Source organism: Zhihengliuella flava (genome assembly GCF_015751895.1).
GTDB classification, from domain to species: domain Bacteria; phylum Actinomycetota; class Actinomycetes; order Actinomycetales; family Micrococcaceae; genus Zhihengliuella; species Zhihengliuella flava.
The window spans coordinates 1373837-2283787 of the sequence record NZ_JADOTZ010000001.1; the positions used below are offsets into that span (position 1 = coordinate 1373837).

General features: G+C 67.4%; 808 protein-coding genes, 17 tRNA genes, 6 rRNA genes, 1 other RNA gene, 4 pseudogenes and 11 riboswitches (2 of these 847 only partly in view). Of the genes and pseudogenes, 471 read left to right on the forward strand and 365 right to left on the reverse strand.

Annotated elements, in window-relative coordinates; all coding sequences use genetic code 11:
- Positions 1-429, reverse strand: the 5' portion of a protein-coding gene (locus IW252_RS06345; RefSeq protein WP_196835789.1) for a hypothetical protein. 42 nt of this gene lie to the left of the window's left edge; only the first 429 of its 471 coding nucleotides appear in the window; the start codon lies at positions 427-429; its stop codon lies beyond the left edge, outside the window.
- A gap of 173 nt (positions 430-602) precedes the next feature.
- Between IW252_RS06345 and IW252_RS06350 the strand changes: the two genes are divergently transcribed.
- Positions 603-1067, forward strand: a complete 465-nt coding sequence (locus IW252_RS06350) for a PaaI family thioesterase (protein ID WP_331271464.1) — start codon at positions 603-605, stop codon at positions 1065-1067.
- Between the two features lie 18 nt (positions 1068-1085).
- Here the strand turns inward: IW252_RS06350 and IW252_RS06355 are convergent, their stop codons facing one another.
- The 7 genes from IW252_RS06355 to galT all read right to left on the reverse strand — a co-directional run bounded on the left by IW252_RS06355 (position 1086) and on the right by galT (position 7807).
- Positions 1086-2306, reverse strand: coding sequence for an NAD(P)/FAD-dependent oxidoreductase (locus tag IW252_RS06355; protein ID WP_196835790.1), 1221 nt, complete (start codon positions 2304-2306; stop codon positions 1086-1088).
- Positions 2307-2335: 29 nt separating this feature from the next.
- On the reverse strand, positions 2336-2668 hold the full coding sequence (locus IW252_RS06360) for a bifunctional 3-phenylpropionate/cinnamic acid dioxygenase ferredoxin subunit (RefSeq protein WP_196835791.1): 333 nt from the start codon (positions 2666-2668) through the stop codon (positions 2336-2338).
- A 197-nt stretch (positions 2669-2865) separates the two neighbouring features.
- Complete coding sequence (locus IW252_RS06365; RefSeq protein ID WP_196835792.1) at positions 2866-3699, reverse strand: dioxygenase family protein; 834 nt, start codon at positions 3697-3699, stop codon at positions 2866-2868.
- Positions 3700-3786: 87 nt separating this feature from the next.
- Positions 3787-4545 (reverse strand): peptidyl-tRNA hydrolase, encoded by a 759-nt coding sequence (locus IW252_RS13650; RefSeq protein WP_196835793.1) that lies wholly within the window; start codon positions 4543-4545, stop codon positions 3787-3789.
- Positions 4546-4590: 45 nt separating this feature from the next.
- Positions 4591-5355, reverse strand: a complete 765-nt coding sequence (locus IW252_RS06375; protein ID WP_196835794.1) for a SurA N-terminal domain-containing protein — start codon at positions 5353-5355, stop codon at positions 4591-4593.
- Positions 5356-5455: 100 nt separating this feature from the next.
- Positions 5456-6664, reverse strand: a complete 1209-nt coding sequence (galK, locus tag IW252_RS06380; protein WP_196835795.1) for a galactokinase — start codon at positions 6662-6664, stop codon at positions 5456-5458.
- Positions 6665-7807, reverse strand: coding sequence for a galactose-1-phosphate uridylyltransferase (gene galT / locus IW252_RS06385; protein WP_196835796.1), 1143 nt, complete (start codon positions 7805-7807; stop codon positions 6665-6667).
- Between the two features lie 180 nt (positions 7808-7987).
- On the opposite strand from galT, the gene IW252_RS06390 reads away from it, so the two are divergent.
- Together IW252_RS06390 and galE are read left to right on the forward strand one after the other, a co-directional pair.
- Positions 7988-8791: a DeoR/GlpR family DNA-binding transcription regulator gene (locus tag IW252_RS06390; RefSeq protein ID WP_196835797.1), complete on the forward strand. Its 804-nt coding sequence runs from the start codon at positions 7988-7990 to the stop codon at positions 8789-8791.
- 80 nt (positions 8792-8871) lie between these two features.
- Positions 8872-9885, forward strand: a complete 1014-nt coding sequence (galE, locus tag IW252_RS06395) for a UDP-glucose 4-epimerase GalE (RefSeq protein ID WP_196835798.1) — start codon at positions 8872-8874, stop codon at positions 9883-9885.
- 460 nt (positions 9886-10345) lie between these two features.
- On the opposite strand, the gene madM is transcribed toward galE, so the two are convergent.
- Genes madM through IW252_RS06410 form a run of 3 tightly spaced genes read right to left on the reverse strand, consistent with a single transcriptional unit; the run spans position 10346 to position 14289 of the window.
- Entirely contained in the window at positions 10346-11110 is a 765-nt protein-coding gene (gene madM, locus IW252_RS06400; RefSeq protein ID WP_196835799.1) for a malonate transporter subunit MadM, read from the reverse strand.
- A 3-nt stretch (positions 11111-11113) separates the two neighbouring features.
- Positions 11114-11515, reverse strand: coding sequence for a malonate transporter subunit MadL (madL, locus tag IW252_RS06405; RefSeq protein WP_196835800.1), 402 nt, complete (start codon positions 11513-11515; stop codon positions 11114-11116).
- Positions 11516-11541: 26 nt separating this feature from the next.
- On the reverse strand, positions 11542-14289 hold the full coding sequence (locus IW252_RS06410) for an AMP-binding protein (RefSeq protein WP_231365934.1): 2748 nt from the start codon (positions 14287-14289) through the stop codon (positions 11542-11544).
- Positions 14290-14418: 129 nt separating this feature from the next.
- On the opposite strand from IW252_RS06410, the gene IW252_RS06415 reads away from it, so the two are divergent.
- Positions 14419-15084 carry a GntR family transcriptional regulator gene (locus tag IW252_RS06415; protein ID WP_196835802.1) on the forward strand — a complete coding sequence of 222 codons (666 nt, stop codon included), beginning with the start codon at positions 14419-14421 and terminating at the stop codon, positions 15082-15084.
- A gap of 25 nt (positions 15085-15109) precedes the next feature.
- On the opposite strand, the gene IW252_RS06420 is transcribed toward IW252_RS06415, so the two are convergent.
- Positions 15110-15922 carry a maleylpyruvate isomerase family mycothiol-dependent enzyme gene (locus tag IW252_RS06420; RefSeq protein ID WP_196835803.1) on the reverse strand — a complete coding sequence of 271 codons (813 nt, stop codon included), beginning with the start codon at positions 15920-15922 and terminating at the stop codon, positions 15110-15112.
- Positions 15923-16117: 195 nt separating this feature from the next.
- On the opposite strand from IW252_RS06420, the gene IW252_RS06425 reads away from it, so the two are divergent.
- Together IW252_RS06425 and IW252_RS06430 are read left to right on the forward strand one after the other, a co-directional pair.
- The gene (locus tag IW252_RS06425) at positions 16118-17275 is read left to right on the forward strand and encodes an acyl-CoA dehydrogenase family protein (RefSeq protein WP_196835804.1); all 1158 of its coding nucleotides are present in this window, start codon (positions 16118-16120) and stop codon (positions 17273-17275) included.
- Positions 17276-17326: 51 nt separating this feature from the next.
- Complete coding sequence (locus IW252_RS06430; protein WP_196835805.1) at positions 17327-18109, forward strand: SDR family NAD(P)-dependent oxidoreductase; 783 nt, start codon at positions 17327-17329, stop codon at positions 18107-18109.
- 20 nt (positions 18110-18129) lie between these two features.
- Here IW252_RS06430 and IW252_RS06435 read toward each other — a convergent pair whose 3' ends face one another.
- The 4 genes from IW252_RS06435 to IW252_RS06450 form a co-directional block, all read right to left on the reverse strand.
- Entirely contained in the window at positions 18130-19080 is a 951-nt protein-coding gene (locus IW252_RS06435; RefSeq protein ID WP_196835806.1) for a F510_1955 family glycosylhydrolase, read from the reverse strand.
- A 94-nt stretch (positions 19081-19174) separates the two neighbouring features.
- Positions 19175-19624: a hypothetical protein gene (locus IW252_RS06440; protein ID WP_196835807.1), complete on the reverse strand. Its 450-nt coding sequence runs from the start codon at positions 19622-19624 to the stop codon at positions 19175-19177.
- Positions 19625-19677: 53 nt separating this feature from the next.
- A complete protein-coding gene (locus IW252_RS06445) occupies positions 19678-21201 on the reverse strand; it encodes an MDR family MFS transporter (RefSeq protein WP_196835808.1) in 1524 nt (507 codons plus the stop codon).
- Entirely contained in the window at positions 21198-21875 is a 678-nt protein-coding gene (locus IW252_RS06450) for a TetR/AcrR family transcriptional regulator (RefSeq protein ID WP_331271465.1), read from the reverse strand. The genes IW252_RS06445 and IW252_RS06450 overlap by 4 nt, the downstream gene beginning before the upstream one ends.
- Before the next feature lie 123 nt (positions 21876-21998).
- Between IW252_RS06450 and IW252_RS06455 the strand changes: the two genes are divergently transcribed.
- The 8 genes from IW252_RS06455 (at position 21999) to IW252_RS06490 (ending at position 28862) form a co-directional block, all read left to right on the forward strand.
- On the forward strand, positions 21999-22586 hold the full coding sequence (locus tag IW252_RS06455) for a DUF805 domain-containing protein (protein WP_196835809.1): 588 nt from the start codon (positions 21999-22001) through the stop codon (positions 22584-22586).
- Between the two features lie 27 nt (positions 22587-22613).
- The gene (locus IW252_RS06460) at positions 22614-23459 is read left to right on the forward strand and encodes a fumarylacetoacetate hydrolase family protein (protein ID WP_196835810.1); all 846 of its coding nucleotides are present in this window, start codon (positions 22614-22616) and stop codon (positions 23457-23459) included.
- A gap of 125 nt (positions 23460-23584) precedes the next feature.
- Positions 23585-24400 carry an HAD-IIA family hydrolase gene (locus tag IW252_RS06465; protein ID WP_196835811.1) on the forward strand — a complete coding sequence of 272 codons (816 nt, stop codon included), beginning with the start codon at positions 23585-23587 and terminating at the stop codon, positions 24398-24400.
- 87 nt (positions 24401-24487) lie between these two features.
- Positions 24488-25114, forward strand: coding sequence for a hypothetical protein (locus IW252_RS06470; RefSeq protein ID WP_196835812.1), 627 nt, complete (start codon positions 24488-24490; stop codon positions 25112-25114).
- A 126-nt stretch (positions 25115-25240) separates the two neighbouring features.
- Positions 25241-25999: a YcnI family copper-binding membrane protein gene (locus IW252_RS06475; RefSeq protein WP_196835813.1), complete on the forward strand. Its 759-nt coding sequence runs from the start codon at positions 25241-25243 to the stop codon at positions 25997-25999.
- The gene (locus IW252_RS06480; protein WP_196835814.1) at positions 25996-27363 is read left to right on the forward strand and encodes a PepSY-associated TM helix domain-containing protein; all 1368 of its coding nucleotides are present in this window, start codon (positions 25996-25998) and stop codon (positions 27361-27363) included. The genes IW252_RS06475 and IW252_RS06480 overlap by 4 nt, the downstream gene beginning before the upstream one ends.
- Positions 27364-27459: 96 nt before the next feature.
- Positions 27460-28113 carry a potassium channel family protein gene (locus IW252_RS06485; protein WP_196835815.1) on the forward strand — a complete coding sequence of 218 codons (654 nt, stop codon included), beginning with the start codon at positions 27460-27462 and terminating at the stop codon, positions 28111-28113.
- 101 nt (positions 28114-28214) lie between these two features.
- On the forward strand, positions 28215-28862 hold the full coding sequence (locus tag IW252_RS06490) for an SDR family oxidoreductase (RefSeq protein WP_196835816.1): 648 nt from the start codon (positions 28215-28217) through the stop codon (positions 28860-28862).
- Between the two features lie 73 nt (positions 28863-28935).
- Here IW252_RS06490 and IW252_RS06495 read toward each other — a convergent pair whose 3' ends face one another.
- From IW252_RS06495 to betT, 9 genes are all read right to left on the reverse strand, one after another.
- Positions 28936-30165, reverse strand: coding sequence for an MFS transporter (locus tag IW252_RS06495; RefSeq protein ID WP_331271466.1), 1230 nt, complete (start codon positions 30163-30165; stop codon positions 28936-28938).
- Between the two features lie 2 nt (positions 30166-30167).
- Positions 30168-31013, reverse strand: a complete 846-nt coding sequence (locus tag IW252_RS06500; RefSeq protein WP_196835817.1) for an HpcH/HpaI aldolase/citrate lyase family protein — start codon at positions 31011-31013, stop codon at positions 30168-30170.
- A 147-nt stretch (positions 31014-31160) separates the two neighbouring features.
- Positions 31161-32339 carry an NAD(P)-dependent malic enzyme gene (locus IW252_RS06505; RefSeq protein WP_196835818.1) on the reverse strand — a complete coding sequence of 393 codons (1179 nt, stop codon included), beginning with the start codon at positions 32337-32339 and terminating at the stop codon, positions 31161-31163.
- A gap of 216 nt (positions 32340-32555) precedes the next feature.
- The gene (locus IW252_RS06510) at positions 32556-33191 is read right to left on the reverse strand and encodes a TetR/AcrR family transcriptional regulator (RefSeq protein WP_196835819.1); all 636 of its coding nucleotides are present in this window, start codon (positions 33189-33191) and stop codon (positions 32556-32558) included.
- Positions 33188-35377: a YhgE/Pip domain-containing protein gene (locus IW252_RS06515; RefSeq protein WP_196835820.1), complete on the reverse strand. Its 2190-nt coding sequence runs from the start codon at positions 35375-35377 to the stop codon at positions 33188-33190. The genes IW252_RS06510 and IW252_RS06515 overlap by 4 nt, the downstream gene beginning before the upstream one ends.
- On the reverse strand, positions 35374-36027 hold the full coding sequence (locus IW252_RS06520) for an ABC transporter ATP-binding protein (RefSeq protein ID WP_196835821.1): 654 nt from the start codon (positions 36025-36027) through the stop codon (positions 35374-35376). The genes IW252_RS06515 and IW252_RS06520 overlap by 4 nt, the downstream gene beginning before the upstream one ends.
- 144 nt (positions 36028-36171) lie before the next feature.
- Positions 36172-37740, reverse strand: a complete 1569-nt coding sequence (locus tag IW252_RS06525; protein WP_196835822.1) for a GMC family oxidoreductase — start codon at positions 37738-37740, stop codon at positions 36172-36174.
- A gap of 10 nt (positions 37741-37750) precedes the next feature.
- Positions 37751-39247: an aldehyde dehydrogenase family protein gene (locus IW252_RS06530; protein WP_196835823.1), complete on the reverse strand. Its 1497-nt coding sequence runs from the start codon at positions 39245-39247 to the stop codon at positions 37751-37753.
- A 5-nt stretch (positions 39248-39252) separates the two neighbouring features.
- Complete coding sequence (gene betT / locus IW252_RS06535; protein ID WP_196835824.1) at positions 39253-41370, reverse strand: choline BCCT transporter BetT; 2118 nt, start codon at positions 41368-41370, stop codon at positions 39253-39255.
- A 188-nt stretch (positions 41371-41558) separates the two neighbouring features.
- Here betT and IW252_RS06540 point away from each other — a divergent pair, with 188 nt between their 5' ends.
- The 6 genes from IW252_RS06540 to IW252_RS06565 all read left to right on the forward strand — a co-directional run bounded on the left by IW252_RS06540 (position 41559) and on the right by IW252_RS06565 (position 47718).
- Positions 41559-41975: a helix-turn-helix domain-containing protein gene (locus tag IW252_RS06540; RefSeq protein WP_196835825.1), complete on the forward strand. Its 417-nt coding sequence runs from the start codon at positions 41559-41561 to the stop codon at positions 41973-41975.
- Between the two features lie 311 nt (positions 41976-42286).
- Positions 42287-43312, forward strand: a complete 1026-nt coding sequence (locus IW252_RS06545) for a siderophore ABC transporter substrate-binding protein (RefSeq protein WP_196835826.1) — start codon at positions 42287-42289, stop codon at positions 43310-43312.
- A 33-nt stretch (positions 43313-43345) separates the two neighbouring features.
- Positions 43346-44362, forward strand: a complete 1017-nt coding sequence (locus IW252_RS06550) for an ABC transporter permease (RefSeq protein WP_196835827.1) — start codon at positions 43346-43348, stop codon at positions 44360-44362.
- Positions 44352-45446: an iron chelate uptake ABC transporter family permease subunit gene (locus IW252_RS06555; RefSeq protein WP_331271467.1), complete on the forward strand. Its 1095-nt coding sequence runs from the start codon at positions 44352-44354 to the stop codon at positions 45444-45446. The genes IW252_RS06550 and IW252_RS06555 overlap by 11 nt, the downstream gene beginning before the upstream one ends.
- Positions 45443-46201: an iron ABC transporter ATP-binding protein gene (locus tag IW252_RS06560; RefSeq protein ID WP_196835828.1), complete on the forward strand. Its 759-nt coding sequence runs from the start codon at positions 45443-45445 to the stop codon at positions 46199-46201. The genes IW252_RS06555 and IW252_RS06560 overlap by 4 nt, the downstream gene beginning before the upstream one ends.
- Before the next feature lie 74 nt (positions 46202-46275).
- A complete protein-coding gene (locus tag IW252_RS06565) occupies positions 46276-47718 on the forward strand; it encodes a mycothione reductase (protein ID WP_196835829.1) in 1443 nt (480 codons plus the stop codon).
- Position 47719: 1 nt separating this feature from the next.
- On the opposite strand, the gene IW252_RS06570 is transcribed toward IW252_RS06565, so the two are convergent.
- Positions 47720-48628 carry an NUDIX hydrolase gene (locus IW252_RS06570; protein WP_196835830.1) on the reverse strand — a complete coding sequence of 303 codons (909 nt, stop codon included), beginning with the start codon at positions 48626-48628 and terminating at the stop codon, positions 47720-47722.
- A gap of 81 nt (positions 48629-48709) precedes the next feature.
- Between IW252_RS06570 and IW252_RS06575 the strand changes: the two genes are divergently transcribed.
- Positions 48710-49312: an NAD(P)-dependent oxidoreductase gene (locus IW252_RS06575; protein WP_196835831.1), complete on the forward strand. Its 603-nt coding sequence runs from the start codon at positions 48710-48712 to the stop codon at positions 49310-49312.
- A 141-nt stretch (positions 49313-49453) separates the two neighbouring features.
- Positions 49454-49912, forward strand: coding sequence for an SRPBCC domain-containing protein (locus IW252_RS06580; RefSeq protein WP_196835832.1), 459 nt, complete (start codon positions 49454-49456; stop codon positions 49910-49912).
- Positions 49913-49945: 33 nt separating this feature from the next.
- Here the strand turns inward: IW252_RS06580 and IW252_RS06585 are convergent, their stop codons facing one another.
- Positions 49946-50749, reverse strand: a complete 804-nt coding sequence (locus IW252_RS06585; RefSeq protein ID WP_196835833.1) for a Gmad2 immunoglobulin-like domain-containing protein — start codon at positions 50747-50749, stop codon at positions 49946-49948.
- A 341-nt stretch (positions 50750-51090) separates the two neighbouring features.
- Here IW252_RS06585 and IW252_RS06590 point away from each other — a divergent pair, with 341 nt between their 5' ends.
- The 3 genes from IW252_RS06590 to IW252_RS06600 all read left to right on the forward strand — a co-directional run bounded on the left by IW252_RS06590 (position 51091) and on the right by IW252_RS06600 (position 53102).
- Entirely contained in the window at positions 51091-51513 is a 423-nt protein-coding gene (locus IW252_RS06590) for a hypothetical protein (protein WP_196835834.1), read from the forward strand.
- Between the two features lie 193 nt (positions 51514-51706).
- Positions 51707-52102 (forward strand): ArsR/SmtB family transcription factor, encoded by a 396-nt coding sequence (locus tag IW252_RS06595; protein WP_196835835.1) that lies wholly within the window; start codon positions 51707-51709, stop codon positions 52100-52102.
- Between the two features lie 4 nt (positions 52103-52106).
- Positions 52107-53102: an SRPBCC family protein gene (locus IW252_RS06600; protein WP_196835836.1), complete on the forward strand. Its 996-nt coding sequence runs from the start codon at positions 52107-52109 to the stop codon at positions 53100-53102.
- Positions 53103-53243: 141 nt separating this feature from the next.
- On the opposite strand, the gene IW252_RS06605 is transcribed toward IW252_RS06600, so the two are convergent.
- Positions 53244-53564, reverse strand: coding sequence for a hypothetical protein (locus IW252_RS06605; protein WP_196835837.1), 321 nt, complete (start codon positions 53562-53564; stop codon positions 53244-53246).
- Between the two features lie 422 nt (positions 53565-53986).
- Between IW252_RS06605 and IW252_RS06610 the strand changes: the two genes are divergently transcribed.
- The gene (locus IW252_RS06610) at positions 53987-56086 is read left to right on the forward strand and encodes a S9 family peptidase (RefSeq protein WP_196835838.1); all 2100 of its coding nucleotides are present in this window, start codon (positions 53987-53989) and stop codon (positions 56084-56086) included.
- Positions 56087-56090: 4 nt separating this feature from the next.
- On the opposite strand, the gene IW252_RS06615 is transcribed toward IW252_RS06610, so the two are convergent.
- Positions 56091-57101, reverse strand: coding sequence for a LacI family DNA-binding transcriptional regulator (locus IW252_RS06615; protein ID WP_196835839.1), 1011 nt, complete (start codon positions 57099-57101; stop codon positions 56091-56093).
- Between the two features lie 128 nt (positions 57102-57229).
- Here IW252_RS06615 and IW252_RS06620 point away from each other — a divergent pair, with 128 nt between their 5' ends.
- Genes IW252_RS06620 through IW252_RS06640 form a run of 5 tightly spaced genes read left to right on the forward strand, consistent with a single transcriptional unit; the run spans position 57230 to position 62833 of the window.
- Positions 57230-57787 carry a TRAP transporter small permease gene (locus tag IW252_RS06620; protein ID WP_196835840.1) on the forward strand — a complete coding sequence of 186 codons (558 nt, stop codon included), beginning with the start codon at positions 57230-57232 and terminating at the stop codon, positions 57785-57787.
- Positions 57784-59058 (forward strand): TRAP transporter large permease, encoded by a 1275-nt coding sequence (locus tag IW252_RS06625; protein WP_196835841.1) that lies wholly within the window; start codon positions 57784-57786, stop codon positions 59056-59058. Before IW252_RS06620 ends, IW252_RS06625 begins: the two co-directional genes overlap by 4 nt.
- 53 nt (positions 59059-59111) lie before the next feature.
- Positions 59112-60107 (forward strand): TRAP transporter substrate-binding protein DctP, encoded by a 996-nt coding sequence (gene dctP / locus IW252_RS06630; protein ID WP_196835842.1) that lies wholly within the window; start codon positions 59112-59114, stop codon positions 60105-60107.
- Positions 60104-60973 carry a shikimate dehydrogenase gene (locus IW252_RS06635; protein WP_196835843.1) on the forward strand — a complete coding sequence of 290 codons (870 nt, stop codon included), beginning with the start codon at positions 60104-60106 and terminating at the stop codon, positions 60971-60973. The genes dctP and IW252_RS06635 overlap by 4 nt, the downstream gene beginning before the upstream one ends.
- Positions 60974-61021: 48 nt before the next feature.
- Positions 61022-62833 (forward strand): sugar phosphate isomerase/epimerase and 4-hydroxyphenylpyruvate domain-containing protein, encoded by a 1812-nt coding sequence (locus tag IW252_RS06640; RefSeq protein ID WP_196835844.1) that lies wholly within the window; start codon positions 61022-61024, stop codon positions 62831-62833.
- An 85-nt stretch (positions 62834-62918) separates the two neighbouring features.
- Here the strand turns inward: IW252_RS06640 and IW252_RS06645 are convergent, their stop codons facing one another.
- The 4 genes from IW252_RS06645 to IW252_RS06660 all read right to left on the reverse strand — a co-directional run bounded on the left by IW252_RS06645 (position 62919) and on the right by IW252_RS06660 (position 67930).
- Complete coding sequence (locus IW252_RS06645; protein WP_408065760.1) at positions 62919-64445, reverse strand: dihydrolipoamide acetyltransferase family protein; 1527 nt, start codon at positions 64443-64445, stop codon at positions 62919-62921.
- Positions 64446-64457: 12 nt separating this feature from the next.
- Complete coding sequence (locus IW252_RS06650; protein WP_196835845.1) at positions 64458-65432, reverse strand: alpha-ketoacid dehydrogenase subunit beta; 975 nt, start codon at positions 65430-65432, stop codon at positions 64458-64460.
- Positions 65429-66580 carry a pyruvate dehydrogenase (acetyl-transferring) E1 component subunit alpha gene (pdhA, locus tag IW252_RS06655; protein WP_196835846.1) on the reverse strand — a complete coding sequence of 384 codons (1152 nt, stop codon included), beginning with the start codon at positions 66578-66580 and terminating at the stop codon, positions 65429-65431. The genes IW252_RS06650 and pdhA overlap by 4 nt, the downstream gene beginning before the upstream one ends.
- A 162-nt stretch (positions 66581-66742) precedes the next feature.
- Positions 66743-67930, reverse strand: coding sequence for a histidinol-phosphate transaminase (locus tag IW252_RS06660; protein WP_196835847.1), 1188 nt, complete (start codon positions 67928-67930; stop codon positions 66743-66745).
- 236 nt (positions 67931-68166) lie between these two features.
- Between IW252_RS06660 and IW252_RS06665 the strand changes: the two genes are divergently transcribed.
- Genes IW252_RS06665 through IW252_RS06680 form a run of 4 tightly spaced genes read left to right on the forward strand, consistent with a single transcriptional unit; the run spans position 68167 to position 73846 of the window.
- Positions 68167-69561 carry an MFS transporter gene (locus tag IW252_RS06665; protein WP_196835848.1) on the forward strand — a complete coding sequence of 465 codons (1395 nt, stop codon included), beginning with the start codon at positions 68167-68169 and terminating at the stop codon, positions 69559-69561.
- Between the two features lie 11 nt (positions 69562-69572).
- Complete coding sequence (locus IW252_RS06670) at positions 69573-71867, forward strand: molybdopterin oxidoreductase family protein (RefSeq protein WP_196835849.1); 2295 nt, start codon at positions 69573-69575, stop codon at positions 71865-71867.
- On the forward strand, positions 71864-73402 hold the full coding sequence (locus tag IW252_RS06675; RefSeq protein WP_196835850.1) for an FAD-dependent oxidoreductase: 1539 nt from the start codon (positions 71864-71866) through the stop codon (positions 73400-73402). Before IW252_RS06670 ends, IW252_RS06675 begins: the two co-directional genes overlap by 4 nt.
- Positions 73403-73435: 33 nt before the next feature.
- The gene (locus tag IW252_RS06680) at positions 73436-73846 is read left to right on the forward strand and encodes a phage holin family protein (protein WP_196835851.1); all 411 of its coding nucleotides are present in this window, start codon (positions 73436-73438) and stop codon (positions 73844-73846) included.
- Here IW252_RS06680 and IW252_RS06685 read toward each other — a convergent pair.
- Both IW252_RS06685 and IW252_RS06690 read right to left on the reverse strand, forming a co-directional pair.
- Positions 73843-75516: an alpha/beta hydrolase family protein gene (locus tag IW252_RS06685; RefSeq protein ID WP_196835852.1), complete on the reverse strand. Its 1674-nt coding sequence runs from the start codon at positions 75514-75516 to the stop codon at positions 73843-73845. The two genes, IW252_RS06680 and IW252_RS06685, sit on opposite strands and share 4 nt — an antisense overlap.
- Positions 75513-75812, reverse strand: coding sequence for a hypothetical protein (locus IW252_RS06690; protein WP_196835853.1), 300 nt, complete (start codon positions 75810-75812; stop codon positions 75513-75515). Before IW252_RS06690 ends, IW252_RS06685 begins: the two co-directional genes overlap by 4 nt.
- A gap of 182 nt (positions 75813-75994) precedes the next feature.
- On the opposite strand from IW252_RS06690, the gene purB reads away from it, so the two are divergent.
- Positions 75995-77401 (forward strand): adenylosuccinate lyase, encoded by a 1407-nt coding sequence (gene purB, locus IW252_RS06695; protein WP_196835854.1) that lies wholly within the window; start codon positions 75995-75997, stop codon positions 77399-77401.
- Between the two features lie 290 nt (positions 77402-77691).
- On the opposite strand, the gene IW252_RS06700 is transcribed toward purB, so the two are convergent.
- From IW252_RS06700 to IW252_RS06710, 3 genes are all read right to left on the reverse strand, one after another.
- Entirely contained in the window at positions 77692-78075 is a 384-nt protein-coding gene (locus IW252_RS06700; protein ID WP_196835855.1) for a hypothetical protein, read from the reverse strand.
- A gap of 178 nt (positions 78076-78253) precedes the next feature.
- Complete coding sequence (locus IW252_RS06705; protein WP_196835856.1) at positions 78254-79243, reverse strand: aldo/keto reductase; 990 nt, start codon at positions 79241-79243, stop codon at positions 78254-78256.
- 60 nt (positions 79244-79303) lie between these two features.
- The gene (locus IW252_RS06710; protein ID WP_196835857.1) at positions 79304-80116 is read right to left on the reverse strand and encodes a CPBP family intramembrane glutamic endopeptidase; all 813 of its coding nucleotides are present in this window, start codon (positions 80114-80116) and stop codon (positions 79304-79306) included.
- A gap of 85 nt (positions 80117-80201) precedes the next feature.
- On the opposite strand from IW252_RS06710, the gene IW252_RS06715 reads away from it, so the two are divergent.
- Complete coding sequence (locus IW252_RS06715; protein ID WP_196835858.1) at positions 80202-80648, forward strand: SRPBCC family protein; 447 nt, start codon at positions 80202-80204, stop codon at positions 80646-80648.
- A gap of 12 nt (positions 80649-80660) precedes the next feature.
- Here the strand turns inward: IW252_RS06715 and IW252_RS06720 are convergent, their stop codons facing one another.
- Positions 80661-81686: an ornithine cyclodeaminase gene (locus IW252_RS06720; RefSeq protein ID WP_196835859.1), complete on the reverse strand. Its 1026-nt coding sequence runs from the start codon at positions 81684-81686 to the stop codon at positions 80661-80663.
- Positions 81687-81876: 190 nt separating this feature from the next.
- Between IW252_RS06720 and IW252_RS06725 the strand changes: the two genes are divergently transcribed.
- Positions 81877-83088, forward strand: coding sequence for a metallophosphoesterase family protein (locus IW252_RS06725; RefSeq protein ID WP_196835860.1), 1212 nt, complete (start codon positions 81877-81879; stop codon positions 83086-83088).
- 61 nt (positions 83089-83149) lie between these two features.
- On the opposite strand, the gene IW252_RS06730 is transcribed toward IW252_RS06725, so the two are convergent.
- The 3 genes from IW252_RS06730 to IW252_RS06740 all read right to left on the reverse strand — a co-directional run bounded on the left by IW252_RS06730 (position 83150) and on the right by IW252_RS06740 (position 86705).
- Positions 83150-83650, reverse strand: a complete 501-nt coding sequence (locus IW252_RS06730) for a hypothetical protein (protein ID WP_196835861.1) — start codon at positions 83648-83650, stop codon at positions 83150-83152.
- A gap of 117 nt (positions 83651-83767) precedes the next feature.
- Entirely contained in the window at positions 83768-84922 is a 1155-nt protein-coding gene (locus tag IW252_RS06735; protein WP_196837152.1) for an aminotransferase class I/II-fold pyridoxal phosphate-dependent enzyme, read from the reverse strand.
- 418 nt (positions 84923-85340) lie between these two features.
- A complete protein-coding gene (locus tag IW252_RS06740) occupies positions 85341-86705 on the reverse strand; it encodes a cryptochrome/photolyase family protein (protein ID WP_196835862.1) in 1365 nt (454 codons plus the stop codon).
- Between the two features lie 74 nt (positions 86706-86779).
- Here IW252_RS06740 and IW252_RS06745 point away from each other — a divergent pair, with 74 nt between their 5' ends.
- The 3 genes from IW252_RS06745 (at position 86780) to IW252_RS06755 (ending at position 89018) form a co-directional block, all read left to right on the forward strand.
- The gene (locus tag IW252_RS06745; RefSeq protein ID WP_196835863.1) at positions 86780-88150 is read left to right on the forward strand and encodes a TIGR01777 family oxidoreductase; all 1371 of its coding nucleotides are present in this window, start codon (positions 86780-86782) and stop codon (positions 88148-88150) included.
- A 9-nt stretch (positions 88151-88159) separates the two neighbouring features.
- Positions 88160-88402, forward strand: a complete 243-nt coding sequence (locus IW252_RS06750) for a PLDc N-terminal domain-containing protein (RefSeq protein ID WP_196835864.1) — start codon at positions 88160-88162, stop codon at positions 88400-88402.
- 112 nt (positions 88403-88514) lie between these two features.
- A complete protein-coding gene (locus IW252_RS06755; protein ID WP_196835865.1) occupies positions 88515-89018 on the forward strand; it encodes a septum formation family protein in 504 nt (167 codons plus the stop codon).
- Between the two features lie 19 nt (positions 89019-89037).
- Here IW252_RS06755 and rlmN read toward each other — a convergent pair whose 3' ends face one another.
- Positions 89038-90255 (reverse strand): 23S rRNA (adenine(2503)-C(2))-methyltransferase RlmN, encoded by a 1218-nt coding sequence (gene rlmN, locus IW252_RS06760; RefSeq protein WP_196835866.1) that lies wholly within the window; start codon positions 90253-90255, stop codon positions 89038-89040.
- A gap of 109 nt (positions 90256-90364) precedes the next feature.
- Between rlmN and IW252_RS06765 the strand changes: the two genes are divergently transcribed.
- Positions 90365-91009, forward strand: coding sequence for a dihydrofolate reductase family protein (locus IW252_RS06765; RefSeq protein ID WP_196835867.1), 645 nt, complete (start codon positions 90365-90367; stop codon positions 91007-91009).
- Positions 91010-91091: 82 nt separating this feature from the next.
- Here IW252_RS06765 and IW252_RS06770 read toward each other — a convergent pair whose 3' ends face one another.
- From IW252_RS06770 to IW252_RS06790, 5 genes are all read right to left on the reverse strand, one after another.
- On the reverse strand, positions 91092-91484 hold the full coding sequence (locus IW252_RS06770; protein WP_196835868.1) for a hypothetical protein: 393 nt from the start codon (positions 91482-91484) through the stop codon (positions 91092-91094).
- Positions 91485-91577: 93 nt separating this feature from the next.
- Positions 91578-92084, reverse strand: coding sequence for an SRPBCC family protein (locus IW252_RS06775; protein WP_196835869.1), 507 nt, complete (start codon positions 92082-92084; stop codon positions 91578-91580).
- Between the two features lie 51 nt (positions 92085-92135).
- On the reverse strand, positions 92136-93137 hold the full coding sequence (locus tag IW252_RS06780) for a sugar phosphate isomerase/epimerase family protein (protein ID WP_196835870.1): 1002 nt from the start codon (positions 93135-93137) through the stop codon (positions 92136-92138).
- A 52-nt stretch (positions 93138-93189) separates the two neighbouring features.
- Positions 93190-94338: a Gfo/Idh/MocA family protein gene (locus IW252_RS06785; RefSeq protein WP_196835871.1), complete on the reverse strand. Its 1149-nt coding sequence runs from the start codon at positions 94336-94338 to the stop codon at positions 93190-93192.
- 85 nt (positions 94339-94423) lie between these two features.
- Positions 94424-95467, reverse strand: coding sequence for a substrate-binding domain-containing protein (locus tag IW252_RS06790; RefSeq protein ID WP_196835872.1), 1044 nt, complete (start codon positions 95465-95467; stop codon positions 94424-94426).
- Positions 95468-95620: 153 nt separating this feature from the next.
- On the opposite strand from IW252_RS06790, the gene IW252_RS06795 reads away from it, so the two are divergent.
- The 4 genes from IW252_RS06795 to IW252_RS06810 all read left to right on the forward strand — a co-directional run bounded on the left by IW252_RS06795 (position 95621) and on the right by IW252_RS06810 (position 100617).
- Positions 95621-97141 carry a sugar ABC transporter ATP-binding protein gene (locus IW252_RS06795; protein ID WP_196835873.1) on the forward strand — a complete coding sequence of 507 codons (1521 nt, stop codon included), beginning with the start codon at positions 95621-95623 and terminating at the stop codon, positions 97139-97141.
- Positions 97138-98190 (forward strand): ABC transporter permease, encoded by a 1053-nt coding sequence (locus IW252_RS06800; RefSeq protein ID WP_196835874.1) that lies wholly within the window; start codon positions 97138-97140, stop codon positions 98188-98190. The genes IW252_RS06795 and IW252_RS06800 overlap by 4 nt, the downstream gene beginning before the upstream one ends.
- A 6-nt stretch (positions 98191-98196) precedes the next feature.
- Positions 98197-99315 carry a polyprenyl synthetase family protein gene (locus tag IW252_RS06805; protein ID WP_231365935.1) on the forward strand — a complete coding sequence of 373 codons (1119 nt, stop codon included), beginning with the start codon at positions 98197-98199 and terminating at the stop codon, positions 99313-99315.
- Positions 99316-99390: 75 nt separating this feature from the next.
- Positions 99391-100617, forward strand: a complete 1227-nt coding sequence (locus IW252_RS06810; protein WP_196835875.1) for an ROK family transcriptional regulator — start codon at positions 99391-99393, stop codon at positions 100615-100617.
- 128 nt (positions 100618-100745) lie between these two features.
- Here IW252_RS06810 and IW252_RS06815 read toward each other — a convergent pair whose 3' ends face one another.
- From IW252_RS06815 to IW252_RS06845, 7 genes are all read right to left on the reverse strand, one after another.
- Positions 100746-102911, reverse strand: a complete 2166-nt coding sequence (locus IW252_RS06815; protein ID WP_196835876.1) for a PQQ-dependent sugar dehydrogenase — start codon at positions 102909-102911, stop codon at positions 100746-100748.
- 220 nt (positions 102912-103131) lie between these two features.
- Entirely contained in the window at positions 103132-104559 is a 1428-nt protein-coding gene (locus IW252_RS06820; protein WP_196835877.1) for an alkaline phosphatase family protein, read from the reverse strand.
- Between the two features lie 34 nt (positions 104560-104593).
- On the reverse strand, positions 104594-105733 hold the full coding sequence (gene eboE, locus IW252_RS06825; RefSeq protein WP_196835878.1) for a metabolite traffic protein EboE: 1140 nt from the start codon (positions 105731-105733) through the stop codon (positions 104594-104596).
- Positions 105733-106611, reverse strand: a complete 879-nt coding sequence (locus IW252_RS06830) for a TatD family hydrolase (RefSeq protein WP_196835879.1) — start codon at positions 106609-106611, stop codon at positions 105733-105735. Before IW252_RS06830 ends, eboE begins: the two co-directional genes overlap by 1 nt.
- 10 nt (positions 106612-106621) lie before the next feature.
- Positions 106622-108127: an EboA domain-containing protein gene (locus tag IW252_RS06835; RefSeq protein ID WP_196835880.1), complete on the reverse strand. Its 1506-nt coding sequence runs from the start codon at positions 108125-108127 to the stop codon at positions 106622-106624.
- Complete coding sequence (locus tag IW252_RS06840; RefSeq protein ID WP_331271469.1) at positions 108124-109023, reverse strand: SCO3242 family prenyltransferase; 900 nt, start codon at positions 109021-109023, stop codon at positions 108124-108126. The genes IW252_RS06835 and IW252_RS06840 overlap by 4 nt, the downstream gene beginning before the upstream one ends.
- On the reverse strand, positions 109017-110282 hold the full coding sequence (locus IW252_RS06845; RefSeq protein WP_331271470.1) for an inositol-3-phosphate synthase: 1266 nt from the start codon (positions 110280-110282) through the stop codon (positions 109017-109019). The genes IW252_RS06840 and IW252_RS06845 overlap by 7 nt, the downstream gene beginning before the upstream one ends.
- A 308-nt stretch (positions 110283-110590) precedes the next feature.
- Here IW252_RS06845 and IW252_RS06850 point away from each other — a divergent pair, with 308 nt between their 5' ends.
- Positions 110591-111799, forward strand: a complete 1209-nt coding sequence (locus IW252_RS06850) for an ROK family transcriptional regulator (RefSeq protein WP_196835881.1) — start codon at positions 110591-110593, stop codon at positions 111797-111799.
- A gap of 147 nt (positions 111800-111946) precedes the next feature.
- Positions 111947-112879 (forward strand): sugar phosphate isomerase/epimerase family protein, encoded by a 933-nt coding sequence (locus IW252_RS06855; protein ID WP_196835882.1) that lies wholly within the window; start codon positions 111947-111949, stop codon positions 112877-112879.
- A 170-nt stretch (positions 112880-113049) separates the two neighbouring features.
- Here the strand turns inward: IW252_RS06855 and IW252_RS06860 are convergent, their stop codons facing one another.
- The 5 genes from IW252_RS06860 to IW252_RS06880 form a co-directional block, all read right to left on the reverse strand.
- Positions 113050-114237 carry a Gfo/Idh/MocA family oxidoreductase gene (locus IW252_RS06860; protein WP_196835883.1) on the reverse strand — a complete coding sequence of 396 codons (1188 nt, stop codon included), beginning with the start codon at positions 114235-114237 and terminating at the stop codon, positions 113050-113052.
- 1 nt (position 114238) lies between these two features.
- Complete coding sequence (locus IW252_RS06865) at positions 114239-115102, reverse strand: sulfurtransferase (RefSeq protein ID WP_196835884.1); 864 nt, start codon at positions 115100-115102, stop codon at positions 114239-114241.
- A gap of 120 nt (positions 115103-115222) precedes the next feature.
- Positions 115223-115738 carry an isopentenyl-diphosphate Delta-isomerase gene (gene idi / locus IW252_RS06870; RefSeq protein WP_331271471.1) on the reverse strand — a complete coding sequence of 172 codons (516 nt, stop codon included), beginning with the start codon at positions 115736-115738 and terminating at the stop codon, positions 115223-115225.
- Positions 115735-117195 (reverse strand): SDR family oxidoreductase, encoded by a 1461-nt coding sequence (locus IW252_RS06875; RefSeq protein ID WP_196835886.1) that lies wholly within the window; start codon positions 117193-117195, stop codon positions 115735-115737. Before IW252_RS06875 ends, idi begins: the two co-directional genes overlap by 4 nt.
- A complete protein-coding gene (locus IW252_RS06880; RefSeq protein ID WP_231365937.1) occupies positions 117192-118001 on the reverse strand; it encodes a tryptophan-rich sensory protein in 810 nt (269 codons plus the stop codon). The genes IW252_RS06875 and IW252_RS06880 overlap by 4 nt, the downstream gene beginning before the upstream one ends.
- 143 nt (positions 118002-118144) lie before the next feature.
- On the opposite strand from IW252_RS06880, the gene IW252_RS06885 reads away from it, so the two are divergent.
- The 7 genes from IW252_RS06885 to IW252_RS06915 are packed head-to-tail and all read left to right on the forward strand — an operon-like array spanning position 118145 to position 123805.
- On the forward strand, positions 118145-119230 hold the full coding sequence (locus IW252_RS06885) for a polyprenyl synthetase family protein (RefSeq protein ID WP_196835887.1): 1086 nt from the start codon (positions 118145-118147) through the stop codon (positions 119228-119230).
- Positions 119231-120109, forward strand: a complete 879-nt coding sequence (locus tag IW252_RS06890) for a phytoene/squalene synthase family protein (protein WP_196835888.1) — start codon at positions 119231-119233, stop codon at positions 120107-120109.
- Entirely contained in the window at positions 120102-121676 is a 1575-nt protein-coding gene (gene crtI, locus IW252_RS06895) for a phytoene desaturase family protein (RefSeq protein WP_196835889.1), read from the forward strand. The genes IW252_RS06890 and crtI overlap by 8 nt, the downstream gene beginning before the upstream one ends.
- Entirely contained in the window at positions 121673-121990 is a 318-nt protein-coding gene (locus IW252_RS06900) for a lycopene cyclase domain-containing protein (protein ID WP_196835890.1), read from the forward strand. The genes crtI and IW252_RS06900 overlap by 4 nt, the downstream gene beginning before the upstream one ends.
- Positions 121987-122313, forward strand: coding sequence for a lycopene cyclase domain-containing protein (locus IW252_RS06905; RefSeq protein WP_196835891.1), 327 nt, complete (start codon positions 121987-121989; stop codon positions 122311-122313). The genes IW252_RS06900 and IW252_RS06905 overlap by 4 nt, the downstream gene beginning before the upstream one ends.
- Complete coding sequence (locus IW252_RS06910) at positions 122310-123182, forward strand: prenyltransferase (RefSeq protein ID WP_331271472.1); 873 nt, start codon at positions 122310-122312, stop codon at positions 123180-123182. The genes IW252_RS06905 and IW252_RS06910 overlap by 4 nt, the downstream gene beginning before the upstream one ends.
- Before the next feature lie 38 nt (positions 123183-123220).
- Positions 123221-123805, forward strand: coding sequence for a MarR family winged helix-turn-helix transcriptional regulator (locus IW252_RS06915; protein ID WP_196835893.1), 585 nt, complete (start codon positions 123221-123223; stop codon positions 123803-123805).
- Here IW252_RS06915 and IW252_RS06920 read toward each other — a convergent pair.
- On the reverse strand, positions 123802-124707 hold the full coding sequence (locus IW252_RS06920) for a carbohydrate kinase family protein (protein WP_196835894.1): 906 nt from the start codon (positions 124705-124707) through the stop codon (positions 123802-123804). The genes IW252_RS06915 and IW252_RS06920 overlap by 4 nt on opposite strands.
- Before the next feature lie 131 nt (positions 124708-124838).
- Here IW252_RS06920 and IW252_RS06925 point away from each other — a divergent pair, with 131 nt between their 5' ends.
- The 3 genes from IW252_RS06925 to IW252_RS06935 all read left to right on the forward strand — a co-directional run bounded on the left by IW252_RS06925 (position 124839) and on the right by IW252_RS06935 (position 128250).
- A complete protein-coding gene (locus tag IW252_RS06925) occupies positions 124839-126110 on the forward strand; it encodes an FAD-dependent oxidoreductase (RefSeq protein ID WP_196835895.1) in 1272 nt (423 codons plus the stop codon).
- A 6-nt stretch (positions 126111-126116) separates the two neighbouring features.
- The gene (locus IW252_RS06930; RefSeq protein WP_331271473.1) at positions 126117-127298 is read left to right on the forward strand and encodes an MFS transporter; all 1182 of its coding nucleotides are present in this window, start codon (positions 126117-126119) and stop codon (positions 127296-127298) included.
- Positions 127299-127488: 190 nt separating this feature from the next.
- Positions 127489-128250: a VOC family protein gene (locus IW252_RS06935; protein WP_196835896.1), complete on the forward strand. Its 762-nt coding sequence runs from the start codon at positions 127489-127491 to the stop codon at positions 128248-128250.
- A 44-nt stretch (positions 128251-128294) separates the two neighbouring features.
- On the opposite strand, the gene IW252_RS06940 is transcribed toward IW252_RS06935, so the two are convergent.
- The 3 genes from IW252_RS06940 to IW252_RS06950 all read right to left on the reverse strand — a co-directional run bounded on the left by IW252_RS06940 (position 128295) and on the right by IW252_RS06950 (position 131810).
- Complete coding sequence (locus IW252_RS06940) at positions 128295-128711, reverse strand: DUF779 domain-containing protein (protein WP_196835897.1); 417 nt, start codon at positions 128709-128711, stop codon at positions 128295-128297.
- A gap of 74 nt (positions 128712-128785) precedes the next feature.
- Complete coding sequence (gene adh, locus IW252_RS06945) at positions 128786-130309, reverse strand: aldehyde dehydrogenase (protein ID WP_196835898.1); 1524 nt, start codon at positions 130307-130309, stop codon at positions 128786-128788.
- 142 nt (positions 130310-130451) lie between these two features.
- Entirely contained in the window at positions 130452-131810 is a 1359-nt protein-coding gene (locus IW252_RS06950) for a GAF domain-containing protein (protein ID WP_196835899.1), read from the reverse strand.
- 83 nt (positions 131811-131893) lie between these two features.
- On the opposite strand from IW252_RS06950, the gene IW252_RS06955 reads away from it, so the two are divergent.
- Positions 131894-132313: a VOC family protein gene (locus IW252_RS06955; RefSeq protein WP_196835900.1), complete on the forward strand. Its 420-nt coding sequence runs from the start codon at positions 131894-131896 to the stop codon at positions 132311-132313.
- Between the two features lie 17 nt (positions 132314-132330).
- On the opposite strand, the gene IW252_RS06960 is transcribed toward IW252_RS06955, so the two are convergent.
- The gene (locus IW252_RS06960; protein ID WP_196835901.1) at positions 132331-133497 is read right to left on the reverse strand and encodes a lipid II:glycine glycyltransferase FemX; all 1167 of its coding nucleotides are present in this window, start codon (positions 133495-133497) and stop codon (positions 132331-132333) included.
- A gap of 84 nt (positions 133498-133581) precedes the next feature.
- Between IW252_RS06960 and IW252_RS06965 the strand changes: the two genes are divergently transcribed.
- The 3 genes from IW252_RS06965 to IW252_RS06975 are packed head-to-tail and all read left to right on the forward strand — an operon-like array spanning position 133582 to position 136477.
- Complete coding sequence (locus tag IW252_RS06965; protein ID WP_196835902.1) at positions 133582-133896, forward strand: metal-sensitive transcriptional regulator; 315 nt, start codon at positions 133582-133584, stop codon at positions 133894-133896.
- A 16-nt stretch (positions 133897-133912) separates the two neighbouring features.
- Positions 133913-134140, forward strand: a complete 228-nt coding sequence (locus IW252_RS06970) for a heavy-metal-associated domain-containing protein (RefSeq protein ID WP_196835903.1) — start codon at positions 133913-133915, stop codon at positions 134138-134140.
- A gap of 30 nt (positions 134141-134170) precedes the next feature.
- Positions 134171-136477, forward strand: a complete 2307-nt coding sequence (locus IW252_RS06975) for a heavy metal translocating P-type ATPase (protein ID WP_196835904.1) — start codon at positions 134171-134173, stop codon at positions 136475-136477.
- Here IW252_RS06975 and IW252_RS06980 read toward each other — a convergent pair.
- Positions 136457-137539, reverse strand: a complete 1083-nt coding sequence (locus IW252_RS06980; protein WP_196835905.1) for an EamA family transporter — start codon at positions 137537-137539, stop codon at positions 136457-136459. The genes IW252_RS06975 and IW252_RS06980 overlap by 21 nt on opposite strands.
- A 127-nt stretch (positions 137540-137666) precedes the next feature.
- Here IW252_RS06980 and IW252_RS06985 point away from each other — a divergent pair, with 127 nt between their 5' ends.
- Positions 137667-138209 carry a CGNR zinc finger domain-containing protein gene (locus IW252_RS06985; protein ID WP_196835906.1) on the forward strand — a complete coding sequence of 181 codons (543 nt, stop codon included), beginning with the start codon at positions 137667-137669 and terminating at the stop codon, positions 138207-138209.
- A 15-nt stretch (positions 138210-138224) separates the two neighbouring features.
- On the opposite strand, the gene IW252_RS06990 is transcribed toward IW252_RS06985, so the two are convergent.
- Positions 138225-138533 (reverse strand): hypothetical protein, encoded by a 309-nt coding sequence (locus IW252_RS06990; RefSeq protein ID WP_331271474.1) that lies wholly within the window; start codon positions 138531-138533, stop codon positions 138225-138227.
- 77 nt (positions 138534-138610) lie between these two features.
- Positions 138611-139948 (reverse strand): MATE family efflux transporter, encoded by a 1338-nt coding sequence (locus IW252_RS06995; RefSeq protein WP_196835907.1) that lies wholly within the window; start codon positions 139946-139948, stop codon positions 138611-138613.
- 173 nt (positions 139949-140121) lie between these two features.
- Here IW252_RS06995 and IW252_RS07000 point away from each other — a divergent pair, with 173 nt between their 5' ends.
- The 10 genes and pseudogenes from IW252_RS07000 to IW252_RS07040 all read left to right on the forward strand — a co-directional run bounded on the left by IW252_RS07000 (position 140122) and on the right by IW252_RS07040 (position 153191).
- The gene (locus tag IW252_RS07000; protein ID WP_196835908.1) at positions 140122-140880 is read left to right on the forward strand and encodes a LamB/YcsF family protein; all 759 of its coding nucleotides are present in this window, start codon (positions 140122-140124) and stop codon (positions 140878-140880) included.
- A pseudogene (locus tag IW252_RS13525) lies at positions 140880-142496 on the forward strand (5-oxoprolinase subunit B/C family protein); the annotation flags it as partial. The gene IW252_RS07000 and the pseudogene IW252_RS13525, both read left to right, overlap by 1 nt.
- A 153-nt stretch (positions 142497-142649) precedes the next feature.
- On the forward strand, positions 142650-144392 hold the full coding sequence (locus IW252_RS13530) for an acetyl/propionyl/methylcrotonyl-CoA carboxylase subunit alpha (protein ID WP_231366319.1): 1743 nt from the start codon (positions 142650-142652) through the stop codon (positions 144390-144392).
- A gap of 9 nt (positions 144393-144401) precedes the next feature.
- Positions 144402-145103 carry a GntR family transcriptional regulator gene (locus IW252_RS07010; RefSeq protein WP_196835910.1) on the forward strand — a complete coding sequence of 234 codons (702 nt, stop codon included), beginning with the start codon at positions 144402-144404 and terminating at the stop codon, positions 145101-145103.
- Positions 145104-145214: 111 nt separating this feature from the next.
- Positions 145215-146360: an ROK family protein gene (locus IW252_RS07015; RefSeq protein ID WP_196835911.1), complete on the forward strand. Its 1146-nt coding sequence runs from the start codon at positions 145215-145217 to the stop codon at positions 146358-146360.
- A gap of 83 nt (positions 146361-146443) precedes the next feature.
- The gene (locus IW252_RS07020) at positions 146444-147805 is read left to right on the forward strand and encodes an extracellular solute-binding protein (RefSeq protein ID WP_196835912.1); all 1362 of its coding nucleotides are present in this window, start codon (positions 146444-146446) and stop codon (positions 147803-147805) included.
- Positions 147806-147905: 100 nt separating this feature from the next.
- Complete coding sequence (locus tag IW252_RS07025; RefSeq protein ID WP_196835913.1) at positions 147906-148880, forward strand: carbohydrate ABC transporter permease; 975 nt, start codon at positions 147906-147908, stop codon at positions 148878-148880.
- A 2-nt stretch (positions 148881-148882) separates the two neighbouring features.
- Positions 148883-149722, forward strand: a complete 840-nt coding sequence (locus IW252_RS07030) for a carbohydrate ABC transporter permease (RefSeq protein WP_196835914.1) — start codon at positions 148883-148885, stop codon at positions 149720-149722.
- A gap of 47 nt (positions 149723-149769) precedes the next feature.
- Positions 149770-151167: a glycoside hydrolase family 3 protein gene (locus tag IW252_RS07035; RefSeq protein ID WP_331271475.1), complete on the forward strand. Its 1398-nt coding sequence runs from the start codon at positions 149770-149772 to the stop codon at positions 151165-151167.
- A gap of 164 nt (positions 151168-151331) precedes the next feature.
- Positions 151332-153191 carry a choice-of-anchor A family protein gene (locus IW252_RS07040; protein WP_196837159.1) on the forward strand — a complete coding sequence of 620 codons (1860 nt, stop codon included), beginning with the start codon at positions 151332-151334 and terminating at the stop codon, positions 153189-153191.
- 89 nt (positions 153192-153280) lie between these two features.
- Here IW252_RS07040 and IW252_RS07045 read toward each other — a convergent pair whose 3' ends face one another.
- The 4 genes from IW252_RS07045 to IW252_RS07060 form a co-directional block, all read right to left on the reverse strand.
- Positions 153281-154498 carry an NRAMP family divalent metal transporter gene (locus IW252_RS07045; RefSeq protein WP_231365938.1) on the reverse strand — a complete coding sequence of 406 codons (1218 nt, stop codon included), beginning with the start codon at positions 154496-154498 and terminating at the stop codon, positions 153281-153283.
- A gap of 161 nt (positions 154499-154659) precedes the next feature.
- Entirely contained in the window at positions 154660-155430 is a 771-nt protein-coding gene (locus IW252_RS07050) for a CPBP family intramembrane glutamic endopeptidase (protein ID WP_196835916.1), read from the reverse strand.
- Positions 155431-155453: 23 nt separating this feature from the next.
- Positions 155454-157460 carry an ABC transporter ATP-binding protein gene (locus tag IW252_RS07055; RefSeq protein ID WP_196835917.1) on the reverse strand — a complete coding sequence of 669 codons (2007 nt, stop codon included), beginning with the start codon at positions 157458-157460 and terminating at the stop codon, positions 155454-155456.
- Positions 157460-159208 (reverse strand): ABC transporter ATP-binding protein, encoded by a 1749-nt coding sequence (locus IW252_RS07060; RefSeq protein ID WP_196835918.1) that lies wholly within the window; start codon positions 159206-159208, stop codon positions 157460-157462. The genes IW252_RS07055 and IW252_RS07060 overlap by 1 nt, the downstream gene beginning before the upstream one ends.
- A 182-nt stretch (positions 159209-159390) precedes the next feature.
- Between IW252_RS07060 and IW252_RS07065 the strand changes: the two genes are divergently transcribed.
- Entirely contained in the window at positions 159391-159864 is a 474-nt protein-coding gene (locus IW252_RS07065; RefSeq protein ID WP_196837161.1) for a peroxiredoxin, read from the forward strand.
- 98 nt (positions 159865-159962) lie between these two features.
- On the opposite strand, the gene allB is transcribed toward IW252_RS07065, so the two are convergent.
- The 5 genes from allB to IW252_RS07090 all read right to left on the reverse strand — a co-directional run bounded on the left by allB (position 159963) and on the right by IW252_RS07090 (position 166204).
- Positions 159963-161294, reverse strand: coding sequence for an allantoinase AllB (allB, locus tag IW252_RS07070; protein ID WP_196837162.1), 1332 nt, complete (start codon positions 161292-161294; stop codon positions 159963-159965).
- A 146-nt stretch (positions 161295-161440) separates the two neighbouring features.
- Positions 161441-162601, reverse strand: coding sequence for a glycerate kinase (locus IW252_RS07075; protein WP_196835919.1), 1161 nt, complete (start codon positions 162599-162601; stop codon positions 161441-161443).
- An 8-nt stretch (positions 162602-162609) separates the two neighbouring features.
- Positions 162610-164424, reverse strand: a complete 1815-nt coding sequence (gene gcl, locus IW252_RS07080; RefSeq protein ID WP_196835920.1) for a glyoxylate carboligase — start codon at positions 164422-164424, stop codon at positions 162610-162612.
- Between the two features lie 37 nt (positions 164425-164461).
- The gene (locus IW252_RS07085) at positions 164462-165382 is read right to left on the reverse strand and encodes a 2-hydroxy-3-oxopropionate reductase (RefSeq protein ID WP_196835921.1); all 921 of its coding nucleotides are present in this window, start codon (positions 165380-165382) and stop codon (positions 164462-164464) included.
- Positions 165383-165412: 30 nt separating this feature from the next.
- A complete protein-coding gene (locus tag IW252_RS07090) occupies positions 165413-166204 on the reverse strand; it encodes a hydroxypyruvate isomerase family protein (protein WP_196837163.1) in 792 nt (263 codons plus the stop codon).
- Between the two features lie 247 nt (positions 166205-166451).
- Between IW252_RS07090 and IW252_RS07095 the strand changes: the two genes are divergently transcribed.
- Both IW252_RS07095 and IW252_RS07100 read left to right on the forward strand, forming a co-directional pair.
- On the forward strand, positions 166452-168023 hold the full coding sequence (locus IW252_RS07095) for an NCS1 family nucleobase:cation symporter-1 (RefSeq protein WP_408065761.1): 1572 nt from the start codon (positions 166452-166454) through the stop codon (positions 168021-168023).
- Positions 168024-168031: 8 nt separating this feature from the next.
- On the forward strand, positions 168032-168763 hold the full coding sequence (locus IW252_RS07100) for an aspartate/glutamate racemase family protein (protein WP_196835922.1): 732 nt from the start codon (positions 168032-168034) through the stop codon (positions 168761-168763).
- A 77-nt stretch (positions 168764-168840) separates the two neighbouring features.
- Here IW252_RS07100 and IW252_RS07105 read toward each other — a convergent pair whose 3' ends face one another.
- From IW252_RS07105 to IW252_RS07120, 4 genes are read right to left on the reverse strand one after another with little or no spacing between them, the layout of a single operon-like run.
- The gene (locus tag IW252_RS07105) at positions 168841-169680 is read right to left on the reverse strand and encodes a bifunctional allantoicase/(S)-ureidoglycine aminohydrolase (protein WP_196835923.1); all 840 of its coding nucleotides are present in this window, start codon (positions 169678-169680) and stop codon (positions 168841-168843) included.
- The gene (locus IW252_RS07110) at positions 169673-170971 is read right to left on the reverse strand and encodes a DUF6986 family protein (protein ID WP_196835924.1); all 1299 of its coding nucleotides are present in this window, start codon (positions 170969-170971) and stop codon (positions 169673-169675) included. The genes IW252_RS07105 and IW252_RS07110 overlap by 8 nt, the downstream gene beginning before the upstream one ends.
- Positions 170968-172593: a malate synthase A gene (gene aceB / locus IW252_RS07115; RefSeq protein ID WP_196835925.1), complete on the reverse strand. Its 1626-nt coding sequence runs from the start codon at positions 172591-172593 to the stop codon at positions 170968-170970. The genes IW252_RS07110 and aceB (IW252_RS07115) overlap by 4 nt, the downstream gene beginning before the upstream one ends.
- 28 nt (positions 172594-172621) lie before the next feature.
- Positions 172622-174031 carry an NAD-dependent malic enzyme gene (locus IW252_RS07120; protein ID WP_196835926.1) on the reverse strand — a complete coding sequence of 470 codons (1410 nt, stop codon included), beginning with the start codon at positions 174029-174031 and terminating at the stop codon, positions 172622-172624.
- Positions 174032-174264: 233 nt separating this feature from the next.
- On the opposite strand from IW252_RS07120, the gene IW252_RS07125 reads away from it, so the two are divergent.
- Entirely contained in the window at positions 174265-175026 is a 762-nt protein-coding gene (locus tag IW252_RS07125) for an IclR family transcriptional regulator (protein WP_196835927.1), read from the forward strand.
- 110 nt (positions 175027-175136) lie between these two features.
- Here IW252_RS07125 and IW252_RS07130 read toward each other — a convergent pair whose 3' ends face one another.
- The 4 genes from IW252_RS07130 to uraD all read right to left on the reverse strand — a co-directional run bounded on the left by IW252_RS07130 (position 175137) and on the right by uraD (position 178702).
- Positions 175137-176732, reverse strand: a complete 1596-nt coding sequence (locus tag IW252_RS07130) for a nucleobase:cation symporter-2 family protein (RefSeq protein WP_196835928.1) — start codon at positions 176730-176732, stop codon at positions 175137-175139.
- Between the two features lie 101 nt (positions 176733-176833).
- Positions 176834-177760 carry a factor-independent urate hydroxylase gene (gene pucL, locus IW252_RS07135; protein WP_196835929.1) on the reverse strand — a complete coding sequence of 309 codons (927 nt, stop codon included), beginning with the start codon at positions 177758-177760 and terminating at the stop codon, positions 176834-176836.
- Positions 177761-177762: 2 nt separating this feature from the next.
- Complete coding sequence (gene uraH / locus IW252_RS07140; RefSeq protein WP_196835930.1) at positions 177763-178119, reverse strand: hydroxyisourate hydrolase; 357 nt, start codon at positions 178117-178119, stop codon at positions 177763-177765.
- Positions 178120-178180: 61 nt separating this feature from the next.
- Positions 178181-178702 carry a 2-oxo-4-hydroxy-4-carboxy-5-ureidoimidazoline decarboxylase gene (gene uraD, locus IW252_RS07145; RefSeq protein ID WP_196835931.1) on the reverse strand — a complete coding sequence of 174 codons (522 nt, stop codon included), beginning with the start codon at positions 178700-178702 and terminating at the stop codon, positions 178181-178183.
- Positions 178703-179083: 381 nt separating this feature from the next.
- Between uraD and IW252_RS07150 the strand changes: the two genes are divergently transcribed.
- Positions 179084-179320 (forward strand): hypothetical protein, encoded by a 237-nt coding sequence (locus IW252_RS07150; RefSeq protein ID WP_196835932.1) that lies wholly within the window; start codon positions 179084-179086, stop codon positions 179318-179320.
- Positions 179321-179450: 130 nt separating this feature from the next.
- Here the strand turns inward: IW252_RS07150 and aceE are convergent, their stop codons facing one another.
- Positions 179451-182156 (reverse strand): pyruvate dehydrogenase (acetyl-transferring), homodimeric type, encoded by a 2706-nt coding sequence (gene aceE, locus IW252_RS07155; protein ID WP_196835933.1) that lies wholly within the window; start codon positions 182154-182156, stop codon positions 179451-179453.
- 149 nt (positions 182157-182305) lie between these two features.
- On the opposite strand from aceE, the gene IW252_RS07160 reads away from it, so the two are divergent.
- Genes IW252_RS07160 through epsC form a run of 6 tightly spaced genes read left to right on the forward strand, consistent with a single transcriptional unit; the run spans position 182306 to position 187058 of the window.
- A complete protein-coding gene (locus IW252_RS07160; RefSeq protein ID WP_196835934.1) occupies positions 182306-183061 on the forward strand; it encodes an SDR family oxidoreductase in 756 nt (251 codons plus the stop codon).
- Positions 183062-183115: 54 nt separating this feature from the next.
- Complete coding sequence (locus IW252_RS07165) at positions 183116-184279, forward strand: WD40/YVTN/BNR-like repeat-containing protein (RefSeq protein WP_196835935.1); 1164 nt, start codon at positions 183116-183118, stop codon at positions 184277-184279.
- Positions 184279-184566: a MoaD/ThiS family protein gene (locus tag IW252_RS07170; protein WP_196835936.1), complete on the forward strand. Its 288-nt coding sequence runs from the start codon at positions 184279-184281 to the stop codon at positions 184564-184566. Before IW252_RS07165 ends, IW252_RS07170 begins: the two co-directional genes overlap by 1 nt.
- Positions 184567-184624: 58 nt before the next feature.
- Complete coding sequence (kynU, locus tag IW252_RS07175) at positions 184625-185917, forward strand: kynureninase (RefSeq protein WP_231365939.1); 1293 nt, start codon at positions 184625-184627, stop codon at positions 185915-185917.
- A gap of 32 nt (positions 185918-185949) precedes the next feature.
- The gene (locus IW252_RS07180) at positions 185950-186468 is read left to right on the forward strand and encodes a GyrI-like domain-containing protein (RefSeq protein WP_196835937.1); all 519 of its coding nucleotides are present in this window, start codon (positions 185950-185952) and stop codon (positions 186466-186468) included.
- Complete coding sequence (epsC, locus tag IW252_RS07185; protein WP_408065762.1) at positions 186465-187058, forward strand: serine O-acetyltransferase EpsC; 594 nt, start codon at positions 186465-186467, stop codon at positions 187056-187058. Before IW252_RS07180 ends, epsC begins: the two co-directional genes overlap by 4 nt.
- Positions 187059-187076: 18 nt before the next feature.
- Here epsC and IW252_RS07190 read toward each other — a convergent pair whose 3' ends face one another.
- Positions 187077-187298, reverse strand: coding sequence for a hypothetical protein (locus tag IW252_RS07190; protein ID WP_231365941.1), 222 nt, complete (start codon positions 187296-187298; stop codon positions 187077-187079).
- Positions 187299-187323: 25 nt separating this feature from the next.
- Here IW252_RS07190 and IW252_RS07195 point away from each other — a divergent pair, with 25 nt between their 5' ends.
- Positions 187324-187857 carry a CGNR zinc finger domain-containing protein gene (locus IW252_RS07195; RefSeq protein ID WP_196835938.1) on the forward strand — a complete coding sequence of 178 codons (534 nt, stop codon included), beginning with the start codon at positions 187324-187326 and terminating at the stop codon, positions 187855-187857.
- Between the two features lie 21 nt (positions 187858-187878).
- Here IW252_RS07195 and IW252_RS07200 read toward each other — a convergent pair whose 3' ends face one another.
- Complete coding sequence (locus tag IW252_RS07200) at positions 187879-188673, reverse strand: HAD family hydrolase (protein ID WP_331271476.1); 795 nt, start codon at positions 188671-188673, stop codon at positions 187879-187881.
- A complete protein-coding gene (gene dnaB, locus IW252_RS07205; RefSeq protein WP_196835939.1) occupies positions 188673-190040 on the reverse strand; it encodes a replicative DNA helicase in 1368 nt (455 codons plus the stop codon). The genes IW252_RS07200 and dnaB overlap by 1 nt, the downstream gene beginning before the upstream one ends.
- Positions 190041-190540: 500 nt before the next feature.
- Between dnaB and IW252_RS07210 the strand changes: the two genes are divergently transcribed.
- Both IW252_RS07210 and IW252_RS07215 read left to right on the forward strand, forming a co-directional pair.
- Positions 190541-190897, forward strand: coding sequence for a hypothetical protein (locus IW252_RS07210; protein ID WP_196835940.1), 357 nt, complete (start codon positions 190541-190543; stop codon positions 190895-190897).
- Positions 190891-191364, forward strand: coding sequence for a DUF1801 domain-containing protein (locus IW252_RS07215; RefSeq protein WP_331271477.1), 474 nt, complete (start codon positions 190891-190893; stop codon positions 191362-191364). The genes IW252_RS07210 and IW252_RS07215 overlap by 7 nt, the downstream gene beginning before the upstream one ends.
- A gap of 20 nt (positions 191365-191384) precedes the next feature.
- Here the strand turns inward: IW252_RS07215 and IW252_RS07220 are convergent, their stop codons facing one another.
- From IW252_RS07220 to IW252_RS07290, 15 genes are all read right to left on the reverse strand, one after another.
- A complete protein-coding gene (locus IW252_RS07220; protein WP_196835941.1) occupies positions 191385-191909 on the reverse strand; it encodes a flavin reductase family protein in 525 nt (174 codons plus the stop codon).
- A gap of 14 nt (positions 191910-191923) precedes the next feature.
- Positions 191924-192039: riboswitch (SAM riboswitch) on the reverse strand.
- A 190-nt stretch (positions 192040-192229) separates the two neighbouring features.
- On the reverse strand, positions 192230-192691 hold the full coding sequence (gene rplI, locus IW252_RS07225) for a 50S ribosomal protein L9 (protein ID WP_196835942.1): 462 nt from the start codon (positions 192689-192691) through the stop codon (positions 192230-192232).
- Positions 192692-192709: 18 nt separating this feature from the next.
- Positions 192710-192949, reverse strand: coding sequence for a 30S ribosomal protein S18 (gene rpsR / locus IW252_RS07230; protein WP_102158601.1), 240 nt, complete (start codon positions 192947-192949; stop codon positions 192710-192712).
- Between the two features lie 63 nt (positions 192950-193012).
- Entirely contained in the window at positions 193013-193606 is a 594-nt protein-coding gene (locus IW252_RS07235) for a single-stranded DNA-binding protein (RefSeq protein WP_196835943.1), read from the reverse strand.
- Positions 193607-193662: 56 nt separating this feature from the next.
- Entirely contained in the window at positions 193663-193968 is a 306-nt protein-coding gene (gene rpsF / locus IW252_RS07240; protein ID WP_196835944.1) for a 30S ribosomal protein S6, read from the reverse strand.
- A gap of 227 nt (positions 193969-194195) precedes the next feature.
- Positions 194196-194900, reverse strand: coding sequence for a transglycosylase family protein (locus IW252_RS07245; protein WP_196835945.1), 705 nt, complete (start codon positions 194898-194900; stop codon positions 194196-194198).
- Between the two features lie 291 nt (positions 194901-195191).
- Entirely contained in the window at positions 195192-196505 is a 1314-nt protein-coding gene (locus tag IW252_RS07250; RefSeq protein ID WP_231365942.1) for a M18 family aminopeptidase, read from the reverse strand.
- Positions 196506-196571: 66 nt separating this feature from the next.
- Complete coding sequence (locus tag IW252_RS07255) at positions 196572-196733, reverse strand: hypothetical protein (protein WP_196835946.1); 162 nt, start codon at positions 196731-196733, stop codon at positions 196572-196574.
- Complete coding sequence (locus IW252_RS07260; protein WP_196835947.1) at positions 196733-197437, reverse strand: response regulator; 705 nt, start codon at positions 197435-197437, stop codon at positions 196733-196735. Before IW252_RS07260 ends, IW252_RS07255 begins: the two co-directional genes overlap by 1 nt.
- Positions 197434-198786 carry a sensor histidine kinase gene (locus tag IW252_RS07265; RefSeq protein WP_196835948.1) on the reverse strand — a complete coding sequence of 451 codons (1353 nt, stop codon included), beginning with the start codon at positions 198784-198786 and terminating at the stop codon, positions 197434-197436. The genes IW252_RS07260 and IW252_RS07265 overlap by 4 nt, the downstream gene beginning before the upstream one ends.
- Positions 198787-198846: 60 nt before the next feature.
- Positions 198847-199713: an ABC transporter permease gene (locus IW252_RS07270; RefSeq protein WP_196835949.1), complete on the reverse strand. Its 867-nt coding sequence runs from the start codon at positions 199711-199713 to the stop codon at positions 198847-198849.
- On the reverse strand, positions 199710-200618 hold the full coding sequence (locus IW252_RS07275; RefSeq protein WP_196835950.1) for an ABC transporter ATP-binding protein: 909 nt from the start codon (positions 200616-200618) through the stop codon (positions 199710-199712). Before IW252_RS07275 ends, IW252_RS07270 begins: the two co-directional genes overlap by 4 nt.
- Before the next feature lie 104 nt (positions 200619-200722).
- A complete protein-coding gene (locus tag IW252_RS07280) occupies positions 200723-202240 on the reverse strand; it encodes a phytoene desaturase family protein (RefSeq protein ID WP_196835951.1) in 1518 nt (505 codons plus the stop codon).
- Positions 202129-203631, reverse strand: coding sequence for a glycosyltransferase family 87 protein (locus tag IW252_RS07285; RefSeq protein WP_196835952.1), 1503 nt, complete (start codon positions 203629-203631; stop codon positions 202129-202131). The genes IW252_RS07280 and IW252_RS07285 overlap by 112 nt, the downstream gene beginning before the upstream one ends.
- 9 nt (positions 203632-203640) lie before the next feature.
- On the reverse strand, positions 203641-204609 hold the full coding sequence (locus IW252_RS07290) for an ROK family protein (protein WP_196835953.1): 969 nt from the start codon (positions 204607-204609) through the stop codon (positions 203641-203643).
- Between the two features lie 138 nt (positions 204610-204747).
- On the opposite strand from IW252_RS07290, the gene IW252_RS07295 reads away from it, so the two are divergent.
- Positions 204748-205845 (forward strand): inositol-3-phosphate synthase, encoded by a 1098-nt coding sequence (locus tag IW252_RS07295; RefSeq protein ID WP_196835954.1) that lies wholly within the window; start codon positions 204748-204750, stop codon positions 205843-205845.
- A gap of 123 nt (positions 205846-205968) precedes the next feature.
- On the opposite strand, the gene IW252_RS07300 is transcribed toward IW252_RS07295, so the two are convergent.
- Entirely contained in the window at positions 205969-207627 is a 1659-nt protein-coding gene (locus IW252_RS07300; RefSeq protein WP_196835955.1) for a formate--tetrahydrofolate ligase, read from the reverse strand.
- Positions 207628-207782: 155 nt separating this feature from the next.
- On the opposite strand from IW252_RS07300, the gene IW252_RS07305 reads away from it, so the two are divergent.
- Positions 207783-208262, forward strand: coding sequence for a DUF2306 domain-containing protein (locus IW252_RS07305; protein ID WP_196835956.1), 480 nt, complete (start codon positions 207783-207785; stop codon positions 208260-208262).
- A 13-nt stretch (positions 208263-208275) separates the two neighbouring features.
- On the opposite strand, the gene IW252_RS13655 is transcribed toward IW252_RS07305, so the two are convergent.
- Positions 208276-208410 carry a hypothetical protein gene (locus IW252_RS13655; protein WP_269211940.1) on the reverse strand — a complete coding sequence of 45 codons (135 nt, stop codon included), beginning with the start codon at positions 208408-208410 and terminating at the stop codon, positions 208276-208278.
- Positions 208410-208580 carry a hypothetical protein gene (locus IW252_RS07310; RefSeq protein ID WP_196835957.1) on the reverse strand — a complete coding sequence of 57 codons (171 nt, stop codon included), beginning with the start codon at positions 208578-208580 and terminating at the stop codon, positions 208410-208412. Before IW252_RS07310 ends, IW252_RS13655 begins: the two co-directional genes overlap by 1 nt.
- 332 nt (positions 208581-208912) lie before the next feature.
- Between IW252_RS07310 and IW252_RS07315 the strand changes: the two genes are divergently transcribed.
- Positions 208913-210196 carry a DUF418 domain-containing protein gene (locus IW252_RS07315; protein WP_196835958.1) on the forward strand — a complete coding sequence of 428 codons (1284 nt, stop codon included), beginning with the start codon at positions 208913-208915 and terminating at the stop codon, positions 210194-210196.
- A 22-nt stretch (positions 210197-210218) separates the two neighbouring features.
- Here IW252_RS07315 and IW252_RS07320 read toward each other — a convergent pair whose 3' ends face one another.
- Together IW252_RS07320 and IW252_RS07325 are read right to left on the reverse strand one after the other, a co-directional pair.
- Complete coding sequence (locus tag IW252_RS07320; protein ID WP_331271478.1) at positions 210219-210824, reverse strand: histidine phosphatase family protein; 606 nt, start codon at positions 210822-210824, stop codon at positions 210219-210221.
- Positions 210821-212308 carry a CCA tRNA nucleotidyltransferase gene (locus IW252_RS07325; RefSeq protein ID WP_196835959.1) on the reverse strand — a complete coding sequence of 496 codons (1488 nt, stop codon included), beginning with the start codon at positions 212306-212308 and terminating at the stop codon, positions 210821-210823. Before IW252_RS07325 ends, IW252_RS07320 begins: the two co-directional genes overlap by 4 nt.
- Positions 212309-212452: 144 nt before the next feature.
- Here IW252_RS07325 and IW252_RS07330 point away from each other — a divergent pair, with 144 nt between their 5' ends.
- The 5 genes from IW252_RS07330 to trxA all read left to right on the forward strand — a co-directional run bounded on the left by IW252_RS07330 (position 212453) and on the right by trxA (position 217815).
- On the forward strand, positions 212453-212989 hold the full coding sequence (locus tag IW252_RS07330) for an NUDIX domain-containing protein (protein WP_196835960.1): 537 nt from the start codon (positions 212453-212455) through the stop codon (positions 212987-212989).
- Entirely contained in the window at positions 212979-214664 is a 1686-nt protein-coding gene (murJ, locus tag IW252_RS07335; RefSeq protein WP_196835961.1) for a murein biosynthesis integral membrane protein MurJ, read from the forward strand. Before IW252_RS07330 ends, murJ begins: the two co-directional genes overlap by 11 nt.
- Positions 214665-214764: 100 nt before the next feature.
- Positions 214765-216360 carry a hypothetical protein gene (locus tag IW252_RS07340; RefSeq protein ID WP_196835962.1) on the forward strand — a complete coding sequence of 532 codons (1596 nt, stop codon included), beginning with the start codon at positions 214765-214767 and terminating at the stop codon, positions 216358-216360.
- Positions 216361-216466: 106 nt separating this feature from the next.
- Positions 216467-217456 (forward strand): thioredoxin-disulfide reductase, encoded by a 990-nt coding sequence (trxB, locus tag IW252_RS07345; protein WP_196835963.1) that lies wholly within the window; start codon positions 216467-216469, stop codon positions 217454-217456.
- A 35-nt stretch (positions 217457-217491) separates the two neighbouring features.
- Positions 217492-217815 (forward strand): thioredoxin, encoded by a 324-nt coding sequence (gene trxA / locus IW252_RS07350; RefSeq protein ID WP_196835964.1) that lies wholly within the window; start codon positions 217492-217494, stop codon positions 217813-217815.
- 56 nt (positions 217816-217871) lie between these two features.
- Here trxA and IW252_RS07355 read toward each other — a convergent pair whose 3' ends face one another.
- From IW252_RS07355 to rpmH, 9 genes are all read right to left on the reverse strand, one after another.
- Positions 217872-218096, reverse strand: a complete 225-nt coding sequence (locus IW252_RS07355) for a hypothetical protein (protein WP_196835965.1) — start codon at positions 218094-218096, stop codon at positions 217872-217874.
- A gap of 99 nt (positions 218097-218195) precedes the next feature.
- Positions 218196-219584, reverse strand: coding sequence for a ParB/RepB/Spo0J family partition protein (locus IW252_RS07360; RefSeq protein ID WP_196835966.1), 1389 nt, complete (start codon positions 219582-219584; stop codon positions 218196-218198).
- Between the two features lie 2343 nt (positions 219585-221927).
- Positions 221928-223046, reverse strand: coding sequence for a ParA family protein (locus tag IW252_RS07365; RefSeq protein WP_408065763.1), 1119 nt, complete (start codon positions 223044-223046; stop codon positions 221928-221930).
- 58 nt (positions 223047-223104) lie between these two features.
- A complete protein-coding gene (rsmG, locus tag IW252_RS07370; protein WP_196837172.1) occupies positions 223105-223734 on the reverse strand; it encodes a 16S rRNA (guanine(527)-N(7))-methyltransferase RsmG in 630 nt (209 codons plus the stop codon).
- 107 nt (positions 223735-223841) lie between these two features.
- The gene (locus IW252_RS07375) at positions 223842-224357 is read right to left on the reverse strand and encodes a Jag family protein (protein WP_196835968.1); all 516 of its coding nucleotides are present in this window, start codon (positions 224355-224357) and stop codon (positions 223842-223844) included.
- A 2-nt stretch (positions 224358-224359) separates the two neighbouring features.
- The gene (gene yidC / locus IW252_RS07380) at positions 224360-225328 is read right to left on the reverse strand and encodes a membrane protein insertase YidC (RefSeq protein WP_196835969.1); all 969 of its coding nucleotides are present in this window, start codon (positions 225326-225328) and stop codon (positions 224360-224362) included.
- A complete protein-coding gene (yidD, locus tag IW252_RS07385; RefSeq protein ID WP_196835970.1) occupies positions 225328-225711 on the reverse strand; it encodes a membrane protein insertion efficiency factor YidD in 384 nt (127 codons plus the stop codon). Before yidD ends, yidC begins: the two co-directional genes overlap by 1 nt.
- 19 nt (positions 225712-225730) lie before the next feature.
- Complete coding sequence (gene rnpA / locus IW252_RS07390; RefSeq protein WP_196835971.1) at positions 225731-226120, reverse strand: ribonuclease P protein component; 390 nt, start codon at positions 226118-226120, stop codon at positions 225731-225733.
- Positions 226121-226182: 62 nt separating this feature from the next.
- Positions 226183-226320, reverse strand: a complete 138-nt coding sequence (rpmH, locus tag IW252_RS07395; RefSeq protein ID WP_196835972.1) for a 50S ribosomal protein L34 — start codon at positions 226318-226320, stop codon at positions 226183-226185.
- A 566-nt stretch (positions 226321-226886) separates the two neighbouring features.
- On the opposite strand from rpmH, the gene dnaA reads away from it, so the two are divergent.
- The 10 genes from dnaA (at position 226887) to IW252_RS07440 (ending at position 237905) form a co-directional block, all read left to right on the forward strand.
- On the forward strand, positions 226887-228422 hold the full coding sequence (gene dnaA, locus IW252_RS07400) for a chromosomal replication initiator protein DnaA (protein ID WP_196835973.1): 1536 nt from the start codon (positions 226887-226889) through the stop codon (positions 228420-228422).
- Between the two features lie 400 nt (positions 228423-228822).
- Positions 228823-229947, forward strand: a complete 1125-nt coding sequence (gene dnaN / locus IW252_RS07405) for a DNA polymerase III subunit beta (protein ID WP_196835974.1) — start codon at positions 228823-228825, stop codon at positions 229945-229947.
- 15 nt (positions 229948-229962) lie between these two features.
- Complete coding sequence (gene recF, locus IW252_RS07410; protein ID WP_196835975.1) at positions 229963-231198, forward strand: DNA replication/repair protein RecF; 1236 nt, start codon at positions 229963-229965, stop codon at positions 231196-231198.
- Positions 231195-231773: a DUF721 domain-containing protein gene (locus IW252_RS07415; protein WP_196835976.1), complete on the forward strand. Its 579-nt coding sequence runs from the start codon at positions 231195-231197 to the stop codon at positions 231771-231773. The genes recF and IW252_RS07415 overlap by 4 nt, the downstream gene beginning before the upstream one ends.
- 233 nt (positions 231774-232006) lie before the next feature.
- Complete coding sequence (gene gyrB, locus IW252_RS07420; protein WP_408065764.1) at positions 232007-234109, forward strand: DNA topoisomerase (ATP-hydrolyzing) subunit B; 2103 nt, start codon at positions 232007-232009, stop codon at positions 234107-234109.
- A 67-nt stretch (positions 234110-234176) separates the two neighbouring features.
- Positions 234177-236852, forward strand: coding sequence for a DNA gyrase subunit A (gene gyrA / locus IW252_RS07425; RefSeq protein ID WP_408065765.1), 2676 nt, complete (start codon positions 234177-234179; stop codon positions 236850-236852).
- The gene (locus IW252_RS07430) at positions 236849-237490 is read left to right on the forward strand and encodes a DUF3566 domain-containing protein (RefSeq protein ID WP_196835977.1); all 642 of its coding nucleotides are present in this window, start codon (positions 236849-236851) and stop codon (positions 237488-237490) included. The genes gyrA and IW252_RS07430 overlap by 4 nt, the downstream gene beginning before the upstream one ends.
- A gap of 118 nt (positions 237491-237608) precedes the next feature.
- Positions 237609-237682 (forward strand) — tRNA-Ile (locus IW252_RS07435).
- 26 nt (positions 237683-237708) lie between these two features.
- Positions 237709-237825: a DLW-39 family protein gene (locus IW252_RS13535; protein ID WP_231365944.1), complete on the forward strand. Its 117-nt coding sequence runs from the start codon at positions 237709-237711 to the stop codon at positions 237823-237825.
- Between the two features lie 7 nt (positions 237826-237832).
- Positions 237833-237905, forward strand: a tRNA-Ala gene (locus tag IW252_RS07440).
- 146 nt (positions 237906-238051) lie between these two features.
- Here IW252_RS07440 and IW252_RS07445 read toward each other — a convergent pair.
- Positions 238052-238810 carry a hypothetical protein gene (locus IW252_RS07445; RefSeq protein WP_196835978.1) on the reverse strand — a complete coding sequence of 253 codons (759 nt, stop codon included), beginning with the start codon at positions 238808-238810 and terminating at the stop codon, positions 238052-238054.
- Between the two features lie 174 nt (positions 238811-238984).
- Here IW252_RS07445 and IW252_RS07450 point away from each other — a divergent pair, with 174 nt between their 5' ends.
- The 3 genes from IW252_RS07450 (at position 238985) to IW252_RS07460 (ending at position 242245) form a co-directional block, all read left to right on the forward strand.
- Positions 238985-239530 carry a peptidylprolyl isomerase gene (locus IW252_RS07450; RefSeq protein WP_196835979.1) on the forward strand — a complete coding sequence of 182 codons (546 nt, stop codon included), beginning with the start codon at positions 238985-238987 and terminating at the stop codon, positions 239528-239530.
- Positions 239531-239626: 96 nt separating this feature from the next.
- Positions 239627-240562: a rhomboid family intramembrane serine protease gene (locus IW252_RS07455; protein ID WP_196835980.1), complete on the forward strand. Its 936-nt coding sequence runs from the start codon at positions 239627-239629 to the stop codon at positions 240560-240562.
- A 666-nt stretch (positions 240563-241228) separates the two neighbouring features.
- Positions 241229-242245 (forward strand): GNAT family N-acetyltransferase, encoded by a 1017-nt coding sequence (locus IW252_RS07460; protein WP_196835981.1) that lies wholly within the window; start codon positions 241229-241231, stop codon positions 242243-242245.
- Here IW252_RS07460 and IW252_RS07465 read toward each other — a convergent pair.
- On the reverse strand, positions 242232-242831 hold the full coding sequence (locus IW252_RS07465; RefSeq protein WP_196837175.1) for a LysE/ArgO family amino acid transporter: 600 nt from the start codon (positions 242829-242831) through the stop codon (positions 242232-242234). The two genes, IW252_RS07460 and IW252_RS07465, sit on opposite strands and share 14 nt — an antisense overlap.
- Positions 242832-242937: 106 nt before the next feature.
- Between IW252_RS07465 and IW252_RS07470 the strand changes: the two genes are divergently transcribed.
- Entirely contained in the window at positions 242938-243876 is a 939-nt protein-coding gene (locus IW252_RS07470; protein WP_196835982.1) for an ArgP/LysG family DNA-binding transcriptional regulator, read from the forward strand.
- On the opposite strand, the gene IW252_RS07475 is transcribed toward IW252_RS07470, so the two are convergent.
- Entirely contained in the window at positions 243873-244376 is a 504-nt protein-coding gene (locus IW252_RS07475) for a DUF3817 domain-containing protein (RefSeq protein WP_231365946.1), read from the reverse strand. The two genes, IW252_RS07470 and IW252_RS07475, sit on opposite strands and share 4 nt — an antisense overlap.
- 24 nt (positions 244377-244400) lie before the next feature.
- Positions 244401-244466: riboswitch (guanidine-III (ykkC-III) riboswitch) on the forward strand.
- An 11-nt stretch (positions 244467-244477) separates the two neighbouring features.
- Between IW252_RS07475 and IW252_RS07480 the strand changes: the two genes are divergently transcribed.
- Entirely contained in the window at positions 244478-244795 is a 318-nt protein-coding gene (locus IW252_RS07480; RefSeq protein WP_196835983.1) for a DMT family transporter, read from the forward strand.
- Here IW252_RS07480 and IW252_RS07485 read toward each other — a convergent pair.
- Complete coding sequence (locus IW252_RS07485) at positions 244792-245040, reverse strand: cell division protein CrgA (RefSeq protein WP_196835984.1); 249 nt, start codon at positions 245038-245040, stop codon at positions 244792-244794. The genes IW252_RS07480 and IW252_RS07485 overlap by 4 nt on opposite strands.
- A 90-nt stretch (positions 245041-245130) precedes the next feature.
- Between IW252_RS07485 and IW252_RS07490 the strand changes: the two genes are divergently transcribed.
- Genes IW252_RS07490 through IW252_RS07500 form a run of 3 tightly spaced genes read left to right on the forward strand, consistent with a single transcriptional unit; the run spans position 245131 to position 246725 of the window.
- The gene (locus IW252_RS07490; RefSeq protein WP_196835985.1) at positions 245131-245886 is read left to right on the forward strand and encodes a class E sortase; all 756 of its coding nucleotides are present in this window, start codon (positions 245131-245133) and stop codon (positions 245884-245886) included.
- 9 nt (positions 245887-245895) lie between these two features.
- Entirely contained in the window at positions 245896-246066 is a 171-nt protein-coding gene (locus IW252_RS07495) for a hypothetical protein (RefSeq protein ID WP_196835986.1), read from the forward strand.
- Complete coding sequence (locus tag IW252_RS07500; RefSeq protein ID WP_196835987.1) at positions 246063-246725, forward strand: anthranilate synthase component II; 663 nt, start codon at positions 246063-246065, stop codon at positions 246723-246725. The genes IW252_RS07495 and IW252_RS07500 overlap by 4 nt, the downstream gene beginning before the upstream one ends.
- Before the next feature lie 6 nt (positions 246726-246731).
- Here IW252_RS07500 and pknB read toward each other — a convergent pair whose 3' ends face one another.
- The 7 genes from pknB to IW252_RS07535 are packed head-to-tail and all read right to left on the reverse strand — an operon-like array spanning position 246732 to position 256081.
- Complete coding sequence (gene pknB / locus IW252_RS07505) at positions 246732-248747, reverse strand: Stk1 family PASTA domain-containing Ser/Thr kinase (protein ID WP_196835988.1); 2016 nt, start codon at positions 248745-248747, stop codon at positions 246732-246734.
- Positions 248748-250565: a protein kinase domain-containing protein gene (locus tag IW252_RS07510; protein WP_196835989.1), complete on the reverse strand. Its 1818-nt coding sequence runs from the start codon at positions 250563-250565 to the stop codon at positions 248748-248750.
- Positions 250562-252025 carry a peptidoglycan D,D-transpeptidase FtsI family protein gene (locus IW252_RS07515; RefSeq protein ID WP_196835990.1) on the reverse strand — a complete coding sequence of 488 codons (1464 nt, stop codon included), beginning with the start codon at positions 252023-252025 and terminating at the stop codon, positions 250562-250564. The genes IW252_RS07510 and IW252_RS07515 overlap by 4 nt, the downstream gene beginning before the upstream one ends.
- On the reverse strand, positions 252022-253389 hold the full coding sequence (locus IW252_RS07520; RefSeq protein ID WP_196835991.1) for an FtsW/RodA/SpoVE family cell cycle protein: 1368 nt from the start codon (positions 253387-253389) through the stop codon (positions 252022-252024). Before IW252_RS07520 ends, IW252_RS07515 begins: the two co-directional genes overlap by 4 nt.
- On the reverse strand, positions 253382-254842 hold the full coding sequence (locus IW252_RS07525; protein WP_196835992.1) for a PP2C family protein-serine/threonine phosphatase: 1461 nt from the start codon (positions 254840-254842) through the stop codon (positions 253382-253384). The genes IW252_RS07520 and IW252_RS07525 overlap by 8 nt, the downstream gene beginning before the upstream one ends.
- 1 nt (position 254843) lies before the next feature.
- On the reverse strand, positions 254844-255317 hold the full coding sequence (locus IW252_RS07530) for an FHA domain-containing protein FhaB/FipA (RefSeq protein ID WP_196835993.1): 474 nt from the start codon (positions 255315-255317) through the stop codon (positions 254844-254846).
- Positions 255314-256081, reverse strand: coding sequence for an FhaA domain-containing protein (locus tag IW252_RS07535; protein ID WP_196835994.1), 768 nt, complete (start codon positions 256079-256081; stop codon positions 255314-255316). The genes IW252_RS07530 and IW252_RS07535 overlap by 4 nt, the downstream gene beginning before the upstream one ends.
- Positions 256082-256324: 243 nt before the next feature.
- On the opposite strand from IW252_RS07535, the gene IW252_RS07540 reads away from it, so the two are divergent.
- Positions 256325-256408, forward strand: a tRNA-Leu gene (locus IW252_RS07540).
- 147 nt (positions 256409-256555) lie between these two features.
- On the opposite strand, the gene IW252_RS07545 is transcribed toward IW252_RS07540, so the two are convergent.
- The 5 genes from IW252_RS07545 to IW252_RS07565 all read right to left on the reverse strand — a co-directional run bounded on the left by IW252_RS07545 (position 256556) and on the right by IW252_RS07565 (position 264430).
- Positions 256556-256891 carry a hypothetical protein gene (locus IW252_RS07545; protein WP_196835995.1) on the reverse strand — a complete coding sequence of 112 codons (336 nt, stop codon included), beginning with the start codon at positions 256889-256891 and terminating at the stop codon, positions 256556-256558.
- A gap of 159 nt (positions 256892-257050) precedes the next feature.
- Positions 257051-257398, reverse strand: coding sequence for a hypothetical protein (locus IW252_RS07550; protein ID WP_196835996.1), 348 nt, complete (start codon positions 257396-257398; stop codon positions 257051-257053).
- Positions 257399-257459: 61 nt separating this feature from the next.
- Positions 257460-258071: a hypothetical protein gene (locus tag IW252_RS07555; RefSeq protein ID WP_196835997.1), complete on the reverse strand. Its 612-nt coding sequence runs from the start codon at positions 258069-258071 to the stop codon at positions 257460-257462.
- 29 nt (positions 258072-258100) lie between these two features.
- Positions 258101-258217, reverse strand: a riboswitch (SAM riboswitch).
- Between the two features lie 47 nt (positions 258218-258264).
- On the reverse strand, positions 258265-258987 hold the full coding sequence (locus tag IW252_RS07560; RefSeq protein WP_196835998.1) for a hypothetical protein: 723 nt from the start codon (positions 258985-258987) through the stop codon (positions 258265-258267).
- A gap of 40 nt (positions 258988-259027) precedes the next feature.
- Positions 259028-264430, reverse strand: coding sequence for a DUF4011 domain-containing protein (locus IW252_RS07565; RefSeq protein ID WP_196835999.1), 5403 nt, complete (start codon positions 264428-264430; stop codon positions 259028-259030).
- Positions 264431-265091: 661 nt separating this feature from the next.
- On the opposite strand from IW252_RS07565, the gene IW252_RS07570 reads away from it, so the two are divergent.
- From IW252_RS07570 to IW252_RS07590, 5 genes are all read left to right on the forward strand, one after another.
- A complete protein-coding gene (locus IW252_RS07570) occupies positions 265092-265790 on the forward strand; it encodes a dienelactone hydrolase family protein (RefSeq protein ID WP_331271479.1) in 699 nt (232 codons plus the stop codon).
- Between the two features lie 14 nt (positions 265791-265804).
- On the forward strand, positions 265805-266236 hold the full coding sequence (locus IW252_RS07575; RefSeq protein ID WP_196836001.1) for a universal stress protein: 432 nt from the start codon (positions 265805-265807) through the stop codon (positions 266234-266236).
- A gap of 169 nt (positions 266237-266405) precedes the next feature.
- Entirely contained in the window at positions 266406-267740 is a 1335-nt protein-coding gene (gene gdhA, locus IW252_RS07580; protein ID WP_231366334.1) for an NADP-specific glutamate dehydrogenase, read from the forward strand.
- Positions 267741-267759: 19 nt separating this feature from the next.
- Positions 267760-268617: a LysR family transcriptional regulator substrate-binding protein gene (locus IW252_RS07585; RefSeq protein ID WP_331271480.1), complete on the forward strand. Its 858-nt coding sequence runs from the start codon at positions 267760-267762 to the stop codon at positions 268615-268617.
- Between the two features lie 106 nt (positions 268618-268723).
- Positions 268724-268915 (forward strand): hypothetical protein, encoded by a 192-nt coding sequence (locus tag IW252_RS07590; protein ID WP_196836003.1) that lies wholly within the window; start codon positions 268724-268726, stop codon positions 268913-268915.
- Between the two features lie 212 nt (positions 268916-269127).
- On the opposite strand, the gene IW252_RS07595 is transcribed toward IW252_RS07590, so the two are convergent.
- Complete coding sequence (locus tag IW252_RS07595) at positions 269128-270528, reverse strand: GntP family permease (protein WP_196836004.1); 1401 nt, start codon at positions 270526-270528, stop codon at positions 269128-269130.
- Positions 270529-270546: 18 nt separating this feature from the next.
- Positions 270547-271083, reverse strand: a complete 537-nt coding sequence (locus tag IW252_RS07600; protein WP_196836005.1) for a gluconokinase — start codon at positions 271081-271083, stop codon at positions 270547-270549.
- A gap of 179 nt (positions 271084-271262) precedes the next feature.
- On the opposite strand from IW252_RS07600, the gene IW252_RS07605 reads away from it, so the two are divergent.
- The 8 genes from IW252_RS07605 to IW252_RS07640 all read left to right on the forward strand — a co-directional run bounded on the left by IW252_RS07605 (position 271263) and on the right by IW252_RS07640 (position 278262).
- Positions 271263-271976, forward strand: a complete 714-nt coding sequence (locus tag IW252_RS07605) for a FadR/GntR family transcriptional regulator (protein WP_196836006.1) — start codon at positions 271263-271265, stop codon at positions 271974-271976.
- 12 nt (positions 271977-271988) lie between these two features.
- Positions 271989-272474: a hypothetical protein gene (locus tag IW252_RS07610; protein WP_196836007.1), complete on the forward strand. Its 486-nt coding sequence runs from the start codon at positions 271989-271991 to the stop codon at positions 272472-272474.
- Between the two features lie 55 nt (positions 272475-272529).
- A complete protein-coding gene (locus tag IW252_RS07615) occupies positions 272530-273792 on the forward strand; it encodes a carboxylate--amine ligase (protein WP_196836008.1) in 1263 nt (420 codons plus the stop codon).
- A 110-nt stretch (positions 273793-273902) separates the two neighbouring features.
- On the forward strand, positions 273903-274790 hold the full coding sequence (locus tag IW252_RS07620) for an enoyl-CoA hydratase/isomerase family protein (protein ID WP_331271481.1): 888 nt from the start codon (positions 273903-273905) through the stop codon (positions 274788-274790).
- A 3-nt stretch (positions 274791-274793) separates the two neighbouring features.
- On the forward strand, positions 274794-275621 hold the full coding sequence (locus tag IW252_RS07625; protein WP_196836009.1) for an alpha/beta hydrolase family protein: 828 nt from the start codon (positions 274794-274796) through the stop codon (positions 275619-275621).
- Between the two features lie 51 nt (positions 275622-275672).
- Positions 275673-276584 (forward strand): carbohydrate kinase family protein, encoded by a 912-nt coding sequence (locus tag IW252_RS07630; RefSeq protein ID WP_331271482.1) that lies wholly within the window; start codon positions 275673-275675, stop codon positions 276582-276584.
- Positions 276584-277462 (forward strand): HAD family hydrolase, encoded by an 879-nt coding sequence (locus IW252_RS07635; protein WP_331271483.1) that lies wholly within the window; start codon positions 276584-276586, stop codon positions 277460-277462. The genes IW252_RS07630 and IW252_RS07635 overlap by 1 nt, the downstream gene beginning before the upstream one ends.
- Positions 277459-278262 (forward strand): glycerophosphodiester phosphodiesterase family protein, encoded by an 804-nt coding sequence (locus IW252_RS07640; protein WP_196836010.1) that lies wholly within the window; start codon positions 277459-277461, stop codon positions 278260-278262. The genes IW252_RS07635 and IW252_RS07640 overlap by 4 nt, the downstream gene beginning before the upstream one ends.
- Before the next feature lie 82 nt (positions 278263-278344).
- On the opposite strand, the gene IW252_RS13540 is transcribed toward IW252_RS07640, so the two are convergent.
- Both IW252_RS13540 and IW252_RS07650 read right to left on the reverse strand, forming a co-directional pair.
- Positions 278345-279346: a phosphotransferase gene (locus IW252_RS13540; protein ID WP_196836011.1), complete on the reverse strand. Its 1002-nt coding sequence runs from the start codon at positions 279344-279346 to the stop codon at positions 278345-278347.
- Between the two features lie 19 nt (positions 279347-279365).
- Positions 279366-280043, reverse strand: a complete 678-nt coding sequence (locus IW252_RS07650) for an EAL domain-containing protein (RefSeq protein WP_196836012.1) — start codon at positions 280041-280043, stop codon at positions 279366-279368.
- A gap of 179 nt (positions 280044-280222) precedes the next feature.
- Between IW252_RS07650 and IW252_RS07655 the strand changes: the two genes are divergently transcribed.
- Positions 280223-281230, forward strand: a complete 1008-nt coding sequence (locus IW252_RS07655) for a GGDEF domain-containing protein (RefSeq protein ID WP_196836013.1) — start codon at positions 280223-280225, stop codon at positions 281228-281230.
- Here IW252_RS07655 and IW252_RS07660 read toward each other — a convergent pair.
- From IW252_RS07660 to IW252_RS07675, 4 genes are all read right to left on the reverse strand, one after another.
- Entirely contained in the window at positions 281227-281442 is a 216-nt protein-coding gene (locus tag IW252_RS07660) for a hypothetical protein (RefSeq protein WP_231365951.1), read from the reverse strand. The two genes, IW252_RS07655 and IW252_RS07660, sit on opposite strands and share 4 nt — an antisense overlap.
- Positions 281439-282896 (reverse strand): glycosyltransferase family 2 protein, encoded by a 1458-nt coding sequence (locus IW252_RS07665; RefSeq protein WP_331271484.1) that lies wholly within the window; start codon positions 282894-282896, stop codon positions 281439-281441. Before IW252_RS07665 ends, IW252_RS07660 begins: the two co-directional genes overlap by 4 nt.
- Positions 282897-283011: 115 nt before the next feature.
- Complete coding sequence (locus IW252_RS07670; protein ID WP_196836014.1) at positions 283012-284334, reverse strand: uracil-xanthine permease family protein; 1323 nt, start codon at positions 284332-284334, stop codon at positions 283012-283014.
- A gap of 168 nt (positions 284335-284502) precedes the next feature.
- Complete coding sequence (locus tag IW252_RS07675) at positions 284503-285015, reverse strand: DUF4282 domain-containing protein (protein ID WP_196836015.1); 513 nt, start codon at positions 285013-285015, stop codon at positions 284503-284505.
- Positions 285016-285312: 297 nt separating this feature from the next.
- Here IW252_RS07675 and IW252_RS07680 point away from each other — a divergent pair, with 297 nt between their 5' ends.
- Positions 285313-286380, forward strand: a complete 1068-nt coding sequence (locus IW252_RS07680; RefSeq protein WP_196836016.1) for an MBL fold metallo-hydrolase — start codon at positions 285313-285315, stop codon at positions 286378-286380.
- A complete protein-coding gene (locus IW252_RS07685; RefSeq protein ID WP_196836017.1) occupies positions 286377-287714 on the forward strand; it encodes an MFS transporter in 1338 nt (445 codons plus the stop codon). The genes IW252_RS07680 and IW252_RS07685 overlap by 4 nt, the downstream gene beginning before the upstream one ends.
- A gap of 18 nt (positions 287715-287732) precedes the next feature.
- On the opposite strand, the gene IW252_RS07690 is transcribed toward IW252_RS07685, so the two are convergent.
- From IW252_RS07690 to IW252_RS07700, 3 genes are all read right to left on the reverse strand, one after another.
- Complete coding sequence (locus IW252_RS07690; RefSeq protein WP_196836018.1) at positions 287733-288665, reverse strand: LysR family transcriptional regulator; 933 nt, start codon at positions 288663-288665, stop codon at positions 287733-287735.
- Positions 288662-290194 (reverse strand): bifunctional hydroxymethylpyrimidine kinase/phosphomethylpyrimidine kinase, encoded by a 1533-nt coding sequence (gene thiD, locus IW252_RS07695; RefSeq protein ID WP_231365953.1) that lies wholly within the window; start codon positions 290192-290194, stop codon positions 288662-288664. Before thiD ends, IW252_RS07690 begins: the two co-directional genes overlap by 4 nt.
- A riboswitch (TPP riboswitch) is annotated at positions 290187-290283 on the reverse strand. It overlaps the preceding gene by 8 nt.
- A 38-nt stretch (positions 290284-290321) precedes the next feature.
- A complete protein-coding gene (locus IW252_RS07700) occupies positions 290322-290969 on the reverse strand; it encodes a GyrI-like domain-containing protein (protein ID WP_331271485.1) in 648 nt (215 codons plus the stop codon).
- 128 nt (positions 290970-291097) lie between these two features.
- Here IW252_RS07700 and IW252_RS07705 point away from each other — a divergent pair, with 128 nt between their 5' ends.
- From IW252_RS07705 to IW252_RS07725, 5 genes are all read left to right on the forward strand, one after another.
- A complete protein-coding gene (locus IW252_RS07705) occupies positions 291098-293008 on the forward strand; it encodes an HNH endonuclease signature motif containing protein (RefSeq protein ID WP_196836019.1) in 1911 nt (636 codons plus the stop codon).
- 60 nt (positions 293009-293068) lie between these two features.
- Positions 293069-293755, forward strand: a complete 687-nt coding sequence (locus tag IW252_RS07710; RefSeq protein WP_196836020.1) for an SDR family oxidoreductase — start codon at positions 293069-293071, stop codon at positions 293753-293755.
- 3 nt (positions 293756-293758) lie between these two features.
- A complete protein-coding gene (locus tag IW252_RS07715) occupies positions 293759-294808 on the forward strand; it encodes a CobW family GTP-binding protein (protein ID WP_196836021.1) in 1050 nt (349 codons plus the stop codon).
- Between the two features lie 49 nt (positions 294809-294857).
- A complete protein-coding gene (locus IW252_RS07720) occupies positions 294858-296363 on the forward strand; it encodes an aldehyde dehydrogenase family protein (protein ID WP_196836022.1) in 1506 nt (501 codons plus the stop codon).
- Between the two features lie 87 nt (positions 296364-296450).
- Positions 296451-297002 (forward strand): NAD(P)H-dependent oxidoreductase, encoded by a 552-nt coding sequence (locus tag IW252_RS07725; protein WP_196836023.1) that lies wholly within the window; start codon positions 296451-296453, stop codon positions 297000-297002.
- 94 nt (positions 297003-297096) lie between these two features.
- Here IW252_RS07725 and pgm read toward each other — a convergent pair whose 3' ends face one another.
- From pgm to IW252_RS07745, 4 genes are all read right to left on the reverse strand, one after another.
- On the reverse strand, positions 297097-298752 hold the full coding sequence (pgm, locus tag IW252_RS07730) for a phosphoglucomutase (alpha-D-glucose-1,6-bisphosphate-dependent) (protein ID WP_196836024.1): 1656 nt from the start codon (positions 298750-298752) through the stop codon (positions 297097-297099).
- 74 nt (positions 298753-298826) lie between these two features.
- A complete protein-coding gene (locus IW252_RS07735; protein ID WP_196836025.1) occupies positions 298827-300074 on the reverse strand; it encodes an MFS transporter in 1248 nt (415 codons plus the stop codon).
- Entirely contained in the window at positions 300071-301417 is a 1347-nt protein-coding gene (locus IW252_RS07740) for a DUF2254 domain-containing protein (RefSeq protein WP_196836026.1), read from the reverse strand. The genes IW252_RS07735 and IW252_RS07740 overlap by 4 nt, the downstream gene beginning before the upstream one ends.
- Positions 301418-301461: 44 nt before the next feature.
- On the reverse strand, positions 301462-302217 hold the full coding sequence (locus IW252_RS07745; protein ID WP_196836027.1) for an HNH endonuclease family protein: 756 nt from the start codon (positions 302215-302217) through the stop codon (positions 301462-301464).
- Between the two features lie 128 nt (positions 302218-302345).
- On the opposite strand from IW252_RS07745, the gene IW252_RS07750 reads away from it, so the two are divergent.
- Positions 302346-302819: a hypothetical protein gene (locus IW252_RS07750; RefSeq protein ID WP_196836028.1), complete on the forward strand. Its 474-nt coding sequence runs from the start codon at positions 302346-302348 to the stop codon at positions 302817-302819.
- An 87-nt stretch (positions 302820-302906) separates the two neighbouring features.
- Here IW252_RS07750 and IW252_RS07755 read toward each other — a convergent pair whose 3' ends face one another.
- The 3 genes from IW252_RS07755 to IW252_RS07765 all read right to left on the reverse strand — a co-directional run bounded on the left by IW252_RS07755 (position 302907) and on the right by IW252_RS07765 (position 305450).
- Positions 302907-304388: a peptide MFS transporter gene (locus IW252_RS07755; protein ID WP_196836029.1), complete on the reverse strand. Its 1482-nt coding sequence runs from the start codon at positions 304386-304388 to the stop codon at positions 302907-302909.
- A 141-nt stretch (positions 304389-304529) separates the two neighbouring features.
- A complete protein-coding gene (locus IW252_RS07760) occupies positions 304530-305129 on the reverse strand; it encodes a hypothetical protein (RefSeq protein ID WP_196836030.1) in 600 nt (199 codons plus the stop codon).
- A gap of 84 nt (positions 305130-305213) precedes the next feature.
- Complete coding sequence (locus IW252_RS07765; RefSeq protein WP_231366346.1) at positions 305214-305450, reverse strand: metal-sensitive transcriptional regulator; 237 nt, start codon at positions 305448-305450, stop codon at positions 305214-305216.
- Positions 305451-305630: 180 nt separating this feature from the next.
- On the opposite strand from IW252_RS07765, the gene IW252_RS07770 reads away from it, so the two are divergent.
- Genes IW252_RS07770 through IW252_RS07780 form a run of 3 tightly spaced genes read left to right on the forward strand, consistent with a single transcriptional unit; the run spans position 305631 to position 308519 of the window.
- Positions 305631-307022 (forward strand): MBL fold metallo-hydrolase, encoded by a 1392-nt coding sequence (locus tag IW252_RS07770; RefSeq protein WP_196836032.1) that lies wholly within the window; start codon positions 305631-305633, stop codon positions 307020-307022.
- Between the two features lie 43 nt (positions 307023-307065).
- A complete protein-coding gene (locus IW252_RS07775) occupies positions 307066-307647 on the forward strand; it encodes a rhodanese-like domain-containing protein (RefSeq protein WP_196836033.1) in 582 nt (193 codons plus the stop codon).
- Positions 307648-307649: 2 nt separating this feature from the next.
- Positions 307650-308519: a sulfite exporter TauE/SafE family protein gene (locus IW252_RS07780; RefSeq protein WP_196836034.1), complete on the forward strand. Its 870-nt coding sequence runs from the start codon at positions 307650-307652 to the stop codon at positions 308517-308519.
- 30 nt (positions 308520-308549) lie between these two features.
- Here the strand turns inward: IW252_RS07780 and IW252_RS07785 are convergent, their stop codons facing one another.
- Positions 308550-310022, reverse strand: a complete 1473-nt coding sequence (locus tag IW252_RS07785) for an amidase (RefSeq protein WP_196836035.1) — start codon at positions 310020-310022, stop codon at positions 308550-308552.
- Positions 310023-310195: 173 nt separating this feature from the next.
- On the opposite strand from IW252_RS07785, the gene IW252_RS07790 reads away from it, so the two are divergent.
- Both IW252_RS07790 and pheA read left to right on the forward strand, forming a co-directional pair.
- Positions 310196-310522: a rhodanese-like domain-containing protein gene (locus IW252_RS07790; protein ID WP_196836036.1), complete on the forward strand. Its 327-nt coding sequence runs from the start codon at positions 310196-310198 to the stop codon at positions 310520-310522.
- Positions 310519-311451: a prephenate dehydratase gene (gene pheA / locus IW252_RS07795; protein WP_196836037.1), complete on the forward strand. Its 933-nt coding sequence runs from the start codon at positions 310519-310521 to the stop codon at positions 311449-311451. The genes IW252_RS07790 and pheA overlap by 4 nt, the downstream gene beginning before the upstream one ends.
- Before the next feature lie 12 nt (positions 311452-311463).
- On the opposite strand, the gene IW252_RS07800 is transcribed toward pheA, so the two are convergent.
- Positions 311464-312510, reverse strand: coding sequence for a diacylglycerol/lipid kinase family protein (locus IW252_RS07800; protein WP_196836038.1), 1047 nt, complete (start codon positions 312508-312510; stop codon positions 311464-311466).
- Positions 312511-312548: 38 nt separating this feature from the next.
- Between IW252_RS07800 and serS the strand changes: the two genes are divergently transcribed.
- Positions 312549-313835: a serine--tRNA ligase gene (serS, locus tag IW252_RS07805; protein WP_196836039.1), complete on the forward strand. Its 1287-nt coding sequence runs from the start codon at positions 312549-312551 to the stop codon at positions 313833-313835.
- A 95-nt stretch (positions 313836-313930) separates the two neighbouring features.
- Positions 313931-314746, forward strand: a complete 816-nt coding sequence (locus IW252_RS07810; RefSeq protein ID WP_231365954.1) for an HAD family hydrolase — start codon at positions 313931-313933, stop codon at positions 314744-314746.
- Here the strand turns inward: IW252_RS07810 and IW252_RS07815 are convergent.
- The gene (locus tag IW252_RS07815; protein ID WP_196836040.1) at positions 314743-315534 is read right to left on the reverse strand and encodes a MerR family transcriptional regulator; all 792 of its coding nucleotides are present in this window, start codon (positions 315532-315534) and stop codon (positions 314743-314745) included. The genes IW252_RS07810 and IW252_RS07815 overlap by 4 nt on opposite strands.
- A 151-nt stretch (positions 315535-315685) precedes the next feature.
- On the opposite strand from IW252_RS07815, the gene IW252_RS07820 reads away from it, so the two are divergent.
- Complete coding sequence (locus tag IW252_RS07820) at positions 315686-317254, forward strand: arylsulfotransferase family protein (RefSeq protein WP_196836041.1); 1569 nt, start codon at positions 315686-315688, stop codon at positions 317252-317254.
- A gap of 23 nt (positions 317255-317277) precedes the next feature.
- Here IW252_RS07820 and IW252_RS07825 read toward each other — a convergent pair whose 3' ends face one another.
- Positions 317278-317871, reverse strand: coding sequence for a hypothetical protein (locus IW252_RS07825; protein ID WP_196836042.1), 594 nt, complete (start codon positions 317869-317871; stop codon positions 317278-317280).
- Positions 317872-317960: 89 nt separating this feature from the next.
- Here IW252_RS07825 and IW252_RS07830 point away from each other — a divergent pair, with 89 nt between their 5' ends.
- Positions 317961-318293 (forward strand): ArsR/SmtB family transcription factor, encoded by a 333-nt coding sequence (locus IW252_RS07830; RefSeq protein WP_196836043.1) that lies wholly within the window; start codon positions 317961-317963, stop codon positions 318291-318293.
- A complete protein-coding gene (locus IW252_RS07835; protein ID WP_196836044.1) occupies positions 318290-318976 on the forward strand; it encodes a cation diffusion facilitator family transporter in 687 nt (228 codons plus the stop codon). The genes IW252_RS07830 and IW252_RS07835 overlap by 4 nt, the downstream gene beginning before the upstream one ends.
- Before the next feature lie 6 nt (positions 318977-318982).
- Here the strand turns inward: IW252_RS07835 and yczE (IW252_RS07840) are convergent, their stop codons facing one another.
- The gene (yczE, locus tag IW252_RS07840; RefSeq protein WP_196836045.1) at positions 318983-319675 is read right to left on the reverse strand and encodes a membrane protein YczE; all 693 of its coding nucleotides are present in this window, start codon (positions 319673-319675) and stop codon (positions 318983-318985) included.
- A 60-nt stretch (positions 319676-319735) separates the two neighbouring features.
- Between yczE (IW252_RS07840) and yczR the strand changes: the two genes are divergently transcribed.
- Positions 319736-321217 carry a MocR-like transcription factor YczR gene (gene yczR, locus IW252_RS07845; protein WP_196836046.1) on the forward strand — a complete coding sequence of 494 codons (1482 nt, stop codon included), beginning with the start codon at positions 319736-319738 and terminating at the stop codon, positions 321215-321217.
- On the opposite strand, the gene yczE (IW252_RS07850) is transcribed toward yczR, so the two are convergent.
- Together yczE (IW252_RS07850) and IW252_RS07855 are read right to left on the reverse strand one after the other, a co-directional pair.
- Complete coding sequence (gene yczE, locus IW252_RS07850; protein WP_331271486.1) at positions 321198-321854, reverse strand: membrane protein YczE; 657 nt, start codon at positions 321852-321854, stop codon at positions 321198-321200. The genes yczR and yczE (IW252_RS07850) overlap by 20 nt on opposite strands.
- A gap of 139 nt (positions 321855-321993) precedes the next feature.
- A complete protein-coding gene (locus IW252_RS07855) occupies positions 321994-322473 on the reverse strand; it encodes an inorganic diphosphatase (protein ID WP_196836047.1) in 480 nt (159 codons plus the stop codon).
- Positions 322474-322620: 147 nt separating this feature from the next.
- On the opposite strand from IW252_RS07855, the gene dacB reads away from it, so the two are divergent.
- The 6 genes from dacB (at position 322621) to IW252_RS07885 (ending at position 327608) form a co-directional block, all read left to right on the forward strand.
- Positions 322621-323976 carry a D-alanyl-D-alanine carboxypeptidase/D-alanyl-D-alanine endopeptidase gene (gene dacB / locus IW252_RS07860; protein ID WP_196836048.1) on the forward strand — a complete coding sequence of 452 codons (1356 nt, stop codon included), beginning with the start codon at positions 322621-322623 and terminating at the stop codon, positions 323974-323976.
- 36 nt (positions 323977-324012) lie between these two features.
- Positions 324013-325086 carry a zinc-dependent metalloprotease gene (locus IW252_RS07865; RefSeq protein WP_196836049.1) on the forward strand — a complete coding sequence of 358 codons (1074 nt, stop codon included), beginning with the start codon at positions 324013-324015 and terminating at the stop codon, positions 325084-325086.
- Positions 325087-326181 (forward strand): tRNA lysidine(34) synthetase TilS, encoded by a 1095-nt coding sequence (gene tilS / locus IW252_RS07870; protein ID WP_196836050.1) that lies wholly within the window; start codon positions 325087-325089, stop codon positions 326179-326181.
- Positions 326182-326279: 98 nt separating this feature from the next.
- Positions 326280-326831, forward strand: coding sequence for a hypoxanthine phosphoribosyltransferase (gene hpt, locus IW252_RS07875; protein ID WP_196836051.1), 552 nt, complete (start codon positions 326280-326282; stop codon positions 326829-326831).
- Positions 326832-326889: 58 nt separating this feature from the next.
- The gene (locus tag IW252_RS07880; protein ID WP_196836052.1) at positions 326890-327387 is read left to right on the forward strand and encodes a DUF2975 domain-containing protein; all 498 of its coding nucleotides are present in this window, start codon (positions 326890-326892) and stop codon (positions 327385-327387) included.
- Positions 327387-327608 (forward strand): helix-turn-helix domain-containing protein, encoded by a 222-nt coding sequence (locus tag IW252_RS07885; protein ID WP_196836053.1) that lies wholly within the window; start codon positions 327387-327389, stop codon positions 327606-327608. The genes IW252_RS07880 and IW252_RS07885 overlap by 1 nt, the downstream gene beginning before the upstream one ends.
- Before the next feature lie 57 nt (positions 327609-327665).
- Here the strand turns inward: IW252_RS07885 and IW252_RS07890 are convergent, their stop codons facing one another.
- On the reverse strand, positions 327666-328706 hold the full coding sequence (locus IW252_RS07890; RefSeq protein ID WP_196836054.1) for an NAD(P)-dependent alcohol dehydrogenase: 1041 nt from the start codon (positions 328704-328706) through the stop codon (positions 327666-327668).
- 210 nt (positions 328707-328916) lie between these two features.
- On the opposite strand from IW252_RS07890, the gene IW252_RS07895 reads away from it, so the two are divergent.
- On the forward strand, positions 328917-330284 hold the full coding sequence (locus IW252_RS07895) for a pectate lyase family protein (protein WP_196836055.1): 1368 nt from the start codon (positions 328917-328919) through the stop codon (positions 330282-330284).
- Complete coding sequence (locus IW252_RS07900) at positions 330284-332191, forward strand: pectinesterase family protein (protein WP_196836056.1); 1908 nt, start codon at positions 330284-330286, stop codon at positions 332189-332191. Before IW252_RS07895 ends, IW252_RS07900 begins: the two co-directional genes overlap by 1 nt.
- A gap of 239 nt (positions 332192-332430) precedes the next feature.
- Here IW252_RS07900 and IW252_RS07905 read toward each other — a convergent pair whose 3' ends face one another.
- Genes IW252_RS07905 through IW252_RS07915 form a run of 3 tightly spaced genes read right to left on the reverse strand, consistent with a single transcriptional unit; the run spans position 332431 to position 336193 of the window.
- Positions 332431-334113: a thiamine pyrophosphate-binding protein gene (locus IW252_RS07905; protein ID WP_196836057.1), complete on the reverse strand. Its 1683-nt coding sequence runs from the start codon at positions 334111-334113 to the stop codon at positions 332431-332433.
- Positions 334110-335096, reverse strand: coding sequence for an NAD(P)-dependent oxidoreductase (locus IW252_RS07910; RefSeq protein ID WP_196836058.1), 987 nt, complete (start codon positions 335094-335096; stop codon positions 334110-334112). The genes IW252_RS07905 and IW252_RS07910 overlap by 4 nt, the downstream gene beginning before the upstream one ends.
- Entirely contained in the window at positions 335093-336193 is a 1101-nt protein-coding gene (locus tag IW252_RS07915) for an isocitrate/isopropylmalate dehydrogenase family protein (protein WP_196836059.1), read from the reverse strand. The genes IW252_RS07910 and IW252_RS07915 overlap by 4 nt, the downstream gene beginning before the upstream one ends.
- Before the next feature lie 252 nt (positions 336194-336445).
- Here IW252_RS07915 and IW252_RS07920 point away from each other — a divergent pair, with 252 nt between their 5' ends.
- From IW252_RS07920 to IW252_RS07940, 5 genes are all read left to right on the forward strand, one after another.
- Positions 336446-337660, forward strand: a complete 1215-nt coding sequence (locus tag IW252_RS07920; protein WP_196836060.1) for a CaiB/BaiF CoA transferase family protein — start codon at positions 336446-336448, stop codon at positions 337658-337660.
- A gap of 8 nt (positions 337661-337668) precedes the next feature.
- The gene (locus tag IW252_RS07925) at positions 337669-338526 is read left to right on the forward strand and encodes a hydroxymethylglutaryl-CoA lyase (protein WP_331271487.1); all 858 of its coding nucleotides are present in this window, start codon (positions 337669-337671) and stop codon (positions 338524-338526) included.
- Between the two features lie 194 nt (positions 338527-338720).
- The gene (locus tag IW252_RS07930; protein ID WP_331271488.1) at positions 338721-339983 is read left to right on the forward strand and encodes a 2-hydroxycarboxylate transporter family protein; all 1263 of its coding nucleotides are present in this window, start codon (positions 338721-338723) and stop codon (positions 339981-339983) included.
- Positions 339984-340044: 61 nt separating this feature from the next.
- The gene (locus IW252_RS13800; RefSeq protein ID WP_196836063.1) at positions 340045-340692 is read left to right on the forward strand and encodes an IclR family transcriptional regulator domain-containing protein; all 648 of its coding nucleotides are present in this window, start codon (positions 340045-340047) and stop codon (positions 340690-340692) included.
- Positions 340693-340902: 210 nt separating this feature from the next.
- Positions 340903-341325: an acyl-CoA thioesterase gene (locus IW252_RS07940; RefSeq protein WP_196836064.1), complete on the forward strand. Its 423-nt coding sequence runs from the start codon at positions 340903-340905 to the stop codon at positions 341323-341325.
- Positions 341326-341403: 78 nt separating this feature from the next.
- On the opposite strand, the gene IW252_RS07945 is transcribed toward IW252_RS07940, so the two are convergent.
- Positions 341404-343092 (reverse strand): MDR family MFS transporter, encoded by a 1689-nt coding sequence (locus tag IW252_RS07945; RefSeq protein ID WP_196836065.1) that lies wholly within the window; start codon positions 343090-343092, stop codon positions 341404-341406.
- A gap of 1 nt (position 343093) precedes the next feature.
- A complete protein-coding gene (locus IW252_RS07950; RefSeq protein WP_196836066.1) occupies positions 343094-343759 on the reverse strand; it encodes a TetR/AcrR family transcriptional regulator in 666 nt (221 codons plus the stop codon).
- Between the two features lie 255 nt (positions 343760-344014).
- Between IW252_RS07950 and ftsH the strand changes: the two genes are divergently transcribed.
- The 14 genes from ftsH to IW252_RS08020 all read left to right on the forward strand — a co-directional run bounded on the left by ftsH (position 344015) and on the right by IW252_RS08020 (position 361480).
- Positions 344015-346078: an ATP-dependent zinc metalloprotease FtsH gene (ftsH, locus tag IW252_RS07955; RefSeq protein ID WP_196836067.1), complete on the forward strand. Its 2064-nt coding sequence runs from the start codon at positions 344015-344017 to the stop codon at positions 346076-346078.
- Between the two features lie 117 nt (positions 346079-346195).
- Positions 346196-346798: a GTP cyclohydrolase I FolE gene (folE, locus tag IW252_RS07960; protein WP_408065766.1), complete on the forward strand. Its 603-nt coding sequence runs from the start codon at positions 346196-346198 to the stop codon at positions 346796-346798.
- Between the two features lie 21 nt (positions 346799-346819).
- A complete protein-coding gene (gene folP, locus IW252_RS07965) occupies positions 346820-347749 on the forward strand; it encodes a dihydropteroate synthase (RefSeq protein WP_231365956.1) in 930 nt (309 codons plus the stop codon).
- 1 nt (position 347750) lies between these two features.
- On the forward strand, positions 347751-348125 hold the full coding sequence (folB, locus tag IW252_RS07970) for a dihydroneopterin aldolase (protein ID WP_331271489.1): 375 nt from the start codon (positions 347751-347753) through the stop codon (positions 348123-348125).
- On the forward strand, positions 348122-348661 hold the full coding sequence (folK, locus tag IW252_RS07975; RefSeq protein ID WP_196836069.1) for a 2-amino-4-hydroxy-6-hydroxymethyldihydropteridine diphosphokinase: 540 nt from the start codon (positions 348122-348124) through the stop codon (positions 348659-348661). Before folB ends, folK begins: the two co-directional genes overlap by 4 nt.
- Positions 348662-348664: 3 nt before the next feature.
- Entirely contained in the window at positions 348665-349252 is a 588-nt protein-coding gene (locus tag IW252_RS07980) for a DUF3180 domain-containing protein (protein WP_196836070.1), read from the forward strand.
- A gap of 13 nt (positions 349253-349265) precedes the next feature.
- The gene (locus IW252_RS07985) at positions 349266-349778 is read left to right on the forward strand and encodes a PH domain-containing protein (RefSeq protein WP_408065784.1); all 513 of its coding nucleotides are present in this window, start codon (positions 349266-349268) and stop codon (positions 349776-349778) included.
- Complete coding sequence (locus IW252_RS07990; protein WP_196836072.1) at positions 349775-351400, forward strand: PH domain-containing protein; 1626 nt, start codon at positions 349775-349777, stop codon at positions 351398-351400. The genes IW252_RS07985 and IW252_RS07990 overlap by 4 nt, the downstream gene beginning before the upstream one ends.
- Positions 351393-352265: a Rossmann-like and DUF2520 domain-containing protein gene (locus IW252_RS07995; protein WP_196836073.1), complete on the forward strand. Its 873-nt coding sequence runs from the start codon at positions 351393-351395 to the stop codon at positions 352263-352265. The genes IW252_RS07990 and IW252_RS07995 overlap by 8 nt, the downstream gene beginning before the upstream one ends.
- Positions 352266-352311: 46 nt before the next feature.
- Positions 352312-353247 (forward strand): pantoate--beta-alanine ligase, encoded by a 936-nt coding sequence (gene panC / locus IW252_RS08000; RefSeq protein ID WP_196837189.1) that lies wholly within the window; start codon positions 352312-352314, stop codon positions 353245-353247.
- A gap of 576 nt (positions 353248-353823) precedes the next feature.
- Positions 353824-355346 (forward strand): 16S ribosomal RNA (locus IW252_RS08005).
- Positions 355347-355853: 507 nt separating this feature from the next.
- A 23S ribosomal RNA gene (locus IW252_RS08010) occupies positions 355854-358983 on the forward strand.
- 231 nt (positions 358984-359214) lie between these two features.
- Positions 359215-359331, forward strand: a 5S ribosomal RNA gene (rrf, locus tag IW252_RS08015).
- Together the 16S, 23S and 5S rRNA genes form the textbook arrangement of a ribosomal RNA operon.
- A gap of 169 nt (positions 359332-359500) precedes the next feature.
- The gene (locus tag IW252_RS08020; RefSeq protein ID WP_196836074.1) at positions 359501-361480 is read left to right on the forward strand and encodes a M13 family metallopeptidase; all 1980 of its coding nucleotides are present in this window, start codon (positions 359501-359503) and stop codon (positions 361478-361480) included.
- On the opposite strand, the gene IW252_RS08025 is transcribed toward IW252_RS08020, so the two are convergent.
- Positions 361467-362417 carry an alpha/beta hydrolase gene (locus IW252_RS08025; protein ID WP_196836075.1) on the reverse strand — a complete coding sequence of 317 codons (951 nt, stop codon included), beginning with the start codon at positions 362415-362417 and terminating at the stop codon, positions 361467-361469. The two genes, IW252_RS08020 and IW252_RS08025, sit on opposite strands and share 14 nt — an antisense overlap.
- Positions 362418-362431: 14 nt before the next feature.
- Between IW252_RS08025 and lysS the strand changes: the two genes are divergently transcribed.
- The 6 genes from lysS to IW252_RS08055 all read left to right on the forward strand — a co-directional run bounded on the left by lysS (position 362432) and on the right by IW252_RS08055 (position 368229).
- Complete coding sequence (gene lysS / locus IW252_RS08030; RefSeq protein WP_196836076.1) at positions 362432-364003, forward strand: lysine--tRNA ligase; 1572 nt, start codon at positions 362432-362434, stop codon at positions 364001-364003.
- 2 nt (positions 364004-364005) lie between these two features.
- A complete protein-coding gene (locus IW252_RS08035; RefSeq protein ID WP_196836077.1) occupies positions 364006-364203 on the forward strand; it encodes a hypothetical protein in 198 nt (65 codons plus the stop codon).
- A 99-nt stretch (positions 364204-364302) separates the two neighbouring features.
- Entirely contained in the window at positions 364303-364626 is a 324-nt protein-coding gene (locus IW252_RS08040) for a histone-like nucleoid-structuring protein Lsr2 (protein WP_196836078.1), read from the forward strand.
- Between the two features lie 154 nt (positions 364627-364780).
- A complete protein-coding gene (locus tag IW252_RS08045; protein ID WP_196836079.1) occupies positions 364781-367330 on the forward strand; it encodes an ATP-dependent Clp protease ATP-binding subunit in 2550 nt (849 codons plus the stop codon).
- A 92-nt stretch (positions 367331-367422) separates the two neighbouring features.
- On the forward strand, positions 367423-367929 hold the full coding sequence (locus IW252_RS08050; protein WP_196836080.1) for an amino-acid N-acetyltransferase: 507 nt from the start codon (positions 367423-367425) through the stop codon (positions 367927-367929).
- Positions 367930-368049: 120 nt separating this feature from the next.
- Complete coding sequence (locus IW252_RS08055) at positions 368050-368229, forward strand: hypothetical protein (RefSeq protein ID WP_196836081.1); 180 nt, start codon at positions 368050-368052, stop codon at positions 368227-368229.
- A 69-nt stretch (positions 368230-368298) separates the two neighbouring features.
- On the opposite strand, the gene IW252_RS08060 is transcribed toward IW252_RS08055, so the two are convergent.
- The 3 genes from IW252_RS08060 to IW252_RS08070 all read right to left on the reverse strand — a co-directional run bounded on the left by IW252_RS08060 (position 368299) and on the right by IW252_RS08070 (position 371165).
- Entirely contained in the window at positions 368299-368694 is a 396-nt protein-coding gene (locus tag IW252_RS08060) for an arsenate reductase ArsC (RefSeq protein ID WP_196836082.1), read from the reverse strand.
- An 11-nt stretch (positions 368695-368705) separates the two neighbouring features.
- Positions 368706-369797, reverse strand: a complete 1092-nt coding sequence (gene arsB / locus IW252_RS08065) for an ACR3 family arsenite efflux transporter (protein WP_196836083.1) — start codon at positions 369795-369797, stop codon at positions 368706-368708.
- Positions 369798-369881: 84 nt separating this feature from the next.
- A complete protein-coding gene (locus tag IW252_RS08070) occupies positions 369882-371165 on the reverse strand; it encodes an FAD-dependent oxidoreductase (RefSeq protein WP_196836084.1) in 1284 nt (427 codons plus the stop codon).
- Between the two features lie 108 nt (positions 371166-371273).
- On the opposite strand from IW252_RS08070, the gene IW252_RS08075 reads away from it, so the two are divergent.
- Both IW252_RS08075 and IW252_RS08080 read left to right on the forward strand, forming a co-directional pair.
- On the forward strand, positions 371274-371654 hold the full coding sequence (locus IW252_RS08075) for an ArsR/SmtB family transcription factor (RefSeq protein WP_196837190.1): 381 nt from the start codon (positions 371274-371276) through the stop codon (positions 371652-371654).
- Complete coding sequence (locus tag IW252_RS08080) at positions 371651-372064, forward strand: arsenate-mycothiol transferase ArsC (RefSeq protein WP_196836085.1); 414 nt, start codon at positions 371651-371653, stop codon at positions 372062-372064. The genes IW252_RS08075 and IW252_RS08080 overlap by 4 nt, the downstream gene beginning before the upstream one ends.
- Here the strand turns inward: IW252_RS08080 and IW252_RS08085 are convergent.
- The 4 genes from IW252_RS08085 to IW252_RS08100 form a co-directional block, all read right to left on the reverse strand.
- Positions 372061-372642 (reverse strand): hypothetical protein, encoded by a 582-nt coding sequence (locus IW252_RS08085; RefSeq protein ID WP_196836086.1) that lies wholly within the window; start codon positions 372640-372642, stop codon positions 372061-372063. The two genes, IW252_RS08080 and IW252_RS08085, sit on opposite strands and share 4 nt — an antisense overlap.
- Positions 372643-372718: 76 nt before the next feature.
- On the reverse strand, positions 372719-373939 hold the full coding sequence (locus IW252_RS08090) for an amidohydrolase (RefSeq protein ID WP_196837191.1): 1221 nt from the start codon (positions 373937-373939) through the stop codon (positions 372719-372721).
- A 22-nt stretch (positions 373940-373961) separates the two neighbouring features.
- Positions 373962-374654, reverse strand: a complete 693-nt coding sequence (locus IW252_RS08095) for a hypothetical protein (protein WP_196836087.1) — start codon at positions 374652-374654, stop codon at positions 373962-373964.
- Between the two features lie 26 nt (positions 374655-374680).
- Entirely contained in the window at positions 374681-375436 is a 756-nt protein-coding gene (locus tag IW252_RS08100; protein WP_196836088.1) for a DUF5058 family protein, read from the reverse strand.
- Between the two features lie 227 nt (positions 375437-375663).
- Here IW252_RS08100 and IW252_RS08105 point away from each other — a divergent pair, with 227 nt between their 5' ends.
- Positions 375664-377145, forward strand: coding sequence for an amidase (locus IW252_RS08105; RefSeq protein ID WP_408065767.1), 1482 nt, complete (start codon positions 375664-375666; stop codon positions 377143-377145).
- Here the strand turns inward: IW252_RS08105 and IW252_RS08110 are convergent.
- Both IW252_RS08110 and IW252_RS08115 read right to left on the reverse strand, forming a co-directional pair.
- Positions 377074-378033 (reverse strand): Lrp/AsnC family transcriptional regulator, encoded by a 960-nt coding sequence (locus IW252_RS08110; protein ID WP_196836090.1) that lies wholly within the window; start codon positions 378031-378033, stop codon positions 377074-377076. The genes IW252_RS08105 and IW252_RS08110 overlap by 72 nt on opposite strands.
- Before the next feature lie 84 nt (positions 378034-378117).
- Positions 378118-378999 carry an HhH-GPD family protein gene (locus IW252_RS08115; RefSeq protein WP_196837192.1) on the reverse strand — a complete coding sequence of 294 codons (882 nt, stop codon included), beginning with the start codon at positions 378997-378999 and terminating at the stop codon, positions 378118-378120.
- Positions 379000-379071: 72 nt separating this feature from the next.
- Between IW252_RS08115 and IW252_RS08120 the strand changes: the two genes are divergently transcribed.
- From IW252_RS08120 to IW252_RS08130, 3 genes are all read left to right on the forward strand, one after another.
- Positions 379072-379707, forward strand: a complete 636-nt coding sequence (locus IW252_RS08120) for a hypothetical protein (protein ID WP_196836091.1) — start codon at positions 379072-379074, stop codon at positions 379705-379707.
- 66 nt (positions 379708-379773) lie between these two features.
- Positions 379774-380067, forward strand: a complete 294-nt coding sequence (locus IW252_RS08125) for an ArsR/SmtB family transcription factor (protein WP_196836092.1) — start codon at positions 379774-379776, stop codon at positions 380065-380067.
- Positions 380064-380459, forward strand: a complete 396-nt coding sequence (locus IW252_RS08130) for a VOC family protein (protein WP_196836093.1) — start codon at positions 380064-380066, stop codon at positions 380457-380459. The genes IW252_RS08125 and IW252_RS08130 overlap by 4 nt, the downstream gene beginning before the upstream one ends.
- A gap of 13 nt (positions 380460-380472) precedes the next feature.
- On the opposite strand, the gene disA is transcribed toward IW252_RS08130, so the two are convergent.
- Both disA and radA read right to left on the reverse strand, forming a co-directional pair.
- The gene (gene disA / locus IW252_RS08135) at positions 380473-381549 is read right to left on the reverse strand and encodes a DNA integrity scanning diadenylate cyclase DisA (RefSeq protein ID WP_196836094.1); all 1077 of its coding nucleotides are present in this window, start codon (positions 381547-381549) and stop codon (positions 380473-380475) included.
- Between the two features lie 83 nt (positions 381550-381632).
- On the reverse strand, positions 381633-383015 hold the full coding sequence (radA, locus tag IW252_RS08140; protein ID WP_196836095.1) for a DNA repair protein RadA: 1383 nt from the start codon (positions 383013-383015) through the stop codon (positions 381633-381635).
- A 132-nt stretch (positions 383016-383147) separates the two neighbouring features.
- Between radA and IW252_RS08145 the strand changes: the two genes are divergently transcribed.
- Together IW252_RS08145 and IW252_RS08150 are read left to right on the forward strand one after the other, a co-directional pair.
- On the forward strand, positions 383148-383792 hold the full coding sequence (locus tag IW252_RS08145) for a DUF6318 family protein (protein WP_196836096.1): 645 nt from the start codon (positions 383148-383150) through the stop codon (positions 383790-383792).
- 350 nt (positions 383793-384142) lie between these two features.
- Entirely contained in the window at positions 384143-384871 is a 729-nt protein-coding gene (locus tag IW252_RS08150; RefSeq protein WP_196836097.1) for a hypothetical protein, read from the forward strand.
- Here the strand turns inward: IW252_RS08150 and IW252_RS08155 are convergent, their stop codons facing one another.
- Positions 384872-385999, reverse strand: a complete 1128-nt coding sequence (locus IW252_RS08155; RefSeq protein WP_196836098.1) for an FUSC family protein — start codon at positions 385997-385999, stop codon at positions 384872-384874. It abuts the gene before it with no gap.
- 167 nt (positions 386000-386166) lie between these two features.
- On the opposite strand from IW252_RS08155, the gene pstS reads away from it, so the two are divergent.
- The 4 genes from pstS (at position 386167) to pstB (ending at position 390288) form a co-directional block, all read left to right on the forward strand.
- Complete coding sequence (gene pstS / locus IW252_RS08160; protein WP_196836099.1) at positions 386167-387279, forward strand: phosphate ABC transporter substrate-binding protein PstS; 1113 nt, start codon at positions 386167-386169, stop codon at positions 387277-387279.
- Positions 387280-387404: 125 nt separating this feature from the next.
- Positions 387405-388355, forward strand: a complete 951-nt coding sequence (gene pstC / locus IW252_RS08165) for a phosphate ABC transporter permease subunit PstC (RefSeq protein ID WP_331271491.1) — start codon at positions 387405-387407, stop codon at positions 388353-388355.
- A gap of 8 nt (positions 388356-388363) precedes the next feature.
- On the forward strand, positions 388364-389479 hold the full coding sequence (pstA, locus tag IW252_RS08170; RefSeq protein ID WP_196837194.1) for a phosphate ABC transporter permease PstA: 1116 nt from the start codon (positions 388364-388366) through the stop codon (positions 389477-389479).
- A 29-nt stretch (positions 389480-389508) separates the two neighbouring features.
- Positions 389509-390288 carry a phosphate ABC transporter ATP-binding protein PstB gene (gene pstB / locus IW252_RS08175; RefSeq protein WP_196836100.1) on the forward strand — a complete coding sequence of 260 codons (780 nt, stop codon included), beginning with the start codon at positions 389509-389511 and terminating at the stop codon, positions 390286-390288.
- A 141-nt stretch (positions 390289-390429) separates the two neighbouring features.
- Here pstB and IW252_RS08180 read toward each other — a convergent pair whose 3' ends face one another.
- The 3 genes from IW252_RS08180 to IW252_RS08190 all read right to left on the reverse strand — a co-directional run bounded on the left by IW252_RS08180 (position 390430) and on the right by IW252_RS08190 (position 393013).
- A complete protein-coding gene (locus tag IW252_RS08180; protein WP_196836101.1) occupies positions 390430-391452 on the reverse strand; it encodes an inorganic phosphate transporter in 1023 nt (340 codons plus the stop codon).
- A gap of 4 nt (positions 391453-391456) precedes the next feature.
- A complete protein-coding gene (locus IW252_RS08185; RefSeq protein ID WP_196836102.1) occupies positions 391457-392074 on the reverse strand; it encodes a DUF47 domain-containing protein in 618 nt (205 codons plus the stop codon).
- Positions 392075-392353: 279 nt separating this feature from the next.
- Positions 392354-393013: a hypothetical protein gene (locus IW252_RS08190; protein ID WP_196836103.1), complete on the reverse strand. Its 660-nt coding sequence runs from the start codon at positions 393011-393013 to the stop codon at positions 392354-392356.
- 126 nt (positions 393014-393139) lie between these two features.
- Here IW252_RS08190 and IW252_RS08195 point away from each other — a divergent pair.
- The 3 genes from IW252_RS08195 to chrA all read left to right on the forward strand — a co-directional run bounded on the left by IW252_RS08195 (position 393140) and on the right by chrA (position 395165).
- Positions 393140-393212, forward strand: a tRNA-Lys gene (locus IW252_RS08195).
- A 107-nt stretch (positions 393213-393319) separates the two neighbouring features.
- Entirely contained in the window at positions 393320-393865 is a 546-nt protein-coding gene (locus IW252_RS08200) for a DUF421 domain-containing protein (protein WP_196836104.1), read from the forward strand.
- A gap of 85 nt (positions 393866-393950) precedes the next feature.
- Positions 393951-395165 (forward strand): chromate efflux transporter, encoded by a 1215-nt coding sequence (gene chrA, locus IW252_RS08205; RefSeq protein WP_196836105.1) that lies wholly within the window; start codon positions 393951-393953, stop codon positions 395163-395165.
- Positions 395166-395180: 15 nt separating this feature from the next.
- Here chrA and IW252_RS08210 read toward each other — a convergent pair whose 3' ends face one another.
- Positions 395181-395552 (reverse strand): iron chaperone, encoded by a 372-nt coding sequence (locus IW252_RS08210; RefSeq protein ID WP_196836106.1) that lies wholly within the window; start codon positions 395550-395552, stop codon positions 395181-395183.
- 150 nt (positions 395553-395702) lie between these two features.
- Between IW252_RS08210 and IW252_RS08215 the strand changes: the two genes are divergently transcribed.
- The 12 genes from IW252_RS08215 to IW252_RS08270 all read left to right on the forward strand — a co-directional run bounded on the left by IW252_RS08215 (position 395703) and on the right by IW252_RS08270 (position 407633).
- On the forward strand, positions 395703-396698 hold the full coding sequence (locus IW252_RS08215; protein WP_196836107.1) for an ATP-binding cassette domain-containing protein: 996 nt from the start codon (positions 395703-395705) through the stop codon (positions 396696-396698).
- Positions 396695-397525 carry an ABC transporter permease gene (locus IW252_RS08220; RefSeq protein ID WP_196836108.1) on the forward strand — a complete coding sequence of 277 codons (831 nt, stop codon included), beginning with the start codon at positions 396695-396697 and terminating at the stop codon, positions 397523-397525. The genes IW252_RS08215 and IW252_RS08220 overlap by 4 nt, the downstream gene beginning before the upstream one ends.
- 17 nt (positions 397526-397542) lie before the next feature.
- Complete coding sequence (locus IW252_RS08225; protein ID WP_196836109.1) at positions 397543-397992, forward strand: VOC family protein; 450 nt, start codon at positions 397543-397545, stop codon at positions 397990-397992.
- A gap of 51 nt (positions 397993-398043) precedes the next feature.
- Positions 398044-399216 carry an MFS transporter gene (locus tag IW252_RS08230; RefSeq protein WP_196836110.1) on the forward strand — a complete coding sequence of 391 codons (1173 nt, stop codon included), beginning with the start codon at positions 398044-398046 and terminating at the stop codon, positions 399214-399216.
- Positions 399217-399540: 324 nt separating this feature from the next.
- A complete protein-coding gene (locus tag IW252_RS08235) occupies positions 399541-400851 on the forward strand; it encodes an endonuclease/exonuclease/phosphatase family protein (RefSeq protein WP_196836111.1) in 1311 nt (436 codons plus the stop codon).
- A gap of 86 nt (positions 400852-400937) precedes the next feature.
- The gene (locus IW252_RS08240; RefSeq protein WP_196836112.1) at positions 400938-401729 is read left to right on the forward strand and encodes a hypothetical protein; all 792 of its coding nucleotides are present in this window, start codon (positions 400938-400940) and stop codon (positions 401727-401729) included.
- A 110-nt stretch (positions 401730-401839) separates the two neighbouring features.
- The gene (locus IW252_RS08245; protein ID WP_196836113.1) at positions 401840-402703 is read left to right on the forward strand and encodes a glycerophosphodiester phosphodiesterase; all 864 of its coding nucleotides are present in this window, start codon (positions 401840-401842) and stop codon (positions 402701-402703) included.
- Complete coding sequence (locus IW252_RS08250; RefSeq protein ID WP_196836114.1) at positions 402694-403407, forward strand: AzlC family ABC transporter permease; 714 nt, start codon at positions 402694-402696, stop codon at positions 403405-403407. Before IW252_RS08245 ends, IW252_RS08250 begins: the two co-directional genes overlap by 10 nt.
- Complete coding sequence (locus IW252_RS08255) at positions 403404-403724, forward strand: AzlD domain-containing protein (RefSeq protein WP_196836115.1); 321 nt, start codon at positions 403404-403406, stop codon at positions 403722-403724. Before IW252_RS08250 ends, IW252_RS08255 begins: the two co-directional genes overlap by 4 nt.
- A gap of 160 nt (positions 403725-403884) precedes the next feature.
- The gene (locus IW252_RS08260) at positions 403885-405579 is read left to right on the forward strand and encodes an ABC transporter substrate-binding protein (RefSeq protein WP_196836116.1); all 1695 of its coding nucleotides are present in this window, start codon (positions 403885-403887) and stop codon (positions 405577-405579) included.
- A gap of 93 nt (positions 405580-405672) precedes the next feature.
- A complete protein-coding gene (locus IW252_RS08265; RefSeq protein WP_196836117.1) occupies positions 405673-406677 on the forward strand; it encodes an ABC transporter permease in 1005 nt (334 codons plus the stop codon).
- The gene (locus tag IW252_RS08270) at positions 406674-407633 is read left to right on the forward strand and encodes an ABC transporter permease (RefSeq protein ID WP_196836118.1); all 960 of its coding nucleotides are present in this window, start codon (positions 406674-406676) and stop codon (positions 407631-407633) included. Before IW252_RS08265 ends, IW252_RS08270 begins: the two co-directional genes overlap by 4 nt.
- 22 nt (positions 407634-407655) lie before the next feature.
- On the opposite strand, the gene IW252_RS08275 is transcribed toward IW252_RS08270, so the two are convergent.
- The 6 genes from IW252_RS08275 to IW252_RS08300 form a co-directional block, all read right to left on the reverse strand.
- Entirely contained in the window at positions 407656-408453 is a 798-nt protein-coding gene (locus IW252_RS08275; protein ID WP_196836119.1) for a DUF4097 family beta strand repeat-containing protein, read from the reverse strand.
- A 115-nt stretch (positions 408454-408568) separates the two neighbouring features.
- On the reverse strand, positions 408569-410263 hold the full coding sequence (locus IW252_RS08280) for a dipeptide ABC transporter ATP-binding protein (protein ID WP_196836120.1): 1695 nt from the start codon (positions 410261-410263) through the stop codon (positions 408569-408571).
- Positions 410264-410395: 132 nt separating this feature from the next.
- On the reverse strand, positions 410396-412573 hold the full coding sequence (gene katG / locus IW252_RS08285; protein WP_196836121.1) for a catalase/peroxidase HPI: 2178 nt from the start codon (positions 412571-412573) through the stop codon (positions 410396-410398).
- Between the two features lie 21 nt (positions 412574-412594).
- Complete coding sequence (locus IW252_RS08290; protein WP_196836122.1) at positions 412595-413029, reverse strand: Fur family transcriptional regulator; 435 nt, start codon at positions 413027-413029, stop codon at positions 412595-412597.
- A gap of 82 nt (positions 413030-413111) precedes the next feature.
- Complete coding sequence (locus tag IW252_RS08295) at positions 413112-413639, reverse strand: AAA family ATPase (RefSeq protein ID WP_196836123.1); 528 nt, start codon at positions 413637-413639, stop codon at positions 413112-413114.
- Between the two features lie 97 nt (positions 413640-413736).
- Positions 413737-415164: an amino acid permease gene (locus IW252_RS08300; RefSeq protein WP_231365959.1), complete on the reverse strand. Its 1428-nt coding sequence runs from the start codon at positions 415162-415164 to the stop codon at positions 413737-413739.
- Between the two features lie 158 nt (positions 415165-415322).
- Between IW252_RS08300 and IW252_RS08305 the strand changes: the two genes are divergently transcribed.
- The 3 genes from IW252_RS08305 to IW252_RS08315 are packed head-to-tail and all read left to right on the forward strand — an operon-like array spanning position 415323 to position 417031.
- Entirely contained in the window at positions 415323-415640 is a 318-nt protein-coding gene (locus IW252_RS08305) for a thiamine-binding protein (protein ID WP_196836124.1), read from the forward strand.
- A 17-nt stretch (positions 415641-415657) separates the two neighbouring features.
- Positions 415658-416194, forward strand: coding sequence for a GNAT family N-acetyltransferase (locus IW252_RS08310; RefSeq protein WP_331271492.1), 537 nt, complete (start codon positions 415658-415660; stop codon positions 416192-416194).
- Positions 416195-416203: 9 nt separating this feature from the next.
- Positions 416204-417031, forward strand: a complete 828-nt coding sequence (locus IW252_RS08315; protein WP_196836126.1) for a spermidine synthase — start codon at positions 416204-416206, stop codon at positions 417029-417031.
- A 57-nt stretch (positions 417032-417088) separates the two neighbouring features.
- Here the strand turns inward: IW252_RS08315 and IW252_RS08320 are convergent, their stop codons facing one another.
- The gene (locus IW252_RS08320) at positions 417089-417955 is read right to left on the reverse strand and encodes an endonuclease domain-containing protein (RefSeq protein ID WP_196836127.1); all 867 of its coding nucleotides are present in this window, start codon (positions 417953-417955) and stop codon (positions 417089-417091) included.
- A 243-nt stretch (positions 417956-418198) separates the two neighbouring features.
- Between IW252_RS08320 and IW252_RS08325 the strand changes: the two genes are divergently transcribed.
- The gene (locus IW252_RS08325) at positions 418199-418768 is read left to right on the forward strand and encodes a type 1 glutamine amidotransferase domain-containing protein (protein WP_196836128.1); all 570 of its coding nucleotides are present in this window, start codon (positions 418199-418201) and stop codon (positions 418766-418768) included.
- 133 nt (positions 418769-418901) lie between these two features.
- Here IW252_RS08325 and IW252_RS08330 read toward each other — a convergent pair whose 3' ends face one another.
- Entirely contained in the window at positions 418902-420329 is a 1428-nt protein-coding gene (locus tag IW252_RS08330; protein ID WP_196836129.1) for an NCS2 family permease, read from the reverse strand.
- A 99-nt stretch (positions 420330-420428) separates the two neighbouring features.
- Here IW252_RS08330 and IW252_RS08335 point away from each other — a divergent pair, with 99 nt between their 5' ends.
- From IW252_RS08335 to IW252_RS08350, 4 genes are all read left to right on the forward strand, one after another.
- On the forward strand, positions 420429-421409 hold the full coding sequence (locus IW252_RS08335) for a universal stress protein (protein ID WP_196836130.1): 981 nt from the start codon (positions 420429-420431) through the stop codon (positions 421407-421409).
- A gap of 148 nt (positions 421410-421557) precedes the next feature.
- Positions 421558-422694, forward strand: coding sequence for a type III polyketide synthase (locus IW252_RS08340; RefSeq protein WP_196836131.1), 1137 nt, complete (start codon positions 421558-421560; stop codon positions 422692-422694).
- Complete coding sequence (locus IW252_RS08345) at positions 422695-423381, forward strand: class I SAM-dependent methyltransferase (protein WP_196836132.1); 687 nt, start codon at positions 422695-422697, stop codon at positions 423379-423381. It abuts the gene before it with no gap.
- Positions 423374-424555 (forward strand): FAD-dependent oxidoreductase, encoded by a 1182-nt coding sequence (locus IW252_RS08350; protein ID WP_331271493.1) that lies wholly within the window; start codon positions 423374-423376, stop codon positions 424553-424555. The genes IW252_RS08345 and IW252_RS08350 overlap by 8 nt, the downstream gene beginning before the upstream one ends.
- A 4-nt stretch (positions 424556-424559) precedes the next feature.
- Here IW252_RS08350 and IW252_RS08355 read toward each other — a convergent pair whose 3' ends face one another.
- The 5 genes from IW252_RS08355 to IW252_RS08375 all read right to left on the reverse strand — a co-directional run bounded on the left by IW252_RS08355 (position 424560) and on the right by IW252_RS08375 (position 430186).
- Positions 424560-425657: an NAD(P)/FAD-dependent oxidoreductase gene (locus IW252_RS08355; protein ID WP_196836133.1), complete on the reverse strand. Its 1098-nt coding sequence runs from the start codon at positions 425655-425657 to the stop codon at positions 424560-424562.
- Between the two features lie 48 nt (positions 425658-425705).
- Positions 425706-426959 (reverse strand): arginine deiminase, encoded by a 1254-nt coding sequence (locus IW252_RS08360; protein ID WP_196836134.1) that lies wholly within the window; start codon positions 426957-426959, stop codon positions 425706-425708.
- An 82-nt stretch (positions 426960-427041) separates the two neighbouring features.
- Entirely contained in the window at positions 427042-428643 is a 1602-nt protein-coding gene (locus IW252_RS08365) for a C40 family peptidase (protein WP_196836135.1), read from the reverse strand.
- A gap of 241 nt (positions 428644-428884) precedes the next feature.
- Entirely contained in the window at positions 428885-429814 is a 930-nt protein-coding gene (locus IW252_RS08370) for a cation diffusion facilitator family transporter (protein ID WP_196836136.1), read from the reverse strand.
- Positions 429815-430186 carry a metallopeptidase family protein gene (locus IW252_RS08375; RefSeq protein WP_196836137.1) on the reverse strand — a complete coding sequence of 124 codons (372 nt, stop codon included), beginning with the start codon at positions 430184-430186 and terminating at the stop codon, positions 429815-429817.
- A 112-nt stretch (positions 430187-430298) separates the two neighbouring features.
- Here IW252_RS08375 and IW252_RS08380 point away from each other — a divergent pair.
- The 14 genes and pseudogenes from IW252_RS08380 (at position 430299) to IW252_RS08445 (ending at position 445742) form a co-directional block, all read left to right on the forward strand.
- Positions 430299-430371, forward strand: a tRNA-Glu gene (locus IW252_RS08380).
- Positions 430372-430468: 97 nt separating this feature from the next.
- Positions 430469-430542 (forward strand) — tRNA-Asp (locus IW252_RS08385).
- A gap of 51 nt (positions 430543-430593) precedes the next feature.
- Positions 430594-430669: transfer RNA gene (locus IW252_RS08390), tRNA-Phe, on the forward strand.
- 146 nt (positions 430670-430815) lie between these two features.
- Positions 430816-431325, forward strand: a complete 510-nt coding sequence (locus IW252_RS08395) for an Asp23/Gls24 family envelope stress response protein (protein WP_196836138.1) — start codon at positions 430816-430818, stop codon at positions 431323-431325.
- A complete protein-coding gene (locus IW252_RS08400; RefSeq protein ID WP_231365960.1) occupies positions 431322-431525 on the forward strand; it encodes a hypothetical protein in 204 nt (67 codons plus the stop codon). The genes IW252_RS08395 and IW252_RS08400 overlap by 4 nt, the downstream gene beginning before the upstream one ends.
- A complete protein-coding gene (locus IW252_RS08405; RefSeq protein WP_196836139.1) occupies positions 431522-431878 on the forward strand; it encodes a hypothetical protein in 357 nt (118 codons plus the stop codon). The genes IW252_RS08400 and IW252_RS08405 overlap by 4 nt, the downstream gene beginning before the upstream one ends.
- Positions 431875-432471, forward strand: a complete 597-nt coding sequence (locus tag IW252_RS08410) for a hypothetical protein (protein WP_196836140.1) — start codon at positions 431875-431877, stop codon at positions 432469-432471. The genes IW252_RS08405 and IW252_RS08410 overlap by 4 nt, the downstream gene beginning before the upstream one ends.
- Before the next feature lie 10 nt (positions 432472-432481).
- Positions 432482-433177, forward strand: a complete 696-nt coding sequence (locus IW252_RS08415) for a protein-tyrosine phosphatase family protein (RefSeq protein WP_196836141.1) — start codon at positions 432482-432484, stop codon at positions 433175-433177.
- A gap of 348 nt (positions 433178-433525) precedes the next feature.
- The gene (locus IW252_RS08420) at positions 433526-433861 is read left to right on the forward strand and encodes a hypothetical protein (RefSeq protein ID WP_196836142.1); all 336 of its coding nucleotides are present in this window, start codon (positions 433526-433528) and stop codon (positions 433859-433861) included.
- Positions 433862-435490: 1629 nt separating this feature from the next.
- Positions 435491-439024, forward strand: a complete 3534-nt coding sequence (locus IW252_RS08425) for an Ig-like domain-containing protein (protein WP_196836143.1) — start codon at positions 435491-435493, stop codon at positions 439022-439024.
- Between the two features lie 304 nt (positions 439025-439328).
- A pseudogene (locus IW252_RS08430) lies at positions 439329-439910 on the forward strand (IS30 family transposase); the annotation flags it as partial.
- 549 nt (positions 439911-440459) lie between these two features.
- Positions 440460-443099, forward strand: a complete 2640-nt coding sequence (locus tag IW252_RS13720; protein ID WP_196836145.1) for a SpaA isopeptide-forming pilin-related protein — start codon at positions 440460-440462, stop codon at positions 443097-443099.
- Positions 443100-443200: 101 nt separating this feature from the next.
- Positions 443201-444652: a SpaH/EbpB family LPXTG-anchored major pilin gene (locus IW252_RS08440; protein ID WP_196836146.1), complete on the forward strand. Its 1452-nt coding sequence runs from the start codon at positions 443201-443203 to the stop codon at positions 444650-444652.
- Between the two features lie 160 nt (positions 444653-444812).
- Positions 444813-445742 (forward strand): class C sortase, encoded by a 930-nt coding sequence (locus IW252_RS08445; RefSeq protein WP_196836147.1) that lies wholly within the window; start codon positions 444813-444815, stop codon positions 445740-445742.
- Here IW252_RS08445 and IW252_RS08450 read toward each other — a convergent pair.
- From IW252_RS08450 to IW252_RS08460, 3 genes are read right to left on the reverse strand one after another with little or no spacing between them, the layout of a single operon-like run.
- Entirely contained in the window at positions 445739-447511 is a 1773-nt protein-coding gene (locus IW252_RS08450; RefSeq protein WP_196836148.1) for a glycoside hydrolase family 13 protein, read from the reverse strand. The two genes, IW252_RS08445 and IW252_RS08450, sit on opposite strands and share 4 nt — an antisense overlap.
- A 55-nt stretch (positions 447512-447566) precedes the next feature.
- A complete protein-coding gene (locus IW252_RS08455) occupies positions 447567-448427 on the reverse strand; it encodes a hypothetical protein (protein ID WP_196836149.1) in 861 nt (286 codons plus the stop codon).
- A gap of 18 nt (positions 448428-448445) precedes the next feature.
- On the reverse strand, positions 448446-449249 hold the full coding sequence (locus IW252_RS08460) for an exodeoxyribonuclease III (protein WP_196836150.1): 804 nt from the start codon (positions 449247-449249) through the stop codon (positions 448446-448448).
- A gap of 120 nt (positions 449250-449369) precedes the next feature.
- Here IW252_RS08460 and IW252_RS08465 point away from each other — a divergent pair, with 120 nt between their 5' ends.
- From IW252_RS08465 to IW252_RS08475, 3 genes are read left to right on the forward strand one after another with little or no spacing between them, the layout of a single operon-like run.
- Positions 449370-449798, forward strand: coding sequence for a GntR family transcriptional regulator (locus tag IW252_RS08465; RefSeq protein ID WP_408065768.1), 429 nt, complete (start codon positions 449370-449372; stop codon positions 449796-449798).
- Positions 449795-450751, forward strand: a complete 957-nt coding sequence (locus tag IW252_RS08470; protein ID WP_196836152.1) for an ATP-binding cassette domain-containing protein — start codon at positions 449795-449797, stop codon at positions 450749-450751. The genes IW252_RS08465 and IW252_RS08470 overlap by 4 nt, the downstream gene beginning before the upstream one ends.
- The gene (locus IW252_RS08475) at positions 450748-451530 is read left to right on the forward strand and encodes a hypothetical protein (RefSeq protein WP_196836153.1); all 783 of its coding nucleotides are present in this window, start codon (positions 450748-450750) and stop codon (positions 451528-451530) included. The genes IW252_RS08470 and IW252_RS08475 overlap by 4 nt, the downstream gene beginning before the upstream one ends.
- 80 nt (positions 451531-451610) lie before the next feature.
- Here the strand turns inward: IW252_RS08475 and nadE are convergent, their stop codons facing one another.
- Together nadE and IW252_RS08485 are read right to left on the reverse strand one after the other, a co-directional pair.
- Positions 451611-452432 carry an ammonia-dependent NAD(+) synthetase gene (nadE, locus tag IW252_RS08480; RefSeq protein ID WP_196836154.1) on the reverse strand — a complete coding sequence of 274 codons (822 nt, stop codon included), beginning with the start codon at positions 452430-452432 and terminating at the stop codon, positions 451611-451613.
- A 77-nt stretch (positions 452433-452509) separates the two neighbouring features.
- On the reverse strand, positions 452510-452971 hold the full coding sequence (locus IW252_RS08485) for a MarR family winged helix-turn-helix transcriptional regulator (RefSeq protein WP_196836155.1): 462 nt from the start codon (positions 452969-452971) through the stop codon (positions 452510-452512).
- 130 nt (positions 452972-453101) lie between these two features.
- On the opposite strand from IW252_RS08485, the gene pyrE reads away from it, so the two are divergent.
- The 3 genes from pyrE (at position 453102) to IW252_RS08500 (ending at position 454597) form a co-directional block, all read left to right on the forward strand.
- Positions 453102-453662 (forward strand): orotate phosphoribosyltransferase, encoded by a 561-nt coding sequence (gene pyrE, locus IW252_RS08490; protein ID WP_196836156.1) that lies wholly within the window; start codon positions 453102-453104, stop codon positions 453660-453662.
- 23 nt (positions 453663-453685) lie between these two features.
- Positions 453686-454207, forward strand: coding sequence for a GNAT family N-acetyltransferase (locus IW252_RS08495; protein ID WP_196836157.1), 522 nt, complete (start codon positions 453686-453688; stop codon positions 454205-454207).
- Positions 454208-454333: 126 nt separating this feature from the next.
- Positions 454334-454597 (forward strand): hypothetical protein, encoded by a 264-nt coding sequence (locus IW252_RS08500; protein ID WP_196836158.1) that lies wholly within the window; start codon positions 454334-454336, stop codon positions 454595-454597.
- 6 nt (positions 454598-454603) lie between these two features.
- Here the strand turns inward: IW252_RS08500 and IW252_RS08505 are convergent, their stop codons facing one another.
- Both IW252_RS08505 and IW252_RS08510 read right to left on the reverse strand, forming a co-directional pair.
- The gene (locus tag IW252_RS08505; protein ID WP_331271494.1) at positions 454604-455314 is read right to left on the reverse strand and encodes an EamA family transporter; all 711 of its coding nucleotides are present in this window, start codon (positions 455312-455314) and stop codon (positions 454604-454606) included.
- Positions 455315-455542: 228 nt separating this feature from the next.
- The gene (locus tag IW252_RS08510) at positions 455543-456583 is read right to left on the reverse strand and encodes a magnesium and cobalt transport protein CorA (RefSeq protein ID WP_196836159.1); all 1041 of its coding nucleotides are present in this window, start codon (positions 456581-456583) and stop codon (positions 455543-455545) included.
- A gap of 219 nt (positions 456584-456802) precedes the next feature.
- Between IW252_RS08510 and IW252_RS08515 the strand changes: the two genes are divergently transcribed.
- The 3 genes from IW252_RS08515 to IW252_RS08525 are packed head-to-tail and all read left to right on the forward strand — an operon-like array spanning position 456803 to position 458206.
- Positions 456803-457078, forward strand: coding sequence for a DUF7218 family protein (locus tag IW252_RS08515; protein ID WP_196836160.1), 276 nt, complete (start codon positions 456803-456805; stop codon positions 457076-457078).
- Positions 457079-457122: 44 nt separating this feature from the next.
- Positions 457123-457314, forward strand: a complete 192-nt coding sequence (locus tag IW252_RS08520) for a hypothetical protein (RefSeq protein ID WP_196836161.1) — start codon at positions 457123-457125, stop codon at positions 457312-457314.
- Positions 457304-458206: a glucose 1-dehydrogenase gene (locus IW252_RS08525; RefSeq protein ID WP_269211941.1), complete on the forward strand. Its 903-nt coding sequence runs from the start codon at positions 457304-457306 to the stop codon at positions 458204-458206. The genes IW252_RS08520 and IW252_RS08525 overlap by 11 nt, the downstream gene beginning before the upstream one ends.
- Before the next feature lie 70 nt (positions 458207-458276).
- Here the strand turns inward: IW252_RS08525 and IW252_RS08530 are convergent, their stop codons facing one another.
- Entirely contained in the window at positions 458277-459440 is a 1164-nt protein-coding gene (locus IW252_RS08530) for an ROK family transcriptional regulator (protein WP_196836162.1), read from the reverse strand.
- 132 nt (positions 459441-459572) lie between these two features.
- Between IW252_RS08530 and xylA the strand changes: the two genes are divergently transcribed.
- Together xylA and xylB are read left to right on the forward strand one after the other, a co-directional pair.
- Positions 459573-460769, forward strand: coding sequence for a xylose isomerase (gene xylA / locus IW252_RS08535; RefSeq protein WP_196836163.1), 1197 nt, complete (start codon positions 459573-459575; stop codon positions 460767-460769).
- Between the two features lie 152 nt (positions 460770-460921).
- Positions 460922-462304 carry a xylulokinase gene (gene xylB / locus IW252_RS08540; protein WP_196836164.1) on the forward strand — a complete coding sequence of 461 codons (1383 nt, stop codon included), beginning with the start codon at positions 460922-460924 and terminating at the stop codon, positions 462302-462304.
- 133 nt (positions 462305-462437) lie between these two features.
- On the opposite strand, the gene ykgO is transcribed toward xylB, so the two are convergent.
- Entirely contained in the window at positions 462438-462560 is a 123-nt protein-coding gene (ykgO, locus tag IW252_RS08545) for a type B 50S ribosomal protein L36 (RefSeq protein WP_196836165.1), read from the reverse strand.
- An 84-nt stretch (positions 462561-462644) separates the two neighbouring features.
- Between ykgO and IW252_RS08550 the strand changes: the two genes are divergently transcribed.
- Positions 462645-463676: a GTP-binding protein gene (locus IW252_RS08550; protein WP_196836166.1), complete on the forward strand. Its 1032-nt coding sequence runs from the start codon at positions 462645-462647 to the stop codon at positions 463674-463676.
- 268 nt (positions 463677-463944) lie between these two features.
- Here the strand turns inward: IW252_RS08550 and IW252_RS08555 are convergent, their stop codons facing one another.
- From IW252_RS08555 to IW252_RS08570, 4 genes are read right to left on the reverse strand one after another with little or no spacing between them, the layout of a single operon-like run.
- Positions 463945-466320 (reverse strand): glycoside hydrolase family 3 N-terminal domain-containing protein, encoded by a 2376-nt coding sequence (locus IW252_RS08555; protein WP_196836167.1) that lies wholly within the window; start codon positions 466318-466320, stop codon positions 463945-463947.
- Between the two features lie 27 nt (positions 466321-466347).
- Positions 466348-467184: a carbohydrate ABC transporter permease gene (locus IW252_RS08560; RefSeq protein ID WP_196836168.1), complete on the reverse strand. Its 837-nt coding sequence runs from the start codon at positions 467182-467184 to the stop codon at positions 466348-466350.
- Positions 467184-468098, reverse strand: a complete 915-nt coding sequence (locus IW252_RS08565; protein ID WP_196836169.1) for a carbohydrate ABC transporter permease — start codon at positions 468096-468098, stop codon at positions 467184-467186. The genes IW252_RS08560 and IW252_RS08565 overlap by 1 nt, the downstream gene beginning before the upstream one ends.
- A 10-nt stretch (positions 468099-468108) precedes the next feature.
- A complete protein-coding gene (locus IW252_RS08570) occupies positions 468109-469455 on the reverse strand; it encodes an extracellular solute-binding protein (RefSeq protein WP_196836170.1) in 1347 nt (448 codons plus the stop codon).
- Between the two features lie 184 nt (positions 469456-469639).
- On the opposite strand from IW252_RS08570, the gene IW252_RS08575 reads away from it, so the two are divergent.
- Positions 469640-470668: a LacI family DNA-binding transcriptional regulator gene (locus tag IW252_RS08575; protein ID WP_196836171.1), complete on the forward strand. Its 1029-nt coding sequence runs from the start codon at positions 469640-469642 to the stop codon at positions 470666-470668.
- A 3-nt stretch (positions 470669-470671) separates the two neighbouring features.
- Here the strand turns inward: IW252_RS08575 and IW252_RS08580 are convergent, their stop codons facing one another.
- Together IW252_RS08580 and IW252_RS08585 are read right to left on the reverse strand one after the other, a co-directional pair.
- Complete coding sequence (locus tag IW252_RS08580) at positions 470672-472528, reverse strand: gamma-glutamyltransferase family protein (protein WP_231365961.1); 1857 nt, start codon at positions 472526-472528, stop codon at positions 470672-470674.
- Positions 472529-472597: 69 nt separating this feature from the next.
- Complete coding sequence (locus IW252_RS08585; RefSeq protein ID WP_196836172.1) at positions 472598-472972, reverse strand: MerR family transcriptional regulator; 375 nt, start codon at positions 472970-472972, stop codon at positions 472598-472600.
- Between the two features lie 188 nt (positions 472973-473160).
- Between IW252_RS08585 and IW252_RS08590 the strand changes: the two genes are divergently transcribed.
- Both IW252_RS08590 and IW252_RS08595 read left to right on the forward strand, forming a co-directional pair.
- Positions 473161-474702 (forward strand): SulP family inorganic anion transporter, encoded by a 1542-nt coding sequence (locus IW252_RS08590; protein WP_196836173.1) that lies wholly within the window; start codon positions 473161-473163, stop codon positions 474700-474702.
- A gap of 46 nt (positions 474703-474748) precedes the next feature.
- Complete coding sequence (locus tag IW252_RS08595; RefSeq protein ID WP_196836174.1) at positions 474749-475174, forward strand: hypothetical protein; 426 nt, start codon at positions 474749-474751, stop codon at positions 475172-475174.
- Positions 475175-475250: 76 nt separating this feature from the next.
- Here the strand turns inward: IW252_RS08595 and nhaA are convergent, their stop codons facing one another.
- Positions 475251-476600: a Na+/H+ antiporter NhaA gene (nhaA, locus tag IW252_RS08600; protein ID WP_196836175.1), complete on the reverse strand. Its 1350-nt coding sequence runs from the start codon at positions 476598-476600 to the stop codon at positions 475251-475253.
- Between the two features lie 112 nt (positions 476601-476712).
- Between nhaA and IW252_RS08605 the strand changes: the two genes are divergently transcribed.
- The 9 genes from IW252_RS08605 (at position 476713) to IW252_RS08645 (ending at position 484088) form a co-directional block, all read left to right on the forward strand.
- Positions 476713-477393 (forward strand): TrmH family RNA methyltransferase, encoded by a 681-nt coding sequence (locus tag IW252_RS08605; RefSeq protein ID WP_196836176.1) that lies wholly within the window; start codon positions 476713-476715, stop codon positions 477391-477393.
- Positions 477394-477517: 124 nt separating this feature from the next.
- On the forward strand, positions 477518-478540 hold the full coding sequence (fbaA, locus tag IW252_RS08610; protein WP_196836177.1) for a class II fructose-bisphosphate aldolase: 1023 nt from the start codon (positions 477518-477520) through the stop codon (positions 478538-478540).
- Entirely contained in the window at positions 478541-478957 is a 417-nt protein-coding gene (locus IW252_RS08615; protein ID WP_196836178.1) for a DUF3151 domain-containing protein, read from the forward strand.
- Positions 478958-479142: 185 nt separating this feature from the next.
- Positions 479143-479481 (forward strand): DUF6507 family protein, encoded by a 339-nt coding sequence (locus tag IW252_RS08620; protein ID WP_196836179.1) that lies wholly within the window; start codon positions 479143-479145, stop codon positions 479479-479481.
- A gap of 18 nt (positions 479482-479499) precedes the next feature.
- Entirely contained in the window at positions 479500-480924 is a 1425-nt protein-coding gene (locus IW252_RS08625; protein ID WP_196836180.1) for a hypothetical protein, read from the forward strand.
- On the forward strand, positions 480924-481352 hold the full coding sequence (locus tag IW252_RS08630; protein WP_196836181.1) for a hypothetical protein: 429 nt from the start codon (positions 480924-480926) through the stop codon (positions 481350-481352). Before IW252_RS08625 ends, IW252_RS08630 begins: the two co-directional genes overlap by 1 nt.
- 27 nt (positions 481353-481379) lie before the next feature.
- On the forward strand, positions 481380-482789 hold the full coding sequence (locus tag IW252_RS08635; protein WP_196836182.1) for a hypothetical protein: 1410 nt from the start codon (positions 481380-481382) through the stop codon (positions 482787-482789).
- 142 nt (positions 482790-482931) lie between these two features.
- Positions 482932-483381 (forward strand): hypothetical protein, encoded by a 450-nt coding sequence (locus IW252_RS08640; RefSeq protein WP_231365962.1) that lies wholly within the window; start codon positions 482932-482934, stop codon positions 483379-483381.
- Between the two features lie 83 nt (positions 483382-483464).
- Entirely contained in the window at positions 483465-484088 is a 624-nt protein-coding gene (locus IW252_RS08645; RefSeq protein WP_196836184.1) for a thymidine kinase, read from the forward strand.
- 33 nt (positions 484089-484121) lie between these two features.
- Here the strand turns inward: IW252_RS08645 and IW252_RS08650 are convergent, their stop codons facing one another.
- Entirely contained in the window at positions 484122-484709 is a 588-nt protein-coding gene (locus IW252_RS08650) for a TetR/AcrR family transcriptional regulator C-terminal domain-containing protein (protein WP_196836185.1), read from the reverse strand.
- Positions 484710-484866: 157 nt separating this feature from the next.
- On the opposite strand from IW252_RS08650, the gene IW252_RS08655 reads away from it, so the two are divergent.
- The 6 genes from IW252_RS08655 (at position 484867) to IW252_RS08680 (ending at position 495762) form a co-directional block, all read left to right on the forward strand.
- Entirely contained in the window at positions 484867-491034 is a 6168-nt protein-coding gene (locus tag IW252_RS08655) for an Ig-like domain-containing protein (RefSeq protein ID WP_196836186.1), read from the forward strand.
- 227 nt (positions 491035-491261) lie between these two features.
- Positions 491262-492551: an adenylosuccinate synthase gene (locus IW252_RS08660; RefSeq protein ID WP_196836187.1), complete on the forward strand. Its 1290-nt coding sequence runs from the start codon at positions 491262-491264 to the stop codon at positions 492549-492551.
- A 233-nt stretch (positions 492552-492784) separates the two neighbouring features.
- Positions 492785-493297 carry a GNAT family N-acetyltransferase gene (locus IW252_RS08665; RefSeq protein ID WP_331271495.1) on the forward strand — a complete coding sequence of 171 codons (513 nt, stop codon included), beginning with the start codon at positions 492785-492787 and terminating at the stop codon, positions 493295-493297.
- A 90-nt stretch (positions 493298-493387) separates the two neighbouring features.
- Positions 493388-494167, forward strand: coding sequence for a carbon-nitrogen hydrolase family protein (locus IW252_RS08670; RefSeq protein WP_196836188.1), 780 nt, complete (start codon positions 493388-493390; stop codon positions 494165-494167).
- Between the two features lie 243 nt (positions 494168-494410).
- Entirely contained in the window at positions 494411-494959 is a 549-nt protein-coding gene (locus IW252_RS08675) for an RNA polymerase sigma factor (protein WP_196836189.1), read from the forward strand.
- Positions 494956-495762: a hypothetical protein gene (locus tag IW252_RS08680; RefSeq protein WP_196836190.1), complete on the forward strand. Its 807-nt coding sequence runs from the start codon at positions 494956-494958 to the stop codon at positions 495760-495762. Before IW252_RS08675 ends, IW252_RS08680 begins: the two co-directional genes overlap by 4 nt.
- Before the next feature lie 51 nt (positions 495763-495813).
- Here IW252_RS08680 and IW252_RS08685 read toward each other — a convergent pair whose 3' ends face one another.
- From IW252_RS08685 to IW252_RS08715, 7 genes are all read right to left on the reverse strand, one after another.
- A complete protein-coding gene (locus IW252_RS08685) occupies positions 495814-497268 on the reverse strand; it encodes a CotH kinase family protein (RefSeq protein WP_196836191.1) in 1455 nt (484 codons plus the stop codon).
- Entirely contained in the window at positions 497265-498056 is a 792-nt protein-coding gene (locus tag IW252_RS08690; protein ID WP_196836192.1) for a polyphosphate polymerase domain-containing protein, read from the reverse strand. Before IW252_RS08690 ends, IW252_RS08685 begins: the two co-directional genes overlap by 4 nt.
- Complete coding sequence (locus IW252_RS08695) at positions 498053-498652, reverse strand: DUF4956 domain-containing protein (RefSeq protein WP_331271496.1); 600 nt, start codon at positions 498650-498652, stop codon at positions 498053-498055. Before IW252_RS08695 ends, IW252_RS08690 begins: the two co-directional genes overlap by 4 nt.
- Positions 498653-498835: 183 nt before the next feature.
- The gene (locus IW252_RS08700; RefSeq protein WP_196836193.1) at positions 498836-499330 is read right to left on the reverse strand and encodes a CoA-binding protein; all 495 of its coding nucleotides are present in this window, start codon (positions 499328-499330) and stop codon (positions 498836-498838) included.
- Positions 499327-500721: an O-acetylhomoserine aminocarboxypropyltransferase/cysteine synthase family protein gene (locus tag IW252_RS08705; RefSeq protein WP_196836194.1), complete on the reverse strand. Its 1395-nt coding sequence runs from the start codon at positions 500719-500721 to the stop codon at positions 499327-499329. Before IW252_RS08705 ends, IW252_RS08700 begins: the two co-directional genes overlap by 4 nt.
- Positions 500722-501912 (reverse strand): dimethylsulfone monooxygenase SfnG, encoded by a 1191-nt coding sequence (sfnG, locus tag IW252_RS08710; protein ID WP_196836195.1) that lies wholly within the window; start codon positions 501910-501912, stop codon positions 500722-500724.
- Between the two features lie 123 nt (positions 501913-502035).
- A riboswitch (SAM riboswitch) is annotated at positions 502036-502130 on the reverse strand.
- 76 nt (positions 502131-502206) lie between these two features.
- Positions 502207-502956 carry a ZIP family metal transporter gene (locus IW252_RS08715; RefSeq protein WP_196836196.1) on the reverse strand — a complete coding sequence of 250 codons (750 nt, stop codon included), beginning with the start codon at positions 502954-502956 and terminating at the stop codon, positions 502207-502209.
- Positions 502957-503039: 83 nt separating this feature from the next.
- On the opposite strand from IW252_RS08715, the gene IW252_RS08720 reads away from it, so the two are divergent.
- From IW252_RS08720 to IW252_RS08730, 3 genes are read left to right on the forward strand one after another with little or no spacing between them, the layout of a single operon-like run.
- Positions 503040-504158: a DNA glycosylase AlkZ-like family protein gene (locus IW252_RS08720; protein ID WP_196836197.1), complete on the forward strand. Its 1119-nt coding sequence runs from the start codon at positions 503040-503042 to the stop codon at positions 504156-504158.
- A complete protein-coding gene (locus tag IW252_RS08725; RefSeq protein ID WP_196836198.1) occupies positions 504155-504661 on the forward strand; it encodes a DUF2087 domain-containing protein in 507 nt (168 codons plus the stop codon). The genes IW252_RS08720 and IW252_RS08725 overlap by 4 nt, the downstream gene beginning before the upstream one ends.
- Before the next feature lie 44 nt (positions 504662-504705).
- Positions 504706-505257, forward strand: a complete 552-nt coding sequence (locus tag IW252_RS08730) for a histidine phosphatase family protein (RefSeq protein WP_196836199.1) — start codon at positions 504706-504708, stop codon at positions 505255-505257.
- Positions 505258-505329: 72 nt separating this feature from the next.
- Here the strand turns inward: IW252_RS08730 and IW252_RS08735 are convergent, their stop codons facing one another.
- Positions 505330-505755, reverse strand: coding sequence for a LapA family protein (locus IW252_RS08735; RefSeq protein WP_196836200.1), 426 nt, complete (start codon positions 505753-505755; stop codon positions 505330-505332).
- A gap of 199 nt (positions 505756-505954) precedes the next feature.
- On the opposite strand from IW252_RS08735, the gene IW252_RS08740 reads away from it, so the two are divergent.
- The 4 genes from IW252_RS08740 to IW252_RS08755 are packed head-to-tail and all read left to right on the forward strand — an operon-like array spanning position 505955 to position 508278.
- Positions 505955-506482 (forward strand): RNA polymerase sigma factor, encoded by a 528-nt coding sequence (locus IW252_RS08740; protein ID WP_331271497.1) that lies wholly within the window; start codon positions 505955-505957, stop codon positions 506480-506482.
- Positions 506479-507132 (forward strand): methylated-DNA--[protein]-cysteine S-methyltransferase, encoded by a 654-nt coding sequence (locus tag IW252_RS08745; protein ID WP_196836202.1) that lies wholly within the window; start codon positions 506479-506481, stop codon positions 507130-507132. Before IW252_RS08740 ends, IW252_RS08745 begins: the two co-directional genes overlap by 4 nt.
- Positions 507129-507821, forward strand: a complete 693-nt coding sequence (locus IW252_RS08750) for an alpha-ketoglutarate-dependent dioxygenase AlkB family protein (protein WP_196836203.1) — start codon at positions 507129-507131, stop codon at positions 507819-507821. Before IW252_RS08745 ends, IW252_RS08750 begins: the two co-directional genes overlap by 4 nt.
- A gap of 43 nt (positions 507822-507864) precedes the next feature.
- Positions 507865-508278, forward strand: a complete 414-nt coding sequence (locus tag IW252_RS08755; RefSeq protein WP_196836204.1) for a hypothetical protein — start codon at positions 507865-507867, stop codon at positions 508276-508278.
- Here IW252_RS08755 and IW252_RS08760 read toward each other — a convergent pair.
- Positions 508275-509633, reverse strand: a complete 1359-nt coding sequence (locus IW252_RS08760; protein WP_196836205.1) for a M23 family metallopeptidase — start codon at positions 509631-509633, stop codon at positions 508275-508277. The two genes, IW252_RS08755 and IW252_RS08760, sit on opposite strands and share 4 nt — an antisense overlap.
- A gap of 169 nt (positions 509634-509802) precedes the next feature.
- A complete protein-coding gene (gene acs / locus IW252_RS08765) occupies positions 509803-511872 on the reverse strand; it encodes an acetate--CoA ligase (RefSeq protein WP_196836206.1) in 2070 nt (689 codons plus the stop codon).
- A gap of 3 nt (positions 511873-511875) precedes the next feature.
- Positions 511876-511980: riboswitch (SAM riboswitch) on the reverse strand.
- 126 nt (positions 511981-512106) lie between these two features.
- Here acs and IW252_RS08770 point away from each other — a divergent pair.
- Both IW252_RS08770 and IW252_RS08775 read left to right on the forward strand, forming a co-directional pair.
- The gene (locus IW252_RS08770; RefSeq protein ID WP_196836207.1) at positions 512107-512742 is read left to right on the forward strand and encodes a hypothetical protein; all 636 of its coding nucleotides are present in this window, start codon (positions 512107-512109) and stop codon (positions 512740-512742) included.
- Positions 512743-512791: 49 nt separating this feature from the next.
- A complete protein-coding gene (locus IW252_RS08775; protein WP_196836208.1) occupies positions 512792-513391 on the forward strand; it encodes a hypothetical protein in 600 nt (199 codons plus the stop codon).
- Here the strand turns inward: IW252_RS08775 and IW252_RS08780 are convergent.
- The 3 genes from IW252_RS08780 to IW252_RS08790 form a co-directional block, all read right to left on the reverse strand.
- The gene (locus tag IW252_RS08780; protein ID WP_196836209.1) at positions 513388-514302 is read right to left on the reverse strand and encodes an ABC transporter permease; all 915 of its coding nucleotides are present in this window, start codon (positions 514300-514302) and stop codon (positions 513388-513390) included. The genes IW252_RS08775 and IW252_RS08780 overlap by 4 nt on opposite strands.
- Positions 514299-515315, reverse strand: a complete 1017-nt coding sequence (locus IW252_RS08785; protein WP_196836210.1) for an aliphatic sulfonate ABC transporter substrate-binding protein — start codon at positions 515313-515315, stop codon at positions 514299-514301. Before IW252_RS08785 ends, IW252_RS08780 begins: the two co-directional genes overlap by 4 nt.
- Positions 515316-515496: 181 nt before the next feature.
- A complete protein-coding gene (locus tag IW252_RS08790; protein WP_196836211.1) occupies positions 515497-516324 on the reverse strand; it encodes an ABC transporter ATP-binding protein in 828 nt (275 codons plus the stop codon).
- 5 nt (positions 516325-516329) lie between these two features.
- Positions 516330-516422: riboswitch (SAM riboswitch) on the reverse strand.
- 283 nt (positions 516423-516705) lie between these two features.
- Here IW252_RS08790 and IW252_RS08795 point away from each other — a divergent pair.
- The 12 genes from IW252_RS08795 to IW252_RS08850 all read left to right on the forward strand — a co-directional run bounded on the left by IW252_RS08795 (position 516706) and on the right by IW252_RS08850 (position 530747).
- Positions 516706-517689, forward strand: a complete 984-nt coding sequence (locus tag IW252_RS08795) for a LacI family DNA-binding transcriptional regulator (protein WP_196836212.1) — start codon at positions 516706-516708, stop codon at positions 517687-517689.
- A 134-nt stretch (positions 517690-517823) separates the two neighbouring features.
- Positions 517824-519128 carry an ABC transporter substrate-binding protein gene (locus IW252_RS08800; protein ID WP_196836213.1) on the forward strand — a complete coding sequence of 435 codons (1305 nt, stop codon included), beginning with the start codon at positions 517824-517826 and terminating at the stop codon, positions 519126-519128.
- A gap of 60 nt (positions 519129-519188) precedes the next feature.
- Positions 519189-520301 carry a carbohydrate ABC transporter permease gene (locus tag IW252_RS08805; RefSeq protein WP_196836214.1) on the forward strand — a complete coding sequence of 371 codons (1113 nt, stop codon included), beginning with the start codon at positions 519189-519191 and terminating at the stop codon, positions 520299-520301.
- Positions 520298-521155: a carbohydrate ABC transporter permease gene (locus tag IW252_RS08810; protein ID WP_196836215.1), complete on the forward strand. Its 858-nt coding sequence runs from the start codon at positions 520298-520300 to the stop codon at positions 521153-521155. Before IW252_RS08805 ends, IW252_RS08810 begins: the two co-directional genes overlap by 4 nt.
- Positions 521155-522804: an alpha-amylase family glycosyl hydrolase gene (locus IW252_RS08815; RefSeq protein WP_196836216.1), complete on the forward strand. Its 1650-nt coding sequence runs from the start codon at positions 521155-521157 to the stop codon at positions 522802-522804. The genes IW252_RS08810 and IW252_RS08815 overlap by 1 nt, the downstream gene beginning before the upstream one ends.
- A gap of 159 nt (positions 522805-522963) precedes the next feature.
- Positions 522964-523065: riboswitch (SAM riboswitch) on the forward strand.
- On the forward strand, positions 523059-524414 hold the full coding sequence (locus IW252_RS08820; RefSeq protein WP_196836217.1) for an acyl-CoA dehydrogenase family protein: 1356 nt from the start codon (positions 523059-523061) through the stop codon (positions 524412-524414). Its footprint overlaps the riboswitch before it by 7 nt.
- A gap of 136 nt (positions 524415-524550) precedes the next feature.
- A riboswitch (SAM riboswitch) is annotated at positions 524551-524643 on the forward strand.
- 5 nt (positions 524644-524648) lie between these two features.
- A complete protein-coding gene (locus IW252_RS08825) occupies positions 524649-525482 on the forward strand; it encodes a methionine ABC transporter ATP-binding protein (protein WP_196836218.1) in 834 nt (277 codons plus the stop codon).
- Positions 525475-526161 carry a methionine ABC transporter permease gene (locus tag IW252_RS08830; RefSeq protein ID WP_196836219.1) on the forward strand — a complete coding sequence of 229 codons (687 nt, stop codon included), beginning with the start codon at positions 525475-525477 and terminating at the stop codon, positions 526159-526161. Before IW252_RS08825 ends, IW252_RS08830 begins: the two co-directional genes overlap by 8 nt.
- 8 nt (positions 526162-526169) lie before the next feature.
- Complete coding sequence (locus IW252_RS08835; RefSeq protein ID WP_231365963.1) at positions 526170-527579, forward strand: LLM class flavin-dependent oxidoreductase; 1410 nt, start codon at positions 526170-526172, stop codon at positions 527577-527579.
- Positions 527576-528835: an acyl-CoA dehydrogenase family protein gene (locus tag IW252_RS08840; protein ID WP_196836220.1), complete on the forward strand. Its 1260-nt coding sequence runs from the start codon at positions 527576-527578 to the stop codon at positions 528833-528835. Before IW252_RS08835 ends, IW252_RS08840 begins: the two co-directional genes overlap by 4 nt.
- A gap of 34 nt (positions 528836-528869) precedes the next feature.
- Complete coding sequence (locus tag IW252_RS08845) at positions 528870-529769, forward strand: MetQ/NlpA family ABC transporter substrate-binding protein (protein ID WP_231365964.1); 900 nt, start codon at positions 528870-528872, stop codon at positions 529767-529769.
- A gap of 66 nt (positions 529770-529835) precedes the next feature.
- Positions 529836-530747, forward strand: coding sequence for a MetQ/NlpA family ABC transporter substrate-binding protein (locus IW252_RS08850; RefSeq protein ID WP_196836221.1), 912 nt, complete (start codon positions 529836-529838; stop codon positions 530745-530747).
- Between the two features lie 96 nt (positions 530748-530843).
- Here the strand turns inward: IW252_RS08850 and IW252_RS08855 are convergent, their stop codons facing one another.
- The 4 genes from IW252_RS08855 to IW252_RS08870 form a co-directional block, all read right to left on the reverse strand.
- Entirely contained in the window at positions 530844-532997 is a 2154-nt protein-coding gene (locus IW252_RS08855; protein ID WP_196836222.1) for an alpha-galactosidase, read from the reverse strand.
- 95 nt (positions 532998-533092) lie between these two features.
- Positions 533093-534421, reverse strand: a complete 1329-nt coding sequence (locus IW252_RS08860) for an ABC transporter substrate-binding protein (protein WP_196836223.1) — start codon at positions 534419-534421, stop codon at positions 533093-533095.
- A 66-nt stretch (positions 534422-534487) separates the two neighbouring features.
- Positions 534488-535408 carry a carbohydrate ABC transporter permease gene (locus IW252_RS08865; protein ID WP_196836224.1) on the reverse strand — a complete coding sequence of 307 codons (921 nt, stop codon included), beginning with the start codon at positions 535406-535408 and terminating at the stop codon, positions 534488-534490.
- Positions 535409-535417: 9 nt separating this feature from the next.
- Positions 535418-536374, reverse strand: coding sequence for a carbohydrate ABC transporter permease (locus IW252_RS08870; protein WP_196836225.1), 957 nt, complete (start codon positions 536372-536374; stop codon positions 535418-535420).
- 157 nt (positions 536375-536531) lie between these two features.
- Here IW252_RS08870 and IW252_RS08875 point away from each other — a divergent pair, with 157 nt between their 5' ends.
- The 4 genes from IW252_RS08875 to IW252_RS08890 all read left to right on the forward strand — a co-directional run bounded on the left by IW252_RS08875 (position 536532) and on the right by IW252_RS08890 (position 540820).
- Entirely contained in the window at positions 536532-537755 is a 1224-nt protein-coding gene (locus tag IW252_RS08875) for a Gfo/Idh/MocA family protein (protein ID WP_196836226.1), read from the forward strand.
- Positions 537756-537767: 12 nt separating this feature from the next.
- Positions 537768-538790, forward strand: coding sequence for a LacI family DNA-binding transcriptional regulator (locus tag IW252_RS08880; RefSeq protein ID WP_196836227.1), 1023 nt, complete (start codon positions 537768-537770; stop codon positions 538788-538790).
- 4 nt (positions 538791-538794) lie between these two features.
- The gene (locus tag IW252_RS08885; RefSeq protein ID WP_196836228.1) at positions 538795-539115 is read left to right on the forward strand and encodes a CHY zinc finger protein; all 321 of its coding nucleotides are present in this window, start codon (positions 538795-538797) and stop codon (positions 539113-539115) included.
- A gap of 121 nt (positions 539116-539236) precedes the next feature.
- The gene (locus IW252_RS08890; RefSeq protein ID WP_196836229.1) at positions 539237-540820 is read left to right on the forward strand and encodes a mannitol dehydrogenase family protein; all 1584 of its coding nucleotides are present in this window, start codon (positions 539237-539239) and stop codon (positions 540818-540820) included.
- Here the strand turns inward: IW252_RS08890 and IW252_RS08895 are convergent.
- Positions 540817-541758, reverse strand: a complete 942-nt coding sequence (locus IW252_RS08895; protein ID WP_196836230.1) for a sugar-binding transcriptional regulator — start codon at positions 541756-541758, stop codon at positions 540817-540819. The two genes, IW252_RS08890 and IW252_RS08895, sit on opposite strands and share 4 nt — an antisense overlap.
- 106 nt (positions 541759-541864) lie before the next feature.
- Here IW252_RS08895 and IW252_RS08900 point away from each other — a divergent pair, with 106 nt between their 5' ends.
- The 10 genes from IW252_RS08900 (at position 541865) to IW252_RS08945 (ending at position 552127) form a co-directional block, all read left to right on the forward strand.
- Positions 541865-543361, forward strand: coding sequence for an ABC transporter substrate-binding protein (locus IW252_RS08900; RefSeq protein WP_231365965.1), 1497 nt, complete (start codon positions 541865-541867; stop codon positions 543359-543361).
- A 3-nt stretch (positions 543362-543364) separates the two neighbouring features.
- On the forward strand, positions 543365-544330 hold the full coding sequence (locus tag IW252_RS08905; RefSeq protein ID WP_196836231.1) for a carbohydrate ABC transporter permease: 966 nt from the start codon (positions 543365-543367) through the stop codon (positions 544328-544330).
- A gap of 3 nt (positions 544331-544333) precedes the next feature.
- A complete protein-coding gene (locus IW252_RS08910; RefSeq protein WP_196836232.1) occupies positions 544334-545224 on the forward strand; it encodes a carbohydrate ABC transporter permease in 891 nt (296 codons plus the stop codon).
- Positions 545225-545261: 37 nt separating this feature from the next.
- Complete coding sequence (locus IW252_RS08915; RefSeq protein ID WP_196836233.1) at positions 545262-546332, forward strand: LacI family DNA-binding transcriptional regulator; 1071 nt, start codon at positions 545262-545264, stop codon at positions 546330-546332.
- A 105-nt stretch (positions 546333-546437) separates the two neighbouring features.
- Positions 546438-547766 (forward strand): extracellular solute-binding protein, encoded by a 1329-nt coding sequence (locus tag IW252_RS08920; RefSeq protein ID WP_196836234.1) that lies wholly within the window; start codon positions 546438-546440, stop codon positions 547764-547766.
- Positions 547763-548707, forward strand: coding sequence for a carbohydrate ABC transporter permease (locus tag IW252_RS08925; protein ID WP_196836235.1), 945 nt, complete (start codon positions 547763-547765; stop codon positions 548705-548707). Before IW252_RS08920 ends, IW252_RS08925 begins: the two co-directional genes overlap by 4 nt.
- A complete protein-coding gene (locus IW252_RS08930) occupies positions 548704-549636 on the forward strand; it encodes a carbohydrate ABC transporter permease (protein ID WP_408065769.1) in 933 nt (310 codons plus the stop codon). Before IW252_RS08925 ends, IW252_RS08930 begins: the two co-directional genes overlap by 4 nt.
- A 42-nt stretch (positions 549637-549678) precedes the next feature.
- Positions 549679-551214: an arabinosylfuranosidase ArfA gene (gene arfA, locus IW252_RS08935; protein WP_196836236.1), complete on the forward strand. Its 1536-nt coding sequence runs from the start codon at positions 549679-549681 to the stop codon at positions 551212-551214.
- Between the two features lie 32 nt (positions 551215-551246).
- Positions 551247-551669: a CoA-binding protein gene (locus IW252_RS08940; RefSeq protein WP_196836237.1), complete on the forward strand. Its 423-nt coding sequence runs from the start codon at positions 551247-551249 to the stop codon at positions 551667-551669.
- Entirely contained in the window at positions 551666-552127 is a 462-nt protein-coding gene (locus IW252_RS08945) for an MmcQ/YjbR family DNA-binding protein (RefSeq protein WP_331271498.1), read from the forward strand. The genes IW252_RS08940 and IW252_RS08945 overlap by 4 nt, the downstream gene beginning before the upstream one ends.
- Here IW252_RS08945 and IW252_RS08950 read toward each other — a convergent pair.
- Positions 552124-552597 (reverse strand): hypothetical protein, encoded by a 474-nt coding sequence (locus IW252_RS08950; protein ID WP_196836238.1) that lies wholly within the window; start codon positions 552595-552597, stop codon positions 552124-552126. The genes IW252_RS08945 and IW252_RS08950 overlap by 4 nt on opposite strands.
- Positions 552598-552752: 155 nt before the next feature.
- On the opposite strand from IW252_RS08950, the gene IW252_RS08955 reads away from it, so the two are divergent.
- The gene (locus IW252_RS08955) at positions 552753-553073 is read left to right on the forward strand and encodes a putative quinol monooxygenase (protein WP_196836239.1); all 321 of its coding nucleotides are present in this window, start codon (positions 552753-552755) and stop codon (positions 553071-553073) included.
- Positions 553074-553094: 21 nt separating this feature from the next.
- Here the strand turns inward: IW252_RS08955 and IW252_RS08960 are convergent, their stop codons facing one another.
- On the reverse strand, positions 553095-554069 hold the full coding sequence (locus IW252_RS08960; protein WP_231365966.1) for a hypothetical protein: 975 nt from the start codon (positions 554067-554069) through the stop codon (positions 553095-553097).
- A gap of 218 nt (positions 554070-554287) precedes the next feature.
- On the opposite strand from IW252_RS08960, the gene IW252_RS13565 reads away from it, so the two are divergent.
- From IW252_RS13565 to IW252_RS08975, 3 genes and pseudogenes are all read left to right on the forward strand, one after another.
- Entirely contained in the window at positions 554288-554968 is a 681-nt protein-coding gene (locus IW252_RS13565) for a TetR family transcriptional regulator (RefSeq protein WP_196836241.1), read from the forward strand.
- Positions 554965-555934: pseudogene (locus IW252_RS08970) on the forward strand (ABC transporter ATP-binding protein). The gene IW252_RS13565 and the pseudogene IW252_RS08970 overlap by 4 nt, the downstream one beginning before the upstream one ends.
- Positions 555931-557622, forward strand: a complete 1692-nt coding sequence (locus IW252_RS08975) for an ABC transporter permease (protein ID WP_196836242.1) — start codon at positions 555931-555933, stop codon at positions 557620-557622. The pseudogene IW252_RS08970 and the gene IW252_RS08975 overlap by 4 nt, the downstream one beginning before the upstream one ends.
- A gap of 337 nt (positions 557623-557959) precedes the next feature.
- Here the strand turns inward: IW252_RS08975 and IW252_RS08980 are convergent, their stop codons facing one another.
- The gene (locus IW252_RS08980; protein WP_196836243.1) at positions 557960-559015 is read right to left on the reverse strand and encodes an alpha/beta hydrolase; all 1056 of its coding nucleotides are present in this window, start codon (positions 559013-559015) and stop codon (positions 557960-557962) included.
- 220 nt (positions 559016-559235) lie between these two features.
- Between IW252_RS08980 and IW252_RS08985 the strand changes: the two genes are divergently transcribed.
- From IW252_RS08985 to IW252_RS09020, 8 genes are all read left to right on the forward strand, one after another.
- Entirely contained in the window at positions 559236-559922 is a 687-nt protein-coding gene (locus tag IW252_RS08985) for a GntR family transcriptional regulator (RefSeq protein ID WP_196836244.1), read from the forward strand.
- A 228-nt stretch (positions 559923-560150) separates the two neighbouring features.
- Positions 560151-561158 (forward strand): sugar phosphate isomerase/epimerase family protein, encoded by a 1008-nt coding sequence (locus IW252_RS08990; RefSeq protein WP_196836245.1) that lies wholly within the window; start codon positions 560151-560153, stop codon positions 561156-561158.
- Complete coding sequence (locus tag IW252_RS08995) at positions 561155-562900, forward strand: dihydroxyacetone kinase family protein (protein WP_196836246.1); 1746 nt, start codon at positions 561155-561157, stop codon at positions 562898-562900. The genes IW252_RS08990 and IW252_RS08995 overlap by 4 nt, the downstream gene beginning before the upstream one ends.
- Positions 562897-563361 (forward strand): ribose-5-phosphate isomerase, encoded by a 465-nt coding sequence (locus IW252_RS09000; RefSeq protein ID WP_196836247.1) that lies wholly within the window; start codon positions 562897-562899, stop codon positions 563359-563361. Before IW252_RS08995 ends, IW252_RS09000 begins: the two co-directional genes overlap by 4 nt.
- A gap of 38 nt (positions 563362-563399) precedes the next feature.
- Complete coding sequence (locus IW252_RS09005; RefSeq protein WP_196836248.1) at positions 563400-564359, forward strand: 3-hydroxyacyl-CoA dehydrogenase family protein; 960 nt, start codon at positions 563400-563402, stop codon at positions 564357-564359.
- On the forward strand, positions 564352-565206 hold the full coding sequence (locus IW252_RS09010; RefSeq protein ID WP_196836249.1) for a triose-phosphate isomerase family protein: 855 nt from the start codon (positions 564352-564354) through the stop codon (positions 565204-565206). Before IW252_RS09005 ends, IW252_RS09010 begins: the two co-directional genes overlap by 8 nt.
- 77 nt (positions 565207-565283) lie before the next feature.
- The gene (locus tag IW252_RS09015) at positions 565284-566723 is read left to right on the forward strand and encodes a GntP family permease (protein ID WP_196836250.1); all 1440 of its coding nucleotides are present in this window, start codon (positions 565284-565286) and stop codon (positions 566721-566723) included.
- A 153-nt stretch (positions 566724-566876) separates the two neighbouring features.
- Positions 566877-567632: a hypothetical protein gene (locus IW252_RS09020; RefSeq protein ID WP_196836251.1), complete on the forward strand. Its 756-nt coding sequence runs from the start codon at positions 566877-566879 to the stop codon at positions 567630-567632.
- Between the two features lie 108 nt (positions 567633-567740).
- Here the strand turns inward: IW252_RS09020 and IW252_RS09025 are convergent, their stop codons facing one another.
- From IW252_RS09025 to IW252_RS09050, 6 genes are all read right to left on the reverse strand, one after another.
- Complete coding sequence (locus IW252_RS09025) at positions 567741-569366, reverse strand: glycoside hydrolase family 32 protein (protein WP_196836252.1); 1626 nt, start codon at positions 569364-569366, stop codon at positions 567741-567743.
- A gap of 76 nt (positions 569367-569442) precedes the next feature.
- Positions 569443-570951 carry a glycoside hydrolase family 32 protein gene (locus tag IW252_RS09030; RefSeq protein WP_196836253.1) on the reverse strand — a complete coding sequence of 503 codons (1509 nt, stop codon included), beginning with the start codon at positions 570949-570951 and terminating at the stop codon, positions 569443-569445.
- Positions 570948-571913, reverse strand: coding sequence for an ABC transporter ATP-binding protein (locus IW252_RS09035; RefSeq protein ID WP_196836254.1), 966 nt, complete (start codon positions 571911-571913; stop codon positions 570948-570950). Before IW252_RS09035 ends, IW252_RS09030 begins: the two co-directional genes overlap by 4 nt.
- Positions 571910-572830, reverse strand: a complete 921-nt coding sequence (locus IW252_RS09040; protein WP_196836255.1) for an ABC transporter ATP-binding protein — start codon at positions 572828-572830, stop codon at positions 571910-571912. The genes IW252_RS09035 and IW252_RS09040 overlap by 4 nt, the downstream gene beginning before the upstream one ends.
- A complete protein-coding gene (locus tag IW252_RS09045) occupies positions 572827-573765 on the reverse strand; it encodes an ABC transporter permease (protein WP_196836256.1) in 939 nt (312 codons plus the stop codon). The genes IW252_RS09040 and IW252_RS09045 overlap by 4 nt, the downstream gene beginning before the upstream one ends.
- Positions 573766-573778: 13 nt before the next feature.
- Positions 573779-574756 carry an ABC transporter permease gene (locus IW252_RS09050; protein ID WP_196836257.1) on the reverse strand — a complete coding sequence of 326 codons (978 nt, stop codon included), beginning with the start codon at positions 574754-574756 and terminating at the stop codon, positions 573779-573781.
- Between IW252_RS09050 and IW252_RS09055 the strand changes: the two genes are divergently transcribed.
- Positions 574755-574955: a hypothetical protein gene (locus tag IW252_RS09055; protein ID WP_196836258.1), complete on the forward strand. Its 201-nt coding sequence runs from the start codon at positions 574755-574757 to the stop codon at positions 574953-574955. The genes IW252_RS09050 and IW252_RS09055 overlap by 2 nt on opposite strands.
- On the opposite strand, the gene IW252_RS09060 is transcribed toward IW252_RS09055, so the two are convergent.
- The gene (locus IW252_RS09060) at positions 574886-576550 is read right to left on the reverse strand and encodes an ABC transporter substrate-binding protein (protein ID WP_196836259.1); all 1665 of its coding nucleotides are present in this window, start codon (positions 576548-576550) and stop codon (positions 574886-574888) included. The two genes, IW252_RS09055 and IW252_RS09060, sit on opposite strands and share 70 nt — an antisense overlap.
- A 47-nt stretch (positions 576551-576597) precedes the next feature.
- Positions 576598-577632, reverse strand: coding sequence for a LacI family DNA-binding transcriptional regulator (locus IW252_RS09065; protein ID WP_331271499.1), 1035 nt, complete (start codon positions 577630-577632; stop codon positions 576598-576600).
- A gap of 297 nt (positions 577633-577929) precedes the next feature.
- Between IW252_RS09065 and IW252_RS09070 the strand changes: the two genes are divergently transcribed.
- Genes IW252_RS09070 through IW252_RS09080 form a run of 3 tightly spaced genes read left to right on the forward strand, consistent with a single transcriptional unit; the run spans position 577930 to position 582085 of the window.
- Entirely contained in the window at positions 577930-578940 is a 1011-nt protein-coding gene (locus IW252_RS09070) for a pyridoxal-phosphate dependent enzyme (protein WP_196836260.1), read from the forward strand.
- A complete protein-coding gene (locus IW252_RS09075) occupies positions 578937-580616 on the forward strand; it encodes an FAD/NAD(P)-binding protein (protein ID WP_196836261.1) in 1680 nt (559 codons plus the stop codon). Before IW252_RS09070 ends, IW252_RS09075 begins: the two co-directional genes overlap by 4 nt.
- Positions 580613-582085: an alanine racemase gene (locus IW252_RS09080; protein WP_196836262.1), complete on the forward strand. Its 1473-nt coding sequence runs from the start codon at positions 580613-580615 to the stop codon at positions 582083-582085. The genes IW252_RS09075 and IW252_RS09080 overlap by 4 nt, the downstream gene beginning before the upstream one ends.
- A gap of 31 nt (positions 582086-582116) precedes the next feature.
- On the opposite strand, the gene IW252_RS09085 is transcribed toward IW252_RS09080, so the two are convergent.
- The 5 genes from IW252_RS09085 to IW252_RS09105 form a co-directional block, all read right to left on the reverse strand.
- Complete coding sequence (locus IW252_RS09085; RefSeq protein WP_196836263.1) at positions 582117-582971, reverse strand: NAD-dependent epimerase/dehydratase family protein; 855 nt, start codon at positions 582969-582971, stop codon at positions 582117-582119.
- Positions 582972-583021: 50 nt separating this feature from the next.
- A complete protein-coding gene (locus IW252_RS09090) occupies positions 583022-586423 on the reverse strand; it encodes an ATP-binding protein (RefSeq protein ID WP_196836264.1) in 3402 nt (1133 codons plus the stop codon).
- The gene (locus IW252_RS09095; protein ID WP_196836265.1) at positions 586420-587055 is read right to left on the reverse strand and encodes a DUF4194 domain-containing protein; all 636 of its coding nucleotides are present in this window, start codon (positions 587053-587055) and stop codon (positions 586420-586422) included. Before IW252_RS09095 ends, IW252_RS09090 begins: the two co-directional genes overlap by 4 nt.
- On the reverse strand, positions 587052-588569 hold the full coding sequence (locus IW252_RS09100; RefSeq protein ID WP_196836266.1) for a DUF3375 domain-containing protein: 1518 nt from the start codon (positions 588567-588569) through the stop codon (positions 587052-587054). Before IW252_RS09100 ends, IW252_RS09095 begins: the two co-directional genes overlap by 4 nt.
- A gap of 91 nt (positions 588570-588660) precedes the next feature.
- Complete coding sequence (locus IW252_RS09105) at positions 588661-589506, reverse strand: DUF1206 domain-containing protein (protein WP_196836267.1); 846 nt, start codon at positions 589504-589506, stop codon at positions 588661-588663.
- 191 nt (positions 589507-589697) lie between these two features.
- Between IW252_RS09105 and IW252_RS09110 the strand changes: the two genes are divergently transcribed.
- The 3 genes from IW252_RS09110 (at position 589698) to IW252_RS09120 (ending at position 591863) form a co-directional block, all read left to right on the forward strand.
- Positions 589698-590321, forward strand: a complete 624-nt coding sequence (locus IW252_RS09110) for an SRPBCC family protein (protein ID WP_196836268.1) — start codon at positions 589698-589700, stop codon at positions 590319-590321.
- A 17-nt stretch (positions 590322-590338) separates the two neighbouring features.
- Positions 590339-591451 carry a hypothetical protein gene (locus IW252_RS09115; RefSeq protein ID WP_196836269.1) on the forward strand — a complete coding sequence of 371 codons (1113 nt, stop codon included), beginning with the start codon at positions 590339-590341 and terminating at the stop codon, positions 591449-591451.
- Between the two features lie 109 nt (positions 591452-591560).
- The gene (locus tag IW252_RS09120) at positions 591561-591863 is read left to right on the forward strand and encodes a hypothetical protein (protein ID WP_196836270.1); all 303 of its coding nucleotides are present in this window, start codon (positions 591561-591563) and stop codon (positions 591861-591863) included.
- Between the two features lie 109 nt (positions 591864-591972).
- Here the strand turns inward: IW252_RS09120 and IW252_RS09125 are convergent, their stop codons facing one another.
- From IW252_RS09125 to IW252_RS09135, 3 genes are all read right to left on the reverse strand, one after another.
- The gene (locus IW252_RS09125) at positions 591973-592110 is read right to left on the reverse strand and encodes a hypothetical protein (RefSeq protein ID WP_196836271.1); all 138 of its coding nucleotides are present in this window, start codon (positions 592108-592110) and stop codon (positions 591973-591975) included.
- A gap of 191 nt (positions 592111-592301) precedes the next feature.
- Positions 592302-592499, reverse strand: coding sequence for a CsbD family protein (locus IW252_RS09130; RefSeq protein ID WP_196836272.1), 198 nt, complete (start codon positions 592497-592499; stop codon positions 592302-592304).
- A gap of 52 nt (positions 592500-592551) precedes the next feature.
- Positions 592552-593067, reverse strand: a complete 516-nt coding sequence (locus IW252_RS09135) for a Dps family protein (protein ID WP_196836273.1) — start codon at positions 593065-593067, stop codon at positions 592552-592554.
- 167 nt (positions 593068-593234) lie between these two features.
- Between IW252_RS09135 and IW252_RS09140 the strand changes: the two genes are divergently transcribed.
- The gene (locus IW252_RS09140) at positions 593235-593732 is read left to right on the forward strand and encodes a DUF6328 family protein (protein WP_196836274.1); all 498 of its coding nucleotides are present in this window, start codon (positions 593235-593237) and stop codon (positions 593730-593732) included.
- On the opposite strand, the gene IW252_RS09145 is transcribed toward IW252_RS09140, so the two are convergent.
- The 4 genes from IW252_RS09145 to purS form a co-directional block, all read right to left on the reverse strand.
- Positions 593725-594579, reverse strand: coding sequence for an aldo/keto reductase (locus tag IW252_RS09145; protein ID WP_196836275.1), 855 nt, complete (start codon positions 594577-594579; stop codon positions 593725-593727). The two genes, IW252_RS09140 and IW252_RS09145, sit on opposite strands and share 8 nt — an antisense overlap.
- 345 nt (positions 594580-594924) lie before the next feature.
- Positions 594925-597243, reverse strand: coding sequence for a phosphoribosylformylglycinamidine synthase subunit PurL (gene purL, locus IW252_RS09150; RefSeq protein ID WP_196836276.1), 2319 nt, complete (start codon positions 597241-597243; stop codon positions 594925-594927).
- Positions 597240-597989 carry a phosphoribosylformylglycinamidine synthase subunit PurQ gene (gene purQ / locus IW252_RS09155; protein ID WP_196836277.1) on the reverse strand — a complete coding sequence of 250 codons (750 nt, stop codon included), beginning with the start codon at positions 597987-597989 and terminating at the stop codon, positions 597240-597242. Before purQ ends, purL begins: the two co-directional genes overlap by 4 nt.
- Positions 597990-597991: 2 nt before the next feature.
- Entirely contained in the window at positions 597992-598243 is a 252-nt protein-coding gene (purS, locus tag IW252_RS09160) for a phosphoribosylformylglycinamidine synthase subunit PurS (protein ID WP_196836278.1), read from the reverse strand.
- 189 nt (positions 598244-598432) lie between these two features.
- Here purS and IW252_RS09165 point away from each other — a divergent pair, with 189 nt between their 5' ends.
- Positions 598433-598861 carry a YchJ family protein gene (locus IW252_RS09165; protein ID WP_196836279.1) on the forward strand — a complete coding sequence of 143 codons (429 nt, stop codon included), beginning with the start codon at positions 598433-598435 and terminating at the stop codon, positions 598859-598861.
- 211 nt (positions 598862-599072) lie between these two features.
- Here IW252_RS09165 and IW252_RS09170 read toward each other — a convergent pair whose 3' ends face one another.
- Positions 599073-599951, reverse strand: a complete 879-nt coding sequence (locus tag IW252_RS09170; protein WP_196836280.1) for an AraC family transcriptional regulator — start codon at positions 599949-599951, stop codon at positions 599073-599075.
- Positions 599952-600057: 106 nt separating this feature from the next.
- Between IW252_RS09170 and IW252_RS09175 the strand changes: the two genes are divergently transcribed.
- The 5 genes from IW252_RS09175 to IW252_RS09195 all read left to right on the forward strand — a co-directional run bounded on the left by IW252_RS09175 (position 600058) and on the right by IW252_RS09195 (position 607882).
- The gene (locus IW252_RS09175; protein WP_196836281.1) at positions 600058-603438 is read left to right on the forward strand and encodes a DUF5107 domain-containing protein; all 3381 of its coding nucleotides are present in this window, start codon (positions 600058-600060) and stop codon (positions 603436-603438) included.
- On the forward strand, positions 603435-604715 hold the full coding sequence (locus IW252_RS09180) for a cellulase-like family protein (RefSeq protein ID WP_196836282.1): 1281 nt from the start codon (positions 603435-603437) through the stop codon (positions 604713-604715). The genes IW252_RS09175 and IW252_RS09180 overlap by 4 nt, the downstream gene beginning before the upstream one ends.
- Positions 604716-604761: 46 nt before the next feature.
- A complete protein-coding gene (locus IW252_RS09185) occupies positions 604762-606075 on the forward strand; it encodes an ABC transporter substrate-binding protein (RefSeq protein ID WP_196836283.1) in 1314 nt (437 codons plus the stop codon).
- Between the two features lie 254 nt (positions 606076-606329).
- Positions 606330-607013, forward strand: a complete 684-nt coding sequence (locus IW252_RS09190) for a carbohydrate ABC transporter permease (protein ID WP_231365968.1) — start codon at positions 606330-606332, stop codon at positions 607011-607013.
- A gap of 83 nt (positions 607014-607096) precedes the next feature.
- Positions 607097-607882 (forward strand): carbohydrate ABC transporter permease, encoded by a 786-nt coding sequence (locus IW252_RS09195; RefSeq protein WP_231365969.1) that lies wholly within the window; start codon positions 607097-607099, stop codon positions 607880-607882.
- Between the two features lie 59 nt (positions 607883-607941).
- On the opposite strand, the gene IW252_RS09200 is transcribed toward IW252_RS09195, so the two are convergent.
- From IW252_RS09200 to IW252_RS09220, 5 genes are all read right to left on the reverse strand, one after another.
- The gene (locus IW252_RS09200) at positions 607942-608991 is read right to left on the reverse strand and encodes an ArsA family ATPase (protein ID WP_196836286.1); all 1050 of its coding nucleotides are present in this window, start codon (positions 608989-608991) and stop codon (positions 607942-607944) included.
- Positions 608992-609014: 23 nt separating this feature from the next.
- Positions 609015-609269 (reverse strand): cory-CC-star protein, encoded by a 255-nt coding sequence (locus tag IW252_RS09205; RefSeq protein WP_196836287.1) that lies wholly within the window; start codon positions 609267-609269, stop codon positions 609015-609017.
- A gap of 88 nt (positions 609270-609357) precedes the next feature.
- The gene (locus IW252_RS09210) at positions 609358-611079 is read right to left on the reverse strand and encodes a carbon starvation CstA family protein (RefSeq protein ID WP_196836288.1); all 1722 of its coding nucleotides are present in this window, start codon (positions 611077-611079) and stop codon (positions 609358-609360) included.
- Between the two features lie 235 nt (positions 611080-611314).
- Positions 611315-612187 carry a 3-methyladenine DNA glycosylase gene (locus IW252_RS09215; RefSeq protein WP_196836289.1) on the reverse strand — a complete coding sequence of 291 codons (873 nt, stop codon included), beginning with the start codon at positions 612185-612187 and terminating at the stop codon, positions 611315-611317.
- A 207-nt stretch (positions 612188-612394) separates the two neighbouring features.
- On the reverse strand, positions 612395-613681 hold the full coding sequence (locus IW252_RS09220) for an aspartate kinase (RefSeq protein ID WP_196836290.1): 1287 nt from the start codon (positions 613679-613681) through the stop codon (positions 612395-612397).
- Positions 613682-613953: 272 nt separating this feature from the next.
- Between IW252_RS09220 and IW252_RS09225 the strand changes: the two genes are divergently transcribed.
- The 3 genes from IW252_RS09225 (at position 613954) to IW252_RS09235 (ending at position 616845) form a co-directional block, all read left to right on the forward strand.
- Positions 613954-614976, forward strand: a complete 1023-nt coding sequence (locus IW252_RS09225; RefSeq protein WP_196837208.1) for an ABC transporter ATP-binding protein — start codon at positions 613954-613956, stop codon at positions 614974-614976.
- A complete protein-coding gene (locus IW252_RS09230; RefSeq protein ID WP_196836291.1) occupies positions 614973-616157 on the forward strand; it encodes an ABC transporter permease in 1185 nt (394 codons plus the stop codon). The genes IW252_RS09225 and IW252_RS09230 overlap by 4 nt, the downstream gene beginning before the upstream one ends.
- 79 nt (positions 616158-616236) lie before the next feature.
- Positions 616237-616845, forward strand: a complete 609-nt coding sequence (locus tag IW252_RS09235) for a DinB family protein (RefSeq protein ID WP_231365971.1) — start codon at positions 616237-616239, stop codon at positions 616843-616845.
- Positions 616846-616869: 24 nt separating this feature from the next.
- On the opposite strand, the gene recR is transcribed toward IW252_RS09235, so the two are convergent.
- Together recR and IW252_RS09245 are read right to left on the reverse strand one after the other, a co-directional pair.
- Entirely contained in the window at positions 616870-617469 is a 600-nt protein-coding gene (gene recR, locus IW252_RS09240; protein WP_196836292.1) for a recombination mediator RecR, read from the reverse strand.
- 52 nt (positions 617470-617521) lie between these two features.
- A complete protein-coding gene (locus IW252_RS09245) occupies positions 617522-621259 on the reverse strand; it encodes a DNA polymerase III subunit gamma and tau (RefSeq protein WP_196836293.1) in 3738 nt (1245 codons plus the stop codon).
- A 197-nt stretch (positions 621260-621456) separates the two neighbouring features.
- On the opposite strand from IW252_RS09245, the gene IW252_RS13725 reads away from it, so the two are divergent.
- Complete coding sequence (locus IW252_RS13725) at positions 621457-622137, forward strand: GIY-YIG nuclease family protein (RefSeq protein WP_196836294.1); 681 nt, start codon at positions 621457-621459, stop codon at positions 622135-622137.
- Between the two features lie 66 nt (positions 622138-622203).
- Here IW252_RS13725 and gluQRS read toward each other — a convergent pair whose 3' ends face one another.
- On the reverse strand, positions 622204-623139 hold the full coding sequence (gene gluQRS / locus IW252_RS09255; protein WP_196836295.1) for a tRNA glutamyl-Q(34) synthetase GluQRS: 936 nt from the start codon (positions 623137-623139) through the stop codon (positions 622204-622206).
- A gap of 58 nt (positions 623140-623197) precedes the next feature.
- Positions 623198-623294: signal recognition particle sRNA small type (gene ffs, locus IW252_RS09260), an RNA gene on the reverse strand.
- Positions 623295-623462: 168 nt separating this feature from the next.
- Here ffs and IW252_RS09265 point away from each other — a divergent pair.
- The 3 genes from IW252_RS09265 to glmS all read left to right on the forward strand — a co-directional run bounded on the left by IW252_RS09265 (position 623463) and on the right by glmS (position 626170).
- Positions 623463-623547, forward strand: a tRNA-Ser gene (locus IW252_RS09265).
- Positions 623548-623669: 122 nt separating this feature from the next.
- The gene (locus tag IW252_RS09270; protein WP_196836296.1) at positions 623670-624227 is read left to right on the forward strand and encodes a hypothetical protein; all 558 of its coding nucleotides are present in this window, start codon (positions 623670-623672) and stop codon (positions 624225-624227) included.
- A gap of 68 nt (positions 624228-624295) precedes the next feature.
- Entirely contained in the window at positions 624296-626170 is a 1875-nt protein-coding gene (glmS, locus tag IW252_RS09275) for a glutamine--fructose-6-phosphate transaminase (isomerizing) (protein WP_196836297.1), read from the forward strand.
- A 119-nt stretch (positions 626171-626289) separates the two neighbouring features.
- Here the strand turns inward: glmS and IW252_RS09280 are convergent, their stop codons facing one another.
- Positions 626290-627324 carry an isopenicillin N synthase family dioxygenase gene (locus tag IW252_RS09280; protein ID WP_196836298.1) on the reverse strand — a complete coding sequence of 345 codons (1035 nt, stop codon included), beginning with the start codon at positions 627322-627324 and terminating at the stop codon, positions 626290-626292.
- A gap of 247 nt (positions 627325-627571) precedes the next feature.
- Here IW252_RS09280 and IW252_RS09285 point away from each other — a divergent pair, with 247 nt between their 5' ends.
- Together IW252_RS09285 and IW252_RS09290 are read left to right on the forward strand one after the other, a co-directional pair.
- Positions 627572-628207 carry a LytR C-terminal domain-containing protein gene (locus IW252_RS09285; RefSeq protein WP_196836299.1) on the forward strand — a complete coding sequence of 212 codons (636 nt, stop codon included), beginning with the start codon at positions 627572-627574 and terminating at the stop codon, positions 628205-628207.
- A 156-nt stretch (positions 628208-628363) separates the two neighbouring features.
- Positions 628364-629800, forward strand: a complete 1437-nt coding sequence (locus IW252_RS09290; protein ID WP_196836300.1) for a sugar porter family MFS transporter — start codon at positions 628364-628366, stop codon at positions 629798-629800.
- A gap of 81 nt (positions 629801-629881) precedes the next feature.
- Here the strand turns inward: IW252_RS09290 and IW252_RS09295 are convergent, their stop codons facing one another.
- Both IW252_RS09295 and IW252_RS09300 read right to left on the reverse strand, forming a co-directional pair.
- Entirely contained in the window at positions 629882-630619 is a 738-nt protein-coding gene (locus IW252_RS09295; RefSeq protein WP_231365974.1) for a DsbA family oxidoreductase, read from the reverse strand.
- A complete protein-coding gene (locus IW252_RS09300; protein WP_196836301.1) occupies positions 630616-631839 on the reverse strand; it encodes an MFS transporter in 1224 nt (407 codons plus the stop codon). The genes IW252_RS09295 and IW252_RS09300 overlap by 4 nt, the downstream gene beginning before the upstream one ends.
- 266 nt (positions 631840-632105) lie before the next feature.
- Here IW252_RS09300 and IW252_RS09305 point away from each other — a divergent pair, with 266 nt between their 5' ends.
- Positions 632106-634160, forward strand: a complete 2055-nt coding sequence (locus tag IW252_RS09305) for a S1 family peptidase (protein ID WP_196836302.1) — start codon at positions 632106-632108, stop codon at positions 634158-634160.
- Positions 634161-634376: 216 nt separating this feature from the next.
- On the opposite strand, the gene aceB (IW252_RS09310) is transcribed toward IW252_RS09305, so the two are convergent.
- Together aceB (IW252_RS09310) and aceA are read right to left on the reverse strand one after the other, a co-directional pair.
- Entirely contained in the window at positions 634377-636014 is a 1638-nt protein-coding gene (gene aceB, locus IW252_RS09310; RefSeq protein WP_196836303.1) for a malate synthase A, read from the reverse strand.
- 100 nt (positions 636015-636114) lie between these two features.
- On the reverse strand, positions 636115-637419 hold the full coding sequence (gene aceA, locus IW252_RS09315) for an isocitrate lyase (protein WP_196836304.1): 1305 nt from the start codon (positions 637417-637419) through the stop codon (positions 636115-636117).
- Positions 637420-637628: 209 nt separating this feature from the next.
- On the opposite strand from aceA, the gene IW252_RS09320 reads away from it, so the two are divergent.
- Positions 637629-639050, forward strand: a complete 1422-nt coding sequence (locus IW252_RS09320; protein WP_408065786.1) for a helix-turn-helix domain-containing protein — start codon at positions 637629-637631, stop codon at positions 639048-639050.
- Here IW252_RS09320 and IW252_RS09325 read toward each other — a convergent pair.
- Positions 639047-641149, reverse strand: coding sequence for a catalase (locus IW252_RS09325; protein WP_196836306.1), 2103 nt, complete (start codon positions 641147-641149; stop codon positions 639047-639049). The two genes, IW252_RS09320 and IW252_RS09325, sit on opposite strands and share 4 nt — an antisense overlap.
- Positions 641150-641348: 199 nt before the next feature.
- Here IW252_RS09325 and IW252_RS09330 point away from each other — a divergent pair, with 199 nt between their 5' ends.
- Positions 641349-642164 (forward strand): hypothetical protein, encoded by an 816-nt coding sequence (locus IW252_RS09330; protein WP_196836307.1) that lies wholly within the window; start codon positions 641349-641351, stop codon positions 642162-642164.
- 32 nt (positions 642165-642196) lie between these two features.
- On the opposite strand, the gene IW252_RS09335 is transcribed toward IW252_RS09330, so the two are convergent.
- Positions 642197-643174 (reverse strand): LysR substrate-binding domain-containing protein, encoded by a 978-nt coding sequence (locus tag IW252_RS09335; RefSeq protein WP_196836308.1) that lies wholly within the window; start codon positions 643172-643174, stop codon positions 642197-642199.
- A 227-nt stretch (positions 643175-643401) separates the two neighbouring features.
- Between IW252_RS09335 and IW252_RS09340 the strand changes: the two genes are divergently transcribed.
- On the forward strand, positions 643402-644730 hold the full coding sequence (locus IW252_RS09340) for an MFS transporter (RefSeq protein ID WP_196837211.1): 1329 nt from the start codon (positions 643402-643404) through the stop codon (positions 644728-644730).
- 169 nt (positions 644731-644899) lie between these two features.
- Positions 644900-645124, forward strand: coding sequence for a PLDc N-terminal domain-containing protein (locus IW252_RS09345; protein ID WP_231365976.1), 225 nt, complete (start codon positions 644900-644902; stop codon positions 645122-645124).
- 8 nt (positions 645125-645132) lie between these two features.
- Here IW252_RS09345 and IW252_RS09350 read toward each other — a convergent pair whose 3' ends face one another.
- On the reverse strand, positions 645133-646134 hold the full coding sequence (locus tag IW252_RS09350; protein WP_331271501.1) for a LacI family DNA-binding transcriptional regulator: 1002 nt from the start codon (positions 646132-646134) through the stop codon (positions 645133-645135).
- A 206-nt stretch (positions 646135-646340) separates the two neighbouring features.
- Here IW252_RS09350 and rhaI point away from each other — a divergent pair, with 206 nt between their 5' ends.
- The 4 genes from rhaI to IW252_RS09370 are packed head-to-tail and all read left to right on the forward strand — an operon-like array spanning position 646341 to position 652039.
- Positions 646341-647507 (forward strand): L-rhamnose isomerase, encoded by a 1167-nt coding sequence (gene rhaI, locus IW252_RS09355; RefSeq protein WP_196836311.1) that lies wholly within the window; start codon positions 646341-646343, stop codon positions 647505-647507.
- A 5-nt stretch (positions 647508-647512) separates the two neighbouring features.
- On the forward strand, positions 647513-648430 hold the full coding sequence (locus IW252_RS09360; RefSeq protein WP_196836312.1) for an alpha/beta hydrolase: 918 nt from the start codon (positions 647513-647515) through the stop codon (positions 648428-648430).
- Positions 648431-648476: 46 nt separating this feature from the next.
- Positions 648477-650519 (forward strand): bifunctional aldolase/short-chain dehydrogenase, encoded by a 2043-nt coding sequence (locus IW252_RS09365; protein ID WP_196836313.1) that lies wholly within the window; start codon positions 648477-648479, stop codon positions 650517-650519.
- Positions 650520-650572: 53 nt separating this feature from the next.
- Complete coding sequence (locus IW252_RS09370; RefSeq protein WP_196837212.1) at positions 650573-652039, forward strand: rhamnulokinase; 1467 nt, start codon at positions 650573-650575, stop codon at positions 652037-652039.
- Positions 652040-652143: 104 nt separating this feature from the next.
- Here IW252_RS09370 and IW252_RS09375 read toward each other — a convergent pair whose 3' ends face one another.
- Complete coding sequence (locus IW252_RS09375) at positions 652144-652893, reverse strand: IclR family transcriptional regulator (RefSeq protein WP_196836314.1); 750 nt, start codon at positions 652891-652893, stop codon at positions 652144-652146.
- 174 nt (positions 652894-653067) lie between these two features.
- On the opposite strand from IW252_RS09375, the gene IW252_RS13730 reads away from it, so the two are divergent.
- Genes IW252_RS13730 through IW252_RS09390 form a run of 3 tightly spaced genes read left to right on the forward strand, consistent with a single transcriptional unit; the run spans position 653068 to position 656021 of the window.
- The gene (locus tag IW252_RS13730) at positions 653068-654435 is read left to right on the forward strand and encodes an RraA family protein (protein ID WP_196836315.1); all 1368 of its coding nucleotides are present in this window, start codon (positions 653068-653070) and stop codon (positions 654433-654435) included.
- Positions 654420-655769: a TRAP transporter large permease subunit gene (locus IW252_RS09385; RefSeq protein ID WP_196836316.1), complete on the forward strand. Its 1350-nt coding sequence runs from the start codon at positions 654420-654422 to the stop codon at positions 655767-655769. The genes IW252_RS13730 and IW252_RS09385 overlap by 16 nt, the downstream gene beginning before the upstream one ends.
- A gap of 9 nt (positions 655770-655778) precedes the next feature.
- Positions 655779-656021 (forward strand): hypothetical protein, encoded by a 243-nt coding sequence (locus IW252_RS09390; protein ID WP_196836317.1) that lies wholly within the window; start codon positions 655779-655781, stop codon positions 656019-656021.
- Between the two features lie 313 nt (positions 656022-656334).
- Here IW252_RS09390 and IW252_RS09395 read toward each other — a convergent pair whose 3' ends face one another.
- The 7 genes from IW252_RS09395 to IW252_RS09425 form a co-directional block, all read right to left on the reverse strand.
- Complete coding sequence (locus IW252_RS09395) at positions 656335-657663, reverse strand: MFS transporter (RefSeq protein ID WP_196836318.1); 1329 nt, start codon at positions 657661-657663, stop codon at positions 656335-656337.
- 55 nt (positions 657664-657718) lie between these two features.
- Positions 657719-658081: an L-rhamnose mutarotase gene (locus IW252_RS09400; protein ID WP_196836319.1), complete on the reverse strand. Its 363-nt coding sequence runs from the start codon at positions 658079-658081 to the stop codon at positions 657719-657721.
- Positions 658082-658452: 371 nt separating this feature from the next.
- Positions 658453-659265 carry an endonuclease domain-containing protein gene (locus IW252_RS09405; protein WP_196836320.1) on the reverse strand — a complete coding sequence of 271 codons (813 nt, stop codon included), beginning with the start codon at positions 659263-659265 and terminating at the stop codon, positions 658453-658455.
- Between the two features lie 157 nt (positions 659266-659422).
- Positions 659423-660085 (reverse strand): LutC/YkgG family protein, encoded by a 663-nt coding sequence (locus tag IW252_RS09410; protein WP_231365977.1) that lies wholly within the window; start codon positions 660083-660085, stop codon positions 659423-659425.
- A complete protein-coding gene (locus IW252_RS09415) occupies positions 660082-661566 on the reverse strand; it encodes a LutB/LldF family L-lactate oxidation iron-sulfur protein (protein ID WP_196836321.1) in 1485 nt (494 codons plus the stop codon). The genes IW252_RS09410 and IW252_RS09415 overlap by 4 nt, the downstream gene beginning before the upstream one ends.
- The gene (locus tag IW252_RS09420; RefSeq protein ID WP_196836322.1) at positions 661563-662363 is read right to left on the reverse strand and encodes a (Fe-S)-binding protein; all 801 of its coding nucleotides are present in this window, start codon (positions 662361-662363) and stop codon (positions 661563-661565) included. Before IW252_RS09420 ends, IW252_RS09415 begins: the two co-directional genes overlap by 4 nt.
- A 154-nt stretch (positions 662364-662517) precedes the next feature.
- Positions 662518-663642 carry a glycoside hydrolase family 26 protein gene (locus IW252_RS09425; RefSeq protein ID WP_196836323.1) on the reverse strand — a complete coding sequence of 375 codons (1125 nt, stop codon included), beginning with the start codon at positions 663640-663642 and terminating at the stop codon, positions 662518-662520.
- A gap of 105 nt (positions 663643-663747) precedes the next feature.
- Between IW252_RS09425 and IW252_RS09430 the strand changes: the two genes are divergently transcribed.
- The 3 genes from IW252_RS09430 to IW252_RS09440 all read left to right on the forward strand — a co-directional run bounded on the left by IW252_RS09430 (position 663748) and on the right by IW252_RS09440 (position 666055).
- Complete coding sequence (locus IW252_RS09430) at positions 663748-664476, forward strand: FadR/GntR family transcriptional regulator (protein WP_196836324.1); 729 nt, start codon at positions 663748-663750, stop codon at positions 664474-664476.
- A 113-nt stretch (positions 664477-664589) separates the two neighbouring features.
- Complete coding sequence (locus IW252_RS09435) at positions 664590-665675, forward strand: hypothetical protein (RefSeq protein ID WP_196836325.1); 1086 nt, start codon at positions 664590-664592, stop codon at positions 665673-665675.
- Positions 665672-666055 (forward strand): GntR family transcriptional regulator, encoded by a 384-nt coding sequence (locus IW252_RS09440; protein ID WP_196836326.1) that lies wholly within the window; start codon positions 665672-665674, stop codon positions 666053-666055. Before IW252_RS09435 ends, IW252_RS09440 begins: the two co-directional genes overlap by 4 nt.
- Here the strand turns inward: IW252_RS09440 and IW252_RS09445 are convergent.
- From IW252_RS09445 to IW252_RS09475, 7 genes are read right to left on the reverse strand one after another with little or no spacing between them, the layout of a single operon-like run.
- The gene (locus IW252_RS09445) at positions 666052-666567 is read right to left on the reverse strand and encodes an HtaA domain-containing protein (RefSeq protein WP_196836327.1); all 516 of its coding nucleotides are present in this window, start codon (positions 666565-666567) and stop codon (positions 666052-666054) included. The two genes, IW252_RS09440 and IW252_RS09445, sit on opposite strands and share 4 nt — an antisense overlap.
- A gap of 8 nt (positions 666568-666575) precedes the next feature.
- Entirely contained in the window at positions 666576-667436 is an 861-nt protein-coding gene (locus tag IW252_RS09450) for an EamA family transporter (protein WP_331271502.1), read from the reverse strand.
- Between the two features lie 18 nt (positions 667437-667454).
- Positions 667455-668078: a TetR/AcrR family transcriptional regulator gene (locus tag IW252_RS09455; protein ID WP_196836328.1), complete on the reverse strand. Its 624-nt coding sequence runs from the start codon at positions 668076-668078 to the stop codon at positions 667455-667457.
- Positions 668078-668875, reverse strand: coding sequence for a tyrosine-protein phosphatase (locus IW252_RS09460; protein ID WP_196836329.1), 798 nt, complete (start codon positions 668873-668875; stop codon positions 668078-668080). Before IW252_RS09460 ends, IW252_RS09455 begins: the two co-directional genes overlap by 1 nt.
- The gene (gene phnE, locus IW252_RS09465) at positions 668875-669714 is read right to left on the reverse strand and encodes a phosphonate ABC transporter, permease protein PhnE (protein ID WP_331271503.1); all 840 of its coding nucleotides are present in this window, start codon (positions 669712-669714) and stop codon (positions 668875-668877) included. Before phnE ends, IW252_RS09460 begins: the two co-directional genes overlap by 1 nt.
- The gene (gene phnC / locus IW252_RS09470) at positions 669704-670552 is read right to left on the reverse strand and encodes a phosphonate ABC transporter ATP-binding protein (protein ID WP_196836330.1); all 849 of its coding nucleotides are present in this window, start codon (positions 670550-670552) and stop codon (positions 669704-669706) included. The genes phnE and phnC overlap by 11 nt, the downstream gene beginning before the upstream one ends.
- Entirely contained in the window at positions 670552-671442 is an 891-nt protein-coding gene (locus IW252_RS09475; protein WP_196836331.1) for a phosphate/phosphite/phosphonate ABC transporter substrate-binding protein, read from the reverse strand. Before IW252_RS09475 ends, phnC begins: the two co-directional genes overlap by 1 nt.
- Before the next feature lie 236 nt (positions 671443-671678).
- Between IW252_RS09475 and IW252_RS09480 the strand changes: the two genes are divergently transcribed.
- Entirely contained in the window at positions 671679-672350 is a 672-nt protein-coding gene (locus tag IW252_RS09480) for an NAD(P)-binding oxidoreductase (RefSeq protein WP_196836332.1), read from the forward strand.
- A 342-nt stretch (positions 672351-672692) separates the two neighbouring features.
- Positions 672693-673853 carry a M14 family zinc carboxypeptidase gene (locus IW252_RS09485; protein WP_196836333.1) on the forward strand — a complete coding sequence of 387 codons (1161 nt, stop codon included), beginning with the start codon at positions 672693-672695 and terminating at the stop codon, positions 673851-673853.
- On the opposite strand, the gene IW252_RS09490 is transcribed toward IW252_RS09485, so the two are convergent.
- The gene (locus tag IW252_RS09490; RefSeq protein WP_196836334.1) at positions 673850-674548 is read right to left on the reverse strand and encodes a dTMP kinase; all 699 of its coding nucleotides are present in this window, start codon (positions 674546-674548) and stop codon (positions 673850-673852) included. The two genes, IW252_RS09485 and IW252_RS09490, sit on opposite strands and share 4 nt — an antisense overlap.
- 169 nt (positions 674549-674717) lie before the next feature.
- Between IW252_RS09490 and IW252_RS09495 the strand changes: the two genes are divergently transcribed.
- Positions 674718-675188 (forward strand): SRPBCC family protein, encoded by a 471-nt coding sequence (locus IW252_RS09495; protein WP_196836335.1) that lies wholly within the window; start codon positions 674718-674720, stop codon positions 675186-675188.
- Here the strand turns inward: IW252_RS09495 and IW252_RS09500 are convergent.
- Positions 675185-676171: an ADP-ribosylglycohydrolase family protein gene (locus tag IW252_RS09500; protein WP_231365978.1), complete on the reverse strand. Its 987-nt coding sequence runs from the start codon at positions 676169-676171 to the stop codon at positions 675185-675187. The genes IW252_RS09495 and IW252_RS09500 overlap by 4 nt on opposite strands.
- 125 nt (positions 676172-676296) lie before the next feature.
- Between IW252_RS09500 and IW252_RS09505 the strand changes: the two genes are divergently transcribed.
- Positions 676297-676779 (forward strand): GNAT family N-acetyltransferase, encoded by a 483-nt coding sequence (locus tag IW252_RS09505; RefSeq protein ID WP_196836336.1) that lies wholly within the window; start codon positions 676297-676299, stop codon positions 676777-676779.
- Positions 676780-676798: 19 nt separating this feature from the next.
- Here IW252_RS09505 and IW252_RS09510 read toward each other — a convergent pair whose 3' ends face one another.
- A complete protein-coding gene (locus tag IW252_RS09510) occupies positions 676799-678466 on the reverse strand; it encodes a thiamine pyrophosphate-binding protein (protein WP_231365980.1) in 1668 nt (555 codons plus the stop codon).
- A 98-nt stretch (positions 678467-678564) separates the two neighbouring features.
- Here IW252_RS09510 and IW252_RS09515 point away from each other — a divergent pair, with 98 nt between their 5' ends.
- Positions 678565-679005: a hypothetical protein gene (locus tag IW252_RS09515; RefSeq protein ID WP_196836337.1), complete on the forward strand. Its 441-nt coding sequence runs from the start codon at positions 678565-678567 to the stop codon at positions 679003-679005.
- Here IW252_RS09515 and IW252_RS09520 read toward each other — a convergent pair.
- The 5 genes from IW252_RS09520 to IW252_RS09540 all read right to left on the reverse strand — a co-directional run bounded on the left by IW252_RS09520 (position 679002) and on the right by IW252_RS09540 (position 684089).
- Positions 679002-679625: a TetR/AcrR family transcriptional regulator gene (locus IW252_RS09520; protein WP_196836338.1), complete on the reverse strand. Its 624-nt coding sequence runs from the start codon at positions 679623-679625 to the stop codon at positions 679002-679004. The genes IW252_RS09515 and IW252_RS09520 overlap by 4 nt on opposite strands.
- Before the next feature lie 92 nt (positions 679626-679717).
- Positions 679718-680701 (reverse strand): intradiol ring-cleavage dioxygenase, encoded by a 984-nt coding sequence (locus IW252_RS09525; RefSeq protein ID WP_196836339.1) that lies wholly within the window; start codon positions 680699-680701, stop codon positions 679718-679720.
- A 193-nt stretch (positions 680702-680894) separates the two neighbouring features.
- Positions 680895-682433, reverse strand: coding sequence for a tripartite tricarboxylate transporter permease (locus IW252_RS09530; protein WP_196836340.1), 1539 nt, complete (start codon positions 682431-682433; stop codon positions 680895-680897).
- A gap of 1 nt (position 682434) precedes the next feature.
- Positions 682435-683109, reverse strand: a complete 675-nt coding sequence (locus IW252_RS09535) for a tripartite tricarboxylate transporter TctB family protein (RefSeq protein WP_196836341.1) — start codon at positions 683107-683109, stop codon at positions 682435-682437.
- Positions 683106-684089, reverse strand: coding sequence for a Bug family tripartite tricarboxylate transporter substrate binding protein (locus tag IW252_RS09540; protein WP_196836342.1), 984 nt, complete (start codon positions 684087-684089; stop codon positions 683106-683108). Before IW252_RS09540 ends, IW252_RS09535 begins: the two co-directional genes overlap by 4 nt.
- 159 nt (positions 684090-684248) lie before the next feature.
- Between IW252_RS09540 and IW252_RS09545 the strand changes: the two genes are divergently transcribed.
- The 3 genes from IW252_RS09545 (at position 684249) to IW252_RS09555 (ending at position 688465) form a co-directional block, all read left to right on the forward strand.
- Positions 684249-685952, forward strand: coding sequence for an ATP-binding protein (locus IW252_RS09545; protein ID WP_196836343.1), 1704 nt, complete (start codon positions 684249-684251; stop codon positions 685950-685952).
- Positions 685949-686641, forward strand: a complete 693-nt coding sequence (locus IW252_RS09550; RefSeq protein ID WP_196836344.1) for a response regulator — start codon at positions 685949-685951, stop codon at positions 686639-686641. Before IW252_RS09545 ends, IW252_RS09550 begins: the two co-directional genes overlap by 4 nt.
- Before the next feature lie 147 nt (positions 686642-686788).
- On the forward strand, positions 686789-688465 hold the full coding sequence (locus IW252_RS09555) for a ribonuclease J (RefSeq protein ID WP_196836345.1): 1677 nt from the start codon (positions 686789-686791) through the stop codon (positions 688463-688465).
- A 78-nt stretch (positions 688466-688543) separates the two neighbouring features.
- Here IW252_RS09555 and IW252_RS09560 read toward each other — a convergent pair whose 3' ends face one another.
- Positions 688544-689836, reverse strand: a complete 1293-nt coding sequence (locus IW252_RS09560) for an aspartate aminotransferase family protein (RefSeq protein ID WP_196836346.1) — start codon at positions 689834-689836, stop codon at positions 688544-688546.
- Positions 689833-690453, reverse strand: a complete 621-nt coding sequence (locus IW252_RS09565; RefSeq protein WP_196836347.1) for a TetR/AcrR family transcriptional regulator — start codon at positions 690451-690453, stop codon at positions 689833-689835. Before IW252_RS09565 ends, IW252_RS09560 begins: the two co-directional genes overlap by 4 nt.
- A 137-nt stretch (positions 690454-690590) precedes the next feature.
- Here IW252_RS09565 and IW252_RS09570 point away from each other — a divergent pair, with 137 nt between their 5' ends.
- The 5 genes from IW252_RS09570 to IW252_RS09590 all read left to right on the forward strand — a co-directional run bounded on the left by IW252_RS09570 (position 690591) and on the right by IW252_RS09590 (position 695418).
- The gene (locus IW252_RS09570) at positions 690591-691589 is read left to right on the forward strand and encodes a phosphotransferase enzyme family protein (RefSeq protein WP_196836348.1); all 999 of its coding nucleotides are present in this window, start codon (positions 690591-690593) and stop codon (positions 691587-691589) included.
- A 161-nt stretch (positions 691590-691750) separates the two neighbouring features.
- On the forward strand, positions 691751-692770 hold the full coding sequence (locus IW252_RS09575) for an iron-siderophore ABC transporter substrate-binding protein (RefSeq protein ID WP_196836349.1): 1020 nt from the start codon (positions 691751-691753) through the stop codon (positions 692768-692770).
- Positions 692771-692826: 56 nt separating this feature from the next.
- A complete protein-coding gene (locus IW252_RS09580) occupies positions 692827-693807 on the forward strand; it encodes a FecCD family ABC transporter permease (RefSeq protein WP_331271504.1) in 981 nt (326 codons plus the stop codon).
- Positions 693804-694805, forward strand: a complete 1002-nt coding sequence (locus IW252_RS09585; protein ID WP_331271505.1) for a FecCD family ABC transporter permease — start codon at positions 693804-693806, stop codon at positions 694803-694805. Before IW252_RS09580 ends, IW252_RS09585 begins: the two co-directional genes overlap by 4 nt.
- A gap of 31 nt (positions 694806-694836) precedes the next feature.
- Positions 694837-695418 (forward strand): TetR/AcrR family transcriptional regulator, encoded by a 582-nt coding sequence (locus IW252_RS09590; protein WP_196836350.1) that lies wholly within the window; start codon positions 694837-694839, stop codon positions 695416-695418.
- Here the strand turns inward: IW252_RS09590 and IW252_RS09595 are convergent.
- Positions 695357-695821: a hypothetical protein gene (locus IW252_RS09595; protein ID WP_196836351.1), complete on the reverse strand. Its 465-nt coding sequence runs from the start codon at positions 695819-695821 to the stop codon at positions 695357-695359. The genes IW252_RS09590 and IW252_RS09595 overlap by 62 nt on opposite strands.
- A 4-nt stretch (positions 695822-695825) precedes the next feature.
- Entirely contained in the window at positions 695826-697769 is a 1944-nt protein-coding gene (locus IW252_RS09600; RefSeq protein WP_196836352.1) for a primary-amine oxidase, read from the reverse strand.
- Between the two features lie 163 nt (positions 697770-697932).
- Here IW252_RS09600 and IW252_RS09605 point away from each other — a divergent pair, with 163 nt between their 5' ends.
- The 9 genes from IW252_RS09605 (at position 697933) to IW252_RS09645 (ending at position 707073) form a co-directional block, all read left to right on the forward strand.
- Positions 697933-698523: a TetR/AcrR family transcriptional regulator gene (locus IW252_RS09605; RefSeq protein ID WP_196836353.1), complete on the forward strand. Its 591-nt coding sequence runs from the start codon at positions 697933-697935 to the stop codon at positions 698521-698523.
- A gap of 95 nt (positions 698524-698618) precedes the next feature.
- A complete protein-coding gene (locus IW252_RS09610) occupies positions 698619-699551 on the forward strand; it encodes an AraC-like ligand-binding domain-containing protein (protein ID WP_196836354.1) in 933 nt (310 codons plus the stop codon).
- A 117-nt stretch (positions 699552-699668) separates the two neighbouring features.
- Positions 699669-701123 (forward strand): APC family permease, encoded by a 1455-nt coding sequence (locus IW252_RS09615; RefSeq protein ID WP_196836355.1) that lies wholly within the window; start codon positions 699669-699671, stop codon positions 701121-701123.
- Between the two features lie 106 nt (positions 701124-701229).
- Positions 701230-702648, forward strand: a complete 1419-nt coding sequence (locus IW252_RS09620) for an aldehyde dehydrogenase family protein (protein ID WP_196836356.1) — start codon at positions 701230-701232, stop codon at positions 702646-702648.
- A gap of 85 nt (positions 702649-702733) precedes the next feature.
- Positions 702734-703162 carry an acyl-CoA thioesterase gene (locus IW252_RS09625; RefSeq protein WP_196836357.1) on the forward strand — a complete coding sequence of 143 codons (429 nt, stop codon included), beginning with the start codon at positions 702734-702736 and terminating at the stop codon, positions 703160-703162.
- A gap of 109 nt (positions 703163-703271) precedes the next feature.
- Positions 703272-703904 (forward strand): TetR/AcrR family transcriptional regulator, encoded by a 633-nt coding sequence (locus tag IW252_RS09630; protein WP_231365981.1) that lies wholly within the window; start codon positions 703272-703274, stop codon positions 703902-703904.
- Between the two features lie 82 nt (positions 703905-703986).
- Complete coding sequence (locus tag IW252_RS09635; protein WP_196836358.1) at positions 703987-705297, forward strand: APC family permease; 1311 nt, start codon at positions 703987-703989, stop codon at positions 705295-705297.
- Positions 705298-705322: 25 nt separating this feature from the next.
- Positions 705323-705727, forward strand: a complete 405-nt coding sequence (locus tag IW252_RS09640; protein WP_196836359.1) for a LexA family protein — start codon at positions 705323-705325, stop codon at positions 705725-705727.
- Positions 705724-707073 (forward strand): Y-family DNA polymerase, encoded by a 1350-nt coding sequence (locus IW252_RS09645; RefSeq protein ID WP_196836360.1) that lies wholly within the window; start codon positions 705724-705726, stop codon positions 707071-707073. Before IW252_RS09640 ends, IW252_RS09645 begins: the two co-directional genes overlap by 4 nt.
- Before the next feature lie 79 nt (positions 707074-707152).
- On the opposite strand, the gene IW252_RS09650 is transcribed toward IW252_RS09645, so the two are convergent.
- From IW252_RS09650 to IW252_RS09660, 3 genes are all read right to left on the reverse strand, one after another.
- On the reverse strand, positions 707153-710455 hold the full coding sequence (locus IW252_RS09650; protein ID WP_196836361.1) for a S8 family serine peptidase: 3303 nt from the start codon (positions 710453-710455) through the stop codon (positions 707153-707155).
- A 148-nt stretch (positions 710456-710603) separates the two neighbouring features.
- The gene (locus tag IW252_RS09655) at positions 710604-711434 is read right to left on the reverse strand and encodes a hydroxymethylpyrimidine/phosphomethylpyrimidine kinase (RefSeq protein WP_408065770.1); all 831 of its coding nucleotides are present in this window, start codon (positions 711432-711434) and stop codon (positions 710604-710606) included.
- A 1-nt stretch (position 711435) separates the two neighbouring features.
- Entirely contained in the window at positions 711436-712101 is a 666-nt protein-coding gene (locus tag IW252_RS09660) for a TetR/AcrR family transcriptional regulator (RefSeq protein ID WP_196836363.1), read from the reverse strand.
- A gap of 260 nt (positions 712102-712361) precedes the next feature.
- Here IW252_RS09660 and IW252_RS09665 point away from each other — a divergent pair, with 260 nt between their 5' ends.
- A complete protein-coding gene (locus IW252_RS09665; protein ID WP_196836364.1) occupies positions 712362-713039 on the forward strand; it encodes a queuosine precursor transporter in 678 nt (225 codons plus the stop codon).
- Positions 713040-713273: 234 nt separating this feature from the next.
- Here the strand turns inward: IW252_RS09665 and IW252_RS09670 are convergent, their stop codons facing one another.
- A complete protein-coding gene (locus tag IW252_RS09670; protein ID WP_196836365.1) occupies positions 713274-715946 on the reverse strand; it encodes a phosphoenolpyruvate carboxylase in 2673 nt (890 codons plus the stop codon).
- Positions 715947-716079: 133 nt separating this feature from the next.
- Positions 716080-717447 carry a tRNA guanosine(34) transglycosylase Tgt gene (gene tgt, locus IW252_RS09675; protein ID WP_196836366.1) on the reverse strand — a complete coding sequence of 456 codons (1368 nt, stop codon included), beginning with the start codon at positions 717445-717447 and terminating at the stop codon, positions 716080-716082.
- 125 nt (positions 717448-717572) lie between these two features.
- Between tgt and IW252_RS09680 the strand changes: the two genes are divergently transcribed.
- On the forward strand, positions 717573-718640 hold the full coding sequence (locus IW252_RS09680) for an FUSC family protein (protein WP_231365982.1): 1068 nt from the start codon (positions 717573-717575) through the stop codon (positions 718638-718640).
- Between the two features lie 131 nt (positions 718641-718771).
- Here the strand turns inward: IW252_RS09680 and IW252_RS09685 are convergent, their stop codons facing one another.
- From IW252_RS09685 to IW252_RS09695, 3 genes are read right to left on the reverse strand one after another with little or no spacing between them, the layout of a single operon-like run.
- Positions 718772-718957 carry a hypothetical protein gene (locus tag IW252_RS09685; protein WP_196836367.1) on the reverse strand — a complete coding sequence of 62 codons (186 nt, stop codon included), beginning with the start codon at positions 718955-718957 and terminating at the stop codon, positions 718772-718774.
- Positions 718939-719847, reverse strand: a complete 909-nt coding sequence (locus IW252_RS09690) for a DUF6707 family protein (RefSeq protein WP_196836368.1) — start codon at positions 719845-719847, stop codon at positions 718939-718941. The genes IW252_RS09685 and IW252_RS09690 overlap by 19 nt, the downstream gene beginning before the upstream one ends.
- 30 nt (positions 719848-719877) lie before the next feature.
- Positions 719878-720417 carry an NUDIX hydrolase family protein gene (locus IW252_RS09695; RefSeq protein WP_196836369.1) on the reverse strand — a complete coding sequence of 180 codons (540 nt, stop codon included), beginning with the start codon at positions 720415-720417 and terminating at the stop codon, positions 719878-719880.
- Positions 720418-720722: 305 nt separating this feature from the next.
- On the opposite strand from IW252_RS09695, the gene IW252_RS09700 reads away from it, so the two are divergent.
- The 4 genes from IW252_RS09700 to IW252_RS09715 all read left to right on the forward strand — a co-directional run bounded on the left by IW252_RS09700 (position 720723) and on the right by IW252_RS09715 (position 725940).
- Positions 720723-722243 carry an MDR family MFS transporter gene (locus tag IW252_RS09700; protein WP_196836370.1) on the forward strand — a complete coding sequence of 507 codons (1521 nt, stop codon included), beginning with the start codon at positions 720723-720725 and terminating at the stop codon, positions 722241-722243.
- 187 nt (positions 722244-722430) lie between these two features.
- Positions 722431-723120 carry a helix-turn-helix transcriptional regulator gene (locus IW252_RS09705; RefSeq protein ID WP_196836371.1) on the forward strand — a complete coding sequence of 230 codons (690 nt, stop codon included), beginning with the start codon at positions 722431-722433 and terminating at the stop codon, positions 723118-723120.
- Positions 723121-723214: 94 nt separating this feature from the next.
- Positions 723215-724660: an MFS transporter gene (locus IW252_RS09710; RefSeq protein ID WP_196836372.1), complete on the forward strand. Its 1446-nt coding sequence runs from the start codon at positions 723215-723217 to the stop codon at positions 724658-724660.
- Complete coding sequence (locus IW252_RS09715) at positions 724657-725940, forward strand: amidase family protein (protein ID WP_196836373.1); 1284 nt, start codon at positions 724657-724659, stop codon at positions 725938-725940. Before IW252_RS09710 ends, IW252_RS09715 begins: the two co-directional genes overlap by 4 nt.
- 51 nt (positions 725941-725991) lie before the next feature.
- Here the strand turns inward: IW252_RS09715 and IW252_RS09720 are convergent, their stop codons facing one another.
- The 8 genes from IW252_RS09720 to IW252_RS09755 form a co-directional block, all read right to left on the reverse strand.
- A complete protein-coding gene (locus IW252_RS09720) occupies positions 725992-727074 on the reverse strand; it encodes an NADH:flavin oxidoreductase/NADH oxidase (RefSeq protein WP_331271507.1) in 1083 nt (360 codons plus the stop codon).
- Between the two features lie 87 nt (positions 727075-727161).
- Positions 727162-727971, reverse strand: coding sequence for a DUF1684 domain-containing protein (locus tag IW252_RS09725; protein ID WP_196836375.1), 810 nt, complete (start codon positions 727969-727971; stop codon positions 727162-727164).
- 34 nt (positions 727972-728005) lie between these two features.
- On the reverse strand, positions 728006-728602 hold the full coding sequence (locus IW252_RS09730; RefSeq protein ID WP_196836376.1) for a DedA family protein: 597 nt from the start codon (positions 728600-728602) through the stop codon (positions 728006-728008).
- Positions 728599-729597: a pseudouridine synthase gene (locus IW252_RS09735; protein ID WP_196836377.1), complete on the reverse strand. Its 999-nt coding sequence runs from the start codon at positions 729595-729597 to the stop codon at positions 728599-728601. The genes IW252_RS09730 and IW252_RS09735 overlap by 4 nt, the downstream gene beginning before the upstream one ends.
- Before the next feature lie 18 nt (positions 729598-729615).
- The gene (locus IW252_RS09740) at positions 729616-730446 is read right to left on the reverse strand and encodes an Fpg/Nei family DNA glycosylase (RefSeq protein WP_196836378.1); all 831 of its coding nucleotides are present in this window, start codon (positions 730444-730446) and stop codon (positions 729616-729618) included.
- Positions 730439-735280: an ATP-dependent helicase gene (locus IW252_RS09745; protein WP_196836379.1), complete on the reverse strand. Its 4842-nt coding sequence runs from the start codon at positions 735278-735280 to the stop codon at positions 730439-730441. Before IW252_RS09745 ends, IW252_RS09740 begins: the two co-directional genes overlap by 8 nt.
- Positions 735281-735461: 181 nt before the next feature.
- On the reverse strand, positions 735462-735920 hold the full coding sequence (rlmH, locus tag IW252_RS09750; RefSeq protein WP_196836380.1) for a 23S rRNA (pseudouridine(1915)-N(3))-methyltransferase RlmH: 459 nt from the start codon (positions 735918-735920) through the stop codon (positions 735462-735464).
- 140 nt (positions 735921-736060) lie between these two features.
- Entirely contained in the window at positions 736061-738007 is a 1947-nt protein-coding gene (locus tag IW252_RS09755) for a BCCT family transporter (RefSeq protein ID WP_196836381.1), read from the reverse strand.
- A 461-nt stretch (positions 738008-738468) separates the two neighbouring features.
- Between IW252_RS09755 and IW252_RS09760 the strand changes: the two genes are divergently transcribed.
- The 3 genes from IW252_RS09760 (at position 738469) to IW252_RS09770 (ending at position 741826) form a co-directional block, all read left to right on the forward strand.
- On the forward strand, positions 738469-739767 hold the full coding sequence (locus IW252_RS09760; protein WP_196837222.1) for an ABC transporter substrate-binding protein: 1299 nt from the start codon (positions 738469-738471) through the stop codon (positions 739765-739767).
- Positions 739768-739892: 125 nt separating this feature from the next.
- Entirely contained in the window at positions 739893-740867 is a 975-nt protein-coding gene (locus IW252_RS09765; RefSeq protein WP_196836382.1) for a carbohydrate ABC transporter permease, read from the forward strand.
- Positions 740864-741826: a carbohydrate ABC transporter permease gene (locus IW252_RS09770; RefSeq protein ID WP_196836383.1), complete on the forward strand. Its 963-nt coding sequence runs from the start codon at positions 740864-740866 to the stop codon at positions 741824-741826. The genes IW252_RS09765 and IW252_RS09770 overlap by 4 nt, the downstream gene beginning before the upstream one ends.
- Positions 741827-741945: 119 nt before the next feature.
- Here IW252_RS09770 and IW252_RS09775 read toward each other — a convergent pair whose 3' ends face one another.
- The 3 genes from IW252_RS09775 to tadA form a co-directional block, all read right to left on the reverse strand.
- The gene (locus IW252_RS09775) at positions 741946-743460 is read right to left on the reverse strand and encodes an S-layer homology domain-containing protein (protein ID WP_196836384.1); all 1515 of its coding nucleotides are present in this window, start codon (positions 743458-743460) and stop codon (positions 741946-741948) included.
- Between the two features lie 286 nt (positions 743461-743746).
- A tRNA-Ser gene (locus tag IW252_RS09780) sits at positions 743747-743837 on the reverse strand.
- Positions 743838-743935: 98 nt separating this feature from the next.
- A complete protein-coding gene (tadA, locus tag IW252_RS09785; RefSeq protein ID WP_331271508.1) occupies positions 743936-744418 on the reverse strand; it encodes a tRNA adenosine(34) deaminase TadA in 483 nt (160 codons plus the stop codon).
- Positions 744419-744477: 59 nt separating this feature from the next.
- On the opposite strand from tadA, the gene upp reads away from it, so the two are divergent.
- On the forward strand, positions 744478-745116 hold the full coding sequence (gene upp / locus IW252_RS09790; RefSeq protein WP_196836385.1) for a uracil phosphoribosyltransferase: 639 nt from the start codon (positions 744478-744480) through the stop codon (positions 745114-745116).
- A 49-nt stretch (positions 745117-745165) separates the two neighbouring features.
- Here upp and IW252_RS09795 read toward each other — a convergent pair whose 3' ends face one another.
- Both IW252_RS09795 and IW252_RS09800 read right to left on the reverse strand, forming a co-directional pair.
- The gene (locus tag IW252_RS09795; protein ID WP_196836386.1) at positions 745166-746617 is read right to left on the reverse strand and encodes a sensor histidine kinase; all 1452 of its coding nucleotides are present in this window, start codon (positions 746615-746617) and stop codon (positions 745166-745168) included.
- Positions 746614-747354 carry a response regulator transcription factor gene (locus IW252_RS09800; RefSeq protein WP_196836387.1) on the reverse strand — a complete coding sequence of 247 codons (741 nt, stop codon included), beginning with the start codon at positions 747352-747354 and terminating at the stop codon, positions 746614-746616. The genes IW252_RS09795 and IW252_RS09800 overlap by 4 nt, the downstream gene beginning before the upstream one ends.
- Before the next feature lie 478 nt (positions 747355-747832).
- Here IW252_RS09800 and IW252_RS09805 point away from each other — a divergent pair, with 478 nt between their 5' ends.
- A complete protein-coding gene (locus tag IW252_RS09805; RefSeq protein ID WP_196836388.1) occupies positions 747833-748651 on the forward strand; it encodes a winged helix-turn-helix domain-containing protein in 819 nt (272 codons plus the stop codon).
- Between the two features lie 129 nt (positions 748652-748780).
- Complete coding sequence (locus IW252_RS09810) at positions 748781-749305, forward strand: SixA phosphatase family protein (RefSeq protein WP_196836389.1); 525 nt, start codon at positions 748781-748783, stop codon at positions 749303-749305.
- Positions 749306-749396: 91 nt separating this feature from the next.
- Here IW252_RS09810 and IW252_RS09815 read toward each other — a convergent pair.
- Positions 749397-749470 (reverse strand) — tRNA-Arg (locus tag IW252_RS09815).
- Between the two features lie 311 nt (positions 749471-749781).
- Between IW252_RS09815 and IW252_RS09820 the strand changes: the two genes are divergently transcribed.
- From IW252_RS09820 to IW252_RS09830, 3 genes are all read left to right on the forward strand, one after another.
- Positions 749782-751629: a phosphoenolpyruvate carboxykinase (GTP) gene (locus IW252_RS09820; RefSeq protein WP_196836390.1), complete on the forward strand. Its 1848-nt coding sequence runs from the start codon at positions 749782-749784 to the stop codon at positions 751627-751629.
- Positions 751630-751731: 102 nt separating this feature from the next.
- Positions 751732-752259: a PadR family transcriptional regulator gene (locus IW252_RS09825; RefSeq protein ID WP_196836391.1), complete on the forward strand. Its 528-nt coding sequence runs from the start codon at positions 751732-751734 to the stop codon at positions 752257-752259.
- Positions 752256-753077: an alpha/beta fold hydrolase gene (locus IW252_RS09830; protein ID WP_196836392.1), complete on the forward strand. Its 822-nt coding sequence runs from the start codon at positions 752256-752258 to the stop codon at positions 753075-753077. The genes IW252_RS09825 and IW252_RS09830 overlap by 4 nt, the downstream gene beginning before the upstream one ends.
- 6 nt (positions 753078-753083) lie before the next feature.
- On the opposite strand, the gene IW252_RS09835 is transcribed toward IW252_RS09830, so the two are convergent.
- The 4 genes from IW252_RS09835 to IW252_RS09850 all read right to left on the reverse strand — a co-directional run bounded on the left by IW252_RS09835 (position 753084) and on the right by IW252_RS09850 (position 756758).
- Positions 753084-754259, reverse strand: coding sequence for a globin domain-containing protein (locus IW252_RS09835; RefSeq protein WP_196836393.1), 1176 nt, complete (start codon positions 754257-754259; stop codon positions 753084-753086).
- Between the two features lie 87 nt (positions 754260-754346).
- Positions 754347-754802 carry an RrF2 family transcriptional regulator gene (locus IW252_RS09840; protein WP_196836394.1) on the reverse strand — a complete coding sequence of 152 codons (456 nt, stop codon included), beginning with the start codon at positions 754800-754802 and terminating at the stop codon, positions 754347-754349.
- A gap of 58 nt (positions 754803-754860) precedes the next feature.
- Positions 754861-755337 (reverse strand): hypothetical protein, encoded by a 477-nt coding sequence (locus IW252_RS09845; RefSeq protein ID WP_196836395.1) that lies wholly within the window; start codon positions 755335-755337, stop codon positions 754861-754863.
- Complete coding sequence (locus IW252_RS09850; protein WP_196837286.1) at positions 755334-756758, reverse strand: phosphomannomutase/phosphoglucomutase; 1425 nt, start codon at positions 756756-756758, stop codon at positions 755334-755336. The genes IW252_RS09845 and IW252_RS09850 overlap by 4 nt, the downstream gene beginning before the upstream one ends.
- 152 nt (positions 756759-756910) lie before the next feature.
- Here IW252_RS09850 and IW252_RS09855 point away from each other — a divergent pair, with 152 nt between their 5' ends.
- Both IW252_RS09855 and IW252_RS09860 read left to right on the forward strand, forming a co-directional pair.
- On the forward strand, positions 756911-759046 hold the full coding sequence (locus IW252_RS09855; protein WP_231365983.1) for a RecQ family ATP-dependent DNA helicase: 2136 nt from the start codon (positions 756911-756913) through the stop codon (positions 759044-759046).
- Positions 759047-759087: 41 nt separating this feature from the next.
- Positions 759088-760062 carry a hypothetical protein gene (locus IW252_RS09860; RefSeq protein WP_196836396.1) on the forward strand — a complete coding sequence of 325 codons (975 nt, stop codon included), beginning with the start codon at positions 759088-759090 and terminating at the stop codon, positions 760060-760062.
- Between the two features lie 74 nt (positions 760063-760136).
- On the opposite strand, the gene IW252_RS09865 is transcribed toward IW252_RS09860, so the two are convergent.
- Positions 760137-760228 (reverse strand) — tRNA-Ser (locus tag IW252_RS09865).
- A gap of 68 nt (positions 760229-760296) precedes the next feature.
- Complete coding sequence (locus IW252_RS09870) at positions 760297-762408, reverse strand: prolyl oligopeptidase family serine peptidase (protein WP_196836397.1); 2112 nt, start codon at positions 762406-762408, stop codon at positions 760297-760299.
- 87 nt (positions 762409-762495) lie between these two features.
- On the opposite strand from IW252_RS09870, the gene IW252_RS09875 reads away from it, so the two are divergent.
- On the forward strand, positions 762496-764550 hold the full coding sequence (locus IW252_RS09875) for an FAD/NAD(P)-binding protein (protein ID WP_196836398.1): 2055 nt from the start codon (positions 762496-762498) through the stop codon (positions 764548-764550).
- A 16-nt stretch (positions 764551-764566) separates the two neighbouring features.
- Here IW252_RS09875 and IW252_RS09880 read toward each other — a convergent pair whose 3' ends face one another.
- Together IW252_RS09880 and IW252_RS09885 are read right to left on the reverse strand one after the other, a co-directional pair.
- Entirely contained in the window at positions 764567-767437 is a 2871-nt protein-coding gene (locus IW252_RS09880; RefSeq protein WP_196836399.1) for an ExeM/NucH family extracellular endonuclease, read from the reverse strand.
- A 263-nt stretch (positions 767438-767700) separates the two neighbouring features.
- Positions 767701-767788, reverse strand: a tRNA-Ser gene (locus IW252_RS09885).
- Between the two features lie 106 nt (positions 767789-767894).
- Here IW252_RS09885 and IW252_RS09890 point away from each other — a divergent pair.
- The 3 genes from IW252_RS09890 (at position 767895) to IW252_RS09900 (ending at position 770416) form a co-directional block, all read left to right on the forward strand.
- The gene (locus tag IW252_RS09890; RefSeq protein ID WP_196836400.1) at positions 767895-768893 is read left to right on the forward strand and encodes an NAD(P)H-quinone oxidoreductase; all 999 of its coding nucleotides are present in this window, start codon (positions 767895-767897) and stop codon (positions 768891-768893) included.
- Between the two features lie 39 nt (positions 768894-768932).
- Positions 768933-769430: a hypothetical protein gene (locus IW252_RS09895; protein WP_196836401.1), complete on the forward strand. Its 498-nt coding sequence runs from the start codon at positions 768933-768935 to the stop codon at positions 769428-769430.
- A gap of 137 nt (positions 769431-769567) precedes the next feature.
- Positions 769568-770416, forward strand: a complete 849-nt coding sequence (locus tag IW252_RS09900; RefSeq protein WP_196836402.1) for an aldo/keto reductase — start codon at positions 769568-769570, stop codon at positions 770414-770416.
- Positions 770417-771371: 955 nt separating this feature from the next.
- Here IW252_RS09900 and IW252_RS09905 read toward each other — a convergent pair.
- The 4 genes from IW252_RS09905 to tmk form a co-directional block, all read right to left on the reverse strand.
- A tRNA-Thr gene (locus tag IW252_RS09905) sits at positions 771372-771444 on the reverse strand.
- A 73-nt stretch (positions 771445-771517) separates the two neighbouring features.
- Positions 771518-773014 (reverse strand): alpha/beta hydrolase, encoded by a 1497-nt coding sequence (locus IW252_RS09910; RefSeq protein WP_196836403.1) that lies wholly within the window; start codon positions 773012-773014, stop codon positions 771518-771520.
- Positions 773015-773019: 5 nt separating this feature from the next.
- Positions 773020-774189, reverse strand: a complete 1170-nt coding sequence (locus IW252_RS09915; RefSeq protein ID WP_196836404.1) for a DNA polymerase III subunit delta' — start codon at positions 774187-774189, stop codon at positions 773020-773022.
- Positions 774186-774872, reverse strand: a complete 687-nt coding sequence (gene tmk, locus IW252_RS09920) for a dTMP kinase (RefSeq protein ID WP_196836405.1) — start codon at positions 774870-774872, stop codon at positions 774186-774188. Before tmk ends, IW252_RS09915 begins: the two co-directional genes overlap by 4 nt.
- An 81-nt stretch (positions 774873-774953) precedes the next feature.
- On the opposite strand from tmk, the gene IW252_RS09925 reads away from it, so the two are divergent.
- The 3 genes from IW252_RS09925 to IW252_RS09935 are packed head-to-tail and all read left to right on the forward strand — an operon-like array spanning position 774954 to position 777301.
- Positions 774954-776177 carry a trans-sulfuration enzyme family protein gene (locus tag IW252_RS09925; RefSeq protein ID WP_196836406.1) on the forward strand — a complete coding sequence of 408 codons (1224 nt, stop codon included), beginning with the start codon at positions 774954-774956 and terminating at the stop codon, positions 776175-776177.
- A 9-nt stretch (positions 776178-776186) separates the two neighbouring features.
- Positions 776187-776498 carry a DUF2516 family protein gene (locus IW252_RS09930; RefSeq protein ID WP_196836407.1) on the forward strand — a complete coding sequence of 104 codons (312 nt, stop codon included), beginning with the start codon at positions 776187-776189 and terminating at the stop codon, positions 776496-776498.
- 56 nt (positions 776499-776554) lie between these two features.
- Positions 776555-777301: a phosphoglyceromutase gene (locus tag IW252_RS09935; protein WP_196836408.1), complete on the forward strand. Its 747-nt coding sequence runs from the start codon at positions 776555-776557 to the stop codon at positions 777299-777301.
- 76 nt (positions 777302-777377) lie between these two features.
- Here the strand turns inward: IW252_RS09935 and phoU are convergent, their stop codons facing one another.
- A complete protein-coding gene (gene phoU / locus IW252_RS09940) occupies positions 777378-778031 on the reverse strand; it encodes a phosphate signaling complex protein PhoU (protein WP_196836409.1) in 654 nt (217 codons plus the stop codon).
- A gap of 178 nt (positions 778032-778209) precedes the next feature.
- Here phoU and IW252_RS09945 point away from each other — a divergent pair, with 178 nt between their 5' ends.
- Both IW252_RS09945 and IW252_RS09950 read left to right on the forward strand, forming a co-directional pair.
- Entirely contained in the window at positions 778210-779409 is a 1200-nt protein-coding gene (locus IW252_RS09945; RefSeq protein ID WP_196836410.1) for a sensor histidine kinase, read from the forward strand.
- Positions 779406-780086 carry a response regulator transcription factor gene (locus tag IW252_RS09950; protein ID WP_196836411.1) on the forward strand — a complete coding sequence of 227 codons (681 nt, stop codon included), beginning with the start codon at positions 779406-779408 and terminating at the stop codon, positions 780084-780086. Before IW252_RS09945 ends, IW252_RS09950 begins: the two co-directional genes overlap by 4 nt.
- A gap of 63 nt (positions 780087-780149) precedes the next feature.
- Here IW252_RS09950 and IW252_RS09955 read toward each other — a convergent pair whose 3' ends face one another.
- Positions 780150-780689: a hypothetical protein gene (locus tag IW252_RS09955; protein ID WP_196836412.1), complete on the reverse strand. Its 540-nt coding sequence runs from the start codon at positions 780687-780689 to the stop codon at positions 780150-780152.
- Positions 780690-781004: 315 nt separating this feature from the next.
- On the opposite strand from IW252_RS09955, the gene IW252_RS09960 reads away from it, so the two are divergent.
- From IW252_RS09960 to thiC, 15 genes and pseudogenes are all read left to right on the forward strand, one after another.
- Positions 781005-781487, forward strand: coding sequence for a CarD family transcriptional regulator (locus tag IW252_RS09960; RefSeq protein ID WP_196836413.1), 483 nt, complete (start codon positions 781005-781007; stop codon positions 781485-781487).
- Between the two features lie 165 nt (positions 781488-781652).
- Positions 781653-782396 carry a 2-C-methyl-D-erythritol 4-phosphate cytidylyltransferase gene (gene ispD / locus IW252_RS09965; protein WP_331271509.1) on the forward strand — a complete coding sequence of 248 codons (744 nt, stop codon included), beginning with the start codon at positions 781653-781655 and terminating at the stop codon, positions 782394-782396.
- Entirely contained in the window at positions 782393-782890 is a 498-nt protein-coding gene (gene ispF / locus IW252_RS09970) for a 2-C-methyl-D-erythritol 2,4-cyclodiphosphate synthase (protein WP_196836414.1), read from the forward strand. Before ispD ends, ispF begins: the two co-directional genes overlap by 4 nt.
- Before the next feature lie 51 nt (positions 782891-782941).
- Positions 782942-784381, forward strand: coding sequence for a cysteine--tRNA ligase (gene cysS, locus IW252_RS09975; RefSeq protein ID WP_196836415.1), 1440 nt, complete (start codon positions 782942-782944; stop codon positions 784379-784381).
- A gap of 101 nt (positions 784382-784482) precedes the next feature.
- Entirely contained in the window at positions 784483-785454 is a 972-nt protein-coding gene (gene rlmB / locus IW252_RS09980; RefSeq protein WP_196836416.1) for a 23S rRNA (guanosine(2251)-2'-O)-methyltransferase RlmB, read from the forward strand.
- Positions 785455-785506: 52 nt separating this feature from the next.
- Positions 785507-787621 (forward strand): glycogen debranching protein GlgX, encoded by a 2115-nt coding sequence (glgX, locus tag IW252_RS09985; RefSeq protein ID WP_196836417.1) that lies wholly within the window; start codon positions 785507-785509, stop codon positions 787619-787621.
- A gap of 71 nt (positions 787622-787692) precedes the next feature.
- Positions 787693-789783, forward strand: a complete 2091-nt coding sequence (locus IW252_RS09990) for an alpha-1,4-glucan--maltose-1-phosphate maltosyltransferase (RefSeq protein WP_196836418.1) — start codon at positions 787693-787695, stop codon at positions 789781-789783.
- Between the two features lie 29 nt (positions 789784-789812).
- Positions 789813-792029: pseudogene (glgB, locus tag IW252_RS09995) on the forward strand (1,4-alpha-glucan branching protein GlgB); the annotation flags it as partial.
- Positions 792030-792497: 468 nt separating this feature from the next.
- Positions 792498-794020: ribosomal RNA gene (locus IW252_RS10000) — 16S ribosomal RNA — on the forward strand.
- 507 nt (positions 794021-794527) lie between these two features.
- A 23S ribosomal RNA gene (locus IW252_RS10005) occupies positions 794528-797657 on the forward strand.
- A gap of 231 nt (positions 797658-797888) precedes the next feature.
- A 5S ribosomal RNA gene (gene rrf / locus IW252_RS10010) occupies positions 797889-798005 on the forward strand.
- Positions 798006-798117: 112 nt separating this feature from the next.
- A complete protein-coding gene (locus IW252_RS10015) occupies positions 798118-798609 on the forward strand; it encodes an SRPBCC family protein (protein ID WP_196836420.1) in 492 nt (163 codons plus the stop codon).
- Entirely contained in the window at positions 798606-800003 is a 1398-nt protein-coding gene (locus tag IW252_RS10020; protein ID WP_231365985.1) for an FAD-binding oxidoreductase, read from the forward strand. The genes IW252_RS10015 and IW252_RS10020 overlap by 4 nt, the downstream gene beginning before the upstream one ends.
- A 97-nt stretch (positions 800004-800100) precedes the next feature.
- A tRNA-Pro gene (locus tag IW252_RS10025) sits at positions 800101-800177 on the forward strand.
- Between the two features lie 176 nt (positions 800178-800353).
- On the forward strand, positions 800354-802030 hold the full coding sequence (gene thiC, locus IW252_RS10030; RefSeq protein ID WP_196836421.1) for a phosphomethylpyrimidine synthase ThiC: 1677 nt from the start codon (positions 800354-800356) through the stop codon (positions 802028-802030).
- A 98-nt stretch (positions 802031-802128) separates the two neighbouring features.
- Here thiC and IW252_RS10035 read toward each other — a convergent pair whose 3' ends face one another.
- Together IW252_RS10035 and IW252_RS10040 are read right to left on the reverse strand one after the other, a co-directional pair.
- Positions 802129-803154 (reverse strand): LacI family DNA-binding transcriptional regulator, encoded by a 1026-nt coding sequence (locus IW252_RS10035; protein WP_196836422.1) that lies wholly within the window; start codon positions 803152-803154, stop codon positions 802129-802131.
- 3 nt (positions 803155-803157) lie between these two features.
- On the reverse strand, positions 803158-804891 hold the full coding sequence (locus IW252_RS10040) for a glycoside hydrolase family 13 protein (RefSeq protein ID WP_196836423.1): 1734 nt from the start codon (positions 804889-804891) through the stop codon (positions 803158-803160).
- A gap of 182 nt (positions 804892-805073) precedes the next feature.
- Between IW252_RS10040 and IW252_RS10045 the strand changes: the two genes are divergently transcribed.
- From IW252_RS10045 to IW252_RS10060, 4 genes are read left to right on the forward strand one after another with little or no spacing between them, the layout of a single operon-like run.
- The gene (locus IW252_RS10045) at positions 805074-806351 is read left to right on the forward strand and encodes a sugar ABC transporter substrate-binding protein (protein WP_196836424.1); all 1278 of its coding nucleotides are present in this window, start codon (positions 805074-805076) and stop codon (positions 806349-806351) included.
- 9 nt (positions 806352-806360) lie between these two features.
- The gene (locus tag IW252_RS10050; protein ID WP_408065771.1) at positions 806361-807986 is read left to right on the forward strand and encodes an ABC transporter permease subunit; all 1626 of its coding nucleotides are present in this window, start codon (positions 806361-806363) and stop codon (positions 807984-807986) included.
- 56 nt (positions 807987-808042) lie between these two features.
- On the forward strand, positions 808043-808900 hold the full coding sequence (locus IW252_RS10055; protein WP_231366402.1) for a sugar ABC transporter permease: 858 nt from the start codon (positions 808043-808045) through the stop codon (positions 808898-808900).
- Positions 808901-808928: 28 nt separating this feature from the next.
- Positions 808929-810851, forward strand: coding sequence for a glycoside hydrolase family 13 protein (locus tag IW252_RS10060; protein WP_196836426.1), 1923 nt, complete (start codon positions 808929-808931; stop codon positions 810849-810851).
- Positions 810852-811014: 163 nt separating this feature from the next.
- Here IW252_RS10060 and IW252_RS10065 read toward each other — a convergent pair whose 3' ends face one another.
- The 3 genes from IW252_RS10065 to IW252_RS10075 are packed head-to-tail and all read right to left on the reverse strand — an operon-like array spanning position 811015 to position 814428.
- Positions 811015-812034 carry an ABC transporter ATP-binding protein gene (locus IW252_RS10065; protein WP_196836427.1) on the reverse strand — a complete coding sequence of 340 codons (1020 nt, stop codon included), beginning with the start codon at positions 812032-812034 and terminating at the stop codon, positions 811015-811017.
- A gap of 57 nt (positions 812035-812091) precedes the next feature.
- Positions 812092-812871 carry a trehalose-phosphatase gene (gene otsB / locus IW252_RS10070; protein WP_196836428.1) on the reverse strand — a complete coding sequence of 260 codons (780 nt, stop codon included), beginning with the start codon at positions 812869-812871 and terminating at the stop codon, positions 812092-812094.
- Positions 812872-812910: 39 nt separating this feature from the next.
- Positions 812911-814428, reverse strand: coding sequence for an alpha,alpha-trehalose-phosphate synthase (UDP-forming) (locus IW252_RS10075; protein ID WP_196836429.1), 1518 nt, complete (start codon positions 814426-814428; stop codon positions 812911-812913).
- Between the two features lie 110 nt (positions 814429-814538).
- Here IW252_RS10075 and IW252_RS10080 point away from each other — a divergent pair, with 110 nt between their 5' ends.
- The 3 genes from IW252_RS10080 to IW252_RS10090 all read left to right on the forward strand — a co-directional run bounded on the left by IW252_RS10080 (position 814539) and on the right by IW252_RS10090 (position 815709).
- Positions 814539-815402 (forward strand): DsbA family protein, encoded by an 864-nt coding sequence (locus IW252_RS10080; protein WP_196836430.1) that lies wholly within the window; start codon positions 814539-814541, stop codon positions 815400-815402.
- A 68-nt stretch (positions 815403-815470) separates the two neighbouring features.
- Positions 815471-815544, forward strand: a tRNA-Thr gene (locus tag IW252_RS10085).
- 88 nt (positions 815545-815632) lie between these two features.
- Positions 815633-815709 (forward strand) — tRNA-Val (locus tag IW252_RS10090).
- A 60-nt stretch (positions 815710-815769) separates the two neighbouring features.
- Here IW252_RS10090 and IW252_RS10095 read toward each other — a convergent pair.
- Positions 815770-816804 (reverse strand): LLM class flavin-dependent oxidoreductase, encoded by a 1035-nt coding sequence (locus tag IW252_RS10095; RefSeq protein WP_196836431.1) that lies wholly within the window; start codon positions 816802-816804, stop codon positions 815770-815772.
- A gap of 130 nt (positions 816805-816934) precedes the next feature.
- Between IW252_RS10095 and IW252_RS13735 the strand changes: the two genes are divergently transcribed.
- A complete protein-coding gene (locus tag IW252_RS13735) occupies positions 816935-818974 on the forward strand; it encodes a threonine/serine exporter family protein (RefSeq protein WP_331271511.1) in 2040 nt (679 codons plus the stop codon).
- A gap of 29 nt (positions 818975-819003) precedes the next feature.
- Here the strand turns inward: IW252_RS13735 and IW252_RS10105 are convergent, their stop codons facing one another.
- On the reverse strand, positions 819004-819726 hold the full coding sequence (locus IW252_RS10105) for a uracil-DNA glycosylase (protein ID WP_231365987.1): 723 nt from the start codon (positions 819724-819726) through the stop codon (positions 819004-819006).
- Positions 819727-819810: 84 nt separating this feature from the next.
- On the opposite strand from IW252_RS10105, the gene IW252_RS10110 reads away from it, so the two are divergent.
- The 4 genes from IW252_RS10110 to groL all read left to right on the forward strand — a co-directional run bounded on the left by IW252_RS10110 (position 819811) and on the right by groL (position 824050).
- Positions 819811-820119, forward strand: a complete 309-nt coding sequence (locus IW252_RS10110) for a DUF3263 domain-containing protein (protein WP_196836432.1) — start codon at positions 819811-819813, stop codon at positions 820117-820119.
- On the forward strand, positions 820112-820777 hold the full coding sequence (locus IW252_RS10115) for a LytR C-terminal domain-containing protein (RefSeq protein WP_196836433.1): 666 nt from the start codon (positions 820112-820114) through the stop codon (positions 820775-820777). Before IW252_RS10110 ends, IW252_RS10115 begins: the two co-directional genes overlap by 8 nt.
- A gap of 99 nt (positions 820778-820876) precedes the next feature.
- Positions 820877-822130 (forward strand): FAD-binding protein, encoded by a 1254-nt coding sequence (locus IW252_RS10120; protein ID WP_196836434.1) that lies wholly within the window; start codon positions 820877-820879, stop codon positions 822128-822130.
- A 279-nt stretch (positions 822131-822409) separates the two neighbouring features.
- Entirely contained in the window at positions 822410-824050 is a 1641-nt protein-coding gene (groL, locus tag IW252_RS10125; RefSeq protein WP_196836435.1) for a chaperonin GroEL, read from the forward strand.
- A 71-nt stretch (positions 824051-824121) separates the two neighbouring features.
- On the opposite strand, the gene IW252_RS10130 is transcribed toward groL, so the two are convergent.
- The 5 genes from IW252_RS10130 to IW252_RS10150 form a co-directional block, all read right to left on the reverse strand.
- Positions 824122-825036 (reverse strand): DUF4031 domain-containing protein, encoded by a 915-nt coding sequence (locus tag IW252_RS10130; RefSeq protein ID WP_196836436.1) that lies wholly within the window; start codon positions 825034-825036, stop codon positions 824122-824124.
- 37 nt (positions 825037-825073) lie between these two features.
- Positions 825074-825364 (reverse strand): WXG100 family type VII secretion target, encoded by a 291-nt coding sequence (locus IW252_RS10135; protein ID WP_196836437.1) that lies wholly within the window; start codon positions 825362-825364, stop codon positions 825074-825076.
- 137 nt (positions 825365-825501) lie between these two features.
- Positions 825502-827046, reverse strand: coding sequence for a sensor histidine kinase (locus tag IW252_RS10140; protein WP_196836438.1), 1545 nt, complete (start codon positions 827044-827046; stop codon positions 825502-825504).
- Between the two features lie 25 nt (positions 827047-827071).
- On the reverse strand, positions 827072-827782 hold the full coding sequence (locus IW252_RS10145; RefSeq protein ID WP_196836439.1) for a response regulator transcription factor: 711 nt from the start codon (positions 827780-827782) through the stop codon (positions 827072-827074).
- 87 nt (positions 827783-827869) lie between these two features.
- Positions 827870-828097: a hypothetical protein gene (locus IW252_RS10150; RefSeq protein WP_196836440.1), complete on the reverse strand. Its 228-nt coding sequence runs from the start codon at positions 828095-828097 to the stop codon at positions 827870-827872.
- Between the two features lie 199 nt (positions 828098-828296).
- Between IW252_RS10150 and IW252_RS10155 the strand changes: the two genes are divergently transcribed.
- Both IW252_RS10155 and IW252_RS10160 read left to right on the forward strand, forming a co-directional pair.
- Positions 828297-828680 carry a cold-shock protein gene (locus IW252_RS10155; RefSeq protein WP_196836441.1) on the forward strand — a complete coding sequence of 128 codons (384 nt, stop codon included), beginning with the start codon at positions 828297-828299 and terminating at the stop codon, positions 828678-828680.
- A gap of 3 nt (positions 828681-828683) precedes the next feature.
- Positions 828684-829292, forward strand: a complete 609-nt coding sequence (locus tag IW252_RS10160; protein WP_196836442.1) for a DUF3027 domain-containing protein — start codon at positions 828684-828686, stop codon at positions 829290-829292.
- On the opposite strand, the gene serC is transcribed toward IW252_RS10160, so the two are convergent.
- Positions 829289-830410, reverse strand: coding sequence for a phosphoserine transaminase (gene serC / locus IW252_RS10165; RefSeq protein ID WP_196836443.1), 1122 nt, complete (start codon positions 830408-830410; stop codon positions 829289-829291). The genes IW252_RS10160 and serC overlap by 4 nt on opposite strands.
- 202 nt (positions 830411-830612) lie before the next feature.
- Here serC and IW252_RS10170 point away from each other — a divergent pair, with 202 nt between their 5' ends.
- From IW252_RS10170 to IW252_RS10210, 9 genes are all read left to right on the forward strand, one after another.
- A complete protein-coding gene (locus IW252_RS10170) occupies positions 830613-831308 on the forward strand; it encodes a metal-dependent transcriptional regulator (protein WP_196836444.1) in 696 nt (231 codons plus the stop codon).
- 104 nt (positions 831309-831412) lie between these two features.
- Positions 831413-831630, forward strand: a riboswitch (cyclic di-AMP (ydaO/yuaA leader).
- Between the two features lies 1 nt (position 831631).
- A complete protein-coding gene (locus IW252_RS10175) occupies positions 831632-832588 on the forward strand; it encodes a M23 family metallopeptidase (RefSeq protein WP_231365989.1) in 957 nt (318 codons plus the stop codon).
- A gap of 148 nt (positions 832589-832736) precedes the next feature.
- A riboswitch (cyclic di-AMP (ydaO/yuaA leader) is annotated at positions 832737-832895 on the forward strand.
- A 3-nt stretch (positions 832896-832898) separates the two neighbouring features.
- Positions 832899-833738: a C40 family peptidase gene (locus IW252_RS10180; RefSeq protein WP_196836445.1), complete on the forward strand. Its 840-nt coding sequence runs from the start codon at positions 832899-832901 to the stop codon at positions 833736-833738.
- Positions 833739-834088: 350 nt separating this feature from the next.
- The gene (locus IW252_RS10185; protein ID WP_196836446.1) at positions 834089-834586 is read left to right on the forward strand and encodes an HNH endonuclease; all 498 of its coding nucleotides are present in this window, start codon (positions 834089-834091) and stop codon (positions 834584-834586) included.
- Entirely contained in the window at positions 834553-835569 is a 1017-nt protein-coding gene (locus tag IW252_RS10190; RefSeq protein WP_196836447.1) for an NTP transferase domain-containing protein, read from the forward strand. The genes IW252_RS10185 and IW252_RS10190 overlap by 34 nt, the downstream gene beginning before the upstream one ends.
- A 2-nt stretch (positions 835570-835571) precedes the next feature.
- Positions 835572-836822, forward strand: coding sequence for a molybdopterin molybdotransferase MoeA (locus tag IW252_RS10195; protein ID WP_196836448.1), 1251 nt, complete (start codon positions 835572-835574; stop codon positions 836820-836822).
- 1 nt (position 836823) lies between these two features.
- Complete coding sequence (fdhD, locus tag IW252_RS10200) at positions 836824-837726, forward strand: formate dehydrogenase accessory sulfurtransferase FdhD (RefSeq protein ID WP_196836449.1); 903 nt, start codon at positions 836824-836826, stop codon at positions 837724-837726.
- Positions 837704-840001 carry an FdhF/YdeP family oxidoreductase gene (locus IW252_RS10205; protein ID WP_196836450.1) on the forward strand — a complete coding sequence of 766 codons (2298 nt, stop codon included), beginning with the start codon at positions 837704-837706 and terminating at the stop codon, positions 839999-840001. Before fdhD ends, IW252_RS10205 begins: the two co-directional genes overlap by 23 nt.
- A gap of 9 nt (positions 840002-840010) precedes the next feature.
- Positions 840011-841861: an ABC transporter ATP-binding protein gene (locus IW252_RS10210; protein WP_196836451.1), complete on the forward strand. Its 1851-nt coding sequence runs from the start codon at positions 840011-840013 to the stop codon at positions 841859-841861.
- On the opposite strand, the gene IW252_RS10215 is transcribed toward IW252_RS10210, so the two are convergent.
- Positions 841858-842295, reverse strand: a complete 438-nt coding sequence (locus IW252_RS10215; protein WP_196836452.1) for an NUDIX hydrolase — start codon at positions 842293-842295, stop codon at positions 841858-841860. The two genes, IW252_RS10210 and IW252_RS10215, sit on opposite strands and share 4 nt — an antisense overlap.
- Positions 842296-842551: 256 nt before the next feature.
- On the opposite strand from IW252_RS10215, the gene IW252_RS10220 reads away from it, so the two are divergent.
- Complete coding sequence (locus IW252_RS10220) at positions 842552-843733, forward strand: ROK family transcriptional regulator (protein ID WP_331271512.1); 1182 nt, start codon at positions 842552-842554, stop codon at positions 843731-843733.
- Positions 843734-843822: 89 nt separating this feature from the next.
- On the opposite strand, the gene IW252_RS10225 is transcribed toward IW252_RS10220, so the two are convergent.
- Positions 843823-843899 (reverse strand) — tRNA-Arg (locus tag IW252_RS10225).
- A gap of 83 nt (positions 843900-843982) precedes the next feature.
- Here IW252_RS10225 and pcrA point away from each other — a divergent pair.
- The 6 genes from pcrA to IW252_RS10255 all read left to right on the forward strand — a co-directional run bounded on the left by pcrA (position 843983) and on the right by IW252_RS10255 (position 851634).
- Entirely contained in the window at positions 843983-846412 is a 2430-nt protein-coding gene (gene pcrA / locus IW252_RS10230; protein ID WP_196836454.1) for a DNA helicase PcrA, read from the forward strand.
- A gap of 203 nt (positions 846413-846615) precedes the next feature.
- Positions 846616-847782, forward strand: coding sequence for an ADP-forming succinate--CoA ligase subunit beta (gene sucC, locus IW252_RS10235; protein WP_196836455.1), 1167 nt, complete (start codon positions 846616-846618; stop codon positions 847780-847782).
- 18 nt (positions 847783-847800) lie between these two features.
- Entirely contained in the window at positions 847801-848736 is a 936-nt protein-coding gene (gene sucD / locus IW252_RS10240; RefSeq protein WP_196836456.1) for a succinate--CoA ligase subunit alpha, read from the forward strand.
- 112 nt (positions 848737-848848) lie between these two features.
- Positions 848849-849925 carry a zinc-dependent alcohol dehydrogenase family protein gene (locus tag IW252_RS10245; RefSeq protein WP_196836457.1) on the forward strand — a complete coding sequence of 359 codons (1077 nt, stop codon included), beginning with the start codon at positions 848849-848851 and terminating at the stop codon, positions 849923-849925.
- Between the two features lie 682 nt (positions 849926-850607).
- Positions 850608-850751, forward strand: coding sequence for a hypothetical protein (locus IW252_RS10250; RefSeq protein WP_196836458.1), 144 nt, complete (start codon positions 850608-850610; stop codon positions 850749-850751).
- Between the two features lie 187 nt (positions 850752-850938).
- Positions 850939-851634 (forward strand): hypothetical protein, encoded by a 696-nt coding sequence (locus IW252_RS10255; RefSeq protein WP_196836459.1) that lies wholly within the window; start codon positions 850939-850941, stop codon positions 851632-851634.
- A gap of 81 nt (positions 851635-851715) precedes the next feature.
- On the opposite strand, the gene IW252_RS10260 is transcribed toward IW252_RS10255, so the two are convergent.
- Both IW252_RS10260 and IW252_RS10265 read right to left on the reverse strand, forming a co-directional pair.
- A complete protein-coding gene (locus IW252_RS10260; RefSeq protein ID WP_196836460.1) occupies positions 851716-855156 on the reverse strand; it encodes a DEAD/DEAH box helicase in 3441 nt (1146 codons plus the stop codon).
- Between the two features lie 96 nt (positions 855157-855252).
- Positions 855253-856290: a LacI family DNA-binding transcriptional regulator gene (locus IW252_RS10265; RefSeq protein ID WP_196836461.1), complete on the reverse strand. Its 1038-nt coding sequence runs from the start codon at positions 856288-856290 to the stop codon at positions 855253-855255.
- A gap of 132 nt (positions 856291-856422) precedes the next feature.
- On the opposite strand from IW252_RS10265, the gene IW252_RS10270 reads away from it, so the two are divergent.
- The 8 genes from IW252_RS10270 (at position 856423) to IW252_RS10305 (ending at position 866286) form a co-directional block, all read left to right on the forward strand.
- Positions 856423-857877 (forward strand): sugar porter family MFS transporter, encoded by a 1455-nt coding sequence (locus IW252_RS10270; protein WP_196836462.1) that lies wholly within the window; start codon positions 856423-856425, stop codon positions 857875-857877.
- Between the two features lie 136 nt (positions 857878-858013).
- Positions 858014-859006, forward strand: a complete 993-nt coding sequence (gene iolC, locus IW252_RS10275) for a 5-dehydro-2-deoxygluconokinase (protein WP_196836463.1) — start codon at positions 858014-858016, stop codon at positions 859004-859006.
- On the forward strand, positions 859003-859941 hold the full coding sequence (locus IW252_RS10280) for a Cgl0159 family (beta/alpha)8-fold protein (RefSeq protein WP_196836464.1): 939 nt from the start codon (positions 859003-859005) through the stop codon (positions 859939-859941). The genes iolC and IW252_RS10280 overlap by 4 nt, the downstream gene beginning before the upstream one ends.
- A gap of 11 nt (positions 859942-859952) precedes the next feature.
- Positions 859953-861899, forward strand: a complete 1947-nt coding sequence (gene iolD, locus IW252_RS10285; RefSeq protein ID WP_196837231.1) for a 3D-(3,5/4)-trihydroxycyclohexane-1,2-dione acylhydrolase (decyclizing) — start codon at positions 859953-859955, stop codon at positions 861897-861899.
- A 12-nt stretch (positions 861900-861911) separates the two neighbouring features.
- Positions 861912-862823, forward strand: a complete 912-nt coding sequence (locus tag IW252_RS10290; protein ID WP_196836465.1) for a sugar phosphate isomerase/epimerase family protein — start codon at positions 861912-861914, stop codon at positions 862821-862823.
- Positions 862824-862867: 44 nt separating this feature from the next.
- The gene (locus tag IW252_RS10295) at positions 862868-863881 is read left to right on the forward strand and encodes a Gfo/Idh/MocA family oxidoreductase (protein WP_196836466.1); all 1014 of its coding nucleotides are present in this window, start codon (positions 862868-862870) and stop codon (positions 863879-863881) included.
- Positions 863878-864753, forward strand: a complete 876-nt coding sequence (locus tag IW252_RS10300; RefSeq protein WP_196836467.1) for a sugar phosphate isomerase/epimerase family protein — start codon at positions 863878-863880, stop codon at positions 864751-864753. Before IW252_RS10295 ends, IW252_RS10300 begins: the two co-directional genes overlap by 4 nt.
- A 27-nt stretch (positions 864754-864780) precedes the next feature.
- Complete coding sequence (locus IW252_RS10305; RefSeq protein WP_196836468.1) at positions 864781-866286, forward strand: CoA-acylating methylmalonate-semialdehyde dehydrogenase; 1506 nt, start codon at positions 864781-864783, stop codon at positions 866284-866286.
- 137 nt (positions 866287-866423) lie between these two features.
- Here IW252_RS10305 and iolB read toward each other — a convergent pair whose 3' ends face one another.
- Complete coding sequence (gene iolB, locus IW252_RS10310) at positions 866424-867329, reverse strand: 5-deoxy-glucuronate isomerase (RefSeq protein WP_196836469.1); 906 nt, start codon at positions 867327-867329, stop codon at positions 866424-866426.
- 25 nt (positions 867330-867354) lie between these two features.
- Complete coding sequence (locus IW252_RS10315; RefSeq protein ID WP_196836470.1) at positions 867355-868089, reverse strand: GntR family transcriptional regulator; 735 nt, start codon at positions 868087-868089, stop codon at positions 867355-867357.
- Positions 868090-868285: 196 nt separating this feature from the next.
- Between IW252_RS10315 and IW252_RS10320 the strand changes: the two genes are divergently transcribed.
- A complete protein-coding gene (locus IW252_RS10320) occupies positions 868286-869395 on the forward strand; it encodes a Gfo/Idh/MocA family protein (RefSeq protein WP_196836471.1) in 1110 nt (369 codons plus the stop codon).
- Here the strand turns inward: IW252_RS10320 and IW252_RS10325 are convergent.
- Positions 869392-870522: a VIT1/CCC1 transporter family protein gene (locus IW252_RS10325; protein ID WP_196836472.1), complete on the reverse strand. Its 1131-nt coding sequence runs from the start codon at positions 870520-870522 to the stop codon at positions 869392-869394. The genes IW252_RS10320 and IW252_RS10325 overlap by 4 nt on opposite strands.
- A gap of 108 nt (positions 870523-870630) precedes the next feature.
- Between IW252_RS10325 and IW252_RS10330 the strand changes: the two genes are divergently transcribed.
- Together IW252_RS10330 and IW252_RS10335 are read left to right on the forward strand one after the other, a co-directional pair.
- Positions 870631-871446 carry a DUF4190 domain-containing protein gene (locus tag IW252_RS10330; protein ID WP_196836473.1) on the forward strand — a complete coding sequence of 272 codons (816 nt, stop codon included), beginning with the start codon at positions 870631-870633 and terminating at the stop codon, positions 871444-871446.
- A gap of 101 nt (positions 871447-871547) precedes the next feature.
- The gene (locus IW252_RS10335; protein WP_196836474.1) at positions 871548-871766 is read left to right on the forward strand and encodes a hypothetical protein; all 219 of its coding nucleotides are present in this window, start codon (positions 871548-871550) and stop codon (positions 871764-871766) included.
- A 26-nt stretch (positions 871767-871792) separates the two neighbouring features.
- Here IW252_RS10335 and IW252_RS10340 read toward each other — a convergent pair whose 3' ends face one another.
- The gene (locus tag IW252_RS10340; protein WP_331271513.1) at positions 871793-872701 is read right to left on the reverse strand and encodes an inositol monophosphatase family protein; all 909 of its coding nucleotides are present in this window, start codon (positions 872699-872701) and stop codon (positions 871793-871795) included.
- A 125-nt stretch (positions 872702-872826) separates the two neighbouring features.
- On the opposite strand from IW252_RS10340, the gene IW252_RS10345 reads away from it, so the two are divergent.
- The 3 genes from IW252_RS10345 (at position 872827) to IW252_RS10355 (ending at position 875439) form a co-directional block, all read left to right on the forward strand.
- The gene (locus tag IW252_RS10345; protein ID WP_196836475.1) at positions 872827-873921 is read left to right on the forward strand and encodes an App1 family protein; all 1095 of its coding nucleotides are present in this window, start codon (positions 872827-872829) and stop codon (positions 873919-873921) included.
- A gap of 106 nt (positions 873922-874027) precedes the next feature.
- Complete coding sequence (locus IW252_RS10350; protein ID WP_196836476.1) at positions 874028-874492, forward strand: acyl-CoA thioesterase; 465 nt, start codon at positions 874028-874030, stop codon at positions 874490-874492.
- Between the two features lie 92 nt (positions 874493-874584).
- Positions 874585-875439 (forward strand): siderophore-interacting protein, encoded by an 855-nt coding sequence (locus IW252_RS10355; RefSeq protein ID WP_196836477.1) that lies wholly within the window; start codon positions 874585-874587, stop codon positions 875437-875439.
- A gap of 10 nt (positions 875440-875449) precedes the next feature.
- Here the strand turns inward: IW252_RS10355 and IW252_RS10360 are convergent, their stop codons facing one another.
- Positions 875450-876421 (reverse strand): aldo/keto reductase, encoded by a 972-nt coding sequence (locus IW252_RS10360; protein ID WP_231365990.1) that lies wholly within the window; start codon positions 876419-876421, stop codon positions 875450-875452.
- 103 nt (positions 876422-876524) lie between these two features.
- Positions 876525-880142 (reverse strand): TM0106 family RecB-like putative nuclease, encoded by a 3618-nt coding sequence (locus tag IW252_RS10365; RefSeq protein WP_196836479.1) that lies wholly within the window; start codon positions 880140-880142, stop codon positions 876525-876527.
- Between the two features lie 203 nt (positions 880143-880345).
- Between IW252_RS10365 and IW252_RS10370 the strand changes: the two genes are divergently transcribed.
- From IW252_RS10370 to IW252_RS10395, 6 genes are all read left to right on the forward strand, one after another.
- On the forward strand, positions 880346-881623 hold the full coding sequence (locus IW252_RS10370; RefSeq protein WP_196836480.1) for an ABC transporter substrate-binding protein: 1278 nt from the start codon (positions 880346-880348) through the stop codon (positions 881621-881623).
- A gap of 61 nt (positions 881624-881684) precedes the next feature.
- Positions 881685-882572, forward strand: a complete 888-nt coding sequence (locus tag IW252_RS10375) for a carbohydrate ABC transporter permease (protein WP_196836481.1) — start codon at positions 881685-881687, stop codon at positions 882570-882572.
- The gene (locus tag IW252_RS10380; protein WP_231365991.1) at positions 882572-883510 is read left to right on the forward strand and encodes a carbohydrate ABC transporter permease; all 939 of its coding nucleotides are present in this window, start codon (positions 882572-882574) and stop codon (positions 883508-883510) included. Before IW252_RS10375 ends, IW252_RS10380 begins: the two co-directional genes overlap by 1 nt.
- Before the next feature lie 27 nt (positions 883511-883537).
- Positions 883538-884875, forward strand: coding sequence for a NosD domain-containing protein (locus IW252_RS10385; RefSeq protein ID WP_196836482.1), 1338 nt, complete (start codon positions 883538-883540; stop codon positions 884873-884875).
- Positions 884876-884991: 116 nt separating this feature from the next.
- Positions 884992-886050, forward strand: a complete 1059-nt coding sequence (locus IW252_RS10390) for a LacI family DNA-binding transcriptional regulator (RefSeq protein ID WP_196837234.1) — start codon at positions 884992-884994, stop codon at positions 886048-886050.
- A 74-nt stretch (positions 886051-886124) separates the two neighbouring features.
- Positions 886125-887666: a glycoside hydrolase family 32 protein gene (locus IW252_RS10395; protein WP_196836483.1), complete on the forward strand. Its 1542-nt coding sequence runs from the start codon at positions 886125-886127 to the stop codon at positions 887664-887666.
- 30 nt (positions 887667-887696) lie between these two features.
- Here the strand turns inward: IW252_RS10395 and IW252_RS10400 are convergent, their stop codons facing one another.
- The gene (locus IW252_RS10400; protein ID WP_196836484.1) at positions 887697-887999 is read right to left on the reverse strand and encodes a hypothetical protein; all 303 of its coding nucleotides are present in this window, start codon (positions 887997-887999) and stop codon (positions 887697-887699) included.
- Between the two features lie 535 nt (positions 888000-888534).
- Between IW252_RS10400 and IW252_RS10405 the strand changes: the two genes are divergently transcribed.
- Both IW252_RS10405 and IW252_RS10410 read left to right on the forward strand, forming a co-directional pair.
- Positions 888535-889386: an MBL fold metallo-hydrolase gene (locus IW252_RS10405; RefSeq protein WP_196836485.1), complete on the forward strand. Its 852-nt coding sequence runs from the start codon at positions 888535-888537 to the stop codon at positions 889384-889386.
- Between the two features lie 3 nt (positions 889387-889389).
- Positions 889390-890601 carry an MFS transporter gene (locus IW252_RS10410; protein WP_196836486.1) on the forward strand — a complete coding sequence of 404 codons (1212 nt, stop codon included), beginning with the start codon at positions 889390-889392 and terminating at the stop codon, positions 890599-890601.
- Here IW252_RS10410 and IW252_RS10415 read toward each other — a convergent pair.
- Positions 890577-891476, reverse strand: a complete 900-nt coding sequence (locus IW252_RS10415) for a phosphatase PAP2 family protein (RefSeq protein WP_196836487.1) — start codon at positions 891474-891476, stop codon at positions 890577-890579. The genes IW252_RS10410 and IW252_RS10415 overlap by 25 nt on opposite strands.
- Positions 891477-891536: 60 nt before the next feature.
- Between IW252_RS10415 and IW252_RS10420 the strand changes: the two genes are divergently transcribed.
- The 8 genes from IW252_RS10420 to IW252_RS10455 all read left to right on the forward strand — a co-directional run bounded on the left by IW252_RS10420 (position 891537) and on the right by IW252_RS10455 (position 901567).
- The gene (locus tag IW252_RS10420; RefSeq protein ID WP_196836488.1) at positions 891537-892535 is read left to right on the forward strand and encodes an o-succinylbenzoate synthase; all 999 of its coding nucleotides are present in this window, start codon (positions 891537-891539) and stop codon (positions 892533-892535) included.
- A gap of 99 nt (positions 892536-892634) precedes the next feature.
- A complete protein-coding gene (locus IW252_RS10425) occupies positions 892635-894758 on the forward strand; it encodes a PhoX family protein (protein ID WP_196836489.1) in 2124 nt (707 codons plus the stop codon).
- 128 nt (positions 894759-894886) lie between these two features.
- On the forward strand, positions 894887-896605 hold the full coding sequence (gene menD, locus IW252_RS10430; protein ID WP_331271514.1) for a 2-succinyl-5-enolpyruvyl-6-hydroxy-3-cyclohexene-1-carboxylic-acid synthase: 1719 nt from the start codon (positions 894887-894889) through the stop codon (positions 896603-896605).
- Between the two features lie 162 nt (positions 896606-896767).
- Complete coding sequence (locus IW252_RS10435) at positions 896768-897664, forward strand: siderophore-interacting protein (protein WP_196836491.1); 897 nt, start codon at positions 896768-896770, stop codon at positions 897662-897664.
- A gap of 56 nt (positions 897665-897720) precedes the next feature.
- The gene (locus IW252_RS10440; protein WP_196836492.1) at positions 897721-898659 is read left to right on the forward strand and encodes an ABC transporter substrate-binding protein; all 939 of its coding nucleotides are present in this window, start codon (positions 897721-897723) and stop codon (positions 898657-898659) included.
- A 36-nt stretch (positions 898660-898695) separates the two neighbouring features.
- Positions 898696-899727: a FecCD family ABC transporter permease gene (locus IW252_RS10445; RefSeq protein WP_196836493.1), complete on the forward strand. Its 1032-nt coding sequence runs from the start codon at positions 898696-898698 to the stop codon at positions 899725-899727.
- A complete protein-coding gene (locus IW252_RS10450) occupies positions 899724-900773 on the forward strand; it encodes a FecCD family ABC transporter permease (protein WP_196836494.1) in 1050 nt (349 codons plus the stop codon). The genes IW252_RS10445 and IW252_RS10450 overlap by 4 nt, the downstream gene beginning before the upstream one ends.
- Positions 900770-901567, forward strand: a complete 798-nt coding sequence (locus IW252_RS10455; protein WP_196836495.1) for an ABC transporter ATP-binding protein — start codon at positions 900770-900772, stop codon at positions 901565-901567. The genes IW252_RS10450 and IW252_RS10455 overlap by 4 nt, the downstream gene beginning before the upstream one ends.
- 3 nt (positions 901568-901570) lie before the next feature.
- Here IW252_RS10455 and IW252_RS10460 read toward each other — a convergent pair whose 3' ends face one another.
- The 4 genes from IW252_RS10460 to IW252_RS10475 form a co-directional block, all read right to left on the reverse strand.
- The gene (locus IW252_RS10460) at positions 901571-902350 is read right to left on the reverse strand and encodes an amino acid ABC transporter ATP-binding protein (RefSeq protein WP_196836496.1); all 780 of its coding nucleotides are present in this window, start codon (positions 902348-902350) and stop codon (positions 901571-901573) included.
- Positions 902351-902360: 10 nt separating this feature from the next.
- A complete protein-coding gene (locus tag IW252_RS10465) occupies positions 902361-903155 on the reverse strand; it encodes an amino acid ABC transporter permease (protein WP_196836497.1) in 795 nt (264 codons plus the stop codon).
- A gap of 106 nt (positions 903156-903261) precedes the next feature.
- On the reverse strand, positions 903262-904056 hold the full coding sequence (locus tag IW252_RS10470; RefSeq protein ID WP_196836498.1) for an ABC transporter substrate-binding protein: 795 nt from the start codon (positions 904054-904056) through the stop codon (positions 903262-903264).
- A 173-nt stretch (positions 904057-904229) separates the two neighbouring features.
- Positions 904230-905567 carry an isochorismate synthase gene (locus IW252_RS10475; RefSeq protein ID WP_196836499.1) on the reverse strand — a complete coding sequence of 446 codons (1338 nt, stop codon included), beginning with the start codon at positions 905565-905567 and terminating at the stop codon, positions 904230-904232.
- Positions 905568-905702: 135 nt separating this feature from the next.
- Here IW252_RS10475 and IW252_RS10480 point away from each other — a divergent pair, with 135 nt between their 5' ends.
- The 3 genes from IW252_RS10480 (at position 905703) to IW252_RS10490 (ending at position 908146) form a co-directional block, all read left to right on the forward strand.
- Positions 905703-906527 (forward strand): demethylmenaquinone methyltransferase, encoded by an 825-nt coding sequence (locus IW252_RS10480; protein ID WP_196836500.1) that lies wholly within the window; start codon positions 905703-905705, stop codon positions 906525-906527.
- Positions 906528-906649: 122 nt separating this feature from the next.
- Positions 906650-907747 (forward strand): polyprenyl synthetase family protein, encoded by a 1098-nt coding sequence (locus IW252_RS10485; protein WP_196836501.1) that lies wholly within the window; start codon positions 906650-906652, stop codon positions 907745-907747.
- Positions 907748-908146 carry a nuclear transport factor 2-like protein gene (locus tag IW252_RS10490; RefSeq protein WP_196836502.1) on the forward strand — a complete coding sequence of 133 codons (399 nt, stop codon included), beginning with the start codon at positions 907748-907750 and terminating at the stop codon, positions 908144-908146.
- On the opposite strand, the gene IW252_RS10495 is transcribed toward IW252_RS10490, so the two are convergent.
- Together IW252_RS10495 and IW252_RS10500 are read right to left on the reverse strand one after the other, a co-directional pair.
- Positions 908143-908637 (reverse strand): HIT family protein, encoded by a 495-nt coding sequence (locus IW252_RS10495; protein WP_231365992.1) that lies wholly within the window; start codon positions 908635-908637, stop codon positions 908143-908145. The two genes, IW252_RS10490 and IW252_RS10495, sit on opposite strands and share 4 nt — an antisense overlap.
- Before the next feature lie 13 nt (positions 908638-908650).
- Positions 908651-909085 (reverse strand): hypothetical protein, encoded by a 435-nt coding sequence (locus IW252_RS10500; RefSeq protein WP_196836503.1) that lies wholly within the window; start codon positions 909083-909085, stop codon positions 908651-908653.
- Between the two features lie 253 nt (positions 909086-909338).
- On the opposite strand from IW252_RS10500, the gene IW252_RS10505 reads away from it, so the two are divergent.
- Positions 909339-909951, forward strand: the 5' portion of a protein-coding gene (locus IW252_RS10505) for a sodium-dependent transporter (protein ID WP_196836504.1). The gene runs 989 nt beyond the window's last position; 613 of the gene's 1602 nt are visible here — the first part of the coding sequence; the start codon lies at positions 909339-909341; its stop codon lies beyond the right edge, outside the window.

The following is a 909951-nucleotide window of genomic DNA, read 5'->3' on the forward strand; positions in this document are numbered from 1 at the left end:
GTCCGTTCCCTGCTGACACTCCTCGGGGTATCCGTCGACTCGCTCCACGGGGATCTGCCCGCCCCCGTAGAGGACGTAGTCCCCCGCTGCCACGGGATCCACGTCGAGGTCCGGCCGGGGCGTGAGGGTGGCCGGGTCCGCGGACACGCCGAGGGTCGAGTCCGCCCACCCGACGGCGTACACGCCGGCGGGCTCGGCGCCGTCGTCGGCACGAAGCCGCCAGCACCGCCCGTCATAGAGCAAGGTCCCGTAGCGGGCCATGTCCGTGAAACCGACATTCTGCGCGCCCGTGGACTCCAGGAGCACCAGCTCCACGCCGGCGTCCCGCAACACCGAGGCGGTGAACCAGGCCGGCTCACCGGCGCAGCCCGTGAGACTTCCCGCCGCGAGCAGGGCGGTGGCGGTCAGGGCGGCGCGTCGTCGTTCCATAGCCCCACTGTGCCGCACCTCGGCACCGCAGACCAGCACGGGCTGGCCTCAATGCTCTACCCGGGCGGCGAAGGCCTCCGGTAGGCTCGCCCTCAGCGCGCGACGGGCGCCCCAGGGCGCTTGGCCGCCACCGCGCGCCGTGTCCACCACCAACGACTCCCCCGGAGGCACCCGTGAGTATCTGGCATGACCCGCCCACCCCCGCCGAGCTGAACCGGATGCACGCGGGCACGCTCAACGAACAGCTGGGCATCGAGATTCTGGAGCTGACGGACACCGCGATCAGCGGGCGCATGCCAGTGGATCGGCGGACCACCCAGCCGGCGGGCGTGCTGCACGGCGGGGCGTCCGTGGCCTTCGCCGAGTCCTTGGCCTCCTGGGGCGGCTACCTCACCGTGGACCGGGAACAGTTCCACGTGGTGGGGCAGGAAATCAACGCCAACCACGTGCGGCCGGCTCCGGCGGGCGAGGAGGTCTATGGGGTGGCGACGCCGCTGGCGCGGGGGCGCCGCAGCCAGGTGTGGGATATTCGCATCACGAATGCGGAGGGGAAGCTGATCTGCGTCTCCCGGTGCACGCTCGCCATCATCGACGCGCGGCCGGCGCCCACGGAGACCGGCGGCGCCGTCAGCGCGTAGGGATCGCCGCGGCGCCGCCTAGCGGGCCAGCCTTTTGACGGGTACCTCGGGGTCCGCCAGGAGATCCGGGTCCACGGGGATCCCACGGTCGATGATGCGGCGTGCGGCGCGAATCGTGAGGCCGCCGTCGATCGCCGCCGCGCCCGCCATGCCGCCGTCCGGGGCCAACCGGAACGCGGCCGCCACCGCGCCGTCGGCGTCGCGCCGCAACACGGTTGAGCCGGGACCGGACAGGTCCCCCACGGCCTCGAGGTGAACCCCGTAGCGGTCGGACCAGAACCAGCTGGCCCCGTGCCGCGGCGGCTCCTGCCCAAGCAGTGCCGCGGCCGCGGTGGTTCCGGCGTGCATGGCGTGCTCCCAGTGCTCCGCGCGGCGCAGCAGGCGGCCGTCCGCCGTGCGGGTGCGGGCGACGTCGCCCACCGCGTAGACCCGCGGGTGACTGGTGCGCTGCGCGGCATTCACCAGGACGCCGTCGTCGACGTCGAGCCCGGCGGCCTCGGCGAGTTCGGTCCGCGGGACGATCCCGATGCCCACGAGGACGACGTCGGCGTCGAGACTGCCCGCCTCGCCCAGGTCGATGCGGTGCCCGGCCGCGTGGGCCGTGATGGCGGTGGGCACGCCGGTGAGGGTGGTGACGCCGCGTTCGGCGTGCATGGCGTGGAGGCGGCGGGCGAGGTCGGGGCCGACGGCGGGGGCCAGCGGGGTCTCGATCGGATCGATCAGGCTCACCTGAGCCCCCAGCGCGAGCGCGGAGGAAGCCACTTCGGCGCCGATGAGGCCCGCGCCGATGATGGCGAGGCGGGCCCCCTCGCGTTGGTGCAGGGCGGCGCGGAGGCGGTCCGCGTCCTGCCGCGTGCGCAGCTGCCAGACCGATTCCAGATCTCCGCCGGGGATCGGGAGGCGCCGGGCCGCACCGCCGGTTGCCAGCACCACGGCGTCAGCGGAGAGATGCCGGCCGTCGGAGAGCACCACGGTGCCGGCGTCCGGCTGGATCCTCGCGGCGCTGGCCGTGACGACGTCGACCTGGTGCTCGGCGAACCACGCGGGCGCGGCGAAGCGAAGGTCCTCGGCGGAGGCCTCGCCGAGCAGGTAGCGCTTGCTTAAGGGCGGGCGATCGTAGGGTAAGCCGTCCGTGTCGACGATGCTCACGGACCCTTCGAAGCCCCGGGCGCGCAGCTCCTGGGCGACCGTGAACCCGGACAGACCGCCGCCGACGATCGTGACGGACGTCAGGCTCATGCTGTTCTCCTCGCTGCTGCGCGGCGGGCTCAGCCGGCCGCGGGGTAGAGCAGGACTTCGCCGTCGACCACTTCCACTTTGTGGGTGCGGGCGGCCACGGTGGCGGGCAGGCACAGGGCCTCGCCCGACTTGAGGCAGAACTTCGCCGAATGGACGGGGCACTCGACTTCGGTGCCCTCGATCCAGCCGTCGGACAGTGGCGCCGTCTCATGCGTGCACGTGTCGTCGAGCGCGTAGAAATTTCCGTCTTCGGCGTGGAACACGGCGATGTCGTCCTCGGTCCCGGCGTCCTCCGAGTCAACGACCTCGGCCTCGCCCTCCGGGATGTCCTCCACCTTGCCGACGATGATGGGCTCGCTCACGGTCATTCCTTCTTTCGCTCGCAGTGGTCGTCTCGAATCAGGAAGCGCACTCCCCGCCCGTTCAGGCTATCGGTTACCGGCACCCGAACAGGAGCCGGACGACGTCGCCGCGGCCAGCAACCCGCTGCCGCCACGGTCACCCCCGGCGCGACGGCCGTGTTCTCAGGGACCCCGCGAGCGATGCGCCGGATCATTCCCTACGGCGCGGTGAGCGTCCAGCTGCGTTTGGACATGCCGAACCAGAAGCCGTCGATTTCGCTGGTGGTGTTGATCCCCGAGGCCTCAGCCGCGGCGCCGAGGGCAATGTAGAGCGGCGCCCAGTGCTCTGTTCTGGGGTGCGCCTCGGCGGCTGCGGGGGCCTTGTTCATGAAGTCGAGGATGGCGTCGACGTCCCCGCTGGCCATGGCCTCCGCCGCCCACGCGTCGAATTCCGCCGACGCGGCCGGCGGCGCCTGACTCGGGCCGGCAGCGGGATTGAACCACCGCAGGTTGTGCGTGGTGAATCCGGAACCGACGATGAGGGTGCCGCGATCCCGCAGCGGTGCCAGCGACTGCCCCAGCCGGAACAGCCCCTCCGGGTCCAGCGTCGGCATGGACATCTGCAGCACGGGAATGTCCGCGTCCGGGAACATTTCTTTGAGCGGCACGTAGGCACCGTGATCGAGGCCTCGCTCCTCGCGAGCCACGTGGTGGCCGTGCTGGGTGGCCAGCCGCTCCACCTCATCCGCCAAGTCCGGCGCCAGGGGGGCCTCGTAGCGGACGTCGTAGTAGTGCTCTGGAAAGCCCCAGAAGTCGTAGTACAGCTCCTGCTGGGTCCGCGTGGCGCTCAGTGTCACCGGCGCGTTCTCCCAGTGCGCCGAGATCATCAGAATGTCCCGCGGCTTCGCGAGGCGGGAGGACCAGTCCGCGAGCTCCCCCGTCCACTGCGCGTCGTCGGCCAGCGGCGGGGCGCCGTGGGACAGAAACAGCACGGGCGGGGCCTGATCCGACGGCGCAGCGGCTGTAGCGTCCGGAGAAGAATTGTTGTTCATGACCCCAACATAGCCTCATTTAGTTGAAGCTTCAAGCAAATGAGGCGGAAAGTGACCCGTCGCTCGTCGCCTGCCGTCCAGCTCGGCCTAGAGGACGAAGGCCGTGGTGGAGCCGGGGGTGATTTCCGTGCGGCCGGCGTCCCGGATCAGCGGTCCGGTGGCCTGGCGGGACAACCGCGTGAACTCGTCGGCCGCCGCGAACCGGACGTAGGTGGGCTGCTCGGCGGCGAGCCACGCATCGACGCGTTCGATGTCCTTGGGGATCGCCCGGAGGAGCCACGCGAACAGCGCGTGGGCCGATTGGGCCGCGGCCTTGCCCGTGGACATCCCTAGATCGTCGTTGACGATCAGGACGACGGCGTCACCCGGCACCTCGCCATCGGCGTCGCCCCGCTGGGCATCGGGCTGAGCTTCGGCCGCCTCCAGCTCGGCCTCGCCGGGGCCCCGCGCGGCCAGCCATTCGGCGCGCTCGGCCGGCGTCCGAGGCAGGGCCGTGCCGGAAACCTGCAGCTTGGCGAGCTTCTTGGGGGCGGTACCCTGGGGCAGCGGGGCGAAGGCCACCGCGCGCCCCTTCCCGCACTCGCCCTCCACGCCGCCGAGCTCGTCGGCGAAAGCGGCGAGGATCTTGGGGTAGGTCCGCGCGTCGGCCCGGCGGACCGACTTGCCGAAGTGCCCGGCGGCCCACGCCCGCCATTCCGGCAAATCCGGTGCGGCGAGGTAGGCGTTGACGCTCGCCAGCGCGACGGCGGCGAGCCCCTCGGCCTCAAGGGCCGGGGACTCCTTGTCCACCAGCAGGACAATCTGCTGCATCAACTCGGCGGGCTGGCTGGGTTCACGTGCTTCCACCCGCCCAGTTTCTCACCTCTTCGGTGACCGCCGGGGCTGCCGCGGCTAGAGCTTGACCTCGACCTCGCCGTCGGAGCGCAGCTGGTCAACGAGCTGCTGCGTGGCCTCGTTCTCCTTCTGCTGGACTACCTGCTGCTCGAGCTGGTCCTTGACCTCCTCGAACTCGGGCACGGCTGCGGCGGACTCGCCCGACTGCTCGGTCATCTGCTCCTGCATGGCCTTCTGCTGTTCGTACGCCTCCTGCAGTTCCTCGTCGGAGGCGCTGATCTCGCCGACTTCCTGCTCGATCACGGCTTCCACCTCCACCTGCTGCTTGAGCTGAGCATCCACCGACTCGCGGTCCGTGCCCTGCTCCTCGAGGGCCTTCAGGAACTCATCCTCGCCCATCTGATTGGACTCCGCCGCGGCCGTGAGCGCTTCGTCAATCTGCTCCTGTGTGGCCACGAGGTCCAGTTCGGCGGCCCGCTGCACCAGCAGCTCCGTTCCCACCAGCGACTCGGCCACGTCCTTCTTCAGCTGGTCCTGGTCCGGGTCTTGGCCGGACATCTGGGACTGCATGGCGGCCTGCTGGAACTGGATCTCGTACACCTGGGTGAACTCGTCCTTGGTGATTTCCTCACCGTTGACGGTGGCCACGACGTCCGGGATCCCGCTGAGATCCGCCGACGGTGCGGCTGCCTGCTGCCCTTGGCTCTCGGCCGCGGAGCTCGACGACGCCGCGCCCTGATCTGCCTCGCCGCCACAGGCGGCCACGAGGGACACCGATCCGGCGAGCGCGATCGCCGCGAGGGCCTTCTTCATCTTGGGCATGCTCTCTACCTTCCACAGACTGCAGTTCGACTCACGACACTAACGACGGCGGCTGAGCGCGAACTGAGCGCTCAACCGGAGTCCGCTGCACGGCGTCCCCCTAGCCCGCGAGCCTCCGCGCACCGACCGAGGGGCGGATCGGGAAGATCGAGGGCGCGGTGAAGCCCCGCTGGGCGAAGGCCTGCTCGACGGCGGCGGTCACCTCTGCGCACGCCCCGGCCGGCACCAGCGCGATGGCGGTCCCGCCGAACCCGCCGCCCGTCATGCGTGCGCCGTGAGCGCCCGCGCGCACCGCCGAGGCCACGGCCACATCCATCTCGGGGCAGGAATTGCCGAAGTCATCCCGCATGGAGGCGTGGCTGGCGGTCAGCAGCCGCCCGACCTCCGCCCACTCCACGCGCTCGGCCTCGAGCTCGGCGACCGTGTCGAGGACCCGCTGATTTTCCGTGACAATGTGCTTCACGCGCGCAAAAACCTCCGGGGCCAGGCGCCCCTGCGCGGCCTCCAGCTCGCCCACGGAGACATCGCGCAGGGCCTGAACCCCCAACCCGGCCGCCCCGGCCTCGCAGGCCGCACGCAGTTGTCCGTAGCCGCCCGATTCATGCGCATGGCTGACCTTGGTGTCGATGGCCAGGATCTCTAGGCCTGCCTCCTCCAGCGCCAAGGGAACCGGCCGCGAGGCGCGGCTGCGGCAATCCAGGAACAACGCCGCACCGCTCTGCCCCAACAGGGAAGCGGACTGGTCCAGGATGCCGGTGGGCGCGCCGACGTACTCATTCTCGGCGCGCTGGGCGATGAGCACCAGCGTCTCTCGGGAGACCTCGAGCCCGGCGAGCTCGGCGAGCGCCGTGACGACGGCGCATTCGATCGCCGCCGAGGAGGAGAGCCCAGCGCCGATGGGCACGTCCGAATCCAGCACGACGTCGTACCCCTCGCCGGCGGCCAAGAGCGAGGCGTGACCAGCCGACTCGGCCCACGCGTTCAGCGCCCAGACGGCACCGGCCACGTAGCGGGACCAGCCGGGCACCTCGCCCGCGTGCGCGGGGCTCAACCGGGCCGGGTCAATCTCCACGGCGCGGACGCCGGCCACCTCCTGCCGCCCAGCAATCCGCAGCGCGGCGGTGCGGGTGCGCCGCACGGCCACGCGGGCGCTGTGGGCGATCGCGAACGGCAAGACGAAGCCGTCGTTGTAGTCCGTGTGTTCGCCGATCAGATTGGCCCGCCCGGGGGCGGCCCAGAGGCCATCCGGGTCCGCACCAAAGGCCTCGCGGAACGCGTTCGTCAGGGCGGCGGTTGACTCGTGATTCATCTAGGCCTCCGAATAGCTTTCATCGCCGGCGGCGGCGATCTCGATGCCCATGGCCTCGCGCAGCGCGTGCGCCGCGGCCTCCGGCATGACGTCTCCGATGAAGGCCCCCATGGCGGCCTCGGACCCGGCGAGGTACTTGAGCTTGTGCTCCGCCCGGCGCGGGCTGGTCAGCTGCAGGTGCAGGCGGTAGTCGGCGCGGCCGTCGTCGTCCGCGCCAGCCGGCGCCTGATACCACGCGGCAATGTAGGGCGTGTCCGTGGTGTAGAGGTTGTCCATCCCCCGCAGCAGGCGGTGATAGATCTCCGCGAGCTCGGCGCGTTCCGGCTCCGTCAGCTCCGTAAAATCAGCGACGTGCCGGTGCGGGACCAAGTGCACTTCCACGGGCATCCGCGCGGCGAAGGGCACAAACAGGGTGAAGTGTTCGCCCTGATGCACCACGCGCTCGCCCGCCCGCTCAAACTCCAGAATGTCCTCAAACAGGTTGCGCCCGGTCTGCTCCCGATGGGTGCGCAGGCGCCGCAGTTGGGCGGCCACGCGCGCCGGCACGTAGGGGTAGGCGTAGATCTGCCCGTGGGGGTGATGCAGGGTGACACCGATGTCCGCGCCGCGGTTCTCGAACGGGAAGACCTGCACGATCCCATCCATCGCTGTGAGTGCGGCGGTGCGGTGCGCCCAGGCTTCGACGACGGTGCGCACACGCTCGGTGCTCATGCCGGAGAGGGAACTGGTGTGGTCCGCGCCGAACGTCACCACCTCACAGCGCCCGTGGGCCGGGTCCACGCTGCCGAGGTGGGTGCCGAGCTGCTGCGCCTGCTGGTCCGGGCCGAAGGACGGGAAGCGGTTTTCAAAGACCACGACGTCGTATTGTTCGGCCGGGATCTCGGACGGGTTCTCCTCCGACGTGGGGCAGAGCGGGCACTGGTCAGCCGGGGGCAGGTGCGTGCGGCTCTGGCGGTGCGCGGCGAAAGCAATCCACTCGCCCAACAACGGGTCGAAGCGCAGCTCGGAGGACGGCGGGCGCTCCGGCAGCTCCCGCTCATCGACGGCGGGGACGGGGCCCGTGGCGCCGCCGTCAAAGAAATAGAGCAGCTCGCGGCCGTCGGCCATGGTGGCCTCGGCGGGCTGATAACCGGAAGGGCACATCAGAACTCCTGGTGCTGGTGGGTCACGCTCACGGGCGGCGCCGGCTGAAATAATCACAGCCGAACACTTTCAATCAAAAACTTACACGGCTAAGGTTGACACATCGAGCGCGACCGCACAAGAGTTGACTCAGCGAATGCGGCCCACCATCGCGACGACGAGGCACCGCAAGGAGGCTCCATGACGGAGATCTTGCCGCAGCAGCGGCGCAAGCTGATAGAGCACACCATCGAACAGTATGGGCAGGCCCGGGTGGCGGAGCTGGCTGCCGAGCTCGACGTCTCGGAAATGACCGTCCGGCGGGACCTGACCTACCTTGAACACCTCGGCGTGCTGGTCAAGGTCCACGGCGGGGCCATGCGCCGCGGCGCGCCGACGAGCGCCGAGCCCGGATTCACCACCAAGTCGGCCCTGCAAACGGAGGAAAAGGACGCCATCGCCGCGGCCGCAGCCGCGCTGATCACGCCCGGATCCTCGGTGGCCCTCTCCGCGGGCACCACCACCTTCGCGCTCGCCCACCACCTCACCGCCGTCGAGAACCTGACTGTCCTCACCAATTCCCCGCGCATCGCCGAGGTGTTCTGGGCCGCCGATTCCCCCGGCCGTACGGTGATCCTCACCGGGGGTGAGCGCACGCCGTCGGACGCCTTGGTGGGGCCGATCGCGCTGGAATCGGTCCGTGGGCTCAACGTGGATGCCTTTTTCCTTGGCGCCCACGGCATCAGCGCCGAGCGCGGGCTTACCACGCCCAATGGCCTCGAGGCCCAACTCTCCCGCGCCCTGCTCGCCGCGGCCGCCCGCACCGTCGTCGTCGCGGACCACACCAAATGGGGCCTCACCGGCCTCCACAGCATCGCGGAGCTGAACCGCGTGGACACCGTCGTGACGGATGCGGCGCTCCCGGCTGCCGCCCGCGCCGAGTTGGAAGGTCAGGACGTCTCCGTGGTGATTGCACCCGAGCCGTCGACTCCCCACGTAGGTTAGAACCGGAGGGTGCTCCCGCGCCCTCCCCCACACACCAGTCCCTCCCGCCCGTCCTATCCACCCTTTGAGAGGTATCTGACATGCGCATTCTCGTCACCGGCGGCGCCGGTTACATCGGCTCCCACACCACCCTGGCCCTGCTCGAGGCGGGCCACGAGGTGGTGGTCGTCGACAACCTGGCGAACGCCTCGGCGGAGTCGCTCCACCGCGTGAGCGAGCTGGCGGGCCGCCGGGCCGTGTTGGAGCGCGTGGACCTGACCGATGAGGCAGGGCTGGAGGACACGTTCAGCGAGCACCGCCCGGAGGCGGTCATCCACTTCGGGGGCCTGAAAGCCGTGGGAGAGTCCGCCCGCATCCCGCTGGATTACTACTACAACAACACCGCTGGCACCGTCGCGCTGTTGCGCGTCATGGCGCGCTTTGGCGTGAAGTCCATGGTGTTCTCCTCCTCGGCGACGGTGTATGGGGACCGCAACCCATACCCATACACGGAGGACATGGAGATCGGCGCCATGAACCCGTATGGCCGCACCAAGGAGCAGATCGAGGACATCCTCACGGACATCGGCGCCGCCGACGATGCCTGGCGGATTGGCCTGCTGCGCTACTTCAACCCGGTGGGCGCGCACGAGTCGGGGCGCATCGGCGAGGATCCGCAGGGGATCCCGAATAACCTCATGCCGTTCATCGCCCAGGTGGCCGTGGGCCGGCGGGAGAAGCTGCAGATTTTCGGCGACGACTATGACACCCAGGACGGCACGTGCTTGCGGGACTACATTCACGTGGTGGATCTCGCCGAGGGGCACCTCGCCGCGCTGGAGTACGTCACCGAACATCCCGGCGTGCACCGCTGGAACCTCGGCGGCGGCGCCGGTACGTCTGTGCTGGAGATGCTGCGGGCGTTCGAGGCGGCCTGTGGGAAGACCCTGCCGTACGAGTTTGCCCCGCGCCGCGCTGGCGACCTGCCCGCGTTCTGGGCGGACGCATCCAAGGCCAAGGAGGAGCTGGGCTGGCAGGCCTCCCGGACCATCGAGACGATGTGCGCGGACCACTGGCGCTGGCAGTCTGCCAACCCGAACGGCTACGCGGCCTAGAGACGGCTCTGGCGGAGAACGCCCCCAAGCACTTCGCTCCCCGCCAGATGTGATCGACGCCACGCGCCAAATCCAGTGCTTGTATCTTCAACCAAAACACCCGCGTTTGCCAAATGCGTTGCGTAGCGGCGTCCCCGGGGTGCTCACTGCGGCAGGTGCTGACGGGCTGGGACGAAGGCATGGCACGCACGATGCCCCAGCCCGCCAGCGGCTGTGAGATGGGAAGCCCAGCCACAAGAGTCCGGGCTTCCCGCTGCGTCCGCGTGACCGGTGAGGATCCCCCAACGAACCGGCGGTGGGCCGCAGCGCAACCGGGAAGCGGTTGCAGCATTTACGCTACGCCGAGCCGCCCACACAATAGGTTGAGAGGCCCGAAGATCCTCGGAAAGCTTTCCTGACTAGGAGGTACCCGCGAGCGCCCAACTCCCAAGAACGTTGGGAGCTCGCTGGGAGTTGCGCGTCAGCCGCCCGTGATGGCGCGGACGGCGAAGAACAGCACGGACGGGCAGAGCAGGCAGCCCACGCCCGTGTAGAACGTCGCCGTCATGGCGCCGTAGGGCACCAGCCGCTTGTCGGTCGCCGCCAAGCCGCCGGCCACGCCGGAGGTGGTGCCCATGACGCCGCCAAAGACCATCGCCGACTTGGGATTGTTGAGCCCGATCGCCTTGGCCATGAAGGGCGTGCCGATCATGACCACCACGGCTTTGACCAGGCCAGCAGCGACGGAGAGCGCAATCACCTCGGAGGTCGCGCCCACCGCCGTGCCCGTCACGGGCCCCACGATGTAGGTGGCGGCGCCGGCCCCGATCGTCGTCACGGACACCGCGTCGGTGTAGCCAAACAGCATGGCGACGGCGGCGCCCACCACGAAGGAGGCCACCACACCCACCACCACGGACAACCCGCCCGCCAGCCCGGCCCGCCGAATCTCGTCCAAATTCACACCGTAGGCGGTCGCGACGATCGCGAAGTCGCGCAGCATGGACCCGCCCATGACGGCGAGGCCGGAGAACAGGGCCACGTCGGCGAGGCCGTCTTCGCCTCCGGTGGTCACGCCGCCGACGTAGGAGAGCACCAGCCCCAGCAGAATCGCGATGGCGGATCCGTGCAGCCGGCCGTTGGTCAGCGTCTTGGACAGCCAGCCGGCGAAGAGCGTCAGCGCCCCGACTAGGGCAAAGGCCACAAGCAGGCCATTCTTCTCGAAGAGTTCCAGCACCAGTTCCATCGCCTAGACCACCTGCTTCTCTTCTTCATCGACCGGCGGCAGCGGTTCGGCGGGCGCCCCGATGCGGGACAGGACCGGGACCAGGACAGCGCCAGCCACGAGCGCGGCCAGCCCGGCGATGATGGCCATGGGGCCGCTGCTCACCGCCCCGGCGACGTTCTGCGTGGAGGCCATGGCCACCACGATGGGGATGTACATGGCGCTCCAGAACAAGACGCCCTGCTCCGAGGCCTCGGGGAAGTGCCCCTTTTTCCGCAGGCGGTCCGTGACGATGATCAGCATGATCATCGCGAACCCCACGCCGCCGACGTTGGATTCGACGCCCAGCGCCACACCCAAGAGATCGCCGACGAGCTTGCCGGCCAACAGACTGGCCGCGAGCGCGGCCACACCATAAAGAACCATGACTTCTCCTGTCTGGAACGCCGGGACTAGGCGGAAACGCCCGTGAAGAGTTCGGCGTACGTGGCGCGGAGCTGGGCCTTTTGCACCTTGCCCATGACGTTGCGCGGCAGCGCGTCCACCACGCGCACGGCCCGCGGTTGCTTGAACCGGGCCAGGTCACCGGAGATGCTGGCCACGATGGCCTCGCCGTCCAGCTCCTGCCCGGGCTGCGGCACCAGCACCGCCACCACCGTCTCCCCAAAATCCGGGTGGGGCACGCCGACGACGGCGGACTCCAGGACGCCGTCGCACGCGTCCAAAAGCACCTCGATCTCCTTGGGATAGACGTTGAATCCGCCGGAAATGATGAGGTCCTTGTCTCGGCCCACGATGCTCACGTAGCCGGAGGAGTCGATCCGGGCCATGTCCCCGGTGATGAAGAACCCGTCCTCGCGGAACTCCGCGGCCGTCTTCTCCGGCATGCGCCAGTACCCGGCGAAAACGTTGGGGCCACGGACCTCCAGCAGGCCCACCTCGCCGTCCGGCAACGTCTGCCCCGTCTCCCGGTCCGTCACGCGCAGCTCGACGCCGGGCAGCGGCAGGCCGACGGTGCCCGGCTTGCGGTCCCCCGAGTACGGATTGGACGCGTTCATTCCCGTCTCCGTCATGCCGTAGCGCTCCAGGATGGCGTGTCCGGTGCGTTCCGCAAACGCCTCGTGATCACTGGCCAGCAGCGGCGCCGATCCGGAGACGAAGAGGCGCATCGAGGAGCACGCCTCAGCCGTGAGCCGCTCGTTGGCCAGTAGACGGGTGTAGAAGGTCGGCACGCCCATCAAGACGGTGGCGTGCTCGAAGCGGTTCAGGATCTTCTCCGCGTCGAACTTGGTGAGAAAGTCCATCGAAGCGCCGGCCACCAGCGTCATGTTCGCCGCCACGAACAGGCCGTGGATGTGGAAGATCGGCAGCGCGTGAATGAGCCGGTCTGCGCTGGTGTAGCGCCATTCGTCCAGCAGCGCGGCGCAGTTGGAGGCGAGGTTGCCGTGCGTGAGCATGGCGCCCTTGGACCGCCCCGTGGTGCCGGAGGTGTAGAGGATGGAGGCCAGGTCGTCGGGGCCCACGGTGGCGGTTTCGGTCCGCTCCTCGGCAGCGTCGAGTAGCGAGCCGGCGCCGTCGGCGGACAGCGTCTCTAGGGTCAAGGCCTCCGAGGCGCGATGGGCGTGATCGTCCGCCGCGCCCGGCGAGCAGACGAACACCCGCGGCTCGGCGTCGCCGACGAAGTAGTCGATCTCGCTGCCCGTGTAGGCCGTGTTCAGCGGCAGGAACACCGCGCCGAGCTGCAGCGTGGCGAGGTACAGCGCCACGGCCTCCGGCGACTTCTCCACCTGCACCGCCACGCGGTCCCCGCGCAGGACGCCATCCGCGGCCAGCTGGCTGGCGATCCGCCGCGCCGTGGACAGGGTGTCCCCGTAGCTGCGCGTGGAGCCGTCCTCGAGGTGGAAGAGCACGCGCTCCGGGTCCTGGCTGGCGTGCTGAACGAACGCCTCGTAAATGCTCGTGAAGTCTTGGTTCATGGTGGAGTTTCCTCTCTCTAAAGCGTCGTGTTGCGGGGCGCTGACGCCCGGGTAGCGGTAGTTGATCATCACGCCGAAGGACTGCTCCCACGCCGCGGACGAGTGGTTGGCGGCCCAGTTCAGCCGCCAGGCGGTGGCGCCGTTGCCCAAATGGAAGCGCGCCACGGGATCCACCGGGCGCCCGGCGTCGTTCACCTCGACGGTGAGATAGCGTTCGACGGCGGCCAGCAGCGCCGGGCGGACGTCGCCGTCGAGCGCCGCGGGTCTCGCGGCCTCGCGCACCGCCTCCCAGAGCGTGGCCAGCTCGTGGTCACGGCCCGCCTGATCCTCGAGCCACCGGCGGAAGCCGGGGATCGGCGAGAGGGTCACGAAGTGGCGCACGTGCGGCAGCTCGCTGGAGATCTGCTCCACGACCTGCTTGATGAGGTGGGCGCCGAAGTGGACCCCCGCGAGGCCGTCGAGCGCGTTGTTAATGGAGTAGAGCGCAGCGGTGTCCGCCGCGGCCGGGTCGAGGACCGCCGTGCGGGCCGTTCCGCCATCGGCGGCTGCGAGCAGGGGCTCGATCCGGTCCGGGGCGCCGGCCACCAGCGCCACCTCCACAAACACCAGCGGGACATCCCCGGTGGCGGGGTGGAAGAACGCGTAAACGCGGCGGTCCGCCGGGTCGATCCGGCGGCGCAGCTCCTCGCGGCTGACCATGGGATGCACGCGCTCGTAGTGCAGCAGGTGGGCCTGGACCTGCTCCGGGGAGCCCGTCTCCACCTCCACCATGCGCAGGAATCCGCGGTTGAACCACGAGGAGAGCAGGTGGTGCAGGTCGTGATCCAGCGGCCGCAGCTGCGGGTGGCGCCGCAGCAGGGTCCGCACGTCGGCGCGCATCCGCACCAGCCCCAGCGTGCCCAGCGGGGCGTAGTTCATCCGGCGCAGCAATTGCTGCCGGGCCGGCTCGACGACGTCGAACAGCCGCGAGGTCTCCTCCGCCGCCGTGCCGTCCGCCGAGGCCGTCTCCCAGCGCTGGTAGGCCTCGCGCACCCGGTCCGGGTCGACGTCGTAGTGCTCCACGAGGGCCGTGAAGAAGGTGAGCCGAGCGGCGTCGTCGAGCTCGGCGTAGGCCTCGAGCGCGCGAGCAGCCACGGGGGCCAGCGCGGCCTCGCCACTGCCCGACATCAGGTCCTGACAGTCCGCGAGCAGCCGCTCAAGCGGGCCGTGGGGGTGCTGCACCATGCCGTTCTCCCTCGTCGTCAACGTGATACACATCATGTTCGCTGATATATATAAGGGACACCGTACAGCAGAAACGTGACCCACACCACAGTCCTGTGGTGCGGCTATCCTGATTCCCGGAGGTACCACGTGAGCAGAGTCCCGGAATCCCAGCGCGTGCGGGATGCCCTTGAGAACGCGATCGTCGACGGGCGACACCGGCCCGGCGATCGCCTCGACCCCGCCCAGATTGAGCAGGAATTTGGGTGCTCGCGGACCCCGGTCCGGGAGGCCCTACAGGCGCTCGAGCGTTCCGGGCTGGTGCGGATTCGCCCTAAGCAGGGCACGTACGTCACCGAGCTGGGGCTGCCGGAGCTCGCGGAGCGGTTTGAGGTGATGGCCGAGCTGGAGGGCATGGCCGCCCGGCTGTGCGCGCGGCGGATCGACGCCGCGGGGCTGTCCGGGCTCGACGCCGCGCTGCGCGAGTGCGAGGACCACGTGGCCACCGGGGACGCGGACGAGTACTACTACGCCAATGCCCGCTTCCACGGGATCATCTACGATTCCAGCGGGAACGAATATCTGGGCACCCAGGCCCACGCACTTAAGCGCGCCCTGCAGCCCTATCGGCGACTCCAGCTGCGGGTGCCGGACCGCATGCGCCGCTCCCTCGCCGAGCACCGCCAGATCGCCGACGCGATCCGCGCCGGGGACGCCGAATCCGCGGAGAACGCGGCGCGGGACCACGTGCTGGTTCAGGTCACGGAGTTCAGCCAGCTGGTCCGCACCTGGAAGGAACTGAGCGCCGGCACCTAGAGGTGCGCCACCACCCTCGGCGGCCTCACAGCCAGCGCGGGGCCGGCCCGGCCGAGCCGGCGTTCCAGCCAGCACCGTCGAACGTCAGCGCCTGCGTGCTCGGCGAGCGCCCGGTGGCCCAGGCCGTCAGCTCGGGCAGCGGCCCCGTCACCACGGTGACATCGCTCGCGGCCGCAAACGCGTCCGCTGCGCCTCGTGTGGCGGAGCCATCGGGCCCAGCCGACGCGGGCAGCAGGCGCAGGGCCCGCGACTCCTCACGGTCCGCCCACGCAGCCTGGACGTTGGCGAGCAGGCGCTCGAGGACCGGCTCTGGCAGATCCCCGGCCCCGGTCCCGTTGTTCAGGTCCACGGCATGGAGCCAGAGTTCGCGGGCACGCATCCAGAGGGTGGTGCGGGCCGTGATCTCGGCGCCGTGGCGAGTGCGGACCGAGGCGTTCCACGCGGCGTCGTCGAGGCGCTGCCAGTGCTCCTCGAGCTGGCGCTGGGCGTCCTCGTTCAGGAAGTGGAGCGAGCCCGGCTCCATCGCGGAGCCCGCCTCGATCTCCGCGTCCCGCGCCTCGGCGGACGCGTACATGGGCGTCTCCACGCCGGTCTCCGCCCACGTGGCCAGCCGAGCCAGCGCGTAGGCGTTGTAGCCGACGTGCGCCACCACGTGCGCCCGCGTCCACCCTGGCAACAGCGAGTCGCCGGCCAGCTGCGAGTCCCGCAGCTCGTTCACGCGGGCCGTGAAGAAGCTGGCGGCGCGGTGGGCCCCGGCCAGCTCCTCGAGGATCCCGGGGTCGGCGGTGCGGTAGTGCTCTGCGAGCCGCTCAGCGGACGGCGGGTGGACATCGCTCATGAGTAGGGCTCCTTCGCAGCGGCGGGTGATGCCCAGCATGGCACACGCACGCCCAGCGGCGAAGGGCCGCGGGGGCACCACACTGACGTTAATGAGTGCTAACGTTTGACTGTAACCTGCATCACACCGGCGTGAGCGGCCATCCCGCCCGCTGGCAGACCGCGCGGCCCCACCACGGCCGGGCACGGGAGGGACATGGACTTCGCACTCACGGCGGATCAGGAACGGTTCGCGGCGTCGGCCCGCGAGGTCGCCGCGCTCATCGCCCCGGACTACGCCGCCCGCGAGCGCGACGGGCGGATCGATCCCGAGTTGGCCGCAGAAATCGGCGCGCGCGGGCTGATCGCCCCGGAGCTGCCCACCGAGCTCGGCGGCCAGGACGCCGGTCACCTCACCTCGGGCCTGGTCACCGAGGAAATCGCCCGCGGCGACTTCAACGTGGCCTACCTCCAGATCATCGGCTCCCTCGCCGGGCACATCCTCTCCCGTCACGCGCACGACGCCGCCGCCCGCCGCTGGGTGCCCGCCATCACCGCCGGCACGGCCCGGGTGGGCATCGGCCTCTCCGAGCCCACCGCGGGTTCCGACGCCGGTAATCCCGCCCTGTGCGCGCACCGCGAGCGTGGCGGCTGGGTGCTCACCGGCACCAAGTCCATGTCCTTTGCGCTGGACGCGGCGGCCGCCGTCGTCTTCGCCCGAACGGACCCGGACGCCGGGCGCGGGCGCGGCATCACGGCCTTCCTGCTGGACCTCGCGGAGCTGGAGGAGGCGGGCACCGCGCGGCGCGAGCGTATTGATGATCTGGGCACGCGCGCCGTGGGCCGCGGCCTGGTCCACCTAAAGAACGCCTGGGTCCCCGAGGACGCCGTCGTCGGCGCCGAGGGTCAGGGGTTCATCCAGGTCATGCAGGGGTTCGACTTCTCCCGCGCGCTCATCGGCCTGCAGTGCCTGGCCCCCGCCTCGGCCTCCGTCGCGGAGACGTGGCAGTACACGCGCGGCCGCTTGGCCTTCGACCAGCCGCTCTCCTCCTTCGAGGGAGTCGCGTTCCCCATCGCGGAGGCGGAAACCACCATCGAGGCCGCCCGGCTGCTCTGCTTGCGCACGCTCTGGCTCAAGGACCAGGGCCAGCCGCACACGGCCGAGGCCGCCATGTGCAAGTGGCTGGCCCCCAAGACGGCGTATGAGGCGATCAACGATTGCCTCCTGCTCCACGGCCAGCTGGGCTACACCCGCACGCTGCCGTTTGAGCAGCGGCTGCGGGACGTGCTCGGCCTGCAAATCGGCGACGGCACCGCGCAGATCATGAAGATGATCATCGCCCGGCACCGGGTGGGCCGCGAGTTCGCCCCCTAGGCCCGCCCGCATCATCCACCCCTCGCCCCACCACCGCAGAGAGGACCGCACATGAGCCACTCAGAACCCACCAGCCGCGTCGCCATCGTCACGGGGGCCGGCAGCGGGATCGGCCGCGGCGTCGCCGAGGCCCTCGCCCGCACCGGCGCCAGCGTCGTCGTTCTCGACATCAATGAACAGGCCGGGTACGACGCCGCCGCGCACCTGCCGCGCGTCGGCGCGGCCCGGCACACGGCCCACGCCACCGACGTGGCGGACCAGACGTCCGTGGACGCCGCCGTCGATGCCATCCTCAAGGACTACGGGCGCATCGACGTGCTGGTCAACAACGCCGGCTGGGACAAGGTCGGCCCGTTCCTCGACACGGACCCGGACCTGTGGGAGCGGATCATCGGGATCAGCCTGTACGGGACGCTGAACCTCTGCCACGCGGTGACCCCCGTCATGATCGGCCAGCGGGAAGAGGAGCCGCACTTCAGCGGCCGGATCGTGAACGTCGCCTCGGACGCCGGGCGCGTGGGATCCACCGGTGAGGCGGTGTACTCGGCGGCGAAAGGCGGGGTGATTGCCTTTACCAAGACGCTCGCCCGGGAGGTGGCCCGCCACCAGATCACCGCGAACTGCGTCTGCCCGGGGCCGGCGGACACGCCCCTGTTCGACTCGATCAGCGCGGACAGCCCCAAGCTCCGGGAGGCGCTCATCAAGGCGATCCCCCTGCGCCGCTTGGCCCAACCGGAGGACCTAGCCGGCGCCGTCGCCTACTTTGCCTCGCCGGAGGCCGGGTACGTGACGGGCCAGACGCTCTCGGTCAGCGGTGGGCTGACGATGGCCTGAGCTGGCCCGTCACGCCGCGATTAGCTGAATCTCGCACCGCCGTCGTCAGAGTGCACGACGGCGGTGCCCACGGCAGCCCACACATGCAGTTGGCCCTCGCGCACCTGGGCAGCGACGGCGGACGGGGCGGATCCGGCCAAGCCGCGCTCCTCCCAGCTGGCCCCGGCGTCCTCACTGACGTGGACGGAGCCGTCGGGCGCGATTCCCACGGCCGTGTCCGCGTCGGCGAAGGTCACGAACTGCAGCACCTCATCCGGCTGGCTGGCGGCCGCGGCCCACGTCTGGCCAGCGTCCTCGGAGACCCACAGCCCATCCGGCGTCGTGGCCAGCACGGTCGGCCCGGCCGGGTGCCCGGCCAGCGCGAAGGCATCTGGGCCGTCCACCGCCTCCCACTCGACGCCGTCTTGGGTGCGGGCCAAGTTCCCGTCAAACCCCACGACGGCGCCATCCGTGGTGGTCAGGGCGTGAAAATCGGATTCGCCGGCACGGGAGAGCGGCTCCCACGTCGCGCCGTCGTCCGTGGACCTCATGAGGCCCACCGGGTTCGGCAACTCACTCCCGGCGCCCGGGTGACCGGACGCGTAGAGCGCCTCATCGCTGGCGGCGAAGCCCATGAGGTCGATCTGCGGGCCGCGCGGGGTGGGGCCGCCCCCGCCGGGCAGCGTCCCATCCGACCTCATTCCCTCCAGGCCCGCGACGAAGAGGCCGTGATGGGTGGCGATCAGCAGGCGATCCCCGTCCGGGTGGATGCCGTGGATGTGCCCGACGTCGGCGGGGCCGTGGGTGCTGTCCGCCTCGGACTGGCTCGGCGGGGCCGGCTGGACCGACGCGGAGGTGGCGGGCGCGCTGGTGGCGGCCTGGCCCGCGCCGGGGCTCCCGGCGGCGCACGAGGACAGCAACAGGGCAGAGAGCGCGGCGGGAAGCACGGCGCGGGTGGAACGGGACAGTGATGGCAGGGTCAATGAAGGCATGGTGGTACTCCTTGAAGTCGAGGTGGCGTGCGAAAGCGCCCGCTGACCGCGGCGCATAGAACGGCGGGGCGGTGCGGGGCGAAGGGACACGCTTCTACGTTCGACTGATCCCCAAGGCCACGAGCGAGGGCGGACGCGGCGGGGCGGGAGTGAGCACCCGGACGGCTCCCGCCCGGAGGCTGCGCAGCGGCGGGGAGAGCACTGGCCTGCGGCGCAGCAGGGAAAGCGCGCCGAGGGTGGCGACGGCAGCCATCACGCAAGCGATCGCGGCCGCGGCGGTTTGGTCCGCGCAGCGCTCGGCGCAGCCCTGAGCGGCAGTGGCCACGACGCCGTCGTGCGCCCGCGCCGCCTCCCCCTGGGGCGGGGCGGCGAGGTGCTGGGCTGCACCCTGCTGCCCGACGCCCGCGTGAGCGCCGACTGCGGAGCGGCCGGCATCGTGGGAGCCAGCAGGCAGCGATTCGCCGCTCGCGTGCGGCAGGCAAGCGATGAGCACGGCGGCCACAAGGCACGCCAAGAGCACGAGGCGGCGCGGCAGCTGCGGCATCGTGACCTCCAAAGAGCGGACTCCGGCCGAGTCTAGCGCCGCCTCCTGTGCGGTTAGCGCTCCAGCTTGGTGGCCAGCTCCTTCTCCTGCAGGAAGCACAGGAGAACGAAGGCCACGATGGACAGCGGAGCAATCCACATGAACAGCGGCATGAGCGCGTGGTTATAGGCCTCGACGATCAGCGTGTGCAGCGGCTCCGGCAGGCTCGTCACCAGCTCCGGGGTCAGGGAACTGCCCGTGGCGCCGGCGGACGCGGCCTCCGGTGGCAGCTTGCTGGCTAGCTCCGACGTCAGCCGGCTCGCGAAGAGGGAGCCAACAATCGCCGAGCCGAGGGTGGCGCCCACCTGGCGGAAGTAGTTCACCGACGCGGTGGCGGTGCCCACGAACCGCAGCGCGAAGGAGTTCTGCGCCACGAGCGTCAGGTTCTGCATCGTGGAGCCGAGGCCCAGGCCCATGACGCCGAGGAAGAGGCAGACCATGACGATGGGAGTGTCGGCGTGCACCGTGGACAGGCCGGCCAGTCCGGCGCCGATGACGAGGGACCCGACCACCATGTAGCGCTTGTAACGTCCCGTGGCCGAGACCCGGCGGCCAACGATGATGGAGGTGCAGAGCATCACGCCCATCATCGGGATCATCAGCAGGCCCGCCTCCGCGGCGCCAAATCCCGTGACCATCTGCAGGTAGGTGGGCATGTAGCCCAGCGCGCCAAACATCATGATGCCCACGGCGAGGCCCGCCACGGTGACGAGGTTGAAGTTGCGGTTGCGGAACAGCATGAGCGGGATGACCGGTTCCGCCGCACGGGACTCCACCCAGATGAACAGGGCCACGCTCACCACGGCGATGCCGATCAGCCAGAGGATCACGGGATCGCTCCACGCGTACGTGCCGCCGCCCCAGGTCGCGATGAGGACGATGGCCGTGGTGGCCGCCGCCAGCAGCGCCATACCCGCGTAGTCAATCCGGCCGCGCCCCTCCGCCGGAGGCTTCGGCAGGTGAATGAGCACGGCGGCGGCGACGATCGCCACGAGGCCGATGGGCACATTGATCCAGAAGGCCCACCGCCATCCGGGGCCTTCCGTGAGCCACCCGCCGAGGAGCGGACCGGCCACGGAGGACACCGCAAACACGCCGCCCATGATGCCCATGTACTTGCCGCGCTCGCGGGCAGGGACCACGTCGGCGATGATGGCCTGGGAGAGAATGATCAGCCCGCCGCCTCCGATGCCCTGCACGGCGCGGGCGGCAATCAGCAGGTTCATGTCCTGCGCGAGCGCGCCCATGACGGAACCTCCCACGAACACCGCGATCGCTCCGATCAGCAGGTGCTTGCGCCCGTACATATCGCCGAGCTTGCCGTAGATCGGCATCATCACGGTGGAGGCCAGGATGAAGGCCGTGATCACCCAGGCCATGTGCTCGACGCCGTTGAGCTCGCCCACCATGGTGGGCAGCGCCGTGGCGAGCACCGTCTGGTTCAGCGAGGCCAAGAGCATGGCGACGACGAGCGCGGCGAAGATCATGCCGAGGTGTTTTTTGCCGCCGTGGGTCTGCGGCTCTGCGGTGGTGGTCATACTCTCAACTCCGGTTCGGTGGCGGCGAGGCCGCGGAAAAGTGTCATGGCGTGCTGCAGGTGCGCTTCGAGCTCCTGGACGTCGTTCACGTCGGACGCGCTGTCTTGGAAGCTGGCGATGGCAAAGCGCGTGATGGCCCCGGCCAAGAGCAGCAGTGCCCGGGAAGTTTCGGTGACCGGCGGGCCCTCGTCGTCGTGCCGGCCCACCGCGGCGACGGAGTGATCCGCCGAGGCCGCCCCGTCGACGCGCACCAGCTCATCGGCGACGCTGCGCTCCACTCCGGAGACGTGCTGGATCATCCGCTCGCGCAGCGCCGGGTGCGCCTGAATGATGGCGCGGCGCCGGGCGAACGTCCCGCTGATCGCCGAGGCGGCGAGCGAGGTGGCCAATAGCCGTACCGTCCGGGTCAACAAGTCCTCAGTGGACGTGCGGAAATGGGCGATGGCTTCCTCCGTCACCTCGGGCACCCGCATGCCCAGGATCGCGTCCTCTTTCGAGGCGAAGTAGTTGAAAAAGGTGCGCCGGGAGATCCCCGCCGCCTCGGCGACGGCCTCCACGGTCACGGCGGCCGGGCCGTGCTCGGCGGCCATCCCGTGGGCCGCGTCGTGGATCGCCCGCTCCGTCTGGCGGCGATTCAGTTCGCGACGCGTCGGCTCAGATTCGTTGCTTTGCACAACCAATAATTTATTGCACTCATGCAAGATTGCACAAGTGCAAAGTTGGGTGAGATCCAACACGGCGTCGCACACGGCCCGCAGCACTCCCCAGCGGGGCACCCTCCGGCCTAGGCTCAGAGCATGAGCTACCCACCCTTTACTTCGGCCTCGCGGCAGGAGCCGCCGAAGCACCTGCCCCTCTACGGCGCCTCGCTGACGCAAGCCGTGGCCCGGTTCTTCACCAAGTACGCCGTCTTCTCCGGCCGCGCGAGCCGCAGCGAATACTGGTGGGTCCAGCTCGCCTCCGCGCTCCTCGGACTCGCCCTGTCCGTGGTCTTCACCGTGGTCGCGCTCGGCGTCGGGGCCGGGGTGGGCCTCACCTCCAGCGCGCTGGGCGCCTACCCGGACGAGGGCACGGCCGCCGGAACCCTCATCGGCGGGGCCACGGCCGGCGTCGTCGTCCTCCTGTACGTTGGCCTGCTCGCCATCGGACTCGCGCTGCTCATCCCGTCGATAGCCGTATGCGTTCGCCGGCTGCACGACGCCGGATTCTCCGGTTGGTGGTACCTGCTCAACCTGATCCCCGGCGGCTCGATCGCCGTGCTGATCTTCACGATCATGCCCTCCGTGGCCGAGGGCGCGCGGTTCGACGATCCGCCCTTCGGCTACCCGCACCCGTTCAACGCCCCGTACCTGTACTCGGGGTACACGCCGCCGCCCTCCCCCTGAGACCGCCGGGTGTGTTGAGATGGTGCCATGAAATTTGCCACCCTGCGCCGGCCGGGCTCGTCCGCCACCTTCGCCGCGGTCATCACCGACGACGGCGCCCACGAAGTTCAGGGGTACGACGACGTGGCGGGCCTGCTCGCCGCCGACGCCGAGACGCGCCGTTTGGCGTGCGGTGCGGCGCTGGAGGCGAAGCCGGCCCCGGCCGCACCGGGCGACTTCGCCCCCGTCATCCCGCACCCGTCCAAGATCTTCTGCGTCGGCCTCAACTACCGCAATCACGCGGCGGAAACGGGCAACGAGCTCCCGCAGTACCCCACCCTCTTCACCAAGTTTGCCGACACCCTCTGCGGCGCCGGTGACTCGATCGAGATTCCGGCCGAGGAACACCGGATCGACTGGGAAGGCGAGCTGGCCGTCGTCATCGGCGAGGGCGGGCGCCGGATCCCGGCCTCCGACGCCGCGGCCGCGATCGCCGGGTACGCGGTGGCCAACGACGTGTCGATGCGCGGCTGGCAGGGCCGGACCTCGGAGTGGACGCAGGGAAAGTGCTGGGAGGCCTCCACCCCGCTGGGACCCTACCTGGTCACCGCGGACGCGTTCACGCCCGGCGGCTCCTTGCGCACTCGGGTCAACGGCGAGGTGGTTCAGCAGGACTCAACGGGAGACCTCATCTTCACCCCGGAGGAGCTCGTGGCCTACTGCTCCACGCTCGTCACGCTCCGCCCGGGCGACTTGATCCTCACGGGCACCCCGGCCGGCGTCGCGCTGGGCCGTAAGGACCCGGAGACCGGTCGCCGCCCCTGGCTGGCGGCCGGCGACGTGCTGGAAACGGAGATCGAGGGCCTCGGCACCCAGCGCAACGTCTTCACCTAAAGCTCCGCGCACCCGCGCCCCACCACTAGCGCAGGGTACTGTGAGGCCCCAGAGACTGCTACGCCACCGCCCCGGCCCGCGGCCGGAACGGCGGCAGGAAACCATGACTCGCGAGAGGACCCGCCATGACCGCGAAGACCCCGGATTGGACCGAGCGCTCCGTCGGCAACATCGACTGCTGGCTGACCGACATGGACGGCGTCCTGGTCCACGAGAATCAGGCGATCGACGGCGCGGCCGAGCTGATCGACGGCTGGCGCAGCCGCGGCCAGCGCTTCTTGGTGCTGACCAACAATTCGATCTACACGCCGCGGGATCTGCGCGCCCGGCTGGCCTCTTCCGGCCTCGATATCCCGGAGGAGAACATCTGGACGTCGGCTCTGGCCACGGCGGAGTTCCTGCGCCGGCAGTCTCCGGGCGGGCGGGCCTACGTCATCGGCGAGGCGGGCCTGACCACGGCGCTGCACGACGCGGGCTTCATCATGACGGACCGGGACCCGGACTTTGTGGTGCTGGGCGAGACCCGCACCTACTCCTTTGAGGCGATCACCCGCGCCATCCGGCTGATCGAGTCGGGGGCGCGCTTTATCTCCACCAACCCGGACGCGACCGGCCCCTCCGCCGAGGGCCTGCTGCCCGCGACCGGCGCGATCGCCGCCCTCATCACCTCGGCCACCAACAAGCAGCCCTACGTGGTGGGCAAGCCGAACCCCATGATGTTCCGCTCGGCCCTGAACCGGATCGACGCGCATTCGGAGACCACGGCGATGATCGGCGACCGCATGGACACGGACATCATCGCCGGCATGGAGGCCGGACTGCTCACCGTCCTGGTGCACTCCGGGATCACGCAGCAGAACGACGTCGCCGCGTTCCCGTTCCGCCCGGACCTCACCTATCCGTCGGTGAAGGAACTCGGCGCCGAGCTCTCCGCGTTGTAGCCCCGGGCTTCGACTCCGACTTCTACCGGCAGTAGAATGACGGCGACGCGGATTCACGGCACAGGTTTACGGCATAACGGAGGCAGCATGAGGCAACGGCGGGCCCGCTGGCACCGCGCCGTCGCCGCGGCCGCGCTCAGCACGGTGGCCACCGCGTGCGCCCACCAATTGGGCGGCGGCGAGTTCCCCCACGTCTGGTTGCTGGCCGCGTCCTTCGCCCTAGCCATCCCGCTGTGCTGGGCCCTCGGCGGGCGCCGCGCCACCGGCCTCACCGTGGCCATGGCCGTCACCGCCGCGGAGATCGTGCAGCACGTCATCTACTCCCTGCAGGCCGCCCAAGCGATTCACGCGCACGGGCACCTCATGCTGTTCATGCACCTCGTCGCCGGCGCCGGCACGTTCGCGTGGCTGCGCGCCACGGAGCACACGCAGCGGCGCATTCTGGACGCCTTGATCATTGGCGCCGGGGTGCGCCTGAGCACGAGCTGGCATGCCGTGCGCCGAGCGGTCTCGGCCGCACGCGTGCTCCTCGCCCGCTGCTGCGAGGCCCTGCTCACCGGCAGCCACGCCGCCGGGCTGCGGGCCGCTGCCAATGCCCTGCACTCCGGCTCGCTGGCCCATCGCCGCGCCGCCCACGGCACCACCGCCGAGCACCTCAACCGGCTCGTCCTGAGCGCCCCCGTCATCCGCCGCGGCCCGCCCGCGTTCTCCTAAACTCACCCCACCCACCGAGCCGCCGCGCCACCGCTCCGGCTCCTTGGCGCGCCCTGACACCGACCGCTCGATTCCCGGGCACTCCGGCGCGCCCAAAACACCCCTGAGATTCTTCCAAGGAGAACCATGAGCACCATCTTTTCTCAGCCGGCCCACCGCCGCCCCGCCCGCGCCGCACGCTCAGGCGCTGCCGCCGTCGTTCTGGCCGCCAGCGCCGCCCTGGTGGCGGCCCCCGCGGCGAGCGCGCACGTAGAACTCGAGGCCACCACGACGGCGGCCGGCGCCTACCCCACCCTGACCTTCGCCATCGGCCACGGCTGCGAGGGCTCCCCCACGGAGTCCGTGACCATCGATTTCCCGGAGGAGATCGGCAGCGTCAAGCCGACGGCCAAGCCCGGCTGGGACGTGGAGGTCGCCACGGAGGGCGAGCGGCACAGCGTCACCTACACGGCCGACGAGCCGCTGCCGGACGAGCTGCGGGACACCGTCTCCGTGGCGGCGCTGCTGCCGCTGGACGGCGAGGCCGGAGACGTGCTGACCTTCGACGTCACGCAGACCTGCACCGAGGGCGAGAACCTCTGGAATGAAACCAGCGAGGACGGCGCGGAGCCGGAGTACCCGGCACCGCAGCTGACCCTGACCGCCGCCGAGGAGGGCGGCTCGCACGGCAGCCACGGCACCACGGAGAACGCTGACGGCGACGCGGCCGGCGCCGAGGAGGGCGGCGAGCACGCCGACCACGGTGGCGAGGCCAGCGCGGCGGAAACCTCCAGCGCGGATAAGCAGGCCCGGATGATTGCCACGGGCGGGCTCGTGGTCGGCGTCCTCGGCGTCGCCCTCGCCACGGTGGCGCTGCGGCGCCAGCAGCGCGGGTCCGGGCGGTGAGGTCCTGGATCGGCCCGCTGGCGCGGCGCCTGCACTTCTACGCGGGGCTCTTCATCGGCCCCTTCATCCTCATCGCCGCACTGACCGGCGCCACGTACGCGGTCATGCCCACGGTGGAGAAGGCCCTGTACACCACAGAGCTCTCCGCCCCCGCATACCAGGAGGCGGGGACGGTGCAGCCGCTGTCCCAGCAGATCGGCGTCGCCGACGAGGTGATGGCGGGCCGCGAGGGGTACGCCCTCGCGGCGGTGCGGCCGGCCCCTGAGCTCGGCACCACCACGCGGATCATGTACAGCCACCCGGATCTGGAGGCCAGCGAATCCCACGCCGTGTTCGTCGACCCGGTCTCCCTAGAGGTGCGCGGTCAGGAAACGGTCTACGGCACCAGCGGCGCCCTGCCCGCCCGCACCGCGATCTCCCAGTTCCACCGGCACTTGGGGCTCGGCGAACCCGGGCGCCTGTATAGCGAGCTCGCCGCCAGCTGGCTGTGGATCGTGGCCCTCGGCGGCCTCGCCCTGTGGATTCTGGGCCGCGCCAGTCGGAGGAAGAAGCGGGCGTCGCGCCCGCGGGGCCACCGCGCGTCCCGCCTGCACGCCTCACTCGGCGTGTGGGCCCTCCTCGGCGCGTTGTTCCTCTCCGCCACCGGGCTGACGTGGTCCGCTCACGCCGGGGCCAACGTCACGGACCTGCGGGCGGCGCTGGGGTGGACGACGCCGTCGGTCTCCACCGGCCTGCCCGCCGCGGAGGCAGCCGACCCCTCAAGCGGCGGGTCCGTCGACTCCGGAGGCGAAGCACTCACGACGGCGGACACGTTCGACGCCGTGTGGGCCGCGGGCCGGGACGTCAACATCGACACGGACCTCGTGGAGATCAAGCCCGCCGCCGAGGCGGGGAGCGCGTGGACGGTCACGGAAATCCAGCGGCACTATCCGACGAAGGTGGACTCGGTAGCGGTCGATCCGCGCACCCTCGAGGTCGTGGATCAGGTGGACTTCGCGGACTACTCCGTCCCGGCCAAGCTGGCCCGGTGGGGCGTGGACCTGCACATGGGCACCCTGTTCGGCCTCGCCAATGAGGTGGTGCTGGCCGGCCTGGCCCTGTCCTTCGTGGCGCTCGTCATCCTGGGGTACGCCCTCTGGATCAAGCGGGGCGCCTCCGGTCCGGGGCGCGCGCCGCGGGCTGGAGCGCTCACGCGGGCACCGTGGTGGGGGCTCGTCCTCGTCCTCGGCGCCGCGGCCGGCATCGGCGTTTTCCTGCCCCTGTTCGGGCTGAGCTTGGCGGCATTCGTCGTCGTCGACGGCGTGCTGGCGTGGGCGCCGTGGCGCCGCGATCGGAGGCCAACGCCCAGCGCTGAGCTGACCTAACCGGGCAGCGGCACCCTCCGGGCGCGGCGGGGCGCCGGGCCACAATCCGGCCCCGCGCCCCGCTCTGTGCGCCCGCGAGTCGCTAGGCTGGAGCCGATGGACGCCACGAACGCCGCTACACCTGCCACCGTCTCGCGGGTCGCCCGCTGGGAGCGGGCCACCGAGGCGCCCCTGATCGTGCTCTCGCTCGCCTTCCTCATCGCCTACGCCTGGCCGGTGCTGGACCCCGAGCTGCCGCGCGGAACGCAGGTGCTGTTGCGCACGGTGAATCAGGTGGTGTGGGGCGTCTTCGCCCTCGACTTCCTCCTCCGCGTGCTGCTCGCTCGGCGGCGGCTGCGCTACATCGGCAGGCACTGGTACGACGTGGCCATGATTGCCATCCCGATCTTCCGGCCCCTGCGCCTGCTGCGGGTCTTCCGCCTGCTCAGCTCCGTTGGGCTGGTCAACCGGACCAGCATCTACGTCGCCTCCACCGCGCTCGTGTGCATTTTCTTGGGCGCCCTCGCCGTCCTCGACGCCGAACAGAGCGCGCCCGGCGCCAACATCACCGAGTTCGGCGACGCACTCTGGTGGGCGATTGTCACCAGCGCGACCGTGGGTTACGGCGACTTCTACCCCGTCACCGGCGCCGGGCGTGCCATCGCCGTCGTCCTCATGCTCAGCGGGATCGCCCTGCTGGGCTCGATCACCGCCGGCGTCGCCTCCTGGGCCGTGACCAGCGTGGAGCACCAGGACACGGACGCGGACTGATCCGCCCCTCGGGGCCCGGCCGCGGCGCCGTGCCGGGAACAATGCTGCAAGGGCACGCGTTGTCCGAAAGGTAAGCGCGACTACCACCGAAGGAGCAGCATATGAAGATCGCCCTCATCGGAGGACACGGCAAGGTGGCCCTGCGGGCCGCACCGGAGCTGGTCAACCGCGGACATCAGGTGACGTCCTTCTACCGCAACCCGGAGCACACGGGAGACGTGAACGCCACGGGTGCCACCGCCGTCGTGCTGGACATCGCCTCGGCGAGCCAGCAGGAGCTGGCGGACGCCTTCGAGGGACACGACGCCGTGGTGTTCTCCGCGGGCGCCGGCGGCGGGTCCGCCGAGCGCACGTACGCGGTGGACCGCGACGCCGCCATCCGCACCATGGACGCGGCGGAGCAGGCGGGCGTGAAGCGCTACGTCATGGTGTCCTTCGCGACTGCGGATGAGAAGTACTTGGTCCCCGAGGACGATTCGTTCTACCCGTACATGGCCTCCAAGATCGCCGCGGACCGCCACCTGCGGGAGTCGAATCTGGACTGGACCATTCTGGGCCCCGGCCGCCTCACGCTGGAGGAGCCGAGCGGGGAGATCGAGGTGCTGGACGAGCCGGGCGAGAACACCGACACCTCGCGCGGGAACGTGGCCCTGACCATTGTGCAGGCGCTGCTCAACGACTCCACGATCGGCCGCACCATCAACTACCGAGACGGCTCCACCCCGCTGGTGGAGGTCTTCGCCTCCTAGGACCCCTTCGGTCGAGAACCCCTTCGGTGCGGCGCCCGCTCGGGCGCCGCACCGCTGGTTCGCCGGGCCCGCGCTAGCCGTTGAGGCGGCGCCGCCGGCGCACCAGCAAGTAGCCCGCCAACCCGGCACAGGCCGCGTAGGCCACGGCGACGGCAATCCAACCGGCCGCGAATCCGCCGGGCGAGCCCAGCAGGGCGCCCATGATCAGCGGGCCCAAAGTGAACCCGGCGAACATCCCCGCGGAGACGCGCCCGCTCGCCGAGGCCATGGACCCGGCCGGGATGCTCCGCAGCAGCGCCGCCATCAACACCACCGAGACGCCCAAGGCGCTCGCACCGTGCAGTGCCACGGCGAGCCACAAGAGGGCCGCCGCGCCCGTCACGTGCGCGGCGAAGAACGCTCCGGCACCGGCCAGCGCCGTCAGCGCCAAGACGAGCAACAGCGCCGGGGCCGCCACCCCACGCCCCATGACGCGGCCCCAGCCGATGCGCGCGGTCACGCCGATCGCCCCGGCCACCGCGGCCGTGGCGCCACCGGCCACCAGGGAGAAGCCCAGCTCCCGCACCGCGAACAGGGGCACGTAGACGTTGGTGGCCTGGACGACGAGCCCGTTGAGGAACCCGAACGCCGCGAGCGCCCACACCACAAACCCGGCCGACGGCGTCGTGCCCGCAGCGGCGGGCGTCGCGGCTGGGGCGGGGGCCAGCTCCGGCGCCGGCGCCGGCGCCGGCGCCAGGATGGCGGTGCGGCCGAGGCTCCGCACGGCCAGTGCGGCGAGGACGACGGCGAGGCCCACGCCCAGCGCGGAGGCACCGCGCCAGCCCCACAACACCGCGACGGCGGGAAAGGCCAGCGAGGCGATGAGCTGGGCCGCCTGCACCCCGGACTGCTTGATGCCGGTCCAGCCGATGCGCTGGCGGGCGGGGACACGCTCGATCAGGATCCGGTTCGTGACGCCGTTCGGAAAGGACTGGGCAAACCCGGTCAGGCCTGCGGCGATCAGCAAAGCCGTCAATCCTTGTGCGAGCGACGCGACCGCGAGGGCCGCCGCGGCGAGCCCAAAGATCGCGAGCATCAGCGTGCGGTCAGGCTGCCGGTCCGCGAACCGCCCCAGCAGCGCGTTACCGAGGGTGGCGCACCCAAAACACGTGGTGGCCAGCAGGCCGAACTGCGCCTCGGTCAGCCCGAGGTCGGACATCACCAGGTCGCTGGTGGCGCTCAGCCCATAAATGAGCAGCGTGCCGATGCCCACGGAGCCGATTAAGGCCGCGAGCAGCCCCGGACCGGCGGCCCGTGCGGGCACGGCTAGGCGTTCCAGAGGCCGTAGGACTCCGCGAGGTCGGCAATTTTCTGGGCACGGGCCAGGCGGGGCAGGTAGGAGCCGTCGCCGATGGCGCCGCCGGCCGCGTGGGCGTCCAGCAGGTCCTTGGCCCAGTGGAGCTCGTCCTCGCTCGGCGAGAGGGCCTTGTTCACGTCCTCCACCTGCGTGGCGGTGAGCGCCAGCTTGCCCGTCATGCCCATCTTGGCCGTGATTTCGCCGTCGGCGTGCACCTGCTCCGGGCCGGCCGTCGCCGCGGAGGGGCCATCGATGGGGCCGGGCAGCCGGCCCACGCGGGACGCGACCACCAGCTTGCCGCGGGCGTAGGCCAGGCCCATCGGGTCATCGGAGACGCCGGTGTCCTTGCGGAAGTCGTTGGTGCCAAACGCCAGGCGGAAGGTGCCCGGGGCGGAGGCGATCGCCGTCGCGTTTTCGATGCCCACGGCGGACTCGATCAGCGCGAGCACCGGCGTGCCCGCCTGCAAGCGCATGGCGGTGTAGGCGACCTGCTCCGGCTTCTCGCTCATGGCCAGCATGACGCCGCGCAGGCCCTTGGTCTTGGACAGGGCCGCGAGGTCCTCGGCCCAGAAGTCGGTGTAGATGGCGTTGACGCGCACCCAGGCCGTCATGCCGTTGTTGAGGGCGTCCACCACGTGCTCGCGCGCGGCGTCCTTCGCATCGTCCGGCACCGCAGCTTCCATATCGAAGATCACGGAGTCCGCCTCGGACGCGAGGGCCGGCGCGAACTGCTCGGGTTTGGCCGCGTTCACCAGCAACCAAGAGCGGGACAACTTAGCGGGCAACGCTGCCGCGCGACGATTACGCAAGGACATGCCCCCAGCCTATCGGCCCACGGCTCGTGCGCTCTATTTTCGGCCATATTCGTCATTGGTTTCGCCGCGCACGCGCGGATCGCCCGCCATCCGGAAAGACGGCGGGCGATCCATGACGACGCCGGCGGGCCGGCCGGCGTCGTCCTGCTAGCCCTGCGCCGGCTGGGAGGCGAGCGCCACGGCGTGGGCCACCGCCGGGCCGACGCGCGGGTCCAGCGGGGACGGCACAATGTAGTCCGGGCTCAACTTGTCTTGGGCCAGCTCGGCGATGGCCTCGGCCGCGGCCAGCTTCATCTCCGCGGTGATCCGGCGCGCACCGGCGTCGAGCGCCCCGCGGAAGATGCCCGGGAACGCCAGCACATTGTTGATCTGGTTCGGGAAGTCGGAACGCCCGGTGGCCACCACGGCGGCGTGCCGCGCCGCGACGTCCGGCATCACCTCGGGGTCCGGGTTGGACAGCGCGAAGATGATGGCCTCCTCCTTCATCCGCGCCACGTCCTCCTCGCAGATTTTCGAGGACGAGACCCCGACGAGCGCGTCCGCATCCTCCAGCGCGTCGGCAATGCCGCCCACCACGTGGGTGGTATTGGTCTTCGCCGCGTACTCCGCCTTGATCGGCGTGAGGTCCGTGCGGTCGCGGTGAATGATGCCGCGCGAATCCGTCAGGATGACGTCACCGATCCCGCGCGCGAGCAGGATGTCGGCGATCGCGATGCCGGCCGAGCCCGCGCCGGCCACCACCACCCGCATGTCCTTAAACTGACGCCCGGTCAGCGTGGCCGCGTTGGTGAGGGCGGCTAGGACGACGACGGCGGTGCCGTGCTGGTCGTCGTGCATCACCGGGCAGTCCAGCGCCTCGATGACCTTCTGCTCCAGCTCGAAGCAGCGCGGTGCCGCGATGTCCTCTAGGTTCACGGCGCCGAAGCTGGGGCGCAGGCGCACCAGCGTCTCGACGATCTCATCCACGTCCGTCGTGTCGAGGACCAGCGGGATGGAGTTCAGCCCACCGAACTCGCGGAATAGCGCGGACTTCCCCTCCATGACGGGGAGCGAGGCGGCGGCCCCAATGTTGCCGAGGCCCAGCACCGCGGTGCCGTCAGAGACGACGGCGACGAGGCGGGAGGCCCACGTGTGGGTGGCGTGCTTGCCGGGATCGTCGGCGATGGCCCGGGACACTTGGGCCACGCCGGGCGTATAGGCGATCGACAGGGCGCGCTTGGAATCCAGCGGCATCGTGGTTTCAACGGAGAGCTTGCCGCCCTCGTGACTGGCGAAAACTTCCTGGTCGGTAATCTGCGTCGACTCAGTGGTGGCGGAAACGGTCATGAGAGTGCTCCTCAAACAAGCAGGCAAGAAAGGGCTGATCAGGCGCACCCTGAAAGCATGCGGGTGCCCTGGCAAGGCTGCGCTGCGTCTCGAGGTCATCGGCGACGTCAGTGGCGCAGTGGTCAGTACTTTCTTTAGACCGTGCCTCTACCGTACGTGGTGAGGGCCACAGACTTCCACCCCGGATGACGCGCCGTGGCCCGGCGCCACCGGGCGTCAGCGGCTAGCAGGGGCGGCATCGAGGCTGCCCAGAATCGTCCGCACGCACGCCTCGACGCTGTGCTCCGCCGCGAACACCTGCCGGTCCCGAGCTAGCAGGAGCGTGGAGCCAAAGATCGCGGATGCGGTGACGTCCACGGTCTCCGCGATGTGGGGGCCGTGGACCGCGCCGCGCTCGGCGAACACCGCCGCCACCGACTCGCGCACCACGCCCAGCACGTCGGCGCGCATCGTCACCAGGACCTCGCGCCAGTCGCTCGGTTCCCGCCACATCTCGCTGATCCACAGCTGGGCGAAGGCCGGGTAGTCTTCGACGAAGAGCAGTGCGGCGCGCACCATGGCCGCCATCCTCTCGCGCGCCGAGTCCGACGCCGGCCCGGCGGCCGCGTGGAGGCGGTCCAGCAGGATGTCCGTGCCGAAGCGCAGCAACTGCCCGATGAGGTCCGATTTGGAGCCGAAGTTGTAGTAGACGCTGCCCTTGGAGACTCCGGCGGCCGCGGCGATCTCATCCACCGTCACCGCGTGGTGGCCCCGCTGACCGATCAGTGCCAGCGAGGCCTCGAAGATCTTCAGCCGGGTCGCGTTGGTGCGGGCGGGGCGGCGGACGACGCCGTCGTGCTGTGCCGCGCTCATGCCGCCAGCTCCGGTTGGAAGGTCTTCAGCGTCCAGTACTTGTGCCGGCGCACGGCCAGGGTGCTCAGCGCTAGCCCCAGCGCGGTGTATGCGGCAAGGGCGGCCACCACCGGGCCCAGCACGCTCAAGTCCGCCCCGTACAGCAAGTGCCTCATCCCGGTGACGATGAAGCCGAGCGGCAACACCTCATGGGCCGCATGGAGCGGTTCCGGCGTGGTCTCCCACGGGAACGTGCCCCCGGCGGAGACCAGCTGCAGCACCAGCAGAATGAGCACCACCATCTTCCCCGGGGTGCCTAAGAACGCCACGATCCCTTGGATGAGGGCCGTGAAGGCGCAGGAGGAGCCGAGCAGCAGCGCCCACGTCAACCACGGGTGGGCGGCCTGCAGCCCCAGCCCGAACACCACCACGGCGTAGAGGACGGTGGCCTGCAGCAGGGAGATTACGAGGAACGGTAACCAACCGCCGATGGCGATCTTCCAGTTGGCCGCGTTGGAGGCCAACGCCCGGCGGGTGATGGGGCGCATGAGCTGGACCAGCATGAAGGCGCCGATCCAGACGGCGAGCGCGAGGAAGAAGGGGGCCAGCTGGTGCCCGTAGTTGGTGGCGGCGGTTTGGCTGGTGGTGCTGATGGAGACGGGATCGCCGATGACGGTGGAGACGCGCTCCTTCTCCGCCGCGTCCGGGTTGGGCACCTCCCCCGCGCCGTCGCCGAGGCGCTGCGCCAGCTCGGCCGCGCCGTCGTCCGTTTGGTGCGCCCCGTCCGCGAGCGTGCCCGCGCCGGCCGCGAGCTCTTGGGCGCCGCCCGAGAGCTCGTCCGCTCCCGCGGCGAGCTGCCCGGCGCCGTCGTCCAACTGCTCCGCGCCGTCCACCGCGGCACGCTGGCCGTCGGTCAGCGTCGAGGCGCCGGTGGCGAGCTGAGCAGCCCCGTCGGCGACCTGAGCGCCGCCGTTTGCGGCCGAGGTGATGCCCTCCTTCAGCGCCGGGACGGAGTCGGCGAGCTGCCGCGTACCGTCCGCCACCTGCCGCGAGCCGTCGGCGAGCCGGGCCACGTCCTGCCGGGCGGCGTCCAGGTCCGCCCGGGTCTGCTCGATCTGGTGCGCGGCCGACGAGTCCGCCGCCTGCTCCTCCAGCGCGTCGGCCAGCTGCTCGCGCTGCTCCGCGGTGATCACGCCGCGGTCCACGAGGTCCTGCGCGGCGGCGTCGACGCGCGCCGTGGCGTCCTGTTCCACCTCCTCGACGGCGTCGGCCGCGGCCTGGACCTTGGCGTTGAGCTGCTCGTTGCCGTCCGCGACCTGCGCGGCGCCGTCGGCGAGCTGCTCCGCCTGCGCGGGGAGCTCGGCGGTGCGGTCCTGCAGGGTGGTGAGTCCCGTGGAGAGTTCGGTGGCGCCGGCGGTCAGGTCCTCGGCGCCCGTGGAGAGCCGATCCGCGCCGTCGAGCAGTTGTTCTTGCCCGGCCACGAGGTCCGTCGTGCCGCCGGCCAGCGTGTGGGCGCCGGTAGCCAGCTCGGCCGCGCCGTCGGTCACCTGCCCGGCCCCGCCGGCGAGGTCATCGGCCCCGTCCGCCACGCGGCTGGTTCCCCCGTGCAGCTCGCCCGCGCCATCGGACGCCTGCGTCAGCTGCGTGTGGATGCGGCCGAATCCGGTGAGGAACTGGTTCGCCGTCTCTTGGCCGACCTGGGCGGCCACCGAATTGTGGACCTCCCCCGCGAGCTTGTCGGCGATGGTGCCGACCATCGCATTATTGGCATCGTTGGTGGTCAGCTCCAGGATGGCCTGTTCGGCGGCGTCGAAATCTTCCGGGGAGGCGAGGGACGCGGAGAAGTCCTCGGGAATGGTCAAAGCGAAGGCGTAGTCCCCGGCGGCCACGCCGTCCTCCGCCGCTTGCCGCGAGTCCACGACGACCCAGCCGAACGTGCCGTCCTGCAGCAGCGACTCGGTGACGTCGTCGCCCACCTCGAGCCGCTCGGCCTCGCCGCCCTCCTCGGCACTCTGCTCCGCTCCCGCGTCGAGGTTCACCAGCGCGGCCTTGACGTTGTTGAGGTGGCCGTAGGGATCCCAGTTGGCGTAGAGGTACAGCGCCCCGTACAGCAGGGGCACCAGCGTCAGGGCCACGATTGCGATCTTCGCCAACCGGCCGTTGGTCATGCGGAGCAGTTCGGAGCGGGCCAGTTGCAACGCGGTCATGCCGCCGCCTCCGCCCGGGGGTTCAGGCTCAGGTTGTCCGTTTCGGCGACGGCCGTGCGGCCGGAAAACTCCTCAGGAATACGCTGCACGACGGCGACGACGGCCGGGTGCCGCCGGCCGCCGGCGACGTCGGCCAGGATGCGCAGCCACGCCGCGTCGGGCAGGCCGTGGCGGTCCGGGGAATCAAAGACGAGCACCCGCACCGCGGAGTCCTGCAGGCTCAGGGACGCCAGAAGGTGTAGCCGATCCTCAGCCGCGAGGGCGTCCACCCAGGCGCGGGAGAGGTGTTCGAGGCGGTGCGCGCGAAGCCACCGGTCAGCGGAGACCGTTCGCCAGAAGGGCCCGGGTTGGAGCGCCAGATCCTCCGCCACGAGGTCCTTGACGCGCAGATGCTGCTCCGGCTCGTTGATCTGCGGGGAATCCACCAGCGCGCTGACCCGGCGCACCGCGCGGGGACCGGCCTCGGCTTCCCACGCAATGGTCCCGGCGTCCGGCTTCATGCGGGCGCTCAGGCCGAGCGCGAGGGCGGTCCGGGCGTCTTGAGTCCCGGCGGAAACCACCGTCAGCTCCGCCGCGGGAGCGGTCAGGGACGTCGGGCGCAGCAACGGCGCGTGGTGGCCGTGGAACGACAGGGAGTCAGCGAGAAGCACACCCACAGGTTATTCAAACTGACCGGTCAGTTCAATTAGTGGTGGCTGTGACGTTGCAGACCCTGAGACGTGACGCAGGGCGCCGACTCCCCCTCGTCGGGGTCAGCCGGCGCCCTGTGCGTATCGTCGCCCGCGGCTCGCCCTCTAGCCGCGGATGAGGTCAGCGCAGCGTTCGCCGATCATCATGGTGGTGATGTTCGGGTTCACGGTGACCAACTCCGGCATCACGGAAGCGTCAGCCACGCGCAAGCCCTTGACACCCTTGACGCGCAGCTCAGGGTCGAGCGGCGACATGGCGTCGTCAGCTGCGCCCATCCGGACCGTGCCAGCTGGGTGGTACACGGTGTTGTGGGTGCGCTTGATGTACTCCTGGATCTGCTCGTCCGTCTGTGCGTCGTGACCCGGGTAGAGCTCTTCACCGGCCCAAGCGGCCATCGGCTCTTGGGCGACGATCTCACGGGCCTTCCGGATGCCGGCGACCATGACGCGCATGTCATGCCCCTCGGGATCCGTGAAGTAGCGCGGGTCCACCATCGGCTTGTCCCGGAAGTCGCGGGACCGCAGGCGCACGGTGCCCCGGGACTTGGCGTGCGTGACGTTTGGCGTGAGGCAGAACCCGTTCTCCGTGGTCGGGTAGCCCTGACGCAGCGTGTGCATGTCGAACGGCACCGATCCGTAGTGCATCATCAGGTCCGGACGATCCAGCCCGTCCTGTGTCGGCGTAAAGATCCCGATCTCCCACCACTGCGTGGAATCCTCCACCATGGGCTGCTTGGCTTCCCACTGGATGACGCCCTCCGGATGGTCCTGCAGGTGCTCGCCCACGCCCGGGGAATCCACGCGGACCTCGATCCCATGCTCGCGCAAGTGCTGGGCCGGCCCAATCCCGGACAGCATAAGCAGTTTCGGCGAGTCGATCGCCCCGGCGGAGACGATGACCTCCCGCCGGGCCGTCAATTCGTGGGTGCGAGCGAAGGCATTGTCGACGACAGAAACACCGGTGCACGTCTCGCCGTCGAACAGCAACTCCTTGGCGCGCAACCCCGTGAGCAGGTGGAAGTTGTCCCGCTCCATGATGGGGTGAATATAGGAGACCGAGCTCGAGGAGCGCGTGCCATCGGCTTTCCGATTGATCTGGAAAAAGTTGGCACCGTTGATCACGGTCTCGTCGTTGTTGAACTTCGCCCGCGGGATGCCGGCCTGCTCGGCCGCATCCAACAGCGCCACACCGCACGGATCGTTCGCCGGGACGTTCATCAGGTGGACGGGTCCGGAATCGCCGTGGTGCGGCGCGTCCGGACCGGCGTCCTCGTTGGTCTCCAAGCGCTTGAGCAATGGGTACAGCGTCTCCGCGTTCCAGCCGGTGGCCCCGAACTTGGCCTCCCACTCGTTCAGGTCCTCACGCGGGGCCCAAAAAGCGATGCAGGAGTTGTGGCTCGAGCAGCCGCCCATCACCCGCGCGCGGGCGTGACGCATGAACGAGTTGCCATTCTCCTGCGGCTCGATGGGGTAATCCCAGTCGTACCCGGACTCCAGCAGCTCCATCCAGCGGTTCAATTGAAGGATTTCAGGCAGCTCACGGTCATCCGGACCCGCCTCGACGAGGGCCACCTCGACTGAGGGGTCCTCACTCAAGCGCGCCGCAACGGCTGCCCCAGCGGACCCACCACCGACCACGACGTAGTCGAACTCAGACTTGTTCATCTCACTCATCGTCTCTTCCTTACTTCTGATGGTCGGCAAACCAGCCGGTCACCGCCGGCGCAGTGTTCTGGTAAATGTGCTTGGCCTCCTGGTACTCGGACAGGCCCATCGGACCCAACTCCCTGCCCACACCAGACTGGCCGAATCCGCCCCACTCCGCCTGCGGCAGGTACGGGTGGAAGTCGTTGATCCAGATGGTGCCGTGGCGTAGTCGTCCGGCCACCCGTTGCGCGCGGCCCGCATCCTGCGTCCAGACGGCGCCAGCGAGACCGTAGTTGGTGTCGTTCGCGATCGCCACGGCCTCGTCCTCGTCGGTGAACGTTTCCACGGTCACGGTCGGACCGAAGGCTTCGTCCCTCACGACGGACATGCCGCGCTGTACCTGATCGATCACGGTCGGCAGGTAGTAGACGCCCCGGGACAGGCCCTCGCCGTCCTCATCCGTGGCAAAGCGGCCGCCGCAGCGCACGCGGGCGCCCTCGGCAATGCCGGCCTGAACGTAGGCGTGCACCTTGTCCCGGTGTGCCCCGGAGATCAGCGGTCCGGTCTCGGCCGCATCGTCGTACGGACCACCAATGCGAATCTGCTCCGCCCGACGCACGAGCTCGTTCACGAAGCGCTCCGCGATGGACTCTTCCACCACCAAGCGCGCGCCGGCCGAGCACACCTGGCCGGAGTGCACGAAGGCGGCGTTGAGCGCGTTGTCCACCGCGGCATCGAAGTCGGCGTCCGCGAAGACGACGTTCGGATTCTTGCCACCCAGTTCCAAGGCGACCTTCTTGACCGTCCCGGCCGCCGCCGCGGCAATGACCTTGCCCGTAGCAAGGCCACCGGTGAAGGAGACGAGGTCGACGTCGTCGTGCTCAGACAACGGTGCGCCGGCCTCCGGGCCGGTGCCCGTCACCAGATTGGCGACGCCGGCCGGCAGCCCAAGCTCCGCGAAGACGTCCATCATCAAGATGGACGTGGACGGCGTCAGCTCGGACGGCTTCAGGACAAACGAGCATCCGGCGGCGATGGCCGGGGCCATCTTCCACGCGGCCTGCAGCAGCGGGTAGTTCCACGGCGTGATCATGCCGCACACACCCACGGGCTCGTAGACGATCCGGCTCACCACGGAGGGGTCCCCGGCATCGACCACGCGGCCGGACTGCTGGCCGGCCAGGCGGCCGAAGTACTCAAAGCAGGCCGCGATGTCATCCATATCAATCTGCGATTCGACGAAGCGCTTGCCGGTATCGCCGGATTCCGCGCGGGCAAACTCATCCTGGCGCTCTCGCAGGCGCTCGGCGACCTTGAGCAGGAAGGACCCGCGCTCGGGAGCGGGGACAGCAGCCCACACGCCGGCGTCGAAGGCCGTCCGTGCCGCGGCAATGGCGCGCTCGGTGTCCTCACGCGAGGCCTCAGAAACGACGGCGTAGTCGCTCCCGTCGGCCGGGCAGGTAATGGTGCGGGTGGCCCCGGAGGCCGCGGGCACCCACTGACCGTTGATGTACAGGGTGGCGGTGTTGGCCATGGCCTTCAACCTTCCTTTGTCGGTGTGGAGTCGTCATCTTCGTGACCGGACCAACCGGTGATGTTGGCCTGATCGGTGACCGCGCTGGCTGGCAGCGCGCCCGTGGAGGTGTGCAAGAACTCCAGATGAATCTCGTAGTGGTCCAGCACATCGGCGATGATCTGCTCGTGGCTCAGCCCCGAGAGGTCATAGCCATAACTGCCCTCGAGCGAGAAGACCTCGAGCCGGTAGTAGCGGTCATTGGAACTGGTAGCCCGGGCGTAGGACGGCGTCTCGTGTTGCACCGGATAGACCTGATACTTGAAGTCACGCTCCCCGTCGAAGCGGACGAACAAATCCACGGTGTCGATCCCGTACCCGTCGAGACGCTGCGTGTTGAGCGTGGCCGTGACTCCCTGACGTTCCAGCTCAGTGCGGACCTCCTCGAGCGCCGGGCTCACGGTCTCTGTCATAAAGCGTTGCGTGGCACGGGCGCTCGGGTAATTCATGGCTCGGGAAAGCCGCTGGCGCCACCCGCGGCGCTGCTCACCGGCCGCGTTGGCACGTGAGGAGAGGACGGATGGGAGCCCCTGCTGGTAGGAGTCGGCGAGTGCGGACTCCACTCGGAGCGCCTTGTACAGCCCCAACATGATGAAGACCAGCACGATGGAGAACGGCAAGCCCATGATCACGGTGGCCGCTTGGAGAATGGGCACACCGCCGACCAACAGCATGGCCAAGGTCAGTGCGCCCGTGGCGAAGGCCCAGAAGATGCGCAACCAGTTGGCGCCATCGGCATCGGGGCTGGGCAGGCGGGACGTGAAATTACTCATCACGAGCGCGCCCGAGTCCGCGCTGGTGACGTAGAACAGCATGCCCGTGAACGTCGCGATCGCGGCGCTGAGCGTCACCCCCGGATACTGGTCCAGCAGGTTATAGAACCCTTGCTCGGGAGTGTTGATGGCGACCTCCGCGAAGGCGGCATTGCCGCTGCGCACCAGATCCAGCGCGCTGTTGCCGAAGATAGAGATCCAGAGCGCGATGAACGCGAAGGGAACCACCAGCACACCCGTGACGAACTGCCGGATGGTGCGGCCGCGGGAAATCCGGGCCAAGAACAGGCCCACGAACGGCGCCCACGCAATCCACCACGCCCAGAAGAAGAGTGTCCACGCGTTGAGCCAATCGTCCGGGCGGTCATACGCGAAAGTATCGAGCGCCATCGACGGCAGGCGGGAGATCATGTCGCCGATGTTGTTGACGATGCCGTCCGCCAGATAGGCCGTTTTGCCCGCAATAAACACGTAGATCATCAGAGCGATGGCCAGCAGGACATTGAGTTCCGCGAGACGGCGGATCCCCTTGTCCACGCCAGAGACAACGGACGCGGTAGCCATGATCACCGCGATCGCAATGAGCGCGATCTGCATGGCGTTGTTCTGCGGCAGCCCGAACATGAAGTGCAGTCCGTAGTTGAGTTGGGCTACGCCGATTCCCAGCGACGTCGCAATGCCGAAGATCGTGCCCAACATGGCCGCGATGTCGACGGCGTCCCCCGCGGCGCCGTGAATCCGCTTGCCAATGATGGGATACAGAGCCGCCCGGATAGACAGCGGCATGTTGTGACGGAAGGCGAAATAGCCCATGGCCAAGCCCATGAGGGCGTAGAGCCCCCAGCCCAGAATGCCGTAGTGGAAGAGCGTCCACACCATGGCCTGACGCGCGGATTCGACCGTCTCACCTTCCCCTACCGGAGGCGCCATGTACTGCGTCACCGGCTCGGCCACCGAGTAGAACATCAAGTCCACGCCGATGCCCGCGGCGAAAAGCATCGCGGTCCAGGTAAACAAGTTGAAGTGGGGGCGCGAATGGTCCGGCCCCAGCCGCACCTTGCCCACCTTGGAAGCGGCGATGAAGATGACAAAGCCCAGGACCACGGCCACGAGCAGGGTGTAGTACCACCCGAACGTCTTGCCGACCCACGCAACCGCTTCCCAGATGATGGTGCCAGCACTGTCCGGCGCGATGATGGCCCACAAGGTGATGGCGATAATGCCTAGGGCGGAGCCAATGAAGACTGGTTTGTTGACGACTGCTTGACGTCTCGGCGGCGTCGTCTGTTCCGCCGGTATTCCGGTGCTCATAGCGCTACTTTCGGTGTGAGTGATCGTCCTCTACGTACGTACTTGCTCTCCTCGAGTGCTGACTCGAGTGGACCCCCGCCTGCCATGGCCAACATAGCGCTTGCCGAGGTGCGCCGAACAGGCCTATAGCATGCCGCGTGAGGTGACGGGATGCACGCGGCGAGGTGGTTAAGCTCATAATGAGTGGTATGAAACGCGAACCCGGTGCCACGGCCCTCACGCGCGCCACGAGCCACCCGGCCTTGGCGGAGGACGACGCCGCCGCCCTGGCCGCCGCACTCGGCTCCAGTGACGATTTCACCGTCTTTGTAGATGGAACCTCCGTGCGCTTGCCGGCCGACGGCGCGGCGGCGGTCCTCGACGTACTGCGCCGCCTTGCCGCGGGCGATTCGGTCACCGTGACCACCGCCGAAGCGTGGCTGAACACGTCCCAAGCGGCGCGCATGGCCGGGGTCTCCAACACGTACATGCGGAATCTGACCGATTCCGGGGCCATCGGCGTGCACTACCGGGGCACGCACCGGCGGATCCGTCCGGAGGACGTCCAGGCGTGGGTTGACGCCCGCGCCGCCGCCGCACACGATGCCGAAGAAGCGGACGGCTAACCTCCTCCTCCGCACGGCAGTCACACAGCAGGGCGATCTGAGCCGTCTTGTTGCATCGTTACGCGCCATCTCCGCGGCCGCCATCGCGGCTCCAACGCGCACGCCCGCCCGTCATTCCGGGCTCAATGCCGCCACACCCAGCCCCGGAGAACTGACACCGAATTCACAGCGGAGCTAAAGTTAGGCTAACCTTCAAACGTCTGATCAGATTTGCGTAATTATTTATGACCTAATGCCGGGCCAACGTGTGTCCCGGCAGTGTCCGACCGAGTCCGCGCCTGATAGCGCGTGCTCAACCAGCAGGAGTCACTTTGAATAAGATCCGTCCACTCGGCACCCTCGCGCTGCTTGCGGCCTCCGGCCTCGTCCTGTCCGGCTGCGCGGGCACCGCCGATGGTGCCGACAACGCCGATGCCAGCGCGGAAGCCACCGCAGAAACCGTCGAGCTCACCTTCGAATACAACACGGCGGGCGCCGAAGAAGAGCCGGTCTACGAAGAGACGACGGTTGAGGTGCCGAAGAACCCGGAGAACGTGGTCATCTTCGACATGGCCTCCCTTGACACCTGGGGCGCGCTCGGCGGCGAAGTGGCCGGCGCTCCGCTGGAGTCCGTTCCGGAGTATCTGGAAGACGTCCTGGCCGAGGACGCCATCAACGCTGGCTCCCTCTTCGAGGCCGACCTGCTGGAAATCGAAGCCTCCGATCCGGACCTGATCATCGTGGCCGGGCGTTCTGCCGCGCTCTACCAGGACCTCAGCGAAATCGCCCCCACCGTTGACCTCTCCTCGCAGGGCTCCTTCGAGGACACCCTGGAGCGCAACGTCAACTTCATCGGCGAAGTGCTCGGCGCCGAGGACGAGGCTCAGGCCGCGCTCGACGAGCTCTCGGCCGGCATCGAGGAAGCCCGGGCCGTCACCGCGGACATTGGCACCGGCCTGAGCGTCATGGTCTCCGGCGACAGCGTGAGCGCCCTCAAGCCCGCCAACGGCGACTTCTCCGGCCGCAACCTCCGCGGCGGGCTGGTCTACGACGTCTTCGGCGTGGAGCCGGTCCTCGACGACATCGAGGAAGCCACCCACGGCGAGCCGGTCTCCTTCGAGTTCCTGCTGGAGCATGACCCGGACTACCTGTTCGTGACGGACCGCAACGCCGCCACCGACGCCGAGGGCGAGCAGGCCGCCGAGGTGGTCCTCGACAACGAGATCGTCCACCAGACCACGGCATGGCAGAACGATCAGGTGGTCTACCTCGATCCGACCGCTTGGTACATCGTCTTCGGCGGCATCGAAACCACGCAGATCATGATCGACGACATCCTCTCGATCACCGCCGAGTAGTCAGGCCGTGTTTCCCACTATGCAGCGCTTCTCATGGCTGTAGCCGCACCGGCGCCCAGCAGCACCCCCACCCGCTCGCGTGATGCACGCACGTGGGTGGGGGTGCTCTTCGGCGTCAGCCTCGTTGTCCTCGCCGCCGTGAGCCTCTTCATCGGCGCCTCCAGCGACGCCTCGCTCACGGGCGTGATCGCGGGCGACGACGGCTCGCTCTTCCTGCTGGCCGCGAGCCGCCTGCCCCGCACCGTGGCGCTCATCCTCGCCGGCGCCGCCCTCGGCATCGCCGGCCTCATCATGCAGATGCTGGTCCGGAACAAGTTTGTTGAACCCTCCACCACCGGCGTGACCGAGTTCGCCGGGTTGGGCATGCTGACCGCCATGGTGTTCTGGCCGGGCATGGCCCTGCCACTGCGGATGACGCTCGTGGCGCTCTTCGCCCTCGCCGGCACGTGGTTTTTCCTGCGCATCATCCGGTTCGTCCCGGTGCGCCAGCTGGTCCTCGTCCCGCTCGTGGGAATCATGCTCGGCGGCGTCGTCGGCGCGGTCACCACGTTCTTCGCCTACCGCCTGGACCTCCTCCAGTCCCTCGGCCAGTGGTCCCAGGGGTCCTTCGCGAACGTCATGCGCGGCCGCTACGAATTCCTGTGGATCGCTGCGCTGATGGTGGTCATCGCGTGGATCGCCGCGGACCGCTTCAGCGTGATCGGCCTCGGCGAGGAGTTCGCCACCAATCTGGGCCTGAACTACCGCCGCGTGGTCGCGATCGGGATGGTCATCATCGCCGTCATCACCGCCTGCGTGCTGGTCACCGCCGGCGTCCTCCCCTTCCTGGGGCTGGTGGTGCCCAACATTGTCAGCCTCATCATCGGGGACAACGTCCGGCGCGCCATCCCCTGGGTGGCCGGGCTGGGCTCCGTGTTCGTCCTAGCGTGCGACATCGTGGCCCGCGTCATCCGGTTCCCGTACGAGATCCCGCTGTCCGTCGTCGTCGGCATCGTCGGCGCCGGCCTGTTCCTCTGGCTCCTGTTGCGTAGGAGGGCCCGTGCTCACTGATACCTCCGCCACCGGCGGGACCGCCACCCGGCCGGACGACGACGACGCCGCCTCCCAGCGCCCGGCGCCCACCGCCACGCTCGGCGCGCCCGAGCCGTCCCGCGCTCCGCTGCTCCAACGCGTCCGCGCCCTCTGGGCACGGCCCGGCGCCCGGCTGACGCTCTTGGGCGCGGCCGCCGTCGTCCTCGCCCTGTTTTATCTCTTCTACGACGTGCCCGGCTCGCTGCTGTTCGCCGCCAAAATTCGCGGGCTGTCCATCGCCGCCATGGTGGTGGTGGCCGTGGCCGTCGGGGCCTCGACCGTGGTGTTTCACACCATCACGCAGAACCGCATTCTCACCCCGTCGATCATGGGATTCGATTCCTTTTACGGGCTGATCACCACACTCATGGTCTTCGCCTTCGGCGCCACGGGATTCCTCCGGGCGGACAGCATGGTCATGTGGGTGATCCAGGTGGCGGTCATGGTGGCGTTCAGCGTCCTGCTGTTCACCTGGCTGTTCGCCGGCAAGCGGCGCTCCATCCACCTCATGCTGCTGGTGGGCATCGTGCTGGGCACCTTCTTCCGCAGCTTCACCGAGTGGATGCAGCGCATGCTGGACCCCCTGGACTTTCAGGTGGTCACGGATGCGATGTTCGCCTCCCTCACCCGCCCCGACCCCACGCTGCTTGCGTTCACCGCGCTCCTGGTGGCCGCAGGCTGCGCGGTGCTCATCCCGCTGCTGGCCAAGCTGGACGTGCTCACGCTCGGCGAGCCCATGGCCGTGGGCCTCGGCGTGAATCACCGGCGCGTGGTCATGACGCTCTTCCTCGTGGTGTCCCTCATGGTGGCCGCGTCCACCGCTCTGGTGGGACCCATCCTGTTCTTCGGGCTGATCGTCGCGAACCTCGCCTACTCCTATGCCGGCACCTTCCGGCACGCGTGGACACTCCCGACGGCGGCGCTCCTCGGCGTGGTGTGCCTCCTAGGTGGCCAACTCGTCGTCGAACAGCTCCTCGGGTTTGAGGGCACGCTCTCCACGGTGATCGAGTTCGCCGGCGGGCTGTTCTTCCTCTTCCTGGTTCTACGAAAGGGGGCGCGATGATCGCGCTCAACGGCGCGTCCAAGCGCTACAACGGCACCACGGTGCTCGACGACGTCTCGATCGAGTTCGGCGGGGAGGGCATCACGGCGCTGATCGGCCCCAACGGAGCCGGCAAGTCCACCCTCTTCGGGATCATCGGCCGGCTCATCCAGCCGGACGCGGGCTCGGTGACGATCGACGGGATGGACGTCAAAACGGCGCCGGCCAGGGACCTAGCGCGCAGTATTGCCGTGTTGCGCCAAGACAACCACATCGCCGCCCGCCTCACCGTGCAGGACTTGGTGGAGTTCGGCCGATTCCCGCATTCGCAGGGGCGCCTCACCGTGACGGACCGGGACGCGATCGAGCAGGCCATCGCCTACCTGGAGCTCGAGCCCTTCCGGCATCGGTTCCTCGACGAGCTCTCCGGCGGTCAGCGCCAGCGCGCGTTCATCGCGATGGTGGTGGCGCAGGACACCAAGTACGTCCTGTTGGACGAGCCGCTGAACAACCTGGACCTGCGCCACATGACGGACATCATGAAGCTGATCCGCCGGCTGGCGGATGACTTGGGCAAGCGCGTCGTCGTCGTGCTGCATGACATCAATTTCGCGGCCCACTACAGCGACAGGATTGTGGCGATGCGTGAGGGGGCGATCATCGCCGATGCGCCCGCAGCGCAGATCATGGACCCGTCCGTGCTGCGTGAGGTGTACTCAACGGACGTGGACGTGCGGGAGATCGACGGGCGGCGCGTGGCCCTCTACTACGCCTAACCGTCCAGCGCCGCGGCGCCCGGCGGGGGCGGCGGTAGGCTGGTGGCGGCCACCTACGCCTGACGGGGAGAAACATGCAGCACTATGACCTGATCATCATCGGCACCGGCTCCGGAAACTCCATCCTGGACGAGCGGTTCCGCGGCCTGAAAGTGGCCATGATCGAGCGCGGCGCGTTCGGCGGCACGTGCCTGAACGCCGGCTGCATCCCCACCAAAATGCTGGTCTACACGGCGGACGTGGCCAGCACCCCCGCCCACTCCAGCCGCCTCGGCGTGGACGAAACGCTGGACGGCGTCCGCTGGGCCGAGATTCGGGACCGCATTTTTGCGGACCGCATTGACCTGATCGCCGCTGGCGGCCGCGACTACCGGATCAACCACGAGGACAACTCCCACGTGGACGTGTACTTGGGCACCGCGCGCTTCACGGGCGAGCGCCAGGTGGAGATCACGCCGAACGACGGCGGCGCGGTCACCGCGATCTCGGCGGACCAGGTGGTCATCGCCGCCGGCTCCCGCCCCTCCATCCCGGACATCGAGGGCCTCGCCGACGCCGACTACCTGACCAGTGACACGGTGATGCGTCTGGAGGAGCTGCCCGCGTCCATGACCATCCTCGGCAGCGGCTTCGTGGCGGCCGAGTTTGCGCACGTGTTCTCCTCGCTGGGCGTGGCCGTCACGCTGATCGCGCGCTCGGCGGCGCTGCTGCGCGCGGAAGACGCGGACATTTCCGAGCGCTTCACGGAGCTCGCCCTCGGCAGCTTCGACGAGGGCGGCACCCAGTCGGGCGCCGGGTGGGACGTCCGGCTGAACACCTCCACCCGGCGGGTGGAGCAGTACGACGGCGGCATTCGCCTCCACGTGGACACCCCCGCCGGGCCGGGGACCATCGAGTCCGAAGTCCTCTTGGTCGCGACGGGCCGAACGCCCAACACGGACCAGCTGAACGTGGCCGCCGCGGGGCTCGAGACCACGGAGTCCGGGCTGCTGGCGGTGGATGAGTACCAGCGCGCGGTGGCCGGCGGCGACGTCGTCCCCGGCGTGTGGGCGCTCGGCGACATCTGCTCGCCGTACCAGCTCAAGCACGTGGCCAATCACGAGCAGCGCGTGGTGCAGCACAACGTGATCAACCCGGAGCAGCTGATCGCCTCCGACCACCGGTTTGTGCCGCACGCGGTGTTTAGCGCACCGCAGATCGCGTCCGTGGGCCTGACGGAAGCCCAGGCGCTGGAGCGGGGGCTGGACATCGACGTGGCGCGGCAGGATTACGGCGGGATCGCCTACGGCTGGGCCATGGAGGATTCCACCGGATTCGCCAAGCTCATCGCGGACCGCTCCACGGGGCTGCTGGTGGGCGCGCACATCATTGGGCCGCAGGCCTCGGCGCTCATTCAGCCGCTCATTCAGGCCATGAGCTTTGACCAGCCGGTGGCCAGCTTGGCCCGCGGCCAATACTGGATCCACCCGGCGCTGCCAGAACTGATCGAGAACGCGCTGCTGCAGCTGGACGTGTGATTCACCGGCGCGTGAGCGTCCACGGCAGCCCGGTGATGTCCAGGCGGTGGGCGCCCGCGGCCTGCTCCCCCGCTTGGCGCACCGGGTGCAGCGGGTGGGGCGCGTGCCCGGCCTCGGCTAGGTCGTCCCGCCACTGCGCGTCCCCGTGCCAGAGCACGAACTTCCGCTCGCCCTCGCTCAGCAACTGGCTCCGGTACTCCACAAACGCCGTCCCCGCGTCAGGGTCATCGAGGACGACGCCGCCGCCCCCGTGCGCGGCGGACTCGCCGGCCGCTCGGCTCGCCAAGGCGCCGCGGGCGGCCGCGGTCACCTGCTCGACGGTGTCGCCGGCCTCGGCGAGCCAATTCAGCGTGGCCCAGATCGGCGGGACCAACCGCTTCTCCCCCGCCCCGTGCCGCGCCAGCGCGTCGGCGGGCGTGAGCCACTCCCACGCACTGTGTTCGCCATCGCTGAGGCGGACCTGATCCGAGGAGCGCGCGCCACCCGGCTGAATGGCATCCTCCTGGCCAGCGCCTCCCTCGCCCTCCAGGGGCGCTAGGTAGTACCAGGCGCGCATGCGCTTCGGCGAGTCCGCCGGCGGCACCCAACAGGTCATCGGCAGGAGGCTGGCCGCGTCAATGCGCAGCCCCGTCTCCTCCTCCGTCTCCCGCACGGCCGCTCGCCGAGTCGCCGCCACCAACGCACGGGGCACCTCCGCGACCGGGACATCGGTGGCCCACGCGGCGGCGTCGTACTCCGCGGGCGTGCCCGCATCCTCCGGGTCCACGTATCCTCCCGGGAACACCCAGGCGCCGGCGAAGGAGCCGCGCATGAGGCGTTCGAGCAGCAGGACCTCCACGCCGGCGGCACCGTCCCGGACCAGAACCGCGACGGCGGCGTTTCCGGCGAACTCAGTGGGCGGGTTGGTCATCTTTGACTCCTCGGGAATGGTGGGGCGGGGCGCGCGGTTACCGTATCCACATACTGCCACTGACCAAGGATGGGATTCATCATGAAGATTGCTGTGTACGGTGCCACGGGCATGGTTGGCCGCGAGGTTGTTGCCGAGGCGCTGCGGCGCGGACACGAGGTCACGGCGGTGTCCCGCCAGGGCACGCCCGTCGACGGCGCCGCATCCGCCACCGCCGAGTTGACCGATCTCGCCACGTACCGCGAGCTCGCCTCCGCACACGACGTGGTGGTGCTCTCCGTCCCGACACCGCGCGATGGCAGCGATCACGCGCCCATCATCGAGGCGCACGAGCAGATTGCGGAGACCCTGGTGCCGGCGCGCGTGTTCGTGGTCGGTGGCGCGGGTGCGCTGGAGGTCGACGGCGTGCAGCTGCGCAATACGGAGGGCTTCCCGCCGGAGTACAAGCTGGAGGCGGACAGCTTCGCGGAGATCCTGAACTTCTACCAGGACTCCTCCGGCGTGAACTGGACCATGCTGGCTCCGGCGCCGATGATCGCACCGGGCGAGCGCACGGGTGAATACCAGGTGGGCGTGAACGCGCCGGTAGGCGACTCGGTGTCCACGCAAGACTTCGCCGTCGCCGTGCTGGACGAGCTGGAGACCCCGCAGAACGAGAATCGCCGCTTCACGGTCGCCAACTAGCGGACCCGCGTTCATTTCGCCCCGTTCTTCGTCGGGCGGCCCCCGGAAGTGCACGGGACGGCCTCCTGAACCATGTGAAGAACGGGGCGACATGAGGCCCACCCCTAGCCGGGCGGCTCCCGCGGGTCTAGCATGGCCGCCATGCGGATCGACACCGCCTCTCGCCTCATCGCCGCCGACGCCCGCGCGGTGCTCGCCGCGTTCACGGACGCGGACGCCTTCGTCGCGTGGCTACCGCCCGCTGGCATGACGGGCCGGCTGGAACGCTTCGATCCGCGCGCCGGCGGGAGCTTCAGCATGGTGCTGACCTACGACGAGCCGCCGGCCGGTGGGGGAAAATCTGGGGCCGACACGGATACCTCGCAGGCGCAGATCACGGAGCTCAGCCCGGAGCGGATCGTCTGGCAGATCCGGTTTCCATCCGAGGACCAGGTCGCCGCGCCGGCCATGACCATGGAGTGGACCCTCGCCGGGGAGGCCCGCGGGACCCTCGTGACGGTCGCCGCGCGGGACGTGCCCGCCTTCATCTCGCCAGCGGACCATGCCGAAGGTCTCGCCTCGTCGTTGGCGAACTTGGCCGCCGTCGTCGAGCGCGGCTGAGAACCGCGGGGTCAGCCGGGGCCGTCGGTGCCCCTAACCGCCGAACAGCACCGGCACCGCGGCCACTTGCTCGAGGCTGCCGTCCCGCGCGCTATAGGTCAGGAACAGCACGGCCCCCTGACCGGACCCCGGTTCCGTGAAATCGATGTCACCGGCGAACGGCCCGAGGTCCGGCCCGCCGCTGCCGGTCACCGGTTGCTGACCGAGGACCTCGCCCGCGGCATCGCGGACTTGGACCACCACGTTGCCCTCGAACGCGCGCGCCTGGCCGCTAACCGCGACGGGCGAAGACACGTTGGACCCGGCCTCCGGCGCCGTCACCTGGATGTCGGCGGTCACCGAGCCGAGCACGTACCACGCGCCGTCGGAGAGCTGCCGCACCAGAACGGTGGTGCTGAGCCGGCCGCCCGCCGCGGTGACCTCGAACTCGCCGGAGCGGGTATCGCCCTGCCTGAAGTCGGAGATCCTCGGCGCGCTGAATCCGGCGTAGTCCGTGGCGAACGCCTGCGCCGCCGCCTCCGGTGCGGCAAAGTCGCTCCGGCCCGGCGCCGGGAAGACGACGCTGGCGGCCTCGGCCGCCGGTAGCGAGGCTGAGGGCCCCGGGGCATCGGCGCTTCCGCTGGCCGGCGCGCTCGTGGTGGCCGCACCGGAGCTCGACTTCGGGCTGCTCGGTTCGGAACTGCTCGGTTCGGAACTGCTGGGAGCGATGCTGGCTGTAGCCGTGGTCGCCAAGGAGCTGCTCGATCCCCCGCCGGGTGCACCGGCAGCGCAACCGCTGAGCAGCACGGCACCGGCCGCCACCGCGGCCACACGCGTGAAGCTACTTCCCGTTGTCATACCTCAAGCGAAGCACCACCCGGTGCGTGGCGTAAGGCCTCGCAGGCCTCAATTCGGCCGCACCTCGGACACGTTCAGGTCACGGGCCCGCCCTACCGCTGGTTCAGCCGCGCATTCTGCCCCGTTCTGGCTGGGGATTTGCCGGGACGTTCACGTAATTTCGGGGCAGAAGCGATGTATAACGGGGCGAAATGGCGGCACCGGCCGCCTCAGCCCGCCCGGCCCCGCTCTGAAGTCACAGCCTCGCGCTATGACCCCCACAGCCACCCCATAGAACGCGCCTGCATGCTGGATCACGAAGGCAATCCCCACCTTCATCCCTCAAGAGAAAGGACCGTGTCATGGACACGATCACCCCCGAGACCACCCGCCCCCGCCGCCTGAGCGGCAAGGTCATTGGCGCTTCGACCGCCGTGGCCGTCGCCGGCCTACTGGGCCTAGGCGTCGTCTCCGCCAACGCGGCTGAGACCGACGCACCGGCCGAATCGTCCACCTCGTCCCAGGCCCCGGCGGAGGACACTGAGACCGGCACCGGGTCCGGCACCGAATCGGGCACGCCGAACGACGCCGGCACGGCGCCGACCGAGCAGGGCGCACCGGGCGAGGGCGGGCCGGCTACCGGCGAGCGCGGCGCGGGTGGCGAGGGTCAACCCGGCGGAGCCGGGTGCGAAGACGCCGAGGACTCTGCCACCGGCGCGCAGCCGGAGGACACCACCGAGCAGCAGGGCTCCACCGGGGAGACGTCCTTCGTCGCCACCACCTAAGCCCGCGATTCCGCGGTGAGCCCGGCCCAGGCCACCGCGGGACGCGCCCAGCGCACCGCCGTCATTCCCCTTCCTCCGACGGCGGTGCGTGCGTTTAACGATGCCGAAAATGTGCCGCCGCTCCCTCTTGCGCTGAACCCGCCAGCGCCGTAATCTACAACCAAGTGGTTGAATAATCCGGAGGGAGGCAGCCATGAATCCGCGGAGTACGCAGCCACGTGAACACGCCCAGGGGGCACAGCAGAACGCTGCGCCCGCCGATGACCTCACGGAGGAGCAGGTCAATCGGATCTTTCGCGCTCTCGCCGATGCCACGCGCCGGGACATCGTCCGGCGCACCCTCACGCGGGAAGCCACCATCTCCCAACTGGCGGGTGACTACGACATGTCTTTCGCCGCCGTCCAGAAACACGTCACGGCGCTGGTTGCCGCAGAACTGATCATCAAGGAAGCCCGGGGGCGCGAACGCGTGATCCGGGGCAACCCTCAGCGCATCGCACGGGTCCGCGAGCTCCTCGGCGAGTTTGAACAGATCTGGCGCGGCCGGATGGACCGCATGGATGCGCTCTTTGCAGAAGAAAGGCCCTAGCGCCATGCCACTGACAGGATTCACCACCAACGCAGAAGAGCTCACGCTCACCATCACTGCCGAATTCCCGGTGCCGGTGAAGCGCCTCTGGGACGCCTACATGGACCCGCGCCAGTTGGAAAAGTTCTGGGGTCCACCCACGTACCCCGCCACGTTTACGCGCCACGACGCCTTTCCGGGCGGGCTAAGCACGTACGTGATGACCGGGCCGGAGGGGGACACGCACGGCGGGTACTGGGAATGGCTGACGCTCGACGCGCCCCACTCCTTCTCCTACCTGGACGGATTCCTCACCCCGGACGGCCAGCGCAACACGGATTTGCCGACCACGCGGAACACATTCACCTTTGAGGCCACTGCCAGCGGCTCCCGGCTGAGGGAGGTCTCCCACTTCAACTCGGCAGAGGAGCTGGAACAACTCGTCGCCATGGGCATGGAGGAAGGTACGCGCGAGGCCATGGGCCAGATCGACGACGTCGTGGCCGACCTGAAGTCCTTCGCCGCCGAGCGCGGCACGCAGCCGCAGCTGATCGGCGACACGCAGCTGCGCGTCTCCCGCATCATCCGGGGCAGCGCCGAGCAGGTGTGGCGCGCACACGTGGAGGCGGACCTGATGACCCGCTGGATGCTGGGGCCGGACGGCTGGACCATGCCGGTGTGCGAGCCGGCCGCAGAGGTCGGCGACACGTACCGCTACGAGTGGGAGAACGACGACGCCACGCAGCGGTTCGGCTTCACCGGGGAGGTGCTGGAGGCGGAGGCTCCGTACCGCCTAGTCACCACGGAGCGCATGCTCTCCCTCGCGGGGATGCCGGAGGGGTCGGATTCGTCCGCGACCACGCAGAATGAGATGACGCTGACGCCGGTCGAGTCGGGCACGCTGCTCACCACGCTTATCACCTACCCGGACGCCAAGACCCGCGAGGAAGTCCTGGCCACGGGCATGGTGGACGGGATGGAGCTCAGCTACGCCCGGCTCGAGTCGGCGGTGCTCCCCTAACCGGCAGCACCCGCGCAGGCACCCAACCCCTGCGAGTTTCCCCGTATTTGCGCGACTTACGGCACGAGCCGGCTGCATCACCCCTTGTCAGCCGGCACCAGCCGATCGGCCGCAGCCCCAAATACGGGGAAACTCGTGCGCTCAGGCCCGCGGCAGGAGTGACAGCCCCAACTGTTGCACCCCGACCACGTGCTCAACGGCGCCGCCTGCGTCACCCTCGAACCTCAACGGCCCCGCAAAGCAGACCGGCAGCGCCGGGTACTGCTCGCGGGCCCGCAAGAAATCTGCGGCCAGCGCTCCGCTGATGTCCAGCACGTACGCCCGCTGGCTGTCGACGTCATCGGTCGCCTCCGCGATCACGCGCACGGCGAGGAGGTCGGCCCGCGGCACTCCCGGGGCTGAGACCACAGCGCCTCCTGTCCGCACCTCTTGCACCATGCCGCGGTCAGAAACGTAGGCCATCACGCACTCCCCTCGGCCCCGCGAGCACCGTCACTGGGATCCCAAACTCCTGGGCATGTACGTACGCGCGACCAGCCGCATCCTGACGTACCGGGCCGGCGAACATCACGGCGACGCCAGCTAGCGAACCCACCATCGGTTCCACCGCGTCCACAGATTCAGGCGGAACGAGGAGCGTGTAGCGGCAACCCTGCACCTCAACATCCACGTGCGCCAGCGCAGCGCCGTCACGCAGATCGGCTCTGAGAATCTCGCCGCAAGCATGCACATAATCCACGGCCGAACCACCCTCCTGCATGCCATCTGCGCCCGGTCTACGCCCCATCTGCGCCCCGATGCACCACATCTCAGCCCGCGTCAGCAGCGCATCACATGAGACGTTTTCGGTAAACCCTAGCTCCACCCGCCCGCACCGTGGCAGGATGTGTCCCGTGGCACATACTCAACAATCGTTTCAGAAGTCCAGCGGCCCCGACGTCTTCGCCGACCTCGACGCGTTCATCGAACTCCCCCGCCTCGGCGGGCTGACACTCAACGACGCCGGCACGCGCCTGGTCACCACCGTCAGCACCCTCAACGAGGAGCGCACCCAGTACGTCAGCGCGCTCTGGGAACTCGATCCGGCCGGCGAGGCCCCCGCCCGCCAGCTCACGCCGGGCTCGGACCGCGGCGGCCACGGCGAATCCGCCCCCACCTTCGCGCCCAACGGGGACCTCTTCTTCACCGCCAAGCGGGACGGGACGGAGTACGACGACGTCGCCGCCCTGTGGCGCCTGCCCGCCGGTGGCGGCGAAGCCCAGCTGGTGGCCGAGCACCCCGGCGGGGTGGCCGCCGCACGCCCGGTGAGCACCGGCGTCGTCCTCAAGGCCGAGGCGACGCCGCGCGCGGCGGACCCGGCCGGCGATGCGGCCGCCCGGAAGGAGCGCAAGGACAAGAAGGTTTCCGCGATCCTGCATGACGGCTACCCGGTCCGGTTCTGGGATCACGACCTCGGCCCGGCCGCACCGCGCCTCTACGCGCTAGATGCAGAGAGCACCGGCTCCGACGACGGCGGCGCCACGCTCCGCGAGCTCGGCACCGGCACGCACGGCCACTTGATCGAGACGGGCTTCCGCGTGGCGCGGGACGGCTCCTTCCTGATCACCGAGTGGAACACCCCGGAGGGTCGCGGCAGCCAGCGCACGGACCTGGTGCGGATCGACGTCGCCACCGGCGAGCAGCAGGTGCTCTGCGCCGCCGATGACTCTTACGAATACTCCATCCACGCCATCAGCGATGACGGCGCGGCGGCCGTCATCACGCGCTGGATCCGCTCCACCCCGGAGACGCCGTCCCGCCAGGAGCTGCGCCTGCTGGATCTGGCCAGCGGCGAGCATCGGCTGATCGCGGCCGGCTGGGACCGCTACCCGAGCTCGGTGACGTGGCTGCCGGACGGCAGCGGCCTCCTCGTGACCGCGGACGAGGACGGCCGTGCGCCCCTCTTCCACCTCGACCTCGCGAGCGATGCGACGACCCGCCTGACCGGCGACGGCGCGTTCACGGACGTCGTCGTCACCCGGGACGGCACCACCGCCTACGCCCTGCGCTCCAGCTACGAGTTCCCCGCCGAGCCCGTGCGGATCGACCTCACCGGCGCGGCGGGCTCGGACGACGACGGCGCCACCGTCACCCGATTGGCCTCACCGGCCGCTCGGCCCGAGTTGCCGGGACGGCTGACCGAGGTGGAGACCACCGCCGAGGACGGCACGCGCGTGCGCGGGTGGCTGGCGCTGCCGGAGGGCGCCTCCGCGGACGCCCCGGCGCCGCTGCTGCTGTGGATCCACGGCGGCCCGGTGGCCTCGTGGAACGCGTGGAGCTGGCGCTGGACCCCGTGGCTCCTGGTGGCCCGGGGCTACGCGGTGCTGCTGCCGGACCCGGCGCTGTCCACCGGATACGGCCAGAGCTTCATTGACCGCGGGTGGAGCCGCTGGGGCGCCGAGCCCTACACGGACCTGATGTCCATCACGGACGCCGTCGTGGAGCGGGAGGATATCGATCAGACGCGCACGGCCGCGATGGGCGGCTCCTTCGGCGGCTACATGTCCAACTGGGTGGCCGGGCACACGGACCGCTTCAAGGCGATCGTGACGCACGCTAGCCTCTGGGCGCTGGACGGGTTCGGCCCCACGACCGACGCCTCGTTCTTCTGGGCCCGGGAGATGAGCGAGGAGATGGAGACCACGTACTCGCCCCACCGGTACGTGGAGCAGATCACGACGCCGATGCTCGTCATCCACGGGGACAAGGACTACCGGGTGCCCATCGGCGAAGGGCTGCGCCTGTGGTGGGAGCTGCTCTCCAAGTCAGGGTTGCCGCAGGAGGCGGACGGGAGCACGGCGCACCGGTTCCTGTACTTCCCGGATGAGAACCACTGGATCCTGACGCCGCAGCACGCCAAGCTCTGGTATCAGGTGATCTTCGGGTTCCTCGCGGAGAACGTGCTGGAGGAGCCGGCGCCGGAGCTTCCCGAGCTGCTCGGGTAGCCGGCTAGGCGGGCGCGAGGCCGGAAGACTCCCGCAGGATGAGCTCCGTGGGCAGCATGATGCGGCCCTCCGGCAGGTCCGCCACGGCACCGCGGCGGTCCGGCTGCTCCGCGATGGAGCGCAGCAGCAGGTCCACGCCGCGGGCGCCAACCTCGGCCAGCGGGCCGTCGAGGGTGGTCAGGGGGACGGAGACGAGCTCGGCCGCGAAGTTGTTGTCGAAGCCGATCACACTCACCTCGTCCGGGACGGACACCTCACGGGAGGCCAGCCGCTTCATGATGCCGAAGGCCAGCATGTCGTTATGAGCCACCAGCGCCGTCGGCCGGGAGCGGAGCGCCGCGTCAGCCGCGACTCCCCCGGCCGCGACCGTCGGCGCGTAGGGGCCGATCCGGTGCGCCGTCAGCCCATGACTCTTGGCCCCATCGCGCAGAGTGGCCCAGCGCAGGGAGCCCACCCAAGACCCGGGCGGACCCGCGCAAAACGTGAACTCGCGATGCCCCAGCGAGGCCAGATGCTCCAGAATCTGGCGGCAGCCGTGGGCCATATCCAAGCGGACGCTGGTGAGGCCCTGCACGTCGCGATTGAGCAGCACCACCTTGTGTTGGCGCCCGATGGCCTGCAACTCCTGATCAGGCAAGCGGCTTGAGGCCAGGACAAAGCCGTCCACCTTGGAGGCCAGCCCGCGAATCTCCGCGAGTTCGATTTGGGGAGACTCCTCCGCGTTGACCACCACGAGCGTGAATCCCGAGGACTTGGCCCGCAGCTCCGCGCCGCGAATGATCTTGATGAAGTGCGGATTGGTGATGTCCGCCAGCACCATGGCGATGGTTTTACGCGGTTCCGCCCGGAGGGCCCGCGGCTCTGCCCGGCGCTCGTAGCCGACGGCGTCCGCCGCCTCGTTGACGCGGCGCCGCATCGTCTCACTGACGCGCTGCGGGTTGTTCAGCGCGCGCGAGACCGTCGACGGCGCGACGCCGGCGCTCTGGGCGACGTGGTAAATAGTCACTTTGGCCATGCTCCACTCCACCATATGTGGCAACTTTTGGCAACTAATTGCCGCCCCATTTCCCGCTTGCTAGCTTCGTGGAGATCAACGTGAGGGGAGCCACACTGCGGCTTCACCCAACCCAGGAAGGATGCGTCATGGCATCACGTACTCGAGCAGGTGACGGCCCACTGCGGCGGCTCGTTGCGGTGCTCACGCGGGTAGAGATCGGCATCGCCGCCGCACTCACCGCCGTCATTTTCCTCGCCGTTCTGGTTCAAGCCATCCAGCGTTACCTGCCCCTGCCCGGGTTTGCCTGGACCGGAGAGCTCTCCCAGTTCTCGCTGGTCTGGCTGACCTTTTTGGCGGCCGGAGTGCTGGTCACCCGGGACGGGCACATCGCCCTCCAGGTCATCGATAACCTCAAGTCAGAGCGCGCCGTGCGCACCATACACATCGCCGCGCACATCATTGTTGCCATTGTTGCCATCTTGTTCGCGTGGCAGTGCACCTCGCTCATTTCGACGTCGTCCATCCTGACCTCGCCGTCGATGGGGATGAGCATGTCCCTGCACTACGTCCTGCCGCTCGTCGGCTTCATCAGCACCGCCCTGCGCTCCATCGCCGCCGCCATCGTCGTCGGCCGCGAGGGAGTGGCGGCCGCCCACCAGAGCAACGAGCTCACCGTCAAGGTCAACCGGGAGGCACAATCGTGACCGTCGTCCTGATGCTGCTGGCCATCGCAGCACTGCTCTTATTGCGGGTCCCCGTCGCCTTCGCGTTCCTCGGCCCCGGACTCGTCTATCTCCTCGCCACCGGCCACTCCGCCGGCCTCGCCATGCGGCTCGTGGCAGAGTCCACCGCGAGCTTTCCCCTCTTGGCCATTCCCCTGTTCATCCTGCTGGGCAGCCTCGCCGCGTACGCCGGCATCGCGGACCGGCTCTTCGACTTCGCCCTGGCCCTCATGGGCAAGGTGCGTGGCGGCCTCGGCTATGTCAGCATCGGCGTGAGCCTCGGCTTCTCGTGGATGAGCGGCTCCGCCGTCGCCGACGCGGCCGCATTGGGCAAGATCCAGGTGCCGCAAATGGTCAAGAACGGCTACTCGCAGCGCTTCAGCCTCGGCGTCGTCGGATCCTCCGCCCTGATCGCCCCGGTCATGCCCCCGAGCATCCCGGCCGTGATCTTCGCCGGACTGGGCGCCATCTCCACCGGCGCGCTCTTCGCGGCCTCCGTCCTGCCCGCCGTGCTCATGGCCGCCGGGCTGGCCCTCGTCGTCTTCATCTGGGTCCGCCGGCAGCCGGACATCCAGGACATCGGCTTCTCCTGGGCGCGGGTTGCCGAGACCGGCAAGGCCGTCCTCGCCCCGCTCTTCGCCCCCATCCTCATCCTCGGCGGCATCCTCGGCGGGTTCTTCACGCCCACCGAGGCCGCGGCCGTGGGCTCGCTCTACATGCTGGTCCTCGGGATGGCCTACGGCAAGATCAAGCTGCGGGACCTGCCGAAGATCTTCACCGACACGGTGATGACGACGGCGGCCATCATGCTCATCGTGGCCTCCGCCGCGCTCGTCGGCTACGCGTTCGCGTCCGAGCGGGTCCCGCAGGCCCTCGCCTCCGGGATGCTCGAGCTGACGACCGACCCGACGTTGTTCCTCATCCTCGTGGCCCTGCTGATGCTGATCCTCGGCACGGTCGTCGACGCCGTCGCCGTGCTCGTGCTGACCGTCCCGATGCTGATGCCGATCGCGGTGGAGCTGGGCATCGATCCGATCGTTCTCGGCGTCCTGATGATCCTGTCCCTCATGATCGGCCTGCTGACCCCGCCCGTGGGCACCGTCCTGTACGTCATGAGCTCCACCCTCAAGGTCCCGGTCGGCGAAGTCTTCCGCGGCTCGGCCCCCTTCATCATCCCGATGCTGGCCATTTGCGCCCTGATCATCGCCTTCCCCGACCTCATCCTGTGGCTGCCGGGCCAGCTCGGCCTGTAGGCAACCACCCCTCACCTCAGACCCGCTGAGCGGGTCCCACCCAAGGACACCAGATGAAAACTCCACGCATAGCCCTCGCCACCGCGGCGCTGCTCCCGATCGGGTTGTTGACCGCGTGTGGGAGTGGGAACGACGACGGCACGCACGAGCTGACCTTGGCTCATTCCTACACCCAGGACCAACCGGCACACACCTGCGGCGCCATGACCATCAAGGAGGAGGTGGAACGGGCCGACGTCGGGCTAACCGTGGAGATCTACGACTCCAGCCAGCTCGGCGGCGACGCGGACCGCATCGCCTCCGTCCTCTCCGGTGACATCGACATCGACCTGCAGGGCGCCTCCGCGCTGGCGACGGTCTACGAGCCCATCGGCGTCGTCGATGCCGCGTACGCGTTTGAGGACGGGGCCCACGTCTCCGAGTTCTTCCGCTCCACGTCCTCGGACGCCCTCAAGGCGGGCTTCAAGGAGCGCTCCGGCATCAACGTCCTCGGCGCCTGGTCCGTGGGGCCCCGGCACTTCACCGCCAATACGCCCATCCGCACGCCGGAGGACCTGGAGGGGTTGCGCATCCGCTTCCCCGGCTCGCTGCAGTTCCTCATGAACGCCAAGGCACTCGGTGCGAATGCCACCGAGGTGGCGTATGAGGAGGTGTACCTGAGCATGCAGCAGGGGCTCGTGGACGGCGGGGAGAACACGCTCTCCAACATCGCGGCCACCAACATGGATGAGGTGCAGGACTACGTGAGCCTGTCCGAGCACCAGGAAAACTCCAACCTGCTGGTCATGGGCGACGTCTTCGACGAGCTCAGCTCCGAGCAGCGGGATACCCTCCTCGAGGCCGTGCGCACCGCGGAGGACGCCATGATCGAGTGTGTGGCCACCACGGACGCCGAATTGGTGGAGGAGTTCGACGCGCAGGAAGGGTTCGAGGTGGTCGACGACGTCGACATCGACGCCTTCCGCGAACGCTCGGACGAGTGGTTCCGGCAGAACCTGACGGGTGACTCCCTCACGGCGTACGAATCGATTAAGGACTCCCGCCCATGACCGCAGCACCCACCGCCGCGCGAGGGAGCCTCAAGGTCGCCCTCATCGGGGACGGGATTGGCCCGTCATTGACGCCACCGATGCACGAGGCCGAGGGCCGCGCGCTCGGCCTCGACTACACCTACGAGCGGGTCGACCTCGCCGGGCAGGACGACGTCGACCTGGCCCAAGTGCTCGCCCATCTGGAGGCGCGCGGGTTCGCCGCCGCCAACGTCACCCACCCCTACAAGCAAGCCGTCCTGGCGCACGTCGACGAGCTCAGCGACGAGGTTCAGCGGATTGGCTCCGCGAATCTGGTCCTGCTGGGCCCCACCCGGCGGGCGCACAACACCGACTGCACCGGATTCGGCTCCGGCCTCGCCACCTTCCTGCAGGGCCGGGCCGCGGGCCGGGTCCTGCAGGTCGGGGCCGGCGGGGCCGGCCTCGCCACCGCCTACGCCATGCTCGGCATGGGGTTCGACGAGATCGTGGTGCACGATCGCGACGCCGCCTCGGCGCGCCGGCTCGTCGAGCGCTTCGCCGACGTCGGCGGGCCCACGCGCCTGAGCGCCGCGGACGGTGAGTTGGCGGACCTCGTGGCCCGGGCCGACGGCGTCGTCCACGTCACGCCGATGGGTATGGCCGAGCACCCCGGGACCGCCTTCGCTCCCGAGGGCATGGCCCCCGGGGCGTGGCTGGCCGAGGTGGTGTATCGGCCCCTCGAAACGGAACTGGTGCGGCGGGCGCGCGGCGCCGGGCTGCGCGTGCTCGACGGCGGGTTGATGGCCGTCGGCCAGGCCGCGGACAGCATGGCCCACATCACCCACCTCGCGCCGGATCGGGACCGCATGCTCGCCCACTTCCAGCAGCTCATCACCACCGACTAACCGCCTGACGTGCCCCACCCCGGCACCACCACCCACGGGAGAACCACCATGCGCACCTCCATCGCCACCGTCTGCCTCAGCGGCAGCCTCGAAGAGAAAATGAGCGCCTGCGCGCGCGCCGGATTCCAAGGCATCGAGGTGTTCGAGCCGGATCTGGTCTCCTCAGACCTCACCCCGGAGGAGATCCGGGCCCGCGCCGAGCGCCTCGGGATCAGCCTGGACCTGTACCAGCCGTTCCGGGACTTCGAGGGCGTGACCGACGAGCTGCTGCAGGCCAACCTGCGCCGGGCCAAGGCCCGCTTCGAGGTCATGGCGCGGCTGGGGATCGACACGATTCTGGTGTGCTCCAACGTCGCCACCGCCACGATCGACTCGGACGAGGTCTCCGCGGACCAGCTGCGGCAACTCGGCGACCTCGCGGCGCAGTACAACATCCGGGTGGCCTTCGAGGCCCTCGCCTGGGGCCGGTACATCAGCGATTACCGGCGGGCCTGGCGGATCGTCCAGCTGGCCGATCACCCGCAGGTCGGCACGTGTCTGGATAGCTTTCACATCCTCTCCCGCGGTCACGACCCGGCCGGGATCGAGGAGATCGACGGGGAGAAGATCTTCTTCCTCCAGCTGGCCGACGCGCCGGAGATGTCCATGGACGTCCTGTCCTGGTCCCGGCACCACCGCCTGTTCCCGGGCGAGGGCGAGTTCGACCTGCCGAAGTTCTTCGCCCACGTGCTGCGCACCGGCTACACGGGACCCGTGTCCCTCGAGGTCTTCAATGACACCTTTCGGCAGACGGCGTCCGGGACGACGGCGGTGCAAGCGCACCGCTCGCTGTTCACGTTGGCCGATGAGACGGTCCGCCGGTTCCCGGACACGGCGCGGACCTCCACGATCGCCCGGCAGCAGACGCCGACGGGGCTGGACTTCATCGAGATTCAGGCGGAAGACACCCGGGACGTGGAGATCGCGCTCGAGCAGTTGGGCTTCGATTTCCGGGGTCAGCACCGGACCAAGCGCGTGCGGCTCTTCAGTGCCGGGTCCGCCCGGATCGTTCTGAACGAGCAGTACGCCCGCGGCGTCGAACCGGCGATCTCCGGGCTCGGCCTGCTCTATGAGGACGTGGAGACCGCCGAACAGCGGATCGAGGACCTGAGCGTCCCCCGGGTGCCGCGCCCCATGCTGGCCGGCGAGCAGCGGCTCCCGGCCTTCGCGACCCCGCACGGGCCCCAGCTCTTCCTCGCGGCCGCACCGGAGGCGGGCACCGAACCCGGCTGGGTCGAAGAATTCGAGCACGGTTTCGAGCCGGCGACCGCGCCGCACATTCACACGTTTGACCACGTGAATCTGGTGAGCTCGTGGGAAACGCACGACGAAACGGTTCACTTCTACGGCGGGGTCCTGGGGCTGGACAAGGGCGCCGCCACGGAAGTCGCGAGCCCCCATGGCCTGGTGCGCAGCCGCGTGGTGCGCAATCACTCCGGCACGGTCCGCCTGCCCTTCAACGTGTTGCCCCCGGTGCACCAGCGGAAAACCGAACACATCGCCCTGACTTCGGACAACGTGCTCGTGGTGGCCCATCAGGCGCGCCAGCGCGGCATGGAGTTTCTGCCGGTTCCCGCGAACTACTACGACGATCTGCGGGCGCGGTTCGATCTGGATGAGGAGTACGTGGACCTGCTCCAGAGCCACCAGGTCCTCTACGACCGGGACAGCCACGGCGAGTTCATGCACTTCTACACGCGGCGGATTGGCGGGGTGTTCTTCGAGGTCGTTCAGCGCTTCAGCGAGTACGACGGGTATGGGGCGGACAACGCGCCCGTGCGCCTCGCCGCCCAGTCGCGGCTCGACGACGCCGGCCGGTAGCGCTCAAGGGGGTGCCGACCGGTCGCCCCGGAGGCGCCGTACCCGACGGCGACCGCAGCCTCACCGCCGCGGCCGCCGTCGGGCACTACTCGAGCAGCAGCGCGGGCTCCTCCATGATGGCCGCGACGTCCGCCATGAACCGGGCCGAGAGGTCCCCGTCCACCACGCGGTGATCGAACGAGCCGCCCAGCGTGGTGATCCACCGCGGAATCACCTCGCCGGAGACCACCCACGGCTTCTGCTTGATCGTGCCGAACGCCACGATCGCGACCTCGCCCGGGTTGATGATCGGCGTGCCCGTATCGATCCCGAGCGCACCGATGTTGGTCACCGTGAGCGTGCCGTCCTTCATGTCAGCGGGGGACGTCTTGCCGGCCCGCGCGGTGGTGGCCAGCCCGTTGAGCGCCACCGCGAGCTCCTTCAGGCTGAGGTCCTGCGCGTCCTTGATGTTCGGCACCAACAGCCCGCGCGGGGTGGCCGCCGCGATCCCGAGGTTCATGTAGTGCTTGACCTGAATCTCCGCGCCGGTGGCCGTTTGTACCCAGGAGGCGTTGACGTTCGGGTTGCGCGCGGCCGCCCAGATCACTGCCTTCGCCAGGATCAACAGCGGGGAGACCTTCACGCCGGCAAACTCCTCCGACGCCTTGAGCCGCTGCACGAACTCCATGGTGCGGGTGGCGTCCACGTCCACAAAGATGGACACGTGCGGGGCGCTGAAGGCCGAGTCCACCATGGCCTTGGCGGTCGCCTTGCGCACTCCCTTCACCGGCTGACGCTCGATCCGCTCCGGCCGGCCCGTCTCCTGCCAGAAGGTGGGCGCCGCCGCCTGCTCGGCCTCGCGCTGCGCCTGGTAGGACAGCAGGTCCTCGCGCGTGATCTCGCCGTGCCCGCCCGTCGGCGTCACCTTGGCCAGATCAATGCCCAGCTCCTTGGCAAACTTGCGCACCGGGGGCTTGGCGAGGACCCGCTCCAGCAAGCCGCTGACGGCCGCTCCGGAGGCGGCCATGCGGGACTGCACGACGGCGGATGCCGGCCCCGAGGCCGTCGCCAGGCGGGCGCGAGCGCCCTTGAGCCCCTCACGCACCGAGGCCGACGGCGTCGGGCGGTTCACCCGGCGACGCCGGCGCGCCGGGTCGGCCTTCGGGCCGGAGCCCACCAGCGGCCCGGGGGCCTCGCCGTGCGTCTCAGCCTCAGCCGAGGACCCCGCGGGTGAGGCCGCGCGCGCCGGCGCCGCGGCGTCGTCGTCCTCGGTCTCCGCGGGAGACTCGACCACCTCGCCCAGCACCGACTCGGCGGCCGGATCCCGCGGCAGGGGGCGGGCGGGCTGTTCCTCGGCCTCGGCCGGGGCCTCCGCCGGGGCGCCACCGGACGAGCTGCCGGACTCGTCGATGGTGATGAGCGGCTTGCCCACCTCCAGCGTCTCGCCCTCGGCGGCGTGGAGCTCGGTGACCGTTCCCGCGAACGGGCAGGGCAGCTCGACGAGGCTCTTGGCGGTCTCGATCTCCACGAAGACCTGATTCACGGTCACGGTGTCGCCGGCGGCGACCTTCCAGGAGACGATCTCCGCCTCCGTCAGGCCCTCGCCCACGTCCGGAAGATTGAAGGTACTCATCTGCAGTCGTCCTTAGTAGGTGAAGAGGCGGTCGAGGGCCTCGAGCAGCTTGTCGATATCCGGCAGGTAGTCTTCCTCCACCTTGGCCACCGGGTACGGCATGTGGAACCCGCCGACGCGGAGGACGGGCGCCTCGAGGGAGAGGAACGCGCGCTCGGAGACCCGGGAAGCGATCTCCCCGCCGATGCCGCCGAACGTCGGCGCCTCGTGGGTGACGATCAGGCGGCCCGTCTTCTCGACGGACGCCACCACGGTGTCAAAGTCGATGGGGCTGATGGAGCGCAGGTCCACCACCTCAATGCTGTACCCGTCCTCCTCCGCGGCGTCGGCCGCGGCGAGCGCCACCGGAACCATGGGTCCGAAGGCCACGATGGTGGCTTGGTGGCCCTCGCGGACCACCTGCGCCTGGAACGGGTCCCCCGCCGGGCGCTCCGTGTCCACCTCGCCCTTGAGCCAGTAGCGGCGCTTGGGCTCGAAGACGATCACCGGGTCGTCGCACTCAATGGCCTGCTGGGTCATCCAGTAGGCGTCCTGGGCATTGGACGGGGTGATGATGCGCAGGCCGGCCGTGTGCGCAAAGAGCGCCTCCGGGGACTCGGAGTGGTGCTCCACGGACCCGATGCCGCCGCCGTAGGGAATGCGGATGACCACGGGGACCGTCAGGCGGCCCTCGGACCGGGCGCGCATCTTGGCCAGCTGCGTGGTGATCTGGTTATAGCCGGGGAAGACGAAGCCGTCGAACTGGATCTCGGCCACGGGCCGGTAGCCGCGCAGCGCCATCCCGATGCAGGTGCCGATGATGCCGGATTCCGCGAGCGGGGAGTCGATCACGCGGTCGGCGCCGAAGTCGGCCTGCAGGCCGTCGGTGATGCGGTAGACGCCGCCCAGCCGGCCGATGTCCTCGCCGATGAGCAGGGACTTCGGGTTCTCCTCGAGGCTGCGGCGCAGCCCGGCGTTGATGGCCTTGGCGATGGTCATCGTGGTCATCGGGCGCCTCCGGTCTGGTTATCGGCGAAGCCGGCTTCGTACTGGCGGAACCACTCGGATTCCTCGCGGATCAGCGGGTGCGCCTCGGCGTAGACGTTGTTGAAGGAATCGGCCAAGACGGGGTCCGGGAAGGTGAACGCCTTCGCGCGAACGCCGGCGGCCATCTCATCCGCGTCGGCAGCCACCTGCTCGAAGAAGGCGTCGTCCGCCTGCCCGCTCTGGCGCAGGTAGGTCTCGAGCCGCGTCAGCGGGTCCTTGGGCGCCCAGGACTCCTCCTCCGTGCTCAGCCGGTACTTGGTGGGGTCATCGGCCGTCGTGTGGGCGCTCATGCGGTAGGTCACGGCTTCGATCAGCACGGGGCCGCGGCCGCTGCGGGCCTTGTCGAGGGCGTAACGCGTGGCGGCCAAACAGGCCAGGACGTCGTTGCCGTCCACCCGCAGCCCCTCGAATCCGTAGCCGGCGGCACGGGAGGCCAGCGGGACCTTGGACTGCACCTCGAACGGCACGGAGATGGCCCACTGGTTGTTCTGGCAGAAGAAGACGATCGGCGCGTCGAAGCTCGCGGCGAAGACCATGGACTCGTGGACGTCGCCCTCCGAGGACGCTCCGTCACCGAAGTAGGCCACGACGGCGTCGCCGTCGGCTGCGCGGCGTTCGGCGTCCCAGCCGCGCTGGTCCTGGTTGATCCCCATGGCGTAGCCGGTGGCGTGCAGCGTCTGTGCCGCGAGGACCATCGTGTACATGTGGAAGTTGTTTTCCCGCGGGTCCCACCCGCCGTTGGAGACGCCGCGGAAGATGCGCAGCATCTCAGCAAAGTCCACCTGGCGGGTCCACGCGACGCCGTGCTCTCGGTAGGTCGGGAAGATGTAGTCGCCCGCGCGCGTGGCGAGGCCGGAGCCGATTTGCGCGGCTTCTTGGCCGCGGCACGGAACCCAGAGCGCCAGCTGTCCCTGCCGCTGCAAGGCGGTGGCCTCGACGTCGAACCGGCGCGTCAACGCCATGTCCCGGTACATCCCGCGGAGCGCCTCGGCGTCCACGTCCTCCACATACGCAGCCAAGCGCGCGTGCTCGGTTCGCTGGCCGTTCTCATCGAGCAGCTGCAGGAGCTGCTCCTCGCCGGCCACTGCGGCCTCGGCGCTCGTCGCCATACGGTGTCCCTTCGCCTGGGGGTAACTACTGGTTGCAACGCGTGAAGTTGACGTGGTGTTCCCACGAAATATGCCGCACACGGAATGCATTCCGCGTGCGGCATATGTGCGGAAGTCCGGTACTAGCCTACTGGCCCCGGGCGGACTTGCGCTGAATTGGTCCTACTTTGAAAGAACCGGCTTGTTTGGATAGTTCCTACAAATCTCCAACAGGCGGTCGTTGGCCTCGACCTCGCCGATGCTGACGCGCACACCCTCGCCGGCAAAGGCGCGCACGGACAGCGCGTGGCGGCCAGCATAGGTGGCGAAGTCCACCGCGTGCTCACCGAGTGCCAGCCAGACGAAGTTCGATTGCGTTTCCGGCAGCTCCCACCCGAGCTCGCGGAGCCCGGCGGCGACCCGCTCGCGCTCTTGGACCAACGATTCGACGCGGGCCGCCACGTCCGCCTCGTGAGTGAGCGAGGCGATGGCCGCCTGCTCCGCCAGCGTGGACACGGCAAAGGGCGTGGCGATCACGCGCAGGTGCTCGGTGATCTGCGGGCGGCTGATGGAGTAGCCCACGCGCAGGTTCGCCAGGCCGTGGGCCTTGGAGAAGGTGCGGAGTACGGCGACATTCGGGTACTTGCGATACATCTCGATGCCGTTGACGGCCGCGTCATCGCGGATGAATTCGGTGTAGGCCTCATCGATGACCACCAGCACGTTCTGCGGGATGGATTCGATGAAGCGCTCCACCTCCTCGGTCCGAAGGATGGGGCCGGTCGGGTTGTTGGGGGTGCACAGCAGCACGACGGTGGTGCGCTCGTTCACCGCGGCCGCCATCGCGTCCAAGTCGTGCCGGCCATCGGCCAAAACGGGCACCTCAACGGCGCGGGCCCCCGCGGTTCCCACGACGATGGGGTAGGCCTCGAAGGAGCGCCACGCATAGACGACCTCGTCCATGGTGCCGTCCTCGTTCTGCCCCGCGTAGGTGTTGAGGATCTGCGTCAGGGCGCCGAGCGAGCCGGCCCCGGTCACGATGTCCTCCGCCGGGACCTCAAGCTTGTCGGCGAGCGCGTTGCGCAGGTTGGTGGAGAGCGGGTCCGGATAGCGGAAGATCCCAACCTGTTCGCGGATCGCGTCCAGCACGGCGGGGACCGGTGGCAGCGGGTTCTCGTTAGAGGAGAGCTTGTAGGAGGTCAGGCCCTCGATCGGCGCCGGCGGCTTGCCAGCGGCGTACTTCGGAAGCCGGTCCAGCACGGGGCGGGGCTGGACTGCGTTGGCCTGCAACGGGGTGTGCTGCAGGTGCGTGGCGACCTCGGGATGATGCTCGCCCGCGTCGGTGGAGGCGGGGCTCGTGAAATCAGTCATGCCCCTAGCGTATCGCCGCATGACGCCTTGTGACACATTTCACAAGCTTGCGGCCGCGCATGACGGTCCGGCCCGTGACGCGCGTCATGACAAGCCACACGGCGACTTCTCACGACGAGGCAGCGGGGACGTGAGGCTAGTTTGAAACAAGCGCAACACGACGAAACGCCTCATGAAATCTGCGCTCGGCATGGTGGAGGCCATCGACCACGCACCGCCAACTCGCGGAGGACACCATGAGCACCACTGATCGCACGGCAGCACCGCCCACCACCGCCGAACGCGCCCCGGCCGCGCTGGAGACGCGCCCGGGCCGCTGGGTGGATCACTGGGACGCCGAGAACCTGCACTTTTGGGAGTCAGTGGGCCGGCGCACCGCCAACACCAACCTCAAGTGGTCCATCTTCTGCGAGTTCCTCGGGTTCGTCGTGTGGCAGCTGTGGTCCATCACCGCCGTCTTTCTCCCCCAAGCCGGATTTGACCTGACCACGGGCCAGCTCTTCTGGCTGATCTCCATGCCGTCCCTCGTCGGCGCCACCCTGCGCATCCCCTACACGTTCATGGTCGCCAAGTTCGGCGGTCGCAACTGGACCATCGTCTCGGCGCTCCTGTTGCTCATCCCCGCCGTCGGCCTCGCCCTCGCGGTGAGCGATCCGACGACGCCCTTCGGCGTCCTCCTGCTGCTGGCCGCCACCGCCGGATTCGGCGGCGGCAACTTCGCCTCCTCGATGGCCAACATCACCTACTTTTACCCGGCCCGCGAGAAGGGCTGGGCGCTGGGGCTGAACGCGGCCGGTGGGAACATTGGTGCCGCCGTCGCCCAGCTGGTGGTGCCGATCGCCGTGACGGCGTTCGCCGGTACCGCCCTGAACCTGCCGATGGCCGGCTGGATCTGGGTTCCCTTCATCCTCTTGGCCGCCTACGGCGCCAAGAAGCACATGCACAACCTCTCCCACGCCAAGGGCGACCTCTCCGGCGCCGTCGCCGCGCTCAAGGAGAAGCACCTCTGGGTCATTGCCTTCCTCTACATCGGCACGTTCGGCTCCTTCATTGGGTTCTCGGCGGTGTTCCCCAAGCTCATCGCGGATACCTTCCCCGCTTTCTCCTCCTTCACCGTGTTCGGCGCCGCCCTCTCCCTCTCCTTCCTGGGGCCGCTCGTGGGATCGCTGACCCGCCCGTTGGGCGGCAAGCTCGCGGACCGCCGCGGCGGTGCCCCCATCACCGTGGCCGCCTTCGCCGCCATGGCGCTGATTACCGTCGCCGTGATCTCGACGCTCAGCCTGCAAAACTTCTGGCTCTTCTTGGGCCTGTTCCTGTTGCTCTTCACCGCCAGCGGGATCGCCAACGGCTCCACCTACAAGATGATCCCCACCGTCTTCGCGCTGCGGTCCGTGGAACGGAACGACGGCGTCTCGGCCGAGCGCAAGGCCTCCGCCGCCTTGGGACTCGTCTCCGCGATCGGCGCCTACGGAGGCTTCTTGATCCCGCAGGCCCTGGGCCTCTCCGCCACCACCACGGGCGCCTACACGGCCGCCTTCATCGGGTTCGTCTCCGCCTACGTGCTCATGATGGCCGTGACGTGGTTCTGCTACCTCCGGCCGGGCACCGTCTTCGCCCGCCACGGCGTCTAGGAGGCCGTCCCGTGACCGAGACCGCGACCCACTGCCCCTACTGCGCCCTGCAGTGCGCCATGACGGTGACCGCGCGCCCCGCCGGGGCGTCGGTGGACGGCCGCGCCTTCCCCACCAACGCGGGCCGGCTCTGCCGCAAGGGTTTTTCCTCGGCTGAGCTGCTGTCCTCGCGCCAGCGGATCACCGTGCCCCTGGTGCGCGGGGCGGACGGGGATTTCGTCGAGGCCGGCTGGGACGAGGTGCTGGACAGGATTGCGGACACGGTGCGGGCCACCCGCGCGGAGCACGGCCCGGACGCTCTGGCGGTCTTCGGCGCGGGCGGGCTCACCAATGAAAAGGCCTACCAACTGGGCAAGTTTGCCCGCCTGGCGCTGGGCACGCGGCTGATCGACTACAACGGACGCTTCTGCATGTCCTCCGCCGCAGCCGCCGGGAACCGCAGCTTCGGCCTAGACCGCGGCCTGCCGTTCCCGCTGACGGACCTGCAGGAGGCCTCGGCCATCCTATTGTTGGGTTCCAACGTGGCGGACACCATGCCGCCGTTCGTCCAGCATCTCGAGGCGGCGCGCTCGGCCGGCGGGCTGATGGTGGTGGATCCGCGGCTCTCGGCCACCGCGGCGCTCACCGGGGAGGGAGCCGGAGTCCACCTGCAACCGGCCCCGGGCACGGACCTCGAACTGCTGCTGGGGCTCGCCCACGTGGTCCTCGCCGACGGCCTGGCTGATGAGGAATACCTCGACTCGCGGACTACCGGGCTGGCGGCGCTGCGCCGCACCCTCGCCCCGTGGTGGCCGGAGCGCACCGAACAGGTCACCGCCGTGCCCGCCGCGCAGATTCGCCGCGTGGCCCACCACCTCGGGCGGGCCGCCGCGGCCGCTCGCGCCGCCGTCGAGCGCGGGGAGCAGCCCGCCAAAGTCTTCGTGCTCACCGGGCGCGGGGTGGAGCAGCACGTCAGCGGGACGGATACGACGACGGCGGCCATCAACCTAGCGCTCCTGTTGGGATTGCCCGGGACGCTCGCGGGCGGCTTCGGCACGCTGACCGGGCAGGGCAACGGCCAGGGCGGACGCGAGCACGGCCAGAAGTCAGATCAGCTGCCCGGGTACCGCAAGATCGACGACCCGGCCGCCCGCGCGCACGTTGCCGAGGTGTGGGGCGTGGCGGAGTCGGCGATTCCGGGCCCCGGCGTCCCGGCGGCCCAGCTCCTCTACAGTTTGGGTGGATCTCAGGGCGGGGCGCTGCCGGACGGCCGCCCGGGCCCGCGCGTGCTGTTCGTGCACGGCTCCAACGTGGCCGTCTCCGCCCCGGACGCCGGCCGGGTGATCGCCGGGCTGCGCCGGCTAGACCTCCTCGTGGTGGCGGACTTTTTCCTGTCCGAGACCGCGGCGGAAGCAGACATCGTCCTGCCGGTCCTGCAGTGGGCAGAGGAAGAAGGCACCCTCACCAGCCTCGAGGGGCGCCTGTTGCGCCGCCGTCGGGCGCTGACCCCGCCGGCCGGGGCGCGCGACGAACTCTGGATCATGGCCGAACTGGCCCGCCGCTTGGGGGCGAGTGGCACCTACTCCACCGACGCCCGCGAGGTGTTCGACGAACTCCGCGCCGCCTCCACCGGCGGCCTCGCCGACTACTCAGGGATCGACTACGCCGACCTGGACTCCGGCCGCGCGGTCTACTGGCCGTGCCCGCAGACCGGCATCGGGACCAGTGCCGGGCCCGATGCCGGTGATCAGCCGGCCGCCGGCGAGGGGCCGCTGGGCACACCGAGGCTCTTCCTGACCCGGTTCGCTCACCCGGACGGCAAAGCCAAGCTGGTCCCCGTACGCCCGGGCCCGCCGCCCGCGGCGGACGCGGCCGGACTGCGCCGCCGGGGCACGGAAGGCTCACGCACAGCCGGGGACCCCGCCGCACTGGACGTCACCGTCATCACGGGCCGGCTCCTCGAGCACTACCAGTCCGGCGCCCAGACCCGCCGCACCGACTCCCTCGCCTCAGCGGCGCCAGAAGCGCGGGCCGAGCTGCACCCCGCCACCGCCGCCCAGCTCGGCGTGGAGGACGGCGGGTGGGTGGAGCTGTCCAACCGGCAGGGCCGCGTCGTCGTCCGCGCCCAGTGCAGCACCGGAATGCGCCTCGACACCGTCTTCCTGCCGTTCCACTTCCCCGAGGCAGGCAGCGTCAACCGGCTCACCACGGGGGCCACCGATCCCGTCAGTTCCATGCCGGCCTTCAAGAACGTGCGGGCCACCATCCGGGCGGCGGCCGGTCCGCGGGAGCGCCGGAACCAACACGCGAGCGGAGTGAGCAGATGAGCGCAGAGCAGATCGTGGTGATCGGATTCGGGCCGGTCGCGGCACGGCTGGTGGAGGACCTGCTGCCGGCCGTGCGCGCCCACGAGATCGAGCTGACCGTGCTCGGCGCCGAAACGCACGCGGCCTACAACCGCGTCATGGTGGGCGAGCTGGGCGGAGGGCGCACCACGCTCGAGGCCATCACGCTGGCCGATCCGGAGGAGCTCACCGCGGCTGGGGTGCACCTGCGCCTCGGCACCACCGTGCAGCGGGTGAACCGCTCTCGCCGGACCGTGCTGCTCGATTCCGGCGAGGAGCTGGCGTACGACCGGCTGGTGTTCGCCACCGGTGCCCGCCCCGTGTTGCCCACCCTGCGTGGGCTGAACTTTGCCCCGCACGTGGAGCCGGAGCTGATGGCCGGGGTGGCGGCCCTGCGGGACGTGGACGACGCCGCCGCGCTGCGCCGCGTTCTGGACGCGCGCGGCCGGGTGGTCATCCTGGGCGGCGGCGTCCTGGGCGTGGAAGCTGCCCTTCTGGCCCACGAGCAAGGCGGCGACGCCGTCTTGGTGCATCACGGCCCCTACCCGTTGGGGCGGTCCGTGGATGCGGACGCCGGCCGCCTGTTGGCCGCCCGGCTGCGTGCCGCCGGGATTGAGCTGATCTCCTCGGCCACCGCTGTGGGTCTTCGCGAGGAAGCCGGAGCGTTCGCGGGGCTGGAGCTCGATGACGGGACGATCGTTGCCGGGGATCTCTTGGTGCTCTCCGTCGGGGTGCGCCCCCGCGACGAGCTCGCGGCCGGCTGCGGCCTAACCACGAACGGCGGGATCCACGTGAACCGCCGGCTCTGCGCGGATACCGAGGACCGCGTGTTCGCCATCGGCGACTGCGCCGCCGTCGACGGTGAGCGCCCGTCCGGGCTCATCGGTCCGGGATGGAATCAAGCCAGCTGGCTGGCCGAGTACCTCGCCGCGCACCCGGTGCGCAATCCGTTCATCGAGGGCCCGGCCGACGCGTCGGCGAGCGCGGAGGTGGCCGCGGTGACGGAACTGCCGAGCGAGCCGCCCGGGGCCATTCTGCTCAAGGCCCGCGGCCTAAACCTCGCCGCGGGCGGCCGGGTCGACGCAGGGCTGTGGGACGAACCGGGGCTGCGCGTGAGCATCTGGGCTGATCCGGACGCGGGGGCCTACGTCAAGCTCGTCACCGAGGGCGGCGTCTTGACCGGATTCGTCGCGATCGGGATGCCCAAGACGGCGGCGGAGCTGGTGATGCTCTACGAGCGCGGCCGCGAGTTGCCCGCTGACCGCACGACGCTGTTTCGCTTGGATGATCCGGGGATGGCGGTGGCCGCGGAGCCGGCACCGGATGACGTGCTGTGCCGCTGTTCGGGGGCCACGCACGGCGACGTCGCCGCGGCTCGCGACGCGGGCTGCTCCAGCGTGGAGGCGGTGGGCGCGTCGTGCCGCGCCGGCACCGGGTGCGGCGGATGTCGGGAAAAAATCGAGGCCATCCTCGCCGCGGCGCCGGAGCCCTCCCCCGAGCGCCTCGTGCCTGCATAGGCGTCTCATAGCGGGACGTGCCAAACTATGCCCATGATGGGATTCATTGTTCGCGTGATCGTCAACGCGCTCGCCTTGGCCGCCGCTGCTTGGTTGCTGCCCGGCATCACCGTTTCCGCTGCGTCCACCGAGGCCGCCACGGGCAACGGCACCGTCGGTGTGATGCTCGGCTACCTGCTGATCGGATTGGTGTTTGGCCTCGTCAACGCCGTGGTGAAGCCTATTATCGGCTTCCTCTCCCTGCCGATCACGTGCCTGACCCTGGGCTTGTTTGCCATCATCATCAACGCCGCCATGCTGGCCCTGACGGCGTGGTTGACCACCTACATGCCGGTGCAGTTCACGATCGATACGTTCTTCTGGGACGCGGTGCTGGGCGCGATCATCGTTGCGATCGTCTCCGCGTTGCTGGGCTGGTTGGTCCCGGACCGCCGCCGCGTCTAGCGCCTCCGCTGGTCTGCGGGACCCGGGGCACCTCCCGTGGGCCGGCGCGACTCGTCGCTGGGCCATTGCTCAGGGCGGGCTCCCGTCACGCTGGCGCGTGCTCGTTCCGCCGCCCGCCCGAAGGTGGGTGACTGATAGATCTCCGGAATTCTCCGCTGGAGGCTGACCTGCTTCGCCGACGAGGCGCCCACGGGTGTCAGCAACGCCGTGAGTTCGGCGTCCACCGCGGCCAACGCCGGGTTGTTCTGCTCGAGTGCCTCCTGCACCACGTGCCGATAGTTCTCCGAACCGTGCGCTGGGCCCATGATCCCGTCGAAGGCCCACCGGTTGACCTCCGGGGCGTAGGCGTCGCTGAGGACCACCATATGCTCCTCGGAGGCTTGGACATCGGCGCCGTCGAGTCCCGTGATGGGATCATCGACGTGCTCGAAGTGCACGGACTTCACCTGCTCGGTGAGGCCCAGCTCAGCCACCGGCGCCCCCTGCGTGATGACGTACTCCACCGGGTAGAGGTCCCGCACCCCGGAATTGTTCGCCACGTTGACCGCATGCATCCCCCCTTGGCTGTGACCGCTGAGGACCAGCCGGTCCCCGGGGTGCGCGCCGACGCGCTCCAGCGCCTCGAGCGTGGCTTCGACCTGCGTGCGGCTCTGCTCCGTGGTGGCCTCCACCGCGCCCGTTAAGTCGGAGAAGTTCTTGCTGTGCCAGGCCTCGCCGGCCCCCTGGGTCCCCGGGAACGTCACCACGTGCACGGTGCCGGTGGCCGTCTCCGTTGACCGAATGGTGATGGCCGAATCCTGCTGCAGGTGCGCCCCCTCCTGCACCACGCCCCACAGCCCGGGGGCGAAGCCGGCAGTGTCCTGACTCCGCACCCCCACCACGTCGATGGGCTGGCCGAGGGCCTTGCTCAGTTGGGCCCAGACAGCGTGAAGGACCGGAACGAGCCTCTGGTAGACGGAGTCCTCGGCAAGGCCCCCATGTTCCTCATCCCGCAGCCAGTTCGCCAGTTGCCCCACCGAATTGGGGATGCGCTCGGCCCACGGAGTGTCTGGATCGGCCTCCTCGAGACTTTCTTCCGCGGTGATCCGCCCGGCGTCGACTGGCGCCTCATCAAGCTTCTTCTGGAGCTTGGCGGTCATCTTCTGGCGAAAGGTGTCCCCTGCCCCGGCCGCTCCAGCGCGCCCCTTGAAGAAGAACCCTGCGACCATATCCACCAACGCCGCCAGCGCTTGGGGCGCTTGATTGATGAAGTCCTGCGTCAACTGCGCGGACGGGTAGAAGCCCGGGCCGTCCAAGAGGTAGTTGGAGAGCACCACGAGCGGCTGCCCACTGAACAGCGGATCCGCCCGTTTGGCCTCCAGCTCGGCCTCCTCATACACCCACGCGGCGGTTCGCGTAGCGCCGGCGAGGGTCTGCACCTCGGCGGTAAGATTCCACGCCGTCACGTTGGCGAAGCTGAGGGCTACCGGCCCCTCGGAAAAGTAGTGCTGCTCCAACGGCGGCACGCTCAGCAGCGCAATCTCCGCGCTGCGCACGTGATGCCGGGCCCGTTCTAGGTGATCGGCGGCGGAGTCCAGCCGGACGATCGCCTCGTCGATGTCAGCGGCCGGGTAGTGCACCGTGAAGGCCGCATCCACCGGCTCTCCGTGCCCTCGAATCACGGTGGTCATAGCATCCCCATCCGGGCGCCGATGTGCTCGACCCCGTGGGGGCTCGGCTGTTCATAGAACGGATTCTCAGCCGCCCGTTGGCGTCCGGCGAGCGCTGCCGCGTGCGCCCGTTCGGCGTCATCGAGCAAGGCGTAGGTGCGCATCAACGCGTGCTGGAGGGCCCCTTGGAACGCAGCCCCGGCCGTGGATCTCCAGTCCACGCGGAGGCGTGCCAGGTGCAGCTGATCGCGCGCCTGGCGCACGCCCTCCACTGCCTGCCCGGTCTGCGTCACCAACTCATCCCAGCCGTTCCCCACGCCGCTGCCCTCTCCTGCCCACTCAGAGCCCTGCCTGTCCACCGCCGGGCGAGCCCGGCACGTAGCCAGCGTAGAAAGTCAGGAGCGCCGGCGAGCCCTGTGAGCCGATGACTGTGGGTAACTTCCGCGCGGCAACGGCTGTGGATAGCAAGTGGGCGCGCCGCGCGTGAAAGAATGGGCCCATGGCTGAATCTGCGCGCTTTTCACTGGCATCCGAACCCCTGGCACTCGGTGCGCTCGACGGTCGCTACCGTGCCGCCGTCGCACCCCTTGTCGACTACCTCTCCGAAGCGGCCCTGAACCGGGACCGCGTGCACGTAGAGGTGGAGTGGCTCATCCACCTGACCCAGCACTCGGTGCTGCCGGGCACGAGCCCGCTCACGGCCGAGCAGACGGCGGGCCTGCGCAAGATCGTCACGGACTTCAATGGCGACGCCGTGGCCGAGTTGGCCGAGATCGAGGCCGTGACCGTGCATGACGTCAAGGCCGTCGAGTACTTCATCGGCCGCCGGTTGGAGGGCCTCTCCCTGGCCCACCTGACCTCGATGGTGCACTTCGGCTGCACCAGCGAGGACATCAACAACCTCTCCTACGCCGTGGGCATCAAGGGCGCCGTCGAGGACGTGTGGCTGCCCGCCGCCAGCCAGCTGGTGGAGCAGATCGGCCGGATGGCGGAGGAGACCCGCGAGGTCCCGATGCTCTCCCGTACCCACGGCCAGCCGGCCACGCCGACGACGCTCGGCAAGGAGCTCGCCGTCTCCGCGTGGCGCCTGCAGCGCCAGCTGGACCGCATCGCGAAGACCGACTTCCTGGGCAAGATCAACGGTGCCACCGGCACCTACGCCGCCCACTACGCCTCCGTGCCCACCGCCGACTGGCAGGAGGTCTCCCGCACGTTCGTCGAGGGCCTCGGCCTGACGTGGAACCCGCTGACCACGCAGATTGAATCCCACGACTGGCAGGCCGAGCTCTACGCGGACATGGCCCGCTTCAATCGGATCCTGCACAACATCTGCACGGACATCTGGAGCTACATCTCCATCGGCTACTTCGCGCAGATCCCGGTGGCCGGCGCCACCGGCTCCTCCACCATGCCGCACAAGGTGAACCCGATCCGCTTCGAGAACGCCGAAGCCAACCTGGAGATCTCCAACGGCCTGCTGGATACGCTCGCCGCCACGCTGGTCACCTCCCGCTGGCAGCGCGACCTCACCGACTCGTCCAGCCAGCGCAACATCGGCACCGCGTTCGGCCACTCCCTGCTGGCCATCTCCAACGTGGCCAAGGGTCTGGAGCGCCTCGACGTCGCCGAGGAGGTGCTCGCCGCCGACCTCGACACCAACTGGGAGGTGCTCGGCGAGGCCATCCAGATGGTGATGCGTGCCGAGGCTGTCGCCGGCGTTGAGGGTATGGAGAACCCGTACGAGCGCCTCAAGGACCTCACGCGCGGCCACCGCGTGGATGCGGCCCGCATGAAGGAGTTCGTGCAGTCGCTCGGCCTCTCCGCCGACGCGGAGGCGCGGCTGCTGGAGCTCACGCCGGGTACCTACCACGGCATCGCTCCGGCCCTGGTGGACCACCTGAAGTAAGGGGCCACAGTCCCGGCCTTGCGGCCGTCGTCGTACTCATTGTGGAGTACGACGGCGGCCGCTGGCCTATCCAGGGCGCTTGGCGGCACTGGCCGTTGTGTACATTCCAGCCCAACCTCGCCGCGGAGGCGTGAAGCGGTTTCGCATAACCCCCAGTCAGTCAGGGGTGGCGTGAAATTGGCTCCGCTTGCAGCAGGTGAAGTTGGGCTGGAATGTACGCGGAAGCGGCCTGAACGATCAGCGTCGTGGAGCTTCCGCACGCGGCGCTCATGCTGGTGAGCGGACGGCCTTTAGCTCGCCGCAGCCGAGGCCGGCGGCTCCGTGGTGGCCGCGGGTTTGGACGGCGCGCGCGGCGGCATGGCCGACCACACGCCTCCGGCGACCAGAAGCCCCATGAGGCTGGCGTGAACGAGGCCTCGGGCTCCATCGAATCCGCTGAATAATGGCAGCAAGAGAATCATCAGGAGCGTCGTGATGATCATGCGGCGCGGGACGCGACCTCCCGGCCACTTGTGTGACCACGGCCGGGCCTGCACGCCGATCAGGACGAGCAATGCGACTGACGCTCCGCCAATGACCCACGACCACGTGCCGAGCACCTGCTGACCCAACACCGCGAAGACCATTCCGCCATAAGTCAGCGCGGCCAGAGCTCGCCACATCTGGTGCAACATGCTTCCCCCCCCCCCGGTTGCCACAGTCATTCGGACTCATGGTTGCGCATTCATTCGGAGCATTCAAGGGGTTCCTGACGATCCACCCGCGCACTCGGCACCCGCCGCGCCCACACGCGGCGACGCCGTCGTCCTGGAATCCAGTACGACGGCGTCAGGTGGGCTCCCAGCGTGAGGCTTACCAGCGCGGGTGGATGGCCTCGCGCAGGCGCGCGTCGTAGAGCTCGCGCACGACGGCGTCGAAGCCGTCCGGCAGAGTGAGCGAACCGGCGGCCGCGTTGGCGCGGGCCTGTTCGGCGTTGCGGGCGCCCGGGATGATCGAGGAGATCTCGGGGCGGGAGGCGAGCCACGCGAGGGCGACCTGCGCTGGCGTCGCGTCCGGTGCGGCCTGGCGGGCCAGCTCCGTGAACTCGCCGGCCGCCTGCACACCCGTGGCGTAATCGACGCCGGAGAAGGTCTCGCCGACGTCGAACGCCTCGCCGTGGCGATTGAAGTTGCGGTGGTCGTTCTCCGCGAACTGTGTGTCCAGCGTGTAGCGGCCGGAGAGTAGGCCGGAGGCGAGTGGGACGCGGGCGATGATGCCGACGCCGGCCTCCGCGGCGACGGGGAGGACTTCCTCGACCGGCTTGAGACGGAACGCGTTGACGATGATCTGCACGGTGGCCACGTTCGGCCGCTTGATCGCGGTGAGCGCTTCCTCGACCGTCTCCACGGAGACCCCGTAGTTGGCGATGCGCCCCTCCTGGACCATCGTGTCCAAGACCTCGTAGACGGCGTCGTCCGCGTAGACCGAGGTGGGCGGGCAGTGCAGCTGGACAAGGTCCAGGGTGTCCACGCCGAGGTTCTCACGGGAGCGGTCATTCCACGCGCGGAAGGCGTCCAGATGGTAGTTCTCGTGCAGCTGCTCCACGCGGCGGCCCATCTTGGTAGCCACCGTGACGCCGGAGTTCGGGTTGGCCGCCAGCCAGCGGCCGATCGTGGCCTCGCTCCGGCCGTCGCCGTACACGTCGGCGGTGTCGAAGAACCGCACGCCGGACTCGTACGCGGCGTCCAGCACGGACAGGGCGGCCGAGTCCTCAACGTCGCCCCAGTCTCCACCGAGCTGCCAGGTGCCGAGGCCGATCACCGAGACGTCGCGGCCAGTGCGTCCAAGAGTTCGTTTCATCATGTTCCAAACCTACAGGCGCTGAGGCCACCGTGCAGCCCGTCTCACACCGCGGCCGCCTCCTCAGTACAGGAAGATCGGCAGCCACTCCCGATTGTGCGCGTGCACCAGCGCCAAAAACAGCACGAAGTCAAAGATCAGGTGCACGGACACCACGTACGTCAGGGATTTGGTGAGCTTGAACGTGTACCCCTGCAGCAGGGCGAACGGAAACGTCAGCAGCGGCCCCCAAGACTGGTAGCCGATCTCCCACAAAAAGGACGTGAAGATGACGGCCTGCAGCAGGTTGGCCTGCCACGTCGGGAAGTGCCGGCGCAGCAGCGTGAACGTGGTGCAGATGAAGAACAGCTCATCCCAGATGCCCACCGCGTTCACGCCGAGGAACAGCCGCCAGAAAATCGTGGGATCGGACGCATCCGGCCAGTTCGCATAGACGCCCGTGTTGACCAAGTAGGTGGGCAGAATCAGGTAACCGAGCGCCACCACCAGCAGCAGGTAGAGCTTGCCGGCCAGCGGCCACGGCCTGCCGGTGCGGACAGGAAAACGAATCACCCGCTCCCGGAACACGTACCGGTGCATCAGCCAGGGGACGGCCACCGCGAGCGTTAGCGCGGTACCCATCGCGACCATGTGCCCCAGGCTGAGGTCCGCGTGCAGCGGCACGGAGCTGACGATCACCAGGCCCGCGGCGATCAGCAGCAGGTCCCGCGCCAACGCCCGGTCCACCACGAGCGCCACGATCAGCGCCACCACCAGCGTGCCGTACCCGCCGACGTCGTGCCCCACCCCAAACAACAACACCGCCGAGGCGCACAACAGTGCGGCGGGCAGCAGCTTCACGCTCACCACGGGTGGGGCGGTTGCGGGCGGGTTCATGCCACCAGCATGCCACCCCTCCACGTGCCGCGCAGGTAGCTTCCGCCCGGGGAACGACGACGGCGCGTGCTGGCATACTGGCCGCATGGCCGTTGAGTTTCGCTGCACCACGCGCACCAGCCTGCCGGCCGCCGCGCTCTTTGACCGCTCGCGCAGCGTCGAGGCGCACACGGCCTCCATGGAGGGTTCGCGGGAGCGAGCCGTCGCCGGCACGACGTCGGGCTTGTTGGGTCCCGGGGATCAGGTGACGTGGCGGGCCTGGCACTTTGGCGTGCCGCTGCGGATGACCAGCCGCATCACCGCCTTCGACGCACCCCACGCGTTCGTGGACGAGCAGGTCCGCGGCCCGTTCCGCTCCTTCCGGCACGAGCACTGGTTCCATGAAGACGCGCACGGGACCACGATGGTGGACCGGGTCCGCTTCGAGGCGCCGTTGGGGGTGCTCGGCCGGTTGGCGGAGAAGGTCGTGCTGGCCCGCTACCTTCGGACGCTGATCGAGCAGCGCAACGAGCACCTCATCTCCGGGCCCTAACCGCCCGCGGCGTCACCCGATGGGTTTGAGCGCGTTGATCATCCCGAACAGGTCCTTGGGGTCCTCCGGGTCCGCCACGAGGTGAAGCTCTTGGGCGAACTCGGTGCCCTCCACCGCCTCATACACGTACCGCAGCGCGGCGAAGTCGGCGATGGCGAACCCCACCGAGTCGAACACCGTCACCTGCTCGGGCGTGGTGCGCCCCGGCGCCTCGCCGGCGAGCACTCGCCACAACTCGGTGACGGGCGTTTCCGGGGCGTTCTGAATCTCCCCCTCATGCCGGGTCTGTGGCTCGAACTCCACGAAGACCTCGCCGACGCTCAAGATCGCCGGGTCCAGTTCCGTCTTGCCCGGGCAGTCCCCGCCGATGGCGTTCACGTGCATGCCGGGTACGACGTCGCCGCGCTGCAGGACGGTGGCGTTGCGTTTGTCCGCGGTACAGGTCGTGACGACGTCGGCGCCGGCGGCGGCCTCCGCGGCAGTGGCCGCGGCGACCACCGTGAAACCCAACGGTTCCAGATTCCGGGCGAGCTTCGCCGTCGCCCGCGCGTCCACGTCGAAGACGCGCAACGAGTCGATGCCCACCGCCGCGCGGAGGGCGAGCGCCTGAAACTCTGCTTGGCTGCCGGCGCCGATCAGCGCCATGACCCGCGAGTCCGGGCGGGCCAGCAGGCGGGCGGCGAGCGCGCTGGTCGCGGCCGTGCGCAAGGCGGTCAGCAAGGTCATTTCCGAGATGAAGATGGGATAGCCGTTGTGCACCTCCGCGAGCACGCCAAACGCGGTCACGGTTTGAAAGCCCCGGGCCGGATTGGACGGGTGGCCGTTGACGTACTTGAAGCCATACCGCTGGAAGTCCGTGGTGGGCATCAGCTCGATTACGCCGAACGGGGTGTGGCTGGCCACCCGCGGCGTCTTCTCAAACTCCTGCCACCGGGAAAAATCCTCACGCACCGCCTCCGTGAGGCCGGTGAGCGTGTTTTCGACGCCAGCCGCGGCCAGCCATCGAACCATGCTGGGGACATCCACAAATCGCGTCATGCTCGCCTCCTGTGCCGATGGACTCAGGGTAGGCCCGCCGCCTCAGCCAGCGCTAGGCCCATTCACGTGTATCGACACAACCCCACGTCAGGCGCACGTTCACCGCGATGTGGGTTACTCAAACGTCAGGTGTCCCTCGAGTGCCGTCACGGCCACCGGGCCGTCACGTGCGGCACCTACGGTCTGTGACATGACCCAACACCACACCCCTGAAACACAGCCTCAACCCTCCGCCGGCGTGGGACGCCGCGGCGTCCTCGCAGGCGCCGGCGTCGCGACGGTCGCGGGATTGTTCTCCGCCGCCGCGTCCGCCGCCCCGGCCCATGCCTCTGGCCAGCCGAAGCCGAACAAGTCCATGCCCGTGCGCTTCGGCGCCGATGGCAAGCTCCGGATCGTCCAGTTCAACGACACTCAGGACACGCACCTGACGGACCGCCGCACGATCGAACTGATCGAAAAGACTCTCGACTCGGAGAAGCCCGGCTTGGTGGTCCTCAACGGCGACGTCATCAACGGCACCCCCTCCACGGACACCGAGGTCAAGCAGGCCTACAACAACGTGCTGGCACCGATCGAGGAGCGCGGCATCAAGTTCGCGCTCACCTTCGGCAATCACGACGAAGACTCGCTGAGCCACAACACGTCCATGACGGAGCCCGCCATTGTGGACTGGCTCCACAGCTCCTACGAGCACAACATCAACCCGGAGATCGACGCGGACCTCATGGGCCACTCCAACGGCCAGGTCCTCCTGCAGTCCTCCGCCTCCAAGCAGCCGGCCTTCGGCGTGTGGCTCTTCGACTCCAACCGCTACGCGCCCAGCACCATCGGCGGCCAGAGCCGGAAGAGCTTGATGAACTACGACTGGATCCACGGCAATCAGGTGCAGTGGTACCGGGAAACCTCCGCGGCCACCGAAAAGCACTATGGCCGCAAGATCCCCTCCCTGGCCTTCTTCCACATCCCGCTCTGGGAGCACCACCACATGTGGTTCGGCTCCCAGTTCGGATCCGACGAATCCACCCACGCTGCAGCCGCCGAACTCCACAGCATTGTGGGCGAGAAGAACGAGGGCGTGTACGTGGGCGCGTTCAACTCGGGGCTGTACGCCGCCATGCAGGAGCGCGGCGACGTCCGCGGCGTCTACGTGGGTCACGACCACGTCAACACGTACAGCGGCAACTACTTCGGCATTGAGCTCGGCTACGGCCCGGGCACCGGCTTCGGCACTTACGGGTTCTCGGGCGCGGAGCAGCACCGCCTGCGCGGTGCGCGCGTGTTCGAGCTCGATGAGAACGCCGAGGGCGTCTACACGGGCACCCGCACGGTCTTTGCCGCGGACCTCGGGATCGACACGTCGCCGGGCCACCAGCGCATCAGCGAACCGGCACCACTGCCGTAACCCTCACGAGCGCGCGGCGCCCGGTGGCATCCGCCGCCGGGCGCCGTCGTCGTCACCGCCCTCAGGCCTGCGGCGCAGACCGCGGGGCGGTGAGGCGCCGGGCCACGCCCGCAAGGATGACGACGCCGGCCGCCACCGCGATCACGAGGGGCAACACCCGCAGCTGCGTGGGGACCGCGAGGACGAAGGCCGCGACGGCCACCGCGGCCGAGGCGCCGAGAGCCATCCAGAGGTCCTTGAGCGTGAACGCCCAGATCAACAGGCCCACCGCGAAGTACCACGTGTGGGTCGCGTCCACGCTGATTTCCACGAAGGAAACCACCAGCGCGATGATCAGCTGCAAGACGGCCACGCCGGAAAGATCCTTGCGCGCCCTGGTGATGAGGAAGGCGGCCCCCGCGGTCACCAGGTTCACGGCGAGCTGGACGACCGTCAGGGAAACGCCGAGCGCGGCCAGCGGCAGCAGGTTGGAGAACGCGGCGGCGGTTAGCGCCCACGTCAGGGCCATGCCCGCGCCAAAGACCCAGAGCAGGCGGGCGGCGTAGCGTGCATCCGTCATCATGACCTTCAATGTACCGGCCAGCCCATTCTCGCCGCCGAGGCACCCCGGGAATCAACCGAATGTCGTTGAATTCACGAGCCCGGGCGGGTCAGAAAGGGGCTGGTCGGTACGCGCGCGTCAGCCGCGGTGAGCCGCCTGAAAACGCAGGATGCGGTCCACCGCCTCCCGCACCGCGTCCTCCCCGGCCGCAAAGCTGAGCCGCACCGCCGTGGTGCCGTCCTCATCAAAGTCCACCCCGGGCGTCAGCGCCACGCCCTCGGCCTCCAGCAGCGCCGCGCAATAGGCGCCGGAATCGGGCCACGCGCCCAACTGTTCGCCCAAGTCAGCGTACAAATAGAAGGCACCATCGGCCGGTGCCGCGGCACCCCACCCGAGCTCCGGCAACCGCTCGAGCAGCGCGGCGCGCGTCGCGGAGAACTGGGCCACGGACTGCTCGCCCGCAGCGTAGGACTCCTCCGAGAACGCGGCCACGGCTGCCCTCTGCGCCGGCGCCGGCGGGCACAGCGCCACGTTGGAGGCCAGCGCATCTACCGCGCCCAGCAGGCTGTCCGGCACCAGGGACCAACCGAGCCGCCAGCCGGTCATGCCCCAGTACTTGGAGAAGCTGGAGATCACGATGCTCTCCTGATCCAGCTCCCATGCGCACACCCCGCGTGGGTCCGCGGCGTCAGGACCCGGGTAGGTGATGCCGTGATAAATCTCGTCGCTGACCAGGCGCGCGTCGTGCTCGCGGCACCAGTCGGCGAGCGCCCCCAGCTCGGCTCGGTTGACCATGGTGCCGGTGGGGTTCGCCGGAGACGCCAACACGACGCCGGCCAGCGGCCCATGCGTCGCGGCCGCGGCGTCCAGCAGCTCGGGCGTGGGCTGGTAGCGGGTCTGCGGCCCACACGGAATTTCGATGACCTCGATCCCCAAGGCCTTGAGGATGTTGCGGTAGGCCGGGTAGCCGGGACGCGCTAGGACCACGCGGTCCCCCGGGTTGAAGGCCGTCAGGAAGAGGAGCGTGAACGCGCCCGAGGATCCGGTGGTCACCGCCACGTTGCGCGGCGCGACGTCGAGCCCGTACCAGCGCCGATAGTGCCCGGCGATGGCCTGACGCAGCTCAGCAATGCCGAGAGCGGGCGTGTAGGTCAGCGGCGTACCGGAGGCGTGCAGCGCGGCCGCGGCCTCGGAGACCGGGGCGGGCGCGCCACCGGAGGGTTCGCCCGCGCACAGGGAGATGACGTCCCGTCCCGCCGCGCGGAGCTCGGCCACCCGGGCGAGGACTTCCATGACTTTGAATCCGGGGACCTGAGAACGGCTGGACGGGGGCTGCGGCACGGGTGCTCCAAGGGTGGGCGCTGTTCGGGGCGGCGTACGACGCCGGCGCGGGAGCCGCCGTCGTGCCTCACCTCAGAATTTCACACCCCGCCGCTCCCGCCCAGCGGGAGCGCGGAGCGGCCTCTTATGCCGCGGATTCCAGCGCGAAGAAGATGAAGGAGATGCAACGGCGCCGGCCGGCAACGTCGCCCGCGAGCTCGACCATGGCGGGCCGCTCATAGTAGGCGTTGAGAATGCTCGCTTCGTTCTCGGCGGCACGCCTCGGCGCAGACCCGGCAGTGCTCGTGGTGCTCGGCGTCGATTCGTGTGAACCCCGTGGGGCGCCGTCCCTCCCACCGCACGGGTCCGCCACAGACCGTCAGCGGCGGGCTCAGCCCCGCTCGTTGCTCGCGCCCTTGACCTCCTCGTACGCGTCGAGGGCCTGCTGGCGGGACGCGCGCAGGTCCACGAGAGGCTCCGGCAGCAGCTCATCGCCGCTGACGTACTCCGGCGCCCAGCGGCCCACGTACTGGTGCTGGGGGTCAAACTTCTTGGCTTGGGTCTCGGGATTGAAGATCCGGAAGTACGGGGCGGCGTCCGCACCGGAGCCGGCCACCCACTGCCAATTGAACGGGTTGCTGGCCTCGTCCGCGTCCACCAGCGTGTCCCAGAACCACTCCTCGCCGTGCCGCCAGTCGATCATCAGGTTTTTCACGAGGTAGGACGCCACGACCATCCGCACCCGGTTGTGCATGGTCCCGGTCTCCCAGAGCTCGCGCATGCCGGCATCCACGAGGGCCACGCCCGTCCGTCCCTGCTGCCAGAACCGTAGGTGGTCCTCGTTCAACTCCGGCCAAGGGAACGCGTCGAACCGTGCGTTGAGGTTCTCCCGCGCCAGCGCCGGGAAGTGGTAAAGCGTGTGCCAAGCGAATTCACGCCACCCGATCTCGGAGAGGAACCCGCCCACGTCGCGGCCGGAGGAGACGGCCTCGTGCCACACGGTGTACGGGCTGATTTCGCCGAAGCGCAGGTGCGGGGACAGTAGGGAGGTGGTGCCGGCGGCGGGCTCGTCCCGCGCGCGGTCGTACTCGTCCACGTCCTGCTCGAGGAAGTCCCGGAGCCGCCGCCGCGCGGCCAGTTCGCCGGGCTCCCAGGCCTCGCGCAGCCCACCGGCCCAGTCCGGGGCGGTGGGCGTCAGGCCCCACGCGTCGAGGTCGTCAGAGGCGGGCGGCGACGCCGGGCCGGGCACCTCGCGCGGTTCCGGCAGTGGGGCACGGGGCGGCGGCTCCGCGAGGCACGCCTTCCAGAAGGGAGTGAACACCTTGTAGTGGCCGCCCTGCCCCGTGGTGATGGTCCATGGCTCAAAGAGGAGACTGCCCGCGAAGGAATGGGCCTCGATCCCGGCCTGGCGCAGCGTGTCCTTGACGCTGGAGTCGACCTCGCGTTCGGCCCCGCCGTAGCGCCGGTTCCAGAAGACGGCGTCCGCACCGGCCGCGTCGGCGACCTCGGGTACGACGTCGGCGGCCGGCCCGCGTCGCAGCACCAGCGTCCCGCCGCGGTCCTGCACGCGGTCGGCCAGGGCCTCAAGCGAGTGGTGCAGCCACCAGCGTGCCGCGCCGCCGAGCGAGCGCACGCCCGCGGACTCCTCATCGAGGACGTACAGGCAGATCACCGGCCCCTCCTTCTCGAGGGCCGCCCGCAGGGCGGGGTGGTCCGCCAATCGCAGATCGTCACGGAACCAAACGAGTGTGGTCATGGGCTCATCCTACGGGCCATGACTCTGGCGGCAGGGGTGCTTGCGTTCGGTCAGGCAACGGGAGAACCTAAGTCATGACTATCACTCACTCCAGCGTGGTCGATGCCCCCGTCGAGGACGTGTTTGCCTGGTTCTCCCGCCCCGGAGCGTTCACCCGGTTGGCCCCGCCGTGGCAGCCGGCCACCGTCATGGCGGAGGCCGAATCCCTGCGCGACGGCGTCGCACACATCGCCCTTCCGGCGGGCCAGCGCTGGGTGGGCCAGCATCAGCCATCCGGGTACGTGGAGGGGCGCCGGTTCGTTGACGAGTCCGCCGCGCTGAGCCTGCGCTCCGCGGTCACCGGGCGGGTGCCGTGGCGTCATACGCACGAGTTCGAGCCCGTCGGTGACGCCCAAACGCGCGTGACGGACCGGATTGAAACGCCCGTTCCGGCCCGGGCGCTGGCCAGCATGCTGTCGTATCGCCACCGCCAGCTGGCGGATGACCTCGCTGCACATCGCCGTGCGGCCGAGGCCGGGCTGGAGCCCCTGACGGTGGCGGTGAGCGGCTCCTCCGGGCTGGTGGGCTCGGCCCTGACCGCGTTCCTGACGACGGGCGGCCACCGCGTCATTCGGCTGGTCCGCGGCGAGCCGTCCGGGCCCGACGAGCGCCGCTGGGACCCCACCGACCCGGCGCCGGGGATGGTGGAGGGGTGCGACGCCGTCGTGCACCTCGCTGGGGCGTCGATTGCCGGGCGCTTTACGCCCGAGCACAAGCGCGCGATCCGGGAAAGCCGCATCGAACCGACCCGCCGGCTCGCGGAGGCGGCCGCGGCCAGCGGCGTGCGGGCGTTCGTGAGCGCCTCGGCGATCGGCTACTACGGCGCGGACCGGGGTGAAGAGCTACTCACGGAGCACTCCGGGCCGCCGGCGACGGCGGACGTCCTCTCCAGCGTGGTCAGCGACTGGGAGGCCGCCGCCCACGACTGGGCGGGCGAGTCGGGGATGCGCGTGGTGACCGTCCGGACCGGGATTGTGCAGTCCGCCGCAGGGGGCACGCTGGCCCTGTTGCGCCCGCTCTTCTCCGCCGGGCTCGGCGGTCGGTTGGGCAGCGGCCAGCAGTGGATGGCGTGGATTGCGCTGGATGATCTGGTGGACGTCTACCACCGGGCGCTGTGGGACGAGGAGCTCTCCGGCCCGGTCAATGCGGTGGCCCCGGAGGCGGTGCGGAACGCCGAGTACACGCGCGTCCTCGCACGCGTGCTCAAGCGCCCCGCCGTGGTGCCGGTGCCGCGCGTGGGCCCGGCCGTCCTGCTCGGCGGGGAGGGCGCGGACAACCTAGCGTTGGCGAATCAGCACGTGAGTCCGCGCGCGCTGCGCGGCGCCGACCACCCGTTCCGCTACCCCACCCTCGAGCCGGCCCTGCGGCACGTACTCGGGAAGGTGCGCGCGGGCGCCGGCGGATAGACTGAGCCCATGCTGTCCGCCGCCGCGCCCGCCCTGCCCACCACGTTCGAATGGGTCATTTCCGCGGCGCTACTCGCGTGGCTGGTGGCGGTGGTGATCGCCTTGGTGCGCCTCGAGAAGACCAAGGGCCGTCGCGAGCCCATGGGACAGCTCGGCTGGGCCGTGGCGATCCTGTGCCTGCCCGTCATCGGGGCCGTCTGCTGGTTCATTTCCGACGCCGCCGCGTCCAAGGTAGACGACGACGCCGCGTAAGAGCCCGTCACGAACGGCAGGGCCGTAGCCCAATAACCCTTACCGCCTTTAGAATCACCACAAGGACGGTCCGCAGGGGGTGCGGACCGCCAGGGCGCAAGGTGGGACACACATGAAATATGGGGCGACGGGCGGCACGGCCGCGGCGATCCTCGTGCTGGCCGCGGTGTCCGGATGTAGCGATCCTGCGGTGGAGCGCGGGGACGATGGCCAGGTGATCGGCCGCACCAGCGCGCACGTTTTCGAGGTCCGGAAGGGCGACTGCGTCGACGACCCGCAGGTCATCAGCGCCCAGCAGACAGAGCTCACGGACATCACGCTGGTGCACTGCTCCGAGCCGCACACGGCGGAGGTCTACGTCGACCTTGAGCTCGACGGCAGCGGCGCCCCCGACGAGGACGCTTTCTCCGAATTGTTTGACGAGCACTGTGTCGAGGAATTTTCCGAGTACGTGGGGGCGGAGCCGACGCACCGCGCCGTGGCGGACCTCGGCATCACCGCGTTCTATCCGACGGACGAGTCCTGGCAGCGCGGGGACCGCCTCTTCCAGTGCCTCATCGTGGGCTCCGAGGGCTTTCCTCTGGTGGGCAGCGCGCGGGATCTGATCGACGGGTAACGAGCAGCCCGCGCTGCGCTTATTCGGCCGCGGCGAGCTGGCCGCAGGCGCCGTCGATCTCCTTGCCGCGAGTATCCCGCAGGGTGGTGGGAACACCGGCGTCGTTCAGGATGTCGAGGAACTCCTGCATGACCTCCGGCTCCGACGACGTCCAGATGGACCCGGGCGTCGGGTTGAGCGGAATGGGATTGACGTGCACCCAACCGCGGCCGCGGGCATTGAGCTTCTTCGCCAGCAGGGCCGCGCGCCACGGGTGGTCGTTCATGTCCTTGATGAGCGCGTATTCGATGGACACGCGGCGGCCCGTCTTTTGGTAGTAGTTGTAGGCCGCATCGATGGCCGCGTCCGCCTTCCAGCGGGAGTTCACCGGGATCAGGTCATCACGCAGCTCGTCATCCGGCGCGTGCAGGGACAGGGCGAAGGTGATCGGAATGTCCTCCTCGGCGAGCTTGTTGATCGCCGGGACCAGACCCACCGTGGAGACGGTGATGCCGCGGGCGCTCATGCCCAGCCCTTCCGGCGCCTCGTCGATCATCCGGTGGACCGCGTTCATGACGCGCTTGTAGTTCGCCAGGGGCTCGCCCATCCCCATGAAGACAATGTTGGTGACCCGCTCGGCGTCGTGCACGCCCTTGCGGCCGGTGCCCTTCAGCCCACCCTCCGCGATGACGCGGTTGGCTTGGACAATCTGGTCCAGAATTTCCGCGGTGGACATGTTGCGGGTGAGGCCGTTTTGGCCGGTGGCGCAGAACGGGCAGTTCATGCCGCAGCCACACTGGCTGGACACGCACAGGGTCACGCGCCCCGGGTAGCGCATCAGCACCGACTCCACGAGCGATCCGTCGAAGAGTCGCCACAGGAACTTGATGGTGTCCCCGTTGTCCGTGACGAGGCGCTTAACCTCGGTGAGCAGCGTGGGGAACATGGCCTCGGCCAGCTCCTGCCGCTGGGCTGCGGGCAAGTCCGTCATCTGCTCCGGGTCCGTGGTGTAGTGCTGGAAGTAGTGCACGGAGAGCTGCTTGGCGCGGAAGGCCTGCAGTCCCATCTCCTTCAGCTTCGCCGAGCGCTCGGCCAGCGTCATGTCCGCCAGGTGCTGGGGCGGCTGGCTAACGCGCGGCTTCTGCGCAAACTGCAGCTGCGGGCGGCCGTCCGGGCCCATCGGCTGCTTCCACCCTTCGGCGGTGGGGCGCACCTGAGGGCGGTTCAGTCCGGCTGAGGAAGGGGTCTGCTTAGTCATCACCGTCCAGTCTCCCATGCACGCGCGGCAGTGGCCACGTGTTTTCAGTGACAACGGCCAAGGCCGGGAGTAGATTCCGAATCACCGAACCCCACGGAAGGAGCCAGCAATGTCACCGCTAGTGCGCGTTCAAAACTTCATGCTCTCGCAGGACGGCTTCGGCGCCGGCGAGGGCCAAAGCCTCGAGCGACCGTTCGGTCACGCGAATCCAGCCGACCTGGCCTTCTGGGCCGGCGCCACGGCGCACTGGCCCAACCGCACCGATCCCGGAGGCACCTACGGCTTAGACGACTACTTCACGCGCGACTTCCACAACAACATCGGTGCCGAGATCATGGGCCGCAACAAGTTCAGTCCACACCGCGGGCCGTGGGAGAACGAGGACTGGAAGGGCTGGTGGGGCGACAACCCGCCGTTCCACACACCCGTGTTCGTCCTGACGCACTATCCGCGCCCGTCATTCACGCTCTCCGACACTACGTTCCATTTCCGGGACGCCGCCCCGCAGGAGGTACTGGAGGAGGCGTTCGAGGCCGCCAACGGGAAGGACGTGCGCGTCGGCGGCGGGGTCGCGACCGTTCGTGCATTCTTGGCGGCAGACTTGATCGACACGATGCACGTGGCGGTCGCCCCGTTGTACCTCGAACGCGGCGAGCAGCTCTGGCACAGCTCCGAGGACCTCACGGACCGCTTCCACCTCGAGGTCGTCCCGAGCCCTAGCGGCGTGACGCACCACCTCTTCTGGCGCAAGTAGCCTTCACCACTGCCCTTGTCCACGATTACTGCTGCCATCGGGTGGGCTTCAGGAGTGATCGCCGGATAGAGCAGGAGGTTCGTCAGCCGAGCGCTGCGACGTCAACACCCGGCTGCGGATCACCATCCCAGTCGGAGTCTTGGAGAGGCTCCGCCCAGACAGCGTCCGGAAATTCTTCGCGGATCAGCCGGGTCTCTTCAGACAGGAACTCCGGATAGACACGGCAAGGCTCCAAAACGTCAACCACGATCGCGCGGCTGAGATTGTCCTCAAAGCTCGCCGGAGGCTCCCCCGGATCTTCAAGAAGCGGATCGAAAAAGCGGAGCAGCAAATGTCCGTGGAGATTTCGGTGCACCAGAACGGAACGGCCCGTAGGGGTCCAACGCAGCGCCACAAACTCTGCTGCAAGCAGCACGTTGGGGTGGAGGGCCGCGAAGGCCTCCGCAACGGTGGATTCCGTCAGCATCCTGTTCATCCGGGCCTCTCCCTGGCACTCGTGGGTCATCGCCGCTGCCGGATTCAGGTGGCGTTTCAGCCTTAATCCCTTATTGAGGCAGTTCTCGGGGCCCTAGGACTCGGCGATGCGCTGCAGTGCCGCCAGCGTGGCCGGGATCCCCGCGAGCGCCTGCTGGGTGCGGGCCTCGATGGCCGCCGGGGCCTTCTCGCCAAAGCGTTCGGCAAAGTAGGCCAGTCCGGCGTCAGTGAACTCCCACGATTCGGTCAGGAGCGTGATCCCGGGCTGCCCGGCTGGCTCCATGCGGTAGCCCCAGCGTACGTAGCCGTCGCCGACTTCCCAGGCGAACTCGCGTCCCGGCTCGGCTGCCACCACGCGCGAGCGCGTTTCCCACGTCCGTTCCGGCAGCACGTTGCGCCCCGTGAACCGGGCCCCCACGCGGGGTCCGTCCGGGCCGGGCTCATCGCCGTCGTCCCACCAGCAGGTCTGGCAGACGGGCGACCATTCGCCCGTGCGCGTTACGTCGGACACCAAGACGTAGAGCTGCTCGGGGGTGGCCGCGACGCGGACGGATTCCTCGTGTGCGCGCGGCTCGGCGGGCAGGTCACCGGTGTGTTCCATGCCGCCGAGCCTAGCCAGCGCGTCAATCCCCCGGCAAGGCGCGCCCGCCGCTCAGTTTTGCTTGAAGGCGGCGTCGAAGGACGTTTGAGAGGCCGGGAAATCCAGCCTCTTCAACGCGGCGAGTGACTCCGGCGCGCCATGGAGGCGATCCATGCCGGCGTCCTCCCACTCGACGGAAATCGGGCCGTCGTAGCCAATGGCGGCCAGCGCCCGGAACGCGTCCTCCCACGGCACGTCGCCGCGGCCGGCGGAGACGAAGTCCCATCCGCGCCGCGGATCCCCCCACGGCAGGTGCGAGCCGAGCTGGCCGTTGCGTCCGTTGCCCATCCGCATCCGGGTGTCCTTGCAGTCGACGTGGTAGATGCGGTCCGCGAAGTCGGAGATGAACGCCACCGGGTCAATGCCCTGCCACATCATGTGGCTGGGGTCCCAGTTCAGGCCGAACGCCGGGCGGTGGCCGATCGCCTCCAACGTTTTGACCGTGGACCAGTAGTCGTAGGCAATCTCCGACGGATGGACCTCGTGCGCAAACCGCACCCCACACTCGTCGAACACATCCAGGATGGGGTTCCAGCGGTCCGCGAAGTCTTGGTAGCCGGCGTCGATGACCTCGCCCGGCACGGGCGGGAACATGGCCACGTACTGCCAGATGGAGGACCCGGTGAATCCGACGACGGTGTCCACCCCCAGCCGCTGCGCCAGCCGGGCCGTGTTCTTCACGTCCTCGGCGGCACGCTGCCGGACGCCCTCCGGATCCCCGTCGCCCCAGATCTGGTCCCCAACGATCGCCTGGTGGCGGAAGTCGATCGGGTCATCGCACACGGCCTGACCCTTCAGGTGATTGGAGATGGTCCAGACCTTCAGACCGTAGCGTTCCAGAATGCCGAGGCGCTCGGCGATGTACTCGTCGTCGTCCCAGCGGGAGGCGTCCAGGTGCTCCCCGGACACCGCGATCTCCAGCCCGTCGTACCCCCAGCCGGAGGCCAGTCGCGCCACCTCCTCGAGCGGCAGGTCGCCCCACTGGCCAGTGAACAAGGTGAAATTACGTGCCATGCGTCTACTCCTGATCGTGTCTGTCTCTGCTGCCGTGCTGGGTGGGTAGGCCTTAGTCCGTGGCGACCCAGGCGTTGTTGTTCTGATCGCTGCGGACCACGCCGTCGAGGACCCGCTGCACGTGGTGGCCGTCCGCGAAGGACGGCAGCGGCTGGCGCCCCGCGGCGACGGCCTCGACGAAGTCCTTAGCCTGGTGAACGAATCCGTGCTCGTAGCCGAGGGCGTGCCCCGTGGGCCACCACGCGGAGAGGTACGGGTGTTCCGGCTCCGTCACCATGATGTTGGCAAAGCCCTGCCGATCCCCCGGCGCCGTCGCGTCATAGAAGCCCAGCGAGTTGTAGTTCTCGAGGTCAAAGGAGATGGCCCCCGTTGACCCGGAGACCTCGATGCGCAGCGAGTTCTTGCGCCCCGTGGCCATGCGGGTCGCCTCGAATGAGCCGACGGCGCCGCCGTCGAACCGCGCCGTGAACAGCGCGGCGTCGTCGACCGAGACCTCGCCCCGCTCGCTGCCGCCGGCCGCCAGCGGCCGCTGATCGACGAAGGTGTTGAGCATCCCGCTGACGCCGGTAACCTTCTGGCCCGTGATGAATTGGGACAGGTCGACGGCGTGCGCGCCCAGGTCGCCGAGCGCGCCGGTCCCGGCGTGCTCCTTCTGGAGCCGCCACGTGAGCGGCGCGTCGGCGTCCCGCAACCAATCCTGCAGGTAGGCGGCCCGGACTTGACGGACCTGACCGATGGCGCCGGACAGCACGAGTTCACGCGCAAAGGCCGCCGCGGGCACCCGGCGGTACGTGAAGCCGATCATGGCCTGCGCCTTCCCGCTCGCGCGCTCCGCCGCGGCGGCCATAGCGGCCGCCTCCTCGAGCGTGTTGGCCAGCGGCTTCTCGCACAAGACATGCTTGCCCGCTTCGAGGGCGGCAATCGCGATCTCCGCATGCGAGTTGCCGGGGGTCACGATGTCGACGACGTCGATATCGTCCCGCTGGATCGCCTCCCGCCAGTCGGTGGCGGTTTCAGCCCACCCCCACGTCTCCGCGGCCGCCTCGACGCCGGCAGCGTTGCGGCCGACGAGCAGGCTCATCTGCGGATTGGCAGGGAGGTCGAAGAACCTCGGCGCAACGCGCCATCCCTGCGAGTGGGCGGCACCCATGAAACCATGCCCGATCAGGGCGATCCTCAGGGACGGTACTTGGTTGGGCATATTTCCTCCTGCGTCGGGAAGCATTGGGTTGGCGTGAGAGCCTCACGGCGGGGCGGCCTGGTGGGGCCGCCCCGCGCGGGGATGGTTAGGAGCTGAACGCCGTCGGCAGGTACTCGTCGACGTTCTCCTCGGTGACCACCGGGGCGTTAAGGACAATCCGCTTCGGGACCTCAACCTCCACCAGGTCGCTCATCGCCTTGTTCTGGGCGATGAGCCGGGCCAGGCGGACACCATCGGCGGCCTGCGTGGACGGGTAGAGGACCGTCGCTTCCAGGACGGACTCGCCGGACTTGATCAGTTCCATGGCGTTGGCCGAACCGGCGCCGCCCACCATGAAGAACTCGTCGCGGTCCGCGCTGTCGATCGCCGCCAGGACTCCGTGGCCCTGATCGTCGTCGTGGTTCCAGATCGCGTCGATCTCCGGCGCGGCGGAGAGCAGCTGGGAGGCCGCCTCCTCACCACCGGCCACGGTGAAGTCCGCGGCAACGCGGTTGTCCACGTCCAGGCCGCACGTCTCGAGCGCATCGGCGAAGCCCTCGCTGCGGTCCGTGGTCAGGGGCAGCGAATCGATGCCGGCGATTTCCGCGACGACGGCGTCCGGCTGATCGCCCAGGCGCTCGCAAATGTATTGGCCGGCGCTCTGACCCATGCCGTAGTTGTCGCCGAGGATCGTGGTCCGGGCCGCGGCGGGGCTGGAGAATTCGCGGTCCACGTTGACGACGGGGATCCCCGCCTCCATGGCCTTAGTGGCGACGGACGTCAGGGCCGTTCCGTCGGTGGGCAGCAGAACAATGGCGTCGACGCCGTCGTTAATGAACTGCTCCACTTGGCTGATCTGCAGGTTGGCGTCGTTGGTGCCCTCCGCAACGCGGAGTTCGACGTCGTCGTACGCGTCCCCCTCGGAAATGGCTGCCGAGTTGATGGCTCCGAGCCATCCGTGGTCCGCCGCGGGGCCGGAGAAGCCGATGACGACGTTCTCACCCGTCTCCGCGTTGCCGTCCACGGTGGCGTTGGTGGGCTGCGCGCTGCCCTCTCCACCGTCTGACGAGCAGCCGGTGACCAGCGCGCCGACGGCCAGAATGGCGCCGGTGGTGACGAGCATCTTCCGTCCAGAACGAACTGCAAGCATGTCTTTCTCCTCTGCGTGAGTAGGTGCGCCGCTGAGGATGCAGACCGAATTGTTCCGGACACCCATCAACGTGACTCCAGTCACAATAACAGAAGATTGGGGAAAATCGACGACCTTCTACCGATGGCCGACATAATGTGTTAGGTTCCTCACATGTCGAATGCTGATCACACACGTCCCTTACTCGAGGTGCGGGGCATTTCCAAGCGGTTCGCGGCCGTCCAGGCCCTCAAGGGCGTAGACCTAGAAGTCCTCCCCGGCGAGGTCCACTGCGTCATGGGCCAGAACGGCGCCGGCAAGTCAACGCTCATCAAGACGCTCGCCGGCGTTCACCGCCCCGACGAGGGGGAAATCCTCTGGGAGGGAACACCCGTCGAGCTCCAGCACCCCATGGCGGCCCTGGACCTCGGCATCGCCACCATGTACCAGGAGCTCGACGTCGTCGACGGCCTGAGCATCGCCGAGAACATTTTCTTGGGGCACGAACAGGCCACGCGCGGGATCCTGCACGTGAAGAAGGCTCACGCGATCACCCGCTCCTTGCTGGAGCGGCTCGGCCACGGCAACCTCTCCCCCGCGCGGGAGGTCGGCACGCTCTCGGCCGCCAATAAGCAGATCGTCAGCATGGCCCGGGCCCTGTCCCGAGACACGAAGCTGATCATCATGGATGAGCCGAGCGCCATCTTGGACTCGGGAGAGGTGGAGAACCTCTTCCGCGTGGTGCGGGACCTCACCAGCCAGGGCATCGCGGTGGTCTACATCTCCCACCGCCTGGAGGAAATTCGGCAGATCGGCGACCGCATCTCCGTGATCAAGGACGGCCGCAGTACTGCCAGCGGGCTCGACGTCGAGGAGACCTCCAAACAGGAACTCATCCGGCTGATGACGGGCCGCGACGTCGCCAACGTGTTCCCGGAGCGCACGCCGATCCCCGAGGACGCCCCCGTGGTGCTTGACGTCGATGGACTCGAGCTCGAGGGCCACTTTGAGAAGCTGAGCTTCACCGTCCGCGCGGGCGAGATCCTGGGCCTCGCCGGGCTCGTGGGCTCCCAGCGTTCGGAGATCGTCGAAACCATCTATGGCGCCCGCAAGGCGAGCGCCGGCCACGTGCGGGTCAACGGCAAGAAGCTCACCCCCGGCGCGGTCAACTCGGCGGTCGCCGCCGGGATCGGCCTCTCTCCCGAGGAACGCAAAAGCCAGGGGCTCATCCTCGAGGAGCCGATCTACAAGAACGTCACGCTTTCCACCTTTGCCCGCTTCGCCCGCACCGGAGTGCTCAACGAGAACGCCGAACGTCAGGCGGCGCGAGAGCAGATCGACGCACTGGAACTGCGTCCGGCGGACCCGGAGCGCCCGGCCCGCACCCTGTCCGGCGGCAATCAGCAGAAGATTCTCTTGGCCCGTTGGCTGGTCCACGGCACGTCCGTGCTGCTGCTGGACGAGCCAACCCGCGGCGTGGACGTGGGTGCCCGCGCGGAAATTTACGCACTGATCCGCCAGCTGGCCGATTCCGGTACCGCCATCATCGTGATCTCCAGCGAGATCGAAGAGGTCCTCGGCCTCGCGGACAACGTCCTGGTGGTCGACGACGGAACCATTCTCACTCAAACCGAAGCAACCGCAATCAGCGAGCACGGCGTGCTCGACCTCATCATGAAGGGAAGTGCCGCGTGAGCGAGCAAAACACCCCGGCGGCCACGCAGCCGGCCGCCCAGAACTCCGGCGGCGGATTCCTCCAGAACCTCCTCCACGGCCCCGCCGCCCGCAGCCTCGGACTCGTGGTGGCCCTCGCCCTCCTCTTTGTCATCGGCATCATCACCAGCGGCGACCGCTTCCTCTCGGCGGACAACCTCATGGTGATCCTCCGGTACGCGTCCATCATCGGCGTGGTCAGCATTGGCGTCACGTTCGTCATTACCGCCGGAGGCATCGACCTCTCTGTCGGCTCGCTGATGGGCCTAACCTCGGTGGTCGCGAGCCTCGCCGTCGTTCAATCCGCGGCCACCAACTCCACGTGGCTGCTCATGGTCGCCGTCGGCGTCTTAGTGGGCATGCTCGCCGGATTCGTCAACGGCCTCATCATCGCCTACGGCAACGTGGTGGCCTTCATCGCCACCGTCGCCATGCTGGTGGCGGCGCGCGGCCTTGCCGAGATCATCTCGGAACGCCGGACCCTGCTGGTGACCAACACCGATTTCACGGGCTTTATGCGGGACGACTTCCTCGGCGTCCCCGTGCTGGTGTGGATCTTCGCGGTGGTCGCCGCGGCGGGGTGGTTCCTGCTGAACCGCACCACGTTCGGCCGCCGCACCGTGGCGATCGGCGGCAACCTCGAAGCGTCGCGGCTGGCCGGCATCAAGGTCAAGCGCCACCTCGTCTCCCTCTACGTGCTGGCCGGGCTGACCGCGGGCATTGCCGGCGTGATGATGATGGGCCGCACCACCTCCGGCACGTCCACTCACGGCCTGCTCTACGAGTTGGACGCCATCGCGGCCGTCGTCGTCGGCGGCACCCTCTTGGCCGGCGGGCGGGGCACCATCATGGGCACCGTGCTGGGTGTGTTGATCTTCAGCACGCTGACCAACGTGTTCACGCAGAACAACCTGGACACCTCCGTCCAGTCGCTGATCAAGGGCGCCATCATCGTGGTGGCCGTGATGCTGCAGCAACGCCTGGCCGCCCGCAAGGAGCGCAAGGCGAAGAAGCAACCGATCAAGGTGTAGCGCCTCATGGAACCGTGGACGACGGCGCCCGCCGGGCCCTCCTCGGCACCGGAGATGCCCTCGCCAGGAGGAAACCCGGTGGGCCGCGTCGAGGAGGTGCTGGCGCAGTTCTTCATGGACGGCAAGCTCCGCGCCGCCGCCACGGATCCGGCCTACCTGACGCTCTGGGAGGCCCTCGAGCAGGCGGTGGCCGGCGGAAAACGCTCGCGCCCGCAGCTGGTGTTGGCCGCCTATCAGCACTTGGCCCGCCCGGCGGAGCGCGCTGCGGAGAACGCGGTCCTCCTCGCCGCCTCCTTCGAACTGCTCCATAGCGCCTTCGTGGTGCACGACGACGTGATCGACCGGGACACCGTCCGCCGCGGAGTCCCCAACGTCTCCGGCCGCTACCGCCAGCGCGCCCTCAGGGATGGTGCGGATGCGGATACGGCGGCCCATGCCGGCGACTCGGCCGGGCTCCTCGCCGGAGACCTCGCCCTGTCCGGGGCCTACCGCCTCCTGCGGCGCGTCCGCACGGCGCCGGAGCGGCGGGAGCGCCTGCACGACATCCTGGATGAGGCGATCTTCGCCTCCATCGGCGGCGAACTGCTCGACGTCGAACTCAGCCGTTCGCCCGTCATGCCGACGCCGGAGCGCATGTGCCGCACCGCGCGGTGCAAAACGTCCGTTTACTCGTTCGAGGCGCCGTTGGAGGCCGGCGCCGTCTTGGCCGGTGCAGACTCATCGGTGGTGGCCGCGCTGACCTCCAGTGGCCGCCACGCCGGCATCGCGTATCAGGTGGTGGACGACGTCCTCGGCGTTTTCGGCCACCACAGCCGAACCGGCAAGGCCGACTGGGGCGACCTGCGGGAGGGAAAACGAACGGTCCTGCTGGCCTACGCCGCCACGCGGCCCGAATGGCAGCACATCGCCCACCTCATCGGCTCACCTCACCTGACGGCTGCCGAGGCGGAGCACATCCGCCGAGTCCTCACGGACTGCGGCGCCCGCGATCACGCCATCAGTGTGGCCGAGGACAACGCGCGCCGCGCCCTGGACTTTTTGGAGCACGACGGCGTCCCGTCGCCCCTGCGCGCCGAGCTCACCGCGCTACTCCAAGGCGTCATGGACCGCGTCCGCCCCGAGTGATCTGCCACCCCGTTACGATGGGGTGGACACGAGTGCGGCAGTCCGCACGGGCACAGGGGATCCGGGATGGTAGTAATGGCATCAAACAGCCGTGGAACGCGTCCGGACGGCCCGGCGCTCGGGAGCAATCGGGACTCCACGCGGCAACACAACCTCTCTACGGTGCTGCGTTTGGTCCACCTCCACGGCGGGATCTCCCGCGCCCAACTGACCCGGGCGACGGGGCTGAATCGCTCCACGATCGCCGCACTGGTCACCGAGCTCGTGGCCTTGGGGCTGGCCGTCGAGAAAGAGCCCGAGCACACGCAGCAGCATGGACGGCCCAGCATCATGCTGCGCCCGGGCCCCGGAGCGCTCGCGCTGGCCGTCAACCCGGATGTTGACGCCGTCGGCGTCGCCCTCGTCAGCCTCGGCGGCCGGATCGTGAATCCGGTGCGTTTTCACACCGTGCGCGCGCCGTCCACGGCGGAAGTCGTCAACATCGTCTCTGCGGTCTATTCCGGGATGGCCGCCTCGCTCCCGGCGGAGCAGCGAGTCCTCGGCGTGGGAGTGGCCGTCCCCGGGCTCGTGGACCCGGCGGACGGGCGAGTGATTGAGGCACCGCAGCTGGACTGGCGAGAGCAACCACTCGCGGAGCAGCTGCGCGAGGCCCTCGGGCTGCCGGTCTTCGCAGCGAACGACGCCGTCGTCGCCGCCCGCGCGCAGGCCGCCTTTGGTGCGGGACGGGACGTGGAGGACTTCGTGTACCTGTTTGGCGGAGCCAGCGGCATCGGCGGTGGCCTGGTCAGCGGCGGGCGCCTGCTGCACGGCTCCACAGGCTTCGCCGGTCAGCTCGGCCACACCCTCGTTCGGACCGACGGCGCCGCCTGTTCCTGCGGGGCCAATGGCTGCCTCGAGGCAGAAGTGGCCCGGGAACAACTGCTCGACGCGGCCGGGCTCCCCGCCGATCAAGCGGAGGATCTCGAGGAGCGCGTGCTGGAGCTGATCGACGCGGGCGGCGACGCGGCACAGCGCCTCCGCGCCGTCGTCGATCATCAGGCCAGCCTGCTGGCGGTGGCCCTGCGCACCCTGGTGCATCACCTCAATCCCTCGCTGATCATCCTCGGCGGGTTCCTGCGCGTGCTGGCCCGAGTCAACCCCAGCGCCCTCGAGGATGCGGTGCGCGTCGGCGGGGCCCGCGGCGCCCGCGAGGAGGTGCGCATCGAGCTCGCGCCCCTGGGCGCGGATCCGGTGCTGACCGGCGCCGCCGAGCTGGCCTTTGAGCCGCTGCTGTCCGACCCGGCGGGCTTCGCCCACGCCTAGCGAACTCCGCACCTGCCCACACGCACGAACGCGGGCCCCCACCCCACGTGCTGGGGCGGGGACCCGCGTCCTCCGATGTACTGCTCACCGAGGGTGAATCCGCTGGGGCGGACCCACCCCGCGAGGTGTTAGCTGGTGGCTTCCAGCACGACCTCGGCGGTCCCGGTCAGCGGGTCCGAGTTGGCGTCACCGGCATCGGTGTACTCGGCGTTGAAGACGGCCGAGAGATCGTCCACTGCCGGGTCATGGCCTTCCGGAACCGTTGTGACGAAGGAACCGGTGCAGCCGTTGGTGGTGGTCTGCGGGTGACCGTGCGTGTGGTGACCGAGGATGTAGGTCACCTCGACGCGGGAGCAGTCCACGGGCTGGTCATCCGTCACCGTCACCTCGTAGGAGACGACGTCGCCGAACTGGAAGTCCTGGCCCGGAACGGGCGAGACGAACTCGATGACCGGCTGCTGGTTGCCCACCTCGACCTCGACTTCAGCCGAGGAATGGCGTCCGCGGTGCTTGCCGCCGAAGTCGGTGACCGTCAGGGTGGCGACGTAGTTGCCGTTTTCCTCGTAGGTGTAGGTGGGATTCGGGTCAGTCGAGTCGACCGTCCCATCCGAGTCGAAGTCCCAGGCGTAGCGGAGCTTGTCCCCGTCGGGATCCACGGTGTCGGCGCTCGAGAACTCAACCGTCAGCGGCGAGGGCCCTGCGGCGGGCGCGCCACTGGCCGCGGCGATCGGCGTGTGGTTGCCGCCTTCGCCGATGTAGTCGATGCGGGCCACCTGGGCTTCCTCGTTCTCACCGAAGTAGCCGTTGCCGTATTCCAGCACGTACAGCGCGCCGTTGGGTCCGAACTCCATATCGATCGGGTTCTCGGTGACGAGCGAATCGACGACGTTCTCGATGGACGTCAGCTCGCCGTCCTCTAGGGTCATCGCCTTGATGTAGTCACGGGTCCACTCGTAGAAGAGTGCCTTGCCGTCGTAGTATTCCGGCCACGCAACCGGGGCCCGGCCGCGGGTGTTCTTCACGTCGAACTCGTAGGCGGGTCCGGCCATGGGGCCAATGCCACCCACGCCGAGCTCGGGGAACTCTTCGGAGAGCTCGTAGTTGTACCAAACATCAGACTCGGCCACTGGGGGCAGCTCGGTCAGGCCGGTGTTGTTCGGGGACTCATTGACCGGAGCCGCACAGTCGAATGGGTCGCCGGACTCGCCCGTGGCGAAGTCGTAATCGATGTACGGCTTGTCCTCGGTGGCGCAATACGGCCAGCCGTAGTTCGCCGGTTCTTCAACGACGAGCCACCGGCCCGTGCCGCCCGGACCCCGCTCCGGGTCCGCCTCGCGGGCGTCCGGCGAGTAGTCGCCGACGTAGAGCGCCCCCGTGTCCTGGTCCACGTCAATGCGGAAGGGGTTCCGCAGGCCCATCGCATAAATCTCCGGGCGGGCGCCGTCCGTGCCCGGCTCAAAGAGGTTGCCCTCCGGGATGGTGTATCCGCCGCCGTCCTGCGGCGTGATGCGCAAGACCTTGCCCCGCAAATCGTTGGTGTTGGCCGAGGTGCGCTGGGCGTCATAGCCCGGGTTGGACTCAGGCCGCTCGTCAATGGGGGAATACCCTCCCGAGACGAACGGGTTGGTGTCATCACCCGTGGAGAGGTAGAGGTTGCCTGCCGCGTCGAAGACGATGTCTCCGCCGACGTGGCAGCACAGTCCGCGGGTGGCCTCGACGTCAATGATGTGCTGCTCGCTGGCGAGGTCAATGTTCTCGCCGTCGAACTGGAACCGGGAGAGGCGGCTCACGCCGTCGAAGGGGGCGAAATCCTCTGCCGTGCCGGAGACCGGAGCGTCGCCCTCGTTGACGTCCGGCGTCGCCGGGTCATCGACTGGGGTGTCCATAGGCGGCGCGTAGTACAGGTAGACCCAGTTGTTTCCGGCCGTGCCGAAGTCGGGATCCAAGGCGATGCTCTGCAGCCCCTCCTCGTCATGCCGATACACGTCCACCTGGGCCGCGAGCGAGTTGACGCCCGTCTCAGCGTTGTTGAGCCAAATATCGCCACCACGGGTGGTGTGCAGGACGTCTCCGTTGGGCAGGACGGCGAGGTCCATCGGCTCGCCCGGGGTGTCGTTGAGGGTCACCTTCTGGAAGGCGGAATCGGCGGGCGCGGAGGGCGCCGGCACCTCCGGCCGGGCTTGCGCCGGAGCGGCCGCTAGCGCCGAAACCAAGACGGCCGCTGTCGCCAGCGAGGCGCCCACAGCGCGTCCACGGCGGGCGCGAGAGGCGCGCACTTCTCGTGTGGAATTCATTGTCAACTTCCTGATCGCGGGGATTCGGATTGACCGGATGGGGTCATTGACGACGTTAGTGATTCGGGTCACAAATTACTAGTGGTTTCACAGAACAAAATAAGAAAAATCGCCGTCATGGCAAACGCCGCGACCGATCCGAAGGCGCAATAATCCGAGGCTACAAGCCATGCTTGAGCCGTCAACTTATTTTGTTGTTTGAAACGCTAATATGGCTCCGCTAAGCGGTCGCGTTCGCCTGAAGCTCCGCCGACTCCAGCCCTTGGGCTTGCAGCACGAGGCCTTTGACGGCCGCCGCCGGGACGTGGCGCCCGGAGGTCACCAGCTCCTCAACCCCGCGGGGAATCCGTGGCTCGGAGGACAGGAGGAGCGGCGTGCCCTCGGCCGACTCGGGAAGCCGCCCGTGGGTCCCCCGGACACACCGGGGGTCCAGCGGCACCGTGCTCATCGCGTAGCGCAGGCCGGCCTTCTTCTTGACCAGATTCAGGCCCGCCTTCGCCTTGGCCAGCCGATCCGCCGGATCGAAGAACAGCTCCGCCGGGTCGTAACCGGGCTTGCGGTGGATATCGACGCCGCGGGCGTACTCGGGCGCGCGGTCGTCGTCCAGCCAGAAGTAGTAGGTAAACCACGCGCCGGGCTCGGCCACGACCACCAGTTCGCCGGAGCGTTCGTGGTCTAGGCCGTAGCGCGCTTGAGCGGCCCGATCCAACACCTCGTCGACTCCGTCGAGGCCACGCAACAGGTCCGCGACGCGGCCACAATCCGCCTCATCCGCCACGTAGACGTGCGCCACTTGGTGGTCCGCGACCGCGAAGGCGCGGGAGGTCCAGGGGTCCAGTTGCTCACGCCCGGCCTGGACGTAGACCTCCAGGAGGCCCTCCCGGCGCAGCGCCCGGTTAATGTCCACGGGCCGGTTGGCCTCCTCGATGCCGTACTCGGACACCACCATGACCGTATATCCGCGATCCTCGGCCTCGTCGAGTAGTGGTGCGAGGACGCCGTCGAGTTCCGCGGCCGCCCGGTCCGCCTCGGCCGACCGCGGACCGAACCGTTGCAGGTCGTAATCCAAGTGGGGAACGTACGCCGTGAGCAATTGCGGCGCGCGCGTGCGCAGCACGTGACGGGTGGAATTGACGATCCATTGGCTCGACCCCAGCGCCGCCGTCGGACCCCAGTACTGAAACAACGGGAACTCCCCATAGGCCCCCACGAGCTCATCGTGGAGCGCCGGCGGGCGCATGTAGGCATCCGGGGATTTGCGCCCGTCGGCATGGTAAATGGGCCGCGGAGTCACGGTGAGGTCCGTGTTCATGCCCATCGCATACCACCAGCAGATGTTGGCCGAGGTGTACCCCGAATCTTGTTTTCGGGCGGCCTCGACGATGGTCTCGCCGCCGACCAGCCGGTTGTGCTGACGCCACAAGAACACCTCGCCCAGATCCCGGAAGTACCACCCGTTGCCCACCACGCCGTGCTGGGCCGGAGACAGCCCGGTCAGCATCGTGGATTGCACCGAGCAGGTCACCGCCGGCAGCACGGTTTTCAGGGGCGCGGACCAGCCCTGCCCGGCCAGCCGGGCCAGCCGAGGCATGGACCGCAGGGCACGGGAAGTCAGGCCGACGACGTTGAGCAAGAGGATGGGTTTCACGATTCTCCTGGGCAGCAGTGGGGTCAACGGGTATTCACGAAAGGGGCGCCGAGGCCGCGGGCGCGGCACGCAGCAGGTGGCGGCGGGCCCAGTCCAGCTCGGCGGCAATGCCATCGATCAGCCCGACGCCGGCGTCGGGCAAGACGCTCCACGTGTAGGTCTCCACGTCGAGGTGGACCTCGGGTCCGTAGGGCAGGCGGGCCACCTCGGCGACGGTTTGCCGGAGGTCCTCGACGGTGGTGTCCAGAGGCACGGCCGGCCGGTGGTGGAGCGGAATATGGAAGTGCACCCGCCACGGCCCCTGCCCGGGGAGCTCGGCAAGGGCGGCATCGAGATCATCGGCCGACCGCACGCCGTCGGCAGATAATTCACGCACTTGGTGCAGATAGCGCGGCTCCACGAAGCCGGCCAGCGCGCTGCGCGCTGCCGGCACGGACGGATCGTCCACGTGCAGCGCCGCGGACGCCTGAACCTTCACCACCCGCAGCCCGGCCGCATCAATCTCCGCGATCGCTGCGGCCGGATCGGCAAAGGACACCGCGAGGTGGCAGGCATCCACGCACACGCCCACGTAGTTCGGATCGATCCCCCGGCTCAGCCGGTCCCCGAGCCAGCCGGCCACGTCGGAGATCGTGTCCAACACGCAGCCCGGCTCGGGCTCGACGGCGACGCGGATCGTCCGTCCGGTGCTCTGCCGCAACTGCTCCAACCGTGTGCTGAGCTCCGCGAACGCCGCCGTGGCGACGTCGTCGTCCTGCTCGGTCCACGGGTGCCGCCACGCCAACGGCAGGGTCGAGATGGAGCCGTCCGCCCCGGCGGGTAACAAGTCCGCGAGGATCGCGGCACAATCGAGGGTGTAGTCGAGCCGTGCCCGGTCCGCCCACGTCGGCCGGTAGACGGCGTGCTTGACGACGTCGTCGTGAAATCCCCCGTATGGAAAGGCGTTGAGCGTGTGCAGCACGAGGCCCTCGGCCTCCAGCACCGCGCGCAGCGCCGCGCGGTCGTCCGCGCTGGCCGCCAAGTGGCGGGCCAAGCCGGCGGGAAGCCACAGCCCCACGCCCAGCGCCTCGAGCCCGGCGGCGCGCCGGATCGAGCCGGCGTAGTCGCGCATCTGGCGGATGACACCCTCGAGGTCCTCGGCGGGGTGAACGTTGGTGCAATAGGAGAGCAGCATCAGACGCGCGCCCCGCGCAGGACGGAATTGCCCTCGAACCCGGCGGACGGATCCGGGAACCCCGATTCGTCGAAGCCCGCCACGGGCTCGAGGATCAGCTGCCCGCTCTGGCCATAAAAGTTCACGGGATTCTGCCAGAGCACGTGGTCCACGTCCTCGGCGGAGAACCCGGCCTCCAGCATCGCTTCCGCGGTGCGGCGCGTCTTCAGGGGGTCGGAGCGCCCCCAGTCCGCCGCCGAGTTCACCAGGACGCGCTCCGTGCCGTATCGCTGGAGCAAGGCGACCATCCGGGACTCGTCCATTTTGGTGTCCGGGTAGATGGAGAACCCCATCCACGCGCCGGCGTCCTTGACCAGCTCAATATTGGTCTCGTTGAGGTGATCAACCAAGACGGCCTCCGGAGCAATTCCGGATTCGCGCACCACGTCGAGGGTGCGGCGGGTGCCGGCCAACTTTTCCCGGTGCGGGGTGTGGACCAACGCCGGCAGGGCGTACTCGCGGGCCAACTGTAGCTGCCGCGCGAACGCGTCATCCTCGGCCGGGGTCATCGAGTCATAGCCGATTTCCCCGACGGCTACGACGCCTTCCTTCACGAGGTACCGCGGCAGCTCCTCAAGGACCGGAACGCAGCGCGGATCGTTTGCTTCCTTCGGGTTTAAAGCGATCGTGGCGTGATGGCGGATGCCAAATTGGGCGGCCCGGAAACGCTCCCACCCGAGGAGGGAGTCAAAGTAGTCCAGGAACGACTCGACGCTGGTGCGGGGCTGACCCAGCCAGAACGCCGGCTCGACGAGGGCGCGCACGCCGGCGGCATACATCGCCTCGTAGTCATTGGTGGTGCGGCTGGTCATGTGAATGTGGGGGTCGAAAATGCGCATGGAGTCCTTCTTAGATGTGGCTGGTGTGGCTAGATTCGAGCGTGAGGAGCGCCAGATCCGCGGGGACCGGACGGGAGGCGGCGCGCCGCTCGGCGGCGAAGTCGGCGGCCATCCGCGCCAATTCCGGATCGCGGCGGTGCTCCAGGTCCGTCACGGCGTCAAGGCTCACGCCCATGAAGACGAGCTTCAGGACGGCGTGACGCCACGCGTGCTGGTCCAGATGAGCCGCCGCAAACGGGCCCACCGCGGCGGCCACCAGCGAGGTTTCGTTGGTGCGCAGCGCGTCGGCCGTGGCCTCAAGCCCCACGCGGACGACGGCGTCGTTCAGAACCGCGGCCTCCCGCGCCATGGCGCCCAGGCCGCGCAGCACGCCCCGCCGCTCGGCGGAATCGCCTCGGCGGTAGAGGTCGGCCACCGCCTCGGCGAGCGCGGGGGCAGGAAGCGCGGCTTCCGTGCCGGGGCCCGCGAGTTGTGCGATGAGCTGGCCGCGAGCGACGTCGGCCGCCGTCCCCCACACAATGCCCGTCGGATCGGCCGCAGGATTCACCGGCGCTCGGCCCACGTGGCGGCCCGCCATCGCGAAGACGACGGGCAGGCGGGACGGATCGGCGAGCACCGCCGTCGTGGACTCCTGCACCCAGTCCGCCTGCCGGCGCTGCGCCTGCGCCTGCGCCCAGGCCTCACGCAGCGCGGCCATGCTGCGCTGAACGAGGCCCGGGCCGTCGTGCGAGTGGCGGGGCAGTTCCACGGCCGCTACGCCCCGATAGTCCAACTCGGCGAGCGTGGACAGGGCCTCGACCAGATCCACCGCACCGTCGCCGAAGGGTAGGTGCTCGTGAGTGTGCGGTGGCATGTCGTCGAGCTGGACGTTGGTCAGCAGGTCGCCCGCCTGTAGCAGCGCCCCGCGCACCCCCTCGGGCTCCACGACGACGCAATGCCCAATGTCCACGGTGACGCCCAGCGCTGACGGTGCACCAAGCGCGCGGTGCAGGTCCAGCGCGTCGGCCACCGTCTCCACGAGCATCCCCGGCTCCGGCTCGATCGAGAGCTTGACCCCCTGCGCCTCGGCATACTCCAGAAGCTCGCGGACCCGAGCGGTCAGCCGTTCCCAGCCAGTCTCCGGCGTGGCCTCCGGCGGAAGAACCCCGGAGAAGAAGGACACGCACTCGGCATCGAGGGCGGCGCTGACGTCCACCGCGCGGCGCAGGAAATCCAGCCGCGGCACTGCCTCCGGGTCCACGAGGGCCGGGGCGTGCTTGCGCCGCGGGTCCAGCAGGAATCGGGTGCCCGTCTCGATGACGACGCGCATGCCATGCCCCTGCAGGTGGGACCTTAGCTGGGCGATCTGGGTTAGCGCGTCGGGCGCCAACGGGTCGAGGTGCGGATGGCCAAGGGTCAGTGCCACCGCGTCGTACCCTTGCTCGGCCATCAGTTCTAAGGCCACCGGGAGCGGGTGATCGGTCAACCCATTGGTTCCGTACCCCAGCGCGAAGGGCAGCGGGGAGCTCGTGGTCATGATTCGCTCACCTTTCGTCCGGAGGTGCGGGTGCGCAGGAGCCGTCCGGCCACGTCGACGGCGCCGATCACCGCCGCCGCGTGCCAGCTGCCGTGGCGCAGGGCGAGCGCGGCTTGCAGCGGGAGCATCGATCGGATGCCGTTTTTGGTGGCCTCGAGCGCGTTGGCCGCCGTGGGGCGCTCGGCGGCGCGCCACTGCGGTCTCCCGCACCGCGCGGCATAGACGGCTGCGGCTGCCACAACGGGCAGGACCCTGCCGGGGTTGGCCGGCCCCGCCGCGTGCAGCGCGCCGGAGACCACCGCCGTCGTCACCGCCGCCGTGGTGGCGACGGCGGCCGACGCCGTGCCGCGCTCCGTACCGTTCACCTCGCCGCGGGAGAGGGCCGTGACGGCCACCGTGTGGCTGCCCATGACGACGGCGGCCGGCAGGGCGGCCCGGGCCCGCTCCGCCCCCGCGCCCATCAAGACGTCGAGCCCGCGGCAGACACCCATGGCGGCAGCGCCCGTCACGGCGTTGCGCTTGGCCACTAGGTCATAGGTCCAGATGGACGCCGCGAGCGGTAGTGCGACCGCCCCCGAGCCGCGCCCTCCGCCAGCGAGGCTGAGCGCGAGTCCCAGCCCAGTCAGTCCCGCGGCGGTACCGAGGGCAGCACGCGAGGTGATGCGGCCGGAGGGGATCGGGCGCTCGGGCCGCTCCACGGCGTCGAGCTCGCGGTCCGCGTAGTCGTTGAGCGCCATGCCCGCGGCGTAGAGGCACGCGCTGGCGACCGGTAGGGCGAGACGCCGGCCCCACAGTGGCTGACCGGCGGCGGCTCCCCCGGCGAGCGTGTCACCGAGCACGGTGAGCACGGCAGGGGCCCGGACCAGCTCGAGGTAGTCGTGCGCGCGGATCACCACGTGGCCACGCGATCCTGAGCGCCGGCGGCGGTCACCCGCTCCCCCGTGGCGTGCGCCCACGCGGCCAGTTGCTGGCTCTGCTCCGCAAAGGCGAACTCATCACTGCCCCACGGATCCTTGAAGAAGAATCCCAGCTCGCCAATCGGCCCGGAGGCACCGGCAGCGTCGGCCAGCGCCATGAGGCGGGCGAGGTCCAAGATCATCGGGGCGGCCAGCATCGAATCGAAGGCACTCCACGTGGTTTGCAGCGTCAGGCGGGAACCGAGGAAGCCCTCCACGTTGATGTGGTCCCACGCGACTTTGGTTTCACCGAGGTCGGGCACGTTGTCGATGTGCAGTGGCGTTGCGGCGCCGCTGGCGAGGGATTCGAGGCCGCGGTTTTTGGAGAGCAGCTTGCCGGAGACCGCGTCCGGATCGGACAGGGTGGCCCCGTCCCCGCCGCCGAGCAGGTTGGCGCCGGCCCACGACAGCACGCGCAGCCCGCGCGCGGCGAGCCCGGGCGCGATCACCGAGCGCAGCCACGTCTGTCCCGTCTTGCCGTCTTGGCCTGCCGTGGGGATCCCCCGCTGCCGGGCGAGTTCGCGCAACGCCGGGATGGTGAGTGCGGGCGAGGGCGTGAAGCAGACATAGGGTGCCCCCGCGAGAATCGCGGCGTAGGCTCCCAGCGAGCTGGGCGGCAAAGTCGCCTGGGCGGGGTCCTCGAGCGCCGCGAGCAGCAGCTCAGGGTCATCGAATTCTGGCCGGGGGGCCACGGGAGCCTCGGTGGAGGAAACGTCCATGACCACTACGCGGTCCAGACGATGCTCCCGCGTGAAGTCCTCAATGTCGCGAGCCAAGCGGCGGGCCACGGCGGCCTGCGAGGAGCCGCCGGACTCCGGGTGGTAGCCGGGCCGTACCCGCGCGTCCGCCTCGTCGAGATCACCGCGCACCGCTTCCATCAGATGCAACGGCAGCATGCCGGCTCCCACCAGATACTCCGCGCGCTTGGCGAGAGAGACGTCGCTAATGTCATGACCGCCGATGACCAGCTCGGAGAATTCCGGCAGCGGAACGGCGTCGAACACCCTCTGATCGGTCACGCAGCCCGTGGCCGGGGCGAATCCGCCGGAGATCGCGGCCAGCCCCGTGGCCGCGGTCGTGGCCACCGATCCGCGCGCGCCGATGAGCCATAGCCCGACGCGGCCCACGCGCGTCGGCTTCTCGGCGCTGGCGTCGGCCCCCGGCGCATTCTCGGTACTCCGGCCTGCTGATGTGACCACGTCATTGTCCTTTCACCTGCGGTAGTCCGTACGCCTCGGCTGTGAGGCGGTGCGCTCGCGGCGCTGGCCTGCGCACCGCGCACCAGCGTCAATGAGACGTTGATCACAGAACGTAGCACGGCTAATGACGACTAACAACGAATGTTGGACACCTTTCGATGTATCAGTGCCGTCTCCGATCAGCCTTCGGTCGAATGGTGAATGGTGAAAATTCCTTGCCTTCATCCGGGCGTCTGCCAGCTGGCCCTAGGGGAAAGACGGCGGCACATCACGGAGCATTTCGTCGATACATATGCTGTAATGAGTCGATGAATGACATAAGCACCTTCGGCGGGCTGGGCAGCTCCGGCGCCAGCGAACTCTTTCAGATCCTCCGCGACGGCCGCCCCCGCACTCGCACCGAGCTCGCGGAGCAGATGGGCTTGGCCCGCTCCACGGTGACGCTCCGGATTGAGGCCCTGATGGAACTCGGCCTCGTGGGCTTCGTGGAGGAAACGGCCGCCACCGGCGGGCGCCCCTCCTCGCGCATCGCCCTGCGGGCTGGCAGCAAGGTGGTCCTCGGGGTGGACATCGGCGCCTCCCACCTACGCGTGGCCGTGACCGATCTCGCGGGGCACCGGCTGCAGGAGAGCACGCGCTCCATCGAGGTCTCCCAGGGCCCCGAGGCCGTGCTTGAGGCCGTCGTCGAGCTCTCCACCGCCCTCCTCGATGAATCCGGCCGCCACCGTGAGGACCTGCTAGCCATCGGCATCGGCGTCCCCGGGCCGGTGGAGCACCGCACCGGCCGGCCCATCAACCCGCCGATCATGCCGGGGTGGAACGGATTCGACGTTCCTGGCTACCTGCAGGATCACTTCCACGCCCCAGTCCTCGTCGATAACGACGTCAACATCATGGCCCTCGGCGAGCGGAATGCCGCATGGTCCGACGTCGATGACCTCCTGTTCGTCAAGGTGGCCACCGGCATTGGCTCCGGCATCGTCTCCAGCGGAATGTTGCAGCGGGGCGCCGACGGCGTCGCGGGGGACATCGGCCATATTCGCGTCCTCAGCGGCGATGGCGTTCCCTGCCACTGCGGCAATCGCGACTGCCTCGAGGCCGTCGCCTCCGGGCCGGCCGTCGCCACCAAGCTGCGGGAGCTGGGGCTTGAGGCGCGAACAAGCGAGGACGTCGTTCGGCTCGTTCAGGCCGGCAATACGGACGCGATTCACGCCGTGCGCCAGGCGGGCCGGGACGTCGGCGAGGTGCTCTCCGCCTGCATCAGCCTGATGAACCCGTCCGTCATTGTGGTGGGCGGGTCCATGACCATGACCGGCGAGCACTTCATTGCCGGCATCCGGGAGGTCGTGTACTCCCGAACCATCCCGCTGGCCACCCAGCACCTCCGCATTGTGCAGTCCGGCTCGGGGCTGGACGCCGGCGTGCTGGGCGCGAGTATGCTCGCGATCCACCATGCCATGTCCCCGGAGCGCATCGACGCTATGGTGAGCGCCCTGCCCTCCGGCTCCAAGGCATAGAGTCGGCGGCCTTCTGGCGAAATGTGCCCGAGTTTTGCTTGACAGGCAACAAAACCGAGGATTAGCGTGATTCACGTCACATGAACAGACGTTGCTCCGGCGATCGCGCCGGGCCGACGTGTCGCTCTTGCCAGGAAGGCAATCACTATGTGTTTCGGATTCAACGCCCCCGCCGCCCTCAATCGCTCGCTGGAAGAAAAGGGGGTTGGCCGCCGCAACTTCCTGCGCGGAGCTGCCGCCGTAGGTGCCGGCATCGGCCTCGCGGGCCTCGGCGGGACGGCCGCCCTGGCCTCGCCGGCCGGCCGCCGCCCCGTGCCCCCAGGGCTGATCAGCATCCAGCTGTACACCTTGCGTTCGATCATGCAGGGCGACGGCGTCGACGCCACGCTGGCCTCGCTGGCGGACTACGGCTACACCAAGGTGGAGCTGGCGGGTCTCTACGGCCGCACGGCGGAGCAGATGCGCGCCACCCTGGACTCGCTGGGCATCACGCCGTCGTCGAGCCACGACGGCATCAGCGGTTCCGCTGCCGCGCTGGAGACCAAGCTGGCCAACGCCGTAACCCTCGGCCAGACGCACATCAACGTCCCCTACCTGAACTCCAGCAACGGCGACGACTGGCGCCGCTGGGCTGACCAGATGAACGAAGAGGCCGCGGCCGCCAACGCGGTGGGCCTCAAGTACGGTTACCACAACCATGCGCACGAGTTCACCACCGATCTCGGCGGCGGGCTGAGCCCATGGGACATCTTCGTGGAGCGCTTGGACCCGAAGCTCGTGCACTTTGAGATCGACCTCTACTGGGCCGTGACCGGCGGCGTCGGCGTCGGCGCCGCGGACCCCGTGCAGTTCGCCATCGAGACCATTCAGCAGGCCCCGCAGAAGACCTTGCAGTATCACGTCAAGGATCGGGACGCCTCCGGCGATTTCGCCGATCTGGGCACCGGGCAGATCGACTTCGCGCGCATCTTCAACGCGCACCGGGTCAAGGAGTTCATCGTGGAGAACGACCGCCCGGATGTCACCCCGCTACAGACCGCCGAGGTGGGCTACAACTACCTGCGCTCCCTGCGCTTCTAGGGTCGCGGACCACCGGCACTGCGCGCCGCCACGGCTCGCTGAGGGCGCCCCTCCCACGCGGAGGGGCGCCTTGTGCGTGCTGCCGGACCTCCCGCTCCGGCTCGATGCGCACACGCTCTCCATTTCGCCGCCCGAGACAACAAAAGGGGTCGTTCGGCCCTAAGGTGGGCTCAGCACGACGGCGGCGTGACCGCCCAACGCTGCTCAGCCGCCCGCACGCTCTGGCCGGTCTCCGCGGCCTCACGCACCAGCAACTGCAGGTACTGGTCCTGCGCGCCCTCGGCGAAGGAATACGGCGCTGGGCCACCGGAGAGCACATGCTCGGCCATCTGCGCGAGCTGCTCGGCGATGGAGAGTTCCTCGTCCGCCAGCCGCGCCGGCCGGAAGCGGCTCGCGGACGCCCACTCACCGTCCAACCGGTAGCCGCGCAGGAACAGGCCCTCGTGGCTGCCCGCGCCACCGGCGGCCATCCGTTCCAGCCGGGAGAGCACCGGTTGCCCGTCCGGCGCCACGGTCCGCACGGCGTCGTCCCGCACTTCGCCGGCCTCGCCCCGAAGCACCAGCGACGGCGAGCGCACCCACGAGCGGTACTGGACGTCGTCGAACTCATAGACACCGAGCCGGCTGCCGGCGTCGCCACCACCCGGAAACTCCAACCACGCCATGGCGTGGATTGTCTCCACCGGCGTCTGCTCCGCCGGATCGTCATACCGGCTGGGGCTGGGCGCCACGCGGCGCGCGTCCCGGCGCGCCGTGATCACCGGCGGCTCGAACCCGACGGCTAGGGCGCGGCGCAGGACGGAGATCCCGTGGTAGTCATGCGCGAGGTTCACGTGCGCGTCGGTCACCCGCCCCAGCCGGCCGCTGGCCGCGACCGCTAGCTGCGCCGCCACCAGCGGTTCCAGGTGATACTGCTCCGCCACGTGCACGCACGCGCCGATGGCCACGCGGTCGGCGAGCGCGCTCAGCACGGCGACGTTCGCCGCCGCCGGCGTCTCCGTCAGCACGGGAACGACGGCGTCGGCCGCTTGCCCGATGATGCTTACCGAGGCGCTCGGCGGCAGGGTGTCCACCACGAAGTCGCAGCCGGCAGCCAGCAGTTCACCGGCCGTCTCAACGGCCCGGAACCCGTGGCCGCTCAGTAGTTCGCGGTCCGCGGCGTTCCGCGCGGCGACGCCGACGCACTCGAACCAGGCGGGCAGGGCATCCATGACCCGCAGGAAGGCGCGCGCCCGGAAGCCGGATCCCACGACGCCGACGCGGGCCGGGCGGTCTGGCACCCACGCCGCGGCCTCGTCGCCGGCCGCCGCACCAGCCCGGGGCCGCCGCGGCACGGGCGTGGTGAAGAGGCTGCTCACGTCAGGCGCCGGTTTCGATCGGCCGCACGCCCTTCGGATCTGGCCGTCCCCAGTCGGCCCACGACCCGTCGTAGACGCGGACCCGTGGCTCGCCGGCTAGCTCAGCCGCCAGCGCCAGCACGCAGGCGGTCACGCCGGAGCCGCAACTGGTGATGAGTTCCCGTTGCCCCAGGATGACCCCCGGGGCGACGCGTTCAAAAGCCTGGCGCAGTTCCGGAACGGAGATCATCTTGCCGTCCCGCAGGAGCGAGGCAAAGGGCAGGTTCGCGGACCCGGCCACGTGCCCGGCGCGTAGGCCAGGCCGCGGCTCGGCGGCCTCGCCAGCGAAGCGTTCGCTGCTGCGCGCGTCCACCACCGCGGCGCCGCCCTCACCTGCCAGCTGCGCTGCCACAACCTCCGCGTCGACGAACGCGTCGGCATCGAGCGAGACGACGACGTCGCCGGCCGCGCCGTCGTAGTCCGCGCGACCGGGTTCGACGGCCTGGCCGGCAGCCTCCCAGGCCGGCAGGCCGCCGTCGAGCACGGCGACCCGTTCAAGCCCGGCGGCGCGCAGCATCCACCAGGCCCGCGGGGCGGAGTAGATGCCGGCCGCGTCATAAACCACCACGGTGCTGGAGCTGTTGATCCCGATCGCGCGGAGCCGCTCCTGCAGAAATGCCGCAGGCGGCATTGAGTGCGGTAGGTCGGAGTCCGGGTCCGAGAACTCGCCGTCGATGTCGAACCTGCGCGCGCCCGGGATGTGCCGGTCCTCGGCGAGGTGCGGGGCGATCGACGCGTCGAGCACCACCACGTGGGCGGCGTTGCACGCCAGCCAATCAACGCCGACGAGCGGACCGGGCGTCAGGGTTACCGGTTCAGTAGACATGCAGTGATGCTAACGCGGCGGTGTTTCGCTGAGCTTAACGATGCGCCTGTGGCGGGTCGGGCCGAGGGCGCCGCGGGTGCACAGGGCCGGTGGGTTCTCTCTCAGTCCCCGATACCCCGCTCAGCCCCAGACGCCCTGCTCTACCTGGAGCACCAGCCACGGGCTGAACGCGAACGGCGTCGCCAGCACGGCCCGCTTCGCCGAGGCTGGCTCCACCCAGGCCCACTCGCAGACCTCGTCCTCGCGCGGGACCGGGTCCGCCGCCGTCGTCGCCCGGAACACCGGGCAGACCTCGTTCTCCACGATCCCGCCGGCGTCCCGCGCCCAGTAGGTGAAGTCCGGCAAGACGGGTTCGACGCCGGCGACCAGCAGGCCCAGCTCATGCTGAGCGCGCCGCTCCAGCGCGGCCTCCGGTGCCTCGCCGGGCCCCGGATGGCCGCAGAACGCGTTGGTCCAGACCCCCGGCCACGCCACCTTGCTCAGGGCGCGCCGGGTGAGCAGCACCCGCCCGGCGGCGTCGTACACGTGACAGGAGAACGCCAGGTGCAGCGGCGTGTCCTCGGTGTGGACGTCCGCCTTGGGACACGTCCCGGCAGGCGCGCCGTCGTCGTCCAGCAGGACCACCAGTTCCGTCACCCTTGCGCCTCCTTCTCCGCACGCTCGGCCATGCGCCGGCTCATGCCCGGGAAGATCGTCCCATGGAACGGCACCATGGCCCACCAGTAGAGCCGGCCGGAGAGACCGCGCGGGAAGAACACCGCGCGTTGGCGGCAGACGCTGCCGTCGCCGTCGGCTTCCACCACAAATTCCAGCCACGCCTGGCCCGGAACGAGCATATCGGCGCGCAGGCGCAGAAGCCTGCCCTCCTCGATCTGCTCGACCCGCCAAAAGTCCACGACGTCGCCTGGCCGCAAGCCCGTCCGGCTGCGCCGGCCGCGGGAGAGACCAGCACCGCCGATCAACTTGTCGAAGAGGCCGCGCAACCGCCACGCGACCGGCAGCGAATACCAGCCCGCGTCGCCACCCACCGCGACGACGACGTTCCAGAGCTGCTCGGGCGAGGCCGACGAGCGGACCTCTTGGCGATCCACAAACACCGTCCGGCCGGCCCACTCGGGGTCCGAGGGCAGCGGCTCCGCGGGCTGTTCCACGGCATGCGCCGTGGCCCAGGAGGTCTCCACCGTGTCGAGATCCAATCGCTCAAGGGCGAGGTCCACCGAACGCCGGTATCCGGTCAGGCCGCCTTCCGGGGCGTCGATGATCTGATCGATGCGCTGCTCGCCCATCACGCAGTCGTGCTGCAGCGATTCCACCAGCGGGATGGCGAGCGCGCGCGGGATGGGGGTGACCAGGTTGACCCATTGGGCCGCGAGCCACGGCGTGAGCACCGGCAGCGCGATGATCCGAGGGCGCCGCAGGCCCGCCGCGTCGGCGTAGATCCGCATCATGTCCCGGTACGTGAGGACGTCCGGGCCGCCGATGTCATAGGTGCCGGCCCGGGCCGGGTCCACGTCCGCCACGGAGAGCAGGTAGTGCAGCGCGTCCCGCACGGCGATCGGCTGGATGCGGTTGCGCACCCACCGCGGGGCCGGCATGACGGGCAGCACGTCCGTCAGGTGCCGAATCATCTCGAAGCTGGCCGACCCGGAACCGATCACCAGCCCGGCCTGCAGTTCGAAGAGCGGCACCCCCGAGCTCTTGAGAATGCGCCCCACCTCCTGCCGGGAGGCGAGGTGCCGGCTGAGCGGCCCCTCCGGGTGCAAACCGGCGAGGTAGACGATGCGGGAGACCGAGGCGTCACGCGCGGCGACGGCCGTGGTGAGCGCGCACTCGCGCTCCTTGCGCTCGAAGTCGCCCGGGCCACCCATGGAATGGACCAGATAGTAGAGCGTCTCAGCCCCGGCGCAGAGGTCTGCCGCGGCGTCGGCGTCCTCCAGGCCGCCCTCGACGATGCGGACGTCGTCGGCCCACGGGTAGCCCGCGAGGCGCCCGGCGTCCCGGGTCAGCACCGTGACCTCGTGCCCCATCTCGATCAGGCGCGGCACGAGGCGCCCGCCAATGTAGCCGGAGGCCCCGGCGACCGCGACCCTCATGACGCCGCTCCCGCGGTGCGTGCGGCCCGCAGTCGGACGGTCAGCGTCGCCGCCAAGATCACGAGGGCTGCCAAGGATGCTGCGACGCCAATAACGGTCGCGGTGTCAGCCCCGCTGAGTCGTCCGACGGCGATCCACGCCAGGCCCCAGCACATCGCGGCGGCCGGAGCGATCCGGCCTTGGCCGCGCACCGCGAGCACCGTGCCGACGACGGCGACGACCGCCAGGATGACGCTGGCGGCCGCGGCCACCGGCCACCCCCACTCCCCGGCGCCGAGCGAACCGAGCCAGGACGCAGTATTGGCCACGACGGCGACCGCCACCCACCCGAGGTAGAGACCGAAGGTCCCGTCCACGAGGACGGTCTCCCACCCGTCGCGGGGCCGCTGGGAACGCAGCGTCCGGAACAGCACGCACAGGACGGCGAGGAGCGCCACAATGACCACCAGGCTGAGTCCGATCCAGCCAGCCTGAGCCACCCAGAGCCACAGCGCATTGAGCACCATCGAGGCGATGGCCCACCCGCGCACCGCCCGCTGCCGGGGCTCGTGGCGCCGAGAGGGCAAGAATTGCAGGATGGCGTAGCCGAACAGGCCGACGTAGATCACGCTCCAGATGGAGAAGGCCGTCGTGGCCGGCGCCAGCGGCGTGGCGTCGGCGGCGTACCACCCGCTCGCCGCTTCCGCGACGGAATCCCCGCCACCCGCTCCGGCCCCGAAAGCCGCCACGATGGTGGTGACGATCGCGGCGACCACGGTGGCCGCTGGGGCCCACACGCCCCCTGAGGAGCTTTGCTGCTGTTTCACCGGTTCCCTCCGATTCGGCTGGTATCAGGTCTGGACAACGCGACCTCTCTGGGTAAGTATGTATCTAGCTTTATTAGCAATCAACCGATGGAAGCAAAAATGTCACCCTTTTCTGCCAGCACGGCACGGCGCTCATGATTCCCGTGCGAGAGAACCGGACCGGCGCGCGGTCCACGGAGGCGGAGCACGCGGACTTCCTCGCCGGCGTGGAGGAGGAGATCACGGCCTTCGTCGCGCACACCAGCACCCGGTGCACGCCGCGGGTCGAGTCGATGGCAGATTTTGCGACGCACCTCGCGGCCGCGTGCGCCGGAGGCAAGCGTCTGCGGCCCGTTCTCGTGGAGACGGCGTACCGGGGGTTCGATGGCGCGGAGGGCCGGGCGCCGGTGCTACTCGGCGCAGCGTTCGAGCTCCTCCACAGTGCCCTCCTGATTCACGACGACGTCATCGACCGGGACTCGCTGCGGCGCGGACAGCAGAACATCCGCGGCGCCTACCGGTACCAGCACTCCCTGCAGGGTGCGGACGAGGCCACGGCCACCCACACCGGAGATGCCGCGGCGATCGTGGCCGGCGACGTGCTGCTCGCCGGCGCGGTTCGACTCGCCGGTCGGGCCGCGGCGCTGAGCCCGCAGCCCGATCTGGTGAGCGACTGCTTCGAGGACGCCGTGATCGCTTCCGCCGCCGGGGAGCTCGAGGACGTGCTGCTCGCCGCGCGGCCGGCGGGCTCCGCCTGCCCGCCGCAACGGGTCCTCGACATGGAGTCACTGAAGACGGCAGCGTACTCCTTCGATGCCCCGTTGCGCTCGGGCGCCCTGCTCGCCGGGGCCTCCTCCGTCGACGCTCACAGCCTGGGCACCGTGGGCCGCCGCTTCGGCGTCGCCTACCAAGTGATCGATGACCTGCTCGGCACCTTCGGGGACAGTGCCCGCACCGGGAAACCCTCCGACTCTGACCTGTTGGAGGGCAAAATGACGGTACTCACCGCGTTTGGCACGAGCCAAGACGCCAGCCTGGCGCCGCTCCTCGAAGACGTGCGGCACGGGCGCGTCCAGCCGGCCGCCGCTCGCGACGCGCTGCGCGAGCTGGGCGCAGACCGCCACGCCTACGCCCTGGCCGCCGACCTCGTCGAAGAGGGCGTCCAGCTCGCCGAGTCCCTGCTGCCTCCCGGCCCGCTGCGCCGCTCCGTCATCTCCATTGGCCAGCGCATGGTGGAGCGTGAGGCGTAAGTGGACATTCTGGGAACGTACACGCGCGCCGCCGTGCGCAGCTCGGGTCACATCATTGAGGCCTATTCGACGTCGTTCGGGTGGGCCTGCCGCACCCTGCCGCCGGCCACGCGGCGGGATATTGCCGCGATCTACGCGCTGGTGCGCGTCGCGGACGAAACGGTCGACGGCGCCGCCGCCCGGGCCGGGTTGGAACCGGCGGCCGTTCAGGAGGAGCTGGACCGGCTCGAGGCGGAAACCGTGCGGGCCATCGCCACCGGTTTTAGCACCAACATGGTGGTCCACTCGTTTGCCGCCACGGCCCGCCAGCACGGCATCGGCGCGGACCTGACCGGCCCCTTCTTTGCGTCGATGCGCGCTGACGTCACCGCCGAGGGCGCCGCCGCGCAGGACCTGCAAACTTACATCTACGGCTCTGCCGAGGTGGTCGGCCTGATGTGCCTGCGGGTGTTCTCCTCGCTTCCGCGCACGGACCGGGACCGCCCGGAGGTCCTGCAAGAGGGCGCCCGCCGGCTGGGCGCCGCGTTCCAGAAGGTCAATTTCCTGCGGGACTTGGGAGCGGACCGGGATCAGTTAGGGCGCGTCTATCTCCCGGGCACCTCCCCCGCGGAGTTCACCGACGAGGTCAAGCGCGAGGCCCTCGCCGACATCCGTGCCGATCTCGACGCCGCCGCGGCCACGTTGGAACTGCTGGACCCGTCCGCGCGCCGCGCCGTCGCCCTCGCCTATGCCCTGTTCTGCGAGCTCGCGGACCGGCTCGAGCGCACGCCCGCGGCGACCCTCGCCCACACCCGTGTCCGCGTGCCCAATAGTCGCAAAGCCGTCATCGCCGCCCGGGTCCTGACCCGCCCGGCGCGAGGCACGGTGCACCATGACTGAGCGCGCCGTCGTCATCGGAGGCGGATTCTCCGGCCTTGCCACAGCCGGCCTGTTGGCCCGCGACGGGCATCGGGTCACTGTGCTGGAGCAGCAGCAGAGGCTCGGCGGCCGCTCCGGCCGGTGGCACGCTGACGGATTCCGGTTCGACACCGGCCCGTCCTGGTACCTCATGCCGGAGGTGATCGACCGCTGGTTCCGCCTGATGGGCACCAGCGCGGCCGAGGAATTAGAACTGGCCCGGCTGGACCCCGCCTACCGGGTGTGGTTTGGCCCGGACAGCGAGGCGGTAGACGTCCGGTCAGGACGCGAGCACGCGCTGGAACTGTTCGAACGGCTCGAGCCGGGCTCCGGGCCGCGCGCGGCGCAGTACCTCGACTCGGCCGCCCATACGTACGAGCTCGCCAAGCGGCGCTTCCTGTACGACGGGTTCGACTCCGCCCGCGGCCTCCTGTCCCCCGACGTGCTGCGCGAGCTGCCGCGGCTCACCCGGCTGCTCGGTTCCTCCCTGCACGGGGAGATCGCGCGGCACTTCCGGGATCCGCGCGTGCAACAGATCCTCGGCTATCCGGCCGTGTTCCTCGGCACGACCCCGTACCGCGCTCCGGCGCTGTACCACCTCATGAGCCATCTGGACCTCAACGACGGCGTGCTCTACCCGCAGGGTGGATTCGCCGCGCTCGTCGACGCCATGGAGCGCGTCGCCCGCGGCGCCGGGGTGGAGATCGAAACCGGCGTCCGGGCCACGGCCATCCATACCGCCGGACGGACGGGCGCCCGCCAGCGGCGCCGGGTGAGCGGGGTGGACTATCGCGATGCGCACGGCGCACTCCGGCACGCGCCGGCCGCGGCCGTCGTCGCGGCCGCTGACCTCCATCACGTCCAGCGCACGCTGCTCGCCCCCGCGGACCGGGATTTCTCCGAGCGCCAGCTGCGGCGCACCGACCCCGGTCCCGGCGCCGTGCTGCTGTGTGCTGGGATCGAGGGCGAGTTGCCCCAACTGGCGCACCACAACCTCCTCTTCACGGGCGATTGGCGGGACAATTTCGGACGCATTTCCGCCGGCCGGCCCCTCGCGGAGGAGACCTCCATCTACGTCAGCCGCACCAGCGCCACGGATCCGACGGCGGCACCGGCCGGCCACGAGAACCTCTTCGTGCTGGTGCCGGCCCCGGCGCTGTCACGCACAGGCCGCGGCGGCCGCAGCGGGGACCAGCCGGTGGAGGCCGTGGCCCATCGCGCACTGGAACAGTTAGGCCGCTGGACCAGCACGGGGGATCTCAGCGAGCGGGTACGAGTGCGGCGGACGTGGGGCCCGGGGGACTTCTCCGCCCAGTTCAACGCCTTCCGCGGCAGCGCGCTGGGCCCGGCCCACATCCTGACGCAGAGCGCTTTCTTCCGGCCGGCGAACCGCAGCCGCCGCGTCGCCGGCCTGTTCTTCGCGGGAGCCTCCGTGCGCCCCGGGATCGGCGTGCCCATGTGCATGATCAGCGCGGAGATCGTCCGCCAAGCTGTCCGCGGGGAAGCAGCCCTTCCCGCCGTCGAGGCGTCGCAGGCGGTGACCCCGTGACCTATCTGCTGATCTTGGTAGCGCTGATCGGATGTATGGCCCTCCTCGACGCCCGCTTTCGCCTAGTGATCTGGGATCGGCCGCTTCGCGGCGTGCTAGCGCTGGCGCTCGGCACGGCCTTCTTCCTGCTCTGGGACCTGCAGGCCATCCACCACGGGATCTTCCTACACCGCGCCTCGCCCCTGATGACCGGCGTGATGCTCAGCGATCAGCTGCCACTCGAGGAGCTGTTTTTCCTGATCTTCCTCTGCTATCAGACCCTGATCCTCTTTACCGGTACCCAGCGCCTGCTCGACCAGAGGAGGACCACATGACCTACCACGAGCTCAACGCCGTCTTCCTCACCGTCGCCGCGGTGGTGGCTGCCCTCGCCGTCGTCAGAGTGTTGGTCGCCGGCGCGGGCCGACGCGCGCGGGTGGCCGGCGCGGCGGCCGTCACGGCCGTGGTGCTGCTAGCCCTGACGGCCATCTTCGACAACCTCATGATCGCCGCGGGCCTCTTCAGCTACGCCCCCCACACCCTGAGCGGGCTCCATGTGGGCCTGGCACCCATCGAGGACTTCGCGTACCCCGTCGCCGCCGCTCTGGTGCTTCCGGGACTGTGGATCCTGCTCGGCGGACGGAGACAGCGGCCGTGAAAGAACTCCTCTCCACCTCCCGCCCGCTCTCCTGGGTCAACACGGCCTACCCCTTCGCCGCCGCCTACCTCCTCGCCGGAGGCGGCATTGACTGGCTGCTGTTCCTCGGCACGTTCTTCTTCCTCGTGCCCTACAACCTGGCGATGTATGGCATCAACGACGTCTTCGACTACGAATCGGACCTGCTGAACCCGCGCAAGGGCGGCGTGGAGGGCGCCGTCGTTCCCCGGGAGAGGCACCGCCGGATCCTGTGGGCCGCGGCGGTCAGCACCGTTCCGCTGGCGGTGATCCTCCTCGCCGCGGGTGGGCTCGCCGCCGCCGTGGCGCTCGTGATCTCCCTGGCCGCCGTCGTGGCCTACAGTGCGCCTAAGCTTCGCTTCAAGGAGCGGCCCGTGCTGGACTCCATCACCTCCAGCACGCACTTCGTCTCCCCCGCGGTGTACGGCTGGCTCCTCGCCGAGGCCCCGATGAGCAGCGGCGCCTGGGCCGCGTTCGCCGCGTTCTTCTGCTGGGGCATGGCCAGTCATGCGTTCGGCGCGGTTCAAGACATCGTGCCGGACCGTGCCGCGCACCTCGGCTCCATCGCGACGGTTCTGGGCGCTCGGCCCACCGTCGCGGTCGCGACCGGGCTCTACGCGGCCGCCGGGTTGCTGTGCCTGGCCCTGCCTCTGCCCGGGGCACTGGCTGGCCTGCTGAGCCTGCCCTACCTCGTGAACTCCGGGCGATTCCTCCGGGTCACGGACGCTACCTCGGAGCGCACCCGCCGCGGCTGGCGCGTCTTTCTCTGGCTCAACTACGTCACGGGGTTCCTGTTCACGCTGCTGCTGATCATCGATGCGCTGGGCCTCTGGGGCCCGAACGGCGGCTAGAATCTATGCCGAGTAATTCAGGGAAGAGAAGTCACGTCATGGCCACCGAACCGTCCGATGCGATGTTTAGCCTCGCCGGCAGCGACCCCCGGCAGGAGCTGATCAGCCGCGGGGACGTGGACCCCGCTGACCTAGAGCAGATTGACCGCCTCATGCGCGCCATGGGTGCCTTACGGGCGACCGAACGGAAAATCGCCGCAGCCTCCCAGCGCCACATGCACCTGAAGGAAACGGACATGCGGGCGCTGCATTTCCTGATCACGTGCGCCAATACGGACACGCACTGCACGCCCAGCATGCTCGCGCGCCATCTAGGCATCAGTACGGCGGCGACCACCAAGCTTCTGGACCGGCTCGAATCCGCCGAGCACCTCAGCCGCGCCGCTCACCCCACGGACCGGCGCGCCGTCACGCTGCACGTCAATCCGGAGACGGCGCGGGATGCCCGCGCTTCTGTGGGCCGGCACCACGCCGCCCGGTTCGCGCCCGCCGCCCGGCTCTCCACGCAGGAGCGGGAAACCGTCATCCGTTTCCTCGAGGAGACGGCCCACGCCATGAACGCCAGTCTCGAGGCGGCCAGCGGCGGCGCCACGGGGGACATTCCCCCGCGGAACACGGCTTAGACCTCGGACTCCCAGGGCGGGTTGGCGCCCGCCCGGCCCACCGTCACCGCGGCAATGTGTGCCGCGCGCTCGAGGATCCCGCGCAGGGTCGCGGGGCCAACACCGGCGAGCCGGTCCCGAACCGTCTCCCCGCCGGTGCCCCGCGAGATGCCGTCCAGCAGGGCGGCCATATAGGAATCGCCGGCGCCGACGGTGTCCACCACCTCGACCTCCGCGGCCGGAACGTCAATCTCCGTGCCGTCGTGGTGCAGCGCGATCACGCCGTCGCCGCCGCGGGTAACCACCACAAACTGGCACGTCTGCGCCCATTCGGCCGCCACCGTCGCGACGTCCTCTCCCGGCCGCAGCCACGCCAAGTCCTCTTCGCTGACCTTGGTGATGTCCGCGAGTTCCACCAAGCGTTCCACGCGCGGGCGCACCTCGGCGGGCTCGCCCATCAGCGAGGGCCGCAGGTTCGGGTCGTAGGAGATCACCGCGCCACCGGCCTTCGCCGCGGCCAACGCGGCCTCCGTCGCCGCATAGGCGTCGGCGTCGACGGCGGCGATGGACCCGGTATGGACATAGGGAAAATCGCCGACCCCCTCCAGCTGGGGCAGCTGGTAGTTGACCTCAAACTCATAGGTGGCGCCGCCGTCGTCGTCCAACGTGGCCACGGCCACGCTGGTGGAGTCCGCGCCGCGCGAGGCGTCCGTCACGCTCACGTGGGACTCCGCGAGGTGCTCGGCAATCGCCTGCCCCCGGTCATCGTCACCGATCCACGTGGCCAAGGTGACGTCTTGGCCGAGGCGGCCGAGACCCAGCGCCACGTTGGCGGGCGAGCCACCCGGGTGTTCCTCCACGGCGCCATCGGCGGTGTGAACGACGTCGATCAATGCTTCGCCAATGACGAGGAACTTCGGCATGCGTGGCCTCCAAGAAGGTCGTGGTCTGAGGACTTAGGCTAACCGCTCCGCGTGCCAGCGGTCACACCGGGATGTCACAGAAAGTACACGACCCCTTGTCAGCGTTGCGGTCCGGGACTACGTTCAGCCGCATGGATGATCGGGAGAGAACGGGGCCAACTCGGGCGCTGACCTGCGATTGCGTGATTGCCGGCGGCGGGCCGGCCGGAATGATCGCCGGGCTTCTGCTGGCGCGGTCCGGCGTGCGGGTGACGGTGCTGGAGAAACACCACGACTTCCTGCGCGACTTCCGCGGGGACACCGTGCACCCCAGCACCTTGGGGCTGCTCGATGAGCTGGGCCTGATGGAGCAGTTTGGCGCCCTCGGCGCCACCCGAGTCGAGGAGGTCCAGGCGCCCGTCGCGGGCGGCGGCAGCGTGCGGATGGCCGACTTTCGGCGCTTGCCCGTCAAGCACCCGTACATCGCGATGATCCCGCAGTGGGACTTCCTCGACGTCCTCGCGACCGCCGGCGAGGCCGAGCCGAACTTCACGCTGCTCATGGGCGCCGAGGTGACCGGCCTGCGCTGGGAGGGCGAGCAGGTGGTGGGGGTCACCGCGGTGCACGACGGCGCCGCGCTGGACGTGGCGGCCCGGCTCACCCTGGCGGCGGACGGCCGCTGGTCCACCCTGCGCGCCGCATCGTCCCTGCCCATAATGGATCACCCCGTCGACGCGGACGTGTGGTGGTTTCGGCTGCCCACGCGAGAGAACCCGGGCGTCTCCGCCGAATCCTTGCTACCGCGCAGCATCGCCGGCCAGCTCTACATCGGCATCCCCCGCCGCGACTACCTGCAGGTGGCGCGCGTCATCCCCAAGGGGGCGGACGGCCGGATGCGGGCGCAGGGGATCGAACAGATCCGGGCGGATGCCGCCTCCGCATTCCCGGAGCTCGAACGGGCCGCGAGCCACCTAGAGCTCGAGGACCTCAAGCTGCTGGACGTGCGCGTCAACCGGCTGCGCCAGTGGCACCGGCCGGGGCTGCTCTGCATCGGGGACGCCGCGCACGCCATGTCGCCCATCGGCGGGGTGGGGATTAACCTCGCGGTTCAGGACGGCGTGGCCGCCGCCCGCATTCTGGCCGAGCCCCTCCGCCGCGGCACCATCGGAGACCGTCACGTCGCCGCCGCCCAACGGCGTCGCACCCTGCCGACGCGCGCGACGCAGCTGCTCCAACGCGGGCTGCACCGCGGCGTGTCCCGGCTCTTGCGCGGCAACGCGCAGCTGCAGATCCCGGTCCCGGTGGCACGGCTCGTCTCCGCCGTCCCCGCGCTGGCCGCGGTGCCCGCGTTCGCCGTCGGAGTGGGCGTGCGTCCGGAGCACGCCCCGGCGGCGGCCCGGCGACCGCCGGGGATGACACAATGACCCACTGTGACTGACTCGCTCTCTCCGCCGCCGGTCTGGCGCGCGCCCGGAATGCCCGCCCTCTTGCTGGTGACGTTCTTCGGGTTCGCCGGGTTCGCCGCGCTCATGCCGACGGCGCCGCTTTGGGCGCTGGAGGTGGGCGCTGGGTCCGCCGGCGCGGGCATGGTCAACGGCATCCTCATGCTCTGCACGGTGGCGTCCCAGCCCTTCGTGCCGTGGGCCCTGCGGCGGTTCGGGTGGGCGCGCACCCTCGGCGTGGGACTGGCTCTGCTCGGTGTACCCACACTGTTCTTTGGGCTCGCGGGCTCGCTGGGGACCGTCCTGACCCTCTCCGGGGTGCGTGGGCTTGGATTCTCCATCCTGACCGTCGCCGGCTCCATGGCCGTGGCCGAACTGGTCGAGCCTGGCCGCCGCGGCAAGGCGGTCGGCGCCTACGGGCTGGCCATCTCCGTTCCGCAGTTGACCCTGCTGCCGAGCACGCCGTGGCTGGCCGAGCACATGGGTTTCTGGCTGGTGTTTGTGCTCGGGGCCCTCCCGGTGGCGGCTATCCCGCCCGCGCTCGCGCTGGCCAGGCACCTGCACCAGCCGGACGATTCAGACCGCGTGCCGGAGCAGGCACTCTCCTGGCGGGGCATGCTCCCGCTGGCGCGACCCATGGCGCTGCTGTTGGCCGTCACACTGGCCTCCGGCGCGTTCATCACGTTCACCCCGCAAATGAGTTCCGACGCGGCGGCCACCACGGCGGGCCTGCTGCTGTTGACGTCCACCGCGGCGCTGGCCCGGTGGCGGTTTGGCCATTGGGCGGACGTGCACGGCGCGCACGTGTTCCTGTGGCCGTTGGTGTGCGTGACCATCGTGGGGCTGCTGCTGGGCGCTTGGGCCGTGATTGACCCGCAGGACACCTCCGTGGTGGCGCTCTTGGTCGGCATGGCGCTGCTCGGCATCAGCTACGGCGGCCTACAGAATCTGACCCTGCTCGAGTCCTTCAGCGCGGTGCGGCCGCGGGACTACGGGGTGGCGAGCGCGGCGTGGAACATCGGGTTTGACGCGGGCACGGGCCTCGGTTCGGTGCTGGTCGGCGCGCTGGCCGCGGGGTATTCCTTCCCCGTGGCGCTGGTGGTGTGCGCGGCCTTCTCCGTGCTCACCCTGCCGCTGGCGCTCATGCGCCAGCGCGGGCCGAGCGCCTAGCCGCGCGCGGCCGAGTGCGCCATTCCGCCCCGTTCTCCAGCCGATTCCGCGCCGGCATGCCCGGAGTTTCGGGAGTTCACCCGGCAAGAACGGGGCCAAGTGGGCGGGGCGGCGACCCAAACCCCTACCCGTGCCACCGAATTCGGGTCATGATGGGCACAGCAGAGCGCACCGATCGAGAGGAACAGCGATGAGCGCGGGAAACCCCGTCTGGATCGACATCAACTTCCCGGATCCCGCCGCGGGCGAGGAGTTCTACACCTCCCTGTTCGGGTGGACGTTCGAGGACCAGGGCCCGACGATGGGCGACTACCGCATGATCCACGCGCCCGGCGGCCACGTGATCGCCGGCGCCTCCCCCGGCATCCCGCAGGATGCCTCGGTCCCCACTGAGTGGATGGTCCACCTTGGTGTGGATGATCTTGAGGCGGCCCTGACCAGGGTCTCCGCGGCCGGCGGGAAGACCTTGTCCGAGCCCATGCCCGTGGGAGAGCTGGGCACGGTGGCCGTGGTCTCCACCCCGTCGGGCGCCGCGCTGGGCCTCTGGCAGGCGGCGTCCTTCACCGGATTCACCCTTCCGCAGACCCACGGCACGCCCGTCTGGTTTGAGCACATGTCCACGGATTTCGACGCCGACTTGGCGTTTTACGCCGCCGTATTCGGGTGGGAGAACGCGCTGATGGAGGGCGGCTTCGGCTACGCCACCAACTGGCCGGCGGAGACCGCGACCGCCGGGCTTTGCGACGCCGCGAACATCTTGCCCGCAGGCACCCAGCCCTTCTGGCGCATCTACTTTCAGGTCAAGGACACCGAGGAGTCCATGCACCGGGTGACGGATCTCGGCGGCACCGTACTGGACGGCCCCATGGATTCACCGTTCGGCCGGTTGTGCACGGTGGCGGACCCGTACGGGCACGCGTTCCAAATCATCTCCCGTCCGGCCGAGGACTGAGGTACCACCGCTCACCCCGCACCGAAGCGCCGAAGCGCCATCCGCTACTCCAGCAGCTCGCTGCGGATCAGGAACCGCTTGCCCTCGGGGGCTTCCACCGAGAACCCGGACCCGCGCCCCTGCACCACATCCACGGTGAGGTGCGTGTGCTTCCAGTAGGCGAACTGCTCGGCGGACATCCAGAAGTCCAGCTCCCCGAGCGCCTCGCCCTCACGGCCTGTGAGGTCAAAAGTTCCCAAGAGGACGTCCGCGGCACCGGTCTTAAAGTCCCCGGCCGGAAAGCACATGGGGGACGAGCCGTCGCAACAGCCGCCGGACTGGTGAAACATCAGGGGACCGTGAACGTCCCACAACTGGCGCAGCAAGTCCACCGCGGCCGCGCTCAGCGCCACGCGGGAGCGGCTCTCCCCGTCCAACCGAGGCCGCGATTCGACGCGCCCGGCGCCCGCCTCAAACGTCATCGGTACTCCTTTCCGCTGCCCTGGCCCCACGACGCCCGTCGCCGTGGGGCCAGCGCATGCACACCTCCGTCGGCTTAGAAGAAGCCGAGCTTGCTCTCCGCGTAGCTGACCAGCAAGTTCTTGGTCTGCTGGTAGTGCTCCAGCATCATCAAGTGCGTCTCCCGCCCGATGCCGGAGGACTTGTAGCCGCCGAACGCCGCGTGCGCCGGGTAGGAGTGATAGTTGTTCACCCAGACGCGCCCGGCCTGGATCTCCCGGCCCGCCCGGTACGCGGTGTTGCCGTTGCGGGACCAGACGCCGGCGCCCAACCCGTACAGGGTGTCGTTGGCGATCCGCAGGGCGTCGTCGTACCCGGAGAACTTCGCGACCGAGACCACGGGGCCGAAGATCTCTTCTTGGAAGATCCTCATGGAGTTGTTGCCCGCAAAAATCGTCGGCTGCACGTAGTAGCCACCGCTGAGCTCGCCGCCCAAGTCCGCCCGGCCGCCGCCGGTGAGGACCGTGGCCCCCTCCTGCTGACCGATGTCCAGGTAGGACAGGATCTTCTCCAACTGATCGTTGGAGGCCTGGGCGCCCATCATGGTGTCCGTATCCAACGGGTTGCCCTGCTTGATGGCCTGGGTGCGGGCCACGACGTCGTCCATGAACCGGTCATAGATCGATTCCTGCACCAGCGCGCGGGACGGGCACGTGCACACCTCGCCCTGATTGAGGGCGAACATGGTGAAGCCCTCCTGCGCCTTGTCATAGAACGCGTCGTCCGCCGCGGCGATGTCCTCGAAGAAGATGTTGGGGCTCTTACCGCCGAGCTCCAGCGTGACCGGAATCAGGTTCTCGGAGGCGTACTGCATGATCAGCCGGCCCGTGGTGGTCTCCCCGGTAAAGGCGATCTTGCGGATCCGCTTGTTGGCCGCGAGCGGCTTTCCGGCCTCCAGGCCGAACCCGTTGACGATGTTCAGTACGCCGGCGGGCAACAGGTCTCCGATGAGCTCCGTGAGCACCAGGATGGACGCCGGGGTCTGCTCGGCCGGCTTGAGCACCACGGCATTGCCCGCCGCCAGCGCTGGCGCCAGCTTCCAGACGGCCATGAGGATCGGGAAGTTCCAGGGGATGATCTGTCCGACGACGCCGAGCGGCTCGTGGTAGTGGTATGCCGTCGTATCGTCATCGATCTGGGACAGGCGGCCCTCCTGAGCGCGGATGGCCCCGGCGTAGTACCGGAAATGATCGATGGCCAGCGGCAGGTCCGCGTTCAGGGTCTCGCGGACGGCCTTGCCGTTGTCCCACGTTTCGGCGACCGCGAGCATCTCCAGGTTTTCCTCCATGCGGTCCGCGATGCGGTGCAGGATGAGAGCGCGCTCGGCCGCGCTGGTTTTGCCCCATGCGCTGGCTGCGGCGTGCGCGGCGTCGAGGGCGGCCTCGATGTCGTCGGCGGTGCCGCGGCCGACCTCACAGAACACCTGCCCGGTGACCGGCGTGACGTTCTCGAAGTACTGGCCTTTGACCGGTGCGGTCCATTCACCGCCGATGTAGTGCTCGTAGCGCGGCTTGAAGGTCAGCAGCGATCCGTCGGTTCCGGGGTTGGCGTAGACAGTCATGCGAGTCTCCTTTGTCAGGCAGTGCGTCTGCGGCAGGGTCTGGCCTGCGCGGCCCGCCGGATGCCCCGGCCGGGCCTGCTCACGCTGCCGACGCTACGCTCGCGCAGGTTGCACGCACGTTGCACGGGTGCCGCGGCGGCTCTTAGGCCTCCAGCGCTTCGAGGTGGGAGACGACGACGGCGCGGCGCGGCGAACGCGGCGGCAGCACGGCCAGCGCGGTGCGCCAGGCGGCGACGTCGTCGTGCGCCTCGGATAGCGCGAGGTAACTCATGAGGACCTCCGGGCCTGCGTCGGAGAGCATGGCCTCGCGCAGGGCGCCGGAGACTTCGGCGCGGATCGCCTCGATGCCCGGCGCCGTGGAGGCGGGCAGCAGCGGCCCCCGGTACAGCTCGAGGGCGGCGCGGTAGCGGCCGCGGCCAACGAGCTCCAGCACGCGGCGCGCGTCGGACGCGGGGGCCGGGTCCAGCCGGTACGGGCGCGAGGCGAGGGCGGCTGCGGTCCCGGCGAGCGTGTGGCGCAACCGGGAGATCTCCGCGCGCAGCGTGACGGGGCGGGCGAACTCGCCCCAGAGCGCCAGGGCCAAGGCTTCTGCGCTCAGCCCCGCGGCCGAGGCCCGCGGACCGCCGGGCGCACTCTGGTGCCAGGCCAGCAGGGCGAGGATCTCCGCGTGCCGGCCCGTGAAGCGGTCCGTCCCGCGCTCGGTGATGAGTTCGACGCCGTCGCGCCCCCACGTGCCCACGGTGAGCGCCGTTTCCTGCGCGGGCCGGGTCTGGGGCCGGGGTCCGCTGCCCGAGGCAACGCCGCGGACGGGCTGGCGGGCCGTGGCATAGGCGGCGAGCTTGAGCTCGGCCTCGGCGGCGGCCACGGCCGCCTGAACGAGGGAGAGCGAGTGCGCGGCGACGGCGTCGTCCCCTCCGGTCAGGTCAATGACGCCCAGCACGTTCCCGGTGGGGCCGTGGATCGGCACGGCGGTACAGCTGACGCGGTGGGCGAGTCGGCTGTAGTGCTCGGCTCCGCTGACCTGCACCCCGGCCCCGGTGGCCAGCGCGGTCCCGGGAGCGGAGGTGCCCACGGAGCGTTCGGACCAGTCAGCGCCGGGGACGAACGCCATGGACTCGGCGCTAGCCAGCGCGGCGCGGTCCCCGTCCACCCAGAGGAGGCGGCCGTGTTGGTCGCCCATCGCGACGATGAGCCCGGTGTCCCGGGCCGGTTCGATGAGCAGGCGGGTGATCACCGGGCGGATGGCCGCCAGCGGGTGGTCCCGGCGGTAGGCGTCCAGTTCGGCGGAGGCGAAACTGAGGACCGGCTCGATCGCCCCGGGGGCCAGAAAACCTCGGGAACGCCGCCACGACTCCCGCACGACGGGACGCAGCAGGTCAAAGGCGGTTCCGGGGCCGCCGTCGTCAGCGCCGCCCGGGCCCGGCGCGCAGGCCAGCGCGTGCGCGGCGAGCGCGTGGCGCTGCAGCGCGGGCTCCGCCGGGCAAATGAGCACGATGAGCACCCCCACAGTTCATGTGTCGAGAGTCACAAAATTCCTGCTGGTAAGTCTAGGCAAGCCGCACCGCCGGTGCCATAGTGAGCACCATGAGCCGCATGATTTTCGTCAATCTACCCACCAACGATCTAGCCGCCGCGGATGCCTTCTACGCGGCGCTCGGGTTCACCAAGAACGAGCAGTTCTCCGACGAGAACGCCTCCAGCTGGGTCATCGCGGAGAACATCAGCGCCATGATCCTCAAGCGAGAGTACTTCTCCACCTTCCTGCCCGGCGAGGATGCTCCGCACGTCCCCGGCGCCAGCGGCAACCGCGAGGTGCTCAACGCCCTGTCCTGCGACACGGCGGAGGAGGTGGACGCGTTCGTGGAACGCGCCGTCACCGGTGGCGGCAGCGTCTACCGCCCGGCGGACGAGCCCTTCCCCGGGATGCGCCAGGCCGCCGTCGCGGACCCGGACGGGCACGTGTGGGAAGTGGCCTGGATGGACCCCTCGGCCATGCCGGGATAGGCCCGGAGCCGGCCGCCCTAGTGGCGGTCCCGCGCGTTCATGTAGAGCTCGAACGCCTTGGCGAGCGGCTTGTTCAGGCGGTAGTCCCATTCACCGAGGGTCTGGACCACGTCACAGCCCAGCGTCGTCTTGAACAGGGTGAGTCCTGCCAAGTGGTGGTCACGGCTGAGCGTCGGCGAGACGCCGCCGTGGTCCAAGTAGGCGCAGCCCGCAGCCAGCGAGTCTTCGATCATGCGGTGGATGAGCGCCTTCGGGGCGAACAGTTTGCGCTCCGCGGAGGAGGAGGCGCCGTAGACGTACCACGCGCCCTCGCCCGATTGCACGCGAATCGCCGCGGCGAGATCACGGCCCTCATGCACCGCGAAGTAGACGGTGCACGTGCCGGGGATTCGCGCATTCAGCTCGGTCCACATGGTGGTGAAGTACGACGCCGGCCGGGGGGTGAACCCGTCCCGTTCGGCGGTCTCCCGGTACAGGGCGTGGAATCGCTCGACATCCCCCACGGCACCCACCTGCACCTCCAGCGGGCCGGAGGCGGCCTTGCGGGTTTCGCGGCGGGCGTTCTGATTCATGCCGGCTAGGACGCCGTCGACGTCGAGCTGCTCCCCGCCGGTGTCCCGGAGCGGGATGCGCGCCTGGAACTCCGGCTGGCCAGCGGCAAAGTCCTCGCTGACCTCCGGCTTGGTCCAGCCCGCGGCGCGCAATTGCGCGGCCACCAGCGCGGCATGCCCGTCGCCCGCCAGCGGCTCGAGGCCGGTGACGAATTCCGGGGTCGGCGCGGCGTCGTCCTTCTTCTTCCCAGAGAGTGCCTTGCGCACCTCGGCGGCCCGCCACTTCGCCTGCACCCCCGGCACGCCCATGCGGACCAGGAACGCGCCCCCGCGCGCCAGGTGCGCCAGCAGGGGTTCGGTGACCTGCGCCGTCGTATACGCCGCCCAGTCCAGCACCGGGCCCTCGGGGACGTACGCCAAGGTGCGGCGCAGTACGGGCAACGGGCGGTGCAGCACCTGCGCCGAGCCCACCAGCGCGTCCCCGGAGAAGAAGCCGAGGTATTCGGGGCGCCACTCGCGCTTGACGGCGGCCCACTCCGGCCGCTGCAGGAAACTGGCCGCCGGCCGGCTCGCGATGAATCCGCGGTGTTCGTCGGCAGTGATGGGACGGACCGAGAGCTGGGTATCTGACACGCAGCCAGCATAACGCGCACGCCTCGCCGCTATACCCCTAGGGGGTACTTGACACCTATACCCACTGGGGGTATCTTCGTGGCCATGGAGACACCACAGGAAACCGCCCACGGCTACTCGGCGAACAAGGACGCGCTGCTGAAGCGCTTGCGCCGCATCGAGGGGCAGATTCGCGGGATCGCCCGCATGGTGGAGGAGGACACGTACTGCATCGATGTCCTCACGCAGGTCTCCGCGGTGAATGCCGCACTCCACAAGGTTTCGCTCAACCTCGTCGAGGACCACATCGGCCACTGCGTGGTCGGCGCGGCCGAGGAGTCGCAGCGAACGGGCGATCCCAGCATCGTCGATCACAAAGTCAAAGAAGCATCGGCCGCCATTGGCCGGCTGCTGCGCTAAGCCGAAGGAGCACACCATGTCCAACACCCTCACCGTCAGCATTTCCGGAATGACCTGCGGCCACTGCGTCTCCTCCGTGAAGGAGGAGATCGGCGCCATCGCGGGCGTTGACTCCGTGGACGTTGACCTCAACGCCGGCGGCGTCTCGACCGCCACGATTACCTCCGTCAGCCCGTTGTCAGAGGCCACGGTCTCCGAGGCCGTCGCCGAGGCCGGCTACACGCTGGTCAGCAACAACGGCTAACCCCCCTCCCCCGCCTGCCCCAGGAGCGTCATGACTCAGACCCCGCACACCCGCACCGTTGACCTCGCGATCGACGGGATGACCTGCGCGTCCTGCGTGGGGCGCGTGGAACGCAAGCTCGGCAAGCTGGACGGCGTGGAGGCCAGGGTGAACCTGCCGCTGGAATCCGCCAGCGTCAAGGTCCCCGAGCACGTGAGCGACGCGGACCTGATCAGCACCGTGGAGCAGGCGGGCTACCGCGCCCGCGTCAAGCAGCCCGCTCACGGCGGGCACGGCTCCCACGGTGGGCACGGGGAAGAGGATCACGACGGCGGTCACCTCCATCACGACGTCCCCGCGGACGTGCTGCGCCCGCGCCTGATCGTGGCCGCCCTCCTCACGGTGCCCCTGTTCGTGATCTCCATGTTCCCGGCTGCACAGTTCCCGCACTGGGGCTGGGTGGCCCTGGGCCTCGCCGCACCGGTGACGCTCTATTCAGGGTGGCCGTTCCACAAAGCAGCCGCGGTCAACGCCCGCCACGGCGCCTCCACCATGGACACCCTGGTCTCCCTCGGCGTGCTGGCGGCGTTCCTCTTCTCCACGTGGCAACTCATCGCCAACCCGCAGCTGACCGCACACGCGGGCGGGGACATGGCCTCTATGGCCGAACACCAGCTCTACTTTGAGACGGCGGGGGTGGTGACCACGTTCTTGCTGCTCGGCCGATGGCTGGAAGCTCGGGCCAAGGCGCGCGCCGGGAACGCCCTGAAGTCGCTGCTTTCTCTGGGCGCCAAGGACGCCGTCGTGCTCCGGGACGGCACGGAAACGCGCATCAGCGCCGACTCCCTCTCCCCCGGGGACCTGATCGTGGTCCGTCCGGGCGAGAAGATCGCCACGGACGGGGTCGTCACCGAGGGAGCTTCCGCCGTCGACACGTCCGTGATCACCGGCGAGTCCGTCCCGGTCGAGGTCGGGGTCGGGGACACCGTTACTGGCGCTTCCATCAATACCTCGGGCCGGCTGATCGTCGAGGCCACGCGCGTGGGCCGCGACACCACGCTGGCGCAGATGGGCCGCCTCGTCTCCGAGGCGCAGACGGGCAAGGCGCCGATCGCCCGCCTGGCGGACCGGATTTCTGCCGTGTTCGTGCCGATCGTGTTGGTCATCGCGGTCCTGACCTTTGTGCTGTGGCTGGCCGTGGGCGGCTCGCTGGAGTCCGCATTCACCGCCGCCGTGACGGTCCTCGTCATCGCCTGCCCGTGCGCGCTGGGCCTTGCTACCCCCGTCGGCCTCCTCGCCGGGACGGGCCGCGGCGCCCAGCTGGGCCTGCTGATTCGCGGTCCCGAGGTTCTGGAGGACACCCGCCGCGTGGACACCGTGGTCCTCGACAAGACCGGCACCGTCACGGCCGGCGAGCTGCGCGTGACCGGCGTCGAACCGTTCGAGCCGGCTGACCCAGCGAACACGCCGCTGGCCGCCGAAGATCTGCACCGCATCGCCGCCGCCGTCGAGGCCGGGTCCGAGCATCCGATCGCCACGGCGATCGTCGCCGCCGCCCCGGACGGCGAGCCGCTCACGGCGAGCCAGTTCGCCACCGCCGCCGGTGGGGGCGTCAGCGCCGACGTCGTGCTCCCTGGCTCCGCCGACCCGGCCCGGGTGTACGTGGGTCAGGCCCGCTGGCTGGCCGAACAGGGGCTGGAACTGAGCCCGGCCCAGCAGGATCGACTCGCGTCCGCGCAAGCGGAAGGCACGACGGCGGTGCTCGTCGGGGTCTCCGACGCGTCGGGATCGCGGATGGCCGGGATTCTGTCCTTGCGGGACACCGTCAAGCCCGGCTCGGCGGACGCGATCGCCCGCCTGCGGCGGGACGGGCTGCGCCCCGTGCTGTTGACGGGGGACAACGAGGACGTGGCAGCACTGGTGGCCCGCGAGGTCGGCATCGACCCGGCGGACGTGTTCGCCTCGGTACTGCCGGACGGCAAGGTCGCCGCGGTCAAGGCCCTGCAGGCCGAAGGCCGCACCGTGGCCATGGTGGGTGACGGCGTCAACGACGCCCCGGCGCTGGCCACCGCGGATTTGGGGATCGCCATGGGCTCGGGGACCGACGTGGCCATCGAGGCCGCGGACATCACGGTGATGGGCAACGAGCTGGGCCAGGTGGTCACGTCGATCGAGCTCTCCCGCAAGACCCTCGGCGTGATCAAGACCAACCTGTTCTGGGCGTTTGCCTACAACACCCTCGGCATCCCGGTGGCGGCGCTCGGCCTGCTCAACCCGATGTTGGCGGGAGCGGCCATGGCGGCCAGCAGCGTCCTCGTGGTGGCGAATTCGCTGCGGCTACTGCGGTTCGGCCGGTAGCGCCGGCTCGGCCCGGCGGGCCATGAGCCGGCGGGCGTTCCGGATCTCGTCAGTGCGAACCAGCACGACGCCGGCGACGATCCCGACGCCGCCGAGCAACTGGATGGGGGCCGGCATCTCCCCCAGCAGCAACCAGGCCCAGACGACGGCGAAGACCACCTCGGTCAGGCCGATGAAGGACGCCATCGTGGCGCCGAGCGCGCGGGCGGCCAGAATGCCGGAGAGGTAGGCGAGCACGGCGGCGATGATCACCAGGCCACCGAGGGCTCCCCACCACGGCGCCTCGAACCCCGCGAAGGTCACCCGGCCGAAGCTCGCGTGCATCGGCAGAATACCGAGGGCGCCGAGGCCAAACATGAGGCTGGCTCCCACGGCGAGCCCAAAGGTGGTGAGCACCAGCGGATGCAGGGTGTCGTTCTGCTGGGCGCTGATGACGAAGAACACGGCCAGCCCCACGGCGGCGGCGAGCCCCCACAGGACGCCCACCGGATCGATTCCCGTCGCGCCGGTGAGGTCGAGGACGAGGATGAGGCCGGCGATGGCCGTCAGCGCTCCGAGGATGGTCAGCAGCCGCGGGCTGCGCCGCGTGACGGCCCACGTCCCGAGAACAATGAGGATCGGGGCCAAGTATTCCAGCAGGAGCGCCACGGAGACCTCTAAGTACTGGACGGCTTGGAAGTAGGAGAACTGGCAGATCGCCACCCCAAAGAGGCCGAACAGGCCGATGGGCTTCCAGTTCTCGGCCACACTGCGCCACCGGCCACGCAACACCCAGAGCGTGGGCACCAAGAGAAGGACGGCGGCGCCGAGCATCCGGGCGCCCACCGTGGCCCCGCTGGACCACCCCGCTTCCAGCAGGGGCTTGGCCAGCGAACCGCTGGTGGCGAAGACCATGGCGCTGAACAGGGCTAGGCCGTACCCGACGGCGGACCCGCGTGCCGCACGGCTAGGCGGTACGCTCTCGCTGCCCGCCGCGGGGCGGGTCGGCGCCGCGCGTTCCGGGCCCGCTGCGGCGTGAACGACGCCGTGTTCACCGCGCCCGACCAACCGCGCCTCGCCCATCTGACCTCACCCTCATCGCCAATGTCATGACCGTCATGACTTTTACTCCTGACAGCGATCATACGCGGTGACATAGACTGAGGGAAAGCACTTGAGACCCTCCATAACAAGGAATGACACGAGCAACATGCAGTTTGCCCCTGACACCCTGGTGGCCTTACGCTCCGCCGTGAACCTGCTGAATACCGGTCAGGCGCCAGTGGACCAGCTCACCACTATCGCGGACCTCGAGCAGTTCCTCGATCAGGAGCAGTACTCCGGATTCCGCGCGGGGACGGAGGGCGAGCTGCGTCAGGTGCGCCACCTACGCAGCACGTTTAGAGCCTTCTGGGACTCGGCCGAAGATGAAGCGGTGGAGTTGGTCAATCAGACCCTGCGTAATGTCCGGGCGCTGCCGCAGCTGGTCAAGCACGACGGCTGGGACTATCACCTCCACGCGACGCCGGAGAACGCCCCGCTCGTCGATCGCATGGCGGCGGAGATCGCGCTCGCGGTGATGGACGTCATCCGCGCGGGCGAATTGGACCGCCTCCGGGTGTGCGCGGCCGAGGATTGCCACGCCGTGCTGGTCGATACCTCCCGGAACCGCTCCAAGCGGTTCTGCGACACGGGCAACTGCGCTAACCGGTCCCACGTGCGCGCCTACCGCCAGCGCCAGTCCGCGCGCTAGGCGGTCGCCAAGCGCCTAGAGGCCGTGGCCGCCCCGCCGATCCCGCTGCGAATCCGGGTTCTTCGAGGAGCGGTTGACGCCGGATCCCTGTCCCAAGTCCGACGGGTTGTCCTTGGACGCCATGATGAGCAGCGAGGTCAGCAACAGGGAGCCAATGAAGGCGATGCCGAAGAAGGTCAGGCCCAGATCAATGCGCAGTTCGTTGTCGCTCCCGCCGGTGGCAGAGATCGTCGCCACAGCACCCGCAATAACGCCCATGATCAACGAAAAGATCAACGGCGCCTTGATGCTCTGCTGCCACGACTTCTTGGGCTGGTTCGCCACGGGGTTGCCTCCTGCGCTGGGTTCTGGCCGCATCTAGTCTACCGGCCGTAGAAGAACGCCGGTACACGCCGGCGGGCTCAGCCGAGCCGCATCCATGCGTCGTTGCGCACACGGAACACCAGCGTGGCCGCCCGGGCGCATAAGTAGCCGACGCCGAAGGCCAGCCAGAGCGGAAGAATCGACGCGCCCGGCAGCTCGGCCCACCCCGCGACCGCCAACAGGGGCGCGTAGAGCACCAACGCGACGAGCCCGGCGAGCGCGAGGTAGCGGGCGTCGCCGGCGCCGATCAGCACGCCGTCGAGCACAAACACCAGCCCGCACACCGGCTGGGAGGCCGCGAGCACCCACAGGCCGATGCTCGCGGCGGCCGCCACGGCGTCGTCGGACGTGAACAGCCGCGGCAGCCAAGGGGCGCAGACGGCCAGCGCAGCGCCGGTGATGACCCCGAAACCCAGGCCCCAGCGGGTCATGGTGCGGGTCAGCTGGTGGGCCCGGTCGGCGCGGGAGGCGCCCAGTTCCTTGCCGATCAACGCCTGCGCGGCGATCGCCAGCGCATCGAGCGCGAAGGCGAGGAACGTGAAGAGCGTGAACACCAACTGGTGCGCGGCCAGCGTGACCGCGCCCTGACTGGTCGCCACCCAGACCGTGGCGAGGATGGCCGCGCGCAGGCTGAGGGTCCGCAGCATGAGCCACGATCCCACCTGGGCCATGGCGACGACGCCGCGCGGGCTCGGCGCGAGCGGCACGCCGGCGGCCCGGGCCCGCGGAACCAACAGCACCAGATAGATCAGGGCCATGATCCACTGCACGATGGAGGTGCCGATCGCGCTACCGGCCACGGAGAGACCGGCCCCGTAGACCAGAACGTAATTCAGCGCGATGTTGGCGCCAAAGCCGCCGGCCGCCACATACAGCGGCGTCTTCGTGTCCTGCAGCCCGCGCAGCACGCCCGTGGCGGCGAGGACCAGCAGCATGGCGGGCAGCCCCGGCATCGAGAAGCGCACGTAGTCGGTTCCGAACGCGGCAACCTCCGCCGTGCCGCCCATCGCGGCCACGAGGCCCGGGGCGGCGAACCAGCCGGCCACGGCCAGGACGAGGCCGAGCACCAGGGCGAGGGCGACGCCGTCGCGCCCGGCAGCCAGCGCCTCACCGAGGCGCCCCGCACCCAGGTGCCGGGCGACGGCGGGCGTGGTGGAGTACGCGAGGAAGATCAGCAGGCCCACGCCCGTGGTCACGATCGTGGTGCCGAGTCCGATGCCGGCGAGTTCGGCGACGCCCAGGTGACCGATGATGGCCGTATCCGCCGCGAGGAACAGCGGCTCGGCGATGAGGGCGCCCAGCGCGGGGACGGCCAGCGTCAGGATGGACCGGCCGATGCGGTGGTCAGCTGCCGGCTCGCGCTGCCGCACTACCATTCACCCACCACCTGTTCCGACACTCGATGGTCCGCACTGGCTAACAGCCCACCTGGCCGCGCAGACAGGGCCACCTTATCCCGACGCCACCGACCCGGAGCGCAAAATTGTTGAACAATATTCGTCAATAGGGCATCCTGAAGGGAAACACGCCACGAGACGGAGGTCACTTTATGCCGGTCATCGACCTGAATTCGGACGTCGGAGAATCGTTCGGCAACTGGTCCATGGGGGACGACGCCGCGATTTTCGAGTCCGTCTCCAGCGCCAACGTGGCCTGCGGCTTCCACGCCGGAGACCCCTCCACGATGGCCCAGACCGCCCGCTCCGCCGCGGCCGCCGGCGTCACTATCGGCGCGCACGTCGCGTACCGGGACCTGGCCGGGTTCGGCCGCCGATTCCTTGACTGCACCCCGACCGAACTCGCGGACGACATCCTCTACCAGCTCGGCGCCCTGCAGGCGATGGCGGCGGCCGCCGGCAAGCGCATCCACTACGTTAAGCCGCACGGCGCGCTATACAACACCATCGTGACCCACGAGCCGCACGCGCAGGCCGTCGTTGACGCCGTCCGCGCCCTCGGCGGCGACCTGCCCATCCTCGGGCTGCCCGGCTCGGCCGTGCACGCCCGTGCCGCGGCCGCCGGGCTGCGCACGGTCACGGAGGCCTTCGCGGACCGGAATTACACCCCCGAGGGCACGCTGGTGTCGCGGCGGGAGCCGGAGGCCGTCATCCACGATCCGGAGGCGGTCACCGCCAACATGGTCCGCCTGGCCACGGAGGGCACCATCACGGCGATCGACGGCACCGTGATCCGCACAGACGCCGAGAGCATCTGCGTCCACTCGGACACCCCCGGCGCGGTCGCCATGGCCGCCGCCGTGCGCCGCGGGCTCGAGGAAGCGGGCGTGAACATCCGGAGCTTCGCGTGATGTTTCCCAGCCTCCGCCGGTTTGGGCCGACCGCGCTCTTACTGGAGCTGACGGACCTCGACCAGGTCCTCGCCCTCGCCGCGCACCTGCAGGCCCACCCGCTGCCCGGCGTCGTCGAGGCCGTGCCCGCGGCCCGCACCATCCTGCTGCGCTGCGCCTCGGCGCGGGACGCCGATGCCGCGGCCGAGCTCTGTGCCGCCGGGTTTGACGTGGCCGGGCTGGACGCCGCGCCGGAGACCGGCCGCACGGTGGAGATCGAGGTGGTGTACGACGCCGCCGACCTCGCCGACGTGGCCCGGCTCACCGGGCTCTCGGAGGACGGGGTGGTCAACGCGCACACGGGGTCCGTGTGGACGGGCGCCTTCGGTGGGTTTGCCCCGGGCTTCACGTACTTGGCCGGCGGCGACGCGCGCCTGAACGTGCCCCGGCGGGAGTCTCCCCGCACCGCCGTGCCCGCCGGGTCCGTGGCCTTGGCCGGCGAGTTCTCCGCCGTCTACCCCCGGACGAGCCCCGGCGGGTGGCAACTGATCGGTCGCACCGACGCCGCGCTGTGGGACCTGAACCGCGAGTCCCCGGCCCTGATCGCCCCGCTGGATACGGTCCGATTCACGGCCGTGCGCGAGCGCGTCACCGCGACCGAGCGTTCCGTTCCCGCCGAGCAGGCCGAACAGCCCCACAAGGCCGAACAGGCCGACGGCGGCAAGGAGAACCCCGCGACCAGCGGCCTGACGGTCCTCGACGCCGGCCTACAGTCGCTCCTCCAAGACGGGGGCCGGCCGGGCCAGTCAAACCTCGGCGTGCCCTCCTCCGGCGCCGCGGATGCCGTGTCGGCGCAGCTGGCCAATCGCCTCGTCGGCAACCCAACCGGCGAGGCCGTGGTGGAGATCCTGCTGGCCACCGCTACCGTCCGCGCCGAGGGGGACCAGGTCTTGGCCCTCGCGGGGGCCGAGGCCCACGGCGTCATCACGCCGGCGCCACAGGACGAGCGCCGCCGCGAGCGCACCGTCGCCACCGGCCGCCCGTTCGCTTTGCTCGATGGGGAGACGCTGGCGCTCTCCCCCGCCGGCGAGGGACTACGCGCCTACCTAGGGCTGCGCGGCGGCATCGACGCGGAGCCCACCCTCGGCAGCCGCGCCACGGACACGCTCTCCGGGCTGGGGCCCGCACCGCTGGCCGCCGGCACGCGGCTGGGGCGCCGCCTGCGCGGCGGACTCGGCCCGGTCTGGCCGGAGGCTCCCGCTCCGGACGCGGCACGGGACGACGACGGCGCCACCGTTGTGCGCGTCCACCCCGGCCCCCGCGACGACTGGTTTGACGACGGGCTGGCGGCCCTCACCGCCCACGCCTGGCGCATTGGCCAGGACTCGAACCGGGTCGGGATCCGCTTAGAGCTGCCCGATGCGGATGCAGAGCAGCACGCACCACGCCCGCTGCGCCGCAGCCGCGAGGGCGAGCTCGCAAGCGAAGGCATGGTGGCCGGGGCCCTGCAGGTCCCGCCCTCCGGCCTGCCCGTGCTCTTCGTCGCGGACCACCCCGTCACCGGCGGATATCCCGTGATCGCCACCGTAGTGCCCCAAGACCTGCCCCTGGCGGCCCAACTACCGCCGGGCGCCACGGTCCGCTTCGCCGTCGTGCCCCACGCGGCCGACTCCCCGACCCACACCACCGCCGCACCGGCCGCCACGCCCCACGCCGCGGCCGCCCACCCCGAACCCGCCGGAGGTCATCGCATGAGCCCTGCACCCACACCGACGCACCAGCCGCAGCCGCTGCGCAAGGTCCTCATCGCCAACCGCGGAGAGATTGCGGTGCGCATCGCCCGCGCTTGCGCGGACGCGTCCCTCGCGTCCGTGGCTGTGTACTCGGACCCGGATGCGGACGCGCTCCACGTGCGCGCCGCGGACGAGGCCTACCCGCTCGGCGGACGCACCAGCGCGGAAACCTACCTCGATCAGGAGAAGATCCTCGCCGTCGCCCGCGAGTCCGGCGCGGACGCCGTGCACCCCGGCTACGGATTCCTCTCCGAGAACGCGGAGTTTGCCGAGGCCGTCATCGCCGCCGGCCTCGCGTGGGTGGGCCCGGCCCCGCAGACCATCCGTGACCTAGGGGACAAGATCAAGGCCCGGGAGATCGCCGTCGCCGCCGGCGCCCCGCTGGTCCCCGGCAGCGATGGCCCCGTGGATTCGGCGGAGGCGGCCCGCGCCTTCGCCGAGGAGCACGGCCTACCGGTGATCATCAAGGCGGCCCACGGCGGCGGCGGGCGCGGCATGCGCATCGCCCGCCAACTCGGCGAGGTCGAGGACGCCTTTGCCGCCGCGGTGCGCGAGGCGGAGGGGGCCTTTGGCCGCGGCGAGTGCTTTGTGGAGCGGTTCCTCGACACGCCGCGCCACGTGGAGGCCCAGGTGCTGGCGGACACCCACGGCAACGTCGTCGTGGTCGGCACCCGCGACTGCTCGCTGCAGCGCCGGAACCAGAAGCTGGTGGAGGAGGCGCCCGCGCCGTTCCTCACCGCGGACCAGCGCGCCCGGATTCACGACGCCGCCCGGCAGATCTGCCGCTCGGCCGGCTACGTCGGCGCCGGGACCGTGGAGTTCATGGTGGCCCCGGACGGATTGATTTCCTTCCTCGAGGTCAACACCCGCTTGCAGGTGGAGCACCCCATCACGGAAGAGACCACGGGCGTGGATCTGGTGGCCGAGCAGCTGCGCATTGCCGCCGGCGAGCCGCTGAGCCTCACCGAGGATCCGGCCCCGCGGGGCCACGCCTTCGAGTTCCGCATCAACGCCGAGGATCCGGCGCGCGGCTTCCTGCCCACCCCGGGCGACGTGACCCGCTTCGAGGCCCCCACCGGCGCGGGGGTTCGCGTGGACACGGGCGTGCGCTCCGGATCCACGGTGCCGGACGTGTATGACTCCATGATGGCCAAGCTGATCGTTTCCGGGGCCACCCGTCAGCAAGCGCTGCGCCGGGCACGCCAGGCGCTGGCGGACTTCCGGATCGAGGGCGTGGCGACGGTGCTGCCGTTCCACCGCGCGGTGGTGCAGGAGGAGGCCTTCGCCGGCACGGAGGAGTTCGGCGTGTACACCACGTGGATTGAGGACGAGTTCTCCGCCGCCCTGGCCCCCTCGGACGATGTGGCCTTGCCCGCCCGCTCCGGCGAGCGCGAATCCATCACCGTGGAAATCGACGGCCGCGCCCACCAAGTCGGCGTGCCGGCGGACCTGCTCGCCGCGTTGCGCGCCGGCAGTGGCGCCGTCGCCACCGCCGACTCCGGGGAGGACGACGGCGCCGCTGAGGCGAACGTGGTGACCTCGCCGGTCAATGGTGGCTTCGTGAAGTGGTCGGTCGACGACGGCGCGACAGTCTCTGCCGGAGACGCGGTGGCCGTTGTGGAGGCGATGAAAACGGAATCGCCGGTGTCCGCGCCGTGCGACGGCGTCTTCACGCGGGCCGACCTGCACCCGGGGGATCAGCTCAGCCGCGGGCAGGAGCTCGGCCGGATCGCGGGATAGGTTGGTTCTATGCCAACCTCTACCGCACCGCGCTTCACGTTCCCGGATCACGTCGCCCCGCACGCGCACTCGGGCCCGTGGGCGGCGGCCGCGCTGCGGTCCTCGATCGCCGATGGTCAACTGCGTCCGGGCACCAAGTTGTCCGAGCAGCAGTTGGCCGACGCGCTGGGGGTGTCCCGCAATACACTCCGGGAAGCCTTCACTATCCTCGCGGCGGAACTGATCGTCACCCGCGTGCCTAATCGGGGCGTCTTTGTCACCTCCCCCGGCGCCGAGCAGGTCCGTGAGATCTACCGGGTGCGGCGGCTGTTGGAACCGGCCGCGGTGCTCTGGGGCACGGCGATTGACGTTCCCGCTCTCGAGGAGATTGTGGCGGCGGCCCAAGCCGCACGGGCCGCGGCGGATGTGGACGCCATGGCGCAGGCCAACCAGCAGTTTCACGAGCAGCTCATTCGCGGCACGGAAAGCACGCAAGTGCAGCGCCTCATGCGTCAGGTGCTGGCCCAGATGCGCCTCGTGTTCCACGCTATGGCGCAGGCCCCGGATTTCCATTCGCACTATGTGGAGGCCAACGCCCAGCTCGTTGAGCTGCTGCGGGGGGATCGCCGGCCGGAGGCCGCCGAGCTGCTGCGCGGCTACCTCGATCAGGCGGAGGCCGAACTCTTGGCCCACCTCGCGGCCGATGCCGCGGCCGTCGCGCAGGCGGACTAGGCACCCTGCGCGGGCGGCGCCGCGGACCCGCCGCGGCGCCCCAGATCACGAGTTGAAAAAAGTCTGGGAAAAGCCTTGTAGTTTGATTGTTAGTATAGTGTACTAACGTTCATGGATGCTTCACGGGGCCCCTTCCGGGCCACCAACTCGGTGACCCTGCCGTCCCACGGCCGGGCCCACAACCTCTCCGTCGTACTGCAGACCCTCTACTCGGAGGGCGCCATGAGCCGCGCGGATCTGTCCCGCGTCTTGGGGCTGACCCGCGTGACCGTCTCCGACCTCGTCTCCGAACTCCTCGGCCGCAATCACGTCGTCGAACTCGGACAATCGGACAAGGTCCGCCCCGGCAAGCCGGCCACCCTCGTTGACGTCAACCGTCGCGGCCTGCAAATCATCGGCCTCGACCTCGCGGAAAACTCCGTCCTGCGCGGCGCCGTTCTGGACCTCGACGGCAACATCCTGCACCGCACCGAAACCGTCCTGTCCAACGAGCGCGGCGAGGACGTCACCCAGCTGGTCCTCGCCCTGGTGCGGGACACCATCGCCGCGGCCACGGCCCCGCTGCTGGGCATCGGGGCCGGTAGCCCCGGCGTGGTCGACGCCGACGGCCGGGTCCTCACCGCACCCAACCTCGCGTGGACCGACGTGCCGCTGCGCGACCTGCTGGAGAGCGAATCCGGCTTGCCGGCCCTCGTCGCCAACGACGCCGATGCGGCCGTGTTGGCCGAGTACACCTTCGGGGCCGGAGCCGATGACATGATCCTCGTCAAGGTCGGCCGCGGCGTCGGCTCGGGACTCATGGTCAATGGTCAGCGGGCGCGCGGGGTGCACTCCGCCGCCGGCGAGATCGGGCACGTCGTCGTCGGGACCGACGGCGGCCTCGACTGCACGTGCGGTAAAACCGGATGCCTCGAAACCTGGCTCTCCGTCCCCTCCCTCGAGCGCGGATTGACGGCCGCCGCCGACGCGGCCGAGCCCCAAGCCGCCGCCAACGCCGTCCTCGAAACGGCCGGCGAGCGCCTTGCCGTCGCCCTCGCCCCCATCGCCGGGGCGTTGGACCTCGCCGAGGTCGTGTTGAGCGGGCCCACCCACCTGCTCGACGGCGTGCTCCGCGCCAGCGTCGAACGCACCCTCACCGCGCGCATGCTGCCCCAACGTCCACCCCAGCTGACCATCCGGCTCGCCAAGGAGCCCCAGGACGTCGTCCTGCGCGGCACCGCCGTCATGGTCCTGTGGAACCAACTCGGGGTCTCCTAATGGCCCCCGCCCCGCCCGGCACCGGCCGGCCCACCAACCAACAACAACGCACCACCAACCATCACGCTCCGAAAGGATCTGCCATGAAGAAGCACCTCGGGTTGGCGGCGGTCACCGCCACCGCCGCCCTCGTCCTGACCGCTTGCGGCGGCAGCTCACCCGCCTCCACCGACTCCTCGGAGTCGATGGACCCGGCCGCCAACGCTGACAAGAGCATCACGCTCTGGCTCGCCGGCGGCGACACCCCCGATGAGTTGCGCACCTACCTGCAGGACACGTTCACCGAGAAGACGGGCGCCACCCTGAAGATCGAGGAACAGGGCTGGGGGGACCTGGTCACCAAAATGACCACGGCACTGCCGGACGAGAACAACACCCCGGACGTCGTCGAAATGGGGAACACCCAGTCGCCGACCTTCACCAACATCGGCGCCTTCTCCGATATCTCGGACATGTACGAGGAGCTCGGCGGATCCAAGCTGATCCCGTCCTTCGTGGAAGCCGGCGCGGTCGACGGCGCCAACTTCACGCTCCCCTACTACGCCGGTTCCCGCTACATGTTCCAGCGCACCGACGTGTGGGAGGAGGCTGGCGTCGAGACGCCGACGACGCTCGAAGAGTTCAACGACGCCGTCAAGACGATCACGTCGGAAAACCCCCGCGACATCAACAACTTCTCCGGGTTCTTCCTCGGCGGCCAGGACTGGCGCAACGGCATTTCCTGGATCTTCGCCAACGGCGGCGACTTGGCCAAGAAGGAGGGCGACACCTGGGTCTCCACGCTGTCCGACCCGAACACGGTGAAGGGCTTGGAGCAGCTGCAGGACCTGTACCAGAACGCCTCCAAGGCTCCGTCCGACGCCAAGGACGCCACCCCCTGGCTCTACATCAATGACACGGACCAGATCCTGGACGAGGAGGGCAACGCGACGGGCGACACCTCGCTGGCCGCGGCCACCATCATGGCCCCGGGCTGGGCCCACTGGTCCATCGGCGACCTCGTGGAGCAGGACGGCGAGAGCGTGCGCGAGTGGAACGATGAGAAGTTCTCCGCCTTCGTGCTTCCGGGCACCGACGGCGATCCGGCCCCCGTGCTGGCCGGCGGTTCCAACATCGGCATCTCGGCCGCCTCCCAGAATCAGGAGCTCTCCCGCGAGCTGCTGCGCATCATCTTCTCCGAGGAGTACCAGACGATGCTCGGCGAGAACGGCCTCGGACCGGCCAACTCGGACTACAACGATTCGCTCGGTGACGATCAGTTCGCTCAGGCCGCCGTCGCTTCCGCCTCGAACTCCAAGCTGACCCCCGCCGCTCCAGGCTGGGCGGCCGTGGAGTCCTCGATGATCCTCGAGGAGTTCTTCGGAAAGATCCGCGACGCCGATGACCTCACGGCCCTGGCCGAGGAGTACGACGCGAAGATCGACCCGATGCTCAACATCGACTAAGTAGCACGCCGCCGCGGCTGGGGCGGGAAACCGCCCCAGCCGCTCATGGCTCTCCCCCGACGGGGACCCCGTCTCTGCTGATGAAAGGCCAGTCCGTTCCATGTCCATTCATGCTCCGGCCCCCGAGGGGCACGCAGTTCGCCAGGATCCGCCCGGCGAAGCCCCGGAGAGCGCACCGGCACGCGAGCCACGGCGGCGTCGTTCCCGCGTTCCCGCGCTGCTGATTCTGCCGACGCTGCTCATCCTCATCGCCGCGCTGGGCTACCCCATCGGGTGGCAGCTGGTCACCAGCATGCAGAAGTTCGGGCTGACCCAGCAGTTCGGTGCCCCGCCGGAATTTGTGGGCTTCGCTAACTACGCGGCCCTGCTGACGGACACCAACTTCTGGGTGGTCCTCGGCCGCTCCCTGCTCTTCTGCTTCTTGGCCGCCAGCCTGACCGTGGTGATCGGCTTCCTGCTGGCCGTGCTGATGAAGCAGGTCGGCACCGTCGCCCGCCTCATCCTGCAGATCTCCATGCTGCTGGCCTGGTCCATGCCGATCGTCGCCGCGATGACCGTCTGGGTCTGGCTGGTGGACTGGCGCCGCGGCGTCCTGAACTGGCTGCTCACGCGCGTCGGGTTCGACGCCGAGGGGCACAATTGGCTGGCCGAGCCCGTCACGTTCTTCGCCATCGCGTTGATCATCGTCGTCTGGATGTCCGTGCCGTTCGTGGCCCTGAGCATCTACGCCGGCCTGTCCCAGATTTCGGATGAGGTCATGGAGGCCGCTGAGATGGACGGCGCCGCAGGCTTCCAACGCATCCGCTACATCATCATGCCGCTCGTGGCGCCCGTGCTGTCCATCGTGATGCTGCTGCAGATCATCTGGGATCTTCGGGTCTTCACCCAGATCAAGCTCCTCCAAGACGCAGGCGGCGTGGCCAACGAGACCAACCTGCTGGGCACCTACATCTACCAAATGGGCGTCGGGGCCGGAGACTTCGGCACGGCCAGCGCCGTCTCGGTCCTCATGCTCGTCATCACGGTGGCGATCAGCTGGTACTACGTCCGCTCGCTGATGAAGGAAGAGAACTAACCATGCGCCTCTCCTCGCTCTCCCGCCCCCTGTGGACCGCCGTGGCGATCGTCATCGCTCTGGCCTGGGCCTTCCCCGTGTACTGGATGTTCAACTCGTCCTTCCTCCCCAACACGGTGCTGCAGTCCACCACCCCCACGTTCCTACCTTTCGGCGGCTCGCTGGATAACTTCAAGGCCGTCTTCGCGGATGGCACGTTCCTCCAGGCGCTCGGGATCTCCCTGACCGTCACGCTGACCACCGTCGTCGTCTGCCTGATCGTGGCGTTCCTCAGCGCGCTGGCCATCTCCCGATTCAAGTTCAAGGGCCGCCGCTCCTTCATCCTGGCGATGCTGCTCATCCAGATGCTCCCGGCCGAAGGCATGTTTATTGCCCAGTACAAGATGATGAGCTCGGTGGGCCTGCTCAATAACGTCCTCGGGCTCAGCGTGCTCTACATCGCCGCCGTCGTGCCCTTCACCATCTGGATGCTGCGCGGATTCGTCGCCGGCGTGCCCGCGGAGCTGGAGGAGGCGGGCATGGTGGACGGGCTCTCCCGCACCCAGGCTTTCATGCGCATCACCCTGCCGCTGCTGGCACCGGGGTTTGTGGCCTCCGGCGTGTACGCGTTCCTGCAGGCCTGGAACGAGTTCACGGTGGCGCTGGTCATCATGACCGAGGACCAGATGAAGACTTTGCCGCTGTGGCTGCGCGGGTTCGTGCAGGCCTCCGCGACGCGTGAGACCGACTGGGGCATGGTCATGGCCGCCTCCATGATGGTGGCCGTGCCGGTGATCATCTTCTTCATGATCGTCCAGTCGAAGATGTCCAGCGGCCTGGTCAGCGGGGCGGTGAAGGGCTAATGGCCTCGACGACTCACACGAACACCACCACGGAACGGGAACCCCACGTGACGAACACTGACTCCCTGTACCGGTTGGCCGCCGGCACCCTCATGCCCGGATTTCAGGGGACGACGGCGCCCGCATGGGTCCTGTCTGCGCTCGACGAGGGCTTGGCCTCCGTCTGCATCTATGGGCCCAACATCGCCTCCCCGGCGCAGGTCACCGAGCTCATGGGCGCGCTGCGCGCGGCCGCGCCACAGGCCTTGTTCACGCTCGATGAGGAGGGTGGAGACGTCACGCGCCTGCACTACCTCACGGGGTCTAACCAGCCCGGAAACGCTGTGCTGGGGCGGTTGAACGATCCCGCCACGACCGCCAGCTCCGCGGCGGCCATCGCCGCCGAGCTGCGGGAGCTCGGGTTCAACCTCAACCTCGCCCCGGACGCGGACGTGAACTCCACGGATACCAACCCCGTCATTGGGGTCCGGAGCTTTGGCGCGGACGCCGAGCTTGTAGCCCGTCACACGGTGAGCTGGGTCGCGGGGCTGCAGGATGCCGGGGTGGCGGCCTGCGCCAAACACTTCCCCGGGCACGGAGACACCAGCACGGACTCGCACCACACTCTGCCCACCATTGACGTGGACCGGCAGACGCTGACTACCCGGGAGCTGGTGCCGTTCGCCGCCGCCATTGACGGCGGCATCGCCAGCATCATGACCAGCCACATCATGGTCCCCTCGGTGGATTCGGAGCACCCGGCCACGTTTTCCCGCGCCATCCTCCACGACCTGCTGCGGGCCGAGATGGGGTTTGAGGGGGCCATCATTACCGATGCGCTCGACATGGCTGGCGCCAGCGCGGAGACCGGCATCGAGGTGGCCGCAGTCCGTGCCCTCGCGGCGGGGGCGGACTTGCTCTGCCTCGGCTCCGAAACCACGCAGGAGCGTTACGCAGGGATTGTGGAGGCCATTGTCCGTAGCGTGCGGGACGGGCACTTGAGCCTCGAACGCCTCCAGGACGCCGCGCGCCGCACCGCTGAGCTCGCCGCTGCCTACAGCCCGTCCGCCAACTGGCCAGAGGCGACTGAGGCCCCGGGTCCGGCCATCGCTGCGGCGTTTGACGTCTCCGCATCGGCCCGTCGCTGGATCGAATTGCCGCAGGCCGCAGAGTTCGTCACGTTTGACTCCGCCACCAACCTTGCGGTGGGCCACGTGCCGTGGGGTCCCGCGGCGGTGCAGGCCCACACGGACATCGGCAACATCTCCGCGGATTCCAAGCTCGCGCTCATCGGGCGCGGCATCGATGAGCATCACGGCATCTGGAAAGCCGCCGCAGACTTGCGGCGGTCCGGCCGGGAGGTCATCGTCGTCGATTGTGGTTGGCCACGCATGAAAGTCGATCTGGTGACGTTCGGCGCCTCGCGTGCCGTCGCTGCTGCGCTCGTAGATTTTTTGACTCGCTAAACCATCTAGTCACAGGGCTGATCCGGCCCGTTGTTGCGCCGCCTCGCGCCGCATTTCGGGTGCCCGCTGTTGGCTGGCGTGCAGAAAATTCATAGAATAGACCAAATTTGTGCCAGAGGCCTCCGGGCCGCCTTTGGCATGCCCTTTTCACCCTGAAGGAACACATGCAGATCAGAAAAACGCTCGGCGGCGCCCTGACCGCCGTCCTCGCCATGGGCTCACTCGCCGCCCTCGCCACCCCCAGCTACGCCGCGCCGACGTATGACATCGAGCAGTGCATGCCCAGCAGCGGCCTGGGGACCGTGGCCTCCAACGGCACCGTCACGCCGCTACCGAAGGACAACAACGTCAGCGTCTACGCTGGCGGAAACTTCAGCCGCATCGAGGGCGCCGAGCTCGAGGGCCAGCTGGTGGTCGACGGCGATGCCGACCTGGGCAGCGGCGCGTACTCGATGGGCCGCGTCGGCGTCGGCTCGGGCATGATGCCCACGGCCGGCTCCGATGTGTTGCGCATCGGCGGGGACCTGTCCTTCCCGGGGCCGGGCACCGTTGAGGTCTCTCTGATCGACGAGCAGGACACCCTGCTCGAGTCCCACGTCGCCGTCGGCGGCGCGGTCACCGGCGCCGGGACCATCGCCGTGCCGGGCGCGGGAAGCTCCATCGACGAGGGCCTGGGCCGGGAGGCGGCACTCGGCGAGCCGAGCTTCGCCGATTGGCCGAGCAACGACTTCGCCGTGTTGACCTCGTTCATCGACCAGAACGTCAATCACGTCGACAACGTAGCCGGCACCGCCACCAGCGAGTTCGGCACGCTCAGCCTCAACGGAGATGCGTCCGCGGCCCGCCACACGTTCACCGTAGATGCCGCAGACTTGAACGGCTTCTCGCTGCAGGTCGGCGAGAACATTGACCCGACCGAGCCGATCATCATCACCGTCGAAGATGCTGCCGCGACCCTGAGCATTCAGGGACTCTTCGATTCCACAATGCAGGCGATCGACCCAACTTCGGCCCGTTTTGGCCAGTTGGCTTCGCAGATCCTGTGGGTGTTCCCCAACGCCACGGACGTTGAACTCGGCGGCGCGCAGTTGCCGGGTAGCGTCGTCGTTCCGACGGCGGGCTCCACTACCAGCATGACGGCTGCGGGCACCAACGGTCGCGTATGGGTGGCCGGCGATTTGATCCAGAACCGCGCCGGTTCTGAATTCCACAACTTCCCGTTCATCGGCAACCCGGACTCGACGTGCAATGAGCCGCCGACGTCCCCGGTGGTGACCACCGAGGTCGCACCCGTGACCCCCGACGTCACCCAAGCCCAGTGCATCGACGGCGAAGCCACCGAACCCACCATCACCCTCCCCACCACCGAGGGCATCACCTACACCATCACCGGCACCGTCGAAGCCGGCAACACCGTCACCATCACCGCCACCAGCGATGAAAACACCACCCTCACCGAGGCCGACGGCTGGACCCTGAACAACGACGGCACCGCCACCCTCGAAATCACCCTCGAGAACCCCGACTGCACCGAGCCCACCACCGAGGTCGCACCCGTGACCCCCGACGTCACCCAAGCCCAGTGCATCGACGGCGAAGCCACCGAACCCACCATCACCCTCCCCACCACCGAGGGCATCACCTACACCATCACCGGCACCGTCGAAGCCGGCAACACCGTCACCATCACCGCCACCAGCGATGAAAACACCACCCTCACCGAGGCCGACGGCTGGACCCTGAACAACGACGGCACCGCCACCCTCGAAATCACCCTCGAGAACCCCGACTGCACCGACGAGGCGCTGCCGACGGAGACCCCGGATCCCACGCCCACCCCGGTCGAGCCCACGGATCCGGACACCCCGGATGCTCAGGTTGATGAGGACGGGCAGGCGGGCGGCTCGTCGGATTCGGACGAGCTAGCCAAGACGGGTGTGACGCAGGCACCCATGATCGCCCTCGGCCTCGCCTTGCTGCTGGCCGGTGGCGTCCTGCTGGCCGTCCGCCGCAAGCGGGCCTAGCGGTCGAGCGATAACAGGGGAGGGGCCCGGCGGTCATCCGCCGGGCCCCTCCCCTGTTGCGTGCCGCGCTGTGGCGGCTCTTGACTCGGCTAGGCCCAGAGCGCGGCCAGGCCGGAGAGCGAGTTCCACCCGAGGAAGAGCGTCAGGAGCCACGTGATCGCTCCCAGTACCAGCAGCCACATGGGGTACGCGTAGCCCTGCAGCAGGTCGCGGCGGCGCCACGCCACCCAGAGAAGGACGCCGAAGCCGACCGGCAGGATGAGGCCGTTGAAGGCGCCAGCAAAAATAAGCAGCGTTTGCGGCGCCTGGCCGAGGAGCAGGAAGGCGGCCAAACACACGGCGATGAAGCCGATGGTGAGCCAATTGCGCGTGCGTACTGCCGTCGTCGTGCGCGTGATGAAGGAGACCGACGTGTAGGCGGCGCCGATGACGGAGGTGAGCGCGGCCGCCCAGAGGATGACGCCGAAGAGCCGCATGCCGATCTCGCCGGCGGCTGCGCCGAAGGCCTCGGCCGCCATGTTGTCGCTGGTCAGCGCAACGCCACCGGCAACGACGCCGAAGATGGCCAGGAAGAGCAGCACGCGCATGACGCCGGTGACGATGATGCTGAGGACCGAGCTGCGGGTGACTTCCTTGACGTGCTCGACGCCGGACGTGCCGGAATCCAACATCCGGTGGGCGCCGGCGTAGGTGATGTAGCCGCCGACTGTGCCGCCGATCAGCGTGGTGATGGTGAGGAAATCGACCTCGGCGGGCATCACGGTGTTCTTCAGCGCCTCACCGACCGGGGGTGCGGCGACGATGGCCACGTACAGCATCAGCAAAATCATCATGGCACCGAGCAGCACGACGATGCGGTCGAGCGCCATCCCGGCGCGCTTGGACACGAAGATCAGAATCGCGATGACGGCGGAGATGGCGCCGCCGATCTGTGGATCCCATCCCAGCATGGCGTTCATGCCGAGGCTCGCGCCGGCGATATTGCCGATGTTGAAGACCATGCCGCCGATGAAGACCAGCGCGGCGAGGAACCAGCCGATGCCGGGCAGGACCTTGTTGCCCAGCTCTTGGGCGCGCATCCCGGAGACGCCGATGACGCGCCAGACATTCAGCTGGACGGCAATGTCGACCAGGATCGAGACGACGATCGCGAAGGCGAAGGCGGCGCCGAGCTGCACCGTAAACACGGTGGTTTGGGTGATGAAGCCGGGCCCGATGGCGCTGGTAGCCATCAGGAACATGGCCCCTAGCAGCGCTGTACGGCGGGCCGAGGCGCTGAGTTGGGGCTTCTCGGGGGCGGCGGACATAGGAAACCTTCCGGTGCGGGTGCGAGAGTCGGCACGGTGTTCGCCCTCACGTGAGGGGCGTCACGGCGCAGGTATTGAGAGGACTCTACTGGTTGTTCAACAATCGGCGCAATAATTTGTTGAACAATGTCGCCCGCAAGGCGGCGTCCGGCCCGCCGCGCCTACATCTCCAGCAGCGGACCCAACGAGTACGCCAGCGACAGGGAAACGGCGTTGTTGAACGCATGGAGCACGTACACATACCCCAGGGACTTGCCCGTGAACACGTAGGCCAGAGACATGGTCACACCGAGCACGATGTACGGAACCGCGGCCACCAGATCGAAGCTCATGGTGCCAATGAAGTGCAGGGCAGCGAATGCCACCACGGAGATCAGCACGCAGATCCACACCGGAACCTTGCGGCTCATTTTGCCGATCAGCAGATGCCGGAAGATGTACTCCTCCACTAGCGGCCCCATGATCGCTACCGTGAAGAACATCGTCAGGAACGGCACATCCTGGGTCATGGATTCAATGGCCAGCTGATTCTCGCTCTTGGTCGGGTCCGCGCCCGAGGCGACCAGCAGACCGGTGGTCGTCATGATGGACGCGAACCAGAGGCCGGGAATCAACCCGAACTTCAACCACGGGTGGTAGGAAAATGTCCCGAAGGTGCGAAACAGGTGGGGCGCGACGACGATCATGACCGCCGTGAACAGCAGGACGTAGGAGAGCAGGTTCACGGAGAACAGGGCCCGGCTCTCCGTCCCAAAGAACTCCACATACCCGGGCACGAGCACCAGCAAGCCCATCAAGCCCAGTCCCATCAGCAGGACATACAACACCAGCACGGCCCCGTCGGCGCGGCGGAACGCGCCGGCCTCATACACCGGCTGTTTCCGCTTCGGCGGGAGCTGGTACGGCGTGGGCGGCAGAGGGGGCTGATCCATAGAAGTCACCCTATCGGCCCAACCTATACGGCAGGAATCGAGCCGGTGACCGCATCCGGGTCCTCCGCGGGGCCCGCGAACTGGCTCTGATAAAGCCGGTAGTAGGCCCCCTCCGCGGCGATGAGCGCCTCATGATTTCCCTGTTCCACGATGCGCCCGGCCTCCATGACCAGAATCGTGTCCGCGTCCCGAATGGTCGAGAGCCGGTGGGCGATCACAAAGCTGGTCCGGTCCGTGCGCAGCGCCTTCATGGCCTGCTGCACCAACACCTCAGTGCGGGTATCGACGGAGGACGTGGCCTCGTCCAAGATCAACAAGGACGGGTCCGCCAAAAACGCCCGCGCAATCGTGATGAGCTGGCGCTCACCGGCGGAAACGTTGGTGCCCTCATCATCAATCACCGTGTCGTAGCCGTCCGGCAGCGCCCGGACAAAACGATCCACATAGGTCGCCTCCGCCGCGGCGTAGACCTCCTCATCGGTGGCGTCCAGACGCCCGTAGCGGATGTTCTCCCGGATCGACCCCTTGAAGAGCCACGCGTCCTGCAGCACCATGCCCGCCGTCGAACGGAGCTCGGCCCGGGACAAGCGCGTGATATCGACGCCGTCGAGCGTAATGGCCCCGCCGTCGAGCTCGTAGAACCGCATCACGAGGTTGACCAGAGTCGTCTTACCCGCCCCGGTCGGGCCGACGATCGCCACGGTGTGGCCCGGGTCCGCCTCGAGAGAGAGGTCCTCGATGAGCGGACGGTCGGGGGTGTAGGAGAAGGACACGTGACGGAACTGCACGTGGCCGTCGGCGCGTTCCGGCAGGTGCTCCGAAGCGTCTTCCTCGTCCTGCTCCTCGGCGTCCAGCAGCTCGAACGTCCGCTCCGCGGACGCGACGCCGGACTGCAGCATCTGCGCCATGCCGGCTATTTGCCCCAGTGGCTGCGTGAACTCTCGCGAGTACTGGATGAAGGCGGTGGCGTCGCCGAGGGTCATCTGACCCGAGGCCACGCGCAGCCCACCCATGACGGCGATGCCCACGTAGGCCAGGTAGGAGATGAACTGCATCACCGGGAAAATAGACCCGGAGAGGAACTGTGCACCGAAGGAGGCGCGGAAGAGGTCCTCATTCTTCTCGTCAAAGTTCTTCAGCGCGACGTCCTCACGCCCGAACACCTTCATCAGGTCATGGCCGGAAAAGGACTCCTCGATGTGGCCATTGAGGGTTCCGGTGGCTTTCCACTGGTGTTTGAACTTCTTCTGCGAGCGCACGCCGATCAACCCGGCCGCCACTGCGGACAGCGGTAGCGCGATGAGGGCAATCAGCGCGAGCTGCCAGGAGACCACGAACATCATGATGACGATGCCGATGACGGTCAGCAGCGCTTGGAGCAACTGAGCGAACGCCTGCTGTAGCGCGTTTTGGATATTGTCGACGTCGTTGGTCACCCGGGAGAGCACATCGCCGCGCTGGCGGGTGTCAAAGTAATTCAGCGGCAGCCGGTTGAGCTTGGTTTCGACGTCGCGCCGCAGCGTGTAGACCACGCGCATGACCAGCTTGTTGAGGATGAAACCCTGGGCCCACATGAACGTATTCGCAACGAAGTACATGGCGAGCACGATCGCGATGATGACGGCCAGCTTCTGGAAATCGATCCCGGTTCCGGGCACGAGTTCCATCGTGGCGATCATCTGCGCTTGATCCGTCTGCCCCTCGGCCTGGAGCCCGGCGATGATCTGCTCCTGCGTCACCCCGGCCGGCATCTGCCCGCCGATGTAGCCGGCAAAAATGACATCCATGGCCTGACCCAAGACCTTGGGCGCCACCACGTTGAGCACCACGGCGATGCCGATAAACAGCAGCACCACGGACAGCAAGGCCTTCTCCGGGGCTAGCAGGCCCATCAATCGCTTGGCGGAGGGCCAAAAGTCCTTGGCCTTGCGCGGAGGGGCCATCTCCCCGAACCCGTCGTCCATGGAGACGTTCAGGTCCTCGTCCGTCAGCTCGACGTCGTCGCCGCGCTTCTGCTTCTGCTCGGCCATCAGGCGCTCTCCTCTGCGGACATCTGGGACTCGACGATCTCTTGGTACGTCGCATTCGTTTCCAACAACTCGGCGTGCGTGCCCCGGCCGACGATCGCCCCGTCGTCGAGCACCAGGATCTGGTCCGCCTCGGTAATGGTGGCCACACGCTGTGCCACCATCAGCACCGTCGCCTCCGAGACCTCGCGCCGCAGGGCCTGGCGCAGCCGGGCGTCGGTCGTGACGTCGAGGGCTGAGAAGGAGTCGTCAAAGAGGTAGACGGACGGGCGGGAGGCCAGCGCACGCGCGATGCACAGCCGCTGCCGCTGCCCGCCGGAGACGTTGGTTCCACCCTGGGAGATCGGCATCTCGAGGCCGCCGTCAGCCGCACGCACAAAGTCCTCCGCTTGGGCAATCCGCAGGGCCTCCCACAGCTCATCGTCACTGGCGTCCGGCGCACCGTAGCGCAGATTGGAGGCCACGGTTCCGGAGAACAGGTAGGGCCTCTGCGGGACCGCGGCCACGGCGGCAGCGAGCGCCTGCCGGTCCAGTTCCCGCACGTCGACGCCGTCGATCCGCACGCTGCCGGCTTGGGCGTCATACAGCCGAGGCACCAAGTTCAGGAGGGTCGATTTTCCGGCGCCCGTGGACCCGATGATCGCCGTCGTTTGTCCGGGCTCGGCGGTGAAGGTGACGTCCTTCAGGACGGGCTCCTCCGCCCCGGGATATCCAAAGGTCACCCCGGCGAACTCGACCTTCCCGGTGACGACGCCGTCGCCCTGCGTGGGCAGCGCGGCGCCGCCGGCCGGGTCCGTGAGGGAGGGTTCGACGTCGAGGACCTCGCCGATGCGTTCCGCGCACACCATGGCTCGCGGCACCATCATGGCCATGAACGTGCCCATCATGACGGCCATGAGGATCTGCAGCAGGTACTGCAGGAACGCGGTCAGGGCGCCGGGTTGGATGTCGCCGGCCTCGACCCGATGCCCGCCGAACCACAACACCGCCGCCGTGGCGAGGTGCAGGATCAGGCTGATCAGCGGGAACATGAGCACAAAGTACTGACCGACTTTGACGCCCGTCTCCGTCAGCCGCTCATTGGCCTCGTCAAACCGCTGCGTCTCATAGGGCTCGCGGACGAACGCGCGGACCACGCGGATGCCCGTGATCTGTTCCCGCAGCACCCCGTTAATCCCGTCGATGCGGTCCTGCATCGTCCGGAACAACGGCATCAGCTTCACCACGAGGAAGCCGACGACCACGAGCAGAATGGGCACGGAGACCCACACCAGCCACGACAGGCCCGGATCCTCCTGGAGCGCCATGATCACCCCACCGATGCACATGATGGGGGCGTTGATCATGAAATTCAGCCCCATGAGCACCAGCATTTGCACCTGCTGCACGTCGTTGGTGCCGCGGGTGATGAGGGTCGGCGCGCCGAACTGGTTGACCTCCCGCGCAGAGAAGCGCGCCACGGAATGGAACACGCCCCGGCGCAGGTCCCGGCCGATAGCCATGGCCGTCTTGGCACCGAAGTAGACGGCGCCCACCGCCGTGATCACCTGCAGACCAGCGACGCCGAGCATGACGGCCCCGGTGGACCAGATGTAGTCGATGTCCCCGGTCACCACGCCGGTGTCGATGATGTCCGCATTGAGGCTGGGTAGATAGAGCGTGGCCATCGTGGTCGCCAGCTGCAGGGCGAACACGGCAAAAATCCACCGCTTATAGGGCTTCGAGTACTGCGCGATGAGTCGCAGGAGCATGGGGAGTCAGTCTTTCTACACGACGCCCCGGGCTGCTTGGTGTGGTGGGGCAACTGTGTACTTTAGCCCCGCGGTGCGTCGCCGGCATCCACCCCAAGGATGAACTGCCCTGTACTTAGGATCACATTATTCGTATCATGAAACTGCAATATCGCATCATGAAAATCTATCGAGGAGGATCGATGGCAGATACGCCGCACCTCACCCCGGGCGACGCCGCCCCAGACTTCGCACTGCGGGCCACGGGCGGCACCACCGTGGCGCTGGCCGACTACGCGGGCCGCCGCGTCGTCGTCTACTTCTACCCCCGCGCCGCCACGCCCGGCTGCACAACGGAGGCCTGCGACTTCCGCGACAGCCTCTCGGCCCTCGCGGCCGCCGGGTACGACGTCGTCGGGGTCTCCCCCGACCCCGTGGCGGACCTCGAGGCGTTCGCCGCAGACCAGTCGCTCACGTTCCCACTGCTGTCCGATCCCGACTCCGCCGTCGCCCGCGCATACGGCGCCTACGGGGCCAAGGAACTCGGCGGCCAGCAGATCACGGGCGTCCTGCGCAGCACCGTGGTACTGGACGAAGATCACCGGGTGCAGCACGCGCAGTACCGCGTAGACGCCCAGGGGCACGTCGCCCAATTGCGCCGCACGTTAGGCGCCTGACCGCCCCCGGGCGAGGGCACCCAACGGAGCGGGGGCGCATCCTGTGTGGTCACAGGTGGCGCCCCCGCTCTCTGCCCGAGTCACCGGAAACGGCCCGGCTAGGCCTCCCCGCGGCGGAGCAGGCGCCCGCGCGGCGTCTGGAAGTCCACTTGGCCGCCGCGCACCCACGTGCCACTGACCTCACCGGCCAGCTCACGCCCGTCGTACGGAGAGATCTGGTTGCGGTGGTGCAGGCGCGTGACATCGATGGTCTGCGTGGCCTCGGGCGAGAACACGGCGAAGTCGGCGTCCGCTCCCACCTCGATCTTGCCTTTGCGCTCGAGCCCGGCGAACTGGGCCGGGTGGGAGGACATCCACTCGAGAACGCGCTCCAGGGTGATCCCGCGCTTCTTCGCTTCGGTCCAGATCAGGGACAGGCCCAACTGCAGGGAGGCCACGCCGCCCCACGCGGTGCCGAAGTCACCGGTCTGCACGTGCTTGAGGTCCACGGTGGACGGGGAGTGGTCGGAGACGATGAAGTCGATCGTCCCGTCCTCCAGGCCCTGCCACAGCAGCTCCCGGTTGGCCTCCTCACGAATCGGCGGGCAGCACTTGAACGCGGTGCCTCCAGCCGGGATCTCCTCCGCGAGCAGCGTCAGGTAGTGCGGGCAGGTCTCCACCGTCAGGCGGACGCCGTCGCGCTTGGCCTCCGCGATCATCGGCAGCGCATCGGAGGAGGAGAGGTGCAGGATGTGGGCGCGAGCCCCGGTGCGGCGTGCCCGCTCAATCACCTCGGCGATCGCGATGTTCTCCGCCGAGCGCGGGCGCGAGGCGAGGAAACGGTCGTACTCACGGCCCTCGGCGGGCGGGGCGCCGTCGATCGTGGAGGCGTCCTCAGCGTGAACAATCATCATCGAGCCGATCTCCGCCAGCTCGGCCAGATCCCGTTCCATCTCATCGGGTGACAGCGGAGGGAACTCGTCCACCCCGGAGTGCAGCAGGAAGCACTTGAAGCCGAAGACGCCCTCCTCATGCAGGCGGCGTAGCTCCGCGGTGTTGCCCGGAACGGCCCCGCCCCAGAAGCCCACGTCGATGTGGGCCTGAGGTCCGGCCACCGCCCGCTTCTCCTCCAGCGCCGGCACGTCCACGGTGGGCGGAATGGAGTTCAACGGCATGTCGATCAGCGTGGTGACGCCACCGGCCGCGGCGGCTCGGGTGGCCGAATCGAAGCCCTCCCACTCGGTGCGTCCCGGCTCGTTCACGTGCACGTGAGTGTCCACGAGGCCGGGAATCAGGACCTGCTCGGCCCCCACATCGAGCGTCTCGGCCCCGGGCAGCTGGGCGCCGGCGGGTTCGACGGCGGCAAAGCGCCCGTCGCGGATGCCCACCTCACCGGCCACGGTGCCGTGCGGTGTCACGATCCTCTCGGCCCGAATCACCAGATCAAACATGGTCTGGCCCGCTGCGGCGGGCGGCGCTGCGGCGCCGGTCTCGATGCTCAAGGCTGTCTCCTTTGTTTCGCGGCCCCGTGGGGCCTGTGATCTATCATGCGAGTTCGCGCGAGCGCGCTCAATCTGAACCGGCTCCGCGGGACGGATTAGGGGTGCAATGCGGGCAGGGGCTCGCGGTCACCGGCGGCGATCTGCGCGCCGATCCTCCGGCCGAGCTCCCGCAGCAGCGGGGCCGGATTGGCCAAGCACGCGGCGACGTCCGGCTCCACGTCCGTGAGGGCCAGCGCAGCGGTGATACCGGCCGCCGTCAGTGCCTGCGCGTCGAGATCGCGCCGCCCGCACACGGCATAGACGGGCAGACCCCGCGCGGCCGCGGCGGCCGCGACGCCAGCGGGGGCCTTGCCCTCCAGCGTCTGGGCGTCGAGGCGCCCCTCGCCGGTGATGACGACGTCGGCCGCGGCGAGCGCCGCGTCGAACCCGGTCAGCTCCATGACCACCTCGATCCCGCGGCGACGCGTGGCGGACAAGAGCGCCAGGGCGGCGAAACCGACGCCGCCCGCACTGCCCGCCCCCGGAGCCTTAGCTGCGGCCGCCGGCTCCGGTCCGGCCACCCGCTCCAACACGTCGACCAGGCGCGCCAGCCCGGATTCGAGCACGCGCACATCCTCGGGGCTCGCGCCCTTCTGAGGACCGAACACGGCGGCCGCGCCGCGCGCGCCGAGCAGCGGGTTATCCACGTCGCTGGCGAGGACGACCTCCGTCCCCTCCAACCGCGGGTCGAGCCCGGAGACGTCAACGCACGCTAAATCGTTGAGCGCGGCGCCGCCGTCGGGCAGTACACGGCCACGGGCGTCCAGCAGGCGTACGCCGAGGGCGCTCAGCAGACCCGCTCCGCCGTCCGTACAAGCGCTGCCGCCGACGCCGAGAATGATGCGGCGGGCGCCGGCATCGAGCGCAGCGCCGATGAGCTCGCCCGTCCCCCGGCTGGTCGCCGCCCCGGCGTCCCGCGCCTTGGCGGGCACCAGGTCCAGCCCCGAGGCGGCGGCCAGCTCCACGACGGCGGTATGTCCCGACACCGCGAAGCTGGCCTCCACCGTGGCGGAAAGTGGCCCGGTGACGGCGCGACTCACCGCGCGGTATCCGGCGCTGAGCGCAGCCGCCACGGTTCCCTCACCGCCGTCGGCCACCGGAACAGCGGTGGTCCGCGCCTGCGGCAGGCTCTCCTGCAGGCCGGAGGCCACCGCGGCGGCGACGTCGGCCGCGGCGAGGGTGCCCTTGAACTTGTCCGGGGCGATGAGCACGTCCACGGCAGGCCTCAGACGCCCGCGCCGACGGGTTCGGCCGTCGCATCCTGGGCCGCGGCCAGCGGGACCAACGCGGTCGGGGCGTCCTCGGCCGAACCGGCCAATTCCTCGAACTCGTTGACGGCGTCCAAGCTGGCGCCCATGGAAATGTTGGTGACGCGCTCCAGAATGACCTCAACCACCACGGGCACCTGATGCTCCTCCGCCAGTCGGCCAGCCTCCGCGAAGCCCTCGGCCAGCCGGGCCGGGTCCTCAACGCGGACGGCCTTGCAGCCTAGGCCCTCGGCAACCTTCACGTGATCGACGCCGTAGCCATTGGTCTCCGGGGAGTTGATGTTCTCGAACGCCAGAGACACGTGGTAATCCATCTCAAACGCGCGCTGGGACTGGCGGATGAGCCCCAGGTAGGAGTTGTTGACCACCACGTGGATGTACGGCAGCTTGAACTGCGCGCCGACGGCCAGCTCCTCGATCATGAACTGGAAATCGTAGTCACCAGACAAGGCGACCACGCGCTGGTTTGGCTTGCCGCGGACCACGCCCAGGGCGGCGGGTCCGGTCCACCCCAAGGGTCCGGCCTGGCCGGCGTTGATCCACTGACGCGGGCCAAACACGTGCAGCATCTGCGCCCCGGCGATCTGGGACAGGCCGATGGTGGAGACATACGTGGTGTCCTGGCCGAAGGCGGCGTTCATCTCTTGGTAGACGCGCTGCGGCTTGATCGGGATGTTCTCGAAGTTCGTCTTACGGTGCCCGGTGCCCTTGCGGGCCGTGCACTCGTCCGCCCACGCGCCGTACTGCGGCAGCGTCCCGTCGGCCTTGCGCTGCTTGGCGGCGGCCAGCAGTTGCTCCAGGGCGGCCCCGGCATCGGAAACGATCCCCAGATCCGGGCTGAAGACGCGCCCGATCTGCGTCGGCTCAATGTCTACGTGCACAAAGGTGCGGCCCCGCCGGTAGGTCTCCAAATCGCCGGTATGGCGGTTGGCCCAGCGGTTGCCGATCCCGAGGACAAAGTCAGAGGCCAGGAACGTGTCATTGCCATACTTGGTGTGCGTCTGAATGCCCACCATGCCGGCCTGCAGGCGGTGATCGTCGGCGATGGCGCCCCATCCCATGAGGGTCGGGGAGACGGGGAGGTTCAGCTCTTCGGCCAGCTCCACCAGCAGCTCGGACGCGTTGGCATTGATCACGCCGCCGCCAGCGATCAGCAGCGGGCGTTTCGCCTGGACCAGCAGGTCGAGGATCTTCTCCGCCTGGGCGCGCGTGGCCTGCGGGCGCAGGGGCGGCAGCGGCTCGTAGGCGTCGATGTCGAACTCGATCTCGGCCAACTGCACGTTCAGCGGCAGGTCCAGCAGCACCGGCCCTGGCCGGGAGGAGCGCATGACCTGGAAGGCCTTCGCGAACGTGCCGGGGACCAACCCTGGTTCCAGGATGGTGGAGGCGAACTTCGTCACGGGCTTGGCGATCGACTCGATGTCCACCGCTTGGAAGTCCTCCTTGTGCAGCACGGAGGTGGGCGCCTGCCCGGTGATGCACAGCATGGGGATCGAGTCGGCGATCGCCGCGTAGAGCCCGGTGATCATGTCCGTCCCGGCCGGCCCGGACGTGCCGATGCAGACGCCGATCCCGCCGGTGGCCCGGGAGTAGCCGTCCGCTGCGTGGGAGGCACCCTCGACGTGACGGTGCAGGGTGTGGCGGATGCCGCCGTGGGCCTTCATGGCCGAATACAGAGGGTTGATCGCGGCGCCAGGCAGCCCGAAGGCCTCGGTGGCGCCCTCCTTTTCCAGAATCAGGGTGATGGCGTCTACTGCGCGCATGCGGGTCATGGTGTGCTCCTTGCTACGGGGTGGACCGGCCGGCCCATCAGGCGGTGGTCGGCGTCGGTTCGGTGCTGGCGTCTGCCGCGAGGGTGCCGCCGCTGCGCTGCACGCCGCGGAACAGGCCGGAGTGGTCCAGTCCGCCGTCGCCCGTGGCGACGGTGGAGGCCACCAGTTGCGCCACTAGTGACCCGAGGGGCAGGACGACGCCGGCCTCGCGGGCCGCGGAGGTCACGATTCCCATGTCCTTGTGATGCAGGGCCAAGCGGAATCCCGGAGTAAAGTCTCGGTCCAGAATCTTCTGCCCCTTCTGGTCGAGGACCTTGGAACCGGCGAGCCCGCCGCCGAGGACGGACAGGGCGGCGGCGGTGTCCACGCCGTACGCCTCGAGGAAAGCCACGCCCTCGGAGAGGGCCTGGATGTTCGCGGCCACGATCAGCTGGTTGGCCGCTTTCACGGTCTGCCCGGAGCCGGCTGGGCCCACGTGGACGATCGTCTTGCCGACGCCGGCGAAGACCTCGGCGGCGGCGTCAAAGTCCTCCCGCTCGCCGCCGACCATAATGGACAACACGCCGTCCACGGCCCCGGCCTCGCCACCAGACACCGGGGCGTCGAGCGGCCGCAGGCCCGCGGCGCGGGCCTCTTCGGCCAAGCGCACGGCCACGTCGGGGCGGATCGTGGAGTTGTCGATCCACAGCGCACCCTCCTTGGCGTTCGCAAAGACCCCGTTCTCCCCCGTGACCACGGCCTCCACGTCTGGGGAGTCCGGGACCATGGTGATGACGACGTCGGCGTCGGCGACGGCCTCACGGATGTTCGCGGCGGCGCGTCCGCCGGCTTGCTCCAGCTCGGCGGCCTTGCCCGGGCTGCGGTTGTAGCCGGTGACGGCGAAGCCCGCGGAGACCAGGTTCTTGGCCATGGGCAGCCCCATGATGCCGAGTCCGATGAAGGCGATGTTCTTGCTCATGTGATGCTCCTAAAGAAATCGAGGGGTAGCTCAGGCGGGCTGGCGGATGAGCCAGCCGAAGGCGTCGTCGTGGGCGGCCTTGTACTCCAGGCCAATGGGGCCGGAGTAGCCCAGCTCGCGGCTGCGGGTCACCCACTCCCCCAGCGGTAGCTCGCCGGTGCCGGGTGCGCCGCGGCCCGGGTTATCGGCGATCTGAATGTGACCAAACTGGTGAGCATGCTGCTCAATCACGGCGGCCACGTCTTCACCGTTGACGGCCAGGTGGTAGAAGTCCGCGAGCAGTTGGACGTTGTCCACCCCGGCCGCGCGCGTGGCGGAGATGATCTCCAGCGCGTGCTGCGCCGTCTTGACCGGGTAGGCCTCGGTGCCGGAGACCGGCTCGAGAAGGACCGTGCCGCCGATGCGGCCGACGCCGCGAGCCGCGGCGACGAGGTTGTCCAGCCCGAGCGCGTCCTGAGCGGCGGGGTCCTGACCGTCCTGACGGTTTCCGTACAGCGCGTTAAAGTGGCGGCACCCCGTGGCCTCGCCGATGCCGGCGACCACGTCGACGTTGTCCCGGAACTCAACGTCGCGGCCGATCCAGGACACGAGTCCCCGGTCCCCGCCCGGCATGTCTCCAGCCAGGAAGTTCAGCCCGGTCAGCCGCACCCCGGCATCGTCCAGGGCTCCGATGAAGCGGTCGACGTCGACGTCGGCGGGGACCGCCTCCGCGAAGGGCCACCAAAACTCCACCTGGTCGAATCCCGCGGCCTTCGCGGCGGCGGGGCGCTCCAAGAGCGGAAGCTCCGTCAGCAGAATCGAGCAGTTCACGGTGTAGGACATCGCACCCTCCTTGAGAGATTTCCATATCATGGAAGCAAGTTATTGCTTTATGAGAACTTTAGAAGTGGTCCGCATCACCTGTCAAGCACTTTGCCTTCTCGCATGACGACCGAAACTTGTCGCGATGCGAAAAACTCTTGACACCTCCTCTGTGATGCGGATTACTTAACACCGCCACATCTGGAATCTTCATTCCATAATGCGAAAACTTTCCTGCCGCATCGCGGCCTGATCAGAAGGGCTTGCTATGACTGCCCAGAACCACACGATGCCCCCGGCCGCTGGCAGCGACGCCACCGGCATGGCATCGACCGCGGACCCCGCCGGCGTCGACGCCGAGAGCCCCACCGGCGCCCCACGGGAGAACAACCCGCTGGGACTCAGCCCCGGCCTGTACAACCAAGACTTGGCCCCCACCCGCCGGCGCGGCCGGACGTGGAACGCCTACAGCATCTTCACGCTGTGGGCTAATGACGTGCACAGTCTGGGCAACTACGGGTTCGCCATTGGGCTCTTCGCCCTAGGACTCGGCGGCTGGCAAATCCTGCTGGCCCTCGGGCTCGGCGGCGCCCTCCTGTTCTTGCTGCTCAATCTCTCCGGGTTCATGGGGGAGAAAACGGGCGTCCCGTTCCCCGTCATGAGCCGCATCTCCTTCGGCATTCACGGAGCGCAGATCCCCGCGCTCATCCGCGGCGCCGTCGCCATCGCCTGGTTCGGCATCCAGACCTACCTCGCCTCCGTGGTGCTGCGCATCATGATCGTCGCCGTCGTCCCTGCGGCCGCGCGGTTCGATGAGAGCAACTACTGGGGGCTCTCCGCCCTCGGCTGGATGTCCTTCCTCGTCCTGTGGGCCCTGCAGCTGGTGATTGTGAGCTACGGGATGGAGATGATCCGCAAGTACGAGGCGTTTGCCGGACCGGTCATCTTGGTCACCATGGCCGCGCTAGCGATCTGGATGTTCACCGAGGCCCAGGGATCCATCGCCTGGTCCACGCCAGAGTCCAAGACCGGCCTCGACATGTGGCTGGCGATCTTCGGCGGCGCCACCCTGTGGGTGTCGATCTACGGAACCTTCGTCCTGAACTTCTGTGATTTCACCCGTGGCGCCAGCTCCAAGGGCGCGATCGTTCGCGGCAACTTCTACGGCATCCCCATCAATATGCTGCTCTTCGGCGCCATCGTGGTGGTCTTGGCTGGCGCACAGTTCAAGATCAACGGGACCGTCATCGAGTCGCCTGCGGACATCGTGCAGACCGTCCCGAACACCTTCCTCCTGGTCTTGGCCTGCCTGGCGTTGCTCATCCTGACCATCGCCGTGAACCTCATGGCCAACTTCGTAGCCCCGATCTACGCGCTGTCCAACCTCTTCCCCAAGACGTTGAACTTCCGCCGCGCGGGCCTCGTCTCCGGTCTCTTGGGCCTGCTGATCCTGCCGTGGAATCTCTACAACTCCCCGATCGTCATTACGTACTTCCTCGGCGGTCTGGGCGCGCTGCTCGGCCCTTTGTTCGGCATCATCATGGCCGACTACTGGCTGCTGCGCCGGGCGCGCGTCAACGTCCCGGACCTCTACCGTGACCGCCCGCAGACCGAGTACTACTACCGCCGCGGCGTGAACCCCCGCGCCGTGGCCGCGCTGATCCCCACGGCCCTGACGGCCATGGTGCTCGCGTTCGTGCCCGCCTTCGCCGCCCTCTCCGCGTTCTCTTGGATCATCGGCTCCGTGCTCGGCGCGGTCGTTTACCTCTCCATCGCGGACCGGCGCACCCCCATCACCGACGTCTCCGGCGAGCCCATCGCCGTCGCCAGCACCCACTAAGGAGTCCCATGCGCCTACTCGTCGTCAACGTCAACACCACGGCCTCCATGACGGAGGCGATCGCCGCGTCGGCCCGCGCCGTCGCGTCCGCTGATACGGAGATCATTGGCCTCACCCCGCGCTTCGGCGCGGACTCGTGCGAGGGGAATTTTGAGTCCTATCTCGCCGCCTTGGGCGTCTTGGACGCCGTGGCGAGTTATCAGGAGCCGTACGACGCCGTCATTCAGGCCGGCTACGGCGAGCACGGCCGGGAGGGCCTCCAGGAAGTGCTGGACGTCCCCGTCGTCGATATCACCGAGGCCGCCGCCTCCACGGCCATGTACCTCGGCCACAAGTATTCGGTGGTCACCACCCTGGACCGCACCGTTCCACTCATTGAGGACCGCCTGAAACTCGCCGGCCTCGATGCCCGGTGCGCCTCGGTGCGCGCCTCGGGATTGGGCGTGTTGGAGCTTGAGTCGGACCCTCAGCGCGCCGTCGAGGCCATTGTGGCCCAGTCCCGCGAGGCCGTGGAGCGGGACCACGCGGAAGTGATCTGCCTCGGTTGCGGCGGAATGGCCGAGTTGGAGGAGGCCGTCTCCGCCGCCACCGGCGTGCCCATCGTCGACGGCGTGCGCGCCGCGGTGACGGTGGCCGAGTCGCTGGTGCGGTTGGGCCTGTCCACCTCGAAGTCCCGCACGTACGCGCCGCCGCGCCCCAAGCAGATCACCGGGTGGCCGCTGCCGACGTCGGGCCGCTAAACCGCGGCAAGAAACACGAGGAGGGCCCGTGACCGAATGATTCGGTCACGGGCCCTCCCGCTGCGTCGCCGGCCCTCTTACAGAGCGATCTGCCGGTTCACGTCCTTGTAGAGCAAGTAGCGGAACCGCGACGGCCCGCCCGCGTAACAAGCCTGCGGACAGAAGGCCCGCAGGGACATGTAGTCACCGGCCTCCACCTCCACCCAGTCGTCGTTCAACCGGTACACCGCCTTGCCCTCCAAGACGTACAGGCCGTGCTCCATGACGTGCGTCTCCGCGAAGGGGATGGAGGCGCCCGGATCGAACGTCACCACGTTCACGTGCATGTCAAAGGCCAGATCCTCCGGATCGAGCATCCGCGTGGTCCGCCACGCGCCGTTGGTATCCGGCATCGGCGTCGGCTCAATGTCCTGCTCGTTGCCGACGACGACGCGCGGCGTGTGTCCGCTCAGCGGCTCGTACCGCTTGCGGATCCACTGGAATTGGGTGGGCTCCACACCGTTGTTCGCGGCGGTCCACGCCGCCCCCGCCGGCAGGTAAGCGAAGCCGCCCGGGGCGAGCACGTGCTCGGCCCCGTCAACGGCGATCGTCAACTCGCCCGCGAGGACGAACACAAAGCCCTCGACCTCGGCCTGCGGCTCGGGCCGCTTGGACCCTCCGCCGGGCGCGACCTCCACGATCGACTGCGCGAACGTGGTGGCGCCGGAGGCCACCGGGCGGTTCAGGACCCAGGCCCGCGCGCCCTCCCATTCGGGGAAAACGGACGTGACGATGTCCCGGAGCACGCCCCGCGGGATCACCGTGTAGGCCTCGGTCACCACCGCCCGGTCACTGAGCAAGTTGGTCTGCGGGGGCAATCCGCCCGTCGCCCCCTGATAGACGGGGGCGGTTGTACGTTCGGTCACGAGCTCAGACATGGGTTCCCTCTTCTACGGTGATCGGTCGGTTGAGTGCGATCGAGTCCAGGGTCGCCGCGTCCACGCCGGCCTCCCGCTCGATCTCCTCAGTGGTCAGGGCGCCACAGGCGCGGCCGCGGCGAATGAAGTTGGCCAGGGCCCGGGCAGTGGCCGGCTCGTCCATGACGGACGATTCAATGCGGTGCACGTAGTTGCGCAGGCGGGCCGCCGCCGCGGCGAACCCGTCCCGGTAGAACGCGTACGTCGCGAGGAACCGCGTGGGCAGCTGCGCCGCGTGCAGGTCCCAGCCTTGATAGATCCCCCGCTCGAGGTGGCGGCGGACCAGGCGGGCGTGCAGCTGCCATGCCTGCTGGACGTGCTCCGGATCGCCGACGGGCAGGATGTTGGTCGATCCGTCGGAAAGGTGCACACCGGTCCCGGCGACGGCCACCTGCATGACGTTCTTGGCGTAGTCGGCCGCCGGGTGCTCCATGGACTGGTACGCGGCGGCAATCCCCAGGGAGGCCGAATAGTCGTACGTGCCGTAATGCAGGCTGCTCACGCGACCGCGCCCGGCGTGCAGCAGGCGGGCGCTCGGCACCGTCCCGTCATCGGCGAGAATCAGCTGGGGCGTCTCCATCTGAACCTCGAACGTCAGCGTTCCCGGCGCCAAGCCGTGTGCCTGTTCCAGGTGTTCGACGACGTCGACCATCACTTGAACCTGATCCACGGAGGTGACCTTGGGCAGGGTCAGCACCAGCGACTCCGGCAGCGGCCCAGCCTCGAGCAGGGTGCTCAGGAACAGGTCCAGCGTGCGCAGGCCACGGCGCCGGGTCGGCGCCTCGAGGGACTTGAACCGGATGCCGATGAACGGCGGCGCGGTCCCGGCCGCCACGTCCTGGGCGACGGCGCGGGCCGCCGCGACGACGGCCTCGTCCTCGGCCCGGTCCCCGCGGTCGCCAAATCCGTCCTCGAAATCGATCCGCAGGTCCTCGATGGGCTCGTCGCCGAGCTTGCGAGCCACGAGGTCCGCTAGCGCGCCGGCCGCGGCCGCCTCGCCGGAGCTGCCCAGTACGGTGCGCCGCGCCAGCTCGGCCAGCCCCCCGGCCTCGTCGGCGGCGGCTAGGCCTGCACGGCCCCAGTCGGCCGCGATCGACACCCTGTAGCGATCCCCTGGGATGTATACGGTGTGCACGGGCTGGCGCCGGCCATCATCCCCCGGGTATCCCGACGCCAGGAGCTCGTCCGCCGCGGCGAGGCGTTGATCGTACCCGGCCAGCATCGCGTCGCTCACCACGGGAGAGCGGCTCATGCGAGCACCGCCTTGCCGGTGAGCTGGCGGTAGGCCGGCAGGGTCAAAAAGTCCTCGAAGTCCTCGTCCCGGCCGGAGACCAGCCGGCCGATCAGATCGGCCGCCGGCTGGTAGTACGCCGTGAAGCGCTCCTCATCCTGAACCTCGGCCCGCAACCGCTGCGTCTCCTCCTCGAGGATCCCGGCCACCAGCTCGGCCGTGATGGTGCGGCCGGTATCCGCGGCCACCACCTCGTTACGGATTTGCTGCCACACCTGGGACCGGGAGATCTCTGCGGTCGCCGCATCCTCCATCAGGTTGTGGATAGCGACGGCACCGTTGCCGGAGAGCCAGACGGCGGTGTAGGCCACGGCCACGTAGAGGTTGGCGCGCAGGCCCGCCTCGGTGACGGACCCGGGCGCGGAGGCGACGTCGAGCAGCTGCTCGGCCGTCACGGTGACGTCGTCCCGCTGACGGACCACCTGGTTCGGCTCGCTGCCCAGCTCGGCGTCGAACACCTCACGGCAGACGGGCACGAGGTCGGGGTGCGCCACCCACGAACCGTCAAAGCCGTCCTGGGCCTCACGGGTCTTGTCCGCGCGCACCTTGTCGATCGCGGCGGCGGTCACGTCCGGCTCGCGCCGGTTCGGAATGAAGGCGGCCATGCCGCCCATCGCAAACGCGCCACGCTTATGGCACGTGGCCACCAGCAGGTCCGTGTAGGCGCGCATCATCGGCGCCGTCATGGCGACGTCGGCACGGTCCGGCATCACGAACTCGGCACCGGCCTCGCGGAAGTACTTGATGATGCTGAAGAGGTAGTCCCACCGGCCAGCGTTGAGGCCGGAGGCGTGATCGCGCAGTTCATAGAGGATCTCGTCCATCTGGAAGGCGGCCGGGATGGTCTCGATGAGCACGGTGGCCCGGATGGTGCCGTGCTCCAGCCCCAACTCCGCCTCGGCGAAGGTGAAGACCTCGTCCCACAGACGGGCCTCGAGGTGGGACTCAAGCTTGGGCAGGTAGTAGTACGGACCCTGCTTGGTCTCGGCGAGGTGGCGGGCGTTGTGGAAGAAGTGCAGGCCAAAGTCCACGAGCGCGCCCACGGCATCCTCGCCATCCACCCGCACGTGGGCTTCCGGCAGGTGCCAGCCGCGGGGGCGCATGACGACGACGGCGCGCTCCGCCTCCGGCACCAGGGTGTACGTCTTGCCCTGGGGGGAGGTGAAGGAGAGGGTTCCACGCGCGGCGTCGGTGAGGTTCTTCAGGGCGTCGACGACGTTATGCCAGCTGGGGGTGGAGGCGTCTTCGAGGTCGGCCAACCACACCTTGGCCCCGGAGTTCAGGGCGTTGATCGCCATCTTGACGGGGCTGGCCGGGCCGGTGATTTCCACGCGGCGGTCCCGCAACGCGGCGGGGGCCTCGGCGACCGTCCAGTCGCCCTCACGCACGGAGGCGGTCTGCGGCAGGAAGTCCAGCGTCCCGCTGGCCGCGGCCTGGGCGCGCGCCTCGACGCGTGCGTCCAGCAGGTCCCTCCGGGTTGCCGCGAAGCGCTGGTGCAGCTTCTCGACGAAGGCCAAGGCGTCCGGGGTCAGAATGGAGTCGCCGCCGGCGACGGTCGGGGCGGGGTAGGCGGTGATAGTCATAATCGGTGCTCCTTCGGCGTCGGTTCGGTTAGCTGACGGGGGCCGCGGCGGGGGTCTGTGCGGGGGCGACCGCGACGATCGCGGCGGCGACGTCGCTGGCGATCTTCGGATCGAAAACGCTCGGGATGATGAAGCCCGGGTTCAGCTCCGCGTCGCTCACCCGGGAGGCGATCGCCTCGGCGGCGGCCACCAGCATCTCGTCGGTGATCTCGGCGGTCTGCGCGTCCAGCAGGCCACGGAACACACCGGGGAACGCGAGGACGTTGTTGATCTGGTTCGGGAAGTCGGAGCGGCCCGTGGCGACGACGGCGGCGTGCCGGCCGGCCGCCACCGGATCCACCTCCGGGTCCGGGTTGGCCATCGCGAAAACGATGGCCTGCTCGGCCATCGACGCGATGTGCTCTTCCTGGAGCAGGTCCGGTCCGGAAACGCCGATGAAGACATCGGCCCCGACGACGGCCTCCTGCAAGGTGCCGCTGAAGCCCTCGGGGTTGGTGTTCTCGGCGATCCACACGCGGTGGGCGTCGCTGTACTCTTCGCCCTTGACGATCGCGCCGGAGCGGCCGCAGGCGATGATGTTCCGCGCCCCGCTGGCGGCCAACAGGCCGATGATGGCGTGGCCGGCGGCGCCCACGCCGGAGACCACAATCCGCACCTGGTCGATCGTCTTGCCCACCACCTTGAGGGCGTTGACCAGCGCGGCCAGCGTCACGATCGCGGTGCCGTGCTGATCGTCGTGGAACACCGGAATGTCCAGTTCCTCGCGGAGCCGGCGCTCGATCTCGAAACAGCGCGGCGCGGCGATGTCCTCGAGGTTCACGCCGCCGTAGACGGGGGCGATCGCCTTGACGACGCGAATGATCTCCTCGGTGTCCTGGGTGTCGAGGCACACGGGCCAGGCGTCGACGTCGGCGAACTGCTTGAAGAGGGCGGCTTTGCCCTCCATGACCGGCAGCGAGGCCTCCGGGCCGATGTTGCCGAGGCCGAGGACGGCGGACCCGTCGGAGACCACAGCGATCGTGTTGCGCTTGACCGTCAGGCGCCGCGCGTCGTCCTTATTCGCGGCGATGGTCTGGCACACACGGGCGACGCCGGGCGTGTAGGCCCGGGACAGATCATCACGGTTGCGCAGCGCCACCTTGGGGTTGATCTCCAGCTTGCCGCCGAGGTGCATGAGGTAGGTGCGGTCGCTGACCTTGCGCACGCTCACGCCGTCGAGGTCATCGAGCGCGCCGCGGATCTGCTCGGCGTGGTCGGTGTTGGTGGTGTTGCAGCTGACGTCCACGATGACGGTCTCGTGACCGGATTCGACGACGTCCAGTGCCGTGACGGAACCGCCCGCCGCGCCGACGGCGGCGGCCAGTTCGCTGGTGGCCGTGATCGTCGCGGGGGCCTCCACGCGGATCGTCAGCGAATATCCGGGGCTCGGTGCTCCCATGGTCCTACCTCCTCATCTCGGCGGCGGCGCCGCACGGGCGGCCGCTCCACCGTAGTGACTCGTTTGTTTCCGTATAGTGGATATTATGATCTGTATTATGGAATTTCAAGGGTTACCGCCAAAGATTCACTCTCAGTATTCCGGAGGGCGGAAAAACTGGGTCTCGATGCGATAGCCTGACCACGGGCTGATCCGCCCTATACACCGTCCGCGACCCCCTCGCGAGGAGCCCCATGACCACCAAGACCGGATCCGGCGTTCAGTCGGTAGAACGCGCCTTTGATCTGCTGGAGCTCATTGCCCGCGCTGGAGGCGAGTGCACGCTCAGCGAGCTCGCCGAGCAGACGCCGCTGCCCCTGCCCACCATCCACCGGCTGTTGCGCACCCTCGTCGGCATCGGACACGTCCGCCAGCTACCCAACCGGCGCTATGCCCTCGGCCCCCGCCTCATCCGGCTCGGGGAGGTGGCCAACCGCCAGCTGGGTGCCCTAGCCGCCCCGGTCCTGCGTTCTCTCGTGGACGAGTTGGGCGAGTCGGCCAACCTCGCGGTGCTCGACGGCGACATGGTCACCTACACCGGTCAGGTCCCCTCGCCGCACAGCATGCGCATGAACACGGAAGTGGGCCGCCGGGCCAATCTCCACTCCTCCGGAGTGGGCAAGGCCATCCTGGCCGTGCTCGACGACGAACGCATCACCCGCTTGGTCCTGCAGGCCGGCATGCCGGCGGCCACCCAGCACTCCATCACCACCCTGCCGGAGCTCATGGCTGAGATCGAGCGGATTCGCGCTCAAGGGCACGCGGTGGACGAACAGGAGCAGGAACTGGGCGTGCGCTGCTTCGCGATGGCCGTCCCCGGCGCTCCGACGCCGATGGCGCTGTCCATCTCGGGGCCGGTCTCTCGCGTGGACGAGGCCTTCGCCACGCAGGCCGTTGCCGCGCTGGAGCGGGCCACCCGCACCATCTCCGAGGCGCTCACCGGCGCTGCCCTCTAAGCCCGCACCCGTCCGGCCACGCCTCGCCGGAGCGGTTCCGCACCGACGCACCACGGCCTCGGCCCCGACGCCCTCTGGGACGTCGGGGCCGAGGCCGCTTCATGCCGCCGTCAGGTCCGCGGGGCCGCGCCCGGCTCCCGGACCCCCTCGGCCGCCTCGAGCACTTCCTGCTTTTCGACGCCGTCCGGTAGCTCGGGCTCCACCCCCGCCTGATCGCAGGCCTTCAGGTGCTCGGCTAGGGCCACGGTGAACTGTTCGGAGGTCACCACGGGGACCTCCTCGCCCTTCGCGTCGATGAGTTTTCCGGCCTCAAAGTGATCGCCCTCGCGCAGACTCCGGATTTCCTCCGTCTTCACCATGCGCGGCGGCGCCGCGTGGAACACGGAACCGCCCTTGGTATTGCCCAGCTTGATCTCGTTGAACACGATGTTCAGGACAATCGCCATGATGGCGGCGGAGCTAATGCCGGAGTGGAAGATCGTCCCCATCCACGTGGGGAAGTTGTCGTAGAAGCCCTCCGCCACCACGGGGATCATGCCGAACGCGATGGAGGCGGCCACAATGATCAGGTTCTGGCTGCTGAATTGCACCTTGGAGAGCGTCCGGATCCCGGAGGCCGCAACCGTCCCAAAGAGCACCATGCCGGCACCACCCAGAACGGGTAGCGGAATGGCCGCCACGACGCGGCCGAGAATCGGCAGCAGGCCCAGCACCAGCAGGATGCCGCCGCCGGCCGTGACCACGAAGCGACTCTTGACGCCCGTGATCGCCACCAGTCCCACGTTCTGGGCGAAGGCGCTCTGGGTGAAGGTGTTGAAGATCGGCGCCGCGATCGAGGAGATCATGTCCGCGCGCAGCCCGTCCGCGATGCGCTTCGAGTCCACCCGGGTCTTGGCGATCTCGCCGATGGCCAGGATGTCCGCCGTCGTTTCCGTGAGGATGACCAGCACCACGATGACCATGGAGATGATCGCACCCACCTCGAAGACGGGCGCGCCGAACGCGAAGGGCTGCGGCAGCTCGAAGATATGGCCCTCGCCCACCTCGGAGAAGTCCGCGATCCCCAGCGCCCACGAAACCAGGGTGCCGATGACAATAGCCAGCAGCACGGAAAGCCGGGAGATGGCCGCGTTGCCCACCTTGCTCAGCAGAAGCACGATCACCAGCGTCATCGCGGCCAGCCCGATGTTCTGCAGGCTCCCGTAGTCGGCCGCCGACTCATCGCCGCCCATGGACCAATTCGCGGCCACCGGCGTCAGGGACATGCCAATCATGGTGATGACCACGCCGGTGACCACGGGCGGGAAAAAGCGAATGACCCGGGCGAAGAACGGGGCGATCGCAAACCCGATTACCGCCGCAACCAAGACGGCCCCGAAAACGGCTTGAATGCCGCCATCACCCTGCGCGATGGCGACGAGGGTGGCCACGGAGGCGAAGGACGTCCCCTGCACCAACGGCAGCTGTGCCCCGAAGAAGGGCACGCCCACGGTCTGCAGGATCGTGGCTACGCCGCCGACGAAGAGGCAGCAGGAAACCAGCAGGGCCACCTGCGTGCTGTCCAGCCCCGCTGCGCCGCCGATGATCAGTGGTGGGGCGATAATGCCGCCATACATTGTGAGAACATGTTGTAATCCGTAGGCGAACGTGCGCCCCAACGGCAGTCGTTCGTCCTCCGGACGTTTCGATGTGCTTGCAGCTGCCATAGCTGGTCTCCTTGTGCATAGTCCGGAGCGGATGGCCGGGCCCGGTGTTTGCGGCACCGGACCCGGCCTCGCCCTGCTCCGGATCCTGGTGGGGTGGGGGCTTAGCAGAATCCGGAGGAGTTCTCCCAGATCGGGTGCGTGTCAGCGACGCCGTCGCGCTTGATGGCGGCCTCAATGAGCCCGTACGGGCGGTCGGCGGCGAAGAACACCTCGTTCGGGTTATCGAGGGAGAAGCTCTCCAGATCCACCAAGAAGTGGTGATTGTTCGGCAGGCTCATCCGGATCTCATCAATCTCCGGGTGCGCCTCCAGCACGGCGCGTCCCATCTCAAACATGCTCTGCTGTAGCGCGAGGGAGTGGGTATTGGCGAAGGCGCCCAACAGCAGCTCCCGCACTGAGGCGTAGATGTCGTCGAACTGAATGTCGCCCGCGTTGACCGCGTCCGTGTTGTAGCGCCACTTGGCGGTCAGGTCCGTGGCCAGAATCCGGTCCGTGGTTTCCTTCAGCGTGGTGAATCGGTCCCGCGGGAAGCCATGGAACTCGCTGCCGGTGGACTTCAGGACGGTCACGCCCTCGATGCCGGCGATGATGTTCTTCCGCCCGTCGGCGATCTCCAGCACCGCGGTGCGGACCTCGGACTTGTTGCGGGAGAACGCGTGGTCGTGATCCTGGATCCGGTCCCAGAAGTATTGCTCGGCCGCCCAGCGGCCTCCGCTGACCCAGTCGAACTCGCCCGTAAAGTGCTCGCCGAGGCGGGTCAGGAAACGCTCCATGGTGCCGACGCCGTCGCGGGCGAAGCCATACACCGTGTTCTTCTGGGTGTCGGTCGCCACCACCTTGCTGTTGTCGCCCTCGGTATGAGCGCTTTCGAAGTCCCCGTGCAGCTGCGAGCTCACGTTGAGGTCCTCGATCTGGTGGCGCGCGGTGTCGCGGGTGATCTTCACCAGGCGGACTTCGGCCTTGCCGTACTGATTCTTGCCGAGCACAATCTTCGTGCCGGTCGCTGTCTCCGGTGCTGTCATGGTCATGGTTAGCTCCCTCGGTAGCTGGAATAGGCGAATGGGCTGATCAAGAGCGGTACGTGGTAGTGCTGTTCGACGTCGGCGACGACGAAGCTGAGCACCACCTCGGGGAAGAAGGTTTCCGTGCCCGACGTCCCGAAGTAGGCACCGGTGTCAAAGGTGATCCGGTAGGTTCCTGCTTCTACGCTGGCCGGTCCAAGCTGACTGATCCGGCCATCGCCGTCCGTCGTGCCTGAAGCGACCTCCTGCCAACCGGAAGCGCTCCTGCGCTCCAGCGTGGCCCTGACACCGGAGGCAGGCCTCCCGGTCCCGGTGTCGAGTACATGGGTGGTGATGTGGCTGCGATCGCCATCGGTGTGACTCATGTGAGTCCTCCTCTGCGCTGAGGTGTGGATCCTCTCCACACGGGAGAGGGGCTGGGAAGGTCTAAGAAGAGGTGCGGGCGCTGGCAGCCGGTGCCGGCTCCAGCAGGCTCGTCAGCCGCAACAGCCCGATCTCGCAGAGCTGCTCCCCCGTTTCCCGTTCCTCCGCGGCCGGGGTGTTATCCAGGCGACGGTTGAGCTCGGCGAGGATCTCTTGGGGGCTCCGGCCGGCGGCACGGATGAGGAAGACGCGGCCGAACCGTTGCTCGTAGGCCACGTTCCCGGCGCCGATCCGGCGGGCGACGTCGGAGTCCGGATCGACGCCGGACTGCTCATGGCGGCTGAACGTGGCCTCCGCGGAAGCACCATCGGCGCGCTCTCCGATGCGCGGATGGTGCGCCAAGGCTTGCTGGATTTCTGCGGAGGTCAACGGCAGGACGCTCCGGGAGGCCGCTCCGAGGTCTTCAAGGTGTGCCACGGGGCGGGCGGAGGCGATCGCGTCGATCCAGCGATCGACGTCGAGGCAAGGGCGCAGGGTGTCGCGCAGCGCCGTGGCGTCGTGCGCGTTGAAGTCATCAAGTCTCATGCGGGGTTCAGCTTTCGTCGTACCGACAGCTCCGCCTCAGTGCTGAACACCCTTAACCATTGGCCGTGACCAACTTGACTCGATGTTTCTGTATGACGGAACTTTCATTTCATTAACACCATGTAACGCAGCTCACATGGTCGCTGTCAAGAGTCTCGGCCCAAGAATTTTTGTCCCGCCGCACGTGGGCTCGAGCCGCCAGCACGCGGGGGCCGCCCCGATCGCATGCCACCAGAGGCTTGTGCAATCCCTCGGCCTCGGTGATACTGGAATTCCGCAATTCAATAAAACGCTTCCACATTACGGAATGACTGACACCGCAGAGCACGTCCGCTCAGATCGCCCCCCATGGGCGCGGACGGTCACCGCACAGGAGGAACCATGACCCAGGATCAGCGTCTCGATCAGGCCGCACACACCGTACGGCACGGCTCCGCGCCGGCCGAGGAGACCGCGCTCGACGCGACACACCGCCCGAGCGTGAGCCAGGAGCCGGACGCGACGAGCACCGGCGTCGACTCCTCGTTCTATGCCGGGGGCCTCGATCCGGATTTCGTGTTGCCCACCCCGGCGGACGCGTCCTGGTGGAGCCGCCTGCGGCACCGGTTGGCCGGCTAGGCCCGGCCTCCTCGCCGCACCACAGCGCGCGCTTCCAGCGCGGCAGCGCCGATCATCATTCAAGGCATGCGGGGGCTGGCCTCACGGCCGGCCCCCGCTTGCGTGCGCCCCGCGTCGGGGCCCGCGCCGCCTAGTGTTCGCCCTCAGCAGCTGGCATCTGGTCCAGCCCGTAGCGGACGAAGGCCTGGCGGGGAACGTCGGGGGCGACGTCGCCCCGATCGGCCAGCAGCTGGAGCGCGCGCACTACCACGCTCTCGGCGTCGATCGTGAAGAACCTGCGCGCGGCCGGGCGGGTGTCCGAGAACCCGAACCCGTCCGCGCCGAGGGTGGCCCACTGGTTCGGCACAAACTGCCGCACCTGGTCCGGGACCTGGGTCATGTAGTCCGTGACCGCCACGACGGGCCCTTCGGCACCGGCCAGCTGCCGGGTGATGAAGGGGACGGGCGGCTCTGCTGACTCCGCCCCCATAAAGCGCTCACGCTCGGCAGCCAGGCCATCGCGGCGCAATTCAGTCCAGCTGGTCACGGACCACACATCGGCCGTGACACCCCACTCTTCAGCCAGGAGCTGCTGCGCCCGCAGCGCCCACGGAACGGCCACGCCGGAGGCGAGCAGCTGCGTCGTCGGGCCCTGCCCCGCGCCGGCACTGACCCGATGGATACCGCCAAGGATGCCGGCGACGTCGACATCCTCGGGCTCAGCCGGCTGCGCGTACGGCTCGTTGTAGACGGTCAGGTAATACATGACGTTGGGGTCCTCGTGCTCCCCCGAATACATGCGTTCCAACCCGGCGCGGACCAGATGCCCGATCTCATACCCGAACGCGGGGTCATAGGTCAGCACGGCCGGATTGGTGGCCGCCAAGAGGGGCGAGTGCCCATCCGCGTGCTGCAGCCCCTCCCCCGTGAGCGTGGTGCGCCCCGCCGTGGCACCAATGATGAATCCCCGCGTCATCTGATCCGCTGCGGCCCAGAAGGAGTCCCCGGTCCGCTGAAAACCAAACATCGAGTAGAACACGTAGAAGGGCACCAGCGGCTCGCCGTGCGTGGCGTACGCGGTCCCGGCCGCCGTGAAGGCCGCCACCGCGCCGGCCTCGTTGATGCCCGGATGAATCAACTGGCCCGCGGCGGACTCCTTGTAGGCCAGCACTAGGTCCCGGTCCACGGAGAGGTACTCCTGCCCCGATGGGTTGTAGATCTTGGCCGAGGGGAAGAACGCGTCCATGCCGAACGTGCGGGATTCGTCGGGAACGATGGGCACGATCCGGTGCCCAAAGTTCTTGTCCCGCATCAGGTCCTTGAGCAAGCGCACGAAGGCCATGGTGGTGGCGGCCTGCTGCTTGCCGGAGCCCCGCCGGGCGGCGGCGTACGACGACGGCTCGGGCAGTGCGACGGCGGCGCGGCGGCCGCGCCGCTCCGGGAGGTACCCACCCAAGTCCCTGCGTCGTTCCTGCAAATACGCCAGTTCCGGGGCGTCGGCGCCCGGGTGATAGTACGGCGGGCGGGCCGGATCTGCTTCGAGCTCCTCATCGCTGATGGGGATGCGCAGGTAGTCGCGGAAGGATTTGAGGTCCTCCAACGTCAATTTCTTCATCTGGTGGGTAGCGTTGCGGGCCTCGAAGTGCGGGCCGAGGCCGTAGCCCTTGACCGTCTTGGCGAGGATCACCGTCGGCTTGCCGGTGAATTCCGTGGCCGCACGGTAGGCCGCATAGACCTTGTGGTAATCGTGGCCGCCGCGCTTGAGGTTCCAAATCTCGTCGTCGCTCATGCCCGCCACCATTTCCTTGGTGGCCGGCGTGCTCCCAAAGAAGTGCTCGCGAACGAACGCCCCGGACTCTGCCTTGTACGTCTGATAATCGCCATCCCGCGTGCGGTTCATCAGGTCCACGAGGTCGTCCGCATGCTCGCCGGCGAGGAGCGGATCCCACTCGCGCCCCCACACCACCTTGATGACGTTCCACCCGGCACCGCGGAAGAAGGCCTCGAGCTCCTGCATGATCTTGCCGTTGCCGCGCACGGGCCCGTCGAGCCGCTGCAGGTTGCAGTTGATGACGAAGTTCAGGTTGTCCAGCTTCTCGTTGGCGGCCAATTGCAGCAGGCCGCGGGATTCCGGTTCATCCATCTCCCCATCGCCCAAGAAGGCCCAAACCTGCTGATCGGAGGGTTCCTTGAGCCCGCGGTTCTCGAGGTACCGGTTGGATTGGGCCTGGTAGATCGCGTTCATCGGCCCGATTCCCATCGACACCGTAGGGAATTCCCAGAACTCCGGCAGGTTGCGCGGGTGTGGATAGGACGGCAACGCGTGACCGAGGCGGGACTTTTCCTGACGGAAGCCGTCCAAGTCCTCTTCGCTCAGCCGACCTTCGAGGAAGGCTCGGGCATACATGCCGGGGGAAGCATGACCCTGAAAGAACACCTGATCGCCGCCACAGGGGTGATCCTTGCCGCGGAAGAAGTGGTTGAACCCCACCTCGTAGAGGGTGGCCGCTCCCGCATACGTGGAAATGTGGCCGCCCACCCCAATGCCGGGGCGCTGCGCCCGGTGCACCATGATCGCCGCGTTCCAGCGCATCCACGCCCGGTAGCGGCGCTCGGTGGCCTCGTCGCCCGGGAACCGCGGCTCCTGGTCGGCCGGGATGGTGTTGACGTAGTCGGAGGTGATGGCGGACTCCACAGCGACCTGCTGCTGGCGAGCGCGCTCCAGCAGGCGCTGCATGATGGTGCCGGCGTGGTTGGCGCCGCCCGCGGCCAGCATGGAGTCGAACGATTCGATCCACTCGGCCTGCTCTTCGGCGTCCGGATCGAGTGCGAACCCGGGTTCATCGATGATGGTCATGATCTTCCCTTCGAGGTCGGCAGCGGTGGCCGCCGCGTCACAGTACTATCGCAATGCGGAATTTCTTTTTCGCATAATAGTATTAAAGTGAATGGCGTCACGTCGCGGATGTCAATCCGTGCCATCCCACGTCCGCCCCAGGAGGTCCCATGAGCCCCACCGCGCCCCGCACCGCCGTCGTCACCGGGGCCGGATCCGGCATCGGCGCCGCCGCCGCGCGGCGGCTCCTCGCGTCCGGCTGGAACGTGGTGCTCGCCGGACGCCGCGCCGACCCCCTGGAGCACACGGCGGCCGCTCACCCGGCCGCGCTCACCGTGCCCACCGATGTCACGAACGCCGGCGACGTCACCGCGCTGTTCGACGCCGCGCAGGAACGCTTCGGACGGATCGACCTGCTGGTCAACAACGCCGGAACGTTCGGCCCGGCCGCCGACGTCGGCGAGCTCGCCCTGGCCGAGTGGGACGCCGTCGTCGCCGTCAATGTCACGGGCGCCGTCCTATGCGCCGGAGAGGCGTTCCGCAGGATGCGCGCCCAGCGCCCCACGGGCGGCCGCATCATCAACAACGGTTCCATCTCCGCCCAAACACCCCGCCCACGCTCAGCGGCCTACACCACGACTAAGCACGCGATCGCGGGCCTGACCAAGTCGATCGAGTTGGACGGCCGGCCGCACGGGATCACCTGCACGCAACTGGATATCGGCAACGCGGCCACCGCCATGATGACGGACCTCGGCACGGCCACCGGCGCGCTGCAGGCCGACGGCACGCGACGCGCCGAGCCCAGCTTCGACCTCGAGGAAGCGGCCCGCGCCATCGAATACCTCGCTGACTTGCCGGCGAGCGCCAGCGTGAACCAGCTGACCCTCACGGCGGCCGGCATGCCCTTCATTGGCCGCGGCTAAAACCGGGCCCATCCACCCCTTGCCACCGGTGGTCAGCGGTGCTGAACTGTGACCATGAGCACAGCAACGGCACCCGCCGAGACCATGACACTGCTGGCGATCGGAACCAAGAAGGGCCTATGGCTCGCCTCCAGCGAGGACCGCGTGAACTGGACCCTCTCCGAACCGCACTTCCTCGTCCTCGAGGCCTCCTCCGTCGCCATCGATACCCGGTCCGGAACCCCGCGCGTGCTCGCGGGTCTGCTGGACTGGCACTGGGGGCCCACCGTGGTGACCTCTGACGATTTGGGTGCCACGTGGAGCGACCCCGAGCACGGTGCCATCACCTTTCCCGAGGACACTGGCGCGGCGCTCGAACGCGTCTGGCACCTGCGCCCGGACGCTGACGCGCGCCCCGGCGTCGTGTGGGCGGGGGCCGAACCGCACTCGTTGTGGAAGTCCGACGACGGCGGCTCATCCTTCCAGCTGAACCGCGGCCTGTGGGATCACCCGCAGCGCCAGCAGTGGCAGCCCGGCGGAGGCGGCCCGTGCCTGCACACGGTGGACCCGGACCCCTCCAGCGATCAGATTCATGTGGCCGCCTCGGCGGCGGGCGTCTACCGATCGGACGACGCCGGCGCCTCGTGGGAGCCGGCCAACCGCGGCATCGCGGCCGGCTTTCTGCCCGGTGAGGAACCGGAATTCGGGCAATGCGTGCACCGGATCGCCCGGGATGCGGAGAATCCTCGGCGCCTTTACGCACAGAACCACGGTGGCGTCTACCGCTCGGACAACGCGGGCGAGCACTGGGAGTCCATCGCCGAGGGGCTACCCGGAGACTTCGGCTTCACGTTTATGGTGCACCCGCGCAAGGGCGGCACCGCATGGATTGTGCCGATGGCCGCGGACATCGACCGCATTCCCGCGGGCGCCCGCGTCTCCGTGTACAAGACGGAGGACGCCGGGGACACGTGGACTGAGCACCACGACGGGCTGCCGGATACGGACTTCAATACCATCCTCCGCGACGCGCACGGCGTGGATGACCACCCCGATTCCACCGGCGTGTACTTCGGCACGCGCGGCGGCGAGGTGTTCGCTAGCGCGGACGAGGGGCTGACGTTCAACCGCGTGGCCCACCGCCTGCCGGACGTGCTCAGCGTGCGCGCCGCCGTCGTGCCCAAGGCCGACCTGCCGCTGCGTTCGGAAAAGTACGTGCCGCAGTTCCCGGAGGAGTAATGCGGGACGTGGTGGTGGACGTGCCCAACGTGCTCGCCGCGTCCGTGGACGGGGCCCGCGAGCTGCGGGTCGAGGTCGCGGACGGGGCGAGCGTGGGCGATGTCCTAGACGTGCTGGCGGAGCGCTTCCCGCGGTTCGGGCGGAAGGTGCGCAATGAGCTCGGCGAGGTGCGCCGGTACGCCAACGTGTTCGTCGGCCAGGACAACATCCGGGACCTCGAGGGCCAGGCCACGGTGGTGCCAGCCGGCGAGCGCATCATGATCGTGCAATCGGTCGCGGGCGGGTAAGTCGCGACGGCGCATAGACTGGCGGGGCACACCCACGCACTGAACGACCCCGAGGACAATGATGCCCCACCTTCTGCAGCCCGCCAGCGCCCGCGTCACCCGCGAGGACTGCGTGGCGGCCGATGCGGCGAACCCGCTCGCCACCTTCCGTGACCGTTTCGCGTTGCCGGAGAACACCATCTATCTGGACGGGAACTCCCTCGGCGCGCGGCCCAAGGGCTCCGCTGAGCGGGCGGCCGCCGTCGTCGAGCAGGAGTGGGGTGAGGGCCTCATCCGCTCGTGGAACACGGCCGGGTGGTTCGACCTACCGCGCACGCTCGGAGACAAAATCGCCCGGCTCATCGGCAGCGGCGAGAACGAGTGTGTGGTTACGGACACCACCACCCTCAACCTCTTCAAGGCGCTCGCCTCGGCCCTGCGCATCCAGCAGCAGGAGCGCCCGGGCCGCCGCGTCATCCTCACCGAGCGGGACAACTTCCCCACGGACATCTACATTGCCGAAGGCCTCGCGGACTTCCTCAACAGCGTCGGCGGCGACTATGAGGTCCGGCTGATCGACGAAGAGCTGACGCTGGAGGAGGCACTGGACGACGACGTCGCCGTCGTCGCGTTGTCCCACGTCAACTACCGCACCGGCGCCATGTGGGACATGGCGGCCGTGACGGCCAGCGCGCACGACGCCGGCGCTCTGGCGATCTGGGACCTGGCCCACTCTGCGGGCGCCGTGGAGGTGGATCTGCGCGGCGCGGATGCCGACTACGCCGTGGGGTGCACGTACAAGTACCTCAACGGTGGCCCGGGCGCCCCGGCCTTCATCTGGGTGCACGAACGCCACCAAGCGCGCTTCTGGCAGCCGCTGTCCGGGTGGTGGTCCCACACCTCCCCGTTTGCCATGGCTGACGCCTACGCCCCGGCGAATGACATCCGTCGCTTCATGTGCGGCACGCAGCCGGTCACGTCTCTGGCGATGGTGGAGAACGGCGTGGATCTCGCCCTCGAGGCGGACATGGCTACGGTCCGCGCGGTCTCCTTGGAGCTCACAGACCTGTTCATCCGGCTGGTGCGCGAGCGCTGCGGGGACCACCCGCTGACACTCATCACCCCCGAAGAGCATGGTCGCCGCGGCAGCCACGCCAGCTTCCGCCATCCGGAGGGCTACGCGGTGATGAGCGCGCTGATCGCCCGCGGTGTCATCGGAGACTATCGAGAGCCGGAGGTGCTGCGTTTCGGCGTCACCCCGCTTTATGTGGGGTTTGCGGACGTGTACGACGCCGTGGAGGAGCTGCGGGACGTCCTTGACACACGCGCGTGGGACGCCGCAGAGTTCACAGTACGCAACGCCGTCACCTAATCGCCGGCGCCACATCCATCCGGGAGGCTGTCATGATCCGCTCCGAACCACACGCCGAACCGGTCATCGTCCAGGTCTCGGCCGCCCGCACCGCCGTCGTCCGGGGCACCGACGTGCCGTTCGCTGAGCTGACGGCGTTTTACGATGCCGCCTTCGCGGCGCTGGGCGAGGTGCTGAACGCCGAGGGCCTCTCACCCGTGGGCCCGGCGTTCGCGTTGATGACGCGCGAGCCGTCGGAGTCCATGGACTTCGAGGTGGGCTTCGCGATCGACCATCCCCTGGAGGGCTCCCGCACCTCGGCCGCTGGCACCGTCGTCGAGCCGTCCGTCCTCCCCGAGGGCACCACCGCCGTGGCCTCTCACCTTGGTGCCTACGACGCCTTGGGCGATGCGTGGGGCGGGCTGATGACGTGGATCGGCGAGCACGGATACTCCCCACAACTGCCGTTCTGGGAGGTCTACGTCACGGAGCCGTCGCCGGAGGCGGACCCGGAGTCGATGCGTACCGATCTGTTTGTGCCGGTGGTCAACGAGACAGGCAACACCGCGTGAGTCTGCGTCACATGCTGCGGGAGGATCTGCTCGCCGCCCGTGCGCAGGATCCTGCGGCCCGGAATAACGTGGAGGTGGCGCTCGCTTATTCGGGCGTGCACGCCATCTGGGCCTACCGCATAGCGCATGAGATGTGGGTACGGCCCCCGTTCCGGCCGGCGGCGCGCGTGCTGAGCCAGCTGGCCCGGTTCTTCACCGGCGTGGAGATCCACCCGGGAGCGCGGATTGGCCGGCGCCCGTTCATTGATCACGGCTCGGAGATCGTCATCGGCGAAACCACGGTCATGGGAGACGACGTCATGATGTATCAGGGCGCCACCGTGGGCGGGCGCACCCTGCAGGTGCCGTTTGATCGCGGCGCCCGCCGCCACGCGATCATCGGCAACCGCGTCATGCTCGGCGCAGGCTGCCGCATCATTGGCCCCATCTCGATTGGTGACGATTCCGCCATCGGCGCCAACGCCGTCGTCGTGCGGGACGTACCGGCCGATTCGATCGCGATTGGCATGCCGGCCGTGCACCGCCACAAGGACAGCGACTACCCTCTGGATCCGCGCACGGACCTCATCGATCCGGCCGTGCTGCTCTAGTGACCGCCCGCAGACCCGTCAACACAACTCGCGGCTGAGCGCTGACGGGGGCACGCACGGCGCCTCCTGCAGGTCCACCCGCCGAGCGGCGCATTCGCCGCACACGACGTAGACCACCAGGCCCGCGGACGTTCGGTGACTCGACTCCACGCGCCACCCGTGCTCATGCTCGAGCACCGGGGCGAGGAGCGGGGCTGGGAGCGGAGCGGAGCGGTCTATGGCCTGGTCTCGACTGTTCATAGGAACACCATGATGTAATGCCCTTATGCATCTCAACCCTTACGGAGAGTATGCGGTGCTGCTCGCCGCGTCACTGGCTAATGAGTGGCCCGCGGATCGCGCCGGCATCGAGGAACGGACCCGCCAGTTTGGCATGACCATGGCCTTTCCCGTGGCGCCCGGCGATCATGAGGCCACCCGCGGCGTGATTGACGCCTGGCTCGAGGTCGTCGACGCCGCGGATGACCCAACCCGGGCGCGGCTCCTCAATGCGCAGCTGGCGGCGGCGACGGCGTATCCGCGGCTCACCGATCACGACGGCGAGGGCTGGCACCTGCACTACCGCGACCAGAACCAGGCCCTGCCCCACGTGCTCCGCGCCGTCATCGGCGTCGGCACGGCCCTGCACCTCACCACGCGCGGCATGCACCGCTTGGCCCGGTGCGCCGCGGGGCCGGCCGCGTCGGATGAGTGCACCAACGTCGTCGTGGACGTCACCCGCAACGGCCGGCAACGGTACTGTTCGGTGCGCTGCGCCAATCGCGCAGCCGTCCGCCGGCACCGGGCGCACCAGCGCTAACGTGAGCCCCGGCCCCGTGGATCAGCCGAGCAGGCCGTCAAGGACGCGGACGACGCCGGCGCTGGCGTTGGTGCCGGCCGTGTTCCGCGCCGCCGCGAGCACGTCCGGGTGGGCGTTGTCCATCGCGTAGGCGTGCTCAGCACGCGCGAGCATGCCGAGGTCATTGAGGTAGTCGCCAAACGCCACCGTCTCCGCGGGCGTGACCCCCAGCTCTGCCTGCAGGTGGGCCAGCGCGTGGCCCTTGTCCACGTCGGGGCGCATGATGTCCGCCCACTTCGGCCCGGACACCACCAGCCGGTGCCCCGCAGCAATGCCGGTCAACTCGTCCTCGAGGCGAGCGGCATCCTCCTCGAGATCGCACACCGCAATCTTCAGGAAATCGTCCTGGACCGCCAGCAGGTCCTCCACCGGCTCGAGTGCCGCGTAGTAGTGCCGTGCCTGCTCCCGGAAGTGCGCATCCTGCCGCTCGATGTAGGCGGACCGCTTGCCGCACAGCACCACGCCCAGATTCTCGCGCGCAGCCACCTCCCGCAAGGCCGCCAGCATGTCCCGCACGGCCGCCGCCTCGAGGGTGCGGGAAAACAGCTCGGTGCCGTCGTGGGTGAGTAGCGCCCCATTCTCAGCAATGATGTGCAGGGGACCGCGCCCGGCGAAGTCCCGACTCAAGGCGGCGTGCTGCCGGCCCGAGGCCGGCACAAACGTGATGCCCTGAGCACGCATACGCTCCAGGAGGGGCCAAAACGCGGCCGGCACCGTGCCGTCGTCGTGCAGCAACGTGCCGTCCATGTCGGTGACGACCAGCCTGATGCCCGCCACTACATGCCGCCTTCGGAAGCCATGTTGGAAAAGCGCGAGTAGTGGCCCTGGAAGGCGACCACGATCGTCTTGGTGGGGCCGTTACGGTGCTTGGCCACGATCACGTCCGCCTCGCCGGCCCGAGGGGACTCCTTGTCATAGATGTCTTCACGGTGGAGCAGGATGACCATGTCGGCGTCCTGCTCAATCGAACCGGACTCACGCAGGTCAGACACCATGGGCTTCTTGTCTGTGCGCTGCTCGGAGCCACGGTTCAGCTGCGAGAGCGCGATCACCGGGACCTCCAGCTCCTTGGCGAGGAGCTTGAGCGCACGCGAGAACTCGGAGACCTCCTGCTGGCGAGATTCGACGCGCTTGCCCGAGCTCATCAGCTGCAGGTAGTCGAGCACCACGAGCTTGAGGTCATTCTTTTGCTTCAGCCGACGGCACTTGGCCCGGATCTCCATCAGGGACATATTCGGCGAATCATCAATGTACAGCGGGGCGTCGTTGAGCCGCCCCATGGTGGTGGCAATTTTGCCCCACTGCTCATCCTTCACCGTGCCCTTACGCAGATCTTGCAGGCCAATCGAGGCCTCCGCGGAGAGCAAGCGCATCGCGATTTCATTCCGCCCCATTTCGAGGGAGAAGAAGACGGTGGTCATGTTGTTCTTGATGGCCGCCGAGCGGGCGAAGTCCAGCGCGAACGTGGACTTGCCGACCGCCGGACGCGCGGCAATCACGACCATCTGGCCGCCCTGCAAGCCCTGGGTCAGCTCGTCGAGCTCATAGAATCCGGTGGGTACGCCGATGATGCCCTCGCCGCGGCTGCCGGCGGACTCGATCTCATCGACGGTGCCCTCGATGATGTCCCGCAGCGGGACGTAGTCCTCGCCGCCGCGGCGCTCCGCGACGGTCATGACCTCCGCCTGCGCGGTGTTGACGATGTCCTCCACCTCGCCGTCTTGCGAGTAGCCGAGCTGGACGATCTTGGTGCCGGCATCGACGAGGCGGCGCAGCACCGCGCGCTCGGCGACGATCTCCGCATAGAAGCCCGCGTTGGCCGCCGTCGGGACGGACTGAATCAGGGTGTGCAAATACGCGGGGCCGCCGACGCGGGAAATGTCTCCGCGCTTGGTCAGCAAGTCCGCGACGGTGACCGCGTCCGCGGGTTCTCCACGGCCGTAGAGGTCAATGATGGCCTCATAGACCAGCTCATGGGACGGGCGATAGAAGTCCGGGCCGCGCAGGACTTCCACGCAATCGGCGATGGCGTCTTTGGAGAGCATCATGCCGCCGAGCACCGACTGCTCGGCGACGATGTCCTGCGGCGGGGTCCGCCCAGCGTCCGCGGAGTGCTCCTCGATCTCGCTGTGGGTCAGTGTCACCAAAGGTCCTTTCGCCGGCGCCGACGTTTGCCTCAATGATCCACCCGGCAGGGCACAAAATAGGTACGCGTTCGCGCGCGAGGCTGCTTGAACTGTAGGCCCCCTCAGCCCCCACGCCAAGGGAGTTATCCACAGGGGCTGTGGGTAAACGCGCCCAACCTGTGCACAGCGTGGGGACGACCCTGTGGACAGCGGATTATTTTCTCTCCTAAATACATTCTGACTAGTACTTTCATGTGTGTACAGGTGTGGATTCACACATTTTTGTCCCCAACCTTCAGCCTTCACTGAGGGTTGAAGGCCCGGAGAGGACACCCGGGTGTTGAAAACCAGCCCCACTTATCCACAGCTTGGCCCGGGTTACCCACAGACACGCCCGAACCCCGCGCACATGCTCCTCAAGGGTGATGCGCTCCGGGGACAAGCGCCGTAGATTAGTCACTAGGCACCGCGCGGATCGGCTCGGTGCGGCTTCGTCACGCGGGACTAGGAGGCACCAAGTGTTCGGTATTTCGGTCACGGAGGCACTGATCTTCCTCCTCGTCGTCGCGGCGATTGTCGCCGGACTGTGGTGGATCTTTAGCTCCCGGCCCCACTCCGGGCTCAGCGAAGAGGAACAGTACATTCAGCAGCTGAATCGCCAAGTCGAGGAGCAGCGGCGGCAGGACGAGCAGCGCGCGGAGCAGATTCGTCAAGAGAGCCAGCAGCGCTTGCCGCACTCGTCCTCCGCGACTCCCTCCGCGACACCGCAGGACCCCACCTCACCGCCGGCGGAGAACGGAATTCCGCAGGACCCCACGGCACCGCCCCTCGGCGAACCCATCGTCAAGCGCCTCACGGGGTCTCCCCGGTGGTGAAGCGCGCAGCGGCACCGGTCATGCAGCCGACCGACGTCGACCCCCGCGAGTTCATCGCGTCCGTCGAGAACGCGCGGCGCCGCGAGGACGCCTCCGTGCTCGTGGAGCTCCTGGAGGAGATCAGCGGCCACCCCGCTCAGATGTGGGGGCCGTCCATCATCGGATTCGGCAGCTATCACTACCGCTACGCGTCAGGCCACGAAGGCGACGCCCCGGCCCTCGGGTTCTCCCCGCGCAAGGCTCACCTCGTGATCTACGCGATTAACGACACGGAAGAATCCGCTGCAGCCCTTGCGGACCTCGGAAAGTACAAGCGCAGTACGGCCTGCCTTTACGTGAACAAGCTGGCGGACATCGACCCCGACGCGCTGCGCCGGTACCTCGTGGAGAGCTACCGTCACGTCATGGACGCGATGCACCGCCCGGACCCTGATAGCGGAACCACGGAGCGCGCCCGACGCGACTGACCGGCCGCGGGGCCACTGATTTAGTGGGCGAACGCCGGCTCGGCCAGGGTGGTAAAGCCCGAGTTGTGGAACAACAAGGGCCGCGCCTGGCTGGGGTGTGTGGAGTGCCCGTGCACCCGCAAGAGCACCACGTAGTGATCCCCCGCCTCGATCTGCTGCTCAACGCTGGTCTCCAACCAGAGGGAGGCGTCGCGGAGGAACAGGGACCCGGCGTCGTTGGTCTCGAGGGCGAGCCCAGCAAAGCGATCCCCGTCCCGCGAGGCGATCTGCTGGCAGACCCCCTGATGCTCGCTCGCGAGGATGGACACGCCAATTCGGCTGGCTTCGCTGACGATCGGCCAGGTCCGCGACGTCTTTTGGACGGCGAACATCACCAGTGGCGGGTCTAGGGACACCCCCACGGTGAAGGAGGAGGCCACGATCCCCTGCGGTCGGCCGTCGATCACGGCACAGAGCGCGGCAATACCGGAGGGGTGCTGGGCAAAAGCGTGCCGAAGGGCCAGCGGGGAAAGATCATCGGAAAGAACGGACGCGTGCGCAGTCATGCTCACCACCTGTCGTGCGGTACTTGCCCGACCGGTTTTCCGGTGGGCCGAATCGTCACCTGGAGCACCCCACTACCGAGGAGAGGGTTGCCGTTCAACGAGCCAGGGCTTTACGTTGAATCTCTTGATTCAGTCCCCACGTTACGGTCCGTGGCGCACCGTGGCCAAGGCGGGCCGCAATATTTCGCAAGGTTGCCACCGCCCCAGGGGCCACCAACGCCGAGGGGCGCGCCGTCGTCGTCCGTTAAACGCGTGAGGCCCCACCCACTCGGGGCGGGGCCTCACGGCCGAAGTCCGGGAGCGGCTATCGCCGCGGCCAGTTACTTCTTCTTGGCAGCCGGGACGACCTGCAGCGCGATGGTTGCGGAAACGTCCTCGTGCAGACGCACGGTGGCCTCGTAGTTGCCGGTGGCCTTGATGTGCTCCGGCAGCTCGACCATGCGCTTGTCGATGGAGCCGAGCCCCGCGGCCTCAACGGCCTGCGCGACGTCGGCGCCCTTGACGGTGCCGAACAGACGACCGGAGTCGCCCGTCTTCACCTGCACCTTGACCGGCTTGGAAGCCAGCTTGGCGGCAACCGCCTTGGCCTCTTCCAGCGAGGCAACGGCGCGGGCAGCGCGGGCGGCCTTGATGGACTCGACCTGCTTCTCGCCACCCTTGCTCCAGGTCACGGCGAAGCCGCGCGGCAGAAGGTAGTTACGTGCGTAACCGTTCTTCACCTCGACGATGTCGCCAGCGGTACCGAGACCGGTCACTTCGTGGGTCAGAATGAGCTTAGCCATAGTTGTTGTCCCCTTCCCTTAGCCGCGGCCAGCGCCGGAGTAAGGCAGCAGGGCCACCTCACGGGCGTTCTTGATGGCCTGCGCAATCTTGCGCTGCTCCTGCACGGACACGCCGGTCACGCGACGAGCACGGATCTTGCCGCGATCAGAGATGAACTTACGCAGCAGGGCGACGTCCTTGTAGTCGATGACAGTGATGTCAGCGGCCTTCAAGGGGTTGGACTTTGGTTTGGGCTTGCGAATATCAGCCTTAGCCATCGTGGAGCTCCTTAGTGTGTGGAGCCCGCAGAGTGTTCTGCGGGATGGTGAATAGAAATAGGTTTAGAAAGGCGGTTCGTCGTTCCCAGCGCCCCAACCGCCACCGTTGTTACCACCGGTGGAGGGAGTGGACCAGGGATCGTCGGCCGGGGCGCCCCAGCCGCCACCGGCGTTGCCGCCGGACTGCTGCTGCGGTGCGGCGTTGCCGCCGCCAAAACCGGCATTTCCGCCGCCGAAGCCGCCTGCGGGAGCACCGCCGCCGAAGCCACCCTGATTGCCTCCACCGCCATTGCGCTGGGTGCGGGTGACCTTAGCGGAGGCGTAACGCAGGGAGGGGCCGATCTCGTCGACATCCAGCTCCATGACGGTGCGCCGTTCGCCTTCCTTGGTGTCGAACGAACGCGACTTGAGCCGACCTTGGGCCACAACACGCATGCCCTTGGTCAGCGTCTCGGCGACATTCTCGGCAGCGTCGCGCCACACCGAGGAGCGCAGGAACAGCGTTTCGCCGTCCTTCCACTCGTTGGTCTGGCGGTCGAACGTCCGCGGGGTGGAAGCGATGGTGAAGTTGGCCACCGCAGCGCCCGACGGGGTGAAACGCAATTCCGGGTCACCGGTGAGATTACCGATGACCGTAATGACTGTCTCGCCTGCCATGACTGTCTCCTGACGTGTCGGTTCGTTCGATTACTCGAGCAATTCCCGCAGGGGAATTACTTGGCGGAAACCTTCTGATCCTCCGGGCGGATGATCTTGGTGCGCAGGATCGTCTCATTCAGAGACAGCTGGCGATCAAGCTCGGCAGAGGTTGCCGGGGTGGCGGTGAAGTTGACCACGGCGTAGATCGCCTCGGACTTCTTCTGGATCTCGTAGGCCAGACGACGGCGGCCCCAGATGTCAACGTTTTCGATGGTCCCGCCATCGTTGCGGACAACGTCCAGGAACTTGCCGAGCGTCGGCTCGACGGTACGCTCGTCGACCTCTGGGTCGATCAGCACCATGAGTTCGTAAGCACGCATGTGAACCCACCTCCTTTGGGCTAAACGGTCACGGTCTCTCCGTAACAGGAGGTTCTTTGCGTTGGTTGCCGGCCCACCCGCTTTTCGGGCAGGGGTGTAGACAACCTCATCTATCCTACCCGATAGCACGCCCGGGCCCTGACGGACCCGGGCGTGCTCTCCAACACGAGGAAATGAGGGGCGGACGACGGCGCAACGGCCGCCGCCCGCCGGACGTCTCGGCGCTCTTAGGCGACTGGCAGGTTCAGCTCCTGGCCCACGAGGATCAGGTTCGGATCGTCGATCGCCTCCTGGTTCACTGCGTAGATTGCGCGCCAGTCATCGATGCCGTGCTCTTCGGCGATGACGGCCAGAGTGTCACCGGAGGCCACCGTGTGGTCTTCACCGGAATCCTCGGCGGCGACGGCGGCAACGTCCTGACCGATGCCCTGTGAGCCGGCCTGCGGGGCTGGCTCAGCCGGGGCCTGCTGCGCGGGCTCCTCCGCCACTGGCGCTTCGGCCTGCGTTTCGGCTGGGGCGGCCTGCGCCTCAACCTCGGTGGTGGTCTCGGTTTCGGGGGCCGGCTCAGCGTCGGCGGTGCCGGAGAGGCCAAGCTCCGCGGAGCAGGCCGGCCAGGCGCCCCAGCCCTGCGTGGCCAGCACGTTCTCCGCGATGGCGATCTGCTGGGACTTCGAGGCGTCGGCCGGGTTGCCGGAGCCGCCGAAGGCCTCCCACGTGCTCATGCTGAACTGCAGGCCGCCGTAGTAGCCGTTGCCGGTGTTGATGGACCAATCGCCACCCGACTCACACTCGGCGAGCGCCTCCCAGGTGGAGGTCGAGGCGGCGTTGGCCGGGGCTGCGGCCAGGGAGGCCGCGCCCGCGATCGCGACGACGGCGGCCGAACCGGCCAGCCCGCGGCGCATGTACTTCTTCGTGTCCTGCTGCTTGGTCATGAGATCTCCTGAAGTCGTGGTCACTAGCGCGATCACGACAGGTTGTTACCAAATCGTGACTTAATCACGGTAAGGCAACGCCCGGGGAGCCGGGCAAGCCAGATCGTCCGTTCACAGCGATTCCTGAGCACTTCGGCAGGCCCGGCATAGCCCACGCATAGGCCACACAAGCCGCGCGAGGAGCCCCAAATCGCCGTCGATTCGGCGCAAGCAGATGGTCGGATGCAGCGATGCGGCAGCATGAGTTGTCCGGGCCGCACAGGTGGTCCAGTTGCTGCGAATCTGAGCGGGTTAGCTCGCGAACAACCGCACGCCCACCCTGGCCAGCCGCCACGGGTCCGCCACGCCGCACATCTCCCGCGCGGAATGCATCGACAGGAGCGGAATGCCGACGTCGAGCGTGCGGATACCCAGGCGGGTGGCGGTCAGCGGGCCGATCGTGGAGCCGCACGGCATCATGTTGTTGGAGACGAACTCTTGGTACGGCACCTCCGCCTCGGCGCAGAGCCGGGACCACAGGGCCGCGCCCACGCCGTCGGTGGCGTAGCGCTGATTCGCGTTGATCTTCAGCAGCGGGCCAGCGCCGAGCAGCGGCTGGTTGGCCGGGTCATGCCGCTCCGGGTAGTTCGGATGAATCGAGTGGCCCGCGTCCGCGGAAACGCACACCGAGTCCGCGTAGGCGCGGTAGCGATCCGAATCGCTGGCCCCGAACGCGTTGCCGATCCGCTCGAGGACCTCTTGCAGGAACGGCCCCGAGGCCCCGGAACGGGATCCGGAACCGATCTCCTCGTGATCGAACGCCGTCAGCATGGCGATGTGCTCGCCCCCGCCGGCGCGGGCATGCTCCACCAGCGCCACCACGGAGGCGTGCATCGAGGAGAGGTTATCCAGGCGGCCGGAGGCGAAGAACGCGCCGTCCTGCCCGAACTCGGCCGCCGGCTGAGCGTCCGCCACCACGACGTCGTACCCACCGATCTGTGCCGCCTCCACGCCAGCGGCGTCGGCCAGCACGCCCAGCAGGTCCTCTTGGCTCGGCACGCCGGTCCCCCACACCGGGTTCATGTGGCGCTGCTTATCCAGGGTCAGGCCATCGTTGACCTGCCGGTCGAGGTGGATGGCCAACTGCGGAAAGCGCAACAGCGGATCGGTACGGGTCAGCACCTCGGTGCCGTCAGTCAGCACCAGCCGCCCGGCCAACAGCAGCTCGCGGTCCAGCCACGAGTTCAGCAGCGGGCCGCCATAGACCTCGACGCCGGCCTGCAGCCACCCGTGCGCACCAATGGTCGGCTTGGGCTTGAGTTTGAACGACGGCGAATCGGTGTGCGAGCCCAGCAGGTGAAAGCCCGTGCGCGGGCCCGCCCCCTCCGGGACCACCCACGCGATGATCGCGCCGTCGCGCACCACGTAGTAGCCACCCGGTTCACGACCGAACTCGTCCACCTCGTCGAGCCCGGTAAAGCCGGCCTCGCTCAGCCGGCGCGCCGCCTCGGCGGCCGCGTGGTAACTCGACGGCGACGCGGCCACAAACGCCCCCAAGTCGCGGGCGTGCTCGCGCGCTGCATCGCTAATGTCCCGTGCGGCACTCAGGGTGCTCTGCTCTGCCAAGGTGACCTCCGTCGTCGTGCTCGTTCATGTTTTCAACGCTTGCTTCAGTTTCCTCAGGACACGATGTTAGCCCTGCCGGTACCTCGCGTACCCCATCAGGAGCAGGCCGGCCACGACGGCGCCCCACCCCAGCACCGGCCACCCGGGCACCGCAAGGATGAAGGCTCCCGCCACTAACAGCAGGACCGCGAGCATGAACCAGGGGCTGCGCAGGAACTCGATGTTCATTAGTAGTCCAGCCCCTGCGTGGGGACCACCAGGCCGGTCTCGTACGCGTAGACGACGGCCTGCACGCGGTCCCGCAGGTGCAACTTGGTCAGGATGCGGCGCACGTGAGTCTTGACCGTGGCCTCGGAGAGGAAGAACTTGTGCGCAATTTCCGCATTGGACAGCCCCTCGGCCAGCACGGTCAACACCTCCCGCTCGCGCGCCGTGAGGTCCTGCAACAACGGATCCTCCGGCGGAGCCTCCGCGGGCTCGGGAGCCTGGGCCGACGCACCGGCTCCCGGCGCCACCCGCACGTACGTTTCCAGCAGCCGCTGGGTCACGCGCGGCGCCACGACGGCGTCACCGCTGGCCACCACCCGGACGGCCTGGACCAGTTCGGCCGGCGCCACGTCCTTCAGCAGGAAGGCGGACGCGCCGGCTCGCAACCCGTCGAAGGCGTACTCGTCCACATCAAAGGTGGTGAGAATAATGACGCGGGTCTCTGGATGCTCGGCGACGATCCGCCGGGTCGCCTCGATGCCGTCCAGCCGGGGCATCCGAACGTCCATCAGCACGACGTCGGGTGCGTGCTCGGCCACGGCGGCGATCGCCTCGAGCCCGTCCGAGGCCTCGGCGACCACCTCCAGGCCCTCCTCGGCCTCCAGAATCAGCGAGAATCCGACGCGCAGCAGCGGCTGGTCGTCCACCAATAACACGCGCGTCATGACTCCCGCGCCCCTCTCGTTTCTTCGGTTCCCGGCTCCTGACGCGGCCGTCCGCCGCGTGGATCGGCGCCGCCTGGCTCGGGGCAAGTCTCCGCATTCACGGCCAGGCGCGCGTCCACCGTCCAGCCACCCTGCTCCCCCGGACCGGCCGTCACGTCTCCATCGTAGATCGCCACCCGTTCGGCAATGCCGCGCAAGCCTGCGCCGGCACCCACTTGCGGGCGGGCCTCACCGGAGCGTCCGTCGTCGTGCACCCTCACCCGAACCGCGTCGGCGGTCACGGTGCATTCCACCGTCACCGCCGTCACGTCACGCCCATAGCGCAACACGTTGGTGAGGGATTCCTGAATGATCCGGTACACGGTCAACCGCAGGCCGGGATCCTCCGGCAATGGATGCCCGGAATGGGTGTAGCTCAGGGGCAGGCCCGCGGCCCGAAACCCTTCCAGGAGCTCGGGAATGGACGAATGGGCCGGTTGTGGATGCAGCGGTGCCCCGGAGTCATCCCGCAAGACGCCGATGACCCGGCGCATGTCCCGCAGCGCCGTCCGGCCGGTCGCTGAGAGCTCACCGAGGACCCCGCGGGCGCGGTCGGGGCTCTTCTCCATCACGACGCCGGCCCCGTCGGAGAGGGCAATCATCACGGACAGGGAGTGCGCGACGACGTCGTGCATTTCCCGGGCAATGCGGTTCCGTTCCGCCGTTTGGGCCAGGCGGGAGACGCGCAGGCCCCAGTTGGCCAACTCCGCCTGGTGCAGGCGATTGGCGCGCACGACGGCGCCGATGCCCGTCGCGAGCAGGTTCGCGGCCAGCAGGAGCACCGCAACGCCGATCAGAATGGGGGCCTCACTGCGGCCGATGACAATCCCGTCGTGCGGCTCATGGGGCGTGCCCTGCAGGTGCGGGATGACCCAGAGGGCCATCATGAGGACCTGGCCGGCGCTGATCAGGACGGCCAGAGCGATCATGCGGCGGGCGGCATACTTGGTGCCGGCCGTATACAGCGCAAACCACAGGCCGATGCTGATCACCCCGTGGAACGGGTCCACCACCATGAACACCAAGGTCGTGGCGGCGATGAAGGACAGCACTGCGAACGGGGCCCGGCGCCGGAACCAGAGGGCGATCCCGACGCAGCCGACCACGGCGAGTGGCCAGAGCGCGTGGCCGGGGGCCGCGGCGATCAGGCCCAGCGCGGTGACACACAGATAGAGGGCGACGACGAGCGCGTCGCCCACAGCGGGGCGGCGGTGGAGCAGACGGCGCACGGGGCCGCGGCGGCGCTCGGCCAGCTCGGCGAAGCTGACGCGTACCGATTCGGCGGTGCCCGTAGCCGGTCTGTTCTCCATAGTGTGAGCCTAAGGCGTCCGCCAGGGTAGCCGTTCGTTTCTACCCCGGCGGACGCGGTCTTAGAGGTCGCGCCAGCGCAGGACTGCGCCAGCGGCGACGAGCGGTGCCACCACCCAGGCGCCCAGCGTGAGCCAGGCCTGCCACACGGGCAGGGGCTCGGCCACGCCCATGGCCGCGGCGTCTTCTGCACTGAGGGCCGAGCTGGAGATCGCCGAGTAGGCGGCATCCGGCAAGTAGGCGGCCAGCGTGCTGAAGAAGTCGTTACCGATCATCATGAAGGCGATCGGCAGCACGAACAGCAGCGCCGCCAAGATCACGATGCCCCCGGCAGCATTGCGCAGCAGCATCCCTAACGCTAGCCCGATCAGGGCCGTTGCTACTAAATAGGCTACCGAAGCCCACAAGTCCTGTTGCGCAGCGGCGCCCAACAGGTCCAGCTCCATCGAGTAGTGTCCGGCGATCGGGGCGACGACGGCGGCGGACGCGGCGAACGCGATCAGCGCCGTGAGCGCGGAAACCACGCCGAGCACCACCACTTTGGCGAAGAACACGCTGAGTCGGCGTGGGACGGCGGTGAAGGTGGTGCGGGACATGCCGGTGCTGAACTCGGTGCTGCCCACCACCACGCCGAGGGCGCCGGTGATCAGCTGCGCGAACGCGACGCCCGAGTAGATGTGCGTCGTGGCGGAGATCTCCGGGGCACCGGCTTGGTCCACCATGTCCGCCATGAAGGCGCCGGACGCCCAGGCGGTCAGGGCCGCGAGGCCCACGGACAGGAGAATCACGCACAGCAGCAGCACGAGCGGTGCGGGAACGGTGAACAGCTTGATGACCTCGGAGCGGATGACGCGCAGCAGCGAGGTGGGGTGGGCCACGCCGCGGGCCGCGGCGCGATCCCGGCGGGGTGCTTCGGCGGTGGCGATCATTTCATCCCTCCGGAAACGTATTCAACCTCGGACTGGGTCAGCTCCATGTAGGCGTCCTCGAGGGACGTGTTCTGCGGGGTCAGCTCGTAGAGCAGAATCCGGTTCTCCAGCGCGGCGGCGGCGATCGCTCGCGGGTCGAGCCCGGTGACCTCCACCGTGTTCGGCGCGGTGGCCGTCGTCGTGACGCCCTCGGCGGCGATGACGCGCATGAGGGATTCGACGTCGTCCGTGCGCACGAGGGTGCGCTGCCCACCGCCGGCGAGGAACTCGTCGATGCCCGTATCCGCCAGGATGCGGCCGCGGCCGATGACGATCAGGTGGTGGGCGGTCTGCGCCATCTCGCTCATCAGGTGGGAGGAGAGGAAAACCGTCCGGCCCTCGGCAGCGAGGTGCCGGGCCAAATTGCGCACCCACAGCACGCCTTCGGGATCCAGCCCGTTGACGGGTTCGTCCAAGATGAGTGTCTGCGGGTCACCGAGCAGCGCGGCGGCGATGCCGAGGCGCTGGCCCATGCCGAGGGAGAACCCGCCGACCCGCTTGCGGGCCACTTGGGCCAGGCCGGTGAGTTCGATGACCTCGTCGACGCGCGTCGCGGCGACCGAATGGGTGGCGGCGATGGCCCGGAGGTGATTGCGGGCGCTGCGGGACTTGTGCACCCCCTTGGCCTCCAGCAGGGCCGCGGCCACAGCCAGCGGGGCAGGATGCTGACGCAAAGGTCGTCCCGCGACGGTGGCGGTGCCACTGGTAGGCCGGTCGAGGCCCATAATCATGCGCATCGTCGTCGATTTGCCGGCCCCGTTGGGCCCCAGGAAACCGGTAACCCGGCCCGGGTGCACGGTGAAGCTGACGTTGTCGACGGCGCGCTTGGAACCATAGTCCTTGGTGAGTGCGCTGACCTCGATCATGCCTCCAGCCTAGGGCGGGGCGCTGCCGGCGTCGCCGCTCTCCCGGATGATCTCTGGTCGCGCGCCTCTCAGCCCTAGGGATGAGGTTAGGCGCCCGGTGGGCGCTACGCGGCGTCCGCTAGGGCGCGCACGGCGGCCAGGTGGCCGGCCATGCCGTGGACGGCGGGGCCGGGCCACGCGGACGACGACGCGAGGTACGCGCCGCCGGCCGATGAACCGGAGGCGGTGCGCCGTAGCCGGTACGCCATGCCGCCCACGCCCGTCAGCCCTCCGGAGATGTCCCCGCCGATCAGGGCCGGATTACCCCTGACAAGTTCCCGGGGTGAGCGCACCCAAGCGCGGGTCACGGTGTCCGCGAAGCCCGGCGCCTGCCGCTCGATCTGGCGGGTGACGGCGCCGATCACGGCGTCCTCTCCACCGAGGTCCGTCAGGCCGGCTCCCGCGGGCACGTGCACGTACGCCCAGAGCACGTGGGTCCCGGCCGGCGCCCGCGTGGCGTCGAACTGGCTGGGCTGGCTGAGCAGGACGTAGGGGTTCGCCGGGTCGAAGCGGCGGGCGGCGGCTCGTTCGCTACGGCGCAGCGCGGCGGCGGGCCCGCCGAGGTGGACGGTTCCGGCGCGGGCCAGGCGGGGGTCGGCCCAGGGGATCGGCGCGTCGGTCGTCAGGTGCACGACGGCGCTGCCGGGACCGCGGGCCGGTGCCGGCGCACCGGCGAGCGCCTCGGGAGCCGCCGCCCACAGCACCACGGGCTCGGAAAGCTCGTGGGGATCGGTCACCTCCCGCCCCAGCTCGTACCAGCCGTCACCACAGAGGTCCTCGATCTGTGCCGCGAGCGCGGCGATGATGGCCCCGGATCCGCCCACCGGCACGGGCCACCCGTGGTGGGCCAGCGCGCTGAGGAACAGCCCCGCCACGGTCGCTGCGGGCGAGTATGAGCCACCGGGAATATGAGCCCGCACGCCCTCCAACGCGGCGGATACCTCTAACGGCATATGTGGCTGGTACGCAGCGGCCAGGGACCGCGCCAGCCGCAGCGCCGTCGTTCGCTCCTGCCACAGACAGGCGCCACGGGTGGCCAGCGGGTCGCCGAGGAAGAGCCGCCCGAGAGCGGGACCCTCAGCGGCCAGCGGACCCACGACGCGCGCATAGGCTCGAGCGGCCGCGGACTGGCGGCCGAGCGACTCGAGCGTGCGCTCGTAGTCCCGAAAAATCAGGACGGACGCGGCACCGCCGGACGGTCCGGCACCCAACGGGTGCGCGTAGGAAATCTCCGGGGTGACGAAGTCCACCGCGTCGGTGAGGCCCACTTGGCCGAAAAAGGGGGACACGGCCGCCGTGGGGTGCACCGCGGAGCCCAGATCGTGCAGGGCGCCGTCGACGCGCTGGGTCGCGCTGGCCCCGCCGAGGTGTGCGGCCGCCTCGTAGACGCGCACGCGCCACCCGGCGCGGGCGAGCGTCAGGGCGGCGGCCAGCCCATTGGGACCGGAACCGACGACGGCGGCGTCGGCCGTCACGACGCGTCCGCCGCCGGCGTCGTCACCTGACCCGCACCAGCTGGCCGGCGAGCGCTGGACCCCTGCCACCGGCGCGGCAGCACCCGTGCGCGCGCCGCGGCGATCCACGCCGCGTCCTCGGCGCCGGCGAACGGCCCACCGGTGGGATCGTCCTGACCGACCCGGCGGACGGGGTCCGCGGACGGCACCCACAGGCTATGGACCACGCGGCCCATGAGGTACAGCAGCGCGGCCATGTGCCCGAACACCGCCAAGACGTACGCGGCGGGGCCCACCGCGTGCTGCGCCTCCAGCCCTGCCGTGAGCTGATACAGGTACGCCCAGATGGCAAAGAAGTGCAGGGCCTCGATGAACTGCCACACCAGAAAATCCCGCCATCGCGGCCACGCCAGCGCCGCCAGCGGGATGAGCCACACCACGAACTGCGGCGAGTACACCTTGTTGCACAGGACGAACGAGGCGACGATCAGGAACACCAGTTGGACCATCCGGGGGCGCTGCGGGGCCACGACGCCCAGCAGCGCGATCACCACGCAACAGCCCAGGAACGCCAAGAACCCGGCCGAATTAATGGTCTCGGCGCTCATAGCCGGCGCACCGGTGGCGGAGGCAATGGTGTTCCAGGCGTGCCACACCGAGGACCAACCAGCCTCCCGCTCGCGGGTGAAGGTCCAGAACACCTTCCAGCCCTCAAAACTGATGAGCATGGCCGGAAGGTTCACGGCCAACCACGTGCCGGCCGCCGCGGCCGCGGTGATCCAGAAAACGCGTAGCTTGCCCGAGCGCACGGCCAGCACCAGCACCGCACCGAGGAACAGGACGGGGAAGAGCTTGGTGGCGGTCCCGAGCCCCACCATCACGCCAGCGAGGATCAGCCGGTGACGGGAAAAAGCCAACACGGCGCCGGAGAGCGCGGCGACGGCCCACAGGTCCCAGTTGATGGTGGAGGCCAGGATCATGCCCGGCGCCAGCGCCACCATGGCCGCGTCCCACGGGCGGCGCCCGGCCGAACGTGCCGTCATGATCACCACGGCGATCCACAGGGCCGCGATGAACAGCACGTTCAGGTCGAAGTAGGCCAGCGCCCGGTCGTACTCCCCCGGGACGATGGGCAACGAGGTCACGGAAGCGACGAAGGACATGAGCACGGGGTACTCGAAGTTCGCGTCCGCGGCGAACGGGGCGAAGGGATTCTCGGCGAATCCGCGGGCATGGAAGAGCGGCGGCAGGTCCGAATAACAGGCCCACATGTAGGCGTTGCTTCCGCTCCAGCCACCCACCCGGCACGCGTTCTTCGCGGCGACGGCCGCGAGCGCGCCGACAAGGGTCATGAGGATCAGCACGCGCTCGATCGTGAAGAAACCCGTCGGGGTGACGCCGGGCTCGGTGCGGCGTCCCAGTGGGCCGCCGATCACCTCGGTGAAGCGCCGCAGCAGCGGGTCATTGCGGGTCGGAACCGTCACCCTGCCCTGACCCTGGGATTCGCGGCGCTCCGTCATGCCTTCACCCTAGCCGCGCACGCTGCGGCGAGCGAGGTCGGCAGCGCCGATCAATCCGGCATCGGCCCCGAGCTGCGCCCGCACCACGGACGCATACGGCCGGTAGCCCCGACCGCTGAGGCTCGCCCGGTAGCGGGCATCAGCGGTGGCGATCAGCTCGTCCGACGCCGCGCCAAGGCCGCCGCCGATGACGAACGTCCCGGGGTCCAAGACGGCCGCCAAGTTGGCCAGGCCGAGCCCCAGCCAGCCACCCATCTCCACGATGAGGTCCCGGCAGGCCGGGTCCCCCGCGGCGGCGAGGCGAGTGACGAGTGCCCCGGTGACCTGCTCCGGGTCATCGCCGACGGCCTCGCGCAGCGCATAGGCCACCGGAGACTTCGCCGCCACCAGGGTGCGGCCTTCCCGGCCCAGGGCATTGCCGGAGGCATACTGCTCCCAGCAGCCCCGGTTACCGCACGCGCAACGGTGCCCCTCGGGGACGATGGTTTGGTGGCCAAACTCCCCGGCCACGCCGAACCGGCCGCGCCGCAGCTCACCGTTAATGACGATTGCCCCGCCGATGCCGGTCCCCAGGGTCAGCAACACCAAGTGGCTCTCGCCGCGCGCGGCGCCGAACCGGTGCTCGGCAATCGCGGCCGCGTCGGCGTCGTTGGTCAAGATCACGGGCCGATCGAGCGTGCGTTCGAGGCGCTCCTGCAGCGGCTCGTTGCGCCAGGCCAGGTGCGGGCTGAACAGGACTTCCGTGCCTTCGGCGTTCATCCAGCCGGCCGCTCCCACACCAACGGGCGCGTCGGCGGCGTCGTGGCCCACCTCAGCCACGACGGCGGCGACGGCGGCCTCCACGGCGGCCGGATCGTGCCGCGGCGTCTGATGCTTTGCGGCGGCCACGATGCGCCCCTGAGCGTCCACAAGCCCTGCGGCGATCTTCGTGCCGCCGATGTCGATGCCGATGGCAAACTCTGGTGACGTACCGCTCATGGGAATCACTCTAGCCCGGGCGGGAATACGCAGCCGACCATGTCACTTAGACTCTAAGGAGTTTTGCCGCGCGCCCGCCGGGTGGGCGGCCGCTTCGATGTGAAGTCGAAGCGGGAGTCTGATGTTCTAGGAGTCACGTTGTCAGGTAACCCCATTCGGGTCGCAATCGTCGGTGTCGGGAACTGCGCCACGTCGCTGGTTCAAGGCGTCGAGTACTACAAAGACGCCGCGGCAGACGCCTCCGTGCCCGGCCTGATGCACGTCCAGTTCGGTGATTACCACGTGAACGACGTCCAGTTTGTGGCGGCCTTCGACGTCGACGAAAAGAAGGTGGGTCAGGATCTCTCCGACGCGATCCTCGCCTCGGAGAACAACACCATCAAGATCGCTGAAGTCCCCGCCACGGGCGTGACCGTCCAGCGCGGCCCCACCCTGGACGGATTGGGCAAGTACTACAGCGAGACCATCACGGAGTCCGCTGCGGAGCCGGTCGACGTCGTGCAGGCCCTGAAGGACGCCGAGGTCGACGTCCTGGTCTGCTACCTTCCGGTTGGTTCGGAAGAGGCGGCGCTGTTCTACGCGCAGGCCGCGATCGACGCCGGTGTGGCGTTCGTGAATGCGCTGCCCGTGTTCATCGCCGGCACCAAGGAGTGGGCGGACAAGTTCACCGCGGCCGGCGTCCCGATCGTCGGCGACGACATCAAGAGCCAGATCGGCGCCACCATCACCCACCGCGTGATGGCCAAGCTGTTCGAGGACCGCGGCGTCACCCTGGACCGCACCTACCAGCTGAACGTCGGCGGCAACATGGACTTCAAGAACATGCTGGAGCGCGAGCGCCTCGAGTCCAAGAAGGTCTCCAAGACCCAGGCCGTCACGTCCAACCTGAAGGGCGAGCTGGCCGACAAGCTGGACGACCGCAATGTCCACATCGGCCCGTCCGACTTCGTGTCCTGGCTGGATGACCGCAAGTGGGCGTTCGTGCGCCTCGAGGGCCGCAACTTCGGCGACGCCCCGGTCTCGCTGGAGTACAAGCTGGAGGTGTGGGATTCGCCCAACTCGGCCGGCGTCATCATCGACGCGGTGCGCGCGGCGAAGATCGCGAAGGACCGCGGCATCGGCGGCCCGATCCTCTCCGCCTCGAGCTACTTCATGAAGTCCCCGCCCGAGCAGTACGACGACGACACCGCGCACGCGGCCGTCGAGGCCTTCATCCGCGGCGACGTCGAGCGCTAAACAACACCGGGCGCTCAACGACACGGAGCGCTCAGCCGCTCCCCCACCGCGCCGGAGGCCGGAGTCCCCACAGGGGGCTCCGGCCTCCGTGGTCTCCGCGGGCGACTGGCCCTGACCGCCCGCTTAGAACAACCCGGTCACCGTGCCGTCGTCGTGCACGCCCATGTGCTCGGCCGCCGGCCGGGCGGGCAGCCCGGGCATCGTCATGACGGTGCCGGTGAGCGCCACGATGAAACCGGCACCGGTTTTGGGCACCAGCTCACGCACCCGCACGGTGAAGCCGCTTGGCGCGCCGAGCAGCGTGGGGTCATCACTGAACGAGTACTGCGTCTTCGCCACGCACACCGGCAGCTTCTCCCATCCGTGCTCGCGCAGGCGCTCAAGCTGGCGTCGGGCCTCGGCCGAGAACTCCACGCCCGCACCGCCGTAGACCCGCCGCACCAGCGCGTCCAGCTGCTCTTCGACGTCGGCTCCCTCCGGGTAGACGGGCGTGTACGACGGCGCCGCGTCCAGTAGTTCTGTCACGTGCCGGGCTAAGGCGGCACCACCGGCGGCACCCTCGGCGTGGACGGTGGTCACGGCGCACCTCACGCCCTGAGAGGCGCAATAGTCCTCGACGACAGCGAGTTCCTCCTCCGTGTCCGTACCGAACCGGTTCAAGGCCACCACCGGCTGGTAGCCGTAGCGGCGCACGTTCTCAAGGTGCCGGGCGAGGTTCGTCAGCCCGGTGCGCACCGCACCCGGATCGTCAGCACCGACGGCGTCCACCGCGATCCCGCCGTGCATTTTCAGCGCCCGCACTGTCGCGACGACCACCACTGCAGCGGGGGCGCAGTCGCCGGCGCGGGCCTTGATGTCCAAGAACTTCTCGGCGCCGAGGTCCGCACCGAAGCCCGCTTCCGTGACCACGACGTCGGCGAGACGCCGGGCTGTGGTGGTGGCGACGAGCGAGTTGCAGCCGTGGGCGATGTTGCCGAACGGTCCCCCATGCACCAGCGCCGGCGTGCCGGCCAGGGTCTGGACGAGGTTAGGTTTGAAGGCTTCCTGCAGCAGTACGGCCATGGCTCCGTCCGCCCCGAGGTCGCCGGCAGTGATGGCCCGCCCGTCACGGGCAAAGCCGATCGTCATCCGCGCCAAGCGCGCCGCCAGGTCGGCCCGATCGACGGCGAGGCACAGAATCGCCATGACCTCGCTGGCCGCAGTGATGTCGAACCCCGTGGACCGGCCGTCCCCACTCTCCAACCGGATTCGCCGCAGCGCGCGGTCATTGACGTCCAGCACGCGCCGCAGGGAGATGCTCTCCGGGTCCACGTCGAGCGCGTTGCCGTGGTGCAGGTGGTTGTCCACCATGGCCGCCAGCAGATTGTGCGCGCTGGTGATGGCGTGGAAGTCGCCCGTGAAATGCAGGTTGATGCTGATCATCGGCACCACTTGAGCGTGCCCGCCACCGGTGGCGCCGCCCTTCATGCCGAAGACCGGGCCGAGGGACGGCTCGCGCAGCGCGATCATAGTCCGGTGCCCGGCGGCGGCCAGCGCGTCGCCGAGCCCCACGGTCACCGTGGATTTTCCCTCGCCGGCCGGCGTCGGGGACATGGCGGTGACGAGGACGACGGCGCCGGGTGGGGCCTCGCGGCTGACCCGATCCACGTCGATCTTGGCCTGATAGCGTCCGTACGGTTCCAGAGCGTCAGCCGCAAGGCCTGCGTCGGCGGCAATCTGAACGATGGGCTGTAGCGCGGTCGCGGCGGCGATGCTCGCGTCATCGAGAGCTTCAGTGTTCACAGCGCTGACGCTACCAATCCTCCGCGCCGAGCGGCAGAGCCTCCCAGCGAACCGGATGGGCCCGAGCGGGGACACGCGGAGACTTCACGCCACGTTCTTCCATCCGTTAACGGGTGGGCGTAGATTTTTCTCACCAAAGCCAGAGGGGAGCGTGCGTGGAGACCGTCAGTGGCGGCATCGTCGTGGTACACGCCGTGGCGGCATTATTCGTCTTGGTACTGGGCCCGGTGCAGTTCATTCGCCGGCCCAAGGACCGGGTGCACCGCTACCTGGGCCGTGCGTGGCTCGGCGCCATGGTGGTGACGTGCGTGAGCAGTTTCGGCATCATGCCCGGCGGATTCAGCTGGCTGCATGGGCTCAGCCTCTTCACGTTGGCCTCTGTCAGCACGGGCTGGGTGATGGCCCGCAAGAAGCAGTGGAGCACTCACGCGGGGTGCATGATCGGCGCGTACGTGGGGACGGCCATCGCGTTTGTCTTCGCGGCGGCCGTCCCCACGCGCACCATTCAGGTCACGCTCGCCAGCGCGCCAGGCCTCGTGGTGGCGATCGTCGGGGGCGTCGTGACCCTGGCGGCGGGGGCGTTCCTTGCCGTGCGGCAGGTGGTGGAACGCTCCGCCGTGCAGGCGGACGACTAAGGGTGCGCCCGGATTAGCGGACGCGGAAGTACATTTCCCGTGGAACGTTGGCATCACGGCGTTGCATGGCCTGGAGCCGGATGGCCTCACGGTTGTACTGGGACTGGGTGATCTGCTGAGAACCCTTTTTGGGGTGTTTGCGGCTCATTAGAGCTTCACCTCCTCTCGCTCCAACAGCGCATCGACAGCGTCAATGCGGGGGCGCTTGGTGGTCCGGGGCGCAATCGCGTCGGGACCGGTGAAGTAGAACTCCGCGCCGTCGCCAGCGGTTTGGGCGACGAGGAGTCGGGTGGACTGGGGCGAGTACTTCGCGGACATCGCTGCTCTTCCTGATGGTGTGCCTGGGATACTGAGCCCCCGGCCGAGCAGCGGTGCGGTTCTTCGCTAGCTGAGGCTGCTCCGGAGGCGGGTGGGTGCAAACGCACGGCGAATACGGAACGGATTGCCCGTGCCCGTCAAAGTGCCGGTCCGCGTAAAAATTGCGTTGTTCACGTATCCCACCTCCAATCTTCGTTGGCCCCCGCGGTCTCCCACGCTGGCTCAGCCTGCAATGTCCTGATTCAGGAAGGCCAGTTGGCTTTCCCCAATCACATGCTTGACATTACACGCTCACGGCGCATCGTGCCACCCATCCACCAAGACTTTTTCTCTTGAGTGTCAAGATCATCCTTGAGGACGACTCCGAGGGGCCCGCCGCCACATACTCTGGCGCCATGCCCACGCCCTCCACGCCGCCTCCTCAGCCCCTTGGACTCCACCACGATCAGCAGCCGGCAGCACCCCGGACGCGCCTGCAGGACCTCGACGCCCTGCGCGCCTTCGCCCTCCTCGGCATTTTTCTGGTCAACGTGCAGCTCTTCGTCGAACCGGCCGCCCTCACCGGGGCGGCGCCGGTGTACGACGACGCCGCGAGTGATCTAGTCAACGCCGTCGTCGGGGCCCTGTTTGCCGGCAAGTTCTACATCCTCTTCTCGTTCCTCTTCGGCTACAGCTTCACGCTCCTGTGGGACGCCAGCGCCCGGCGCGGCGTCGCCGTCGTCCCCGTCGCCCTGCGCCGCTTCCTGGGGCTCTTCGTCCTGGGCCTGGCCCACGGGCTGCTCCTGTTCACCGGGGACATCCTGCTCACCTATGCCCTGGCCGGGCTCATCCTGTTGGCCGCGCGGCACGCCTCCATCTCCGCCGCGCGCACCGCGGCGATCACCATCACGGCCATCATGGGCGTGGGCCTCCTAGGGCTCGCCGCCCTGCTCGGCGCGGTCGAACAGTTCGGTGGCCTCTCGGCCGAGGAGCTCAGCGGCGCCGGCTTCGGCCCGGCACCAGAGCTGTTGCGCACCGACTACGCCAGCTACCTCGCCGGCGCGTATCCGCTCACCCTGCCCAACCTGCTGTTGGTTCAGGGGCCAGTGGCGCTCGCGATGTTCTTCTTGGGCCTCGCCGCGGCCAAGGCCCGCTGGATCGAGACGACGACGGCGCCCCGGTTGCGCCGCATGCTCCTGATCGGGTTGGCCGTCGGGTTGCCAGGCGGCGTGGCCTCCGGCTGGTTGCAGGTCTATGCCGGGACCACCTCCGGCGAACTCTTGGCCTTTGCGCTGGCCACGCTCACGGGGCCGTTCCTCACCGCGGCCTACGTGGCCGGGCTCCTGCTGGCCTTCCGGACCGGCCCCGGCGCGAGACTGCGCGCGGCGATGGCACCAGCCGGCCGGATGGCCCTGACCAACTATGTGGCGCAATCGGCCGTCATGGCCTTGGTCTTTACCAGCTACGGCGCCGGGCTCAGCGGCAGCGTGCACCCGGGCACCGCCGTCGTCTTGTGCCTGGCCGTTTGGGCCGCGCAGTTGGGCCTGAGCGCCCTGTGGATGCGACGCTTTGCCCGCGGACCCCTCGAGGGCCTGCACCGGGCGCTGACGTACTGGCGCGCTCCCCGCTGGACCTAAGCGGGCGGACGGCGAGGGACGGCTAGAGGCCCCATCCCAGCACGGCCGGCGTCGTCTTGTCCCAGCCCAGCCGTGCGGCCTTGGCCGTGCCGAGCAGAAAGTGCCGGCCCGTCTGCGGCGGGAGCCCCAACCAGCGGGCCACCATCACGCGGCTGAAATGGCCGTGGGAGAAGAGGATCGCGTGTTCGTGGTCGGCCAGCTCGGTGCGGACGCGCTCAATGATCCGGTCCGCCCGGGCGGCCACCTGCGCCAGTTCCTCGCCGCCCGGGACCCCGTCATCCCAGATCCGGTAGTCCGGGTTCTGGGCGCGGATGTCCTGGCTCGGCACGCCCTCGTACTCGCCGTAGTCCCACTCGTGGGCGTGCGGGACGCGTTCGGCCTGGGCGAAGCCCGCCAGCTCCGCCGTCCGCCACGCGCGCTGCAACGGGCTGGACATGACGAGGGAAAATTCGACGCCGGCCGCGGCCAACGTGTCTCCGGCCGCGCGGGCCTGCTCCTCCCCCTCGGGCAGCAGCGGGATGTCCGTCAGGCCGGTGTACTGGCCGGAGCGGGACCATTCGGTCTCGCCGTGGCGCACCAGCCACAAGGTGGGGCGGCCGCTTTGGGGCCCGCTCTTGTCGTGGCTCACTGGGCTTCCTCCGTCGTCGTCGAGCCGTCCGCGGCGGCCGCGGTCTCCGAGCTGCGGCTCTCCGGCTGCTGCTCCCACCACGCGCGCAGGGCGGCGACGGCGGCGTCGTGCTCCATGGGGCCGTGGTCGAGCCGCAACTCGAGGAGGTGTTGATAGGCCCGCCCCACCACGGGGCCCGGGCGGATACCCAGCAGGTCCATGATTGCGCGCCCATCCAAGTCCGGGCGGACGGCGGCGAGCTCTTCCTGCTCGGCGAGCTCGGCGATGCGCCGCTCCAAGTCGTCGTAGGCGTGCGCCAGCCGCTCGGCCTTGCGCCGGTTCCGCGTCGTAACGTCGGAACGCGTCAACCGGTGCAGGCGCTCCAGCAGGTCGCCGGCGTCGTTCACGTACCGCCGCACGGCCGAATCGCTCCATCCGGCGTCCCCGTACCCGTAGAACCGCATGTGCAGCTCCACGAGGCGCGCAACCGCCTTGGTGGTGTCGTTATCGAACCGGAGCGCCCGCATGCGCTTCTTCACCAGCTTGGAGCCCACCACGTCGTGGTGCCGGAAGGACACCGCACCGGAGGGCTCGAACCGCCGCGTGGCTGGCTTGCCGACGTCGTGCATCAGCGCCGCGAAGCGGAGCACAAAGTCCGGGCCGGGCACCGGGCCGTCGGGTCCCGTCTCCAGCTCCGTGGCCTGCTGGAGCACCTGGAGGCTGTGCTGGTAGACGTCCTTGTGGCGGTGGTGTTCATCCGTTTCCAGCCGCAGCGCGGAGACCTCCGGCAGCACCTGGTCCGCCAGACCCGTCTCCACCAAGAGATCCACGCCCGCACGCGGGTCCGCCCCGCAGATCAACTTCACCGTCTCATCCCGCACGCGCTCCGCGGAGATGATGGTGATCCGCTCCGCCATATCCGTCATGGCGGCGCGCACGTCGTCGTGCACCCCCATGCCCAGCTGGGAGGCGAACCGAGCCGCGCGCATCATGCGCAGCGGATCATCGGAAAACGACGACGACGGCGCGCCCGGCGTGCGGATCACCCCGGCGCTCAGGTCCGCGTGACCGCCGAACGGGTCCACGAGCTCCAGCTGAGGCAGGCGCAGGGCCATGGCGTTCATCGAAAAGTCGCGGCGGTAGAGATCATCCTCGAGCGTTTCCCCGAACGCGACGACGGGCTTGCGGGAGGCCGGGTCGTAGGACTCGGCCCGGTAGGTGGTGATCTCGATCGTGTCCGCGCCGACGCGGATGGCGATCGTGCCAAAATCGCGGCCCACCTCCCAGATGGCGTCGGCGTAACCGGTCACCACCTCGAGGGTCTGCTCCGGCGTGGCGCTGGTCGTGAAATCCAGGTCCGGGGAGATCCGGCCCAGAAAGAGGTCACGGACGGGCCCGCCCACCAAGGACAACTCAAAACCCGAGGCGGTGAAGCGCTCCGCCAGATCAAAAACGACGGAGGGCAGGCGCTGGCGCAGGGCCTCGGGTGCGGGAAGCTGGTGCATAGTCCCTTAATGGTGGCAGATTTTCCGTTCCCGCGATGACGGGGTGCGGGGGCAGTGGCTCTGGCACCGCCGTGTCGCCGTTCATGGCGGCCGACGTGGGCGGTAGCGCATTGACTCGACAAAAAGATCGCTAGAGTGGTCTCCATGGCCCATCCCGTTCCGAGTGCTCCCAAGCGCACCCCATTGACTGCGTCAATGGCCCATGCGCAGGCGCAGCAGCAGGGCCAGCACACCCTCCCCACGGTGGAGGAGGTCTCCTCCGGCGGCGTCGTCGTGGACGTCACCCAGCCGGGCCTGCCTGTTGCGATCATCGCCCGCTACAACCGGGGCGGGCGGCTCGAGTGGTGTCTGCCCAAGGGGCACCCAGAGGGCACGGAGTCCAATCGCGAGGCCGCGGTGCGTGAGGTCGAAGAGGAAACGGGCATCGCCGGGGAGGTCCTGGCCCCGCTGGGCAGCATCGACTACTGGTTCACCGTCTCCACGTACCGGGTGCATAAAACGGTGCACCACTTCCTGTTGCGCGCCACCGGTGGTCGCCTGACCATTGAGAACGATCCGGACCATGAGGCCGTGGACGTCGCGTGGGTCCCGCTGAAGGATCTAGGCCGGCGCCTCTCCTTCCCGAACGAGCGGCGCATCGCCGAGCTGGCCCGCGAGGTCCTGCCGCAGCATGTCGACTGAGGCCACCGCCGAGCCGGCGAAGCAGTCCAACTCCCGCGCGTACGCGCTCATGGCGAGCGGCACCACGGTCTCCCGCGCGCTCGGGTTTGTCCGCACCGCCCTGCTCGCCGTCGCGATCGGCTCCGTCACGCCCATCGCGGATATTTTCGAGAAGGCCAACGTCATCCCGACGATCATCTTCATGCTGATCGCCGGCGGCGTGTTCAACGTGGTGTTGGTCCCCCAGCTCATCAAGGCCTCCAAGAACGCGGATCGCGGTTCCGCATACACCTCTAAACTCATCACCCTCACGGTGGTCACGATGTTCGCGGCCACGGTTCTGCTCACGCTGCTGGCGGGACCGATCATCAGGATGCTGACCGTCGGGTGGTCTGACGCCATGCTGACACTGGCGACGTCGTTCGCCTATTGGTGCCTGCCCCAGGTGTTCTTCTATGGCGTGTACTCGGTGGTGGGCCAGGTGCTCAACGCACACGGGAAGTTCGGGTGGTTCATGTGGGCGCCCGCGCTGAACAACGTGGTGCAGATCGCCGTGATTGGCACCTACATCGGCCTCTTCGGCGCCTTCCGTGCGGGCACGGACCAGCTCGCCACGTGGACCACTCAGCAAACCATCCTGCTCGCGGGCGGCTCGACGCTGGGCATCGCCGTGCAGGCGCTCATGTTGTTCGCGCCGCTGCACACCACGGGCCTGAAAATCCGCCCGAACTTCCATTTCCGCGGCATGGGCCTGACGCACATCGGCCGGATCGCCTCGTGGACGCTGGCCTCCATGATGGTCGGCAACCTCGCCTCGCTGCTGTACTCACGCATCGCCTCGGAAGCCACCGCGGCGCGTGAGCAGGCGCCGCCCGGGGTGATCGTGGCGGGCGAATACGCGCTCAATACCTCGCAGCTGATTACGGTGCTGCCGCACTCGATCTTCGCACTGTCCCTCGCCACGGTCCTCTTCAACGAGCTCACCCGGGCCTTCCACGACCACCGCGTCCAGGACGTGCCTGCGCTGCTCTCCAAGGGATTGCGGACGACGGCGGTACCCATCGTCTTCGCGTCCGTCGCCATCGTCGTCCTCGCCGGCCCGCTCGGCCGCCTGTTCGGCGGCACGTCGGCCGACGGCGCCGCGGCCGGTGCCGCGATCGGTCAGCTCCTGCTCCTCACGGCGCTCGGCTTGCCGTTCAAGTCCGCCCACTTCTTCCTCATCCGCGTGTTCTTCGCGCAAGAGGACACCCGCACACCCATGCTCATCCAGACGTCCATCGCCGTGCTCGGCGTCGTGGCCGCCTTCACCATGAGCGCGTTCATCCCGCCGACGCATATCGTCCTCGGCATCGCGCTGCTCTACGGCGTGACCAACGTCCTCAGTGCCGTGATCGCCCACGTCCTCGTGGTGCGCCGGCACGGCCCCTACGGGGTCGGCGTCGTGGTGGACACCTACATCCGGCTGGGCTGGTTCGCGGTGCTGGCAGGCGCCGTGGGCGCCGTCGTCCTGTGGTGCTTCGGCGAGTTTGCGTTTGCCGGGATCGGTGAAGCCTTCCTCACCCTCGCGGTGTGCGGCCTCGTCATGGTCTCCGTGTACCTCCTGCTGGTGCGTTCGGCGCGGATGGAGGAGCTGACCGAGTTCCTCGGCCCCCTCGCCCGCCGCATCCCCGATCTCTCCCGGATCACCCGCCGATAAGGCCGGATGGCGCGGCCCGGCTAGCACATGGCCGGTAGCATGTACTCCAACAGCCCCGCCCGGGGTGTCCTGTACCCGAGAATCAACTGGGGAGTTAAACGTGTCGCAACCCATCGACGTCGGTGCCGTGCTCGGCGGCCGGTACAAGGTGACCGGTAGCGTGCTCACCTCGGATGAGGGCGATCTGGTCCTTGCCGGCATGGATCAGGTCCTGAACCGGACGGTCAGCATCTTGGTCGCCACCGCAGAGAACTCCGCGCAGCTCACCTCGAGCGCCCGGGAGATCGCGCGCGGGGAGCGGGCCAGCAACGTGCAGGTCCTCGATCTGGGCACGTCCGGGGACTCCACGTACCTCATCACGAACACGGCGGCCCCGGTGGACCTGCTGGATCTCCTCGTGCAGTCTGAGGGCCCCTATGTTGAGCCGTTCTACACGGACACGTTGGGCTCGGAAATCTTTGGCGAGTCGCGTTCCAAGGAACCGCAGCGCTACGAGGACGACGACGAGTACTACGCCGAGCTCGAGGAACACGAGCACCGCAATCCTCTCGCTGGACGCTTCAACAGCCTCCGTTCGCGGTTCTCGCGTGGCGGCGCTGCGGGCGCGGGTGCAGCTGCCGCCCACCACGCGGAAGGCGACTCCGAGGCCACAGGACAGCAGCCGGTCGCCGATTCCCCCCACACCGAGGAGAACGACGCCGTCTCCCCCACACCGACCGCCGCCGCACCGCAGGCGCCTAGGCCCGAAGCCCAAGCGCCCGCCCCGCGCGTCGAGGACTACGATGCGCCTGAGGATGCTCCGCAAGCGCGTCATGGCCGGTCCGCCGCTGGCGCTGGGGCGGCTGGAGCCGCCGCCGGTGCTGCCGCCGCAAGTGCCGCAGGTGCCGGTGGTGCCGCCAGTTCCGGCGCCGGAGACTCCCGCCCACCATCCACCTTCCCCGCCGCTGCCCGCGATTATCAAGATGAAGAAGCGGCGACGGCGACGAGCGCTTTTGCTTATGAGGATGCCGACGAGGAGGAGGGCGGCAATAAGTTCACCCGCCTCATCGTGGGAGCTGTCCTGGGCATTGTGCTCATCGTGGCCGTGGTGTTCGCGTTTAATATGCTCGGCAGCGTCGGCGGTGATGATGCCCCGCAGGCTGGTGGCGATTCCACCACGTCAGCAGAAGAATCGGCGTCATCTTCCGCAAGTAGTGAGGGCTCTGCCGCCCCATCGGAATCCAGTGACCAGCTTCCGGCACCGGCCGTTGCCGGCATTCAGCGCATCGTCCCGGGCAATCAGGAATTGAATGCGGACACGGACAATACGCTCGGCGACGCCGTGGACGGTAACGAGGCCACGATCTACGCCACGTACTCGTATGCTCAGCCGGCCTTCGGTGGGTTCGCCTCCAACATGATTCTGGCGGTAGAACTGGAAGAGGCCTCCCAAATCAACCAGATCGAGTTGACCGGGTTGAATGGGTCCGGTGGATCCTACGAGGTCGCTATTGGCGATTCGAATGATTTCGGTTCCGCGCAGGTGGTCACCCAAGGATCCTTCACTGGACCCACGGTCAGCGTTCCGGTGACGGAAGAATCGAAGACGTCGGGCACCCATGTTTTCGTCAACGTGACCGAGCTGCCCCGCCTGGCCAACCCCTACAACGATTCGCGCCCCTATGGCCTGCAGATCGCCGAGATCAAGGTGTCCTAGCGAGCACCGCGGGAATAGGTCTAGCGGCACGGCCGTTGATCCAGAGACAATACTCAAGTCCACTCGAGCGCCCTGGCGCCACCATCGATAGAGAGGTTCACCGCGCGTGGCCACTGAAGCAGCAGATTCGATCCGCGACGTCATCATCGTCGGTTCCGGTCCGGCCGGATACACGGCGGCGATTTACACGGCTCGGGCCAACCTGAACCCATTGGTCATCGCAGGATCGGTGACGGCCGGCGGCGATCTCATGAACACCACCGAGGTGGAGAACTTCCCCGGCTTCCCCGAGGGAGTCCAGGGGCCGGAGCTCATGGAGCACATGCGCGCGCAGGCGGACCGCTTTGGCGCTGAGATCCAGTACGAAGACGTCGAGTCCGTCGAGTTGAACGGGGACCTCAAGACGGTCACGTTGGCCAGTGGCGCCGTCTACCGCGCCCGGGCCGTCATCCTTTCCACGGGATCGGCCTACCGCGAGCTGGGCCTACCGGGCGAGAAAGAACTCTCCGGCCACGGGGTGTCGTGGTGCGCAACCTGTGACGGTTTCTTCTTCCGGGATCAGGAAATCGCCGTCGTCGGCGGCGGTGATTCGGCGATGGAGGAGGCGCTCTTCCTCACCAAGTTTGCTTCGAAGGTCACCGTCATTCACCGGCGCGACTCCCTCCGCGCCTCGCAAACCATGGCGGACCGCGCGTTGGCAGAGCCGAAGATCGAATTCGTCTGGAACAGTGCGGTCGATGGATTCGAGGGTGAAGACAAGCTGACAGGAATCAAGGTCCGGAACCTGCTCGACGATTCGGTGACCTCACTGCCTGTGACCGGCTTGTTCGTGGCGATCGGGTCCGACCCGCGCGTGGACCTCGTCAAGGACCAGTTGGAGCTGACGGCGGACGGAAACGTGGCCGTGCAGGGGCGCACGTCGAAGACCAGCATCGCTGGCGTGTTCGCCGCGGGCGACGTCATTGACCCCACCTACCGTCAGGCCATCACTGCTGCAGGCTCCGGTTGTGTTGCCGCCATCGACGTCGAGCACTACCTCGGTTCCCTCACGCCGGCTGCGGAGGCGGCTCAGCCCGCCGAGTCGGCCATCGTCTAAGATTCGCTGTTAACCGTCATCGAAAGGATTCACTCATGAGCAATGCAAAGGACGTCACGGACGCCTCGTTCCAGGCTGACGTACTGGAAAACAGCAAGCCCGTCATCGTGGATTTCTGGGCAGAGTGGTGCGGCCCGTGCCGCATGCTCTCTCCGATCCTGGATCAGATCGCCGAGGAGCACGCCGAGAAGGTTGACGTCGTCAAGGTGAACGTCGACGAGAACCAGGGCATCGCCGCGAAGTACGGCATCACCTCGATTCCAGCCGTCTTCGTTTTCAAGGATGGCGAGCACGTGGCCAGCTCCATTGGCGCCAAGCCCAAGCAGGTCATCGAGCAGGAGTTCGCCGAGTACCTCTAGGCACCGCCCGACTCGGCGGGAGAGCCTCGGCCGCCATCCAGCGCCGGGTCCACCCCTTACATCAGGTGAAGGGAATGGGCCCGGCGCTTTTTTGTGAGGCTGCCTGGCATATCTGCTTGGATAGCCAGGATTGCAACCCTGAAAGTTATCCAAACAGGCATATTCTCAAAGGCTCTTTGCTCAGTTTCCACAGACAAAGAACTTTCCCACAGGCGAACCTGTTCATAACTATGGTTCACATCGGCAAAGAGTTCGGCCTGAGGATCTTCTGGAAACGCCACGAAGGCAACACTCAGTCAGTGCTACCGATGAATCAGGGCGGTGGGTGTTTCACGTGAAACACCCACCGCCCTGAACTCTGCCTCGCTCCAGTCTGTCAGCTATGACGTGGCGTCAGGGGCAATCAGGCCCATGATTCGGTTGAGGTCGTCGACGCTAGCGAACTCGATGGCGACCTTGCCCTTCTTGGCGCCCAGAGAGATCTTGACGTTGGTATCCAGACGGTCGGACAACGAGTTGGCTAGGTAGTCCAGTCGCTCGTGACGTGCTGTGCTCTTCGGCTTCGCCTCGCGACGCTTCTTCTCGACCCCTTCGTTCATAGCCACGGCTTCCTCCGTGGCGCGAACGGACAGGCCCTCCGCGACAATCCGCTGAGCCAAACGCTCTATCTCGGCAGGATCGGACAGGGCGAGCAGGGCACGAGCATGCCCCTGACTGAGCACGCCCGCTGCTACCCGCCGTTGCACCAAGGGCGGAAGCTTCATGAGACGTATCGTGTTGGAGATTTGCGGGCGGGACCGCCCAATCTTGGCGGAGAGCTCATCTTGAGTGCACCCGAACTCATCAAGCAATTGTTGATAGGCCGCAGCTTCCTCCAGTGGATTCAGTTGGGACCGGTGCAGGTTCTCGAGCAGAGCGTCACGAAGCAAGTCCTCATCCGTGGTTTGCCGAACGATCGCCGGGATCGTCTCGAGTCCAGCTGCTTGCGTTGCTCTCCACCGACGCTCACCCATGACCAGCTCATAGGTCGCATCTTCTTGTTCCGTCGAGGGACGGACGACGATCGGCTGCAGCAGGCCGATCTCACGCACCGAGTGGACCAGCTCAGCCATCTCGTCCTCATCGAAGACCTGACGAGGCTGTTTTCTGTTGGGATGGATGTCCGTGACGGCAATTTCGGCGAAGCTAGCGCCCGGTACTGGTACCAAATCGCCCTGCACGGACTCCGACGACGGGCTGGGGTCTACCTGTCCTGCAGCTTCAAGGGGCTCCGATGGCGTCGACGCACTGCGGCTGCGCGCCTGTCCGATCACGTCCGGCATCTGCGGACGTTTGGTTGTCCGTGAGGTCTTGGACCGTGCCTGGCTCGACGCAGCGCGTGCCGGCTGCTCGTGATCATCATCGGCGGCTCGCCCGGGAGTGAAGAACATATCAACGGGACGCGACTTGCTCGTCGAGGCACCAGTCGCTGAGCCACCACTGGAGCGGGACGAGCTGGACTTCGACTTCGAACCCGGGGCGTTGCGGCTTCCCGCACCCTTGGTTGCGGATTCGCCCTGAGCGCCCTCAGGAGCCTTGTCTGCGCCTCCAGAAGCCTTTCGCGCTGCCGTGCTGCTACGCTGCCGCGTAGAAGCGCCTGAAGCCTTCTGAGTGGCTTTGGGGGCGTCTTGATCGGGCGCCTCTTCTATGGCGGTATCCGTCTCACCAGCAGGCGAACTCGAGATCAAGGCTCCTAGCCCGCGGCCCAGTCCTCGACGCTTTTCAGCCATGTTTTTCCTCTCGAATAGCATCGCAGACCTCACAGCCTGCCGCACTTGATGGCTGCTATCTTACTCGGCGAATTCAGGTGCAGCCTGCATACTCGGCGGTGGCGCGTACAGCGTTTCACGTGAAACACGTCGTCCGAGAGCACGGCCCGCACGTACGAGCAGCACCTCCCTAGACCACTTCTCAGCCCCATCACCTCACCGGATGCTCGCCCCAGCACCGGCTCGTCCGCCTCAAGGCGGCACACGACTGCGTGCCTCACTGAGGCCGCAGCACGCGCGGTCTTCGTCAGGCCAACGTGAAACGGAGAGTCCTTGCGGATACCGGCGTCGAGTCACGTTTCACGTGAAACCAACGTGCTTCCACGCCTCGTTCTGCCGTGGTGCGTGGGCGAACACGTCTCCCTGTCAGTGCTTCCGCTCCCCTCGTGTCAACAGCGTAGGATTCGTCACCATGGCTTCAGGGATCACCTGTTAGATCACGCATCATGACCGCGTCGTGGAGCCGTGCGGAGACTTCCATATCTGCCAACGCATCGCTGATGAATGCTGTGACAGGCCACGAATGGCTGGCAAGCGTCAGGATCGTGTTTCACGTGAAACTCAGTTGCCGCTCTCGTCCGGCATTGAGGTGCGACCGACGTGTCAGCGGGTGGCAGTAGACAAGCCCTGGGTCCCTTGCCTCCGTGCCGCATTGAGATGCTCTCAAACTTGGACTCTCAAAACTGCCTCGCAAACTCCCCCCTCGCCCGGTCATGCCGCCGGCTGAGCAACGACCCAGGAAGCGAGCAGCTCTTGATGTTTTGGTCGGGCTCAGACCAACCTGCTGATCAAGTCTTCTCCTAAATAGTCCGAAAGCAACATCGCGATGCACTCGCCTTAGATAGGAGCACATCCGATCTTTATGCTGGGATGCATCGCCACCAGTGCAACACGCTCTCCGAGGCATTCACACTTAAGGGAAGGCACGTCCGGCACGAGCAACCGGGGCCGCTCGCCTAGATACCCCCTCATCCGCGATCTAGGAGCGAAGTCACCAAACTAAACAGCCGGACATAGTTGAATGCTGCGCTTTACGATGCAGACGCTCTTCTTCGCGAGATCGGCGGGCCATCATTATCCCCTCTCCCGTTCCCGTCGCGGGAAGACACGGGTAGGCCCAAGCAGTCAAGCCGTTCCACCCCAGTGTTCGGCCCCGTCAATCGCTACCAATCATGATGCCGGAGAACCGCATGCGTGACGTCAGCCGGCCCTTACTCACCTAGCTCAATGGCTCCCGATACGGGCAACGGCCACGTGCTGGTCCGCGTTTCACGTGAAACACGATCACCGGTGCGTAGCACCCGATCATGAGCTCGAGAGGATCAGGTCATCATGAGCCGATACGGTAGATCTCGGCACCACAATGCACTCCCCCTGCGCTGGAGCCGCACTCGTGGTGGGAGGATCAGGTTGTCAGATCTGTCCGCTGTCGTTGAACGAGCATGCAGACCACCATGCATGCGGGGCTAGGACAGCTCGCGAGCACCTTTCCAATGAAGAGTGATCGAAGCCCGCCGCGCGTCTTCAAGGTCTCCATCACGTTGTGCAGGCGGGCTTCAGGTCCGGCTTTGCCCTGCCACACTACCCATATACCGGACTTACCCAAATCACTAATGTTCCCGTGTCCCCTGACAGAAGTATCGCCACGAACCGTGTTTCTTCCTCCGCACGCATCATGTTTCACGTGAAACGCACACCGCTGCGGAAGGTCGAAGGGCACAGCATAGACGCTGCATCATCGCTTCAGACGCTCGCTTCGACGTAGCTCGCGACGTTGCTGGCCAAACAGAGGTCACTGCCTGGCCACCGTAGATCCTGGATTCTCCCGCAGCCTCCACGGGCCTCAGATGCAGTTGCGCCTGAGCGTTGTCTTCGCAAACGTTTTATGGCCTTGACTCAGGCCAGAAAGGGCGCCGCTGAGCTGGACTCAGCGTCCACGCGACCTCCGCCAATGGCGTACTCAACCGTTGACATGCAGCTAGCTTCAACCCGCGTCGCGCCAGGCAGGTAGATCGAGAGCTCGTTCCACGTGAAACATCGCCCTACCCAGTCGCGACGGCACGGATGGACTGCACTCCCCTAGCCACCAGACGGCGTGCTAGTCCGCTGGGCTATACCAGATCGCCGCAGAGGCCTGTTGAACTGGGGACAGCGTATATGCACGTCACATCATGATGCCTGAGGGAACGCTTCTCGACTCATAGTGCCTCCCCCGCCCAACGCGTGCACGTTTCACGTGAAACCTCGTGAGGTGCAGCCACATCGCGACGAGCCGATGCCAAAACGGTGAGCAGCAGGCCAGCGCTAGCTCTGGCTGACCCCACGGTCCGCAATTTCCGTCGCCGCTTCCATATAGGACAACGCACCCGAGGAACTGCGATCATAAGTGATCACGGACTGTTGGTAGCTGGGCGCCTCGGAAATCCGCACGCTGCGCGGAATAACCGCTTCAAGGACTTCATTCGGGAAGTGATTGCGGACTTCTTGGGCCACCTGGGCGGCGAGATTGGTCCGACCGTCATACATGGTCAACAAAATGGTGGAGACCACCAGTTCATCGTTGAGGTGTTTCTGAATCATCTCAATGTTCTTGAGCAGCTGACTCAGCCCCTCTAGCGCGTAGTATTCGCACTGGATGGGGATCAACACCTCACGTGCAGCCACAAACGCATTGACGGTGAGCAAGCCGAGGCTGGGCGGGCAGTCAATGAAAACATAGTCCAGGCGCTCGAGGCCGTTCTGTTCACGGTACTTGCCATACTGCTCCAAGGCCCTGCGCAGTCGCTGTTCACGGGCGACCAAGGACACGAGCTCGATTTCGGCCCCTGCGAGGTCGATCGTGGCCGGAGCAACCACCAAGTGGTCTAGATCAGGACAGGGCGCGACGACGTCCTGGAGGGGCAGGTCGTTGATCAGCACGTCATAGATGCTGTCCACTTCGGAGTGGTGTTCAATGCCCAGGGCCGTAGAGGCGTTGCCCTGGGGGTCGATGTCCACCACCAAAACGTTGAGGCCGGCCTGAGCCAACGCTGCAGCGACGTTGACCGTCGTCGTCGTTTTGCCGACGCCGCCCTTCTGATTGCTGATGGTGAAGAATCGCGTCCGGTCAGGCTTGGGAAGCTCGCGACCTTTGAGACGCTCGCGCCGCTTGTTCTCATTGACCAGCTGGCTCGCCAGCGGGGTGCTTTCGTCCATGCTGTCCATCATGTTCGGAACCCGTGCCTTTAGTTGTTGATCTACCGATCCAGCCTCACGCAACCCGGTATGTGCTGCCGATGTTTCATGTGAAACATTCCCGATTCCATCGGAAACAACTGAATCAGGGTGATTCTTAGGGTGATCTCTCCCTGAACCGACGGTCTCGTCTAACCCGGCTCCCCTGAGGGACGTGAACGACGGAATCCGTCCGCCATGTTCTTTCACTCCGGGTGACTCCCCTCGATGCAGTCAGTGGAAAGCTTCACTGGTACAGACTATCGGTTCACGCCTGCCCGACTGCGATACGCACAACCGTGGTCGGTTCCTCGAGAACATCAGCCCCAGCCGTCAGGACCTCCGTCTCTTTCGCCCCCAGTTTCTTGAGCACCTTCCTGGCCTTCTCGATCTCTTCCGCTGCGCTGCGTCCCTTAAGGGCCAACAGTTCTCCCCGGCCTTGCAATAACGGGATCGTCAGGTTCGCGAGCTTGTTCAGCGCAGACACCGCACGGGCCGTCACAACATCAACATCGACCTCATTAAAGAACTGCTCGGACCTCCCGCGCAGGACGCGTACGTTCGTCAGCTCGAGATCCTCGATTACTTCGTTGAGCCAGATGCACCGACGCTCAAGGGGCTCAATCAACGTCACCGCCACGTCCGGACGAGCGATCGCAAAGGTGAGCCCTGGAAGCCCGGCACCACTGCCGACATCGGCCACTGTGGCCTCACGATCAATGAGATCCGTGACGACGGCGCAGTTCAGTACGTGCCGACTCCACAGTCGAGGAACCTCCCGGGGTCCGAGAAGCCCCCTCTCAATGCCAGTGGTCGCCAGGTGTTCCACGTAGCGCTCAGCGAGCGCCAAGCGCTCACCGAACACCTGCTCGGCCGCTGCGCGTTCCACCGCGGTCATCGCGTACTCCTCCACTGCTGCCCCTTCCGGCTGCCGGGCCGTCCAGCGCCCGGATGATGAACCGAAAACGGGCGGCCTCACGGACCGCCCGTTCCTTCGGATGAAGATTACTCTGCTGGCATGACGACGACGTGCCGCTTGGCGCCCTCGCCCTCAGACTCACTGTGCAGTCCACGGTCAGCTACGACGTCGTGTACTTGCTTGCGCTCGTAGGCGCTCATGGGCTGCAACGCAACGCTGTCTCCACTGTCCTTAACCTTCGCGATGGCCTGCTCAGCCATCCGCTCCAGTTCTGCGGTGCGCCCCTGCCGGTAACCGAGAATGTCCAGCATAAGCCGGGACCGGTTGCCCGTCTGCGTCAACACAGCCAGCCGCGTCAGCTCCTGCAGAGCTTCCAAGCCCGCTCCATCACGGCCGATCAGCTCGCGCAGAGCTGACTCGTCGCCCTCCTCCTGGACAATGGAAAGGTGCGTGCGCCCACCACGGACTTCGATGTCGATGTCACCATCGATGTCTGCAATGTCCAGCAATTCTTCGAGGTAGTCGGCGGCGATGTCGCCCTCTTCCTCGGCGCGTGACCCGGCTGCCTGCTCAACCGCGGCGTTGTCCTGTGCGTGAGTCATGGCTACTTCTTCCTGCGATTCTTCCGTGCCGGCTGCTGACGCTGGCCCTTCGGCTGCTCCGGCACAGCCGCCTCGTCCTCCTCAGAGGGCTTCTTGTGCTTCTCGTGAATGGGCGGCAGGCCCTTCGCGGCGCGGCGGGCGTTGAGCTCCTTCTCCGCTTCGGAGCCCGGCGTCGGGTTGCGGCGAATGATGTAGTACTGCTGGCCCAACGTCCACAGGTTGGTCGCGGTCCAGTAGATGAGAACACCCAGCGGGAAGTTGATGCCGCCGATACCGAACACGAGCGGAAGAATGTAGAGCATCATCTTCTGCTGCTGCATGAAGGGGCCCTCGAGGGCTTCCTTGGTCATGTTCTTCGTCATGATCTGCTTCTGCGTGATGAACTGCGAAGCGACCATGGCCAGAATCATGATGATCGAGATGATGATGACGCTGACATTGGGCGAACCCGAATTGAACGTGCCGAGGAAGGTTTCCGACAGTCCCGCGCCGAAGATCGACGAGTCGGCAAAGTGGTGCGTCTGCTCCACGGTCAGCGCACCAACTCGCTCGTTCGCCTCGGAGGCGCCGCGCGCACCGTTCAGCGAGTGGAACAGGGCGAAGAAGAACGGCATCTGAATGAGCAGCGGCAGGCAGGAGGACAGCGGGTTCGTCTTGTGCCGCTTGAACAGTTCCCGCTGCTCGGCGAGCATCGCCTGCTGGGAGACCTGATCCTTCTTGCCCTTGTACTTCGCCTGCAGTTTGCGCAGGTCAGGCTGTAGCGCCTGCATGGCTCGCTGGGCCTTGATCTGCTTGACGAATACTGGGATCAGCGCGGCGCGGATGATCAACACCAACACCACAATCGACAAGGTCCAGTTCCAGCCAGACGTTGCATCGAACCCGATCGCCGTCAGCATTTGATGGCAGATCCGCAGCACCCAAGTGACCACCATCTGGAATGGCCACAAGATTGTGTCGAAGAATCCCATTACTCGTTAGCTCCTTGTGCCGCGTCAGCGGCGCGCTCGTCATCATCCGGCGGAATCGGCGGATGGTTCAACACCATAATCTTGGGCACTTTGCCCTCCGGCCAAATCCGTCCGCCCGGCGGTACATGGTCAATCCCGCCATGGCTCATCGGATTGCATCGCAGGATGCGCCACGTCGAGTACGCGACCCCTTTGACGGCGCCGTGGACGGTCACCGCTTCGAGGGCATACGCCGAACAGCTGGGAAAGTACTTGCACACGTCGCCATAGAGCGGCGAGATCAGCTTCCGGTACAGCTTGAGGAAGCCAATCAACAGGTTGCGGGGAATGTCCACGATGAAACGGACGACGCCGCCACCTGGCAGCTCCGGCTGCGTGCCCACCGCGCCTCGTGCTACGGGATTAGCCACCGGAGGACCCCGATGTCACCGCGACGCTTCGAGCCTGCTTCTTGCGAGCCGCAGCGGTTGCTGCGCCCACTGCTGAGGCAACCTCTGCCTCCAGCACCGTAAACGGAGCCGCCGCCGACGCAGGCAAGGCGCGGACGACGACGTCGTACTCCCGCGGGTACTTCCGCAGCAATTGGGCGCTGATGGCGCGCAACCGCCGCTTGACCAAATTGCGGTGTACGGCATTGCCGACGGCCTTGGAGACGATGAAGCCGAACCGGCTGGGCTGGTCTTGGCGAAAGTGTGCATATAGCACGACGTTCCGGCGCCCCATCCGGGCGCCGGAACGTACGGTGCTTTGGAAGTCCTGAGACGAACGCACCCGGTGAGCTTGAGGCAACATGGCGATCAGCCTGCTGTTCCAGCTAGAAAATCGGGGCGACGGTCACAGGACGGCTGCCCGATTTAGGCAGACAGTGCGCTGCGGCCCTTGTTGCGGCGGGCAGCCATGATGGCGCGGCCGGCGCGGGTACGCATACGAAGACGGAAGCCGTGCTTCTTGGCACGACGGCGGTTATTCGGCTGAAAAGTCCGCTTGCTCACAGTAGTAACTCCAAGACGATCAGGTGATGCGCCTTAACCCGTTGCTACAGGGGGAAGAACAGGCTGACGCTCTTATATTCGCGTCCCGTTCCCTAGATCATCGCCGCCGACCAGCCAGCAGATCGCGGCAGTCAGGGCACAAGAATCCAGTAGAAACGGAAGCACAGGACTAAATAACGATAGGCGTGATGGAGGACCCCCGTCAAATGAGACCGGCAGTGTCCTCTAGCACATCAGCTGCGGGAAGTGGTGGAACCAGTAGTTGATCCCATCGTAGGTGCCCTCTGACTGGGAAGTCCACATCATGTGAACTGAAAATCCACAGGTGTGGAGGGGTGCGGCCCGTTGTTGCGTCGCCTCCAGTCCTCCGAGACGAGTTGTCCCCAGTCATGACGGGGGATCTGGGGAATCTGTGGATTGCGGCACGCGAGGCGCAGAGTCAGCGCGAGTTATCCACTACCTGTGAATAAAACTGTGGATATCGGCTACAGTTGATCTCCCTGACGTCGGCGCGTCCGACCTCAGGGACGAATCATGAGCCGCCACGCGAAGGGACCGACCGCACCGTGACCACGGACGCAGACTCCAATCTCACTTCCCAGTGGCGCGAGGTGGTGGATCTCATCAAGCAAAACACCGAGGTCACCCCCAGGAATCGAGCCTTCATTGAGCTCGCCAAGCCCCAAGGCCTGATCGGAACCACTCTGCTGGTGGCCGTCCCCAATGACCTGACCCGGGACATGCTGCAGACCAAGCTGAAGGACCCTCTGAGCGTGGCCCTGCGCGCGGTGTTTCAAGCGGAGATCGGGACGGCGTTCAGCGTCGATGCCTCGATGGAGTTGCAGCCAGAGGCACCGAGTGAGCCCGCCGAAGCTGAGGACGTCGATCCGCTCGGTCCGCCGGAGACCCCGGAGGAGGCTGTGGTCGCCGAGGCCCCCGCAATCTCCAAAGCGGCCGATCAGCACGAGGTGCTGCAGAGCGTTGCCCGAGCCCGGCAGGATAAGGAGCATGGCCCCCGCAACAAGCCGATCCCTGTTCCGACGCCGCCGTCGAACTCACAGGAGATTGGCCGGCTCAACCCGAAGTACATCTTCGAAACGTTCGTGATTGGCGCCTCTAACCGGTTCGCGCATGCGGCGGCCGCCGCAGTGGCCGAGGGGCCAGCCAAGGCCTACAACCCGCTGTTCATCTATGGTGAGTCCGGCCTCGGCAAGACGCACCTGCTGCACGCCATTGGCCACTACGCTCGGCACCTGTTCAACGGCATCCGGGTGCGCTACGTCAACTCGGAAGAGTTCACGAACGACTTCATCAATTCCATTCGCGACGATGAAGGAACGAGCTTCAAGCAGACCTACCGCAACGTGGACATCCTGCTCATTGATGACATCCAGTTCCTGGCGAACAAGGACGCGACGCAGGAAGAGTTCTTCCATACCTTCAATGCGCTCTACAACGACAACAAGCAGGTCGTCATCACCTCCGACCTACCGCCCAAGCAATTGGCCGGGTTCGAAAGCCGGATGCGTTCGCGCTTTGAGTGGGGCTTGATCACGGACATTCAGCCGCCTGAGCTGGAAACGCGCATCGCCATTCTGCGGAAGAAGGCGGAGGCCGAGGGTCTGCGCGCGCCCGATGACGTGATGGAGTACATCGCCTCGAAGATCTCCACCAACATCCGCGAGCTCGAGGGCGCCCTCATTCGCGTCACCGCTTTCGCCTCACTCAACAATCAGCCGGTGGATATGGCGTTGGCCGAATCCGTCCTGAAGGATCTCATCACCGACGAGGACGCCCAGGAGATCACCTCGCAGGCGATCATCGCCCAGACGGCGGAGTACTTCGGCCTCTCCATCGAAGAGCTCAACAGCAAGTCCAGGACGCGCACCCTGGTCACGGCACGGCAGATTGCCATGTACCTCCTGCGCGAGCTGACGGACCTGTCCTTGCCCAAGATCGGCGCGGAACTCGGCGGACGTGACCACACCACGGTCATCCATGCTGATCGGAAGATTCGCGATCTCATGGCCGAGCGCCGTTCGGTGTTCAACCAGGTCACCGAGCTGACCAATCGCATCAAACAACAGCAACGCAAGGGCTGACGGCGCCCAATAATCACACCTGTGGATAACTCTGTGGATTGTTAAGTGGACGGTCGCGCAAACCTGCGCATAAGTCCCAGGGGTCCTGTGGAGGCCTTAAACGACGCGGATTTTTGCCCACAACCTGTCCCCCACCCTCACCGGAGGCGACCCACATCTTGTCAACACCCGACTTCGGCGTGGGCGAACGGATGGACCTAGTTATCCACAGAATCCACACGGGTTGTTAACACTACGAACCCCTTAATCAAAGCTCCCAGATAACAAGTTCCCCCACGCCATCCATCCACCCTCAGGCTTCCCCCAGATCATCCCGAGGCGATATCGCAGACCCCGGCGTTCGGGCTAAGCTTGCAGTCGAAGACTTGTCATTACCTTGCTGTGAAAGGCGGATCGCTACGTGAAGTTCAGTGTTGAAAGAGACGTGCTGGCGGAAGCTGTCTCCTGGACTGCCCGTTCGCTCTCCCAACGTCCGCCCTCTCCCGTCCTCGCTGGCATCCTCATCACGGCAGAATCCGGCACCGTCACCTTGGCGGGATTCGACTACGAGATTTCTGCTCGTCTCGAAATTCCAGCGGACGTCGCTGAGGAAGGCACCATCCTGGTTTCCGGCAAGCTTCTTGCGGAGATCACACGAAGCCTTCCCCAAGCCCAAGTCACTCTCGAGACTGAGGGTTCTAAGGTCCAGGTCGCTTGCGGCCGAAGCCGTTTTAACCTCTCCACGATGCCAGTAACTGAGTACCCGGACCTACCGAACCTGCCCGACGTCGCCGGCGTCGTTGATGGCGAGGCCTTCGCCCAGGCTGTTTCGCAAGTGATTGTGGCCGCCTCCAAGGACGACACTTTGCCTGTCCTGACCGGCGTCAAAATGGAGATCGAGGATGACCTGATCACGTTCTTGGCTACGGACCGTTACCGCCTCGCTATGCGTGAAGTCTCGTGGCGTCCGCATACCCCGGGGATCTCCACCTCGGCACTCGTGAAAGCCAAGACCCTCAGTGAAGTCGCCAAAACTCTGGCTGGATCTGGGGATCTGAACATCGCCCTCAGCGACGGCAGCGACCTGATCGGATTCCAGAGCGGAAATCGCCGCACCACCTCACTGCTTGTCGATGGCGACTACCCCAAGATTCGCTCCCTCTTCCCGGACAACACGCCAATTCATGCCACCGTCGCGACGCAATCGCTCATCGAGGTCGTTCGGCGTGTGTCTGTCGTTGCTGAGCGGAACACGCCGGTACGTCTTGCCTTTACCGATGGCCAGCTGACCCTCGATGCGGGCACAGGCGAGGACGCCAAAGCGGAGGAGAGCATTGAGGCGCACCTCGATGGGGAGGACATCACGGTTGCCTTCAATCCCGCGTACCTCAGCGAGGGCCTCAACGCCTTCAACAGCGAATTCGTCCGCTTCTCCTTCACCTCAGCCCCGAAGCCGGCCATGCTGACAGCTCAGGATTCACTCGAAGGCTCCGACTCGGACGCGTACCGCTATCTGGTGATGCCCGTCCGCCTGCCCAACAGCTAATTCTGCGATCCGAGCGTGTACATTTCCCACCTCTCGCTCACAGACTTCCGGAGTTACGCCCAAGCAGACCTCGAGCTCTCCCCCGGAACCACCATTTTGGTGGGGTCAAACGGAGTCGGCAAAACCAACGTTGCCGAGGCCATGGGCTACTTGGCTACCCTGTCCTCCCACCGGGTAACCTCCGACAGCGCGCTGCTGCGCTTTGGCACCGAGCGCGCCTTGGTGCGGGCACAGGTCGTGCGGGGAAACCAAGTCACCTCGCTTGAGCTCGAAATCACGCGCGGGAAGAACAATCGGGTCCGCATCAATCGCGCCCATCCAGTCCGCGCTCGCGATGTGCTGGGGATCGTCAAAACCGTTTTGTTTGCCCCCGAAGACTTGGCGCTCGTGAAGTCGGATCCGTCTTTTCGGCGGCGGTTCCTCGATGACCTGCTCGTGATTTTGCAGCCACATCAGGCCGCCACCCGCAGCGACTATGAGCGGGTGCTGCGTCAACGCAATGCCTTGCTCAAATCGGCGCGATCCGCGGGCAAACTGACCGCAACGCATGAGGCGACGTTGGACGTGTGGGATCAACACCTCGCCCAGGCTGGAGCGCGCGTGCTGCGTGGGCGGTTCGATGTGCTACACGCCCTGCGGGAACCTCTAGCCTCCGCTTATGCGTCCTTGACTGACGGCAGCAAGATCGCTTCCGCGCATTATCGTTCGACGGTGGTGGGCGAGGTGGATGAGGACGGCGAATCCTCCGCAGACACGCAGGAACCGAACGGTCTTCTCGACGTGTCCACCCAAGACCTTGAAGAACGAATTCGTACCGCGCTGGCCGCCAAGCGCAAACAGGAAGTCGAACGCGGAATGACCCTGGTGGGCCCCCACCGTGATGAGTTGGCCCTCGAGCTCGGAGGCGTTCCAGCCAAGGGCTATGCCTCCCACGGCGAGACGTGGTCTCTGGCCCTCGCGCTGCGCTTGGCCTCGTACCAAGCCATGCTCGACGACGATCCGACGGAGGGTGCAGGGCCCATCTTGATCCTCGACGATGTGTTTGCCGAACTCGATGCAGAGCGCCGCGCCCGACTAGCCCACGTGGTGACTCACGCAGAACAAGTGCTTGTCACGGCCGCCGTGGACGAGGACGTTCCCGATGAGCTCAAGGGGCATGTTCTGCGCGTCACGCCGGGGCAGATTCAGCCTGTTTCCTCGGCTTCCTCCGCGGAAGCGCCAGCCCAGGGCACGGGCGACGAGCCAGCATGAATCGAGATCGCGACGAGGTGCAGGCGCTGACGCCACATCAGGCGAGCGCAGATCCCGAGTTCGACGCCGCTCACGCCATGCTCAACCGCATGAGGCTCATTGCGGAGTCCCGCGGCGAGGCACGAATCGACGCGAAGCGGGCCGCGGCGATCGCGGACCGGCAGGCCGCGGCTCGCGCACAGCGAGCCCAACGGACGGAATCGGCGATGTACGACAACGGGCGAGATCCGCTCGGCATCGGTGCCGTGATGGACCGCCTCGTGCGCAACCGCGGGTGGACGTCCCCGGTGGCCGTGGGATCGGTGTTGACCGAATGGGATGCGCTGGTCGGACCGCAGGTCGCGGCCCATTGCCGCCCGGAGAGCTTTGAGGCCAGCACCGTCGTTGTGCGCTGTGATTCGAGCAGCTGGGCGACGCAACTGCGCCTCCTGAGCCACAATCTGCTGAAGACCTTTGACGAGAAGCTGGGTCACGGCGTCGTGACGTCCATCCAGGTTCTGGGCCCGCAGGCGCCGTCGTGGCGCAGAGGCCGCCGGACCGTCCAAGGACGCGGCCCGCGAGACACATACGGGTAGCAGCATGCACCACGTCATTACATGTTGGCATTGGCATAAAAACGCTGCGCCGTCTCTGAGGGCCGCACCGAGGCCAACATAGACACCCTCATTCGACGGGTATCGGGCGTTTCTGGGCCGGTTTTTTCGCCTCTAGCGGCCTATTCGTGGTGCAGAGCACCCATGAATAGGCCGCGACGCGGTAGAATTGTGGCACGCGAGCTTTCCGATGCTATGAGGAGTCTGCAGCACCTGTGGATACAGAGAACACCGAACCCCAAGGACCAGCCGAGGCGCCCGTGGCTGCGGAGAGCGAATCAGCTGAGGCGCCTAACAGGGTCACCAACGAATACGGTGCCAGCGAGATCACGGTCCTCGAGGGCCTGGAGGCCGTCCGAAAGCGCCCCGGCATGTATATCGGGTCCACTGGCGCGCGCGGACTGCACCACTTGGTGTACGAGGTCGTTGACAACTCGGTCGATGAGGCGCTGGCGGGGTACTGCGATCACATCAACGTCACGTTGACGGCAGACGGCGGCGTTCGAGTGGCGGACAACGGGCGCGGTATTCCGGTGGATCTTCATCCCACCGAGGGCAAGCCCACCGTCGAGGTCGTCATGACTATTCTCCACGCGGGCGGCAAGTTCGGTGGGGGCGGCTATGCGGTGTCCGGCGGCCTGCACGGCGTCGGTATTTCCGTCGTGAATGCGCTCTCGACGCGCGTGCTCACCGAGGTGCGTCGCCAGGGCTACGTCTGGAGCATGGAGTTTGGCGGCGGTGGCGTGCCGCAGAACGAGCTCACTCAGGGCGAGGCAACTGAGGAAACGGGCACCACCCAAACGTTCTATCCGGACCCGGAAATTTTCGACACGGTCGATTTCGATTTCGAGACGCTGCGCGCACGCTTCCAGCAGATGGCCTTCCTTAATAAGGGCCTGCGCATCACGCTGACCGACGAGCGCCGGCTTGACGACTCGAACGACGACGTCACGGATCCAGAGAACGACGGCGCCGCGGCCTCCGACGAGGCGGCCCAGGACGAAGAACCGAAGCACCGCGTCGTCGATTACCTCTACAAAGACGGTCTCCTCGACTACGTCAAACACCTGAACACCTCCAAGAAGGTGGAACTGGTGCACCCGGACGTGATCGCCTTCGAATCGGAGGACACCGAGCGCCAGATCTCCGTCGAGATCGCCATGCAGTGGACCAGCGCGTACTCAGAGTCGGTCCACACGTACGCGAACACCATCAATACCCACGAGGGCGGCACCCACGAAGAGGGCTTCCGTGCCGCGATGACCTCGCTCATCAACCGCTACGCGCGGGAGAAAAACCTCCTGAAGGAGAAGGATGACAACCTCACGGGCGACGACATCCGCGAGGGCCTGACCGCCGTCATCTCCGTGAAGCTCGGCGAGCCGCAGTTCGAGGGCCAGACCAAGACGAAGCTCGGCAACTCGGTCGCCAAGGGCTTCGTGCAAGGCGTGGTTCATGAGGAGCTCGGCGACTGGTTGGAGCGCAATCCGCACATTGCCCGGGACATCGTCCGCAAGGCGTTGATGGCGTCTCAGGCCCGGCTCGCTGCCCGCAAGGCTCGAGACAATGCCCGCCGAAAGTCCCCTTTGGAGACGTTCGGCATGCCGGGCAAGCTCTCGGACTGCTCCTCGAAGAATCCGGCCGAGTGCGAGGTCTACCTGGTGGAGGGCGACTCCGCGGGTGGTTCCGCCAAGCGTGGCCGCGATCCGCGGACCCAGGCCATCCTGCCCCTGCGCGGCAAGATCCTCAACGTGGAGCGGGCGCGTCTCGACAAGGCGCTGGGCAACGCCGAGGTGCAGTCCATGATCACCGCGTTCGGAACGGGGATCGGCGAAGAGTTCGACATGGCGAAGCTGCGCTACCACAAGATTGTGCTGATGGCCGATGCCGACGTGGACGGCCAGCACATCACCACGCTGATGCTCACTTTGCTGTTCCGCTACATGCGCCCGCTGATCGAGCACGGATACGTGTTCCTCGCGATGCCGCCGCTATACCGGATCAAGTGGTCTAACGCCGCACACGACTACGTGTTTACCGATGCCGAACGTGACGCGAAGCTCCGTGAGGGCCTGGCCGCCAACCGGCGCCTGCCCAAGGACAACGGGATTCAGCGCTACAAGGGCCTGGGCGAGATGGACTACTCCGAGTTGTGGGATACCACGATGGACCCGGCCCGCAGGACGCTGCAGCAGGTCACGATGGAGGACGCGGCCGCAGCGGATCAGATTTTCTCCGTGTTGATGGGAGAAGACGTCGAATCCCGCCGCAATTTCATCCAGCAGAACGCCAAGGATGTGCGCTTCCTGGATATCTGATCAGGCATATACACCAGTCAGATTTCCATTCCTGCGCGGATGCAGACTTAGTTAGAGGAAGAACTCGATGAGCGACGAGACCCCAGAGAACCAGCCCGGCACCGCGGGCGAGAGCGCCGCGGAGGACGCGGCGGAGCAGCCCATGCAGGCGCCAGCCCCGGTGACCACGGAGGAGCTGGACCGGATTGAGCCGGTGGATCTGCAGACGGAAATGCAGCGGTCCTACTTGGACTACGCCATGGCCGTCATCGTTGGCCGTGCGCTACCGGACGTGCGTGACGGCCTCAAGCCGGTGCACCGCCGGGTGCTGTACGCCATGTACGACGGCGGATATCGCCCGGAGCGGGCCTACAACAAGTGTGCCCGCGTGGTGGGCGAGGTCATGGGCCAGTACCACCCGCACGGTGACTCGGCGATCTACGATGCGCTGGTTCGCCTCATCCAGGACTGGGTCATGCGCTACCCGCTGGCTCTGGGGCAGGGGAACTTCGGCTCCCCCGGCAACGACGGTGCGGCCGCCCAGCGTTATACCGAGACCAAGATGGCCCCGTTGGCCATGGAGATGGTCCGTGATATCGACGAAGAGACCGTCGATATGCAGGACAACTACGACGGCAAGAATCAGGAACCGACGATCCTGCCGGCTCGCTTCCCGAACCTGCTGGTCAACGGTTCCTCCGGCATCGCCGTGGGTATGGCCACCAACATCCCGCCGCACAACTTGCGCGAGGTGGCGGACGGCGTTCAGTGGTACCTGCAGAACCCTGAGGCCCCCAAGGAGGAACTCCTCGAGGAACTCATTAAGCGTGTGAAGGGACCCGACTTCCCCACCGGCGCGACCATCCTGGGACACCGGGGCATCGAGGACGCCTACCGCACTGGCCGCGGGTCGATCACGATGCGCGCCGTGGTTAACGTCGAGGAGATTCAGGGACGCACGTGCCTGGTCATCACCGAGTTGCCCTATCAGGCCAACCCGGACAACTTGGCGATCAAGATTGCCGACCTCGTCAAGGACGGCAAGATCCAGGGCATTGCTGACATGCGGGACGAGACCTCTGGCCGGACCGGCCAGCGCCTCGTGATCGTGCTCAAGCGCGACGCCGTCGCCAAGGTGGTGCTGAACAATCTCTATAAGCACACCGACCTCCAGACCAACTTCTCGGCGAATATGCTGGCGATCGTCGATGGCGTCCCGCGGACGCTCTCCCTCGACGCGTTCATCCGGCACTGGGTGGCCCACCAGATCGAGGTCATCGTCCGCCGGACGAAGTACCGGCTGCGCAAGGCCGAGGAGCGCGCGCACATTCTGCGCGGCCTGCTCAAGGCCCTCGACGTCCTCGACGACGTCATTGCCCTGATCCGCCGCTCCCCCACCGTCGAAGACGCGCGGGACGGCCTCAAGGAGCTCCTCAGCATCGATGACCTGCAGGCGCAGGCCATTCTCGAGATGCAGCTGCGCCGCCTGGCTGCGTTGGAACGGCAGAAAATCCAGGACGAGCACGCCGAGCTGGAGACGAAGATCGCGGACTACAACGCGATTCTTGCGGACCCGGTGCGGCAGCGGTCCATCATCTCCGAGGAACTCGGCGAGATCGTTGAGAAGTACGGCGATGAGCGCCGGACCAAGATCCTCATGGGCTTCGACGGTGACATGTCGATGGAGGACCTCATTCCCGAGGAAGAGGTCGTCGTCACGATCACCCGGGGCGGCTACGTCAAGCGCACCCGCATTGATCAGTACCGCTCGCAAAATCGCGGCGGCAAGGGCATCAAGGGCGCCGCGCTGCGCGGGGACGACGTCGTCGAGCACTTCTTCGTGACCACGACCCACAACTGGCTGCTGTTCTTCACCAACCATGGACGCGTCTACCGGGCGAAGGGCTACGAGCTCGCCGAGGCCGGCCGCGACGCCAAGGGGCAGCACGTGGCCAACCTCATGGCCTTCCAGCCGGAGGAAACGATCGCCCAGGTCATGGAGCTCAAGTCCTACGAGCAGGCGCCGTACCTTGTGCTTGCCACGCGGAACGGCTTGGTGAAGAAGACGCGCCTCGCTGACTACGACACGAACCGCTCTAACGGCCTGATCGCGGTGAATCTGCGTGAGGATGACGAGCTGGTTGCTGCTCGCCTCGTCAGCGAGTCGGACGACCTGATGTTGGTGTCCCGCAACGGCCAGTCCTTGCGCTTCACCGCCACCAACGAGGCGCTGCGGCCGATGGGACGCAATACCTCCGGCGTGACGGGCATGAAGTTTAAGGATGAAGACGTCCTGCTCAACGCGGACGTCGTGACCGACGACTCGTACTCGCTGGTGATCACCGACGGCGGTTTTGCCAAGCGCACCAAGATGGACGAATACCGCGTCCAGGGGCGTGGCGGTTATGGCATCAAGGTGGCCAAACTGGCAGAACAGCGCGGTGGACTCGCCGGCGCGCTCGTCGTGGGCGAGGACGACGAAGTGCTCGTGGTGATGGAGTCCGGCAAGGTGGTCCGGTCCCGCGTGGAACAGGTTCCTGCCAAGGGCCGCGACACCATGGGCGTCATCTTCGCGAAGCCGGATAAGAAGGACCGCATCATCGCCGTGGCTCGGAATTCTGAGCGGGGGCTCTCAGCTGACGCTGATGAGGATGCAGTACCGTTGGACTCTGAGACTGAAAACGACACGGATGTTCCCGTGTCCGACGCCGACGCTCCGGCGGAACCGGGCGAGGCAACTGAGAACGACGGAGGTAATGCGTGAGCACCCCCAATAGCCCGCGTCCTAGCACGCGCCCGGCCAGCCAGTCAGGCAGCTCGGCCGGTCAGGGGCAGCGCCCGGTGACGGGTAACCGCCCCGCGTCCTCGGCTCGGCCGGCCCCCAGTAAGCCCCGCACCGGCTCTAGCTCGGCTCCGTCGCAGAAGTCGGCATCCCAGAAGCCGGCCGGGCAGAAGGCCGCGTCGTCGGCACCGGCCCAAGGCTCGGCTCGCCCCTCGGCGGGACAACAGCAGAAACTCGTGCGCCCGGCGCCGAAGGCGAAGGTGCGCAAGGCCCGGCTGCTGGTGAGCAAGGTGGACCCGTGGTCGGTCCTCAAGCTGTCCTTCCTGTTGTCCGTGGCGCTCGGCATCGTGACGGTGGTGGCCGCCGTCGTACTGTGGACGGTTCTGGACCTGACCGGCGTCTTCGACAGCGTGAATAACCTGTTGCAGGACATGGCCGGCTCCGGCAGTGGGTTCAACTTGGCGGAAATCGCCTCGCTGGGTCAGGTGGCGGCTTTTGCCACCATCGTCGCGGTCGTGAACGTCGTGCTCATCACCGCGCTGTCCACGCTGGCTGGCGTGCTGTACAACATTTCCTCGTCGCTGGTCGGCGGGATCGGCGTCACGCTGACGGACGATTAGCGCTAACGCCGCCGGGTCGGGAGGGCCCGGACGTGGTATTGGGCACGTTCGGGCCGCCCCGATTTGTTCGGTGGCGAAAGGTTGTTGTAGAGTCTTATCTCGGTCCATGAGGCCAAGGGGGCGTATAGCTCAGGCGGTTAGAGCGCTTCGCTGATAACGAAGAGGTCCCAGGTTCAAGTCCTGGTACGCCCACGGAATCCCCTACATCAGGAGGAACAATGCGGAAACTGCTCGCAGTCGCCGCCGCCGTTCTCTCCATCGTGGCTTACAAGAAGTGGCGGGAAACCGAACAAGAAAAGGCAGTCTGGCAGCAAGCCACTGATCGAGTAGACTGACCCATACGGGGGCATGGCGCAATTGGTAGCGCATCTGCTTTGCAAGCAGAGGGTTAGGGGTTCGAGTCCCCTTGCCTCCACCGTAATGAAAAGCCCCGGGAGTTTCCCGGGGCTTTTCGTGTTTTCCGATCCAGCTGCGGCCGCTCCTTGAATCGCGGTCCATTAAAACGACGGCGCCCGGTCACCGCATGAGGTGACCGGGCGCCGTCGATTCGCGCTGAGGGACTTACTCGCCCTTCACCGCGGCGGCGGCTTCCTCAGTGGTCGCCTCGGTGTCGTTCTTCTCGGCCGACACCGGTGCAGGTTCCACCGGGGTCGGCGTCTTCCACGGATCCTCGACTGGCTTGGAGGCCTTCCACGCGGCCACTCCAGCGGCAACGGCCGCAGCGACGACGGCGAACACGAGCAGGCCCTTTTTGCCGCCCTTCTTGTTGGCCTTCTCCGCCTTCTTCAGCTCCTTGGCGGCCTGCTTGGTGGCCTCGGCGGCTGCCTTCTGAGCCTTCTTGAGGGCCTTCTTGTTCTTCTTGGAGACCTTGACGACCGGGGCAACGGCCTCGGGGATGCGCAGATCCTCGAGACGGTGCGCGGTGTAGTCCGCGGCCTCACCAAGCTTGGCGCTGGCGGTCGGCAGATACTCGTTGACGACGCGATCCCGTGCGGAATGCAGTGCCGGGGTGGTGCGGTCCAAGGTGGCCTGGATCTTCGGCGACGCGTCGTCGACGAATTTCGAGAACTTGGGGCCGAACTTGGCGATCTCTTCCTGCAGCTTCGGCGTGTACTTCGCGACGCCATCAGATACTTCGGTGGCGGCGCGCTGGAGGCCGGCCTGAACCTTCGGGGACACGACCTCGATTCCCTTTTCGACGCGCGGCGCGGCCCATTCCTTGGCCGCGTCCACCCGGGGGCCCGCCCAATCACGAGCCTGATCGACCGATGCGCTGACCGAATCGCCCAGCTCGCGCGCTACACGTTCTGACTTCTTCACAGGTGTCCTCCCGTAGATATCTAGCCTCTCCCGGCCCAGCCTACGCTGTCGGGGTGGGCCAGAGAACGATTTCTCAGCGTTCTCACGTGTAATTCTGGGGATTTTTCACTGTGCGCGTAGGACAGGAGGGGATTATTCGGCCCGCTGGGCCCTGCTCCATGGAAGAATGAAGCTATGACTGCTATTCCCACGCATAAGGCGACCATCCACACGAGCCTCGGCGACATCGAGGTCAACCTGTTCGGGAACCATGCGCCGAAGACCGTGCAGAACTTCGTCGGCTTGGCCACGGGTGAGATCGAGTGGACTCACCCGGAATCCGGCGAGAAGAAGACCGGCACCCCGTTGTACAACGGCACCATTTTCCACCGCATCATCTCCGACTTCATGATCCAGGGCGGCGACCCGCTCGGCATGGGCGTCGGCGGCCCGGGCTACCAGTTCGACGATGAGATCAGCCCGGACCTGAACTTCAACGAGCCCTACAAGCTGGCTATGGCCAACGCTGGCATCCAGATGGGCCGCGGCACCAACGGCTCCCAGTTCTTCATCACCTCGGTGCCGACCACGTGGCTGCAGGGCAAGCACACCATCTTCGGCGATGTGACGGATGAGTCCTCCCGCGCCGTCGTCGATCAGCTCAACAAGGTGGCCACCGATGGGCGCGACAAGCCCAAGGAAGACGTGGTGATTTCCAGCATCGACGTCGTCGAGCTCTAAGAACCCGTTGTTGGGCCCGCCGCGGCCCACCATCAGCTGGTGAGCCGGCCCTGCCCCTTGTGCGGCAGGGCCGCTCGTCGTTAAAGAGGAGAGAGAATGGCCTACGGTTCCGTCCCCGATCAGCAGGTCCCGGTGTGTCCCCGGCACCCTGAGCGTCCCAGCTACGTCCGGTGCCAACGGTGTGGTCAGCCCACGTGCGGCGAATGTCAGCGCCCAGCCGCCGTCGGTGTGCAGTGCGTGGCCTGCGTGCAGCAGGCCGCCAAGAGCGCGCCGCAGGTGCGCACCGCCCTGGGCGGGAAAGCTCGCGGCGAGAAGCCGGTGGTCACCTACGCCATCATCGGGCTCTGCGCGGTGGTTTTTGGTGCCCAGTACGTGGTGCCAGGCCTGACAGAGCGCCTGCTCTTCGCGGGGGTGTACACGTCCCCGCAGATTGCCGGCTTGTTCCCGGACATCGGCCTCGAGCCGTGGCGCATGGTGACCAGCACGTTCCTGCATTCGCAGGGTTTCATCATGCACATCGCCTTCAACATGTATGCGCTGTTCATCATCGGGCGGGTCTTGGAGCCCGCACTGGGGCGACTACGTTTTGCCGCCGTGTACTTAATCTCCGGGTTCGGTGGTTCCGTGGCCGTGCTGCTGCTGGATTACCCCATGCAGGGTGTCGTGGGCGCCTCCGGCGCCGTGTTTGGCCTCTTCGGCGCGTTGTTGGTGATCACGCGGGCGCGGGGTGGAAACTTCATGCCCATCCTCATCTTGATCGGCATCAACCTCGTGATTGGCTTCATTCCGGGCTTCAACGTCTCCTGGCAGGCTCACCTTGGTGGCGTCCTGACCGGCGCCGCCTTGGCGGCTGTCATGGTGTATGCGCCGCGGATGGTGGAGCAGAACCAAGTGCACGACGCCGGCTCGGCCCGTCAGCGTCACGCCCGGCGATCCGCTGCACAGGCCGTGGGCACGCTCGTGGTGGTGGCTGTCTTGGTCGCCTTGACCATGTGGGGAGCGTCAACGGTTCCGGCACGCCTGCTCTCGTGAGTCAGCAGCCGGTGTGAACCGGCGTGAGGCGACGCCGTGGTTTCCACAGCGCTTGTCCACACTGTTAATAACTTACAACCGTGTGATTCGGTCACTCTCTTTCACACTTCACATCCCGCCGATCGGCATCCTGATGCGGATCGGCGGGATTTTTGTTGGTCTGCCAGTCGCATATTCACACACCTATCCCCAACTGTGGATAACTCTCCGTGCACAGGTGGGGAGAGGTGTGGAGGGAGATTCGAACATGTGGAAGCCCGTGGATAACCACAGCTATCCACACAGCCTGTGGATAACCCGCGTTTCGGGCTCACATCCCTATGATTGCAAGGATCTTGGCCGGTTGAACCGTCAATATGCTCTTCGGGTGTCACAGGGCACACTGCTCTTTTCCACAGCAGTTCTCCACACTGTCGAAAACTTACAGGGGTGTGATTCGATTTCTCCACATCGCCTGCATCCCCGGAATTCCGGGCAATCGAACACAGTTACCAACAGAGTTCTCCCCAGTTGTGGATAACTCTCGTGCACATTGTGTGTACAGGTCGTCACAGCGACGGCCGCCGGCGCTGTGGAGGAGCGCTGCTCTTGTGCGCGGAAGGGAAGTCGGGTAACTTCACGGATATGATTGGTAAAAGCCAATCAGTGATCTGATGGAAGTAGCTCATGTATTCCTCTCGCCCCTTGGTGTTGGCCGATGTTCCCGCGTGGACCGCGCTGTTCAACCTCGTGAGCCAGCACGACGATTTCGGTGAGGTCACCACCGAGGCGGAAATCGCCGACGGGTTTACCCTGCCGGGGTTCACCGCCGCGGAGGACACCCGCGGCTGGTGGGATGGTGATCAGCTCATCGCAGTCACCGAGGTGTCCGTGCGCCAGCTGCTGGGCGAGGACGCCATTGCTCGTTCCTTCGTCGACGGACTCGTTCACCCCGCCTACCGTGGGCGTGGGCTGGGCACTGACATCATGCGGTGGGGAATCGACCGTGCGCGCGCACTCGCCGCGCAGCGCCACCCGGGCGCTCAGGTGCAGATCGACACGTGGAACATGGTGGAGCAGCAGGAATTTGCCGAGCTCGCGGCCGCCTGGGGGCTCTCCCCCGCCCGCTATTTCAGCGAGATGCGCCTTGCCGTGGCCTCCTGGACGGCACCGGAGCCCACGGCCGAGCAGCGCCGCATCCTCGAGGCCACCGCCAGCTACTCCCCTGAGCTGCTCGAGACCACCTACCGCGCCCATCAGGACGCGTTCCGGGATCATTGGAACTTCACGCCCGGCACCTTGGAGCGCTGGAAGCACTTCATCGATGGCAGCACCTACCAGCCGGTCTTCGCGCGCCTGGCCATGTCGGCCCAGCATCCGGACGATCCGGTGGACGCCTACGTGCATTGCACGCGCAACAGCGAGGAGGAACTCTACGTGGCGCTCGTCGGAACCCGACGCCGCGCCCGCGGGCGTGGGCTCGCCACGGCGCTGCTGACCGACGTCGTGCGCCAGGCCCAGCAGACTCCAGGCATCACGGAAGTCTCCCTCGGTGTCGATGCCGCCAGCCCCACGGGCGCGGACGGGCTCTATGAACGCATCGGTTTCACGGTGGTGCGCCGTTCGGTGGAGTATTCGATGCGCGTCCCCGCGCTTCAGACTCCAGCCGCCACGGGAGCTGCCGGAGGCCTCACAGAGGCCTGATCAGCAGCAGCGTGGCGAGGGTGAACATCATCGCGGCCACCACCGCGTCGAGCACCCGCCAGGCCGCGGGACGGGCAAAGAGTGGTTGAAGCAGCCGCGCCCCGGCGCCGAGCGCGGTAAACCATGCGACGCTGGCGATCATGGCTCCCCCGCCGAAGGCCCACCGGGCGGCGTCCCCATGCTGGGAGGCCTGAGCGGTGGCCACGGAGCCCAAGAGCACGATGGTCTCGAGGTAGACCTGCGGGTTGAGCCACGTCAGCCCCAACACGGTCAGGGCGGCGGCCGTGGCACCGCTGCCGCGCGTGGTGGGTTCCTCCGCCGCGGTGAGGGCGGCGGGGCGCACGGCGCGCTTGAGCGCGAGCGCGCCAAAGACAAGCAGGCAGGCGGCCCCACCGAATCGGGCGATTTGGAGGATCCATTCGGTCCCCGCGATCAAGGTACCGAATCCGGCGACACCGACGGCGATGAGCACCACATCGGAGAGGGCGCAGATGCAGACCACCAGCGCGACGTGCTGGCGCCGGATTCCCTGGCGGAGCACAAAGGCGTTTTGCGCACCGATGGACACGATGAGGGAGAGCCCCATGGCGAGGCCGGAGAGGGCGGAGAGGAGAAGGGTCACCCGAATAACCTAAACAGGGGACAGGCTGTAGTACAGCTAAAGTTCCTACAGGTGCATTAGCCTTGCTTATGTGGACTTTCCCGTCGAACCCCTGCGCGCCTTCGCGGCCGTCATCGACGCCGGCACGTTTGACGCCGCTGCGCGCCGCCTCGGCATCACGCCCTCCGCCGTGAGCCAGCGGATTCGCGCCCTCGAGCGGCAGGCAGGCACCGTCGTCGTCCGCCGTTCTCACCCCGCCGAGCCCACCGAGGCCGGGCACGTGCTGTTACGCCTCGCGCGGCAGGTGGAGCTGGTGGCTCAGGACGCGCAGGCGTCCCTCGCGGCTCTCGGGGAGTCAGGCTCCGGGCACGACGGCGGCCCGGCGGCACCTGCGCGATCCCACCTCACCGTCGTGGTGCCAGCGGACTCGCTGGCTGGGTGGTTTGCCCCCGTGCTGGCGGCCGCGGCCGACGAGGAGTCGCTCACGCTGGAAATCCTGCGGGATGACGAGAACGCCTCCGCCGAGCACCTGCGCGCCGGGCGGGCGATGGGCGCGGTCACCACGCAGGCGGCGCCGGTGCAGGGATGTGCGGTCGTGGAACTCGGCTCGCTCTCCTATGCGGCCGTAGCCAATAGAGACTTTGCCGAGCGGTGGTTTGGCGGCTCCGCGGAGTGCGACCCGGCCGGGTTCGCGCGGGCGCCCGTGATGCACTTCGACCGGACGGACCCGCTCCAGTCCCAGCTGATTGAGCGGCTGACCCCTGGTGCGCGCCCACCAGCGCACTACGTGCCGGATTCTATGCAGTTCGCCGCAGCGATCGGCGCCGGGCTCGGTTGGGGACTGCTACCGCGCTGGCAGGTGGAGCACCTGCGGGCCACGGGCGACGACGTCGTTCCCTTGGGCGGTCACACCGCCGCCGTGAAACTGTATTGGCAGCGTTGGCGGCTGGATTCGCCCGGGTTGACGTGGCTGACGGACACGGTGCGCTACGCAGCGTCCACGTCCCTCGGCTCCGCCCGGCACGGCTAGCCGACGGGCGGGCCGAGGAGCAGCGCCACGACGGTCAGTACCGCGACGGCCACGACGCCCAGGGCCAGAGCCGCCAAGGGGCGGGCCAAGCACCAGGCCTGCAGGCGTTCGACGACGTTGCGCGGGGCCTCGGCGTCCTCACCGGTCAGCCGCCAGCGCGTCGAGAGGCGGCCGGTGCGCCACGCCCACTTCTCAAACGGGAGCGTGGCAAAGGGCACGACGGCGGCGACGAGGGAGAGTGCGCCGGTGCCGAAGCCCCAGCGCTCGTTCACCCAGACGAAGACGCTCGCCAGGCTGTAGGCGATGAAGGCGACGCCGTGCACCAGGCCAAAAATGGACACCAGCACGTCGGTCACGCCGGAGTACTTGAAGATCATGCCGGTGATCAGCAGGGCCCAGGTGATGACCTCGGCGAGGGCCACCGCGGCGTAGAGCCGGTGGGGTGCCCAGCGTGCCTGCTGCGGGGCGGGACGTGGTGATGATTCTCTCTTCATCGTCATGCTCAGTGGTGCTACCTTAGAGGTGGGTGGTCAAGTTCTGCCGACCCCCGGACGAGGGAGCCGTACCCGGAGCGCGACAAGACGGCCGTCGAAAGGAAATCATGGCTTGGGTCATCTTGATTATCTCTGGGGTTTTTGAAGCGATTTGGGCCGTGGCCCTTGGCAAGTCTGAAGGCTTCACCAAACTGGTGCCGTCCCTCGTCTTCGTGGGCGGACTGATCATTTCCATGATCGGCCTCGCGTGGGCCATGCGTGACATCCCGACCGGCACGGCCTACGCCGTGTGGGTGGGCATCGGTGCCTCCCTCGCGGTGACGTACGGCATGGTGTTCGGCGCCGAGTCGATCAGCTGGATGAAGGTTCTCCTGCTCACCGGACTCCTTGGCTGCATTGTGGGCCTGAAGCTCGTCGAGAGCTAATGCCACCGGGTGGTCATGAAGAATCCGACCATCGCGATGCCAAAACCGATGACGATGTTCCACCCGCCGATATTCATGATCGGGAACATCGCCTGGGTGATGTAGTAGGTCACCACCCAGAGCAAGCCGAGGATCATGGTGCCAAACATGATGATCTTGTACCAGAGCGGCAACGGCTTGCGCTCGGTCGACGCCGCCGGATCCACTTGGCGGCGAGCTTGGCGGCGCGTCTTCGATTCGGGCACGGCAACTCCTGCACTCGGGTTCGCTACTTGGATAGTCTGAGGACACCATACTAGCGAACCAACCGGTTCACTCAGGCCCTAGGAGACGCCATGGCAGCTCGGTCAGCACGCGCCGCCGTCGGGGTGATCGGCGAGTTGCTCATCACCGCGGGAGTCTTGGTGTTGCTGTTCGTCGCGTGGGAGCTCTGGTGGACCAACATTGAAGCGGATGCCCGGCAAGACGACGCGGCCTCCAACCTCATCCAAGAGTTCGCTGCCCCAGACGTCGGCGCACCGGGGGAGGGCCCCGAGCGTTCGACGGCGGATCAGGCCGAGCAAGACCGCGCGGACTACGGTGAGCCTCCGATTGCCTCCGTGGACAGCACGACCTTTGCCCTGCTCTACGTCCCGCGCTTTGGCGAGGACTACGTCCGCCCGGTGAGCTCCGGCGTCGGACTGGAGGTGCTCAATACCGTGGGGATCGGGCACTACCCCCAAACCCAACGTCCGGGGGAGGCGGGCAACTTTGCCCTCGCCGGGCACCGGCAAACGCACGGCCAGGTGTTCTACTCGATTGACCGGCTCACCGACGGGGACCGGCTCTATGTGCAGACCGCCGAAGGGTTCTACCAGTATCGGTATCGCTCCACGGAGATCGTCACCCCTGCCACGGGGGAGGTCCTGGCCCCGGTGCCGCACCAGCCCGGGGTGCAACCGACCGAGTCCCTCCTGACGCTCACCAGCTGCCATCCGCTCTACACCACGCGCGAACGAATCATCGCCTACGCCGTGTTGGAGTCCTTCCGGCCGCTCGAGGCCGGACCACAAGACGCCATTCGCGCTGCCTACCGCTCCGTGGCTCAGTAAGGGGAGACCATGTATGCCTGGATTTTTCGGCACCTGCCCGGACCGCTGTGGGTCCGGCTCGTCATTTCCCTCCTCGCCCTCGCGGGGATCATACTGTTGCTGATGATGTTCGTGTTCCCGTGGGTCAGCGATCAGCTGGGTCTCTGGACGGAATCGACGATTGGTTTGGTGACGCGATGACCGCCCGCATCCTGGTGATCGACAATTACGACTCGTTTGTGTACACGCTGGTGGGCTACCTGCAGGAGCTGGGGGCGGAGACCACGGTGGTACGCAACGACGACGTCACGCTCGCCGAAGCGATCGAACTCGCCGAGGCGCGGGACGGCGTCTTGGTGTCACCGGGCCCGGGCGATCCGGCCGGGGCCGGCGTGTGCCTCGAGCTGATCCGGTGGTGCGGAGAGTCGTCCAAGCCGATGCTGGGCGTCTGCCTCGGGGAGCAGGCCCTCGCCGAGGCGTACGGCGGGACGGTCACGCACGCCGAGGAATTGATGCACGGCAAGACGTCCCTGGTCGAGCACGATGGCACCGGCGTCTTCGCTGGCCTGTCGAGCCCCGTGACGGCGACGCGGTATCACTCGCTGGCCGCCGTGCGGCACACGATCCCGGACGCGCTGCGCGTGAACGCGTGGACGGCACCCAACCACTTAGCGCCCGAGGGCACGATCATGGGCTTGAGCCACCGCACGGCGCCGCTGTGGGGCGTTCAGTTCCACCCGGAGTCCGTGCTCACGGAGGGCGGCTATCAGATGCTGGGCAACTGGCTCGAGTTCGTGGGCGTGCCCGGTGCGGCCCGGGCGGCCGCGCAGCTCAGCCCGCTGATCAGCTCGGAGGCCTGACCGCCGCTACGGGCGCCGGGACCCGCCCGAGTTCCCGTTCCCCGCGGAATTGCCCGGGGATTCTGACTCCGGGGGCGTCGATGAGCTGGGCTCTTCCGACTCCGCCGGGGCCGATTCGCTCGGTTCGGGTTCAGGTTCCGGTTCTGGTTCGGGCTCCGGCGGCTCAACGGCGATCGTCACGTCCACCGAGCCGCCCTGCTCAAGATCCTCGCCCGGTGCCGGCGAGGTCGCAATGATTTCGCCGGGCTCCACGACGGAGTTCACCTCTTCGGAGACGGTCCCGAGGCGCAGCCCGTAGGCGGGGTCCTCCAGCACCGACTCCGCCTCGTCGAGCGTCAGTCCGTCCGCGATCAGGTCCGGAACGCTCACGTGACCGGTGGACAGCGTGAGCTCGACGCTGGTGCCGGCCGTCACGCTCTCCTCCATGGCCGGATTGGTGGAGATCACGCGGTCCTCCGGCACGCTCGGATGATTGGCCGGTTCCGGATTAATCTCCACCTCCAACCCCAGCTCGGCCAGGCGTGCGCGCGCCGTCGCCTCCGTTTCCCCCTCTAAATTGGGGATGGTGACGGAGGAGGGCCCCTTAGACATCACGAGCACCACGGAGGAGTCCAGCCGCACCCGCTCACCGTCGCCCGGGCGCGTGCCGATGGCATAGCCGGCCTCGACGTCGTCGCTGAACTCTTCCTCGATCCCGGAGATCCGCAGTTGCTCGGCGTAGAGGGTGTTTTGCGCGTCGGTTTCGGTCATGCCTTCAACCACCGGGACGTCCACGCGGGCGTTCTCGGCCTGGACGCGCTGGGACCAATCCCAGACAAACCATGCGCCACCGGCCAGGACCAGGACCGTCACGAGCGTGAACACGGTGATCCACGCACGACGACGGCGCCGCTCGTAGCTGCTTCGCTCACGGTTCTCGGCGCGGGTCAGCGTCTGCGGGAGGGCGTCGGTCTGCGGGGAGGCGTCCGGTTCGGCCTCATGCGCTGAGGCGGCGGAGAGCGGCGTCGTCGGCAGATGTGCGGGTAACGCGGACGTCTGCGCCTCGGAAACGCTCAGGGCTTCGGTGGCTGCCTCGGCGTCGTGCTCGGACGCGTCGTCGGTGGAACCCACCGCGGCGGCTGCTGCGGCCCCGGCGCCCGCTGCTGCGGCTCCCGCCACGTAGGGCACGCCGTTGCGCGCCTCGCGCAGGGCGTGGGCAAAATCGGCGGCGGTCTGGAAGCGGTCCTCACGGTTCTTGGCCAGCGCGGTGGCCACCACGGAGTCCATGGCGGCCGGGACGTCGTCGTTCAATTCGCTGGGGGCGGCGGCGTCTTCGCCGACGTGCTGATAGGCCACGGACACCGCCGAGTCGCCGACGAAGGGCGGCCGGTGGACCAGGAGCTCGAACAGGAGGCAGCCCGCCGAGTACAGGTCGCTGCGCACGTCCACGTGCTCTCCCCGGGCCTGCTCGGGGGAGAGGTACTGGGCCGTGCCCACCACGGCCTGCGTTTGCGTCATCGTGGCGGCCGAGTCGGCGAGGGCGCGGGCAATCCCAAAGTCCATGACCTTGACGCTGCCGTCGGTCGTGACCATGACGTTGGCCGGCTTGATGTCGCGGTGAACGATCGACTTGCCGTGGCTGTAGGACAGCGCGGAGAGCAGGCCCAGCGTGTAGTCAATGGCGCGGTCCACGTCGACCTCGTCAGCCGCCAGCAGGTCGCGGAGCGTGCGGCCGTCCACGAATTCCATAATGATGAACGGCACCTTCAAGCCGTGGGCGGCCGCGGCGTCCGGACCAAAATCCTCTTCGCCCGTGTCATAGACGGAGACGATCGCGGGGTGGTTCAGGCCTGCGACGGCCTTGGCCTCCCGGCGGAAGCGGCTCTGGAACATCGGGTCCCGCGCGAGGTCGCGGCGCAGGAGCTTAATGGCGACCTCGCGCCCCAGCCGGATGTCCCGGCCGCGGTGCACGTCCGCCATGCCGCCGCGCCCAATGAGCTCGCCGACTTCGTAGCGATTGTCGAGGATGTCAGGGGTGGACATTTAGCTGGACGGGGACTCAGTGGTGGTGGATTCCGGGGCGCCCGCCGGGTCCGGCGAGTCCGTCGGCTGGGTGTCTCCCGTCTGACCGCCGCGCGGTGACTCACTCTCCTGCGGGCCTGAGGAGATCGTGTAGGTGACGTCCGACCCTGGCTCGACCGTTGTCCCTCCCTCTGGATTCACGGAGACGACTGTTCCAGCTGGTTGATCGGAAGCGACTTCACCAAGGTTCTTGGGGTTGAGACCTAATTCGGTGATCGCCGTGATCGCTTCATCTTCGGCTTGCCCAACGAGATCATCCGGGACTTGGACAACAGCTGAAAGATAGGTGACAGTGATAACTGTCGAAAGCTCCTGCTCTCCAGTTGGTGAGATTGCGGAAACCGTGCCATCAGTCTCGCCCGTATCAAGTACGCGCCGATCTTCTCGGGTGGTCACATTGGTGAATCCCATGTCGGACAAGCGAGTTAAGACCGTGTCAAGGGGGTCGCCTAGGAGTTCGTTCTCCCGGATCACGGCCGTCTCCGGCTCCGGTTCCTCCGTCTCTGTTTCCTCCGGCGTGGGGCTGGGAGTTTCAGACTCGCTGGGGGAGGCCGACGCCGAGGTGCTAGACGCCGGAGCCGACGTCGATGGATCCGCCTCGGAATCGTTGCCCGTCAGCAGGGGAAAGAGCCACGCGCCGAGGAGCGCGAAGACCACGAGGACCAGCAGAGCCACCAGCGGCCAGGTCCAGGGGCTCCGGCGGCCGCGCGCCAGCGGCTTGGAGCCGTCGTCGTCCTCCGGAGTCCAGTCCTCACGCGCGCCGACGACGGCCGCGAAGTCCCGTTGGTCCTTCTCTGCACCCACCACGGGCATCGAGGAGGTCGACGGCGCCGCGTCAGCCGCCGGCTGGGCCAATGTGTGGGCCTGCGTCGGCGCCTCGCCGGGGGTGATAGCCTGCGTGGCCGCCGTGCCCGTCGAGAAGAGCAGCATGCCGGGTACCGCCGCCTCCGCCTGGCGCGGCTGACCGGCACGCAGGGCCTCCGCGGCCTCGGCGAGCTTGGTGGCATTGGCCGGGCGGTCCGCTGGGTCCTTGGCGAGCATCGACATCAGCAGGGCGCGGATATTCGGGTCGATGGTGTCCGGCAACGGTGGCGGCGCGTCGTTCACCTGCGCGAGCGCGATGGCGATCTGCGATTCGCCGGAGAACGGGCGGCGCCCGGCCAAGCACTCGTAGCCGATGACGCCGAGCGAGTACACGTCCGACGAGCCGGTGGCCTGCTGACCCGTGGCCTGCTCGGGGGAGAGGTACTGGGCCGTGCCCATGACCTGGCCCGTGGCGGTGAGCGGCACCTGGTCGGCGAGGCGGGCAATGCCGAAGTCGGTGATCTTCACGCGGCCGTCCGGCATGATGAGGATGTTGCCGGGCTTGACGTCCCGGTGCACCAAGCCCAGCTCGTGGGCGGCCGCCAGTGCGCGGGCGGTCTGCGCGATGATGGAGAGCATCCGGTCCGGGTTCAGGACCCGTTCCCGCTCGATGATCGCCGAGAGCGGCCGTCCGGGAACCAGCTCCATGACCAAATAGGCGGAGCCCTCTTCCTCGCCGTAGTCGAACACCGAAGCGACGCCGTTGTGGTTCAGCAGCGCGGTGTGCCGCGCCTCCGCGCGGAAGCGCTTCAGGAAGCCCGGATCGCCCGTGTATTCCTCCTTGAGGATCTTGATGGCGACGACGCGGCCGAGGACCTGGTCCTGCGCTTTCCAGACCTCGCCCATACCGCCGATCGCAATCCGATCGGTCAGCCGGAACCGACCGCCTAAGGTGATACCCGTTGTAGGCCTCACTGATTGAACACCGCCTCTAGGATCTTCTTCATGTTCGGACTGGTCAGCGTGTGGCCGGTCTCGTAGTCAATTTTTTCCGCCACGATCGTGATCGCGTACTGCGGGTCGTCCGCCGGAGCAAACCCGGTGATCCACGAGTTCACCAGTTCCTCGCCGGTCTCCTCGTCCTCGATCCCGGTCTGCGCGGTGCCGGTCTTCGCCGCCACATCGAGCCCGGGGACGTCCGCCGCGGACGCCGTGCCGCCGTCGAGCGGGGCCCGCATCAGCTCGGTCACGTCGTTGGCGACCTCCGGCGATGTCACCGTGCTGAATTCCTCGGGTTGCGGATCCTCGAGGACCTGCAGGTCCGGCGCGATGATCTGGTCGATCAGGTTGGGCTGCATGATCACGCCGTCGTTCGCGATGCCCATGGCCACCATGTTCATCTGGAGCGGGGTGGCCTTGACATCAAACTGGCCGATCGCGGCTTGGGACAACTGGGCGTCGTTCATATCGCTCGGGAACACGGACGTCGCCGTGCGCAGCGGGATGCTCACGGGCTGGCCGAAGCCGAAGCGTTCCGCCGTCTCCTGCATCTGGTCCGCCCCCACCTTCTGCGCCATCTCGGCGAAGGGGGTGTTGCAGCTCTGGGCCACAATGAACTCCAGCGTGGCCGTCTCCCGCTGTGAGCAGATGCCTTGGCCGAAGTTGCTCATCGTGGCCGTCGAGCCGGGGAGCGTGATCTCTTGCGGGTTGTCGTACTCACCCTCGAGGTCGTACTCGCCCGATTCCAGCCCCGCGACCAAGTCGATGATCTTGAACGTGGAACCCGGCGCGGCCAGGTGGCCGAGCGCGGGGTTGGTGTAGGGGCTCAGGCCGGCTTGTGCCGTGAGTTCCTCCATGTTGGTGGCCGCCTGCTGCGTGTTGTGCACGGCCAGCAGGTTGGTGTCATACGACGGCTTGGAGACCATGGCCTTGATATCACCGGTCTTGACCTCGGTAACGATGGCGCTCATCTGCACGCCGTCGGGCAGGATGTCGTAGATCTCCCGCTGAAGTTCGCCGTCAATGGTCAGCTCCACGGAGGCGCCCTCATTGCTGGAGCCGGAGAACAGGTTCATCATGCGGTTGAAGAACTGGCTATCGCCCTGACCGGTGAGCCAGTCGTTGAGGGAGGACTCGAGGTGCGTGGAGCCGTGCGCCAGCGAATAGAAGCCCGTCAGGTGGGAGTACAGCTCCGGGTCGTGATAAACGCGCTGATACTCAAAACTGCCGTCCGATTCCACGGATTCGGCGACGGGGTTGCCGTTGACCAGAATCGCCCCGCGGGCCAAGTCAAAGTCTTGGTAGAGCTGACGCCGGTTCAGCGGGTTCGAGTTGAGCTCGTCCGCCGCCACAAATTGGATGTAGGACAAGGAGCCCATGATCGCCAAGAAGAAGACCATGACGGCGATCCAGACGTTGCGAATGGCCTGGTTCATGCGCTCGCTCCCTTCGTCAGAACGGCCTCGTTGACGGCTTCGGTGCTGGGGACCGGCTTGCGGGCGTTGTTCGAGACCAGCAACAGCAGCGCGATGATGATCCAGTTGGATAGCAGGGAGGAACCGCCGGCGGCGACAAACGGCATGGTCAGGCCCGTGAGGGGGATGAGCCGGGTAATGCCGCCGACCACCACAAAGCACTGCAGGCCGATGGTGAAGGACAGTCCCGAGGCCAGCAGCTTGCCGAACGCGTCCCGCGTGCCGAGGGCGGCGCGGATGCCGCGGCTGACCAGCAGCACGTACAGCATGACGATGGCGATCACGCCGATCAGTCCCAAGGCCTCACCGAGGGCCGCCATGATCATGTCCGAGTTGGCATAGGGGATCAGGTCGGGGCGTCCGCCCTCAAAGCCGGTGCCGAAGAGCCCGCCGTTGGCGAGGCCGAACATCCCCTGCACGATCTGGTGGGAACCGTAGGGTGCGTTGATGACATCCGGGTCAAAGGCGTTGATCCAGGCGTTGATGCGTGCGGAGACGTGGCCCATGAATTGGGCCGCGGCCACGCCGGCGACGGCGACCAGCAGTAGGCCGATGATGATCCACGAGATGCGGGCCGTGGCCACGTAGATCATGGCCATAAACAGCCCGAAGAAGAGGATGGCCGAACCGAGGTCGCGCTGCAGCACGAGGATGCCGATGCTCAACCCCCAGGCAATCATCATGGGCGCCATATCCCGCAGGCGCGGCAGCTGCAGCGGACCGATCTTGCGTCCGGCCAACAGGATCAAATCGCGATTGCTCGAAAGGTAGCCCGCAAAGAAGATCGCCAGGGTGATCTTGGCGAGCTCGCCGGGCTGGAAGGACATGCCGGCCAGCCGCACCCAGATGCGGGCACCGTTGATTTCCACGCCGAGCCCCGGGATCAGCGGCATGATCATGAGGAGTCCGGTGACCACGAGGGAGATGAAGGTGGCCCGGCGGAGGATCCTGTGATCCCGCACGGCCCAAATCACGGCGATGGCGGCAGCGATGGCCACTCCGGTCCAGAGCAGCTGCCGCGTCGCGGCATCCGTCCCCTCGATGATGTCGAGCCGGTGGATCATCGCCACACCTATGCCGTTGAGGGCAACGACGCAGGGAAGGATGATCGGATCGGCATATTTCGCCCAGATGCGCAGCACGATGTGCATGCCGAAGGCCAAGACGCACAGGATGGCGCCCTGCTTGGCGAACTCGGGGGAGAGGCCCTCGGGATTACTCAGCCCGGCCAAATAGCCGGCGCCGATGGCCACCGCGAGGGCCAAGATCAGGAGCCACAGCTCCGTATTGCGCCGCGAGACCGGTGCGGTGCGGATCTCACTCATCGGCGGCCTCCAGACAGTAGGACGGCACATCTGACGGGCTCGGCGAGGCGGAAGCCTCATTCTGGCCGGACTCGTTCGAATCGTTCTCGTCGGCGGGCTCCGGGCAGTTCTGCTGGGCCGTGTTAAGCAACTCGGACACCATGGCTTGCGCGTGCGCCAAATCCCGCGCCGGCAGGGAAGACTTCAGTCGCTGCTGGGTGTAGGCGGGCAGCGCGTCCAAGGGGACCTCGGTCACGGAGTCCAGGCTGGAGAGCTTGAGCGGCCCCAGATCCTGGGAGACCCCGTTGAAGATCGCCACACGGCCGTCGTAATTGCCCACGTAGTACTGCGTCTGCGTCCAGAGGTAACCAATCCACAGGACGGCGGCCAGAATGAGGCCCATCAGCGTCAGGAAGGCGGGGACGACCCAGCGCCGCTTGGGCGCATAGTGCTCCTCGGCGCGCTGTTCGAGGACCTCGGCCTCCTGCTTGGGCGTCTTGTGCATCAGCAGCGCGGCGGCGCGGCGCTGGGCCGAACGTGTGGTCACCATCGGGATGTGGCCGGTCTGCGTGGCGAGGAGGGCGGAGCCCACCAGCACGTGCGGCCGGTTCTTCATCTCGTGCCGGATGATCGCGGCACTGGCCTCAACGTCGTCGGAACCAGCGATTCGCTGGAGCATGCCCGTGTCCGGCGAGGATTCCTCGGCGTCCAGCTCCTCATACATCAGCGGGGACGTCTGCGTCGGCTGGTCCTCCGTGTCCACCACCTCGACGACGACGACGGTCACGTTGTCTGGCGAACCGCCGTCGAGCGTCGTTTTGACTAAGTCATCCGCTGTTTCTTGCAGATCCTTGGTGTTGCGGACGATCTGCTCAATCACCGGGTCGGAGACGACGGCGTTCAGGCCGTCAGAGCACAGCACCCAGCGTTCTCCCGCGCTCACCGGGAATTGGTGAATATCCAGTTCGGGGCTGGCATCAGAGTCGCCGAGCACGCGCAGCAGCACGTTCTTGTGGGGGTGGCTCTCCGCCTCCGTGGGGGAGAGGCGTCCTTCCTCCACGAGGCGCTGGACGAAAGTGTGATCCCGGCTCATTTGCGTGAACCGGCCATCCTTGAGGCGGTAGGCGCGCGAGTCCCCGATATGCGCGTACTGGAAGGTGTCATCCGTCAGCAACAGGGCCGTGACGGTGGTTCCCATCCCGGAGAGCTTGGGGTTGGCGCTGACCAGCTCGTTGAGAATCGAGTTCGCGGTCTGAATTTCGTCCGGAAGGACCGTCTCGACGTCCTCGGTGGTCTCCTGATCCAAGTGGACCAGATCCAGGACGGTCGACGCCGAAGCGACGTCACCGCCGACGTGACCACCCATGCCATCGGCGACCACGGCCAAGTACCGGCCGGCGTAGGCGGAGTCCTGGTTATTGGACCGCACCGTGCCGACGTCAGAGGCCGCGGCGAAGCGGAGGGTGAGCGCCATCCTAGGCCCTCAACTCCATCACGGTCTTGCCGATTCGAATCTGCTGGCCAATGTCCACCGGCTGGGCGCGGGTGAGCTGGTTTTCTCCCAGGAAGGTGCCGTTGGTGGAGCCCAGATCCTCAATGAACCAGCGGCTTCCCTGCGGGAAGAGGCGCGCGTGCCGCGCGGATGCATAGTCGTCGACGAGGACCAGCGTGGCCTCTTGCGCGCGGCCGAGCAGGATGGGGCTGGCGGCGAGCTCAACGGTCTCACCTGCCTGGGGCCCTTCGACGAGTTCCAAGAGGTGCGGGTGTTGCTTGGGGGCGGGGGCCGGTGCTGTGGGCTCCGCGGACTCCGTCGTCGCGGGTGCGGCGGGCACGGTCGCCCGCTTGCCGACCAGAAGGTCTCGGCGCAGCGCCCCGACGATGCTCAGGATGAGGATCCACAGCAGAATGAGGAAGCCAAGGCGCATGGCAGTGAGCGCGAGTTCGGTCATGACCGACCTCCAGTGCGTTGGGGCAACATGCGGAACGTGATGCGGGTGCGGCCCATGGTGATGACCGAACCATCGAAGAGCTCCGCGCGGCCATCCACTTTGGAGCCGTTCACGTAGCTGCCGTTGGTCGATCCAAGGTCTACAGCCCACACCTTGCCTGCTTCGGAGCGGATCTCCAAGTGTTGGCGGGACACGCCCGTGTCATCGACGGGGATGTCCGTCTCCGAGGACCGGCCCAGCACGATCGAGTCCGAGTTCATGCCGTACCGCTTGTGGCCGATCTGCAGCACCGGCTGGAGCCGCGGTTCCGGTTCCCGCGCCGGCTGGGGGGATGGCTGCGGAGCGCGCGGCGCCGTCGTTCCCGCCTCAGCGGAGCTGGGCCCCGACTCGGGGCGGCGCACAATCTTGGCCTGTACGGCCAAGTCGCCGGCGCGGACGGCCTCGTCCTGTTCGAACGTCACCGCGACCTTGCCCGTGAGCGTGTAGTGCTGGCTGCGGGCGTGGTCGATTGCCACATCGCACAGCTCTTCGGCCAAGGCCGTGCCGAATTCTTGAATCTTCTCAAAGTCCGCTGCCGCGAGGCGCACGGTGAAATGATTGGGCGCGGTGGTGCGGCCCTCGCTGACGGTGAGCGTGCCGCGGTCCATCTGGTTGCGGACCTTGCTGGCAATCTCAACGGGCTGTACGCCCGCGCTGGAGGAACCGCGGAAGACGCTGGTGACCAGCTTTTCCAGGCCCCGTTCGACGTTGTCGACCAGACCCATGGCGTTGCTCCTTCCTACCGTTCCAAACCGACTGATTGCGTTTCGATACTACTTGCCCAAGATTGGATGCGTCCTGACCCGTGGCGGACTCACCTCAGATCGCAACGAATTTGGAATGCTTCCGGTTCCCCTCAGCGGGTGAATCGCCTCACGCGGGGCGGTGCCGATTAGGTGAGGGTGCCAAAGTATGGATAAGATAGTTCTCGCTGTTCGGCGCGGGCGCGTCGGATGACAACTACATATGCGCGAGTGGCGGAATTGGCAGACGCGCTGGCTTCAGGTGCCAGTGATCGCAAGATCGTGGGGGTTCAAGTCCCCCCTCGCGCACGCGAATGAAATGGCCCCTGACCTGGGATTTTATATCTCAGGCCAGGGGCCGTTTTTGTCAGAAGTGCTAGAAAAAGTGCTAAGACGGGACGGCGGTTGGCCGGACCCTGGATGAAAGCGATGCGGAAGCGGATAGAGCGGACAGCGTCACGCACTGCGAGCTGACCGCGTCTCCTCTGCCATTAGCTGCCGGGCGAGGTCATGGATGGCGCTTGCCTTGTAGACGATCCCCAAGTCGATTAGATCGCTGACCACGGGAATCCCGGAAGCCGCCGACGCAAGCATAACCGGCACTTGTCGTTGGTGGACGGCGGCGACGATGCCTAGGAGCATCGGAGGCTTCGCGGGGCCGCCGATCGTGATGTTCCCGTACTTGTCAGGTGCAGACGGTCTTGGGACGAGGAACACCGGGCTCCCGCTCGACCCAGGGAAGACGGAGGCATCGATGAGAAAAGTCGGTGTGTTCTCGTAATCGACGTTCATTCAGAAGAACAGTGTGGTACCTCAGGACAGTGGTGGCAGTTCATGTGTTCAGTCCTGTCGGTCGGGTTCCTGGGGTGCAATTCCGGCTTGGAGGGACCTTTGAGGATCGCGTCGAGAGTATCGGCACCGGTTCAGACGTGCTGGCTCCGCGGTGCTGACTCAGTGGTGATGATTGGCGTAGTCCTCCCACCCAGGGTCTGCGTCCTCGTAGTAGCCCCTCTCATGTTCAAACTCATCCGCCTCGACCAGCGACCCCAGCTCAGCCTCTTCGCCGGCGTCCCTGCTCCTGCTGATCAGTGCGCCGGCCCCGATGCCAACTGCGAGCTCCAGCCCGATGCCTGGGTGATGGTGGTTGACGTGGTCCTCCCAATTCGGGTCTGGGTTCGCGCCTGATCTCTGCTGCGACGACCTTCCGGCGTCGTGCACCTGCGGCGGCGGCTTCTTGCGCAGCATCTTTGCGACGATGAGGATCAAGATGCCGGTGCCGATAATTGCCAGTGCTTCCATGAGGTCCTCCGTGCTCGGTGAGCGGTGATCCGAGTATCCCTCGGACCACCGACATCCACCGTCAGCCGTGCCTCACGTCGGCATCCGTGAATGTGTTCGCGCCCAGAGCCTCTTTGTGCCGCCGGTACTCGCGAGGCGTCAGTCCGCGGGCTACGAGCTCCCGAGCGCGCTCGGGATAGCCGAAGACTTCGGGCAGTCCGCCGGCCTGCAGCTTCTGCATCGCCTCGTGGCGCACCTGCGAGCCGGGGTGCACGAAGCCGTGTGGCTCGTACTGGAACAGGTTCCAGCACCACGCGGTCGCCTCGCATCGTGTGTGCCCCGCCCAGCGGCCCTCTACGACCACCTGATCGGCGTCAGGCGCAGAGAGCGCCTCCTCGATCCTCATCCAGCCGAGCCTGCGCCGCTCCTCGGCGTCCGCCTCACGCTGGCGCTCCGTTTTCTGCTCGGCATCCGCGACGGCTCGCTCGACCAGTGCTTTGAGCTGTGCAGCGGTGAGCGTGACGCCCTCAAGGTTACCGGCGAAGCCGACAGGTGGATGGGCCGCCAGCACCGCGAGCGCGGCCTGCTCGACTTCCAACTCATGCCGGGTAGTCACCGGAATGCGGTGGTAGCTCAGGTCGAGCTCGCCCCACCAGCCGTCGCGGCGGGGGTTAACGTACTTGATGTCGGACATGGTGGATGCCCCTCTCCGGGGCAGAGCCCCATCGAATCTTGCATCACGAGATCTCGTGAGCCCGTTCTTCCCCTGGGACACCCGGGAATCGATGGATTCGGGTTGTCGCGTGACCAGCCAGGTACTTTGCGTCACGACTCTTGAACGTGGTGACGACTATACTTGAAGGCGCTGACGCCGCCCGCCCACTAGGCTACGGATCACCGTCTGATTCCCGAGCCGACCGATCAGGAGCTGTGCCATGGCCGATACCGACGCCGAGAGGTTCCTCAATGCCTTCTCCGAAATCGAGGATCAGCTCGCCCGGCAGTAGAGGCGTCGGCAGTAGAGGCGTCGTGAGAGGCATGACGATTGGGTGCCGTTCGACGAGCTGCTCTCGGGCTCCGACACTCTGCTCCAGCGGCAGAAGGACGTGCTCCGCCAGTATGCGAAGCTGCGGAACGCGATCGCGCACAGCAAGCGCATGGGCGGGAAGCCCATCGCGGACCCGCACATGGACACCGTGCTCAGCATCGAGAAGATCCGCGACAACCTCCTGAGGCCGCCGAAGCTGGTCGATGCCCTCGAGGGCTACGGACGCCCCCAGGTACTCGAGCTCGACGACGGCATCGGCGTGTTCCTCTCTCTGGTCGTCGAGCAGAGCTTCTCTCAGGCGCCGGTGCGCACTGACGACGGCTACCGCCTCATTACCACCAACGCCGTCGCCAGGCACTTCGCGCCCAGCATCATCGAGCACGGCCTTGTCGAGACCGCCACCATCAGGGCGGTGCTCGGCTTCGCCGAGACTGGCGACCGCCTCGAGACCCTCACCCCCGGCGCCACCGTGCTGGAGGCGATCAATCTTTTCTCCGGCGAAGCCAGCACCCGCGTCGAGCCACCTTCCGCGCTGCTGGTGCTCGACGCGACGAAAGAGCACCTGCCACAGGTGCTCTGCTCACGCTCCGACCTCTCGCAGCTCAGGGTGCCGTCGAGAGCCTGCCGTCCTGGTCCACCACCCGGCCACTCTCGACAGCTCGGTCGATCGCCTGGTTCAGGCGCGCATCGAGGATCGAGCCGTTCCTGTTCCAGCCGTAGAGCCTCGCAATTTGCACCGCGACCTCCGAGCGGGAGGCCCCGCCGACGTCTTGGACGAGGAGCTCGACGGCCCTCGCGAACTCGTCGACATGAACCTGCTCCGGCTTGCGTTGATTGCCGTTGCTCCGGACCTTCGTGACCGGTCGGCCCGGGACGTCGATAAAGTCGCCGTCGCGCACAACATCGGCCATCTCGATCGCCAGGTCGATGTTCTCCTTCATCCTCTGGGAGATTCTGCCGATGTGCCACCAGTCCCTGATCCGCTCGAACACCAGCGCCATGTGGATTGGGCCTTCAGCCCTCGCGAGGTTGTGCAGTGGCTCGACCAGGTACACGTGACTCCCGGGCTCGCCCGCGTCGGCCCAGAGCGGAAGGTCCTGCTCCGCCGCCTCCTTGTAGCGCACGACCCAGTCGTGGGACGCCTCCGACTGCGCGGGCACCGTTTCGACGTCGGGGCGCACGAGCTCGGGACGGCTCCGCCTCATCGCCGAGGTCCTGCCGGCGATGGCGTCCTCGATTGCGGCCCGGAGGCGCTGCTCCTCCGAGGCCTTGTCGCGGTACCAGGACGTGCCCCAGATCCGGTGCAGGGTCCAGCCCAGCCCTTCGAGCACCTGATCGCGCAGGCGGTCGCGGTCGCGCGCGGTGGGCGACGAGTGGTACTGGTACCCGTCGCACTCGACCCCGATTGCGAACACGCCGGACTTCGCGGGGTGCCGAACTGCGAGGTCGATGCGGAAGCCCGCGGCGCCCACCTGGGGCTCCACCTTGTAGCCCCACGACTCGATCGTGCGGATCACCGACTCCTCGAAGGGCGATTCCGGCATGAGCCCCGTCGCCGAGGACTGTGTCCCGAGCACCTCGATGCCGCGCTTCGCGAAGTCCAGGTACGCCCGAAGGGCCTCGACGTTCTCGTTCTGGGAGGCGGGGATGTCGTGCGCCTCCATCGAGGAGACTACCTCGATGCGCTGTCTCGCCCGCGTGACGCCGACGTTCAGTCGCCGCCAGCCCTTCTCCTTGTTGAGCACGCCGAAGTTCGTCGAGACCTTCCCCGCCTCGTCGGGGCCGTAGCCGACCGAGAACAGGATCACGTCGCGCTCATCGCCCTGCACCGACTCGAGCGAGCGGACGAAGAAGCCGTCGAGTCGGTCGCTCGTGTCGAAGTGCTCATCGAGGTCGCGGTGCGACGCCCGGAGCTCGTCGACGGCCGCTGTCACGGCCGAGGCCTGCGCCACGGAGAACGTGACCACGCCGAGCGAGGCCCCTGGTCTGGTCCGATAGTGGTGGATCACCCGCTGGGCGACGACCTTCGCCTCGCGCGGGTTGTCCGCACCGCCGCCTCGGCGATACATGCCGTCGGCCAGGAAGAACTCGACGCCGACGTCCGGGCCGTCCTCCTGCGCCGATGGGTAGGTGATGAGCTTCCCCTCGTAGAAGCGGTAGTTCGAGAACGCGATCAGGGCCTCGTGGCGCGACCTGTAGTGCCAGCGCAGCCCGAGGTTCTGGAACGCGCCCGCCGACTTCGCCAGCTCCAGGATCGACTGGAAGTCCTGCACGTCGGAGTCGAGCTCCACGTCCTCGTCGACCTCGGTCGCGCGCTCGAAGAACGACGTCGGAGGCAGCTGCTTGTCGTCGCCCGCGAGGATGAACGCTCGACCGCGATAGATGCAGTTGATCGAGTCCCCGGGGGTCACCTGCGAAGCCTCGTCGAAGATCACCACGTCGAACTTCATGTCGGACGGCAAGTACTGCGACACGGCGAGCGGAGACATCATGAAGACCGGCTTGATCGCTTGTACGGCGCTCCTCGCCTGGGAGATCAGCGACTTCACCGACATGTGTCTGCGCTGCTTCATCCCCTCCCGGCGGAGCAGGGCAGGCTCTCCCAGAGACGTGTTCGACGGGCGGCGTGCATTCGCCGCCTTGACGATGTCCCCGGTGGCGGCAGCGATGACCTCGAGATCCAGCGCCTTGAACTCGTCAACGAGCGCGCCCCTGTCGGTCGCGAGGAGCGGATGCAGCCGTTCGTCTTCCCTGATCTGCGCGTCGGCCCACGCCCTGAGGAGCGCCCGCTCCACGACCCGGGGCACGTCCGATGCCGCGATCCGCATCTCGATGCAGAACTCGATGGTCGAGTCGAGGTCGTGGGTCCTCAGGTACTCGCGGATCGCCGTGAAGTCGAACCACTCCTGTTGGCCGACGGTGTCGGAGCCGAGCTCCTCCATGAATCCCGCGGCGCCGTCGAACTCGGCGAACTCCTCGAGCAGCTCCTCCCTGCGCGAGGGCGCGAACGCCGCGATCACGGCGTCCCGCTCGGCCTCCCACTTCGCGAGCGCGCCCGTCAGGGCCGGCATCGGGACCGACGAGTTCAGTGCTGCCCGCTGATCGGGCGTCAGCGCGCCGGCCGGAGCCGCGCTCCGGACCCGCTTCGCCCACGCGATCGCAGCGTCAATCCGAGCGAGGTCCGTCGCGGATCCCTGGAACAGCGTGCCGAATCGAGCCTCGTACTCGCCCCTGGAGGCGTCCAGGCCCGCCGCGGCCCTGCGCGCGTCCTCGCACGACCGGAGGATCGTCGTCGACTCCTGGACCGTGTGGTCGCGGCCCGTCACCGCGTTCACCGCATCGACCATCGAGAGGGCGTCGGCGATCGGCCCCTGGTGGGCCTCGATCCAGTCCAGCGAGGCCTGCAGCGACTCCATGAGCAGCTCCTGCCTGCCCGCGAGCGCCGGGGCAGGCGCGAGGGAAGTTCGCCAAGCGCCGAGCGCCGCGGCGGCCGTCGCGGCCATCTGCTGGTGGGCGGGCTCGGGGATCCCGGCCGTGAAGTACCCCACGGTCTGGGGCTGCACTGCGCCCCCTGACAGCGCGATCACCTCGTCGGCGACCACGAACGCCCGGTCGAGGCCTTCCCAGTCCGTGGCGCGGCCCTGCCAGTGCCTCCCGAGCGCCTGCGAGTGCACGACGCCAACGCTCTCGAACGCGTCGCTCGCCTCTGACCACGCGATCGCGTCGGAGAGCCTCGAGATGCCCGACTTCACCTGGGAGGCGTCTGCGAGGAGCGTTGCCACGGCCTTCTTGTCGGTCCGGTACGCTCCCGAGAGCTTCCGGAGCCCGGTGTGCAGGTTGCTGAACCTGTCCTGTAGCTCGCGCAGCGGGGCACCGAGCGCTTCGGCCCTGTACAGCGACTGCGCGCGCTCCTCGGCCTTGTCGAACTCCATCGCCTTCAGGCGGATCTCCGCAGCGGCGCTCCTCGCGGCCTGGAGGCCGGCCGGCGTCAGCCAGGTCGGCTCCAGCGCGGCTCCGGAGGCTCGGAGTTCGATCATGCGCACCACGCGGTCCGCGTCCGAGAACGAGGCCGGCTCGGGGAGGCCAGCCGCCTGCGCGAGGCCTCGCAGCGACGCCGAGGCGGAGGCCAGGCCGGCCGCGTGGTGCGCCATGTACGCGCCGGCGGCGCGCAACTGCTCCGCGTTCTGAGGCCCCAGTACGATGGCGCCCGCCGCACTCGACTGGACGACGTCGACGGAGCCGCCCGACGGGAACGATGTAAATGGCATCCCGCTGATCGCCTCCACCGCGGTCGCCTTCGCCCTGTAGTCGTCGACCAGCGCTCCCAGCTCGGCCCGGCTGGCCTCGATCGGCGCGAGGTCGGGCTCGGCCAGCCATCGCTCGTCGGCCGAGGCCGGTCGCTCCGAGTGCTGCAGGCCGAGCAGCTCGATCAGCCGCTCCACCCTGTCCGCGCGGTCGAGGTCGAATGCTCGCAGCAGCGGAGCATTGACCTGCATCGCGCCCCGGAGCTCCTGCATCGCGCGATCCGCGGCCCACAGGCGGGCCTCGAGCGAGGTCTCGTCGACGACGTCCCTCCACAGGAACGACTTTCCCTGGGCCGCGGGCCTCCAGTTCCGCTCCAGCCTGCGGAGCGCGTCGTGGATGTCGGAGAGCCCTACCTGGTCGAGGCCCAGGGGCGAGCGCTCCGGGATCGGAGCCGCCGGGACGTCGACGAGGCCCGCAAGGAGCCCGAGGACGTCGTGCAGCGAGAGCTCGAGCGGCGAACGGTTCTCGTTCATCGCAGACGCGTAGCTGTTCAGCCGCTTGCGCTTGTCGACCAGCGAGGCCCTCGAAGGCGCCGACATCCCGCCCGGCGGCTGCGCCACGTTCTCCAGCGTCTGGAGCAGCTCGACCGCGACCTCGCGCCTGTTCACCTTGTGCGAGTGCAGCTCCAGCAGATAGCTGCCGAGGCCCGCGTCCCTCAGCCTGTTCCGCACGACGTCGAGTGCTGCGATCTTCTCCGACACGAACAGCACGGACTTGCCGGAGTGCATCAGCGCGCCGATCATGTTCGCGATCGTCTGCGACTTGCCCGTGCCCGGAGGGCCGTCCATGACGAAGCTGCGCCCTGCCAGCGCGGCGGCCACCGCCGCGCGCTGCGAGGAGTCCGCGTCGAGCACGAACGGCGTCTTCTCCGGCGGAGCGGCCTCGTCGATGTCCGCCGGGTCGATGGGGTCGAACTGGAACTCGTCGGTCTGGCTCGTCGGGTCGCCGTTCGCCAGCGCCTGCACGACCGGGTGGTCAGAGATCGTCTCCTCGTTGTCCAGCAGGTCCTTGTACATCGCCTGCTTGGTGAAGGAGAAGGTCGCGAGGTGCGCCTCGGGACGGATCTCCCACCCCTTGAGGTCAGGAGCCGCCGACAGCCGCTGCCTGAACAGTTCGAGGATCTCCGACACCCGCATGTCCTCAATTTCCTCGAGAACCGGCCAGGACACCCCGAACTCTGCCAGCCTGAGCGGCAGCGCCGAGTTGAGCACGGGGTCGTCCTCGCTCCCCACGAGCTTCGGCGTTGCCCTCGGCCCCTCGGGGAGGAGCTCGACTGGCACCAGGTACAGGGGGCTCGCCATGTCCGAGCCGTCGACGTCCTTCCAGCGGAGCATGCCGAACGCCACGTAGAGCACCGAGAGCCCTCGGTCGAGGAACTCCTGGTTCGCCTTGCGCATCAGCGTGCGCGCGATCGTGCCGATGTCGCTGTCGGGTTTCGGAACGTGGAGCGAGTCGCGCCCGAGCGGCGGCCTGACCAGGCGCTCCTCGCCGTCCTCGGCCACCTCGAGCTGGTCGCCCTGCAGGACGAGCGGCTTCCCCGAGCTGAGGAGGCCCTGCAGCTCGTCGAGGCCCGGTGCGTCGAAGGTGAGCGACGACCGCTTCGGCGGATTGAACCTGATCAGCCTGCTCCGGCGGTCGAGCCCGACAAGGCTCTCTCGCCACACCTTCAGCGCATCCAGCGTCGCTCGTTTCCCCGTCACTGATCACCCTCGAATCCCGTGTTGTCATATGCTCCCCCGGGCATGCCTGGGTACATACATACCCATCACTCTAGTAGAGACTCAAGGTGTGTTTCGAAGCTAGATGGCTTGTCGAGGGGATAGATCAGCCTTACTGGGTGTCCCGGTGAGATCACTCCGAATCACCGAGGAGTTCCACCCCTGCTTCGCCGTACCAAGGACAGAAGGCATAGCGCCACGAAAAGTGCTAACGAAAGTGCTAAGCAACCTGTAGCTCGGCGTATCGCGGTGGATTTATCCACAGGTCAAACGCTCTAGATCGTTGATTTTATGCGGCAAGACGCTAGACCGAGATTCGCGACGCGAGGAGGTCGAGGTCAGTTCAAGTCCCCCCTCGCGCACCACTGATTGAGGCGGCTTCCCGGTTGGGAGGCCGCCTCAGGTGTTTAACGGCCGCGGTGTCCTCTCCCGGAGCGCGCATGAAACGGGCCACAATCCCTATATTTATGCGGCCCGCGGTGACTAGGATTGATGTGTGCCAGCGGCGCAAAGGATCAAATGTTTGCGCCGCCCTGATCGACAGCGTCGTTGAAGCTACCGTAACGCAGCTCACATGCTTAGACTGTTGCGAACAGTCGCCGAGCTGTGCCGAGAACCATCGACCCGAGCAGGAAGGAGTGCCGTGGCGGAGCAAACCCCGCACCAGAACGTGACCTTCGAATCGGCCGGCCGTGAGGCCCACGGATACCTCGCCGTTCCCGAGGACGGAACCGGACCCGGTGTGATCGTGATCCAAGAATGGTGGGGCCTGACGGACCACATTCGGGACATTGCCGATCGCCTCGCCGCCCTGGGATTCGTGGCCCTGGCTCCTGACCTGTTTGGCGGCCGCGTCACGCACGACGCCGACGAGGCCGGTCAGATGATGTCCGAGTTGCCCGCGGAGGAAGGTGCCCGCCTGTTGGCCGGCGCCACCGATTACCTGCTCTCCCGGGAGGATGTCACCAGCCGCACCGTGGGCGCGATTGGTTTCTGCATGGGTGGCGGCTTTGTGCTGGCCCTCGCTGCCCAACAAGGGGACAAGGTCTCCGCCGCCGTCCCGTTTTACGGGGTGGGTCAGGGCGTTCCCGACGAGTACAGCGAGCTCACCGCCGCCGTCCAGGGCCACTACGCGCTGCAGGATTCGATGTACCCCGCCGATCAGGCGCGGGCCCAGGAGGAGCAGATCCGCCGCGAGTCCGGCGCCGACGTCGTGTTCCACTTTTACGACGCGGACCACGCCTTCCACAACGACGAGAACACCGCGGGCAATTACGCCCCTGAACAAGCCAAGCTGGCGTGGGATCGAGCCACCTCGTTCCTCCGCGCACACGTCAAGTAAACAAGGAGAAGCACATGTCCGGAACTGTCATTGTTGGTGTCGACGGCAGCACCACGTCCTTCAAGGCCGCGAGCCGGGCCGCCACCGTGGCTGCTGGCCTCGGCGCCACCCTGACCGTCGTGACCGCCTACGCCAAGGACAGCACCGAGGTCGTGGAGATCGGTAACGACACCTGGGTCCTCGATTCCGCCGAGCAGGCCGACAAGCTGACCAATCAGGTGGCTTTCAAGCTCCGCGAGGTTGTCCCGGGCGCCACGATTGTCACCAAGGCCGTCAAGGGCAAGCCGACCGAGGCGCTGGTCACGGCCGCCGAGGAAGAGGAAGCGCAGCTGATCGTCGTCGGTAACGTCGGCATGAAGGGCCTGGGCCGCGTGCTCGGCTCCGTGGCTACCTCCGTGGCGCACAACGCCCCGTGCGACGTCTACGTGGTCAAGACGGACCAGTAAGTCCGCCCCGCCTCATACTCACGACGCCGCCGCTCACCCCTCCGGGTGGGCGGCGGCGTCGTTGTCATGTGGGCCGTCGAATGTGACGCGAATGCGCCGATCACAGGGTGACGAACCTAAAGTGGACCGGTATTCCAAAACTTGTTGCCTAGGCGAAGGGATTGATTCGATGGTGCTGGAGGGCTTGCGACAGGAAGTGCTGGATCGTAATCCGGGCGAGGTGGAGTTTCACCAGGCTGTCACGGAGGTGTTCGGCGCGCTCGAACCCGTGGTGCAGCGGCATCCGGAGTACGTCGAGGCCGGCATCCTGCGCCGCATGTGCGAGCCCGAGCGCCAGATCATCTTCCGCGTACCGTGGGTGGACGACGCCGGGCGGGCCCAGGTCAACCGCGGCTTCCGGGTGGAATTCAACTCGGCGCTGGGGCCCTACAAGGGCGGATTGCGTTTCCATCCCACCGTCTACCTCGGCATCGTGAAGTTCCTCGGTTTCGAGCAGATCTTTAAGAACGCGCTGACCGGCATGCCCATCGGTGGCGGCAAGGGTGGCTCAGACTTCAACCCCGCGGGACGCTCCGAGGGCGAAGTCATGCGGTTCTGCCAGTCCTTCATGACGGAGCTGTACCGTCACATCGGCGAGAACACGGATGTTCCCGCAGGCGACGTCGGTGTGGGCGGGCGGGAAATCGGGTTCCTCTTCGGCCAATACAAGCGCATCACCAACCGGTTCGAATCCGGAGTCCTCACGGGCAAGGGCGTCAGCTGGGGCGGATCCCTGGTCCGCCCGGAGGCCACGGGGTACGGCACCGTGATGTTTGCTGACCGCATGCTTCAGACGCGCGGGGCCGCCATGGACGGTCAGCGGGTGCTGGTCTCCGGTTCCGGCAACGTGGCGCTCAACGCCATCGAGAAGGCGCACGCCTTGGGTGCCACGGCGATCACGGCCTCCGATTCTTCGGGCTACGTGGTCGATGAGGACGGGATCGATCTGGATCTGCTGCGGGAGGTGAAGGAGCACCGCCGCGGCCGCATCGAGGAGTATGCCCGGCTGCGCGGCGGCCGCTCCCGCTTTGTGTCCGAGGGCAGCGTGTGGTCCGTGCCGGGAACGGTGGCCCTGCCCTCCGCGACGCAAAACGAGCTCGGTGCCGAGGATGCTCAGCGTCTGATCGCGAACGGCGTCACCGCCGTCGCCGAGGGTGCCAACATGCCGTGTACCCAGGACGCCGTGGAACTCTTGGCCGATGCGGGAGTGCTCTTTGGGCCGGCGAAGGCCGCTAACGCCGGCGGCGTGGCGACCTCCGCGTTGGAGATGCAACAGAATGCCAGCCGGGATTCGTGGAGCTTCGACTTCACGCACGACCGCCTCGAGCAGATCATGGCGGACATTCACGACCGTTGCCTCGAGACGGCGGACGAGTATGGTGCCCCGGGGAACTACGTGGCCGGGGCCAACATCGCCGGATTCGTCAAGGTAGCTGACGCGATGCTTGCCCAAGGCCTCGTCTGACGTGAACTAGTCTGTGTGCGTGGCTGAAGACGAACAGCAGGCGCCCGCCGACCTGCGCATCGCGTACGTTCCGGGCGTGACGCCCGGCAAGTGGTTGGACCGGTGGGCCGAGCGTCTCACCGAGCGATTGGACGCGGTCCTGTACGACAGCGGAGATCCGGTGCCGCTATTGGCGTTGCCCCAGGAGGATCCGCAGTACGCGGACCTGGTGTTCGTCCGGTTCCCGGAGGGGCAATCGCCGGCGTCGGACACCCTGCACTGCATCCCGCTCTACACCGAGCTGCCGGTGGTGTGCGCGTCCAGCGAGCACATCGTGGCGGCGTACGACGACGAGGTGCCGTTCGCGGAGATCGCCGAGGAGTCCTTCCTCGACCTCGCCGACTACCCTCCGGAGGCCGGCAGGGCGAAGATGGCGATCGAGGTCGTGGCCACCGGGGCCGCGCTGGCCGTGGTGCCGATGTCCGTGGCGCGCCTGTACCACCGCAAAGACGTGGAATACCGCGTGGTGACTGACCTGCCGTCGTCGTACGGTGGGCCCACCCAGGTGGGGTTGGCCTGGCTGCGGCCGGACCTGCGGGACGCGGAGCTGGAGGCCGCGCTCGCCGATCCGGAGTCGCCGGAGAGCAAGCGGGCGGCGCTGATCGAGGAGTTCGTGGGAATTGTGCGCGGACGGAAGGCGACGTCCTCGCGGCAGCCCTCCGTGCGCGAACGCGAGCAGGCCGAGGCGGCGAAGGCCCAAAAGCGCCGGCAGAGCGCCGACAAGGCGGGCGCGGCGAAGCGCGGCGGCAAGCCGGCGAGCAAGGGTGGCACCAAGCCCGGCTCGAAGGGGCGTGGCGCACCCAAACGGGGCGGGCCGAAGCGGGGCAAGCGCCGCTAGCGCAACCAGTGGACGAAAAATGGCGGTGTTTTGCTGTGCACCCCACTCTTTCGTCCAATGATCGCTTCGCGGTAGGTTGCTGAGGCGGTAATGGGAAGGGGATCCGATGAAATCGTGGCCGCGCTGGCTCAAGGTGCTTCAGCTGGTGGTCTTCGTAGGACTGCTAGCTACGCAGATTCCGCTCGCGCTGGGCGGACAGTGGTTTAGCTGGATCGTTGCTGGTCTCGCCGTCGCCGGGATCGTGGTGGTGGCGGTCAACTGGTCCGCCCCGAAAACCGTGGAGACCCGCGGGACGTAACGGCGCCGTCGTCGTTCTGGGTGAACAGATCCCACCGCGGTCCACCCATGTTGATGACGCCAACAGATCACCCATACTGACCAGGGCGCGGCCACAGTCGGCCGTGGCTTCCCTTAAACACACCTGGGGCGGTGCCTTCACAGGCACCGCCCCAGCGTCGTGTTGACCGCACCGGGCCGATATCAGGCCCAATATCAGGGCCAACAGCTTGGTTAGCCGATCGAGGCCAGCAGGAAGATCACGGCCGCGAGGGCGAACGCCATGATGGCGATCAGCGACTCGAGGACCGTCCAGGTCTTCAGGGTGGTCTTGACGTCCATGTCGAAGAAGCGGCCCACCAGCCAGAAGCCGGAGTCGTTCACGTGGGACGCGATGACCGAGCCTGCAGCCACCGCGATCACCATGGAGGCCAGCTGCAGCTCGTTGAAGTCCGCGGCGAGGACGGCGGAGCTGAGCAGGCCGGCCGTCGTCGTCAGCGCCACCGTGGCGGAGCCCTGGGCGACGCGGATGATCGTCGAGATCAGGAAGCCCGCCAAGATCAGCGGGATGCCGAGGCCCGTGAGGGATTCCTCCAGCGCGTCACCGATGCCGGAGGTGCGCAGCACGCCACCGAACATGCCACCGGCGCCCGTGATCAGGATGACCGAAGCCACCGGGCCGAGCGCGCCCTCGAGCGTGGACTCGACGGCGGACTTTTCCATGCCGCGGCGGGTGCCGATGGTCAGCACGGCCACCAGAAGCGTGATGAGCAGGGCCACCGGGGTAGAGCCCAGCGCCAGCAGGAACTGGAACCAGCCGGCGTCTGCAGCGGACTCGGACAGGACGCCAGCCGAGGCCAGCGTGCTCAGGCCGGTGTTCAGGAAGATCAACACCAACGGCAAGAGGAGCAGGGAAACCACGGTGCCGAACTTCGGCGGGTTGGCCTCGTGCTGCTCGTCGGCCTGACCCAGGATGTTGGGGATCGGCAGATCCCACTTCTTGCCGGCCCACTTGCCGAACAGGTAGCACGTGACGTACCACGTGGGCAGGGCGATGAGCAGGCCGATCAGCAGGACGTAGCCAACGTTGGCCTCAAAGAAGGTCGCGGCGGCCACAGGTCCCGGGTGCGGCGGCACGAACACGTGCATGACGGAGAACGCACCGGCCGTCGGCAGGCCGTACAGCAGCACGGAACCGCCCAAGCGGCGGGCCACGGCGAAGACCACGGGCAGCATGACTACCAGGCCGGCGTCGAAGAAGATCGGGAAACCGAACAGCAGGGAGGCGACGCCGAGCGCGAACGGCGCCCGCTTCTCGCCAAACGTGCGGATCAGGGTGTCGGCGAGGACCTTGGCGCCGCCGGAGGTCTCCACGAGGCGACCCAGCATGGCGCCGAGGCCCACCAACAGGGCCACTCCGGCCAGGGTGGAGCCGAAGCCGTCCGTCAGGGTACTCACCACGGATCCGGCCGGGATGCCGGTGGCGAAGGCGGTCAGGAGGCTGACCAGGATGAGCGCCACGAACGCGTGGACGCGCAGTTTGATGATGAGGAAGAGCAGCAGCAGGATGGCCGCGGCGGCGATGCCGAGCAACGGTCCTGCACCCAAGGTTTGGGTCCATCCGTCAATAGTCATGAGAATCTCCGTTGATTGTTATGCAGGTGAGGGGGCGGAACGGGTCTGGAGCACGGCCAGCGCGGACTCAAGGAGGTCCTCCACCGTGCCGTCGTTGATGATCTCGGCGCCGGGCTCGTCTTCCCCGAGCGGCTCGAGCGTGCTGAGCTGGCTGGGCAGCAGGCTGGCTGGCATGAAGTGTCCGCTGCGCTGAGCGATGCGCTCCGTTAGCAGGTCCTCGGACCCGTTGACGTGGAGGAAGACGACGTCGCCGCTCGCCTCACGCAGCAGGTCACGGTAGCTGCGCTTCAGGGCGGAGCAGGTGACGATGGTTCCCTCGGTGGTGTGCTCACTCATCCAGTCGCGGATCTGGCGCAACCACGGCCACCGGTCCTCGTCCGTGAGAGGCGTCCCGGAGGTCATCTTGTCGATGTTCTCCTGAGGGTGGAATTCATCGGCTTCGGCGGCCGGCCAGCCCAGCCGGTCGGCCAAGAGTTCCGCCAGGGTGGTTTTGCCGGAGCTGGCGACTCCCATGACCACAACGTGCGTTGCGGTCGAGGTGCTGGTGGATGTCATAGCAAAGTTCTCCCGTGGACGTCATTGGCCGGCGTGTGGTGCGCGACTCATACAGCAGTTCCGCAAAGGTATCATCTTTTTGTGTGAAAGGTAACACTTTACTAGTCAGGTGTGAGGAGCCCACGGGCGTCACACCGAGCGAATGCGGGGAGGCGCCCCCGGGTCGATAGGATCGAGCCATGCTGAACGACGACGTGGCAGACCTGCTGCAGAACCCCATTCTGGAGGAGCTGGGCCAGCAGATCGTGGATGGCGTGATTGCCCCCGGGGATCGCCTGACCCTCGACTCGCTGCAAGCGCGCTTCGGCGTCTCCCGCACCGTCATGCGCGACTGCATGCGCGTGCTGGAGTCCCTGCGGATGGTGATTTCCCGCCGCCGCGTCGGCCTCGTGGTGCAGCCACCGGAGAGCTGGAACAAGTTCGACCGCCGCGTCATCCGGTGGCGACTGTCCGGGCCGGGGCGCGAGGATCAGTTTGCCGAGCTCACGGAGCTACGCATCGCCGTTGAGCCGCTATCCGCCGCGCGCGCGGCGGCCCGGGCCACCGCCGTCGCCCGTGACCGCCTCCAGGAGCTGGCCGGCGAACTGCGCCGGCTCGGCGAGGCGGGCGAACTCGAGGAGTTCCTGGCCGCCGATATTGAGTTCCATCAGCTGCTGCTGCGTTCGAGCGGGAACTCGATGTTCGCGCAGCTCGACGGCGTGATCGCCGAGGTCCTGACCGGCCGCACGCATCAGGGCCTCATGCCGTTCCACCCGCGCCCGGAGGCGCTCGCCGAGCACGAGGCGGTGGCGGACGCCGTCGCGCGCCGCGATTCCCACGCGGCCGAGCGGCACATGCAGGTCCTCGTGGATGAGGTCCGCCGCGCCCTCGACTCGCCCAACCCGGCGCAGTAGTAGATTCAAGGCATGGCTCCAGCAGAAGGCACTCCGGAGGGGATCGGGTGGGCTTCCTACGCCTCCACGAACGATCCGCGGGAGAACACGGATTACCGGGACCACGTTCTTGCGAACGGTTTCAGCCGGGCACCGAGGGCAGAAGACCGTGAGATGGCATTGAACATTGCACACGATCGTCTGCAGGGCTCCGGTCAACTTCTTCCCGAGTCTCCAGAGGAGCAAGTCAAGGTGCTGGTCGATCACTATCGGCAGCACCGCCCACCGATGCCCGGTGAATCTGAAGTAGCGCTGGTACTCGGCGTGGTTCTGGCCGACTGTGCCGTGGAGCGCGCGCTTGGGGTGCACTGGATCATGGGTTCGCGTGGATGGCCGGTTCTCGCTGATGAACACGGGCGAGAACACTTTGATCCACTGTGTGCCGCTTACGATTCCGTTTACCTCGACGGCGAGCATCCCCTCGTCCTGCTCGATCTGGCTTTCCCTCCCGCCGACTGAGCGACAGCCTTCCGAAGTGCACGGTCCGTCCGCCGTTCGCGGATAGATTGGGTGCATGCGCGTTCCCGATTCTCAGCCGTTTGTCCCCGTCATTCTTGGCGGCGACATCGGCACCTACTCCCTCGCCCGCGAATTCCACGAGGCCTACGGCGCCGTCAGCGTCGCCGTCCCCGCCGGCAGCAACGGGGTGCTGGAGCATTCGGTCGCCGTCGACGTCCGTCCCGCCGGCAGTATGGAGGAAAACGACGTCGTCGCGCACCTGCAGTGTCTGGCCGCCGAGCTGGGTGACCGGCCGCTGCTGCTCTTCGGCTCGCTGGACCTGCACGTCACCCTGATCGCGGGGCACCGGGACGAGTTGGAACCCGCCTACACGATCCCGTACCCGGACCTCGCCACCATCGAATCCGCGGCACTCAAGGAAAACTTCTACGCGCTGTGCGCCGAACTCGGCATCCCGCACCCGCGTACCGCTATGTACCGGGCCGGTTCCGGCGAGATCCCCGCTGACCTGCCCTTTCCGCTCATCGCCAAGCCCTCGGACAGCTCCGGGTGGGTCGCCGCGAAGTTCGCCGGCAAACAGAAGGTTCACACGGTGAACAACGCCGCCGAGCTCACGGACCTGCTCGGCCGCATCGACAACAGCGGCTACACCGGCAACATCGTTCTCCAGGAGCTCATCGAGGGCGGCGACTCCAACATGCGCCTGGCCACGTTCTACGTGGACCGCACCGGTGCCGCCCGCTACGCCGCATACGGTGAGGTGGTGGTGGAGGAGCACGCTCCGATCGTCCTCGGGAACTCGGCGGCGATCGTCACCGGCGTCCCGGATGCCGCCGCGGAGACCTTCATCGAGCAGGGCCGCGCGCTGATTCAGCGCCTCGGCTGGCACGGGTTCGCCATGTTTGATGCCAAGTTGGACCCGCGCGACGGCGTCGTGAAGTTCTTTGAACTCAACCCGCGGCTGGGCCGCAACCATTACTACCTGACAGCGGCCGCCGTGACGCAGGGGTGGGATTGGGCCAATCCGGCCCGGGCCTACGTCCGCGAGTGGCTGGGCGCCCGCTTCGAAGCCACGAGCCTGCCCGCAGGCCTCAGCGTCTCCCGATCCGAGGTGCTCTACTCGGTCCTACCCAGCGCGCTGCTGCGCCAGCATCTGGTGGGGGAGGTGGGCCAGCGTGCTGCTGCGCTGCTCAAGGCCCGGGCCAGTGTGAACCCACTGGCGTACCGGGGCGAGAGGCACCCGCGCCGCTGGTTCTATGTGGTGGCAGCGCTGGCTAACCAGTTCCGGAAGTTCCGGCAGTATCCACCCCGGCGTTGAGCCCCGGCTATGGGCTGGGCCTTCCATCTGGCAAGCTGGCAGTGAGCACAACGTTGTGAGTCGAGCCACAGCGGAGTCTGTGAGCATCCGAGCGAAGGGGGTTGGCGCCCGTGAGTGAATCCATCAGTGAGGCCGCCCGGCGGTATGAGTCCCTGCGCGTTGAGCACCGGGGGGACGCGCTGTGGGTGACGATCGACCGCCCGAAAGCCATGAACGCGCTCGCCCAGGCTGTGGTGGCCGAGCTGGCGGACCTCACCGAGCGTCTCGCCGCCGCGCTTCCTGCCCTTGACCGGGCCGCATCCGGCCGGCCGGCCGCTGATCGGTCCATGGGTGCCCAGCCCGAGGGCGAGTGGGTGTGCCGGGCCGTCGTCATCACCGGCGGCGGTGAGAAGGCGTTCGTGGCCGGCGCTGACATTCGTGAAATGTCCGCGATGACCGCCGACGAGGCCCACGACTACTCCCGCTCCATGCAAGCCGTCACCGAGCGGCTCGAGGCACTGCCCGTGCCCGTGATCGCCGCCGTCAACGGGTTCGCTCTGGGGGGTGGGTGCGAGCTCGCGCTCGCGTGCGACTTCATCTACGCCAGCGCCAACGCGTCCTTCGGTCAGCCCGAGGTCTCCCTCGGCCTCGTCCCCGGTTTCGGCGGCTCCGTCCGCCTGCAGCAGCGGGTCAGCCCGGCCATGGCGCGGGAGCTCATCCTCACCGGCCGCCGCATCCGCGCTGAGGAGGCGCTGCGCATCGGCCTCGCCAATCGTGTGGTGGACGACGTCGCCGCGCTCGCCGAGGCCGTGGACGCCACTGTCGCCGAGATCGCCGCCCAGGCCCCGACCGCCGTCGCCAATGCCAAGGCGACCATGAACGCCGTCGCACCCTTGCCCGTCTCTGACGGGCTGGCCACCGAGGCTGAAAGTTTCCGATCCGCCTTCACGACCGAGGATTCGCGTGTGGGACGGGATGCATTCCTAGCCAAAGAATCCGCACACTTCCCCGGGAGGTAAGCGATGTCCACCGCGCAGCAGAACATTCCTGAAACCGCATATACGCTGAATCACTACGGCGACCTGCCGAGCCAGTTCGTGGAGGTCGTCCTGCCGGACGGGCACGCCCGCGGCGTCGTCGTCGTGATCCATGGCGGCTATTGGCGGGCCAAGTACGACGCCGAGTTGGGGCTCCCGCTCGCCGCGGATCTGGCACGGCACGGCTGGGCCGCCGTGAACCTGGAGTACCGCCGCACCGAATCCGAGGACCCGGAGGATGAGGGCGGCTGGACCGCCACGTTCGATGATGTTGCGGCGGGCATTGATCACATCAAAAAAATTCTCCCAGAGGCATATTTTGAACTGCCGATCTTTGGGTTGGGACACTCGGCCGGCGGCACCCTTGCCGTCTGGGCCGCGCACCGAGGCAACTTCGCCTCCGGCTCCGTCGGCGCGGACCCCGTCGTCCACCTCGACGGCGTCGTGAGTCAAGCCGGCGTGCTGGACCTGCACATGGCGCACGAGCTGGAGCTGAGTCACGGCGCCGCCGAGCTGCTCATGGGTTCCACGCCCCAGGAGCGGCCCGAGGACTGGCGGCACGCGGACCCGGCGCGGCTGGCCCCGGCGCCTGTCGACGTCGTCGTCCTCCACCCGGAGCACGACGACTCCGTTCCCGTCTCCCTCGCCCACTCCTATTGCGAGGCGGAGGCCGCCGCCGGCGCCTCGCCACGTTTCCGCATGATCCCGGGAGATCACCTGTCCGTGGTGGACGTGGAGTCCAAGGCGTGGGGGACCTGCCTCAAGGAGCTGGAGCGGCTGGAGGAGGCGTTTCACGCGAAACAGGGCCGGTGATCCGCCGCGATTCTGTATATTTGAGGCGCAGTCAATCAAAGGGATGGCAACGTGCTGACAGTCATGGGTGAGGGGCTTGTCGATGTGCTCTCAGGTGGCATTAGCGCGCCGAAAACCTACGTCGGTGGCAGCCCGCTCAACGTCTCCGTCGCGCTGGCCCGCTTGGGCCACCCCGTGACCTTTGTCAGCCGCTACGGCGACGACGGCCCGGGCAACAAGATCCGCGACTACCTCACCGCCAACTCCGTGCGGGAGGCCCTCGGCCCCGACGAGCTTCCCACCAGCACGGCGCGCGGCACCCTCGATCCGGCCGGCACCGCCACCTACGATTTCGACTTCTCTTGGAAGCTCCCGGAGATCAGCGCCTTCGAATCGGCGCTGAAGGACGCGCAATTGGTGCACACCGGGTCCATCGCGTGCGTCGTCGAACCCGGCGCCACCACGGTGCTGCGCGCCGTGGAAACCGCCCACCCGCACGCCACCATCACCTATGACCCGAACATCCGGCCCACCTTCGTCAGCAATCACGCTGAGGCCGTGGCGCAGGCCGAGCGGTTCGTGAAACTCTCCGACGTCGTACGCACGTCCGACAACGATCTTGACTGGCTCTACCCTCGCCGCAGCGTGGCCGATTCGGCGCGGGCGTGGCGTGAGATGGGGCCGGCCGTGGTGACCGTGACGCACGGGTCGCGTGGCGCCTCCGGCTTTGTGGCTGCCGGCGAGGTCACGGTGCCCTCCCGCGTGGTGGAGGTGGCGGACAACGTCGGCTCCGGAGACACCTTCATGGCCGCGCTCATCTCCGGGATCGCGGACCGCGAGCTGATCGGCGCGTCCAAGCGGGAGCAGCTGCGGCAGCTGACCACCGAGGCGCTGGAGCAGATCGTCGACTTCGCGGTGCGGGCCGCGGCCGTGACCGTCTCCCGCTCTGGAGCCAACCCGCCCTTCCGGCACGAGGTCCGGTAGTGGCCGCACGGGGGGCGGCAGCGACGCCGCCGGAGCAGATCCGGCTGATCGCCAGTGACATCGACGGGACCATTCTGCACCCGGACAACTCGATCAGCGCACGCACCGTCGCCGCGTTTCATGCCGCGCGCGCGGCCGGGATCGAGATCGTGTTTGTGACCGGCCGGCCCTTCCGCTGGCTCACCCCCGTACAGCAGGCCTTTGGCCACCTCGGCACCGTGATTTGCTCCAATGGCGCGCTGGTCTATGACCTCGAGGCCGAGCGCATTCTGGAGTCCCGCACCCTCGATGCCGCCACAGTGGAAGAGGTCCGCGCCCGCGTCCTCGCCGTCGAGCCCGAAACCCGGTTCGCCGCCGAGACGGCGGGCGGACTCTATCTGGAACCGGGGTTCGTCGACCCGGCGGAAACGGCGCTGTTGGACGGCGTGGTGCCCGCCGAGCTGCCCCTCGACCGGCTGGAGTCCGAGGGCACGGTGAAGCTGCTGGCCAAACTCAACACGACGACGTCGGACGCGTTCCGCGCCGCGGTGTATCCGCGGGTACAGGAGCTCGTCTCCGTCACCCACTCAGCGCCGGGGGTGGCCCTGCTGGAGATGTCCCGCCGCGACGTGAACAAGGCGGTGGCGTTGGAGCGCTACGCGGCGGGCCTCGGCGTGGGGCGCCGCGAGGTGGTGGCGTTTGGAGACATGCCCAATGACTTGGAGATGCTGTCCTGGGCCGGTTGGGGTTGCGCCATGGGCTCCGGGCACCGGCTCGCGAAGGAGGCGGCCGCGGCCGTGACCGGCACGCTGGAGGACGACGGCGTGGCAGAAATGATCGAACATCTTCTCGCCGCCACGGCTGGCGAGCGGACCGTGCGGGAAGCGAGGACCCCATGACAGGCCAGAAGGCGACGCAGAAGATCAAGGCCTACGCGCACCGGGGCTACTCGCCGAGCGGAGCAGAGAACACGCTCGCGGCTTTCGGCGCCGCCGTCTTGCACGGGTTTCGGCACGTGGAGACGGACGTGCGGACCACGGCCGACGGCGTCTTGGTGGTCTTTCACGACGAGCATGTGGATCGGCTGACCGAGGGCTTCGGCCGGGTCAGCGAACTGACGTACGAGCAGATCGCGACCCTACGCGTGGCCAAGCAGGGGAAGATCCCCACGTTCGGTGAGTTGCTGGCCGAGTTCGACGACCTGAACATCAACGTGGACCTCAAGGATGACGCGGCCGTGCCACTGGTGGCTGAGGCCTTGGCGGAGCATCAGGCACACCACCGCGTGGTGGTGGCGTCCTTCTCCGACCAGCGGCGCCGTCGTTTCACCCGGTACGTGGCGCAGCGCGGCATGCCGGCGGTCCGCGTGACCGGCGGCGCGAGCCTCATCGCCGCCTTCACCGCGCTGGGATGGATCAGCGCGGGCCCCTTCCAGCCGTGGAAACTCCTGCTGCCGCAGTTGCGTCGACTGCACGCGTTGCAGGTGCCGGTGCGGCAGGGTCCCCTGCCGGTGATCACCCGCGGGTTCGTGCGTCGCGCCCACGCCGCCGGCCTCGAGGTCCACGCCTGGGTCATCAACGACCCCCGGCGCATGCATCAACTGCTGGACCGCGGCGTGGACGCCATCATGACGGACGACGCCGAGACGCTCACCCGGGTGTACTTGGCCCGCGGCATCTGGCCGCCGGCCACGCGCTAGATCGTTCCGCTGCGTCTTCCCGGGCGCGTCCGTGGCGTTCGTCCGGCCGCTGATGACCCCGGGCCCGCCGCGGGAGGCGAGGCTAGCCCTCTAGGACGGGGATGGCGAGTTCGGCGAGGGGGCGCAGGGCCAGCTCGGCGTGCCGGACGAGGTCCTCCTCATCCGCTCCGCTGAGCACGCGCATGGCCATGGCGTGCTGCTGCAGTTTCCCGGCGCGCAGGGCGGGTTCCACATACTCCCAGAGTTCCTCCACGGTGCCGTACTCGGACCATTGCTCTAAGTAGGTGGAGATCACGCTGCGGATGCGGGAGTCGCTGGTGGTGGTGCCCAGTTCCTCGCACATGACCCGGACCGGCGTCGCGAGAGACGCAAACGGGTGCGCCCAGTAGGCGTCGCCGAGGTCCATGAACCGCAGCGGCTCGTCCGGGCTGGAGGGGACAAAGGCATTTCCCCGGTGCAGGTCGTTGTGCTCTAGGGAGAGGGGGACCGGCCCGGCGGCGAGGAACTCGCACATGCCCTTGACCTCGCCCAGATGCCGGTCGAGGTATTCGGCGTCGCGGGCCGGCAGGTGCAGCGGGTGCTCGGCGGGCATCGAGGCGTGAAGCATCAACTGCTCGTCGATGTAGTGCGGCAGCCACGCCGGGTCGAGGTGCAAGAGCCCCGCATCGAACAGCGTGTCCCCAAAGGTGGCCAACTCCTGCTGTACCGCGGCAAAATCCCGCAGCATGCGTGCCCAGAGCTTGTAGTCCGTGGTGGGCAGCTCCGTGAGCGTGCGGCCGTAATCCGGGGTGATCATCCAGCCGCGGCGTGGCTCGATGGCCAGGGGCATGATGAGCTGATCGGGAACGAGGTTGGCCGCAGTCGCGGTCACCGAGACTTCCGCGTGCTGGCCCGGGTTGTTGGCCTTGAAAAAGAGCGTGCCGTGATCGGTGGGGACGGCGAGTTGCGTGGAAAAAATAGCGTCCGTGGTTTGCTGTGGCTCGCCGGTCTGCGTCAGGTCATACGCCTGAAGAACGACGTCGATCCATGCGTCGGCGTCGCTGCGCCACGCCGCGCTCTGCCATTCCCGATTCCAATCAGCCACCGTCCCAGCCTAGTCGCGATCAGCGCCACGGCGTGGCGGGCCGGCCGTAGCGGAAGCCCTGGGCCAGAGTGATGCCCGCCGAGCGGACAAACTCTTCCTCGTCCTCCGTCTCGATGCCTTCCGCCACGGTTTGGGCACCGACGGCGGCGGCCTCTGCGATGAACGCTTCGATCTCCGCGGCGCACGGGGAGGAGGGCACTTGCCCGGCGATCAGGGAGCGGTCCAGTTTGACGTACTCGGGGCGCAGCGAGCGGACGCGCTCCACCGTGGAACACCCCGTGCCGGCGTCGTCTATCAGCAACAGGCATCCCAAGTGATCGGCGTACTCGCGGGACCGGTACGTTTCGTCGTCCGCGGAGGCCTCGCTTAGTTCGATGCCCCAGTGCAGGCGGTCCGGCAAATCGATGCCGTCGTGGGCCATGCGCCGCATCGTGGCACCGGAGGCATTGACGGTCAAAAACATGCCATCGGGAACGAGAGGGGAGACGTCCACTGTGCGCGCAATCAGCGAGAGTTCGAGGTCCGTAAGCCGGCCCTCAGCGCGCGCTTCGCCCAGCCATGCCAAGGGCGAGCGCCCATCCGCGAAGCGCGCCAACGCCTCATAACCCACGACCCGATTCAGGCGTAGGTTCATGATGGGTTGGAAGACGATCGTGGCCGGAATCGTGGCCTGAGCGCCGTCAAAGTGACGTGTCACTCGTTAAGTTTAGCCGCGTCACCGCCGCTCTGACAGGTGGAATCATTGCACGCCAGCGTGTTTAATGAGCCTCGCGTCATGAACGGGAGAATCTCGTCTCTAGGGGAATGGGGGCGGGCAGCATGTCACGTGCCCCGATCACCGGAAAGAACTACGTCCATGAGTGTCGGGGAACACGTATGAAGAGATCGAGCACACCGTTCTGGGGGCACTTCACCCTGGGCCAGCTTCCGTATCCAGCGGTCACCAGCGCGCTCGCAGCGGCTCTGTGCCTCAACGCCGTGTTGCGCCTGCTGTTGTCCGACCAGCCGGTGGACTTGTTGGCCCAGATCTTGACCCTGACCCGGTTGACCGTGGGCGTCGGCCTGCTGGTGTGGATCGCGCTCGATGCGGATCGGTTTCCCCGGTGGGTGGGCTTTGCGTCCGTCGTCTCTATCGCCGTCGTCTTGGTCGGCCGCGTGGCCATGGATCCGGACAATGGTGCTTCGATCGCCGCGCTGTACGAGTTCCCTTACGCAGCGTTCTACCTCGTGTGGTTCTACCGTCCGGTGCTGGCCCGCGTGGTGATCTACTGCACGGTCGGAGCCACGCTGGGGGTCGCCATCGTCCCCTCCCTCCTGCGCGGTGACCCGATTCCCGTGACCCACAGCCTGCTGACGTTCGTCATTTTCACCACGTGCGCCACCGCCGTGAGCCACTACATGCTCTCCCACCAGCGCCGCCGCGTGGAGCGTGACCCGGTGACCGGTGTGCTCAATCGCCACGGGGTCTATCGGGCCGGCAAGTTCCTCTCCCACGAATCCTCCGCCTCTCAGGGCCGGTACTGCGTGGTGATGATCGATGCGGATAAGTTCAAGGAAATCAATGACACGGCCGGTCACCAAGCTGGCGATCAGGCGCTGCGCGAGCTGGCGGATCACCTGGTGTCCTTGACCCGTGACATCGATGTGATTGGACGCATTGGCGGCGATGAGTTTGTGGTCATCCTGCCGTATGTGACGGAGGAGGCGGCGCCCGCGCTCCTTGACCGCGTGCGCTCGACGTCGCCCGTGGCGTTCAGCTACGGGTACGCCAACCGTCATGAGCACGAGACGTTTGAGGACGCGCTGGGCCGCGCGGATGAGCAGATGTATGAGCAGAAGCGGGCCCGCGCGGCGGGCCGTGGCCCCAGTACTCGCGACGCCTAAATCGGGTCGTCCGGGTAGATGGACCGCGTTTCGCTGCGGCGGTCTCGCCCGCCGCGGCGGGACCAGCGGGGCGCCGGGAACATCTTGAACAGGGACAGGCACACGTAGATCACGGTGTTCAGCGCCACGAATGCGGCCAGCACGGAGAACCAGTGCGTGTGCAGGATGGCCTCGGGCAACAGCAGGCCCATCAGCACGGGTGCGGTGTTCATGCCTGACCTCCGGCGACTCGATTGCGGCGCGGCCCCTGCTCGTGGTGGGACCACGTCGCTTCTTTAGCGAACGTCATGTCGAGAACGCCCTTGACGAAGATGATGTTGCAGTACAAGTCATAGAGGAGCTCCGGAATGACGAACACCGCCAAGAGCCGCGCCTTCCAGCCGCCGGACCAGACCGTGATGACGCGCTCCAGCATGAAGATGATGCCGACCGTGATCCAGAACGTGAACCAGATCCACTCGGTGAGGGCCAGCATCATGATGATGATGAGCACAAAGTAGGCCGTCAGCGCGATCACGGAGTAGGAAATTCCGATCTGCTGGGACCAGTAGCGCGCCGTCGTCGACGTCAGGCCGTACTGTCCCAGGTTTTCCAACGCGCCGCGTTGCCACCGCAGGCGCTGTTTCCACAGCGCCCGCCACGTGGGCATGATTTCGGTGACCACTCCGCACTCGTTAGGGGACGTGGTGAGGCCGCCGAGGGTCTTGATGGCCAGCGTGATCTCGTTGTCCTCGGTCAGCGCCACCGTGTCATACACCTCGCCGTGGTGGCCGGGCAGGAGGCCGCCACGCGACGCCGCGACCTCGCGCAGGGCGGTGGCGCGGAAGACGCTGGCGGTGCCGGTGAGCACGAAGACGCGGCCGCGGCGGCGCTTGATCTCCCGCGAGTAGCGGGCGAACTCATTGCGCTGGAACTGGCCCAACAGGCCGTTGCCCGGTTCGCCGCGGAACAGTCCTCCGACGGCCATGAGCGCGCGGTCACTGGTGAAGCGCTGGCGCGCTGTGGCGAGGAAGCGAGTATCGGCAAAGCGGGTATCGGCATCCATGATCAGCAGCGTGTCGTTGGCGCCGAGCGTCGGCAGGATGCCGGCGAGAGCCTGGTTGAGGCCGCCGCCCTTCTTGTGCACGTTGTCTTTCGTTTCAAAGACTTCGACGCCGGCCGCTCGGGCGATCGGCACCGTCTCATCCGTGCAGTTGTCCGCGACCACAATGATGCGGTCGGGAGCCGCAGTCTGCTGGCGGAGGGATTCGAGGGTGGCGCCCAGATTTTGCGCCTCGTTGTGGGCGGGGATGAGCGCCGTGATCGTGACCTCTCCAGCGAACTCGCCGCGCGTGGCCTCCATGATGCGCCGCGGCGCCAAGGGGCGCTTGAGGACCTCCGGGGCGGTGCGCCGATGCCGCGCGGCCACGCGGGCCTCGTGGATGACGACGGCGGCGGCCGCAAGGCACGCGATCACCGCGGAGAGCACGATCAGTCCGAGTGTCGGCGCGCTGGGATCGTACAGGATGTCAATCCCGAAGAGGCTGCCCGCCCGCGGCTCCCAGTCCGGGTGCGGGTCCTCCCACAAGATGATGCCCAGAACCGCCAGCGCGAGGACGGTGCTGGTGGCCATGACCACCACACCGGCCAAACGCGCGCTGCGGGATACCTTGCTTTGCTGAACCACTGACGTGTCCTCCCCTGGCTGACCGTGGTGTGGGGCGGGACGTGTCCCGCCCAGCGCGCCCCACCCAGTGCCGGGCCGAGCGCCACTGTCGATTAAAGCAGCCGCGCGGCCCGCTTTATCCGAGCTTGCTCGTTTCCGCCGCTTCAGTGTCTTCGCTCGTCACCGGCTCCGTGCCCCGGGCGCGCGCGATGAGGGTCATCGCGTGGAAAATCACGAGCGTGGCGATCGTGCCGACGGCGATGCCGCCGAGCTGCACATCGCCGATCATGAGGGCGCTGGACCCCATGGCGATGGCGATAATCAGGCCCGCGCCGGCGGTCATGAGGTTGATCGGGTTGGAAAAGTCCACGCGATTCTGGACCCACAGGCGGGCGCCAATCATGCCGATCATGCCGTAGAGGATGATCCCCGCGCCGCCCGTGACACCGGCCGGAATGGTGTTGATGACGGCGCCGACCTTGGGGGAGAAGGCGAGCAGGATGGCGACTGCGCCGGCCACCCAGTAGGCGGCGGTGGAGTACACGCGGGACGAGGCCATGACGCCAATATTTTCCGCGTACGTCGTCGTACCCGACCCGCCTCCTGCGCCCGCGAGCACCGTCGCGGCGCCGTCGGCCATGAGCGCGCGGCCGTAGACGCCGTCGAGGTCGCGGCGGGTCATCAGGCCCACCGTCTTGACGTGGCCGATGTTCTCGGCGATGAGCACGAACACCACCGGCAGAAACACCAGCATGACGTCCAGATGGAAGGCTGGGGCCGTGAAGGTCGGCGCACCGACCCAGCTGGCCTCGCCGACGGGGGAGTAGTCCACTTCTCCCTGCACGAGAGCGACGACGTAGCCCACCACGATGCCCACCAGGATGGACAGCCGGCCCAGCAATCCCTTGAACAGCACCGCGGAGACGACGATGGCACCGACGGTCGCGAAGGTCGTCACTGGCACTTCCTGCATGGGTGTCAGCGTGGTGCCAGCCAGGTTCAAGCCGATGAGCGCCACGATGGTGCCCATGACGGCCGGTGGCATGAGCCGGTGAATCCACTCGGTCCCGGCCCTTTGGACGATGACGCCGACCACAAAGAGGGCCACGCCCGTGATGAGAATGCCGCCGAGTGCGCCGGCCATGCCGTGTTGGCTGGTGGCGGCGCCCACGGGCGCGAGGAAGGCGAAGGATGAGCCCAGGTAGCTGGGCACGCGCCCGGCCGTGATGATGAGGAATAGCAGCGTGCCGAGGCCGGAAAAGAGCAGGGTGGTGGTAGCCGGGAAGCCCGTGATCGCGGGTACCAGTACCGTGGCGCCGAACATGGCCATCACGTGTTGGACGCCGATGCCGGCCGTGTGGGCCCAGCTCAGCCGTTCATCGGGTGCGACGACGGTGCCCGGGCGAATGGTCTTGCCGTCGCCGTGCAGGCGCCAGCCGAAGCCAAAGCGGTTGCTCATGGTGGCCTTCCAAAAGGGGGTGCGAGGGGCGGCTCCGGGGTGCGCCGCGTGGCGGCGGGAACGCGCCGGGCCGGTTAGATTCTAGCGCGCCCGAACACGGCAGCGGGCCCCACGCTTTCACAGCGTGGGGCCCGCCTCAGGGTGCCGCGAGCGGTGAACTGCGCGAACCTAGCGGCGCAGTTCGCCGCGCAAGTTCTCCACCTCAACCTTGGTGGCGGCGGTGTTCTGCGAGGTGCGGACCATGGCGATGTAGAACTCCAGGGTCACGCGGGCCAGGATCAGGTAGAGCAGAATCGGGACCCAGCCCAGCAATAGGACGGCGAATCCGGCCCAGACGTCCGTGGCGAATCCGGCGATGATGAAGAAGATCCACGACATCACGAGGACCACCATGATCATCACGTAGATGAGCTTGGCGAAGGAGATCGTGACGAAGCTGGTGAAGCTCAGGTCGAAGAGGGCGCCGAAGAATCCCTTGGCGTCAGGCGATGTGACGCCGTGCGGTCCGCCCGGAGAGGGCTGCTGGTGCGGCTGGGATCCGGGAGGCGGGCCCTGCGGCGGCTGGCCGTACGGACCCGGCTGTCCTTGCGGCTGCTGCGGGGCGGGGCCGCCCTGCGGCTGTTGTCCGTAGGGGCCCGGCTGGCCTTGCGGCGGCTGTGGCGGCTGATTCTGATCTGACATGGTCGTCTCCCCTGCGTTGACGTGAATCGGAACTGCCCCGTTCCATGCCTCAATGTATAGAACACCGCGGGTCGACAACAGCTGTGGCGCTCATTTTTTGCCTGTATTTCATGTGGCTCAGGGCCGGCCTGGCGGTGCGTCGGCACGCGCTGCATGGCGCGCCCGGCGGTCGGGGAGGCGCCTATATAAAGAAAAACCTGCTTTATATCCAGAAAAAAACAGTTTTACACGTGTTGTGGCGTGGGTAACGATTTTAAGCAACGCATCACTTGTTCGCTGTTGAATTGGAGAGTCCTCATGCACCAAGACGCCAGACCGCACGTGGTCACGCTCGGCACGGCCGGCGGCCCGCGCTGGTGGACGGGAGAGAATGCCGGTCAACGCGCTGGCATCGCCACCGCCGTCGTCGTCGGGAGCGCCGTCTACCTCGTCGATGCGGGAACGGGCGTGGGCAACCAGCTCATGAAGGCGGGTTACGACGTCGGCGACTTACGCGGGATCTTCCTGACCCACTTGCACTCGGATCACACCATTGATCTGGCCAGCTTGGCCGTCTTCGGCCTGTTCTCGGTGGCAGAAGACCAGGAGCCGATCCGCATCATTGGCCCCGGCAACCGCGGCGCCTTGCCGCCGGCCTCGCCGCGCGCCCAGACGCCACCGGAGCCGCTGAACCCCGCGTCCCCGACGCCCGGGACGGCGGAAATGTTCGAGCGGCTGATGCACGCTCACGCGACGGACCTGAACGACCGCATCATCGATGCATTGCGCCCGTCACCAATGGATCGCTTCATCGCATCGGATATCGAGATTCCCGCTGCGTCGGGCTATCACCCGAATGAGAACCCGACGCCGGCGAACCTCGAACCCTTCGAGGTGTATCGGGATGAGAACGTCACGGTGACGGCCACGCTCGTGGAGCACCCGCCGATCGCTCCGGCCTTCGCCTTCCGGTTCGACACGGCCGAGGGCTCGGTGACGATCTCCGGGGACACGGCCCCGTGCGAGAACCTGGTGCGGCTCGCCCGCGGCACCGACGTGCTGCTGCACGAGGCCATCGACTTCGACTGGGTCGAGCGCAGCTATGGAGGGATCAACACCGAGGCCGCCCGGGCGTCCATGGATCACCACCGCAAGTCCCACACATCCCCGGCGCAGGCCATCGCGCTCGCCGAGCGGGCCGAGGCCGGCACGCTGGCGCTGCATCACCTCGTGCCGGGCACCACTCCGCTCGAGGTCTGGCTGTCCCACGGGGCCGGCTTCTCCGGCACCTACCTCGTTCCTCATGACCTCGACACCATCTACTTCGGTTCCTCGCGCAACGAGGCGCGGGACCTCACCACCACAGAAATGGCAGCTACACGATGAGTTCAACCACCACGGCATCGCCAGAGTTGAAGGTGCCTAGCCTCAACTCGCCAGAAATGCGGCGAATCCTCGCGTCTTCCTTCATTGGCAGCGCGATCGAGTTCTACGACTTCATTCTCTACGCGACGGCCGCCTCGCTGGTTTTTGGGCAGGTCTACTTCACCGATCTTGATCCGGCGGTGGCGATCTTCGCCTCCTTTGCCACCCTGGCCGTGGGCTACTTGGCCCGACCGCTCGGCGGAATCGTGTTCGGCCACTTTGGCGACAAGCTGGGCCGCAAGGGCGTCCTGATCACCTCCATGCTGATGATGGGCATTGCGACGACGTTGATCGGGCTCCTGCCGACCACCGCGCAGATCGGCATGGCGGCACCGGTGATTCTCATTCTGCTGCGCCTCATTCAGGGCCTCGCGGTCGGCGGCGAATGGGGTGGCGCCATGCTGATGGCGCTCGAGCACGCCCCCAAGGAGCGCCGCGGATTCGCCGCGAGCTTCGCCAACATGGGCGGGCCGGCCGGTGCCGTGCTGGCCACGCTGGCCGTTTCCGCCTTCTCCGTGCTGCCGTCCGAGCAGTTCCTCTCCTGGGGCTGGCGCATTCCTTTCCTGCTCAGCATCGTCCTCATTGGCGTGGGCCTGCTGATCCGCCTTAAGGTGGCCGAATCTCCTCTCTTCTTGGCCCTCGAGGACAAGGCCGAGGAAAAGAAGCTGCCGCTGTCCGAGGTGCTGACGCGCTACCCGAAGTCCGTGGTGCTGGGCACCCTGGTGGGGATGAGCTCCTACACGGTGCAGGGTGTGATGACCGTTTGGGCGATCTCCTACGTCGTGGACAGCGCGGGCATGGACCGGACTTCCGTGCTCCTCATCAAGGCCTTGGGCGCCACGTTGACCGTCATCGGCGTGTGGATCGCGGCGCGGTATTCGGACCGCATTGGCCGCCGCCCGGTCATGATGATCGGGATCGTGGCGGGAGCCGTCTTGGCGCTGCCCATCATGTGGGGCCTCGAGCTAGGTGAAGTGTGGATCTTCATGATCGCCCTGTTCCTCGCGAATGGATTGATCCAGGCGTTCATCTTCGGCCCCTTCGGTGCCTTCACCGCGGAACTGTTCCCGACGCGGATTCGGTACACCGGAGCGTCGCTGGTCTACCAGCTGTCCTCGACGATCGGCGCCGGTTTCACGCCGATGATCGTCAGCGCCCTCGTCATCGCGGCCGGTGGCAAGCTCTGGCTGGCCGGCGTCGTCTGGATCGGCACGTTCTTGGTGGCCGCGGTGGCGATGCGCGGCATCCGCGAGGGTAAGGATCAGGACCTGAACGCGGCAGATATGCGGCAGTAGAGCCCTCCGCGGCGCCGGTCACCTCGGGGTGGCCGGCGCCGCGTTGCGTTCCTTCTCGGCCCCGGTGGCCACGCAGAAATCGATAAACGCCGAGAGGCGATGACTCTGGCGGTGCGCCGGCGAGGTGGCCACGCAGATGTCGCTGTGGCCCACCTCTCCCTCGATCTCCACCACGGCGAGGGGCAGCCCGTCGTAGCTCACATTCACTGGTGGGCGTTGGACCAAGACGGTGTAGCCGAGCCCGCGAGCCACCATCCCGCGTACCGCCTCGAAGCTGCTGGATTTCCACTTCACCTGCGGATCGAGGCCGGACATGCGCAGGTTCACCAGCTGGTTGTCGCGAACCGTCGGGAGGTCGAGCTGCACAAAGTCTTCCTCGGCCAAATCGCTCAGCTTCACGCTGCCGCGGTTGGCTAGGGGGTGCTCTGCCGCCACCAGCACGTAGGGGCGGCCCGTCATGATCTGCGTTGATTCGACGTCTGGCAAGAGGTGGCGGGTGTGCGTGAGCACGGCGTCGATGTACCCGTCCAGCATCCGCTTCTGCAGCGCGGCGCCGTCTCCTTCAATGATCTCGACGTCCAGCCCGGGGTGGGGGCGGATGAAGCGCTCGCCGATCACGGGAAGCCAGAAGGCGGACAGGCTGGTGTAGCACCCAATGACGAGCGGGCCACTCAGCTCGTTCTGCCGCTCGCTCGCCGACGTTTGGACATCCTCGGCATGGCGGATCAGTGACCGGGCATCCTGCAGGAACCGCTGGCCCATCGCTGTCAGCACCACCCCGCGTGCGCGATGACGCACCACCAGTTGAGCGCCGACCTCCCGCTCCAGCTCGGAGAGGGCTTGCGAGATCGCGGCTTGGGAGATGTGACAGGTCACCGCCGCTCCGGAGAGCGAGCCCGCGTCGGCAATCGCAATGAAGTACTGCAGCTGCTTCAGGGTGTATCTGATCACACGCCCAGCTTAAGCTCCGCGGCCGCAGTTCGCCGTTGGGCGAAGAACGCCATTTCCTGCCGAGCGGACTCCAAGAAGGCGTCGAGCATGGCCTCGCGTTCGTCCTCCGTGGCTTGCCGGGCCGCGCGCTGGGTGATGTCGATGGCCCGGCGTGTGGCGGCGTCGAACTCGGGGGAGGAGTACATCCCTAACCAGTCCGCGTACGGGTGGTCGGGGTGATGCGCTGCGGCCAAGCGTGTGCCGATGTCCTGATAGAGCCAATAGCAGGGCAGCACGGCGGCGGCGATCTGGGCGTAGGAGCCGGTGGCCGTGGCCGCCAGCAGGTGGTTGAGGTAGGACCGGGTCTCGGGAGAGATGGCGTCGGCGGTCGGGTTGCCGCCGTCTGCCAGCCGGCTCTGATGGAGCTCCATCTCGACGGCGAGGCACTCGTGGGCGCTGTTGGCCCAGAATTCCTGCTCGTCAAGGGTCGGTGCCAGCTGCGCGGCCCGGGCCAGGGCCTTGGAATACGTGGTGAGGTAGATCGAGTCTTGGGCCAGGTAGTGCTCAAAGTCGGCCCGGTCCAGCGTTCCATCGGCGAGCTGCCGGACAAACCACACGTCGTCAATGTCCGCCCGCAGCTGGCCGATGAGCTCCCACCAGTGGTCCAGCTCGGCGCGCGGGTCCGGTAGGGACTCGCCGGACCAGAGCTGCCCCAGGTGATGGACCGGCCCGCGCCCACCGCCGACCGTGAGGTCATCCGCAGCGCGCAGCGCACCGGTCAGCCAGCGCTTGGCGAGCTGCAGCGCGCCGGCCCAGTCGCCGTGGCGGGCATACAGCGTGGCGAGCGCCGAGGAGAAGGAGCATCCCGTCCCATGCGTATTCGCGGTTTCGACGCGCTCGCCGGACAGTTCAAGCACGACGCCGTCCGGGCCCACCAGAGCATCCGGGCACCCGCCCGCGCCATCTCCTTCGGGCAGGTGTCCACCCTTGGCGAGCACTAGCGTGCCGTGTTCCGCGGCGAGGCGACGGGCTTGATCCAGCGCGGCGTCCCACGTGGTGGCGGTGTCCTCGCCCAGCAGGACGGCCAGCTCCGGCAGGTTGGGGGTGATCACGGCCGCAACGGGCAGTAGCGTCCGGAGGGCGGCGACAGCGTCGTCTTCGGTGAGGCGATCGCCGCTAGAGGCCACCATGACGGGATCGAGGACGACGGCGGGGCACGGATTGGCGCGCAGCCAGGCCGAGACGGCGGCGATGGTGGCCGCGTCCGGCAGCATGCCGATCTTCACGGCGTCGATGCGCACATCGGCTGTCAGGGCGTCGAGCTGGTGAGTGAGGAACTCGGCCGGCGGTGTGTGCACCGCTAAGACGCCACGGGTGTTTTGCGCGGTCAGCGCGGTGAGCGCGGCCATCCCGTAGCCGCCGCACGCGGCGATCGATTTGAGGTCGGCCTGAATGCCGGCGCCGCCGGACGGATCGGAGCCGGCGATGGACAGAATATTGGGGGTTCCGGCGCGTTGGCGCGCGGGAACGGTAGGCGTCATGGAATCCATGAAGCGACATCCCTCCGCTAGTACGAACTAGATCAGGTGTGTGCGGGTGTTCTCTCAGCCCCTCGCGGGGGGCACCCCGTGCCACTCGGTGGCTCTACCCTATGCGCTGGCGTGCCTGCGGTCACATTCAGTGCTGGTGTGTGACCGGTTGGCGCAAGATGGTGCGGAGCCGTTCTGGAGGGACCCGGCGGGGATCGGAGAGGTAAACCTCGTGGTGGCGCCCCGTCATGCGCAGGCCCTGGTCCGGGATGAATTCGTGGTGCAGGCGCGCCAATGTGGCCGCTTCGTCGTCGTACGGGCCCACGTGGAGCGTTTGCACGCAGTCTCCTTCCGTGAGGGTCTCCAGCCTGATCTCGCCCATGCGCTCCAGCGCGGCTTGGACCATCCCCCGTTTCGCGGCGGCGCGCGTCCGGGCGCGCGCCGCGGCCGCGTTCACGAGGTCGTGATCTATCCACTCTGGCACCATGAGCAGCAGGGTCCACTTCCACGCGGACTTGTCCCGTGCAGTGGTAAAGGAGTCCATGCTGTCCGCCCACCACAGGCCCTCTAGGGGAGGGACCACGTAATCCCGTCCCAACTCCTCTTTGCTGGCAAATTTCACGGCGTAGCCGGTCGGGTACAGTGCGGCCAGCGATGCCGCGTACAGCGGCGAGGTGTTGGGGTCCCCATGGCCGTCCAGCATGAGGTACCGCATCGCGGGAACCTCGAGGCGTTCAAACCTCCCGCGGGGCGCCCGGTAGGCGTCGATGGTCTTCTTGAAATCGATCTTGGTCACGAGGTCAGTCTTCACCGGGCGCAGGGTGCTCGCAATGGCAACATCTCCCGCGTGTGGATAAGTACTGATCTTCGATTTTATCCACACAAGACCTTTAGGAATTCGAAAGTATGTTCTAAACTTAAGGCATGCACCAAGATTCGATGCCGCGGTTTCAGCTGGGCAGTCATGTGGTGGGCGTCGCCCCCGTGGCCGCCTCGGCTCCGGCCGAGGGCACCGCTGATCGTCCGGCGGGCATCGCGGCCGTCCGGACCATAGCGTCGGGTGCGTCGGGGCGTGAGGTGGTGGAGTTCGCTGAGCGGCTCCGTTCGTTTGCTGAGGCCCTGTTTTATGTCGGTGTGATGCGCCTTGGCGAGGCGACGGAGGCCGCGCTTGCTCCCCACTTGGCAGACGTGGCTGCGTCCTCGCCGGGGATGGCGGCCTCGGTCAGCGCAGGGTCCTTGCCAACGCACGCCGCGCAGGAGGTCCTTGCCCAAGAGGTGGCTTCACTTCGGGGTATCGCACGCATGACGGCCGCACACGAGGTTCACCGGGCCCGTGCGGCGGTACTCGATGCGCCCGAGTTGTTGGAAGTCCTCGCGCGAGGCGAGGCCGGCGTCCGGCATATTCAGGAAATCGTGGATCTGAGCTTGCGAATCGAACCCACGGACGTTCCAGCTCCCGAAACAAAGGACCCGGCCGCCGATGAAGCGCATGAGCGGGCGCTTCGCCAAGCGGATCGTGAATGCAGTGAGCGCCGTCGACGCTTCGGCCGTGACACGCTGCGGGCGTGCTCGGGGAAGACGCCGGGCCAGGTGCGCCGGCAGGGGCGGCGGCGCCTCGAGCAGGACCTTCCGGCGGCTTTCGAGTCCCGGCACCAGAACGCGCGGGCCGGCCGCTCCGTGGGAGTTCACGAGGCCGAGGACGGCATGTCCTACCTGACCGCCTACCTCCCCACCACCGCGGCCGAGGCCATCGAGCGCCGGCTCACGGAGTACGCGCGGGCCATCAAGCACCCGGCCGCGGAGAACTTGGACCGGCCGGTGGATCTCTTCGCTGCGCACAGCGCATCCGCGTGGGCCGGTGCCCGGGATGAGTCGCGCACTCTGGCGCAGATCCGCGCCGATGCACTCGTCGACATGCTCCTCTCCGGACCCGAGGCCGCGGGCCTGGCGAACGTGAAACCCCATATCACCGTCACCGTTCCGGCACCCTTGCTGCTCGGCCTGGGTGTCAGCCTGCCAGGCGAAGGGCGTGCGGGTGAGGCACCGTCGGAGAACTTTTCAGGGGGCGGAGTTTCGGCAGCTGCGGGGATGGACCCCGAGGCGTTGGGGGTCATCGCCGGACTCTTCACGGCGTCCGGCACAGCGGAAGCGGAACGGTTCGGCTCAGTCAGCCTGACCGATCTGCGGGCCCTCCTTCCGCAGGCCAGCTCGTGGACGCGCATCATCACGGACCCGTGGACCGGTGCCGTGACCCACTGCGAGCCGCGGGTCTACCAGCCTCCCGCCGCGCTCAGACGCGCGATTGCGTTGCGGGATAGAACTTGCCGGATCCCCGGCTGTAGCCGGCGGGCCAGCGATTGCGAGCCGGACCACGTCATCGAATACCAGCACGGCGGGCACACGCGCCTCGATAATCTGGTGAGCCTCTGCAAGCGCTGCCACCGGCTGAAGTCGTGGGGCCTCTTGACCCTCGAACTGTCCGAGGACGGCGTGTTGGACGTCGAAACGTTCTGGGGAACGCGGCGGATGACTCTGCCCGATGCGCCGTGGGATGTGGGCACACACCGACGGAAAGACCCTCGGCACCTGATCCGCGCCAGAACGGTGCAGGTCCCCGGCCTCCAAGACGGCCATCTTCCGGGCGCCGATCTGCTCCTGCATGGACCCGGCATTCTGGACGGACCGCCGCACTGGCTTGCCCCTCCCCAGCGCCGAACGTTGAGCGGACAGCTAGCCCCGGGTGGCCAGCCCAGCCCGGGCGAGGAGCAGGGCGACCAGCTCGCGCTCCAGCGGCTGGAACGCGGCCTTCGCGGCGAGCTCGGACCGCCCTTCTGACCTCGGCCGGAAGGTCCGCGGGGGCACGCTCGCCGTCCGTCCGCGTAGTAAGTTGGCGGCATGACTGCTGCAGCCTCACGCCCCGTCGCCCTCATCACCGGAGCCAGCCGTGGCATCGGCGCCGCCATCGCCCGTGAACTCGCGGAAACCCACCACCTGCTGATCGGTGGGCGGGACGAAGCGGCCGTCAACGCCGTCGTCGACTCGCTGCCGTCCGCCGAAGCGTGGATCTGCGAATTGACCGGCGAACTCGCGCCGCTGCCCGAGAAGCTTGACGTCCTCGTCCACTCGGCTGGGCTGGAGTCGTTCGGACGGCTGGATGAACTCGACCTGGAGCACTGGCGCAAGGTGTTTGAGCTCAATGTCTTCGCTGTGGCCGAGCTGACGCGCCAGGCCCTGCCCGCCCTGCGTCAGGCCAAGGGCCTGGTCATCGCCATCAACTCCGGCGCGGGCCACTCGGCCGGACCGGGATTCTCCGTCTACGCCGGCAGCAAGTTCGCCCTCCGCGCCCTCACCGACTCCCTGCGCGAGGAAGAGCGGGATCACGGTGTCCGCGTCTCGAGCGTTCACCCTGGCCGTGTGAACACCGCGATGCAGGAACGACTCGTCGCCGCGTACGGGCAGGAGTACAACACCGACTACTACCTGGCCCCGGAAGACATCGCCGCCACGGTCCGCACGGTCGTCGACATGCCCGCACGCGGCGCCGTCGAAGAAGTCTCCGTCCGACCCACTCTCCGCAAGTAGGCCATGGGCCCAGTTCCCGTCATCGTGCTCACCGGCTACCTAGGTGCCGGCAAAACCACGTTCCTGAACCAGCTGCTGCGCCATCCGGGCGCTCGGATCGGCGTGATCGTCAACGATTTCGGCGACATCAACGTCGACGCCGGGTTGGTCTCCGGGCAGGTTGACCGCGCGGCCTCGATCGCCGGTGGCTGCCTCTGCTGCATCGAGGACGTCAGTGAACTCGACGGCGCGCTCGAACAACTCTCTGCGCCCCGGCTAGCCCTCGACGCCATCATCGTCGAGGCCAGCGGCCTGGCGGACCCGGTGGCGTTGGCCCAGATCATTCGCGATCACGCGCCCGCCCGCACCCGGCTGGCCGCCCTCGTGGACGTCGTGGACGCGGTCGAGCACTTTCGCACGGTGGACGACGGCGGCCTGCCGCCCCTGCGCTACCAAGTGGCCTCCCTCGTGGTGGTCAACAAACTGGACCGGGTCCCGGAGAAGGAGCGGGACGGCGTCGTCGCCCGGGTGCGCGAGCGGGTCCGCGAACGCAACGGACGCGCCGAGGTGATCGGCGCCGTCGGAGGCCGCATTGACCCGGCCCTACTCTTCGACGTCGCGCAGCCCGACGAGGACCCCGACCAGCTTCCGCTGCGCCAACTGCTGCTCGACGCGGCCTCCTCCGCCGCGCACGGCACGGCCGGCGACCACGTGCACGCCCACTCAGCGAGCGTGGCTACCACGGGGCCGGTGGACCCGGACCGGGTCCTCACCTTCTTGGAGCGGCCCATCGCCGGCGCGTACCGCCTCAAGGGGCACTTTGCTGTGCTGGACGGGACGAAACGGCGCGGATTTACCGCCCACGCCGTCGGTGGCTACCTTCACCTCACCGAGGGGCGGGCGCCCGCCGAGAACGTCCTCGTCGCCATCGGCGTGGACCTGGATCCGCAAGCCGAGACCGCCTTGCGCAGCGCCCTCGCACCGACCGATTCGCGGGGCGAATCCACGCCCGAGCGCGCGGCCGCGCTGATGCGGCTGGAACGCAGGGTGCGGCTGAGCACCAAGTTCGTCTGAGCGCGTAAGACTGCTAGCCGCGTGCCCCCTGTCGGGTTAGCGTGGGGCTATGGCACGCCGAACTCGCCGAAACACGTCCACCACTACCGCACCCGACGACGCCGCAGGCCACGTGCCGAGCGTGCGCGAATCCTACGCGCGCCTCCGGGACGCGCGGCAGGGGCGCCTGATGCACTCGCGCCGCATGCGCGCCGCGCAACTCAAGGGCCTGGGCCGGCTGCTGGCCGAGGGCGAGAAGGACTTGCTCGACGCGCTCGCCGACGACTTGGGCAAGCCGCACGTTGAGGCCCGCCTGACCGAGCTGGATCTGGTCAAGCACGAGGTCGAGTACGCGCTGCACCACCTCGCTGACTGGATGGAACCCCAGCACGCGAAGGTGCCGATCATGCTGCAGCCCGCCGGCGCGAAGACGGAAGCCCAGCCCAAAGGCGCCATGCTCATCATGGGGGCGTGGAACTACCCCGTGCAGGTGCTCCTCGGCCCCCTCGTGGGTGCCCTCGCCGCCGGCAACGTCGCCGCGTTGAAGCCCTCCGAGTTAGCGCCGGCAACGTCCCGCGCCATCGCGCGGCTGGTGCCGCGCTATCTAGACCCCCGCGCGGTGCAGGTGCTAGAGGGCGACGCCGAGGTGGCCGCCGAACTGCTGGATCTGGAGTGGGACCACATCTGCTTCACGGGCAGCGAGCGCGTCGGCAAGATCGTCGCGGCCGCCGCAGCCCAGCACCTGACCCCGGTCACCCTCGAGCTGGGAGGCAAGAGCCCCGCCGTCGTTCTGGATGGAAATCTGCACGCCGCCGCCCGCCGCATCGCCCACGGCAAGTCGCTCAATGCGGGGCAGACGTGCACGGCCCCGGACTACGTGTTGGCCGTCGGCCAGGGCATGGAGAAGCTGCCGGAGATCATTCACCGGGCGTTCGTGCGGTTCTTCGGGCGGGACGCGCAAAAGAGCCGGGACTACGGACGCATTGTGAACCGCAAGGCGTTCAACCGGCTGGTGTCTTTCATTGAGGATGCGGAGATTGACCGTTCGGTGAAGGTGATCGGCGGTCATTATGATGCCGCGGACCTGTACATCGAGCCGACGATTCTGGTGGGTGTGAGCCCCGATGCGCCGATCATGCAGGAGGAGATCTTCGGTCCGATCCTCCCGGTGCTGGCCGTGGACAGCCTGGATGAGGCCATGCAGTTCATCGGCGATCGCCCCAGTCCGCTGGCGGCCTACCTGTTTAGCGAACGTCCGCGCCCGCACGCGGCCTTTGAGCAGCAGGTGCGCGCGGGCGCGATCGCCTTCAACGTCTGCAATCTCCACGCCGCCGTCAGCACGCTGCCGTTTGGTGGCGTGGGCGCCTCCGGCGTGGGGAGCTATCACGGCAAGTTTGGGTTCGACGAGTTCAGCCAACTACGGCCCGTCTTCTCCAAAACGGCGCTGGTGGACACGCTCAAGATCGCCTACCCGCCCTACCGTAAGGGCAAGGAAAAGGTGGTCCGCAACGTGAATCTGGGGTTCAACTCCCGCAAGCGGGTGGACGTGAAACCGGGAGACAAGCCGGGACTGTGAGCCAACTCACCCCTTTGCGCGGAATGTTCCATGCATTGGCATGAGTTCTACTGCATGAAACTGAAATCACTTCCGAAGGAGGCCCCCATGGCCCGTGTCCTGACCCTCGTTGGTTCTCTGCGGACCGGCTCGACCAACCGCCAGCTCGCCGACGCCGCAGCCGCCGGCGCACCGGAAGGCGTAGATATCAACCTCTACGCCGGGCTGGAGGAGCTGCCGTTCTACAACGAGGAGATCGACGTCGAGGGCCAGGTCCCGGCCGCCGCCGCTAAGCTCCGCGAGGCCGCCGCGGCGTCCGATGCCGTCCTGCTGGTTTCCCCGGAGTACAACGGCACCATGCCGGCCGTGCTGAAGAACGCCATTGACTGGCTGTCCCGTCCGTACGGTGCCAGCCCAATCGCCGGCAAGCCGGCCGCCGTGATCGGTACGGCGTTCGGCCAGTACGGCGGCGTGTGGGCGCAGGATGAGGCCCGCAAGGCCGTGGGCATCGCCGGTGCCACCGTGCTGGAGGACGTCAAGCTGTCGATCCCGGGCTCGCTGACCCGCTTCGCCGAGGTGCACCCGAAGGACGACGCCGAGGTTGCCGGTCAGGTCGCCGACGTCATCGCCGCCATCAAGGCTGCCGCCGAGAAGAACTAAGTTCGCTCGAGCTTGACGCACGCAAGGGCCGCGGAATCCACACCGGATTCCGCGGCCCTTGCGCTATTTCAGCGCGTCGGGGCGACTGTGCCGATCAGGAGATGACCGAGTCCACCAGCGCCTTCGCCTCGTCCTGCACCTGCGCCAGGTGCTCGTCACCGGAGAAAGATTCCGCGTAAATCTTGTACACGTCCTCCGTGCCGGACGGCCGCGCCGCGAACCACGCGTTCTCCGTGGTGACCTTCAGCCCGCCGATCGCCGCGCCGTTGCCCGGCGCCTCGGTCAGCTTGGCGGTGATCTGCTCGCCGGCCAGGGAGGATGCCGTCACGTCCGCCGCGGACAGTTTCTTCAGCGCGTCCTTCTGCGCCCGGGTGGCCGGGGCATCGATGCGGGCGTACGACGGCGCCCCGAACTCCGCGGTCAGGCCGCGGTAGTGGTCGCTCGGCGAGGAACCCGTGGCGGCCTGAATCTCCGAGGCCAGCAGGCACATCAGGATCCCGTCCTTGTCCGTGCTCCACGGCGTGCCGTCGAATCGCACAAAGGAGGCCCCCGCCGACTCCTCGCCGCCGAACACCCCCGTGCCGTCCAGTAGCCCGGGGACAAACCACTTGAAGCCCACGGGAACTTCCACCAGTGGCCGCCCCAACGACGCCGCCACGCGGTCAATCATCGACGAGCTCACCAGGGTCTTGCCGACGCCGGCTTCCTGGGACCAATCCGGCCGGTTGCGGTACAAGTAGTCGATCGCCACGGCGAGGAAGTGGTTGGGGTTCATGAGCCCGGCGTCCGGAGTGACGATGCCGTGGCGGTCTGCATCGGCGTCGTTCCCCGTCGCGATATCGAAGGCGGCGGAGCCGCCGGCGAGGCTTTCGATGAGCGAGGCCATGGCGTACGGGGAGGAGCAGTCCATGCGGATCTTCTCGTCCCAGTCCAGCGTCATGAACGGCCAGGCGGGATCCACGGCGTCGTTCACCACGGTGAGGTTCAGGCCATGCGTCTCGCCGATGGCTCCCCAATAGTCCACGGACGCCCCGCCCATGGGGTCCGCGCCAATCCGCACCCCCTCGGAGCGAATCAGATCCATGTCCAACACGGCGCCGAGAGATTCCACGTAGCGGGCGAGGAAGTCGTAGGTGCCCGTCGTCGCCGCGTCCTTGGCCTCGGCCAAAGGCAGGCGGCGGACACCGGCCAGCGCGTTGGCGAGATACTCGTTGGCCTGCTGCGCGATCCACCCGGTGGCATCCGAGTCCGCGGGGCCGCCGTGCGGTGGGTTGTACTTGAAACCGCCGTCAGCGGGCGGGTTGTGGCTGGGGGTGATGACGATGCCGTCCGCGTGCAGCGCTGGCTGGGTGCGCCCGCGATTGTGGGTGAGGATCGCGTGGCTCAGCGCTGGGGTCGGTGTGAAGCGGCCCCGGGCGTCGATGCGCACCTCCACGCCGTTGGCGGCCAACACCTCCAACGCCGTGTCCTGCGCCGGCCCGGAGAGCGCGTGCGTGTCCTGGCCCAAGAACAGTGGACCGCCGATGCCTTGGCGATTGCGGTAATCCACGATCGCCTGCGTGATGGCCGCGATGTGGTGCTCGTTGAAGGAGCCCTTGAGGGAGGAACCGCGATGACCGCTCGTGCCGAACGCTACCTGCTGGTCCGGGTTCGCGGCGTCGGGAACGACGTCGAAGTACGCCCCCAGCACCGCGTCGACGTCGATCAGATCCTGTGCTTCAGCGGGCTGTCCCGCGCGATTGCCAACCATGAACCCAGCTTGGCACGCCCGAGCGCCCGACGGGCGGAAAAGGCGGAACGTGTCAGGAGCGGCGCGCCCACTGTTCACCCACGGCGGGACCGCGAACGGGCCCACCACAGCACGGGGAGGAAGGCGAGCGCCAGCACCCCAGAGCCCAGGGACAGGGCGGCGAAGGACGACGTCGCCATCACCACTCCGGAGGCCGCCCCGCCGCCGGCGCCGGCGAGGGAAATCAGCACGTCGATCGATCCCTGCACCCGCGGCCGATTCTCCGGCTCCGTGCCATCCACCACCAGGGCGGTTCCGGAGATCAGGCCAAAGTTCCAGCCCAGCCCGAGCAGGATCAACGCCACGATCATCCAGCCCAATGAATCCGCTGGGGCGAGCGCGGCGGCCGCCCCGGCGGCAAGCAGCGTGGCGCCCGCGGCGATCGCTACGGGCGTGCGGCCCACCCGGTCCACCAGCTGTCCCGTGACGAGGGAGGGCAGGTACATGGCGGCGATGTGCGCGCCGATCACCAGCCCCACGTCGGACAATCCGTGCCCGTGAGCGCGCAGGTGCAGCGGCGTCATGGTCATCACGGCCACCATCGCGATTTGGATCAGCACCATGACCGCGGCGCCCACGTAGGCCGCCGGGCGCACGCCGTTGCTTGAGGGGGAGGTGCGCGCGGGGGTGGCCTCGGCGTCGTCCGCCTCCTCGAGCGCGCGGGCCACCAGCAGGGGGTCCGGGCGGAGGAAGGCCCACAGCACGCCACCCGCGGCGAGGTAGGCCGCGCCGGAGAGGAGGAACGGCCCCGTCAGGGCGGGCAGGCCGAGCGCCAGCGCGACGCGACCCATCGGTTCGACGAGGTTGGGGCCGGCCACGGCGCCGATGGTGGTGGCGACCATGGCCACGCTCACGGCGCGGCCGCGGCGGGTCGGATCGGCGAGGTCCGATCCGGCGTAGCGCGCCTGCAAGTTGGTGGCGGTGCCCGCACCGTAGATGGCGAACGCGATGAAGAGCAGGACGAGGTTCTCCGTCACCGCAGCGGCGACGACACCGAAGCCACCAAGGCCTCCGGCTGCGAAGCCCGCGGCGAGGCCGGTCCGGCGCCCCGCGCGCTGGGTCAGGCGGCCCACCACGTAGGCCGTGACCGCGGCGCCGAGCGTGAACATGGCGGCCGGAAGCCCGGCCGCCCCGCGGTACCCGAACAGCTCTTGAACCAACAGCGCGCCGACGGTCACGCCGGCCGCGAGGCCCGCACCGCCCAAAATCTGACTGAGGACGACGACGCCGAGCGTGCGGCGCTGGATGCGGGCGCGGTCGGCGCGCTGCACGGTGCCGGTCACCCGCCGAAATCTGTGGCGAGCTGGCTGTGGCCGGTCTTGGCAGCGGCGGCGGCCTCGGCGATCACGTGCCGCAGCCGATCCGCGTCCCGCGGGGAGAACGTCTCCAACGGGATCAGCGTCGCGAAATCCTCCACCAGCGCGGCGATCTCCTGCGAGTACCGCCCCGCCGTGTCACACAGTGCGGCCTCCCGCAGCAGGGAGAAGGCCCGTTCCACGATGACGTACTGCTCCCGCCCGAACGTGAGCGCCTCCCGCAGAATGAGGGTAGCCAGATCCGTGAAGGACGGCTGGGGCAGCAGCACGCGGAGGGTTCCGCTCGAGTCCAGCTCCACGGTGTCCCGGATGTCCATGGTGGCCACGTGAGTCAGCACCGCGCCGAGGTAGTTCAGGCAGTGCATGGACGTGGTCGGATCGTTGACGCCGGGGGAGAGCGCCCTGGTGCTCATGTCCACCATCTGCTGCAGGGGAAAGCGCGGGTCCTTCACCGTGGTGCGCTCGGTGCCGGTCACCACGGCGGAGTTCAGGCACGTGGCCGCCTCGGCCGCTTCCTCCGCGCTGAGCCGCTGGCCCGAGGAGGCGTGGCGGACGGTGGCCACCGTCTCATGCATCGTCACGAAGTCGCCCGCGCTGACGGTTAGGGCAATGGTCCAATCCCGCCGGGTGGCGAGGTCCAGCAGTGGATCCACGTCCACGTCCCGCACAAAACCGCTGGCGAACGCGGGGATGGATACCGCCGGGTTGGTGCCGACGCTGGGCCGGCCCGGCCGGGTGTTGCGGTAGGCGCGGCGCAGCGCGTCGCGGGCCTCGGCGGCGACGTCGTCCACAATCGATTCGACCCGGATGATCCGGGTCAGGTGGGTCAAGAAGACCACCAACAGGACCACGACGGCGATGGCGAGCAGGTACGCGAAGCTCACGCTCATCCCCGGGACAAAACCGCCGTTTTCCTCCGTGGCATCCCGCACGGCGGGCAGCACGGTGAGGCAGTATGCGAAGGTCCCTAAGAACACCGCCAGTGTGGCGTGGACAATCGAGTCCCCCGTGAAGGTCCGCAGGAGCCGGGGCGAGTATTGGGAGGCGGCGAGCTGCAGGGTCACGAGCGTCATCGAGAACGTCAGCGTGGTCACGGTCACCACGGAGCCGGCGATCGTGGTCAGGATGGAGCGCGCTGCGGCCGGGCTGCCACCGAACGCCCAGGAGGCGAAGGCCTCCCGCGCCTGCGGGAGCAGCGTGTCCGTCGCCGGGAGGGCGAGCCCGATGATCACGCCGAGCGCAATGCCGAGCACCGGGAGCGGCCAGAGTTCGTGCCTGATGGTGTCTACCGTGCGCTGGATCCGTTGCATGGGCCCCTCTCCTTGTGCCTAGCTGGCAGTGTAGTCGCCGTCGTTCAGCTGATGGCTAAGGCCTTGGCGTCCGGGCAGCGGCTGGTCACCACCTCCGCGACCGCCCGGTGCTCCGCGGCCGTCATCCACAAGTCGTACTTCGCCTTCACGGCGGTTTGCCGTGCCACGTAATCACACCAGAAGCCGCCGTTCGGGGGCAGCCACGTGGCGGCGTCGGAATCGCCCTTGGCGGCATTGGTGCCGCCGTCGACGGCGAGGAGGTTCAGCGGATCGTTCGCGAACAGCTCCCGCTCCTGATCGCTGAGCTGCTGGGCGCCCTTCTGCCACGCGTCGGAAAGTGCCACGAGATGGTCAATCTGCACCTCGGAGCTGCTGCCCGGGCCGCGTTGAAACTCGATCACAGTGCCCGTAAACGCGTCGTCGAGCGTGCCGGTCAGCACCACACAATCCTGCGTGCCGTCCTTGAACGTGACCTCCGTCAGGTCCCGGCGGAGCATGTCATTGCGGGCGTCGCACCCGTTGCGATCCGGGTCCAGCCAACCGGAACCGAACTCGTCCCGCTCGTAGCCCGTCTTCGGGGCGCGGCCCTTGACCTCAATCGTGGCGAGTTGGTCAAGCAGCGCCGTGTCGGTCTCGGCGAACCCGTCATTGGCGTCGCTGTCCGTGGCGACCGCCGGTTCATCCAGCGCCTCGAGGGCCGAGTGCAGCGCCTCCTCAACGACGGAGCAACCGGTGGTGCTGAGGACGACGGCGGCGCAGGCGAGGGCGGTCAATAAGCGAGGGGTGCGGCGTTCGTTCACGGAGATTCACCTTAGGCCCTGCACCCCACAAAATGACGATCGCCACCCCTGGCCGGTCTGGGATCTTGACCCGACCGCGACGGGAGAACAGGATCATAGGTATGAAAAGAGATCCTCGGAAACCCGCAATGCGCGGCACAGTACTGGCAGTGCTGGCCGTCGTCGCGATGGCGGGCGCCACGGGGTGGGCCATGTCGGTGAGCGGGCACTCGTCTTACGAACAGGACATTGTGTCCGCGGCCGAACGGGCCGGAGGGAGCCATTTTGCCTTGCCAGGCCAAGGCGCGGGCGCTTCGATTGCTTGGAATGAGGGTGTCCTCGTGTGCCCCTATGCGCAGATAGGGAATCTTCCTCAGCGCTTTATCGAAGCTGCCGAGAAGTTGGATGTTGAGGCGCATGAGGGGCGTTCCTGGCTCCTGCTGGCCGACGGCCAGAACGTCAGGACTGTGAGTATCGACCGCCTCGCCGTAGACATGTGTGGTGGCTTGTCAGGCGACTTGGTTGAGGGATCCTTCCCCTTTACGCGGGACACGCGATGGATTGCCGAACAGCAACTCGCCGAGCAGCAAGCACGGGTGTTGTCTCCGGTGGCGTCAGCCTGACACACGACGGCGCCGCACCGGTTCGCGCGGAACTGGTGCGGCGCCGTCGTGGTCCCAGCAGTGGCTGGGTGCCGGTGGTGCGGGTGGTTACTTCACGCCGGCCATGAGCTTCTTGATGCCCGGGGTGGCGGCCGCGAGGGCCAGGCCGAGCAGGATCGACGTGCCGCCCAGAGCCACGAAGTACGGGATCTCGTTGCCCTCGGTGTAGAAGCCAGCCAAGATTCCGGCGAGCGTGGTACCCAGCGAGATCGAGAGGTAGAACAGCGCGATCATCTGCGTGGTGAACGCCACCGGGGCGAGCTTGGTGGTCACGGAGAGGCCGATGGGGCTGAGCAGCAGCTCCGCCCACGTGCACAGCAGCAAGATGCCGACCAGCGCCAGCAGCGGCGTCTGCTCCAGCGATTCCAGCGGGATGAACACCAAGTAGGCAATGCCGATGATGGTCAGGGCCGCGCCAAACTTCAGCGGGGTGGCCGGCTGGCGGTCCCCGAGCTTGGTCCAGAACGCCGCGAAGACGGCCGCGAAGATGATGATGAACACCGGGTTGATGGACTGCACCCAGCTGGCGGGCATATCCCACCCGAAGAGGTTGCGGTCGAGCCGCTGCTCAGAGTAAACGGCGATGAACGTGAACTGCTGCTGGAACAGTGCCCAGAAGGCGGCCGAGGCGATGTAGAGCGGGATGAACGCGGTGACGCGCTTGCGCTCGGTCCCATCCACCTTCTTGGAGGTCAGGATGACCGCAAAGTAGATGATGGAGGCCACGACGGCGGCAATGGCCATCGAAGTGGCCAGATTGTCCGGATTCACGAGCCCTGTGGCCAGCACGGTGATCAGCACGGCGAGGCCAGCGATGGTGCCCCACGCGTACTTCGTGCGGGCCGCGCGGGGTAGCGGGTTGGCTACGTGGTGCGACTCGGCGGGCAGGTTCTTGCGGCCAGCGGCATAGATGGCCAGGCCGACCGCCATGCCCACGGCGGCGGCGCCGAATCCGTAGTGGAAGCCGAGGCGCTCGTGGAGCAGCCCGGTGAGCAGAGGGCCCAACAGGCCGCCGATGTTCACGCCCATGTAGAAAATGGAGAAGCCAGCATCACGGCGCGGATCCTTGCGCGCGTAGAGCGAGCCGACGAGGGCGCCCGAGGCGGCCTTCACGCCGCCGGAGCCGAGCGCGACCAAGATCAGGCCGACCGCCAGGCCGACGGTGCCGGGGAGCAGGGCGAGGGCGATGTGTCCGGCCATGACAACGATGGCGGAGCCGAACAGCGTGCGTTCGGAGCCGAAGAGACGGTCAGCCATCCACGCGGTGACGATGGTGGAGAGGTAGACGCCACCGCCGTAGGCACCCACCAGGCTGAGCGCGAGGCCCTGATCCAGGCCGAGGCCCCCTTGCGTGACCTCGAAGTACATGTAGTAGGCCAGAATGGCCTGCATTCCGTAGAAGGAGAAGCGCTCCCACAGCTCAACCGTGAAGAGGTTGAACAGCATCCGGGGGTGACCGAAGAAGGTCTTCTCCGCTCCCGCGGCCGCTGGGTCGCCGGCCGGGGTGGGCTGTTGTTGTGTAGTGGTCATTCACACAATGAAACGCCAATATGCAAATTTCTGCATACTTTCGTGATGAGACTCACGGTGTCGCCATGCGTGGATTTGGGGCTCGGGGAGGTAAAGGGGCCGCCCCGTTGAGCCCGCCATGGTGCGGCGCCGGCGGTGGGTTTATAGCGGCGGCGTGGTCACCTCGCCGTCGACCCTGGCCCGGAGTCGGGGGCTCACCTCGAACGTGAAAGGGAGGTCCCGCAGGGCGTCCGCGGTCACGTCCACACCCCGCGTCCGGGCCTCCAGGGCAAAGTCCGAGTAGGCCAAGTTGTCGCTAGGTCGATCGGCGGTTGTGACGCCCTCGGGAACTTCGTCCGGCCCGAGGCAGTCGCGCGCCTCTTGTTCGAGCTTGGCCATCGTCATCAGACTGCGTAGCGTCGGGCGAGCCTCTTCGCCCCGCGGAGGTGTCGATTGGTTCGCTGGATGCGTCGCCCAGAAGGTCGACGTGTTGAATCCGCGCTGGCTCACGAGGGCGGCCCGCCCGTCGGCGAACCTGCAAAACACCGCGATACCCACGCTCAGCGAATCCTCGGCTGAGGCATGTAATGCGCGCCCCTCGGTGTCGCCGAGGCGCGTCGGTTCACCAAGGTCGCACCATGCTCCCCAGCTGATCGCGGTGCCGCTGGTTGTGGGCTGCTGCTCGATCCATTTGGGCAGGCGGAGCTGTTGCGCGTCGGGAGCGGGGGCCCAGGCGTAGCCGGTCGGGGCGTGGGCACCCATGGCGAGCCTTGGTGTTGGGCTCGTGTCTTGCTGCGGTTCTCGGTCCATTCAACCCCCTTCGGACTCGCGGCGTCTCCCCTGGTGCTAGGCCAGCGACAGGAAGAGCTTCTCCATGTCCGCGCGGTCCGCGGTGGGGTCCTCGCTCTTCAGGCATTCCTCGAGGCCGGTGGCGATGATGGAAAAGCCCGCCCGGTCGATGGCCTTCGAGGCCGCGGACAACTGGGTGACGACGTCTCGGCAGTCGCCGCCTTCCTCCAGCATACGAATGACTGCACCCAGCTGGCCTTGGGCCCGCTTGAGGCGGTTGATGGCCGGCTTCATGGTCTCGGCTTCTAGTTCCACGTGATGTCCTCCCGCTTTCTTCTGCGCCCATTCTATACCCCCTGGGGTTTTAGCTCATCCAGGTCGGCGGGTTGCCGGCATACCCCAAGGGGTATTACTGTGGATCTCGAAGGAATACCCCCTAGGGTATGCAAACAATGTGTCGAGGAAAGGAAGAGCATGCTGCTGGAACGGATTTACGACGAGGACTTGGCGCAGGCCAGCTACTTCATCGGCTGTCAGGCGAAGGGCGAGGCCGTGGTGGTCGACGCGCGGCGGGACATCCAGACCTACGTTGAGCTGGCGGCCCGTCACGGCATGAACATCACGGCCGTGACCGAAACCCACATCCACGCCGACTACCTCTCCGGCACCCGGGAACTGGCGGCAGCAACCGGTGCGCAGATCTATGTCTCCGGCGAGGGCGGAGCCGACTGGCAGTACGGGTTTGAGGCCACCCGGCTGATGGATCAGGACACCATCACGCTGGGGAACATCACCGTGCGCGCCCTCCACACCCCGGGCCACACCCCAGAGCATTTGGCGCTCGCGGTGACGGACGGTGCGTTCAGCGACGAGCCCGGCTTCCTGCTCTCCGGGGACTTTGTCTTCGCGGGCGATCTGGGCCGCCCGGACCTGTTGGACGAGTCCGCTGGCGGCGAGGACACCCGCTTCGAGGGTGCCCAGCAGCTCTTCGCCTCGTTGAAGAACACGTTCCTCGCCCTGCCGGACTGGGTGCAGGTCTATCCCGGCCACGGCGCCGGCAGCGCGTGCGGCAAGGCCCTGGGCTCACTGCCCTCGACCACCGTGGGCTACGAGCGCCACTTTGCGTGGTGGGGCCCCTACCTCGCGGCCGACGACGAGGCCGGGTTCGTGCGGGAACTGCTGGACGGTCAGCCGGATGCCCACGCCTATTTCTCCCGGATGAAGCGGGAGAACCGTCAGGGGCCAGCCGTGCTGGGGGAGCGGCACCCGCTGCCCGAAATCTCCCCGGATTCACTGGCCAAGGATCTGGCCGCGGACGCCGTGGGCGTCGTGGACACGCGCCCACACCAGGCAGTGCATCAGGGGACGGTCCCGGGTGCCCTGAACATCCCCGCCGGGAACAAAATGGCGAGCTTCGGCGCGTGGGCCGTGGATCCGGAGACGGACAGCCGGCCTCTGGTGCTCCTGGCGGACGGGCCGGAGTCCGCGATGGGCATGTGGGATCACCTCGTCCGCGTAGGGATCGATCGCGTGGCCGGGTTCGTCACCACGTTCGACGGGCTGCCCACCGAGGTACCAGCCCTCGTGGCGCCGGAGGACCTCGATGACCTGGAAGCGGCCCTGCTCCTCGACGTCCGCAACAAGACGGAGCACGCCGCCGGGCACATTCCCGGTTCCACACAGCTCAGCGCGGGCCGCGTGCTGTGGCACACCGATCAGCTGCCCGACGACGGCACGATCGTGACGTATTGCCAGTCCGGCGTCCGCAACTCTGTGGCCGCCGCCGCGCTGCGCCGCGCGGGGTACGACGTCGTCGAACTCGACGGCAGTTACGCCGCCTGGGACGCCTGGCGTCAGCAGCGCTGAGCTTCACCCCTTCCACGACCGACCCCACAGAGAGAGATCGCGTATGACCACTGAACACCGAACCATCAGCGCCGCAGAGCTCAAGGAACACCACGACGCCGGCACCCCCCTCCGTGTGCTCGACGTCAGGTCCGCCGCGGAGTTCGAGTCCGAGCACATCGACGGCTCGGTCAACGTGCCGTTGCCCCTCCTGCGGCAGCACGCCGCGGAGGTCGCGAAGGCCCTGTCCGGACCGGTGGTGTTGGCCTGCCAGTCGGGCGTTCGCGCCACCGAAGCGCAGGCCAACCTGGCCCAGGCCGGGCTACCGGCGGCCCGCGTGCTCACGGGGGGCGTCCCCGGATATCGCAACGTTTCCGGCGCGGTGGTCCGCGGCGCCCAGCGCTGGGCCCTAGAGCGTCAGGTCCGGATGGTTGCGGGGTCCCTCGTGGTCATCGGCCTCGCCGGAGGCCGCTTCGTGGCTCCCCAGCTGCGCGCGGTCGCGGGGGCCATTGGCGCCGGGCTGACCTTCTCGGCCGCCACCAATACCTGTGCGATGGGATCGGCCCTGTCCAAGCTGCCGTGGAACGCCTCCGCCGAGGAGCCCACGCTGTCCTCGGTGCTCACCCAGCTCACGGCTCAGGGCTAGTCATGACGGTGCTGACGCTCGTCGGCCTGGGGCTGTCCGTACTGATCGGGGTGTCGCTCGGCCTCTTGGGTGGCGGCGGTTCCATCCTTACCGTGCCGATCCTTACTTACGTGGTGGGGCTCGAGCCGCGTGAGGCCGTGGCCGCCTCACTGTTCGTCGTTGGCGTGACCTCGGCGGTGAGCGTGGTCAGCCATGCCCGACGGCGCCGCGTCCAGTGGCGCACCGGCGTCACCTTTGGTGCGGCGGGCATGGCCGGGGCCTACGTCGGCGGCCTGTTGGGCGGACGCATCCCGGGCGTCGTGCTGATGATCGCCTTTGCGCTCATGATGGTGGCCACCTCGCTGGCGATGATCCGCGGACGCAAGAAGCCGCCGGAGCCCGGCCCCACGGGCGGCCGGAGACGCTGGGGCAAGGTGATCGCAGAGGGCGCCGTCGTCGGGCTCGTGACCGGGCTCGTCGGTGCGGGCGGAGGATTCCTCGTGGTGCCCGCGCTCGTGCTGCTGGGCGGACTGTCCATGCCCGTCGCGGTCGGCACCTCACTTGTGGTGATCGCTATGAAGTCCGTTGCGGGCCTCGCGGGATACCTCACGAGTGTCTCCCTCGACTGGGTGCTCGTGGCAGGGGTGACCGCCGCGGCTGTCGCCGGGTCGTTCCTTGGCGCCCGCCTGGCCGGGCGCATCCCCGAGGCGGTGCTCCGCCGGGGGTTTGGGTACTTCGTCTTGGCGATGGGCGTTCTGGTGCTTGTTCAAGAGCTTCCGGCACCCGCGAACCTGGTGGTCGCCGCCGTGGCGGGACTGCTGGGGGTGGGCGCGGCTGTGTGCTGGTTCGCGGTCCCCTCCTGCCCGTTGCGCCGCCAGCCCGCGGGGGCCTAAGGCAGAGCCCGCTCGAGGCGCCGGACGCTCCTAGGGCGCCAGGTATTGTTCCAGCTGACCGGCCACGGCGAGCAGCTGCGCCTCGGAGCCAGCCCGGCCAATGAGCTGAACGCCCATCGAGAGCCCCTCACCCGTGCGCAGGGTGGGGAGTACGAGGGCCGGCAGCTGGCTGACGTTCACCATGGACGTGTAGGGGGTGTATTGGCACTGCAGCCGGTAGTCCGTCGCCCCATCGTGCGGCCGGCCATCGCCCAGGCCGGTGAAGTAGCCGACGGGTGGCGGTGTGCGCGCCATCGCTGGCGTCAGCACGACGTCGTACTCACCCCACGCGGCGCGGAAGCCTCGCGCCACATCGAGCAGAACGTTGGCCGCCGCGTGGGTCTGGGCTGCGGACCGCTTCAGCGCCGCGGCGCGGAAGTCCCGGGCCAAGACCCCGAGCCGCTGTTCGGCGCCCTCGGCCAGGGGCGCGTCCGCCAGGCCGGACGTCCAGGTGGTGTAGAAGGCGTCCGCGTAGCGTCCGTCGTACCTCAGGCCCGCCTCCTCCACGTGGTGACCGGCCTGCCCGAGGGCCGTCACGCCGGCGTCGAGGGCCGCCCGTGCCTCGGTGGACAGAGACACCTCATACGTCCCCTCGAACGGGCTCGCCGTGGAGAGTCCGATGCGGAGCGGCCGCCCCGGGCCTCGGGAGAGCGCGGCGGCCTCGAACCGTCCGGCGCCATCGGCGGCGGTGGTACCCATCATCACGTCAAACAGCGCTCCGGCGTCCGCGGCGTCGCGGGTGATCGGCCCGGACACGGGCAGCCGGGGGGCGTTGGTGGCGGTCACGAGGAAGTCTCCGGCACGGGTGTCCGCCCACCGATCCACCGCTCGGGCGGCCCGGCGGTCCGCGGGAACGACGCCGTAGCCCGGTTTCAGTCCCACCAGTCCACACGCTGAGGCGGGGATCCGGACGCTGCCGCCGGCGTCGGATCCGACGACCCCGGGCAGCATGCCCGCGGCGACCGCCGCCGCGCTACCGCCGCTGGAGCCGCCGGACGTCAGGGCCGGGTTCAGGGGGTTCCGAGAGGGCGGTTCGATGAGATTCTCTGAATAGCAGGAGAGCCCGAACTCCGGGACCGTCGTCTTGCCCAAGCTCACTGCGCCGTGGGCGTGCACTTGATCCACGATCGCGGAGTTGCTGGTGGCCACGGCGGGCTCGAGCGCGGCCGTGCCGCGTGCCGTGGGCGTCCCGGCGACGTCCCAGAGGTCCTTCCACGCCACGGGAACGCCGTGCAGGGCGCCGAGGCTGCGGCGTCGTGCCTCCGGTGCCGTGCGCGCATACGCGCGGTCCAGGGCGGCGGCCGTCCGCATCGCCGCATCCGCGGAGACGTGGACGAAGGCGCCGAGGCTGCGGTTCGTCTCGGCTACGACGTCGAGCGCGGCGGCAGTGACCTCGCGCGCGGACAGTTCGCCGGAGAGCAGGGCCTCACGCACGGAGCGGACCGTGTATTCCTCAAACTGCATAGGTGCTCCCTCGGGGTCGTGGCGCGGTGCGAGCCGCCGGCGGGGCCGCGTCGGGCGCGGGGGTCGGCTGGCTCCTCTGCGAGCGTAAACCTTCGGCGGGTGCGGGCGCACGCACTATAGGCTGGGGGCGCTGCCAGCCCGCCGCGCGGGAGACGACGATTCAGGAGTGTCAGATGAGCCAGTTTGAGACCGTTCAGGTGACCGAGGTGCCCCAGGGTGCCAAGATCCTCGATGTGCGCGAAGGCTACGAGTGGGAGGCCGGCCATGCCACGGAGGCCACCCATATCCCGATGAACGAGGTCCCCGAGCGCCTCGACGATCTGGACCCGGACGAGGACACGTACGTGATTTGCCGGACCGGCGGGCGGTCGGCGCAGGTGGCGGCCTTCTTGACCGGCAACGGTTACACGGCCTTCAACGTGGCCGGCGGCTCCGACGCGTGGCTGGAGGCCGGGCTGCCGATGACCAGCGAGAACGGCGAGGAGCCCACCGTCCGATGATCTACACGTACCTGGGCCCGGCGGGGACCTTCACCGAGTCCGCTCTGCTTCAGATCCCGGGAGCCGCCGACGCCGAGCGCGTGCCGGCGACGAGCGTCAACGATGCGCTGGAGCGCGTGCGCGATGGAGCCGCCGACGCGGCCATGGTGCCGATCGAGAACTCCGTCGAGGGCGGGGTCTCCGCCACGTTGGATGCGATCGCCACGGGCGGCGCGCTGCAGATCGTTGCCGAGGCCCTGGTACCCATCACGTTCGATTTGGTGGTGCGGGAAGGCATCGAGTCTCCCGCGCAGATTCGCATCGTGGCGACGCACGGGCACGCGTGGGCGCAGTGCCGCGGGTGGTCGGAGCTGAATATGCCGGAAGCGGAATTCATTCCGGCGGCGTCGACGGCCGCGGGGGCGCTGGCCGTTCTGGACCCGGAGTCCGGCGTCGACGCCGGTATCTGCTCGCCGCTGGTGGCCCAGGAGCAGCCAGTGACCGTGCTGCGCCGCGGCGTCGAGGACAATACCGGCGCGGTCACGCGCTTCGTCCTCGTGCGCCGTCCCGGGTCGCTGCCGGCGCCGAGCGGGCGGGACAAGACCACCGTCGTGATCCCCTTGCCGGAGGACCGCCCGGGTGGCCTGATGGAAATCTTGGAGCAGTTCGCTGCCCGCGGCGTGAACCTTTCCCGGATCGAGTCGCGCCCCACCGGGGCGGGGCTGGGCAACTACTTCTTCTCCGTCGACACCCACGGGCACATTGATGAGGCCCGCATGGCGGACGCGCTGGCCGGCCTCCACCGGATCAGCCCGGACCTGCGGTTCCTCGGCTCGTACCCGGCCGCGGGTGAGGCGCTGATCGACGTCCCCTCGCCGGCCCGGCACAACACGGACGAGGCGTTCGCCGCCGCGCACGAGTGGATCGAGTCCCTCCGCCGCGGCGGATAGGCCTGGGCCGTCCTAGCAGCGCACGGTCAGCGCGTCAGGCAGGACCTCGACCTCGATCTGGGTGACGGAGCCGTCCGTGTCCCCGTCGAGCTGGGCGGCGATGGGCTCGTCAACACTGAGGCGAACGCGCTGGCACTGGGAGAAACCGATGATGGGGTCCCGGCGGCTGGTGTGGCGCACCATGCCCTTGAGCATGATCCAGCCCCACCCCATGAGGGAGCGCGGGCTCATCACCACCACGTCGAGGGTGCCGTCATCGATCCGTGCGTTGGGCGCTAGCTGCACGCCACCCTGGAGCCGGCCGCAGTTGGCGATCATGACGGACCGCGCCCGCACCTCCTGCTCCGGGCCGTCATCCAGCTGCATCCGCACCGTGCGGCGCGCCCCGCGCATCTGACGGAACCCGGCCTCGGCGTAGGCCAGGGCGCCGATCCGGGCCTTCAGGTCCGAATCGGTGGCGTCCATCATCTCCGCGTCGAACCCGATGCCCGCGATGACCGCGAACTCCTTGGTTTCGGTGCTGCCGTCCTGCCGGCTCAGGCGCACGCGCGCGGCATCGATGCGGCGCACGGAACCGAACAGCGCGCTGGCCAGCCACGCGTCGTCGTCGTCCACGTTGATCTCCAGGTTGCGGGCCAGCAGGTTGCCCGTGCCCAGCGGCAACAAGGCCAGGATCTCCTCGCGGCCCGTCATCACCTCCGCGACGGCGCGCACCGTGCCGTCGCCACCGCCGGCGATCACGGTGGTGCAGCCGTCCTCGAGCGCGGCCCGCGCCATGGCGTATCCCGGATCCTCGGGCGTGGTCCGATAGACCCGTGGCGCCTCCCGCCCCGAATGGGCGCAGGCCCGGTTCAGACGTTCCAAGGCCAACGCCGCCGTCTTCTTGGACGGGTTGATGACCACGCCGATGCGTTCGGTGGCCTGCGGTTCGCCCTCCGCCGGGGCCGCGGCTTCCATGTCCCGCAGACGGGATTTCAGGGCGCGCACGGAGAGGAGGGCGACGACGGCGACGATGACCGCCACACCCACCAATAACAAGGCAAGGATCTCCAGCTGCATAATGCACTCAGACTAGCGGGGTTCGATACGCTGTAGGGGTGATCGACGTAAAAGAACTCGTAGAGAATCCTGACCTGTTCCGTGCCTCGCAACGTGCCCGCGGTGCGGACGAGTCCTTGGTGGAGAGGATCATCGCCGCGGACACCTCCCGGCGCGACTCCATCGCCGCCTTTGAGTCTCTGCGCGCCGAGCAGAAGGCGTTCGGCAAGAAGGTCGCCCAGGCCCAGGGTGATGAGAAGCAGGCGCTCTTGGCCGAGGTCAAGGAGCTGGCCGCGCAGGTCAAGGCCGCCGAGGCCGCCGCAGACGACGCGCAGACGGAGCTGACTACCCTGCAGCGCGCCTTCCCAAACCTCATTGCCGACGGCGTCCCCTCCGGCGGCGAGGACGACTTCACGGTCCTCAAGCACGTCGGCGAGCCGCGCGACTTCGCGGCCGAGGGGTTCGAGCCGCGGGATCACCTGGCGATCGGCGAGCTCATTGGCGCCATTGACATGGAGCGCGGCGCCAAGGTTTCCGGATCGCGCTTTTACTTCCTCAAGGGCGCCGGCGCCCGGCTCGAGCTGGCCCTGATGAACATGGCCCTCGATCTGGCCCTGAAGAACGGCTTCACGCCCATGATGACGCCGACCTTGGTCCGCCCGGAGACCATGCAGGGCACCGGTTTCGATGTGGAGCACGATGACGAGATCTACCGCCTCGAGCGGGACGACCTCTACCTGACGGGTACGTCCGAGGTGGCGTTGGCGGGCTACCACGCGGACGAGATCATCGACCTCTCCGCCGGGCCCACCCGCTACGCCGGTTGGTCCTCCTGCTACCGGCGCGAGGCCGGTTCCGCGGGCAAGGACACCCGCGGCATCATTCGCGTGCACCAGTTCAACAAGCTGGAGATGTTCATCTACACGTCCGTGGACAACGCGGAAGCGGAGCACCAGAACATGCTGGCGTGGGAGGAGCAGATGCTCGCCGCCGTCGAACTGCCGTACCGTGTTATTGACACGGCGGCCGGAGACCTGGGCATGAGCGCCGCCCGCAAGTTTGACTGCGAGGCCTGGGTGCCGACGCAGGGCAAGTACCGCGAGCTGACGTCGACGTCGAACTGCACCACGTTCCAGGCCCGGCGCCTGAACATCCGCGAACGCCAGGTGGGGCCGGACGGCAAGCCAGGGAAGACGCGCGCCGTCGCCACGCTCAACGGCACGCTGGCCACCACCCGCTGGATCGTGGCCATTCTGGAACAGCACCAGAACGCGGACGGATCCGTCACCGTGCCGGCCGCCCTCCGCCCGTACCTCGGCGGCCTGGACGTCCTGCCCGTTCTCTGAACCGCAGGTAAGGCGCCGGTGAACTGTGACGGAGCGTGCGCCCCGGCCGCGAGCCGCGAATCGCGGCCGGGGCGCAGCAGTGGTTGACTGGTGCCATGAGCACCAAGATGATCGGTCTGGACGTTGACGGAACCCTGGTAAACCACCAGGGCCACATGTCTCAGGTGGTCCGCGAGGCCGCCCGCGGAATCGTCGATGCGGGCCACACCGTGGTGATTTCCACGGGCCGGTCCCTCGGCGCCACCCTCCCGATCGTTGAGTTGCTCGGGGTGGAGCGCGGCTACGCGGTCTGCTCCAACGGCGGCGTGACCCTGCGGATCGACACCGCGTTGCCGGACGGGTATGAGGTGATCGACCGGAGGACGTTCGACCCGGCCCCGGCCCTGCGCGCCATCCGCGAATCCCTGCCCACGGCGAAGTACGCGCTGGAGGATGACCAGGGAAATTTCCTCTCCACCGAGCGCTTCCAGGACGCCAGCTTCGGCGTCGAGGCCCAGGGCGTGAGCGTGCACGAGATGATGCGCGCCACCGCCACGCGCCTCGTGGTGTTCTCCACGGATTCCACGGCGGAGGAGTTCGGCCAGGCCGTGCGCAGCATCGGGCTCGAGGGCGTGACCTATTCCGTCGGGTGGACCGCCTGGCTGGACATCGCCGCTCAGGGCGTGAACAAGTCCACCGCGCTCGAGGCGCTGCGTCAGAAGCTGGGCGTCGCCCCCGAGGACACGATCGCCGCGGGCGACGGCCGCAACGACATCGAGATGTTGGAGTGGGCGCACCGCGGCATCGCCATGGGGCAGGCCCCGGAGGAGGTCAAGGCCGCCGCCGACGAGGTGACCGCCCCCGTGGAAGAGGACGGTCTGGCGCTGGTCCTCAATGGCCTGATCGACGACGACGCCCCGGCCCTGCGCTAGCGCCCGGCCCACTCCCGCAGCGCGGCCCGGACGAACTCCGCGCCCTCGGCGCCGCCGTAGTTCGCGGCGAACCGCGGGTCCGCGACGTACATGTCGGCCAGCCCCAGAATGTAGCCCGTGTCCGGTTCGCCTCCGGCTCCCGGTGTCCCCGGGATGCCGGAGAGCCACGCGACGTGGCGGGCCGCCAGCTCTTGGGCTGCCGCGGAGGCCGGGTCCGTGCCCGCTGCCGCGGCAGCCGCCCAGTCCGCTCCGAGCTGGCGCGTGGTCTCCTGCCACGCGGCCTGCTCCTCGCGGCCCATGGACCGCCACCAGCGGTCAGAGTCCTGATAGGCCTGAGCGCCCCAGCGCTCCGTGACCTCGTCCTTGTGTTGCGTGTGGTCGAACCCGTCAAACATGTTCTCTGCCACGAGCTCACCACCTCCTTCCAGTGTTGTCAGTGTGTGTTCCACGGCCGCCAACTGCCGCTGCAAGCGCTCCTGCTGGCGGCGTAGCTCGGCCGCGTGCAGGCGCAGAGCGGCCGCTGATGCCGCGCGCCCTCGCGGTGACGACGCCGTCGCTGGTCCTTCGGCGGCGAGGACGTCCTGAATCTGCCGCACCGGCAACCCGAGTTGCCGCAGGAGCAGGATGCGCTGCAGGCGGAGCAGCGCGTCGTCGTCGTAGTACCGGTACCCGGTGTGTCCCACGCGCGACGGCGGCAGGAGGCCGACGTCGTCGTAATGCCGCAGGGTGCGGCTGGTGGTCCCGGCGAGCCGGGCCACCTCGGCAATGGGGTATTCGCGGTGCGTCATGCCTTCAGCGTAGAAGTTGACGCAGCGTCAAGGTCAAGGGGCCGGTAGGAAAGCTGGGAGATCCCTGTGTGTCCGGCGTCGCGCATTGTTGGCCCGGGCGCGCGGTGCCAAGGTTGAAATTATGTCGAACCCGTCTAAAAATCGATCGTCCGTGGCGTCTCGAGCCCTCGCCGGCTCCGCGATCGCCGTGCTCATGGGGGCCGTGGCCGGATGCGGAGCCACGGAAACGCCAGAGGAGGACAAGCAAGCTGTCCCGCACCACAGCTACGTCTCGCGGCCGGACCTCGCGCCGCCTGTGGTCGACGTGCGGGAGGATTCGGACGAGGCCTCGGACGGGTACACCTTCCTGACCCCGAATTTCGACACGGAACAGCCCAGCGATGGCGCCCTGATCCTGGACGCGGCGGGCGAGCCGGTGTGGATGGAGACCGCCGAGGACGATGACCTCGACGACGATATTTTTGACCTGCGCGTGCAGGAGTATCAGGGCGAACCGGTGCTGACCTACTTCCTCGGCAGCAGCCGCGAGGGGCGCGGCAACGGCGAGATCGTCATGCTGGACGAGTCCTACGAAGAGGTGGCCCGCGTGACCACCACGGCAGACGTCGGGGCCGGGAACGCCGACTTCCACGACACGGTGATTACCGAGGAGGGGACCATGCTGCTGGGCGCCTACGTGCCCAAGCAGCATGACCTGAGCGAGGTGGGCGGCCCCACCGACGGCTGGGTGGAAGACGCGGTCATTCAGGAGATCGACATTGAGACCGGCGAGGTCCTCTTCGAGTGGAGCGCCATCGAACACATCCCGCTGAGCGAGACGATGTTCGACTACGGGGACGAGGCGAAGAGCGCCGAGGAGGATGCCGAGGAGAACGAGGACGCCCCCGCGTTCCCGTCCGAGGAGTACCCGTACGACTACTTCCACATCAACTCCATCACGGAGGACGACGACGGCAACCTGCTGGTCTCCGCCCGCCACACCCACACCGTGTACAAGCTGAACCGGGACACCGGCGAGGTGGAATGGAAGCTCGGCGGAGCGGACAGCGACTTCGAGATGGGCGAGGGCGCCACGTTCTCGTGGCAGCATGACGCCAAGCGCTCCCCGGACGGGACGATCACCCTGCTCGACAACCACTCCCACGATCCGGGGGCCAAGGAATCCTCCCGTGGGCTGCGGCTGGAGGTGGATGAAGAGGCGATGACCGCTTCAGTTCACACTGAATACTTGCCGCCGGAGGAGCGCGTGGGCTTCGCCATGGCCAACCTGCAGGAGCTTGAGGACGGCACCGTCCACATCGGCTGGGGCATGGCTCCCCTGTTCTCCGAATACACCAACGAGGGTGAGCTGTTGCGGGACGTCTGCCACGGCTCGGACTGCTACGGCGAGGACTATAAGGGCAACGGAACCAGCTACCGCTCCTACACCTTCGAGTGGGAGGGCCGCCCGGCGACCTCGCCGGACGTCGTCGTGCAGGACGACGACGGGGCGCGCACGGCGTACGTCTCCTGGAACGGTGCCACCGAGGTGGCGCAGTGGCGGCTCGTCACCGGCGAGGACGAGGCCAGTGCCACTGCGGGCGAGGTCGTGGACCGCGAGTCCTTCGAGACCAGCCTGACGGTCCCGGACGAGGCCCAGTACGTGGCGGTCGAGGCGCTCGATGAGAACGGCGAGGTCCTCGGGACCGGCGTGGCCGAGGAAGCGGCGGCTCAGCAGTAGCCGCCGCGTGGCCGCGGGTCCGGCTAGCCCGCGGCGAGGGTCAGCAGGCGCGCCGCGGCCGGGAGCGCGGCCGCCTGGTCCTCAATGCGGGAGCGCGCAATGGCCTTGGATACGGCCTGGGCCGTGATCCCCAGCGCGGCGGCGATGTCCTTTTGTTGCCCGCGCACCCCGTGGGTGAAGAGGTCGACGACGGCCCATTCGGCCTCCGTCCGGTGGGCCACGAGGTGGCCGATCAGGCGGAGGACCGCTTGGGCTTCCTCGGCCTGATCGGCGGCGTTTCCGGCGACGGCGAGCGGCACCCGGTCCCCGGCCTTCTGTGCGGCGGTGACCGCGCGGCGGGCGTGAACGATGGCCGGGCCGCGCACGTCGTCGAGCTCGTCGGGCAGGGGCTCGTGCAGGCTGCCCGCGCCGATGCCGATGTTCCAGCGCTGCTGCCGGAGCGCCAGGAGTGCGGCGGTGATGGCGTGGGCCGGGTCGGAGACGATGCCGATGGCCTCATCCCCGACCGAGCGGTGGAACGCCAGCGCCGTCGGCACGTCGCGCAGGGCGCGGATCAGCTCGTCCACCCGGTCGCCCGCAGTCCTAGTGTCCCGCTGGTTGATCGTCACAACGTACATGCGCCTCAGTATGCCACCGGGGTGTCGCCGGATTCGGGGACCGGTGGGGAGCGATTTCAACAGTACATAGTTTTGTGTACTGTTGTCGGGTGGAGACCTTGACCGAAACGCATGCCCGCGCCGTGGCTCGCCTCGGCTACGCCCTGTCTGACCCGGGCCGGGCGCGCATTCTGGTGCGGCTGCGCGCTGGCGCGGCCACGCCGTCGGACCTGGTGGCGCTGCTCGGGGCCAGCAAGCAGGCCGTGTCCAACCACCTCGCGTGCCTGCGCGGGTGCGGGCTCGTCGAGGCCGAGCGGCAGGGGCGCAGCCAGCTATACCGGCTGACGTGGGACGGCCTCGCCCAGGCGATCGACGCACTGGCCGCGCTCACCCTGCAGGTTGACCCCCAGTGCTGCGGCCCCGACGGGTGCCGATGCCCATGAGACGGACACCCACGGCTGCTGCGCTGAGTCCCGAACGACGCCGCACGCTGATCCGGCGCATCCGCTGGATCGTCGCCGGAACCATCACCTACAACGTCATCGAGGCGATCGTCGCGCTCAGTGCCGGTGCCGCCGCGTCCTCCAGCGCGCTGCTGGGCTTCGGGCTCGATTCCATCGTGGAGGTGCTTTCCGCGGCCGCCGTCGCGTGGCAGTTCGCGGCCGCGGATCCCCAGCGACGGCAAAAGCCAGCCCTGCGGCTCATTGCGATCTCCTTCTTCGGCCTCGCCGGCGTCGTCGTTCTGGATGCGGTCCGCGCGTTCGCCGGTGGGGGCGAGGCCCAGCCGTCTGGCATCGGCATCGCCTTGGCCGCGGCGAGCCTCGCCGTGATGCCGCTACTGTCCTGGTTCGAGCGGCGGACGGGGCGCGAGCTCGGGTCCGCCTCCGCCGTCGCGGACTCCAAGCAGACGCTGATCTGTTCCTATCTCTCCGCCGCGCTGCTGATCGGCCTCCTGCTCAACGCGGTGCTCGGCTGGGCGTGGGCCGATCCCGTCGCGGCGCTGGCGATCGCCGGGTTTGCGGTGCGGGAAGGGCTGGAAGCCTGGCGCGGCGAGGCCTGCGCCCAGCCGGTCAGCCAGCTCGTCTCCACGGAGGAGCCGGCGGGCGGCTGCGGCTGCGGGCACTAGGCGTGCCTACCGCGCGGGCTCGACGGCGGGCAGTGGGCCCGTCTCCGGGCGCGCCGGGCTCAGGTCCACCACCGTCCAGCGTAGGAAGAATTGGGTCAGCGGGCCGATGAGGAGCGCATAGGCCACGGTGCCGACGCCGAAGATCCCGCCGAGCGTCCAGCCGATCGCCAGCACGCTGACCTCCACCACCGTGCGCACCAGCCGCATGCTGAGGCCCGTGCGCAGGTGCACGCCGGTCATGAGGCCATCGCGCGGTCCGGGGCCAAATTGGGCGCCGATGTAGAGGGCGCCGCCGAGCCCGTTGATCACGAGCGCCGCCGCGATCGCGGTCACCTGCCATGCGAGTGACTCGATCGGTGGAAGGAGCCACAGCGTGGCGTCCGCGGCGACCCCGATCCAGACGGCGTTGACGATGGTCCCCAGCCCGGGCCATTGCTTCAGGGGGATCCAGAGCAGCAGGACCAGGAGGCCGACCAGGATGATGATGGTGCCGATGCTCAGGGGCAGGCGCGTGCTGAGGCCGTAGTGCAGCACGTCCCACGGTGCCTGCCCCAGGCCGGCGCGGACGAAGACGGCCATGGCGACGCCGAACAGCGTGAGCCCCACCATCAGGTTGGTCAGCCGCAGGGCGAGTCGCCCGGCGCGGAGCTGCTGGAGGGGAGTGAGTGGGAGGAGCTGGGGGTGCGATGTCTGGGCCATGCCTCCACTCTGCGGCTTATTGGCCCTTGAAAAAATAGCCAATTCGAGCAGAATGGCTCTATGAGCACCGTCACGCCCAGCCGCCGGCTGGGCAGCCATCGCCTAGCGGCCATGCTGGGTTCTCCGGATGCCTCGCGGCCCGCGTATGCCTGGCTCGCCGACTCGATCCGCCAGCTCATCGCCAACGGCCGGCTGCTCCACGGCACGGCCTTGCCCAGCGAACGCCAGCTGGTCACCGCCCTCGGGCTCAGCCGTACCACCGTCTCCCGCGCCTACGCCGAGCTGCGCGACCGCGGCTACGCCAGCGCCCACGTCGGCGCCGGCACCATCGCTCAGGTTCCGGGCGGCCCCGTCGCCGGGGGCGGGGAGCCGCTGCCGTTGGGCGGATTCGGGCCGCACGGCGGCAGTCGGGGCGGGTCCGACGACGAGGGCACGCCGACCGCCGTCGACCTCACGTGCGCCGCGCCGTCGGCCCCCGTGGGGCTGGCCGAGGTCTACCAGGAGGCGCTCGATGAGCTTCCGGCCTACATCGGCGGGATGGGCTATTTTCCCCTCGGAGTGCCCGCCCTGCGGGAGGCCATTGCCGCCGATTACGCGGCGCGCGGCGTGCCCACCGATCCCGAGCAGATCGTGGTCACCGCCGGTGCGCTCGCCGGCGTGGCCGCGGCCGCCCGGCTCCTGCTGCGCCCCGGCGGCGTCGCGCTCGCCGAAAGCCCCACCTACCCCAACAGCGTCACCTCCTTGCGTCACCACGGGGTCCGGGTTGCCGCGGTCCCCATCACGGCGGAGGGGACCGACGTCGAGGCGGTCACCGGTGCCCTGCGCTCCAGCGGCGCCCGGGCCATGCTCTGCCTGCCGGACTTTCACAACCCCGTGGGGACGCTGGCGTCGAACGAGACCCGCGAGCGCTGGGTCGCCGCCTTGCGGGCCGCCGGAGCCACCGGAATCGTGGACGAGACCTGCGCCAAGCTGTGGCTGGACGAGGAGCCGGACGTGCTCCCGCTGGCCGCGTTCTCCCGTGACGTGGTGACCGTCGGCAGTGCGAGCAAGTCCCACTGGGGTGGTTTGCGGCTGGGGTGGATTCGGGCCCCGCACGCGCTGATCGGCGCGTTGGCGCGGGTGCGCATGAACCTCGACCTCGGGGCGCCCGTGCTGGACCAGCTGGTGCTCGCCCGGCTCATGCAGCGCTCCTCGTCGCTGGCACCGCACACGCGCCGGCAACTGCGCTCCACGCGGGATTTCGTTATCGAGCAGGCCGCAGACTTGCTGGCGGACTGGCGCGTCCGGCGTCCGGCCGGCGGGCTCTCGCTCTGGTTCGAACTGCCGGAGCCGGCCTCCACGCGACTCACGGCGGCGGCCGCGCGGCGCGGCGTCCTCCTAGCTCCAGGGTCCACGTTCGCGGTGGCCGATCACGGGCTCGAGCATTGGATGCGGATCCCGTTTGCCCAGTCGCAGCAGGAGCTGGAATGGGCGCTGCCACGGCTGGCCGAGGCGTGGGACGAGGTGCGCGGCCGTGCGCCGCTTACCGGCGTCCGCGGCTGATATCCACCACGCACCAGCGGAAGAAGAACTGCGTCAGGGGGCCGATCGACAGCGCGAACACCGCGGTGCCGACGCCCACCACGCCCCCGAGCAGCCAGCCGACGCCCAGGGCGGACAGCTCCATCAGGGTGCGGATCAGACGCACGCTGAGGCCTGTCTTGAAATGCAGACCGGTCATCAGGCCGTCGCGTGGGCCGCCGCCGTATTGGGCGCCGATGTACAGGGCGGTGCCGAGGGCCATGAGCACGGTGGCCACCGCCATGAGCGCGATCTTCACCGCCAGCGGGTCCGGGGTGGGCAGCCACCGGATGACGAGGTCTGCGACCGGCCCGACGGCGAACGTGTTGACCACGGTGCCGAGCCCGGGCCACTGCTTCATGGGAATCCACAGCAGCAGGATGACCAGGCCCACCAGCACAATGACCGTGCCAAAGCTGAGGCCGAGCCGGTTACTGAGGCCCTGATGCAGGACGTCCCAGGGGGAGACACCGAGCCCGGCTTGAACGAAGAGGCCCACTCCGGACCCCAGCAGCGCAATCCCACCCACCAAGTGCAGTAGCCGGCGGGCCGTCCGGGGCGCGCGGAGCTGCTGTAGCGGGGTCATCGGGATCAGGCGTGGGCGCGAGGAATCGGACACCCGCACTATTAAACGCTCCCCGCGGCCCAGAGACCATTTCGCTGCGTCACACCGTCGCCCCGCGAGAGTGGGCTGGTCTGTACACGCCGCGGGGCGGCGACCCGAAGGTCACCGCCCCGCGCAAGAAGGTCGTGAGCGACTAGCCCTTAAAGCGCTCGATCGAGGCGGCCAGCTCCGCCTCGGCAGCCTCGCGGCCCTGCCATCCCTCGGCCTTGACCCACTTGCCGGGCTCCAGGTCCTTGTAGCGGGTGAAGAAGTGCTCAATCTCCTTCAGCAGCCACTCGTCCACGTCCTCGAGCTCCTTGATGTGGTCGAAGCGCTTGTCGTCCGCCACGCACAGCAGCTTCGCGTCGCCGCCGCCGTCGTCCGTCATGTTGAACACGCCGATCGGGCGGGCCTCGACGACGACGCCCGGGATCAGGTCCACGCCCGGGATCCACACCATCGCGTCCAGCGGATCGCCGTCCTCACCCAGGGTGTTGTCGAAGTAGCCGTAGTGGGTGGGGTACTGCATCGGGGTGAACAGCACGCGGTCCAGGCGCAGGCGGTGGGTCTCGTGGTCGATCTCGTACTTGACGCGGGATCCGGTGGGGATCTCGATCGTGACGTCGTGGCTCAAGATGTCTCCTCAGATGAGCTGGTGCCCCGCCGGCCTGCGGGCGGGCCGATGCGTCGGGGGCTAAGGTTTACAGTGCTGCAGCCAGCGTATACGGCGAGGGCGCACGCAACACAGATTTTGCTGGTCCAGTTGCCATCGGGGGTGCCTATGCGACGCGGTTTTGAGGCCGTCACCGCGGTCCTGCTCACCGTCATGATGGCCGCCCTCGTGATCGTCGCCGCGCTGCCGCTGACGCCCGCCCTGTTGACCCGCACGGTCCCGCTGCAGCCCCAAACGGAACTGCCGTCGGTCGCCTCGCCGCCAGCGGAGCAGAGCTCCGCGGGCTCGACGCCGGAGGGGCCGGCTCGTGAGGCGGTCGCCGCGGCGCTCGGGGAGCGTTTCGCGCAGCCTGCCGCTGCGGCGGGGCAGCTCGCCGGAACCGTCGTCGACGTCGCCTCGGGGCAGACGTTGTTTGCCGCCGACGCGGACGAGCCGGGCGTGCCCGCCTCCTCGTTGAAGACCCTGACCGCGGCGGCGTCGCTGTCCGTCCTCGGCGAGGACGCGCGCCGGAGCACCAGCGTGCACTGGGAGGGCCAGGACGTGGTGCTGGTGGGTGACGGTGACGTGCTGCTGACCCAGGCCAAGCTCGAGGAACTCGCCGCCGAGGCGGCCGAGCGGATCACCGCCCAGTCCGGCGCGGGGGAGCTCAACGTGGTGCTGGATGACACGCTCTTCGCCGGCAGCACGTTGAGTCCGCACTGGGATGAATCGCTCATGGCCGGGCAGCATATTGCCCCCGTCATGCCCCTGGCCCTCTACGCCGGGCACACCTCCGCGGACGCTGCCACCCGGGCCGCGGATCCCGGGATGAGCGCCGCCCTCGCGTTCCACCGGGCCCTGGGCGCGCAACTGGAGGGGACCGGCGCGTCCCTCAGTGCCGACGTGGTGCGCGGCACGGCCCCCGAGGGCGCGGCGGAAATCGCCGCGGTGGACTCGGCGACCACGGGTGAGATGGTGCGGGTCATGACGGAGGATTCGGAAAATTACGTCGCGGAGGCGCTGGGCCGGCTGGTCGCGCTGGAATCCGGGCATGCGGCCAGCTTCGGTGGGGTCTCCCAGGCGCTGACGGCCACCGCGGAGCGCATGGGCGTGGACACCGCGGGGATGCGCATCGTGGACGCGTCCGGGCTGGCCGCGGCGAATCATGTCACGCCCGCGCAGTTGGCCGGCGTGATGACCGCCTCGGCCGTCTCCGCGAGCGGCGGGCTGCGCGAGCTGCCGTACGTGCTGCCCGTCGCCGGGGCCACCGGCACGCTGTCCGCGCGCCTCGATGGCGACGCGACCCGCGGCAAGGTGCGGGCCAAGACGGGCACGCTGACCGGTGTCGTCACCCTCACCGGGTACGTGACGACTCAGGACGGGGCGCTGCTGGCCTTTTCCTTCTTCGCCCGGGACGTCCCGGGGGCGCTGGGGCCGGCACGGGATGCGCTCGACGACGCGGCGACGGCGCTCGCAGGGCTGTAAGCCCCGCGAGGCAACCGTTCGTGATTCGATAGGCGCATGGACACTTCGCAGGCACCCGCCCCGCAAGCCAAGCTCATCGACTTTGGGCTCGCCGCCAAGACCGGCGCGGCGCTCAGCACGCCCGGCCCCAAGCTCACCCCCGCCGAAGCGGCCGCGGTCGTCGCGGACTTGCGCGCGCACGCGGACGCCGCCGTCGCGCACGTCCACCAGATTTCTCAGCTCGACGCCGCCGCCGACCTGCGCGATTCCGAGGTGCTCGTGGTGGACCGGGCCAGCTGGGCCCGGGCCAACGTGCTCAGTTTCCAAGCCATGATCGACGCCCCCTTACGTGCCGCGGCCGCCAAGCACGGCGACAAGCTCACCGGGGTGACCACGGAGGTGGGCTCGCGCGTCACGGCCACGGAAATGGGCGCCATCCTGTCCTTCCTCTCCTCCAAGGTGCTCGGTCAGTATGACCCGTTCGCGCCGCTGGTCCGCCCGGAGCTTCCGGAGGCCGGTCGCCTGCTGCTCGTGGCCCCGAACATCGTGGAGGTGGAGCGGGAACTGGGCGTGGAACCGGCGGACTTCCGCCTGTGGGTGTGCCTGCACGAGCAGACCCACCGGGTGCAGTTCGCCGCCGCCCCGTGGCTGCGGGATCACCTGTTGGAGCAGATCGATCAGCTGGTCACCGGCATGCTGGACACGGCGGAATCTTTCAGCGACCGGCTGCAGCAGGTCTTGAGCGAAAAGCAGTCGCTCGCCAGCATTCTGCGCTCGCCGGCGGACCAAGAGCGCATGAGCCACCTGACGGCCGTGATGAGCCTGTTGGAGGGCCACGCCAACGTGGTCATGGACGGGGTGGATTCCTCGATCGTCCCCACCGTGAAGACCATCCGCCGTCGCTTCGCCGCCCGTGGCAAGGACCGCGGTCCGCTGGAGAAGTGGCTGCGCAAGGTGCTGGGGCTGGACGCCAAGATGCGCCAGTACGCGGACGGCCAGCGCTTCGTCAACGCCGTGGTGAAGCAGGCGGGACTGGAGGCGTTCAACCGCGTGTGGGAGCGCGCCGAGCACCTCCCCACTGAGCACGAGCTGCACCATCCCGACGCGTGGGTGCAGCGCATGAGCGCCTAGATGGGCGGGCATCTGCCGCCCTGCGTCGCGTCCGCCCGCCGCGGAGTCCTCGCCGCGCTCGCCGGCTGGAGCGCGGACGGGTGCCCGGGCAGTGGTGTAGAGGACGACGACGCCAGCGCTGGCGCGGCACCGCACGTTCTCCTCGCCGTGAGCGGGGGAGCGGATTCGCTGGCGCTCGCGGCGGCGGCCGCGTTCTTAGCGTCCACGGCGCAGGTGGAAGCCTGCGCCCTCATCGTCGATCACGGCCTGCAAGCTGGTAGCGCCGAAGCCGCTGCGACCGCCGCCGAGCAGGTCCGCGGGCTCGGGCTGAGCGCCCGTGTGGTGGAGGCGCAGATCGCCGATCCCGGCACCGAGGAGCAGGCCCGCGAGGCCCGCTACGCGGCGCTGGAGGCGGCGGCCCGGCGCTGGGAAGAGGAGTCGTCCCGACCCGTGGCGATCCTCACCGGGCACACCCTCTCCGACCAGGCTGAGCAGGTCCTCTTGGGACTGGCGCGGGGGTCCGGAACTCGCGCGCTCGCCGGGATCCCTGCGGCGCGCGGGCGCATCCTGCGGCCGTTCCTCGGCGGGGCGCCGGGGACCGAGGACGGTGTGTGGCGCGCGGACACCGAAGCGATCTGCGCCCACGCGGGCCTGACCCCGTGGCAGGACCCGACCAACGCGGAGCGGGTCGCGGCCCGCAATCGCATCCGCCTCGACGTGCTGCCCTACCTCGAATCGACCCTCGGCCCCGGGGTCGACGCCGCGCTGGCGCGGACGGCCCGGCTGGCCGCCGCGGATGCCGACTATCTCGACGCGGAGGCGAGCCGCGCCTACGGCGAGCTCGTTCTGACCGGGACCGACGCCGTCGTCCTCCGCCTGGAGGGCGTGCGCGCGCTGGCCGCACCGCTGAGGCGGCGGGTGCTCCGGCAGGCCGCACTCGCCGCGGGCGGGCTCTCGCCCACCTACGAGCGGACGGTGGCGCTGGAAAGGCTCTGCGCGGCCGGGGGATCGGCCGGGCCGGTGCAGTTGGCGGGGCACGTGGAGGCCTTCCGGGTGCGCGATGGTGCGGCGTATGGGCACCGCGCCCCGGTGCTGGTGCTGCGGGCGGCGCGCTGATTCATTGCGCGGTAACCTTGGTGGTGTAGCCGCATCCGGCGCCCGTGGTGCCGAGAGAAGACTCGTCCAAGACCCCAGAGATTTCAGGAGCCCCTTTCGTGGATTCGAACGACGTGAGTGCCGACCTGGCACACGTGCTCTACACCAAGGATCAGATTCAGGACAAGATCGCCGAGATGGCCGCCGCGATCGACAAGGACTACGAGGGCCGGGACATTCTGGTGGTGGGCGTGCTCAAGGGCGCCGTGATGGTCATGGCGGACCTCTCCCGGGCGCTGCACTCGCACGTGACCATGGACTGGATGGCCGTTTCCTCCTACGGCTCCGGAACCACCAGCTCCGGGGTGGTCCGCATCCTCAAGGACCTGGATACGGATCTCATGGGCAAGCACGTCCTCATCGTCGAGGACATCATCGATTCCGGCCTGACCCTGTCCTGGCTGAAGTCCAACCTCGAGTCCCGCGGCCCGGCCTCGGTGGAGATCTGCACGCTGCTGCGCAAGCCGGAGGCGGCCAAGGTGGAGATTGATGTGAAGTATGTGGGCTTCGATTGCCCCAACGAGTTCGTGGTGGGTTACGGCCTGGACTTCGCCGAGAAGTACCGCAACCTGGACTTCATCGGCACCTTGGCGCCGCACGTCTACAACTAGCGGGCGCGGGGGCGGCGCGGCGCGCAACACGCAGGGACCTATTGATTTTCGATAGGTTATGAGCGATCATCGATACATGATTCCTCGCTTGGTGACGCCGCTGCGCGTCCTGCTCGTCCTCCTCTTTGCCGGCATCCTCGCGGTCCAGGCGCTTATGGTGGCCACGGTGATCTACGAGGCCACGGAGGGCGGCGACGCGGCCCTGCCGATCCCCGCCCTCGTGCTGCTGGGTGGCGCGTGCCTGCAATTCATCATCTACTGCGTGTGGCGGCTGGTGGGCCTCGTCAAGGCCGGCAGCATCTTCTCCGCCACCGCCTTCCGCTGGGTGGCCGGCATCCTCTGGGCCTACGGCGCGGCGCTGGCCTTGTGGGTGCTCTTCACCGGCGTCGTCGGCTTCTTGGCTCGCTTCACGGACGCGGACATCCCGCCCGGGATCGTCCTGATCCTCATGGTGATCGCGCTCGCGGGCGTGGTTCTCTTCCTCCTCATTGCGGTGATGCGGGCCCTGCTACAGCAGGCCGTGGAGCTGCGCACCGAGATGGAAGGGGTCATCTAATGCCGATCGTTGTGCGGCTCGACGTCGAGCTGGCCCAGCGCAAGCTGGCCGTCGGGGACTTCGCCGAGCGCGTGGGCCTCAGCCCCGCCAACGTGGCCGTGCTCAAGAACGGCCGGGCCAAGGCCATTCGATTCAGCACCTTGGAGGCGATCTGCCGGGAGCTCGACTGCCAGCCCGGCGACCTGCTGGAGTGGGTGCCGGACGGGCAGGAGCCCGATTAACGACGACGGCGCCGCACCGGGCACTGGGCCGGTGCGGCGCCGTCGTCGGACCCTGCGCTACAGCGTGGCCGTGTCGATCACGAAGCGGTAGCGCACGTCGCTGCTCAACACGCGCTCGTAGGCCTCATTGATCTGCTCGGCGGAGATGAGCTCCGTCTCCGGGGAGATGTCGTGCTCGGCGCAGAAATCGAGCATTTCTTGTGTCTCGGCGATGGACCCAATGTTGGACCCGGCAAACGTGCGCCCGCCGATGATCAGGGAAAACACGGAGACCGGCAGGGGCTGCGGCGGGGCGCCGACGTTGATCAGGGAACCCTCGGGAGCCAGTGCGGCGAGGTAGGCATCCATGTCCAGGGGCGCGCTCACCGTGTTGATGATCAGGTCGAAGGATCCGCGGAGGGACTCGAGCGCGCCGTCCTCGCCGGTGGCCACATGGCGCGTGGCGCCAAAGGCCAGCGCGTCCTCCTGCTTGGACGCGGTGCGGGAAATGGTGGTGACCTCGGCGCCCATGGCGACCGCGATCTTCACGGCCATGTGGCCGAGTCCGCCCAGTCCGACCACGGCGACCTTGGTGCCGGGTCCGGCCTGCCAGCGACGCAAGGGGGAGTAGGTGGTGATGCCCGCGCACAGCAGCGGTGCGGCGGATTCGTAGGGCAGGGCCTCGGGGACCGTGAGGACGAAGTCCTCGTCGACGACCACGTGCGTGGAGTAGCCGCCCTGGGTGATGCTCCCGTCCCGGTCCACGGAGCCGTAGGTCTGCGTGTTGCCGTTCAGGCAGTAGTGCTCGTTTCCCGCCTGGCACTGCTCGCACTCGCGGCAAGAGTTGACCATGCAGCCGACGCCCACGCGGTCCCCGACGGCGTGGCGCGTGACCTCGGGGCCGACCTCGACGACTTCACCGACGATCTCATGCCCCACCACCTGCGGAAAGGTCAGTGGCCCCCACTCCTCGCGGAGGGTGTGGATGTCGCTGTGGCAGATGCCGGCGTAGCGGATGGCGATGTTCACGTCGCGCGGGCCCACCGCGCGCCGGGTGATGGACAAGGGGGTCAGTGGGTCGGTCGCCGAGGTGGCGCCAAAGGCTTTAACGGTAGTCATGATGGCTCCATCGTTCTCCCGCTGGCCCGCGCGGTCAAGTGCTGTCAGCACAATCCTTCCGGGACTCACGCTGTGCCAACCGGGCATGACCCCTCTCCATGGGAATGCGCTTGCTGATAGCTTCCGAAAGGTCGACCGGACGTGATGGGGGTCACAGCGTTGTGAGGCCGGGGCGGCACAGAACTGCATTCCACGGGAGGAAAAGTGAACATGCGCACCACCACGAGCCTTCGCGTTCGGGGCGCGGCAGCAGAGACGCTGTCCGCCGCCCTCATCGCCGGCACCGCTCTCGCCGCGAGCGCCGCACCGAGCGGCCAAGCGAACCCTCGCGCCCAAACCCAACAGACGGCGCTGGAGCGGCAGGTCTTGCCGGACGGCGACGGGTGGGGCTCGGCCGGCACCGGCACCACGGGCGGCGCGGAGGCCGCCAGCGAACACGTGTACGACGTCGAATCCCGCGCCGAACTCCTCGCGGCGTTCGAGGACGCCGGCGACGCCCCCAAGATCATCCGGGTCTACGGCGTCATCGACGGCAACGAGGGCCCGGACGGTGTTCCCCAGTCCTGTGACGCCTACGCGGCCGGCACCGGCTACGATTTCGAGGCCTACCTTGAGGAGTATGCGCCGGAGACCTGGGGGTGGGACGAGGAACCCTACGGCGCGCTAGAGGACGCCCGCGACGCGGCGGCCGGGAACCAGCAGGCCTGGATTCGCTGGGACATCCCCTCCAACACCACCCTCGTCGGTGCGGACTCCGAAGCGGGCATCACCGGTGCCGCCCTCCGGGTCAACCAGCAGGAAAACGTCATCATCCGGAACCTGACCATCAGCGATTCGCGCGACTGCTTCCCCGCGTGGGATCCCACGGACGGTGACTTGGGGAACTGGAACAGCGAGTACGACTTGCTGCAGATCATCAATGGTTCCGAGAACGTCTGGCTGGATCACAACACGTTCACGGACGCCCCGAACTTCGACGACGAACTGCCCGAATACTTCGGGCGGACCTACCAGACGCACGACGGCGCGGTGGATGTCACCAACGGCTCCACCTACGTGACGATGTCCTACAACCGGTTCGAGGATCACGACAAGCTGATGTTGATCGGCTCCACGGACTCGCCTGACCGCGGGGATCCCGGCAAGCTGAAGGTCACCATCCATCACAACGTCTTCAAGGACATCGGCCAGCGGGCCCCGCGGGTGCGCTACGGCCAGGTGGACGTCTACAACAACCACTTCATCGCCACCGACGGCGCGCACGTGCCGTACAGCTATCTGTTCGGCGTCGGCGCCGAGTCCCATCTGCATGCGTCCCACAACGCGATCACGGGTGACATCGCCGCCGAATCGGTGTTGAAGAACTGGCGCGGCGAGGTGGTCACGGCAACGCACAACACGCTTAATGGCCACCAGGTGGACCTGCTGGCCGCCCACAATGCGGCGGTCGACGCCGAGACCCAGCTCGCCGCGGACGCATCCTGGACGCCGCAGTTGCGCGGTAAAGTCCACGCGCCGCAGGCCATTCCGGCGTTGCTCTCTCGTGGCACCGGTCCCGTCCTCACGGCGGGGGAGTGATGAGGGAGATTTCGACGCTTTCCCGGCGCGCCGTCCTGCGCACACTGGGTCTCGCAGCCGGCGCCGCAGCGGGCTCGGCGGCGCTAGCGTCCGCGGGTGCCAGCGCACACGCCACGGGGGCGACGTCGTCGTTTTCCGTCACTCCAACCACCGCGGGTGGTGCAGCGCGCGGGCCGGTGGTGTTCGTCGTCGGTGACTCGACGGCGAGTGCCTACGAGCACGGGCTGCGCCCACGCACCGGCTGGGGCCAAGCGCTGGCCCTGCTCACCGGCACGAAGGCCTCGGTGTTCGATTACGCCTGGTCCGGTGCGTCTTCGAAGAGCTTCGCGGATGCGGGCAAGCTGGAGACGGTGCGGCAGATGATGCGCCCGGGCGACTACCTGCTCATTTCATTCGGGCACAACGATGAGAAGACCTCGGACCCCGACCGTGGCACGGACCCGGACACGACGTTTAAGGAGTATCTGAGCCGGTACCTCGAGGCGGCGCGCTCGGCCGGGGCGCACCCGGTGTTGGTCACGCCCGTGGAGCGTCGCCGGTTCGATGCGGCGGGGATCGCGCAGACCTCGCACGGCGAATATCCGCGGGCCATGCGTGAGCTGGCCGAGTCCACGGGGACGCCGTTGGTGGACCTGACCGAGCTGTCGCTGCAGCTGTGGCAACAGCTCGGTCCGGAGGGGACCCTGTCCCATTTCCTGCACCTCGAGCCGGGAGCGCACCCGCAGTACCCGGAGGGGCGGGAGGACAACACGCATTTCCACGCCGTGGGCGCGCTCGCCGTGGCTCGGTTGGTGGCGCGGGATCTTGTGGCTCAAGGCGTGACCCCCGGCAGCTGGTTCACGCGCCTCGAGCGGGAGATCGATCCGCTGACCGAGACGTATTGGCCGCCCGAGCGGCCTGTGGATGCGGCGCGGATCATCGACGTCGGGCCCGGCGGGGACTTTACGTCCGTGCAGGCGGCCGTCGACTCGGTGGCCTCGCGCAGCGGCCAGCGGACCGTCATTCGGATTGCTCCCGGAGAATACCGGGAGGTCGTGCGAGTGCCCTCTGACAAGGAACGCGTCACGTTCTTGGGGCTCGGCGAACGGCCGGAGGACACGGTGTTGGTCTATGACAACGCCTCCGGGACGCCGCACCCTGAGGGCGGGACGTACGGGACCACGGGCAGCACGTCCATTCGGGTTGACGCCGCGTACTTTCACGCGGAAAACCTCACCTTCGCGAATGATTTCGATGAGGCCGCGCACCCGGAGATCACCAGCCGGCAGGCGGTGGCGCTGCGGCTGGCCGGGGACTATTCGGTGCTGCGCAACGTCCGCTGCCTCGGCCATCAGGACACGCTCTACGTCAATTCCCCGTCCACGGGCGTGCAGGCGCGGTTCCTGTTCGAGTCCTGCTTCGTGGAGGGGGACGTGGACTTCATCTTCGGCCGCGGCACCGCCGTCTTCGACGCGTGCCGGATCGTGTCCTTGGACCGCGGTGAGGCCAACAATGGCTATGTCACGGCCAGTAGCGTGGATCAGTCCATCAAGCACGGTTATCTGTTCGACGGGTGCGAGTTCGCCTCGACGGCGGCGCGCCGGACCGTGCATCTGGGCAGGCCGTGGCACCCGGGCGGGGACCCCAACGCGATCGCCCAAGTCCTCGTGAGGGACTCGCGGCTGGGGGACCACATCATGGCCTCCCCGTGGACGGACATGAGCGGGTTCTCCTGGACGGAGGCCCGGTTCGCCGAGCATCACAACCGGGGTCCGGGTTCGTTCCACTCGGAAGACCGTCCGCAGATGTCGGTCGCGGAGGCGGCTGAGTTCACGCGGGAGGCTTACCTCGCGGGTGACGATGGCTGGGCGCCGCAGCTGGCCGGCACGTCAGCGGACAGCGTGGCCCTGCTCAGCTACGCCGAGTAGTTGGCTGAGGGGGCGCGGCGGCCGGCATCGGTTGCCGCGCCCCGCCGCGGCGGCGCCCCGCTCGTCCGCCGCTGGCTGCCTCGTCCCCGTGCAACCCTCACGGGGCCACATTCAGTTGGCCCCGTTCTCGGCGGCCGGGGGCCCGGAATCCGTGGCCTCACGGTGCTGAAACAGACGCAGAACGGGGCGGAATGACGCTGCTCCGGCGTCCTACTCCACACCCGCCCACTGCGGCCTGTTTAGCGCATGGTTTTGTCAATGATCTCGGTAAGGAACGGTGCAACGACGGTGCGGCTGATGCGCAGATCAACGACGAGCGTTCCACGCGCACCCTCGCTCACCCAAGTCCGCACGGTCTCCAGGTCGTCCATGGTTTTCACCACCGCGGCCTCGGCGCCGTGCCCACGGGCTATTCCGGCAAAGTCGACCTCATCGATTTCCATGACCGCCTCGTCGAATCCGCGGGAGCCGTACTGGTGAATTTCCGCGCCATAGCAAGCGTCATTGAACACTAGGACCACGGCGCTCGCGGCCTGACGAATGACCGTGTCTAGGTCGGAAATTCCCATCAGTCCCCCGCCGTCCCCCGTCACTAAGACGGTTGTCACGTCCGGGCGGGCCCGTAGTGCGCCCGGCGCTGCCGGAAAACCCAGTCCGATGGCCTGAAAGTGCGTGCCGACGAGGAGAAGCGAATCGGGCTCGGGAACATCGAAGTAGCCGTTGGCCCACCCAATAAAGTGCCCACCGTCGGAGACGATTTGCCGCCTCTGCGGCAGGATGGTGTTGAGGGCCACCATGGCGCTGCGCGGATCGAGGCGGCCATCTGCAGCGATACCGCTGCCGGGATCGCGGTCGAGACTGAGTTGGGACTGCTGCGCGGCGGGCGCTTCCCCTGCCCAGCGCTTTGTTGGCACCGGGTGGTCGGCGAGGGCGGTCAGCACGTCCCGCGTCACAGCGCGGCTATCACCGCTGAGGTGGAGGTCCACCCGCGGCGCCGTCGGCAGGTCCTCTATGTCGATTTGGACGACGACGGCGTCTGAGGCGAACTGGTCACCGAAGGACGTGGTGAATTGGTTCAGTGCAGCGCCAGCCGCAAGGACTACGTCAGCGCGGTGGATCAGTGCGGATGACGCTTCGGAAGCAAAACCGCCGCACACACCGAGGTCCCATTCTCGCCCAGCGAAGGTCCCGCGAGCGGGGGCTGTGCTAGCAGTCAGCGCGCCAAGGCGGTCGGCCAAGTCGCCCAGTTCGGCGGCGGCATGTCGCGCCCCACGGCCGGCCAAGATCAGGGGGCGTTTGGCCTGCGCGAGGATCTGTACGGCGCGGCTCAGCTCGGGTAGGTTGCGGGCCTCTGTGGAGTGCTCGGGCCTAACACGCTGCGTTGCGTCGGCGAATTTCTGGTCAGGGGCCGCGTCCTGCGCGGGCGCACCGGCGACGTCGTGGGGGATGAAGAGCGCTACCGGACGGCGCTGTGATGTCGCGAGCGCGAAGGCCCGCAGAGTGTCGGCGCGCGGCGTCGCGGCGTTCACCGTGAGAGTGAGGGCGCCGGTGGCCTCGGCTAGGGCCTTCTGGTCAAGATCCCACGGACGACGCCCGGAAGCTGGGGCGTCGCCCACCACAAAGACCAGTGGAATGCGTGCTAGCGCGGCTTCAGCGAGTGCCGTGAGTGTATTCGTAAACCCGGGCCCATACGTTGTTGTGGCCACCGCGATCCGCCGCGTGGCGCGGTGGTAGGCATCTGCTGACGCTACGGTAGCCTGCTCGTGCCGCACGGCGGTGACGCGGACGTCAGTTGCTCGGGCTAACGCATCCGTGAAATAGGCATTGCCGTTGCCCATGAGAGCAAAGACGTCGCTGGCCTGGGTTGCCACAACCTGGGCGACGGCCGCGGAGACGGTGCCCTCTGATGGTGCGGGGTTCATGAGGCCTCCTCCAACACCCGGGCGTTCGTGGTCACGACTCCGCGCGGGGTTTCGCCTTGAGCGACCGCCTGAATGTTCTCCCACACGGTGGCGATCCGACGCTGGACGTTTTCCCACCCGACTCCGGCCATGTGCGGAGTGCAGACGACTTGTTCGAGGTCGAGCAATGGGCTCTTCAGGTCCAACGGTTCGCGATCGTAGACATCTAAGCCGGCTCCGGCGATTCGGCCTTCCTGCAGGGCACGGATGAGAGCCGATTCGTCGATCACCTCGCCTCGCCCGACGTTGACGAGAACAGCGCTGGATTTCATGAGGCCAAGTTCGGTCTCGCCGATGAGCTGGCCGGACCGATCATTGAGTGGCAGGTTGACGCAGACGACGTCGGAGTTCTCCATGAGTTCATCCAGGGGAACCGCGCGGGCATCGAGCAGCTCGGAAACCGTCAGCGGAATCTCCGCGTCGTCGTAGAAGATCACGTTGGCCCCAAACCCGTGCCGCACGATTCGCCCGACCCAACGTCCAATGTTGCCGAGCCCGACGATGCCAACGGTCTTGCCGTAGAGCTCTGAGTAAGACGTCTCATCAAGGTCTTGGCGCCACTTGCCTTCGCGTAGCAACTGCGTCGAGGCAGGAATCCGGCGCAGGACGGTCAGCATCAGTGTCAGCGCGTGTTCGGCAACGGAAATCGAGTGAGTCTTCATCTGCGCCACCGGAACGCCGAGATCGTTGAGGGTCTCCAGGGGAAGCTGCCCGTATCCCGAGCTCATGTATTGGATGAACTGCACGTTGGGCGCGGCGCGGAACACCTCTTCCGGTACCTCGACGCCGGAGATGATGAAGTCTGCGTCGGCGGCCTCTTGGCACAAACGCGAAACGTCAGTCTCCGGGGGCATTACTGCGACGGCGAACCCTTCGGGAGTCGCCTCAACCAGCCGATCAATGTAGTCATTGAGCGGATTGACGAAGAGGACCTTGTACGTCATTTGAGACCTTCCGACGTGGCCGCGTCTGAGGCGGGCAGATTGCTGATGATGGCCTCGACCACTTCGCGCGTGGGGGCGGAACCACCCAGGTCGCGAGGGCGTGGACCGGACGCGAGCGTGGTTCGCACGGCGGTCTGGATGTGCTCGGCCACGATCGTGCAGCGCTGGTCATCCCGGCGCTCGCCGAGCCAGGTGAGCATCATGGCAGCGGAGAGAATCATGGCGATTGGGTTCGCGACGTCTTGTCCCGCAATGTCCGGCGCGCTCCCGTGCGACGGCTGAAACACCCCGTGGGTCAGGCTCACGTCCGCGGAGGGGGCAACGCCCAGTCCGCCCACGAGCCCCGCGGCGATCTCTGAGACGATGTCGCCAAAGATGTTTTCTGAGACGACGACGTCGAACCTGCTCGGGTCCATGACCATGTGCATGGAGCCGGCGTCAATGTAGTACTTAGCGCTGCCAATGTCCGTGTTTCGCGCCGCGACCTCGTCGAAGACCTTCTCCAGCAACACGTTGCTGCGCAGGGCATTGGACTTGTGCAGCAGGGTGACGTGCCCCGGTGTGCCACGTTCACGGCGGGCGCGCGCTTGGGCGAAGGCCACGTCGAAAAGCTTTTCGCTCGTGGCCCTCGTAATGGTCATGCGATCGCTGGCCGTTTCATCACTGGGTTCGTGCTTGTCGTTGAGGCCGGCAAACATCCCTTCGGTCGTTTCGCGGATCACCAGCATGTCAATGGAGTCCGCTTTGACCGGACTGGTGACGCCTTCGTAGAGGCGTACCGGGCGGAGACTCGCGAAAAGACCGTAGTGGGCGCGCATTTCTACCTGAGCCCCGAGCTCGAGGCCTTCGGGGGTACGGACATCCGGCAAGCCCATCGCGCCGAATAGGACGGCGTCGGACGTACCGATCTCATCCATGTCGGCCGGAGTGATCTTGCGCCCCGTCCGTCGGTAGAGGTCAGCGCTGAAGTCGTGAAAGGTGTAGTCGAGCTCGAGCCCGTAGTGGTTCTGGCATGCGTCCAGCACAGTTGTGGCCGCATTGATGACCTCGGGGCCGATCCCGTCTCCCGGAATCACCGAGATGTTGTAGCGGGTCATGGTTTTCCTGTCTCTCGTGTCGCCGGGGGACCGCATCGACACTGATGCGCCGCGACTTGTCCCACTGGGTGGGATCTTTGATCTATTGAGTAGGAAGACGCTAGCAGCGTGTGATGCAGGTCGCAAGCACGCCGCCACGATGCGGAGTCTCCGAATCGAGAATTGAAGTCTGTTGCGTAGCTCACATCTGCCTGCTACCTTCTCTGCGCTGAATGATAAAGAGTTCCCACTGGATGGGAGATTGGAGGAGGGATGTCGAAGCACAGTACGTCCGGTCTACCCCTCGAAGGAGTCCGCGTTCTTGAACTAGGAAACTTCATCGCCGCCCCGTTTGCCGGGCGCGTGTTCGCCGATTTCGGGGCAGAAGTCATCAAGATTGAAAAGCCGGGGACGGGCGATGAGCTGCGCGATTGGCGCAAGGCGCGCGGCGGCACGTCAATGCTCTTTAGGACCATGGCACGGAATAAGAAGTCCGTGGTGTTGGACCTCCGAACGGAAGAAGGTCAAGAGGCCGTTCGGCAGTTGACCGCCGAGTGTGACGTGCTGATCGAGAACTTCCGTCCTGGCGTCCTCGAAGGGTGGGGGCTGGGGCCGGATGAGCTACAAGCCATCAATCCGGATCTCGTCTTTGTTCGGATTTCGGGGTATGGGCAAACGGGCCCGTACCGTGACCGCGCAGGATTCGGAAGCTCGGCGGAAGCCTTCGGCGGGCTTCGCTACATCACCGGAGAGCCAGACCGGCCAGCGGCGCGGTCCGCGGCCAGCTTGGCTGATACGGTCGCGGGCCTCTACGGCGTCATCGGAGCCCTCATCATCATGCTGCAACGCAGCCGCGGAGGACAAAGCGATGCAGCTCCCCTCGTCGATGTGGCGCTGTACGAAGGTGTCTTTAGCCTCTTGGAATCCCTGGTCCCGGATTACGACGCCTACGGCATGGTGCGTCAGCGCACCGGGGGCCACCTCCCAGGCGTGGTGCCCACCGGGTCCTATCCCACCGGCGATGGCCTTGAAGTCGTGATTGGCGGCAATTCGGCCTCCGTCTTCAAACGGCTCATGCGCGCGGTCGGTCGTGAGGACTTGGCGGACGACGTTGCGCTGGAATCCACGGAGGCGCGCAGTGCGAGAGAAGAGGAGCTTAACGGCCTCATTTCAGCGTGGACTCAAGCACGTCCGCTCGGAGAGGCGCTGCACGCATTGAATGCGGCCGGCGTACCAGCTGGCCCGGTCTATGACGCGCCGTCGATTGCGGAGGACGAGCACTTTCTGGCGCGCGGAATGGTCCAAAAGCACCAAGTCGTCATCGAGGATGAGCCGGAGGACGTCCGTTTCCCCGGCGTCGTGCCTGTCCTGCCCGGCCGCGAGGGCATCGTGCGCTGGGTCGGACCGGACTTGGGAGCCCACACGGAGGAAGTGCTGTCTCGGTTGGCGGTTTCCGGCACCAATAGCTCGGCAGGTCGGTCCGCATGAACATTCACGTGACCGATGTTTTCCTACGCGATGGACTCCAAGATGAAGACGTCATCGTCTCCGTTGCTGACCGCGTGCACACGGGCGAGTTGCTCGCCGCCGCAGGAGTGGGGCGATTCGAGGTGGGGTCGCTGGTAAACCCCCAACGCGTGCCGCAGATGAGAGGCACCGAAGAGGTGCTGGCTCGATTGCAGCAGACGACGGCGTCGGAGCTCACGGTGCTGGCGTTGAATGCGCGCGGAGTACGCCGAGCTGCGGAGGCCGGCGCGACCGATGTCCAGATCGTCGCCTCGGCCAGCCAAGCTCACAGTGCAGCCAACGCTGGCCGCAGCACCGAAGTGGCCATGGAAGAACTGGCAGCCGAGGTGGCGCGTCATCCTGAGTTGAGGTTTCATGCGGGGATCTCCACTGCTTTTACCTGCCCCATCGAAGGCCCGATTGAGCCGGAGCGCGTCATCGGCTTGGTACGCGGGTTCTTGACCATGGGAGTGCACAGTATTGGCTTGGCGGACACGGTGGGAACCACCAACCCAGCCCAGATCGGCGCAAGCCTCGAGGCGGTGCAGGCTGCGGAGCCTGACGTGACGTATTCCTTGCACCTACATAACGCGCACGGCCAGGCCCTACGCAGTGTCGACGTGGCGATCGCCGCGGGGGTGACGCGATTCGACGCCGCCCTCGCAGGGTTCGGCGGGTGCCCCTTCGCCCCCGGGGCCGCCGGAAATCTAGCCACGGAAGCACTCGTTCGTCATCTCCATGCTTCCGGGCATCAGACGGGGATCAATGAGGAACTCCTAGCCGAGGCGGCCGATCAAGCGCGAGCCATTGTTCGGATGTCTCCCCCTCATGCGACGCACGCGTCCTAGAGCGGCCTTGCCGCGACGCACCTACGATTCAACAACGAGAAGAAAAGAGGACGACGATGTCTTCATCACCAACCCACAAGACTGATGAGCTGGCTCAAGAGTCAGGTTCGGGAGTCTCACGACCAGTAACCGGCACTTCGGATGATCGACCAGGGGTGCACTTTCCCGCGGCCCTCGGTACGAAGATCAGCAGCGTGCCCGCTCCCATCTACCTTGTCCTGACGGCCGTTGTGCTGATTGCCGCCGTGACGGGCAACCTACCGACTTCCATGGTGAGCGGATTTACGCTGACGATCCTGCTCGGGGGACTGTTCATCTGGCTGGGCAATCTGATTCCCAAGGTACGGGACTTTGGCCTTCCGACCATCCTGTGCACCTTCGGTCCGGCCACGCTGATCTACTTCGGGCTCATGCCGCAGCCTCTGATCGACGTCGCCACGATTTTTGTTGCGGAGCAAGGCTTCCTCGACTTTTTCATCGTCGCGATCATTGCCGGTTCCCTCCTCGGCATGCCGCGGCAGCTCCTCATGAAGGCTGGTCCGCGATTCGCGGCGCCCCTGCTGGGCTGCATCGCCGTGACCTTCCTCGTGGTGGGGGCTCTTTCTGCGCTGTTCGGTCAAGGATTCATCGAGGGCATCCTCTTCGTCGCTGCACCGGCTATGGCGGGTGGATTGGGCCTGGGTGCGCTGCCCATGTCGGAGATGTATGCGGCACAGACCGGCACTGATTCCGGTGCGTTCATGGGCGATCTCATGTCCGTGGTGGTCATCGCCAACATCTTCTGCATTCTGATCGCTGGAATCTACAACGCTCTCAGCAAAGCGCGCCGGCAATTGTTCGTTGGTTTCAACGGCTACGGACAGCTGATGCGTGTTAAGGGCACCGCCGCCGAGCTGAGCCTGCCCGAGAAGCGGAAGGCCTCGTCATTCATCGCTTTGGGGCAGGGCCTACTGATCGCTGGTGGACTCTTCGTGCTCGGGGAACTGCTCGGTGCTTATCTCACCTTCATGCACCCCTATGCGTGGACGATCGTCGCCGCTGCTCTCGTCAAGATCTTTTCTCTGCTTCCGCAAGAACTGGAGAACTCCACGGCTGACTGGGGAGATATGGTCAACGCCGTCCTCGTGCCAGCGCTGTTGGTGGGTGTTTCGATCTCCTACATCAGCATTGAGGAGGTTCTCGCGTCGCTGACCAACCCCCTCTTTATCGTCCTTACGGCAGCAAGCGTGGTGTTGGCGACGGTCTCTTCCGGCCTCATCGGTTGGCTCCTTAAGTTCAACTTCGTCGAGGTGTCGATAACCCCTGGTCTGGTGATGGCGGATACCGGCGGTAGTGGTGACGTAGCCGTGCTCAGCGCTGCCGATCGTCTGCACTTGATGCCGTTTGCGGCCCTCTCCACCCGTCTCGGCGGTGCGGTGGTCCTCTTTGTCACGTCCTTCCTCGTTCAATTCCTTTGAATCGCGCGAGCGCAGGCTTGACGAGGCACGATGTAAGTCGGGCACGTTCTATCGTGGAACTATGACCACTGACAACGGGACCGCCTCAAACCGCACCCTAGAGCGCGCAGCGGCCATCCTTGATGCTGTCGGCTCGTCGGCGATATCGGCTAGCGAGGTGGCCCGCAGAACGGGGCTATCCGTCTCGACGGCCCACCGACTCGGTCTTCAGATGGTTGAGTATGGGTTTCTTCAGCGAACGACTGAGGGGGCTTTTCGCCTCGGCCATCGGTTAGTCCGGTCCACGTTGGAGAAGGCGGCTGCTCCTATCTTGGAGCGCTTGCGTGACGAGACCGGAGAAACGGCACAACTCTGGGTTCGGCGTGGGACGGAGCGTATCTGCATCGTCAATTTTGAGAGTCGACACGAACTGCGCGCCACGAATCCATCCGGTTCTCGATTGCCGCTGCCCGCCGGTTCCGCGGGGCGGCTCTTAGCCGGTACGGATGATGCGTTGGAGGAGATCGAACGCTCGGGCTGGGTTGAATCCGTCGGCTCGAGGACGCCCGGCTTGGGCTCGGTCAGCGTCGGCGTTTACGCCGCCGATCAGTTGGTCGGCGCCATCTGTCTTGCGATGCCATTAGCCCGAACGGCGCAGTCTCCTGGGCGGGATTATGGCCGTCACGTGGTGTCCGCAGCTGAGCAGCTTGAGGGTGAGCTGGTGAGCTGAGCCCTCTAAGGTCGGCGTTCACTTGGCCCCGTTCTCGGCGGCCGCGGACCCGGAATCCGTGGCCTCACGGTGCTGAAACAGCCGCAGAACGGGGCAGTATGACGCGGCTCCCACGTGTGACCCTCCACGCGAAGCCTGCCGGAGCGGCCGCACCGCCGCTAAGGTGACAGGGGGCGCCGAGCCGGGCGCCGGGAGCACAAGGAGATGAACATGGCTGCCAATGGGGACATCACGTTCCATACCCGCAAGTGGGTCCGCCCGGAGGACCTCAACGCCAACGGGACGCTCTTCGGCGGGTCCCTGCTGCGCTGGATCGATGAGGAAGCAGCGATCTACGCCATCATTCAGCTGGGTAACGGGCACGCGGTGACCAAGTACATGTCGGAAATCAACTTTGTCAGCTCCGCCAAACAGGGGGATCTGATCGAGATGGGCCTGACCGCCACGCACTTCGGCCGGACGTCCCTGACCATGCGCGCCGAGGTGCGCAACATGTTCACCCGCCAGTCCATCCTGACGATCGAGAAGCTGGTGTTCGTCAACCTCGGTGAGGACGGCCAGCCAGCGCCGCACGGCTATACGGATATCACGTATACGCGAGACCGGGTTCCGCGGCAGCACTTGAGCACGTAAGCGCGGTCACCACAGGTCACGCAGCAGAGGCCCCCGCCACCCAGACTGGGTGACGGGGGCCTCTGGCGTTGAGCTCGGCTAGGTCCGGCTTGAGGTGGACGCCTCCTCCTCGCGCTGGTCCTCGGTGCCGGCACTGTTGGCCGCTGCCGGCGCGTGCCCGACGCTCAGGCGTTCGGCCTCGAGCCGATCCGCGTCCGGTCCGCCAACCGCCTCGCCGCGGGCGACCATCCCGGCCACCTCGGAGAGCGGGATCTGCTTGAGCAGCAAGGAGAGGATGAAGGCGATCGCCAAGAACGGGATGAGGTACCAGAACACGGGCGCCAAGGAGTCGGCGTAGGCGGTGACGATTCCGTCCCGCACGGCTTCCGGCAATTGGTTCATAGTCTGCGGGTCCAGCGTGCTCGCCGCGTTGCCGGCTTCCGCGGCGCTCGCCCCGGAACTGGCGAAGACCTCTGTGAGTTCCGTGGAGAGGCGGTTGGTGAACATGGCGCCAAAGATGGCGACGCCGAGCGAGGCCCCCACTTCACGGAAGTAGTTGTTGGTGCTGGTCGCGGTACCCACCATGGCTGCGGGGACCGCGTTCTGGACCACCAAGACCACCACCTGCATGATCAGGCCCAAGCCTGCGCCGAGCAGGAACAGGTAGGAGCAGATCTGCCACAGCGGCGTCTCGGCGGAGAGGGTGGTCATCAGCAGCATCGAGGCGATCGTGACCACGGTTCCCGCGATCGGGAACATCTTGTAGCGGCCGAGCTTGGAGACCATGATGCCGGAGGCGATCGAGGTGCCCATCATGCCCACCATCATCGGCAGCATGAGCAGCCCGGACTCGGCGGCTGACGTGCCGGAGGACATCTGCAGGAACGTCGGCATGAACGCCAGGGCGGAGAACATGCCCAGCCCCAACGTGAAGCCGATCGCCGTCGCGTTGATGAAGATCGGGTTGCGGAACAGGGACAGCGGAATGATCGGATCCTCGGCGCGCGCCTCGGTCACCACGAAGGCGGTGGCAGCGATCACCAGGCCGGCGCCCCACATCCACGTCTCCGGGGCGGACCAGCCGTGGTCGGCGTTGCCGCCGAACTCGGAGAAGAAGATGAGGCACGTCGTGGCGATGGACAGGAAGACGACGCCGCCAATGTCGATGCGGCGCGTGGCGCGCTTGCTCGGCAGCGTGAGCGCGAACCAGGCGATCGCGAAGGCGGCGATGCCGATCGGGATGTTGATGTAGAACGCCCATTCCCACGTGAGGTGGTCCACGAAGAAGCCGCCGAGCAGCGGGCCGGCCACCGCGGAGAGGCCGAAGATGCCGCCGATGGGGCCCATGTACTTCCCGCGCTCCGAGGCGGGGACGATGTCGGCGATGATGGCCTGGGAGAGGATCATCAGGCCGCCGCCGCCGAGGCCCTGCATGGCGCGGAACACCACGAACGTCCAGAAGTCACCGGCGAGGGCGCAACCGATCGAGGCCACCGTGAAGAGCGCGATGGCGATGAGGAACAGGTTCCGCCGCCCCAACACGTCGCCAAACTTGCCGTAAATCGGCATGACGATCGTGGTCGCCAGGAGGTACGCGGTGGTGATCCAGGCCTGGTGTTCGACGCCGCCCAGTTGGCCGACGATCGTGGGCATGGCGGTGGAAACGATCGTTTGATCGAGGCTGGCCAGCATCATGCCGGCAATCAGCGCGGAGAAGATGATCCAGATGCGGCGTTGAGTCAGCAGCAGGGGCTGGCCGTCGCTACCGGCGCGAGGGGTTCGGGCCATGTCAGTCCTTTGAACGTGGTGAGGCGGGGGCGAAGAGGCGTTCCGCGTGCGCGAAGTTGGCCTCCAAGATGTGGGCGAAGCGGGCGCGGGTGGCCTCCTCCGTGAGCTCGGAGGACGACGACGGCGGGTCCGCGTGCTCTTCGGAGACAAACTCGTGCAGCGAGGTCATGAGCAGATGGCCGCTGAAGCCTGCCGCAGCGAGCGCGAACGGGTCGGTGTCGGGGAGCGACTCGCGGCGCGCGATGAGCGCGGCCAGGTCACGGCGTCGTTGTTCGTTGATCTGCATCATTCGGCGCATGAGCGCGGTCTCCGAGTGCAGGAGTTCCATGAAGATGGCGACGTCGTGGCCGAAGCGCTGGTGGGAGGGGAAGCGGCGGAGGAACAGGTCCTTCAGGGCCGCCGGCAGGGGGTCCGCGGAGTCGACGAAGGCGGAGTCCGTGGCTAGGGGGAGATCCTCTGAGCCGACGCCCAGGACGGCGTCCTCCTTGGTCTGGAAATAGTTAAAGAAGGTACGCCGGGAGACGTCGGCCGCCTCGGCGAGCTCTTCCACCGTGAAACCACTCAGCCCGTGTTCGGCGGTCAGGCGGCGGGCGTGGTCCACGAGCGCGGTGTGGGTGGCTTGCCGGCGGCGCTCACGCGCCCCCTGCGAACTTGCACTTTCACTCATGCAGTGCATTTTTGCACTGAAATGGGTGAGGTGCAATTTAAGTGGTACCGTTCACGCCGAACGCCCGGCGGGCTCCCCGGCTACGCCCAGAGGGAACTTTTGGCGCTCGCCGTGCGTCAAACACTAGGTGAGTGCAAAGCTAGAGGGTGTTGCACTGTCGCCGGCGCCACGCGCCGCGCTGCGAGTTGATCCGTGACCGGCCGTGAGCCGGGCGCGCGAAGTCCGATCAGGAGGGACGGGGACGGGACCCCGAACATGAACGTCAAGAAGATCTTTAACAGCTGGGTCATCTGGGTGCTCATCGGCGCTGCCGCGCTGATCATCTTCCTGCCCACGCTGACCGGGGGGAGCGCCTCCCAGGTCAACACGAGTGTCGGGTTGGAGCTGCTGGAGGAGGACAAGGCCGTCGAGGCCAAGATCTTCGACGGCGAGCAGCGCGTGGACCTGACGCTGGCCAATAACTTTGAGCACGAAGGCGAAGACCTCGGTAAAAACGTCTCCTTCTACTATTCGACGGCGCGCGCCGAAGACGTCATCGACGCCATGAATCAGGCGGACCTCGACGACTTCACGGACCAGCCCGTGCAGAACAACTGGTTCGTCTCGATGCTGGGATTCCTGATCCCGTTCATCCTCATCGCCCTCCTGTTCTGGTTCCTCATGTCCCGCGCGTCCGGCGGCGGTGGCAAGGTCATGCAGTTCGGCAAGTCCAAGGCCAAGCAGATCAACAAGGAAACTTCCGAGGTCCGCTTCGCCGACGTCGCTGGCGCTGACGAGGCCGTGGAAGAACTCCACGAGATCAAGGAGTTCCTGCAAGATCCCGCGAAGTTCCAGGCCGTCGGAGCGAAGATCCCCAAGGGCGTTCTGCTCTATGGCCCTCCCGGAACCGGTAAGACCCTCCTGGCCAAGGCGGTCGCCGGCGAGGCCGGAGTCCCGTTCTTCTCCGTCTCCGGCTCGGACTTCGTCGAGATGTTCGTCGGTGTCGGCGCTTCCCGTGTGCGCGACATGTTCGAGCAGGCCAAGAACAACTCGCCGGCCATCATCTTCGTCGATGAGATCGACGCCGTGGGCCGGCACCGCGGTGCCGGCGTGGGCGGCGGCAATGACGAGCGCGAGCAGACGCTGAACCAGCTCCTCGTGGAGATGGATGGCTTCGATGTGAACACCAACGTCATCCTCATCGCCGCGACCAACCGCCCGGACGTGCTGGACCCGGCGCTGCTGCGCCCGGGCCGCTTCGACCGCCAGGTCCCGGTGGAGGCCCCCGATCTGGCGGGACGCCACCAGATCCTGAAGGTCCACGCCCGCGGCAAGCCGATGGTGGAAGACATTGACCTGCATGCCGTGGCCAAGAAGACCCCGGGCTACACGGGTGCGGACCTCGCGAACGTCCTGAACGAGGCCGCCCTGCTGACGGCCCGCTCCAACGCGCAGCTGATCGATGATCGCGCCCTCGACGAGGCGATCGACCGCGTCATGGCTGGCCCGCAGAAGCGCACCCGGCTGATGAAGGAGCACGAGCGCAAGGTCACCGCCTACCACGAGGGCGGTCACGCGCTCGTCGCGGCGGCACTGAACCACTCCGCGCCCGTCACGAAGATCACCATTCTGCCGCGTGGCCGGGCCCTCGGCTACACCATGGTGGTCCCGGAAGAGGACAAGTACTCCATCACCCGCAACGAGCTGCTGGATCAGCTTGCCTACGCGATGGGCGGCCGCGTCGCCGAGGAGATCATCTTCCATGATCCGTCGACGGGCGCGTCCAACGACATTGAGAAGGCCACGGGCACGGCCCGCAAGATGGTCACCCAGTACGGCATGAGCAGCCGCGTGGGCACCGTGAAGCTCGGCTCCGGCGGGGGCGAGCCGTTCCTCGGCCGCGACGGCGGGCAGGGCCGGGACTACTCGGAGGACATGGCCCACGTCGTCGACGAGGAGGTCCGCGCGCTGCTGGACGCCGCGCATGAGGAGGCCTACCGGATCCTCAGCACCAACCGCGAGGTGCTGGACCGCCTGGCGGTCGAGCTGCTGGAGCGGGAGACGCTGAACCAGCGGGAAATCGCGGAGATCTTCCACGACCTCACCAAGCTAGATCGCCGCGAGATCTGGCTGCTCAACGATGACCGCCCGGTCGGCGAGTTCGGGCCCGTTATGTCCCGCAAGGAGCTCCGCGAGGCCGCCGAGAAGGGCACCGAGGGTCGCGAAGACGAGCCGCACTCCGGCGGCGGCGTCACGGACATCCCGGGCGTCAATGACCCGGTGGATAACAATCCACCGCGGCCTGGAACCAGTTCCACGCAGGACGACGGCGGCCAGTAGCGGCCGGCGTCGTACCCCCTGTCACCGCGGGCAGCGGTGTGAGCGAGCGGCTCGCCGGATGACGGCGAGCCGCTCGCCGCGTATCCAGTGCGAGGCGGGTTCGTTAGGATCGAGGGTGTGACTGACGACGTGGAACAGAATCAGGCCGCGGTGGCCGCAGTGGACCAGCCGCGCATCCAGGCCGCCGTGCGGGAAATCCTCGAGGCGATCGGCGAGGACCCGGACCGGGATGGGCTGCAGGACACGCCGGCGCGCGTCGCGAAGGCCTACGCTGAGTTCTTCTCCGGCCTGCACCAGGATCCGGAGGACATTCTCGGGACAACGTTTGACATCGACCACAACGAGCTGGTGTTGGTCAAGGACATCCCGTTTTACTCGACCTGCGAGCATCACCTGGTGCCCTTCCACGGCGCGGCCCACGTGGGCTACATCCCCGGCGATCACGGCCACGTGACCGGACTGAGCAAGCTGGCCCGGCTCGTGGAGCTGTACGCCCGCCGGCCGCAGGTGCAGGAACGGCTCACCACGCAAATTGCCGAGGCGCTCGTGAAGCACCTCGAGCCACACGGTGTGATCGTCGTGATCGAGTGCGAGCACATGTGCATGTCCATGCGCGGCGTGCAAAAGCCGGGCGCCCGCACCGTGACGTCGGCCGTGCGCGGCCAGCTGCGTGAAACGGCCACGCGGGCCGAGGCCATGAGCCTCATTCTGGGAAAGTAACCACCTAACGGTAGGAGCATCATGAACCTCGCAGCCGCCCCGGGAACCGGGCCCGCCACCAGCCCACTACCCGTTGTGAAGCGATCACGGGTTAAGACCTTTGCCGACCTGCCCACAGGACGCACGCTGGTGATGGGTGTCCTCAACGTCACCGAGGATTCGTTTAGCGACGGCGGGCAGTTCTTGGACACGGAGGACGCGATCAAGCACGGGCTGCGCCTGATGTACTCCGGTGCGGACATCATTGACGTCGGCGGGGAGTCCACGCGTCCCGGAGCGGCGTTCATCGACCCCGAGCTGGAACAACAGCGCGTCCTGCCCGTGGTGGAGGCCCTCGTCAAGGCTGGCGCCGTCGTCTCCGTTGACACCATGCACGTGAGCACGGCCCGCGCCGCCGTCGCGGCCGGTGCGCACCTCATCAATGACGTCTCCGGGCTGACCCACGAGGCGGACATGCCCGCGCTCGTCGCGGAGCTGGGCGTGCCGTACGTGCTGATGCACCGCCGCGGAGACCAGCAAAACATGAACGATTACGCGCAGTATGAGGACGTGGTGGCTGAGGTTCTCTCCGAGCTGGAGGCGCTGCGCACCACGTTCCTCGACGCCGGCGTCCGGCCGGAGCAGCTCATCATCGATCCGGGACTAGGCTTCGCCAAGGAGGCCCCGCACAACTGGACGCTCCTGCACCGGCTCGCCGAGTTCAAGGCGCTGGGGCACCCGGTCCTCATCGGCACCTCCCGGAAGCGCTTCTTGGGCTCGCTCCTCTCCAGCGGTGGCCAGCCGGCCGCCGCCCAGGACCGCGACGCCGCCACGGCCGCCACCAGCGCGCTGGCCGCCGCCGCTGGCGTCTGGGCGGTGCGGGTGCACGACGTCGCCTCGAGCCACGACGCCGTCAAGGTCGCCACCGCGTGGGGTCATGGCGGTGCCGGCGAACTGCGGCAGGGCGAGTAACGTGACGGACCGGATCGCGCTCACGGGGATCACGGCCACCGGCTACCACGGGGTCTTCGAGGAAGAGAAGCGGCACGGGCAGCCGTTCGTCGTTGATCTCATCCTGCACACGGATATTTCCGCCGCCGCGGCGGCGGATGACCTGACGCTCACCTCCGACTACGGTGCGGTGGCCAGCGTGGTGCACGAGCAGATCCAGGCCGGCCCGTATGACTTGATTGAGACATTGACGGAGCGCATTGCGTCTCGCGTGCTGGCCGAGTTTGCGTTGATCCGCGCCGTGGACGTCACCGTGCACAAGCCGAAGGCGCCGATTCCCGTGCCGTTTGGCGATGTGTCCATCACCATTCACCGCGACCGAGGGGAGCGCACATGAATCAGGAACCGCAGACGAGCTCGCAGGATCAGGTCACGGTGGTCTTGGCGCTCGGCAGTAACCTCGGCGAGCGGGAAGACACCCTGGCGATGGCAGTGGGCGACCTGATCGATCACCCTCAGGTCCGCCTGTCACAGGTTTCTGAGGTGGTGCAAACCAAGCCCGTGGGCGGACCGGACGGGCAGCCGGACTTCCTCAACATGGTGGTTGAGGTGCGTACGGACCTGACCCCGCATGAGCTGCTGGCCCACTGCCAGGCGGTGGAGAACAAGCACCACCGCACCCGCGAGGTCCGCTGGGGCCCGCGCACGCTGGATGTGGATGTCATCACCTACGGCGACGCCGTCGTCGACACCGAGGATCTGACGATTCCTCACCCGCGCGCCGCCGAGCGAGCGTTCGTCCTGACCCCGTGGGCGTGGATGGACCCGGAGGCGATTCTGGCGGGGCAGTCCGTTGCGGAGCTCGCCGCCCGCGCCGCGGATGCCGACGGGCTGAGCTTGTACGATCCCGATGCAAACGAAGTGGGCGACTAGCTCGTGAGCCAGCTCCGCCCGAAGATCCTGGCGATCCTCGCCCTCGCGCTGGCGGTCCTCGGCGTCGTTGCCGATCGCCTCACGCAGACCAATGGCCTCGCCGCTCCCGTGTTGCATTCAACGAGCCTCATCACGCTGGGGGCCGTCACCGTCGTCGTCTTCCTGCTGGGCTTGCGGGTGCGCGCCTATCAGCGCCAGCGGGAGCAGTGGCGCGAACAAGAACGACGCCGCCGCGCGTCCGGCGCGCGCGAGGGCCACGCAGCGTCCCTCGCCGGGGAGCCGGTCGAGATTAGCCCGGTGCTCGCGGCCCGGACGCTGGTGCTGGCCCAAGCCATTGCCTACGCCGGGGCCGTGATCTTCGGCTGGCACGCCGGTGTGGCCATCGACCTGCTGCTTGCGGCCGGCCCCGGCTCGAATTCCGTCACGCTGTCGCTGATGATGATGGGTGCATCCGTTGTCATGACTGTGGTGGGATGGGTCGTGGAACTGTTCTGCCGCGTTCCGCCGGACGATCAGGCGGGTGCGGGCAGCGAGGCAACAACAGAGGGGGAGGCCGATGGAAACGGACCGGGCTACGCAGCCGAGCGCTGATGAGGGCCGGGTCATTGACGCCCGCCACATCGACCCGGAGGGCGTCACGTGGAGCCGCGTGGACGAGAAGTATGTGACCGTCCGCGCCCTCGGCGTGGCCATCTCCGGCCTGATCTGGCTGGCGATTACCGCGGTGCCCCTCGTCCTGGCCCTGACCGGCGTCTGGGGCGGTTACCCGCGCTGGCTGGCGTGGACGCTGCCGGGCGTGGCCTTGATCTGGACCCTGATTGACCTGCTCATCACGCGCCGCCGCGTCCGCGCGATCGGTTACGCGGAGCGGGAGAACGATTTGCTGGTCCGCCAGGGCATCCTCTTCCGCAAGGTCCTCGTGGTCCCCTACGGCCGCATGCAGTACGTCGACGTGCAGATGGGTCCGGTGGACCGCGCCTTCGGGCTGTGCAAGGTCCAGCTGCACACGGCGGCGGCGAGCGTCACCGCCACCATTCCCGGGGTGAAGGCAGCGGAGGGCGCGCGTCTGCGCGAGCAGCTCTCGGACCGCGGTGAGGCAAGGCTGGCCGGGCTGTGAGCGAGGCGCAGCCGCAGTTCGAGGACGCCCAGCCCGGGGACTTCCGCTCGGCGGAGGAAGCCCCGTGGCATCGCGTGCACCCGATTTCGCCGATGGTGCGCGGCTGGATCGTCATCGTCGCGATCGTCTATGGCGTGGGCCAGAACTGGATCCAGAACATCATTCCGGGCTTCGGTGACGACGAGCCGTCAGGCGGCGAAGATCAGTTCGTCGACTTCATGCTGGATTCGCTCTTTTGGTTCGTCGCGGGCGCCGTGGTGGTGCTGCTGCTGATTCTGGGCGGGTTCTTCCTCTCGTGGAAAATGACCCGGTATCAGCTCACCGAGAGCCATGTGAATATTCATTCGGGCATCATTTTCCGGCAGCAGCGGCAGGCGCGCATTGACCGTGTCCAGGCGATCGACATCGTCCAGCCGCTGCTGGCACGTCTTTTCGGGCTGGCCGAGCTGAAGTTCGAGGTAGCGGACGGCGGCTCCACTGCGATGAAGCTGTCCTTCCTCAAGCTGGACCAAGCGCGCCAGCTGCGCGAGGACATCTTGGCCCGGGCCGCCGGCACCCGGACCCCAGCGGCGCCGAGCGCCGCCACGCAGGGAAGCGACGGCGTCGTCCCCCCGCAGCCCGGGCAGCAGGGGGTCGCGGCCCCGCAGCCGGAGCATGTCCTGGTGCGCGTGCCGGCCGGCCGGCTCATCGCGTCAATCGTCCTCTCGGGCGCCGTGTGGACGCTCGTGATCCTCGTCATCGGTGCCGTCATCCTGCAGATCGCCACCGACGGCGCCTTCTTGGTGGTGTACGCGCTGCCGGGCCTGTTCGGTTTTGTGCCGTGGATCTGGGGCCTGTTCAACACCGGCTACAACTTCTCCGCCGCCGTCAGCCCGGACGGCCTGCGCCTGTCCTACGGTTTGCTGGAGACGCGGCACCAGACGGTGCCGCCGGGCCGCATCCAGGCGATCCAAATTCGGCAGGGCATTATCTGGCGCATGATGGGGTGGCACAAGATGGTGGTGAACGTCGCCGGTTATGGAGACGCCGCCGGTGGCAGCGAATCCCGGTCCACGGTGCTACCCGTGGGTACCGGGGCCGACGTGCTGAACATCCTGTCGATCGTCCTGCCGAACCCGGGGACGGACCAGCCGCTGGAGCTTATCGAGGCGGGCATCGCCGGCAGTGGCCCGGCCGCCGGGTTTACGACGACGCCGCGCACGGCCCGCTGGCTCTCCCCGTGGGCGTGGCGCCGGCAGGGCTTCGCCGTGACCCGCACGGCGGTGTTTTCCCGCTATGGGTTCCTGAATCGCCGGCTGGACATTGTCCCGCATGAGCGCACGCAGGGGATCCGGCTGGCTCAGGGGCCGTTGGCCCGTGCGGCGTCCGTCATCAACGTTGCGCTGGCCACCACGGATGGTCCGGTGCATCCCTACATCGTTCAGGCGGCTGCCCCGGTGGCGCGTCAGTTCTTCCTCGAGCAGGCGGACCGGGCCGCCGCAGCCCGCGCGTTGCACGACCACAATCACTGGTTGGATGACGACCCGTACGGCACCGGCGTCGCCCAGACGGACGTCGGCCGGCAGGCAGCGACGGCCGGGGCGCGGCCCAGCACCACCACGCAGGAGGACACGCATGAGTAAACCGGGCCGCCTCGGGGTCGGGATCATCAGCGCGGGGAAGGTCGGGGCCGTGATCGGCGCGGCCTTGCGCGCCGCTGAACATCAGATCGTGGGGGTCCATGCGGTCTCGGAGGCCTCGCGCGAGCGGGCCGAGAACCTGCTTCCCGAGGTGCCGGTCCTCGAGATCGATGACATCCTCCGCCGGGCCGAGCTGATCGTCTTCGCGGTCCCGGATGACCAGCTGGGCCCGCTGGTGCAGGGGCTGGCGGACGGCGGGCATTTCAAGCCGGGCCATTTAGTGCTGCACACGGCCGGCCGGTTCGGGCTCGAGGTCCTGGAACCCGCCCGCGCTGCCGGCGCCATCGGCCTCGCCATCCACCCGGCCATGACGTTCACGGGCCTGAGCTTGGATCTGGGCCGGCTGGCCGACTGCGTCTTTGGTGTCACCGCGGAAGCCATGATGTTGCCGATCGCCCAGGCCCTCGTGGTGGAGATGGGGGCCGAGCCCGTGGTCATCAAGGATGCGGACCGCCCGCTCTACCACGCTGCGCTAGCGCACGCGTCGAATCACCTCGTCACCCTGACCGGGCAGTCCGCCCAGCTCTTGGGGCGCCTAGGCGTCGAACGTCCGGACCGGATCCTCGGCCCGCTCATGCGCGCCTCGCTGGAAAATGCGCTGGCGGCCGGCGAAGACGCGCTGACGGGACCCGTGGCCCGGGGGGACAGCGGCACGGTCGCCGAGCACGCCGCCGCTTTGACCGAGGAGGACGACGGCGTGGCACGGGCCTATGCGGCCATGGCCCGGGCGACCGCCGAACGCGCCGCCGCGCGCGGGCGGATCACGCAGGCGCAGGCGCAGGAGATTGCCCGGCTCCTCGGGGCCTAGGCCCCGAGCGGCCGGCCCGCGGTTTTACACTGGCGGGGTGAACGAGATGAACACTCCCATACGGACTCACCCCCGAGTGGTCACGACGGTGGCGGAGCTCCAGGTGGCGGCCCGCGCGCTCCTCGAGGCGGCCGCCGGCGACGACGGCACCGCGTCGCTGGGGCTGGTCCCCACCATGGGCGCCCTGCACGAGGGGCACGGGCGCCTGATTGCACAGGCGCGCGCCGAGAACGACGTCGTCGTGGTCTCCGACTTCGTGAACCCGTTGCAGTTCAACGACCCGGCCGACTACGAGCGCTACCCGCGCGTGTTGGACGACGACGTCGCCTTGGCCGGCCAGCACGGAGCCGACCTAGTCTTCGCGCCCGCCGAGTCCGAGGTGTATCCCGACGGGCCGCCGCGCGTGCTGTTGTCCGCGGGCACCCTCGGTGAGAAGTTCGAGGGCGCGGCGAGGCCGGGGCACTTCGACGGAATGCTGACCGTCGTCGCGAAGCTGCTGCATTACGGACAACCGGATGCCTCCACACGAGCCTCCACCCGGTACCGCGCGTACTTTGGGCAAAAGGACGCTCAGCAGCTGGCCATCGTTCGGCGCTTGGTACGGGATTTGGGGTACCCGGTAGAGATCCGTGCCGTGCCCATCGTTCGTTCCGCGCGGGGGCTGGCCCTCTCGAGCCGCAACCAGTTCCTCTCCGAGGAGCAGGCCGAGGCGGCGCTGGTTCTCTCTCGCGCGTTGTTCCTGATGCAGGAGCGCGCGGCGGCGCGCGAGCCGCTCCGGCCCGACGACGCCGTGGCCTTGGTGCGCTCCGCCCCGGGAGTGGACCTGGACTATTTCGAGGTGGTTGATCCGGCCACCTTGGAGCCGATGGCGCAGAACTGTGCAGAGTCGCCGTTTGTGGGTGACGCGCTGGTTCTCGTGGCCGCGACCGTGGGGAGCGTGCGGCTAATCGATAACCTGCCGATCACCGCCGGCTCGGTGTGACGCAGCACGCATTTGGCGCTGCGTTGCCCTGAAGGCAGCGCAGCGCCCTACTTCCCCGTGAATTCGGGGCAAACGCGGTGTTGCGGCGAGGGAGACGGCCGATTTGGAAGCGGCCCAAAACGTGTGTAAAGTATTTCGAGTCGTCGCGACGAGGACGGCGGGGATCGGGAACGGTTTCCGGGTTGTTAGGGTCGCGGTTGGCGGCTTTCCTTTTCTTTTGATCCCGGGATTTCTTCCGGGTGTTTGTTGCGCCTGGTTTTGTTTTCTTGGGTTGAGGGTTTCGGGGTTGCTGGGTAGGTCACGCAAAGCGGATTTGCACGGTGGTTTCGGATGGGGTAAGCTAGAGAAGTTGCCGCGAATTGAGCGGATCGGATGTTTTTCTGGTTTGTGAAGCGTGTGTGTCTGTTGTTTGAGAACTCAATAGTGTGCCAAGTTTGTTGATACCAAATTTTATTTGGTGAATGGTTGCCTGGTGTCCACCCCCGTGGATGCTTGGGTGACAATTTGCCAGGATTTTTTGAACTGCAGCATGATCGGCTTGTTTTCCCAAGTGGTTGTGTTGTTTTTCGTATGTTTTTTACGGAGAGTTTGATCCTGGCTCAGGATGAACGCTGGCGGCGTGCTTAACACATGCAAGTCGAACGATGAAGCCCAGCTTGCTGGGTGGATTAGTGGCGAACGGGTGAGTAACACGTGAGTAACCTGCCCTTGACTCTGGGATAAGCCTGGGAAACTGGGTCTAATACTGGATATTCAGCTTCCATCGCATGGTGGTTGCTGGAAAGGGTTTCTGGTCAAGGAGGGACTCGCGGCCTATCAGCTTGTTGGTGAGGTAATGGCTCACCAAGGCGACGACGGGTAGCCGGCCTGAGAGGGTGACCGGCCACACTGGGACTGAGACACGGCCCAGACTCCTACGGGAGGCAGCAGTGGGGAATATTGCACAATGGGCGAAAGCCTGATGCAGCGACGCCGCGTGAGGGATGACGGCCTTCGGGTTGTAAACCTCTTTCAGTAGGGAAGAAGCGAAAGTGACGGTACCTGCAGAAGAAGCGCCGGCTAACTACGTGCCAGCAGCCGCGGTAATACGTAGGGCGCAAGCGTTATCCGGAATTATTGGGCGTAAAGAGCTCGTAGGCGGTTTGTCGCGTCTGCCGTGAAAGTCCGGGGCTTAACTCCGGATCTGCGGTGGGTACGGGCAGGCTAGAGTGCTGTAGGGGAGACTGGAATTCCTGGTGTAGCGGTGAAATGCGCAGATATCAGGAGGAACACCGATGGCGAAGGCAGGTCTCTGGGCAGTAACTGACGCTGAGGAGCGAAAGCATGGGGAGCGAACAGGATTAGATACCCTGGTAGTCCATGCCGTAAACGTTGGGCACTAGATGTGGGGAACATTCCACGTTTTCCGCGTCGTAGCTAACGCATTAAGTGCCCCGCCTGGGGAGTACGGCCGCAAGGCTAAAACTCAAAGGAATTGACGGGGGCCCGCACAAGCGGCGGAGCATGCGGATTAATTCGATGCAACGCGAAGAACCTTACCAAGGCTTGACATGGACTGGATCGCCCTAGAAATAGGGTTTCCCTTCGGGGCTGGTTCACAGGTGGTGCATGGTTGTCGTCAGCTCGTGTCGTGAGATGTTGGGTTAAGTCCCGCAACGAGCGCAACCCTCGTTCCATGTTGCCAGCACGTGATGGTGGGGACTCATGGGAGACTGCCGGGGTCAACTCGGAGGAAGGTGGGGACGACGTCAAATCATCATGCCCCTTATGTCTTGGGCTTCACGCATGCTACAATGGCCGGTACAATGGGTTGCGATACTGTGAGGTGGAGCTAATCCCAAAAAGCCGGTCTCAGTTCGGATTGGGGTCTGCAACTCGACCCCATGAAGTCGGAGTCGCTAGTAATCGCAGATCAGCAACGCTGCGGTGAATACGTTCCCGGGCCTTGTACACACCGCCCGTCAAGTCACGAAAGTCGGTAACACCCGAAGCCGGTGGCCCAACCCTTGTGGAGGGAGCTGTCGAAGGTGGGACTGGCGATTGGGACTAAGTCGTAACAAGGTAGCCGTACCGGAAGGTGCGGCTGGATCACCTCCTTTCTAAGGAGCAACTAGCACTTACTGGCCGGACCCCAGTGTCTGGTGTGGTGGTGTTCAGTGTTTACTCGTTGCCGGCCCGGATGTGGTTGGGCGAGTGCTCAAGGGTGGAATATCAACGAATCGTCATCTGATGGTGGCTTCCTTGGCTGGTAGTACGCACTGCGTTGGTGGTGTTGGAATCTGGTGGGGTGGTTGTTGTTGGGTGTTTGGCACACTGTTGGGCCCTGAAGCAACAGGCCCTCCCGTGACTCCCTTTGGTGGGGTTGCGGGTTGGACTGGTTGTTTTGCCCTGCTTTGGCCTAAGCATCAATGGTTGCCGCATGTGAGTGTGGTGGTTGGTGTGGTGGGGAGCTGGGGGTTGTTGTTTGGGAACTGCATAGTGGACGCGAGCATCTTGTATCAGACATGCACTTTTGGTGTGTGTTTGAAGCAATTTCTTTGATCTCATAGAAACCTTAAACATTTTTTGGTTTTCTTGATAATAAAGCTCATTGCTTGACTGTTTGTGGTCAAGTTTTCAAGGGCGCATGGTGGATGCCTTGGCATCGGGAGCCGAAGAAGGACGTGGGAATCTGCGATAAGCCTGGTGGAGTCGATAACCGGACGTTGAGACCAGGATTTCCGAATGGGGGAACCCCGCACAGTGTCATGCTGTGTGACCCGTATCTGAACACATAGGGTACGTGGAGGTAACGCGGGGAAGTGAAACATCTCAGTACCCGTAGGAAGAGAAAACAATAGTGATTCCGTTAGTAGTGGCGAGCGAACGCGGATGGGGCTAAACCGAATCATGTGTGATAGCCGGCGGGCGTTGCATGGTCGGGGTTGTGGGAGCATCACGTACTTGTTCTGCCGGGCAAGTGTGGTGAGGTGTAGGCGTATAGGTGAAATGGTTTGAAGGCCATACCGGAGAGGGTGAGAGTCCCGTAACTGTAATGCGTACTGCCGCCATTGTGGTGTCACCCGAGTAGCACGGGGCCCGAGAAATCCCGTGTGAATCTGCCAGGACCACCTGGTAAGCCTGAATACTACCCGATGACCGATAGCGGATCAGTACCGTGAGGGAATGGTGAAAAGTACCCCGGGAGGGGAGTGAAATAGTACCTGAAACCATGTGCTTACAATCCGTCGGAGCCTCCTTGTAGGGGTGACGGCGTGCCTTTTGAAGAATGAGCCTGCGAGTTAGTGCTGTGTCGCGAGGTTAACCCGTGTGGGGAAGCCGTAGCGAAAGCGAGTCTGAATAGGGCGTTTGAGTGGCACGGTCTAGACCCGAAGCGAAGTGATCTACCCATGGCCAGGTTGAAGCGACGGTAAGACGTCGTGGAGGACCGAACCCACTTCAGTTGAAAATGGAGGGGATGAGCTGTGGGTAGGGGTGAAAGGCCAATCAAACTTCGTGATAGCTGGTTCTCCCCGAAATGCATTTAGGTGCAGCGTTGCGTGTTTCTTGTCGTGAGGTAGAGCTACTGGATGGCCGATGGGTCCCACCGGATTACTGACGTCAGCCAAACTCCGAATGCCGGCAAGTCAGAGCGCAGCAGTGAGACAGTGGGGGATAAGCTTCATTGTCGAGAGGGAAACAGCCCAGAATGCCGACTAAGGCCCCTAAGCGTGTGCTAAGTGGGAAAGGATGTGGAGTTGCTTAGACAACCAGGAGGTTGGCTTAGAAGCAGCCACCCTTGAAAGAGTGCGTAATAGCTCACTGGTCAAGTGATTCCGCGCCGATAATGTAGCGGGGCTCAAGTACACCGCCGAAGTCGCATCATTCAGTTATAGACATTAGCCTTTGTGGTTCAGTGGACTGGATGGGTAGGGGAGCGTCGTGTAGCGAGTGAAGCCGCGGTGGAAACCAGTGGTGGATGCTACACGAGTGAGAATGCAGGCATGAGTAGCGAATGACGGGTGAGAAACCCGTCCGCCGAATGATCAAGGGTTCCAGGGTCAAGCTAATCTGCCCTGGGTGAGTCGGGACCTAAGGCGAGGCCGACAGGCGTAGTCGATGGACAACGGGTTGATATTCCCGTACCAGTGAAGAACCGTCCCTACTGAACCGGTGATGCTAACCACCTCAAGCACCATAGAGCACCCTTCGGGGTGACGTTGGTGGGCGACGTGGGACCCGAACCGGGGAGGTCAGCGTATTAACAGGTGTGACGCAGGAAGGTAGCCGGGCCAGGCAATGGAATCGTCCTGGTCCAAGGGTGTAGGCCGAGGAGTAGGTAAATCCGCTCTTCATGATGGTTGAGACCTGATAGGCGCCCACCATGGGTGGGTGATCCGGTGATCCTATGCTGCCAAGAAAAGCATCGGCGCGAGGTTCTAGCTGCCCGTACCCCAAACCGACACAGGTGATCAGGTAGAGAATACCAAGGCGATCGAGAGAATCATGGTTAAGGAACTCGGCAAAATGCCCCCGTAACTTCGGGAGAAGGGGGGCCTGCCCCGTGACCACCACTTGCTGGTGTGAGCGGGTGTGGGCCGCAGAGACCAGGGGGAAGCGACTGTTTACTAAAAACACAGGTCCATGCGAAGTCGCAAGACGATGTATATGGACTGACTCCTGCCCGGTGCTGGAAGGTTAAGAGGAGCTGTCAACACTTCGGTGTGAAGCGGTGAATTTAAGCCCCAGTAAACGGCGGTGGTAACTATAACCATCCTAAGGTAGCGAAATTCCTTGTCGGGTAAGTTCCGACCTGCACGAATGGAGTAACGACTTCCCCGCTGTCTCAACCATGAACTCGGCGAAATTGCAGTACGAGTAAAGATGCTCGTTACGCGCAGCAGGACGGAAAGACCCCGAGACCTTTACTATAGTTTGGTATTGGTGTTCGGTGCGGCTTGTGTAGGATAGGTGGGAGACTTTGAAGCGGGCACGCCAGTGTTCGTGGAGTCATCGTTGAAATACCACTCTGGCCGTATCGGATTCCTAACTTCGGACCATGATCTGGTTCAGGGACAGTGCCTGATGGGTAGTTTAACTGGGGCGGTTGCCTCCCAAAATGTAACGGAGGCGCCCAAAGGTTCCCTCAGCCTGGTTGGCAATCAGGTGTCGAGTGTAAGTGCACAAGGGAGCTTGACTGTGAGAGTGACAGCTCGAGCAGGGACGAAAGTCGGGACTAGTGATCCGGCGGCACCTCGTGGAAGGGCCGTCGCTCAACGGATAAAAGGTACCTCGGGGATAACAGGCTGATCTTGCCCAAGAGTCCATATCGACGGCATGGTTTGGCACCTCGATGTCGGCTCGTCGCATCCTGGGGCTGGAGTCGGTCCCAAGGGTTGGGCTGTTCGCCCATTAAAGCGGTACGCGAGCTGGGTTTAGAACGTCGTGAGACAGTTCGGTCCCTATCCGCTGCGCGCGCAGGAAATTTGAGAAGATCTGTCCTTAGTACGAGAGGACCGGGACGGACGAACCACTGGTATGTCAGTTGTACCGCCAGGTGCACCGCTGATTAGCTACGTTCGGACGGGATAACCGCTGAAAGCATCTAAGCGGGAAGCCCACTTCAAGATGAGATTTCCCTACACATTAGTGTGAGAGGCCCCCAGCTAGACCACTGGGTTGATAGGCGGGACGTGGAAGCGAGGACTACAGACTCGTGAAGCTGACCCGTACTAATAAGCCGACAACTTACACCACAAACACCACCACAACCCCCAGGGTTGATCAACGGTGGCAAGAACACGCTCGCGTCCACTATGCGGTACCGAAACAACAACCGTTTCACCAAAAACCACATACACGTACAACACCAGCCAAGGAAACCCCTTAACAACTGGTAAGCTTGTACACAGTCCACGAACCAAACGTGGCCCACAAATTTCCCCAACAACCACCAAAAAAGCCGGTGGTGACAGCGGGTACAAGGGTTACGGCGGTCATAGCGTGGGGGAAACGCCCGGTCCCATACCGAACCCGGAAGCTAAGACCCACAGCGCCGATGGTACTGCACTCGGGAGGGTGTGGGAGAGTAGGTCGCCGCCGGACAAACACTACAAGGCAGGCCCCGCAACAACGACCGTTGCGGGGCCTGACCCATTTAACACACCAACACCATCACCCCACACCCCCGCCGCCGGCCGGAACTGTGAAAGAGTAAAGCATGTCTTTCGCGAGGGCATCATCCGCCCCGCACCGCGACACTCAGGAGTGATGAATGAGCACCGCTAGCCCCGCCACCGACCCCGTAGAGGATCACCGCGATCACGCCGTGCGTCCGCAGGACGATCTCTACCGCCACGTCAATGGACAGTGGCTAGCCACGGCGCGGATCCCGGCCGACCTCGGCAGCTACGGTTCCTTCATGAAGCTCCGCGATGATTCCGAGCTCGCCGTGCACGGGCTGATTCTTCAGGCCCAAGAGGCCGTCGACGCAGGGTCCGCGACCGCTCAGCAGCAGCGCATGGCCGCGCTCTACGGCTCGTTTATGGACGAAGAGCGCATCGAGTCCAGCGGTACCCAACCGCTCACGGACTATCTCGAGCGCATCGATGCCGCGGAGAGCCTCAGTGAATTCGTCGCCCTTATGGGCGACTTTCAGCGCCGGGGTGTTGCCGGCTTCTATCAAGTCGGCGCGAGCAACGATGCCGGAGCTCCCGAGCGCAACCTGCTGACCTTCATCCAGTCCGGGCTCGGCCTGCCGGATGAGTCGTACTACCGCGACGAGCAGTACGCCGATCTCGTCGAGCAGTACCGGGGGCACCTCGGCAGATTCCTAGCCCTGGCCGAGGTGCCCGAGCCTGAGGCGTCGGCCGACGTCGTTGTTGATCTGGAGCGGGACCTGGCCGCCCACCACTGGGACAAGGTCAAGACGCGGGACGCCAAGGCGCGCTACAACCTGATGACCGGTGCGTCCTTGTTCCAGCTGCACCCCCTCGTGGAGCATTGGTTGGCTGGAGCCCAGATCGATCCGCGGTACTTCGCCGAGGTCGATGTGTGGCAGCCGAGCTACCTCGAAGGCCTCGAGGAGGTTCTCGCCTCCCGTGGCCTCGCAGACTGGAAGCTGTGGGCCACCGTGCAGGTGCTGCGTAGCTTCGCCCCGTACCTCAGCCGTGACTTCGTCGCTGAACACTTCGCCTTCTACTCGGCCACCCTCGGTGGCGTGGAAGAACAGAAGGAGCGCTGGAAGCGCGGCGTCGCCTTCACCGAAGGCGGGGTTGGCGAGGACATCGGCCAGCTCTACGTCGAGCGCTACTTCCCGGGTGAAGCCAAGGCGCGGATGGACGCCCTCGTAGCCCAGCTCATTGAGGCCTACCGGCGTTCCATCAGCGAGTTGCCGTGGATGAGCCAGGCCACACGGGAGAAGGCACTCGAGAAGCTCTCGATGTTCCGGCCGAAGATTGGCTACCCGGTGAAGTGGATCGACTACTCGGCGATCGAGGCCGGTGATGACGTGATCGCGAACGTCGCTTCGGTCAACGCGTTCGACTTCGCCCGTGAACTGCAGAAGATCGACGACGGCGTGGACCGGGACCTCTGGTTCATGTTCCCGCAGACCGTCAACGCGTACTACCACCCTCTGCTGAACGAGATCGCCTTCCCGGCCGCGATTCTGCGCCCGCCGTTCTTCGGCGTGGAGCGGGACGCCGCCAGCAACTTCGGTGCCATCGGCGCCGTGATTGGGCATGAGATCGGGCACGGGTTTGATGATCAGGGCTCCCAATTCGACGGGACGGGAGAGCTGAAGAATTGGTGGACCGATGAGGATCGCGAGCGCTTTGACCAGCTGACGGGGCGACTTGTCGACCAGTATGAAGTCCTCGTTCCGCCGGAGGCGCCCGAGCATCACGTCAACGGCCGGCTCACGTTGGGCGAGAATATTGGCGATCTCGGTGGGCTGGGCATCGCGTACCAGGCCTACCGGATCGATGCCGAGGAGCGAGGCGAGGACATCACTGCCGCGGCCGAGGACGGGCTCACGGGGGAACAGCGCTTCTTCTACGCGTGGGCTGAGTGCTGGCGCAGCCTGACCCGCAGCGAGACCATGGTGACGCGCATTGCCACGGACCCGCATTCGCCGGCCGAGTTCCGGTGCAATCAGGTGGCCAAGAATCTGGACGCGTTCCACCGGGCCTTCGGCACGCAGCCGGGGGACGGTATGTGGCTCGAGCCCGCAGAGCGCGTCACGATTTGGTAGACGGCGGCCCTTCCCTGAAGTAGTCGGCGAGGTCTCCGACGAGCTCGTCGATGGCTGCGGGGACGGAAGCGTGGAGCCCGTCGGGGGATTCCGCGTACGTCGATCCCGCCACGGCCCGGTGCAACCGCTGGGCCGTGGCGCGGAAGTAGCGAGGGCTCTTGGCTCCTGCCATGAAGTGAGTGGAGCTCGGCAGGCCAGCGAAGTCTTGGGCCGACTCCACCTCGGCCAGGGTGGCCAGGAGCTCGCCCGTTCCAGTGGTGAGCAGGGCGCGGGTGCCCCGCCCCCAGGGGGTGCGGGTAGCGACCCCCAGTAGTGCGGCCAACAGCGGCAACGGCACGTGGGACAGCAGTGGCGAAGCACGCATGTTCCGGTGCATGAGGGCGAGGGCCCGCCCGCCATGCCCGGCGTTGGCGTGGTCGATGAAGTCCTGCATCCACGAGCTGGCGAACTCCCGCTCAATGTTGATTGCCGGGTCGTACACCGCGATCTTCGCGGGCACCAGGGACCGGTCCGCGAAGCGGTGATCGCCGGCGTCGTGCCCCTGCAGTGCTTGCACTGCGTTGAGGACCACGGAACCGCCGAGCGAATGGCCGAACAGGTTCCGGGCGCCCGTGTGCCGCAACATCAGCGTGACGTCGCTGATCTCGGTGTCCATGCCGTAGTCCGCGGGCTGAGCGGTGGAGGCGCCGCGCCCCCGCCGGTCGTACACATCAACGGCCCAGGCCTGACCGAGGGCCCCACTCAGGGCGACGGCGAAGGGGCGGTAGATCAGCGCGGTCAGGAAGGCGCCGCCCACCACCAGCACACGCCGCTCGCCCGGAGCGTTCGCATAGCCATACGTGGCGAGGCCGAGCGCGCCGCCGTCGGGCGTCGAAATCAAGGCTTCTTCAGGGCGTCCGAGCACACGCGGACCCGAGGAAAATTGGGGAATGATCATCACCTGCCAGACTAATGCGTGGGCGGCTTCGCGAATTGCGCACCACGGTAGAATGGGGAAGCGTGACTGCAGATAACACTTCCTCCGGCCAGAGCCCCGCACACGAGACCAATGACCTGCGCCAGGTCCGCCTGGACAAGCGGGCGGAACTGCTCCGCAGCGGTCGGGAGGCCTACCCGGTCAAGCTCCCATTGACGGACACCCTCGGTGGCGTACGCCAAGCCTACGGGCACTTGGAGGCCGGTGAGGAAACGGACGACGTCGTCACGGTCGCGGGCCGTGTGGTGTTCGCCCGCAACACGGGCAAGCTCTGCTTCGCGACGCTGCAGGAATCCGGTCACGATGGCCGCGCCGTGCGGCTGCAGGCGATGCTTTCCCTGGCCAACGTCGGCGAGGAGTCGTTGGCGGACTGGAAGAAGCTGACGGACCTCGGCGACCACGTCTACGTGAGCGGCCGCGTGATTTCTTCCCGCCGCGGCGAGCTGTCCATCATGGTCTCGGAGTGGGGCATGGCCTCTAAGGCCATCCGGCCGATGCCGGTGCTGCACGCGGACTTGAACGAGGAAACGCGCGTGCGTCAGCGCTACGCGGACCTCATGGTGCGTGACGAGGCCCGGGAGATGATCTACCGCCGCGATGCCATCACCCGTTCGGTGCGTGAGACCCTTCACGGCCACGGCTACGTGGAGGTGGAGACGCCGATGCTGCAGCTGATTCATGGTGGTGCCGCGGCGCGTCCGTTCGAGACGCACCTCAACGCTTTCGGCCAGGACATGACCCTGCGTATTGCCACCGAGCTGTACTTGAAGCGAACGGTCGTCGGTGGCGTTCCTCGCGTTTTTGAAATCGGGCGCATTTTCCGCAATGAAGGCGTCGACTCGACCCACTCGCCGGAATTTACGACCTTGGAATGCTATGAAATGTATGGCGACCAGTTCGTGATGGCCGAACGCATGCAGGAAATCATCCTCAATGCGGCCGATGCCGCCGGTGTGGGGCGCACGCTTGAAACCTCCAAGGGCACCATCAACTTGGACGGCGAATGGAAGTGGCTGAGCGTGTATCCGGGCCTCTCCGAGGCGGTGGGAGTGGAGATCACGCCGGATACCGAGGCATCGGTTCTGGTGGACCTCGCCGAAAAGCATGAGGTCAAGGTGGACCCCAAGTGGGGCGCGCAGAAATTGGTGATCGAACTCTTCGGGGAAATCGTCGAGCCGACGCTGATCGATCCGACCTTTGTTTACGATTATCCGCCGGCTGCACAGCCCTTGGCCCGCCCGCACCGCGATCAGCCGGGCGTCATCGAGGCGTGGGACTTGATTATTGGGGGCATGGAGCGCGGTACGGCGTTTTCTGAGCTGATTGACCCGGTGATTCAGCGCGAGCGGCTCACGGAGCAATCGCGGTTGGCCGCGGATGGCGACGACGAGGCCATGGCCCTGGACGAGGACTTCCTGCGCGCCTTGGAATACGGTGCCCCGCCCATGGGTGGTATTGGTCTGGGTATTGATCGACTCGTGATGTTGTTCACTGACGCGGGAATTCGGGAAACCATTCTCTACCCGCTGCTTAAGCCGGAGGCATAATCGTGGAATATGTCCAAGTGTTGGCACCGACCATCGTTGTCGCCCTGATCTTTTGGTTTGTGGTTCGCACGCTGTTTCGCGTGGACCGGAACGAGCGTCTCGCGGAAGCAGAGGTGGAGCGAAATGCCTCACGTTCAGGCGAGGCGGTCTCCGGCGCAGAGCCCGATGATTCCTCCACCGATCATCAGAAAAACGAGTGACTGAAACTCAAAGTTTCCAGCAGTATGCGGCGGAATTCTCAGGAGATTCCCATCTCCTACGGTGGTCATGAGATCAATTAAGCGTCTATTATTTGTTTCATGGCACGCAAAGTAGAAGTAACCTTGGTTGATGATCTAGATGGTTCCGCCGCCTCGGAGAGCGTGAAGTTTGCTCTCGACGGAAAGAACTACGAAATTGATCTGAGCGACGCAAACGCTCAGGCATTGCGGGAAAGCCTCGAGAAGTACGTTGAGGCCGGCCGCCGGGTTTCCGGACCTAAAGCAAAAAGCACGGGCGTGACGCGCAGCTCGAAGAATGACACCCCGGCCATTCGCGAATGGGCGCAGAAGAATGGCTACAACGTCAGCTCGCGTGGGCGCATTCACAGCGACATCATTGACGCGTACTACGCCGCGCAGTAACGCCGTCGTACAGCGCGTGACGACGCCGGCACCCCAGTGGGTGTCGGCGTCGTCTTGCGTTGTGCCGGTTATCCCCACGGCGAACATGCCCCACAGGCCAGCGGCCGGTGCGTAGCATCGAAGGACGCTACGCATCAGCTAGGAGTGTGCCGCAATGTTTGAGAGATTCACCGACCGAGCCCGCCGTGTTGTTGTGCTCGCCCAAGAAGAGGCGCGCATGCTCAACCACAACTACATCGGGACCGAGCACATCCTGCTCGGCTTGATTCACGAGGGCGAGGGCGTGGCCGCCAAGGCCCTCGAGTCGATGAGTATTTCCCTCGGCGCTGTGCGCGAGCAGGTGCAGGAGATCATCGGTCAGGGCCAGCAGGCCCCGTCCGGCCACATCCCGTTTACACCGCGCGCCAAGAAGGTGCTCGAGCTGTCTCTGCGCGAAGCGCTGCAGCTGGGCCACAACTACATCGGGACCGAGCACATCCTGCTCGGCCTCATCCGCGAGGGCGAAGGCGTGGCGGCGCAGGTGCTCGTCAAGCTGGGTGCGGACCTGAACAGCGTGCGCCAGCAGGTCATCCAGCTGCTCTCCGGCTACCAGGGCGGTGGCAGCGGCGGTAAGGAAACCGCCGGCGCGGGCGTCAGCTCCGGGGGCCAAGCCGAGGGCACCCCGGCCGGCTCCGCCGTGCTGGACCAGTTCGGCCGCAACCTGACCGCTGCGGCGCGCGAAGGCAAGCTGGATCCCGTCATTGGGCGCGAGCATGAGATGGAGCGCGTCATGCAGGTCCTCTCCCGCCGCACTAAGAACAACCCCGTCCTGATCGGTGAGCCGGGCGTCGGTAAGACGGCCGTCGTCGAGGGCCTCGCCCAGGCGATCGTGCGCAGCGATGTGCCCGAGACCATCAAGGACAAGCAGCTCTACACGCTGGACCTCGGCTCCTTGGTGGCCGGCTCGCGGTACCGCGGTGACTTCGAGGAGCGCCTGAAGAAGGTCCTCAAAGAGATCCGCACCCGCGGGGACATCATCCTGTTCATCGACGAGATCCACACGCTGGTCGGTGCGGGCGCCGCCGAGGGCGCGATCGACGCGGCCTCGATCCTCAAGCCCATGCTGGCTCGCGGTGAACTGCAGACGATTGGCGCCACGACCCTCGACGAATACCGCAAGCACATCGAGAAGGATGCCGCGCTGGAGCGCCGCTTCCAGCCCATCCAGGTGGGCGAGCCGTCCGTGGAGCACACCACGCAGATCCTGCGCGGCCTGCGTGACCGCTACGAGGCCCACCACCGCGTGTCCATCACGGATGAGGCCCTGAGCGCGGCCGCCTCGCTGGCGCACCGCTACATCTCGGACCGCTTCCTGCCGGACAAGGCGATCGACCTGATCGACGAGGCGGGCGCCCGGCTTCGTATCCAGCGCATGACAGCGCCGCCGGAGCTGAAGCAGATGGACGAGGAGATTGCTGGCGTCCGCCGCGAAAAGGAAGCCGCGATCGACGCCCAGGACTTCGAGGGCGCCGCGTCGTTGCGTGACCAGGAGCAGAAGCTCCAGGAGCAGCGCAACGAGAAGGAAAAGGCCTGGAAGAACGGCGATATGGATGAGATCGCCGAGGTGACCGAGGAGCTCATCGCCGAGGTGCTGGCCAACTCCACGGGCATCCCCGTGGTCAAGCTCACCGAGGAGGAGTCCTCCCGCCTGCTCCACATGGAGGATGAGCTGCACAAGCGGGTCATCGGCCAGGATCAGGCGATCAAGGCGATCTCGCGGGCCATCCGCCGTACCCGTGCCGGCCTGAAGGACCCCAACCGCCCCACGGGATCCTTCATTTTCGCCGGCCCCACCGGCGTCGGCAAGACGGAGCTGGCCAAGGCGCTGGCGGAATTCCTCTTCGGCGAGGAAGACGCGCTGATCACCTTGGACATGTCCGAATACCAGGAGAAGCACACCGTTTCCCGGCTCTTTGGTGCCCCTCCCGGGTACGTGGGCTACGAGGAAGGCGGCCAGCTGACGGAGAAGGTGCGGCGCCGTCCGTTCTCCGTGGTCCTCTTCGACGAGGTGGAGAAGGCCCACGCGGACCTGTTCAACTCGCTGCTGCAGATCTTGGAAGACGGCCGCCTGACCGACTCCCAGGGCCGCGTGGTGGACTTCAAGAACACCGTGATCATCATGACCACCAACCTGGGTACTCGGGACATTTCCAAGGGAGTCATGACCGGCTTCCAGTCCTCGACGGACACGGCGACGAACTACGAGCGCATGCAGGGCAAGGTGCAGGAGGAATTGCGCCAGCACTTCCGTCCGGAGTTCCTGAACCGCGTCGATGACACGGTGGTCTTCCCGCAGCTGACCGAGAACGAGATCGTGCAGATCGTGGATCTGTTCGTCGCCCGCCTCGAGAAGCGCATGGTGGAGAAGGGCATGCACGTCGAGCTCAGCACGCAGGCCAAGGCGTTGCTGGCGGCCCGCGGGTACGACTCGTCGATGGGCGCTCGACCCCTGCGCCGGACCATCCAGCGGGACATCGAGGACCAGCTCTCGGAGAAGATCCTCTTCAGCGAGTTGGTCTCCGGCCAGACCGTCAAGGTCGACGTCGAGGGGGAGGGCGACGCCGCGAAGTTCACCTTCACCGGCGTGGACACCCCCGAGGAGATCGAGGGAGAGACCGTCCCGGCGGCCATCGAGGCCGGCGAGAACGCGGAGAGCAACTCCTAACTACGGACGCTGCGGCGCCCGGCGAGTCCCAGTGCGGACTCGGCGGGCGCCGTCGTCGTGTGCGGGTGCGGGCGCGTCCTAGGATGGACAGCATGACTGACTTCACCATTCGCCCCGCCCGCACGAGCGACGTCTCCGCGATTCGTTCCTTGGTGCGGCCCTTGGCGGATGAGCGCATCCTGCTGGAAAAGGAGGCCGTGGCCTACTTTGAGTCGCTGCAGGAATTCGTGGTGGCCGAGGATGTGGCCGGCCGCGTGATCGGCTGCGGGGCGCTGCATGTGATGTGGGAGGACATCGCTGAGGTGCGCACGCTGGCCACCGATGCCTCCGCGCGCGGTCGCGGCGTCGGCAAGGCGCTCCTCGAGGCCCTGATGGACAACGCGCGGGCCCTCGGCGTGGACCGCGTGTTCTGCTTGACGTTCGAGGTCGACTTCTTTGGCCGCCACGGGTTCACCGTCATGGAGGACCAGACGGCCGTGGACCCGGAGGTGTACATGGAGCTCCTGCGCTCGACCGACGACGGCGTGGCAGAGTTCCTCGACCTAGCGCGCGTCAAGCAGAACACCCTCGGCAATACCCGCATGATCGCCCGCCTCTAACTAGCCAAAGTTTTGCCGCCTAACGGTAGACGTTGGGGCGCGGGCGTGCCTATGGTGTTGGCACCGGGCCGGCTGCCGGCGCGGTAGAACAGACGTTCACGCGAGGAGGAGGTGGTCAGGATGGGTCTAGGAGACGCTCTGAACAACCTGGGCAACAAGGCTCAGCAGCTGAAGGATGAACACGGCGACCAGATCAACGAGAAGATTGACAACCTGCAGGAGCAGCACAGCGACAAGCTGGGCAAGCACGCAGACAAGGTCAACAACGCCGTTGATAAGGGCCAGGAACACCTGAAGTAGCCCCCAGCGCGAGAGCACGAAAGGGCACCCACCGGCTGCTGGTGGGTGCCCTTTCCCGCGCCCGGGAGGTTACGGGAGCGACGCGATGAGCTCTTCGACGCGGCGCTTGATTTCATCCCGAATGGGGCGCACCGCGGCCACCCCCTGGCCAGCCGGATCCTCCAGTTTCCAATCCTCGTAGCGCTTGCCCGGGAAGAAGGGGCAGTCGTCCCCGCATCCCATGGTGATCACGACGTCGGACTCCTGCACCGCTGCGGTGGTCAAGACCTTGGGCACCTCCGCAGACATGTCGATTCCCACCTCCGCCATGGCCTCGACGGCGGCCGGATTGACGGCGTCGGCCGGCGCGGAGCCCGCGGAGCGGACCTCAATCCGGTCACCGGCCAAATGGGTGAGGAACGCGGCCGCCATCTGGGAGCGGCCGGCGTTGTGAACACAAACGAATAGGACGGACGACTGAGTCATGGGTGGGCCTTTCAGGGGGTGCGGGTGGTGAAGAACTGGCGGGCCCACAGGGCCACGTAGACGAGCGCGACGAGGATGGGGACCTCGATGAGGGGGCCGACGACGCCGGCGAGGGCTTGGCCGCTCGTGGCGCCGAACGTGGCAATCGCCACGGCGATCGCGAGCTCGAAGTTATTGCCGGAGGCGGTGAAGGCCAGCGTGGTGGTGCGTGCGTAGCCGAGGCCCAGGGCGCGGCCGATCAGCATCGAGGCGCCGAAGGTGACGAGGAAGTAGATCACGAGCGGCGCCGCGATCCGGGCGACGTCCAGCGGTTGGGCCATGATCTGTTCCCCCTGCAAGGCGAACAGGACGACGATCGTGAAGAGCAGGCCGTACAGTGCGAACGGGCCGATCTTCGGGAGCACCCGCTCCTCGTAGTAGGCGCGGCCGCGGACGCGTTCGCCCAGCGTGCGGGTGAGGTAGCCGGCCACGAGCGGGATGCCGAGGAACACCAAGACGGACACGGTGATGGCCCACACGGAGAACTCCGCGCTCGTGGTGGGCAGGCCCAACCAGCCGGGCAGGACCTGCAGGTAGAACCAACCCAGCACGCCGAACATGAACACCTGGAACACGGAGTTGATGGCCACCAGGACCGCCGCGGCTTCACGGTCCCCGCAGGCGAGGTCGTTCCAAATCAGCACCATGGCAATGCATCGGGCCAGGCCCACAATGATCAGCCCCGTCCGGTACTCGGGCAGGTCCGCGAGGAAGATCCAGGCCAGGATGAACATGAAGGCCGGCGCCAGCACCCAGTTGATCACCAGCGAGGTGACCATGAGCTTCTTGTCCCCGATCACGCGCTGGGTCTCGTTATAGCGGACCTTAGCCAGCACCGGGTACATCATCACCAGCAGGCCGATCGCGATCGGCAGGGAGACGCCGGCAATCTGCACGGATTCGAGTGCTGCCCCCAGCTGGGGTACGACGGCGCCGAGGCCCAGTCCCAGCGCCATCGCCGCGAGAATCCACACCGGGAGGAAACGGTCAAGGACGGACAGTTTGGCGACGACGTGCGCCGTCTCGGCGGCGTCCGGGCTCGTGCGAGTCTCGACAGGGGACACGGGGTGGGCTCCAAATCGTGGGGTGGCGGGTGCCGGGTGGTCAGGATCAATGCTTGGCGCCGCGCGGGCGCCGGTCAAGGGGCCTCAGGCGTTCGTGGAGCAGACTCCGGTGGCCGGGAGTTCGAGCTCCACGTGCTCCGCTGCGGGCTGGTCGCCGGCGAGGTGCGCTGCGATGGAGCGGACTTGCTCGTACCCGGTGGCCATGAGGAAGGTGGGGGCGCGGCCGTAGCTTTTCATGCCGACGATGAAGAAGTTCGGTTCAGGGTGGGCCAAGAGGGTGGCGCCGTGGGCCGGCACGGTGCCGCAGCTATGGAACTGCGGGTCGATCAGCGGTCCCAGCTCGCGCGGGGCCTCCATCACGGGGTCGAGTTCGAGCTGTAGCTCGCGCAGCAGCCCCAGGTTAGGGCGGAAGCCGGTCGCCGGGACCAGCGCGGCGACGTCGAACTCCTCGACCCCGTGCGGCGTGTGGGCGTGGACGGTGAGCCCGGAGGTGTGGGGGTGCACTGAGGCGACGGTGAATTGGGTGCGGAGCTCGATCCGGCCCGACTCCACCATGTTCTTCAGGCGAGTACCGAGGGCGCCGCGTTCCGGCAGGCCGTCGGCATCCCCGCCGCCATAGACGCGGGCCGGGCTGGGCGCGCGCAGGCCCCAGGTCACCCGCGTGCCGGGAACCTGGTCCACAAGCCGGCCGAGCGCCAGCAGCGTGTTTGCGGCCGAGTGTCCGCCGCCGATGACCAACGTGTGCTGCCCGGCGAAGCGGTCACGCTCTGCCCCTAGCACGTCCGGCAGGGCGGAGGTGACGACTCCTGCCGCGCGCGCCTCCTGCTCGCCGGGGACTTCCAGCCCGGACGCGCCGACGGGGTTCGGCTGTGCCCACGTTCCGGAGGCGTCGATCACGGCGCGGGCGGTGAGGTGGACGACGCCGTCGGCCGTCTCGGAGACGATGAGGAACGGGGCGTCGGCGCGGCCGAGGGTGCGCGTCGTATCCAGGCCGAGGCGGGACACGGCCGTCACGCGGTGGCCCGTGCGGAGCGAAGCGGCGATGGGCTCGGTGCCGGCCAGCGGTGCGAGGTACTGTTCCACGAGGTCGGTGCCGGTCGGCAGGCGCTTGGGGTGCGGTGGTTCCCAGCCGTGGGCGGCGAGCAGGCGCGCCGCGGCAGCGTCGATGTTGTAGCGCCACGTGGAGAACGTCTTGATGTGGCCCCACTCGGCCACGGCGGCTCCGGCGGAGGGTCCCGCCTCCAGCAGCACGACGTCGATCCCACGCTCGATCAGGTGGGCGGCGGCGGCCAGGCCCACGGGGCCGGCGCCGATGATCGCGACCGGCAGCGCGGCGGCGTCGTGCTGATCTGTCCGCGGATGATCCACCGACGGCTCCTTTCACCTAGGCATCGACGTTCATCGATGCTTCGAGTATGATCGGATTCATCGATACCTGTCAATCTATCCGGCGTGGCCGGATCTGAAGGGAGGGCCATGGTCCAGGTCATGACGGACCACGCCGCGCCGTGCTGTGTACCCGCCCCCGCGGCGGGAGCGCTGGCCGCGGAGGACGCGGCGCAGCTGGCGGCGCGATTCAAGGCGCTCGCCGACCCTAACCGGGTTCGCCTGCTGTCCCTCGTGGCCGCCGGTGAGTCGGGCGAGGCCTGCGTGTGTGACCTGACCGAGCCGCTACAGCTGGGCCAGCCCACCGTTTCCCACCACCTGAAAATTCTGGTCGACGCCGGTCTGCTCGCCCGCGAGAAGCGTGGGGTGTGGTCCTACTATTCGGTGCTCCCCGCGGCCCTAGAGGACCTCGCGGGAGCTCTCCGGGGATTTGGCGCCGTCCCTCCCGCGCTCGGAAAGGATGCCTCATGAGCCACGACCGTCCCGCCGTCCTCTTTGTCTGTTCGAAGAACGGCGGCAAGTCCCAGATGGCCGCCGGATTGATGCGGCGTGAGGCCGGGGACGCCGTCGACGTCAGCAGTGCGGGAACCGCGCCGGGTTCGGCGATCAACGGCCTCTCGGCCGAGGTGCTCCTGGACCTGGGCGTCGATATTCGCGCTGAGACCCCGCGGCAGCTGACCGAGGAGGCGATGCGCGCGGCAGGGCTCGTGGTCATTCTGGGCACCGAGGCGCAGGTGGACCCGGTCGACGGCGTCGTGATCGAACGGTGGGAAACTGACGAGCCCAGCCTGCGCGGGATCGGCGGCCGTGAGCGGATGGAACTGGTCCGCGATGACATCCATGCCCGCGTGCAGAACCTGAAGGAGCGGTTGCTCGGTTAGTGCTCCGCGTGGTGCGGCTCGGCGGAGGCGACCTCCGTCGGGGCGGGGCCCCTCGCCTCAGGTGCCGCGGAGTCCGTGGGATTGAGCTCGCCGCGCAGTTCCAGCAGAGTGGATCGGTAGGCCTCTGGGGCGAAGGAGAGCGCCTGGGCCCCGGCGACCGGGGTGAAGCGTGGTGCACCCTTGACGGTGTCCTCCCACGCGAAGTGGTCCCACGTGACCGCCTCCTGGTCGAAGTGGAGTTCGCAGGAGAGGTAGCCGCACGCCTCGGAGCGGCACAGCGGGCAAAACAGCAGTCCCACCCGGTGCGGGCCCGGACCCTGTTCGAGCCCCAGCAGGTGGTCAATCCGCAGGAGCCCGGCGGCCGGGAAGGTGGAGCGAAGATCCGCCATTTCTGCCGGCATGTCCAGCGCCCCGGACCAGTCCCGCACCCATTGCTGGAGCGGTTGGTCGTTGATCTGGATGTTCCAGATGGTGAAGTGCTCCGGCTTCGTCGGCCGGCGGAACAGGCCGCGGCGCTTCTGCGCGCGGCGCGTTCCGGCCATCTCCTTGAAGGAGAGCACGTGTGGGCCGTCCATCATTCACCTAGTATGCGTCCGACCGCCGGCAGAAGTGGGTTATTACGGCAGAAAAGTTCCGGTGGTTCCCCGCGCCGGCTCACCGGGACTCGCGGCCGACCCAAGCCAGCAGGCTCGCGACGGCGGCGCGTGTCGCCGTCGTCAGCGTCGGCTCCGGGACGGGGCCGAAGAAGGGCGAGTGGTTGATGGGCAGGTCCGTCTCCCCCTCGAAACCACCGAACATCCAGTAGACCGTCGGCACGCCGATCGCCGCCCCGAGATGGCCGAAGTCCTCCGACCCCATGAGCGGGCCGCTGCGGCGCACGTTCTCGCCGCCGAGGGCGTGCTCCAGCGCGGTCGTCACGCGCTCCGCCGCAGCCGGCTGATTATAGTTCTCCGGGAAGTCGTACAACGCTTCGATGAGCGGAGGCTCGGCGCCGGAGGCCGTGGCCTCGGCCTGCACGATTCGCTCGACCGCCGCCAGCACCTGGGCGCGCACCTCGGGTGTGAGCGTGCGGATGTTGAGGGTGAATTCGGCCTGATCGGGAATGATGTTCTCCTTCAGGCCAGCGTGGAATGTGCCGACGGTGACGACGGCCGGGCTCATCGGGTCCAGCTCGCGGGAGACGATCGTTTGCAGGCGGGTCACCATGGCCGCGCCCAGCACGATCGGGTCGATCGATTGCTGCGGTTGTGAACCGTGGGACTGCCGCCCGCGCACCACGACGCGGAGGGCGTCCGCCATGGCCATCGCGGTGCCGTGGCTGATGCTGATGGTTCCCGCGCGCTGCGGCATGACGTGCTGGCCGAGGACGACGGCGGGCCGGGGCGCCCGGTCCCAGAGGCCGTCGTCGACCATGGCTCGGGCCCCCGCGGCCGTCTCTTCACCGGGCTGGAAGATCAGGACCACGGTGCCGGACCACGCGCTGCGGTCGGCGTCGAGCAAGCGCGCGGCGGTGAGCAGAGCGGTCACGTGAGTGTCGTGGCCGCACCCATGCATGACGGGGACCTCGGTGCCGTCGGGCAGCGTGCCGGTGGCCGTGGAGGCGTACTCCAGCCCGGTGTCCTCGGCAATCGGGAGGCCGTCTGTATCGGCGCGGAAGGCCACCACGGGGCCCTCGCCTTCGCGGAGGATGCCGACGACGCCGGTGCCTCCGCAGCGGAAGTTCTCCACGCCAAAGGAATCGAGTTCTGCCGCGATGAAATCGGCGGTGGCGTGCTCCTGCATGCTCAGCTCGGGGTGTGCGTGCAGATGCCGGTACACGCCCAGCAGCTGCTCCACCGTGCTGGCGTCGAGGGGGCGAGTGGGATCACAAGTCATAGACATGTAGAGCTTCTCCTATTCAGCCGCGCGGGCGCGCGAACCATGAAATGACGGCGGTGGCGACCACGCCGAGGGCGGTACCGAAGTAGGTGAGGGCCGGGACGGCGGGGACTACCACAAAGACCACGACGACGGCGACGGCGAGCGAGATCAGGGTGGGGCGCAGTTGCTTGACGCTAGCGATGGCCTGCACCAGCACGGCGCCAACAATCGAGGGCAGGATGTAGAGCCGAGCCACCTCGGTGACGGACTCCGGGATGGCGCTGAGCAGCCAGGTGCCGAGAATGCCCACGAACACCAAGAGTGAGGTCAGGTGGACGATCGCGGCTCCGCAGATGCCCATGACGGCCGCCAAGTCTCCTTGCTTGGTACCGGGCTTGGCGTCGATGCGGCCCTGCGCGCAGATGGCGGCCGGCAGCAACTTGTTGGCGATGTTCCCGATCATGAAGGCCTGATACATAGCGGCCGGGCCAAGAATGGGGAAGTAGGTGATGGGCTCGACGATGGCGAAGACGAGGAACGTGGTGGCCACGGCAAGGTAGGCCGTGATGACGTGTGCCAGCGTGATGCCGAGATCCATGAAGAGGGCGATGTAGAGCGGGCCAGCAAGAGAGAGGAGCAGTCCTGCCACCATGGTGATTCGTCCCCAGCGGGACGTGGTGCGCTCGAACTCGTGCAGTCCTGCCGGGCGGGTGATCGTTGAGGTTGTCACGGGGTGTCCTTCGGCGAAAGTGGGGCTCACGCAGTGGTGGCCGTGTGGGCGAAGTAGGCGAAGACCAGGGCCACGCTAATGGCGATTCCCAGCGCCCACTCCTTGAGCCAGCCCGCATTGAGCTTCTTGGCGAGCAGGAGCAAGGCGGCCATGACGATCGTGGAAACGAGGATGGTCAGGGCGCCGAGCGCGGATTTGGGCAGTTCTGAAACCACCAGCGTGGAAAAGGCGCCCAAAAGCGCCGCTCCGGGAATCAACGCCATCACGGCGGGGTTGACCTCCGAGAGCTTGTTCCCGCCGCGTTTCATCAGCGGGGTGAGGATCAGCGTCGCGAGCATCCACGCCCCGCCGCTGAGGCTCATGGCGATCAAGGCGACCGCGAAGACCTGTTGCGTGTAGTCGGGCCCGCCGAGGTCCGCGCCGAGAGCGGCGGAGGCGATCGTTGCGGAGGCGACCTCCGTTTGAACGGATCCGATGAGGCCGATACGCACCAGGACCGCGGGCGTGCCGAACAGGGCCAACAAGGCGATCGCGACGAGGACGACCGCGAGGGACGGGCCGATCGAGGAAATGGCCCCGGAGCGCAGGGCCCGGTTGAGGTCCTTCCGCTCCAGGCCCACCGTTGACCCTGCAGTGCGGGCGGCCTTCATGTAGATCAGCGTCTGAACGAAGATCACGGCGAAGACGCCGAGGGCGAAGACCCAGAGGATGGGCGAGTTCGCCACGGCGCCGATGTCCGTGGACGCACCGTTGGCGGCGGCGGCCGCAAAAGTGCTGCTCATGAGGGGTCCTTCCGATGCGATGCGAATGTGATGTCCACAACATTCACACTTGCGGGGGCCCGGTTCAATGATTGGCGGATTCGGACGGCGAGTTGTCGATATCCGCCACTGGTGCCCAAAAGCCCCCGCCAGCTTCCCTCGATCAGTGGCCTCCATCACACTCAAGGGAGTGCGGCTGTGGGCGGGATGCCCGCAGCACCCCGAGCCCGCCCGCCTACCCAGGAGAAATGATGACCGATCTGCTCGAACAGTCCGCGACCGAACTGACGGCACTGCTGGCTGCCGGCGAGGTGTCCTCGCGCGAACTCACGCAGGCACAGCTGGACCGCATCGCGGCGGTCAACCCGTCCCTCAACGCAATCGTCACCGTGGATGAGGAGGGGGCCATGGAGCGGGCCCATGCGGCGGACCAGGCGCTGACGCGCGGTGGCCCGACCGGTCCGCTGCACGGCCTGCCGATGACGCACAAGGACACCCACCTCGTCGCGGGCATGCGGTCGACGAACGGCTCTCCCGCGCTCGCCGATCACATGCCGGGGCGCGACGACGTCATCGTGGCCCGGCTGCGCGCGGCCGGCGTCGTCGCGACCGGCAAGTCCAACGTGCCCGAGTTCGGCGCCGGCTCCCACACATTCAACGAGGTCTTCGGCACTACGGTTAATCCGTATGCGCCCACGCGCAGCGCGGGTGGCTCCAGCGGGGGGCTGGCCGCGGCCCTGGCCGCGCGGATTCAGCCGCTCGGCGAGGGCAGTGACATGGGCGGTTCGGTGCGGATTCCAGCCTCTTTTTGCAACGTTTTCGGGTTTCGCCCCTCCGTGGGCGTGATCCCGATGCCGAGCGACCGCAACGCGTGGGCGTGGTTGGGGCGCGTGGGGCCGATGGCCCGGTCGGTGGAAGACCTGGAACTCTTCATGCGGGCCACGGCGGGCCCGGCTCCCGAGCTCCAGTTGCAGGCTCCGTTGGACGCTGCGGCCTTCGGTGGGCCGGCGCCGGAAGACCTGCGAGGGGTACGCATTGGCGTGAGCTACGACTTCGGGCTGGGAGTTCCCGTGGAGGCGCCCATGCTGGAGGCGTTGGACCGGACCATCGCGACCTTCGAGGCGCTCGGTGCCACCGTGGAGCAGGCCTCCCCCGATCTGGGCGAGGCGGACCGGGTCTTCGGCAATACCCGGGCCTTCGATTTTGCCAACAGCCTAGGGAGCCTCGTGGATTCGCGCCCCGAGCTCGTCAAGCCAGAGGTGATCTGGAACGTGGAAAAGGGGTGGGCACTGAGCGCCCGCGAGATCATGGAGACCACGGCGGCCGCCACGCGGTTGCAGGCCAAGGTGCGGACCTACTTCGCCTCGTACGACTACTTCCTGAGCCCCGGCGCTCAGGTTCTGCCGTTTGATGCCACGCTGCGCTATCCCCAGCAGGTGGCCGGCGTCGAGTCCCAGACTTATCTGGACTGGATGCGTTCCGCGTGCCTCATCTCGGCGACCGGACTGCCGACGGTCGCGATGCCCGCCGGTTTTAGCGCCTCGGGGCTCCCCACCGGCGTGCAACTGACGGGCTATCACTACCGAGACCCGCAGCTGTTGCGCGTGGCCCGGTGCTATGAGGAGGCGACGGGCTACGCGCGGCGTGCGCCGGAGGGCCTAGGCCAGGGCCGTGTCGTTGAGACGGCCCCCGCGCTTGCGGGCGCGCATCACCATGGTGAGGTCGAATGAGTCGACGCCGGAGGCCCACTCGGACTGCGTGACAAACTCGTAGAGCTCAGAGCTCGTCGCCAGCGTGACATCGACGACGATTTGCGAACTCCCCGCCAGGGCGGCCGCGTAGCGCACCCGCTCATCGCGGCGGAGGGATTCGCCGATCCGATCGATCTTGTCCGGCGCGATGCGCAACCAGACGAGGGCTTCCACGGGCAGCCCCACGGCCGCGGGCTCCACCAAGAGGCGCAGGTGCACGCTGTCGCTGCGGAGGAGCCACTCGACGCGGCGCCGGGCCGTGGTTTCGGAGACGCCCGCGCGACGGGAAATTTCCTCGTAGCTCATGCGGGCGTTGCTGATGAGGCAATCGACGATGTCCTGATCCTGCGCTGAGAGGTTCGGTTCAGTCAGCGTGCCGTCGGCTTGGGGCGGCCGGGAGCCGATCAGCTGGTCGGCTTCGTCCCGGGTCAGTGCGCCGATCCGCCAGGAGCGTATGGTGCGGAAATACTTCAGGATCGGCAGCGTTTCCGCGTGCGCAATCCCTGGCGTGGTGGCGAGCTCGATGGAGACCAGATGGGCGAGCCGATCCCGGCTGGTGACGATTTCGGCGACCACGTCCGTGGAGCCCGTCACCATGTAGGCAAAGCTGGTGTCGGCCCGGGCCGCGAGGGCTTCGGTGGTCACCGGAGTGGATCCGGGAGCGCACTGCGTGCGCACCAGAAGCGACGCGGCGCGGGAGCGAATCCCGACGGCGGCGATCCGCCCTCCCGCTAGCAACTCGGAGCCCCGGCGGGCGATCGTCCTCTCGTTTTCGTTCAGAACCTGCGCGACCGTGCGCCATGACGCGCGCGGATTGAGCTGCAGAGCGGCGGTGATCCGCCGCTCTAACTCGTCGAGAACGTCCATCCTGTCAGTACCCTTTGCCCGGCGGTGATCTTGGAGGGAAGCCTAGCGGAGCTCGCCCGCGGCGTGCCCGGTGTGACGACGAGCTCAGTGGGGCAGGGAGACGCCTGTGGGTCCCTCGTGGGCGAGCCCGTCGGCCAGCAGAGATCCTAGGCACCGGAGGCGCTGCTCCTCCGGCGCCCCGGTGGACTGCACGACGTCGGCCCGCAGGAGGGCCTCTCGTGGCACCGGCGCCTCGGCGTCCCGGAGCGCGGCCATGAACGCCCCGCGCACTTGGCGGTCAGTCCCCGCCCACGGCTGACCCTTGGGGGTGTAGTGCGGGGCCGGCTGGCCGGCGGCGATCCACGCGCACGATGCGGCTACCGGACAGGCGTCGCATTTCGGTGATCGCGCGGTGCAGACCAACGCGCCCAGCTCCATGACCGCGGCGTTCCAGCGGCAGGCGAGCGCGTCGTCGTCGGGCATGAGATCCGCGGCGAGCCGTGCCTCGGCGGCGGTGTAGCTCGGCTCAGGCAAGGCGCGGCCAGTGAAGAGCCGGGCGTGGACGCGGCGGATGTTGGTGTCGACCACGACCTCGGGCTGGTTGAACGCGAAGCAGGCGACCGCGGCGGCGGTGTACGTTCCGACGCCGGGTAGGGCCAATAGCTCGTCGGGGGTGCGTGGCACGGCGCCGTCGTGTTCCTCGACGATGCGCGTGGCCGCGGCGTGCAGGCGCAGCGCGCGGCGCGGATAGCCGAGCCGGCCCCAGGCGCGCAACGCCTCGCCGGCGGGTTCTGCGGCCAGATCGGCAGGGGTGGGCCAGCGCTGCATCCACTCCTCCCACACGGGCAGGACGCGCACCACCGGGGTTTGCTGCAGCATAAATTCGCTCACCATGACGCTCCACGCGCTGGCCTCGGGGTGACGCCATGGCAGATCGCGACCGTTCTGGGCGAACCAGTCGGTGATCGCGTGGTGAAGCTGGCGGATCTGTGGCACCCGAATACCCTAACGCGGCGCGTGTCATCCCGGCTCGCGCGGGGACGGTTATACGCTGGGCTCATGAGTGCCCCTCGCCGCCCCAGCCCGGCCGTTTATCGGCGCCGGCGCCTTGTTGTGCTGTTGGCTGCCCTCGTCGTGGTCGCGCTTCTCGTGTGGGGTGGATTCGCCGGGGTGAGTGCGTTGCGCGCCATGACAGCCGAGGGGCGGTCTGACGCTTCGGCGCAGCCCTCGGCCTCGGCGGACTCTCCCGCCTCCGGCGCCGAATCCGGCGCCGATTCCAGTGCGGAGCCCACCGAGTCCGCGGATCCGAGCAGCTGTCAGCCGGGGGATGTATCTGTCAGCGCGTCAACGGAGAAACGGGTTCACGGAACGGATGAGGACCCCGTCCTGATCATGACGGTGGAGAACACGGGCGACTTCGATTGCGACGTGAATGTGGGCACGCGGGAGCAGGAATTCCTGATCGAGAGCGGCGATGACCGCATCTATTCCACGAAGGACTGCCTGAAGGACAGCACGGTGCTGGATATCACCATGGAGCCGGGTCAGAAGGAGACGGCCCGTTTCACGTGGGAGCGGGTGCGCAGCGCGCCGGGATGCCCCGGCGTCTCGGCCCATCCGCGGCCTGGTACGTACGTGTTCATCGCCAAGCTGGGCAACCGCACGTCGGACAAAGCGGTCTTCGAACTGCAGTAGCTCCGGCGTGCCGGCCGTGCGGGCATTCCCTTGACAGGCAAATTTCTACTTGCCTATTCTGAGGGCATGGCCGCAGATCTCTTCAAAGCGCTCGCGGATCCCACGCGCCGGGCGATTCTCGATGAACTGGTGGACCGCGACGGGCAGACGCTCTTTGAAATCTGCACCCGGCTGGTCACGCAGCATCAGCTGGACCTGTCGCGGCAAGGCGTCAGCGCGCACCTCGCGGTGTTGGAAGAGGCGGATCTGGTTCGCACTCGGCGGAGTGGCCGCTATAAGTTTCACGATCTCAATACCCAGCCCCTCGAGTCGCTGGCCACGCGCTGGCTGCGGCCCCCTCATTCCGGAGGTACATCATGAGAGTTCACGTTCTGAGCGTTTTTGTTGCGGATCAAGCCGCCGCTTTGGAGTTTTACACGGGAAAGCTCGGCTTCGTTCTGCGCCACGACATCCCGTTGGGTGCGGACCGGTGGCTCACCGTCGTCGCCCCCGATCAGCCGGAGGGGCCGGAGGTGTTGCTGGAGCCGAACCGGCACCCGGCTGCGCAGCAGTATCAGGAGGCGCTGGCGGAAGACGGTATCCCTGCGGTCTCTTTTGCGGTGGACGACGTCGCCGCCGAACATGCGCGCCTGACGGAACTCGGTGTGGATTTCACGCAGGCCCCCGTGGAGATGGGCCCGACGACGACGGCGGTGTTCGACGATACGTGCGGCAACCTGGTGCAGCTGGTCCAGATGAACGAGGCCGCCTAGCGCGCCTCGCGCGCTAGGAGAACTGCTCCAGCAGGCTGGTTTCGGCGACGCGGGACAGGTTCTCCCGGACGGTTTTGGCGCGTTGCTCGCCGATGCCGTCGACGTGCATGAGGTCCGCGATGTCTGCGGCCATGAGTTGTTGCAGGTCGTCGAAGTTTTCGACGAGGCGGGCCGCGACCGCGCGGGGCAGTGCTTTAACGCCGGCCAGCAGCCGGTACCCCTTGGGGATCAGCGTGGTTTCTAGGGTGTCCGGGTGGGACGCGCAGCCGAGGATGCCGGAAATGCGGGTGAGGTCGATCAGCTCGGCGGAGTCGAGCCCGCGCAATTCACTCAACGTGGATTCGAGTGCGTCCGGCGTCGTGCCTCGTTGTGAGTAGTCCTGGAGTAAAACGTCACTGCCGGGGCCGAGCCCGGCGGCGAGCTCATCGAGCTGTAGGGACAGCAGCCGGCCGTCGCTGCCGAGTTCCAAGACGTACTGATCGATCTCCGTTCTGATGCGGCGCACCATTTCTTGGCGTTGGAGGACCACGGCGACGTCCCGGACGGTGACGATTCCCTCGATTTCGAGGGAGGAGAGCTGGCCGGTGACTTGGTCCAACCGGGCTCGGTAGCGCTCTAGCGTGGCGAGCGCTTGGTTGGCCTTGGCGAGGACGGGTTGGGAGCCTTCGAGAACATGGCGCAGGCCCTGAACGTAGATGGCGATGGTCTGCATGGACTGGGAAACCGAGATGACGGGGAAGCCGGTTTGGACGGCAACGCGTTCTGCGGTGCGGTGGCGGGTGCCGGATTCCTGCGTGGCAATAGTGGGGTCCGGGACGAGCTGGACGGCGGCGCGGAGGATGCGGCCGGAGTCTTTGTCCGTGACGATGGCTCCGTCCATTTTGGCGAGTTCGCGCAGGCGGGTGGGGGAGAAGTCAATGTTGATGTCGAACCCGCCGGAGCAGATGGAATCGACCGTTTTGTCGAACCCCAGCACCATGAGGCCACCGGTGCGCCCGCGCAAAATGCGCTCGAGGCCATCGCGCAGCGCAGTGCCGGGGGCCACCCGGGCCAGGGTGGAGCGGAGGGCGTCCTCTGGACTCTTCGTCATGGCGGGCTCCTCACGCTGGTGCGGCCGTGGTGGTGAGTGGTGTTGGTCCGCTTAGTTTATGCCCGTCGCGCCCAGCATGGCTTCTAGGAGTCTGCTGCGGGGAACAGCATGGTGAGGGCGTCGGCGAGCGTGGTGACTTCGCGGTAGTTGATGCCCTCGGGAACGCCACTGAGCGCTTCGGTGGTTTTCGGCACAATGGCGTGGGTGAAGCCGAGGCGTTCGGCCTCGTTGAGGCGGCGGGCGATGTCCGGTACGCGGCGAACCTCTCCCGCGAGGCCGACCTCGCCAAACACCACGAGCCTCCGGGAGACGGGCCGGTCCAAGTAAGAACTCGCCATCGCCACGGCCGAGGCGAGGTCGACGGCGGGCTCGGTGAGCTTCACGCCGCCGACCGTGGCGAGGTAGGAGTCCATTTGGGACACGTCCATGCCGATGCGGGCCTGCAGGACGGCCAAGATCATGGACATGCGGGACGAATCGAGTCCCGTGACCGAGCGCCGGGCTTGCCCGGAGAGGTTCTTCGCGAGCAGCGCCTGGATCTCGGCGAGCAGTGGCCGACGCCCTTCGACGGAAACGGTCACGCAGGTGCCGGGGACTTGGTCGATGCTGCCGGCGACGAACAGTCCACTGGGATCGCTGAGGCCTTCGATTCCGTTTTCCGTCAGATCAAAGCACCCCACTTCATCGGTGGGGCCGTAGCGATTCTTGATGGCCCGCAGCAGGCGCAGCCTCGAATGGCGTTCGCCGTCGAATTGGCAGACCACATCCACGAGGTGCTCTAACAGGCGTGGCCCCGCGATCGAGCCGTCTTTGGTGACGTGACCGACCATGATGGTGGTCATGTCCCGCTTCTTCGCGGCGCTGATCAGGGATGCTGCTACTTCCCGCACCTGCGTCACTCCGCCGGCAGCGCCGTCGACCTCTGACGATGACAGTGTCTGCACGGAGTCGACGATCAGCACGTCGGGATCGAGGGCTTCCACGTGGCCCAGTGCCGTGGCGAGGTCCGATTCGGCGGTGAGGTGCAGCGTGTCCGCTAGCGCTCCGATGCGCTCAGCGCGGCGCTTGACCTGCGCGGCAGATTCCTCGCCCGTCACGTACAGAACCTTGTTGTTGCTCACGGCGGCGCGGGACGCGACGTCGAGTAGCAGGGTGGATTTGCCGACTCCGGGCTCGCCCGCCAACAGAATCACGGCACCCGGGACTAGACCGCCGCCGAGCACGCGGTCCAGTTCCCCCACAAAGGTGGGCCGGAATTCGGCGGTGGAGGCGTCAACATCGCCGATGGCCGGGGCGGGGTTGGCAACGCTGACCGCTTGAGTCCTTGCGGAGACCTGCCCGATTTCTGCGACGGTGCCCCATTCTTGGCACTCGGCGCAGCGCCCGACCCACTTCACAGTGGTCCAGCCGCAGGACGCGCACTTATAACCGGGAGCCTTGCTGCGCGATGTCGATTTGGTGGCCATGCTGACTACTTTATCGGCCGGGTCCTCACACAATGGGGGGCGCTAGGGGGCTGTGGATAACTTTTTCGGAGTTATTCAATCCTTGGTACTTTGGATGGCGGGGGATGATATTCGGGCGACGAAAGAGCGGACATGCAGAGTTCACCGAGCAAGCGCGGCACGCTGGCCGCGCTGGGAATGGCGGCACTCCTCGCGCTGAGCGCGTGTGGGGGAGAGGGGACGACGCCGGAGCCGTCGAGCTCCGGGGCTAGTCCCAGTGCTTCGCAGACCACCGAGTCGCCCTCCAGCTCTGAACCCCAGGAAGCCACGCCGGAACATCCGGCCCGCAACCTCACTCCGCCAGAGATGCCGGAAGAGGCCAAGGAGTTCACCGAAGAAGGATTCGCGGCGTTCATTGAGTACTGGTTCGAAGCGCAGAATTATGGAATTGCTACCGGTGACGGATCCTACGTAGAGGATGTCTCGCACGAGGAATGTCGCGGTTGTAACTCCGCCTTGGTGGTCATCGATGAGGTTGCCCAAGGTGGCGGGGAAGCATGGATTGTTGGTGGAACCATGCGAGCCACTGATGTGGTGTCAAAGCTTCACGGCGATGAATCGCAGATGCAGCGCGCGTATCTAACTTGGCGTCAGATCAACGGAGACGCATACAACGTCGACGGCTTAATGGAGGGTGGTCGCGATGTCATTACCGACGCTGTAGAACCGTTCATTTTCGAAGCCTATTACGCAGATGGTGGATGGACTGCTACTCGCATTGAGGCACGAGAGTCATGATTTCCCAGCCGAAGGCACTTATGCACTCTCTAGCGGCGCTTCTGACCGCATGCTTCTTTCTGGTCATGCCATCTGACGCGAGTGAAGCCACAGGGGTAAACGGAAAGTCTGATGGAGATGGTTTTGAACTATCCAAGATTGAGGAGGGCTCGCAAGGATTTCGCCAGCCGGTTCCTGAGGACGCGCATAGCCCGGTTATCCATGTGCCAGGCATAGACTCGCAGCCTCCAGCCGATTCGGGGAATCCGCCCGCCATCGGCGGCGCGTACTGCGCGGACAACGAGCAATGGGATATTGCCGAAGGCTGCGTTGCGGCAACGGCGGACATTTGTGGGCCTGACGAAGTTCTCATGTCGATTGAGAACGCCCCCGGCGCCGAAGTTGTCCGCGGTGACCCGTGTGCCGACTTCTCCGTTGACCGTCCGGACCTTACCGCCAGCGGTCCGCCCGCCGAGGAGCAGGTCGACATTACGGAACGCCCCGACCTCGTCGCCCGCGAGTTTGCTCGGATTACCATGCCCCTGCCCGAGCCCCACTTCCAAGACGAGGTGGAGGATGAGGTGGTGGCCGGGCGTATGTGGGGCGCCGGATGGCGGCAAACCGACGTGAACATGTGGGCTGCAGCCGAGGATCATACGGCCACCGTGACTCTGCTCGGCACCGAGGTCACCATCCGCGCCACGCCCCTGAAATACACCTGGGACTACGGTGACGGCCAAACCCGCACCACTGCCTTTGCGGGGAAACAGCTGCACGTCGATGCCGCCGCAGCTGATACGGAAACCGCAACGAGTCACTACTACGAGGACACCGGCTTCTACCCCGTCTCCGTGACCACCATTTACGCCGGTCAGTTCCGCACACCCACCTCAGACTGGTTGCCGATTCCCGGAGTCGCCGTCGTCGACAGTGCACCCAAGACCATGACCATCTGGAAATCCGAAACCCGGCTCGTCGCCAGCGACTGTGGCGATGACCGCAGCGCCTGGGGGTGCGCGCAGATTCCCTTCCCGTGGGAAGGCGGGCCGCAAACCAGCGAGGCGTACGCGGCAGAACGTGCGCGACGTGCTGGGCCGTAACTACAGCGTCGGCAGGTAGCCGCGCGCCTCCTCCGGCTCCATGCCGGCGGCCTCCATGAGGTCCACCATCATGGGGCGCAAGATCATGACGATCGACTCGCACTCCATCCCCGTCACCCCGAACTCTCGAGGATCCAACTGCGCTGCACAGTCCGCCAAATCGACCCGCGCCTGATGCTCGGCCCGGGATCGCGCCGCCGCACTCGTTTCCGCCACTGATCCCTTCAACGGCGCGATGGCATCCGCCAGAGAGTCCATAAACGTGGACAGCGCCTCCGCATCATTGGTCCCCACCGCGCCATGCGTGATCGCAGAAGCCATCCGCCGCGCCAGCACGCGCACATTGCGCACCGCCAAATCCGTCTGCTCAGCCACCCGGGCAATACGCTTCAGCTCACCGCGTTGCCCGCGATACGCCGGGGACATGGTGGCGATCTCCCGCGCGCCCCGCAGCACCGGCGGCAAGGCGTCGACCTTCTTCTGCGTACCCCGTGCCAAAACGAGGGCGTGCCAGGCCAGCGTCGAATCGCCCGTGCGCGCCGCCGTCGCACACTCCCGCAGCACCGACGCGAGGTCATCAAAAAGCGTCTCCAACTGGCGCGACGGCTCGTGCCGCGGATTACGCGGCGTCAACAAGGCCACCAGCAAGGCGGCCAAACCGCCGACGACGGCGTCGAGGCTGCGGGTGAACACGCCGCCGTCGGGCGCCGGCAGCAACACCACCAACAGCGATTGCAGGCCCAGCTGCGTACTAAAAATGGTGCCCGAATCGATAAACCGGGCGATCGTCAGGGAAATAAACACCACGACGGCGGCCTGCCAAACGCCCGCGCCCACCGCGTGCAAGAGCAGATCCCCCACCAGAATTCCGAGCGTGCAGCCGGCAGCGACCTCCACGGTGCGCCGCAGGTGCGTGTCATGCCCAAAACCCAGGGCAATCATGGCGCTCGTCGCGGCGAACAGCGGGCCCTGATGGCCCAAGAGCTCCTCCGCCACCCAGTAAGCGCCCACGGCGCACAGGGTGATTTGCAGGATCTTCCACACCGAGGACCTCACCCGCAGCGAGCCCACCACTATGCGACGCTTGGCGAAGCGTGCGCTGCGGCCTAGATGGTCAGTCAATCCCACGCGTATAGTCTCGCATGGAGGCCAACCGTGTGATGTGCCTCTCACATGGTGGAAGATGCAAGTACCGTTAACCCTCCGTTCACCTTTAACGGCCGGAGGCTTTACCTGGCCCACCTAGTTTCGAGACTGGTCCTGATACGCACCCATCAACTTACAAGGGGAACCACGTGAAGAAGCTGAGCTTCGCCAAGTCCGCGGCAGTACTTTCCGTCGCCGCTCTGGCCCTGACCGCCTGCGGCGGCTCGAACAACCCGACGCCCGAAAACACTGGCGGCGAGGCCAACGGCGGCGGCTCGCTGTCCGGCACCATCAGCGGCGGCGGCGCTTCCTCGCAGGAAGCGGCCATGACCGCGTGGATCGACGGCTTCCGCTCCGTCGAGTCCGGCGCGACCGTTCAGTACAACCCCGTCGGCTCCGGCTCCGGCCGCGAGGGCTTCCTGGCCGAGCAGTACATCTTCGCAGGCTCCGACGCCGCCATGGACGCCGAGGAGCTGGAAGCCTCGCAGCAGGTCTGCGGCCCCGACGGCGCCTTCCACATCCCGGGCTACATCTCCCCGGTGGCCGTGGCCTTCAACCTCGAGGGCATTGACTCCCTGAACCTCGACGCCGAGACCATCGCGGGCATCTTCGCCGGCGAGATCACCACCTGGAACGACGCCGCCATCGCGGACCAGAACCCGGACGCCGACCTGCCGGACACCCCGATCACCGTGGTGCACCGCGCTGACTCCTCCGGCACCACCGAGAACTTCACCGACTACCTGGCCGCTGCCGCCGCCGACACCTGGACGTGGGGCGTCGTTGAGGACTGGCCGCAGGAGATCGTCGCTGAGAACGCCCAGGGCACCCAGGGCGTCGTCGGCCAGGTCACCGCCACGGACGGTGCGATCACCTACTCCGACGCCTCCGCCGTGGGCGATCTGGGCACCGTCGCCGTCAAGGTCGGCGAAGAGTACGTCCCGTACTCCGCCGAGGCCGCGGCCAAGGCCGTGGAGAACTCCAACCCGGTCGAGGGCGCTGCCGAGAACGACATGGCCGTGGAACTGGACCGCAACACCACCGCCGAGGGCTCCTACCCGATCGTGCTGGTTTCCTACCACATCTACTGCAACGAGTACGCGGATCAGGAAACCGCCGACTTGGTGAAGGCCTTCGCCGAGTACGTCGTGTCCGAGGACGGCCAGAGCACCGCCGAGGGATCCGCCGGCAACGCGCCGATCTCCGACTCCCTCCGCGAGCGCGCTCTCGAGTCCATCTCGGGCATCGGCGTCCAGGGCTAAGTTCGTCAGGCCACGCCTAGCGCAACACCACCCAATGGTCTCCGTGGCATCCCCCTCAGCCGCGGAGACCATTGCGTGCGTTCGCTACCCTTGATCAAGTCATTCCTACCGTTCAAAGGAATCTCGTGACTACAACCACCTCGCAGTCCTCGCTGCATGATCCCAAAGCGGCGGGTGGCCGCGCCGGAGACAAGATCTTCTCCGGCACAGCGCTCACCGCGGGCATCATCATCTTGGCCATTCTGGCCTTCGTCGCGCTGTACCTCGTCATCGAATCCCTCCCCGCGCTGACCGCGGGCGAAGGCGAGCTCTCCCACGGCAAGACGAGCTTCTGGTCCTACGTCGGCCCCATGGTGGTCGGCACTATCCTCGCTTCCGGCGTCGCCCTCCTGATCGCTACTCCCGTGGCCGTCGGCGTCGCCCTCTTCATCTCCCACTACGCGCCGAAGAAGCTGAGCCAGCCCATCGGCTACGTCATCGACCTCCTCGCCGCCATCCCCTCCGTGGTCTACGGCGCTTGGGGCATGACCTTCCTCGGCCCGCTGCTGGTGCCGCTCTATGAGTGGCTGCACGAGTACGCCGGGTGGATCCCGATCTTCGGCGGTGAGCCCTCCCAGACGGGCCGAACCCTCTTTACGGCTTCCGTAGTGCTGGCCGTCATGGTGCTGCCGATCATCACCAGCCTGTGCCGCGAGATCTTCGTGCAAACCCCGAAGCTGCATGAGGAGGCCGCCCTGGCCCTGGGCGCCACCCGCTGGGAGATGGTCAAGATGGCCGTCTTCCCCTTCGCCCGCGCCGGCATCGTTTCCGCCGTCATGCTGGGCCTTGGGCGCGCGTTGGGTGAAACCATGGCCGTGGCCCTGGTGCTCTCCCCGGGCGCACTGCAGGCCAGCCTCATCTCCGCGGGTAACCAGACGATCCCCGCCGAAATCGCCCTCAACTTCCCGGAGGCCTTCGGCATGCGCCAGAACGAGCTGATTGCGGCCGGCCTGGTCCTGTTCGTCATCACCCTGGTGGTCAACATGATCGCCCGCTGGATCGTCAGCCGCCACAAGGAATTCTCGGGAGCGAACTAATGAGCACCATGACGAATACCGACCTCGAGAACAAGGGCCGTTCCAAGCTCACCGCAGGCCAGAAGCCCACGTGGACCTGGATCGCGTGCCTCGCTGGCGCCGCCGTCGTGGCCGCTGCCATCATGACCGTCATCGGCTTCAACGTCGCCGGCTGGGTCATCACCACCGCCATTGGCTACGTGCTGGCGATGTATGTGACCACCCGCGTCATCGAAAACGGGCGCAAGGCTACCGACGGCCTGTGGACCAACTTGGTGGTGGCCGCCTTCCTGATCGCCCTCCTGCCCCTGGTCTCCGTGATTTGGACCGTGCTCTCGATCGGCCTGCCGGGTCTCGTCGAGCAGGGCTTCCTCGCCTCGGACATGCTCGGCATCACCGGCGCCGTTGACCAGCAGACGGCGGCGGAGGGCACCAACGTCCTCGGCGGCGTGAAGCACGCGCTCATCGGCTCGCTGCTCATCACCCTCGGCGCCACCGTCATTTCGGTGCCGATCGGTCTGCTGACCTCGATCTACCTCGTGGAGTACAGCCGCGGCGGAGCGTTCGCCCGCGCCATCACGTTCTTTGTGGACGTGATGACGGGCATCCCGTCCATCGTCGCAGGCCTCTTCGCCGCCGGCCTCATGATGACCCTGGTGGGCCCCGGCGACAACGTGATGGGCTTCTCCGCGGTCATCGCGCTGTCCGTGTTGATGATTCCCGTGGTGGTCCGCTCCACCGAGGAAATGCTGCGTGTGGTGCCGAACGAGCTCCGCGAAGCGTCCTACGCTCTGGGCGTGCGCAAGTGGCGCACCATCCTCAAGGTGGTGATTCCGACGGCGATCTCCGGCATTGCCTCCGGCGTCACCTTGGCCATCGCCCGCGTGATCGGCGAGACCGCGCCGATCCTTGTCACCGCAGGCGTGGCGATCCAGACCAACTGGAACCTCTTCAAGGACTGGATGATGTCCCTGCCGGTCTACATTTACCGGCAGATGATGTTCCCGACCGCCCCGGCCGCTCCGGATCCCTCGGAGCAGCGCGCGTGGGGCGCGGCACTCCTGCTGATCATCATCGTCATGCTCCTCAACCTGCTGGCCCGCGTTATCGCCAAGGTCTTCGCCCCGAAGAAGACCGGCCGCTGATCCCCTCGAGATTTTTGTAAAGGAACACCATGTCTAAGCGTATTGACGCCATTGACCTCAACGTCTACTACGGCAAGTTCCGTGCCGTTGAAGACGTCAACATCAACATTGACCCCAAGTCCGTCACCGCGTTCATCGGCCCGTCCGGCTGCGGCAAGACGACCTTCCTGCGCACCCTGAACCGGATGCACGAGGTCCTGCCCGGTGCCCACGTGGACGGCAAGCTGCTGCTCGACGGCGACGACATTTACGGCCCTGGAGTGGACCCGGTGAGCGTGCGTTCCATGGTGGGCATGGTCTTCCAGCGCCCCAACCCGTTCCCCACGATGTCCATCCGGGAGAACGTGTTGGCCGGCCTGAAGCTCAATGGCAAGCGGATCTCCAAGGGCGATGCCGACGCCGTCGTGGAGAAGTCCCTGCGCGGCGCCAACCTGTGGAAAGAGGTCAAGGATCGGCTGGATAAGCCGGGCTCCGGCCTCTCCGGCGGCCAGCAGCAGCGCCTCTGCATCGCCCGGACGATCGCGGTGGAGCCCGAGGTCATCCTGATGGATGAGCCGTGTTCGGCGCTGGATCCGATCTCCACGCTGGCCGTGGAGGACCTGATCGCCGAGCTCAAGGAGCAGTACACGGTGGTCATCGTCACCCACAACATGCAGCAGGCGGCCCGCGTCTCGGACAAGACGGCGTTCTTCAACATCGCCGGCACCGGCAAGCCGGGCAAGCTGATCGAGTACGCCGAAACCTCGCAGATCTTCAACAATCCGCAGGAGAAGGCCACGGAGGATTACGTCTCCGGCCGCTTTGGATAGACCGAAGACCCAAGTTTCCCTGCGGCGGTGAACGGACGCTGCAGGGGTGGCCCCGGACTTCTCCGGGGGATCTTGAGGGGATCGACGGCGGGGGCCTGGCACCAGCGATGGTGCGAGGCCCCCGCCGTTCCAGTTAAACGCTCAGCCCGTCAGGGGGTGCAGCGCGAGATAGAGGACCCAGCCGCCGACGGCGCAGAGCGCGGGACCCACCACCCAGTAGCCGAGGAGGCGCCCGATGCGCCCCCAGTGCACGGATTCAAAGCGCTGGTTGGCACCCGCGCCGACGACGGCGCTGGTCACCGCCTGCGTGGTGGAGAGCGGCAGGTGCAGGACGAGCGAGCCGGCAAACAGCATCGTCGCGGACACGCCTTGGGCCACGGCGCCGCGCAGCGGGTCGAACCGAACCATGCGGTACCCGATGGTGTGGGCGATCCGCCAGCCGCCACCGAGCGCCCCGAGCCCCATGCACATAGCCGCGGCGAGTGGGGCCCAGAAGGGGATGGTGGCCTCGGCCGCCGTGCCGGAGGTGTACATGACGGCGGCCAACGTCATCACGGCGGCGTTCCGCTGGCCGTCCTGGAGTCCGTTGCCGAGGGCGACGGCCATGGACATGATCGACTGGCCGGCGCGGCTCATGGTGGTCACGCGCGCCGACGTGGAGTGACGGACCAGCCACGTGGCCGGGATGGTCAGGAGGAAGGAGGCGCCAAAAGCGAGCGCTGGCGTCAGCACGATGGGGATCAGCACGCCGCCGAGCAGGATCAGCGGGACGCCGAGGGCGTCGTGCGGATGGATCATGGCCGAGCCCAAGAGCGCCCCGGCCAGCGCCGCGAACAGTGCGTGTGTGGAGGAATGCGGGATGCCCCGGGACCAGCACCACACCAGCCAGACGCCGGCGGCGATCAGCGCCGCGGCCAACGTGCCCAGGCCCTCCGCGGGGGAGTGGTAATTGAAATTGGCGAAGTCCAGCAGGGCGAGGGAGAAGGAGGACGTGAGCAGGGTGCCCAGAGCCGAGAACAGGGCTGCGGAGATCACCGCAATCTTGGGGCGCAGCGCGCCGGTCCGCACGGCCCCGGCAATGGAATTGGCGGCGTCGCGAAACCCGTTGAGGAACGTGAAGGCGCACGCCAGCAGGATCACGACGCCGAAGAGCAGGGTCAGCATCGGGTCAGGACTCTTTGACGAGGACGCGTCCGAGGTGGTCGGCGACAGCGTGGAGGCGAGACGCCGCGGCGAGCATCTGGTCCGCGACGGCGCGATGCCGGATGATCGTGGAGGAGCGCTGCAGCTCGGCGGTTTCGCCCACCCACGCATGGTGGGTGCGCCCGACGCGCTTGTTGAGTCGCATCAGCTGCAGCCACGTGTCTTCGAGGTCATCGAGCCGGTCCAGGCTGCCCAGCGCCGTGGTGGTCAGGGAGGCCTGCCGGCCCATCAGCTCCAGCTGCTCGGCGGCGCGGTGGGAGATCCACTTCAGGTCCGTGCTGGTCATCAGATCGCCCACGCTGCGCAGCTCGCCGACCGTGTCATGGAGCAGGCGGGAGAAGGTGTAGAGGTCCTCGCGGGGGACCGGCGTGACGTAGCTGGTGCGCAGCTGGGTCAGGAGCGCATAGTGGGTATCGAGTGCGTGGAGATCCGCCCGGTCCAACACGGCGAGCTGGGCCTCGTTGTCAGAGGACAAGACGCCGAGGATCTCTGACAGCGCCTGCACGCAGTCCTGAATAGTGGTGCACAGCTCGCCCAGCAGCTCGAGGCTGCGGGTCTCCTGCGGGAAGAGGCTGAATTTCACGTGTCGAACCGCCGATGTGGTGCCAGATGGGTCATCGGGCAACATCATACGTGGCTCAGGTGACGCAGAGTGCCGTCGATGAACCGGAGCGGACCGCTCCAGCAGGCCAGCGGCGAAGAAGATTTAATGGCGCCGAACCGGGAACGCCTCTCGGCGGAAGGCCGCTCGAAGCGGCTGAGTGTTGGAGCCCGGGGTTACCTCGGCCCGACGCCTGACCCTAGTTTTCTCCTCCCGCGCAGCCGTGTCAACAAGCACGGCCGGCGTGGGACGATTCGCGGATTAGTCGAGTTCCTCGCGGCGCCACAGCTTGGCCGAGGTCTCCAGATCCTCGGCGGTCTTGATGAGCTGTCCGGCCTGCTGGGTGAGCTTGCGGGCATGGTTCTCATTGCTCGGTTCCAGCTCGTGAGCATGCTCGGTCTGGCCTAGAGCGATCACCCGGCAGAACGCCGCGGTGCGCTCGAGCGCCACGTCGAAGTCGCCGTCGAACGCCCCCGAGAGAATCGAGTCCGCCATGGTGCGCAGCTCGTCTGCACCGGGTGGCTCGGCCACCCCGGCGACCGCGTGGGAGACCTGCGCCGTGCTGCGCCCGGCGGAAAAGTAGGCGGCCATGCGCTCGGGATCACGCACGACGGCGGAGCGCAGCGCGTACAGCCGCCAGAGGGCGCCGGGGAGCGAATGGGCGGGGGACTCGCTCCAGAGCTCGGCAATGGCCTCGAGCCCCTCCTTGTCCGCGAGTGCCACGAGGCGCTCGGTAACCTGCGGGTCCTCCGAGTCACGGCCGTGGTGCACCAGCGCGTGCGCGGCGAGGTGCGCGGCCTCGGAAACCCGTGCGGGATCCGGGCCCCCGGGGAATGGCTCGAAGTCCAACGGTTCGAACGGCTTCGGCTTGTGGTGCCGGAACGGGGCGACCTGATGCTGGCGAGCTGGATGCGCGTTCATGGCGCACACGATACTCCGGTGGGGGCCAATGCGCGACGGCCCGGCGGGCGCGCTCGCGGCCCGGCTGGTCGGCGGTCGCGATGGGTGTGCGGTAGCATGTTTAGCGGTCCTTTTTGCAAGGGCCACGGGCCTTTAGCTCAGTTGGTAGAGCACTGGACTTTTAATCCATTGGTCGCGGGTTCGAGCCCCGCAGGGCCCACCCATACCCCATTTCGCCCCGCGTGCGGCCGCCATCCCGGTCCGCCCGCGGGGCGAGTGCGTTGGCGCCTCACTAGACTGGGCGGCACAACGAAAGGGAGGCTACTGGTGTCCGGATTGCTCGGGATCACCTGGTTGGAGGCCGGCGCCGTCGCGCTGGCCACCGTCGGAATGTACGTGGCGTTGATCGTGCTGGTTCGGTTACTCGGCCAGCGCATGCTCTCGTCGATGTCCAGCTATGATCTGGCCGCCGTGATCGCCTTCGGCGGCATTATTGCCCGCGCCTCGCTCGGCGATGCGCCCCGGCTGGGCGGGGGCGTCGTCGCCCTCGTGACCCTGGTGGCGCTCCAAGCGCTCTCCGGCCTCGTGCGGCGCACCCGTTGGGGGTTCGCGCTGATTGTGAATCGCCCCGTCCTCATCATGGCTGGGCCCGAGGTCATCGAGGCGCACCTGCGCCGCTGCCACATCACGCGGCGCGAGCTGAACTCCCGCCTGCGGCAGTCCGGGATCTCCCACCCTTCTCAAGTCGGCGCCGTGGTGTTTGAGGCCTCCGGGGCGCTGAGTGTGATTCGCGCCGGTCAGCCGATTGACCCCGAGCTCTTCGAGACCGTCATCGGGGGCGAGGCGCTGCTCGGGTCCGCCGCGCGCGACTAATCGCCGCGACCACCGAAGCGGCGGACCCCAAAAATTCACCCGGCGAACCTCGACTCCGCCGAGCGGCCGGGCGAAGATGGTGCGGATGAGCACCCGTGAACGCGACCCCAGCCTCCCGCTCCCGCCCGGAACGGTGCGGGAGGTCTTCGGAGCTTTCCTGCTCCTAGGGTTGACCTCCTTTGGTGGCCCGGTCGCGCACTTGGGGTACTTCCGCGAGGCGTTCGTCGAGCGTCGCCGCTGGCTCACGGACGCCGCCTATGCGGACGTCGTGGCCCTCTGTCAGTTCCTGCCCGGCCCGGCGTCCAGCCAAGTGGGTATGGCCCTGGGTTTGCAGCGGGCGGGGCTGCCCGGGCTGATCGCCGCGTGGGTCGGCTTCACGCTGCCCTCGGCCGTGCTGCTCGTGGCGTTCGCGTTTGGCGTCGCGGCGCTGGGAGACGCCGCGGGGACCGGTTGGATAGCGGGCTTGAAGGCCGCCGCGGTCGCCGTCGTCGCCCACGCGGTCATCGCGATGGCGCGCACGCTGGCCCCCGACGCGCGGCGCGCGGGCCTCGCCGCTGCCGGCGCCGTCGTCGTCCTCCTCGCCCCTCACCCGGGCGTTCAGGTGGCCGTGATCGTGGCCGGAGCGCTCGCCGGGCTGGCCCTGATGCGCGGGCCTGCGGCGCCCGACGCCGGGACGCTCGGGGTGCACGTGAGCCGTCCCGTCGCCGTGGGCGCGCTGGCGCTCTTTGCTGTTCTGCTCGCGGGGCTGCCGATCGCGGCGGCCGTGACCGGAAATGGGGCCGTGGCGCTGGCGGAGACGTTCTACCGCGCGGGCTCGCTTGTGTTCGGCGGAGGCCACGTGGTGCTGCCCCTGTTGGAGGCGGACATGGTGCCCACGTCGCTCGTGGACCGGGACGCGTTCTTGGCGGGATATGGTGCGGCCCAAGCCGTGCCGGGCCCGCTCTTCACGTTCGCCGGGTTCTTGGGTGCCAGCACGACGACGGGGCCCACCGGCCTGCTCGGAGCCGGGATCGCGCTGCTGGCGATCTTCCTGCCCGCCGCCCTGCTTACGGTGGGCGTTCTGCCCTTCTGGGATCGGTTGCGGCAGGCGCCAAAGGCCCGTGCCGCGCTCGCCGGAGTCAACGCGGTGGTGGTGGGGATTCTCGGCGCTGCCCTCTATGACCCGGTGTTTACGGCCGGGATCACCTCGGCGGCCACGATGGCGCTGGCGGTGGCGGTCTTCGCCGCGCAGCGGGTGTTCTCCCTGCCCGCCTGGGCCGCCGTCCTCGGGGCGGGGCTGGTGGGGTGGGTGTTCCTCTGAAAACCATTCCGCCGCCTACATCCAGCCGATGCCGTCCCGCTCATGCTCGGCGATCCGGTGCTGGATCATGCGGGTGAGCAGTTCGGTGGGCAGCGGTTCCGCGTAGGGAACTTGGACGGTGCCCTTGCCGACCTTTCGGGTCCCCATCTCCGGCCGAAACTCCTCCAGCGTGCTCGGTGTGAAGGCCATGTTGGCGTGGGCCCGGTGACCGGAGAACATGAACAGGATGGTGCCGCTGGCGTGCAGGTAGGCGGGCTGATTCCACCGCACATCCTCGGCGGCTTTCGGTGCCGCCCGCCGGCTCAGGTCCCGCAGTTCCTGCAGCCGGGCGCGGGCCGGGCCGTCGAATCCGGAGAGAAACTCGTCCACGCTTGAGATGTTCGCCATGGCTCGATTCTCGCCCCTGCACGGGTTCGCGTCGAGTGGATGGCTTGGGGTTCTTCTGGTGAGGCGCCCTCACTACGATGGAAGAAACGTCCCGCGGGTGCGGCGCCGTCGTGCGCACGTGCCCCCGCTGAAACAACCTCAGGGAGCACCATGGACGCAGAACTGGCCGTTGAGGCCCACGGCCTCGTGAAACGCTTCGGCGCCACCACGGCCGTCGACGGCATTGACCTGCTGATCCCGCGCGGCGGGATCTACGGCGTCCTCGGCCCCAACGGGGCCGGGAAGACGACGGCGTTGCGCATGCTCGCGACGCTCCTGAAGCCGGACGGAGGAAGCGCCCGCGTGCTGGGGCATGACGTGTTCACCGACCCGCAGCGGATCCGCGAGGAGGTGGCCCTGACCGGACAGTTCGCCTCCCTCGACGAGGATCTGACCGGCCTCGAGAACCTCGTGCTCTTGGGGCGTCTCTACGGCTTCCAGGCCGCCGCGGCCAAGGCCCGCGGGCTGGACCTGCTGGAGGCCTTCGGTCTCACCGAGGCGGCGAACCGCCAAGTCAAGAAGTACTCGGGCGGGATGCGGCGGCGGCTGGACATTGCCGGCTCCCTCATCGTCACCCCCAAGCTCATGTTCCTCGATGAGCCCACCACGGGCATCGATCCGCGCAGTCGCAATCAGATGTGGGACATCATCCGCACGCTGGTGGATGGTGGCACCACGATCCTGCTCACCACCCAATACCTCGAAGAGGCGGACCAGCTGGCCAATCGCCTCGCGGTGATCGACCACGGCCGCGTCATTGCCGAGGGCACGCCAGGCCAGCTCAAGGCTCAGGTGGGCTCCGGGGCCCTCACGGTGCGCGTCATCGATCCCGATGACCGGCCGCGCGCGGAGGCGGTTCTGGACGCGGCGCTGGGCGTCGACGTCGTCCGGGAGTCTGATCCGGCGGCCCTCTCCACCACCATCACGGCGGGGCAGAGCCCCGCCAAGGCCCTCGCCGCACTGGAGGAGGCCGGTCTGGAGATCGAATCCTTTGCCCTCGGCCAACCCAGCCTGGACGAGGTGTTTCTGGCGCTCACCGGCAAACCTGCCGAGGAGCGCACCCCTGCCGAATCCCACGAGTCCGCCGCAACGCAGGAGGGGCGATGAGCACCGAGACCCATCACGAGGCCGCCCGGGTCAGCAGCGTCCTGCTCCCCGAGGCGGAACGGCCACGGCCGGCCGGCGCCATCAGCTCCTCCATCACGTACGGCTGGCGCGCCCTCCTGAAAATCAAACACATTCCGGAGCAGCTGTTCGACGTCACGGTCTTCCCCATCATGATGACCGTCATGTTCTCCACCATCTTTGGCGGGGCACTGGCCGGCGGCATCGGCGACTACATTCAGTGGCTCATCCCCGGCGTCTTCGTCCAAACGCTGGTGATGATCACCATGTACACGGGCCTGACCCTGAACCGGGACATCTCCAAGGGAGTCTTCGACCGGTTCCGCTCCCTGCCGGTGTGGCGTCCCTCCCAGTTAGTCGGGGCGTTGCTGGGGGATCAAGTGCGGTACACCATCGCCGGCGTCATCATCTTGGTGGTCGGCTTCCTCATGGGCTTCCGTCCGGCAGGCGGTCTCACCGGAGTCGTCCTTTCCTTCCTGTTGCTGTTGGTGTTCAGCTTCTGCCTGTCCTGGGTCTGGACCATGGTGGCGTTGTTGATGCGCACGGAACAGGCGGCCATGGGGGTGTCCATGTTCATCCTCATGCCGCTGACCTTCGTTTCCAACATCTTCGTGGATCCGCGCACCATGCCGGACTGGCTGCAGGGATTCGTCGAGGTCAACCCGGTGAGCGTGATCGTCGCGACGATTCGGGACCTCATGGGCGGTGTGTACGACGCCGGTTCGATCCTGCTGGTTCTGGTCTACTGCGCGGTCTTGGTGGCGGTCTTTGGCCCCATTTCGATGTACCTCTATAACCGCAAGAGCTGACGGCGTAGCCTGCCTGCATGAACGCCCTTGGCCAGCAGGCCCACTTCATCACCCTGTCGACCCCTGATCTGGAGGCCGCCCGTGATTTCTACGTGGTGGGCCTCGGTTGGGAGCCCCTGCTGGATGTCCCCGGGGAGATCATCTTCTTTCAAATCGCCCCGGGCACGGTGCTGGGGTTCTTCGACGCCCTGAAGTTCGGTCAGGACCTAGGCCACGAGCCGGCCACGCAGGGTGCCCACGGAGCCAGCGGCATGACGCTGGCGCACAACGTGGGCACGCGTGGCGAGGTGGCCGGCGTCGTGCGGACGATGCAGGCCGCCGGAGGGCGGGTGGTGACCTCGCCGCGGGAGGGGGCCTTCGGCGGGATTTTCCATGCGCACGTGGCAGACCCCAACGGCGTCATCTGGGAGGTGGCCCACAACCCGGGCTGGTCAATCGACGACGACGGCGGCGTTAACCTCAGCTGACGCGGCGGGTCGCAGTCGGGGCTCCGCGTGGAAGGCGGGAGAGTATTAGGTATGCCGTCCTATTCCTTGCGCCGCGCCCGCGTGTCCGCCATGCTCGCCTTCGCCACAAACGGCGCCCTGCCGGCGTCGTTCCTGGCCCGCTATGCGGAGGTTAAGGAGCAGTTGGGGGTCGGCGACGGCCTGTTCGGTCTCCTCGTCGTTGGCATGACCATCGGCGGCGCGGCGGCGTTCCACCTCCCGGCGGTGGTGTTGCGCCGTTTCGGCACGCCGAGGACCACGGCCTGGGGCACCGTCTGGGTGGCGCTTGCCGTGTTGCTCGCGGCCACGGGCGTGGTGACGGGCCATGCGTGGCTGTTCTTTGTGGGGCTTTTCTGTGCCGGGCTCGGGGACGCCTGCGTGGACGTGGGTCAGAATTCCCAAGGCCTGCGGGTGCAGGAGGGGTATGGACGTTCGCTCCTGAACTTCATGCACGCTGGCTGGAGCATTGGTGCGGCCGTCGGCGGCGCCGTCGGTACCGTGCTGGCCATCATCGATGTGCCCCTGCTGGCCCACGTCGCCCTGTGGGGAGGCCTCTGCGTGGTGGCCATGTTCGTGGCAGCCAGTGGCTTCATACCGGAGGCCGGTCCCGCGGCGGAGGAGGCGCCCGCCTCCGGCTTGAGCCGCAGGGCGATTGTGAAGTTCCTCGTCCCGTTGGCGCTCGTGGCCCTCGCGGGGATCACCGTGGAGGATCTCGGCAACAACTGGTCCGCCGTGCTGCTGGCGACGGAGCGCGACGTGCCGATCGCGTCCGCGGGAATCGCCTTGTCCGTGATGTTGGGTGCGCAGTTTATTGGGCGGCTGCTCGGTGATCGCGTGGTGGATCGGATCGGCGACAGCGCCGCGCTGCGCATCAGCCTCGTCATGATCCTCGTGGGCGTCCTTGGGGCGGCGTGGGCGCCAAACATGGCGCTGACGCTCGTGGCCTTCGCCCTAGCCGGGCTGGGTTGCGCCGTGACCGTGCCGATTGCCTTCGCCCGGGCCGATGCCGTGCCGGGGCTCCCTCCGCATTCTGGGGTGACGTGGGTCAGCTGGGCGATGCGTGCAGCGACGATTTGCCTGAGCCCGTTGACCGGCGGGCTGAGTGCGGCCTTCTCACTGCCGCTCGCCATGAGCGTCCTGAGCCTGATCGCCGTGGTGGCGCTCATCTTCCAGCTGCGCGAGCGGCGCGCGAGCGCGACGAGCTAGCGGATGCGGGCTGGCGGCGCTGGGCTGTTCCCATCGCGGGTTTATCGATATTTATGATCCATAAGGGTCACATCCAGCCGCTAGATGACGCGCCGCGCACGCTCGTGAAAGATATCAATCAGGCAACAATGGGTGCCGCTGGACCAAAGTGCCAGCTGGGAAGAGGCTGAGAGTAGGGCTGCCGGGGGGCGGCTGGATCCGCATGATTCAGCGGATGTGTCGATTCGGCTGCTTGGCGTGCGCGGCTGATTCGTTTCATTTCCGTGATCCACAGGATGCGCAACGACTGTTCCAGATGGTGCGAACTCCTTTACGCTGGGGGTCATGCATTCGTTGAAGCGGGCGCTCGCCGCCGTCATGACCTCCGCTGCCCTCGCGGCTGCGTCCGTCATGCCTGCGCACGCGGCAGCCCCCGCTTCTGCTCCGGCGTCCCATGGAACGGCCGTCCTCGCCAACCATGATCTGGGCACGCTGCAGACGGCCTCGGTGACCAGCCGGGCGGTTCAAACAGAGGAACCCATGCGCATCGCGACCTACAACGCCTCGCTCTTCCGCGAGGCGCCCGGCGCGCTCATCGCGGACCTCTCCAGCCGGAACAACTCCCAGGCGCAGGCCGTGGCGGAAATTATCCAGCGTTCCGCACCGGACGTGCTGCTGGTCAACGAGTTTGATTACGACGCCGAGCAGGAAGCCGCCACCCTCTTCCGGGACAACTACCTGACCGTCTCCCAGAACGGCCAGAAAGCGCTGGAGTACCCGTACATCTACACCGCGCCGTCGAACACGGGCGTGCCCACCGGTGCGGACCTCAACGGGGACGGCACCATCGGCGGCCCGGATGACGCGTTCGGCTACGGCGCCTTCGAGGGCCAGTACGGCATGGTGCTTTACTCGAAGTACCCCATCGACGTGGACTCCGTGCGCACCTTCCAGAACTTCCGGTGGGCGGATATGCCGGGCAATGTCATGCCGCGGGACTATTACGGCGAGCTCACCAGCAATGTGCTGCGCCTGTCCAGCAAGTCTCACTGGGATGTTCCGATCCGGATCGGCGACCGGACGGTGCATGTCCTCGCCGCCCACCCCACCCCGCCCTCCTTTGATGGCGAGGAGCAGCGCAACGCACGCCGCAATCACGATGAGATCCGTTTTCTGGCAGACTACGTCGCCGGCGGCGAGACGGCCTCCTACATCTACGATGACGCCGGCGCGGCCGGGGGCCTGGCGGACGGCGAAGACTTTGTGATCGTGGGCGACATGAACGCCGATCCCCAGCGGGGAGATTCCTACGATTCAGCGATCATGCAACTGCTCGACAGCGAACAGATCACGGACCCGCAGCCTCGCGCCCGTGGCGCCATCATGAGCAACCAAGACGTCTTTAACTCGCTCTTGGGGCGTGCTACCAACAACTCGTCGGGGGACAATTCCAATGCGCTGCGCACCGCCGACTTCGGCGGCAGCACGGGCAGCCTGCGGGTGGACTACGTCCTGCCATCCACGAGCATGGACGTCACCAACTCAGGCGTCTTCTGGCCAGCACCCAACCAGCCGGGCGCGGAGCTCATCCAGATGAACCCGGTCCGCAGCAGCGACCACCGGCTGGTCTGGGCCGACGTCTCCACGGGCGAGTAGTCACCCGCCGCCGGCGTGGCGTGCTCGCCGTCCCTCTGGCGCTTCGAGATCGCCCGCGGGAGCGCCTAGTTCGTTAGGCTGGGCGAGTGAGCGAACAGCCGGAGAAAATTCTCGACGTTGACGGGCAACCCGTGCGAGGCCTCAAGGGGGCCCTGCTGAGGGCCCTCGGCGTCCAGCGCCCCCTCGTCATCCGCTACCTCGAATTCCTGCGCCGAAAGCATCCCGACGCGACGCCGCACGAGATCGCGCGGCTGGTGGAACGGGATTATCGGCTGGCCGTCACCGGCGGCGGTGCGGCCGTCGGCGCCACCGCGTCCGTCCCGGGGATCGGCACCGTCACCTCTTTGGGCCTTTCCTCCGCCGCCACCATCGGCTTCCTCGAAGCCAGCGCGCTCTACGCACAGTCGTTAGCGGAGCTGCACGGGATCGCCGTCGAAGACCCTGCCAAGGCGCGGGCACTGATCATGGCCGTGGTGATGGGGGACGAGGGCTCTTCCATGATTGCCTCGCTGACCCAGCAGGCGAAGGGGCGGGGCAGCGGCCCCGTTCAAGGCTGGGGCGCCGTGTTCGGCTCGGCCACCCAGAAGGGGCTCTGGGGCAACATCGCGGCCCGAATGCAGAAGCGCTTCCTGCGCCGCTTGGCCGCAACCCAAGGCGCCTCCACGCTGGGCCGCGTGGTGCCCTTCGGCATTGGCGCCGCCATTGGTGGCGTCGGCAACCACATCCTGTCCGGCAAAATCATCGACGCTGCCAAGCTCGCCTTCGGCACGCTGCCGGAATCCATGCCAGCCGACGTCAACCAGCTCGTCGCTCAGCAGAGCCGGGCCATCGCGGATGTCGAGCGGGAGCTGGAGGCCGAGCGCCGGCGTCGTTCCTGAGGCGCGGCGCCACCCGCAGGTGACGGCTGCGCTAAACATCACGCGCCGTTTTCCCTCATTTCACCTGCCGATGCTCGCGCGTTGGCACCGGTGACCGTACGGTGAGAGGCATGTACACCGTCTACGCGCACCGCGGCTCCAGCGGCGAGTACCCCGAGCACACCCGGGCGGCCTACCTCCACGCCCTGGCCGAGCGCGCCGACGGGGTGGAATGCGACGTGCACTTGAGCGCCGACGAGGTCCCCGTCTGCTTCCACGATTCCACGGTGGACCGCACGTCCAACGGTTCGGGATCTGTCGCCTCCAAGACGCTGAGCCAGCTCCGCCGCCTCGACGTCGCCTCCTGGAAGGGCGTGCGCATCCCGGACCAGTATGGTGCGGCCAGCCAGCAGCTCATTACCCTCGAGGAACTGATTGACCTGCTGCGGCGGACGCAGCGGGAGATTGGTCTGGCGATTGAGCTCAAGCACCCCAGTCCGTTCGGCCGCCGGCTCGAGGAAAAGGTCCTTGCCGTGCTGATGCGCCAGGGATGGGACCCGGAGACGTCCCGGATCGGCAACATCCGCGTTTCCCTCATGAGCTTTGACCCGGAGGCCATCGACTACCTGCTGGAGACGATCCCCGGCTATCACCTCTGCCAGCTGATCTCTGTCCTGGATACGGAGAAGACGCGCGAGCTCGGGCTGATCGCCCGCAACGCCGTGCGCTACCTCATGCGCCGGGTGCACCACAGCGCCGAGGCCCACCTCGACGCGGGTGCGGCCGGCATCGCCGGCCCCGGGGTCGACTTCGCCAAGGCGCACCCCGAGGCCGTGAAGCGATGGGTGGAACGCGGGCTGCGGGCGCGCGTCTGGACGGTGAACACGGAGGAGGACGCGGAGTTCTTGGCCGGGCTCGGCGTCACCGAATTTACCTCCGACTACCCCGGGCGAATCCGCCACTATCTGGACCATAAACTGGAGGCATGCGCCTAACGTCCCTCTCGCTCAGGACCATCCCGCCCGTCGTCAGGGTCGCATTGTCGGTGTCCTTGGCGACGGGCCTCTATGGTGTTTCCTTCGGGGCGTTGGCCATCGCGGCGGGCCTGAATCTGTGGCAGACCGTGGCGCTGAGCGCCCTGATGTTCACCGGCGGCAGTCAGTTCGCGTTCATCGGCGTGATCGCCGGCGGCGGCACAGGTTCGGCCGCCTTCGGCGCGGCGACCCTGCTGGGGGTGCGCAATGCGCTCTACGGAATGCAGATGAATGTCCTGTTGCGGCCCGGCCGGGCGCGCAAGTACGGCGCGGCACACGTGACGATTGACGAGTCCATCGCTGTGGCGGCATCGCAGGAACATCCGGGTGAGGCCCGCCGCGGCTTTTGGTGGGCCGGGCTGGGCGTCTTCACGCTGTGGAACCTGTTCACGATCCTCGGCGCGGTGGTCGGCGATGCGCTGGGGGATCCCGCCGCGTGGGGCCTCGACGGCGCGGCGGTGGCCGCCTTCTTGGCGTTGCTGTGGCCGCGGTTGGCCAGTAGGGACCCGATCGCCCTCGCCGTGGCCGCCGCGGCCGTCACGCTGCTCACCATCCCCTGGGTGCCTTCGGGGGTGCCCATCATGATCGCGGCTCTCGTGGCCGGCCTCTGGGGTTGGCTCGGCGGGCGGGGCACGACGGCGGCACGTGAGGCGGCGCAGTCATGACCGAGGCGACGCTCTGGTGGTGGGTGCTCGCGGCGTGCGTGGCGGCCTACGGCATTAAACTGCTCGGCTATCTGGTCCCGGCTCGGGTCCTCGACAACCCGAGGATTCTGCGCGTGGCCGGGGCGGTGACCATCGGCCTCTTGGCCTCGTTGACGGCCGTGAACACGTTCGCCTCGGGCGCTCAGGTAGTGCTTGATGCGCGGATTGCGGCCCTGGTCGCTGCGGCGATTGCCCTGCTCTTGAGGGCTCCGTTCCTTCTCGTGGTCATCATCGGTGCGGCTGCCGCGGCAGGCGTGCGCCTGCTCGGGTGGGGGTAGGCCTCGCCCCAAAAAGTGATCTGGATCTCCGGCACGCATGATCCATGTCACATTTATACCCCCTTTTCGGGCTAGGCTCGTGAAATGACCCCCTGTCGGGGGACACCGCGGGGCGGAACCTGCTCTGCGGTGGATTGACTCGACCTAGAGGAGCAGAGCCATGACCACCAGTGGCCAGACATCGCGCGGTGGGCGCCTCAAGCGCCGCGGCGCAGCCCTGACCGCCACGCTCGCGATCGGCGCGCTCGCGCTGTCCGCGTGCGCCGAAAGCCAGCGTGAGGAGGGGGAAGCGGGTGGCAACGACGCCGCCGTCGACTCCACCTTTATTTTCGCCGCCTCGGCGGACCCGGCCTCGTTGGACCCGGCGTTCGCCTCGGACGGCGAATCGTTCCGCGTTTCCCGCCAGATTTTTGAGGGGCTTATCGGCGTCGAGGCCGGCAGCGCCGACCCAGAGCCGCTGCTCGCCGAATCGTGGGAGCAGTCCGACGACGGCCTGAGCTACACCTTCCAGCTCAAGGAAGGCGTGATGTTCCACGACGGCACGGAATTCAACGCAGAAGCCGTGTGTGCCAACTTTGACCGCTGGTACAACTGGGAGGGCGTCAATCAGGCCAAGTCCGTCAGCTACTACTACAACTCGCTGTTCAAGGGGTTCGCCGACAGCCCGGAGAACGCTGTTTACGAGTCTTGCAGCGCTGACGACGAGCTGACGGCCACGGTCAATCTCACGGAGCCGTTCGCCGGCTTCATCGCGGCCCTGTCCCTGCCGTCCTTTGCCATGCAGTCGCCCACCGCACTCGAGGAATTCGGGGCCGATGAGGTGTCCGGCACCGCCGAGGCCCCGGTGCTCTCCGAGTACGCGATGGGCAATCCCGTGGGCACCGGACCGTTCGAATTCGTCTCCTGGGATTCCGGGCAGCAGATTGAGTTGACGGCCTATCAGGATTACTGGGGCGAGCAGGGCCAGGTACAGGACATCATCTTCCGCGTGATCGATGACCCGACCACCCGCCGTCAGAGCCTCGAGGCCGGTGACATTGACGGCTACGACCTCGTGGCCCCGGCGGACACCGCCGCTCTGGAGGAGAAGGGGTTCAAGATCATGGCGCGTGACCCGTTCACTATCCTCTACCTCGGTTTCAACCAGGAGATTGAACAGCTCGCGGACCTGAACGTGCGCCAGGCGATCGCCCACGCGATCGACAAGGACGCCCTGATCAGCCAGACCCTCCCGGAAGGCACCAAGGCCGCCACCCAGTTCATCCCCGACTCCGTCAACGGCTACGCCGAGGACGTCGCCGAGTATGAGTACGATCCGGAGAAGGCTAAGGAATTGTTGGCCGAAGCCGGGTATGAGGACGGCTTTACGCTGGACTTCAACTACCCGACGGGCGTCTCCCGCCCCTACATGCCCACCCCGGAGCAGGTCTTCTCCAACATCTCCGCCCAGCTGGAGGAGGTCGGCATCACGATCAACCCGCAGCCGAATAAGTGGAGCCCTGACTACCTGGACCGCATTCAGGGCGGCCCGGACCACGGCATTCACCTGCTCGGCTGGACGGGCGACTACAACGACACGGACAACTTCGTCGGTGTCCACTTCGGCCAGCCTAAGGCGGACTTCGGGTTCGAGAACCAGGAGCTGTTCGACAAGCTGACCGAGGCCCGTGGCATCGCGGACGTCGAGGAGCAGACACCGCTGTATCAGGAGATCAACGCGGACATCATGGACTTCCTGCCGGTGGTCCCGCTGGCCCACCCGGCCCCGTCGCTCGGCTTCAGCCCGCGCGTGGAGTCCTACCCGACCAGCCCGGTGAACGACGAGGTCTTCAACCAGATCGTCCTGTCCGAGTAACACCCACCAACGCGCTCGGTGAGGGGCGACGGCGGCCGTGTGCCGGCGTCGCCCCCTCACCGGGACGTTGAGATGCGACCGGGAGACATCTCCGTGCTACGAACGATCGGCAAGCGGCTCGCGCTGCTGGTGCCTACCCTCTTTGGGCTCTCGCTCCTGCTCTTCTTGTGGGTGCGCAGCCTGCCCGGCGGTCCCGCGACCGCTTTGCTCGGCGATAAGGCGACGCCAGAGGCCGTCGAGCAGATCAACAAACTCTATGGCTTCGATAAGCCGCTGATTGAGCAGTACTTCACCTACATGGGCAAGCTGCTCACCGGCGATTTTGGCGTCAGCCTGCGCACCGCGCGCCCCGTGGTCGAGGAATTTGCCACACGCTTTCCGGCCACGTTGGAGCTCACCGCCGTGGCGCTGGTGTTCGCCGTCGGGCTGGGCATTCCCTTGGGCTACTGGGCGGCCCGGCACGTCGGCAAGTGGCAGGACCACCTCTCCGTGTTCCTGTCCCTCGGCGGCGTGGTGGTGCCCGTCTTCTTCCTGGCCTTCATTCTCAAGTGGATCTTTGCGATCCAGCTGGGCTGGTTCCCCACCGACGGCCGGCAGGATCCGCGCATCAACGCCACGCACTACACCGACTTTTACATCCTCGACGGGCTGATGACCCAAGAGTGGGATGCCGCGTGGGACGCGTTCATGCACTTGGTGCTGCCGGGCATCGCGCTCGGCACGATCCCGCTGGCGATCATCGTGCGCATCACCCGTGCCTCCGTGCTGGAGGTGGTCAACGCGGACTTTGTGCGCACCGCCCGCGCCAAGGGCATTAGCGGCCAGCTGATCCGCAAGCGGTACGTGCTGCGCAACGCCATGCTGCCGGTGACCACGACGATTGGCCTCCAGCTTGGCCTGCTGATCTCCGGCGCCGTGCTGACGGAGACCGTGTTTGCGTTCAACGGGATCGGCCGGTTCCTCCGTGACGCGATTTTCTACCTCGATTACCCCGTCCTGCAGGGCTTCATCATTTTCATCGCGGTGATCTACTCGCTGGTGAACCTGCTGGTGGACGTCTCCTATAACCTGATCGACCCGAGGGTGCGTGTGCAATGACCCAGAATCTCCCTGAAGGGCCAGCCGGCTCGGCCGTGCCAGCGGGAACGACGGCGACCGGCGGCCCGCAGCCTGCGAATGTCAAGGGCACCAGCGTGTGGGGTGAGGCGTTCATCCGCCTGCGCCGCAACCCGGCGGCGATCGCCGGCGCGGTGATCGTGTCCCTCTTCCTGCTGGTGGCGTTGTTCGCGCCGTTGCTGGCGCCCTACGGCGGTGAGGATCTGCCCGGCCGGACGGAAATTACGCCGACCTACATTCCCGGACCGGGGGAGGTGGAGGGCTACGTGCTGGGCCTCGACCGGTTCGGTGGCGACGTGCTCTCCAAGCTGATCTGGGGCGCCCAGTCCTCGCTCATGATCGGGATCGTCTCCACCGGGTTCGGCCTAGTCGGCGGCATGATTCTGGGCCTGCTAGCCGGCGGTATTGGCGGCTGGGTGGACAACGTCATCATGCGGTTCGTGGACATTCTGCTGTCCGTCCCGAACCTGCTGCTGGCGGTCTCCATCGCCGCGGTGCTGGGGCAGGGCGAGTACGCCATCATGATCGCCATCGGTGTCTCCGCGATCCCGATTTTCGCCCGCCTGCTGCGCTCCTCGATTCTGGCGCAGAAGGGCTCCGACTACGTGCTGGCCGCCCAGACCCTGGGGCTGAGTACACGCACGGTGACCATGAGCCACTTGCTGCCGAACTCGATCGGCCCGGTGATCGTACAGGCCACGCTGACGCTCGCTACCGCCGTGATCGACGCGGCGGCCCTGTCCTTCCTAGGGCTTGGTGGCGGGGTGCCGTACGCGGCCGAGTGGGGCCGTATGCTCACCTATGCTCAGGCGGAGCTAAGCATCGCGCCGCAGCTGGCGTTCCTGCCGGGCCTCTGCATCGCCATCACCGCGCTGGGCTTCACGCTGCTCGGCGAGTCTCTGCGCGAGGCCCTCGACCCGAAGTCCCGCGCCAGGTAGCTGACGGTCACACCCCCTGGCGTCAGGGCGACGTGATGGTGACGGCTCCGTTGTTGGTGTTGACGCGGACAAAACGCGGGCTGGAGGCATCGGTGGGCACGTTGACGCGCTGGCTCCCGTTCCCAGTGTGGACCTGGACGTCATAGGGGCCGCCCGGCAGCTGCAGGTCCACGGCTCCGTTGCGCGTCTCCACCTCGGCGTTGCGTGGCTCTGCGTTCAGCTGGGCGTCCACCGAACCGTTATTGGTGCGCACGAACAGCACCTCCGCGGACGTGTCGCGAACCTGAACGTCGCCGTTGCGGCTGATCGTCTTGACCTCTGATTCCGCGCCCCGCACGTCGATGGCGCCGTTGTTCGTCTTGACGAAGACGTCGCCAGCGACCTCCTCTACCTCGACGCGGCCGTTGCGCGTGGTGACGTCCACGGAGCGATCCAGCTGGGCCACCTGAATGGTCCCGTTGCGCCCGCTCACGTCCAGCTCCACGCCGAGGGGCACCACCACCTGGTAGGCCGTGCGGCAGGAGGAGAACAGGCCAGTGCACTGGCGTTCCAAATTCAGGCGGTCGCCGGAGAGGGACCAGTCCGCCGAGTCGGACCCGATCACCACGGTGCCGGTCAGCTCTCGGCGCACCTGCACCTCGTCCACATCCCGGGCGGTGACCTGCAATGAGCTGTTGTGCGAGTCGATGGCGAGCCGATCGCCGTCGAACGTAAAACTGCGGGTCTCCGAGCCGTCGCCGATGACGGGGGCGGGCGCGGTGCAACCTGTGGTGACGGCGAGGAGGGCGACGGCGGCGAGGGCGGCGAGTGGGCGTTTCATAGTCACCAGCGTAGGCGCCGCGGCCGGCGGAGAACCCCCGAATGCGGGGATCTCCGGGATGAATCAGGGTCACCCCTGACCCTGAACGGTCAGGGGCAGGGGCAGGGGCCACCACTCAGGCGGCGTCCCCGTCCAGATCGATCCCCAGCTCGTTGCCCGGGATGGAGGCCAGCAGCTTGCGCGTGTAGGGGTGGCGCGGGTTGGTGAAGATCTCCTCGCTGGAGGCCGCCTCCACCAGTTCGCCGTCCTTCATGACACACACGAAGTCGCTGATGAGGCGGACCACCGCGAGGTCGTGGGAGATGAACAGGTAGCTCAACCCCATCTCCTGCTGCAGATCGCCCAAGAGCTTCAGGATCTGATCCTGCACCAGCACGTCCAGCGCGGAGACCGGCTCGTCGCACACCAGCAGCTCCGGCTTGAGGGCCAGCGCCCGAGCAATCGCCACGCGCTGTCGCTGGCCGCCGGAGAGTTCGGAGGGGTACCGGCGCAGCATCGCTTGCGGCAGGGCCACCTGATCCATGAGTTCGCGCACCCGCGCGGAGCGCTCGGCCGCCGTGCCGCGCTTGTAGGCCTTGAGGGGCTCCTCGATGATCTTTCCGACCGTGAACATCGGGTTCAGGGAGGAGTAGGGGTCCTGGAACACCGGCTGCACGCGCTGCCGGAAGTCCCGCAGGGCAGCCCGGTCCAGGGTCGCGATGTCCTGACCGTCGAACGTCATGGACCCGCTGGTGGGCTCGATGACCTTGAGCAGCATGCGCGCCGTCGTCGTCTTGCCGGAACCGGACTCGCCCACGACGGCGACCGTGGACCCACGTGGGATCTGCAGGCTGACCTCCTTGGCCGCGTAAAAGTCCTCGCGCGAGCCGCGCTTCTTGTACACCTTGGTCAGATCCGTCAGCTCCACGATGTTGTCCGTCGCCTGCTCGTCCGCGACGACGTCGGCCGCGGCCTCCGCGCGTTCGGCGCGATCCCCGGCGTAGGCCCCCGGCAGGAGCCGGGCCGCGGCGACCGACGGCGCCGCGCGCACCAACTGCTGCGTGTATTCGTGCTGCGGGTCCTCCAAGAGCTGCTGGGCATTCCCGGTTTCGACGACGCGACCGCGGTGCATCACCACGAGGTCCGAGGCGCGCTCGGCGGCGAGGCCCAGATCATGCGTAATGAGGAGCACGGCCGTGCCGGCATCCTCAGTCATCTGCTGGATCTGATCGAGGATGACCTGCTGGACCGTCACGTCGAGGGCGGAGGTGGGCTCGTCCGCGATGAGGAGGCGGGGCTGGCACGCGAGGCCGATCGCGATCAGCGCGCGCTGGCGGAGGCCGCCGGAGAGCTCGTGCGGATACATCTTGGCTCGCTGCTTGGCCTCCGGGATCCCTGCGGCCTCGAGCGTGGCGACCACCTTGGCGTCCACGTCCTTCTTGGTGGCCATGCCATGGGCCAGGAGCGCTTCGGCGACCTGAACGCCGATCTTGGAGACCGGGTTGAGGTTGGACATGGGATCCTGCGGGACCATGCCGATGTGGCCGCCGCGGATCGTCTGCATCTGCGCCTCCGGCAGGCCCACCAGCTCGCGTCCGTCCAGCTGCACGCTCCCGCTCAGGTGCGCATTCTGGGGTAGGAGCCCGATCACCGCCATCGCCGTCGTGCTCTTCCCGGACCCGGACTCGCCCACAATGGCGAGCGTGCGCCCGGGTTGCAGCGAGAAGCTGGCGCTATGGACCGCCGGCACCGTGCCGTGCATGGTCTTGAAATTGACGGCGAGATCATTCAGTTGCAGCAACGGTGCTGCGTCAGGGCGCGAATCGGTCATGCGTCCATCCTGCCTCAAAAGCCGTGCTGATGTGTTCTACATCACGTGCGCGTGGCGGGTTAAACGACGGAATCCCGCCGCCCCAGCGGGGCGACGGGATTCCCGGGCGGGCGTCAGTCGACGCTGCCGGCCTTACTGCTCCAGATCGAAGCGGTCCAGCTCCATGACCTTGACCCAGGCAGCCACGAAGTCCGCAACGAACTTCTCGGCGGCGTCGTCCGAGGCGTAGACCTCGGCCACGGCGCGCAGCTCCGAGTTGGCGCCGAAGACCAGGTCCACGCGGGAGCCGGTGAGGCCCGTGTTGGACGTGTACGTCTTCTCCTCGGCGTCGGCCGTCCACTCGATGCCGAGCTCCAGCAGGTTGACGAAGAAGTCGTTCGTCAGCGTGCCCGGCTTGTCGGTGAAGACGCCCAGGTTGGAGCCGTCCCAGTTGTTGCCGATCACGCGAAGGCCGCCGATGAGGGCGGTCATCTCCGGTGCGGACAGCTTCAGCTGGTTGGCGCGGTCGATCAGCAGGTACTCGCTCGGCAGGTTCAGGAAGCCCGAGTCATGGTTGCGGAAGCCATCGGCCACCGGCTCCAGCCAGGCGAACTGCTCCAAGTCGGTCTGCTCCTGCGTGGCGTCCACACGGCCCGGGGTGAACGGGACGGTCAGGGACGTGCCGGCCGCCTGCGCGGCCAGTTCCACGCCGACGCCGCCGGCGAGGACCACGACGTCGGCGAAGGACACCTTCACGGCCGACTCGGCGTTGAACGCCTCGGTGATCTGCTCCAGGGTGGCGATGACCGGCTTGAGGGCCTCCGGATTGTTGGCCTTCCAGTTCACCTGCGGCTCCAGGCGGATGCGGCCGCCATTGGCGCCGCCGCGCTTGTCCGAGCCGCGGAAGGTCGAGGCGGCCTTCCAGGCGGTGGAGACCAGCTGCTCCACGGTCAAGCCGGAATCGGCGATCTTCTGCTTCAGGGTGGCGATCTCGGCCTCGCCGATGACCTGCTCCGGGGCGGCCGGCAGCGGATCCTGCCAGATGAGGTCCTCGGACGGGACTTCCTGACCCAGGTACAAGGACTTGGGGCCCATGTCGCGGTGGGTCAGCTTGAACCAGGCGCGAGCGAAGGCATCCGCGAACGCCTCCTGATCCTCCTTGAAGCGGCGGGAGACCTTCTCATACTCCGGATCGAAGCGCAGGGCCAGGTCCGAGGTGAGCATGCGCGGCTCGCGCTTGCCGTCCGAGTGGGCCATCGGCACCAGGCCGTCGCCGCCGCCCTGCTTCGGGCGCCACTGCTTAGCGCCGGCCGGGGACTCGAAGAGCTCCCAATCGTAGGCGAAGAGGATGTGGAAGAACTCGTTGTCCCAGCGGGTCGGGTGGTAGGTCCAGGTGACCTCAAGGCCGGACGTGACGGTGTCATCGCCCTTGCCCGTGCCGTGCCCGTTCTTCCAGCCGATGCCCTGGTTCTCCAGCGGTGCGGCCTCGGGATCTGGGCCCATCTTGTCATCCGGGTGGGCGCCGTGGGTCTTGCCGAAGGTGTGGCCGCCGGCGATGAGGGCCACGGTCTCCTCGTCGTTCATGCCCATGCGGCGGAAGGTCTCGCGGATGTCGCGGCCGGACGCGATCGGGTCCGGGTTGCCGTTGGGGCCCTCCGGGTTGACGTAGATCAGGCCCATCTGGACGGCGGCCAGCGGCGCCTCCAGATCGCGGTCGCCCGTGTAGCGCTCGTCGTCGAGCCACACCTTCTCCGGGCCCCAGTAGATGTCCTCGTCCGACTCCCAGACGTCCACGCGGCCGCCACCGAAGCCGAAGGTCTTCAGGCCCATGGTCTCCAGCGCCACGTTGCCGGCGAGGATGAAGAGATCGCCCCAGGAGATGGACTGGCCGTACTTCTTCTTGACCGGCCACAGCAGGCGGCGGGCCTTATCGAGGGAGACGTTATCTGGCCACGAGTTCAGGGGGGCGAAGCGCTGCTGGCCGCGGCCACCGCCACCGCGGCCATCGTGGCTGCGGTAGGTGCCGGCGGAGTGCCAGGCCATGCGGATCATGAACGGGCCGTAGTGCCCGAAGTCCGCTGGCCACCAGTCCTTGGAATCCGTCATGACCTGAGCCAGGTCCGCCTTGACCGCATCCAGATCAAGGTTCTTGAAGGCCTCGGCGTAGTCGAAGTCCTCGCCCAGCGGGTTGGTCACCGGCTGGTCCTTGGCCAGGATCTTGAGGTTCAGCTTGTTCGGCCACCAAACGTTGTTGGTGGAGCCAGCGGTCGGCTGCGACACGGCGCCGTGCATGACCGGGCACTGGCCGGCCGGCGTTGCGTTTTCAGACATGACAATCCTTCCGGAATTGCTTTATGGGGCAGTGGTTGTGGCGGAGCATGCGGGACACAGGCCCCAGTAGATGACCTCGGCCTCGTCAATGGCGAAGCCGTGATCGTCGGGAGCGTGCAGGCACGGGGCCTTGCCGCGGGTGCAGTCCACGTCAACGACGACGCCGCACTCCCGGCAGACCAAATGGTGGTGATTGTCCCCCACCCGGGCCTCGTACCGGGCCAAGGAGCCCGCCGGTTGGATGCTGCGCAGCACCCCGGCGTGCGTCAGGGCCCGCAGGGCGTCGTACACGGCCTGCCGGGAAACCTCCGGCCGGATCGCGTGCACGGCGCCGAGTACGGTGTCCGTGTTCGCATGCGGGTGTGCCTCGACGGCCTGCAGGACGGCTACCCGGGGACGGGTAACGCGCAGGCCAGCATCACGCAGCTGGTGCTCGTGATCAGTCTCGGTCCGCATGCCTCACAATCTACCCGTTTTCTGGACACAGTCAAGATTAGCTACCGAGTTGTTGCCGAGCGTTCACCCCGGCGTCGCTGAGCTAACGGACCGCCGCGAGGAGGGATTCGGCCTGTTCGGCGAGGTCCTCCGGGGCCGTATGGCGGGAGTCCAGGGTGTGCCGTGGCTCCTTCCACAGGGCCAGCTGGAAGCGCCGTCGATTCAACGACATCCACGTGGGAGCGCCGATGATGGGGTCCTCGATCCGCTTGCGTTGCTGAAGGCGCATGCGGTGCACCGTCGGGTCTGAGCACACCACTTCGAACCAGATCAGCTCCGCCGACGTGCGCTCGGCCAGGCGGGTCCACTGGCTGCGGGCCTCGGCCGAGTCGTTCACCGCGTCAATCACCACGTCCAAGCCGTGACGCAGCTGCGGCTCAGCGGCCGCCTCCACCGCGGCGTACGCGGCGTGCCCCGTCGGTTGCCGTTTTTGGTCCACCCCCGCCGAGATGATGGCCGCCTCGAACGGGTCGACGCCCAGCACGACGGCGCCGAGGCGCGCGGCGAGGGCCTGCGCCGTCGTACTTTTTCCCGTTCCGGGCAACCCCGCAAAAGCGATCAGTCGAGGCACGGCAATCCTCCGTCAGCTACGGGCCCAGCGGTCAGTGCGCGCACCAGCGCGCTGGGACCGATTCTGCCACGCCCCGGCGGGGAATCGTCTGACGCGGCTAGTGCGACTCTGGGGCCTGCCGCACCGGCAGCTCCAGCCGGGTGCGGCCCGCGGCGCCGACGAAGTACCGGTACCCGAGCAGCAGCAGGGTCAGCCAGACCGCGCCGACGATGAGGGCCATGCGGCCGGAATCGGAGAAGGCCAAGATGATGACCACGCCAGCCATGAACGCTAGGCCCGCGTAGTTCAGCACGGGCCACAGGGGGGACTTGAAGCCGGCCGAGGGCAGCCCGTCCCGCACCATTTCCCGGCGCATGTTCAGGTGAGCCAGCAGGATGGAGGACCACGTGAAGACCGTGGCAAACGTCGCGATTGAGGCCACCAGCACAAAGAGCTGATCCGGGATCCACAGGTACACGAACAACCCGATGACCAGACAGACGGCCACCACGGCCATGGGCCAGACGGGGACGCCCGTCTTGGAGACGCGGGTGAAGGACTTGGGGGCGTGCCCCTGATCCGCCAGGCCATACATCATGCGGGAGGCGGCGTAGGTGATGGAGTTCATCGCCGAGAGGGCGGCCGTGAGCACCACTGCGTTGATGACGTGGGCTGCTCCGGGCAGGCCCAGCACGGCAAAGACCTGGACGAAGGGGGATTCGCCGGTGCCGAGCTCGGTCCACGGGATCAGCATGAGCATCACGGCGATCGTCAGGATGTAGAACAACAGGATGCGTACGGGAACCGTGTTGACGGCCTTCGGGATGGCCCGCTCCGGCTGGTCGGCTTCCCCGGCCGTCATACCCAAGGTCTCCACGCCGCCGAAGGAGAACACGACGATCCCGAGGCTCATCACGATGCCCCAGACGCCGAACGGGGCGAACCCGGAATGGTCGAAGAGGTTGTGTGGCCCCGGGGTGAACCCGCCGAGGCTGACGCCGCCAATGATGAGTGCCAGCCCGCCCACGATCATGGCCACGATGGTGGTGATCTTGATGAGCGTGAACCAGAACTCCAGCTCGCCGAAGACCTTCACCTGCATCAGGTTCAGGCCGCAGATCAGCAGCAGGGCGGCAACCATCCACACCCACCCGGGAGTGTCCGGGTACCACATCCCCATATACGCGGCGGCGGCGGTCATATCCGCGATGGCGACGATGACCATCTCAAACGCAAACGTCCACCCGGTGAGGAAACCAGCCCGGGGGGAAATGTAGCGGTTGGAGTACTGCGCGAAGGATCCGGCCACGGGGTGGCGCACCGCCATCTCACCCAGCGCCCGCATCACCGCATAGACCACGGCGCCGGCGATCAGGTAGGCAATCAGGACGGCGGGGCCGGCGGCCTGAATGGTCTCCGAGGAGCCGTAGAAGAGCCCGGTGCCAATGGCGGAACCAAAGGCGATGAAGCGGATGTGCCGCAGCGAAAGCTTGCGGTCGAGTCCGCCGGACGATGGCGGTGCGGTGGGGGCGGTGGTGGAGGTCAAGGTGGTCCTCAGCAGTTGGTGGCGCGCGGGTAGTGCGCCGGGAACATCGGGTTGCTCGGATAGAGCGCCAACTAGTGTTGCACGCCACGGTGAGATTGCGCACGTTGAGCCCCTCCGCCGGTCTGGCCCCGGGGCGCCGCAAGTGGCACAGTGGGAGCATGATCGTAGCCTTCTCTGTCGCCCCCGCCGCGGCTCAGGTCGCAGACGGATCGGTGCACGACGCCGTGGCCGCCGCCGTCGCCGTCGTCCGTGCCTCCGGCCTGCCCAACCGCACGTCCTCCATGTTCACGGAGATCGAGGGGGAGTGGGACGAGGTGATGGACGTGGTCAAGCGCGCCACCGAGGCCGTGACCGCCGTCAGCGACCGCGTCTCACTGGTCCTCAAGGCGGACATCCGCGCGGGCCGCACCGGCGAGCTCGACGGCAAGGTCGAGCGGCTTGAGCAAGCGCTCGCCGAGCGGGAACGCGGCGCCTGAGGATGCAAGCGTCGTACGTGATCCGCCAGGCCGGTCCCGAGGACATCCGGGCCACGCTGCAGATGAAGCTGGACGCCTGGCGGGAGACCTATTCCGATCAGCGCCCCGAATCCTTCTTTGCCGCCGAGGCCGCGCGCCGCGAGGAGCTCGTGGCGTGGTGGACCAACGGCCTGGAGGCCGGGGCGGAGTTCTGGATTGCCGTCGATCCCGAGGGCGAGGTTGTCGGATGTGCCGGCGGCGCGCCGGTCACGGACGATGACGCGGACACCGGCGCCCGCCTGGAACTGCAGATGCTGTACGTGCGCGCGTTCGCGTATGGGACCGGGTTGGGCGAGCGGCTCATGGCCACGGTCCTCGGGGACGACTCCGCCGTTGCGTGGGTGCTGGAAGGCAACGGCCGGGCCACCCGCTTCTATGAGAAACACGGGTTCGTCGCCGATGGGCGCGTCGAGGCCCTCGGGGACGAGGGTGGCGGCCTGGACTGGACCGGGCTCAACGAAATCCGGATGGTGCGCCGGCCGATTACCGGGACCGTCGCGTCCCCCGCCGCGTAGGAGCGGCCGGTGGGCGGACGGCGTCGGACCCGACACCGCGAGACGACGGGGCCGGCGGGTGGCCCGGCCGAGGGTGAGTACCCGATCTCGACGGGCACGGCGCGCCTTGAGCGGGACCCGTACAGCGACACGGGATGGATTCTGCACGTCAACGGCGTGCCCTCCTCCCACGTCGACACGGCCGACCCGGCGCGCTTGGACTTTGAATACATGCGCTGGATGGCGGCGCTGATTCGGGCGCGGTGGGCGTCCGATGAGCGCCTGCGCGTCCTCCACCTCGGCGGTGGCGCGTGCTCCATGGCCCGCTGGGTGCACGCGGAGTATGACGCACGGCAGGTGGTGGTGGAGTTGGACGGGAAGCTCGCCGACTACGTCCGCGAGTGGTTCGATCTGCCGCGCGCACCGCTGCTGCGCATTCGGCAGGGCGAGGCCCTTGACGTCCTCTCCTCCCTGACGGACGGCACGCGCGAGCTGATCATCCGGGACGTTTTTGCCGGGGACGCGACCCCGGCGGCCCTGACCACCCGGGAGGCGGCCGAGCAGGCGCTGCGGGTGCTCGCGCCCGGCGGCGTCTATCTGGTCAATTGCGGCGACGGGCCGGATCTGGCCCATTTCCGGCGCGAGGCCGGCGTGCTGGGCTCCGTCTTTCGGCACGTGGTGGCCGTCGCGGACCCGGCCATGTTCCGCGGGCGGCGGCGCGGGAACGTGGTCATCGCGTGCTCGCAGGAGCCGGTGGTCGCGGACGCCGCGCAGGGGCCGTTGCGGCGCGAGCTGCTTGGCGGCGGGGTGCCCGCGACGTACTGGGATGCGCAGACGGTGCGGGAGTTCGCCGGCTAGCGTCTCGGTGTACCGGCCAGCCCAAGATCAGCGGCGCCCGTTCGAGGCCGTTGCGGATCATGCCTTGTCAGCGAGGTGCGCACTCGCGTCCGGAGGGTTCGGGGCCGCGAAAGTGGGCTGGTTGGTACGCAAGACCGTCTGCAGCGTCTGGAACACGGTGTCCGCGCGCCAGAGCACGTCGCTGGCGGTGAACCGGAGGGTGTGGAAGCCGCGCCTCGCCGCGTTCTGCCCGCGGAGCGCGTCGTTCTGCCACGCCTGCTGGTTTCCGTGCCAAGCCCAGCCATCGACCTCCACGATGAGCCAGCCCTCGACGAGAAAATCGACGCGTCCGACGTCGCGGAGCATGACCTGCTCCTCGAACGCGATGGCCCGGTGCATCAGCCCTGCCCGGACCACCACCTCCACGGGCGAATCCGCGATACCCCGGACGAGGCGGAGCACCTCCCGCGCTTGCCCGCCGCGGGACTCGAGGCGAGCGGACAGGCCCGCCAGCGAGGCTTGACCGGAGGCCACGGCACTCTCCAACACCACAGCCGCCTCGAGGACGGGCAGGCAGGTGGCCGCGTGAAAACACAGGTCCGCAATGCTGGTGCTCAGCAGACCATCGGCAGCCCCACGGTGCCGAATGATGCGAAACGTCGAGGCCGGAAGGCGGCGGCCGTGCGTGGTGGCCACGTGGAGCGCGCTGGGCCGCCGGAGTAACCACAGCCCATGATGCGCGGCGGCGGAGGCGCACGTCAGTGACCCGCCGAGGCGCAGGGCCTCCAACGCTGGAGCGGGCAAATCCGGCGCAGCGATGATCCCGCGCCGCGGCGTAGGGTACGCGCGGAAGGCGGCATCGATGGCGCGGCGAGGCATCGACGCCGCCACGAGGTGGGCACGTTTCAGCGCCCCGTGCTCACGGAGGAGGCGTTCAAGGTCCATGGACAGATGCTGGCCGAGGGACGCTCCGGCGCGCGGGCCCGCCCGTCGCCGTGTGGACAAGTTCGCCCACGAGCCATGGTGTGGACGACGAGGGCCGCTCCCACGCGATCCCCAGCCTTTTCCCGGCAAGTTCTGCGCTGCTGGCCCCTTGAGCGGCGCGGAACGGCCGTGCTAGCAATGCAGTGAGGCGTTGTCGCGATTCTCGCCAGGAGGCGCCTCACCTCGTCGAAAGGAAGCAACACCATGGCATCCGCATCGAATCTCACCGGACGCAAGGTCCTGATCATCACCACCAATTACGGCACGGAATCGGACGAGCTCACCAGCCCCGCCGAGGCCCTCCGCGCGGCCGGTGCCGACGTGACCATCGCGGCCCCGGAGGCCACCTCCGTGCAGACGCTCACCGCGGACAAGGATCCCGGGCCCGAGGTGCCCGCCGACGCCACGCTCGACGACGTGGACCCGGACGCCTTCGACGCGCTGGTCATCCCCGGCGGCACGCTTAATGCGGATCAGCTCCGGGTCAACGACCGCGCGCAGGGCCTCGCAGCCTCGATCGCGAAGGCGGGCAAGCCGGTCGCCGCGATCTGCCACGGTCCGTGGCTCCTCATCGAGGCCGGCCTCGCCTCCGGCAAGCGCCTGACCTCCTACCCCTCCCTCGCCACGGATCTGAAGAACGACGGCGCCACGTGGGTGGACGAGCAGGTGGTGGTGGACTCGTCGGGCGGCTTTGCGCTGATTACCTCCCGCAACCCGGGCGACCTCGACGCGTTCAACGCCGCGATCATCGAGCAGACCGCCGGCGCCGCGTAGGCGAAGCGCAGGCCCCTTAACACGAGCTCCCGCGGTGGGTGGGCTGAAAATTCAGCCCACCCACCGCGGGAGCAGTTGTGTGTCGCCGGGCCGGGAGCCGGTCTGCTGGGGTCCCGTCCGCGGCACGGAGTAGCTAGCTAAAGGCGTGCTCGATCACGCCGACGCCGAAGAACAGGACGAACGCCGCGGAGACCACCCACATGAGGGGGTGGACGTCCTTGGCCCGGCCCTGGACCGTGCGCAGGAAGACGTAGGAGATGAAGCCGGCGCCGATGCCGTCCGCGATGGAGTAGGTGAACGGCATGAGGGTGAACGTCAGGAAGGCCGGCAGGGCCACGCCCCAGTCGGACCAATCGATCTTGGTCACCTGGGTGATCATCATGAAGCCGACGACGACGAGCGCCGGGGCGACGGCCTCGAACGGCACCAGGTAGATGAGCGGGGTCAGGAACATCGCCAAGATGAACAGGACGCCGGTCACGATCGAGGCGAGGCCGGTGCGCGCGCCCTCTCCGATGCCCGTGCCGGATTCGACGTAGATCTGGTTGGACGACACGGAGGCGCCGCCGCCCGCGATGGCGCCCGCCGCGTCGACCAGCAGTACGCGGTCAACGTTCGGGATGTTGCCGTCCTTGTCCACGCTGCCGGCCTCGTTGGCGAGGCCCACCATGGTGCCCATGGCGTCGAAGAAGATGGACAGCAGAATGACGAACGCGAGGAGGCCGGCGGCGGTGACGCCGAGGCTGGAGAAGGCGCCGAAGAGGGACACCTCGCCGATGAGGGAGAGGTCCGGGGTGCTCCATTCCGGCATGGACGGCACTACGAGGGACCAGCCCTGAGGATTGTCGACGCTGGAGCCGATGTTGAAGGCGGCCTCGAGAATATTGGCGAAGATCGCGGAGACGACGATGCCGATCAGCACGGCGCCGCGCACCTTGCGCACCACGAGGGCCGCGGTCAGCAGCAGGCCCACGATGAACACAAGGAGGGGCCAGCCCACCAGCTCGCCGTCGACGCCGAGGCGCAGCGGAACGGTGGTCCCCGCCTCATCCGGCATGCGGCGGACGAACCCGGCGTTGACGAGGCCGATCAGCGCAATGAACATGCCGATGCCCACGACGATCGCGGTCTTCAGCGACGGGGGAACCGCCTTGAAGACGGCGGTCCGGAATCCCGTGAGCACCAGAATCAGCATGGTGATGCCGGCGATGACCACGAGGCCCATGACCTCAGGCCACGTCAGGGACGGGTTGGTGGCGACGGTGATGGCAAGGAACGCGTTGACGCCGAGGCCCGTGGCCATGGCGAACGGATGCTTGGCCCAAGCACCCATGAGAATGGTCATCACGCCAGCGACGAGCGCCGTCGCGGCGGCGACGCGGGCCGGCCCGAGCTCGGCCCCCGTGGCGTCCGCCCCGGACAGGATGAGGGGGTTGAGCACCACGATGTAGCTCATCGCGAAGAAGGTGGCGACGCCGCCACGAATTTCTCGCGAAATCGACGAGCCGCGCTCAGAGATCAAAAAATAGCGGTCCAGCAGACCAGTTCCCGATTTTGGCATAAAAACATGATATGGCGAGCCTTTTTGCGTTCTAGACCACATCTGGGGAAAGGTGAACAATATAACTATGGCGCAAGGCCACCCGTGAAGGAGTGAGAGATGACCGAGAACTTCGATCGCACGAACGCCGATGAGGCGGGCGCGGGACAAAAAGCTGACGGGATCCTCGTGGGAATCGACGGCTCCGAGGCCGGTAAATGCGCTTTGAGCTGGGCTGCCGACGAGGCGCGACGCCGCAATTGCCCGCTCAATATCGTGACCGCTTACACCATTCCCGTCTTCGCCGCCTCCAGCATGGATGCCGGCTACGCCACGCTTGACGACGACGTCATTCGTGAGGGCGCCGAAGAAGTGCTGCGTGAGGCAATTCACGCCGCAGACCTCTCGGGGCTCGACGTCCGCCAGCGCATCGAATCCGGTGACCCGTCGGGCGTGCTGCTGGATCTGAGCGAGGACGCGGACCTCGTCGTGGTGGGCACCCGGGGCCGCGGCGGATTCGTGGGCCGCATGCTCGGATCAGTCAGCTCGGCCCTGCCGGCCCACGCGAAGTGCCCCACCGTGGTGGTGCCGCAGTGCGTGGCGGAGGTTCCGGCGGATGCTCCGCAGCGGCGCGACGTCGTCGTGGTGGGTGTGGACGGTTCCGACCGGGCCCGGCACGCCGTGTTGGTGGCGGCCGAGCGCGCGCAGCAGCGCGGCGTGCCGCTGCGCGTGGTGTGCGGGATCCCTCCGGTCAGCGGCGCGCTGGCCTGGATGCCCGCGACGGTGGATCAGGAGGCGCTCGTGGCGGACATCGAGGTCCAGCTGGGCAACGGCAAGCGGTGGCTGCAGAGCCATTTCCCGGAGCTGACCATCGAGACGGAGGCCGTGAGTGGCCCGCCCATCGAGATGCTGCTGGAGGAGTCCGAGCGGTCCCGGCTCACCGTGGTGGGCACCCGCGGCCGCGGCGGGTTCGCGGGCATGCTGCTCGGGTCCACGAGCCAGGGCGTGCTGCATCATGCGCGCGGCCCGGTGATGGTGGTGCCGGACCGAGAGGATCCGCGGCTCGCTTCCCGCGCCGACTTCGACACCCCGGCCGCATAGCGCGGCTGGGGTGGCCCGTGCGGTGGGCCTGACCTGCGGGCCGGCCCACCGCACCGGCGCCTGAGCAGCGGCTGGGAGTTTGGGGTGGTGGCCGCTGATCTGGGACGCAGCTGTTGTCTTCGGTGTCACGCGCACCACACAATGAACTATGACAGCGCTGATGAGGTCCCTTGAAACAGCAGTTCCACCCACCGTGATGGTTCAGACCGAAGTCCGCGATGTGTTCAAGTCCCAGCCGGGGCTGACGCGGCTGGGGCAGCGGCTGGTGTCCGCGGCCTTCGATTCCTCCGGGATTGATACCCGCTACACCGCGGTGGAGGAACTGACCGTGGACGACCGGCGGGAGAATCCCGTCTTCTTTGACGGGTCCACGCAGCAGATCCTGAACCCGGGAACGAAGGCCCGCAACGAGGTCTACGCGGAGGCCGGCACCGACCTCTTCGTCACCGCCGCGCGGCAAGCGCTCGACGCCGCCGAGGGCGTCGGCCCCGAGGACATCACCCACGTCGTCACGGTCTCCTGCACCGGTTTTTTCAATCCGGGCCCCGACTACAAGATCGTCCGCGCGCTCGGATTGCGCCCCTCCGCCCAGCGTTACCACCTCGGCTTCATGGGGTGCTACGCCGCCTTCCCGGCCCTGCGCTCGGCCGCCGCCTACTGCGCGGCGGACCCGAACGCCGTCGTCCTCGTGGTCAGCGCCGAGCTGTGCTCGCTGCACGTGCGCTCCTCCAACGACCCGGACACGATTGTGGGCACCTCCCTGTTCGCCGACGGCGCCGCGGCCGCCGTGATCTCCGCGCGGGAGGACCTGCCGGCGCCCGCCGGCTCCTACCTCACTCTGGATTACTTCGAAACGACCCTCACGCCCGTGGGCGAGGACTCGATGGCGTGGAACATTGGCGACGAGGGATTCGAGATGGTCCTCGGCAACTACGTCCCGCACATCATCGACGATCACATTGTGGGCGCGCTCGAGCCGCTGCTGGCCCGCGATGAGTCCCTCCGCGGCGTCGACTACCCGGAGATTGAGCACTGGGGCATCCACCCCGGCGGGCGCAGCATCCTGGATAAGGTCCAGGCCCGGCTGGGCCTCAGCGACGGGCAGCTGGAGCCGGCGCGGCAGACGCTGCGGGCCTACGGGAACATGAGTAGCGCCACCGTGATGTTTGTCCTGAAGAACATCCTCTCCGCACCCAGCGAGCCGGGCGCGGAGCGGGTGTGCTCCATGGCGTTCGGGCCCGGCCTCACGGTCGAAACCGCGCTCCTGACCAAGGTCACCGCTTGAATGGGCTTTCTGACCCGCCGCGACGAGCAGGCCACGGAGCAGATGGACCGGCCGGATTGCGACCCGGTGCTGCTGAACAACACCTACCGGCAGTTCCGCCTCATCAACGCCGTGGTGGCCGGGTGGCGGCGCACGTGGGCACGGCAGATTCGGCCCGTGCTCTCCACGTCCCGAACCACCCGGCTGCTCGACGTCGGCTCCGGGGCGGGGGACATCCCGCGCGCGTTCCTGCGGTGGGCCGCCCGGGACGGTGTGGCGCTGGAGGTCACGGCCATCGATCCCGACGAGCGCGCCCACGCGTACCTCGCGGCGCTGCCGCCGGCGCCCGGGTTCACGGTCCGCCGCGCGCACACGGCGGACCTGGTGGCCGAGGGGGCGGAGTACGACGTCGTCACGTCCAATCACGTACTCCACCACCTCAGTGCCACTGACTTGGCCTCGCTCCTGACGGATTCGGAGGCGCTCGCCGGGCGGCTGGCCGTCCACAGTGACATCGCGCGCACCCGGCTCGGCTACCCGGCGTTCTCCGTGGCGACGCTTCCGTTTCCGCGGTCCTTCATTCGCGAGGACGGGCTGACGTCGATCCGCCGCAGCTACCGCCCCGAGGAACTACGCGCCGTCGTCCCCGCAGGCTGGCGCGTCGAGGCGCAGCGCCCCTTTCGGACCCTGCTGATCCACCGTGGCTGAGCCCCGCCCGGCCGAACCGCGCCTGCCCGCACGCGTGGACGTGGCGGTGGTCGGCGCCGGCCCCGTGGGCCTTTATACGGCGATCCTGCTGGCCGAGGCTGGCGTCCGCGTCGTCGTCCTGGAGCAGCGCAGGGAACCTGGCACGCAGTCGCGGGCCATCGGCATCCACCCGCCCGCGCTGGCGGCGCTGGATCGTGCCGGCGTCGCCGGCGACCTGGTGCGTCGCGGCGTGGCGATCCGCCACGGCGAGGCTCGCCGTCGCGGCCGGCTGATCGCGCCCTTGGCGTTTGAGGCCGTGCCTGGGGCGTTCCCTTTTGTCCTGGCGCTCCCGCAGCGGGAGACCGAACGCGTCCTGGCGGACCGTCTCGCCGCCGCCGGCGTGGTCCCGCTGCGCGGCGTTCAGGTGCACCAGCTGTGGCAGGAGCCGGGCGGGGTGCACGTGCGTTCGGCCCGCGGCGAGGTGGAGGCGAGGTTCGTGATCGGCGCGGATGGCGCCCGCAGCACCGTCCGGGCGGCGGCGGGGATTGGAGCCCGCGTCCGCGAATATCCGGACACGTACGTCATGGGCGATTTCCCGGACCACGACCTCTCCGGGGCCGAGCGGCGGGCGGTGCTGTATCTGGAGCGCCAGGGCGTCGTCGAGTCCTTCCCCTTACCCGGCGGCGTCCGCCGCTGGGTGGTGCGCACGCCGCGGCTCGAGGGTGAACCCACGGCGGTGGCGCTCGCGAGGATGGTCGAACACCGCACCGGGGTCGGCATCGACCCGGCGGGAAACACCATGCTCAGCTCCTTCGCCGTGCGCCGCCGCATCGCGGACCGCTTGGTGTCCGGTCGGATCGCGCTGGTGGGGGACGCGGCCCACGAGGTCAGCCCCATCGGCGGGCAGGGCATGAACCTGGGATGGCTGGATGCGGCGCGGCTGGCCCCGCTGGTCTCCGCCGTGGTGGGCGAGGGGCTGGGGCACGACGCCACCCGTCGCCTCGAGCGGTACGGCGCCGAGCGCCGTCGTGCGGCCCAGCGCGCCGCGCGGCAGGCGCACGTGAACATGATGTTGGGCCGGCCGCTTCCGGCTCCCGCGGCCGCGGTCCGCGACGCGGCGCTGACCCGCCTCGCCGCTCACGGCCGGTGGCACGACGCCGTTGCGCGCGTGTTCACGATGAGCGAGCTGGCCTAGCGGTTCACGGCGAATCCGCCGCGCCGAGGCGGGACTCGGGCCGCAACAGCTCAGGTACGACGCCGGTCAACGCGGCCTCCGCCAGCGCCTCGCCCAGCGCGGGAGCCTGTTTGAAGAGATTGTGCCCGGCGATGGCGGTCACGGCGCCGTCGGACCATGCCCCCACGCCGTCGTCGCCCCACGGCACCGTCGTGACCCAGCAGTGCACGTGCCCCCTCGGCGTGGGGTCGAGGCCGGGCAGGGCGCGCCGGACGTAGGCGGCCGTGCGTTCGGTCAGCGCGTTCAGCTCCGCCGGATCGTCGAGTCCGCGGGGACCCGCCGGCCGCGTCGTGTCGCTGAGCCCGATTGAGTAGCGGCGGTTGTCCTGGCTGGGGGCACCGTAGACTCCGGACTCGCCGAAGGCGTCGCTGCCGTCCTGGAACGTGGGGAGCGGGTCTTTGCCCGGGTGGCGGACGGCGAAGGCGAGCCTGACGTGGGCGCTCAGCTGCACCGGGAGGTCGAGTCCGGCGCCGTGCGCTAGCTCGGCCGTGCCCCGTCCGGCGCACAGCACCACGTGATCGAACGTTTCGGCGCCGGTTCCCGTGCGCACCTCCGCGGCGCCGGTGGCAGTGCTACGGACGGAGAGGACGTGGTCGTGAACCACGTCGGCCCGGAGCGCGCCGGTCAGGGCGTCGATGGCGGCGAGCGTGTGGATGGTTCCGCCGTGCAGGTCGACCATGGCGGGGCCCGAGTAGTCGGCCACGAGCGGGAACCGCTCCTGCAGGGCCTCGCGGTTCAGCGGCGCCGTGGGCACGTGGTCCAGCTGGTCGAGGAGCTTCAGCTTTTCCGGCACCCCGGGGCCGATCGCGATGGCGCCGCCGGGGGAGATGAGTGGTTGGCCGAACACCTCGGACCACGTGCGCCACAGCTGCCGGCTGTGGCTGACGAACCGGGCCAGCCGGGCGTCGTCGTGCGCGTGCCGGAAGATGCGGGACTCGCCCGCGGATTGCCCGCCGCCGGGCGCCCCCGATTCAAAAATGCGGACCTCGGCGCCGTGCTGGCGCAGCGCCCAGGCCGTTGCCAGCCCCACGATTCCTGCTCCGACTACTGCTATGCGCGTCATGCAGGCCAGCCTAGGGAGCTGCCGCGCGGGCGTCGAGGGGGAGGGAGGTCACACGGCGTCGCGGGAGATGGGGCACGTCATGCAGTGCCCGCCGCCGCGGCCGCGCCCCAGCTCGGCGCCAGCGATCTCGAGGACCTCGATTCCCGCCGAGCGGAGGCGGGCATTCGTCGTCGTATTGCGGTCATAGGTGAAGACGACGCCGGGGGAGACGGCGACGGCGTTGTTGCCGGAGTCCCACTGCTGCCGCTCGGACTCGAATTCGTCCCCGCCCGTGTCGATCGCGCGGATCGAGTCCAGCCCCATGGCGCGCGCGGCGACGTCGAGGAAGCGCTCCCCGCCGCGGGATTCGATCACCAGGTCATCCGCCGCCTCCCCGGGCCGGATGGTGAAGGGGTGCACGTCATCAACAATCCGGGGGTACACGGTGGCCGCGTCCACGTCCACGAACGTCAGCACCGTGTCCAGGTGCATGGCCGAGCGGAGCTTGGGCATGCCAGCCACCACGATCTCCCGGGCGGCCCCGGCCGCGAACAGCTCCGCCGCCACGTGGCTGATGGCCTGCCGCGAGCTGCGCTCCGACATGCCCATGAGGACGACGCTGTCGCCCACCGGCATCACATCCCCGCCTTCCAGCGTGGCCAAGCCGTGGTCCTCCTGCGCGTCACCCCACCAGACGCGGGCGCCGGTGAAGCGGGGGTGGAAGCGGTAGATGGCCTGCATGAGCAGCGTTTCGTCATGCCGGGCGGGCCAATAGAGGGAGTTGAGCGTGACGCCACCGTAGATCCAGCACGTGGTGTCCCGTGTGAAGAGGGTGTTGGGCAGGGGCGGCATCAGGAATTCGCGGGCGTCCGGCGAGTACTCCGCCAGCGCACGGGGGCCGGCCGGCAGGTCCGGGACGTCGGCCGTGGTGAGGCCGCCGATGAGGTACTCGGCGAGCTGGCGGGCCGGCAGCGCGTCGAGGAAGGCGCGCGTGGCGGATTCCAGCCCGAGCCCCACGAGACGCGGCACAATCTTCCGTTCCAGCAGCCAGTCCCGTGCGCCCGGGACGGCGAGGGTCTCCGCCAACACGTTGTGCAGTTCCAGTACCTCCACGCCCGTGGAGGACAGGTCCGCCACGAACCGGGCGTGATCCTCCTGTGCGCGCTCGACCCACAGCACGTCATCAAAGAGCAGCTCGTGGGAATTGGAGGGCGTCAGCCGGCGGTGCGCCAGTCCGGGCGAACACACCAAGACCGTGTTGAGCCGGCCCACTTCCGAATGAACTCCCAGCGGGGCGGCGGAGGCAGCAGCGGAAAGATCCATGACTGTAACCTAACCCACACCCGCGGCGAGGCGGGCACCGGCCACCGCGGCGGCGTCGTGCACCCCCGGCCGGACCCCGCGCTTAGTAGCGCGCGGCGTAGGGGTGAATGTTGTTCACGTAGCTCAGCGGGGTGACGGAAATGCCCACGCTGGGGTTGCGGGCATGGACGACCTGCCCGTTCCCCAGGTAGATGGCGACGTGGTAGAAGGAGGCCCCACCGTTGGAGGAGGAGAACACTAGATCGCCGCGCTTGAGCTGGCTGAGCGGCACGTGCGCCGGGGCGCCGAAGTACTGCTGCGTGGACGTGCGCGGCAGGGAGGCACCGCCCTGCCGGAACGCGGTCTGCGTGAACAGGGAGCAGTCGTACTGCCACGGCGGGTTGCCGCCGTAGAGGTAGGTGTAGCGGTCATCCTGAGCGATGTTAATGGCCCAGGAGATGGCCGGCTCATACACCCCGCTGCCCGAGCCCGACGGCGGCTGGGTGGGTTTCGGCGTCGGCTTGGGCGTCGGTTTGGGGGTGGGCTTCGGCGTTGGCGTCGGCGTCGGGGTGGGAGTGGCCGTGCGCGTCGGCGTCGGCGTGGGCGTGGGAGTGGGCGTCGGCCGGGTGGTGGGGCGCGAGGTGGGCTGCGGCGTCGGGGTGGGCGTCGGCCGAACCGTCGGACGGGACGTCGGTGGCGGCGTGGTCTCGGGGCGCGAGGGCTCCGGAGTGGTGGTCGGCGGCGTCGTCGGGCGGGGAACCAGGCTGGAACCGGAACCCGAGCCGGAGTCCGGCACGGCCGGCGGCGGGGTCAGGCCGGCATCGTCGGAGGGCACCGCAGCCGGCTGGTAGGACGGGGCCGTATCCCCGGCGGCCTCGGCGGCGGCCAGGCGCTCCTCGCGCTCCTCCGCGGCCCGGGCGGCCATGCGCGCCTCTTCCTCCTCGACGGTGGTCTGGCGCAGGGAGGCGAGCGCGTTGATGAGGTCGTCGTGCGCGGCCTCCTGCTCGGAGAGCGCCTGCGCGTAGACCTCCTGCTCGCGCTGGGCCTCGGCGAGGGCCGCCTCGGAGTCCTCCGCGGCCTCGGCGGCGGCGGCCTCGGTGGCCGCGGCGTAATCCTCCCACGCGGCCCACAGCTGGGCGGCCTCCGTGGCGGAGGCCAAGGTGGTGGCACGGTTGCTGGCCAGCGCCGTCATCGTGGACGTCTTGTACAAGACGTCGTTGGAGTCGCTCTGCGTCAGAAGCGCCGTCACGGCGGGGTTGACGCCGCCGTTGCGGTACAGATCGCCCGCCAATTGGCCGACCGCCGTCTTGCTGGTCTCGAAGTATTCCAGGGCTGCGTCCGCGTTCGTGCGCGCCTCTTCGGCTGCCGCGCGCCGCTCCTGCAGCACCAGTTCGGCGGCCGTGGCCGATTCCTGATCCGTCAGCGCGGCCACCTCGGCGTCGGCGACGCGGTTGCTTGCCGTGGAGATCATGGACTCGACGCGCTCAATGAGCGCCTTGAGCTCGGCCGGATCGTCCTGGGCCGCGGCGATCTGCGCCGGGCTGGGTAGCTGATCTGTGGCGGGGCTGGCCGGCAGGAACGCGGCGGGGACGACGGCGGTGCCCACCGGCGCGGGCTGCGCGGCGGCCGCGGTGCCCGTGATGGTGGCTCCGGCGATCAAGGCGAACGAAGCGCACGCAACGGGCAGAGTGTGCCGCTGGGCCATGAAGTACCTCACCAGTGTTCTGGGCCCTGCGGGCCGTCGATTACGGGGTGCGGCGCGGTGGCCGCGCCAGCCGTGAGGGCGCCTGAGCAGGCAGTCCCCCTGAGTGAGAATAGGGCACGTTCACCCCACGAGCAACAGGGTTCACACAAATCACACGAATCACAATCGTGTCATTCCGGCGCCGGAATATCAGGGTGCTGTGGGGCACGAACGACCGGTCGGCCGGCCTGGCGTCCCCGGCTTAATCGTGCGTCGGGTGCTCGTGCCGCGTGTGCTCCGCCGGCTCTAACTGGAAGGTGCAGTGCTCGGTGTCGAAGTGGGAGCCGAGGCAGGAGCTCAGCGCATCCAGGACCTCGTCGGCGCGGCTAGCGGAAAAGTGCTCGGCGTCCAAGACGATGTGCGCGGAGCAGACGGGCACACCGGACGTGATGGTCCACGCGTGCAGGTCGTGCACGTCGACGACCCCCTCGACGCTGAGCAGGTGTTCGCGCACCTCGTCGAGGTCGATGTTCCGCGGCGTGGCCTCGAGGAGCACGTCCACCACCTCACGCATGAGGGACCACGCTCGCGGCAGGATCATCGCCGCGATGACCAGTGAGGCCACCGGATCGGCCCACGGGGCGTCCGCCATCATCATGATGAGCGCGGCGACGATCACCGCGGCCGAGCCAAGCGTGTCCCCGAGGACTTCGAGGTAGGCGCCGCGCAGGTTCACGCTGGCGGTGCGCCCCTTGTGCAGGATGGCGAGGGAGATGAAGTTGGCGGCCAGCCCGATACATGCCGCGGCCAGCATGGGCTGGGTCGCGACCTCCGCGGCGGTGCCGAACCGGCCGATGGCCTCGACCGTGACCACGACGGCGATCACCACCAGAATCGTCGCATTGGCGAGCGCCGCCAGTACCTCGGCCCGCTGGAAACCGAAGGTGCGCTTGGCGGTGGCTGGCCGCGCCGCCGCCCACGCGGCGAACAGTGCGATGCCCACGCCGGCGGCGTCGGAGAGCATGTGTCCCGCGTCGGCCAAGAGGGCGAGGGAGCCGGAGAGCGCGGCACCGATCAGCTGCCCACACACGCCGAGCAGGGTGATGACGACGACGGCGGCGAGGCGCCGCTTGTGCCGCCCGGTGGCCGTCCCGCCGCTCAGGCCATGCGAATGTCCGTGATCGTGTCCCATTTAACCCCACCCGAGCTCGTGCAGGGTGGCGTCGTCGATGCCGAAGTGGTGGGCCACCTCGTGGACCATGGTGATGGTCACCTCGTCAATGACCTCCTCCTCGGAATCGCACATCTGCAGGATCGGCTCTTGGTAGATGAAGATGCGGTCCGGCATGGGCACGTCGCCCCAGTCCATGCCGCGTTCGGTGAGTGGGACGCCGTCGTAGAGGCCCAGCAGCACGGTGTCTGGGTCCTCGTGGGGCCCCGGTTCGTAGCGGTCCTCGATGAAGATGGCGACGTTGTCCATCATCTCCCTCAGCTGCGGCGGGATCTCGTCCAGGGCGCGCTCGACGGCGTCGGCAAACGCGTCGTCGTCCATCTCGAAGGCCATGGTGCGACTCTAGCTTTTTCGGGCGGTGGGGAGAATTTGCCGACTCGATTGCGCGTGCTCTATAGTTTTACAAGCTTGCTGGGCGCCTTGAATGGCCCCTGTCAGGTGAAAGGCCCCCATCGTCTAGTGGCCTAGGACACCGCCCTTTCACGGCGGCGACACGGGTTCGAATCCCGTTGGGGGTACTGAGATCTAGATCACGCGGAGCGGATTTGCGGAAGCGAAAATCGCTCTGATAGAGTTTAGATCTTGTGAGCGGGGCTCGTCCTCGTCAAACAGTAAGGCCCTGTAGCGCAGTTGGTTAGCGCGCCGCCCTGTCACGGCGGAGGTCGCGGGTTCAAGTCCCGTCAGGGTCGCTGAGATGTTCCGGCAACGGAAGATCGCGGTGATCATCGTAGATGATGCCAGGCTCTGTAGCTCAGTTGGTAGAGCGTTCGACTGAAAATCGAAAGGTCACCGGATCGACGCCGGTCGGAGCCACCAGCTAGAAAACCCCCCGGAGGATGTCCTCCGGGGGTTTTCTCGTGTCTGGGACCATCTCGGCGACCCGGAGCCTCTCCGCCGCGGGCTCTGCTGTGAAGCCGGTCTCGGCGGTAGGCTGGGTGCAGTCGTCGAAAGGCATGGCAGTCATGGATCGCGAGCACCTCCCGCCGCCGGGCCCCAGTGCGCCGCCCGCCGCGGACGCCGAGCTCGTTCCCGAGGCCGCGCAGCTCTCTCAGGCCGCCGTCGAGCGGCTCGCGGCCTCCGCCGCCCGCGGAGTTGACGGAGTCTCTTCGCTCGGTACCGGAGCCGGCCGGGCCTTCGGCGCCCTGCGCGGGCGCGTGGCTGGCCAGCACGAGGATCCCGCCGTGGGCGTCACCGCCGAGGTGGGCCGTGAAGAAGTCGCCGTGGATCTGACGCTCATCGCCGAGTATGGGCGCCCGCTGCACGACGTCGCTGCCGACGTCCGCGCCGCCGTGTTCAGTGCCGTCGGGGACATCACCGGCCTGCGCGTCATCGAAGTCAACGTGGACATTTCAGACGTGCACCTGCGCGCCGCGGAGGAGACGACGCCGGCCATCACCGCCGAGCCCGCGGCGGCCACACCGCCCGCTACCGAGCCACCTACCCACCGCCCACTTGAGGGAGACCGCGCATGAACACCATGCTTTCGCCCGTCGCCGTTAGCTTGCTCGTCGCCGCCGCCCTCGCGTGGTCGGCACTGGAACATGGGGCGGGAGGCTTCATCCTCATGGCCGCCTTCCTCGCCGTCGGCCTCATCGTCGGCCGGATGATCGACGGCAGGATCGACGCCCGCAAGTTCTGGGACCTGTTGACTGGTCGGCGGTCCTCCTCGTGACAGCGGATCACCTGCCCGGGCACACGCGTCTTAGCACCCAGGCCCTCTCCAGCACCGCGCGCATCATCGCCGCGGAGGCCTATGCCGTAGACCAGGCCCGCATCCACGTGGACCTCGACGACGATTACGGGGACCTCGCCCTGTCCTTCAGCCTGCCGCTGCCGGCGACGCCGCCGCCCGCCGAAGAGCCCGCCCCTGCCGGTGGCACGGTGTGGGACCGCGCCGTCGGGGTGAGGGAGAGCATCCGGGAGCGCTTCGTCCAGCTCACGGGATCCTCGATCAGCCGGGTCGACGTGCGTGTGACCGGGATCGTCGCCGAGTCGCCGGCCCGTGCGGGGAGGCGGGCCGAATGATGGACCATCAGCAGGACGCCGAGCGCGAGCGCACCTTCATTGAGCGCCGGCACACCCACTCTGCGCGTTCCTTCGCGTCCATCGTGGCGGCGGCCCTCGTGGCCCTCGTCTGCCTCTACTTCATGTTCGAGGCGGCCCTGAAGTCGATCGGCCAGGACGTCTGGCTCAAGTCCCCCGGGCAGTGGTGGCAGTGGTTCGCCGCACTGCCGGAGGGCGCCAACGTGCCCCTCGTGGCACTCGGCTCCGTGGTCATTCTGCTGCTGGGGCTGTTCTTCCTCCTACAGGGCATCCTCCCGGGGCGCAAGGCCCGGCGCGCGATCGCCAATGACCGCGCCGTCGTCGTCATCGATCACGAGGTGCTGGCGGCGACGTTGGCCCGCCGCGCCCGCACGGAGGCCAACGTGAGCCCCGAGCAGGTCGTGGTGGTGGTTGGCCATGCGGTCGTGGATGTGCAGGTGAGGCCCACCTCCGGCATCCGGATCAACGCTGACGCGGTCTCCGCCGCGGTTCGTGATGAGCTGGCGCGGAATCTCATCGATCCGGCCCCGCCCGTGACCGTCCGCATCGCCGACACCGGCGTGGTGGGGCAGTGAGGAGCACCGTGTGAACCAGACTCCCCGCGGCTTGAACCGCACGCTGTTGATCATCATCGGGCTGCTGCTGACGCTGACCGGCCTGCACGGCCTGCTCTTGGTGGCCCTGCCGCGCACCTACGCCGAGGGCTGGCACACCGTCGCCACCGCCGCGCAGAGCCAAGTGGAGGACCTCCTGGAGGCCACCACTCTGGCCGGGCAGCAGGACTCCTGGCTGTGGATTGTGGTGGTGTTGGTCATGATCGCGCTCGTCCTGTTGATGGCTGGCTGGATTGCGGTGCAGGGCCGCGGCCGCGCCGGAGTTTTTGTGCGCGGCCAGTGCGGTGGGCCGGACGACGGCGCCGCTGCCGACGGTACGTCCGGCGCCGCCCGCCGCGCGGTCCCGGGCACCGTGACGCTGTCCGCGTCGGTGCCGGAGCAGTTTATGCGGCAGGCCTTGGCCGGCCGGAACGATCTGGTCTCCGTCCATGTCAGCACGTGGGAACCGGTGCGCACTGGCTCCGCGGACGCCGCGTGGCGTGGCCACGGGGCGGGTCTGCAGATCAAGGTGCAGCCCCGACTGGGCGCGGCACCGCGACGGATCGCGGAAGACATCGCGCAGACGGTGCAGCACATGGATGCGGCCCTCGGTCAGCACGGCCCGGTGGTGATCCACCTCGCGGCGGGCGCGCGCACGCGCATGTCCCGGGCCGAGCGCGTCCGCTAGGTGCTATATTTTACGACTGACCTTCTTGTGAGAGCGGCCTGCCAAGAATCTGAGTGATGCAGCCACGTTGCCTTATGGAGCGCTGCTCATTCCGGTGTGCATTTCAATTCGGGTGCATCCTTGTGAATCGTCTGGGCACGGGTGCGTTTGCGTAGGGCAAGTGTTGTGTCGATACTTCCGTGATTCATCCACGTAGCCGCAACAGCGGTCATGCAGTTCTTTGCTCTCACGCTCCCGATGTGGGGAGTTGCGGTAATTTCACGCAGTTGTGAGGCGGCCTATTTGATCGAGCGCAATGAGAATAGAGGCTGACTCTCTTTAAAATCGTTGACCCAGCAGCGTTCGGTGATGCGCAGCGCCGCTGCTCTCGTGTGCACTCCCGGGAGCGTCGACGGGCTGGCCGTCGGTGCGTCGGGCAGCACCGTGTACGGGTATGAACGGACCAGCGGCGTCGCGTCCGGGACCACCACCGTGGTCTCGGTGGCCTCGCTGTGGCGATACGACGTCGCAACCGGCGGGTGGACGCGGCTTAACCGGACGGTCGACAGCAATGCCAACTCCCGCACGGTGCAGTTCATCGGTGGTGCCGTCAGCGTCGAGAACAACCGGTACTACTTCGTCGGGTTCAGCTCGGATAGTATGTGCTTGCGGATATGGGGGCTGCCACCAGAATCTTCGCGGTGACCGCCGCGAACCCAACGGCAGCTGCGGGTGGGACGAGCGCGACCCAGTTGTCGAATTCCGTGACCACCATGTCCAACGTCAATGGCTCGACCTTCGATGGAGCGGGACGGGTCTAGCCGGGGTAGTCGCTTCGGGACGCACTGGCGACAATGTCGACGGAAATAAACGAATCCTTGCAGCGGAATCGATGCCTACCAGACGATGTCAACTCTCGAGCACTTCATCTGATGTGGTTCAGGTTCTAAGCAGCTAAGGTCTCTCATCGTCGAGAATCGCGGGCACCTGTGGAGGCACATAGGCGGGGGCTAAAATGGCGCCCAAGGAACCTCCCGATGCCAGGTATTCTGCCGGTAGGCATGGAACGACGACTCTCGGCCACAGACCGCATATTTCTATTTACGCAGCCACTTGACCCGGGTGTACTCGCGTGCTGGTGCTTGAGATACCTGCTGCGTAGTGTGGACAAGTGAGTCGGGATCCAAATTGCGCTGAGAATCGGTCGCGAAGTCAGACTGGTTGCGTAGCAGCGGATTGTCAGCGATTCGCCTGCATGCAGTCCAGCCGACGTTCTGCACTTCATGTGCGGGCAGTGATGGACTTCCAAGTGTCGTTCATGCATCGCTCATTGCTTGCCTCTGGAGAAACATCCATACTCCATAACTCAATGGCTGGTAGCCGCCGCCAATCCGAAATTGACATACGGAGTGCGCATCGCGCCGCCGTTGTTTCTACTAGGCATCGGATTCGCGTCGCCAGACTCAGCCGTGCGGAAACTACTCGATCAATTGCAGACGAGAGGGACTGGCTAGAGCTCTACCGAGCAAAGTGCCCACCGCATGTCCTTGGCGCTGAGCCCTTGCGACACGAGCTCGAGCGGGGCGAGGCGCAGAAATTTGAGGATTGATGGCTCTTCAGATCATTGCTGCATCTCGTTGTGCCTCAACGATGAAGAGTACTGCGGGTGTGGCATTGTGCATACTGACAAGGGGCGATATTGTGACATTGGCGTATGCCTAATACATGCGCCCGACCTGCTCGCACTGGACTCTTGGCGCATCTGTGTCAAGAACTTGGAGAGATATGACTCATAGGAACAACCCTGGCCGCGCTCGGTCGCAATGCTTGCCTAGCGTTGGACTCACGATCGCTCTGGTCACAGGCGCAACCATCGGTGTCCCAGCCTCGGCTATGGCGGCCCCACCGTTTTCTTCTTCTGACTTCTTCGCCACGCAGTTTGGTGGTTCATCCATTCTTTCCGTGGATCCTGCAACGGGGGTCTCCACGGAGGTTTTGACGCCCCCTAGCGGTGACGGCTCTACTCTCAATCAGATTGGTCTTTCTGCGAATGGCGACCAACTGATTTTCACTGACGCTTCGAATGTCTTCGAGTACACAGCCAGTTCCGAGGAGTGGCAGGTTACACCTCGGGTCAACGGTCTTCCGAACACCATGGGTGGCGTCAACGCTGGATCCGGTCTTTACTTTTTCGGCGGACAGAGTTCAGGCGACAGTTTCATTTTCACCTCGTACGATCCGGCGACAAATACAGTCGGTGGTCAGACAGTCACCGTCACCGCTGCGGGAGCGCCGGGGGGTAACGGTGACTTGGCATTCGACAGCCTCGGAAACATGTACTTCGTTTCCGGAAGCAGTTCGACCGCCCAGGTATACCGTGTCAACGCTGAGGATCTCGGCTCCAGCGCAGCTGTTGCAGAAAAGGTCGGGCCGCTGATCTCCTCAGGGCAGGCTCTTAACTCGATGGCTTTTGCCACGGACGGGTACTTGTACATCGCCGGCAACGGTGCTGGTCTGTTGCGCGTCAATCCTGTGACTGGCGAGGTGCTGGAACAACGCCCCCTAGACTTCACGCTGACCGACTTGGCGTCGCGTGCGGTTCCTTACACGGGCTCGGCGTCTATTGAGCTGCCGGACGGCAGGAGTAACCCGGAGGATCAATTCACCGTATCTATTGACGGGGGTGGGATCGAAACAGGGAATACGGACACCACAGAAGGCGATGGCACGTCAGGTGAAGTAGGGCCGATCCTTCTGCTTCCTGGTGAGACCTACTCAATTAACGTAACTCCGGAGGGAAACACCAACCCGGAGTCGTACACCAGCACATGGCAGTGTGTGGACCCAATTTCGGGGGAAGTCCTTGCTTCCGGTGAAGGTATGTCTGGTGAGTTCACTGTTCCGGCCTCATCGCAAAACACTGAATGCTCGTTTACGGTTACCCCGTATGTAGAGCCGGTTGCTCAGGATGATGAGTCGTTGAATAACGAGCCGGGTTCGAGTGTGGTTGTTGACGTGCTCGGTAATGATCAGGGTGACTTGGATCCGTCGAGTGTTCAGATTCTTGATGGTGAGGGCGCTCCGGTGAGCGAGCTGACTGTTCCGGGTGAGGGGACGTGGACGGTGAACCCGGAGAACGGGAACATCACGTTTGCTCCGGAGGATGGTTTCGAGGGCAATCCGACGCCGATTACTTACCAGGTCACTGATGGTGCTGATAACACGGTCACGGCTGAGGTTGTTGTGACGTACAAGCCGGTTGCTCAGGATGATGAGTCGTTGAATAACGAGCCGGGTTCGAGTGTGGTTGTTGACGTGCTCGGTAATGATCAGGGTGACTTGGATCCGTCGAGTGTTCAGATTCTTGATGGTGAGGGCGCTCCGGTGAGCGAGCTGACTGTTCCGGGTGAGGGGACGTGGACGGTGAACCCGGAGAACGGGAACATCACGTTTGCTCCGGAGGATGGTTTCGAGGGCAATCCGACGCCGATTACTTACCAGGTCACTGATGGTGCTGATAACACGGTCACGGCTGAGGTTGTTGTGACGTACAAGCCGGTTGCTCAGGATGATGAGTCGTTGAATAACGAGCCGGGTTCGAGTGTGGTTGTTGACGTGCTCGGTAATGATCAGGGTGACTTGGATCCGTCGAGTGTTCAGATTCTTGATGGTGAGGGCGCTCCGGTGAGCGAGCTGACTGTTCCGGGTGAGGGGACGTGGACGGTGAACCCGGAGAACGGGAACATCACGTTTGCTCCGGAGGATGGTTTCGAGGGCAATCCGACGCCGATTACTTACCAGGTCACTGATGGTGCTGATAACACGGTCACGGCTGAGGTTGTTGTGACGTACAAGCCGGTTGCTCAGGATGATGAGTCGTTGAATAACGAGCCGGGTTCGAGTGTGGTTGTTGACGTGCTCGGTAATGATCAGGGTGACTTGGATCCGTCGAGTGTTCAGATTCTTGATGGTGAGGGCGCTCCGGTGAGCGAGCTGACTGTTCCGGGTGAGGGGACGTGGACGGTGAACCCGGAGAACGGGAACATCACGTTTGCTCCGGAGGATGGTTTCGAGGGCAATCCGACGCCGATTACTTACCAGGTCACTGATGGTGCTGATAACACGGTCACGGCTGAGGTTGTTGTGACGTACAAGCCGGTTGCTCAGGATGATGAGTCGTTGAATAACGAGCCGGGTTCGAGTGTGGTTGTTGACGTGCTCGGTAATGATCAGGGTGACTTGGATCCGTCGAGTGTTCAGATTCTTGATGGTGAGGGCGCTCCGGTGAGCGAGCTGACTGTTCCGGGTGAGGGGACGTGGACGGTGAACCCGGAGAACGGGAACATCACGTTTGCTCCGGAGGATGGTTTCGAGGGCAATCCGACGCCGATTACTTACCAGGTCACTGATGGTGCTGATAACACGGTCACGGCTGAGGTTGTTGTGACGTACAAGCCGGTTGCTCAGGATGATGAGTCGTTGAATAACGAGCCGGGTTCGAGTGTGGTTGTTGACGTGCTCGGTAATGATCAGGGTGACTTGGATCCGTCGAGTGTTCAGATTCTTGATGGTGAGGGCGCTCCGGTGAGCGAGCTGACTGTTCCGGGTGAGGGGACGTGGACGGTGAACCCGGAGAACGGGAACATCACGTTTGCTCCGGAGGATGGTTTCGAGGGCAATCCGACGCCGATTACTTACCAGGTCACTGATGGTGCTGATAACACGGTCACGGCTGAGGTTGTTGTGACGTACAAGCCGGTTGCTCAGGATGATGAGTCGTTGAATAACGAGCCGGGTTCGAGTGTGGTTGTTGACGTGCTCGGTAATGATCAGGGTGACTTGGATCCGTCGAGTGTTCAGATTCTTGATGGTGAGGGCGCTCCGGTGAGCGAGCTGACTGTTCCGGGTGAGGGGACGTGGACGGTGAACCCGGAGAACGGGAACATCACGTTTGCTCCGGAGGATGGTTTCGAGGGCAATCCGACGCCGATTACTTACCAGGTCACTGATGGTGCTGATAACACGGTCACGGCTGAGGTTGTTGTGACGTACAAGCCGGTTGCTCAGGATGATGAGTCGTTGAATAACGAGCCGGGTTCGAGTGTGGTTGTTGACGTGCTCGGTAATGATCAGGGTGACTTGGATCCGTCGAGTGTTCAGATTCTTGATGGTGAGGGCGCTCCGGTGAGCGAGCTGACTGTTCCGGGTGAGGGGACGTGGACGGTGAACCCGGAGAACGGGAACATCACGTTTGCTCCGGAGGATGGTTTCGAGGGCAATCCGACGCCGATTACTTACCAGGTCACTGATGGTGCTGATAACACGGTCACGGCTGAGGTTGTTGTGACGTACAAGCCGGTTGCTCAGGATGATGAGTCGTTGAATAACGAGCCGGGTTCGAGTGTGGTTGTTGACGTGCTCGGTAATGATCAGGGTGACTTGGATCCGTCGAGTGTTCAGATTCTTGATGGTGAGGGCGCTCCGGTGAGCGAGCTGACTGTTCCGGGTGAGGGGACGTGGACGGTGAACCCGGAGAACGGGAACATCACGTTTGCTCCGGAGGATGGTTTCGAGGGCAATCCGACGCCGATTACTTACCAGGTCACTGATGGTGCTGATAACACGGTCACGGCTGAGGTTGTTGTGACGTACAAGCCGGTTGCTCAGGATGATGAACCTGACAACGGTGGTGTTGAGCAGCCTGACAACGGTGGTACTGAGCAGCCCGATAACGGTGGTGCTGAGCAGCCGGAAAAGGGCCAGTTGGCCCAGACGGGTGCGACGACGGCGCTGCTGGCCGTATTTGGTCTAGGCAGTGTAATTCTGGGGGCGATCATCATGGTGCTCCGTCGGCGTCGTCTGAGCTAGGTCTCAGGGGGTTTGACGGCCCCTCCGTAGCCACAAAAGACCCCGCCCTAGGTGGGTTCTAGCGATCCTCGCAACACCCTGATCTTCAGGGAGTTGCGAGGATCGTGTCGTTGGATGACTTGAAGGAAGCGTTATTCGCGGTGCTGGACCGTCAGATGGCAACGTCCGAGCGGCGGTGCGTGAAGTCGCAGCGAACGAGAACACTGCTACTGGATGTGCGCGTTGTGCGGGATTCCGGGGTCTTAGACGGCGGGGAACGAGCCCTCATCCGCGACGTGCCGAGTACGAATAGTTACGCGCTGAGGGCAGGACGAGCCGGGAGCCCCACAATCATTCCGACCAGAGCGCGCCTAGGTGCGTGAACGAGATGGTGATGATCTCCAATCGTCCGCTGGAGATCGAGGACCGCGCCGTCTTTGGGCACAGGGAAGGCGACCTGATGGTCAGACCGGGCAGTGCCTCAGCGATCGTGACGCTGCTCGAGCGGGCCACCAGCTACATCCTGCTGGGTTATCTATCCGGCGGTTACGCCGCCGAAGAGGTCCGCGACGTGCTCACTGTGCTGATCGGCACGCTGCCTACCCCTCTGCGGGGTTCGCCGACTTATGGCCAAGGATGCGAGATGGCTGCTCACAAGCAGTTCAGCACAGCGACCGGGGTCCCGGGGCTCTTCTGCGGTCCACATTCGCCCTGGCGGCGAGGGAGCAACGAGAACACTAACGGGCTCATGCGCCGGTACTTCCCCAAAGCACCGGCATGTGACCCTACGGTCTACGGGCATGCAGATCTTGAACACGTCGCTCAAGAACCCAGCGGCCGACCACGCAAGACGCTCGGCCGGGAGACCCCGGCCGAGCGTCTACGTGATCTACTGATGACCAACTAGTCATCAGGTGTGGCAACGACCCCTAGAAACCGCCGCTGCCAGAGGGTTCCAACGTGCCCCTCTTGGTACTCGTCTCCATTGTCACTCTGTTGCTGGGGCTCTACTTCCTCCTGCATAGCCTGTGCCTGTGCCCCGTAGCGCTGCCGCGCACGTACGCTGAGGGGTGGCACACCGTAGCCACCGCCCCGCAGAGCCAAGTGGAGGACCTCCTAGAAGCCACCACTCTGGTCGGGCAACCGGACTCTTGGCTGTGGATTGTGGTGGTGCTGGTCATGAGCGCGCTCGGCTCGCTGGGGGCACGGAATCTACCGGTCAACCGTGCCGCCCGAGTGCTTTGCAAGGGCTTCCTCAAGAGGATTCGCGTTTTTGACACTCCGCCGCTAAGGTGCTTGAAGGTTCATGCATCGAGGACGGGGATTGCCTCATGTGTTGCATCAGCGTTAGCTCGCCGGGGGGCGAGATGCGTTAAACGCTGCTGCCCGTGAATCCCCTCAGCGACCTCATTGGTTGCCGATGCATGCGTAGACACATCGGTACTGGGGGGATTCCGTGTTTCCAGCACGTTCATGGGCACAAGTATGTTTCGGCGCGGCCATTGCCGTGGCCGTTCTGGCGCCGTCCGCGCACGGCGCGACGAGCGCTCCCGAGACGTTGTCGCCGGCACCCGCCGCCGAGGCTGGGGTATCCGCAGGTGCGGCCGGCGACGAAAACGCCGCTCCCGACGAGGCCGATTCCGCGAGCGATGAAGCCGAAGAATCCGCAGCGGTCACACCCACGCCGACGCCGGCCCCTCCCGCTCCCTCCGCCGCGACGTCGAGTGGTGACCAGAGCACTTCGGATACTGCGCCGTCGAGCACGAGTTCCGACGCGTCGACCCCGTCCGCGTCGCCCCTGTCCGAACCGTCGGCTCAGCAGCGTTCGGTGATGCGCAGCGCCGCCGCCCTCGTGTGCACCCCCGGCAACGTCTACGGCGTGACCGGAGCCGGGCAGCTGCGGCACGTGGACCCCAATGGCACGGTGCGTTCCGTCGGTTCGGCGGCTGCGGGAGTCAGTAGCTTCAACGGGCTGGCCGTCGGTGCGTCGGGCAGCACCGTGTACGGGTATGAACGGACCAGCGGCGTCGCGTCCGGGACCACCACCGTGGTCTCGGTGGCCTCGCTGTGGCGATACGACGTCGCAACCGGCGGGTGGACGCGGCTTAACCGGACGGTCGACTCTAATGCCAACTCCCGCACGGTGCAGTTCATCGGTGGTGCCGTCAGCTTCGACAACAACCGGTACTACTTCGGCGGGTTCAGCCAGGACGGCACCCGCTTCCGGCTCTGGGAGTATGACCCGAATACCAATGCAACGAGCTTCAAGGGAGCCGTCAACACTTCTCAGGGAGCGTCTACAGGTTCCAACGGTGACATCGCCTTTGACCGCATGGGGAACTTGTTCATCGTCCGCGGCGTGGGGGCCACCACCAGCATTTTCACAGTGACCGCGGCAAACCTCGCGGCAGCTGCGGGTGGGACGATCCCGGCCGCGTTGTCGAACTCCGTCACCACCATGTCCAACGTCAACGGCGTGACCTTCGATGGAGCGGGACGGGTCTACTTGGGCGCTGGTAACGAGCTGCGCTCCTACGCCATGCCGAACTTCACTGATCGCCGGGACGTCACCATGAGTTTGGGCGGCAGTACCGACTTGGCTGGCTGCTCCCCGCCGCCCACCGTGACCCTCGAAAAGGTCGTCGACGGCGACCGCGTGCTGGCCAGCGATCAATTTCGCCTGACCTTGCGGCAGGGTTCCGAGGCCATCGGGCAGGCAACGACCACCGGCTCCTCCGCGGGAGTGCAAGACGAGCGTGTGGGACCGCTGCCCACCGTGCGTGGAGCCACGTTGCAGTTCGCTGAAGAAGCCTCGGGGACCACCAACCTCTCCGACTACGCCTCCAGCTATCGCTGTACGGTCGACGGCACCGTGATTCCGGGCGCCTCCGGTCAGGGCCGGAGTGGTTCCGTGACCATCCCGGCCTCAGGTGAAGCCGTGGTGTGCCAGATCTTCAATGCTCCGCTGGTGGCGGACATCGCGGTCCGGAAGACCGTCGTGGACTACGCCGGGAACAACCCGCAGCCAGGAGCGGGATGGACTCTGGGCGCGGCGGCTGCAGCGACCAGCGGCAGCGTCGTCACTTCGCCCACGGCGGCCCGGCAAGACGCCGGCTCCGACGGCTCGGCGTCCTGGGCGTGGCGTTTCGGCTCAGCGGACGCGCGGGCCACGCTCAGTGTGTCCGAAACCCAAGAGGCCGGGTACGAATTTGTGCGGGGCACCTGCGTCGTGACGACACTCGCCGGTTCGACGCGCACCGTCGATCTTCCGGATGAGTCGGCCGTGCCGGTCACGGGGATCGCCCCGGGGGACAGCGTGGACTGCGAGTACGTCAATAAGGTCGCCGGAGCTGAACTGACGCTGGAGAAGAATCTGCAGACGCAGTTCGATCCGGACGCCGGCGTGGCTCAGTGGATCCTCAGCGCGTCCGGCCCCACCACCGGCCTGGCCGGCGTCACGGGGGAGAGCGCGGTGACCGCCGTCGAGGTGGAGCCGGGCTCGTACGACCTGTCCGAGCGCCTGGCCCCGCAGTTTGCCGACAAAGCCGACGGGTACCAAGCGGTCAGCCTCGTGTGCACCGAGGAGAGTGCCGGCGCCATGCCGACGGTCACGCTGGAGGCGGCCACGGTGCACCTTGAGCCGGGCGACGTCGTCACCTGCACCTTCACCAATCGGGACCTGCCGGGTGACCTGCAGTGGGTCAAGGTGGCCGCGGACTCGGGAGATTCCCTGAATGGATCTGAGTGGCTGCTGACCGGCCCGAGCTTCCCTCAGGGCGAAACGGTCACTGGCGGCCACGATGGTTCCTTCTCCGTCGGCGAGTTGGCGTGGGGCGAGTACGAGTTGGTCGAAACCAAAGCGCCGACCGGATACCAGCGCAGCGACGCCGTCCACCAGGTCACGATCTCCCCGGCCGGCCTGTCAGTGCCTCTCGGCGAGATCGAGAATCGCCCTCAGGACCCCCTGGTTCTGCCCCTGACGGGCGGCACGGGGACCACAGCCTACTGGGCCGGCGGAGGCCTGCTGGCTGTGACGGCCTTTGTGATCGCGGTGTGGCGAGTCCGCCGTGAAGACGCCACGCTCAGTCGACGCTGACCCGTCTCGTGAGACGCCAACCCATCAACCTTTCTAGCGGCTGCGGCGATCCAACATCGGCCAGCCGATGCTCAACAACTCCTTCAACAGAAAGTAGAACCGTGAAAACTGTTTCACTGCCTCGGGTGCGCCTGCTCCCGGCAGCACTCGCCGCCGTCTTGGTGGCGCTGCTGGCCCTCTTTGGCTCCGCTAGTTCAGCCCTCGCGGCTCCGGCCCCAGGCCAGGAGGGGGCGCCGTCGAGTGGTTCACTGACCATTCACAAGTACGCGGGCACCCCGTCGGGTCAAGCCAACGACGGCACGGAGTTGGACCCCGAGCCCGGACGCCAGCCGATCGCCGGCGTCGAGTTCACGGTGACTGCCGTGACGGAGATCAGTGGCACGGCCGTCGACCTCACCACGGCCGCCGGCTGGGATGCGGTGGCCGCTTACACGACGACGCCACCGGAGACTGCGGACCTCACCCTGGGTTCGGCCACCACGGTGACCACCAACGGTACGGGCGTCGGTGTTGCCGCTGACCTGCCCGTGGGTCTCTACCTGGTCCAAGAGACGGGCAACGGCGGGCACAACATCACCGAGCCGGCCGCCGACTTCTTGGTGACCGTGCCCTTCCCGCAGGCCGAGGACGGCTGGAACTACAACGTGCACGTGTACCCGAAGAACACCATCGAGGGCGTCGCTGAGAAGACTGTCGACGACGCGTCGGCCCAGGGCCAGGGCGACGCCGTCACCTGGACCGTGACCTCCCCGGCCCTCGGGTCCGGCGACGCTGGCCGCCCCCTGACCAATTACCGCATGACGGATGACCTGGATCAGCGCCTGCAGTTTGTTCCCGGATCCGTGGTGGTCGCGGTCAACGGCACCCCGGTCGACGCCGAGTACTACACGGTGACCCATCCGGGCGGGCTGGGCGGCGATCTGGTCATCGCCTTCACCAGCACCGGGCTCGACTACCTCGACGCGCAGGCCGCCGACGCCGTCGTGACGTTTGCGTTTGATACCGAGGTTCAGGGGATTGGTGAGGTCCCCAACCAGGCGACGCTGATCGTCGGCGATGGCACCGTGGAGGACACGTACGAGACCAACATCCCGAACACCCCGTGGGGTGCCGTGGTCATCTCGAAGTACGACGCGGCTGACCAGAGCCGGCTCGCCGGAGCCGTCTTCGAGGTCTACACGAATGCTGAGGGATCCGGCTCCCCGGTCTCCATCGACGTCGAGGGTGTGGCAACCACCGAGTTCACCACGGCCGCGGACGGAACGGTGACGGTCCCCGGCCTCAAGGCCGGCACCTACTGGTTGAAGGAAACGCAGGCGCCCGCCGGCTACACGCTGCCGACCGAGCTGTTCGAGGTCACGGTCGTCGCCGGCGAGACGGCCCAGACGTCCACGGTGACCACGGAGATTTCCAATCAGCAGCAGACGGTGCCGGAACTGCCCCTGACCGGTGCGAATGGCCAGCTGCTCCTGACGCTGGGCGGCATCGCCCTGCTCATGGTGGCCCTGGGCCTCGTCCTGGTCAAGCGCCGCAAGGCCACGAGTGACGCCTAGGTATCGGCCGCGTCCCGTGTTGTGTGACCACGCAGAACGCGGCTAACCGAATCCGATGTCACCGGGTGGGATGCGGCGACCGTGCACGACGCACGGTCGCCGCATCCGTTGCACGGTGCATCGCCCACTTTTCCTGAGAATCCGTCTGCCGGAGGTAGAGATGACACGAACGGCCCCCGTTGGTCGCCGCCAGCGGCGCTCGACGCGAACGGCGAGGGGTTGGCGCCTGAGCGGGGCGAGCGTGCTCATTGCGGCCTTGGCGCTCGTGGGGGTCTCACTGGCCGTGTATCCGATGATGGCCAGCTGGCTGAGCTCCTACAACCAGTCCCAGCTCCTGCAGGAGTATGAGCAAAAGGTCGCGCAGGCCTCGCCACCGAGAGCCGAACAGTGGGAGCTGGCGCGGAGGTATAACTCCGTCCTTCAGGCGGGCGTCGATGTGGAAGCAGGAGCCAGCATTGCCACTGGGACTGGCACGTTGACGGACGAGTCGGTGGCCTATGCGGACACGTTGCGCGCCGACGATTCGGGAGTGATGGGCCGGGTCAAGATCGCCTCCATCGGCGTCGACCTGCCCATTTATCACGGGACGTCCGACGACGTGCTCAACCAGGGCGCGGGCCACCTCGAAGGGTCCCACCTGCCGGTGGGCGGGGAATCAACGCATTCCGTGATCACCGCTCACCGCGGACTGGCCCAAGCCGAGATGTTCACCCACCTCGATCAAGTGGAGGTGGGTGAACTCTTCGTCGTGGAGGTGCTCGGTGAGGCACTGACGTATCGCGTGGCCGAAACCCAGGTGGTTCAGCCCGAAGACACCGGGAGTCTCCGCCCCGTCGAGGGACTCGATCAGGTCACCCTGATTACCTGTACCCCCTTGGGCATCAACTCTCACCGAATCCTCGTGACCGGCGAACGCGTGCATCTCAACGGCCCCGAGGAAGCGGCCCTAGCGGCGAGCATGCCCGAGCTTCCGGGCTTCCCTTGGTGGATCGTGATTTATGCGAGCGCACTACTCGTGATCAGCCTCTATGTGTGGCGTTCGGGGTACGCGCACCACGGGCCCTCGCCGCGCCGTCCCGACCCGCGCTAGGCGGTGAGCCAGACCGCCGCGTTGGGGGCCAGCGTCTCGGTCCCGCCGCCGTCGTTGGTCAGCGCGGACTCGTCACTGACGAGCAGCACGCCGGCGCCCTCCGGGAGCGAGTAGGCCTCACCGGAGAGGTTGGCCACCAGCTGCACTTTGCCGTTGCGGTAGGCGAGGATGCCGGCGTCCGGCTGGTTGAGTTCCGTCCACTCGAGCGCCCCCGAACCCACGCTGAGCTGGCTCCGCAGGGACAGCGCCTGCCGGTAGAGCTCGTAGGTGGAGCCGGCCACGTTGACCTGCTGGTCCGCCGCGTACTGTTCGAAGCTCTCCGGCTGGGGCAGCCACGGTTCAGCGTCCGGGCTATCGCCGGAAAAGCCGTAGCTGGCCGCGTCCGCCTCCCACGGCAGCGGCACGCGGCAACCGTCGCGCCCGCGTTCGGCCCCCTCGGTTCGGAAGAAGCTCGGGTCCTGCCGCACCGAGGCGTCCAGCGTGGTGTGCTCCGGCAGGCCCAGCTCATCGCCTTGATACACGTAGGCGGAGCCGGGCAGGCCGAGCATGATGAGCGCGGCCGCGCGGCCCCGGGCCAAGCCGAGCTCCTCGTCCGGCTGCTCATCCTCGGCAGCGATTCCCTTGGGGAAGCTCGTTGGGTCCGCCAACCCGTAGCGGGTGCTGTGGCGGACCGTGTCATGGTTGGACAGCACCCAGGTGGCGGGCGCGTTGACGGCGGCGGCCTCCGTGAGCGTTTCGGATACGTTGGCGTGGATGCGTGCGGCATCCCAGCCGGCGAGCAGGAAGCCGAAGTTGAAGGCCTGGTGCATCTCATCCGAGCGCACGTACCGGAAAATCCGGCTCATGGGCTCGACCCAGGCCTCGGCCACCATCATGCGGTCGCCGTCGTACTCCGCCAGCACCCGGTGCCACGCCCGGTAAATCTCATGGACGCCCTCTTGGTCAAAGTAGGGCGGGGTGTTCTCGCCGGAGGGCGCCATATTGCCCTCTGCGGCGCCCTCTTCGGCAGCGCCGCCGGTGACTTCCTCGTTCTCGTTGCCGGCCACCATGGCCACCTTGGCGGACCAATCCGGCAGACCCTCGGCCTTGACCATGCCGTGGGCCACATCCACGCGGAACCCGTCCACGCCACGATCCAGCCAGAACCGCAGCACGTCCTCCATCTCGGCGCGGACCTCCGGGTTTTCCCAGTTCAGGTCCGGCTGCTTGGTGTCGAACAGGTGCAGGTACCACTGGCCCGGCGTGCCGTCGTCGTTGGTCAGGCGGGTCCAGGCGGGTCCGCCGAAGATCGACTGCCAGTTGTTCGGCGGTTCCGCGCCGCCCTCACCCCGGCCGTCGCGGAAGATGTAGCGGTCCCGGGCAGCGGAGCCCTCGGCGGCGTCCAGCGCCTCCTGGAACCAGGCGTGCTCATCAGAGGTGTGGTTCGGCACGAGGTCCACGATGATCTTCAGGCCCAGATCGTGCGCTTCGCGCAGCATCTCGTCGAAGTCCGCCAGCGTGCCGAAGCGCGGATCCACGTCCCGGTAGTCGGCGACGTCATACCCGGCATCGGCCTGCGGGGACGTGTAGAAGGGGGAGAGCCAGACGGCGTCGACGCCGAGGTCTGCCAAGTAGTTCAGGCGCTCGGTGACGCCCACCAAATCCCCCATGCCGTCGCCGTTTCCATCGGCGAACGAGCGCGGGTAGACCTGATAAATCACCGCATCGGCCCACCACGCGGTGGCGTCGGTGGTGGCTTCGGCGGCGCCGGTTGTGGGCTCTGAAGTCATGGTGAAATCCCTCGCATCATTGGGTGTGATGGGCATTACGCTCTGCTGTGTCAGTCTAGTTGGAGCGGGCGTGCTGGCGCACGCGTACCCAGCGGTTTGTCAGGCGGCGATAAGCCGCCGCGGCGCCGACCATGTCCCCCTCGCACAAGGAATCGACGCCGATCCGCAGGTCCTGCGGCGACTCGTCGGGCCAAACGAAGCCGGCCAGCAGCCCGTAGTCCAGTTCCACGATCGATTCGTCGTGGAACGTCGTCAGCCATTCGCTCAGCGCCGTGAGCTCGTCCAGAATGTCCAGTTCCGGGGCATTCACCGCCAACGACGCCGCCGCCACCTTGGTGCGCTCCAGCACTTGAGTGGCGGGCGCGGAAAGGCGCACGCTGAGTAGCACGTCCCCGTCCTCGTCCATTTCCAGATGGTCGTCCTCCCGCAGCGCTACGAACCACGCCAGCGGCACGCCCCACACGGACGTGCGGGTGTGCAGGTGGGCCAGGTCATCGGCGAACGCATCGGGATCCGTCCGGTCCGCGTTAGCCGTCCGCGCCGCCGCCGGCAGGACCAGCTCCAGCACTTGCGGGCGCATCAGCCGGTCCAGCTGTTCGGCCGCCACGGTGGCGCGGGTCTGCAGCTGCTCCGCGTGAAAATACGGGGTGGTCAGCCCTTCGGGGCCCGGGTAGTGCAGCACCCGGTACAGCTCCGTGTCCGGGGAGGGGAAGGGGTCAGAGGTGTGCCGCATGACGCGGCGCAGGCTCGCCAGCGCCGAGCGCTCCTCGATCTCCGCACGCGGCATCTGGCGCTGCTGCGCGATCACCAGCTGCGCGGCGTCGTCGTACGCCCGCAGGGGTTCAAAAACCCGCAGGTGGGCGGTCGGCGGGAGGCGACGGCGCGCCGACGTGCCCCCGGACTCGTTTTCCTTCACGCTGCGCCGCCCATCCGTTCAGTCCACTTCCACGACGACGGGTGCGTGGTCCGAGGCGCCCTTGCCCTTGCGCTCCTCGCGGTCAATCCACGCGGTCTTGACGCGGTCCGCGAGGGCCGGCGAGGCGAGCACGAAGTCGATGCGCATGCCTTGGCGCTTGGGGAAGCGCAGCTGCGTGTAGTCCCAGTAGGTGTAGACGCCCGGGCCGGGCGTGTGGGGGCGGACGACGTCGGTGTAGCCGGCGTCGAGGAAGGCGGTGAAGGCTTCCCGCTCCGGCGCGGAGACGTGGGTGAGCTGGTTCTCTTGGAAGTAGTCGATGTCCCAGACGTCGTCATCCTGCGGGGCGATGTTCCAGTCGCCCATGAGGGCGATCTGGGCCTGCGGGTTCTCGGCGAGCCAGGATTCGGCGTGGCCCTTGAGGGTGTCCAGCCACGTGAGCTTGTAGGGCATGTGCTCGTCCTCGCGGGCGCGTCCGTTGGGGACGTAGAGGCTCCAGATCCGCACGCCATTGCACGTGGCGGCGATGGCTCGCGGCTCCTGGATGGGGTCCTTGCCGCCCTTACCGAACGCGGGCTGATCGATGAAGGTTCGCTCCACGTCCTCGAGGCCCACGCGGGAGGCGATCGCCACGCCGTTCCACTGGTTCACACCGAAATGGGCGACCTCATACCCGTTCATCTCGAACAGGTCCCAGGGAAAATTCTCGTCCTTGCACTTGGTCTCTTGGATGGCCAGGACGTCCGCGTCCGTGCGGCGCAGCCAGTCTTCGACCCGGTCAGCGCGGGCCCGGAGCGAGTTCACATTCCACGTAGCAATCAACACGGCTCCAACCTATCAATCACTTCACCCGCCGTCAGGGGTTGACGAACCGGGCCGGTGGTGGTTTGGTTAGTTACATGAGTAATGAACCTACTAACCGGAGTCGTGAGGGAGGCGAGGAGCGTGGCTGAGAGTGCGCCGCTGTTCCTGCAGCTGGCCGAACAGATCGAGTCCGGCGTGCTGGAGGGCACCTACGCCGAGGAATCGCAAGTGCCCTCCACCAACGAGTTCGCGGCCTACCTGCGGATCAATCCCGCGACCGCGAACAAAGGCATCAACCTACTGGTTGACAAGGGGATCCTGTACAAGAAAAGGGGGATCGGCATGTTTGTGGCCGAGGGAGCGCGTGGGCAACTGCTGGCCGAGCGCCGGCAGAACTTCGCCGAGGAATACATTCAGCCGCTGCTGCGCGCAGCCGGCTATCTGGAGCTCAGCTCGGAGGAGCTGATCTCGATGATCACCGATGGGCGCAATCAGCCCGCCAGCGGCGGCGAGGGCGCGGCGAACGCCCGCGCGGCCGCCCACCACACCGCCACCAGGGGGAAGTCATGACCCGCAACGTCGTCGAAGTGGCCGGACTGACCAAGAAGTACGGCAAAACCGAGGTGCTCGGCGGGATCGATTTTGCGATCCAGGAAAACACCATCACCGGGTTGCTCGGCCGCAACGGCGCGGGCAAAACCACCATCATGTCCATCCTGTCCGGTCAGGAGCCCAAGACGTCGGGACGGCTGAACGTGTTCGGCGCGGAGCCCTTTGAGAGCGCCGGCGTGCTGTCCCGCCTGTGCTTCGTCCGGGAATCGCAGAAGTACCCGGAGGACTTCAAAGCCTCCCACGTGCTCAAAACGGCCCCGTGGTTTTTCGAGAACTGGGATGCCGAGCTGGCCGCCGAGCTGGTGGAGGTGTTCCGCCTACCGGTGGGGACGCGGATCAAGAAGCTCTCCCGCGGGCAGCTCTCCGCGGTCGCCATCATCGTCGGCATGGCCTCCCGGGCCGAGCTGACGATCTTCGACGAGCCCTACCTGGGCCTCGACGCCACGGCCCGCGGCCTGTTTTACGACTACCTGTTGCGGGACTTCATGGAGCACCCGCGCACGGTGCTGATGTCCACGCACCTGATCGACGAGGTCGCGAACCTCCTCGAGCACGTCGTGGTAATCGATCGGGGCCGCAAGGTCCTCGATACGGATGTCGAGGCGGCCCGGGAGGCCGCGTTCACGGTCGCCGGGCCCGCCCAGGCGATTGACGACGTCGTCCGTGGCCGGTCCGTCCTGCGCACCCAAGCCTTGGGTGGGCTGGCATCCGTGACGGTCGACGGCGCCGCCGATGAACAGATCCGTGCGGCGGCGGCCGCCCGCGGGCTCGAGATCGGACCCGTCGGGCTCCAGGACCTGGTGTCCGCCTACGGCCTGATGGACGACCCGGCCGCCGCCGCGCTCACCCACAATCTGCGCCCCATCCACGCCCGCCAGCGGCGTGAACAGCAAGAGGAGGTCACCCGATGAGCACCGCAACCGTCAACGCTCCGGCTACCGGCGGCGGGGCCGGTCCGCGCGGAAATCGCGTGGGTTCGCTGTCCAAGATTGTCCGCCTGCACTTCGCCGACCGCTCCCGCATGATCGATTCGCCGCTGCTCATCATGGCCGGCGTGGCCGCCTTGATTGTGCTGATCATGATCATCCTGCGGAACTTCACGCCGGCCACGGACGCCGAGTTGTCCGAGGGCTTCCGCTACAACCAGGCGGCCATCTGGTGCCTGAGTGGGTACATCATGAACATCGGCGTCATGGCCTACGCGCGCACCATGCCGTACGCGATGGGCCTCGGCTCCACCCGGCGCCAATATTTTTGGGGCACCACGGTGGCGCTGACGTTGGAGGCGCTGCTCATCGCCGCCATGATGACGGCGTTCCTGTTCCTCGAGAAGATCACCGGCCACTGGTTCACCGGCGCCCGCATGTTTGACACCTACCTTGCGGGCGACGGCGACTACGGCGCGTTGTTCCTCTTCGGGTGGGGAATCGCCCTCGCCATGCTGTTTCTGGGCAGCTTCTTCGCCGCAGTCTACCTGCGCTGGAATGTCCCCGGCGTCTTGGCCTCGATTGCGGTGCTGGTGCTGGGGCTGCTCGGCATCGTGACGTGGATTCTGGCCGCCGAAATCGACGCCTTGGCGTGGTTTACGCCGTACCCCTTCGCCAAGGTGGCCGGAATCCTGGTGTTCGTCTCCGCGCTCGCCGCGGCTGGCTCCTGGCTGGTCCTGCGGCGGGCGCCGGTGGGGCGCTAGCGGCGCCGCGCGCGAAAGCAGCGAGGGCCGTTGGTTCACTCACATGAGTGAACCAACGGCCCTCGCGGTGCTCGTAGCCGCTACCGCCACCACTTATCGAAGATCGTCACCGGCACCGTGCGCTTGTGCCGCGTCATGAGGTAGCGCCGCTCCAGCTGTTCCGCCACCGCCGGGTCGATCTCCCGGCCCTCCAGGAAGTCGTCGATCTGCTCGTACGTCACGCCCAACTCGTCCTCGTCAGTGCGGCCAGGCTGATCGTCCAGCAGGTCCGCGGTGGGTACTTTGGACCACACCGATTCGGGCGCACCGAGGTGCTCGGTGAGCTGCCGGTTCTGCCGCTTGTTCAGGCCGAACAGCGGCAGGATGTCCGCGCCGCCGTCGCCAAACTTGGTGAAGAAGCCCGTGACGGACTCGGCGCCGTGATCCGTGCCGACGACGAGCAGGCGGCGCTCGCCGGCCAGCGCGTACTGCGCCGTCATGCGCAGGCGGGCCTTGGAATTGCCCTTGTTGAAATCGGAGAGTTCCGCGCCCGTGGTAGCGGCGAACTCCGCCTCGAGTCCGTCCACGGCCGGCTTGATGTTGTACGTCCACGTGGTGTCCGGCTGGATAAAGGTCAGGGCCTTCTGTGCGTCGTCCTCGTCCGCCTGCACCCCGTACGGCAAGCGCACGGCGACGAATTCGGCGTCGTGCCCCTCGGCCCGCAGGGCCTCCGCGGCCAGCTGGGCCAGCCGCCCGGCGAGCGAAGAATCCACGCCGCCGGAAATCCCCAACACAAACCCCCGGGTACCGGTGGCCAGCGCGTAGTCCTTCAAAAACTGGACGCGCCGCCGCACCTCCTCGGCGGAGTCGATCTGGGGCTTGACGCCCATGTCCCGCACAATCTCTGCCTGCACTTCACGCATGCCCACAGCATACCGAGGCGCCGCACGGGGCTCACCGGCGGAAACCCAAAGTTCACAAGGGGGTACGACGCCGGCCCCTAGGCCGGGGTTTCTCCCGGCGCCTCGGCGCCGTCCCAGCCGAGGTTCTGGGCCATCTTCCGCAGCGAGGCCACCGTGGTGGCGTACTCCTCGGAGGAGATGTTGGCGGAGGAGGATTCGCGCATCTGGGCCACCAACTCGTCGAGCTTTTCCCAACCCGTGCTGCCTTGCGCGGTCAGCGACAGCACACCGCCATCGCTGACGATCCACCCGGATTCGACCAGCTCGGCGAGGTGCTCGTCCAAGGTGGCGGGCTCGTCATCCGGGGTGGGGGCCAAAAACGGGGCGAGCGCGTGGGTGAGCTCGTCATGCGTGGCGGGCTTCTTGGCCAGCGTGTTCAGGAGCTGCCACTGCAAGCGGGTCACCCCGTGCTCCTCCAGCGTCAGCGCAAACTGCTGGCTGATGAGGGAATCGACGAGTTTGAGCCAGTAGCCCAGGGGGCGATCAGTCGTGTCAGTCATCGTGGCCTCCTTACCCGATGTGCCTGCGGCGGTGTTCCTATCGCGTGCCTCGTGGCCCCAGCGTAAACCCGAGCGCCGGATCTGTCTCCCATGCCGCCGCCAGCGCGGCTCACCGATTAGAATTGGCAGCATGACTTCCCACGCTGACGCCCGCGCCCGCCTGCTCGAACTCATCAAAGACTTGGCCGTGGTGCGCGGCAAGGTCACGCTGTCCTCCGGCAAGGAAGCCGACTACTACATTGACCTGCGCCGCGTGACCCTGCACCACGAGGCCTCCCGCCTAGTCGGTGAGGTCATGCTGGACCTCGTCGATGAGGCCGGCATCGAGTTTGCGGCCGCCGGTGGCCTCACTATGGGCGCCGACCCGGTGGGCACCGCCATGATGCACGCGGCCGGCGGCCGTGACCGCGCCGTCGACGCATTCGTGGTGCGCAAGGCGCAGAAGTCCTACGGCATGGGCCGCCAGGTGGAGGGCCCGGGCGTCGACGGACGTGACGTCGTCGTCCTAGAGGACACATCCACTACCGGCGGGTCCGCGCTGACGGCCGTCGAGGGCGTCCGCAAGGCCGGCGGCAATGTCAAGGCCGTGGCCGTGATCGTGGACCGGGACACCGGCGCCAAGGAGCGGATCGAGGCCGAGGCTGGCGTCCCCTACCTGTTCGCGTTCGGGCTGGACGAGCTGGGGCTCTAGGCCCAGCCGCTCGAGGCTCAGCCATGGCAGTCCAGATCCGCGAGTTCGGGCCCCGCGACGCCGCCTTCTTGGCCACGCTGGCGCGGGATCCGCGCGTGGTCCGCTACGTCGGTGACGGCAGCGTCTGGTCCGACGACTACATCGCCGAGCGCACCGCGCAGGCGCTCGCGCCCAGCCCGTGGGGCGAGCGCGGAGGGGCGCACTGGGTGACGCTCTGGACGAGTGCTGAGGACGACGGCGCCGTGACCGCGGGCGAGCAGCGCATCGGGCTCGCGCTGGCCATGTTTAAAACGCTCGATGGCGTGGGCGACTGCACGGAGATCGGCTACTGGCTGGCCCCGGACTTCTGGGGTCAGGGCTTAGCGAAGCCGATGGTGCGCGCGGTGGTGTCTTGGGTGCTGGCCACGACGTCGAGCGACCGCGAGGTCCCGGTGGTGGCCCGCATTGCGCCGGACAACGCCGCGAGCGCGGCCACGGTGCGCGGGCTCGGCTTCGAGCGCATCGGCATGAGCGAGGGCATGGACGTCTTCACGCTCGCCCGCTGACATCGGCTGAGCGCAAGTGTCCGCGAGCCCGGCTCACCAAGCGCTCATCAGGGCGAGCCGGTGTTCTTGATGCCGGGCGTGAGCCCTGCAACCATGAGTGCACGAATCCGGACGAACGGGGGAGACATGAAAAAGCGTCAACGAGTCATCGCTGCGGTGGCCGCTGCAGCGCTGGCGGCGGGGATCGTGGTGCCGTGGGCGGCGTTCACCGGCTCGCTGTCGAGCGCGCCGCCGGACGTCCAGGAGCCTGAGGCGCCGGCTGGCGAAGTCTTGACGGCCGAGGACGCCCCACACCTGTCCGCCGAGGAGATTGCTCTGTTCAATTCGGGCGATTTCACGTCTGCAACGGTAGACGCCGAAACCGGCGAGCTGTTGTCCGTTCAGAAGTAGTGGCGATTACGCGGGAGCCCTCATCTCGTCGTGCCTTCTGGGCGGCACCGCGTTGGCGGGTGCCACCGCCAGGATGAGGAGCACGACGGCGATGCATGCTAGCCCCGCCCAGCCCACCGGGGTGAGCGCCTCGCCCACAATCACCACGGCCAGTACGGAGGCGACGGCCGGCTCCGTCAGAGTGATGGTGGTGGCGGTGCTGGGTGCGACGCGGGTGAGGCCGAACCCGAACAGCACGTAGCCCAGGAACATCGGGACGAGCGCCATGTACGCGGCGATGAAGAAGGACTCCCGCGACTCGAGGATGGGTGCGCCCGTCACCAAGAGCACAGGCATGAGCAACGCGCCGCCCGTCCCGAACACCGCGCCCATCGACGCAGAGCGGCGGATCCCACCAGCCATGAGCCGGTGCACCACCCACGAATAGGACGCGTAGGAAGCGCCAGCGATGAGGCCCAGCCCGATCCCGGCGAGGGTGTGCAGCGCGGTGCCCGCGCCGCCGTCGTGCCCTGAACCAGACGGCCCTACATCCGACAACTCAGCGCCGCCGACTTCGGCAGCGCAGAGGAGGGTGGCGCCGACGATGCCGATCGTCGCGGCGATCATCCACCAGCGGCTGAGCGGACGGCGGTCGAGCAACCGCTCCAGCGCGCCGGAGGCGAGCGGTGCCGAGGCGAGTGAGGCGACCGAACCGACGGCCACTCCCGCGATCGCCATCGAGCTGTAGAACGCGAGCGGGTAGATGGCAACGGCGACCGCTCCGAACAGGACTAGACCCGCTCGGGCGCGAAGGTCGCGGCGGTGCCCGTGGTGCCCCACAGCAGCGCGGTGACGGTGATGGCCGCGACGCCGGCGGGCTGCGCAGTCCTCATGCGGCGCCTCCAAAAATAGGGTGGACAGCCTACAGTCTGGGGGATACGGCCCCGCGTGCGCCAATGTGTCCGGCTACAGCCACTTGTTGTAGCGAAACACCGCCCACAGGGTGAGGCCAAGGCCCACCATGAGGCCCAGCGCCCCGTAGTATCCGAAGTCCCAGGCCAGCTCCGGCATGGTGTCAAAGTTCATGCCGTACACCGCGCCGATGAGGCTCGGCGCAAAAAGGATGGCCGCCCAACCGGAGATCTTCTTCATCTGCTCGTTCTGTTCCACGCCAGCCCGCGCGGCGGCCTCCGAGCTGAGGGTGGAGGAGAGCGAGAGCGCGTTGGTCAGGAGGGCACGCATCCCCGAGATGCGCTCGTTGAGGTGCACAACGTGGTCTTGCACGTCGGCGAGGTAGCGATCCAGCTCCGTGGCTTGGGACTCGCTCATCGCGGCCGCGTCCCCGGAGCTCTCCCACGCCGAACCTCCCGTGGCGAGCCGATTCCGGAGCGTCGTCAGCACCCGCTCGAGGGGAGCGACGGCTTTCTGGAACTCCGCCACCTCACGGAACAACTCGTAAATCCGCCGGGAGACGCTGAAATCGCCGGAGAAGAGGTCCGCCTCGATCTCCTCGATGTCCACGCCGAGCCCGTCGGCCACGGGCTCGTACTCGTCCACCACTTGGTCGATGATGGCGTACTGGATCGCCACCGTCCCCATGGCCAAGAGCTCGGGCGAGCGTTCCATGCGCCGCCGCACGTGCGCGAGGTCCGGTACCTCGGCCTGCCGGGCGGTGATGACGAAGTCCGGCCCGGTGTAGACGTGCAGTTCGCCGAACTCAACCTTTTCGACGTCGTCCAAGTACCGGGCCGGCCGCAGGACGAGCAGCGTGTGGTCCTCGTAGGAGTCCATCTTGGCCCGCTGGTGCGCTTCCAGCGTGTCCTCGACGGCGAGCGGGTGCAGGCTGAATTCATCCGCGGCGCGGTGAATCTCCTCGGGCGTGGGCCGGTAGAGGCCCATCCAGCACGTCCCGCCGCGCTCCTGGAGCGCCGCGACCGTGGCCCCAAACTCCGGCGGGGCGTGGGTGCGCTGACCGTTGACGTAAATCGCACTATCGACGATGGGCATGGCTCTAGCGTAGGCGCGCACGGGGGCGAGAGGCGACGGCGCTCGGCGGTGGCGCGCGAGCACGCCCGCCACGTCGTCGTGCCCTGTCGCCCGCCGCTCCTCGCCTGAGTAAAACCTGAGAGCGTGCGGGAAAGTGCCTGCCAGTGTTCCGCCGTCCGTTGACGAGCCGGGTGCAGGCGGGCCTACGGTGGCACTACACCGAGATCCGGAGGTGAGGACATGCCACGGCAAGAGCGGGACGACACCCCGCAGATCAAGGATCAGGAACTCTACGAATCGTTGCGCGACGAAGGCGAATCCAAGTCGAAAGCGGCGCGCATCGCCAATGCGGCCGCCCGTGATGGGCGGGACACCGTCGGAGAGCGCGGCGGCAGCTCGCCGAGCTACGAGGACTGGACGGTGGATGAGCTGCGCGACCGAGCTCGGGAGATCGGCCTGAGCGGCTATTCGGATCTGCGCAAGGACGACCTCATCGACGCGCTGCGCAACTCCTAGCGCCGACTCCCACACCCCTGCCCCTGCATGGCTGAGGAGGACCCATGGAATCGCAAGATCGACCCACCGGCCCGGAAAACACCGTCTGGATTGACGGGAACCGGGTTGAGCCACTGGAAGAAGAACCAGAGATCGAGGACGACTCGGCCCAGACACTGCCCGACGGGGTGAGCGAGGATCCCGCAGCTGAGGCCGAGGGCCCCAACGAGGACGAGGAGCGGTTCGATGCCGGATAACACCCAGATGCCCTACCTCAACAACCCGGTCACCAAGTACCCGAAGATCAGCCCGCCCCCGCAGGATCAGCCCGAACCCGGACTGGATGCCACGCTGGATCCCAAGGCGGATCACGGCGAGAAGACCTATCAAGGCTCCGGCCGGCTGGCCGGGCGCAAGGCCCTCATTACCGGCGGCGATTCTGGCATCGGTGCGGCCGTGGCCATCGCCTACGCGCGCGAGGGCGCGGACGTGGCCATCGCCTACCTGCCGGCCGAGGAAGAGGACGCGCGCCACGTCATCGCGCAGATTCAGGCCACCGGGCAGCAGGCTGCCGGTCTGCCGGGAGACCTGCTGGATCCGGAGTACCGGGATTCGCTGGTGGATGACGCCGCCGAGGCGCTCGGCGGGCTCGACATTCTGGTGAACAACGCGGGCAAGCAGGTGTACGCGGAAAAGCTGGAGGACCTGACGGATCAGCAAGTGAGTGAGACCTTCCAGGTCAACATCATCGCGATGTTCACGCTGACACGCGCGGCGTTGAAGTACCTGCCGGAGGGCGGGTCCATCATCAACACCACGTCGATTCAGGCCTACCAGCCCTCGGCCCACTTGGTTGACTATGCCTCCACGAAAGCCGCGATCAACGCGTTCACCAAGGGGCTCGCTGAGCAGCTGGGCCCCCGCGGTATTCGGGTCAATGCCGTGGCGCCGGGCCCGGTGTGGACGCCGCTGCAGGTCTCCTTCGGCCAGCCGAATGAGCGCCTGCCGCACTTTGGCCACAACGTTCCGCTCGGCCGGCCCGGCCAGCCCGCGGAACTCGCGGCGCCGTATGTGTTCTTGGCCTCCGATGAGGCCAGCTACGTCTTGGGCGAAACGCTCAACGTCAACGGCGGCAAGCCCTCGCCGTAGTCCCGCTCCGACCTCAGCTGGCGCCGCGCGCCCCACGGCGAGGGCGCGCGGCCCTCTGTGTGGGCGGGTGCTACGCGTCGAACCGGCGGATCCACTCGGCCGGGGCGTCGAACACCGGCTGAATGGCCCGCAGTGCTGCGCCCGCGAGTGAGGGGCGAGGCTGCGCCGTCGTGGTCTCCACGGCCACGGACTCGGCCTCGCCCGTCAGGGCGTGCGCCCGCAGCTGGGCCTCGATGAGCGGGGTGATGTCCGCGGCGAGTTCGCGGAAATACCCGCCCAGCACCACGGTGGGCAGGTCTGCAATGTTAAGGACGTGGGACAGGGCCAATCCGAGCTGCGTCCCGATCTGCTCGGCTGCTTGGGCGCGCGCCGCGCCGTCGAGCGTGGCAAAGAAGTCCGCGATGAGCCCCTGATGACCGGCCTGAGCGGCCAGCGCCCAGTAACTGGCGTACGCCTCGAGGCATCCCCGCCGCCCGCAGCGGCACGCGGGGCCCTGTGGGTCGAGGCACAGGTGGCCGATCTCGCCGCCCCAGCCGTGCGTGCCGCGCTGAATCTCGCCGTCGATCACCAGGGCCCCGCCAATGCCCGTCTCCCCATAGACCAGCACAAATCCCTCACCCCGCCGGTTGAGGACTTCGGTCTCCGCGACCAGCCGGGCGTCGTTTTCGATGCTGACGTCCAGGCCCTCCAGGCCGGGGGCGCCCTCCAGCAGTTCCGCGAGCGGCGCCTCCGCCCAGTCGAGGTTCGGTGCGGAGCGCACGCTGCGCCCGTCCGGCGCGAGGCGCCCGGGCACGGAGACGCAGATGCCGCTGGTGCGGGTGTGCGGGGTGGCGGCCAGCAATTCCGCCGCGAGGTCCGCGATCAGCACGACGGCGTCGCGCGGGGAGGGGGCGCGCGTCACCTCCGTCTCCGCGGAGGCGATGATCTGCCGGCGCATGTCGATCATGTTGACGCTGACGTGGTCCGCTCCCACCGAGGCGCCAAGGGCCACCACCTGGGCGCTGGCGATCGAGACGGGGGTGGAGGGTCGTCCGCCGGCGGCCCCCGCAGCCCGCGTCGGGGCGTGCTCGATGAGGAACCCGGCGGCGAGCAGCTCATCGATCAACCGGGACACCGTGGGTTTGGTGAGCTCCGTGGCCTGGGCCAGCGCGGCCCGGGAGAGGGGGGTCTCGCTGGCGGCGAGCGTGTTGAGCACGGTCCCTAGGTTGTGCTCCCGCACGTTGGTCAGCTGCATGGACACCCTCTCAGTGGATCGCGCGTCGGGACGTCTTCGGTGGGTCGGCGTGGTGGGTATTGCGTTCGACGCTTCCGACGATCATACTAAGTAATTATTCATAACTAATCGCCTCCACGGAAGGAAGACCCCATGACGGTCCCCACCCCCACCCCCGAGCACAAGTTCGCTTTCGGTCTCTGGACCACCGGCTGGGAGGCGCGCGACCAGTTCGGCCTCGCCACCCGCCCGGCGATCGACCCGGTGGAGCACCTTCGCCGGCTCGCCGAGCTGGGCGCTTGGGGCTTCACGTTCCACGACAATGACGTCATCCCCTTCGGCGCGTCGGCCTCGGAGCGGGATTCCATCCTGTCCCGCCTCAAGGGCGCGGTCGACGAGACCGGCCTGGTGGTGGAGATGGTCACCACGGACACGTTCGCGCACCCGATCTTCAAGGATGGCGCCTTCACCTCCAACGATCGCGGCGTCCGCCGCTACGGCCTGCGCAAGGTCCTCGAGAACGTAGACCTCGCCGCGGAACTCGGCGCCAAGACGTTCGTCATGTGGGGCGGCCGCGAGGGCTCGGAGTACGACTCCTCCAAGGACCTGCTGATGGCCCATGCCCGCTACGCCGAGGGCATCGACACGGTCGCCGGCTACATCAAGTCCAAGGGATACGACATGCGCATCGGCCTCGAGCCGAAGCCGAACGAGCCGCGCGGCAACATCTTCCTGCCCACCATCGGCCACGCCCTCGCGTTCATTGAGAAGCTGGAGAACGGCGACATCGTGGGCGTGAACCCGGAGACGGGCCACGAGCAGATGGCCACCCTGAACTACAACCACGGCCTGGCCCAGGCGCTGTGGGCGGATAAGCTCTTCCACATTGACCTCAACGGCCAGCACGGCCCGATGTATGACCAAGATCTGGTCTTCGGTCACGGCGACCTGATCAACGCGTTCTTCACGGTGGACCTGCTGGAGAACGGCTTCCCGTCCAAGCCGGGCGCCTACCAAGGGGCACGCCACTTCGACTACAAGCCGTCCCGCACCGAGTACACCGCCGGCCAGTTCGACTCGGCCGCGGCGAACATGGAGATGTACCTCATGCTCGCCGAGCGCGCCACGTCCTTCCGCGCGGACCCGGAGGTCCAGGAGGCCCTCGAGTTCTCCGGCATCAACGAGCTGGCCCAGCCGACCATCGCCGACGGCGAGTCGCTCGAGGACCTGCTCGCCGACCGGGCCGCCTACGAGGAGTTCGACGTCGAGCGCGCCGCCGAACGCAACTACGGCTTCGTCCGCCTGCACCAGCTGGCCATGCGCCACCTGATCGGCTTCGGCGGCAAGTAACCACTGTGCCGGGTGCGCCCGGCACACCCGAGTGAGGGGCGGGAAGTAGGGGTACGGCGGCGGTGCGCACCGCCGTCGTACCCCTTCCCCTGCGCCCCGCTGGGGCCCGCACCCTCTGGACAAACACCGCGCCGACCACTGAGGATTCACGTATGAGCCGCACGCTAGTTGCAGGAATTGATTCGTCCACCCAATCCACCAAGGTCTTGCTGGTTGATGCCGACACCGGTGAGGTGGTCGACGAGGCCCGGGCCCAGCATCCCGATGGCACGGAGGTGGACCCGCAGGCCTGGCTGGACGCGCTGGATGCCGCCGGTGCCGGGCTCCTGGAGCGGGCGGACGCGGTGGCCGTCGGTGGGCAGCAGCACGGGCTCGTGGCGTTGGACGAGAACAACCAAGTGGTCCGCGACGCGTTGCTGTGGAATGACACGCGTTCCGCCGGCGCTGCGGAGGACCTGATCGCCGAGATGGGCGGGCCACAGGCCTGCGCCGAGGCAACCGGATCGCTGCTGGTGCCGTCCATCACCTCCACCAAGCTGCGCTGGGTGCGGGACCATGAGCCGGACAACGCGGCGCGGATCAAGCGCGTATTGTTGCCGCACGACTACCTGACGTGGCACCTGAACGCGGACAAGACCCGCTTCACCACGGACCGCGGCGACGCGTCCGGGACCGGTTACTACTCGACGGCGCAGAACGCGTGGGACCCGGCGCTCGCCGAGGCCGCGTTGGGGCACGCGTTCGAGTTGCCCGAGGTGGCCGAGCCGCACGCCGTGGTGGGCCAGACGGCGTGGGGTGCGAAGATCGCCCCCGGCACGGGGGACAACATGGCTGCGGCGCTGGGGCTGAACCTCAAGCGCGGCGACGTCTCGCTGTCCGTGGGAACCTCCGGGGTGGCGGCGATGGTGTCCCCGACGCCGACCGCCGACGCGACGGGGCTGGTGGCCGGATTCGCGGACGCCACCGGGCAGTACCTGCCGCTGGCGTGCACGCTGAACGCGGCGCGCATCCTCGATTTTGGGGCGCGGATCCTTGGTGTGGACCACGCCGAGCTGGCCCAGTTGGCACTGGAGTCGGTGCCGGGCGCGCACGGCGTGACGCTGCTGCCGTATTTGGACGGCGAGCGGACGCCCAACCGGCCGGACGCCACCGGAACGCTGGTGGGGCTCACCACCGCGACGAGCCGGGCGGATCTTGCGCGGGCGTGCGTCGAGGGGCTGCTGTGCTCGCTTGCGGACGCCGTGGAATACCTCGAGGAGGCCACCGGGACGAGCGCCGAGCGGATCTTCCTGATTGGCGGCGGCGCGAAGTCGGCCGCGGTGCGGGAACTGGCGCCGTCGATCCTGGGGCGCGACGTCGTCGTCCCCCCGGAACGTGAATACGTGGCGCTGGGTGCCGCGCGTCAGGCCGCGTGGGCGCTGACCGGGCGTGAACCCGAGTGGGAAGTGGCGGGGGAGAAGATCTACTCGGCCGAGGCGACGCCGGAGGTGCTGGCGCAGTACCGCGCGCTGAAAGAGAACACCGCCGGCTGGTGAGTAGTGCCACGTGGTTCGTCGTCCGCGATGGGTCGTGAGGAAAGGCTGAAGATCCGGGGATCTGCAGCCTTTCCGTACGACCCAACTTCGCGGCCCAGCAATTTCTCGCGACCCGATGCCGTTGTGGTTGCGTTTAGCCCTGGCGCGCCTTGAGGCGTGGGTTCTTTTTGTTGATGACGAAGACTCGGCCGCGGCGCCGCACGATCTGCGCGCCCGGCTGCTTCTTCAGGGCCTTGAGTGAGTTGCGAACCTTCATGGTGGACACCTTCCGAATTGTTGCGAATGATTCTCATTATATGGTTTGCTCGGTGAGAGAACGCAAATCAGGTGGAGGAGAACCATGCGCGACGTCGTCCTTGTTGTGGGTGCGTGTGCGCCGGAACGGCGAGAACACGCCCGAAAGATCAGCACTGCGCGGCAGGCGACTATCGCTGCCGGGGCGTTGCCTGCCCGGCACGCACCCCGCGAGGCCGTGGCGGCCGGCTTTGACGACCTCGCTGCCACCGTGCATCTGCTCGAACGCCACAACCCCGGCGGATCCGTGGTGATCGACCTGCCACTTGAGCTGCCGGTCACGGACGCCATTGGGTTCGTCAGCGATGGCTCCTTCGCCGGCGAGCTGGCCGACGTGGTGTGCGTTGTCGATGCCGCGCACGTGCTGGAGGACCTCTTCGACGACGCCTACGCTGTCGATCTGGTGGCGCGAGCGCTTCTGACCGTCCAGCAAATCGAGTACGCCTCGGTCATCCTGTTGACCAACGCGGAGTCGCTGACCGGGCCGGAGCTTTCCGCGGTGAGCAGCCTCATCAGCCACTTAGCCCCGACCGCCCACCTCGCCATGGACGTGGACCGCTGGCTCGGGGATGATCGGCGGGCCCATGAAGCACCGGAGCCCGGCCTGCGCCCCGGGTGGATCCAGCAGCTGAATGCCGCTGAACCATCCGCCCGTGCGCCACGCGTGATCGACCCGCGCATCGCGGCCCTTCGGTATCACCGCATCCGCCCGTTCCACCCGGCGCGCTTGCGCGCAGCCCTCGATGATCTGGGCGACGGCGCCGCGGGGCAGATCATCCGCTCCTCGGGTTTCGCGCGGCTCGCCACGCGAGAGCACATCACGGCGCACTGGGAGCAGGTGGGTCAGATGTTTGATCTCCTCCCGATCCAGCGGGACGACGCCGACGCGGAGGAGAGCGTGAGCCTCGGCCAAGACATTGTCTTCACGGGCTTCCTCCTTAATGCCGGTGAACTCGTCCGCGTTCTCGACGCGGCGCTTCTGACCGACGCAGAGTTTCTGGCGGGTCACGCCGCGTGGTGCCAGTACGAGGATCCGTTCCCCGCGTGGGTTCAGGTGCACGACGCCGCCGACGACTGACCCGCATCTCGCCGCACCCACCCTGCATCGTGCCGATGGGTCGCGCAGAAACGCGCTAGGGCCCTGATGGGTCGTACGGAAATGCTGCAAATCCCGCGATGTGCAGCATTTCCGTACGACCCACTCCTGCGACCCAGCACTTTCGCACCACCCATCCGGTCCGGACGCGCCGGGTCGTGAGGAGCGGACATCTCGTGGTGCCGAGTCGTTAAAGTGCTGAGGCCCCGGAGCGCTCGCGCGTCCCAGGGCCTCAGCGTTAGCTCGCAGATCAGGCGACGGTCACCGGAGTGTCCATCACGCGGCCCTCCGGGACCTCGCGCACGCTGCCGGTGATCGTGAACGCCCCGGTCAGCGGCAGGTCCTCACTGCTGGTGCCAAGCTCCACGCCGAAGAGGCCGGGCTCCACGATCCGGCGGTGATCAGCCCCCGTGAAGGAGGTCCGGTCCGCGTGCACCGTGAAGGTCACGCGCCGTGACTCGCCCGCGGCCAGGCGCACCTTGGCGAACCCGGTCAGCCAGCGGCGCGGGCGCACCACGGACGCCACTTTGTCCTGCAGGTAGAGCTGCACCACCTCAGCGCCGTCGCGTTCGCCCGTGTTCGTCACGGTCGCGGAGATCTCCACAGTGCCGTCGGCCGCGATCTCCGAGGCGGAGAGGCCCAGATCCTGCACCGCGAACGTGGTGTAGGACAGGCCGTAGCCGAACGGGTACAGCGGCCGCGGATCCAGATTGGAGACGCCGTCGGAGAACCAGCCCAGCGGCGGCGTCAGGTACGTGCCCGGCTGCCCGCCCACGTGGTCCGGGATCTGCACGGGCAGCTTGCCGGACGGGTTCACCGCACCGGTCAGCACGTTGGCCACGGCGTGGCCGCCTTCCTCGCCCGGCATGAACGCCTGCACGATCGCCGCCGCGCGGTCCGCGAACGCCCCCAGCGAGTAGGGGCGTCCCGTGACCAGCACCAGCACGGTCGGCGTACCGGTGGCCAGCACGGCCTCCACCAGGTCCGCCTGTTGGCCGGGCAGGTTGAGGTCGACGACGTCGCACCCCTCGCCCGAGGTTCCGCGCCCGAACAGCCCGGCCAAGTCGCCCACGGTCACCACCGCGATCTCCGCGTTCTGCGCGGCCTCGACGGCCGCCGCGATGCCCGCCTCGTCCGGGTCGGTGAAGTCCACGCCGCGCTCGTACGCGATCTCCGCGCCGGCCAGCGACTCCCGCAGGGAGTCAAGGATCGAGGCGATCTCGATCCCGTGCTCGTCCTCGCCGAAAAAGCGGGACAGCACGTGATTGGTGAAGGAGTAGCAGCCCAAGTGGGTGCGGGGCTGGGAGGCGGACGGCCCGACGACAGCGATGCGGGGCGCGCTGCCCGCGTCGCCCCCGGCGGTGGCGGGCGGGGCGGCTAGCGGCAGGACGCCGTCGTTCTTGAGCAAGATGATGGACTCCTCGGCCATCCGCCGGGCGTGGGCGCGGTTGGCCGCCGAATCGAAGTCCACGGTCTCGCCGTCCCAAGCGCCCTCGGGATCCCAGTCGTCGTCCAGCAGGCCGAGCTCCGCCTTCTGGGTCAGCACGCGGCGCACGGCCGTGTCGAGTACGTCGGCGGTGAGGCGGCCATCGGCCACGGCCTGCGCCAGGTTGCGGAACGCATTGGTCTCCGGCAGTTCCACGTCCATGCCGGCGGCGAGGGAGATGATGCCAGCCTCGTCCTGGTCCTCCGCGATGCGGTGCATCGTTTCGAGGAAGCTAACGGCCCAGTAGTCGGAGACCACCGTGCCCGTGAACCCCCAGCGCTCCCGCAGCACGTGGGTGAGCAGGCGGTGGCTGGCCGCGGGCGCCTCGCCGTCGATGTCCGAGTACGAGTTCATGACGGACTTCACGCCGCCCTCGCGGACCGCGCGCTCGAACGGAGGAAGGATCACGTCCTCGAACTCGCGATGGCCCATCGGCACGGGTGCGTGGTTGCGCCCGGCGCGGGAGGCCGCGTAGCCGGCGAAGTGCTTCAGCGTCGCGTGCACGCCGGAGCCCTGCAGGCCCTGCACGTAGGCCGTGGACAGCTCCGAGACCAGGTGCGGGTCCTCGCCGAGCGTCTCCTCGACCCGGCCCCAGCGGTAGTCCCGCACGACGTCGAGCACGGGGGAGAGCCCCAGGTGCACCCCGACCTGGTGCATGTCCGCGCCGATGTTCCCGGCCATCGTCCGCACTAGTTCCGCGTCCCAGCTGGCGCCCCACGCGATCGACGCGGGGTAGCAGGTGGCGCCCAGCGTGGTGAAGCCGGTCAGGCACTCCTCGTGCGCCAGCGCCGGAATGCCGAAGCGGTTCGCGGCCACCACCTGGCGCTGCAGATCAGCCAGCCGGGCCCGTCCCTCGGTGGGATCCAGGGGCGCCGAACCGAACGCGCGGGTGATCTGGCCGAGGCCGCCGTCGATCTCCTCCTCAAAACTCACGCCACCGGAGAACGTGTCCTCCATCGGCGCCACGTTGGCGTCGCCGTCGTTATTGCGCTCGGCGGGGCGGATCCAGGACGAGCCCAGCTGGGCGACCTTCTCCTCCACCGACATCTCGCTCATCAACGCCTCGACGCGCTCGGCGATCGGCCGCCCGGGCTCGCGCCACACGGCCGTGGCGGACGGGGTGCTCACTGAGTTGCTCATGATTTCCTTTGCCTTGGATCGAAGTCGTTACTTGCTAAAGCCGGCCGTCAGGCCCGCCACCAGCTGGCGGCGGCCGATGATATACGCGGCGAGGATGGGTACACAGGAGAGGACGACGGCGGCCAGCACCGCCGGAATGTCCACCGCGAACTCGCCCTGATACGTCCAGAGGGACAGCGGCAGGACCCGCACCTCTGAACTTTGGGTCAGCACCAAAGGGAACAGGAATCCGTTCCACACCTGCAGCGCGTCATAGATGCCCACCGCCATGATCGCCGGCTTGGACAGCGGCAACACCAGCTGCACAAACATCTGCCAATGGCTGGCGCCGTCCAGCGTCATCGCCTCGTACAGGGAGGAGGGGATGTCCCGCAGGAAGTTGGTGAGGATGAGGACGCTGATGGGGATGGCGAAGGCGATGCCCGGCAGGATCAACGCCAGCAGGGAGTCGTAGAGCCCCATCTGCACAATCAGGTAGTACACGGGGATGATGGTCGCCTGAATGGGGATAGCGATGCCCAGCAGGAACAACCGGTGGCTGAACTTCGCCAGGGCCCCGCGATTGCGGACAATCACGTAGCTCGCCAGTAGCGAGATCAGCAGTACGACGCCGACCGTCACCACCGTGATTAACGCGGAGTTGAAAAAGTACAGGGCGAAGTCGTTCTCGAGGACGCGGCCGTAGGCAGCGAACGTCAGCTCCTCGGGCCAGGCCAGCGGATTGGTCCCGAAGTACTCCTGCCGCGGCTTCAGGCTGGTGACCAGGATGTAGTAGATCGGGACAATGGTGACTAAGAGCCAGAAGGTCGCCGCGAGGCCGCCGAGGACGTTGGGCGCTTGCCCGCCCGTTGTACGCAGTTTCATCACGCGCCCTCCTGCTGGCTTTCCATCTTGTCCGAGCCGCTGAGCCGGTTCAGCAACAGGGAGATCACGAGGCCCACCACCACCAAGATCACGGCGATCGCGCTCGCCGGGCCCATCTGGTAGCTACGGAATCCGGTGAGGTACATGTCCAGCGGCAGGATGCGGGTCGCGTTGCCCGGCCCGCCGTTGGTCATGACGAACACCAGGTCGAAGTAGGTCAGCGAGCCGACGATCATGAGCGTGGAGCTGGTGATCACGGTGTACTTGATCTGTGGCAAAGTCACGGAGAAGAACGTCCGCACGCGCCCGGCGCCGTCGAGCATGGCCGCCTCATACATGGAGGTGGGGATCTGCTTGACGCCCGCCTGGTACAGCAGGGAGTGGAAGGGCACGAAGCACCACGCGATGACGAAGATCAGTACGTAAAACACCAGATCCGTGCTGCCGAGCCAGTCTTGGCTCAGCAGCGGGATGTTGAAGGCATTGGACAGGCCAAAGTTCGGGTCCAGCAGCGCCTTGAAGGCGATGCCGACGGCGGCCGCCGAGAACAACAGCGGCAGGAAATACAGCACGGAGTACACGGCCCGGTACTTCTCATTCCCGGCCATGAAAACGCCCAACAGGATGGAAATCGGGGCCTGGGTGATGTAGGTCAGCACGGTCATGGCGAACGTCAGCCACATCGCGTGCAGCGTGACGGGGTCCGAGAAGACGGTGCGCCAGTTGGCGAACCCGGCGAACGTCGGCGTGCCGAGGCCGTCCCAGTTCATGAGGGACAGCACGGCCACGCCGAGCAGCGGAATCAGAGCGAAGACCGTGAAGAAGATCAGGGCCGGGGCGAGCATCCAGGTGCTCGGCCCCGTGCTCGTCCTCCGCCGCTGGCGCGGGCGCGAGGGAACAGTGGTGGAACTCATGGGCACTCGGTTACTTGATCGTCGCGTTCATGTTCTCGACGAACTGGTCCGGGGTGATGGAGCCCTGGAAGATCTGCGAGAGGTTGGTCAGCAGTTCCTGCGCCTGATCGGGAGCCAGCGCCTGGTCCCAGGAGAGCTGGAAGTTCGGGGCGTCCTGCACCATGGAGTACGCGTACTCCAAGAAGTCGGCATCCTCGCTGGCTGCGATGGCCTCCTCGGCGCCGTCGGTGGAGGGGACGAGCCCGAGGCTAATGAACTCGTCGATGGACTCCTCGTTGAGCGTGTATTCGTTGAGGTAGTCGAACGCGGCCTGCTGGGCCTCCTCGGAGGCATCGGCGGACACGGCCCAGAAATTGGCCGGGTTGCCGACGATGTTGGCCGGATCTCCCGCGCCGCCCGCAATGGTGGGGAACGGGGCGAAACCCAGGTTGCCTTCCTCGTACCACTCAGGGGCATCGGCCTTGAAGCCGGCGTAGACCCACGAGCCCTGCAGGAGCATCGCGGCCTTGTCCGTGTGCACCAGCGCGGCGTCGGCATTGGCGTCGGCGACCACCGAGCCGAAGGAGTCTCCGAACCCGCCGGCGTCGACGAGCTCCTGAATCTTGGTCAGGGCCTCCGCGACGGCCGGGTGGCTCCACGCGTCCGGCTCGTTGTTGGCGATGGCGTTGAAGACTTCCGGGCCGCCGATGCGGTCAGTCAGGTACTGGATCCACATCAGGTAGGGCCACTGGCTCTGCCCGGCGACGGCGAACGGGGTGATGCCCTCGGCCTTGAAGGCCTCCACGACCTCCAACGTCTCCTCCCACGTCGTCGGCGGTTCGACGCCGACCTGGTCAAAGAGCTTCTCGTTGATGTAGAGCACCACGGGCTGGGTGGAGTTGTTCGGCACGGCATACTGCTTGCCGTCCACTTCGCCGCCCTTCTCGATCGCCTCGATGGCGCGCTCCTCCAGGTCATCCACGTGCCCGGTGAGGTCCACGACGTTGCCGTTGGCGACGTAGTCGGCGAGCGTGCCGCCGGACCAGTTGAAGATCAGGGTGGGGGCGTTGCCGGCGCCGACGGCCGTGCGGATCTTCTCCTTGTAGGCGTCGTTGGCGAAGAATTCGGAGGAGATCTGTTGTTCCGGGTTGGCCTCATTCCAGGCATCGAACGACGCCTGGAAAGCGTCCTGCTGGGATCCGGTCAGCGTCCAGGCGGAGAAGCCGCCCTCGCCGTTGTCCCCGCCGGCACCGCCGGGCTGGGCTCCACCGCAGGCGGAGAGGGCGAGCGGGGCGATCAAGGCCGCCGAGGCGAGGACGGTGCGGCGGAGCCGGCGCGGCCGGCTGGTGCGGCGATTCTGGTGCTGCTGGAACGACATCGTGGGTGCCCCCTTGGACTGGTGAACGAGTTGGTGGTCCCGCCGTGGTTTCGCTCGAAATTTTCGTAAAACCCCTTGCGGCCAGAACACGATAGGGTGTGTGATGAGTCACGTCAACAACTCCGCGCAGATTTGTTTCGATCCGAAACGAACGGGCGGATCATCCCGCTGAAAGGTGAGCACAATGGCGAAACCGCGCTTGATCGACGTGGCCCAGGCGTCCGGGGTGTCCGTGTCCACGGCCTCCAAGGCGCTCAATGGCCGCGCTGACATCAGCGAGGAGAGTCGCCGAAAAATTACGAAAACCGCTGCGGACATGGGGTACTCAAGTCCGCCCCGAGTTTCGCAGCGGCAGGCGCCGCCCCGGCTCACGGTGGTCTTCGATCACTTCAGCAGCCCCTACGCGGTGGGCATCCTCAGTGGGGCCGTGCACGCGTCCAAGCGCGCCGGCGTCGAGCTGGTGACGACCACCATCGTGGGCGATTCGGCCACCCACCGGGTCCTCTCCACAGCGTGGATGCGGGAGCTCGTGGCACAGGGCAGCCGCGGGCTGATTGTGGTGACCGCGCCCGTCTCCGATGCGCGGGTGCGCTGGTGTCAGCAGAACCGGCTGCCGCTCATTCTCATTGACCCCGCGGCCCCGAACCACGAGCACGTGGTGGCGATCGGCTCCACCAACTGGAACGGCGGCAAGCAAGCGGCTCAGCACCTGCTCGAGCTGGGTCACCGGCGGATTGGCATGGTGACGGGCCCCTTGGAGTCGATCCCGGCCGGCGAACGCCTTCAGGGCTTCCGCTCCGCCATGCAGATGGCCGGGTGCGCGGTGGACGAGGACCTCGTGACCGGCGGCGGGTTCACGCCGGAGTCCGGCCGCGTGGCCGCGCTCAAGATGCTCACCCGGCCGGAGCGGCCGAGCGCCATCTTTGCGGTGTCCGACGACGTCGCCCTCGGTGTGCTGCGCGCAGCGGAGGAGCTGGGGCTCAGCGTGCCGCAAGACCTCTCCGTGATCGGGTTCGACGACACGTCCGCGGCGTCGTGGATGTCGCCGCCGCTGACCACCATCCGCCAGCCGCTGGCCTCCATGGGCCAAGTCGCGGTGGAGCGTGCCCTCGCGCTGTCCAACGACCCGGAGCGCTTTGCGCACCCCTTCCAGCTGGAAACCCGTCTGGTCACGCGCAAGTCCACGGCCGCACCGCCGGGGCGGGCGGGCTAGGGGTTACCGGCCGACGGCGTAGCCCTGCTCGCCGCGGGAGTTCGCGGCCGCGCCCAGCACGCCCGTCGCCGGATCCCGCGTCACCACGGAGAGCCGCCCCAGCGCCCAGTCGCCCGCCCGCGTGAGCTCGTGCCCGCGTGCGGTCAGGTCCGCGAGGACGTCCTCGCCCAGCCGGTCCTCCACCACGGCCCCGCGTGGGGTGAATTCCCGCGGGAAGAAGGAGCTGTGCAGGTGGGTGGTGTGCAGGGTGGGCGCGTCGATGGCCTGTTGCGGCGTGTATCCGCCGATGAGCACGCGCAGCAGAACGGGCAGCTGCCATTGGTCCTGTTGGTCGCCACCGGGGGTGCCCAGCGCCATGATCGGTGTGCCGCCGCGCAGGACGAGGGTCGGCGTGAGCGTGGTGCGCGGTCGGCGCCCCGGTGTGAGCGCGGACGCCGTCTGCGGTTCCAGCCAGTTCGCTTGCAGCCGGGTGCCGAGGCAGAAACCCAGCTCCGGAATGTGCGGGGAGGATTGCAGCCAGCCGCCGGACGGCGTCGCGGCGATCATGTTGCCCCAGCGGTCCACCACGTCCAAATGGCACGTGTCCCCGCGTGTGCGCCCCTGCGGGTCCGTCTCGAGGTCCTCGGCGGTGGCGTTCCGCCCGGCCGGCCTCACTTGGACGGTGGGCTCACCCGCGCCGCGGTCATCGACGACGACGCCGGCTCCCGGCACGCTCGCCGGCGGGACCTCCCGGCCCGGCAGCTGGCCAGGACGCGCGACGGCGGACGCGGTGTCCTCGATCAGTCCGCGGCGCGCGGCGGCGTAGTCCTCGCTGAGCAGCAGCGCCAGCTCGGGGGCCGTCAGGTCCTCCCCGTACCAGGCGTCCCGGTCGGCGAAAGCGAGCTTCAGGGCCTCCAGGATGGTGTGCGCGCCGTCGGCGGACGCCGGATCCAGCAGCGCGTCGTCGTACCCCTCCAGAATCTTCAGGGCCTGCAGCAGCACCGGGCCCTGGCCCCACGGGCCGGTCTTGGCAACGGTGAAGCCGCGGAACTCGGCGGTAGTGGCGGGTTCGTAGTGCGCGGCAAAGCCGGCGAGATCCTCGGCCCTGATGACTCCGGCGTGGTCCTTGCCGTCCGAATGCCGATGCGGCGTGCGGGCCGCGGCTTCAGCGGCCTCACCCACGCGCTGCCGCCAGAGCGCCCGGGCGGCGTCGATCCCGTCCGCGCGGTCCGCGGCCGCCTCCGCCGCCTGACACATCGCGGTCAGCAGGTCTGCGTAGGCCGGGTTGGTGATGAGCTCCCCGGGCAGTGGCGCGGTGCCTCCCGGCATCCACCGCTCGGCGGAGGTGGGCCAGTGCTCGCCGAAGAGGTCGGCGACGCGCTCGACCGTGCGGCAGACGGCCGCGAGCACGGGGTGACCGTTGCGGGCATAGTCGATCGCGAACTCGAGCGCCGCGGGCGCCGTCCACGTGCCGTGATCCCGCAGTAGCGTCAGCCAGGCGTCAACGGCGCCCGGGATGGCGGCGGCCAGGGCGCCGGACCCCGGGATGAGGTCGAGGCCCTCGGCGCGAAAGTGCTCGATCGTCGCGCCGGCCGGGGCCGGGCCCTGGCCGACGAGGACGGTGGGCTGATCCGGGTGCTCGGCGGTGGTGAACACCGCGGTCATGTCCCCGCCGGGACCGTTCAAGTGGGGTTCGACGACGTGGAGGACAAAGGCGGCGGCCGTGGCGGCGTCGAACGCGTTGCCCCCGCGCTCAAGGACGGCCTGCGCCGTGGCGCTGGCCAGCCAGTGCGTGGAGGAGGCCATACCGAAGGTGCCGGTCACCTCCGGGCGGGTCAGCGGTGACGGTGGCGGCGTGAAGGACGGATGGTGCTGCTGCATGCGAAGCCTCTGCGTCGGGGATGGGCGCGGAACTGATGGCCCGGGGAGGCCAGTTGGCCGTAATCTACCTCACGCCTTGCCTGCTGGGCCTTGATCGTCGCCGCCCAAGCGCTCGACGAGGGCCGTGGCCCTCTCGAGGTCCGTGGCCATCCGGTCTCGCCGGGCTGCGAGTCCCTCCGCGAGCTCGAGCAGGTGGGCGCGCGCCGCCTCATCCGCCGGGTCCGCGGCGCGCGCGTCCATCGCATCGAGAATCTCCCGCATCTGCTCCAGCGAATAGCCGAGCGGCTTGAGGGTGCGGATCGTCAGCATGCGCTGCAGGTCGGACTCGGAATAGTGCCGGTACCCGCCCTCGGTGCGGGACGCTGGCAGGAGGCCCACGTCGTCGTAGTGGCGGATGGTCCGCAGCGAGAGGCCAACGGCCTCGGCCAGTTCGCCGATCTGCATGAGACTCCTCGGGGGTGGGTTGCGTCGCGCCCGCGTCACACTCGCCCAACCCTCACGTAACGTTAGGGTACGCTGGAGGGGTCCGCAGGCGGCCGTACGGCCCGATGCCCGTGACGCGGACACTGAACACATCCAACCACACCGCAGTGGACCCGCCCGCCGTGTACCCCCTTGCCCGAAAGGCACCCATGTCGACCACCGCCGAGAAGGCGACGCTGACCCCGCGTGAGCGCCAATCCGTGCTGCGCACGCTCCGCTCGCCGCGCCTGCTGAAAACCGAAGTCCTCGCCGGTCTGGTGGTGGCGCTGGCGCTCATCCCGGAGGCCATCGCCTTCTCCATCATCGCCGGCGTGGACCCTCGGCTCGGCCTGTTCGCCTCCTTCACCATGGCCGTGACCATCGCGTTCGTGGGCGGCCGCCCCGCGATGATCTCCGCGGCCACGGGTGCCGTCGCGCTGGTGATCGCCCCACTCGTGGCCTCGCACGGGATTCAATACTTCCTCGCCGCCGTCATCCTCGCCGGCGGCCTGCAGGTGGTGCTCGCGCTGGTGGGCGTGGCCAAACTGATGCGCTTCATACCGCGCTCCGTCATGGTGGGGTTCGTCAACGCGCTGGCCATCCTGATCTTCTCTTCCCAGCTGCCGGAGCTCGGCCTGAACACCGAGGACTGGACGTGGCTCGGCGTGCCGTGGATGGTGTACCCCATGGTCGCCGTCGGCCTGCTGATCGTGTTCGGCCTGCCCAAGGTCACCCAAGTGGTTCCGGCCCCGCTGGTGGCCATCATCGTCCTGACCATCTTTGCGGTGGTTGCCGGCGTCGAGGTGCCCACGGTGGGGGACAAGGGCGAACTGCCGGAGGCCCTGCCCGCGCTGATCTTCCCGGACGTCCCCCTCAATGTCGAGACGCTGCAGATCATCTTCCCGTACGCCCTCGCCATGGCGTTCGTGGGCCTGCTCGAATCCCTCATGACCGCCAAGCTGGTCGACGACATCACGGACACGCACTCCAACAAGACCCGCGAGTCCTGGGGTCAGGGCGTCGCCAACCTCGTGACCGGCTTCACCGGCGGCATGGGCGGCTGCGCCATGATCGGCCAAACCATGATCAATGTGAAGGCCTCCGGTGCCCGGACGCGCATCTCCACGTTCCTCGCCGGCGTTTTCCTGCTCATCCTGGTGGTCACCCTCGGCGACGTCGTGGCCATCATCCCCATGGCCGCGTTGGTGGCCGTGATGATCTTCGTGTCCATCGCCACCTTCGACTGGCACTCGATCAGCCCCGGCACGCTCAAGCACATGCCCAAATCGGAGACCGCGGTCATGGTGGTCACGGTGATCGCCACCGTGCTGACGCACAACCTCGCCATCGGTGTGGTGATCGGCGTACTCATGGCCATGGTCCTTTTTGCGCGGCGGGTGGCACACTTTGTCACGGTCCAGCGCCGCGAGCAGGGCGAGGGGGACGACGCCGTCGCCACCTACGTGGTGGATGGGGAGCTGTTCTTCGCCTCCTCCAACGATCTGTACTACCAATTCCAGTACGCCACGGACCCGCAGCGCATTGTGATCGACATGCACGCGTCCCACCTCTGGGATGCCTCCACCATCGCCACGCTGGACAACGTGCAGCAGAAGTACGAGTCCTACGGCAAACACGTCGAGGTCGTCGGCCTGAACCAGGCCAGCGTCGAGATGCGCGAGCGCTTGGCGGGCAAACTCGCCGGCCACTAGGGGCCCGGCCCTGTGCAAGGTTCGCCTCCGGGTATAGCCTGCAGGCATGAACACGCAGGATTGGTCAGCCCTCTGGGCGCAACTAGACACCGAGCGTCCGGCCGGCGCGGTCACGCTCACCGCGGCCCCGTTGGACGTCGAGGCGCCGAGCGCGCTGCCGGGCGAGTACGCCCTGTTTGACGCGCCGTTCGATGAGTATGAGGTCGCCGAGCTCACGCATTTCGACCGGCCGATCGCTCGCGGGCGCGTTGCCAGCGCGGGAGCCATCGCCGTGATCGCCCCCGTCACGTCGGTGCCCGGTGACCAGGGAACGGGGGCGGACGACGACGCCGCGGTGGACGCAGCGCACGTCGCCGCCGTCGTCGAACACCTCGCGCAGACCGCGCACACCGAGGGCGCGGATGTCCTCTACGCCGTGGCCGGGCCGGCGCAGGTCGAGGTGCTGCGCGGGATGGGGTTCGCCGACGCCTAACCCGCGCTGCACGAGACGACGACGGCCGCCCACCTCCAAAGGTGAGCGGCCGCCGTCGTGCGTGGCTGGGGCAGCGTCAGTTGCCCTTCTCGTACACGTCCGGGACACCGGACTTGTCCGCGTCCACCGCGGCCTGCTCCTCGACCCGCTTGTAATAGCGGTTGCGGGAGCCGAGCAGGATCGCGGCGAGGATCGCCGCGATGAAGGAGGCGGAGAGGATGGCCACCTTGGCGTGGTCATTGTGCGGGCTCTCCAAGCCGAAGCTGAGCTCCGCGACCAGCAAGGACACGGTGAAGCCGATGCCGGCCAGCAGGCCGACGCCGATGAGGTCCACCCACTTGATCGAATCGTCCAGCTTGGCCTTGGTGAACTTGGCCATGAGCCACGTGGTGATGACGATGCCAATCGGCTTGCCCAGCACCAGGCCGGCCACGACGCCGATGGTGACGGTGTCCGTCAGCGCGGAGACGAATCCTTCCGCGCCGCCGATCGCGACGCCGGCGGAGAAGAACGCGAAGACGGGGACGGCGAACCCGCTGGAGAGCGGGCGAATGTTGTGTTCCAAATCCTCGGCGAGCCCGTGCTTGGCGCCCTTGGCCTTGCCCTTGGCGCTAATCATGACCGGCACGGTGAAGCCGAGCACCACGCCGGCGATGGTGGCGTGGATGCCGGAGGCGTGCAGGAACACCCACGCGATGAAGCCGATCGGCAGCAGGATGACCCAGGAGGCCCACTTCTGCGTGCCGAAGAAGTGCCGGAACTTCTGCGCCAGGATGGCGTAGATGATGACGGGGATGAAGAACAGCAGCAGCGGGGTGACCTGGATGTCCTCGGTGTAGAAGATGGCGATGATCAGGATGGCGATCAGGTCATCGACCACGGCGAGGGTCAGCAGGAAGATGCGCAGCGGGGACGGCAAGTGGGAGCCGATGATGGCCAGCACGGCGACGGCGAACGCGATGTCCGTGGCCGTGGGGATGGCCCACCCGTGCAGCGCGGTGTCCGAGCCGAGGTTGATCAGCGCGTAGATGCCGGCGGGGATGACCACGCCGCCGATGGCGGCCATGACGGGCACCATCGCCTTGGAGGGGTTGCGCAGGTCGCCGGCGACGATTTCCTTCTTCAGTTCCAAGCCGACGAGGAAGAAGAAAATGGCGAGCAGGCCGTCAGCGGCCCAGTGGCCGATGCTGAGATCGAGGTGCCAAGGCTCGTAGCCGAAGTGGAAGTCGCGCAGGTTGAAGTAGGACTCTGAGGCGGGGGAGTTGGCCCAGATCAGCGCGATGACGGCGGCGGCCACCAGGAGCATGCCGCCGACGGTCTCCTTGCGGAGGATCTCGCCGATACGCAGTGACTCGGAGTAGCTGCCGTACCCGATCAGCGTTTTCTGGTCGCCGTCCTTGGGATTGGGCTGTGGCGTTTCTGCCATAAAAGTGTCAGTCCTTCAGGGGTCGTTGAATATTTTGCCGACCAGTCTTCCCGGCTCTCCTACCCATCAGTCTAGTTCAGGGGCGCTCGCCCGGCTCAATTAAGCTGGCGGGGTGAGCCACGATCAAACGCCCGCGCCCGGCGCGGAGGAGAACGGTACGACGACGCCGCAGCCGGAGAGCACCCACCAAATTGGTGTGGGGCCGTGGGATGGGCCGTGGCCGGAGGGGGACCACTGGGACGAGGACCTGCTGCGCGAGGGCGATCGGCGCAACGTGCTGGATCACTACCGGTACTGGAAACATGACGCGATCGTTGCGGAGTTGGATACGCGGCGGCACGCGTTCCACGTGGCCATCGAGAACTGGCAGCACGACCTGAACATCGGCACGGTGGTGCGGACCGCCAACGCGTTCCTCGCGGCCGAGGTGCACATCATTGGGCGTCGGCGCTGGAACCGGCGCGGCGCCATGGTCACGGACAAGTACCAGCACGTGCGCCACCACTCCACGGTGGAGGAGTTTGTGCAGTGGGCCCGCGGCGAGGGGCTGGCCATCATCGGGATCGATATCTTCCCGGATTCGCAGCAGCTGGAAACCTACGACCTGCCGCGGGAGTGCGTGCTGGTGTTCGGTCAGGAGGGTCCTGGCTTGAGCGAGGAGGTGCACCGGGCCGCGGGCGCCACCCTCTCCATCGAGCAATTTGGATCGACACGCTCGATCAACGCGGCCTCCGCGGCGGGGATCGCCATGCACGCGTGGATCCGGCGCCACGTCTTCGGCCAGCACCCGTAGGCCGCCGCGGCGGGCCGCCGTCGTCGTACCCCGCAACACGCCCCCGCGCGGGACATCGGCTGGCCTAGGATGGGAAAAGACAGTGTTGTCCCGACCCATTGAATGCGAGACGTCAGGAGACGGTATGCCCATCGCTACCCCGGACAAGTACAACGCCATGATCGACACCGCGAAGAAGGACGGCTTTGCCTTCCCCGCCGTGAACGTCACCAGCTCACAGACCCTGAACGCGGCCATCCGCGGCTTCGCCGAGGCGGAGTCGGACGGCATTATCCAGGTTTCCACCGGTGGCGCCGCCTACTGGTCCGGTTCCTCCGTAAAGGACATGGTGGTGGGCTCGCTGGGCTTCGCCGCGTTCGCGCGTGAGGTGGCGAAGAAGTACGGCGTGAACATCGCCCTGCACACCGACCACTGCCCGAAGGACAAGTTGGACGAGTTCGTCCTGCCGCTGCTGGCCGCCTCCGAGGCCGAGGTCAAGGCGGGCCGGGACCCGATCTTCAACTCGCACATGTGGGACGGCTCCGCCGAGACGCTCGAGGACAACCTGCGCATCGCCGCCGAGCTGCTGCCCCGCACGGCCGCCGCGAAGCAGATCCTCGAGGTGGAGATCGGCACCGTCGGTGGTGAGGAAGATGGCGTGGAGAATGAGATCAACGAGAAGCTCTACACCACGGTTGAGGATGCCCTGGCGACTGTCGACGCCCTGGGCTCCGGCGAGAACGGCCGCTTCATCACGGCGCTGACTTTCGGCAACGTGCACGGCGTCTACAAGCCGGGCAACGTGAAGCTGCGCCCGGAGATCTTGGCAGACATTCAGAAGCAGGTGGGCGCCAAGATCGGCAAGGATTCGCCGTTCGACTTGGTGTTCCACGGTGGCTCCGGCTCCACCGAGCAGGAAATCGCGGATGCCGTCTCCTACGGCGTCATCAAGATGAACATCGACACGGACACCCAGTACGCGTTCACGCGTCCAGTGGCCGGGCACATGTTCTCCAACTACGACGGCGTCCTGAAGGTCGACGGCGAGGTTGGCAACAAGAAGACGTACGATCCGCGCGTGTGGGGCGCCAAGGCTGAGGAGTCGATGGCCGCCCGCATCGTCGAGGCCGCTCAGCAGCTCGGCTCCGCCGGAAAGAGCATCAAGTAAATGAGCCAGATCGGTCAGAACCTGCTCGGCATCCCGGAGACGAATCTGCCGGAGGAGCCGGAGGTGGACGCCCTGTTCGCCGCCGGCACCGAGGCCGTGGACGTCGCGGCCCAGCACCCGACGTCCTCGCTGGCCTGGGCGCTCCTGGCCGACGAGGCGTACGACGGCGGCCATTACGTGGAGTCCTACGCTTACGCACGCGTGGGCTACCACCGCGGGCTCGACGCCTTGCGTAAGGCGGGCTGGCGCGGCCAGGGGCCGGTGTTGTGGACGCATGAGCCCAACCGGGGATTCCTCCGTTCGTTGTATGCACTGGGGCGCGCGGCCGCCGCGATCGGTGAAACGGACGAGGTGGAGCGTATTACGTCGTTCCTGAATGACTCGGACCCGAACGCCAAGGCGGCCATCGAGGCCTAGCTGCGCACCGGCGTCGTACCGCCCAATACAGCACCGTGCCTGGCCCTTCCCACCGTGGGGAGGGCCAGGCACAGTGCTGTGTGACGGCGATGGGGAGTTCTCCCCATCGCGGCCGGTGGGTGGTTGCACTAGTCTGGTGACTAATTCAAGAGGCAGGGCCTGTGGACCGCGTTTGAGGAGCAAAGATGGCAATCGAGGGGTGGACCGTCTCCAGCGCTGCGAGCAAGATCCAGAATGACGCGGTGGATGGTGTGGAACCATTTTCCACGATGGAGACGAAAGCGGAGACCGCCATCTCGGAGGCCGCTGAGGCGGCCGAGCATTTCGAAATTGGCGCGGCTCTAGACTCGCTGCTGACCAAGTTTCTCAGCAGTAGCATCTCGGGGGCCACCAATAGTGGCAACTACATGGTCGAGGCGCTGGGTGATGCGATCGAGGCTTATGAAGCCGGCGACCAAACCATGGCAGCGGAAGCTGAGAAGGCTATGTACAAGTCTCCCGACTTCGCGGGCGAGCAGAAGTAGTAGAGGGGACTGACGCAGATGACCGTCTCAACGACCAACCTGCCCGAATCCTGGCCCGATGCCGAGGCCATTAACAACGCCGCCGAGAAGGTACGTAAAGTCGGGACTCGGTCGCGTGAAATTTACGATGACGTGGCGACCACGTGGTCGGGGCTCTCTGGTGCCGGCGTGTTCGAATCCCCGCACCAAGCTCAGGTGTTGGCTGCTCCTACCAGCAGCGTTGAACCGTTTATCTTGATCACGGAAACGTCGACTGAAAACGTGGCCAAGGCGCTGGAAGACTTCGGGGAGGCTATGGGACCCGACAACAAACAGCGGTACGACGACGTGCTGATTGTTGCCCAAGCCCATAACAACATCTCCTTCAGTTCCGAGGAGGATAAGCCGGAGAACTACCACTCCGATCAGGTAGCCATTCAACGGGAAATCGATCAGGTCGCCACGCTGTATGACGAGGCGGTTCAGGACTGTGCGCGCGCCATCAACCAGGAGAACCCCATGCGGGATCTGCCGGCGGGCGTGGCCGGTGCGCACGCGACCTATAAGAACGTCACCAAGTACCTGAAAAAGGCGGGCGTGCACTCGGCGAACTTTAAGGTCCGCCGAGGCCAGTTGCTTTTCGTGTACAACACCGAGGTCAATCCCTACCGCAAGCAGTTTCCGACGAGCTTCAAGATCAATCGGAAGATCTTGGAGGGGCTCCATGTTCCTCAGTCCTATATTGATCGCCTGACCGGCGAGTTCAAGGGCAAACATAAGACGTCGTACGGGCAGTTCGAGCGCTGGCTGGAGAAGGCGGGCAAACGCACGCCGCTGGGGCTCTTGTTGGCCAAGTACCCGCACCTGAAGAGGACGCGGATCAAGTTTGACGGCATGAACATTCGGGCTCGGGCGGCCGTGACACCGACGACGGGCATGAAGCCGCTGCCGTCAAATAGCAAGATGAGCAAGACGAAGCTGACGAAGGCCTTGGAACGCCTGAACAAGCTCCAGAAGACACCCCTGCTCAAGGGCGTGGCCGTCGTGAGCGCTGGTCTGAACGCCTACGACAACTACACGGACGCGTACGCCGACTCGATGCTTCGGGATCCGGATAAGACCCCTGCGGAGCACCGACAGCAGGCCGTGACGGATGCCGCGATCAAGACCGGCGCCGAAACGGTCGGCGCTACGGTGGGTACAGCGGTCGGCCGTGGAGTGGGTGCAGCGGTGGGACAGGCCATCATCCCGATCCCCGGAGTAGGCGCCGCAGTCGGTGGATTCGTTGGCGGTTTGGCCGGCGGTTACCTAGGCGGAAAGGTCGGTGGTTTCGTCGGGGACCAAATCAACAATTTCCTCCATAGCGATACGGGAGAGAAAATCGTCGACGGGATTAAGGACGTGGGATCAGCCGCCGTGGATAAAGGTAAAGAAGTGCTCAGTTCTTTGAATCCGTTCGACTGATGCTGGAATTCATCATCGCGGCCATCTTCGTCGCGCCCTTCGCAGTCCCCTGCCTTCTGTATGGCCTCTCCGCGTGGCGGGGGCGGCGGCGTAAGTGGGCCCTGCAGGAACCCGCGGCCATGATCTTTACTAAGCGCAACGTTTTGCCCCTGCAAATCGGTGTTGCCGGTGCCCTCATGGTGCTGGGGGTCCCGGCGCTCACGTCAACCCTGATGGGGGCTGAGGTCGCCGATGACCTCTGGTTCTGGACGGTCATCGTTGCGTTCCCGGTGCTCATGTATACACACTTCTGGTGGCCGGATGTCGCGCTTCCCGCCTGGTACAAGGCATGGTTGAGGCGAGGCGGGGTGACGGTGGACGATCAGGGGCATGAGCACGCCGCACCACTGTGGGGTCCGGATGAGCCGCGGCCTGATAAAGAACGCTGAGTGAATTGCCATCGAGAAAGGGCGGACGTGAAGACTATTCAGGGCTGGCGAGGCATTCTCACCTTCGACATCGACGAGCCATGGATTGCTGTGGAAGCGCGGCCCGAGGTTGAGCTGATGGCTACGTTGCCGCCGGTGGAGGGAGAGTTCGTTCCCAATATCGTCGTGACGGTCAACCCCTTCGATGGAACGTTGGCGGACTTCAGCCGGCGCGCTCTGGCTGCCGTTGAGCGTGATTTGCGAGAAGGCCGCATCGTGGATGTGGGTGACTGGGCCTACACCTTTGCGCCTGACGCCCCAGACGGGACAACGCCGGTCGACGATTACGGTGTCCCCGCAGCTGAACACGTTGGTCGCGTTGTGGAATACACGCATCGCGCTCAAGACGGGTCCACCGTCTACGGCGCGGACTACCTGATCCTGCTACACGGGTGGGCCATCCAGGCATCGACGACGACCTCGTTGCCAGCTCGGTTGATATTTGATGACGTTCTGCAGGACATGGCTCGTTCCGTGACCGTGTTGCGCGCACCTGAGGAGCAGGATCAGTCGGAACTGACGGCCATGGCTGCTGCGGTTCAGGATGACGTGGCAACTTCCGTTCTGGGCGGAGACCGCGAGGCGTTGTTCGACCATACGGCTGCCGGATCCACCATCGGTGAAGGCGTCTGGATGACCGGTGAGGCTCTCCAGCGGACCGCTGAGCTGCAAGAAGCGGTGGTGGGCCGACTGGGCGCGGGCAAGGACGCCGTTGTCCGTGAACTTGAACGCTTGGGCGTTCTTGAGAATGGGCGCCTGGGTGATCTTGGTGAAGTAATTTCCGTGGCGCTCACAGATGCTCAAGTGCGCGTCCGGCTCACAGGACGGTTTACCCGAGGAGAGACGCACTTCCAGGCGTTCATTATCGGCTCGGTAGCGGTTGTAGCCGCCGAGCAAGGGTATGGGCCCCGAGTGTTGAACCAGCCGTGGCATCCTGACGATCCGGCACGCTTCAACGTCCAAATCCTTCCACTCGCCGAGCTCTCCTCTGCCATGTTGCGATGGGTCGGCGCAGGACCTGCCTGGAATCTGCACTTGGAAGAGCCGACCATCACTCCGGACGTCTTTGAGGAACGGTTGGCCGGTGAGGCGGTCTCGCAACCGGCAGACGGTGCGGTTCTCTCAGAGGTATGGCAGCAACCGTGGTTCACCTGGGTGTTGGAGATAGAGATCAACGATCCGGACATGACCCAGCGCGAGTTTCCGCCGCTGACTTTCACAAATACGGGTCCTCGCGGTCACTACAGGGTGGGAACGCTAGAAATGGACGACGAGTCGACCACCACCTTGCGTTCCGGCGATGTGCTCCTGTGGCCCACGGAGTCAGGATTCATCTTTAGGCAGCTGGAGGACTACCTGCAAGCTGCCATTCTGGGCCGGCCGCTCGTCCTCGGGTAGAACGATGGTGTGGTCCGGAAGGCCTCCTGTAAGCGCCGTCCGAACCACTCACTTCTGACGTCTGACGAGATCACCAACTAGGAGTAGACCACTGTATTTTGGGCCAACTGAAATTGCTTTTGCTGTGGCCATGTATGGCGTCTTGGGATTGATGGCCGGCATGGGTGTCCGGGCACTGTCAGGGCGCCGGCGCGCGTGGGCGGTGAAGCCGCCCTACAACTACACCCAAGTCTCCTCCCGCAATTCGTGGCCGTTCATGATGATCGGTATCGGCGCGGTCGCCGTGCTGTCGCTTCCCGCGATTTACTTTGAAGGCGTCGGTAACGAAGAAATGCGACAGTTGTGGTGGAACCTGCCGTTTATTTGGCTGCCGTTGCCGTTCATCGCCCTCTCGTTTTTCTGGTGGCCCGCGAAGCTCGCGCCGAGGTGGTACCGAGAGTGGGTGGCGCGTGGCGGTACGCGTGACGTCATGCCATGGACCGAGGAGGAGATCCGGGCGATTCGGCAGGAACCGCCCGGACGGCGTCGGGAGAGAACGCTGAAGGACATTGAGAAGAGTAGAGAGCTCGTGTCGGGAGAGGATCGTCCGTAGCGACGAGCCGTGCCACCGCCGCATAGAATCGAGGGCGGCGCCGGAGGTCCCGTTGCCAGGCACGTCGAGAGGAACCGCACGCAGTGGCGAAGCTGTATTTCCGGTACGGGGCAATGAACTCCGGCAAGTCCACGGGCTTGCTTCAGGTGGCCTTCAATTATGAGGAGCGCGGCCAGCGCGTTCTCGTCGCCAAGCCCGCGATCGACACCAAAGGCGACCGCAGCATCGTGTCGCGGCTCGGCCACTCCCGGGATGTGGATTTCATCGTCCAGCCGGAGGACCACCTGCGCGAACTCTTCGCCAACTACGCCGCCGGCGACGATCCGGAGGCGCTCGTCACGCACGTCGACGTCGAACCCGTGGCCTGCCTCCTCATCGACGAAGCCCAGTTCTTGACGCCGGACCAAGTTGACGACCTGCTGCGCATCGCCGTCCTCGACGGCGTGCCCGTTCTGGCCTATGGAATCCGCACGGACTTCCGGACGGTCGCCTTCCCCGGTGCCGCCCGGCTCATGGAGCTGGCCCACACGGTCGAGGAGCTCAAGACGATCTGCCGGTGCGGGCGCAAGGCCATCTTCAACACGCGCCGCATTGACGGCGAGTTCGTGTTCGACGGCGCCCAAGTGGCCATCGACGGCCAAGACGTCACCTACGAATCCCTGTGCGGTACCTGCTACCTCGAGGCCTCCGGCGGGCGGCTCGGCTGACGCCGCGCTAAGTCGGCGCGGGGTACGACGCCGCTACTCGCCCGCCGCGCGCCCGTTTCCGGCGTCGTGGGCGACGGGAGGCAACAGCCCATCCAGCGCGCGTTCGAGGGCCCAGCGGTAGTCCGTGGCGCTTCCGGTGATCTCGAAGTCGGCCCGGTTCTGTGCCTCCGCCACCGCGCCAAGTACGTGATTGACCACCAGCGATTGGGCGCTGGCGGCCCGCTCGGGGGTCAGCCCGGCGGCGGTGAAGGTCTCCGTCATGCGGGTCAGCGGCGCCAACCGCTCCGGGGCCAGCACCCGCGCCACCTGCACCACCTCGGCACTGTCCGGAACGGGCAGGAGCAGTGTGTGCAGGCTGGAGCCGAGGTGCAGGATGTCTCCGCGCCACGTGGCCGCGGCCGCTGGTGGGCGCGCCGCCGTTCCGGCGGTGAGCGCGGGGGAGCTCAGCAGTTCCGCGGCAACTTCCACCAACAGTTCCTGCTTATTGCTGACGTGCCAGTACAGGGCGCCGACCTGGACGTTCAGGTCCCGGGCGAGGCGACGCATCGAGAGGTCCGCAAGGCCGAATTCGCGCAGGATGCCTACCGCGGCGCCCACCACCGCCTCTCGCGTCAATGCCATGCCTCACAGTCTACGGTGAGGCGTCGACGCGGTATTAAGTCCATGGTGACTACTCCCCATGGCAATCAGTATCCGTTTTTTCTAGACTACGCCTTGGGGCACTTGCGCCCAGCGCGCTGAGCCGCGTTCATTTCAGATCGAGGGGTAGATCACTCGCATGGCTTCTTCCGACCGCGCGCACGCGTGGCCTGCGTTCGTCAAAACGGCAGGCTTTAAAGCGACGGCCGTGTCTGTGGCGGCGGCGCTCGCCGTGACGGGAGCCGTGCTGTACCCGGGTTTTGAGACGGCCGACGTGGAGTTGAACGACGGCGGCGTGTGGGTGGTCAACCGCGCCGAGGGCAAGATCGGCCACGTGAACTATCAGTCCCGGGTGATCGACGGCGGCGTGGTCACCCCGTTGTCAGATTATGATCTGGCGCAGCACGGTGAATCGGTGTTTGTCCGGAACATGGAGCAAGCCTCCCTGACCACCATCGACCCGGCCATGGTGCAGTTCGCAGGTGACAGCAACCTCCCTGCCAACTCGTCCTTCTCCTTTGGCGCCTCCGTGGTGGCCGTGACGGATGCCGAACGCGGTACCGTCCAAGCTACGCCCATCGAGGGCCTCTCCGACTTCTCCGGCGAATCCGCCGAGCCGCTCATCGAAGCCGAGGGCGATGTCGCTGCGGTGGTGGGCCTCGACGACACGGTGTGGGCCGCGGATGTGCGCGCCGGGACCATCTCCAGCTTTAAGTTCGACGACGAGGGCACCGCCCAACCCGTCGAGGAGTTCGAGGTGCCGCAGATCAGCTCCCTCGCCGAACCGCAGCTGACCGCCGTGGGGGATACCGCCGTCGTCTTTGATGCGACCACGGGCCGTGTCATCACCACTGACGGTGGGGACACCACCGTGGAGAACGCCGCCAATGGCCAGCTCCAGGCTCCGGGGCCGGAGGATGACGGCGTGGCCATCGCGCTCGGCCAGAGCCTGGCCACGGTGAGCCTCAACGGACGGGACGTGAACTACGAGCAGCTGGACGCGTCCGGCACCCCGGTCCAGCCCGTGCGGGTGGGTTCCTGCACCTACGGCGCGTGGCAGGTCAGCGCTGAGTACCGGCGGGTGTGCGACGACGTCAACAACAACCAGGCCATGACGATCCCCGAAATGGACTCCGGCGCCGAGCTGCAGTTCCGCGTCAACCGGGACGTGGTGGTGCTCAACGACATCAACTCGGGCCAGGTGTGGCTGGCGAACGAGGGCATGGAGATCGTCTCCAACTGGTCCGACTTGGAGCCCCCGGCCGGCGAGGGCGAGGCCAAGGAGGAGGAGACCAAGGAGATCACCGAGGCGATTGAGCTGCCGAATCGCACGGAAGAGAACGTGGAACCCATCGCCGAGGACGACCTCTTCAAGGTCCGCCCGGGCAAGACGACCCTCCTGCCGGTGCTCTACAACGACGTGGATCCGGACGGCGACCTATTGACGGCCACGCTCGAGGGCTCCGAGCCTTCGATCGGTGAGCTGCAGCCCGTGCACAACGGCACCGGATACCAGCTAGTGGTGGATGAGGATGCCAGCGGCACGGCCACGTTCACCTACACGGTGGATGACGGCCGGGGCGGCACTGATGCGGCCACCGTGACGATCCAGGTGGCGGGCGAAGGGGAGAACGAAGCGCCGCAGCAGGACCGCGTCACCGTGCTGCGCGTGCAGCAGGGTGAGTCCGTGGCCCAGAACGTGCTGACGGACTGGACGGATGCCGAGGGCGACGAGATGCAGCTGCTCGGCGGCACCAGCGACGGAGACGACGTGATCCGGGCGCAGGCCGACGGCACGCTCACCTTCCAGGACGACGGCAAGCGGATTGGCCAGAAGGAAGTCACCATTCAGGTCTCCGACGGCGAGGAATCAACCAGCGGCCGCGTGCTCGTCGAGGTGCTCGCCGAGTCCACTGTCCCGCCCGTGACCGCCACGGATCACGTGGTGGCGACGGTGGGGGAGCCGACCGTTTTTGAGCCCCTCACCAATGACCGGGATCCCTCCGGTGACGGGCTACGCTTGGCCTCCGTCAACGACGTCACGGGCGTGGACACGGTGGTCAACAACGCGACCGGAACCGTCACCGTGACGGGCGAACGCACGGGCACCTTCTACACCGAATACGTGGCCACGAACGGCCCCGCCAGCGCGCCGGGCCTCGTCCGGATCGACGTGGAAGAAGAGAACGAGGACGAGTCGGCCCCGATCGCCGTGCGGGACAACGCCCTCCTGCCGGCGGGTGAAGACGTTTTGGTCAACGTGCTGGGTAACGATGAGGACCCCGGCGGGGGAGTCCTGGTGGTGACGGCCGCGGAGAACAACACCGAGCTGCCCTTCTCCGTGAGCATCGAGCGTAACGGCTTTGTCCGGATCACCGACGTGCGCGGCCTGACGAGCCAAGCCAGCGTTGAGTACACCATCTCCAACGGTGAGCGCGAGGCGACGGGCGAGATCATTGTGAACCCCGTCCCGGCCCCGCCGCGGATGGACCCGCCGCAGGCCAACCCGGACACCGTCTCGGTCCGCGCCGGGGACGTCGCCACTGTCAAGGTGCTGGACAATGACATTCACCCCAACGGAGGTGAACTGACCCTGTTGCCGGAGCTCTCGGAGACCGAGGATTTGGGCGAAGGGTCGCTCATCTCCGTCGCGGATGACTCGGTCCGGTTCCGCGCCGGTGCCTTCGACGGCAGCGCGGACCAAGTCTCCGCCGTGTACACGGTGGCCGGCCCCGATGGGCAGGAGGACAGCGCTACCGTCACGTTCAACATCCAGCCAGAGGCCGAGGCCGCGGACCTCGAGACGAACACGCCGCCGGTTCCTGAGCCCGTCGTCGGGCGCGTCTTCGCCGGCTCCAGCACCAACGTCGTCGTCCCCCTCGACGCGATCGATGCGGACGGAGACTCCGTCTCGCTCGTGCAGTTCGGCGATTCACCGACGCAGGGCACGGCCAAGATCCGCGGTGCGTCGATCGACTACACCGCCTATGAGGACGCCTCGGGGACGGACGAGTTCACTTACGTCGTCGAGGATCGACTTGGCGCCCGGGCCACCGGCACCATCAAGATCGGCATCGCCCCGTTGGCCGAGGCCAATAACCCGCCGGTAGCGGTCAACGATTTCATCACCGTCCGCCCGGAACGTCCCGTCGCCGTCGACGTGCTGAGCAATGACACGGACCCGGACGGGGACCCCGTGTCCCTCATGCCCGAGGTCTCGAGTGAATCCACCGCCGACGTCGAGGTCATCGATGGTCGCGTGGTCCTCACCTCGGCACCCGACGACGGCACGATCTCCGTGCGGTACACGGCCAGCGACGGCCGTGGCGGCACGGGGCGTGGCACCCTGACGGTGGCCTCCGACCCCGAGGCCACGCTGCTGGCCCCCATTGCGCGGGACGATCGCGTCTCCCTCGAGGAGATCATCGACTCGGAGACCGTCACCGTGGACATCCTGCGCAACGACGAGGACCCGGACGGGTTCGTGGACGAGCTCGAGGTCTCGCTCCCCGACAACCCCGCCGGGGTGAACATGGGCGAGGACGGGCTGACGATTCCCGTCAGCGCCGAATCCCAGGTCATCGCCTACACCCTGACCGATGTGGATGGACTCACCTCCACCGGGTTCGTCCACGTGCCAGGCACGGGTGAAGCCGCCCCGATTCTGGCAAGCGACTTGGCGTTGGAGGTCACCGCCGGTGAGGCGCTGCCGCTGAACCTCGAAGAGATCGTTCTGGTCCGTGACGGCCGCTCGCCGCGCCTGACCACCGAGGACACCGTGCAATCGTCCCCGCAGAGCGAATCGGACCTCGTCGTTTCCGCGACCGAGCTCGAATTCACCGCGCCCACCGACTTTGCCGGCTCGGCCTCGATCACGTTCGAGGTGACGGACGGATCCGGCCCGGATGATCCGGAAGGCCTGACCTCCGTGCTGACCGCACCCGTGAACGTGTTGCCCGCCCCGGGCAATTCCCCGGACGACGGCGAGGAAGGCGAAGGAGCCGACGGGGACCCGGAGGACGAAGAAGACCAGCCAGACCCGGAGAACTTCCCGCCAACGCTGCAGGCCAACAGTCTGTCCGTTGGTCAGGGCGAGGAGCCGGCCTTCATGGATCTGCGCCTCGCGGCGAACGATCAGAATGAGGACGACGTCCCGAACCTGCAGTTCGCGATTGAGGAAGTCGCGATGGAGGGCATCGAGGCCAGCTTGGTCGACGGGCACACGCTGCGCGTCGAGGCGCCCGCAGACACTCCGAAGGGCACCACGGGCACCGTCACGGTCTCGGTCTCGGACGGGGTCAATCCCAAGGCCACGGCGGCCATGGCGGTCACCGTCACCGGGTCCACCCGCGAGCTGGCCGTGGCCAATGCGGACAACGTTCCGGACGCGGCACAGGGCCAGACCAGCGTGGTGGACGTGTTGGCCAATGACCACAACCCGTATGCGGGCGAGGGTGATCTGCGCCTGATTAGCGCCCGTCCGCTGGTGGCAAGCGAGCACGATGTCGACGTGCGGGGGGACCAAGTCGCCATCACGCCCAACAGCGACTTCGTCGGCACCATGCGCGTGGAGTACGTCATCGGTGACATGACCGGGGACCCGGAACGCAATGTTTCCGGCACCGTCACTTTGAACGTCCGCGGCGCGCCGGAGGCGCCCGGTCTGCCGCGCGTTGAGTCGACCGGGGATCAGCAGGCCGTCTTGACGTGGGATCCGCCCGCCGACAACGGTGAGGACATCACGCATTACACCGTGACCGGCGGCGGTCACGAGCAGCAGTGCGCCACCACCACGTGCACTATTACTGAGCTGACCAATGACAAGATCTACAACTTTGTGGTGACCGCGACCAACGCGATCGGAACGTCCGATCCGTCGCCGGAGTCCGCCGACGCACGGCCGGATGTCCGCCCGGAGCGGCCGCAGGCCCCGACTGGCACAGACGGGGACCAGCAGGCCACCTTCACGTGGAAGGCTCCGGTGAGCCGCGGCTCGGCCATCCAGTCCTACACGCTGGAGATCTCGCCCGCACCGGCTAATGGCCGCACCCAGGTCACGGGCATCACGGGCACCAGCTACACCTGGGAGGGGCTCAAGAACGGAACGGCCTATCAGGTCCGGGTCCGCGCCGTGAACAAGGCGGACCGGCCGTCGCAATGGTCGCCGCCCTCGGCCGCCGTCACGCCGGCCGGCAAGCCCTTCCAGCCGGATGCCCCGACGGCGTCCCGCGCCGATTCGGAGATCGACGGCGGCGTGGTCAACGTGGCGTGGAATGCCCCCGGGAACAATGGCGCCGCCATTAACCAATACACGCTGCGCGTGTTGGAGTCCGGGTCCGTGGTGAAAACGATTGGCGGGATTTCCGCCAACACCACGCGGCAAACGGTGACCGGTTTGTCGACAACGGGCTCCTACCAATTCACCATTCAGGCGAAGAATCGGGTGGGGCTCTCCAAGCAGTCCGCACAGTCGGTGGCGGTGACCCCCTACGGGCGCCCCAAGACCATCGGCGGCGTCACGGCCACGGCAACGGGATCCAGCGGGGAGATCAAGCTCAACTTCTCCAAACCGGGTGCCAACGGCTCCTCCATCACGGGCTACCAGTACTCCATGGACGGTGGCTCATGGCAGAGCATGAGCGGCCCGGGCGACGTCATCGGCGTCGGCTCTAACGGCGACCCGCACACCTTCCGGGTGCGCGCGGTCAACGCCGCCGGGGCCGGACGTCCCTCTGACCCGTCCAACAGTGAAAGCGCCTACCGCCCCCTGCGCTCCAACGCGGATATCTCCAAGTCCTCCGGCAAGGGGTACGTCGAGTTCCGCTGGAACCCGGACGCGGGGGAGTACAACGGGCGCAGTGTCACTCAGACCGTCAAGATCAATGGCAGTACGACGTCCAATGATGGACAGTGGCGGGACAACAATCTGGGGTACTCCACCACCCGAACCATCGAGATTGTGGCGCGGGACTCTGAGGGACAGTCGCGCTCCTGGTCCAAGTCGGCGACCACGGATCCGAAGCCGGCACGCAGTGTGACCCTCAGGCAAGGCGACTCGAATAATAGCTATGCCGGTTGTTCGCGGTACTGCTACACCTTCAAGGTGTGGATCGATAACTTTGATCCCGGGACGTACCGCCTGAATTGCTATAACCAGAACGGGCGATTCAACAACTACCCGCACACCATCACCGCCGGTGGTGACGGCAAGGGGTACAAGAACGTCTCCTGCGTCAACGGGTCGGGTCACGCCATGCCCGTCTATGTCATTGTCGATGGCACGAGGTCCAATAATGCGAGCTGGTGACGCGTCGGTGGCGCGAGGTCATCCAATGTCGCGCTGACCGGCCGGTAACGGTAAACTCACGGCGTAAGAGCCCCTGACTCTTACGCCGTGACGCGCCCACCCGCTGAGCACTGACCGTAGGAGGCGCAGGGGCTTACGTGTGTCCGGTCCCACCGGAACCCGGTTCCGCGCGCGATGTGCCGCGCACCCAAGGACCGGACGCTGAAACGAGCAAGGGGGAGGATCCCATGCCAGCAATCGTGATCGTCGGAGCCCAGTGGGGCGACGAGGGCAAAGGCAAAGCCACCGATCTCCTCGGCGGCCGCGTCGACTACGTGGTCAAGCCCAACGGCGGCAATAACGCCGGCCACACCGTCGTCGTCGGCGGAGAGAAGTATGAGCTGAAGCTGCTGCCCGCCGGCATTCTCTCCGACAACGCGACGCCGATCATCGGCAACGGCTGCGTGGTCAACCTCGAGGCCCTGTTCGAAGAGATTGACGGGCTCGAGGCCCGCGGCGCGGACACCTCCAAGCTCCGCGTTTCCGCCAACGCCCACCTAGTGGCCCCCTACCACCAGACCATGGATAAGGTCACCGAGCGCTTCCTCGGCAAGCGCGCCATCGGCACCACCGGCCGCGGCATTGGCCCCGCCTACATGGACAAGATTGGGCGCCTCGGCCTGCGCGTGCAGGACGTGTTTGACGAGTCGATCCTCCGGCAGAAGGTGGAGGGCGCCCTGCGCCAGAAGAACGAGCTGCTGCTGAAGGTCTACAACCGCCGCAGCGTCGAGGTCGAGGAGATCGTCGAGTACTTCCTCTCCTTCGCCGAACGGCTCAAGCCGCTCGTCGTCGACTCCACGTTTGTCCTCAATGAGGCTCTGGACCAGGGCAAGGTGGTCCTCATGGAGGGCGGCCAGGCCACGTTCCTCGACGTCGACCACGGCACGTACCCGTTTGTCACCAGCTCCAACCCCACCGCCGGCGGTGCCTCGGTGGGCTCCGGGATCGGGCCCACGCGGATCGACCGCTCGATCGGCATCATCAAGGCCTACACCACGCGCGTGGGTGCGGGCCCCTTCCCCACCGAGTTGTTCGACGACTGGGGGATCTACCTGCAGAAAACCGGAGGCGAGTTCGGCGTGAACACCGGCCGCCCCCGCCGCTGCGGCTGGTATGACTCGGTGCTGGCCCGCCACGCCTGGCGCGTCAACGGCTTCACGGACTACTTCTTGACCAAGTTGGACGTGCTGACCAACATCGAGCAGATTCCGGTGTGCGTGGCGTACGACGTCGACGGGGTCCGGCATGACGAGATGCCGATGACGCAAACCGAGTTCCACCACGCCAAACCCATCTTCGAGTACTTCGACGGCTGGACCGAGGACATCACGGGAGCCCGCACGCTGGAGGACCTGCCGGAGAACGCCCGCAAGTATGTGCTGGCCCTGGAGGAGCTCTCCGGCGCACGGTTCTCCGCGATCGGCGTGGGCCCGGACCGCGAGCAGACGATTGTCCGCTACGACCTCATCGAGGGCTAGGCGCGGCAGAAACGGTCGCGGCGTCGCGTGAGGCGACGCAGGGGGGGCGTACCCGGCTATCCGAGCCGGTGTGCGCCTCCTTCTCCTTGTTCCGAGGCCGCGGGCGGGGTCCGCTCAGCGTGAGCTGGCAACCGCCTGAGAGTACGCCGTTTCTTTTTAGGCTCGGCGCCCGCGTGCCGTAGTCTCGCGTGCAGGACTGACGGGGCGACGGAACGGCAGGCAGGGGCCGCCGGGTGAGGACAGCAGTGACGGGGGAGCAACAGATACGGGCGCTGCGGCGGACGGACCATGAGTTGCTGCGGGTGGCAACGCACACCACCATGAACTGGCGCGGCCGCGAGTCCTTCACGTACCGGGATCTCGATTCCCAACCTCACTTCAGCCACTACACCGACTTTCGCCCGCAGCGCGGCGACTTTGGCTTCGTGGCCGAGTATCGCGGAAATGCCACCGGTGTGGTCTGGTGCCTGTTCCTCGATGCGTCCAGCCCGGGCTATGGGTACGTCTCCGACGACGTTCCGGAACTCAGCCTGTGCGTTTTCTCCGGTTACCGCCGGCAGGGTATCGGGGCCCGGCTGCTCGGCGGCGCGTTGGAGGCGGCGCAGCAGGCCGGGGTGGCCCGTGTCTCGCTGAGCGTCGCGGCGGAGAACGTCGCGGCCTCGCGGCTCTACGCCGCGGCGGGGTTTCGGCGCGCGCCGGAAGCGCTCGACGCTGGCACGCAGGTCGTTGACCTCGGGCAGCGTTGAGCTGACCTCACGCTAGGTTGACCCGTGCGCGGGGGTGCGCCGGGTGAGTAGGCTGGGTCACAGCAGCTCCGTTCCCCAGAGGAGGCGACCATGAAACTGAGTGTGGCACAGCTGAACCCGTCCGGTCAGCTGGAGCAGAACCTAGAGGCCGTGCGCCGATTAACGCGGCGGGCCAAGGCTGACGGGGCCGAACTGGTGCTCTTTCCCGAGGAGACCATGTTTACCGTCCGGCACGTCGAGGGGGACTTGCGGCAGGCGGTGGAGCGGGACTGGTCCACTTTCGTCCAGCAGCTGAGCTTGTTAGCCGCCGAGGAGAACATCGCCATCATCGCCGGCGGCTACGAGTCCAGTGGCGAGCCGCGCCCCTACAACACCGTGGTCGCCATCGATGAAACGGGCCGGATTGTCACCACCTACCGCAAGGTGCACCTCTTCGACGCGTTCTCCTACCAAGAGTCGGAGCGCATTAAGCCGGGAGAAATCGACGGCGTGGGCGTGATCGAGATGTGCGGGCTGAAGCTGGGCATCATGACGTGTTATGACATCCGCTTCCCGGAATTGGCCCGGCAGCTGACCGCGGCCGGAGCGGAGGTGCTGCTGGTGGGGGCGGCCTGGTTCAAGGGCGATCACAAGATTGAGCATTGGGAGACCCTCCTCAAAGCCCGCGCCATCGAAAACACGGTATGGGTGGCGGCGGCAGGCACGTGCTCGGACAATACCGTGGGGCATTCGGCCATTCTGGATCCCATGGGCCTGCCGGTGGATTTCCTCAGCGATGAGCAGGAGGATCTCGTGACGGTGCAGGTCTCCCGCAAGCGCATCGATGAGGTGCGCGAGTTCCTCCCCGTGCTGGCCAACCGCCGCCTTTAGGCCATCGGGAGGGCTATACGCGCCCTCACGATCCCCGGCTTCACGGGCAGCACGGGCCGTGGGAAAAAGTTTTTGAACTTTTTCTGCGCGCGCGTAACTTCTGCGGTACCCGAGACGATGACGTATGTGGAGCCGGGTTGAGAGTTTCCCCCCAACGATTTTCAACCCGGCTCCTTCATCACAAATTCATCACTTCGCACTACACTGGTTCCCGACCCCGCTGCCGAGAGCCTGAGGAGTGCTGTGGCCGCCACCGTGACGGACGACGTGCTCGAGGAAGCTCAGCGCGGCGCACCGGAGGCGTTGACCGCTATCTACCAGAGCCTTGCCGCTCCGGTTCACGGGTACCTCGCCGCCAAGGGCGTTGAGGACGCCGAGGGTGCCGCCCAGGAGGTGTTTCTCACGGTGTTTGCGCGACTCCATGAAGTCTCCGGTGGGATGGCTGGATTACGCACCTTCACCTTTTCCGTCGCGCACGCGCGCATGGTGGACGCGACCCGCGCCCGGGCGCGCGGCCCACGCCTGACGGAGTACGACGCCGCCACGGACCCTCGCCAGGCCCCGTCACCTCAAGATGAGGTCATGAATCAGCTGGCGGCCTCGGATCTCATGCCGGCGCTGGATACGCTGGGCGAGGATCAGCGCGAGTGCATCGTCCTCCGGATCGTCGTCGGCATGAGCCTTGAGGAAACGGCGCACCTCATGGGCAAGTCCGTCGGTTCGATCAAGCAGCTGCAGCGGCGAGGACTGAAGGCGCTCAAGACGGCGTTTGAGGAGGTGAAGGGCCAGTGAATCCCCAGCGGTCACAGAGTATTCGCGAGCTCCTCGAGGATGTTGACATCGTCGATGCCGACTTCGAATCCGCCCTCGGCGCGCTCGCCGCGGCAGCCGACCAGCCGGCCCCGACGCCGCGCGGTGCGCTCGCCGAGGTCCTCGCCGGGCGAATGAGCCCGCACGACGCCGTCGCCGATCAGTCCTCGACCTCCACCGTCACCGGCGGAACGGCCAGCGACGTCGTCGCCCTCGCCGAGCACCGGGCCCGCAAGCGCCGCAATCGTGGCATCACGGGCGGGGCGACCGTGATCGCCTTGGCCGCAGCGGCTTCCCTCGCCGGGGTCGCGGCGGCAGACGACGTCCCGCGCGCCTCCGCACCGGTGGTCAGCGTGCAGGTGGACGCCACCGAAGACGTGGACCCCGTCGAGCGGCCGGACCTCGAGGTCACCGCCCCACCCGCAGCGGACGTCGAGCGGACCGTCGAGCGCGCACCGATCAATGCCGCGGCACCGGAGCCCTCCCGGGCGGCGGAAACTCCACCGGCCGTCGAAGAGACGCCCGAGGCCCCGCCGACGGCGCCGCCGACCGCCCCGGCGGAGGTCTCGACGCCGCAGCCACGCCCTGCACAGGATCGAAAGGCGGTGCTCATCAATCCGGAGGCCCCCGGAAAGTCCAAGCCGGCCAAGGTCACGGTCAAGCCGGGCCTGCGCGGCGAGAAGGGTCATCAGAAGGACCGCCCCGCCTGGGCCGGTCAGCCCGGCAAGCCGCCGCACGCGGGGTCCGGCGGCCGCGGGCCTTCCCACCGCTCGGCCGATCGGTAACAGACCGCGTCGAGTCGATTCGGCGCGGGGGTGATTCGCTCCCCGCTCTGTCTAGTCGGTGGACGTGCCCAGCTGATCCAGAATCGAGTCCGCCTCGGTGGTGACCGTGGCCGCTTCGACGAGGTCTGAGGCCTCGTCCTGCAGCAGCGTGCTCCACGAGTTGACGATGTCCTCGGCAGCCCCCGAATCGATGAGCTCGGACTGCAGCCGCTCCTGCGCCTCGCTGTAGAGTTCCGCGAACCCCTCGTCCGCGAGGAATCGCTCGACCAGCGGGTTGGAGCCGCCTCCGGGGCCGCCGGCACCGCCGGCATCAGGGGTCGTGCCCGTGCCGTCCCCGGGCGCGGGCCTCTCACCCTCGGCGGGCGGCTCGAACCCTTCGGGCATTTCGCCCTCGGCAGGGGGCTCGAACCCTTCGGGCATTTCGCCGTCGGCAAGTGGTTCGAAGCCCTCGGGCATCTCTCCGTCGGCCGGGAATTGGCCGTCTTCGCCGGCCTCCCCGCCCGGGAACTGACCTCGCTCGCCCCCACCCATGCCACCCATGGTGCCGAAGGACAGGTTCATATCCCAGGTGAGGACCGTCATCTGGCCCGTCTCCTCGTCGTAGCGCAGGAACGAGTTATTGCCCGGGCCGTCGATGTCATCGGTGTTGCCCACGAGATCCTGCAGCGCCAGGTAGGTGGCGAACGAGTCGACGTCGAGGTACTGCTCGAGGTGTGCCGCGAAGTCCTCGTCGCTGGAGTTGTTCACGAAGTCGAGGAACTCGATCAGCGGCGTCATGTCCTCCTCGCCATCCTTGACGCTGAAGGCCTCCGCGTAGTCCTCGGCGGCGTCGCCCCGGTAGCTGTAGTCCCCGCTGGACTCCGCCTCGTAAGTGATGCCCTCGCTCGTGAAGTAGGACTCGTTCCAGAGCGGGTCATCCGGCGCATCGATGACGAGGCGCAGTTGCGCCTCCGCCCCGTTAACGCTGAATCGGGTGGCGGCGGCCTCTTCCGTCTCGAGGCCGGCGGCGCCGATGAGTTCCAGGGCCACGGCTTCGTTCAGGCTGGTTTCCGTGTTGTTCTGCCGCACCACGTAGTCGGCGCGCCCGGCATGCTGTTGCCCGTCGACGTACTTGTCCAGCCGAATGAGCCAGGGAAGATCCGTGGGGTCAGAATCGGCGCTGGTGCCGCGCAGCGAGGAGTTTCCCTTAAGCCGCAGGCCGACGTTTTCATAGACCGTGCCGTCGATCGTCACCGTCGCCTCGACCCACTCCTTGCTGCCGTCGGCCGCGTAGGCATCAAGCGCGGCGTCGAGTTGTTCTTGATCGGCCTCCACACTGACCTCGTGGACGTCCGTGCTGTTAAAGAACGACGACGTCTGGCTGGCCTCGCTCGCGCTGTCCGCGGCGCTGGTCTCGATCTGCAAGGCGTCGGCGAGGGAGCCGGAGCAACTGGACAGCAACAGGGAGGCGGCGACGCCCGCCGTGATGGCGGTGGCGAGGCGGCGGCGTGGGCGTGGGGTCGTCATCGTGGGGCTCCTGTGGGGGTGAGGCGGCGTACGCGGTGTTGGGTCAGGGTGCGGTGCCAGCGGTTGGCGGGCAGGTGTGGATGGAGGACGGCGAGGCCCGTGGCGAACTTGGAGATGCGGACGGGGCGAATGCCGGCTCTCCAGAGCAGCCGGTCCAACGGGCCCGCTGCGCCGGCGGACTTGGTTTCCAGAATGACTTGGTCGCTCAACGTGAACGCGTGGTCAGGATCGGCGGTGTCCTCCCAGATCAGCCCGGTGTCCACGGTGATGCGGCCGGCACCCTCCGGAAGCAGGACGCTCTGGCGGCGGTAGCGCGAGGTGAGCACGGGATGTAGCTGCTCCAAGCCCTCCGGGCAGTGTCCCCAGGCGGCGTCGAGTCGCTCGGCGAGGTAGCGCCGGCCGGTAGGGGTCAGGGTCTGCGCGTGGCCGGGCGGGTGGGCGATCCGTTCTTTGATGGTCTGTCCGCGCCCTCCGCGCGTCTTGAGTTCCAGGAAGCTGCTTCCCGTGTCCTCGTAGGTGCGCGTGCGCACCTTGAAGCGACGCCGCCTCCGGTGCGCGGAGAGGTGGTAGCTGGCCAGGTCTTCGGTGTCGAAGTAGACGGAGTGGTAGCCGAAGTCCCGCCGGCCAGCGATCTCGAGGACGCGGCTGCCATCCGGCAGGTCCGCGAGGACCCGCTCGGCGGTGCCGGTGCCGAGGATGTACTTGCGGTCCGTGCGGTGCTGGAGCGCGGCGGCGGCGTTCATGGTCTCCAGGTCGACGCTCGGTAGGGAGGCGACGGGGGAGATCATGCGTGGCTCCGTTCCGCCGGCAGCACCTCGTGATTCGCTGTCGTCAGGGACCGTTCCGGGACGGAGAAGCGGACGTTGACCACCGTCTTGTCATTGATCAGATCCAGCTGCTGCGTCACGGCGGAGTGGACGCGCCCGCCCAGCAGGGCTTCGAGGCGTGCGTGCAGCTCGGCCTCGTCGGCGATTGCGCGGTCCAGAATGACGCTCTGCTGGCGGTAGGTGGGCAGCACGCGGGCGTGATCGGCCACCGCCATGACCGTCAGGATGAGCCCAACGAGCGCGATGGTCAGCCAGAGCGGTGTCTGATTGAGGCCGGCAATCAGGCCGATGGCCAGAGCCGAGAAGTAGTAGGCGATCTCATGCTGCTCGAGCTCGTTGGAGCGCAAGCGGATGATGGACAGGACACCGAACAGGCCCATGCCGACGCCGAGGCCGATGCTGGAACCGCTGAGCGTGGCCGCCACACCGAAGACACCGATGTTGATGCCCATATAGGAGACGGCGAGGTCGCGGCGGCGGTGGCGGCGCAGGTAGAGGCCGAAGGTCAGCAACAGGATGGCCAGCAGGTTGACGCCGGCGGCTAGCAACAAATTCACGGGGATTCTTCCTCAGGGGGATGGGGACGAATCCACTCTGCTGACCGAAGCTAAGCGATTGCTTTGAGAGGACGTTGATGGGGCTTTGAGGTTCTGTTCAGTTTCTGTGTGCGGTGAACAGACGGCTGCCGGGCGCGCTGTGTAGCGCGCCCGGCAGCCGAGGAGTGATGGCGGTTGCTAGGCCTACGCCAGCTGTTGGCGCTTGGAGCTGATCACGCCCGTGTTGAAGCCAGCGAGGTGCAGCCCGCCGTGGAAGCGCGCGTGCTCAATCTTCACGCACCGATCCATCACGACGTTGAGGCCGGCCGCCTCGGCGTCCCGGGCCACCTCCTCGTGCCAGGATCCCAGCTGCAGCCACAGCGTTTTGGCGCCGACGGCTTTGGCCTCCTCCAGCACGGTGGGAAGGTCATCGTGTTTGCGGAACACCTCGACCAGATCCGGGGCTTCCGGCAGGTCCGCCAGCGACTTGTAGACCGGCTGGCCGAGGATCTCGTCCGCCACCGGGTTCACAAAGTAGACGGTGTACTTCGAGGAGGACAGCAGGTACGTGGCCACAAAGTAACTGGCGCGGGAGGGCTTGTTGGACGCGCCGACGATCGCGATGGACTTTGTGTTGCGCAGGATGCCCAGCCGCTCGGCTGCGCCGGGGCCCTCCCACGTGCGGGTTTCCGTGCTCATTGGGCGGCTCCTGCCTGGGCGTTCGCGGCGCCGGCCACGGCGGCCGGTGCGGGGCTCGGCACGGCGCACGCGGCGCCGTCGTACTCGGTCACGGACGACGACGCCGCCCGCTGGGAGGCGTCCAGCGCTTGGTCCAAGTCCCAGAGGATGTCGTCGACGTCCTCGATCCCCACGGACAGGCGGATGAGATCCTCCGGCACGCCGCCCGCGACCAGCTGCTCCGGCGTGAGCTGCTGGTGGGTGGTGGAGGCCGGGTGCAGCACCAGCGTGCGCGCGTCGCCAATATTGGCTAGGTGGCTGGCCAACTGGAGCGACTCAATGAACGTCGCCCCCGCTGCGCGTCCGCCCTGGACACCGAAGCTGAAGACCGAGCTGATGCCCCGCGGGAACAGAGCCTGCGCCCGTTCGTACTGTGGGTGGGACGCAAGCCCCGCGTAGTTGACGTAGCTGACGCGCGGATCCGCCTCCAGCCATTCGGCCACCCGGCGCGCATTGGAGACGTGTTCTTCCATGCGCTGGGCCAGCGTCTCCACGCCCTGCAACAGCTGGAACGCGGACTGGGCCGGGAGCGAGGGGCCGAAGTCGCGCAGCTGCTCGCTGCGTAGCTTGGTCAGGAAGCCGTACTCGCCGAAGTTCGCCCACCAGGAAACGTTGCCGTAGCTCGGCACCGGCTCCGTCATGGTGGGGAAGTTGCCGTTGCCCCAGTTGAAACGCCCGGACTCAATCACCACGCCGCCGAGCGTGGTGCCGTGCCCGCCCAAGAACTTGGTGGCGGAGTGAATGACGATATCCGCGCCGTGCTCGATCGGCCGCAGGAGGTACGGCGGCGTGAGCGTGGAGTCCACCACGAGGGGAACGCCGGCGGCGTGCGCGACGTCGGCCAGGCCCGGCAGGTCGACCACGGTGCCGGACGGGTTGGACACCACCTCGGTGTACACGGCCTTGGTGTTCGGCTGGATGGCGGCGGCGAAGTCGGCGGCCTCCGTGGAGTCCACGAACGTGGTCTCGATGCCGAAGCGGCGCAGGCTCACATCCAGCTGCGTGATGGTGCCCCCGTACAGGCGTGAGGAAGCGACGATGTGGTCGCCCGCCTGGGCGAGCGCCGCGAAGGTGACGAACTCCGCGGACATGCCCGACGCCGTCGCGACCGCCCCAATGCCGCCCTCCAGAGCGGCCATGCGCTCCTCGAAGGCCGCGACGGTCGGGTTCCCGATGCGCGAGTAAATGTTGCCGTACTTTTGCAGCGCGAACAGGTTGGCGGCGTCGTCCGTGTCCTTAAAAACGAAGCTCGTGGACTGGAAGATCGGCACGGCCCGGGCGCCGTGCTCGGCATCCGGCGTCCCGCCGGCGTGCAGTGCGCGGGTGCGGAACCCGAACTGGTGGTCGGTCATTTAGGCGGTAGCTCCTTCGAAGTGGGTGACAGGCAGCAGGTCGGTGTTCAGCTCGGTGCCGTGCTGGCGGGCCAAGTCCGCCTCCAGCTCGCGAACGATCGGCAGCACGTCGCGGCCGAAGGCTTCGACTTCCTCCTGGAAGTGCAGGTAGCAGGTGAGCATGAGGTTCACGCCGATCTTCTTGAATTCGATGATGCGCTCGGCGATCTGTTCCGGGGTGCCGATCAGCTTGGACCGGAAGCCGTCGTTGTACTGGACCATGTCCTCAAACGTCGAGTCTGCCCACATGCCCTTGCCGTCCTGCGTGGACTGCCCGGCCTCCTTGACGGCCTCGGCGAAGCCCTCGACGGCCGGCCGGTGCGCCTTGGCGATAATCTCCCGCAGCGTCTCCGTGGCCTCGGCCTCGCTATCGCGGGCGATGACGAACCCGTTCAGGCCGAACTTCGGCGGCTGGGGTGCCCGGCGGGCACCGGACGCGGCGGCGGCCACGACGCCGGCGATGTTCTCCTGGAAGCCCTCGAGGGAGCGGCCGTTGGAGAAATACCAGTCGGCCGTCTTGCCCGCGGCGGCCTGGGCGGCCGTCGAGTTGCCGCCGAAGAAAATCTCCGGGTGCGCGCGCCCGGGGATGTCCAGCGGGGCGGGGTTCAGGGTGAATTCATCGATGTTGTAGTAGTCGCCGGAGTAGGAGAATCCCTGCTCGGTCCACAGCCCGCGGAGGATGTCGATGAATTCCTGCGTGCGGTCATACCGTGCGTCGTGCTCCAGCCACGGCAGGCCGAACTTGGTGAATTCGTCCTTGAGCCAGCCGGAGACGATGTTCACGGCGGAGCGCCCGCCGGAGATGTGGTCCGCGGTGATGATGAACTTGGCCAGCACGCCCGGGTGCCACATGCCGGGGTGCACCGCGGAGATGATGTTCAGCCGCTCCGTGGCGCCGAGCAGGGCCAGGGAAAAGCTGGTGGCCTCGTGCTGCTTGTCGGCACCGTAGCTGGCGGCGTAGCGCGTCTGCGTCAGCGCGTACTCGAAACCGGAGTGTTCCGCGATCTGGGCCAGCTTCTTGTTGTAGTCGAAGTCCCAACTGGTGCGCTGCTCGATCGTGGAGACGACGAGCCCACCGGAGACGTTGGGCACCCAATAGGCAAATTTGAGAGGGGTCTCCAGATCGGCGACCGGGCTGATAGAAGCGCTCATCGAAGCTCCTTGCGAACGGTCGCGCGCCGTGTTGTCCACGCCGCGCGAGGGTGTATGGGGCTCCCGAGGACAACGATGACCCACGGCACTGGCGGTGCCGGTGGACCAAGAAAGCGTGAAGCTTCTCCATCGTTTCTGGCAGTAGCACCTTTCCGGATGAATCCGGGTGGTTGCTGCGGCGTCGTAGAGCCAGATCTCTCAGCCGCTCGGGATGGTTGCTCTTCTAGTGTGAAGCCAACATGACGCCGCAGCAAGGAATGTTTACGCCGGTTGCGTCATGAACCGCGGCGCGGCCTAGAGAAAGTCGAGGCACAGCGCGGCCGAGAAGCCGGCCGTCGCGGCGATGCCGGTGGCGAGGTGCTGATCCTCGAAGGCCTCCGGGATCATGGTGTCGACGATCATGGCCAAGATGGCCCCGGCGGCGATCGCGTTGATGCCGGCCACCAGCGCTGGCGGCGCGGATTCGAGCGCCAGGAACCCCACCAAAGACGCCACGCCACACAGCACGGTCAGGCCCGCCCAGATGCCGAAGATGTAGGAGGCGGGGCGCTGCGCCCGCTTCATGCCGGCCGTGCTGGAGAGGCCCTCCGGGATGTTGGAGAGGAACACGGCGCCGAGCATTGCGGGGTTCACCGCGCCAGCCGTCACCATCGACAGGCCGAGCACCAGGGACTCCGGAATCCCGTCCAGTAGGGCGCCGACGGCGATCGCCGTGCCGCTGCCGGGGACGTCCTGTTCCGCCGGTTGCTGGGCGCCGGAGCGTTTGCGGTGCCGGGCACCGCGCGCCGCGAGCAGCGCGTTGGTGGCCACGAAGACGACGGCGCCGGCGAGCAGCCCGAACACGGTGGGCCAGAGTCCCCCGGTCTCCACCGCTTCACCGACGAGCTCGAAGGCCAGAGCCGCCAAGAGGACCCCGGCGCCGAAGGCCATGATCGCGGCGACCACCTTTTGCGGCACCCGGAAGAACCACGCGGCGGCGGAGCCGATCAACAGGGCCAGACCGCCGGCCGCACCGACGGAGAACGCCACGATCCATTCGGGCATACCTACCTCCTTGTGGGCCCAGCCTAGCCGCGGACGGGCCGCGACGTGCCCGTCGTGTGAGGGCGGGTCGGTAGGGTGGGCCCATGCTTGAGTTGTCCGCAGCGGAGGCCCGCCGCGCCGTCGTCAACGCCCACTTCGCCGTGCCCGCCGCGCACGCGTCCGACGTGCTGGAGAACGAACGCCTCATCCAACTCGACGGCATCAGCCGGGTGGACAAGGCCCACCGGTTGACCGTCGCCGCGCGCCTGAGTGCGCGGCACCGCGCGCAGGGGTACGACGCCGGGCTCTGGGGCAGTGCCACTGCCCGTTCCTTTGAGACGTTCACGGACGTCGCCTGCCTGTTTCCGCTGGGGGACTGGCCCCTGTTTGAGCTTTCCCGGCGCGGCTTTCGGGACCGGATGGCCGCGAAAGGGACCACCCCTCCACCAGAGTTGAAGGACAGCATCCTGCGGATCGTCGCCGACGCCGAGGGCGGGGCCACCATTGGGGACATCGAAGACGGCGGCCCGCGCGGCGGTAGCTGGGGCTGGAGCGAACGGCAAAAGGCCGCGGAGTTCATGCTCTGGTGCGGGGAGCTCGTGTGCACGCGGCGCAGCGGGATTAAACGCCTCTTCGACCTGCCGGCCTCCCGCATCCCCGCCCACCTGTTGAACGCTGAGCTCAGCGAGCAGCGGATGCTCACCGGGCTGGTGGCCTCCGCGCTGCGCGCCCTCGGCCTCGCCACGGTCCCGGACCTGCGCCGGCACTACCGCCTCAGCGCCGATGAGGTGCGCCGCGGGCTGGAAGGCGCCGGCGCCGTCGTCGTCCGGGTTGAGGGGTGGGGTGAGGAGGCCTATGCCCTCGCCGAGCCGGACACGTCCGTGGTGCCGACGACGCCGTCGCGCGGCAGCCGGATGATCGGGCCCTTCGATAACTTGCTGCGGAACCGGAAGCGGGCCGCCCGCATCTTCGGGTACGAGTACCTGTTTGAGGCGTACGTGCCGCAGGCCAAGCGCACCTATGGTGCCTACGTTCTCTCCGTCCTGCACGGGGACCGATTTGTGGCGCGGGCCGACGCGCAGCGGCAGGGGCGCGACGTGCACTTGCACCGGGTGTTCGGTGAGCCGGGCGTTCCAGGGCGCATCGTCGACGCCGCGGTGCGCCGGGCCGGGAACCATTTGGCGAAGCAGCTCGGCGGCGAGCTGGTGAGGAGTCAGGGATGAGCGAACTCAAGCGGCTGGCCGCGGTGCTGGCGAACGCTGATCAGCGGCGCGTGCTGGCCCGGCTGTTGCTCGGCGAGGAGGCCGAGCCGGAACTCGACCGGGTGAAACCGAAGGCGCGCGAGAAGACCCGCCGCGCACTGTTGGACGCGGGGCTCGCGGAGGACAGCGGTGGCGTGCTGGCGCTCCGCGAGTCAGTGTTCAAGGAGCTCTTGGCCGCCGAGGCCCCGCCGCGCCGGGAGGGCCTCGACCGGTTCCGTCAGGGCGCGCGGGTGGTGCAGTGGCCCGCTCAGCAGGCCGAACGGTACCGATTGATGGCGCAGGTAGCGGCGGAGGTTCTGCAGCCGGGCGAGGAAGTGAGCGAAGCGGAGCTGAATGGTCGGCTCGTTGCTGTGCACGAGGACACCGCGTTCGTGCGGCGGTACCTGGTGGACCACGCGTTGGTGCGGCGCGCACCGGACGGATCCGTCTATTCGCTGTCCGGAGCCGACGAACCGTCATCGTGACGCCCGCCGCAGCGGCCTGCCTAGGCCGAGGCTAGGGTGGAATCATGGCGAACACACTGGTGATGGTGCGGCACGGGCAGACCGACTGGAACGCGGCGGGCAAGCTGCAGGGTCAGGTGGATATCCCGCTGAACGAGGCGGGGCGTCAGCAAGCGCGCGAGGCCATCGCCGAGCTGCACGAGCTGGGACGCGCGGTGGGCGGCTGGGACGTCGTCGTCTCCTCGCCGCTGGGCCGCGCAGCCGAGACGGCGCAGATCATCGCGGACGGACTGGCCCTTCCGCTCGGAGAAACCGACCTAGGGCTCATTGAGCGGTCCTTCGGTTCCGCCGAGGGGGCCGAGGTGTGGGGCCTGACCGACGAGGAGAAGGAGTCCCTCTTCGCCGTTGCCGAGCCGGAGGCTGAGGTGGCCGCTCGCGGGATCGATGCCCTGCGGCGGACCGCGCAGCTGTATCCCGGACGCAACGTCCTGGTCGTGGCGCACGGGACGCTGATCCGGCTGACGCTGAACGAGCTCACCGGCTCCGAATACCCGCGGATCGATAATTGTGAGGCCGTCGAGGTGGACACCACGCTGATCGTCGAGCCCGCGGTGTAGGCCAGCGCCCCGAAGCGGCGCCAGCGTCGACGGCGCGCTCCACGCCGGGGGAACTGCCCGAGGGGCGGCCGGTTAGCCCCGCTGCTGGCGGGAGGCCTTACGCTGGCGACGCTTCTGGGCCTTCAAGGCGATGATCCGTGCCGCGCCCGCGAGGGCCACAATGATGCCGCCAGCCACCGCCGATCCCAGCACCAAGACGCCCACGTTGATGGAACCGGACCACCCGAAGTAATTCAGGGACGTGTCCTGCGGGTTCTGGTAGATGAAGATGATCAGGAGCACCAGCACGATCAGGGAGACGATGGTGGTGGCCCAGATAGCACCGGAGCGCGTGGTGGTCATCCGGTCCTGGTACTCCGCCGGGGTCTCCTCCGGCTTCTTCTTCGGAGTTTCCTGTTTGGTGGGGGCCAGCTCAATGTCCGGGGTGGTTCCGGCGTCCTGCGTACCGGTGGTCTCCAGCGGCTCGTTCTTCTCCGGCGTCGTCTCCTTGGCGGCCATGATGATCCTTCCCGAGGGGTCCTTGCAGCGTGGCGGCGGCCCTGCACCGCCCGTATGCATGAAACTACACGTCACGGGGCGGTGAGGCTACGTTGGGGCGGGACATGCGGAGCCGGCGTTGAGAAAAATGCGGGTCACCACCTCACAATGTGTACAGGTCCAGCGTCTACAGGGTGTGAGTGATGGAAAGGAACCGGGCGTGAGTCCCCGGCCAGCCGCTGCGCTGCCGCCGTTCGAATCCGTGGTGCAGCAGCACGGGGTCGCCGTGCTGCGGCTCTGCCGCGCCCACGTGGGCGCCCAGGAGGCCGACGACGTCTGGCAGGAAACGTTCCTCGCCGCGCTGCGCGCCTACGGGCAGGGACTCGAGATTGCGGATTATCAGGCGTGGTTGATTCGGATCGCTCGCAACAAGGCCATCGATCACCTGCGTGCGGCGGGGCGCCGCCCGGAGCCCGTCGCCGAGGTGGGCGACGACGTGGCCGCCGCCGTGCCGGACGTGGCCGATCCGGACGCGTCCGTGTGGGCCGACGTCGCCCGGTTGCCCCCGAAACAGCGCCAGTGCCTCGGGTACCGGTACCTCGGTGGGCTGAGTTACGCGCAGACCGCCGAGATCCTCGGCGGGACGGCGGCGGCAGCGCGCCGGGCGGCCGCTGATGGCATCGCCACGCTCCGGCGCCAACAGCAGGAAAGCACAGAGCAACGGACGGCAGAGGGGAGCACGTCATGACGCCGGGAATGCATGACCGGGCGGACACCACCGTGGGGGACGCCGCAGCGGAGGAGGACGCGCGGCACGTCGCAGCGCTCCGGCGCCAGCTGGTGGGGGCCGCGGAGGCGGCCGGCATCGTCGACGTCGCCTACCGGGTGGTCGATTCCCCCGTGGGGCCGCTGCTGGTGGCGGCCACGGAGGACGGTTTGGTGCGGGTGGCGTTTTCCAGCGAGGGGCACGAGTCCGTGCTGGAACACCTCAGCCAGAGCATCAGCCCCCGCGTGTTGCAGGCGCCGGGGCGGCTCGACGACGCCGCACGCCAGTTGGAGGCGTACTTCACCGGCCGCAGCCAGACCTTTGACCTGCGGGTCGACTTGCGGCGCTCCACGCCGTTTCGCAGGCGGGTGCAGGAGTACCTGCCGCTGATCGAGTTCGGACAGACCGCCTCGTACCGTCAGGTGGCCGAGCAGGTCGGTAGCCCGCGGGCCGTGCGCGCCGTCGGGACCGCCTGCGCCACCAACCCGCTGCCGATCGTCATCCCGTGCCACCGGGTGTTGCGCAGCGACGGTGGGCTCGGCGGGTATCTCGGCGGCACGGACGCCAAAGCGGAGCTGCTGGCTCTCGAGGGCCACCCGCCAGCGGGGTCAGGCCAGGGGCTGTTGCTATGAGTCGCGCGCTGTTCGACGCCGACTTTGGCGACCGTGCGCCGCGGCTCCTCGCGCCCGGGGCCGTGCACGTGCCCGGGTGGTTGGAACCGGAGGCCCAGCGGTGGATTGCCGAGCAGTTCCGCCGCTGGGCGGCCGGGCCGGTCCCTCCGCGCGGGGCCCGCATCCGGGGGCATGAAATGTCGGTGAAGACCGTCTGCCTCGGCTGGCACTGGCAGCCCTACCGGTACTCCCGCACGGCGGACGATGTGAACGGCCGCCCGGTGCTGGACCTGCCGGACTGGATGGTGCGCATGGGCCGCCGCGCGCTCGCCGACGTCGAGCAGGACCCAGCGGTGGCCGCCTTCGCGGGCGAGTCCGCGACGTACCGACCGGACACCGCGCTGGCGAACTTTTACACCGAGTCCGCCAGCATGGGCATGCACCAGGACAAGGATGAGAAGTCCGGCGCGCCCGTCGTGTCCATTTCCCTCGGCGATGCGTGCACGTTCCGCCTCGGGAATCCTGAACACCGTGGCAGGCCATACCGGGACATTCTCCTCGCCTCGGGCGACCTGCTGATCTTTGGCGGGCCCTCCCGCTTCGCCTATCACGGGGTGACTAAGGTCCACCCGGGCACCGCCCCCGCGGACTGCGGCGTCGAGGGCGGCCGCATCAACATCACCCTGCGGGAGACGGGCCTGAGCGGCTAAACCACTACAGTAGCTGTGAGCCGTTGTGTACCCAGGGGAGACGATGACCACGCACGCCTACCGCCACCTTTCCAGCGCTGCCTTTGCGGTGCTCGCCGCGGGAATCGCTCTCAAGCCCACGCTGGGCGAGCTCACCATGTGGGTGGTGGGCCTCGCCGCCCTCGCCGCGCTGGTGCTGCCGCCACTGGTCAATCAGGAGATTCGCCAGACGTACGCCAGCGCGGGTCTCAAGGCCGGCGACGGGCTGTTGCTGCCGGCGGCCGTCATTCTCGCGGCGATCTTCATCTCCGGCAGTGATCCCGGATTCTGGAACGTTGCCCTCGGCGCACTGACCCTCGCGGTCGGCTACTTCATGGGCACCAGCTTCTGGCGCCAGGCACTCGCGAAGGCGGAGTCGGCGCGGCAAGACGAAGCGCGCGGGCAGGACGACGGCGGCCCGGCGGGCCCCACGCCCTAAGGCGCGAGGGGCTGCTGTTCCGGGTCTTCCTGCGTGCCCGGAGCGGCGAGGTCGCTTGCTGCCGCGGCGGTGTCCGGGCCCTCCGGGACGGAGACGCTGGCCGCCGCAGGCGGTTCCTCGCTCGCCTCGGTCGTCGTTGGGGGTGCTGGCGGGACCGGAGGAGCAGCGGCCGGCGGTTCAGGCGCTGGTAGCGCGGCCGGTTCCGGGGCGGGCGCGGGCTCTGTTGGTTCAGCCGAGGGCGTCGGCGCTGGCGCCGGATCCGCGGACGGTTGGGCCGTGGCGGTAGCGTCCGTCGGTGTCGGTGTCGGTGTCGGTGTCGGTGTCGGTGTCGGTGTCGGTGTCGGTGTGGGGCTCGGTGTGGCCGACGGCGGGGGAGTCGCCGGCACCGTTTCGCTCGGCGTGGGCGTGGGCGTGGGCCGCGGAGTCGGTGGTGGCGTCGGCGTGCTGGTGGGACGCGGTGCGGGCGACGGCGAGGCGGACGGCGTCGGCCGAGGCGAGACGGCGGGGGTCGGTGAGGCCGCCGTCGATGGTGCTGAATGGTCGCTGTTCGGCTGCGAGCTCTCCGGGGGGCGCGTCTGCGCAACGCTCGATCCGGCGGTACGGGGCGGATTGACCGCCTGGCTGAGGCGTTCCTGCTCCGCGGGCGAGAGCGGGATGGGCTGGCCGGGAACGCGCGGCACGTAGAGGGCCGGGTTGGTCCATTTCCCGTCCGTGTACACCTCGAAGTGCACGTGGCAGCCCGTGGAGTTTCCCGTGGTCCCGGCCAGCGCGATGAGCTGACCCTGGGCCACCTCCTCGCCGACGCGCGCCACTAAACGCGAGTTGTGGCTGTACGCGGTCTCGATGCCGTGGCCATGATCAACCCGCACGCGGTACCCGGAATGCTCCGCCCAAGCAGACTGCGTGACAACCCCGGCCTCCGCGGCGCGCACGGGCGTCCCGCACGGCACGGCGTAGTCCTGGCCAATGTGGAGGTGGGAACCGGGTCCCGTGGGGTTCTGGCGCCAGCCGAACAGGCTGGTCAGCCGGAACTGGGCCACGGGGTGCGTCAGCCTCAGATCACCGGGTAATCCGGCGTCCGCGCCCTGCTGGGCGATCACCGCCGCGGCAGCCGTCACGGACCCACCGTCTGCCGCGGCGTCATCGGTCAGGAACTCGGCGCGCTCGGAGAGCACCGTCCCGTGGGTGCCGACGCGAATGTCGGTGACTTCGGCCAAGGGGATGTGGGAGAGGTCCACGGGTGCCACGGCGGCGGCGCGCTGCGGTTCCCAGGAAATACCTACCGCCGCCGGGCCGGAGAGCGCGGTGAAGGTCACCGCGAGGGCCGCGCAGGTCGCAGCAGTCCGTGCTCCCATCTTCACGATGAGCGCGCCACCGGCGCGATGCCGTGGCCTTCTGATCCGTGCCGCGATTGCCATGGGTCCCTGCCCGTTCAATGACACCCGGAAATAACGATTCGATATCTACGGTAGACACGATTCGGTCACGGCAACAGGGGTCCGGCCTGAAAATTTGAAGAATAAATCAGCGCGCGCCGCAGATGGTCTCGATCTGCGCCACACACGGCTCATTCTGCAGGCTGGTGGTGTCCCCGAGCGGCGTCTGCTCGAACAGCTGCGTGAGCAGCCGCCGCATGATCTTGCCCGAGCGCGTTTTGGGCACGTCCGGCACGAACACCACGTCCCGGGGCTTCGCGATGGGCCCGATCTCCCGGGCCACCTGCTCGCGCAGCACTCGCACGGCCTCCCGCACGGCGTCCGGCAGGTGCTCCGCCGCCTCGTTCCCGCGGGCGACGACGCCGACGAGGGAGCGATCCGCGGGGACCACAAAAGCGGTGGCCGCGTGGCCGGTCTTCGCATCCGGCGTGGGGCAGACGCCCGCCTCCACCACGGCGGGGTGGGACACCAGCGCGGATTCGATCTCGATGGTGGAGAGCAGGTGCCCGGAAATGTTAATCGCATCGTCAATGCGGCCGAGGATCCACGCGTCCCCGTCCCCATCAAACTTGGCGCCATCGCCAGCGAGGAACCACCCCTGCTCCACGTAGTCCTCCCAATAGGACGTGTAGTAGCGCTCCGGGTTCCCCCACACGGTGCGAGCCATCGAGGGGCTGGTGGAGGTGAGCACGATCTTGCCCTGGGCGCCCACCGCCACGCGCGCGCCGTCGTCGTCCACGATGTCGATCCCGACGCCGGGCAGCGGGCGCGTGCCCGAGCCGGGCTTGAACGCGGTGTCTGTCGGGCGCGGCGACAGCACGGTGGCACCGGTCTCCGACTGCCACCACGTGTCCACCATGGGAATGCCCGCCGCCGGGTTGACGGGGTCCAGTGCGTCCCGGCCCACCTGCGTGCGCAGCCAGCGCCACGCCTCGGGGTTCACGGCCTCGCCGACGGTCCCCGCCAAGCGGATCGACGAGAGGTCGTAGCTCTGTGGGATGCCGTCCGGGAACCAGCCCATGAGTGAGCGCACCAGCGTCGGCGCCGTGTAGTAGCTGGTCACGCCGTAGCGCTGGATGATCTCAAAGTGGCGGCCGGGGTGTGGCGCGTTCGGTACGCCCTCGTAGATCACTTGAGTGACGCCGTTGGAGAGCGGACCGTAGATCTCATAGGTGTGGGCGGTCACCCACGCGAGGTCTGCGGTGCACCAGTGCACGTCGTTCTCCCGCTCGGCCGGGTCCGGGTGGCTGAAGAGGAATTCGTGGGACCAGCTGGCATTGGTCAGATAGCCGCCGGTGGTGTGCACCAGGCCCTTGGGTTTCCCCGTGGTGCCGGAGGTGTACATGATGAACAGGGGCGTTTCGGCGTCGAAGGCCTGAGCCCGGTGAGTGCGCGGCTGGGGGTCGACGACGTCGTGCCACCACACGTCGCGGCCCGCGGTCCACGGCACGTCCGTGTGGCCGGTGCGCTTAATGACCAGCACGTTTTCGATGTTGTTCTCACCCGCGACGGCGGCGTCCGCGTTGTCCTTCACCGCCACGGCCGCGCCGCGGCGGAACTGACCGTCCGTGGTGACCAACAACTTGGCGCCGGTGTCCTCCACCCGGAACTTCAGGGCCTCCGCGGAGAACCCGCCGAACACGAGCGAATGGATGGCGCCGATGCGCGCGCAGGCCAAGGTGATCACGATCGTCTCCACCAGGACGGGAAGGTAAATCACCACGCGATCGCCCTGCCCGATCCCGAGGGATTCCAGCGCGTTGGCGGCTTGGCTGACCAGTTCCGTCAGCTCGGCGTACGTGACGGTGCGGGTGTCGCCCGGTTCGCCCTCGAAGTGGAGCGCCACCTTGTCCCCGCGCCCGGCCGCCACGTGCCGGTCCGCGCAGTTGACGGCGGCGTTCAGTGTTCCGCCCTCAAACCAGCTGATGCGGGGCCCGCGCCGCGCCTCGGCGTCGGCCGGCACCAGGGTGTGCGCGGTGTGCCACTCGGTGTCCCACGTCAGCCGGCGGGCGGCGGCCTCCCAGTGAGCGATTCGCTCGGCCTCGCTCCACCGCTGTTCGGCGGCCTCCGCCGCGGTGCGGGCGGTGAGGTTTGGGGCCGGTTCGCTGCTCGTGTGCGCGGTTTCGGGTACGGCGGCAGGGGGCGTTTGAGTGCTCATCAGTCTCCATCGGTCCTGGCGTTAGCACCAATGCCGGGTGCCGTGGGGCACCTGCGGTGGTTGCTGCGGCGTCGTCAAGCCAGATCTCTCGGCCGCTCGGGATGGTGTGCTGACTCCACTCAACGCCACACGGGCGGTGCGAGGCAAAACGGGTGACGCCGCGCGCAATATTGTGATGGGCTCCGCCACACCGTCGTCTGGCATCTGCCCGCGGCGCGCGGCAGAATCGAGAGTATGGACACTGCAGGACAGAACGACGCCGGCGCGGGTGCACTAGGCCGCCCGGCGAATGACTCGCCGGTTACGGAACCTACTCCGGCCGAGCGCGGACGTTTTGTCGAGCGAATTCTCTGGACCTTCGCCGCCGGGGCGGCGGTTTATGCGCTGGTGTTTGCGTTGATCTCCGGCGGGCTGGGGCACCTCGTCGTCGGGCGGCCACCGGCACTGATCGTGACGCTGTTGATTGGCGCGTTTCCCCTCGTGATGATGCTGGCCGGTTATCTGGCTGCGCGGCCGGTGGAGGCGTACCGGGGTGTGGCGCTCATTGGCATCTTGCTGGGCGCGGCGCTCACGATCTTCGGCTTTTCGCATGGCGCAGTCCATGCGGTCACCGGCATCGGGCTCTTGCTGTGGGCGTTTAAGACGCGGGAACAGATCCTCGTTTGGGCGGGCGTCGCCAGCCTGGTGCTCACCGCGGCACACCTGTTCGTGGGTGGGCTCATGGTGCCGGCAAGTTATGCAGAGACTCGGCCGGATGCCTTCGGGCCCGCGTTCACCGTGGCACCCTACTGGGTCGGCGTGCTGTGCGCGCTGATGCTGGCTGCTTGTGCCATCGCCCAGTGGTTCCGCCGCCGACGAGCGGCCGCCTAGCGCCGCCGTCGTCTGGCATCTGCCCGCGGCGCGCGGCAGAATCGAGAGTATGGACACTGCAGGACAGAACGACGCCGGCGCGGGCCAGGCGCCCCAGCCCAGCGCGGCTCACGCGGCGGAAACCAGCCGCTTCACCTCCAAATTGCTGTGGATCTACTCGGTGGCCTTCGTGCCGTGGGTGATTGTGGCGATCGTTCTGGCTGGCATGGCGCAGCAGGGTGGCGGGGATGCGGCCCTCTCCGGGGCCGCCCTGTGGCTATGGTTCCTCGCCGCGGCGGCCCCCACCGCCGCGGCCATTGGTGTGCTGTTCATCGCGCGTTCCCACCCCGCGCCCGCTGTGGCGCAGACGGCGCTGATCCTCGCCGGGGTGAGCCTGCTGCTGCTCGTGACGGCCTTGATGTTCGGCGCGCCAAAGCTCACGCTGCTCGCCATGTTGGCCGTCTGGGCGGCGGTGCTGCGCACGCACTGGATGACCGTTGCCGCGGGCGCGATGCTCGTGGCGTTGGCGGCGCCCCTACTCCTCGCCCCACTGGTGGGCAGCGGGGCGGTCCCCGCTCAGACCGTGCCGGTGATCGACGCCGCGATGCTGGGCACCCTCATCGCGTGCGCCGTCAAGGCCCGCACCACGGCGGCCGAGCGCCGGTCCTAGGTCCAGCGCTTGATGGCCCAGCGCTCCACCAGTCCCAACACGGCGTCGGACAGCTTGCCGATCACGGCGAGCAGGATGATGGTCAGGATCAGCCGGTCCGTGCGCCCGTTGTACTGAGAGTCCGTCAGCAGGAAGCCAAGTCCCATCGAGGACGCGATGAGCTCCGCCGCAACGAGGAACAGCCAGGCCTGCGCGAGCGCGAGCCTCAGGCCAGAGAAGATGGACGGCACCACGGCCGGCAACTGCACGGCCGTGAGGAGTTTGACCCCGCGCATGCCGAACGCCCGCGCCGCCTCGATGAGGTTCTTGTCCACGTGGCGCAGCGCCAAGTAGACGGTAGTGAAGACGGGGAAGAACGCACCGATCGCGATCAGGGTGACCTTGGAATCCTCGCCGATCTTCATCCACAGAATCAGCAGCGGAACCCACGCCAGCGACGGCACCGCCCTGAAGGCCCCGATGGTGGGGGAGAGCAGCGCGTCCGCCAGCCGGGACAAACCGACCAGCGAACCCGCGGCCAGGCCCACGAGGCCACCGATGGCGAAGCCCAGCAGCACGCGCTGGGTGGAAATGCCGATGTGAGGGCCCAGCTCTCCGCGCTCCATGAGCTCCACACCCGCACTCCACACGGCGGTGGGAGAGGGCAACTGCACCGGGGAGAACACGCCCAAGGCGGTGGACAGGTACCACGCCGCGAGCATGACCACGGGCACGACGGCGCCGAGGATCACGCGCCCGCCCGTCGTGTTCAGCAGCCGCGAGGCGCCGCGGCCCGACGGTTCGGTGGCGGGTTGCTCTCGCTCGCTGGCCGGCTCGACCGCGCTGGACCCGAAGGAGCCTACGGCGACGTGCGCGGCGACGTCGTGCTCCGGCGTCTCGCGGCTACTGTGCGTGTGCGGGGTGGGGCTCATGATGACTCCGTGATGGTGGAGGAGTCGGCGTTCTCGGCGAAGGACGGGTCAAAGAGCGTCTCGAGGGCCTCGTCAATGCTCTCCTGATCGGAGACATCGCCAATTTCCACGAAGATCGGGCCGACGGCCTCGAGGACGCTGCGCTGGGCATCGCCCGGCACGGGGTCCACATCGAGGTTGGACCGCTCGAGGATGACCTTGTTGGCGATCGGCTCTTCGAGGCCCGCGACGTCCGCGAGGATTTCCGCCGTTTCCTCTGGATTCTCCGCGGCCCACTCACGGGCCTTCTGGTAGGCGTCGATCACGGTCTGGGCCAGCTCGGGCTCGTTCTCGAGGAAGTCCTCGGTGGCGTTGAGGAATCCGTACGTGTTGAAGTCCAGGTTGCGGTACATCAGCTCCGCGCCCTCTTCCTCGGCGCCGGCCATGATCGGGTCAAGGCCTGCCCACGCGTCCACGGAACCGTTGTTCAGCGCCGACCAGCCGTCGGCGTGCTGCAGGTTCTCCACCGTGACGTCGTCAATGGTCATCCCGTGCTCCTGCAGGGTCTGCACCAAGAAGAAGTAGGGATCCGTGCCCTTGGTGGCGGCGATCTTCTTGCCCCGCAAATCCTCGACGGAGGCGATGTCCGAGCCCTCCGGCGTGACAATCGCGGACCATTCCGGCTGCGAGTACATGGCGATGGTCTTGATGGGCGTGCCGTTGGCGCGGGCCAGCAGGGCGGCGGAGCCAGCGGTGGATCCCACGTGCAGCGCCTCGGAGCGCAGCCCCTCGTTGGCCTTGTTGGAGCCGGCGGACTGCAGCCAGTTCACCTCGACGCCCTCGTCCTCGAGCGTCTCCTCCAGCCAACCCTGATCCTTGATGATCAGGCTCAGCGGGTTGTAGGTGGCGAAGTCCACGTTGAGGGTCTCCGCGCTGGCTTCGGCATTCTCGCCGGCGCAGCCAGTGAGGGCCACGGTGGCGGCCACGGCGGTGGTCAGTCCCAGCAGGCGGTGGGTGCGGGTCAAAGATTTCATGATGCTCCTGATGATGAGTGCGAGGTGATGCGGTACGGAAAGGTGTGTGGGGCCGGGCGGTAGCGCGGCGGGGAGGTGAGCGCCAGGCGTGGGTGGGCCGGGTGCGCCCGGTGCGTGGGGCGGCCGCTCATCGAGGTGAACGACGGCGGCGCGTCGGTGGGCGCCGGACGACGCCGTCGTCCTAGTGCCGGTGGGGGTCCACGCCGAGCTCTTCGAGCAGGCGTGAGCGCAAGGCGCTGAGCTCTGTTCCGGAACGGTCCCGCGGGCGCCGACCGGGGACCTCAAGGCATTCGGCGACGGTGGCGCCGTCGGTGCCCGGCGTGCGGCCGAGGACCAGGATGCGGTCCGCGAGTTGGAGGGCCTCATCCACGTCGTGGGTGACCAGCAGAATGGTTGCCGGGTGCTTGGCGTGAATGTCCAGCAGCAGGTCCTGCATCTTCAAGCGCGTGAGCGCATCCAGCGCGCCGAACGGCTCGTCTAGCAGGAGGACGCCGGGCCGGCGGGCCAGTGCGCGGGCGAGCGAGGCGCGTTGGGCCATGCCGCCGGAGACCTCGCGCGGCCGGTGATCGGCGTGCGCGGCGAGTTCTACGTGCTCCAACAGTTCCGTGACCAACTGCTGGCCCGCCGACTTGTCGGTGCCGCGCGGCAGGCCCACCGCGACGTTGTCCCGAATCGACTTCCACGGCAGCAGGCGGGGTTCCTGGAACGCGAACGCCGCGGACTCGGCGATGCCGGTCACCGGTGTGCCGCCGATCCGGACGGCGCCGGTGGTGGGGGAATCCAGCCCGGAGACGGCGCGCAGCAGCGTGGATTTGCCGCAGCCGGAGGGCCCGAGGATGGCCAGGACCTCTCCGGGGCGCACGTCAAGGGTGATGTCCCGCAGCACGGTGGCGGAGCCGAAGGCCTTGGACACCGCGTCGAAGGTCACGGGCAGGGCGCGCTCCGAGGCGACGGGCGCGGCGGTGCTGGCCGTCGTGGCTGCAGCGGGGGACAGCGTAGAGGAAGTCATGCTCATCTCCATCGGTCCTGGCGTTAGCACCTTTCCGTCATGACGGATGGTTGCTGCGGCGTCGACGAGCCAGATCTCTCAGCCGCTCTGGATGGTTGGTGTGCACTACTAAAGACTGAACATGACGCCGAGCGCAACGTCGTGGGCCTTCATGTGACGCGATGTTGAGCCATCGGCGGCCTCGAAGACGCGCTGTGGCGTCCGGACCGGCCCCTCAATCCGTGTTTAGTAAACGTTTGCGTGGCCCAAATCACCACCTCTAGTGTCGAGGGCAGTCGTCACGCAAACGATTACGTGACGACGCCGGATGCGGCACTGCTTACGCAACACAGGCGCCGGGTGCCGTCCGGCAGGCGAGGTCTCAACGGGAGGGAGAAGAACGTGGCGACGATCCGCGAAGTGGCAGCTCGAGCGGGCGTCTCCGCCGCCACGGTGTCGCGCGTCGTTAACGGCGTTCCCGGCTTTTCTGAAGGGACCCGGGAGCGCGTGAAAGCCGCCATCGACGAGCTCGGCTACGAGCCAGACTCGCTTGCCCGCGGCCTGAAGACCTCGCAAAGCGCCCTTCTCGGCGTCTTGGCGCCGGCGGTGTCCGACGCCTTGGCCTCCCAAATCCTCAGCGGCGTGGAAAGTGCCGCGCGGGAATCCGGGCACGCCGTCATGCTGGGACGCACGGGAGCTGGCGCCGAGCTGGCCACCGACTACCTCAGGACGCTCCGGGCCTACCGGCCCGCCGGCGTCGTCCTCATTTCCTCCGCGATCACTCCGGACATGCGCCGCGCCGCGGGATCGCGCATCCCCCTGATCTCCGTGGCCATTCGCAAGGGCAGCGAGTTCGCCAGCATCGCGATCGACGACGAGCTGGCGGCCTATGAGGGGACCAAAGCACTCCTCGACGCCGGGCACCGACGCATTGGGCTCTTGGCCGGGGACGAGTCGTCGGTCCTCGTGAACAAGCCTCGCGAACGCGGCTACCGCCGCGCGATGGCTGAGGCCGGGGCCACACCGCTGGAAGAGCGTGGCAACTCGCTCTATGAAAGCGCACTTCCGGCCCTCGAGAGACTGTGGCGGCGCGACCCCGGCCTGACCGCAATCTTTGCCCTCAGCGATGAGATGGGCGCCGCCGCCGTCAACGAGGCGCAGCGCCGAGGCCTCCGCGTCCCGGATGATCTTTCCGTGCTGGGATTCGATGACACGCCAACCTCCCGGCATGTCCATCCGCCCCTCAGCACGGTGGCCCAGCCCTTGGTACCCATGGGCGAACTCGCCGTCAGAGTTCTGCTTGGCGAACACGGAAGAAACCGCATCCTGCCGCACCGATTGATCACGCGGGGAACCACCGGCCCCGTGCCTGCCTACTCGCCCTAGCGATTCCCACACACCCACCATCGCGCCGCTGACTGGCCGCGTTCGACACGCGAGTCCGCAGCGCCGTACTGAGTCCTGCCCAGAAACCCTGTTCATCAACCCGCCCGCACCACCGTTCCACGAGGAGAAACATCATGAAGCAACGTCGCTCGAATCGTCCCTTCGCCGTCACGGCCATCGTCTCCATCGGCGCCCTCGCGCTGACCGGCTGCAGCTCGGCCGCGAGCTCTGAATCCGGTGACCCGCAATCCTTCGAAGGGCGAGGTCCCATCACCTATGTCAGCAGCCCGGATTCCTCCGGGGCAGCGCAGGAAACCATTGACGCCTGGAACGCGGAGCACCCGGACGAGCAGGTGGAGTGGATCGAGCTCCCCCTAGACGCCGATCAGCAGCGTCAGCAAATGGTGCAGAACGCCCAACTCGAATCGGACACCTACACGGTTCTCAACCTCGATGTGGTGTGGACCAGTGAATTCGCCGCCAACCGCTGGATTGCTCCGTTGCCCGAAGACGAGTTGCCGGTGGCGGAGATGATCCCCGCGACGGTTGAGGCCGGCACGTACGCGGATCAGCTCTTTGCCGCCCCGTATTACACCGATGGGGCGCTGCTCTATGGGCGGTCTGACCTGTTGGACGCGGCCGGGGTGCAAATGCCGCAGACGTGGGATGAGATGCAGGCTGCGTGCGATGCGGTGTTGGCGTTGCCTGAGGCCGAGGGCATGAGCTGCTACGCCGGGCAGTTCGACAAAAATGAGGGCCTGACGGTGAACTTCAGCGAGGCCGTCACCTCCGCCGGCGGCACCCTGTTTACTGAAGACGGGCAGCCCAGCGTTGACACGCCGGAAGCCCTGACGGCGCTCAACTTCCTGGTGGACGGATTCGAGTCGGGAATGATCCCGGAAAAGGCCATCACCTTCCAGGAAGAACAGGGGCGTCAGGCCTTCCAAAGTGGTGACCTCGTGTTCCTGCGCAACTGGCCATACATCTACAACCCGCTGAGCGCCGAGGACGGGTCCAGCGAGGTAGCGGGGAAGTTCGAGGTTGCCCCGATCCCGGGCTTGGAGAGCACGGGCGTTTCCACGCTGGGCGGCCGGAATCTGGCCGTCTCCACCTTCGCCGAGAATAAGGCCACTGCGCTGGACTTCATCGACTTCTTTGTCAGCCGTGAGCAGGAGGGCCAGCGCCTCGAGCTCAGCTCACGGGCCCCGGTCTACGGCGAGTACTTCGAGGACGACGACGTGGTGAGCTCGTTGCCCTACCTGCCCACTCTGTTGGGTTCCATTGAGTCGGCCCAGCCCCGGCCCAAGACCGTCCAGTACGGCCAAACCACCGCCGCGATTCAGGACGCCGTCTACGCCGCCATCACCGGCGAACAGTCGCCCGAAGACGCGCTCGCGGAGCTGCAGGTGCTGCTCACGTCCCAGACCGCGAGCCAGTAGCCCGAACCGGCCGATTCGCCTGACCAGCAGGCGACCCGTGAACCGATCCTTAGGAATCTCATGACGCCTCCCACCGCGGCCACCGCGCCGAAAACGTCTCAGCCGCCCGAGCTGCCTCCAACTGATCCGAGAGGGCACACCGCCGACTCGCCGGCGCCGCGGGGCGCCACACCCGCCCCGCGCCGGCAGGACGGCAAAGCGGCAGCATTTCTCCTGTCGCCCACCCTCATCGTCCTGGCACTGGTCATTTTCTACCCGCTCCTGTCCGCGGTAGGGCAGTCCCTGTATTCCTCTGATGCGGGACTCGATGATCAGGGATTTGTGGTGCAGGGTGATGTCTTCGTCGGCCTGCAAAATTACGCGCAGATCTTTGCGGGCCCGGAGAGCGCGCGTTTTTATAACGCTCTCTGGAACACCACTTTCTTCACCGTGGTGTCCGTGGCTCTCGAAACCGTCATCGGCGTGATGTTTGCGTTGATGATGAACCGCGCCTTCAAGGGCCGCGCGTTCTTGCGGGCCGCCGTTCTGGTCCCGTGGGCCATTCCGACGGCGGTGTCCGGCCTGTTGTGGCGCTGGATGTTCCAGACGGACGGAATCGTCAACACGTTGAGTGGCGCGCAGGTTCTTTGGACGGCCGAGGGGATGGCGGCCCAGGTTGCTGTCATTACCGCTGAAGTCTGGAAGACGGCACCCTTCATTGGCTTGCTGGTGCTTGCGGGTCTGCAGATCATTCCCGAAGAGGTGTACGAGGCCGCCAAGCTCGATGGCGCGACCGCCTGGCAGCAGTTCTGGTCCATCACGCTGCCTCTGGTGAAACCCGCGCTGCTGGTGGCGGTGCTGTTCCGCTTGCTGGATGCGCTACGCATGTTCGATTTGCCCTTTGTGCTCATTGGGCCGCGGAAGGAGTCCGTCGAGACCCTTTCCATCTTGGCGTGGGACTCCGCCAACCAGCTCGAGTACGGCATGGCGTCCGCGTTTGCCGTGGTTCTCGTGGTCTACGTGGCGGCGATCGTGTACGTCTTCGTGCGGCTTCTGGGAGCGGACATCTTCACCTCCTCTGACGCCGCGACGCCACGCAAGCGGTTCCGTCGCGCAGCAGCTGACGACGCCGTCGTACCTCCAGCACGGCAACCGGGCGCCCGTACAACGACCCACGAGGTGAAGCAGCCATGACCACGCAAACACTGACCCTTCCGCGGGCCCCGCGTTCCTGGAAGAAGCTGGCCCAGCCAGTGGCCTTGATCCTCATCGGGGTCTACTGCCTGGCCCCGTTCTACTGGATGCTGGTCTCCAGCCTGCGCCGAACCAGCGATATTTTTGATACGTCCCTGTTCCCGCAGACGCTGTCCGTGGAAAGCTACGCCAAGGTTTTTAGCGGCTCCTCCGACTTCGCGCGGGCCCTCGTCAATAGCCTGATCGTCGCCACCGTCACCACGACGCTCGCGTTGCTCTTGGCCATCTTCGCGGCCTACGCGATCTCGCGCTTGCACTTCCGGTTCAAGAACGTGATCCTCGCGGTCATTATCGCTACCTCGATGTTCCCCGGAATCTCGGTCGTGGTGCCGTTGCTGCGGCTGTTCTCTGACATCGGGTGGATCAACACGTATCAAGCCATGATCGTGCCGAGCCTGTCCTTCGCCATCCCCCTGGCCGTCTATAACCTGACCACGTTTATGAAGCAGTTGCCGTTCGACTTGGAAGAGGCGGCCATGATCGACGGCGCCACGAAGTGGCAGGCTTTCCGGAAGATCCTCTTGCCGCTGGCCGCGCCCGGAATCTTCACGACCGCGATTCTGACGTTTATCCACAGCTGGAATGAGTTCATCATTGCCCTATCGATGGTCAATAACCCGAAGTTTCAGACGGCCACCGTGGCGATTTCCAAGTTCACGGGCGCCAGTGAATTTCAGGCGCCGTATGGCGAGCAGATGGCCGCTGGCGTCATTGTGACCATCCCGTTGGTGATCGTCGTGCTGATCTTCCAACGCCGCATTGTTGAAGGACTTACGTCAGGAGCAACCAAGTGATGCCCACTCCCGCCGAGCTGAGCGGACCGCCGGTTGGTCCTAGCGTTTCCCCGCTGGACCAGCGCGCCTTAGACGAGAAGTGGTGGGAGACCGGGGTGGTCTATCAGGTCTACCCACGCTCCTTCGCGGACTCCAACGGCGACGGGGTCGGGGACCTCCGCGGGGTGATCGAGCGCCTGCCGTATATCGCAGCGCTGGGCGTGAGCGGTATCTGGTTGACGCCGTTCCAGCCGTCTCCCGGGGTGGATCAGGGGTATGACGTTCAGGATTACTGCGGCGTTGACCCCCTGTTCGGGACGCTCGAGGACTTCGACGAACTCGCGGCTCGCTGCCACGAGCTTGGCCTGCGTGTGCTGATGGACATCGTCCCGAACCACACGTCCACCGAGCATCCGCTGTTCAAGCAGGCTGTGGCGGAAGGGCCGGGATCCGCGGCCCGCCGCTTGTTCCACATCGAGCCCGGCCGGGAAAATGGGCAGCCGCCGAATAACTGGTTGAGCGTCTTTGGCGGCCCGGCGTGGTCCCGCATCGCGCCGGAGTCGGCCGTGGACACGGAGTGGTACCTCCATCTCTTCTCCCCGGGTCAGCCCGATTGGAACTGGGACGAGCCGGAGATCTGGGACATGTTTGATGACGTGCTCCGCTTCTGGTTCGACCGCGGCGCGGACGGGGCGCGCATTGATGTGGCCCACGGCTTGTTCAAGGCGCCCGGTTTGCCGGATTCACCGAGCGTTCCAGCGGTGATTGATGGCTTGCGCTCGAACCCCCTGGTCATGGACCAGGAAGCGGTGCACGAGGTGTACCGGCGCTGGCGCCGGCTGGCAGAGGAGTACCAACCGCCTCGCGTGCTGGTCGGAGAAGTGAATCTGGAGCCAGAGCGGTCCGCCCGGTATACGCGACCGGATGAAATGCACCAGACGTTCGCGTTCGCTTTCGCCCGGCTCGGATGGGAACCGGAGCGTTGGGTGGATGCCGGACGACGCTTCGAATCCATGCGCCGGGAGCATGGCGCGGCACCGACGTGGGCGTTGGAAAATCACGACCTCGTGCGGACGGTGACCCGGTTTGGAGGTGGGACCGTGGGGGCGCGGCGGGCGCGCGCCGGGGTGTTGGCCACACTGGGCTTTCCCGGCGGGGCGTACCTCTACCAGGGGCAGGAGCTAGGGCTTCCGGAAGTCGACGTTCCCGAACATCAACGCCGGGATCCGATGTGGTTCCGTGGGGGCGTCAGCCGGGATGGGGCCCGCGTGCCCCTGCCGTGGTCGGTGGGCGGTGACGGCGCCCACGGGTTCGCGGACGACGCCGGTGCGGTTCCGTGGTTGCCTCAGCCGGAGTGGTGGGGGCGGTACAGCATTGACGCGCAAGAACAGTCGGCGGATTCCCTGCTGGCGATGACGCGGCAGGCGGTGCGGATCCGGCGCGAGCTGGTGGCCTCGGGGCAGTTCGACCCGCATGCGGGGGCCGACTGGAACCTCGAGGGGGAGGCCATGGTGTGCCGCAGCGGCACCGGCCTCGCCGTCGTCGTGGCCATGGGCGAGCACGCGGTGGAGTTGCCGGAGGGACGGTTGTTGATCGCTTCAGCCGAGGTGAAGGAGCATCGGCTCCCGGCTGATGCGGCAGCCTGGGTTCTGACCGGTCCCGCTGCGTAACGCATCGCCTCAGCGGCCTGTCACAGAGTGAGTTGATGACGCCGGCGCCGCGCGCCGGCGGGTCACCGGCTCGCCATCTGGCGACACATGACGAAATGTGCGGTCACCGCATCGCCTCAGGTTGTCATGAGCGCGCTTCTGTGGCCGAATGGTTCAACCAAACCATCCAGAGCGGCCGAGAGATCTGGCTCCATGACGCCGCAGCAACCCCCACCGGTACAGCCCGGCGCGGGAAGGTGCTCACGCCAGAAGCGATGGAGGCTGATTCTTCCTTGGGTATTTCCACCACCAACCCGTCCGCCACGGATCCGCAGCGTGCCGCCGTCGAGCAGGCCCAACAGGCGGCCGCCGCGGCAGCGCAGGACGCCGAGCCACGGCTGCTGCTCAAGGTCACCCCGGGAACGCCGGTGGGGAGCCAGTATGACGAGCTCGCGGGGCGTTTTCGGCCCGTTTTTGCGCGGATCGCCGCGGGGGCGGCGGAGCGGGATGCGCTGCGCCGCCTGCCGATCGAACAGGTGGGCTGGCTGAATGCGGAGCGTTTCGGCGCGCTGCGGCTCCCCGCCTCCGAGGGTGGGTACGGGGCGTCCCTGACTGACACGTTCCGCCTGCTGATCGAGCTCGGCGAGGCCGACTCGCAGATCGCCCATCTCTTGCGTGCCCACATCGCCTTCGTGGAACAGATCCTGGTGCACCCGGATGAGGCGGTCCGGGCCAAGTGGGTGGCGAGGATCGCCGCCGGTCAGCTCATCGGCAACGCCTATGCGGAGCGCGGCGGCAACCGCATGGGCTCGTGGAACACGCAATTGAACGTCACGCCCTACGGGGTCAGCGTCACGGGGACCAAGTACTACTGCACCGGCACCATCTTCGCCGACTGGACCGTCGTCGCCGCGACGAACCCGACCCGCGAGGGGCGGCACCTGGCCGTGGTGGCGACGTCCCATTCGGGCGTGCAGATTTACGACGATTGGGATGGGTTTGGGCAGCAGCTGACGGGTACCGGTTCCACGGTGTTCGACGACGTCCCGGTGGACACGCTGTTCGGCCCCACGGAGCAGCCGCACTTCCCGGAGTCCTCGATCTTCCAGCTGGTTCTGCTGGCCGTGCAGGCCGGCATCGCGCGCGCCACGTTGGCGGATGCGCGGGCCGCGGTGCAGGCCCGAACCCGGGCTTTCACCACCGGGACCGGCGTCCCGCTCCGCGATGAGCCCCAAGTCTTGCAGCTCATCGGGGAGATCTCCGCGCAGTCCTTTGCGGCCGAGTCCGTGGTCCTCGCGGCGGTGGCGGAGGTGGAGAGCCTGTTCGCCCAGGAGGAGCTGAGCCCGCAGGAGACCTATACGGCGTGCGAGCTGGTGGCGAATCGCGCCCAATCGGCGGTGCAGCCGCTGGTGCTCGCGGCCGCGTCCAAACTCTTCGACGGGCTCGGCGCTTCCGCCACCTCAACGAGCTGTAACTTCGACCGCCACTGGCGCAACGCGCGCACCATCGCCACACACAACCCGGCGATCTACCGGGCGCGCATCATCGGCGACTACGAGGTCAATGGCACGCCCCCGGCCACGCACGACTCGGCGGGCGAGGCGGCGTCGTCGTACATCCGGCAGATCTAGGCCACGTCACACAGCGTCACACGAGCGCAACACTCTGACTTGTGACGCCGCGTGCGTCGGATCGTGACGCGCGGCGTCGGCGCGATTCGCCGCACCTGAGACCACCGGCACAAGCTGGAATCACAACCGCATAGAACACCCATCCAGAGCGGCCGAGAGATCTGGCTCGACGACGCCGCAGCAACCATCCGTCACGACGGAAAGGTGCTACCGCCAGGACCGATGGAGGAGAGCATGATTAGTCTTCGTAACGTGTCCACGCACTTCGCCGGCAAGCGGGGTGAGGACGGCTTCACCGCGGTCGACGACGTTTGCCTCGACGTCCCCGCCGGATCCATTCAGGGAGTGATTGGCTTCTCCGGGGCCGGCAAGTCCACCCTGCTGCGCAACATCAACCTGCTGGAGCGCCCCACCAGCGGCCAGGTCGTCGTCGACGGCGTCGATCTCACCGCGTTGGACGATGAGGGGCTGCGCCGCGAACGCCACCAACTCGGCATGATCTTCCAGCACTTCAACCTGCTGAATAACCGCACCGCACAGGAGAACGTGGAGCTGTCCCTGAAGTTCGCCGGCGTGCCCAAGCGCGAGCGCCGGGAACGGGCCGCGGAGGCACTGGAGATCGTCGACCTCGGCGACCGCGCGCGGTCCTACCCGGCGAAGCTCTCCGGCGGGCAGAAGCAGCGCGTCGCGATCGCCCGGGCCCTCGCCACCAAGCCCAAGGTGCTGCTGTGCGACGAGCCGACCTCGGCGCTGGATCCACGGACCACCGGATCCGTGTTGCAGTACCTCGCGGACATCAACCAGCAGTTGGGCATTACCACCGTGGTGGTCACCCACGAGCTGGACGTCGTCAAGAACATCGTGGATGACGTCGCCGTCATGGAAGCCGGGCGCATCGCCGAGCGGTTCGCCGTCGATGACCTCCGCTCGGGAGCGTTCCAGCCCACCACGGAGATCGGCCGCTACCTGCTCGACGCCGACCTGCACATCAAGCGCGTCCCACTGGCCGAGCGCCGCCGGCACGTGGCCGCGAACTCCACCGCCGCGAAGGAGCTGGCCCATGTCTGACGTCGAGGGATTCGATTTCAACCGCATCATTGAGCTGCTGCCGGAGATCGGCGTGGCGATGGGGCAGACGTTTGCCATGTTGCTGGTGGCCATCCCCGTGGCCGTGCTCATCGGCACGCCCCTGGGCATTTGGCTCTACTCCGCCTCACCGGTGGGCCTGAAGCCGCGCCCGCGCCTGCACCGGATCGTGGACTCGTTGGTCAACGTGATCCGTTCCTTCCCGTTCCTGATCCTGCTCATCGCGATCATCCCGATCACCCGCATCATCGTTGGCACCACCATTGGCACCGCCGCGGTGATCGTCCCGCTGACCATCAACGCGATTCCGTACTTCGCCCGGTTTGTAGAGCAGAACATGACGCAGCTGGGATCCGGGGTCGTCGAAGCCGCCCGGTCGATGGGCGCCACGCGCGGCCAAATTGTCCGGGACGTGCTCCTCGTCGAAGCGCGCCCGGCGCTCATCGGCTCCATCACCATCATGACGGTCAGCTTCATCAGCTATTCGGCGATGGCTGGGCTCGTCGGTGGCGGCGGCATCGGCGACTTTGCCATCCGCTACGGCTACTACCGGTATGAAACCGCCGTCATGCTGCTCGCGATCGTGCTGATGATCGTCCTCGTCCAAGCCGTCCAGATTGGCGGAACGCGCTACGCCCGCCGCCTCGACAAGCGTCACTAGGAGTTTTCTTGGCTACCTTTGCCACTCGCCCGCGCCTTCTGCTGAGCGCGTTCGTCATGAATACCCCCAACCACATCCTGGGCGGCCACTGGCGCCAGCCCGAGGCCCAGCAGCACCGCTTCAACGAGCTGGCGCTCTGGCAGGACGTGGCCCGCACGTTGGAGGATGCCAAGTTCGATGCGCTCTTCTTCGCCGACGTCGCCGGTTTGTACGGCGAATACGACGGCGGCCACGACGCCCACGTGCGCAAGGGCCTGCAGGTGCCCGCGAACGATCCGCTGGTGCTGCTGTCCGCGCTGACGGCCAGCACGAGCGAGATTGGGCTGGCGCTGACCAGCTCCATCATCCAGAACCACCCCTTCCAGTTCGCCCGGCAGCTCTCCACACTGGACCACCTGTCCGGTGGGCGCGTCGGCTGGAACGTCGTCACCAGCGTGCTGGACAACGCGCATCGAAACTTCGGTGGCGCCGGGCTGGCGGACCACGAGGACCGCTACACGTGGGCCGAGGAGTACCTCGAGGCCGCCTACGCCTTGTGGGAGGGCTCGTGGGAGGACGACGCCGTCGCCGCGGATAAGTCGGCTGGCCTGTACGCGGACCCGGCCAAAGTGCACCGGATCCATCACGCCGGGCCGCGGTACAGCATTGAGGGCCCGCACCTGGTGGAGCCCAGCCCGCAGCGCACCCCGTTCCTCTTCCAAGCGGGCTCCTCGGACCGCGGTCGGCGCTTCGCGGGCCAGCACGCGGAGGCGACCTTCATTTTCGCCCCGGGACCGGAACACGCCCGCCGCAACGCCACGAAGTTCCGTCAGCAGGCTGTGGCGGCCGGGCGCTCGCCGGAGGACCTGAAGGTCTTCGCCGGGCTCTCCTTCCTCGTGGGCAGCACGGAGGCCGAGGTGCAGCGCAAACAGGCGGAGTTCGACGAGTGGCTGGACCTGGACTACGTCGTGGCGCACATTGGAGGAGGCCTGGGCGTGGACCTCGGCGGCCTAGACCTCGACACCCCGGTGGGCGATCTGCAGACCGAGGGCAACCAAGGGCACCTGGACACGATCCGCCGACTGGCCCCCGACGGGCGGCCCACCTTGCGCCAGATCGCCCGGGCCCGCGCCTACGGTCAGCAAATCGCGGGCACCCCAGAGCAGATCGCGGACACCCTCGAGATCTGGCAGGACGCGGGCGTGGACGGCATCAATGTGCTCAATCACGTGCTGCCCGGCTCCTACGTCGAATTCATCGAGGGGTTGCTGCCGGAGCTGCGCCGCCGCGGACTCGCCCAGAGCGAGTACGCGCCGGGCACGCTGCGCCAGAAAGTCTTTGGCCAGGGTGACCGCTTGCCCGCCGGCCACCCCGGCGCCGCCTACCGAACGTCCGTTCCCGCCGCCGCCCGCGGCGCCTTCGCAGGAGCCGCCCAATGACCAGCTATGAGATTCTGCGGGAGCGGTTTGCTCCCGTGTTCGAGCGCATCGCGGCCGGAGCTTGGGACCGGGACCGCGAGCGCGTGTTGCCGCACGAACCCATCGCCGAGCTCAACGCGGCTGGCTTTGGCGCCTTGCGCGTGCCGACGGCGCGCGGCGGGTATGGCGTCAGCGTCCAGACGCAGATGCGGCTGCTCATCGACTTGGCCGCGGCGGATTCCAACATCGCCCATCAGTACCGTTCCCACTTCGGCTTCGTGGAGACCCTGCCGTGGCAGTCAGAGGCAGTGCGCGAGCGCTGGTACCCCCGCGTTGCCGCCGGACAAAGCGTCGGCAACGCCTCCACGGAGCGTGGCGGCAACGCCCTCGGCACGCTAAACACCACGCTGAAACCCGCCGGGCCTCAGTGGACGCTGACGGGGAGCAAGTTCTACTGCACCGGGACGATCTTCGCCGACTACACCCGGGTCAGCGCCCAGGTGATGGGTGCGGACGGTGAGCCCACCGCCGAGCGGTACTTCGCCGTCGTGCCTGTCAACGGCCCGGGGGTGCAGGTGTATGACGACTGGGACGGATTTGGCCAGCGCCTGACCGGCACGGGCACCACCGAGTTCGACGGCGTCGCGGTGGACCCGCTGGACGTTTTGCCGCGGGTGCGCGGCACGGCGGAGGCCGTGCATGAGGCGGCGTTCTTCCAGCTCGTTTTGCTTGCGGTGCAGGCCGGAATCGCCCGCAACGCCCGGGACGACGCCGCCGCACTCGTCGCCCGCCGATCCCGGACCTTTAACACCGGATCCGGTAAGCCGTTCCGTGAGGAGGACCTGATCCAGGCCGAGGTCGGGAAGATCGCCGCCAAGGCGTTCGCCGCCGAAGCCACGGTGCTGGCGGCCGCGCGGGCCATCGACGCCGCGTGGGACCACTACGCGGCGGACGGTTTCAGCCAGGAGCCGGGTCGCGTGCCGGCGGAGGCCCATACCGCCGAGTTGGCGGTCGAAGCCGCCCACGTCGAGGTGCCGGAGCTGGTCCTGGCGGCCGCGCAGGCGTTGTTCCAGACGGTCGGCGCGTCAGCCACCAGCACGTCGAAGGGGTTGGACCGGCACTGGCGGAACGCCCAGACCGTCGCCACACACAACCCCATCGCCTTCCGCGCCCGGTCGCTCGGCGATTTCCACATCAACGGCACCACCCCGGTGGGCCTCAACGCGATCGGTGAGGCGACGTCGTCGTCCGCCGTTACCCCCTCCGCCACCGCCTAACGCGCCACGGAAACCCCAGGACTTAAGGAGAGCTATGTCTGCTATGCCCCAGAATCACCGCGGCCTGAGCCGCCGCACCGTGCTGCGTTCCGCCGCGGGCCTCGGCGCGCTCGCTGGGCTCGGGGGCCTGAGCGCGTGCGGTGCGGCCAACGCCGGCGGTGACAAGACGATCACCATCATCGCCACCGAGACCGCCCCGTGCCAGGAGCCCATCAAGATTGCCCAGCGCCTGCTCGCGGAGCAGGGCTGGGACCTCAAGCCGACGTTTGTCACGGACATCGTTCAGCCCAACCTTGTGGTGGCGCGCGGCGAGTATGACGCGAACTACTTCCAGCACGGGGCCTACCTGAGCCAGTTCTCTCAGGACAACGACTTGGAGCTGGAGCCATCCTTCTACACCTACTCGTCACCGGCCGGGCTGTGGTCCGCCGAGTACGCCACGGTGGAGGACCTGCCGCAGGGTGCGCGGATTGCGCTGCCCGTGGATCCGGCCAACAACGGCCGCGGGATCAAGTTGCTCGCCAAGGCGGGCTTGCTGGAGATCGATGACGCGAAGCCCGTCATCCACCTGTCCCAGCAGGACATCCGATCGAACCCGCGCGGATTCGAGTTTGTGGAAGTGGATCAGCAGTCGCTCGCCACCACGTTCGAGGACGTGGACGCAGGGTTCATGTTTGTGCGCCTGGCGGGGGAGATCGGCCTGACGCCGGAGGATTCGATCGCGTTCGAGGCGATCGAGGACTCGCTGCCCTACATCAACCTCGTCGCGGGCCAGCCCGGATTCCGCGAGTCAGAGAAGGGCACGGCCCTGCGCGAGGCGATCCAGTCTCCGGAGGTCCGCGCCTGGTTCGAGGGCTACATCGACGGCGCGCTCGGCACCCCGTGGGACCGGGATGTAGACGCGGACTTTGACCAGTGGGCCACGGACGCCTGAGCCGTCCCGATCCACCCCACGACCCCTTCACTCGCATTGACCTGACACCCCCCGAAGGAAAACATCATGACGACTTCTATTTCCCGTTCCTCCTCACCCTTGGCGGCCGCCGCGAGCCGCCGGAACTTCCTGCGCGGCGCCGTGGGACTCGGCGCCTTGGCCTCACTCGGTGCCGTGAGCGGCTGCGGCCTCACCGGCGGCGCCTCCGCTGCGGAGAAAACCATCACGATCATCGTCACGGAATCGGCCCCCTACCAGGAGCCGATCAAGATTGCTCAGGGCCTGCTGGAGGAGCAGGGCTGGGAACTGAAGCCCACCTACGTGACGGACATTGTGCAGCCGAATATCGCCGTCGCCAACGGCGAATTTGACGCCAACTTCTTCCAGCACGGCGCCTACCTGCAGCAGTTCTCCCAGGACAACAACTTGGACCTGGAGGCCTCGTTCTACGTCTACTCGTCCCCGGCCGGACTGTGGTCCAACAGTTACGCGTCGGTGGACGAGCTGCCGGATGGCGCCCGCGTGGCGCTGCCCGTGGACCCCTCCAACAACGGGCGCGGCCTGAAACTGTTGGCCCAGGCCGGCGTCATCGAGATCGACGAGTCGAAGAGCGTGATTCAGCTGTCCCAGCAGGACATCACGGCGAATCCGAAGAACTTGGAGTTCGTGGAGGTGGACCAGCAGTCGCTGGCCACCACCTTTGAGGACGTCGACGCCGGGTTCATGTTTGTTCGCTTGGCCGCGGAGATTGGCCTGACGCCGGAGACGGCGCTCGCCTTCGAGGCCACCGAGGATGCGCTGCCTTTCATCTGCCTGGTGGCCGGTCAGCCGGGCTTTGCCGAGACCGAGAAGGGGCAGGCTCTCCAGGCGGCGCTGCAGTCGCCTGAGGTGGAAGCGTGGTTTGACGACTACATCGGCGGCGTCCTGGAGACCCCGTGGGACCGGGATATTGACGCCGACTTTGCCGAGTGGTCCTAGTCCGGCCCTGATCTGACGCAGAAGAGTCCCCCGTGGTGCACGCTCGCCACGGGGGACTCTTGATGGGGCCCCGATTCGCTGGACCCGAATGCCGGCCTAGGCCTCGCTGACGCGCAGCAGGAGGGCGTGTTCCGGGTTGAGGATGGGCAACTGGATTCCCACGTGCTCCAGGAAGGCCCCCGAGGCCGTCAGGGCACCCTTCTTCACCCATGCCGGCGGCTGGATCTGGGTAAAGGTGTCCGCATAGTCGGCGTCCGCCGGGGTGGGGAGCTCGACGACGACCCGGTAGGTCCGCTGGGGGTCCAGCCCGGGAACCGGGACAGACCCTGGCATCTCCGCCGTAGAGGTCCCGAGGCTGACGGCAGCGAACAGCCCCTCGGTCCGGTCCGCGGAGACGACCCCGTGCAAACGCAGCGACTCGTCCGTCAGGTCCGCATTCACGCGGGTCCCCGAGTGCAGGAGCGCGCGGTGACGCTTGTAGAGCGCGATGGCACGGGCCAACGTGTCCCGTTCCGCCTCCGACGCCTGCCGGATGTCCCACTCCATCCCGAAGTGCCCGAACAGGGCGGTGATGGCGCGGAAAGAGATGTCGTGGATGCGGCCGGTGGTGTGCGAATGCGTGGGGCCCACGTGGGAGCCCACCAATTCCGGCGGCAAGACCGCCTGCGTCCACCGTTGGATGGTCTGCCGTTCCAGAGCATCGTTGCAGTCCGACGCCCAGACCCGGTCCGTGCGTTCCAAGATGCCGAGGTCAATCCGCGCCCCACCGGAGGAACAGCTCTCGATCTCGACCCCCGGGTGGGCGGCCCGCAGGGCGTCGAGCAGCCGGTACGCCGCCCAGGTTTGGCGGTGCACGGAGGGGCGGCCGCTGCTGCCGTGCTCCGTGAGGTCCCGGTTCTGGTCCCACTTGAGGTAGGCGATGTTGTTCTCACGCAGCAGCGCGTCAAGCTGGTCAAACACGTGCTGCCAGGCCTCGGGATGGGTCAGATCCAGGATGTGCTGCTGCCGCCATTCCAGCGGCAACCGCGCCCCGGGCCTCGCGTCGGGACCCACGATCCAATCGGGGTGTGCGTGCGCGACGTCGGAGTCAAGGTTCACCATTTCGGGTTCAACCCACAGCCCAAATTCCATGCCCAGACCGTTGACGGCCTCGATGAGCGGCGTCAGCCCCGTGGGCCACGCCTCGTCTGAGACGACCCAGTCGCCCAGCCCCGAGGTGTCGTCCCGGCGGCTGGAAAACCAGCCGTCGTCGAGCACAAAACGCTCGGCGCCCACGGCGGCACCGGCCGCCGCCAGTTCTGTGAGCGCGTCCAGGTCATGGTCAAAGTAGACCGCCTCCCACGTGTTGAGCACCACGGGGCGCACCCGGCCCGTGGTGGTCTCCACGTGGTGATCGCGGCTGCGGAACCAGTGGTAGAACTGCTCCGTGACGCCATCGAGCCCTGCGCCGGAATAGGACACAAAGAACGCCGGCGTGCTGTAGGACTCACCGGGGGCCAAGATCACCTCGCCGGAGCCGAGGAGTTCGCTCGCGCCGATCAACCGCCGGCCATCGGCGAGCGCGTCGACAAACTGCTCGTGATTGCCGCTCCACCCGAAATGGGCGGCCCAGACCTGACCGCTGCGATTGGCGAATCCGGCAGTCCCGAGCGCCACCAGGAGCGAGGAGTCGTGCCCGGTGCGCCCGTGCCGGCCGGAGCGAACCCATGTGCCCTGTCGGAGCCGGGCGCGCTGCGGGTGATTCTCTCGGCACCAGCGGCCGGTGAGGTCGAGGACCTCGTCCGCGTGGCGGGGAACGGGCACGACGGCGGCGAGTTCGTCGAGCTGGTACGGGTCGGTGCCGTGGTTGGTCAGCGTGTGGGTGAGCTCCAGCAACCCGCCCGGATGCAGGCTGAGGTGGCTGGCGATGGTCAAGCCCAGCGCGTCGTCCCGCTGCGTGATGGTCGCCGCGCTCTGCTGCACGTCGACCTCCTGGACGCGCAGGGCGGGGGAAAACCCATAGCCAGGGCGCCCGTCGGCGAGGAAGGAACCCCGCAGCCCGGGGCGGCCCAGCCACCCGGAGGAGGCCTGCGGGATCAGCCCCGCGACGGTGGGGACATCGAGTGCCGAGTGCGGGATGGGCGGTGTGAGGGCGTCGAGTTGCGGCAGCGCGTCGCCGAGGTCGGGGCCGAAGTGGGCGATCTGCGCTTGGCCTGCTTCACAATTCACCACCAGGCTGACGCCGGCGGAGCGGAGGTAGATGGGGTCCATGGGGGCCTTTCAGACAGGGGGGGGCGGCGGTGCCGCCTGCTGGACGCAGGCGGCACCGTGATGCGAGTTCGTGAAACGGATCTGCGTTTCGGGGCTTACTCGAAGAGGGCATTGACCTTCTCATTGGCTTCGGTCAGCGAGCTCGCTGGGGTCTTGCCGGAGACGACGGCGTCCATGGCCGGAGCCATGATGCCGTCGATCTGCGCCGCGTGATCGGTGATCGGGAACATGAAGGTGGTGCCGTCTTCGACGTGGGTGGTGAAGGCGCTGACGTCCACGCCGTTGTCGGCGAATGCCGCGGTGGCCTGATCCATGGCGCTGGAAACGGCAGGGAAGACGACGGCGGCCTCGGCCACCACGCTTTGGCAGTCAGCGGAGCCCAGGTACGCCACCAGCTGGGCGGCTTCTTCCGGCTGGTCCGTGCCGGCGTAGATGGAGTCAGCGAGGCCGTTGAACATGGAAGCGCGCTCGCCGGTAGGACCCACGGGCGTCGGGGCGATGGACACGTCCACGCCCTCGTAGCCGGTGTACTGGCCGATCATCCATGAACCGTTGACGTTGATCGCGGATTTCCCGGCGGCGAACGTGTCCGGCATGCTGGCGCCGACCGTGGTCTCCAACGGCGGCATGTATCCCTTGTCGACGAGGGAGGCGTACCAGTCCATAGACTGCTGGAAGTTGGGGTCGTCGTAGTTGTAGTGGGTGCCCCACGGATTCTCATCGGTGTGGGTCCACCCGGTGGTGGCCGTGAAGTAGCTCCACTCGGTCTGGCCGTGGCCCTCGCCAGCGCCCGGGAGTCCGAGCCCGTACACGGCGACGTTGTTGGGGTCGAAGCCGTCCTCATCGCCGCGGACGCCGTTCTGATCCACGCTCAGCCGGGCGATCAGTTCCTCGTACGTGCCGCCGTCGTCCGGGTTCCACGTCAGGTTCTCGAGATCTTCGGCGCTGTATCCGGCATCGGCGATCATTTGCTCGTTGTAGAACATGGCGACCGTGTCCCAGTCCTTGGGGAGGCCGTAGCGTTTGCCGTCCTGGGCCACCCAGAGTTCGGCGAGCCCCTCGTTGTAGATGGAGGTATCCACGCTGGCCGTCGCCTCCACGTCGTCGAGGGACAACAGCTGCGAATTCGCCACGAACTCCGGGTAGCGGGAGAGGTGGTTGGTGAACACATCTGGTGCCGTCCCGGCCACGAACCCATTGGTGAGGCTGCTCCAGTAGTCGTCCCACCCCAGCTGGGTGATGTTGACGTCGATCCCGGTCGACTCGGTGAAATCGGCCGCGCACTGTTCATAGGCGGGCAGCTGATTGGCGTCCCAGAGCCAGTAGTCCAAAGCGTCGGAGGAGCCGTTGCCGCCGCCTCCGCCGCCGCAGGCGGTCAGAGTGAGTGTGGCGGCGCCGAGGAGGCCGAGTGCGGATGCGCGCATGAGGATTTCCTTTCGATCCTTGAGGGCAGGCGCCCCAAGTTGGTGCGGTGTGTGAGGTGAAGTGACTTACTTGACGCCGGAGAAGCCGATGGAGTTGACGATCTTTTTGCCGAAGATCATGAAGAGGGTGAGCACGGGAAGGGCGGAGATCAGGGTGGCTGCCATCAGCCCGGACCAGTCCGGTGCGCCCTGGGGCGACTGGGATTTGAAGACGCCGAGGCCCACCGTGAGGACGCGGACGTCGTCGGAATTGCCGACCAGTAGGGGCCAGAAGTACTCGTTCCACTGCTGGATGAACGTGAGGAGGGCGAGCGTAGCCAAGGGCGCCGCGGCATTGGGCAGGATGATCTGAAAGAAAATCCTGAAGTGCTTGGCGCCATCGAGCATCGCCGCTTCCTCCACCTCGCGGGACATGCTGAGGAAGAACTGGCGGAGGAAGAAAACGGCGAACGGCGTCATGAAGACGAACGGCAGCACCATGCCGACCATGGTGTTCAGGAGCCCGAGGTCCCGAATCAAGAGGAAGTTCGGCAGGGCGGTGAAGATCGGGGGAACCATCATGGTGGCCAAAAAGGCGGAGAACACCACGTTGCGTCCCCGCCAGCGCAGGCGGGCGAAGGCGTAGGCGGCCATGGCGCTGAAGAAGACGGCGCCGGCCGTGGAGATGGACGCGAAGATCACCGAATTGCGCAGGTACACCCAGAAATTGATGTCTGCGCCGGAACCGCCCTGAGCGATCGCTTCCTGGGTGGACTGCAACCCGAAGACGCGGGCAAAGGCGCCGAAGTTGAAGTCCACCGGGAGCAAGCTGGTGGCGTTGGTGGCCAGGGAGGCGTTCATGGACAGCGAGGTACGCAGGATCCAGTAGAACGGCAGCACGGACACGGCGATGGCCAGAATGAGCAGAATCCAGGGCAGAACGTTGGCCCAGCGAAATCGCTGGGGCGTCCGGGCGTACGAACGATGAGGGGCGCGGGTCAACGGCATGGGGTCTCCTTAGTCCAGGTCCGTCTGGTTGCCGCGCATGAACTTCATTTGAACGAAGGCCATGAGCGCCAGGATGAGGAAGAGGATGACGGCGAGGGCGGAACCGTAGCCGAACTGGGATTCGGTGAACGCCTTCTGGAAGATGTAGTACTGCATGACCCGGCTGGCGTTGACGGGGCCGCCCTGAGTCGTGACCGCCACCGTGTCGAACACCTGGAAGGACCCGATGACGGTGACGACGAGGACGAGGGCCAGGACCGGGCGCAGCAATGGCAGCGTGACGCGGAAGAAGCTTTGTACCGCATTGGCCCCGTCGAGGCTGGCGGCCTCGTAGAGGTGACGCGGGATCATTTGCAGTCCCGCGAAAATGAGCAGGGCGGTGTAGCCCATGTGGCGCCACGTGTTGATGAGGGCCTGGGTGGGGATGGCCCACTGTTCGCTGCCGAAGAAGGCGACGCGTTGGCCACCCAGCGTCTCCAGCAAGTGATTGACGATGCCGATCTGGTAGTCCAGCAGCCAGAACCACAGCAGCGCCGCGATGACGTTGGCCATGAGGTACGGCAGCAAGAGCATGCCGCGAATGAGCGTTGAGCGGGCGATGCGCTGCATCAAGAGGGCGATGCCGAGTGCCAAGACGGTTTGCAGGGTGATGTTGATCAGCACGTATTGGATGGTGACCCATAGAGCGTTCCAGAAGAGTGGGTCCTGGGCGATCGCCTCATAGTTGGCCGTGCCCACCCACGTGGGTTCGCCGAGGATGTTGTACTCCGTGAAGCTCAGGTAGACGCCGCGCAACATCGGAAACAAGAAGAAAAGGCTCAGCCCCAGTAAGGCGGGGGCGATGAACAGGAGGGCTGCCGGCAGATCTCCCCGCGAGGGGGACCAGCCGGGCCGCGTGAAGCGCCGCTGCCGCGGCGGTACCGCCGGCTGCCTCGCTGCCTGCTCGGCGAGCGTGGATGAACTCATGGTGGATCACTCCGAATGTGATGTGGCTTACAACTGCCCCAGAATCTACTGGAGTAAATTTCTCTTGGCAAGAGTACAGTGCACAATTTCCGTGGATAACAAACAATCTAGCTGCCCACCGTTGACCCGAGTAGATTTCGCGTGCAGGATGATCAACATGACATTCACACTCGGAATTGTTGGTGCCGGCCAGTTCGCCGGCGTTTTTGCCAAGCTCTTCGACGCGCACCCGGGCGTCGAGTCCGTCTCGGTCACGGATTTACTGCCCGAGCGCGCTGGGGCGCTCGTCGAACGGCTGGGTCTGGCCGGGACCTACGCCACCTTCGAGGACCTCCTCGCCGGCGACGTCGACGCCGTCGCCCTCTTCACGCAGCGGTGGACGCATGGGCCCCTCGCGGTCGCCGCCCTGCGTGCCGGCAAGCACGTGTACTCGGCCGTGCCCATGGCGATCTCCGAAGCCGAGATTTCGGACATCATCGACGCGGTGCGGGACACGGGGCTGACCTACATGATGGGGGAGACGAGCTACTACAACCCTGCAACGGTCTATGCCCGTGCACGGCACGCCGCGGGCGACTTTGGGCGGATCATTTACGCCGAGGGTGACTACGTCCATGACATGGACTTGGGCTTCTATGACGCGTACAAGTACTCCGGCGGTGCGGACTGGAAGCGCACCGCGAGTTACCCGCCCATGCTCTACCCCACGCACTCGGTGGGCGGCGTTCTCGGCGCGCTCGGCGGGCGCGCCACAAGCGTGAGCTGCATCGGCGTGCGGGACGAGCGTGACGACGGCGTGTTCGACACGTCGATCAGCATGTTCGATAACGACTTCTCCAACGCCACGGCGCTGTTTGAGCTGGAGGGCGGCGGCAGCATGCGGATTAATGAGCTGCGCCGCGTGGGCTATCCATCCCATCTGCGGGAATCGCGCTTCCGCTACTTCGGCACGGACGCCAGCTTTGAGCAGTTGGCCACGGTCAGCGTGTGGCAGGACAAGGAGGCCGTCACGGACGTCAGTGCGGATCTGGCCACCCAGGCCACGATGGCGGACGACGACGCCGCGCTCGCCGACGTCTCGCCGGCCTTGCGTGAGGCCTTTGCCTCGGGCATGGCGCCCGTGCATGACGCGGGCCGTTTGCCGCGAGAATTCGTGGGCCTGCCGAACGGTCACGAGGGAAGCCATCACTTCTTGGTGGATGACTTTGTGACCGCGGTGAACGCGCACTCCTTGCCGCCCGTGAACGCCTGGGTTGCGGCACGCTATACGTTGCCGGGCATTGCGGCCCACGAGTCCGCCCTGCGTGGCGGCGAACGGATCCCGGTGGCGGACTTCGGTGCTCCGTCCTCGGGTTCGGGCGGTGCGGGCGCCGGAGAATAGGCCGTGGGTACGATGGCTGATGTGAATCAGACCTCAAGTAGCGCTAAGGCGCACGTGACGCGCAAGGACGTGGCGCGACTGGCCGGCGTCAGCACCGCCGTCGTGAGCTACGTGGTCAATCAGGGCCCCAAGCGCGTGGCCCCAGCTACTGAGGAAAAGGTTCGCCAAGCCATCGAGGCGTTGGGATATCAGCCCAACGCCGCCGCGCGGGCCCTCAAACTGGGCTCCTCCGAGATGTTCGGCATGGTGGTTCCCGACGCCACCAATGCCTTCTTCGCCGGCATGGTGCGCGCCGTGGAAAACGCGGCCCTGGAGCGCGGTTTCGCCGTGCTCTTTGCGGACTCAGATGGCTCCCTCGCGACGGAGCGGCGGCTGGTGCAGAATCTGGTGAACCGGCGCGTCGACGGCGTGTTCCTCTCCAGTGTGCTGCTGGAACCGGACCTGACGGACCTCGAGCGCGCGGACATCCCGGTGGTCCTGCTGAACCGCAGCGTGGAGAGCCCGCTCTTCAGCTCGGTGGGCGTCACGTTTGCCAAGGGCGCGCGGATGGCCGTGGAGCATCTGATTGGACACGGCCACCAAGAGGTGGGACTCGTGATGGGCACCAACTCCGGTGAGGAGCTCGACGGGCGCGAGGTGGGCTGGCAGGAGGCCGTGCGTGCCGCGGGATTATCCGAACGCAGCGTGATTCGTTCCGAATTCACGCGTGAGGGAGGGTTCGCGGCGGGGCAACGCTTCGTGGCCTTGCGCGAGCGTCCGTCCGCCGTCTTCGTCAGCTCCGATCTCCAAGCCATCGGCTTCCTGCGGGCCGTGCTCGCCGCCGGGTTGCGCGTGCCGGAGGACGTGGCGATCTTTGGGTTCGATGGATCCCCCGAGTCGGCCTACAGTTGGCCGCCGCTCAGCACGGTGGTGCAGCCGGTTGAGGCGATGGCGCGAGCCGCAGTCGATGCCCTGTTTGCCGCCCGCGAGGGTGGGGACGTGGAGCACCGCGTCTTCGAGGTGGAGTTGCTGCCCCGCGCCTCGTGCGGATGCTAAGGCCATGAGCGGGGTGCAGGTGCGCGGCGCCGTCGTGGACGAGCAGACCCGGTGCGTGCACTACGCCAGTGCGCGCGACGTCGTCGCCATCCGTTTCTACTGCTGCCGCGAGTATTATCCCTGCCACCGGTGCCATGCCGAGGCCGCCGAACACCCCGCGCAGACGTGGCCGCGGGAGCTCTGGGATCGGCCGGCCGTGCTGTGCGGGGTCTGCCGCAGCGAACTGGCCGTCGCGGAGTACCTCGACGCCGACTCGAAGTGCCCGCGCTGTTCCGCCGCGTTCAATCCCGGCTGCTCCCTGCATCAGCATCTCTACTTCGGGTGACGCTCGGGCCGCATCGAAACGTGCTCATATGAGACAAGCCGCGTGCTCAAATGTTATTCTCGACTCAATTCCTGTGGTGCGCGTCACGCGCGCCGGCATTGAATCGAGGAGACGGGTCCCCATGAGCTACCACGAGAACACGCACCGGGCACATGCCACGCCAGCAACGGCGGCGCCCCTGAGTGCCGCAACGCTCGAGCAGATCGGAGCCAACGGGCGCGGAGTGCAGATCCCAGCGTTCGGTCTCTCCGAGCGCAGCGTCGGGATCGTCCACTTCGGTGTCGGTGGATTTCACCGCGCCCATCAGGCCCTCTACGTGGACCGGCTCATGGAGCATCACCGCGCGCTGGGCTGGGGGATCTGCGGCGTGGGCCTGATGCCGCACGACGCCGCCATGCGGGACGCGCTCACCGCGCAGGACGGGCTCTACACGCTCGTTGAGAAGGCGCCGGATGGCACGCGCACCGCCCGTGTGGTCGGCTCCATCAGCGAATACCTTTACGCTCCCGATGATCCCGAGGCGGTCCTGGCCCGCCTCACGGACCCGGACGTGCGGATCGTCTCCCTGACGGTCACCGAGGGCGGCTACAACTACAACCCGCGCACCGGTGAATTCTTGGCGGACACCCCCGCCGTCGCCGCGGATCTCGCCGCGGACCTGTCCACCGCCGCCCCCGTCACCACGTTCGGCTTCATCACCGAGGCGCTGCGCCGCCGTCGTGCCGCCGGGACCGAGCCGTTTACCGTGATGAGTTGCGACAACATCCAGGGCAATGGTCACCTGGCGCAGAAGGTGTTCACGGCGTTCGCCGAGCTGAAGGACCCGGAGCTTGGCGCGTGGGTGCGGGACAACGTGCCGTTCCCCAACTCGATGGTGGACCGCATCACGCCCGTCACCACGGACGCGGACCGGGAGGCCATCGCCGCCGAGTACGGGATCTCCGATGCGTGGCCGGTGGTGTGCGAGGACTTCATCCAGTGGGTTCTCGAGGACCGGTTCCCCACGGGGCGCCCGCCGTTTGAGGCCGCCGGCGTGCAGGTGGTCGACGACGTCGAACCCTACGAGCTCATGAAGCTCCGCCTGCTCAACGCCACCCACCAGGCGATGGCCTACACCGGCTACTTGGCCGGCTACCGTTATGCGCACGAGGTGGCCCAGGACCCGCTGTTCGCCGAGTTCTTCGCCGCCTACATGGACCGCGAGGCCACGCCGACCCTGCGCCCCGTGCCCGGGATCGACGTGGACGCCTACAAGCGCCAGCTCCTCGAACGCTTTTCTAACGAACAGGTCCGGGACACGCTCGCCCGCCTCTGCGCCGAGTCCAGCGACCGCATTCCCACGTGGCTCATCCCTGTGGTGACGGACAACCTGCGCAACGACGACGACGGCGCGGCCGGCGGGCGCGGGCCCGTCGCCCTCAGCGCCGCGATCGTGGCCTCCTGGGCGCGCTACGCCGAGGGGGTGGACGAGGCCGGCGAGGCGATCGACGTCGTCGATCGCCTCAAGGAGCGCGTCATGGCGGCCGCCGCCCTGCAGGGCGAGGACGAGTTGGCGTTCCTGCGGGATGCCGAACTCTTCGGAGACCTCGTGGAGAACGAGGAATTCACGCGGCACTACCGCGCCGCCCTGCGGAGCTTCACCACGGCCGGTTCACGGGCCACGATCGAGGCGCTGCGCGACTCCGGCTGGGAGGGAATCGCCTAGCGGGAGGCGTCGACGCCGACGCGTGCGGCCAGCGCCGCGGCGAGTTCGCCGTCGATGACGAGGCGCTGGGTGAAGCCGGCGCGCAGCGCTGCCAGAACGCCCTCGGCGTTGGCGGCTCCGGAGGCCACCGCGATGGTGGTGGTGGCGTGCCGCAACTGGTCCAGCGTCACGGACACCACGCGCCCGTCCAGGCCGGCGTCGAGGGGCGCGCCCTCCGCCGTGAGCAGGCGTCCGGAGACCTCGGCCACGGCCCCGGCGGCGGCGATCCGCTCCCGTTCCTCCTCGGTCAGGCGGGTCCAGACTGTCGAGCCGCCGTGCGCCCACGTGCCGATCGCGACCATGGCCACATCGAGGTGATCCGCCTTGGCCTGGGCTCCGGAGATTTCCGGCTGTCGGCGCAGGCTCTCGGCCAATTCCGCGCTCTCCACGATCAGCGGCGCCGGGAGTGGCCACGTGGTGCCGCCAGCCGCCGCGCCCAACCGGTGGATCAGGGCGCCGGAGCCGCCGTCGGGCCCCACCCGAAGGTCTCCGGCCAGCTGCACTACGTCACACTCCGGTAGGCGGCCGAGGTGTTGAGTCATGAGATTGAGGGTGCGGGACCAGGAGACGCCGAGCGTGTTGCCCTGCTGGGCGACCTCCATGAGCGTGGCGGCGGCGCGCTCGGCCACGGCCTCCCGTGCCGAGCTGCCGGGGGAGGCCTCGGCGATGTCCACGGCGTCCACACCGAGGGCGGCGGCCAGCGCGACGGCGTCGATGGCGCTCTGCCACGGGCGGTGCACGGTGATGGTCACGATGCCGTCCCGCAGGGCTTCGTCCAGGTAGCGGGCGACTTGAAAGCGGGAGATGTTGTGTTCCTTGGCGATCTCCACCTTGGACGTGTTGTGGAGGTAATAGGCCGTGGCGATGTCCGCCAATAGCTCCTGATGCGTCGTCGACACGGTGTGGCTCCTCCAGTCGGCACGGTCCGCTCATCTGAGCGACTCATGACAAGTGAGTATGCCACCCTTGCTCATTTGATCAAATGTGGCTACAGTCACATATCAGATGAGCGTCGAGCATCGATCATATGAGCGAAAGTTTCCGTACTTCGTCCGGGACCTGCCCCGCGTCATGGGTCGAGGCCGCGCCCGCCACAACTGCAAGGAGCGCACCATCATGAATCGTCCACGCGCGCGGAACCTGACTGAGTTCTCGCTCAGCCGCCGCTCTCTGCTGGGGCTGGGAGTCGGCGCGGCCGCGGCCACCACACTGTCCGCCTGCGGCTCCGGAGCCGGGGGCACCGCGCAGGAGCGGGAGATCGTCGTGGCGATCGTCGCCAACCCCCAGATGCAGGACGCGATCAGTTTGATCGACGACTTCCGGGCCAAGCACCCGGGAACGAATGTCCGCTTCGTCTCCCTGCCGGAGAACGAGGCCCGCGCCAAGATCACGGCCTCCGTGGCCACCGGCGGCGGCGAGTTCGACGTCGTGATGATCTCCAATTACGAGACGCCGATGTGGGCTGAAAACGGCTGGATCGCCGACCTGGTCCCCTTCATGGACGCCACCGAGGGGTATGACCGGCAGGACTTCATCCCCACCATCCGCGAGGCTCTCTCCGTCGGCTCGGGCCAGTATTCGGTCCCGTTCTACGGGGAGTCCTCCTTCCTGGTGTACCGCGAGGACCTCTTCGAGCAGGCGGGTATCACGATGCCCGAGCAGCCCACGTGGGAACAGATCGCCCAGTACGCCGCCGAGTTTCACGATCCGGCCAAGAATTTCTCCGGCATCTGCCTCCGCGGCTTGGCCGGTTGGGGCGAGGTCATGGCCCCGCTGAATACCGTGATCAACACCTACGGCGGGCGGTGGTTTGACGAGGCCTGGAACCCGCAGCTGAACAGCCCCGAGGTCCATGCCGCGGTGAGCGACTACGTGAACTTGGTGCGCACCTCCGGCCAGCCCGGCGCGGCGACGTCCGGCTACGGCGACTGCCTCACGCGGTTCGCCCAGGGCAACGCGGCCATGTGGTACGACGCGACGGCCATGGTCTCCTCCGTCGAGGACCCCGCCTCCTCCCTGGTGGTGGGCAAAACCAACTACGCGCTCGCGCCGGTCAAGGAAACGACGTCGGCCGGCTGGCTCTACACGTGGGCGCTCGCCATCCCCGCCACCAGCCAGCGCAAGCAGGCCGCGTGGGACTTCATCGCGTGGATGACCAACAAGGAATACATGCAGCTGGTGGGGAACAACGTCAGCTGGGAGCGGCTGCCCCCGGGGAGCCGGCAGTCCACCTACGAGATCCCGGAGTACGCCGAGATCGCCGAGTCCTACGCGGGCCCCACGCTCACGGCCATGGGCCAGGCGAACCAGGACAACGCGATGGCCCAGCCCGTCCCTTACCCCGGCATCCAGTTCGTGGGGATCCCGGAGTTCCAGGACCTCGGCACGCGCGTCGGCCAGCAGGTCTCCGCCGCCATCGCGGGGCAGCAGTCCGTCGAGGACGCGCTCGCGCAGTCCCAAAGCTTCGCCCAGAGCGTGGCCCGAACCTACCAGGAAGGCTAAGCCATGAGCACGGATACTGCCTCGGCCGCGAAGGGCATCCGCACCGCCCGCGGCGCCGCTGACCGGCCCGCGCGCACCCCGGAGGAGCGCCGGGCGGCCCGGCGGGAAGGGTGGGCCCGCCGTGGGCCGCTCCTGCCGGCGCTGATCTTCACGATCATCGTCACCCAGATCCCGTTCCTGATGACCATTTGGTACTCGCTGCGGTCCTGGAACCTCCTCCGCCCAGACGGGCAGACGTTCGTCTGGTTCCAGAACTTCGTGGACATCTTCATGGATTCCACGTTCCGTTCCGCGGCACTGAACTCCATCCTCATCACGGTGGGCTGCGTCTTCGCCGCCCTCATCCTCGGGACGCTGTTCGCCATCCTGCTGGACCGGGAATTCTTGGGCCGCGGCGTGGTCCGCACCCTGCTGATCACCCCGTTCCTCATCATGCCCGCGGCCACCTCCATGCTGTGGAGCGTCTCCCTGCTGAACCCCAGCTTCGGCCTGCTGAACTGGGTGATCGGCCTCTTTGGGGTGGCGCCCATCGACTTCACCTCCCAGCTGCCCCTGTTCTCCGTGATCATGGCGCTGGTGTGGCAGTGGACGCCGTTCATGATGCTGCTCATTCTCGCGGGTCTGCAGGCCCAGCCCAAGGACGTCCTCGAGGCGGCGGCGCTCGACGGCGCCGGCTGGGGCAAGACGTTCCTGTTTGTCACGCTCCCGCAGCTGCGCCGCTACATGGAGCTGGCCGTCCTGCTGGGAGCCATCTACGTGGTCAACACGTTCGACCAGATCTACCTGATGACCGCCGGCGGCCCCGGAACGGCCAGCGCCAACCTGCCCTTCTACATCTACCAGCGCGCGTTCCTCGGCTTCGACATCGGCCAGGCCGCCGCCATGGGCGTCGTAACCGTCATCGCCACCATCATCATTGCCACCTTCGCGCTGCGTCTGATCTTCCGCAGCTTCGACGCAAAGGACTAAGCCATGTCCACCACCCTGACTGCTGAAACCGCACCCGAGCGCGGCGGTGCCGCGGGCGCCGCTCCCGTGCGACGCCGTCGTACTGGATCCGCCGGGCCCCGCCTGTTGACGGTGCTCACCTGGCTGCTGGCGCTGGTGTTCTTCGCGCCCGTGGCCTGGATGGTGGCCACCTCCTTCAAGCAGGAAAACGCGGCGGCCTCCACGCCGCCCACGTTCTTCTTTGAACCCACGTGGGACCAGTACGCGGCGGTGCTCGCGCAGAACGCCGGGCCGTACTTCCTGAACTCCCTCATCGCCACCGGCGTCTCCACGGTGCTGGTGATCGCCCTGTCCGTGCCGGCGGCCTACGCGCTGAGCATCCGGCCCGTGCAGCGGACGTCCGACGTCTTGTTCTTCTTCATCTCCACCAAGATGTTGCCGGTGGTGGCCGTCATCATGCCGATCTACGTGATCTCCGGGCGCCTGCATGTGCTGGACAACGTCTGGACGCTCGTGGTGCTCTACACGTCCATGAACCTGCCCATTGCGGTGTGGATGATGCGCTCCTTCTTCCAAGAGGTCCCGGGGGAGGTGCTGGAGGCGGCCCAGATGGACGGCGCGGGCCTGATGAAGACGCTGCGCTCGGTGCTCATCCCCATGGTCACCCCGGGGATTGCGGCCACCGCGCTGATCTGCGTGATCTTCGCGTGGAATGAGTTCTTCTTCGCCCTGAACCTCACCGCCGCGAAGGCCGCCACCGTGCCGGTCTTCCTCATGGGCACCATGACCAGCGAGGGATTGTTCCTGGCCAAGCTGTCCGCGGCGAGTGTGCTGGCCTCCCTGCCCGTGGTGCTGGCCGGTTGGGCGGCGCAGAAGCAGCTGGTCCGCGGCCTGTCCATGGGCGCGGTCAAGTAAACCGGCGGCCGGGCCCGCGGCGGCATATGCTGAACAGATGCCTCAGCCCAACAACGGTGCGGGAGCCAAACGCGCCACGATGAAGGACGTCGCCGCCCTCGCCGGCGTGTCCCCGAAGACGGTCTCCAACGTGCTGACGGGGACGGTGGGGGTCCGCGAGTCCACGCGCACCGTCGTCGAGGACGCCATGGCGACCTTGGGCTACGTGCCCAACTTGGGCGCGCGCGGCCTGCGCAACGGGCGGACGGGCATCATCGGCTTCGCGCTGCCGGACTTGGCCACGGCCTTTTCCGCCAGCCTGACGCACGCGGTCGTGCAGCTGGCTCACGAGCGCGGCCTGGCGGTGCTGGTCGAGGAGACGGCGGCGGACCCCACCCGGGAGCACCTGTTGGTGGCGCGCGCCCGGGAACACTCGATCGATGGGCTCATCCTCAACCCGGTCCGGCTCCAGGACAGCGTCGTCGAGCATGTGGATCACTTGCCGCCGGTGGTGCTGATCGGCGAGGTGGAGCAGTACAAAACGGACCGCGTGTTCGTGGACAGCCGGGCCGCAGCTCGCGAGGCCACCGAGCATCTGATCGCCCAGGGGGCGCGGCGCATCGCCGTCGTCGGCGGCTCGCGCGGCGCGCGCCCTGGGCTCGCGACGTCGGGACTCCGGCTGCGCGGTTACCTCGACGCCCTGGACGCCGCGGGGATTGAACCCGACGCCGAGCTGCAGATCTCCGTGCGGCAGTGGACGATCGAGGGCGGGGCCGGGGCGGTCCGCGCCTTGCGGGCCACTGGCCGGCCCTTTGATGCCATCCTCTGCTTCACCGATTCCATGGCGCTGGGCGCCGTGCATGCCTTGCATGAGGCGGGGCTACAGGTCCCGCGCGACGTCCTCGTCGCGGGGTTCGACGACGTCGAGCACGCCCGGTTCGCGGTGCCGGCCCTGACCACCGTTGGCTTTGACCACGTGGCGTACGTGACGGCGGCCCTAGATCTGCTCCAGCGGCGGATCGACGGCCGTGAACGCGCGGCGGAGGCCGTGGTGGTGCCGCACAGCTTGACGCTCCGGGAGAGCACGGCGGCGCTCCCAGCCGGCGCGGACCCTGCTGCCGAGGCCTGAGCGCTCCCCCGCTGCTCACGCGTACCTGAGCGAATCCAGGGTCTTGCGGCGCCGATTACATCGATGTAAATTGACTGTAATCTTCGTCACAAGGAGTCGAGGTTCATGTTGACTACGCACATCAATCGCCGCCGTTTCCTGAGCGCCGCTGCGGCATTGGCCGGCGCCGGGATGCTCGGTGGCTGCGCGGCGACACCGGCCACGGACGAGCGCACTCTCCAGTTCTGGCACCTGCTCAGCGGCGGCGACGGGGTCACGATGGCCGGGCTCATCGATCAGGTCAACGCCGCCCACTCGGGGTTCGAGGCTAAGCAGACCGTGCTGGCCTGGGGCGCCCCGTACTACACGAAGCTCGCCATGGCCGGCGCCGGCGGGAGGGCCCCGGAGGTGGCTATCATGCACGCCTCCCGCGTCCCCGGCTATGTCCCCGGCGGCCTGCTGGACCCGTGGGACAAGGACCTCCTCGCGTCCTACGGCGTCGGCGAAGCCCAATATTCCACGCCCGTCTGGGACAAGTCGCACCTCGGCGGTGAGCTCTACAGTGTGGCCCTGGATGCGCACCCGTTCATCATGCTCTACAACAAGGAGCTCTGCGCCGAGGCCGGGGTGTTGGACGGCAACGGCCGGCTCCAGCAAGCCACCTCTCCGGACGAGTTTCTGGCGCTAGGCCGGGAGCTTTCGGGCGTCAGCGAGGGCCACGGCATCTCCTACGGGTATTTGGGCGGCGGCTCGCAGATGTGGCGCCTCTTCTACACCCTGTACTGCCAGCAGGGGGCCACGATGGAGCTACCGCAGGGCGGCCCGGCACAGATCGACGAGGACGCGGCCGTGACCGCGCTCCGGTTCATGCAGCAATTGCTCGACGGCGAGATCGCCGCGGCACAGAATGACGAGGACAACGCGATCGCCGAGTTCGCCACCGGCCAGAGCGCCATCCTCTTCACCGGGGTGTGGGAGCTTCCCACCATGCAGGAGCAGGGGATCGACGTCGGCGCCGCCACCCTTCCGACGATCTACTCCCAGCCGGCGGTCTACGCGGACTCCCACTCGTTCGTCTTGCCGCGGCAGCTGGATCCGGACCCGGAGCTGCGGGAGATGACCTACGCCTTCGTCGCGGACCTCTTGACCCGCTCCACCGAATGGGCTGCGGCCGGTCACATCCCCGCCTACCTCCCGGTCACGGAGAGTGAGGAGTATGCCCAGCTCGAGCCGCAGGCCGACTATGCCGACGCGGCGAACCATCTGGTCTACGACCCGCCGGCGTGGTTCACCGGATCCGGCTCCAACTTCCAGAACAACTTTGGCCAGGCCGTCCAAGGAGCCCTCATGACGGGCTCGGACCCGACGCCGGCGGTGCAGGCCGTCAAGCGCGATCTGGACGCGATCCTGGCCAAACCCAATCCCACCGATCCGGAAGGGGAGTGGTCAGCATGAGCCACGCCGCCACCGCCGCCACGCGCTCCGCGTCGGCCACGCCCACGCCCCCGGCGGCGCGGGGGATCAAGCGATTCCGCGAGGCGCGCATCGCGTGGATCTTCCTCGCGCCGTTCATGCTCGCGTTCCTGCTCTTCCTCGTCTGGCCGATCCTGCACGGCTTCTACCTCAGCTTCACCGACCAGTCGCTGACCGGAGCGGGCGGCGGGTTCGTGGGCGGGACCAACTACGCCGAGGCGCTCGGCGACGCCACCATGTGGCGATCGCTGGCCAACACGGCGCTGTTCACGCTCCTGTCCACCGTCCCGCTGGTCGCGATCGCCCTCGTCATGGCGCTGCTGGTCGACACGGGCCTGCCGGGCCAGTGGTTATGGCGGCTGTCCTTCTTCATGCCGTACCTGCTGGCCTCGACGGTGATCTCCCAGATTTGGGTCTGGATTTTCAACCCTTCAGTCGGCGCGGCCAACGAGCTGCTGCGCTCCATCGGGCTCGAGCCCATCGCCTGGCTGCAGAACGAGAACACCAACCTCACCGCCATCGTCATCGCCACGGTCTGGTGGACCATCGGCTTCAACTTTCTGCTGTATCTGGCGGCCCTGCAGAACATCCCCAGCCACCAGTACGAGGCGGCGGAGCTCGACGGCGCCGGCAAGCTGCGCCAGATCTTCTCCATCACGCTGCCCCAGCTCGGCCCGACGACCGTGGTAGTCCTGACGCTCCAGATCCTCGCCTCGCTCAAACTCTTCGATCAGGCCTACCAAATGATGGGCGGCATCTCGAGCGACACCACCCGGTCCATCATCCAGTACATCTACGAGGCCGGATTCGTCGGCTATCGGTTCGGCTACTCGGCGGCGATCTCCTACGTCTTCTTCGCCGTCATCATCATCGTCGGCATCCTCCAAGCCGTCCTGCTTCGGCAGAGGAAGGCGGAACAATGAGCACCTCCATCGAGACCCCGCAGCCCGTCTCCATCGACGGCGGGGCGGCGCGCCCCGTGACCGGACACCGGGTGGTCCGCACCAGTCGGATGGCCGGAAAGAAGCGCTTCTCCGGGCTACGTCTGGCGGCCTTTGTGGCCCTCGCGGTCATGGCGCTGGGATGGTTGCTGCCCTTCCTGTGGGCGGTGGCCACGGCCTTCAAGACGGAGACGGACGCGGCCTCCGGCGGCCTGAACTGGATCGGCGCCTCCGGCATCACCACTCAGGCGTTCGAGTCGATTCTGTCCCAGGGCAATATCTGGGTGTGGGCGTTCAATAGCCTGTGGACGTCCGTGGCCATCACGGTCATCACCGTGTTCATCTCGGCGTTCGCTGCCTACGCCTTCTCGCGGCTGGACTTCCGGGGCCGGCGCTGGCTGTTCGTGGTCGTCCTCGCCTCGATCGTCATCCCACCCCAGGTGTTGATCATCCCGCTCTTCTACCAAATGCTGGCGTTCAACCTCGTGGACACGCACTGGGGACTCATCCTGCCGCAGGTGGTCATGCCAGCCATGGTCTTCATCCTCAAGAAGTTCTTCGACGCCGTGCCGATCGAACTGGAGGACGCGGCGCGCGTCGACGGGGCCTCCCGCTTCCGCATCTTTTGGTCCGTGGTGATGCCCCTGTCCCGGCCCATCCTGGGTGCCGTCTCGATCTTCGTGTTCATCAACGCCTGGAACAACTTCCTGTGGCCGTTCATCGTCATCAACGACACGCTCCTGATGACCCTCCCGGTCGGCTTGCAGACGGTCATCAGCGCCTACGGCGTCCAATACGCGCAGATCATGGCCCAAGCTGTCCTCGCCTCCCTGCCCCTGATCGTCGTCTTCCTGCTGTTCCAGCGGCAGATCGTCAAGGGCGTTGCCACCACCGGCTTCGGCGGGCAGTAGCCCCGTGGCCACCTCGACAGACCTCACGTTAGAAGGAGAACAATGACTCAAGCACGCATCACCCTGGACCGCGATTTCACGATCGGCCCCGTGCCGCGCCGCCTCTTCGGCTCCTTCGTCGAGCACATGGGGCGCTGCGTCTACACGGGCCTCTACGAGCCCGGCCACCCGCAGGCCGACGCGCAGGGCTACCGGCGGGACGTTCTGGAGCTCGTCAAGGAGATGGGGCCCACCGTGGTGCGCTACCCCGGCGGCAACTTCGTCTCCGGCTACCGCTGGGAGGACGGCGTGGGGCCGCGCGAGGACCGGCCCGTGCGGATCGACGGCGCGTGGCACTCGATCGAGACCAACGCGTTTGGGCTCCACGAGTTCGTGGATTGGGCCAAGCTGGCCGAGGTGGAGGTCATGGAGGCCGTGAATCTGGGCACCCGCGGCGTGGAGGAGGCGCGCTCCTTGGTGGAATATGCCAACCACCCCTCCGGCACCTACTGGTCAGATCTCCGCCGCAAGAACGGGGCCGAGGACCCGTTCGACATCAAGCTCTGGTGCCTCGGCAATGAGCTGGACGGCCCCTGGCAGATCGGGCACAAGACGGCGGACGAATACGGGCGGCTGGCCCAGGAGACGGCAAAGGCCATGCGCCTCGTTGACCCCACGCTTGAGCTGGTCGCCGTCGGCTCCTCTCACCGCAACATGCCGACGTTCGGCTCGTGGGAGCACACGGTGCTCAGCCACACCTACTCCGAGGTCGATTACATTTCCATGCACGCCTACTACCAGGAGCACGACGGCGATGCGGCGTCCTTCTTGGCCGAGGCCGTGGATATGGACGAGTTCATCGACGGCGTGATCTCCACGATCGACGCGGTCAAGGCGGCCGGAAAGCACAAGAACCAGGTCAATATCTCCTTCGACGAGTGGAACGTCTGGTACCAGCGCGGCCTCGATACCGAGGATCAGCCGCACCGCGTTGCCGCAGGGTGGAAGCCGCACCCGCGGCTGATCGAGGACACCTATAACGTGACGGACGCCGTCGTCGTCGGAACGTTCCTTAACAGCCTGCTCCGCCACGGTGACCGTGTGACGATCGCCAATCAGGCGCAGCTGGTCAACGTGATTGCCCCGATCCGGTCCGAGGAGGGCGGGCCGGCGTGGCGGCAGGCCAGCTTCTGGCCGTTCGCCCGGATGGCCGCCCTAGCGAGCGGTCAGATCATGCGGCTGGCCGTCGATTCGGGGAAGGTGCCGACGCCCAAATTCGGCGACGTCGACGCGGTGGACGCCGCGGCCACGTGGGACGCCGAGCGGGGCACGATCGCCGTTTTCCTGGCCAACCGCTCGCTCGAGGACTCCGCGCAGGTTGAGCTGGATCTGCGCGGGCTCGCCGCGGACCGCATCACCCGCGCCGAGGTGCTCACCATCCCCGAGGGCGGTGACCGGTTCTCTGCGAACACCGAGGGCCACCAGGACGCCGTGGGGCTCACGCCGCTCGAATCCGTCGGTCTCGAGGACGGGTCGGTGCACGCGAGCCTGCCGAAGCTCTCCTGGGCCGTGGTGGAGATCGCGGTGGCGGCCGCGTAGCTCTGCCGCACGCGCGGGGCTAGGGTGGGGTCATGGAACCCGACCCACCGCACGTGAACGACCCGGCCGTGATCAAGCGCCTGCTGCGGACGCCGGCACGCTGGGCGGTGGTGGGGTTGACCAACAACCCGGACCGCGTGGCGCTGCCGGTGTCCGCCTGGCTCCAGGATCATTTGGGCATGGAGATCGTGCCCGTGAACCTCCGCGGGGAGGACGTGCTGGGCCGGCCGGCCGCGCGGACGCTGGCGGAGGTCGCCGGCCACATCGACGTCGTGGATTGCTTTGTGAACTCGTCCAAGGTGGGCGACGTCGTCGACCAAGCGATCGCCGCCGGCGCCGGCGCCGTGTGGATGCAGCTGGGCGTGATCGACCACGCCGCGGCGGCCCGGGCGCGCGAGGCGGGCCTCGACGTCGTCATGAATACCTGCCCCAAGATCGAGGCGGTCCGGTTGTGACGGGCCCCGCCGGGGCCCAGCTGGGGTTCGACGCCGCCCGGCGGCTCTGCGTGGACCGGCCCGGGGCGTTCGAGGACACCCCGTTCGGCCCGGACCGCTACGTGTACAAGGTGCGTGGGCGGGCGGGGAGTCAGCCCAAAATGTTTGCGCTGCTGTGGAGCGAGGCCGACGCCGTCGCCGGCGTTGGCGGGGCCGTCGGCGCGACGCCGGGCAGCCCCGGCCCGGCGCGGCTGAATCTGAAGGTGGAACCGGCGCTGGGCGAGCAGCTGCGGGCCGCGCATCCGCAGATCACGCCCGGCTATCACATGAACAAGCGGCACTGGGTGACGGTGGTGTGCGCGGGGCTGGAACGCCAAATGCTCGCGGACCTCGTGGAGGACTCGTACGACTTGGTGGTGGCGTCGCTGCCGCGCGGGGACCGGGAGGCGCTGGGCTGGCGCCGTCTCGCCGAGGGCTAGCCCGCTCGGTCACCGCACTCCGCCGCATGGGCCTCTAGGATGCTCTGCGCGCCGGAGCTGCCCGCGGCGTAGAACTCGTGGGCTTCTCCGGCGAGGTCGATCCGCCCCGCCGCCGCGCTGTAACCCACCGTTTGCTCGCCGCCATCCGGATTCGACCACGTGATGGTGCGCCGCCGCGCGTCCAGTTCCCCGCGGACGTCGTCCGTATTCACGGCCGGGCGGTCGTCACAGCCCAGCACCGCGTAACTGACGGTGGGCCCGTCGATCGTCATGACCTCGTAGCGGTACTGCCCGCCGTCGGTCACGTAGTCGCCGTTGAGCGCCGGGGCGGGCTCGGTCGCCGTGTCACCGGGCGTCGGTTCCGCGCCCCCGGGCGCGGTGGAGGCGCAGCCGGTGACGACGACGGCGCACGCGAGGGCCGCGGCCAGCAGCCCGCCGGTTGCGCGGAGCGATGCTCGAGGGAACGCCATGCGCTGCCGCCTTTCGCCCGCCCGGAGGCTCAGATTGATCGGTGGAGCCGATCATGCCACCTCGCGGGCGCCGGCGCACCGGTGCGGCACGAATCACGGCCTGGTCGGCGGCCGGGGCGCTGACAGGCGCCCGCCGCGGGTCCTAGGCTGAAGGCATGATTTTCATCGTTGTGAAGTTTGCCGTGAAGCCCGAATCCGCCGACTCGTTCCTCGAGGCCACCCGTCCGTTCACCGAGGCGACGCGCGCCGAGGAGGGCAACCTGTGGTTCGACTGGTCCCGCAGCGTGGAGGACCCGAACGAGTTTGTGCTGATCGAGGCGTTTAAGGACGACGCCGCGGAGGCGCACGTGAGCAGCGATCACTTCGCGGCCGGGTTGGAGGCCATGCGTCCGTTGCTGCGCTCCACCCCACAGATCATCAGCCGCCAGATCGAGGGCGAGGGATGGGACCGCATGGGCGAACTGCAGATCGACTAGCCCGCGGCGCTCACCCGGCAGCTACCTCCACAGGGCGGTGAAGCTGCCGTATCCACCGGTGATGCGGCAGCGCCCGTCCTCCCCGTAGCCCGGGTATTGGCCATCGAGCTCCGCGCCGAGCTCCTTGAGCTGGCAGGTCCACTTGCCGGCGCGGACCGTCCCGCCGCTGCGCGAGTCCCAGGCTTCGGCGATCCGCACCGAGTCGTAGATGGACACCACCGTCTGGCAATCCACGTTGACGCTCTCGAAGTCGAAGTAGGTCCCGGAGCAGGCGTGTGCGTTCGCGTCATCGGGGTGGTAGCGCACGGAAGCGAGCATGTGGGTGATGTTGGCGTACTCCTGCGTGAAGGTGTAGTCCTCGGCGGCCTGCACGGCGTCGTCCCGCCGGTCCTTCAGCGAGGCGTTGCCCAGTGGCGCGCGCCCCTCAAACCGCAGCGCCCCTGCCAGCTTCGGGAAGCCTTCCCGGCCGCCGCCCACGGGCACGGAGCGCCCGGGGGCAATCTCCTGCGGCACGTCCTGCCGCGCGGTGAGGCCATAGCTCGCCACGTTCTCCGCGTTGGGGTGGGTCACGAGGTCGAGGACGACGTCGGCGCCGGAGGCCGAGGGCAGCTTGACGTCATCGGCCGGGGAGGAATCGATCTGCGTGAACGTGGAACCGGGGATGGAACTGGGCGTCTCCCGGCCCGGGTTCTGTTGCAAGGTGGCGATCAGGCGGCCGTCCTCGGTCAGGACGCGGTAGGCCGGGATGTCGGTGCTGGAGGACTGCCCCGTGGCCTCGATGGTCTCCACCATCCAGTCCTCATGGACGAGGAAGGACAGATCCCCGGCGTCGGTGTTGACGCGCCGCCATTCCTCCTCGGGGGAGGGGTCCGCCTTCGCGGTGGGGCGGGCCTCGAGTTCTTCCTGAGTATCAAAGGCCTTCGGGAAGACGTCCTGAAGTAGGCCGCAGCCCGTGAGGGAGAGTGCCGCCGCGGCCGCGACGGACGCTAGTGCCACTCGTTGCCGTGTGCGCCATCCGTTCATGCCTCCCACACTAGTCAGGCGCGCTCACGGATCTCGTGGCGCAGCTCCGAAAGTGATCACACTGTGATACGCGCACCGAATCCGCCCCCTTGACCCCGGATTGAACAAGCGTATAGTCGGTTGAACAAGCGTTCATTGAACGTCCGTTCAGCGGGGTTGGAGCCCCGCGCCATCGCGAGGGAGGTGGCTGCGTGCCGACGCAGCAGGAGCTGACCCGGGTCAAGATTCGCGACGCCGCGATCGAGCAGATGGCCCGCCGCGGCTACGCCGTTCCCTTGCGCGCCATCGCGGATGCCGCGGGCGTGAGCCTCGGCCTGATCAACCACCACTTCGGGTCCAAGGAGGGGCTGCGGCAGGTGTGCGATGACCACGTGCTGGGGCTGATCGCGAGCGTAAAGAGCGACTCGCTGCGCGGCTCCGCCGTGGAGGCCATGGCCAACCTCAGCCGGATCGACGAGTTTGTGGTCCCCACCGCCTACTGCCTGCGCGCCATCGCCGCCGGCGGCGCCAGTGCGCGCCGCGTCGTCGATCACTTCACGGCGGACGCCGAGGAGTACGTGGCCGCCGCGGTTGCCGACGGCACGCTGCGCCCCTCGGTGGACGAACGCGCCCGCATCCGCCTCATGACCCTGCAAGGCTTCGGCGCGCTTCAACTGTATTTTTCCCTGCGGGCCGGCAGCGACGAGGAGTTCAGTCCCTCCGAGCTCGCCGGGCTCATTGACGACTATGTTCGCGAACACGGGCTCGCCCTCGTGGAGCTCTACACCTTTGGCGTCTTTGCCCAGCCGGACCTCTTCAACGCCTACGTCGCCAGCGCCCCCGCACCGGGGGAGCCCAGCGATCCATCCCCCACCGCACAGGAGCGAGCATGACCACCCTCATCGACCTCGCCGACGTGACCAAAAACTTTGGCCGCGTCCGCGCCCTCGACGGCCTCAACCTCCACGTGGACGCCGGCGAGGTGCACGGCTTCCTCGGTCCCAACGGCGCCGGCAAATCCACCGCCATCCGCGTCCTGTTGGGACTGCTCTCCGCGGACTCCGGGCGCGCCCAGCTGTTCGGGCGCGACCCGTGGAAAGACGCCGTCGACCTCCACCGCCGGCTGGCCTACGTCCCGGGGGGACGTGACCCTGTGGCCCAAGCTGACCGGCGGAGAGGCCATAGACCTGTTGGGGAATCTGCGCGGCGGCCTGAACGAGTCGCGGCGGGCGGACCTGATGGAACGCTTCCAGTTGGACCCGCGCCGGAAGGGGCGCACCTATTCAAAGGGCAACCGCCAGAAGGTGGCCCTCGTGGCCGCGCTGGCCGCCGACGTGGATCTGCTGATCTTGGACGAACCCACCTCCGGGCTGGATCCGCTCATGGAGCTGGTCTTCCAAGAGGAGGTCCGGGCCGCCGCTGACCGCGGCACCGCCGTCCTGCTCTCCAGCCACATCCTGGCCGAGGTGGAGGCCTTGTGCTCCCGCGTCACCATCATCCGCGAGGGGCGGGACGTCACCACCGGCACGCTCTCCGAGCTGCGCTCGCTGACGCGCACCGCCGTCGTCCTCGATGCGGACGTCGAGGCCGCGGAACTCGAATCCCTCACCCCGGTGCACAGCCTGAGCACCGACGGCGCGCAGCTGCGCTTCACGGTGGACGACGGCGGCATGCCCGCGCTGCTCTCCGTCCTCGCCGGGCGCCAGGTGCGCACGCTCACCGCGACCCCGCCGAGCCTCGAGGAGCTCTTCGTCCACCACTACGACGCCGCTGCCGAGGGCGGGGCGCCGGGCGAGGGGCCCGGCGCCGGGCCGGAAGCCACAGCGGGCCGTCGGCCGAAGGGGGCGTACCGGGCATGAGTGCCTCACCAGTGATGGAACGCGGCGTGGCCCCGTCCGGCGCCGGGAACATCGGCCGCGCTGGCGCGGGTCACCCACTCACCGGCACCTGGCGGCTGGCGCGGGCCATGCTGCGCGCTGACCGCGTCCGGCTGACCGTGTGGTTGGCGGTGATCGTCGGCTTCATCGCCTACGTCGCCGTGGCGTTCCCTGCCGCCATGGGGGACGTCGCCGTCGCCGAGCGCGGCGCCGTGATGGCCGAGCCGGCCGCCGCCATGATGGCGGGCCCCGGGTACGGGCTTGAGAATTACACCCTCGAGGTCATGATGGCGAACGAGATGCTGGGCCTGTTCGCCGTGTTGGTGGCCATCATGTCCCTCCAGCTCGTGACCCGACATACGCGGGCCGAGGAGGAGGCCGGACGGACCGACCTAGTGCGGGCCGCCCCGGTGGGCCGGCACGCGCAACTGACGGCCGCCGTCGTCGTCCTGATCGCCGCCAACCTGGTGGTCGGCGCAGGCACCGCCGGCGCGCTGGTCATCGCGGGGCTGGAGCCGGCGCTGGACTCCACGGTGTTCGGCCTCGCGCTGGCCGCCGTCGGCGTCGTGTTTGGCGCGCTAGCCGCCACCACGGCGCAGCTGAACCGCTCGGCGCGCGCCGCCTCCGGTATGGCCGGCGCGGCGCTCGGCGTCGCGTACGTGCTGCGTGCGGTGGGGGACGCGAGCCAGCGCGGCGGCAACTGGATGTCCTGGCTCTCGCCCATTGGCTGGGCGCAGCAACTGCGGATCTACGTGGACCTGCGCTGGGAGCCCATGCTACTGCTCGGCGGGCTCGCGGTGCTCGCGCTGGGCCTCGCGTATGCGCTGTCCGCGCGGCGCGACGTCGACGGCGCGCTGCTGCCGGAGCGCTTGGGCCGGGCACGCGCCAAGGCCGCGGGCCGGACGCTCGCCGGGCTCACCGTGCGCCTAGAGGCCCCGCGCGTGCTGTGGTGGGGCATCGGGCTGGGCGTCTTCGGCGTGCTGACCGGATCCCTCGCGGGGCCGATGGCGGACATGCTCGCGGATAACCCCCAGCTGGCCCAGATGATGGGCCTGACCGGCGAGGCGGCCGATGACTTCATTGCCGAGACCATGAGCGTGTTCCTGATGTTCTTCGCCATGGCCGTGGCGGCCTACGCCGTGATGTCCACCCGGAGCCTGCGCGCTGACGAGGCGGCGGGCCGGAGCGAGCTGGCGCTCGCCGGCGCCGTCTCCCGGTACCGGTGGCTGGGACTGCCGCTGATCGTGACGGTGGCGGCCGGGATCTTGCTGCTGGCCGTGTCCGGGCTGGGGCTCGGGGCGGGAGCCGCCGCCGAACTCGGGGCCGACGCCCTCGGTGACTTCACGCTGGCCGCGCTGACCTACGCCCCGCTGATCGCCGGCTGGGCGGCCGCGGCGGCGCTGTTCTACGGGCTGCGGGGCGGCGGCGGTTGGCTCTGGGCGCTGCTGGGGATTTGCCTCGTGGTGGGCATGTACGGGTCCATGCTGGGACTGCCCGACCCCGTCATCGACGCCGAGCCGTTCAGCATGGTCGAGCCCATGGCCCTGATCCGCGGCGACGCCGGGTGGGAGAGCGATTCCCCGTGGTGGCCGCTGGTCGGAGCGTCTGCGGTGGCCGTGGTTCTCGCGGCTGGCGCGCTCGGTGCCTTCCGGCGTCGCGACGCCGCCTGAACCCAGCGCGGTGACGGCATGAAAAAGCAGCCGGTGAGGGGGAGGGGGATCCTCGACAAGTTGGGGGGATTGCCACGAAAGGCGGTGTTGTAAAGGCACCCCATCACCGGCTGCTGGAGTAGAAGTTACCACAGGAATTTCGCGATTCCCAAGCGCGATTGTTGCGGTCAAAAATCGGGATAAAAATCCCCATTAGCGCCCCGTGGGTCCCTAGGCGCTCGTGGCGCGATCCGCGCCACGAGTGCGGTCGACACCCCGCCACCGCATGGTATGCCAAATGACTAGGTCATTCTGGGAGGATCATTCGCGAAGGGGGCGCTTTTTCAGTGTTAATCGATCATTCGCACGAGATGTTTTTGAGCGCGCTGATCACGTGCTGAGTCAGGGCGGGGCCGTCCACCTCATGGCCGCCGTCGTGTTCGATGAGCGTCACCGGCGGCGGTGCGCCGGGGTCGCCGCTGCGGTGGCCGGGTTCGCTGCGGCCGAGGCGGGCGAGCGCGTCCGCCGTGGCGCGCACCCCGCCGATCGGAAAGAGCTGGTCCGCGCGGCCGGCCTCCACAATGATGGGCCCGGTGAAAGCGGCGAGCACCTCCGGCAGGTCGCCGAACCGCGCGAGTCCGGGCGTGTAATTACACGGGCAGTGCTCGATCGCCAAGATCCCCTGAGCAAACGTGCTGCCGTACCCGCTGAGCGCCAGCACCCGCACCTGCGGGTGCGGCAGGGCCACGTGGACGCCGATCTGGCCGCCGCCGGAGAATCCGGCCACGCCCAGTGGGGCCGAGGGATCGACCTCCAACTCCGCCAACTGGCCCAGCAGGCCGTTCAGCTCCGCGGTCCGCGCCCCGCTGAGGGACAACCCAAACAATCCCAGGTGATTCACCAGGCGCTGACACTGGGTTCCGGGGCGCTCGGCGGCCCCGCGGCGCCCCGGTAGGCCCACCATATCGGGGATCACGACGGTGGCTCCGGCCTCGACGAGCTGGACGCCCAGCCGGCCGTGGGCGCCCGCGGTGGCCCCGTCGTCGTCCACCCCGGCGAGGGAGGCACTGCTGGCGCCGTGGCCGTGGAGCGCCAGCACCGTGGGAGACGGGCCGGGCCCGGTGGGGCGGAGGACATAGACGCCGAACGGCATGCCCGGAAAAATCTCGGCGCTCCAGCGCTGGCGCACCCAGTCCCCGTGCGCGGACTCCTCGAGCAGGCGCGGGGGTTCGGGGCGGAGGTACGGTGCGAACGCGGCGGAGAGCTGGCCTAAGTGCTCGACTGCGGAGGTGGCGCCGCCGGTGGCTGCCGCGGGCGACGGCGGGTCCTGCCGCACGCGGAGCAGGAGCGGTTCGGCGCCGCGGCCGAGTGAAGGGTCAGTGCAGGCGGTGGGCGGGGGAGACGAGTGGTCCATGGGGTCCTGTTCGTGGCGGCGCGGTCCTCTGGGCCATCATGCCAGCGTGGGTGCGGCCGTGGTGATGCCCATCGGGTATGGCCCGGCCACGTAGGTGGGCCCGCGCGCGGCCGGCTGCTTGCCTGCAGAAACTTCTGCAAGCAAGAAAGGGGTGCGCCCGCGTGCCGCCGGCTGAGCGCGCGTGCTGCGGGGCGAGCGCAGTGGCTCATATGATGAAGCGATGACCTCCGTCTTTTCCAGCCAGTCCGCGCCGAGCCGCCAGGTCCTGGCCGACCACGTGTACGAGGAGCTGCTGGCGGCGCTCATTGACGGGCGCTTCGAGGCCGGCGCCGCGCTGAGCATCGAGGGCCTAGCGCGGGACCTCGGGGTGTCACCGACGCCGGTGCGGGAGGCGCTGGCCCGCCTGGAGCACACGGGCATGGTGCGGCGCGCGGCGCTGAAGGGGTACCGGGTGGCGCCGCTGATCACCCCGGAGGAGCTGGCCCAGCTGGCCGAGGCGCGCAAGCTGATCGAAACCCATAATGCGGAGCAGGCGTGCGCCCGGGCGGACCAGGAGCTCGTCGACGCGCTCGCCGAGACGATCGAGCGGCTTTCCGCCGCGCCGACGGGCGCCTCCTACAGCGAATTCCGCGACTACTGGAAGGCCGACGAGGACTTCCACCGGATCATCGCCGAGAGCGCGGGCAACCCGTTCATCCTCAGCGCTTACAACACCCTCGGCGGGCAGGTGCAGCGGTTTCGCCTGTTCGCCGGGCTGGGGGTGACCGACGCGGACTGCGCGATCGCCGAGCACACCGCGATCCTCGAGGCGTTCCGGTCCGCCGACCCGGCCGCGGCACGGGCCGCCATGGAGGCCCACCTCGACGGCGTTCGGCAGCGCGGCATTAAGGACAGCACCGAGCGGTAAGCCGCTCCGCCGTACCGGCCAGCCCAGTTTCCGCTGGCCGTGCGCGCCGGTGCGCTCACCGGCCCTCCTCTGACTAGTGCTTTTGCGCTCTTCTAAGCCGGCCCGCGGGGCGAAAGTGGGCTGGCCGGTACGCGCCCATGCCGCGCATGACCTTTCGTGATTAGTTGACATGGATCACATCGCGGGTGAATCCTATAGGAAATAGGATCTACGACGAGGGAGCACCTCATGCCCTACACCGCTGATACGTGGCCCATCACGGCCGCCCTGCTGCAGTTCCCCCATGAGCTGCCGGGCGGCGGCACCGTCCAGGACGCGGACGCCAGCCATTGGAAGTCCGTGTTCGCCACGGTTCGCGACGCTGGCTTTGCCAATGTGGACCTCCTCGATAGCTGGATTCGCCCCGGGGACCTCACCGCGGCGCGGCTGGATGAGCTGAAGGCCGCCCTCGGCGAGGTGGGCGTCGGCGCGCCGGCCCTGTCCGCGATCCGCCGCAGCGTGATCGACGCGCAGCACGGCCAGGAGCACCTCGCCTACGCGCATCGGACTCTCGAGGCGGCCGCGCACTTGGGCTGCGAGGTGGTCTCCTTCGGGCTGCACCAAGCGCTGACGCCGGAACAACAACAGCAGCTGTGGTTCTGGACGGTCCCTGGCCACCAGGACCCGGTGGGAGACCAGGACGTCTGGGCCACCGCCGTGCGCCGCTTGCGCGAACTCGGCGAGCACGCCCGCGAGCTCGGCCTGCTGATGTCGCTCGAGATGTACGAGGACACGTTCCTCGGCACCGCCGACTCCGCCGTCGCACTCGTCCAAGAGATCGGCCTCGACAACGTGGGGCTGAACCCGGACCTGGGCAACCTGGTCCGCGTGCACCGGCCCATTGAGGACCTTCATGAGCTGATCGCCAAGACCATGCCGTACGCCAACTACTGGCACGTGAAGAATTACCTGCGGGATGAGAACACCGCCCGCGGACACTATTCGGCGCTGCCAGCCCCGTTGGAGACGGGCGTGATCAGCTACCGGGAGGCGCTCGAGGTGGCGCTGGCCCACGGCTTCCAGGGCATCATCTGCTGCGAGCACTACGGTGGGGACGGGCTCTCCGTCTCGGCCACCAATCAGCGGTTCTTGCGCGAGATGCTGCTGCCGAAGACCGAGGACTACGCGCTGGGCACCCCGCTCGTGGCGCAGGGGCGCCAAACCCCCGCCGCGGCCGCCGCGGGAGACGCCCGATGACCCGCCTCTACGATGACCCCACCGCCTTCGCCGACGCGGCCATCGACGGCCTCGCCGCCGCCCACCCGCGCCTGCTGGAACGGGTCGACGGCGGCGTCGTGCGCGCCCCGGAAATGTCGGAAAACCAGGTCGCCGTCGTGATCGGCGGCGGCTCCGGCCACTACCCGGCCTTCGCCGGGCTGGTGGGCCCGGGGCTAGCGGCCGGATCGGCGTGCGGCAACCTCTTCGCCTCGCCCTCGGCCGGCCAGATCTACCGCGTGGCACGCACGGCCGCGAACGGCGGCGGCGTGCTGCTCAGCTACGGCAATTACGCCGGGGACGTCCTGCACTTCGGCCAGGCCCAAGAGCGCCTCAACGCCGAGGGCATCGAGACCCGCACCGTGCTGGTCTCGGATGACATCGCGTCCGCACCGGCCGCGGAACGGGACAAGCGCCGCGGCATCGCCGGGGACCTCACGGTGTTCAAGATCGCCGGCGCCGCCGCGGAGGAGGGCGCCACCTTGGACGAGGTCGAGCGCCTTGCCCGCAAGGCCAACGAACACACCTTCAGCCTCGGCGTCGCGTTCGACGGCTGCACGCTCCCCGGCGCCGACGATGCCCTGTTCCACGTCCCCGAGGACACCATGTCCCTAGGGCTCGGCATCCACGGCGAACCCGGCATTTCCGACCACGAGCTCCCCACCTCCGCCGAACTCGCCGAGCTGCTCGTCACCCGCCTGCTGGCCGAGCGACCCGACGGCGCCACGCGTGCCGTCCCGATCGTCAACGGCCTCGGCACGGTGAAGTACGAGGAGTTGTTTGTGCTCTTCGGCCATGTGGACCGGCTGTTGCGCGACGCCGGCGTCAGCGTCGTCGAACCCGAGGTCGGCGAGCTGGTCACCAGCCTCGACATGGCCGGGGCATCCCTCACCCTTTTCTGGGTGGACGACGAGTTGGAGCGCCTCTGGTCCTCCCCCGCGGACACGCCGGCCTTCCGCAAGGGGTCCGCCCCCACCGCCCCGCGCCGCAGCTTCTCCACCGGTAAGGCGGCGGAGGTCACGCATGAGCGTGCGACGCCGGCCAGCGCTGAACTCGGCCGCGCCGCGGCGCGCCTGCTGGCCACCGCCCGCGGCGTCGTCGTCCGCCACGAGCAGGAGCTCGGCGAGCTGGACGCGATCGCCGGCGACGGCGACCACGGGATCGGCATGCGCCGCGGGGTAGAGGCGGCCGCGGACGCCGCGGCGTCCCTCGTCGAGGAGGCGGGCGGCCAGGCGTGCGTGAGCGAGGTCCTCGCCACCGCCGGCGACGCCTGGAGCGAGAAGGCCGGCGGAACCTCCGGCGCCCTGTGGGGCTCCGGGATCGCCGCGATCGGCCGCGCGCTGGGCAGCCAACAGGAGTACGACGCCGCCGCGGCACCGGCCGCGGTTGCCGCGTACCGGGACACGGTGGTCGCCCTCGGCAAGACGGAGCTGGGGGACAAGACCATGGTGGACGCGCTGGTGCCCTACGCCGACGCGGTCGCCGAGCGGATCGCGGCCGGCGCCTCGGTGCCGGAGGCGCTCGCCGCGGCCGGCGACGTGGCCGACGCCGCCGCGCGAGCCACCGCCGACCTGACGCCCAAGAAGGGCCGCGCCCGCCCGCTCGCGGAGAAATCGCTGGGCCACCCGGACCCCGGCGCGACCTCGTTTGCGCTGATCGCCGCCGGCCTGGCGGAGGACCTAGCGCAGCACACCGCCGACCAACCCCAAGGAGAAACACGATGAGTCACACGTTCCGCATCGTCGTCGCGAACGACTCCGCCGGCGTCGAGTACAAGAAAGCCCTGCTGGCCCAACTGCAGGCGGACGAGCGGGTGGAATCCGTCGTCGACCTCGGCGTCGGCAGCGGCGACGACACCGCCTACCCGCACGTGGCCGTCGCGGCGGCCCGCCAGGTGGCCGCCGGAGAAGCGGACCGGGCGCTGCTGATCTGCGGCACGGGCCTCGGCGTGGCGATCTCCGCGAACAAGGTGCCCGGCGTCCGCGCCGTCACGGCGCACGACGCCTACTCCGTGGAGCGGGCCGTGCTGAGCAATAACGCGCAGGTGCTCACGCTGGGGCAGCGTGTGATCGGATTGGAGCTAGCCAAGAAGCTCACCGATGAGTGGTTGCGCCACACGTTTGACCCGCAGAGCGCCTCCGCCGCCAAGGTGGACGCCATCTGCTCCTACGAGCCGCAGGCCTAGTCGCCGCGCCGCATCAGCACTTCAAGTAAAGGACACACATGGATATCAACGTAGCGATCATCGGTTCCGGGTACATGGGCGGCGGGATTGGCCAAGTGCTGGCGCTCGCCGGCGCCCGCGTGGCCCTCGCCGACGCGGACGCGGCCACCGCGCAGGCCAACCTGGAGCGCCTGCTCACCGAGTCCCGGCAGTTCGAGGAGCAGGGCCTCTTCCCGACCGGCGCCACGGAGACGTTGACCCGGAACCTCTCCGCGGCCGAGTCGCTGGAGCAGGCCGTGGCGGAGGCCGACTTCATCGAGGAGGCCGTCCCCGAGAAGCTGGAACTCAAGCGCAGCATCCTGGCCCAGATTTCTGCGGCCGCGCGCCCGGAGGCCATCATCGGCTCCAACACGTCCACCATCTCCATTGCAGACATGGCCGTGGCCGTGGAGCACCCCGAGCGCTTCCTCGGCGTGCACTTCTCCAATCCGTCGCCGTTCATCCCGGGCGTGGAGATCATCCCGCACGCAGGCACCAGCGAGCAGACCGTGGCCGCCGCCCGGCGCTACGTGGAGGAGACGGGCAAGGAGACCGCCGTCGTCAAGGACGTCACCGGCTTTGTGCTCAACCGGCTGCAGTACGCCCTGTTCCACGAGGCCACGCAGTTGGTGGAGGAGGGCGTCGCGGCCCCGGAGGACATCGATACTCTGGTGCGCACCACGTTCGGGTTCCGCCTGCCGTTCTTCGGGCCGTTCGCGATCGCGGATATGGCGGGCCTCGATGTCTACAACTTCTGCTACCAGTCCCTGCAGACGGACTTCCCGGAGCGCTTCGCGACCCCGAAGATCCTCAGCGAGAAGGTGGAGGCCGGCCAGCTGGGCACCAAGTCCGGCGGCGGCTTCCTCGACGTCCCGGCGGAGCAGTTGGCTGAGCTGATCGCCTACCGCAACAAGGCGTACGTGAAGATGGGCCAGGTCCTGAAGGAGCTCGGCCCGGCCCCGCTGGACTCCGATGCCTGATCAGCCTCAAGCCGCCGCCGGCCCGCGCCGCAGCACGCAGCGCTACATCGGCGTCAGTACCAAGGCCTATCTGGGGTACGCCCAGAGCCTGACGTGGCTGGAGGGGGTGCGGGCGCAGTTCGAGGCCCGGCAGGACAACGACGGCGCCGTGGGCGTGACCGGTTTCGTGGCCCCATCGTTCCCCGTGCTGGAATCGGCCGCCCGGATCCTTAAGGGGACCGGGGTCTGGCTCGGCGCGCAGGACGTCGGGCTGCTCGCCGGGCCCACCGCCTCCGGCGCGGCGACGGGCGAGGTCCCCCCGCGCATGTTGGCGGAGCTCGGCGTGCGGATTCTCGAGGTCGGCCACGCCGAGCGGCGCGCCCACTTCGGCGAGGACGAGGCGGCCGTGGCCGCCAAGCTCCGCGCCGGCGTCGCGAACTTCATGACGCCGCTGCTGTGCATCGGGGAAAGCCGGCGCGCGGACCCGGACGACGCCGTCGCGGCCTGCCTAGCGCAGGTCGCCTCGGCGCTCGGGCTGACGGAAGGGGCGGCGGGTACGCCGTCCCCGGCCGAGGCCGCGCCCATCGACCCTGCGGACGTGATCTTCGCGTACGAGCCCGTGTGGGCGATCGGCGCGGAGCAACCGGCCGACGCGGACTACGTCGCGGCCGTGTTGACCGGGCTGCGCGCCCGCTTGGACGCTTGCTCGTCCGGCCCGGTGCGCCTCCTCTATGGCGGCAGCGCCGGCCCCGGTCTGCTGCCGCGCTTGCCGGCGGCCGACGGACTGTTCCTCGGCCGGTTCGCGCACGACCCCGCCAACCTCGGGCGCGTGTTGGACGAGGCCGCTGCTGTGACCGCCGCGTCCTGACGGCCTGACGCAGGCTCCGGCGTCCACGCGCCCGCCTGCCCTCTCTTGTCCTTCCCCTCCATTGACCGGGAGTTTTCATGTTGCTGACCCATGCCCTCACACCGGCGGCGTCGCTCACCGCCACGCCGTCGGCGGCTGCGCCGCAGGCGACGCTGCCGGTGCCCGCCCTGCTGCTGATCGCGGTGGCGGCGATCGCCGTGCTGCTGGTGCTGATCATCAAGGTCCGCCTGCACGCGTTCTTCTCGCTGATCATCGTGTCCCTGCTGACCGCCGTGGCCGCCGGGGTGTCCGCCGCGGATCTGCTCGAGACGATCGTCGGCCCGTTCGGCAGCACCCTCGGCAACGTGGCCATGCTGGTGGGCTTCGGCGCCGTGCTCGGCCGCATCGTGGAGACCTCGGGCGGTGCCCAGGTCATCTCCGAGAAGCTGATCGGCCTGTTCGGCGAGCGGCGGGCACCGCTGGCGCTCTCCGTCGCGTCGCTGTTGTTCGGCTTCCCGATCTTCCTCGACGCCGGCTTCATCGTCATGCTGCCGATCATCTATACGGTCGCACGCCGCGTCGGCGGCGGCCTGCTGCGCTACGCCCTGCCCTCGGCCGGAGCCTTCCTCGTCATGCACGCGCTCGTGCCCCCGCACCCTGGCCCCGTGGCGGCGGCCGGGATCATCGGTGCCGACGTCGGACTGGTGCTGATGGTCGGCCTGCTCGTGGGCCTGCCCACGTGGTACGTGGCGGGCTACCGGCTGGCTCTGGTGCTCGCGAAGCGGGCGGGGCACCTGCCGGTGCCGCAGCTGCTGGGTGAGGCGCCGAAGGAGCACCGCAACCCGCCGCCCTTCGGTCTGGTCCTGCTGGTCCTGCTCCTGCCGCTGGGGCTGATCTTCCTGAATACCGGGCTGAAAACTCTGCAGGCCACGGGCGCCGCACCGGACGTGTTGTGGACGCAGATCCTCATCTTCCTCGGCAACACTCCCATTGCGCTGCTGATTTCCACCCTGTTGGCCATGTACCTGCTGGTGGTACGCCGCCACGACGGCCCGATCGGCGGCGCGCTGGAACAGGTGGTGGACGACGCGCTGGCCCCGGTGTGCTCCATCATCTTGATCACCGGTGCCGGCGGCATCTTCGGCGGCGTCCTGACGGCCACGGGCATCGGCGGCGCCATGGCCGATTCCCTCCAGCAGGTGGGCATGCCGCTGATCTTGGCCGGCTTCCTCATCGCCGTGATCATGCGCGTCGCCCAAGGGTCGGCGACGGTGGCGGGCACGACGGCGGCCGGGCTCATGGCGCCCGCCGTCGCCGCGTCGGGGGAGCAGACCGCGCTGGGGCTGGCGTGCCTCGTGGTGGCCATCGTGGCCGGGGCCATCAGCTTCTCCCACGTCAACGATTCCGGCTTCTGGCTGGTAAGCCGCTTCCTGGGCCTCACCACGGCCATGGCGCTGAAGACGTGGACCGTGATCGCCACGGCGATTGGCTTCATGGGCTTCGCGTTGGCGTGGCTGCTCTACGCGGTGGTGGGGTAGGCGGCGCGCCCACCGGGTGCGCGCTAGGGCACGGCGTATCGCCATCGAGTCAGGACTCAACTATCCTGCCAAGATGAGGTACCTGCCGCCCGCGCCGAGTTTTTAGAGCGCGGCGCCGGTCAGCTGCCGTAACCCGTCAGACGGAGGGAAATCATGGCCACGCCTGCTCGCCCCGCCGCGCGCCTCGCCGGAGCCGGGGCCGCCGCCGCGCTGGTGTGCGCCGTCGCCGCCTGCGCCGGCGGGACGCCGAAACCCTCCGAGTCGCCGGGTGCGACGGCGTTGTCGCCGCCCGCAAGCCCCTCACCCTCGGACTCCGCGCCGCCCACGGAGCCGAGTTCGGCTGAGCCGCCCGGTTCGGCCGAACCCAGCGAGTCCAGCCCGCCCGAGGTTCCCCCGCCCGGGGAATGGGTCATCACGCCGGCGGCTTTCGGGCCCATCGAGCTCGGGGCGGATCTGGAGAGCGTCGCGGAGCAGCTGGGCGGCACCATTTCCAACCCGAGCGCTGACCAGGACGGGGCTGAGTGCCGCGTGGCGACAGACTTTGCGATCGAGGGCTTCCACGGGGACCTGCAGGTCACGGCGGTGGATTCCGTGGTGGTGGCCGTGAAGTGGGGCATCAACCAGTCCACGTCCATCGATGCGGACATGGAGCTTCCCGCCACCGCGGACGGGGTGACGCTGGCCAGCCCGGACGCGGAGGTGTCCGGCGCCATGGGCCCGGAGGCCCTCGTCAACGGGTGGGGCCCCTCCTCCGGCGTCGCCTGGGCCGAGCGCGAGGGCGAGAACCTGCTGGTCGCCGAATCCACCACCCTGAGCCCGGCAGAGCAGCCCAGCAGCGGGTTCATCGGCTGGCTCTACGTGTTCAATGACGAGGACGGGGACACGTTCCCCGAATGCCAAGGCAACTAAGCCCGGCACGGCAGTGCGGCGACGCGCAGGAGCGGCATGCGGGATTCTCTCGGGGCCAGGGGGGAGACCTGCAGGGCCGGTACATTGGCACCGACCCTGTATCGACGATCAGGAAACGGCCAGTTCGCGAATGGTCAGGTTGCGGAACTCGGCTTCGCCGTCATGTACGAACAGACGAATGCCGTCGTCACCTTCAAGCGGGAATGCGCGATGGGAGTGAACGGTCTTCCCCGCACCGACGAACAACTCCACACTTGCGTGGTCCACGAGGATGCGAATGTCCATTTCTCCGGTGGTGGTGTCGAAGTGGACCTGCGACTCGCCTCCGTTGCCGGGGTTGAATGTCGGGCGGCGGTTAACGTATGTGGAGCCGCCGTCTAAATACGCGCCCGCGGAGACGTGCCGGCCACCGCCCGGTGCCCGGCACAGCTCGAATCCGATGTTGCCCGGTGCATCGGAGGGATTCCACGCGAGCGTGCACGTCAGTTCGTAGGCGCGTGAGCGGATATCCAGATCCTTAGCGCCGGACAGGCCCACGTTGCCGAGTGCATGCTCTTTCACCGCGTATTCGCTGAGTGCGGCTGTGGGCTGTGACGTCAGCACGTACCGTCCATTGGAACGTACTAAACGAAGATCGCGCACGATCGCGTCATCTCCGTTGTATCCGTCGGTGACTAGGCTCGGGGAGTTGTGCGGGTAGTCCCAAAAGTTCGACCAGCCAATGGCATGGCGCAGCGTGGCATCGGGGCGGCCTTCGGCATTGTGGCCCTCGTAGGTGACCGCACCGTAGAAATCGAAGCCGCGATCTAGCCACTCCGGGTCTTCGACGTCGGGGACGAACGTGGCTCCATCAAAGTTGCCCGTCCAGTAGGCGTAGGTCGCCGGTAGACCCCGCTCCTTGCCGTTGGCGCTGACGCCCAAGACCCAGTGATCGGTACCGTCGTTGGCAGTCATCCTGTAGATGTCAGGGCACTCGAGTAGCCCGATGTCCTCGCGCCGGAACTCGCCGACCGCGGACCATGTGTGCAAGTCCGTCGATGCGTAGCACCCTAGCCGAGTGCCCTCCGCGTTGAGCATGAACCAGCGGCCGCGTTCTTCGTCCCAGATCACCTTAGGGTCTCGGAAGTCGTGCACACCCGGGTTCGGCAGGACTGGTGCTTCCGGCCCCGGGCTGAACGTTCTTCCTTTATCGGTCGAATACCAGAGGAACTGCGCTTGCTGGCCCGCGGGTGCCTGGGTGACGAGCGCGATCAGCGCGCCGGGGCCGTAACCCGCGGTGTCGTCGTGGTCGACGACGACGCAACCTGACCAGCAGTCCCCGTTGTCGTTGCTGAACTTGGGGATCGCCACACCATGGTCCACGAACCTTACGTGGTCCGTGGTGGTGGCAAGACGCCAGGAGGTGCCGTGGCCGCCTTCGAGATAGTCCTCGTTGTAGAGGTAGTAGTACAGGTACTCGCCTTCCACGAAGACGGGCCGTTGCGGGTCGTTCTTCCAATTGTCCGGGACACTGAAGTGGTAGGCCGGACGGTAGGAGTGCTCTGTCACTGCTCGGGCGGAGGCGTCGCTCGGTTTCCCGGGGTTCGCGTGCTCAGCGGGGCCGGGCGTGGACGCGGCGTTTGCGGGCAAGATTCCTCCGATGGTCGCAGCGACGCTGGCACCACCGATGAGGAGGGAACGTCGTCCAAGCGGCAGGTGTCGGTTAGTGGCTTCGGGAGTTTGAGGTGCGGACATTGTGGAGCCTTTCAATCGGTTCGAGGACGGGCGGTAGCTGGTGGTGCTGCCGCAGGTAGGTGATGGCTGGTTGCGGTCACGGATGCAGAACACGTTCGGGCTGTTCGGCGTCATCGAGCCGCCATGCCCGGGCGGTGTCCAGACGAGCGGGACCCGTGGCGGAGATGCTGATCTGACGCGCGTCTGTCCGGGTGGGATAGACACGCGTTGTCAGCGCGATGCCGTCGACGAAGACCTCGACGCTCGAGCGATCCAGCAGAATGCGCACCCGAGCCGTGGGATCGGTGGCTGGAACCGCACCGGCGTGGGACGACGTGTCGCAGCTGGTCGACAGCGTCGATCTCGACCGGTCCAGTTTCACGCGCAGGCCGTCCCCGTCACGCCGCAGTTCCAACACCGTGCGTTCGGCGCCGTCGGCAGTGGCGAAGAGTACGACGTCGACGCGCCCACCAGCGTCGATGGTGGCCGTGAACTCGATGTCTAGATCCACGCCGGCCAGATCCACGCCGGACGAGACTTCGTCGGCCGGAAGGAGCTGCTCGCCTCGCAACGTCGTCAGCTCGGGGACCGGTTCGCTGCGAAGGACACCGTCGTCGTCCAGCCACAGACGGCGCGGGACGGTCATGGCGCCGGACCATCCGACGGCGGCCGTCGCGGCGTCATCGCGTCCCTCCTGCATCCACGACCACAGGACGCGGCGACCGGCCTCGTCGCGGAATGTCTGCGGCGCGTAGGCGTGGCGGCCACCGAGGTCGAGGCGTTGGATCCGGTCGATGACGAACCGCTGTCCGTCGTAGGAGCCGACCGCGACGAGAGGGTGGAGCGTGTGTCCTTCGTGCCACGCGGAGAAGATCAGCAGGTGCTCGTCGTCACTGGTCCCGTCCGGAGGCCCCGTGAGGCCGTCGTCACCACGGGTCATGCGGAAGAAGTCGACGCACTCCCACATGGTGCCGGTCCACTCCGGGTCGTCGAGGCGGACGTCACCGGCGTCGCCGACGGTGAGCGGGCCGAGTTCGGTCCACGTGCGCAGATCCTCCGACTCGTAGAGGAAGGCTGTGCCGCCGCGGCCGGCAATACCGCTGCCGACGAGCTGGCGCCAGTGGCCGTTCTCCCGCCACACGCAGTGGTCCCGATACTCGGTGATGTCATATTCGGCGGGAGGGGCAGTGATGATGGGTTGTTCCAACGTCACCCACGTGTCCAAGTCGGCAGACCCGACCGCGAGGCACGGTAGCTCGCGCCCGTCGGCGCGGCCCGAGTAGACGATGGTCGGGGTGCCGCCGTCGTCGACCAGGACGCCGGACCAGCACCCCTCCGCGTCGGGCCCGTCGCCCGGGGTGAGCGCGATGGGTCGGTCACTCCAGTGCAGCAGATCGCGGCTGACGGCATGACCCCAGTGGATCCGGTCGTGGAACGGGCCGCTCGGGTTGTACTGGTAGAAGAGGTGGTATATCCCGTCGCGCTGGCCGACGCCGTTGGGGTCGTTGAGCCAGCCGGCGGGCGAGGTGAAGTGGTAGGCGGGGCGCAGGGGATCGGCCTGCGCGCGGGCCACGAGCCCGGTGTCCTGAGCAGCGGCGTGGTTCATGCGTTCTGTCCTTGAGTGGTGGTTGGATGCGGTGCGAAGACCCAGTGGCCGGACGTGGGGTCGACGATGGTTCGTTGTAGGCGCGGCGCCGATGTCCAGTCGGTGATCTCGCGGCGCAGTCCGGCCCGCGCCTCCGGATCGAACGGCGCGGTGCGCTCCGGATCGGGCACTGCGCCGACGAGCAGCCGCGTATACGGGTGCTGCGGGTCGTCGAGCAGGCGTAGGGAGGGGCCGCCCTCCACCATGGCCCCGGCGTGCATCACGATCGTCCGGTCGGCCAAGTACCGGGCCGACGCGAGATCGTGCGTGACGTACAGGATCGCGATCCCGTGCTCGTCGCGCAGCTTGGCGAGCAGATTCAGGACCCCGATGCGCACCGAGACGTCCAGCATCGAGGTCGGCTCGTCGGCCAGAATGATCTCCGGTTCCACGGCGAGGACGCGCGCGATCGCGATGCGCTGCCGTTGACCACCGGAGAGCTCGTGCGGGAACGCACTGAGCACGGCCGGGTCGAGGTCGACCGTCTCGACGAGCTCGACGAGCCGGCTGCGCACGTCCGCCCCGGCCCTGCCGTGCACGCGCAGGGAGCGCTCGAGGACGTGCTCGACCCGGTGCGTGGGATTCAGCGAGCCGAACGGGTCCTGGAAGACCATCTGCACCGTACGGCGGTAGGCGCGCGTCGCGCTGCGGCGCTGGGTGCGCAGCACGTCCTCACCGAAGATCTCGAGCGTGCCGGAGTCCGGCTGCTCCAGCCGGGCGATGCAACGGGCGAGCGTCGATTTACCGGATCCGGACTCGCCGACGAGGGCGACGATCTCCCCTGCCGCGATGTCCAGATCGATTCCCTTCAGCGCCTGCAGGCGCTTCCGGGCCAGCAGGCCGCCGGTCGTGAACGTCTTGTTCAGGCCGCGGACCCGCACGGCTGTGGTGCTGCCCCTCGTCGGGGCCGTCGTCGTACTCATGGGGACATCTCCTCGCTGGGCAGCGCCCGGGTGCTGTCGGCTGGGGCGACGAAGTGGTACTCAGCGACTTCCTCGAGGTCGCCGATGGAGGTGAAGCGGACGCCCTCGCCCAGGCCGGTGAGCCTGACACGCGGGCCGGTGATCGGCGGGAACGCCCCCATCAGGGCCCGGGTGTAGGCGTGGCGCGGGTGGCGGCGCAGCACGTCCGCGGGCGCGAGCTCGACGAGGCGCCCGGCGTACATGACGCCGATGCGGTCGGAGAGCTCGAGCATGAGGGACATGTCGTGCGTGATGAACAGGACCGCGAAGCCCAGTTCGGCCTGCAGGTCGCGGATCTGCGCCAGGATCTCCTGTTGCACGACGACGTCGAGCGCCGTCGTGGGCTCGTCCAGGATGAGCAGTCGGGGCTTGAGTGCGCAGGCCATGGCAATGACGACGCGCTGGCGCTGGCCTCCCGAGAGCTGGTGCGGGTAGGCGTTCGTGCGTTCGGCGGGGATGCCGACCAGTCCGAGCAGTTCGGCCGCTCGGCGCAGCGCGTGCTTCTTGGGCATCTGCTCGTGCGTCGTGAAGACGTCGGCCAGCTGGTCGCCGATGCGCATGACGGGATTCAGCGAGTTCATCGCCGATTGGAACACCATCGCGACCTGTCGCCACCGCCATGAACGCAGGTCGTCGGCGGTCATCGCCAGGACGTCGACGCCGTCGAACCGGATGGATCCGTGGGTGATGCGGGCCGGGTCCTTGAGCAGGCGCATGATCGAGTGGGCGATCGTCGACTTGCCGCATCCGGACTCGCCGGCGAGGCCCAGAATCTCACCGGGCGCGATGCTCAGACTGACGCGGTCGGCGCCCCGGACGGAGCGTTCATCGCTGACGTATTCGACGGTCAGCTCGTCGATGTCGAGGACGGGCCTCATGACGTGGCTCCTTCGGTGACGGCGGTCGGGGCGGTGGCGCTGGCGGCCCGGCGCGGCTTGCGCAGGCGTGGGTTGGTGATCTCGTCGACGGCGTAGTTGCACATGGCCAGCGCGTAGGCGACGAGGGCGATGGCGAGGCCCGAGGGGGCGAAGATCCACCACTGGCCGAGCATGAGCGCACCATCCGTGGAGGCCCAGAACAGGTTGGTGCCCCAGGAGATCGTGTTCGCGTCGCCCAGCCCGAGGAACTCCAGGCCGGCCTGGGCGCCGATCGCACCGATCACGCTGCCGAGCAGGGTGGTCATGACGATGGAGGCCATGTTGGGCAGGATCTCCCGCAGCATGATGCGCAGCGGGCGCTCACCCGACACCAGTGCGGCGCTGATGTAATCCTTGCCGCGAATCGACAACGCCTGTGAGCGCAGCACGCGGGCGCTGCCGGCCCAACCGGTGATGACGAGGACGATGATGACGGTGCCCAGCCCGGGCGGCATGAATGCCGCGAGGATGACGAGCAGGGGGAGTCCCGGCAGCAGCAGGAAGACGTTCGTCAGGAGGGAGAGGACGTCGTCGACCGCTTTGCCGAAGTACGCGCAGGCGAGTCCGATGATGATGCCGACGACGGTGGCGAGGGTTCCGGCGATGAAGCCGACGAACAGCGAGGAGCGCGAGCCCCACACGGTGAGGGCGAGGACGTCCTGCCCCTTGGCCGTGGTGCCGAGCCAGTGTTCGCCGCTGGGGGCCGAGGCGCCGCCGGAGCCGATGCGCGATGGGTCCTCCGGGAAGATGATCGGGGCCAGGAGGGCGAGGAGGACGAAGACGGCCAGGATGCTCAGCCCGGCGACGGCCTTGCTGTTGCGGCCCAGCGCGCGGAGGAAGCGGAGCGAGGCGCGGCCTCGACCGGTGCCGAGGGCCTGGGGTGAGGGGAAAGTCATGAGAGCCTCCGGGTTAGCCGACCCGCACGCGCGGATCGAGGCGGACGTACACGAGGTCGACCAGGAAGTTCGCCAGCAGCACGGCGGCGGTGATGGTGAGGAACAGCCCCTGCATCAGTGGGTAGTCGAGGCCCTGGACGGCGGCGAGGAGCTGATATCCGACGCCCGGATAGGCAAAGACCACCTCCGTGAGTAGCGCGCCGCCGACGATGAACCCGAGGCTCATGCCGATGTTGGTGACGGACGGCAGCAGCGCGTTGCGGGCGGCGTAGTTGAACATGATGCGGCGCGGGCGGAGCCCCTTGGCCTCGGCCATCAGGATGTAGTCCTCGGCGTTGGTCGAGATCATGGTGTTGCGCATGCCGAGCATCCAGCCGCCGATCGAGACCAGCACGATCGACAGGGCCGGTAGGACGAGGTGTGCGGCGACGTCGGCGATGAAGTCCGCGTCCCAGGAGGGGGTCATGCCAACGGAGAAGGCGTGCCGCAGTGGGGCGATGCCCCAAGCGACGCCGAAGACATACAGCGAGCCCATGGCCAGCCAGAAGTATGGGAACGAGCCGATGAAGACCAGCAGCGGCGGGGTCACGGAGTCCAGCACGCCGCCGCGGCGCCAGGCCGCGAGGATTCCGAGCAGGTTGCCGATGATGACCGCGATGAGCAGCGACACGGCGCCGAGCAGGAGCGTCCACGGCAGCTGCGCCGCGATGACGTCGCTGACGGGAGTCGGGAAGCGGGAGATGGAGACTCCGAAGTCCCCGGTGAGAACACGGCCGAGGTAGGCGAAGTACTCCTGCCACCACGGCCCGCCCTCGACGCCGAGGAGGCGCTGGAGCGATTCGACCTGTTGCGGGTCCAGCCGCTGCTGGGAACGCGACAGCATACGGGTAACGGGGTCGCCCGGCATGAGCCGGGGAAGCATGAAATTGAGGGTGATCGAGGCCCAGAATGCGATGAGGTAGAAACCGAGCCTGCGCAGGATGAAGCCCATGGCAGTCCTTCCGAAGGGAGGGTGGTCGGGCGCGGCGGCGCATGGCCCGCACCCGGGAGGGGATCTGCTGGGCCCGGAGGACATCCGGGCCCAGCAGATGGTGACGGCGGGGCGCCGCCCCGGCAGTGGCTACTCGGCCGGTTCGAGCGAGGTCAGCACCAGCACCGTCGTCGGCGCCCGCGTTGCCAACGTGGCGTAGGGGTTCTCCTCGGTAGGCCAGCCGACGAAGCGCTCGGTCGTGTAGGCGCCCCACTCCGGGCCCGGGAAGAGCGGCACGACGGGAGCCAGTTCGGCGTAGAGGGCCTGGAGTTCGTCCATGATGCGCTGCTGCTCGCGCTCGTCCGCGGTCGCCGCGAACTCGGCTAGCAGGTCGTCTGCTTCCTTGCTGCCGAACCGGTGGTAGTTGTCAAACGTCTGCTCGCCGACCGGTTTGACCGATTCTGTGGACATAAGGTTGCGGTAGTACTGGTACGGCGTGGGTGCGTTAGCGCTCCACACGATGCCCGTCTCGAATTCGCCCGTCTCGTACCCGGCCACGACGGCGGCCCAGTCCGGCGAATCGACTGTCGCCTGCACGCCGATGTCCTGCAGGTTCTGCGCAATGACGTTGGCCACCGAGAGCCAGTCGGAAGAGGTCGAACCGACGGAGATGTCGAACGCGAAGGGCTCGCCGTCCGGCGTCGTGCGTTCTCCGTCTGGTCCGGCGGTGTATCCCGCCTCGTCCAGCAGAGCCCCAGCTGCCTCGGCGTCGTACTCGGTCCAGCCGCAGTCTGCGACGACCTCGTCGCTGCGCCACTCGTCGTAGTTACCCGACAGTCCCGTGCAGTCGGCAGGGATGGTGTATCCGGACATGCCGACGTCGACAACCTGTTCCCGGTCGACAGCCATGCTCAGCGCCTTGCGGACATCCGGATCGGAGAACATATCGAGTGTCGTGTTGAGCTGCCAGTTGATTTCGGCCCCCGTCGGCGGGAACCAGTAGGCCCGGTGCTCCGGATCCTTTTCCACGAAGGTCTTCTGGATATCCGGCATGTATTGAGGCGCCCAGTCGACGTCGCCGTTGATCGCGGCGAGATTCGCGCCGTCGTTGCCGGCGAAGGCGAGCATCCGCACGCCGGGAATCTGCTGCTTCTCCGGCTGCCAGTAGTTCGGGTTCGGCAGCAGGTCGAACGACTGGGCCTGGAAGTTGGAAACCTCGGTGTAGGGGCCCGTGCCGACCGGTTCCGGGTTCTCCTCGTTGCCCGGATCCTCGAACTCGGACCAGATGTGGTGCGGGACGATGATCTGCTGGCCGACCTCGAACAGCGCCGGCGAGAACTCGCGATTGAAGGTGAACTTCACGGTCTTCTCGTCGACGGCCTCGACGGTGTCGAGGTAGTCGTAGCCGCCGAGGAGCTCGCGCTGGATCTCGAAGGTGGTCACGACATCGTCGGCAACGAACGGTTTCCCGTCGGACCAAGAGACGTCTGCACGCAGGTTAAACGTCTGGGTCAGCCCGTCCTCGCTGCTCGCCCACGACTCCGCGAGCCACGGCACGGTGTCGCCGCCGGCTGGATTGTAGATGAGCAGCGACTCATAGACGGCCTGCGTGGTCATGGGCGCGGCGTTCGGGGAGAACGGGTTGAAGTTCTGGGAGAACGTGCCCATGTCCTCGCGCGGGATGGTGAGCATCGGCGTAGCGGCCGAGTCGCCGTCGTCGTTCGCGGAGGCGGTGCAGCCGGTCAGGGCGAGGGCCCCGATCGCGGTGACGGCGCTGGCCCTGAGAAGGGCGCGCCGGATCGATGTGGCTATCATGAAGTGACCTCTTCCGGATCAAGTGGTGGTGCGGGAGGGTGAGTTCTTCAGTGGAGTGCGAATCCAACTGAGGAACGTTGGCGCAGCGGGCAGTCGAGGGCGAGGTGCGAACTCGTCTTCTGGCTGCCTGCTGTTAGTTCGGTCAGTTTCCTGACCCCGGCGGCACCCATCTCCTCGAAAGGGAGGGCGACCGTCGTCAGACCTGGCCGAAGACTGTCAGCCAGTGCCTGCTGATCATCGAAGCCGATGATCGAGATTTCGTGGGGGATTCGCAGACCCCGTTCCTTGACGGCGTCGTACGCGCCCATCGCCATTCGGTCGTTTCCGCAGAAGAGCGCCGTCGGCGGGTTCGGTCCGTCGAGGAGTTCCGCGGCACCGCGGTACCCGCTCTCCGCAGTGCCGTCGCCCGCGACGATCCGCCGATCGGGGAGCGGGACGCTCGCGGCGGAGAGCTCGTCCGCGAAGCCCCGGAGGCGTCCTACCTGAGCAGGAATGCCGAGTGGGAGGGTGAGGTGGCCGATCTCGCGGTGGCCAGCGGCTAGTAACTCACGCGCGGCCGCCCGGCCGCCGGACTCCTCATCCGGCACAATGCTTGGCAGCTGGCCAGACTCGTCGTAGCAGTGGACCAGCACGCAGGGGATCTGGTGCGCGTTCTCTGGGACACGAATGGCCTGGTGCCATGAAGCCGCGATGATGACGCCCTCGACGCGCTGTTCGAGCAGTTTTTCAATCGCCACCGATTCCATGGCCTCGTCGTCCTCACTCGGCGCAATGAGCAGAAACCGTTCGTCCTCCCAGGTGCGCCGCTGGGCACCCGTGATGATGTCTGCGGCGAAAGGGCTAGTCACGATCTCGGTGACCAGACCGAAGAGCCCTGATCGCTGGCTAGCGAGTGCTCGCGCGGCGGCGTTGCGTCGATAGCCGAGTTGTGCGGCAGAGGCGAGGACGCGCTCCCGAGTCGTATCCGGGATGCTGATGTCGGAGCGCTCATTGAGGACAAACGAAACGGCCGCACGGCTGACTCCTGCTGTACGCGCGACGTCGGCCATGGTGACCGCCCGTCCTGAGCTGTTTCCAGTCACAACTGCATCCTGTCCTCGCCCGGGAATGCGATAACTAACTCGTGTTAGTAGCTAACAAACCCAAGCTAACGCGCTTTAGCTACGTGTGTCAAGGATCACACGGGGAGGCGGTGGACGCGTCCTGCGCAGGCTGACCTATACGTTCGAAACTGGGCACTAACCATGAGTTACCTGCAAGAATCGCTGGGTGCTGTGAAACGTTTCCAGTGTGGGGCATGATGAGCCGGTCCGGGGTAAGGCGAGTCGGTGCGGACGCCGCCTCGCCACGCCACCAAGCGATTCAGGTAAGGGGAAGCCGTGATCACACCGCAGGGAACCGACTGGCTGCAGACGCCAGTGGTGGAGCTGGACCGCCTGTTTGAGGAGAGCTCCGCGCGGATCGTGGCCAAGCTGGATCAGCTCCAAGTCGCCGGCAGCACCAAGGAACGGACCGCCGCTTTTCTGCTGGACGGCGCCGAGGCCGACGGGCGCTTGAGCGCCGGCGGCACGGTGGTGGAATCCAGTTCCGGCAACCTCGGCATCGCGCTCGCCCGCCACTGCTCGCTGCGGGGCTACCGGTTCATCGCGGTGGTGGACGACAACGCCAACCCGGCCGCGATCAAGATGATGCGGGCCTTCGGCGCCGACGTCGAACACGTCCATCCCGCGGACGGCAACCTCTTGGCGGCCCGGCGCCGCCGCGTCCAGGAACTGCTCGCCCACGTCCCCGGGGCCGTCACCACGGACCAGTACGGCTCCGCCCACAACCCGGCCGCCCACGCGAGCTCCACCATGCCCGAATTTTTGGCCGCGGCCGGTGAGCTGGACACCCTCTTCGTGGCCACCAGCACCACCGGCACGCTCGTGGGCTGCCAGCGCTACGTGCGCGAGCATCACCTCCCCACCCGCCTGATCGCGGTGGATGCGGCCGGCTCCGTGCTCTTCGGCGGCACCGCTGCGCCCCGCAAACTGCCCGGCCTGGGCGCCGGGATCCTGCCGGCATTGCACGATCACGCCGCGCCGGATCAGGTGGTCAGCGTCGCCGAACCGGACATGGTGTGGGGATGCCGCCGGCTGGCGCGCACGGAGGGCCTCCTCGCGGGAGCGTCCACCGGCGCCATCGTCGCCGCGCTCGCCGGTCATCTAGCGCGCGGGGGCGCGGCCGACGGCGAACGCATCGGCCTGCTCGTCCACGATTCGGGCGTGCCCTACCTCGAGACGGTGTACGACGACGAGTGGGTGTCGCTCACGTACCCGCACCAGGCCGCCGCGGCCCTGGACTCGTCCGCTCCGCTGCCGCCGTCGTCCGCCGCACGCGCCGCCGGATGAGTGCAGCACCACTGCGGGTCTGCCTCGTCGGCGCTGGCCCCAAGGCCCTATTCGCGCTGCAGGAGCTGTGCGCCCTGTGGCCGGGCGCGTCGCGGATACGGGTGGATCTGTTCGACCCGGCGGAGCCGGGCGGCGGGGCCGTCTGGGATCCCGAGCTGCCGCTCGCGTGGCGGCTGAACGCCCCCGCGGCGATGGTCGACGCCCGGGGCCCCGGATGGGACCTGCCGCTGTCCGCGTGGCTGCGGCGGCACCACCCGGAGCACGCCGAGGAGCGGTTTCCGCCCCGCGCCCTCGTCGGTGTCTACCTGCGGCAGGCCTTCGCCGCGCTCGCTGCGGATCCGCGCGTTGAGGTGCGCCATCACCGCTCGCGCGTGACGGGCCTCGGCACGGGGCCGGGCCAGATTGACCCGTCCGCCTACGATGAAGTCCTCCTCGCGACGGGTCACGCGGGCCTACCGGCCCAGTTGCGGCGGCACGCGGAGGCTGTCCCGGCGGGAGCCACGGCCACGGTGCGCGGGGCCGCCCTGACCGGCCTCGACGCCCTCCTACTGCTCACCGAATCCCGGGGCGGGCGCTGGAGCAGGACCCCCGAAGATTCACTGGCGCGCCTGACCTACCACCCCTCCGGCCATGAACCCGCGCGCGTGGTGCTGCGCTCCCGCACCGGCGCCGTGATGGCCCCCAAACCGGAGCACCAGCACCCGTGGTTGGAGCCCGTGGTCGCCGCGGCCGCCGCGCAGGTCCGGGCGTGGGGCGCGCAGGTGCGAGCGCGACCCGCCGGGGACCCCGTCTCCCTGTCCCCGCTGTGGGGCGTGCTGCTTCGGGCCGCGGGGGAGGCGGCTCGGGCCGCCAGGGTGAGCACGACGCCGTTGCGACTGTGGCGAGCCGCGCTCACCGGGAGCCCGGTGCGCGACGCAGCGGTGTCGCCGGGCCGGCAGCAGGCCGCGTACCTGAGCTCGCGCCTGGCGATCGACGCGGGCGCGGCGCCGCCGGACGAGCTGTGGCTCTGGGGACGGATCTGGCAGGGCGTTTACCGAGACCTGGTCCAAGCGCTGGACCGCATACCCCGCAGCGCGCGGGATCAGCTCCGGTTCCGCCGCGTGGCGGGCACGCTGGAGCGCGTCAGCTTCGGCCCGCCGGCGGAGACGGTCCGCAAATTCCTCGCCCTGCTGGAGTGCGGCCGGGCGGAGGTCGTCGCGACGGGCGACGACGCCCGCGAGCCGGACGCGGGCGAGCCAGCCGCGAGCGGCACGGATGCGTCCGCTCGCGAGCTGGCCGCCCTCACCGCGGGCCCGGGTGTGCTCACCGCGCCAGCTCCTGCCGCCGGCGCGGTGACGACTACACCTAGCGCCCCGGCGTTTCGGGAGCCGCTCTACGCTGACCTGTTCCAGCGCGGGCTGATCACCGTGCGCCCGGGCGAACGCGGCGTCCTGACGGACCCGGATGCCACGTGCTTGGATGCTTACGGCCGCCGCGTCGAAGGCGTCGCGGTGCTCGGCCGGCCCACGGAGGACCCGGTGCTGGGGCATGACACGCTGGACCGTACCCTGCATGGCGACGGGCCCCGCTGGGCGCGCGGCGTCGTCGCCCGCTGGGGACACCGCGCACTGCAGGACGCGAGCGGCCTCGCCGCAACCCCCGCCTCCGCGGGGCCGAGGAAAGGGAACACCCCATGAGGACATCAACCCAGGAGACGGCCGGGCCGAATCGCGGGCTCTGCCACGGGCCCCAGCCGCTGAGCGCGCGCCTGGAACCGTGGATGAACGAGCTGCTGGCGGACGACGCGGCGTGCCGCGCGTTGCTAGCCGAACACGGTTCCCCGGTCAACGTGATCGAGACGGGGCCGCTGGTGCGCAACATCGATCAGTTGCGCGCGGTCGCCGCCCGCCACGGCGTGGACTTCGAGGTGTACGTGGCGCGCAAGGCGAACAAGGCGGTCGCGGTGGTGGACGCCGCCCGGGACGCCGGGGCCGGGATCGACGTGGCGAGCGACGCCGAGCTGGCCCAGGTGCTGCAGCGCGGCGTCGACCCGGCCAAGATCATCCTCACGGCCGCCGTGAAACCGCCGGCCACGCTGCGCCGGGCCCTGCGCGCCGGCGTCGTCATCTCGCTCGATAACCAGGACGAGCTGGCGGACCTCAGCGCCGAGTCGCCGGACACCCGGCCGGAGGTCGCACTGCGGATCGCCGCGCAGTCGGACGGAATACGGCCCACCCGGTTCGGGCTCTCGCCGGCCGAGTGGCTCGACGCGCTCGCCGCCCGGGGCTCGGGCGTGCGGGTCAGCGGCGTGCACTTTCACCTGCACGGCTACGCGGCGGCGGATCGCGTCACCGTGCTGGGTGAGGCGCTGGAGTTCGTGGACCGGCTGCGCGCCGCCGGGCACGAGGTGCGCTTTGTCGACATCGGCGGCGGCCTGCCCATGTCCTACCTCGAGGAGCAGTCCGAATGGGACGCGTTCTGGGCGGCCCTGCGCGCCCGGCGCGCGGCGCTCGCCGGCGGCGCCCCAGCGGAGGAAGCGACGGCGGTGCCGGAGCTGACGTGGAATGACGATCCGCTGGGCCTGGACGGCTCCGGCGCGGTGTACCCGTTCTGGCAGGAGCTCACCCGCGCCGCGTGGCTGGAGGCCGTGCTCGCCGCCCCGGTGCCCGGCCGCGGGGCCGAACCGGCCCTGACGGTGGCCGAGGCCGTGCGCGGCCGGGGGTTGGAGCTGCGGTGCGAGCCGGGCCGGGCGGTGCTGGACGGCTGCGGCCTGACGCTGGCCAGCGTGGCGTTCCGCAAGAAGCGCGCCGACGGGGTGCCGCTGGTGGGGCTGCACATGAACCGGACGCAGATGCGTTCCACCTCGCTGGACGTGCTGCTGGATCCGCTGCTGGTGCGCGCCCCGGGGGCCGCGGCGGAACCGGCCGTCGAGGCCTACCTGGTGGGCGCGTACTGCATTGAGGACGAGCTGATCCTCCGGCGGAAACTGCGCTTCCCCAAGGGGGTGCGCCGGGACGACGTCGTCGCGTTTCCCAACACCGCCGGGTACCTCATGCACATCATCGAGAGCGCCTCCCATCAGATTCCGCTGGCCGCCAACGTGGTGCGCCGCGGCGGCGACTACACGCGGGATGCGATCGACGCGCGGCAGCCGGTGGCCCCCTGAGTCCTGCTGACGGGCGCGGCGCTGGGGCCGGCTATGGGTGGCGGGTACCCTCCCCGGCCAAGACCGCCCGGTAGCCCTGGCGGTACGTGGGGTAGGCGAAGGTGAAGCCCGTGGCCCGCAAGGCGGCGCTGGAGCAGCGCTTGCTGCCGGCCTGTGCGGAGACCTCGCCCGTAGGCGGGACCGGCTGGCCCAGCTCAGCGGCGAGGAAGCGCAGCACGTCCCCCAGCTCGGCGGGCTCGGTGTCCACGCCGAGGTAGAGCGCCGCCGGGTCCGTGACCCGCTGGGTCAGGTGGACGATCGCCTCCGCGGCGTCGTCGCGGTGGATCCGATTGGTAAACGTCGGCTCCGTCGGCAGGACGGCGCGGCCGGAGGTCACCCGGTCGATCAGCATGGTGCGGCCCGGTCCGTAGATCCCGCCGAGGCGCAGGGCCGTGAACGCGGTGCCGGTGCCCGCGAAGTGCTCGGCGAGGAGCGCCTCCGCCTCCACCTGAACCTCCCCGCGCCACGAGGGCGGTGCCGGGTCGGTGGATTCGTCGACGACGCCGCCGCGAGACTCCCCGTACACGGCGGTGGAGGAGACGTAGAGGACCCGGTCTGGCACCACGGCATCCCGGGTGAGCGCCGCGGCGATGTTGCGCGCGGCGCCGAGGTAGGCCGCCCGGTAGGCCTCCGGTTCCCGCACCGGGGCCGACGCGGTGATGATGACGGTGCGCACATCGTCCGGGATGGTCGGCAGGTCCCCCGTGAGGTCCGCGGCGACCGCCTCGAGCTGCGGGGGCAGCTTCTGCGGGTTGCGCCGCCAGCCGATCACGCGGTGGCCGGCCGCGGCCAGCCGCAGCCCCGTCTCTGTCCCGACGTCGCCGCATCCGGCGATGAGTACGCTCATGGGCCCTAGTCTGTCACCTCGGCCCGAGCGGGTGGTACGTGACCCTGCGGTCAGCGCAGGACGACATCGGTGGCCACGGCCGGGGAGAGCCCCGTCTCCACAAACCCGGAGACGTTGGAGCCGGGCCGCTTGACGATGTCCGTGATGGACCCCAAATGCCGGGCCAGATCCACCTTGTCCTCCGGTGCCGCGAGCAGCAGCTGGAAGCCGAACTCCTGCAGCGCGTTGATGCCCGCGCCCGCGTACTCGGAGTTGGCCTGGATGAAGGCCTCGTCAATCATGACGGTGCCGTAGGTGGTGAAGCCCTGGGTGGCGAGCCCCAGCTGGTAGGCCAGCGCCGCGCCCATGACGAAGGAGGTGAAGCGCTGCCCCTCGCCGCCGGAGAGCGTGCCCGGTTCCAGCCCGGCCTCGATCTCTCCGCCGGCCTTGTGCTCGTTGCAGCTGATGGTCACGTGCTGGCGCACATCCAGCACGGTGTCCCGCCACGCGGCGCGCGCCGGGTCGTCCAGGGCGTCCACGAGGGCCTCGAGCCGCTCGTACTGCTCGCTCACGTCCGCCGCCCCGGAGTAGGCGCGGCCCAGCGCGTCCTTCAGCTCCGCCTTGAACGCGCGCGCCTCCGCGGGGACGGCCGTGCTCAGCTCAAACCGCAGCCGGGAGCTGCCCTGCGGTCCCTGCTCAAACGGCACGTCGGAGAGGATCTGGTTCAGCGGCTCGATCCGCTCGGCGATGGCCCGGCGCTCCTCCTCCAGCAGCTGCAGCAAGTCGGAGAATCGCTCGTAGGACCGGTTGGAGAAGTACTCCCGGAACTCCTCCTCGCGCTGCGGCAGGCCCTCCGCGACGATCGATTCGTAGAGCCGCACGTAGTCCTCGGCGGCGTCCGCCCCGGTCCCGTAGGAGGCCGCGGCGGACGGGCCGAACTCGCGCGCGAACTCCCGGAAGGTCTCCGCGAGGTCCGCCTCGGCCGCGAAGATGGACTGCTTGGTTCGCGCCAGCTCCTCCTGCAGGGCCAACGCCGCCGCGTCCGTCGCCGCCCGCACCTCCGCCGCCGTGGTGGCCTCGGTCAGCGCCTCGAACCGCTCGACCAGTTGTGCCTGCTCGGCCTCGGTCACGGTGGCCGTGTCCGTGGCAGCGCTACCGGGGACGACGCCGGCGCGCCCGGCCGGTGCGTCCGTCCCGGACGCTGGAGCGGACTCGGCGGCGGGCACGAGCGCGCTGAGCCGCTCCTGCAGAGCCTCCGCCTCGGCGCGGAGCACGGCGAGACGCCCCACCGTCTCCTCCCGCTCGGCGAGCGCGGCCTCTAGGTCGGAGCGCACCTCCGCCAGCGAGGCGTCGTCGTTCAAGACCGCCGCTAGGCGGGATTCAAGCTCCGCCACCGCGGCGTCGGCCCCGGCCGTATCGAATCGGGAGAACTCCCGCGAATCCTCCGCCAGCGCGGCGAGCGCGCGCAGCTTCTCGCCGAGGTCCCGGCTGGAGGTGCTGCGCTCGTCCGCGGCGGACTCCGCGGCGGCGATCTCCTCGGCGAGGCCGCCCGCCGCGTCCTCCAGTTGCGCGATCTTCGCTTCATTGGTGAAGCCCAAGAGGTACTGGCTGGGGGAGAGCTGGCGCAGCTGGCGCTCGTAGGCCCCGCGCCCGGTCTTCAGGGTGCCGGAGCGGGAGATGGCGCGGGCGTGCTGGTGCAGCTCCGCGTCCTCCTCCACACACACCAGCGGGTAGTCCGCGGCCACCTTGGCCCGCAGCCACGCCCCGGCGTCGGACTCCGCGAAGTCCAGCTTGGTGACCAGCTCCGCCTCGTCCGCCGCGCGTTCGGCGGCGCCGTGACCGCCGGGCCGCACCGAGGTGTCCACCCAGCGCAGCCGGGCCACCGAGCTGCCGTCGGCAATGCCCGCGTCGATGGCGCGGGTCACCGCGGCCAGATGCTCGCCCGGCACCAACAGGGTGGCCGCGAGGCGGCGCAGCGCCTTTTCCGCGGCCGGCCGCCACGCGTCCTCGCCGGCGGCGACGTCCATGAGCTCGCCGCCGAACGGTACATCCGCCGGGTCCAGCCCCGTCGCGGCGCAGATGCTGCGGCGCGCGGTGGCGGAGGCGTCGTCAATATTGGATCCGCGCCGGGCATAGGAATCGATTTCCGCCCGCGCCGCGCGCAGCCGCTCCCGCAGGTTCATGAGCTTGGCCATCGCCTCATATTCCAGCGTGCGGGTGTCCTGTTCGATCGATCCCAGCCGGGACGAGGCGTCTAGGGCCTGCTGGCGCATGGCGTCCAGCCCTTCGGCGGTGTGGTCCCACGCGACGCCGGCGCGTTCGGCTTCCGCGGTCAGCTTGGCCGCTGCCCGGCCCTTCTGTTCGGCGGCGGCGTGGGCCTCGGCCAGCTCCCGCTCCAGCGCGGCGACGCGCTCGCCGCCGGAGGAATCGTGCTGCTGTTGCAGGGAGGAGATCCGCGTGTTCAGCCGCTCCTTGGCGGAGACCGCGGCGCTGATCTGGTCCCGGTGGCTGCTCAGGTCGGCGTTGAGGCGGGCCACCTCGGCGTCGTGCACCTCGGCGGCGCGGACCGCGCCCACGTGTGGCAGCACGGTGCCGGCGAGGCGCGCGGTGGCCTCGCGCTCGGCCACCAGCTCGCCGAGGCGGCGGGTGCGCTCCGGGACCAACTCCAGAGCATCGCGCTGCGCGCGAGCCGTCTCCAGCTCCCGGTGGATGCCGCGCAGGTGAGCAAAGTCCTCGACGGCGCCCTCCGCCGCGGCCAGCGTGGCGGGGGCCTCCAGCACCTCCTGGCGGAAGAACTGGTTCACGCCGCGGTCCAGTCCCTTCCCGTTCTGCAGCGTGCGCAGCAGGGAGAACGCCTTGTCGTGATCGATGCCTAGGCGGCGGCGGAAGCGCTCGGCGAAGGTCTTGTGCGTGTCATAGACCTCGAACCCGGGCAGGGCTCGGCTCAGGGTGGAGACGGAGAACCGGCGGGCCCCCGGCGTCGCCCAGTAGTCCTCGATGGCCTCCGGATCCAGGGGCGCATCCCCGATGAGGAAGTGCTTGCCCACGTGTCCTTCCAGACCGTTGGCCGGCACGTCGAACAGGGCGGCCAGGCACGTGGTGGTGCCCATGGCGTTGCGGTACACCAGGGCCACGGCGCTCCACGTGGCGCCGGGGCGCTGGGCGATCACGCCGTCCGCCGTCTTGAACGTGCGCCCCCGCAGATAGGAGTACGTGGTGCGGCGGTCGCGGCGCGTGGAGGCCTCGTGGGCGGACTCGTTCAGGCGCGGGGCCGCATGGAACAGGTGGCCGATCCCGTCAAACAGGGTGGACTTGCCCACTCCCGGGTGCCCGGTGAGCAGGGTGCCGGCGCGGTCCACGTACAGCCGGTGCTTACCGTGGAAGGTGCCCCAGTTGACCACGTGGATCTCCGCCAGCCGGTGCTGGCCGGGGTTGACCTCTTCGCCGAGGTCCAGCGTGTATTCGATGCTCATTCGGCGTCCTCACGGTTCTCGACGTCCAGATCGGTCTCCGCGCCCGCGTCCGTGCGCTCGATCGCGGCGAGGTAGGCGGGAATCTCCTCGATGCTGGAAAACGGCAGGGCGAGCGCCAGGGCGGGGGAGACCTTGTACTCGTGCTCCACGTCGGTGGGCAGGATCAGCTTCAGGGCCAGCAGGCGGGCCAGCGAGGAGTCGGTGAGCTCCTCCAGCCGCTTGTCATCCACGGTGCCGCGCTGGCGGTGCTCGGCCAGGATGTCCCGGGCCCCGGCGCGGGAGATCACTGCGTCCGTGCCGGTGCCCGCATGGGATTCCAGCGCCAAGCGCAGGCGCAACGCCAGCAGGGTTTCCTCCCGGCGCAGGGCGCGCCGCGGCACGATGGCGGTGGTGTGGGGGTGGTCGAGATCCACCGGTTCCAGTAGGGCGATTTTGCGCTGCTCGTCGATCACGAGGCGGAGGAACAGCTCCGAGACGAAGCCCTCGATGTCCGTGCGCCGGTCCAGAATGCGCTGCCACAGCCGCGCATCGGCGGTCCCGTCAATGTAGGGTCCGCGCAGCAGGCGGACCAGCCCCTGACGCAGCGGCAGCTCAAACCGCCCGGTGTCCCCCTCAAACAGGGCCTCAGTCATGGTGTCTCCTTCTGCCTCGTCGTCGCGGTCGGTGCCTCGGTGTAGGCCACGCGGGGTAGGTAAGCCACGCGTTCGGAGCCGTCGACTTGGCGGACCGTCACCGTCTCGAATTCGCTCGGATCCAGCTCGGCGCCCGGCTCGGTGCGGGCCAGTTCCAGCAGGTACCGGACGGAGTTCAGGTGGCGGTGTGCCGGCTCCAGCGTCGAGTACACCGTTTCCAGCGTGGCCGCGCGCGGTTCGCCGCCCGACGCCGTCGTGCCCGCCCGGTGGACGGCGTCGGCGACGGCGGCGCGTAGGGCCGCGGTGTCCGCGGCGGGTGTGATGGGGGTGCGGTGGATGTCCGCCGCGGAGAGCTCCGGCGCGTCCGCGAGGCGGGGCGGGACCGCGTGGTCGTCTGGATCGAAGATGCCGAGGTGCGAGAGTGTGGCAAACCGCGGCTCGAAGAGGCGCACGGGCACGGCCGGCACACGCGCGGTGAGGGCGGCGGAGGAGGCGACGGCCAGCTCGGCGGCGCGGAGACTGCGGCGCAGCGCCTCGGAGTCGCGGACGTCATCGGCCGCGATCAGGGCGTGCAGGGACTCGGAGAGTTTTCCGTAGCTGGCGTGGACCTCCGCGGCCTGCCGGCGCATCTCCCGCAGGAGGTTGGCGATCGTCCCGCGCTCGGCGGCGGTGAGGTCTTCGACGAAGTCGCGGGTGAGGATATCCGTCACGGCCTCGCGGAAGCGGGCCTGCTGCGCCGGGTCGGAGAGGAAGTCCGTGAACCCGCGGAAGGTTTCGCCCTCCGCGGTGGAGCGCAGCTGCTTGTCCGAGTCGAGGACCTGGCCCACGGCCACACCCTTGGTCACGGAGGCCTCCATGACCTGCTGGCGGATGGCGTGGAGCATGTCATGGACCCCGTCCCGCATGCGCTTGAAATCGGCGGGGAGGTTGGCGGCCAGGTCCAGAATGGAGCGGGCCGCGGCCAGGGCGTCGTCGTCCGTGAGCAGCGCCGGCTCGGCGCCCGAGCGCAGGGTGTCCAATTTGGCCTGACGCTCGGCGATCTCCGCCTCGAGCTGGCGGATGCGGGCCTCGGGGTCCGGGTCCGTCTCATGGGCCAGCGACTCGAGGCTGGCCAGCAGCGTGGAGAGGCGGGACGAGTTCAGGTTGGTGCCGGAACCGGCCACCGCGTCGAGGAACCGCAGCACGCGCGCGGTGTGCGCGGTGGGCTCGTAGACGAAGCGGCCGTCGACGAGCGGCCGGGCGAGGAAGCCGGACTTGACCCAGGAATCCGCGTACTGCGCGGCCATCCACGCTTCGTTGAGCGGCAGTTCGGGCTGCTCGGCACGCAGGTGCTTGAGGAACGCGTCGAGGCTCGCGTGGAAGGACTCCAGCGCCACGCGCGGCGTCGCCGTCGTAAACTCGGCCCGCAAGAACCCGGCCACCCAGGGCGCCGAGGAGAGCAACTTCCACCCGGCGGAGTCCCGGAACCGCTGCTGGTCCGCCCACGTGGCGGAGGCGGGGTGTGTGACGTGCATGCGGCGGTTCAAACCTCGGTTGGCGGCGACGGGCAGAGCACCGATTCTAGAGCACCGAGCACAACAACAGCTGAGCGGGCGGCGGTGACGCTCAGCGCATCGTGTCGTACCGCGCCCGGACCACCTGATAGATGCCGTAGAACACGAGTCCCGCCGCGAGGACGCCGAGGATGACGGGCCCCGCCGGCTGGTCCCGCAGCGCCTGCACCGCGCCGTCCAGTCCGCTGGAATCCTCCGGATCCCGCTGGATGGTGGCGACGATGAACAGCAATCCCAGCGCGGTCAGGACCACGCCCTTGGACACGTAGCCGACGACGCCGGCAAACGTCACCACGCGCCGGACCGCGGAGTGGGGCAGCGCCCCGAGGTCCTGCAGGAACCGCCGCGTGGCCCCCTTGAAGACGTGATACCCCGCGACGGCCAGCACGCCCACGCCGATCGCGATGAGCAGTGCCGCGCCCCAGACGGACTGCATGAGCAGGGCGGAGAGGCTCTGGGTGCTGTCCGAGGAGCTCTGGCGCGCGCCGAGGGCGTACCGCAGGACGACGACGCCGATGACCGCGAAGACGGCCGCGGAGCCGCCAGCGCGGAGCCGATCCAGGGTGCTGCTCTGGTGGAAGACCGCGCTACCGCAGTGCCAGAGGGCCAGCAGGAGACAAGCGGAGGAGGCAATCCACAGCACCACGGTCCCGAGAGGCTGGGCGGCCACGGCGTTGAGGGCCCCGCTCTGATCCGCCTCGGCGCTGCCGCCGGATGCGACGATCGCGACTAGCGAACCGAGGACCACGTGGAGCAGCCCACTGGTCACGTAGCCGGACCGAGCCAAATGCTCGAACCGGCGATCGTGTGCCGCGGAGCGGGCGACCGCGACGGGCGTTGATTCGCCCTGAGAATCCGGGGTGGCCGGCCCGCTGTGGCCTCCTACCGTTGCTTCCATGCGCTCATGATAGGCCGTGAGGTGGCGCCGAGCAGCCGCGGAGCGGATTTTCAGGAGATTTCAAGCTCCCACGACTTCCGCGAACCCGGCGCGAGGCCTACGCTGACAACGAGGTCGGCGCCGCTATCCAGCGCGGGCCTCAGCCTTGGCGGGCCCCCGTCGAAGCTCGAATCCACCCGAAGGAGAGCAGCATGGCAACGGTGACTGAAAGCGTGGAAGTCAGCGCCCCGGTAACGATGGTCTACAACGCCTGGACCCGGTTTGAGTCTTTTCCCGAGTTCATGGTGGCGGTGCAGAGCGTGGAGCAGATCGACGACGTCACCAATCACTGGGTGGCCGCGATCGGCGGCGTGGAGCGCGAATTCGACACCCGCATCACGGAGCAGGTCCCGGACGAGGTGATCGCGTGGGCCAGCACGGACGGCAAGAGCCACACCGGCCGAGTGCGGTTCGAATCCATCGAGATCGCGGAGCCGGATCCCGACCTCGCTGGCACGGACGCCGCCCAAGCCCAGCCCAGCGTGGGCGGGCTGACCAGCGGGGCGCCGGTCGCCGTCGTGCCCCCGGAGCAGATGGGCGAGGCCGAGCCGCCCGCGCCGCGGGCCACCGAGGGCACGCGCGTGCACGTCGAGTTCACGTGGGATGATGAGACCTTTTTGGAAAAGGCGGGCGAGGCACTAGGCCTCGACGACCTGCAGGTGCGCCGGGATCTGCACGGCTTCAAGAACTTCGTGGAGAACTCGGAAGAGGTGCGCGGCTGGCGCGGTGAGGTCCACGGCGGCCGCCCGCAGCCGCCGACGTCGCACAACGAGTAAGCGCAGAAAGGCGGTCCATGCCGACCCTAGGAGTGATGGCGGATCCGGGCCTGCCGGAGATCGCGGTGCGCCGGATCCATGACGACGTCGAGCAGAGCCTCAGCCAGTCGGACGACGGGCAGTGGTCCGTCGAAGTCGAGGGCGGGGCCCTGCCCCTGAACGCGGACGGCGACATCCCGCTGCTCGAGCGCGCCGAGTCCCTCATGGAGCGCCGGCAGTGGGACTACCTGATCTACGTGACGGACCTGCCCCGGACGTACAACAAGCAGCCCGTCGCCTACGAGCTGGACGCGTCCACCGGTGCGGCGCTGCTCTCCCTGCCGAGCCTGGGCCTGTGGCGGGTGCGGCGGCGCCTGCACACCATGCTGGCGGACTTGGCGCTGACCTTGGACCGGGAGCTGGCGCCGGAGGATGAGCGGGAGGACTCCAGCCACGTCCGCACTCCCGGGGTGCGGCGGGCGCACCACGATCAGCAGGACGGCACCGTCTATGTCACGCTGGACTCCCGGTTCAGTGGGTTCCGGTTGTGGGCCGGCATGCTCCGCAATAACCGGCCCGGGCGGCTGCTCGGTGCGTTGTGGACGTGTGCGGCCACGGCCGCGGCGGCCGGTGCCTTCGGCATCTTCTACTCCAGCATCTGGAACATGTCCGACTCCCTGCCCACCCGGCGGCTGATCCTGATCACCGTGGTGGCCATCCTCTCCCTGAGCACGTGGCTGATTGCCCGCAATGGGCTGTGGACGCAGAGCTCGTCCATTGACCGGGCGGAGACGTCGGCGCTCGGGATCGGCGCCACGCGGCGCCAAGCGTTCCTAGATAACGCCGCCACCTTCGCCACGGTGGTGATTTCCGTGGCGCTGATGTACCTCATCCTCTTCGTGCTCCTGTTCTTGGGCGCCGTGACCATCGTGGACTCCGAGTACTTGGCGGAGCAGCTCAATCACGCGGCGGGCCTCGAGGACTACCTCACGCTCTCCTGGTTGGCCACGTCGCTGGGCACGATGGCCGGCGCCCTCGGCTCCAACTTCGATAGCGAGTCCGCCATCCGCGAGGCCACCTACAGCCGCCGCGCGCAGCAGCGCCGGCAAATGGCGGAGGATGAGGAGGAGGCGACCGAATCCTCGGCATAGGAGCTGACTGACACCGTGCTGGGTGTGCTCTGTGAGTCTGCTCGACGGCCTTGACCGGCGTCCGTCGGGGCTGCCTACTCTGGCCTCACCCATTGATCGGAGGTCAATCATGACGCAGGAACAGCAGGACCCCACCGAGCAGAATCCCATCGACTACCACGCCATCGACGAGTCCGCGCCGTTGGTCGCCAATGACGCGGCCGGCGAGTTCACCGAGCGGGCCTCGGACCGTCCGGAGGAGTCGCCTCTCGGGGAGGACCCCGTGATTGATGATCCGGAAGACGGCCGGCATGCAAGCCCCGTCGAGGAGGGGGACCAAGACGCCCCGCGGACCCTGAACGCGGAGGACCCGCTGCGGGACGCGCAGTTCGCCGCCGGCGAGGACCCGTTCCCGCCGCCACCCATCCGCTGAGGGCGCCTGTCGCCCCACGCAAACGCCTCCGGGGCGGGACCATCACGCGATGGTCCCGCCCCGGAGGCGTTGTGGTGGTGTGGGCCTGCCGGCCGGCGGGCCCAGGGACCTAGCCGGCGAACTCGGCGAGCACGTCATCCAGGGTCTGGCCCCGGCACTTGCTCTGCGGTTCCGACACGTCGGCCACGGTGGGGTTGCGCAGCAGGTAGTTGCGCTCCACGTAGCCCAGATCCGTCACGTCGGACATTGTTGCCGGTGATTGTGTTGGCCGACCCAGCACGCAGTGCGTTGCTGCTGCACGCCGTCCGCCGGGGGTGGCCGCCGGTGCCCGCGGGCCCCGACGCCTTCGTTCCCGCGACTGGGGCGCACGCACCCGGGTGCACACAGCACGAGGCCCCGCCCCTGATGACAGGGACGGGGCCTCGGGTGGCGTGGCGATTACTTCTTGTCGAAGTGATCTTTGACGTCGCGCGCGGCGTCGCTGATCTTCTCACCAGCCTGCTTGAGCTTGGCCGAGGCCTGATCCTTCATGCCCTCTGCCTGAAGCTCCTCGTTGTCGGTGGCCTCACCGGCGGTCTGCTTGGCCTCGCCGGACACTTCCTGGGCCTTGTTGCTGATCTTGTCGTCGAGTCCCATGATTCCTCCTCTGAGCTACAGGTAAAACGGTGGTCCTAAACGGCCGGGTGCTCTACTTGGCGGCGAGCTCGCCGGCGTCGTTCTCCAAATGGGAGCGCATGAACCACTGGAAGAGCTCCAGCTGGCCCGTCTGCGCAATGAGCAGGTCCTCGGTAATCGGGTCGATCTCACCCACCATGTCGATCGCGTCGCGGTGGCTGGAGATCAGGCCGTTGTAGACCTCATCCAAAGCGGCGAGGTGCTCCGTGGTGGAGCCGCGGCCCACGCCGTAGTCATCCCACTGGCGAGCCTGCACCAGCGCGCCCGGCAGGCCGTTCGGCGGCACACCCATGGTGGCCATGCGCTCGGCCAACTCATCAACAAACCCGCGCACGAGCTCGATCTGCGGATCCAGCATCTCGTGAACCGAGATGAAGCCCTGGCCCACCACATTCCAGTGGGCGTGCTTCAGGGTCAGCTGCAGATCGTTCAATGCGTGCAAGCGATCCTGCAGTGCGTTGGCGACTTTGTGGCCCTCCTCAACCGAGAGGCCGGGAACAGTAAACTTCGCTTCGTTCTTTGCTGCCATCGAAGGTCCTCCTTCGGGAACTGACTTGCACTAACTCTGCTCACGCTAACGATTTTGGCAGGGGTTGGCTAGCTCAGGTAGGTGATTCCCAGCGACTATTCAGGTTCTCTCCCGTGAGTGCGGAGGTGGCCCTACCGCCCGCCTCGCGACGGCGGTATCTTCACTGCATGGACTCCACCGAACGCGAGCGGGACGCGGTGGCCGCGCACCGGGACGAGACGCCGGACGAGCGCGCGGACCGCAATTGGAACGAGCTGCTCCAAGAGCTGCGCGTCATGCAAACGGGCGCACAGATCTTCGCCGCGTTCCTCATGACCTTGCCCTTCCACCCCCGGTTCTCCGACTTGGCGCAGTGGCAGCACGTGATCTATCTGGTGCTGCTGGTGTCCGCGGCGCTGGTGGTGGCCGTGATCATGACCCCGGTGGTGATCCATCGCAGCCTGTTTCGGCGGGCCGTCAAGGCGCAGACGGTCACGTGGGGGCACCGCTTGGTGCGCGTGGCCGCCGTCGGCATCGGCCTGGTGGTCTGCCTCGCCGTATTCCTGATCGTCACCGTGGTGGCCACGGTGGAGGCTGCGTTCTGGATCGGTGGCCTCTTGCTGGTGGCCACGCTGGGGCTGCTGGTGGCCGCCCCGGCTGCCATCCGGCGTCGTTCCGTTACGTGACGTCGTCCGGGTGGGAGCCGCTGCGGAAGCCGCGCTCCAGTGCGGCGATGGCCTCGAGCTCGGCCTGGCTCAGCGCGAAGTCGAAGACGTCCGCGTTGGCGCGGATGCGCTCCGGTGCGCTGGCCTTGGGGAACACGATGTTGCCCTCCTGCAGGTGCCAGCGGATGACCACCTGGGCGACGGAGACGCCGTGAGTGGTGGCGATGGCGGTCAGCGTGGGGTCCTCGAGCAGGCGCCCGCGGGCCAGTGGGGACCAGGCTTCGGTGGCGATCCCGAGGTCCGCGTGGACGGCGCGTAGTTCCCGCTGCTGCAGCCACGGGTGGAGCTCCACCTGATTGACCGCCGGAGGGATCTCGGCGTGCTGGAGCAGCCGGTCCAGATGCGCGGGCTGGAAGTTGGAGACGCCGATGGCGCGGACCAGCCCGTCCCGGTGCAGGCGCTCGAGCGCGCGGTACGTCTCGAGGTAGAGCCCGCGCGCGGGGCACGGCCAGTGGATGAGGTAGAGGTCAAGGTAGTCGAGGCCCAGGTCGGCGCGGGTGGCGTCGAACGCGCGGAGCGTGGACTCGTAGCCTTGGTCCTCGTTCCAGACCTTGGAGGTGATGAAGAGGTCCTCGCGCGCTAGGCCGCCGCTCATCGCGGCGGACAGGGCGCGTCCGACGCCGGCCTCGTTGCCGTACAGGGCGGCCGAATCCAGGTGCCGGTAGCCGGCACCGAGGGCGGTGCCCACGATCTGTTCGGCCTCGGGGTCCGGGACCTTGTAGAGGCCGAACCCGAGCTGCGGGATGCTGACGGCCTCGGTCAGGCGGATCTGCGCGGCGGGCAGGGGAGCGGTGAAGGCGGAGTCCATGGGGCGATGGTATCGGTGCAGCGCCTAGCGGGGGACGAACCGGCCGAATGCGGTTGGTTTACCGCGGGTGGGGTCTGGCCCTTCCAGTCGTAACAAGACCGCCGATTGCGGCGTGGACGGATGGTGAGGTTGAGGTCGATGTCGGGACGGTAGGGGATGGCGCGGTGACGTGGTAGTACCTCTGCGTCCTCATTGGAGCCGAACCTGGGCTTGGACGGCGAGGTTGCAGAACTTTCTGCAGGCAGACGACGACGGCGGGGCCGTCACCCTTCCTGCGAAAGGTGACAGCCCCGCCGTCGTGTAAGTCCCAGATTCTATCTAGGGGAGAAGTCCACCGCCCAGTGCTTAGCCGAAGTACTTCTCCATGGTGCTCTCATGGGCCTCGCGCAGTTCCTCGACGCTGGCCGTGAAGACGCCCTGCACCTCGAGGTTGCCGGAGGCCGCGTCGACGATGCCCAAGCGGGTCACCGGGAAGCTGCGCGCGGTCAGCATGTCATTGAAGCGCACCTCCTCGGAGCGCGGGACAGCCACCACGGCACGGCCCTGCGACTCGGAGAACAGCGCCGTGAACGCGTCGATGCCGTCCCGCTCGCACACGTCGTCGAGCGCCACACGGGCACCCACGCCGTGGCGCAGCACCATCTCCGCCAGCGCAGCCGCGAGGCCGCCCTCGGAGAGGTCGTGCGCCGAATCGATCATGCCGTCACGGCTCATGTTGACCAGCAGCTCGCCCAGCAGCTTCTCCCGCGCCAAGTCCACCTTCGGCGGAACGCCGCCCAGGTGGCCGCGCAGGTTCGCGAACTCGGAGCCATCCAGCTCATCGGCGGTGGTGCCCAGCAGGTAGATCGCCTGGCCATCCGCGTCCGGGCGCCAGCCCGACGGCGTGCGGCGCGCGACGTCGTCGAACTTACCCAGCGTGGCCACCACTGGGGTCGGGTGAATCGCCTTGTCCCCGGTTTGGTTGTATAGAGAGACGTTGCCGCCGGTGACCGGGACGCCGAGCTCCATGCACGCGTCGGAGAGGCCGCGGATGCCCTCGGCCAGCTGCCACATCACGTCCGAATCCTCCGGCGAACCGTAGTTCAGGCAGTCGGAGACGGCGGCCGGGATGGCACCGGAGGTGGCCACGTTGCGGTAGGACTCGGCCAGCGCCAACTGCGCGCCTACGTACGGGTCCAGGAACGTGTAGCGGCCGTTGGCGTCCGTAGCGATCGCGACGCCGAGGCCGGACTCCTCGTCCACACGCACCACGCCGGCGTCGTCCGGGGAGGCCAGCGCCGTGTTGCCGCCCACGTAGCGGTCATACTGGCGCGTGATCCACGACTTGTCACACATGTTGGGGCTGGCGATCAGCTCCAGCACGGCGGCCTTCAGGTCCTCGCCGGACTCCGGAAGATCCACGGCGTTGACGGAGCCACGGAACGTGTTGGCCTGCAGCTCGTCCTGCCACTCCGGGCGCGCGTACGGGCGGTCATACACCGGGCCGTCGTGGGCCACCGTCTTCGGGTCAACGTCCACGATGACCTCGCCGTCCCACGTGATGATGAGGCGGTTGTCATCGGTGACCTCACCGATCCAGGAGTACTCCACGCCCCACTTGGCCATGACGGCCTCAAACGCGTCCTGATTCTCCGGGGTCACCACGGCCATCATGCGTTCCTGCGACTCGGACATCAGGATCTCGCCCGGGGTTAGCGTGGAATCGCGCAGCAGCACGTCCGTGAGCTCCACGCGCATGCCACCCTCGCCGTTGGAGGCCAGCTCGCTGGTGGCGCAGGAAATGCCTGCGGCGCCCAGGTCCTGAATGCCCTCCACCAAGGAGCCCTTGAAGAGCTCGAGGCAGCACTCAATCAGCACCTTCTCGCTGAACGGGTCGCCCACCTGCACGGCGGGGCGCTTGGACGGCTTGGAGTCGTCGAACGACTCCGAGGCCAGCACGGAGGCGCCGCCAATGCCGTCGCCACCGGTGCGCGCGCCGAAGAGGACCACCTTGTTGCCCACGCCCGACGCGTTGGCCAGGCGCAGGTCCTCGTGCCGCAGGACGCCGACCGCGAGCGCGTTAACCAGCGGATTGCCCTGGTAGATCGGGTCAAAGACCGTCTCGCCACCAATGTTCGGCAGGCCCAACGAGTTGCCGTAGCCGCCAATGCCGGAGACCACGCCGTGCACCACGCGCTGCGAATCCGGGTGATCGATCGCGCCGAACCGCAGCGGATCCATGACGGCCACCGGGCGGGCGCCCATGGAGATGATGTCACGGACGATGCCGCCGATGCCCGTGGCCGCACCCTGATAGGGCTCCACAAAGGACGGGGAATTGTGGGACTCGATCTTGAAGGTCACGGCCCAGCCGTCACCGAGGTCCGTCACGCCGGCGTTCTCGCCGATGCCGACCATCAGGTCCTTCTTCATTTCCTCGGTCACCTTGGCGCCGAACTGGCGCAGGTGGTTCTTGGTGGACTTGTAGGAGCAGTGCTCGCTCCACATCACCGAGTACATGGCCAGCTCCGCGGCGGTGGGCCGGCGGCCGAGGATCTTGACGATCTCCTCAAACTCGTTCTGCTTCAGGCCCAGCTCGGCCCACGGCAGCTCCACGTCCGGCGTGCCGGAGGCGTGATCCACGGTGTCGATGTTGAATTCCTTCTCGGTGGCCTCAGCGGTCACTTGGCGCCTCCAACAAGAGTGGTCAGGACGGAGGTGAAGAAGCCCAGCCCGTCAGTTCCAGTGTGGTCCGGCCCGTAGCCCGCCTCCACGGCGTGCTCCGGGTGCGGCATGAGTCCGACGACGTTGCCCGCCGCGTTGGTGATCCCCGCGATGTCCCGGCGGGACCCATTGGGATTCCAGCCCACGTAGCGGAACGCCACGCGGCCCTCGCCCTCCAGCTCATCCAGCGTGTGCTCGTCCGCAACGTACTGGCCGTCCTGATTCTTCAGGACGATCTGGATTTCCTGGCCGGCGGTGTACTGGTTGGTCCACGCGGTCTGGTTGTTCTCCACGCGCAGCACCTGGTCCCGGCAAATGAACTTCAGGTGGTCATTCTTGATCATGGAGCCAGGTAGCAGGTGGGACTCGGTCAGCACCTGGAAGCCGTTGCAGATGCCCAGCACGGGCAGCTTGGCGTCCGAGTTCGCCGCATCGATGATCTTGTCCATCAGCGGCGCAAAACGGGAAATGGCTCCCGCACGCAGGTAATCGCCGTAGGAGAAGCCGCCCGGAATGATCACGGCATCGACGTCGTGCAGGTTGGCGTCCGCGTGCCACAGGGACACGGCCTCGGCGCCGGCGAGGCGCACGGCACGGGCGGCGTCGCGGTCATCCAGCGTTCCCGGGAAGGTGACGACGCCGACGCGGGCGCCGGAGAGTTCGGTGTTCGGCGTCGAATAGTCGCCGATCAAGGGGGTCTCGGTCATGATTAGTCCTCGACCACCTGCACGTTGACCACGTCCTCGATGACCGGGTTGGACAGCAGCGTCTCGGCGGCCTCACGCGCCTGAGCCAACACGGCGTCGTTCACCTCGCCATCCACCGTCAGCTCAAAGCGCTTGCCCTGGCGCACGCCGGAAAAGGCGTCGAAACCGAGGCGGGGCAGTGCGCCCACGATCGCCTTGCCCTGGGGGTCCAGGATCTCGGGCTTGGGCATAACATCAACAACAATCCGGGGCATCCGGTGCTACTCCTGTGGGCGAGGGTGATTGAACGCCCGCGGAGGGAAGAAGGTGCCGTCTCACGCCTTCGGGCGCTCCGCGAGCTTGCCCCACCAGTCTACCGGTCGCGCGGGCCTGCCGTGAGCCACGCTGTGTCACCGCGCATCGTGGGTGAGGTGGGGCGGGAGGCGCCGCCTAAGCTGGAGGGCATGACTGCCCCGCACCCTGGACCCTCCGCCCCGGACGAGCGCTGCCCGTGCGGCACCGGAGACACCTACGGCGCGTGCTGCAGACGGTTCCACGCCGGCGGCGCCGCGCCCACCGCGGAGGCGCTCATGCGCTCGCGGTACAGCGCCAATGCCCTGCTCGCCCGCGCCCCGCGGGACCTCGGCGAATACCTGTTCCAGACGTGGGACCCGGCCACGCGTCCCTCCCTCGCCGAGCTGTCCGAGCCCGGCCCGCAGTGGGTGCGGCTGCAGGTGCTCGCCGCCAGCGGTGGGCCGTTTGATGACGCGGCGACCGTGGAATTCGTGGCGTTGTACCGGGCGGAAGACGGCACGCGGCAGCGGTTGCACGAGCTCAGCCGGTTCCGCCGTGAGGCCGGCCGGTGGCTCTACGTCGACGGCGAGCCGAGCTAGCGGCGTGGTGGGCGCCCGCTGACAGCGCGTGGCGGGCAGCCGATGTACCGGCCAGCCCACAATGGTGCGGGGCTCAGGGGGCCCATCCGCAAAAGGCCTCGTCAGCGGGTTGTTCGCGCTGGCGCGCGGCCTGATACCGAGGCGAAAATGGGCTGGTCGGTACGCTAGGCCGGCGCGGCTGGGGCCCGGTAGACGTCGGTGCACCTGAAACTCACAGTTCCTCGGCTCGCGAGGCTTTCCTGAAGGCGGAGGGGCTAACGCCGTTGACTGCGCGGAACTGGCGAGAAAAATAAAACTCGTCCTGATAGCCCACGGACCGGGAAATTTCGCCGATGCTGTCCCGAGTGGTGAGCAGCATGACGCGGGCCCGCCCCATACGGGTGCGTTTGAGATAGTCCATGACCCCACCGCCTGTGGCCTGTCTAAAGACAGCAGAGAGGTGTGACGCGCTGAGCCCGATATGGGCCGCGACGTCCGTGAGGCTGATGGGTTCCGCCAGATGCTCCACGAGGTACTCGCGCGTACGCTGTACGGGCCCCGCCTCATCGCGGGGGCCCATGAGGTGCTCGGCACCCAACTGGGCCAAGACATGCCACGCCGCACCGCTGGCCGTCCGAAGCGATGGTGCCGACTCGTCCCGTTCCAGCGCTTGCATCACCTGCTCCATCCCGTGGGTGATGCGGACGGGATCATGGAGCGCGACGACTCGACGGCCCGGTTCGAAGGGTGCCAGCAGTTCCGGTAGATCTTGACCGACCACGTGAAACCACCAAAGAGTCCACGGGTTCGACGCGTCTGCTCGGTAGAGATGGGAAACGCCGGGAGGCAAGACGATGGCTTCTCCTCGGCCAACCCGGAGGGTACTGCCATCAATATCGCACCACCCCAATCCATCTGTGCAGGCCAAGACGACAGCCTCCGGTGCACCATGAGGGCGGGATCGGCCATGGCGGGCGGCGTGCGGGAAGTAACCCGCGTCCGTGACCAAGAGCCGAGAACTTAGTCCTGACGAGGATATTTGAGCAATGAGCGGGCGCGGGAGGACGCGCATTCGCTGCTGCGGGAACCCGTCTTTGAGGTAGCTCACCATGCATCAAGTCTGCGCACGCCTCTCGCTGGAAGTCCATCGAATCGTCTAGGTAGACCGTCAAATCTGGTATTCAACGAATAGTGATCTGCGCCATAACGTCGATCGCATGTTGAACGATGAGTTGATGCTGCCGGACCGGCCCAAGAGCATGTCGGACCAGGCCGTAGCTGCCTGGCGAGCGCCCGTGACGATACGCACCTACAAGCCGGCGTCCCCGTCGACGCTGCCGACCTATCTCAATGAGCGTGTCTACCAAGGGTCGTCCGGCCGGGTGTACCCGCTGCCCTTTCATGAACGTATTGAGGCAGAGGCAGTCGACCATGAATGGGACGCCATCCACCTAGAGAATGAGTGGATCCGGCTCGTCGTGCTTCCGGAACTCGGCGGCCGCATCCAGTGGGCCATTGACCGGCACTCGCAGCGCGAGCTCTTCTACAACAACCCAGTCATCAAACCGGCGCTTGTCGGATTGGCTGGGCCATGGGTAGCCGGCGGCGTCGAATTTAATTGGCCACAGCATCATCGCCCGGCAACCTACCTCCCGACCGATACGCAGATCGAACATGAGGAGGATGGGGCCGCCACGATTTGGTGTTCTGATCACGACCCCTTCGAGCGCATGAAAGGGATGCATGGCATTCGGCTCAGTCCTGGGTCGTCGGTCATCGAGACTCGCGTGCGATTGTTCAACCGGACCGCCATGACTCAAACATTCTTGTGGTGGTCCAACGTCGCAGTACGCACGGGCGACGACTTTCAATCGTTCTTTCCTCCGGACGTTGCGGCCGTGGCGGATCATGCGAAGCGCGCGATGACGGCTTTTCCGGCCGCGGATCGTCCCTACTATGACATTGACTACCCGTCGAGGTCCGCGGACTCATTCGAGGCAGCTGACGGCACCCGCGTGACGGGGGACCGCATCGACTGGCCGCGCAATATCCCGGTCCCGACCTCCTACATGGTCACGGATTCTGATTACGACTTTTTCGGTGGCTATGACCACGCCACAGAACAAGGATTCGTGCACGTCGCAGACCGCAGAGTGGCGGTGGGCAAAAAGCAGTGGACGTGGGGTGAAGCGGAATTTGGTCGGGCATGGAACCAAAATCTGACCGACGATGACTCCACGTATGTCGAGCTGATGGCCGGAGTTTTTACCGACAATCAGCCAGACTTCGCCTTTATCGCGCCTGGAGAAACCAAGGTCTTTTCTCAGTACTGGTATCCAATCCGGAGTATCGGTCCCGTATCTCAGGCCAGTCGCGATGCGGCTCTGCGAGTGGACCGCGACGGCTCCTCAGTACTGGTGTCCGTGGTGGTCACCGCAGACCGACCAGGGTGTCAGCTCGTGGTGCTGGACGAGTTGGGCAACGTCATAACCGAGCAGGCCGTGGATCTTGATCCCAGCAGTTCGTACCAGTGGCAGACGGCCCACCATGACCATGCTCGGACGATCGAGGTTCGCCACGGGAATCGTGTGCTGGTCAGTCAGACGCTGCGCAACGAAGCGGCGGGCGCAGGTCCTAGCAAGAAGGAGGCGCTCGACGGAATTCAAACCGCTGTCGAGCCGGCAAACCCGCAGTCTGTTGCCACGGTGGAAGAGCTAGCGGAAATTGGGGCGCATCTGGATCAGTATCGCCACGCCACCCGCTCTCCAGAACCGTACTGGGAAGAAGCGCTGACGAGAGATCCGGCCAATGCTCGGGTGAACACTGCGCTCGGCATACGCCGACTCCGGCAAGCTCGATTGACTGATGCGGCAAGGCATTTCCGGACGGCGATTGCCCGGGCAACGGCCTATCACCCGACGCCCCAGGACATGAGCGCACACTACTATCTCGGACTCACCTTGAGCCTGAGCGGCTGCCCTGACGCTGCATACGACCTGTTTGCGCGGGCGGCGTGGAGCCGCGACTGGAGGGCTCCGGCAACGTACCAAATGGCGCAGCTAGACGCAGCCGCTGGACGGCACAACGAGGCGCTGCATCGCCTGAACGATGTGCGGCGCGCCGAACCAGAGAACCTCCAGGCTAGCGCCCTCCGGATCATCATCCTGCGTCGAATGGGGCGCACCAGTGAAGCCGAGGCGCTCGTCCACGAGGCGCTGGCTCTCGATCGACTTCACTGGTGGATTCGAGACCTCGCTGGCGAGGCCCTCGAAACTGACGCGCTCACGTGCATGGACGTGGCCGCTGACTATGTGGCGGCGGGAAGCCTCGAAGATGCTCTGCGTGTTCTAGACCGCGCTCTGGAACTGGACCAGCGGCGTGCAGTAGGCCAGGCCTCTTGTACAGTCCTCGCGCTCCTGCACCGCGCAGAAATTCTTGATCTATTGGGGCGGAGCAGGTCAGCCGTCGAGGCACGTGAGGCGGCAAAGTCCGCCAGCCGGACGTGGTGTTTTCCCGGCAGACTTGAGGACGCGTTGATGCTCCAGCGATCCGTGGATCACGATCACCTGCCAGTGGCGAGTGCACTCTTGGGGCACTGGCTTTACGGCGTCGGCCGGCACGATGATGCTGTGACACACTGGCGCACCGCAGCGCAGGATCTAGAGGACGCTATCGTCCACCGAAACATCGGGCTCGCCTTGGCTGCGCGGCAAGCGGACGACGCCGGGGCGCGGGCGGCATACGACGTGGCCCTCGCCCTCGATCCGACCCACTCAGGCCTTTTGCGCGAGAGCGATCAACTGGACAAACGGCGGGGCGTCAGTGTCAACGCCCGACTGGCTCGGCTGCAGCAGGCGGAGTGGGCCATTGCAGAACGCGATGACCTTGCCGCTGAGCTGGCCCAACTCCTTCTCAGCGCGGTGCGTCCAGAGGATGCCTATCGCCTCCTCAGCACACGCGAGTTTCGCCCATGGGAAGGCGGAGAGGGAGAGGTTCTCCGAGTCTGGGAGCGGGCCTGTTCGGCACTGGCCCGGAGGTGCCTCCAACGCCGGCAATATGACGAGGCCCGGATGTGGGTAGGCAAAGCGCTTCAGCCCCCGGCGACTCTTGGCGAAGCACGTCATCCATTGGCGACGACGGCGAGGTTGAAGCGCCTTTCCGGTGACATCGCAGCCGCCGCTGGCCAGCTCAGCGAAGCTCGCTTGGAGTGGGAAAGCGCGGCTCGCCACATTGGTGACTTTCGCACCATGAGCGCCAGTAGGCATAGCGAGTCGACCTACGACTCCATCCTGTCTCTGCAGCGCCTCGGCCGCAGCGAAGAAGCCCTCAGGCTCACCCGGGACCTACGGGAATTCGTCGAGGAGCTTGCGAACGCAGAGCCCGCGATCGATTACTTCGCCACATCGCTTCCAGAATTGCTGCTCTTTCCGCCGGACCTGCGTCGGCAGCGAGACATTCGAGTTCAGTTCTTCCGGGCTCAACTCGAGGCTCTTGAGAGCGCCGACGCGGCCGTTCAGAGGCTGCAGAGAATTCTCGATCGGGTGCCGGACCATCCGGACGCTCACGACCTATTGACTGAGATCAAGGAGCAAGAATGACCTACCAACCACTCGCCATTGCTGACCACCTTCCAGAACGGCTCACCCTGACACTGTGGGACTTTTCGTGGTTTGTCAGGACGGGCCCGGGCGAACCGTTCGAGGACCTGGACCGTGCCTTTGAAGAGGCCGTCGAGCGTGGTTACAACACCGTAAGAATTTGCGCCATGCCCTATTTGCTGTTCGGCTCCGGCATCGACACGAGCGAGTTGAGGCTCGGTGGGATGGGCGGCCAATATGCCCAGGGGGTCCGCTGGTACGACGTCAAGGCGGAGACGACGATTGACGCTCGAGCACACTTGCTTGAACTCTTCCGTGCGGCGAAGCGGCATAACTGTTTTGTGATCGTCTCCTCGTGGGAGTACCAGCAAAGTCCAGCATTTGCCGCGACTGATGAGTGGTATCGGGCCTTGCACGCGGTGGCGCCTGAGGAACGAGCTGTCGAACTGGCACGCGCTGAGGCAGCCCTGCTGGACTTCTTGGCTCAGCACGAGCTGGCCGATCGAGTAGCTTTCGTGGAATTGCACAATGAAGTCCAAATTGGACATCTCACCGAAGGCTTGGACGCGTTCGGCGACGAAGCAGTCATCCCTTTGCGGGACCGACTCGCGCGCGGAGTAGAACTTTTTCACGAGTTGCAGCCCGAGGTGCCGGTGACCGTGAACTATGCCGGAGTCCCCGTCGGCGTCATGCGGGGGATCCCCGACAACGTCGACGTCCTCGTGGTGCATCCGTACGTTTACGGCGTGCTTGATGACCTCATCGAAACCTATGGTCTGCGTGGAGAGGTAAACGCATACCGACAAGCAGAAGCCCGGCGCGACCTCTTGCGTGCAGATGCCCCAGACGTCGCTGACTGGTCTGTCTCAGCTCAAGATGCCTGGCGGTTGGACGCAATGATCGTCTCAAAGCCGGAGATCTATACGCACGACTGGTGCGATCCCGAAGCCTTTGACGGGTGGCTTTACGAACATTACGGCGAGCATCGGCACGCCATGGACGTCAAGCTGCGGCTGTGGTTCGAGACGGCAGCCGACCATGCGGCCGCGCGCGGCGTTCCCTTGGTCTTTGGCGAGGGCTGGGTCGGTTACACACCGAAGGATGGGCGATTCGAAGAGGGCCCAGTCGGTGCCCGCATTTGTCGCGAAGCGATGGCCTTATCCGCCCAGGTAGGGGCGTGGGGATCCATCGTTTGTTCCAATGCCGCACCGCAGCACGCCATGTGGGCGGATATCAGGCTCCAGCAAGAAGCCAACGCGCTTTTCACCCAGAAATGAATCCCACCAACAACACAGCGCACAACATGCGCAGGGAGGTTCGACGATGAACATCACCAGCACAGATATTTCCCTTAATAGAAGAAACCTACTCCTAGGTGCCGGGGCACTGGGGGCCACCGGATTGCTAACCGGATGCTTGGGAACAGGAGGTTCCGGACAGTCGCAGCCCGCCAGTAGTGGAAGCGGGGCCTCCGGCGGCTTAGTCACGCTGCAAAATTCACAGTCTGATCCGAAGCCCAAGGAGGCCCTCGAAACTCTCATTGGTGATTATCCAGGAGAAGCTGAGATCAATACGGTGGCAACTGAGCAGTTTCGTGCGCAGCTCTCCACCTACCTGACGTCAAGCAACCCGCCGGACGTCCTCACGTGGTACGCAGGATCAGTCTCGCGCAACTACGCAGCCGAAGGTCTGCTTTTGGACCTATCTGACCTCTGGTCTGACGGAGGTGTCTGCGCAAACTTCCCGGATGCACTGCGCGAACTGTCTACCGATGAGAGTGGAAAGCAGATTTTTGTGCCCACGAACTACTACTGGTGGTCAGTGTTCTACAAAAAGTCGGCCTTCGAAGAGTGGGGAGTGGAGCCGCCACAGAGCTGGGATGACTTCTTAGCCTTGTGTGAAGAGCTGAAGGGGCGAGGCGTTACTCCACTGGCCAACGGCATCGGCGCGTCGCCTTGGATGGCCTCAGGATGGTTCGACTACCTCAATCTGCGAATCAATGGAGCGCAGTATCACCGTGAGCTCTTGGCGGGCGAGCATGCGTTTACTGATCCCGAAGTTGAAGCAGTGCTGGAGGAGTATGCCAAGCTGATCCCGTTCTTTGACCCGAATATGGCCTCACTTTCGTATCAAGAAGCCGTCACCCCCATGGTGCAGAACAAGTCGGCCATGTACTTGGTGGGCGCCTTCGTGACACAGTTCTTTCCTGAGGATCAGCGTGAGGACGTTGACTTCTTCTCCGTGCCGACGATTGACCCGAACGTTCCGAGCGCGGAAGAAGCGCCGACCGAGGGATACTTTGCCGCTGCGGGAACGGATAACCCTCAAGGCACGATGGAACTCTTGACGTACCTTGCGTCTCCGGAATCACAACAAACCTTCATTGATATCTCGGCATCATCCAACTTGCCAACACATCCTGATGTGGATACCAGTAATTTCTCCCCCTTAGTGCAAAAGGGAATCGAGCTCCTGCAGAACACCGAAGAGATTACTCAGTTCTTCAATCGGGACTCGTCGGACGCGCTCCAGGCAACGGCTGATGATGCACTCACAAGATTCCTCGCCAATCCATCCGATATTCCTGAGATTCTCGCTAACTGGCAAGCAGCAGCCGAGCGAGTTTGGAACCAATGACTGCGGTGAGAGCGGAGGGTGCGAGCAGGCCCGCCCCTCGCGGTGGTCAGCGACCCAGCTGGCTCCGTGCGGTGCGCCGGGTCCCGTTCGTTGTTTGGTTATTCCTCCTCATTCCGTTGCTGCTGGAGTTCTTCTGGGTTTTTTGGCCCGCTATGAACTCCTTCTCGCTTTCTTTTACGAACTGGAATGGCGTAGGTGCCGCGGATCCGGTGGGGTGGCAGAACTATCGTGATCTGCTATCTGATCCAGTTTTCATGACAGCCCTTCGGAACAACATTATCTGGGTCATTGGATTCGGTGGAGCATCTGTTTCCCTCGGTCTATTCCTAGCGGTCCTGCTCAATAAGCCGGGTCGAGGAATTGGCCTCTACAGGGCAGCGGTCTATTTGCCGATGGTTTTCTCACTGGCCGTCACCGGGCTGTTCTGGCGAGTGCTGTACTCTCCGGATGGGCTGGTGAACTTCTCATTATCTGCCATCGGCTTGGGCGGTCTGGAGCGGCAATGGTTGGCCGACCCGGAGGTAGCGCTCTATGCGGTACTCATCGCTGCGGTATGGCGGCAAGTTGGCTACATCATGGTGCTCTACCTCGCGGGCCTCAAGGGCGTTGACCCCTCGCTCGAGGAGGCAGCCGCAGTGGACGGCGCAGGCAGGTGGCAGCGATTTACGCGAATCGTTCTTCCGCAGATGAAGGGCGTGAGTGCGGTGGTCTTTGCTGTCACGGTCATTGATTCGCTGCGCACCTTTGACATCGTTTGGGCCATGACCCGCGGCGGTCCATACAACTCCACGCACCTCTTGAGCACCTACATGTTTGAGCAAGGGTTCTCGTTGGTGAATTTGGGCTATGGATCCGCCATCGCCGTGGTGATCTTTGCACTAGCGATCGTGTTCATCATTACGTACTTGGTGCGTTCACTGCGCGAGGAGGACCAATGAGTACCGTCACCGTTTCACGAAAGCAACCTGTGAAAACGCGGCCGAGACCGAGGAAGGAGCGCCCCTGGTGGTTTCACGCGCTGATGGCGCCCTTCGCGCTCTTGTGGGTCACGCCCATGCTCTTTGTCCTCCTCGTGGCGCTACGCCCGTTCGATGACATCGTGAGCCGTGGGTTGAGTGCATGGCCGGGCGCCCTCAGCTGGGAGGGCTTCGCGACCGCATTGGGTGCTGGCGGGATCGCCAATGCACTGTGGAACTCCATCGTGGTCACTGTGGTCGCCGTTGTGCTGTCCCTCATTCTCTCCTCATGGGCGGCGTACGCGCTCAGCCGGTTCGCGATTCCCGGCAGGACGGCAATTCTCTTGATCATGCTGGCGGGTAACCTCCTACCGCCGCAGATCTTGCTGATCCCCGTGGCCAAAATTGTCGAAGGCCTCGGGATCTACGATTCGCTGTGGGCCCTGATTATCGTCCAAGTCGGTTTTGGCATGGGCTTCTACACGTTTGTTCTTCACGGCTTCATGCGGTCGCTGCCGGACGAGATCTTTGAAGCAGCGCGAATCGATGGCGCGGGTGCGATCCGCATCTATGCGCAGGTCGTCCTGCCCCTCGCGAGACCGTCGCTTGCAGCACTCACCGCGTTGGCGACGACGTGGGTCTTCAATGATCTGATTTGGGCCATGACGGTGTTGCGCACTGAATCGCATTTCCCGATCACGGCGGCACTGCTCAATCTGCAAGGCGGGTTCGTGAGCCAGTGGAATGTGGTCGCAGCAGGCTCGGTGATCGCAGCGATTCCTACTGCTGTGGTCTTCTTCATTTTTCAAAAGCAGTTTGTCTCGGGGCTACTCGTGGGGTCCAGCAAGTAGCGATCCACGTGCAGAGCTCCGGCTGGCCTTCAGCCCGCGCCTTGGCGCGGGCTGAAGGCTTATTCGACGAGGCCGGGCACCTCGCGTAGCCCGTCCACCCCGCGAATCTCCTCCGGCGCCAGCGTGACGTTCAGCAGGGGCAACGTCGGCAGGGCGGCTCGCAGCTCTGCCACCAGCCCTTCCTCCGCCGCGCGGCGCCGCGCGAGGAACTCCCCGGCGTCTGCGGGGGAGCGCTTGTTGACCACCAGCGAGCGGACCCCGATGCGCTGCCGCCGCAGCTGGTCAGCGAACTCGATGGTCTCCGCCACCGGCAGCCGCTCCGCCGCCAACACCAGCACAAACGCCGTGCATTGCGCGTCGCTGAGCGCCTCGCGCAGCCGCGCAAACCGCTCCCGCCGCCGGGTGAGTACCGCACGAATCTCCGCGTCCCGGGATTCGTTGGCGCTGGACTTCCCGCCAAGGCCCACCAAGGCCTCGCCGAGCCGCTCGCTGGCATCGCGGCGCTTGAGCAGCCCATCCGTCCACGCGGTCATGAGCTCCGGTAGCTCCATGAGCCGCGCGGTGTGGCCGGACGGGGCCGTGTCAAAGAGCACGAGGTCGTAGCCCGCGCCGTCTGTGCGGCCGGCACCAGCACGTGCGCGCTCGTTTCCGCTCGCGTCAGTCACGTGCTCGGTCAGCTCGGCGATCCGCTCTAGCACCGATGCCTCGTGCGTGCCCGGCGCCTCAGCCGCCAGCTTGAGGTACTTGTCCACTTCGCGGTGCAGGTGCTCGGGCATCATCCCGCGGATGGTGCCGCCGACCTCACGCAGGTGCCGCTGCGTGGTGGCCGCGGGATCCAGCTCCAGCAGCTCCAGCCGGCCCGCGCCGTCGTCCGCCGCCCTCGTTCCGGCACCGAGCACGGGCACCGGGGCGTCCCCGAGCCGCAGGCCGAACAGGTGTCCCAAGTTGTGCGCGGGGTCCGTCGAGACCAGCAGCACCCGGCGCCCGGCGTCGGCCTCGGCCAGCGCGGTGGCGGCCGCCAACGTCGTCTTGCCCACGCCGCCCTTGCCGGAAAAGAAGGCGATGCGCGTGCCCCTCGTTAGCCCGCGCAGCCCGGCGCGACCGTCCATGTACTTGTCCTCTCCGGGGCATCTCAGCAGCAGGAAATCGAATCGAGCGGGGACCGGTCCATCCCCATCCGCCGGTGCCACGAGTGGAAGTTCTCAAACACGATCGGCAGCAGCTCCAGCGTGTAGTAGCTGGCCGGGTTCGGCACGCCCAGGGCCTCGGACATCACCAGCATCATGAACAAATCCTCCTCATCCCGCTGTGCGCGCGCCAGAGTCCGCCGGTACGGGGCGTAGTAGAACTCGCGGAAGCCTTCCGCGATGGCGGCAAGCCGGCTCATCGGCGCGGTCCTCCTTTCAGGAGCAGGGGGGAGACGACGACGGCGCGGCACCCGTTGCGCAATACCGCGGGTGCCGCGCCGTGACCGGTTAGCGGCGTTCGGTCGCCGAATCTGAGGCCGCGGCGTCCGCGGACTCGTCCTCGGGGAGATCCTCCAGTGGGCCCGAGCGGCGGGCGCGGTTCATGGCGCCGATCGCCTCGATGATGACCCACACGGCCGCGATCAGGATGATGACGTCCAGCACCAGCAGCAGCCAGTTGCCGGCGGCGTAGAACTGGCCCATCTGCACCACGAGGGCGATCACGCTCATGACCAGCACGAAGGTGAGCGGGATGAGCGCGGGGAGCACCGGGCGGCGCTTGCGGATGAGCATGACGGCCACAATGGACAGGGTCAGGCCCGCCAAGATCTGGTTGGTGGTGCCGAACAGCGGCCAGATCAACATGCCACCGGAGCCGTCCGCGCCAGCGGAGAAGGTCAGGCCCACCGTGATGACTAGGACGATCAGGGTCGCCGCCAGCGGCTTGAGGCGGATTCCGGCGATCTGGCCCATTTCAGAGACCACAAAGCGTTGCAGGCGGATGCCCGTATCCATGGTGGTGGCCGCGAAGAGCACGGCCATGGTGGCCAGAATGGTGCCGGAGAGGCCCTCGGGAATGCCCAAGCCCTGGTTGACGATCGCGCCGCCGCCGGAGACGAACGCGCCCACGCCGCCCTCTCCGAAGGCCGAGTAGATCTCCTCCCACGCGGCCAGCGAGGCGAAGCCGGAGGACACGGCGATCACGGTGCCGAGCGCCAACAGGCCTTCGCCAACGGCGCCAAAGTAGCCCACAAACCGGGCGTCGGTTTCCTTGTCCAGCTGCTTCGCCGTCGTACCCGAGGCCACAATGCCGTGGAAACCGGAAATGGCGCCGCACGCAATGGTGACGAAGAGCAGCGGAATGATGGACGGCGTTCCGTCCGGCACGTTGTGGTTGATGGCCGGCGCCACCATGGTAGGGCCGGAGATGATGATGGCCGTGTACAGGATGCCGAGGGCAATGAACAGCTGCAGGCCGTTGATGTAGTCGCGCGGCTGCAGGAGCATCCATACCGGCAGCAGGGACGCGATGCCCGCGTAGATGAACAGCACTACGATCCAGAAGGCGCCGGCGCTCAGGCCCATGATGGTGTCCGGCAGGACGATCGGGTAGGCATCGCCCAGCAGCATCAGCGCGTACAGGGCGACGACGCCGACAATCGAGACGATCGGCAGGGACCACTTGAGCTTGTAGATCGCCTGGCCAATCAGCAGCGCCACGATCACGGCGCCCCACGCGGGGATGACGGCGGTCGGCGTGGAGACCAGCAGGCCGGAGATCACGACGGCGAAGGCCGCGTTGACCATCAGCAGCACCAAGAAGATGACCACCAAGAAGAGGTTCCGGCCGTGGCCACCGATGTAACGGCCGGCGAGCGTGCCAATGGACTGGCCCTTGTGCCGGTTGGACGCCCACAGCGCGCCGAGGTCGTGCATGCCAGCGAAGAAAATAGTGCCGAGGGTGACCCACAGCAGGGCGGGCAACCAGCCCCAGATGACGGCGATCGCCGGGCCGACGATGGGCGCCGCGCCCGCCACGGACGTGAAGTGGTGGCCCCACAGCACGTACTTGTTGGTGGGGACGTAGTCGACGCCGTCCGCCAGCTCGTGGGCCGGGGTCTTGTATCCGGCGTCGAGACTGTAGACCTTCTTGGCGAGGAATTTGGAGTAGAGCAGATAGCCCGCGATGATCATCGCGATGCCTATCAGCGCTAGAACAACGGAGTTCACGGCAGACCTTCTCTCAAAGCGTGGTGCGTGGCGGTGGCTGGCGGCGGCGAGTGATGGGCCGCGCCGGTCAGGCCGTCAGCGAGTGTGATGGTGCTCGCCACATTCTAGGCTAGACGTGCCCCCGGTCACAGGGCTGGGTGAGGTGTCTGCGCTGGCCGGTCGAAGTGGTCGGTGAGCGGTGGGGCGCAGGAGTGATGGTGTGGCGTCTTCGTGACGATCCGGCTGACTCGGCGGGTCACTCGTTGGGCAGGGGCAGGGCTTCCGCCACCGCGAGGAGGCGTGCGCGCAGCACGTCGGACCGCTCCGCGAAGTTCTTCTGCTGCCGCACGTAGCTGGCCTTGCCCTCCGGCGTCTCGATCCTGATGGGCTCATACCCCCACTCGGCCAGATCATAGGGGGAGGCCTGCATGTCCATGGTCCGGATCTCCCAGGCGAGCTCGAAGCAGTCCATGACGAGTTCGCTCGGTACCGCCGGCGTGAGCTTGTATGCCCACTTGTAGAGGTCCATGTTGGCGTGGAGGCAGCCGGGTTGCTCCAGGTGCCGCTGGGTCTCGCGGCTCGGCTGCAGTTCATTTAGCGGCACCGCCTCCGGCGTATAGAACCGGAACGCGTCAAAGTGCGTGCACCGGATGCGGTGCTCCTCAACCACCCGATCCGTGCCGGATGCACCGAGCCGCAGCGGCAGGTACTCGTGCCGGATCCCGTTGGATTCCGATTTATACGCCATCGCCCATTCGTGCAGTCCGAAGCACGCGAACTGGCCCGGACGGCTCGCCGTACCCGCCAGAATCATGCGGGCAAACCGGACGGCCTCAGCCCGAGCGGCGCTGAACGCATCCACATCAAGACCCACACCGCCGTCGTGCTCCGTGTAGAACTTCCAGCCGCGGCGTTCCGCCGCCGCTTGACCCTCCAGTACGACGCCGGCGCCCGGGTGCCAGCGCTGCAGCTGGCCGGGCTTCTGGGTGTAGTAGGTGAAGAGGAAGTCCTCGACGGGATGCTTGCGCTGCGTCCGGCGACGCTCCAAGAACGGCGCGGCAAAGCGCTCTACGCGCGCACGGTGAGCGGCGGCGCGCGGCAGCCACGCGGATTCGGGGAGGGAGAGCATCGCCTCTATTTTAGGGCAGTGCGCTCGCGTTCACATGGCCCCGTTCTTGGTGCCGCAAAGGTCCGCCTGCCCTGAATTTCCGCAAGCGGGCCAGCGAAGAACGGGGCCAAATGGACGGGATCAGCCCCAGCGGCCCCAGCGGCGGCAGGGATGAGCAGCTTGGCCTGGGGGATGAGTCCCACCGGCCCGGGCCACGCGAGGGAGTGGCTAGCGGCCCGTCCCGCCGTAGACGGTGGCCTCGACGTCGGTGTCCAGCCCGAACACCGCGTGGACGGCCCGCACCGCGTCGTCCAGCTTGTCCGCGTGCGTCACCACGGAGATGCGGATCTCCGAGGTGGAGATCATGTCTACGTTGACGCCGGCCTCGTGCAGGGCCTGGAAGAACTTGTAGGAGACGCCCGGGTTGGATCGCATGCCTGCGCCGATCAGGGACAACTTGCCCACCTGGTCGTCGTACTCAATGGCCTCGAAGCCCACGCGGCTCTGGGCATCACGCAGCGCGTCCAGCGCCTCCTTGCCCTCCACGATAGGCAGGGTGAAGGAGATGTCCGTTTTGTCCTTGCCCGCGGTGGAGACGTTCTGAACAATCATGTCGATGTTGGAGTGCGCACCCGCGATCACGCCGAAAATCTCGGCGGCCTTGCCGGGCACGTCGGGGACGCCGACGACGGTGACCTTGGCCTCGGAGCGGTCATGTGCAACGCCGGAGATGATGGGCTGTTCCAAGGGTTCTCCCTCTTGAATCTTGATCTTGTCGTCTTCGCTGGGCAGCACCCACGTGCCCTCGTGCTCGCTGAAGGAGGACCGCACGTGCAGCGGCACCCCGAAGCGCCGCGCGTATTCCACGCAGCGCAGGTGCAGGATCTTGGCGCCGGAGGCCGCGAGCTCCAGCATTTCCTCGCTGGAGATCGTGTCAATCTTCTGGGCCGCGGAAACGATGCGCGGGTCCGCCGTATACACGCCGTCGACGTCCGTGTAGATCTCACACACGTCCGCGTTCAGTGCCGCCGCCAGCGCCACCGCCGTGGTGTCCGAACCGCCGCGGCCCATGGTGGTGACGTCATTGCTGTCCGGGCTCATGCCTTGGAACCCGGCCACGATCGCCACGTATCCGCGATCCACCGCCTGGCGCACGCGCTGCGGGGAGACGTCGATGATGCGGGCCTTGCCGTGCACGGCGTCGGTCATCATGCCGGCCTGGCTGCCCGTGAAGGACACGGCCTTTTCCCCGGCGCCGTCGATGGTCATGGCCAGCAGGGCCATGGACATGCGCTCGCCGGCGGAGAGGAGCATGTCCATCTCGCGGGCGGGCGGGTCGTCCGTCAGCTGCCCGGCCAAGTCCAGCAGCTCATCCGTGGTGTCACCCATGGCAGAAACCACCACGACGACGTCGTTCCCCGCCGCCTTGGTGTCCATAATTCGGCGGGCGACGCGTTTGATGCCCTCGGCATCCGACACCGACGATCCGCCGAACTTCTGCACAATCAGGCTCATGCCGTAGCACTCTCCCAGGGGTTGGTCTGTTTGGGGCGCCGATCAGCGGCGCGGCGTCACGGAGGACACTGCCGAACAGTGTAGCCATCGGGTGAGTTGGCACCGCGATTTCGTGACCGTCAGAGGTCACATTCTGCGCGGCCGATTTCATCCCACGGGAGGTACTGCCCGCGCCCGGTTGATTCCTACAGTAGAGGTCAGGAAGGGGCAGCGGACGTGCTGCCACGGTTCACCTGAGGAGGTCCGCTGTGCCAAACACCACAGCGCCGGGTCTGTCCGGCGAGGGCACGCCACCACCGGGGCCGCAGCGCTCCGGGCACGACGCCGGCGTGGTCGCCGAGGGATTGTCCCGCACCTTTGGCGCGGTGCAGGCGGTGCGCCACATCGACTTCGTGGCGCGCCCGGGCGAGGTGACGGCCCTCATCGGGCCCAACGGCTCCGGCAAGACGACGCTGCTGCTCATGCTCGCGTCCCTGTTGCGGCCGGACACCGGTTCGGTGCGGATCGGCAGCGTGGACGTCGCGGCGGATCCGCGCGCGGCGCGGGAGCTGATCGGCTGGATGCCGGACACCCTGGGCGTGTGGGAGACGTTGACTTCCCGCGAGATCCTCACCTCCATGGGCCGCCTCTACGGGATGGAGAAGGCCTCGGCGGCGGCGCGCGCCGACGAGCTGCTGGAGTTGGTCAAGCTCACGGAACTCTCCGGCCAGCCCTCCCGCGTCCTGTCTCGCGGCCAGCAGCAGCGGCTGTCCTTGGCCCGCGCCCTGATGAATGATCCGCAGGTGCTGCTCCTCGACGAGCCGGCGTCCGGGTTGGACCCGGGAGCGCGGATTGACCTGCGCAACCTGCTGCGGCGCTTCGCCGCGGAGGGGCGCACCGTCGTGGTGAGCTCCCACGTCCTTTCCGAGCTGGATGAGATTGCCGACGCCGCCGTGTTCGTGGCGGCGGGCTCCAGCGTGCGGACGCAGACGCTCGCCGAGGCGGACACGCAGACCCGCCGCTACAGCGTGCGCGGGCTGGACCATACGGCCCTCCTGGAGGCGCTGAATCAGCAGGGCATCGCCTACACGGTGCCGGCGGCCCAACGCCGCACCGAGGCGCTGATCGACGTCGCGTCCGAGGCGGAGGCGGCCACGGTGCTGCGCGCCCTCGTCGAGGCCGGCGTCGCGGTCGCGGCGTTCGCCCCCACGGTGGGCGCGCTGGAGGAGACGTACATGAGCTCGGTGTACGCGCAAGAGTCCGGAGGAATCGGCACCGCCAGCGCGGACGCCAAGGATGGGAGGGATCAGGCATGAACCTCGGATACGTCGCGGGCGTGCGCGCCGTCGTGGACCTCGAGCTGAAGCAGCGCCTGCGCTCCAAGAGCTGGTACGTCATGTTGATCGTGTGGTTCGCCGTGATTGGGGTCGTCACCGCGCTGGCCGCCTACACGTCCTCGGCCAGCTGGAACGGCGGCCTCGCGGACGAGGGCACCGGGCAATTGATGTTCGAGCTGGTGGTGGGGTTCGTCCTGCTCTTCGGCTTGCTAGTCACCCCCGCTCTGAGCGCCAACTCCATCACGGGCGACCGCGCCGGCGGCACGCTAGCCATCCTGCAGAACACCCTGCTCAGCCCGGGGCAGATCCTCTGGGGCAAGTGGCTGGCCGCTTGGATCGCGGCGCTCGCCTTCCTGCTGGTCACGCTGCCGATGATCGCGTGGGCCATGTCCTACGGCGACGTTTACCTGCCGGCGGTCCCGGTGATCCTGCTCATGTGCGCGGTGGAGCTCGGCGTGGCCTGCGCCATCGGGGTGGGCATCTCGGCCCGCTCCTCCCGCCCCCTGTTCGCCGTCGTGACCTCCTACCTGATGGTGGCGCTGCTGACGGTGGGCACGCTGATCGCCTTTGGGCTCAGCCTGCGATTCACCCAGGAGGAGATCGTGGATTACGAGGTCGTTAACCCCAAGGATCCGTGGTCCCAGGTGGAGTACGACTCGGAGACGGGACGCATGCTGGGCGAAGACGGCGAGCCCCTGAGCATGGCTGAGGAGGAGGAAGCGTACCGCGAGCTGGACGAGCAGTCCCGCGGCTTCGTCTACAACCCGGCGGACGAGGTCTGCACGGAGCGCGCGTATACGCGGACCATCCTGCACACGGAGCGGACCGCGTGGCTGCTGGCCGCGAACCCGTTCGTCGTCACCGCGGACGCGGTCCCGCTGGACCCCGCGGACCGGGAGGGCATGGCGAGCCCGGACGGTCCTATCGGACTCATTCAGCTCGCCGTCCGGTCCGCCCAGGCTGGCGCGGAGGGCCCGGATTGCGTGGACGGCGAGCGTCAGGTCGATGCCTACGAGTCCGCCGCGGCCGGCGACTTGCCGCCGATGTGGCCCCTCGGGCTGGGGGTCCAGCTGGTGATCGCGGCTGCGCTGATCATCAGCGGACGACGCCGGTTGGTCACCCCGGCCGGGCGCCTCGCCACCGGCACCCGCGTGGCTTAAGCCCTGCGCGCCGCGGGCAGTGCTCGCGGCGCGCTGTGGGTCCCTTCCCCGGATCCGACTCGGGCGCTAGTCTCAGCTCATGATGACCGAAGCCGAGATCCTCCAGCGGTACCTGCAGGACCAGCGCGAGGCGCTGCTATGGAAGCTCGACGGCGTGAGCGAGTTTGAGGCACGCCGCCCCCTGACCGCCACCGGCACGAACCTGCTCGGCTTGGTCAAGCACGTGGCCACCATGGAGATCGGCTATTTCGGCGAGGTGTGCGGGCGGCCGAACGCGGCCCCAACGCCCTGGATCGAGCCGTCGGCCGCGCCGAATGCGGACCTCTTTGCCACGGCGGAGCAGAGCCGCGAGTGGGTCGAGGACCTGTACCGGACCGCATGGGCAGCCACAGATCAGACCATCGCCGAGCTGGGGCTGGACGGCGCGGCGCTCGTCCCCTGGTGGGGAGAGAAGATCCGACACACCACCGTGCGCCGCTTGGTGGTGCACCTAATCGCGGAGACGGCCCGGCATGCGGGGCACGCGGACATCCTGCGTGAAGAGATCGACGGCGCCGCGGGGCTCTATCCGGGGGTCGAAAACCTGCCGGAGGAGAGCCCGGCCTGGTGGGCCGATTATCGCGCCACCGTGCAATCCGTGGCGGACCAGTTTGTTCCGGAGGGGCCGGCCGGCGGCGGAGAACGGTAGCCGGTGGCGGCTAGCCCGTGACCGCTAACCGGTGACGCTGCGGCGGCCCTCGAAGGCGCGGCCGAGCGTGACCTCGTCCGCGTACTCCAAGTCGCCGCCAACGGGCAGTCCGGAGGCTAGGCGCGTGATCTTGATGCCCAAGCTGCCGAGCATGCGGGCCAGGTAGGTCGACGTGGCCTCGCCCTCAAGGTTGGGGTCCGTAGCGATGATGACCTCCTCGATGGTGTCATCCTGCAGGCGGGTCAAGAGCTCGCGAATGTGCAGCTGATCGGGGCCGACGCCCGCGATCGGGTTAATCGAGCCGCCGAGGACGTGGTAGCGGCCTCGAAAAGTGCGCGTACGCTCCACGGCCATGACGTCCTTGGACTCTTCCACGACGCACAGGAGCAACTGGTCCCGCTTCGCGTCCCGGCAAATGTTGCACAGGTCCTGCTCGGAGACGTTGAAGCAGACCTCGCAGAACTTCACCTTGTCCTTGACCACGCGGATCGCATCGGCGAGCCGGTTGATGTCCTCCCGGTCGGCCTCGAGCACGTAGAACGCAATCCGCTGAGCGGACTTCGGGCCGATGCCCGGGAGGCGACCAAACTCGTCGATCAAGTCTTGAACTGCGCCTTCGTACACGTAACCTCACGTTCGCTGCTCGGCGGGGCCGCCGCTGAGGCGGCGTCCAACATCAGGGGTGGTTGATGGGGGTTCCGTCGTGATGGCGTTCCTCGATCATGCGCCCGTTGAGGATGCGCTCGATCGCGGCTCGGCCGATCACGGTGGAGTCCTCAATCGCGATGTCGTCGTCGCTGGGAACAAAGTCCGCGTCGTCAACGGCACCGTAGGACGAGTTTACGGCCCCGCGGCCCGCGGCACCGGAATTCGCGGCGCCCTGCGGTTGGTTCGGTGCCTGACCGGACTCCGCGCCGGGCGCAGGGGCGGTAGATGCGGCGCCGGCATTCGGCGCTGGCGTCCCAGCGTGCCCCCAACCGTCGGGCGCAGCATCGGGGCGGGAGCCAGCGGCGGGCGGCGCCCCGTCGGCCGGAGTGCTGGCGCTGGCGGCTGACCCGCTCTCCGCGCCCGCGGCAGCGGAAGGCTGGCCGGTGGGGCGGGGTGATCCGCCGGGCCATCCGCCGCCGGAAGGTCCACCGTTTTCCGCCTCGGCCTGGGCCAGCAACTGCTGGTAGCGGCTCAGTTTCTTGGCCGGGTCGCGTCGTTCCGGCGCGGGGGCCGCAGGCTTTTCCTGTGACTGCTGGCGCATGGTGGACGGTAGGGCGGAACCGGCCCACGAGGGCGGCGGGGGAGTCGGTCCAGCCGGTGCAGGAGGAATCACGGGAGCTGCTGGGCTCGGGGCCGCCGAGGCAGCTGACGCTGCCGAGCCGGCCGTGGCCGCAGATCCACTCGAACCGGACGTCGTGGCCGAGGTGCCGGATGCGGACGATGCCGGTGCCTCGCTGGCGTGATTCCAGCTGGGATCCTCGGCGTCGTACGGCTCGTCATACTCCGGCGGTTCCTCCGGCGGGATCCACCCGTCGTCGGGCTCGGTAGTGGAGGGCGCTGGCGCCGGCTGTGGCGCTGCCGCTGGTGCTGATGCGGCCGAGCGTTCCGGTGCTGCTGAGTTTTCCGGCGCGGCCGCGTCGGCTGATGCGGCGGAGGAGGCCGAGTGCGCGGAGGCCGCGGACATGGCCGAGTGGGACGAGTGGCCCTTGGTCCCGGCCGCCTCGACGGGCGAGACAGCGGAGGCACGGTTTCCCTCGAACGTCGGCTCCGTGGGAGTCGAAGCGCTCGCGGAGTCCGCCGACGTGGTGGCGCCGGCATCGGGCGCTGACTCCTCCGACGACTCGGCCGCTGACGTGGCGGAGGAGGCGTCGATAGGCGGGAAGTCAGTCCACTGCGGTGCTTCCGGCCGTTCGTAGTGCTCCTGCCGTTGCGGGGTGGGCTGGAACGGTTGCGGGGCCGGGCGTGAGGCGGCTTCCGGCCGGGGCACGACGCCAGGGTCAGGGTTCGCGGACCGCCCGGAGGTCGGCGCCGGGCGGCCGGTAGCGGGACGGGCGGAGTCGGAGCCTGCGGACGCCGGCTGGGGCCGGCGATCAGCTTTTGGGCCCGAACCACCCGCGTCAGCGGACCCTCCCGCGACGACGTCGATCCCGACCTGAACGCCCAGGACCTGATGGACGGCCCATTGCACGAGGGCGACGTTGTCATTGAGGCGCTGGAAGTTGGCCATGGCACCGGGGTGGGCGAAGCCGAGGGCCAACGTTCGGCCGTCGAACCCGGTCAGTGACGCGTTCTGTTGGAGGTTCATCCAGACGACCTTGCGCTCGTTCTTGATGACCTCGAGGACCTCCGGCCAAGCGCGCCGGAACATCTCAATGGACCCGGCGCCACCCGACGCCGCCCCACCGGATTGCGGTGAGGGCGCTGGCTGGGGCGCGGCCTGCTCCTGCGGCCCAGACGGTTGCTCGGCGGGCTGTTGAGCTTGGCCCACGCGCGGGCCTGTCTGTTCGGCGGACGGCTGAGGATTTTGCGGGGCCTGCCGCTGCGGCTCGGCTTCCGGGGCGCGGGCCGGTTCCTGCGGCACGGCAGCCGGCGCAGCGGATTCCTGCTGGGCTGATCGCTGGTCCGGCTGCTGCTCGGCGGCCTGCTGGCGTGCGGGCTCCTGCTGCGGCTCGGGTGCCACTGCGGTGGACCCCAGCGCGTCGGCATCCGGCACCGTCCAGGCCCCACCCCAGTCCGCGGTGGGCTCCTCCTGGTGCCGCGGCTCCTGCCGCTGCGGCAGGCGGGACGCGAGCTCCTCGGCCGTCTTGGGAAACGCGGCCTGAGCGGTGCTGCGCGGCGCGCCGGATTCCGCGGAGTCGGCGGAGGATTGCGCGGCCTCGGCGGCGCCGGAAGAAGCTGCCTCCGCCGGGTTGGCCTCGGGCGCCGGTGCCTGATGGGACTCCTGCCGTTGCGCCGAGGACTGTTCTGGTGCCTGCGGCTCAGGTTCCGCCACTTGCGGCGCGGAGGGCTGCTCGCGTTCCGGTTGGGCGGGTGCCTGCGGCTGAGGCTCCGTCACCTGCGGCGCGGAAGGCTGCTTCTGTTCCGCCTGCACGGCCGGTGCGTCGGCCGCCGGCTCCTGCTTAGCCTTGGCCGCGCGCAGGGCCTCCCGCACGGCCGCCGCGCCGGTGGCGCCCGCCTCCGCACCCGGGTGGACCGCGGTCCCGGACTCGTCCTGATTGGCAGTGCCCTGACCGCCCGTGCCGTCGGTCAGCGGTTCCGTGCCGCCGTACGTCAGGCGGCGTTCGATCCGGTCCACGCGCGCGCCGATGCCGCGCTCGCCGGGGTCAGAGGAGGGCAGTAGCAGCCGGGCGCAAAGGAGCTCGAGGTGCAGGCGCGGGCTGGTGGCGCCCGTCATCTCCGTCAGTGCTTGATTGGTCACGTCGGCCGCGCGGCTGAGCTCCGCCTGGCCCAAGATGGCGGCCTGCTGCTGCATCCGGGCCAGCTGATCGGCGGGGACGCCGCGGAGGATCTGGGCCGCCGCATCCGGCATGGCCTTGACGATGATGAGGTCCCGCAGCCGCTCCAGCAGGTCCTCGACGAACCGGCGCGGGTCATGGCCGGTCTGGATGACTCGATCCACCGCGGAGAACACCGTGGCCGCATCCTGAGCGGCCAAGGCATCCACAACGTCGTCGAGCAGCGCCGCGTGCGTGTAGCCGAGCAGGGACACCGCGAGCTCGTAGTCCAGTCCCTCCGAGCCGGCGCCGGCCATCAGCTGATCGAGCACCGAGAGCGTGTCACGCACGGACCCGCCGCCGGCGCGCAGCACGAGGGAGAGGACGCCCGGCGCCACCGGCACGTTCTCCTGCTGGCACAGGCGCTCCAAGTACTCCATGAGCGTCTCCGGCGGCACTAACCGGAAGGGGTAGTGGTGCGTGCGGGAGCGGATGGTCCCGATGACCTTGTCCGGTTCCGTGGTGGCAAAGACGAACTTGATGTGCTCCGGCGGCTCCTCAACGATCTTGAGCAACGCATTGAAGCCGGCGGACGTGACCATGTGGGCCTCGTCAATAATGAAAATCTTGTAGCGGTCCCGCGTCGGCGCAAAGGTGGCCCGCTCGCGCAGATCACGCGCATCGTCGACGCCGCCGTGGCTGGCCGCGTCGATCTCGATGACATCTAATGAGCCCGGTCCGCCCGTGGCGAGGTCCCGGCAGCTGGCGCACTCGCCGCAGGGGGTATCCGTGGGGCCCTGCTCACAGTTCAGGCAGCGGGCCAAGATGCGGGCGCTGGTGGTTTTGCCGCAGCCGCGCGGTCCGGAGAAGAGGTAGGCGTGGTTGACGCGGTTCTTAGACAGCGCCGCCATCAGCGGGGTGGTGACATGCTCCTGCCCGATGACGTCCGCAAAGCTGTCCGGCCGGTATCGGCGATAAAGGGCTGTACTCACGGGGTCAACCCTACCCAACGCGGCTGACGCATTGCATGCCGCGGCTCAGCGCGTGGGGGCGGGCGCAAAGGTTGTGGACGGAGAGTCAAATTGGCATTTAATCAACTATTCAACCGCTTCGGGTTCAGTTTCTGTGGTTTCGTTTCCAAGGTTTCGTAGTAGAATTGCCACTGCATGCGATTCGAGGGGGAGAACTCGTGGAGCACCTAGGTGAAAACGTTCGAGCTGGAAAATTTGGATTTCTACTGACGCGTGAGAAGTATGCCATTCCAAATAGCCGTTCTTCCTTTTACTCAAGCCAGTTCGATGTGGGGGAGGCCGAGGAGTGGCAGGGTACTTACACTGACGAATCTCGACGCTTCTACACCGAGGAGTGGTGTGTGCGACAGCGCGCTAGAGCCTTGGCGAACTTTGATCTCAATATGCGCTACTTTGAGCAGTTGGGCGGTGCCCATTTTGGGCAAGCCGTTAATCAACTGCTTTCGATCTCACCACGACTGCGATTTGTCGATGACCTTAAGGCACTTGATGGTGTTGAAGGCGTTTATCTCATGATCCTTGATGACTACAAGCAAATTTATGTTGGTCAGGCGGATGATATGAGGAAGCGGATCAAGCAGCACTGGAGCGGTGCCAAGCAGTTTGACCGCCTCCTTTTTGGGCCAGTTGAAGTTTCAATACTCTCGATCGATTCATTTCGTGCGCTGGATACTACTCGAGTGATTGCAGCAAAAACCCGAGCCACTTCGGCGTTAGAGCAGAAGGTTGAGGAAGCCGTGCCAGCGAGTTTCAGGCTAAATCGGCTTAGTGGAGGTCGTCTCGACTGGATGGAGGAGACTGGCCGTGTGCCATATGGCTTCGGAAGAAGGCTGCAATAGGGAAATTCTGCGTCGAAGCGGATGATGTTGGGCTTAGTCAAGGTCCCAAAATTTGCATGCCGCGGCTCAGCGCGTGCGGGCGGACGCAAAGGTTGCGGACGGAGAGTCCAGCACCCACGGCTCGCGCGGCAGAGCCGCGGGATCGAAGGCGTCGACCGCCTGGGCCAACGGGCCCTGCGGCAGGCCCAGGGACGCCAACAGGACATCGCGCACCCGGGCTGCCGTGACGGCGTCGTACTCCACCGCATCGACCGTGCGTGGGGCCGACAAGTCCGCCAGCGTCACCGCCCCGTCCCGCTTAGCCAGCCGCTGGCCCGCTGCGTTCAGCACCAGCGGCACGTGCGCATACTCGGGCAGCGGGACCCCGAGCAGGCCAGCGAGGTAGGCCTGACGCGGGGTGGACGGCAGCAGGTCGTCGCCGCGCACCACCTGATCGACCCCCTGCAGCGCGTCGTCGACCACCACCGCAAAGTTGTAGGCAAAGGTGCCGTCGTTGCGGCGGATCACGAAGTCGTCCACCACCCCCGTGTAGGCCCCGGCGAGGGCGTCCGTCACCGTGAACTCCTCGGCCTCGGCGCGGAGCCGCCACGCGGCGGGACGGGTCCGACGGCGGTCGGCCCGCTCGGCCTCGGAGAGAGCGCGGCACGTGCCGGGGTAGGAGCCGGGCGCGGCGTGCGGGGCGCGCGGGGCCTCGGCGATATCCCGGCGGCTGCAGAAGCATTCGTAGAGCAGGCCCGCGTCGGAGAGCCGACCAAACGCGGCGTCGAACCCGGCGAGCCGGTCCGTCTGACGGACGACGTCACCGTCCCAGTCCAGCCCGATCGCGGCGAGGTCCCGCAACTGCTCCGCCTCGGCCCCGGCGCGGGCACGGTCCAAGTCTTCAACGCGGAGGAGAAACTCGCGGCCGGTGGAGCGGGCGAACAACCAGGCCAGCAGGGCCGTGCGGAGATTGCCGACGTGCAGCTCACCGGACGGGCTCGGGGCGAATCGACCAGCCGGCATGTGCGTCCTTTCGTGCGGCACGGACCGCGTGCGGTGCTGCCACACACGGTGCAGAAAAGTAAAAGACCCCTCATGCACCTGCCAGAGCCCACTTACCCTTGCTACCTTCCGGTCCTGGGGGAGTTCAGCGAGATGACACCACATGAGGGGCCAAGAAAAGAGTGTAGCGGACGCGCCCCCATCAGAGACAATCGGGGCCCGCCGCGGCGGCGGGAACCTGAGCCTGACCACCACCGGGGCTCCCGATTGGCGCCCGGCGCGGAGCATCAGGTAAGGTGGAGCCTGCTCAATTTGCAGCATTAGCTGTGGGTTGGAGCGCGACTGGAGGATTCGCCTAGCGGCCTATGGCGCACGCCTGGAACGCGTGTTGGGTTCACGCCCTCAGGGGTTCAAATCCCCTATCCTCCGCCGATCGAACGGCCCCGGAATCTCCGGGGCCGTTCGCGTTTAATCTCCGGCCGCTCCGCGGTGAGCGCATCTCATCCCGCAGGCTGATGACACCCTGAGTCACCTCGGCTTAGCGTGGAGGCATGACGACTTCTACCGATCGCCCGCGTTCGTTCGATCCGTATTCGCCCGCTTCCGGAGCCGTCCAAGCGCTGGCCAGCGGCGCCCTGGCCCTCATCAATCCGGCCGATTACCGGCTCGCCACGCGCCGCTGGGTGCGGGCGGGCCTGTCCGCCGGCACCGGCCTCATCGCGGGGCTCGCCATCCGCTCAGGCATCAAGCGCGGTGTCGAGGACACCCGGCCCGACGACGGCGCCACACCGGAGCCGGGCGACGCGCCCGGCGTCGAACCCGCCGGCGTAGAACCCTCCAGCGCCGAGGCCACAGCCCAGAAGGCCTCCACCGCCATGGCCGTCACCCTTGGGGCCGCCTTCGCCGTGACGTGCTACGGCACGTTCGTGGTCAGCGAATGGGTGGATGCGCGCATCCACCACGCCTTGGTGCGCCGCGGCGTCTCACACCCGCGCACCGTCATGGCCGTCGGTACAGCCGTGGTGAGCTACGGGCTCTTCGAACTCGACCGGCGCACCCGTGACGCGGACGCCTCCGACGCAGAAGCGCTGTCCGCACAGCACGCCTAGCGGCCCCTACACTCCGCGTCAGCAGCGTCACAGCGCGCCGCTGGTCCAAGCCCGGTACCCTTGAGCGCATGTGTGGAATCGTTGGTTATGTTGGCGGTGCGTCGAAGTCTTCTGGTGCTCATGGTGCTGTGGATGTGGTGTTGGAGGGTTTGCGCCGGTTGGAGTATCGGGGCTATGACTCGGCTGGTGTTGCGGTGTTGGGTGATGGTGGTCTTGAGTTTCGGAAGAAGTCGGGCAAGCTGACGAATCTGGTGGGGGCGATTGAGGCTTCCCCGTTGCCGGTGTCGTTGACGGGTATTGGTCATACGCGGTGGGCGACTCATGGTGGGCCGTCGGATGAGAACGCGCATCCGCATGTGGCTGATGAGGGCCGGTTGGCGTTGATTCATAACGGGATTATTGAGAATTTCGCGGAGATCAAGCAGGAGTTGCTGGCCGCGGGCCATGAGTTCGCCTCGGAGACGGATACTGAGGTGGCTGCGGTGTTGCTCGCGGAGGTGTATCGGGGTGAGGCTGCCGGGGATTTAACGCGGGCGATGGAGTTGGTCTCGCAGCGGCTTGAGGGTGCGTTTACGTTGTTGGCGGTGCATGAGGAGCATCCTGGTGTGGTGGTTGCTGCGCGCCGGAACTCGCCGTTGGTGGTGGGTTTGGGTCAGGGGGAGAACTTCCTGGGCTCGGATGTGTCCGGGTTTATTGATTTCACGCGGCGTGCGGTGGAGTTGGGTCAGGATCAGATCGTGACGATTACTCCGGAGTCGCATCGGATCACTGATTTTGAGGGCAACCCTGCTGAGGGTAAGGAATTCACGGTGGATTGGGATGCTGCCGCGGCGGAGAAGGGTGGTTTTGCCTCGTTCATGGAGAAGGAGGTCCATGATCAGCCGGCCGCGGTGGCGGATACGTTGTTGGGTCGGTCGGATTCTGCGGGCCGGTTGACTCTGGACGAGCTGCGCATTGATCCGGGCCAGCTTAAGCGGGTGAAGAAGATCATTGTCTTGGCGTGTGGGACGTCGGCGTATGCGGGGTCGGTGGCGAAGTACGCGATTGAGTCGTGGTGCCGGATCCCGGTGGAGGTGGAGCTCTCTCATGAGTTCCGGTACCGGGAGCCGATCGTGGATGCGGACACGTTGGTGGTGTCGATCTCGCAGTCGGGCGAGACGATGGATACGTTGATGGCGGTCCGGTATGCGAAGGAGCAGGGGGCGAAGACCCTGTCGATCTGTAACACGAATGGGTCCACGATCCCGCGGGAGTCGGATGCGGTGTTGTATACGCATGCGGGTCCGGAGATCGCGGTGGCTTCGACGAAGGCGTTTTTGGCGCAGATTGTTGCGACGTACATTCTTGGCCTGTATTTGGCGAGTTTGCGGGGGAACCTGTTTACCGGTCAGATCCGGGACATCATGGCGGATCTGAATAAGATTCCGGGCAAGATCACGGACATCCTGGACCGCGAGGACGAGATCAAGGAGTTGGCTCGTTCGATGAAGGACGAGGCCTCGGTGTTGTTCCTGGGCCGGCATGTGGGGTACCCGGTGGCGATGGAAGGGGCGTTGAAGCTTAAGGAGATCGCGTACATTCACGCTGAGGGTTTCGCGGCGGGCGAGTTGAAGCACGGGCCGATCGCGTTGATCGATGACGGGCAGCCGGTGTTCGTCGTCGTCCCGTCCAAGCGGGGCCGGGACTCGTTGCACGCGAAGGTCGTTTCGAATATTCAGGAAGTTCGGGCGCGTGGGGCGAAGACCCTGGTCATCGCGGAAGAGGGTGACGAGGCGGTGCGGGAGTATTCCGAGTTCGTGTTCTATGTCCCGGAGACCCCGACGCTGCTCATGCCCCTGCTGACCGTGGTCCCTCTACAGATCTTCGCCTGCGAACTCGCCTCCGCGAAGGGCTACGACGTGGACCAGCCTCGCAACCTCGCCAAATCCGTCACCGTCGAATAACGACGGCGGGGCCCGCGTCCGCCAGCGGGGTGGCCGAGCACATCGAAGGGCGGTGGGATGCGTGAAACACGCATCCCACCGCCCTTCCCTTGTTCAGGTGCCTCGAGCAACCGCCTCGGTTAGGCGGCGTGCGACGTCGTCGTCAGCTCCGGGTAGAACTTCTCCGCCGTCTCCGGGTGCGCTCGCAAGAAGCCCTTGAGCATATTGGCGCCGTAGGAGCAGAGCATGGGATTCTGCGGGTCGTCCGAGGCGCCGCGGGCCTCGGCGGCGAGCTCGGCCGGAAGCTCCACAGGATCGATGACGGCGTCGAGCCGAGGGGACCAGAAGAACGGGACCGAGTAGCGGTCCACGCCCGCCGGGGGCGCGGTCACGCGGTGAATGGTGGCCATCAGGTAGCCGTTGGTGGCGACCTCCAGCATCTCGCCGAGGTTGACCACCAGCGCACCCTCGAGGGGCTCGACGGTGATCCACTCCTCCTGCCCGTAGGGCTGGACCTCGAGGCCGCCGACGGCGTCCTGCAGCAGCATGGTGACGAACCCGTAGTCCGCGTGGGCTCCCACGCCCTGCGTACCGGCCTCCGGCACCTGGCCGCCGACGTAGTGCACCAGCTTGCCCATCCACGCGGGCGTCCCGGCGAACGGCTCGGCGAAGTGGTCCTCCTCAAGGCCCAACGCCACGGAAATCCCGGCCAGCAGCTCGCGGCCCACCCGGCTCATCAGGTCGGCCCATTCCATCGCCACGCGTTCCAGCTCCGGGAATTCCGTGGGCCACTGGTTGGGGCCCTGCAACTTCATGAAGGACTGGCCCTCGGGGACCTCGGCCAGCGCCTCGCGTTCAGGGCCGAAGTCGATTTGCTCGCGGGAGTCGGCGCGTCCCTGCGTGATCTCCTTGCCCAAGCGGGTGTAGCCGCGGAATTGGGCCGAATTGCGGTTATCCAGCTCGAGGCGCTCGTCGAGCGGGCGCTTGAAGAACTCGGCGACCGTGTCTAGCAGCTCGGCCGGTTGCCCGTCGCGCGCACCGTAGCCGGTGATCTGGAAAAAGCCCACGTTGTGAGCGGCGTCGCGGAGGGCGTCGATGAACTCAGGGTTGAAGCCACCGTCGTCCGTCCGCGCGGTCGACAGGTCAAGGACCGGGACGGAAGTTCGAATCGTCATAGAAGTGACCATAAGACCGAATGTTTCGCCGCGCCGAACGATTATGACGCTGGTTTGACGTGTATGACGCCCCGTGTCGCGCCTCTTGACGTCGGTGCGCTATGGGGTGGGCTGCCGCCGCGGGCGTCGTCGTTCCTGTCAGGGCCCGACGACGCACTGAGCGGCCACGGCCCTCACCAGCGGCTTGATATGTTGGAGCGCACCGCAGGGGAGAGGACCCGCGGCGTGCTGAGATGCAGGGGAGCGCATGAAGAACGAAGACCCGCAGAAGTGGCAGGGCAGCCGGATCGTCACCGAAGACGATCTGATGCAGCTCAAGGCCGAAACGCACGACCCGGAGCTGGTGGATAGCCCCGAGCACTTCCGCACGCGCCTGCGTCACGGGATCGTCCTTACTCTTGTTCTGCTCCTCGTGGCCGCCGTCGGCGTCACCGCCTACTTGGTGCTGACCCGCAAGGTGGAGCTGCCGTTCTTGCCGATGGGGCCCACGGAGACGGTCGCAGCAGAGGCGACGGAATGCCCGGCCGGGAACTTCACCTATCAGGACCCCTCCACCATCACCGTGGACGTCTTCAACGGGACGCTGCGCGCGGGATTGGCCACCACCGTCCGGGACGGGCTCGTCGAGCGAGGGTTCGTCGAGGGTCGGGTGGGCAACCAGCAGCTGAGCAACCGCGGCGCCATTTCTGCGCTGGTGGTCAGCGGCGAAGAGGGGCGGGACGAGGCCCTCACCGTCCAGCGGCACCTGCCGGGCGCCGAGTACGCCTTCGACGCGCGCCTCGGGGACGGGCACGTGGTGGTCATCGTGGGCGAGGCATACGAATCCCTGCAGGCCACCCCCTATGTACAGGCCGAGGACGGGCCGCTGAACTGCTCGCAGTAGGGCCGCGGGGCGGAGCGAATAACGCCCGGTGACGGGGTGAGTTCGCCCACAGGCTGCGGTGCGTAAGCCCGGGATCATCGGGATCGGCGCGGCGAGTTCCCGCACGGGACTGTGATGCTGTTCTCGGTATCACCATTCGTCGGTAGCATGGCCGCCATGTCTGACGCATCAGTATCGAATCCTCACAAGACGCCGAAGAAGGTGGTCGGCGTCGCGATCGCCGCCGCCATCGGCGGTTTCCTGTTTGGCTTCGACAGTTCCGTCATTAACGGAGCCGTCGACGCCATTGAGGGCGAGTTCTCGCTCGGCCCCGTCCTGCTCGGCTTTGCCGTCTCCTGCGCCCTGCTCGGCGCCATGGTGGGCGCCTGGATCGCCGGCCCGTTCGCTGACCGCCAGGGCCGCGTGCGCGCCATGGTCCTCGCGTCCGCGCTCTTCACCGTCTCCGCCATCGGTTCCGGCTTCGCCTTCGGTGTGACCGACCTGATCATCTGGCGCTTCCTCGGCGGCGTCGGCGTGGGCATGGCCTCCGTGCTCGCCCCGGCCTACATCGCCGAGGTCTCCCCGGCCCACAGCCGTGGCCGCCTCGCGTCCCTGCAGCAGCTCGCCATCGTCATCGGCATCTTCGCCGCCCTGCTGACCGACGCCGTGATCGCCGACGCGGCCGGCGGCGCCGCCCAAGAGGGCTGGTTCGGCCTCGAGGCCTGGCGGTGGATGTTCCTCTCGGAGACCATCCCCGCCGTCATCTACGGCGTGCTGGCCCTGCGCCTGCCGGAGTCGCCGCGCTACCTGGTGGCCAAGAGCGACTACGCCCGCGCCGGCAAGGCCCTGGCCGAGGTCGTGGGCATCACCAGCAAGGAAGGCGTCGAGGAAAAGATTGCCGAGATCAAGGCAACCATCAACGTCGAGACCAAGCAGGGGCTGCACACCCTGGTGGGCGGCCGCGCCTGGCTGCTGCCGATCGTCTGGGTCGGCATCCTGCTCTCGGTGTTCCAGCAGTTCGTCGGCATCAACGTGATCTTCTACTACTCGACCACCCTGTGGCAGTCGGTCGGCTTCGCGGAGGAAGATTCGTTCGCCATCTCCGTCGGTACCTCCATTCTGAACATCGTGGTGACCATCTTGGCCATCTTGCTCGTCGACAAGATCGGCCGTAAGCCGCTGCTGATGATCGGCTCCACCGGCATGTCGATCGGCCTGTTGACCATGGCCATCTCCTTCGCCCAGGCGATCGTCACCCCGGCCACCGAGCCGGGCGGCGAGGCCACCGTGTCCCTGCCGGGCGCGTGGGGCGTGATCGCCCTGATCGGCGCCAACCTGTTCGTCGTCGCCTTCGGCATGTCCTGGGGCCCCGTGGTCTGGGTCCTGCTCGGCGAGATCTTCCCGAACCGGATGCGCGCCGTCGCCCTGTCCGTGGCTGCGGCCGCCCAGTGGCTGGCCAACTTCGCGATCACCCAGTCGTTCCCGTCGCTCGCGGACGCCTCCTTGGTGCTCGCCTACGGCATCTATGCGGGCTTTGCGATCCTCTCGCTGCTCTTCGTCTGGCGGTTCGTCGAGGAGACCAACGGCAAGGAGCTGGAGTCCATGCGCTCCTAAGCCACCACACACACCGAGGGCCGGCCGACGTCGTCAACGTCGACCGGCCCTCGCTGTGTCTGTAGGCCTACTCCTGTAGGCCTACTCCTCGTGGCAGCCCTCGGGTCCGCACGCGGCGCCGTCGGTGCCCGGCGAACCTGTGGTGCCCACCATGGTCAGCGGCGTCAGCTCCGCGGCGGCCTGGGTCAACGCCTGGGCAAACACCTCTACCGGTTGCGCCCCGGAGAGCCCGTACTTGTTGTTCAGCACGAAGAACGGCACCCCGGTGATGCCTAGCCGCCCGGCCGCCGCGATGTCCGCGCGGACGGCGTCGGCGTGCTCGTCGGAGTTCAGGACGCGTTCGACGGCGTCGCGCGGCACCCCCGCGCCGACGGCCACGTCGGTGAGGTCGCCGGCGGCGCCGATATCGAGGCCGCGCTCAAAGTGCGCGGACAGCAGCGCCTCCTTCAACGCCCCGGCCACACCGTGCTCGGCGGCCAGGTGCAGGAGGCGGTGCGCCGTGAAGGTATTCGCCACGCGCAGCCGCTCGAAGTCGTAGGAGAGGCCTTCGCCGGCGGCCTGCTGCGTGACGTGTTCAAACATCTGGGCCACCGTTTCGCGCGGCATGAATTTGCGCTCGGCGAGGTAGTCCAGCTCCGTGCCCTCGTAGTGCTCGGGCAGGGCGGGGTCCAGCTGGTAGCTGTGCCACGTGATGTCGACCTGGCCGGCCAGGCCGGTCCGGTCCACAGCGGCCTCAAACCGGCGCTTGCCGATGTAGCACCACGGGCACGCGACGTCGGACCAAATGTCCACGCTCAGGCGGGAAGAAGAATCAGTCATGACTGTGTCAACCGCTCCGCGTCCTGAGCCATTCCGGGGCCCCGGGGACGCAGCAGCCAGAAGCACAGCGCGCCGACGCCCACCAGCGCCGCGGCGACCCAGTACACGCCGGTATAACCGGTCACGGGGACCAGCGAGCCGAAGAGGACCGGCCCCAGCCCCGTGCCCAGGTCGAGGGCGAGGAAATAGGTGGAGACGGCGACGCCGACCCGGTGCTCCGGCGAGGCGGCCACGGCGATCGCCTGCGCGGAGGGGACGATCACTCCGAACCCGAGGCCGCACAGCACACCGGCGAGCAACATCGTCGTCGTGCTCGCCGAGACGGTGAGGGTGATGAGCGAGGCCGCGAACATGGCAAACGCCGGCCACAGCACCACCCCGGGCCCCCACCGGTCCTGCAGCCGGCCGGCGAAGAGCCGCGGCACCACCATGGAGACCGCGTAGGCACCGAAGAACCAGGCGCTGGATCCCGGGTGCCCGTCCGCGGCCGAGTAGGCCGAGGCCAGGGCCAGGATGGACGAGTAGGCGGCGCCGCAGAAGAGGGAGACGACGGCGATGGGCACGGCCCGCGCCTCGACCATCGTGGCCGGCCGCAACCACTGGACGTCGCGGGCGCGGGGCCGGCGCTCGGCAGGAAGCTCCGGCGGGCGCAGAATGAGCGCCACCACGAGCCCGCCGGCGGCGCTGGCCGTGCTGAGCCAGAACATCTCGAGGTAGTGCCCGCCCGCGGCCAATTGGACGGCGATCAGCGGGCCCACCGCGATGGACAGGGACGTGGAGAGCATGAAGTAGCCGGTGCCCTCGGCGCGGCGTGCTGGCGGCAGCAGTGCCTGGACGCTGGCGGAGACTGCCGTGTTACCGAGGCCGAAGGCGACGCCGTGCAGCAGCCGGACGGCGATGAGCATTCCCAGCGAATCGCTCGGGAGGTAGAGGAAGGACAGGATGACGTAGGCGCCTAGCGCCACCAGCAGCGTCCGGCGGCGGCCGGCCACATCCACCAGAGTCCCGCCGACGAAGCGGGACGCGATGGCGCCGACGACGAACGAGCTGGCCGTGAACCCCGCCGTGGAATCGGCGGCGGAGAAGCGGTCGATCGCGTACAGAGCGATGGACGTGGTGAGCAGGTAGAAGACTAGGGAGATCGCCAAGTTGGCCCCGATGCACAGGAAGAACTGGCCGGTCCAGACGGAGGGGGCCGGCTGATCGCGTGGCGTCGTCATCGAGGTCCTTGCTGCTGTCAACATCGGGGTTTTCGGCGCAGCGGGCCTGCGCCGCCCCATCGGCACCGATCATTTCATGCCCTGTGTGCCATCAATGCTGGTGTGACGCGCGGCGACGTGCGCGGACGGCGTCGTGCGTCGCACCCAGTTGCCGGGCCGCGCGCGGCTCGCATACTGTGCAGAATGGCTCTGTGGGTGTGGGGACCCGCGGTGCGTCCGCCGCGCCTTGGCGCGCCCCGCTCGCTCTGGTTCCTGAAAGGGGCCTCATGACCCTGACCGCGCCCACCACCGGCACGGCACCTAGCCGCCGAGCCTCCGCCCGCGCCCGCCTGCTGGCTGCCGCCGCTTCCTTCACGCTGGCCCTCGCCGGCGCGCTGCCCGCCGCCGCGGCCCCCACCCCGGACCCTGACCCGCGCACCGACCCCGACGTCGCGGCGCTGGCCGAGGCGGTGGAGCGGGATCTCGGCACGTCGCTCGATCAGTTCCTCGCCTCCGGCGAGCTGACGCGCGTGGCTGCCCAACTGCAGAGGGAGCTTGAGGCAGCGGGTCTGGCGGCGAGCGTCGCGGTGCAGGGCGGCCGCGTCAGCGTGCGCGCCGCCGATGGCGAGCGCGACGCCGTCGTGCGCCTGGTCCGCGGGTCGGCGCCGCGGGCACTGGACGACGGCGGAGTGGTGGTGCACGGTCCCGCGGCCGCGGAGCCCGCCCCGGAGGATGACCCGGTGGCCGCCGAGCGCACGGCCGTCTCCGCCCGGGAGCTCGCCCGGGAGTACGTCGCCCAGTTCGGGCCCGCCCACGTCCATTCGGTGACGCAGGAGCCGGGCGGATTCGTCATCAGCACGGCGGACGTCGCGACGGAGCCGGCCGCCGTGGAGCGGTTCGCGGCGGGCTACACCAACGTGCGCGTCGAGGCCGCTGCAGGACCGGCCGTCAGTTACGCGGCGGACGACGTCGTCGGCGGGATGCCGTACGGGCACACCACCAACGGGGTGGATTACGAGGTGTGCAGTACGGGATTCGCCGCGTTCAGCCCGCAGGGGCAGCCCGCGGTCCTGTCCGCCGGGCATTGCACGGTGGACGGCTCCATCACGCAGCCGCTGTCCCTGCTGGATCAGGGCGGGATCCCTGGCACCATGGTCGGGACGGCCCAGCGGTTGGGGACGTTCGGCTTCTCCCAGTTCGGCGGCGTGTCCAACTCCTCGTCCTCGCTGGCCGGGGACAACGTCGGCACGGACGTGTCCGTCATCGAGGCCATCAACCCTGAGCTGACGCTGCTGCCGCGGGCCTCCGACTGGTCCGCGGCGCCGGAGATGACCACGGCGGGCCCGTGGGTGACGGACGTGGCCGACCCGGTGGCGGGGGCCGAGGTGTGTAAGTCGGGACGCGCCACGGGGTGGACGTGTTCCACCATTACCGAGGTGGGGGTGTTCTTCCTTTATGGGCACCAGTTTCCGCAGGATCCGGAGGACATCCGGGCCTCCTACGGGTTCATTGCCGAGGGGCTGGAGTCCGCGCAGGGCGATTCCGGCGGGCCGATCGTTTCCGGGACGGTGGGTGTGGGCTTGCTCAGCGGGGGCCCGGCGAACCCGGATGATGGCGCCTACTCGCTGGGCACGTCCCTCACCGACGCGTTGAGCTACACCGGCGGGTACACCGTGCACCTGCATCTGCCCGCACCCGTGCTGGAGGCAGGCGTGGAGTACGACGCCGGGGCTCCCGTGGGCGGCACCGTCTCCGGTGCCGCCGCGGGGACCCACGTGCGGGTTGAGGCCGGCGGCCGGGAGTTGGGCACCGTCCCGGTTGGCGCGGACGGGGCCTTCGTCTTCGACGCCCCGGCCGATCCGGGCGAGTACGCGCTGATCCTGCGCGCGGTCAACGGGTATAGCGAGTCGGAGCCGGTGACGGCGTCGATCGTGGTGGCCGGCAGCACTGCCCCGCCCACGCCGGATCCGACCCCCACGCCGGAGACGTCGACCACGGCCCCACGCCCGACTCCCGGGCCCTCGTCGACCACGGAGCCGGCGGAGTCGGCCCGCCCGACGCCCACCGGTTCCGCGAGGCCGAGCACGACGCCGACGGGCGCCCCGTCTGAGACGCCGGCGAGTGCGCCGAGCTCGTCGCGGCCCACCCTGGCCGGCATCGAGACGGCCTCGGACGCGCCCGGCGACGAGCCGCCCGCGGTACTGGGTCAGGGCCCGCACCTGCCGGGGACCGGCACCGCCACCGTGGTGCCGTTGACCGCGTTCGGCGGCGCCGCCGTCGTCCTGGGCCTGCTGGTCCTGCTCCTCGCGCGCGGCCGGTACCGCGGCCGCCACGCGGGCTAACCGGGCTGTCCCGGCAGGCGGGCGGACAACGCAGTGCGGGGCGCCCCGCCAGGGGACGCCCCGCACCACTGCTCTGCTCTGCTGTGCTTGCGGTGCGCCGGGGCTCCATCTGCCGCCGGCGCGCCGATATTTAGTTGTTCCCCCCGGGGAACCGGACGGGGTGTCACTCCAGCAGCAGCACCGCCACCCGGCTCACCGGAAGTCAGATCCCTCCGCCTACGCCGCCTGCAATTGCTGCTTGCGGGTGCGGCAGAGGTAGGTCTCGTACGCCGGCAGCGTCAAGAAGTCGGGGAAGTCCTCGCCGAGCGCGGAGGCCTCGAAGATTTCCCGCGCCTCCGTGAACCGGTCCTCCTCGAAGCGCTGGATGCGGGCGAACTCCTCATCCGTCAGCTCCTGCACGTACTCGCGGGTGATGATCTCCCCGTCGTCCGTCACCGCGCCCTGGGCGATCCACTGCCACAGCTGGGACCGGGAGATCTCCGCCGTGGCGGCGTCCTCCATCAGGTTCTGCAGGGCCACCGCGCCGTTGCCGCGCAGCCAGGACTCGATGTAGCGGATGCCGATCGCGATGTTGGAACGCACGCCCGTTTCCGTGATGAGCCCCTGCGTCCCGGCAATGTTCAGCAGCGCCGCGTCGTCCGGGGTCACGTCCTCGCGGGTGCGGTCCCGCTGGTTCGGTGCGGAACCGAGCACGCCGTCGAACACCTCCCGCGCCACGGGCACCAGGTCCGGGTGCGCCACCCACGAGCCGTCAAAGCCGTCGTTCGCCTCGCGGGACTTGTCCGCGCGCACCTTCTCAAACGCGACGGCGTTGGCGGCCTCGTCCCGGCGGTTCGGGATGAACGCGCTCATGCCGCCGATCGCCATGGCCCCGCGGCGGTGGCAGGCCCGCACCAGCTGCTCCGTGTAGGCCCGCATGAACGGGGCCGTCATGGTCACCATGTTCCGGTCCGGCAGCACAAACCGTGGGCCGCGCTCGCGGAAGTTCTTGATGACGGAGAAGATGTAGTCCCAGCGGCCGGCGTTGAGGCCGGAGGCGTGGTCCCGCAGCTCGTAGAGGATCTCCTCCATCTCAAAGGCCGCGGTGATGGTCTCGATCAGCACCGTGGCGCGGATGGTGCCCTGCGGCATACCCACGTAGTCCTGGGCGAAGACAAACACGTCATTCCACAGCCGCGCCTCCTCGTGGCTCTCCAGCTTCGGCAGGTAGAAGTACGGTCCGCGGCCCTGATTGATCAGGCGCTGGCCGTGGTGGAAGAAGTGGAGCCCAAAGTCCACCAGCGCGCCGGCGATCGGGGTCTCGCCGATGCTCAGGTGCTTCTCCGGCAGATGCCAGCCGCGCGGGCGGACCACGATGGTCGGCAGGTCCGTCAGGCGCTCGCCGGTGAGTCGGTATTCGCGGCCCTCATCGGTGGTGAAGTCGATGTCCCGGTCCAGGATGCGGCCCAGGTTCAGCTGACCCTTGATCATGTTCTTCCACGTCGGCGTGGCCGAGTCCTCCAGGTCCGCCAGCCACACCTTAGCCCCGGAGTTCAGGGCGTTGATGGCCATCTTGCGGTCAGTGGGGCCGGTGATCTCCACGCGGCGGTCCTCCAGGCCCGGCGCGATCGGGGCGACCTGCCACGAGCTGTCCTCGCGGATGTGGCGCGTCTCCGGCCGGAAGGTCGGGTCCGTGCCGCGGGAGATCTTCTTGCGGCGCGTTTCCCGTGCCGCGAGCAACTCTTGCCGGCGCTCCTCGAACCGCTCGTGCAGGGCCGTCAGGAAGTCGATGGCCTCCGGGGTCATGATCCGCTCCTGATGGCACACGGGCGGGCCGGACAAGGTCATCCTGTTGATCGTGATGGGGGAGTTCATGGGAATCATCCTTTGCGCTGGGGGTGGGGACGACGACGGCGGTGAGCACCGCCGTCGTCCCGCACCAAAACTGTGGGTGAGCCGGGCAGGGCGCCCGGTGTTAGTGGAACTGGCCCTCTTCGGTGGATCCCACCAGGGCGAGCGTGGACGCTTCGGGGTTGAGCGCCGTGGAGATGGCGTCGAAGTAGCCGGTGCCGACTTCGCGCTGGTGCTTGGTGGCGGTGTAGCCGCGGGCCTCGGAGGCGAATTCCCGTTCCTGCAGGTCCACGTAGGCGCTCATCCCGTGCCGGGCGTAGCCGTGGGCCAGGTCGAACATCTCGTGGTTCAGGGCATGGAATCCGGCCAGGGTGATGAACTGGAACGTAAAGCCCATGGCGCCGAGCTCGCGCTGGAACTTGGCGATGGTGGCCTCGTCCAGGTGCTTGCGCCAATTGAAGCTCGGCGAGCAGTTGTAGGCGAGCATCTGATCCGGGTGCTCGGCCTTGACCGCCTCGGCGAACTGTCGGGCCAGCTCCAGATCCGGGGTGCCCGTCTCCATCCAGATGAGGTCGGAGTAGGGGGCGTAGGCCTTGGCGCGGGCGATGCAGGGTTCGATGCCGTTGCGGACCTTGTAGAAGCCCTCCGAGGTGCGCTCGCCGGTGAGGAACTCTTGGTCCCGCTCGTCGACGTCGGACGTGATGAGGGTGGCGGCCTCCGCGTCGGTGCGGGCGACGATGACGGACGGGGTGCCGGCGACGTCGGCGGCGAGCCGGGCCGCGTTGAGGGTGCGGATGTGTTGGCCCGTGGGGATGAGCACCTTGCCGCCCAGGTGTCCGCACTTCTTCTCGCTGGCCAGCTGGTCCTCCCAGTGGATGCCCGCGGCGCCGGCGGCGATCATGGATTTCATGAGCTCGTAGGCGTTGAGCGGGCCGCCGAAGCCGGCCTCGGCGTCGGCGACGATCGGCACTAGCCAATCCTCGACCGTGCGGGTGCCCTCGGCGTGCTCAATCTGGTCGGCCCGCAGCAGCGCGTTGTTGATGCGGCGGACCACCTGTGGGACGGAGTTGGCCGGGTAGAGCGACTGATCCGGGTACGTGTGGCCGGAGAGGTTGGCGTCCGCGGCTACCTGCCACCCGGAAAGATAGATGGCGCGCAGGCCGGCCTTGACCTGCTGGACGGCCTGGTTGCCGGTGAGGGCGCCCAACGCGTTGGTGTAGCCGCCGGAGGGGGCCTCGCTGGTGAGCTGGTCCCAGAGCTTTTCGGCACCGCGGGTGGCCAGGGTGTGCTCCTCGCGGACGGTGCCCTGGAGCTTGACGACGTCGGCCGCGGTGTAGTCGCGGGTGATGCCGCTCCACCGCGGGTTGGCGGCCCATTCCAGTTCCAGCTGTGCGGCGCGGTCGGCAGTGTCCGGGAGGTTCTGGCTCATCGTGGTGCTCCTTCAGTGACTGGCGTGGAAGACCTCGGCGTCTTCCGTTGTTTTCGCCGTGCACCACACTTTTCCCGGTCCGCAACCCCAAAAATAGAGGTTTCTGGTGGAAATATTGGCGATTCTTCGCATAAGCTAAAAATGTGACTGAATCAACTCCAGAACGCGCGCGGGCCGCCGCGCAGGAACCCCCGGCGGGCAGCGACGAGGTGGACGTCATCGCGCTCGGACGCCGGTTGCGCCACGCGCGCAAGGCTGCGGGACTGACGCTGGGCGCGCTGAGCGAGGTGTGCGGCACGGCGCCCAGCCAGCTCAGCCTGATCGAGAACGGCAAGCGGGAGCCCAAGCTCAGCCTGATCGCGCGCCTCGCCGCGGCCGTGGGCACGACGACGGATGAACTGCTCGGCGCGGAACCGCCCACGCGCCGGGCGGCGCTGGAGATCGAGCTGGAGCGGGCCCAACGCGGGCCCCTCTACGCATCGCTCGGCCTGCCCCGGGTGCGCGTGTCCTCGCGCCTGCCCAGCGAGGCGCTGGAGTCCTTGGTGGGGCTCCAGCGCGAGTTGGAGCGGCGGATGGAGGAGCAGGCCGCGACGCCCGAGGAGGCCCGGCGGGCCAATACGGAGCTGCGGGCGGAAATGCGCGCGTGCAACAACTACTACCCGCAGTTGGAGGCGCAGGCCCAGGAGCTGCTGGACGCCGTCGGCCACCGGGACGGCCCGTTGTCCCACCACGTGGCTGCGGACTTGGCGGATCACCTCGGCTTCAGCGTGCGGTTTGTGCCCAACCTGCCGCATTCCACGCGTTCGGTCACGGACCTGAAAAAGCGCCGAATTTTCCTCACGCAGTCCGGTGCGGTGGACCACGACGCCCGCACGGTGCTCCTCCAGGCGCTGGGGCACTACATGTTGGGGCATGAGGCACCCGCCGACTACTCGGAGTTCCTCCGCCAGCGCGTGTACACCAACTATTTCGCGGCGGCACTGCTCATGCCGCAGCGGCAAACCGTCGATTTTCTGCAGCGGGCCAAGGCCGGGCGGGAACTGGCCATCGAGGACCTGCGGGACGCGTTCGCCGTCTCCTACGAGTCCGCCGCGCACCGCTTCACCAACCTCGCCACGGAGCACCTAGGCCTCACCACCCACTTTCAGAAGGTGCACGCCTCCGGCATCATTCACAAGGCGTACGAGAATGACGGGGTGAACTTCCCGGCGGACCACCTGGGTGCCATCGAAGGACAGACCATTTGCCGGTATTGGACCAGCCGGGCCGTCTTCGACGTGCCGGACAAGTTCCGCGCTTACGAGCAGTACACGGATACTCAGGCCGGCACGTTCTGGTGCACCGCGCGCACGGAGCGGCACTCGGCCGGGCTGTTCTCCCTGTCCATTGGCGTCCCCTTCCAGCACGTGAAGTGGTTCCGCGGGCGGGACACCAGCGAGCGCTCGCAATCCCGCTGCCCGGACGAGGACTGCTGCCGGCGCCCACCGGCTGACCTCGCCGCGGCGTGGCAGGGGAAGGCATGGCCGGCCGCGCGTGCGAACACGCACCTGCTCGCGGCCATGCCCTCCGGAGCCTTTCCCGGGGTCGACGAGACGGAGATGTACGCCTTCCTCGAGTCTCAGCCGGACTAGCTGGCCGCCGCGGGGGAGTCGAACCTCTCCCAGACGCGGTGCTGGGCTACGAGCCCGCTGATCTGTCCGATCGCCTCCGCCACGTCGCAGTGGAGCAGGCCCGGGCCGTCCGCGGGGAGCCCGGCCGCGCCGAACGTCTCGGCCGACGGGCCGGCCAGGGCGATCGGCTTGGCCTGCCGGTAAGTCTCCTGCAGCAGGAGCACGAGGCGGGGATCCAACCCCTCGCCCGGCTTCGGGGTGCCCGCCTTGCCGTCGAGGTCCGGGTGTGCGTCCGGCCCGGCCGCGGGCGCGGCCGCCAACACGACGGCGTCGAACTCCACCGAGCGGGCCGTGAGGAAGGTGGCCCCGACGGCGGAACCATCGGCGAGTTCGCCCCCGGTCGGTGCGACGAACACGGGGCTCATCCCCGCGTCCTCGACGTCGCTGGCCAGCCGCTGGAGCGTCTCGGCCGGCGTCGAGCGCTCGACCACAAGACCCACGGACCGGCCGGAGACCGGCCACGTGCCGCCCACCTGGGACAGCGCGGCGCTCGTCTCCACGTCGGGAACTTCGCGGTCCGGCTGGGGCGCCTCCAAGCCCAACGCCTCCGCGACGCCGCGGCACAGGTCGGCGTCGATGTTGGCCAGGGCTTGCAGCTGCCGCGCCCGAATCGCCGGATCCGTGCACTTGCCCAGCTCGAAGGAGTAGGCCTGCTGCACGTGGAGCTGCTCCCGGCCGGTCAGGCTCCGGTAGAACAGGCGTGCCTGCGAGAAGTGATCGTCAAAGCTCTGCGCCTGACGGCGCTCCTTGGCGGAGGCGGCGATCGGCTCCGGCACGTCGATGAACGCCGTGGCGTCGTTACCCTCGCCCGCCATGAACGGGCAGCCGCCGTCCACCGAGTTCGGGTGGTACGGGGCCTTGCCCTCATGAATCCGGTGCTGATGGAGGCCGTCCCGCTGCATGTCATTGACCGGGGAGTGCGGCTGATTGATGGGCAACTGGGAGAAGTTGGGGCCGCCGAGCCGGGTGATCTGCGTGTCGATGTAGGAGAAGAGGCGCGCCGCCAGCAGGGCGTCATTCGTGACGTCGATGCCGGGAACCAGATGGCCGGGATGGAAGGCCACCTGCTCGGTTTCAGCAAAGTAGTTGCTGGGATTCCGGTTGAGGGTCATCTTGCCGATGGGTTCCACCGGGGCGAGCTCCTCGGGCACGAACTTGGTGGGGTCCAAGAGGTCGATGCCCGCGAACATCTGCTCCTCGGTATCGGGGAAGACCTGCACGCCGAGCTCCCACTCCGGGTAGGCCCCGGCCTCGATGGCCGCGGCCAGGTCCCGGCGGTGGAAGTCTGGGTCCGCCCCGTTGATCATCAGCGCCTCTTCCCACGTCAGCGAGTGGACGCCGAGGGCTGGCTTCCAGTGGAACTTGATCAAGCAGCTCTCACCCTCGGCGTCGACGAACCGGAAGGTGTGCACGCCGAAGCCCTCCATCATCCGGTAGGAGCGGGGGATGCCGCGATCGCTCATATTCCACATCGTGTGGGCCTGCGCCTCCGTGTGGAGGGAAACGAAGTCCCAGAACGTGTTGTGCGCGCTCTGGCCCTGAGGGATCTCCAGGTCCGGTTCCGGCTTGACCGCGTGGACCACGTCGGGGAACTTGATGCCGTCCTGGATGAAGAACACCGGGATGTTGTTGCCGACCAGGTCGAAGACGCCCTCCGACGTATAGAACTTGGTGGCGAAGCCGCGGGTGTCACGGACGGTGTCGGCGGACCCGCGCGAGCCGGCCACCGTGGAGAACCGCACGAAGACGGGGGTCTCGACGTCCTTCTGCAGGAAGGCCGCGTTGGTCAGCCGGGACGCGGTGCCGTAGCCCGTAAACGTTCCGTGGGCGCCGGCACCGCGGGCGTGCACCGCGCGCTCGGGGATGCGCTCGTGATCGAAGTGGGTGATCTTTTCCCGCAAGTGATGGTCCTGCAGGAGCACCGGTCCGCGAGGACCGGCTTTGAGGGACTTATTCGTCTCCCGCAGCGGTACTCCCTGGCTGGTGGTGAGGACTTCGCTGCGTTGCGGTTGTGCGTCGGCGCCGCCGGCGCGTGGTGCCTGGTGTGGTTCCGTGCTCATGGTGTTCCTCCTGATCAGGACGACCGTGGGGCTGGTAGGGCCAGCGTAGTTCGCTGCGCAGTGGTGACAAGGGGATGGTTCCTTGGAATGTGCTGTGAGGAGGTGGTGCGGGAACGATTTGCGTGGCTGACGAGTTTTTAAAGCAACAGACGAGGCGCCGCCGGCGCCAGGTTCGACGACGAGGAGGCCACCCGTGGCGATGTTCGACAAGCTAATCCGCAAGGGCAAGCAGATGGCGGGGGACTACGTCCGCGAGCAGCTGAGCCAGCGCAGCGCCGGTCAGGGGGCCCAGCCGCGTGCCGGGGGCGCGTCCGGTCCGTGGTCATCCCAGCCCGAACGGCCGCAACCCGGCGTCCCGGGTGGGGCGGACGGCCAGGTGCGTCAGCCGGCGTCGTCTCCGCAGGGCGACCCGGTAGCGGCCCGGGGTGCCAGCAGCGAGGATCAGGCCGCGATCGCCAAGTACAAATACATGTTGAAGACGGCGCCGCCGGAGGACATGGAGCGGGCGCACCGGGAGGCCTTCGAGCGCCTTACGCCGGAACAGCGCCGGCTGCTGCAGCAGGAACTCTCCGGCGAGTTGCCGGACGCCGAGCGCCCGGCCACGGACCAGCCGCAGGATTTGGCCCGGGCCGCCACGCGCGCCGAGGTGTCCCGTCCCGGGTTTATGGAGAAGATCCTGGGCGGCGGAGCGGGCCGTGCCGGCAAGGGCGGTCTGGCCGCTGGCGCGATGGGCGGCCTGGGCGCGGGCCTGCTGGGCGGCGTCGCCGGTGCGTTCATCGGCACCGCGATCGCCGGGCCACTCTTGGACGGCTTTTCCGGTCTCGGTGAGGGCCTCTCCGGCGCGGCCGAGGGGCTGTCCGACGGCGTGGCCGGCGCTGGCGAAGAACTCTCAGCGGCCGGTGAAGGCCTCATGGGGGAGTCGGAAGGACTGCTGGGCGGGCTATTCGGCGGCGATGGCGGCGGCTTCGGCGGGTTCGGTGGCGACGGCGGAGGGTTCGGGGACTTCGAGCTCTAGGGCTGGTTGAGCGCTGCGGGCGCCGCGGCCGCCTACGGCGTGACGCCCGAGCGCGGAGAGCCGCTGGCCTCCGCTCCCAGCGCCTCGGCCGCCAGCGCCAGCACCGCCTCGGCGCGTGGCGTCAGGCGGACCGTCTCCGGCCAGATGGCCACGACGGACGTCTGACCCACGCGCGGGAGAATCGGCCGGATCGCAAAGGGGCGTCCCTCGAGGCTGTAGTCGTGCTCGCGCGGGCGGGACATTTGGACGGTGTAGCCGACGCCGCGGGCCACCAGCTCGCGCGCCAGAATCATTTGGGGGACGGCTAAGGCCACGTGCGGGCGCAGGCCCTGGGCCTCAAACGCGGACAGCACCGTGGCCGTGCTCGGGTTGGTCTCATAGAGCGTCAGCTCTTCGTCCGCGAGGTCCGTCAAGGACACCGAGCGCCGGGTGGCGAGCGGATGGTCAATGGGTAGCACGGCCTCGAGCTGCGTGGAATACAGGTGGCGGCGGGCTAGGCCGTGGGGGAGCTGGAGGTCGTAGGCCAGCACGGCGTCGAGGTGCCCCGAGTTGAGCCGCGGCAACAGCTCGTCGTGCGTGCCCGCCGTGACCTGCAGGTCGAGCTCCGGGTGCTGGGCCCGGGCCTCGCTCAGGATGGGCGGCAGCAGATGCGGGGCCAGTGACGCGAAGCACCCGAGGTGGACCGGGCCGCGCAGAGACTGCCCGGCGCGTGAGGGATCCAGCGTGAGCTCATCGGTCGCCCGCAGGATCTCCTTGGCTTGGCGGGCGAAGTGCCGGCCCGCAGGGGTGAGTCGCAATCCCTGGCCCTTGCGCCGGACGCACAGCTGATCGCCCACCAGATGCTCCACCTGCGTGATGGCTTGGGATAGGGCCGATTCTGAGATGCGCAGGGCCGCCGACGCGGAGGACAGGGTGGCGTGCTCCGGCAGCACACTCATCATTTCCAGCTGGCGAATGGACACCCGACGGTGACCGACCGTTCGGTTGCGTCCCTGCGAGTTCTCCGGCATCCGGAACCTCCACTTCAGTTGAACTTCAATGATTTGCCACTTCTATCCAATTTACCCGAGGTGGTGAGGTGTGCCACACTCTACTGTGACGCACTGCAATAATGCAGTTCACATTCATCACTTGAGATCGTCGAAGACGACGGCGGGGGCGATGGTTCGCCGCCGAGGAGTACACCGTGAAAACCCAAAAGCACCATTCCGAGAAGGCGAACCAGCGCCGCGTGGCGATGGCCACCCTCGTGGGTACCACCGTTGAGTGGTACGACTACTTCATCTACGCCATGGCCGCCGGCCTGGTGTTCTCGCAGGCCTTCTTCGAGCCGGTCGGCTCCGAGCTCAGCCTGCTGATTTCCTTCGCCTCCGTGGGCATTAGCTTCCTCTTCCGCCCGCTCGGCGCCTTCCTCGCCGGCCACTACGGTGACAAGATTGGCCGCCGCGCCATGCTGGTGCTGACGCTGGTCCTCATGGGTGGCGCCACCACCGCCGTCGGCCTCCTGCCGACCTACCAGGAAGCCGGCATCATCGCGCCGATCATCCTGCTGCTCCTGCGCATCCTGCAGGGCCTGTCCGCCGGTGGCGAGTGGGGCGGCGCCGTCCTCATGGCCGTCGAGCACGCCCCGAACAACCGCCGTGGCCGCGCCGGTGCCTTCCCGCAGCTGGGTGCGCCGCTGGGCCTCGTGATGGCCTCCGGCATGATGGCCCTCATGTCCGGCGTGATCGCCCCGGGTGATGCCTTCGCCGAGTGGGGCTGGCGCATCCCCTTCCTGTTCTCCTTTGTCCTGATCATCCTTGGCTACATCGTCCGCCGCGCGGTCGACGAGTCCCCGGTGTTCCAGGAGATCGCGGAGAAGAAGCAGCAGTCCTCCGTCCCGGTCATCACGCTGTTCCGCAAGCACGCCCCGCTGGTCATCGTGGCCGCCCTGGTCTTCGCCGCCTGCAACGCCGCCGGCTACATGGCCACCGGCGGATTCATCCAGAACTACGCCGTCGAGAGCGTGGGGCTGGACCGCACGGACGTCCTCAACGCGGTGACCTATGGTGCCGTGATCTGGGCCGCTGCGACGTACGTGACCGCGGTTGCCTCCGACCGTTGGGGCCGCGTCCGCGTGTACCAGATTGGCCACGTGGTGCTGGCGCTGACCATCTTCCCGCTGTTCTGGCTGCTCAACACCGGCCAGATTGAGATGTTCTACCTGGGCCTGACCCTGTTCGCGCTGGGCCTCGGCGGAACCTACGGTCCGCAGGCAGCCCTCTATTCGGAGATGTTCCCCGCCTCGATCCGCTTCTCCGGCGTGTCCATCTCCTACGCGATCGGCTCCATCATCGGTGGCGCGTTCGCGCCGACGATTGCCGCCTTCTTGGTGCAGCAAACCGGTACGACGACGTCGGTTTCCTTCTACCTGTTGGCTCTGACGGTGGTCTCGCTGGTGGCCGTCTCCCTCATTCGGGACCGCAGCGGGCTCAACCTGTCCATCAACAACGAGGCCGAGCAGGCGGTGGGCGCCCTCGTCACGGACAAGCGCCCCATCCCGGCCCCGGTCAAGGAAACGGTCTAACGTTCGGGAAAGTCACGCTCCACTCACGCGTCCGCGAGTCCAGCTTGGTGCTGGGCTCGCGGACGCGTTATAGGGTCAGGGGCGTGGGTGGCGGCATTCTCACGGGACGGCGCCTCAACATAGGGTGGGGCGCAACCGGTACCCCCGTCAGGAACAGCGCAAGGAGAACATGGTGGCGAAGAAGAAGAGCTTCTCAGAACTGACCAATAGCGAAAAGTGGCGCGTGATCGTCCTCGGCACGGCGCAGGTGGCCCTGCAGTTTGTGGCGCTGAAGGACTTGGCCGAGCGCCCGCAGTCGGAGGTCCGCGGGCCGAAGGCGGCGTGGGTGGCCGGTAGCTTCCTGAACTTTATTGGCCCGCTGGCCTACTTGGTGGCCGGCCGCATTAAGCGCTAGGACCGCCCTCAGCGGGGAGTCGAGCTGGCGCGCGCGATGAGCTCCGGCTCAAAGACCGTGCGTTCGCTGGCCGTATCTCCCAGCAACATCCGTACCGCCGTCTTGCCGAGTTGTTCGGCGGGGCGGCGGATGGTGGTTAACGGCACGATCGCGCTGGAGGCGAACTCGATGTCGTCGTACCCCACCAACGCCACGTCCTCCGGGATGGAGTAGCGGCCATCCATGATGAAGCCCTGCAGGGCACCGGTGGCGAGGAGGTCGTTAGCGCAGAAGATCGCGTCCGGCAGGCGGTCCCGTTGCACCAGGTCTAGGATGGCCGCCCGGCCGCTGAGGGTGGTCAGGGCGTCTGCCTCGAGGCGTTCGAGGCTCACGTCCCGGCCGTCCGCGGTGGCCGCGGCCACCGCTTCCTGCGCGCCGCGCCAGCGGTCCGCCACCTGACGCAGTTCGCTGCGCGCCGCGAGGAACGCAATGCGCGTCCGGCCCGTGTTGATGAGGTGTTCGACGGCGATCCGGCCCCCGTGGACGTCGTCCACCGATACGGAGCCGTAGTCCTGCGTTTCGGCATCGCGGTCCACGAGCACCGTGTTGACGCCGTGGTGCGCCAGATCGGTCACCCGCGGGGCGCTCTCGCCCACCGGGCTGAGCAGGATGCCCTGCACCCGCTGCTCCTCAAAGAGATCGAGGTAACGCGCCTCGCGGCGAGAGTCCTCGAGGCTGCTGGCGAGGAGGAGGGAGAAGTTGTGCGCGGTGGCCTCTTCTTCGGCGCCGCGGGCGAGCGCGGCATAGAACGGGTTGGACGCATCCAACACCACCAAGCCGATCGTGCGGCTGTGCCCGGCCCGGAGCTGGCGGGCGGCGTCGTTCCTGACAAAACCCAGCTCGGCGATGGCCCCCTGGACCCGCTCGCGTGTGTGCTCGGAGACCCGGTCCGGGTTGTTGAGCACGTTGGAGACGGTGCCGACGGACACGCCGGCGCGGTCCGCGACGTCTTTCACGCTCGCTGTTCTCACTGAACATCTCTCCTTGAGGGGGCGCCCCTTGACAGCAGGTGTGCTCCATCCTACATTTGAAACGTCTAAGTGAAACGATTCAAGCTGGATTGTTCGGCTCACGCTGAGGATCTGGGTCATCGGCACAGACTGACCACCACCAACCGCACGCGGGAGAGGATGGGCGCAACGCCGCATCCATCCGCCCACACCAGGAGGCATGCGCAATGACCGACCTGTCCGCCATCGAAGAGCAGCTGAACCGCCTGGAGATCGAGGTCCCGTCCTGGGCCTACGGCAACTCCGGCACCCGCTTCAAGGTCTTCGCGACCGAGGGCACGCCGCGCACCGTCGAGGAAAAGATCGCCGACGCCGCCCAGGTGAACCGCCACACGGGCCTCGCGCCCGCCGTCGCGCTGCACATCCCGTGGGACAAGCACGACGACTACGCCGGCCTGCGCCAGTACGCGGCGGATCTGGGGGTGCAGATCGGCACCATTAACTCCAATACGTTCCAGGACGATCAGTACAAGTTCGGTTCGCTGACCCACCATGACCCGGCCGTGCGCCGCGCAGCGATCGACCACCACCTCGAGTGCATCGAGATCATGACCGCCACCGGGTCCAAGGACCTGAAGATCTGGCTGGCCGACGGCACCAACTACCCGGGCCAGCAGGACATGCGCCAGCGCCAGGACAGCCTGACCGAGTCGCTCGAGGAAATCTACGCCGCGCTCGGCGACGAGCAGCGCATGGTGCTCGAGTACAAGTTCTTCGAGCCGGCGTTCTACCACACCGACGTTCCGGACTGGGGCACCTCCTACGCTCAGGTGGCCGCGCTCGGCGACAAGGCGAAGGTGTGCCTGGATACCGGCCACCACGCGCCCGGAACCAACATCGAGTTCATCGTCATGCAGCTGCTGCGCCTCGGCAAGCTCGGCTCCTTCGACTTCAACTCGCGCTTCTACGCGGACGATGACCTGATCGTCGGCGCCGCGGATCCGTTCCAGCTGTTCCGCATCATGGTGGAAGTGGTGCGCGGCGGCGGCTTGGACGAGGGCAGCGACCTCGGCCTCATGCTGGACCAGTGCCACAACATCGAGGAGAAGGTCCCCGGCCAGATCCGCTCCGTGCTCAACGTGCAGGAGATGACGGCCCGGGCCCTGCTGCTGGACCAGGAGGCGCTCTCCGCCGCCCGCCAGAGCAATGACGTACTGGCTGCGCACCAGATCTTCATGGACGCGTTCTACACGGACGTTCGCCCGGCCCTCGCGGCCTGGCGCGAATCCCGCAACCTGCCGGCCGACCCGATGGCCGCTTACCTCGCCTCCGGCTATCAGGACACGATCCGCGCCGAGCGCCAGGGCGGCCAGCAGGCCAGCTGGGGCGCGTGATCTAGGTGCCAGGGCTCCAGGCCGCCGCCGTGCGGGAGCAGGTGCTTGCCGGCCCGCACGGTGATCTCACCGTGCGGGTGTACGGGGTGAATGCGCCGACGACGCCGCCCGCCGGGGAGTCCGCCCCGCGCCCGGCCCTCGTGTGGGCCCACGGCGGAGCCTTTGCGGCCGGCGACCTGGACATGCCCGAGGCCGATTGGGTTGGTCACGAGCTGGCCGGCCGCGGCGTCGTCGTCATCTCCGTCGACTACCGGCGGGCACCAATGAACGGCCAAGAGCGCTGGGGTGGTGAGGTGCGCGCCGGCGTGCACTACCCGGTGCCGCACGACGAGCTGGAGTTCGCCTGGGCCTGGGTCCGCGAGCACGCGGCCAGCCTCGGCGTCGACCCGGACCGGGTGGCGATCGGCGGCGCCAGCGCGGGGGCCAACCTCGCCGCCGGGGCCACCGTGGCGATGCTGCACGACGGCGCCCGCCGGGCCGCCGTCGGCGCGCTCCCGTGGCAAGTCCTGCTGGCCTACCCGACGCTGCACGCGATTCAGCCTCCCGTGCCCGCAGACCTGGCCCAAGCCCTGGCCGGGGCGGGGCTGAGCGAACAGTTCGCCCCCGACGCCGTCCGCGGGTTCTACGAGAACTACCTCGGCGCCGCCGGTCCCGCCGAGCGGGCCCCGCTGAAGGCGGTCCCGGGGACCGCCGGTCCCGGCCAGCTGGCGGGCTTTCCGCCGACCGTGATCGACGCCGCCGAGCTGGACGAGCTGCGCGTTTCCGCCGCCGCGTTCAGCCACACGCTGGGGCGGGCGCGGGCCGACGTCGTCCTCACCACCGAGCCCGGGGCAACCCACGGCTACCTGAACCGACCCGACGAGGAACCGGCGGCTGCGCGGACGATCGCACGGTTTGCCCAACGCCTCACCCACCCCTCCTGACCTCACCCGTACACCCACGGACCACGAACCGATGAAGGAACACCTCATGAGCACGCAGAACCAAACTGTTGCTGACCTGATCGCCCGCTCCAACCGGCTGGGCGCCGACAAGCGCAACACCAATTACGCCGGCGGCAACACCTCCGCCAAGGGCACCGAGCAGGATCCGGTGACCGGAGAAAACGTCGAGCTGCTGTGGGTCAAGGGCTCCGGCGGCGACCTCGGCACGCTGGCCGAAAAGGGCCTGGCGGTGCTGCGGCTGGACCGCATGCGCGCGCTGGTGGACGTTTACCCCGGCGTCGAGCGCGAGGACGAGATGGTGGCGGCGTTCGATTACTGCCTGCACGGCAAGGGCGGCGCCGCGCCGTCGATCGATACGGCGATGCATGGGCTCGTCGATGCCGCGCACGTGGATCACCTGCACCCGGATTCGGGCATCGCGATCGCCACTGCCGTGGACGGGGAGAAGCTGACGGCCGAGATCTTCGGCGACAAGGTGGTGTGGGTCCCCTGGCGCCGCCCCGGTTTCCAGCTGGGCCTGGACATTGCCGAGATCAAGCGTGCCAACCCGCAGGCGATCGGCTGCATCCTCGGTGGCCACGGCATCACCGCGTGGGGTGAGACGGCCGAGGAGTCCGAGGCCAATTCGTTGCACATCATCCGCACCGCCGAGCAGTACATCGCGCAGAACGGCCGCAAGGACCCGTTCGGCGCTCCGAAGGCCGGCTTTGGGGCGCTGCCGGAGGCCGAGCGCCGCGCCAAGGCGGCCGCGCTGGCCCCGGTGATCCGCGGGCTTGCCTCGGCCGACAAGCCCCAGGTCGGCCACTTCACCGATTCCGAGGAGGTCCTCGAATTCCTCGGTTCCGAGCGCCTCGCGGAGCTTGCGGCCCTGGGCACCAGCTGCCCGGACCACTTCCTGCGCACCAAGGTGAAGCCGATGGTGCTGGACCTGCCGGCCGACGCGTCCATCGAGGACGCTAAGGCCCGCTTGGCTGAGCTACACGCCGCCTACCGCGAGGACTACGCCGCGTACTACAACCGCTACGCGGACGATGCCTCGCCGGCCATGCGCGGTGCGGACCCGGCCATTGTGCTGGTGCCCGGCGTGGGCATGTTCAGCTTCGGCAAGGACAAGCAGACCGCCCGCGTCGCGGGGGAGTTCTACGTCAACGCGATTAACGTGATGCGCGGCGCCGAGGCGATCTCCACCTACGCCCCGATCGACGAGTCAGAGAAGTTCCGCATCGAGTACTGGGCGTTGGAGGAGGCCAAGCTGGCGCGTATGCCGAAGCCCAAGCCGCTCGCCACGCGCATCGCGCTGGTCACCGGCGCCGCCTCCGGGATCGGCAAGGCCATCGCCGAGCGCTTGGCCGCCGAGGGCGCCTGCGTGGTCATCGCTGACTTGGACCTCGAGAAGGCGCAGGCCGTCGCCGCGGAGATCGGCAGCACCGACGTGGCCGTCGGCGTCCGCGCGGACGTCACCAACGAGGATGAGGTCGCCGCCGCCATCCAAGAGGCCGTGCTGGCCTTCGGTGGCCTGGATCTGGTGGTCAACAACGCTGGCCTGTCCCTGTCCAAGGCGCTGTTGGAGACCTCGGTCAAGGACTGGGACCTGCAGCACAACGTGATGGCCAAGGGCTCCTTCTTGGTCTCCCGCGAGGCGGCCCGCGTCCTGATCGACCAGCAGATGGGCGGCGACGTCGTCTACATCTCCTCCAAGAACTCCGTCTTTGCGGGACCCAACAACATTGCCTACTCGGCCACTAAGGCGGATCAGGCCCACCAGGTGCGGCTGCTGGCGGCCGAGCTCGGCGAGCACGGCGTCAAGGTCAACGGCATCAACCCGGACGGTGTGGTGCGCGGCTCCGGCATCTTCGCCGGCGGTTGGGGCGCCAAGCGTGCCGCCGTCTACGGCGTGGAGGAAGAGGATCTGGGCAAGTTCTACGCCCAGCGCACCCTGCTCAAGCGCGAGGTCCTGCCGGAGAACGTGGCGAACGCCGTGTTCGCGCTCTGCAGCTCCGACCTGTCCCACACCACCGGCCTGCACATCCCGGTGGACGCCGGCGTGGCCGCCGCGTTCCTGCGCTAAGGGCGCCGGTAGTGAGTACGACGACGCAGGGCGCTGCCGCCGGTGCCGGCGTGATGATCGCCGTGGACATCGGCGCATCCTCGGGCCGCGTCATCATCGGGCGGTTGCCGGACGCGACCAGCGGCGCGGAGCCCGGCCAGCTGGCCATGGAGGTGGTGCATCGCTTCCCGAACGGGGTGAGCGAGGTGGACGGCTCTCTGCACTGGGACGCTGAGGGCATCTTCGCCGAGGTGACCGCCGGCCTCAAGGCGGCCGCCGCCGTCGTCCGGGAAACGGGCGAGCGGGTGCTCTCCATCGGCATCGACACGTGGGCCGTGGACTACGGACTGCTGGACGCCGACGGCCGACTCGTGGGGCCACCGCATGCCTACCGGGACTCGCGGACGGACGCGACGATCGATCGCGTGCACGCCGCCATCAGCCCCGAGCGGTTGTATGCCGTGGGCGGCATGCAGTTCCTGCCGTTCAACACGGTGTACCAGCTGGCGGCCGAGCAGGATCTGGCGGGCCAGCGCGCGCTGCTGATCCCGGACCTGTTGGCCTATTGGCTCACCGGCGTGGAGCGGACCGAGGAGACCAACGCGTCCACCACCGCGCTGTTTGATGCGCGGGAGGTGGCGTGGTCCGCCGAGGTGTTCGACGCCGTCGGCGTCCCGCAGTTGTTCGCTGAGCTGATTGCCCCGGGGCAGGCCTACGGAACCCTGCGCACGGAGGTGGCTGCCGCGACCGGGCTGGCCGCCGACGTCCAGGTGGTGGCGGTGGGATCGCATGACACGGCCTCCGCCGTGGCGGCGGTGCCCGCGGCCGACGCCCACTTCGCCTACGTGTCCTCGGGGACCTGGTCCCTGGTGGGGCTTGAGCTCGAGGAGCCCGTCTTGAGCGAGGCGAGCCGGGCGGCGAACTTCACCAACGAGCGCGGTGTGGACGGCACGATCCGGTACCTGCAAAACGTGGGTGGGCTGTGGCTGCTGCAGGAATCCATGCGGGACTGGGCCGAGCAGGGGCGCGAACGCGAGCTGACGGACCTGCTGGCCGCGGCGGCCGAGCTGGACGCTGGCCCCGTGGTGGATGCCAACGCCGCGGAGTTCATTGCGCCAGGGCAGATGGCCGGGCGGATCCGTGCCGCCGTCGAACGCGCCGGTGACACCCTGCCCGCGGCTCCGGGCGAGGCCGACGCGCTGGGTGCGGCCTCCGGCGTCGACCCCGATCAGGCCGCCACGGTGCGCTGCATCATGGACAGCCTGGCGGCCGGATACGCGGCCTCGCTCGCCGCGGCGGCTGAGCTGTCCGGCCAGCGCCCGCAGGTGGTGCACATTGTGGGCGGCGGTTCGCAGAACACGTTGCTGTGCCAGCTGACCGCTGACGCGACCGGGCTGCCCGTGCTCGCCGGGCCGGTCGAGGCCACGGCGCAGGGCAACCTGCTGGTGCAGGCCCGGGCGGCGGGGCTGATCTCCGGCGGACTGGCGGAGCTGCGCCGGGCCGTCGCCGCTGATCTGGTGCGGTACCAGCCGCGGGCCTAGGTCCGGACGGCAACCCAAGGGCGTGGCCCCGCACAACGTGTGCGGGGCCACGCCCTTTCTGTGTTGGGTGACCGCGTGATTGGGCCGCGGCCGTGGCGATTTAGTTACATTTGCTCACCGATGGTCCGCGTGGCGTTCATCAGTTGAGGTCGCAGTTCCGTCATTTCTTCCGGGGAAAGGGTGTCATCGTGGGCCACGATGTTCACGGCACCAGCGATCTCGCCGTCGACCGTTCGGATTGGCGCGGTCAAACTGACAGTTCCGAGGTGTCGTTCGGACACGCTGAGATAGTAGCCGCGCGTGCGAATCACATCGATTTCGCGCTCGAGATCTTCTCGAGTTTGATTCCGGCCGTTGGCTAGTTCCTGGCTGTGAAAGCCCTCCATGACCTCCTGAAAGTCAGCCTCCGGGAGAAAAGCGAGCAGTACCTTGCCACCGCCGCGAGTGAGCTCGAGTCGATGGCCGATCGGGAGTTGGTAGCGCAGGGGCTGAGGCGCCTCGACCCGGCACGTCAGCACGCGGGAGTCTCCGGTGCGGACGTAAATGGAGGACGTCAACCCCGAACTGGCCGTCAGCCCTTGCAAGACGGGGAATGAGGCGACGCTCAGCCGGTCTTGAAGCGTGAAGGCGCGCGCCAAGGACAGCACCGAGGGGCCGACGACGTATCCGGCATCTGTGGTGCGCAGGTATCCCCGACCAACCAGCGTCGCGGCAATGCGCTGGGCCGTGGCAAGGTGCAGGCCCGTTTCGCGAGAAATCTGACTCAACTTCACGGGACTGCGAACCGTGCTGACGTAATCAACGATGTCCAGTGCTCGCTCGACGGTTCGTCCTCTGTTGGTGCCGTCTGTCATGCGTTGCCTCTCGCTTAGTGGGTGCTCAACCTCCATTGTGGCAAGGATTATCCGCTAGCTGAATGTTCTCTGTCCTCATGCGCCGCTTGACATCACTGTGTGTTGCGCCACTATGATGAGTTCTCGATCTCACAGAGTGAGAGTAGCAATCAACCAACGATAGGAGCACTCGTTATGCGAGTAGCGGTATTGGGCCTAGGCGAGGCCGGTCGAGTCTTCGCGGAGGGTTTTGCTGATCGTGGTCACGATGTGGTGGGTTTTGACCCTGCGGATGTCAGCGTGGACACCCGGATTCAGCGCAGCCGATCGGTCGCAGAGGCCGTCACGGGGGCGGACGTCATTCTGAGCCTCACGACGGCGGCACATGCGGTCACCGCGGCGACTGAGGCCGCCCAGGGCGCGCGTAGTGGCGCGATCTACATCGATGTGAATGCGGGAGCGCCAGCCCTGAAGGAGGCAGTCCGCGACGCCATCCAACGTCCTGACGTCAGCGTTGTCGATGGTGCCGTCATCGGGTCTGTGCGGAGTTTGGGTGTTGGCGTTGAAGTCTTGCTGGCCGGCTCGGCCGCCGAAGAAGCGGCACAACAGCTGACTCTCTTGGGTGGTAACCCGAATGCCATAAGCGACGTTCTGGGCGATGCGTCGCGCCGCAAGTTGCTGCGCAGCGTGTTCATGAAAGGCCTTGGCGCGTTAATTAGCGAGTCGATGGACGCCGCTGACGCAGCAGGCGAGCACGATTGGATGGAATTCCAGATCGCCGAGGCCCTGGCCGATGGGGTAGCAGGTGTCGAGCGATTGCACACAGGCACCCATCTGCACGCAGCGCGTCGCGCGCGGGAACTGTCGGACAGCCTTGCGGGGCTCGGTGGGTCCGAGTCAGCCTGGCCCATGACGAGCGCCGCGCGAAACTACCATCTGCGGTCGTCCCATTCGACGATGGATCTCTCGGTTCGACTCGCGGCCATTCCGACGGCCGCGTTGGGCGACGCCGGTGATCGGCTGGGACTTTTGCACTCCGCAGTCAAGCCGGTATGGGAGGCGCCAGCGGTCGCAGGCCGGGCCCTGACTGTGTGGACCAGGCCGGGAGACAATGCGGCGGTCCATCAGGCGCTAGAGCAAGCCCGCCCCGGGGATATCCTGATGGTTGCTGGTGGTGGTCATCTTGAACGAGCGCTCATGGGCGAACTGATTGGAGAGCGCGCGGTGTCGAAGGGGATCCGCGCGTTTATCACGGACGGAGCTGTTCGAGATGCCGAAGAACTAGCCCGAATTGGCTTCCCCGTGTGGTCCGCGGGGGTTTCGCCAGCGGGGCCGTACAAAGACGGTCCGGGACGCGTGGATGTTCCGATCTCAATCGGTGGTGTTGTCTGCCTTCCGGGAGACTATGTTGTGGCGGACGCGGACGGGGTGATCGTGATTCCGGGCGCGCAGGCCGAAACTCTTGCCGCACGCGGAGAAGCAGTCCTCGAGGATGAAGCTCGTCGCCGGCGGGAGATCCTGCGGGCGCGTGAGTCAGGAGAAACGTCATGCCCACAGCGCTGATCGCACTCTTCGTTTTCGTTGCGGTCATCGTCGTCTGGAACGTGATCGTCAAACGCAATATGGGCGAGGCGATGATTCTTGGTTTCCTGTCGACGCTCATTTTTGCCGGAACGGCGGCTCCGTCGGTTGCTGCGGAGTCATTGGTAGAAGCCACAGAATCTGAAGTGTTGTATGCCGCCGCGGCCTTCGTTTTTATGACCTACTTCGTGGAGAAGGTCGGTGTCATTGGAAAGCTCGTGGGCATTCTCTCGTCGGCACTGGGGCGCTTCCGCGGTGGTCCGGCGCTCGTCGATACGGTCACCTCTGGTGTCATGGGTGCGTTGGCTGGCGGCTCGAACACGGGCAATGCCGCGGCATCAGGTTCGATCACTGGGCCTTGGCTGATCAAGGCGGGTTGGACGCGGTCGCGCGCTGCCACGGTCATTGCTGGCAACGCCGGATTGGGTGCCGCGCTTCCGCCAAGCGCATCCATGATCATCATGATTGGCTTCGCAGGGTCCATGGTGACGACGAGCCAGGTCTACGTGGCCCTTTTGGTGGCGGGTCTCTATCAAGTGGCGTGGCGCATTCTGCTGACTCTCTGGTTCGTGAGGAAAGACGGCATTCCGGCCAATGCTATGAACGGGGCGGGTGCGGTCTCGCAGAACTGGCGTACCGGCTGGACCTCGACGCTCATATTCCTCGGCGCTTTGATTCCTATCTTCGTAACGGTTGGCCCGTTGGCCGATGCTTTGCGGTCAACCGGGCGCTATGGCGAATCTCTCGACGAGATCTCACTGATTGTGTGGATTCCCATCCTGATTATTGCCATTAGTGCTGCGGTGGGTTGGCGCGAACTGCCGCGCTCCGTGGCCGGGTGGTGGTCGTTCTTCCGCGATAGCGTGCCGCACTTTTTCACGATCGGTGTTTTGCTGTATTTCGCGATCGCAGCCAGCCAGGTCCTCGACCGGCTGGGACTGGCCGCGGACGTTGATCAAGTGATCGGGGGCCTGAACATCCCGGCATGGCTCTTGGTCACCGTCGTGGGATTCATGGTGGTTTTGGTGGCTGGCCCGCTGTCATCAACGGCGACGCTGTCCGCGGTTGGTCAGGTCTCACTGGTGACGCTCGTGGGCGCCGGTATTGATCCGCTTCTGGCCGTCATTGCCCTCCTCGTTTTTGCCTCGACCGAGGGTGCTTCGCCCCCGGCGTCGGGGTCGATCTTCGTCGCTTGCGGTATCACTGGTGCCAAACCGGAGAGCACTTTCATCCCGCTCATCATTTACTACGTGCTGCCGATCACGCTACTGGGCGTGCTCATTGCCACGGGTGTCGTGCCCGTGCCTCTTAGCTAGGAGTTAGAAATGCGTCAAACGATGAATCAGGTTCTGACCTCACTGTATGCAGTGGCGATGATCGTCTTCCTCGTGCTGGCCTTCGGGCTGGTACTGACCCAGGCCGCCGGGCTCTTCTTCGGCCAAGGACAGTGGATCGCTGGCGCCTCGGAAGCGTTGCTTCGACCGGCCATTATCACGGCTGTCGTCGCGGGTCTCTTTGGTTTCGCTGTGTTCAATGTCCGTGGCACGTCCGAAAAGGAACAGGACTAGGAGGCCATTTCAGGCTGTTCACGAGGGGGCGTGGCCCCCGCACAACGTGTGCGGGGGCCACGCCCTTTCTGTGTTGGGTGACCGCGTGGATGGGACCACGGCCGTGGCGACTGCCGTGAGTGCAGATGGGCGCTTGGCGCCGCGCACGGTCACGGCGCGGCGTAGATCTGCTGCGCCAGCTCGATCATCGCCTGCGCGCCTGCCGACTCACAGCTGTAGCGCACCGTAAATCAGGCAGCGAAAAGCCCCGGTACCAACCAGCCTGAGGGGAAAGGGGGCGTGGTTGGGACCGGGGCTTTGCGATCCGCCGGACTTACTGCCTGTCGGCGGTGGTCTGCTGGGCGGTGGCCTGTGGGGCCTCGCCCGGTGCGGCGCCGTAGCGCTCGGCCTCAATCTCCTCGAGGGTGCGTCCGCTGGTGTTGGGTGCGCCAATCCAGCCGATGATCATCGCGGCAACCAGCAGGGCGATCATGATGACGCCCACGAAGGCGACGCCCTGTTCGGCCAGCATGGTCGGGAACCAGTAGCTGAGCACGCCCACCAAGATGCGTGCCACGAAGAACAGCACGCCCTGGGCGCTGGCCCGGTACTTGGTGGCGAACATTTCTGCGGCCCACAGCGCGTAGAAGGCCTGGGCGCCGATGCCGGCGGAGACGCCCCAGAGGACGGCGAAGAGGATGAGCATCGGCATGGTGATGTTGGCGAAGACCAGCAGGATCCATGCGGCGATGCCCAGAATCGCACCGATGACGTAGAGCTTGCGGCGGCTCATCCGGTCCGCAAACTTCATGAAGCCGAAGTAGGTGGCGGCCACCGTGCAGGTCCACAGCAGCACCTGCAGCAGGTTCTGCTGCGTGCCGGACTCGACACCGGCGGACTCGTAGACGCGCGGCATGAAAATGCCCATTTGCCCGGCCACCAGGTTCCAGAGGGCGTAGACGCCGGTGAGGAAGAGCAGGGCCTTGACGTTGTTCTTGTTCAGCAGCAGCTCGCGGTAGTTGCGGCGCTTGATGCCCGTGGACGCCTCCGTGGCCAAGCGTTCTTCGTTGGACTTCTTCCACGTGTTCGATTCGCCGAGGCCGCGCCGGACCCACCAGGTGATGAACGCGACCACAAAGAGGTGCGCAAAGATTATGCGGGAGCCGAGCAGACCCAGCGGGACCACGAGTGTGGCGAAGAGGAACACCAAGGCCGGGCCGAGGGACCAGGCCAACTGAGCCGAGCCGACGTGCTTGGCGCGGTCCGTGGCCGGGGCTTCCTCCGCAATGTAGGTCCAGGCCACGGGGACACCGGCGCCGACGGCGATGCCGGTCAACACCACGCCGGTCAGCAGCATGGCTGGGTGGGTGGCGAAGACCACCAGCAGCGTGCCCAGCATGTAGACCACTAGGTCATAGGTGTAGATGAACTTGCGGCCGAAGCGGTCTCCGGCCCAGCCGCCGAGCAGGGCGCCGACAGCGGCGCCGAAGGCGTTGGCGCTGATGGCGGCGACGAGGCCGATGATCAGGTTGGAGAAGCCGAAGTACTCCTGCCAGAAGCCGAGGGAGGTGGCCAGAGCGATGATGGAGCCGGCTTCGATGTAGTTGGACATGGCGACGGCGATGGTCGCCTTCCAACCAGTGACCTTGGGTTTGGTGGACATCAGGTTCCTTTGGGACAGGTGCGAATCCGGCGGCGTCGATGCCCCCGGAAGCGATTTATGCGAGTCGGAAGTAGGGCAGCAGCGCCTCTTGGACGCTGCCTTCGACGAAGTACTGGGCCATCTCGGCTTGCCAGCGGGTGTTCACCGGATCGGCGCCCATGGCGGCTTGGGCCGCGGCGACGTCGTCGGCCTCGAAATAGCCGACGACGAGGCCGTCCTCCTCGCGGAGGAAGAGGGTGTAATTACGCCAGCCGTGGCGGCTCAGGGCCTCCAGCATCTCCGGCCACACGCGCTGGTGGACGTCGACGTACTCGGCGAGCTTGTCCGGACGCACGTGCAGCAGGAACGCCGCGCGGGTGCCGGTCACCTCGCTGGAGAGCTGGACCAGATCCTCGAGGGAGCTGTTGTTCGTGCCCATGTCGACTCCTTTGCAGTCATGGGATGAATCGATTCAAAGCGTATGCCGAACCGCCGCATTGCGTGCGTCATCACGTGGCCGTGTGATGCCTATCGCTGTGACACATCTATCCTACTCCCATTTTGAGACGTTTCAACCGAGCTGTCCGGTCCCTCACCTGACCTGCGGGGATGGGCTAAGACGCGTCGATCATTTGGCCCCGTTCTTCGCTGCTTCGTCGCCGTCGATGTGCCGCTCTGCGGGTTCTGCGGCACGGACAACGGGGCCATGTGGCGCAGAGCGTGACTGCAGCCGCGGGCGCCCGGCCACGTGACGCTGCGCGTGGCAGCGCGTGACCGGCCGGCCGCCCACCGGCCATGCGGCGCACACGGCTAGCGCAGCCGGGCCAGCACCGCGGCCACCTGCGCCTTGACGCCGTCCGGGTCATTCCAGATCTGCTCGGCCCGGAAGCGCAGCGTCACGAAGTGGCCGGCGGACGCCTGGTTGGTCCGGTCCATGTCCCGGCGCCACTGCTCCCGGTTGCCATGAAACTCGTAGCCGTCCGCCTCGATGATGAGATACCCCTCGACGAGGAAATCCACGCGCCCGATTCCCGGCAGGTGGGCCTGGGCCACGTAACGGACGCCCAGTTCCTCCAGCAGCAGCCTGAGGTTGACCTCGAGGATGGATTCCGATGTGCCCCGAACGCGCCTCAGATACCGGCGGGCCGGCCCGGTCTTCGTGCCGAGGAGGGGGAGGACATCCGCGGTGCTGAGGCCGAGTGTCACCACGGCCGATTCGACGAGGGGAATGCTCTCCGCCGGTGGCAGGCAGCCGAGCGCGTGGGCGCAAACCTCGGCGAGTGGTAGCACGAGTGCGCCCCGGATACCGCGGTCTGCGTACCGGCGGTGGGCGATCACTGCGCCCGGCGTCGGATCGCCCTGAATCACCGCGACGTGCGCCTGACGGGGCGTGCGCCGCACCCACAGCCCCAGGCGCGCGGCCGCGGAAACACACGTGAGCGCGCCACCCAGCGAGGCCGCGGCGCGCACGTCCGGGGGCGCCTCGCGGTGGGCGAGGACGCCGTGCCGCACGCGGTCATGCTCGCGCTGCAGGCGTTGGTACTGGCTTGGGGTGAAGCCCTCCGCGAGGAAGTCTCGGCGGCGCACCACGAGCCGGCGAGTCAAGAATTCTTCGGGTTCCATGCCCTCATCATGGGTCCGAGGCCGCGGCGGTGCCGGGCCACCCGGCCGAGATGTGGAGGGCTAGGCCTACTTTGCCCCGTTGTGGACGGCAGGTCCGGCGGCTTGCCGCGGAAATTCGGGCCTGCCGCCGTCGACAACGGGGCAACATGGCGGACGGCTACGCGTCGGTGACAATCACCACGTCAAGCACGCGCGGTCCATGCACGCCCTCGACGCGCTCCAGCTCGATGTCGCTCGTCGCGCTCGGCCCGGAAATCCACGTTTGGGGGCTGGTGACGTCGAGCCGCGGCAGGGCTTCGGGCAGCAGCTGCACAATGGTCGACGCCGGCACCACGCACACGTGATGGTCCGGCACCAGCGAAATCGCCCGCCGCCCCTGCGCGCGGGAGCCATCCAGAATGATCGTCCCGGATTCCGCCACGGAGACCGCCGAGGACGTCACCACGGCATCGATCGCATCGAGCTCTTCGACGCTGAGCGGCGCCTCGCGCGAGTCCCGGTAGCACCGCACCCCGTCACCGAGGTCCGCCAACCAGGCGTCGTCCAGGCCGTCCGGAACCACGCACGACGCCGCCGCGGACAGCCGCGCCGCGACCGTCGCCGGGACCTCGGCGGAGGGGACGACGTCGACGCGCGCCTTGTAGTCGATCAGCCGGTCCGTGAGGAGGTCCATGAGTTCGTCAGGCCCCAGTGTGGAGGTGCGCCGGTACTCGCGCGGCACGTCCGGAACCGGCGGGGCATCGGCCAGCGCGGAGCGAATACGGCCAAAAATTTCCTCGCGGGCACTCACCGCGCCTTGCGACTTCTCTGGCGCGCTCATCCGCGGCCCTCCTTCTTCCACCAGTCCCGGAAGGACTGGGCGGGCGGGGCCGGGATGTCGCGCGAGGACGTCCACGCGCCCGCGAGCTTGCCCGGAAGCTTCTTGATTTTCTTCTGCCTCCCCGCGGCCAAGCGGCCCACCGGGAGCGCCTTCTCCATGAGGTTGAGCACCTTGCCAGAGGACAGTGCGATCTCGGCACCCTTCATGAGCAGGTCCATCTCGCTCGGGAGCTTGCGCTGCTGGTGCTGGGCCGCCACGTCCTCGCCGCGCAGGTGCACCAAGATGTCGGGGATGTTGATCTTGACGGGGCATGCGTCGTAGCAGGCGCCGCAGAGGCTGGAGGCGTAGGGCAAGGAACCGTTGTCCTCGGCCTCGATGCCGGTCATGAGCGGGGAGAGGATCGCGCCGATCGGGCCCGGGTAGGTGGATCCGTAGGCGTGCCCGCCGGTGCGCTCGTAGACCGGGCACACATTCATGCAGGCCGAGCAGCGGATGCAATTCAGGGCCGTGCGCCCGTACTGATCGGCCAGCGCGTTGGTGCGCCCGTTGTCGATCAGGACGATGTGCATGTTCTTCGGCCCGTCGCCCTCCGTCACGCCGGTCCAGACGGAGGTGTACGGATTCATGCGCTCGCCGGTGGAGGAGCGCGGCAGTAGCTGCATGAAGACCTCGAGGTCTTGGGCGGTGGGCAGGACCTTCTCAATGCCCATGACCGTGATGAGGGTGTCCGGGAGGGTCAGGCACATGCGTCCGTTGCCTTCGGATTCGACGACGCCGAGCGTGCCCGTATCGGCGAGGGCAAAGTTGGCCCCGGAGATGGCCACCTGGGCGGAGAGGAACTTCTTGCGCAGGTGGGCGCGGGCGGCCATGGCCAGCTCGGGCGGGTTGTCTGTCAGGTCCGGGTCCACCTGCGGCATCTGGCGCAGGAAGATGTCCTTGACCTCGGTGCGATTCTTGTGGATCGCTGGCACCAGAATATGGCTCGGCTTGTCCTCGCCGAGTTGGACGATGAGCTCGGCCAAGTCCGTCTCGAACGCCGCGATGCCCTCCGACTCCAGGTGCTCGTTGAGCCCGATCTCTTGGGTGGCCATGGACTTGACCTTGACCACTTCGTCGGACCCGGTCTGGCGCACCAGGTCGGTGACAATCCGGTTGGCTTCCTCCGCGTCCCGTGCCCAGTGGACCACGCCTCCGCGGGCCGTGAAGTTCTTCTCGAACTCTTCCAGCAGCGCCGGCAGGTTGGCCATGGCCGCGTTCTTCGTGGCGGCTCCGGCGTCCCGCAGCGCCTCCCAGTCGTCGAGCTCGCCGACCACCTTGAGGCGCTTGTCCCGAATGGTGTGGGTGGCGTGGCGCAGGTTGGAGCGTAGCTGCGCGTTGCCCAGCTCCCGGGTGGCGGCCTGGGGGAAAGGCTCACTCGCATGCAAGTTTCCGTGGCCGGCCGTATCCCGCACGGCCGGCATGCCCATGAAGGTGGTGCTCATCGCGTGGCTCCCGTCGTCGTGTCTGTGGCCGCGGGGGCGGGCGCAGGGGAATCGATGGTGGAGGCGAGGATTTCTGCGAGGTGGAGCGTGCCCGCAGCGTCGCCGGCGCGGGAGAGGCCGCCGCCGATGTGCATCAGGCAGGAGGCGTCGCCGCCGGAGCACAGGCTGGCTCCGGTGGATCGGATGCTCGCGGCCTTGTCCTCGAGCATCGCGGTGGAGACTTGGGAGTTCTTCATCGAGAACGTGCCGCCGAACCCGCAGCACTGATCCGCGTCGGGGAGTTCGACGACGTCGATGCCACCGACCGTCTTGAGCAGGTCCAGTTGCCGGTCGCCTAGGCGGAGCAGGCGCATGCCGTGGCAGGACGGGTGGTAGGTGATGGTGTGGGGGAAGTAGCTGCCGAGCTGCTCGGCGGCGTTGGTGACGCCGAGGACGTCGACGAGCAATTGGGTGAGCTCGTAGGTGGTGGCGCCGACGGCGTCAGCGCGCTCAGCGAGGTCCGTATCCCCGGCGCGTTCGGCCAGCATGCGGTGCTGGTGGCGCACCGAGGCGACGCAGGAGCCCGAGGGGGCCACGGCGACGTCGTACTCCACCGCCTCGAACGCGTGCACGTGGTTCTCGGCGACCTTGCGGGCGGCGTCGAAGTAGCCGGAGTTGGTGTGCATCTGCCCGCAACAGGCCTGGCCTGCGGGGAAGACGACCTCGTGGCCGAGGCGTTCCAGGATTTGCACGGTGGCGCGGGCGACCGAGGGGTACATGGCGTCGACGATGCACGTGGCGAACAGTGCGATTTTCATGCTGCTCCGTTGCGGAAGTGGTGTGGTCTGACCATAGTAGGCGGCGATCCGGCATGGCGTCCAGCGTGTGAACCCGGCCGGGGTGGCAGGCGCGGCGCCCGTGAGCGACGTCGGTAGGCTCACGGGCGCCTGCCTGCTGCTGTGCCCGCCGCCGTTAGCCCGCGCGGTCCGCGAGCACGTGGAACACCTCTCGCCCGGACGGGGTATCCGTGAGGCGCCAGTCAGTTTCCTTGTTGGTGTGGAAGTAATTGACGAACGAGGCTCCGGCGTCCGCCGCGCGCAGGATCATCATTCGGGTCCATCCCTCTTGGGTCACCCAGTCGTCCGCCACCTGTTCGTAGGGCGGGTTCTCAGGGTAGTCAAAGACCCACGTGCCCCACGCGGAGTAATTCGCACCGCCCGGGAGGAAGGACGCGGGATCGTCGGGCGCGGACGCGACCTCAGCAATGCCCCACGGTTTGTCTCCGGCAAGTGCCGCGAGGCGGGTGATCGGGCCGTCGGCGCGCGAGAAGCCGAACACGTCGTCGGGACTCTGCCAGCCGGGCGCGGCCGGGGCGGCGTGGTCCCAGTTGAAGCCGTCCAAGGCCAAGGTGTCGACGTACTCGGACCCCGGGAAATAGTCCTCGAAGGGCGCGGGGCCCGCCCCGTAGTTCAGGGGGTTCCACATCAACATGACGTCCGGGGCGTGCACCTCTTTCAGGGCCGCGACGTGCCGCCACATGTCCACATAGTCCGACGGCGACGAGCCGGGGTGTTGCGCCGTAGCGGGCAGCGCTGACCAGGGCCGGGCCGTGTCATTCATCTCCGGGGCAAGGCGGACGATCACGTTGAGGTCCTCGGCGTAGGTCTGCGCCGTGCTGAGCCAGTCCCGGAGGTGGTCATCCCAGGCTCCGGCGGCGATGTTCTGCGGGGCGAATTCGGGCTGCTCATCGAACGCGGCCGCCCAGTCCCAGGGCTCCCAGGCAATGAGGAGCGCCGCGCCTCGAGTGCGCGCCGCCTCGGCGTACGCGGCGGGGAAGTCAGGCTGTTGCACAAAGTCGACGTACGTCGACAGCATGTCGTTCGTCGTCCCGAACGCGGCCTCCTCGGCCTCCATGGTGGCGAGGTCGTGCGAGGCCCAGCCCAGGATGAGGTCCGTGTCCGGGTCGCGGAGGTCGGTGGTGGTGCGCGTGGCTGGGGTTGGCGAGGCCGATGCCGCCGCGGGCTGGAGCGAGAGGGCCAGAGCGAGCGTCACCAGCCCTCCGAGAGCGCGGGCGGTGAAGGGGAATGGTCGGGGCATGGTGTAACTCCTCGGGGGATCAGGCCTGTCGAGTGACGGCATGCCCAGCGTGACGAGGCCCTGCGGGGGCGTCAAGAACGGGCGCCAAGACTAAGGTGGGAGACCATGAGTACTCATCCTCGTTCGGCCTCGCCCAAGGCGTACCAAGCGGTCCTCGACGCGATCGAGGCCGACCTGCGCGCCGGACGCCTGCGGGTCGGTGAGCAGCTGCCGGGCGAACGCGCGCTCGCCGAGCAGCACGGCATCTCCCGCGCCTCGGTGCGGGACGCGATCCGGATTCTGGATGTCATGGGAGTGGTGCGCACGTCCACGGGCTCCGGGCCGAAGGCCGGCGCCGTGCTGATTTCCGAGCCCGCCGCGGGGATTTCCACGGCGCTGCGCATGCACGTGGCCTCGGCGTCGCTGGGCGTGGAAGACATCGTGCAAACGCGCATCCTCTTGGAAACGTGGGCGGCCCGCGCCGCGAGTGAGCTCGCTGCGGAGCCGGTCGCCGGGGCGGAGGGCATCCTGGCTGAGGCGGCCCGTCTGGTGGAGGGGATGGAGGACGACGGCGTCGGCCGCCAAGAGTTCCACGACCTCGATGCCCGGTTCCACGTGGTCCTGGCCTCTTTGTCCGGCAATGCGGTCATCACGGCCATGATGGAGTCGCTGCGCCTGTCCATCCGGGATTACGTCTCCGAGGCCATGTCCTCACGCGGCGAGTGGGACTCCGTCGCGTCAGTGCTTAAGGAGCAGCATCGGCGCATCTTGGCGGCCGTGGCGGAGCGCCGCGGCGACGATGCGGCCGAGCTATTGCGCGAGCACATCGAGTGGTTCCACCGGGAGGTCGGCTAACCTCTTGTGTCATCGGATTGACACAAGTTCGGCGGCCCGTCAGGATGAGCACAGCGCTTGTATTGCCAAGGTGATACAAGCGCTCCGAGTCATCGACCACTGAGGAGCCGGACGTGTTTTCACCCCTGGTCATTATCGCCGGCGGCGTGCTGTTGCTGGTGTTGCTGGTGGCCATCCTCCGCGGCTTGGTGTCCCGGCAAACGCCGCGGCTGACGGACCTCATTGAGCCGAGCTGGCGGGCCAGCCACGGGCACCGCCCCGAGCTCCTGCGCCACGTGCGCCGCAGATTCATCGGGCTCATCGTGGTGGCCGTCCTCGCCGCGGCCTCCTGCCTGATCTGGCAAGCGGCCGCGCCGCGCCTCGGCGGGCTGCCCGTCGTCGTCCTGCCGGTCATGGTGTGGCTGGCCGTTATGGTGGCCTGGTCCGCGTGGCCGTGGCCGGCACCGGATGCGGATTCGGCCGTGACGCACGCGGCCACCGCGGAGGCGGCAGCAACGTCACCCTCCGCCCCGCCGCAGACCCACGCGGACCTGCTGCACCGGGGGTGGACCACGTTCGGCCCCAAGTGGTCCTTCCTGTTCCCCGGGGCGTTGCTGGCCCTGCTGGTGTTCGGTCTGACTGCGGCGGGCCTCACGTCCGTCGAGGACGAGTCCGGCCGCCTCCGCCAGCTCGGGTATCGCTCCTTTGGCGGTGCGGAGCTGGACGAATCCGGACTGGTCACCCAGGTACTGCAGAGCGTCGGCGCCACCGGGCCGTACCCGGGCTGGTACTACGGCGTGGTGATTCTGGCGCTCGCGTTCGCTGCCGCCGCTGCCTCCCTGATCGTGCTCTGGCGCAACACCCGCCGGGTGCGCCCCTACGATTACCGACTCTTCCGGTTGGACAACGGCGTCCGCGCCGCCGTGGCCTACACCGTGGCCACGCTCTCCGCCGCGTTCATCTCCGCGCAGGCCGCCGTGGTGGCGCTCATGACCGCCACGGCGCAGTTCTCCGCGGCGCAGCGCACGCGCTTCGTCGTCGGCCAGCCCATCGACGCGGCCAACCTGACGTTTGACCCCCAATTTCTCACCGCCGCCATCATGATGCTCGCCATCGCCGTGGTGCTGACCGTGGTCGCCGTGCTGCTGGCGGCGTCCTGTGTGCGGCGCATGCGGCAGGCGTTCGGGACGGCGGCACCGCAGCCGCGGGATCACGCATGATCACGGTCTCCCGCGAGAGCCCGCTGGGCCCGGCGGAGCAAATCCGCAGCCAGCTCGAGGCCCTCATCCGCGCCGGCGCTCTGGCGGCCGACGCCCGTTTGCCGAGCGTTCGCCAGCTCTCCGCCGACCTGCGCGTGGCGCCCGGAACGGTGGCTCGGGCGTACAAGGAACTCGAGGACGCCGGGTTGGTGCGCGCCGCCCGCGCCGCGGGCACGCGCGTCAATCCCGGGTACGACGCCGGCGCGCTCGGTTGGGTAGAGGCGGACCGCCTGGTGCGGGCCGCACGGGGCCAGGGACTGGGTCTAGCCGAGGTGCAGGGCCTCGTGGCCGCGGCCTGGGCGGCGCAGGAAGCGGACCACCGGCCGGCGGGCGGGTCCTAGGCCGCGGGCTTGGCCACGCGGGCCACCAGCTCGTCCATCATCTGCCCGCTGGGATACTGCTTGCCGAATAGCGTGGCGCCCTCGTCCGTGAGCAGAACGGTGCTGGCGCGCCATTCGAGGGCGTCGCCCTGATCGGCGAACCCTCCGGCGTACATGCGGGCGATGACGATCCGGGCCTGATCCGGTTCCGTGCCCTCCACGGTGTCCGCCGCGACGGTCAGCTGCGCGTGGCTGCCCAACAGGTCGATCGCCGGGTCCAGCAGGCGCACGTGCATCATCCCGTCGTGCCCGGAGAGGATCACGTCCCCGGTGAACGCGAGGGTGCCCGTGGCGAGGTCCTCGGCCAGATCTACGCGATGCACGCCGAAGGAGAAGCCGCCGTCGTCCGTCGTGAGCGCGCCGCTGCGGGCCGTAATGGATCCGTCCGCGATGGAACCGACGTAATCCACGAAGCTCTTCTTGATGCCCCAGGCCAGGCCGTGGGGTTGCGAGGGAAGTGGTGTATCCGGCATGGACACCATCATAGGGGTGGGCGCGTGCGCACCGCTCCGGCGCAGGCCAGCATGACGCAGCCGATCGCCACGAGGTCCACCCACACCAGCGCCTGGCCCAACACCACGAACGCGGTGAGCGCCGCCATCGCGGGGGAGAGGCAGGTCAGCATGGCAAAGGTCGACGCAGGCATCAGCCGGAGCACGTGGGTTTCGATGCCGTAGGGAATGGCCGAGGAGAGCAGAGCGATCCCGACGCCCACGGCGATGACCCACGGGTTGAGCAGTTCGGTGCCGCCCGTGGCGATCCCGAAGGGCGCGGCCACCGCGGTGCCCGCGCACATGGCCAGCGCCAGCCCGGCGACGCCGGGGAAGTGCCGCCCGGCCTCCCGGTTCATCAGGATGAACCCGGCCCAACAGGCGGCGGCGCCGAGCGCGAAGAGCACGCCCACCGGGTCGAGCCCGCCGGCGGAGAATCCGTCCCGCCCCAGCAGCACGATCCCCGTGAAGGCGAGCGCGGCCCAGAGCGCGCCGACCCACCGCCGGCCAGCGATCACGGACAGGGCCAGCGGGCCGAGGGCCTCGATCGTCACGGCGACACCCTGCGGGATGCGATTGAACGCCTCGTAGATCATGAGGTTCATGCCGGACATGGTGATGCCCAGCCCAATAATGGTGCGCCACTGGGATGGGCCCAGCCGGGCGATCGAGGGGCGGAGGATGGCGACCATGATCACAGCGGAAAACAACAGGCGCATCAGGACCACGCCCTGGGGGCCCACGCGGTCGAACTGGGTGGCACCTAGGGACGCGCCGAGCTGCTGGCCCAGGATGCTGGCCAGCACCAACAGGATGGGGAAAAACGTCGACGACGCCGCGCGCTGGATCACCCAGAAAGCATAGGTGTTTCAGGGCGCGGCGGGCGATTCCTGCCCGTGCGTGGCGTCGGTTCCAACAGGGGTGCGGATGGAGGCGAACACCACGTCAATGGCGGCGCCGATGCGCTGCTGCGATTCCGGCGAATTCCAGTCCCCGCGCACCACGCCCTGGTAGTAGGCGGCCCCGTTGATGAGGTCCAGCACCACCTCGAGGTCCGCGTCGGCGCGCACCTCGCCGCGGTCCTGGGCGGCGCGCAGGGCGTGGAGGACGGAGGTGCGGCGCCGGAGCACGTGACGTTCCCAATAGGAGCGCTGCACGTGCGGATCCCGCAGGCCTTGGATGAGGCGTTGCTTCAGCAGCGATAGCGCGTCCTCGTCGAGCAGCGCCACGCCCGTTTGGTACTCGCTGCGCAGCGTTTCTAGGAGGGTGCCCCGCGGCGAGAGGGCCAGCGGCGCGCGATTCGTGTCCAACGCCGCGACCACCACGTCCCGGCGCCCTGGCCAGCGGCGATAGATGGCGGCCCGGGACACCCCCGATCGCTCCACGAGGTCCCGCATGGAAAAGTCGTCCGCGCGCTCTTGGAGAAGTTCGACGGCGGCGCGGAGGACTTTGGCCTCGATCGTCGCGTCGCGGGGGCGCCCCGGGGCTGGCACTAGCCCACCAGCTTCTGACGCAGGGCCGCGGTGAGCTCGGCATCCAATCCGGCGGCCTCGAGGATGTGCGGCAGACCCCCGTCGCGGTCCAGGTCCTCGAGCATGGCCTCCATGGAATCGGCATGGGCGCCCATCATGGGGTGGTCTGCCGGCGGGAGCTGGTGGCGGGCGATCGCCGAGGACTCCACCGCGGCGTGGTTGCCGCTGGTCAGTCGGCCCATAATGGCCGTCATGGCAGCACCAGTGGCCGCGTAGTCGGCGACGATCGCGTCGCGCTCCGCGCCGAGCACGCTCAGGATGGAAGCCGCGAGCACGCCGGTGCGGTCCTTGCCTGCCGCGCAGTGGAAGAGGACGCCGCCGTCGGTCTCGGCGACGAGGCGCAGCGCGGCGACCACGTCGGTGGCGCGATCCCGCAGGAGCGCGGCGTACCACCGGCCCACGCCCGCGACGCTGTCCGTCTGCCGCATGACCTCGGCCAACGCCTGCGGATCGGCCACGTCCTGGGTGAAGGGCAGGTGGTGGTGACTGATGCCGTGCTCGGCGGAGAGGCGCGCGGTCAGCGCGGGGCCTCCGGTGGCGGCGAGCTCGGCCGGGGAGCGCAAGTCGATCACGGCGCGCAGCCCGCATTCGGCCAAGTCGGCCAGCTCATCGGCGGGGGACAGGGCAATGTCATCGGCCCGCCAGAGCAGGCCGTGTTTCAGGTGTCCGCCCGCCACGGGCGTCCCGCCGAGATCGCGGAGGTTGACCAGGGGTGTGAAGGCGGGCGCCGAGGCCGTGGTGGAGGTCGTGTCAGTCATTAGGAGAGCTTCTTTCGGATCAGGGCGGAGCCGCGGTCGATGAGGGTGACGAGGACGATGATGGACAGCACGATGGCGAACATATGCCCGTAGTCGTACATGCGCATGGCATTGGTCAGTTCGAGGCCGATGCCGCCGGCGCCGACGAGACCGAGCACCGTGGCCCCGCGGACGTTGCCCTCGAACAGCAGCAGCGTGTAGCTCACCAAGAGTGGGGAGGCTTGCGGGAGGACGCCGAAGCGGATGATCTGGCCGCGGGAGGCCCCGGTGGAGCGTAGCGCCTGCAGCGGCGGCTTGGGGACGGCCTCCATGGACTCGGCGTACACCTTGCCGATGGAACCGACGGAGCCCACGATGATGGCGAGCACGCCAGCGAACGGGCCGAGGCCGACGGCGGAGACAAACATCAGGGCAAAGATCAGCTCGGGGATGGAGCGGAGGATGTTGAGCACCATGCGGGTGATCGTGTAGAGCCACTTGGGCGCAATATTGCTGGCCGCGCCGAAGGCGATGACGAGGGACAACAGCGCGCCCAGCAGCGTGCCGATGACCGCCATCTGGAGGGTCTCGATCAACAGCTCAACGATGATGCCGATCTTCTCAAAGTTGGGTGGCCACATCCGCGAGACGTAGTCCGCCATGCGCGGAGCGCCGTCGATCAACTTGGCCAGGCTAAACCCGGCCCCGTTGACGGACCAGAGCAGTACCCCGGCGACTACTACGAGGGAGAGGATCCCAGAGACCCCCGGGGCTTGGAAGGGGCGGGACAGCCGCAGGCGATCCGCTTCGGTCATCTGGTGCGGCCGGGTTTCCGTACCGACGTGCGTCTTAGTGTCCACTGGTGGCCTCGCTATACATGTCCGGGCCGTAAATGTCTGCCACGGCTGCGTCGGTCAGGGAGTCGGCGGCACCCCGCCGGGTGATGCGGCCGCCGTCGAGCGCGATGAAGCGGTCCGCGTAGCGCCGGGCGAGCTCCACCACATGGAGGGAGACCACCACGGGAATCCCGTCCTCGGTGGCGATCTCCCGCAGCAGGGAGAGCACGGACCCCGCGAGCCGCGGGTCCAGCGAGGCCACGGGTTCGTCGGCCAGGATCAGTTGCGGCCGTTGCATGAGCGCCCGGGCAATGGCCACGCGCTGCTGTTGTCCGCCGGAGAGGCTATCGGCGCGCTGCTTGGCCTTGTCCGCCAGCCCCACCCGCTCGAGCAGGGAGAGGGCGCGCTCGCGGTGAGCGCGCGGGAACAGGCCGAGCGATCCGAGCGCGCCGGCGTCGTGCAAACCTCCAGTGAGGACGTTGGTGAGCGCGGACAGCTGGGGCACCAGATTGAAGTGCTGGAAGACGAACCCGATCTGGGCGCGCGCGGCGCGCAGTTCTCGGCCGGAGGCGCGGGTGAGGTCGATCCCCGCGACGGTCAGTTGGGTGGCCGTCACCGGGGCTAGACCCGTGGCCGCCTTCATGAACGTGGACTTGCCGGAGCCGGAGTGGCCCAGCAGGGCCACCACCTCGCCCGGCCGGACATCCAGCGTGAAGTCGGACAGGGCCTGATGCCCGTCCTCGTAGGTGACGGACACGTCCTTGGCGGCGAGGACCGCGGGCGCGAGGCCCAGGTCCTCTGCCGCGGTGCGGCGCGCCGGCGTGCTGGCCGGACGCTGGGTCGAGGGGACGCGGCGGCTCATTAGCGCATGTCCTCGAGGTTGAGGCCGACGGCGTCGGCGGCGTCCAGCAGCGGCTGGAAGGGTTCCAGCCCCGGTTCCAGGATGTATTCGTCGTTGCCGCCCAAGGAGGTTAGGTCCGGGTTGCCGGTGATCGCCTCCGGCAGGTGCTCCAGAAGCGCGGTCCGCGTGGCCTCATCGAGGTTGGGGCTGACGACGACGGCGATGCCCACCGGGATCGGATCCGTCTGGCCGATCGCTTGGAAGTCATCCGGATTGACGGTGCCGGCCTCTCCCAGCATGTCCATGATGGAGGAGCAGGCGACGTCGACTGAGCCGTTGGCGACGGCCAGCAGGGCGGAATCGTGGCCGCCCGCGAACGTCGACTCGTAGTCTTCGCCGTCCGTCAGGCCCGCCTTGGACAGCAGGGCTGCGGGCATGAAGTACCCGGTGGTTGACCCCGGGTCGACGAAGGCCACCTGTGTGCCGGCGACATCCTCAACGGTGTCGATGCCGGACTCCTTCAAGGAGTAGCACGTCGAGGCCGGGTCATCGGAGGCCTTCCACACGACCAGGGGGTCCACGGACCCGTTCTTGATGGCCAATGAGGTGGCGAAGGGGCTCAGGATCGCCACGTCCACGTGGTCCTGGCGCAGTGCCTCCACCACGCCGAGGTAGTCGGCGGGCATCTCTTCCTGTACCGGCCGCTCCGTGGCTTCGCCGATCATGTCCTGAAGCAGCTCGAACTCCTTCAGAATGTTGGGATCGTCCGTCCCAGGCGGCATGGCGAAGACGATGGGTTCTTCGGCCGGGTTCTGAGCGGCTTCCGTGGATCCGCCGCAGGCGGTCAGGCTCAACGCTGCTGCGGCAAGCGTCACGCCGGCGGCGAGGCGGCGCGGGGTGAGTGGGGACATGGCGATGCCTTTCGGTGACGAGTGTGGCGGCCGCGGCTTCCGTGGCGGCGCGGTTCCACTGTGCTGGCCCAAACTTGCCGTCAATTAGGAGAACGCCGGACTCGAAATGAAGCGCACGTAAACACTGGGAGATACCGGTGAGTAGGCGGGGAACTTTGAGTGATCCCGCCCACACTCTTGTCATGGGCCGGCGGAGGTGGTGCTCTGAGAGGACCAAGACCGCAGAGGAGGCCGTTATGAAAATCGCCATCATCGGAGCAGCAGGGCAGGTCGGCCGACGCCTGGCCCGCCGCCTCATCGAGCACGGGGATGACGTCACCGGCCTCTTTCGGCGTCCCGAACAGGCCGAGGTGGTCACCGCCGCCGGGGCCACGCCACACGTCTTCGACCTCACCGTGTCCACGCCAGAGGACCTGGCCCAAGCGCTGCGTGGGCACGACGCCGTCGTGTTCTGTGCCGGCGCCCACGGCACCGGGATGGATCAAACCAGCCTCATCGACGGCAAGGGCGTGGAGAAGGCGATCATCGCGGCCGATGCGGCCATGGTGCGGCGCACGATTCTGGTCTCCGCCATGCCGGAGGCGGCCAGCGGGCGTGAGGTGAGCGAGGACTTCGCCCACTACCTCACAGTGAAGAAGGAAGCGGAGCAGGTGCTGGCCGGCTCGGGGCTGGATTGGTTGATCGTGCGCCCCGGGCACCTCACGGACGACGACGGCAACGGGCGCGTTCGGGCCGGGCTCGCCGAACCGTACGGGCAGATCCAGCGCGACGACGTGGCCGCGTTCCTCCTGGAGGTGCTGCACGAGCCGCGGCTTAGCCGGCACATCATCGAGTTAGTGGACGGGCCGTCAACGATCCCGGAGGCCGTGGACACGCTGGTGGAGCTGTACGGAACGCCGCACCTCTAGCTAGCCCGCGCCCCGTCCCTCCGGCGGCCCGGACCAGCGCTGATGGTCCTCGAGGGGCCATTCGTTGATTCCCGGCCGTTCCTTTCGCTACGTCATCTGCGGCTTCCGTGATCCGCTCCTGTGGGCAGCTCTCTGGCTCAGCAGGTCGCTCGGCTGTGGGGAAATCCCCGGGCTGAGGACCTGTGATGACAGGGGACCAGCCGAGACGAGAGGGTCACGGTGAGGCGGACATTTGTGGCGCACTGAGTGCTGGCCCTAGGCTCACGGTATGTGATGCAGAACACGTTGGGGGCGTGTTCTGCTCCAGTTCACTGACGAACTCGACCGACCAAGGACTTCACTATGACTCTGTATCCTGCCCAGTCACCGCGCCGCAGGGCCCATGCACGACGCCGGTTTGCCGCCGTCGCAGCGACGGCGAGCCTGGCGCTCGCCACCCCCGTCGCCGTCGGACCCGCAGCGGTGGCCGACGCCCAGTTCCCCTCAACGGAGGGAAATACCAACACTGCCAGCCTCATGACTTATGACTCGATGATCGCCGAGCTGGAGAAGATTGAGCAGACGTCCAAGCATGGGGTGGACGTGTTCACGCTGGCCGAGGCAGGAACCGAGTTCACCGTCTCCGAGCAAGGGCGGGACCTCTATGTGGCGACCGTGGGAGACGGGCCGGAGGATGTCTGGCTGCAGGGGCGCATCCACGGCAACGAGCCGTACGGCGGTGAATCGCTGATGGCCCTGCTCAAGCAGCTGGGTTCCAACAACTCCGCCACCTACCAACAACTGCGGCAGGCCTACACGTTCCACATCATTCCGATGTACAACCCAGATGGATCCGAGGCGAACATTCGTCACACTGTCCTCCAGGACGGATCGGAGGAACGGATTGACTTGAATCGGGACTGGATGGAGGGCAAGTTCGCCGCCGTGGAATCGGAAGCGTTCTACGAGTACTGGACCATGGTTGACCCGGACTTTGGCGTGGACATTCACCATCAGGGCTTGAAGACGGAATACGGGACGGGCGACGACGTGACGCTCTCCCTGGGAATCTCCCTCGCGCCGGGAGGGCCCACGCTCCCGACCCTCGCCGGCGGGGAGTATGACGTGCTGACGCGCCAGATGAACGTGCACGTGTTCGACGAGTTGTCCAGGTATGGCTCCATCAACATCGACCGGTATCAGGTCAGCGGTAGCTATGAGATCGATATCCGCGGCGGTGTGGTCTCCGCGATGATGCTCGGCCTGAACCACCGCGGGCTGAACCCGGAGGGGCACTCCAATCCGATGGTGTTTTTCGAGACCAGTGGCAACTCGAGCGACGGCAGCCTAGGACAGAAGGCGCGGGGCAAGTCCATCCAGCAGAACCTGCGCGGACTAGAAGCACTGCTGACCGGCATGGCCTCCGGCGAGGTGCAACAGGAGGACCCGGAGCGCTGGGAAGAGATTCCGCACGCCCCGACCACGGGCTACCTGACCGACGATGGCATCATTCCCGTCGGCTAGCGCGCCAGCGCGGTGCCGCCGTCGAGCGCGGCGCGGATGATCGCGTCCAGCTGGGACAGCACACGCTCCGGGTCCGCCTCGGCATCGATCACCGTCCAGCCTTCCGTTAAGGCGCAGGCGAGGTAGGCGTTGCGGGCGTCTTCGAAGTAGGACAGCGATTCCGAGTCGAGGCCGCGGGCGTCGACGCGTGAGAGCGCGGTCTCCGCGGAGACGTCCAGCAGCACCGTGACGTCCGGATCCCGCAAGCTCCGGCGCAGCCACCGAAGCCCGCGGGCGAGGACTCCATTCGGGTCCAGCCCGCGGGTCTGCCGCGTCACCTCTTGGCACACGAGGTGCCGGTCCATCACCGTCACCGCGCCGTACGACGCCGCCTTCGCGTGCGCGCGCACCACGTTCGCGGCGCGCAGCACCGTCTCCACCCCTTCGGCGAGGGAGGCGGGCAGCGCCAGCCCGGTCCGTGCGCTCCAGCGGCCCAACCAGCTGCGGCCCGATGGATTACTCAGCAGTTGGGCTCCCGGCCCGTGCACGGTGAGGTGGGTGGTCAACCCGCTGGCCGCCGTCGTCTTACCGGATCCGTCGATCCCCACCAGTGCCACTGTGAGCGGGCGTGCGGCCGACTGGCGACGGTCGGGCGCAGCGGCGTGTGGATGCGAGGCGTTGCGGTGGGGTGTGGCGGTGTGCTGGGTGAGCGGCAAGGTTCCTCCCGGGGATGCTCAGTGCCGGTGGTTTTCCGGTCATCTGTAGTTCATCCCACCCAGCCCAGCGGCAGCCGTGGACCGGCTGTGAGCACGCTGTGCTTGGGGACGCGCCGCGGTTTAGAATCGCCGCAGGGCGCACCGTAGGCCGTGACAAGGAAGGGCACAAATGGTGGATGTCACCACCTCGCTGGAGATCGCTAGGCCCCGCGCCGCCGTGGCCGCGTTTGCAATGGATCCCGTCAACGTGCCGCACTGGTACGCCAATATCCGCTCGGTTGAGCGGCTCGGCACGGGTCCCTTCGAGGTCGGTGAGCGGGCCGTGTTTGAGGCCGTCTTCGCCGGGCGGACGCTGCGCTACGTCTACGAGGTGCGCGAGCGCGAGGAGGGCCGGCTGCTCATCATGTCCACGGCGGACGGCCCGTTCCCCATGCGGACGACGTACCGCTTCAGCGACACCGCCGAGGGTGGGACCTTGATGGAGTTGCGTAACGACGGCGAGCCACGGGGATTCTCCCGTATCGCCGCGCCTGCGATGTCCGCGATGATGCGGCGCGAGAACAGGAAGGACCTGCGCCGCCTCCGGGCGCACCTCGAGGCGCAGCCCGAGGACTCGGACGGCCAGCGGCCATCCCGCTAGGCCGTGGCGTGGGGGCCCTCCAAGATGCGCAGGCCCAAGAGCTCCAGATCTTCGGCGGCCAGCTCGGGCCAGCCATGGAGCATGTCCCGCCAGGCGGTGGGGACGGCGCTCGCACCGTGCGCGGCACCGGTGAGGGCACCGGCAATGGCGGCCACCGTGTCCGTGTCGTGACCACCCCGGACCGCGAGGTCCAAGGTCTCGCGCAAGCACGCGCCGTGGTGGACGGCGGACCACGCGCCTTGGAACGCCTCGACCACCCAAGTGTTTTGAGTGAATCGCTCCGGGGTGCTGGCTTCAGCTGCCGCGATGCGCCCTGCCCACACCTCGCGGCGTTCGGCCGGGAGCCAGTGCAACTGTGCCCGCAGGTCGAGGTGCCCGGTCAGGACCGCCCACCGGATGGCAAGGCACCAGAGGGCGCAGGCGTCCGCTGCGTCCTGATCCCAGTGCGTCAGCTGGGATAGGCGCGTGGCTGCGTCCACGAGGGCCGTCTCCTGGCCCGTGCCGAGATAGGCCAGCGCCACCGGTGCGGTCCGCATAAGCGAGCCGTTGCCGCCGGATCGCCCCGTCATCACGTGGGTACGCCGCGAGGACTCCCAGGCCTCGGCGGCGCTGGGAGTGCGCATCCCGCCGAGGACCCGCCGAGTCTGGGTGCCCACCGATGGGGCGTGCAGGTGCCAGTGGTACCACTCGGCGACCACGTGATCGAGGGTTTCGAGGTCTTCGATTCGCCGCCCCTCGGCGAGGGCGCGGGCTAGGGGGATGGCCATGGCGGTGTCGTCGGTCCATTCGCCGGGGGCAACGTTGAACGGGCCGCCGCCGATCATGTCGACCGAGGCGCCGGCACCGAGGGGAGGGCCAGACTCGTATCCCGCGCCGAGGGCGTCTCCTGCCGCGGCGCCGAGGAGCACTCCGCGGGCGCGGTCGCGCTGCCGCCCCTGCGGGGAATCTGGTGGGGCGGTTGTCAGCATCCGGACGGTGGGCATGGGGCCTCCTCGGGCGTGTTGCCGATCACACGTTTCGAGGATAGGTGGCGATGCTGAGCGGCAGCCGAGAGCCTCGGGCGCCGCCAGCGCGGGGCAAGGCCCTAGCGGGCGGCTAGGATCGGCGCATGACCGCCCACATCACCCGCGCTGACTTCGACGATCCCCGCCTCGAAGCGTTTCTCGCGGAGCATCTGCGGGACATGCTGGCCACCTCCCCGGCCGAGAGCGTGCACGCGCTGGACCTGACCAAACTCAACCAGCCGTCCGTGCGCCTGTGGGTGATGTACGAGGCGGAGGTGCTCGCCTGCACCGGCGCCCTCGCCCGGGTTCATGATGAGGGGCCCGGCGCGGGGGACCACGAGGAGCTGAAGAGCATGCGGACCCAGGCTGCCTTACGCGGCCGCGGCTTGGCCCGCCGGATGCTCGAGCACCTCGTGGCGGACGCCCGGGATCGGGGCGTTCAGCGGCTCTCGCTGGAGACCGGCACCGAGGACTATTTCGCCCCGGCCCGCGCCATGTATCGCGCCGCCGGGTTCGTCCCCTGCGCGCCGTTCGGGACCTACACGTTGGACCCGAACAGCGTCTTCATGACCCGCGCCCTCGCGTAGCCCGCGCCTGAACGGCGGGCTATTTGGCGAGGGTCTTGCGGACAATCTCCTCCATGTAGGGTGCGACGACGGTGCTGGTGATCCGCAGGTCGATCACCACGGTGCCGCGTGCGCCGGCGGCGACCCACTCGCGGACCCGGTCCAAGTCCTCGAGCGTCTCCACCACGATTCCGGTGGCGCCCACGCCCTCGCCCAACCGGGCGAAGTTGGCCTCGCCGAGCCGCATGATTGCCTCATCGAGTCCCCGCGCCCCGTACTGGTGCACCTCGGCGCCATAGCAGGCGTCGTTGAACACGATCACCGCGGCGCTCGCCGAGGTCCGCACCACGGATTCGAGGTCCGCGAGCCCCATCAGCCCGCCGCCGTCGCCCGTGACGAGCACATGCGTGGCCTCCGGCGTGGCCACGATCGCGCCGGGGGCGGAGGGAAAACCGAGTCCAATGGATTGCGAATGCGTGCCGACCAAGGTCAGGGCGTCCGGACCCGGGACATCGAAGTAGTAGCTGGACCAGCCGATGAAATGCCCGCCGTCGGAGATGATCTGGCGGTTCTGCGGCAGGATCTGGTTCAGCTCGATCATCGCCGACCGGGGGTCCAGCCGGCCGTCGGCGGCCAAGCCCGTGCCCGCCTCCCGCTCGAAGTTCAGGCGCGAATCCTTGGCGTGGTCGGCGGCGCCGCCCCAGCGCGGGCCCGTGTGGGCAGCGGCGACGGCGCTGGCGATGTGAATCACGCCGTCGCGAGCGTCCGCGCGGACAAAGTCGGTGACCAGGCCGTTGGTGGCCGACTCGGCGATGTCGATCTGCACTACGGAGGTGGCGCCGGCGAACTGATCCCCGAACGCGGTGGTGAACTGATTCAGCCCCGCCCCCACGACGAGGACGACGTCGGCGCTGGCGATCAGCGCGCTGGAGGCCTCCGAGGCGAAGCCGCCGCAGACGCCGAGGTCCCACTCGCGGCCGGCGAAGGTGCCCCGCGCCGGTGCGCTCGTGGCGGTCAGCGCGCCCACGGCGTCGGCCAGATCACCGAGCTCGGCGGCCGCATGCCGGGCGCCGCGCCCGGCCACGATGAGGGGCCGCTCGGCCGCGGACAACAAGGCGGCCACGCGCGCGGCCTCTTGGTGCTCAACGGGCGTCAGCTGGGGCGTGGTGAGCGGTTCGGCCGTGGCGCGCTCACCGGTGAACGGCGCGGCCGCCACGTCGAACGGGATGTTCAGAACCACGGGCAGGCGCCGGGCCTCCGCCAAGGCGAAGGCCTCGCGAGTCACGGAGTAGGCGTCCTCCCCGGTGACGGTCAGGGACAGGGCGCCGCACGCGGTGGCGAGGGCCTTCTGGTTCACGTCCCAGGGGCGCGGACCGGTGCTCGGCTCGGCGCCGACGACGAGCACGAGCGGGATGCGCGCGGCGGCGGCGTCGGCCAACCCGGTCAGCGTGTTGGTGAAACCCGGTCCGTACGTGGTGGTGGCGCAGGCAATCCGGCGGGTCACGCGCTGGTAGGCGTCCGCGGAGGCCACGGTGGCCACCTCATGCCGTACGCCCGTCATCCGCACGCGGCCCGCGCGGGCGAGGGCGTCCGTCAGATAGGCGTTGCCGTTGCCCATGAGGGCGAAGACCTCGTCCGTGTGCTCGGCGATGGCGTCGGCGATGACGGCGGAGACGGTGGACACGGTGGCGGGCGCGGTGGCGCTCATGTGACCTGCTTTCGATTGCGATGGGGTGTGATCGTCCCCACTAGTATGAGCGCTGAGGGTGAGGCCGCGTTAATCCGCCGTCGTCAAGGTGGGTTGACATGCTCGGGGCGATTCATCACGATCCGGAGGTCGCGGCCGCGCTCAGCGCCGCGGGCGCGGACGTCGCGGCGCTGAAGACTGCCTTGTGCGACCGAATCGACGCCGAGGCGGGACTGGATGCGTCTGCACTCGCGGAGTGGGGGATTGACCTCGCGGCCGTCTCCGCGGCGGCCGATCAGGCCTTCGGGGACGGCGCCCTACGCCGGGCGGGCGCGCTGGTGCGGCAGCGGCAGCGGCGCAAGCCGGGCTTGGGCGAGTTGGCGCACGCCACCCTGATGGCCGCCCGGGGCGAGGCCGTCCGGCTCGCCCAGATGCCCATCGGCGGCCGGCACGTGCTGCTGGGGGCTCTGCTCACCAGCGCGCAGACGGCCGAGCTGCTCGAGGACTCAGCCCAGCGCACCCGCTTGCGGCAGGCGCTCGAGGCCCCGGGCGCGAGCTAGCGCCTCCACCGCGCGTACAGCGCGTCGGTCAGGGCTGCGAAGTCCTCGGCCATGGCCGTGTACTGCGGATCGGAGAGCCACTGCACCTGAAGCCCGTCCATGGCCGCAACGAGGAGGCGCGCGATCGACGCGGCCGGCGCCTCAGGCCGCAAATCGCCGTCGTCCACGGCCTGATGCACGGCGTCTTCGAGCAGGCGCCGGGTGGCCGCGTGGTGACGCAGCAGCCACGCGCTGGCGGGGTGAGACTCCGTGACCGCCTCGCGGGAGACGGACGCGTAGAGCCGGACCATGGTGGGTTGGGCCTCGTTGTGGCGGGCCAGATCCACGAACGCGCGGATGAGGTCCCACCCGCGCAGCGAGCCGCCGAGGTTGGTCTGCAGGCTGTCCCGCTCGTCGCGCCGATCCAAAACCGCGCCCAGCAGGTCATCCTTGGTGGGGAAATGGTGAACCAACCCCGTCTGGCTGATGCCCGCGGCGCGGGCGATCATGCTCATGGAGACGCCGCGGTAGCCGTCCTCGGAGAAGAGCTCCTCCGCGGCGTCCAGAATTTCCGTGCGCCGTGCCGCCGAGTCGGCGCCCCGGGGGCGTCCGCTACTGCGCTGGGGGTGCCGGGGTGTCATCGCTGACTACCTCCCTCGCCTGATGCCGTGACCGCGGGGCGGTTCCGCCCGTGCCCCCACCCTAGCCAATCGGTGCACAGGCTCAACCGTGCCTAGTTGCCGGGCGCGCCCGACGGCGGCTCGCCGCCGCCCGGTCCGCCGCCTGGTCCTCCGCCACCGGGGGCACCGCCGCTGGCCATGCCGCCGCTCGGCTCGGTGGACGTGTCGATGGCCGCGGTCAGCGTGGCGCTATAGCCCGACTCCACATCACCGCTGACCGCGGCCATCTGCAAGGCGCCGCCGTCGTCCCCGAAGACTGTGTCGCTCGTCAGGGAGATGGCGGCCAAGTTTGCCACGGAGGACTCATAGCCGCTCGTGGCGTAGACGGCGGAGCTCGCATTCTGCGGCAGGGCCAGCTGGGAAATGGCGATCGCGTTCGCCGAATCCGTGATGGAGGATTGATCCGGATAGACCTCGAAGTGAATGTGCGGCCACCGCCCGCTGTAGCAGCCGGGGAAGACGGTGGTGAACCGGACGCGACCCTGCTCATCGGCAATCTGGACACCGCGCAGGAAGTTCTCGTCCTCGATGCCCTCCGTGTACATCGAGTATCGGCCCTGGTCATCGCAGTGCCAGGCGTAGACGGCCGCCCCGGCGAAGCCAGCGCCCCCATTGACCAAGTCGAGGATCGTCAGGTCCACGGTCAGCGGGATGCCCGTGGCGGTTCCCGAGGCGTCGCCGAAGCTGGAGGTGATGTCGCTGCGGACGATGCCGGACTCCTCGAGGACATCCGGCCCGTTGGAGCCGTCGCCGGGGTAGGGGCCGGCCGTCTCATCCGGGATCTCCTCGAGCCCGGACGCGGTGGCGGACGCCGTGGCGGAGGCGGACGCCGAACCCGAGGCCGAGGCGGACGAGCTCCCGCCAGCACCGCACGCCGAGAGCCTCAGCCCGGCCGCGCCCAGCCCTAACACGGACAGCATCTTGCGGCGCTCCAGGAGGGTGCCGACGTCGAACCCCAACCCTTGATCCTCGAGGTCCTCGTCGGGGCGGGCGAATCGGCGCGAGCCGACCCATTTGAATGACGGTTTGCCGTCCATGGCGGTCCTTTCGTGGAAGCGGTACAGCTCGAGCCTAGGCACGTGGTGTGTGCGGGGGATATGGCACGCCTATGGGCTGGCTGTGAAGCGCCTGCATCGGACCTCGGCACCGCCACGCGGCAGGCCCGCGCCGAGGCGAACCTCGGCGCGGGCCTGAAGTGCGGTCGCGACCCGCGCCAGCGGGCGGGCCGGTTTAGGAGGAAACGTCCTCGAGCACCCGGGCCTCGGTGCGGGTCCGACGGCGCTCGGCGGCGTGCTTGAGCCCGGCATAGACCAGGGCGACCGCCAGGAGGGCGTACATAATGATCGTGGCCGGAGAGCCGATCAGCGCGCCCACGTCCCCCTCGGAGATCGTCAGTGCATTGCGCAGGTTGGTCTCCGCTAGCGGTCCCAAGATGACCGCGATCAGCACCGGCGCTACCGGGAAGTTGTAGCGGCGCATGAAGAAGCCGAGGATGCCGATCGCCAGCAGGAACCACAGGTCGATGATCGAGGAACTCACGGCGTAGACGCCCAGCATGGACAGCACCGTGATGCCCGCGTACAGGTATTGACGGGGGATCAGCAGGAGCTTGGCCCACACGCCAGCGAACTGCATGTTGATGATCAGCAGGATGACCAAGCCGATGAAGAACGACGCCAAGAGGGTCCAGACGAGGTCGCCGGAGCGCTCGAAGAGCAGCGGACCGGGCTGCATGCCGTACTGCTGGAACGCGGCCATCATCAGCGCCGCCGTCGCCGAAATCGGCAGGCCCAGGGAGAGCAAGGCACCCATCGCCATGCCGGCGGTCGAATTGCCTGCGGCTTCCGGGGCGGCCACGCCGTTGATCGAACCGGTGGTGCCAAACTCCGTGTCCCCGCGGCGGGCGGCCAGGCGCTTCTCCGTGCCGTAGGCCAAGAACGTGGGGATCTCCGCACCGCCTGCCGGAATGACACCGAACGGCACACCGAAGGCGGTGCCGCGCAGCCACGCCGGCAGGGCCTTGCGGAAGTCCGCGCGGCTGAGCAGCACCCGGCCGCTCGCCGGGATGCGTGCCGCGTTCGGATCGCGGTGGATGCGGGAGGCCACGTGGAGCACTTCGCCGAGGGCCAGCAGCCCGACGGTGATGACAATGATGGAGAGGCCATCAAAGAGCTGCTGGGATCCCATGGTGAAACGCGAGGTACCCGACTGCCCGTCGATGCCGATCAAGGCCAGGACCAATCCGATGCCGAGTGCGTTGAGGCCCTTGATGATCGATTCGGACACCACCGAGGAGATGGCCACGAACGCGAAGACCGCCAGGGCGAAGTACTCGGCTGGGCCGAACGCGGTGGCCATCTTGACCAGATACGGGGCGAAGAAGACCACCAGCGTGGTGGCGATGAGGCCGCCGATGAAGGCGCCCATGGCCGCCGTCGCGAGGGCTCGCGCGGCCTGGCCGGACTTGGCCAGCCGGTGCCCCTCAAAGGTGGTGGCGATGGCCGATCCGGCGCCGGGGGTGTTCAACAGGATGCCGGCCGTCGAGTCGCCGAACATGCCGCCGAAGTAGATTCCGGCGAACATAATGAAGGCCGCCGTCGGGTCCAAACTGAAGGTGACCGGTAGCAGCAGGGCCACGGCCATGGAGGAGCCGAAGCCGGGCAGGACGCCGACGGCGGTGCCGAGCAGCGCGCCGATGAGCACCCACAGTAGGTTCGCGAGCGTGAAGGCGCCGGCGAAACCTTCCATTAAGAAGGACAGCTGTTCCATGTTAGAGCGCCCCCTCCAGGAAGCCGTTGGGCAACACGAGGCCCAGCCCCACGTTGAAGGCCAAGTACGTGATGGCGGAAAATGCCAGTGCCACGCCGACGTCGAACACGGGCCGCGCGCTGCCGAAGGCCTTGCAGATCACCCAGAACAGGCCGGCGGCCGCGATGATCCAGCCGAGTACCGGCAGCGTGAGGATGAAGACGGCGATTCCGCCGACGACCCAGGCGATGGTCTTCCAATCCGAGTAAGCGCGGATGCGGCCGCCGGTGCGGGGGCGCTGGCCGGGCTTGCCGAGGACCGTGGCGCGCTCCGTGTCGCCGATTTCGGCGAGCATGTCCACGGAAAAGTCGTGGCTCCGCGGGTCGGCGCCCTGCGGAAAGCGGCGAGTGCGCAGCACGGAGATCGCGTGCAGCACGCCGAGGACGTAGAGCAACACGTACACGATCGTCGGGAAGAACTGCGGCCCCGGGATCGTGTCCCCCATGACGTCCATGGTGACGGTGCCATAGGCCAGAGCGGTGGCCAGGGCCAGGATCAGTGCGGAGACGATCAGCTCGCTCCGGCCGGAGAAGAAGCCCGTGATCCGCACGGCCTCGGCATCCTGCAGGCGCTTGATGCGCTCGTCCTCCGCGCGGGCGGCATCCTCACGCGTCGTGAGGTCATTCTCAACGCTCACAGTCCCAGTCCTTCCACGAGTTCCTTGGTGGTGACAATCTCTTCGGCGAGGAAGGCCTCAAACTCTTCGCCGACCATGAAGCTGTCCGTCCAGTTGTTGCGCTCGACGGCGTCCTTCCAGTGGTCCGTGGCGTGGAACTCGGTGACGATGTCCACGAGTTCGGCCTTTTCCTCCTCCGTGATGCCGGGAGCGGCCACGTAGCCGCGCCAGTTGGCCATCGCCGCGTCGACGCCGGCCTCCTTGAAGGTGGGCACGTCGACGCCGGGGAGGCGCTCCTCCGAGGAAATGGCGAGGGCGCGCAGCGTGCCCTTCTCAATCTGGTCGGAGAGCTCGTTGTAGCCGGACACGGAGGCCGCGGTGGTGCCGGACATGACGGAGGTGATGGCCTCTCCGCCACCGGAATACGGAATGTAGTTCACGTCCTGCGGGTCGATGCCCACGTCCTCGGCCGCCATGCCCATGAGCAGGTGATCGATGCCGCCGAGGGAGCCGCCACCGATGGCGGTGCCGCCCGGATCCTGCTTCCAGGCGTCCACAAAGTCCTGCAGGGTCTCAAACTCAGAGTCGGCGGGCACCACGATCACCGAGTAGTCGTCGGAGAGCCGGGCGATGGGCTCCACGTCCTCCAGCGTGGTCTGCGAATTGGCCAGCTCGATGGCGCCAATCATGACGCCTCCGGTGACCATGAGCATGTCCGAGCGTCCTTCCATTTGGGCAAATTGCCCGAGCCCGATGGTGCCGCCGGCACCGGGCACGTTGACCACCTGGACGTTGTTACTGATGCCGTCCGATTTGATGGCCTGCAGGGCTTCGCGGGCGAAGCCGTCCCATCCGCCGCCGGGGGAGGCCGGGGCCATGAGGACCAGCTTGGACCGCGCCGTGGACTCTCCGCCGGCGCTGGCGGAGGCGATGAGCGCGGTAGCCGTCACGGCAGCAACGGCCACGCCCAAGACGATGCGCGTCGTTTTCTTCTGTGGCATGACTCTTCCGTAGGGTGTCTCGAATGATGGTGGAAGCCGGTGTGTGACCGGCTACGTCACCACCAAGATCGCATCAAAGTGATGCGCGCCACAGCGAAAATCCGGTTGCGGTCATACTGGTCACAAGAAAAACGCGCCGCTTGCCAGCAGAGGAGGGCCATGCCGCACCGCGAACCGCCGCTGCGCCACCGCCTGCGCACCCGGCTGGCGAGCCTGCAGGTGGGGATCGTGTTGGTGCTGGTCCTCGGCGTGGCCGCCGTCGTCATGGCGTTCGAGGATCAGCGGATCCAAGACGCCGCCTATGACCGGGCGCGCACCGTGGCCCTCGAGGTCGCGGACGAGCCGGACGTGATCGAGGCGCTGAACACGTCCCGCGCCGTGGACACCATTGCGCCGTTGGCCCGGCTGGCCCAAGAGTCCTCCGGCGTCGATTACGTCGTCGTCGTGGGTCTGGACGATATCCGCGTGGCCCACCCGGACGAGGATCGAATCGGCGAGCCGGTCTCCACGGACCACTCGCTGATTCGCGAAGGCGAATCCTTCCGCGGCGTCGAGCGCGGCACGCTCGGGGTGACGTTGCGCGTGAAGGAGCCGATTTACGACGGCGAGACGGTCGTGGGCACCATTTCGGTCGGCATCCTGCAGTCGAAGGTGCGCGCCAACCTGGCGGGGGTGGTTTGGTCCTTTGCCCCGTGGGTCATCGGTGCGGCCACCGCGGGGACGTTGCTGAGCCTCGCCGTCGCGCGGTCCATTCGCCGCCGGATCTATGGTGTCGAGCCAGATGAGGTGGCTGCGCTGCTGCAGTCGCAGAACGCGCTGCTGTATTCGGTGCGCGACGGCGTGGTGGGCGTGGACTCGGGCGGCACCATCTCGCTGCTCAACGCGGAGGCCAAGCGGCTCCTCGGCGTGGGCGATGAGGCCCTCGGTGCCCCCGCAAGTCAGGTTCTGACTCCCTTGCTCGGTGCGGAGACGGTGGCCCCCGCCAGCGACCGCGCGGGCGGCGAGGGCGCGGCCGAGCTCGGTCCCGCGACCCAGGTGTTGGTGGGGGAGCGGGTCCTCGTGGTCCAGCGCCGCGCGGCCGGTGCCGCCGCGGAGGACGCACCCGGTGGCCACGGCTCGGCGGGTTACACGTTGACGCTGCAGGACCGCACGGAGGTGGAGGCCACGCTGCGCGAGCTGGCGGGACAGCGCTCCCTCGCCGACGCGCTGCGGTCCCAAACGCACGAGTTTTCCAATCGCCTGCACGTGCTCTCCGGGTATCTCTCAGTCGGCGCCGTGGATGAGGCCGCCGCCTATGTGCGTCGAATCGCCCCGGCCGTGCAGCCGGACCTAAGCGGATCGACGGGCAGCACGGCGGGTTCCGGCGTCGTCTCCGAGCCGGCCTTGGCCGGCATCTTGGCGGCCAACGCGGCGGTCGCGCGGGAAGCTGGTGTGGAATTCGAAGTCGATCCCGGATCGGCGACGCCGCGCGGCTGGGAGGCCGACGACGACGCTGCGACCGTGCTGGCTAACCTGATCACCAACGCGCTGGAGGCCGCTGGCGACGGCGGCCGGGTGCGCGTGCTGGTTCGCGTGACGGACGGGGCGTACCACGTCCGCGTTGAGGATTCCGGGCCCGGGGTGGCGCCCGAGTACGCTGAACACATCTTTGAGCGCGGCGTGAGCACCAAGGCCGGTAGCGAGCCGCGAGGCATCGGGCTCGCGCTCGTGGCGCGCATCGTTGAACGCCGGGGCGGCACGGTGCAGGTCGGCCGGGCGGACCGCGAGCCAGCGGGGCGCGCAACCGCGCTCGCAACCACGACCCCGCTCGGCGGGGCTCGCTTTGACATTCAGTGGCCGCTGACGGAGGAAGGCACCCGATGAGCGCGGAGATCCGCACGCTGATCGTCGACGATGACGTGGACGTCGTGCGCATGCACGAACTCTTGGTGCGCTCCCTCGACGGGTTCGAGGTGGCCGGCACGGCCCCGCGGATCGCGGAGGCGGCGCGGGCCCTGGAGGCCGGTGGAGTCGATCTCGTCCTGCTGGACGTGCACCTGCCGGACGGCAGCGGCGTCGATTTGCTCACCCAGCTCCGCGCCCGCTTCCCCCACGTGGGCGTCATCATGATCACGGCCGCGGCGGAGGCGGACACGGTCCGCGCGGCCATCGGGCGAGGAGTCGACGGGTACCTCGTCAAGCCGTTTACCGTCGACGATTTCCGACGCCGGCTGGTTGCCTTCCGCGCCGAACGCGCCCAGCGCCCGGACCGCCTTTCCCAGGACGCCATCGACGCGCTGATCAGCGGCACGGGACCGGCTCCCCGGACCGGGCCGCTGCCGGCAGCCGCCGCGCTGCCGAAGGGTTTCGCGCAACCGACGTATGACCTCGTGGCCGCGGCCGTGCGGGAGGCTCGCGAGGACGTCTCCGCCACCCACATCGCCTCAACGTGCGGGATCTCCCGGGTCAGCGCGCGGCGCTACTTGGACCTGTTGGAACGCCGCGGCGTCGTCGAGCTGCGCCCCAAGTACGGCTCGGCTGGCCGGCCGGAGCACCGCTACCGTTGGATCTAGCCTGGCGGTATCAGCCGTGCGGAGCACGGGCGCCCCACGCCGATTTTGGGCGCGCTGATAAGCTGGGAACAGACTTTCCGCGTCGACTGACGCGCGTAGATGGCGAGGAACTCGCCGGCATTCACTGAAAATCCAATAAAGGATGAGATGACAAAACGTCACACCCGTAAAACCCCGCCCCCACTGAAGAAGGGCGCGCTGCGCTGGGTCGCACTCGGCGGTCTCGGCGAAATCGGCCGCAACATGATGGTCTTCGAGTACGGCGGCAAGCTGCTGATCGTGGACTGCGGCGTCCTGTTCCCGGAGGACGAGCACCCCGGCGTGGACCTGATCCTGCCGGACTTCAGCTACCTGCGTGGCCGCTGGAAGGACGTCGTCGGGCTGGTGCTCACGCATGGGCACGAGGACCACATCGGCGGTGTCCCGTACCTGCTGAAGGAACACCGCGAGATCCCGATCTACTCGGCCAAGCTGACTCTCGCGTTTGTGAAGTCCAAGCTGACCGAGCACCGGATCAACAACGCCAAGCTCAATCAGGTCAAGGAAGGGGACAAGCGCAAGCTCGGCCCGTTCGACCTCGAGTTCCTGGCCGTGAACCACTCCATCCCGGACGGGCTGGCCGTGTCCATCAAAACCCCGGCGGGCTCCGCCCTGGCCACGGGCGACTTCAAGATGGACCAGTTCCCGCTGGACCGCCGCATCACCGACTTGGCCGGCTTTGCGCGGCTGGGTGAGGAAGGCGTGGACCTGTTCCTGCCGGACTCCACCAACGCCGAGGTCCCCGGCTTCATGGCGGCAGAGGCGGACCTGGTGCCCGCCATCGACACCGTGATCCGCACGGCCCCGCGCCGCGTCATCGTCTCCTCCTTCGCCTCCCACGTGCACCGCATCCAGCAGGTGATCGACGTGGCCCACAAGTACGGCCGCAAGGTGGCCTTCCTGGGCCGCTCCATGGTGCGCAACATGGGCCTGGCCAAGGAACTGGGCTACCTGAACATTCCTAAGGGCGTGTTGGTGGACTTCAAGGAAGTCGACAAGATGCCGCCGAAGAAGGTCGTCGTCATCTGCACCGGCTCTCAGGGTGAGCCGATGGCCGCGCTGGCGCGCATGGCCAACCAGGATCACGTCATCGACCTCGTGGAAAATGACACGGTGCTACTGGCGTCCTCGCTGGTCCCGGGTAACGAGACCTCGATCTACCGCCTGATCAATGACCTGACCAAGCTCGGCGCCAACGTGGTGCACAAGGGCAACGCCAAGGTTCACGTCTCCGGCCACGCCTCCGCCGGCGAGCTGGTGTACTGCTACAACCTGGTGCGGCCCAAGAACGTGGTCCCGGTCCACGGCGAGCACCGCCACCTGAAGGCCAATGCTGAGCTGGCCGTCCGCACGGGTGTCGAGCCGCGCAACGCGCTGGTCATCGAGGACGGCGTGACCGTTGACCTGGAAAACGGCGTGGCCCGGGTTTCCGGTTCGGTCCCCGCGTCCTACGTCTACGTGGAGAACAACGTCGCCGGCGCGGCCACGGACGAGGAGCTCGCCCACCGCGTGCGCTTGGCCGAGGACGGCGCCGTGACGGTGCTGGCCATCGTGGACCCGGAGACGGGCGAGATGGAGGACGAGCCGGAGTTCTTCCCGGTGGGCTTCGACCTGACGGATGCCCAGATCGACAAGGCGATCGGCATCGTCGAAAAGGCCATCGCCCGGCTGGACGAGAAGACCGGCCCGGAGGCGGAGAAGCAGATCGCCAAGGCGCTGGTGCGCTGGGCGGACCGCGCGATTCGCCGCCGCCCGCACTTCACGGTCATCACGGTGGACGCCTAAAGGGCCCCACTCGCCTGAGCATGCACGACGGCGCCCGTCCCGGGTTCGGGGCGGGCGCCGTCGTCGCTGGTGGGTGCGTTAGGCCGCGGGCTCGAGAGCGCTGAGGCAGGCGGCGAGACGATCGAGCAGAAGCTCTGCCTCGGCGCGTTCCAGCACCATCGGGGGGCGCATCTTCAACACGTTGTCCTCGCGGCCAATCTTGCTGATCAGCACGCCGGCCTCCCGCATCCGTTCGGTGAGGGCGCGGGCGGCCTCGGGAGCGGCGGAGCCGTCGGGGCGGACGAGGGTGAGCCCGAAGAAGAGCCCCTGACCACGCACGGAGGCGACCGCTGGATATTCACGCGCCAGCTGTTCCAGCCGCGCGGCGATGAACTCCCCGTTCTGGCGGGCCCGCGGCCGCAACTGTTCCGCGTCCATGACGCGCAGGACGGCGTGCGCGGCCGCCGAGGAGACCGGGCTGCCGGCAAAGGTATTGAAGTACATGTTGCGGCGGCCGAATTCGTCCAGCAGTTCGGCGGTGGTGACCACGCCGCCGACCGGATGCCCGTTGCCCATGGGCTTGCCGAGGGTGACCAGCTCCGGGGAGAGGTCAAAGAGCTCGTGCCCCCACATGACGTCCCCCAGGCGGCCGAAGCCGGATTGGACCTCATCGGCGACGACCAGCCCGCCCGCGGCCCGGACCCGAGCGGCAAGCCCCTCGACGTAACCCTGCGGCGGGCGGAGGAGTCCCTCGGTGGAAAAGAGGGGGTCGAAGAGCACGGCTGAGAGGCCGTGCCCGGCCGCTTGCAGGGACGCGATGGCCTGATCGGCTTCCTGCAAGGCGCTCGCGCACAACACCGAGGCCTCGGCGTCGGTGAGGCCGGCGGCGTCGGGAATGCGCAGGGCGCGCACGTGGTCGCCGAGGGGCTCGGCCACCGTGAGCCCGGTGGTGAGCTGTGCCAGCGAGGTGGTGTTGCCGTGATAGCTGAAATCGGAGACGAGGACCCCGGTGTGTCCGGTGTGCTGGCGCGCGACGCGCAGGGCCAGCTCGTTGGCCTCGGATCCGCTGTTGACGAGGAAAAGCCGGTCCAGGGGGTCGGCAAAGGTCTCCAGTAGCGCCTCGGCGTAGTCGACGACGACGTGGTTCAGGTACCGCGTGTGCAGGTTGAGCGTGCGCAGTTGCCGGTTCACCGCGTCCGCGACCGCGGGGTGGGCGTGGCCGACGTGGGGGACGTTGTTATACGCGTCGAGGTACGTGCGCCCGGTGGCGTCGGTGAGCCAGACGCCCTCTCCGCGCACCAATTCGAGAGGCTCACGGTAAAAGAGCGGGGAGTGTTCGCCCAAGGTGGCGTAGCGGCGGGTGAGCAGGTCTGCGGTGGAGTGGGGGCTCATGCTGGTCCTTGAGGTCGGTGGCCGGGGGTGCTCGCCAGTCCGCTGACCAGGCAGCGGATGGCGTCCACCTGGGCCGGCACGGTGTGCGGGTGGGTCGCGGTGCGCGCCGCGGAGGCGCGTAGTGCTCCGGAGACGGCGGTGGTCAGGGCATCGAGGTCTGCCCCGGTGGGCAGGTCGGTGGCTGCGAGATCTTCCCGGATCAGGGACTCGAAGGCGGCCGACGTCCCGCCCGTGACGTCCGCTAGGACGGGGAGGGCATCCGCCGTCGTCTTCCCGTAGAAGCGCCCCGAGGCGGTGGCCGTGCGTTCCACGAGCGCCCGGGCGAGCGCCGCAATGCGGTCCGGGGCGCCCGACTCCTGCTCGCGCAACGCGCGCCCCGCCTCCTCGACTTCCTCCGCGACCCGGAGATAGACGGCGCGTACGATCTCCTCGCGTCCGCCGGGGAAGTGCGCGTAGAGCGTGCCGCGGGCGAGTCCGGCGCGGCGGCTGAGCTCTTCGAGGGCCGTCGCGGCGTACCCGCCGTCGCTCAAGGCCTCTGCGGCGGCGTCCAGGATGTCGCTCCGGGTCCGGACGCGATTGCGCTCGCGTAGCGGCAGGCGACGGGTCTCGGCGGTCATGGTGCTCCTGAATCGGGGACGGCGGTGGTCTCAGCATAAGCCGAATCCTCCAAAAATTGAACAGTAATGTTCAGTTGACTTACTTGATGTTCAAGTTTAGGTTAGGGGTGATCTGCGGCACACCAGCAAGGATGACCATGAAATTGCCAGAGGCTACCGAACTCGTCGAACGCACCCTGGGCCGCTACGGCCTCGAGGGGCAGGGGCGGCTTGAGCTCGTCAAGTACCGGGAAAACTACGTCTTCAAGCTGACGTGCCCCACTGCCGCGTTCGCGGTCAGGGTGCACCGGCTGGGGTATCGTAATGCGGCCCAGATCCGCACGGAGATGGCCTACTTGCATGCACTGGCCGAGCGCGGCCTGCCCGTTCCGCGGGTGGTGCCTACGCGGGAGGGTGAGTTGCTCTGTGCGGCGTCATGGCAGGGGGAGACCGTCTACGTGGACGTCCTGGACTGGGTGGAGGGAGCTATGCCGCTGGGCGACATCGCGCAGGGCTTGGATGGAGCCAGTGCGCTCACGCCGGAGGAGTTCGAATCTCTCGGGGTGCGGCTGGGCCAGTTACACGGTGCCTTGATGGAGTTAGGGAGGTTGCCGGGCTTTGAGCGGCCCGCGTGGGATGCGGCGGGCCTCGTGGGGCCGGCGCCGGTCTGGGGAGACCCGCGGCGCGTGCCGGGACTTTCGCCCGCGGATGAGGCAACGTTGAGCCGTGCTCTGGCGGTCCTCGTGGAGGACCTCGACGCCCTGCCGCGCGGCTCGGAACACTTTGGCGTGATCCACGCTGACCTGACCCCGGAAAACGTGCTGATTTCTGAATCCCGCATGACCCTGATCGACTTCGACGACTTCGGTGAGGGGTGGCACCTCTTCGACCTGGCCACGGTCCTGTTCTTTTATGTGCCTCACCCGCGTTACGAGCAGTATCGGGCGGCCCTCTTTGACGGGTATGCGCAGGCGCGCCCCCTCCCGCCCGGGTTTGCGGACGGCTGGGAAGCGCTGTTGTTGGCGCGCGCGCTGACCTACCTTGGCTGGGCCGGTCAGCGCGCGGGGGACCCGGAGGCTGACTTCATCGCCAACGCCGTGGCTCCCGGCGTCGTCGCGATGGCCCGCGACTACCTCAAGCACCGTGCCGTGCGGTAGCTGCGGGCCCTGATCGGCGGTGCGGTGTGGCGTGCGCCACCACCGCGACCTCGGGTGAAGCACCCAGTTGGCGTTCAGCGTCGGCGTCTCGTATCTTGGTGAGGCACACCTAACCTATTTCCGTAATGCGCGGCGATCGAATTTGCCGCCGAGAGGGATCGATGACTCACCCGCACCCCCGTTTTAAGCTCCTCGGCGCGCTCGCTGCTGCCACCGCCGTCGTTGCTTTGTCCGCCTGCTCCGGCGAGGCGGCCTCCACTGAATCCTCCGCCGAGTCCGCGGAGACGGTGACCATTGAACACGCCTTCGGCGAGACCGAAATCGAGGGCACCCCGGAACGCGTGGCCACGGTGGCCTGGGCGAACCACGAGGTGCCGCTGGCCCTCGGCGTCGTGCCCGTCGGCATGGCCGCCGCCAACTTCGGCGACGACGACGGCGACGGCGTGCTGCCGTGGGTCGAAGAGAAGCTGGAAGAGCTCGGCGCAGAGACCCCGGTGCTGTTCGATGAGGGCGATGGGATCGACTTCGAGGCCGTGGCGGATACGAACCCGGACGTCATCCTCGCCGCCTATTCCGGCCTGGATCAGCAGGCCTATGACACCCTCAGCGAGATCGCGCCCGTGGTGGCGTTTCCCGAGACCGCGTGGGGCACCAACTGGCGGGACATGATCACCTTTAACTCCCTGGGCATGGGGATGGCCGAGGAAGGCGAGCAGCTGATCGCCGATATCGAGGCAGAGATCGACACCAAGGTCTCCGAATACCCGGAGCTGGAGGGTAAGTCGGCCATGTTCCTGACCCACGTCGACGAGTCGGACCTCTCCACCGTGAGCTACTACTCCACCTTGGATCCGCGCGTGCAGTTCTTCGATGACCTCGGCATGGGCTCGCCCGAGTCCGTGGTTCAGGCCAGCGAAGAGAACGGCACCTTCTCCGTGGAGCAGTCTGCCGAGACCGCGGACGAGTTCGCCGACGCGGAACTGATCGTCACCTACGGCGGCCCGGAGCTGCTGGAGGCCCTCAAGGCGGATCCGATCCTGTCCCAGATGCCGGCCGTGGAGAACGACGCCGTGGTGCGCCTGGGCAGCGACCCGTTGGGCACCGCAGCGAACCCCACACCGCTGGCCATCAGCTGGGTGCTGGACGACTACCTGAAGCTCCTCGCTGACGCCGCCGAATAACGGAGCGAGTGACTTCTCCACGGACCCATCCGGGTCTCCGACGCGCTGGGTGGGCGGTGGCTTTAGCCGCCGCCCTCGCGGTGTTGGCCCTCGCCTCGGTCGCCTTCGGCACCCGCGTGGTGGGCGTTGACGACGTCGTCGCCGGCCTGACGGGCTCCACCGAGGGCTTTGGCCCGGCGTCGGTGGCGAAGCGCGTACCGCGCACGGTGCTGGCCGCGCTCGCCGGTGCGGCCCTCGCCGTTTCCGGGGCCGTTATGCAGGGCGTGACGCGCAACCCCCTGGCAGATCCGGGGATCCTCGGCGTGAATATGGGCGCCGCGCTGGCCGTCGTCGTCGGCATCGCCTACTTCGGCCTCGCCTCCGCGACCTCCTACATCTGGGTGGCCATCGGCGGCGCCGCCGCGGCCGCCGCGCTGGTGTACGCCATCGCCTCGCTCGGCCCGTCGGGCTTCCACGCCAGCGCCGCGACGCCGCTGAAGCTCGCCCTGTCGGGAGCCGCCGTTTCCGCCGCCCTGGCCTCGTTCATCTCCGCCACCGTGCTGGGCCGTAACGACATCGCCTCCGGCGTGCGCTCGTGGCAGATCGGCGGGGTCGGCGGCGCGGACTTCGGCTCCATGGGCTCGCTCTTGCCGTTTCTGGCGATCGGTCTGGGGGTGGGCCTGCTGTCCGCGAAGGCCCTCAACTCGTTGGCCCTCGGTGACGACCTCGCGGCCGGTCTCGGCGAGTCCGTCGGCTTGGCTCGCGGGGTGGCCTCCGCCGCAGCGATCGTCCTCGCGGGCGCGACGACGGCGCTGACCGGCCCTATCGGGTTCGTCGGGCTGGTGATTCCCCACGTCATCCGATTAATTTCCGGGTCCGATCACCGGTGGTTGCTGCCGCTCTCCGCACTGGCCGGCGCGGTCCTCCTCGTCGCCGCGGACATCGCAGGCCGGGTTGTTGCGCGCCCGGCGGAGATCGACGTCGGGATCGTCACCGCCCTGATCGGCGCCCCGTTCTTTATCTACATTGTCCGGCGACAAAAGGTGCGTGAACTGTGAGTACCGCGTCCTCGCGGCGCCGCGCCGCGTCCGTCACCGCGGCGCTGGTGGCTGCCGTCGTCGTGCTGTATCTGGTGTCCCTCATGGTGGGCCGGACGTTCTATCCGCTCGGTGACGTGGTGCAGGTTGCCCTCGGGGCGGACGTCGACGGGGCCACGTTCACGGTGGGTCGCCTGCGCTTGCCGCGCGCGAGCCTAGCGTTGGCGGCGGGGGCCGCGTTCGGGCTGGCCGGCACCTGCTTCCAAACGCTGCTCCGCAACCCCCTGGCCAGCCCCGACGTGATCGGCATCAGCGCGGGCGCGTCGACGGCGGCCGTGCTCGGCATCGTGGTCTTCTCCCTGTCGGGCCCCGCCGTCTCCGGGCTGGCCGTGGTCTCGGCGCTGGCGGTGGCCGCCGCCATCTACGCACTCTCCCGCCGGGGCGGATCCGCCGGAACGAGGTTGATCCTCATCGGCATCGGCGTGGCGGCCATGGCGGAATCGCTCACCACGTACGTGCTCTCCAAGGCGGACGCATGGGACCTGCAGGAGGCCATGCGGTGGCTGACCGGAAGCCTCAACGGGGCCGGGTGGGAGCAGGTGCTCCCCGTTGCGGTGGCCCTCGGCGTGCTCGGGCCAATCCTTCTCGCCCAGTCGGCACCGCTGCGCATGATGTCCCTGGGCGATGACACGGCCGCGGGCCTCGGGGTGAACGTGACGAGGACTCGCCTGACGGTGGTGCTCTGCGCCGTGGGGCTCGTCGCGTTTGCCACGGCGGCCGCCGGGCCCATTGCGTTCGTCGCGTTCCTCGCGGGGCCGATCGCTAGCGGGCTGGTGGGCGCGGGGCGCTCCTTGCTCGTGCCGGCGGCGTTGGTCGGTGCCGTGCTGGTTTTAGGCGCTGACCTCGCGGGCCAGTACGCGTTCGCCTCGCGTTACCCGGTCGGCGTCATCACGGGTGTGCTCGGTGCGCCCTACCTCGTCTTCCTCATCATGCGTAGCAACCGCACCGGCGCATTCTGAGCAGTCCCCGGGCGCGGATAGAATATGCGGCATGCCAAATCCCTCCCTAGACGATGCTGCGCTCTTCGACGCCGTAGTCACGGTGGTGACTCGCCGTGGATTCGACGAATTAACGCTCAGCGACGTGGCCTCCGAGTCCGGCGTCGACGTGCGCACTCTGGCCCGGTCCTTCCCCACCAAGCAGGCCTTGGCCCGCGGTGCGTTTGCCCAAGTGTTCTCCCGCGTCAGCGATGAGCTGACCGTGGCGGTCGGTGAGCGCTATGGCATGGACGCCATTCAGGTCTTCATTCACACCCTGCTGCCGGATACCGCGGGCAAGGTCACCGCGGCGCACCTCTTGCTGCCGTTCTGGCAGCTGGCCCTGCACGACGACGATTTGGCCGCTGCCAGCAGCTCCGCCTCGGACACGTGGCGCCTGTTGCTGCGCACGTGGTTGCGCGAGGGCATGGCCGAAGGGGACATTCGGGCGGACGTTCCCGTGGACGCGGTCACGGAGATGGTGCTCAACTGGGTGGCCGGAACGCAGACCGCGGCCCTCGGTCAGGCTCGCTTCAACTCGGCTGACCAGCTGCGTTCGCAGGCCGAGGCGATGCTGGAACTGCTCCGCGGCTAACGTCCGGCGCGGCGCGGCGGAGCCTGCGCAAGGTGAAGCCGGCGGCGGCTGCCACCGCGAGTTCGACGGGGATGCTGGCCATCATGAGGTACATCGGCGCGGCCACGGGGCCGGCGCCGTGGGACATGCCGCCATGCTGGTGACCGTGCCCGCCGCCAGGGATCCCGAACAACAACAGGGCATGGACGACCACCATCGCGAGGGACATCACCTGCAGCTGAACGAGCTCGCGGCGGCAGGAGTCCCCACGGTGACGCCAGAGGCCGACGGCGCAGCGCGCGCACAGGGCGGTCATGATGACCAGCGCTCCCGCGGCCCAGAGCCCATGAGACGCGCCGTGCGCGGCGACCATCCATACATGGAGGGCCGCCGCACCCGCGGCGAGCAGCGCCGTCGTCCTCATCCGCTTAGTGGCAGCTGCTGGAATCGGTGTGGCAGGCGCCCGGCGTGGGGGCCGGCACGTCCAGCACGGGCGAGCGGTCGAAGAACCCGTCCGGCCGCAGCGTGAATCCTGCGGTGTCGACGGGCATGATCGGCCAATCCTCGACGCGGGGGTAGTGGGTCAGGCCGAAGCTGTGCCACAGGACCACGTCCTCGCCGTCCAACGAGCGATCCGCCTGAATCCACGCCGGGATGCCCGCGCCACCCGGGTGCTGGTTCACGAAGTCGCCAGTGGGGTAGCGCTCGTCCTCGGCGTAGCGGGTGACCCACAGGGCGTTGCGCGTAAACGCAGCGCGCTGGGCCACCGAGGACTCCGGGTCGGCCAGCAGCATCGGGTGACCCTGGGGGTGCAGCTTGAAGCCTACGGGCGCGCCCAGGCGGTTGGTGGACTCGGGGTTTTGCACGATCCAAGAGCGCCCCGTCTCCATGCTGGTCTGGCGCGCGGCCTCCGACTCGCGGGCTAGGACCGTGTGCCGACGCGTGAACGCGTTGCCGCGCGGGTTGGCCTCGCCCATCGGGACGCGCACCGCTTCCTCCTCCAGCACCCGCGAGGGGCCGTCGTCGAGCGCGAAGTCGAGGCGCGCGCCGAAGAGGTGCTGATGGAACGGGGCGCCCAAGCCGGGGGCCATCTCCGAGCTGTACGGGTACGGCTCGCCATCCTCGCCGGCCGGTGGCTGGGCGGAGGTGAAGACGATGCCGGTGGCCTTGGCCTCGAACTCGATGGTGCCGTCCAGGTAGAGGTACCAGTAGAAGCCGTAATCGTAGTTGCCCACGGTGGTGAAGAAGCTGATCACGAGGCGGCGGTTGCGGCGCGTGTAGGCGATGTTGCTCCACAGGTCCGCGTGCTTGGACAGGATGGACGCGTCTTCCTCGTGCATGCAGATGCCGTTGTGGATGGTGCGCGGATTGCCGAAGTTATCGACGATCACGGGGGAGAGGTAGGTGATCTCGCCGAGGCAGTCGCAGCCGAGTTCCAGCGAATTGGCGCAGGAGCCGATCAGGTATTCGCCGGTGTCAAAGTAGTTCTGCCAGTTGCGGACCGGGGACGGGTCGCCGTAGGGAACCACCATTTCCGCGATCGACGCGCGGTTCAGGATCTTGCGGCGCGTGGTGTCTCCGTCCGGCTTCTTGTCGTCGAAGGCGATGTTGTGCAGGACCAGGCCCTCGCGCATGTCGAACCCGATGTCGAGGCTCCACCGTTCCCACTCCACGTGGTTGCCGCCGGAGACCGTGAAGGACGGGCCCTCCGGCTGGGTGATGTTGATGGGCTTCTGCGTGGTGCGCAGTTCCCCCGTCAGGGAAGGGTCCGTGTAGTTGCCATGCTCAGCCGGAACCGGAACCACCTCGAAGTCCAGAATGCGTGCGGCCTTGCGGTTGGCGACGTCGACATAGGCCACCAGCCCGTCGATGGGGTGGGCCCACGCCGAATCGGCCTCGTGCTCCTGATAAAACGCCAGCCCACGCAGGGTGCGGGTGCCGCGTTCCTCCGGGTAGTCGTAGTACCCCGCGGAGAGCGGAGCGACCCGGACCTTGTCGAGGTCGAGGCCGCGCTTGGCAATGGCGGCCTGCCACTCGGGGTCTTCCACGAGGATGGCCTCGACGGCCTCGAACTCTTCCTCCATCACGGGCAACTCGCCCGTCTGGCTGGTGTCCAGCGTGGTGAGGGATTCGATCGTCCCGGTCGTGGCATTGATGGTCGCGTCGAACGGGGCGGCGCCCGCAGTGTCGAGCGCGAAGACGCGGAAGCGGCGGTCGAGGACCGTGTCCGTCGCGGTGCCGCGGGGCGGATCCAGCAGGCCAAGGTAGGCGATGCGGGAGTTCTCCCCGAGGTGCCCTGCCTCGGTCAGCGTGGCCGTGACGGAAGCGACCTCCTCGCTGGTTGGCAGGGCGTAGGCGGTGGGCTGGTTCATGGTGCTCCTTCCAGCGGGCGACACTGATGTGACGTGCCGCACGTTTATTTTCTCTTGACGTAGAGAATAATCTGGAGGTGAGCTAGAACACAAGAGGGCGGCGGAGAAAGTCGTGTGGCGTTGGCCGTCACAGCCGAGCCGAGACCGTGGATAGGATGACGCCATGCCGAAGATTGTGGATCACGACGCGCGCCGCGAGGAGATTGCGCGCGCCGCCTGCCGCGTCGTCGCCCGGCGCGGCCTGGATGGCCTGACGCTGCGGGACGTAGCGGCGGAAATCGGCTTCGCCAACGGGGCGCTCAAGCCGTATTTCCCGACGAAGGCTGCGCTGTCGGAGGCCGCCTTTCGGTACGTCTTCGGGCAGACGGAGCGGCGCGTCGCGGAGCGGACGCGCTCCCTGCGCGGGATTGAAGCGTTGCGGGTCTTCGCCGTCGAGGTGCTGCCGTTGGATGAGGTGAGGCTCGACGAGGCGCGCGTGGTCCTGCCGTTCTGGCAGCTGGCCATCCACGATCCGGCCCAGGCGGCGGTCAATGATCGCTCCATGGACGATTGGCGCACCTCGATGACGCGGTGGCTGGAGGAGGCCGTGGCGGACGGGGACGTCCCAGACTCGGCCCCGCTCGAGCCGGCCGTCGAGTCCCTGCTGAACTTCATGCTGGGCGCTCAGGTCACGGCCGTCTTGGACCCCGGGTACAACGGCCCACGTCAGTTGCGGGAGCAGCTCGAATTCCACCTGCAGAACCTCATGCGTTGACGCGGTCCCGGCGTGACATTGCGGCCGCGGAGGCCTACATTGGGGCCAAGCCGCCGGGCGTGAACTAGCTCACGCGGCGAATCCGAGGAAGTGTCATGTATCAAGTTCAGTACGCCGAAGATTTCTCCCAGTGGCGGCGCGTCGTCTCCAATTCGTTTGTTCCCCTCGAGGCCCAGCCGGTCGCCGAGGGCCCGTTCTCTGGACGAGTGGGTGGTGGCACGGTGTCCGATGTGGGGTTGATGCGCGTGAGCGCGTCCGCCCATCAGGTGCTGCGCACCCCTGAGCTGATTACCGGCACCGAGGGTGCGTACTACAAGCTCGGGGTGCAGATGTCCGGGCATGGGCTGCTTGCCCAGGATGGGCGGGAAACGGTCCTCGCCCCCGGCGACTTGGCCATCTATGACACCCAGCGCCCCTACACGCTGAGCTTCGAGGAGGACTTCTCCACGCTGGTGCTGATGTTCCCGCAGCACATGTTGGGGTTGTCGGCGGACGACGTCGCCGAGCTCACCGCGATCGGACTAGGTCCCGATCAGCGGATCGGCCGGGCCGTCTTGCCGTTCCTGCGGGAGATTGCGGACCTGTTGCCCACCATCGATGGGCCGATCGGGCATCGCTTGGCCATGAACACGGTGGACTTGCTCTCAACGTTGTTGGCCGATGAGATTGGGCGGCGCGGGGACGTCGCCGACCTCGACCGCGCGCGCCAGTTGCGCCGCATTCAGCACTTCATCGATTCGCAGCTCGCCGACCCCTCCCTGTCCCCGGGAGACGTGGCGGCGGCGCATTTCATGTCGACGCGCAGCCTCCACAAATTGTTCTCCGATTCGGGGGAGACGGTAGCGAGCTGGATCCGGTCCCGCCGCTTGGAGAATTGCCGGCGGGATCTGATCGACCCGCTGCGCTCTCACGTGCCCGTCGGGGTCATCGGCGCCCGGTGGGGGCTGCCGGATGCCGCGCACTTCAGCCGGGCGTTCCGCGCGGCCTATGGGTGCTCGCCGGCGCAGTACCGCAAGTCGCAGGCCTGAGTTGCGCGCCGTGGGCGCGCAATGACAAAAGCCGTTCACTCTACGGCTAGAGAATAAAAAGTGATGTGCCTCACTATAGTGGGGATTGGGGGGATTGCCCTCCCACTAGGAGGCACCATGGAACAAACAACTCAGGGAGCGCTGGGGCGGCGTCGTATTGGCGTGCCAGCACTCGTCTTTATGATCATCGCCGCGTCCGCGCCGCTGACCGTGGTCGGCGGCGGCGTGACCAGTAACTACGCCGTCACCGGGCTGCTGGGGATCCCGCTCTCATTCATCGTCCTGGGCATCGTCCTGCTGGTCTTTGCCATCGGTTACACCGCGATGAGCCGCCACGTGCACAACGCCGGCGCGTTCTACGCCTACGTGGCCCAGGGCCTTGGCGGCGGGGCAGGCGTCGGCGCGGCCTGGGTGGCGCTCATTGCCTACAACGCGCTGCAGATCGGCGTGTACGGCATGTTCGGCTTCGTGCTGTCCTCCTTCCTCGCGGGCACCTTCGGCCTGAGTATTCCGTGGTGGGTTTCAGCCTTGGCCGGCTGGGTCATCGTCGGCCTGCTCGGCATCAACAAGGTGGACCTGTCCGCCAAGGTGCTCGGCATCATCGTGGCCCTCGAGTTCCTCGTGGTCATTGTGTACGACGTCGTCGCCATCGGTGCCGCGCCTGAGGGCCTCACCACGGGCTCTATTGAGCCCAACTCGCTCTTCGCCGCCGGCGTCGGCGCCGCGCTCGTCTTCAGCATCGCCGCGTTCATGGGCTTTGAGTCAGGCGCCATCTACAACGAGGAGGTCAAGGACCCCCAGCGCACCGCCCGGCGGGCCACGCTGATCGCCATCGTGATCATCTCGCTGTTCTATGCGTTCTCGGCGTGGGCTATGGCCGTTGGTGAGGGCGACTCCCAGGTGATCGCCCGCTCGGCCGAGTTCGGCCCCGACCTGATGTTCGTCTTCCTCGAAGGGCGCGTCGGCCAGTGGTTCATCGTGCTGGGCAATCTGCTCTTCATCACCAGCGTCCTGGCCGCGCTGATCGCCTTCCACAACGTGATCGCCCGCTATCTGTTCGCCATGGGCCGAGAGGGCGTGTTGCCCAGGGCCCTGGCGGCGACCAACCGCGCGCAGGCTCCCGTTGCCGGTTCGCTCGTTCAGTCCGCTCTCGCCTTCGCGCTGATCGTGATCTTCGCGATTGCCGGGGCCGGCCACGAATCCGGGGCTCTGTTCCCCGTCATCACGCTCTTCACGTGGCTGACCAACACCGGGGCGTTCGGACTCGTCCTGCTGATGATGCTGACGTCCTTCTCCGTGATCGGGTTCTTCAAGAAGCGCGAGCACACCGAAAGCGCCTGGGTGGCGTCGATTGCCCCGTGGCTGTCCGGGATCGCTCTCGTGGCGCTGTTCATCCTCATCATCGTCAACTTCGGCGTCCTCATCGGCCTCGAGGAAGCCGGCCTCCTGTCCTGGCTGCTCCCGGCGATCGTGGTGGTCCCGGGCGTGCTGGCGGCCCTCTGGGGCCACTCGCTGCGCCGCAGCAAGCCGGAGGTCTACGCGCGGATCGGTGCGGGGGCGCCGATCGACTAACGTCCGCGTTCAGCGCCAAATGCCGCGCGCTGCAGCACAAGAGCAACCGCCCCTGGCTCGGGCACCCTTAGAGACAAGAGTCATCACACTCAGTGAGGAGAAAACCATGACTGCAACCTTCGCTTCCGCCGCTGACCTTTTGGCTGCGATCCAGCCGGCCGACGGCGGTCGAGACATCACGGACCCCGCCACCGGTGAGGTGGTGGGCCGCGCTCCGGAGCACACCGTCGAGGACCTCGAGGCCGCCATCGCCGCGGCCCGTGCGGCCCAGCCCGCGTGGGGCGCCCGCAGCCACGCGGACCGCAGCGCCGCGCTCAATGCGGCCGCCGATGCGATCGACGCCAACGCCGAGGCGCTCGCCGAGCTGCTCTCACGCGAGCAGGGCAAGCCGCTGAACGGCCCCAACGCCCGCTTTGAGGTCGGCGCGTGCTCCGCGTGGTTGCGCGCCACGGCGGCGTTCCCGATGGATCCGGAGGTCATGTTTGACGACGACGGCGGCCGTGCCGAGCTGCACTACCGCCCCATCGGCGTCGTCGGCGCCGTCGGCCCGTGGAACTGGCCGATGATGATCTCCATCTGGCAGATCGCCCCGTCCCTGCGCATGGGCAACACGGTGGTGCTTAAGCCGAGCGAGTACACCCCGCTGTCCGTGCTCGCCCTGGGCGCCGTGCTGAACTCGGTGCTGGAGAAGGATCTGCTTCACGTGGTCTCCGGCGGCCGCGACGTCGGCGCCGCGCTGACCTCCCACCCGGAGATCGACAAGGTGACCTTCACCGGATCCACCGCCACGGGCAAGGCCATCGCCAAGGCTTCCGCCGACTCCCTGAAGCGGTTGACGCTGGAGCTCGGCGGCAACGACGCCGGCATCGTTCTGCCGGATGTGGACGCCAAGGCCATCGCCGAGGACCTGTTCTGGGGTGCCTTCATCAACACGGGCCAGACGTGCGCGGCCCTCAAGCGCCTCTACGTCCACGAGGACGTCTACGACGACGTGTGCGCGGCGCTGACCGAGGTGGCTCAGGCCATGCCGATGGGCGTCGGCCTGAGCGAGGATAACGTCCTCGGCCCGCTGCAGAACAAGGCGCAGTACGACATCGTGGCCCGCCTGGTCCAGGAGGCGAAGGACTCCGGTGCCCGCGTGCTCGTCGGTGGAAATCCGGATGAGTCCGCGGCCGGCTACTTCTACCCGTCCACGCTCGTGGCGGACATCGACAACGACAACCCGCTGGTGGCCGAGGAGCAGTTCGGCCCCGCGCTGCCGATCATCAAGTACTCCAACGTGGATGAGGCCATCGAGATGGCCAACGGCGTCGACGTCGGCCTGGGCGGCTCCGTGTGGAGCTCGGACCGCGACCGCGCGGTGGAGGTCGCCGCTCGGATCGAGGCCGGCACCGTGTGGATCAACAAGCACGGCGCTATCGACCCGCGCATGCCGTTCGGCGGCATCAAGCAGTCCGGCTACGGCGTCGAGTTCGGCGTCGAGGGCCTGAAGCACCTCGGCGTTCCGCAGGTCATCAACTACTAACCAGCCTGCGCCGCTCGCGCCGCCGCCCGGAGTCGCTCCGGGCGGCGGCGCGCGTTTAACCCCCGGCACCGCCTAGGATGCGAGCATGAGCTTCACTGACATCACGCTCCAGCTGCGGTGGTCCGATCAGGACGCCAACGGGCACCTGAACAACGCGCGCGTGGTGACCCTCATGGAGGAGTCTCGGGTGCGCTTCATCCGGGCCGTGCCGGCACTGGAGACCTTCCGCGGTGGTGGCGGCGCCGTCGTCGCGAACCTGACGGTGGACTACCTGGCCCAAGGCCACTACACCCCGGAGATCACGGTGCGGGTGGGCGTCGAGCGGATCGGCACTAAGTCCTTCACTGTGCGCCACGTGGGCGTTCAGGAGGTGCGCGGCACCAGCGTCACGGTGTTCGACGGCGCCACCGTCGTGGTGCCGCTGGGTGAGGATGGCCGGAGCGCCCGGGCGCTCCTGGACACCGAGCGCCAGGCCCTCGCGGTGTTTGGCGTGGAGCCGCGCCCGGGCCGGTAGGGGAAAATCTCAGCCTTTTGGGCGACGCTTCCTCGGGGTCCGGGTGCGTAGGGTGTCCCGTATGCGAGGTAATTCTGGGGCGCTTCCGATGCATCAGCGGAGGCGTGAGTTGGGGGAACTGTCGCGGCACGCGATTCTTGACGCGGCCGCTCGGCTGATGGCGGAGCGCGGCTATGACGCGACGTCGATCGCCGTGTTGTCGGCCGAGACGTCGTTGCCGTCCAGTTCCATTTATTGGCATTTTGGGTCCAAGGAGGGCGTGCTGGCGGCCGTCCTAGAGCGCGGAGCGGAGCGCTTCTTCGCCGCGTGCGCGGAGCTTGCTGACACCGGCGGCGGATCCGATCCGAGTGAGACGATTATCGCCGCCATGGGTGATCTGGGGCGGTGGCTGCTCGCGGGCGGGGAACATAGCCGCTTTGTGCAATTGCAGCTGCGGTTCATGATGAACCGGGAGCAACTCGGCGACCAGGCCCGTGCGTTGGTTGATCAAAACCGCCGCGCGGCGCTCGACGTGCTGAGCCACGCCATTGCGCATGCCTACCGGGCCCACGGGGACGTCGAGACGCAGCGCATCGGGGCGGAAACCGCGCCGTTTGGCATGGCGGTGCTCGACGGCGTTTTCCTCACTGCCTCGACGCATGCGGACGCGAGCCAACAAGCCTCGCTCCTACGGGACGCTGGGCACGCGATTGCTGCCGCCGCGGCCCGCGTGGCGGCACAGCAGGACGCGGTGACGGCCTGACGTCGCGGGGCCTTGCCGAGGCGTTGAGTCGGGCGTAAGACTAGGGGCTTCACGCGGAACGTACTCGTGCGGAGGCAACACCATGGCGGAGGCGGAGACAACAGAACAGGGCGCGGACGGGAGCAAGCTGTCGCTGACCGGCTCCGTCGCGCTCGGTACGGGCGTCATGATCGGCGCCGGGATCTTCGCCCTCGTGGGGCAGGTCGCTGAGATCGCCGGCGAGCTGCTCATCTGGGCCTTTGTGGTGGCCGCCGTGGTGGTGGCCTTTAGCTCGTACTCCTATATCCGCTATTCGGCCACGAACCCGTCCTCGGGCGGGATTGCCATGCTGCTGAAGTCGGCCTTTGGGCCCGGCGTCGTCGCCGGGTCCTTCACGCTGTTCATGTACGTGACGATGATCTTGGCGGAGTCCCTGCTGGGGCGCACCTTTGCAACGTACGTGCTGCGGCCCTTCGGGCTGGAGGGTTCGCCGTTCTGGGTTCCCGCCCTCGCCGTGCTCGCCATCGCTGCCGGAGCGCTCATCAATCTGGTGGGCAACCGGTGGGTGGAGCGAACGGCCACGGCGGCCGCCGTTGTGAAGATTCTCGGCATCGCGGCCCTCGCCGTGGCAGGGCTGATCGTGGCCGGGAGCGTGCAACCGGCCGTGTCGGCGGCCCCGGCGGAGGAGGGGTGGGTTCAGTCCATGGGGGCGCTCTTGGCCGGGGCCACGTTATGTATTTTGGCGTACAAGGGATTCACGACCATCACGAATCAGGGCGCGGACCTCCGCGAACCGGAGCGCAATATCGGCCGGTCCATCATGATCTCCATCATCCTGTGTGCAGTGCTGTACGTGCTCATCACGCTCGCGGTCCGGGCCAGCTTGAGCCTGCCGGAGATCGTCCAGGCGCGGGATTATGCCCTCGCCGAGGCGGCCGAACCGCTCTTCGGCCCGTGGGGCGTGCGCCTCACCGTGCTCGTCGCCGTCGTGGCGACCCTCTCCGGGCTGACGGCCAGCCTCTTTGCGGTCTCCAAGCTCTACTCGATGCTGCGGGAGATGGGGCAGGTCCCGGGGCTCCCGGGCCGCGTGGACCATCAATCACTCATCATCACGGCGTCCTTGGCGATCCTGGCGGCGGCCTTTTTTGATCTGTCCCGTATCGCGGCGCTGGGAGCCATGCTGTATGTGGCGATGGACATCGCGGTGCATGTCGGCGTGCTGCGGATGCGCCAGGACTTGGCGGCCCGAGCTTGGGTGCCTTGCGTTGCTATCGCGCTGGACGTGGCCGTGCTGGTCCCGTTTCTGCTGTTCCAACTCGCCCGGGACCCGCTGACCGTGGCCATCACTGGGGCTGTCGCGGCCGTCATTTTCGGGGCGCAGTGGGTCACGGTGAAGCGCCGGGACGCGCTATAGTTGAATCGAATATTCGTTCGATTCTATGGGGGTGTCTGTGGCAGCAGAGTCCTCGCCGTTGCGTCCGCGCCCGGCCACCGGTTTCGCCTCCCCGGCGGGCGACTATTATGACGGCGGCATTGACCTGAATCGGCACCTCATCGCGGATCGAACTAGCACGTTTGTTATGCGGGTCACGGGCCGTTCGATGGCCGGGGCTGGCATCGATGACGGGGACGAGCTCATCGTGGAACGCGCCCGGTCCCCGCGGGATCGCAGCGTCGTGGTCGTGGTGCATGACGGCGAGCTGGTGGTGCGCCGCTTGGCCCTCACTCCGGACGGCCCCGTCTTGTGGACCGAGCCGCGGCCACCGGAGCTGCCAGCCAGCACGCACGTTGGAGGCGAGCTGGAGGTGTGGGGCGTGGCCACCCGGAGCCTGCACCGCTTATGATCTGGACTGCAGCCTCCACCACCGCCGGGGATGGGACCCGCTACGCGTTGGTCGACGTCAACAACTTCTACGTCTCCTGCGAGCGCGTCTTCGATCCCTCACTGCACGGCCGCCCCGTCGTCGTCCTGTCCAATAATGACGGCTGTGTCGTCGCGCGCAGCGCCGAAGCCAAGGCCCTCGGGATCCGGACCGGCACGCCCTGGTTCCAGCTGGCGCCGGACGCAGACCGCCACGGGTTGGCTGCGCGCTCCAGTAATTACGAGCTCTACGGGGACATGTCCGCGCGCGTCATGGAGGTCATCGGCTCCCACGGTGCATGGCAGGAGGTCTACTCGATCGACGAGTCCTTCCTCGGCCTGCCCGCAGCGAGCGAGGCCGAGCTCCTTCGCGTTGCCCGGGCGGTCCGCGCCGATGTGGCCCGCCGTGTGGGGGTCCCGGTCTGCGTGGGCGTGGCGCCCACCAAAACCCTTGCCAAGTTCGCCAACCACATCGCCAAGCGCAACGATCATTTGGCCGGTGTGTGCTCGCTGGGTTCGTTGCCCGTGCACGACGCCGCCGCGCTCGCCGAACGCTTGCCGGCCACCGAGGTCTGGGGCGTCGGCAGCAAGACGGGGCATAAGCTCGCGGGGATGGGCATCCAGACGGTCGCTGACCTCGCGGCGGCCGATCCGCTCCGGCTGCGCAAGAAGTTCTCCGTGGTCCTGCAGCGCACGGCGTTGGAACTGCGGGGCACGCCCTGCATCCCGCCGATCGACGAGCGGGCCGATGCCCACCAGATCATGTTCTCCCGCTCCTTCGCCACACCGGTGGAGTCCGCGGCGCAGATGCGGGATGTGCTCACGGTGTACGGACAGTCGGCGGCTTCCCGGCTCGCCGCCCGCGGACTCGTGGCGGAGGTCGTGGGCGCCTTCGCCGGGACCAGCCGTTTCGCCTCCGGGGAGGCGTCCCACCCCTCGGTCGCCATCCCGCTTGAGTCCCCGACGGCGGACCCGATTACCATCGTGCGCGCGGCGGCCGGCCTGCTGACCCGCCTCGCGCCGGAGGCCCGCTACTCGCGCGCCGGCGTCGTGCTCTCCGGACTCAGCCCGGCCGGCTCTATCCGCCAAGACGAGCTGGACCTGTTCGGGCAGCCGGAGGCCGCGGCACCGGGCGGTGCTTCCGCCGACGTCCGGCCGGAGCAAGACGTCAGCACGGTGCTCTCCAGCGTGAAATCGCGTTTTGGCAAGTCAGCCATCGGGCTGGGCGCCGGTGGTGTCCACCGCCAGGCAGCGTGGAGTATGAAACGCGAGTACTCGTCCCCGCGCTACACCACCGACTGGGCGGATCTGCCCGTCGTGAAGGCCTAGTAGCGCGGGCACTTTAAAAGCCGCGGCCGGGCCCGGCTGGTTTCCCAGCTGAACCCGGCCGCCGCCGTCGCACCCCGAATTACTTCAGGGTGACCACCTCGGCGCGCTCGCCGGAGGCGTTGTGGTGATGCAGCAGCAGGGCGTCCGCCACAGGCTTGGCCTTGCCCTTGCCGTTCTTCCCCTTGCCCTCGGTGACCGCGTGGGCCTCGAGTGCGGTGCCCGGCTGGTCGGCAAACATCAGGCCGTCCCCGGCGCCGGAGAACCAGACGTCCGGGTTCACCGGGTTGTAGCCGATCCAATCGGTCGAGTCGACCGGGATGATGTTTCCGGCGTCGTCGGTGTTGTAGTAGCTGTACGTCAACACGCGGTAGGAGATCTCCTGATCGCCGTCGATGCCCAGCGCGGCCAGTGACACCGGCAGGGTCGCGACGTTGGAGTCGAACAGGTTGGTGTCCGTGCCCAGCAGGACATTTACGCCCCACGCGTCCACACTCTGCCCCGTGGACAGGTCCACGGTGGAGGCGAGGTCTAGGTCCACGCCGTCGAATCGGCTGGTGTAGGTCACGAAGTCGGCGGTGCCGTCCTGATCCACGTCGAACTCCACGTCGATCTCCACGCCGCCGGCTAGGTGCGCCCAGTCGTTGTGGGTGGCCACACCGATGTTCAGCAGGCCGTCCGCTGCGCCGACGCTCGGTGCGTCGGACGCCGCGCCCACGTAGGCGAGGTCCATCTCCGCCGTGGCCGGGGTGGAGGTATCCGCCAGCTCGTCGCTGGTGGCGCCGAGTTCAAACGCGGAGACCAGGGAGGTGACGTTCTCGCTGCCCTCGCCGGCGTCTACGCCGCGCCCGGTCAGGTTGATGGTGCCCGTGCCGTCGGTGACCTTGGACTTCTTCCGGTCCGCGCTCATGTCCGCCGTCGGCTTGGGAGCCGCTTGGACGGGCACGCGCAGGGTCGGGGCGTCAGCGTTCTCCAGCACGATGCGCCCCGTCGCGTCCGCCACCCACTGGCGCGGCAGGCCGGACTGCGTGGCCTCGAGCGTCGGGTCCATGGTCTTCGCGAACTCGGCCGGATCCACTGTCAGGGTCACCTCAAACTCGGCGGTGCCGCCGGCCGGGACGGTGACGGTGTCCGCGCTCAGGGTGTACGTCGCGCCCTGGATGGACGACGACGCCGCGTAGGAGACGTCGTACGTCATCTCGGCGTCGGACTGGTTCTGCACCGTGACGGACTTCGTCGCCGTGTAGGTGTCCGTGCCCAGCTCGATGACGCCGAAGACGACGCTGGTCAGGTCCGCCGCGTCGGTGGCGTAGGCGATGGCCGGGGTGTTCAGTGCGGCGTCGCCGATCACGCGGCCGGAGCCGACGCGGTTGGGTCCGAACGCCTCACCGTTGGCGGCCATCACGTCCGCCGTGGCGGTGTTCATCACGCGGGACTTGACCTCGCTGGCCGAGTATTCGCCGGAACCGTAGACCAGGGCGGCTAGGCCGGCGACGTGCGGGGTGGCCATCGAGGTGCCGGACATGACGGCCGTCCCGTTGCCGGTGGCCACACCCACAGAACCAATCAGCGTGCCCGGGGCGGCGACGTCGGGCTTCACAATGCCATCGCTGCCGTGCACTCCACGTGACGAGCTGGAGTTCAGGGTGTCGAGGGCCCCGGACTCGGCCTTCGTGGAGCCGATGAGCTCCGGCGAGAGGCGGACCTGCAGGGTGCCGGCCTCAGCGTCGGGGCGCAGGGCGTCCGAGTAGGTCTGGTTGAACTGAATGCCCGGGATCTCCGCGTTGCCGGCGATGCCGGCGTCGAACACGAGCCGCGGCGAGTCGAGGATCACGCCGGCGCCGCCAGCGTCCGCGATGTTGCCAAAGCGCTGCGCGGAACCGCACGGGAACGCGCCGTCTTCCTCCCACTGGATCCAGACCCAGCTGCCGCCGAGGTCCGTGCCGTCCGGCCAGGCGTCACAGCCGAACCGATTGTCGGCCGGGGCCATCGTCACCGTTCCGGTGAGTTCCTCTTCGGTCGCCGTCTGGTAGTCGTAGTTGACCGAGTACTGGCCGGCGGCCCGGCCCGCGGAGGCCTCGGGCGCCAAGATGTCCGCGCCGTCCAGCGTCGTCGTCGACCCCACGGAGTTGGCCACGGTCAGCGCGGACGCTGCGTTACCGGGGGAGCCGCCGACGTTGGTGACGTCAGAGGCGTTGCCGGAGGCGATCACGGACAGAATGCCGAGCTCGGTCAGGGCGTCGACGATGTCATTCTCCGGATCGTCCACGGGGGAGTGATCGGAGCCTAGGGACATGTTGACCACGTCCGCGCGGTCGGAGAAGTCGCCGTCGCCGTTCGGGTCAAGTACGTAGTCGAGGGCTTGGCCGACGACGGCGGAGGAACCCTCACAGCCGAACACGCGAATGCCCACGACCTCGGCAAGCGGCGCCGTGCCCGGGCCGACCTTCATGGCCGCAACCTGTTCAGCGGTCAGAGAGGAGTAATCCCCGGTGAAGGTGGTGCCGTCCGGGTTGACGCCGTAACCGGCGGCCGTGCCGGCCACGTGCGAGCCGTGCCCGGCCGTGGCGCAATCGAGCGGGTTCGGGTCCGGGTTCGGGACTGGCTGGTAGGAGTCAGCGTCGGGATCAGCGTTGTAGTCATCGCCAGTGAGGTCCCAGCCGCCAATGAACTTGGCGGGATCGATCAATCCGGAGTCAGCGCTGGGCAGTTCGGTCGAGGCCTGCGCCTGATCGTAAGCCTCGCGGGTTCCCGGGCCGCCGAAGGAAGCGTGGGTGTAGTCGACACCCGTGTCCAACACGGCAATGGTCACGTCTTCGCCGGTGGCGCCGAGGTCCTGCCACGCATTCAGCGCGCGCGTGTCAATCACGGCCCCGGAGTTGGACGGCGTCTTGGGGTTGATGGCGCTGACCTTGACGACGTCGTCCCGCTGCGCCAGCGTGCGCAGCTTCTTGGCGTTGCCGCGCAGGGCCACGCCCGGCAGCGCGTTGGTGGTCTCGTAGATCACCTGGGCGGAGGCCTGCGCCGCGGCGGACTTGCCCTGAGCCTTGATCTTCTTCCGGAGTTCCTTGACCTCTTTGTCCTTCTTGACCGGCTTGCCCTGGCCCCGGGTGACACTGTCCGGCTGCGTGGCCGCATAGGCGCCCTCGCCTTCAAACTGAACATAAACAGAAACCTCGCCCTGGGCGTGGGCGAGGGTTTCGGAAATCTTGAGGTTCGTATCGGCCAGCGATTCTGAGCTGTAGGCGGTAGCGAGGGGGTCGGACGACGTCGTCGCTCCCGCCGGCAGTGCCGCGGTTGCGGCGAGTGCCAAGCCGGCCGACGTCGCCACGACGGCCCGAGCCAGCCGCGGCCGGTTCGCTCCAGATCGGTGCGAGGTAGTCATGCTGCTCCTTGAGTTCCACGAAGAGAACGCGCGAGTGCTGCGTCCCACGGAGTCAGCCTAAGTGAGGTTCGTCACTTGTCAAGGAGTTGTTAAATAATTGCGGGCGTGACGTTTGACGTCACGCCCGCGCCTCACGGCGGGAAAGTCTCTACTTTCCGCCCTGCCACAAGGCATCGAACGGTGCTGCAGAGGCGACGCGGTGGCGGATCCCCTCCGTCACAAACTCCTTCGCCGTGCGGGCGGCCTCCAGCGGGGTGGCCCCCTTGGCGAGCTCGGCCGTCACGGCGGCGGCGAGCGAGCAGCCGGCGCCGGAAACGGCGACCTCACCGATCTTCTCGGCACGCAGCACCTCGAGCGTTTCGCCGTCGTAAAACACGTCGATGGCCTCGCTGCCCGCGAGGCGCACGCCGCCCTTGGCCAACACGGCCGCGCCGGAGGCCTCGTGGATGGACTTGGCGGCCTCGATCAGTGAGGCCTCGTCCGTGATGGTCAGGCCGGAGAGCTGCTCCGCTTCAAAGTGATTGGGGGTGACGAAGGTGGCCAGCGGCAGCAGGTTCGCCTTGAGGGCCTGATCCGTGTCCAGCGCGTGGCCCGGCTCCTGGCCCTTGCAGATCAGCACCGGATCCAGCACCACGTTCTTCCACGCCTGGCCCTTCAGCGCGGTGGCCACCGTGTCAATCGTGGCGGGCGAACCCATCATGCCGAGCTTGACCGTCTCCAGCTGGCCCTCGTAGCAGGTCTGTGTGGCCTCCAGCTGGTCGGCGATCACGTGGGGCTCCACCGGGACAAAGCGGTGGTTCCAGTTGTCCTGGGGGTCAAAGGAGACGATGCAGGTCAGCGCCACGATCCCGTAGGTGCCGAGCTGCTGGAAGGTTTTCAGGTCCGCCTGCGCTCCCGCGCCGCCGGTGGCCTCGGAGCCGGCGATCGTCAGGGTGATGGCGGGGGCAGGTGCGTGCGCAGTGGAAGTCATGCGTGCCATTTTAGGCCGCGCGTCGGGTCCCTGTCTCCGCGGAGCTGGCGCGTGGAGAGGCCTCCGCAGCCGTGGCCCGGGTGATGGTCAGTAACTCGTCGGCCAGGCGGCGCACCACGGGGAGCCGGGCGAGCACCGTGGCCCGCGCGGCAAACGGCGCGAGGCGAGCGATCAGGGCCCGCGTTCGGGCGTCGTCGTCCGTATCGTCGTGGGCCCACAAGGTGAGCACGGCCCGGGTGGCGAGGGCCAAGAGTTCCGGCAGGTCCTGGCGGATCGGCCGTGGCGGGTGTGGGCTCGCCGCGGCGACGGTGTGCGCCATGGCCAGCCGAATGCTGGCCGGCAGCGGTGCGCCCATCAGGGCCCGTCCGCAGCTGGAGTACGGGGAGAGCGCCTCGAGAAGTGACTCCCACGCGGTGCGCAATTGGTGCTCTAGTGCATTGCCCGGCGTGAGTTCAGAGGGCAGGGCGGCGGCGTAGTCGGCCAGGATGCTCGCGATCGCGGCTCGGGTGAGTTCTTCCTTGGACTCGAAGTAGTAGTAGGCGGCCCCCAGCGCCACCCCGCTTTCCTCTGCAATGGCGCGCACGGTGGTCCCCGCAAAGCCGCGTTCGCGCAGAAGCTTTAAGGCTGCACTGATGAGCTGGGCGCGGGTGCGGGCGGATTTGGGGGTCGCGGACACGCGATTCTCCTTGAGATGACGGGGCTATAGCCCAGTGTACTCATTTTTGAACATGTTCAAGAAAACGAGGTCCGGTGCGGGCGTTCGGTGCGGGTGCCAGGCGTAGGTCTCAGGCGCGGGGTTCAGCGCGGGTGTCCTCCACGATGGTTCGGCGCGGTGGGACGGCAGTCGACGGCCCGTGGGAGAATGGCACGGTCAGTGCTAATACAGCCGGCCGCCGGTGTGGCCAGGCGAACCACTACAGAATTGAGTTCCCTCTCATGGCCCCGCACTCCGCCGTGCCCGCTGCCGCCAAGACCGGCAGCCCGTACTTCTCCACCGTCCTCGCCCTCATGGCGATCGTGGTGGTTCTGTCCAATATCGGCGCCACCAAGGGCGTCGAGTTCGGCCCGATCGTGACCGACGGCGGGTTCTTCCTCTTCCCGCTGGCCTACATCCTCGGGGACGTGGTGTCCGAGGTTTACGGGTTCAAGGCCGCTCGGCGCGCGATCATCACGACGTTCGCGCTCTCCGTGTTCACCACGCTGTGCTTTTGGGTCATCATCGCCCTGCCGGGGGCCTCGTGGTACGAGGGGCAGGATGCGCTCGCGGCCACGCTGGGGCCGGTGTGGCAGATCGTCGCCGCGTCGCTCCTCGGCTTTGCGGTGGGGCAGTTGTTGAACTCCTATGTTCTGGTGCGCATGAAGGCGCGCTTCGGTGAGCGCGCGCTGATCGGCCGCCTGCTGGGCTCCACCGGCGTTGGCGAGTTCGCGGACACGCTGATCTTTTGCTCCATCGCGGCCGGCGTGATTGGCATTACGGACGCGGGAACATTCATCAACTACGTGGTGGTGGGCTTCCTCTACAAAACGGCGGTGGAGGTCCTCTTTGTCCCGGTCACTACGGCCGTGATCGCTTGGTTCAAGCGGCGGGAGCCCACTTACGCTGTCGCCGACTGAGCCGCATCATTTCGCCCCGTTCTTGAGGCGTCCCGACTCTGGAGGCGCGTCCGTGAACGTCTCTGACTAGGCATGATGCGATTAGGTACTGGTGATGCGGCCGCGAGAACGGGGCCAAATGACTAGCCGCCGCGCACAGCTGTAGCCGCCACCTTAAACGGCGCGGCGCCGACACCCGAGTTGGGTGCCGGCGCCGCGCCGTCCGTGCCCGTAGGCGAGGCGAGCGGAGAGGTTTTAGCCGGTGTTCTGCAGTCCGGCGGCCACGCCCTTGAGGGTGATGAGCAGCAGGTTGCGCTGATCGGTCAGCTCCTGCTCACCGAGCTCGGCGTCCGAGCGCAGGGCCTTCAGCGCGCGCAACTGCAGCAGCGAGAGCGCGTCGACGTATGGGTTGCGCAGCTGCACGGCGCGTCCCAGTACGCGGCGGCCCTCCAGCAGGCGCTCCTGGCCGGTGATGGCCAAGACCCATTTGCTGGTGAGGTCCAGCTCCTCCAACACCAAGGCGGCGAGGTCCTCGCGGTCGCCCAGGGCCAAGTAGCGCTCGGCGATGCGGCGGTCCGTCTTGGCCAAGGACATCTCGATGTTGTCGATCAGCGCCCGGAACAGGGGCCACTGGCTGTAGGCCTCGCCCAGCGTGTCCAGGTCGTTCACCGCCTCCAGCGCCGAGCCGAGTCCGTACCAGCCGGTCAGGTTGATTCGGGCCTGACCCCAGGCGAAGTTCCACGGGATGGCGCGCAGGTCCTCGAGCGACTCGACGGAGAGGCCCCGCTTGGCCGGGCGTGATCCGAGCGCCAGCAGGCCGACCTCATCCTGCGGGGTGACCTGAGCGAACCAGGGCGCGAAACCGTCGGCGCCCACGAGGCCGTCAAAGCGCTCGCGGCTCACGGCGTCCATCCGCTCGGCCAGCGGGGCAAAGCGCTCGGCGGCCCCGGCGTTGCGCTGCTCGATCGAGGGGGCCGAGGCCATGAGCGTCGCCGCGGCGACCTGCTCGATGTGGCGCAGGCCAATCTCCGGGTTGCCATACCGGGCGGAGATGACCTCGCCCTGTTCGGTGACCTTGAAGCGCAGGTCCACCGAGTGCGGCGGCTGCGCCAGGATCGCACGGTTGGCCGGTCCGCCACCGCGGCCGAGGGCGCCGCCACGGCCGTGGAACTGCGTCAGGACAATGTTGTTCTCCTGTGCCCACGCGGAGATCCGCTCCTGCGCCTCGTACAGCGCGAGCGTCGCGGCCACGGGCCCGACGTCCTTGGCCGAGTCCGAGTAGCCGAGCATGACCTCCATGCGGCGGCCCGTCTCCTCGAGGCGCTTCTGCACGGCCGGGTGATCTAGCATTTCCGCCAAGATGCCCGGGGCGTTCTGCAGATCCTCGTACGTTTCAAAGAGCGGGATGACATCCAGCACCGGCGCATTGTCCGGACCGCCCAGCGCGTGCTCGGCCAGCTCATACACATCGGCGAGGTTCTGGGCGGAACGGGTGAAGGAGACGATGTAGCGGCGGGCGGCGCCGACGCCATAACGCTGCTGCACCGAGGCGATCGCGCGGAAGGTCTCCAGCACTTCCTCGCCCGGCACGGCCATCTTCTCGACGGATTCCGGGTCCTTCAGCCACTGCAGCGTCTGCGCGTGCACCTTGGAGTGCTGGCGGACCTCGAGCTCGGCCAAGTGGAAGCCGAACGTCTGGACCTGCCAGATCACGTCCTGCACGTCGCCGTACGCGGCGCGCTTGACGCCGGCCGCCACGAGGGAGTCCTGCACCACGGTCAGGTCGGCGATGAGTTCCTCCGGCTCGCCATAAGCGAGGTCGGCGTCGCGAGTGCGGGTCGCGGCGATGCGACCGGCGATCGCCAGCATGACCTGGCGGTGCGGTTCGCGCGGCGAGTGGGCCGCGGCCGCGTCCGTCAGTTCCTCCGAGAGCTGCCGGAGCCGGGACCACAGGGCGGTCAGGTCAGCCGACGGCGTCGCGAAGCGGTCGTCCAGCGTGAGGGCGGAACCGACCGTCCGGGTCCGGTGTTCGAGCTCGGTCAGCACGCGCTCGGCAGCCTGCCCGACGGCGGCGCGAGTCACGGACGCGGTGACGTTCGGGTTGCCGTCGCGGTCGCCACCGATCCAGGAGCCCATCCGAATGAAGGCCGGAGCCTTCGGCGCGGCGGTGCCGCGGGCATCGCCCTGCAGCCAGTCGTCCATCCGTCGGTAGGCCTCGACGAAGACCTTGGAGAAGGACGAATCGAAGACGTTCAGCGCCGTGCGGACCTCGTCCAGCGGGCTCGGGGCGGAGACACGCAGCTGGGCGGTGCGCCACATCGTGTCGATCTCCTCGAGCATGCCGCGCTCGTTCTTGGCCAGCGCCCCGCTGCCCAGACGCGGGTCATTGCGCTCTTCCAGCAGGTCGGAGAGCCGGCGCAGCGAGGAGGCAACGGCGTTGCGGCGCGCCTCAGTCGGGTGAGCCGTCAGGACGGGGTGGAAGCGCAAGTCCGCCAGCCGGCGTCGTGCCTCCTCCTCGCCGACTTCGGCGGCGAGGTGGTTGAACGCGGACGCCACGGAATCGGCAGGGGCCTGCTGCTCCAGCGGGACGGAGCCATCGCGGGCACGCAGCGTGCGGATGCGGTGCTGCTCCTCCGCCAGATTCGAGAGCAGGAAATAGCAGGTGAACGCCCGGGCCACTTCCTTGGCGCGCTCCGGCGAGAACGAGTCCACGAGGGCCTCCGCCTCGGCGAGCTTGGCGCCACTGGGATCCTCCACCGCGGCGATGTTCAGCGCGCGCAGTTGTTCGACGTCCTCCAGCAGGCCGGCGGAGCCGTATTCGGTGAGGACGCGGCCGAGCAGACCGCCGAGGAGGGACACATCCTGCCGCATCTCATCGGGGATCTCGTGCGAGGCGGCGGCGCGGGTGTGCTCAGGTGCCTGGGGCATGCGAATCTCCTTGATCGGGTGTGATCGCGACCCCATCGTCACGCTGAATGGAACATCACGCTACCAACAATCCACCGCGGATGGTGTTTTGGATTACGTGCCCGACGTCGGCCAGCACGCGCCGTTCGGCCGGTTAGGCCGGGGCGCCGGGGCCCTGCGGGTCCGCTTGCTTCGCGTAGTAGTCGGCCAGGACGCTCGCCTTGAGCTCCGCAAACGTGCCCGCCTCGATCGCCTCGCGCGCCGAGTCGACCAGGCGCACCACAAAGCGCTCGTTGTGGATGGAAATCAGCGTGTGGCTGAGCATTTCCTTGGCCTTGTAGAGGTGGTGGATGTAGGCGCGGGTGTAGTGGGTGCAGGTGTAGCAGTCGCAGCCCTCTTGCAGCGGCGTGAAGTCCAGCTTGTAGCGCTGCCCGGAGAGGTTGAAGCGCCCAAAGCGGGTGTAGAACGCCGAGTTGCGGGCCACGCGGGTCGGGGAGACGCAGTCGAAGGTATCCGCGCCGTTCTCGATGGCCGTGAAGATGTCGTCCGGCTCGGAAATCCCCAGCAGGTGGCGGGGCTTGTCCTCGGGGAGTTCTTCGGCGCACCAGCCGACGATGGTTCCCAGATTCTTCTTCTCGAGGGCGCCGCCGATGCCGAAGCCGTCGAAGGGCATCTGCGCCAGATCCCGGCAGGCCTTGCGCCGCAGGTCCTCGTATTGCGCGCCCTGAATCACGCCAAACAGTGCCTGGTATTCCTTGTGAGCCCGCTCGTCGGTGAGGCGGAAATGCTCCGTGATGCAGCGTTCGGCCCACGTCCGGGTCCGCTCCAGCGACTCCTCCTGGTAGCCGCGGGAGTTGTGCAGTGTGGTGAGCTCGTCGAAGGCGAACATGACGTCGGCGCCGATCCGGTGCTGCACGCCCATGGAGATCTCCGGGCTGAACCGGTGCACGTCGCCGTTGAGGTGGGACTTGAACCACACGCCGTCGTCGTCCACGTTGGCGAGCCGCTCCTTGCCGGGCGCGACGGCGTCGTCATCGCCGGACGAGTCGGCCGCCTTCATGTCGATCACCTTCTTGAACCCCGAGCCGAGGCTCATCACCTGAAATCCGCCCGAATCGGTGAAGGTGGGCCCGGGCCAGTTCATGAATTGTCCGAGCCCGCCGGCGGCGTCGAGCACGTCCGAACCCGGCTGGAGGTACAGGTGGTAGGCGTTGGCCAGGACCGCTTGCGCGCCGAAGTCAGCCACGGCCTCCGGTGTGACGGCCTTGACGGTGGCCTTGGTGCCCACGGCAATGAAGGCCGGCGTCTTGATCTGGCCGTGCGGGGTGTGGATGACGCCGGTGCGGCCCTTGCTGCCCGGCATCCGCGTACCCACCGTGAAACCGAACTCGCTCTGGCGGGGGTGCGACGTCGGCACGTCCGCGCTCGGCGGGGTCGGCGCGGGCGTCTGCGTCGCGTCCGCCGTGTGTAGCGGGGCAGGGCTCGGTGGGGCGGAATCGCTGGGTGCGGGGCGTGACGTCATGCCCACTAGTTTGCCTTACCGGGCGGACGGCGCGGAGCCTCGGGCTGCGTGGAGCGGGCGTCGCGCTGTTCACATTTCTGGCCCGGGGCAGCACGCGGTGGGGGCCGAGCGGGTACAAAGGGAACATGGATGACCCGCTGCACTGGAAAAAGCTCTTCACGTTGGGGCCTGCCCAGCGGGATCACCGGGCAGCGTTGCGGGCCAGCTGCGGGGTCTTCCTGCCGCTGCTGGTGCTACTCAGCCTGGACCGCATCGACTTGGCGTTGTTCGCCGTGTTTGCCGCGTTCACCAATATCTACGGCCGCGGCCCCAGCTTCGCGCTGCGGTGGCGGGCCCAGCTGCGTGGCGGCGGGTTGATGTGGTTGGTCATGGTGGCGGCCGTCGCGACACAGGCGTTCCTCGAGGCCGGGACGGAGGCCGGCCGGTGGGCCGTCATCGGGGTCACGACGCTGATCTCCGGGACGTGCGCGTTGGCTGTGGGGTGGCTGCGCATTCGGCCCGCCGGGTCCCTGTTCCACATCTTCGCGTTTGCCGCGATCGCCACGCTGCCGGCGAGCATCAATCCGGTGGAGGCGCTGACGACGGCGACGGCGACCTTCCTGCTGGGGCTGGGCATTGGCCAATTCGGCCGGTGGTGGCAGCGCCCGGCGCACCGGGAGCGGGCGGTGGCGCAGCCGAAGCCCTTTGCGCAAGCGATGGCACCGGGGGAGTGGCGCGCGCTCTGGGGTCAGGCGCTGGGCCACCTCGTGGCGGCCGGTCTTGCCGGAGCGATCGCGCAGATTCTGCAGCCGGCGCTGGGCCTTGAGCACACCTATTGGGCGATGGTGGCCGCCGTCGTGCCACTGGTGGGGCACACCACTCGGGATGCCGTGGCGCGGGGTATCCACCGTGTCCTCGGCACGGCCGTGGGGCTGGTGGTGATGGCGCTCGTGATCTGGGCCGAGCCGCCGCTCTGGGCGCTGGTGCTGATTATTGGTCTCTTCCAGTTCGGCACGGAGATGCTGGTGATCCGCAACTACTTCTGGGCCCAGGTGTGCATCACCCCGCTCGCGCTGATCGGCGTCTCGCTGAGCCGGGACCCAACCGCGGGGTTGCTCTATGACCGGATCGTGGAAACAGTCATCGGGGCCGTCATCGGGATCGTGGTGGTGCTGATCAGCTCGCGCCGGGTCCGCTCCGCGCTCGGGTGGTAGCGCCGGGTCGATAGGCATGGGTCGTCAAAAACTGCGCGCCCTGCCCTTGGGTCGTGCCAAAAGGTGCTTAGATCGGCACATTCGAGCATTTTTCGACGACCCATTCGCGGGGCCTCGCGTTTTCGTACGACCTACTCCGGAACTGCGGGAAGGGGAGAGGCGAACATGCCGATGATCTGCGCTCCGAACGCGATGAGCCACGGCACCGCGACGACGGCCGCCACCAGCGCGACGATCGTGCGGCCGCGCCGGTGGTCAATGGCGACGGCGGGCAGCCGGTGTCCTGCCGTGGGTTTCCTTAGGAGGACTGCTGCCACGGCCCGCCACTGCGGCCCGGGCGCAGGGCATTGAGCTCGTGGTGGATGCGGCGCCTAAGCTCCGCCGCGTCGAGCGTGTTCGACCCACCGTGCGCCAGCAGATACAAGAGGGTCCCCAATCGCTGGGTGCGCCATTGCCGCTCGGCGTCCGCGTCCCGCCCCGCGACCGCGCGGTGTACCTCGCGGTCAAACAAGTTGGGCTGATCCAGCTCCCGCTGCCGCAGCTCCGCCGTGAGCTTGGCCTGCAGCGGGTCCGATTCCACGTGATCCCGCTGACGTACCAGCTGTCCGTACCGATCAGCGGCGTCGTAGTCGCCGCCGTCGTACGCCAAAAATGCCGCGAGGGCGAGGGCGGATTCCACCGACTTCCAGCGCCCAAAATTCCCGTCAAACTCAAGAGCCGTGAGGATGTCCAGCAGCCGCCAGGCGCCCGCCCGGTCGTCCAAGTCCACCACCAGCCGGTGCGCCAGATCGTACAGCGCCTCCAAGTGCGCCCCCGCCTTGAGGTTCACCCCGCGGGCGAGCCGGGCCGTGGGTTCCAGCACGGCGGGCTCCTCCGGATACCCCTCCGCGATGGACAGCAGCACGGCCTCGGGAGATTCGGGCTCCACGGGGAGCGCCTGCAGGTCCTCGTAGCTCAGCAGCGGTGCCGGCGCGGTGGTGTGGACGCGAATCGAGGATCCGCACGCGATGGTCGCTTTGTGGCCGCTGGCCAGGGTCGCCTCCACGAGCGCGGGGGTGCCGAAGCTATCGGGAAGGATGCGCAGTGAGCGCACTTCGGCGCTGGGCGTCCCGTGGCGGGTGATGAAGCGATCGCCCACGCTGACCTGTTCGGCGCGGACGGTGCGGATCCGGACCTCGGCAGAGGCGGGCTGCTCAGAAGAGTTCATGGGTTCCTGCGGGTGGGGGCGTGGAGCGGACTAGGAGCACCAGCCCACGTGGGCCAGTGCCTGCTTGATGAGGTTGCCCCGGCCCCCCGGCAGCTCAGACTGCACGTCCGCGCTGAGCGCGGCCTCCGGACTCATCCAATGAAGATCGAGTGCGTCCCGGCGCGGATTGCACTCGCCGCGCACGGGGACGATGTAGCAGAGTGCGACGGCGTGCTGCCGCTCGTCCGTCAGCCCCGTCTCGGAGGGGGACGGGAAATACTCGGCCACGGTGAACGGCACGGGCGACGGCGGCAGCTGCGGCATCGCTAGCGGGCCCAGGTCCTGTTCGATGTGCCGGGTGAGGGCCCCTCGTATTGTTTCCCGGTACATAATGCGCCCGGAGACGAAGGCGAAGCGGAACTGCGCTTCGGCGTCGGCCGTGTACAGCAAGCCGACCTCGCTGACGTAGCCCAGCGGGTCCACGCGCACCGGGATGGCCTCCACGTAGGCGATCGGCAGGCGTTGCCGGGCCTCGTGCAGGTCCTCGTCTGACAGCCACCCGGGGTACGGGTCGGGGGTGCGTACGCTCATACCCTCATGTTTAGCGCATCCGGCGGCCTCAGCGCACCAGCCGCGGCGGGCTCACCGGGAATTCGTAGCCGGATTCAGCGGACGACGGCGGGCTGCAGCGACCGTGCCCTGCCAACTCTCGCGACTGGTTGGGGAATATCAATCGGTAGTCTATAGTTGTAGCCAATGCGATACCGTGAGTAGGCGCGCCATTTACTGCACATTGTGTGCGTGCGCTCCGGTGATCTCCCCCAACCTGCGGCCTCTTGATGGCCGACATCGTGCCCGTAGCCGGTCATGCCCGGCGTCGTTAGTGAAGGACTGAAGTGCCCCAGAAATCTGCCTCGGCTCCCGCCGTGCCGCCGGAAGAGCAAAAGCTCGCGCCGGCCGCCCGCACCACCATCCTGGTGCTGCTGGTCGCCGCCTTCGTGGTGATCTTGAACGAGACCATCATGAATGTGGCCCTGCCGCGGCTGCAGACCACCTTTGGCGTGACCGCGGACACCGTGCAGTGGCTCGTCACCGCCTTCATGCTAACCATGGCCGTGGTCATCCCGACCACCGGATACCTGCTCCGCCGCCTGTCCATCCGGACGGCCTTCATCCTCGCGATGGTCCTCTTCTCCACGGGCACGCTCATCGCCGCCCTCGCCCCGGCCTTCGGCGTCCTGCTGGTGGGCCGCGTGGTGCAAGCTTCCGGCACCGCCATCATGATGCCGCTGCTCATGACCACCATTCTGGACATCGTGCCGCCGGCCAAGCGCGGCTCCATGATGGGCAACGTCTCGATCGTTATTTCCGTGGCTCCGGCCATTGGCCCGACCGTCTCCGGGCTCATCCTGCAGTACCTGCAGTGGCGGATGATCTTCGTGATCGTCCTCCCCATTGCCCTGATTGCCCTCGCCATTGGTGCGCGATTGCTGGGCAAGATGACCAGCGAGACCGAGCACTCCGCCACGCCGCTCTCCGTCCCGTCGCTGCTCCTGGCGATCCCCGGCTTCGGCCTGCTGGTCTACGGCCTCAGCTCCTTCGGCGGCGGCCACGGCGGCGAGGTCGAGGCAGGTGCCGCGGCGTCCGGCCCGGGCGCCACCCCGTTCATCGCGCTCGGCATTTCCGTCGTCGCGCTGACGTTCTTCACGCTGCTGCAGTTGCGCCTGCAGAAGCGGGATGGTGCCCTGCTGGACCTGCGCCCGTTCAGCTACCGTCCCTTCACCATGTCCCTGCTGCTCATGGTCATGGCCATGGTGGCCCTGTTCGGCGTCATCATCCTCTTGCCGATGTACCTGCAGCAGGTTCGCGGGCTGGATCCGCTGGACACCGGCCTGATTCTGCTGCCCGGCGGCCTGCTGATGGGCCTGCTGGCCCCCTGGGTGGGCCGGATGTACGACAAGGTGGGCCCGCGCCCGCTGATGATCCCCGGCGGCGCCCTGCTGGTGCTGGTCCTCGCGTTCTACACGCAGCTGACCGCCACCACGGAAGTCTGGCTCATGGTCGTGGCTCACCTGGTCATGTCCCTAAGCTTCGCCCTATTGTTCACTCCGGCATTCACCACCGGCCTGAACCCGCTACCGCACCACTTGCACTCCCACGGCTCCGCGGTGCTCTCCACACTGCAGCAGCTCGGCGGTGCCGCCGGTACCGCGCTGCTGGTCGGCATCATGGCCGCCGGCACGGGCACCGCGATGGCCTCCGGTGCGGACGCCGTCACCGCCCAGGTCACCGGCTTCCAGCACGGCTTCACCGCGTCAGCGATCTTCGCCGTGGCCGTGTTCGCCCTGACCTTCACCATGAAGAAGCCGGTCTACGAGGAACTGGCGGATTCCCACGAAGCCCCGGCTGCGCACTAGCAGCGGGGGCGGGCCCGCGGAGCACGTCTGCGTGATGATTGACACCTCTGCGGGCCCGGGTAACGATTAAGCTGTCCGGGCCGGGTGATACCGGACCGGGCAGCGCGCCCGTGGCCGCCTCCTTGCTGAGCCAGCGGCAACGTGCGTCGCCGAGATCACCATTCTGACCGACGGCCGAGGGCACCTCATGCAATCGCAGACACAGTTGTTGGGCGAAGCGATAGAGATCGCGCTCTCCCCGCTGCCTGCGGGGGAGCGACGCCTGCTCCTCGGTGACGCCGTCCGCCAAGTGCTCGAGGCCGACGTATTCGTCTCCTACGTGTGGGACGACAACGGGCCGTATGCCGACCCCGTGGAAATTAATCTGGGGCGGGACATGGTCCGGGCGTACGCCAAGCACTACCGCTACGTTGACACGCTGACGCCGGAACTCGCGCGCCGTGGCCGAGCGAGCGCGGTGAGCGCCACGGGGGACCGGGACGAATTCACCGACGACTTCCTTCATCGGCGCGACATGTTCCACGGTATTAACTACTTCCCGGCCCACTCGCGTCCGGGGAGCGTGGACCTGCGCCTCTGGCGGGGGCAGCACCGCCCGCCGTTTACAGACGACGACGTCCGCCTGGTCCAAGCGGTCGGTGATCTGATCGGCCGCGTCTGGCCCCTGGAGGCGCCCGCAAGCGGCCAGTCCCTCACGCCGCGGCAGCGGCAGATCGCCGAGTTGGTGGCCCAGGGTCTCAGCGACCAACAAATCTGCCGCACTCTGGGCATCGCCCTACCCACCCTGCGCACCCACCTGACGCAGTCATTTCAGAAAACGGGCGCGCGTTCGCGGACCGAACTGGCGGGGTACGTCCTGCGCCGCAACCACCCATGAGGCGGCGGCCTCATCATTATTGACGATGCCGCCCCGGGGTGGCTCCGGCCTAGATTCGTTGTGATGCACATCATTAGCTAACGCGAGGAATCTCATGGCCACCGACCGTTTACCGCCACCTACCCTGTCCGGCGCCTCCGCCGTTCGCCGAATCGACCGCTTCCCCCGATGGGGGTTGAGCCCCGTGTCCGTGTTCACCATCGGACTCGGCATGTTGTTCGTGCAGTACGACATCTTCAACATCAACGTCTCCTTCGTCCAGACGTGCCTGCAGATCATCGACGAGTGCAGCTCCGCGACCGCGGATACGTTCATCGGATTGCCCGTCTTTATGAGTCTGCTGGGCTACGGAATTGGCGCCCTCTGGCTGGGCGCCTTGTCCGACCGCTACGGACGGCACAGCATGTTGATCGTTTCGATGGTGATCACCGGTGCGGGGTCGGCGTACTCCGCCCTGTCGGCCGATGAGATCAACTTCGCGCTGTCCCGGCTCATCACGGGCATCGGTGTGGGTGCTGACTTGGCGATCATCAACGTCTTCGTCAGTGAAATCTCCCCGCGTCGCCGCCGCGGCCGCTACACCTCCTTGCTGTTCATCATGGCGGCCTTTGGTTCCGCCCTCGGCATCTGGCTGGGGCTCTTTTTGACGACGCCCATGGGGCCGTGGCCGCAGGCGCTTCCGTTCGCTTTGGCCTCTGACGACTTCACGTCGGGATGGCGCTGGGTGTACGCCATCGGTGCGGCGCTGGCCGTGGTCTCCCTGGTGCTCCGCATGGCCTTGCCCGAATCTCCACGGTGGCTCGCCGGACGCGGACGCACCGAGGAGGCGGCCGCAGTGGTGAGCAGCATGGAGCATCTCGCGACCCGTCAGCTGCCGTTGCTGCCGGAAGAGCCACAGGACAACGGGACGGCCGCCTCGTCGACGGTGAACGCGGGCGGATTCTCGGAGCTCCTGCGCTCACCCCTCTACCTGAGGCGCCTGCTCGTGCTGGGCACGGCGTGGATGCTGGGCTACCTGACCATCTACAGCTTCTCCGGCGCGTTCACCTCGGTCCTGGTGCGCCAGGGCTACTCGGTCTCGGCGGCCGGTATGGTCTCGGCCGTCGGACTCATCGGCTTCATCGCTGCCGCCTTCGTCGCCCGGGCCGTCGTGGACCGGCTCGAACGCAAGGTCTGGATGGCGGTGGGCGCCGCCATTACCGTGGCGGGAGCCGTCGTCGTCGCCCTCAGCGGTGAGCCGCTCGTCGTCTTTGCCGGCGCGATCATCCTCTTCTTTGGGCAAAACATTTGGGTTCCGGCCCAGTACGCACTGACCGCTGAGAGCTTTCCCACCCGGATGCGCACCACGGCGTACGCGGTGGCCGATAGCATCGGCCACGTGGGCGGAGGGCTCGGCGTGTTCCTGCTCGTAGGGTTGCTGGGGAACCTCCCGCTCGAAGCCACCATGCTGGTGCTGGTGGCGTTCCTCGCCCTCGGCGCCGTCGTCAATGCGGCCGCCGTGTCCACGCGGGGCCGCAATCTTGAGGAGATTTCCCAATGACCAGTGTTGAAACCCTCAGCACAGTAGAACCAGGAGTCTGGACGGAAGTCGCTGACGCGGCCCAGATCGCCGCTCAAAGGCCCGACGCCGGTTCCTTTCCCTTGGCCGTCAAGGCGAACATCGCTGTCGCCGGCTTCCACCACAGCGCCGGCTGCCGGGCACTGGAGACGGCTCCCGCTACGGCCGATGCCGACGTCGTCGCGCTCCTCCGGCCGGCGGGCGCCGTCGTGGTTGGCACTACCAACATGCACGAGCTCGCCTTCGGCATTACGTCGGACAATGCGACGTACGGCCCGGTGCGGAACCCGTCCGATCCCACGCGGTCGGCTGGCGGTTCCTCGGGTGGGAGCGCGGCCGCCGTGGCCCGCGGGGACGTGGACGTGGCCCTCGGGACGGACACGGGAGGCTCGATGACCATCCCGGCCAGCCTGTGCGGTGTGGTGGGCTTCCGGCCGAGCACGGGCCGGTGGCCCTCCGGCGGACTCGTGGGCCTGTCCTGGACGCGTGACACCCCGGGCGTCTTTGCCCGCAACGTGGCCCGCGTTGAGGCGATTGACCAGCGTGTGGCTCCGGCCCCGCCTCAGCAGGTTGATCGGCTACCTGCTGGATCGGAGACGACGGTGGCCGTCCCGCAAGAGTTCCTCCGGCAACTCGATCCCCACACGGAACGAGCCTTTGCCGCGGCGCTGGAGCGGTGGCGCCCGGCGGTGAATCTGGTGGAGCTGGAGCTCGGCGAGATTCTGGACCTCACGCGGGCCGCCGAGGGGCCATTGGTCATGTGGGAATCGCGCCAGCTCCTCGCTGATGCGGCCGCGCGGGCGCTGGGGATGTCCCCGGAGGCCGCCCTCGCACGGCTGAGCGAGCAGGTGCAGAGCCCGGATGTGCGGGAGTTGCTGCGCAACCAGCGGGATGCACCCGTGAGCGCGGAGCAGTATGCAGCCGCGCAGCGAAGCACGGCGCGTGCCCGGCAGTTGTACGCGGAGCGGCTAGCGGACGCGGGGATCGACGCGCTGGTCTTCCCCACCACGCCCGCGCCTGCGCCCCGCTGGTCCGAGTCACTGACGATCAGCGATGGCACCGGCGCGGTGGATACCTTTGGCCGTTTTACCCGTCACACCGGCTTGGGCACCGTGCTCGGCGCACCCGTGGTGAGCGTGCCAGCCCCCGTGGAGGCGGGTCAGCTGCCCGTGGGGATTGCCGTGCAGGGCGCCCGATTCGACGACGCGCGGTTGCTGGCCGTGGCGGCCCACTTAGAAGCGCGTCTGCGCCGGCCCGCCTGACGCGCGCCCTGCGCAGCGTGGCGGACCTGCGTCAGGCGGTGCGCGCGAGCGTTACCAGCGTCCGCGCCAGAGCTGCTTGGCGCGCGGGTTCTCCTCCCGCGGGACGCCGAGCTCGCTGGCGGCGACGGCGGCCCAGTGCGGGTTGACTAGGGCGGCGCGGGCGATCGCGACGCCGTCGGCCTGGCCCGTGGCGAGGATGTGCTCGGCCTGCGTGCCGGTGGTGATGCCGCCGACCGCCGTCACGAACGAGTCCGTCTCCTGCAGGCCCTCCTTGACGGCCGCGGCGAGCGGCGTCTGGTAGCCGGGGCCCGTGCGCGGGCCGGTATACGGGCCGATTCCGGCCGAGGAGAGGTCGAAGGCCGTCACGCCGAGCTCGCGTAGCTCTTGGGAGAGCTGGACGGTCTCGCGCAGCGTCCAGCCGTCGTCCGCCCAATCCGTGCCGGAGAAGCGGATGCCGAGGACCTTGTCCTCCGGCCACACCTCTGCCACCGCGGCGACGATCTCCTTCACCAGGCGCGTGCGGTTCTCGTAGGAGCCGCCGTACTCGTCCGTGCGCTGGTTGACCAGCGGGGAGAGGAACTGGTGCAGCAGGTAGCCGTGCGCGGCGTGGATCTGGATGACGTCAAAGCCGGCCTCATCCGCGCGGCGCGCGGCGTCCGCCCACGCGGTCACCAAATCCGCGATTTCCTCGCGCGGCAGCTCGCGGGCCGCGTCATACCCGAAGATGTCCGACGGCGACGAGGAGACGGTCGGCCAACCACCCTCGGCGGCCGGCACCGTGCCGTCCTCGAATCCCGGGAGCATCGGCCACGTCGCGGCCTTGGCGCCGGCGTGCGCCAGCTGCAGGCCGGCGGCCGAGCCGTTCGCGTGCACCAGGTCTACGATCCGGGACCACGCCTGACGCTGCTCGTCGTTCCAGAGGCCCGTATCCCGCGGGGAAATGCGGCCCTCCGGAACCACGGCGGTCGCCTCGGCGATCACCAAGCCGAATCCTCCGGCGGCCAGGGCGCCGAGGTGGGACAGGTGCCAGTCGGTCGGGACGCCGTCTTCTGCATCGACCGAGTATTGGCACATGGGTGCGACGACGGCGCGGTTGCGCAGCGTGAATCCGCCGTTCGCGGTGGGCAGGGTCACAGGGCTAAAAAGTGTACTCACGCCGTGGCCAACCTCCCGTGCGGGCTGACTATTCCCGCCGGTCCAGCGAGCCCCGGCGGGACCGGCCTAGGACCGGGGCGCCCGCTCGCCGGCGGTGACCGCGGCGGTAACCTCGTTGCCGGCCGGCGGGGCCGGGCACACGGCGAACGCGGAGAACGCGAACGGGAACACCAGCGTCCGGTTGAAGTCCACCAGCAGGCTGCCGTCCTCGGCCGGAGCCGGGGCGTTCACGAACCGCCACGCCGGCGTCGTGTCCCCGTTAGTCGCATCCCGGAACAGCACCGTCAGCTTTCCGTCCGGCCCCTGCTCGGCGGCCAGACGCGTGCCGGCCAGCGGGCCGTCGCCGAACACCACGTCCCCGGCCAGCTCCGCGCTCAGCTGGGTGTCCGGGCGGAAGCTGTCAATCGTCACGGTCCGCGGCACCGCATACGGCTCGAACCGGGCCGGCAGCACCCACGCCGGGTCAAACGCAAAGGTGGGGACCCCGCGGAAAGACGCCTGCAGCTCGGTCCGCTCCGCGCGGGTGCGGATCATGTAGCGGCCACCGCGCACCCCGAGTTCCACCACCAGTTCCGGGGCCTCGGCCGCCGCCGGTACCCGCAGCAGATAGCGCGACTCGTCCTCGCCCAGCGTGAGCGTCACCGGCTCGGTGACGGGCGCGCCGTCGTCGTACCCCAACACCGGCGCGGCCGGGTCCGGGGCGTACGTGGCGGTGCCGGATGCGGCGGCGAACGTACCCGGAACCTGCTCGAGCGGGCCCGGGGTGGCCGGGAGCCACTGGTAGGACGTCAGGGTGAGCCAGCCGAACGGGGCGGCGAGCCCCTCCTCGCGCAGGCGGTGCCAGTGCTTCCAAGCCTCAAGATCGTGAGCATTCATGCCCACCAGCCTAGGCGGTGCGCGGTGGTCGTTCTCAGGCGCGCTCGGTCCGCTTGCGTTGGCGCGCCCGCAGCGCCGCCGCCAGCCCGACGCCAATCAGCGTGCCGAGCACGGCGGAGAGCAGCGTCGCCGCCCAGGTGGGCCACCCGGTGACCGACTGGGTGATGAAACCGAGCAGCATCATCCACCCCGCCCACAAGACCGCGCCGCCGGCGGCAAGGGCGGTGAAGGCCCGCGGTGGAACCCCGGCGATGCCCGCGGCTGCGACCGAGGCGGTGCGCCCGCCCGTGACAAACCGGAGCCCTAGCAGCGAGGCGTAGGTGGTCTCTCGGCCCAGCTTGTTCATGGCGGCGATGGTGGTGCGGTGCACCCAACGGCCCCACCGGAACCGGTCCAGCCACCCGGTGAGGCCGCGCCGGAAGATCCAGTACAGGCCGAGGTCTCCGAGCAGGCAGCCCGCCGCGGCGGCGCCCCACGCCAGAGGCAGGCTGAGGTGCCCGGCCGCAACGAGCGGACCGGCACCGAGGACAAAGAGTTCGGAGGGCACCGGCGGGAAGGGGGCGTCGAACGCCACCAGTACCACCGTGATCAGGTAGTACAGCACCGCATCGGAGACCAGCGGCGCGGTCATGCGGACCCACCCGCCGGAGCCGAGGCCAGCGTGAGCTGGGAGTCGAAGCGCACCTCGCGGCGAGTGAGCGGATCCGTGAACTCGATGCTCCGGGCCAAGAGCTGCAGGGGCCGCGAGTAGTCGTCCGGTGCCAGGTCCCAGAGGTCCGGGTAGAACGCGTCGTTTAGGATGCCGAGGCCTAGCGCGGCCATGTGCACGCGCAGCTGGTGGGTCTTGCCGGTGTGCGGGGCCAGGGCAAAGTGTCCGACGGCGGCGCCCGGCCCGGTTTCCGCCGCGGGTGCGCTGGCGGTGCCCGCGGCGATCAGGTCGATCGCGGTCTCCGCGTTAGGTTCCCCAGCTTCCACGATCGCGCGGAGCTGTCCCTTCACCTTGGTCATCCGGTTCCGGTAGGTCAGCGGTAGCCCCAGCCGCTCGCGCAGTGCGTCCGTGGTGGGGGCGGTGCCGTCGTCGTGGGTGAGGTGGGCGGGCAGGGCGGAGACGCACTCGTACCGTTTGCGAATGCTGCGCCGCTGGAACATGGTCTGGTACTTGCCGCGGGTTGCCGGGTTGGCCGCGAAGAGCACAACGCCGGCCGTCGCCCGGTCCAGCCGGTGCATGGGGATCAGGTCCGGTAGGTCCAGCCGGTTGCGTAGGCGCACCAGCGCGGATTCCTGCACGAACTTGCCGCCCGGCGTCGTCGGCAGGAAGTGGGGTTTGTCCACGGCGACGACGTGCTCGTCTTGGTAGAGCACCGTCTCAGTGAATGGGATCGGGTCCTCGTGGGCCACCTCCCGGTAATACCAGAGGAACTCGTGCTCGCTCAGCGGGGTGTCCCGACGGATCGGGGTGCCGTCGATGCCCACGACTTCGCCGTCGTCGAACCGGCGCAGCAGGCCGTCCGCGTCCACGTGCCCGAACCGGTGCATGACGTAGTCCAGAATGGTGTCAAAACCGCCCTCCGGCAACCGTAATCGGGTAGCGCCGACCCCGTGACGGACGGGGAGGGGGGACTTCATGGCCACAGGGCCATCTTCTCACGTTGCGCTGCCGTGCCGCCGCGCCGTGACCGAGCCCACCTCCGGCGGGGCGGGCTGGCAGGTGGGGCAGTAGTAGGCGATGCGCGGCTGGGCCGTCTCCGGCGGGCCGAGCGAGAACTGCTGGATGGGCGTTCCGCACAGGAAACAGGGCCGCCCCGTGCGCTGGTAGACCCAGTAGGACTCGTGCAGTTCAGTCGGGGTGGTTTTCCGCCGGGTGCGGTCCTTGTTGGCGTGCAGGAGGAGGAAGCAACGCTCAATGAGCCGCGCGAGGTCTGGCACGGCCCCGACGGGCGTTTTCGGGTGGATTTTGCAGATGAAGAGCACCTCGGCGCGGTAGATGTTCCCCACGCCGGTGAGGTTGCGCTGGTCCAGCACCGCCAAGCCCACGGGCACCTCGGGGGCGCGCAGCATGCGCCGCTGGGCCTCCTCCGGGTCCCACGCGTGTCCCAGAGGGTCGGGGCCCAGATGGCCGGTGACTTGGTGTTCCTGACGGGTGGGTAGCACGTGCAGCAGTCCGAGCTCCACTCCGACGGCCTCGAAGGAGTCGTTGGTTAGCACGCACCGGACCTTGTAGCCGGGGGTCCGCCACCGCTCGCCGGGGGCGTACACATCCCAGTGCCCGTCCATCATCAAGTGAGAGTGAATGGTCAGCTCGGCCACCCGAATGAGCAGGTGTTTGCCGCGCGAGCACACGGAGTCCACGACGCGGCCCGTCAGGTCCAGGGTGGCCCATCGGGGCACCCGGAAGTCGCTCTTGGTCAGTGCGTGGCCGGTCAGCGTCGCGTCGAGCCGGCGCGCGGTGCGGAATACGGTATCGCCCTCAGGCACGGAACCTCACTCCATTCGGTGCAGAGTAGAACCCGGCCGCGCGGAGCGCCTCGGCCAGGGTGGTGCCAAGAATCGGCTGCCCGCCGACTCGTTTGATCCCCAACTTCTCCGTGCGCGCCCGCCTGAGCGCGCTCACCAGTGCGGACGCGGCCGCGCGCAGAACGGCGTCGTCCTCACTGAAACTCAGCATGGTCTTGCCACCACGCTCTAGATAGAGCGTGAGTTCACCGTCCACGAGGACGACGACGGCGCCGGCCTTCCGCCCGGGGCGGTGCCGGCCGCGCGGCGCGGGCTCCGCTGGGGCGGCAGCGTCCGCGGGTGCGCTCGCGGATTCCGGAGCCGGCCACGGGAGCGCGGCCCCATACGGGTTGGCCGGATCGGTTGCGGCGAGCGCGACCGCTCGCGGGCTGGTCCCGGACCGGCTGTGCTGCGCCGCGGCGTCGAGCGTAAAACCGCGGAGCCGGTCGATGGTGGCGGATAACGCGAACTGGGCACCGCCCAAGTGCTCCACAAAGTAACCGCGGCGCAGCTGACCGGTCTCCTCCAGCTTCGCCAAGACCTTGTACACCACAGCGAAGCCGCCCGGAACGTCCTCCGCCCCCACGGAACCACGGGTCAAGACTCCGTAGCGCTCCAAGAGCAGCTCGGCGCGGGCGTGCGTGCGCAAGGTGGGATCCGTCTCGAGGCTCGGGATGAGGGACCAGCGGCCGGTGGCCCGCGACGCGTGGCTTGGGTCGAGGTGGCCCGTGGTGCTCGCCTGCGTGTCCGCCTCCCGGCCGCGGTGGCGCAGGCTGGAGCGCAGGGAGAGCCGGGTGGGGCGGCCGGCCCGCGCACTTCCGAGGCCCGAGCCACCCAGACGAGTCCGGGGCGGACCTGACCTGGAGCGGTGCGCGGAGGAACCGCTGCCGATCAGCCCGCGGACGGGAGCGAACGTGTCGTTGATGATCCGTCCGGCGAAGAACAGCCCCCAGAGGGCCTCCAACAGGGCCGGCTGGGCCACGTCCGGGTGCGCCTCGGCGAGCTGGCGGAAGAAGTAGGCCCCGCCGCCCTGCAGCGTCTCGAGCAACCGCTGCTGGAGCTCACCGGGCTCGTCGGAGGGTTCCGGTACGGTCAGGTCAGCGGTGGTGGCGGGGTGGAACGCCACCCAGCCATCGTTGCCCGCGAGCTCACCGGCGCCCGTCACAAGGAACTCACCCGCGGTCAAGAGCGCGTCCAGCTGGTCCGGCGAGTAGTCCGCAACGCGCGCTGGCAGGAGGTAGCTCTCCCAGGCGCTCGCCGGAGCCGGGTACCCGGCGAGCTGCTCCAGCACCGCGGCCACGCCGTCGATCCCGCGCAACGGGGCGTCGGACGCGGTGGAGACCAGCTGCCAATCGGGGAGGAACCGGGCCAGCGTCGGCGCGTCAACGGGTTCCACTTCGGCCCGGAGGGCCGCGAGGGAGCGGCGCCGGATGGTGCGCAGGACTTCCACGTCACACCACTCGGTGGTGAAGACGGCCGGGGCCTCCGGGATGCCTCCAGGCTTGGCGGCGAGGAGCTCGGGTGGACGGAACTCGCCGTCCGTGACGCGACCGTCGTCCTTGAGGCGTTTGAGGGCCAGGTCCACGACGCCGGCGCCCAGGCCCAGGGCGGCGGCTGCCTCCGGCGTCGCAAAGGGACCGTGCGTGCGGGCAAACCGGGCGACCAAATCGAGGAGCGGGTCGGCGACGGGCTCGAGGAAGGCGACGGGCACCCCGATAGGCAGCGGAACGCCGAGGGCATCCCGGAGTCTGGCGGCGTCCTCGATACCCGCGAAGACGCGGCGCCCGTGGACAGTGACGTCAAGGGCGCGAGCCTGGGCTACGAGGTGGCCCGCCCACGCCTCCACGGCCGCTTCCGTGGGCCGCACGTCTTCTTCGTCATTGGGGTTCAGGCGCAGACGCGCGACGAGTTGCTCCGGGGTGAGCGGGCCCAAGAGGCGCAACAGGTCAGCCACGGACTCGCGCCCGCGTTCGTCCGTGTCCGCGCGGAAGCCGTAGCCGTCGGCCGTGCGTTGGAGCTCCCGCTCGGTGCGGGCGATCACGTCAGCATCCAGTAGTTCGCGCAGCTCGGTGCGGCCCAGGAGGTCGTTGAGCAGGGTGGGATCGAGCGACAGCGCCGCGGCCCGGCGCTCGGCTAGCGGGGAGTCGCCCTCGTACAGGAACTGGGCCACGTAGCCGAACAGCAGGGATTGGGCGAAGGGGGACGGCTGACGCGTGGTGGTTTCCACTAAGCGAATGCTGCGGTTGGCGAGCCCGGAAGCGATCCGGCTGAGGGCCGGGAGGTCATAAACGTCTTGGAGGCATTCCCGCGCGGTTTCTAGGATGACCGGGAACGTCGGGTACTTCTTGGCCACGTCGAGCAGTTGGGCGGAGCGTTGCCGCTGCTGCCACAGCGGGGTGCGCTTGCCGGGGTTCTGCCGCGGCAGGAGCAGTGCGCGCGCGGCGCATTCGCGGAAGCGGGAGGCAAACAGGGCGGAGTTGCCGACCTCCCGGGTGACCAGTTCCTCCAGTTCATCGGGTTCAAACTCGAAGAGTTCGGCTCCGGGTGGCTCGTCCTCCATGAGGGGTACGCGCAGCACAATGCCGTCATCGGCCGCCATCGCGGAGCCATCCAGCCCGTAGCGTTCCCGCAGGCGTGCGCCGACCGCCAGAGCCCACGGCGCGTGCACGGGCATCCCGAAGGGCGAATGCAGCACGACGCGCCAATCGCCGAGCTCGTCGTGAAAGCGCTCGACGACGAGGCGCTTTTCGGTCGGCAGGGTGCCCGTGGCCTCCTCTTGGGCGGCGAGGTACCCGCGCAGATTGGCGATCGCGTAAGGGTCGAGCCCGGCGCCGCCTAGACGCGCGGCGGCGTCGTCATCAGTCAGCGAGGCGACCTCTCGGCGGAACGCGCCGACGGCGTGCCCTAGCTCCACGGGCCGGCCGGGCCCGTCCCCGTGCCAGAAGGGCAGCTTGCCGGGCTGGCCGAACGCGGGGGTGACTAGGACGCGGTCCGGGGTGATGTCCTCGATCCGCCAGCTGGTGGCACCGAGGGCGAAGACGTCTCCGACCCGCGATTCGTACACCATTTCCTCGTCCAGTTCGCCGACCCGGCGTCCGCCGGTGCGGGCGTTCGACGAGCCCGTGGCGTCGTCGTCACCGCTGATGAGGAACACACCGAACAACCCGCGGTCCGGGATGGTGCCGCCGGAAGTGACGGCGAGGCGCTGGGCCCCGGGGCGGCCGGTGAGCGTGCCGGCATCGCGATCCCAGACGAGGCGCGGGCGCAGTTCGGCAAACTCGTCCGAGGGGTACTTGCCCGCCAACAGGTCCAGCGTGGCTTCAAACGCGGACCGCGGCAGCGCCGCGAAAGGAGCGGCCCGGCGGACGACGTCGTACCACTGTTCGGCGTCGATCTCGCCGAGCGCCGCAGCGGCGATGGTCTGCTGGGCCAGCACGTCCAGCGGGTTGGCGGGAATGCGCAAGGGTTCAATCCGCCCGGCCAGCATGCGCTCCACGGTCACCGTGGTGTCCAGCAGGTCGCCGCGGTGCTTGGGGAAGAAGACGCCGGAGGAGGCCGCGCCGACTTGGTGACCGGCGCGGCCCACGCGTTGGAGACCGGAGGCGACCGAATGCGGCGATTCGACCTGGATGACCAGGTCCACGAGGCCCATGTCGATGCCGAGCTCGAGTGAGCTGGTGGCCACCACGCAGCGCAGCCGCCCCGATTTGAGGCCGTCCTCGATGTCCGCCCGTTCGTCCTTGGAGACGGATCCGTGATGGGCGCGCGCGAGGATCGGCTCGGTGCCAGAGCTTTGCCCGGCTTGGGCCATGAGCTCGGCGGGCGCCCGCGTGAACGGTGGCGCGTCGGGTGGCGTGGCGTTGGAAGCGTCGTCGGTGGGCGCTAGGCGTTCGGCGTGGATCTCGTTGAGGCGGCCGGTGAGGCGTTCGGCGAGCCGCCGCGAGTTCGCGAAGACGATCGTGGACCGGTTCTGCTCGATCAGGTCCACGATCTTCTCTTCAACGTGAGGCCAAATGCTGGCCTGTGGTTGCAGGCCCGACGCCGGCCCCATGTCAGGGGCGGAAGCGGCCGCCGGAAGATCCGTCATGTCCTCCACGGGCACCGTGACCGTCAGGTCCCACGTCTTAGCCGAGCGTGGGGCAATGATGCTGACGGGCCGGGCGCCGCCGAGGAACCGCGCTACCTCGGCGTGCGGTTCCACGGTGGCGGAGAGGCCGATGCGTTGGGCGGGTTGGTCGAGGAGCTCGTCGAGCCGTTCGAGGCTGACGGCGAGGTGGGCTCCGCGCTTGGTGCCCGCCACGGCGTGGACCTCGTCGAGGATGACGGTATCCACGTCGGTGAGGGTTTCCCGGGCCCGGCTGGTCAACATGAGGAACAGCGATTCGGGTGTGGTGATCAGGATGTCCGGCGGTTGAGTGACGAGCCGCCGCCGCTCCGTCGCGGGGGTGTCACCGGAGCGGACGCCGACCCGGATATCGGGGGTCGTTTCACCCAGCCGCGCGGCCGCTTGGGTGATGCCGATCAGCGGGCTGCGCAGGTTGCGTTCCACGTCGACGCCGAGGGCCTTCAGCGGTGAGATGTAGAGCACGCGCGTCCCGCGCTTCCGCGGCACCGAGTCCGCGGTCTGTGGTTGGGTCCGGACGAGCGAGTCAAGCGCCCAGAGGAAGGCGGAGAGCGTTTTGCCGGAGCCGGTGGGGGCGATCACGAGTGCGTTCTCGCCCCGGGAGATGGCGTCCCACGCGCCCGACTGGGCGGCGGTCGGCGCGGCGAAGGCGCCCGCGAACCATTCTCGGGTGGCGGGAGTAAACCGGTCCATGACCGCCTCTGCGGCTACTGAAGCGTGAATGGCCCCACCTCAACTAACTGAACCTCGGTGGCGGCGCACGCAATCAGCGGGAGCACGGCAGCAGAAGCCGTGAGGGTGACGAGCTGGCGAATCTTCATCGTTCTCCTCCAGATGTCCTAGTCACAACCTACCCGAAGCGTTCGGAACCTGCTCAGGAGTGGTGGTACGGCCGGCCGCCGGCGATCTCCTGCGCGCGGTAGAGCTGTTCCGCGAGGATCAGGCGCACCAGCTGGTGCGGGAAGACGAGCTTGGACAGGCTCCACACAAAATCCGCGCGTCGGTGCACCGAATCGTCCACTCCGTAGGCGCCGCCGATGATCACGGTGACGTTGCGCGCCGCATCAAACTGGCTCTGCAGCCGGGCTGCGAGCGCCGGTGAGTCGATGTTGTGACCGCGTTCGTCCAAGAGGACCACGTAGTCCTGCGGGGAAATCTTCGCGAGCAGCCGTTCTGACTCCTCCGCGCGGGCGGCCTCCTCTTGGCGGGCTGAGTGCGGCAGCAGCTGCCACGCGACGTCGTACGGCTTTTTCATGCGCTTGCCGTAACGCTCAATCCCCTCGGCCACCCACGATTCGTGCTTCTTGCCGATCGCTAGAATCCGTAGCGCCACCTGTGCCTCCTCACCTTGCGTGCCCACCTTCCAGTCTGCCATTGCGGGCCCACACGATGGGTGCCGGTCCCGTCACCTCGCACGACGACGCCGTCGCTCGCGCTCAGGACAAGGCGAACGACGGCGTCGTGTGTGGCGCGTCAGCGGACGGGTTGCGAGTCCTCATCCCGGTCCGTGTCGATCGGCGACTTCGGAGCCGCGCTCGCATCGGACGGGTCCACGGCGCGGATGGCTCCCGTTTCCGGGGTCCAACCGTCCTCGTACTCGCCGGACTCGTAGTCGTAGCCCACCGGATTGCCGTCCTCGTCGTACCGCTGGTACCACTCCGTGACTTCGTCCGCCTCGGAGTCGAACTCGGCGCCGGCGCCTTCGCCTTCCGGTGTCTTCTCCACGGAGAGGGCGAAGTCGTCGCCGTGTTCGTCGATACCGGTCTTCACGGCGTTCTCCAGCGCCACCTGCGCGTACTGGGTGCGGATGACGGCCGGATCCGTGCGCAGGTCCTTATAGAAGGCGAAGAGCATGATCAGCAAGATCACCGAGAATGGCAGTGCGGAGACGATGATGAGGTTCTGCAGGCCGGAGAGGGCCTCGTTACCGCCGATCAGCAGCATGACGACGGCGATACCCATCATGGCCACGCCCCAGAACACCGTGACCTTCTTGTCCGGCGTCGGATTGCCGCGCTGGGACAGGGTGCCCATCACCAGGGAAGCGGAGTCCGCCGAGGTGATGAAGAAGACGGAGATGCAGAACATGGCCACGAGCGGCGTGAGCCAGTCCATGGGCAGGGCGTGCAGCACCTCGAAGAGGAGATCCTGCGGGGAAAGGTCCGCCGTGATGTTCGCATTGCCGTTGGCCCGCAACCACATGGTGGTGCCGCCGAAGATGCCGAACGCGATGATGGCCACCAGGAACGGAACGCCGAGCGTGGCGAAGATGTACTCCTTGAGGGTGCGGCCGCGAGAAATGCGAGCCAGGAAGATCCCGACGAACGGAGCCCACGAGGCCCACCAAGCCCAGTAGAAGACCGTCCACGCCTCGGAGAAGGCGGCGGCCTCCTCGCCCCACGAGCCGCTGAGGGTCATCATCGTGAAGAAATCGCGGAAGTACTCAAAGGTTGCCGACGGCAGGAAATTGAGCAGGAATAGCGTGGGGCCAGCGATGAAGAGGAAGACGGCCAGTGCCAGCGCCGCCGTCATGTTGATGTTGGAGAGCCAACGAATGCCGCGCCCGATGCCAGAGACGGCGGACAGGATGAACGCGATGGTGAGGACCGCGATGATGCCAATGAGTAGGCCATTGCCCACCTCGCCGATGCCGGAGACGATCTCGACTCCGCGGCCAATCTGCAGTGCGCCAATGCCGAGGGAGGCCGCCGTACCGAAGAGCGTGGCGATGATGGCCAGCATGTCGATCGTCTTGCCCTGCCACCCGTTGACGCGGTCCTTACCGAAGATGGGGGTGAAGATGGAGCTCATCAGCGGAACGCGGCCACGGCGGTAGGCGCCATAGGCGACGGCGGCGCCGACGAGGGAGTAGATGGCCCACGCGTGGAAGCCCCAGTGATACAGGGTTTGCGCCATGGCCTTGTGCATAGCTTCGACCGTGTCAGGGTCCGCAGCCCCCGGAGCGGGGTACATCATGTAGTACAGCGGCTCGTACGGGCCGAAGAAGAAGATGCCGATGCCGACGCCCGCGGAGAACATCATGGCGATCCACGAGAACGTCTTGAATTCTGGTTGTTCCCCATCCCGGCCGAGCGGGATCTTGCCGTAGCGGCTCAGTCCCAGGTAGATGAGGAACGCAAGAACGACGGCGACGAGAACGTTGAACAGCCACCCGGTGTTGGTCACGACCCACGAGAGGGCGATGCCGGAAACGGTGGTGAGGTTTTCCGTGGCGGTCACGCCCCAGATGATGAAGCCGACGATCAACACGGCAGCGACGCCAAACACCACCTTGTCGGTGCCGTAGCGTACCCGCTGCTCGTCAACAGCGATGCCCGGAACCAGCCCCGGGTGCGTGTCGTGCGGATAGGTGGTGTCGTCTGAATTGACGGGCGTATTGGTAGGCCGTGGAGCGTCCACGGTGCCTCCTCATATTGGGAACAGGGCGGTCCGGGCGCGGCGTGAGGGGAGTGATCTCCGGCTCGAGCGTTCTACGTCCAAGGCGTGCTCGGTGCACAACGGCCGGCGGCCGCGCCGAACAAGTCGCTTAAGTTACTCGTGAGTTATGCCACGTGTCAAGAAAAAATCGCCCCCGCGTCGCCCCGTGGTGCTGATGCGGCGCTAATCGGTGCTCGTTTGGTGAGAGCGCGTGAGGCGCGTCGACCGCGCGAAACCTCGCGGGTTGCAAAGTTGTCTCAATGTGCCGCCCACGTGTTGGCAGTCGGTGTGATCTGGATTACTTTTAGCTGGAAGCGGGGCCGTGGCAGCGCTCCCGCCGAGGTCGAGGGAGGACTCTCACCGAAGAGGTTCTCCCCAACCAGCACTTGAGAAGAGGAGCACCCGTGAAGAATGGAAAGCGTCGTCTGGCGACGACCCTGTCAATGGCTGGGGTCGGCGCGTTGGCGTTGACCGGATGCGTGGGGGACATGGACCCGCAGGCCGGGGAAGACGTCGATTGTGCCGCGTACGAGCAGTACGGCACGTTCGAGGGCGAGGAGGTGTCGATTTACGCGACCATCCTCGACGTGGAGGCCGACCGCCTCAACGAATCGTGGGCCGATTTCGAAGCCTGCACCGGAATAGACATCGCCTATGAGGGCTCGAGCGAGTTTGAAACGCAGATCAACGTGCGTGCCCAAGGCGGCAACGCGCCTGACCTCGCGTTTTTCCCGCAGCCCGGGTTGTTGGCGTCCATGGTGGAGCAGGGACACCTGCTCCCGGCGCCCGAGGAGGTCGAGGCCAACGTTGACGAGTACTGGTCCGAAGACTGGAAGGGCTATGGCACCGTGGATGGCGAGTTCTACGCGGCGCCGTTGATGGCCAACATCAAGGGCTATGTCTGGTACCAGCCGTCCTTTTTTACTGACAACGGCTACGAAGTACCCGCGACGCTTGACGAGATGGATGATCTGACGGCCCAAATCGCCTCCGACGGCTTCATGCCCTGGTGCGTGGGTTTCGGCTCCGGTGAGGCCACGGGCTGGCCAGGTACCGACTGGGTGGAGGATTACGTGTTGCGCCTGCACGGTCCCGAGGTCTATGACCAGTGGATCAATCACGAGATTCCGTTCGACGATCCGCAGATCGTCGAAGCCCTAGGCCGGGTGGGGGACCTGATCAAGAACGACGAGTACGTCAATGGTGGCTGGGGCGATGTCTCCACCATCACGGGGACCGATTTCGGGGACGCAGGCATGCCGGTCCTCGACGGTGAGTGCGCCATGCACCACCAGGCGTCCTTCTACGCTGGCTTCTGGCCGGAGGAGACGGAAATCGCTGAAGACGGAGACGTCTACGCTTTCATCACCCCCGGTGTTGACGAGGGCGCCAATGCTGTGACAGGCGGTGGCGAACTGGTCGGCGCGTTCAACGAGTCGGAGGCCATCACCGCCGTCCAGACCTTCCTCTCCTCCTCGGAGTGGGCCAACCTCCGCGTTTCCCTCGGCGGTGTGATCAGCGCCAACAATGGCGTGGATCCGGCCAACGCCGAGAGCTCGGGCCAGCTGCTCGTCGATGCAATCGGCACCCTGCAGGATCCGGAGACGACGTTCCGCTTCGACGGGTCCGACTTGATGCCGGGTGCCGTGGGCGCCGGGACGTTCTGGAAAGCGATGGTGGATTGGATTTCCGGCGAGGACTCAGAGAAGGTCCTTGGCGAGGTCGAATCCAGCTGGAATTAACGGATTCACTCTCGGCGGGCGGGGCTAGGCCACTGGCCCCGCCCGAGCCGCACTGTGCGTCGTCGTTCACCCGGTTTGCCGCGGTGATCGCGGCGTACCGCGCGGCCCGGACCTCGGAGTAGAAAATGACATCACTCGACCTGTTGGGCAAGATCCTGCAGTTCGCTACCGGATTGCTGGTGTTCGCCGCCGTCGTCGCGGTCATCATGGTAGTGCTGGATCGCACCGGACGCGGGGAAAAGCGGAATACGCTGCAACTCGTCCTGTTCTTGGGGCCCGCACTGGCCCTGCTGGCCATCGGCCTGATCTACCCGGCCATCCGCACGAGCTTCATGGCCTTCACGGACCGTGCGGGCGAATTCAACGGGATGGACAACTTTGTCTGGATGTTCACCCAAGAGGAAGCGTTGATCACCCTGTGGAACACGGTGCTGTGGGTGATCTTCGTGCCCACCGTCTCTACGGCCATCGGACTGATCTACGCGGTGTTTATCGATAAGTCACGCGGCGAGAAGTTCTACAAGATGCTGGTCTTCATGCCGATGGCCATCTCGTTCGTCGGCGCCGGCATCATCTGGCGGTTCATGTACGCCTACCGCTCGGAAAATTATGAGCAATACGGACTGATCAACCAGCTGATTGTCACCTTCGGTGGGGAACCGCAGCAGATTCTGCAAAACACGCCGTGGAACACGTTCGCGCTGATCGTGGTGATGATCTGGATTCAAACCGGCTTTGCCATGACGGTCCTCTCCGCCTCCATCAAGGGTGTGCCGGCGGAGCAGCACGAGGCGGCGATGCTCGACGGCGCCAGCCCTTGGCAGCGCTTCGTGAACGTCACGATTCCGGGGATCCGGTCCTCGCTCGTCGTCGTGATCACCACCATCACCATCGCCACCCTGAAGATTTTCGACATCGTCCGCACCATGACCGCGGGCAACTTTGAGACGTCGGTGGTGGCCAATGAGATGTACACGCAGGCGTTTCGTTCCGGTGAGCCGGGCCGCGGCGCCGCGTTGGCCCTGATCCTCTTCGTCATGGTGACGCCGATCGTGGTCTACAACGTGCGCGTGCTGATCAAGCAGAAGGAAATCAGATGAGCCACACCACCGAAACCCGCGGGCGGGTCTCGCGGCGGCAGCGCCTGGAGCTGAAGTCGGGACGCGTGAAATCCACCCTCACCACCCGACTCGCCTCGGCGGCGGCGCTGGTGATTGCCGTGCTGTGGACCATTCCGACGTTCGGCCTCTTCGTCTCCTCCTTCCGCGAACCGGACCTCATTGAGACCACCGGCTGGTGGACCATCTTCGAGCATCCGGGATTCACGCTGGGGAACTATCAAGAAGTCCTGCTCTCGGGTTCCTCTTCCGCACCGCAGCTCGGCGAGTACTTCATTAATTCGCTCTTCATTGCCATCCCAGCCACGTTGTTCCCGCTGGTGCTCGCCTCGATGGCGGCTTACGCGTTTGCGTGGATCAAGTTCAAGGGCTCGTCGACCCTGTTTGTCTTGGTGTTTGCCCTGCAGATTGTGCCGTTGCAGTTGGCGTTGATTCCGCTCCTGCAGCTGACCGTGACGTTCCTGCACCCGTTGATGGGCGGCATTAGTGACGTCCTGCCGTTTGTTCCGGACCAGCAGTACCTACCGGTGTGGATTGCCCACACCATCTTCGCGTTGCCGCTGGCGATCTTCTTGCTGCACAACTTCATCGCGGAGATTCCGTCGGATGTGATCGAAGCGGCACGGGTTGATGGAGCCGGGCACGGGCAGATCTTCCTGAAGATCGTCCTTCCGTTGGCCATGCCGGCCATCGCGTCGGTGGCGATCTTCCAGTTCTTGTGGGTCTGGAATGACCTGTTGGTGGCGTTGGTGTTCTCCTCCGGCACCGCGGAGACGGCACCGCTGACGCAACGTCTGGCGGAGTTGGCCGGATCCCGCGGTCAAAACTGGGCCCGCCTCACCGCGGGCGCGTTCGTCTCGCTCATCGTCCCGCTGATCGTGTTCTTCTCCCTGCAGCGGTACTTTGTCCGTGGTCTCCTCGCCGGTTCCGCCAAAGGGTAAACCGCGCGCGTCAAGGCCCCGCGTCCCAGTGATGGAACGCGGGGCCTTTCTAATTGGTGCTTCAGCAGCTGGCCTTTCCCATGCGTGTTGAAGCGGAGGCGCTGGCGGTCCGCAGCGCCTTATGGGGCGCCGGGGAGTGTCTCGCAGGCGATTCGATCACCGTCTCGGTCTAGTCCTGCTACGTCTCCGTAGTACGGGTAGTACTTATTGAACCAAGACTGTGCCGAGGACCACGTCGAAAAGTCTGAGCAGTTCTTGCTATTGCCCGGGTTCGACGGCTTCGTGGGTTTGGGTGGGGGAGTCGGTTTTGGTGTTGGTGTTGGTTTTGGTTCCGGGGGCGGGGAGACGACAATCGGCGGGTTCGAGGGTTCAAAAATTCGGTTGTACCGGTCGAGGAATGCAGCGAATTGGCCACGATTCACGGAGAGGTTGGGACGGAAACTTCCATCTCCATACCCACCGGTAATGTTGGTGTCCGCGAGCCACGTGATGGAACCGCAGAAAGCGACGCGCACGTCGGTAAAGCGCCGCGAGTCGCACGTGGCGCGTGCGGGGGCTGCCGTGGCGCGATAGCGCTGGAGCATAGCGGCAATCTCGCCACGGGAAATTGGTGCGGAGCTGCGGAAAGTGCCGTCGGCATACCCTGCGCTGATTCCAGTACCCGCCAGCCAGGTGATGTAGCCGCAAAAAGAGCTCGATTTCGGTACGTCGGAGAACCACTGACGAGTACAGGCAGGTCCGCGCTCACCGGGGTTGGAGTACCGGAATAAAAATGCGGCGAACTGGCCTCGAGTCACGGGTGCGTTGGGACGGAACGTTCCATCGCCAAATCCTCCCGTGACGCCACTCGCCGCTAGCCAGCCAACGGAAGCGAAGAAGTTGTGCGACGCCGGCACGTCGGAGAACAGTTGCTGATAGGTGGGTGTCGTTGGATTCGACGCGGGAACGATGGGTGATGACGTTCCTGCCTGTGATGGCAAGGCCAAGGACGGATTGCCGCAGTCGGTGACAAGCTTATTCTCGAGCACTTGCGCTTCGACTGGATCCATCGTCAGGTTCCAGCGCCACTTGGTCACGAGCCAGTCGCTGAGATAAGTACACTGCTCCTGCGGGGGAAGCCATTCCGCAGCGTCCCGAGCGCCTTTGGATTGATTGAGATTATCGGTCATGACCACGAGGGCGCCGGCGAAGGTCAGGTCATTAGCGTAGGCTTCGCGCTGGGCAGCGGTCCACGAGCTCGCTCCCGATTCCCAAGCCTCAGCGAGCGGGACCAAGTGATCAATGTCGACATCGCTCGCTGCCGTCCATGGGTGGCCATCGTACATTGAGAGCCAGTCACCGGTGCTGACTGTGCAGCCGTTCGTGCTGGTGTAAGTCACTGGAACACGTGTGTCGCGCATGAGGACTTCCGCGCGGGTGTCACACCCGTCTCCATCAATGTCGGACCAATGTGCAAACAGATCGCGATCATACGAACTGGCATTATTTTCTGATTGAACGACGACGTCGGCGAGCACGTCATCAGCAGAGGCCGTTCCGGCCTGCGCGGCGGTGATGGGCAAGAGGGGGCTTGATGCAACAGCGAATGCTACGAAGAAGCCCCCAACTTTTCGTCTTCGATTTAGCTGTCTCATGACGGCGAGAATAGCGGCAAAGGGTGGAAATTCGCCGAAACAGTACAGATATTACCGATTCGCGAGAATCTTCCATGAACACGTCGAGGGTTATGAACGAATTTCGGTGGTCATGATTGATCTGCGACGAATCTATCGTGGAAGATTTTCGGAAGTGGCGTTGTGAAGAGGGCGTCACGAGGCAGCCAGGGCGTGGGCGAAGTCCGCTGAGACCGGATGACGCGTAAGTGGCTCGTGTTGGAGATCGAGAAAAACCCCGCAGATCTAACGATCTACGGGGTTTTACTGGCGGTGACGGTGGGATTTGAACCCACGGTACGGGGTTACCGTACACAACATTTCGAGTGTTGCACCTTCGGCCGCTCGGACACGTCACCTCGTCTGAGGATGCGCACGCACAGTGTGGCGGCGCAGCAGACTGGATTACTCTACCGGAGCCTGCGCGCGCCGCTCAAATCGGAACCGGGGCGGCGCATCATCGCCGCTCGGCGAAGAAGTCTCGCAGCAGCTCGGAGCATTCGGCTTCCCGCACCCCGGCGTCCACCTCCACACAGTGGTTCAGCCGCGGTTCCCGCAGCACGTCGAACACCGAGCCAGCGGCGCCCGCCTTGTCATCCCACGCGCCGAACACCACCCGCGGAATGCGGGCCAGCACGATGGCTCCCGCGCACATCGCACACGGTTCCAGCGTGACCACCAGCGTGCAGTCGGACAGCCGCCAGCCGTCGTCGTTGGCGGTGCCGCGTAGCGTCGCCGCCGCGGCGCGCAGGGCCTCGACTTCCGCGTGAGCCGTGGGGTCCCCGTCCGCTTCGCGCCGATTGCGCCCGGTGGCCAGTACCGTGCCGTCTGGTCGGAGAACGACGGCGCCGATCGGCACGTCCGCCGTGCTAAGGGCGGCCCTGGCCTCGTCGAGGGCAAGTCCCATCCACTGGGCGTGGGTGGCAGAGCGGGAGATCACGCCTAAATCCTAGGGGATTCACGGGAGTTTGCGGCCGTGCAGCTGGTAGTTTTGGGGTTATGCGAGTACAGGTTGTGGACCATCCGCTGGTCGCCCATAAAGTTTCCGTCCTGCGTGACAAGGACACCTCATCGCCGGTGTTCCGTCAGCTGACCGATGAGCTGGTGACCCTGCTGGCCTACGAGGCCACCGGAGAGGTCAAGACGGTCGAGGTGGAGGTGGAGACGCCCGTCGCCACCACGACCGGGATCGAATTCGCTAAGCCGACCCCGCTCGTCGTCCCGATCCTGCGCGCCGGCCTCGGCATGTTGGAAGGGATGACGCGGCTGGTTCCCACCGCGGAGGTGGGTTTCCTCGGCATGGCTCGCGACGAGGAAACCCTCAACATCGTTACCTATGCCGAGCGGTTGCCCGATGACCTGACGGGGCGCCAGGTGTTTGTCCTGGATCCCATGCTCGCCACCGGCGGCACGCTCGTGGAAGCCATCAAGTTCCTCTTCGCCCGCGGCGCAGAGTCCGTGACCTGCATCTGCCTGATCGCCGCACCGGAGGGCATCGAGCGCTTGGAGCAGGCCCACGGCGGTGACGACCGGGTGCGATTGGTGCTGGCTTCCCTTGACGAGAAGCTGGACGAGAACGCCTACATCGTTCCCGGTCTGGGCGACGCCGGCGACCGCCTGTACGGCCTAGCCCAGTAGGGTCGGCCGGAGCGCGGCTGCAGCCGACCCCGGGCCCCGTGGTCACTCCCTAGCCGCGGTCAGCGGAGCGCGGCAGGCGGACCGTAAAGGTGGTGCGCCCCGCGGAGTCGTCAGTGCGCGGCTGGCTCTCGAGCTCGATCGATCCGCCGTGCGCCTCGACGATCGCCTTGACGATCGGCAGCCCCAGTCCGGTGGTGCCGTCAGACCCGGACCGCGCAGCGTCGGCGCGGGTGAACCGCTCGAAAACGTGGGGCTGGAATTCCTCAGCGATCCCGTCCCCGGTGTCCGTCACGGAGAACACCACGGCTTGAGGCTCTAGTCCTAGCCGGACGTGGATGTGCGTGCCCTCCGGGGTGTGCTTGCGCGCGTTGGACAGCAGGTTGGCCACCACTTGCCGCAGCTGCGCGGCGTCGCCCCGGGTTTCGATCGCCTCGGCCGGCACATCGAGGTCCCAGAGATGGTTGGGTGCGGTAACGCGGAAGTCGGCAGCTTCCTCGACCACCAGCCGGGAGAGGTCGACGACGCCGTCGCGGCGATCCGGTGTGAGGCTCGACTGGGCGTTGTCCAGCCGGGCCAGTAGCAGCAGATCGTCCACCAGCTTGCCCATGCGCCGGCTCTGATCCAAGACGCGGCGCATGGCCTGCTGCCCGTCGGCGCTGAGGTGTTCGGTGGCGTTGATGAGTTCCGAGTACCCGCGCACGGAGGCCAGTGGTGTGCGCAGTTCGTGGGAGGCGTCGCCGACGAACCGGCGGAGCTTCTCCTCCGACGCTTGGCGCGCGGCCAACGCGCTATCCACGTTGTCGAGCAGAGCGTTGAGTGCGTGGCCCACGTTGCCCGCCTCGGTGCCCGGGACGGCGTCGTACTCCGCCACGCGTTCGACGACGTCGACGCGCCCCGTGTCCAATTGCTGGCCCGCCACGCGGCGGGCCAGGGCAGAGACGCGTTCTAGGGGGCGCAACGAGCGCCGGATGATCAGTGAGCCGATCAGCGCGGTGGCGACGAGGCCGGTGAGGGAAACGAAGATGATCGTGAAGGTCAGCCGGTCCAACGTGGCCCGCGTGCCGGCCTCCGGCAGCCCGCTGATGATGACGGAATCGTCGATGCGCGCGGCGGCGACCCGGTACGTACCAATGGTGAGGTTGAGCGACTGTGGCTGGCGGCTCAGCCCCGTCGTGAGCAATGCCGCCTGATCGGCCTGGGACAGCAGGGAGGCCGTGTGCTGCTTGCCCGTGGTCGAGTCCAGGACTCCGCCGAGCCCGAGGCGCTCGCCGACGATCAGGAAGCTCAGCGTGCCAGAGGCCTGGCCGGGGGCGGCCAGCGGGTTCTGCGCCGGGTGGTCCTGCTGAAAGTCGAGCGAGCGTTGGACGGTGTTGTCGAGTTCGGTGTCCAACTGTTCGTAGAGCTGCGCGCGCATGACGGTTTGGGTGATGAGCCCAATCACCAGGCAGATGAGGGCGAGCATGGCGACGAGCGCCATGAGCATGCGAGCGCGCAGGCTCATGCGGCGGGCTTCAAGACGTAGCCGGCGCCCCGAACCGTATGAATCATGGGGTCCCGGCCCGCGTCGATCTTCTTACGGAGGTAGGAGATATAGAGCTCCACGATGTTGGCCTGACCACCGAAGTCGTACTCCCAAACATTGGCCAAGATCTGCCCCTTGCTCATCACGCGCCGGGCGTTTTCCATGAGGAAGCGCAACAGATCGAATTCGGTGGCGGTCAGGCTGATGTTCTCGCCGCCCCGCCGGGCTTCGCGCAAATCGAGGTCGAGGGTGAGGTCGCCCACCACCAACTCGGCTGCGTCCGCCGCTGTCACGCCGGAGCGTTCCACGAGCCGGTGCAGGCGCAGGAGAACTTCCTCCAGGCTGAAGGGCTTGGTGACGTAGTCGTCACCACCTGAGGCCAGGCCCTCGATGCGGTCCTCCGTCGCGTCCTTGGCGGTCAGGAACAGCACCGGCACGGCGGGCAGGTACGCACGCACCTTCTGCAGCACTTCCGGGCCGTCGAAGCCCGGGAGCATCCAATCCAACACCAGCACGTCCGGCGTGAAGTCGCGCGCTGCCGCGACGGCGTCCGGGCCGTCATGGGCGATTCGGGTCTCCCACCCCATCATGCGGGTGCCCATGCTCACGAGTTCTGCGAGCGACGGTTCGTCGTCGACGACCAGCGCACGGACGGGGGAGCCGTCGGGATGGGTCAGGCGAGGCAACTGGTGCGGTGCGAAGTTTTCGGCGCTCATGACTCCACTGTGCACCGAGAATGTGAGGCAAATCTAGGTCTGGCCTGTGTGGAAGCTGTGAGAGGATGGTGGTAATTGGGCGGATGGAAAGGTGTCACGTCAAGCCTTTCCCGCAGGTATTCGCAGTGTGACACTGGCACCCTGTGGGTATAAATATTCAGAGGCCCTCATAAAGGTGCAGGCCCATTGGTATCGTTGCCCAAATCTCACAACCGAACGAAAGTTCAGTGAGCAATTCGACCACCGCCCCTGAGGTATGGCAGAAAACTGGCCGATGTGACTATGCTCACAATCAGCGCCGTTTGTCTCAAAATGCGGACAGCGGGATGGATTGTTACTTGCGAGTCGTGTTTGTCGCCCGTCACACTGGGCAATGTGATGGTTGAGCGGTACAGAAATTCCGGCGGCTTCAGCGGAAGGCGTGTGGCGGATCTGAACCGGTCGACGCACCGGCTCTCGCACAGTAAGAGGTAAAAAGATGTCCGTCACTTCCGGATACGTCCACATCTCCGTTCGTAACGCCCAAAACCGCGCTGCTGCAGCGCAGCGTCAGGTGGCCTCAGGCGCCGGATACGCGGCAGCCCCGGCGGCCCAGCGTCCGCTCCAGGCCGTGCCTGGCCTGCAGGAGCGCCAGCCGATGACTGCACCGACGCCGGTGGTTTCCCAGAACCAGCCCGGTCGCGGCCCGCAGGCGGTCAAAACGGATACCGAAGCGCGCGGCTTTGTGCTGTATGTCGGGATGGATGAGGCGGCGGCTCAGGCCGCGGGTACATCCCTCGGCAAGCTGGCCACGCAGGTGCGGGCCTTTCTGCAGACTCTAGCGCCGGAAGCCAAGACGCACGCCGCCGTCGCTCTCGCCCCGGCCGACGCACAGGGCGACAACATCGACGTCGTCCGTCAGGCGCTGGGGGATCCCACCGTCTCCCGCCGCCCGCGCACCGAGGCCGCCCGCGCCCAGCAAGCTGCGCCGCGTCCCTCCGGCGTGCTCATCGATCTGTCCCGCCGCGAGGTGCACCTCGACGGGGAGTCGCTCAACCTCACCTACAAGGAGTTCGAGCTGTTGAACTACTTGGTGGAAAACGGGACCCGCACGGTGGGTCGCGAGGAGCTGCTGAGTAACCTGTGGCGCAATGCCGAGGAGACGCCCAACGAGCGCACCATCGACGTGCACATCCGGCGCCTGCGCTCCAAGCTGGGCCGTCTCGCCAACACGGTCCGCACCGTCCGCGGACAGGGCTACCGTTTCTACGAGCACCCGGAAGTTGTGGTGTGGGCGGCTCCCGAATACTCGATCTAACCCCCAGCAGTTGACCGCGGGCACCACCCGCGGATCGGGCGCGACGACGGCCCGGCACCGAGAGCCCCTCGGTGCCGGGCCGTCGTCGTCCCCTGAGCGGCTGGGCCGGGGAGCGCTACAGTTGATGAAATGAGTGAGCACCACATCAAGCGCCTGCTACTGCTGCGGCACGCCAAGGCGGACTTTCCGTTCGGCGTGGAGGACCACTCGCGGCCGCTGGCCGCCAGCGGGGATGCAGCGGCCCCGTTGGCCGGGCGTTGGATGGTGGAGCACTCGGTGGTGCCGGACTACATCGTCACCTCCGATGCGCTGCGGACGCGCTCGACGTGTGCCTGGGTCTCGAGTGAGCTGGGGGAGGCTGGGCCGACGCCGTATGTTGACTCGCGAGTCTACGGGGCGAACGCGGCGCAGCTGATCTCCCTGATCAATGAGACACCGGAAAGCGTGCGGACCCTGTTGGTGATCGGGCACTTGCCAACGGTTCAGGACGTGGCCATGCGTTTGGCGTCGGTGGAGTCCGATGAACCGGCGGTGATGGACCTGGCCATGGACTACCCGCCGCTAGGGTTAACCGTTCTCGACTTCGAGGTACCCTGGGCCGAGCTCGACGGGCGAGACGCGCGCGTGAGTACGTTTGTGGTTCCGCGGCCTTAGCTCCCGGTTGCGGTCCGCGGGAGCAGCGTTGGGCGGCCCCTGTGCGGCATAAAAATAGACGGCCTCACATGGTGAGACCGTCTATCAAAAGTGCGCCCTAAGGGATTCGAACCCCTGACCTTCTGTTCCGTAGACAGACGCTCTATCCAGCTGAGCTAAGGGCGCATATTTTATTTTCTTCGCCGCCCGCCGTGCGTTCGACCTGTTCAACTATACACACGCGCCGAGGGGGTGCAAAATCCGGTGGCTCCTCCTGGCGGCGGGGTGGGGTGCGGAAGGCTGTGACGCCAGCCTACTATAGACCGGTCTACGTGATCTACGTCACAACCTGACGTGCGAAAACCCCGGAATTCCGGGGGCAACACTGCGAATGAATCGTTCAATCATGGGCGTGTGCGAAGTCCATCACATGTGTGGGCCATTGCGGGGATCTAGCATCGATGTCACCAGCAGCAGCCCAATGGAGGGATATGGACATGAGCGAGAGCTCCACCAAGCAGGTAATCGACGTGCAGTCCACGGCGCCGACGTCTCACGCAGACCTCGTCGCCTGGGTCGCCGAGGTCGCGGAGATGACGAAGCCTGCTGAGGTCTATTGGGTCGATGGCAGCCAAGCCGAATACGACCGCCTCACTGCCGAGCTGGTCCAAACGGGCACGCTGCGCAAGCTCAACGATGAGACCTTCCCGAACTCCTTCGCGGCGTTCTCCGACCCGGCCGACGTCGCCCGAGTCGAAGAGCGGACCTTCATTTGCTCGAAGGAGGAGAAGGACGCCGGCTTCACCAATAACTGGATGGACCCGGCGGAGATGAAGGGCATCCTGACGGAGCGTTTTGACGGCGCGATGGCCGGGCGCACCATGTACGTCATCCCGTTCGTCATGGGGCCACTCGATGCGGATCAGCCGCAGTACGGTGTGGAAATTACTGACTCCGCCTACGTCGTGGCGTCCATGCGCATTATGGCTCGGATCGGCACCGATGTCTTGCAGAAGATGGAGGCGGAGAACGCGTTCTTCGTCCCCGCGCTGCACTCTGTTGGCGCGCCGTTGGCGCCGGGGCAGGAAGACGTTCCCTGGCCGTGCAACGAGGAAAAGTGGATTGTGCACTTCCCCGAGGAGCGCTCCATCTGGTCCTACGGCTCCGGCTACGGTGGCAACGCGCTACTGGGTAAGAAGTGCTACGCCCTGCGCATCGCCTCCGTCATCGCCCGTGACGAAGGCTGGCTGGCCGAGCACATGCTGATCCTGCGCCTGACCAGCCCCGAGGGCAAGGCCTACAACATCGCGGCCGCGTTCCCGTCTGCCTGTGGCAAGACGAACTTGGCGCTGCTCGATCCGACGATCGAAGGCTGGAAGGCCGAGACCCTGGGCGATGACATCAACTGGATGCGCATCGGCCCGGACGGCGAGCTGCGCGGCGTGAACCCCGAGTACGGGCTGTTCGGCGTCGCGCCGGGCACCGGCTGGTCTACCAACCCGAATGCCATGCGTGCCATTGCCAAGGGCAATTCGATCTTCACTAACGTCGCCCTCACCGACGACGGCGGCGTGTGGTGGGAGGGCATGACCGACGAGGTGCCGGCGCACCTCACCGACTGGCAGGGCAATGACTGGACGCCGGAGTCGGGCCGCCCGGCCGCACACCCGAACTCGCGGTTCTGCACGCCCATTGACCAGATCGACATGCTCTCCGATGAGTACTACAGCCCCAGCGGCGTGGAGATTCACGCCATTCTCTTCGGCGGCCGTCGCAAGACGACGATCCCGTTGGTGACGGAGGCGCGCAGCTGGGCCAACGGTGTGTTCATGGGCTCCACGCTGTCCTCGGAGACGACGGCCGCCGCCGCGGGTGCCGTCGGCGTCGTGCGCCGCGACCCCATGGCGATGCTGCCGTTCATCGGGTACAACGCCGGGGACTACCTCAACCACTGGGACAAGATCTCCGGCCAGCTCTCTGAAGAGCGGCGTCCGAAGATCTTCCTGGTGAACTGGTTCCGCCGCACCGCGGACGGCGGGTTCGCCTGGCCGGGCTTCGGCGAGAACAGTCGCGTGCTCAAGTGGGTCACCGAGCGAATCGAGGGGCAGGGTCAGGCGCAGCAGACGCCGATCGGGCAGGTGCCCACCCCTGAGGCGCTCGATCTGACCGGCTTGGCGGATTACACGGCCGACGACGTCGCTGCCGCCGTCGCCGTCGACTCGGAGGAGTGGAAGGCGGAGATCGCCGACATCGAGAAGTGGTACGCGAACTTCGGCGCTGCGCTGCCGCAGTCGCTTCAGGATGAGATTGCCGGGCTCAAGGACCGTTTCAGCACCTCGGCCTAATCTCCACGCGGTGAGCCCCGGATGTGATTTCCGGGGCTCACTGCTCTTTATCGGTGCGCGTCGATAGGCGATTTCGCACCTAGTCGATGGCATCATGGGGTCATGATTCTCGCGCGGCTCATCCTCGGCTTGCTGACGCTCGCACCCATGACGGGGTACGACCTCAAGAAGCACTTTGACTCCAGCATCAATCATGTGTGGAACGCGGACAAGGCGCAGATCTACCGCACGCTCAACAAGCTGGTGGAGGACGGTTTCGCCGTCGTGGAGATCGTCCCGCAGGAAAATTATCCGGACCGCCAAGAGCACCACATCACCGCGGCCGGCCGCCGCGCGCTGGCCGAGTGGCTCCGCGATGGACTCGACCCGGAACCCGTGCGAGAACCGTTCCTGGCGCGCCTCTTCTTCTCGGGCGACCTGGAGCGGGAGCAGGTGGACGCCATGCTCCGGGCGCGCCGCTCAGAGGTGACGGACCGCATGGAGCACTACGAGGGCCAGCGGGAGGACCTCGGCGACGTCAGCGGGTTCGATCGCCGCGCCTATCTCATGGCCGCCACGCTGGAACGGGAAATCGCCCGGACTGAGGCGGAGCTGAAGTGGCTGCGCCGTGTGGAACGGAACCTGCCATGAGCCAGCCCGTCACCGCCATACCGCAGGATGACTACCCTGAGGTCCACGCCACCCGACGGCCGCGTTCCGACGGCGGAGCCCAGCGCACCCTCGTGCTCGTGCACGATGGAGCTGCCGCGAACTGGTCCTGGCACCGTCAGGTCGAAGCCTTTGGAGATTACCGCGTCTTGACGCCGAACCTACCCGGCTACGGCAGCCGCCGCGGCGAATCATGGCAGGGCCTCGCCAGTGCCGGCGAAGACCTGGCGGCATTCATCGCCGAGCGGGTCGACGCGGGACGGGTTGACGTGGCGGGTTTAGGCCTCGGTGCGCTCGCGGTGCTGCATGTCATGGCGCACCACGCGGAGCTGTTGGACGCCGTCGTTCTCACCGGGGTGCCGGTACCGAGGCCCAGCGTGGCGGCCCGCCGGGCAGCGGCGGCCCGAGGTCGATTCCCCGGGGCCCATCGTGCTGGCGGGACCTGGTTCGCGAGGGTGCAGGCCGGCGCCTACGGTGCGGTGGATGGGCTGGTGAATGACGCCGCCGCGGCGGAGACGGTGGCGGCCGTAGCGCAGGAGAATTATGCGGAGGTCCTCACCGGCGAGCTCGCGGCGTTCGGCGGAGACACCCTCGTTCTGGCCGGCGCCAAAGAGCCCGCCCACATTCAGCGCGGCGTCGCACGGTTGCAGGAGGCGCTCCCCGCGGCGCAGGCGGCGCGTGTCCCCGGGGTGCACCACGCATGGAACCTCGAGGAGCCGGTGCTGTTCAACGCCGTGCTGCGGCGTTGGCTGGAGCGGCGGCAGCTGCACCCCCGGTTGGCGGCCGAGGGCGAGCACTAGGACGCCCTAGTTGGTCAACCAGAGGTCTGGGCCGAAGACCTCGTAGCTGATGCGGTGTGCCGCAACACCAGCGTCCACCAGTTGGGAGCGGGCCGCGCGCATGAACGGAAGCGGACCGCACAGGTAGGCCTGAGCGTCGACGGGCAGGTCAAGGTCATCGAACCGCATGGGCGAGGCGGAGGCGTCGGGCGAGCCGGTTGTGTCTCCGAGCCACAGGCGCAGCTCGGCGTGCGGCAGCGCGTCAACGTGCGCCCGCATTTGCTCCTCGAGCGCCCAATGATGCCGATGGGACTCGGAGTGGAGGACGATGACGCGGCGCTCGCTGCCGATCGCGGCCAGAGCGCTCAGCGCGGCCGCGGCTGGCGTGCAGCCAATACCGGCCGTCGCCAATATGAGCGGCGATGTCTGGTCCGGGTCCAGTGTGAGGTCGCCGTACGGATTCGACAGTTCGACGACGTCGCCGATGGCAAGGTGATGGTGGAGGACGCCGGAGACCTCGCCAGCGTCGTCGAGCTTGACCGTGATGCGGCGTTCGTTGGGTTCGGTGACGGCATCAGAGAGGGTGTACTGCCGCACTTGGCGGAGGTCCCCGGGTAACTGCACGCGCAGCGAGACGTACTGACCCGGCAGTGCCGCGCTCGGTGGCGTGCTGTCCCCGGGAGTGAAGTGGAGTGTCACGGCGCGAGTCCCCGCGGGGCGCCTAGCGGTCAGGATCCAAGGTGACCACGGCTGAGTATTGGCTTGCTGTGCGGTCAGGCCGCGTTCGATTTTGATGAGTGCATCGGCCATGAGCCAATACACCTCGGTCCAGGCATCGGCGACCTCCTCCGTGACGGCGTCTCCGAGCACCCGTGCGATGGCCCCGAAGAGGTAGTGGTAGACCACCTCATACTGGTCTTCCGTGATGCCGAGGGAAGCGTGCTTGTGGGCAATGCGGGAGAGCACGGCTTCCGGAAGACTGTCGGGATGGGCGAGCAGGTGCGTGGCGAATGCGGCGATCGATCCGGCGAGGGCTTGCTGCTGCGCCCCGTTGCGCTGGTTGGAGCGGCTAAACAGGCCGTCGAGTAATTCCGGGTGGGCCGCGAAGAGGTCTGCGTAGAACGTCCGCGTGATCTCCTCGAGGTGCTCCCCGACGACGGGCAGCGTGGCTTCGATCACCGGGCGGGACTTTGCCGAAAGCATGGATTCTCACTTCATCATTTTACTTGCACCTTGTATGCAAGTTTTATGAATCATTTCTACAGCGCGTAGAAGTGTGAGGCAAATCGGCTAGCGCGCGCTATCGGTGGGGGCCTGGGGCGGCAAGAGGTTCACGGCTTGTGCCGGGGTGGTCGCCGACAGGTCGTGCACCGTGAGCGGGTCTAGCTCAGCATAGAACGCCTCGCGGGCCCGTCGGAGGGCCACGCGAAGCCGGCACCCGGCCAAGAGAGGGCACGGGGTGTCGCCTGTGGTGCAATCGACGACGTCGAGCTGCTCATCGAGGCTGCGCAACAGCTCGCCGACGCTCAGCTGGAGACCTCGCGGGGAGATGGTCGCGCCACCGGCACGTCCGCGGGCCACGTCGACGGCTCCGCGGCGGCGAAGTTCAAGGACGGCCTTCGTGACGTGGTGATAGGGCACGCCGATCGCCTCGGCAATTTCGCGACTAGTTCGCTGCTCAGCCGGCCGGGAACCAAGCAGCATGAGGGTGCGTAAGCACACGTCGCCGAAGGCGTTGAGTTTCATGGGGATGAGGCAACGTGGGGATCGGCCGGTGGGCGCCAGCCGATCCCCACGGCGTCGGTTAGTCCCAGATCTTCAGTTCGCTGGCCTCGGTGGCCGGCTCGTCGAACGTCCACACCGGTTCATCGGCTTCCGGAGACGGCGGCGTGTAGGCCTGCACCACGGCGACGGCGCCACCAGCGCTGTGCTCGGCTGCGGCATGGATCGCGTCCCCGCCGGTCTCGAGCAGCGTCACGTCGGAGATCATGGCCACGGCCTTGAAGTCCTCCTTCTGCTGCGTCAAGAGCTCCGTCAAGTCCTTCATCATCACGTCGGCGTCAATGTCCGCCTCGGGGTTCTCCGTGTCCTCGGGCGGCTGCACGGCGAGTAGACGCATTTCGCCCTCATCGCTGGACTCCGTTGACAGGCCCACCGCGAACGGCAGGAACACGCCGTGCGCCTCCAACTGCTCGCGGGCGATGCCCAGGGAGGTGCCGAGCAGACGGTTGAGGTCGTCGTGGGCCTCGGTGCCGAGTTCGGCAATACGGTTTTCGCTCATGATTCGCTCCTGACGGTGTTGAGCACGAGGTCTTTGATCTCTTCCATCGTGTCACGGTCACTGGCTTCGCCGTTATAGCGCAGGAAGGGCTCGGTGTTGGACGGGCGCAGGTTGAACCACCAAGAGCCGTCGATTGCACTGATCGTGGTCCCGTCCATGGTGTCGATTCTCACGTCGCCGTGCTGTGCCCCGTCGGCTGTGAAGAGGTCGACGACGGCCTGCGTGGCCGCAGCCTTGTCCTGCACCTGGGAATTGATCTCGCCCGAGGCGACGTACGGGGCGAACTCCTCGGCGAGCTCGGACAGCGCCTGGTCCTGCTCCCCAAGGGCCGCGAGGACGTGCATCGCGGCGAGCATTCCGGTGTCTGCGTTGAAGAAGTCACGGAAGTAGTAGTGCGCGGAGTGTTCGCCACCGAACACGCCACCTTCAGCGGCCATGACGGCCTTGATGAAGGAGTGCCCCACACGGGTCACTACCGGGCGCCCGCCCTCGGCTGTGACGAGCTCCGGGACCGCGCGGGAGGTGATGAGGTTGTGAATGATGACCGGTTCGGACTCGCCGGCAGCCTTCGCACGGGCGATCTCGCGCCGGGCCACGAGTGCGGTGATGGCCGAGGGGGTGACGGGTTCGCCCCGTTCGTCGATGACGAAGCACCGGTCCGCGTCGCCGTCGAACGCCAGCCCCACATCGGCCCCGTGCCGGACGACGGCGGCCTGCAGGTCCCGCAGGTTCTCGGGCTCGAGCGGGTTCGCCGGGTGATTCGGGAACGTGCCGTCTAGTTCGAAGTACAGCGGCTCAATGGTTAACGGCAGCGCGGGCAGGACCGTCTGGCCCAGAACAGCCGGCGTGGTCATTCCGCCCATACCGTTGCCGGCGTCGACGACGACCTTGAGCGGGCGAATCGCGGACAGGTCCACGAGTGAGCGCAGGTAGGCCGCATATTCCGCCAAGACGTCGACCTCGGTCACGCCTCCGCCGTCGACCGGTTCCGGCAGGGAGGACTCCAGGTACTGCAGCGCGAGATCGCGGATCTCGAACAACCCCGTGTCGGCAGAGATCGGCACGGCGCCTGCCCGGGCCATTTTCATCCCGTTGTACTCGGCTGGGTTATGGCTCGCGGTGAAGACCACCCCCGCAGCGTTACGGACACCGCAGGCGAAGTAGAGCTCATCCGTGGAAATGAGGCCCAGTAGCTCGACCCGCCCACCGCGGTCAGCCGCGCCGCGAGCGAAGGCCGCCGCGAATTCTGGCGAGGACTCTCGCATGTCATGACCCACCAGCACGGTCTGCCCGGCGAGGCCGAGCGTCTCGACGAACGCGGCCCCGACCGCCTCAGACGTCTCAGCCGTCAGTTGCTCGCCGACTAGGCCACGCACGTCGTAGGCCTTGAACGCTTCACTCAGATTCCCGATAGTTTTCACGCTTCCGATGCTAGCCGTTATGGGTGGACCTTGGCTGTTGATGATGGCAGAGCGGGCCGTGATTCCTGCCTCGGGGTGGGAGAGGGGGAGTTCATCCACAGCCTCCCGTGACCGCAGGGATTCTTGTGGGGTGCGGCTGACATACTGGCGGCATGGAAGCACAGCAGATGACCCACGGCGTCGGCTCGGCCCTGCATGGACAAGCGTTGGACGTCCTGCGCCGATTGGTGGGTAACCCGGAGGCGCAGTTCCACGATGGGCAGTACGAGGCCATTGAGGCGCTCGTTGCCGGAGGCCGGAGGGCATTAGTGGTGCAGCGGACGGGCTGGGGCAAGTCGGCCGTGTACTTCGTGGCGAGTCTGCTGCTGCGTTCGGTCGGTGCTGGCCCCACGCTCATCGTCTCGCCCCTCCTGGCGCTGATGCGTGATCAGGTGGCCGCGGCCGAACGCGCCGGCGTGCGAGCCGCCGCCATTAATTCGGCCAATGCCACCGAGTGGGCGCAGATCCGGTCACAGTTGGAGCGGGACGAGCTTGACGTGCTGCTGGTCTCTCCAGAACGTCTCAATAACCCGCGCTTCCGCGCCGAGCAATTGCCGGACCTCGTCCGGCGTATGGGGTTGCTCGTGATCGACGAAGCGCACTGCATTTCCGACTGGGGGCACGATTTCCGGCCGGACTACCGGCGGATCAAAGACCTCATCACCTCCTTGCCTGTCAGCGTGCCGGTGCTCGCCACGACGGCCACGGCGAACGAGCGCGTCGTTCATGATGTCGAGGAACAGCTCGCGGCCGGCGGCAGCTCTGTATACACCCTGCGCGGACCATTGGCTCGCGAATCACTGCGCTTGGGCGTCCTGCGTTTGGCCAGCCCGCAAGCGCAGTTGGCCTGGCTGCTCACGCACGTGCACCAGTTGCCTGGCAGCGGCATCATCTACGCCCTCACCGTTTCGGCCGCGGAGGACATCGCCCGAGCTCTGCGGGAGGCCGGTCACAACGTCCGGGCCTATACCGGGCGTACCGACGCCGCAGAACGAGGCGACGCGGAGCAGGCGCTGAAGGACAACCGGGTCAAGGCGCTTGTGGCCACCAGCGCGCTGGGCATGGGTTTCGACAAGCCGGACCTCGGCTTCGTCCTCCACGTCGGCGCGCCGAGTTCGCCGGTCGCTTACTACCAGCAGGTGGGCCGCGCGGGCCGTGGCACGGACAACGCCGATGTGCTGCTCCTGCCCGGAACGGAGGACCGCGCCATTTGGCAGTACTTTGCCACGGCATCCATGCCGGACAAGGAGCGCGCTCAGGCCGTCCTCGCGGCGCTCGCCGAGAACTCCACCCTGTCCTCGCCACAGCTGGAGGCCTCCGTCAATCTCCGGCGGAGTCCGCTGGAGCTCTTGCTGAAGGTCTTGGCTGTGGACGGTGCGGTCGAGCGCGTTCAGGGCGGTTGGTCGGCCACGGGTCAGCCGTGGGAATACGACGAGGAACGGTACCGGCGCGTCGCCGCCGCGCGCGTCGCCGAGCAAAACGCCATGCTGGACTATGAAAACACCGGCGGCTGCCGGATGGAGTTCCTTGCTGCTGCTCTCGACGACCCCGCTGCCGCCCCCTGCGGAAAGTGTGATCGTTGCGCGGGCCCTTGGTACCCCACGGGGTACGACGACGCCGCTCAAGACGGCGCGCGGGCGGCGCTCGGGCGGGTGGGGGTGGACCTGGAGCCGCGGGCCATGTGGCCCTCCGGCATGGATCGGTTGGGAGTGCCGGTCAAAGGCAAGATCGCCGCACAGGACCAGTTTTCGTCGGGGCGCGCGCTCGCTCGGCTGACCGATCTGGGCTGGGGCGGGCCCCTGCGCCGCCTGTTTGAGTCCGCCGAGCCGGACGCTCCCATCAGCGAGGACATGTTGGGTGCCTGCGTTAAGGTCCTCGCTGACTGGGGGTGGGACGAACGCCCCGTGGCGGTGATCAGTCTTCCCTCTCGGCAGCGCCCGCAGTTGGTGCGCTCCCTCGCTGAGGGCCTGGCACGGGTTGGCCGGCTGCCGTACGCCGGAGAGTTGGCGTACGCGTTTGACGGCCCGCGGCATGGCCCGGGCGGGTCCAGCGCCTTCCGACTCGCCGACGTGTGGGAGCAATTCGAGGTACCAGACCACGTGCGCTCCCAGCTGCAGTCCGCTCACGGTCCGGTGCTGTTAGTGGACGATTTGGCAGAGAGCCGGTGGACCATCACGGAGGCGGCGCGCACGGTGCGGGCAGCGGGGGCGGAGGGTGTTCTTCCCTTCGTCTTGGCACTCAAGGGGTAGTCTCGGCTTCGCCGATTTCGTGTGAGCACTAGACTGGAACCATGCTCGAACCGCTGCTCTGGGTCCTTATCCCCCTCCTGCTCCTGACGCTGGGCTTCTGGCTGCTCACGACCGTCCGGCGCCGTAATTCCCGCCAGGTGGCCGAGTCCGTCACACCCGAAGCCGCAGAGGCCGCAGCGGGCCGCATGAGCCCCGAGACGCACCGGGACGTGTACCGCCACCTCGCGACGGGCAACTTCCTGACCGCCGTCCAGGAATACCGCAACGGGACCGGGATCCGCAGCGTCAAGGAGTGCATCATCGATGTGCGGAGCCTTGAAGCTCATCCGCAGGTCCTCGGCGGCGGGACCCCGCAGCGGGAGGAGCCGATTGACTCCAAGGATCCGGGCACTCTGGCGAGCGGTCCTGGCTCTGCCACGGAGGCCCCGGAGCAGGACGCTGCGCGGGAGCCCAACTACTCGGTCGACTCCCGGCGCGCCACCGGCCATGACGAATCATTGGACGAGGTCTCGGGCGACTCCTTGCCGGATGTGATCCCGGCGGACTGGACCACCGATTTCCACGAGCGTGATGGGCGTCAAGTCCCCGTGTATAGGATCACCGAGCAGTCTGAGGGCGAAACGCATGAGTACAGCACGGAGGACCTCCCGCCGGCTGAGGCAGACCAGTTTCAGTCTTTGATGCGAGACAGCAATTACGCCGGCGCCGCTGAGCTCTTCGCTCGCTTCTCCGGGCTGACTCGAGACCGCATCCAACCGCTGCTGGAATCGGCTCCCACTGCGGGGGCGGCGACCCTGGACGGAGTCTCAGACTTCGGGTTCGAAGGCGACGGCCCTGAGGGGCGAGTCTCCTTTAACTCGGCGGACCTTCCTGCCGGCGCCCGGGAAAACTTCCTCGAGCACCTGGCTGCTGGGCGACTGGACGAAGCAGGCCGGATTGTCTCCGAGCACACGGGGCTGCCGGACGCCGTGATCCAGCAAGTGTTGGCTTCCTTCAACGAAGGCCGGGACCACTAGCGCCCTGCCGGAGTTTCCGTTGCTGGGTGCGCCGCGTGAGAGCAAAAGAAAAACCCCCTCTGACGAGGGGGTTTTGGCGGACACGGGGGGATTTGAACCCCCGGTCGAGTTTAACCCCGACCCTTCATTAGCAGTGAAGTCCGTTCGGCCGCTCCGGCACGTGTCCTAACCGCTGGCAATGCCAGCTAGACAAGGTTAGCGAATAGTCGGGCCGTGAACAAAACGAGTCCCCGTTCAGGCGCCGCTCACCCTCCGCCAGAGGAACGCGTAGCTGGTGGTCAGCATCCGTGCCGCCTGCTCGTGGTCTGACGCTCCAGCGTGTCCACCGACCAAGTCCTCGTGGTACCACACGTTCTCGAATCCGCGGTCCGTGAGTGCGGCGTACATGGTCCGTGCTTGCACCGGCCCCACCCGGTCATCGCTGGTGGCCGTCCAGATCAGGCTGGCCGGGATCACGGCGTCGTCGTCCAGCTCAGCGATCCTGTGCTGCGGGGAAAACCCGCGCACGAACGCCCAGTCCTCAGGGACGTCCGGATCGCCGTATTCAGCGATCCACGAATGCCCGGCGGAGAGGCGGGTGTAGTGACGCATGTCGAGCAGGGGCACGCCACAGGAGATGGCTCCGAAGAGGTGGCCGTAGCCGGTGATCATGTTTCCCATGAGCAGCCCGCCGTTGCTGCGGCCCGTCGCGGCGAGGTGCTCGCGATCGCAGACCCCGCGCTCCGCCAAGTCGGCGGCGATCGCCGCGAAGTCCTCGTAGGCACGGTGACGATTTTCCCGCAGCGCAGCTCGGTGCCATGCGGGACCGTACTCGCCCCCGCCGCGAATGTTGGCGATGACGTAGACACCCGTACGGCCGGCGTCGTTGGTCCGGGTCAGCCACGCGCGGCCCACAGCCGGCGAGTACGACGGCGTGAGGGACACCTGAAAGCCGCCGTATCCGTTCATGAGGGTGGGGTTGGCTCCATCGAGGGTCAGCTCAGAGGGGCCCACCTGGAAGTACGGAACCCGGGTGCCGTCGGCGCTGCGGGCAAAGTGCTGTTCCACTCGGAGCCCCGCGGGGTCGAACCGCTCGGGCGCCCGCTTGGCGGTCACGATCTCGGTGAGGCGATCGCCGTCGAGGCGGGCGCGTTGCAGCGTCGGCGGGGTGAGGAACCCGGAGGTACTGAGCCACAGATCCTCACCCGCCACGGGGTCTTCGTCATCCACCGCGGCCACGGAGATCGATTCGAGGCTGGCAGGGGAGAGAACCTCGCGGGTTGTCCACCCATCCTCCGGGCGGGCCACGAGGACGGCGGACGCCACGTCCCGCAGCACGGTGATGAGCAGAGCGCTGCGCGTGAAGGTGTAGCTCTCCAAGGCCGTGTTTGCGGTGGGGGCGAAGGCCACGGTGACCTCGGCGTCGCCGGCCAGGAACGCCTCTGCCGGGGCCAGTGCGAGGCCGCCGGCGGGCACCTCGGTATCGCCAATCTGGGCGTCCGTGCGCGGGGCAAAGAGAATCCATTCGCGATGAAACGCCACGGAGACGTCGGTCGGTACCGCCACGGGCTGCCACCGGTCCCCGGCCCTCACATGCGTCCGCCAGTGATGAAAATCGATGGCATCCACGGCGATGTCCCGCTCGAACCCGGGCGTCGAGTCGTGGTGGACGGCGGTGAGAACATGGTTCTGGTCCACCGCGAACACCTCCGGGGCCTCGGCCAGGGTGGAGCCGCGTTCCACGCGGCGCACGGTGCGCGCGTAAGAGGACTTTGTCACGCTCGGGGTGCCGTCCGCGGCCGGGCCAAAATCGGTGGCCACGTAGAGCGCGTCCGGGCCAGCCCAGCTGACCCGCGTCTTGGCCACCGGGAGATTAAACCCGCCCTCGGAGCTCGGGACGAACGCGCGCGTGACGACGTCGTACTCCCGGACAGCGACGGCGTCGCCGCCGTCGGGGGAGAGGCGTACCAGAGCACGCCGGTAGGGATCGCCCTCGGCGGGGCGCAACAGAATCACGCCCGCATACACCCAATCGATGCCCTCTGCGGCGGCGAGGGCATCGACGTCCAACAGGATGTCCCAATCGGGTTCGTCCTGCAGGTAGGCCTCCCACGTGGTGCGCCGCCAGAGGCCCTTGGGGTGCTCGGCATCGCGCCAGAAGTTGTAGTAGTGGCCGCCCCGCTTGATGACCTCTGGGATGCGGTCCGGTGCCTGCAGGGCCTCGAGGAGGCTCTGCTGCAAGGCGCGGTAGTCGTCGGTGACGAGCCAGTCCTCGGTCTCCGCGTTCCGGGCGCGCACCCACTCCAACGCGTCCTGCCCGTGAATCTCACGGAGCCATTCGTACTGGTCGGGGTTCGATTGAGTCATACCGGCCAGTCTAGGCTGGCGGCCGCGCGCTAGGCTGAGTGGGCATGATATTCGCCGATTCGCCCGCCGTGGCAGAGAAGGAGCAGCATGGTTCGGAGCAGGTACGTCGTCACCGTGGTCGGGGCTGGTCCGCGCGGGACCTCGGTGCTGGAACGCCTGCTCGCCCGGCTCGAGGCGGGAGCGGAACCCGCCGCACGGTTAATCGTCCGGGTCCTCGATCCCTATCGCCCGGGGTCGGGACACGTGTGGGCGTCCACGCAGTCGCGACTCTTTCTCATGAATACCCCGGCGCTTTTCCCGACGGTGGCTCCGCCCCGCCAGGTAACCAGCGAACAGCAGGAGCGGCGTCAGCACAGCGAGCACTCGAGCCTCGTCGGCAGCAGCGTGGGCTTGACGTTTGATCAGTGGCGCCGCGCCGGCGGTGACGGTGCCGTGCTGGCACCCGCCGAGGCGAAGGAAATCTCCGCCCTCGGGCCCGGCGACTACCCCACGCGCGCCCTGTATGGGCGCTACGTGGAACACGTGTACGACGCCGTGGCCACACGCCTGCGCGAGCACCCAGCTGTTGAATCACTGGAGCACATCGCCGCCTCAGCGCGTCGGATCGAGCGCGCGGAGGCCACCTACCGCGTGCACTACGAGCGCGCATCCGGCGACGGCGAGGACGTGCTGGAGAGCGACGCCGTCGTCCTCGCCGTCGGTCACGTGCCCGCCGAGCTGAACCCGCGGCAGGCGGCCGCCGGCCAGCGGGCCGAGGATCTGGGCCTCACCTATCAGGGCCCCAACGTGCCGGCCGACGTGGACTGGTCCCGATTCCCCGGCGGCGAGCCACTCCTCGTCCGCGGGCTGGGACTGAACTTTTTCGACGCCGTAGCGCAGCTCACGCTCGGGCGCGGTGGCGAATTCGTGGAGACCGGAGCCGGCAGCGGCCGCGCCCTGGAATATCGGCCGAGCGGGTCCGAGCCGCGACTCATCGCCGCCTCCCGGCGCGGCGTGCCGTACCGGGCCAAAGCACAGGTTCCCGACTTTGTCCCGCGGTCCGTGGAGCTGATGTACCTGACGTTCGAGCGCGTCCACGCGCTCGCCGCAGCCGGCGCGCCGGGCGAGCCGCGCGGCAAGGTGGGCTTCGACGCGCACGTGTGGCCGCTGCTCTACCGCGACGTGATGCGCACGTACTACCGCGTCTCTGCGCGCGTTCGGCCCGAGTGCTTTACCGACGTGGACAGCTTCCTGACCCGGCTCGATGACCTGCTGGATGCGCAGCTAGCGCCGGAGCAGAACGTGCAGGGAGCTCCGGTGCATGGTCAGGAGGTGTGGCGGTCCAAGCTGGCGGACCTCATCGAAGAGCAGGCGCCGGACATTGGGTGGCTGGACGTACCCGCCCTGGGCACTCCCTTCGCGCGCCGGGGTTTTGCCAGCGCGGAGGAATACCAGCGTGCCGTCATCGCCTACCTGGAAGAAGACGCGGCGTCGTCAGCAGCGGGGGAAGAGGACCCGCTGAAGATGGCCATTGGCGCGCTGCACGCGGGCCGACTCGTCACCAAGCGGCTCATCGCGGAGGGACTGATTGACGAGGTCTCCCGAGCAGACGAGGTCCAGAAGTGGTTCGAGCCGCTCGTGGAGGGCACCGCCAGTGGGCCGCCGTTGCGCCGCATCGAGGAACTGATTGCCTTGGCCCGCGTAGGAGTGGTGACCTTCTTGGGGCCGGACCCGGTCTTCACCTTGGATGATGAGGGCGAGTATTCCGGCGTTTTCACCGCCTCCTCTCGGTGGGTCGACGCGGTCCCGGCGACCGCGCACCACATGCTGGAGGCGATGATGCCGGCGAACCGTGTGGGGCAGACCGCGTCGCCGCTGTTGCGGCAGTTGCAGGACGACGGGCTCGCTCGTCCGCGGGCGATCGCGACCGAAGACGGCGAGAGCGTTCCCGGCCCCGGGTTCGACGTCGTGGGCACCCCCTACCGACTGGTCGATGCCGCGGGCACGGCGCATCGCTCCATCTTTGTGTTGGGGCTGCAGCTCTCCGGGGTTCAGTGGGGAACGGCAATTGCCGCCGAGGCTGGCGGGTCAGACGACGACGGCGCCCGCACCCTGGCGGATGCGGACGCCGTCGCGTGGGAGGTGCTCCGGCTGGCCAGCTAGTCGGGCCGCTGCGGAGCTAGCAGGCGCCGGCTAGCTCCCACGGGCCGTGACGCTGGCCGGGCTCTTGGTTGCGGGAGTACCACTGGGCAGTGAAGGCTTGCCCGCCGTGCACGACCGTCTCGCCTCCGGTGTAGACCTCGGAGGGCGTCCACGCGGCGGCGGTAGTCTCCAGTGCGGCGCAGGCCACCGGCTCGCCTTGCTCAGCCCACGCCGAGTAGGGGTTGGCCCCGGGCTCCTGGTTGCGGGAATACCACTGCGCCTCGAACGTGGCGCCGTCGTAGCTGACCGTGTCCCCGGCGCGGTACGTGGCGTCGGCCTCCCACGGCGCTGCGGCGGGCGGCCCGGAGGCCAGCTCCAACCCCACGAGGACCGGGTCGTGGTCCGAAGCGCGGTACTGATCCGCGGTATACAGGTCGGTCACGTTGTAGTTATACCGGCTGTATTCGAGCGCAATCGGCTCGTCGGCGTTGATGTCCCAGACCGTGGATCCGCTCACCGTCTCGGCGGCCTCCGGCGAGGCGAGGATGTGATCTAGCGATCCCACCAGCGAGTCGAAGAGGTACGTGTGCTCCGTCTCGCTGCCGAGGTTGGCGTAACCGGCCGCATAGAACACCTCCATGGGGTCCTCGTGGGTGTAGGAATTGAAGTCGCCCGTGAGGAACACCTTCTCCGTGTTCCGCGAGTCGGTGAGTTCATCGGCAAAGTCCACGAGCGCCTCGGCCTGTTCTACGCGGGCCTGATTCCACGCGCCCTGGCCGTCGCCGATGTCGGCGTTCGCCGAGCCGTCTGCCGGGTCAGAACCCTTGGACTTGAAGTGATTCACGATCGCCACGAAGCGCGTCTGCACATTGCCTCGTTTGGCCTGGAAGGCCTGGGCCAGCGGCTCGCGGGCGTTGGAGAAGGCCGCGGAATCAGTCAGGATGACCGACTCCTCGATGGGCTTGACCGCATCCTTTTGGTAGATGAACGCGGTGCGGATGACGTCTTCGTCGGCTGGCACGTCCGCGGGGGAGGGGACGTACTGCCAGACGTCGTCGCCGAGGGCCTCGTTGAGGGCGTCGGTGAGGGTGGCCAGCGCAAAGTCGCGGTCCTTGCCGAATGCGGCGGAGTTCTCGATCTCTTCGAGGGAAACGACGTCGGCGTCGAGCGCGTTGATGGCCGCGACGATCTTGGCCTCTTGGCGCTCGAGGTCCTCGGAGTCCGCGGCACCGCGCGGCCCGTTCGGGTTGCAGCGGTTAGTGGCCACCGGTTCGCCGTCGCGATCCGTGTACCAGCTGCACGTGCCTCCGAGCTCGGCGACGAATTCCTCGCCCGTGGTCGGGAAATAGTTCAGGACATTGAAGGAGGAGAGCGTGATGTCTCCGCCAACCTCGGCCGGAGTCTCTTCACGCGTGTTGTCGAACGTCACCGGCACGTCCTCGTCCGCAGCGCCCGTGACCTGGCCCTGCGGTTGGAAGCGCCACTCGTCGAAGCTGTAGTGCAGCACCACCGGCGCCGTGAACTCAACCTCGGCGCCCACCCGGATCGGCTGGTCAGCGTCGAGGTAGGGCAGCGGCGAGTCCTTGGCCGCGTCGTTGCGCATGTAATCCGCCGTGGCGCCGTCGTCCAGCAGGATGGACCGGGACGCGTTCTCCTCGGCGATCTGGGCGGCGAGGTCGGAGCCGGCGGGGGCGACGTCGGTGGGCTGCAGCAGGCGCGGCTCGCCCGGAACCAGCTCGCTGTCGCCGAAGGCCAAGCCGATCTCTCCGTACTGATTCAGCGAGTAGTTGTCCGCGACCGTGAAACCGGAGGCGGGCTGGAACAGCATGGATTCAAACCGCTCCCGGTCCGCATCGTCGGTGGGCCACGCGCCGGTCAGTGCGGTCACGGGCTCCACCTGTTCATCGAGCACTTCGACGGTCCCGTCGGAGGCGTTGACCTGGGTCAGGCCGTAGTACTCGGTCGCGTAGCCGGAGACCTCGACGTAGTCGCCGACGGCCACATCGCTTGTGGCGTCCGGCGCATAGACAAAGACCCCGTGGCTCGCGGCGGATTCGACGTCTGCACCGGTGCCCGGGGTCTGAATGAAGAGGCCGTCCAGCCCGCCGGTGGGGAATGCGGCGGTGACGACGCCGTGCGTCACCACGTCGGTTCCCTCGAGCGGCGTCGCATCTGCTTCGCCCTGGATCTCAGCAATCGTGACGGTCTGCGCCGGTTCGTCAGGCTCGCCATCGCCGCCGTCGCCATTGCCGCCGTCGCCCGTGGACGCGGTCGGTGTGACGGCGGCGCTCAGGCTGAAGTCGGCCGAGTTGTCGTCGCTGTCCGGCCCCTCCGTGCGGTTGAGGGACTTCGGATCCGCGTTGCTCGCCGGCGCGTCGGCGGCCTCAGTCTCAAACGTGTTGGAGGAGCCGTAGCCCAGAAGGTCCGCGACGTTCTCGACGCCGATGATCGATCCCGTCGGCAGGCTGAGGCGTTCGCTGGTCTGGGCCAGAATGATGGTGCCGCGGCTGCCGGAAGGATTGAAGGCGCCTCCCGCGGTGACGTCCGCGGCGGGCAGCTGGTCCCCGGCGGTGCCGTTGGAGCCGCCAGAAATGAGGAAGTGGCCGCCCGGCTCGATGGTGCCGGACAGCTCGGCGAGGCCGTGGGAGTCAGCCTCTCCCGTGGCCGAACGGTACTGCAGGCTCCAGCCGTCGAGGCTCACCGCGTGGTCGGTGGGATTGAACAGCTCGACGAACTTGTGGGTGAATGCGGCGTCCCGGCTGCCGCCGGAGAGATACGCCTCGTTGATGACGACGCCGGCCGCATCGGGTTCCGTGTCCGCTGCGGCGGCGGTCGGGACCAGCAGCGAGGCGCCGAGCGCCGCGGCAGCGGCGACGGCGGCCGGGCGGGAGAGGTGGAGTGAATGCACGATTCGTCCTTGGGTAGGTGATGCATTAAGCAAACGTTTGATAGTTCACCAGTAAAGCGTGAACTGTGGATTGCGTCACCCTTTCCGCGAAGTAGACAGCGCGTGCCACGTAGGGCCCGGCGTCGGCACGTCGGGCCACCGGCTGCGGCGTCACACTTCGGAACGTGGGGCGGTTGCCGGCACCCGGTGCAGCGCGGCGTCGTCGTGCCCGTTAAACCAGAGAGGCAGCGCCCGGAGAAACCGGGCGCTGCCTCTGAATGGCGCGGATGGTAAGGGATTTGAACCCTTGGTACGGGGTTACCGCACAACGGTTTTCAAGACCGTCTCCTTAGGCCGCTCGGACAACCATCCAGGGTAGTCAACTTTAGGTGCTCGAGCGGATCAGCGCCAATGCGGTGGGTTACGGTGAGGCAAACAGCTTGCGGCACGACCCAGGAGGAACACCGTGCAGAATTCCATGAGAGCCGTTCACTTTACTGACGCCGGCGGGCCCGAGGTGGTGGAGGTGCAGCGGGTTGAGATTCCTGAGCCGCAGCCCGGCGAAGTCTTGGTCAAGGTGGCGGCCGCGGGGCTCAACCGCGCCGACGTAGCCCAGCGTGCGGGACTCTACCCGCCGCCGCCCGGCGCCGGAGACATCCCGGGGCTCGAAGTCTCCGGCACCATCGTTTCCTCCGGGCCAGGCGTGCATCAGGGCATGGGGTACGACGACGGTTCCGAGGTTTGTGCGCTGCTGGCGGGCGGTGGTTACGCCGAGTATGTTGCCGTTCCTGCGGCTCAGACTGTGCCGGTGCCGGCCGGGGTGTCCCTCGAGGACGCCGCGGGGTTGCCGGAGGTGGCGGCGACCGTCTGGTCCAACGTCGTGATGGAGGCGGGCCTTCAGGCGGGGGAGTGGCTGTTGGTCCACGGCGGATCCGGCGGCATTGGATCTGCCGCGATCCAGATCATGAAGGCGTACGGGGCCCACGTGGCCGTGACGGGCGGCAGCGAGGAGAAGCTGGACTACGCCCGTGAACTGGGCGCCGACGTCGCCATTAATTACCGTGAGCAGGACTTCGTCGAGGAAGTCCGCCGGGCGACGTCGGAGCGGGAGGTGCCCGGGGCCGACGTCATCCTCGATGTGGTCGGGGCCAAATACTTGGCCCGCAACCTCGAGGTGCTGAGCACGTCCGGACGCCTGGCGGTCATCGGCTTCGTCGGCGGTAAGAGAGCGGAGCTTGACTTGGGCTTACTCGCGAAGAAGCGCGCCAAGGTCATCGCCACCACGCTGCGCGCGCGGCCAGCGGAGGAAAAGGCCAGGATCATGCAGGAAGTGCGCGAGCATGTCTGGCCGATGCTCACCCACAAACACCTGAAGGTCACCACGGACCGCGTGTTTGGTTTGGAGGAGGCGCGCGAGGCGCACGAGTATTTCGACTCGGGCGAGCACCGCGGCAAAGTCCTCCTGGCCATCGACTGAGCGCCCTGCCCAGCGGACGCACCATGAAAGAATGGTGGCATGGGAATCTTCTCTGACCTGCGCGCTGCCCGGCGCGAGAACAGGGAGCTAGGTCAGGGCGTGTGGCGCCGCGCGCATGACCGGTTTGAACGCGGGCTGGACCGCTTTCATCAGGTGCTCGAGGGGATTGAATCGGACGAGCTCTACAACGCGCTCGTTGAGGTCGCGAACGACCTCGCGGATCTGCGCGAGCCCGTCCGGGCCGTCTGCGTGCGCGGTCAACGCTTGCGCCCGTCCGAGGGCACGGACATTCCCGCCGGTGCCGACGTCGCCCACCGCGCACTCTCTCGGGCCGCTAACGACGTGGCTCAGGCCGCTCAGGCCGCCGCGATGGCCCGGCTGGAGCTCGAGGGCGGCGCTGGCGTGCCAGCTGGAGCCGATGGCTCCGCGCTGGGGGCGGCGGTGCGTGAGGAGCCCGCCGTGATCAACGTGCGCCGGCGCGCCGAGGCGGTTCACGAGGGCGTCCGGCAAGCGACGGCCGCCGCACGGCGCCTCTAAGCGCGGCCCGGAGCGCGCCTTAGTTAAGAAGCATTGTTAACCGGGTTGCGGCGTCGTCTATTCCCGGCGACCCGCGGACTACGCCGAGGGCGAGACTCCCTGTTGCCAGAGCCCGACGCGGTGGCAGGATAAGGGTTATGACTACTTATGAGTCCCCTGTTGTGAAGTTCAATGATGGCCGCTCGATCCCTCAGCTCGGCTACGGCGTGTGGCAGGTTGAGGATGACGTGGCGGAGAAGGTGGTGGGCCTAGCCTTCGAGGCCGGCTACCGCCACATCGATACCGCCAAGATCTACGGCAATGAGGAAGGGGTCGGCCGCGCCATCGCGTCGTCCGGCCTGAAGCGCGAGGACCTGTACATCACCACCAAGCTCTGGAACGCGGACCAGGGCTACGACGAGACGCTGGCCGCGTTTGACGCCTCGCTGCAGCGGCTCGGCCTCGACTACGTAGACCTGTACCTGATCCACTGGCTGCAGCCGAAGCAGGGCAAGTACGTCGACACGTGGAAGGCGCTCGTGGAGCTGCAGAAGTCCGGCCGTGTGAAGTCGATCGGCGTGTCAAACTTCACCGTGGAGGCCTTGCGTGAAATCGAGGAGGCCACCGGGGTGGTCCCCGCGATTCACCAGGTGGAGACCCACCCGTACTTCCCCCAGACCGAGCTGCGCGACTACCAGGCGGCCAAGGGGATCGTGCACGAATCCTGGTCCCCGTTGGGCAGCAACAAGAATGGCGTGATGGAGGACCCGGTGATCGTGGAGATCGCCGAGAAGCACGGCGCCACGGCCGCGCAGGTGGTCATCGCATGGCATCTGGCCAAGGGCAACGTGGTCATCCCGAAGTCGGTCACCCCGGAGCGCATTGTGCAGAACTGGGAATCCTTGGGCGTGACGCTTGACGACGCCGACGTGGCCGCCATTGACGGCTTGGACCGCGGCGCTGACGGGCGCGTGGGCGCGGACCCAGCCGTGAGCGACTTCGCCTAGTCAGAATTCACCGGTCCGTGACGACGGCGGGCGGCCCCACGCGGGCCGCCCGCCGCGGCGTTTAACTGGCGCGTCGCGGCCGGCGGGTTATCGGTGAGAAACGTGTTGCTGGCTGAGCGTGCTCGTCAATACTGGTGCGGCAGGATCGGGATCGGCATACTCTGAATCGTAGATCTCTGGGGGGATGCTTGCATCTTCGGTCGAGTGTGATCTCTGTGGTGGACGCGTCACGATGTTTGGCCGGACTGCAGCAGGTGTGCAGCGTTTCTGTTGCGCTGCGTGTGGTGCGACGACGTCGCGCAGGCAACGGTGCTTGGTCCATATTCGACGCAATGTGCGCACCGATCTCACGAGCCGCCCACGGACTTGACCAGGCAAGGAGCTAGGCACGCTCTCGCTGGCGCTGACGAAGATCATCACGCGCGATGAAGCGGCAGCTTGGACGAAGGCTCTCGCGGAGTTCCACCAACGGCACCGCAGCTATATTTATGCACGCACCTACCGGAACGAGCGCACCGGGCTCGTGCCTGCGTGGGTGCGAGCGCATCAGAAGTCCTGGTTCTTCCACGACAGGCTACGTAAGGCCTACAAGCTCTGAGAGCGCTGCAGTATGCGCCATCACCGAGGAATTCCCGACGAACACCTGCGGCGAGCGGTCGAGTGGTTCCTTGTCTTGCGCAGCGAAGCACCAAAGCCGCCTCATCAGCTCATCGAGAAGCAGCACTACCAACCCGCTCCGACTGCTCCGATACTGCGAGAGGAACCAATCGGCCCCGAGCTCTATGGGCAAACCGGCAGTGCCGAAGAAGGACTCTGGAACCGGACAGGCGGGGGCGGACAATCCCACCACTAGCTCCCGCAACGCACCCGGGATAGCAACACGTTTTTGGCCCATAACCCACGCTGGGGCCAACACAGAAACGCCCGGCTCGCGAGGCGAACCGGGCGTTGACTGAGCCTCCTACCAGAATCGAACTGGTGACCTTTTCATTACGAGTGAAACGCTCTACCGACTGAGCTAAGGAGGCCGGTGGGCTCGCTGGCCCACGAGCGACTACTTTATAGGAGGTTTTCGGCCGAGGTCAAAACGGGCGGTCTCCGTCAGCACGTCGCATCGGACGCGGGGAATTCTCCGTCGAGCAAGAACGCGTCGACCGCCTGGGTCACGCAGTCGTTGCTCCTGCCGTAGGCGGTGTGGCCCTCGCCGTCGTAGGTCAGCAGAGAAACGTTGCTGGGGTCCTCGCCCGCGAGCTGATCGGCCAGGGCTTGCGACCATTCGTAGGGCGTTGCCGGGTCGCCCGTGGTCCCGACGACGAGGGCCCGGGAGTTTGCGTTCAGGGGTTCGGCGGGGTCTTCGGTGCCCGTCGGCTCGGCCGGCCACCCCGTACACGCCAGCTCGCCGCCCAGGTACCACCCGAGGGTCGGGGAGATGTCGCTGAGCAGGCGATCGAGCTCGGCGCCGTCGACCGTTGGGTCAGAGTAGTCTAAGCAGTTGATCGCGGTGAACGCGTCCCACGAGTTATCGAGGTACGTGCCGTCGGCGGCGCGCCCCGAACGGGCATCGGCCATCTGCATGAGGCGTTCCGGATCGCCCTGTTCGAGCTCCTGGAGTGCGACGACCAACGTGTCCCACCAGGCGTCCTCGTAGAGCGGTAGCAGCAGGGCATTGGCCAGTTCACGATCGTTGAACTCGCGCCCGTCCTGCGTTTGCAAGGGCTCGGCGGCGAGTTCGTCCATGTAGCGATTGAGCTGCGCCAGCCCCGCGTCGGCGCCGCCGCTCACCGGGCAGTCCCTCACCCCGTCGCACCACTCCACCCACGTGCGGAGAGATTGCTCGAACCGCTGCGCCTGCCCCGTAGTGACTTGGCTCAGACCCAACGCCGGGTTCATCGCGCCGTCGAGCACCATGCGGTCCACGTTTTCTCCGAACAGGTCCGAGTAGGCGGCCCCCAGCTTGGTGCCGTAGGAGAAGCCCAAGTAGTCCAGACGCTCCTCGCCGACGGCGGCCCGCAGGATGTCGAGGTCCCGGGCGGCGCTCTCGGTATCGACGTGCGCGAGGGCCTCGCCGTTCTTCTCGGCACACAGCGCGCCGAGCTCCTCCATGGACAGGGTGTTCCCGGCCCGCGACGCGTCGAGCTGGGCGGGGGTGCGGCACTGAATCGGTTCCGAGTCACCCACCCCGCGCGGATCGAAGCCGATGAGGTGGTACTTTTCCCGCAGCTCAGGAGAGAAGGTCGACGTCGCCGCGTTGCGCAGCAGGTCAATCCCGGACGCTCCGGGCCCGCCAGGATTGACAAAGAGCGAGCCGCGCGGCATGAGGGCCTGGTGGCGCATCAGCGCGATCTCGATGCTCTCCGAGCCGGGATCCGCGTAATTCAGTGGCACCACCACGGTGGCGCACTCAAAGTCCTCCTCGCACGGTTCCCACTGGGCGGTTTGCTCGTAGTAACGCTCCAACGCGTCCGGAACCGGCGCCGAGTACGTTTCCTCCTGGGCGGGCTCTGCCTCGGTGCATGCAGCCAAGAGCGCTGTCACGGCGAGCGTGGCCGCGGCCGCACGCAACAACCGGGACCAGCGATGCGTACGGGGAGAAGTCATGCGCTCTAGGTGCTCCTGACGGGATGCTGCGGTTTCTCGGAGGACCGGGGAATGAGGGCCGCCATGAGGGCCTCCATGGCCATCAGCGGCGTCACGTTCGCGGCGATCCGCTCCCGGGCACTTCGGATGTGTTCAATCTTCTTCAGCGTAGCTGTCGGATTAGTCCGCGTCGCGAACTGCCGCAGCGGTTCGGCCAAGTATTCATTGACCAAGTCACCGCCGGTTTCCAGCTGGATCATCAGCAGATCCCGGTAGACGGTGGTCAAATCGATCAGGGCGCGGTCCAGCGAGTCATTGACACCGCGCCGGGCGCGTCGTTTGGCCGTCTCCTCGACGGCTTTGAATTGGCTGCGCAGTTTCGGCGGGACCTGTTCGTCGGGCCCCAGGCCCAGCGATTGCCGCAATGCGGCGGTTTCCTCGCCGGCGCGGTCCTCGGCCGAGGCATTGGCCTCGCTGGTGGCCAGCTCCACGATCTGCCCGGCCGCGCGCACGGCGTCCGGAACGGTGCGCAACTCGAGCGGTAAGCGCACGGTCCGGTCCCGCCGGGTGCGGGCTTCTTCGCTGCGCGCAAGACGCCGGGCGACGCCGACGTGGGATTGGCTCACCCGGGCCGCGAAGTCGGCCTGTTCGGGCGTCAGCCCGTCCCGCTCCACGAGCAATTGGGCCACCGACTCGCGGCTGGGAATCCGCAATCCGAGGGGGCGGCAGCGTGAACGGATGGTCACCAAGACGTCGGCGGGACTCGGGGCGCAGAGGATCCAGAGCGTGTGGGCCGGCGGCTCCTCGATCGCCTTGAGCAGCACGTTGGTGGTGCGCTCCGTCATCCGGTCCGCGTCCTCCATGATGATGACGCGCCACTTGCCGCCGGAGGGGCGGGCCTGTGCGGTCGTGATCAACTGGCGGACGTCGTCAATCGCGTAGGTGACGTTGTCCGTGGTGACCAGAGAAACGTCCGGGTGGTTCGATGCCAACACGAGCAGGCAGGCCTTGCAGACGCCGCAGCCGGTGCCCACCTCGCACTGCAGGGCCGCGGCGAAAGCGCGCGCCGCCGTCGACCGCCCCGACCCCGGCGGCCCCGTGACCAGCCACGCGTGGGCCGGATTGGCGGTGGCGACGGCCCGCTGCAGCTGGGCGATCGCGTGGTCCTGCCCCGGTAGGCCGTCCCACACGCTCATGCGCCACCGCCGAGCAGGGCTTGCACCCGGGTCAGGATCTGCTCGGCAAGGTCGTCGATCCCGCGATCCGCGTCTAACACCAGATACCGTTCCGGCTCGGCGTCGGCCAGGGCCAGCAACGCGTCGCGAATGCTTGCATGAAAGTCATCGGGCTCGGACTCCAGCCGGTCCTCGGCCGCTTCCCCAGCGGTCCGACGACGCCGCCCGGCCGCGGCGTCCACGTCGAGGAGCACGGTGAGGTCGGGCCGCAGCGCCTGCGTGGCCCACCGGTTGATCATCAGCACGTCATCCACGCCGAGTCCCCGGCCGACGCCCTGATAGGCCACGGACGAGTCCACGTAGCGGTCGCACACCACGATCTGCCCCGCGGCGATCGCCGGCAAGACGAGCTGCTCCACATGGGCGGCGCGCGCGGCAGCGAACATGAGGGCCTCCGTGCGGGCGTCCACGGTTCCGTGGCCGTGGTCCAGCACCAGGGCGCGCAGCTTCTCGCCGATTTCGGTGCCGCCGGGCTCGCGCGTGCGCACGACCTCGCGCCCGGTGGCGCTGAGTGCCTCGGCTAGCCGGGCGGCTTGGGTAGATTTACCGGCGCCGTCGCCGCCTTCGAACACGACGAACAGCCCGCGCCCCTCGGCGGGCGAAGCGATGGTAGGGGATGCGGCGGCAACGTGCTGTGGACTCACCCCTCCAGCCTATCCGCAACATCTGGGCACTCCGCTTCATCCGCGTTGGGTGTGGAGAACGGGGCCATTACTCTCAAGCGTATGAGCGAAACCCATCCCACGGGCCCCGCGTCCGACTCCGCGCCGCGCAGCCTCGCCGCCGATTCCCTCGTCGTCTCCCTCGGCCGCCCGCCCCACGAGACCGACGCCCCCGTGAACCCCTCCATCACGCTGTCCTCCACGTTCGTCGGCACGGGCGGACCCGGCGCCGGGGAAAAGGGGTACGCGCGGTTCACGAACCCCACGTGGGATCCGCTGGAGGAAGCCCTCGGCACGCTCGAACAGGCGGAGCTTCCCGCCCTCGTCTTCTCCTCCGGCATGGCCGCGATCGCCGCGGCCCTCTCATTGCTGCCCCGCGACGCCACGCTGGTCATGCCCCAGCACAGCTACAGCGGCTCGCTCTCGATTGTCCAAGACCTGCACACCCGGGCGGGTCTGATCACTCGCCACGTGGACGTCGCGGACACCGACGCCACCGCCGAGGCCCTTCAGGGCGCGGACATGCTGTGGATCGAAAGCCCGACCAATCCCATGCTCGAGGTGGCCGACGTGCCCGCGCTCATTGAGGCAGCCCACGCAGCGGGGGCCCTCGTGGTGGTCGACAACACCTTTGCCACGCCGCTGTTGGCCAACCCGCTCGTCGACGGGGCCGACGTCGTCGTGCACTCGGCCACCAAATACCTCGGTGGGCATTCGGACGTGTTGATGGGCGCAGTGGTGGTCAGTGATGCCGGGCTGCGCAAGCGCCTGCTCGGGTACCGCACCCTGCACGGCGCCATCCCGGGGCCTTTCGAGACGTGGCTCACCCTGCGCGGGCTGCGCACCCTGGCCGTCCGGCTCGAGCGCTCGCAGGCCACCGCCCTCCGGCTCGCGGAAGCCCTGGAGGATCACCCGGCCATTGAACGCGTGCGTTATCCCGGTTTGCCGGCCGACCCGGGGCACGCCCGTGCCGCGGCGCAGATGCGCGGTTTTGGGTCCATCGTGTCCGTCGAAGTCGACCCGGCGTGGGTGGGGGCGGTGGGAGACGACGACGGCGCCGCGGCCGACGTCGTCGTCTCCCACCTCAGCCTCGTCACCCCGGCCACGAGCGTGGGCGGGGTGGAATCCCTCGCCGAGCGCCGCCGCCGGCACGCCGCCGAGGCGGCGACCGTCCCGGCGAACCTCATCCGCTTCAGTCTCGGGATCGAGAACGCGGACGACGTCGTCGCGGACGTTTTGGCGGCCCTCGCCGCGGCGCGCGCCCCGGAACGGGCCGTCAAGGCCTAGACTGGCGGCATGTTGATGGGCTTCGCGTACATGATCGAGAACGCACTGTATATCGGGTTCGCGGCCGTCGGGTTCGCCCTGGCGCTCTGGGCCCTGGCCGACGCGTTGCGCCACCCCAGTGAGGCCTACCTGCGCCACGGCAAGCGCAGCAAGGGATTCTGGGGCGGCTTGACCGCGGGCGCGGCCGTCTTCTGCTTCTTCGGCCTCTTCGGCGGGGGAGCCGGACTCTTCCAGCTGGTCGCCGTGTGCGTGGCCGCCGTCTACCTGGCGGATGTGCGCCCCACCCTGAGCGGACGGGCCAGCGGCGGCTACAACTTCTGAGGCCACGCGCTGTCACACGGGGGCGGGTAGGCGGTCCTGCTGGATAGGATGAGGCTATGACTTACAAGCTCATCCTCCTGCGTCATGGCCACAGCGAATGGAACGCTAAGAACCTGTTCACCGGATGGGTGGACGTTGACCTCAATGACCAAGGGCGCGCCGAGGCCGCACGCGGCGGCGAGCTCCTGGTTGAAAATGACACCCTCCCCGACGTGCTCTACACGTCGCTGCTCAAGCGCGCCATCAACACCGCAAACATTGCTCTTGATCGGGCCAACCGGGGCTGGATTCCCGTCAAGCGGGACTGGCGGCTGAACGAGCGCCACTACGGTGCGCTGCAGGGCAAGGACAAGGCTCAAACGCTCGAGGAATTCGGCGAGGAGCAGTTCATGCAGTGGCGCCGCTCCTATGACACCCCGCCCCCCGCATTGGACGACGACGCGGAGTTCAGCCAGATCGGCGACCCGCGGTACGCCGACCTCGGCGACGACGCCCCGCGCACCGAATGCCTCAAGGACGTCCTCGAGCGGATGCTGCCCTACTGGGAGTCGGACATCAAGGCGGACCTCGTGGCCGGCAAGACGGTCTTGGTCACCGCGCACGGCAATTCCCTGCGCGCGCTGGTCAAGCACCTCGACGGCATCTCCGACGAGGACATCGCTGGCCTGAACATCCCCACCGGCATTCCGCTGGTGTACGAGCTCGATGAGAACTTCCAGCCGGTGACCGCCGGAGGAACGTACCTGGATCCGGACGCCGCAGCGGAGGCCGCTGCCGCCGTCGCGAACCAGGGCCGTCAGTAAACACCAGATTCACGACGAAGCCCCCGGCCACTCTCCGCGAGTGGACGGGGGCTTCGTCGTTGTGGTGCGCGTGCCGCTAGTCCACCTGCGGCTCCCATTCGCCGGTGACCAGGTAGTTCACCTTGCGGGCCACGGAGACGCCGTGATCGCCGAAGCGCTCCATGTAGCGGCTGGCGAGCGTCACGTCCGTGGTGGTCGGCGCGTCTTCCGTCCAGGAATCATCGGCGATCGCCTTGAAGACGGAGGCGTGGAGCTCATCGATCTGCTTGTTCAGCGTGATGATCTCCGCGGCCTTGTTCAGGTCGCGGGTCTCAAGGAGCTCACCGAGCTTCGTGGCGATCTGGATGTTGAGATCCGCCATGGACGCGAACGTCTCCGTGAGCGAATCCGGGATGACCTTGTCGGGGAAGCGCAGGCGCGTGAGCTGCGCAATGTGCCGGGCCAGGTCCCCCATGCGCTCCAGCGATGCGCTCATGCGCAGGGAGCCGACGATCATGCGCAGGTCCGACGCCACCGGGCCCTGGAGGGCCAAGACGTCGATGGCTTGCTCGTCGAGCTTGTTTTGGAGGAAGTCCACGCGCGCGTCCGCGGCGATGACTTCCTGAGCCAGCTGGGTGTCCGCGTTGGCGAAGGAATCGTAGGCACGCTCCATCGCCTCGGCCACCAGCTGGGACAGGTTGATCAGTTCTTCACCGATCGTCTGCAGCTCTGCCAGGAATACCTTGCGCATTGTGGTCCTTTCGTGAAGGCCGTATAGCCAGACGAATCAAAAGGGTCTTGTTCAGTCGTTCACACTGACACTACTAAGTAAACCCCGTCGGCGGCGAAGGTGAACGTTGCGTGAATCAGGCACGCCGGAGTCGAGATTCGTCGTCAGGCACCATTAACCACGGCCTAAGCTGGACTGCGTGAATGATCCGTTGTGGCTTGTGCTGGCCGGTTTCGTGGGCCTCTCGCTCGGCGTGCTGGGGTTGGTCGCCTATCGGGCCAGCCAGCGCCGACGCGTGGTGCTGCCCGACGTGCTGGAGCCGACGCTGCCAGAAGGTACGGCAGAAATCCTCTCCATCGTCGGTCGCGCCTTCGTCGTCGTCGACGAGGTCAACGGCGTCGTGCGAGCCAACCCTGCCGCGTATGCCTACGGCTTGGTGCGCGGCCATACCGTGGTCCACCAAGAGCTGTTGGACTTGGCCGGCCGCGTCCGGACCGACGGGGTCATCGAGGAGAAACAGTTTGAGCTTCCGCGCGGCCCCCTGGGCCAGGGCGCCATTGTGGTCCACGTCCGAGTGGCGCCGCTGGCAGAGCGGTACGTGCTCCTACTCGCCGATGATCGCACCGAGATTACGCGTACTGAGGCGATTCGAAACGACTTCGTCGCCAACGTCTCGCACGAGCTGAAAACGCCGGTGGGAGCAATCTCGCTGTTGTCCGAGGCCATCGAGGACGCGGCGGAAGATGAGGCGGCCGTGCGGCGCTTCACCAAGCGCCTCCATAAGGAATCGCTGCGCCTCGCCGCGCTGGTGCAGGACATCATTGAACTGTCCCGGCTGCAGGGCACCGATGTGGTCTTGCAGGGACGGCCGGTCGACGTCGGGCGGATCTTGGCCGAGGCCGTGGACCGCAACCACCTCACGGCCGAGGGAAAGAACATCAAGGTTTCCCTGGGACAGGTGGACGACGTCGTTGTTCACGGCGATCCGGACCTGCTGATGACGGCCTTCCGCAACCTCGTCGACAACGCCATCCGCTATTCGCCGGAGAACACCAAGGTCGGCGTGGGCGTACGCGTGCGGTCCAACCTCGTGGAAATCTCCGTCACCGATCAGGGGCCGGGCATCAGCCAAGACGATCAGGAGCGGATCTTCGAGCGCTTCTACCGGGTCGACGCAGCGCGATCGCGCCAGACCGGCGGCACCGGCCTCGGCCTCAGCATTGTCAAGCATGTGATGGCCAACCACGGCGGTGAGGTGACCGTCTGGTCCCAGCCCGGACAGGGCTCTACTTTTACCGTTCGCTTGCCGGTGTACGAGGAGGATGCGGCAACCGAGCCCTCCGATGCACCAGAGACTCACCGCGCCGAGGGCGCCGCAGAACCGAAGGAGAACTCATGACCCGCATTCTGGTCGTTGAGGACGAGGAATCGTTGAGCGATCCGCTGTCCTACCTGCTCGAAAAGGAAGGCTTCGAAGTTCAGGTCGTGGACAACGGGATCGACGCCGTGACGGAGTTCGACCGCGCCGGTGCGGATCTTGTGTTGCTCGACCTGATGCTGCCCGGCCAGTCCGGCACGGAGGTGTGCCGGCAGATTCGTCAGCGTTCCCACGTTCCAGTCATCATGCTGACGGCCAAAGATTCGGAAATTGACAAGGTTGTCGGCCTCGAGCTCGGGGCGGACGACTACGTGACAAAGCCGTACTCCTCCCGGGAGTTGGTGGCGCGTGTACGCGCCGTGCTGCGCCGGCAGGGCGAACCAGAAGAACTGGTGACCAGCACCGTTCAGGCCGGGCCGGTGCGGATGGATGTCGAGCGCCACGTCGTCAGCGTTTCCGGGGAACACATCTCCTTCCCGCTCAAGGAGTTCGAGCTGCTGGAAATGCTCTTGCGCAACGCCGGGCGCGTGCTCACGCGTGGGCAGCTGATCGACCGGGTGTGGGGCTCCGACTACGTGGGGGATACCAAGACCCTTGACGTCCACGTCAAGCGACTCCGCTCCAAAATCGAGCCCGATCCCTCCAGCCCGGTCCACTTGGTGACCGTGCGCGGCCTCGGGTACAAGTTCGAAGCCTAGCTGTCGCCTTAAACACCACGGCCCCGGAGGGGATCCTCCGGGGCCGTCGCGTTGTTGCGGTGCTTAGTGGCCGCCGCCGTGGCTGTCCTCTTCCGAGTGCTCGAGGTGCTCGACCGTGTCCTCGGAGTATCCGCCCGGGAGGTACTGGCGGTACTCGGAGAGTGCGCCGTTGACCACGGGAACGGGCTCCTCCTGGGCCGTGCCGTTGACGGTCACGTTGACGGTGGCCAAGGCGCCCGGTTCCTCGCCAGCGGAGGGGACCACCGTCTTATTGGCGTCGTCTTCCAGCTTGGTCACGGACTCGGCCGGGACCTCGATCGAGACGGAGGAGCCGTCGACCTGCAGGTTCACGCGAGCGGCGTCGGCGGAATCGTTGACGAGGCTGCCCAGCACGCGGGCCTCTTCGTCGGCGGAGTTGGTGACCAGCATGAGGTTGCGGACCTCGAGGTCGCCGGCGGTGAACATGACGCCGTCGCTCGGCGCGTACTCATCAGTCGTGGCCTGATCGTTGATCGCGCCGCAGCCAGCCGCGCTCAGGGTGGCGACGGCGAGGGCAGCGGTGGCCAGCACGCGGCGTCCACGGGTCTTCTGTGCGGTGATCACTGCACAAACTCCTCATCAAGTTCGAGTCGGGGTGTTCGTGTCACGGTGGGCGCGCAGCCTACGGTGACGGCATTCCCTCTCATCCTACTCGGTACCGGACCCAATTTTTTACTCGTTGTCGAACTGTGCCGCCAGCGCCGGTCTGGCGCCGTCGGTGCGGGGGCGTCGAGGCAAGCCGCGTGCCGGGACCTGGGCGCTGGGAGTCGAACGCGAAGGTGAATTATGGGTCAACGGGCCGCGTAAATCATGACAACTCGCGGGATTATCCAACAGGTGCGTGATAAACTTGTCTGCGGGAAAGGGGAATATCCGAAAATGGTTTTTGAGGTTGGCGAGACGGTAGTTTACCCCCACCACGGGGCCGCACGGATCGAAGAGATCAAGATGCGGACCATTAAGGGCGAAGAAAAGATGTACCTCAAGCTGAAGGTCGCCCAAGGCGATCTGACGATTGAGGTTCCGGCAGAGAACGTTGACTTGGTCGGTGTTCGCGACGTCGTGGATCAGGACGGGCTGGATGACGTATTCGACGTCCTGCGCGCCGAGTTCACGGAGGAGCCCACCAACTGGTCGCGCCGGTACAAGGCAAATCTGGAGAAGCTGGCATCTGGCGATGTCATCAAGGTCGCGGAGGTCGTGCGTGACCTGTGGCGCCGTGAGAATGATCGCGGCCTCTCCGCTGGCGAGAAGCGCATGCTGGCCAAGGCCCGTCAGATCCTGATCAGCGAGCTCGCGCTCGCCAAGAAGCTGGACGAGACCAAGGCCGAATCCATGCTGGATGAGGTTCTGGCCTCCTAGGTCAGTCCGGTTGTCCCACTCCGGGACGGCGTCGTACTGATCGCGGGATGAGATGAGCCCGTTCGCGCGCGCTGTGTGCAGCCATCCGCTGCCACAGCGTGAGCGAACGGGCTTTTCTCGTGTTCGGGCGTTGGCGAGCTGCCGGACGTCGGTAAGGTGAGGGGCGTGAAAACCGAACCCGTCAGGGTGACCGAGACGGTCGCCGTCATCATTGTGGCCGCCGGTAGCGGCACCCGGCTGGGACGCAACGTGCCCAAGGCTGCGGTCCCCGTCGCCGGGCGCAGCATGCTGGCCCGCGCAGTGGAGGGCGCGGTCGCGGCCCTGCCCTCGGCGCGCGTCGTCGTCGTGCTGCCCGCCGAACATCAGGACCTCTGGGAGGAATGCGCTGGGTGGGATGGCGTGGTGGCCGTCGCCGGAGGCGCCCATCGGGCGGCGTCCGTCGCGGCCGGTTTGCGGGCCGCAGGCGAGGCGGACGTGGTGCTGGTCCACGATGCCGCCCGTTGCCTCACCCCGCCGTCGGTCTTTGAATCCGTCCGGCGGGCCTTGGCAGCCGGGGCGAGGGCCGTGATCCCGGCAGTGGCCGTGGTGGACACCATCAAGACGGCCCGCCCGGGCCCGGACCCAGCGATCGCCGCAGAAGCCGTCGGCACGACGCCGGCGCGCTCGGGCTTGCGCGCCGTCCAGACGCCTCAGGGGTTTCGCCGCGCGGCCCTTGTGGATGCGCATGCCCGGGCCGGGGCCTGGCCCGCGGACCGGCTCGAGTCCATCACCGACGATGCTCGCCTCATGGAGGAGCTCGGCGAAGACGTGTACCTCGTGCCCGGTGATGAGCGAGCACTGAAAATCACCACCGAACTTGACCTGCTGTTGGCCGAAGCCCTGCTGGCGGCTGAAGGGAGTAGCGCATGAGTCAGATCATTCCGCGCGTCGGTACGGGAATCGACGTCCACGCCGTCGCCGAGGATCCGGACCGCCCGCTCTACGTGGCGGGCCTGTACTGGCCGGGCGAGCGCGGGCTGGCCGGTCATTCGGACGCCGACGCGGTGGCCCACGCGGCCTGCGATGCGCTGTTCTCGGCGGCCGGTATCGGAGACCTCGGGACCCACTTCGGCACGTCCCGCCCGGAATTCGCCGGGGCCTCGGGCAGCACTCTGTTGGCGGAGGCGGCCCGGCTCGTGCGTGCGGCGGGGTTTGAGATCGGCAACGTGGCCGTGCAGTTCGTCGGTAACCGGCCCAAGTTCGCGGCCCGTCGCGAGGAGGCCAACGCGGCCCTGTCCGCGGCGGCCAACGCGCCCGTGACGGTGACGGCGACGACGTCGGACGGCTTGGGGTACGAAGGGGCAGGCGAGGGCATCACGGCCTACGCGACGGCGCTCGTGTACCCGGTGAACGACGCCGACTAGCGCCGCCGGCGCGATCGCCGCCCGTGCGGGCACGTGCGTTAACCTAGTGCGGTGAGCATGCGATTCTATGACACCCGCCAAGCAAGCCTCCGCGAGTTCGCCCCCCTCCAGCCGGGGCGTGTGGGGCTGTACTACTGTGGCGCCACGGTCCAAGGCATGCCGCACGTCGGCCACGTCCGCTCGGCCATTGCCTTTGACATCCTCACGCGGTGGCTCGAGTACCGCGGCCTAGACGTGACCGTCGTGCGCAACGTGACGGACATTGATGACAAGATCCTCGAAAAATCCGCAGCCTCCTTCGCGCCCGACTTCGTCGCTCCTCAGCACTACCGCGACCGCGAGGAGTGGTTCGCGCTGGCCTACCGCTTCGAGCAGGAATTCTTGCGCGCCTACGACACGCTCGGCGTCCGCCGTCCCACGTACGAGCCGCGCGCTACCGGCCACATCACGGAGATGCATGAGCTCATCGCCGAGCTGATCGACGCCGGCCATGCCTATCCCGCCCTCGACGATTCCTCGGACGTGTATTTCGACGTGCGCTCGTGGGGCGAGTACGGCTCGTTGACCCGTCAGCGGCTTGAGGACCTTCAGGAGGCCCCGGATGCGGATCCGCGGGGCAAGCGAGATCCGCGGGACTTCGCCCTGTGGAAGGGGCACAAGAGCGGTGACCCGGTCTCCGCATCGTGGCCCAGCCCGTGGGGCCGGGGTCGGCCGGGCTGGCACTTGGAATGCTCAGCGATGGCGGGCAAGTACTTGGGACGCGAGTTCGACATCCACGGCGGCGGCCTCGACTTGCGCTTCCCGCATCATGAGAATGAGCTCGCCCAGTCCACGGCGTCGGGCCGCGGTTTTGCGAATTTTTGGATGCACAACGGCATGGTGACGTACGAGGGCGAGAAGATGTCCAAGTCGATCGGCAACACCATCTCGCCGGAGGAGATGCTTGCCGAGGCCAGCCCCCGGGTGGTGCGGTATTTCCTCGGTCAAGCGCACTACCGGTCCCAGCTGGACTACAAGCCCACCTCGCTCACCGAGGCGGCCGCCGCCGTCGAACGCGTTGATACGTTCTTGGCCAACGCGCGCAAGCGCCTCGGCGGCGAGGTGGTGCCGACTCAGGTGCCCAGCGCGTTCGGTGCCGCGATGGACGAGGACCTCAACGTGCCGCAGGCACTCGCTGCGTTGCATGAGACGGTCCGTGCCGGCAATACCGCACTGGCTGAGGGGGACGACGACGCCGCCCTGCGCACCGCCGGCGAGGTTGTGGCGATGACCGGCGTCCTCGGCCTCGACGACGCCGTCGTCGCCGATGAGCCGTCCGGCTCCGCGGCGGCGGCCCTCGGCACGCTCATCGAGGCGCAGCTGCAGGCGCGCGCCGAGGCGCGGGCCGCAAAAGACTGGGCTCGGGCCGATGAGATCCGCGACCTGCTCGCGGCCGCTGGCGTCACGATCAAGGATTCGGCCGACGGCGCGGCGTGGAGCCTCGGGCGCTAACCACCGGTTTGCGCGGCCAACGTAGAATGACTGGCGGGCCACCGGGAGTCGGGCAGCGCCCGTACCCCGCTGTAGATTTCTAGCTGCAAGGAACCACAACCATGGCAACAGGCAAGCGTCCAGGCGCCGTCCGGAAGAACAAGAAGGGGCCGTCCGTCGGCACCGGCGGTCACGGCCGCAAGAAGCTGGAAGGCAAGGGTCCCACGCCCAAGGCCGAGGACCGCGTCTACCACAAGGCGCACCGCGCCAAGCAGCTCGCGGAAAAGTCCGCCGCCAAGCGCGGTGGCACGCCCCGGCGCGGTCGCTCACGGGTGGCCGAGGAACTGGTGACGGGCCGCAACTCCGTGCTGGAGGCCTTGCGCACGCAGATTCCGGCCAAGACGCTCTACATGGCCACCCGGCTGGACGTCGATGACCGGGTCCGGGAGACGCTGAAGCTCGCGGCTGAGCAGGGCGTGCCCGTGTTGGAGACCAGCAAGCCGGAACTGGACCGGATGACGGACGACGCCGTTCACCAGGGCTTGGCCCTGCAAATCCCGCCGTACGATTACCCGGACGCCGTCGACTTGGTGACGGAGACAGTCCAGCGGGCCGAGCGCGGACACATCCGCCAGGCCCCACTCTTCGTTGCTCTCGACGGCATCACGGACCCGCGGAATCTGGGCGCGATCGTGCGTTCCGTGTCGGCGTTCAGCGGCCACGGAGTCTTGGTGCCGGAGCGCCGCAGCGTCGGCATGACCGCCTCGGCGTGGAAGACCAGCGCCGGCGCCGCCGCGCGCGTGCCGGTAGCCCGCGCCACCAACCTGACCGCGGCGCTCAAGGAGATGAAGGCGCAGGGCGTCTTCGTCGTCGGGCTCGACGGGGACGGCGACATGAGCCTGCCGGACCTGTCCCTGGCCACGGAGCCGCTGTGCATTGTGGTGGGTTCGGAGGGCAAGGGCCTCTCCCGGTTGGTCCGGGAGACCTGCGACGCCATCGTGTCCATCCCGATCGACTCCGCCATGGAGTCGCTCAACGCCTCCATGGCCGTCGGCATCTCCCTCTACGAGGTCTCGCGCCGGCGGAGCGCCTAGCGCGTCTCCCTGCGCGATCTCCCGACACCTTTCTCACCCCTAGGCGGTTTCGATGGCTCAGCCGAGCGCAGATGTTCCCGCGGCGCTGCATGCACAGGGCAGCGGGCCGGGGCACTTCTCCCGTCCGTTCCCGCGCGGAGTGGTGGAGCAGGCGCCCGGCGTCGTGCCACTGGAGAACGCCGCGAACGTGGCCGTGTTCGCGCCCGAGCTGGAAGCTGTCGACGTCTGGTTCACCGATCCGTCCGGGCACCTCAGCAGCGTCAAGCTTTTTGACACGACGGACGGCGTCCATCACGGCCGGGTCGAAGGGATGCGCCCCGGGGCCCGCTACGCGTTCTGGGCGCACGGCGCCGACCGCCCGGAGACGGGCCAATTGTTGGTGGACCCGTATGCCAAGGCGATCGAGGAGCACGACGACGGCACGTTGTGGGGCGTGTTCATGGGTGCGGCTGAGTTGGACTTCGACTGGGGCGGCGTAGAGCGTCCGCACGTGCCGTGGCGTGACACGGTCATCTACGAGGCCCACGTCAAGGGATTGACGGCGCTTCATCCGCAGGTGCCGGAGCACTTGCGGGGGACCTATGCCGGGCTCGCGCACCCCGTCATGATTGAGCACCTGACTTCCATCGGCGTGACCACCGTGCAGCTGCTACCCATTCACTTCCACACGGATGAGGCCCACCTGCAGGAGAAGGGACTGCCGAACTACTGGGGGTACAACACGCTCGGCTTCTTTGCCCCGCAGCCGACGTACGCCACCGCCGAAGCGCAGGCCGCCGGGCCGCGCGCCGTCATCGACGAGTTCAAGGGTATGGTCAAGCTCTTGCACGAGGCGGGGCTCGAGGTGGTGCTCGACGTCGTCTTCAATCACACCGCTGAGGGCGGTCAGGACGAACCGGCCCTGTCGTGGCGGGGCCTGGCCGACCACCACTACTACCGGCACACGGAGGACGGGCACTACTTCGACACCACCGGCTGCGGTAATACCCTGAACTTCAACGAACCCGCCGTGATTCGCATGGCCATCGACTCCTTGCGCTACTGGGTCGAGGAATTCCAGATTGACGGTTTCCGGTTTGACCTAGCGGTCTCCCTCGGGCGCGGGACGGATCACCACTTTTCTCCGACCCACCCGTTCTTTGCGGCCATTGCGGCCTCGGAAACGCTGACCGGGGTGAAAATGATCGCCGAGCCGTGGGACGTGTCCATGGGCGGATGGCAGACGGGCAACTTTCCGCGCGGCTTCGCCGATTGGAATGACAAGTACCGGGATACGGTGCGCGAGTTCTGGGTTGCGGATCGTGGACGGCTCGAGGCGGGCCAGCAGGGTTCCTCCGTGGCCCACCTCGCCGGTGCGCTCGCCGGCTCGCGTGAGCTCTTCGCCCCCTCGGGCCGCGGGGCGCTGTCCTCCATCAACCTCGTGACCGCGCATGACGGCTTCACGCTCCGGGATCTGGTGAGTTACGACCGCAAGCACAATGAGGACAACGGCGAAGAAAACCGGGACGGCCACCATCACAACAACTCCTACAACCATGGCGTTGAGGGCCAGACCGGCGACGGTGAGGTGAATGCGGCCCGGCTGAAGACGGCGTCGAACGTCATGGCGACCCTGGCGATTTCCCCCGGCGTACCCATGATCACGGCCGGCGATGAAATCGGGAAAACGCAGGAAGGCAACAACAACGCCTACTGCCAGGACAATCCCAAGTCCTGGCTGCACTGGAACCTGACGGAGGACCAGCGCGCCATGTTGGCGACGACGCGCGCGCTGTTCAAAATCCGCAGCGAGTACTTGGCGAACCAGCCGTACACCTACCCCGCCCATGATGATTCGGGCTACCTGTTGTGGTTCAACCGCAACGGCGACCCATTGCAGCAGGACGAATGGACCAACCCTGAGACCCGTTTCATGCAGCTCCTCCTCGGTTCGCCGGGCAGCGAGTTGGACGGGCTGATCATCTTCAACGGGGGGCTGGAACCCGTTGAGGCGACCTTGCCCCACGGAGACGTCGTGACCGAGTTTTTGAACTCCCCGGAGGACCGGACCCGGTTCGAGCTGCGCTACAGCACGGACCCGCGGGATCTGCGCCACCAAGGCGTCGTGCGCGCGGCCGGGGACACTCATCTGGTGGCGCCGCATTCGGTGGCGATCTTTCGGGCGTAACACTGCGGCCCAGAGGAAAAAACTGGCCGGTTCCCTTGGCTGGAACCTGCGCTGCCACTAGCGTCTACGGTGTGAGCAGCCCAGCGAAAAGCAGTCACGTCAGTGCTCGCGTCGGTCGCATTCCGGTCGCGAATATCCAGCCCGTCGTCGACGGGGGAGCGGTGCCTGCGAAGGCGATCGTGGGCTCCGATATTCCCGTCTCGGCCACGGTGTTCCGCGAGGGACATGATGCGCTGGGGGCTACGGCGGTCCTCTACGCCCCGGATGGTTCCATCGAGCAGGCCGTGCACCTCAGTCCCGGCGCTGCCGGGACCGACTCGTGGCACGGCGTGCTCCGCCCCCGCCAGGTGGGGGCCTATAGTTTCGCCGTCGAAGGCTGGGACGATCCGTTGGGGACGTGGCACCACGCGGCGCGCCTGAAGATCGAAGCGGGCCTCGAGGAAGAGCTGATGCTGGCCGAGGGCGCCCACCTCTTCAGGACCGCCGCGCGTGAGGCACGTTCGGCGGGCCGGCGTCAGAGCGCCGAGTCGCTCGTCGCCGCCACGGTGCGCCGGGATGATGCGGACCTCTATGACGCGGTGGCTGATGCGCTGAGTGATCCAGCAGCAACAGTGCAGGAACGCCTCGCCGCCGCCGAGTCCCCCGAGCTGCGTCGGGCCCTCGCAGACCGCCCCCTGCGCCGGCTGGTGTCCTCCTCGCCCCGCTACCCGTTGGGCGTGGAGCGGCCGCTCGCCGGCCGCGGCGCGTGGTACGAATTCTTCCCGCGGTCGGAGGGTGCGGTGTACGACGCCGAGTCGCGGCAGTGGCGCTCCGGGACGTTCGCTACGGCGCAGCGGCGCCTGCCGGCGGTGGCCGCAATGGGGTTCGACGTGCTGTACCTCCCCCCGATTCACCCCATTGGTCGTGCCCACCGCAAGGGAGCGAACAACACCCTGACCGCGGGCGAGCACGACCCCGGGTCGCCCTGGGCCATCGGCGCCGCCGAGGGCGGTCATGACGCGATCCACCCGGATCTCGGCAATGAGAAGGATTTCGCGCGCTTTGTGGAGCGTGCCGAGAGCCTCGGCTTGGAGGTCGCCCTAGACCTCGCGTTGCAGGCGTCGCCCGATCACCCATGGGCTCGCGAGCATCAGGACTGGTTCACGGAGCGGGTGGACGGGACGATCGCTTATGCGGAGAATCCGCCCAAAAAGTATCAGGACATCTACCCGCTGAATTTCGACCGCGACCCGGAGGGTCTCTACGACGAGGTGTTGCGGATCGTCCGGTTGTGGGTCTCGCGCGGCGTCAAGATTTTTCGAGTGGACAATCCGCACACCAAGCCGTTGGCCTTTTGGGAATGGCTCATCGCCACGGTGAATGCGGAGGCGCCCGACGTCGTCTTCTTGGCAGAAGCCTTTACGCGCCCGGCCATGATGCACGCGCTGGGCCGGGCCGGATTCCAGCAGTCCTACACGTACTACACCTGGCGCAACACACGTGAGGAACTGGAGGAGTACCTGCGGGAGGTCACCCGCGAGACGGCCGCATTTTTCCGCCCCAACTTCTGGGTCAACACCCCGGACATTCTTCCGGAGTTCCTTCAATTCGGCGGGCCGGCCGCGTTCAAGCTGCGCGCGGTGATCGCGGCGATGGCCACGCCATTGTGGGGGATGTACGCCGGGTACGAGCTGTGTGAGCACGTGGCCCGCCCCGGTTCAGGCGAATACCTCGACAACGAGAAGTACGAGTACAAACCGCGCGATTTCGCCGCGGCGGAAGAGGCCGGCACGTCATTGGCGCCGTTCATTGCCAAACTCAACCAGATTCGGCACCAGCACCCGGCGTTGGAGGACTTGTCCAACCTGACCCTGCACTCCTCCACGGACCCCTCCACGTTGGTGTTCTCCAAAACCAAGCGTCGCGTCCCCGAGTTGCCGCACACGGCGGACACACTCATCGTCGTCGTCAACCTCGACCCGCACTCCACCCGCGAGTCCACGGTGACGCTCAACCTCAACGCGCTGGACCTCGACGACTCGGCGCTCGGTGCAGACGGTCGGTTCGAGGTGGAGGATCTCTTGACCGGCCACGTCTGGAACTGGGGCGAGCACAATTACGTGCGGCTCGATCCGCACGTCGAACCCGCCCACGTCCTTCACCTCGTCAGGAGGCCCGCATGAGCGCTACACCCACCGTGCCCAGCAGCCCCGAACCGCTGCCCGTCTCAGACGAGGTGTTGGACGCCGTCGCCCACGGCCGCTACCACGCCCCGCATGCGGTGCTGGGCGCGCATTTGGACAACGAAGGGCACGTTACTTTTCGGACGCTGCGGCACCTCGCAGCCTCGGTGTCGGTGATCGTCGCCACCGGTGAGCTTGAGCTGACGCACGAGCACCACGGCGTGTGGGTTGGCGTCCTGCCCGCGACGGACCGCGAGGGTCACGTCCCGGACTACCGGCTCAAGGTCACGTACGACGACGGCGCGTCCGCCTCCCCGTCCGTTCTGACGGTGGATGATCCGTACCGGCACCTCCCCACATTGGGGGAGCTGGACCTCCATCTCATCGGGGAGGGCCGCCACGAGAAGCTGTGGTCCGTCCTCGGAGCCCACGTCCAGCGGTACCACTCCGTGCTGGGAGACGTCGTCGGAACCGGATTCGCGGTGTGGGCCCCGAACGCGCGCGCGGTGCGGGTCAAGGGGGACTTCAATCAGTGGAACGGCCGCCAGCACGCGATGCGCTCGCTGGGGCGCTCGGGGGTCTGGGAGTTGTTCATCCCCGGTGTGGAGGCCGGCGCCGTCTATAAGTTTGAGGTTCTGGGGCAGGACGGGCAGTGGCGGGACAAGGCCGATCCGCTGGCCCAGCGCACGGAAGTTCCACCGCTGACGGGGTCCGTCGTGGCGGAGTCTAACTATGCCTTTGCCGACGGGGAGTGGATGCGCCAACGGGAGCAGTCCAACCCGCATACCGGTCCGATCAGTGTCTACGAGGTCCACTTGGGCTCGTGGCGTCCGGGACTGTCCTACCGTGAATTGGCGAAGCAACTCACCGAATACGTGGCGTGGCAGGGTTTCACCCACGTTGAATTCCTGCCGGTGGCCGAGCACCCGTTCGGCGGATCGTGGGGCTATCAAGTCACTGGGTACTACGCCCCGACCTCCCGCTTCGGCACGCCGGATGACTTCCGGTACCTCATCGACACCCTGCATCAGGCGGGTATCGGTGTCCTCTTGGATTGGGTTCCCGCGCACTTTCCCAAAGATGAGTGGGCGTTGGCGCAGTTCGATGGCCAACCACTCTACGAGCACGCAGACCCGCGCCGAGGCGAGCACCCGGACTGGGGCACACTGATCTTCGACTTCGGCCGCAATGAAGTGCGAAATTTCTTGGTGGCCAACGCCTTGTACTGGCTGGACGAATTCCACGTTGACGGCCTGCGCGTCGACGCCGTCGCCTCCATGCTGTACCTGGACTATTCCCGTCAGGACGGCGAGTGGGAGCCGAACGCGCAGGGCGGGCGGGAGAACTTGGAGGCGATCGCCTTCCTCCAGGAGGCCACCGCCACCGCCTACCGGCTCCACCCGGGCATCGTGATGATCGCCGAGGAATCCACGGCGTTCGACGGCGTCACGCGGGCCACGGAGCATGGTGGCTTGGGATTCGGGCTGAAGTGGAACATGGGGTGGATGCATGACTCCCTGCAGTACATGGGTCAGGACCCCGTTCACCGGCAGTATCACCACCACCAGATGACGTTTTCGCTGGTCTATGCCTGGAGCGAGAACTACCTGTTGCCCATCAGCCATGATGAGGTCGTCCACGGCAAGGGATCTTTGCTCCGCCGCATGCCGGGAGACCGGTGGCGTCAGCTAGCCCAGGTGCGCGCCTATTTGGCCTTCCAGTGGGCCCACCCGGGCAAACAGCTGATCTTTATGGGCACGGAGTTCGCCCAGGAAGGTGAGTGGAGCGAGCAGCATGGTCTGGACTGGTGGATCGCAGACACGGCCGAGCATGGCGGGGTGCATCGTCTCGTCAAGGAGCTCAACGCGTTGTACCGGGAGCGCAGTGCCTTGTGGAGTCAGGATCATGATCCGGCGGGGTTCGACTGGATCGATTCGCACGACGCCGCCGGCAACACCCTGGCTTTTACTCGGCGTGCCAACGACGGCGGTGCCCCCGTCGTCGCGGTGGCCAACTTCGCCGGGGAACCACAGCACGGGTACCGCCTAGGATTCCCGGAACCTGGGCAGTGGACGCAGATTCTGAACACCGACGCCGTGGAGTTCGGCGGATCGGGCGTGACCAATCCCGAGGTGCTGACGGTGCCCGAGCAACCTCACCATGGGCAGCCGGCCAGCGCGGACGTGAGCCTGCCGCCGTTGGGTGTGCTCTACTTCACGCCGACGGATTCACTGACCGCACCGTGAACGAGCGGGCTGAGCCGCCGCTCAACGGCCGGGAATCCGCATGATTCCGGGGCTTCGGTCCCGGTGCTGACCGGGGAGGCCCCTCGATTTGCGCGGGCCCTCAGATGTGCGTATAGTTTTATCCCGCGCCGCACAGCGGAGGGCAACGGAAACGGGGCCCGAGCGAACGGCGAAATAACTTTCTTCGAACTTCCAGCGAGTCGAGTTGACAAGATGGAAAACGCGAGGTAAGATATACAAGTTGCCGCGAATTGAGCGGATCGGATGTTTTTCTGGTTTGTGAAGCGTGTGTGTCTGTTGTTTGAGAACTCAATAGTGTGCCAAGTTTGTTGATACCAAATTTTATTTGGTGAATGGTTGCCTGGTGTCCACCCCCGTGGATGCTTGGGTGACAATTTGCCAGGATTTTTTGAACTGCAGCATGATCGGCTTGTTTTCCCAAGTGGTTGTGTTGTTTTTCGTATGTTTTTTACGGAGAGTTTGATCCTGGCTCAGGATGAACGCTGGCGGCGTGCTTAACACATGCAAGTCGAACGATGAAGCCCAGCTTGCTGGGTGGATTAGTGGCGAACGGGTGAGTAACACGTGAGTAACCTGCCCTTGACTCTGGGATAAGCCTGGGAAACTGGGTCTAATACTGGATATTCAGCTTCCATCGCATGGTGGTTGCTGGAAAGGGTTTCTGGTCAAGGAGGGACTCGCGGCCTATCAGCTTGTTGGTGAGGTAATGGCTCACCAAGGCGACGACGGGTAGCCGGCCTGAGAGGGTGACCGGCCACACTGGGACTGAGACACGGCCCAGACTCCTACGGGAGGCAGCAGTGGGGAATATTGCACAATGGGCGAAAGCCTGATGCAGCGACGCCGCGTGAGGGATGACGGCCTTCGGGTTGTAAACCTCTTTCAGTAGGGAAGAAGCGAAAGTGACGGTACCTGCAGAAGAAGCGCCGGCTAACTACGTGCCAGCAGCCGCGGTAATACGTAGGGCGCAAGCGTTATCCGGAATTATTGGGCGTAAAGAGCTCGTAGGCGGTTTGTCGCGTCTGCCGTGAAAGTCCGGGGCTTAACTCCGGATCTGCGGTGGGTACGGGCAGGCTAGAGTGCTGTAGGGGAGACTGGAATTCCTGGTGTAGCGGTGAAATGCGCAGATATCAGGAGGAACACCGATGGCGAAGGCAGGTCTCTGGGCAGTAACTGACGCTGAGGAGCGAAAGCATGGGGAGCGAACAGGATTAGATACCCTGGTAGTCCATGCCGTAAACGTTGGGCACTAGATGTGGGGAACATTCCACGTTTTCCGCGTCGTAGCTAACGCATTAAGTGCCCCGCCTGGGGAGTACGGCCGCAAGGCTAAAACTCAAAGGAATTGACGGGGGCCCGCACAAGCGGCGGAGCATGCGGATTAATTCGATGCAACGCGAAGAACCTTACCAAGGCTTGACATGGACTGGATCGCCCTAGAAATAGGGTTTCCCTTCGGGGCTGGTTCACAGGTGGTGCATGGTTGTCGTCAGCTCGTGTCGTGAGATGTTGGGTTAAGTCCCGCAACGAGCGCAACCCTCGTTCCATGTTGCCAGCACGTGATGGTGGGGACTCATGGGAGACTGCCGGGGTCAACTCGGAGGAAGGTGGGGACGACGTCAAATCATCATGCCCCTTATGTCTTGGGCTTCACGCATGCTACAATGGCCGGTACAATGGGTTGCGATACTGTGAGGTGGAGCTAATCCCAAAAAGCCGGTCTCAGTTCGGATTGGGGTCTGCAACTCGACCCCATGAAGTCGGAGTCGCTAGTAATCGCAGATCAGCAACGCTGCGGTGAATACGTTCCCGGGCCTTGTACACACCGCCCGTCAAGTCACGAAAGTCGGTAACACCCGAAGCCGGTGGCCCAACCCTTGTGGAGGGAGCTGTCGAAGGTGGGACTGGCGATTGGGACTAAGTCGTAACAAGGTAGCCGTACCGGAAGGTGCGGCTGGATCACCTCCTTTCTAAGGAGCAACTAGCACTTACTGGCCGGACCCCAGTGTCTGGTGTGGTGGTGTTCAGTGTTTACTCGTTGCCGGCCCGGATGTGGTTGGGCGAGTGCTCAAGGGTGGAATATCAACGAATCGTCATCTGATGGTGGCTTCCTTGGCTGGTAGTACGCACTGCGTTGGTGGTGTTGGAATCTGGTGGGGTGGTTGTTGTTGGGTGTTTGGCACACTGTTGGGCCCTGAAGCAACAGGCCCTCCCGTGACTCCCTTTGGTGGGGTTGCGGGTTGGACTGGTTGTTTTGCCCTGCTTTGGCCTAAGCATCAATGGTTGCCGCATGTGAGTGTGGTGGTTGGTGTGGTGGGGAGCTGGGGGTTGTTGTTTGGGAACTGCATAGTGGACGCGAGCATCTTGTATCAGACATGCACTTTTGGTGTGTGTTTGAAGCAATTTCTTTGATCTCATAGAAACCTTAAACATTTTTTGGTTTTCTTGATAATAAAGCTCATTGCTTGACTGTTTGTGGTCAAGTTTTCAAGGGCGCATGGTGGATGCCTTGGCATCGGGAGCCGAAGAAGGACGTGGGAATCTGCGATAAGCCTGGTGGAGTCGATAACCGGACGTTGAGACCAGGATTTCCGAATGGGGGAACCCCGCACAGTGTCATGCTGTGTGACCCGTATCTGAACACATAGGGTACGTGGAGGTAACGCGGGGAAGTGAAACATCTCAGTACCCGTAGGAAGAGAAAACAATAGTGATTCCGTTAGTAGTGGCGAGCGAACGCGGATGGGGCTAAACCGAATCATGTGTGATAGCCGGCGGGCGTTGCATGGTCGGGGTTGTGGGAGCATCACGTACTTGTTCTGCCGGGCAAGTGTGGTGAGGTGTAGGCGTATAGGTGAAATGGTTTGAAGGCCATACCGGAGAGGGTGAGAGTCCCGTAACTGTAATGCGTACTGCCGCCATTGTGGTGTCACCCGAGTAGCACGGGGCCCGAGAAATCCCGTGTGAATCTGCCAGGACCACCTGGTAAGCCTGAATACTACCCGATGACCGATAGCGGATCAGTACCGTGAGGGAATGGTGAAAAGTACCCCGGGAGGGGAGTGAAATAGTACCTGAAACCATGTGCTTACAATCCGTCGGAGCCTCCTTGTAGGGGTGACGGCGTGCCTTTTGAAGAATGAGCCTGCGAGTTAGTGCTGTGTCGCGAGGTTAACCCGTGTGGGGAAGCCGTAGCGAAAGCGAGTCTGAATAGGGCGTTTGAGTGGCACGGTCTAGACCCGAAGCGAAGTGATCTACCCATGGCCAGGTTGAAGCGACGGTAAGACGTCGTGGAGGACCGAACCCACTTCAGTTGAAAATGGAGGGGATGAGCTGTGGGTAGGGGTGAAAGGCCAATCAAACTTCGTGATAGCTGGTTCTCCCCGAAATGCATTTAGGTGCAGCGTTGCGTGTTTCTTGTCGTGAGGTAGAGCTACTGGATGGCCGATGGGTCCCACCGGATTACTGACGTCAGCCAAACTCCGAATGCCGGCAAGTCAGAGCGCAGCAGTGAGACAGTGGGGGATAAGCTTCATTGTCGAGAGGGAAACAGCCCAGAATGCCGACTAAGGCCCCTAAGCGTGTGCTAAGTGGGAAAGGATGTGGAGTTGCTTAGACAACCAGGAGGTTGGCTTAGAAGCAGCCACCCTTGAAAGAGTGCGTAATAGCTCACTGGTCAAGTGATTCCGCGCCGATAATGTAGCGGGGCTCAAGTACACCGCCGAAGTCGCATCATTCAGTTATAGACATTAGCCTTTGTGGTTCAGTGGACTGGATGGGTAGGGGAGCGTCGTGTAGCGAGTGAAGCCGCGGTGGAAACCAGTGGTGGATGCTACACGAGTGAGAATGCAGGCATGAGTAGCGAATGACGGGTGAGAAACCCGTCCGCCGAATGATCAAGGGTTCCAGGGTCAAGCTAATCTGCCCTGGGTGAGTCGGGACCTAAGGCGAGGCCGACAGGCGTAGTCGATGGACAACGGGTTGATATTCCCGTACCAGTGAAGAACCGTCCCTACTGAACCGGTGATGCTAACCACCTCAAGCACCATAGAGCACCCTTCGGGGTGACGTTGGTGGGCGACGTGGGACCCGAACCGGGGAGGTCAGCGTATTAACAGGTGTGACGCAGGAAGGTAGCCGGGCCAGGCAATGGAATCGTCCTGGTCCAAGGGTGTAGGCCGAGGAGTAGGTAAATCCGCTCTTCATGATGGTTGAGACCTGATAGGCGCCCACCATGGGTGGGTGATCCGGTGATCCTATGCTGCCAAGAAAAGCATCGGCGCGAGGTTCTAGCTGCCCGTACCCCAAACCGACACAGGTGATCAGGTAGAGAATACCAAGGCGATCGAGAGAATCATGGTTAAGGAACTCGGCAAAATGCCCCCGTAACTTCGGGAGAAGGGGGGCCTGCCCCGTGACCACCACTTGCTGGTGTGAGCGGGTGTGGGCCGCAGAGACCAGGGGGAAGCGACTGTTTACTAAAAACACAGGTCCATGCGAAGTCGCAAGACGATGTATATGGACTGACTCCTGCCCGGTGCTGGAAGGTTAAGAGGAGCTGTCAACACTTCGGTGTGAAGCGGTGAATTTAAGCCCCAGTAAACGGCGGTGGTAACTATAACCATCCTAAGGTAGCGAAATTCCTTGTCGGGTAAGTTCCGACCTGCACGAATGGAGTAACGACTTCCCCGCTGTCTCAACCATGAACTCGGCGAAATTGCAGTACGAGTAAAGATGCTCGTTACGCGCAGCAGGACGGAAAGACCCCGAGACCTTTACTATAGTTTGGTATTGGTGTTCGGTGCGGCTTGTGTAGGATAGGTGGGAGACTTTGAAGCGGGCACGCCAGTGTTCGTGGAGTCATCGTTGAAATACCACTCTGGCCGTATCGGATTCCTAACTTCGGACCATGATCTGGTTCAGGGACAGTGCCTGATGGGTAGTTTAACTGGGGCGGTTGCCTCCCAAAATGTAACGGAGGCGCCCAAAGGTTCCCTCAGCCTGGTTGGCAATCAGGTGTCGAGTGTAAGTGCACAAGGGAGCTTGACTGTGAGAGTGACAGCTCGAGCAGGGACGAAAGTCGGGACTAGTGATCCGGCGGCACCTCGTGGAAGGGCCGTCGCTCAACGGATAAAAGGTACCTCGGGGATAACAGGCTGATCTTGCCCAAGAGTCCATATCGACGGCATGGTTTGGCACCTCGATGTCGGCTCGTCGCATCCTGGGGCTGGAGTCGGTCCCAAGGGTTGGGCTGTTCGCCCATTAAAGCGGTACGCGAGCTGGGTTTAGAACGTCGTGAGACAGTTCGGTCCCTATCCGCTGCGCGCGCAGGAAATTTGAGAAGATCTGTCCTTAGTACGAGAGGACCGGGACGGACGAACCACTGGTATGTCAGTTGTACCGCCAGGTGCACCGCTGATTAGCTACGTTCGGACGGGATAACCGCTGAAAGCATCTAAGCGGGAAGCCCACTTCAAGATGAGATTTCCCTACACATTAGTGTGAGAGGCCCCCAGCTAGACCACTGGGTTGATAGGCGGGACGTGGAAGCGAGGACTACAGACTCGTGAAGCTGACCCGTACTAATAAGCCGACAACTTACACCACAAACACCACCACAACCCCCAGGGTTGATCAACGGTGGCAAGAACACGCTCGCGTCCACTATGCGGTACCGAAACAACAACCGTTTCACCAAAAACCACATACACGTACAACACCAGCCAAGGAAACCCCTTAACAACTGGTAAGCTTGTACACAGTCCACGAACCAAACGTGGCCCACAAATTTCCCCAACAACCACCAAAAAAGCCGGTGGTGACAGCGGGTACAAGGGTTACGGCGGTCATAGCGTGGGGGAAACGCCCGGTCCCATACCGAACCCGGAAGCTAAGACCCACAGCGCCGATGGTACTGCACTCGGGAGGGTGTGGGAGAGTAGGTCGCCGCCGGACAAATACTACAAGGCAGGCCCCGCAACAACGACCGTTGCGGGGCCTGATCCATTTAACACACCAACACCATCACCCCACACCCCCGCCGCGCCTGTCGCGTACAGTGGTTTGAATGAGTTCACTGTTCTCTCATGCCGAGCCGGCCCCCAACGTCGGCAGCTCACCCAGCCAAGTAGCACTCAGCCACCAGGCCGAGGTTCCTGTCGCGACGGACCGCGCATTCGAAGGATTCACCGACTACATCCATCTCTGGTGGCCGGCCGAGGTGTACAGCAAGGGCGGCCCGGGAACTCACATCAGTCTGGACGCCGACGGCTTGAACGAAGAACTGGACGACGGCCAAGTTTTTGTCGCTGCCGAGCTCCTGGAAGCCGTCTCGGGGGAGTACCTCGAGCTGCGAGTCACCGACGGGTTCGAGCATCTGGCCCCGAGCCGCCTGCGCGTGACGTTCACGGCGACCGTGACGGGAACGCGCGTGCAGCTGGTTCACGATGGTTTTGATGCAGCCCACGGTGGCGAGCAGCGCGCGTACTACGGCTACTGGGCACCGGCATTGCGTCGGTACGCTCGGTTCATGGGCGCACACGAGGCGGACAACGCATGAACACCTCGTCGATGCCGCAGCAGAAAGCCCTCAGCGAGGAGCTTCGTACCCTGCTCGACGATCCCCGGGGGCACCGAGTCAGGGATGATGCAGAAACCGTACGGGCCTTCAGCCGTGACTTCGGCCCCAAGCATGACGACGCCCTACCCCGTGCTGTCGTCTTCGCCGAATCCGTGGGGGATGTCCAGGCGGTGGCCGCCTACGCGCACCAACGTCGCCTGCCGCTCATTGCCCGGGGCGCAGGCACGGGAGTTTCCGGAGCGGTCAACGCGACCGACGGCTGCATCGTGCTCTCCCTGGAACGCATGAATCGGATCACGGAGATCCGGGTCGACGATGAGGTGGCCGTCGTCGAACCCGGTGTGATCAACGGCGACCTAGGGGACGCAGTGGCCCCCTACGGCCTGATGTATGCCCCGGACCCGGCGAGCTACCGCCAATCCACGATTGGCGGGAACGTGGCGACCAATGCGGGTGGTTTGCGCTGCGCCAAGTACGGGGTGACCCGGGACTCGGTACTGGCCCTCGACGTGGTCCTGGCGGATGGCGCGCTGATCCGCACCGGTCGGGATACCTTCAAGGGGGTTGCCGGCTATGACCTCACGAGTTTGTTCGTCGGCTCAGAGGGCACGCTGGGCATCGTCGTCGGTGTCACGGTTCGGCTGCGTTATCTCAGTACATCGCAGGAATCGATTTCCGCGCTCTTCCCGACCATCGCCGACGCGGCGGCGGCCGTGCTGGAGATGGGCCGGCGGCGCGTGCAGCCAGCCATCACCGAGTTCCTCGACGCCGGCACGATGGAGGTGATCGACGCGAGCTTCGGGACGCGGCTGGCCGAGCGTGGAGGCGCTCTCTTGCTGGTGCGCACGGACGGGTTTGGTGCCGAAGCAGAGGCCGGCGTCGTGCGGGCGGCACTGAGTGATGGCGGAGGGCAGGTGAGCGAACCCGGCGACGAGTTCGCGGCCCGCCTGATTGAGATGCGGCGCGCAAGCCGCGGTGATACGCAAGACGACGACTATCGCGTGGGCGAAGACGTCGCCGTGCCGCGCTCCCGCCTGGTGAGCTACATTCACCATCTCAGCGAGATTGCTACCCGGCACGAGGTGCGCTTGCGCGTCGTCGCGCATGCAGGAGACGGAAACCTCCATCCCACCTTTTGGGTCTCCCCCGACGGCGGGGAGGAGGCGTTGGGCCGCCTCAACGCAGCGTTGGACGATTCAGTGCGGGGCGCGCTGGAGGCAGGTGGAACCATCACCGGTGAACACGGGATCGGGCAGTTCAAGCGTCGCTGGCTCAGCTGGGAGCAGGGGGACCGCGTCGTGGAACTTCAGCGGCAGATCAAGCACGTTTTTGACCCGCACGGGATCCTCAACCCCGGCAAAGCGATCGTCTGAGTCGGTGGTACACCGGCTCGAACACCCTCCCGAATGCCGCCCTTCGATTAGGCGTTCAAGTCCGCAGGCGGTACAGTAGTTGAGGTCGTTGAGACGCCGGGGTGTAGCGCAGCTTGGTAGCGCGCCTCGTTCGGGACGAGGAGGTCGCAGGTTCAAATCCTGTCACCCCGACCACACTGAAGAAGGCCAGCCCACGGGCTGGCCTTCTTCGTGTTTAACGTGTTGCCCATGTTTGGGTGCCGCCACGAAGGGGTGTAGCGTACGCAACGTACGACACAACACCACGGGAGCTCGCACCGAGCGAGCTGAGAGGGTGGCTGGGGCCACCGACCGTCGAACCTGACCGGGTAATGCCGGCGAAGGAAGAGATGACGATGCACACATCTGACGCTACACCTGTATCTACTGTGACGACTGGCCCCATCGAGGGCAGCAGCAAAAGATACGAACCAGTGCCCGGGGCGGAGCACTTAAGGTACCCAGTCCGGCGCATCCATCTCAGCAACGACGAGCACTTCGATGTCTACGACACCTCGGGGCCGTATACCGACACCGAGGCGAAGATTGACGTGACTTCGGGCTTGGCACCGTTGCGAGATGATTGGGACCGTCCCGCTCCCGTCGCCGGGGCGGCTACGCAGCTGGCGTGGGCGCGGGAAGGGATCACCACTGACGAGATGGCCTATGTCGCTGCCCGCGAGGGATTTGATCCCGAGTTCGTCCGCGCCGAGGTCGCAGCTGGCCGGGCAGTCATTCCAGCGAACCACCGCCACCCTGAATCGGAGCCCATGATTATCGGGCGGGCCTTTGCGGTGAAAATCAATGCCAATATCGGCAACTCCGCCGTGAGTTCCTCGATCGATGAGGAAGTGGAGAAGATGGTCTGGGCGGCCCGCTGGGGAGCGGACACGCTGATGGACTTGTCGACTGGTCGTCATATTCACAAGACCCGGGAGTGGATCCTGCGTAACTCGCCGATTCCAGTGGGCACGGTGCCCATCTATCAGGCGCTCGAAAAAGTGAACGGTGACCCGGCGAAGCTGACGTGGGAGATCTTCCGCGACACGGTGATTGAGCAAGCCGAGCAAGGGGTGGACTACATGACGGTGCACGCCGGGGTCCTCCTGCGCTACGTGCCGCTCACGGCCCGTCGCGTCACCGGCATCGTCTCCCGCGGTGGGTCCATCATGGCGGCATGGTGCCTCGCCCACCATCAGGAGAGCTTTCTCTACACCCGCTTCGAGGAGCTGTGCGAGATCTTTCGCCGCTACGACATCACGTTCTCACTCGGTGACGGACTGCGCCCGGGGTCGATTGCCGACGCTAACGACGACGCGCAGTTTGCGGAGCTACGGACCCTCGGTGAACTGACGGCGGTAGCGAAGTCCCATGGCGTGCAGGTCATGATCGAGGGGCCAGGCCATGTGCCGATGCACAAGATCGAGGAGAATGTACGGCTCGAGGAGGAGCTTTGTGAGGGAGCGCCGTTCTACACGCTGGGGCCGTTGGCGACGGACATTGCTCCCGCTTATGACCACATCACCTCCGCGATCGGTGCGGCCATGATTGCCCGGGCGGGAACGGCCATGCTGTGCTACGTCACACCCAAGGAACATCTTGGTCTCCCCAACCGCGATGACGTCAAGGTGGGAGTCATCACGTACAAGATCGCGGCGCATGCGGCCGATCTTGCCAAGGAACATCCGCGGGCCCAAGAGCGGGACGACGCACTGAGCCGGGCGCGGTTCGAGTTCCGGTGGAACGACCAGTTTGCACTGTCGTTGGATCCGGATACCGCGCGTGAATACCATGACGAAACGCTGCCGGCCGAGCCAGCGAAGACAGCGCACTTTTGCTCCATGTGTGGGCCGAAGTTCTGCTCGATGCGGATTTCGGCGGACGTGCGGGAGTACGCCGCACGCAACGGCCTCGATTCTGTGGAAGCCATCGAGGCGGGCATGGCCGAAAAGTCTGCGGAGTTCGCGGCCACGGGCAACAAGGTGTACTTGCCGGTGCGCGCGGTGTAGGCACGGTTTCGGGGGCTGGGCCGCGTCGTCACCGTCGCGGCCCAGCGGGCCCGCCTGGCCGGTCCGTCCGTGATGGAGCGGGGGCGGCATCCGAAACGTCAAGAAGTCAGCGCGCGTGGGGCCGCCGTCGAACTGCGCGCGACGAATTCCGTGGGGTAGAAACCCTCGGTGGGATCGCGCTCGAGGTCCCGTTCTCCCAGGAGCTGAAGCACCTTCCGTACGGCTGCGGCTCCTTGGCCGCGGGCGTCCTGAGCGATGGTGGTGAGCCCGAACAGCTCGCCGAGATCGTGGCCGTCGATGCCCACCACGGACAGGTCCTCTGGTACGTTCCACCCCAGGTCCCGCGCCGCCAGGATGGCGCCGAAGGCCATCTCATCCGACGCGCACACGACGGCGGTCGGCTGCTTCCGCGGTGAGGCGAGGACGTTGCGGACCTTTCGATAGCCGCCCTGAATTGTAAAGTCGGCCGTCAGGAGCCACTCCTCACGTACCGGAAGGTTGGCCTGGTCGAGCGCGAACTCGAACCCATCTTGACGGGCCGAGGCGAGCTTGAAGTCCACCTCAAATTCCTCGGTCCCGCCCAGATACGCGATGTCGTGATGCCCCAAAGCGATAAGGTGCTCGGTGGCCAACGCCGCCAAATTGAAGTCGTCAACGCGCACGGTGTCAATGTCGGGAATGAGCCCGCCAATCGCCACCACCGGCTTTCCGACGGAGGCCAGCTGCTGGACCTCGTGCGGCTGGAGCTTCAGGGTCAGGCTGATGACGGCGTCGAGGCGCTTGCGCAGCAACAGGTCGGAAAAGACGGATTCTCGGTGCTGGTCTTGGCCGCCAGTGTTGTACAAGGTGAGGTCATATCCCGCCTCGATGAGTTCGTTGGTGATCCCTTCCAGCACCGTGGAGAAGAACCACCGCCCGACCGTGGGGACGACGACGCCAATGTTGCGGCTGCGGCCTGAGGCCAGCGAGGACGCGTTGAAGGAGACCACATAGCCGAGGTCCTCGGCGGCCCGCTGCACTTTGGAGCGCGTTGCTTCCGATACCTTGCCGTTGCCGCTGAGGGCGCGGGAGACCGTGGCTACCGACACCCCAGCGGCCTGAGCGACGTCCTTGATCCCGGCCACGGGCTAGGCTCCCAGCCGCACCCATGCGGCGGTGTCGGGGGAGAGAAGGCCGCCGTCGGCCGCGTCCGGCACGCTGACGGCGATCACGTCCCCGTCCGGAAGCGCCACGGGGTCGGCCGAGGTGTTGAGGACGACGACGAGGTCCGAGTTGCGGTACGCCGCGACGCGGGTGCCTTCACCGTAGGCGGCGTCCTCAAGCCACGCCATATCGCCGAGGCCGAGGTTCATGCTGGCCCGCAAGGACAACAGATGCCGGTACAGATTCAGCGTGGACTGCGGATCCTGCTGCTGAGCTGAGCGTGCGTAGCGGTCCCAGTCCGTCGGCTGCGGCAACCACGGACGGGCCGAGGTTTCGTTCGCGGCGCCGTCGTCGGTGCCGTCCGTGCGGACGCTGAATCCGTAGCTGGCGGTCCCGGGGACCCACGGTAGGGGCACGCGGCAGCCGTCGCGGCCGATGCGCTCGCCGCCCGTGCGGAAGAATGTTGGATCCTGACGGTACTCGTCCGGCAGATCAAGGTAGTCCGGCAGGCCGAGTTCCTCACCTTGGTACAGATACACACCGCCCGGCAGGCCAAGGGTGAAGAGCGTTGCGGCACGGGCGCGCTTGAGTCCCAAGTCCTCATCGACGGAGGCGACGTCGAGTCCAGCGCCCTCGTTGATACGGCCCGTGACACCCAAGGCAAAGCGGGAGGTGTGGCGGGAGATGTCGTGATTGGACAGGACCCACGTGGTGGGTGCGCCGACCGCATCGAACGCGGCGAGGGAGCGCTCGATGACGGCTCGGAACGAGTCCGCGCCCCACGCGGCCCCGAGGTAGTCGAAATTGAAGGTTTGGTGCATCTCATCCGCACGGACCCAGTCCGCCATGGTTTCCACCGGGTGGGCGTTGGCCTCGGCGCAGAGGATCCGGTCGCCGTCGTACTCCTCGAGGATCTCGCGCCAGCGGCGGTACACGTCATGGACCTCGGGGCGACCAAACATGGGGGCGGCGCTAAAGGGGAAGCCCTCGGTGGGGCGCCCGTCTGGTCGCCCGCCCCAGTCCGGCAATCCTTGTTCCTTGATGAGGGCGTGGGCGACGTCGACGCGGAAGCCGCCCGCGCCGCGGTCCAACCAGAAACACAGGGTGCGCTCGAACTCCGCGCGCACCTGGGGGTGGTCCCAATTGAAGTCCGGCTGCGAGGAGTCGAACAGGTGCAAGTACCACTGGCCGTCATCAATGCGGGTCCACGCGGAGCCACCAAAGTGGGACTGCCAATTGTTTGGTGGCTGTTCGCCGTTCTCGCCGCGCCCGTCGCGGAAGTGGAACAGCTCGCGCTCGGGCGATCCCGCGCCGGCAGCCAGCGCCGCCTGGAAGAGCGGGTGGGCGTCGGAGCAGTGGTTCGGCACGAGGTCCACAATGATTTTCAAACCGAGTGCGTCCGCCCGCGCCACCAACGCGTCAAAGTCAGCCAAGGTGCCGAACATCGGATCCACGTCGCGGTAGTTGGAGACGTCGTAGCCGGCGTCCTTCTGCGGAGACCGGACGAACGGAGACAGCCACACGGCGTCCACGCCGAGGTCCGCAATGTGATGCAGCTCGGCCGTGATGCCGGGCAGGTCTCCCATGCCATCGCCCGTGGAGTCCCGGAAGGAGCGGGGGTACACCTGGTAAATCACCGAACGGCGCCACCACTCGTCTGCAGTGGAGGGGGTATGGATGAGGCGCTCGGTGGCGACGGAGGCTGGTGGCTGCGACATGCGCACCATCGTACCCATGGAATTCCGATTGTGGAAGCGATTGCACAGCATATGCGGCCTATTTACGGGGATCTACAGAAGGTAGACGGAAGTCATGAAAGCGTTTACACTCGTGTCACACGTCACTCAGCAGTGCGAACGATGATTTCGCGCCTGAGGTAGTCACTCGAGAAAGGTTCACCATGAAGGTCCATAAGTTCCCCGGCGCGTCCCGCCGGGCCTTCGCGCTCACCGCCATCGGCGCGTCTGCGGCGATCGCGCTGTCCGCGTGCGGCGGCGGGTCGAGCGAACCGGCTGCTTCCTCATCGGCCGCTGGCGGCGGCGAGGCCTCTGCCACGCTGACCATGTGGACTGATGCGGAGCGTGCGCCGGCCCTGAAGGACATCGCAGCCCAGTTCAAGGAAGACAAGGGCATCGAGGTTGACCTGGTCATCAAGGACTTCGCCGCTGTACGCGATGACTTCATCACGCAGGCCCCGACGGGCAAGGGCCCGGACGTCCTCGTGGCACCGCACGATTGGCTGGGCACGCTGGTGCAGAACGGCGTCGTCGCCCCGGTGCAGCTCGGTGACAAGGCCGGGGACTTCACCGAGGCATCGGTGCAGGCCATGACCTACGAGGGCCAGGTCTACGGCGTGCCCTACGCCGTGGAGAACGTGGCTTTGGTCCGCAATACCGAGCTGGTCGGCGAGGCGCACGAGACGTTTGACGACGCCGTCGCCGCCGGCGAGGCGAGCGGCGCGGAGTTCCCGTTCTTGGTGGGCCTAGACCCCAAGCAGGCGGATCCGTACCATACGTACCCGCTGCAGACCTCGTTCGGTGCTCCCGTTTTTGAGCAGGCGGAGGACGGTTCCTATGACGTTTCTCAGCTGGCCATGAACAACGACGGCGGCAAAGAATTCGCGCAGTTCCTTGCCGACAACGGCGACCAGGGCACCAAGGTCTTCAATTCGAACGTCACGGGTGACATCGCCAAGGAGAAGTTCCTCGCCGGTGACGGCGCCTACTTCCTGACCGGACCGTGGAATATCCCCGCCGTTGAAGAGGCCGGCATCGACTTCGCAATCGATCCGCTGCCGACCGCCGGTGACGAGGCCGCTCAGCCATTCATCGGCGTCAACGGGTTCCTCGTCTCCTCCTACTCGGAGAACGAGCTGGCCGCGAACGAGTTTGTGGTCAACTACCTGAGCACTGAAGCCGCGCAGGACGCGCTGTTCGATCAGGGCGGCCGCCCGCCGGCGCTGATCTCCTCCTTCGAGAAGGCCGCCTCGGATCCCGTCATTGCCGCGTTCGGCGAGATTGGCACCAACGGCGTTCCGATGCCGGCCGCTCCCGAGATGCAGGCCGTGTGGGCTGACTGGGGAGCTACCGAGCTCAGCCTCATCAAGGGCAATGAGTCGGACCCGGCGACGGCATGGGAAGACATGTCAGAGAACATCGAAGCAAAGTTCAACGGCTAGGTATAACGCGTGAACGGTGAATCAACCTCCACCCGGGGCGCCGTGGCGCCCGCGGCCGGCCCGCAGGGCACCGGCCGCGGGGGTCGCCGTCGGCCCACCAGTCCCGACGGCATGATCGGGATCGTAGCGAAGATCCTCTTGCTGGGCTTCGTCGATGCCATCGCGGCCTTCGCACTGTTCCAGCTGGCGATCAACGACGAATGGCTGGTCTTGGTCATCAGCCTGATCGTCACGATCGGGATTAACTGGATCTATCTGCGCCGCGGCGGGTTGCCGGCCAAGTATCTGGCGCCGGGCATCCTCTTCCTCCTGCTGTTCCAGGTGTTTGCGATGGTGTTCTCCACCTACATCGCCTTCACCAACTACGGCGACGGGCACAACTCGTCCAAGGAAGATGCCATCCGCTCGATCCAGCTCTCCGCTCTGGAACGGGTCCCTGATTCACCGCAATACGCTGCCACCGTTCTCGACGACGGCGGCGAACTCGCCTTGCTGGTCACCGACCCGGACGGCAACGTCAGCGTCGGATCCAGCGAGGAACCCCTCGAACCGGTGGAGTCGGCTCAGCTCGACTCCACCGGCAAGGCCGTCGGGCTCGACGGCTATACGACCCTCGCCTTCGGGGATATCTTGGCCCGTCAGGGCGACGTCTCCGATCTGGTGGTCCCTCTCAGCGACAACCTCGACGACGGCACGCTGCAGACGCAGGACGGATCCACGGCCTACGTGTTCAAGCCCCGGCTCGTCTACGACGCGGCGGCCGATACCTTTACGGACGTCAACACCGGGACCACGTACACGGATTCGGGTGAGGGCAACTTCCAGGCCGAGGACGGCAGCACGCTGGGCGTCGGTTGGAAGATCAACGTCGGGTTCGACAACTTCGTTCGTGCCTTCACGGATCAAAACCTCCGTGGCCCGCTGCTTTCGGTCATTCTCTGGACGTTCGCGTTTGCGGGCATCTCCGTGGCCGCCACATTTGCGCTCGGCCTCTTCCTCGCGATCGCCTTCAACCGGGCGGACTTGAAGGGCAAACGGGTCTACCGCATCCTCATGATCCTGCCGTACGCGTTCCCGGCGTTCCTGTCCGGCCTCGTCTGGTCCGGCCTCATGAATGCGGAATTTGGGTTCATCAACAACGCCATCCTGGGTGGGGCCTACATCCCGTGGCTGACCGATCCGATCCTGTCGAAGATTTCGGTTCTGATCGTGAATATCTGGCTCGGCTACCCCTACATGTTCTTGGTCTGCACGGGCGCGCTCCAATCGCTTCCCGAGGACGTCGAAGAGGCCGCCCGCATTGACGGTGCCGGCGCGTGGACGATTTTCCGTGTCATCAAGCTGCCTCTGTTGCTGGTCTCGCTCGCACCGCTGCTGATTTCATCCTTCGCGTTCAACTTCAATAACTTCAACGTGATCTACATGCTCACCGGAGGCGGGCCGAGGTTTGATGACACGAACCTGGATATCGGCGCCACGGACATCCTCATCACGATGGTCTACAAGGTGGCCTTCGGCGGGACCGGCCGTGATTATGGCTTGGCGAGCGCCTTGGCGATCATCATCTTCATCGTGGTCGGCGTGATCTCGGCCATCAGCTTCCGTAAGACCAAAGCACTCGAGGAGATCAACTGATGAGCGCCTCAGCAACGTCCGCGCGCACCCCCGTGGAGCACATCCCGGACGTCAAAATGTCCTTTGGCCGGTGGTTCAGGGAAAAGGGCTGGCGGCACGTGGTGGCCATCGCGGCCACGCTGTTCTCCATCTTCCCGTTGGTCTACGTTCTCTCCGCCGCGCTCAACCCCACGGGCACGATGGCCGGGACCACCAGCCTCTTCACCAATATTGGCCTCCAGAACTTCGTCGATCTATTCTCCGATCCCGATCGCCCGTTCGGCAAGTGGTTCGTCAATACGCTGGTGATCGGCCTGACGGCCAGTGCCGGCACCGTCTTTCTGGGCGCCTGCGCCGCCTACGCCTTCTCCCGAATGCGCTTTGCTGGCCGTCGCTTCAGCCTGTTGGCGTTGCTCCTGCTGCAGATGTTCCCGCAACTGCTCGCCGTCGTCGCCCTCTTCCTGTTGTTGAACTATTTGGGGGATATCATCCCGGCCATCGGCCTCGGCACGTCGCTCGGGCTCATCATGGTGTATCTCGGCGGCGCCCTGGGGGTGAACACGTATTTGATGTACGGGTTCTTCAACACGGTTCCCCAGTCGCTGGACGAGTCCGCGCGGATTGACGGAGCCTCCCACGTGCAGATTTTCTTCCGCATCATTTTGCCGCTCGTGACCCCCATCCTCGCCGTCGTCGGCCTCCTAGCGTTCATCGGCATTTCCAGCGACTTTGTGATTGCCTCCGTCGTGCTGACAGACCCAGACACCCAGACCTTGGCCGTGGGGCTGTACTCCTACGTGGCGCAGCAACGCAGCGAAAACTGGGGCGTCTTCGCCGCGGGGGCGGTGTTGGCGGCGGTGCCCGTCATGGCCCTGTTCCTGTACCTGCAGCGTTACATCACGTCCGGGCTCACCTCTGGCAGTGTGAAGGGGTAGCGCGCGCCACGGACACGAGGGGAATCACATGAGCACACCACCAGAGAACGTCACCGCGATCGCCAACATCGCCTCCTGGCCGCACCACGATGAATCGTCCGTGGGGGTTTCCACACTGTTTCCCGAGCTCGGTGAGGAGCTGACGGTACGCTTGCGCGTACCGCGCCAGCTGGGGCCAGTGGAGGGGGTCTGGCTCCGCAGCCTGCGAGATGGGGAGCCACACTTCGACGCCGCCGAGCTTCAGGTGCTTCCCGCCGACGGTGCGCAGCAGTGGCAGTGGTACACGGCACCGTTGCGCGTCGTGAATCCCGTGCAGCGGTACCGCTGGGCGCTGCGGCTTCGCGGGCGAACGTACTGGCTCAATGCGGCCGGGTTCTTCAACCGGGACGTGCGGGACGACCACGACTTTCGCGTGGTGGCGCTCGACCGCGAGGTGGCGGATCCGACGCCCGACTGGGTGCACCGCTCGGTGATGTATCAGGTGTTTCCGGACCGGTTTGCCCGCTCTGCGCAAGCGGACCTCCACCCGACGCCCGAGTGGGCCCTGGCGTGCGAGTGGGACACCACCGAGGTGATCGGCCGCGGACCCCAGACTCCGTTCCAGTTCTATGGCGGAGACCTTCCGGGCATCACCGAAAAGCTCGGGCACCTCCAAGAGCTCGGCGCGACCGTGCTGTATGTGACCCCGATGTTTCCGGCCCGGTCCAACCACCGGTATGACGCCGCCGACTTCGCGGGAGTGGACCCCCTTTTGGGTGGTGATGAGGCGCTGATTGAGCTAGTGGAGCAGGCGCACGCCCGTGGTTTGCGCGTGATCGGCGACCTGACCACCAACCACTCCGGCGACGCACACGAATGGTTTCGGTCAGCCCGGGCCGATCGGGACGCTCCCGAGGCCGACTTCTACTACTTCGACGACGCGCGTGAGAACTACGTGGCGTGGCTCGGCGTCGACTCGCTACCAAAGTTCAATTGGAACTCACGCACGCTACGCGAGAAATTCGTGCTGGACGAGGACTCCATGGTGGCGCGCTGGCTCAAACCGCCGTTCAACCTTGACGGCTGGCGGATCGACGTCGGAAACATGACCGGCCGGCAGGGCCGCGATGATCTCAATCATGACGTCGCCGCCGTGATTCGCCGGCGGCTGCACGAGGTCAGGCCGGACGCCATGCTGTTGGCGGAGTCCACGTCCGATGCCGCTGCGGACTTCCAAGGGCACACGTGGCAGGGCGCCATGACCTACACGAACTTCACTCGTCCCCTCTGGCACTGGCTGGCTGGCGAGCAGGAGCCCACGGGCGAGCCGTGGTTCTTTGGCGTCCCACCCGGGCGTGTGGAGCAGATCGACGGCGAGGACTTCCTTGCCACGCACCTGGACTTCGTCTCCGGGTTTCCGTGGACCGTACGCCGGTGCAACCTCAACGCGTTAGATACGCACGATACGGCGCGCGCGGCGCATGCCATGCGCCCGGGAGGCCAAGCCGTGGGCGCGGTGCTGCAGTATGCCATGCCGGGCATCCCGATGGTGTTTATGGGGGACGAGTTTGGCCTCACCGGGTGGAATGGCGAGGCTTCGCGCACTCCCATGCCGTGGAATGATCCGTCCCGCATCGGCGAAGACCTGCGCGGGCTGTACGGTGAGCTGGGGCGGGTGCGCTCGCAGAGCCAGGCGCTGCTCGACGGCGGCATCCGGTGGATCTGCGCCGAGGAGAACGTTCTGGTCTTCGTGCGCGAGCATCCGGAGCAAACGGCCCTCGTCGTGGCCGCTCGCGACGACTTTAGCCTCTCGATCGAAGCGGACGTGATTTCCGCGGCCCCCGCCGAGCAGTGGCGGCCCGCGGTCAGCGCGCGCGGCGGCGTCGGACTGCGCGACGACGCGGGCGTCGTCCACGTGACCGGCACCGGTGGGCCGGCGGCCGCGGTGTGGCTGCTCCCCGGAGTCGAGTAGCACTCACGCAACGGCGCACGCCGCTGGCGGCGTCAGCGATGGACACAAAATCAGAGGCAGGGGTGCTGTCCCTCTGGACGGCACCCCTGCCTCTGGTGACTGCTCGACCGCGCTTCTGACGCTATCTAGTGCGGCGCGAACAGGCGTCTGACTGGGTTGGCGCTTAGTTGATGCGCTTGCCCGTGGTGTTGTCGAAGCGGTGGATGCGCTCCTCGACGGCGTGAACATGGATCGTGTCGCCCATGCGGATGGGGGTGCGGCCCTCAAGGCGAACCACCATTTCCTTGTCCTCACCGTTGATCTTGGTGCGCCCGTAGGCGTATGCGTCGGCGCCGAGCTCCTCCAGCACGTCGACCTCAACGGTCCACGCGTGCTTGCTGTTCTGGGCTTCCGCCTCGGTGGTGAGCTCCAGGTTCTCCGGGCGCACGCCGATGGTCTGGGCGCCCTCGTCAATGAGGTTCATGGCGGGGGAGCCGATGAAGCCAGCGACGAAGACGTTCTCCGGGTGGTCATAGAGGTTGTTCGGGGTGTCCACCTGCTGCAGAAGGCCATCCTTCAGCACGGCCACGCGGTCGCCCATCGTCATAGCCTCCACCTGATCGTGCGTCACGTACACGGTGGTGACACCCAAGCGGCGGGTCAGGGAGGCGATCTGCGTACGGGTCTGGACGCGGAGCTTAGCGTCGAGGTTGGACAGCGGCTCATCCATGAGGAAGACCTGCGGGGAGCGGACGATCGCGCGGCCCATGGCCACACGCTGGCGCTGACCGCCGGAGAGGGCCTTCGGCTTACGGTCCAAGTACTTGGTGAGGTCCAGCAGCTGTGCGGCTTCCTCGATGCGCTTGCGACGCTCTTCCTTGTCCACGCCCGCGATCTTCAGGGCAAAGCCCATATTGTCGGCGACGGACATGTGCGGGTACAGCGCGTAGTTCTGGAACACCATGGCGATGTCCCGGTCCTTGGGGGCGACGTCGGTAACGTCCCGATCGCCAATCAGAATGCGCCCCGCGTTGACGTCCTCGAGGCCTGCGAGCATGCGCAGGGTGGTGGACTTACCGCAGCCGGAGGGGCCGACCAGAACCAGGAATTCGCCGTCTGCGATCTCCAGGTTCAGGGAGTCAACCGCGGGGGTGGTGCTGCCCGGGTACAGACGGGTGGTGCTGTCAAAAGTTACCGATGCCATGTTAGTTGTGTTCCCTTCACGGGCAGGTACGTGCCCGACGATCCGTTGTGATAGGTCTCACAAGTCTCGCACAGATGTGATCAAAGTCAAAAACTCGGTCACATCCTCCAAGGATCCCACGCGGAACCGTGCCGCCGTCGGGCCCTCGCCCACTTTGACCCCAACATCAGCCGCGTTCAGCGTGGCGAACGCGTGCTCGTCCGTCACGTCGTCGCCCACGAAAACCACCACGTCAGCCTTGGTTTGTTCGCGCAGCCAGGCGAGACCCACACCCTTATCCACCCGCACGACGGCCGCCTCGAGAACGGCCTTGCCTTCTGTGACGGTGAGGCCCGCCTCGGCGTGCAGAGCCGCTTTGGCTTGCTCGAGGAGGCGCGCTCCCTCCGCGGTGGGGCATTGACGCACATGGAGGACGACGCCGGAGGGTTTGTGTTCCAGCGCCGCGTTCGGGTGGGAATCCGCGATCTCACGCAACGAGGCCGTGGTGCGCTCCAACAGGCTCTCCTGCTCCGGCGTGAGGGTCAGCGGTAGCTCGCCTGTGGCGGCGCTAAAGCGTTCCGCTCCGTGGCTGCCGACCAACAGGGTGGTTTCCGGCGGGGCCGCCACGATGCGCAGACTCTCGAGGTGGCGCCCGGACAGCAGTGCCGTCGTGGTCCTGCGGGGCCCGTCTGGCCCCGAGGCCAAGCGGGCGAGCGCCGCGGCCGAGCCCGGCAGGGCCCGTGCCTCGTCGGGAGTGGGGGCAAACGGGGCCAGCGTGCCGTCGAAATCCAGGGCGACGAGCAGATGGTCCACGTCGGCCAGGTTGGCGGCGGCGGTGCGAAGGTCCGCATCCAGCATGAAGACTCCTCCGTGAGTTGTGGGCCGTGCCGTGGCAGACTACTGCGGACGGTTGCGGTCCGCGGCGTCGTGATCCGCGCGTTCCTTGTCCGCAGTGTGCCGCGCGTCAGCGGAGATGTCCGCGTCCGACTTCGCCAGGGACTCGAGAAACTTGCGGGACCAGCGCGCCACATCGTTGGTGACGATCTGCCGGCGCATGATGCGCATGCGGCGGCTCGCCTCGGCGTCGGGAGCGTTGATCGCCTCAACGATCGTGTCCTTCAGGTCCGCGATGTCATGCGGGTTGACCTGATAGGCGTGCTTGAGCTGATCGGCCGCGCCCGTGAATTCGGAGAGCACCAGCGCGCCCTTGTTGTCGGTATGCGCCGCAATGTACTCCTTGGCCACCAGATTCATACCGTCCCGCAGTGCCGTGACCAACATGACGTCGGCCGCCTGGAAGAGCGCCACCATCTCCTCAAACGGATAGGAGTGGTGGAGGTAGCGCACGGCCGTGTGGGCCACCGTGTCATGCTCGCCATTGATGCGGCCCACCGTCAGTTCAATCTCGTCGCGCAGCTTCATGTATTCGCCGACGCGTTCGCGGCTGGGGCTGGCGATCTGCACCAAGGTGGCGCCGCCGACCTCTAACCGGCCGTCGTCGAGCAGCTCACTAAAGGCCTTGAGCCGGTGGCGGATTCCCTTGGTGTAGTCCAAGCGGTCTACGCCGAGCACGACGACGTCCGGGTTGCCGAGGCCGCGGCGGATCTCCTTGGCGCGCTCCTGAGTTTTCGGATCGTTCGCCAGCCGGGTGATGGATTCCGTGTCGATCGAGATGGGGTGGGCCTCGGCCCGGGCGATGCGCTCCGGGTTCCCGTCGGCGTCTTGGACGTGGACCTGTTGGCCGCGCACGGTGACTCCGAGGATGCGGCGCACCGAGCGGAGAAAGTTCGCGGCGTCCCCGGGGCGCTGAAAGCCGATCAGGTCCGCCCCGAGCAGCCCCTCGAGCACTCGCTTGCGCCACGGGAGCTGGGCGAAGAGGTCCACCGAGGGGAAGGGGATGTGATTGAAGAAGCCGATCTTCAGGTCCGGCCGGGCCTCGCGCAGCATCTTCGGCACCAACTGGAGCTGATAATCCTGTACCCACACCGTGGCCCCCTCCGCGGCGGCGGCTGCCGCAGCGTCCGCGAAGCGCTGATTGACCTTGCGGTAGCTGTCCCACCAGGTGCGGTGGTACTCCGGGGCGACGATCACGTCGTGATACAGCGGCCACAGGGTGGAATTGGAGAAGCCCTCGTAGTACAAGTTCACGTCGGACTCGGTCAGGGGGACGGGAACCATGGAAATGCCGCCGTTCTCGAACGGTTCCAACTCCTCGTCGGTGGCTCCGGCCCAGCCGACCCACGCGCCGTCCGCTGATTCCATGACCGGCGCCAAGGCGGTCACGAGGCCGCCCGGCGCGCGCTGCCAACTCGTGGCGCCGTCGTCGTCCGAGACGCGGTTGACGGGCAGGCGGTTCGCGACGACGACGAAGTCGTACGCGGCGGCGGGGGTCTTGCTGTCGAGCGGAGCGGACATGTGACTCTCCTTGCGGTCAGCGGATAATGCACTGTCCTGTCGAGCCTATAGCGTCATCTAAAATGGGGCTGACATCTTTCGTCGTCGTCGACAGATAAGGACACCGCCGCATGGCTGCCTCCTCTCACCGTCCCACTAAGGCCGAGCGCACATCCGCCGCGCGCGAGGCGGCCCGCAAGCTGCATGCCGAGCAGGCGGCCGCCGCCAAGCGCAAGTCCCTGTGGGTCAAGCTTGGCGTGGTCGCCGCCGTTCTGCTGGTGGTGGCGCTGGTGGTCATGATCGTCGTGCAGCAGCGCGCGGCCAGCGTCCCGGACGAGGGCGCCATCCCGGCCGGCGGCAACGAGCACGGAGGGATTGTGCTGGTCTCTGACGGAGACGGCGGAGTCACCGTGGACTCGAGCCTCGGCGGTGGCACGATCAACGTGAACGACGCCGGCACCGCTGAAGAAGGCGCGCAGCCGGAGCCGCGGGGTCTCGAGGAGTCGGCGGACCCGAGCCAGATGGTGATCTACGTGGATGTGAACTGCCCGCATTGCGCGACGTTCGAGGAGCAGTTCTCTGACCAGCTGAAGGACTGGACCGCCAACGGCGACATCACGCTGGAGTACCGCAACATCGCCATTTTGGACGGCAACTCGGCGACCAACTACTCCTCGCGGGGCGCCAACGCGCTGGCTTGCGTGGCCGATCAGGCCCCGGAATCCTACATGGACTTCGCCTCCGCTCTCTTTGCGCAGCAGCCCACCGGCGAGCTGACCAATGATGAGATGGCCGATTTGGCGGCCGAGAATGGGGCGGAGGGCCTCGACGGGTGCACCGATTCAATGCAGTTCCGCCCGTTCGCCAAGTTCGCCCAAGAGGCCGCGATGGCCGATGCTGTCCCCGGCACTCCCAGCGTGTGGCTGAACGGCCAGGTCTGGAACGCCGAGTCCGACCCGGACTTTGTGGCTTGGGTTGAGGGCGCTATCAGCTAGCCACCTCGAGATTCCGGATTAGCGGAGGTGTCCGCTACTCTGGATGAGCTGCCCGCGAGGGCAGCGACGCCCCCTTAGCTCAGCTGGCCAGAGCATCTGTCTTGTAAACAGAGGGTCGCCGGTTCGAATCCGGCAGGGGGCTCGTCGGAACGTCGCACGGTCAGGCACCGTCCGATTTGGTCGGTGGACCCGAGAGGGTTAAGATGTTCTGGTGCCTGAGGGCACATGATGGATCTTTAGCTCAGTTGGTTAGAGCGTTCGCCTCACACGCGAAAGGTCGCTGGTTCGAGTCCAGTAAGATCCACCACCAGAGCGAAAGGGCCCCGCCAATTGGCGGGGCCCTTTCGCGTTTCTCGCAGTGCTGACCCTAGTCAGCCATCATGTCATGCACCAGCGGTGCCACTTCCGTGCCCAGCAGCTCGATGCTGCGCGCGATGTGTGAGTGGGCCAGCGTGCCGTTGCTCATCTTCAGGTCCAGGCGTGACAGGCCGAGGTGCGTGGCGATGTGCACGATCTTTTGCGCGACCGTCTCGGGGGAGCCGACGAGCAGGTTGCCGCGCTCGCTGGTCGCCGCCTCAAACTGGCCGCGACCGTAACCTCGCCAGCCGCGTTCCCGCCCCATCTTGCTCATCTGGGCGAAGTAGTGCGGCCAGAGCAGTTCCTTGGCCTCCTCGTCCGTGTCCGCGACGAAGCCGTGCAGGTGCGCCGCGATGGGCTGCTGGGCGTGTCCGAAGGCGCCCAGTTGTTCGCGGTACAACTGGGTGAAGGGGGCGAACGCTAGCGGATCCCCGCCGATGATTGCGAGCATGAGGGGTAGCTCGCGCCGGGCCGCGCGGACCACGGATTCCGGGCTGCCGCCGACTCCCACCCAGGCGCGGAGGCCGCGCTCCGTCTTCGGATAGACCTCCTGCGCGCTCAGGCTCGCCCGGGTCTGTCCCGACCACGTCACCGGCTCCTCCGTCAGGAGCTTGGCCATCAGGGCCAGTTTCTCGTCGAACAGCACCTCATAGTCCTGCAGGTCGTATCCGAAGAGCGGGAAGGATTCGATAAAGGAGCCGCGGCCGAGGATCATTTCCGCGCGGCCGTCGGAAATCCCGTCGAGGGTCGCGAAGCGCTGAAAGACGCGCACGGGGTCATCGGAGCTCAGGACGGTCACCGCCGAGCCCAGCCGGATCGTGGAGGTCCTCGCCGCAATGGCGGACAGGACAATCTCGGGTGCGGAGACCGCGTAGTCGGGGCGGTGATGCTCACCGACGCCGAAGAAATCGAGGCCGGCCTGGTCTGCAATAACCCCTTCCTCGACGACGTCGCGCAGCACCCGGCCGTGCCGGGCGCCATCCGTCTCCGCCTCGACGTTGACGTCACCAAACGTTTCCGCTCCCAGCTCTAGCCGTGCTGCCATGAAGTCCTCCAAAATAGATGCGTTTGCATGAAATAACGGTGTGGTGAAGGTATCTATTCCCACCATGTCCTTGGCCCATGCCGCGGTTGTAAAGTTGGGGCATCGAGTCGGGTTTTTGGGAGGTGACTAGGTGAGCCGAGGGTATTCGCTCGAGCCCGAGCAGACGGGCGAGCTCCCGCGGGAGGACGACGGCGAATCGGTATGTGACAAGGGGCCGCAGACGGACGCCAACCCGGTCGCCGAGGCGCTGCCGCGAGTGACGACTGGGCAGATTGACAATCCCTTGGTCCCCACGCCGCCGCCGGTCCATACGGGCCCGGCCGTTCCCGGCGTCGACCCCTATACCAAACCCGTCGATCACGTCACCGCCAGCGACTACCAGAGCCCTCATGAGGAAGCGGTTCAGCCGCGTTCTCAGGCCGAGGTGGAGTTCGACGCCCTCAACTACGGGCACGGCGTCACGGCCACCGAGGGGCCCGATGTCACCGCTGACGCCGTCACGGGGGCGCTGGACCACATCGCTCCTCAGGCCGATGCTCGCCCGCAACCGGCTCCACCCACAGCGCCGCTGCGCCAACAGGGCCAGCGGCCGCCGTCGAAGCGCCCCCAGGGCAAGGCGAAGCCGCGCCCCAAGCGCCGCCCGCGCCGAGGACCCGAGACGGCGCCGACCACACCGCTTCACCCCGCCACTCCCGAGCTTCCGATGGACCCGCCGTCCTCATCGATCCGGCTGCGGTTGGGCAAGCCCGCACGGCCTTCCTCGTGGGCGCCGTCTCCCGGGGCCAAGAAGGTCTTTTCTAGGATGATGATGGCCGAGCACCCGCCCACGCAGGCGTTCTCGATCGTCGATCGTCTGGTGGGTAGCCCCTATGCGAACCCCACCATTCAGGTGGGGATGCAGGAATCGGACGCACGGGAGACGCTCGAGTTCACCTTGGACTTGGCCGAGACGATGTTCCGCTTCGGTGGTGGTGCGCTGGAGGCGGAGACCAGCATCATCGCCGTGACGGCCTCCTTTGGCCTGCGCGACGTCGACGTCGACATCACCAACCAGTCCATTCACATCAACTACGCCGGTGCCGACCAAACACCCATCAGCTTGCTGCGCGTCGTCCGCTCCTGGACCAGCAACTACGCGGGCCTCGCGCTCGTCCACCAGCTGGTGACCGACATCGTGGCCGGCGACGTCTCCCGGCGCGAAGCAGTGGAGCGGCTCGCGGAGATCAACCGCAGGCCGAAGCCGTTCCCGCGGTGGGTCGCGGACATGTGCGGCGGCGTCTTCGCGGGCGCGTTTGTGATGTTCATTGGCGGCTCGTGGCTGGGAGCCCTGATCGCGATCGTCTCGTGGATGGGCGTGACCCAGGTCCTGAAACTCTCCGCTCAGTGGCGGATTCCCGAGTTCTTCGCCACCATGTTTTCGGCCGTGCTCATTACCACTGTTGCGCTCGTGCTCTGGAGATTCCACGTGCCCATCGAGCCGGGGATCGTGATCGCCGGCGGCATCATGCTGCTCTTGCCGAGCGCCCGCTTCGTGGCCAGCGCCCAGGATGCCATCAACGGATTCCCCGTCACCGCCATCGGCCGCCTGCTGCCGGCCATGATGATCTTTGCCGCGATCATTACAGGCATCATGACGGGCATCGTCATCGGTGAGTATTCCGGGATCGGCACCATCGACGTGACCCAGATCAGCCAGATCGATTACCCGTGGTGGGTCCTCGCCGCCACCGTGGCCGTGGCGATCACGGCTGGCTCTGTGTTTGAACAGACCTCGGTGAAATTGCTCTTGCCCACGACGGGCGTGGCCCTGCTCGGGTTCGCCACGATGCTGGGCGTTGAGAATGCTGGCGTCGGCGCCCGCTTGGCCCCGGCCCTAGCCGCCGTTGTGATTGGCGCGGCGGGACGACTCGTCGCCCTGCGCCTCGAGGCGCCGCAGATGGTGGTGGCCGTGCCCGCCATGATGTTCTTGCTGCCTGGGCTCATGATCTTCCGGGCCATGTACGGGATCACGGTGGATGAAGTGGACATGTCCTACGGGCTGGCGCAAGTGTTCAACGCGCTGGGCATCATCTTGGCGATCGCCGGCGGTATCGTCTTGGGTGACACGATCGCCCGCCCGCTGACCAAGGGATGGAACACGCACGAGCGCCGCCGCATCCGGCGCCGTTAGGCCCCCGGTCCGGAGCGCGCGCCGCGGTCCTAGAAGAGCGGCTGCGTGCCCGGCGCGGCCTCGGCGGCCGGCAGCTCCCAGCGAATTTCCCGCGCGCCGTGCTGGCGCAGAAAGGCGTTGGCTCGGCTAAAGGGGCGAGACCCAAAGAAGCCGCGCCGCGCCGACAGGGGAGAGGGGTGCGCCGAGGCGATGACCGCCGTCGTTCCCGCCTCCTCGCCGGCGGCCAGCAAGGGGCGCAACTGCTGCGCGTCGCGGCCCCACAGGATCGCGACCAGCGGAGTGCCCGCCGCCGCGCTGTGCTGGGCCAAGGCCGTGATCGCCGCGTCGGTGACGGCCTCCCAGCCCAGTCCGCGGTGCGAGCCGGCCGAGCCCGCGGCCACGGTGAGGACTCGGTTCAGCAGCATGACGCCTTGATCTGCCCAGGGGGTGAGGTCCCCGGTGGCCGGGGGCGGCGCGCCGACGTCGTCGTGTAATTCGCTAAAGATGTTGGCGAGCGAACGCGGGACGGGGCGCACGTGGGCGTCTGCTGCGAAGGCGAACCCGATGGCATGTCCCGGCGTGGGGTAGGGATCCTGGCCGACGATCAGGACACGGACCGACTCCACGGGGAGGGAGAAGGCGCGCAACACGTGCTGCGCGGCAGGCAGTACCTCTTCTCCCTGCTCCCGGCGGCGGGCGACGGCGTGGCGGACGGACTCGAGGTCAGTGGCGGCCGGCGCGAGGGCGGCCGCCCAGTCGGCGGGCAAATCCATGCCCACCATTATGTGGCACGGCGAAGCCGCTCCCGTAGCGGCCAAGCCCCTAAACTGGAGTGTCCGGTCGAGACGAGGGAGAGCATGACGCACGGCGAACTGAGTGAGGTGGAGCGGCAGATGCTGGCGCTCGAAAAGCTTCACTTTAAGTACGCGGGCGCCAAAGAGCAGCAGATTCGCGCTCGCTTCGACTGGGCGCCGACGCACTACTACCAGCGGCTCAACGTGTTAATCGACACTGAGGCCGCGCTGGCCCATGACCCCATGCTGGTCCGCCGGTTGCGTAGACTACGAACGACGCGCCGCCGCGTCGCCGCCCGGCCGGACGACGCCGTGGCCGAGGCCCACCACCCGAGTGCTGCCGCCGACTCATCGAAGGAAGGTCATGAGTAAGTATCCGAGCGACGAGTTCGACCGTGTCCCCGAGTACACCGATCGCCAAGGCGTGCATCGGCTCGGCGCCGGCATGGTTCCCGCCCGTCGCGGCGGGCTGTGGCCCCTGTTGATGTTCGGCGTTGCCGCCCTGATCATCGGTGTGGTGGCGTTCTTTGTGCTGCGCCCCGTGATCGCTGGCGACGACGTCGGAGCGCAGCCCTCGGCGTCCGCTTCGACCTCCGCGAGCGAGTCCGCGAGCGCTGACCCCACGGACTCTGCCTCCGGCGAGGCGACGGATCCTGCGCAGAGTTCGGACAGCGCCGCGGCCAGCGGGTCCCCGGTGCCGGAAACGAGCGAGTCCGCCGATGCGTCTGAGAGCGCTGACGCGGAGGAGTCCGGCGTACTGGACCGTAACTTGCCCGTCGGTGTCTACAACGGGGCCGGGGTATCCGGCCTGGCCAGCGAAAATGCCGCCATCCTGCAAAATGCCGGTTACACGCAGGTCACCTCCGCAAACTGGACGCAGAGCGTCGAGCCAAGCGTGGTGTACTACACCAACGACTGGGCCGCCACGACGGCCCGGGACGTGGCCGACGAGCTTGGCATCTCAACGATCTATCAGACGCCGAACATCCCCACGGAGATTTCTGTGGTGCTGGGGAGCGCAGGCCAGTAGTCACTCATGGCCGCCAGTGGAGGCGTGAGAACTGAGGGCTATCCGCTGCGGCGCCCAGTTGGTAATGTTTTATTACCAACTGGGCGGAATGAGGAGTACATGAGCAGCAAGACCAACTGGGCCGGCAACCTCACCTACGCGGCTCGGCGCATCGTCCGGCCAGAAAGCCGAGCCGAACTCGCGGAGATTCTCTCGGGTGATGAGCCGCTGCGCGTCGTCGGCAGCCGCCACTCCTTCAACACGATCTCCGATACCCCGGGAACGTTGATTGCCACCGACGGGCTCCCGGCGGAGATCGAGGTCGACGCCGCCGCGGGTGTGGTCCGCGTTGGCGGGGGAGTGCGCTACGGTGACCTGGCGCGCGAGCTCGTCGCGCAGGGATATGCGCTGCCGAACCTGGCGTCCCTTCCCCACATCTCCGTCGCCGGGGCGATTGCCACCGGCACCCACGGCTCCGGTGATCGGCTCGGAGCGCTGACCACGTCGGTGCGTGCCTTGACGATCCTGACGCCGACCGGGCAGGAACGGCATTTCGCTCGGGACGATCCGGATTTTGGCGGCGCCGTGGTGCATTTGGGTGCCTTGGGCGTCGTCGTCCAAGTGGAACTAGAGATCGAGCCAGCCTACGACGTCGTCCAGTGCGTCTACGACGGCTTGGACCTGCAGGTGGTGGCCGACCGGCTCGATGAGATCACCGCGAGTGCCACGAGCGTGAGCATCTTTTCTGACTGGGGCTCGGGCCGTGCGGGGCAAATTTGGACGAAGCACCGCGCCGACGCGGGCGAGTCCCCGGCGGGTGAGCTGCTGCCTCGGTTGGGGGCTGTGCTGGCTGACGGCCCGCGACACCCCGTGCCCGGGGGAGACGCTCGGGCCAGTACGGAGCAAGGCGGGATTGCCGGCTCGTGGGCGGACCGCCTGCCGCATTTCCGGCTCGAATTCACCCCATCCAACGGGGCTGAGCTGCAATCCGAATACTTCGTGGACCGCTCCGATGCTCCGGCGGCCATTGCCGCATTGCGCTCCTTGGGCGAGCAGATCGCACCGCTGCTGCAGATCAGTGAAATCCGCACCGTGCGCGGCGATGATTTGTGGCTGAGCCCCGCGGTGGGCCGGGATACTGTGGCGTTCCACTTCACGTGGGTGCCCGATCAGCCGGCCGTGGAGGCACTGCTGCGCCAGATGGAGGCCGTGTTGCCGGCGTCGACGCGCCCGCACTGGGGGAAACTCTGGCAGTACGAACCCGCCCGCGTGACCGAGCTGTTCGAGCGCTGGGACGATTTTGCCGCACTGCGCGCGGAGTGCGATCCCGAGCGGAAGCTGGTCAACGACTTCCTGGCGCGCTTGGGCCTATAAGAGCCCGCGCTGGGATCACGCGGCGAACCTCCCCGGCCGTGAGCGAACGCACTTGCACTCTCCCGGTGAGAGTGCCAATAATTGGATTAGCACTCAGGCGGCTCGACTGCCAGCGGGTGATCCGCTGGTTCGGGGTCGGAGTGCGCCGTGGAATGACGTAGCGAGGGTGCTCGCGGAGGCGTTGCCGAATGACGCCGCCGAACAGAGGCCCGTCCGTCGCGGGCGTTGCGTTCAATCCACTTCCATCGCTTGAATGTCCCGAAAGGACCACACGCCACCATGGCCAAGATGATTGCATTTGACGAGGAAGCTCGCCGCGGCCTCGAGCGCGGCCTCAACACGCTGGCCGACGCCGTGAAGGTGACGCTGGGCCCGCGCGGCCGCAACGTCGTCCTGGAGAAGAAGTGGGGCGCGCCGACCATCACCAACGATGGCGTCTCGATTGCCAAGGAGATCGAGCTCGACGACCCGTACGAGAAGATCGGCGCAGAGCTGGTCAAGGAAGTTGCCAAGAAGACGGACGACGTCGCTGGCGACGGCACCACCACCGCCACCGTTCTGGCCCAGTCCCTGGTGAAGGAAGGCCTGCGCAACGTTGCCGCTGGCGCCGACCCGCTCTCCCTGAAGCGCGGTATTGAGAAGGCCGTTGCCGCCGTCACCGAGGAACTGCTCGCCTCCGCCAACGAGATCGAGACCAAGGAGCAGATCGCTGCTACCGCCTCCATCTCCGCCGGCGACACCCAGATCGGTTCCCTCATCGCTGAGGCACTCGACAAGGTGGGCAAGGAAGGCGTCATCACGGTCGAGGAGTCCAACACCTTCGGCCTGGACCTCGAGCTGACCGAGGGCATGCGCTTCGACAAGGGCTACATCTCCGCCTACTTCGTCTCCGACGCCGAGCGTCAGGAGACCGTGCTGGAGGATCCGTACATCCTCATCGTCAACTCGAAGATCTCCAACATCAAGGACATGGTCCAGATTCTGGAGAAGGTCATGCAGTCGGGCAAGCCGCTCATGATCATCGCCGAGGACGTGGAGGGCGAGGCCCTGGCCACGCTGGTGCTCAACAAGATTCAGGGCCGTTTCAAGTCCGTCGCCGTCAAGGCTCCGGGCTTCGGCGACCGCCGCAAGGCCATGCTGGCCGACATCGCGATCCTCACGGGTGGCCAGGTCATTTCCGAGGAGGTCGGACTCTCCCTCGAGACCGCCGGCCTGGAGATGCTGGGTCAGGCCCGCAAGGTGGTTATCACCAAGGACGAGACCACCATCGTTGAAGGTGCCGGCTCCGCCGAGGAGATCGCTGGCCGCGTGAACCAGATCCGCGCCGAGATCGCCAACACCGACTCCGACTACGACCGCGAGAAGCTGCAGGAGCGCCTCGCCAAGCTGGCTGGCGGCGTGGCCGTCATCAAGGCCGGCGCGGCTACCGAGGTTGAGCTCAAGGAGCGCAAGCACCGCATCGAGGACGCCGTGCGCAACGCCAAGGCTGCCGTCGAAGAGGGCATCGTCGCCGGCGGCGGCGTGGCGCTGCTGCAGGCTGGTGAGCGCGCCTTCGGCAAGCTGGAGCTGAACGGCGACGAGGCCACAGGTGCCAACATCGTCAAGGTGGCCATCGAGGGCCCGCTGAAGCAGATTGCCTTCAACGCTGGCCTCGAGCCGGGCGTCGTGGCCGACAAGGTCAAGGGCCTCGAGGCCGGCTACGGCCTCAACGCTGCGACTGGCGAGTACGAGGACCTGCTGGCCGCGGGCGTCAACGACCCGGTGAAGGTGACTCGCTCCGCGCTGCAGAACGCCGCGTCGATCGCTGGTCTCTTCCTCACCACCGAGGCCGTGGTGGCCGACAAGCCGGAGAAGAACGCTCCGGCCGGTGGCGACGAGATGGCAGGCATGGGCGGCATGGGTGGCATGGGCGGCTTCTAAGCCCCCTGGCCCAACTCACGTTGAGTCCGTGCAGGGCCGCGACACCTTCGGGTGTCGCGGCCCTGCCGCATTTAAGGCGCCGCTGGTCGCAGCTGAGACAACTCGCGCCATAGGTTCTCCCGGGCCGCAGTATCCCACAGTTTCTGGCCCGTTGGGGTCCCAAAGAGGGGCGTGAGCGCGAGCAACGACTCGAGGACGGCCGCGCGGCCGCGAGCAAAGTCGCCGTCGGAGACGTGCGCGTAGTCGCGGCGCACGTCCGCGACATACCGTTGGTAGGCAGGCCAGGGGCGCGCGAGGACCGCAAGGTCCGCGTCGCACAACACCCTCCCGGCGGCGTCGTGTGGTTCCGGTGCGTGGGAAGCGGTCAGGAGGACCAGGCGTTCGACCTCGTTGACCTCGGCCGCAGAGAGAGCTCCCTCCTCACTCAGCGCACTCAGGTGGGTGCGGGCGAGGGCAGCCGAATCCGCCTCGTCCTGGCCAGTTGCGCCGGCATAGACGGCGTCGTGAAACCACGCAGCAAGGAGCAAAGGCCGGCGATCCTCAGCGGAGGCTTCGCCGGCGGCCACGAGGCGGTCGATCCCGCGGAGGACGTCGAGCAGGTGCTGCTGATCGTGGTAATTCCGGTGCGGCTCGGACCATCGTTTCAGGAGCTCGCGGCCCAGGGCCTCGTGCTGGGGCAGGAGGCGCTTCCAGCGATCAGTGAGTACACGAGCGAGGCGCTGGGGCCGCTGATGGGAGGGCACGCGCAACCCGGAAGCAATGAGCCGGCGCGTGAGCTCGGCACCACTGACGGGGCGTGCCCCAGCGGTCACTAGCTCGTCGTAGAGGCGCGCCGGGACGTCATAGTGGTCCAGATCGAAGGCCTTCGCTGGTAGCTCGGTCTCGGCAGCGAAAGCGTGCAGCTCCTCGAGCGAGGAATCGGAGACGACGTGAGAGAACAGCGTGCCGTGGGCCGGCCAGAGCGGCGGGTCGATGAGGATGCTCACCCCACCACACTACGCGCGCTGGCCGGACCGGCCGGGCTCAATAGGTGAACATCGACGCGTTGGCGGCCTCGGCGCCGTCGTACTGTTGTGACGCGCGGGCCAGCGCGGTGTTGATGTTGGTCAGCGACTCCTCGACGCGCAGCTGGGTGGCGCGCCAGTCGGAGATGACCGCCTGAAAATTGGCGGCTGCGGCGCCATGCCACGTGCCCTCGAGTTCCTGCAGGCTGCCCTGCATGGTGTTGACCTCCGCCCGGAGACGCTCAATGGTGCCCTGAACGGCCTGGGCCTTGGCGCGCATTTCCACGGTATTGGCGGCGAACGAGCTCACGGTGAAATCCTCTCTACGTCTGACGCGGGGCGGCCAGCGGGCCTCACCCGGTGGGTGCGTTCCGACCCACACCAGCGACACTAGGCCGGCGGCGGTTCGCCTCTCGACGCACGCGCGGCTCCTGTGGAAGACGGTGGCTAGTTCTTACCCTGTGGACGGGAAGTGTCGCCGGCGTCGTCCACGCCCTCGTCATCACCGGATTCGTCGCCGTCGTCTCCACCGGGCAGCGGCTCGTAGGGCAGCCGGATGGACATGGTGGCACCGCCGCCCTCAGTCTCCGTCAGCACCACCGAGCCATCATGTTGGGCGGCGATCGCGGCAACGATCGCCAGCCCCAAGCCCGTGCCGCCGGTTTCTCGGTGACGCGACGAATCAGCGCGGTAAAAGCGTTCAAAGACGCGCGCGGCATCCTCCTCGGAGATCCCCGGGCCGTGATCGCGGACTTCAAGAATCGAGTCGGCTCGCCCGTCGATGACCGGGCGAGTGCCCACAGCCACCTCGATGTCGGTGCCCTCCGGGGTGTAGCGCAGGGCATTGGTCATAAGGTTGGCGATGACTTGGCGCAGCCGCGATTCGTCCCCGCTCGTGGGCGCCGTGGTGGGAGAACCGCATTCGAGCCCCACGAGGCGCACAGTGCGATCCGGTGCGTTGACGCGCGCGTCCTCCACGGCGTCGCTGCCGAGGTGCAGCAGATCGACGTGAACGCGTTCTAGGGGGCGCTGTTCGTCGAGCCGAGCCAACGTCAGCAAGTCCTCCACGAGTTGGCCCATCCGCTTGGCCTCACCCTCAATCCGGCCAATCGCCGTGTCGAGGTGCTCCTTCTCGGCTAGGCCGCCGTGCCGGTACAGCTCCGAGTACCCCTGAATCGTCACAAGCGGTGTGCGCAGCTCGTGGGAGGCGTCTTGGACGAACCGGCGCATCTTCTGTTCCGAGGCCGCCTGAGACCGGAACGCGTGCTCAATATGGGCGAGCATCGTGTTCAGCGCGCGGGAGAGCCTGCCCACCTCCGTGTCATGCGGGTATTCCTCCACGCGCCGCGAGAGATCTCCCGCGGCAATGGCGGCCGCCGTGCGTTCGACGCGCACCAACGGGCGGAACGCGCGCGTCGTGGCACCGTAGGCGACCAATGACATGATGATCGTCGCCAGCAGGCCGGAGGTGATCATGGAGCTTGCAGCGTCCGCCACCGTGTCATCTACCGGACTGAGCGGCAGGGCGATCGTGATGTAACCGGATCCGTTCGTCATGTAGATCATCCGGTACCGCCAGCCACGCGATTCCGGCAGGGTCCCCTCGGTGGTCAGGGCGACGTTGTTGATCTCTTGGACTTCTTCCACCGTGGGGTGGCCGAGAACCGGCTCATCGGCCCCCTCCACGGCGGGCAGTTCGGAGAGGATTTCCCCGTTCTCGTCCCGGAGCGTGGCGTGGAAGCGGGACAGATCGAGATTGGCCCACATGTTGTAGGAGCCGGGATTGTCCGCGTCATCCTGCCAGATCTGGTACAGCAGGTTGGCCATGGGGGTCGAGTTGCTCGCCAAATCGGTATCGATTTGGTCCACCATGGTCACGCGGAGGGAGAACGACGCCGTAAAGACGGTGGCCACCACGCCGAGGGTCATGAGCAGCGCCATGAGCGCCACCAACTTGGAGCGCAGGGAGACCTGGCGGAAGAAGCTCGTCATTCGTCCCATCGTACGGTGGGACGAATCAGCGACGCTCGGCCGAACGCAACACGTAGCCGACGCCGCGCTTGGTTTGAATCATCGGGGCCCAGTCCTCGTGCGCGTCGATCTTGCGGCGCAGGTACGAGATGTAGGACTCGACGATGGAGGCGTCCCCGTTGAAGTCGTACTCCCAGACGTGATCCAAGATCTGCGCCTTGGACAGCACGCGGTTGGGGTTCATCATGAGATAGCGCAGTAGCTTGAATTCGGTGGGGGACAAGTCCACGACGACGCCGGCCCGGCGCACCTCGTGCGCGTCGTCGTCCAGTTCCAAATCGTCAACACGGATGATCGCGTCCTCGTCCTCGAACGGCTGCGTGCGGCGCAATACCGCACGGATCCGCGCCACCACTTCGTCCAGGCTGAACGGCTTGGTGACGTAGTCGTCCCCGCCGACGGTGAGGCCGGTCACCTTGTCTTCGGTTCCGTCGCGGGCCGTGAGGAATAAGACGGGGAAGTGGCGGCCGGCGGCGCGGAGCTTACGCGTGACGGAAAAACCATCGAGGTCCGGCAGCATGACATCGAGAACGGCCAGGTCCGGCTGTTCCCGCTCGGCAATCTCTAGGGCCTCGCGGCCGCTGGCTGCGGCGAAGACCTCGAACCCCGCAAAGCGCAGGGAGGTGGCCAGTAGTTCGCGAATGTTCGGCTCGTCGTCGACAACCAGGAGGCGTGCTTCAGGCGATTTCTCAGGCATGGCACCAGTGTGGAACCTGAATCTGGGAGCAAGCTGTGAGGACCTTGGGGGAGAACCGAAGTGGGGCTGGGCGCCCGGCCCGTCGTTTCAACCCCGCCGGCGGGCGCGCACGTGCAGTAAGACGCCGATCACGAGGAGTGCGAAGGCGAGAGGCAGTCCGTAGAGACCCACCCAATACAAGATCGTCAGTTCCGGGCCACCCGTGGCGTAGAGGGCGAGGATGATGACGATGGCGAGGACGGAGATGATCGCGACGGCCGCCGCGGCAATCATGACCCAGCGGGAGGGGGATGGGGCAACGGTGCGCTTGTTCACGAGGTTTAACGTACACAGGCCGGCGGGGGCCGCAAAGTCTCGGTTCTGGGGAGCCGTGACGTATTCTAGAGGTGCAGACTTCCCCGGTGCGGGACGCCGAGAGCGCGCAGATGGCCGCGCCGGCGCCACCGGGAGCCCGACGCGCGGGCCGGGCCGTTGGTGCCCGCGCAGAGTATTCGAGTACGAGGTAGGAACAGAAGTGCCTGTAGGCAAAGTTAAGTGGTACGAACCGGCTAAAGGATTCGGGTTCATCGTCGCCGAGGATGGCCAAGAGGTCTACCTGCCCGCGTCGGCGCTGCCGGACGGTGTTAAGGAAGTCCGTTCCGGCACCCGCATGGAGTTTGGTATCGCGGAGGGCCGGCGTGGCGCGCAGGCCCTGTCCGTGCGACTGATCGACAAGGCGCCGTCGATTTCGCGGGCCAAGCGCAAGCCGGCCGAGCAGGAAGCCGTGGTGGTGGAGGACCTGATCCGTTTGTTGGACGGGGTCTCCAATGGGCTGCGCAACGGCCGCTACCCCGAGAAGCGTCAGGGCGCCAAGATCGCGACCGTCCTGCGCGCCGTCGCGGACGACCTGGACGCTTAGGCCATGCCTCGGACCCCGAAACTCGATGCGGTGTTGGCCGACGCGCAGGATGCAGCGCGCGCGGCCTTAGCGCGGCATGTTCCCGAGGCTCAGGTGGGGGATCACCTCGGCGTCAGTGCCGAGGGCGATCGCCTGGTCATGCACCGGTTCGAAGCCAAGCGCCGAGGCTACGCCGGCTGGTATTGGTACGTGACGCTCGCACGCGGGCCGCGCGTCAAGGTGGCCACCGTGTGCGATTCGGGCCTCTTGCCCGGGGAGAATGCGCTCCTTGCGCCTGCCTGGGTGCCGTGGGCGGACCGAGTGGCCCCGGAGGAGCTCGCCGAGGAAAAGGCTCGCGAAGCGGCAGAAGCCGCTGGCGGAACGGCCGAACAGGCAGGCGACGGCGACGAGTCGTCTGCGCCGGCCACGCCGGCCGAACCTACCACGACGGCGGAATCCGCCGAGGTGGACGAGGCCGCCTCAGCCGGCGCTCCCGAATCCGCAGACGCTCCCGCAGCAGCGTCCGACGCTGCGGAGGCGCCGAACACCGATAGCGATGCCGCGGCGCACGACGACGGCGCCGAGCAGACCCGGCCCCGCCGCCGTCGTCGTGCTCGGCGCCGGGCGCGTTAGAGGTTTTCCAGCACGTAATCGATGCAGCGCGTCAGCGCGGTGACATCGTCGGGCTCGATCGACACGAACGTCGCGATGCGCAACTGATTCCGGCCCAGCTTGCGGTAGGGCTCGGTATCCACCACGCCGTTGGCCCGCAGCGCTGTGGAGATCGCGCTGGCGTCGACCGAGGCGTCGAAATCGATGGTCGCGATGACATTGGAGCGCTCGTCCGGGTTCACCACGTACGGCGTCGCCACCTCCGACGCCGCCGCCCAGTCGTACACGCGGGAGGCGGAATCGGCAGTCCGGGCGCTGGCCCAGGCGAGGCCGCCTTGACTGTTTAGCCACGTGATCTGGTCGTCGAGAGTCACCAGCGTCGACAGGCTGGGGGTGTTGTAGGTCTGGTTCTTCGCCGAGTTGTCGATGGCCGTCTTCAGGTTCAGGAAGTCCGGCACCCAGCGATCCGTCGCCGCGATGCGCTCGGCGCGCTCGAGCGCTGCCGGGGAGAACAAGGCGAGCCACAGGCCGCCGTCGGAGGCAAAATTCTTCTGCGGGGCGAAGTAGTAGACGTCGGACTCGGCCACGTCGACGTGCAGTCCGCCGGCGGCGCTGGTCGCGTCAACCACAATGAGCGATCCCTCGTCCGCCCCGGCAACCCGCTGCACCGGGGCGGCCACGCCGGTCGAGGTCTCGTTTTGCGGCCACGCGTAGAGGTCTACCCCGGCCTCCGCCTCGGGGGCGGGCCGCGTCCCGGGCTCCGAGGTAATGATGGAGGAGTCGGCCAAGAAGGGGGCGTTGTGGGTGGCCTTGGCGAATTTCGAGCCGAACTCGCCGAAGGACAGGTGCTGGGCCTTGTTCTCGACGAGGCCGAACGCCGCGGTGTCCCAAAAGGCCGTCGAGCCGCCGACGCCGAGGACGACTTGGTAGCCCTCGGGCGCCTGGAACAGCTCCAGCAAGCCCTCCTGGACGGACTTGACGAGATTCTTCACGGGCGCCTGACGGTGAGAGGTTCCCAGCACCGTGGACCCTGCGGCGATCAGGGCATCAAGCTGACCCTGCCGGACCTTCGACGGGCCGGCACCAAAGCGTCCATCGGTGGGTAGCAGGTGGGAGGGGATGGTTAGTGATTCGCTCACGCGTGGCTCCTGCGATTGTGCTCTGCTGTTCTGCCCGGCAGCGGCGTGGCCGGGCGGCGCGGATCCTTCGGATCGCGCAATGCATCGCTTCCATGTTCGCCCACGGCGGGGCGGAGAAGTGAACCGGCCGCGGATTGTTAACGCGCGGTAGAGTGTTGTTTGCTGTAATCCATTCGTCGCACGCCTCCCGGGAGACACCTAAGTGACAGACCTGATCGATACCACGGAGATGTACCTGCGGACCGTTCTGGAGCTCGAGGAAGAGGGGATCACCCCGCTGCGCGCCCGGATCGCCGAACGCCTGGGCCACTCCGGACCGACCGTGTCACAGACTGTGGCTCGCATGGAGCGCGATGGCCTGCTGGTGGTCTCTAGTGATCGTCACCTTGAGCTGACCGATGCCGGCCGTCAGCTGGCCACTGAGGTGATGCGCAAGCACCGCCTTGCGGAGCGGTTGCTCGCCGACGTCATTGGGCTCGACTGGGAGTACGTCCACGACGAAGCCTGTCGGTGGGAGCACGTCATGAGTGAGCGCGTCGAGCGGCGCCTCTACGATCTGTTGGGGCGCCCGGACGAATCGCCCTACGGAAACCCGATCCCCGGCTTGGACGCGTTGGGCGGACCCGCGGGGTCCGACTTCGGGCACGGTGTGCAAAACCTCGACGACGCCGTCGCGGCTGGCTTGACCGGCCCAGTCCGCGTCCTGCGCTTGGCCGAGACCATTCAGGTGGACCCGGTGCTCTTGGGCCAACTCAATGAGGGCGGGATCCGCCCGGGCGCCGTAGTGACGCTGGAAAGCGCCACCGACTACGTGGTGGTCCGCGTCGAGGGTGTTGACGGCGCCCTCGAGTTGCCGACCGAGGTGAGCGCTCACGTCTTCGTCGAAGACGGGCAGTAGAACGCGCTCTGGGGTGTTCGTGACGCCGGAAATGATAACGGAATTGTAACTTTGTGGCCGTTCCGTTATCGTTGATCACGGTCCGGACTAGTTCCGGCAACCAGATTCCAGCTACGCCGAACTCTGCCACTGGGATCTGAGAACACCAATAACACGTCAGGCAGAGGCGGGGGAACCAGAATTTCTCGGACACAGCACGCCCGGTGAGGGGTGTGTGTCCTCGGGGTGAAGTCAGTCAATCTCCAGGTTGGGGGAGCGCTGGCCGGGTGGATCTCGTACCCGAATCCGACAGCTAACTTCGTAGGCAACTGAGAGGTAATTGATTGACTGAGCAGACGTCTACTGGCCGCGCGTCGGCCTCCCCGGACGACGCTGCGGCCGAGGCGCCGCTTCGTCGTCCGCGAGGAGCTGCGCGGCGTCGGCTGCAGGCCGAACATGCCGACGAGGCAGATCGCCGCAACGCGTCAGGCCCCTATCGTGGCCACCGGTATAACGGGGGGCTGCGCTACTCCGATGTCACCACGGAGCGCCTCACTGAGCTCGCCACCGAGCGCGAGGTCGCCGAGGTGGTGGAGCTACCAGCTCCTCGTGCGGCGGCCGCTTCCCAGCCTGCTGCGCCGGCCCGCCGGTTCGCTCCCAGCCACATGGTCGCCGCGGCGGCGGCCGTTTCCGGCATTGCCTTGACCGCTGTGTGGCCTCAGGTGACGGAATCCTCGCCGGAAGACGCGCGGGCCAAGGCGGAGACTCGCTTGGCCGTTCAGGACGTCGTCGTTGACGGCGATGCGGAGTTCGACATCGAGCTCGCGTCCGTCAAAGGCACCTTCACCAAGGAAGACCAGCTGGATCAGGTCATGACAGCGGCCGCCGGTGACGTCACGCGCGTTGAGACGACGGGCGTGTTGTCACAGCCTCTCGACGAGGTCCGGATTACCTCCGGCTTCGGTTATCGGCCAAACCCCTGGGGCGGCTACGGCATGGTCAACCACATCGGCCAGGATTACGGCATTTCCTGCGGCACGCCCGTGAAGGCTGCCGCTGCCGGAACCGTGGTGCAGGCCGGGTGGGCTGGCCACTCCGGAAACCGCGTGCGCATCGATCATGGCAACGGACTGGAGACGACCTACAACCACAACACGTCGTTGAAGGTTGCCGTCGGTCAAGAGGTGTCGCGCGGAGAAGTGGTGTCCCTGGCTGGGACGACCGGCAACTCCACGGGGTGCCATCTGCACTTTGAAGTTTTGGTGGACGGCACCGCCGTCGACCCGGCTGGATGGTTGTAATTTCAAGCCGTCGAGACCGGATCAATATCGTTTCGTGACCTTAGCGTGACATTTGGTCCGGATTCATATACCGTTGATCACGTGCTGGACCCAGTCTGGGTTCAGCACCCTCGGGTGGAATGTCCAGCACTGCCGCCGACCGAGGTCCGTTCGTTACTACACGTTGGCAGTGGCGGGGGAACCGCGCTGGCTCATCATGAGCCGGCAGGGGCCCAGGCTCCTAGGGGTTAAGCATCCAGATTGCTGGAGGCCGAGTGACTCCCACTCGAACCCGACAGCTCACCTCGCAGACATAGGGAGAGGTTAAACTTTGTCCAAGCGTCAAGCACTTGGTCGCCACCGCGCGGCTCACGTACGCACGAGCCCGCTACAGGGCGTCTCGAAGGCCGTCGCCTCGAATGCCGGTTCCGTCGGCCGCCAGGCTGCCGTCATCGCCGCCGCTTCCGGTCTGGTTCTGACCATGGGAGCCACGGCTCAGGCCGATCCGGTGGCCCGCGAGGCCGCCAGCGCCCCCGTCGAGGCCCTGCCGGTGGAGCGCACCGCTGTTTCCGCCGTCACCGTTTCCGCGAAGGCTGTTGAGACCTTCGAGGTCGAGCGCGTGGAGCTCGAGGCCGCGCCGGCACCCGAGCCGGAGCCCGTCGTCGTTGCTGTGGCTGAAGAGGTCGAGGATGAGGCGCAGTACGCCGCCACGACCCGAGAGAACGTGAACGACGGCGGTGGCGCTGCGACCGCTACCGCGTCCGTGGAAGCTGCTCCCGAGCCGGAGCCCGAGCCCGTCGTTGAGGCCGCTGCCTCCGGCGTTGGCGCGTCGATCGCCGCCATGGCTCAGCAGTACGTCGGTTCCCCGTACGTCTTCGGCGGCAACTCCCCGTCCGGCTGGGATTGCTCCGGCTTCATTCAGTGGATCTACGCCCAGCACGGCATCAGCACCGCTCGCGGCACCTCCAACCTGCTGGCCTCCGGCCAGTTCGTCCGCACCTCCTCCCCGAAGCTGGGCGACTTGGTGTTCCAGAACGGTGGCGGACACGTGGGCATCTACGTTGGTAACGGCCAGATCGTTGGCGCCCAGAACCCCTCGGTGGGCACCGTTTACCGCCCGGCCGACAGCGCCTACGGCCCGCTGTACGGCTACTACACGCTGGCTGGCTAACACCCAGCAGTCTCCCGGCCTCCGCGCCGGATGCGAGCCAACGCTCGCCAACTCTCCTCGGAAACCCCGACCCAGCGGTCGGGGTTTCCGGCGTTTAAGCTGCGTCGTTGAGCTCAGGGTGTGCAAGCGGCCGCGCGGCGGCGTGAACTGCGCGTGAGCACCACATGGCTGGCAGGGAGCTGGCGGGCAGCGGCGTGGCAAATTCCCTCACGACACGCCCATGCTGTGACGCGGCACACAAGGGGCGTGGCGAGGTGCCGGTAGTCTAGTGAGACGAATAACCACGCCAATTGCCGTGGGGGAGAGCGTCATCCGGGCCCGTACGGCGAGCAGGACCGTGAGGATTGCGCATGCGAACCCTAGTACTGAATGCTGGATATGAGCCGCTCGCGGTGGTAACTTTCCGCCGGGCGCTCTTGCTGGTGCTGACGGGCAAAGCCAGCGTCCTTGCTGAGGACTCGGAACCGGTGGTGGGGCCCAGCGAAGTGGTGGCACGGCCGACCGTGATTCTCCTGAAACGCTACGTCCGCATCCCGTATCGGCGCCCAGCCCACGTGACCCGGCGGAGCATTCTGCGCCGGGACGGGCACACCTGCGCGTACTGTGGCCGCCAAGCCACCACCGTGGACCATATCCACCCCCGGTCCCGCGGAGGTCAGGACACCTGGGAAAACTTGGTGGCTTGTTGCTTGGCGTGCAACGGCAAGAAGGGCAACCTGACGCTGGGGCAGCTAGGCTGGAAGCTCAAGATTCAGCCGCGGGCACCACACGGCGCTGCCTGCTACATCTCAGAACTGGAGCGACCCGCCGAAGCATGGAACGAGTTCCTGAGGCCTCAGGCCGCCTAGCGGGGGTCATCATTCTGGCGGGAGGCCGAGGTCAGCGGCTCGGCGGGGTCGACAAGGCCGGACTTGACGTGGGCGGCACCACGCTCTTGGAACGCGCGATCGGTTCGTTGGCCGTAGCCCACGCCTGCGCGCCGGGGGCCCACGTGGTGGTGGTGGGCCCGGACCGCTCCGACGTCATGGAGCGGCTCCGGCAGCGGTACTCCCGCGTACCTTTCACCGTGGACACCGCCCGAGAAGAACCCACGTTCGCTGGGCCCGCTGCCGCCGTCGCCGCCGGCAGCACTGCGCTCCGTGCCATCGAAGGGTCCGTGTTGGTTCTCGCCGTCGATTACCTCCACCCGCGCCGCATTCTGCAGCACCTCGCGAGCGCCGCGCCGTCGTCGTCCGCCGTGCTGATCCCGCGTGACGCGACCGGGCGTGAACAGCCCCTCGCCTCCCTCTGGCCGGCACCCGTGCTGCGGCGCGCGGTCGAGTTACTGGACGCCGGGCACGGCGTCGTCAACGCCTCGATGCGCCAGCTCCTCGAGACGGTCGAGCGGCTCGCGGCGGATCAACTGCAACCACCGCAACCGGATCTCTTCGCCGACGCCGATACATGGGAAGATGTGGAACGCGCCCGCGCCGATGCGCGGGCGCGTACTGAGGAGGAAACCATGCCGGAGGACGCATCACCGAGCCATCCCGGGCCGGACGCCACTGCGGGTGCGCTGGAAGCGTGGGTGCAGGAGCTGCTCGAAGCTTTCGAGCTGCAGGAGGCACCCGTGGATATCGAAGCCATTTTGTCCCTCGCAGGCGTCGCCGCGCACACCGTGATCCGGCCGGCCGCGCCGGTGACGACCTACATCGCCGGGTACGCCGCCGGTCTCGCTGCAGCACGCGACGGCGCCGGCGACGCGGCCAAGGCCGCGGACGGTCTGGCCCGCCACGTGCTGGCCCAGCGAGCGGCGACCGACGCGGCGCTGCATACCGACCCCGAAAGCTGAGCATGCCCAACGTTCCATGGCAGCACGCGCGCGAACTGGCGCACGCTGCGGGTGCCGCGACGCCGCGGCAGCGTCACAACGTGGGCCTGAACCAGGCCGTGAACCGCGTGCTCGCGGCCGACGTCGTGGCCCCGACGGACATTCCGCACTTCCGGGCATCGGCCATGGACGGGTGGGCCGTCAGCGGGGAGGGGCCGTGGACGGTGCTCCCAGGCGAGGCCCGGTCGACGCCTCGACTGAGGCCTGGGACAGCAGTCCCGATTCACACGGGCTCGCCGGTTCCCGAGGGAACCTCGGCGGTCCTCCGCCGTGAGCAGGCAGTGCTGAACTCGGAGGCCAGCTCAGGCGCGGCCGCGGGCTTCGGCGCGGCGGCGTCGTCCGCGCAGCTCAGCGCGCAACAACCCCTCGCCGCGCACGCCGATATTCGGCCGGCGGGCCGGGAGGCGGCCGCGGGGGAGCGGCTCTTCGCCGCCGGGACAAGGCTGACTCCGGGGCACCTCGCGGCGGCGGCGGTGGCTGGTTGCGACGTCCTGCGGGTTTACAGAGCGCCGCGCGCGGCCCTCGTTCTGACCGGGGACGAGGTGGTGGCGGAAGGACAACCAGCTCACGGGCACGTGCGGGACGCGTTCAGCCCGGTGCTGCCACCGGCGATCGCTCACTTGGGTGCCGAGGTGCTCGCGACGAACCGGATCGGCGATCACCGCGCACAGACGGTGGACGCGCTCGGGCGCGACGACGTCGACCTGATCGTCACGACGGGCGGGACCGGGCGCTCGCCGGTGGATCACCTCCGCCCGGCATTGCAGACGCTGGGTGCCGAGCTGATCGTCGACGAGATCGCGATGCGTCCCGGTCACCCGGCTCTGCTGGCCCGCCGCGCCGACGGCGTGCTTGTCGCCGGGCTCCCGGGGAATCCGCTGGCTGCGGTGGCCGCCTTCGTCACGCTGGTGCAGCCCCTGCTCGCTGGGCTCGTGGCGTCTCCGCTCGAGCCGTTGGCGCGGGCCGCGGCGCTGGAGACCTTCGCCCCGCTTCCGGGCCGCGAACGTTTGGTCCCAGCGCGCCTGCACACCGGACCCGGGGGGACCAGCGTCGACGCCGCAGCGCTCCGGGGCTCCGCGATGCTGCGCGGGCTGGCCGACTCGACCTGCTTGATGGTGATCCCACCGGAGGGCGTCGAGGCTGGGGAGCCGGTTCCCTACGTTGAACTGCCGTGGACCACGTACTCATCTGTTTCCACCCTGCCGAGGAGCTGATATGGGCCGCCGCACCGCTCGCACCCGCATCGTTCGCCTGACCGCTGCAGGCGGGTCCCGTCAGCGCGAGGAGACGCTCGCCGCTGAGGAGCCGCTGGAGATCAGGATCGGCGACCCGGCCGTACCCGGCAGCGCGCACGTGCCCTTCGCGACGACGATGCGCACCCCCGGGGAGGACTTCGACTTGGTGGCCGGCTTTCTGGTCTCCGAAGGCGTCGTCGCCGCCGCCGAGCACCTTGCGAGTCTTCGGTTCTGTGCCGGGGAAGATGACGACGGCCGGCAAACCTTTAACGTCGTCGAAGCCCAATTGGGCCCGGGCGCCGTGCCCCCGAGCGCGGGTCAGCATCGGCACGTGGCCGGCAACAGCTCGTGCGGTATTTGCGGCACCGCTTCCCTGGACGCGGTGGACAAGACCGCCCGTTGCCCGCTTCCCGCGGCGCACGCCGCGCGGGACGACGGCGGTGCGCGCCTTTCTGCAGAGACCTTGCTGGCGCTGCCGGAGCGAATGCGCGAGCACCAACGACTCTTTAGCAAGACCGGCGGGGTGCACGCGGCAGCCTTGTTCGATCTGGACGGCCAGCTGCTGTGCCTGCGCGAAGACGTAGGGCGCCACAATGCCGTGGATAAGGTCATCGGCTGGGCCCTGCGCGAGGGGCGCTTGCCAGCCCACCACACCGTTCTCCAAGTCTCAGCGCGGGCGTCCTTCGAGCTGGCCCAAAAGGCCAGGATGGCGGGCATTCCGATCCTCGCCGCCGTCAGCGCGCCGTCGTCGCTCGCCGTGGCGCTCGGAGAGCGCGTCGGCCTGACTATCGCGGGGTTTAGTCGGGGGAGTACGGTAAATCTATACACGCATCCCGAGCGGATTGAGAGCAGGAGCGAGGATGTTTCGACCGGCGCCGAGTGAGGACATCGACGAGTCCCGGCTAGAAGTCAGCGAACCGAAGACGAGCGCGGCTGGCGTCAAGGCCGTCCAAGTGGCTTTGGAGCGCGGCCTCGCCCAAGCGGGGGTGACACGCACGGTCCGCTCCATGCTTCGGGTCAACCAACGTCACGGCGTCGATTGCCCCGGGTGTGCTTGGCCTGAACCGATCGACGGGCGACGCCGACCGGCAGAGTTTTGTGAAAACGGGGCCAAAGCCCTCGCTGAGGAGAACACGCGGCGCACGGCGGACCCCGCGTGGTGGGCGGCTCACCCCATCAGCGTGCTGCGCGAAAAGACCGAGTATTGGCTCGGGAATCAGGGGCGCATCACCGAGCCGATGATGATTGAGGAGGGGCAGGCGGCATACCGTCCTATCTCGTGGGCCGATGCCTTCGAGCGGATCGGGCAGCACATCCGCGCCACGACGCCGGAGAAGTGCGTGTTCTATACGTCGGGGCGTACCGCCAACGAGACGGCGTTTATGTACCAGCTCTTTGCGCGTAGCTTGGGCACCAACAACCTGCCGGACTGCTCCAACATGTGCCACGAGTCCTCCGGCGCCGCGCTGACCCCGACCATCGGTATCGGCAAGGGCACCGTCTCCCTCGCCGATTTCGACGACGCGGAGCTGATTTTCACCGTCGGTCAGAACCCCGGCACCAACCATCCGCGCATGCTCTCGGCGCTCGCCGACGCGCGTCGGCGCGGCGCCACCGTCGTCGCGGTGAATCCCCTGCCGGAAGCGGGCCTCCTGAACTTTAAGGACCCGCAGACCGTGCGCGGGGCGCTCGGCGACGGGGAGCGCATCTCCGACGAGTTCCTCCAGATCCGTGTCGGCGGTGACCTGGCCCTCTTCCAAGCCTTGGGGCACCTGCTCCTCGACGCCGAGGAACAAGCCCCCGGCACCGTCCTCGATCACGAATTCCTCGCGAGCGTCACGGAGGGTCTGGCGGAATACCGCGCGGCGCGGGCCAGCCTGGACTGGGACGTGATCGAGGAAGCCACGGGGCTGAGCCAGGAGGAGATCACCCGGGTCGCGCAACTGCTGATCAAGTCCAAGGCGACCATCGTGTGCTGGGCGCTCGGCCTCACCCAGCAGCCGCACTCCGTGGACACCATCCGCGAGATCGTCAATGTGCTGCTGCTGCAGGGGAACTTCGGCAAGCCCGGCGCTGGCGCTTGCCCCGTGCGCGGCCATTCCAATGTTCAGGGTGACCGGACGATGGGCATCTGGGAAAAGCCGCGCGACGGGTGGCTGGACCGGCTTGATGCGGAGTTTGGCATCGAGAGCCCACGCGAGCACGGGTATGACTCGGTTCAGGCCCAGCAGGCCTTCGAGCACGGGGACGTGGACGTCTTTGTGGCGATGGGTGGGAACTTCGCGCTCGCCTGTTCCGACACGGAAGCGATCGAGGAGGGGATGCAGCGCGCCGGCCTGACGGTGCATATCTCCACCAAACCGAATCGGTCCCACGTGGTGCACGGCAAGACGTCCATCATCATGCCCACGCTGGGCCGAACGGACCGGGACGACAAGCACCCGGGCGGCCCGCAGTTCCTCTCCGTGGAGGATTCGATGTCCGTCATCAAATCCACCCAGGGACGGCTCGAACCCGTGTCAGATCACCTACTCGCCGAGCCCGTCATCGTGGCGCGGATGGCTGCTGCGACGCTCGGGGAGGACCACGCCGTTGACTGGCGGGCCATGGCCGAGGATTACGACGTCATTCGCGACCATATTTCGCGCGTCATCCCCGGGTTCGAGGATTTCAACGCTCGGGTGCGGCAACGCAACGGGTTCGTGCTACCCAACCCTCCGCGAGATACGCGCAGCTTCGCGACCGCTCAGGGTAAGGCCCAGTTCACCGTGAGCGAGCTCGAATACTTGCCGGCGAGGCCCGGGCACCTGATTCTGCAAACGCTGCGCAGCCATGATCAGTACAACACCACGTTCTACGGTCAGGATGACCGCTATCGGGGAATCAAAAACGGGCGCAGGGTGATCTTGGTGCACCCGGAGGACCTGGCGGAATTGGGGCTGGCTGACCGGCAAGTGGTCGACGTCGTCTCCACCTTTGCCGGGAGCGAGCGCCGGGCCGAGGCCTTCCGGCTCGTCTCCTACCCGACCGCGCGTGGCTGCGCGGCCGCCTACTTCCCCGAGGCCAACGCCTTGGTGCACCGCGAACTCGTGGCCCGTGAGTCGAATACTCCCGGGTTCAAGGCGATGACGGTGAGGTTTGAGCCGCGTCAGGGGTAGCATGCCCGGGTGAGTATGGAGCATGCCGCCTACGGGGCGATGAGGAAGCTGGCGAGCGGCCAAGAACAGTCGATCACCCCGGGCACCCCGGCGCGGGTATTGCGGTTCGCCTCCCACTACAAGGCGAGGCTGGTCGCCTTCGTCGCGGTCTCCACCCTCGCGGCGGTCCTCGCCGTGGCGACGCCGGTGCTGGCGGGCCGAGTGGTGGATGCGATCGTCGCCGACGGTCCGCTGTCAACGATCGGCTGGTTGGCCGGACTCATCGCCCTCGTGGCGCTGGCCGAGGCCGGGGTGTCCGTCCTCTCGCGGTGGTTGTCCTCCTCTCTGGGCGAGCGGGTCATTTTCGACCTGCGCACCCGGGTGTTCGACCATGTCCAGCGGATGCCGGTGGCGTTCTTTTCCCGCACGCGCACCGGGGCCCTCGTTTCCCGCCTCAACAACGACGTGATGGGCGCCCAGTCGGCGCTCGCCGGGACCCTGTCCCAAGTCGTCAGCAACGTCGTTGCGCTGATTCTGACCGGTGCCGTGATGGTCACGACCAACTGGCAGGTCACCGTTTTGGCCGTGTTGATGCTGCCGATTTTCCTCATTCCAGCCCGGCGCATGGGCGCCGTGGTGGCCGCGCTGCGGCGCGAGGCCGCGGAGTACAACGCGGACATGGGGACGCAGATGACCGAGCGGTTTTCCGCCCCGGGCGCGACGCTCATCAAGCTTTTTGGCCGGCCCGACGCCGAGTCGGCCGAGTTTGCCGCGCGTGCCGCACGGGTGCGGGATATCGGCGTGCGGACGGCCATGCGCCAGTTCTCCTTTGTGGCTGCGCTGACGCTCGTGGCCGCGCTGGCCTTGGCCATCGTCTATGGCCTCGGGGGCTACTACGCGCTGCGCGGGGACCTGGCCGCGGGCGACGTCGTCACGCTAGCCCTGTTGTTGACCCGGCTGTACGCCCCGCTCACCGGCCTCGCCAACGCGCGAGTAGACATTATGAGCGCGCTGGTGAGCTTCGACCGCGTCTTTGAGGTTTTGGACCTGAAACCGATGATCACCGACCCCGAGCAACCGCACCGTCTGCCGGACGGCCCGCTGGCCGTCCGCTTCGAGCGGGTCCGGTTCGCCTACCCCAGCGCCGAGCAGGTCTCGCTGGCCTCGCTGGAGGACGTGGCCGTCCTGGACCACCGGGGCGGAGAGGAGGTCTTGCACGGAATCGACTTTGAGGTTCCGGCCGGGCAAACCTACGCCCTGGTGGGTTCTTCGGGTGCCGGCAAATCGACAATCGCCCAACTGCTCACGCGGCTCTATGACGTCAGTTCGGGGGCCGTGCGCTACGCGGGGACCGACGTGCGGGACGTCGCCTTGGCTGACCTGCGCGGCGCGGTGGGGATGGTGACTCAAGACGGGCACCTTTTTCATGACACGATCGCGGCGAACCTGCGGCTGGCCCGCCCGGAGGCCACCGATGACCAGTTGTGGGAGGCCTTGCGGCGCGCCCGCCTCGAGTCTGTGATCAGCGCCTTGCCGGACGGGCTTCACACGGTGGTGGGGGAACGCGGGTATCGACTCTCCGGCGGGGAACGCCAGCGAATGACGATCGCCCGCCTGCTCTTGGCGGCGCCGCGCGTGGTGATCCTCGACGAGGCCACAGCCGCCCTAGACAGTACGAATGAGGCGGCCGTTCAGGAGGCTCTCGCCGAGGCTCTGCAGGGACGCACCGCCGTCGTGATCGCCCACCGGCTCTCCACCGTGCGGAGCGCGGATCAGATTTTGGTGGTCGACGGCGGCCGGATCGTCGAGCGGGGAACCCACCCGGAGCTGTTGGCGGCCGAGGGGCGGTACGCCACCTTCTACCGAACGCAGTTCGCCTAGCTGAGGTGCGCTGGCGAGGCCAGCAGTCGCGGCAGGATCTCTTCGGTCAGCAGGGGCGCCAGGTCGGAACGCTGGAGCGCTTCGGCGGGGGAGATCCAGAGGCAGTCGGCCAGTTCGGCGTGGGGCACGATGTCTTCCGCGGGCCCTGCGTGCGCCGCCGCCAGCGGGGCATCGAAGACGTAGGCCGCGAGCGCCGTTTCGGCCTCGTTGGCCGCACTTCCCCGCCAGAGGCCCCGATCGGTGAGAGCCTCAGGCGGGAAGCGGAGGCCGAGTTCCTCCTCGAGCTCGCGAAGGGCTGCCGCGCGTGGTGATTCGTGGGGTTCTAGTTTGCCGCCCGGCTGCATATACTTCGTCGTATCCCGCTTCCGCACCAGCAGGATCCGTCCATCCGTGTCGTAAATGACAACGGCGGCGACGGTGAGTAGGCTGATCACGGTTGAAAGCTTAACATTTCTCGCAAATGTGACGTTTCGCCATTAGTTGCACTATCCGAAAGTGCCACTATTCGATATATTATTTCGAGTTCGACGGCGTCTCGTTGCTCCGGCCGCTGAGCCACCGCAGGGGGACTGGTGGGTGCGGGCAAACCGGGGGCCGTCGCGTCAACTCTTTGTACGCGGTAGCTAACCCTCTGGAGACTCTATGCAGCGAGGCACAAATCTCGGAAGACTTGGTGATTTCAACCAGGCCGTGATCTTCGATTCCATTCGCCGAGCCGACGACGGCGTCAGCCGGGTGGAGCTCGCCAACTCCACGGGTTTGTCTCCCCAGACGATTTCCAACGTGGTCCGCCGCCTCCTCGACAACGGCTTCGTGCGGGAGGACCGGACCGTCATCTCCGGCCCCGGCAAGCCGCGTACCGTCCTCGAGCTAGAGCCGGACCGCCTCTTTGCCATCGGCATCCATTTGGACCCCGGCCAGATCAGTATCGTCATGGTCAATCTGCGGGGCACCGTGGTCGGCAGCCGGCGCTTCGTCGAGCGGGACATCGCCTCGCCGGACGAGACGATCGCGATGATGGCCACCGCCGTCGAAGAAATGGTCAAGGATTCAGGCCACCCCCGCGAGCACATCGTGGGCGTGGGCGTTGCCGCGCCGGGCCCCATCGACCCAAGCCAAGGCACGATCGTCAACCCGCCGCTCATGCCCGGGTGGCGCGAGGTCGAGGTCGTGGAGCCGCTATCCGAGCGCCTGGGGCTTGACGTCATTATCGAAAAGGATTCTGTGGCCTCCGCCATCGCCGAGCAGTGGAACGGGGACGAGGAAGAGGACCGCAATTTCCTCTCGGCCTACATCGGCACCGGCGTCGGCGTGGGTGCCGTCATCGGTGGCGAGGTGATCCGCGGCGTCTCGAACAACGCCGGTGAGATCGCCCGGGTCCGCGTCAATCGCAGCGGCGGCACCGAGGAGGCCGGGGAAGCGACCACCTTCGCCAGCGCCGTCTCCTACGAGGCCGTGGTGGCTCGCGCCCGCGAACTCGGCGTCGACGTCGGCGGCAACAGTGAGGGCGCCACGATGTATGAGCGTTCCCAAGTCCTGGGCTCCCTCATTCGTCAGGCCAAGGACGGCGCCGAACCTGCCGTCGCCCTCGCGAAGGAACTCAACCAGCACTGGATCGCCTTGGTCTCCGAGCTGACCAACATCTTTGACGTCAACAAGGTCTTCGTCGGCGGGCCCGTGTGGTGCGAGCTCTCCGAGCTGCTGCACGAGGACATGGAGGCGGCCCTGCAGGACCGCTTCCTGATGAGGGAAGTCCACGATCTGGAGGTCATCACCAGTTCGCTGGGACACAATCTCGGAGCCATCGGCGGCGCGTGCGCCGTGCTCGACGCCGCCCTCTCGCCCAAGGCGAGCGCGCTTCTGCTGCGCTAGACAACCCGGCGCTGACGCCCAGAACGGCTGAACGACGGCGGCTCCGGAACCTTCCGCGGAAGGTTCCGGAGCCGCCGTCGTGCGTGGTGTGGTGCCCCCGACCGGAATCGAACCGATGGCCTGCCCTTTAGGAGAGGGCCGCTCTATCCAACTGAGCTACGGGGGCCCAGCCGCGCGAACTTGAGGTGCCTGCGCGCGGACCCCGACCATCCTAACCTGTCATCGCCGCGCCGTAGACTGGAGGGCACCATGGATTTTCTCTTCGACGACTTCGCACCGAACGCCCCGCAGCCCACCCCGCCGCATGCGCTCGACGCCGAATCGCTGCTCGCAGGGTTGAACCCGCAGCAAGCCGAGGCCGTCGCTCATACCGGAACGCCGCTGCTGATCGTGGCCGGCGCCGGGTCTGGCAAGACGAGGGTGCTGACCCACCGCATTGCCCACCTGCTGGCCACCGGGCGGGCCCGTCCACACGAGGTCCTGGCCATCACCTTCACGAACAAGGCCGCAGCGGAGATGCGCGAGCGCATCTCCGAGCTCATTGGCGACGCCGCTGACAAAATGTGGATCTCCACTTTTCACTCCTCGTGTGTGAAGATCCTCCGGCGGGAGGCGGCCGCCGTCGGGCTGAAGTCCAACTTCTCGATCTACGACTCGGCCGACTCGCTGCGCTTGGTGACCATGATCGCCAAGAGCCTGGACGTGGACCCCAAGAAGTTCACACCGAAGTCCATCCTGAACAAGATTTCTGCCCTCAAGAATGAGCTCATCGATGATGAGGAATTCGTCTCCACGGCCGGGCAGGATCCGTTCAGCCGCGTCGTGGCGGAGGTCTTCACGCAGTACACGCAGCGCTTGCGCCAGGCCAACGCCATGGATTTTGACGACCTGATTGGGCAGGTGGTCAATATCTTCCGCGCGTTCCCCGCCATCGCCGATAACTATCGCCGGCGCTTCCGCCACGTGCTGGTCGATGAGTATCAGGACACCAACCACGCGCAGTATGCGCTGGTCCGCGAGCTGACGGGACCCGACGGCCCCACGCCCGGCGGCGAATTGACGGTCGTGGGCGACTCGGATCAGTCTATTTACGCCTTCCGTGGAGCGGATATCCGCAACATCGTGGAATTCGGCAAAGACTATCCGGACGCCGTGACCATCAAACTCGAACAGAACTATCGCTCGACGCAGACCATCCTCTCCGCCGCCAACGCGGTGATTGAAAAGAACCCGGACCGCCCCGAGAAGAAGCTCTGGACGGCCGAAGGAGAGGGGGAACTGATCGTCGGGTACGTCGGCGAATCCGAGCAGGATGAGGCTCGGTGGATCGCCGAGGAAATTCTGCGGCTCAATGACGAGGCGGGGCTGCGCCCGGGAGACGTGGCCATTTTTTACCGCACCAACGCGCAGTCGCGTTCCCTCGAGGAGCAGCTCATGCGCGTGGACCTGAAGTACAAGGTGGTGGGCGGGACCCGGTTCTACGACCGCAAGGAAGTCAAAGACGCCTTGGCCTACCTGCGCCTGTTGGTCAATCCGGACGACGACGTCAACGTCCGCCGCGTGCTCAACGAACCCAAGCGGGGCATCGGGGACCGCGCCGAGTACGCGGTGGCGGCACTGGCGGAACGCGAACGCACAACGTTCATGGAGGCGCTCCGGAGAGCGGACGAGGCCCCCGGGATTGCCACGCGTAGCCTCAAAAACGTGCAGGCTTTCGTGAAGCTCGTCGATGACCTCAGCGTCGTGGCCGAAGGCTCCGGCGCCGCCGAGGCGCTCGAAGCGGTCCTCGAGCAGACCGGCTACCTTGAGACCCTGCGCAAGTCCACTGACCCCCAGGACGAATCTCGCGTTGAGAACCTCGCCGAGCTGGTGGCCGTGGTCCGCGACTACGAGCGGGAGAACCCAGACGGCACCCTGGAAGCGTTCCTCGAGCAGGTCTCCCTCGTGGCCGATGCGGACCAGATTCCGGACGCCCCGGCCGATGAGGAGGGCGCGCATATGGCCGAGCGCGAGGGCATGGTGACGCTCATGACGTTGCACACGGCCAAGGGGCTGGAATTTCCTGTGGTCTTCCTCACGGGCATGGAGCACGGGATCTTCCCGCACCAGCGGTCCATGATGGACGAAGCTGAGCTGGCCGAGGAACGGCGGCTCGCTTACGTGGGGCTCACGCGAGCCCGGCAGCGCCTGTACGTCAGCCGCAGCGAGTATCGCAGCCTCTGGGGGCAGTCTCAGTACAACCCGGCCAGCCAGTTCCTCACCGAAATTCCCGAGCGCCTGCTGGAGTGGAAGCGCGAAGGCAGCATCCGCGCCGGCGGGTTCGGTGGCAGCATCAGCGGCGGCTCCGGCTCCGGCTTCGGCGGCGGATTCGGCTCGAGCCGCTACGACGGCCCCTTCGGCGGTCGCGGCGCGGGGCCGACCCGCCGCGCGGGTGACCCCGAGACCTCGACCCTGCGGACGGCACCTACCGCGCGGGCTGCGGGCACGGGGCGTGTCCAGCAGCAGAAGGAAGTCATCAAGCTGGAGGTGGGCGACGCCGTCGAGCACGGGACCTTCGGTGCCGGCACCGTGACGGCGCTGGAAGGCTCCGGTGACAAGACGGTGGCGAAGGTGCAATTCGGTGCCGACGAGAAGCGCCTGCTGTTGCGTTATGCGCCGCTGACTAAAGCGTCCGAGTAATCGGGCGCTAGCCGCCGCGTGCGGGGGACCCGCGCATGGCCTCTCTACGCGTCGTAGAACTGTGATGGTTGGTCGGAACGCGTTAGTCTAGGCGAGGCGCCAACACGCGCCATGGGCCCCGAGTGGGCCTCATGGAATCGGCGGGCCGGGCAGGTCCGCGCGTTCCGAGTCAGACACGACTTCGACGTAGAAGGACACACCCCGTGGACCTGTATGAATACCAGGCGCGCGATCTGTTCGAGAAGCACGGCGTTCCCGTGCTTGCCGGCATCGTTGCGTACACTCCGGAAGAAGCCAAGGCCGCAGCCGAGAAGATCGGCGGCGTCGTGGTGGTCAAGGCACAGGTGAAGGTCGGCGGCCGCGGTAAGGCCGGCGGCGTCAAGGTCGCCAAGAACGCTGACGAGGCCTTCGAGTACGCCTCCGCCATCCTTGGCATGGACATCAAGGGCCACACCGTCAACAAGGTCATGATCGCTCAGGGCGCCGACATTGCGGAGGAGTACTACTTCTCCGTGCTGCTGGACCGGGCGAACCGCAACTACCTGGCCATGTGCTCGGTCGAGGGCGGCATGGAAATCGAGCAGCTCGCCGTCGAGCGCCCGGAAGCTCTCGCGAAGGTCGCCGTGGACCCGCTGGTGGGCATCGACGCCGCCAAGGCCAACGAGATCGTGGCCGAGGCCAACTTCCCCGAGGAATTGCGCGGCAAGGTCGCCGAGACCCTGCAGACCCTCTGGACCGTCTTCAAGGACGAGGACGCCACGCTGGTTGAGGTCAACCCGCTGGTGAAGACCGGCGCCGGCGAGATCGTCGCACTGGATGGCAAGGTTTCCCTCGACGAGAACGCCTCCGAGGTCCGCCACCCGGATCACGAGGAGCTCGAGGACAAGGGCGCAGCCGATCCGCTCGAGGCCAAGGCCAAGGAATCCGGCCTGAACTACGTCAAGCTGGACGGCGAGGTGGGCATCATTGGTAATGGCGCCGGTCTGGTCATGTCCACGCTGGACGTCGTTGCCTACGCTGGCGAGAACCACGGCAACGTGAAGCCCGCCAACTTCCTCGACATCGGTGGCGGTGCCTCCGCGGAGGTCATGGCCAACGGTCTGGACGTCATCCTGAATGACCCGCAGGTCAAGAGCGTGTTTGTCAACGTCTTCGGCGGCATCACCGCGTGTGACGCGGTGGCCAACGGCATCGTCAAGGCCCTCGAGATTCTGGGCGACAAGGCGACCAAGCCGCTCGTGGTTCGCCTCGATGGCAACAACGTTGAGGAGGGCCGCGCCATTTTGGCAGAGGCCAACCACCCGCTGGTGACTCAGGCCGCCGGCATGGACGAAGGCGCCGATAAGGCCGCCGAGCTGGCGAACGCCTAAGGAGCGAGGAAAACCACTATGTCTGTCTTCATTAACAAGGACTCCAAGGTCATCGTCCAGGGCATCACCGGCGGCGAGGGCTCCAAGCACACCGCCCGCATGCTTCACGCTGGCACCAACATCGTCGGTGGCGTCAACGCGCGCAAGGCTGGCACCACGGTCTCCCACACCGCCAATGACGGCTCCGACGTCGAGCTGCCGGTTTTCGGCACGGTCTCCGAGGCCGTGGAGAAGACGGGCGCCGACGTCTCGATCGTCTTCGTCCCGCCGAAGTTCACCAAGGACGCCGTCGTCGAGGCCATCGAGGCCGAGATCGGCCTCGTCGTGGTGATCACCGAGGGCGTGCCGGTGCAGGACTCGGCCGAGTTCTGGGCCCTGGCTCAGTCGAAGGTCGATGCCGACGGCAAGCAGATCACGCGGATCATTGGCCCGAACTGCCCGGGCATCATCACGCCGGGCGAGTCGCTGGTGGGCATCACCCCCGCCAACATCACCGGCAAGGGCGGCGTCGGCCTAGTGTCCAAGTCCGGCACGCTGACCTACCAGATGATGTATGAGCTCCGCGATCTGGGCTTCACCACCGCCATCGGTATCGGCGGTGACCCGGTCATCGGCACCACGCACATCGATGCGCTCGAGGCTTTCGAGAACGACCCGGAGACCAAGGCGATCGTGATGATCGGCGAGATCGGCGGCGACGCCGAGGAGCGCGCGGCCGACTACATCAAGGCGAACGTCACCAAGCCCGTCGTGGGCTACGTGGCTGGTTTCACCGCTCCGGAGGGCAAGACCATGGGCCACGCGGGCGCCATCGTCTCCGGCTCCTCCGGCACGGCCGATGCCAAGAAGGAGGCCCTCGAGGCCGCCGGCGTGAAGGTGGGCAAGACGCCGTCGGAGACGGCACGCCTGCTGCGCGAGGTCTACCCGGTGCACGAGCCGGAGTCCTCCCTCTAGGACGCCACGCACCGTGCGCCCCTAGAGCGCGTACGATGGCGCCGCTCACCTGCCAAGGTGAGCGGCGCCATCGTCGTTTAACCCCGGCAACGGCGGGCGTTAGGGTGGAGGCATGCGAGCCACCATCATTCATGCCCCGGGAGACATCCGGGTTGAAGACCGCCCGGAGCCACGCCTGATCCACGGCAGCGACGCGATCGTGCGCGTCGCTGCCTCGTGCGTCTGCGGCTCCGATCTGTGGCCCTACCGGGCCGATCAAGGGCCCGAGGAGCCGAAGCCCATCGGTCACGAGTTCATCGGCACGGTCACGGCCGTGGGAGACGACGTGCGTGAGCTGCAGGTCGGCGATTTTGTGATCAGCCCGTGGGCCAATAGCTGCGGGCAGTGCCCCGACTGCCGCAACGGCGTGCAGGTCGCCTGCCAGCACCGTGCCGCGTGGGGTGGGCGAGACGAGTCCGGACACGACGTCGAGGGCGGCCAGTCCGAGGTCGTCCGCGTCCCCAACGCCGAGGGAACGCTCTTCGTGGTGCCGGAACTGAGCCCGCAGCGGGGCGGGACGCGCACCGCTGACGAGGAGTTGTTGAAGTCCTTGCTGACGCTGACTGACGTCATGGGCACGGGCTATCACGCCGCCAAGGTGGCTGGCGTGGGACCCGGACAGAGCGTCGTCGTCGTCGGTGATGGGGCGGTTGGCCTCTCTGCCGTGTTGTCCGCCAAGTTGCTCGGCGCGGAGCGGATTATCGCCATGTCTCGTCACGAGGACCGGGCCGCCATCGCCCGCGAGTTTGGAGCGAGTGACGTGGTGGCCGAGCGCGGCAAGGCCGGCGCTGAACAGGTCCGGGAACTTCTCGGGGGCGTCTTGGCCGACTGCGTGCTGGAGTGCGTGGGGACCAAGGAGTCCATGGATCAGGCGCTGCGCTCCACGCGCGCCGGCGGCCACTTGGGGTACGTGGGCGTGCCGGCTGGCGGCCCCGAGCTGCCGCTCGGCGTGCTGTTCAGCAAGAACATTACGGTGGCCGGCGGTGCTGCGTCGACGCGGAACTACATCGCCGAGCTGCTACCGGCCGTGCTGTCCGGAGATCTCAATCCAGGCCGCGTCTTCGACTCGGTCATGCCGCTGGAGAACGCGCCCGAGGCCTACCGCGCCATGGATGAGCGCCGCGCCACCAAGGTCATGCTCCTGCCCTAGGCGGGATGGTCCCCGCCCCCACATCGGCAGAAAGCGGTAGTGCAGGCGCGGCACCATCAACATGACTTACTCGCGCCGTGAGAACTTGTGACTAAGGCAGGGCCTGAAGCTCTGTCTGGCGCTTCGTGGCCGAGGGAACAGTTGGCGCTTACCCCCACGGTCAGGGCCTCTTTGAAGCCCCCATGTTAGGGCAGTAGAAACCCAAGGCCTGCCAGTGGGGTCACCGATTAAAGGTTTCGAAGAGACGTTGCTGTTACCGAAACCGCTCCGAGTTTCTGGCCCTGGCCCTATAGACCCAAAATGCGCAAAGCGGTTAAGTTCGAAGTGCTCTAAATCACATGGAATACACCTCGTATTCGAGAGTTCATTGACGAAGGGGAGTTCATGTCACGGGTGTACATGTCACGGCGAAGAAGGGTCTGGCTACTAGTCGTTGGCACGATTGTTCTCTTGGCCGGGGTGGCACAGCTCGCAACTGACAACGGAAGGATCTGGTTGGGGGTGCTGCTGCTGCTGTCCGCGCTGACGGTCTACATCACCTCCGCGCGAGCGGTGGAAAAGAAACGATAGAAGCTTCAGTAGCACCGCAATGAGGAAACCAAAAAATGCCTAGCAAGAATAAACCCCCTCAAAAGGTCGCCTCGTTCTAGGTTTCGATGCATCGTGCGGCAAATGCAGCTCGATGGCTCGCCAGCTGAAGAACGATGCGGGGTCTGCACTCGATGTCGTCCCGCTGAACAACCCGGAGATGCGCCGGTGGCGTCACGAGGCCTTCGCCGAACCCCCTTGGGCGCCGACCCTGATTCAAGTAGACGCCGACGAATAAGCAACTGACGGAGGGGTCGGTTGGAAGATTGGGGCAGTTCTTGGTTCTGCTCTGGGACCGCAACGAGCTGCGATCGCGCTGAAGCACATCGGAGAAATGCGTCTCGCACTGGGAGCTGCGGGACTGGCAGCTGGGGGCCGCGACAATCGTTGGAATGCCATGTGCTGCCTTCGCGAAAGGCAAACCCGTGAACCGACAAATCTCTCACGATGAGGACTTCGCAGGAGGCGCAGCGGTAGAAATGCTCGCCCATCACCTCACAACGGACGACGCTCATAACGTCCTTGCGTTCGCTGCAGCCGGCTCAGGTGCAGCGACCCTCAGTCGGCTTTCCGACCGTACACCTGGCAAGGCGGTTGAGGTGGGTGCAAGACGCATGACGCTGATTGATGGCACCATCTCAGAGGCTTACTATTCCTATGACCGAGCTTCCGGCGAAATGATTGTCGTGCAAGTCAATACGGAGCTCGTCGATGGTCAGGCCTCTATAGCTTGGATCCTAGATGTCACGGAAGGGGCCGCAGACTACGCGGAATCGTCGTTCAGCATCCGGCAGAAGAGTGTCAACGGGGCGCTGGTGCGTCGTCTTGACCAACCACTTGACGCCGAAGGACGTCCAACACTCAAGCTCGCCAACAACGAGGACCCTTGCGGAGGCTGCAACGGTCTTTATCGCATCGGAGGCGAGGAACGTCGCGAGAGCTGCTACTCTTCCAGCGTTGTTGCTTGCTTCCTCGCCGCCGCTGGATGCGCTGGCTGCATCACATGCTCGAGCACAGGTACCTGTATCTTCTGCGCCATGACAGCTTGCGGCAGCATCCTACTTAGCTGTTGCGACCAAGTAACCGGACCTTCAGGTGAGCGGTGCAATCGCGCCTGTTGAGCGATCCTGACCGGTACGGCACCAAAAGGCCCCTAAAAACCGCCCTCACGAGGCAGCCGGGCCGGGGCCGATGGCGCGTGGCTACTCGTTGAGTAGCCCGCGGATATCATCCGCCGTGAGCGCGGAACCGAAGCCGTCGCCGTCGTCCATCACGGAGGAGATGAGCTGGCGTTTGGCGTCCTGTAGGGCCACCACCTTCTCCTCAATGGTGTCCTTGGCCACCATGCGGTACACCATGACGTTGCGGGTCTGGCCGATGCGGTGGGCGCGGTCCACGGCTTGGGATTCGGCGGCCGGATTCCACCAAGGATCCAACAGGAAGCAGTAGTCCGCCTCCGTGAGGTTCAAGCCAAACCCGCCCGCCTTAAGCGAGATGAGGAAGACCGGGGCGCGGCCCGCCTTGAACGCCGCGATGACCTCTTGACGCTGCCGGGTGGACCCGTCCAGGTAGACGTATTCCACCCCCTCCGCCTCCAGCCGATCCGCCGCCCGCTTGAGGAAGGAGGTGAACTGACTGAAGACCAGCGCGCGGTGGCCCTCAGCGAGGACGTCTTCGAGCTGCTCGAACAACACATCCAGCTTGGCGCTGGGAACATCCGCATACTCGTCGTCAATGAGCGATGCATCGAGGGACAGCATGCGCAGCAGGGTCAGCGACTGGAAAATCGTGAACCGGTTCTTGTCCATGTCCTCGACGAGGCGCAGGATCTTTTGCCGCTCGCGTTGGAGGTGCGTGTCGTAGATCTTGCGGTGTTTCGGCGTGAGGTCCACGTGCAGGACCTGCTCCTGCTTGGCCGGCAGGTCCGTGACCACGGCGTCTTTGGTGCGCCGCAGCATGAAGGGGCGTACGCGTCGCCGCAGACGGCCCAACGGTTCGTCGAGCCCCTGACGCTCAATCGGCCGCTGGTAGTTCTCCGCGAACCGTAGGGCCGAGGGGAACAGGCCCGGGGAGACAATGGCGAAGATGGACCACAGCTCCATGAGGTTGTTTTCCATGGGCGTGCCCGTGATGGCCAGCTTGAACCGTGCCGTGAGATCCCGAGCGGCCTGATGCGCCTTGGTGGACTTGTTCTTCACGAACTGGGCCTCGTCGAGGACGAGTCCGGCCCACGGCTGGTCCTGATAGGCCTCGGCGTCGAGCCGGAACAAGGTGTAGGAGGTGATGACGACGTCGTACTCCTCCGCCAGGGCGCCCAACTTCACGGCCGCGCGCGGCTGGGTGTCCGTCACGGTGGCGACGGAGAGCTCCGGCGCGAACTTCGCGGCCTCGTCCGCCCAGTTGCCCACCACGGAGGTCGGGGCGACCACGAGGAACGGTCCGGGCTGGTTGGCCGGGTCGGCGCTGGCGCCGGTGTTCCACGCGTCCTTGGCATGGAGCATCAGGGCGAGGGTCTGCAGGGTTTTACCCAGCCCCATATCATCGGCGAGAACACCGCCGAGCCCGTTGTGCCAGAGCGTGGCCAGCCACGCAAAGCCGTCCTTCTGGTAGGGGCGGAGGTCGGCCCGCAGCCCCGGTGGCAGCGTCACCTCGCGCTGCTCCGCGAAGTTCAGGAGGGACCCGACGCCGGCATACCAGGAATCAGGGCCCTCCGAGTTGGCGGCGAGCGCGTCCAGCTCCTCCCAGAGCGAGGCCTGGTAGCGGGTGATCTTCAGTTCCTCCGCCGTCGTGTCCGTCAGCGCCGTGGCCTCGGTGACCAAAGCGCGCAGCTTGTCGAACAACGGCTGCTCGAGCGAGAACCACGTCTTGTCTGGCATCAGCATGCGGGTCTCCCCGCGGGCGAGTGCCCGCAGGATGTCCGCATACGGGATGCGGCGGTCCCCGACGGCGATGATGAGGCCCAAATCGAACCAGTCGCGCCGGTCCGACTCCACCGTGGTCACGGTCAGCTCCGGCGCTTCCGTCAGCTCATGAAACGGCGGTTGCTCGCCCGTGGTGCGGACTTCGGTACCCTCCAGCGCGGCGATGGCCGGCATGATGGTGCGGATCAAGTCCACGGTATGCAGGCCCGTCAGCGTACGCGGCGCGAGGACGGAACCGTGCAGGGGCGTGTCCACGAGGGTACGGAGGGCGGCCTGCTCCAACGCGTGTTCGGTCTCGGCATCACGGGTCTCGGTGTCGACGGTGATTCCGCCGTAGTCGAACTCCCACTCGACGTCGGCTTGGTCCTCACCGTTGAATTCAGTGGTCATGATCAGCTTCGGCGGCTGGATGTGCGGCAGCTGGACCGACCCGTCCGGGCTCGTGAGGGCCACCTTGCGCCCCAGTCGCGGGTAGAGCCGCCGCAGAAATTGCGGCACGTCCGCCGCCGGGATCTGAATCGCCTCCGGGTGGCGGAAGAGTTCACGTTCCGTCTCGTTGAGGCGGTGCCGCATGGGGGCCAGCAGGATGCGCGACCCCCCGGAGACGGCGAGGTAGGCCCCGTGATGGCCGATGGGGCCGGCCGGTAGGTCCGTGCTGAGCGGCACACGGGTGAGTTCTTTGTCCGCGGTGTCGGCAGACCCGCCCGCGGCGCCGTCGTCCCCGTGATCCGGGGCGTCAACCGGCTGCGCGGGCCCCGCCGGTTCGGAGACGAGGAGGCTGGGCCGCAGCAGGAGATCCTCGCCGTGGCCGTCCTCGCCGCGGGTGGCGTCCAGGCTGAGCTCGGCCGGTTCGATGAGCTCGATGCTGGTTTCGCCCTGCCGGCCGATGAAGGCGATCCCGAGTGAACGGGCCTCGGCCAAGAGGTTCCACAACAGCGGCGAGGAAAAATCGTCCAGGTTGATCCAGTCGTTGTCCTCACCGAAGTACAGCTGCCCATTAGCGCGGTGCAGCGGGACGAACTGGCAGAACCAACGATGCTGTTCCTCATCCAAGTTCAGGCCATAGGTCTTGAAGCTGATGGAGTTCCAGCGCAGGTTTCCACGGACCCAACGCCCGTTGCCGGAGCGGACCATGGGGCGGACCCCGAGTTGGAAGCGGCGGCTGGCGCGCGTGCGTCCAGCACCGCTGCCGGGGGCCCACTGGCGGTGCGCGGAGAGCATGTTGTCCCGCAGTTCAAACTGGAGCGCGAGGGGCTGAATGTTGCCGCTCGGGTCCACCGCGTCGGACGCGCCCCGCCCGGCGTGGGGCGCCGCAGGATGCTTGGCTGCTCCCGCCGACAACAGGCCATCGAGGCTCTGATGCCACGCAGGCGTTTCCGTCGGAAGGTCCGGCGCTGGAAAGTCCTCCTTGGCGGCCATGTGCAGCGAATTGGATTGGATCATGATGGCTGCGGTGTGCTTGCAGTTCTGGCCGACGGGGCAGGAGCAATAGGCCGCGGCGATGCGCCAGCCGTTCTTGGCGTTTTCCAGCTCGACTGCCGGCGTGTACGGCTCGGCGGCGGTGCCCTGGACGTCGGCGCTGAGCGTGTCATCCGCCGTGTCCCAGTCGATCTCCAGGATGGCCGCTGAATCCGCGTACTCCTTGCCGCGGGTAAACGCCGCGCCCCCGACTACGCGGAGGATTTCACGGGCGTCGATCAGCGGGAACTGCTCAGTGGTCATCCGCATATGTTTTCACGATTCGCGCCGAACCCGCTAACCGTCAGGTGTGGGGAGGGTGGAGCGCGCGTGAACGCTCAGCCGGAGGATGCGCGGCCCCTACACGGGGGCGGCGGTGCTGGAGCGCAGGCGCAGTGACGGTTCAAACCGCTGGTCCACACAAGGGGCAGCCGGGAAGGCGACGCGACGAAGCGCGGCGCGCGCGGCGGCGTGGGACATGGCGGGAGCATCCACGTCGACGGTGGTGAGCTCGACGCCTGTCAATCCGGCGGTGCGCGAGTTGTCGTAGCCGACCACCGAGAGGTCACGTGGTACCGCTAGCCCGTGGGCGAACGCCGCTTCACGGACGGCGAAGGCCAGCTCGTCGTTATGCGTCATCACGGCTGTGGGGCGCAGGGCGGCGGGGCGGGCCATCAGGTCGGCGGCGGCGGCTGCCGCGACCTCGCGCGAGTATCCGTCGGAGACGATGACCTCCGGGGTCAGCCCGCGTTCGGTCATGACGCTCACGTAGGTGTCCCGGCGCGTGGTGTACCCGGTGACGGCTGGCCCCGTCAGGTGCGCAATGCGGCGATGCCCGAGGCCGAGAAGGTGCTCGAGGGCGAGGCGGGTCCCCGCCGCGTCGTCCGGGTAGACGCTGTCCACGCCGGCGATATGGCGGAAGAGCGCGACGAGCGGGGAGCGGGCGTTGAGGGCGACGGCGTCGTCTTTACTGCCGGTGAGCGCGGTGGAGATGATCACGCCGACGTTGGCCTCCACGAGGGCATCGACCGCCCGGGGATCTGGATGTCCGGGGGCGGTGTCCACGGCCAAGACCAGCCGCTGCTGGGCGTCAGTGACGACTTCTTGAACGCCGCGCAAAACGGTCGAGTAGATGTCATTGCGCGCGTCCAAGAGATGCAGGCCGACGGCGGTGCGGCGGCGGGTGGCGAGGTCCGCGGCCAGGCCGTTGCGTCGGTAGCCGCGCCGTTGAGCGGTGGCCAGGATGCGGGCCCGCATGTCCGCCGAGACGCCCGGCTGGTCCCGCAAGGCGAGCGATACCAAGGTGCGGGACACCCCGAGCTCGCGGGCCAGATCCGACTGCGTGGCGCCCGGTGAGCCGGCACCGAGCGCCGCGGATGCGCGGGGAGAGTCGTTCATGGATCTCATCTTCGCATGGGTCTGGCCGTCGCCGGAGAACTTTTTTGTGTATATGACCTGACAAACTTACTTTCGCGCGTTAGTCTGATGAGACACAGATCACAGATGGATGAGACGAAGGAGTTGTGGGCCATGAGTTCGCACCCATTTACCGCCCCCGGTGGGACGCCGACGCTGCCGCCGCTGACCGGTGGGCCGCATCGCCGCCGCTTGGGCCAGGTGGCCTTGATCGCCACGTTCGGCGGCCTGCTGTTCGGCTATGACACGGGCGTGATCAATGGCGCGCTGCGCCCGATGTCCGCCGAACTGGGCTTGAATGCGTTCACCGAGGGCGTGGTGACGTCCTCGCTCCTGTTCGCCGCGGCCGTGGGCGCCATGCTCGGCGGTCGCATCTCGGATGGCTGGGGCCGGCGCAAGACCATTCTGGTGTTGGCGGTCGCGTTCTTCGTTGGAGCCATGGCCGTGGTGTTTGCGCCCGGTTTGGGGGTCCTCGTTGCGGGGCGCATCGTCCTGGGGCTCGCCGTCGGCGGCGCCTCCACGGTGGTTCCTGTGTTTCTGGCGGAGCTGGCGCCCTATGAGATCCGGGGCGCCCTCGCCGGACGAAACGAGCTCATGATCGTCATTGGGCAGTTGGCCGCGTTCGTGGTCAATGCCATCATCGGCAACACGCTCGGGCACCTCGAGGGCGTCTGGCGCGTCATGTTCGCCGTCGCCGCGTTGCCGGCCATCGCCCTCTTCATTGGCATGTTGCGCATGCCGGAGTCGCCCCGCTGGCTGGTCGCCCAGGGTCGCATCGACGAGGCCGCGGAGGTCTTGGGCACCGTGCGCTCGCCGGAGCGCGCGGCCGCGGAGCTCGATGAGGTGCGTCAATCCGCGGCTCAGGACGAGCGGGCCGTCAACGAGGGCTTCGGGGCGCTGCGGAACTCGTGGTTCGTCCGGATTCTGTTGGTCGGCATCGGCATCGGCGTCTTTCAGCAATTCACCGGGATCAACTCGATCATGTACTACGGGCAGACCGTCTTGGTGGAGTCGGGCTTCGGTGAGCGGGCCGCCTTGGTGGCCAACATCGCCCCCGGCGTCATCGCCGTGGTCGGAGGCCTCATCGCCCTGCGGCTGATGCAAACGATGGATCGACGCAAGACCCTCATGATCGGCTTTTCGCTGACCACGGTCTGCCACCTGCTGATCGGCACCTTTTCCATCGCGCTCCCCGAAGATCATCCGGCGCGGCCGTGGGTCATCCTGCTGTTGGTGGTGGCGTTCGTCGGGTCGATGCAGACGTTCCTGAATATTGCCGTGTGGGTCCTCCTCTCGGAGATTTTCCCGCTGCGGGTCCGCGCCTTCGGGATGGGCGTGTCCGTCTTCTGCCTGTGGATCGCCAACGCGGTGCTGGGCCTCTACTTCCCGACCCTCGTGGAGACCGTGGGCATTACGGGGACCTTCTTCCTCTTTGCGGGCCTCGGCGTGCTGGCCTTGCTCTTCGTCAAGACGCAGGTTCCCGAGACGCGTGGCATCACGCTGGAAAAGGTGGAGGAGGACGTGCAAACGGGCGAAATTTTCCTGCATCACCTCCGCGCGGAGAAGTGAGCCCATGAAGGTGCCACATTGTTTAGTTGTCCTGACAAATGTTTGACAGGACATATCGAGTCGTAGCAGAGTATTCGGTGACAGGTATCACACCCGCGAGGGTGGAGGCAGGGTTAAGCAAGAAAGGCGGGACGACGTGAGCTTCGACCTCTTGACGATGGGGCGCATCAGCGTGGACATCTATCCCAACGACGTCGGGCGGAGCCTGGAGGACGTCGAATCCTTCGGGAAGTACCTCGGTGGATCCCCCTCCAATGTGGCCGTCGCCGCGGCCCGGCATGGGGACCGGACGGGCGTCATTACGCGGACGGGGGAGGACCCGTTCGGGACGTACCTCCACGGCCAGCTGAGCAAGTTCGGGGTGGACGACCAATTCGTGAGCGCGGTACCCGGGCTGCAGACGCCGGCGACCTTCTGCGCGATCCTCCCGCAGGAGCAGCAGTTCCCGCTGTACTTCTACGGCCGGTTCCCCACCGCCCCGGACCTGCAGATTCGGGCCGACGAGCTCGACGTCGAGGCGATCGCCGCGGCGCGCGTCTTCTGGTCCACGGTGACCGGGCTCTGCCAAGAGCCCAGCGCGTCGGCGCATCTCGCGGCCCATCAGGCCCGTCCCCGGACCGAGCTCGCAGAGGGGCAGTACACCGTGCTCGACCTGGATTACCGGCCCATGTTCTGGGAGTCGGTGGATGAGGCCCGCGCCCGCGTCGCCCAGGTGCTTCCCCACGTCACCGTCGCCATCGGCAATGACGAGGAATGTGCCGTGGCGGTCGGCGACGGAACCCCGGACGAGCAGGCGGACCGCCTCCTCGACGCCGGCGTCGAGATCGCCGTCGTCAAGCTGGGGCCCGAAGGGGTTATGGCCAAGACCCGGACCGAACGCGTGGTCTCCGCGCCAGTTCCCGTCGAGACCCTCAACGGGCTGGGTGCTGGCGACTCCTTCGGCGGAGCGTTCGTCCACGGCCTGCTGGCCGGGTGGCCGTTGGCCCAAACCCTCGATTTCGCCAACGCCGCTGGCGCCCTCGTGGCCTCCCGCCTCTCCTGTGCCGATGCCATGCCCACCACCGACGAGGTCCGCGCGCTCCTGAGCGAGCGCGGCCGCCTCGTCCCCAACACGGAGGCTTCCGTATGACCGCCCTATCTCTGGATCTCGACGATCCCCGGCGCTATGAATTCCTGACCAGGCTTCGGCTCGAGGACCCGACGTCCGTGGCCCGGGCCGCGCAGGCTCGCCGCCGCCACGCGGGACCGCGGCTCGGCGAACAGAACTTCATCGTCGCCGCCGACCACACGGCCCGCGGCGCGATGGGGGCCCAGGGCAATCCCTCGGCGATGAATGACCGCCGTGTCCTGCTCGACCGTCTCCAAGTAGCGCTCGCCCATCCGGCGGTCGACGGCGTCCTCGCCAGCCCCGACATCCTCGATGACCTACTGCTGCTCGGCGCGCTCGAGGGCAAGTTGGTCTTCGGGTCGATGAATCGTGGAGGCCTGGCCGGCTACGTCAACGAGTTCGATGATCGCTTCACCGGACACACGGCGCAGGCGCTGGCGGATCTCGGAGCCGACGGCGGCAAGATGCTCACGCGTATTGCCTACGACGACGCCGCCACCGCCTCGCTGCTCGAGGCCACGGCGCACGCCATTGACGAGCTCACCTCGCGCGGGCTCATCGCTATGGTGGAACCCTTCCTGTCCCAGCGGGTCGAAGGGCGCGCGCGCAACGACTTGACCCCGGAGGCGGTGATCAAGTCCGTGGCCATCGCGGCTGGCCTCGGAGCCAGCAGCGCCTATAAGTGGATGAAGCTGCCCGTCGTCGCCGACATGGAGCGCGTCATGGCCTCCACCACGATGCCTACGGTCCTCTTGGGTGGGGACCCGACGGAGAAGCCGGACGAGGTCTTCGCCTCGTGGGAGCGAGCCCTCGCCCTGCCCGGTGTTCAAGGCCTCACGGTGGGACGCACGCTGTTGTACCCCGCCGACGGCGACGTCGACGGCGCCGTCGCGGCAGCAGCTGGGCTGCTGCGCCGCAGCGCGCCGCAGGAGCAGGAAACGGAGATTCACGCATGAGCACCCGCACCATGACGGTGGCCCAGGCCGTCGTCGAATTCCTCGGCCGCCAATACACGGTGGATACCGTTGGTGGGCAGAGCTACCGGGAGCGCTTGATCCCCGGGATGTTCGGCATCTTCGGTCACGGCAACGTCGCTGGCGTGGGTCAGGCGCTGAAGCAGTATCAGGCAGCGGATCCCACCCTGATGCCGTACTACCAAGGCCGCAACGAGCAGGCGCAGTCCCACCAGGCGGTCGGCTACGCCCGCCACACCCGCCGCCGGCAAACCTACGCGGTGACGACGTCGATTGGCCCGGGCTCGTCCAATCTCCTGACGGGTGCCGCCTTGGCCACGTCGAACCGCTTGCCGGTGCTGCTGTTGCCCTCCGACACGTTTGCGACCCGCGCCGCTGACCCCGTGCTGCAGCAGCTCGAACACCCGCACGGGTATGACATCACCGTCAACGATGCCTTCCGCCCGCTGTCCAAGTACTTTGACCGGGTCACGCGCCCCGAACAGCTGTTCTCCGCGCTGACCCACGGATTGCGAGTCCTGACCGATCCGGCGGAGACCGGCGCGGTGACGATCTCCTTGCCGCAGGACGTGCAGGCCGAGACGATGGAGGTGCCGGAGGAATTCTTGGCCGAACGCGACTGGCGCATTCGCCGGCCCGCGCCCGAAGCTCAGGACATCGCCGAGGCAGCCCGGCGCCTTCGTGCCGCCCGGAATCCGCTGATCATTGCCGGCGGTGGCGTGCTGTACGGCTTCGCCACCGAGCAACTCCGCGCCTTCGCCGAAGCCACCGGGATCCCCGTGGGCTGGACGCAGGCCGGCGTCGGCAGCCTGGCCTGGGACCACCCGCAGGCGGTGGGCGCCATTGGCTCCACCGGGACGACGGCGGCTAATGCGTTGGCCGCAGAGGCGGACCTGATCGTCGGGATCGGCACCCGCTATGAGGACTTCACTACGGCCTCCCGCACCGCGTTCCAGAACCCTGCGGTGGAGTTCATCAACCTCAACGTTGCTGCCATCGACGCCTACAAGCACGGAACGTCCCTGCCGATCGTCGCCGATGCCCGCAAGGGGCTCGAGGCGCTGCAGGAGGCCGTCGGAGGGGCCCGGGTCTCCGCTACGGTGACTCAGCAGGTGGCGGAGGAAAAGGCCCGCTGGGACGCCACGGTGGACGCTGCATTCGCCGAGCGGTACAGCCCGCTGGTGAGCCAGAACGCCATTATCGGCGCGGCGAATCGCGCGATGGATCCCCGCGATGTGGTGGTGTGCGCGGCTGGCTCGCTACCCGGCGACTTGCACAAGATGTGGCGTGTGGCGGACCCGTACGGTTACCACGTCGAGTACGCCTACTCCTGCATGGGCTATGAGATCGCGGGCGGGCTGGGCGTCAAGCGCGCCGCGGTCGCCGAGGCGGACGGCCAGGACGGGCGCGACGTCGTCGTCATGGTGGGCGACGGCTCCTACCTCATGATGCACACCGAGCTCGTCACCGCGGTGGCCGAAGGCCTCAAGCTGATCGTGGTCCTGATTCAGAACCATGGGTACGCGTCGATCGGCGCGCTGTCCGAATCCTTGGGGTCTCAGCGCTTCGGGACGAAGTACCGCACGTTGGACGCCGCACGCCACACGTTCGACGACGGGGCCACGCTGCCCGTGGACCTAGCCACGAACGCGGAGTCCCTGGGCGCCACGGTCTACCGGATCGAGCCGGGGGAGACCGTCATCGAGGAGCTGGAAGCCGCGATTCAGCGGGCGAAAGCCGCCCCGGAGGGCAGCGGCCCGATCGTGATCCACGTGGAGTCGGACCCGTTGATCGATGCCCCGAGCTCCGAATCTTGGTGGGATGTGCCCGTCAGCGCGGTCTCCGCTTTGGAGTCCACCCAGCAGGCTTTCCAGACCTACACCGACCACAAGTCCCGGCAGCGCCCCCTCCTGGGTGGGCGGGCCCCGGGCGAAGCCTAAGGAGAACCGACGATGGAAAACAATGCTGTCACGATCGGCACCGCGCCGGACTCGTGGGGGGTGTGGTTTGCCGATGACCCCCGGCAGACGCCGTGGGAACGCTTCCTCGACGAGGTCGCTGAGTCCGGCTATCAGTGGATTGAGCTGGGCCCGTATGGCTACCTGCCCACGGACCCCTTGCGCCTCGCCGACGAGCTGAACGCGCGCAACCTGAAGGTCTCCGCCGGCACCGTTTTCACCGCGTATCACCGCGGTCAGGATCAGTGGGAGGCCGCGTGGGAACCGGCCCGGCGGGTGGCCGAGCTGACCGCCGCCATGGGTGGCGAGCACATTGTGGTGATTCCGGCCATGTGGCGCGACGACGTCACGGGGCAGGCGGTGGAGCCGGGTGAACTGACCGCCGAGCAATGGACCTCCCTCACGGAGGGCCACAACGATCTGGGGCGCAAGCTCCGCGAAGAGTTCGGCCTGCAACAGCAGTTCCACTCCCACGCGGACTCCCATGTGGAGAAACAAGCGGACATCGAGCGGTTCCTGCAGCACACGGACCCGAACCTCGTCACCCTGTGCCTCGACACGGGTCACGCCGAGTACGGGGGAGCGAGCAGCATCGACCTCATCCGCCGCTACCCGGAGCGCATTGGCTACCTGCACCTCAAGCAGATCAATCCGGACATCCTTGCCACGGTGCGCGCGGAGAACATGACGTGGGCTGGCGCCAACACGGCCGGCGTGATGACCGAACCACCCAGCGGACTACCGGACCTGCGTGAGGTCATCGAGGCGTGCGAGGGCCTCGGCCGCCGGCTCTTCGGCATCGTCGAGCAGGACATGTACCCGGTGCCGAGCTTCGATGTGCCGATGCCCATTGCTCAGCGCACCCGGAATTACCTGCTCTCCTGCGGATCCCGCACGCACGTTTAGTTGATTGGCGCCGCACGCCGGTGCCGCCGAATGAAAGGCACGCTATGACCAACAATCTGCGAGTCGCCGTCGTGGGTGCTGGCCGCATGGGAGCGGACCACATCGACCGGCTCCATACCCGCATCGTCGGTGCCACCGTGAGCGCCGTCGTCGATATCGACGCCGAGCGGGCGAGCGCTGCAGCCGCCCGAGTCCCGGCCGCGCAGACCTTCGCCACTGCCGCGGAGGCCTACGCCTCCGGCACCGTGGACGCTGTCCTGCTCGCCACTCCCGGGTTTCTCCACGAGGAGGCCCTGTTCGAGGCACTGGAGCGGGACATCCCGATCTTCTGCGAGAAGCCGCTCACCCCCGACGCCGAGTCCGCGTGGCGCGTCATCGAGGCCGAGCAGGCACTGGGGCACCAGCGCATCCAGGTCGGCTTCATGCGCCGATTCGACGCGGACTACGCCCAGCTGGGCAGCATCATTTCCGGAGGGACGCTCGGCGATCTCCTCATGCTGCATTGCCGCCACCGCAACCCATCCACGCCGGACGGGTTCACGAACGAGATGCTGATCAACGATTCCGTGGTGCATGAGTTCGACGCCGTGAGGTACCTCACCGGCGAGGAGATCACCTCGGTCCAGGTGCGCCTGGGCAAAGCCAGCCGCCGGGCGCGTAACGGTCAGCACGATCCGCAGCAGGTCCTCATGGAGACCGCCTCCGGAGTGCTGGTGGACGTGGAAATCTTCGTCAATGCCCAGTTTGGGTATGAGGTTTCCACTCAGGCGAGCCTCGAGGAGGGGATCGTGGACATCGGCGCGGACCACGGGCCGGTGACCCGCACGGCCGGACGCGTCGGTGGAGCGGTCACCCCGGGGTTCGAGGACCGGTTTGGGGCCGCGTACGACCACGAGATCCAGTCGTGGGTGGATGCCGCGCTGCGAGGCGAGATCGGTGGACCCACCGCGTGGGACGGGTACGCCACGGCCGCGTGCTGCGAGGCCGGTGTGCGCGCCCAATCGACCGGAGAGAAAGTGACCGTGACCCTGAAGGAGAAGCCGGAGCTGTACCGATGAAAATCGCCCTCGACCCCACCCCGTTTCACCATTCGCACTCCCTGCTCGAATTCCCGGCTTTGGCCGCCGAGCTGGGCTACGAGTACCTCCAACTGACCCCACACCCGGACATGATCCCGTTCTATATCCACCCGAAGGCGGACCAGGACCTGATCCGGAAGTTCCGGGCCGCGTGCGATGCCGCGGGGGTTCAGGTGGCGAGCATCCTGCCCGTGCTGCGCTGGTCCGCTCCCGACGAGCAACTGCGGGAGGCGGCCGTCCGCTATTGGAAGCGGGCGTTGCAGATCGGCGTCGAGCTGGGCGTGCACCAGTTCGGCACCGAATTCTCGGGGCGCCCGGAACACCCGGAGCTCTCCGAGGCGAGCTTCTACAAATCCATGGAAGAGCTGCTGCCGATCATCGAACGGGAGCACCTCCACGTGGCGATCGACCCGCACCCGGACGACTTCGTCGAAGAGGGGCTTGCCGCCCTGCGCGTCATCCGTGGCCTCAACTCGCCCAACGTGGGCATGGTCTACGTGGCTCCACACACGTTCCACATGAACGATGCCCCGCTGGACATCCTGCAGGCCGCGGGGGACAAGGTGCGGATTGTGCACGTGGCGGACACCATGAACCATCACGCCTCCCATGGGCTGCGCTACATCACCAACCCGCCCGGTAACCCGGTCCGCGTGCATCAGCACCTGAAGGTCGGGGACGGGGACGTGAACTTTGACGAGCTCTTCGGCGGGCTCGCCGCGACGGGCTTCCTGGACCGCGAAGACAGCGTGATCTGCTCCTCGGTGTTTGCGGAGAATGAGAACGCCCGAGAGGTCTCCCGCTACCAACTGACCACCATCAAGGACTTGGTGCGGCGCGCCAGCGCCTAGCGCCCCCACAACGTGAGGAACGAACGCATGACTACCAGCATCAATCACTACATCAACGGCGCGGAGACCGCCGGCGAAGGCACCGAAACTCAGCCCGTCTACAACCCGGCGACCGGCCAGGTGACTGGGCAGCTTCAGCTGGCCAACGAGGCGGACCTGAATGCGGCCGTGGCTGCGGCCCGCACCGCGGCCGACTCGTGGGCCGAGGTCTCCATCGCCAAGCGCACCGCCGTTCTCTTCAAGTTCCGCGAACTGCTGGCGGCCAACACGGAGGAACTGGCCAAGATCGTCACCAGCGAGCACGGCAAGGTGCTCTCCGATGCGGCGGGCGAGATTGGCCGCGGACTCGAGGTCGTCGAGTACGCGTGCGGGATCTCCCAGTCCCTCAAGGGGGACTTCTCCGATCAGGTGGCCACCGGCATTGACGTGCACTCCTTCCGCCAGCCGGTGGGCGTCGTCGCCGGCATCACGCCCTTCAACTTCCCCGTCATGGTGCCATTGTGGATGGCGCCGGTGGCCATCGCGGCCGGCAACGCCTTTATCCTGAAGCCGAGCGAGCGGGACCCCTCCGCTTCGCTGTTCATGGCGCGCCTCTGGAAGGAAGCGGGCCTGCCGGACGGCGTCTTCAACGTGGTCCACGGCGGCAAGGACGCCGTGGACGGCCTGCTGGCGCACCCCGACGTGGACGCCATCTCCTTCGTCGGTTCCACCCCGATCGCCAAGTACGTCCACGAGACGGCGACGGCGCACGGCAAGCGCGTCCAGGCCTTGGGGGGCGCCAAGAACCATGCCGTGGTCATGCCGGACGCCGACATGGACGTCGCCGCAGACCACCTGACCGCGGCCGCCTTCGGCTCCGCCGGCCAGCGCTGCATGGCCATCTCTGTGGCCGTCGCCGTGGGCGAGGCCGGTGACCTCGTGATCGACAAGCTGGTCCAGCGGGCCCGCGAGGTCAAGGTCGCGAATGGCACCGACCCATCCGCCGATATGGGGCCCGTGATCACGCCGGCGTCGAAGTCCCGCATTCAGCAGATCGTGGGCGAGGCCGAGTCCGACGGCGCTGCCGTGCTCGTCGACGGCCGTGACCTGGTGGTGCAGGACCACGAGGAGGGCTTCTTTGTGGGCCCCACGCTGCTGGATCAGGTTCAGTCTGAGATGAGCGCTTACACGGAGGAGATCTTCGGCCCCGTCCTGGTCGTGGTCCGCGTCGAGACGCTGGAAGACGCGATTCACTTGGTGAATTCGAACCCCTACGGCAACGGTACGGCGATCTTCACCTCCTCCGGATATGCGGCCCGGACCTTCACGCGCCGCATCCAGGTGGGCATGGTGGGCATCAACGTCCCGCTCCCGGTGCCGGTGGCATGGCACTCCTTCGGCGGCTGGAAGGATTCGCTGTTCGGCGAGCACCACATCTACGGGCCCGACGGCATCCGCTTCTACACTCGAAGCAAGGCGGTCACCACCCGGTGGCCGGAGGTGTCCGAGGCCTCCGGGGCGTCCTTCGCGTTCCCATCCAGCCAGACGCACTAAGTTCCGCTGCGGGCCGGCGCCCGGATCCCTCCGCTGGATCCGGGCGCCGGCCCGTGTGCCTCGACCGCATCGCAACGACGACGTCGGCCCGCTCACCCGTGAAGGGCGAGCGGGCCGACGTCGTTGGTGGCGGGGGACTAGGCGGTGAAGGGAAGCCGCGGATCGATGTCCTGGGCTTCCCACGTCTGCCGCACCCAGCCGTGGTGGGGGTCATCGGAGATGAGCCACTCGCGGACCGGCCCGGGGCCAGCCATGACGTTGAGGTAGTACAGGTCGTAGCCCGGGGTCGCCATGGCGGGGCCGTGCCACCCGTAGGGTACGAGGACGACGTCGCCCGAGCGGACCTCGGTGGCCACGTCGATGGGGCGCTCGTCCGAGGCGTAGACGCGCTGATAGCCGTGCGCGTCCGCGGTGCCGCCCGCCTGGACTGCCTCGGGGGCGTCGGTGCTGACGCGGGTTTCGAAGTAGTAGATCTCCTCCAGCTGCGTCTCTCCGTCCTTCTCCTCATCGTGCTTGTGCGGAGGGTAGGAGGACCAGTTGCTGGAGGGGGTGATGACCTCGCAGACAATGAAGCGGTCGGCCTCCAGCGTGGCGGGGGTGCCAAAGTTCTGCACCTGGCGGGAGGACTGTCCGGCGCCGCGGAGTTCCACCGGAATCTCTGCTTGGCGCAGGTGCCGGACCGGGTACTCGGCCTTCGCCGGGGCGGAGGCCACAGCGAGCCGGCCGCCGTCGTGCGCCGTGATCGTCACGGAGCGATCGATGCCCGTATACAAGACGTCGGCCGGGCCGTGGAACACGGACCGGCGCCCAGCGAGGACGTACTCAGTGCCGTTCACGCTGACGGTGTAATCGCCGCTGAGCGGAACGATGATGCGCTCCTCCGCGGCGGCCTCGAGCGTGACGGACTCGCCGGCGCCGACATCGCCGACCCGGAGGCCGGTGTGCTGCCAGCCGGCCACGTGCGTCGTGGAGTCGTGCGCGCCGAGCGAGCAAAACCAAGGGCCTTGTGCGGCAGTTCCGGTGGGGTAGATCCATTCGGTCACAGTGTGTGCCTCTTTCCGATGGGGGTCAGTTTTGCATCAAGGTCATCTCGAAGGTGTACAGGGCCGCCGAGTACACGTGATGGCCGGTCTCGACGGCGCGGCCCAGGTCATCCGTGGCGGTGCGCTGCATGGTGACGAGCGCCTCGCGCGGCGTGATGTTCAGCAGGTCGGCCTGCTCTTTCGATGCCAGATCGGCACCGATTCGCTGATGCGCCAAGTGGAAGGTGATGCCGAGGCCGCGCAGAACGTCGTAAAGCCCCCGCTCCGCGAGGTCGGCCTCGGTGATGGCGCCCAAGGACTGCGGGACCCAGTTCTCCATAATGGCCAGCGGCTGATCATCCACGGCCCGGAGCCGGACCATGTGATACGCCTCGGTGCCCGGCTCGAGTCCCAGCTGTTCAGCGATGTCCTCGTCCACGGGCTGCGAGGAAAACTCGAGAATGCGGGTCGAGGGGCGGGCGCCGGATTTCACCAAGTCGTCATGCAGGCTGGACAGTTGCAGCGGGCGGCGGACGCTCGGGGACACCACCTGCGTGCCGACGCCGCGCTTGCGCACGAGGAGCCCGGCGCGGACGAGCTCATCCATGGCCTTCCGCATTGTGGGGCGGGAGAGTCCTAATTGCCGGGCCAGCTCGATCTCGTTCTCGAGTTTGGTGCCCGGCGTGAGTTCGCCGGAAGCCACAGCGGCCTCGAATCCCTGAACCACCTGGTGGTAGAGGGGGACGGGTGAGTCCTTGGAGATTTTTAGGTTCAGTGCCACAATTCCGCTTCCTGGTCGACCGAGAGCATATGTGTCCTGACATTCTATCAAGTGCGGCATGTGAAGTCCATCACTCGGCCGCCGTCGGCTCACTGATGTAAGTATGTCAGAACATACTCTTGACAAAGGTGATCTACCTCATCACAGTTGACTCGTCAGAGCTTCGGCCCGAGCAGGGACTTCAGGAGAGGACTACATGACGACTGTGAAACTCGGGCTGGTGGGAGTTGGCCGCATCGGCCAGATGCACGCCCAGAATGTGTTGGCCGTGAAAGAGCGCTTCGCGGCCCGCGGGGTGGACGTCCGCCTGACGGTGGCGGATGTTGCCGTGGACTTTGCCCGGCAGGTGGGCACCGAACTCGGCGTCGGCGTCGCCGCGAGCGTCGATGAGCTCTTGGCGGAGGGCCTCGACGGCCTGCTCATCGCCACGGGAACGGCGACGCACCCGGACCTCATCCGTGCCGGACTGGCCGCCGGGCTGCCGGTGTTTTGTGAGAAGCCCGTGGCGTCCGACGTCGCCTCGGCCCTGCCGCTCGTGCGGGAGATTGAGGCCAGTGGTGGCGTGGTGCAGATGGGGCACCAGCGGCGCTTCGATGCCGGCTACCTCGAGGCGAAACGCCGCTACGCGTCCGGTGAGCTCGGCTGGATCCATGGCCTGCGCGCGATCACGGGGGACATGTTCCCGCCGTCGGTGGACTTCCTCGCCACCTCCGGAGGGCTGTTCCGTGACTGCTCGGTCCACGACTTCGACGTCCTGCGGTGGCTGACCGGTCAGGAGATCGTGGAGGTGGTGGCCCGGGGGTCCAACCGGGGAGACCCGGCGATTGGCGCGGTGGGAGACGTGGACACGGCGCTGGCCATGGTCACGCTCTCCGATGGGACGGTCGGCACGGTTTCCGCTACCCGCTACAACGGCGCCGGTCACGACGTCCGGCTTGAGATTCAAGGATCGCGGGATTCGCTGATGGTGGGACTCGATGAGGCGACGGCGCTGCGCTCGGCCGAGGTCGGGGTCCGCTTCCCGGAGGGCGCGCCGCACACCACGTTCGCCCAGCGCTTCCACGCGGCCTATGTGGAAGAACTGGCCGCGTTTGTGGAACTCATCCTCGGCGAACGGCCCAACCCCTGCACGCCCTACGACGCCGTGGCCGCCTCGTTGGTCGCCGACGCGGCCCAGCTGTCCCTGCGTGACGGGGCAGCCGTCGTCGTGCCGGACTTGCGGCGCGTGCTCGACGGCGTGGCGGAGCCGCCGGCCGCCGTCGAACTCGTCGCCGAGTCGGTGGCCCGGGACGGCGCGCGAGGCTAGGCCACGGACGTGCCGAACGCCAGGCCCAAGAGGTAGGTGACCGCGGCCGCGCCCCAGCCGATGGCCAACTGGCGCAGCGCGCGTTTGCCCGGGGACGCACCGGAGAGTAGGCCCACCACCCCGCCGGTGCCCAGCAACGCCAAACCCACGAGCCCCACGGACAGCGCCACGGCGGCCGTGCCCGTCAGGCCCAACAGGTAGGGGAGGATGGGGATGATGGCGCCGGAGGCGAAGAAGAGGAAGCTAGAAGACGCGGCACCGACGGCCGAACCAATCGTGTCCTCCTCACTGGTCGCTGGCCCGCGCTCGTCTTCAGCCTGAAAGGAGAGGGACGGGTCGCAATCGCACGTGAAGTAGCCGAGGCGCTCTCCGGCACGGTGCTCCGCCGCCTCGTGGGTCATGCCGCGAGCCTTGTAGACCAACACCAGCTCGTTGTGATTCAAGTCCAGGTGCGGGGCGGCCGTGAGCGTGACCTGCGTGGGGCGGGAGGCCAGCATGAGTTCACGCTGGGAGCGGACGGACACGAACTCGCCGGCGGCCATGGACAGGGCCCCGGCCAGCAGGCCGGCGATGCCGGAGAAGAGGACCACCTGGGTGCTGACCCCGGTGGCGCCGATGCCCATGACGAGGGCGAGGTTGGAGACGAGTCCGTCGTTGGCGCCGAAGACGGCGGCCCGGAAATTTCCGGAGAGTCGCTTGCGGCCGGCGGTGGCGAGCGCTCGGACAACCTCCTCATGCACCTGCTCGTCCGCGGCCATTTGCCGCGTGGCGTCCTGGTCCGTGATGTACGGCGAGTTTCCCTCGGCCCGTTGGGCAAGCGCCAGAACGAAGACAGAGCCAAAGTGGCGGGCCATGAAGCGCAGCAGCGTGCGGCGCAGTGAGGGGCGCGTGCCGGACTCCGCGTGCGGTCCCAGCAGATTTCGCCAGTGGGCCTCGTGACGTTCCTCGGCCTCAGCCAACCCCAAGAGAATTAGGCGTTCCTCGCCGGAACGCTTTTGGGCCAAGGTGCGGTACACGGCCCCTTCGGCCCGCTCGTCGGCGAGGTAGCGCCTCCACCGCCGAATCTCCCGCGGAGTGGGCGAACGGTCATCGGTACCGGGGTCTCCAGTGGAGGTCTGATCACTCATCACCGCCCAGTATATTCGCCCAGAATTACGCCGCTCGGATGATGCTCTAGCGCGCAGGTCAGGCCTACTGTTTGAGGTACGCACAACGCGCGATTGCAGGAGGAGATCATGAGCGGCACCGGGAACACCAACGATCCTCGGGATCCATATGGCCAGCAGCCAGGGCACCAGCACGACGCCGGCAGCCAGCCCTCGCCGTACGGCCCGTCCCAGCCAGAACAGCAGGGCGCGCCGTCCTACGGCCAGCCCGCGAGTCCGGGGCAGCAGGGGCCCTACGCACAGCCGGGTCCCTACGGGCAGCCGAACGCCTACGGCCAGCAGTACCCGTACAACCAGCAGGCGCCGTTCGGGCAGCAGCCGCGCAAGGCCAGCCCGCTGACCATCTGGGCCATGGTGCTGGGCATCGTGGCGGTCGTGATGTCCCTGATTCCCTTCGTCCACTACGCAGCCTTCGCGGTGGGCGGTGCCGCGATCATCGTGTCCATTCTGGCGCTGGTCAAGAAGGTGCACCGCAAGGGCTTCGCCATCACGGGCCTCGTCACGGGCATCATCTCGGTGATCGCCGCCATCCTCTGGTCCGTGTTGATCTCCGCCGTGTTTACGTGGGTGGGTGACGCGGCCGGGGAGTCGGCGAACTACACCTTCGAGGCGGGCTCCGATGAGCCGGCCGAGGTGGTCATGATCACCGAACTGAATGACATGGACCTGAATGAGCAGCAGTTGCCCGGCGGGGAGGTCATCAGCGAATCGGTGACGGCCAGCACGATCCTGGGCTCGATCGTCGTGAGCAACGTCGACGGCTCCACGGGCGAGGTCGCCTGCCGCATCTTGGACGAGTCCGGGACCGTGATCTCGGAAAACTCGGCCTCGGGCAATGACGCCGAGGCGATCTGCAGCACCGCCGAAGGGTCCTTCGGCGGCTAGTCAGTCCGCTATCAGGAGATTCTTGGTCAGGGCCTAGTGCACGCGCGCGGTGAGTCGTCTAGGGTTCGTAGAGTAGTGACCCACGGACCGGAGGAGGACCCATGAGCGGTACTGAGAAGAAGCACGATCAGCAGAACCCCCACGGCGGCCAGACCGCTTCCCCGTTCGGAGACACGCCCTACGACGATGCGGAGCGCGGCGACGCCGCGGAGGAACGCCCCACTGATCAGCCCACCGACCAAGTGCCGGAGGGCGAGGACGCGGCGTCCCCCTTCGGCGATGAGCCGTACGACGCCGATGAGGACAAGGACGCCCAGTAAGTCACTGGTGCGACGGCGGCGGCGGGTTACCGGGCTTTGCCCCGGTGGCCCGCCGCTCTGCGTTGGGCCATAAGGCGTTCGACGACGTCGCGCGCCGTCGTCGCGTCGACCCCGGGGCCGTGCGCCACGTACGTCGGAGCCTCATGCACGGAGCGCTGCAGCCGCGGTGCCGCACCAGCGGCAGCCGCCGGGCCGTCGTCGTACCGGTAACCCGTGTACGTTCCGCCCGCTTGGCGCACGAGGTAGGCGCCAGCGGCGACGTCCCAGGGATTGGTGTCAAAACCGAGGGCGATGTTCGTCCAGCCGGCCGCGACGTGGGCGAGTTCGAGCGCGCCGGAGACGGGGCGGCGTACGGTCGAATACGTGCTGATGAGCTCCGCGAAGCCGTCCAGCGCAGCACTCCCGTCGGTCGCGAGGTCCTCGGCGGACGGAAAATCCGTCATGACCGAGGCACGCTTCTCGGCGATGGTGCGATCCAGCGCGGGCAGCGGCTCGCCGTTGAGAAAGGCCCCAGCGGCCTCCGCGGCGAACAGGGTGTCCGCTACCGGGTCATAGACCACTCCCGCGACGACCTCGCCGTCCACCGCGGCGGCAAGTGAGACGCAGAAGAAGGCCACCCCGTGGGCAAAGTTGCTGGTGCCGTCGATGGGATCAATGATCCACTCCACCCGGCCCGCACCGTGCGCGCCGCCCTCCTCGGCGTGGAAGCGGCTGTCAGGGACGGCGTCGCCGAGCGCCGCCGTCAGCCGTTCCTCACTCGCGCGGTCATACTCCGTGACGAGGTCATGATGGTTGCGCTTGGTTTCGGTCCGAGCCCCGGACCGAAAGCCGGAGCGCAAGAGATCTCCCACCGAGCGCGCCGCGGCTTCGGCGACGCGGCGCAAGTGGGCGGATTCATCGGCGGACACGGGCGGGGGCGGCGTCGACTCAAGCACCCCACCAGCCTAGTCCGGCCGCCGGGATGCGGCGGTCAACGAGCAGGTGAACGGCAGCCAAACGTCGTCGGCCGGTCATCGCGCCCAAGTCGTTGACAGGCCACAGCCCGTGTCAGACTGGCTTCATGTCCGCAGCATTGAACGACGGCGGCGCCGGCCGCGCCCCGGACTCCGCCGAGCCAGCCCACGTGGGTCAACGGCTCGAAGACTCGTGGCACGCGTTTCGCGAGCGGTACTCCCGCTCCCGCGGCCACCTACCCACCGTCACCCCGTTCCGTGGATACGGGGTGAGTCAGACGTCCGCGGACGATGGCGGCACCGGCTGGGTGCGTGTGCTGGCTCGGGTGGTCTTGGCAAAACCGGGGGCCTTCTTCAACGGGCTGCGCCACTCTCAGGTGGTGGCGGACGGGATCCGAGGCTGGCGGAATTTTGTGTCCCCGCCGATTCCGTACGCCGAGGTGGAGGCGACCATCGCCGGGCAGGTGTTCCATCTCGACGCGGATCGCGGCGGCGTGATCGACGCCCGGATCGCGGTTAATCTGGCGCCGGGGTGGCACGAGGTCGTGCTCCGCAGTGAAGATTCCGAGCCCGCGGTGGTGCCGGTGCAGGTCATCGATGCCTCCGCCGATTTCGGCGTCATCTGCGACATTGACGACACGGTGGTGGTCACGGCCTTGCCGCGGCCCCTCTTGGCGGCCTGGAATTCTTTTGTGCTGTCCGAGCACGCCCGCGTGGCCACTCCCGGCATGGCCGTGATGATGGAGCGGCTGGTGACTCAGCATCCCGGTGCCCCGGTGCTGTATGTCTCGACGGGTGCGTGGAACGCGGCGGCGACCCTGACGAGGTTCTTGCAGCGCAACATGTTCCCCAAGGGCTCGCTCCTCCTCACCGATTGGGGGCCCACGGAGAATCGGTGGTTCCGCTCCGGCATGCAGCACAAGGTGAATGAGCTGCGGCGGTTGGCCCGCGAATTCCCGACCGTGCGCTGGTTGCTGATCGGTGACGACGGCCAGCACGATCCGGAAATTTATGCCGAGTTCGCCAAGCGTCACCCGGAGCACGTCCGCGCCATCGCGATTCGTCAACTCACGCCGTCCGAGGCCGTTCTCGCTGGCGGCCGCTCGGACCACACGGTCAACGCCACCCCGGGCGTCCCCTGGGTGTACGGGCCGGACGGGCAGAGCATTAGCGTTCAGTTACGCGCCCTCGACGTCCTCTAGGCCGCCACGACGGCCAGGACCGCCGGCTCCGACGCGGCCGAGGCCCGCAGTAGGCTAGTGCCTCGGCAACGGCGGTCCCGGGCATCCGGGGGAGAGGAGCGGAACGATGGCGGGCCAGACGGTTGAGGTCGAGGTGCCCATGCGCTGGGCGGACATGGACGCCTACGGGCATATCAACAACGTCAACATTGTGCGCATGATGGAAGAGGCGCGGATTGCGGCGTTCGGTGTCCCCGGCGGGACGGGCCGGCCGGGTGCAGAGCCCGCCGTCGATTTGTTCTCCACCGTTCCGGCGGACACTCAAACCCTCGTCGTCGAACACCGCGTCCGCTACGTGAGGCCGCTGGACTATCGCAACGTTCCCGCCCGGGTCTCCGTGTGGGTGGCCTCCGCGAAGGCCGCGAGCTTTGAGCTGGCCTACGTGTTTCGCGATCCAGTCGATGGGCACGAGTGCGTGCGCGCGACGACGACGCTGGCGTTCTTCTCGACGACGGAGCAGCGCCTCCTGCGCGTACCGGCTGAGCACCGTGCAGCGCTCGCGGCCTATGCCGGGGAGCCGCTCTTTACGTGACGGGCGCGTTTGCAAATTGAACTTGCTTAGGGCAACCTAACCTGAGTGCGCTGAGCTGCGCGCAATCCGTTTGGAAAGGGAACCCACGCGTCATGGCAGATGCTCGACCGGCCCGGGGCCGTAAGCCGCAAGTTGTCCTGGAGGTGCTGGCCACTCGCCGGCTCAATGATCATTTTGTGCGGCTCACGCTCGGCGGCCAGGGGTTTGCGCAGTTTCAGAGCAAGCCTGCGACGGATCAATACGTGAAGATTCTCTTTGCCGATCCAGCGCTCGGCCTAGAACCGCCGTATGACATGGAAGAACTCGCCACGACCTTGCCGCCGGAGCAGATGCCGGTGCGACGCACTTACACGGTGCGCCGCGTGGATCACGAGGCTGGAACCTTGGACATCGACTTCGTCTATCACGGCGAGGAAGGTTTGGCGGGCCCGTGGGCGGCCCAGGCGCAGGTGGGGGACGTGGTGTGCTTCGCCGGGCCCGGCGGCTTGTACGAGCCCGACGCCGAGGCGGACTGGCACCTACTGGTGGGTGACGAGGCCGCGCTGCCGGCGATCGCCGCGGCACTCGAGGCGATGGATGCGGACGCACGCGGCGAGGCTTACCTCGAGGTTGCCGGCCCCGCGGATCAGATCGATCTGGTGGCACCCTCCGGGATCAACGTGCACTGGCTGCACCGCGGGGGCGACTTCACGCCGGAGACCACGGGTCTAGTGGACGCCGTCGTGGCCGGAGTCTGGCACGAGGGGCGCGTGCAGGTGTTCGCGCACGGCGAGCGTGAATCCATGAAGGCTCTGCGCGCTTACCTGTGCGACGAGCGCGGCGTGGCTCGCAAGGGCCTGTCCCTCTCCGCGTACTGGGCCTACGGCCGCGCCGAGGACGATTTCCAGGCGGAGAAGCGCCAACCGGTGGGTCAGATTTTCCCTGAGGACGCCCCCGCCACGTCCTGATTCGGCCGCGCTATCCGGCGGCCTGGGCCGCGTCCGCGAACTCTTCGGCAAAGACCTCAGAATCGATGGTGGATTGCTGGCCCTCGGTGTAGCGGGCCCCGTGCACGGTGTGCCGGTTGACGATCGCGGAGCACGCAGCCACGGTCTCGGCGTCGAGCTCAAGGGCGTCCGCGCCGAGGTTCTCCAGCAGGTGGTCTCGGCGAGCTGTGCCCGGGATGGAGATGACGTGTTCGCCGTGTGCGTGCACCCACGCCAGCGCCAGCTGGGCCAGCGTGGCGCCGACTCGATCCGCGATCGGCTGCAGCTGGGCCACCAAGGACGCGTTGGCCGGGAAATTCTCTGCGCTGAACCGCGGCATGAAGGACCGGATGTCCGCCTGCGGTAGCGTCCACGGTTCATGGAGCGTGCCCGTCAGCAGAGCGCGGGAGAGCGGGGAGAACGCCACGAACGTGGTGCCCAGCTCGCGGCACGCGTCCAGCATGCCGAGCTCCGGGTTGCGTGTGGCGAGGGAAAATTCGTTCTGCACGGCCGCGATGTGATGCACGGCCTCGGCTCGCTTCAGGGTCTCCACGGAGACCTCAGAGAGGCCGATCGACCGGATCTTGCCCTCCTGCACCAGCTCCGCCAGCGCGCCGACGCTCTCCTCGACCGGCACGTTCGGGTCCAGCCGGTGGAGGTAGTAAAGGTCGACGGCGTCGGTGCCGAGACGCCGCAGCGACGCCTCGGCCTGCCGCTTGATGGAGGCGGGCTCCCCGTCCACGACCGTCCGTCCGTCCTCGGTGCGGCGCAGCCCGCACTTGCTGGCCAGGAAGATCTCGTCCCGCCGGCCGCCCAGAGCCTCGCCGACGAGTTCCTCGCTCACCCCGTGCCCGTACAAGGTGGCCGTGTCGAAGTGATCGACGCCAGCCTCGACTGCCTTCTGGAAAAGCCGTACCCCGTCGCGACGGTCCGGGAAGGAGGAATAGCCGTGGGTGACGTTCATGCAGCCGAGCCCGGTGGGTCGGACGGTTGCGTGGGCGAGAGCGCGTTGAGGGGTCATCCCCTACATGTAGCACGACGCCGCTGGGCCGCGCCGTCGTATTGCGTCACGTCTGAGGCGCGGGTCGTTGTGTAGGCGTTGGGCTGAGCTGCAGGAACGCACCGAGCGCGGCCATGCCCTCTGGGGTGGCCGGCAGGTAGTTGGTCAGCTGCGGCGAGCGGACGATGAACGCCTTCCACTTGCCGCGGGAGACCGCCACGTTGAGCCGATTCTGGTTGAGCAGGAACTCGAGCCCGCGCGCCGCGTCCGCCGGGGCCGAGCATGCGAGCGACACGATGGCGAGCGGGGCCTCCTGCCCCTGGAACTTGTCCACGGTGCCGACCGCGACGCCGTCGTACCCCGCCTCGTTTAGCGCCGCGCGCAGCACCTGCACTTGCGCGTTGTACGCGGCGACGACGATCACGTCGGCCGGCTCCACCGGCCGGGCGCCGCCCTCGTCCTCCCACGTCAGGCCGAGGTGCTCGCGCACCAGGCGCACGACGGCGTCGGCCTCCTCGGGGGAGGACACCGTGTTGCCGCTGTGGGGCACCAGAACGGTCTCGACGCCAGGCGTCACCGAGTCGAGCCGGCGCTCGGCGGCCGCCGGGGCCGAGGCGAGCTGGCCGTCGTAGCTCAGCGTGGAGACCGCGGCGCACAGTTGCGGGTGCATGCGCCACGAGTCAGAGAGGAAATAGCCGAACTCCGGTGGCAGGGTGGCGTGCCCGGCGGAGAGCCAGCCAAGCGCCGAGTCGTCCACCGGCACCGGGTGCGTGCCCTGCGTGACCTGGGGCAGCTGTTGCGGATCCCCGAGCAGCAGCAGGTTTTTTGCGGCCACGCCAACGGCCAGCGTGTTGGCGAGCGAGAATTGGCCGGCCTCGTCGATCACCAGCAGATCCAGGCTGCAGCGTGGCACCGCTTGACCGGTCAGGGTCCACGCGGTGCCGCCGATGAGGCAACCGCCGGCCTCGCCGAGCAGTCGCGTGATGTCCTTTTTGCTGGTGTTCGCCCACGCGGGTTGTGCGTTGCTGCCCTTTTTCGGCTCCTTGGCCACGCGTTCCGGGTCCACGCCGGCACCGATGGCTTTGGTGAGCATCCCGTCCACCGTGACGTGACCCTGGGAAACGACGCCGACCTTCCACCCCCGCTCTACGAGCGCGGCGATCACGTGCGAGCCCACGAACGTCTTGCCCGTGCCGGGTGGCCCCTGCACGGCCAGATAGGAGCGGTCTAGGCGTTCGACGGCGCCCAGCACGGCGCCGGTGAAGTCGTGACCCGTGGCGGTTTCGGCCGGCACGGGCAGGGCCGCCGGGCCGGTCAGGCGCGGGGGCGTGCGCTGGATCAGATCCAGCGCGGCGGTGCTCGGGAGCGAGGGCAGGTGAGCCGCGACGTCGTCGGCCACCTCGCCGAGCGCCTCCTCGAGCGACTTCGTGGCGATGGGCTGGCCCGGGGTGAGCGCCATCGGCAGTTCGTCGTGCGGGTCCGCGCCCTGCCGCGTGCGTTCTTGCGCGGTCAGCGTGACCGTGCCGTCGGCGTGCCGGACGGCCTCTGTGACCGTGAGGTTGAAGGCGCCTCCGCGTGCGCCGGCGTCGTACGGGCCCTTCGCCTCATCGTGGAGTTCACGTGGAGCGGGGGCCGCATACATGGCGAACCAGGTGGTGCCGGACCGCAGGTCGGAGCCCTCGGCAGGGGTGCCGCGCAGGCTGAGGGTGCGGGCTAAGGTGCGCGCCCGCGGGGTCGGTTTCTCCCAGTCCGCGAGCACGCGCGCCGAGGAGATGATCACGACATCGCGGGTCTCCTGCCATTCGATGGGATCCGATTCGAGCCGATCAAAGTGCGCCCACCAGTACTGCTTGCGTTCGCGCCGGTGAAAGCCCGTGGCCGCCGCAACCAAGGCGACGGCTTCCTCTCCGGGCTCCAGCGGACGGTCGGCCGGCACTGCCGTCAGGAACTCGGCAAGGCGCTGTTCGGACGCCGACGGCGGGGTGTCCTCCGGCTCCGGCGTATCAGTTCGGTCGGTGGACGGGGAGACGGCGGCGGAGCGTCCGGGGAACTGGGCGGCGAGTCCGAGCAGCCAGTCACGCAGGCGGAGCGTAGAAACGCAGTCGTACTCGTTGTAATCGCTGATCGAGGCGAGAACCTCGGCTGCACGTTCGGCGTTGCCAGCGTCCCGCGCCGACACATATTCGGCGTAGGCCACCACGGAGGCGCCGGCGTCCGTGACGTCGCCGTCGCGGTGCGCGCTGCCCATGTAGAAGGGCTCGAGCTTCTTGATGGAGTAGGAGTTGGCGCTGATGCGCAGGGAACTGCGCACCGTTTCCAACAAATCCACCAGCAGTCCCTCGCGCAGCCAGCGGTCAATAACGTCCTCGCAGACCGCGTGCCGGGCCGCCAGGTGGCGCAGGGCCGTCTTCTCATAGGACGCGTAGTGGTAGACGCGCAGCTGCGGGAACCGGGCGCGCCGCTCCTCGATGTAGGTCACGAAGTCGATGAACGCGGCGCGTTCCTCGGCGCGGGAGTGCGCCCAGAACGGACGGAACACCGGCGCCGTCGGATTCGGCGGGTGGTCGCCTGGGTGAGTCTCTGGGTGCTCGACGACGCCGAACAGGTACTCGAGTCCCCACGAGCCGGCGTGGGAAGAGCTCCCGCTCGGCTCCTGATACATGGGGTCGCCCTCAAAATCGAAGAAGACGTCCCCCGTGTCCGGGGCGGGCAAGCGGCTGATCATGTGGTCCGCGAGGAGGCGGTACCGCAGCGTGGCGTCCCCCGGCGCGGTGCCGTCGCCGTGATCGATGCCGCATTGCATGCGGGCCTGGTCCCGGAGCCGAGCGATCGCCCCAGGTAGCTCCGGTGTTCCGACGTCCTCCGAGGTGAGCTCGGCGAGGTCCGCCATGGTCGTGACGCCGCGCGCGTGCAGGCGCCGGCGCATGGGCAGGGACATCCGTGCCACCCGCAGCAGGTCATCCCGCGCCTCCACCTCCACCGCGCAATACTCGCAGCGTCCGCAGACCAGCAGGTGTGGCTGGCCCCAATCCACGGGGTCAGCCTGGGCTCGGTGCTGGCGCGTGAGGTCGAGGAATCGGGACTGGCGTTCGCGAAACACCGCGATCAGCGGTTCGATGGCGTGCCGGGAGTGCTCACCATGGCCGAGGACGAGCACGGCCTCGTCGGCGGGGACGAACCCTTCGGCACGTAGCTGATCGCCGTAGGCCGCGATCTGCAGCAGCGCCGTCGTCTTCGCGTGCCGCGCCAGCTTGGTGTCCCACACGGCGTACCGGCCGTCGTCGTTCTTGATGAGGAAGTCGGCATAGCCGACGAACTGGCCGTCCCAGAACGTGCCCTGAAAGACGACGTCGGCGCCGCTGGTGAGGGCGGCCAGCGTTTCGGTGCGGCGGGCGTCGAGGACGTCCGGCGACGATTTACCTGGCGCGGGAAGTTCGAGGACGCCGCCCGCGCGTCCCGGCTCCCAGCGCCCGTACTGATCGATCAGCTGGGCTAGGACCCGGTGCTCGTGGTCGTCGCCCAAGGCGGCGGCGCGGGCCGCCATCTCATCCCTCGCCACGTCGGGCGCCGGGCGGCGCTTCAGCAGATCATCCAGCGTGACGAGCGTCGCGTATTCGCACGTGCTCGCGGTGACCAGATCACTGGCCGAATGGATGAGCACGTCGTTATCGATAGAGAGGAACATGGGACTCCCGCTGCTTTGAGGTCTGACACCAGACTCTACGCGCGGTCAGAGCCTCATCATCTAGCACCTGAACACTAGACGCCAGTTGTGACCCTTGACACGTGATGAACGGCACGCTTATCGTAGCTGCCAAGACGTTTTAGCAAAACGTCTTGGCACGAGCAGGCGCTCTTGTCACTTGCCCCGAGAGAAAGTCGTCTACGATGTCCACGCGTCAAAGAATCTTTAGGGTCTCCTCCATAGGTGGCCTCCTTGCAACCGCGGCTCTCGCCGTCACGGCCTGTGGCGCCGGTGGTCCGGCAGAATCTGGCGGATCCGGTGACTCTGTCACCGTTCTTGTCGAGGCCGGTGGACGGGCAGAACTCACTGAGGTGGCGGAGGTGTGCCGGGAGACCACTGGCCTCGACGTCTCGTTCGTGGAGTTGCCATACAACGGACTCTTCAACAGACTTTCCAGTGAGTTCTCGTCCGGGAATGTCTCGTTTGATGTGGCCGCCCTCGACTCTGTTTGGCTGCCAAACTTCAAAGATGCCCTAGAGCCCATCGATGAGCTCTACACCGAAGACGTCAAACAGGACATCTTCCCGGCACTCGTCGAAGAGGCCCAAGTCGACGGGCACTTTATCGGTATGCCGGCGTGGACCAACACGGAGATTATTCTTTACCGTAAGGATTTGTTCGAAGATCCCGAAAACAAAGCTGACTTCGAGGCAGAGTATGGGTATGAACTTACTGCACCTGAAACTTGGGAGCAGTATGAAGATATCTCTGAGTTCTTCACTCGAGATGGGATGTATGGGACTGATGTCAAAGGCGCAGTCGAAACGGAGTGGCTTGCGCACGTCCTTCAAGCCGGATCGCCCATGGTGCTCGATGAAGACGGATCGGTCGTCATTGATAACGAAGCCCATCGTGAGGCTTTGGACTTTTACGTAGGGCTCGCGGAATCAGCGCCACCTGGCGCAGCACAGGTCGACTGGGCGGCGGCGCAGAATCTTTTCAATCAAGGCAAGACGGCGATGACTCGATTCTGGGCGCATGCCTACCGTCAAATTCCGGACGATGCTCCGATTGCCGGCAAGGTCGGCACGGCCCCGATGGTTGCCGGCGAAGCAGGTATCGCTGGGGTCCCGGGCCCGTGGTATCTCTCAATTCCTCAAGCGACTGACAACAAAGACAATGCCAAGAAGTTCATTGAATGCGCCTATGAAAATAACAGTCTGGGGATTGAATCAAGCCTAGGTCTAGCCGCTCGAATCTCCGCGTTTGAGCAGTATCAGGATCAGCCTGGATATGAGAGCTTCGGACCCCTCATCGAGACTTTGAATGCTGAGTCTACGGCTACCCGGCCGGCGACAGACAAGTGGCAACAGATCGTAGACACGGTGCTTGTTCCTCTCCTGCAGAAAGCAGTTGACGGTGGAGATTCTGCCGCTCTCCTTGAGGACGCCAAGAAGCAAATTGAAGCCCTCTTGAACTAATCACTGGCGGCCGGCATGTCTTCGACTATGCCGGCCGCCCCAACTAGCGGAAGAGAATCCCTTGCGCATCACCGATCGCCGCTTTGCACTCTACTTAATGGCACCTGCAGCGTTGTTTCTTGCAGTGTTCGTGGCCTACCCACTATTCAGCCTCGTTGCTGACAGCTTCTTTGAAATTTCCCCGGTTTTGGGAGGACCACGAGAGTTCGTGGGTCTCGATAATTACGTTCAAGCTTTCACATCGCAAGCCTTTGTGGGAGCTGGATGGCGAACCCTGGCCTACACGCTACTTGTCGTTACCCTTGAATTCGCTCTTGGCCTAGGAATGGCTCTTCTCTTTACGTTGCTTGGCCGCAAATCGCAGACGTGGCGGACAGTATTCTTGTACCCACTCATGATTGCACCGATTGTGGCTGGTCTGCTGTGGAAGTTTCTGATGATTGACAATTTCGGTCTGTTAGGAGCTCTCCTGCACCAAGTGGGTCTTCTGCGGGATCCCAATCAAATCGGCTGGTTGTCGAATCCCGACATAGTGCTCTTCTCCGTTGCTATTCCCGACATTTGGCTCACAACGTCCTTCATGTGTTTGGTGCTGTTCGCCGGGCTACAGAATATTCCTGGCGAACTGATTGAGGCGGCAAGACTCGACGGCGCTCGAGCTCCGGCGATGTTGTTCAAGATCATCCTCCCGCTACTCAGGCCTGTGATCGCTGTTGCGTTGGTCGTTCGTGGAGTCGATGCCGCTCGCGCCTTTGACTCTATTCTAATTCAGACTAATGGCGGACCACAGTCTGCATCAGAAACCATGAGTCTGTTGATTTATAACACTATGATTCGCTTCGGTGAACCAGGTCTGGCAAGCGCCATGGGCACTATTTATCTTATTGCCATGCTTGGCATCGCATTCGTCGCCGTCGGTACGATCTGGCGGCCGGGAAAGGACTCCTGATGACCACCGCACCAACTACTCAGCGGTCTGATCTGCGGGACTCGCGTGGCTCACGTCCTAACAGGCTAGGAAACATTCTCAAGCCGCGGCGATATCAGGCTGAAGGCCTAGAAGCTAGCAAACGAAGTACGCGTGCATTGCTTTGGGCACTTCTGGCTGTCGCTATGGTCCTCTACGGATTTCCCTTCCTGTACCTCCTACTCACTTCTTTCAAGACTCCACTCGACACGATCGCGGTGCCACCGACGATTCTGCCGGACACCTGGACACTGGAAAATTACATCAACGCACTCGGACGCGACGGAGTTTTAGCGTCGATCATTAACAGTACGCAAACCGCCGTCATCAGCACGATACTGTCGCTTGTGTTGGCTGTTCCCGCGGCTTATGGAATCACGAGATACAAAACGCCTAGTGGGCGCGTATTCATCATGGCCGCTTTGGTGACTCGAATGGTTCCACCAGTCGCCATTGGAATTCCCTTGGCTTCGATGATGTCCTCAGTCGGCCTAGCCGACACCCCAATTGCCCTGGCCATCGCGCACACGACAATTTCCCTGCCGTTATCTATCTGGCTAATGGCAAGTTTTTTTGAAGCAGTACCACAAGAGTTGGAAGAAGCGGCGACAGTTGACGGATGTTCGAGGCTGGGCGCGCTGTGGCGTGTCGTTATTCCAGTTGTATCGGGAGGTATTGCCGTCACGGCAATTTTCGCCTTCTTGGCCTCCTGGAATGAGTTCCTCTTCGCACTCCTGATGACAGCGATACGTTCCCAGACAACGCCAGTAGTTATTGCTAACTTCCAGACGCAATTTGGTCTTGACTGGGGATCCATGACCGCATTGGCGGCAGTATACTCTGTGCCGGTTATTATTCTCACCCTGCTCCTGCAGCGCAAAATTGTTGCAGGCATGACACTGGGTGCGGTCAAGGGCTAACGACAGCGAAATGAAAGGCGAATTATTATGACCTATGAGAATCGCTACGATGTCAGCACGTGGCCAGTTGGTGATCCGCTCGAAGATATCGGTGAGGTCCTCAATAGCATCATCGCAGACGTCCATCAACGACAATCGGCGAGTACACCACCGTACGGTGGTAAGCCGGGCGCCGTCATTTACATCCCGCCAGGGGACTATCGTCTTCGAACGCAAGTTCTTATCGACATCAGTTTCCTGCGCATCGAGGGATCAGGGCATGGTTTTACTTCGTCGAGCATTAGGTTCAATGTCCCTGAAGATCAATGGGAAGGGCTGCACGAACTTTGGCCTGGTGGAAGCCGTATCTTAGTTGATATTCCTAGGGAGCGAGGTGATGATACGGCCGGGGCTGCCTTTCGCGTCGAGCGTAGTGGTGACCCACGAATTAGCTCTGTGGAGTTTGTAGATTTTTGTCTTGACGGCCTGCATTTCCAAGAAGACGAATCAGATTTACCGGCGGAGAATACGTACTCAAATGGCAAGACGGGTATCTTAGTCGCCAGTCCTAATGACTCTTTTCGGATCAGCGGGATGGGGTTCGTTTACTTAGAGAACGCACTGACTATTTATAAAGCAGACGCGTTGAGTGTTCAGGATAATTTTATCGCCGAGTGTGGTTCCTGCATTGAACTTAAGGGTTGGGGTCAGGCTTCCAAAATCAATGATAATTTCATCGGTGCCGGCTTCAAGGGCGAATCGATCTATGCGGAGAATCACGGCGGACTTTTGATTGCGGGGAACAATGTCTTTCCACGTGGCTCCAGTAGCGTGCATCTCCATGGCGTGACCCGTTCCAGCGTGACAGGTAATCGTCTTCATTCTTTCTACCCTGGCATGCTTCGACTGAGCGGTAATAGTTCCGAGAATCTCATCGCGACGAATCACTTTCTTCGTGATCTTGAACCATGGACGCCCTTCCATGGTATTAATAATGGGCTCGATGACGATTACGGATTAATCAATATTGATGGGAGCGATAATTCTGTCGTCACCAATCACCTTTCACTCAATATTGATGGACGAGATGTCACTCCGTCGGGTTCCGCGCCGGTTGTCATTCGCTTGCGAAACGGTGTGGGCAACTTCGTTTCCAATAATCATGTCGTTGCTACACATGTCGACTCCAGCCAGAGCGACTCGTGCTTCGAAGGGCAGGTTGACTCGCTCCTATCGAAGGGTCCCTCGGGAGGCCTCGAGGTGGTCACGGTCTCGATTGAGGCCTCATCGGAGCGAAATACGGTTCTCGATTCCGGTCGTGAAACAGAGATTCTTGCCGACAGGTCGGTCAATGCCTTGAGGATTACACCTGAGGTCGGTGGATAGCAGCATGGCACGACGACAAGACTCGCTGCGGTCGTGTTGGTCTTCGCCGTCACCCACAGTGATCTCAGTGCCGGCGGTAGGATCTGCATCGAGGTCACGGCAGCATGGGAGAAGCAATGACGAGTAGACCGGTCGGAATTAAGGACGTAGCCGCGGCTGCCGGGGTCTCCGTGACGACCGTCTCGCACGTCTTGAATGACGTCGCGTACGCCCGCGTCAGCGCTAGTACGCGAGAGCGTGTCCAAGGGGTTGCCGAGCAGCTGGGCTACGGACCCAACAGGCTAGCCCGTGCGCTGCGGACTCAACGTTCCGGGATGATCGGCTTCATCAGTGAGGAGATTGCAACCACACCTCACGCTGGTCGAATCATCCTCGGTGCGGAAGAGGCGGCGCGGGCGCGGGGGTACCGCCTCATGATCATCAATTCCACGAGCACCGGGTCGTCGGAGTCCAACGACAACCTCATAGAAGATCTGCAAGACCGGCAGGTGGACGGCATTCTTTACGCCACGATGTACCACCGCAGGTTGGCGGCTCCTAGGGCCTTGGCCACTATGCCAGCGGTGCTCGTCGATTCCGAAGATGTGACCCGAACTGTTCCATCGGTCATACCCGATGAGGTAGCCGGCGCTCGGTCGGCCGTGCGCACCCTCATTGATGCCGGTCACACGCGCATCGGCATGCTCAACAACACGGACGACGTCCCCGCTACGCATTCGCGGCTAACTGCATACAAAGAAACGTTGGCAGAGTCGGGTCTAGAAATTGACGATGATTTGATTCAGTCGGACGTATCTGAAGTTTCCGGTGGCTATCAGGCTGCACTTGGTTTACTTTCCTCGACAGTGCGGCCGACCGCTATTTTTTGCTATAACGATCGCATGGCCATGGGTGCCTACCGTGCAGCTTCAGAGCTCGGATTGCGTATACCCGCCGACGTTTCAATCGTGGGGTTCGATAATCAACAGCTGATTGCTGAGAACCTTTATCCTGCGCTGACGACCGTTGCCTTGCCTCACTACGAAATGGGAGCGTGGGCGACGGAAACATTGATTAACGCGATTGAAGGCAAGGTAGATCTAAACAGGTTTGTCGAACATCCTACCGTTTTGCCTTGCCCACTCACGTTGCGCGATTCCGTGGCGGAGATGTCAGCAGTAGACCCTACTGCCTAATCCGTCGCCACGTTAGACGATAATTTTTTGATTACCGATCATCGTCGGTAATGGATCTTTCAAGGAAATACTCTATGCAGCGAACCCCCAGCCCCTCCTGCGCTTTATCAGCCCGCAATGCCGTTGATTCGTACCGGCCAGTGTTGCACTACACGGCACGCGATACTTGGCTTAACGATCCTAATGGTTTGGTTTGGTATCAAGGGATTTATCATCTGTTTTATCAGAACAATCCTTTCGGCAATGTTTGGGGAAATATGTCCTGGGGTCACGCCACATCGACTGACCTTTTGCACTGGACGGAACAACCGGTGGCGATTGCCTGCGATGATGAAGAAGACATTTTCTCCGGCAGTATTGTGGTCGATACAGAGAACACGTCTGGTTTCGGTACGTCGACATCTCCCGCGCTCGTTGCCATCTATACCAGTGCCTACAAGGACGGTTCCCTCCATGAGGGAACGCAAGCGCAATCGCTGGCTTATTCAACCGACGCCGGCATGTCGTGGACAAAGTACGCGCACAATCCTGTGCTCGGTCGCGAATCCGCGCACTTCAGAGATCCGAAGGTGTTTCTGTATAACGCGCCGGGAGATTCCTACTGGGTGATGGTCGCAGTCGAGGCTCAGCATCAACAAGTAGTGCTCTACCGTTCGTCGGACCTCAAAGCGTGGACGTATTTGAGCAGCTTCGGCCCGGCCAATGCGGGGGGAGGGGAGTGGGAGTGTCCAGATTTATTCCCTCTGCCCGTTGCCGGCCAGGAAGACCAGACGAAGTGGGTCCTGATCGTCAATATCAATCCGGGTGCTGTGGCTGGTGGATCTGGAGGCCAGTACTTCATCGGTGACTTCGATGGAGTCACGTTTCACCCCGATGCGGACTCGATTGCCCCAAGGGATGAGGTTGGCGGTGTGGACCTCGAACGCTGCCTGTGGCTCGACTGGGGACGCGACTACTACGCGGGAGTCTCCTTTAGCAACGTCCCGAACGGCCGCTGCATCATGATCGGGTGGATGAACAACTGGGATTACGCGAATTCCCTGCCTACCACGCCGTGGCGCTCGGGTATGTCGTTGGCCCGGAGGGTCACGTTAGAATCGCACGGAGAAGTTGCTCGACTCGTACAGCATCCAATTCTGCCGGTGCCACTGCCCGCGCCTGACTTAGAAGTGGTTGACTTCGAGTTGGCCAGCGCAGAAGTGACCCTTCCTCTCGTCGACGCCACGGCCGCTCAGCTGATTGAGGCTGAAATCATGCCGGGAACATCGCAAACCATCAGGTTGGAGCTTCTGCCTAGCCTGCACGGACGGGCCCCCGCCGTCCTGAGCTATAACGTTGCAACGAGTGAGCTGTGTCTCGATAGGCGCGAAGGTGGCGACACATCGTTCAACGAGACCTTTGGATCCATCGAAGTGGCTCCTGTGCCGTTGGAGGACGGAGTCTTGCGACTCCGCATCGTGATTGATCACTGCTCGGTAGAAGTATTCGCCCAAAATGGACGGGTGGTCTTGAGTGACCTGATCTTCCCTGTGGCTGAGGCGGACCGTTGTGCCGTGCTTTCCGTTGAGGGTGGTCGAGCAATCGCGCGGAGGCTTGCCGTGCTGACCCTGCGCTGACTGCAGGCAGTTCCTGTGAGCGAATCCGCGTTACTTCTTGCGGCCGCCGAAGATCATCGAGGCTAGCGCCGTCACCCCGGTGACCGCGAAGACCGCTGGCCAAGCGCCGATCTTTTTAGCCAGAGGATGGGAGGCGCCGAAGGCGGCGAGGTAGGTGCCGGTGAGCGCGACGGCGCGCGCGGTCCCGGCGTCGCGCTGCCACACGGTGAAGGCGGCTGCGCCACACGCGGCGAGGACGGTGCCGCCGGCGGCGCGGTCTCCCGTCTCACTGGCGACCTTGTAGCCCATGAGGAGGCCGGCTTTGGCGCATGCGGTGGAAACGAGACGGGACATCGTGGACTCCTGATCGTGATGACGTGGGGGACCGGTTGGGCCGGTCCTCGTGCAGTAGTTCCAGCATAGGCGTCAGCCACCCACAAAAAAGGCTGGCGGTTTGAGGGCCCGTCTCCACTGCACCGGCCCGCCGCAGTGGGGCCGGTGCAGTGGGGCGATCGCGGGTTACCAAGCCGGACCGCCGGGAGGTCTCAAACCGCCAGCTTCACCACTTACCAAGCAGAAATTAGCCTAACCTTACTTCAATACGAAGTAAAGCCCTTTCGTAATTCGTGACTCTCCGCTACGCTGGCAGGCAACAGCGCATCGCTCGGCGGCTCGCCAGGCTCTGCAGCGGTACGCTGCGTGGAACTACAACGCCGGCCGGTGGCACGCGGGAGATGGACCCGGGTGTCGCCGGCCGGCGTCGTTCCGTGCGTCACCGCGCCTCGTTGCTGACACGCAGTGCAGCCGGACGCCGGGTGTCACGGGCCGAATCGGAGAGCGCAAAAGCGTTAGGCTGACGGTACACAGCACGCGCGGCGGAAGGATCACGATGACGCAGGAGCCCACGGACACTGGCTGGGAGCGAGCAGGGGAGCGGACCTACGTCCTGACCCTTGAGGCGTTCAAGATCAACATCGGGCTGGTGGTCGGTGATGACCGCGCGGTCGTGATCGACACGGGGGCCGGGCCGCGTGAGGCCGCGCAGATTCTGAACGCTGTGCGCGAGGTGACGGACGTTCCCCTGATCGTGGTCAACACCCATTCGCACGGCGATCACACCTTTGGCAACGCCTACTTCGCTGCCCACGGCGTCGAGGAATTCTGGGCCCACACGGCCACGGCAGAAGCCGTGGCTGCGGACCCGGACGCTCAGCGCCGCATGGTCGCCCGCACCGAACCAGAGATGGGAGCCCGGGAGGGCGAGCACACCGCGGTCCACACACCCACCCATACCGTGGGCGCCGAGCCCGTGGACCTTGACCTCGGCGGACACTCCGTCACGCTGTTCTACCTCGGCCGCGGCCACACGGCCGGGGACCTATTGGTGGGATCTGGATCCGTCCTGTTCGCCGGAGACCTCGTGGAGGAGGGGGCGCACCCAGAATTTGAGGACTCCTTCCCGTACGACTGGCGCAAGACCCTCGGCAAGATCATCGCGATTGATGAGCTCTACACCTCGATCGTTCCCGGCCACGGCCGCATCGTCGACGCCGACTACGTTCGTTCGCAGCTGGGCAACCTGCGCCGGGCTATCCGCATGTGCAGCACGGCCATCCACGAGGCGTCGGTGGACTACACGAAGGCCGTACCGGTGTTGCCCTACGGGCCCGTCCAATCCCGGTACCTGATCACTCGGTTGAAGGAAACGGAAACCGCCTCGGACACCGTTCTGCCGCACTAGGCGGTGGCGAGCCGGGAGTTTGGGCTCCGCGACCTCGGGCTGAAGGTCTACGGGCCGTCGCTGCTGTACGCCGTCGGGCTCGGCGCGATCATGCCCGTGATCGCGCTCAGCGCCCGCGACGTCGGCGCGAGCGTCGCTGGAGCCGCGCTCGTCGTCACGCTCGTGGGCGTCGGGTCCCTGATCATGAACGTGCCCGCCGCCCTGCTGACGGCCCGGTTCGGCGAGCGCCCCTCCATGATCGCCGCGGCCGGAGCCGCCGCGCTCGGCATGGGCGCCGCCATCGCGGCCCGGGACGCCGTCGTCCTCTCGGTGGGCATTCTGGTGGTGGGCATGGCCGGCTCCGTCTTCAACTTGGCCCGGCAGAGTTACTTGGCCGAGGCCGTCCCCGGGCATTTCCGGGCGCGGGCCATGTCCACGCTGGGCGGGACGCTGCGTATCGGCGCGTTCGTCGGGCCGTTTATCGCCGCGGGCGCGATGGCTCCGCTGGGTCTGGCGGGGGCCTACTGGGTGGGCCTGGGCGCCATGGTGGCCGCCGCCGTCGTCGGATTCTGGGTTCCCGAACTGCCTCGGCCGGGCGCGGCGGCCCGCTCGGACCGGACGACGTCGGCACCCGGTGGGGGTGCTCCGGCCTCCGGCACCAGCATGGGTGCGATCGTTGCCGCGTACTGGCGGACCTACCTCACCGTTGGCTCCGGCGTCTTTCTGCTGGCGTGCGTGCGCGCCACCCGCAACGTGGTGCTGCCCCTGTGGTCCGAGCATGTGGGACTGGACCCCGCGCTCGCGGCCCTCGTCTACGGGGTCTCCGGTGCCGTGGACGTGCTGGTGTTCTACCCGGCCGGCAAGGTGATGGACCGGTTTGGCCGGGTCTATTCCGCGGTCCCGTGTCTGTTGCTCTTGGGCGTCTCGATGGCGTTGATCCCCCTCGTCTCCGACGTGTGGGGGCTGCTCTGGGTGGGCGCACTGATGGGGTTCGGCAACGGGTTGGGGACGGGCATCGTCATGACCTTGGGCGCCGACTACGCGCCCGCGCACGCCCGGCCGCAGTTCCTGGGATTCTGGAGGGTCCTGACCGACTCCGGCATGATGGTCGGCCCGGTCATCGTCTCCGGGGTGACCACCGTGGCCAGCCTCGCCACCGGGGTCATGGTGATCGCCGTGGTGGCGCTCGTGGGCACCGGCGTGTTTGCGTATTACCTGCCGCGCACGCGGCCCTGAAACGCGAAGACGCGCTCCAACACCGCGAACGTGGTGAGGGCAGCACCACCGATCGCGAGCACGCCGCCCGTCAGGAAGCCCAGCAGCAGCTGATAGTTCTCACCCGTATCCACGGGAGGCAGCAGGGCCCACAGCACGGCGGCGCACAGCAGGCCTGCGAGGCCGGGCACCCACATGAACCAAGCGAATCCCCGCGAAGCGGCCCAAAAATCGCGGCGGGAGAATCGGTTCTCCTCCGGTGCCACGACGGCCAGGACCCACCCGGTGAGGAGAGCGAAGAACAACACGACCAAGTACGCGCCGAAGATGTCAGCCGGCCGATGCCACCCGAGGACCAGCGTCGCCGCGCCAGCCGCCGCCGTGTAGAGGCCGCCGAGCAGGGCCACCAGCGGCCGCCACCGTGGGGTCACGGTGCAGAAAACGGCCGCCATCGACGCAGCGGCCAGCGTGGTGTGCCCGGAGGGGAAAGAATTGACGGTCGCCTCGGAGATGCCCAGGTTGGGCCGCTCCAGCACCTGATGCTTGAGTAGTTGGGTGGCTAGCACGGCGGACCCGAGGCTGGCGAGCGTGATGAGCGGAGCCAGCACGGAGCGGTGGACGACGGCGGAGATGATCAGCGCTGCCGCGGCCATCACGGCGGAGACGTGCGGCAGTTTGCCGAGGAACGCGAGCGCGGGCTCGCGCGCCTGATCCCGCTGGGCGAGGAAATCGCGGGCCCCAATCAGGGCGTTGTCGTCGATGTGCTGCCCCGGATCGGTCAGCACAAAAAACCAATACACCGCGGCGAGCGCCGCGGCGGAAGCTAGCAACCCGAGCATCCAGCCGACGGGCCAGGCGACGCGGGCGCCAGAGTAGGTGCCGGATTCGTGAGTCATCGACATTAGCTTGACACGGCCGCGCGCAGAATACCGGTATCTCTCGCTAGAGTGTGGGGCATGCCTCAGCCCCGTCAGCTCCCCCCGCTGGAGGAGGTCCTCGCCTCCGCGCACGTGGTGTCCATCCCCTTGCGCGTGCGCTTCCGCGGCGTCACTCATCGGGAGGCCGTCATCTTCACGGCCCCGGCCGAATCCGCCGAATTTTCCCCCTTCCTCGAGTACGGCGACGCGGAGGCCGCGGCGTGGCTCGCGTGCGCGCTCGAGGTCGGCTGGGAGGGCTACCCCACGCCCGTGCGGGAGTCGGTGCCGGTTAACGCGACGGTCCCCGCCGTCGCGCCCGAACAGGTTGAGGCCGTGCTCGGCCGGTACGACGCCGCCCACACCGTCAAGATCAAGGTGGCCGAGGCCGGTCAAACCCTGCACGACGACGTCGCCCGGGTCGAGCAAGTGCGCCGCCTGCTGCCGGACGCACACCTGCGCATCGATGCCAACGGGGGGTGGGACCACGAGCAGGCGCTCGCGGGACTCGAGGCGCTCGCCGGCTACGGGTTGCAATACGCTGAGCAGCCCGTGGCCGGAGTAGAACCTTTGGCCGCCTTGCGGGACGAGGTGCGCCGCCGCGAATTGCCCGTGCTCATCGCGGCGGACGAGGCTGTGCGCAAGGAGACCGATCCGCTGGCGGTGGCCCGCCTTGGCGCCGCCGATCTGCTGGTGATCAAGGCGCAACCGCTCGGGGGTGTCCGGCGCGCGCTCGGGATCGTTGCCGAGGCCGGGTTGCCCGCCGTGGTGAGCTCGGCGCTGGATACCTCGATTGGGACGCGCGCCGGTGCGGCGCTCGCCGCCGCCCTGCCGGAGCTGGACTATGCGTGCGGGCTCGGCACGGTCTCGCTCTTCGACGGGGACGTCACGCCCGCGTCATTCACGGCGCGCAACGGCGCTCTCCAGCTGCGCCGGGTGAGCGCGGATCCGGACCTGATGAGGCGTTTTGCGGCCCCAGAACCCCGTCAGCGGTGGTGGTTGGCGAGGTTACGCCGCTGCTATGAACGCTTGGTGAACTAATTGGTTCCCGGGGTTCATGTCGGCGCGAGGAAAAATTAGGGTTCGCTTGAAAGCTTGAGTGACGCACTCGTGTCCATACCAAGTCGAAAGAGACGGACGATGTCACCCTTGCCCCAGAACCTGCTTAACCTGCTGCCGATGGCCGGACATACGCGCGGAAATCGCGACGCGATGACGTGCCACTTCAAGTGCGGCGACGCCTGCGCACAGGCTGTGTGCAACACCAGCTCCAACTCCTACTTCCGGGATATCGCGAACTCCGCGCTCTCTCGCCGCGCGGCGCTCGGCCTCGGCGGCGTGGCCGCGGCCGTCGTCGTCGTGGGCCCCCAGATTGCGCACGCCCCGTCCGCGTCCGCTGACTTCGGCGGGTTCGGCAAGGGCGGCGGCAAGTTGCCCTTCAACGCGATCGACCCGGTGGAGCGCACGGTGGACACGGTCTCCGTCCCGGACGGCTACGACTGGGCGCCGATCATCCGCTGGGGTGACCCGCTGTTCAACGACTCGCCCGAGTTCGACGCCCAGCACCAGACGGCTGCCGCTCAGGAAAAGCAGTTCGGCTACAACAACGATTACCTCAACATCATCGCGGACGGCGGCAACGGCCGCACCGGCGTGCTGGTCTGCAATCACGAGTACACCAACGAATACATGATGTTTGACCCACAGTGGCAGGCCGAGAACGAGGACGAGGCGCGCCGCATCGCCTGGGCCGCGCACGGATTCTCCGTGGTGGAACTGACCCGCAAGAAGGCGGGGCAGAAATGGGAGTACGTCCGCGGCGGCCAGCGCAACCGCCGCATCACCGCCACCACGCCGTTCCGGCTCGACGGCCCGGCGGCCGGCTCCGAGCTGGTCAAAACGGTCGCGGACCCGGAAGGAATGACGGTTCTGGGAACCAACAACAACTGCGCCGGCGGCACCACCCCGTGGGGCACCATCGTCTCCGGCGAAGAGAACTTCAACCAGTACTTCCAGGGGCGCGGTACCGCCGAGGAAGCCCGCTACGGGATTGGCACCGGTGCGCCGAGCCGCGGCTGGGAGAAGCTCGACCCGCGCTTCTCGGCCCAGAACGAGGGATATGAGAACGAGGTGAACCGGTTCGGCTACATCGTGGAGATCGACCCGCAGGACCCCACCTCCACCCCGGTCAAGCACACCGCGATCGGCCGCTTCAAGCATGAGGGCGCGAACATCAACATCGCCGCCGACGGCCGCGTGGTGGTCTACTCGGGAGATGACGAGCGCTTCGACTACGTCTATAAGTTCATCTCCAAGGGCAAGTACCGCGAGGGCGACAAGGCGCACAACATGACGCTGCTCTCCGAGGGCGACTTGTACGTGGCCCGCTTCTCCGAAACCTCCGCGGCGGAGATTGACGGGTCCGGGACCGTGCCCGCCGATGGCGCCTTCGATGGCGGCGGCGAGTGGCTGCCGCTGGTGAAGAACGGCACCTCCCGGGTCGACGGCATGAGCGTTGCCGAGGTGTTGGTGTACACGCGCCTCGCCGCTGACCAGGTGGGAGCCACCAAGATGGACCGGCCGGAGGACGTGGAGCCGAGCCCGCTCACCGGAAAGCTTTACATCGCCCTCACCAACAACTCCAACCGCGGTGCCTCCGGTTATGCGGGCGCTGACGAGGCCAACCCGGTCAACGGCAACCGCGACGGCCACGTGATCGAGCTGACGGAATCCGGAAGCGACGCCGCGGCGCTGACCTTCAACTGGAACATCCTGTTGGTGGCCGGTGACCCTGCCGTGAGCAGTTCCACCTACTTTTCCGGGTACCCGGCGGAGAAGGTTTCACCGATTTCCTGCCCGGACAACCTGGCCTTCGACTCCCGCGGCAACCTGTGGATCTCGACCGATGGCGCTCCAGGGAAGATCGGTTACTGCGACGCGATCCACAAGGTTACCCTCACCGGTGACGAGCGCGGCCGTGTGGAGCAGTTCCTCGCCGTCCCAGCCGGCGCCGAGGCCTGCGGTCCGGTGATCCACGACCGGGAGAACTCGGTGTTCGTGGCCGTGCAGCACCCGGGCGAGGGCGGCACCTACGATCAGCCCTACTCCCTGTTCCCGGATTTCAAGGACTCCCGCGAGTCCGCCGGTCTCGGCGAGTTCTATGGCCCCCGCCCGTCCGTCGTGCAGGTGTTTAGCACCCGCGGCAACAACGGTGTGGGCTTTAAGAAGCGCGCCGAGAAGGCCAAGTCGCTGCCGCGCACGTAGTCGGCCGCGTGGCGCCCTGACGGGGCTGACGTGGAGCGTTCCGCAGAGAACACACCACGTCAGCCTCGTGCGTGTGGGCCACGGTGGCCTACAGCCGGGCGCGCGCGGTGGGTCCTAGGATGGAACCCATGGATTCGCTTGCAGCCGCGCGTTGCGCCTTGGCCGAACTCGAGGCCGCCGGGCTGCGGCACCTCGTGATCTCTCCCGGTTCCCGCAGCGCTCCGTTGGCCTATGCCGCCGCGGAGGCGGAGGCCGCGCGGCGGCTCACCGTGCACGTGCGGATTGACGAACGCGATGCTGGCTTTACCGCGCTCGGCCTGGCGCTCTCCACGGGGCAGCCCGTGGCGGTGGCGATGACCTCCGGGACCGCCGTCGGCGAGGTGCTGCCCGCGGTGATGGAAGCCAACCATGCCGGCGTCCCGCTCGTGGTGCTCTCCGCCGATCGGCCCGCCGAGTTGCACGGCACCGGGGCCAACCAGACCACGCGGCAGGCCGGGCTCTTTGGCGAGCATGTCCGCCGCGCACTCACGGTCGCCGCGGGTGAAGACCCCGCGGAGCAGGCCCGCGCGGTGATCGACGCCGCCCTAGGAATCGCTCCGTCCGGGGCGCCGGAGGCCGCCCGCGGCCCCGTCCAGCTCAACCTCGAGTTCCGGGATCCGCTGACCCCGCCTCCCGGCGAGCCTCTCCCGGCCTGGGCGTCGCGGCCGCGACGGGACTTTCCAGGCAGGGGCGACGCCGAACCCACGCTGACCGAGCCGGCAACGCAGCGCGCACGCCGCACCGTGGTGCTGGCCGGCCACGGAGCGGGAGCCGTCGCCGAGAGATTCGCCGCCGTTCACGGCCTCCCGTTGCTGGCGGAGCCGAGCTCCAACGCCCGGTTCGGGCCACAGGCGATCGGCCCGTACCGCCTGCTCTTGACGCACTTCACGGGGCCACACGCGCTGGCCGGCGGCATCGAGCGGGTGGTGGTCTTTGGTCGCCCGACGCTCTCGCGGCCCGTGGCTCGGCTGCTGGCGGACGAGTCACTCCCGGCCGCGCTGTATGTGCCGGCTGCCCAGCCGTGGTTCGAGCCCGGCCGGCGCCGGGAAACTCTCGTCGAGGGACTCGACGAGCTCTCGGCGTTCGCCGGCGTCGCTCCCGCCGGGTGGCTGCGCGCCTGGCACCAAGCGGCGGCCGCGGCCGACCGTGCGGTCGGTGCGGTCCTCGGAGAGGAGGCCACACCAGAGGCGGTGACAGGGCCCGCGCTGGCCCGGGCCGTTTGGGCCGCGCACGGCGGCCCCCTGGTCCTCGGCTCGTCCACTCCGGTGCGGGATGCGGACCTGGCGGCGGACCCGCTCGCCGCCACGTCCGTGCGCCCCGTGATGGCGAATCGGGGCCTGGCCGGGATCGATGGGACCGTAGCGACCGCCCTCGGCGTCGCCGCCGGGCGGGGGGAGCCCACCACGCTCTTGCTGGGCGATGTCACCTTCCTGCACGACGCCGGGGGCCTGTTTGTCGGTGCCGGAGAGCCGGAGCCGGATCTCGATGTGGTGGTCCTCAACGATGCCGGGGGGTCGATCTTCTCCACGCTGGAACACGGTGCGGTGCACACCGGCGGCGGCTACGGCGGCGCCGTCGAACGCCTCTTTTCCACGCCCCACACGGTCCAGCTGGCGTCCCTCGCCGAGGCGTATGGAGCGGCGTACGTGCCCGTCCGGACGACGGCGGAACTCGCGGCGGCGCTGAGCTCGCCCCCGCGGAAGCGGCGGGTCATCGACGTCACCGTCAGCCGCGCCCAGGTCGGCGCGCGGGGGCCGGCGCTCGCCCGGGCGGTGGGCGTGGCGCTGGGGCGCGACGCCGTCGGCTGACGCGCCCACTGAGCGACGTCGCTCACTGGCTCCAATTGCGCAACATTTGGTGTCCCTAATTGCCCTTGCTAAGGTTCTGCTAAGCAAAGGCTTGCCTAACCGCGTATGGTCATGCGCGGTGGCAGGCAGGACCACCAGCGCAGGCGAGAGTGACGAGGACCCATGCCAACGATGACGGCCCACCGGGCTCGCGGCGTCGGTGACTCGTCCCCCGCACCTCGTCCCGCCCCGGCGGCCTCGCCGAATCGCCTGTTCGAGGTGCGCGTGGACGCCGTCGAGCGGCTGGCCCCGCAGATGCTCCGGCTGCATCTGGTAGGCGCCTCACTGGAGCGCCTCGTGGATCGCGAGTTGGACCAGCGCATCAAGATCCTCCTTCCGGCCTCCCCGGGGCAGGGCTATCCGGCCGAGTTCATCGATGGGCTCAGCGAGCGCCAGTGGCGCCGCGCGTGGCGGGCACTAGACCCGCAGCAGCGGCCCGTGCTGCGCACCTACACGGTGGCGCACGCGCGTCCCGCGCAGCAGCGCGCGGCCGTCGACGTCTTCCTGCACTCCCCAGCGGGCCCGGCGAGCCACTTCGCGGCCCACGCCCACCCCGGCGACCGCCTCCTGATGTCCGCGCCCGATGCGCGCGATGACGGCGGCCACCACGGCATCCAGTTCCGTCCCGGGCTGGCGAATCGGTTCTGGATCGCCGGGGACGAGGCAGCGTTCCCCGCGATCGCCGGGGTGCTGCGGAGCCTGACCGCGGACCAGCAAGCCCAAGTGGTTCTTGAATGCGCGGACCCGCGAGACGCCGGGTGGATTCTCGCCGACCTCGGCGCGGCCGCGGTTGACGTGCGCATCGTGACGCCCGCTGGCAGCGATCCGACCAGCCCCGCAGGGCTCGAAGCGGCGGCCGATTCCTTTCTGCGCTCCGGCCAGGCGCCAGAGGGGCTCTACGTCTGGATGGCCGCGGAGACCTCCCGGCTCGCCGGGCTCAAACGTCGCTTCGCGCGCGCTGGCCTCAGCGCGGACAACGTCCACGGACAGGGCTACTGGACGCGCCGCTCAGCCCGGTAGCGCCCCCGCACAACTCGCTCAGAACCATCACAACGCACCACCATGGAGGAACACGTATGTCCCTGAACCCGATTACGCGCCGCGTCGGCGCCCTGACGGCCATCGCCGCCGTCGGACTCAGCCTGGCGGCCTGCGGCACGGACTCCGCACCCGCCGAGGAGACCGCGGCATCCTCGGCGTCGGCCGAGACCCACGACGTCGTCCACGCCCGGGGCACCACGGCCGTGCCAGCGGATCCGCAGCGCGTCGTCGTGCTGGAACCCGTCCAGCTGGACACGGCCGTCGCCCTGGGCAAGGAGCCGGTGGGCACCACGGTGGTCAATGAAACGACGGGTGTGCCCGCCTACCTGGGCGAGGACGCCGCGGACATCGAGCAGGTCGGCACCGTCATGGAGCCCAGCTTGGAGAAGATCGCCGCGCTGGAGCCGGACCTCATCATCGGCACCGAATCTCGGCACTCCGCGCTCTACGACCAGCTGAACGACGTCGCCCCCACCGTGTTCATGGCCACGCAGGCTGACCCCTGGCAGGAGAACGTGGCCCTCGTGGCCGAGGCCCTGGGCGATGCCGAAGGGGCGTCCGACCTGTTGGCTGACTACGAGGCTCGCTGCCAGGAGATCGCGGACACCTACGACACCGCCGGCACCACGGCCCAGCTCATTCGCCCCCGGGACACGCGCTTGACCCTCTACGGGCCCATCTCCTTCGCGGGCAGCACCCTGGAATGCACGGGCCTGACCATCCCCGAGCACGAGTGGGAGGATATCTCGCTGGACATCTCCCCGGAGAACGTCTTGGACGCCGAGGCGGACCTCGTCCTCGTCACCACGGACGACGTCGATGACCCGTCCACGATGCCGGAGGGTATCACCGCGAACCCTGAGGTCTTTGACAACACGTACTTGGTGGATTTCTCCTACTGGATTGCTGGTGTGGGTCCGCACGGTGGCATGGCCGTGCTCGATGACCTCGAAGAAATCCTCGCCGATCAGTAACGCTGTGCCGGCCGTTTTTCACCCAGACCCTCGCGCATGACAGAGGCCGTCGCCCCCAGCCGGCGCACCCCATCCCGCACCGTGCGGGTGGGGTTCGCCGGCGTTCTGGCGTTGGCGCTCGTGGCGTCCGTGTTCGCGTCCCTCGCCGTCGGCTCCAACCCGCTGCCGCTGTCTGAGGTGTGGGCGGCACTCACCGGCCAGGGCACGGCAGAGGGCCACTACGTGATCTGGGAACAACGCATCCCACGGACTCTGGCAGGCTTGCTCGCCGGCGTCGCGCTGGGTGTCGCCGGCGCGCTGGTCCAGGCCTTCACGCGCAATCCTTTGGCTGATCCCGGGATCTTGGGCGTCAACGCCGGCGCCGCGCTCTTCGTGACGCTAGGCATCGCGTTCTGGGGCGCGACGACGGCGTCCACCTACGGCTGGTTGGCCTGCGTGGGGGCGCTCGTCGTCACGGCCGCCGTGTACTTGATCGGTTCGTCGCGGACCGGCCCGGCCAGCCCCGTCCAGCTCACCGTGGTGGGCGTGGCCGTGGGTGCGGTGCTCAGCGGGATCACCACGGCGATTGTCCTCACCCATCCGGAAACGTTTGACAAGACGCGCGGCTGGAACGCGGGAAGCCTCCTCGAGCGAGGCCTCGACGTCTCGCTGCCGCTGCTGCCATTGCTCGCCATCGGCCTCGTGTGCGCCGCCTGCGCGGTGCCGGGGCTGAACTCTACGGTGCTTGGCTCCGACGTCGCACGCTCACAGGGGGTCAACGTGGCGCGGCTGCAGATTCTTGTCCTGCTCGCCGTGACCTTCTTGGCCGGCGCGGCGACCGCCCTGGCCGGGCCCATCACCTTCGTTGGCCTCATGATTCCGCACCTGGTCCGGTGGAGTCTGGGCACGGACCAGCGCGTCATCTTCCTCGGCTCCGTCTTGGCCGCTCCCGTGTTGATGCTCGCTGCGGACGTGCTGGGGCGCGTCATCATCATGCCGAGCGAAATGCCCGTCGGCATCGTCACGGCCTTTGTCGGCGCCCCAGTGCTTATCGCGCTCGTGCGGCGCAGTCAGGCGAGTGCCCTATGAGCCGGGTGTCCTTCGTGGCCGACCGGTGGCACGTGCGCCTCGGGGCTGCATCCCTCATTTGGTCCCGCCGGACGGCAGCGATCACGGCCATCATGGTGGCCGCCGCCGTCGTCATCGGGCTCGTGTCCCTAGCCCTGGGCGACTACACGCTGACCTTGCCGCAGGTCATCGCTGCCCTCGGCGACGCCGACGCGGGGTTGGCCCGCACGGTCGTCGTGGAGTGGAGGCTGCCGCGGGCGGTGGCAGCGGCCGTATTCGGGGCGGCTCTGGCCGTCTCCGGCGCCATTTTCCAGACCATGACGCGTAACCCGCTGGCCAGCCCGGACATCATCGGCCTGTCCCATGGGTCCATGACGGGCATGCTGATCGCATTGGTGTTCTTCGGCGGGCACTGGGCCGTTCATATGACGGGCGCACTGGCTGGCGGCATCGGCGCGGCGATCGTCATCTATCTCTTGTCCTACCGTGCGGGACTGCAGGGCTTCCGGTTCATCATCGTGGGTATCGGTATTTCCGCGATGCTCGCGGCCGCCAATACGTGGTTCCTGCTGGAAGCGGACTTGGAGACGGCCATGACGGCCTCCGCCTGGGGCGCCGGCACCCTCAATCGGATCCAGCCGGACGTGCTGGCTCCGGTGCTCATCGTCATCGCGGTCCTGCTGGTGGCTCTGCTGGCCGCTGTTCCCGTCTTGCGGCAGATGGACCTCGGTGACGACGTCGCCGCGGTGACGGGCGTGCGCCTGAACCGTGCGCGATTGCTGCTCATCGTCGCCGCGGTGGCCCTGGTGGCGGCCGTGACCGTGGTGGCTGGCCCGATCTCCTTCGTCGCGCTGGCCGCACCGCAAATCGCCCGCCGCTTGTGCGCGAGCCCGACCATCTCGCTCACGGCGGCCGGAGCCGTCGGCGCCCTCATGCTGCTGGTCTCCGATGTCATTGCCCAGCATGTGGTGCCGTTGACGATCCCCGTCGGCGTCGTCACGGTGGTGATCGGCGGCGCCTATCTGATCTGGTTGTTGTCCCGAGAAGTTCGGAGGAATCTGTCATGACGTCGCGGAGCTTGCAGGCGGACCACGTCACGTTGGGCTATGACGGCCGCACGATTACCGAAGGACTGACCTTCGATGTGGCGCCGGGGAGCTTCACGGTGATCATCGGCCCCAATGCGTGTGGCAAGTCCACGCTATTGAAATCCCTGGCGGGGCTGCTGCCACCACGAGCCGGGCGGATCCTCCTCAACGGGCAAGACTTGGCGCGTTGGTCGACCAAACAGGCGGCGCGGGAACTCGGCTTGCTGCCCCAAACGGCGGTCTCCCCAGATGGCATTACCGTCGCAGAGCTGGTCTCCCGCGGACGGTATGCGCATCAGCGCCTCTTCCGGCAGTGGGCGGCCGAGGACGAGCAGGCGGTGGCGGAGGCCATGGGTTTGACGGGCGTCGCCGAGCTAGCGGCGCGGCGCGTCGACGACCTGTCCGGAGGGCAGCGGCAGCGCGTCTGGATTGCCATGGTTCTCGCCCAAGAGGCCCCGACCGTCCTGTTGGACGAGCCGACCACCTATCTCGACGTCTCCCACCAGCTCGACGTGCTCAACGTTCTCCACGAACTGAACCTGCGCGGACGCACCGTCGTGGCGGTGTTGCACGACTTGAATCAGGCGGCCCGCTACGCGAGCCACCTGGTGGTCATGCGGCAGGGGAGCATCGTGGCCCAAGGCGCGCCCGCGGAGGTGCTGACCTCGGAGCTCGTTCACGACGTCTTCTCGCTGCCCAATCGCGTCATCGCGGACCCGGTCACCGGGACGCCGTTGGTGATTCCCTTAGACCGCCGCGCCGCAGCGCACTAGGAGCTAACCGAGGTCCACGTGGGTGGGGTCGAGGACGCGCTTGAGGAAGTCCTGCATGCGCGGAGTCTGCGGGTCACCAATCACTTGGGCGGCTGGGCCCTCTTCGACGACCACGCCGCCATCCATGAACACCACGCGATCCGCGACGTCGCGGGCGAACGCCATCTCATGGGTGACCACCAGCATGGTCATGCCATCCTTGGCGAGATTGCGCATGATCGCGAGGACTTCACCGACCGTTTCCGGGTCCAACGCGCTCGTCGGCTCGTCGAAGAGCATGAGCTGCGGGTCCATGGACAGGGCGCGGGCAATCGCCACACGCTGCTGCTGACCGCCGGAGAGCTGATCCGGGTAGCGGTCCGCAAACTCGCCGAGTCCCACCTTGGTGAGGTTCTGCTGCGCCACACGCTGGGCCTCGTCCTTGGAGCGCTTGAGGACCTTCAGCTGCGCGACCGTGCAGTTCTCCAGCACGGTCAGGTGCGGGAAGAGGTTGAACTGCTGGAAGACCATTCCCACGTGCCGGCGCATCTCGTCGATGTCGAGGTCCGGGTCCGTCACGTCGTAGCCGCCGACGTCGATCGTGCCGCCGTTGGGTTGTTCGAGGAGGTTGACGCACCGCAGCAGCGTCGATTTGCCGGAGCCGGATGGGCCGATCAGGCACACCACCTCGCCCGGGTTGACACTGAGGCTGATGTCCTTGAGGACCTCGTTGGAGCCGTAGGACTTGCGCAGCCCGGAGATGGTGACGCCGGCTGCGGTGAAGCTGGGGGTCGAATCAGACATGGGGCGTCTCCTAGCGCTTCGCCCGCGCGGAACGGGACTCGAACTTGCGGGCCAGCTGGCTGAGCGGCAGCGTGATGATGAGGTACATCGCGCCCGCCAGAACCAGAGGCGTGATGCCCGCGCTGAACTGCATGATGCCGTCGCGGCCGAACTTGGTGAGCTCGTAATCGGCGAGCGTGAGGCCGAGGACAAAGATCAGCGAGGTGTCCTTGGTGACCAGAATGAATTCGTTGGTCAGCGGGGGCATGACGATCTTGAAGGCCTGCGGGATGACGATGGTCACCATGGCCCGCCAGCCGGGCATGCCCAAGGAGCGCGCGGCCTCGTACTGGCCCTTGGGCACGGCTTGAAGCCCAGCGCGGAGGGTCTCCGCGATGTAGGCGGCGGAGATCATGCCGAGGGAAACCATGACCACGACCCACGTAGGCCAGACGACGCCGGGAAAGGCCGTAGGCACGCCCACACCGAAGGCAAGGAAGACCAAGAGGCCGGGGATGCCGCGGAAGAACTCGATGTAACCGGTGGCGATCCACCGGTAGGGCGCGAAGCTGGCCATCTTCATCAGCGCGAGCACGAGGCCGAGCACCAGCCCGAACGCGAAGGAGATCACGGTGTAGAAGATGGTGTTCTTCAGCCCGACCGTGATGATCTCGGGGAAGATGCCGTCCAGCTTCTCGAAGGCGAAGAACGCCGAGCGGACGGTGGGCCAGTCGATGACGAGCGCGAGGGCGATGACCGCGCCAGCAAATATTCCGGCCTGGATGCCCTTACTGGTGCGCGCCCGTTGGCGAGCGGTCATGGCCATGGGTGAAGCCTTTCACTCGAGGCGGCGGGGCCGGCGCTTGTGGCACCGGCCCCGCCGAGGATGTCTCGTTGATCCGTTGGGTGTCTCTCGGGAGGGAGAGCGCCCGTTAGTTGCTGGCGCCGAACCACTTCTCTTCGAGCTCGTCCAGCTTGTCGGACTCGTCCAGACGCTCCAGGGTCCCGTTGACGGCCTCGGCCATCGCCGAGTTGCCCTTCTTGATGGAGATGCCGAGCTGCTCGCCCGTCTCGTAGTCCTCGACTCGCTCGAACCCCTCCTCATCGGCGATGCCGTAACCGAGGACGGACACGTTGCCCAGGGCTGCGTCGACGGTGCCGGCCTTGAGCGCCTCGAGCTGGAGGCCGGCGTCCTCGAAGCCCACGGCGGTGAGCCCCTGCTCCTGGGCGTAGGTCTCGCCCGTGGTGCCGGTCTGCACGGCGACGCGCTTGCCCGCAGCGGACTCGAGGTCCTCGATCTCTCCATCGGCCGGGGCGACCAGCGTCAGGTCGTCGTCCATGTAGGGGGTCGAGAAGTCCATGTTGCCCTTGCGCTCCTCGGTGATGGAGATCGAGGAGATGGAGATGTCGCACTTGTTCAACGCGAGGCCGGACTGGATGCCTTCGAACCCGTCGTCGAGGACGTTGAGCTCGACGTCGAGGTCGGCGGCGATCTCGCTGGCAATGTCCATGTCGAAGCCGACGATCTCGCCGTTCTCATCCCGGAACTCGAAGGGCTCGTAGGGCAGATCGGAGCAGACCGTGAGCTTGCCCTCGTTCATCAGGGTGAGTCCGGTGTCGGCATCAGAGGACTGAGCCGCGGAGTCACCGGAGGAGCAGGCGGTCAACGCCAGGCCTGCCGCGGCGGTGACGGCTAGGCCCGTGAGGGCGCGAGTGGAGATCTTCATCAGTGCGGTGTCTTTCGTCGTAGCTGGCAATGAATGTTTATGCCGTATGACGCAATTCTAAACGTTGTGGCGTTACAGAAAGGTGTCCAAGCTTGACAGGGGAGTCTACTCGATGTAGCAGACCGCACTACATGGTGCAGCGATCTGCACAACGGGCCGTTCTTGCCCGAGTTCTAGAGGTTGAGCGCCTCGCGCATCGGGCGCATCTTGGCCCACGATTCGGCCAGTTCGGCCGCCGGATCGGACGCCGCCACAATCCCGCAGCCCGCATAGAGGCGAATGCATGATGTGGATTCGATCACACCCCCGCGCAGGGCGATGCCGAACTCGCCATTGCCCTCTGCGTCCACCCAGCCCACCGGGCCGGCATAGCGCCCGCGGTCCATGCCCTCGAGGCGTCGGATGAGCCCCGCGGCGGCCTCCGTGGGGGTGCCACACACCGCCGCCGTGGGGTGGAGCACCTCGGCGAGGTCCAAGGCCGACGGCGTGCGGCCGTCGTCGTACGGGGTGAGGTGCGCCTGCACATCGGAGGCGAGGTGCCACACGTTCGGCAGCTGCAGCACGAACGGCTCGGCGGGCGCGATCATCTCGCTCACGAGGGGGCCAAGCTCGGCGGTGAGCGAGTCGATGGCGAGTTGGTGCTCGTGCCGCTGCTTTTCATCCCCAGCCAAGACGCGGTGGGGGTAGTGCGGATCGTCCGCTGGCGCCGTCGAGCGGTCCAGCGTTCCCGCGAGCACCCGGGCCTGCGCCGTGGCGCCGTCGACCCGCACCAGCATCTCTGGGGTGGCGCCAATGAGGCCATCGACGCTGTAGGTCCAACAGTCGCTGTAGCGCAAGGCCAGCTCCCGCAACACCTGCGCGACGGCGACCGGCCCGTCCAGCTCGGCGACGGCGTCGCGGGCCAGCACCAGTTTGGTCAACTCGCCGGCGTCGATGGCCGCGACGCCAGCGGCGACGCAGGCCGTGAACGCGTCCTCACTGACGTGCCCGGCCGCGAGGGTTCCGCCGCGGTGCAGCTCGGCCTCGTCGTCCACCTCGTCGAGCGCGAGTGCGAGTTCCTCCTCCGCCTGTTCTAGCGTGAGCTCCTCGGACGGATCGTCGCTAATGATCGTGAGCCAGCTGGAATCGGCGGAGCGCCCCACCACGAGGCGGGGGACGATCAAGGTCGACGCGGCGGCGCTGGTGGCATCGAACGCGAAGGTAGCGAAGGCCACGACGCCCGCGCCGGGCGCGGTGGGTTCCTGGCCCGGGGCGGCTGTGGCCCGTCGGGAAACGTCCGCCCACCAGGCACGCGCGGTAGCGAACCGGTCGGTTCCGCGCGCATCGCACCGGGCCACCGCCCCGAAGCCCACCTTGCCGTCCCCGCGGCGGCCCCACACTAGGGCGTCGGAACGGACCACGTAGTCCAGCAGGCCGGATTCAGCCATCGGCCCGCGCTCGAAGGTTGCACTGTGCAGGGTCGGGGCGCGCACCTCGTGGTCGGGCAGCGCAGCGGCGGGGGCTTCGGTCATGATGCCCCTAGCCTACTCCCGGCGCGGTGATGCGCTCGCCCGCTGGTTCTTCGAGGGGTTCCCTCGGGCCGCGTCGCGGCGGCGTGCCTCGGCGGAAGTTTCACGGTTGACGCAGCATTTGCGACAATGTAGCGCGTGAGCAGAGCAACGCTGCAGAAGCGCCCCGAAGAAGTCCAAGCCATGTTCGACGACGTGGCCCCGCGCTACGACATCGTCAACGACATCCTGTCCTTGGGGCAGGATCGCCGCTGGCGCAAGGTGGTGGTGGACGCCGTGGGCGCGCAACCGGGTGAGAGCGTCTTGGACCTCGCGGCCGGCACCGGCACCTCGTCGGAGCCCTATGCCGACGCAGGCATTCACGTGGTGGCGTGCGATTTCTCGGCGGGCATGCTGGAGGTCGGGCGGCGGCGTCGTCCTGACATCGAGTTCGTCGAAGGCGACGCCACGAACTTGCCGTTCGAGGACGCCACGTTTGACGCCGTCACGATCAGCTTCGGCCTGCGCAACGTCTCCGACCCGCACCGGGCGCTGCGGGAGATGGCCCGCGTGACCAAACCTGGGGGCCGGCTGGTGGTGTGCGAGTTTTCTCACCCCAGCAATTCCGTCTTCCGCACCGTGTACACCGAGTACCTGATGAAGGCGCTGCCACCGATAGCGCGCAAAGTGTCCTCCAATCCGGAGTCCTACGTGTACCTCGCCGAGTCCATCCGGGCCTGGCCCGCCCAGAACGAGCTCGCGGGCTGGATCAATACCGCGAACTGGCAGGACTGCCGTTACCGCAACCTGACCGGCGGCATCGTCGCCGTTCACCACGCCGTCAAGCCGCACGACGGCGCCGGCTCGACCACCGAGGAGCTCACCGACGCGGCCTCGCCCAACGCGCTGCCGGAGAGCGGGCCGCAGCGGGCGCGCGCCGCCTCGGAGTACCTCCGCCGCCACGCCTCCCGCCGGCCCCACTAATCCGCCGTGGACACAGCGCGTCTTGTCGCGGGCTCGGCGACGACTAGAGTGGGATCCGTCGTCGCGCCCCGAGCCGTGCACGGCGCCACCGCCACCCGCATTCACCCCGAGGCAGCAGATACGTGACTGAATCGCAGAGCAACTGGACCACCGCTGGCCATGACGTGCCAGCTGATGTGGACCTGAACCCGGAGACGGCCGCGCTGGCCGCCACGATCAAGCTGCCCGCAGGGTTCCGGGCCGTGGCCGAGGACCCTGAATTCGGCCCCGCGATCTCCGACGGCATGGCTCGCGTGGAGAAACTGTTGCGTGACGCCGTCGCCAACTCGGATCCGCTCATTGACGCCACCAGCCGGCACTTGGTGGAGGCCGGCGGCAAGCGCATCCGTCCGCTGCTGGTGATTCTCGCCTCCTTGCTGGGCGAGGGCGTCAACGAGGACGTGGTCAAGGCTGCTGCGGTGTGCGAACTCACGCATTTGGCCACCCTGTACCACGATGACGTGATGGACTCGGCGCCGTACCGCCGGGGCACCCCGACCGCGCATGAGGTGTGGGGTAATTCGGTGGCGATTCTGGCCGGAGACCTGATCTTTGCCCGCGCCTCGATCACCGGTAGCGAGCTGGGACCCGAGGCCGTGAAGATTCAGTCGCGCACGTTCGAACGGCTCTGCCTGGGGCAATTGCACGAGACGATTGGCCCGCGTCAGGGTGAGGACGCCCGCGCGCACTACCTGCAGGTCATCGCGGACAAGACGGCTTCCCTGCTGTCCACGGCGGGCCGCTTCGGTTCCATGTTTGGCCGCGCCCCGGAGACGGTGGAGATCATGGCCGAGTACGGCGAGCGGGTGGGTGTGGCCTTCCAGCTGGCGGATGACGTGATTGACCTGACGGGCGGTCAGGCGAGCTCCGGTAAGACGCCGGGTACGGACCTGCGTGAGGGCGTGCCGACGCTGCCCGTCTTGCTGCTGCGTGAGGCCGCCGCCCAGCACGACGCCGCCGCGATCGCGGCGCTGGAGCTCGTCGACGGGGACCTGACCAGTGACGAAGCGTTGGCCGCCGCCGTCGCCGCTGTTGCGGAGCACCCCGCCATGCAGCAGGCGTGGGACGTGGCCCGCGAGTGGGCCAATAGCGCCGTCCAGGCGCTGGAGCCGCTGCCGGCTGGCACGCTCAAGGAGTCGCTCACGGCGTTTGCGGACGCCGTCGTCACCCGGGAGGTCTAAATGGACCTCGACCTGCCGGCCGGATGTGGCAACGCCCCGCGGGTGGGGATCGTGGCCGACGTCGTGGCTGCGTGGGCGAGCAACGACGGCGCATCCCTCGGCGCCGCTCTGGATCCGGAGGCCACGTGGTCCGTGGCCGGGTGTGATGCGGCGGCCCGCGCGGGGCTGGCGACGGTCCTCTCCGAGATCATTCCCGCCGCGGCGGCTCCGGGTGAGGCCGTGCAACTGGACTTTTCAGACATCATGACCCACGGCCGGCTGGCCAGTTGCCTCGGTACGCTCACGCTGTCCTCCGGGGTGGCGCTGGAGTTCTCTCACCACGTCCGCTTCCGTAGTGCGGGCAAGACGGCGCCGGTGGTTTCCGTCCGCACGTTCCTGCATCCCGTGGGCGCTCGCTAGCCCGAAAAACCAAGCTGTTCCAGAGCCCGGGAGAGTTCGCGCGCCTTGCGTGCGCGCTCTGCTACCGGCACCCGGTGGCGGACCTGCCGGTAGAGCATGTCATCGCCATAGCGCGGGAAAACGTGCTGGTGGTAGTGCCATACGTGCTGATTCCCGGAGGGCTCGTTGTGTTGGCGCGTGGACGTGCCCTCGGGCTGCCAAGCCAGCTTCATCGCCAACGCGGCTGCGCGCGTCGCACGGATCGTTGCCGCGGCGACGTCGTCCGGGAGGTCGTAGAGGGACTCGAAGTGACCCGTGGGAATGACCATGGCGTGCCCTCCGTACGGGCCGAAGCCGTCGCAAGCCATGATGATGGCGGCGGCGTCACCTCGCCACACGAGGTCCGTCAGCGCGCACAGGTTGGTGGGGGAGTCGATGCTGCCGGAAAGCAGCTCGCAAAACGGGCACTGGTAGTCGGCCGGCGCGTGGGAGGGCCAGAACCGTTCCATCATCACCCGCGTCGATTCAGTCCTCGAGCTCGGGCTCGAGCTCCTCGAAGACCCAGTCGAACATGTCCAGAACGTACTCGCTGAAGGTGCCTTCCTCGCTGCGCCACGTCCCCCGGCGGTTGTTGCGGCGGTAGACAATCGGGTCCGGGACATCGAGCTGATCCTCGCGCAGCCCCCAGGTGTAGCGCTCGTCCTCGTCCTCCATGAAGAGCAGGTAGCCGTCCTCGTACTCCAGCTCTTCCGGGTCCCAGAAGAAGTAGTAGGCCTCCATGAGGTCTTCGCAGCCTCCAACGGAGAGGTAAAACTCCCGCAATACCTGCGGGATCTCTACCTCGGCGTCGTCCAAGGCTTCGTTCAGTTCCGCCGACGTCAGGCCGTCCTCCGCCACCCACTCGTCATCAAGGTATTTGGGGACCAGGGCACGGAACTTGTCCACGAACATCTCAGCCATACCCCGATCTTATCCGTAATCTAGGGCCCGTGGCACGGCGGCGAGAAGGTGGTGGCGACGGCGTGGCGCGGCGTCGTGAAATCGCGCCCACAAGCGCGTCATATCGGCCCAAAAGGGGCCGAACATTACGTGCCGGCACCAGGGGCCAGCGGTGAATTCTACCGGTCAGGGCAGAGATCGGCGCAGAATTGTGACGCTTCTTAATCGGAAAACATTGTGTGGGCGCTCACGTGCGGGACTAGCGTTTAAGGTTATGAGCACTGCACCTAGCCACCGCGGCCAGAAGGTCGCGCGCGAGACATTCTCCTCGCGCAAGCTGTTTATCCTCTCCGCCATCGGATCGGCGGTCGGATTGGGTAATATTTGGCGTTTCCCCTACGTTGCCTATGAGAACGGCGGGGGCGCCTTCCTCATTCCGTATCTGGCGGCCCTGTTGTCCGCCGGTATCCCTCTGTTGTTCCTCGACTACGCGATTGGTCACAAGTTCCGCGGTTCGGCCCCCTTGGCGTTCCGCCGCATGAGCCGCCCGGCCGAGTTCCTCGGCTGGTGGCAGGTCCTCATGTGCTTCGTGATCGCCGTCTACTACGCCGTCATCATCGGCTGGGCCGGCATGTACGCGTGGTACTCCACCACGACGGCGTGGGGCGACGATGCGACGTCGTTCTTCACCGGAACGTTCCTCGAGGTCGGCGAGGCCGGCGTCTCGATGGACTTCGTGCCGCAGGTGTTGTGGCCGCTGATCGCAGTCTGGGTGGTGACCATCGTCATCCTGGTGGCCGGCGTGCGGAAGGGCATCGGCCGCGCCAATGCCGTCTTCATGCCGCTGTTGATCATCATGTTTGCCCTGCTGGTGGTGTCCTCGCTGT

What these genes read in the sequence shown, in the direction of transcription:
- IW252_RS08325 (WP_196836128.1), top strand. Translation starts at nt 418,199, where the DNA reads ATGGCATCCGCATCGAATCTCACCGGACGCAAGGTCCTGATCATCACC.
- IW252_RS07770 (WP_196836032.1), top strand. Translation starts at nt 305,631, where the DNA reads ATGCTGCTGGAACGGATTTACGACGAGGACTTGGCGCAGGCCAGCTAC.
- IW252_RS10290 (WP_196836465.1), top strand. Translation starts at nt 861,912, where the DNA reads ATGGAAAACAATGCTGTCACGATCGGCACCGCGCCGGACTCGTGGGGG.
- IW252_RS06965 (WP_196835902.1), top strand. Translation starts at nt 133,582, where the DNA reads ATGGAGACACCACAGGAAACCGCCCACGGCTACTCGGCGAACAAGGAC.
- IW252_RS06465 (WP_196835811.1), top strand. Translation starts at nt 23,585, where the DNA reads ATGACCGCGAAGACCCCGGATTGGACCGAGCGCTCCGTCGGCAACATC.
- thiC (WP_196836421.1), top strand. Translation starts at nt 800,354, where the DNA reads ATGCCGGCGAAGGAAGAGATGACGATGCACACATCTGACGCTACACCT.
- IW252_RS06700 (WP_196835855.1), bottom strand. Translation starts at nt 78,075, where the DNA reads ATGTTGCACCAGATGTGGCGAGCTCTGGCCGCGCTGACTTATGGCGGA.
- IW252_RS09795 (WP_196836386.1), bottom strand. Translation starts at nt 746,617, where the DNA reads ATGAGCCTGCGCGCTCGCATGCTCATGGCGCTCGTCGCCATGCTCGCC.
- folP (WP_231365956.1), top strand. Translation starts at nt 346,820, where the DNA reads ATGAACCTCGCAGCCGCCCCGGGAACCGGGCCCGCCACCAGCCCACTA.
- IW252_RS06570 (WP_196835830.1), bottom strand. Translation starts at nt 48,628, where the DNA reads ATGACCAACCCGCCCACTGAGTTCGCCGGAAACGCCGCCGTCGCGGTT.
- IW252_RS08650 (WP_196836185.1), bottom strand. Translation starts at nt 484,709, where the DNA reads ATGGCATTGACGCGAGAGGCGGTGGTGGGCGCCGCGGTAGGCATCCTG.
- IW252_RS08340 (WP_196836131.1), top strand. Translation starts at nt 421,558, where the DNA reads ATGACAGCGCTGATGAGGTCCCTTGAAACAGCAGTTCCACCCACCGTG.
- rhaI (WP_196836311.1), top strand. Translation starts at nt 646,341, where the DNA reads ATGACCGACCTGTCCGCCATCGAAGAGCAGCTGAACCGCCTGGAGATC.
- IW252_RS09605 (WP_196836353.1), top strand. Translation starts at nt 697,933, where the DNA reads ATGCCGAAGATTGTGGATCACGACGCGCGCCGCGAGGAGATTGCGCGC.
- IW252_RS09220 (WP_196836290.1), bottom strand. Translation starts at nt 613,681, where the DNA reads ATGAGCCTGATTGTGCAGAAGTTCGGCGGATCGTCGGTGTCGGATGCC.
- IW252_RS09820 (WP_196836390.1), top strand. Translation starts at nt 749,782, where the DNA reads ATGAGCGAGAGCTCCACCAAGCAGGTAATCGACGTGCAGTCCACGGCG.
- IW252_RS08050 (WP_196836080.1), top strand. Translation starts at nt 367,423, where the DNA reads ATGACTGACTTCACCATTCGCCCCGCCCGCACGAGCGACGTCTCCGCG.
- IW252_RS08930 (WP_408065769.1), top strand. Translation starts at nt 548,704, where the DNA reads ATGAGCACCTCCATCGAGACCCCGCAGCCCGTCTCCATCGACGGCGGG.
- IW252_RS06645 (WP_408065760.1), bottom strand. Translation starts at nt 64,445, where the DNA reads ATGAGTACCTTCAATCTTCCGGACGTGGGCGAGGGCCTGACGGAGGCG.
- IW252_RS08900 (WP_231365965.1), top strand. Translation starts at nt 541,865, where the DNA reads ATGAGCGTCGAGCATCGATCATATGAGCGAAAGTTTCCGTACTTCGTC.
- IW252_RS10500 (WP_196836503.1), bottom strand. Translation starts at nt 909,085, where the DNA reads ATGGCTGAGATGTTCGTGGACAAGTTCCGTGCCCTGGTCCCCAAATAC.
- IW252_RS08805 (WP_196836214.1), top strand. Translation starts at nt 519,189, where the DNA reads ATGACGCCTCCCACCGCGGCCACCGCGCCGAAAACGTCTCAGCCGCCC.
- IW252_RS09915 (WP_196836404.1), bottom strand. Translation starts at nt 774,189, where the DNA reads ATGAGCGTGTGGGACGGCCTACCGGGGCAGGACCACGCGATCGCCCAG.
- IW252_RS07330 (WP_196835960.1), top strand. Translation starts at nt 212,453, where the DNA reads ATGGCCCATCCCGTTCCGAGTGCTCCCAAGCGCACCCCATTGACTGCG.
- rlmB (WP_196836416.1), top strand. Translation starts at nt 784,483, where the DNA reads ATGGCAACAGGCAAGCGTCCAGGCGCCGTCCGGAAGAACAAGAAGGGG.
- IW252_RS07050 (WP_196835916.1), bottom strand. Translation starts at nt 155,430, where the DNA reads ATGGATCAGCCCCCTCTGCCGCCCACGCCGTACCAGCTCCCGCCGAAG.
- IW252_RS06685 (WP_196835852.1), bottom strand. Translation starts at nt 75,516, where the DNA reads ATGACCACCGTGATTCGAGGGCACGGAGAGCCGGTGGATGCGGCCTTC.
- rplI (WP_196835942.1), bottom strand. Translation starts at nt 192,691, where the DNA reads ATGGCTAAGCTCATTCTGACCCACGAAGTGACCGGTCTCGGTACCGCT.
- IW252_RS06650 (WP_196835845.1), bottom strand. Translation starts at nt 65,432, where the DNA reads ATGACCACGATGACCATCGCCAAGGCCATCAACGCCGGGCTGCGCCGC.
- rlmN (WP_196835866.1), bottom strand. Translation starts at nt 90,255, where the DNA reads ATGACTAAGCAGACCCCTTCCTCAGCCGGACTGAACCGCCCTCAGGTG.
- IW252_RS08210 (WP_196836106.1), bottom strand. Translation starts at nt 395,552, where the DNA reads ATGGCGAACATCTCAAGCGTGGACGAGTTTCTCTCCGGATTCGACGGC.
- IW252_RS09045 (WP_196836256.1), bottom strand. Translation starts at nt 573,765, where the DNA reads ATGACTTTCCCCTCACCCCAGGCCCTCGGCACCGGTCGAGGCCGCGCC.
- IW252_RS09395 (WP_196836318.1), bottom strand. Translation starts at nt 657,663, where the DNA reads ATGTCCACCAAACCCAAGGTCACTGGTTGGAAGGCGACCATCGCCGTC.
- IW252_RS06470 (WP_196835812.1), top strand. Translation starts at nt 24,488, where the DNA reads ATGAGGCAACGGCGGGCCCGCTGGCACCGCGCCGTCGCCGCGGCCGCG.
- IW252_RS07675 (WP_196836015.1), bottom strand. Translation starts at nt 285,015, where the DNA reads ATGTCAGATCAGAATCAGCCGCCACAGCCGCCGCAAGGCCAGCCGGGC.
- IW252_RS06540 (WP_196835825.1), top strand. Translation starts at nt 41,559, where the DNA reads ATGAAACGCGAACCCGGTGCCACGGCCCTCACGCGCGCCACGAGCCAC.
- IW252_RS07245 (WP_196835945.1), bottom strand. Translation starts at nt 194,900, where the DNA reads ATGACCAAGCAGCAGGACACGAAGAAGTACATGCGCCGCGGGCTGGCC.
- IW252_RS09010 (WP_196836249.1), top strand. Translation starts at nt 564,352, where the DNA reads ATGCCTGATCAGCCTCAAGCCGCCGCCGGCCCGCGCCGCAGCACGCAG.
- IW252_RS07900 (WP_196836056.1), top strand. Translation starts at nt 330,284, where the DNA reads ATGAGGGAGATTTCGACGCTTTCCCGGCGCGCCGTCCTGCGCACACTG.
- IW252_RS07495 (WP_196835986.1), top strand. Translation starts at nt 245,896, where the DNA reads ATGTATGCCTGGATTTTTCGGCACCTGCCCGGACCGCTGTGGGTCCGG.
- IW252_RS13730 (WP_196836315.1), top strand. Translation starts at nt 653,068, where the DNA reads ATGCGAGTAGCGGTATTGGGCCTAGGCGAGGCCGGTCGAGTCTTCGCG.
- IW252_RS09125 (WP_196836271.1), bottom strand. Translation starts at nt 592,110, where the DNA reads ATGTCCGACGTGACGGATCTGGGCTACGTGGAGCGCAACTACCTGCTG.
- IW252_RS07460 (WP_196835981.1), top strand. Translation starts at nt 241,229, where the DNA reads ATGTATTCCTCTCGCCCCTTGGTGTTGGCCGATGTTCCCGCGTGGACC.
- IW252_RS08475 (WP_196836153.1), top strand. Translation starts at nt 450,748, where the DNA reads ATGAGCACCGCAACCGTCAACGCTCCGGCTACCGGCGGCGGGGCCGGT.
- xylB (WP_196836164.1), top strand. Translation starts at nt 460,922, where the DNA reads ATGAGCCGCACGCTAGTTGCAGGAATTGATTCGTCCACCCAATCCACC.
- IW252_RS09665 (WP_196836364.1), top strand. Translation starts at nt 712,362, where the DNA reads ATGGCCCCGCACTCCGCCGTGCCCGCTGCCGCCAAGACCGGCAGCCCG.
- katG (WP_196836121.1), bottom strand. Translation starts at nt 412,573, where the DNA reads ATGTCTGAAAACGCAACGCCGGCCGGCCAGTGCCCGGTCATGCACGGC.
- IW252_RS09570 (WP_196836348.1), top strand. Translation starts at nt 690,591, where the DNA reads ATGAAATTGCCAGAGGCTACCGAACTCGTCGAACGCACCCTGGGCCGC.
- IW252_RS09480 (WP_196836332.1), top strand. Translation starts at nt 671,679, where the DNA reads ATGAAAATCGCCATCATCGGAGCAGCAGGGCAGGTCGGCCGACGCCTG.
- IW252_RS08125 (WP_196836092.1), top strand. Translation starts at nt 379,774, where the DNA reads ATGGCCGCAGATCTCTTCAAAGCGCTCGCGGATCCCACGCGCCGGGCG.
- IW252_RS08370 (WP_196836136.1), bottom strand. Translation starts at nt 429,814, where the DNA reads ATGGGACACGATCACGGACATTCGCATGGCCTGAGCGGCGGGACGGCC.
- IW252_RS08330 (WP_196836129.1), bottom strand. Translation starts at nt 420,329, where the DNA reads ATGCCAAAATCGGGAACTGGTCTGCTGGACCGCTATTTTTTGATCTCT.
- IW252_RS06975 (WP_196835904.1), top strand. Translation starts at nt 134,171, where the DNA reads ATGACTCAGACCCCGCACACCCGCACCGTTGACCTCGCGATCGACGGG.
- IW252_RS06805 (WP_231365935.1), top strand. Translation starts at nt 98,197, where the DNA reads ATGGAACCGTGGACGACGGCGCCCGCCGGGCCCTCCTCGGCACCGGAG.
- madL (WP_196835800.1), bottom strand. Translation starts at nt 11,515, where the DNA reads ATGGTTCTTTATGGTGTGGCCGCGCTCGCGGCCAGTCTGTTGGCCGGC.
- IW252_RS08360 (WP_196836134.1), bottom strand. Translation starts at nt 426,959, where the DNA reads ATGGATCTTTCCGCTGCTGCCTCCGCCGCCCCGCTGGGAGTTCATTCG.
- IW252_RS08410 (WP_196836140.1), top strand. Translation starts at nt 431,875, where the DNA reads ATGATGGACCATCAGCAGGACGCCGAGCGCGAGCGCACCTTCATTGAG.
- IW252_RS09205 (WP_196836287.1), bottom strand. Translation starts at nt 609,269, where the DNA reads ATGAGCCGGCTTGCCGCCATCGCGGAAGGCTTCCGCGAGTTCTACTAC.
- crtI (WP_196835889.1), top strand. Translation starts at nt 120,102, where the DNA reads ATGACTGAGCGCGCCGTCGTCATCGGAGGCGGATTCTCCGGCCTTGCC.
- IW252_RS10110 (WP_196836432.1), top strand. Translation starts at nt 819,811, where the DNA reads ATGACGCACGGCGAACTGAGTGAGGTGGAGCGGCAGATGCTGGCGCTC.
- IW252_RS08980 (WP_196836243.1), bottom strand. Translation starts at nt 559,015, where the DNA reads ATGGACCACTCGTCTCCCCCGCCCACCGCCTGCACTGACCCTTCACTC.
- IW252_RS09525 (WP_196836339.1), bottom strand. Translation starts at nt 680,701, where the DNA reads ATGGACGGCAAACCGTCATTCAAATGGGTCGGCTCGCGCCGATTCGCC.
- iolD (WP_196837231.1), top strand. Translation starts at nt 859,953, where the DNA reads ATGACGGTGGCCCAGGCCGTCGTCGAATTCCTCGGCCGCCAATACACG.
- IW252_RS08745 (WP_196836202.1), top strand. Translation starts at nt 506,479, where the DNA reads ATGACGCCGGGAATGCATGACCGGGCGGACACCACCGTGGGGGACGCC.
- IW252_RS09505 (WP_196836336.1), top strand. Translation starts at nt 676,297, where the DNA reads ATGACCGCCCACATCACCCGCGCTGACTTCGACGATCCCCGCCTCGAA.
- IW252_RS07130 (WP_196835928.1), bottom strand. Translation starts at nt 176,732, where the DNA reads ATGGCAGCTGCAAGCACATCGAAACGTCCGGAGGACGAACGACTGCCG.
- IW252_RS06980 (WP_196835905.1), bottom strand. Translation starts at nt 137,539, where the DNA reads ATGGGCGAGGCGCGGTTGGTCGGGCGCGGTGAACACGGCGTCGTTCAC.
- IW252_RS10195 (WP_196836448.1), top strand. Translation starts at nt 835,572, where the DNA reads ATGCCCAACGTTCCATGGCAGCACGCGCGCGAACTGGCGCACGCTGCG.
- IW252_RS09005 (WP_196836248.1), top strand. Translation starts at nt 563,400, where the DNA reads ATGGATATCAACGTAGCGATCATCGGTTCCGGGTACATGGGCGGCGGG.
- IW252_RS08875 (WP_196836226.1), top strand. Translation starts at nt 536,532, where the DNA reads ATGACATTCACACTCGGAATTGTTGGTGCCGGCCAGTTCGCCGGCGTT.
- IW252_RS08515 (WP_196836160.1), top strand. Translation starts at nt 456,803, where the DNA reads ATGCCACGGCAAGAGCGGGACGACACCCCGCAGATCAAGGATCAGGAA.
- IW252_RS08510 (WP_196836159.1), bottom strand. Translation starts at nt 456,583, where the DNA reads ATGCCCATCGTCGATAGTGCGATTTACGTCAACGGTCAGCGCACCCAC.
- IW252_RS06460 (WP_196835810.1), top strand. Translation starts at nt 22,614, where the DNA reads ATGAAATTTGCCACCCTGCGCCGGCCGGGCTCGTCCGCCACCTTCGCC.
- IW252_RS07950 (WP_196836066.1), bottom strand. Translation starts at nt 343,759, where the DNA reads ATGAGTGAAAGTGCAAGTTCGCAGGGGGCGCGTGAGCGCCGCCGGCAA.
- IW252_RS09855 (WP_231365983.1), top strand. Translation starts at nt 756,911, where the DNA reads ATGGAAGCACAGCAGATGACCCACGGCGTCGGCTCGGCCCTGCATGGA.
- IW252_RS09280 (WP_196836298.1), bottom strand. Translation starts at nt 627,324, where the DNA reads ATGACGATTCGAACTTCCGTCCCGGTCCTTGACCTGTCGACCGCGCGG.
- IW252_RS07610 (WP_196836007.1), top strand. Translation starts at nt 271,989, where the DNA reads ATGGCTCCAGCAGAAGGCACTCCGGAGGGGATCGGGTGGGCTTCCTAC.
- IW252_RS06420 (WP_196835803.1), bottom strand. Translation starts at nt 15,922, where the DNA reads ATGAGCGATGTCCACCCGCCGTCCGCTGAGCGGCTCGCAGAGCACTAC.
- IW252_RS07455 (WP_196835980.1), top strand. Translation starts at nt 239,627, where the DNA reads ATGGCCTACGGTTCCGTCCCCGATCAGCAGGTCCCGGTGTGTCCCCGG.
- IW252_RS10295 (WP_196836466.1), top strand. Translation starts at nt 862,868, where the DNA reads ATGACCAACAATCTGCGAGTCGCCGTCGTGGGTGCTGGCCGCATGGGA.
- ispF (WP_196836414.1), top strand. Translation starts at nt 782,393, where the DNA reads ATGAGTCAGATCATTCCGCGCGTCGGTACGGGAATCGACGTCCACGCC.
- IW252_RS06605 (WP_196835837.1), bottom strand. Translation starts at nt 53,564, where the DNA reads ATGGCCTACGTTTCTGACCGCGGCATGGTGCAAGAGGTGCGGACAGGA.
- IW252_RS06875 (WP_196835886.1), bottom strand. Translation starts at nt 117,195, where the DNA reads ATGAGGGTCGCGGTCGCCGGGGCCTCCGGCTACATTGGCGGGCGCCTC.
- gyrA (WP_408065765.1), top strand. Translation starts at nt 234,177, where the DNA reads ATGAGCGACGAGACCCCAGAGAACCAGCCCGGCACCGCGGGCGAGAGC.
- IW252_RS06725 (WP_196835860.1), top strand. Translation starts at nt 81,877, where the DNA reads ATGACCCAACACCACACCCCTGAAACACAGCCTCAACCCTCCGCCGGC.
- IW252_RS09145 (WP_196836275.1), bottom strand. Translation starts at nt 594,579, where the DNA reads ATGGACTCCGCCTTCACCGCTCCCCTGCCCGCCGCGCAGATCCGCCTG.
- IW252_RS06635 (WP_196835843.1), top strand. Translation starts at nt 60,104, where the DNA reads ATGACCGCAGCACCCACCGCCGCGCGAGGGAGCCTCAAGGTCGCCCTC.
- IW252_RS09135 (WP_196836273.1), bottom strand. Translation starts at nt 593,067, where the DNA reads ATGGCAGCAAAGAACGAAGCGAAGTTTACTGTTCCCGGCCTCTCGGTT.
- IW252_RS10465 (WP_196836497.1), bottom strand. Translation starts at nt 903,155, where the DNA reads ATGGCCATGACCGCTCGCCAACGGGCGCGCACCAGTAAGGGCATCCAG.
- IW252_RS06710 (WP_196835857.1), bottom strand. Translation starts at nt 80,116, where the DNA reads ATGAACCCGCCCGCAACCGCCCCACCCGTGGTGAGCGTGAAGCTGCTG.
- IW252_RS07710 (WP_196836020.1), top strand. Translation starts at nt 293,069, where the DNA reads ATGACTGCTGCAGCCTCACGCCCCGTCGCCCTCATCACCGGAGCCAGC.
- IW252_RS09410 (WP_231365977.1), bottom strand. Translation starts at nt 660,085, where the DNA reads ATGAGCGCGCCAGAGAAGTCGCAAGGCGCGGTGAGTGCCCGCGAGGAA.
- IW252_RS08505 (WP_331271494.1), bottom strand. Translation starts at nt 455,314, where the DNA reads ATGGCGATCGCGGGAGTGGCCGTCGGTTCGGTCGCCTCACTCGCCTCG.
- IW252_RS09825 (WP_196836391.1), top strand. Translation starts at nt 751,732, where the DNA reads ATGATTCTCGCGCGGCTCATCCTCGGCTTGCTGACGCTCGCACCCATG.
- IW252_RS07790 (WP_196836036.1), top strand. Translation starts at nt 310,196, where the DNA reads ATGAGCCAGTTTGAGACCGTTCAGGTGACCGAGGTGCCCCAGGGTGCC.
- IW252_RS10490 (WP_196836502.1), top strand. Translation starts at nt 907,748, where the DNA reads ATGGACCTCGACCTGCCGGCCGGATGTGGCAACGCCCCGCGGGTGGGG.
- IW252_RS09015 (WP_196836250.1), top strand. Translation starts at nt 565,284, where the DNA reads ATGTTGCTGACCCATGCCCTCACACCGGCGGCGTCGCTCACCGCCACG.
- arfA (WP_196836236.1), top strand. Translation starts at nt 549,679, where the DNA reads ATGACTCAAGCACGCATCACCCTGGACCGCGATTTCACGATCGGCCCC.
- IW252_RS08815 (WP_196836216.1), top strand. Translation starts at nt 521,155, where the DNA reads ATGCCCACTCCCGCCGAGCTGAGCGGACCGCCGGTTGGTCCTAGCGTT.
- tilS (WP_196836050.1), top strand. Translation starts at nt 325,087, where the DNA reads ATGGGCGGGCATCTGCCGCCCTGCGTCGCGTCCGCCCGCCGCGGAGTC.
- IW252_RS10305 (WP_196836468.1), top strand. Translation starts at nt 864,781, where the DNA reads ATGACTACCAGCATCAATCACTACATCAACGGCGCGGAGACCGCCGGC.
- rpsF (WP_196835944.1), bottom strand. Translation starts at nt 193,968, where the DNA reads ATGCGTGCTTACGAACTCATGGTGCTGATCGACCCAGAGGTCGACGAG.
- IW252_RS08245 (WP_196836113.1), top strand. Translation starts at nt 401,840, where the DNA reads ATGTACACCGTCTACGCGCACCGCGGCTCCAGCGGCGAGTACCCCGAG.
- IW252_RS09620 (WP_196836356.1), top strand. Translation starts at nt 701,230, where the DNA reads ATGACTGCAACCTTCGCTTCCGCCGCTGACCTTTTGGCTGCGATCCAG.
- IW252_RS13535 (WP_231365944.1), top strand. Translation starts at nt 237,709, where the DNA reads ATGCGGAAACTGCTCGCAGTCGCCGCCGCCGTTCTCTCCATCGTGGCT.
- IW252_RS07615 (WP_196836008.1), top strand. Translation starts at nt 272,530, where the DNA reads ATGCGCGTTCCCGATTCTCAGCCGTTTGTCCCCGTCATTCTTGGCGGC.
- IW252_RS06510 (WP_196835819.1), bottom strand. Translation starts at nt 33,191, where the DNA reads ATGAGCGCGGCACAGCACGACGGCGTCGTCCGCCGCCCCGCCCGCACC.
- IW252_RS10365 (WP_196836479.1), bottom strand. Translation starts at nt 880,142, where the DNA reads ATGTTCCTCTCTATCGATAACGACGTGCTCATCCATTCGGCCAGTGAT.
- IW252_RS10370 (WP_196836480.1), top strand. Translation starts at nt 880,346, where the DNA reads ATGTCCACGCGTCAAAGAATCTTTAGGGTCTCCTCCATAGGTGGCCTC.
- IW252_RS09325 (WP_196836306.1), bottom strand. Translation starts at nt 641,149, where the DNA reads ATGAGCACGGAACCACACCAGGCACCACGCGCCGGCGGCGCCGACGCA.
- IW252_RS10425 (WP_196836489.1), top strand. Translation starts at nt 892,635, where the DNA reads ATGTCACCCTTGCCCCAGAACCTGCTTAACCTGCTGCCGATGGCCGGA.
- IW252_RS07525 (WP_196835992.1), bottom strand. Translation starts at nt 254,842, where the DNA reads ATGGCGCTCACCCTCCGCTTCGCCGCGGCCTCTGACGTCGGCACGGTG.
- IW252_RS09330 (WP_196836307.1), top strand. Translation starts at nt 641,349, where the DNA reads ATGTTCGACAAGCTAATCCGCAAGGGCAAGCAGATGGCGGGGGACTAC.
- IW252_RS09530 (WP_196836340.1), bottom strand. Translation starts at nt 682,433, where the DNA reads ATGGAACAGCTGTCCTTCTTAATGGAAGGTTTCGCCGGCGCCTTCACG.
- IW252_RS10260 (WP_196836460.1), bottom strand. Translation starts at nt 855,156, where the DNA reads ATGACCACTGAGCAGTTCCCGCTGATCGACGCCCGTGAAATCCTCCGC.
- IW252_RS06375 (WP_196835794.1), bottom strand. Translation starts at nt 5,355, where the DNA reads ATGCCCAAGATGAAGAAGGCCCTCGCGGCGATCGCGCTCGCCGGATCG.
- IW252_RS06560 (WP_196835828.1), top strand. Translation starts at nt 45,443, where the DNA reads ATGATCGCGCTCAACGGCGCGTCCAAGCGCTACAACGGCACCACGGTG.
- IW252_RS06410 (WP_231365934.1), bottom strand. Translation starts at nt 14,289, where the DNA reads ATGGTGCAGCACCCCCACGGCCCGCTTGAGCGGCTGCTCGCGGACTGT.
- IW252_RS09895 (WP_196836401.1), top strand. Translation starts at nt 768,933, where the DNA reads ATGGGAATCTTCTCTGACCTGCGCGCTGCCCGGCGCGAGAACAGGGAG.
- IW252_RS06515 (WP_196835820.1), bottom strand. Translation starts at nt 35,377, where the DNA reads ATGACCGCGTTGCAACTGGCCCGCTCCGAACTGCTCCGCATGACCAAC.
- groL (WP_196836435.1), top strand. Translation starts at nt 822,410, where the DNA reads ATGGCCAAGATGATTGCATTTGACGAGGAAGCTCGCCGCGGCCTCGAG.
- IW252_RS07285 (WP_196835952.1), bottom strand. Translation starts at nt 203,631, where the DNA reads ATGACGGAGCGCCGCGAATCCCAGGGTCAGGGCAGGGTGACGGTTCCG.
- IW252_RS07195 (WP_196835938.1), top strand. Translation starts at nt 187,324, where the DNA reads ATGCATCTCAACCCTTACGGAGAGTATGCGGTGCTGCTCGCCGCGTCA.
- IW252_RS10405 (WP_196836485.1), top strand. Translation starts at nt 888,535, where the DNA reads ATGACGCAGGAGCCCACGGACACTGGCTGGGAGCGAGCAGGGGAGCGG.
- IW252_RS08790 (WP_196836211.1), bottom strand. Translation starts at nt 516,324, where the DNA reads ATGACTTCCTCTACGCTGTCCCCCGCTGCAGCCACGACGGCCAGCACC.
- IW252_RS08785 (WP_196836210.1), bottom strand. Translation starts at nt 515,315, where the DNA reads ATGAAATCTTTGACCCGCACCCACCGCCTGCTGGGACTGACCACCGCC.
- IW252_RS07270 (WP_196835949.1), bottom strand. Translation starts at nt 199,713, where the DNA reads ATGATCGCCACCGCCGAAGCACCCCGCCGGGATCGCGCCGCGGCCCGC.
- IW252_RS08820 (WP_196836217.1), top strand. Translation starts at nt 523,059, where the DNA reads ATGGAGGCTGATTCTTCCTTGGGTATTTCCACCACCAACCCGTCCGCC.
- sfnG (WP_196836195.1), bottom strand. Translation starts at nt 501,912, where the DNA reads ATGAGCGCTTCTATCAGCCCGGTCGCCGATCTGGAGACCCCTCTCAAA.
- IW252_RS06355 (WP_196835790.1), bottom strand. Translation starts at nt 2,306, where the DNA reads ATGAGCCTGACGTCCGTCACGATCGTCGGCGGCGGTCTGTCCGGGTTC.
- IW252_RS10420 (WP_196836488.1), top strand. Translation starts at nt 891,537, where the DNA reads ATGCCTCAGCCCCGTCAGCTCCCCCCGCTGGAGGAGGTCCTCGCCTCC.
- IW252_RS10185 (WP_196836446.1), top strand. Translation starts at nt 834,089, where the DNA reads ATGCGAACCCTAGTACTGAATGCTGGATATGAGCCGCTCGCGGTGGTA.
- IW252_RS08180 (WP_196836101.1), bottom strand. Translation starts at nt 391,452, where the DNA reads ATGCTGACCCTGCTCTTCGGCGTCGTGATCCTGCTGGCGTGCGCCTTC.
- IW252_RS06920 (WP_196835894.1), bottom strand. Translation starts at nt 124,707, where the DNA reads ATGCCGAAGTTCCTCGTCATTGGCGAAGCATTGATCGACGTCGTTCAC.
- IW252_RS07105 (WP_196835923.1), bottom strand. Translation starts at nt 169,680, where the DNA reads ATGTCTGAGCTCGTGACCGAACGTACAACCGCCCCCGTCTATCAGGGG.
- IW252_RS07310 (WP_196835957.1), bottom strand. Translation starts at nt 208,580, where the DNA reads ATGTCCGCGAAGTACTCGCCCCAGTCCACCCGACTCCTCGTCGCCCAA.
- IW252_RS07885 (WP_196836053.1), top strand. Translation starts at nt 327,387, where the DNA reads ATGCCGATCGTTGTGCGGCTCGACGTCGAGCTGGCCCAGCGCAAGCTG.
- IW252_RS06425 (WP_196835804.1), top strand. Translation starts at nt 16,118, where the DNA reads ATGGACTTCGCACTCACGGCGGATCAGGAACGGTTCGCGGCGTCGGCC.
- IW252_RS06785 (WP_196835871.1), bottom strand. Translation starts at nt 94,338, where the DNA reads ATGCCCAACCAAGTACCGTCCCTGAGGATCGCCCTGATCGGGCATGGT.
- IW252_RS09375 (WP_196836314.1), bottom strand. Translation starts at nt 652,893, where the DNA reads ATGACAGACGGCACCAACAGAGGACGAACCGTCGAGCGAGCACTGGAC.
- IW252_RS13800 (WP_196836063.1), top strand. Translation starts at nt 340,045, where the DNA reads ATGACCACTGACAACGGGACCGCCTCAAACCGCACCCTAGAGCGCGCA.
- IW252_RS09430 (WP_196836324.1), top strand. Translation starts at nt 663,748, where the DNA reads ATGAGTACTCATCCTCGTTCGGCCTCGCCCAAGGCGTACCAAGCGGTC.
- IW252_RS10140 (WP_196836438.1), bottom strand. Translation starts at nt 827,046, where the DNA reads ATGACGAGCTTCTTCCGCCAGGTCTCCCTGCGCTCCAAGTTGGTGGCG.
- IW252_RS09725 (WP_196836375.1), bottom strand. Translation starts at nt 727,971, where the DNA reads ATGAATGCTCACGATCTTGAGGCTTGGAAGCACTGGCACCGCCTGCGC.
- IW252_RS06455 (WP_196835809.1), top strand. Translation starts at nt 21,999, where the DNA reads ATGAGCTACCCACCCTTTACTTCGGCCTCGCGGCAGGAGCCGCCGAAG.
- IW252_RS09305 (WP_196836302.1), top strand. Translation starts at nt 632,106, where the DNA reads ATGACCCTGACCGCGCCCACCACCGGCACGGCACCTAGCCGCCGAGCC.
- IW252_RS06525 (WP_196835822.1), bottom strand. Translation starts at nt 37,740, where the DNA reads ATGAGTGAGATGAACAAGTCTGAGTTCGACTACGTCGTGGTCGGTGGT.
- IW252_RS06865 (WP_196835884.1), bottom strand. Translation starts at nt 115,102, where the DNA reads ATGTCTACTGAACCGGTAACCCTGACGCCCGGTCCGCTCGTCGGCGTT.
- IW252_RS06575 (WP_196835831.1), top strand. Translation starts at nt 48,710, where the DNA reads ATGAAGATTGCTGTGTACGGTGCCACGGGCATGGTTGGCCGCGAGGTT.
- yczR (WP_196836046.1), top strand. Translation starts at nt 319,736, where the DNA reads ATGAGCACCGTCACGCCCAGCCGCCGGCTGGGCAGCCATCGCCTAGCG.
- IW252_RS07760 (WP_196836030.1), bottom strand. Translation starts at nt 305,129, where the DNA reads ATGGGTGCCCACGCCCCGACCGGCTACGCCTGGGCCCCCGCTCCCGAC.
- IW252_RS09500 (WP_231365978.1), bottom strand. Translation starts at nt 676,171, where the DNA reads ATGCCCACCGTCCGGATGCTGACAACCGCCCCACCAGATTCCCCGCAG.
- IW252_RS09365 (WP_196836313.1), top strand. Translation starts at nt 648,477, where the DNA reads ATGAGCACGCAGAACCAAACTGTTGCTGACCTGATCGCCCGCTCCAAC.
- IW252_RS07895 (WP_196836055.1), top strand. Translation starts at nt 328,917, where the DNA reads ATGCGCACCACCACGAGCCTTCGCGTTCGGGGCGCGGCAGCAGAGACG.
- IW252_RS07255 (WP_196835946.1), bottom strand. Translation starts at nt 196,733, where the DNA reads ATGAACATCGAGTTCCTGCGCAGCCCCTGGTTCATGCTCGCGGTCCTG.
- IW252_RS08420 (WP_196836142.1), top strand. Translation starts at nt 433,526, where the DNA reads ATGCGCAGCGCCGCTGCTCTCGTGTGCACTCCCGGGAGCGTCGACGGG.
- IW252_RS10065 (WP_196836427.1), bottom strand. Translation starts at nt 812,034, where the DNA reads ATGGCATCGGTAACTTTTGACAGCACCACCCGTCTGTACCCGGGCAGC.
- IW252_RS09715 (WP_196836373.1), top strand. Translation starts at nt 724,657, where the DNA reads ATGACCAGTGTTGAAACCCTCAGCACAGTAGAACCAGGAGTCTGGACG.
- IW252_RS08445 (WP_196836147.1), top strand. Translation starts at nt 444,813, where the DNA reads ATGACACGAACGGCCCCCGTTGGTCGCCGCCAGCGGCGCTCGACGCGA.
- IW252_RS06580 (WP_196835832.1), top strand. Translation starts at nt 49,454, where the DNA reads ATGCGGATCGACACCGCCTCTCGCCTCATCGCCGCCGACGCCCGCGCG.
- purQ (WP_196836277.1), bottom strand. Translation starts at nt 597,989, where the DNA reads ATGACCGAGACCCCCTTGATCGGCGACTATTCGACGCCGAACACCGAA.
- IW252_RS10395 (WP_196836483.1), top strand. Translation starts at nt 886,125, where the DNA reads ATGCAGCGAACCCCCAGCCCCTCCTGCGCTTTATCAGCCCGCAATGCC.
- IW252_RS07020 (WP_196835912.1), top strand. Translation starts at nt 146,444, where the DNA reads ATGAAGAAGCACCTCGGGTTGGCGGCGGTCACCGCCACCGCCGCCCTC.
- IW252_RS08450 (WP_196836148.1), bottom strand. Translation starts at nt 447,511, where the DNA reads ATGACTTCAGAGCCCACAACCGGCGCCGCCGAAGCCACCACCGACGCC.
- IW252_RS09400 (WP_196836319.1), bottom strand. Translation starts at nt 658,081, where the DNA reads ATGGGCACGAACAACAGCTCCCTCGAGGATCTGGTCCAGCTCTCCAGC.
- IW252_RS06755 (WP_196835865.1), top strand. Translation starts at nt 88,515, where the DNA reads ATGAAATATGGGGCGACGGGCGGCACGGCCGCGGCGATCCTCGTGCTG.
- IW252_RS09110 (WP_196836268.1), top strand. Translation starts at nt 589,698, where the DNA reads ATGGCAACGGTGACTGAAAGCGTGGAAGTCAGCGCCCCGGTAACGATG.
- IW252_RS08655 (WP_196836186.1), top strand. Translation starts at nt 484,867, where the DNA reads ATGGCTTCTTCCGACCGCGCGCACGCGTGGCCTGCGTTCGTCAAAACG.
- IW252_RS10495 (WP_231365992.1), bottom strand. Translation starts at nt 908,637, where the DNA reads ATGATGGAACGGTTCTGGCCCTCCCACGCGCCGGCCGACTACCAGTGC.
- IW252_RS09440 (WP_196836326.1), top strand. Translation starts at nt 665,672, where the DNA reads ATGATCACGGTCTCCCGCGAGAGCCCGCTGGGCCCGGCGGAGCAAATC.
- IW252_RS10060 (WP_196836426.1), top strand. Translation starts at nt 808,929, where the DNA reads ATGAGCACACCACCAGAGAACGTCACCGCGATCGCCAACATCGCCTCC.
- radA (WP_196836095.1), bottom strand. Translation starts at nt 383,015, where the DNA reads ATGGCCACCAAATCGACATCGCGCAGCAAGGCTCCCGGTTATAAGTGC.
- IW252_RS07765 (WP_231366346.1), bottom strand. Translation starts at nt 305,450, where the DNA reads ATGAAGCCGGCCATCAACCGCCTCAAGCGGGCCCAAGGCCAGCTGGGT.
- uraH (WP_196835930.1), bottom strand. Translation starts at nt 178,119, where the DNA reads ATGAGTCACACCGATGGCGATCGCAGCCACATCACCACCCATGTACTC.
- IW252_RS09385 (WP_196836316.1), top strand. Translation starts at nt 654,420, where the DNA reads ATGCCCACAGCGCTGATCGCACTCTTCGTTTTCGTTGCGGTCATCGTC.
- gcl (WP_196835920.1), bottom strand. Translation starts at nt 164,424, where the DNA reads ATGACCCGCATGCGCGCAGTAGACGCCATCACCCTGATTCTGGAAAAG.
- IW252_RS07275 (WP_196835950.1), bottom strand. Translation starts at nt 200,618, where the DNA reads ATGATCGAGGTCAGCGCACTCACCAAGGACTATGGTTCCAAGCGCGCC.
- IW252_RS09295 (WP_231365974.1), bottom strand. Translation starts at nt 630,619, where the DNA reads ATGACTGATTCTTCTTCCCGCCTGAGCGTGGACATTTGGTCCGACGTC.
- IW252_RS09390 (WP_196836317.1), top strand. Translation starts at nt 655,779, where the DNA reads ATGCGTCAAACGATGAATCAGGTTCTGACCTCACTGTATGCAGTGGCG.
- IW252_RS10245 (WP_196836457.1), top strand. Translation starts at nt 848,849, where the DNA reads ATGCGAGCCACCATCATTCATGCCCCGGGAGACATCCGGGTTGAAGAC.
- IW252_RS07475 (WP_231365946.1), bottom strand. Translation starts at nt 244,376, where the DNA reads ATGACGATGAAGAGAGAATCATCACCACGTCCCGCCCCGCAGCAGGCA.
- IW252_RS09870 (WP_196836397.1), bottom strand. Translation starts at nt 762,408, where the DNA reads ATGACTCAATCGAACCCCGACCAGTACGAATGGCTCCGTGAGATTCAC.
- chrA (WP_196836105.1), top strand. Translation starts at nt 393,951, where the DNA reads ATGAGCACCCGTGAACGCGACCCCAGCCTCCCGCTCCCGCCCGGAACG.
- IW252_RS09340 (WP_196837211.1), top strand. Translation starts at nt 643,402, where the DNA reads ATGGCCACCCTCGTGGGTACCACCGTTGAGTGGTACGACTACTTCATC.
- IW252_RS08865 (WP_196836224.1), bottom strand. Translation starts at nt 535,408, where the DNA reads ATGCCGTTGACCCGCGCCCCTCATCGTTCGTACGCCCGGACGCCCCAG.
- IW252_RS07375 (WP_196835968.1), bottom strand. Translation starts at nt 224,357, where the DNA reads ATGACTCACGCACAGGACAACGCCGCGGTTGAGCAGGCAGCCGGGTCA.
- IW252_RS09185 (WP_196836283.1), top strand. Translation starts at nt 604,762, where the DNA reads ATGAACATCACCAGCACAGATATTTCCCTTAATAGAAGAAACCTACTC.
- IW252_RS09055 (WP_196836258.1), top strand. Translation starts at nt 574,755, where the DNA reads ATGGCAGTCCTTCCGAAGGGAGGGTGGTCGGGCGCGGCGGCGCATGGC.
- IW252_RS07290 (WP_196835953.1), bottom strand. Translation starts at nt 204,609, where the DNA reads ATGAGCGGTACGTCACCAGAGTTTGCCATCGGCATCGACATCGGCGGC.
- IW252_RS06955 (WP_196835900.1), top strand. Translation starts at nt 131,894, where the DNA reads ATGAGCCGCATGATTTTCGTCAATCTACCCACCAACGATCTAGCCGCC.
- IW252_RS10105 (WP_231365987.1), bottom strand. Translation starts at nt 819,726, where the DNA reads ATGGATTTGCCCGCCGACTGGGCGGCCGCCCTCGCGCCGGCCGCCACT.
- IW252_RS06835 (WP_196835880.1), bottom strand. Translation starts at nt 108,127, where the DNA reads ATGACCACGAGCTCCCCGCTGCCCTTCGCGCTGGGGTACGGAACCAAT.
- galT (WP_196835796.1), bottom strand. Translation starts at nt 7,807, where the DNA reads ATGTGCCCTTCCGGTTATCAGCCCGCCGAGGCCACCATGGCCGACGGC.
- IW252_RS10360 (WP_231365990.1), bottom strand. Translation starts at nt 876,421, where the DNA reads ATGAACGTCACCCACGGCTATTCCTCCTTCCCGGACCGTCGCGACGGG.
- IW252_RS08020 (WP_196836074.1), top strand. Translation starts at nt 359,501, where the DNA reads ATGAGCACCGCTAGCCCCGCCACCGACCCCGTAGAGGATCACCGCGAT.
- IW252_RS09475 (WP_196836331.1), bottom strand. Translation starts at nt 671,442, where the DNA reads ATGTCCCCACTCACCCCGCGCCGCCTCGCCGCCGGCGTGACGCTTGCC.
- IW252_RS10325 (WP_196836472.1), bottom strand. Translation starts at nt 870,522, where the DNA reads ATGAGTGATCAGACCTCCACTGGAGACCCCGGTACCGATGACCGTTCG.
- adh (WP_196835898.1), bottom strand. Translation starts at nt 130,309, where the DNA reads ATGACTGTCTACGCCAACCCCGGAACCGACGGATCGCTGCTGACCTTC.
- IW252_RS13655 (WP_269211940.1), bottom strand. Translation starts at nt 208,410, where the DNA reads ATGAGCCGCAAACACCCCAAAAAGGGTTCTCAGCAGATCACCCAGTCC.
- IW252_RS06675 (WP_196835850.1), top strand. Translation starts at nt 71,864, where the DNA reads ATGAGCGCAGAGCAGATCGTGGTGATCGGATTCGGGCCGGTCGCGGCA.
- IW252_RS08320 (WP_196836127.1), bottom strand. Translation starts at nt 417,955, where the DNA reads ATGGACCTTGAACGCCTCCTCCGTGAGCACGGGGCGCTGAAACGTGCC.
- IW252_RS07025 (WP_196835913.1), top strand. Translation starts at nt 147,906, where the DNA reads ATGTCCATTCATGCTCCGGCCCCCGAGGGGCACGCAGTTCGCCAGGAT.
- IW252_RS10020 (WP_231365985.1), top strand. Translation starts at nt 798,606, where the DNA reads ATGAACACCTCGTCGATGCCGCAGCAGAAAGCCCTCAGCGAGGAGCTT.
- IW252_RS10015 (WP_196836420.1), top strand. Translation starts at nt 798,118, where the DNA reads ATGAGTTCACTGTTCTCTCATGCCGAGCCGGCCCCCAACGTCGGCAGC.
- IW252_RS06680 (WP_196835851.1), top strand. Translation starts at nt 73,436, where the DNA reads ATGATGGGATTCATTGTTCGCGTGATCGTCAACGCGCTCGCCTTGGCC.
- IW252_RS07780 (WP_196836034.1), top strand. Translation starts at nt 307,650, where the DNA reads ATGACGGTGCTGACGCTCGTCGGCCTGGGGCTGTCCGTACTGATCGGG.
- IW252_RS10120 (WP_196836434.1), top strand. Translation starts at nt 820,877, where the DNA reads ATGAGCAGCAAGACCAACTGGGCCGGCAACCTCACCTACGCGGCTCGG.
- IW252_RS10270 (WP_196836462.1), top strand. Translation starts at nt 856,423, where the DNA reads ATGAGTTCGCACCCATTTACCGCCCCCGGTGGGACGCCGACGCTGCCG.
- IW252_RS07705 (WP_196836019.1), top strand. Translation starts at nt 291,098, where the DNA reads ATGCACCAAGATTCGATGCCGCGGTTTCAGCTGGGCAGTCATGTGGTG.
- IW252_RS09600 (WP_196836352.1), bottom strand. Translation starts at nt 697,769, where the DNA reads ATGAACCAGCCCACCGCCTACGCCCTGCCAACCAGCGAGGAGGTCGCT.
- IW252_RS06720 (WP_196835859.1), bottom strand. Translation starts at nt 81,686, where the DNA reads ATGACGCGATTTGTGGATGTCCCCAGCATGGTTCGATGGCTGGCCGCG.
- IW252_RS06995 (WP_196835907.1), bottom strand. Translation starts at nt 139,948, where the DNA reads ATGGTAGTGCGGCAGCGCGAGCCGGCAGCTGACCACCGCATCGGCCGG.
- folK (WP_196836069.1), top strand. Translation starts at nt 348,122, where the DNA reads ATGAATCAGGAACCGCAGACGAGCTCGCAGGATCAGGTCACGGTGGTC.
- IW252_RS08850 (WP_196836221.1), top strand. Translation starts at nt 529,836, where the DNA reads ATGACGACTTCTATTTCCCGTTCCTCCTCACCCTTGGCGGCCGCCGCG.
- IW252_RS08520 (WP_196836161.1), top strand. Translation starts at nt 457,123, where the DNA reads ATGGAATCGCAAGATCGACCCACCGGCCCGGAAAACACCGTCTGGATT.
- IW252_RS07865 (WP_196836049.1), top strand. Translation starts at nt 324,013, where the DNA reads ATGGACACTTCGCAGGCACCCGCCCCGCAAGCCAAGCTCATCGACTTT.
- IW252_RS06830 (WP_196835879.1), bottom strand. Translation starts at nt 106,611, where the DNA reads ATGCGCATTTTCGACCCCCACATTCACATGACCAGCCGCACCACCAAT.
- IW252_RS07995 (WP_196836073.1), top strand. Translation starts at nt 351,393, where the DNA reads ATGAGTAAACCGGGCCGCCTCGGGGTCGGGATCATCAGCGCGGGGAAG.
- IW252_RS07010 (WP_196835910.1), top strand. Translation starts at nt 144,402, where the DNA reads ATGCCAACCTCTACCGCACCGCGCTTCACGTTCCCGGATCACGTCGCC.
- IW252_RS07825 (WP_196836042.1), bottom strand. Translation starts at nt 317,871, where the DNA reads ATGTACGTTGTGACGATCAACCAGCGGGACACTAGGACTGCGGGCGAC.
- IW252_RS10160 (WP_196836442.1), top strand. Translation starts at nt 828,684, where the DNA reads ATGCCTCGGACCCCGAAACTCGATGCGGTGTTGGCCGACGCGCAGGAT.
- IW252_RS07880 (WP_196836052.1), top strand. Translation starts at nt 326,890, where the DNA reads ATGAGCGATCATCGATACATGATTCCTCGCTTGGTGACGCCGCTGCGC.
- IW252_RS08585 (WP_196836172.1), bottom strand. Translation starts at nt 472,972, where the DNA reads ATGCAGATCGGCGAACTGGCCGAGGCCGTTGGCCTCTCGCTGCGGACC.
- IW252_RS09515 (WP_196836337.1), top strand. Translation starts at nt 678,565, where the DNA reads ATGCTCGGGGCGATTCATCACGATCCGGAGGTCGCGGCCGCGCTCAGC.
- IW252_RS08530 (WP_196836162.1), bottom strand. Translation starts at nt 459,440, where the DNA reads ATGCAGCTGACCAACGTGCGGGAGCACAACCTAGGGACCGTGCTCAAC.
- rnpA (WP_196835971.1), bottom strand. Translation starts at nt 226,120, where the DNA reads ATGTTGCCTCAAGCTCACCGGGTGCGTTCGTCTCAGGACTTCCAAAGC.
- IW252_RS10300 (WP_196836467.1), top strand. Translation starts at nt 863,878, where the DNA reads ATGAAAATCGCCCTCGACCCCACCCCGTTTCACCATTCGCACTCCCTG.
- IW252_RS09555 (WP_196836345.1), top strand. Translation starts at nt 686,789, where the DNA reads ATGACAAAACGTCACACCCGTAAAACCCCGCCCCCACTGAAGAAGGGC.
- pcrA (WP_196836454.1), top strand. Translation starts at nt 843,983, where the DNA reads ATGGATTTTCTCTTCGACGACTTCGCACCGAACGCCCCGCAGCCCACC.
- IW252_RS06795 (WP_196835873.1), top strand. Translation starts at nt 95,621, where the DNA reads ATGTCGAATGCTGATCACACACGTCCCTTACTCGAGGTGCGGGGCATT.
- IW252_RS09030 (WP_196836253.1), bottom strand. Translation starts at nt 570,951, where the DNA reads ATGAACCACGCCGCTGCTCAGGACACCGGGCTCGTGGCCCGCGCGCAG.
- IW252_RS08555 (WP_196836167.1), bottom strand. Translation starts at nt 466,320, where the DNA reads ATGAGCAACTCAGTGAGCACCCCGTCCGCCACGGCCGTGTGGCGCGAG.
- IW252_RS10350 (WP_196836476.1), top strand. Translation starts at nt 874,028, where the DNA reads ATGGCGGGCCAGACGGTTGAGGTCGAGGTGCCCATGCGCTGGGCGGAC.
- IW252_RS09935 (WP_196836408.1), top strand. Translation starts at nt 776,555, where the DNA reads ATGACTTACAAGCTCATCCTCCTGCGTCATGGCCACAGCGAATGGAAC.
- IW252_RS08755 (WP_196836204.1), top strand. Translation starts at nt 507,865, where the DNA reads ATGACCACGCACGCCTACCGCCACCTTTCCAGCGCTGCCTTTGCGGTG.
- IW252_RS07595 (WP_196836004.1), bottom strand. Translation starts at nt 270,528, where the DNA reads ATGACTATTGACGGATGGACCCAAACCTTGGGTGCAGGACCGTTGCTC.
- IW252_RS09595 (WP_196836351.1), bottom strand. Translation starts at nt 695,821, where the DNA reads ATGAGGACGACGGCGCTGCTCGCCGCGGGTGCGGCGGCCCTCCATGTA.
- IW252_RS06775 (WP_196835869.1), bottom strand. Translation starts at nt 92,084, where the DNA reads ATGGAACACACCGGTGACCTGCCCGCCGAGCCGCGCGCACACGAGGAA.
- IW252_RS09415 (WP_196836321.1), bottom strand. Translation starts at nt 661,566, where the DNA reads ATGAGCACCACCTTCATGGGCATGCCGGCCGTGCGGGATACGGCCGGC.
- IW252_RS08800 (WP_196836213.1), top strand. Translation starts at nt 517,824, where the DNA reads ATGAAGCAACGTCGCTCGAATCGTCCCTTCGCCGTCACGGCCATCGTC.
- IW252_RS08810 (WP_196836215.1), top strand. Translation starts at nt 520,298, where the DNA reads ATGACCACGCAAACACTGACCCTTCCGCGGGCCCCGCGTTCCTGGAAG.
- IW252_RS09900 (WP_196836402.1), top strand. Translation starts at nt 769,568, where the DNA reads ATGACTACTTATGAGTCCCCTGTTGTGAAGTTCAATGATGGCCGCTCG.
- pknB (WP_196835988.1), bottom strand. Translation starts at nt 248,747, where the DNA reads ATGTCCACCCCTGACATCCTCGACAATCGCTACGAAGTCGGCGAGCTC.
- IW252_RS08770 (WP_196836207.1), top strand. Translation starts at nt 512,107, where the DNA reads ATGGACACTGCAGGACAGAACGACGCCGGCGCGGGTGCACTAGGCCGC.
- IW252_RS09680 (WP_231365982.1), top strand. Translation starts at nt 717,573, where the DNA reads ATGGATGACCCGCTGCACTGGAAAAAGCTCTTCACGTTGGGGCCTGCC.
- IW252_RS07600 (WP_196836005.1), bottom strand. Translation starts at nt 271,083, where the DNA reads ATGACATCCACCAGCACCTCGACCGCAACGCACGTTGTGGTCATGGGA.
- IW252_RS09650 (WP_196836361.1), bottom strand. Translation starts at nt 710,455, where the DNA reads ATGACTACCTCGCACCGATCTGGAGCGAACCGGCCGCGGCTGGCTCGG.
- otsB (WP_196836428.1), bottom strand. Translation starts at nt 812,871, where the DNA reads ATGCTGGATGCGGACCTTCGCACCGCCGCCGCCAACCTGGCCGACGTG.
- IW252_RS07490 (WP_196835985.1), top strand. Translation starts at nt 245,131, where the DNA reads ATGGCAGCTCGGTCAGCACGCGCCGCCGTCGGGGTGATCGGCGAGTTG.
- IW252_RS06850 (WP_196835881.1), top strand. Translation starts at nt 110,591, where the DNA reads ATGAATGACATAAGCACCTTCGGCGGGCTGGGCAGCTCCGGCGCCAGC.
- IW252_RS07220 (WP_196835941.1), bottom strand. Translation starts at nt 191,909, where the DNA reads ATGACTGCGCACGCGTCCGTTCTTTCCGATGATCTTTCCCCGCTGGCC.
- IW252_RS08025 (WP_196836075.1), bottom strand. Translation starts at nt 362,417, where the DNA reads ATGATCATTCCCCAATTTTCCTCGGGTCCGCGTGTGCTCGGACGCCCT.
- IW252_RS08425 (WP_196836143.1), top strand. Translation starts at nt 435,491, where the DNA reads ATGTACTTCGTTTCCGGAAGCAGTTCGACCGCCCAGGTATACCGTGTC.
- IW252_RS07775 (WP_196836033.1), top strand. Translation starts at nt 307,066, where the DNA reads ATGACCACTGAACACCGAACCATCAGCGCCGCAGAGCTCAAGGAACAC.
- IW252_RS09950 (WP_196836411.1), top strand. Translation starts at nt 779,406, where the DNA reads ATGACCCGCATTCTGGTCGTTGAGGACGAGGAATCGTTGAGCGATCCG.
- IW252_RS09215 (WP_196836289.1), bottom strand. Translation starts at nt 612,187, where the DNA reads ATGCTCTCCCTCCCCGAATCCGCGTGGCTGCCGCGCGCCGCCGCTCAC.
- IW252_RS08725 (WP_196836198.1), top strand. Translation starts at nt 504,155, where the DNA reads ATGAGCGAACTCAAGCGGCTGGCCGCGGTGCTGGCGAACGCTGATCAG.
- IW252_RS08375 (WP_196836137.1), bottom strand. Translation starts at nt 430,186, where the DNA reads ATGGCCTTCGAGATGGACGACGACGCGTTTGCCGACGCCGTCGAGCGC.
- IW252_RS09460 (WP_196836329.1), bottom strand. Translation starts at nt 668,875, where the DNA reads ATGACTGACACGACCTCCACCACGGCCTCGGCGCCCGCCTTCACACCC.
- IW252_RS08470 (WP_196836152.1), top strand. Translation starts at nt 449,795, where the DNA reads ATGACCCGCAACGTCGTCGAAGTGGCCGGACTGACCAAGAAGTACGGC.
- thiD (WP_231365953.1), bottom strand. Translation starts at nt 290,194, where the DNA reads ATGGATTCCATGACGCCTACCGTTCCCGCGCGCCAACGCGCCGGAACC.
- IW252_RS08825 (WP_196836218.1), top strand. Translation starts at nt 524,649, where the DNA reads ATGATTAGTCTTCGTAACGTGTCCACGCACTTCGCCGGCAAGCGGGGT.
- IW252_RS09420 (WP_196836322.1), bottom strand. Translation starts at nt 662,363, where the DNA reads ATGAAAATCGCACTGTTCGCCACGTGCATCGTCGACGCCATGTACCCC.
- IW252_RS09615 (WP_196836355.1), top strand. Translation starts at nt 699,669, where the DNA reads ATGGAACAAACAACTCAGGGAGCGCTGGGGCGGCGTCGTATTGGCGTG.
- IW252_RS07910 (WP_196836058.1), bottom strand. Translation starts at nt 335,096, where the DNA reads ATGACGTACAAGGTCCTCTTCGTCAATCCGCTCAATGACTACATTGAT.
- IW252_RS08335 (WP_196836130.1), top strand. Translation starts at nt 420,429, where the DNA reads ATGACCGAGAACTTCGATCGCACGAACGCCGATGAGGCGGGCGCGGGA.
- IW252_RS08485 (WP_196836155.1), bottom strand. Translation starts at nt 452,971, where the DNA reads ATGACTGACACGACTGATCGCCCCCTGGGCTACTGGCTCAAACTCGTC.
- IW252_RS09115 (WP_196836269.1), top strand. Translation starts at nt 590,339, where the DNA reads ATGCCGACCCTAGGAGTGATGGCGGATCCGGGCCTGCCGGAGATCGCG.
- IW252_RS06705 (WP_196835856.1), bottom strand. Translation starts at nt 79,243, where the DNA reads ATGATGAAACGAACTCTTGGACGCACTGGCCGCGACGTCTCGGTGATC.
- IW252_RS10075 (WP_196836429.1), bottom strand. Translation starts at nt 814,428, where the DNA reads ATGTCCGCTCCGCTCGACAGCAAGACCCCCGCCGCCGCGTACGACTTC.
- yidC (WP_196835969.1), bottom strand. Translation starts at nt 225,328, where the DNA reads ATGGGATTCTTCGACACAATCTTGTGGCCATTCCAGATGGTGGTCACT.
- IW252_RS07100 (WP_196835922.1), top strand. Translation starts at nt 168,032, where the DNA reads ATGCGCCTACTCGTCGTCAACGTCAACACCACGGCCTCCATGACGGAG.
- IW252_RS08395 (WP_196836138.1), top strand. Translation starts at nt 430,816, where the DNA reads ATGGATCGCGAGCACCTCCCGCCGCCGGGCCCCAGTGCGCCGCCCGCC.
- IW252_RS08685 (WP_196836191.1), bottom strand. Translation starts at nt 497,268, where the DNA reads ATGACGACCCCACGCCCACGCCGCCGCCTCGCCACCGCCATCACGGCG.
- IW252_RS08110 (WP_196836090.1), bottom strand. Translation starts at nt 378,033, where the DNA reads ATGGACGTTCTCGACGAGTTAGAGCGGCGGATCACCGCCGCTCTGCAG.
- IW252_RS09565 (WP_196836347.1), bottom strand. Translation starts at nt 690,453, where the DNA reads ATGACCGCCGAGACCCGTCGCCTGCCGCTACGCGAGCGCAATCGCGTC.
- menD (WP_331271514.1), top strand. Translation starts at nt 894,887, where the DNA reads ATGGATTCGCTTGCAGCCGCGCGTTGCGCCTTGGCCGAACTCGAGGCC.
- IW252_RS08855 (WP_196836222.1), bottom strand. Translation starts at nt 532,997, where the DNA reads ATGGACCCCATCTACCTCCGCTCCGCCGGCGTCAGCCTGGTGGTGAAT.
- phoU (WP_196836409.1), bottom strand. Translation starts at nt 778,031, where the DNA reads ATGCGCAAGGTATTCCTGGCAGAGCTGCAGACGATCGGTGAAGAACTG.
- murJ (WP_196835961.1), top strand. Translation starts at nt 212,979, where the DNA reads ATGTCGACTGAGGCCACCGCCGAGCCGGCGAAGCAGTCCAACTCCCGC.
- IW252_RS08565 (WP_196836169.1), bottom strand. Translation starts at nt 468,098, where the DNA reads ATGAGTTCCACCACTGTTCCCTCGCGCCCGCGCCAGCGGCGGAGGACG.
- IW252_RS09335 (WP_196836308.1), bottom strand. Translation starts at nt 643,174, where the DNA reads ATGCCGGAGAACTCGCAGGGACGCAACCGAACGGTCGGTCACCGTCGG.
- IW252_RS09195 (WP_231365969.1), top strand. Translation starts at nt 607,097, where the DNA reads ATGGCGCCCTTCGCGCTCTTGTGGGTCACGCCCATGCTCTTTGTCCTC.
- IW252_RS08905 (WP_196836231.1), top strand. Translation starts at nt 543,365, where the DNA reads ATGAGCACGGATACTGCCTCGGCCGCGAAGGGCATCCGCACCGCCCGC.
- IW252_RS06505 (WP_196835818.1), bottom strand. Translation starts at nt 32,339, where the DNA reads ATGACCGTTTCCGCCACCACTGAGTCGACGCAGATTACCGACCAGGAA.
- IW252_RS08100 (WP_196836088.1), bottom strand. Translation starts at nt 375,436, where the DNA reads ATGAGCAGCACTTTTGCGGCCGCCGCCGCCAACGGTGCGTCCACGGAC.
- IW252_RS07515 (WP_196835990.1), bottom strand. Translation starts at nt 252,025, where the DNA reads ATGAACCAGGCCATTCGCAACGTCTGGATCGCCGTCATGGTCTTCTTC.
- IW252_RS10115 (WP_196836433.1), top strand. Translation starts at nt 820,112, where the DNA reads ATGAGTAAGTATCCGAGCGACGAGTTCGACCGTGTCCCCGAGTACACC.
- IW252_RS07720 (WP_196836022.1), top strand. Translation starts at nt 294,858, where the DNA reads ATGGCACGCCGAACTCGCCGAAACACGTCCACCACTACCGCACCCGAC.
- IW252_RS09735 (WP_196836377.1), bottom strand. Translation starts at nt 729,597, where the DNA reads ATGAAGTCCCCCCTCCCCGTCCGTCACGGGGTCGGCGCTACCCGATTA.
- IW252_RS09510 (WP_231365980.1), bottom strand. Translation starts at nt 678,466, where the DNA reads ATGAGCGCCACCGCGCCCGCCACCGTGTCCACCGTCTCCGCCGTCATC.
- IW252_RS09100 (WP_196836266.1), bottom strand. Translation starts at nt 588,569, where the DNA reads ATGCACGTCACACACCCCGCCTCCGCCACGTGGGCGGACCAGCAGCGG.
- IW252_RS09690 (WP_196836368.1), bottom strand. Translation starts at nt 719,847, where the DNA reads ATGAACTCTTCTGAGCAGCCCGCCTCTGCCGAGGTCCGGATCCGCACC.
- IW252_RS09760 (WP_196837222.1), top strand. Translation starts at nt 738,469, where the DNA reads ATGGCTGGGGTCGGCGCGTTGGCGTTGACCGGATGCGTGGGGGACATG.
- IW252_RS09345 (WP_231365976.1), top strand. Translation starts at nt 644,900, where the DNA reads ATGGTGGCGAAGAAGAAGAGCTTCTCAGAACTGACCAATAGCGAAAAG.
- IW252_RS09485 (WP_196836333.1), top strand. Translation starts at nt 672,693, where the DNA reads ATGACTCTGTATCCTGCCCAGTCACCGCGCCGCAGGGCCCATGCACGA.
- IW252_RS09590 (WP_196836350.1), top strand. Translation starts at nt 694,837, where the DNA reads ATGCCAAATCCCTCCCTAGACGATGCTGCGCTCTTCGACGCCGTAGTC.
- IW252_RS06940 (WP_196835897.1), bottom strand. Translation starts at nt 128,711, where the DNA reads ATGACGTTTGAGGCGGGCGCCGGGCGCGTCGAATCGCGGCCTCGGTTG.
- IW252_RS08705 (WP_196836194.1), bottom strand. Translation starts at nt 500,721, where the DNA reads ATGACCGACCACCAGTTCGGGTTCCGCACCCGCGCACTGCACGCCGGC.
- IW252_RS09545 (WP_196836343.1), top strand. Translation starts at nt 684,249, where the DNA reads ATGCCGCACCGCGAACCGCCGCTGCGCCACCGCCTGCGCACCCGGCTG.
- upp (WP_196836385.1), top strand. Translation starts at nt 744,478, where the DNA reads ATGCGAGTACAGGTTGTGGACCATCCGCTGGTCGCCCATAAAGTTTCC.
- IW252_RS08955 (WP_196836239.1), top strand. Translation starts at nt 552,753, where the DNA reads ATGATTTTCATCGTTGTGAAGTTTGCCGTGAAGCCCGAATCCGCCGAC.
- IW252_RS08570 (WP_196836170.1), bottom strand. Translation starts at nt 469,455, where the DNA reads ATGTCGTTCCAGCAGCACCAGAATCGCCGCACCAGCCGGCCGCGCCGG.
- pdhA (WP_196835846.1), bottom strand. Translation starts at nt 66,580, where the DNA reads ATGGCGACGAGCGCCGAGGCCGCAGTGGCCGGCGAGGAGCAGCTCCTG.
- IW252_RS06600 (WP_196835836.1), top strand. Translation starts at nt 52,107, where the DNA reads ATGCCACTGACAGGATTCACCACCAACGCAGAAGAGCTCACGCTCACC.
- IW252_RS08525 (WP_269211941.1), top strand. Translation starts at nt 457,304, where the DNA reads ATGCCGGATAACACCCAGATGCCCTACCTCAACAACCCGGTCACCAAG.
- IW252_RS09370 (WP_196837212.1), top strand. Translation starts at nt 650,573, where the DNA reads ATGATCGCCGTGGACATCGGCGCATCCTCGGGCCGCGTCATCATCGGG.
- IW252_RS08075 (WP_196837190.1), top strand. Translation starts at nt 371,274, where the DNA reads ATGGTCCAGGTCATGACGGACCACGCCGCGCCGTGCTGTGTACCCGCC.
- IW252_RS09730 (WP_196836376.1), bottom strand. Translation starts at nt 728,602, where the DNA reads ATGACCGCGCCGCTGGTCTCCGATGCGGTGCTGTACTACCTGATCACG.
- yczE (WP_196836045.1), bottom strand. Translation starts at nt 319,675, where the DNA reads ATGGCCCAGACATCGCACCCCCAGCTCCTCCCACTCACTCCCCTCCAG.
- IW252_RS06750 (WP_196835864.1), top strand. Translation starts at nt 88,160, where the DNA reads ATGCTGTCCGCCGCCGCGCCCGCCCTGCCCACCACGTTCGAATGGGTC.
- IW252_RS10095 (WP_196836431.1), bottom strand. Translation starts at nt 816,804, where the DNA reads ATGGCAGCACGGCTAGAGCTGGGAGCGGAAACGTTTGGTGACGTCAAC.
- IW252_RS07660 (WP_231365951.1), bottom strand. Translation starts at nt 281,442, where the DNA reads ATGAACACCGCACCCGTGCTGATGGGCCTGCTGTTGCCCGAGGCCATC.
- IW252_RS07915 (WP_196836059.1), bottom strand. Translation starts at nt 336,193, where the DNA reads ATGACCCGCTACAACATCTCGGTGATTCCGGGAGACGGGATCGGCCCC.
- IW252_RS09575 (WP_196836349.1), top strand. Translation starts at nt 691,751, where the DNA reads ATGACTCACCCGCACCCCCGTTTTAAGCTCCTCGGCGCGCTCGCTGCT.
- IW252_RS10330 (WP_196836473.1), top strand. Translation starts at nt 870,631, where the DNA reads ATGAGCGGCACCGGGAACACCAACGATCCTCGGGATCCATATGGCCAG.
- IW252_RS07520 (WP_196835991.1), bottom strand. Translation starts at nt 253,389, where the DNA reads ATGAGTGAGATCCGCACCGCACCGGTCTCGCGGCGCAATACGGAGCTG.
- IW252_RS06550 (WP_196835827.1), top strand. Translation starts at nt 43,346, where the DNA reads ATGGCTGTAGCCGCACCGGCGCCCAGCAGCACCCCCACCCGCTCGCGT.
- IW252_RS08995 (WP_196836246.1), top strand. Translation starts at nt 561,155, where the DNA reads ATGACCCGCCTCTACGATGACCCCACCGCCTTCGCCGACGCGGCCATC.
- IW252_RS08890 (WP_196836229.1), top strand. Translation starts at nt 539,237, where the DNA reads ATGAGCTACCACGAGAACACGCACCGGGCACATGCCACGCCAGCAACG.
- IW252_RS07670 (WP_196836014.1), bottom strand. Translation starts at nt 284,334, where the DNA reads ATGAGCAACCGCTTTGGCTTCGGCTGGCGCCTGCACGGCGACGGCAAG.
- IW252_RS07095 (WP_408065761.1), top strand. Translation starts at nt 166,452, where the DNA reads ATGACTGCCCAGAACCACACGATGCCCCCGGCCGCTGGCAGCGACGCC.
- IW252_RS07545 (WP_196835995.1), bottom strand. Translation starts at nt 256,891, where the DNA reads ATGAACGTCGATTACGAGAACACACCGACTTTTCTCATCGATGCCTCC.
- IW252_RS06915 (WP_196835893.1), top strand. Translation starts at nt 123,221, where the DNA reads ATGGCCACCGAACCGTCCGATGCGATGTTTAGCCTCGCCGGCAGCGAC.
- IW252_RS07605 (WP_196836006.1), top strand. Translation starts at nt 271,263, where the DNA reads ATGCTGAACGACGACGTGGCAGACCTGCTGCAGAACCCCATTCTGGAG.
- IW252_RS06765 (WP_196835867.1), top strand. Translation starts at nt 90,365, where the DNA reads ATGTCACCGCTAGTGCGCGTTCAAAACTTCATGCTCTCGCAGGACGGC.
- IW252_RS07890 (WP_196836054.1), bottom strand. Translation starts at nt 328,706, where the DNA reads ATGACTACCGTTAAAGCCTTTGGCGCCACCTCGGCGACCGACCCACTG.
- IW252_RS07360 (WP_196835966.1), bottom strand. Translation starts at nt 219,584, where the DNA reads ATGGCTGAAAAGCGTCGAGGACTGGGCCGCGGGCTAGGAGCCTTGATC.
- IW252_RS10435 (WP_196836491.1), top strand. Translation starts at nt 896,768, where the DNA reads ATGCCAACGATGACGGCCCACCGGGCTCGCGGCGTCGGTGACTCGTCC.
- IW252_RS10455 (WP_196836495.1), top strand. Translation starts at nt 900,770, where the DNA reads ATGACGTCGCGGAGCTTGCAGGCGGACCACGTCACGTTGGGCTATGAC.
- IW252_RS09745 (WP_196836379.1), bottom strand. Translation starts at nt 735,280, where the DNA reads ATGGACCGGTTTACTCCCGCCACCCGAGAATGGTTCGCGGGCGCCTTC.
- IW252_RS10390 (WP_196837234.1), top strand. Translation starts at nt 884,992, where the DNA reads ATGACGAGTAGACCGGTCGGAATTAAGGACGTAGCCGCGGCTGCCGGG.
- kynU (WP_231365939.1), top strand. Translation starts at nt 184,625, where the DNA reads ATGATGCCCCACCTTCTGCAGCCCGCCAGCGCCCGCGTCACCCGCGAG.
- IW252_RS06745 (WP_196835863.1), top strand. Translation starts at nt 86,780, where the DNA reads ATGACTATCACTCACTCCAGCGTGGTCGATGCCCCCGTCGAGGACGTG.
- IW252_RS08215 (WP_196836107.1), top strand. Translation starts at nt 395,703, where the DNA reads ATGGACGCAGAACTGGCCGTTGAGGCCCACGGCCTCGTGAAACGCTTC.
- nadE (WP_196836154.1), bottom strand. Translation starts at nt 452,432, where the DNA reads ATGCGTGAAGTGCAGGCAGAGATTGTGCGGGACATGGGCGTCAAGCCC.
- IW252_RS07170 (WP_196835936.1), top strand. Translation starts at nt 184,279, where the DNA reads ATGCGGGACGTGGTGGTGGACGTGCCCAACGTGCTCGCCGCGTCCGTG.
- IW252_RS07110 (WP_196835924.1), bottom strand. Translation starts at nt 170,971, where the DNA reads ATGAGCCGCTCTCCCGTGGTGAGCGACGCGATGCTGGCCGGGTACGAT.
- IW252_RS07235 (WP_196835943.1), bottom strand. Translation starts at nt 193,606, where the DNA reads ATGGCAGGCGAGACAGTCATTACGGTCATCGGTAATCTCACCGGTGAC.
- IW252_RS07415 (WP_196835976.1), top strand. Translation starts at nt 231,195, where the DNA reads ATGAATCGAGATCGCGACGAGGTGCAGGCGCTGACGCCACATCAGGCG.
- IW252_RS09540 (WP_196836342.1), bottom strand. Translation starts at nt 684,089, where the DNA reads ATGCCACAGAAGAAAACGACGCGCATCGTCTTGGGCGTGGCCGTTGCT.
- IW252_RS09230 (WP_196836291.1), top strand. Translation starts at nt 614,973, where the DNA reads ATGAACCTCGGATACGTCGCGGGCGTGCGCGCCGTCGTGGACCTCGAG.
- IW252_RS09105 (WP_196836267.1), bottom strand. Translation starts at nt 589,506, where the DNA reads ATGGAAGCAACGGTAGGAGGCCACAGCGGGCCGGCCACCCCGGATTCT.
- IW252_RS10320 (WP_196836471.1), top strand. Translation starts at nt 868,286, where the DNA reads ATGACGACTGTGAAACTCGGGCTGGTGGGAGTTGGCCGCATCGGCCAG.
- IW252_RS08760 (WP_196836205.1), bottom strand. Translation starts at nt 509,633, where the DNA reads ATGGGAGCACGGACTGCTGCGACCTGCGCGGCCCTCGCGGTGACCTTC.
- pyrE (WP_196836156.1), top strand. Translation starts at nt 453,102, where the DNA reads ATGACTTCCCACGCTGACGCCCGCGCCCGCCTGCTCGAACTCATCAAA.
- IW252_RS08730 (WP_196836199.1), top strand. Translation starts at nt 504,706, where the DNA reads ATGGCGAACACACTGGTGATGGTGCGGCACGGGCAGACCGACTGGAAC.
- IW252_RS09140 (WP_196836274.1), top strand. Translation starts at nt 593,235, where the DNA reads ATGGACTCCACCGAACGCGAGCGGGACGCGGTGGCCGCGCACCGGGAC.
- IW252_RS06430 (WP_196835805.1), top strand. Translation starts at nt 17,327, where the DNA reads ATGAGCCACTCAGAACCCACCAGCCGCGTCGCCATCGTCACGGGGGCC.
- IW252_RS07125 (WP_196835927.1), top strand. Translation starts at nt 174,265, where the DNA reads ATGACCACCAAGACCGGATCCGGCGTTCAGTCGGTAGAACGCGCCTTT.
- IW252_RS07640 (WP_196836010.1), top strand. Translation starts at nt 277,459, where the DNA reads ATGACAGGCCAGAAGGCGACGCAGAAGATCAAGGCCTACGCGCACCGG.
- IW252_RS08275 (WP_196836119.1), bottom strand. Translation starts at nt 408,453, where the DNA reads ATGAAACGCCCACTCGCCGCCCTCGCCGCCGTCGCCCTCCTCGCCGTC.
- IW252_RS09770 (WP_196836383.1), top strand. Translation starts at nt 740,864, where the DNA reads ATGAGCCACACCACCGAAACCCGCGGGCGGGTCTCGCGGCGGCAGCGC.
- IW252_RS08860 (WP_196836223.1), bottom strand. Translation starts at nt 534,421, where the DNA reads ATGCGCGCATCCGCACTCGGCCTCCTCGGCGCCGCCACACTCACTCTG.
- IW252_RS06440 (WP_196835807.1), bottom strand. Translation starts at nt 19,624, where the DNA reads ATGCCGCAGCTGCCGCGCCGCCTCGTGCTCTTGGCGTGCCTTGTGGCC.
- IW252_RS08700 (WP_196836193.1), bottom strand. Translation starts at nt 499,330, where the DNA reads ATGAGCACGGAAACCCGCACGTGGGAGGGCCCCGGCGCAGCCGAGCGG.
- IW252_RS07000 (WP_196835908.1), top strand. Translation starts at nt 140,122, where the DNA reads ATGCCGGTCATCGACCTGAATTCGGACGTCGGAGAATCGTTCGGCAAC.
- IW252_RS07060 (WP_196835918.1), bottom strand. Translation starts at nt 159,208, where the DNA reads ATGCTCCTGCGACTCATCGCGCAGTACTCGAAGCCCTATAAGCGGTGG.
- IW252_RS09095 (WP_196836265.1), bottom strand. Translation starts at nt 587,055, where the DNA reads ATGACTGAGGCCCTGTTTGAGGGGGACACCGGGCGGTTTGAGCTGCCG.
- IW252_RS07150 (WP_196835932.1), top strand. Translation starts at nt 179,084, where the DNA reads ATGACCCAGGATCAGCGTCTCGATCAGGCCGCACACACCGTACGGCAC.
- IW252_RS06500 (WP_196835817.1), bottom strand. Translation starts at nt 31,013, where the DNA reads ATGTCCTTGCGTAATCGTCGCGCGGCAGCGTTGCCCGCTAAGTTGTCC.
- IW252_RS06665 (WP_196835848.1), top strand. Translation starts at nt 68,167, where the DNA reads ATGAGCACCACTGATCGCACGGCAGCACCGCCCACCACCGCCGAACGC.
- IW252_RS08885 (WP_196836228.1), top strand. Translation starts at nt 538,795, where the DNA reads ATGAGCGGGGTGCAGGTGCGCGGCGCCGTCGTGGACGAGCAGACCCGG.
- IW252_RS06620 (WP_196835840.1), top strand. Translation starts at nt 57,230, where the DNA reads ATGGCATCACGTACTCGAGCAGGTGACGGCCCACTGCGGCGGCTCGTT.
- IW252_RS06970 (WP_196835903.1), top strand. Translation starts at nt 133,913, where the DNA reads ATGTCCAACACCCTCACCGTCAGCATTTCCGGAATGACCTGCGGCCAC.
- IW252_RS09645 (WP_196836360.1), top strand. Translation starts at nt 705,724, where the DNA reads ATGATCTGGACTGCAGCCTCCACCACCGCCGGGGATGGGACCCGCTAC.
- IW252_RS06585 (WP_196835833.1), bottom strand. Translation starts at nt 50,749, where the DNA reads ATGACAACGGGAAGTAGCTTCACGCGTGTGGCCGCGGTGGCGGCCGGT.
- IW252_RS10040 (WP_196836423.1), bottom strand. Translation starts at nt 804,891, where the DNA reads ATGTCGCAGCCACCAGCCTCCGTCGCCACCGAGCGCCTCATCCATACC.
- purB (WP_196835854.1), top strand. Translation starts at nt 75,995, where the DNA reads ATGGCTGAATCTGCGCGCTTTTCACTGGCATCCGAACCCCTGGCACTC.
- IW252_RS09875 (WP_196836398.1), top strand. Translation starts at nt 762,496, where the DNA reads ATGGTTCGGAGCAGGTACGTCGTCACCGTGGTCGGGGCTGGTCCGCGC.
- IW252_RS09175 (WP_196836281.1), top strand. Translation starts at nt 600,058, where the DNA reads ATGTTGAACGATGAGTTGATGCTGCCGGACCGGCCCAAGAGCATGTCG.
- IW252_RS09625 (WP_196836357.1), top strand. Translation starts at nt 702,734, where the DNA reads ATGAGCTTCACTGACATCACGCTCCAGCTGCGGTGGTCCGATCAGGAC.
- rsmG (WP_196837172.1), bottom strand. Translation starts at nt 223,734, where the DNA reads ATGACCGCGGTGGAACGCGCAGCGGCCGAGCAGGTGTTCGGTGAGCGC.
- IW252_RS10265 (WP_196836461.1), bottom strand. Translation starts at nt 856,290, where the DNA reads ATGAACGACTCTCCCCGCGCATCCGCGGCGCTCGGTGCCGGCTCACCG.
- IW252_RS09130 (WP_196836272.1), bottom strand. Translation starts at nt 592,499, where the DNA reads ATGGGACTCGACGACAAGATCAGCAACAAGGCCCAGGAAGTGTCCGGC.
- IW252_RS08260 (WP_196836116.1), top strand. Translation starts at nt 403,885, where the DNA reads ATGACCACCAGTGGCCAGACATCGCGCGGTGGGCGCCTCAAGCGCCGC.
- IW252_RS08290 (WP_196836122.1), bottom strand. Translation starts at nt 413,029, where the DNA reads ATGCGGACCGAGACTGATCACGAGCACCAGCTGCGTGATGCTGGCCTG.
- IW252_RS10045 (WP_196836424.1), top strand. Translation starts at nt 805,074, where the DNA reads ATGAAGGTCCATAAGTTCCCCGGCGCGTCCCGCCGGGCCTTCGCGCTC.
- glmS (WP_196836297.1), top strand. Translation starts at nt 624,296, where the DNA reads ATGTGTGGAATCGTTGGTTATGTTGGCGGTGCGTCGAAGTCTTCTGGT.
- IW252_RS09040 (WP_196836255.1), bottom strand. Translation starts at nt 572,830, where the DNA reads ATGAGGCCCGTCCTCGACATCGACGAGCTGACCGTCGAATACGTCAGC.
- IW252_RS10445 (WP_196836493.1), top strand. Translation starts at nt 898,696, where the DNA reads ATGACAGAGGCCGTCGCCCCCAGCCGGCGCACCCCATCCCGCACCGTG.
- IW252_RS08615 (WP_196836178.1), top strand. Translation starts at nt 478,541, where the DNA reads ATGAGCCAGATCGGTCAGAACCTGCTCGGCATCCCGGAGACGAATCTG.
- IW252_RS08130 (WP_196836093.1), top strand. Translation starts at nt 380,064, where the DNA reads ATGAGAGTTCACGTTCTGAGCGTTTTTGTTGCGGATCAAGCCGCCGCT.
- IW252_RS09800 (WP_196836387.1), bottom strand. Translation starts at nt 747,354, where the DNA reads ATGAGCGCCGAAAACTTCGCACCGCACCAGTTGCCTCGCCTGACCCAT.
- IW252_RS08920 (WP_196836234.1), top strand. Translation starts at nt 546,438, where the DNA reads ATGTTGACTACGCACATCAATCGCCGCCGTTTCCTGAGCGCCGCTGCG.
- IW252_RS07945 (WP_196836065.1), bottom strand. Translation starts at nt 343,092, where the DNA reads ATGGCCCGAACCCCTCGCGCCGGTAGCGACGGCCAGCCCCTGCTGCTG.
- IW252_RS10190 (WP_196836447.1), top strand. Translation starts at nt 834,553, where the DNA reads ATGGAACGAGTTCCTGAGGCCTCAGGCCGCCTAGCGGGGGTCATCATT.
- IW252_RS06780 (WP_196835870.1), bottom strand. Translation starts at nt 93,137, where the DNA reads ATGGCACGTAATTTCACCTTGTTCACTGGCCAGTGGGGCGACCTGCCG.
- IW252_RS08840 (WP_196836220.1), top strand. Translation starts at nt 527,576, where the DNA reads ATGACCAGCTATGAGATTCTGCGGGAGCGGTTTGCTCCCGTGTTCGAG.
- IW252_RS09695 (WP_196836369.1), bottom strand. Translation starts at nt 720,417, where the DNA reads ATGAGCGTACGCACCCCCGACCCGTACCCCGGGTGGCTGTCAGACGAG.
- IW252_RS07260 (WP_196835947.1), bottom strand. Translation starts at nt 197,437, where the DNA reads ATGACGCGCGTGTTATTGGTGGACGACCAGCCGCTGCTGCGCGTCGGA.
- IW252_RS08880 (WP_196836227.1), top strand. Translation starts at nt 537,768, where the DNA reads ATGGCTGATGTGAATCAGACCTCAAGTAGCGCTAAGGCGCACGTGACG.
- IW252_RS09085 (WP_196836263.1), bottom strand. Translation starts at nt 582,971, where the DNA reads ATGAGCGTACTCATCGCCGGATGCGGCGACGTCGGGACAGAGACGGGG.
- fbaA (WP_196836177.1), top strand. Translation starts at nt 477,518, where the DNA reads ATGCCCATCGCTACCCCGGACAAGTACAACGCCATGATCGACACCGCG.
- IW252_RS06595 (WP_196835835.1), top strand. Translation starts at nt 51,707, where the DNA reads ATGAATCCGCGGAGTACGCAGCCACGTGAACACGCCCAGGGGGCACAG.
- IW252_RS08925 (WP_196836235.1), top strand. Translation starts at nt 547,763, where the DNA reads ATGAGCCACGCCGCCACCGCCGCCACGCGCTCCGCGTCGGCCACGCCC.
- IW252_RS07190 (WP_231365941.1), bottom strand. Translation starts at nt 187,298, where the DNA reads ATGAACAGTCGAGACCAGGCCATAGACCGCTCCGCTCCGCTCCCAGCC.
- IW252_RS10475 (WP_196836499.1), bottom strand. Translation starts at nt 905,567, where the DNA reads ATGACCGAAGCCCCCGCCGCTGCGCTGCCCGACCACGAGGTGCGCGCC.
- IW252_RS06435 (WP_196835806.1), bottom strand. Translation starts at nt 19,080, where the DNA reads ATGCCTTCATTGACCCTGCCATCACTGTCCCGTTCCACCCGCGCCGTG.
- IW252_RS09705 (WP_196836371.1), top strand. Translation starts at nt 722,431, where the DNA reads ATGCAATCGCAGACACAGTTGTTGGGCGAAGCGATAGAGATCGCGCTC.
- IW252_RS09200 (WP_196836286.1), bottom strand. Translation starts at nt 608,991, where the DNA reads ATGGACGGTCGCGCCGGGCTGCGCGGGCTAACGAGGGGCACGCGCATC.
- aceB (WP_196835925.1), bottom strand. Translation starts at nt 172,593, where the DNA reads ATGACTATCACCGCCTACCCCGCCCCGACCGTCGCCGGCGGCGACTCC.
- IW252_RS08055 (WP_196836081.1), top strand. Translation starts at nt 368,050, where the DNA reads ATGGGTCTAGGAGACGCTCTGAACAACCTGGGCAACAAGGCTCAGCAG.
- IW252_RS07530 (WP_196835993.1), bottom strand. Translation starts at nt 255,317, where the DNA reads ATGACCGAACTCGCGCTCACTGCCATGCGCCTTGGCTTCCTCATTCTG.
- IW252_RS07725 (WP_196836023.1), top strand. Translation starts at nt 296,451, where the DNA reads ATGGCCCGTGTCCTGACCCTCGTTGGTTCTCTGCGGACCGGCTCGACC.
- IW252_RS10385 (WP_196836482.1), top strand. Translation starts at nt 883,538, where the DNA reads ATGACCTATGAGAATCGCTACGATGTCAGCACGTGGCCAGTTGGTGAT.
- IW252_RS07015 (WP_196835911.1), top strand. Translation starts at nt 145,215, where the DNA reads ATGGATGCTTCACGGGGCCCCTTCCGGGCCACCAACTCGGTGACCCTG.
- xylA (WP_196836163.1), top strand. Translation starts at nt 459,573, where the DNA reads ATGACGGTCCCCACCCCCACCCCCGAGCACAAGTTCGCTTTCGGTCTC.
- IW252_RS08550 (WP_196836166.1), top strand. Translation starts at nt 462,645, where the DNA reads ATGCGCGACGTCGTCCTTGTTGTGGGTGCGTGTGCGCCGGAACGGCGA.
- IW252_RS09190 (WP_231365968.1), top strand. Translation starts at nt 606,330, where the DNA reads ATGACAGCCCTTCGGAACAACATTATCTGGGTCATTGGATTCGGTGGA.
- IW252_RS10145 (WP_196836439.1), bottom strand. Translation starts at nt 827,782, where the DNA reads ATGCCTGAGAAATCGCCTGAAGCACGCCTCCTGGTTGTCGACGACGAG.
- IW252_RS08660 (WP_196836187.1), top strand. Translation starts at nt 491,262, where the DNA reads ATGCCAGCAATCGTGATCGTCGGAGCCCAGTGGGGCGACGAGGGCAAA.
- IW252_RS06490 (WP_196835816.1), top strand. Translation starts at nt 28,215, where the DNA reads ATGAAGATCGCCCTCATCGGAGGACACGGCAAGGTGGCCCTGCGGGCC.
- IW252_RS08780 (WP_196836209.1), bottom strand. Translation starts at nt 514,302, where the DNA reads ATGAGCCCCACCCCGCACACGCACAGTAGCCGCGAGACGCCGGAGCAC.
- IW252_RS08280 (WP_196836120.1), bottom strand. Translation starts at nt 410,263, where the DNA reads ATGACCGATTCGCGCCCTGACGCAGCACCGTTGCTGCAACTGAATGAT.
- IW252_RS08775 (WP_196836208.1), top strand. Translation starts at nt 512,792, where the DNA reads ATGGACACTGCAGGACAGAACGACGCCGGCGCGGGCCAGGCGCCCCAG.
- IW252_RS08720 (WP_196836197.1), top strand. Translation starts at nt 503,040, where the DNA reads ATGCTTGAGTTGTCCGCAGCGGAGGCCCGCCGCGCCGTCGTCAACGCC.
- IW252_RS09550 (WP_196836344.1), top strand. Translation starts at nt 685,949, where the DNA reads ATGAGCGCGGAGATCCGCACGCTGATCGTCGACGATGACGTGGACGTC.
- IW252_RS08120 (WP_196836091.1), top strand. Translation starts at nt 379,072, where the DNA reads ATGAGTGCCCCTCGCCGCCCCAGCCCGGCCGTTTATCGGCGCCGGCGC.
- IW252_RS07940 (WP_196836064.1), top strand. Translation starts at nt 340,903, where the DNA reads ATGGCTGCCAATGGGGACATCACGTTCCATACCCGCAAGTGGGTCCGC.
- pstA (WP_196837194.1), top strand. Translation starts at nt 388,364, where the DNA reads ATGACGAATACCGACCTCGAGAACAAGGGCCGTTCCAAGCTCACCGCA.
- IW252_RS09910 (WP_196836403.1), bottom strand. Translation starts at nt 773,014, where the DNA reads ATGACTTCTCCCCGTACGCATCGCTGGTCCCGGTTGTTGCGTGCGGCC.
- IW252_RS10345 (WP_196836475.1), top strand. Translation starts at nt 872,827, where the DNA reads ATGTCCGCAGCATTGAACGACGGCGGCGCCGGCCGCGCCCCGGACTCC.
- IW252_RS08595 (WP_196836174.1), top strand. Translation starts at nt 474,749, where the DNA reads ATGAACACGCAGGATTGGTCAGCCCTCTGGGCGCAACTAGACACCGAG.
- IW252_RS07030 (WP_196835914.1), top strand. Translation starts at nt 148,883, where the DNA reads ATGCGCCTCTCCTCGCTCTCCCGCCCCCTGTGGACCGCCGTGGCGATC.
- IW252_RS08735 (WP_196836200.1), bottom strand. Translation starts at nt 505,755, where the DNA reads ATGGCCGCCAAGGAGACGACGCCGGAGAAGAACGAGCCGCTGGAGACC.
- IW252_RS09270 (WP_196836296.1), top strand. Translation starts at nt 623,670, where the DNA reads ATGACGACTTCTACCGATCGCCCGCGTTCGTTCGATCCGTATTCGCCC.
- gdhA (WP_231366334.1), top strand. Translation starts at nt 266,406, where the DNA reads ATGGTGCTGGAGGGCTTGCGACAGGAAGTGCTGGATCGTAATCCGGGC.
- IW252_RS06610 (WP_196835838.1), top strand. Translation starts at nt 53,987, where the DNA reads ATGTGTCCCGTGGCACATACTCAACAATCGTTTCAGAAGTCCAGCGGC.
- IW252_RS10205 (WP_196836450.1), top strand. Translation starts at nt 837,704, where the DNA reads ATGTTTCGACCGGCGCCGAGTGAGGACATCGACGAGTCCCGGCTAGAA.
- IW252_RS08270 (WP_196836118.1), top strand. Translation starts at nt 406,674, where the DNA reads ATGACCCAGAATCTCCCTGAAGGGCCAGCCGGCTCGGCCGTGCCAGCG.
- IW252_RS08560 (WP_196836168.1), bottom strand. Translation starts at nt 467,184, where the DNA reads ATGAAACTGCGTACAACGGGCGGGCAAGCGCCCAACGTCCTCGGCGGC.
- IW252_RS06565 (WP_196835829.1), top strand. Translation starts at nt 46,276, where the DNA reads ATGCAGCACTATGACCTGATCATCATCGGCACCGGCTCCGGAAACTCC.
- IW252_RS09930 (WP_196836407.1), top strand. Translation starts at nt 776,187, where the DNA reads ATGTTGATGGGCTTCGCGTACATGATCGAGAACGCACTGTATATCGGG.
- trxA (WP_196835964.1), top strand. Translation starts at nt 217,492, where the DNA reads ATGAGCAATGCAAAGGACGTCACGGACGCCTCGTTCCAGGCTGACGTA.
- IW252_RS10335 (WP_196836474.1), top strand. Translation starts at nt 871,548, where the DNA reads ATGAGCGGTACTGAGAAGAAGCACGATCAGCAGAACCCCCACGGCGGC.
- IW252_RS10470 (WP_196836498.1), bottom strand. Translation starts at nt 904,056, where the DNA reads ATGAAGATCTCCACTCGCGCCCTCACGGGCCTAGCCGTCACCGCCGCG.
- IW252_RS07090 (WP_196837163.1), bottom strand. Translation starts at nt 166,204, where the DNA reads ATGTCCTACACCGTGAACTGCTCGATTCTGCTGACGGAGCTTCCGCTC.
- IW252_RS09405 (WP_196836320.1), bottom strand. Translation starts at nt 659,265, where the DNA reads ATGGAACCCGAAGAATTCTTGACTCGCCGGCTCGTGGTGCGCCGCCGA.
- IW252_RS08105 (WP_408065767.1), top strand. Translation starts at nt 375,664, where the DNA reads ATGATGACCGATCTGCTCGAACAGTCCGCGACCGAACTGACGGCACTG.
- IW252_RS07625 (WP_196836009.1), top strand. Translation starts at nt 274,794, where the DNA reads ATGTCCACCGCGCAGCAGAACATTCCTGAAACCGCATATACGCTGAAT.
- IW252_RS09120 (WP_196836270.1), top strand. Translation starts at nt 591,561, where the DNA reads ATGACGCAGGAACAGCAGGACCCCACCGAGCAGAATCCCATCGACTAC.
- IW252_RS06790 (WP_196835872.1), bottom strand. Translation starts at nt 95,467, where the DNA reads ATGCTTGCAGTTCGTTCTGGACGGAAGATGCTCGTCACCACCGGCGCC.
- IW252_RS09060 (WP_196836259.1), bottom strand. Translation starts at nt 576,550, where the DNA reads ATGATAGCCACATCGATCCGGCGCGCCCTTCTCAGGGCCAGCGCCGTC.
- IW252_RS06855 (WP_196835882.1), top strand. Translation starts at nt 111,947, where the DNA reads ATGTGTTTCGGATTCAACGCCCCCGCCGCCCTCAATCGCTCGCTGGAA.
- IW252_RS10355 (WP_196836477.1), top strand. Translation starts at nt 874,585, where the DNA reads ATGGCAGATGCTCGACCGGCCCGGGGCCGTAAGCCGCAAGTTGTCCTG.
- IW252_RS08690 (WP_196836192.1), bottom strand. Translation starts at nt 498,056, where the DNA reads ATGATCTCCCCCGTCGCCTCCCTACCGAGCGTCGACCTGGAGACCATG.
- glgX (WP_196836417.1), top strand. Translation starts at nt 785,507, where the DNA reads ATGGCTCAGCCGAGCGCAGATGTTCCCGCGGCGCTGCATGCACAGGGC.
- IW252_RS07265 (WP_196835948.1), bottom strand. Translation starts at nt 198,786, where the DNA reads ATGGAGAACAGACCGGCTACGGGCACCGCCGAATCGGTACGCGTCAGC.
- aceB (WP_196836303.1), bottom strand. Translation starts at nt 636,014, where the DNA reads ATGAACTCCCCCATCACGATCAACAGGATGACCTTGTCCGGCCCGCCC.
- IW252_RS10250 (WP_196836458.1), top strand. Translation starts at nt 850,608, where the DNA reads ATGGCTCGCCAGCTGAAGAACGATGCGGGGTCTGCACTCGATGTCGTC.
- IW252_RS08255 (WP_196836115.1), top strand. Translation starts at nt 403,404, where the DNA reads ATGACCGAGGCGACGCTCTGGTGGTGGGTGCTCGCGGCGTGCGTGGCG.
- IW252_RS07750 (WP_196836028.1), top strand. Translation starts at nt 302,346, where the DNA reads ATGCGCGGCACAGTACTGGCAGTGCTGGCCGTCGTCGCGATGGCGGGC.
- IW252_RS08305 (WP_196836124.1), top strand. Translation starts at nt 415,323, where the DNA reads ATGATCGTAGCCTTCTCTGTCGCCCCCGCCGCGGCTCAGGTCGCAGAC.
- IW252_RS07755 (WP_196836029.1), bottom strand. Translation starts at nt 304,388, where the DNA reads ATGACCACTACACAACAACAGCCCACCCCGGCCGGCGACCCAGCGGCC.
- IW252_RS09235 (WP_231365971.1), top strand. Translation starts at nt 616,237, where the DNA reads ATGATGACCGAAGCCGAGATCCTCCAGCGGTACCTGCAGGACCAGCGC.
- IW252_RS10080 (WP_196836430.1), top strand. Translation starts at nt 814,539, where the DNA reads ATGGCTGCCTCCTCTCACCGTCCCACTAAGGCCGAGCGCACATCCGCC.
- IW252_RS07685 (WP_196836017.1), top strand. Translation starts at nt 286,377, where the DNA reads ATGAGTTCAACCACCACGGCATCGCCAGAGTTGAAGGTGCCTAGCCTC.
- IW252_RS09655 (WP_408065770.1), bottom strand. Translation starts at nt 711,434, where the DNA reads ATGGCACGCATGACTTCCACTGCGCACGCACCTGCCCCCGCCATCACC.
- IW252_RS08365 (WP_196836135.1), bottom strand. Translation starts at nt 428,643, where the DNA reads ATGGCCCAGCGGCACACTCTGCCCGTTGCGTGCGCTTCGTTCGCCTTG.
- IW252_RS09020 (WP_196836251.1), top strand. Translation starts at nt 566,877, where the DNA reads ATGGCCACGCCTGCTCGCCCCGCCGCGCGCCTCGCCGGAGCCGGGGCC.
- IW252_RS09090 (WP_196836264.1), bottom strand. Translation starts at nt 586,423, where the DNA reads ATGAGCATCGAATACACGCTGGACCTCGGCGAAGAGGTCAACCCCGGC.
- IW252_RS07120 (WP_196835926.1), bottom strand. Translation starts at nt 174,031, where the DNA reads ATGGGAGCACCGAGCCCCGGATATTCGCTGACGATCCGCGTGGAGGCC.
- eboE (WP_196835878.1), bottom strand. Translation starts at nt 105,733, where the DNA reads ATGCTGCTCTCCTATTGCACCAACGTTCACCCCGCCGAGGACCTCGAG.
- IW252_RS08715 (WP_196836196.1), bottom strand. Translation starts at nt 502,956, where the DNA reads ATGCCCGAATGGATCGTGGCGTTCTCCGTCGGTGCGGCCGGCGGTCTG.
- IW252_RS08250 (WP_196836114.1), top strand. Translation starts at nt 402,694, where the DNA reads ATGCGCCTAACGTCCCTCTCGCTCAGGACCATCCCGCCCGTCGTCAGG.
- IW252_RS09610 (WP_196836354.1), top strand. Translation starts at nt 698,619, where the DNA reads ATGTATCAAGTTCAGTACGCCGAAGATTTCTCCCAGTGGCGGCGCGTC.
- IW252_RS09765 (WP_196836382.1), top strand. Translation starts at nt 739,893, where the DNA reads ATGACATCACTCGACCTGTTGGGCAAGATCCTGCAGTTCGCTACCGGA.
- IW252_RS09050 (WP_196836257.1), bottom strand. Translation starts at nt 574,756, where the DNA reads ATGGGCTTCATCCTGCGCAGGCTCGGTTTCTACCTCATCGCATTCTGG.
- IW252_RS06365 (WP_196835792.1), bottom strand. Translation starts at nt 3,699, where the DNA reads ATGAACAACAATTCTTCTCCGGACGCTACAGCCGCTGCGCCGTCGGAT.
- IW252_RS08085 (WP_196836086.1), bottom strand. Translation starts at nt 372,642, where the DNA reads ATGATGGACGGCCCACACGTGCTCTCCTTCAAGGAGATGGCCGGAACG.
- panC (WP_196837189.1), top strand. Translation starts at nt 352,312, where the DNA reads ATGAACACTCCCATACGGACTCACCCCCGAGTGGTCACGACGGTGGCG.
- IW252_RS09840 (WP_196836394.1), bottom strand. Translation starts at nt 754,802, where the DNA reads ATGAAACTCAACGCCTTCGGCGACGTGTGCTTACGCACCCTCATGCTG.
- IW252_RS09290 (WP_196836300.1), top strand. Translation starts at nt 628,364, where the DNA reads ATGTCTGACGCATCAGTATCGAATCCTCACAAGACGCCGAAGAAGGTG.
- IW252_RS09775 (WP_196836384.1), bottom strand. Translation starts at nt 743,460, where the DNA reads ATGAGACAGCTAAATCGAAGACGAAAAGTTGGGGGCTTCTTCGTAGCA.
- IW252_RS07550 (WP_196835996.1), bottom strand. Translation starts at nt 257,398, where the DNA reads ATGGAAGCACTGGCAATTATCGGCACCGGCATCTTGATCCTCATCGTC.
- IW252_RS06530 (WP_196835823.1), bottom strand. Translation starts at nt 39,247, where the DNA reads ATGGCCAACACCGCCACCCTGTACATCAACGGTCAGTGGGTGCCCGCG.
- pheA (WP_196836037.1), top strand. Translation starts at nt 310,519, where the DNA reads ATGATCTACACGTACCTGGGCCCGGCGGGGACCTTCACCGAGTCCGCT.
- IW252_RS09925 (WP_196836406.1), top strand. Translation starts at nt 774,954, where the DNA reads ATGAGCGAAACCCATCCCACGGGCCCCGCGTCCGACTCCGCGCCGCGC.
- IW252_RS07905 (WP_196836057.1), bottom strand. Translation starts at nt 334,113, where the DNA reads ATGAACCCCGCACCATCAGAGGGCACCGTCTCCGCGGCCGTCGCCCAG.
- galE (WP_196835798.1), top strand. Translation starts at nt 8,872, where the DNA reads ATGCGCATTCTCGTCACCGGCGGCGCCGGTTACATCGGCTCCCACACC.
- IW252_RS08090 (WP_196837191.1), bottom strand. Translation starts at nt 373,939, where the DNA reads ATGACTTGTGATCCCACTCGCCCCCTCGACGCCAGCACGGTGGAGCAG.
- IW252_RS10280 (WP_196836464.1), top strand. Translation starts at nt 859,003, where the DNA reads ATGACCGCCCTATCTCTGGATCTCGACGATCCCCGGCGCTATGAATTC.
- IW252_RS07085 (WP_196835921.1), bottom strand. Translation starts at nt 165,382, where the DNA reads ATGAGCAAGAACATCGCCTTCATCGGACTCGGCATCATGGGGCTGCCC.
- IW252_RS09960 (WP_196836413.1), top strand. Translation starts at nt 781,005, where the DNA reads ATGGTTTTTGAGGTTGGCGAGACGGTAGTTTACCCCCACCACGGGGCC.
- fdhD (WP_196836449.1), top strand. Translation starts at nt 836,824, where the DNA reads ATGGGCCGCCGCACCGCTCGCACCCGCATCGTTCGCCTGACCGCTGCA.
- IW252_RS08400 (WP_231365960.1), top strand. Translation starts at nt 431,322, where the DNA reads ATGAACACCATGCTTTCGCCCGTCGCCGTTAGCTTGCTCGTCGCCGCC.
- IW252_RS09860 (WP_196836396.1), top strand. Translation starts at nt 759,088, where the DNA reads ATGCTCGAACCGCTGCTCTGGGTCCTTATCCCCCTCCTGCTCCTGACG.
- IW252_RS08355 (WP_196836133.1), bottom strand. Translation starts at nt 425,657, where the DNA reads ATGACGCGCATAGCAGTAGTCGGAGCAGGAATCGTGGGGCTGGCAACG.
- IW252_RS07055 (WP_196835917.1), bottom strand. Translation starts at nt 157,460, where the DNA reads ATGGCCGAGCAGAAGCAGAAGCGCGGCGACGACGTCGAGCTGACGGAC.
- IW252_RS09520 (WP_196836338.1), bottom strand. Translation starts at nt 679,625, where the DNA reads ATGACACCCCGGCACCCCCAGCGCAGTAGCGGACGCCCCCGGGGCGCC.
- IW252_RS08670 (WP_196836188.1), top strand. Translation starts at nt 493,388, where the DNA reads ATGAAACTGAGTGTGGCACAGCTGAACCCGTCCGGTCAGCTGGAGCAG.
- IW252_RS07535 (WP_196835994.1), bottom strand. Translation starts at nt 256,081, where the DNA reads ATGGGTCTGGTCGACAACGTCGAACGGGGCCTGGAAAAGCTGGTCACC.
- IW252_RS07590 (WP_196836003.1), top strand. Translation starts at nt 268,724, where the DNA reads ATGAAATCGTGGCCGCGCTGGCTCAAGGTGCTTCAGCTGGTGGTCTTC.
- IW252_RS09845 (WP_196836395.1), bottom strand. Translation starts at nt 755,337, where the DNA reads ATGAGCGAAAACCGTATTGCCGAACTCGGCACCGAGGCCCACGACGAC.
- IW252_RS06715 (WP_196835858.1), top strand. Translation starts at nt 80,202, where the DNA reads ATGGCCGTTGAGTTTCGCTGCACCACGCGCACCAGCCTGCCGGCCGCC.
- IW252_RS06985 (WP_196835906.1), top strand. Translation starts at nt 137,667, where the DNA reads ATGCAGTTTGCCCCTGACACCCTGGTGGCCTTACGCTCCGCCGTGAAC.
- IW252_RS08500 (WP_196836158.1), top strand. Translation starts at nt 454,334, where the DNA reads ATGAAAAAGCGTCAACGAGTCATCGCTGCGGTGGCCGCTGCAGCGCTG.
- pstB (WP_196836100.1), top strand. Translation starts at nt 389,509, where the DNA reads ATGTCTAAGCGTATTGACGCCATTGACCTCAACGTCTACTACGGCAAG.
- IW252_RS10415 (WP_196836487.1), bottom strand. Translation starts at nt 891,476, where the DNA reads ATGACTCACGAATCCGGCACCTACTCTGGCGCCCGCGTCGCCTGGCCC.
- IW252_RS06390 (WP_196835797.1), top strand. Translation starts at nt 7,988, where the DNA reads ATGACGGAGATCTTGCCGCAGCAGCGGCGCAAGCTGATAGAGCACACC.
- IW252_RS07785 (WP_196836035.1), bottom strand. Translation starts at nt 310,022, where the DNA reads ATGCAGTTTGAGGAATACACGGTCCGCTCCGTGCGTGAGGCCCTGCTC.
- IW252_RS07160 (WP_196835934.1), top strand. Translation starts at nt 182,306, where the DNA reads ATGAGCCCCACCGCGCCCCGCACCGCCGTCGTCACCGGGGCCGGATCC.
- IW252_RS08080 (WP_196836085.1), top strand. Translation starts at nt 371,651, where the DNA reads ATGAGCCACGACCGTCCCGCCGTCCTCTTTGTCTGTTCGAAGAACGGC.
- IW252_RS07555 (WP_196835997.1), bottom strand. Translation starts at nt 258,071, where the DNA reads ATGTCCGACATCAAGTACGTTAACCCCCGCCGCGACGGCTGGTGGGGC.
- IW252_RS09640 (WP_196836359.1), top strand. Translation starts at nt 705,323, where the DNA reads ATGGGGGTGTCTGTGGCAGCAGAGTCCTCGCCGTTGCGTCCGCGCCCG.
- IW252_RS09635 (WP_196836358.1), top strand. Translation starts at nt 703,987, where the DNA reads ATGGCGGAGGCGGAGACAACAGAACAGGGCGCGGACGGGAGCAAGCTG.
- IW252_RS08190 (WP_196836103.1), bottom strand. Translation starts at nt 393,013, where the DNA reads ATGAACGCGCATCCAGCTCGCCAGCATCAGGTCGCCCCGTTCCGGCAC.
- IW252_RS07835 (WP_196836044.1), top strand. Translation starts at nt 318,290, where the DNA reads ATGAGACGGACACCCACGGCTGCTGCGCTGAGTCCCGAACGACGCCGC.
- IW252_RS07065 (WP_196837161.1), top strand. Translation starts at nt 159,391, where the DNA reads ATGGCAGATACGCCGCACCTCACCCCGGGCGACGCCGCCCCAGACTTC.
- IW252_RS09560 (WP_196836346.1), bottom strand. Translation starts at nt 689,836, where the DNA reads ATGAGCCCCCACTCCACCGCAGACCTGCTCACCCGCCGCTACGCCACC.
- dacB (WP_196836048.1), top strand. Translation starts at nt 322,621, where the DNA reads ATGCGACGCGGTTTTGAGGCCGTCACCGCGGTCCTGCTCACCGTCATG.
- IW252_RS07465 (WP_196837175.1), bottom strand. Translation starts at nt 242,831, where the DNA reads ATGGGGCTCTCCCTCATCGTGTCCATCGGTGCGCAAAACGCCTTTGTG.
- IW252_RS06615 (WP_196835839.1), bottom strand. Translation starts at nt 57,101, where the DNA reads ATGGCCAAAGTGACTATTTACCACGTCGCCCAGAGCGCCGGCGTCGCG.
- IW252_RS09170 (WP_196836280.1), bottom strand. Translation starts at nt 599,951, where the DNA reads ATGGTGAGCTACCTCAAAGACGGGTTCCCGCAGCAGCGAATGCGCGTC.
- IW252_RS06935 (WP_196835896.1), top strand. Translation starts at nt 127,489, where the DNA reads ATGAGCGCGGGAAACCCCGTCTGGATCGACATCAACTTCCCGGATCCC.
- betT (WP_196835824.1), bottom strand. Translation starts at nt 41,370, where the DNA reads ATGAGCACCGGAATACCGGCGGAACAGACGACGCCGCCGAGACGTCAA.
- IW252_RS09890 (WP_196836400.1), top strand. Translation starts at nt 767,895, where the DNA reads ATGAGAGCCGTTCACTTTACTGACGCCGGCGGGCCCGAGGTGGTGGAG.
- IW252_RS07040 (WP_196837159.1), top strand. Translation starts at nt 151,332, where the DNA reads ATGCAGATCAGAAAAACGCTCGGCGGCGCCCTGACCGCCGTCCTCGCC.
- tgt (WP_196836366.1), bottom strand. Translation starts at nt 717,447, where the DNA reads ATGACGTCACGCCCCGCACCCAGCGATTCCGCCCCACCGAGCCCTGCC.
- IW252_RS09080 (WP_196836262.1), top strand. Translation starts at nt 580,613, where the DNA reads ATGAGGACATCAACCCAGGAGACGGCCGGGCCGAATCGCGGGCTCTGC.
- IW252_RS07165 (WP_196835935.1), top strand. Translation starts at nt 183,116, where the DNA reads ATGAGCACAGCAACGGCACCCGCCGAGACCATGACACTGCTGGCGATC.
- IW252_RS07800 (WP_196836038.1), bottom strand. Translation starts at nt 312,510, where the DNA reads ATGCAGCTGGAGATCCTTGCCTTGTTATTGGTGGGTGTGGCGGTCATC.
- IW252_RS07480 (WP_196835983.1), top strand. Translation starts at nt 244,478, where the DNA reads ATGGCTTGGGTCATCTTGATTATCTCTGGGGTTTTTGAAGCGATTTGG.
- IW252_RS08830 (WP_196836219.1), top strand. Translation starts at nt 525,475, where the DNA reads ATGTCTGACGTCGAGGGATTCGATTTCAACCGCATCATTGAGCTGCTG.
- uraD (WP_196835931.1), bottom strand. Translation starts at nt 178,702, where the DNA reads ATGAGACTTGATGACTTCAACGCGCACGACGCCACGGCGCTGCGCGAC.
- allB (WP_196837162.1), bottom strand. Translation starts at nt 161,294, where the DNA reads ATGTTTGATCTGGTGATTCGGGCCGAGAGGATCGTGACACCGCACGGC.
- IW252_RS08750 (WP_196836203.1), top strand. Translation starts at nt 507,129, where the DNA reads ATGAGTCGCGCGCTGTTCGACGCCGACTTTGGCGACCGTGCGCCGCGG.
- disA (WP_196836094.1), bottom strand. Translation starts at nt 381,549, where the DNA reads ATGACGAAGAGTCCAGAGGACGCCCTCCGCTCCACCCTGGCCCGGGTG.
- dctP (WP_196835842.1), top strand. Translation starts at nt 59,112, where the DNA reads ATGAAAACTCCACGCATAGCCCTCGCCACCGCGGCGCTGCTCCCGATC.
- ftsH (WP_196836067.1), top strand. Translation starts at nt 344,015, where the DNA reads ATGAACGTCAAGAAGATCTTTAACAGCTGGGTCATCTGGGTGCTCATC.
- IW252_RS08145 (WP_196836096.1), top strand. Translation starts at nt 383,148, where the DNA reads ATGCAGAGTTCACCGAGCAAGCGCGGCACGCTGGCCGCGCTGGGAATG.
- IW252_RS07715 (WP_196836021.1), top strand. Translation starts at nt 293,759, where the DNA reads ATGGGCCCAGTTCCCGTCATCGTGCTCACCGGCTACCTAGGTGCCGGC.
- lysS (WP_196836076.1), top strand. Translation starts at nt 362,432, where the DNA reads ATGCGTGGGCGGCTTCGCGAATTGCGCACCACGGTAGAATGGGGAAGC.
- ykgO (WP_196836165.1), bottom strand. Translation starts at nt 462,560, where the DNA reads ATGAAGGTTCGCAACTCACTCAAGGCCCTGAAGAAGCAGCCGGGCGCG.
- IW252_RS10380 (WP_231365991.1), top strand. Translation starts at nt 882,572, where the DNA reads ATGACCACCGCACCAACTACTCAGCGGTCTGATCTGCGGGACTCGCGT.
- IW252_RS06740 (WP_196835862.1), bottom strand. Translation starts at nt 86,705, where the DNA reads ATGACCACACTCGTTTGGTTCCGTGACGATCTGCGATTGGCGGACCAC.
- IW252_RS07450 (WP_196835979.1), top strand. Translation starts at nt 238,985, where the DNA reads ATGACTGCTATTCCCACGCATAAGGCGACCATCCACACGAGCCTCGGC.
- IW252_RS08045 (WP_196836079.1), top strand. Translation starts at nt 364,781, where the DNA reads ATGTTTGAGAGATTCACCGACCGAGCCCGCCGTGTTGTTGTGCTCGCC.
- IW252_RS09180 (WP_196836282.1), top strand. Translation starts at nt 603,435, where the DNA reads ATGACCTACCAACCACTCGCCATTGCTGACCACCTTCCAGAACGGCTC.
- IW252_RS07655 (WP_196836013.1), top strand. Translation starts at nt 280,223, where the DNA reads ATGAAGAGATCGAGCACACCGTTCTGGGGGCACTTCACCCTGGGCCAG.
- IW252_RS08950 (WP_196836238.1), bottom strand. Translation starts at nt 552,597, where the DNA reads ATGGCGTTCCCTCGAGCATCGCTCCGCGCAACCGGCGGGCTGCTGGCC.
- IW252_RS08845 (WP_231365964.1), top strand. Translation starts at nt 528,870, where the DNA reads ATGTCTGCTATGCCCCAGAATCACCGCGGCCTGAGCCGCCGCACCGTG.
- IW252_RS06730 (WP_196835861.1), bottom strand. Translation starts at nt 83,650, where the DNA reads ATGATGACGGATGCACGCTACGCCGCCCGCCTGCTCTGGGTCTTTGGC.
- IW252_RS07325 (WP_196835959.1), bottom strand. Translation starts at nt 212,308, where the DNA reads ATGCACCAGCTTCCCGCACCCGAGGCCCTGCGCCAGCGCCTGCCCTCC.
- IW252_RS09835 (WP_196836393.1), bottom strand. Translation starts at nt 754,259, where the DNA reads ATGCTTTCGGCAAAGTCCCGCCCGGTGATCGAAGCCACGCTGCCCGTC.
- IW252_RS06815 (WP_196835876.1), bottom strand. Translation starts at nt 102,911, where the DNA reads ATGAATTCCACACGAGAAGTGCGCGCCTCTCGCGCCCGCCGTGGACGC.
- IW252_RS09710 (WP_196836372.1), top strand. Translation starts at nt 723,215, where the DNA reads ATGGCCACCGACCGTTTACCGCCACCTACCCTGTCCGGCGCCTCCGCC.
- IW252_RS08990 (WP_196836245.1), top strand. Translation starts at nt 560,151, where the DNA reads ATGCCCTACACCGCTGATACGTGGCCCATCACGGCCGCCCTGCTGCAG.
- IW252_RS09000 (WP_196836247.1), top strand. Translation starts at nt 562,897, where the DNA reads ATGAGTCACACGTTCCGCATCGTCGTCGCGAACGACTCCGCCGGCGTC.
- sucD (WP_196836456.1), top strand. Translation starts at nt 847,801, where the DNA reads ATGTCTGTCTTCATTAACAAGGACTCCAAGGTCATCGTCCAGGGCATC.
- IW252_RS07920 (WP_196836060.1), top strand. Translation starts at nt 336,446, where the DNA reads ATGTCGAAGCACAGTACGTCCGGTCTACCCCTCGAAGGAGTCCGCGTT.
- phnC (WP_196836330.1), bottom strand. Translation starts at nt 670,552, where the DNA reads ATGAGCCGCCGCGTCCCCTCGACCCAGCGTCCGGCCAGCACGCCGGCG.
- pgm (WP_196836024.1), bottom strand. Translation starts at nt 298,752, where the DNA reads ATGGTTGGCAATCGCGCGGGACAGCCCGCTGAAGCACAGGATCTGATC.
- IW252_RS06770 (WP_196835868.1), bottom strand. Translation starts at nt 91,484, where the DNA reads ATGAACAGGATGCTGACGGAATCCACCGTTGCGGAGGCCTTCGCGGCC.
- IW252_RS06445 (WP_196835808.1), bottom strand. Translation starts at nt 21,201, where the DNA reads ATGACCACCACCGCAGAGCCGCAGACCCACGGCGGCAAAAAACACCTC.
- nhaA (WP_196836175.1), bottom strand. Translation starts at nt 476,600, where the DNA reads ATGGCAGAAACGCCACAGCCCAATCCCAAGGACGGCGACCAGAAAACG.
- IW252_RS09830 (WP_196836392.1), top strand. Translation starts at nt 752,256, where the DNA reads ATGAGCCAGCCCGTCACCGCCATACCGCAGGATGACTACCCTGAGGTC.
- IW252_RS06485 (WP_196835815.1), top strand. Translation starts at nt 27,460, where the DNA reads ATGGACGCCACGAACGCCGCTACACCTGCCACCGTCTCGCGGGTCGCC.
- madM (WP_196835799.1), bottom strand. Translation starts at nt 11,110, where the DNA reads ATGGAACTGGTGCTGGAACTCTTCGAGAAGAATGGCCTGCTTGTGGCC.
- IW252_RS08345 (WP_196836132.1), top strand. Translation starts at nt 422,695, where the DNA reads ATGGGCTTTCTGACCCGCCGCGACGAGCAGGCCACGGAGCAGATGGAC.
- IW252_RS09805 (WP_196836388.1), top strand. Translation starts at nt 747,833, where the DNA reads ATGTCCGTCACTTCCGGATACGTCCACATCTCCGTTCGTAACGCCCAA.
- IW252_RS07740 (WP_196836026.1), bottom strand. Translation starts at nt 301,417, where the DNA reads ATGCAACGGATCCAGCGCACGGTAGACACCATCAGGCACGAACTCTGG.
- IW252_RS08590 (WP_196836173.1), top strand. Translation starts at nt 473,161, where the DNA reads ATGTCGACCACCGCCGAGAAGGCGACGCTGACCCCGCGTGAGCGCCAA.
- IW252_RS08235 (WP_196836111.1), top strand. Translation starts at nt 399,541, where the DNA reads ATGCATTCGTTGAAGCGGGCGCTCGCCGCCGTCATGACCTCCGCTGCC.
- IW252_RS10055 (WP_231366402.1), top strand. Translation starts at nt 808,043, where the DNA reads ATGTCCTTTGGCCGGTGGTTCAGGGAAAAGGGCTGGCGGCACGTGGTG.
- IW252_RS08150 (WP_196836097.1), top strand. Translation starts at nt 384,143, where the DNA reads ATGTCGATTGAGAACGCCCCCGGCGCCGAAGTTGTCCGCGGTGACCCG.
- IW252_RS07500 (WP_196835987.1), top strand. Translation starts at nt 246,063, where the DNA reads ATGACCGCCCGCATCCTGGTGATCGACAATTACGACTCGTTTGTGTAC.
- IW252_RS07575 (WP_196836001.1), top strand. Translation starts at nt 265,805, where the DNA reads ATGTCCGGAACTGTCATTGTTGGTGTCGACGGCAGCACCACGTCCTTC.
- IW252_RS08220 (WP_196836108.1), top strand. Translation starts at nt 396,695, where the DNA reads ATGAGCACCGAGACCCATCACGAGGCCGCCCGGGTCAGCAGCGTCCTG.
- purS (WP_196836278.1), bottom strand. Translation starts at nt 598,243, where the DNA reads ATGCCCCGGATTGTTGTTGATGTTATGCCCAAGCCCGAGATCCTGGAC.
- IW252_RS08870 (WP_196836225.1), bottom strand. Translation starts at nt 536,374, where the DNA reads ATGAGTTCATCCACGCTCGCCGAGCAGGCAGCGAGGCAGCCGGCGGTA.
- aceE (WP_196835933.1), bottom strand. Translation starts at nt 182,156, where the DNA reads ATGACCATCATCGATGAACCCGGGTTCGCACTCGATCCGGACGCCGAA.
- IW252_RS08620 (WP_196836179.1), top strand. Translation starts at nt 479,143, where the DNA reads ATGGCAATCGAGGGGTGGACCGTCTCCAGCGCTGCGAGCAAGATCCAG.
- IW252_RS10400 (WP_196836484.1), bottom strand. Translation starts at nt 887,999, where the DNA reads ATGTCCCGTCTCGTTTCCACCGCATGCGCCAAAGCCGGCCTCCTCATG.
- IW252_RS06660 (WP_196835847.1), bottom strand. Translation starts at nt 67,930, where the DNA reads ATGACTGATTTCACGAGCCCCGCCTCCACCGACGCGGGCGAGCATCAT.
- IW252_RS09495 (WP_196836335.1), top strand. Translation starts at nt 674,718, where the DNA reads ATGGTGGATGTCACCACCTCGCTGGAGATCGCTAGGCCCCGCGCCGCC.
- rpsR (WP_102158601.1), bottom strand. Translation starts at nt 192,949, where the DNA reads ATGGCTAAGGCTGATATTCGCAAGCCCAAACCAAAGTCCAACCCCTTG.
- IW252_RS09300 (WP_196836301.1), bottom strand. Translation starts at nt 631,839, where the DNA reads ATGACGACGCCACGCGATCAGCCGGCCCCCTCCGTCTGGACCGGCCAG.
- IW252_RS08040 (WP_196836078.1), top strand. Translation starts at nt 364,303, where the DNA reads ATGGCACGCAAAGTAGAAGTAACCTTGGTTGATGATCTAGATGGTTCC.
- galK (WP_196835795.1), bottom strand. Translation starts at nt 6,664, where the DNA reads ATGAATCACGAGTCAACCGCCGCCCTGACGAACGCGTTCCGCGAGGCC.
- IW252_RS09165 (WP_196836279.1), top strand. Translation starts at nt 598,433, where the DNA reads ATGACTGCCCCGCACCCTGGACCCTCCGCCCCGGACGAGCGCTGCCCG.
- aceA (WP_196836304.1), bottom strand. Translation starts at nt 637,419, where the DNA reads ATGAGCCAGAACCTCCCGGACACTGCCGACCGCGCCGCACAGCTGGAA.
- IW252_RS08060 (WP_196836082.1), bottom strand. Translation starts at nt 368,694, where the DNA reads ATGACTCAGTCGTCCGTCCTATTCGTTTGTGTTCACAACGCCGGCCGC.
- IW252_RS09425 (WP_196836323.1), bottom strand. Translation starts at nt 663,642, where the DNA reads ATGCCCCGACCATTCCCCTTCACCGCCCGCGCTCTCGGAGGGCTGGTG.
- gluQRS (WP_196836295.1), bottom strand. Translation starts at nt 623,139, where the DNA reads ATGCCGGCTGGTCGATTCGCCCCGAGCCCGTCCGGTGAGCTGCACGTC.
- IW252_RS10450 (WP_196836494.1), top strand. Translation starts at nt 899,724, where the DNA reads ATGAGCCGGGTGTCCTTCGTGGCCGACCGGTGGCACGTGCGCCTCGGG.
- IW252_RS09025 (WP_196836252.1), bottom strand. Translation starts at nt 569,366, where the DNA reads ATGTCCGCACCTCAAACTCCCGAAGCCACTAACCGACACCTGCCGCTT.
- IW252_RS06925 (WP_196835895.1), top strand. Translation starts at nt 124,839, where the DNA reads ATGGATGATCGGGAGAGAACGGGGCCAACTCGGGCGCTGACCTGCGAT.
- pucL (WP_196835929.1), bottom strand. Translation starts at nt 177,760, where the DNA reads ATGACCATGACAGCACCGGAGACAGCGACCGGCACGAAGATTGTGCTC.
- IW252_RS08630 (WP_196836181.1), top strand. Translation starts at nt 480,924, where the DNA reads ATGCTGGAATTCATCATCGCGGCCATCTTCGTCGCGCCCTTCGCAGTC.
- IW252_RS06905 (WP_196835891.1), top strand. Translation starts at nt 121,987, where the DNA reads ATGACCTACCACGAGCTCAACGCCGTCTTCCTCACCGTCGCCGCGGTG.
- IW252_RS07810 (WP_231365954.1), top strand. Translation starts at nt 313,931, where the DNA reads ATGAGCACCAAGATGATCGGTCTGGACGTTGACGGAACCCTGGTAAAC.
- IW252_RS07045 (WP_231365938.1), bottom strand. Translation starts at nt 154,498, where the DNA reads ATGTCCGCCGCCCCCGAGAAGCCCCAACTCAGCGCCTCGGCCCGCCGT.
- IW252_RS08580 (WP_231365961.1), bottom strand. Translation starts at nt 472,528, where the DNA reads ATGCAGCAGCACCATCCGTCCTTCACGCCGCCACCGTCACCGCTGACC.
- IW252_RS08985 (WP_196836244.1), top strand. Translation starts at nt 559,236, where the DNA reads ATGACCTCCGTCTTTTCCAGCCAGTCCGCGCCGAGCCGCCAGGTCCTG.
- IW252_RS07180 (WP_196835937.1), top strand. Translation starts at nt 185,950, where the DNA reads ATGATCCGCTCCGAACCACACGCCGAACCGGTCATCGTCCAGGTCTCG.
- IW252_RS07680 (WP_196836016.1), top strand. Translation starts at nt 285,313, where the DNA reads ATGCACCAAGACGCCAGACCGCACGTGGTCACGCTCGGCACGGCCGGC.
- IW252_RS08225 (WP_196836109.1), top strand. Translation starts at nt 397,543, where the DNA reads ATGAACGCCCTTGGCCAGCAGGCCCACTTCATCACCCTGTCGACCCCT.
- IW252_RS06475 (WP_196835813.1), top strand. Translation starts at nt 25,241, where the DNA reads ATGAGCACCATCTTTTCTCAGCCGGCCCACCGCCGCCCCGCCCGCGCC.
- IW252_RS07815 (WP_196836040.1), bottom strand. Translation starts at nt 315,534, where the DNA reads ATGACGCACCGCGAATACCCCATTGCCGAGGTGGCCCGGCTCGCCGGG.
- IW252_RS08910 (WP_196836232.1), top strand. Translation starts at nt 544,334, where the DNA reads ATGTCCACCACCCTGACTGCTGAAACCGCACCCGAGCGCGGCGGTGCC.
- IW252_RS08940 (WP_196836237.1), top strand. Translation starts at nt 551,247, where the DNA reads ATGGAACCCGACCCACCGCACGTGAACGACCCGGCCGTGATCAAGCGC.
- IW252_RS08625 (WP_196836180.1), top strand. Translation starts at nt 479,500, where the DNA reads ATGACCGTCTCAACGACCAACCTGCCCGAATCCTGGCCCGATGCCGAG.
- IW252_RS08975 (WP_196836242.1), top strand. Translation starts at nt 555,931, where the DNA reads ATGAGTGCCTCACCAGTGATGGAACGCGGCGTGGCCCCGTCCGGCGCC.
- IW252_RS09285 (WP_196836299.1), top strand. Translation starts at nt 627,572, where the DNA reads ATGAAGAACGAAGACCCGCAGAAGTGGCAGGGCAGCCGGATCGTCACC.
- IW252_RS08230 (WP_196836110.1), top strand. Translation starts at nt 398,044, where the DNA reads ATGCCGTCCTATTCCTTGCGCCGCGCCCGCGTGTCCGCCATGCTCGCC.
- IW252_RS08575 (WP_196836171.1), top strand. Translation starts at nt 469,640, where the DNA reads ATGGCGAAACCGCGCTTGATCGACGTGGCCCAGGCGTCCGGGGTGTCC.
- IW252_RS09075 (WP_196836261.1), top strand. Translation starts at nt 578,937, where the DNA reads ATGAGTGCAGCACCACTGCGGGTCTGCCTCGTCGGCGCTGGCCCCAAG.
- IW252_RS06590 (WP_196835834.1), top strand. Translation starts at nt 51,091, where the DNA reads ATGGACACGATCACCCCCGAGACCACCCGCCCCCGCCGCCTGAGCGGC.
- IW252_RS09810 (WP_196836389.1), top strand. Translation starts at nt 748,781, where the DNA reads ATGAGTGAGCACCACATCAAGCGCCTGCTACTGCTGCGGCACGCCAAG.
- acs (WP_196836206.1), bottom strand. Translation starts at nt 511,872, where the DNA reads ATGAGCACTCAAACGCCCCCTGCCGCCGTACCCGAAACCGCGCACACG.
- IW252_RS08915 (WP_196836233.1), top strand. Translation starts at nt 545,262, where the DNA reads ATGCCTCAGCCCAACAACGGTGCGGGAGCCAAACGCGCCACGATGAAG.
- IW252_RS09035 (WP_196836254.1), bottom strand. Translation starts at nt 571,913, where the DNA reads ATGAGTACGACGACGGCCCCGACGAGGGGCAGCACCACAGCCGTGCGG.
- IW252_RS09670 (WP_196836365.1), bottom strand. Translation starts at nt 715,946, where the DNA reads ATGCCCCAGGCACCTGAGCACACCCGCGCCGCCGCCTCGCACGAGATC.
- IW252_RS06735 (WP_196837152.1), bottom strand. Translation starts at nt 84,922, where the DNA reads ATGGAAGTCCTCGCCCGGGTGGCCGAGCTCCGCGCGGCGGGACGGGAC.
- IW252_RS09445 (WP_196836327.1), bottom strand. Translation starts at nt 666,567, where the DNA reads ATGCCGGATACACCACTTCCCTCGCAACCCCACGGCCTGGCCTGGGGC.
- IW252_RS06640 (WP_196835844.1), top strand. Translation starts at nt 61,022, where the DNA reads ATGCGCACCTCCATCGCCACCGTCTGCCTCAGCGGCAGCCTCGAAGAG.
- IW252_RS06810 (WP_196835875.1), top strand. Translation starts at nt 99,391, where the DNA reads ATGGCATCAAACAGCCGTGGAACGCGTCCGGACGGCCCGGCGCTCGGG.
- IW252_RS10440 (WP_196836492.1), top strand. Translation starts at nt 897,721, where the DNA reads ATGTCCCTGAACCCGATTACGCGCCGCGTCGGCGCCCTGACGGCCATC.
- IW252_RS10460 (WP_196836496.1), bottom strand. Translation starts at nt 902,350, where the DNA reads ATGTCTGATTCGACCCCCAGCTTCACCGCAGCCGGCGTCACCATCTCC.
- IW252_RS08495 (WP_196836157.1), top strand. Translation starts at nt 453,686, where the DNA reads ATGGCAGTCCAGATCCGCGAGTTCGGGCCCCGCGACGCCGCCTTCTTG.